This is a genomic window from Bacillus sp. T-10(2022) (assembly GCF_056502895.1).
Genome location: NZ_CP113518.1, coordinates 4,832,501 through 5,629,804 on the forward strand (window position 1 = coordinate 4,832,501; position 797,304 = coordinate 5,629,804).

The following is a 797,304-nucleotide window of genomic DNA, read 5'->3' on the forward strand; positions in this document are numbered from 1 at the left end:
TCCTGTTTGCTCCCCACGCTTTCGCGCCTCAGTGTCAGTTACAGACCAGAAAGTCGCCTTCGCCACTGGTGTTCCTCCAAATCTCTACGCATTTCACCGCTACACTTGGAATTCCACTTTCCTCTTCTGCACTCAAGTTCCCCAGTTTCCAATGACCCTCCACGGTTGAGCCGTGGGCTTTCACATCAGACTTAAGGAACCACCTGCGCGCGCTTTACGCCCAATAATTCCGGACAACGCTTGCCACCTACGTATTACCGCGGCTGCTGGCACGTAGTTAGCCGTGGCTTTCTGGTTAGGTACCGTCAAGGTACCAGCAGTTACTCTGGTACTTGTTCTTCCCTAACAACAGAACTTTACGACCCGAAGGCCTTCTTCGTTCACGCGGCGTTGCTCCGTCAGACTTTCGTCCATTGCGGAAGATTCCCTACTGCTGCCTCCCGTAGGAGTCTGGGCCGTGTCTCAGTCCCAGTGTGGCCGATCACCCTCTCAGGTCGGCTACGCATCGTCGCCTTGGTGAGCCATTACCTCACCAACTAGCTAATGCGCCGCGGGCCCATCTATAAGTGACAGCGTAAACCGTCTTTCCATCTTCTCTCATGCGAGAAAAGAACGTATCCGGTATTAGCTCCGGTTTCCCGAAGTTATCCCAGTCTTATAGGCAGGTTGCCCACGTGTTACTCACCCGTCCGCCGCTAATCTCAGGGAGCAAGCTCCCATCGATTCGCTCGACTTGCATGTATTAGGCACGCCGCCAGCGTTCGTCCTGAGCCAGGATCAAACTCTCCGAAGAAATGTTTGACTTGCTCATTTGCTTTTTTGATAGTGTGTGCTCACTTAAAATTTAACGTTGGCGCTTTGTTTTGTTCAGTTTTCAAAGAGCAATTTCGTTGCCGTTTACTTCGTAAGCGACTTTTACATCTTATCACGTTTTCAACATTGTTGTCAACATGTTTTTTAAGTTTTTTTGTTTTGATGAAGCTGCGAAAGCTGATGTCCCGCAGCGACATGTATTAATATAACACCTATATTACTATTGGTCAACAATAAAAATACATTTTTTTAAAAGTTTTTTGACACCCGATAAAACCGGTGATATACCTCGTGACCTTTTGTCTCCGCTTTGATGACGTCGATTACCTTCTTCTCTATCAAATATTCCAATAAAACACCTAGGTCGACTGAATAAAACTTAACTTCCGGATGCTCCATAAGCTCCGCAATCGTCCACGGATCTTCTTTCGTCCCCATTATTTCGACCAAATGCTGTGAACCTGCATTCGTCCTCGAATAAATAAGAAATTCGCTCGCAAGGAAAAGAAGCTCCAATCTTTTTTCGAGAGTTTCCTCACTGCTGATCAATTCTTTATACAACTTATAGATCTCTGGTTCCATATGCTTCACTTGGTTCCAGACCGTAACCTCCGGATAAAAGCCTTGTTCTATTATTTCCAAACGGGCCAAGTGATGCAGGGAATGAACGATATGGTTGTATGCCTCCAGATAATGGCCTTTTTCAAAGAAGCTTTTCCCATCCATGTACCTGCGAATTAACTTCGCAAACTCCATCCCCATCTTTAACTTCCTTCCATAGAAGGGGAACTCCCGGATTTCTGTTTTCAAACGATTCAAATATTCATTCCGGTCAAAAAGAACCTTCCCGTTATATATCCAGTCAACCACTTTGCGGTTCGTACCTAATAGAAGCCATTCTTTTAACTGGTCTTCCTTTACGATATGTAAGGCTGCCTTTTTATCTCGGTAAGTGTAATGTTTTAAAAACACGGCCTCTTCCGCTTCGTCTGCAATCACAAAAAGGATGTAGTCAAATGTATCGGTAATCGGGCTATTATCATCCCTTTTTTCTACTAACAAGATTCCAAGTGTAGATTTTAAACTTGCTCGCTCTTGATAAATCGGGCGAAGGATATCTTCCATCATAAATTCCTCCAAAACCTTTTTTTTTAGATTTTCGACAAAACTCTTCAAATTCCTGCTTATGTCCCTTACCCCAAACCATCTCAATTCAAAAGTAATATGTATCCTTTATTTCTTTTTTGTTCCATCCATTGTTTATGTTATAGTTAAAGTTATATTTTAGGAGGGACAATCCATGGCTAAATATTCTAGCAAAATCAATAAAATACGCACTTTTGCTTTGAGTTTGATTTTCATCGGCTTCATCGTAATGTACCTTGGGCTTTTCTTCAAAACGCATCCTGTTGTCATGACGATTTTCATGGGGCTGGGCCTTTTATTCATAATCGCAAGTACAGGGGTTTATTTTTGGATTGGAATGCTTTCCACAAAATCGATCCAGGTTGTCTGTCCTAACTGCAGCAAACCTACAAAAATACTAGGGCGTGTAGATATTTGCATGCATTGTGAAGAACCATTGACACTTGACAAAAAGTTGGAAGGCGAAGAATTCAACGAAAAATATAACCGGAAAAGCCTGCATGACTAAAGGAATTCGGCTAGCTGAATTCCAGAAGTCTTTAACAATTGTATCATTTCTTCATAACATGAAAAAAAGTTCCAACCAAGTGGAGGAACTTTTTTTAATGCGATTCTTTTTTCGCACATTCCGTACAGTCGCCGTAGATTTCCATCCGATGGTGACTAACATTGAAACCGGTGACTTGTGCTGCGAAATGCTCGACTTCATCCAATGCAGGATAATCGAAATCCACAATTTTCCCGCAAGTTTGGCAAATTACATGATAATGATTCGTCGTCACAAAATCAAACCTTGCTGAAGAATCACCATACGTAAGTTCTTTTACCAAACCTACCTCACGGAACACACGCAGGTTGTTATAAACCGTTGCCACACTCATATTCGGAAACTTGCCTTCCAGCGCTTTATATATATCATCAGCGGTAGGGTGGGACATGGAGCTTATCAAATACTCAAGTATCGCATGGCGTTGAGGAGTTATTCTTACACCGGTATCTTTTAAGGAATCCAACGCTTCTTTTAACTGAACTTCAGACACCGTCATCCACCTCTTTTTCTCATTAAGTATGCATTCTTAAATTATAATGTTTATAAATAGTGTACCTTTTATGCGTTGAATTTGTCAATAATTCAATGGCTTAACCATTCTTTTTTAGTTTATTCATAAACACATTGAATCTTTCCCATTTTTGCATTGAGTTTAGTATCCCCTGGATAAGTCGATTACGTTGGTGAAGTCTTTTCCAGCTTTCAGGTATTCACGCATATTTTTTTCGAATATGGCAAAGGTTCTTGGTAAATATTCTCCGCTTTTACTTGAAAGATGCGGAGTGACTGTAACATTCTCCATCCTCCAAAACGGATGCCCTTTTCCTAAAGGTTCCGGATCAAATACATCCAAGATGGCATGAGATAATTCCCCGGCATCCAGCGCTTCGATCAACATTTCATCATTAATCAGGTCGCCGCGGCCAATATTCACGAATACTGCAGTTTCTTTCATTGCTTCAAAGTGTTCTTTTTGCAGAAGGCCCTTCGTTTCATCCGTACTTGGCAGGACGGATACGATATAATCGGCTCCCGGTATGGCTTCCAATAAATTATCCAGGGCATAAAGGTGATCGATGGATTCCACTGGTTTCCCGCTCCGGTTCACTCCTATCGTCGTCATCCCAAAGGCTTTCCCAAGACGAGCCACTTCCCCTCCAATTGCACCCACACCAATAACGAGCATCGTCTTGCCATTCAATTCCCCTACTTCAATCTTTCTATCCCACAATTCTTCCTTTTCATTCTTCATAAGCAGTTTCAATTTCTTTTCATATTGCAAAAGCATCCCTATCGTATACTCTGCCATCGGGATTTTATGAATGCCTCTTGCGTTGGTCACCAGAATTCCCCGTTCCTCTATGGCTTTAAAAGGCATTAATTCCATCCCTGCACTCATGACCATGATCCATTTCAAGTTCGCAGCTTTTTCAATGATTTCTTCAGTTAAGTCTTCACCATATGTAATTAAGATTTCCGCTTCACGAAGCGGCCCATCCGTCCATCCTTTTTGATAAATGAAGCCCAAGTCAGGAAAAGCTTCTGTCATCTTCTTTTGGATGCCTTCATTCGGAATGACAGTTGAAAGTATTAACATGTTTATCTCTCCCTTTTAATTAACATAAAAAAAACACGGGCTCTATGTGTCCCGCGCAACTTTCTCTGAGGAGGTATTCCCTTAATAAAGCATATTCAGGTGTCCCCTTTTTGAGTTGGACAAAAGCCTTAGCCTTATTAAAAAAGGCTTTATTTTAAGGAATTTGGGTTTAATGCATCTAATTCAGGCAAAATGAAAACGCCATCCCTTCTGATCAGGACGTCGTCAAAGAAGATGTCACCACCCCCATATTCGGGCCGCTGAATCAAAACCATATCCCAATGAATCGATGATCGGTTTCCATTATCCGCTTCTTGATAGGCAAGTCCAAGAGCCAAGTGCAGACTCCCGCTTATTTTCTCATCGAACAGGATATCATCCATAGGTTCCAATATGTATGGATTGATTCCAATTGCAAACTCCCCGATAAATCGGGACCCTTCATCAATATTCAGAATTCGGTTCATTTCAGAGTCACGATCGGAAGTAGCTTTAATGATTTTTCCCTTTTCCAAGTTTAATTCTATGTCACTAAAGGTGAATCCTTCATAAGTTGTTGGTGTGTTGAAGGATATCCTTCCATTGAGACTATCTTTTATGGGTGCCGTAAACACTTCCCCATCCGGTAAATTCTTTTTTCCGGCACATATGACGGCCGGCATACCTTTGATGGAAAAGGTCAAATCCGTTCCTGGCGAGACGATCCTGACATTGTCAGTTCGTTCCATCAATTGTTTTAATGGTTTCAAGGCCGTCTCCATTTTCCCGTAATCCATGTTGCATACATTCAAAAGAAAATCTTCGTACCTGTCGAAGGTCATGCCGGCTTTTTGCGCTGATGCGTTGGTGGGATAATTAAGCAAGACCCAACGTCGGTTGTTTACATAGAAAAGAGTGGGGGAATTCATAGCCTCCCCTTGAAGACGGTGCCTCTCGATGGGAACATCGGTCATTTCCACATCGTTTTCCTCCCCGGTGATGATGATGACCGCATCGATATCCTTATATTTCTTCAAGGCCCATTGCGAAGAGGTGTCAAGTTGTTCCTTTACATTCCCTTGTAACAGGTGGCGGCTTATTTCATCGTCTTCGAGTTCTACATATGGGTAAGCACCCACTCTATAAATTTCATCAATCAGCTCTTTCAATAATGGTTTCGTGTTGATATGGCCCCGTATGAGGATTCTCTCTTTTGGCTGTAATTGTATCGAATGATGAATCAGCCTGGCTGCAAGCTTCGTTATTCGCTCATCCTTCATCTGCCTGTCCCTTATTTTTCGAGGTCACGAAGAGTTTCAAGAGCTTCTTCGACGTGGCCTTTGACTTTTACTTTACGCCATTCTTTGACTACCTTACCAGACTTATCAATCAGGAAAGTTGAACGTTCAATGCCCATATACTCCTTGCCGAAGTTCTTTTTCAATTGCCACACATCAAATGATTCAGCCGCTTCATGATTTTCATCAGCCAGCAGCAGAAAAGGCAATCCATGTTTTTCGATGAATTTTTCATGACGTGCAACTGGGTCTGGGCTGATTCCAATGATGACAGCGTTCATTTCCTCAAATTGCTCATTATGGTCCCGGAAATCACAGGCCTCCGTCGTGCAGCCTGGCGTCATGTCTTTTGGATAAAAATATAAAACAATATATTTCCCCTTAAAATCCGATAGGGACACCATTTCACCATTGTTTGCAGGGAGCTTGAAATCAGGTGCTTTTTCTCCAATTTTAACTGTCATATTGAACCCTCCATTTCTTTCATTATGGTAAGAGTACCCAATAATCGAAAGAAACACAACTTTCATTTATCCTTCCTATCTTTGTGCTCCAAATCAATCACCGTCCGGATCACGAACGCTGCCGGCAGTGTATAACCGATGAAAGCCTGAATCGTAGCTATCATCCTCCCCATGCCAATCGGGGCTATATCTCCATACCCTACAGAAAACATCGTCATCGCACTAAAATAAAAAGAAGTCTTCAACTGTTCATAGAAAGTGCCATCCAATCGATTGCCCATATCAAGAATCACCGAATGATTCTGAAGTTCGTATAATAAATAAATCAGTGCAAATCCAACTAATATCGTCGCATATAAATTGCCTAGCCACAGCATATCCTCCAGAGAAAACTTCTTTCCTCCCGACTCAACAAGAAATAACGTACGAATGCTCATCACCATGCAAAAAATAATTCCTGCAATCAAGATGTAGAAAGTCATCCCCCACGCCCCATTTCAAAACGCCACTTCCTCTATACATACTCCCTGTCCAAACAATATATTCTTTTTTAGGAACAGACCCTTATCACCTACACACCTAATAACCGCATACTTTTCCTGAATCTTTTTTTCATGTTGACCCTTTTGGTCGGATATGTTAAGATTGTCTAAATTTTTATAATAGTTTTTATTTTATAAATTTTTAGCCTGCAAACAGTTATCAAGGCAGGTTTTGTCAAATTTCATATGTGGAAATAGGTTCCTAATTTTAAATTAGGATTAAAAGGGAAGTCCGGTGTAATTCCGGCACGGTCCCGCCACTGTAATGGGAGTGTTAGCGCCATCCAATATGCCACTGATCAACAGATCGGGAAGGCCCGTCGCTAATGTTAATCCCTAAGTCAGGAGACCTGCCTATTTCGACAACACTGTTTTAACCTACGGGAGATAGGGAGGTGTTAGGGACCTTATAATTGTAAGGGGCATTTTGCATGCCTCTTTATTTTAAGCATTTCTAACCATCTCTTTTGACGGTTAGGAATGCTTTTTTTATTGCTCAATTAAATGAATATAGGAGGATGGGAATATTGAAAAGCAGTAGTTTGGGTTACCCTCGAATCGGGGAAAATCGTGAATGGAAACGTACATTGGAGTCTTACTGGTCCGGTAAAATCGATGAAGCAGAATTTACGGCACAGCTAAAAGCCATCCGTTTAGGCAACTTACAAAAACAGAAGAAGCGAGGCATTGATATCATCCCTGTCAACGACTTCACTTGCTATGATCAAATGCTCGATATGTCCGTCATGTTCGGTCTTGTTCCTGAACGTTATTCAGCCTATGAAAGCGGAAGCGTCCCCCTTTCCGTTTATTATTCAATGGCTCGCGGAAACAATGATGAAGTAGCTTCCGAAATGACGAAATGGTTCAATACGAACTATCACTATATTGTCCCTGAATTAAAGGTGCCACAGCTGACGTTAACAGAAAACAAACCACTTGCAGCATATCGGGAAGCCAAGGAAAACCTAGGGATTGAAACGAAGCCCGTATTGATCGGTCCTTATACTTTCATCTCCCTTTCCAAAGGCTTCAAAAAACAAGATATCCCTGGCATCATCCTGAGCCTGCTTCCCCTATACACGCAAATCCTGCGGGAGTTGGAGCAAGAAGGCGTGAAGTGGGTTCAAATGGACGAACCTTCACTTGTTTCATCGATTTCCAAAGAAGATATGCAAACTGTTACTTACCTCTATGAAAAACTGAATGAAGCAGCACCAAACCTGAACATCATGCTACAAACATACTTTGATGCCGTGGAACATTACCAAGAAGTCATCGAATTACAAGTCCAAGGAATCGGTCTTGATTTTGTACATGACAAAGGAAGGAATCTAAGCAACCTGGAAGCATTCGGCTTCCCGAAGGACAAAGTGCTTGCTGCAGGTGTGATTGACGGAAAAAACATTTGGCTTTCTGATTTATCGAAAAAAATCCAATTGATCGAGACTCTTAAGACAATTGTAGCCGAAGACCAAATCTGGCTTCAGCCCTCTTGTTCCCTGCTTCATGTCCCGGTGACAGTTCGTAATGAAACCGCCCTTTCAAAAGAAGCGAAAGAGGCACTCGCTTTCGCTGATGAGAAACTTGAGGAAATCACACTCTTGGTCAAAGGGAATAATCAAGGCTTTGAAGCAATTGCCGAAAAAGTCGATGCCAATAAATTCACGCTTCAAACTTTAGCAAGTTCAAATGCCCGGAATCACGGAACTGTACAAGCCAATGTCGAAAAGGTTAAAACCAGGACCGCCGCCCGTCAGCTTCCATTTAAGGAACGTTACCAAAAACAACAGGAATTTTTCAAATTGCCTTTTCTCCCTTCGACTACGATCGGCAGCTTTCCGCAAACATTTGAAGTTAAACAAGCACGCGGGAAATTCAAAAGAGGAGAATGGACCGCTTCGCAATATGAAATATTCGTTAACGAAGAAATTGGCAGATGGATTGAAATCCAAGAAGAAATCGGTTTGGATGTCCTTGTTCACGGGGAATTCGAACGGACGGATATGGTTGAATACTTCGGCCATAAGTTAGGCGGATTCGTCTTTTTAGAAAAGGGTTGGGTACAATCCTATGGATCCCGCTGTGTGAAACCACCAGTCATCTACGGCGACATCCATTTCATCGAACCGATGACAGTCAGGGAAAGTGTATATGCACAATCACTGACGAAGAAGACGGTAAAGGGAATGCTTACAGGTCCTGTTACGATTTTGAACTGGTCATTTGTCCGTGATGATATTTCCAGGGAGAATGTTTGCTATCAGCTGGCGCTCGCTTTGGAAAAAGAAGTCATTGCATTGGAATCCGCTGGAATCAAAATGATTCAGGTTGATGAACCTGCACTTAGAGAAGGTCTGCCATTGAAAAGAAGCGATCGCGACGAGTATTTGAACTGGGCTGTGAATTCGTTCTTGATATCCACATCAAGCGTGGAGGATACAACCCAAATTCATACGCATATGTGCTATTGCGACTTCAACAGTTTCATGGATGTCATCTCCTCCCTGGATGCCGATGTAATTTCCATCGAAACATCCCGTAGCCATGGGGAGCTTGCTTCCGCATTCGAGGAAAAAACGTATGAAAAAGGCATTGGTCTGGGTGTGTATGATATTCATAGCCCGCGTGTGCCGGCAGTGGAAGAAATGGTAGATATGATTGAACGTGGGATCAAGGTATTGGATAAAGACCAGTTTTGGATCAATCCCGACTGCGGACTGAAAACAAGGGGTATCCCGGAAACCGTCGCTTCCTTGAAAAACATGGTCGAAGCAGCAAAAATCGTCCGTGAAAACCTTTTAGCAAAAACAACAGGCAAATGATTGAAAAGAACGTTGCCCATCCAATACAGCAGTCCCGGACTTTTTTAACCGACCTTGTTTTTCCACCGGATACAAATCATCACAATACCATCTTTGGCGGTAAAGTAATGGCCTATGTTGATAAAATAGCCTGCATTTCAGCTATGCGCCATTGTCGAAAACCCGTTGTGACTGCTTCAAGCGACTCTTTTGATTTTTTGGCCCCCATCAAGACGGGGGATGCGATCAACCTTGAAGCTTATGTTACCTGTGCCCATCGCACATCAATGGAGGTATTCGTGAAAGTGGAGCGCGAGAACCTATTAACAGGCGAGAAACAGCTTACGGCCCGTGCTTTTTTAACGATGCTGGCCATTGATGAAGACGGTAAGCCGACAAACGTACCACAGGTCATTCCGGAAACCGAAGAGGAAAAGCAGCAATATGTTCAAGCACAAGCAAGATATATTGAAAGAAAGAATAAACGCAACTAAACAAAAACCCCTTCAACATGAATGCTGTTGAAGGGGTTTCTTTCAGTTCCCTGCCCCGCGGTACCTCTTCACTCCCTGATTCCATATGAATACGGATATCACGAAAAAGGCTACCCCAATTACAGGTGTGGCAAATGCATATGCATACCACTCTTCCTTTCTAAGGAAATAAGATGCCGGATAAACACCAACAAACGCGAATGGCAGCACCCATGTTAGGACAAAACGAATGACCTTATTATAAATATCAACAGGATAGCGCCCATAGTTCCCGATATTATACATCATTGGCATGATGGAGGTTTTCGCATCCGACCAGAAACCAATGCTTGCTATCGAAACGAATATGGCTGCATAAGCAAGGGCCCCGCCTATTGCAAAAATGATGAAAAGAATCGGGTCATACCACGCAAGCTGCAGATCCAATGAAATCCCCGAATAGACTATAATGATCAAACCGGTCACAACACCAAATAACGCTTCAAGCTCGATTCTTTCTAAAATGACTTGAAACAGGCTATGTATCGGTCTTGTTAATATCCGGTCCATTTCACCTTTGACGATATAACGGTCATTAAAATCCCAGATGTTGAAAAAGGCTGAAAAAAGGGCGAATGGGATAAGGAAAAATCCATAAATGAATATGATTTCTTCACGGCTCCATCCGCTTAAAAATTGCGTATGTCCAAAAACGACTAAGATAAATACTAGATTCACGACCTGATTCAGCAGGTCAGATAGGATTTCCATGAAGAAATCGGCTCGATATTGCAGTCTTGTTTTCATATATTGACTCACATATTGAAAAAACATCGATACATAAAACATCCCGTCAACCTCCTTGAATAATCAGCTGTTTTTTTGCGACTATCCATAAAAGCTGAATCGGTATTATGAGAATGATGCACCAAATTAACTGCTGTAAAAGCGCCATGCCAATTTCGCCTGAACTGTACCCATTCGTAAAAATCATGCTTGGTACATAGCTGATCCCTTGAAAGGGTAAATATTTCATCACTTCCTGCGCCCATATAGGATAGAAACTGATGGGCAGCAGCAGACCGGAAAATAAATCAATGATAACCCTTTTAGCGCGGATTAATCCGGCATTATTATATAAGAAAAAGGTGGTGATTCCCGTCAATAAGTTGATTTGTGTATTGATGATGAAGCTGAACAGCAAGGAAATGCCGAACATCCCCCACGTAGCCGGCTCGTGCGGCAATTCGATAGGAAAAATGAAAGCTACCAGCAGCATCCCCGGAATCGAGAAGAAGAAGAAACGGAATATCCCTTCCCCAAGCCCTTGCATCGTTTTCATGCCTAAATAGTTATAAGGCCTTATCATTTCAATGGCAACCTTGCCGTCTTTAATCTCAGTGGCGATTTCGCGGTCAATATTATTGAAATAAAAAGCGCGCGCCATCCATGCAACCGCGACATAGGTTGTCATCTGCATGCTTGAAAGTCCTTCGATGGAGCTTTTTTCTCCATATATCGCATTCCATAAGAAATAATAAGCACCGATATTAATGCTATAAATTAAAATGCCGGTATAATAATCCGTTCGATACGCAAGCATCATTAAAAAACGCATGCGGATCATGGCAAGATACTTCCCCATGGCCCTCCCCCTTCTTGATAGACACGTTGTTTCTTAATGATAAGAGAGTCAGACAGTGCCTTCTTCGTAAATATTGCGAACGATCTCTTCAATGGACGTTTCATGGATTTTGATGTCTTTTATTTTAAAATGAGATACGACAGCTGAAACAAGCTGTGAAATATGATCACTTTCTTCTTTCAACAAGGCAATGTAAGTTTGATTTTTCTCATCATAAACCCAGTTAGCGGTAAATGGGAGCGCTAATGATTGTAATTCCTTCAATGCGATCGGCTCGATGAATTGAAAATGGATCTGTTTTTCCTCAGCCCAGTTATCTTTCAAACTCTGCAATTCCCCATCATAGATGATTTGTCCTTCATCAAGCATGATTACACGCTCACATAATGCTTCAATATCTCCTAAATCATGTGTAGTCAAAAGGATTGTCGTATTATATTTCTCATTGATTTCTTTCAGGAACTCACGAATCTTCATTTTCACGAGCACATCAAGTCCAATTGTCGGCTCATCCAGGAACAGCAAAGGCGGATTGTGGATCAAGGCTGCCGCAAGCTCGCAGCGCATTCGCTGACCAAGCGAGAGTTTACGCACTGGTTTGTCCAGCAAAGGGCCGATATCAAGCGTCTTGATGACATGTTCCATATGATCGTCATATTGTTCATCCGTTACCTTATAGACCTTTTTTAACAGCCTAAACGATTCTTGAACTGCAATATCCCACCAAAGCTGTGAGCGCTGACCGAATACGACTCCGATTGTCTGAGTGAACTTTTCCCTTTCTTTATGCGGATTCATGCCATTGACCGTGATTTCACCTGCTGTCGGTTCCAAAATACCTGTCAGCATTTTGATCGTGGTCGATTTCCCTGCACCATTTTCCCCGATATAAGCTACCATCTCACCCTTTTTTACAGTAAAATTGATATCATTGACGGCAGGGACGACCTTATAATTTCTGGTAAGTAAATCCCGGAAGGCACCCTTTAGCCCTGAACGGCTTGATGCCGACTTAAATTCCTTCCGAAGCTGTTTCACTTGAATTGCATCACTCATCCTGTTACATCCTCCGTAATCTCTTGTCCTAATGAATTAGTTTATCCAAACCAACCTTTTTAGACAATAAAAATGCTTGGATGCCATATACCATTTTCAGGGAGGAAATGGCCGTTGTACCAGATACATATATAAAGGAGACGAGTATGCTATGAATATCAAAAAATTATTACTATCCCAAATTGAAAAGGTCGTTTTCGACCTTCGATATGACTTCCTTTATGAAGATGAGTACGGTGAATTATTATGCCAGGTCATCAAAAGGGATTCCAGCGGGTCGATCGAAAGCACACCCATCAGTTTCCACCTTCGCATTAATGAAGAGAAAGGAACCGGGCAGCTAATCTATTACCAAGCAAAGGGCGAAATGAACCGCCAATCCTTCGACATCGAAAACCCTGACACCATCTTGGCCATTCTTACTTTCATAACAGGAGTTATGAAATCCGACTCTATTTCGCAAACAAAATGAAGGCCCGGAACCCTGATGCTTATAGGGATTCAGCGCTTCCACCAGTGAATGAATCACATTTCCCGGCCTTCGACCCCAGATTTACGGACGGAAAAGTGCTATGATTAAGGGGAAATATGTTTATATATTTAGGAGGTTTTAAGATTGGATTTTAGTAATTCGGAGCTTTTACATAAAGAGGCATTGGAACATATCGTTGGCGGGGTTAACAGCCCATCCCGTTCTTACAAAGCTGTAGGCGGCGGTTCACCTGTTGCGATGGATCATGCCAAAGGTGCTTATTTCTGGGATGTTGATGGCAATAAATATATCGATTACTTAGCTGCATATGGCCCGATCATCACAGGTCATGCGCATCCACATATTACGGAGGCGATCGTTAAAGCAGCAGAAACGGGCGTTTTATACGGCACACCGACCAAACATGAAGTCAAATTTGCCAAAATGTTGAAAGAAGCCATACCATCCATGGATAAAGTCCGCTTCACCAATTCAGGAACCGAGTCCGTCATGTCCACCATCCGCGTTGCCCGCGCTTACACAGGACGCGATAAGATCATCAAGTTTGCAGGCTGTTACCATGGACACTCCGACCTTGTTCTCGTCGCTGCAGGCTCCGGCCCTTCCACTTTAGGTACACCGGACTCTGCCGGCGTTCCCAAAAGCATCGCACAAGAAGTCATCACGGTACCTTTCAATGATATTGAGCCATTTAAAGAAGCACTGGATAAATGGGGCAATGAAATTGCTGGCGTGCTGGTTGAACCGATCGTCGGCAACTTCGGAATCGTGGAACCAAGCCCCGGCTTTTTGGAAGAAGTCATTTCATTATCTCACGAAGCCGGATCACTAGTCATTTTCGACGAGGTCATCACAGCGTTCCGCTTCATGTACGGAGGGGCACAGGACTTTTTGGGAATTCAACCCGATTTGACCGCGCTTGGAAAAATCATCGGGGGCGGGCTTCCTATTGGTGCCTATGGCGGTAAAAAAGAGATTATGGATTCTGTCGCACCGCTGGGACCAGCCTATCAAGCGGGTACGATGGCAGGAAATCCGGCTTCCATGCTTTCCGGGATAGCTTGCTTAGAAGTACTTAAAGAAGAGGGGCTGTATGACGAGCTGGACCGGCTGGGGAAAATCCTTGAAGAAGGTATCCTGAAAGCAGCCCGCCAATATAATGTACCGATCACCATCAACCGCCTTAAAGGGGCATTGACGATCTATTTCACGACAGAAAAAATTGAAAACTATGAGCAGGCGGAAAATACGGATGGCGAAATGTTCGCTAAGTTCTTCAAGCTCATGCTCAACCAGGGAATCAATTTGGCACCGTCCAAATACGAAGCCTGGTTCTTGACGATTGCTCACACGGATGATGATATCGCTTATACTCTAAAAGCGGTTGAACATGCATTCAAAAACCTAATATAATAAATCGAATAAGCATAATTATGCATTTTTTATACACCCTCAGGATGTTCATCAATCTTGAGGGTTTCTTATTTCCCTGTAATAAATCTTTAATATTGGCATTTGAAGCCACTCCTTACAAAAATCCCACCAATTACAGCATCCATTCCATTGTATAAAAAATTGATTTCTGAATATTTAAATGATATGATATAGATACATTTATATACATTTATACACTTTCTTTCAATCTATCAAAACTTGGACTATTGTTCGGGTTTACTAATATTTCCCCCATTAAACACATGCTACAGGAGGTGAAAGGCAGAGAATAAGGGTAACCTTATTCAAGCCACATATATGACCCAACAATGGACACCTGCTACATTCAAAGAATTTCACAAGGAAGAACATGATGCCTGCGGTATCGTGTCCTGCATCGAAAAAAAGAAGATCCCTACTAACGAAAACATCTTTGCCTGTATCGACGCCCTGGTTAAAATGAACCATCGCTGCGGCTTCATCAATGGTGAGGGCGATGGCGCCGGCATCCATATCGATATTCCCCGGGCTCTTTGGAAAAAGAAGCTTGAAGCGGTAAATGTCGATCCAAGCATCGTCGATCAAGATTCCTTCATAGTCGGCCATTTATTTTTAAGCAAAAAAACAGAAGCTAACGACTTAAAAATCGAAGTCAAGGAGAAACTGCTCCAACATGGTCTCTCATTGATATTCGAAACGGATAAAGCCTACCGTTCCGAGGCATTGGGACCGATTGCCATTCAAGAAGACCCAGTGTTCTGGCAATTTGCCTGTTCCTCCACCATCAATAACAACCAGGAGCTTTCAAATGTTCTTTTTGAGCTGACTTCCGACATCGAAAAAAGTGATTTCATCCATGTTGCATCTTTAAGCCAGCATCATGCGGTATACAAAGTGATGGGTGCTGGAGATACACTCCCTGCCTATTATCTTGATCTTGCCGACCCTTTGGCTGCCTCCACCATGACACTGGGGCATAATCGTTTTTCAACTAATACTCTATCAAGCTTCTTCAGGGTCCAGCCTTTCAGTGTACTTGGTCATAATGGCGAAATCAATACCATCGCCAAATTGCGTGATGAAGCGAAAATGATCGGAGTTCCCATCGCTAAAGATGGAAGCGACTCACAGGATTTAAACAAAACGATCGAAACTTTCATCTGCCGTCATGGCTACTCTTTATTTGAAGCTGTCGATCTTATGTTCCCGCCAATCATTAATGAAATCAAGGAATATCCCGAGCACTTACAAGACTTATATACGTATTTAAGGGAAGCATGGGGTCATTTTGCACAAGGTCCGGCAGGCATCATCTCCCGTTTCGGCGATGAAGCCGTGTTCTCAGTCGACTCTTTAGGCTTGCGCCCACTATGGAATATTGAAACGGAATCATCTTATATGTTCACTTCCGAACCAGGAATCATCCCTTCCAGTGAATATACCGGAGATCCGAAACCGATGGGGCCAGGGGAAAAAATCGGTTTGAAATGGAACGGCGACCTTATTGAATTGTACACTTACAAGGATTACCAGGATAAAGTATTTGAACTCTTCAATGATCGTTTCGTCCTTTCCAATGACCGAGTCCGCTTACAGCCCCAAGTGTTTGAAAAGGTTGTCTCCATGACAAATACGCAAGCCATTCATAATGGTCAGTATAAAGCCTTTGGGTGGGAAAGGGAGCATGTCCAATTAGTGGAACAGATGGCCGAAAAAGGCGCCGAGCCCATTCGTTCACTTGGTCATGATGCGCCACTCGCAGCACTTAATCCCCAACGGACCAACATTGCTGATTTCATTAAGGAAAGTGTGGCCGTTGTAACCAACCCTGCGATCGACCGAGACCGGGAAACCGAGCACTTCTCAACAAGAACGATCATCGGAAAACGTCCTTCCCTTTTCGAAGCGAATAAGGCAGGAAAGGTTACGGAGCTGCTGACTCCCTTATTGATTGAAGGGTCAACGGGTTATGAGTGCTCATCTATCGTATCGCAGCCAAGCTATGATCAGTTCATTAAATATAACCAAGATCAAAAACTCGTGCACTTCATTTCAAGCACGTTCAAAGAGGATGAAAACATCACGGATGCCTTGACCAGGATTACGGATGAAAGTGTCAATGCAGTGGATGAAGGAAAAACGCTGCTCGTTCTGGATGATGCCCTTGCCCATCAAAACGGCAACCTTTGGCTTGATCCCCACCTTGTCACTTCAGCCGTCGATCAAGCGTTGGTCCGCACAGGCAAGCGCCGTGATTGTTCCATCCTTTTACGTTCAGCATCGCTAAGGTCACTGCATGATATCATCGTTTCTTATGGTCTTGGGGCCAACTTAATCAGCCCCTATTATATGTTCCTTTCCTTATCTTCGGATGACCTCAAGGGGGTTACCAATCTATATAACTCCTTGACGAAAGGTCTTGAGAAAGTCATCTCCACCATTGGCATTCATGAGCTGCGCGGCTATGGAAGACTTTTCTCAAGCATCGGTTTACATGAGGAAATCGCGAAATATTTAAATGTGGCTAACTTCTTCGGATCCAATGATCTGGACTATAATTTTGATAAAATCAAGGCAGATGCCATCCAGCGTGCAGAAGATTACGGCAATGAAAAAGAACGAATGGGCAAAACCTTCCATTTGTTCCCAAGGATTTGGAAGTCTATCGGGGAAGTTGCTTCAACCGGGGACTATGATGCTTATCGCGAAAAGATCACCGAACAGGAAGAATCCAATCCTACGACGATCCGCCACTTGACATCATTAAAAACTTCAGATGCTTCCATCCCTTCTGAAGAAGTCAGTCTTTCGGTCGGCGAACAGGAATTGCCGTTCGTCATAGCCTCCATGTCTTTTGGGTCACAAAATGAGATTGCTTTCCGGGCCTATGCAGAAGCTGCCGAGAGGTTAGGCATGATCAGCATGAATGGTGAAGGCGGGGAAATAAAGGATATGCTTGGCAAGTACCCGAAATCCCGCGGACAGCAAATCGCTTCCGGCCGATTCGGTGTCAATGCAGAACTATTGAACTCTTCAAATCTATTGGAAATTAAAATTGGGCAAGGGGCAAAACCTGGTGAAGGCGGTCACCTTCCAGGTTCCAAGGTCACAGCGAAAATCGCAGAAGCCCGAAATGCAACAATCGGTTCCGATTTGATCTCCCCTTCCAATAATCATGATATATACTCAATTGAAGATTTGGCCCAAATGATCCATGAGCTAAAAACGGCAAACGACAAGGCAAAAGTTGCCGTCAAAGTACCAGTCGTTCCAAACATTGGTACGATTGCTGTCGGCGTCGCAAAAGCGGGGGCCGATATCATAACGCTTTCCGGTTTTGATGGCGGAACGGGTGCTGCCAGGATCCATGCACTCGCACATGTCGGTCTGCCAGTAGAGATAGGTGTGAAAGCCGCCCATAATGCGCTGCTTGAGTCAGGTATCAGACAGAATGTCGAAATTTGGGCAGACGGTGGGTTAAAAAGCTCGATGGATGTATTGAAGGTAATGCTGCTTGGTGCAAACCGTGTAGGTTTTGGAACCCTTTCGATGATTGCCGTCGGCTGTACAACGTGCCGCGGATGTCATCTTGATACTTGCCATGTGGGCATCGCCACACAAATTGAATCGGAAGCACAGGCGAAAGAACACGGGTTGCGCCGTTTTGTTCCACGAAAATTTGATTTAGCCGTTCAGGGATTAACGAATATGTTCAGTGCATTTGCAAAAGAACTCAAATCTTTGACCGGATCACTTGGGGTGAAGAATCTTCAGGATATCGTCGGACGTTCTGATTTACTGCAGCAAGTTAAAGGTCAACAATCATTGGATTTAACCTATTTATTGAAAAACTTGGATATAACACCGTTCTCACATAAGGAAACTGCGGCGTATTTGAATGAAGGCTCCATGCAGGTAGCCGTTGGCGCTGAATATCTAGATTCGCATGTAGATGATCTGCAGCAATCCCGGAGCTATAGCTCAATCACTTCCGAGCAGCGTGTACTCGGCAGCAGGGTGTCCTGTCACCGCGTTAGGGGCAGATTGGACGGATCATACAAAAAACTTCCCCCCGTCCACCTATCCTACCAGGATGGTTCCATCCCGGGTAATGGACTCGGGGCATACAATACGGAGGGAATTTCAATCAGCGTGAATGGCGGTGCCCAGGATGGTATCGGCAAGACATCGATTGGCGGTAATATTGCCATCTTTAAATCTCCAGGAAAAGATGGAAAGTTCTACAATGGCTCTGTAGGCAAGGGATTTGGTTACGGTGCACAGCACGGTCTTCTCATTGCCCAAGGTGATGCCGATGCCAGGGCAGGAATCCGGCTTTCCGGAGCGGATATGATCATTGGAGGATTATTGAAACAACCGCTTCCTAAAAAGGAAACCGGCAATATTGCGGTAACTTCCAATATTAAGGGATTCGCTTTTGAATACATGACAAATGGAAGAGGTTTGGTTCTGGGAGATCCCGGTCCATGGATTTGCGCAGGGATGACAGGCGGTGTCGTTTATTTACGGCAACAGCCTGAATCTGGATTAACCAAAGAGGTCATTAAGAAGCGGGTTGCGAAAGGTGCAAAGATTTCCATTGAGCCCCTATCCGGAAGAGGCCTGCGGGATGTGGCCGAACTTCTGGGCAAATACACGGCCCTCTTGAAAGATCATGGCCAAACCGAAGAAGCGGCCTCTTTAGAGGCCCTGCTACAAAATCCTGAAGAGCACTTCCTTCAGGTCGTTCCAGTTAAAGAACAGGCGGATCCTGCTGTTTCCACGGAGTGATGCCGAAAATATATATTAATAAAGGCTGATGCTCTTTAATGCGAGCATCAGCCTTTTCCAGTCATATACCTCTGGAATGTCTTCAAACGATGGAAAAACAAACTTGAAAGCAATCAAGAAATTGCCTATCGTTTCTTTATATATTAAACTTGATTTTAACTATTGTAACTCTTAGGAAAATCCTGTATATTACTTTTTGTTTACATCTTCTTATTTTAGTGTAAAGTACTAACAAATAAGTTAGAATACAACTTTAAGCAAAAGCCTATATATAAATAGAGCCACTTATCCATTACAATACAAAGAAAGGATTAACCCATATATGAAGTTTGGTGCCCGCATTCTCAAAACAGGAATAGCAATCGTTTTAGCGCTTTATCTCTCGGAACTGCTTAACCTTCCTGCTCCTGTCCTTTCTGGGATTGCTGCAATTTTTGCAATACAGCCGACCATTTACCGTTCATATCAAACGGTGCTGGAGCAAATTCAAGGAAATATCATTGGCGCATTGGTTGCTGTCTCCTTCGTTTTGTTGTTCGGAAATGATATTTTTATGATCGGTCTTGCCGTAATGGTTGTCATAACCATCAATTTAAAATTGAAAATGGATAAAACGATCGTCCTTTCCATCGTGACGGTCATCGCCATAATGGAAAGCCAGGACGGGGAATTCCTGAATTTTGCCTTTATTCGTCTCTCATCCGTTTTGCTTGGAATCGTTTCTTCGTTTATCGTGAATCTAGTTTTCATTCCTCCAAAATATGAAGCAAAGCTTTATACACGCATTACAGATGTAACCGAAGACATCTTGAAATGGATTAGAATCAGCACAAGACATGCTACAGAACACACTTTATTAAAAAAAGACATCAGCCGATTGAAGGCGGAGTTACTCGATCTGGAACATATCTATTCCATGTACAAAGAGGAACGGGAATATTTCAAGAAAAACAGTGTAGCTAAAGCAAGAAAGCTTGTCGTTTATCGGCAAATGATCATAACGACAAAAAAAGCGTTTGAAACCTTGAAGAGAATTCATAAGTTCGAGAATGAAGTATATCAAATGCCTGAGGATTTCCAACGGAGCATCTTACAGCAGCTTGATTCCTTGATCCGCAAGCATGAACAGTTGATATTACTGCATATCGAAAAAATCAAGTCCATCGAGGAGATTGAAGATTGGGACCAGGATTGTTTAAGTCGTAAAGAGCTGCTCGCCCACTTTTTCGAACAGCAGAATCAAGTGGACGAAATGCATGATAATCTGGGCCATCTCTCTGCCCGCCTTGTACCATTGATTTCTGCGGTCATAGAATATGACGAGCAATTGGAACATCTTGAAAAGCTGATTGTCAGCTTCCAGTCCTTCCATAAGGAAGATAACGAAATATCTGTCCACTATGAAGAAGATTAAAAAAGACGGTTCCCAGGAACCGTCTTTTTTCGTCTCTATTTAGAGCATGCCCCTCATTCAATCATCCAAAAGGTTCTTATCTGCCGCCTTTTCAATCGTATCCAATTTCTTCAAAAGATCCTGCAGCTCATCTTCTGAGAATGAATTGAAGTTCTTGCCCATCAATTGGTTATGCTCCGCAAGGACTCTCCCCAAAATCGCTTCCCCTGCCTCTTTCAATTCAAGGTTGATGACCCTGCGATCCTTATCAGAAGGCTGCCTTTTTACATAATCCATTTCGACCAACTTATCTACAAATACGGTAATCGCACTTGGCTTAACGGTTAAGAAGTCAGCCAGCTGGGTCGATTTGATCGACCCCTCTTTTTTCAATATCAATAATATGAAAAACTGAGGCGATGTTAATCCATAAGGCTGAAGATTTTTTGCTACGATGGCCCTAAGCTTCTTCCTAATCCGAAAAATCTGCATTTCTATACTATTAGTTACTTCCCATTTAAATTCCAGCCTTCTCACTCCTTATATAGGACAATCCTACCTCTTAAATTTAATTAAATGGCATTCCAATGTCAACTTTACTTTCCATATATCCTTAAAACTAAAAAAAATTCAAATTTTTACTATTTCACTGTATTTATTTCCCACTATTATTCCGAATAAATTACATGACAAAAAATAATTAAACTGGTAAACTCTTTACTTAATAATATTAATACTTATAAAAGTTAATATTTATTTAATTTAACAAATAAACATCAGAATAGGGGGCGTTGTCATTTCTAGCTTATGAACAGTATCGAAAAAAGAAATACATCATCAATATTTTTTGGAGGCGAAACAAGTGAATAGAGGACGTTTAGTTTTAATCAATGTCATTGGTTTGGTTATTATCATAGCGGTATTGGCCGGTGGGGCTTATTACTATTATGAAAGCACGAATTTCATTAAAACGGATGAAGCGAAAGTGTCGGGAGAGCTATATACCATCGTTGCCCCCGCTGCCGGTAAACTAGCAGATTGGGACTTACATGAAGGAGACAGTGTAAGTAAGGATGACAAAGTTGCCAATGTAACCACCTTAGACGGAAAAGAAGCGGTAAAAACCGCAGCACAAGGTACTATCGTTAAAACACAAGTGCATGATGAGCAGCTTGTTCAAGCGGGTCAAACGCTGGCTCAGACCATCAATATGGATGACCTGTCCATTACGGCTAATATTGAAGAAAATAAATTGAAGGATATCGAAAAAGGTGACAGCGTCGATATTATCATCGATGGAGATCCCGATACTGTCTTCGAAGGTACATTGGAACAGATCGGTTATGCTACAACGTCTGTCTTTTCAGTGATGGGCAATCAAAACAGCAGCGGAAATTATACAAAAGTCACCCAAAAAGTACCAGTTAAAATTTCCATCAAAGCACCATCCGATAAAGTTCTGCCTGGAATGAACGCAGAAGTGAAAATTTCAACTAAATAAAATGGCTACACAGTTATACAGAAAGGAGGCTTTTCTTTAAATGGCTTCTCAAACCATCACAGTAAATGAAAACAAGGGAATGAAGCAGTTTGCCCCCATGTTAATTATCTTAATGCTAGGTTTGTTCATGGTCATTTTGAATCAAACCCTGCTTAGTGTCGCCATGCCTAGGATGATGGCAGAATTCAATGTAGCTGCGACTACGATTCAATGGTTATCAACTGGATTCATGCTCGTGAATGGAGCCTTGATCCCACTGTCCGCTTTTTTAATAGAACGGTTTGGCACGCGCATTTTATTCCTTGCTGCCATGTTTTTATTCACCGTCGGGACATTCATCTGCGGCATCGCACCAAATTTCCCCGTCATCCTTACAGGCCGGCTGATACAGGCGGCTGGCGGCGGAATCCTGCAGCCATTGGTCATGACGATCATTCTTTTCATCTTCCCTCCGGAAATGCGCGGGAAAGGAATGGGAATCTTTGGACTTGCCATTATGTTTGCCCCTGCAATCGGCCCGACTTTATCTGGTTGGGTCATTCAGGAATATAGCTGGCGGGTCATGTTCTACGCAATGGTGCCATTAGGCATGATAGTCATGACACTCGCCTTTTTAAGTATGCGTAATGTAGCAGAACCAAAGAAAATCAAATTGGATTTGTTGGGTGCGTCTCTATCCTTGCTAGGTGTTGCATCCTTACTATACGGTGTCAGTGAAGCAGGTTCCAAAGGCTGGACGGATCCCATCGTTCTGGGAACGATCATCATCGGGCTGATCCTTTTGACGCTTTTTGTGGTTCAACAGCTAAAATCGGAAACACCTATGCTCGACTTCCGTGTATTTAAGTATGACATGTTCGTATTATCGAATATCATTTCCGCCATCGTCACAGTGGCCATGTTTACCGGGATATTCTTATTGCCTATATATTTGCAGACTTTAAGAGGCTTCACACCAGTTCAATCGGGCCTATTGATGCTACCCGGAGCCCTTGTGATGATGGTGATGTCACCCATTTCAGGAGCATTATTTGACAAAATCGGCCCCCGGCCATTAGCACTTCTTGGTTTAGCGATTACGGCCGTCACAACCTTCGAATTCGCTAAATTGACTACGGAAACTACCTATTCGACTTTGGTCATCATCTATGCAATCCGCTCACTTGGAATGTCTTTACTGATGATGCCGATCATGACTGCTGGGATGAATCAGCTTCCTAAGCATTTGAATACACATGGTACGGCAATGAGCAATACGCTTAAACAAGTGACCGGAGCCATTGGTACGAGCTTCGTGACGACCATTTATACAACCCGTGCATCTTTCCATGGAACTGCTTTAGGAACGGAAATGAGTACGAGTGATCCCGGTTTTGTTCAGAATTTCCAAACAATCGTTCAATCCATCATGAGTTCGATGAATCAAACTAGTGAACAGGCACAGGAAACTGCCATGTCCCTGATTTCTTCACAAATCCAGGGTCAAGCAAATGTGATGGGAATCAATGATGCATTCTTTTGGGCAACAGGCTTCGCAATTGCCGGTATCGTTCTCTCACTGTTTTTGCGTGACGTTCGGAAGGACAAAGCAATGAAAAAACCTAAACAAGAACATTTGGATGTACCTTTGCTTCCTTCACCAGTAAAAAAATCGGTTTAATTAAATGGGGGAATAAAAATGAAGATCTATGTTGTTTACGACAGTGAAGGCAACCATACGAAAGCACTTGCCGAATCAATAGCTCAAGGGGCCGCCGCGGTCCCTGGCGCTGAGGTTCTCATTGACCATGTGAACGAGGCCGATGTTTATAAGCTCCAGGAAATGGATGCCATCATTTGGGGCTGTCCCGGTCATTTCGGCACCATCAGTTCGAGTTTGAAAACATGGATCGATAAACTTGGGTATCTATGGGCGGAAGGTGCGCTGATCAATAAAGTGGGTGCTGTGTTCTGTACCACGGCCACCGTACATGGCGGACTCGAGGCTACCATGCTGAACTTAATCACCCCTATGCTTCATCAAGGCATGATCATTGTCGGCTTGCCCGGCACTGTCCCGGAAAACGCCTTATATGGCTCCTACTATGGAGTAGGAATAAGCTGTCCGCCCGGTGTGGATGACAACATCACCAAAAATGACTTGCAGCTTGGAGAAGCATTAGGAAAACGGGTAGCCCATGTCACCCGTTCATTCATAAACGAGCTCTAGGAGGCTTGATTCAATGGGCATAATTCTAATTATCATCGTTGCCATATTAGCGGTTACGGGCTTGATCACATACAATATCAAAGCCTTATCGCCTGAAGGTAAGCCGCCGGCAGCGGAGGAAGAGAACTCGTTGGAAGAGTCCGCTTTCGCTTCGGCTGATGATTCCATTACCGAAATCATCTCCCCAACAGACAATGATGAATTGAAAATGAAAGATCAGGATTATCGTTTGGCACTTTCCAAGCTTCACAATCAAAAGCCAAATGATGAGCCAACTGCAGAAAAAAAGCCTAATCTTCGAAAAATGAAAGACGAGGAATACCGTGGTACATTGGAAGACTTCCGGCAAAATGGCGATTGAAGCACCTCACCCCATTCGGCATATTCGCCTTTTTGGGGGTTGTCAATTACTTTGGGTTAAAGGAACATCTCCTGCCTCTCACACCGCCTTTAGCTTAAAGATAGACCTGCAGGCTTAACTTATTTTTCTGGTTGACAAATATTCACAAAGACTTTAAGCTAAGGTAATGCAACACAAACATTTTTTTAAACTCAGCTTTTGTTGAGAGACGGAATTTTAAAAGGATTTCCTTTTTTCGTTCGTCACTTGCCTTTTTGGCAGGTGGCGATTTTTATTTTTACAGGGGTGAAAAACATGCAACTTTTGAAGTATTCCATAATGGTCTTAATCGGTTCGATCTCATATGGCACATTATCCACCATGATGAAGTTTGGATTCATGGATGGCCATTCATCCGGAGAACTGGTCGGCAGTCAATACCTCGTCGGTTGGCTGATTGTCTCCGTGTTATTTCTTTTTTCGTTTAAATATAAAGTTTCATGGAAGAGTGCCGGATTACTTTTAATCACGGGCATGATGTCCACTTTCGTCGGAAAGGCATATGCCGTTTCCGTATCCGAGCTTCCCGCTTCGATTGCCGTTGTCTTTTTATTTCAATTTACCTGGATAGGCGTCCTCATTGAAAGTTTCATAAATAAAAGACGCCCGGATAAAAATAAACTCATTGCCATTTTCGTTCTCTTCATCGGAACATTATTGGCAGGCGCGATCTTTGGTCAGCCTCTATCCGGCCTAAGCCTAAAAGGCGTATTGTTCGGTCTATTGTCAGCCTTGCTATTTGCGCTATATATGTATTGCAACTCTCAATTCGCAGTTGGGGAATCTTCAATGAAACGGCTGTTTTTCATTGCAACGGGTGGTATGCTGACTGCTGTATTCACAACTAACCCCGTCACACTTGTGACGAATCTTGTCCAAACGAACCTATGGTACTACGGTCTGCTGCTCGGCACATTGGGTGTTTTAGTTCCTTTCTTTTTCTTTGCTGTCAGTTTACCGAAAGTGGGTGTCGGGCTTGGAACGATTCTTTGTGCTGCGGAACTGCCTTCAGCGATGATCGTTTCCGTCATCTTCTTGAATGAACAGGTTACGTCACTGCAATGGTTCGGGATGTGCTTGATCATCGTCGGCATCGCCTTGCCTGAGGGAATAAAGCATCTGCCGCATTTCCTTCCTGGAAAAAAAACGCTGCATGAAAAAAGGATTTCATAACGTGCATGCACAAGTAAGACCATTCCCGTTAGCGGAATGGTCTTCTTTTGTATATTGTTTTTCCTATTCTTCTTAAGAATCCAATTGTTGTACTTGAAATAGGTTATAGTAATGCCCTTGCTTTTTCATAAGTTCTTCGTGTGTTCCCATTTCCGCAATTTCCCCATTATCGATATGAACGATCCGATCGGCATGGGTGATCGTTGATAACCGGTGGGCCACGATAATGGTGGTCCGGTCTTTCGCTAAAATATCCAGCGCCTCCTGGATATAGTGTTCACTTTCCAAATCCAATGCGGATGTGGCTTCATCGAGAACAAGGATTGGCGGGTTTTTCAAAAATACCCTCGCAATGGCCACCCGTTGCTTTTGGCCTCCGGATAATTTAACTCCCCGCTCCCCGACTTTCGTTTCATATCCTTCTTTCAGACCCATGATGAATTCATGGGCATTCGCCGCCTTAGCCGCTTCAAATACTTCTTCGTCACTTGCATCAGGTCGTCCCATAAGGATGTTGGCCTTAACCGATTCACTAAATAGGATATTATCCTGTAGAACCATTCCTATTTTATCTCTTAGGCTGCGGACTTGATACTTACGGATATCCGTCCCATCCAATAATACCCTTCCCTCCGTCACATCATAGAAACGGGAAATCAAACTGACGATCGAGGATTTCCCGCCGCCGCTCATCCCGACAAGTGCAATGGTTTCCCCTGGTTTGACATCCAAGTTTATATGTTTCAAAACGGGTGCCTCTTTCTCGTCATAAGCAAAGGATACATCCTGAAAGGTTATTCGGCCTTCCACTTGCTTCAGCTCTTTCGCCCCTGGCTGGTCATCGATATCATACTTCTCATCCACAAACTCAAAAACCCGGTCCATGGATGCCAATGTCTGGGTCATTGTCGTCGAAGAGTTAACTAAACGTCTGAGGGGATTATAAAGCCGGTCAATGAAACCGACGAAGGCAACCATGGTACCCAATGACAATTGTTCATGAATGACCTGATAACCGGCAAATCCTATCACGAGCAAGGGGGCAATATCCGTGATCGTATTCACGACAGCAAATGACTTGGCATTCCAGCTTGTATGCTTTAGGGCCTTATCGAGGAAATTCCTGTTTTGCTTCGCAAACAATTCCTGTTCCCTGTCTTCTATCGCAAAGCTTTTGATGACTGACATCCCTGAAACCCGTTCATGAAGGTGACTCTGTACATCAGCTAACGCTTGGGACCGAATCCTTGTATAAGTTCTCAGCTTGCCAAAGAAATGCTTGATCGAAAATGCGTAAAATGGAAGCATGATGATCGATACAATGGTTAACTTCACGTCCATCGTAAACATGATGACTATTACTATGATGATCGTTGCGATATCGAGCCAAAGGTTCATCAAACCCGTGATGACAAAGTTCTTCGTTTGTTCCACATCCGTGATCATCCTCGAAATGACCTCGCCAACCCTTGTATTGGAATAATATTTAAAACTCAGTTTCTGTATATGAGTAAATAAATCATTACGAATATCATATAAGATTTTCGTTCCGGTCCATTGAGCGAAATATTGTCTGTAATACTCAATCGGCGGTCTAACTGCAACGAAAATGAAAATCATGATGGCCATTGCCCATAAAAGGCGTTCGGACTTCACGGCTTTGGACAGGTCACCATTTCCGATGATGTCATCCACTATATACTTACTGAGCAATGGAAGTAAAAGCGGAATCGCGAACTTTAGCAATCCAATCAGTACCGTCCCAATTATCTGCCATTTATATGGTTTGACGAATTGCAAATATCTCTTAATGCTCCCCACGGAATACCTCCTTTTCTGAATCATTAAATCCAAATGAAAAAAGTCCATACCAGTCAATTTGGAATCTTATATGCACTGTTCAATTATATTTTCCTTTTCGATGATTAAGTATCAAAAGGATTTCATTCACTAACTTTCAAACACATTTAAAGGAGGTTTAAAGGTTCCTGCATCGTGATAGATTGAAACAGTTGGTAGATACGTTACACAATGAAAAAGCCTGCCAATTAAGCAGCAGGCCTTTTCTATCATCGATAGGTTAAAAAGCGTTCATACCAACTATCAATAAACTCTGCGGAGAATGGTCCTTTTCGCTGGCGTATCATATAAATCAAATAGTCTACGTTCTGTTTCAATATTGAATCGATGGCATCCGGGTAATTCATTTCTTTCCGATGCCTTTCATATTCATCCTCATCCAGCAAATTAAACGTCATATCTGGGAATACTTTAATGTCCAGGTCATAATCAATGTATTTCAATGCTCCCGAATCGTATGTGAACGGCGAACTGATATTGCAATAATAATAAACCCCGTCCTCTCTCAACATACCAATAACATTAAACCAATACTTTGAATGAAAATAGCAAATCGCCGGCTCTCTCGTAATCCAGGTCCTTCCATCTGATTCCGTTACCATAGTACGGTCATTCGCTGCTATCACCAGATTTTGGGTCCCTTTTAAAACGGTTGTCTCTTCCCAGATACGATGGATATGTCCATTATGTTTATAGCTATGGATTTGGATTTTTCCTCCTTCGGCAGGAACAATCCCCATTTATCTCTCCCTACTTTCTATAGACACCCTGACAGCGTACTGTGCCCTATTCCGTTTGCAGTTGTTGTGTGTATTTAAAATATATACTTTTTTCCATTTACCCTATATTCCTATATTATAGCGATTTATTCATAAATTTAAAACAAAAGTGGCTAATCTCCCAGTGAAAATGTGTAAATAAGTCGAAAAAGTCTGACCATCCACCCATTTTAACTAAGAAATTAGCCGGTTATTTATCGTATGGCAGCCTGTCCTTGCTGAAAATAACGGATGACTTCTTCCGTTTGCTTCTCGAACATATCATGGATACTTTTCAATTCCTGCTTTTTGAGTTGAATCTCTTCCTGAATGGTGACCGCTTCACTCTCCTCTTCCAGTGCAAGGAGTTGCTTCTCTATATCTTGGCATCTTTCGATTTCGGATTGTAAAAGTAAAAGCTTATCCATCGTTTTCAACTGGTTGTTTATAAGCCGGTTAAATTCCTCCATGAATGCACCTTCCTAATCTGTATTTTTTCTATAGTATGTATATTCTATTTTTATCCTTTTTTTCCTTTGACATAAAATGTAAACACGACGAAACATTTGTCGAATCCAATGAAAGGCAAAAAAAAAAGCACCCTTCAAAAGAAGGATGCTTTTCATCGGCGATTAGCCTTGGCTTTTATTGCTTTGAGATTTTTGGTTTTGTTGTTTCACTTCTTGAACGTTAGTTTCAGAAGCAAACTCTGTACCGAATTGGCCTTGTGCTTGACCTTGACCTTTTTTTTGCTGAGATTGCGCGTTTTGTTGTCTCACTTCTTGAACGTTAGTTTCAGAAGCAAACTCTGTACCGAATTGGCCTTGACCTTGTTGAGATTGCGCGTTTTGTTGTCTCACTTGTTGAACATTAGTACCTGCTTGTGATTTATTTTTGTTATTAGCCATTGATATCACCTCCACAGATAATAAGATAACCATTATCCAAGAGTGTTATCCAACTAAAAACATTTAAATTTTTCCAGTTATATTAAACAAGCAATGAAATGCCTCCATCAACTATTACGGTTTGTCCACGAATCATACTGGCTCCATCGGAAATTAAAAACAGGATGGTATTCACCATATCTTCCACCTCGACCATCCGTCCAGCCGGAGTCTGATCTGCCGCCTCAGCAAGCATTTCATCCCGATTCGGGAAAGACTTAAGGGCATCCGTATCGATCACACCGCCTGAAACGGCATTGACACAAATATTTTTAGCAGCCAGTTCGACCGCTAAATATCTTGTCAGGGCTTCAAGCGCAGCTTTGGAAACTCCAACAGCTGTATAATTTTTTAAATAGCGAATGGATCCCAGTGAACTGATGCTGACAATTTTCCCTCCGCCGTTCCTCTCCATTAATTTCGCCGCTTCCTGTGCGCAGAAAAGGAGGGCTTTTGTATTGATGTCCATGGTCCAGTTCCAATGGGATTCCTCCAGCTCCATCAATGGGCGCTGCACTCCAGAGGCAGCATTATTAATGAAAATATCCAAACGTCCATAATAAGCATCGATTTCCTCGAACATGCTTTTCACTTTCGCAACGTCACCGACATTTGCCTTAACTACAAGGGCTTTGCGCCCCAACGCTTCAATTTCGGCTGCCACTTCTAATGCTTTCGACTTGCTCCGGGCATAATTAATAACGAGGTCGTAACCTTCCTCTGCAAGCCTTATTGCCGTGCTTCTTCCTAAACCTTTACTGCTACCTGTAACGAGTGCCACTTTTTGTTCCATTCGTTTATTCATCCTTTCTGAGTAAACACCGAGTAATAAAAATCATTTTTTTAAGGAGTGTTACTGTTATGTATGTTGGACGTGATATGACAGAGTTGTCGATGATGAAAAAATCGGATTGGGAAAATAGTGAACTTGCCTATTTTCATCACTCCCTTCAACAAATGGTACCTTATTTAAACCAAGAAGGACAGAGTATCCATAGCGAAATCGTCAAAGAAATTGAAAATAGAGGCGGACTTAATAGACAAGAAGCAGATTATACCCATGGAACGAAAACCATTTACGATTGATTTTATACGGATTTCGCTTTAATAATCAACAAAAGGAAGAGGATATCTTAGCGGATATCCTCTTTTAGCATAATATCCCTGTTCCCACTGATTTTCAAATCGCACCCAAAGAATGTAATATGATTGAACCCACGAATGCTTGTGACTATAATCTTTTATTCAATACACTCTTTTTCTTTATACGCTCTCATCATTTTTTGGTGGGAAACCGGAAATGCTAACTCACCCATCTCTGCTTCACTTACCCACTTAAGTTGCTGTTCTCTTAATGTCTCTTCACTGATGGCTTCTTTGACCATTCCGATATACGTGTCCACTTTCCAAACGAGGTGTGAGAAAACATGTTCAATTCTCACAAGTGATTCAGTGATTTCTGGTTTGACGCCATACATTTCCTGAAACCGACTCTCGAAGAATTCCCTCTTATGCAAAAGGGATGAATGGTTTTCGAAATTCGGATATTCCCAAAGATTTGCAAGCAATCCTTCTGATGCTCGCTTGTGAATTAAAAATTCGCCTTTTTCATTCGTTAAAACGGCAGCTACAATTGGTACATCCCGCGTTTTTTTCTTTTGGATTTTTACCGGCAATTCCGACTGAACCCCAGCTTCAAATGCTAGACAATGACTTTGAACTGGACATAATAGGCAGGCAGGCTTACCTGGTGTACAAATCAATGCTCCAAGTTCCATCAACGCTTGATTGAAGGCAGAGGTATGCTCATGATCGATCAGCTTTCTGACGGCTGCTTCGAAAGTCTTTCTTGTCTTTGGCTTTGCTATGTCTTCATATATCATCAATATCCTTGATAAAACACGCATGACGTTTCCATCAACGGCTGGCTCCGGCTTACCGTACGCGATACTAAGAATCGCACCAGCTGTATAAGGGCCGACACCTTTCAATTTGGCTATTTCCTCGGGATCATCCGGTACAATCCCATTATAGGATGCTTTCACTTCCTGAACGGCACTATGCAGATTCCTTACACGTGAATAATATCCCAGCCCTTCCCATGCTTTTAGGATTTTCTCTTCATCGGCATTGGCAAAATCCTCGAGTGTAGGGAACCATTCCACAAACCGGTTGAAATAAGGAATCACCGTGTCCACTCTCGTTTGCTGCAGCATTATTTCAGAAACCCAAACACGGTACGGGTCCTTATTTTCCCTCCATGGCAATTCTCTTTGTTCTTCGAGAAACCATGAAACCAAATCTTTTTGAAATTCATCGATTTTTATTTTTTCTATTGTCGGGATCGTTATTTCTTTCACATCAGTTCCTCCAAAGATGTTACACTCTTATCAAAATTGGGAATACCTATAGTAGGCCATTCTTTTTTAATATCATGTTCATATTCATTTATTTGTAAAGGTTCACGGAAATAAATCTAAATTATATTCATTTGATGGTTAATATATAAATACGGTATGATGAAAGAAGACCATTTTTTTTAAATTGTGGCAGGGAGGTTAGATTTTTGGATACAGGTACTCACTTTGTCATGGGAATTGCTCTTGGAGGTCTTGCCACATTAGATCCTGTCATTGCGCAGAGCCCAGTCACTGCAAGTGCAGTCATAGCAGGTACGATATTGGGATCACAAGCTCCGGACATTGACACTGTTTTAAAATTAAGGAATAACGCTGTATATATACGAAACCACCGTGGAATCACGCATTCCATTCCCGCTGTTTTACTTTGGCCCTTGATTATCAGCGGAGCACTTTTCGCCATCATACCTGAAGCAAATTACCTACATCTTTGGCTTTGGACCTTTTTAGCCGTTTTCCTTCACGTATTCGTGGATATATTCAATGCTTATGGGACCCAGGCTCTTAGGCCGATTTCGTCAAAATGGGTAGCTTTAGGGGTCATCAATACATTTGACCCGTTCATTTTTGGAATACATGTTGCCGGCCTGATATTATGGGGCTATGGATTCCCTCCAGGCTATTTATTTCTTTCCATTTACGGAATACTCGTCATTTATTATATTTCCAGGTTCAGGGAACAGGCTTTTATAAAAAAAGTGGTCAAAAAGCAAATTCCTGGAGCAAGGAAAATTCTATTATCACCGACGATGCGTTTTCATCGCTGGAAAATTGCGGTGATTACCGAAAAGAATTATTATGTGGCACGGGCTGATAATGGATATGTGACGATTCTAGATACGTTCGATCGAGTGCCATTGCCTGAAAGTGAAATTCTTGAAGCCGCCAAAAAGGATATCAACTTGGCAGCCTTTCTGTCCTTTTCGCCGGTATACCGCTTTGAAATCGAACAGATAAAAGAATATTATGAAGTCCGTTTTATCGATTTAAGATACCGCAGCAATGGATATTACCCGTTTGTGGCAGTGGTCCATTTAGACAGCGAATTGAATATCTTGAATTCTTATACTGGCTGGATCTTTAGCGAAGCGAAACTGCAGAAGAAATTGAATATTATTTTGTAGTCACTGCGTATTGAAAAAGAGCTGATTCCAGGGAACCCCTCTGGAATCAGCTTTTTTAATGCAGTCGATTCTGCTGATTTAATAACTGTTGATATTTAGGGTTTTTTGCAATGAATTCGTGGAATTGCTCACCGTAGTTATCAATCCAGGTCCTTACAACGCGCGATGTCATTTCTTCTCCGGCATATTCATGCCCGGCCTTTGCATAGGTCGCCTCGAAATCTTCCCATAATAATTCCACCCAAGTCAAAGCTTGCTCATACGTGATGTGTTCATTTTTCTCAAGCAGTATCTTGGTTAATCTTTCATGGTAATCATTCATTAGAACCACCTCATTGCCAATATTTTTACAGAATGAACTATACTGTTCCATACCCATACTAGTAGTAAGCGGAAACGCTTCTGTCTTTAATCTGATGCTTGGAGGAGAAAAATTTGCGAAATAAACAAAAAGGATTCCCCAACCAAAACAATAATAAATTCCAAGGCGAGCCTCGTGCCAAAGCAAGATATGCTTCAAAGCGTGCAGATGGCAGTATAAATACACACCCTCAAGAAAGAATGAAAGCATCAAACGAGCGATCGAATTAAAAGATGCACCAGAAGGAATCGGGTACTTCCCCGGTTCCTTTTTATTTTAACATTGAAATCGGCAGTGCTTCTTCCTTACCGCTTCCACCTAAGCGGTATCCCCAGGCGAATACGCCATTCATATAATCAATTTTGAAATAGACACCGGGATCTCCGTCAATTTGATATATTTCACCTTTTTTGAAATCATCCGGATTTAACAAATAGGCCTTGGCCATCGTCACTTTTCGTTCCAATACTGAAAATTCATTAACCATTCCCAATTGCTCTGCTTTTCTTGCTTTTTCAGTCAACGCTGCAATTTCCTGCTGTAGTTCATAGGCGGACAACTTGCTGTATCTTACGTCGCTCATATATATGACTCCTTAAATGAAATATTAATTTACCTCTATATTAAACAAAATTTTGAGATTTGGCTATCAATGCACTTAATCCCCATCTGCATTGGAAAGATAACGCTCAATCAATTCTATTGGAAAACCTTTTCGGTATAATGCCTGCTTCATTTTTTGTTCATATTCGAAGCCTTCATGGTTTTTATATCGACGTTGCATTTTTTCGGCATGGTAGCAAAGAGAATCCCATTGTTCATCTTCATCCTTTTCAACCGTCACATCTTCAAGTGCTTCATGGATGACATCTCTAGGGAAGCCTTTCCGTAACAAGGTTTGTTCAACCTTCAGCCTTAAAGCTCGTTCGGAAATGTTTTTTTCCTTTTTGACCGCTTTTCCAGCAAGTTTGCTTGCATGTTCAATCTGAATATCATAGGGGTATTCCTTCAATGCCTCGACAACCAACTTTTCTTGCACCCCTTTTTCCTTAAGCTCGAGCTTAAGGGTAGTGGGCCCTTTATTGCCTCCATTCACATGGGTCCGTACGTAAGCCTTGGCAAATTCAAGGTCGTCTAAATAGTTAAAGCTGTAAAGTTTATGTATCGCTTCCTTAATGATCGGCTCTTCCGTTTCCTTCTTTTTTAAATAAAGGCGAATTTCCGATTCCGAGCGCATCCGGTATGATAAATAATTAAGTGCATCGGTAAATGCTTTTTGGATTTCATCATGGAATTGTATTTCAGCCAAAAGCAGGTCATCAAGTTCCATACCCTTTTTCAAATGAAATTTCAATAGCACTTCTTCATCTACACTGAAGGCATATTTTTCGTCAACGAAAATGTTAAAACGATCTTTACGTTTCTTTTGGGTTGTTATTTTTGTTATGTTTGGCATAATTCCACCCCCACCCCTACTTTACCCCTTTACGTTTACCATTTCTATATATAGCATGTCTAAAAATGAAAAAAGAACATGGGCATGTTAAAGTGAAGGAAAGAAAGGGAAAGGAAGTGGTTTTCATGAAAATAGCCATTGCTGGTGGAAGCGGTTTTGTCGGCACAGCCCTTATTGATAAATTATCAAAAGAAAATCATGATATATATATTTTGACCCGTCATCCCGAAAAATTTAATAAACAGACTAATTTGACATATATCGGTTGGTTGACCAAGGACGCAAAGCCGGAAAAGCACTTGGCGGGGCTCGATGTTTTCATTAACCTTGCAGGTGAATCTCTGAACAGCGGGCGTTGGACACCTGAACGAAAACGCCGGATTGTCGAAAGCAGGGTCGAAGCTTCCAAAGAGATGAACCGGATCCTTTCCATACTGCCCGATAAAGTGCCCGTCATCATTAATGCAAGTGCAATCGGATATTATGGTATTTCAGATGATGAAACCTTTAACGAAACCTCTGAATCCATTGGTGATGATTTCTTGGCCCGTACTGTTCAACTATGGGAAAATGAAGCGGCTAAATCACGATCTTATAGTAACAGGTTGATCCTGACAAGATTCGGGGTGATTCTTGGAGAAAAAGACGGTGCACTGCCAATGATGGTCCTACCATATAAACTATTCGGCGGAGGAAAGATGGGCAAAGGGAATCAGTGGCTTTCCTGGATTCATATCCATGACGTGGTCCGTGCAATCATCTTTTGCATGAACGATGCTCGGATAGAAGGTCCAGTCAATTTTACGGCACCGAATCCCGTTCAGATGGATACATTCGGAAAAACCATAGGAGCTGTCCTGCACCGGCCCCATTGGTTGCCCGTACCACCCTTCTTCCTCAAGAAACTGCTTGGGGAAATGAGCATACTTGTACTTGAAGGGCAAAATGTCCTTCCCACTAAACTTAAAGAGGAAGGATTCACCTTCTCCTTTCCAACCCTTAAAGAAGCTTTACAAAATATCTTAAAGGAAGATTCTCACGTATGAAAGGGTCATTTTAGGAAAAAATAGGGATATTAAGTGGAATGGAGATGATTTAATTGCTCAAAAAACACGATAAAGAGAAAAGTAACTTGACTAGTACACAAGCGATTCTTTATGCTCGCGAATTTAAAAAAGCAGATCGAGCTGGTGGATATACCGAAAAGAAATCCCGTCGTTAAGTTTGGTGTTTTTTCCCGTACATTTTGAACAGCCACTCAACACAAAATAAGCTGGAGATGATTAATGAATTCATCTCCAGCTTATTTTTATTCTAGGGGGCGCTAACATGGGACGCAACAATATACACCATAATCGAGATAAGAACAAACAGAAACTTCCTCAGGTTCCTAAAAACCTGAAAAGTGACGGACTTGACGTTGAATATTCTTCCGAACTGGCTGACCAGGAAGACATCGAGGCACAAGCCCGGGCAAATGCTGCTGACCGCCGTGCTCATAGTCGCCGCTTATAAGCAGGAGAAACCAACCAAGGGGCTGTAAATCAGCCCCTTTTGTTTTCTTTATTTACATAGCTTATCCACAGCCCTGTGTATATTGTGGATATATTCTGAAAATACTGATAAAAAACAAGTACAATAAATCACCTTATCAACATGAAAATAATGTTATTTCTGGATAACCCTGTGGATTATGTGGATAAAGGCGATTTTAAGCTAACCACTCTGCATTATTGTTGTGGATAACTATTCTCTCTCCTTGAATTGTTCCACAGGATTATTATTTATATAATAACTATCTGCTACGATCTTTATTAAATGTCTTCCCTCCAAGTATCATCGCATGCCAAATGACTTTTCCAACCCTAACTTGTCAGTAGTTTTATCGCTATTGACCCCGGCATTAAAGAAGGTTCCCCAAACTTTTTCCATCAGCATTTTCTTCCAACTGTTTACGAAGCAAGAATTTTTGCATCTTCCCACTTGCGTTTCGAGGCAGCTCATTACTGAAGATATATCTTCTTGGACGTTTATAGTTCGCCAGTGTTTCACTGTTCTTACACCAAGTTTCTAAGTCGGATTCCGCCAGCGTTGGGTCTTTGGCTACGATGAAGGCCGTTACCATTTCCCCCCAATGACCATCTGGCTGACCAAGGACTGCACAGTCGAGAACTCCTGGATGCTCATATAATGTATCTTCCACTTCACGTGGATAAATATTTTCCCCTCCAGAAATGATCATGTCGTCCACCCGGTCCTTGACCCACAGATATCCATCCTCATCCAGGAAACCGATATCACCGGAATGATACCAGCCTTTGTAAAGCGCCGTTTCGGTCTCTTTATCTTTTTGAAAGTAACCCTGCATGATACATGGACCTTTCACAAGGATCTCCCCTGTTTCCCCAGGCTCCAGCATATCCTCGGGATCCGATGGCCCTTCGTCATTCGGACGGGCAATGATGATTTCATGACCGGAACATGCCTTGCCGGCAGAACCCGCTTTCCTAATTTGATCTTCCTCCAATAGGAGAGTGATGGCGGGACCCATTTCAGTCATTCCATAAGCTTGGATGAACTGGATGCCGAGTTTCTCCTGACAGGCCCTTACAAGTGAGGGAGCCATCGGGGCTGCTCCATAAAGCCCAAGCTTCAAACTCTGGAATTTATAATCATCCAAGTTTTCATGAATGAGCATGTTCCACATCGTAGGAGCAGCAAAAAACTTGGTGATCCCCTCGGATTCAATCAGTTCCATGGCTTTTTTGGGATTAAACTGATGTAATATGACATTTGCGGCACCGACCTGTACGCGAGGTAAAAAGGAACAGTGCAATTCGGCACAATGGAACATCGGTGCAGTAATCAAACCGATATCAGAGCGTTCGTACTTCATTGCCTCTATTAAAATCTCTGCTTGTTTGACCATATCTTTATGAAGGTGAATGACCCCTTTGGGACGTCCGGTTGTCCCGCTCGTATACATGATGGCATAGATATCATCCTCGTGAACATCCACTTCTTCTGGCTTTGATGAGATACTGGCCATTTTCTGGCGGTAACCTTTGGCATATCCAGGCACATCATCATCAATATACCAGAAGGCCGTTTCCGGAAATCGCTTTTCAACCGCGGCAACGTTCGCTTCCAATTCGTGTTCGAATAAAACAACCTTTGGAGCAGCGTCGTTCAAGATGAAGGCCAACTCTTCCGGCATTAAACGGAAGTTGATTGGATTAAAGATTGCACCGATTTTTGCACAGGCAAAGAATGCTGTTGCAAGCTCTTCATTGTTGTAAAGGTACGTAGAGACCCTGTCCCCTTTTCGCACCCCTTCCGCTTGAAGGGCCGCCGCCAACCTATTCACCTGCTCATTCCATTGAATGTACGTATAGCGGATATTTCTTCTCACGTCGTAGATAGCTTCTTTAATGGGGAATTCCTGAACCGTCTGATCAAAGATATTTTTAATCGTTACTGACATATCATTTTCCTCCTCAAGTAGGCCCACCATCAACAGGAAGAGTTCAGGCAAGGCCTGCGATGGTCGGCTTCATCCCTTTTCAGCTTTTACTTTCGTGCGAATTACGAATATTCATAAATGGAATGTCCAGATTCAGTCCAATCTTTCAATGATGGTCGCATTCGCCATCCCATGGCCTTCACACATTGTTTGCAGCCCATAACGGCCGCCCGTCCTTTCTAACTCATGGATCATTGACACCATCAATCTGGCCCCGCTGCCGCCAAGAGGATGACCCAAGGCAATCGCCCCGCCATTTGGATTCAGTTTCTTCGGGTCTGCCCCCGTTTCTTTTAGCCAGGCAATCGGTACAGGCGCGAAAGCCTCATTCACTTCAAATATGTCGATATCATCAATTGTAAGACCTGCTTTTTCCAAAGCTTTTTGGGTAGCCGGAATCGGCCCCGTAAGCATCAGGGTGGGATCTGACCCGACAACAACCCGTGTATGCACTTTAAAGCGCGGTTTCAATCCAAGCTCTTCGGCTTTACTGCGTTCCATCAATAATAAAGCGGCAGCACCGTCACTTATTTGACTTGAATTCCCAGCATGGATTAAACCGTCTTCTTGGAAAACCGGTTTCAATCCAGCAAGTACTTCAAGCGTAGTTCCACCCCTTGGGCCTTGATCTTCCGTAACTTCGATATGATTTCCTTCTTTATCAGTACCCGATACTGATATCATTTCACGGTTAAAATGTCCTTCTTTTTGAGCACGTATTGCTTTGGCATGACTCTCCACGGAAAACTGATCACAATCTTCACGTGTTATTTCCCACTTATCGGCGATTCTCTCAGCTGATAAACCTTGGTTGATCACCTCATAATGGTCCATATACTTTTGGCTTGTTACAGCACCTTGATAATTAGATCCCATGGGAACTCGTGACATGTTTTCCACTCCACCGGCCACTACCACATCCATATCACCCGACAAGATGGCCTGGGAAGCGAAGTGGACTGCCTGCTGACTTGATCCGCATTGACGGTCAATCGTCGTTCCAGGCACTTCAATCGGAAATCCGGCAATCAGTGCAGCAACCCTTGCTATATCACCAGCCTGTTCGCCCGACTGTGAAACACAGCCTAAAATGACATCATCGACAATAGCCGGATCGATGCCCGCCTTTTCAATCAGCTTCTTCAATACTTCCCCTGCCAGATCATCAGGGCGGACGTCTTTCAAGACACCGTTCCTTCTGCCTACTGGCGTGCGAATCCCTTCAACGATAACCACTTCCCGCATATACTCTCTTCCCTTCTCAGCCTTTTTATTGAATTAAAGACCCATATTCTTAGCGATGATCTTCTTCATGATTTCATTTGTCCCGGCATAGATGCTCGCTACCGGAACATCCCGATACCTTCTGGCAATCTTGTATTCCTCCATATATCCATAGCCGCCATGGAGCTGCATGCATTCAATGGATATTTTCCTGGCAGTCTCCGTCAAACGCCATTTTGCCATCGAAACTTCCGTTACAACCTGTTCACCAGCCACATGTTTGGCAATCAATTGATCTAGGAAGGCACGCCCCATTTTGATTTCCGTTGCCATTTCCGCGATTTTGAATTGAGTATTTTGAAACTGACTTACGGATTTTCCGAACGCTTCCCTGCCCTTCACATACTCAATCGTATCGGCCAACATATCCTCAGATGCGGTTTGAGCACAAATTGCCACCACAAGTCGTTCCTGCTGCAGTTTATCCATTAGGTAATTAAACCCTTTGCCTTCTTCACCAAGCAGGTTTTCCTTTGGAACACGGCAATCCTCGAAGATGAGCTCCGCTGTATCCTGACTGTGCAAACCAAGCTTCTTCAGTTTTCGCCCCCTGGAAAACCCGGGTGTATCCCTTTCGACCACGACTAAGCTAACGCCTTTATGTTTCGGAACGGCATTTGGATCCGTTTTACAGGCAACGATGACCAAATCGGAATGTATGCCATTCGTGATGAATGTCTTTTGGCCATTTACTATGTAATGATCTCCATCCAAAATGGCAGTCGTTTTAATATTGGCCAAATCCGAACCTGTACCAGGCTCTGTCATGGCAATGGCTGTAATGATTTCCCCCGTCGTGCATTTGGGAAGCCAGCGCTGTTTCTGCGACTCATTTCCATATGCGGAAATATACGGGACGGTGATGTCACTGTGAAGTCCGAAACCAATGAAACCAGAACCGACCCTTTCCAATTCCTCATTAATTATGACGGCAAAGCCCCAATCTACCCCTGAACCCCCATAATCTTCTCCTAGGTCCGGACATAAAAAACCCTGTTTCCCCATTTTCACCCAAAATGACCGGGGAATGATCCTCTCTTCTTCCCATCGTTCATAGTGGGGAACTGCTTCTTTCTCTAAAAACTTTCGGAATGACTTACGGAAAATCTCATGATCTTCACTTAGGTATGGATGTTTCATCTGTTTCATCTCCTCTCCAATTCTTTGTCGGAGGCTCTTTTCCTGGATTTAGAATGGATTGCCCTGAAAGAATTAATAACTTACCTGGGTGACATTCTAATCGCCCCATCCAGTCTGATGGTTTCCCCATTCAGCATTGGATTCGTTATGATGCTTTCCGTTAGTTTAGCGTACTCTTCTGGATACCCGAGCCTTGATGGGAATGGTACGGTTTTCCCTAATGACGACCTAGCTTCATCAGGTAACGAATCAAACATCGGAGTATGGAATAGACCCGGTGCAATCGATACGACACGTATCCCTTTGTTGGCTAACTCCCTTGCAATCGGCAAAGTCATACCAACAATCCCTCCCTTGGAGGCACTATATGCGGCTTGTCCGATTTGCCCTTCAAAGGCAGCGACCGAAGCTGTATTGATAATGACCCCACGCTCCCCCTCTTGGTTCGGTTCATTTTCGACCATCTTTTCCGCAGCAAGCCGGATTACGTTAAACGTACCGACCAAATTGATTTGAACGACTTTTGAGAACGCTTTCAATTCATGTGTACCTTTTCTGCCTATGACTTTCTCTGCAATTGCAATGCCTGCACAGTTGATGACCGTATTGATGCTCCCGAATTTTTTCATCCCTTCATCCAACGCCACCGATACGCTTTCTTCACTTGTTACATCCGTTTTAATAAATAGGACTGAATCTCCCAATTCCTGAGCCATTTTAGCGCCTTTTTCCTCAGAGAGGTCAAATATGACCGCTTTTCCGCCTTTTTTAATGATGTTTCTTACTGTCGCGGCTCCAAGACCTGAAGCTCCTCCTGTCACAACTGCAATCGTTTCTTGAATTTCCAAATCCTCACCCCATTTGTTTCTATTATATATATTCATCTTTCACTATCATCAAAACCTATTTTCAAGATTAATTTCACCGCTTGCATGTTTATCGTTCACTTTCAAGTCATGAAGGGTTTCGGTAAAGCCTTTGATTACCTGTTCAAAATCCTGCTTCAACCCATCCAGCTCTTTAATGCGTTCATTTATTTCGTTTAGCTTCTGTCCTGCAGTTTCAATCGTTTTTTCCAATTGCTTTATGCCTGTCCTATCCTTATCGAATAAAAGGACGATATCCTTTATTTCCACTAACGAAAAACCATACTTCTTACCGCGCATTATGATTTTGAGCTGTGCATATTCCTTCTTTCCATAAACCCTTTTTCCCGTTTCGGTACGCTTTGGTCTAAGCATACCAAGTTCCTCATAATATCGGAGGGTCCTTGTCGTCAATCCGAATTCTTTTGCTAAATCAGAAATGGTGTACATGTTAAAACCACACTTTGCAAAGGGATTATTTACCTTCATTTTAACATTGACGTTAACGTAAACTTCAATAATTATTCACAAAATTTATAATATATGAAACTGTATGAAAGATTTAAATTGATATACTAAGGGTATATTCTTTAAAGAAGGGAATGATCGCTCCATGCTATGTTCAAAAATATTAGTTGCTTATGATGAATCCGAATTGGCACTTAAATCTTTAGAAAAAGCGATTGAATTAGGGAAGCTGGATCCCGCTATCGAAATCCAGGTGCTTCACGCTGTTACGCTGCCAATCAAGCCAAATATATATGGCAATGCCTTTCAGGAAATTGAAGAATCCATGCTCAAGTATGGCAAGGAAGTGATTAAAAAAGCGGAAGCGCTTTTATCCGAAATACCGAATGCATCCCAAACATTTGTCGTAGAGGGTTCAGCCATCACGACTTTATTGGAACATGCAAAATCCCAGAATTGTGACCTTATCATCATGGGCAGCCGCGGATTGAGTGGCTTCAAGGAATTCCTAGGCAGCGTGAGCCACTATATCGTTCAACATTCCCCAGTTCCTGTCTTACTGGTCAAATAAAATACTCTTTATAGCCAGCCCTTTCCTAGGCTGGGTTCCCCTTGGAATCCAGCTTATTTATGCGTGCATGAACTCCAAACTTATCATGTTTTACAAACACTTCCGTTTGCAGGTAAAATGAAACTAATTTAAACGAGGATAACAGGTGACGCAATGGATATTAAACATTTGCAATACTTTATAGAGGTAACCAATTTCAATAGCTTCACTCGGGCTGCCGACCATTTATTCATTACCCAGCCGACCATCAGCAAGATGATTAAAAACCTGGAAACCGAGCTAGGCGTTGAGCTTTTTGATCGTTCACGCAAGCAACTGATCTTGACCGATGCAGGCAGGGTCGTCTTAGAGCAGGCAAAATTGATTGATAAGGCCTTTCACAATTTAGAAACGGAAATGGACAATTTATTAGGTTTTAAAAAGGGACATATCCGTATCGGCCTTCCGCCGATAATAGACGCTTCTTTCTTCCCCCGGATACTTAGCCGTTTTCACGAGGATTATCCTAATATTACCTTTCAATTAGTAGAGGATGGTTCAAAGAAAATAGAAGAATCCGTTCAAAATGACTTAATTGATATAGGCGTAATAGTCCTGCCAACCAACACCGCACTTTTTCATCATTTTGCTTTTTTGGAAGAAGACATCAACTTGATTGTTCATCCCTCCCATCCGCATGCTTGTGTGGAAGAAATTGATTTGGCCGACCTGGAAAACGAATCTTTCATCTTATTCAATAAAGATTACGCCCTTCGAGATCTCATCATTTCATCCTGTAATGAAGCTGGTTTTTCTCCACATATCGTCACGGAAAGCTCACGCTGGGATTTTATTGAGGAAATGGTTTACTGTAAACTTGGCGTTGCTCTATTACCTGAAAGTTTATGCCGTCATGATGAGCGCGTAAAGACAATCAAGGTTAAAAATCCCTCCATTAGTTGGAATTTGGGATTGATATGGAGTAAGGACCATTACCTTTCATTCGCTGCAAAAGAATGGCTGAAATATACGAGGGAAGCATTGTCCCATAAGCAGTGAATTATCTAGCATGATTATGTAAGCAGTATCATAGATTTAGGTTATGCACATGATAACATCTAACCATTTTACAATGCGTTACGGCGGGGTTAGACTAGTATAAGTAAAAAGCACGGTAAATGCTGGTGGATTCCATATATTCTTAAAAGGAGATATTCATGATCACTTTATCTAGTGTCGATGAGTTACAGGCAACAGAAGCAACTCTGGAGAAAATTAAATATTCATACCCCGAACTATTTGATAAACTGCACCATGTCGTTGCTTTAACACGGGCTCTTCAATTTAAATATCAATTTATGGGCACATTAATCATGGATGAAAACCATAACGAATACACCCCTGAATTCGTTATGCCCTCCGTTATCGGATTATATATAGAGGAAGTTCAAAAGTTAAAGGATGATCCGAATATCCAGGTATTACTACAGACCTTCTCCCAAAATAAAAATATTGGATATGCCAAAATCAGCATGCTTGTGCTCGGTAAAAGCCCTGAATCGCTTTTAGGCGCATCATGCATCAAATGAAGCCCCCAGATATACTCCGAAAAAAACCTCCCATAATGGAAGGTTTCTTTTCTTTACATGTAATTAAAGTACTTTACTCAAAAAGGCTTTAGTTCTTTCCTGCTGGGGATTATTAAAAATCTCACTAGGAATATTTTCTTCAATAATATAACCTTCGTCCATGAAAATCACGCGATCTCCAACTTCTTTTGCAAACCCCATCTCATGGGTCACAACTACCATGGTCATGCCTTCCTTAGCCAGCTGCTTCATGACCTCAAGGACTTCGCCGACCATTTCCGGATCTAGAGCGGAAGTAGGCTCGTCGAATAGCATGATTTTCGGTTCCATCGCCAACGCCCTGGCAATGGCGACGCGCTGCTTTTGTCCCCCCGATAATGAATCCGGATATGCGTTCGCTTTCTCGGCAAGTCCGACTTTCTTAAGCAATTCCATCCCTCTTTGGGAAGCCTGTTCTTTGGATATCTTGCGGACCTTTATAGGCGCAAGCATTATATTCTCAAGAACAGTCTTATGTGGAAATAAGTTAAAATGCTGAAATACCATGCCAACTTCCGTCCGGACTTTATTGATATTGACCTTCTTGTCTGTCGTATCAAGCCCTTCAATGAAAATATGGCCTCCCGTTATCGTTTCAAGTTGATTGATACACCTCAGGAAAGTGGATTTTCCCGACCCAGAAGGACCAATTACCACGACTACTTCCCGAGGGGAAACGATTGCATTGATATTTTTCAATACATCATTATCGCCAAATGACTTCTTAAGATTCTCCACCTTTATCATTCTGTTTTCAACCTTCTTTCGAGTCTATTTAATACGAAACTTAAAATGAGGGTAAGGAATAGATAGATGAAGGCACACGCCAAGTATGGCTCCCACACTTTAAAGTACTGACTCCCCATCGCTTTCCCCCAATACATCAATTCCGGGGCAGCAATGACACAAAGCAGGGATGAATCCTTCAATAATACGATGAACTCATTTCCTAACGGAGGAATCATCCGTTTGAAAGCTTGAGGCAATACAATATGTATCATTGTTTGGACATGGGTCATTCCCAATGAACGGGCACCTTCCATTTGCCCTTTATCGATGGATTGAATGCCCGCCCGGAAAATTTCGGCAATATATGCGGCTGCATTTAATGATAAAGCAATGACACCGGCGGTTACTGCATTCGTTTCCCCGGTAAAAAAGGGCACAATTCCAAAATGGATTAAAAAGATTTGAACTAAAAGCGGTGTTCCGCGAAAAACCGTGACATAACAGTAAAATGGAAAGGCAAGCACCTTGTTTCTCATGATTTTCCCTAAACCGATAAATAACCCCAAAAAGGTTCCTATGAGGATGGAGGAAACTGACAGCCCTATTGTAAGCAATGTTCCTTTTAATAAGAAAGGAGCATATTCAAAAATAATATCCCAGCGAAAACTCATTTTGTTTCCCTCCTAAGGCCAAAAAAACTGCGTAACTTCACACGTAAAGTTACGCAATCTTTTACTATCCATTTGTTTTTATTGTTGTGCTTTCAATGTTTCTATATCTGGATCAGTACCAAACCACTCTTTATAAATTTCTGCATATTTCCCATTTTCATAAATGGCATTCACGGCTTTATCGAATTCCGATTTCAATTCACTGCCTTTTGGGAACATAAGACCATAAAACTCCTCATTGAAACTTTTGCTGTCTTCAACGACTTTAAGTTTTTGATCGGGGTTATTTTTCACATATTCTTCAACAACCGTATTATCAGCCACGACTGCCGCAGCTCCGCCTTTTAGTAATTCCTGAATGGCCAGGTTATTATTTTCGAACTTTTTGATATCCTTGTGATTCTTTCCAAGGAGTTTCTCTACCGCTTCCTGTCCGGTAGTACCAGTCTGAACGGCAATGACGTTTCCTTTCAATTCATCTCCTGATTTTATATCACTATCCTCAGGAACGAGAATCTTGTTTGTGGATAAGAAATACGGAACCGAGAAGTCATAAGATTGTTTTCTTTCGTCATTCACTGTAATCGCAGATATGGCGACATCCGCTCTCTTACCTTCGATTTCAACAAAAATCGGATCCCAGCCAACACTTTCCAATTTAATTTCATAACCCGCTTCTTTTGCAACGGCATTGATGAAATCAACATCGAAACCTACAATCTTATCTCCTTCAAGATATTCAAATGGAGCATAGTTGGCGTCCGTCACGATCCTGAGTGTTTTCCCATTGGATTCTTCTTCTTTTCCAGTTGTCGAGACTTCCTTACCCTTCCCGCATCCTGTCATGACTAGTAACAAAGAAGCAACCATGGCAAACACTAAAAAAGAAACCTTTTTCAAAATAATCCCCTCTTCTCTCTCGTAAACTCTCTTTTTTAAAAAAACAGATAAATCTAACTTTAGAGAACATTCAGTATATTCTTTTAAGAATATTATACGTTTATTTGTTTTTTTATGCAATAAAAAGTCGATAAATAACTTTAGTAAAATAAAATTTTAATCAATTAACTTGGTAAATCAAAAACGCAGCTAAGCTCCAATCGGTAAAGATGCACCCTTTTACCCTTTACTCGAATTAATTGATATTATATTGAAAACAGATAGCGCCACCTTTCAAAAGGTTTAATAGAACAAAAATAAGCAGCGGCCATATTAGCGTGGCCGCTGCTCGAATGATTATTATGGGACTTCCTTATTCCCCTCTTCAATATCCAACATATCCAACAGGAAGATGAAGATCGGTATTCCGATGATCAATCCCCATATCCCAAGGAAATGCTCGGAAAACAATAGGATGATGAAGGTGAAAAATGTTGGAAGATTTGTTTTTGCCGACATGAATTTCGGATTTAAAATATAGCTTTCAATTGCATGGATCACAACAATCATGATCAATACAGCAATCACTTTGGGCATGCCGCCGATACTATAGGCAATCATGCTAAGTGGAATGAGGGAGATGATGACCCCTGCAACCGGTATCAAACCCAGGAAGAAAATCATGATCCCTAGACCGAGCAACTGCGGGAAGCCAAGAATCCATAAGAAAGTTACAGATAGGACAGCATTCGTAATGGCTATCAAGAACTGGACCTCGATCACCTTTCCGAATGAATTGATGAATTTGACGCCAAAATGACTTAAGTTTATAAAGAAAGACTTAAATTTGGCCCGCTTGAATTTTGAAGTGAAACGAATGATTTTATCTTTTTCCAATAAGAAAAATAGACTAAGCAACATGGAAATGAAAATTTGAAATGCCAGTTTACCGAAATCGGATATATAAAGATAGAGTGTATTCATCTGTGTTTGAAGATCCAGCGGCGATCGCAGCTCGTTCATTATATTAATGGCATATTGAATGACCCTACTATCTGGTGGATGTTGAAAGAAGAAAACGATCTGTGTCACTAATTCCGTGAATTGCAGCGTAATGACCGGTAGATATTTATAAAGAACGATGGCTAAACAAGAAATGACGACTGCATATAAAAAGCTTATAACAACCTTAGAGTTGATATGCATCACTTTATTCAGCCGAATCATGATGAATTGCTCCAGCCTTCCCATCAGGAAAGTGAAAACAAATGTGAATAACACGATATTAACCATACTGCCGATGCTTATTAAAAAGAGAACTAATACAATTAATGTAATTAACCTTGAAAAACCTTCGCTTTGCAAATACTCTTTTACCACTTACCTATCTCCTAACTACCGTTCTGCCGTTATAAATCCTTTACCTTTCATTTTACACGGAATTGAGGAATTCTACTACAATTACCTTCCATTGACAACAAAATTATTTGAATGATCAGTAAAACCCATGCTGAAGAAGCCGTTAAGATGTTTTCGAAAAATTCAATCTTTTATCCCAAGCCATTTCTGCATGAAAAAACATCTGCCAAATCGGCAGATGCTAATCTTCATCCTTCACATCGATATCTTCGGGGATAGGTTCGTTATAATAATCCGCTAAATCCTTCTTATATTTCTCCATCTGTTCAAGATGCATATTAAACTGATCTTTAAAAATCAAATGCTGCTCACCATCATGAACGGTGCGAATTTTATTTTGAACGATCAAACTTTCTATATAAGATTCCGGCATCGATAGATATTCCGCAGTCTCTTTTACTGTCAAGTACATGCCTTCACCCCTTTTCCTCTCTAACTATACTAGATATGAGGCATTATTTGAAGCGCTTGATTTTCAACTGAAAACCTCGTACATGCCAAGGAAAGGATGATACCCGATTCAGGGTATTGTCATGCAACCTCACCAGCTTAATCAATTTCCACCAATGGAACATTTTAGATGAAAAAACTTACAATCCCTTCCAAGAACATGTAAGATAATGTTAAAGCAATATATTCATAGATTGAGGAGTGGACAAAAATGACCTTCTTTTATGTCATTCTTGCAGCAATTTTTGCTGTTTTCCTGGTCAAGTTCGTTAAAGGGCTAAGTGAACCGGCTAAATTAGAACGCTATCAAAATGAATTCCGTAAATACCATGGTGAAACTTTAGATCTGCATGCAACGGAAATCGTTTCAGAAGCATTGATAGAAAAGCTTAATAAAGCACTAGATTTCAATTATATGGAAAAGGTCAATACTGAATTCCGCCTGAAGCATCCACGGGACTCGCAGTTAAAGGTCAATCAGGCTTGGCGTGAATTGAAACGCTACTTGATCATGACTGCTGTGTTTGGAAAAGTTGAGATGTTTAATTCAGTCATCGATGAGTTATGGCATATCATGCTGAACTATAGACAGGAATATGATGAGTTTTGCCAGGCTTTCATCGGTAGGACCATTCAGCACCATCCTCATTCAGAACCTGTTTTCAAACCCGAAGAGCGGACTCTTTTTGACTTTTACTATGTACAGCTATTTACGGTGGACTCCCATTCCATTCAAAAATGGGGCAAATTTTTCAAACATGATAAAGGGCTAACGCTTCTCCGAGATTTTGAAACGCTGGAGCTGGAGCAGTTAAAAGAGAAATATATGCGGAAACCGACAAGTATACAAGCGGAACGGACCTTTGAATCCTTCACTTCCCAATTTAAAGAAAATCGCCCCATGACAGAATTGAATTGGCGGAAAACGTACGATCAGACTGACTACGCAGCTCCTGCCTATTTCACTTATGCAAGCACAGATGATTTTGACGGCGAATTTAAAGATATTTTCGGGAATGAACCGAACACAGTTTCCTCCGGATCCGGCCATGCCGATCATGGTGGTCATAACAGTTCCCATGACAGCAGTTCTGATTCCTCTTCCAGCTGTTCTTCATGCAGCTCTTGTTCGTCTTGAGCCTTTCGCTTGGAGAAATCCAAGCGTTTTTTATACTATTAGATGAACTGGATTGATGAAGCTTAGTTTTTACTCAATATAAAAGGAGTTACAACTGATATGCATGATAATGAGATACGAAAATTCAGACCAGTTTTTGTCTTTGCAAATTTGGAAAACAAGAAAAAATTAGTACAAGGTTTAACTGAAGATCGAGTGAAATTAATTCAAGAACTAAAAAAATATAGAAATGCCCTTTCACCATTTTTAATTAATGTTTTGCAAACTAATATAGATCAGTGGGAAATAGAAATACATGATTGGCAAGAGGAAATAAAAAAAGTGGAAGAAGAGAAAGAGAGCTTTTAAGTGCTCTCGGTTTGCAGACAAAAGGGGTTCGGAATTTATATAAATTCCGAACCCCTTTGAATTATCGTCCAAGGTTAAGGGATTGGGGCTCTGCAAGCCCGCTCTCTTAGTCCATTATTAAACATGTGCAATTGAGCTATTTTCTCCAAGTTAAAGGTAAGCATCGCCTTCATCGGAAATTTTCAAGTCAATTGACGCATTCCATTTTCCTTATTCATTAATTCCACCGATTGAACCAATTCTTGATCCTCTGTTTATTTTTCTCAAGAACCTCCTTGGAAGTCCGGTTGTCTTTTTGTTTTTTCCATTCAAAGAAAGATGCAATTCCGATAAGCAGCCCTCCGCCAATGATTAAATACAGCCACCATGGCATCTCGCCCCACATCGAATTGGTATTCATATAGACATTGAATAAAATCGTCCCAGTTCCAGCGATGAAATAGGATTTGTATTTCATCATGAATCCAAAGAGCATTGCTGCCAATGACAAGGTTCCGATAATGATGGCATCATATAAGGTGTTTCCTGCCATTGCATCAATGATCAAGGCCAAAAACAAAAGGGAAACTATACCACTTTCGATATATTGTGTGATTTTGCCTTTAACAAGGATTTTCCTCAGCAGAGTGGTGCTGACAATGAACAGCGGCAGAATATTCACCTCCTCCTCAAGTACAGGAGGGATCTTGAGCTGATCGACAATGACCCAATACGGATATAGACTGAACAAAATCGCTGCCGCCAACTGGAATTTCCTTTCCAACATGTCTGTCGTCGTGCTTCTCATCAAAATGAAATAGGCCGGAATCAGAAGTGCCGCGAAGATTTCCAAAATGAAATGTGCCGGTCCCCCCGTCAAAACATCCATGTTCATGGCAAGAAGAAACAGCAGACCATAGACTCTGTAAAAATCCAATTGAAGTCCTTCCCTGCCTTTATCAAGCAAGCCTTTAAAGTATTTCCTGCTTAGCAGTACCATTATGGCCGTACACCCAAAAAGGACTGCCATTCCAACGAAAGGCTGTAATGTGTCCGCGTACATGATGATGATCCAATACGGATACAAACTGAGAACTCCCGTCAGCCAAACGTAGATGCCCTTTTCTTTTACATCCTTTGTGAAACTTCCAATCAAGATGAAGTAAACCGTGATCAAGAGCGATACAAAAACTTCGAGTAACGGGGTCAATGTTTCAGTTACTGGAAATCCCCGATTCATGGCCAGTAAAAACAGCAGGCCATATATCCTGTATGCATCGATGGTAATTCCTGTTTCTTCCTTTTTGATTAAACCATCGAAATAACGCCGGCTCAAAAGCAGCATCCCTGACATACAGCCGAAAAGGAACAACAATCCCATTACAACCGATAAGCTGTCGGCATACCCGACGATGATTACGAAGGGATACAGACTGACTAGTGCAGCAATATTGGAATAGATTTTCCTTTCTAGCTTTTCCGCTGTCAAGCTTCTCAGGAAAATGAAATAAGCGGTTAACAGCAGCGATACAAAGACTTGGAGTAACTGATGCTTAGTATCATTAAAAACCTCTGCATTCATATCGATTAAGAAGAATAAACCATAAATCCTGAAAGGATCAAAGCTGATGATACTTGATTCATTTTTCTTGAGTAATCCGCTGGAATACAGCCTGCTTAACAACAACATTCCTGCCATACAGCCAAAAAGAACTGCCAAACTCGTGACGATTGGGAGTGTATGGGCATAGTCTATGATATTGATGAACGGGAAAAGGCCGATGATGGCCGCTATTCCCGAGTAAATGCTTTTTTCTTTCTTATAGATCGTGAATCTTTCCATTAGGATGAAGTAGCCCGGCAACAGCAGGGAAACAAAAATCCCCAAAATTGCAGAATCTGTATCGCTCATAAACACTTCCAGATTCAGAGTACACAGATATAACAAGCCAAAAATCCGATAATAATCAATGACTCTCTTCGTTCCGTCTTGGTTGAGCAATCCTTTGAAAAGGCGTCTGCTAGCCATCACCATCACAGCCATACATAAAAGCAATACGATAATCGCCATAACCAGAGGTAATGTATTTACATACATATTATAGAAGATGTACGCCAGGCCTAGAGGAACCACAACATAGTTCCGCCAATTCCTTTGCATGAGGAGATACCAGGCAAACAAGAGCTGTGCAGTCATCACCCCTACCCAGACCAACTCCCGGTTAAGCGGGAAGTCCCGGATTGCCGTTTCCAAAATGGATATGCTTATCCCTAAATGAATGAATGGAATAAGGTAATACTCCATGATGCCTTTCCAATTCTTATTGGATAACGCCCACAGAATGGTTATGAGTCCTGCTGTAATCATCAAGCATATTGATGTAATGAATACCATTTGCTCCATGTTTACGACAAATAAATGGACCTGCAGGAAAAGGACTGAAAACCCTAGGTACGTAAAAACATATTTTTCCCATTTCACGTGCGCCCTTAAAGCACTCAAAATATAAATCAACAGTTGTGCAACATATAGTAACGGTGAACTTTCCGTATGAATAATGAGCAAATATCCAACAGGAATCGCCAGTAAATTGGCAAGGTGACTTGCGTAAAAGAAACACAGTTTCCCATTTTTCGAATATTTCCCAAGCCATTCTCCTAATAGGAAAAAGATAATGGGGCCGAGCAACACGAACGCAATCCTCAACACCATTGAAGCAAAATCAAAAACATCGTAGAGTGAAGCATATAAGCTGGCACTTGTAATCACGACAGGCACCCAGAATATTTTCTTCCTATGGATATGGACGGACCAGCCGTTTATTGCAGTAGCTACGGCAATCACTCCGCTTGCCTCCAAAGGATTCAGTGAATCGAATGGAATCGATATCAAGGAAAGGAAGGAAAGAATCTGTCCGCTATATGCAAAAACAGGAAAGAATTTATGGTATCCCTTTTTAAATGTGTAAGCTGCACCGATGGAAATCAGTGAAACACCCATTAAATAGACGCTGAGCGGGATATTTGTCCGAACCCATTCTAAACTCTCCAACAAATATGGATAGAAAGCAACCAAAGCCAGTACGAAAGTGATTGGAAATCCGTATAAGGCATTTTCCTTCATATGCTTTGATTCGTCTTTTATATATGTGATGAAGAAAAGCCCAGAGATCATGGCGAGCGCCGCACTAACTGCAAGCCAATCCATTTCGCTGAATTTAATGGTCAGTATCACTAACATGATCATTGGGGAGATAAGTAAGATACTCTTCTTAAACAGGCTGTACCTTGGGTGACGATTATATAAATATACTCCAAGATATTGAATGACCTGAATAACAAAAATCAGATTTAAGATGGTAGAAAAAGAGACTGGCAATGCAAAGAAAAGATATAGTAACGCTAAGTCGAAAATAACAACAGCCGGGTACGTGAGGCTTGAATTTCTCGAATGAAGGGAAAAATAGGTAAGCTGAGCGGAAACTAACATGAGCGCGACGAATATTTGCGCATAGTTCTCCTCGTACACCATCGCGTTACTATATAAGAAAACGATCCCGCTCCCAATCAAACTGGTGAACATGAAGTTCTTGGAAAGCTTAGTCATTTTGGATTTAGCCAGATATTTCGATAGCATAGTAAAAATGATTGGTACAAGTGCAAATGCAGTGATCATGTACTCACTTAAAAACGAGTTATAAACAAGATGGATATATCCATACGTGAAAACGGCGCTAAAAGCCATTTCATAATATTTTTTTTGGAATTTGACCGAAAAAATTAAAAACAAAACAGAAAAGACCATTAACGTTAGCGAATACAAAAAGTTGCTTGAAAATAACGTCAGGATTACAAAGGTCTCCACGATAATCTTAAACTGGATAAATTGAAAAATGAATGGTTTAAATAACGTTAATGCTTTTTGATTTTTCAACTGCTCAATATTCCATAATATTATTAAATTAAGAACGCCAATCGTCAAAAACATCCACTCGATAGTCGGCGTCACAAAAGCCAATCCGAAATAGCAGGTAATGCCAAACGTGAATATTGAAATGAAAATGAATATTTTCGACTTGAAGTAGTCAGCAATCTTACAATAAATGGATAAGCAGAGTAATCCCCCAAGAAATCCCAGAAGCCCCCGCCCCCCACCATTAAGTGAAAGGTACTCTCCAAAAATCCGATAATATGAAGCTGATAAAATCGTAATCGGAATGAATAAACCCGCTAGCGTCAGGAATGCAAAAGAGGTCTGTTTAATTTTCAGCTTCGAAGCGATGAAGGCCATCCCTGCAAAAATGACGGATATCATTCCAATGAAGAGAACTTTCAGGACCGCATTCAGATCCCCCCATGAAGTGGTTGCTAAAATCAACCCGCCAAACAGAAGCAATATGACCCCAGTGAGCAGGATGACAGAAATATTCCGTTCCCTGATTTGCTCAGGTGTTTTCTTCGGCTTTGCCGGTTTTACCGGTTTCTCCCGTTTGATGGCCTGCTGTTGAATAACCGGTTTCCTATCAGTGATTTCCTTGACAGGTTCAAGGCTTTCCTCGAAAACGGATTCAATAGGAGCATACCCGGCCTTCTCATCTTTCATTTTCGATTCGTTCAATCCACTGGATTCCCGTAATTGCAATGAAGATTCTTCAATCAGGCTATCCTGAACCCTCTTATCGGCACTTTCGCCGATTATCGTTTCAGTTCCATGGGTGGATTTCTTCTTTTCTTGCTCTAAGCGCTTTTGTTTATGGAGGGCTAATTGGAAATGCCGATTGTATGCCCTGCTAATCCGGATATATTCTGATTTAGGGATGAGCCGCCTTTCCCATAAAACATCCAGCTCTTCTTGGAAAATACGCTTCCTTCTTTCTAATGTCATTTCTTCGTTTGAAGAATCATTCATTCCAAGCTTCCCCTTCCTTCAAATAGACCTTCTATCATCTTATGTATATTCTCTTTTCGATAATAACAAACTTTTTCCATTTTTAAAATATTTAGGATAATGCACCAAGGGTGTTCCTGCTGACTCAAAAAAAGAATGACTTCCATAGAAGCCATCCAACGTCACTATATTGATTTTACTTTATCCTCGCTCCTGATAATGCATAAATAAACGATCATTGAAATGAAAATCGAGGCGGCTGCCGTGATATAGATGCTCCTATAGCCGAAGAGGAAGCCTATCTGCCCGAACACGATGGCTCCTATGCCCACTCCAAGATCGAAAAATGAAAAGTATGTGGCATTCGCCATCGCCTTCCGATTGGGTGCCGTCTTTTCAATCGACCATGCCTGCAGCGCAGGCTGGACAGAACCGAATCCGAATCCATAAAGCACTGCCGCAATGTAAAGGACCGCTTCACTCGGCATCCACGCAAGCAGGAGCATCCCAGCCATGATGAGTACTGTTGAAGGCACGAATATGGCTCGATGTCCCCTTCGGTCATATAATCGACCTGCGAATAATCTCGTGACCATGAGGGCCATTGCATATACTAAAAAGTACCACTGAATTCCATCTACACCTTTTTCCGCTGTATACAGGGGAAGGAAGGTTGCAATTCCACCAAATGTAACGGAAATGAAGAAAATGAGCAATGATGGCTGAAGGGCACTTTTTTCATATATATCAAACCTTTTGGCCCTGACAGCCGCGGAAGGATCACTTTCCCCTTTTTGATACCGAATAAGTGATGCTGTAACGATGGCAAACAATCCTAATAATGAACAGATCAAAAACAACTCTTGAAACGGAAGGACCGTAACTAGAAAAAGACCCAATGATGGCCCGAATGCCAATGCTAAGTTACCCGATAATCCGTAATACCCCATCCCCTCACCACGCCGTTTCGCAGGGATTATATCGGAAGCAATCGTTCCTGAAGCCGTTGAAGAAAATCCCCAGCCGACGCCCTGTACAATCCGCATCATGAATAACAAGCCGATGCTCCCCATAAAACCGAAGGAACCCACTGACAATGCAAAAATGTCTAAACCGGCAAGAAAAACCATGCGCCTTCCCTTCGTCTCCAATAATCTGCCGGCAATTGGCCGAACGAGCAAGGCCGAAAAAGTGAAGATTCCAAGGACAGCCCCCACCAGGCGATCGTCACCGCCAAGCTGTTCTACAAACAGCGGGAGGGTCGGCATCGTCATTTGAAAACCCATGAAGATGCACATATTTGCCAAACAGATCATGATGAAATCACGTGTCCAGATTTTATCAGTCCCTCTTACCCGTTCATCCACTAAGGTTTCCCTCATATCCCTTCACCTTCTAATTATAATAGTCATTGCCAGTTTACTAAAATTGGTTAAAATAAGCGAATGATTTATTTCGTGTACCTAAATATATATATATAAATAAAAGCCCAGTATGACACTGGGCTCCCCCTATATCTTTCATCTACCCGCCCTAACGAGTTTCTGTTCTTTTCTTCGCCGTTTATCTTGAAACATTTTTTGATCCGCTTCCATGAATAAACTATCCATATTTCCTTTTGAATGCGAACGGTAAGCATGCCCGAATGACATACTGATGTGAGGGCCTTTTTTTAGGGAGTTTTGCAAAAGGATTTCTTCCTTTAATAATTCACAAAGAGATTCAACTTCTCTCTTGCTTCTATCAATCAGCAGAATGGCAAACTCATCTCCTCCCACTCTCGCTAAAACAGCGATGTCCGAGAAAATCCGTTTCAATAGATTGGCCGCTTCTTTAATCAATTCATCCCCTTTCTTATGGCCATACGTATCATTCATATATTTCAGCTCATCTAAATCACACAGAATCATGGCAACCGGAGTATCAAAATCCAGATTGGATTTGGCAAATATATGATCAAAAAACTGTCGATTATGGATATTCGTTAATGGGTCATGGGACATTTGATACTCAATATCCTGTATGAATCTCACTCTTTCATCGATATTGCGAATGATTCCTTGAACGGCTACCAATTGCTCTTTTTCATATATAGGTGTAGCATATTCCTCGAACCACAAAAAATCCCCCTCGATATTTCTCCAGCGTTGAATGACCGGCTTAGTATAATCAATCCCACCATATATCTTTTCATTCAGGATTTCAAAGTCATCAGGATGAATCCTTCCGAAAGGGGAGGAAGGGTCATTGTATGCTTCTTCCAAGACGCCTTGACCTAAAAGTGTATTGATGGATGGACTTAGGTACCTAAACTCGGAACTTGGGTTTGTTTCGTAGCAGTAGATAATATCCTGAGAACTTTCCACTATATTAAAAACCTTTTTTTGCACTTCGAATCCTTTCTTCTGATAGTCCTTTTCCCTTTTCTTGCGAGTGAAGATCGTACGTTTAAATATATCCAATGACAATTTATTGAATTTCATTCCACAGCCCCCATACTTTTGAAGTCATTTTCATTAAAATCTTTAGATTTGATGGCGGACTTACACACATTACTTTTAACATAATTATCCTTTATTTATTATAATTCCAAAACATCTAAAAGGAAAAACTTTATATGTTTTTCCTTTTCTCCTTAAGTAAAGGGGACAGCTTCTAGCAATGGCCGCATAATTGAAAAAAACCGATTCCAATTGGATCGGCTTTTTCATGCTTCACGACTATTTCGTTATCTCGATTTTCCCATTATTAGTTTCCAATTTCACTAGATTTTCACCTTTGCCAATGACAGTATCTCCCTCATACTTACCAAGGATATCCACTCTCCCATTGTCAACATGAACATCGAAAGTTGTATTTGTCGGTTCCTTCTCCGTTTTGATCATGATTTTACCATTATTACTTTCGAAGTCGATCTCCCTATCCAAGTCTTTCGTGACCAATGTGATTTTACCGTTATTCGATGACCCAACCAGTTTTCCCTCCACATTATTAAGCTCTACTTTTCCATTAGCAGATTTCACTTCAACTTTTTCGGTTATTATATCATTTAATTCTAACCGGCCATTTTGAGATTTCACTTTTAGATTTTCGCTTTTCAATCCTGATATTTGCAATTTTCCATTATCGGATTCGGCGACAAAGGATTTATAAGATTCATCAGGCACATACACCTTTAAACGTAAGGATTGAATATGAAAACCAAAGCTAAAGGTACGTCGATCTTTTAATTGTACCGAAAGCTTCTTCCCTTCCACATCTGCAGTGAAATCCAACTTGGAAACATCCATCCCTTTTGAAACCAACTCTATCCTGGTCTCCTTATCCTTCGTTGGAACGATCTCTACAGCTGCATTGTCAGTGTCGATCTGAATGTCCGTTACGATTTCCGATATCGTTTTTTCCTCTGTAGTCGTTTCCTTATTCGTCACTTGGGAAAACGTAAACAGACTTCCTATTACTCCGATCAATAACAATACAAGTGCAAAGATCGATAATTTTTTTACATTAATCATTTTTCAAACCGCCTTTCACAAGAGAAGCGTTAAATTTTAAATAGCGAACGAACCCTTTAGTTAAAGCACTAGTAGCGACAAACATTCCCATGGCAATGAAAATGCCAATCCCACATAGTCCCAATGCGAAGAAAAGATCGAATAATTGAAAGTTACCTATCGCAAGGTTAAAAAGAACGCCAAACGGAGCTAGAATGAACGCTATCGCCGAAGCCCATCCTGCAATGACAACTCCGATTAATGCTATAAATGGCCCCAAAACGATCACTAAATTAAAGAATCCCAAACCAATGACTGCCCAAACTGCCCGCATTACATTACCTGCAGAAGTCGTTTGTTCGACCTGACCAAGACGATAGGATGCCATCAGTTCCTTGGAAATCTGTTTAGGATTCCCAAGCGATTTGGAGATTTCCTGCTCTGACTTTCCTTCTTCCTTTCCAATTTCGAAGTACTCTTCGTAATCTTGAAGGATATCTTCCCGTTCCTCTAAGGAAAGTCTGGTTAAAGAAGCATTCAATTGTTTTAAAAATTGTTCTTTATTCATTGGTTCACACCTTCCTTAATTAATTGATTGACCCCATTGGAAAATTCATTCCATTCCGTCAACAACTCTTGAAGGTATCTCCGGCCTTTGTCGGTTAATGTATAATACTTGCGCGGAGGCCCTTCTGTTGATTCTTGTAAATATGTCGTAAAATACTCTTCCTTCGTCAATCGTCGTAAAAGTGGATATACCGATCCTTCCGATATTTCAATTTGATCCGATATCTTCTGTACAAGTTCATACCCATAGCGATCCTGCTTATCCAATAAGACCAGGACACATAGTTCCAGGACACCTTTCTTAAATTGCACATTCATAGCACCAACACTCCTTCCAAGAGTTCTTTAGTATAGTTCAATAAACAGTACTGAACACCGAACAATACATCATATGTAAATAATTTACCACATGGTACTGTTCATTGCAAGGTACTATAAATATTTTTTTGGTCTTACATGCATTCCAATAAGGGTAGAAGAAAATTAACATTATATTCAAAGCTGCAAGAGAATACGATGTATAATAGTAAAATGTGGAAGGAGGAGTTACTTTGGCCAACAAAGAAATAACAAAAAAGCAATTCGAGTTTCTTGAACATGAATTTAATTACCTTGAAAAGGAAGGAGTCATCTCCCAGCAAGAGAAAGTGAGGATGTTAGATTCCTATGACGTAAAAGGTAATTTGAGCTTCATCACTATTCTATTATCCATTGGCGCACTTCTTTTAGGTTTGGGCGTATTGACCTTCGTAGCCAGTAACTGGATCTATTTAAGTAAAGCGGTTAAATTCCTGCTTATCATTGCATGCCTCAGCGGAGTGAACTTTGCTGGCGTGAAGGTGCAGGTACGCTTTCCCAAAACGTCACGAAGTCTGCATTATGCAGGTATTCTGATCTTTGGTGCAGGGATTTTTTTAATCGAGCAGATGTTTAATATCAGCATCAATTTCAATAGTTCCTTTTTATTATGGGCGATCGGTACGGTATTCATTGGATATTATTTGAAGGATGTCTTCGTTCTCCTTTTTACATCTTTCCTGCTTTTCATTTATATTAACGGAAGTATATTCGTTGATGAAACGTCTTATCCGCTTGCCATTCTTGTATTTCTACCAGCTTTATACATTATGTTAAAGAAATTCGATTACCCTAAATATCTGACCTTTTTCATTAACGCTTTAGCCATCAATACAATTGCCTTATTTCTTATGGAATTCGTGCCTAAGCTGGAGTTTGAAAATTCGAATACGATTGTCCTTTCCATTTTGTTTGTACTGGGAATCGTACTTGCCTATATTCCGGTAAGAGCCAAATTACAAGACATCACCCACATACAAGGGCATATCTTACATGGTATAACCGCACTCTTCCTTACCTTTGATTTTTCAATCTGGTTCCCTTTAGCTTATTTCGTTTTCCTACTTTACCTCATTCTAAAAGGCAGTTTGACAAGTATCGTGATAATATGTGCACTGATTTTCAGATATTACATCTACTCCTTTGACTTCCTGCCAAAATCGCTTACATTCATCATCGGTGGAATCATGCTTATCGGTTTTGGCTTCTTCTTTGAAAATCAACGAAAAAAAGGAGGGAAGCTCAATGAATAATCCGTTATTCCGGCCACTTATCGTATTTTCCATTCCAGTCTTGATTCTGTTAGTCTTGGCGATTCCTCCGGTCTGGACAACAATGACAGGAGATGTAATCAAGATCAAAACAGCCCCGGTCGACCCGACTGATTTGTTTAGGGGAAGCTATGTGGCTTTGAAATACGAAATTGAATCCGTTAAGCCATCACAAGTCGATGACTCGATTAAAACCGAATTCCATACAAGAAATATGGGTGATTTTAAAAAGGTATATGTACGTTTAAAACAAAATAAGGATGGACTATACGTTGTCGATTACGTAACGAAAGAAAAACCCGGCAAAGGCGTTTACCTAAAAGGGGAATTGGAAATCCCATATGACCTGCAAAATGCTGAAACCATTCAAATCAGATACGGTCTGGACAATTATTTCGCATCCGAAGAAAAGGCAAAGGAAATGGAGAAGGAAGCATTGGCCAATCCTTCAGTCGCCGTCGTAAAGGTTCGTAATGGGAATGTTGTTTTAACGGATATCATCATTAAATGAATGAACCCGGAAATGACTAGCAAAAAGAGCATCGGTTTTTCGATGCTCTTTTTATTGCTGGACTTTTTTCATATGAATATCAGATGTTACTTAATGACACGTTTTGCCCCTATATATTTTTCTTTCCAATACTTATCACTCATTTTGACCACCTTGACCCCTTTGGTGGTGGTACCGATAAATGTACCATTTCCATAATAGATTCCTACAAAAGAGACCTGCCCTTTCTTACCTGTCGCATAGAAGACCAAATCGCCCGCTTTTAAATCTTTTTGCTTAACGGCCTTTCCCGTTTTATACTGGTCCGCACTCGTTCTTGGAATCTTCATTTCTGTGGCGGCATTTTTATATACATACTGGGTTAGACCGCTAGCATCAAACCCTTTAGGGGTCGTCCCCCCATATTTATATTTGCTTCCCACCTGCTTCTTTGCCAAAGCGGCAACTTCATCGCCATAATTGATAGAGGCTGAAGCATTAGCCGGACTGAATATGAATGCCGTCAATAATGCTCCGATCAAAACTATGGCTGCAAGCCATTTTGAAACTGGTAAACTATAACTCATCCTTTTTCCTCCCTAAACTGAAAATGAACCACAATTTTAAATGTATGCTTCATTTCGGTTTTCAGACCAAAATCATTTTTAATTGGTGCGATCATCATTTTTGCAAAAAAACAAATAACCAGATAACGCCGTTGTGTAGCAAGTTACGGTGTTATCTGGTATATTCTACTCTTCAATAGATGAAAGAATAGTGCCCATTACTTAGGCTCCTCGTATTGTCGTGCATTCTCACTATCGCTTAGACCTTTAGTGGTATGATCGACCACACCGCCGACCCCAAAGAATGTAAGCGCTATGAAGTTAATGATGCCTAAAGCCCCGTTCAATGCATCATCAGTAATTGTAAAGCCTATAGGGGTAATGAAATTGTTTATGAACGCGGCAACCATCTGCGCCAATAATAAAAGCCCAGGAAGGAGTACCGTGAATATAAACGTCGGATTCTTAAGACGCACTTTCCAGTTGATCATTGCTTTTTCCCCTCTCTATCATATTAAGTCCGAAAATGGATGCGGACTTGCTATATATTATGCGGCTTGTCCTTTTTACGTTCGGAAATTCCATAAATCTCTCTAGTTTCCCATTACATAAAAAAAAGCCCATCGGTGGATGGACCTTCTCTCAAACTTCAAAGTAGTTTTTAAAAACACTAGAGAGCGCCTCACTTTAACAAGTAAGCAACAACTTCCTCAAGCTCTATATACTCCTTTGTGTGCCAGTTGATTCCTTCCTTTACTAAATAAGCTTCTGCCTCTAAAGGAAGTCACCGTCCGCAAATCTTTTCTCTCAATCTCCCCCGGAATGGATACTGCCAGCCAAAACCGTTTATACTGCTGAGCCAATTTATAACCTGAATATATTAAATGCTAGATTTTTCACACTCCATTTTTTCCTGCAAAAACATTCTGATCCGCTCAGCAGCTTCTGTCAATCTCTCGACCGGCTGGACCAAGGCAATCCGGACATACCCTTCACCCTGCTTCCCAAAAGCATCGCCTGGAACGACCGTCACCCCTGCTTTTTCAATCAATGCATAAGCAAAATCCCACGATTCCCAGCCAGCAGGAATTTGGGCCCAAATAAACATGGTGGCTGAGGATTTCGGCACATGCCAGCCACCTCTCGCAAGACCTGATATCAAGGCATCACGTCGGGACTCGTATTCCTTAACCTGTTCGGAAAGCAGCGAAAGATTGGAAGTTAGCGCCATCTCGGCAGCTTTTTGGATAGGATAAAAAACCCCATAATCGATGTGTGATTTCAACGTTCCCAGGATGTTCAGCACCTCTCGATTGCCCACCGCATATCCAATGCGGCAGCCGGCCATGTTAAAAGTTTTGGAAAGTGAGTTAAACTCAATCCCCACTTCCTTGGCACCAGGAATGGCCATAAAACTAATTTGCGGATGATCATCAAAAATCAATTCGGAATAAGCAAAATCGTGAACCACCATGATCTCGTTCTTTTTCGCAAACGATATGACTTCCGAAAAGAAAGCTTCATCAGCAAGGGCGGTGACAGGATTTCCTGGATAACTGATGATCATCATTTTAGTCTTTTTCACTATTTCATCCGGAATTCCGTTGAGCTGCGGCAGGAATCCATTTTCGGCAGTAAGCGGCATCGGATAAATGATTCCGCCGGCAAGCTCTACACTCGCTTCATAAATTGGATATCCCGGATCTGGCACCAGCACATAATCTCCAGGGTTTATCATCGCCGTTGCCAAGTGTGCAAGCCCATCCTGCGATCCCATCAGTTGGAGGACTTCCCTTTCTGCATCCAGCTCCACTCCATAACGCTTCCGATAAAAATAACGGACTGCCTCATGGAATTCAGGCGTACCTTTTAACGTATACCCATAGGAACTGGGATCCTGCGCATACTTCACAAGCGTATCCACTACGAAATCAGGCGGTGGTAAATCCGGACTTCCTACACTCAAATCGATAACATCCAGCCCACGTTTCATTGCATCCTGCTTGCGTTTCGCCAACTCTGAAAATATCCCTGTTGTGAATCTTCCGACTTTTTCAGATGGAGTCATATTCATTCTACAATTCCCCTCCATTAATGATTTCTATCTATCATTATAGCAATCAATCTCGAGTATTTTAAGAATTCATCAATATCTGTTCCAGAGCCTCATCAAGATGAGGGAATTTAAATGCATACCCCGCCTTTTCCAATCTCTCAGGTATGACCCACCGGCTTTTTAATATCAATTCCGTTTCGGTACCCATAAAGAAAGCCCCCATTTCAAGCATGGGTCTTGGACAGGGCAGTCCCATCCTAATATTCATGAGCTTTCTCAAATGAGCCATCCATTCACGATTTGTAACTGGATGCGGCGATGAACAATTGAATACCCCGCTCAAATCCTGATTCTTTCTTAGAAAAAGGACAATGTTAAATAAATCTTCTATATGTATCCAACTGAATTTCTGATTTCCTGATCCTTGATGACCTCCCAGTCCGAATTTAACCAAATTCCTATATGGGGTCATCACTCCCCCATCTCCCAATACAATGGCGATCCGTAAAGCGATTTGTCTCGTCCTGGGTAATCGGAAATCGAAAAATGAGCGCTCCCACGCTTTCGCAACATCTACGGAAAAGCCTGAACCGATTACACCATCCCCCTCTGTCATTGGTTTATCCTCAGCATGCCTGTATATCGTTGCAGTACTTGAGTTTATCCATAATGATGGAGGATTTTCACATTGTTCAATCGCCTTACCTATCACTCCAGTCGTATCGGTTCGTGAATCCAATATTTCTTTCTTATTCTTGGCATTGTAGCGGCAATTGACCGTTTTTCCTGCTAGGTTGATTAACATATCCGAATTATCGATCGTTTCCCTTATTCCTTCTATATCTTCCCAGCCAGTATGCGGGGTTTGCCTGGAGATGATCCTTACCTCATATCCCAAATTCCTGAAATGCTTTTCAAAGTATTGACCGACAAAACCAGTCCCGCCAGCTAAAACCACTTTCTTCAGCATATAACCAACCCGCTTTCTTTTATGAGTGAATAGGTCCAACGATAACCAGTTCGGCCCTTTTTGTGAATTACTTCACAATTATACCATATTATTACATACGTTGGTATCACCAATACATAACGTATACGTGTGCAACAAATGGTGAACTTGTCCAAGCAAAAACGAATATTACACATAAATTAGTAATGTGGAAAATTTATAAAGCAAAGGGATGATTACAGTGTCAAAAAAACTAAGAAAAACTGGTGGATTCAATAATGGTGGATCCAATAATGGTGGATCCAATAATGGTGGATCCAATAATGGCGGTTCAGGTAATGGCAATTCCGAAAATGGAAATAGCAGATGCAGGTCTGCCTTGAAAAGAATCTTAAAAGATTTATTAAACAATAATAGAGGTAATTCAATCAAGGAACCTATTTCTATCAAGAAAATCAGAAGGGATTAAGAGATTCCTTTTTGAGATTAGCATGGAAACCCTTTGGAATCTTTTAAAGGGTTTCCATATTAATAAACAATAATATGATCTCCGCATTTTGGTTTAATAGAGAAAAAGGAGAAGTTATGATGTATTTTCGAGACTGGAAACCTAAAAAAGATATCAACAAATTAACGGATATTACGGTAAGTAATTTTCGGGTTTCGTCTGATACAGTGCATGAAATTTTGCAAAAGTCACATAAGGTACTTGTGATTTGTAATGATAAAGGTAAAGTAGTGGGATTTCTTTGTTATAATCTTTATTTATATAAAGTCGCTCATGTTAATTATGTAGTCCTTGACAAGAAATATAGAGGAAAGGGAATTCTGCAATCCCTTTTACCGAAATTAGTAGCTCATGCAAGAGAAATAGGGATCCTTGCAGTGTCCGGTTTGGTAAACAAAAATAACCCTGAAGCATTGCAAAAATTTAAAGACTTTGGCTTTAGACCAATTTTAACTTATCAAGATGACATTCTAATTCAATCCTTTATATAACAAGGGCCTCTGCGTAATTAAGAAGATAGATTGTGAAAACATGTATTAAATATGAATCATGTGTTCCTCCATACAAAACTAGGGATGAAATAGCCTGTAAATTCTACACGAATTCATGGGCATTTCCCCTGTACTCTCATAATTAATAGTAGGAATACGCAATAAATTCACTACCTCAAATAGTTAATCGAATTTTCTATTTTTTCAAATGAATCCCATTATTTTCTCCTTCCATTCGTGTATAGTGAATGTATACCTGCAAAAAGGGGGATCTTTATGAAATCGATAGAACTTATCATCTTGAATCTGGAAGAGGTTAGAAGAAGAAACATTAAACTATGGACTTCAATACCTAAAGGCTCACTGCATTGGAAGCCAGACGACAAGGCAATGAGCTGTTTAGAAATGGTTAGACATGTCCTTGATAGTGAGCATTACTATCATTTATCCATTAAAAATCAAGGCAGCTTACCCGTTTATGAATCACCATTTGAAAAACAGCCTCTTATCTCTGTCGAAGCCGAATTAAACTATGCGGAACCTTACAGGCGTGATTTTTTGGACACAATCCTATCCTTCAGCGAGGACGACTTATCCACTATTAAAATTGATCGCTCCGATATTGGGTATATCAGGGATTTAGGAGATATGTTGCTAAGGATCGCTTATCATGAGTCTGTACATACTGGTCAATTATTGGACTACTTAAGAACTGCTGGAGTTCCTAGAATTAGCGTTTGGGATTAACTGCATCATTTTCAAAGGGTGTTTCATCAAGGTGAAGCACCCATACTGTAGGCAAACTCGATGAAAATCGAGTTTGCCTACAGTTTTTTTATTGTTGTACAATTTGGACGTTGATTTCCGCTCCAGGCACGCGCTTTTCCCGCAGGAGTCTCGCACACCCGCTCTAATTAACTTAGTTTTTAATTTTAGATAGAACCCTTTTGCCTATCTATGCTCCACGATAATCAAACAATCCAATTGATCATCAAGAAAAAGTTTCATGCAAGAAAATTGTGGAAAAGTAATGATATAGGAGGGATAAGAAATGTTATCAAAAAAACCGGCGGCCAGAATGGTCAGCGCCGTTATTCTAACCGGTTCACTTTTAGGAGCAGGTGCATCGTTTCCAACAGAACCGGTTGGGGCTGCATCTACAATGGATTCCGCTTCTGGCATAGCTAAGGAACACGCTCTTACCACCTTACATGAAATCTACAACAAAGCTTTTTCAGGGGAAATGCCTTATACTGCCGTGGGTTTGAAAATTAATGAAAACACCCAAAAAGAAGTATATGATGCATTTGGTCCTCCCCCTGAGCCAGGTAACCCAGATGAAGCTTTTGACTATTACCATGCAGAAATGGGGCATCCAGGATTTGCATTTGCCTATAACGATGACAAAACCATCTCACAAATCCGATATTTTGGGACAAATGTAGAACGGGACCATAACCTAGGAAGCATCACCCCTAAAGTTTTAGGAAAACAACTCGGCAGTGCTGACGAAATACGCCACATTTCCAGTACGAATGAAATAAACTACATTTACAAGACCGGAATTTATGAACTGCAATTCATTGTTGGTGAAGATCAAACTGTAGATCATATCAATCTACTCGAAGCTAAATAATATGTACGGCAAAATGGTTGTCGAAGGTTGCAGAGAATGCAAATTATCTCTGCAACCTTTTTTTGTTTCAAGCCCCTCCCCCTTCTTTCCTCTTCAACTTCCAAACGGCTGTCACCTCCCCGTAATATATTATGGGAGCAAACCGGTCATTTAATTTACAAAATCCATACTCCCCCCAAACGGGCTCTTAATATTTTCACAATAAAATTAGCTTGTTCAACATTATTTCAATATATGGAGGGTGTCGGTAAAATGATTAACAAATTCAGGACTTTCACAGTATCGGTTCTAAGCATAGCAATCCTTTTTCAAGGTCTTCCAGCCGCGGTTGCTGCAAATGATTCAGCAGACAATCAGACAAATCCTGGAGGCAGATGGATGAAGGGGGAATATCATGCCCATACCACTCAGTCCGATGATGCCGAGGGATCACAGAGCCTTGAGAGCTTGCTAAATAACGCATTTGATAAGTATGGTATGGATTGGATGGGAATTTCCGACCACTTGAGGATGTCTTCAAGGGATGCTGAGGGAAATTTGATTCCAGGCGGGCCGATACCGCTATCTCAGGGAATCATACAATATCAAGCCCCAAAAATGGAGCAACTGCAAAAAGAGGGCAAATTTAAAAATAAAGTCATCTTTTCAGGCTTCGAATGGGATATGCCCACATACGAGCATGTCGGCATAGGAATTCTGGGAGACCAGCCGGGCTCACCGAAAAGTCTGAAAGCTGGCAATCAGTTCGAATATCTGTTCACCAACCAGGATGAAAAGATGTTTGATCCTGATGATGTAGCCGTCTGGAAAGCACAGGATCAAAGAGCCAATAAGACATCCGAGGATGCGCGAACAGCATTGGCATGGCTCGAGAAAAATTATAAGAATACAAGTTATGCCATATTGAACCACCCATCAAGAAAAAGGGTGTACAACATATCTGATTTTCGCGACTTCAACAATATAGCCCCGGATGTCATGTTCGGATTTGAAGGTATGCCAGGTAACCAGATGGAGCCGGATAGAGGCGGTTTAAATCTGACAACACCGGAAAACCGGACCTACGGCGGTTCCGATTACATGCTCGCTAAGGTAGGAGGTGCATGGGATGCGCTTCTTGGGGAAGGTCGTAAGTTCTGGAACTTTTCCAATTCGGACTCCCATTTTGAAATCAGTGAAAACCGCCTATACTCAAGCGGCTACTGGCCAGGTGAATATTCCAAGAATTATACATGGGTAAATGGTTCATCGATGCAATCCGTCCTTGATGGCATGCGATCAGGGAAATCCTTCTCTGTTTTTGGTGACTTGATCGACGCCCTTGATTTCCAAGCTAAAAACGGAAACAACAAGGCAGATATGGGCGGGGATCTTAAAGTGAAGGAAGGACAGATGGTCAAGATCACCATCCGATTTAAGAGCCCCCAAAAGAACAATAACGGGGACCCGGTCAAGGTGGATCACGTGGATCTGATTTCCGGGGAAGTAACCGGGAAAGCAGATCCTGGAACACCTGCTTATAATAAAGACACCAATGATACGACAAAAGTGGTTAAACGCTTTACAAGTAAAGACTGGAAAACCGATCGCGATGGTTTTCATACCATCACTTACAAAGTCAAAGCAAATAAGGATCAATATTTCCGTTTGCGCGGCACGAATCTAGGGGAAAATGTCTCTGGAGAAACGATGGACGGTGAACCACTGATCGATGCAAAGACTGAAATCGAGGATAACGAAACACGCTTTTCAGAAATAAACAAACGTAACTATAAAGACCTTTGGTTCTATTCGAACCCTATCTTCGTCAGTGTAGAGGATAAAAATCATTAAAACGTTAAGTTAAAAAGAATCCTGAAATAGTTCTGGACAGTCCAAAAAGCCCCTCTTCCACTTAGCTAATAGTTGACGTGGATAAGGGGTTCTTTGTCTCCTTAGAATGGATATCGGTTCAGTTCCTTCCCTGGATGACGATACACCTTTCTTTTAGTTTTATTTTCACTTCAATGCGTGAAAAACCGTATAATTCACCAAGTTTCATTAACACTAATGATATAAGTTATTTTCATTGACTTTTTTCCTTTTCTTGTATAGTATCACAGAGTATCAATCCCTATCAGATTACTAGGAGGTTTACCCAAATGAAAAAAATGGTTGCACTTTTATCGCTATTGTTAGCTTTCACGGTTGTACTTACCGCTTGTGGTACCGATACAAAAAATGAGGCAAACGATACCGACAATAAATCTTCTTCACAAGAAAGTCTATATGATAAAGTCAAAAAAGATGGCGTATTAACTGTTGGAACAGAAGGTACATACCCTCCTTTCACATTCCACGATGATTCAGATAAACTAACGGGGTTTGATGTTGAAATTGCTCAAGAAGTGGCAAAACGCCTTGGAGTAAAAGCTGAATTCAAGGAAACACAATGGGACGGCATGTTTGCAGGCTTGGATGCAAAACGTTTTGATATGATCGCAAACCAAGTGGGCATCGATGAAGACCGTCAAAAGAAATATGATTTCTCTGACCCATATATTCAATCAGGAGCGGTATTACTGGTACACAAAGATAATACGGATATTAAATCCTTCGATGATTTAAAAGGCAAGACCTCTGCACAATCATTAACGAGTAACTACAATGATCTAGCCAAATCACATGGTGCTGAAGTTACAGGTATTGAAGGATTTTCTCAATCCGTACAGCTTATTGGTTCTAAACGTGTAGATGCGACGATCAATGACAAATTATCGTACCTTGATTATAAAAAGCAACACCCGGATGCACCTATCAAAGTGGCTGATGAGGAAGAAAGCGGAGTCGCAAGTGGTTTAATGTTCAGAAAAGACAGCGGCAAATTAGTGGAAGAAGTAAACAAAGCACTTAAAGCAATGCAAGACGACGGCACGTACGCGAAAATCTCGGATAAATGGTTTGGTGAAGATGTTTCTCCTAAGTAACATTTTCACCGACCCCGAGCGCATGAACCAGCTTGTTTCCATCGCTCAAACCTCCCTCTATCCTATGATAGAGGGAGCTATTCAATATACGATTCCACTAACATTGATCACATTCGTTCTCGGCCTTATTCTTGCTGTACTCACAGCATTGGCAAGATTATCTTCCATAAGGATTCTTCAAATAATTGCGCGTGTATATGTGTCAATCATCCGCGGGACACCTTTACTTGTGCAATTATTTATCATTTTCTATGGACTTCCAAATTTAGGTGTAACCATCAATCCTTTCATATCGGCTATTATAGGATTCTCTTTAAATGTGGGAGCATACGCTTCGGAAATTATCCGGGCAGCCATTTTATCCATACCAAAAGGGCAATGGGAAGCAGGCTATTCAATCGGGATGACATATACCCAAGCTTTAAAGCGCATCATTTTGCCTCAAGCTGCACGGGTATCCATTCCCCCATTATCCAATACGTTCATTAGCCTTTTAAAAGATACATCGCTTGCCTCACTCATTCTTGTAACGGAATTATTCCGTAAAGCTCAAGAAATCGCTGCAAAAAACTATGAATTTCTACTACTTTACATAGAAGCAGCTGCTTTATATTGGATTTTGTGTACCATTCTATCTTTCATTCAAGGAAGTTTAGAGGACAGACTTAATCGTTATGTAGCAAAATAAGAACCGCAGTAGTTAAAGGAGATTTTAAAATGATCAACATTAAGAATCTTCATAAATCGTTTGGTGACCTTGAAGTATTAAAGGGCATCGATTTGGAAGTGGAGCAAGGTAAAGTCATTGTATTGATCGGTCCTTCCGGTTCAGGTAAAACAACCTTTCTTCGGTGTTTGAATCTCCTTGAGGTGCCAACGGACGGGACGATTGAAATCGATGCAACGGAAATGGACTTCAAAAAACCCGTTAGAAAAAATTCGATTACATCTTTTCGCAGTTTGACAGGGATGGTTTTCCAAAGCTATAACCTCTTCCCCCACAAAACAGCATTGGAAAATGTAATGGAAGGACCCATCATTGTAAAAAACATAGCCAAACAGCAAGCGAAGGAAACGGCTGCTGCCCTGCTTACAAAGGTTGGCTTAGGTGAAAAAATCGATTTTTATCCGTTTCAATTGTCCGGCGGACAGCAACAACGGGTCGGAATTGCAAGGGCACTGGCCATGGAACCTAAGGTCATGCTATTCGATGAACCCACTTCCGCTTTGGATCCCGAACTAGTTGGAGACGTCCTGCAGGTCATGAAAGACCTGGCGAAAGATGAAGGCATGACAATGATCGTGGTAACCCATGAAATGCGTTTCGCCCGCGAAGTCGCCGATGAAGTCATTTTCATGGATGAAGGAAAAATAATGGAGCGGGGAACACCCGAGCAGATTTTCACCAATCCTAAAGAAGCGCGCACACGAAAATTCCTCAATATGATTCAATAAAAAAACGGTGCTATTCAAGCACCGCTCGCAGCCCCCCATTTTTTAGAAATGGGGGTTTTTGCCCATCATTATATTAATGAGATGCTTGGACCTGTTTAGTCTGTGTCCGTGCATGGTATAACTGAAAAAGAATCAAAGCAAAAACGGAAAGGATGGCACCCGATATAAATGGTAAATCAATCGAAATCGAAAATAACCAACCGCCGATCGGAGGACCCGCAATCCTGCCGAACGAGTCGAAGGAAGATAGCAGTCCCGTGACACTGCCATGGCCCGTCATGGAATTTTTGGTAAGCAGTGCCGAAATTGCCGGCCGGATGAACCCATTCCCCACTCCGAAAATCGTCAGGAAGACCGCCGATGTCCAGAACCCGGAAGAAAACAGGATGAGAATGAAACCAACTGCCGAGACGATGATTCCCATTCGGATGACCGCGCCTTCCCCATATTTCTTTGTCATCCTACCCACTAATCCACCTTGAACGATCGCACTGCCAAACCCCATGATCATAAAGATATAGCCTAATTGTACAAGACTTATATCAGCCTTTTTGGCTGCAAAATAAGCAAAAGTCGTTTCGAGTCCTGCCATTGAAAGAGTGACGATTAATTGCAGAAAGAACATGGTTTTAAGAGGCCCACTAAAGGCTTTCCACATGGACTCTTTATTTTTTGACTGCTGGGTCCTCTTTTCAACTGTATGTGATTCCTTCAGCATCGCAATCACTAAGAATAAAGTAATCAAAGAGGAAATTCCAGCAATGTAAAAAGGTAAATTCAAACTTGATTTGGAAAATACCCCGCCAATCGCCGGACCAAAGATGAAACCAAGCCCTGTAGCGGCCCCGATGATTCCCATCCCTTTTCCGCGATCTTCCGGCGTCGTGATGTCAGCCACATACGCCATTGCGGTTGGCATGTTTGCCGATGACAAAATCCCGCCAATGATCCTTGCTACAAATAATACCCATAAGGAATCTGCCGAAGCCGTGATAAAAAACGACAGAGCCAAGCCAGCAATCCCGATTATCATGACAGGCTTACGTCCTATCCGGTCTGATATACGTCCCCATATCGGGGCAAAAAATAATTGCATCAGTGAATAAACAGCCATTAAAAGGCCAAGCTCTGTAGGACTGCCACCAACCTTTTCAGCAAGGAATGGAATGACGGGAATGATGATCCCAAATCCGACCATGACTAAAAACATCACTAAAAAAAGTACGGGTAACACCTTTTTTGTTTCCATTATATTTTTCTCCTTTTATTCTTCCACATTCGCTACGTACATTGGATCGAATTCCTAAAATCCCATTACTTAGCATAATCTTCCTAGCAATTCTTTAAACAGTTTATCATACAACCTTTACCAAATCAGTATGAAGCACGATCTTCTTACCCAAACCACCTTAACTAAATACAGAACAGACAACAGGATTCCTGATCTCAACATTAATTTTTCATGTAATGGCACTTTCGTGAAAATAATGGATGAGTTTGTTAAAAAACTTTCCCTCCCCTTATTTTTTGTTAAGGGGTACTCTATACTGTAGGGTATGATTGATGTTTAGGAGGTAAAAGAATGTCTAATGATCAGTGGATTTTAATTATTGACGATGAAGAAGATTTGGCACGTCTCATGGAGACGGTTTTACATAAAGAAGGTATCCCGAATATTGTTACGGCGGGGACGATTGCGGATGGGTGGGCAAAGTTTCAAAAGTTCGATCCATCACTAGTCTTGCTAGATATTATGCTGCCAGATGGTGAAGGCTATGATTTATGCAAGCAAATTCGGGAAGTGTCGAATGTGCCCATTTTATTTTTGTCGGCAAAGGATGAGGAAATTGATAAGCTTTTAGGGTTGGCGATTGGCGGGGATGATTATATTACCAAGCCATTCAGTCCGAAGGAAGTTGCATATCGGGTAAAGGCGCAGCTGAGGCGTGCGGGCTTTTCAGAGGAAAAAGCTGCTCCAAAAAAATTTCAAGTTGGTCCTTTTGAGCTTAGTGCAAATGAAAATGAATTGAAAAAGGATGGCAAAACGCTAGAGCTCACAGCTAAAGAAATCGGACTGATGAGCTGTTTTATCCATCACCCAAATCAGATTTTGAGCAAGGAAACTTTATTTGAACATGTGTGGGGCGATGATTACTTTGGCTCTGATAATACAGTGATGGTTCATATTCGCCGTTTACGCGAAAAAATCGAGGCAGATCCTTCAAATCCTTCTTTTTTAATAACCGTTAAAGGACTTGGTTATAAATTACAAACAAAGGGTGAAACAAGATGAAGTGGAAATTGACACGGCGCTTTTTAGGATCCGTTGTGACAATTGTTGTAATCGTAGGGATCGTAAATACATTTTTACTTTTATGCTTACTCTTTGTTCATTTCGACACGGAAGAGGAATCTGCGGAAAACTTTAGCCGATCTTTTTCACAATATGTAGAACTGATAGATGACAAACCGATGGTAAATGAAGAAGGGCTGGAAAAACTGCGGAACAATAACGCCTGGATACAATTTTTGAATGATAAGGGTGAACAAGTTGCAGCCTATTACACACCTCAAGAATTGCAAACCGTATATTCTCCTGTTGAAATCGTCCAAATGTATAAGTATAAAGAAATTGATGCAGAGACGACTGTTTTTGTCGGCGAAGCTCATGATTTCAGCTATTTTGTAGGGGTTAAAGATCGAGGAATTGGCCGATATGTAATGTCCTATAATTATGTTCACCTTTTAAAGTACATCAACATCATACTTTTACTGTTTTTAACCGTGGATATTATTATCGCCCTAGTCATTGGACTATTATTTGGTAAAAGATTAACGACACCACTTAACATTTTAATAGAAGGAATACAGCAGCTTCGCGAAAGACGTTTCAAAAAGATGAGTATACCAAAAGGCGTTTATGAGGATGTATTTCACAATATGAATGAACTATCTATAAAGTTGGATCAGTATGAAAAGGAACGTGATCAACTCGACCAAATGCGTGAGGAATGGATTAGCAATGTTTCTCATGACATGAAGACACCACTTGCTTCCATCCATGGGTATACAGAATTGATGAAAGATAATGCCACTGAATTAACACCACAGGAATTGTATGAGTTTACATCCATTATTAATAGACAGTCCGTATATATGAAAGATTTGCTGGATGATCTCAATTTAACGATGCGTTTGCGCAACCAACGACTTCCTTTGCAATTTGAAGATGTTGATATCGTTAAGTTTATAAAAGAAATGACGATCGAGCTTTTAAATGATTCACAATTTGGTGATAAACAGGTTGAATTTGAGGCAAATGTGAATAAAGCAACACATAAAGTGGATAAAAAATTACTGAAACGGGCGATTTTTAACTTTATCTACAATGCGCTCGTACATAATGATGAAAATGTCGTCGTGAAAATACAAATTGATGATATTGGTCCACAATCGGAACTTGATACCAAAATTACCATTGCCGATAATGGCCGCGGTATTCCCGACAAAGACTTGGAACAGGTTTTTGAACGCTACTATCGAGGTACGAATACTGCCAGTACACATGGGACCGGTTTAGGAATGGCCATTGCAAGGGACATTATTCTGGCTCATAAAGGTAAACTTGATTTGACTAGCGTTGAAAATAAGGGAACCACAATTACGATACTTTTATAATTATTTAAAGGGCTGTCCATAATTTACAGACAGCCCTTCTTTCATTTATTTTGTTCGTGCCTTTTTTGGAATATCCTCAAATTTCACTTCATCATATGACGAAACCTCATCACTATTTTTCACGTACATCTTTAAGTAAGCGTTTTTTCGAAGGTTTTTTTGTGCCGTGAATTCAAGGGGTATCGTTTCACCATCTGCATTTTTGGCGTCCAGTTTATAAGAATAGTAAGTCATCACTGAACCATCATCCAGTTTGGTTTCATGTTGTACCCCATCCTCTGTAATTTGCAAATAATAATTATCGGCATTCATGCGGTTAAAGTCTATTTTAGTAAGCGCGAAGACCCCTGCCGCTCCCAGTATAAACAAAATGCCAACTACCATAATAAATTTCTTCATCTCGATCATCCTTCTGTTTTATTATTTTGTGTGATAATACGATTATAGGAAGCTACCGTTAAGATATAATACAGACCGTAAATGACCGTATAAGCGATCATCCAGATCAACACAGGTTTTGCCAGGTCCATCATCAATAAGCCCGAGAAGGCTTTTAAAGCAACCGCACTGTGCAATAACCCCACTGCCAGTGGAACGAAAAAGATTACAAACACTTGTGATGCAATGGATTTCCGCATTTCTTTTGCGTTAACACCCATTTTATGAAGCATATTGTATTGTGATTTATCTTCCTCAGCTTCCGTTAGAACTTTAAAGTAAATGATACTGCCTGTTGCCGCTAAAAAAACAAGACCAAGAAAACTTCCGATAAAGAGCAATGAGCCTACACTTTCAATGCTTGTTTGAAAATCTTGAGGGGCACTGGAAAATAGCGCTTCTTCAGGCAATTGTTTTGCAATTTCCCCCGATAAATCAGTGGAAGCTTGATCAACCCCGATAACACGATAGCTTAGGGCTTCCCCTTCTTTTTGCAATGATTTAAATTGATCATTCGATACAACCACTGCTATGCCTGCTGTTTTCGCATTTAAAACTGTTTGTGTCTTAAAACTTTGGAATGTGATTGCCGTGTTGTTTTCTGTCGTGATGGTTTTGTCCTTATATATAGGTGAGAACCTTTTGTCATATCCAATATCTAAAATTACTGCTTTGTCATTATTCACAAGCAGTGCTTCCTTGCCTTGAACTTCTGCTAATTTGTTATATGTTTTTTCGTCGATAACCGTGTAAATCCTTTTATCAGAGCTATCGAATGCTGATCCCTTGCTAAGTTCTTTCGTATTAAATGTGACAGATAGTGCTTCAATATTTTCATCATACTTTGTATCTGACAATACAGCGCTCACTTGTTGATCGCTTTTTGCATCCGTAAGCTGATACATGAAGGTGTTAGGATCAACGGTCATAACTTGGTCATTTGCATTGTAATAAAGACCATAAACCGCACCGCCGGCCGTTACAGTTGTAGCACTTAACACCGCAATTACGGTCAATGTACGTGCATTACCCCGAATGCGATACAGCAGTTGCGAGATCGTCATTATATGAAGGCCTTTCCATAGCCATTTTTCATTTTTCTTAATCACGGCTAACACAAAGCCTGTCACGCTATGAAACAAGAGAAACGTACCGACAATAACTGTTGTCAATATAATGAGTGCTGTCATTAAAAACCCGACCTTTTCCCACACTTTAGAAGTAAAAAGATCTTGCATCGCCAACCAATAACCCATGACAATCAGGAAAATTCCTATAATGGCTACAATCATTGATGGCTTCGGGGCTGCTTCCCCTTTTTTCGATGCATGGAAGAGATCAATTAGTTTAAATTGATAAATTAAACGATAGCCCTGGAAAGATGTCACCAAGAAAATAATCAGAAATACGATAGAGGTGTTCAATGCTGCAGATCCCGAAAAAGTAAATGGTGCGATGATATCATAGCCCATTAAATAGATCAAAACCGTCATGAACCCTTTTGAACAAAGAAATCCAAGTAAAATTCCCACAACCAATGAAACCAAACCTAGCAATAGGTTTTCAAAGAAGAGCATAAAACCAATCTGACGATTACGTACGCCAAGCAATGCATATAATGCCACTTCTTTTTTACGTTTTTTCATGAAGAATGAATTTGAATAGGCAATGAAAATGGCAACGAAGAAAATCAGGATGACGGCCGCACCACTCATTAATGAACCTAATTTTTGTGATGAAGCCGTTTGTTCTGCAACTGTGTCGCTATATTTTAATGTTACAAATGTAAAATAGATGATAATGCTAAATACCATGGATGCGATATATAAAAAATATTGGGAGAGGTTTCGAGCAATATTCTTTCTCGCCAGACTAAATAACGTCATCTACCTCACCTCCAATTGTTGCAAGGACATCCATAATTTCTTGGAAGAAAGCTTTACGTGATTGGCCACGACGATAAATTTCTGTTGAAAGCGTCCCATCCTTGATGAAAATGATCCGCCGGCAGAAGCTTGCGGCATATGCATCATGTGTCACCAACATGATGGTGGAATTATTATTTTCATTCAGTTCACTTAAGCTTTCCAGCAGACCTGTTGCTGATTTTGAATCAAGTGCACCTGTTGGCTCATCTGCCAGGATCAATGCCGGCTCCGTCACAAGCGCTCTGGCTGCAGCTGTTCTTTGCTTTTGCCCACCGGAGATTTGGTATGGATATTTAGCTAATAACCCTTCAATCCCGAATACTTTAGCAATACGATTCACCAAGGCAGTAATTTCTTTCGCTGGAACTTTCGCAATCGCCAGTGGTAATAATATATTTTCCTTCACAGTCAATGAGTCTAGCAAATTGTAATCCTGGAAGATGAAACCAAGATTATCACGTCTGAAATCCGTTAAGTCAGCCCCTTTCATATCGTGAATGCTCGTATCATTCATATAAATTTCCCCTTCAGTCGGCGAGTCAATGGTTGCTAACAAATTGAGCAACGTCGATTTCCCCGCTCCAGAAGGTCCCATGATCCCTACAAACTCCCCTTCATGAATGTCAAAAGATATATTTTCCAGCGCTGTGTAGGCAGCGCTTGATTTACCATATGTTTTTTTTATATTTTTCACTTTTAATAATGGTTCCATTTGTTTCACCTCTTCAGTATTGTTGATACTTATACTTTACATGCCCATTCTTACAGCATCTTTGTGCCAACCTTACAGCAAGCTTAAATCCATAAAAAAAACGCCTGCCATTTAAATAGCAAGACGTTTTTTTATGGATTTTTTTAAAGTAAAAGTATTTAACTTTGCTTCAGAAGCCTGCGATCGATTACAAAATTACCAAATGGAATGAATGAAACGATGAAAATCATCGCCATTTTTAAAAAGGACCATTTTGATATGATGCTTACATAAAGTAATAAAAGCCCAAATACGACAAATAAGAAACCATGGATGCTGCCTAAAATGAGTGTTGCTTCCCCAATATCCAATATGTACTTAATGGGCATACCAATGGCAAGCAATAAAACATATGAGATTCCCTCAATTATTGTAATAAACCGAAACCAACCAATAGCTGTCGAAAACATTCGCTCATCCCCTTATTCATTGTACAAGTACGGCACACAAATCCAGCTTCTTGTCCTAATCCAAAATCTGTTACTTCATCATATTATATTACTGTGACATCCACTAATAAATAGTACCAGGTTTGCCTAAAAATAGAACAACAAAAGCCCAATCCAAGGATTGGGCCAGTTAACAACACAAGGTTCAAATTTACTTAAAGACGTTCAATTTCGAAACCAATTCGCTCCCTCATCCATATGCACGAAGGGAATATCCGTATCAATTACACCTTTGATTCGTTTTAACTCAACATCTTCCCCTTCGAGCCATTTTGCAAAATCTATTGAAGTCGGCTCCTGGTTCCCTCCCAAGGCAATCCAAGCTCTCATCTTCTTAGGTAAATAAGCGGATGTATGAATCGTTCCCGCCCAGCTGCTATATAAATCCGAGAAGACACCTTGGTTGGTATCATTAAACAACCTATAAGCATCGTAGGCAGATGAAAGTTTCCCTTCGTGATCTTGGATGACCTCTAATCGGCGTTTTGAATCGATAAGATGGTTACGGTTTTCATTTTTCATGATTTCAAAGTGATTTGTACAGGCATTTGACGTGCGCACCTCTACATTTCTCGGGGAGGTTTCCACAATATAGGTACTTCCGCTTTTATCATAAACGACGTAAGTGAAAGAATGACGATGCGGGATTTCCTTCAACATCGCGACCGCTTCTTGAACGTTTGCACAAGATTCAACAATCAGTCTGCCAATCATGCAGCAAATGAAACCATCACCAGGATTCTTGCGATTCATGAAGTTATAGCCTATCACCAAACCTTTTTCATTCATTCCATCCATCCGACCAGTCCCTCGCTGACTCGGGCCGATGCTTGAATACCCTTGATCGGTTGGCTGGAATAGGACATAGCGTCCTTCATAGGTCTTTGGGTGGTAATCATAATTGCGAATGAGATAATCATCGCCTGTCATGATCGAACAGCCCGACCGAACATAATCCAATCGGTATCCACCAAACTCTTGCAGTACGCGGTCAATTGGCCATTTCAGCGCTTCTTGCAACCCCAGTAATTCTTCCCAAACTCCAGGGGCGAATTGTGTAATTGCTTTCTTGACCTCTTCTTCTTCAACCGTAAACCGAGGCTGCCTGATCTTCCACTGATCTTCACGATTTTTTACCGTTAGTGAATCTTTTAATTCCTCCCCTTGCATGTATCCAAACTCATAATGTGTACCCCGAAATTGTATGACATCACTATATATTTGCTTCACGGCTTATCCCTCATTTACAGTAGTTGCTATTCAAATTAAGGATACTTGAAGTATTGTTGAAAATAAAGAAGATAAGCCTTAAATCATGTCATTAGTTCAGACATCAAGGAAATATTTCTATCTTACTATTGATGGAGACACGAATAAAGGCAGTGTAACGGATAAAAAGCATCTTCATAAATTAGGAAAATAAGCAGTTTTTTCGTGCTATATTAGTTATAATTTAAATTTTTGAATTAAAGGAGGGTCTTACTTTGAAGGTACTCATTGGAACAATACTTTTATCAATTAGCCTTTTATTTTGGTCTTTTTCTAATTTTGACAATTACTATCCAACAAGAGAATTTAAACTTGTACATATAATAATTAGTATCGTTGCCATTTTTATATTACTGTCATCATTAATACAATATATTAAAAATCCAAATGAAAAAATTTGACGTCAGTTCCCCAGCTAGTCAAAATAAATGTATTTTTTGAGAGTCTGTCCTAAAAGAGACAAAGGTAAATCTTCTGCAGAAGGTTATTATCACCACTTCCACTTTTATAATCGTAATGGTGGCCATTCATTTTATTATTAAAAGGATGATATAACTTATGGATGTAAAAAGTGAAGAACTATACAAGAAATATCTTAACCGTTCGATACCAAATAAATTTTTATCATCTTATGTAGAAGATGTTCTAATAAATGAATATCTTTCTAAATCACTAGATAAAAAAGAGATGGCTTTTCTAGTTGATCCAAAAGAATTGGATTATTATAATAAGTGTTACATCATTGATAATGTTGAAATTCTACACAACTTATTTACAGATCAAGAAAAAAGTGATTTTCTAAGTTTAAAAGAATTAAACAAACAATATACACTTGATCTTTCTGAAACTACAAAAGCAGAAATCGAATATGCTCTTATTCAAGAAGGAGAATATTTGGTGATATTTTTAGGAGTTGACAGTGATGGTTACATTAAAGATTTCAAAACAATTGGGAATAGCGAGAGATTATTTCATAGATTAGTCGTCTTAATGGGAATCGAAAAAGAAGATTACAACCTGAAAAATAGAGATTTCCATGATTATTTAGAAGCCCTTTCAAATTTAGGATACTTAGATTAATTGTGGCCACTACCGCAAAAAGCAAATAAAAATACAGCTTTCACTAACGAAAGGTAGCTTCCTAAATATTGACTTAAAGAAATAGTAACGAGTAAAGTCCTTTCTAAAGTAGATCCCACACTTTTTAGACTATATTAATATAAAGTCGATTCCTATATTAGGGTTGACTTTTTTTATGCTGAAGTAATTAAATGGGTGTATTATAGGGGTGATTTATAATAGTATCTTTCTCATAATGCAGTTAAATTGGTTATTCACATCATAAGTTGAAACTAAGATAAGCCTTTAAAATTTATGAAACAACTCACCACCTCGTACCTCCCTCATAATCTGTAACTAGGCATATTTATGAGGGGGACGGATCATGGAGATAGAATTAACGGCACTCCATTGCTTGGTGTGGCAATGGAGATGAACCTTTTTGGTCTCGGAATAGCATTATCAGGGTAAACAAGAAATTGAAATAGGCACCAAAGCTTTCAAGGAATTTGCTATGAAGGTTAAGAGTGGAGTTAAGATGCATAAGCGGCAGTTTGCTTATTTTAATGGGATTGTTAACAAGCTTTTGAATGACCTTTACTTTGATGCTGAAGTTTATACACAACTTTAATCGAACATAAGAGGCAGGATAGTTGAGGAAGAATTCACTTTAATAAGACGAACTTTTACTATATTTAAGGAGTCCTGCTTACGGAAGACTTATTCCGAAGATAGAAAAGACCTGCTTCTTGTTATAATAGGGTATTCTCCTTTTGATTTTTGACTCGTCTTACTATGCCGTATAAGTAAGGAACAAAAAAGGCCTGGTAATCCAGACCTCTTGTCGTAACCTATTTCGGGAAAGTGATTCCACTAATAAAACCAACTACCTTTTAGATTTATCTTTTATAGTTTTTGCTATTGCTAAAAAAACTATAAATCCGATAATACCCACGAAACCTAATATATTAATTATAGTAGACAATCCGATTCTTCCTTTCCGTTAATAATCTTATTCTTTATTTTGAATAACAACTCTAAAGGAACCAAAAGTTTGTTGACTCTCGTAATTATCAACTGATACTTCATAAGGAAACGGGAAAGCGATGAGTTGGAAATTATTTTCTCTTTCAACGTCGGGAAGATTAAAATCAAAAAGATGTCTAGTTTCTGGTGGAACAGTGGTATATAAGACTTCTGTGTTATCTATGACCGGAACTTGTTCCCAATCTTTTAAAGCTATGATTGCATATCTGATCTCTTCATTCGTCTCATTTCCGGCAGAGAGCTTAAGCTTCTTGCCTTCTTTTTCAGTCATAATTGATTGCAACTTTTCCTGGCTATTTGTGATTGATATATTTTCATTTAATCCATCCTTCGCAACAGCATCAGGTTTTACTTCCTTTACTTTATTAACATCTTTCCCGCTGTCAGCTTTGTTGATGGAATACCGCATACTTAAAACTTGTTCTAAAATCCCTGCCCTATTTAGGTCGAGCTCCTTTAATTTATACTCTGGCTTTTGAACGATTACAAAAGTCAATTCACTGGAATCGGAACGAATGGGAACAGAAACTTTGAAGTTTATGGAGCTGTTAGGTTTCGCATCAAAGAAAAATTTATTTACTTCCTGCTCCTTATTTTCAGCTTTGAAATTTACTTGTTTATAATCTTCAAAAATAAGTAAAGCATACTTTCTGTCCTCATCAATGTCATTGTCTACTGAGGCAACAACTGTCACTTCATTGTTTTTACTATTAAGTGCACTTCCTTCATCGATAAGTTTACCATTCAAATCTATCAAACCATACCCAACCGAACCATACTCAGCCGCATTCGTTTCTTTGCTTTCTTTTTCAATATCATCATTATTAGACGTGCTTAATCTTAATTCTTTAGGTGGAGATGAAGCATAAAACCAGTAAAAAACCCCAAGCAATATCAAAACAGATAACGCAGCTATGTAGTATTTTTTCATAAAACCAATCTTCTCCTAATTAAAAGAGATATGCAATGAGCATATCTCTTCATTATTTTTCTACTACCAATTACCAATAGGCCTTTGTTTGACCATTAACAGTTTTATACCCTTTAAGTTTAAAAGTATGAGTCCCAATAGCAAAATCATTCCTGAAGTATATTGAATCGTTCAATGTTTTAACTCCAATATAGTCCGTCTTTGTAGAACTTGCCGATTTAGTTTTGATTAAAGAACTATCACCATTAAAGGTTTTAGCTCGTGCGTAAATATAGTCCTGTATCTTATCAGAAGATGATTTAGCGACTGCATAATTAGTCGATAAAATTGGGTTGTATGTACTTAAACTCATACGAACTTTATTCTTTGCTAGGATGGTACTACCTGTACCATCTGGTTCTTGAGTAAATGATGTTTCTTTTGAATTTACCAGACCTTCAGTTTCAGCTGCACTTGCCCCCGTAGCAGAACCTAGTATTGATAAACCTAATGCTGTTATATATAATGACCTTTTCAACTTCAATATAATAACCTCCCCTTCGTTTAGTATTTAACTATAAAAGTAAATATAAGTAAATATTACCAAATTATATAATGAAATATGTCTGCAGCTGATTTTGTCTTAACAAATTCCCAACTGGATAAATATGAGAAACCATCCTACAATTGATAAGACGTTTAAATTAGCTAAATTATTAGGTGTGAAGGTCGATGATAAGGATGAGGATGAGGATGAGGAATGAAAAAATACCCTGACCAAGTTACCTCACCTTAAATTGGTTATTCACATCATAAGTTGAAACTAAGATAAGCCTTTAAAATTTATGAAACAACTCACCACCCCGTACCTCTCTCATAATCTGTAACTAGGCATATTTATGAGGGGGACGGATCATGGAGATGGAATTAACGGCACTCCATTGGATTTATGTTGTATTCATTGCATTGATAATCGGGTTTATGGTAAAACGTCGTGATACTACCCTCATCTGCATAATTGGTATTTTCCTTTTGGCTTTAGTGGCTACAGGCAGTTTAGCATCTTCGATAAGCGGGATATTCAACAGCTTCATTTTCGCAATCACGGAATTAATGTCCACGATTTTAATCATTTCAATCATCGTTGCCATGAGCTCGGTATTAACGAAGTCGGGCATTAATGATGTCATGATTGCACCATTTGCGAAATTCATTAAAAATCCTACACTTGCCTTTTGGGTAATCGGAATCGTCATGATGATGATATCCTGGTTTTTCTGGCCATCACCTGCCGTTGCCTTATTGGGTGCCGTTCTGCTCCCCGTTGCTTTACGGGCAGGTTTACCAGCCCTCGGCGTGGCAATGGCGATGAACCTTTTTGGTCACGGAATAGCATTATCAGGGGATTTCATCATTCAGGCTGCCCCTAAACTAACGGGTGATGCGGCTTCCATACCAGTCGGTGATGTCATCGCTGCGAGCATCCCCCTTGTCATTACAATGGGGGTCGTCACCACCATCTCCGCCTTTATCCTTTTAAAGCGGGATATGAAGCTGGGAAAAATCAAGGCGGCGGATACTGAGGGGATCAGCCAAGATCAGACAATCAGTGAAAATCTGCTCACTCTGGGACAAAAGAAGTTTTTTGCAATTTTCATTCCGATCGCCTTTCTGTTGGATGTTGTGGCATTGTCGATTTTGAAGTTGCAAGGTGGAGATGCAACGGCATTGGTTGGGGGTACTGCTGTTTTCATATTGCTGATTTTATCCCTTGTCGCACATAAACAACAAGGACTTGAAAAATCAACGGCCTATTTGATTCAAGGTTTTCAATTTGGCTTCAAAGTATTCGGACCCGTCATTCCAATCGCCGCATTCTTCTATTTAGGTGATTCTGGATTCAATCAGATCATCGGTGACTACTTACCGAAAACATCCCTCGGCATCGTCAATGACCTCGGTGCCGCCTTAGCGGCCTCCGTTCCTTTAACGAAAGAAATAGCCGCCGTCACATTAACGGGCATCGGTGCCATCACTGGCTTGGATGGATCGGGCTTCTCAGGCATTTCTTTAGCGGGATCTGTCGCCAAACTTTTTGGCACGGCAATCGGAGGCGGAACCGCAACCTTGACCGCACTCGGGCAGATAACCGCGATTTGGGTTGGCGGAGGTACCCTGATACCATGGGCACTGATCCCTGCAGCTGCCATATGTAACGTCAGTCCCTTTGAACTTGCCCGTCGGAACCTGCTGCCGGTAACCATTGGTTTGGCAGTCACTACAATAGTCGCGATGTTTCTCATATAATTGATCTGCATCAATGTTGTGGACTCTAAAACACGGAACGGCATTTCGATTTCCATTCCCATATTTAAAAAGGACTGAGTAAAAAAATCAGTCCTTTATCATTTTAATCATCGATATAACTGTATTCGTCGATATATTCTTATTTTCGGAGATATAACTGTAGATTTCGTCGATATATTTTTATTTTCGAAGATATAACTGTAGATTTCGTCGATTTATTTTTCTTCATACCTAACCTATTCGTTATTGAATTTCTTTTTTGAAATCCATATGATCGTTACCAATATCGCTACTGCAGTCAACTCAAGTGCCGCTAATGCACCCCAAATCGCTTGTGAATTGACTGTGCCTAAAATCAGTACTTCCATGGCATGTTTACTCATGCTTGCTGGATTCACATTGTCTATTACGGGACTTAATCCAACTATGATTCTACAGCCGAGGAGAAATACTATCGAAATTAATGCAATAATACCCTGACTATTAAAAATGGTACTGATCATCGTGGTGAATGAAACGATAAATAGGATCCACAGCAGATAGAACAGCAAAGCCACTATTAAATCCGCAAAATCAACACTCGTAAACAAAAAAACTGCATACAGGTATGAAACCAAATATCCCAATGCCACACTGCAGGCAACAAACAGATAATTGGAAATGATTTTCCCGCTTATATAAGATCCAACCGTCACGGGCCTTGTAAGAATGAAAGCCAGCATACCATTTGCTTTATCGGATTGTACGACTCCCATCATGGAAACGATGATGATCATGACCCCTAGCTGATCAAATTGAGACCCTAAAGTACTGGCCAGAACTTCGCCGCCTTTTTGGGCAGCCATGCTTGGATCAATGGTGATCCCTTGGCTCCCGCCCAGTGCCTCTAAAATTGAAGGTAAATAATAACTTACGACTGGTTGAGTTATTCCTAAAAATATAAATACAAGCGGCAGCCAAATCACTTTAAATTCACGTACCATCTGAACAAATTCCTTTTTAGCTAAAACGGCAAAATTATTCATGTTTCCACCACCAATTTCAAGAATATCTCTTCCAATGTATCGTTATCTATTTCGAACCTTATAAGATCAACATTATGCTCCAGAGCATTTGCAAGTAACATATTCTTGTTTGAATCAATATTTTCCACTTCTATCTTCAATTTATTTCCCATTACCTCTACACCTTTGACGAAGTTCAAGCTTTTAACATGTTCAATCCATTTTTGACTTCTAGAGGTTATGGCGACATTGATTTTATTTCCGCTATTCCTGGTTAATAATTCAGACATTGTAGTGTCCTCAATTTTTTCACCACTTTTTATAATGACAAACCTCTCACATATCTCTTCTGCATCGCTTAATATATGCGTCGATAATAAAATGGTCGTATCTTTCTTTATCTCTTTTATGATATTTAACACTTCTCTCCGGCCGATCGGATCTAATGCCGAAACCGGTTCATCCATGACAATCAAAGCTGGTTTATGTAACAGTGCCTGTGCAATTCCAAGCCTTTGTTTCATTCCGCCTGAAAAAGTCCGCACCTTTGAATTCTCTTCCCCTCTCAACCCTACCTTCGACAATATCTCTGGAATGCCGCTTAATAATTCTTCCTTTTTGATACCCGAGAGCTGCCCCATGAATGTAAGGGTTTCTTTGGCAGTCATCCATTGAAAGAAGTTAGGGTATTGTGGTAAGTAGCCTATTTCCTTTTTCATTTTTGAAATTTTCTTACCGTCAAGCAATACTTCTCCCATAGTTGGATCAATAATATCTGCAATGACTTTTATTAGTGTCGACTTACCAGCCCCATTGGGCCCTATCAATCCAACACATTCCCCAGATTGCAATTCCATTGAAAAATTATTGACCGCTGTTTTTTCTTTGAATTTTTTTGTGACATTATTAATCTGTAATTTCATATTCTGTCACTGTCCTTTCTACCAATAACGAAGTATAGAATTGGACCGATAGTATTTGCAAAAATAATGATGAGTGTCCACAATAAAACATTTTTCCGTGTCTTTCGATTTCTGTATAAATCAATTAATGCAATAAGGATTAAAATCATCCCAATAGCAATTACCGGTAAAATAATCGGCAGAATAGGCATGAAATCAATATCTTTCAATTCGTTCCATCCATAATGCAATTTCATATATACCACTCCTTAATAACAAATTTTATTATCATTATCAGTAATGATAACATTTAAACTGGGATTTTTCACCTACTTTTTTCACCTACTTTTTTCTTGATAAAATATTGTTTGAGGTTTTATTGTTATTTATAATGATAATATTATCATTATAAATAACAATAAAAATATAGTCGCTTTATAGCATGAAGACATTAATTATTTACAATTGAAATTATTCAATTTCCAATGTGAGGAGAATAAGATGATTAATAAAGCCGAAATTTTAATGCATCCTGTAAGAATGAAAATTACCCAAGCTTTAATGAGAAACAGGGAAAATGGTTTAACACCATTAGAAATGTTAAAAATCATTAAAGATGTACCCCAAGCAACATTATATAGACATATACAGGTTCTATTTGATTCAGGGGTCATCCGCATTGTAAAAGAAAAAAAAGTGAGATCCGTTTCCGAAAAATACTATGTTTTAAATGAAGAAGAAGCGCGACTTAGCGGGGAAGAATGGAAAAAATATTCTAATGAGAAAAAGGTGAACTACTTTTCTTATTATCAATTATCCCTTATGACTCAATATCAAAACTATCTTACTAAATTAGAAGAAAGAGATTGCACTGAAGATGGTTCAACCTTTTCCCTTTTAGAACTAAAGCTTGATGATGAAAGCTTTATTAACTTTCAAAATGAATTGAACGATTTAATGGTAAAATACTACAACGCTACGAATCAGAGTGCTAAACAAGATTCACCTATTCGAACAATCGGCGTTACAATCATTCCTGAATCATAAGTAAATGAAAAGGCTGTTCTCAAACCTTGGACTAAAAGAACCATGAATACTATAGATTCACCAACCAAAATGGTTGCAGTCTCCGTTTTGAAACAGCCCTTCATTATGGAAGAAACCCCAAGGTTAAAAAGGGATATCCCTGCTGTCAGCAGCTTCCCAATGCTTCCTTGATACTGGTGTATACTTCATCCCATAGTTGTTTTTCTTCAGCAAAAGCCGCAGTTATCTTTTTGATGACTGCTTTTTGCGCTGCCTCGAAACGTTCATCATCCTTGGCTGGCAGGTCTGACCTTAACTCCATTACATACTCTTGTACCTTTGGTGCACGTGGTCCCCAAACAGCTTTTTCTTCACTATTCTTATCAATGAATATAAAAATGGGAATTGAACGCGCTGTTCCATTCGTTAAGTATTGATCCATCAGTTCAAGATTTTGATCTCGTAAAACAATGCGAGTTTCAATATTTGCCGCTTCAGCTATATTCAGCAGGATTGGAATGTTCATCATTGCGTCTCCGCACCAGTCTTCAGTAATGACAATGGCTCGAAGTTCCTTCGTCTTTAATTCATCGAAAAAACCTTGATCCTCTGCAGAAACGGAAAAATCCTCCTGAATCGATTGTAAGTTTTCTTTATGAACCTTCATCGAAGATACAAATTCTTTAGCGGGAATCCCCTTTTCAAACCATTCATTCAGTGTCGTCATACTATTTCTCCTAACTGTTTTTAAGTTAAAAGTACCATAAACCTCTTATTTTTTCATTGTTTCCACCCTGAAAAATAAAATTCCAAATTGGTAAATTAAAACCATGTTTTCTTTCCCGTGTAAAGGGAAAACTCTAAATACATTCAATAGCTTACTAACTAACTATTTTATATTCATTAAAACATTGTTTTCTAGTTTAGGAGATGAATTTTGTGGAAGGTTTTCTCTTTGCGCTACTCCCTGCATTGACATGGGGCAGCTTAGTGCTTGTTTCCGAAAAACTCGGAGGCAACTCTTATAATCAAACACTTGGCATTACAATCGGTTCATTACTGTTTGCCATCATGATGTCTTTCATCAATCCGCCGGAATGGAGCAGTACAGTGTGGATTGTCGGTATCATTTCCGGGATAGGCTGGGCATTCGGGCAGTTATTTCAATTCAACAGCGTCAAGGAAATCGGGGTATCGAAAACCGTTCCAATCTCAACAGGACTGCAAATTCTAGGAAATACATTTTTTGCAGTTATCATTTTCAGGGAATGGAATGACAGGATGACAATCATCATCGGCATAGTTGCAATAATCTGTTTGATTACAGGTGTCTTGCTGACGAGCTACGGCGATGGTGATAACAAAAAAGCAGGAAGCATGAAAAAAGGGGTTTTATATCTTGCCATTTCAACGGTAGGTTATGTTACATATGTCATTGTCGTCAGATGGAATGAAGTTGACGGATGGTCGGCGATCCTGCCACAAGCAATTGGCATGTTCCTGGCTGCCTTGCTCCTATCCATCAAACATAAACCGTTTAATAAATATGCTAGGCGCAATATTCTAACCGGAATGATGTGGGCAGTCGGTAATATCGGCCTCCTGCTCGCTAATCCAAAAGTGGGTGTTGCCATCGCATTCTCATTTTCCCAAATGGGGATCGTCATTTCCACTTTAGGCGGCATCTTTCTTTTAGGGGAGAAAAAATCCAAAAAGCAAATGGTCTTCGTCATCACCGGGTGTGTACTCGTAATTGCTGGCGGAATCATGATCGGCTTTACAAAAGAATAGTCAAAGGAGCGATAAATGATGTATGACGATTTAGAGAAAAAAGTGGTAGTGATCACTGGGGCGGCAAAAGGGTTAGGAAAAGCCATGGCCGAAAGGTTCGGTAAAGAAAAAGCACATGTCGTATTAAATTATCACACTGAAAATGGCGAACATAAGGAAATCATCAAAACGATTGAAGCGGCAGGCGGGAAAGCCGCAGCCATTCAAGGCGACGTTTCAAAGGAGGCGGATGTGAAGAAATTGCTTTCATTCGCTGTGGACACCTTTGGCACAATCGATATCATGATCAACAATGCTGGTATTGAAAATGAAGTGCCCAGCGAAAAATTGACTCTTGAAGATTGGCAGAAAGTCATCGATGTAAATCTAACCGGGATGTTCCTGGCAAGCAGGGAAGCAATCAGTTATATGCTCGATCATGGCATTAAGGGGAATATCATTAACATGTCTTCCGTTCATGACCGGATCCCTTGGCCTCATTTTGTCCACTATGCAGCAAGTAAGGGCGGAGTGAAGATGATGACAGAAACCCTTGCACTTGAATATGCTCCTAAAGGGATTCGCATTAATAATATTTCACCCGGTGCGATCGACACACCCATCAATGCCGAAAAATTCAATGACCCAAAAGCTAAACAAGATGTCATCGACCTGATACCGATGGGATATATCGGAAAACCGGAACAAATTGCGTCTTGTGCCGCTTGGTTAGCTTCCGCCGAATCGAGCTATGTAACGGGAATGACCTTATATGCTGATGGCGGAATGACCAAATATCCAGGATTCCAAGCTGGAAAAGGCTGATCTTAACTAATGAGAAGAACCATTTCAATGACTAAAACGAATAAAACCAATAAGAAAACCATGGTGAAATGACGTGTTTGACCCAATAAAGGAAAAGGTTCTTACAACCAGAAAAAAGAGCAATCCTATAAAGGATGCTCTTTTTTACATTTACAGCTTGCAGCGCTTGGAAGATATTTGTTGAAAAATTAAACTTCTCAGATTGGTCTTCATCAAATCGTAATCGTTAAATGGGGGTAACCTTTGGTGAACCAATATTAGCAAACCTTCGATCTGTTCCTCTTAAGAAAACTTTGTTACAAATTCAGCAGAACCGTATCATTTCTGAAAACCAACTGATCACTTTTGGAATTTATCAAGTTGAAACATAGTTTATTATGAATTCACAAGATATTTAGTTAGGAGGTAATGATAATGGCAAAAAAATCAAAAAGGTATAAGATGTTCGTAAACCCTGCATTAATTATTCTTTAGAGTATTTCTTTATTTTTCAGTATGATTGTACAAAATGTTCAAGCGGCTGGATATGTATACAAATCTGGCGAATTACTTATGATTGTACTACTGTAAAGACATTGTCAGCTGTTAAAGTAAAAAAAGCAGCTGCTCAAATGTCTTCATTTTCTAACAAAGTTAATGGATTAACTCTTGCTGTTGGTTGGTTTAATAAGTATATAGGTACAGGTATGGGTGTTTTTCGCAATAGGACTAGGTATTTCAACTTCTAAATGGAATAATACCGCTGCAGCTGGAAAAAAAGCGAAGCAAGACCATTGCGTTAAACGGAATTGGGATGGATACTCAGCTCGTTCCATAGCTAGATATTTATTTTATTAAGGAATGAGGAGGGTTTAAATGAAAAATAGATTGTACTTAGGTATTCTATTTTCGATTTATTTCATTTTAGGATATTGTATTTTTTTTATCATGGATATCGGGCCCATTCCCAAGATTGTTTTGTTTTTTGTCTTAGTGTTCACTGTGGATCCTATTAAAAAGAAGTTAAAAGATAAAGGTTTGAATCACAAACTCAAATTAAATCGATCAAATTTCAAGACAATGGAATAGGATTCCACATTCAGATGAAGCTAGGGGAAGCAAAAATGATAATAATAAAAAAAAGATGACCCCTTTTATTCAGAGGTCATCTTTCTTCTACTGCTGGCTAAGTGTTAGCGAATGCCTTTCATGTAGCCTTGAATCTTTGGTGATAAGGCCATCAGGACAAGTCCAAGGACCATTGAAGCAATACCGATCACTCCAAAATAAGCCATTTCGGTTTGAGGTGTGTAGAATCTTACGATTTGTGCGTTCAGTGCTTGTGCTGCTGCACTTGCCAGGAACCACAGGCTCATCGTTTGTGCCGAGAATGCGGCCGGAGCCAATTTTGTAGTCGCTGAAAGTCCAACAGGAGATAAACAAAGTTCTCCAAGCACTACAAGGAAATAGCTAAGTACAAGCCATAGCGGATTGACTAATGCGTCGGATCCACCAAAATAAGCAGGAAGCAGGATTACCAGGAATGATAAACCGGCGAACAGTAAACCTATTGAAAATTTTTGAGGAATGGTCGGCTGACGCTTTCCTAGTTTAATCCATAACCAGGCGAATACTGGTGCAAGGGTAATGATGAACAAAGGATTCAATGATTGGAACCAAGACGGGTTTATTTCGATTCCAGCAAAATTCAACTGTGTCCGTTTGTCTGCATAGCTTGCCAATATTGTTGCACCTTGCTCTTGAATCGCCCAGAACATGACGGCTGCTATAAACAAAGGAATATAGGCAATCAATCGGGAACGTTCAACAGAAGTTGTTTTAGGGCTGCGATACATGAAAATGAAATAAAGGGTCGGAATTACGATCCCTAGGATTCCTACAAGATTAATGAAGGTTTTAATCGTTAAGATGCCTGCAGAAGCCGTGATGCCGATGATGGCAGCGATGATCAGTGCTGCTATCCCCAATTTAGTGAATACTTTTTTCTTTTCATTCTGTGATAGTGGGTTAGCAGGAAGAGTTCCCGCCAGGCCCAGGTTCTTTTTCTTTGTTGCAACAAAGACGATGAGCCCAATTAACATACCAATTGCCGCAAGTCCAAAACCAAGGTGGAAGCTGTATTTCATTCCGACTGTACCGACAACAAACGGTGAAAGGAATGCACCCATGTTGATACCCATATAGAATATGCTGAAACCGGAATCCCTGCGATCGTCATTTTCCGCGTAAATTTCACCGACAATGCTGGAAACGTTCGGTTTTAATAGACCAGTACCCAGAACAATGAGTACCATGGAAACAAAGAACATGGAGAGACTGCCTGGTACAGCAAGGACAATATGCCCGAGCATGATCAAGATACCACCGTAAAATACGGCTTTTGAAGTCCCGAAAATCCTATCGGCGAGCCATCCGCCAATTATACCGGACATATATACTAAAGATCCGTATATGGATACAAGGGCAAGGGCTGTGGGTTCATCAAGACCTAGTCCCCCTTTAGATACTTCGTAATACATATAGTAAACAAGAATGGCCTTCATGCCATAATAGGAGAAACGCTCCCAGAACTCAGTAAAGAAAAGGGTGAATAGTCCTTTAGGGTTTCCAAAAAAACCTTTTTGAGGTACACTATCCACAATTTTCTGTTTATTTATCGTTGCCATACCTAGCCCTCCTTTTATTATTGTATAATAACTTTTATTTTCTCTGTTGTAAACAAATATTTAGTATATTTAAATAATTAATTTCAAAATAAATAGAAGTGACTTTCCACCATGCAAGCAAAATTTCACGTTTCCAAGTAAAAGACATTCTATATAGTCTAATAGGGAGTTGTCATCAATGATATATTGCCCTAACTTCAATAATGGTATTACTTTGGTTGCCATGCACTTATTAATGAGAATCGGAAATGGCATATTTTGAAAAATCCCACCACAATCGTTATATTCACCATATAATAGATATAAAAACGAGGAGGCACCATAATGTTCGGGATCATAACCGTCGTGATGATTTTTTCCATCCCTATAATCGCCATACTGACAAGCCATTTCGAAAAACAGTCAAAAACCAAACACAAGATGCTACAAGTTGAATTGGAGCTTGAAAAACTTAAACATGAAAACTTCCTTATGGAGACGGAAAAATTGAGGCTGGAACTGGATCAGATGAAATTCGAACAAAAAAGAGACGAACCAAGGTTACTGTAATCAAGTAACGTTGTTCGTCTTTTTTAATGGATATTGTGCCGTTTTAAAAACCTTCCGCCCGTCATAAGAATTACAATAGGGCCGTTTTAATGGATATATTGATCGCCAACAAGAAGGTCTGACAGCACCTTTGTCGGGATGATGAACTCGACGGCCCCCATATATCCCGGTGCAGCTTCATAGCTGTTAAACGCGATGACTAGCTTGCCATCTTCGTTTATATAAAAGTTTTGGTTTTCATTGATGCCTTTAAAAGCAGTAAGATCATCATCTTCGACCCAATATACCTTTTCCGGATCTTCAGCCATCTGCCGCTTCATCTGTTCCTTGATGTTCTCGCTGATCACCTGAAGATAGCGATCATCTTTAAATAAGCTATTTAGCGTTAAAAGCACTTCGTTTTTCTTGTCGACTGTATCGAATTGACTTTCCGTGGAACTGGAGGCCTGAATCGTATCCGTATAACGCTGTACGGATAATATCGTTTCATTATCCGTCAATATCACATATCCGCTTTCCACCGAGATATTGCCCTTTTCACCTTCCTTCAGTTTTTCCATGGATTCCGTAAATTCCTTATAAAGCTGCTTACTTTCCGTTAAATATTTATCATTCAAGCTATTTTCGAGCTTTTTATTCTCCAAACCGGATATAGCAGGCGTTTTGATTATTGCCGAGGAATTATTCGCTTCTTCTTTCCATTCGACGAAGGTAATCACTTTGATGACCTTCTCGACTATCGGAATATCACTCATGGCTTTCGCCGCTGCCGGGCTGATGTTTACGGAAGCTGTCACAATCAGAAGCGCCGCTGCCGCTGACACGAGGATATTCCTGCCAACCCTCGGCCTCTTCCTTGGCTTTTCATTCAAGGCTGCTTGAACGACATCATTCAATTCCTTTGGTATCGGTATTTTAAGATATTCTTCCCGCAGATCTTTTAATTTTTTTTCCATTTTTTCGTTTCCTCCTGTTCAGTCATGTTGATCCGCAATAGTTGCAGCGCTTTATATAATCTTGTTTTGATCGTGCTTACGTTCTCTTCCAGCACTTCCGCTATCTCGTCCAACTTCAGGTCCTCAAAGAAACGGAGGACGACTACCGTTTTGTACTTGACTGAAAGTCCTTCCAGGGCCTTTTGCAAATCCAGGTCAGGATAGTGATCCTCCTCACCGCTGCGTAAGTATTCTATTGTTTCGTCATCGGCGACGGTCAGTTTCTTTTTCTTCCGCAAAACATCCAGTGCCGTTCTGACGATGATCTTATATAACCAACTATCTATAGATGCAGCGTCTTTGATTTTGCTGCTGGAGGCTAGCGCTTTCCTTATTGATTCCTGCACGATATCAAGGGCATCCTCTTGGTTTTTGACATAGTAAAAAGCAAGTCTGTACAAATTCTCTTGCCGTTCGGTTATCCGGGCCGCGATTAATTGATTCATATCTGGATTTTTCATTGCATGATAGAGCTCCTTACATTTAAATTACGTATCCTAGGTACAAAGAATAGACGTTGGTGCAGCCATAAAAGTTTGAAAATGAGCAAGGAAATATATTAATATAAAAAAATGAAATTTTTTACAAACTTTTAAGGCTTTTGGCGCGTCTATATAGTAGAATGATTATCGAGGTGGAGTGCATCATGAGGAAATTAAATTATAAAAAAGTCTTTATTTTTCTATTTTGTCTAACAGCTGCTGTGGGAACGATGGGGTTAGCCATTAAAAGCCTTGCTTTTGATAAGAAGAGAACCGTTTCGGCCTATACAACTGATAAAAATTACCCAGAAGCCGATATTCAAACGTATGTGAAAGATAATACGAAAGGCGGGTATTCAGCCAGCAGGCCCGTTCTGCATTTAGAAAAGATCGACAAACAGCTAGAAGCCTACATAAAGAAAGAAATTAAGGATTATGAAAAGAAATGGAAAGCATCCGACGGAAAAGCTTCCGAGCTTAACCTCACCTATACGATCCTCCATTTCAGTAAACAGACCATTACGATTTCCTTCGATAAATATGAGCAAGTGGAAGGAAAGAAGCAGTCTGGAACCCAGATCTTCACTTATGATATTCCATCTCAGCAAAAGCTCTCCATAGAAGACATCTTTGCCACGGATACTGATTATTTATCCGTTTTATCCGATATTGTTTTTGAAGAGTTAACGCAGAAGGAAGAAGAAGGCATTTCAAACAGTCTCATTAAAAAGGAAAACAAACTGAAGGCAGCCAACTTCAATTCTTTTTCAGTCTTGAAAAATACGCTTGTATTCTACGTTAAGACTGATGATTCAACTAAGACTCATACAATAGCCATCAAGAAGGATCTTTTTAAAGATAGTTTGCTAGATTCATATCAAAGTCAAGATTTGAATGAGGATCGTGTAAAGGAATGGCAGCCGAAACATATCGTCGCCAAACTGCCCGTGCAAAATGAATGGATCGACCCTTCAAAAAAGGTCATTGCCTTGACGTTCGATGACGGGCCGCATCCAAGTCATACCATGTCCATTCTGGAAGACCTGAAAAAATATGATGGACACGCGACGTTTTTCGTACTTGGAAGCCGCGTACAGCACTATCCGGAAGTTCTGCAAAAAATGCTGCAGCAAGGAAATGAGATCGGCAACCATTCATGGGATCATCCGCAGCTGACGCGCTTAAGCAAGAACAAAATCGAAGATCAAATCGAAAAGACCCAAGACGCTGTAGAAAAAGCAACAGGTACTGAGCCAAATCTCGTCCGTCCCCCATATGGAGCGATTAACAATAATGTGAGGGAATACATGGAGGATATGAAAGTCTCACTTTGGGATGTCGATCCAGAAGATTGGAAAGAACGCGATGAAAAGAAAATCGTAAACAAGGTGATGAGCAAAGCCAAGGATGGCAGAATCATATTAATGCATGATATCTATCAAACTAGCGCCCAGGCTGCAGGAAAAATCATCAAACAACTGCATGACCAAGGTTATCAACTGGTCACAATTTCGGAATTGGAAAAGGTAAAGAAGGACCGTGAACTTTCCGGAATCACCATAAGTGAATAATCAAAAGGAAAGAGCCTGTTTCGTGATTCGGAACAGGCTCTTTCCTTTCAAATAAAATAAGCAGGCCTTTGATCATATAGCAAAGGTCTGCTTGTCATTTCACTAACCAAGATCTACATTATGATAAACTTGTTGAACATCTTCCAAATCTTCCAGTGCATCAATCATTTTTTCGAATTGTGCTTGTGCATCTTCTGGTAGGGTTAGGTCATTTTGTGCAAGCATCGTCAGCTCGGCCACTGTAAAATCGCTGATTCCTGCATCCTTGAATGCTTGTTGTACAGCATGGAATTGTTCAGGTTCGGCATAAACGATGACACTTTCTTCTTCTTCAATGATGTCACGTACATCAACATCCGCTTCCATTAACAGTTCAAGAACATCATCAGCCGTTTTACCTTCAATCCCGATGACTGCCGTTGCATCGAACATATAAGCAACAGATCCGCTGACACCCATATTCCCGCCATTTTTCCCAAATGCGGCACGTACATCAGATGCCGTCCGGTTCACGTTGTTTGTCAATGCATCCACGATGACCATTGAACCATTTGGACCGAACCCTTCATAACGAAGTTCGTCATAGTTTTCTTCAGAACCGCCTTTGGCTTTTTCAATCGCACGGTCAATGATCGCTCTTGGAACATTGTACGTTTTCGCACGCTCAAGCACGACCCTTAATGCCTGATTGGATTCTGGATCTGGTTCACCTTGTTTTGCCACTACATATATTTCCCGTCCGAACTTAGCATAAATCCGACTAGTATTAGCATCTTTTGACGCTTTTTTTTCTTTAATGTTATTCCACTTACGACCCATTATAAACACTCTCTTTCATCATTGATATATACGAATAGATTATTAAGATACGGCCCTATGAGAAAACCCTAAGGGGAATTCCTACGAAGATAGGCTATACGTTTACTAGATTATATTATACATCAATTGTATAATTTTGAAAAAGTCCTGCACATCCCTCACTGGCATTTATCGGTGCTTGGCACTATTTTTTTTGAAATACTATGGAAAACATCAGCAGTGGTATAGTATGAAGTGATCGGAAAGGAGAGATGATCCATGAAGGACAACCAAATCATCATCGGGATACCCGGTAAATGGAAGGACCGGACAGAATTGATTCAAACGGTCGCTTCCCAAAGCGAAGGGTATCTGTTAGCCGGGAATGTTTTTCATAACAGTGATAAAAACATTACTTTTCAGGCGGAGATCCATGATTATGAACCCACCTTAAAGGAGAGCTTTTCCTACGCCAGTAAAGACGCCTTTTCAGAGAATGCATTAGAGGAAATCAATGACCATACCTTTACCGTTTATATAATAGCCGATGTATCCGATACCGGAACTGTTATCGATTTGATCGATGCCGGGGCAGCGATCCTAAGGGCAGGCGGAATGGCAGTGAAGATAGAAACGGCTGGAATTGCCCATTCAAAGGAAGATTGGCAGCATCTTCATCATAGCCCGGATATTCTCTCGGTATATGCCCATTTTGTCACGATCATCGGAGAGGAAGACTATTATTGTTCATTCGGAATGAAAGCCTTTGGTCTTCCGGATGCCGTGACACTTAACACAATGAGTCCGAAAGAGGCGGCTGCTCTGCTTAACACATTTAATTATTACCATGTAGGTGAACGTCCTCTCTTTAAGAATGGCGAAACCTTTAGCATTCAGCAAGATGCACCCGACTTTATATTGACTGGCCTTCAGGACTTTAGATATGAAGAAGACCATCCCTTCTACAACCCGTTTGGATTATGGAATTTAGGGACAAGTAAATAGAGGAGCGATTCGCTCCCCCAGACTGCAGGCAAATTCGAATAAATCGAGTTTGCCTGCAGTTTTTTATTTAAAAACGTACCAGCTGATTTCAGAAATCCGCTCCCTTTCCGCCGACTGTCTGTCAAGCCGCATCAAAGCAAGCGTCTGTAGGGTCTCGGCTAGCCAGTTAATCGGCAGGAGTGTCGCAAATTTCTTCAATCCAATAAGGGATTACAGTAAAAAACATTAAGGGTTATAAAATCATGCTTTGGGATGAGAACAGACTACAGTTTTTCTAAAAAAATCAATCCAGTTGATTGGAATAGAAGGTACGAGACTCCTGCGGGGAAAGCGCGTCTAAGGGAGACCCCACAGGCGCAAAGAGCGCCGAGGAGGCTCCCGGACCGCCCGCGGAAAGCGAGTGCCTGAAGTGGAAATCAACGTTCAAAACCATAAAGTATAACCTAGTCTTAATCATGGTTTGGAATGAAACTGCTCCAAACCTCCATTTTTATACAATGTTTGTTCAACCGAGTTTTTCACGCTTTTCTTCTTCATGTTCCTTTTTTACGAGGGACATGCCGCTCGCTTGGTATTTGAGGATCTTTTGAATGACCGTGCCAAGATGTGCCCCAGCTTCAACCGGGGGAATCCCTCCTTTATGAATGTTTGAAATGACCATCCTCTCCGCTTCAATGGTGCCCAAACGTGGTTTATAGCAAATGTAAGCGCTCAATGATTCAGCACTTACCAGACCAGGCCGTTCACCGATCAGCAGGACAATGACCTCAGGTCCAAGGATTTCACCGATATCATCCATCACGGCAACCCGTCCCTTTTCAATATAAAAAGGTGTACCCGTATCCAGACCTGCCACCACCAAAGATTGTTTGAAAGATAAATAGACGTCCTCCGCATTTTCTTCGATCGCCTTGGCACTTAAGCCATCGGAAATGATGATTTGAACTGTTGGGGCCTTTATGCATTTGGCCTCTATCGCCCGCTTTGCTTCATCCGAAAGCTTCCTGCCATAATCCGGACGCCGTAAATAGACTTCCTTATCATCTGCCTTCGTTTTCACCTTGAATAAATTCAAGCGCTTCAAAAGAATATCACTGACTTCACCATATACAGCATCGACGGCCGCCGCATGGTCAAAACGGAATTTCAGCCAAGAATCCGTTTTCGGCCGGGTCCCTGACCTGCCTACACCTATCCGCGCAGGGGTTTTCGCTATCAAGGCATCCAAATCTTCCTTATTATTCATTCCCATATCATCCACTCCTAATGGTTAAATATAGTTGGATCACCAGCACGCTTCGTTAATTTTCCGTTCTCCATAATCTCCATCTTCTCCAGCCAAGCTTCATATAATGGGGCAGGCCGCTTATCCATCGTTTGCCTCAAAGTCGCTATATCGTGGTAACTCAAAGACTGATAGTTTAACATGCAGTCATCCCCCATCGGAGTTGCGATGATGAAATTCACACCAGCCGCCGTTAAAAGTACACCCAAATCCTCGATATCATTTTGATCCGCCTTCATATGATTCGTATAGCAAATATCCACACCCATCGGCAGTCCATGCATTTTTCCCATGAAATGATCTTCTAACCCGGCTCGGATGACCTGCTTGCTGTTATATAGATATTCAGGACCAATGAATCCGACGACCGTATTGACAATGTACGGATCAAAATAGCGGGCAAATCCATAGTTCCTGGCTTCGAGCGTCACCTGATCGATTCCGAAATGCGCTTCAGCCGATAACTCGGAGCCTTGCCCCGTTTCAAAATAAAGATGCTGCGGGCCTGTGCCGGTCCCATAGGCCTTGGCGATCTCATTAGCTTCTTCGAGCAATTGTACGTTAATTCCAAAAGAGCGATTGGCCGTTTCCGTTCCGGCTATGCTTTGAAAGATCATATCAGCAGGCGCCCCCTGCTGTACGGCCTTCATTTGTGTGGTCACATGCGCAAGCACACAATTTTGGGTCGGGATGTTCCACTTCTGGATGACATCCTGTGTCGCATGAAGCAGCCGCTTTACGCTTTCAACCGAATCATCGACAGGGTTGATTCCAATGAGTGCATCCCCGATTCCATAGGAGAGGCCTTCTTTTAAAGATGCCAGCATGCCATCCACATTGTCAGTCGGGTGGTTAGGCTGAAGGCGCGAAGCAAGCGTTCCTTTGTATCCGATCGTGCTATTATTCTTGGTGAGCACTTCGATTTTATTGGCTGCATGAATAAGGTCGAGGTTCGACATTAACTTGGCTGCCGCAGCAATCATCTCACTATTCAATCCCCTGCTTAATCGCATTAAATCTTCCCCGGTCGTTTCGTCACTCAAAATATATTCACGCAGCTCGGCAACGCTCCAATTCTTCACAGATTGATAGATGGTTCCATTGATGAGACCATCTATGATCCGCGAAACCTCATCCTCTTCCGGGGAGAGCAAGGGATAGTTCCTAATGTCCGCCAAAGTCAATTCGCTAAGCACCGCTTTCGCCGCAATCCGTTCTTGGACAGAATCTGCTGCAATTCCCGCAAGCCTATCTCCTGATTTCTCTTCATTCGCTTTGGCCAGGACTTCTTTCAACGATTTGAATTGATGGATTTCCCCAAAGTATTGAGTGGATAATTTCATTTCGTATAATCCTCCTTTTCCTAACTGTGAAAGGTTAGCGTTTTTACTACAACCGGGACGACCCCTGTCCGCAGCAGCCTTCCTATATCCAAATAATCACCATGTTCGACTTCTGTCTGATCAATGCAGATGACCGGCAGATCCGGTTGGTTCGCTAGAATGGTTTGACCAAGTGCCTTCCCATAATCACTATCCATGACAATGATCAGAGGCTGCCGCCAATTCGGTTTTTGCTTCAGTGCCTCGGTAAAAGCGACTGCGAGCCGGTGAATGTCCCGAAATGATTGATAAGGTAAATTCGTTAAATAAAAAGCAAAATTCAGCCCCTCCTGCAAGGCGTCGTATATTGTGATCGCATCCTTAACAGCTTGTGCCATTTTCGCTGTTACATCCTCAAGCACGCCATGAAAATCGACCCGATAGACTGGGATATTACGAACTGGCAGATGAGAATCATTCACCTCGATGGTTGCTCCGCTGATTTCGGTTGTATGTGCGCCTGCTCCAAGTACAGTCGCCCGAACCGTTTCAACGGGCTGTTCCCACTCCCAGGCAGCCAGTTCTTCATTTCCCTTAATATAGGCCGCAAGCATCATGCCGATATCCCGGAAGCTTTTGTCCTCCCGTTCTTCATGATAGATGCAATCACTGACACCGCCCGAGAACATCAACACATCGATTCGTCCTGTCCAAGATGGCTCCCTCCCCACTAATAGAAGTTCATCTTCTTTTGTGAATGAACCAGCCAAAAACCTCGATAGCACCCTAGTCATTTCATTTGCGATGATTGCCCCATCACCATTCAAAGGAGAATACCCCTTTGATTTCAGCCATTTCCCTATTGAAGGAGCAACCTTCACCTTTGCTCCCTCCCACTCCACCAAACGGCCTCCTATATGCAGTGTGCAAGTTCCGCAAAGCATGCCAGAACGGTATACGGCGATATTCGCCGTTCCCCCGCCAATGTCTATGTTCGCTACAGTCTTTCTTGTCTTGATGGAATGTTGATAGGCGCCAGATCCCTTGGCGGCAATGATTCCCTCCAAATCCGGACCGGCTGCCGCTACAAGGAATTCTCCCGCCGCTTTAGATAACCGGTATACCATTTCTTCTGCATTTTGTTTGGTTGCCGTTTCCCCAGTGATGATGACAGCCCCTGTTTGTATGCTTTCGATCGTGATTCCTGCTTTTTGGTATTCACTTTCCACCATTCTTTGAACAGCAGGTATATCAATTACCGTCTCGGATAAAAGCGGGGTCCTGAAAATGGGACTTCGATACAGAATTTCCTTATCGGTAATTTCGATTTTTGGCACCTGTCCGCCACCCGCCACATTCCTAAGCGAAAGCTCGCTGATAACAAGTTTCGTCGTACTGGTGCCAATATCAATTCCTGCACTGATGATTCGTTCCACCTTTTCATTCATTAAAATCACACCCCAGTTTTATACCACTTGGATTTCATTGCTGTTTTCTTCCTCGTTTTTCGTTTTATATTCATTTATGCCGATAACTCCTGCTGCACGATCCTTTTCTTCTAATTCCAAAGCTTTCGGAACGGACAGCCAGTAAGCAAGACCGATTCCAATCGCTCCGGCAGATAGCTTTCCGACAATGATCGGTAATATTAAAGAGGGCTGAAAGTTGGCTGTGAATGATAAATGATCGCCTAATAGGAAGGCCGCACACACAGCGAAGGAAATGTTTATGACCTTATCCTTCGGCGGCATTTCTTTAACAAGCTTGAACATTGCTAATATATTTGCTACCGTGGCTAATATCCCTGCACTCCCAGCTTTGCTCAACCCAATTTTCCCGCCCATCGCTTCCAATGGCTTGCCTGCATATTTTTGAATCAGGTAAATCATTGGAAATGCACCTGCCAGCATTATCCCGATATACCCCGCCGTTTCCAGGGCACGGAACTGGTCTGCCTTATCAGCCATGATCGGATGGAAACCCCAAGCACCAAATACATTGGAAAACAGTCCGGTAAAAATTTCCACGATTGAAAACACGAGTACAAGTTTAATTGCGGCATCCAATATTTTTCCAAACCACATGAAACCTTTGATCATCAAATCCGGCAGGAAATAAAGACCTAAAGCGAGCAAGACTACAAAAATAAGAAGAGGAGAAAGATTCAGGGCAATTTTCAAATAGCTCAACGCGAATTCGTATGTAGAATCCGCATTTGTGGAAATCACTTCACGGATTTTCGAATTCGTTGCCACCACCAGCACGCTTGAGATAAAAGCGCCAATCGGAATCGTCAGGATTCCTGACATGACACCAAGTGCCATGTATTTATGATCACGTTTCTCCAGCATCGCAAGCCCCATTGGAATCGAGAATACAATCGTTGCCCCAGACATAAAGCCGACAATCATCGCCATGATCCAGCCTTCATATGATTCCTTCAGCTCGGCCGCTAATTGGTAACCCCCCATATCCGTCGCCAAAATCGTTGTTGCGGCGAGGGCTGGATCTGCACCGATCGCAGCGAAAACCGGGCCGCATACTGTATTGATGAACCATGATAAATAAGGGATCGAGGCCATGATTCCAGCTGCCGGAATAAATATATGGCCAACGGTATGCAAACCTTCCATGAACTGTTTCCCCAAGCCTTGCTCACTGTCTTTAATCGATGCAATAGCACCGACAACAGCACACACCATAATGATGTAAATAACGATTTTACCTACCATCTCCATACATATTCCCCCTGAATTCCGATTTGATTTGGCCTATCGACTTTAAAAAAGGGTATAAAAAAGACGCCTCTTATAGCCCAAACTTAGGTTTTTCGGCAGAAAAGCCTACAACCAATTTGGTCCATCAAAGCGCCATTGCTTCATCTATTTACTTGTTTTTGATCATTTGCAATGATTCGACGTGCCACCGTCTCCATGGAAAGCTGCTTATCCATACTAAGCCTTCTCAGCTTATTGTAAGCGATTTCTTCTGTTACATTCTTCCTTTTCATGATAATACCTTTTGCCTTTTCAATGACTTTACGATTTGTGAGCGTTTCATCTAATTGAGCATTTCGTTCCTGATACTTCTTTGTATTGGCAGCTTGCAGCAATGCTATCTCCACTGCCGGAATCAAATTCGCCTCCGTAATTGGCTTAACAAGATATCCGACGATATTCGCGCGCTTCGCCTCGTCGATATATTCACGCTGGCTGAATGCAGTTAAAAGCAGGACCGGAATCTGAAAGGTATTGGATATCACATCGCTAGCCTTAAGCCCATTCATTTTAGGCATTTTAATATCCATCAAAACGAGATCCGGCTGTAGTGCATGTGCCATTTCAATTGCCTTCTCGCCATTACGGGCATGTCCAACCACATCGAAGCCTGCATCCTTGAGCATGATCGTTATATCAAGCAGAACAATCGATTCATCCTCCACGACCAAAATCCTCTTGACCACTTCTCCCACCTACCTCTTGTATGGAAATCTTACAGAAGCCAGGGTACCTTCTTTAATCCGATGAATCAAAAACTCCCCATCCAAATCGTTTTCCACCGTCATACGGATGATATCCAGCCCCAAAGAGGGTTTCATTGCAGGTGAATACCCAATGCCATCATCTCTTACTTGAATTTCCAATTCAGGACCATCCTTATGAAAGCATACGGTAATCTTCCCTTCCGACCCTTCCTTGAAAGCATGCTTCACACAATTATGGATGAGCTCATTCACCACCAGCGCGACAGATATGCCAATGTCGGAATCAATGGAATGAAACTCACCACCACTATATTCGATGCTTAGGCTTTGACGGGTATGATCCTCCGTATGAACAATCATATCGCCTATTTTCCTAATAAGCTCCAGCAGATCCACATGGTCGACATGACTGCTTGCCAAAATGATTTCGTAAACCGACGAGATGCTTAACACCCGGTTCAGACTGACCAATAAATGGGGCTTGATTTCTTCAGGGGCCCCTATCCTCATTTGCAGCCGAAGTAAACTGGCCACTGTCTGCAAATTATTCTTCACCCTATGATGAATTTCACGAATGGCTACTGATTTGCTGATCAGCTCTCTCTCTTTATCCCGCAGTTCAGTCAGGTCACGGATGATGATGAACGTTTCATTGGAATTCTTGTTGCCCAAATGGAATTTCTTTATTTGGAAAATCTTTTTACCAATGTTCATTTCCTTCATTAAAATGTCCTCTTTTGAAGCAAGAACATCGGCAAAGTCAGGAAAATATTCGAAAATCGATTCACCTAAGACACATTCCTTCATGCATATTTCCGATACTAAATTAATGGCAGAAGGATTCGTATAGACAAGTCGATTTTGATTATTAATCAGGAAAATGGACTCCTCGATAAATTCAGGAACCAAGGAATTTTGTTGATCTTGCCTATCAAACTGATTTGACGTTTCAGGTTCTTCATGAATCACCTTTTCCATGATTAAAACGGCGATGACCCGATCGCATTCCCCCTTGATTGGAACGACACTTTGCTGGACCATTGCCCCCTCTTGAGTCAATGCCCGATTCACGAACATGTCCTTTCCGGTGCGCAATACATAAAATACGGCCGGTTCAAAAGCCTTATAGGCAAATTTCCCGACAACCGGATGATCATAAACCGATTTCACGGAATGTCCGCATGCCTCTGCCACGACAATGGCATGCTTCCCTTCACGCACCGGACAATCAATAAACACATTCGCTTTATTCAAATTAGCTATCAATGATAAATTCGTTGATAGGTTTTCAAGAATTTGAATATCACTGTCCAGTAAATGAGTATGCAATTCACATAAATCTCGGACAGTCATTGTCCGTTCCATAGGCAAAACCCCAATAAACGTTTATTCATGGATATTATTATTGATTATTATAGATACCGACCCTATTTTTGTCAATATTCAAAATATTCTAATGTAATGTATTCTAACATAGATAACGATATTTAAAACGATTGATCCACATTCTTATCAACTCACTTGTAGAGCAAAGTTACCATTTTAAGTCCATATATGACCACCGTTACTTTTTGCATACTCATGAATTCCACCTCTTCTGGTTATAGTAAAAAAGAAAATAACGGAGGAGGTACATTCCATGAAAAGTTCAAAGGAGTTTGTTGAAAGCATTCAAGAGCAGCAAAAAAAGGAAGAAGGCAATATGCGCCGTCAAGGCAATGGGAATCCCGCTCAGAAATTACCGAATAAAAAACATTAATGAAGCCCTTCTTTAAAATATCCCAGCCTTAAATTTCAGGCTGGGATCCCTTTACTCCGATGCACTTTTTTTCTTCTTCATCTCTTCGATTTCTTTAGAAAATGTTTCTTCTATCTCTTTTTTATTTCCATATAAAAAGAGGTTATCCCCTAATTTAATTTTATACTCATATAACTCTTTCCTGATCTTCACTTCTCCGCTTTCAATAAATAAAATATTGATGTCGGCTCCATCTGAAATGACATCAAATGCTTTGACATCGATGAATTCGGAATCCTCATAAATATCGATCTCCATGACGACGTCTTCCTCTTCTAAAAATAGGACCTCCTCTATCGGGTGTTCCCATAATTCATAATGATTGTACATTTCACTTTTCATCTTATTCGATAATCTATTATTCAGGAATGGAGCTTTCACTAAAACCACCAGGACCACCAGTATCCCTATAATGATGCTTAACTCCATCAAGCGGAGATCATCTGTAAGCAATGTACTAATCGATGAAATGATGACAGCAAGTGAGAAAGCACCAAATAAAATCAAGAACATGCTTATTTTCCTTCGAACGGGATGATCAATAATCGATTTTGACTCGTCAGTTGTAAAACCAGTACCCGTCAGCATGGAGATAACCTGAAATCTTGCCACTGTACTTTTTAATCCAGTCAATTTCATCAAGGTGACCGATATTTCAATAACAAGAATAATGATTATAAGATAAAGCAACATAAAAAGTAAATTCATCAAAACGATCACTTCCTCATTTATGGTTTACCCTAATACGCCAAAAGAAATCGCATTCGTTGTTTTTCATGTCTCCACCAATATATTCACTTAATGCAAATAACTGGCATTAAAACAAAAAACACAGTAAGATCTCATTGAATCTTACTGTGTTTTATTCTTTATTCTAATCAGGATACCTTTTTCCGTTCTAATCTTGCTTTTCGCGGGAAACTTGATTTCTCAAATGGTCTTCAGCAGCAGCTTTTTTAATAACGGTGTAAATTGCTCTGGCAATTCAGCTACGCTTGGAATCATTAGGCGTTCTTTTCCATAGATGTTTTTCATCGTCATTTCTTCACTTTCATCGATGCCTCCATCGGCTAAAAACAGGCCGATGACTTCTATGCCTTTTTTCCTGGCTTCCGAAACAGCAAGATGTGTATCGACAATGCCATTTTGATCATAATCGGCAGCTGCCGGCTCACCATCGGAAAATACGAGCAAGAAACGGTTTTTTTCGCGTCTTTTTTCCAATTCCATTGCGGCAACCCTGATACTGTATCCGTCCCGGTTGTCTTCCTCAGGTTCAAGCTGCATGATTTTAGCTCCTGAGTTTAGATAAAGAGAATCGGAATGGGATTGGATCACATGGAAGTAGTTTGGCTGATATCCTTCTCTCACTTCATTTGCATCTTCCCAAAATCCCACGATCGAGTGGGGGATCTTTAATTTCTTCAGTACTTCATGAAACAGGACCACTCCTCGTTTCGTTTCATCCATCTTGTTATGCATGGAAGCCGAGCAATCGATAAGCAATGTGAATACGGCATCCATTTCATTTGAATCCTGGTTCTTTTTATAAAAAACCCGAGGATTCTCTTCAAATACAAGCGGCAGTAATTTTTTAGATAAACGGCCAAAAACCAAATCTTTTCTTGGTGCGTTCTTTTTATTTTCCAGTGTTTTTTCAATTGTACTGGAGAGTTTTCTCTTAAACGGTTCGATATCCGCAACAAACTCACGGTAGCGTCTCTCTTCCGTTATTGTTGGAATTTTTGCTTCCTTGATTACCTGAACGACGTCTTTATTTTCTTCACCAAATGGATGTTCACCACTTTTGCCCATATTGGTTTGTTTCTTCTCCAGCGTTTCCTGCTGATTGTATTCCTTTTGTTGACTTTCCCCTGATGAACCCTGGATCGAAGCCAGTGCTTGGTCGGCATCTTCCGCTTCCCGGGCACCGCCGCCCATCATACTTGTTTTCGTTCCCTGCTCCAATTCAAATTGAAGAAATGTCGAATTGCTCTCGCCGTTCTTATTCTCCCGGTGCCAAGTCGAGAATTTCTCATCAATGAACTCACTTTTTTCTTCGTCTGCCTCTTCTGTATCATCGTTCAACAGTTCATCATTTCTAGTCAGTTCATCAAATAAGGTATTTGCCTTATACTTTTCCACCTTTGCAATGGGGAAGATGAAATACTCATTCATCGTATCCTCGTATCCATCGTTGACACGGAAAACGATTTGCTCGCAAATCCTCGTGATATCACTGGTTTTAGTGGCTTCAAAGACGGAATGGATGAACGGTTTGAGTTTCTCCAGTTCTTCAAGCTGCCTTACATTGGCTCTTGGAAAAATCGGATCCGGCCTGTCAGATTGAAGCAGTAAATATATGAGGCAGTATAATTCATCCAGTGCAAAACTTCTTGTGACATTCGTCGCCAATTGGCTTTCGAAATATTGTTTAAGGTAAGCCCCCCTTACCGAAAACCATTTTTTCGTGCCTGGTCTTTCTTTCTTCACCAATTCTTCCAATCGCAAATCTTCCAGCAAAGCGAATAATTGGGCTGCAAACTTCGGAAGTGAACTTTCCCCGATGCTGTCCTGGTACTCCTTCATGCTCCGGATTGTGGTATGATGCAGCGTGCCTATCGTTCGAAGAAGCACGTCCGTTTTCAGCCCCGCTTCCTTCACTTCCTTATTGCCATTTTCCCAAAAATGGCTGGCAGTGACCTTATTCTCGATCAGATCAATGAAGGATCCATAATTGTATTCGAATTCCAGCTCAGGAATGCCGGATAAAACAGTCGAAAGATCCTGAAGCTGTAAAAAAAGTGCCGTATCTATTATTGAATCATTGAACCTGATATACTTCATGAGGCATTCTCCTAGTTAGAATAATGTGTCAGCCAAGTTCTTCACGAACTCACGCTCCCGTTCCTCGTCCAACTTATCCACAATGGAACGAAGAATCGCCCGTTTCGGCGGGATCAACACACTTAGATCGCAAGCATCAAGCAAAGCCCTAATTGACGCCGCATCTTCAGCCACCTTCCCTTGATTCACGGCATTTATCAAATCACTCGACAGTTTAACGAACAAATCAATACTTCTTGGGTCCTTCAACTTTGTATTGGTTTCTATCAATTGCTTTAACTGCTCTCCTTCAATATAAGGAACTTCAATGACGACAAACCTATTTTTTAGCGCTTCGTTCAGCGGCACTGTCCCGACATACCCTTCGTTGATTGCAGCAATCACATTAAAGCCTTCTTTTGCTGTTATGACTTCATTCGTGAAGGGATTCGTTATCGTCCTTCTGTAATCAAGCACACCATTGATAAGCGGCAGAGTTTCCGGTTTTGCCATGTTGATTTCATCTATATATAGGAAGTGACCGTGATTCATCGAATTGGTCACTGGTCCAGGTACGAATTCTATCACTTGTTTTTCCTCTTTGTAAGCCAGCGTCTTGAAGCCCAATAAGCTTTCGGCATCCAAGTCGACTGAGCAGTTGACGCTGAACATCGGCTGATTGAATAAGTTCGATAAAGTCTCGGCAAACTTTGTCTTTCCAGCCCCTGTCGGACCCTTCAAAAGGATATTCTTCCCCATACTCAAGGCCGTGATGGCATCCACCATCAACTCCATCTCGGGAGGCAGATATCCGCCGCTCCTGATCAATTCCTCAAATTGAGCAGGATTCTTTTTGCTTGTTTGTAAAATATTCGCTATTTCTTTTGGTAATCGATTGATCATTATGTTCCTACACCCCTTTCTGAACATTTTAAGGCTCTTTCCCATTAAAAACAAACACTAAGAAAAGGAGCTGTCATCAAGACAGCTCCTTTCAAGATTCGATGTTAGAGAATGATACCCCTTAATAGGCTTCCTTAGGGTCACCTTTCAATAGGTATACCATATAGCCCAATACACCGCCAATGATGGCGGGAATCACCCACCCTATCCCTACACTATATAGTGGAAGGTATTGAGTGAAAAGGTCAGAAACGGCATCCAGTTTAATGCCTGATGCCACTATTCCATCCATTATGCTGATGATGGCCGTTAATAATAAGCTTCCTAAATATACCTCCGATTTCCCTTTGAATAAGGAATGGAAGAACGTAAGAACAATCAAAACGATCGCCACGGGATAAAGCGCCGTTAACACAGGCACTGTAATGGAAATCAGCTTGGTCAAACCTACATTGGCAACAGCCGCACTGAAAACGGAGAAGATGACGACATATGATTTATACGATACGGCAGGCAGTATTTTATTGAAATACGTAGCACAAGCCGTTATCAAACCGATGCTTGTCGTCAGGCAAGCAGCGATCACAATCAACCCTAACAACACGGCACCAGCCGGTCCAAAAAAATGATTCGAGGCTTGGGCCAAAACGTCTCCGCCATTACCCAGTTGACCGAGTTTTTCCACACTTGTTGCCCCGACATAAGTTATAGACGCATAAACGATCACCAACAAGGTGGCAGCTATTAAGCCGGCTTTCATACAGAAGCCTAACACTTCTTTTCTTGATGTTATCCCTCTATCTTTGATCGCGTTGATGACGATGATCCCAAATGCAAATCCGGCCAGCGTATCCATAGTCAAATATCCTTCTTGAAATCCCTTGAAGAAAGAATTATCTGAATAATCTGCCGTTGGTGACTGGATTTCACCCATTGGGTTAATGATGGCGACCACAATGAGAATCCCGATGAAGATCAATAATAAAGGTGTTAATATTTTTCCGACGATATCGAGCATTTTTGATGGATTGATGGATAATAAACAGGCAATTCCAAAGTATATGATTGTGAAGATCAGCAATGGTAAAAAACCGACATCATTAGATAGGAAAGGTTTAATCCCTATTTCGTAGGACACACTCCCCGTTCTCGGAAGCGCGAAAAGCGGTCCTAAAGATAAATAAAGAACGACTGTGAAAATGATGCCGAATAACGGGTGAGCCCTGCTTGCAAGCGATTGGACATCATTTTTCCCCGAAAAACCAAAAGCCAATATTGTAATGAATGGCAATCCAACACCAGTAATGATGAACCCTAAACTGGCCGACCATAAATTGGTCCCGGCGGATTGACCGAGCATCGCAGGGAAAATTAAGTTTCCTGCACCAAAAAATAAAGCAAAAAGCATTAATCCTGTTACAATGACAAAAGACAGCGGTGCTTTTTGTGACATATAGAGCCCTCCATTGTTTTGTGATTATCTTAACGAAGAAAAGAGTTGTCCATCAATTTCCGGTAAAAAAAGTGACATGAACTTCGAACGATTCTACTTATCTGTTAAAATGGACCTTCATGAAACTATGAATCATCCATAACTCTCCTAACTATAAAATCCGGCGGAACGTTTGTCAAAGCTATTTCATTCATTATTCGGAAAAATCTTTCTTTTCTTACTTCTTTTTAAGAAAACGAGAGAGGCATTTAGATTCAACAGAAAAGTTGAGTAAAAAGTACTGCAATTTATTTTGCAGGAAAAATGTTTTAATATTCAGATATCTATCTAAACTATACAAAAAACAAAGAAACAGGAGGAGTAAACATGAATACTGAAAAAGAAAAAATGGTAAGCGGGAAACCTTACATGGCCGCTGATCCGGAATTAATCAGAGATAGGGAAAATGCCAGAAAGTTGACCCGGTTATACAATCAGACAACGGAAAGCGAAGGAGATGAACGGACTGCACTGCTGAAACGGCTTTTAGGTTCCACTGGGCTAAATGTATATATTGAACCCACTTTCCGTTGTGACTATGGATACAACATTTCTGTCGGGGAAAACTTTTATGCTAATTTTGATTGTGTCATTTTGGATGTTTGTGAAGTGAAAATTGGCAGGGACTGCATGTTGGCTCCCGGAGTGCATATCTATACCGCCACACATCCACTGGATCCCTTTGAACGCAGTTCTGGAGTGGAATACGGAAAACCGGTTACGATAGGGGATCATGTATGGATTGGCGGAAGGGCCATCATCAATCCTGGAGTTACAATAGGGAGTCATTCCGTCGTCGCCTCAGGAGCGGTCGTAACAAAGGATGTTCCTGAAGGCGTTGTTGTCGGCGGAAACCCAGCTAAGGTCATCAAGCATATTGAAGGAATTAAATAAGCAGAGCCCACTTGAGTGGCTCTGCCCCTTGTTTTTCGTTAAATTTTCCTCAATGCTTCCGCGATTGCAGTATCGCCAGAGATTAAATCAAATGAACGCTTATAGGTATTTTCTTCGTTCAATGAAGCAAAAATCGTTCGAGCCACATCTTCACGGGTAATCGAACCTCTTTCCAATTCCTCGGCGGCGGTCACTTTGCCCGTTCCCGGTTCATTCACCAGACCGCCAGGCCGAATGATCGTATAATTTAAATCGCTTTGTAACAATGCCCTATCCGCATAGTGCTTGGCCACATAATACGGTTTGATGGCCTCATTCCAGTTATCGCGATTATTGGCCTGAAAAGCACTCACCATGATGAATCGGTCGATTCCCAAGTTTTCTGCCGCTTCAATCGTTTTAACTGCACCATCCAGATCAATCAACAGCGTTTGATCAGCACCGGTGCTCCCTCCTGATCCTGCTGTGAATACGATGGCATCACAGCCTTTTGCCGCATTCGCAATCTCATCCACAGATCCAGTTAAACTGACGACTGCAGATTCAATTCCATTTTTCTCTAAAGACTTACTTTGTTCTTCTTTGCGAACCATTGCCCGTACACTATGTTCCGGGCTATCTTTTAATAAATCCACAAGATGTTTACCGATCTGCCCATTTGCCCCAACTACGAATACTTTCATAAAGTCAGCTCCCATAATGGTTAGTTTGGTTTCCATTCAAATTATTTCATGGACTCAGAACATTATCAAACAATCAGCCCGGCGATTCTGCTTTAACATTGGAAAAAGTTTGGCAACCACTCTTATATATTTTATAATAAGAACAATAAGTGTTCTTCAGAAACACAAAGGGGAGGTGTAAAGATGGCAATAAGAATGTTAATGCCACCTTCTGCAGCGTCTCATGCAAAGCCTAGTATTGGAGGCGATACTTTGCATGGGGTTGAATTAAGCTAAATTTAATCGCCCGCCTTATCATTTCTAATATTCGGCTTTGCACCTTATTTCATTCTTAATAAAGAATAAGGGGCTGGCAGAAATGAAATATGTAAAAGCGACGGCCGTTTTACCTGAAAAGCTGATCGTTGAAATTCAAAAATATGTGCAAGGTGAAACCATATATATCCCTAAACCTGAAACGTCCCATCACAAATGGGGAACCCGATCGGGATCAAGGGAATTGATCGATGACAGAAATGCCTCTATAAAATATGCATTCAAACACGGGCATACCATCCATCAATTAGCCGAGGAACATTTTCTCTCCGCGGAAACCATCAAGAAAATCGTTTATTCTAAATAGGATTGCATGGGTAGCACTGATAATGATATCAGTGCTATTCGTATGCCGAGTATGTTTCTTACTCGTTTTCTCCCTTTTAAAGCAGATCCGATTTCTGTAAAGTAAAGAGAAACGGTATACTGTGAAAAGTATCGAGCAACAGAAACAGGAGTGAAGAAAATGGAACCTTTTATCAGGAGCGAGCAGTATAACTTCATAAAATCCCAAACACAGATTCTCATAAATGGACACGCGACTGCCAACGATAAGGATGTGATCAACACCCTGAAAACAGTCGCCAAAGAAAGAGTATTAAGCTTATTCAGTGACTTGAACGAAGAGCAAAAACAACTGCTGGATCCAGTAGATACCATCAAGGATCCCGCACAAGCCGAAGCCTTTCTCTTACAGGTAAAACCATTTGTGATTCCATTTAAAGAAGTAGCCGAAAAAACGATAAAAAAATTATTTCCTAAAGCAAAGAAATTAAAAACCCCTTTGTTGGAAAACATCGATTTGAGAGAGATTTCATACCTGGGATGGGATGATGTGGGATCCGGAAAGAAATTCATCATTGCACCCCATCATAATAAACTCACCGGATTACATGGAACCATTAAACCTGCCAACAAAAAAGGGATCTGTGCCATATGCAGCCGTTTTGAAGAAGTAGGGATGTTCATGTCTGAAACAAAAGGAACCATCCAAGGGACATTCATTAAAAAAGGGAATTATATTTGTCTGGACAGTATGAAATGCAACCAGAACATAACCACTTTGGATAAAATGACCGATCTGATTGAACGGCTGAAATAATACGGAAAAGCAATCCTTCAAAAGCGAAGGATTGCTTTTTGTTCTTGTTAAAAAATTCTCATTTTGTCTTGCTTATAGAATTCAAGTATAATTGAAGCGATACATGAAAGAAGGATTGATATATTGAAAAGCAAAATGAATCAGTTGTTTGAAGACCAAAAAAATGTTCATGTGCTATATTCCTATACTGAAATGGAAAATTACATTAAACAAGTTTTAGGTTATATCCAAGATGGCATCGCAGCGGGAGATTATGTCATTCTTGTTGAAAATGACCGTATTTACTCCATTATTCATAAAGAACTAAGCACTCGGTTAACGAACGATCAAATGGAGCTCCTTCACTTTGTGAACAACTTCGATTTCTATTGCTCAAGCGGCAGTTATCATCCTCCTGCAATCGAAGAATATTTTAATAAAATGGTACAGCCCTATGTGGAAAATAAAATCTCTTTCCGATCATGGGCACATGTGGAATGGGCAACCCTGGAAGAGCCGCTGCACATCATAGAGGAATTTGAAAGAACAGTAGATGAAGCTGTAAATCAGCTTTCTTTCCCATTAATTTGTGCGTACAAAAGTGAGAGAATGCCAGACTATCTCAAAACCATATTGCTGGAAACACATCCTTATATCCTAAAAGACGATGATATCATCATCTGTGAACAATACTTGCCATCTAGCTTGTAATAATACACAACACGCTTAGGAATTCCCCTAGGCGTGTTGTTTTCCGTTGCATTATTGAATGATCATCATGAGCAATTCACCGATTTTCACCTTGACCGTTTCCCCATTAACATTCAATATGCCAAAGCAGTCTTATGCATAATCCGAGATTAATTCCCGACACATTCCACATAGGCTAACCACTTTTAAAGCTCTGACTTATCATCGGAATAGGGATACTTAACCGCCACGATTGTATCGAATCCCTTTTCGCCGTCCAATATCGCCTTCCCGATCGCAATGGCTTCTGCACATACGGTAACTCGGCCAATATATGCTTCAATATGTACGGCAGCTACGATTTTTCCTGAATTCGTTTTTAATGCAGCGCCAACATGATGCCTATTTTCCTCATAAAGATCCCTAATTTTTGCACCTGCAGCTTCTATTAAATCACGATCCGACTCAATCAAAGGATAAGTTTTGTTGATTGGCACTCCTTCTCCTCTAAAATTTCATTTAGGGATTTTTTTTAACGCTTCTAAAGCCAATAAGCGGAAATAAGAAGCCGCTGGAAAAAGTGCCGTCTCATCTACTATAAACTTAGGGTGATGCAGGTCATACGGACCGCCTGAACCTATCATTACGAAAGCACCGGGTATTTTTTCTTGGTAAAAGGCAAAGTCTTCCCCTATGGAGCTAGCTTCTAACGTTTTTGTCGTGTAACCTGCTGTGTCACCAACCTGAAGTGCCAAATCCGCCCATTCAGGCGTATTATCAACTGATGGAGGGCCTGGATGCCAAGATAATTCAACATTTGCATTGAATGTTTCACTTATACCGTGCAGGACCTGTTTCATACGTTTCTGAATGAACTCTCGTTGAGTTTTACTGAAGGTGCGGACGGTTCCTTCCATATATGCACTATCTGGGATAACATTCCACGTTGAGCCACTATGAATTTGGGTGATGCTCAAAACCGCGGACTCTTTTGGCGCCACATTTCGGCTGATGATGGTTTGCAAAGTTGAGATAATATGTCCTGTTATGATAATCGGATCATTACCCTCTTCCGGTTTGGCTGCATGAGAACCAGTTGCTTTAACATGCACTTCAAAGCGATCGACTCCCGCTGTCAGTGCACCATGTTTTGTCCCTAACTCCCCAACTTGCAATGTCGGATCATTATGAAGACCAAATATCACATCAACATCATCCAACACACCTGTTTCCATTAAAGCACTTGCACCATGTCCCGTTTCCTCCGCGGGTTGAAATATCAAACGAATAGTTCCGGACAGATCTCTTTCTTCTTTTTTTAATAAAAAAGCAGTCCCCAAAATGACGGAAGTGTGAAAATCATGACCACATGCATGCATCACGCCGATGTGCCTTGAAGGAAAGTCCACCTCAGATTGCTCCAAAATTGGTAAAGCATCAATATCGGAGCGAAGTGCTATCGTAGGTCCCGGCTTGCTGCCTTTTATCTCTGCTACGACACCAGTTTTTAATGGGAAATTAAGTATCTTAATATTTTGAGATTGAAGCGCTTCTTTAACTTTTTTAGTCGTTTCAAATTCTTTGTTTGATAATTCAGGTGTCATATGAAGATCACGTCTGAATTCCAATAGATAATTTTCCAATTCTTCATCGCTTATAGTCACCGGTTGTCCATCTCCTTAAAAATCCGAATATTAAAGAACGAAAGCTATCCAAGCAATATCAAATGAAACAGCTATCAAATAAACTATTTGATAAACTTGTAAAGCATGAGTTCTAGCTTTAGACGCATCGCAAGCATCATAACAATGAATTACCTGAAATGAAAAGTGTTTATTTCGAATATTCAGCATTGACAATTTATTATACAAGGTGCTACCATGTGAAGTAATTCACTATATTATAGTAACGTATCAATACAAAAAAGGATTAAATTTCTATAGTAGAAAAGAAGTAAAGAGATACATACACATTGGTCGGAAGGAACCCTCTTCTAAACTGGAAGCGGGTTTTATTTTAACATTAATTCATAGTAAACCAGTAAGGATATACTATTATACATCCCCTGCGTTTAAAAGTGAAGACACAAAGGAGCATTTGACATATGAAAAAGAAAACAGTAAAACTTGGGGTATTTTTGGCCGGAACAGGACATCACGTTGCTTCTTGGAGACATCCTAACGCCAATCCGAAAGCAAATATGAACATCGATTATTTTAAGGGGTTGGCGCAGACTGCCGAAAAAGGTTTATTTGATTTATTATTCTTGGCAGATAGTTTATCAGTTGCAAAGGACTCGCATCCTAATATTCTGACTCGATTCGAGCCATTGACCTTGTTATCTTATCTAGCCTCGGCGACTTCCAATATTGGTTTGGTTTCAACGGCCTCCACGACCTACGAAGAACCCTTTAATGTTGCTAGAAAATTTGCTTCTTTAGACCATATTACCTCCGGCCGTGCTGGATGGAACGTAGTTACAACGTCCCTTGCCTCCACTGCAGTAAACTTCAATAAATCTGAACATTTAGAACATGGTCTCCGTTATAAAAGGGCGACTGAATTTGTTGAAGTTACCAAGAAATTATGGGACTCATGGGAAGACGATACGTTGGTTATCGATAAGGAAACAGGCCAATTCATTGATGAAAGCAAGTTTCATGAAATCAATCATCAAGGTGAGTTTTTCTCTGTAAAAGGACCATTAAATATTTCTCGCTCACCTCAGGGGCATCCGGTCATTGTACAAGCAGGTTCTTCTGGCGATGGGCAATTGCTTGCAGCAAAGCATGCAGAGATTGTCTTTACCGCCCAGGAGAATAAGGAGGACGCGGTTGCATTTTACCATGAGTTAAAAGGTCATTTGGCCGCTTTTAATCGGGAGAAAAGCAGCTTGAGTATTATGCCAGGTTTGTTCCCGATTGTGGGACAGACTGAGAAGGAAGCCCAAGAAAAGTACGAGGCATTGCAGGAGCTGATTATTCCCGAAATAGGATTGGCTGTTATGGGAAGGTATTTTGGAAATGTGGATTTTTCGAATATCCCCTTGGATACACCGTTTGCTGATATTTCGTTACCAGATAATGTAGATAGCATCCAAAGTAAATATGATTTGATCGTTAAACGGGCGACCAATGAAAATTTGACGTTACGTCAGACATATCAGTGGGTTGCTGGATCACGTGGACATCATATTGCAATTGGAACACCAACGCAGATTGCGGATAAGATTGAGGATTGGGTGAATGGAAATGCAGCTGACGGCTTTAATATTATGCCAGCCCTCTTGCCTGATTCTTTAACGGATTTTGTTGAACTTGTTGTCCCTGAACTGCAATCAAAAGGAATTTTCCGTACGAAATATGAAAGTAACACTTTACGAGGGAATCTTGGCCTGGATAAACCGGTCAACCAATATTCATAAGCTTTAAACATCATACACCCGGCGGATAGTTCTCAAAGACAGAATCACCCAACCGAAGAGGCATTAACTAGATAGAGTATAGGAGGTGCAAGATGAGTCAAATATTTCGTGAAGTACGTGTAGAAGATGTGGATAAATTCCTCCAATTAACATTGGATGCTTATGCGAGTATAAGAGAGTTGGATATTCACTTTTCTGCGGCAACGGCCAAGAGAGAGGAAGCGGTTAAGCATATATCAGAAAATAAGGTATATGTTCTGGAGGAAAATGGGACATTTATTTCGACCGTTTCGATTCGGTTACCTTGGGGCCCTAATCCTGGCCCGCTCGTATTGCCACACATAGGCTGGTTCGCTACAAACCCTGCATATAAGCGTCAAGGCATAGGGAAAAAAGTTCTGTCATGGCTCGAAGAAGAAATTTTGAAGAAGCAACTGAGAGCCCCCGCGGTTACGCTCGGAACCGCGGATAATCATCCATGGCTGAAGGAAATGTACGAAAAAAGTGGATTTGAAGAGATCGGGCAAAAAGATTTAGGCAAAGGTCATCTCACAATATACTTAAGGAAAATCTTACACCCGGGACAATATCAAGCTTGGACTGAAAAACATAATCAAACCATTTAATAATAGGAGGAAAATAACGATGAAAAAAATTCTTTCCCTTGGACTCTCTTTACTTTTCATATTAGTACTTGCAGCATGTGGCAATTCAAAACAAGAGAATGCTGCCAATGATTCCGAACAAAAAACAATTAAAGTGGGGTCCACTGGCCAAAGCTATCCAAATGGTTATCAAGAGGATGGTAAATTAATAGGTTTTGACGTAGAACTTACAGAACTCATCGCCAAGAATTTAGGATACAAGGTAGAGTGGGTCACTTCTGATTTCAGCGGGATAATGGGGCAATTGGGATCAGGTAAATTGGACACCGTTGCGAATGCCGTTGCTATAACACCAGAACGCCAAGAGCAATTTAATTTTACAGAGCCATATAGTTATTATGGTGCACAAATTGTATCAAGCACAAAAAACGATGATATTAAAAGTTTGGCTGATCTTAAAGGCAAAACCGTTTCCGGTGTGCTGGGGTCTAATAACGTAACAAACCTAGAAAAATATGATAAAAATGGCGATATCAAAATACGAACCTATGAAACCCGGGATGGCGCGATGCAAGATGCCATTAACAACCGTGTAGATGGATATATCAATTCCCGCCCAATCCTGGTTGCAGAAATAAAGAAAAATGATCTTCCGTTAAAACTAGTTGGTGATCCAGTGGCCTATGAAAATGTAGGGTATCCATTTACCAAAACAGATAAAGGCAAAAAATTAAATGATGAATTCACGACAGAAATCAAAAAACTTAAAGAAGATGGTACATTAACGAAGCTGTCCAATAAATATTTTGGTGAAGACATCACCACGAATTCCGGCGAATAAGCATAGCGGAGGTTTTAAAGCATTATGAATTTTGATTTACAATATATGTTGGAAATTTCCCTGCAAATCGCAAAATTTATTCCAATCACTCTGGTTTTAGCCATCATTTCGATGGCTTTAGCCATTATAATCGGACTTGTAGTAGCCTTAATAAGAAATAGCAATATTTTTGGAATCACCCAATTGGCAGGCTTATATATCTCTTTATTCAGAGGAATGCCAACATTGGTACAATTATTCATCATTTATTACGGTTTACCACAGTTATTCCCGTCGTTGTCAACGATGGAAGCCATGACGGCGGCGATCATTGGATTTAGTTTGAAAGAATCCTCTTATTTAGCAGAAATTTTCCGAGCTGGATTGAATTCCGTGGACAAAGGGCAGATGGAAGCGGGCCTTGCAACTGGCATGAAAAGAGTGCAGATTTACTCGCGAATCATATTACCACAGGCTGCTTTAAATGCATTGCCAGCAACAGGGAATACATTTATATCTTTGATTAAAGAAACGTCCCTTGCCTTTACATTAGGAATTACGGAACTATTTGCAGAGGGAAAAATTATTGCATCCGCTAACATGCGCTTTTTCGAGACATATTTGGTGGTTGGCTTGATTTACTGGCTATTGGTTATTCTTTATTCTTGGATACAAAAATACCTGGAGATTTGGCTCAGCAAACCACTTAGAAGGTGATCATATGATAAAAGTAAGAAACTTATCTAAACATTTTGATGATAAACAAGTATTGAACGATATTGACTTGGATATAAGAACCGGGGAAGTTGTCGCAATTATTGGCCCTTCAGGTTCTGGAAAATCAACGTTATTACGCTGTCTTAACCTGTTGGAAAAGCCCAACAGCGGCACCATCGAAATCAAGGATGTAAAATTGGATACCCAAAAATATAAAGAGAAAGACGCGTACCAATTAAGACAGCAAACAGCGATGGTATTCCAACACTATAACCTTTTTAAAAATAAAACGGCCTTAAAAAACGTGATTGAAGCTCTGCTTGTCAGCAAAAAGGTGAAAAAAGAGGAAGCCATTCAAATCGGCGTGGATTTATTGAAACGGGTTGGCTTGGAAAAACAAGCCAAACAATACCCTGCTACCTTATCCGGCGGACAACAGCAGCGTGTCAGCATCGCTAGAGCATTAGCTGTAAAACCACATGCCATTTTATTTGATGAACCTACCTCCGCTCTAGATCCCGAATTGGTTAATGAGGTTTTACAAGTAATACGGGAGTTAGCGAGAGAGGATACCACAATGGTGATCGTGACGCATGAAATGCAATTTGCGAAGGAAGTTGCTGACCATGTCATATTCATGGCAGACGGACATATTATCGAACAAGGAACCCCAGAACAAGTAATTGAGCATTCTCTTAATCCGCGAACTCAGCGTTTTTTACGGCAAATGGGAGATGAGACGGACGTATCTGCCAGGCAAAAAAGGAAGTGAAGTGCATGAACACGGAAAGGTTATCTGAAATGATTTATCATTCCAATCCGTTGGTAAATGAAGTAGTATTACAGGCAGCAATCGAAGGACTTCTTGATTATCTTGCTGTTTCCTATCAAACGAAATCCGAAAAGGAAATTACGATTTTAAAGCAAATCATTTTGGAAGAAGGCGGAAATGGGACGAGTTATTTGATTGGAAGTCACATACATGCAACAAGATCCCAGGCAGCACTCTTCAATGGCTTTCAAGTTCATTTACTAGATTATGATGATGTACATTCAGATGTACGAGGTCATCCAAGCGCAGTCATTTTGTCTGCTTTGTTAGCAGTTGGAGAACCTGAAATGTCCGGAAAACGCTTTTTAGCTGCCTATGTGGTCGGTGTGGAGATCATGGCTCGGTTTGGGGAAGCTATGAACCCCTATCATTATACAAAAGGTTGGCATAATACAGCTACACTTGGCGTAATAGCTGCAGCTGGTGCGGTTGCGTATTTACGGGAATACTCACCACGCTTAATAGCTGAAACCATGAGTCTTGCCGCTACCCAATCGGCGGGTTTACGACTTCAATTTGGCACTGTGGTAAAGCCGCTCCATGTAGGGATTGCTGCTAAAAACGCTGTAGATTCCGCAGATTGGATTCGGATGGGATTACATAGCAACCCCGACTTTTTGAATGATAGGAATGGATTCTTTAAGGTATATGCAGAAAATGGAGTTTCCGGTTTGACGGAAAATTGGGGAAAGACATGGCGGATCGTAACACCAGGATTATGGTTTAAACAGTACCCTTTTTGTTCTGCTGGGGCACATGGCGCAGATGCAGCTGTCTTTTTACATAAGACGTACGATTTGTCGGAAGAAGATATTGAATCGGTGAGTGTTTGCTTTCCTCCAAATGGTGATTCCGCTTTGATACACCATAACCCATCGACTGGTGAAGAAGGAAGATTTTCGATTGAGTATATTGTATGGCTCGCGCTAACAGGCAAACCCCTAACCTTTGCTTCTTTTGAATCGAAACCTATTCCCCATTCATGGAGAGAATCCTTTCAAAAAGTAAATAGAGAGACGGATGCAACAATCAAGCCTTCCAAAGCAGCACTCCCAGTGGGACGGTTTACAATTGTAACCGTGACTACAACGAATGGGGATGTACTTTCGAAACGAATCGATACACCTAAAGGAAGTCCTGGAAATCCATTAACAAAATCCCAGCTAAAAGAAAAATTGCATAAAGCCGTAGGAGATGATGTAGAGACAGAAAAAATAATAGCAGCTGTCCATGCACTGAATCGCACATCCCTTGGTGTTCTTCAAGAAGCTGACTATAGAAGCTGACTGATAGTAAATTAGGCGAACAGTATTTATATACTGCTCGCCTAATTTATATACCATCAACCCTTGACGTCCCTCTTCTTTAGCACAGTATCTTTACTCGGGAGTTTCAGCCATTTACTCGTGAATGTCGGCGCTTTACTCGTGAGTACGGGGCATTTACTCGTGAGTTTCGGGCGTTTCACTCGTGAGCTCGGGCATTTACTCGTGAGTTTGGAGCTTTTACTCGTGAGTTTGGAGCTTTTACTCGTGAGTTTCAGCGTTTTACTCGTGAATTTCGACCATTTACTCGTGAGTACACATTTCCAACCCCACTACAAAAAAAGAAGCACCATAATGGCACTTCCTTTTTTTGCATTTAAGGCAATACCGATGCGCCCATCAAGTAGCGGTCCACTTCTCTTGCCACTTCACGGCCTTCATTGATTGCCCAAACGATGAGGCTTTGCCCTCTCCTTGCATCTCCGGCAGCGAAAACTCCTTCGACATTCGTTCTGTAATCGCCATAAACGGCATCAATTTTTTGATTTACTGTTTCTACGCCAAATTGAGTTAATAGCGGCATTTCCGTTCCTTCAAATCCGATTGCGATGAAAACGAATTGTGCAGGCCATACTTTTTCAGTTCCTGGAACTTCCCTGAAAATGTACATTCCGTCATCGCCTTTGATTTTTTCCATTGAGATTGTGTGCAGTTCTTTAACGTTGCCATTTTCATCGGCTACAATCTTCTTTGTTTGGATTGAATATTGACGCGGATCTGCACCGAATTTCGCTTCCGCTTCTTCATACGCATAATCGAGGGAAAACACATTCGGGTAGGCTGGCCACATATTATCAGATGTACGGGCCGTCGGAAGGATTGGATGCTTCCCGAATTGTACGACGCTCTTACATTCCTGGCGAAGAGCAGTTGCAACACAGTCAGCTCCTGTATCCCCGCCGCCGATTACGATGACGTCCTTCCCCTTAGTGTCTAAAAACTTGCCGTCTTCAAAATTGGAGTCCAACAGGCTTTTTGTCGAAGTCGTTAAGTAATCCATTGCAAGGTGAATGCCTGTTGCCCCTCGGCCTTCAATTTTCAGGTCACGCTGCTTTTGGGCACCTGTGCAAAGGATGACTGCATCATATTGATCTTGCAGTTCTTCGGCTGAAATATCTTTGCCTACTTCTGTATTGGTAATGAAGTCGATGCCTTCCTGGGTCAATAATTTGATTCGGCGTGCAACGACATCTTTTTCAAGCTTCATGTTAGGGATACCGTATGTCAACAGCCCGCCTGCACGGTCTGAACGCTCATAAACCGTGACCGAATGACCTGCTTGATTCAACTGGTCGGCACTCGCCAATCCTGCCGGGCCTGAACCGATGATGGCAATTTTCTTGCCGGTCCTGCTTTCAGGGATGCGAGGCGTGATCCAGCCATTTTCAAACCCTTTATCGATGATGGTCCGTTCAATATTCTTGATGGTAACGGCAGGGTCGCTTATCGCTACCGTACAAGACCCTTCACAAGGGGCCGGGCAGACGCGCCCAGTGAATTCAGGGAAATTATTCGTTTTCGATAAACGGTCCAATGCTTCTTTCCATCTGCCGCGGTACACCAAATCATTCCACTCCGGAATCAGATTATGAATCGGACAGCCCGTTGTGACCCGGTTCAATTCCATGCCCATATGACAGAAAGGGGTGGCGCAGTCCATACACCGCGCTCCCTGTGTACTTAACTTTTCATCAGAGAAAGGAGCTGTATACTCTCTCCAGTCGTTTAAACGAGTGAGAGGATTCCGGTCTTTTGGTTTTTCTCGCGGATAATCCATAAATCCTGTTGCTTTTCCCATCTTTCTCTCCCCTTCCTTACTGCATCACAGCTTGTTTAGTGATTTTTTTATCTTGAACGGCATTTGCTTGAAATGCACTCATGATCGCTTCTTCATCCGTCAGCCCTGCACGCTTCTGCTCATTGATGCTTTTGATCATCCGTTTGTAATCTTTCGGAATGACTTTTACGAATCTCTTAGCGAAATCCTCCCAGTTCTCCAGTACATACGATGCTTTGGCACTTTCAGTATAATGAAGGTGGCTGTAAAGCATTTCTTTTACCTCGTTTGCATCATCCATATCATCAAGTGTCTCGAATTCTATCATTTCACCATTGCATAATGCCTTGAATTCTTCTGCATCATCAGCAAGTACATAAGCGATGCCGCCTGACATGCCTGCCGCAAAGTTTTTGCCGACGTCGCCCAGAATGACCACGCGTCCGCCTGTCATATACTCACAGCCATGGTCTCCAATTCCTTCAACGACGACATTGACTCCACTGTTCCGTACGGCAAATCGTTCTCCCGCACGGCCATTAATGTAGGCCTCGCCGCTTGTTGCACCGTATAAGGCGATATTTCCGGCAATTACATTGTCCCCGGCCTCGATCTGATTGCCAGAAGGTGCCGTGATAATGATTTTTCCGCCAGATAAGCCTTTCCCAACATAGTCATTGACATCACCTGTCAAATACATCGACATCCCTTTTGGAATGAACGCACCGAAGCTCTGGCCCGCCGATCCCGTAAAACGAAGTGTGATCGTATCTTCAGGCAAACCTTCTTCACCATAGCGTTTGGATACTTCACTGCCGACAATCGTTCCGACCACACGGTTCACGTTTGTAATCGGGAAGCTGACATCCACCTGGGTTTGATCATTTAAAGCAGGCTCCACAACAGGTAAAATCTCACGGATATCCAAGGATTCTTCTATTTTATGGTTTTGAGGAAGTTGATACGTACGTATCCCCTCCGGTTGGAAAAGTAGTGTCGTCAAGTCCAGATGCTTCGCTTTCCAATGGTTTTGTGCCCGCTCGCTCACTTGTAAAACGTCAGTGCGGCCGACCATTTCTTCCAGTGTTCTAAAACCAAGCTCAGCCATCGTTTCCCGAACTTCCTCAGCGATGAAGCGCATGAAATTCACGACATGATCCGGATCTCCAGTGAATTTGCTGCGAAGCTCAGGGTTTTGAGTAGCTACCCCGACAGGACATGTATCCAAATGGCAAGCACGCATCATCACACAGCCAAGAACCACAAGCGGTGCTGTAGCAAAGCCGAATTCTTCCGCTCCAAGGATAGCTGCCATGACCACATCGCGTCCCGTCATTAATTTTCCATCCGTTTCAAGGACTACACGGCTGCGCAGGCCATTCAGCATCAATGTTTGGTGTGCTTCCGCAAGTCCCAGCTCCCAAGGAAGACCAGTATGTTTGATACTCGTTTTTGGTGATGCACCCGTACCGCCATCATACCCGCTGATAACGATGACATCTGCGGCTCCTTTGGCCACACCGGCTGCAATCGTGCCTACGCCTGCTTTTGACACAAGCTTGACGCTGATCCTGGCATCACGGTTCGCATTTTTCAAATCATGGATCAGCTGTGCCAGATCTTCAATCGAATAGATATCATGATGCGGAGGCGGTGAAATCAGGCCGACACCCGGTGTGGAACCACGGACCTCTGCGACCCAAGGGTATACTTTGTTTCCAGGCAGCTGGCCGCCTTCACCCGGCTTTGCACCTTGCGCCATTTTGATTTGAAGTTCATCAGCATTAACAAGGTAATGGCTTTTCACTCCAAAACGACCGGACGCAATTTGTTTAATTCCGCTGCGGCGGTCATCGCCGTTTTCATCCAGTTGGTAACGTCCAGGGTGTTCCCCGCCTTCACCGCTATTGCTTTTTCCGCCTAAACGGTTCATCGCAATCGCTAATGTTTCATGTGCTTCCTGACTCAATGAACCGAATGACATCGCACCCGTTTTGAATCGGCTGACGATGGATTCCACGGATTCCACTTCATCTATAGAAATACTTTGGCGTTTTTGATCGAACGAGAATAAATTCCGTAAAAAACCGAGTCTCTCTTCATTCGCCAAGTTTGAATATTGCTTAAATAAATTATAATCGCCTTTCCGGCAGGCCCATTGCAGTGTATGGATCGTTTTCGGATTGAAAGCATGATGTTCCCCTGTTTTTCTCCATTGAAAATCACTTCCGCTTTCAAGAGTTTGGTCAAGGGAATCAGCTGCAGCTTTTCTATGACGAATCAACGCTTCATCTGCGATCGTTTCCAAATCGATCCCACTAAGCTGCGATGCCGTACCGCTGAAATAGCGTTCAATCACGTCAGCACCGATTCCGACCGCTTCGAAAATTTGCGCGCCGCGATAACTTTGAATCGTTGAAATCCCCATTTTCGACATCACTTTTACGATGCCTTCTGTCACCGAGCGTACATATTTCCTTACCGTTTCTTCGTAGCTGATGGCCAAACTGCCTTCCAATACCGCCTGCTTATATGTTTCATAAGCAAGATATGGGTAAATCGCATCCACTCCATACCCGATTAGGGACGCATAATGATGGACTTCCCTTGCTTCCCCCGATTCAACGATAATGCTCACTTTCGTACGGTTCCCATGACGGATCAGCTCCTGATGAAGGGCGCTCGCAGCCAGCAGGGAAGGAATCGCAGCTTTTTCTTTGCTCATATCCTTGTCAGATAATATCAAAAGGCTGACCCCATCAGCGATCGCTTGTTCCGCTTCACGGCAGATGCGATCGAGTCCACTCTCTAAATCTTCTGAAAATAAAGTGTGAATGACTTTGCTCCTGAATTCAGGATAGGCATTTTCTTTCAACTGTTGCATTTGACCTGGCGTCAAAACAGGTGAATCCAATTGAATGCGGCGGCTGTTCGTTTCATCCGGTTTCAGCAAATCTCCTTCCGCACCGAGAAATGTCATCGTTGACGTGACGATTTGTTCACGAAGCGAATCGATTGGCGGGTTGGTTACCTGTGCAAAGGATTGCTTGAAATAGTTGAATAGCGATTGCGGGCGATCTGATAAGACTGCTAACGGAATGTCATTCCCCATGCTGCCCAGTGGATCTTTGCCTTCATTAATGACAGGCAGTAAATATTTTTGGACATCTTCATACGTGTATCCAAACGCTTTTTGCCTGAATAATAAATCACTCAATGGCTCCCCTTCGAGCACAGGTTCTTCGTCACTTAATTGAACAAGCTGTTCGTCCAGCCATTGCTGGTATGGATTTTCCTGAGCCATTTCCGACTTGATCTCTTCATCGGAAACAATACGGCCTTCCTCTAAATCTATTAAAAGCATTCTGCCTGGGCTTAAACGATCTTTGTATAATACATTCTCCGGCTCCACATCGATCACGCCGACTTCAGAGGAGAAAATGATGTAATCATCTTTAGTCACATAATACCTTGCCGGCCTTAAACCATTACGATCCAGGATGGCACCGATTTGCTTGCCATTCGTAAAGGATATGGCCGTCGGACCATCCCATGGCTCCATGAGCATGCTATGATATTCGTAAAATGCCTTCTTTTCCTTCGTCATATGCTGATTTTCCGTCCATGGTTCAGGAATGAGCATCATCGCCGCATGTGCTGGTTTACGCCCTGCAAGCACGAAGAATTCAAGTGCATTATCAAGAATCGAGGAATCACTGCCGTCTATATCCAGAATGGGCAGGACCTTTTGCAGGTCATCCCCGAATGCTTCCGAAACAAACTGCTGCTCACGCGCTTTCATCCAATTCACATTACCTCTAAGCGTATTGATTTCACCATTATGGATCAGGTAACGGTTTGGATGTGCCCGTTCCCAACTAGGAAAAGTATTCGTGCTGAAGCGGGAATGCACTAAAGCGAAAGCGGAAACGAAAGACTCCTGTTGAAGGTCAAGATAAAAAGCATCCACCTGCTCTGGCGTCAATAATCCTTTGTATACGATCGTAGCACTTGAAAGGCTGGCAAAATAAAAACGATTGCCGCGTTCCCGAGCCCAGTTTTCAGCTTGTTTTCTGATAACGAACAATTTACGCTCAAAAGCCAAATCATCGGTCATCTCTACGCTTGCACCGATGAATACTTGGCGGATCGTCGGGCATGTATCCTTGCCGACCTCCCCGATTTTCGTTGCATCAACAGGAACCGTTCTCCAGCCTAATAACGTTTGGCCCTCTTGTTCGATAAATGCATTCAAACGAGCTTCGATTTCATTCCGTTCATCATCATTGTCAGAGAAAAAGAGCATCCCTACACCATAGCGTCCTTTTGCCGGCAAATTCATTTCCGGGCATGCCAGCCTGAAATACTCATCAGGAATCTGTACCATTAATCCTGCGCCATCTCCTGTAAGGGGATCGCTGCCTTGTCCGCCGCGATGATCTAATTGGCACAGCATATTCAGTCCTTGTTTGACGATGTCATGTGTAGCAAGCCCTTTTAAATGAGCGTATAAACCGATCCCACATGCATCATGTTCAAATTCAGGATGGTAGAGCCCTTGTGCTTTTGGTATTTGATTGTATGTCATATTAATCGCCCCCATCGTATTCTTACACCGTTATGTCACTTACATTTATTCTAGGTTTTCAAATCGATATAAACAATATATAATTCTAGTAGAATCCATCTCAATTTGAGATGAATGGCAGGAGGATGAATAAATGGAACTACGACAATTACGTTATTTCGTTGAAGTCGCCGAGAGGGAACACGTCTCAGAAGCCGCAGAACACCTGCATATCGCACAATCAGCAATCAGCCGGCAAATCTCCAGACTGGAAGATGAGCTTGGCGTACTTTTATTCGAGAAAATCGGCCGGAATATCCAGTTAACCCCAATTGGTAAGATTTTCTTGATCCATGCCAAAACGGCGATACAGGCGATTGAATATGCCAAATATCAAATTGAGGAGTTTTTGGACCCTGAACACGGAAGCATTAAAATCGGGTTTCCGACCAGCCTCTCCACCCATTTACTGCCTACCGTCATTTCCGCTTTTAAAGATGAGCAGCCAAATATCGGCTTCCACTTAAGACAGGGATCTTATTCCTCTTTAAAGGAAGCTGTCAAAAATCGCGAAATCGGATTAGCCTTCCTTGGACCGATTCCGACAAACGATCCAGATATCGAAGGTCATATCCTGTTCACGGAAAACATATCTGCCTTACTGCCAATAACTCACCCATTGGCTGAAAGAAAGAGTCTGCGCCTAAGTGATTTACGAAATGATCCCTTCGTCTTGTTTCCCAAAGGATACATCTTTCACACTATCGCTCTTGAAGCGTGCAAAGCAGCCGGTTTCGCACCTAATATCGCCTCGGAAGGTGAAGACATGGATTCCATAAAAGGGCTCGTTTCTGCCGGAATCGGAGTCAGTCTGCTCCCTGACAGTACTTTTTATGAAGTCATTCCAAGACTGACTGTCAAGATCCCGATCGATACACCCGAAGTCAAACGGACTGTCGGCATCATCACTCCTAAAAATAGGGACTTGGCTCCATCAGAAAAACTTTTTTACCAATTTGCCAAAAAGTTTTTCTCTGTTCTCGAGCAATATCAATAAAACATGGACTTCTAAACTGTTAATGGTAATCGTAGATGGGACAGCTCTTCCCATAAATAACTTCACTAGACAACTTGCCTATAGCCCACTGAACGAATAATGTATCAAGATTATTCGTTCAGAGGAATATACATGCAACCCCACCCATTCACATCTTGCTTGGCACGAAACACTCGAGCTTCATGAGCTGGTCGCCGCCCAGTCCAATGCCCTTATGAAATTTAAAAAAGCTTACCCAAAAATAAAAGACCCCATTCTAAAAACGATTTATAAGCAAACGATCGATACCCTTACCCAAAACATCATGGAGCTGCTGCAATTTTACCCATTGACGCCTAAAACGCACCGGGATGAAGATGAATCAAGGGATGACGCATCGGCAGCTGTTGCCGGGGAGTTGCTAGGCTTTGCCAAATCATCCATCAAAAGTTATGCACCTGCCATTACGGAAACAGCCACCCCTTCCCTTCGAAAGGTATTTAAGAAACATTTAAACGGAGCCATCGATACCCATGCCAAGATTTTCAACTACCTTTATGAAAGAAACCTCTATCCTGCTTCCAACCATTCTAAATGCAAAAAAAGGCAAGCATACCGATTGCTTGCCTTTTTGTCGCGTTCCGATTCCGTTTTTCATTATAATGTTATAATATATAAGAATTGGTTTTAATTAGGTTAATATTATTCAAGAGGTGAAAATCATGAAAAAGATCTATTTATCCATCATCCTTTCCCTGCTCTCATTTTCTTTAGTTGCCTGTAAGGCTGATGATCCAAAATCCGAGAATAACCTTTCAGTTCCTGAGCTGACAGCAAGGGAGAAAGCCATCCTCGAGAATTCAAGTGAACATTCCTTTCTTATCGATTTCAGTGTTGATGATACATACAAGGAGATGTCAGTCTGGGTCGAAAAATATGAATTTGGAAAACTTGTCGAATCTGAAATGGGACGCATGACAACTGCCATCAAAGATAATGGGACGATCATCTTCACCACATCCAAAACGGATGCTGACCAAAAACGATCGATGTTCAACGTCAGCATTCAAAACGATGATGGTACGGATACAGTTACTTATCCTGAAACCATTGATGAAATGGATTCCAGCGTATGGGGCAGTGCTGGCAAACTCAAAATAAACAGCACAGACAAGCTTGCATTGGCGAGTATATGCTACTCAAGCGGAAATGAAGGCATACGTTCACTTTCCACTGATTTTTATGGTAATAGTGAAGACCATATGGACGAGTTGAAGGAATACGATGTTGTCTATCTACTAAGAAGTGAATTCACTAAATGAGCTGACAAATGCAGGGGCAGGTTTGTTTTAGCACGATACTATTGCAAAAGTGGATCGTTAAACTCTATGACTTTGAGAAAATAAATGAGGCATTTGAAGAATCAAAAAAAGGTTTGTCATCTAATGGGTGAAGGTGAAAAAGCCTATTAGATGACTGATTTTGCTCATTCGATAGATGAGTAAGTCCAAGTTATAAGATAGAAGTAAATTTTTCTACATTTTAAAAAGGGGTTGAAGGAAGAGGAATTTGGGTGTAATCTTTAAAAATAATAAAACGGAAAGAAGATTATTAATTTGAAGAAAATCATACTCCTCTTTGCAGCAGTAGTCATTGCGAGCTCTCTCGGACATCAAATAACCGGCGGATATATGGACCCTCGTAAATCCCGCCCTCGGTATATACATTTGAAATAAGGAATCCGCTTTTGTGCTTGATTCCTTATCATTTAGGAATTAATCCCCTTAAATTACTCACTATCCTCATTATTTCTCTCCAATACCAGATCACACTTATTTGATATATATCCATCTTTTCCTGCTTTATCGATATAGACGTTATAGCCTTTTTTCAGTTCGATTTTGATTGTTTTTTTCACTTTTTCGTCGATTTCACATTGGCTGGTTTGCAAATTTTCGGACTTAGAGCTCATCGATATCCGTTTTTTCAAATATCGCTTTGGTGACACTTCAATGTTGTGTCATCCTCACATTCTGGTTTCAAGGGAAAACAGTCCTGATTTTTTAAGTCAGGAGGGATACAAATCCGATTATTCAATAAGTTATTTACTGATCCTACTTGAAAATGAATTTCACGTCCAACCTCGGCAAATGTGTGATCATTTTCAATCAGAGTGTTGTCCATGGTCAATGGCAGGGTTGTGTAGTCATTATTAAAGTTCCCATTATTATGAGACCCGCGTATGCCAATGCCAGCTTGGATAAAGTTATTTTCGGATTTTTCGACAAGGTGAATTTTGTTTCTTTGTAGTTTCGTGAACTTGTTGGAACTAAGAAACACGATCCCGTTGTTGAAACTGTTTTCAATGGTATTGTCTTCAATGGTCGCATTTTTTGTCACGTGGATGCTGATGCCTCCATGTGACTCTACAGCGGCTTGGATATCGCTTACGTAATTATCCTTAATCACTACCGAGTCCAAGAACCCCATCTCCATTTTGGTCAGGTCCGTAAATTGTGCTCCGGTAACGGCTATGCCTCGTTCTGTAATCGTGTCATTTTTTTCTATGCCATAAACATCATAATCACCCTTGGTTCCCACTCTATGGCTGTTAATTCGATTCCCTGAAATCGTAATGTTTTGAGGCGGGTAAGCGGACATCTTGCCTTTATCATACTCCATTCCTCCAACGACAATGGGGAAACGTGTATTTAAAATGACATTGTTCGTGAAGGATACGTTTTGTCCCGAATGTGTGTCGATTCCCTCCCATGTCGGGTTGTTGGCGACCACGTTCTGATCGACCACAATGGTATCACTTGGCGGAAACTTCGCTTGCGCTTTGGCATCATCTGTTGTATTGACTTTCCTATGGCTAAAGGCCACCCCATAGCTTTGCTGAACACTTCCAACGGTTGCTCCTGGCCAAAGATCACTAACGGTCGCATGCTTTATGGTCACGTTATTCGCTGAGACGCCTCCAATGCCCGCATATCCAATATCCGTGATATTCATGCTTTTTTTAGAAATGGGATCGGATCCTTTGATGGTTACTCCATCCACATACTCTAAATAGATGCCATACCCTTCATATCCGGTAATTCGGACATCCTCAATCGTGATATTTTTCAGCCGTTTCGCGTCACCATCTTTATCATTTGTCGGGTAATCACCCACTAAATCATCCGTTGATTTCGTTTGATCAATAGCGGTAATCTGGATGCCTCTATGTCTTGATGCATAATACTTCCTTGGTTCTCCTGTTACGGCATCTTCTGTTTTTCTTTTCCCATCCAAAATAAGATTTTTTATGCCCATATGACTTTCCATTATTTTAATGGTAACAGGGTCACTTCTTGATTCAGTACAGATTGTCGTGACAGCCTTTCCATTCTCCACGGTTCCTTCCAAGGTAACTCCAGATTTCATCACAATAAAGGCACTCGCCGTGAAATTCCCTTTTGATAAGAGAACGGTCCCTCGTTTTCCGGTTTCCCCATCCTTCGGAAATTTTGAAGCACTTAGAACGGCATGATTAATAGCAGCTCTTACGGATGACGTTGTAGAGTTGGGTGCTAATGTTGACGTTTCCATCAGGTTATTGTTGTGGTCGAATAATTGGATTGTCGTTCCTGTTGTTGGTTCGCAATCCGGATTTGCTGCCGATGTCATGGATGGGAGCGTAAAGAAAACGGCCGCAAACAGAATGAATATTACGATACTTCTACATACTTTCATCTGAAAACTCCCCATGCATGTTATTATTCCTTGATGATTGATAACGTTGAATGCTTACCCTTGAGACGTTCGAGTCATTTAGTATCCACCGTTCAATCAGCCAAAGATGGTTTTGGAGTATAATTTTGCGAACTCTAAAGTTTCAATAGGATGGCAACACACCATTGCTATCGCTGTAAGAAACGTTGCCATTGCTTTTTCTTGCATTTTCTTTCTCTCCTCTTCTTTTTTGTAATACCAGATATATTACAAGAAAGGAGGGAACGGGAAATTTCATTATTAAAACGCGAAATACCAAATCTGACATCATGAAATGAAAATACATAAATCATTTTGTAGGATCACAGCTCGGCAAAAGACCCAAGCCTAGCAAAAAGCCGCTGAAAATTAGAGCTGTGGTAACCCCTGCTTTAAGTGAGGACATCCAGATCGAAGATGGAGATGTGTTCATTTTAATGAAGTAACAGCTAACATTTTTCTACATGTCGGTTTCAATTCACCAAAACGCGATACGGGACCCAATATGGGTCCCTAAAATTTGAGTATAAGAATTAGCCCTGTCTTAAAATCTTAATTACTTTCCTGATCATTTACCTCCAATATCAGATCACCTTCATTTGATATATATCCATCTTTTCCTGTTTTATCGATATATACGTTATAGCCCTTTTTCAGTTCGATCTCGATTGTTTTTTTCACTTTTTCGTCGATTTCCCATTGAATCGTTTGCAAGCTTTCGGTTTGCGTTTCATCTTTTATATCGACAAATACTCGGATTTTATCGGTTGTCCTTGATAGTACATAATTCCCCGCTGGGATTTCTGTACCGACCACATAATGACCAGGATCTTTCATGATGATTTGTTGATTTTTTTTCACTGTTTTTTTAAATTCAGAAGGCTTGAATTCAATCTTCCCTTTAATCGAGAATGTCACATTCATATGATATGGCTCTGCATGTAAAACAGCATTTTTGTGCATTTTATCGCTACCAACTACCGCTTCATTATCGAGGGCTTTAATATCATAATAGCCCTGATCGATATCCTTTCCGACAATGATGTTTTGTGACTCCAACACCTTATAGGAGGCAGCATTATTTTCTGTATTTCTATTAGCGGCACTCATCGCTGATGGAACAATGTACATTTTATAGATAAGGAATCCGCCTACTAATATGAATAAACTAATCGCGGCTATTCTTTTAATCTATACTCAGCTGAAAATGCTTTAATATATCCTTAATTACTTTCCTGATTGTTTACCTCCAATATCAAATCACTTTCATTCGATATATATCCATCTTTTCCCGTTTTTTTGATATACACGTTATAGCCCTTTTTTAGTTCGATCTCGATTGGTTTTTTCACTTTTTCGTCGATATCCCATTGAATCGTTTGCAAGCTTCCAGATTTTGTTCCATGTCTAATATCGACAAACACTCCGATTTTATCGCTTGTTCTTGATAGTACATAATTCCCCGCTGGTATTTCTGTACCGACCACATAATGACCAGGATCTTTCATGATGATTTGTTGATTTTTTTTCACTGCTTTTTTAAATTCAGAAGGCTTGAATTCAAACTTCCCTTTAATCGACATTTTCGCATTCAGATAAAAAGGTCTTGCATGTAAAACAGCATTTTCATGCATTTTATCGCCAAAAAACTCCGCTTCACTATCGAGAGCTTTAATATCATAATAGCCCTGATCGATATCCTTGCCGACTATGATGTTTTGTGACTCCAACACCTTATAGGAAGCAGTATTATTTTCCGTATTTCTATTAGCGGCACTCATAGCTGATGGAACAATGTACACTTTATAAATAAGGAATCCGCTTATCAATACGAGTAAAGTTAACGCGGCTATGCTTTTATTTAGAGTCAAGGACGATTCCTCCATTATCCATCTTTACATACTCATCGGCTAATGCCTCCAGGTCCTGTTTATGATGGCTTGTCAACAGAATGAGGGCGCCGCGCTCTTTTTCTTCCTTCAAGATTCGATAAACTAGCGTAACACCTTCTTCATCGATGGCATTTGTCGGTTCATCCAATAATAAGATGTCCGGTTTTTCAAATATCGCTTGGGCGACGCTTAGACGCTGCTTCATTCCTAACGAAAATTTTCCAACCTTCATTTTTGAATCAGGATCCAGGCCGACTCTTTTTATATTCAGTTTAATATCCTCATCAGTGGCGATGTTCCTGATTTTTGCTAATATTTTCAGATTTGTATAAGCGTCATATTGGTGCAGCAGCGAAGTGTTTTCAATAATGACACTAATATTAGCAGGAAAGGAAATATCTTTATGAAGAATTTTTTCGTCTATGGCAATTTCTCCTGAGCTTGGCATGATTAATCCTGCAATCGCTCTAAGCAGCATCGTTTTACCGGAGCCATTCCTTCCATACAAACCATAAATTTTCCCGCTGTTAAACTCATAATTGATATCATGCAAAAGTGTCTTCTTCTTCATCTTTTTATGTAAAGAGCTAATTCGTATTTTTGTCATTGTGCACCTCGTTAAATTAAATCGATTTTCTTTAATCGTCTATAGGTTAAAACAGTTAAAATGATCGTCATTACGGTTAAAACGATATAAGCATTTACTGTTGATATTCCGCCAGTTTCAAGTACATCACTTCTTACATACATGCCGAAATTGGGAAGCAAAAAATATAAAATCCACGTCAGCTTTTGTGTAGATAATAGAACTCCGCCTAATGTAACCGAAAAAAGCACATAAACATTTATCAGCAATAAAGATACTTCCTCCGTAAAATGAAGTTCGAGTGCCATTTGAATGAAAATCAGGACAAAATTGGACATCATATAAAGACCTGCTATACAAATCAATGATTGGAAATTATCATAAAAAAAGGCCTGATCGACATTATTTATAAAAGCGAATACGATCGAGAAAAGAAGTTGAATTATAGATAATCCAGATATAAGGATCATTAAGTTCACGATTCTTCTAAACCCAAGTTTCACCCTGCTTTTTTCCCTGATCATCAGGTAGACCCCATAACCGGATATATATTGCCGCAAATACCCTAACGACAAAAAACTCAATCCAGAAAAGAACATATACCATGTTCCCAATACAACAAATTTATTACTGATGGGAACTCCGCTAACGATCATATATCCCGTAAGATCGGCTTTAGAGCCATCGAAATAATCAAATAGGAAAATTTGCAACAAAATGACGATCAACATCGTTATGAAGATTCGTTTAGTCATCAGAAACACCAAACATGAAATCTTTTTTCTCGATCGCGAATAGCCCAAGTAAAACCATCACGAGAGATAGAAATAATTCTTTTCCAATCATGATTAGCGAATAATATCCTGTAATTCCGCTGCTTAATAAAGGATCGATAACATTTGCGGAACTGGCAGGGCCCCAATCATTATTCAGCTGACTCTTCATCACATATAAGAGAAAACAGATACAAAAGGTCGCTGCCATCGCTATGATTGAATTGGAATAATCAAAAATGAAATAATAAAGCAGGCCAATCGAGAAATAAATGCACGTTAATAGCGCTAGATTAAGAAGAGATAAGTTCCAATAATTTGATGATATAAAGTGAAATCTATCGAATAAGAAAACAGCTGCGAAATTAATCAATAAAATGATGAACGCAAAGATAAACGAACTTATAAAAACTTGGATGGTCCGTCTCCGATACATGTCGATTCTTGATTTTAAGCGAACGATAATGTGTGGATGTTCATCTTCAATAAAAAAACGATAAAATAGTAACAAAGGAACAATATATGTGATCAATAAATTTTTAACCGAGAGATAGCCTTCTACACTCGCACTTACATCAATGATCAATGGATACGCTGGGTCAAGCTGCTTTATTTTTAAATAATGAATATTATAGGTCATCCATAAACATCCAAATAACAGAACAAGCAGCAGTGATACATACACTTTTTTTTGATTAGACTTCATCACTTTTCACCTTATAAATGAACCCGACTGTGATGACCGCTAAAAAAAGGATGGTCGATCTAAAGAAAATAAAAACGAAAGCTTCCAAGGTCACTTCGTTAAACGGCTGGATGATCATTGCTAGTGAATAATTCAGTCCTAAAATTTGTGAAAACCAGATAACAAAGCTTAACGGATACGTATACTTTATATCCGGGAAACACCAACTAAGAACAGTCGCCATCCCTGCGCATAAACTAGTGAAAAATCCAAAAATGATGATATAAACCACATTAGTGACAAAAGGTATTTTATTGGCGAGTGTATATAAAGGATTTTCCGGAAATAAATCTGGGGTCAACCCAGTGTCAAATTCACCATTCATGAAAACCATATATGCAATGAGCATATTAAATAATAAGCAACCAACCATCACTAAAAAGGAAAATGACATATTTCCCAATAACATGGTTTTATAATAAGAGTATCGCCCTTTTTTGGTCGCTACGATATATCGATAGCCTGTTTTATAGTCTTGGATATAGCTGTCAGCACACATAATTAATAGAAAAATAGGCAAAAACCAAATAAGTAGTATTTGCATCATATGACCTAATGAACTTCCCGCTAAAAAAGTGGCTAGATGGGGCATGATCCATGACTCTGAAACATTGCCGATCAAGATAAATATGTCAATAATAACAATCGCCATAATACATAACACGATGAACTTTGTTTTTTTATTATTTGTTAATCGATAATAATAACTATTCATTTTGTCTCCCTTTAGGACGCCACCTTGGTATATTCATCATCTTTTATTTATTATATTCAGTGGTGTAATAAGTCTTATATTGTCCAGGTAGTATTCTCCCTGTCTCTTCATCCCAATATCCGTCTACAGTATAGGTACTAGAGCTATAATTATTATTTTCTGCCGTTAATCTTACCTTAGCGGCATTGGCACCTGCATTGCCTTTAACATAATGGTTGCGCCCACTTTTTTCACCGCCGCTACCTGCTGTAACTTTCACTGAAGGAGATACGTTCGTGCCATCGCTTCTTTCCAACCAATAAGTCGTATAAGTATTTGTACCTTCTTGTGAATGATACATTCTCACCTTCCATGTATTCCGTTCTGTAGTTGTTTGGCGATACTTTGTACGTGTATATTCGTTGCCTTGCTCTTTCTTAATCTTAAAGGAATATAACGAATTCTCATTCCCAGCTTCAACTGAAAGCGTTCCTAACCCAATCGAGCAAGCTAAAATAGTTCCTAATGCTATTACTCTTCCCTTTCTTTTTTTCATCATATGTTCTCCTGAAATTTATTTTTGAACAGATTAATGATATATGAATGGCAAGTATGTGAAGTTTCAGAATTAAAATGGGTCATCCCAAATCTGACATCATGAAGAAAATGCACATGATAAATCATTTTCTAGCATTACAGCTCGGAAAAAGGCACGCTCATAGCAAAAACACCGCCGATGAGGAGCGGTGTTTTAATTCGTTTCCACACAAAAAAAGGCCGTTTAACATGTAGTTAAACGGCCTTCACCTACTATTTATTTGGATTTTTTAACCGTTACTTTTGTTGCTTTTCCTGTATTGCCCGCTTTGTCTTTTGCTGAGACGTATAATGCGGAGCCTGCTTTTTTCTTGCTGATTTTGATGGAGAAGTTCCCCTTACCATCAGCTTTTGCCGTTCCGATGTTTTTATTACTGTACTTCACGGTAACGGTTGAACCGATTTCCGCTTTACCTGTTACTTTTGTTGCTTTATCGTTTACTTCATTCACTTTCGGTGCACTTGGAGCGGTTTTATCTTTAACCGTTACTTTTGCTGCTTTTCCTGTATTGCCCGCTTTGTCTTTTGCTGAGACGTATAATGCGGAGCCTGCTTTTTTCTTACTGATCTTGATGGAGAAGTTCCCCTTACCATCAGTTTTTGCCGTTCCGATGTTTTTATTGCTGTGCTTCACGGTAACGGTTGAACCGATTTCCGCTTTACCTGTTACGGTAGTAGCTTTGTCGCTTACTTCATTCACTTTCGGTACATCTGGAGCTGTTTTATCGAGAACAGTCACGGTTGCCGCCTTGCTTTCACGTTTTGCTAAGTCTGTAGCTGTGACTGAAAGTTTAGTGCCGGCCTTTTGCTTGCTAATTTTCACTTTGAAATTCCCTTTGCTGTCCGTGTTACCTGAACCAATCACTTTTTTTGCGCTATTTTTGATCGTGATTTTCATGTCCGCTTGCGATTGACCCGTTACATACGTATCTTTGTCACTTAAAGCTTTAACAGTTGGCTTGTTAGGGGTTGCACCCTTATTCACGAATACTTTGATTGAAGATACTGCTAGTTTGGAAGAATCAGAGATATTCACAGTAAGCTGCTGCGCAGCTTTTTGAACCGGAATCGTAACGGCGAACGTTCCGTTAGCTGCCGCCGTTCCTTTACCGAGCGTTTTGTTTCCGCTTTTCACTTCGATTACTGAACCTTTTTTAGCTGAACCAGTCAGTTTTGTTTGCGTATCCATCACAAGATTGACTTTAGCTTGTAAATCCACTGCACTAATTGCACTGTACGCATTCAGCCTTCCATATCCAGATACTAAATCTTTTCCGACAGGCAGTTCTACTTCTGGTATTATGATTTCTCCATCTTCAGGTTGATAGTCCTCATAAGGGTCTTTTACATTATCTTCTTCTTCAAAAGCGACATATTCCGATGTCTCATGCAGGATTTCCCTTATCTCATTCACTTTCAACCCAGGGTTTCCGGATAATAACAAAGCTGTAGCTGCCGCAACATGGGGAGCTGCCATTGATGTACCATCCATGTAGGTAACATTCCCATTAGGCACAAGGCTCGGGATTCCTGTCCCTGGAGCGACCATGTCCAATTTCGATCCATAATTGGAATAATCGGATACTAAATCAAGGGCATTGGTTGCGCCAACGGATATGGCGTATTTAGATGATGCAGGATAAGAAAGACCCTCCATCCCATCATTACCGCTTGCTACGACAACCATTACATTCTTGGCGGCTGCATCTTTCAAGGCGTGTTCAATCGTCCTGCTATATTCTCCGCCCAAGCTAAGGTTTATCACCTTTGCTCCATGTTCCACGGCATATTTAATGCCTAGTGCAATTTTCTCATTATCTCCATATCCTGAAGAGTCCAAGACCTTTACAGGCAAGATTTTAGCTACTGGATTGATTCCTTGCATGGAATAACCATTATCTGCTTTTGCAGCGATGATTCCGGATACATGTGTACCATGGCCATTGTCATCGATTGCTTTTTCTTTCTTATCAATGAAATTCTTACCATCCTTCATTTCAACAATACCTTGTAAATCCGCCAGTGAATCATCGACACCTGTGTCGATAACCGCTACCAATGTATCTTTTAAATTACGTTTCTTAATAAGGTTCTGCAGTTTTTCGTTATCAATGTCCGCTCCCTTTATGCCTTCATCGCCCCCGGCGTTATTTAAAGACCATTGATACGGTGATTGTATGTCGGCAGAAAGTGCTTTGTACGTTTTTACCGGTTCGATATATTCCACTTCTGGAAGTTTTTCGATACCGGATAGAGCAGCAGACGCCTTCGTGTTGGCTTCGTTCTCTAACTCAACGACGTACATATCATCATACATTGGCTCTTGCTTCTCGGGAGTCGACAATGTTCCATATCCTTTTACCTTGGATTGGACGGAGCTTAATGACTTCCCAGGTTTAAGTTTGACGATATATTTGTTCTTTACATTTTTCGAAGCAGGAAGCTCGATTCCCGCTTTGCTTGCGATATCGACGATTCTCTTACCTTCAAGCTTATCAAGATTGATTTTCTTTGCAATGGCTTCCATATCTTTTTTCAACCCGGCTGGAGCGACGCCTGCCGACTTAGTGAACAAAGCTTTGATCGCTTCTTGCTGATCAGTGCTAATGACTGCCGTACTGCTTGCTCCATTTTCATTAAGATCCTCAATAAGGGGCTTAATCTCAACTAAGTGATTATAAACGGCTTCCCTTGCCGTTTTATTACCAGCAAGATGTAGAGCCAGGAATGGCGAAGCTTTATAATATAAAGAGGAAAGGGTGCGTCCCTCAGACGATTTCGTGAGAACTTCATCTCTAAACACGCGGAGTGTTTTCAACATGGATTCTCCCGTTTTCTTATCGTTTACACTCAGTTCAACCGGGCAAGATTCAAGCTCTTCCCCTTCGTCCCCGGCAGATGGCGGCAATGTCACTGAATGAGCATTGATGGAGTATTCAGCTACATTTTTTGCATCCGGGATGGGATTTCCCTCATCATCCGTATCGCCGAAATATTCAACTTTAACATAATATGTTCCTTCCCAAGCATATGGGAAATCGACTACAGCTTTTTCATCAGGATAAGAAGAGACAATATAATTGCTCTCATCCTTTTCTGCTTTTTCTTTATCTTGATATACGGAGATATTCAAGATTTTGTCCGAATTGACTTCAAACTCAATATGGGAGAACTTTTGTACTTCTTCTGTTGTGGGACTGAGTTGGTACCATTGGACATCCGGTTTTTCAAACTTTCCATCCAGAGTGTCCCCATTTTTTATCGTTTTTACATTTTCAATAGGCGTTGCAGCTGCAGCTTGAGAATTTAGCGGAACCATCAAGCTGAATATCAGTGTAAAAATAAGTACACACGCCGTAATTCGACTCACATTCTTAAATTTCACGGTTTCCCCTCCAATAATTGGTTAAAAAATAACAGTACTATACCAAACTATCACACTGTAAAATTTTATCAACCAATTTTTTCCCTTTTTTATGTCAAATGCTTGATATATATGGCCATAGAGCTGAAAAATGATTCTCATGAACCAATTAAGCAAGATATTTGCGTTCCGATGGTCCTCTCATGACGATTGTAGATGTCCAATTGGTAGATTGATCGCTAATAGATTTAAATCGGTGAGAATCCTAATATGACCTAATCCCTATGTTCTGCCTGCCCACGAAAAAAAAGCTGCCCAGCAGTAAAAATATGCGGGACAGCTTCCAATCGATTTATTTAGTTTGCGACGATATTGACTAATTTGCCTGGTACGGCAATCACTTTACGAATGGTTTTCCCATCGATTTGTTCTTTGATGGAATCATCACCCATCGCGATTTCTTCCAGTTTTTCTCTCGTAGTGTCAGTCGGCACCATTAATTTCGCTTTGACTTTTCCGTTGATTTGGATGACGATTTCGACTTCGTTATCCACTAACTTCGCTTCGTCGAAAGCCGGCCATGTTCCGTACGTGATGCTCTCGGAATGGCCCAGTTTAGACCAAAGCTCCTCGGCGATGTGCGGTGCAACCGGTGCAAGCAGCTTTACGAAGCCTTCGATATATACTTTAGGAAGCGATTCCGCTTTATACGCATCATTAATGAATACCATCAATTGTGATATCGCCGTATTGAATTTCAATTCCTCATAGTTCTCGGTCACTTTTTTAACCGTTTGATGATAGACTTTTTCAAGCTTGCCCGTGTCATCCGTTTCGGTCATCTTATCTGTGATCGTACCGTCATCGTTGACTAATAAACGCCAGATGCGGTCAAGGAATCGGCGGGAACCGTCCAATCCGTTTGTGGACCAGGCAATCGAAGCATCCAATGGCCCCATGAACATTTCGTACATGCGAAGTGTATCGGCACCATGGCTTTCAACGATATCATCCGGGTTCACGACATTCCCTTTTGATTTACTCATTTTTTCATTATTCTCGCCAAGGATCATTCCTTGGTTAAATAGGTTTTGGAATGGCTCTTTCGTTGGCACGACACCGATATCGTACAGGAATTTATGCCAGAAACGAGCGTAAAGCAAGTGAAGCACCGCATGCTCAGCGCCGCCAATATAAATGTCGACCGGCATCCATTCTTTTAATTTTTCAGGATCTGCAAGTGCTTCCTTGTTGTCCGGATCGATATAACGAAGGAAGTACCAGCTGCTGCCTGCCCACTGTGGCATCGTGTTTGTCTCACGGCGTCCTTTTCGTCCATTTTCATCCGTTACATTCACCCATTCCGATATGTTAGCAAGTGGTGATTCGCCTGTACCTGAAGGCTTGATATCCGTAGCTTTCGGTAAAATCAATGGAAGATCTTCTTCCTTCACTGCAGACATCGTGCCGTCTTCCCAATGAATGATTGGAATCGGTTCACCCCAGTAACGCTGACGGCTGAATAACCAGTCGCGAAGACGGTATGTTATTTTCTTCGTACCGATTTCTTTTTCTTCCAGCCATTTGATCATGGTCGAAATGCCTTCTTCTTTATTCAATCCATCAAGGAATTCCGAATTCACATGAAGACCATCGCCTGTATATGCTTCACTTGTCACATCTCCGCCAGCTACGACTTCCTTGATCGGCAAGTCGAACTTGACTGCAAATTCATAATCACGCTCATCATGGGCAGGAACGGCCATGATTGCACCTGTTCCATAGCTGATCAACACGTAATCGGCAATCCAGATCGGCATTTTTTCGCCATTTACCGGGTTAATGGCATAAGCCCCCGTGAACACGCCTGATTTATCCTTGGCCAAGTCTGTTCTTTCCAAATCGCTTTTATGTTTCACTTCATCTAAATAGGCTTCAACCGCAGCTCTTTGATCAGCCGACGTAATCTTATCTACAAACTGATGTTCAGGTGCCAATACTGCATATGTTGCACCGAATAACGTATCCGGACGAGTCGTGAACACCGTGAATGTATCATCAAAGCCATCAATATTGAATGTAACCTCCGCTCCCTCGGAACGGCCAATCCAGTTACGCTGCATATCCTTGATGTTTTCCGGCCAATCCACATCGTTCAAATCGTCGATCAAGCGGTCTGCATACGCAGTGATACGAAGCATCCACTGTTTCATCGGGCGGCGCTCAACCGGATGACCTCCACGCTCACTTTTCCCATCGATGACTTCTTCATTAGCCAATACCGTGCCAAGTGCCGGACACCAGTTAACGGCAACTTCATCAATATATGCAAGGCCCTTTTCATATAATTTCAAGAAGATCCACTGCGTCCATTTGTAATAGTCGGGATCTGTCGTGTTTATTTCGCGATCCCAGTCATAAGAAAAACCTAGGGCTTTGATTTGGCGGCGGAACGTGTTGATGTTGTGCTCCGTGAATTCGGCTGGATCATTGCCCGTATCGATCGCATATTGCTCTGCCGGAAGTCCAAAAGCGTCCCAGCCGATCGGATGCAATACATTATACCCCTGCGCCCGTTTCATCCGTGCCAGGATATCGCTTGCCGTATAACCTTCCGGGTGCCCCACATGAAGACCTGCCCCTGAAGGATATGGGAACATATCCAGCGCGTAGAATTTACGTTTGCCGCTTTCTTCACCTGTCTTGAATGTCTTATTGCCTTCCCAATACTTTTGCCATTTCGTTTCTATGCTCCTATGGTCAAAACTCATATGATTTCCTCCTAATTTCCGTATAAAAAACAATAAAAAACCCCTCATCCCAAAATAGGGACGAGAGGATTATGTATATCTTCCCGCGGTACCACCCACATTGGCGATAGCTAAAATCCGCCCAGCTTAAAATATCCGTAACATGGATTAAAACGCCAGGCATTACTTTTCACCTTCACACCCGGGACTCCAAGGCGAGTTCACGACCATCCCAGGTTGACTTGCACCACCCGTCAACTCTCTTTACTGGTTTAAACCGTTACTATTCCTCATCATAGTCTTTATGAGAATATTGGATTTTATTACATTCTAGTCAATTTCAACGATAATTGCAATAGCCGTACATAAACATTATCGACAGGTTTTTCTTTATATATGCGAATTCAAGAAAAATCGTGCAAAAAAGGGAGCTATTCATTCATAGCTCCCTTGCTTCCATTTAATGTCGCAGTAAAGTCATTTCATTCCTCAATTGATTCAACTGCTGCTTCATCCGCGAAAGCATTTCCCGTTGCTGGTCATTCGAACTGGCATACAATCGTTCCATATCCGTCAAAGCCTCTTCGATATACCTTTGCGAATTTTGAAATTGTTCATCATCATAATGCTCCTGCCGTGAGGCCTCGTTGAATTCAAACTCTGCAAAATGGAGAGCACCTTCACATTGCTCTAAAAAATGATCGACGGATTGTCTGGTTGCCATTTCAAACCCTCTCCTTCGAATCTCATTTGGATGATTCGGAATCATCTTGTCTAGTTTGAGCAAATAACGGGTGGATTATCATTTTTTTTGAGCAATCAACCTTTATCCCAAAACTTTTCACCTTGATGGGAAATGAATTGCTCAATCCATTCGGCAAAACCCATGTGGAGTTTCTCGCCTTCTTCAAAATCATCGATATGGCCTTTTACCATTAAATACTCCTTATCGCCTTTAGCGACGGCTTCCCCATCAATGACGATATTATCTTGATAAATGCAGGCCACTTTATAGCATCCCTCGTAGGAATTTTCATATGTGTAATTAATAATATCATCCAGGCTGTATAAATCATTTTCCCCGCCCGATTCTCGTGTTTCGAACAGACGGCATCCATTGGTTATTTTTAAAAACTCCTTATAATCCTCGGGCAGAAGCAGTCCGGTTTTCTTTTCAAAGGAATGAATTTGTTCATCCGAAGCAGGTGAATTGAAGGTGCAAGTGGCTTTGTATATGAATCCATCTTCATTTTCTTCGATCACCTGATTATTTTCGGCTAATTTCTTTTTCATTTGATTAATCGCTTCTTCAACTTGACCGGTCATGTCCATCAGCTCCCGATTGGATATAGTCATTCAAAGATATACTGGAAATAGCAGCAAAATGTTTAGCCCTCAAGTATACAGTATACGCTTATTTTTCAAAAAAAGACCTAGCTGCGAGAATGTTGTATAATATATGTTGCGATTTAATTTATTTAGGAGGTTGCTGATTTGAATCAGGCAAACCCGTTTATATATGCAACGGATAACAAACGATATCATACATGGAATTACCACCTGAGGGAACATTTTGGACATAAGGTTTTTAAAGTTGCCCTGGATGGCGGCTTTGACTGCCCGAACCGTGATGGCACCGTCGCACATGGCGGCTGTACCTTCTGCAGTGCCTCAGGCTCTGGTGACTTTGCGGGCAACAGGGTTGAACCCCTCGACGTCCAGTTTAAGAAGATCAGCGAACGGATGCATCACAAATGGAAAGATGGAAAATATATGGCCTATTTCCAAGCGTTCACGAATACGCATGCCCCAGTGGAAGAACTTCGCGAGAAATATGAAAGTGTATTGACCCAGGAGGGTGTCGTCGGTCTCTCCATTGCGACACGTCCGGATTGCCTTCCAGATGATGTAGTCGAGTATTTAGCCGAATTGAACGAACGGACCTACCTTTGGGTGGAGCTGGGTCTCCAGACAGTTCATGAAAAGACCGCGACGATGATCAACCGTGCCCATGACTTCGATAGCTACAAAGAAGGCGTCGATAAACTGCGGAAACATGGGATCCGCATATGCTCCCATATCATCAATGGCCTTCCTCAGGAAGATTACGGCATGATGCTGGAAACAGCCCGGGAAGTTGCCAAACTCGATGTGCAGGGGATAAAGATCCATTTACTTCATTTATTAAAAGGGACACCGATGGTCAAACAATACGAAAAAGGCCTGCTCGAGTTTCTTGACCGTGACGATTATGTCAGCCTGGTATGTGACCAGCTGGAAATAATCCCTCCAGAAATGATCGTTCACCGCATTACGGGTGACGGTCCGATCGATTTGATGATCGGTCCAATGTGGAGCGTCAATAAATGGGATGTCTTGAACGCCATTGATGCCGAATTGAAACGCCGTAACAGCTGGCAAGGAAAAAATCATCATACGGAGGTACAATCATGAAGCTTGACCGAATTTTGCCATTCGCCAGGATTCTGCTTGAAAAAGCGGTCCATCCCGGGGATATAACCATTGATTGCACGATGGGCAACGGTTTTGATACGGTCTTTCTTGCAGGACTTACAGGTGAAAACGGGCATGTCTATAGTTTTGATATTCAGAAAGAAGCGATCCAAACCACAGCGGCGAAACTAAAGGCCGAGAATTTACAAGAGTGCTGCACCCTCATTCACGATGGGCATCAACATTTGAGCAAATACATCGGGAAAGAGCATTCCGGAAAGGTCACGGGTGCCATATTCAACCTGGGCTACCTTCCTGGCGGTGACAAATCAATCATCACCCAAGCCGATACGACGATATCAGCCATTGAACAGCTATTCGAACTGCTGGCGCCTGAAGGCATCATCATCCTCGTCATTTACCATGGTCATCCAGGGGGATCGGCAGAACGGGATGCATTGATGGATTATGTACAGAACTTCCCTCAACAGAAAGCCCATATCCTGAAATACGGGTTCATCAACCAATCAAACAATCCGCCATTCATTGTCGCGATTGAAAAGAGATGATAAATCTGACACCGTTCTGTTCGAACGGTGTTTTTTCAATCCCAACTCGCAGAAGCAGAATTACCAATCACAACATTTTGAATTTTTCGTCTATAATGATTATAATGATAGAAAATAGATAAGAGGGTGCAGAAAATGGAACATTTGCCTACTTCATTACTGACGGATATATTGTCTGAAAAAATCAAAAGGGATTCAAGTGAACAATACGGGGAGTTTGTCAGCTCGCTTAACTCGTTGACAGAAAACCAAAAAACCATGGAGGACCTCAAACAATTCGATCACCATTTTGATAGGTTCCTGCCACAGCTCGATTTAATGATTTCCACTCAAAACCATGAAGCGATCATGAATATGAAAGCGACGCTTTTGGACCTATTCGCCAATGACTTAACCTTCAAATCCATTTATCTTCTATCAACCGCATTATCCAATAAAAAAGAACTTACACACTTGAACCAATTTATGTACCCGGTTACTTTCTGGGCACCGGTGATCAAGTCGAACGAGTTGCTTAAAAACGCAGGCTGATTCAAATAAAAAAACTGCCGAAGGTCTAACCTCGGCAGTTTTTTATTTATCCTGAAGTATGTACTGATCAAACGACATACCCTAATATTTTTAAACGGTTTTCAACAAAACTCAGTGCATATTGAAATACATCATCACGCTCTGGTTCATTGAAGATTTCATGATATAGCTTCGGCCATTCCTTATATTGCTTTTCACTGGCCAAGTTATAATTAAACCACTCACGAACCGCCTTCTTGTTCACGACTCGGTCATCTCCACCCTGCATGACCAAAAGCGGCACATCCTGAAATTCAGGAATCTCTTCAAAAGCATCCTTCATAGCCTGTGCAAGCTCGCGATACCAGCGAACCGAAACCCTTGTGATATATAATGTATCGTTTCTATCGGATTCACGGATTTCTGCGCTTCTCGTCGCCATTTCAGGTGTCAATCCAGATTCAACCCTGAACTTAGGCATCACGATGTTCAAACCATGCGAGATGGTTGTAAGGAACTTCGGCGGCTTCGTCACGAGGCCCAAGCATGGAGAAGAAAGAATTACCCCTGCAATGTCCCATTCCTCTTCCTGAAGAAGGCGTATCGAAATCAAACCACCCATGCTGTGTCCAAGTAAAAAGACCGGCAACGAATATTCGTAAGCCTCTTCTATCCAGCTTTTCACTTCGTCCAAATACTCATCAAAGGAATCGATATGTCCCCGGTAGGCGCGAGTAGTCATACCCTGCCCAGGAAGGTCGCCCATGACGACATGGTATCCAGCCGAAAGCCACATTTGTGTTACCCACTTATAACGTCCGTGATGTTCCATTGCCCCATGAATGATGACAATGACGCCCTTTGCGTCTCCTTCTGTCTCCCATTTCCACATTCGAAATCCCCCTTTCACTTTTCACTTGTTGTGTACGATCCATGATAGTTAAAATAATATATATAAATTATAACCATATTCGTGATTTTCGACAAAAAAGAAATCTAACAAGTTGTACATTGCTATTATAAATAGCCAAGTGTATATGCATACGGTATATTAAAATAATACATAAAAACACTCACTTCGGAAAGGAAATGATTGAAAATGATTATTTATCCGTATAAAGGCAAAGAACCTGAAATCGCCGAAAGCGCTTATATTGCTGAGAATGCTGTCGTGACAGGTGATGTCAAAATTGGCGACGAAACATCAATTTGGTTCAATTCCGTCATTCGCGGTGATGTATCCCCAACCATCATCGGGAAAAAAGTCAGTATACAGGATAACAGCGTCCTGCACCAAAGCCCAAATAATCCATTGATCATCGAGGATAAAGTAACCATTGGCCATCAGGTCATTTTACATAGCTGTAAAGTCCGTAAAGGAGCTCTGATCGGCATGGGATCGATTGTACTTGATGAAGCCGAAATCGGCGAAGGGGCCTTCATCGGTGCCGGCAGTCTCGTTCCCCAAGGTAAAGTCATTCCACCGAACATGCTGGCATTCGGACGCCCAGCTAAAGTCATTCGCGAAATCAACGAAGAAGATCGCCAGGATATGGAACGCATCGTTCGCGAATATGCCGAAAAAGGACAATACTATAAAACGGCGGAACGAATAAAGTGAATTGACTGAAAGTTACGAGTATTGTACTCAAACTCACGAGTAAACGTTCCAAATTCATGAGTAACGCTTCAACCTCACGAGTAGATGACCCAAACAAACTTGTAAACGACCTTAACTCACGAGTTTTGCACATATTTTATATTTCTTTGGGATTTCTTGAATTATTCCCGCTGAGGGTAAAATTAATCCACAAAAAAAGGTGCCCCGCAAATTGCGGGACACCTTTTTTATATGATTTACGCTTGTGCTTTTAATGTTTCTGCTTTGTCCGTACGTTCCCATGGAAGATCGACATCTGTACGGCCAAAGTGTCCGTATGCAGCTGTTTGTTTGTAGATCGGGCGACGAAGGTCAAGCATTTTGATGATGCCAGCTGGACGAAGGTCGAAGTTGGCGCGAACTAGGTCAACAAGGACTTCTTCGCTAACTGTACCAGTTCCGAACGTATCAATTGAAATCGATACAGGCTCTGCCACACCAATTGCGTATGCCAATTGAACTTCCGCTTTGTCGGCAAGGCCTGCTGCCACGATGTTTTTCGCAACGTAACGAGCAGCGTATGCAGCAGAACGGTCAACTTTAGTAGCATCCTTACCAGAGAATGCACCGCCGCCATGACGAGCGTATCCGCCGTAAGTATCAACTATGATTTTACGTCCAGTAAGACCAGCATCCCCTTGAGGTCCGCCAATTACGAAACGGCCAGTAGGGTTGATGAAGTATTTAGTTTGAGCATCGATCAATTCAGCTGGAACGACAGCTTTGATCACATGTTCTTTTAGATCTGCTTGAATTTGTTCAAGTGTAATTTCTGCATCATGCTGTGTAGAGATAACGATCGTATCTACACGTACGGGACGGTTATTCTCATCATATTCCACTGTTACCTGTGTTTTACCATCAGGGCGTAGGTAAGCAAGAGTTTCATCTTTACGAACTTGAGCCAAGCGGAATGAAAGTTTATGCGCCAATGAAATCGGAAGCGGCATAAGCTCTTCTGTTTCATTACAAGCAAATCCGAACATAAGACCTTGGTCCCCTGCACCGATTGCATCGATTTCTTCCTCAGACATGTTTCCTTCACGAGCTTCCAATGCTTTATCGACACCAGCTGCGATATCGGCAGACTGCTCATCAATGGAACTCAACACGGCACAAGTTTCAGCATCGAAACCGTATTTCGCACGTGTGTAGCCAATTCCTTTAATCGTATCACGAACGATACGCGGAATATCCACGTAAGCGGACGTTGTAATTTCACCAGCAACAAGTACAAGACCTGTTGTTACACTAGTTTCACACGCAACACGTGCATTTGCATCCTTAGCTAGGATAGCATCTAAAATGGAATCTGAAATCTGATCACAAATTTTGTCCGGATGGCCCTCTGTAACAGATTCAGAAGTAAATAGACGTTTCTTTGACATCATATTTCCTCCTTGGAAGTTAGTATGTTGTAGGCATAAGCCTGATTTTTACGGAACTCGTTTCCCTCATTAGTTTCAACTATAGACACAGAATTACTTATAAAAAACACAAAAACCTTCCCTGGCAAATGAGGAAAGGTTTAAAATTCTGTCTTCTATCCTTTCACTCTTATCGTTCAAGGGTTTTTTACCTTGCTCAGGTTAGCACCATCACCACTATTCCTTGAAGATCTTCGCTTTATTTTCGGCGATCGATCTTGGAGTCAAGTTCAATATGGCAGGTTGCTGGGTTTCAAAGGGCCTGTCCCTCCACCAACTCGGGATAAGAGAATCCGTACAATTTAAGATATTATCGTATCTGCTTGGAATTTGTCAATGCTTTTCTAAAAAGAACATTTCCGCCCAGTATGGCGTTCATTTGAAAAACATGTTGATACAGCGCCTTAGAAGGGTTTACAATGCAAAATACGAATAGAAATGTTGAAAATTGCCATTAATAATAAGTATTAAGCAAACGAAAAACGACTTCACCATTGGAAATATATTGCTTACTTACTTCCTATTAAAATAAAATTGACTTCATTAAAGTATATGTGTTAAATCCTGACTCGGTTCCTGCCGGAATAAATGATTAACGCGACCAACTGAAAATAATCACAAATTAGAAGAAATAGTATAGACTATTTAAATGAATGTGTTATACTAATTGTAATCTAAAAACTTAAACAAAGGAAGGTACCTCATATATGAATTCTGTAGATGTTTCTAATGAGTTACACCAGTTATTAACAGGAAACAATGTGCAAACTCAACTTTCAGTTCCTCAATTGGTCGAAAAAGTATTAAGCAGAAATGAAGGCGTTTTAACATCAACAGGCGCAGTAAAAGCTGAAACTGGCAAATATACTGGTCGTTCACCTAAAGATAAATTTATCGTGGAAGAAGCATCCGTTAAAGATAAAATCGATTGGGGTTCAGTGAACCAGCCAATTTCCGAAGATGTGTTCAATAAACTATATAATAAAGTAGTTGACTACCTAAAAGCAAAAGAAGAGATTTTTGTTTTTAAAGGTTTCGCTGGTGCAGACGAATCATCTCGTCTTCCAATCCGTGTTGTTAATGAATATGCTTGGCATAACCTTTTCGCCCATACTTTGTTCATCCGTCCAAATGAAGAGGAACTAAGAGGTCACGAAGCTGAATTCACAATCCTTTCTGCACCTAACTTCAAAGCAGACCCAGAAGTGGACGGAACCACTTCCGAAACTTTCATCATCGTTTCATTTGAACGCCGTACCATCCTGATCGGCGGAACGGAATATGCAGGAGAAATGAAAAAATCGATCTTCTCGATCATGAACTACTTACTTCCAGAGGCTGGAATCCTTCCAATGCATTGCTCTGCTAACGTAGGACGTGAAGGGGACGTCGCTTTATTCTTCGGACTGTCCGGTACAGGCAAAACAACTTTATCAGCAGACACTAGCCGTAAACTGATTGGCGATGACGAGCACGGCTGGTCTTCTAACGGCGTATTCAACATCGAAGGCGGCTGCTATGCGAAAACGATCAATCTTTCACGTGAAAAAGAACCACAAATTTTCGATGCAATCCGTTTCGGTGCCGTATTGGAAAATGTTGTTGTTGATCCGGATACACGTGAAGCGAACTATGATGACAGTTCATTGACTGAAAACACTCGTGCTGCTTACCAAATGCAAGCGATCGATAACATCGTGAACCCAAGTATTGCAGGACACCCAAATACAATCATTTTCTTAACAGCTGATGCTTCAGGCGTTCTGCCTCCAATCAGCAAGCTCTCCAAAGAACAGGCAATGTTCCACTTCCTAAGTGGATACACTAGTAAATTGGCTGGTACTGAAAGAGGCGTAACTTCACCGGAAGCTACATTCTCCACTTGCTTCGGATCACCATTCTTACCACTTCCAGCTCAACGCTATGCTGAGATGCTTGGTGATAAAATTGACGAGCACAATGCAAAGGTATATCTTGTCAACACTGGATGGACTGGCGGAGCATACGGAACTGGAAGCCGTATGAAACTTGCTTACACTCGTGCAATGGTACAAGCGGCACTTGAAGGTGAATTAGCGAACATCGAAACGATCAAAGATGATATCTTCGGCTTGGATATCCCGCTTCATGTTCCTGGTGTACCTGATGAAGTGCTTCAGCCAATCAAGACTTGGGCAGATCCTGCCGCTTATAAAGAAGCAGCAACGGACCTTGCCGCACAATTCCGTGCTAACTTCAAGAAATTCGGCAGCGTTCCAAGTGAAATCGAAGAACTTGGCGGACCGACAGCTTAATAAATTACACAAAAGGACCAAGCTCTTGCTTGGTCCTTTCAGTTTGTCGACAAGAAATGTCTCATTCCCGAACCATGATTTCAAAACATTACTTCGTTAACCTTCATGGTTTACTTTTTGAATGGAATCCCCAGAAATTTGCTACAATCCTGCAACTGGCTATCCAAGACCCCGCTAGATACATCAGCAAGTAGTCCGAATAGTGAGGTGTAGATCGAATAAATTTGTGAACGGCCGAATAATGTGTCGTGTAGGTCGATTAACGGCGACAACGGTCGAATATAGTGCCCTGGAGGTCGATTAACGGCGACAACGGTCGAATAATGTGCCCTGGAGGTCGATTAACGGCGACAACGGTCGAATATAGTGCCCTGGAGGTCGATTAACGGCAGTGAACGGTCGAATATAGTGCCCTGGAGGTCGATTAACTGCAGTGAACGGCCGAATATAGTGCCCTGGAGGTCGATTAACGGCGACAACGGTCGAATATAGTGCCCTGGAGGTCGATTAACGGCGACAACGGTCGAATATAGTGCCCTGGAGGTCGATTAACTGCAGTGAACGGTCGAATATAGTGCCCTGGAGGTCGATTAACGGCGACAACGGCCGAATAATGTGCACTGGAGGTCGATTAACGGCGACAACGGTCGAATATAGTACCCTGGAGGTCGATTAACTGCAGTGAACGGTCGAATATAGTGCACTGGAGGTCGATTAACGGCAGTAAACGGTCGAATATAGTGCCCTGGAGGTCGATTAACGGCGACAACGGCCGAATAATGTGCCCTGGAGGTCGATTAACTGCAGTGAACGGCCGAATAATGTGCCCTGGAGGTCGATTAACTGCAGTGAACGGTCGAATATAGTACCCTGGAGGTCGATTAACGGCGTCTTAGGTCAATAGTTCGGTCTAGGTCGAATAACGCCGGCAACGGCCTAATATCTGGCCAGCCAAGCCCCAGCCAGATTGTTTGGCGGAAAGGAAGCTGAATTTCTGAAACCAACTGGAACGTTTCTACAGTCTGAAAGGACCAACTCTTGCATGGTCCTTATCTTCATTGGAAAAAGGGCACTGTCATAGTCAGCGCCCCTTAATCCTTATTCCAATATGGATTTTTTTGTCCAAGTTTTTTTTAAATGATCGCTTTATTCCTGGCTTTTTTCATGGACATCGTTTTGTATTGATATATATTGCCCAGGTTGGCCACCGGGACATCTGTTTTAGTTGCATCAATGCAATTGCGTGTATCCAAAATCAATTTATTTCTCATGAGATTTGATAGATTATCATAATCCATTTGTTTAAATTCATCATGGTCGGTCAGGACAAGTATCAAGTCGGCATCATTTACAGCGTCTTCCACTGATACGACTGGCATCTTTCCAGATTGGACATGCGGGTCATGCAAGGATACATCCATGTTTTCCATCCCCATCAAGATATTGACGACATCAATGGCTGGGCTTTCACGAATATCATCTACATTTCCTTTGTATGCAAGACCGAAAACAGCTACTTTTGGCTTCCGGATCCCCTCTAGCATCATCCTTACGGAATTAACGATATAATAAGGCATCGATACGTTGGTATCGCGGGCCAATTTAATGATTCTCGCTTGCTCTGGTGCCTTTGCAACGACGAAATACGGATCGACCGCTAAACAATGGCCGCCAACTCCTGGTCCTGGTTGGTGTATATTGACACGAGGGTGTTTGTTTGCCATCGATATGACATCCAAAACATTGATGTCCAGCTCGAAACAGATTTTCGTCAGCTCATTCGCAAGGGCGATATTGACATCCCTGAAGGTGTTTTCCATCAGTTTGGACATTTCAGCCGTTTTCGCATCCGTCTGAATGATCTCCCCTTGAACGAAGGTTTTGTAAACAAGACTTCCTTTATATGAGCATGTTTCCGTGATGCCCCCGACGATACGGTTATTATGAACCAACTCTTCAAGAATCCTTCCAGGTAAAACGCGTTCCGGACAATGAACGAGGAAAATGTCTTTTCCGATGGTAAGGCCCGTCCTCTCAATCATCGGTTTAATATGATCATCCATGCTTCTTGGCGCTATCGTCGATTCGATAATGATGACATTCCCTTTTTTGATAAAAGGAAGAATGTTTGAGGTTGCATCCATGACATGAGTTAAATCACAGGATTGATGCATGTCCTTTTTATTTGGAGTAGGTACCGCGATGATGAAAACATCCGCATGTTCCGGGCTTAACGTAGCCCGGAACTTATTGGTAGTAAGCACTTCTTGCAATACCTCCTCCAATCCTGGTTCTTCGATATGGAGCCTGCCGCTATTCAAATTGGAAATAATCTCAGGATGGATATCCACGCCGACAACATCGACACCGTGTTTCGCAAACATTAAAGAAGTTGGAAGTCCTATATAACCAAGTCCGATTGTACAAAGTTTCATATAAACCACTCCTATCTATTTTTCTGCTACACTCAAATTTGTTAGGCTGTTTGATAGATTTCGATAAAGATTTCCTTCTCTTGTTTCCAATTGTATTTTTGTCGCGCCTTCAGGCAGTTTTGGCTCATTTCCGCCCTTTTTTCAGGATGCTTCAATAAGTAATTGACACCTTCGGCAATTGATTTTGGATCATGTGAATCGACACACACACCGATTTTTTCCGTATCGACAACCTTTTGAATTTCAGGAAAGCTGCAGGCAACCACAGGAACACCGCTCATCATGTATTCAAACAATTTATTTGAAGAAGCGGAGTAGTGATTAAAGCAGACATTATTCAATATTTGAAAACCTAAATACGCATTTTTTGTATAATGGAGCAGCTCGTCGACCGGAACCTTCGGCAGGAACTTCACACGATGCTCCAGATTCATGTCGCTTACTTTTTTCATTAATTCATCCTTGATCCTTCCATCCCCGATAAAAACTACCGTCCCGCCCTCGATCATCGGTACAGCATCAACCAATTGCTCTAACCCTCTTCCCATTTGAACGCCGCCTTGGTATAACAATATCGGTTCATTCTCTGGCAAATCGAGCAGCTCATGCAAATTCACGGCCGTACTTTCCTCAGGATTGGTTGGAATCGGGTAGTTATGGACCACCTTGGGATATAGACCATATAAGTCTTCGTTATACTTAGCTCTCGTATGGTTTTCGGCAATCATTTCATCAACGAACATTAATAGGAATTTCTCCATCATCCCGTAAATCCGGCTATTATATCCCGTCCTGCTCGTTTGTACCTCATGTGAGTCATAAATCAGCTTTTTCCTTCTCAACCATTTACTGCTGATCGCTCCCTGCAAGAGCGTATTCAAGTCATTCGAATGGTAAAAATCATATTTCCTTTTCCGGCCATGATAGATCATTTGACCAAAAATGTAGCTCCTCGTTAATAGTGTCGGCAGCTTCGTTTTAGTGATCATCACGGTGCCCATCGCTAGGAGTGCAAGGGAACCGAACAGTATTGCCGATCCCAACCAGCCGTTGATCAAGTTCAAATTCCACAACGTATTCCAGACCAATAAGGCCAATAGAACGATTTCAAACTTCTTTTTCTTCAATTTGCCTACGATCCTGAGAATCTTATGAAGCGCCTCCCAGCGGTTATTCACCCTGGTGACCGAGAAACCATTTTGGTGTTTCTCCTTTTTGGCCAAACCCTCGATTTTCCAATTATGAATGGCAATTAAATCGACTTCATAACCCGCTTCAGTAAGTGCTGTGCATTCTCTTAGAACCCTCGCATCGTTCGTAAAGTGATTCCACACGAACATACATACTTTCTTCGCCATGTTGTCCTCCACTTCCGGATTTTTCAGCCTGAGGCTTCCATCACGTTGATGAGACCTTTAATATTTTTAGACCATTGAAAATGTTGTTTAGCATACCGATGACCGTTTTCCCCCAGTTCTTCACGAAGAGCTGGATCTGAGGCCATTGTCAATATATGCTGACAGATTTCATCAACATTTCTGCTCTCTGCTACCAACCCGCATTTCGCCTCAGATAGCATCTTCTTGGCCCTGCCGTCCACATCTCCGACAATGGGTATTCCGACACACATATAATCGATGATTTTACCAGGCAGCACCTTATTGAAGACTTCCTTTTCAACCAAGCTCACATAGGCAATATGGGACGTTGAAACTTCATGAAGAGTCACTCTTCGATTCATCGCATTAATCATCTTAATATTTGTCAGCCCTCTAGAGCTTATCTCCTTCTCCACTTCGGATATCCGATATCCATATCCAATCATCGAGAATTCGATTTGTTTATGTTCCCTTAGCTTTTCAGCTACGGCTATCAGTTTTTTCAAGTCCTGGGCCAGTCCGATATTCCCCGCATAAACGACCTTGATTACCTTTTCCGATACGGGTGTAAGCAAATTCTTTAAAGTCAGCTCATCCGCAGTAAGCGAATTGGGGATGTATTGGATGGCCTCCTCCTTGACTCCCTTTGCAACGATATAATCCCTGAAACCAGGACTATTGATGATAATGAAATCTGAATGCCGATATAGCTTCCTTTCCAGGAAGAAAGCGACTTTCAAAACCCACTTATTAGTAAATACTCCTACTCCTATCAACGATTCCGGCCATAAATCCCTGACATCGGTAATGAGTTTCGCCTTCATCTTTTTCTTGGCGATCAACGCCGCCAATGTCGGGAAGATCGGCGGGGTCGTGGCAAACACATAATCATATTTTTTTTCGAGACGGATGATTGTATAAATGAAAAGCCACATCGCTTCAAGATAATGAAGCAACCGCTTCCCCATATTGCTTGTATACCTCTTCACTTTGTCCGGTTTAATCCTGATGACATCCTCTTCAATGCTTTCTTCATCCCAAAACTTTGTATCTTGATATAAACTTTGATTAGGATAACTCGGCTTCAATGTGATGACCGTTACCTCAAATCCGTTTCTTTTCAAATGGAGATATATATTTTTCATTCTATTTCCCGCACTTCCGATTTCCGGATAAAAGTTTTGCACGATCATCAGGACGCTTTTCATATTCGCCTATCACCTCTATTCTGCTTTGCTTTACTTCATGCTTTATATTGTAAATGCCAGATATTAACTGAAGGTTAAAGAAATATAAAGTCCTTATTAATATTGTAAAAATTCTGTTAATTATTGTTTCATTTTCATATTTCCCATGAACTTCCCGTTATAATGGGGGAGACATTCAGAATGGGAGGAAATGAGCATGCCTAAACAACGTATTAAGGTCATGACCGTATTTGGTACAAGACCAGAGGCTATCAAAATGGCACCAGTCGTTTTGGAACTGAAAAAGCATCCAGAAGAAATAGAAACCATCGTGGTGGTCACCGCCCAGCATAGGGAAATGCTCGACCAAGTCTTGCAATGTTTTCAAATAAAGCCAGATCACGATTTGGATATGATGAAGGATAGACAAACATTAGAAGAGATAACAACTCGAGGGCTTGAAAAATTGAGTTCGCTCATGAAAGATATAAAACCGGATATCGTCCTCGTTCATGGGGATACAACGACAACTTTCATCGCAAGCTTGGCAGCTTTCTATAATAAGATACAGATTGGCCACGTTGAAGCTGGTCTCCGGACTGGTAATAAGTATTCTCCATATCCTGAAGAAATGAATAGGCAGCTGACAGGCGTCCTGGCTGATTTGCACTTTGCGCCAACAAATCAGGCGGCAGAGAATCTAATTTTGGAAAATAAAAAGAGTGATTGTATCCATATTACTGGAAATACGGCAATCGATGCGTTGAAAACAACAGTACGGAAAGATTATGAACATCCGATTCTATCTGGTTTGAATGGAGATCGTATGTTATTGATGACAGCGCACAGACGAGAAAATATCGGAAAACCAATGGAAGAAATATTCCGTTCCGTCAAACGGCTGCTGGAAGATCACTCGGATATCCAAGTTGTTTTCCCGCTTCATAAAAACCCAGTAGTCCGTGAAATTGCTTACCGGATATTTGGTGAAACGGAAAGACTTCACTTAATAGAGCCGCTTGAAGTACTTGATTTTCATAATTTTGCGGCGCATGCCCATCTAATATTGACAGATTCCGGAGGGGTGCAAGAAGAAGCTCCCTCACTTGGTGTTCCTGTCCTTGTGTTACGCGATACAACAGAACGTCCGGAAGGAATCGATGCTGGTACCCTTTTATTGGCAGGAATTGAGGAAGAACGAATTTATCAATTAGCCTCAGACTTACTTACAAATGAAGAAACCTATAAAAAAATGGCGACAGCTTCCAATCCATATGGAGATGGATTCGCTTCACAGCGGATTGTCGATATCCTATTAACGCATTGCGGAATGAAATCCCCCCTTCTATTATGAAAAATAAAATAGTGAGAAAAGCCTGTCACGTAAAGCGGCAGGCTTTTTCTATTCAGTCAGATTATGAAACGGCTGCTTCCATTTTCATTAGCGAAGGATTAAAGCAAAGTCCAATTTAGATTTGAAAATGTTAAATACATATGTGATAGTTTGGGTAGATCAAAGTATCATTGAAGTCAATCGTATTAGATTAAAACCTGCTTGGAGGTGTTGTAATGTTCGGGAAAGATCCCAATTGTGTTAAATGTGGTAAAGAAATTAAGGGGGACGAAGTCGTTCTTGTGAGAATGCGTTATCCGAAGCGTAAAGGGATGACTGAAATTAAAGCATATTTAAAAAATGAAGGAAGTTTCATCTGCGAAGCTTGTTTCGATAAGAAAATTTGATTTTAATTTTTTGGATGGGGAACTGAACATAACTCACAATCTAAAATGCAGCTAAGCCCCCGTGAATATAAAGGAGGATTAGATTCCCCCGTCGAATTGATAGTCATGACACGAAACAGGAGGATTAGTATGAAAAATCAAGTTACCCCCTATTTAATCTTCGATGGACAAGCAAAAGACGCATTAGCCTTTTATGCAGAGGTATTTCATGCAGAGATTACCGATATGCAAACCTACGGGGAAGCTAATTTCCCAACACCTGAAGAAGCGAATGACCTTGTCCTGCATGCCAAAATCAAAAAAGGCGATATGTTGATCATGGTATCCGATACGTTTCCAGGCAATCCCTTTGAAGCCGGGAATAATGTTGCGTTGGTCCTCGAATGTGAAAGCGACTCGGAAATCAAGCATTTATATAAGGTTATGTGTGAACAAGGATTATCCTTAATGGAACTGCAAGATACCTTTTGGGGAGCTAAGTATGGTAAGGTCAAGGATCAATTTGGCATTCACTGGGATTTGAATTTAACAAAATGAATGTAAAATGGCCGAAAATACGATTTGTATCCCCGGCCATTTTCAATATTAATCATTCGCGGAACACTCCATCAAAAAATATGAAAATAATTAAGAACATTTTTTCCAATCAATAAAAGCGTGACGCAAATGAATAATATACGGACATAGGAAGCACCTTTCTTAATGGCGAAGTTCGTTCCTACCAAAGCTCCCGCGACCATTGCAAGGCCCATCGGGATTCCATAGGCAAAATTAACGGTCCCCATAGATAAAAAAATGATAAGTGCGGCAATATTGCTTCCAAAATTCAATATTCTTGCATTCCCTGCAGCCTGGACAAAATCAAACCCAATGATCAATAATGAAAATAATAAAAAGGAACCTGTGCCTGGTCCAAGAAAACCATCATAAAAACCAATCGCAAATATTATGACTATCAAAAGAATCATTTTCTTCCTTGTCAGCCCTTTATACTTTGCATCTTTACCCCAATCCTTTTTTACCAACGTATAAATCGCGACAATGACCAGCAAGATCAAAATGAGGGGCTTCAGTATCTCTGCGGAAACGAAATGTACAATGTATGCTCCTAACGCCGCTCCAATCACGGTAATCGGAAACAGCTTGATGACGAATTTGAAATCCACTTTTCCAGCCCGAATGAATGAAATCGTACTCGTTAAAGATCCCATGGTACCCGCCAGCTTGTTAGTGGCAAGTGCCGCTGAAGGCGAAATCCCCGTGAACAATAATGCCGGAATGGAAATTAAACCGCCCCCGCCCACAACGGAATCGATGAATGCGGCAATAAAACCCGCAAGTACTAAAAATAGCAAAGTATAGAGATTGATATCCTCCATGTATTCCCCTTCTTTCAAAAGCACTATCTAAAATGCCATTACTCTTTTTCATATAACCCTTCCTCTGATATGACAATGAATCCATGCCGCCTAAGCAAAGCCGCGGTCACGCCATTCCCGCCCTTCTTCTCCCCCTTGAATTCGCCATTATAAATCGTGGCACTCCCACAGGATGGACTATTTTCTTTTAAAACGACTAACGTCGCCCCTACTTCCTGGGCTTTCAATAACGTAAGATTGGCTCCCTTTATGTACAATTCCGTTACATCCCGGCCCGACTTCTCGATGATCTTCGCTTTTCCATCAAGGACATCCCCACCTTCACCGCCAACTATCTCAGCAGGCTCCCTCGGTGTCGAAAAACCGCCAAGCAACTCAGGACAAACCGCTATAGCCTTTTTCTCCCTCATTAATTCCATAATTCCATCATCCAGGCTATGTGTACCATTGTATCTTACCTCAAGACCCGCTAAACAAGCACTCACCAAAATCATCAAATCCCCCCGCCTCATGCGCTTTCCACCATTTTACCACTTAGGTTGGATTATTGGTGCAGAGGTCGAATTTGTTGATGCGTAGGTCGAATTATAAGCGTTTACGGTTGAATTGTTGGTGCGGGGGTCGAATTATGGGTGTGTACGGTCGAATCTATTGGTGCGGGGGTCGATTATGGGTGTGTACGGTCGAATCTATTGGTGCGGGGTCGAATTATGGGTGTGTACGGTCGAATCTATTGGTGCGGGGGTCGATTAAGGGTGTGTACGGTCGAATCTATTGGTGCGGGGTCGATTATGGGTGTGTACGGTCGAATCTATTGGTGCGGGGGTCGAATTATAAGCGTTTACGGTTGAATTGTTGGTGCGGGGGTCGAATTATGGGCGGTTACGGTCGAATTTGTTGGTGCGGGGGGCGAATTATAGGCGGTTACGGTCGAATTGTTGGTGTACAGCGCGTATCTTTCGCACATCTGGTCGAAATCTGCCACACAATACAAAAAAGCGCTTGCAGCGAAGACGATTCCCGGCAAGCGCTTGTCTATTTAGTTAGTTGAGTTCAGTGATAGTAGTTGGTACGTAATGATGGTCTTTTCACTGGTCCATTCAATTTTTTGGATAACGGCTGTTCCGCTTGAGTCAGATTGAATGGTTTTGCGGACATCGATTGGAATATCGATAGGGTATAATCTGTATCCAGCTTTCGACAGCCGAAAAATGTTTTCTTCTTCACGGGTTTCGTTCCCTTTTGTAACGATCATGGTATTTAGCTCCATAGGCATGCCCATGTGTATCTCCTCCTTGCCAATATACTTAGTATATACTTCATTCTATCATTATTCGGTTTTACTTTTCATCCAAGATGTTAAATCTTCGACTACTTTTCTGTTCACGGCCGGTGGGAAGTAATGTGTGAATTGAGGGAAATACCAGCTTTCGACCTCTTTGTCATGCATTTTCAACCTTTTTTCCAACCGGTACGCGTGTTCAATGGCGACATTATCATCTTTTTCACCATGAATGATCAGTACGGGTACATTCAAATCTTCAATCGCAAACAATGGCGTACGGTATTCATATTGATCGGGGCATTTTTTAGGTGTACCGCCGATGACCCGCTTCATCATCCGACGCATATCGACACGTTCGACATATGTTAAAAACATATCCGACACTCCACCCCATGTAACGATCGACGCTGCATTCCTGCAGTATATCCCCGTCCAAAGCGCCATGATGCCACCACGGGAAAATCCAAGGATATGAATGTGATCCTTATTCACTCTGGGATGCTGTTCAAGAAGATTGAATCCTGATATCGCATCGAATCTATCTTCGCCTCCAAAATCCTCATCTCCCTCTCCGCCTTGATTCCCACGGTAAAAAGGGGCAAAAACGATGAAACCTTCTACGGCATACTGCACGATCCTAGCGGGCCTCACCTTGCCGACATTTTTAATACCGCCGCGTAAATATAAGAAGGCATCATGTATTTCGCCATCAACCGGTTCAGCCAGCAACCCCTTTACCTTCAGGCCTTGTGATATGTACGTAACTGAATAAAGATGGATTCGTGGATGCGGTGATGGAAACCGCCGTTTTGAAATAATCGTTCCGTTCTCCAATTTCCACTCTCCTTTCTCTTTAATCTTATTGTAAAACATCCGCTTGTTTTTATCCCCTGCGAGGCATTCACATTTTTTTCTTCCGTTCATACGATAATGTAGGCAAAATACCTATATATCAAGGAGGAAGGAATTTTGAAAAAATGGTGTAAAGCAGGTGTCGTATTTTTACTTCTGTGCATGCTGGTAATCCCGCTTGGAGCATGCGGCAACAAGGAACAGGAAACAACGAAGGTCAGGGTTGCCGAAGTAACCCGTTCCCTTTTCTATACACCTCAATATGTAGCTATTGAAAAAGGATTTTTTAAAGATGAGGGTCTCAGCATTGATTTGAAAACGACGGCAGGCGGCGACAAGACGATGACCACGCTTCTGTCAGATGGGGCGGATATTGCTCTCGTTGGCTCTGAAACATCGATTTACGTTCAGGCACAAGGTTCGAACGACCCCGTCATCAACTTCGCTCAATTAACACAGACGGATGGAACGTTTCTTGTTTCACGTGAAAAAATTGACAACTTCAATTGGGATATGCTGAAAAACTCTACATTCCTGGGCCAGCGAAAAGGCGGGATGCCGCAAATGGCCGGCGAGTTCGTATTGAAAAAACATAACATAGACCCGAAAAAAGATTTGAACCTCATCCAGAACATTGATTTTGCGAATGTCGCAACTGCCTTCGCTTCCGGAACCGGCGATTTTGTTCAACTGTTTGAACCAACGGCCAGTGTGTTTGAAAAAGAAGGAAAAGGCTATATCGTCGCTTCTTTCGGCACCGAGTCCGGGCACCTTCCCTATACAGTTTATATGGCTAAGGAAAGCTATTTGAAAGAAGACAAAGAGACTGTCGAAAAATTCACGAGGGCATTGAAGAAAGCACAGGATTGGGTTCAGGAAAATGATGCTGCCGAAATTGCCGAAGTCATTCAGCCGTATTTTGAGGATACCAATATCGAAACGATGGAAACAGTTATCAACCGTTACAAAGAACAAGGTTCCTTTGCCACCGACCCCATCCTTGATGAAGAAGAATGGAACAATCTGCAAAACATCATGGATGAAGCAGGCGAGCTGCCTTCACGTATAAGCCATGAAGAGCTGGTCAATACCGATTTTGCTGAAGAAGTCACAAAATAGCATAGCTAAAGGTAAGGAGGATGTCAGATGAGCTTTTTAAAAATCCAAGACATTCACCATACTTATTTTTCAAATCAGACGGCAGCGACCGCACTAGCGGACATTTCCCTCGACATTGAAAAAGGTGAATTCGTCTCTTTTCTAGGTCCGAGCGGCTGCGGAAAAACCACCCTGCTTTCCATCATCGCTGGGCTATTTCCGCCCACTGCAGGAAAGATCCTGCTCGAAAACAAACCGCTGAAAGCCAACAGTGACCTTTCAATCGGCTATATGCTGCAGCAGGATTATCTATTTCCATGGAAGACGATTGAAGAAAATATATTATTAGGATTGAAACTGATTAAAAAAGATGAAGGCCTTGAGAGAATAAAAACGTTGAAACTTTTAAGTGACGTTGGATTGGGAGGCACCGGAAAATTATATCCGCGCGAACTCTCGGGAGGAATGAGGCAAAGGGCTGCACTGGCACGGACACTGGCGGTCGACCCAAAAATCCTTTTGCTTGATGAACCGTTTTCGGCTCTTGATTACCAAACGAAGTTGAAGCTGGAAGACCTTGTTTTTGAAACCCTGAAATCCTTCGGAAAGACAGCTGTGCTCGTCACCCATGATATCGGTGAAGCCATTGCAATGAGTGACCGCATCTATCTGTTTTCCGCGAACCCGGGAAGTGTGCACAAAACCTTCAAGGTGCCCGATGAACTGCGGGAACTCACGCCTTTCCATGCACGCAACCATCCACAGTATCCGACGCTATTCCAAACGATCTGGAAGGAGCTTGAGAGCCTTGAATATTGAACAGCTTCATAACCAATATAAAACCTCATTAAAAAAAGAAAACAGGCTCATTCGCTTTTATCAGATCCTGATTTTCATCGTTTTTTTCAGCAGTTGGGAACTTTTATCCAGAATGGAAGTGATCGATCCGCTCATCTTCAGCTCCCCAACTAAAGTGTGGCATCTTTTCATACAGAAATTGGGTGATGGAACACTGCTATCCCATTCCGGAGTGACCCTATTCGAGACCGTTCTCGGCTTTATCATAGGGACACTGCTTGGAACGATCCTGGCATCCCTGCTATGGTGGTCGCCAAGATTATCCAAAACACTTGACCCCTATCTCGTCATTTTAAATGCCATGCCGAAAGTGGCACTCGGCCCCATCATCATCGTAGCATTCGGCCCTGGCTTTCCATCCATCATCTCGATGGGGGCGATCATCTCCATCATCATAACCACCATCGTCGTCTACACCGCATTTCGTGAAGTGGACCCGAACTACCTGAAGGTGCTCCAAACTTTTGGCGCCACAAGAACACAAGCTTTTCGGGAAGCCATATTACCCGCCTCCTTCCCAACGATCATCTCAACATTGAAAGTGAATGTCGGCCTCTCCTGGGTCGGCGTCATCGTAGGGGAATTCCTTGTTTCAGCTAAAGGACTCGGCTACCTAATCATTTATGGCTTTCAAGTCTTCAACTTCACCCTCGTAATGCTTGCCTTAATGATCATTGCCGTATTTGCCACAATCATGTATCAACTAGTCGAACTGCTCGAGAGAAAATTAATCAAAGACTAACCAAACTGCCGATAAACCTCGGCAGTTTTTTCATTCATGCTTGAGGTGAAATATGAATTTAATTGAGTTTCGGATGTTTACTTGTGGTTCGGGCGTTTACTCGTGAATTTTGTCTATTTACTCGTGAACTTCGGCGATTTACTCGTGAATTTCGGCGATTTACTCGTGAATTCAAGCGGTTTACACGTAGCCTCGCCGGTTTACTCGTGAATTCCGGCAATTTACTTGTGAATTTCGACCATTTACTCGTGAGTTTCGGTGTTTTACTCGTGAGTTTCGGTGTTTTACTCGTGAATAAGGCTTTTACTCTTGAATTCAAACGGTTTACACGTAGCCTCGCCGGTTTACTCGTGAATACCGGCTATTCAATCGTTTCTCAGCAAAGTGCCCTCATCCAGTCTTGATAAGCTCAACGGTACAATCTCATCTTTCATGATGAAGCTAAACTCCTCACCGAGTATATCCGGCAATGCCTCCAAAAAGACCGGGCCATCCGTTTCCAGGTAATTTTGTTTCTTTTCTACCCCACGCAATGCAGCATAGTATATCGATTTAACAAATGGTTTGACTGGATGATGTACCTTATATTGTCCCAAAAATTGCAGTTGGCCCACCAAGCCTCCTGTTTCTTCATACACTTCCCGTATGGCTGTTTCTTCAATCGATTCCCCTTCTTCCCGTTTGCCTCCAGGGAACTCCAATCCCCGTTCTCTGTGTTTGGTCAATACCCAACTGCCCTTATATCTGCTGAGTACAAAAACATGCCAAGACTCTCCAAAGACAGGATTCTCGGAGAATTCGACCTTATATCCATTCTTATCAAGAAAACGTTTCATTTTTCCCCTTCTCTCCGTATAAGAAATAATGCAATGCCCTTCATTCATTATATGGGTAAAAAAAAACACTATCCAGCAAGAATCCATCAAAAAAACGATGGACCCTCAATATTCGAGGCCATCGTCTGTTGGTTTTGCCTGTAGTATCCCCATGCTTTCTATATGCCGTCTTCCTTCTTCAGTACCCAGAGCATAAATCATCTCGTAAATTTTTTGGAGAGTGATATCCTGTTTATCATTTTCACGGTCAAAATGATATTGAAGGTATGGGACATGTGCCCGATAAAAATTTTCTTCCCCTACTGAATAATTATAATCAAATAATTCACGCAATTTGATGATTTCATTATCTGTCGCCTCGATTTCGAAATTCCATGGAGAACTTTCCCTATCTTGTGTTATCTGCCCATTCGGAAGCCAAATGTAATATTTTTTCCTGTTTTCAGACACATCCATCCACCCTTTCCATATATCCTACGCTTATTTTTCACGTATTTCCCTACTTCATACAATGGAAAATTTTGTTTACAGAAGAACAAAGATGTTAAATAATAGATTAAAGTATCTTTCAAAGGGTAAAACATATAATAAGCCCAAGCATCCCTTAAGATTTTTATATGCACCCAGAGGTTTTTTTGATAACCTACATATAAAGAGATAACGGATTTCTAATAAATGTGAGGTGAGAGTTTTGAAGTTAATTGAAGAATTATACAATATGTACCGTGATAAGATGACTGGTGATGAAGAAGATATTGATATGCTTACTTTTGCGGTTCTGGAACAGCTTGACCGCAAGGAAATTTTCGAATTGCTTCAAGAGATGGATGATCAAGAACTAACCAATTTAATGGGCCTTTACATTATAGAAACGTTAAAAGGGAAGTTCGCTCAAAATAGTATGAACGACACGAAACCTACACATTTTCCGCCTAGGAATATTCATTAAATACATACCATTTCAGGTGTCCCTCTTTTGATGGATGCCTTTTTTATAGTTTTAACCAAAAAAAAACCCTACCGAAGTAGGGCTTTTCCTAAATCTTAATGTCCTAAATACGCACGCAGCATCCAAGCATGTTTGTTTAAGCTTTTCTTCATGCCTGTCAGCATATCGGCCGTAACCGGATCTTCTTGTTCGGCAACTTCGATGATTTCCAGGAACTCTTCGGAAAGCTTTTCAAAATCACTGATGACGCTTTGAACCATATCTTCTGTATTTTCATTACCTGTCGCTTCTTCGATCGTCGTTAATTCCAGGTACTCTTTAAGGGTAGCAACCGGCTTTTCACCAATGGCCAATAGTCTTTCAGCCAATTCGTCATAGTTGGATGTCACTTCTTTATATAATTCTTCCAATTTTTGGTGTAGTTCAAAGAAGTGTGGTCCATTCACGAACCAGTGGTAATTATGAATTTTCGTATAAAGAACACTGAAGTTTGCAATTTCCTTATTCACTAAAGTTCCTAATTTTTTCTGAGCCATAAATATCTACCTCCGTAAGTTGGTTATACCTTTATAATTCCCTCTATTCGAAAATTGAAACATTATCTGACTCTGTTCTTATGCTAAAATGAATCTAAATTGTGAACGTTAGGAGCTGTAAGGTATGATTACGGTTTTAGTTATCTCAATCATTGTGATTCTGATTGTATTGGCATTATCGGTCCTAACAATCGGAAAAGGTTATAGCTACAAGCATACAGTGGATCCCGTCGAACCTTTGCCCGAGGATGAGGGAAAAAAAGAAGAACCCGAAAAATGAAAAAAGTTCCTGTCACAAATAGACAGGAACTTTTTTTATTAACCAAAAACTTTATGAAGATCTTCTTTATCTTGTGCAAGCCAGAAATTCATCAATTTCTTAGCTCCTTCAAGATCATGCAATTTTGCTTGGCCGCATTGTTTTTCGTTTGCAGCAGGAATTTCGGTAATTGTAACGGCATCCTTGAATGTATCTTCAAGAACATCGATGATTTCCGTCACTGTCGGCTCGCCGCTTACCACAAGGTAATATCCTGTTTGACATCCCATTGGCGAAATGTCGATGATATCAAAGTGATCGTAGCGCTCGGAATGCTTACGGATATTGAATGCAAGCAAGTGTTCCAGGGTATGGATCGTATCCGGCTTCATCGCTTGTTTATTCGGCTGGCAAAAACGGATATCAAATTTATTAACAACACCGTCTGTTCCTACCTTATGGACACCGCAATGTCTAACATATGGGGCTTTAACAGCGTTATGATCTAATTCAAAGCTTTCAACTGAAGGCATTTAATTCACTCCTTAATTGTATGTCATCTCTATTTTACCTTGAATAACAATATATTTCATCCTTTAAAATTAATTCTCATTATATCAATCGGATTACCAATATGCTCATTCCTTTTTTACCCTTATTGGAAATTTAGAAAATATGCTATAATTGAGGATAGTCAAATTACTCGAAAAGAGCTGAAAGCATCGTGTTGAAAAAATTATTAATGGGAATCATCCGTTTTTACCAAGTTGCTATTTCTCCATTAAAACCGCCCACCTGCCGTTTTTACCCAACTTGTTCCCATTATGGTTTGGAAGCGATCAATCGTTTCGGACCTATAAAAGGAAGCTGGTTAGCACTCATCCGGATTCTTAAATGTCATCCGTTTCATCCAGGGGGCATTGACCTTGTTCCCGAAAAAAAAGAAAAAAGTGAGGACCAATAGAAAAAACCCTTGCTTTCTTTTGCAATCTTTTGTATCATACAGAAGTCAAATCGTAATCATTTCGTTTTTACCACATAAAATTCAAATCGTAATCAATACGAATTATAAAGGAGCATTTCATATGAAAATTCGAGCATTGCTCTCACTTTTCCTTGTTACTGCGGTATTTCTGTCAGCCTGCGGCAACTCAAAGGGAGAATCGAGTAAGGAAGAAACCAAGGATGCCTTGGATATATATACGACGGTTTACCCTTTACAATACTTCACGGAGGCCATTGGCGGGGAGTACGTGAATGTCGAGACGGTTTATCCTCCCGGAACGGATGAACACTCATTCGAACCCTCTCAAAAAGATATTGTGAAAATGGCTGAGTCAGACCTGTTTTTCTATATTGGCTATAATCTTGAAGGCTTTGTAACCAAAGCTGAACCAATTCTAAGCAAAGAAGGCGTCAGCACAATTGCGGTGGGCGAAACGGTTCATCTTGATGAAGAAGAGCATGCACACGAAGAGGAACATGCACATGAAGACGAACATGCACATGAAGAAGACGGTCATGACCATGGGGGCGTTAATCCGCATTTGTGGTTAGATCCCGTCTATTCCATTGACATGGCTAAAACCATCAAGGACGAATTAACGAAAAAAATGCCGGAACAGGAAGAATATTTCAACAGCCAATTCAATGAGCTTTCCGAAAAGCTTGAGGCACTTGATGAAAAATTCGAGACGACGATCGAGTCGGGCCGTACCAATAAAATCATCGTTTCCCATTCTGCATATGGGTATTGGGAGGAACGCTACGGATTGGAACAAATTGGCGTGACAGGACTTACGTCATCAAACGAACCTTCTCAAAAGGAACTGGGGAAAATCGTAACCATGGCTGAAGAAGAAGACTTGAACTACGTCATCTTTGAACAGAATATCAGTTCTAAACTAACCGAAATCATCCAAAAGGAAATGGGAGCGAAATCACTTGAGCTCCATAACCTTTCAGTGTTGACGGATAAAGATATCGAAGCCGGCGAAGATTACTTCAGTTTAATGGAAAAGAACATCAAGACACTACAAACTGCATTGCAATAGACGAGAAAGAAGCGGATCCCTATTGGATCCGCTTCTTTTTTGTACCTCAGTACTATAAAGAGTTCTTTTTCGTTTTGTCAGCTTTCAGTAAAAATACCTGCCCTTATTTGAGTTGGAGTTTCGGTTCTTGACAAAGCAAATTGATTGCCGATAGCCAATTTATGGAATAATTAAATTTAAGCTTAGAGAGGGGAAAATATGAAAAAGATCATAAATGGAAGTTTAACGTTTCTACTTCTATCGATGCTAATTGCTTGCACGGATGAAAAAGATGATTATGCTATAATTCATCCGAATCTTTTGCCTAGTGAGGGTCATAAGTATTCGCTCCAAGCCGTTGGTAAAGAAATTACATTTGATTTACTAGAAGAGAGTAATATCACCAATGTGGGCCCAATTACAAATTGTAGCATCTTACAAGTCATTGAATGAGCAATATCCAAAACTTGAATTAAAGAAAGAACCTGCATTCACCGTGTTTGATGAAAATGGTTTGATTTTAAAAACATATGATTATGAAGAGATGATTGATTTTTTACAAAATCCAGACAAGTACTTCTATCGGGAACGATAAAGAAGAAGGGAACCCCTTTCACTGGGATTCCCTTACGTTAGTTATTCCTTTAAATGTTTCTCTCGAATCTTTTCCATTTTCGTCATCAATTCGGTTCCAATCGTTGGTTCGAAATTCGGATAAATGACAGTCATCTCATCCATCCATTCTTTCTTTTCTTCATCTGACAGTGTATAGATGTCGATATTCGATTTTTGCTGGATTTCCCGAAGCTGTTCCTGATTTAATTCATTTGATTTGATCCATAGCCATTTCGTTGTATCATCCATCGCCCTTTGGATTTGCTGCTGAATATCCAAAGGGAGTTTGTTCCAAAACTGTTTGTTTATCATGACTACATACCCTAAATAGCCATGATCACTGATCGTTAAATATTTTTGCACCTCATATAATTTCTTGGAATAGATATTCGAAATCGTATTTTCCTGGCTGTCCGTTTCATTGATTTCAAGGCTTTTAAACGTTTCATTAAACTCCAGCTCAGAAGTTGTCGCCCCAAAATGCTTGAATTGGCTTTCCAGTACTGCACTTGGCATGATTCTAAAATTCTTTCCGGCAAAATCACTTGGATGCCGTATCGGTTTATTGCTTGTCATCTGTTTATAGTTATTCGACCAAAATGCAAGTCCCTCGATATCGATGGTATTCAGCTGCTTTAGCAGCTCTTCCCCCACTTCCCCATTCAACGCTTCCTGCAAGGCAGCGTCCGTTGGAAAGACGTAAGGGAGGTCCAATAGCATCCATTTCTTTGATATGCTCGTAATTTTAGATGTAGTCGGTGCAATCATCTGCACCTTGTTTTCTTGTAATGCTTCGATTTCTTCATGATCACTATATAATGACTGATTAGGATAAACTTCAATTTTGACACGATGACCTGTATATTCATCGACCAGTTTGGCAAATCGGTTCGCCGCTAGCCCTTTAGGTGTATTTTCGGCAACGACATGACTGAACTTAATCACGATTTGATCCTTCATCCCGACCTGCTCCTCATCCTTTGGCAAATTGAAACCGAAGCTTGTAAAGAACGATTGAAACGATATATACACGGCTATCAACAGCCCCAAGCCAATTAATAAGAAGTACCCCCATAATGCACGCATACCGACAACTCCTCACCGCTCACTTCACATTATCACTATTCTATCACAGCTTTTTCCTGTCGTAATACAATGCGCGAAAAATAGCGAAAAGTGATAGAAATTCTGTTACTATAAAGTATAGAAGTAATGGAGGAAAAACAATGGATAAATCCTTTCATATGCCCATTCAAATTAAAATCACCCTGCTATCATTTGTAATCGTCGCGTTTTCGATACTAATAGGCGGGATTTTTATATTCGGAAATATCGTTTCGGTCAGGGAGGATGAAATCGGCAAACGATCCATGATCACTGCCCATACCATCGCCGAACTCCCTGAAGTACAAAAATTGGTCCGTGAGCCTGAAGGATGGACGCAGCTTAATCCGATTATTGAAAACTTAAGGAAAATCCATCAAGCGGATTATATAGTTGTACTCAACAATCAGCATATACGCTATTCCCACCCGGTGTTCAGTCAATTGGGGACCCCATCTAGCAGCAGCGACGAAAGCGCTGCGTTCGCTGAACACGAATACCTTTCAAAGGCTGCTGGTGAACTTGGCATTTCTGTCCGCGCCTTTGTCCCGATCCTTGATAGAGATAGAGAGCAAATCGGCGTCGTACTGGTTGGGAATATCTTGCCTACGATACCGGAATTAATCAAGGACTTGAAAGGCGAAATCGCGATTATCCTGGTCCTTACACTTCTATTCGGTGTATGCGGCTCATGGCTCATGGCAAGAAGGATAAAAAAAGAGACCTTCCAACTTGAACCCCATGAAATTTCACGGATGTTAGTTGAAAGGACAGCCGCTTTCAATGCCATGCATGAAGGGGTGATCGCCATAGATAATAATCAGACAATCACGATTTTCAATGAAAAGGCTAAGCAAATATTCAATATTAACGGTGCGGTCATTGGCAAGAATATCAATGATATTATACATGATACCCGTCTCCCGGAAGTGCTTGACCGGACATCTCCCATCTTCAATCAGGAAATCTCCGTTCAAAACAGGAATATTGTAAGCAACCGGGTACCAATAAAGATTGCGGATAAAACGATTGGTGCCGTGGCCATATTCCAGGATCGCACCGATGTGACGAAGCTAGCTGAAGAGTTGACTAGTGTCAAAGCATTCGTTGAAGCCCTGCGCGTTCAAAACCATGAACATATGAACAAACTTCATACGATAGCAGGATTGATCCAGCTAGGCAATCTTGACGAAGCGCTGCATTACATTTTTCAGATTACGGAAGAACAAGAGGAATTGACCAGGTTTTTAACGAAGCACATTCACGATGATAATTTAGTGGGGCTGATATTAAGTAAGATCTCCTTGGGTAGGGAACTCGGAATCGAGCTCATCATGGACAAGCACACGAAATTGGACCGCTTCCCCGCTGATTTGGATCATCACGATTTTGTTTTGATAATCGGAAACCTGATCGAAAACTCATTCGCAGCGCTAAAGCATTGTTCAGAGGAAACAAAACAGGTTTATCTATCCATCTATCAGGATGACCGTCATTGTCAAATCGTGCTTGAGGATAATGGACCCGGCATTCCAGAGGACATTCATAAAGATATATTCGAGTATGGTTTTACAACAAAGGGTGCGGAAGGATCAGGAATTGGTCTTTATCTAATAGACCAAATTGTAAAAAAAGCGAACGGCGAAATGAAATTCACGACACGCCCTGACGAAGGAACAAGCTTTTTTCTTTCTTTTCCGATGCACGATATAGAGGAGAACCAAAATGACTAACGAAATTCGTGTACTTTTAATTGAAGACGACCCAATGGTCCAAGAGGTCAACAAACAGTTCATCGAGCGCCTGCCTGCCTTTAAAGTCGTTGATACAGCTTCAAATGGGCTTGAAGGGCTGGAAAAAATCAAGCAGTCTAAACCCGACCTTGTCATTTTGGACATCTTCATGCCATCTTTAAACGGGGTTGATACGCTTTATCAAATCAGAAAAGAGCAAATGGATGTGGATGTCATCATCATTTCAGCGGCAAATGATCAGAAAACGATTCGAAAAATGATACAGAACGGGGCTTTTGACTATTTAATCAAGCCATTTAAATTCGATAGGCTAAAACATACTCTGGAGCAATACTTTGCTTTTCGGATGGAGGTTGAACCTGACCATCAAATTTCTCAAAATCAGCTCGACCGAATCCTCTTTCAAAATAAAACACATTCTGAAGCGAGTCCGAAATATGATGTTCCGAAAGGATTGAATGGAGCGACTCTTGAGCAAGTGACGAAGTTCATAAAGACCCAGCCTGGGTCACTATCTGCAGAAGAAGTGGCTGATGGGATTGGAATCGCCAGAGTTACAGCAAGGCGCTATCTTGAATACTTGCATGGCGAAGAAGTCCTTCAGCTTGACGTACAATATGGCAGCATAGGCCGTCCAGTCAATAGATACCGGCTTAAAAAACCTTAAAACGCATGGGGACCGGCTCGAAACGGTTCCCTTTTTACTTTTAATCTTTACGCACCTGTCTTCCGGTCATATAGGCCCCACTTTCTCTTCAAAAGAAACAGCTCACACTCTTCCAATGCCGTCACTTCTTTAATGACATAGTCCGGCATGCCCCTTCTTAGTAGAATCTCCGCAATAAGGTACGGTTTTTTCTTCATACACTCTCCCCTCCCTTTCCCTTGGTTGCCATTCTTTTAAATTCATTATACAAAATAATCCAATAAAGAAAAAATAGACAAAGCCCCATTTTCCGAAAAAAAATTATGATCTATCCGGTCAATCTGGACAATTAAAAAAAGTTCCTGGTTGATTTCAGTCACTCGTTCCCTTTCCGCCGACGGTCTGCCAAGCCTCATCAAAGCAAGTATCTAGCGTGATCTTGGCTAGCGAGTTATTCGGCAGAAGGTCGCAAATTTCTTCAATTTAATATGAGTTTTAACAGAAAAAACAATGAACTGATTTGTTAGTATCCTATTAAAATCATTTTCCAAAAGGGTGGGGTTTCCGTCCAATAAAGTACTAATTGGGTGAGTTACATAGACCGTGGGAGTAAAAGGAGATAGGATTAATATTTGATCAAAAGAGGTGGGCCGTGCACCTCCTTTGATGTTTCACTTGTACAGTTTACTATATGTAGTCAATTCCTTTAGCCGCTTTTCATTGATGGCAAAACCGATTCCAGCTTTATCGGGAACTTGGATCATGCCATTTTCGACAAGTACTTCAGGATATATTATATCTTCATCCCAATAACGGGATGAAGATGATATATCCCCGGGAATCGTGAATCCTTTTAATGTGGCAAGTGCAATATTATGTGCACGTGAAATGCCAAATTCAATCATACCGCCGCACCAAACTGGCACATCATTTCCCAGGCATAGATCATGGATTCTTACAGCTTCCATCCAGCCGCCGACTTTAGCCATCTTAATGTTGATGACCCCACAGCTCTGGAGCGACAGTGCACTTTTGGCATCATGAAATGAATTTATGCTTTCATCAAGGCAAATGGGTGTCTGCAGCTGTTTCTGCAAAAATGAATGTTCCACAATGTCGTCATGCCCCAGCGGCTGCTCAATCAACATCAGCTTAAAGTCATCAAGCTTCTGCAGATGCGGGATGTCATCAAGAGTGTACGCTGAATTGGCATCTGCCATGAGCGGGATATCGGGAAAAGCCCGACGGATTTCCGCTAAAAACTCCAGATCATTTTGAGGATTTATTTTTATTTTATATCGCTGATAACCGGATCCGGAAAAATCCTCGATCTGGCGCATCGCATCTTCTATATCATTCGATGCAATGACTACGCCAGCTGCCACTTCACTTCGTTCGCCGCCAAACAGCCGTCCAAGGTAGACTCCTTTCTGCTTCGCATATAAATCGAGGATTGCCTGCTCTAAAGCCGACTTCGCCATTGCATTCCGCCTGATTCCGCTCCATAAGTTCGGCAGCTCATCAGGATGCTTGATCTGACTGGCCAATGTTAGCGGGATTAAGAAGTCCTCCAATATATGAAAGCATGTTTTGGTCGTTTCCTCGGTATACCAAGGACTTGCAAAAGGCACAGCTTCCCCGTATCCAATCAATCCATCCTTATCCATGGCTTCGACAATTATCACTTCCCGATCGCTTACCGTTTCGAGATGCGTCTTGAATGGCCGTTTTAAAGGGGCCTTAATGTGCTTTAGGGAAATGGAGGATAACTTCATTGCCATTCCCCCATCTCCTTCTTCAGTTCCCGTCTCAGAAGCTTGCTTGCGCCATTACGGGGAAGCTCCTTACAAAAAATCACGTTCCGGGGAATCTTATAGGATGCCAAATACTCCCTGCAATATTCCAGCAGTTCGCTCTCATCAAGCTCTGCACCTTGATGCAAGACGACAAAAGCAAGCGGGACCTGTCCCCACTTTTCATCGTCAGTCCCCGTCACTCCCGCTTCGAAAACATCAGGATGCATACTGAGGACGTTTTCAATCTCGGCCGGATAGACATTTTCACCGCCGGAGATGATTAAATCCGAACGTCGGTCAAGCACATATAAAAAGCCTTCCTCGTCAAGATAACCAAGGTCCCCAGTATAAAGCCATCCATCGGTAATCGCCTGCTGTGTAGCATCCATCCGATTAAAATAGCCTTTCGTGACATTCGGACCTGAAACCACGATTTCCCCCACTGCAACCGGTTCACACATCGTGCCGTCTTTTTCAATCCGTAACTGCGAAGGAAACAAAGGCTTTCCCGCAGAGCCGATTTTTGTCATGCTATATTCCGGTGCCAGTGTCACAATCTGTGAAGATGTTTCGGTCATCCCATATGTTTGATAAACGGGAATCCCTTTCTCCTTACATACCTCAAGCAAATGGACGGGTGCAGGGCCGCCGCCCAACAGGAAACAGCGGAAAGTTTTTGGATAGCTTGTTCCCTTCATATCCTGCACCATCCTATTCAGCATCGCCGTCACGACCGAAATGATCGTCACGCCATTTTCCTGGATGCTCCGGTTTGCTTCCCGTTCATCGAAACGTTCAGCCAAAACGACTTTCATGCCATAAATCACATTTTTCATCAGAATGGATAAACCGCTAATATGAAAGATCGGAACCGCACAATACCAAGAATCCTCCTCATGCAATCCAAGGTTCAGAACTGACCCTACTGCACTCCACCAATGGTTGCCGAATGTTTGGATCACACCCTTTGGATTTCCTGTCGTACCTGATGTATACATGATCGTTGCGGTATCCTCAAGGTAAAACTCTTGAAGTATCTCCGCCGTGGCTTCATCCGGCAATTCTTCCATTAAATGAAGGTTCAATTCCGGGAGAATCTCACCAATATCAGAAAGTTTGTCGGAGAAGGCACCTTCTGAAACCAAATAGGCAGTCCCACTATCCTCGATCTGCCAGGACAGCTCTTTTGCCGTTAACTTATTATTCAGCATCACAATCTTCACACCGAGATAAAAAAGCGCATGGATAACTACAACACCATCAATATGGTTCCGGAGCAAAACCGCGCATGAATCACCGGAGCCCAGACCAATGCTTGCCAGCTTACCAGCCATCTTCTCCGATAATGTATGCAGTTCAAGAAAGCTATACGTATGACCTTCAAACTCGATTGCCGGGCGCCCCGGTGAAAGATGCGCCCGATTTTTCAGCCAGTTCGGCAACTTTTCTTCTGCCATTGCTGCTTACCCTCTTCCATTTTGATATAGAAAACAGCCCGGCGATTTTCCGCCAAGCTGTCAGTCTCATCGATTCACGCGTTTCATTAAGGGAAACGAGGGAATTGCCCAAAGTCCGGAGTGCGCTTTTCTTTGAATGCGTCGCGGCCTTCTTTTGCTTCTTCTGTTGTATAGTATAAAAGTGTAGCGTCACCAGCCAATTGTTGAAGACCTGCAAGGCCATCCGTATCAGCGTTCATTGCCGCTTTCAAGAAACGAAGTGCAGTAGGGCTCTTTTCAAGCATTTCTTCACACCATTTAACCGTTTCCGCTTCTAATTGGTCTAAAGGTACGACTGTGTTGACTAATCCCATATCCAATGCTTCCTGTGCATTGTATTGACGGCATAGGTACCAGATTTCACGCGCCTTTTTATGACCCACGATACGTGCAAGGTAGCCAGAACCATAACCAGCATCAAAGCTTCCTACATTCGGTCCAGTTTGTCCGAAAATTGCATTGTCAGCAGCAATCGTCAAGTCACATACCACGTTCAAGACATTACCGCCGCCAATTGCATATCCTGCAACCATGGCTACGACCGGTTTTGGAATTACGCGAATCAAACGTTGCAGATCAAGAACATTTAGACGCGGAATGTTATCTTCACCCACATATCCGCCATTTCCGCGTACTTTTTGGTCTCCGCCTGAACAGAATGCTTTGCCGCCTACACCTGTTAAAATAATGACACCAATGCTGGAATCATCACGCGCTCTTGCGAATGCATCAATCATTTCAGCAGTCGTTTTTGGCGTGAATGCATTATGTACATGTGGTCGATTGATGGACACTTTCGCAATCCCGTTATATTTTTCATACAAAATTTCATCATACTCACGTATTGTTTCCCATTGAATCGTCATCTTAATTCCTCCTTTTATTTCGCTTTAAAAACTCACTTATTATTTTACCAAACTTTTCTCCAACTTCCACATGAATCGCATGTCCCGCATCATTTATTATTTTCCATTCGGCCCGCTTCAGCTTTTTTTTCATCGAGTCCGCAATTCGACAAAACTTCCGGTCAAGCTCACCGGTAACAAGGAGCACAGGGAAATCAAGGGTTTGCAGTTGTTCCCAGTATGAAGCCTGATTGCCGGTCCCCATACCAAGAAGGCTATTGGAAAGGCCGGTAGGGTCATTTGCCAACCGCTGCTCCCGAATGGCCGACCTGGTTTTGGCCGACAACCGTTTTTGACTTTCAAACAGCGGGATGTTTTCCCATTGAAGTACAAACGCTTCCATGCCATTTTCAAGTATCCTTTCGGCAAGCTTCCGATCATTTTCCCTACGGATTTCCCGTTCCTCTTCTGTTAAAAGACCTGGTGAAGCACTCTCCAATATCAATGTATCAACATACTCAGGAAACAAACAGGCAAATCCCAATCCGAGTCTTCCGCCCATCGAGTATCCAAGGATATGGGCTTTCGGGAAATGTAACACATCCAAAATATACTTGATATCCTCAGCGACACGCTCCATCTCATACCTTCGATGATCGGCTGGTGATGCAGACATGCCATGACCGATGATATCAACCATGATCAGCGTATACCTGTCACTCAGTAGCGGGATGAGAAATTTCCATGTATCCCGATTTCCCGTAAATCCATGCAAAAGTACAAGAGGATCTCCATTTCCCGTTATTTCAACAGCATAATTGACATCCTTGCTGACAATATTCATGATATTTCCCTGTCTAACACCAATTTTATTTCCTGGGAAACAAAGCTCCACAAATTTCGATGCTTTTGTAAATTGGACTCTCTTTCTGTCGGAACTTCGATAATTTTCAGACCTTGAATTTCGAATGACTCTGTAAATACCTTCTCTAACTCATCCCAATTTTGCACCTTGTTGTATTTACCGCCATAAAGCTCGGCAGTATGGGAAAAATCAAGCCCATGAGGCGTGCCGAATAGCGTTTCGAAATGTTCCCTCTCATTCGCCTGCGGCAAGAAGGAGAAAATGCCGCCGCCATCATTATTAACCAGCAATATCGTGATATTTTGTTTTTGAAGTTTTGCCGCAAGCAAGCCATTCATATCATGGAAAAAGCTTAAATCCCCGATTGCCAGCACTGTATTTTTTGATACCGTGCTTACGCCAAGCGCAGTGGAAACGACACCATCGATGCCATTCGCCCCGCGATTTGCAATGGTTTTGATTCCTTTTCCATTATTCAAAAAGAAAGTATCCAAATCACGTATGGGCATACTATTCCCGACAAACAACGTCGATTCCAATGGCATCATATCAGCAAGCAGGGCGAACAGCTTGCCTTCGCTTAAATCCGATTCATCCCTGACGGAGGCTAAGGCATCCTTCGTCGCTCCGTTGACGGTTTGCCATAAGCGAAGCCATTCATCATCAGGAGAGGAAGTAATGCTTTCAGCAATTCGCAGACAAAAATCTTTCTCTTCGCTGTAAATCATATTCGTTGCCAATCCGGCTGGTTCGCGCCAGCCTGCTCCGCCATCGACGACCAAAGTGATTGCCTGTTTTTGTTCTTTCATGAATAACAATAACGGTTTAGAAACAGGCATTGCCCCAAATCGCAAGATCACTTCCGGCCTGAAAGCCGCTTTTGCCGTTTCATCGCGTAAAAACGTATCGTACGCATCAATGATTACGGCTTTGTCATGACTTCCGCTCCTTAACTGTGAAAGGGGATCAGCCAGTACCGGAAAAGCAAGTTTTTCCGCTAATGCGACGATGGCTTCCTTCATCTCTGGATGAGGTAATTCGCCACATACAATCATACCTTGCTTAGCTTCTGACAATGTAGTTGCAACAGCTTCTATTTGTGATGATGACAGTGACAGTTCTCCACTTTCAATCAACACTGCAGGCGTCATTTTATTTTGCCTGCACTCCTTTGCTTGCTCCAAATCAGGAATCAATGGTTCGCGAAGTGGGAAATTCAAATGCACAGGCCCTGCAGGTTCAGCTGCAGCTGTTGCCACTGCCCTTGCACCGACCGTTCTGGCATACCGCATCATCCCATCCGTGCTTTCAGGAAGTGCCATTTCGACAAACCATTTTACATGTCTCCCGTAAAGGTGTATCTGATCGATCGCCTGCGGGGCTCCGACATCACGCAATTCATGCGGGCGGTCAGCGGTAAGTACAATAAGCGGCACTCTTGAATAGAAAGCCTCAATGACGGCTGGGTAATAGTTTGCAGCGGCTGTACCTGACGTACAAAGAAGTCCGACTGGTTCTTTTAGGGCCTTAGCCAAACCAAGGGCAAAAAAAGCAGCCGAACGCTCATCCACATTAATATGAATTTCAATATCAGGATGTTCCACCAGCAACAAAGCCAGGGGTGTGGATCGTGAACCAGGGCTCACCACCACATGCTTCACCTCATTTTGTGCCAGCTCATCGACGAATGAAGCAGCATAAGCTGTCAATGCATCTCGGTCATTCATTAAGATTTCCTCCTAAAGCACTTAACATCGGATTGAATTTAATCCCCGTTTCCCGGTATTCACTTTCGGGAGTCGAATCTTCCACTACTCCGCAACCGGCAAAGAGCGATGCCTCATTATTCTGTATTAGTGCAGAACGTATCCCAACAGCGAATTCCCCGTTTCCATACGTATCCACCCAGCCTAAGGGACCCGCATAAAAGCCACGTTCCAGACCTTCCATTTCCCGAATTCGGACAACGGCCTTTTCTTTGGGAAGTCCTCCCATAGCAGGTGTTGGGTGGAGATTCTCGACAAATTCAAAAATCGTGACACCTTCCTTTGATATACCCCGGACCGGTGTGTACAAATGCTGGATATGACGGTTTTTCATAAGTGTCGGTCGGGCCGGGACCACCACCTTTTCGCATACTGAATCAAAGGCATTGGATATCATCGAAACGACATATTGATGTTCTTGTAAATTCTTTTCGTCATGAAGCAATTCTTCACCAAGACAAACATCTTCCTGCTCATCTTTCCCTCGTCCCATCGATCCAGCAAGACAGGTAGAAAAAACTTCATTTCCCTGTTTCTTAATCAAACGTTCAGGGGTGGCACCGACAAAACAGTCACCACCAGCCTCCAAACTGAAAATATAACTCAACGGCTGCTCAGCAATCAATTGTTCAAGCACTTTCCCTGAATCGATGGAACGTTCAAAACCAAGTCGAAGCTCCCTTGCCAAAACGATTTTGTCGAGATCTGTCGTCTTGATTTCCTGAACAGCCTCTGCGACCGTCCGCTTCCATTCCTCAGGTTCGACTTCCCTCTGCATAACCAGGGAATTTGCACCCAATCCATTGCCATCCAAGCTTTCGAAAAGGAAAGCTTCCCGTTCATTTATCATATCTATGAAGAGTTTTTCTGAATCATCAGGCGAACAAAGTAAGTTGGTCGTTAAGTAAGCTTGTTTACCCACTATTGACAGCATGAAGGCAGGTATATAAAAAAGGTTGTCCCCGAACTGATTCCAAAGGAGCGTACTGTCAGTTTCATAATCAAAAGAAAAGCCCCCAAACAGTAAAGGACCTGTCGCTTCTACATCGGTCACTCCTGTTTTGACAGCATTATTCTGCAGTTTGATCCAGCTCTTTTCGACTTCTCTATAACGTTCGGCATTCGATGCCGCTTTGAGTTTCTTAACATTGCCTAAACCGGTGATGGTTATTTCCTTTGCAGGGTCCTCCCAGAAAAAGCGTTCACCCGCGTACCGTTCTCTTCCAGCTTGATAAAATGAAAGGGGGTTGTTGCATTTAATCTTCTTAATATGACTGAATAGAACTTGATCATTCAAGTCCTTCGCCTTTTGTATAGCTGAAGCCAGTCCCTGAAACTGTTCAGTTTCCTCTGAGATAGCCAAAAAAATCCCCCCAAATGTACATTTTAAAAGCTTTTTAACCTATTTAAAGATACACCTCACTTGAACCTCATGTCAATAAAACGCCCCTTTACCGAACGATTCTTTCCTGCTTTTTTCCTTATTATATGAATCTTAGCGAATGTAGAGAAATACCCTTGATTTTGGAAATGGATCATCCAGGAATTCCAATTATCACCCTTACCCATTTTTCCAGCTTTTATTAGGATAACCTTTTGTGCAACATTTCAATATTTGTTATAATTTCGAGAGAACCAATAATGATTTTGAGGAGAGAAATAATGCAAACAGAATACGACGGACTTCCCCTTAAACGGACCTGGAAGATTTGGTGGGAGTTAATTCGTCCACATACACTAACCGCAGCTTTTGTCCCAGTCTTACTTGGAACTGTGATTGCACTTTTGGAAGATGAAGTGAATTGGTTACTATTCGCTGCCATGATGATTGCCAGTATCCTGATTCAAGCTGCAACAAATTTATTCAATGAATACTATGATTTCAAGAGAGGCTTGGATACGGAGGAATCCGTAGGCATCGGTGGCGGGATCGTCCGTCATGGAATGACCCCCAAACTAATCATGAGCTTGGCCCTTGGAATGTATGCCATCGCCTTGATAATTGGAATCTATATCTGTGCCGCATCATCTTGGTGGCTTGCTGCCGTAGGACTGGTTTGCATGCTTGTCGGCTATCTTTATACAGGCGGTCCCCTGCCCATTTCATATACACCATTTGGGGAACTTTTTTCTGGATTATTCATGGGCTTTTTGATAATCTTGATCGCCTTTTTCATTCAAACCGGTGATGTTTCTTCAACAGCCATCTTAATTGCCATTCCAAGTGGGATTTTGGTCGGGCTTATCAACTTATCCAATAACCTACGTGACCATGATGGGGATAAGGCTCATGGGCGCAAAACGATGCCTGTAGTGATGGGCAGGAAAAACGCCCTGACATTCATGGCAATAATGTTCGCTTTCTCTTATCTATGGCTTGTTGGGCTCGTTCTTACCGGAAGCGTAACGGCCTGGATTCTTCTTGCCTTCCTAAGCATCCCGAAGGCCATGGCCGCAATCAAAGGCTTCGTAGGCAAAACGCAGCCGATCACGATGGTCCCTGCAATGAAAGCGACGGCCCAAACGAATACCTTCTTTGGTTTACTCATGGCCATTGGATTATTCATCAGCTATCTTATCTAATCTCCGAGGACTGAGCTCATCCGCTCAGTCCTTTTTCTATCTTCCGTTGCATATTGTTTTCCTATACTCCGATTCGGGTAATAGATAATACAACCATCCTACCAATATAAAATGAGATTTTGACTTTAGAAGGAGTGAATAGGATATGGCAACGAAACAACAAACGCAAAAATTAAAAAAGGAACTGCTTCAAGAAAAAAATGAGTTAAGTAGTAGAATTCAAAATGATGAACAATCCGTTCTGGATAAAAGCCAGACGGAATCCGTAGGGGAATTATCATCTTATGATAATCATCCTGCTGACCTAGGAACCGAATTATTCGAGATGGAACGGAATCAAGCACTCGATGAGCATGCACAATCAGAAATGGAGAAAATCGAGGAAGCATTAAAAGCAATGGAAGAAGGTTCGTATGGCCATTGTAAAACCTGCAATAGGGAAATCCCCATCGAGAGGCTTGAAGCGATCCCAAACACCCTCTACTGTGTCGAGCATGCCCCAAAAGGGCCTACTGCACAAGAGCGACCAGTGGAAGAGGAAATACTAATTCCATCCAAGGGTGATCATTTTGAAAATCGTCATGGAAATGAAATAGTGGATAAAGAAGATAGCTTTGGTGATGTCGCCAAATTCGGTACATCCGAAACGCCATCTGATTACACCGGCGATCATGACAATTATAATGATCTTTATAAAACCGAAGATGAAACGGATGGATTTCCAGAAGACTATGAAGGATTTGCAGCAAATGATATCGAAGGGAAAAATAGAGTGGATATACCAAACAAAAAGCAAAAGGAATATGAAGATACATTAGAAGAAGAAAATATCGATTCCCAGCTTGGAGACATTCCTTATAAACAAAAAGATAGTTATATCAATGAAAAGAAATGAAAAAAAGAAGCATACATGAATGTATGCTTCTTTTTTGTTATGACCCGTACGGGATTCGAACCCGTGTTACCGCCGTGAAAGGGCGGTGTCTTAACCGCTTGACCAACGGGCCAAATGGCGGAGAAGGAGGGATTTGAACCCTCGCGCCGCTCGCGCGACCTACACCCTTAGCAGGGGCGCCTCTTCAGCCTCTTGAGTACTTCCCCATGGCTCCGCAGGTAGGACTCGAACCTACGACCGTTCGGTTAACAGCCGAATGCTCTACCACTGAGCTACTGCGGAACAATATGAATATGGTGGGCCTAAATGGACTCGAACCATCGACCTCACGCTTATCAGGCGTGCGCTCTAACCAGCTGAGCTATAGGCCCATATTTGGAGCGGGTGAAGGGAATCGAACCCTCATCATCAGCTTGGAAGGCTGAGGTTTTACCACTAAACTACACCCGCGAAATGGGGCGACTGATGGGAATCGAACCCACGAATGCCTGAACCACAATCAGGTGCGTTAACCACTTCGCCACAACCGCCGTAATAAGATATGGTGGCTCAGGACGGAATCGAACCGCCGACACAAGGATTTTCAGTCCTTTGCTCTACCGACTGAGCTACTGAGCCACATTTGTATTAAATTTAAAAAATGGCGGTCCCGACGGGAATCGAACCCGCGATCTCCTGCGTGACAGGCAGGCATGTTAACCGCTACACCACGGGACCTAATAATTGCGGGGACAGGATTTGAACCTGCGACCTTCGGGTTATGAGCCCGACGAGCTACCGGACTGCTCCACCCCGCGACGGTAATAATGAAACGGTTTGCATCAAGTTTTCGTGTATATCGTTTTTTCGCTTCCTCTATGTAAGGTTGTTTAAAAACAACTTGCTGCTTTTAAAAAAATGGAGGAGGTAGAGGGATTCGAACCCCCGCGGGATTTGACTCCCCTGTCGGTTTTCAAGACCGATCCCTTCAGCCGAACTTGGGTATACCTCCACGGCTTTAAAAAAATGAATATGGTGGACCTTGTAGGACTCGAACCTACGACCGGACGGTTATGAGCCGTCTGCTCTAACCAGCTGAGCTAAAGGTCCTTATATTTATTGGTAGCGGCGGAGGGGATCGAACCCCCGACCTCACGGGTATGAACCGTACGCTCTAGCCAGCTGAGCTACACCGCCAATATAATATAAGTATCTGATTGAAAAATGGTGGAGCCTAGCGGGATCGAACCGCTGACCTCCTGCGTGCAAGGCAGGCGCTCTCCCAGCTGAGCTAAGGCCCCATTCATTAAAAATCACGTGGTCGGGAAGACAGGATTCGAACCTGCGACCCCTTGGTCCCAAACCAAGTGCTCTACCAAGCTGAGCTACTTCCCGCAATAAAAACATGGTGCGCCCGGCGGGAGTCGAACCTACAACCTTCTGATTCGTAGTCAGATGCTCTATCCAATTGAGCTACGGGCGCATATTATGATGGTGCCGAGGACCGGAATCGAACCGGTACGGTAGTCACCTACCGCAGGATTTTAAGTCCTGTGCGTCTGCCAGTTCCGCCACCCCGGCACATACGAAAAGTGGAGCGGAAGACGGGATTCGAACCCGCGACCCCAACCTTGGCAAGGTTGTATTCTACCACTGAACTACTTCCGCATGAAAGATGCGGGTGAAGGGACTTGAACCCCCACGCCTTGCGGCGCCAGATCCTAAGTCTGGTGCGTCTGCCAATTCCGCCACACCCGCATATAAAATGGTGAGCCATGAAGGATTCGAACCTTCGACCCTCTGATTAAAAGTCAGATGCTCTACCAACTGAGCTAATGGCTCGTGCTTGTACTATCTTAAAATGGTGCCGGCAAGAGGACTTGAACCCCCAACCTACTGATTACAAGTCAGTTGCTCTACCAGTTGAGCTACACCGGCAGGTGTAAAATGGTGGAGGATGACGGGATCGAACCGCCGACCCTCTGCTTGTAAGGCAGATGCTCTCCCAGCTGAGCTAATCCTCCATATAAAACCTGCTTGGCGACGTCCTACTCTCACAGGGGGAAACCCCCAACTACCATCGGCGCTGAAGAGCTTAACTGCCGTGTTCGGAATGGGAACGGGTGTGACCTCTTCGCTATCGTCACCAAACAATGTTAAAATTTTTTCAAGACATATATTATTATAACGTCTTTTTGAGAAAATGCAAGAAGAAATTTTCATTCCTTCAAAACTAGATAATAAGAAGGTATTTCATTTTTTAAAAAGCGTTGGTTAAGTCCTCGATCTATTAGTATCAGTCAGCTCCACATGTCACCATGCTTCCACCTCTGACCTATCAACCTGATCATCTTTCAGGGATCTTACTAGCTTGCGCCATGGGAAATCTCATCTTGAGGGGGGCTTCATGCTTAGATGCTTTCAGCACTTATCCCGTCCGCACGTAGCTACCCAGCTATGCCTTTGGCAAGACAACTGGTACACCAGCGGTGCGTCCATCCCGGTCCTCTCGTACTAAGGACAGCTCCTCTCAAATTTCCTGCGCCCGCGACGGATAGGGACCGAACTGTCTCACGACGTTCTGAACCCAGCTCGCGTACCGCTTTAATGGGCGAACAGCCCAACCCTTGGGACCGACTACAGCCCCAGGATGCGATGAGCCGACATCGAGGTGCCAAACCTCCCCGTCGATGTGGACTCTTGGGGGAGATAAGCCTGTTATCCCCGGGGTAGCTTTTATCCGTTGAGCGATGGCCCTTCCATGCGGAACCACCGGATCACTAAGCCCGACTTTCGTCCCTGCTCGACTTGTAGGTCTCGCAGTCAAGCTCCCTTGTGCCTTTACACTCTACGAATGATTTCCAACCATTCTGAGGGAACCTTTGGGCGCCTCCGTTACTCTTTAGGAGGCGACCGCCCCAGTCAAACTGCCCACCTGACACTGTCTCCCACCCCGATAAGGGGCGCGGGTTAGAATTTCAATACAGCCAGGGTAGTATCCCACCAACGCCTCCACCGAAGCTGGCGCTCCGGCTTCTCAGGCTCCTACCTATCCTGTACAAGCTGTACCAAAATTCAATATCAGGCTGCAGTAAAGCTCCACGGGGTCTTTCCGTCCTGTCGCGGGTAACCTGCATCTTCACAGGTACTATAATTTCACCGAGTCTCTCGTTGAGACAGTGCCCAGATCGTTACACCTTTCGTGCGGGTCGGAACTTACCCGACAAGGAATTTCGCTACCTTAGGACCGTTATAGTTACGGCCGCCGTTTACTGGGGCTTCGGTTCAAAGCTTCGCTTGCGCTAACCTCTCCCCTTAACCTTCCAGCACCGGGCAGGTGTCAGCCCCTATACTTCGCCTTGCGGCTTCGCAGAGACCTGTGTTTTTGCTAAACAGTCGCCTGGGCCTATTCACTGCGGCTTTTCTGGGCTATTCACCCTAAAAAGCACCCCTTCTCCCGAAGTTACGGGGTCATTTTGCCGAGTTCCTTAACGAGAGTTCTCTCGCACACCTTAGGATTCTCTCCTCGCCTACCTGTGTCGGTTTGCGGTACGGGCACCTTACATCTCACTAGAGGCTTTTCTTGGCAGCGTGGAATCAGGAACTTCGGTACTATATTTCCCTCGCCATCACAGCTCCGCCTTAATGGAAACGGGATTTGCCTCGTTTCCGGCCTAACTGCTTGGACGCGCATATCCAACAGCGCGCTTACCCTATCCTTCTGCGTCCCCCCATCGTTCAAACGATGTATAGGTGGTACAGGAATATCAACCTGTTGTCCATCGCCTACGCCTTTCGGCCTCGGCTTAGGTCCCGACTAACCCTGAGCGGACGAGCCTTCCTCAGGAAACCTTAGGCATTCGGTGGAAGGGATTCTCACCCTTCTTTCGCTACTCATACCGGCATTCTCACTTCTAAGCGCTCCACCAGTCCTTCCGGTCTGACTTCAACGCCCTTAGAACGCTCTCCTACCATCGACACCATACGGTGTCAATCCACAGCTTCGGTGATACGTTTAGCCCCGGTACATTTTCGGCGCGGAGTCACTCGACCAGTGAGCTATTACGCACTCTTTAAATGGTGGCTGCTTCTAAGCCAACATCCTGGTTGTCTAAGCAACTCCACATCCTTTTCCACTTAACGTATACTTTGGGACCTTAGCTGGTGGTCTGGGCTGTTTCCCTTTCGACTACGGATCTTATCACTCGCAGTCTGACTCCCAAGAATAAGTATTTGGCATTCGGAGTTTGACTGAATTCGGTAACCCGTTGGGGGCCCCTAGTCCAATCAGTGCTCTACCTCCAATACTCTCATCTTGAGGCTAGCCCTAAAGCTATTTCGGAGAGAACCAGCTATCTCCAGGTTCGATTGGAATTTCTCCGCTACCCACACCTCATCCCCGCACTTTTCAACGTGCGTGGGTTCGGGCCTCCATTCAGTGTTACCTGAACTTCACCCTGGACATGGGTAGATCACCTGGTTTCGGGTCTACGACCTCATACTCATTCGCCCTATTCAGACTCGCTTTCGCTGCGGCTCCGTCTCATCAACTTAACCTCGCATGAAATCGTAACTCGCCGGTTCATTCTACAAAAGGCACGCCATTACCCATTAACGGGCTTTGACTACTTGTAGGCACACGGTTTCAGGATCTATTTCACTCCCCTTCCGGGGTGCTTTTCACCTTTCCCTCACGGTACTGGTTCACTATCGGTCACTAGGGAGTATTTAGCCTTGGGAGATGGTCCTCCCTGCTTCCGACGGGATTTCTCGTGTCCCGCCGTACTCAGGATCCACTCAGGAGGGAACGAAGTTTCAACTACAGGGTTTTTACCTTCTTCGACGGATCTTTCCAGATCGCTTCATTTACCCCGTTCCTTTGTAACTCCATGTTGAGTGTCCTACAACCCCAAGAGGCAAGCCTCTTGGTTTGGGCTAATTCCGTTTCGCTCGCCGCTACTCAGGAAATCGCGTTTGCTTTCTCTTCCTCCGGGTACTTAGATGTTTCAGTTCCCCGGGTCTGCCTTCAGTACCCTATGTATTCAGGTAAAGATACTGTTCCATTACGAACAGTGGGTTTCCCCATTCGGAAATCTCCGGATCAAAGCTTACTTACAGCTCCCCGAAGCATATCGGTGTTAGTCCCGTCCTTCATCGGCTCCTAGTGCCAAGGCATCCACCGTGCGCCCTTTCTAACTTAACCGTTAAAAAAGATCTTACAGATGCTTTGAAAAAAATTAATTGCCTTCTATCTATTATCTAGTTTTCAAGGAACAAAGCAGAAAGAATCCATCACATCGTGATGACTGTCTTTCCTATTTGAATGAATTACTCATTCAAAACTGAACAAAACAAAAGCGCTCTCGTAATTATCCTTAGAAAGGAGGTGATCCAGCCGCACCTTCCGATACGGCTACCTTGTTACGACTTCACCCCAATCATCTGTCCCACCTTAGGCGGCTGGCTCCATGAAGGTTACCTCACCGACTTCGGGTGTTACAAACTCTCGTGGTGTGACGGGCGGTGTGTACAAGGCCCGGGAACGTATTCACCGCGGCATGCTGATCCGCGATTACTAGCGATTCCGGCTTCATGCAGGCGAGTTGCAGCCTGCAATCCGAACTGAGAATGGCTTTATGGGATTCGCTTACCTTCGCAGGTTTGCAGCCCTTTGTACCATCCATTGTAGCACGTGTGTAGCCCAGGTCATAAGGGGCATGATGATTTGACGTCATCCCCACCTTCCTCCGGTTTGTCACCGGCAGTCACCTTAGAGTGCCCAACTGAATGCTGGCAACTAAGATCAAGGGTTGCGCTCGTTGCGGGACTTAACCCAACATCTCACGACACGAGCTGACGACAACCATGCACCACCTGTCACTCTGTCCCCCGAAGGGGAAAGCCCTATCTCTAGGGTTGTCAGAGGATGTCAAGACCTGGTAAGGTTCTTCGCGTTGCTTCGAATTAAACCACATGCTCCACCGCTTGTGCGGGCCCCCGTCAATTCCTTTGAGTTTCAGCCTTGCGGCCGTACTCCCCAGGCGGAGTGCTTAATGCGTTAGCTGCAGCACTAAAGGGCGGAAACCCTCTAACACTTAGCACTCATCGTTTACGGCGTGGACTACCAGGGTATCTAATCCTGTTTGCTCCCCACGCTTTCGCGCCTCAGTGTCAGTTACAGACCAGAAAGTCGCCTTCGCCACTGGTGTTCCTCCAAATCTCTACGCATTTCACCGCTACACTTGGAATTCCACTTTCCTCTTCTGCACTCAAGTTCCCCAGTTTCCAATGACCCTCCACGGTTGAGCCGTGGGCTTTCACATCAGACTTAAGGAACCACCTGCGCGCGCTTTACGCCCAATAATTCCGGACAACGCTTGCCACCTACGTATTACCGCGGCTGCTGGCACGTAGTTAGCCGTGGCTTTCTGGTTAGGTACCGTCAAGGTACCAGCAGTTACTCTGGTACTTGTTCTTCCCTAACAACAGAACTTTACGACCCGAAGGCCTTCTTCGTTCACGCGGCGTTGCTCCGTCAGACTTTCGTCCATTGCGGAAGATTCCCTACTGCTGCCTCCCGTAGGAGTCTGGGCCGTGTCTCAGTCCCAGTGTGGCCGATCACCCTCTCAGGTCGGCTACGCATCGTCGCCTTGGTGAGCCATTACCTCACCAACTAGCTAATGCGCCGCGGGCCCATCTATAAGTGACAGCGTAAACCGTCTTTCCATCTTCTCTCATGCGAGAAAAGAACGTATCCGGTATTAGCTCCGGTTTCCCGAAGTTATCCCAGTCTTATAGGCAGGTTGCCCACGTGTTACTCACCCGTCCGCCGCTAATCTCAGGGAGCAAGCTCCCGTCGATTCGCTCGACTTGCATGTATTAGGCACGCCGCCAGCGTTCGTCCTGAGCCAGGATCAAACTCTCCGAAGAAATGTTTGACTTGCTCATTTGCTTTTTTAATAGTGTGTGCTCACTTAAAATTTAACGTTGGCGCTTTGTTTTGTTCAGTTTTCAAAGAGCAATTTGTTGTCGTTTCTCTCAGAAGCGACCTCTATAATGTAACACATTCCGTCACCTTTCGTCAACAACTTTTTTAAAATGTTTTTCACAGCTTGTTAGCTGTTTAAGTTGCTGTCTTAGCGACAAGAAATAATATACCATGTACTAAAAATGTTTGCAATACGTTTTTTAAAACTTTTTCAAAAAAAAACGTTTCACCTATTTTCTTCTATATATTCTTTACACCAACACACCTTTATCCCTGCTTTCTGGGCCAAGCTCATGGTTTATGAATAAACGAAGCATATTTCCAAAGAAACACAAATAGTCATATATAGATATCTTTTTCCATGAGGTGAAGCAATGAATCTGCCATTAATCGGATTACTCATTTCTTACAGTATGACCCTTTACTTATTCAGTACCGCTTATTATGAAGCCATCAAATTCAGCAAAGAAAAAGGCAAGGTGAATGGTACGACGTTTTTATTCAGCTTTACTTTCGCTTTGATTTTCACACGGATCACCTATTTGTTTCACCCCTATTAAATAAAAGCAGTAAGTCGGGAGACTTACTGCTTTTATACGGAAACTTGCGCTTCTTCATGTACCTTGCTTTTCTTTTCATCTTTTAAGAACATCATCAAACCACCCAATATGATTGCGCCTCCCAGGACCTGCGTCCAGAGTATCGGTTCATCTAATATGAAGTAAGCCAGAATTGTCGCTCCCACCGGTTCAAGTAAGATTCCCATCGAAAGCGTCGAAGTGCTTAACCACTTTAGTGACCAATTGAATAAAGAATGCCCTAATAAAGTCGGGAAAATCGCAAGCAAAACGAAATAGATCCAATCGGAAGCAGGATAAGGCGCCAATGCCTCTTCCTTGAAGATCACATAGAAAAACAATGCGACAGTACTGATTGCATACACGACAAATGTATATGTTATAGAAGAGATACGTTTACGGACATTTTGACCAAACAGTAAATAACCGGTTACCAGCGCACATGCGATAAGCGAAAGAATATCTCCCCAAAGCGCCATACCGCTAATTCTCAAATCGCCCCAGCTAATGACGAGGCTGCCTGCTATCGCAATGATGCCGCTCAATATCGCCTTCATTGAAAATCTCTCTTTAAAAAATAGGTAAGCTCCGGCAAAAGCGAATAAAGGCTGAAGGGTGACAAGCACAGTTGAACTCGCGACCGAAGTGTAATTAAGCGATTCAAACCATAAAATAAAATGAAAAGCCAAAAACACGCCTGCCGCAATCGAATACAGCCAATCCTTTTTTTCAATGAATTTAAGTTCATGGCGGTATTTCATCAAGAATACTGGCAACATAAGTAGGACAGTAAATAATAAACGGTAAAAAGCGATAACACCCGATGGAGCGGTCGCCAATTTAACAAGGATGGCCGAAAACGATACGGATGCCACACCGATTGCCAAAGCTACATAGGGATTCACTTTTGGCATTTGCACTCAAATTCCTCCTTTCAAACGGAATTACATTTCATTGAACTCTATTCTACTATGTTAAAATCATTAGGGTAGTTTTTTTTGAAAAACGGGTATATGGCAACAGACGATCTTATTCTTCGATAATAATTCGGAAGTGGTGAAACAAAATGGAATGGACATTCGACCCTCAATCGGAACTGCAAATCCTTATCAAATTGGGAATTTCAGCTCTCCTTGGACTAATTATCGGACTCGAGCGAGAAATGAAACGAAAACCCGTAGGATTAAAAACAAGCCTGGTCATTTCTATCGTGAGCTGTTTATTAACGATTGTTTCCATGGAATCCGCTTATAAATTCCCAGGGAGCGATGACGTAAATATCACAATGGATCCCTTGCGTCTAGCGGCCCAAATCGTTTCTGGCGTAGGCTTTATCGGTGCTGGCGTTATTCTCCGGAGGGACAACAACAGCATATCCGGTTTAACGACAGCCGCCATCATCTGGGGAGCTGCGGGAATCGGAATCGCCGTTGGAGCTGGATTTTTCCTCGAGGCCATAGCGGGCGTCATCCTATTGATCATAAGTGTCGAATTGGTGCCCGCAATCGTCACCTGGCTCGGACCTATGAAGTTACGGCAAAAAGAAATCTTTCTGCAGCTGGTCGTACAAAATAAAGATGACATTGCCGTCGTACTGAAAAAAATCAAAGACGAAAAAATATTCATCAAAAACCTTAGAATCAAAGATGTCGCAAATGACAACCACCTCTTGACACTTAAAGTTCTGGTCGATCATAAAGTCAGAACATCGGAAGTGTATTACACCGTTTCCAACCTTAAGGAGATTGAAAGGGTAGAGATCGAAAATGCATAATAAAAAAACCGTTTGATTACCCTCAAACGGTTTTTTATCATTTTTGCAAAAATCTCATATTTTATATTGACTTTTCGCCAAAATCCGATAAAATAATTATTGTACCTCAATTCGGGGCATTAGCTCAGCTGGGAGAGCGCTACGCTGGCAGCGTAGAGGTCAGCGGTTCGATCCCGCTATGCTCCATATCCAAAAACCCTTGCGTAGCAAGGGTTTTTTTCTTTGGCTTTAAAAAAAATACTTCATAGTGATCATATGAATCATCACATCTACATATATACATTTTAGGTTGTGTGCTTCAGCAGTGGGCTTAACCCAAAGTGCCTACCTCCTTTAAGGAAGTAGGCACTTTCAAATTTTTTTCAATAAAAGCTTCGAAATAACTTATAGATTAATTAACTAACAATCCTTCAGGGCAATCTATTCAAAAAAGATGCGATAAGCTGTCCTAGTCTTCGAATTCCCTCGAATATTTCTTTCTCATTGGCATAACTGAACGAAAGCCGGATAAACTCGGTTCCATCGTTTTGATCCAAGAAAAAGTATTTCCCTGGAACATATGAAATACCCTCAGCAAGAGCCTGTGATAATAAATGCGACGTATCCACACCTGGAATTCTCACCCATACAAAGTAACCGCCATCTGGTACATACCATGAAACGGATTCTGGAAGAAATTGTTCCATCGAACGGATTAACGCATTACATTTAGAACGATACACATCTTTTAGTAGGTCGAGCCGTTTATCAAAATCGGCGTTTTCTAAGTATACAGCCATTGTACTTTGAGCAAATGGATGGTCTAAATCTTTTTTAAACCACTCTAAAGCCTTAATGAATTCACTTTCTCCCGCTATCCATCCAATCCGCATTCCTGGCGCAACAACCTTGGATAAGGACCCAACATGGAGGACCCGCCCGCGTTCATCAATAGATTTTATTGGCACCGGATTTTGATCGAAGGATAATTCTCCGTACGCATCATCCTCTAGAATTAGAAAATCAAACTCGATGGAAAGCTCCAATAAATGCTTCCGGCGCTCAATTGTCATAGTCGTGCCAGTTGGATTTTGAAAGCTTGGGATAGTATAAAGAAAACGCGGGAGGGTTAGACCTTTACACTTCCTTTCATCCAGCATTTCTTTTAATCGGTATGTTTGGATCCCCTGTTCATCTATAGGTATACTGATAATCTGCTTCGTATAGTTTTGAAAAATCTCTAAAGCCTCCATATAGGTGGGAGACTCTACCGCTACGACCGCTTTATCATCAAGAAGAATGCGGGCAATGAGATCAATCCCCTGGCAAGCTCCTGATGTAATCAAAAGCTGTTCTTCCAAAATGCAAATTCCACGCTCTGCCAATCTTTTCTGGATTTGCTGCTTTAGTTTTGGAATTCGTGGACTTCCGAGATAATGGAGCGGCAAATCCTGCTCCTCATCAAGAAGTCTGGCTACAGCTACCTTGAGCTCCTCAGCAGGAACGAGAGCAGGATCAGGATAACCTGAACTCAAGCGAATACAATCATCCGGCAGATTTGGCATCCATGCACCGGGCGGATCATTCTTAAGTGCCGCTTTAATGTTTTGAGAAAAAAAAGATTCAACATTCACTTCAACCATACACCCTTCCGTCAATCAAATCTTAATTGATACTCGTGATTTTTGAAGATAGACCCCTTATTTTATATAAGCATAAATCTTTTGTAGAAACACTCTAAATTAATTTTAATTTTTCTCTAATGAGAGACAACAATCACTCTTTGCAAATTCCGAAGTCCCTTTTACAAAGACTTTCTTGGTCGCTCCAATGCAATTTTAACTTATGTGTGTATGGATGAGGTCGTTATTTTCGTCATCAGTATCTGTAAAGCTGATTAAAAGAATGAAAAAATAAAGAAAGGCAGATTTTCCGCCTTTCTTCACTTTTTATGAAACTCTTTGCATTTCTTAACCAATCGCTTCGGTGCCGCACGTAAATAGGCTTCTTGAATCAGATAGGTCAATTCATCCCAGTCTTCCCTATCCGGATTTTGAATAGAGACCCATCCGTGACGTCCTATATATGGAGTTTTGAAAAAATTCTCTTTCTGTAGCAATAATTCTTGAGTTTCTCGATCTGACTTGAACGACAAGCTGAATCCTTTCTCGCTTTCACCAGAAATCACGAACGATTTTCCATTGATTTTAAAAGTATTGTGACCGAATCCGTCAATATGGTCAACAGCTTCGGGCAGCGCAAGACAGATATTGCGTACATTTTCAAGCATGGCTGCCGTGTCTTGTGATTTCATATTTTAATTCACCTATTATCAACTCTATTTTGCATTCACATCGGGTTGATGATCCAAAAGTATTGCCTTCGGTATCAATATAGTATCCTTGCCAAGCCATTCCGGGCAGGGCAAATATGGGCATTGCGACCTTGCCGCCATTCTCAATAATTTTAGCTTCCGTTAAATCGTAATTTTCCACTTCCATGGTACAAGCAAATGCATTTAATGCTTGGTGTGTTTCCGGCGGAGCACTATGACGCTGCATCAAAGCACCATCGATCCCTGGTTCTTTCTCATCGCCAGTTACTGCTCCATAGTAAGGCACTCCCGCATAATCACTCCAGTCTTGAAATGTCCATCCGAATACCTCTCCATAAAACTTCTTTGCCCGTTCCATGTCATTCACATGAATTTCGAAATGAACTATTCTACCCATGATTTCCTCCTAATTTAAACAAGAATTAACCATATCATTAAATTATTCAGTCTGTGTTCGCTTACAAATGCCCATTTATTTTTAAAATAAAATGGAAATAAATTCAAATAAATTAGAGCTTCACCCTACATCCTGTCATAACTTTTTAGAAAGACCACAGGAACCCTATTAAATCTCGTTTGTTCCGACCAACCGTTTGTATATCAAATATTTGCGAAACTATGCGTATATTTTTGTGAAAGTTTGACGAGACTGCTAGTAAATAATTCTAGGAGGTTATCAAAATGTTTAGATTCGGGAAGAGAAAGCCGCGGAGCAAGGTCGGTAAATTAATAGATAAGCACGGATATACACAAGAGGAGTTTGTAAGTGCGTCCGGAATCTCACGCAATACGATAAGCAGAGTTTGCAGCGACCCTAAGTATGTGCCGTCAGCCGGGGTTTTAAAGAAAATCATGAAGGCGGTTCGAAGTATAGATGCAGGCGCCAAGGCAGATGACTACTTTGATTTGTAAAAAGGCCCTAGCTTATTGCCGGGGCTAAAATGTATTATTCAATTCTTGTTCATACTCTCCTTAATCCAAGCTTTCCTTTCGCTGGAATTAGGGCATGTCCTTAACTTCAAAAGCGTATCCTCCCACTTTGAAGTCAATTACTTTCAAATAAAATACCTTCATTCCAACGGCCCCAGCTTTTCAAAGTTCAGGTGAAAAAGCTCATATGTTAAAATCCCCCGCTTCTAATGGAAGCGGGGGATTTTCATCATTCTCGGATAATATGCTTATAGCTAACGGTTCTTTTGTCGCTTTTAGACAAACCCTGCAGGAATTGTTTAAAAGCGACAAAGGGTTATGTATTCCGCCTCAGCTATTTTCGACTAACCATTTTCTTAATGAACTGAACCACAGGTGACACAATGGATTCATGTACATTCGTAAGGGCATAACCGATCAGCCCCATTATTATCAGGGCCATTATTAATCCTATTATCAATCCTGATGTTTCTCTAAGTTCTTCAAGTACAGCATCCATTCCTTATCCTCCCCGGCTTGCCGATGCACTTATTTTTACGGTTTTTCACCGATTTTACGTCTGAAAGCTTCATTTATCGTTTTTTCTTCGAACATTGACCGATTCTGTTAAATAAGGTTCATTATAACGCATTGGATGATTATGGTCGAGCTGCCACTTTTAAACGCATTCATTGAAGGCCTACACCATCATCGCTCACTAATAAAGGCTTTACCTCCAGCGTTTCTCTATAAGTCAAAAGATAAACCTTCGTTTCATCTGAACATTCAAGGAGATATGTAAACCTTTTCATTTGTCCAAAACCGACAAACAAAAGACAGAATTATTGTTTTTTAAGAACATTGAGAATATTGTCGAAAAACCTTAAGCTTAATTTAAGAAATACATCTTCTTAGGGGGTGCGCTTTATATGGAAGCCATTACAAGGGACTTTTTCTTATTTTTATCTAAGAATAACCTGCTTAATAATATTGCTAAAAAAAGCGGAGGAAATTTTGCTGCTGGAAAGATCATTGGGGGAACTGATTTCCAAAGTTCCATTAAATTCATTAAACAACTTAATAATAGCGGCTTGTCGGTTACAGTCGACCATCTTGGGGAATTCGTTGATTCCAAGGAAGTGACCCTGGAACGTACGGCAGAATGCATCGAAACCATCGAAATGATCAGCAGGGAAAAACTTGATTCACAGGTTTCTCTGAAGATGACTTCTTTGGGACTTGATATCGATCATAAACTCGTGATTGAGAATATGACGAAAATTCTTGATACAGCCGAAAAACATAAAGTCATGGTCACGATCGATATGGAAGATGAAGTTCGCTGTCAGGCGACAATCGATATCTTCAGGCAGTTCAAAGAAAAATACAGCTGCATAAGTACTGTTCTGCAAGCATATTTATTCCGCACAGAGAAAGATTTGGAGGACCTTGCCCAATATAAGCCATTCCTGCGTCTCGTAAAGGGTGCCTATAAGGAATCTCCCGAGGTGGCTTTTCCTGAAAAAGATGATGTAGACGAAAACTATAAAAAGTTGATCAAGCAAAGTCTTCTTAACGGAAATTACACCGCCATTGCCTCACATGATGACAAAATCATCGAATATACAAAAGAGCTGGCCAAGAAGTTTGACATTCCAAATACACAATTCGAATTTCAAATGCTTTATGGCATGAGAAACAAGACCCAATACGAGTTGGTCAAGCAAGGTTACAAAATGCGCGTTTATGTACCATATGGTCTGGATTGGTATGGATACTTCATGAGAAGGCTTGCAGAAAGGCCATCCAATATTGCCTTTGCCTTCAAAGGGATGGTCAGAAGCTAAATATACATTCAACATTATTAATTGCTACAAAAAATCTATTAAAAGGTGTGATTATCAATGATTTCATATAAACACGAACCATTTGTCGATTTTACAAACGAGGAAAACAAAAAAGCATATCAGGAAGCCCTTCAAACTGTTGAGGGCTACTTAGGGCAAGACTACCCTCTTTATATCGGTGCAGAGCAAGTGACGACCGATGAGAAAATCGTTTCATATAACCCTGCAGATAAGCAAGAGGTCATCGGACGAGTATCGAAAGCGAATAGGGATCTTGCTGAAAAAGCCATGCAGGAAGCTGTTACCGCTTTTGAAAGCTGGAAAAAAGTGAAGCCGGAAATCCGCGCTGACGTTTTGTTCAAAGCGGCTGCCATCATTCGCAGACGCAAGCATGAATTCTCTGCGTTATTGACGAAAGAAGCGGGAAAACCTTGGAATGAGGCTGATGCGGATACAGCGGAAGCAATCGATTTCCTTGAATTCTATGCCCGTCAAATGCTGACTCTTAAAGATGGTGTGCCTGTTCAAAGCCGTCCAGGAGAATTCAACCGCTATGATTATATTCCATTAGGGGTCGGCATCATCATTTCTCCTTGGAACTTCCCATTTGCGATCATGGCAGGTACAGCTGTTGCCGCTATCGTTACTGGTAACACAATCCTTTTGAAACCAGCTTCTACTACTCCTATCGTTGCTGCGAAATTCGTTGAAGTGATGCTTGAAGCCGGCCTTCCAGCAGGTGTATTGAATTTCGTTCCAGGAAGCGGAGCAGAGGTCGGCGACTACCTGGTCGATCATCCTAAAACACGTTTCATTTCCTTCACAGGTTCACGTGATGTAGGTCTGCGCATTTACAAACGTGCTTCAGAAGTGAACGAAGGCCAAATTTGGCTGAAGCGTGTCATCGCTGAAATGGGCGGAAAAGATACAATCGTTGTCGACAAAGAGGCAGATCTTGAATTGGCGGCTCAATCGATCGTGAAATCTGCATTTGGCTTCTCTGGACAAAAATGTTCTGCTTGTTCCCGTGCTGTCATCGTTGAAGATGTATATGATCAAGTATTAGCTCGCGCTGTTGAATTAACAAAAAAACTTACAGTTGGTAATCCTGTAGAAAATCATTTCATGGGACCGGTTATCGATCAAGCGGCTTTTGACAAAATCATGAGCTATATTGAAATCGGGAACCAAGAAGGACGCATTCTGACTGGCGGAGAAGGAGATAGCTCTAAAGGCTACTTCGTTCAACCGACAATCGTTGCCGATGTCGATCCGCAAGCCCGCTTGATGCAAGAAGAAATCTTCGGACCAGTCGTTGCCTTCACAAAAGCGAAGGACTTTAACGAAGCACTTGAGATTGCCAATAACACTGAATATGGTTTGACTGGGGCTGTCATTACGACAAATCGCCTTAACATGGAAAAAGCACGCGAAGAATTCCATGTCGGGAACTTATATTTCAACCGCGGCTGTACTGGTGCAATCGTAGGTTATCAGCCATTCGGCGGGTTCAACATGTCAGGAACTGATTCCAAGGCAGGCGGACCGGACTACTTGCAGCTTCATATGCAAGCAAAAACAACATCCGAAACATTCTGATAATGTTCCATTGAGCTATTTGAAGATGATTTGAAACCCCTATGGTTTTCGTATCTTCCATTCTGGATACGGAAACCAAAATGAAGTTAAATGGAGGAAGTGACAAATAGGTTGCTTCCTCTTTTAAAACAAAAAATTATATATTTCATCACGAAGGGAGTCTTTTATGGATTACGCATTAATAATTTCGATCAGCATTTACATGGCTGGCATGCTTCTCATCGGTTACTTCGCTTACAAAAGGACTTCCAATTTAAATGATTATATGCTGGGCGACCGGGGTCTTGGACCTGCTGTCACTGCATTAAGCGCCGGTGCCGCTGATATGAGCGGTTGGCTTTTAATGGGTATGCCTGGTGCCATGTTCGCAACAGGACTAAGTTCAATCTGGATTGTAATCGGTCTCACATTAGGAGCCTATATGAACTGGCTATATGTTGCACCTAGATTGAGGACCTATACGGAAGTCGCCAATAACTCGATTACGATCCCCGCTTTCCTGGAAAATCGTTTTGGCGAGGGCTCACAGATCTTAAGGCTCATTTCGGCTTTGGTTATCCTCGTATTCTTTACCTTCTACGTTTCTTCCGGAATGGTATCCGGCGGAGTCTTATTCCAAAGTACATTTGGCCTTGATTACCATACAGGCCTATGGATCTTAACAGGCGTCACCGTTGCCTATACTTTATTTGGTGGATTCCTGGCAGTAAGCTGGACAGACTTTGTTCAAGGGATCATCATGGTTGTCGCCTTGGTTCTTGTACCGATCGTCACCCTTTTCCATGTTGGCGGTTTCGGTCCTGCGATTGACACGCCACGTTCCATTGATCCAGCCCTATTGAATATTTTCACGGGGACGAGCTTTTTAGGAATCATCTCATTATTTGCTTGGGGACTGGGTTACTTCGGACAGCCGCATATCATTGTCCGCTTTATGGCGATCAGTTCTATTAAAGAGATCAAGAAAGCCCGTACTATCGGGATGGGTTGGATGATTTTCTCCAGTATCGGTGCCATGCTGACTGGATTCATCGGTATTACGTATTTCCATCAGAACAACCTGAAGTTAGATGATCCTGAAACGATTTTTATAGAGTTAGGGGAAATACTATTCCACCCGCTTATCACTGGTTTCTTGATTTCCGCAATACTGGCAGCCATCATGAGCACGATTTCTTCGCAGCTTTTGGTTACGGCCAGCTCTTTAACGGAGGATATGTACAAAACTTTCTTCCGTCGTTCCGCTTCAGATAAAGAGCTTGTTTTCCTGGGCAGACTTTCCGTACTGACCATATCCGTCATAGCGCTCATTCTCTCTTGGGAACAGAATGACACGATCCTTGGACTTGTCGGCTATGCATGGGCTGGATTCGGATCTTCATTCGGTCCATTGGTTATACTGAGCCTCTGCTGGAAACGAATGACAAGATGGGGCGCTTTAGCCGGGATGATCGTTGGTGCCGGGACTGTAATTTTCTGGTCGATGGCAGGATTATCCGATACGCTTTATGAAATGATTCCTGGTTTTGGTGCAAGCTTGATTGCCATCATCCTGGTCAGTCTTCTAACAGCGAAACCATCAAAAGAAGTAGAAGCGACATTCGAAGAATTCGAAAAAACTTTAAAACAATAATAAAACCCCTAAAAGGAACGGTATTTATTCATATACCGTTCCTTCTTTGTTCTTGCCCCTATACACATCATTAGTTTAAAAGTATTATTAAACTAAGTTGTCATACACTTCAAAAAACTACAGGGGGCCATATATGTCATTAGAAAAAATTCTGACTCTCACAAACATCAACGATATAACGGATATGGTCAGCACTTATTTAAAAAAACCAGTCGTCATCGAAAATGACCAATTTTTATTGCTGGCATATAGTTCTTATTATATCGAACACTTCGACCAAGCCAATCGGCAAACCATCTTCACAAAGCATTGGCCGATTCCAATTCTGGAAAAATTCATGGATGAGGGCATTGTCGAACAGCTTAAAACAGTGGAGCATCCATTTAGGGTGAAACAAATCGAGGAAATAGGATTAAATCAAAGGGTCGTTGTGAGCGCCGTTCACAAAGATCAGGTCTTCGGCTTCATTTGGGTCCAAGAAACGGAAATGATGACTGATTCCGATCTGGAATTTTTACATGAAGTTTCCCATCATATCGGCAAGCTCCTTTATCAGAAAAAACAGATAAACATGAAAAAAGATGAAGAAAAAAATGAGTTTTATCAAAAGGTCATTGACGAAGTCTATCAAACGGAAAACCAAATAAAATGGGAAGCCGCCAATATGAGTCTTCTCATTCCGGAAACTTTCCTTGTCAATGTCTTTACCATCGCTCAATCCGATGCGGAACATTTCGATGAATTAGCGGATACAGTCAGTCTGTTCGCCAATGCGTTGAATCATTTTACCCATGTATTCACAAACCAATTGAAGATCATCGTTCTGATTGGCAGCAATGGAAAAGGGAAAGACCTGCTTACCGATAGCGCCAATGATTTAACGAACACCGTTCTTTCCCAATTCACCGACAAAAAGGTATTCCCGGGAATCGGAAATGAGTACTCTTCGATTCTTCAATTAAGAAAATCCTATCTCGAAGCCCTGGAAGTGATCAACTCAGCCAAGTTCATCGGTGAACCTGAGCAGCTTCCCTTCCAATATAGCAAGCTTGGGATTTTCCGTTACCTCGAAATGATCTCCAACCATCATACTAAAAAGAAATATATCAATACGGATTTAGAGATTCTTCAAAAGAAGGACCTGGAAAGCCAAACCAAACTCCTTCAAACACTGGAAATATATCTATTGAACAATTGCCGGATCAAACCGACATCGGAACAGCTATACATTCATACCAACACATTGAAATATAGATTGAATCAAATAACCGATCTCACCTCAATCGATTTTGATGACTTTCATTCGAGAATGCAACTATACATCGATTTACAGCTTATAAAGCAGAGATCTTAAAGAACGCCCCGTTTTTGAGTTCGGGTGATTCAATAAGCGAAGGAGAGAAGAAACGCGGCTAGGTCTGCCAGTTTTTTCTCTCCTTATACATTGTTGTACTTCTTTAACGCTTTTACCATATCAAGTTTTAGGTTTTTATATAATCTTATGGAAAGATCCATTTTTTAAATTTAGTAGAAATCGGTTCCTATTTATACAAGTTTCCTTCCAAAAGATCTTTTAAAGTGGTATTATCCAGCAATTCTGCCACTTGATCTCTAATCAGTGCCCAAAGAGGTTTCAATAAACAGTTATTATCTTCAAGGGGACAATATTCATATGCTGTAATGCTTACACAACTCATAGGGGCAAGCGGTCCTTCTAAGTCCCGAATTACATTTCCAATGATAATCTTATTGGGCAATTCCTTTAAAGTATACCCTCCGCGGACTCCCCTTTTACTTTTAACATAACCGTGACTTTTCAAATGCAATAGAATTTGTTCCAGATATTGAGGAGACACTAATGTCTCATTCGCAATATCTTTAATCTGCATGAGTTCTTCTTCGCTCTTTGCTAAAGCTATTAAAGCTCTTAATGCATATTCCCCCTTACTTGAAATCTTCATATGATGATCACTCCCAGCCAATACCCTTTATATCAGGCTATTTAATGATTGACGATTATATACTTGGAAATTTGTGTCCATTTCATTATTGGGAATGCACATTTAAATAATTTATTCATACTATATTTCAGAAAGTCGACAAATTTAATCATGTTACTTTGGAATCAAGTTAATCATTAAAAAGAAAGGAGCCGAAAAGATTTCAGATTAATTTAACTATTAACCCCCTCAAAAAAAGGGGACAAGTCAAGCTTCCTGACATTGAAAAAAAATGAACGCTATCTTATTTGTAAGGAGCCGAGAAAGAATGGGTTTTTTAGAGACTATCAAAAGCACTTTCGATAACTTACCCTCATATAATGAGGTTAAGTTAGTACAAGCTGTACAATCTTTAAATCTAACATTTAATGAAGTTTCTAAGTATGTTACTGAACCGAAGGATTTAGAATACGGAAGAAATGTTATTTACAGTTCCGAAAATGTCGAAGTAATTGTTATTCATTTACCTAGTATGGCCAAAACTTTTATCCATGATCATGGATTGTCTATTGGATGCATTTTTGTAGTGGCTGGAGATTTTCTAAACGTATTATATAAGTTAGAAGACAAAAAATCTTATCCTATTTATGATCGAATCGAGGAGTTTTCCCAAAATGAGATCCTCCTTGTTAAAGAAGATACCATCCATATGATGTATAATCCCACCACTTCACCTGTTATTACATTTCATATATACACTCCACCATTAAAAGGCGGAACAACTTATCCTTCCTCATGAACAATCCCCAGATTCATTTTCACTCAAATATATGAGCAATAATCTAATAGATATAGGAATGTCATTTTCACCGCCAAAAAAATTCCCATAGTTTCACAGGAGGATGCTATGAATTCGCAAAGCAATCAATTTATTCAAAGCTTGCAAGACGGAAGAAGTGTTTGGTTAAATGGAACAAAAATTGATGTCACAACCGATGAGAACTTCATTGGTACATTAACTACGATTTCCGATTTATTTAATATGATTGATGATCCGCAAAAGAGAAACTTGGTAAGCTATCCTAGCCCCAAAACGAAAAAGTTCGTCCATTCAGCCTTTTTAGTTCCACACTCTTATGATGATTTACTGCAGAGGAGGATAGCTTTTGAAACTTGGAGCCAAACAACTGATGGTGTGATGAGCCGTTTATCAGACTATGCAAGATCAAGATTAACAGGATGGTATGCATCGCGAGAGGACTATAAAAAGTTTGATGCACACTTTTCCCATAAAATTAAAGCTTATTATGAAGAAGCAAGAGATAAGAATCTTTTTTTAAGTGTCGTCCAACGAGATCCTCAAATTAATCGTGCCGATCAATGTTTCAAAGATATAAATGATCTAGGATTATTAAGAATTACAAAAAAGACGAGTGATGGTGTTTTCTTAAGTGGAGCCAAAATGATTGGTACTGCAGCACCATATTCGAATGATATAATCGTTTATCCCCTCGCAAATCTGAAAGAAGAACAAAAATCCATAGCTCATATGCTTATTGTTGCGGCCAACTCTCCCGGATTGCATATGGTTTGCCGGGAATCCTTTGCTGCAAATCAAAGCAAAACAGCAGATTCGCCTCTAAGTTCAAGGTACGACGAGATGGATGCTTTATTAATTTTTGATGATGTATTCGTCCCATGGGAACGTGTATTACTGTACGACAACCCAGATGCTTTGTTACAAATCAAATTAAATCCCGCATCAAATGGCTTAGCATATCATCAAGCAATTGTTCGATTATTAACAAAGCTGGAATTCGTTGCGGCTATAGCTTGCGAAATTGCTGAAGCAATAGGGGCCGATGTTTATCTGCATGTTCAAGAAAAAATAGGAGAACTACTCATCCAAGTCGAGACGATCAGAGCTTTATTGATAGCTTCAGAAAGGGAAGGAAAGCTTGATCAATATCAAACGTTCATCCCAAATTTTACGTATATTGAAACAGCCAGAAACCTTGGGACCAAATATTATCCCCGTGCCATAGAGATCTTACAACTCATAGGAGCAGGAGGATTCATTCAAATTCCCTCAAGTGTCCAGGATTTTCAAAGTCCCTTATCAGATTTGCTGACAAAATATTATAAAGGAGCGAATCTGGAAGCAGAAAAGAGAACAAAACTATTTAAATTAGCGTGGGATCTTGTGGGGAGCCCTTTAGGGTCGAGGCATGAATTATATGAACGTTTTTACGCAGGAGATCCAATACGTAATATAGCTAATCAGTATAATAATTATGATAAAAAAAGATTTAAATATATGTTAGAAAAGTATTTAAATGAATAATAGATTTGCTGGAAAAAAACATCGCTTGAATCTTGGCGAAATCGGTAAATGTATTTGGAAAAGCTTGTTTAATAGTAGACAAGCTTTTTATTCATTCACCCTTTAAGTAAACAGCAAGAACCATTCCGTCTTTATCCGTAATAAGCACATCATGGCCGATTACTTCACTGGTTATATTCACAATTTCTTGGGCTAATTTAGCTAACATATCATCCCCCTGGTTATCGCAAAACTATAAAAAACCAGCTCGCAAATAACTTGAACTGGCTTTTCATGTATCTTCTTATATTAATTAATTCAAGAGCATTTTCCCTCAAGAAACATTTTCTTTGTCGCCGGTGTATTCACGCTCCCAAAAATCGGCGTTTTTTATGCCTAAAGCTTTTGGATTGAAAACCGGATCGACCCCTGCTTTCTTTTGCTTTTCGTAATCCTTTAACGTAATGAGCGCCGGTTTAGCAAGAATTAAAATGGCAATGACATTGAGCCATACCATAATCCCTAGTCCAGCATCACCTAATGCCCAAGCCAGCTCTGCCGTCCGCACGGATCCGTAAAAACTGGCCGCCAGGATGATGAGCTTCAAGGCGAACATGGCCGTTTTACCATTCCGGTTGCGCATTAAATAGGCGATATTGGTTTCAGCGATATAATAGTAGGCCATGATCGTCGTAAAGGCGAAGAAGAAAAGGGCGATTGCAACAAAGCCAGCACCAAAACCTGGGATTACGCTATCGATTGCCGCTTGTGTATACCCTGGACCAGGTGTTACATCTCCCAAATTATTGACGATATATGAACCATTTTCCGCTTGTGTATTATACATGCCTGTAAATAAAATCATGAAGGCCGTAGCGGAACAAACGAACAATGTGTCGATATAAACCGAGAATGCTTGAACAAGACCCTGCTTTGCCGGATGTGATACTTCAGCCGCAGCCGCCGGATGAGCTCCTGTCCCTTGGCCGGCCTCATTCGAATAAACGCCGCGTTTCACTCCCCAAGCTATCGCCATGCCAATGATCCCCCCAAATGCGGAATCCAACCCGAAGGCACTTCTGAATATCAAAGAGATGACTCCTGGTAATTCTGTGATATTCATTAGAACGATGACAACAGATAGCAATATATAACCAAGGGCCATGAAAGGCACGATTAAGGTTGCAGCATTAGCTATCCGTTTTACACCGCCGAATATAATGAAGCCAAGTAAAAGGACGATGGCCAAACCAGTGAATACCGGTTTGATACCGAATGCATTTTCCACCCCGGCAGCAATCGAATTGGATTGAACACCTGGCATAAGGATGGCCATGGCTATCAGGGCTGCAAATGCAAAAAGGACAGCAAACCACTTCCACCCTATCCCCTTTTCAATATAATAAGCAGGACCTCCCCGATATTGTCCATCTTGTTTGACTTTATAAATTTGAGCTAAAGTGGATTCCACAAATGCACTGGCCGCTCCTATGAAGGCTATGGCCCACATCCAGAAAACGGCACCGGGACCGCCAAAGGCGATAGCCGTGGCCACTCCTGCAATGTTACCTGTACCGACCCGACCTGAAAGGGCTATGGATAAAGCCTGGAATGAGGAAACCCCCGCTTCCGAACTTTTTCCTTGGAACATCAAGAGGACCATTTCCTTAATATGCCTCACTTGCAGAAAACGGGTTAAAATCGAGAATAATAAACCTACTCCCAATAAAATATAAATAACTGGTGAACTCCATAAAACTCCATTTAAAGCCGTAATAAATTCAGACAATCAAGCTCCCCCTTTATAGTTTGAAAATTCTAATTTATCTTTTAATGATTATATTTCATCTTGTTAGATTAAACAATAGTTTTCGCGTAAGGAAACCTTACATGTTTTTTTATTTTTCCACTTGCAAATACCCCGATAATCACATTCCTAATACAAAAAAACGCCAGCGATTCCGCCGGCGTCATGTTTTTTGCATATAGGTCAAGATACTTTAATCGCACCCAATATTTCCTGTTCCAATTGATTCGTTCTCTCTATTTTTGTTGATTCCGTCCATCCAAAATATCCAGCCATATAATCGATCACTGCATGTTTATGCGTTTGGACTAAATCGATATCGAATAACAACGTCCCCGTCCTGCGGAAGAAGAAATCCACTGGAGTTGCGGCCATTTCATGATCCACTGCGTATTTCAGCTGTACGAACAATTTCTTTGGAAGGCCACTGCTCGCTTCTCCGTCTCCTTCGTTTTTGGCGATATCGAATAACACAGGTGCGTTGGACCCGTACATGGCCAATATCTCTTTGGAGTCCTTTACAGCGAGTCCTGAGTCAACTCCCATTTGAATATGTTGCTTGATATAATCGGAGAAGTTGCTTGATCCCCCGACATCCCCTCCGGAAATCGGCATTCCTTTAGTGCTGCTGGCTGGGTAAGTTTTATTGGATTGCTGGGCAAGCTTCCCAGCCAAAAGGTCGACCGTCGTTTTTGCCATTTTGCGATAACCGGTCAATTTCCCACCCGCAATCGTGATAAGTCCAGAATCGGACTCCCATATTTCATCTTTCCTTGATATCTCAGAAGGATCTTTCCCTTCTTCAAGAATTAACGGCCTTACCCCAGCCCAGCTAGATTCGATATCATCATTCGTAATGTTCACTTCCGGAAACATATAATGTATGGACTTTAATAGATAGGCACGGTCATCGGAAGTAACGGTCGGCACTGCAGGATCACCATCATAAAAAGTATCCGTAGTCCCTACATAAGCTTTACCGGCTCTCGGGATGGCAAAAATCATCCGGCCATCAGGCGTATCAAAATAAAGTGCCTGCTTCAACGGGAAGTTCGATTGGTCGATGACCACGTGAACACCCTTGGATAGCTTCAGCGTCTTCCCTTGTTTCGATTGATCCTTCTCACGAATGGAATCCACCCACGGACCTGCTGCATTAATGACTTTGTCTGCGTATATTTCATAAGCATCACCTGAAAGCAAATCGGCAACTTGGACTCCGTTCACCTTACCGTTTTCATATAACAATTGTTCTACTTTTGTATAATTTATCGGTGTTGCACCTTTATCGACAGCCGCCTTCATGACTTCAATCGTAAGACGTGCATCGTCTGTCCGATATTCAACATAGTAGCCTCCGCCCTTCAGTCCCTCTTTCTTAACGAGAGGCTCCCGTTTTAGTGTTTCATCCGCCGAAAGCATTTTCCTGCGTTCAGATTTTTTAACCCCCGCAAGGAAATCATATACCCTAAGTCCAATGGAGGTACTGAATTTCCCGAAGGTGCCTCCTTTATGCATCGGTAACAGCATCCATTCCGGCGTGGTCACATGCGGTCCATTCTCATAAACGATTTCTCGCTCTTTACCAACCTCAGCAACCATTTTTATTTCAAATTGCTTCAAATACCGCAATCCGCCATGAACAAGTTTTGTCGAGCGGCTAGAAGTACCTGCAGCAAAATCCTGCATTTCAACCAAAGCCACTTTCATCCCACGGGTCGTTGCATCCAGGGCGATACCTGCACCGGTAATTCCCCCACCAATGACAACCACATCATATTTCTCTTTTTTCAGAGTTTCGACCGTTTCTTTCCGATATATATTTGAAAACCTCATGACTGACTCCTCCTTTAAGTATTGCATTCTATTGTTTTTTTGTATGAATTTTGCGTTTACTCTTGAATTCACACTGTTTACTCGTGAATTCGCACTATTTACGCGTGAATTCTGCACTTTTACTCGTGAATTCACACGATTTACTCGTGAGTTCACGCTGTTTACTCGTGAATTCTGCACTTTTACTCGTGAATTCACACGATTTACTCGTGAGTTCACGCTGTTTACGCGTGAATTCTGCACTTTTACTCGTGAATTCACACGATTTACTCGTGAGTTCGGTCATTAATATTCAATTGGTTCATTTGTTCGCATAGGTTATATAGATATTAATATCCCTAATCTGCCATTAAAAACAAAAAAAGAGACCATAAATGCACATTATCGAATTAACGATAACGCATTCATGGTCTCTCCTGTTCTCCGGCCGAGTTATTAACTTGATTTCATTATAGCATACTCCAGCTCATTTGAGAAAGAATACATCTTGTTTTTTATTTAAACGCCATAGCGGCATGTACAGCTTTTTTCCAGCCTTCATATAATTTTTCGCTTTCTTGCTCTTCCATGGAAGGTTTAAAGGTTTTGTCTACCGCCCATTGCCGGGAGATTTCTTCTTGATCCTTCCAATACCCGACAGCAAGGCCGGCTAAGTATGCAGCACCTAATGCTGTAGTTTCGTTTATGGTCGGCCTCTCCACGGGCACACGTAATAAGTCGCTCTGGAATTGCATCAAGAAGTCATTCTTGACTGCCCCGCCATCCACTCTTAGTGTTTGCAGCTCGATTCCTGAATCCGCCTCCATTGCATCAAGGACATCCTTCGTTTGATACGCAAGTGATTCAAGTGTGGCACGAATGAAATGTTCTTTGGATGTGCCGCGCGTCAAACCAAAAACGGCTCCCCGCACTTCGCTGTCCCAATATGGAGTTCCAAGTCCTACAAAGGCCGGTACCACATATACTCCATCCGTACTTTCCACCCGTTTTGCATAGGCTTCACTGTCCTTGGCATCATGCAGCATCCGCAGGCCATCGCGCAGCCATTGGATGGCGGAGCCAGCTACGAATATACTGCCTTCCAGTGCATATTCGACCTTCCCATTCAAGCCCCAAGCAAGGGTCGTCAATAGTCCGTGTTCGGAGCTGACAGCCTTGGTTCCTGTATTCATGAGCATGAAACAGCCTGTTCCATACGTATTTTTAGCCATTCCTTCATTAAAGCAAGCTTGGCCGAATAATGCTGCCTGCTGATCACCGGCTGCCCCGGCGATCGGAATCGATTGGCCGAAGAAATGATATTCAATCGTACGTGCATATTCCTCAGAGGAAGGCCTCACTTCCGGCAGCATCGACTTTGGTACAGTCAATATCTCAAGCAGTTCTTCATCCCATTTCAGTTCATGGATATTGTACATCAATGTCCTGGATGCATTGGAATAGTCCGTTACATGAGCCTTGCCTCCTGATAGCTTCCAGATCAGCCAAGTATCGATGGTACCGAATAACAGCTTGCCTTCATCTGCCTTTTGCCGTGCCCCTTCCACATTATCGAGGATCCATTTCACTTTCGTTCCGGAAAAATAGGCATCTATCAACAATCCCGTTTTATCCCGGAATAAATCATTAAGTCCCTTTTCCTTCAACTCATCACAGATTCCACTTGTTTGCCTGGACTGCCATACAATCGCATTATAGACAGGGGCACCTGTTTCCTTATCCCAAACGACTGCCGTTTCACGCTGATTGGTGATCCCGATACCGGCAATTTGCTCTGGCTTTACACCGGATTCAGATAGTACACCGGCGATCACCGCCAGGATCGATCCCCAAATCTCATTGGCGTTATGCTCGACCCAGCCTGGTTTAGGGAAATGCTGTGTGAATTCCTTTTGGGAGGAATGGACGATTTCCCCCTTTTCATTAAATAAAATCGCCCTCGAACTTGTTGTTCCTTGATCTAATGATAAAATGTATTTTTCCATTGTGTATGCCCCTCCTTTTAATTAACTAGCGATATTTCTGCTATCCAATTCATGTGACTGTTTTTTACCAAAAGCATAGGCTACTATCAATAGTACCAGGCTTGCACCCATAACAGACCAAAATCCTGCCGTTATTTCCCCCATAAAGAATGCTTTATAACAAACGGCACCAAGTGAACCCCCTACAATCGGTCCAACGACCGGAATCCATGAATAGCCCCAGTTGGAATTGCCTTTACCAGGTATCGGCAGCAAAAAGTGAGCGATGCGCGGCCCCAGGTCGCGGGCCGGGTTAATGGCGTATCCTGTCGTTCCCCCAAGTGACATCCCGATCACGACAATCAATAACCCGACTGCGAATGGGTTTAGACCCTCTGTAAAATCATTGGCCCCTATAAATAATAGACCAAGAATAAGGATGAAAGTTCCAATCATCTCACTTAATAGATTTGAAAATGTGTGCGGGATTGCAGGTGAAGTCGCGAATACACCAAGCTTCGCCCCTGGATCATCCGTAGCTTTCCAGTGTGGCAAATAGTGCAGGAATACTAGAGTTGCGCCGAGAATCGCGCCAATCATCTGGGCAACGATGTAACCGGGCACATCACTCCATGGAAATTCTCCAATAATGGCAAACCCTACTGTGACCGCTGGGTTTAAATGCGCCCCGCTTATGGAACCCACTGCAAAAACACCCATGGTAACAGCCAATCCCCACGCAATCGTGATAACGATCCAGCCGGCATCTTTTGCATAGGAACCCTTTAAGGATGAACCTGCCCCAATACCTGCTCCGAATAAAACTAATATCATCGTGCCTAACACTTCTCCCCAAAATGGAGTCATGATAAAACCCCTCCCCTGATAATTTTTTAAACCTTGCCAACAAATAAAAGGAGATCCACAGCAGAACTATCTTCATAAAAAAATTATGAATAGATCTGTTGTGAATCTCCTAGTCTCCGTCACATATATTAACTTGTACTGTAAAATATACTAGGTTATGAAAACGCTGTCAATAATTTGTGAAAAATTAATCTATTTTTCTGTAATTTTTTTCAATTTTTCCCTATTAGACGATATCCCATAATTCAGTTTTTGAAGTGGTGATTGACGAGGCGCCGGCATCAAGGGCATTTAGGACTTCATCCGAAGTACGTATGAGGCCACCTGCAAATATCGGTGTCTGCAATCGTTCCTTCACTTCTTTTATCATCCATGGCATAGCGCCCGGCAATACTTCGATATAATCCGGCTTGGTTTTCTGCACCAGCTTATAGCTTTTCTCAAGCGCATGTGAGTCTATTAAAAAGATTCGCTGGATGGCAATGACCCCCTTTTGCTTCGCCTTCAATATAACGCTTGATTTAGTCGAAATCAGCCCATAGGGGTTATATTCCTGACAAATGAATTCTGTCGCGTACTCATCACTTCTTATGCCATGGATCAAATCGACATGATAAATCATTTTCTTATTATGCTGCTTTGCCATCATACTTACATTTTTCAATTGTGAGATATGCAAATCAAGAAACACACCTATTTCATAGGAACTTTCTAGAAATCTTTCAAAATCCTTCATGCTTGCTGAAGCAGGCAAAATCTTCTGATCCATCATTATCCTCCTCATTCCCAGAAAAACTCAAAACTTCAAGTCATTTAGTATATTTTAAAGAGCTTGATTTATCAAACACATTTTTTTCATGAACCATGTCATCTTAACACTATCATACCTGGCACACCCTTTATAGATTGCGGCTAAGCATATATGTAAAATATCCCCTTGAATCATAAAGAAAGTTTCATTTTCAATGCACCTTCGACGAGTTCATACGATTTAATTGTGCCAATGGGAATTTTTCGCACGATGCTCCAAGCATTAACATTCATTTTGATCGCTCTTTTTTCATATTCAAAAAATGGCGGTCTGTTAAATATCCTTTGGTTGATGAAATTCCTGTCAATGGGTTCCATTTCCACTAATTCAAATGAAATCGTTCTTTTTTCCACATGAACCGGTTTCAATGTAATCCGGAAAGCTACGTCTCTCTTAAACATCATTTTTTTCACTTCCATCGTTCCGGAAAGCACAATATGCTTAGGCGTAATCTTGACTTTAATATCCTGGCCATATGATTTCATTTTTATGATTCTCTCTATCATGGATTCAGTTACCGTTATCGGTATGCCGCTTTTGAATGGACTCATCCTTGCATTCCCTCCCCACTCAAAGCATATGCCGGATTACCTGATGCCGTTAACATTTAAGCGTGAATTAATAAACGGTATATTCTAAATATTCAACCTCCAACTCTTGACCTTTATAAAAACTACCTGTATAGTCATAATTAATTTAATAGACAACTCTTATCCAGAGAGGTGGAGGGACTGGCCCTTTGATGCCTCAGCAACAGACTATTCATGTACTGTGCTAATTCCAGAAGTGTAAAAACTTGAAGATAAGAAGAGTATATAGCTTTTGTTGCCAACACCTCTTCTTATTTTTAAGAAGAGGTTTTTTATTTTTAAAAGGAAAGAAGGAATGCAACATGTCAATCACATTAACGAAAGCACCATTCAGGGCCGATCACGTCGGAAGTTTATTAAGACCGGAACGTTTACATATTGCCAGAAAGCAATTTAGGGAGGGTACCCTTTCAGCAGAGCGGCTTCGTGAAATTGAAACCGAAGAAATCAAACGGATTGTCGATAAACAAATTGAAGTTGGTTTAGAGGCCGTTACGGACGGTGAGTTCAGACGAACATGGTGGCACTTTGACTTCCTCGAACATTTAAATGGCATCGAGGGATATGTAACTGAAAAAGGTCTCACGTTCGATGGTGTGGAAACAGAGAGATATAACGTTCGCAATACCGGGAAGGTTTCATTCAATCCTGAACATCCCTTCATTCGTGATTTCATAGAATTGGACAAAATCGTGAACGGACGTGCCGTTGCCAAGCAAACCATTCCCAGTCCGAATCAATTATTTGCTGCAGGCATTCATAATGAAGACATCTACCCTGATATTGAAGACTATGCAAATGATATCATCAAAGCCTATCAGCATGCTTTGAAAGCCTTTTATGAAGCAGGTGTGCGTTATCTTCAATTGGATGATGTATATATTGCCAGGCTTTCAGCTCCAGATTTCCAATTCAAAGATGGAAAATATACGAGGGAACAGTTAATTGATCTTGCACTTCGCGTCATTAATGGCGCATTGGAAGGAAAACCAGAAGACCTTGTCGTCACTACCCATCTATGTCGCGGAAACTACCAGTCGACATGGGCGTTTGAAGGAAGCTATGCCCATATCGCCCCAACTTTATTGGCAAAAGAAAAAGTGGATGGATTCTTCTTGGAATATGATGATCAACGCTCAGGGGATTTCAAACCATTGGAATACATTCCAAATGGCGGTGCACAGGTCGTACTGGGTGTCGTCACTTCAAAAAATGGAGAAATCGAAGACAAGGAAGCAGTTAAGGTACGCATCAAGGAAGCTTCAGACTTCGTTCCTCTCGAACAATTATGCTTAAGCCCGCAATGCGGTTTCGCCTCCACCCATCACGGCAACAAACTAACGGAAGAACAGCAATGGGAAAAGCTGAAATTCGTCGTTGATATAGCAAAAGAAGTATGGGAGTGATTTTTTTCCGAAAACTTTAATTCTGATTTACAAGATTCAACAACCTAATCGGCATTAGATAAGTGTGCCGATTAGGTTTATAGTATATAAAAACCGTAAAAGACATTCAAAGCCGAAAGCAACAAAAAAAGAACGCTCACCAGCACGTCCCCTTTTTACTTGCAACTATCATCATCATCCATTTTCTTCACAAATATATCATCCGTCACCCTATCTTCCAGCTTGTTCCTCAAGGCCAATTCCGCAGCCTTCCCATCACTAGGCGACCCGTCCGAGAAATACATCGGAAACAAGGAGAAAAACAAAACATAAAAAGAAAAATAGATAAATTGATACCAGATTACCGAGCTGTCCAGGATATTCTGATACACTAAGCTATATATGATCAGCATGCTGACTAAATTAAAGATAGACCCGCCTAAATATATCAGCGTATTCGTCAATCGATTATCATGTTTCAATCCCTTGAACTCGCAAGTCCCATTCCAAAAATAATATTTCCTCACCTCTATGTTCCGAAAGGCGAAAATTTTATTGCCACAACCGATCAAGATTTTCTTTTCTGATCCCCCAAAGATCGTAACAAAGAAAATATGCCCGCTCAAATGTATCAGCGTAACGATCGGCATGATCAAAAAAAAGGAAAATAGAAATTTAATGATATCAGAGAGACCAAACATGTTTAAGCAACCCTCCTTACTAGAGCAATTTTCTTAACAGGATGCTACTCTGATACCCTGCCCACACTAGTTATAACTAGTAAATTTTCACAGTAGTAATATGTTGCTTTCCACAAGTGATAAGAGGATAATTAGTTCTCCTTAATCATGGCTGTTTCCAGCATAATCAGACCTTTCATGGATTAATTCGACCTATCTCCTGCTTTATTCGACCTTCCACCGATTAATTCGACCTATCTCCTGCTTATTTCGTCCTTCCATCGATTATTTCATCCCTCCTCCTGCTTTTTCCGTTCCTCAATAAAACAGGCTACCTCCTTCCCAAAAATTCCGGAAAAGTGATAGCCTTTTCATCTTTATTTAACGATTGGGGGTGCGAAGAATTTCTGCGTTGTTTTGTCCTGGCCTCAAGCCTGTATGTTTATATTCAGGGGTGAAAACCGATGTTTTGATTGGGCAGGCGATTTGCTTCTGGACATTTCCTTTTCCGTCAGGTACCTCGACGATCATTCCCCTTTCCTTCAATTGGGGGTGTTCGGCCGCTTCGGTGAAGGTCAGCACTGGTTCTGCACAGGCCTCGAAATCAGCGAATATTTCCTGCCATTCATGAAAATCTCTTTCAAGGAAAGCCAGTCGGATGGCCGTTTTAAATCTAATTCCGCTTTCTTCATCGCTTTTCATGCTGAGGTCATACAATTCGGGTGCACCGATTGCTTCGCATAATGCTTTTCGAAATGGGGGCTCAAGGCTCCCTACCGAAAAATGGCGTCCATCTTTCGTTTCGTAAAAGTCATAAAAGGATCCTCCGTTTAACATCATTTTTTCTGGTTCAAGCTCGAGGCCCCCTTGTAAATTCAAAGGTGCGGATATGGCATTCAAGGCAAAACTGCAGTCGGTCATGCTGATGTCGATGGCTTGGCCGAATCCCGTTCTTTCCCTGTGAATGACTGCAGATAATATACCGATAACAGCATGCAATGAGCCTCCGGCAAGATCTGCTATTTGGGTTCCGTTTTTTGCCGGTCCGCCCTTTTTCGTACCGGAATAGCCTGATAAGCCTGCAATTGAAATATAATTGATATCATGTCCCGGTCGGTCTTTATAGGGACCAGTCTGGCCGAATCCCGTGATGGAACAGTAAATCAGCTTTGGATTGATCGATTTTAATGCCTCATACCCCAGTCCCAGACGTTCCATGACACCTGGACGGAATTGTTCAATGACGATATCGTATTCCTTCACTAGGTTTTTTACAGATTCGATTGACTCAGATTGTTTTAAATCCAGTGTGATCGACTTCTTCGATCTATTAAGATATTGGTTCACACCCCATGAATCCTTTGCTCCCGGCCTCTCTACCTTCAATACATCCGCTCCTAAATCCGCAAGCATCAAAGTGGCATATGGGCCTGGCAGTAACGTTGAAAAGTCCAATACTTTTAAATGAGTCAATAAGGTCATCAGCCGTGCACCTTCCCTTTCCATTGAAAATATTAAAAGCTTTCCCCGTCGTTCTGTACATTCAATTTAGCAGAGATTACGATTATCATATAACACCTCTCATCGAATATGTATAAATTTCCATTTAACAAAAATAAAAAGCTAGGAATCGGCTTCCTAGCTTTTTGATGATGAGCATAACAAGTAAATGCCGGACAATTCAATACTGCATTGTCCGGCTGATTTCACTTTAAGGTTGTTCATTCATATTTTTTGTCAAAGTCAAATTCGACTTCATCAAGTTTAACGAATTTAGTTTTTCTTATCAGTTTATAGCCAAACCATAGACCAAGGAAAAGCGGGATTCCCAGGTATGCTGCTATAACACTGCCCCAATCGATCTGGTCTGAGAAAAAGGCTTGGATATTTTGGGACAGGATGACGATCATGCCAATTAATATGGCAAAGATCGGACCTATCGGGAACCATAATGCCTTATATGGCAGCTTCTCCAATGAATGGCCTTGAGCGATGAATGCTTTCCGGAAACGGTAATGGCTGATGGAAATGCCCAGCCAAAAGATGAATCCTGTAATTCCAATGGCATTCATTAACCAAATATACACTTTACCATCACCGAATACGGAGGCTAAAAAGGCAAGCATGCCGATGGAACATGTCAAAATCATGCCTGCAACCGGTACTCCGCGTTTATTAAGTTTTGCAAAAATACGCGGTGCTTGTCCATCTTTTGCCATTGAATATAACATACGCGTAGATGCATATAGACTGGAGTTACCTGCAGATAATACGGCTGTTAAAATGACGGCATTCATAAGCGAAGCAGCAAAGGCCACTCCAGCTTTTTCAAAAATGAGCGTGAATGGACTTACCATGACGTTATCACCTTGTAAACTTGGATTCGTATAAGGGATAAGCAGTCCTATTACGAAGATTGCAAATACGTAAAAGAGCAGGATTCTCCAGAATACACTTTTAATGGCCTTCGGTATATTCCTTGCTGGATCTTCACTCTCACCGGCAGCCACACCGACAATTTCAGTACCTTGAAAAGAAAAGCCAGCCGCTATGAATACAATGAAGACACCCATGAACCCACCCGGGAAAGGAGCCTCATCGACGGTGAAGTTTTTAAAACCTACTGCTTCGCCGCCCATAATGCCGACGATCATTAGCAGCCCGACGATTATAAAAATAACGATGGCCGTGACTTTTATGAAGGAAAACCAGTATTCCCCTTCACCATATCCTTTAACGGATAAATAGTTCAATAGGAAAATGAGCACCAAGAATGATGAACTCCACAACAATGATGGACTATTCGGAAACCAGAATTTCATGATCATTGTCGAGGCTGCCAACTCTGCAGCTATCGTCATCGACCAATTGAACCAATACGTCCATCCCAAGGCAAATCCAAATGCCGGATCGACGAACTTCGACCCATAGGTACTGAAAGAGCCGCTTGTCGGCATGAATGCTGCCAATTCCCCTAAGCTCGTCATCACAAAGTACACCATTGCCCCAACTAAGGCATAAGCAAGTAATGCTCCGCCTGGCCCAGCTGTATGAATGGCTGCCCCGCTGCTGAGGAACAGCCCGGTGCCAATAGCCCCTCCAATGGAAATCATCGTTAAATGGCGGGATTTTAAACCGCGCTTTAATCCTTGTTCTTCTTGCTTTGGAGGATGCAAGATGTCATTTTCTTGTTTTGGTATCATAAATTTTCATCCCTTTCTATATAAGCGCTTTCATATATGGGGAAATCCATTTAATAAATTTTCCTATTTCATAGACTTTCAAATAGACCTAATTTACAATTCGAATTCCTTTTCTGAATATATGCAATTTTCATGCCAGATTTACAAAGCGCAATATTCAACAAATTATCAAAAAAAATGCCTTCAATAGACAAATTTCTTTGCACTTTACGCCATGTTTTTTTGCACATTATGCCATGTTTTTTTGCACATTTATTCATTTGGTTTAATTTAAATACATTCCAAATATTACTAAAAGAATATATTCAAAGAATATTTCTATTAAAATCCATTTTTCTCCATTTTATTCCTTTAAATGTCATATTTTTTGCGAGTTTTCTCCATTTGATAATAATATGAAACGATGTAAAAATGAGGTATTCTCATGAAGGAGTTGAGTGTTATGAAAGGTAAGGTATTTTTAGGAACTGCACTATCCATCGGTCTATTATTTTCTGCTATTCCCCATCAAGAAGCTTTAGCGGCAAAAAATGTGTTAAGTGTTGAAAAGTACAATAAGCATAAGGATTCGCTAGAATTCAAGTCTGGGAAACTTACGGACCCATCCAAGCAAAAGGCAGAAAATATCATTCTTACCTTTTTTGATGAAAACAAAAAGTCTTACAAGCTAGAAAAGCAAAAGGCGAAGGACTCCTTCACGATTCAGAAAGAAAGCAAGGATGAACTAGGCAATACCGTCCTTAGATTGCAACAAACCTATAAAGGCGTACCTGTATGGAATTCCACACAAGCAGTATTGATTGACGCTAAAGGTGTATTAAGCGTTGTGTCCGGTACGGTTGAAGCCAATCTAAACACGAAATTAGGCAAAAAGGCTAAAAAAGGCATCAGTGAATCCGAAGCTATCAAAATAGCGGAAGCGGATCTTGGGTTCACCCCTGCCTACGAACAATCACCTGAATCTGACCTATATGTATATGCAAATGAAGGCAAGGCCGATTATGTTTATAAAGTCAATTTGAAATTCCTAAGTCCGGAACCAGGAAATCATAATTATTTCATTTCAGTCAAAACGGGTAAAATCCTGAATAAATATAATACACTAGATGAAGTGACAGGGACCAATTCCGTCGGGACGGGCACCGGTGTGCTAAACAACACCGTGTCGCTGAACACTACCTTATCCAACGGCCAATACTATTTACAGGACAATACACGCGGTAAAGGCATCTACACTTATAATGCCAATAACCGTTCAAGATTGCCTGGTACACTCTTTTCCAACACAACAAATGCATTTACTGCTTCTGCCGATAAAGCTGCAGTGGATGCCCATTATTATGCGGGTAAAACCTATGATTATTACAAATCCACATTTGGCCGGAACTCTTATGATGGAAATGGAACCATCCTGAAATCAACCGTTCATTATGGCTCAAGATACAATAATGCTTTCTGGGATGGCACCCAAATGGTTTACGGTGATGGAGATGGCACGACATTCATCCCATTGTCCGGGGGTCTCGATGTCGTTGCACATGAACTGACGCATGCCGTGACTTCCTCGGAATCGAACCTTACCTATCAAAATGAATCCGGTGCTTTGAATGAAGCGATATCTGATATTTTTGGAACTGTTGTAGAATTTAAGAATCAAAGTGCCAAAGCCGATTATTTGGTCGGAGAAGATATTTACACACCTAGCATTTCCGGTGATGCACTCCGCTCGATGGCTAATCCAACATTGAATGGTGACCCTGACCATTATTCGAACCGTTATACGGGAACGGGTGATAACGGCGGAGTCCACACGAACAGCGGAATCATAAATAAGGCAGCTTATTTAATCTCTGCAGGCGGAACCCACCATGGCGTAAGTGTATCCGGGATCGGCATCGATAAAATAGGAACCATCTTTTACCGGGCAAACACAACTTATTTAACTTCCTCGTCGACTTTTTCACAAGCCAGAGCGGCAGTCATACAAGCGGCTTCTGATTTATATGGTTCAAGCAGTGCAGAAGTCACGGCTGTCAAAAATGCCTTTACAGCTGTCGGTGTGAATTAAGAGATTTACCTATATAAAACACCTCCCTAGCCCACCTCTAGCGGAGGTTTTTTTCTTATGCGGGGCTATCCCGATCATTTGAGCAGTTCGCCGCCTTTTTTCGGCCTTCATGTGAAGAATTCTGTCCTTTGGTACGGGGAGAGCCTCAATAAAAACAATCTTGTCGTTTGCTAAAAATGATTAATTCCGTAAAATAGTTGCTTTTCTTCTTATTAACTGTCAAGCTTAGATGATCTGGACTATATTGAATAGAACAAGTAGGTGACGAACATGATTGAAGTTAAAACTTCCACACTCAGTGATGGTGAGTTCAATAGAGGCGTATTCGCAACACGAGATATTAAAAAAGGTGAGCTTTTACATGAGGCACCTGTCATTGCATATCCAAACGAGGAGCATGTTTTCATAGAGAAGACATTGCTGGCTGATTATGCGTTTGAATATGGTATAAACCATACTGCCATGCTTTTAGGCTATGGCATGCTGTTTAATCATTCTTATACACCCAACGCTACGTATGACATAAACTTCAAGAATCATACGTTTGATTTCTTTGCTTACACCGACATAAAAGCAGGAGAAGAAATCCTGATTAATTATAATGGTGAAGTCGATAATGAAGATCCGCTTTGGTTCAATAAAGAAAATGACGGTGAAGATGAAGCTGAATGATCATTGATCATTCATGAAGCACTTGTACTTTTTAAAACCTGTCCAAGGTTTTTTCGAAAGTACAAGTGCTTTTCCTTTTTCCTTTCACCGGCTTGATGAATTCACTGCTGGATTTTACTAAAAGGATATAAGCAATAAAAAAAAGCCCCATTAAGAATAACTTAATGGGGTCATTTCACCTTAACGTACGGATGGGTTACTTGATTTCGTTTTGGTTATTGATTGGAATTGGTTCTTGACCTTATCAATGGTTTCGGGTGTGGCTAGGGATCTTATTTGACTCATGGTTTTTTCACGGGTTTTCTTATTGCGCATTAAAAATGCGGCTGCTCCTATCAGGACGGTTCCAAGCATTTTGTTTGATGGCATGTTAGTTTCCTCCTTCAAGTTAGTCCTATATAGTATTCCCTCTATCAGCCGATTTAAACAAAAGCATCCTTTTGAGAGAGCGGTTTCGCTTTTATTCATCCTCGCTCAGGCTTTCGATAAACTTTATGCTTTCGGGATTTTTCACGACTTTTTCCGCTTGATCCGGGTCAGCTTTCGTTTGCTTCATATTGTAAAGTTTATATGTCAGCACTCTTTTCACTGACTCGTCAATTCTATCCATTGGAACTTCCCCTGCTTTTACTGCTTGCAGTAATCCGTTATATACCTCAAGCTCATGGGAATATTCATGACAGACAAGTAATAAATCAACTCCTGCAAGGATTGCCTGCTTCCCCATCTCTTCATAGGAGAAATACTTGTTCACAGCACCCATTTCCAAATCGTCGGTAACGACAAGTCCTTCATATTTGAGTTTCCCCCGAAGCAGGTCTTCGATGATGATTTTAGAAAGGCTTGCTGGTTTTTCTTTATCATAGGCTGGATATTTAATGTGGGTCACCATCACGAAAAACTTTTGATTATCCAGTTCACTTATGATTTGCTTGAAAGGATAAATATCCGAATTTTCCAGATCAAGTTGGTTTGCCTCCACGGATGATGTTTCGACATGCGGATCGATTTCGCTGCGTCCGTTTCCAGGAAAGTGCTTCAATGCACCAGTTATCGATACATCGTTCAAGCCTTGAATGGCCTTCTTTCCGTATTGATACACCTTTTCCGGATCTTGCCCAAATGAACGCTTATCCGTTTTCGATAGATCAAGAACCGGGGCGAAATTAATGTTAATCCCCATGGAGCCCAGTTCTGTCCCATTCAATTTGGCCACCTTGTACATGTCTTCAACGGATGCATTATTTCCAAGATCCTGTTGCGCGGGGAGGGGCGATACCCGTTCCTTCATCCTGATGATGTCCCCGCCCTCCTGATCGATGGCCACCATCAACGGAAGCGAATGGGTACTTTGATCGGCCATTTGCTGAAGCGAATTCGATAACCTGGCCACTTGTTTAGGGGATTTCATATTACGGTCAAAATAAATGACGCCCCCTATATGTTTTTGTTCGATAAGCTCCGTAATTTCACTGCTCTTTTCGGTTCCCTTGAAACCGACCATCATAAGCTGTCCGATTTTTTCTTCAAGCGTCATTTTTTTCAGCAATTTTTCTATACTCTCATGATTATCCGCACCGGCTTCTTTCCCTTTTTCCGCTCTGGAATCCACATCCATATTCAACTGAATGGACACCACTGTAAAAGCGAGAATTGCGATGAGGAAAAGGCCCCAATATATATTTTTTTTATTCTTCATGCTTTGACCTTCATTGACATTTTCTCTGTCCTTCCTTGATAGCCCTTTTATTGATTTCGCTGCACACTTCTTAATCATGTTCATAAAGTGACAATTCTATATCATCATTGCGGATTTTTTTGAATAAAGCATTAGCCGCGTACCATACTACAAACATAGCCTAATTAAAAGGAGATGCCCCCATGAACGGAATCTTTAAGAATATTGCCGTCACCTTCAGTCATGCAGTCGATTATGCAAAAGAAAAAATAACTGCCATTACAGGAACAACTTCTGTTACGATAGTGGAATTGAGTGAGCACATCATCAATCAGCCTGAAACAAAACTAATCAGGAAAACCCTTTTAGGTATACCTTTTTCTTTTTATCATTTACAAAAAGAAGACGTTACGTACTATTTGGAAATGAAAAGCACACAGGTTCTCCAGTTGGATGTTCAAGCGCACAATCATACAATTGTGTCTTACAGGTCTTATCGAGATAAATCCAGCTTGCCCACGGCCATTAGATTTCCTAAAACCCTTTTATCCGAATGACTTCGGTACAAAAATAAAAAAGCTGATATCCCCTGCATATGGGGTTATCAGCTTTTTTTTAATCTTATAGGGAGAAAAAACGGTCTCTTTCACTTGAAATCCATTTCTCTGCATCTTCTTCATCCTTTTTAACCAAGCGGTTAACGAGGATATCATGCCAAATGTAATTTTCGAGAAAATTGATATGAATGGGATCATCTGTGTAAAACGCCGTTTCCCTCGTTTCGGGAGAAGGGCCGTAAATCGTCTCCTTGCCATCGATGGATAAGATGAACCATTTGTTTTCTCCTATATTTTCCACATAGCTTGTTTTGCGATGTATATCTATCCCTGATAATGGGTTTTCAACCTGAAATGCAATCCCCTTGAGAGTGCAATGCCCAGCGACCCCTTTTAGCTCTTGTTCAAGTTTGCCATACATCTCGTCCCATAGAGAAACCACCACCCTTTTCTCGGCTTTGTGAATCAAAGTACGGCAGAAGGATAGGATGTGCCCTTCACCCTTAAGCGTCATTACACGATTGTCAGACATCGGTTCGATTTTCTCGAATTGCTTTAGTGTATGGCTTATGGATTGATAGGTATTGTTCCATTTTGATTGAACCGATTCCAAAAAAACATCGACTGGCAGCGGTGAATATTGTATCGAGTCATTGATTTCCTCTTTTAAGACGATTCCTTCTTCTTGCAGTCCATTTAATATTTCATAGATGCGGGCCCTTGGAATTCCTGATTCCTTGCTTACTTGATAGGCACTGGTTGGGCCTTGGCGAACCAAAGAAACATAAGCCTTTGCTTCATATTGACTAAACCCGAGAGACTGTAGTTTTTGAATGATATCTTGCATAGTACCTCCTAGTGCTTTTAGTAAGTTATATGCCTATCATACCAAATGTCTTATCGAAATCTATTCGATATCAGTTGGAATGACTCATAATATTCTTATTTACAGAACGGCTTCAATTAGTTACTATCTAAATAGTGACTAACAAAAATGGTTTATGGCTTCAGCAAAACAAGCATTTCAGCCATAATGCCATTGATACGGAGGCTTCTTGGATGGAAGATATACAAATTTCAACACTTTTGCTGCTGATGTTTTTCGGATTTTTGGCAGCATTCATTGATTCCGTGGTCGGCGGCGGCGGCCTGATTTCGATACCCGCTTTATTATTTTCAGGACTTTCCCCGTCAGCAGCGATCGCTACAAATAAGTTAGCAAGTTCCATGGGGTCTTTAACAAGCACCATTGCCTTCATTCGCTCAGGTAAGGTTGATTTTAAATTGGTTTCAAAACTTTTCCCATTGATTTTCATAGGTTCCCTGCTAGGGGCTTGGGTTGTCAATTTCGTCTCGCCTGAATTATTAAAGCCAATGATCTTGGTTCTATTAATAGCTATTGCCATTTATACCTTTTTTAAAAAGGACTGGGGCCAGAAATCGACTTACCATACACTCACATGGCAAAAGGCTGCACTATTTGCGTTCGCTATATTTGCCATTGGTTTTTATGATGGCTTTTTGGGCGCTGGAACGGGATCCTTCATTTTGTTTGCCTTTTTAATGATTGGATTTGATTTTTTGCACTCTGCAGGGAATGCAAAATTTTTGAACTTCGGAAGTAATTTGGCGGCACTGATCATGTTCATATTCCTTGATACCGTCAACTTTTCCTATGGAATACCAATGGGGATCTCCATGATAGCAGGAGCGTTGGCCGGTTCTAAATTTGCCATTAAGAAAGGAGTGGCATATGTAAGAGTATTATTTATCATCGTAACCGTCATTCTGATCGTGAAAAATATAATGGATTACTTAATGGGCGGCTAATCTTTTTAAAAAATAGACGACAGAACACTGTTCCCCACACAGAATGTGACATATAGGAATTATTTGGGTATATGATAGGTAAAGACTGTGTGGAAAGGTGTGATTGGATGATTGAAAAGTGGAATGGCGAAGAAATGGCAGATGTATCGGGGCAAACCATTGTGATTACTGGTGCAAATAGTGGGCTTGGCTTCGAAACGGCTTTTGCACTGGCCGGTAAGGGGGCAGAGATCATCCTTGCGGTCCGGAATGCTTCAAAGGGTGAAAAGGCGGTCGATAGAATCTTATCGGTCCATCCAAAGGCAAATGTACGTGTAATGGAGCTGGATTTAAGTGATTTGAGCAGCATTCGGCATTTTGCCGATTCCTTTCAGGAAAACTATGAATCTCTCTCCGTCCTCATCAATAACGCAGGTGTGATGATTCCGCCCTACAGTAGGACGAAGGATGGCTTCGAGCTGCAATTCGGCAGCAATCACCTCGGTCATTTTGCTTTGACAGGCCTCCTTCTTCCGCGTATCCTTTCTACGCCAAACTCGCGTGTGGTCACATTGAGCAGCTTGGCCGCCATCAATGGATATATAGACTTCGAAAATCTAAATGGTGAAAACGGTTATAAACCAATGAAATACTATGGGCAAAGCAAGCTGGCCAATCTACTCTTCGCCCGCGAATTACAGAATAAATTCAACCAGCATGGTGCAACCCCGATCAGTGTTGCCTGTCATCCGGGCCTTTCCCATACTAATCTCATGTCACGCGGTTCTGGCAAACCCATAAATAAATTCGTGCACTTTCTTTCCAAAACCATCACCCAGCCGGCAAGTATGGGAGCATTGCCTACCCTTTATGCCGCAACGGAACCTGCATTGACAGGCGGGGAGTATATCGGACCCGATGGAAAGAAGAGCAGAAAAGGCTTTCCCAGAAAAGACGAGATCATCGATACCTTATATAATGAAGAAACGTCGAAAAGATTATGGGATATTTCAGAAACCTTGACAGAGGTCAAATATCGTTTCACTGAAAGCACGATGCCAAAATGACTTTATATATTTTCGCTCATGAACAGCGCAAAAAAAAGAGGGAGCATGATGCCCCCTCTTTTCGCTTTCATCATTCAGCGTCAAAAACTTCGACTTTTTCCATTTTGTCGCCATTTTTCATAGCTTTGGCTGTTTCAAGTCCAGATGTCACTTTACCGAATACTGTGTGAACACCGTTAAGATGCGGTTGTGGTTCATGCACGATAAAGAATTGGCTTGAGCCTGTGTCTTTTCCAGCATGTGCCATAGATAGGCTACCTGCCTCATGTTTATGAGGGTTTCCTTCTGTTTCACATTTGATTTGTGTGCCGCTTCCGCCTGCACCTGTACCTGTTGGATCTCCGCCTTGGCTTACGAAACCAGGGATTACACGGTGAAAGACTACCCCATTATAAAATCCTGTGTTTGCCAAGTTTTCGAAGTTAGCCACTGTGTTCGGTGCTTCGTTCGGGAAAAGGTCGAATTCGATTTTTTCCCCATTTGCCATAAGTATGTATCCTTTTTTAGCCATGTAAAACATCTCCTTTAATATGAACTGAATCAAATCTAATAGTACCATTTTTAGAAGCAGAAAGAAAAGCAAGCGCTACTTATTTCGAATTGTATCATTATACATTCCTCTATTTTTTATTTTATAATGGGGTAGATTCATTATTATAAGGGGGAACGAACCATGATACAGCAATTTGATGCATTAGTCGTGAACAAGCAAGATGATCAATTCACCGTTAACATTCAGCAGCTTTCACTTGATGATCTACCTCAAGGCGAAGTGCTCATCCGTGTTCATTATTCTGGTGTGAATTATAAAGATAGCCTTGCAGCCATTCCGAATGGTAACATCGTCAGCAGCTATCCGATCGTTCCGGGCATTGATTTGGCTGGTGTTGTCGTTTCATCTGAGGATTCTCGCTTTAAAGAAGGAGACGAAGTCATTGCGACCTCCTACGGGATTGGCGTTTCCCAATCAGGAGGCTATAGTCAGTTTGCCCGTGTTCCTGCAGAGTGGATCGTCCCGCTACCTGATGGCCTTACAATGAAAGAGGCGATGATCATCGGAACGGCCGGTTTCACTGCAGCACTATCGGTTCTGCGATTGGAAGAAAATAACCTCACCCCTGAGCAAGGGAGCGTTCTCGTCACTGGTGCAACTGGCGGGGTCGGCAGTTTCGCTGTCTCGATCCTTTCCAAACTTGGCTATTCCGTTGAGGCGAGTACAGGAAAAGAATCGGAACATGGATACTTGAAGAAAATCGGTGCGGCGACCATTGTATCGCGAGAAGATGTATATGATGGCAAGCTGCGGGCACTGGGCAAGCAGAAGTGGAGCGGGGCGGTAGATCCCGTCGGCGGTGAACCGTTAGCATCGGTCCTTAGCCAAATCAAGTATGGCGGGGCTGTGGCGGTCAGTGGATTGACAGCTGGTACAAGCCTTCCTGCCACCGTCTTTCCTTTCATCCTAAGAGGGGTTAATCTACTTGGGATCGATTCGGTCAATTGCCCGATGGATACAAGATTGAAAGTTTGGCATCGGCTTGCCACCGACTTTAAACTAGAGCATTTGGAACAGCTCGTTCAACAGGAAATTACACTTGAAGAATTGCCTGACGTCCTTCCTACCCTATTAAAAGGGGAAGCAAGAGGCAGAACGATCGTTAAACTATAAACCAAAAAGTGACGAGAGCATGGCTTCTCGTCACTTTTCATTGACAGGGAGACTGATATCTACAATCGTCCCTTCTCCCACTTCGCTGCTGAAATGAATTTCCCCATTATGCTCATGGATGATTTTAGTGCTGACCATGAGCCCAAACCCTGTTCCTTTTTCAGATGTGCTATAAAAAGGCTGGCCTAGATGCTTCATACGCTCATTTGTGATTCCGCAGCCTTGATCAATGAACCGGATCACTGCAGAGTCACCTTCATGGTTTAACTGTATATGAAGTTTGCCGCCATTGGGCATGGCTTCTATAGCATTATTGACGACATTCGTGAATACTTGTTTTAACTGATTCGGTTCGCCAAAGACAGATGCCGAATCCGTATTATATTCCTTGATGATTTCGACATCATTCAATATCGCTTGAAACTCAGCTAACGTAATCACACTATCCAAAATATCGTTAAGCTGAATGAATTCACAAACCTTCGCTTCAGGCTCTGCCAAACTTAAAAACTCATTGGCCAGGTTTTCGATTTTTTCTACTTCACTGACCATCATTTCAAGATAGTCCTTTTGCTCAGGGTCTTCCCTTAATAATTGTAAAAATCCTTTGACCGTAGTTAATGGATTTCTTATTTCATGAGCGATGCCCGCAGCCATCTGTCCTACCGCCGATAACATATTGGATTTACAGAGCAGCTCTTCGGTCTTTTTACGCTCCGTAATATCCCTGCAAAATACCTGTATGGCCGGTTGACCTTTATATATAATCGGAAGACCGAGTGTTTCTCCATAAAATACTTGTCCGTCAAGTCGAATGAACTTTTGTTCCAGTAAACCAACCGCCTGATGATCGTCCCTCATGATCTCGATTCTTTTTTGTACACTTTCCCGGGACTCCAGGTGAACGAACTGAAAAACCGATTTACCGATAATATCTTCCACACTATCCATCCCAAGCATTTTTGCCCCCATGGGATTCATATACTCTATTATCCCATTGCGATGTACAAAAATCGCTTCAGGTGACACCTCAACTAAACTGCGATACCTTTGCTCACTTTCCTTCAAGGCAGCTTCAGCAAGTTTTTGATTCGTGATGTCCCGATAAACGAAAACGAGTGCACACGGCTCATTTTCATCATTACGGATATTGAACAGGGAAATGCTTACATCGATTAACTGGCCATCCTTCCTTAACCTGACCGTTTCAAAGCCTTTCCTTTGTACCCCTGCCTTAATCTGGTCATGCAATTCATTGACTGACTCCTTCAAGAAATCAGGAATAATTGGAAACGGCATGCCTATGAGCTCATCATTCGTCCAACCGAAAAACTCTTCAAAAGCTGCATTCACTTGAAGGGTCTTTCCTTCCAGATCAACAATGGAAATGGCGTCCGGGTTGTTCTCCATGAAAGACTTAAATTTCTCGGTATTATCCTCCGGCTGTTCCCCCATTTGCCCTTGTCCATAATTAATAAGCCTTTTACTCATCAATTTTTTTATTCCTTTCTTATCCGGAAATTTACAGTCTCAATTTTACAGTATCAGTAAATCATTTGCCAGTTTTATCATATGATTTTTCCAAGTTAAGGATTGATGCACAAAGAGGCCAAACCCCCATAAGGTTCAGCCTCTTTCTTAAAATGTATTATAAATATTTGGACATTCTGTACCTGTTGGTTCATAAAAGCAATGAAGCTTGAAACGTCCAACCAGGGGCTGATTATACCAGGTTGCCGGACAATCTCCCGGTGGCCTGAAGTACCATAGGCTAAATTTCGAGGGCCATATCCTTTCACCATTTACACTGCGGCGTGCAAGTCTTTTTTCCCTGTCCCTTGCCCGCTGATAAAAATACCCCTTCTGTACAGCTTCAAAGGCATGCTCCTGATAAATCATGTCTGGAATCGTCCTCAGCCCTTTGAAATCGGAACAATTCGACCTAATCCGATTGATCCCTACATTACCGATCATCAACATGCCCTGATCACCTTCGCCCTCGCCTTCCGCCCTAAGCAATCTTGCCAATAAGGCTATATCGGCATCAGTGTGCTTTACAACGGCCATTCCATCACCTCCACTTTTTTTTATCCTATGCCTCAGGGATGGAAAAATACTCCGTTTATTAACAAAATCTTCATATTGAATACACGTCCTATCAATAATACAACCCTATACTTAAGTAAGGCTGGATAGCACGCGTGGCTATCATGGTATTTGGCGAAGGCGGGGCCAATACTTTCTTTATACATATAAAAAAGGCGGCACATATTGTGCCTCTCGGACTGTAGACAAACTTGATGAAAGTCGAGTTTATCTACAGTTTTTTAAGGGTTTGTACAATTTGCCTTCAGGCATTCGCTTAACTCAAAAAGGTTTCGGAATGGTGTCATTCCGAAACCTTTTTGTCTGCAAACTGAGGCCTCGCACAATGTGCCGTCTTTTTAACTTGTCATTCTTTCGCTTCAAATGCCGCTTCAAACGCCAATGATACCTTTTCGAACTCTTCATCCGATTCGATATCGAGCAGTTCACCTTCGCCTTCGACCCTGAAAAAGAAAATATCGATATCTTCATCTGTATCCTCTTCAATATCTTCAAGCAAACCTACTGCAACATATTCCGTTCCTTCTACATCCAATGAACCTAAAACCTCAACTTCATGGCCTTCATCACTGTCATCAGTAAGGGTGAAAATTTCACCTTCACGAATTTTTCCCATACTACCTCTCCTCTCATATCCATTAATAATGGAGTTGTTTCCATAGTATATCTACTATTCCATTTAGAAACAAATTTTTGCCCTGGAAAAAGTTAAATTTCATTCTTACATTAAAAGAATCAATCAATAGATATTATGGAAGAAAAGTATTATCCCGAAAGCCATTCGTCATTTTTCATTATTTACCAATACTTTCCCTTTATTAACATCATTTAAAAAATTATCTAAAAACGGTTATAAAAATGTAATTTAATTCCGAATAATCTTATATATACTAATATTAGCAAATTGGATCTGGACTTAATGAAGGAGGAAGATTTCTTGGCTGTGAAGAGGGTCGATCACGTTGGCGTTGTTGTAAAAGATCTTGAAAAATCCATCGCCTTTTATCAAGATGTGCTGGATTTAAAATTAAAAGCACGCATGACTCATACTAATGGGGTAATCGAACTGGCATTCCTGGGTTACGAAGAGTCGGACGAAACAGAAATAGAATTGATTCAGGGATATAGCGACACACTGCCATCCGAAGCAACGATCCACCATTTTGCCATTACCGTGGATGATATCGAAGAAGAATATGCCCGGATCAAAAGCTTGGATAACACCGAGCTGATTGATGAAGAGATCGTCACCCTTCCAAATGGTTATCGCTATTTCTACGTATATGGACCGGAAAAAGAGTGGATTGAATTTTTCCAAAGGTAAAAAGCATACTAAAAAAGCAGAGTCTTAAAGACTTCTGCTTTTTTAACGCTTCTTCAACATTTTAGCAAAATTTACAGATAAAAAACCTTTCTTTACTTAACTGAAGTAATTTCTTAATATACTGCATTTATCCTAAAAGTAATAATATTTTTGGAGGTATGCATTTTGGGGAAAATGAGCAAAAAGGTAGCAGGAATTACGTTAGCGGGAGCGGTAGCCATTTCATCACTGGGTATTTCAACAATGAAGGAAGATGTTCAGGCAAAAAACAAGAAAAAAGAACCAACAAACGTCATCATGATGGTGATGGATGGGACAAGCACAGGAGCCACAACCCTTTCAAGGTGGTATAAAGGCGGTAATCTAGCCATGGATGAAATGCTTTCAGGCGGTATGCGTACATATTCTGCTGAATCGGCCATTACAGACTCAGCTCCTGCAGCAACAGCCCTTGCGACAGGAAATAAATCCAATGATAAATTTGTCGGTGTCCTGCCAGCCATCGTTAATTCTCCAGGGCTGGATCCGGTTAATCCGAAAAATGCCCATAAACCAGTCGCTAACGTTTTGGAGGGTGCGAAACAAGCCGGAAAGGCTACTGGCATCATTTCTACATCTGAAATCCAGCATGCTACACCCGCAGGATTCTCCGCTCACGTGACACATCGAAGCAATTATGGTGATATTGCGGAACAGCAGGTTTATCAGGGGATTGACGTCGTTTTGGGAGGGGGCAAGGAATCCCTTTTACCAGGTAAAACAAAAAATGCAAGAATTGATGGAGAAAACCTTTTGGAAGTGCTCGATGAAGACAAATATGATTTTGTTGAAACCCGTGACGAGCTGTTAAACTCCAAATCGAATAAAATTTGGGGAAGCTTTGCACCAAGTGCCCTGGCATATGATTTAGATCGTAAAACGACAAAGCCAAGTGAACCCACTTTAGCTGAGATGACCAATAAAGCCCTTAAAACCTTGAAAAAAGATAAAGATGGCTTCTTCTTATTTGTCGAAGGAAGCAAGATTGACTGGGCTGCTCACGGAAACGACACGATTGGAATGATTAGTGATACTTTAGCTTTTGATGATGCCGTGAACGAAGCCCTTAAGTTTGCAAAAAATGACGGAAACACGATGGTCATTGCTGTAACGGACCACGGGAACAGCGGAATTACAATGGGTAACGTAAACACGAACTCCTCCTACCCGGAAACACCCGTATCAGCTTATATCGATCCATTAAAGAAAGCGAAGATGACTGTTGAAGGAGCTTTAAGTAAGTTAAAACCAGATCATTCCAATCTAAAAGAAGTTGCAGCACTGTATGGACTGGATGAACTGACTTCTGAAGAAACAGCAAAACTTACCTCTTCTAAAAACGTAGGTGCTGAAATGACAAAGCTGCTTGCTAACCGTGCCAACATTGGCTTTACAACTGGCGGTCATACTGGGGAAGACGTATTCCTGTATTCTTATGGCCCTTCAAAACCGACTGGATTAGTGGAGAATACAGACCTCGCTAAAAAAATGGCCGAATTCATGGGCTTTGATTTACAAAAATTATCGAACAAACTCTACATGAATGCTAAAGATTCCTTTGAGAAAAAAGGATATTCAACCCGTATTGATGTGACAGACCCGAATAACCCAATTTTCGTAGCGAAAAAGGGGCAGCAAAAAGTAGAGTTGCCTGCAAATAAGAATATCGTTATCAGCAAGACCCCTAAATCCACTAAACAAAAGAAAATTAATGCTATCACCGTTTACAACGGAAAAGACTTCTATATATCTGAACAAGCATTAAAGGCAGTCAAGTAAGCAACACATCTTTATAATGATGAAGGAGCCCTTGTTTTAACAAGGGCTCCTTCCGTCTATCAACTCTCATCCTCCCTTTTAAATTTCAGTTTGATAAAGATACAGCAGCTTATTTTAATAAAAATAAAAGTAAAGTTGTAAAATCATTACATCAATTAGAAAAGTGGAGATTGATGATGCAAGTGATTTAGCTCAATTAAAACTAAATTAAATTCTTTATTACGAGCAGGAGGAGTACCAAGTACATATTCACATGAAGAGATGAGAAAAAGAAGTAATTGAAAAATTAAAAGAAAACCTCAAAAAATTAGAACAAGAAATAAACCAAAATAAATATTCCTTTTCAAGTTTTGTACGTGAAATCTTATATAGTACACGTGATAAATGGAATTTAGAAATAGAAGAAGAAATTAAAAATAATTAAGCATCTAAAAAGGTCCTTATCTAAGATTAGATAAGAACCTTCAGACTGTAGACAAATTAATAAAAGTTCCAGTTGATTTCAGAAATCTGCTCACTTTCCGCGACTGTCTGCCAAGCCGCATCAAGCAAGCGCCTGCGGGGTCTCGGCTAGCCAGTTATTCGGCCGTTCACGCAGTTTTTCGACCTATCCCGTACTTTATTCAACCTACACTGCACTTTATTCGACCTACATTGCACCTTATTCGACCGTTCACGAATATTTTCGACCTACACCGCACTTTATTCGGTTCATGAATCTTTTCGGCCTTCTCCTCACTATTCGGACTCCAAACCCCTTTTTTTATGAATGATTTAGTACTCCCCGCTTCACCAGCTTGACTTTTTGACACCCGGCAGTTGCCCTTTATGAGCAAGTTCCCTAAAAACGATACGTGACATGTTGAATTTGCGCATATATCCACGGGGCCTTCCCGTTACTCCACAACGATTGTGAACCCTTGTCGGCGAAGAGTCACGAGGGAGTTTGGCCAATGCGGCATAATCCCCTTTCTCCTTCAATTCCTTTCTAAGTTTTGCATACTTTTCGACCATTGCCAGCTGTTTTTCAGCTTTAATCACCTTGGATTTTTTCGCCATTTATATTCTCCTTTTTTAAAAATCTTGATTTTATAAAATCTATAAACTATTCACAATTCGTTCCGCTGCCTGTCTTGCTCCCGATATATTCCTCGAAATCGGTCCCATTTCAAGTTCAGCCAATGCACCCGTGACATATAAACCAGGTCCCCACTGCAACGACTGCGATACAATCGGATAACCACATTCCGCGCAGCGTAAATCATGCGACCGGATGACTGGAGTCAGCCAATCCTTCCCTGGCATTGATGACTTAAAGCCGGTCGCTAAAAGGATCGTCCCTGTAAGTTGAATGACCTTTTCGTATTTATTCCTGAGACCAATATGCCCGTCCCTCCACACAGCGCTTATCACTTCTTCATCCATTACACGTAATAATCCCTGTTTAACCTGATTCATCAGCGCTTTATGTAAGTCAGGTGGTACGGAACCCTTATTACGTGCCTGAATAATGGTCTCGCGTCTTTTTTGATAGCTAGTTATAGCATGGAAAGGACGCTGTTTTTTCGGCCCCAACCAACCAGGATCACTGTCGAAATCATGAATCCTAAATGGATGCCGCTTTAGTAGCGTTACGTCATTGGGATAGATCTTACTCAGCTTCAAAGCGAGATGGACAGAAGATATGCCTCCCCCAATGATCGTGATTGGTCCTTTTAATTGTGTCAGCTCCGGAATATTTTCATCGAATATGTGGTAAATGGAACCCTCATGCTCTTGTTTTAATTGCTGTGCCCAATCAGGCCAATAAGGCTGTTCTCCAATACCAATTGAAATCACAAGCTTTTGTCCCACAAGCCGTCGCTTGTTCTGCAATTGGATTTCCCAGCCCTGTCCCGTTTTGCAGGCAGAGGTGACTTCCCCTTGCACCCATGCCTTCTTAATGGATAAATCATCAGCCAAGTGAACACAATGTTCATTGAAGGATTGTAGGGACGGCCGCTTATATTGGCCATAAAAGTTATTGTTCCAGTCTGCCTTTTCCACATATTTCTGCAGGCTGAAGGGATTCACATCCAGATGGTGTACGGATGGAGAACGTAAATAAGGCATTGAAATGATTTCCGTACAATGCTTCCATCTTGCCAATGGTTCTTCATTTCTATCAATAATCGCCAGCTGGTCCACTGTCGTTTTTCCTGACTTAAGTAAAAATGCCGCCATCGTCATACCTTGAATTCCTCCGCCAATAATGATCCATTCCAACATGAACTTCCCTCCTTTTATATCCATCCTCTTCAATAAAACAAAATCATTACGATTTAAACTTCAAAATTACTTCGTTTCACGGTGAAGCGTGTGTTTCTTTAATCGTGGGCAGTACTTTTTCAATTCGATCCTGTCCGGATTATTCCGCTTGTTTTTCGTTGTGATATAATTGCGGTCCCCTGATTCTGTGCATGCTAACGTAATGTTTACTCTCATTTTTATTTCCTCCTAATGTTTTTTAATGAACGATTTCCGTAAAAGCAGGCAATCGATCTTCATATAAAGACCAATCCTGCTGTAACTCAATTTCCGTCAATAAGCATTGATCTAATTCATTTTCGATTTCCTGTTGATTCATTTGAATGCCAATCATCACCAGCTCCGTCATCCTGTCACCGTATACTGCATTCCACCGTTCCAATAATTCAGGTGCCTCCTTTAAAATTTGGCCCTGTTCTTCCTCAGGGTAAGCTGCAATCCATTTACCGGCTGCTTGTAAAGTTAATGACGGTCCCGCCTGCGAAAGCAAGCCTGCCGTATCATTTCTCGATGCCAGCCAAAGGAAGCCCTTTGCCCTCACCACTTGTACGGGCCAATTTTCTAACCATTCCATTAGCCTCTCGGGATGAAACGGTATTTCCCTTCTGTAAACGAAGGATGAAATCCCGTACTCCAGGGTCTCCGGGATATGCTCTTCATTCAATTCCTTTATCCAGCCCGCTCCTTGGCTTGCCTCTTCAAAATCAAATAAATGTGTATTCAATACATCCTTTAGCGGCACCTTGGAATGATTCGTTTCGATGATCCTCGCATCCGCATTCATTTTATGAAGAACCGCCTTTAATTCCTCAACGGCGTCAGCATCCATTAGATCGATTTTATTTAACAGGATGACATTGGCGAACTCTATCTGATCTATTAGTAGGTCGACCACTTCCCTGCCATCGGCAGCATCAGTTGCCTGCATCCTGTCAATAAGCGTTTCTCCGGAAGTGAAGTCTTGCCAAAAATTATACCCATCAACAACGGTAACCATCGTATCAAGCCGGCAATATTCCGATAAATCAATTCCCATGCTTTCATCAACATAGGAGAAGGTTTGGGCTACAGGTACCGGTTCGCTTATCCCAGTCGATTCAATTACGATGTAATCAATGTCCCCTTGTTTCGCCAATTTCTCCACTTCAATCATCAAATCCTCACGAAGCGTACAGCAAATGCAGCCATTCTGCATTTCCACCAGTTTTTCATCCGTCCGGGTAAACCCTCCCTGTTTGACCAGCGAAGCATCAATATTGATCTCACTCATATCATTAACAATGACGGCAACCTTCAGCTCATCCCGATTTTCAAGAATATGATTCAAGAGCGTCGTCTTTCCCGCACCAAGGTATCCACTCAATACCGTAACCGGAATTTTCTTCATCTCCATCCCTTACCACTCCTTTACCTGATTTCTTTACTGTGCGTAAATCAAAATCATTACGATTTAAATACCAAAACCATCTCCCACGCGAAAACACTCTTTAATAATAAAACGTAATCATTACTATTTGCAAGTTTTTTTCAAAATTGCCTCCGAATACTTCTCCTGAACCAATGTAATCACGATTGCTCCGACACACGGATAAATGAAAGGTGCCGTCATACAATTTAAAACAAAAAAATTAAATGGAAGCCCAATCACACATTACAACATGTGTATGGAACCTCCATTGCAGGTTTATCATTTAATGTACTTCCATATTGACAAGCAGCTGATCATTAACACAACGCTTCATTATCCAATACATTTTTCTTTTTCTTTGTTGCAAATCGAGAAAAAACTTATTGGTTACTGAGCTTATTCCGCCATTTCCCACCCTGAAGATGTTACTGTCTTTTGTTCAAAAGTTTCAATTTCTCTCTGTTTCGCCAGTTTAGAAGCTTGTGACATGGACCACGTTAAATTCCCAAAGGCAATCACTGTCCCGATCGAGATAACTAACACCTTTTTACAAAGTATTTTCTTCAATAGCTTCCTCCTGAGAATGTATTGGAATACTCTAAATATAAACCAACATTGTTAACCTAACATGTAGCTGCTGTAAATGTACGAAATTATTTTTGTACATATGTAAACACAAAAAAGCTGAGTGCATACGCAGTCAGCTTTTCATAGGTGTTTCTTATTTATAAAATACTTTGTCGACGTTGTATTTAGCATGAAGTTTATTGATCATGTACGTTTCATAGATTTCACGTTCCATAGCGTCTTCGACTATAAGAATGTCAATTTTCTTGACTTCATTACGATGATCTTTAATCGGAGAAACATTATCCTCGAAATGCTTCTTGACCCTTGGTCTTAATTTACGAGCTTTACCGACAAAAATCAGCTCATCGTTTTCATTGTAAAACAAGATGATGCCGCCTTTATCACGGGGAATCAAATGAAAATCGATAAACCCGTAAATTTCAGGAATGACAGGCTCGTCTCCTTCAATAACTTGCTTTCTTTGTTTGATGCTTATATCCGCTGCAGGGATTTCAATTTTAATCATTACAATTCACGTCCTCTATTTGTATAAGGTGAAACTTTCAATCGGAATCATGGTTTCACGTCAAGCCAATCACTATAATCTTAAAGGTAAATGGTATCATAATTATGAATGAAAAGCCATGTATGCCTTGATTGGTTTAAGATGATTCTAAATATAAAGAAGAAGACTCGCTGGGAGCCTCCTTCTTTATCGGAAATATCCGTTACCACCTGTGAGCCTTTGCATTGCTTCTTAGTATAATGTTTGTTTGCGATTCTTGCGTATGGCCATTAACTTGAGATTTTGAACGCTTAGGTCTTGTCCAATTATGGTGAAACTTTTGAGAATGTGGATCTAATTGATCTTTATAGCTCATTCTGTGTCACCTCATCATTAGGATTTGGATATTCCGTTCAGTGATAGTAATCCCCATCACTTGTTCTAGTATTTTATTTTTCCAAGGCATTTATACATATCCTTTAAAAAGCGAATTCAGCTGACTTGCCTTTTGCAAGGACTTCCCCTTCTTCATCCACCGCATCACTTGTCATTAGGGATATGCCCTTTATGTTTCCATCATTTAGAATGAAACCAATGTTTCCGCTTTTTGAACCGTTTCCTTCTATTTCACCAGTAAGTTCTTCCAAGTAGATCTCATCTTCCCATGTCAGATGTTCTCCTCTGTCCGTTTCGAGGAAAGCAACTGGGGAAAACTTAATTTTTTTATCCGTATTGTTTTTGATTTCCACGTTCACTTTTACGATATCGAAATCTTCATCATGCGTATAGCCGTGGAAGAAATCAATCATGCTGTAATCCGGAGTGGCATGCATCACTTTCATTTCTTTGACTTTAACCTCGATCGGGCCAACATCCAGCGTTTCATTCACTTTTTTATAGGCCTTCAAAGTTAATTCGCCTTTGGCATCGGAAACGTTCTGTCCGATCTGGTTCAAGTTTATATCATCAGGAAGCTGCGGATTCGGAACATAGACATCCTTTTTTTCCAGTGGTCGTGCAATTTCCTCTGTTTTTTCTTTAGCTGTCGTTTCTTCTTCGTAAGCTGGTTGGGTATTAAGAGCACCAAATGCCGTTAATAACAGGGCACCAATCATCAGTCTGTTCATTGAATCCCTCCCTGAAGTCATTATTTCTTTAATAGCTCAAAAATGATTTTGGCTTGATCCGTGTTATCGACCTGCCCGGCAAAACGTTCTTTATATGGCCCGTATGCGTAGACTGGAACATCTTCACCCGTATGTCCCCCAGTAGTCCAGGCAGTATTGGTCCGGTTATCGAATATGGCTTCGATGGCATTATCGACATTCGTCACATTTTTTGATTTGGCAGCTTCAGTTACCGTTTTGATTTCACCGTCAGTTAGCTTCACAACATTTTGGTTAATATATTGCTTTAACGTCTTTTCGACATCAGCGCCTTTGACGATGGCATCCGCCATGAAGTCAGGAGTGCGTTTGGCTGCCTTGATTGGCTCGCCGTACCAGTTATATATTCCTTTTGCTCCGATCGAGAATCCTCCTGTAGAGTGATCCGCAGTAGCCACCACTAAAGTATGTTTGTCTTTCTTCGCAAATTCCATGGCCGCTTTGTATGCTTTTTCAAAGTCTTCCATTTCACTCATTGCACCTACGATATCATTATCATGTCCAGCCCAATCGACTTGGCTTCCCTCGACCATAAGGAAGAATCCTTCTTTATCTTTATTCAAGCGCTGGATCGCCGAACTTGTCATGTCTGCCAAAGAAGGCGTTTCACTTGGGCGGTCAATCATTTTCGGGAGTCCTTCAGAAGCGAATAAACCAAGGACCTGCTCATTTTTGTCCTTAAGCATTTGATTTTTATCAGTCACATAACTGTAACCGTCTTTTTCAAAGGCTTTCGCCAAATTGACATCAGGCCGGACAAAATTGGACTTTCCACCGCCCAATAGGACGTCAATTTTATGTTTGCCTTTGATTAATTCGTTATAATAATCGTCTGCGATTGAATTCATGTTTTTCCGATTTTCATCATGGGCGCCAAAAGATGCAGGTGTAGCATGAGTGATTTCCGAAGTGGCAACCAATCCCGTCGCTTTTCCTTTTTCCTTTGCTGCTTCCAATACGGTTTTGACTTCCGATTTATCATTATCCACTGCAATGGCAGCGTTATAAGTCTTCACTCCGGCAGACATTGCCGTTGCAGCTGAAGCTGAATCCGTTATATTTTGTGCAGAGTCTTCTGGGTAAGTCATCTGCTGGCCAACCAAGTATTTATCAAACTCTGTCCGTTCTGCCGCCTTCGTACCAGGATTATCTTTTAAATACCGGTAAGCGGAGGTATAGGAAACACCCATGCCGTCACCGATCAGGAAAATCACGTTCTTGATTTCCGGTTCTTTATTTGGGTTACCCTTTGCCGAAACACGATCCGCACCGGACCATGATAAACTTCCAAATGCCAATGCCGAAACGAGTGTAATGGGTAAAACCTTTTTACTCCATGTGCGATTCAAATGAATGACCTCCCGTTAATCTTTTCTATTTAATTTAACTATAGGTGAAGAAAATGAACTCAATGTCAAGGCTATGTAAAAAAGCGACAGGATAATTGTTAAGACAAAGTAAAGACAGCATGTGGAATTGGTTATTCAGGGAAATCATCAGTAGCTGGGGTATATTACAGGCCTTTCAACGTCTTCAAATCGGGTGATTGTCAGGAGTTTAAAGTGCTATTAATGGAGTAAAGAAATAAAGCATCCGAATAAGGATGCTTCAGAGTCAGACTGCAGACAAATTCGATACCTACAGTTTTTTCTTTGAGGAACGTTACATTTTTTTCGGAAATCCGCTTTTTTTCGCCGACACTGTCAAGCCTCCTGTCGCAAGCATCTAGCTGAGTCTCGGCTAGCCAGTTATTCGGCAGGAAAATCATGAAGTATAAACTATTCTTAAACCGTTCGGGATGAGGCCAGCCTACGTTTTACTTTAAAAACCATTCCAGTTGATTGGAATGGAAGGTACGAGACTCCTGCGGGAAAAACGTGTCCAAGGGAGACCCCACAGGCGCAAATGGCGCCGAGGAGGCTTCCGGACCGCACGCGGAAAGCGAGTACCTGGAGTGAAGATCATGTTCCATTTGATTTAAGAAATCCGCTCCCTTTGTCGAAAAACTGAAGCGCTCCATTCAAGAGCGCGTTTTTCACTATTCTTTCTCTACAACTAAACATTCCAAAGCACGGGCCGCATTCACTCTCGCCACCTCGATTGAATCGGCAGATGACAGGGCGACTGCCACCCTTCTGCCTGCCTTTGTAACAGGTTTTCCGAAAAGACGCACTTGTGTATTAGGTAAAGCCAAAGCCTTTTCAACACCAACTATAGAATATTCCGATAACTCTTCTTGAGCTTTTAATGGACGGCTGGCACCTGGGCTGATCAGCTTGATTTCCGGGATGGGGAATCCTAGAATCGCCCGAATATGAAGGGCAAACTCGGACAAATTCTGAGTCACTAATGTCACTAGCCCCGTATCATGCGGACGTGGGGAAACTTCACTGAAATAGACTTTATCCCCTGAGAGGAAAAGCTCAACCCCGAATAATCCGTACCCACCAAGTTCATCCGTAATGGCATGGGCAATTTTTTTCGCTTCCATTATTTGCGCGTCTGTCATATTATGCGGCTGCCAGGATTCAATATAATCCCCGCCCTGCTGAATATGGCCGATGGGAGCACAAAACATGGTACCATTTACAGCCCGGACAGTAAGCAGCGTGATTTCCGAATCAAAACGGATAAATTCTTCAATGATCACCCGTCCATTTTGAACCCGGCCGCCTTCCATCGCGATTTTCCAGCAATCCTCCAGGTCACCTTCCGTGCGGCACACACTTTGTCCTTTACCTGAAGAACTCATCAGCGGTTTGACGACATTAGGAAAGCCAACTTCCTTGGCAGCTTGAACAAATTCTTCATATGTATCGGCGAATTTGTAGGCTGCGGTCGGAATCTCCAGAGTTTCAGAAGCCAATCTCCTGATTCCTTCACGATCCATAGTCAATTTAGCCGCTCTTGCCGTCGGAATGACATGAAAGCCTTCCTCTTCCAACTTGACTAATTCGGATGTAGCGATGGCCTCGATTTCCGGCACAATCAAATCGGGTTGTTCTTTTTCTACAACTCCCCTTAGTTGTTCCGCATCCAGCATATCGATCACATAACTGCGATGAGCGACTTGCATGGCAGGGGCATGTTCATAGCGGTCTACAGCAACGGTCTCGACACCAAGCCGCTGTGCTTCAAGTATGACCTCTTTCCCCAATTCACCTGAGCCCAATAATAAAATCTTTTTTGATTTATACATTCAGTCTCTCCTCCTTAATTCCTCAAAATCATTATATACGAACTATAAACGAATAAACATAAATATTTATTCGTATTTTCAATCAATTCACTCAGAAAATATAAAATAAACATACATATTTTAAGCATTATAAATACCAACTTGACAAATTGGATTAATATGTTTTATGCTACTTTTATATAAGGAAAATATATAAGCTGACTAGTTCACTGGAGGCTCTCTATTCAACAGGATAGGGGGTTTTTTCGTTTTTATCAATGAGGGAGGATTACACTATGCAAAAGGAATCGCTACGGATTATTTCCCCTATCATGAATGAGAAGCAAAATGGGGGCTTAGAAAATATGGAGTACCTTAATCTGCCGGACAGAATATTTTTCCATTGGTGCCAGCAGCAATATCGACTGAATAGAGGGATTTACAACACGATCGATCATTGGTTCTATGAGTATGGCATTGTCCATATCCTTTACCGCCGGATCAACCTTTTAGCCTTTTTGGAATTCGTTTCTACCCCTGAACAAGATACCGGAAAAACAAAGTTCATTAAATTCGGCAATGGTGGTCTAAAGCAAAAGTTGCAGGAATTCATTGCAGATTAACATGAATCTTATAAGACCCTTATCAGTAATATGCCCATTCTCCTCCTACTGGTAAGGGACACTTATGCGAATGTCGAAATTTGCAATACGATTACTTTTGAAAATGTAAGCGCTTTCTAATATAATGAAATTAGGTTGGATGGCATGCGTGGCCGTCAAAGTATCTGGCGTAGGTGGGGCCAATACTAGCGCTAAGGAAGTTAATCTTCTTTACCGCAAAACTATTAGAATTCCTTTTGGCAGGGGCTGCAATATTACTGGGACATGGAGAATGTCCGTTAATTTTAGGCTAAAAAGCGAGTTAATCATGCAATCGATAAGTAAAGCATAACTTTACTTATTTTTTGCAGCAGCCCTCATCGTTTCAAGTCTAATAGTTTATAAGACTAAAAAGCTCTACCCCATGGAAACGGAGTTGAGCTTTTTCATTTGTTCAAATTTCACATATATAACCCTGCCAAGAAAATCCCAAGCGACTTCTGATAAATCTCATCGAACTGTGATATTGGGAGGGGATTCGTTCCTTTGCCCAGCTCCACGGTAAATCCCGGCCTGCGCCAATCCTGAATGTACCAATCCTTATACCCTGCGTAACTATTGGCGGATTTGACAGGCTCATATCCACTGACCCTCGCAAACTCATTGACTATCGTTTCCGACTCGGGTGGTTCCAAATCTTCAAATCCCCAAAAAATGACCTCTCCTTGGGTGTGGAACGCAAGGACTTTGCCAAAATCACGTTTTTTTGTCAACTCTGACATTGCAATAGCCTCTGGCTGTGTAAGCGGCCCTTCCCCTGGATAATTCGCCGGACCTGGCTCCGTTACATTATTGCGGGCTTGTTCCAGTTCCCATTTGGCGGGAAATTGATCATTCAGATCCACCCCATTAATATTGGCTTTCCAGCCAGAGAAGTCTTCGCTGCCATTATTCCATTCGATGAGCCGTCCTCTCAATGACTCATCTGCAGGCGGTCCTTTCAGAACCAACTCCACTCCGTCCGGATTCACCATTGGGACGATCGACAGCATCGTCTGTTGATAAAAGGGAAACATAGCTAGACCGCGGATGTCAGCCTGATTCGTGACTGCGAGTAAATAATCATTTAAAAAGGTCATGATCACAGGCGTCGTTATCCACTCATTCGCATGAAAGGAACCATTATAGTGAACTCGTTTGTTGCCATTTCCAATCAGAACTTCGGGGATATCCCTTTCAAGCACCGAGTCCCCGATGGGGGAGGTTTTTATAAATGGATAGATTGTTTTCAAACGTCTAACATCGGTCATCATCGTCTCATAATCATATTCCCGATTTCCTTGAATTAGCCTCCACGTAATCCTCAATGGCACAGAAATTGTCTGACCGACTTGCAAGGCATTCGGGTTGAGATTGGGATTAACTAAAAATAGGGCATCCAATGAAAGATTACGTGACCTGGCAATTGCCCATAACGAATCACCTTGCTTGATGCTATAGCCGGTAGTCGTAAAGCCAGGAATTTTGATTTGTTGGCCAATCATAAGTGCAAGTGGGTCAATCCCACTATTGGAATCAATGATAAGTTGGTAATTCACCTTGAATAATTGGCTATAATACCACAAGGAATCATTCTGCCGCACAAAAACGTCCATACTGCACCTCCTCTTAACCAAATGTATGCTGACTCAATTTAATTATTGCCAACGCACCCTGACCTTTCTGGACTTTATGATTATAGAAAAGTCACTCCTCAAAACGAACCAAATTGGGGGCATCATCCAGAATGCTTAGGTATCGCTCAGTGCTTCCATACGTACCTTCTGGGTCTAATTCCCGATAACTTTTGAATTTCGCCATCCGCCCCTTCTTCTTGATCCAGTCCAGATGCTCCAAGGGAATGTCGGATAACTTGTTAGGCAATTAAATTGGACTGCCTACTTTATCCCGATTCTTTTTACTAGTCATTAATTCCACCCTTTACCGATAATCCAAGTAACTGGCCCAACTAATCTGACAGCATGACTTCCTTACAAACCATTTATAACTATATATTCTTACCGAACTTGTCGGGTGTCATTTATATAATGGAGCCCTGCATAAATCAAAACAGGCATCCATTCATGAATGGATGCCTGTTTGCATTTACTAGATTGGTAGTCCCATATTTTACGCTTCTTGCGGTACAGGTAAACCTAAACCTTCGGCTATGCGCGTTCCATATTCCGGATCAGCTTTGTAAAAATGGCCGATTTGACGAAGCTTGATTTCTTCCAATTCCACAGGTTTCATTGCGCCCACGATCGTGTCAACAAGGCGAGTTTTCTCTTCGGCACTTAATAGACGGTATAAGTCACCTGCTTGGGTGTAGTGATCATCACTATTATGACCGACTTGTGCAGCTTGCCCAGTCACCTCGAAAGGAGTGACTTTATTTTCCGTTGATTCGGCAGGGCCTCCAAAACTATTTGGCTCATAATAAACAGATCCCTTGCCATTGTCATCTGCACGCATGAAACCATCACGCTGATAGTTATTCGCTTCCACTTTCGGACGGTTAACCGGAAGCTGGTTGTGATTCGAGCCCACACGGTAACGGTGTGCATCTCCATATGCGAATAGGCGTCCTTGAAGCATCTTGTCTGGGGAAGCTTCAATTCCCGGTACGAATGTTCCCGGTGAGAACGTGGCTTGCTCCACTTCAGCAAAGTAGTTTTCAGGATTTCTGTTCAATACCATACGACCAAGCTCGATCAGCGGATAATCTTTTTGAGACCATACCTTCGTCACATCGAATGGATCGAAACGGTATGTATCCGCATCTTCCAGAGGCATGATCTGAACATACAATTTCCATGCAGGGAAGTCCCCTTTTTCAATGGCATTGAAAAGATCTTCCGTATGGTAATCAGGGTTTTCACCTGCTAGTTTTGCAGCTAGATCCACATCAAGGTTTTTGATGCCCTGTTCTGTTTTGAAGTGGTATTTCACCCAAACGCCTTTTCCTTCAGCATTCACCCATTTAAATGTGTGGCTTCCGAAACCATGTGTATGACGGAGTGTAGCAGGAATGCCCCGGTCGGACATCAGGATCGTCACTTGGTGCAGAGATTCCGGTGAATGTGACCAGAAATCCCAAACTGCCGTAGGGTTTTTCAAATGTGTTCTAGGATCCCTTTTTTGTGTATGGATGAAGTCGGGGAATTTAATCGCATCGCGAATAAAGAATACAGGCGTATTATTACCGACGATATCGTAGTTTCCTTCTTCCGTGTAGAATTTAACAGCAAATCCACGCGGGTCACGGACTGTATCAGCAGAACCCAATTCACCTGCAACTGTGGAGAAACGGATAAAAAGATCTGTCTTCTTGCCCACACCATTGAAAAGTTTAGCTTTCGTGTACTGAGAAAGGTCGTTCGTTACTTCGAAAGTTCCGAATGCACCGGCACCCTTCGCATGAACTACACGTTCAGGCACACGTTCACGGTTGAAGTGGGCTAGTTTTTCCAATAAGTGTACATCTTGAATGAGCACCGGGCCGCGTTCGCCGGCAGTGATCGAGTTTTGATTATCTCCAACTGGTGCTCCCCAGCTTGTAGTAAGGTTTTTCTTATTTGTCATAATTGAACCACCTTTTCATTATTATTTATGTATATAATGATAAAGCTTCTCAGAAAAAAATCAATACTTATTTATAATAATTTTAATATAACAATCAATCCATTGTAATTTCAAATTAATATTACGCCTTTACCAACTCCTAACATATGGAAAAGTATAATGGTATACACCGTTGAAGGAACATCATGTTTCCATAATCACATTCCTAATAATGGTATACGACCCTTATATCCAATATTCCTTCACGACAAGTGATTTTATCATTTCTCCTACCAATGGGTTAGTAATCGAGAATGTCGCCGAATATTCATAGATACTTTGCGCTACTTCACCCATCTCCTTCTATTTATCTTATAACAAACCGAAGTGTTCTCCTGTGACTTTGTTCACTTCATCTGCCTTTATTTACATGGTGAATAGAAGGATGCATAGAAACTGAATTTTTCATTGCTTTTGTGAACCCTATCTTCAGCAGAACACTTCATGAATTGACTGAATCAAGAGGCCTTCACCCTTAATTTGCTAGAGCAATTGTAAACATACTGGTTTGTGTTCGTTTAGAAAATAAGATACTATTACGTTAAAATGACCGTCCAATAAGAGTAAGGGTGATATATATGAATGAGCGCAAACAATTGGTAGTTAAATATGCACACCAATTATTTATTGAAAAGGGATATCAAGCAACTTCCATTCAGGATATTTTAGATTATAGCGGCATTTCAAAAGGAACATTTTATAACTATTTTTCTTCTAAAAGCGAATTGCTTAAGGCAGTCTTCCTAACTTCGCAAGAAAAATTCGAAAAAGAGCGGAATGAATTGCTGATTGGGCAAAACCTTGCAGATATTGAGATATTCATCAAACAATCAGAATTACAAATGCACTCCAACAAAAACAATAAAATCTTTTTCTTATATGAAGAAGTAATGATTTCAAATGATACCGAACTTAAGAACTTCATCACACATGCTAAATTCCAGCATATCCATTGGCTATCAAAACGGTTTCTGGACATTTTCGGTGCTGATAAAAAACCCTATATTTTGGACTGTGCCATTCTTTACTCGGGAATGATGCATCAAACGATTCATTTTAATGCTTTGGCTAAAGAGCCCGATTTCAACCCTACTGAAATTATCCGTTATTGCGTCGATAGGATTAAATCGATTTTCGAAGATGTCAGCCAGTCAAATGCACAGCTTTTGGAACCCGACCTCATCAAGCAATGGCTGCCAGAGTGCTTCCATTCACAGCAGGATTTTCATACTGCACTCCTGCACTCTGCAAACGACCTAAAAAAGATGATCCTAAGGCTATGCCAAGATGATGAAGCAGAACGAGTTAAAAACCTAAAATTGATTCACTTTATCCAAGAGGAATTATTACAAAACGTTGAACCGCGAACCTTTCTCATTGAAAGTGCCCTGCTTTCCTTAAACACCAATCCAAAATTGAAAAACACATTGGAATTAACTGAATTCGAAAAAATCATTGCCCATAACTAATGAGAACCTAATGAATCCCATTTTCTAGACAAATGGGTTTTTTTCGGCGGAAAGGGAGCGGATTTCTGAAATCGACTGGATCTTTTTAAATGAAAAGACTGTAGCCGAACCGTATTTTTAAAACAAGACTTGCTTACCTTCCTGTTTTACTTTTATATTGGATGAAACCTATATTGGATTGAAGAAATTTGCGACACTCCTGCCGAATAACTGGCTAGCCGAGACCCCACAGGCGCTTGCGCCGAGGAGGCTTGGCAGACAGTCGGCGGAAAGGGAGCGGATTTCTGAAATCGACTGGACCTTTTAAGTAAAAAGCGTCTATTCCATTCTGGGGGAATGGATATCGTATCCTCTTTTTTTGTGACAATTCTGCAAACATATAACTGAAATTCATGAAATTTTAGTATAATGACTTGTAGTAAAGGTGACTTCAGGAGGAGTTTTTCATGAACATAATAATGCGTTTTCTTATCAACGGGCTGGTATTGCTCGTTATTGATTGGCTTCTCGACTCCATCACGATTAAATCTTACGGAACAGCCTTGCTGGCGGTTTTTATATTATCAATCATGAACTTGCTGGTTAGGCCCATTCTCCAGCTTATCACATTGCCGATCACCATCCTGACGTTCGGGTTGTTTTCTTTCATTATCAATGCCTTCACATTCCAAATCACTTCCTATGTTGTCAGTGGCTTTGTAATAGATTCTTTTTGGGGAGCTTTAATCGGATCATTGTTATTGAGTTTCATTCAAAGTCTTCTTATAAAACAGAGTAAAAAAAACCGTCAGTAGCATACAGACGGTTTCAGACTGTAGACAAACTCGATGAAAAATCGAATTTGTCTACAGTTTTTTTTGAGTTTATACAATATGAACGTTGATTTCCACTACAGGAACTCGCTTTCCGCGGGCGGTCCGGGAGCCTCCTCGGCGCTCTTTGCGCCTGCGGGGTCTCCCCTGGACGCGCTTTTCCCGCAGGAGTCTCGAACACCCGCTCCAATCAAATTTGTTTTAAAATTCAGATAGAAATCATCCCTTGGACCAATTGGTTACTGAACATCATTTAGTTGGAGTTATTGAATTTCCTTTTATTTTTGACTTGGTAAAAGATACGTTTTCAGAAGTCAATCGCCAAAGTTTAGAACCTGTATTTTTGTTAAAACTTCCCCTCATTTCAAATAACGTACCCCTTTTTTCTACAAACTGAATCAGTAAGTTGGATACTGACGGTTTTTCGTATCATTTTCATTTCCAAAACAGCCTTCGATATTTCCCGGGCTATTTCCCTAAATTCCGCTAAGCTTCACTAGCTGTATTCTCTCATTTTTGACAAGGCAGAAGGAGAAAGCTACTCAAATCCATAACTTTACATATACATGCCGATTTCTCTCGAAATGGGTATGAATCGATTTATGGAGGAATGACATGTTCACAAAACATGAACCAAGATTCGCCCTGACCATTTTACTCGTGCTTGCTTTCTTTATTCCCACTTTTTTCACCCCATCATTAGCCGCGGCTGGAGATGGCAGCTTGTCATCTCCTTACTCCGTTTCCCAAGCCATTGCGAATCAAGACAGCACGGTTAAAACGGTCAGTGGCTATGTGACGGGACAGCCCACTTCAGCCAATACCGTCGTCACGAGCGGCTATCCGAATGATTATGCCATAGCATTGGCAGACAGCTCATCGGAAACAAACAATGCCAAAATGGTATATGTTCAGATTCCATCCTCCTTCCGCTCTGAATTTGGCTTAAAAACAAATCCTTCTTTAAAAGGAAAAAAAGTCACCGTAACTGGCACACTGAGTGCCTATTTCACCCATCCAGGCTTAAAAGATGTATCTGCCATGTTTTCAGGGAATGATTCACCAGAACCGGAGACACCGGGGGTTGGCTCATACTATGATTCGGCCAGCGGAAAATCAGGGTTGGCGCTAAAGAATGCCCTCCATCAAATCATCGATGACCATTCGGAAATATCGTATTCAAATGTATGGGACGCTTTACGGGAAACCGATGAGGACCCGAATAACACGAATAATGTCATTCTTCTTTATACAGGGCGTTCCCAAGGAAAAACGATGAACGGATCCGGTGTTAATGATTGGAATCGCGAGCATGTATGGGCAAAATCACATGGTGATTTTGGTACCACTTTAGGTCCCGGCACTGATCTGCACCATCTTCGGCCGACTGATGTCTCTGTCAACAGTACAAGAAACAACCTGGACTTTGATAATGGAGGTTTTGAACATACCGAAGCGATAGGAAATTACTATGATTCTGATTCATGGGAACCTCGCGATAGTGTCAAAGGTGATGTCGCCCGGATGCTGTTTTACATGGCAGTTCGGTACGAGGGTGATGCAGGGGAAGTCGATTTAGAGCTAAATAATCAAGTGAACAATGGTACCGCCCCTTATCATGGTAAATTGGCTGTCTTACTGGAGTGGAATGAACAGGATCCTGTAGATGCCTTCGAGCGTAACCGGAATGAGATCATTTATAATGAATATCAGCATAATCGCAACCCTTTCATTGATCATCCTGAATGGGCCGCCGCCATCTGGAAATGATAAAACGAACAAGCTGTTCCTTATTTTAGGGACAGCTTTTCCACTGTTAAATATCTAAATTTTTAGAAAAATCACATAATTTTATTTTGTTTGTATAGCATTATAATTAGTTTCGAAAGATTATTATACGATGAAATGAGATAGGATCACTTTCATGGTAAGCGTTTTCATTTTTCTCTTTACATTCTTCCTATTAAAATATATTATTTAGTTGTAATATTATGTGAAAAATCAATAAATAATATGTATTCTCCTCTACTAGTGATAAAATGCTAGATAGAGAAAATTAAACTCCAACATAGAAAAGGGGAAAATTATGCAAAACTCCAAAGAATCTCAACTACATAGAGGTTTGGAAGAAAGACATATCGCATTAATGTCTCTTGGCGCAGCCATTGGAGTCGGTTTATTTCTCGGCTCGGCATCTGCGATTAAATTAGCCGGTCCAGCCATCATCATATCTTATGCCATTGGCGGACTTATGATCTATCTTATCATGCGTGCACTAGGTGAAATGGCGATAAAAAATCCAGTCGCAGGCTCTTTCAGCCGCTATGCAAGCGAATTTGTCGGTCCTCTTGCCGGATATATAACCGGATGGAATTACTGGTTCGTTTGGATTGCCACCTGTATGGCTGAAATTACGGCAGTCGGAATTTATATGCAATTTTGGTTCCCTGATACTCCGCAATGGGCTTGGGCGTTAGCCGCACTTGCCATCATGACAACGATTAACTTTCTTGCTGTAAAAGCTTACGGTGAATTGGAGTTTTGGTTCGCCCTTATTAAAATCGTAACGATCATCCTTATGATCGTCCTCGGCTTCGGAATGATCATCTTTGGACTGGGGAACGGCGGAATCGCGGTCGGATTCGGCAACCTTGTTGAAAATGGAGGATTTTTCCCGAATGGGATTTCTGGTGTCATCCTCTCGTTCCAAATGGTCATGTTCGCCTATTTGGGAATTGAAATGCTTGGTGTAACCGCAGGTGAAGTTAAAAACCCTGAAAAATCTTTAAAAAGAGCCATCGATACCGTTTTTTATCGGATTTTACTTTTTTACGTGTTAGCTCTGACAGTCATTTTATCAATCACTCCATGGGATGAAATGAATGGAGAAAACAGCCCATTCGTTATGATGTTTGATAAAATCGGTATTCCAGGCGCAGCAGGAATCATTCAGTTTGTCGTACTGACAGCAGCCCTTTCATCTTGTAACAGCGGGATCTTCAGTACAGGAAGAATGTTATTCAACCTAGCGCAGCAAGGTGAATCACCAAAAAGTTTCGAACGTACAACAAAGTCAGGCGTTCCTGGCGTTGCCATTATCGTTTCGGCTATCGTGCTTCTTTTCGGTGTTTACCTTAACTACATGGAAGCGGATAAAGTTTTCACTTACGTCACAAGTGTCGCCACATTCGGTGCACTCTGGACATGGGGAACCATACTTGTCACGCAGATCATGTCTAGACGAAAAATGAGTCAGGGAGAAAAACAAGGCTTGTCTTACAAGATGCCTCTTTTCCCATTCACTTCTTATTTCACTTTAGCCTTTTTAGTATTCGTAATGGTAGTACTCGGTTTTTCAGCAGATACGAGAATCGCTCTAATCGTTGGTCCGATTTGGATCTTACTGTTGGTAGCCCTGTATTATGTGACCGGCTTGCATAAACGGAAAAGATAAATGTCAGAGGGTGCCAATCTAATTGGCACCCTCTCTTTCTGCCTTCACCTTTTACCCCTTCTTTTGATCACCCAATGGATCATCGCACCAGCTCCGCCTAAAATAATGAGGATAGGCAAGTTTCCTATTATAAAAACAATGATTCCTGAACCCGCTTTAAGTAATAGATTCGCACTTGTTGCAAGTTGTTTCTTCGTTCTTTCCCATGTATTCAATTCCTTATTATCAATGCCCGGCACAACTATCCGGTCCTGTGATAACGTGATGGTAACCGTCGAATAAGAGGTCTGGTTCTCAAGATACTTCATTTGCCCGGTCAGCTGCTCTATTTCTTCTTGCACCACGGCAAGATCGGATGATATTTTCAGCAAATCTTCCGTCTTCTCAGCATCCTTCATGAATGCAAGCAACCTTTCCTCTACTGCTCTCTTTGACTTCAATCTTGCTTTTAAATCTACATATTGTTCCGTTACATCCTGCCCTGTCACATTCCTTCCGACCACTTCTGAAGCCTCGCCCTCGCTATCGGCTAGAAAATCCTGAAAATGGGCTTCAGGGACCCGAACAGTGATCGTTCCTTCCACCAGTTCTTCATCTTCCCTGAATACATTGGACTCGACAACATATCCGCCATATTCAGCCACCTTATTCTCAATCTTCATTTGTGCCTTTTCGAGGTTCTTCACCTTCAACTCAAGCTGGGCTTGATGGATGACCTTTCTTTCATCCGTCACCCCTTCCTTTTCCGCCGCTTCTTCCTGCACCATATTCCCGGAAATTGAAGCGTCCATTTTACTTTCCGCCTTTTCATCCTGTGATTTCGATGCTGAATCATCTTTTTCATTACTGCTGCATGCAGCAAGTAAAAGGAACAAACTGAACATAAACATCATTGTTTTACGGTTCATCGGTATTCCCCCTTTTCTTAATAGTACCGACGTAAAGTTTGGAAGAAAGTTACACTTCTTGATTAAAGGGCTTGTTTTATTTTCAGATAAGAAGGTAAAAGTATAAGAACATCCAAATAATGAAGAAAGAAGAGGATCCCATTATGAACTACGGAAAATTAGCTAAAAGTGTATTGGTACCTGTGGTCGGAGGCTCACTTGTGGGGATATTCGCCACAAGGAATTCAAAAGAAATTTATGACAAACTCAAGAAACCTGCTTTTGCTCCTCCTTCCTGGACTTTCCCCGTTGCCTGGACCAGCCTTTATACGATCATGGGAATAGCGAAATATCGCATTGCATCCAAAGAAAAAGAATCGAAGTCCGCTGAACTCCTCTATGATACTCAACTAGGGTTGAATTTCTTATGGTCTTTTTTATTCTTCAAATGGGGCTTGCGCGGAACAGCTTTTATTGAAATGGCTGCACTGCTGACCTTGATTACATTAACGGCATTCGAGTTTTATAAAATAGACCGTACATCCGGTTTAGCCATGGTTCCCTATATTGCATGGGTCACCTTTGCATTGGGATTGAACTTTTCCATCTTCAGAAATAATTAATCACAAAAAAAAGAAGCGCCCCATCTATTAAGGAGCGCTCTCTTTTAGTGTTTCACGAGTAAATGTTGAAAACTCACGAGTAAATCTCTATTAATTATTGATATTCGTAATTCTGCCTTCAATTTCTGCCGTGATCTTCCCGCCTTTAAACGTTTCTTTTACATAGTTAACGAATGCTTCCAAGTCAGCATGTCCAAACACACGCTCTTTTCCTTTCAGGACGGTATAGTTATCACCGCCGCTTGCCATGAAATCATTGACAGCCACCGTGTATGTTTCGGTATCCTTGATAGGTGTTCCGTCCGCTTTCTTCAATAAGGTGACACGTTCCGTGACGGGTTTACTGAAGTCGGCTGTATAGCTCAGTCCAGAAATTTGCAAAGTTTTCGGAGATCCTTCAACGATCCATTGCTGTTGAAGCAGCGTTTTCACTTCCGCTCCAGTCAGTTCCAGCTTAACCAATACGTTTCCGAACGGCTGGATTTTCGCTAAATCGGAAAAAGTGACTTCCCCCTTTGGAATATCTGCACGAATTCCGCCTGGATTCATAAAGGCAAAATCGGAATTCAAATCTGCCTTCATCGAATCGGCAATTAAATTCCCAAGACCCGTTTCTTGCGTATAGGCATTGGTTCTTAAAATTTTCTCATCCGTTGTCCCAAGCGGGGCTTTCAACTCGGGGAACATGTCCAGGTAGTCGTTAATGAATTTCGTCGTCCCGGCATCCGGTGTGATGCCATCTTGTGTAACCGTGACAATCTCAGCTGACTTTTTGACAATATCCTTTGTGTTTGGATCGATTTCCAAATCCACATCTTCAAAAGCCGTTCCATAAGAGTAAGCTTGTACAATCAACTTATTATCCACATAGTTGTTGACCTTTGCATGATTATCTCCTGCTAAGATCACATCTACTTCATCATCCACGCTATTGGCAAGATCAGCCACTTCGCCTGTGATGACCCCTTCCTTTTCAGTGCCTGGGTCATGTGAGATGATCACAATCGATTTGACGCCTTTTTCCTTCAACTCGTTAACCGCCTTATTTACGGCAGGTGCCTGTTCTATGAACTCCACATTCTTAATGCCATCCGGACTTACTTTTTGAGGTGTGGCATTCGTGACTACACCTATGAACCCAATATCAACCCCGCCGACCTTTTTTATGACGTAAGGGTCCAAAATCGGTTTTTTCGTGTCTTTATATACGACATTGGCAACTACATATGGAAAGTTCAATTTATCGAATACAACATCGGACGTTGGCGACTTTCCGCCATTGATTTGAGCCATCAGGGTTTCTACCCCTTTGTCGAACTCATGGTTCCCGACAGTTCCGACATCGAATTTCATATTATTCAAAAACTGAAGAGTCGGTTTGTCCTGGATCAAAGAAGAAACGGGGGCACTTGCCCCAACAGCATCCCCTGCCGAAAGTAAAAGTGTATTTTCAGGGTTTTCAGCTTTACGCTGCTTCAAGTGCGCAGCTAAATAATCGGCACACCCTTGTTTGATACCGCCAAAATCGGAAGTGGTATCAAGCTGGCCGTGAAGATCATTGATCCCGAGCAGTTGCACCTTAACGTTTTCTTTCCCCAAATTATATCTGTAAATGCCAAAGCCTTTATCATCCTTTTTGCCTGTATAGGAAATCGGGCTGTCTTCATTTAAATATTCCGCACCTTTTGGTGATGAGGTGAAAGTAACGTCCACCTTGCCTGAAATCGGGGCAATCGACCAGTTATTATCAGCGGTTGGATTGATCTCACCCTCTTGTGTGATGTAATCCATCAAGATCTGGCGATTTTCATCCGCAGAGTCAACTACATATTCGCTGCCCTTGACTCCCGGGAAGTTCCCCCCGCCCGAAGCACGGTAATTATTCGTCACGACGATGAAATCTTGATTCGGGTCCACTGGTTCACCATTATATTTCAAATCTGCAATCCTGCTTGAATCCGACACTTTTATCCCTTTTTCATCATAGCGGGGAGCCTTGGTGACATCGATTTGATACGTAACGCCGTCAATCACATCAAAATTATAGACGGCAAACTTTCCATTAAGCAGCTCCTGTTCCTCAGACTTGGCAGGATCGATTGTATTATATTTCCCTGCAGACATTTCTAGCCACTCTTTAACAACTGACCCTTTGATCTTGATTGCCTTCAAGGTATTATCGTATAAATATAAATCACCGGCGCTGCGAATGGTCAGTCCGCCTTCCTTGATTTCGGTGAATTCCTCGACTCCATTGCGACCCGCTTTGAAAGGGGCTCCTACAGAGAGAATCGGCAAGTCCTTGTATTCAGGCCGGTTGCTTTGGATGTATTTTTCTACATACCATTTCTGTGCGCTCGTCACGACCTGTACGGAAGGATCGTCTTGCACAAGGGCGAAATAACTATGAATTGGAGCTGTAGTCGTTCCAATTGGCGTGTTGACATACTTGATCGTTCCTTCGTGATCCTTCTTCACGGCTTTGACGACAGATGCATCTTCAGCTGCTTTTTTTCCTGTTATTTTATCGTTGATTGCCCGTGTTGATGATTCGGAATTGACGACTTTCCAATTCCCCTTGATATTCTGGATATCAAGATCGATGATGCCGAGATTACTGCCGCCATATCCTGCTTGAACGGCTGCTACACCATTGATGGTACCCTTTTTATTATCCACGCCTTTAAGGACTTTTCCTTGGCTATCTTTGAATAGGCTGTCTAAAGATGCCTCATCTTGTGCTGGAAAGACCTTATGCGTGTGGGAGAACGTGATGGCATCGATGCCGGATACCTTGCTTAATGAATAGATGACATCCTCGGTATTCTTGGTATCGCCATTAAATCCGGAATGCGTGAGCGCAACGATGACATCCGCGCCCTTTTTCTTCATTTCAGGGACATATTTTTTTGCAGTCGTGATGATTTCTTTTGTAATGACCTTACCTTCAAGGTTCGCTTTATCCCAATCCATGATTTGCGGAGGGGTAAATCCAATGTAGCCTATTTTTACTGATTTTTCTTTTCCATTGATGTCCTTTACTTTCTTTGTGACGATTTTATAAGGTGTATATTTATTTTTATCATTCTTTGAATTATTGTCTTTATCTTTTTTATAAACATTGGCATTGACATAAGGGAAATTCGCATCGTTGATGGCCTCGTCCAAATAAGCTAAACCATAATTGAATTCATGATTGCCGAATGTGGCCACATCATAGTCAAGCAAGTTCATCGCTTTATATACGGGATGGACTTCACCTTTTTTCAGTGGGGCTATTTTTGCTTTGTACGTACCTAGCGGTGTCCCTTGAATAAGGTCGCCGTTATCCACTAAAACGCTATTTTTCACTTCTTTTCGTGCCTGTTTAATTAAAGAAGCCGTTCGGGAAAAGCCGACAGAGTCCGATACGGCATCCTTATAATAATCATAGCTCACCAGATTAGTGTGTATATCTGTCGTTTCCATGATCCTTAGTTCAAAAGGTGCATCCGATACGGAAGCTGCCAGGCTGTTGCCGAAGTTACTCGTATTGCCGTTATACTTGGAGACAACTGATACTTTGATCCAATAACCCGATTTGTACGAGTTGAAGTACGCAGAGAACTTTTGGGCCGATTTAATATCCGCCTCAATGGCTGACTGTGAAATGACCTTCGTCCCATTCATTAATTGGAAGACAACGGTTTCATTTCCTTTGTTCCCTTTTTTCGGTGTGACCGTTACAGTCGCTTTGGTGCCTTTTGAGTAATTAACAGTAGGAGTTGAAATGGTAAATGGTTCAGTCTTGACCGGTTTCTTATTAGACTCTTTGGCGGATGTCTCCCCCGGTACGGTAAATGGGGCTGTAATCAAACTGACAGCAAGAATCGGAGCGAGCATCTTATTAACATGCATTTTGAACGACATACTTCACAACCCTTCTATTTTTGTAAAATGCTAGAATAATATATCATGATTTTGTCGAATAAACGCCAAAATTTACCGTAATATTACTAATTTTGAATAAATGGTACTTTTTATCTATTTTCATCCACTGAACATGGACCGTTTTTCCTTCAAATATATATATAAAAGGCTGGCCTATGCACATGAGCCCGCCTGCTTACACCGCATGGATTTCAAGATCGTTCCTTCTTTCTTCTACACTCTCTACTTCAGTGAAACCGTTTGATAATAATAAGACCAAGGCAATCACCCCAGCGTACTCCCAATCGATAATGAAATGCTTACTGAAGAATCTAATAAATCATCAATACCATTGAAACAAATTAAATTCGTTAATTTTTCTCATTCGTTTTTTTGCAAAGTCTCTATTAACAAGATTTCATCAAAACAAAAGTGTAATTTAACCTAACTCACAATAAAAGTCATAAAAATGTCACTTATGTAAAAATTTCTTGGCATATATAATTACATTTATGCTTAAAAGAAAGGATGTTTTTATTTGCCTAGTAATAAAAAGGAAGGCATAATCTTTGGACTTTTTATGTGTTTTGGTATGGTCCTTATTATGTCAGTTTACAACACAGCTTTACACGGCATTTCATCGTTTACAGTAGGGAGTGCAGTGATTCAATTTGCGGTGACATTTATCGTCGCTTTTATTGCAGAGTCAATAGTTGAACCGAAGGCACGTAAACTTGCATTATCACTACCTTATGATAAGTCGAAAGAAATCAAATTTATTATTGCAATTGCCTTTTGTATGGTCCCTGGAATGGTCCTTATTATGTCAGTATATGGGCTTATTTTAACTAATTTAATGATAGGGATTGAGGGTTCAATTTTCATAGCTTACCTTAAAACGGTTGGTCTAAACTTTATCGTGGCGCTACCATCACAGTTACTAATTGTTGGACCAATCTCACGCTGGTTATTAACTAAATACATTAAACCAGCGACACAAAAGCCAAAATTAAAAAATGTTTGAGTGCGTAAATATTAATATATATGACAAATAAATAAAAAGGATTAAGCTAATACGCTAATCCTTTTTATTTAATATGTTATAACCTACTGCGTTAAGACGAAAAATTCCTTATATTATGAATAAAACTGTCCAAGGCGTTTTCCTGTGAAGCGACCATTATACCCAATATGGATTCCCTGCTTGTCCTCCCCCCATAATCCCCTTTTTTAAAAAAATCTGCCGAATTCCTTGCAAAATAAAAACTGGCAAAGCAAGTTGCATTACCAGTTTTAAAAGTTAAAGCCTATAAATCCCGATCTATTAAACTAGCGGATACCGGTTCGATGCCCATCTCCCTCGACCAGATGGACAGCTGGCCTATATGGTGGATTTCGTGCGCTATGAGATGGCGCAGTATCCTGCCTTTTTCGTATGTTCCCCCCATCCAAGATGGCTGAATCATTTCATTCTCTTCTTCAATTGCATGCGAGTTCAAATAGTCAATGACCTCAGAATGATAACATATGGATAAATCCTCCACTTTTTCGATCGTATCATAAGCTTCCAAATCGATCGCGACATCAGGCTTCCCTTGTATGGCCCTGATCCAGCTGCATTCGACATCGATAATATGGGCGAGTGTCTTCAATATATTCCCCATCCCTCCTATGCGCTGCCGTTTCAGCTCCTCACATGGTAGGGAACGGCACCACTTGAACCACTCACTTCGCACCTGCCAGTTATACTTGAATAAGATCAACATCCATCCCAGCCCCCTAACACTATTTGTCGTCAAATACCCTTCAGCCTTTGTATTGATGATACTCCTGTCTTTGAATCGTTTTGAAGCCACAAGATTCATAGAGTCTTAAAGCATGCTCATTAGTCGCCTCGACCTCGAGAAAAATGTCATATCCCAGCTGGCATTGTTCGGCTACGATCTTTTTCAATGCCTTTCTGCCAAGTCCTTTTCCCTGGTATTTTGGCAAAATGGAAAATCCATAAATCCACGCTTCCCGACCTGAGTGATCAACACGGATCTTACCGACTGCAAGGCCACCCTTTTCAATCATCATGGTTTTCAGAGTATCCTCATATAGGATGCGCTGATAATAATCCTTCGCCTCTTGTTCCGTAAATTGGAAACATTGAATATCCAGCTGAATTTCCGTTTCCTCATCATCTCTCCGTGAAGGGCGAACGACTGCATCATCATAATCATCAAGCACCGTTTCGGACCATTTCATTTGAAACTCAGAAAAAGCAAACTCACATGGGAGCTGTTTCAAAAATCCTGTCCCTGAATCGGATTGAGCAGGTGAGTTCAAGAGAATCAACTTATAGTTGCGCTCCACGGCACTTCTTATCGCCTCTTCCAGCAGCTTTGTAAAAATGCCTTGTCTCCGGTAATCAGGATGCACCATACCGCACATCTCCACTTTGTTCCCAAAATCGTATAGACCAAGAAAACCAACAAGCTTCAATCCATCATAGTGAAAAAAGTCATTCTTATGCACACCATTTCGACTGCGAAGCGTTTCCCAGTTCAGCTTTAAAGTAAAACCTTCCCGTTCACATTCATGCTGCAGGATCCGAATATCTTCTAGCTGTTGACTCTTCAATTCATTCCACCCCTTTTCCATATTATCAGTTTATTACCAAACAATAAGAAAAGCAGCACCCTTTTACTCGGATGCCGCATACTTCTATAAGTTTATTGATGAATGTTGTTTTTTTAAAAGTATTTTCACTTTAATCCATAAAACTAAAATCGTACGAGGGGAGGATTTCCTATCTAATTCCATTGACGGATGAATTATAGTAGTAAAATGATTCCAAATGACGATTATTTTTTACCTATTTTGTGCTATATTCCAAATAATGGTTTATCATTTTTATTATTTGAGTTTAAGGGAGGGGTTTAGCAAAGTCTTGATTTTCAGATAGTACCCATTTCTTTATACCCGAATTCCGGACCCTTTTTTGAATAGAATCCGAAATTCGGTGTTTATCACCTGGCACATAAGTCCTGAGGTTATCGTTTTTTCGTTTTATGAGCGGACTTTTTTAAGTTCTCTACGTCCGTTGTCAGTTCTTTTAATTGTTTACCGAAGCGGAAGAGCAAAAACATAGAAACGACGAATGGATAGCCAAATTCGCTAACTAATGAAACCCACATAGTAGCATCCTCAATCATCATCCTCTTCACCCCTTTTCTTGTATCTGATATCTAAAGTGAAACTTGTTTAAAAAAAACAATCTAGCACTATTGATTCATGGAAAAAAGAACGAATGTTCGTATATAATTGATTTATTCCCCTTGTCTATCACTTTATTAATTAAAGGAGGGATAACAATGAACCAATTAACTTCTCATTTTTTTTCTCATTCATTGGAGTTTCTGCAGCAACAGTACTCATCTTTCTTTGAACAACCGATCATTCAAGTATTTTTACAGAACCCAGAGCATTTAAAGATTTTCACTGAAACTCTTGATTCCCCTTCTTCCCACAACATTTGCCATCTCAACGAGACTTTCAAAATTTTCTATTACCGGGCTAAAGTATACAAATACATGTGCTCCTTAATTTACTTTTTCTCTGTTGATTTTGATAAAAGGGCACGGAAACAGCGGGAACGCTATCGAATGGTACTTGATGCGGCACCAAGGGATACTGGCGGATTGATCGATCGAGTCGGCACTATGGATGTTCAACTTGAAAAGATGGGGGAAACGAATGAACTCGCTTCACACATAAGTGATGAAGAGATGATAAAAGCCTTGAAAAAGTTAACAGCCAAACAAAACCTGGTGCTCACCATGATCTTTTCCTACGGCCTATCCAACAAGGAAATTGCTGCCTATTTCCATGAGTCGCCACAGAATATCTCAAGCATCCGTAAACAAGCTCTAAAAAAACTGCGAAAGCACTATATGGATGAGGTATATGTTAGAAAGGAGAAAAGCCATTGTGGATAAAAAACTGTCAAAAGAAGAATTGATGGATCTAATCGACTCTTTGAATCCTAAAATAAAAAAATCATTAAAAAACACGAACTATCAAGACCGGAATGATCTGGAGCAAGAAATTAAACTCAAGATCATTGAATCATATGAAAAAATCGCAGCAATCGAAGCCCCTAATTTTGAGGAGTTCCTTGCAGAATTCCTTACTAAGCAAAAACAATGAAAAAGTACCAAGTCCAGAGCAAGGATGCTGGACTTGGTACTTTTTTTCTGAATATCAGTATGATGGTTTCAATGTCAGCGTGTCACCTATTGGGTCATCTAAAGTGGTTTTATGATAAGTACCTTCTGCCCAATCTTCAAGCTGATCATGGTACCACTCACTTTTCACGTTACCTGATTGACCCGGGCCAACGAGGTGATATCCTTGATTCATGTCGGCTAGGTCGATGACAAATCTCCAGGAGCCGCCATGATTAACGGTTCCATCATCTAAAAATGCCGCCGCCTGTACGGTGACACTGCTGCCGCCTACCGGCATTCCGCCGCCGCTGTTAAATAAATAATTTAATGGGGCGACACTCGATAGCGGGTGGTTAAACCTGACCTGATGATAGTCTCCCCATTCCCAATCAGCTATATCATCCCCTTGTAATTCTTCCAGTTCCGTTAAGGTCTCCTGCAGCGACTTGGCAAGCACCTGCTCAAGTCCGCCTGCCTCTTCAATCCAAGGGCCCGGCTTACCGTCCAGTGCCCGCCTTAGTAGTTCATCGACGGCCGAACGCCTTCCATTAAAGAGGTTGAGGGTTTCCTCCGGTATTTCTTCCTTAAGCAGTACATCACCTATTTTTCTCATCCAGACATTAAAAATCATAGGTGCGGCTTCGTCAACGGAATCAATATGATTCCATTTTTCCAGAATCGTCAGTGCCTGGTCTTCCTGTTTCCCCCATGGACCTTTCAATACATCCACGAATTGAGGAACAAACTCCTTAGCTTGCAAATTCACTGTATCCATCTGCAGGCTTTGCATATCCTCGGCCGTAAGCTTTTTATTGGCTTTTAAAAACTCCTGTATCCTCATCTGACGGTACGGCTGTGCCCAGTTATTGCTGATGTGGTAAGGATAATCGTCTGAGATGACCTTATTATTCGCTGTCGAAATGAATCCCTCTTCCGGATTCACCGTTTTTGGAAGTTCATCAAAGGGAATATAGCCTTTCCACTCAAATTCATCCGTCCAGCCAGGTACAGGCAGCATACTATCGCCTTTTTTCCTGATTGGGATTTTCCCATTCGCCTTATAGGCAATGGTACCGTCGACTGAGGCAAAGACGAAATTCTGGGCCGGCGTTTCGAATTGCAAGAGTGCCTTTTCGAATTCTTTCCAGCTTCCCGCTTTATTCATATTCAGTACCGCTTCAAGCTCGGCAGATGGATCAAGTGCCGTCCACCTTAATGCAAGCACGGTATCTTTTCCGCTTTTCCCGGCAAACTCTGAGACAACCGGTCCATGGCGGGTAACCGTCACTTTATAGTCGAGTGTTTTACCATCCTTCACCTTGATGGGTTCGTCCAAGATTTCAGCTTTTTCCCATTTACCTTTGTAGGAGAATTCTTTCTCGTTTTCCGGGTTTCTCCTCTCAATATACAGATCCTGTACATCCGGACCGGTATTGGTCACACCCCAAGCCACCTTTTCGTTATGACCAAGGATGATTCCCGGAATCCCGGCAAAAATAACACCGCTCACATTGACCGACGGGGCCTCCAAATGCATTTGATACCACACGGACGGTGTAGCTAATCCCAGATGGGGATCATCGGCCAATAACGGCTGACCGGAATCCGTTTTCTTGCCTGAAACTACCCAGTTATTGCTGCCGTTGAATTCATAAGGAATAACGGCCCCTGCAAAACTTTTTTCAATATCCAGTTCTTCCTTACTGATGATATATGGAGCGTTCTTTGGATAATCAGGAAATAAATCATATGCTTTTTCCTTTGGGAACGTTTGCAGCAAATACTGCCTAAACGCCTGATCTTCCCAGTTCCCGCCTAAATCAAAGGCCATATATTTACCGATGGTCAGCGAATCGACGGGTGTCCACGGCTCTGGTTCGTATCCAAGCAGAGTGAACTCCGCCGGCCATTTCCCATTCTCCTTCAATTCATTGATATAAAGATTTACCCCCTCGGCAAACACATCCAAGGCTTCTTTCCCTTCACTTGTATATGCTGCATAAGAGGCTTCAGCCGCCCGCCTCAACCCAAGTGTACGGAAATACTTATCGTTTTTGACGGTTTTCTCACCAATCACTTCACTCAATCTTCCTGAAGCCTGACGCCTGCTTAAATCCATTTGAAATAAACGATCCTGTGCTTGGATATACCCTTGGGCTAAATACAAATCATGTTCATTCGCTGCGTTGATATGCGGGACCCCACTTGAATCCCTCACGACCGTAACCGGTTTCAAAAGACCTGGAAGCGATATTTCCCCCTTCGTTTCCGGCAAGGATCTTGAAAGAAATACATTTGCAGCAATCAAGACAGACAGCAAAAGTATAATCACGATTCCAAAACTCCATAGCACCCGCTTTCTCCACTTCCGTTTTGGCTTTTGCTGAGGTACGGCAACTTCCATCGATTCATCTCCCTCTCTCTCCCCATAAAACTCTCTTTCTTTCTATTTAAGATATTCCGCGTTTCCACCCATCTTTCCTACCAACATGCTTACATTCTCTCTTTTTATTTCAGTAAGGTTGAAAAGGTTCAAGGACGGATTTTTCCTGCGCAAGGTCGAATTATTAACGTGCAAGGTCGAATTATTACCGCTTAAGGACGGATTATACTCGTACAAGGTCGGAATTATTCCGCTCACGTCGGATTACTACCGCGAAAGGTCGAATCGTTACCGTACAAGGTCGATTTACTACTGCGAAATTGCTCCGATAAACATTAAATCAAATGCAAAAACACCGATACAATGTATCGATGTGGCAGGGAATGCTAGCTATTTGCAATAATGTATTCAATCACTTTATCTGCATCGTCTGTATAAAAGAGAGCTTTATCAAAGTCATGGGCCGCCTTCGTCTCCGCTTCCATGTATTCAATCGGGGAGAGGAGACCGAAGATTCTCTTCCATTTATGAGTTTTCTCCAAAAGTTTTCTTTCTTTTTTTATATCCTCTGGTATGAATTCATTAATGATAAAACATGGGTCGGAAAATGAAGGGTCCCCAAAACGTTCATTCAAGGCTCGCAATTTATCCCGATCCCATTCCACCCTTACCAAGTCCGATATGACCGAGACATTTTGGACCGAGTCGAGGATCCGTTTGGACAAAACATCATATTCTTCATCCTCCAGCCCATTATCCGTCATGATTCCTACACAATACCATTTTTCGTAATGTTCTGGTTCTTCATTTTTCTTAAAAAACACTCTTCAACCACCTTCCTTACAACGCTTTACATGTCCTATTTAATTTAAATCAAAAACAACATGTCCGTCCACGTCACTTCACTATAACATGGAGAAATATCGATGGGCGATTAAATATGGGAGCTGCAGGAATGTTAGCCTGACATAGAAAAAAAGATACCCTAAAAAAAGGATACCTCCATCATACTGGCTGAAGTGCCAGCCCTCTTTGATTAAACAGATATTCCAAGGCCTGTCTGAACGATAGAAAGGCTTTTACCTGATTTGCGAAATCAAGTTTGACGATCTCTTTCACGACATCAGGGGTAAAACCGACAAACATCGTCTCCGTTCCCATCAACGCCAGTGCCCCCACTAATTGATCCAGCAGGGAGAGCATATTGCCTTCCTTCGTAAAGGTAATTCCCGAGAAATCCATGATCAATACTTCCGCATGCAGATCTGCACATTTTTGCAGCACCGTCGATTGCATCGACTCCATTCTCCAATCGTCAATGCGTCCGATCAACGGTAAGAGCAGCACATCCTTTAATACGGTCTGAACGATCGGGGTGGACAATTCTTCCATGACTTCTTGGTTTTCTTTTATCTTCTGCAAAGAATCGTTTGCCATTTTCGCCATTTCTTTATAATGATTCACGTAACTGATACTTACACAGTGTATGAACTGGTCCAGGATTGCATCAATTATCGAGCTTGCCTTTAACAGAATTTCAATGGAGTAATAGCGATTGCTCACCTCTTCTTCAATGAAACTCCAGAAAAGGTTCCGCACAAGCTGTGCTTCCTCAATATTCTTATCTAAAGGAATGCCCATATCCACGATGCGCTTACCTATTTCCATACCCGTTATTTTCATACTTTCCATTGCTTGTGCCTTTCCATGAATCAAGGCATCTGCATGAATTTGAATAAGCTTTGACCGTACCTCTTTACTGGTTTCAAAATCATAGAGCGGTTCCTCTTCTTCAAACAACTCGATATGCTCCACTAAGATATATTTAAATTTTTCAATTTTTTCACCGATCATTCTTAATTCTTCCATGTAGACCTCCCATACAGGGCTTTTATCACATTTTATCAAATAATGAATGGTTAAGGATATAAAATCCTTCTATTACCAATATGATAATAGACGTTTACCCTTTTCTTTATAAGGGTATTATGATATATGACTTGGAGGGATTATCATGAAAAAAGATCAACAGGACTTCGAATCTGAAAACATGAGCGATTTAGTCGAACTCATAAACAGTAAAAATAACAGCCGCAGAATCTTGAATGTACTTCGGCGTAATAAAAAGGATAAAAGTAAAAGCAAAGATAAAAAATGAAAAACCCAGTCCAAAATGGTCTGGGTTTTTTCATTGGATAAAATAAAAGTGCTGAGTTTGTTTATTAAGCAAACTCAGCTCTCCCGTCATTAACTATTGAAAAGCCACTACCTTTTTCTCCTGATTTCCTTCACATGGTTTCCTTCAGTGGTAATATAGACTGTTTCATCAATTTTGTATGTTAAATAACGGTCACAATCAATTTCCAATGTTTTCCCATTGCTGAATTTCATTGCGCAATTGGATCCCTCTTCGGTTTCCGTAACATCAATGACTTCGTTCGTCTTAAAACCGACTGCCTTGCCATCGGAGAAATGAGGATAGTATTTTTCAACAATCTCCACCTTTTCCAATCTGCCCGGACTTGTTAAGTATACAACGAATAATATAATTAAAACGGCTATTAACCCAATGAGAATTACTGCTTTTCGATTCACTCTATCTATTACCCTCTTCTCTTATCAATCTATTATTCAATATCCATTTTCACTAGATTATATTCAGCATTCCGGAAAAACATGATAGAAAAGATCATTTTATTTAACGATTTTCTTTTCAACCATCATCACACAAGCAGCAGCAAGGATGATCAGGATCGACACAGCCGAGATGACCCCTCCCCAGCCGAACTTCATCAGGAATAAACCGCCTGATGCCCCCACTATACTTGATCCCGCATAGTAAAACAGGAGATATAAAGCGGATGCTTGTGCCTTTTCACTCTTATCAGCCAAGCTTCCGACCCAGCTGCTCGCAATTGAATGAGCTCCAAAAAAGCCAAATGTAAACAGTGCAAGCCCCATTATTTTCAGCAATAGCGGATCCAATAAGGTTAAAAGGGCGCCCATCAGCATGATAGCGATTCCGGTAAGAAGTACAATCCTTCGAGTATATTGATCGGCGAGCTTTCCCATCCATGTAGAACTAAATGTCCCCACAAGATAGATTATGAAAATGAAGCCAATCAATGTTTGTGATAAATGATATGGCGGTCCCATTAAAGGTATACCCACAAAGTTATAAACGGTAACGAACGAGCCCATTAATAGGAAGGCCATGCCGAATAAGAGTACTAGTCGGCTATTCCTTAAGTTATTGATAAGGGAGGTTTTGATTCTCGACATTGAGACTCCTGCGCGGACGGCATGCTGCGAAGGCGGAAGCATCCACCAAAAAGCCAGACTGATGATCAAACTTAAAGCTCCAAGGCTTCCAATCGCTATGTTCCATGAGAAATGGTCTGTCAGCACCCCGACAATCAGCCTGCCAGCCAATCCGCCGATACTCGAACCGCTCACATAGATTCCCATCACATAGCCAAGGCTTTTCGGATGAAACTCTTCATTGATATAGGCCATCGCAATGGCCGGGAAACCTGCAAGCACCGCTCCTTGAATCGCCCGTATTGCAATCAGGATGTATAGATCATCCTGTATGAAGCTGACACATATGGATAACAATGCAGACAGAGTGAGCGCCGTCCCCATTATTTTTTTCCTATCGATATTTTCTGAGAAAAAAGAAACAAGCAATAAACAGAGTGCAAGCGTTCCTGTTGCGAAAGATAATGTAAGGCTTGCCATTGCAGGAGAGACTCCGAATTGCTTTGCGAAAACCGGAATGACCGGTTGGGTACTATACAGATCCGCAAACGTTACAAAGCTACCAAGAAATAAAGCCAAGATTGTTTTCCTGAATGATTTACCAGCAGGCTCGATATAATTCACTTTTGTTCAGACCCTTCACTATTTAACTTTCCCCCTATGTTAATACGAACTTCCCGAGTTGTCTATTTCGTCACTTTTGTCCAACGGGAAAATTTCATTCCAGCAACTTATAAAAAAAACCTTCACTGCATGCAGTGAAGGTTTTTTCATTAATTTGAACGTTTACCATCCCGCTCACTTTTCTTCAGGAGCCAGTACACTGGCATACCGATAATGAGGATGATCACTGAGTACAGGGCATTTAAAGGTGTTTGGATTAATGTGCTTAAAACAATATATATTGCGCCAGCAATCGCCACGATGGGGATGAATGGGTAAAACGGCACTTTATACGTTTTTGCATCCGGATCTTTTCTGCGTAAGATGAAGACCGCAAAGAAGGCTAATCCATAAAAACAGAAGACAGAGAAAACAGCCATATTGGTAAGTTTGTCAGGGTCTGTTGCAACCATCATAATGATTGCAATAATCACTTGCAATACCGTCGCATTTATAGGCGTTTTAAACTTGGGCGATATTTTTCCGATTTGTTTATGGCCTGGTATCATTTTATCAGTCGCCATCGCCAAGGTAATGCGCGGAAAGGTCAAAAGCTTTCCGTTCAAGCAACCGAAGATTGAAATTGCTATTCCGATCGATATCAATTTCCCGCCCAATTCACCGAATAAAAGCGTTGCTGCAACATTCGCTGCATTCGTACCATGCGCAATGACTCCCTCTGCCCCCAATACATGAAGCATGGCAAGGTTCACAGCCAAGTAAGCGACCATGACCACGACTAATCCCGTTATGATTGCCCGCGGCAATGTTTTCTGTGGGTTTTTCATTTCCCCTGCCATGAAGCCGACATTCATCCAGCCATCATACGCCCAAAGCGTAGCCAAAATCGCACCGGCCATACTGATTTTCATTGAACTTTCACTATTCATATTGAATACAGGCATATCACCTTGTGCGATACCGAACACCGCTATGAAAATGATTGGGATCAATTTAGCAACGGTCGATAAGGTTTGGATGATACCGCCGTATTTTGTCCCCAGAAGATTCATGCCTGCTATAAATACGATCGTAAAAATCCCTATCGCCAAAGTGTAGCCTGGAGCGATCTTAAATATTCCTGCAACTAATATCCCGAAGTATAAGCTGAGCGCGCCCATGACTGCAGGTCCGTATACCAATGTCTGAACCCAGCCACATAGGAATCCCCATGCTTTTCCGTACACTTCTTCCATATAGACATATAAGCCGCCAGTTTTAGGAATCCGTGTACTCACTTCCGCAATCGTCAACCCACTTGCAAGGGTAATCAGACCGCCTATCAGCCAAGCTAACAAGGCCATGGTTGAATTACCGCTTAACTCAAGCACGTCACCAGGTCTCATGAAAATACCAGAACCGATAACTGTACCAACTACAATAGATGTTCCAACCCAAAAGCCAATCGTTTTCTTCAATTGGTCATTTCCCATGTTGTCCTCCCCAGGTGTACACATGTACTTTATTTATACTAAAATTATATCATATAAATTATACGGAAATAGTTTATGTAATCATTTGAATATTACAATAAATACCCAAACACGTTGGTGTCATTACGCTCAGGCAGCTTTATTTCATTTATATTTTTTTTACTAATTATGTCTGAAACTGCACTAAAAACCGAATATTTTTTTATTATAAAAAGATTTATTGAGTTTTTACTCAATAATGACGAATTAAAAACTACAGAATTCAATTATCATTCGTCATGATTTTGATGGGAATCCTGATTATTTTCGGACACACAAAAAAACCACCCCGAATCAACGGGGTGGTTCCTCTCCTCTTTCAAGCTTCATTTCGCATTACCAAATAATGAATAGAAGCACAACCGCCAAGACGATCCGGTAAATGGCAAAAGGAGTCAATTTAACTTTATTGATTAAAATCAGGAAAAAGCGGATACAGAATAATGCAAAGATAAATGCACTGATGAAACCTGCAATAAAGAATGGCAGAACTTCAGGTGTGAAGTGTTCCCAGTATTTCACGATTTTCAACAAACTGGCACCAGCCATGATCGGCACTGCCATGATGAACGTGAAATCGGAAGCCGCCCGGTAGCTCATTCCCAATAGCACTCCACCGGAAATGGTCGAGCCTGAACGCGAGAATCCCGGCCATAGTGACAAACATTGAATTAACCCTACACCGAAGGCTTGTTTATAAGTGATTTGGTCAACCGTTTCTGCAGTCAGCTTTGGACGGAATTTATCCGCAGCAATCATCAAAAACGCACCCAAGAACAAGCCGACGATAACCGTCTTCATCGTAAATAAATGATCATCAATGTAATCTTCGAATAATAGACCTAAAACGCCAGCCGGTAACAAGCCGACGATAACCTGCAATAGGTTAAGCTTTGGACCGTTCACAGCAGATGTGCCTTTCAGCTTCCTTAAACCAAGCAAGTCCATGAATCGTCCCCAGAAGAGCACGACTACGGCGAGTATCGAACCAAGTTGGATGACTACCTTGAAGGCATTGGCCACTTCACTCCCGAAAAGCTCTTTCGAATTCAGCCATAAATCATCGACGATAATCATATGCCCTGTAGACGATACAGGAGCAAATTCAGTTAATCCTTCTACAAGACCAAGAATAACTGCAACAAAAATTTCCCACATATTCATTTTATTCACCTCATAATTCGAACACCTATTTATGGAAATATCATATGTATTTTACTCGTTGTTTAAAATATTGTCTATTAAACATTGCTGAAACAATTTACGGGTACATGTATGATAGGGTTCAAGATAAAGTTTAAAGGGGAAGTGATGATTTTGCAAAACATACTGATTTTCGCTCATAGAGGTTCCAAGGGGACGCATCCTGAAAATACCATGGCTGCATTTCAAAAGGCGGCAGAAATCGGTGCCGAGGGGATCGAGTTCGACGTCCATCTCAGTTCTGATGGTGAATTGGTCATCATCCATGATGAAACATTAGATCGAACGACCACCCTTACTGGTTATGTAAAGGATCATTCGGGACAAAAACTGAAAACGGCTGATGCCGGGAGTAAATTTTCCAATGAATTCCTTGGGGAGCAGATTCCTTTTTTAATGGACGTTTTCGACTGGGCTATGGGAAATGCTTTATTGATGAATATCGAAATCAAAACGGATAAACTCGCTTACGAAGGAATTGAACAGAAGATAATTGATTTAATTCGTCAATATGGAATGGAAAATCGGGTGATCCTCTCTTCCTTCAACCATAAATCCATTGAAAAAGTGAAGATGCTTGCCCCAGATCTTGAACGTGCATTATTGTTCGAGGGACTACCTGAAAACTTCGAAGAAATCTTACGTGATAAAAAGGAATCGGGTTTTCATCCAGATAAAAACAGCCTGACTCCAGCAGTTAGAGAAAAAGCGAAAAAACTTGGATATAAAATCCGGCCTTGGGTCGCCAATGATGAAGCCGACATCGTCAGGCTGGCAGAGTTGGGAGTCGACGTCATCATGACCGATTTCCCTGAAAAGGCAATCAAGATTTTAAAAGCTTGGCAGTCACATGGCTGAACGCGAAAGAGAAGGAGCGATGCCCCTTCTCTTTCAAATCCATATTTATTCAATTAATTAACGAGAAAAGTTTGAACCGCCTAGTTGTTGTTCAGCCATTTGAACCAAACGTTTTGTGATTTCCCCACCAACAGATCCGTTAGCGCGAGAAGTAGTGTCAGCACCTAGGTTTACACCAAATTCACTAGCGATTTCATTTTTCATTTGTTGTAGAGCTTGTTCTGCACCAGATACTAAAAGTTGATTGCTGTTATTGTTGTTTGCCATGTGTTTTCACCTCCTACTAATATTAATTAGCATTTTAAGCTTAAATTATTATTGCCAATTTATTGTATTTTTTCATCTGTGTTTCTCACAATCCTAAGCTCTTTATCATGAATTTCTTTTTATGCTCATAAACTGTTAGGAAACTTTCAGTAGGAGGGAAAAGAAATTGCAAATACATGTGGTTAGGCCAGGCCAGACGTTATATGGCATCGCCCAGACGTACAGCGTAACCGTTGACAGGCTAGTTGAATCAAATAAGATCCCTAACCCAAATAATCTTGTTTCGGGGCAGGCCCTTGTCATTCCAATCGTCGGCAGTTATTATTTCGTTCAACCGGGTGATAGTCTTTATTCCATTTCCCAAAGGGTTGATGTCCCTGTTCAAGAATTGGCAAATATAAATGGCATTTCCGAAAATCAAATCCTATCAGTTGGATACCGGCTCTATATTCCGGCACGGAGGAAAAGGACCGCCGAATTTAACGGCTATGTCGAGCCGAGGGGTACGACGGTTGCACCGGCCCTTGAAACGGCTGCCAGGGAAGCTGCGCCCTATTTAACCTACCTAGCCCCTTTCAGCTTCCAGGCGCTGCGAGACGGCTCCTTAAAAGAGCCATTACTCAATGACTTCCCTGCCATCGCCAGAGAAAATAAAAATGTCCTGATGATGGTGATCACGAATCAGGAGAATGACCAATTCAGCGATGAGCTCGGGCGAATCATCTTAACGAATACTTCCGTTCAGAATAAGTTCCTGAACAATATTGTTACAACGGCTAAGAAATATGGTTTCCGCGATATCCACTTTGACTTTGAGTATTTACGGCCGGCCGACAGAGAAGCCTATAATCAATTTCTCCGAAAAGCCAGGGATCGCTTCAAGAAGGAAGGATGGTTCATTTCCACGGCACTGGCCCCTAAAACAAGTGCTGAGCAAAAAGGCCGCTGGTATGAAGCCCATGACTATAAAGCACATGGTGAAATCGTCGACTTCGTCATCATCATGACATATGAATGGGGATATAGCGGCGGACCCCCAATGGCAGTTTCACCTATTGGACCTGTTCGGGATGTTCTCGAATATGCCGTCACCGATATTCCTTCCAACAAGATCCTGATGGGGCAAAATCTATATGGCTATGATTGGACCCTGCCTTTTGTACAGGGAACCACTGCCAGGGCCGTGAGTCCGCAGCAGGCCATCCAGCTTGCGGCGGACAATGATGTTTCCATCGAGTATGATGAAACCGCACAGGCGCCGCACTTCAATTATACCGATATTGAGGATAGGCAGCATGAGGTGTGGTTTGAAGATGCCAGATCCATTCAGGCAAAATTCGATTTACTCAAAGAATTGAACCTAAGGGGAATGAGTTATTGGAAGCTCGGCCTAGCCTTCCCTCAAAACTGGCTGCTCATCAGTGATAACTTCAACGTACGGAGAAGGGTTTAACAAAAGATAAAGGAATACCGAAGCTGAAACGGGCATATAATCAATCATCGAGCATGAAGTCCATTCAGGATACGTGACTCAGCACCAAAAGCCTTCCGACATCTTCCGGAGGGCTTTTATCATTTACCGTAATTCGATAGTCAATATGCCGATATTCATCATTGAAAGTTTGTCTGTCCGGACCCTTATGAGCCAAGCCTTTTTTGACCATACTATAAGGAACAGCTCAAAGGGTGTGAAAAAAATGATTCGAATCGGTCCATACATCAGTACCGTTCCCAGATTCCCGCGTTTCATCAGATTGCTTTCCATCATCGCATTATTTTTACTTTCATTCGGGGTCTTGATCCACATTGTGGAGCCGAAGAGATTCCCCACCTTACTTGATGGCATCTGGTGGGCAATCGTGACGATGTCAACGGTCGGTTATGGAGATTTCACTCCCGTGACCAATCTTGGTAAAATCATTGGGATGGTCCTCATTTTGTCAGGCGCTGGCCTGATTACCTCTTATTTTGCGTACATCGCTAAAATTTCCATATCCAATGAACAGCAATTTCTAACAGGAAAGAAAGTATTCAGCGGCGGCGGACATATTATCATTGTGGGCTGGAATGGCCGTTCCAAGAGAATCATCCAAAACATTCATGATCGTAAGCACCATCAATCCATTGTCCTTATCGATGATACACTGCAAAAGCACCCGCTTCCAAGAACGAATATCCACTTTATCCAAGGAAAAGCTACATTGGATTCCGTTTTGCAGAAAGCCAATATTAAACAAGCCATGCGCGTCCTGATCACGGCTGATCTTAAACAAGACGAGCTGCAAACGGATATGTTCTCGATATTAACGTTACTGGCCGTCAAAGGGCTGAATCCGCATGTGTATTGTCTCGTGGAAATATTGACACATGAACAAAAGGAAAATGCTTTACGGGCTGGGGCGGACGGTATAGTCGAAACGAATAAATTCGCGAGTGAATATATGCAGGATTGCTTATCGAAGGGGATCATGACGGAAGCCAGAGAACAAAATGAGCGGGATGGATTGAGCCTCAAACAGCTGCCCATCCAGGATGACTGGGTGGAATTGACGTTCAAACAGTTGAACGTTAAGCTATTCGATCAAGACATTTTATTGGTCGGCATCATTTCAGGAGGCAAGACCTTAATCAAGCCCCCCGGAGATGTAATCATACATCGTGATGACACCCTGCTCATTATTGAAGATTAATGTAATAAAAGCTTTTCCAAATCACGGACAAGCGTTTTTCCTAATGAGATATAGTTTTCCGGAAATTCAGCATCCGGATTTTCAGGCTCGGCAAACTGATTGAAGGAGGCGGAGAGGTTTCCGATATTTCCTTCATCGTCGATCCCGTCCTCGTACTTATGAGATAACAAAAACGGTTGTAAGAGTTCGACCATTACCCCGTCCTGATCGAGTGAACCATCAACAGCCTTGAAAGGGACTCTCAAGAATTGGTAGCCATCACTGTCATCAATCTTATAATCAAAAGACCCGTGGTCATAATCCCATCCTCCGCCAATCGCATATCCTACCGGTTTTAACTTCGTCTCCAGATCGAACAAACCGAATGTTTTCCCTTCCAATTGAGAAGAAATTTTAATCATTGTATAAAACCTCTTTCGCTAATTTTCTATTAGCTTAACCAAAGTGCCTTAAAAAAAACCTGGCCTGGCCTATTGTTCCTTCAATTGGAAAAAGGAATGGGAGTTCCAAGCTCCCCTTACGCTTTTGTGAAGTTTCCTTCTCTTCGCCTGACACTACTTTAGCTTTTCAAACAGAAAAAAAAGGCACCAAGCTGGATGTAATTCCAGCTTGATGCCTTTTTTATTATAAGCGCTGTTCGAGCTCAGCTTTTTTCTTTTCATAACCAGGCTTGCCTAAAAGAGCAAACATGTTCACCTTATAGGCTTCCACTCCAGGCTGATCAAATGGATTTACACCCAGTAAGTAACCGCTCATTGCACAAGCTTTCTCGAAGAAATATACCAGGTAGCCAAAAGTATAAGCATCGAGTTGCGGAACCGTTACGATCAGGTTTGGAACGCCACCGTCCGTATGGGCTAACAGCGTACCCTCAAATGCTTTATTATTCACGAATTGTACCGTTTCACCTGATAGGTAATTCAGGCCGTCCAAGTCATTGGCCGCTTCTTCAACCAATATTTCATGACGGGCCTTTTCCACCTTGATGACTGTTTCAAAAAGGTCACGCCGTCCTTCCTGAACATACTGCCCTAATGAATGAAGGTCGGTCGAGAAGTTAGCCGATGAAGGAAATATCCCTTTTTGATCCTTTCCTTCACTTTCTCCAAATAACTGTTTCCACCACTCAGAGAAGTATTGAAGTCCAGGCTCATAGTTTATCAGCATTTCAATCGTTTTCCCTTTATTGTAAAGGATATTCCGAACCGCCGCATATTGGTAAGCCTGATTCTCACCTAGCTCGGAAGAACTGAAGTCCGCCCTAGCACGCTCGGCTCCCTCCATGATTTGATCGATATCCGCCCCGCTGACCGCAATCGGAAGCAGTCCTACAGCCGTTAAGACCGAGTAACGTCCGCCAACATCATCAGGAATGACGAAAGTTTGGAAACCTTCCTCCGTTGCTACCGTTTTTAATGCGCCCTTTTCTTTATCAGTGGTCGCATAAATGCGGCTCTTAGCTTCTTCAACACCGTATTTTTGTTCCAGCAGTTTCCGGAAAATCCTGAAGGCCAGAGCAGGCTCCGTGGTCGTACCGGATTTAGAGATGACATTGATCGAGAAATCCCTATTTTCCAATAGGTCCATTACGTCCTGCATATATGTAGAGCTTATATTATTACCCACAAATAAAATTTGCGGTGCATTTCTTTTATCCGACGGTAAAATGTTATAAAAACTATGTTGAAGCATCTCAACCGCCGCTCGTGCTCCCAGGTATGATCCGCCGATTCCGATAACCAGCAGCACATCTGAATCTTCTTTTATTTTCGCTGCCGCTTTCTTGATCCTTGAGAACTCTTCTTTATCATAATTGGCGGGTAAATCAAGCCAGCCAAGATATTCATTGCCTGCCCCTGTCTGCTCATGCAGGGAATGGTGTGCCACTTTTACAGCATCCTGTAAATAAGTAATTTCATGCTCCCCGAAAAACGGCAGGGCTTTTGAATAATCGAAACGAATATGGGCCATTCAAATTCCTCCTTGAATTCTTTAGTTTCCCTTTCACTTTATCTGATGTAATTCTCATAATCAAGAAATCGATCATGTAAATAACGAATTATGCATATAAAGCAATCTCCCACCCGGCAAGGTGGGAGAGCGGATCATATCACTTGTTTATAATGAAGCCCGTAAAATGGCAAGGACATCTTCACGGTTCAGGACCTTGAATCGTCCAAATTCCCCTCTGCTCATCGCTTTATCAGCCATGACTTCCAATTGTGAGTCATCGATGCCATAATCCGAAAGATTGGTCGGCGCCCCTAAGCTGCTCCAAAATGACCTAAGTCTTTCAATGCCTTCAAGGGCCGCTTCCTCATCCGTTTTACCTTCCGGATCTACATGGAATACACGGACTGCAACTTGTTTAAAGCGTGCGACATTTTCTTGGAGCACATGCTTCATCCAATTTGGGAATAAGATGGCCAATCCCCCTGCATGCGGGATATCATAAACAGCTGAAACGGCATGTTCAATGTTATGCGTTGCCCAATCACCGCTGTAACCAACCCCAAGCGACCCATTCAAGGCTAGGTTTCCAGCATACAGGATAGTGGCCCGGTGCTCATAATCCTCCAGGTCTTCCAATAGTTTAGGTGCTGTTTCAATCACCGTAGATAACAGCGATTCACAAAAACGGTCTTGCAGCGGTGCATGCGTTTCCGGGTGGAAGTACGTTTCGAACACATGTGACATCATATCGACCATTCCGTATACCGTCTGGTCTTTCGGTACTGAAAAAGTATTTTCAGGATCCAAAATGGAGAATTGCGGAAATACCAATGGACTTCCCCATCCGTATTTCTCTTTCGTTTCCCAGTTTGTTATGACAGATCCGGAATTCGCCTCAGAGCCTGTTGCAGCTAAAGTCAGCACCGTTCCAAATGGAAGGGCCTCTTCGACTGGTGCCTTCTTGATGACAAGATCCCATGGATCCCCCTCATATTTAGCACCCGCAACGATGGCCTTTGTAGCGTCTATAACGCTTCCTCCTCCAACAGCAAGGACAAAGTCGATACCATTTTCTTTACAAAGGTCAACACCTTTCCGGACTGTCGAGATGCGTGGATTCGGTTCAACTCCGGAAAGTTCGTGCACCTCTGCATTGATCTCTTTCAAGGCATTGACCACTTTTTCATATAAACCATTTTTCTTTATGCTTCCTCCACCGTATACAAGTAAAACTTTATCGCCATACGCAGGAATTTCAGTTTTTAAGCTTTCAAGCTGACCTTTCCCGAAAATTACTTTAGTAGGATTCTTATATGTGAAATTCTCCAATGGTATCTCTCCTTTAATGCCACATTGACTCCGTTTTTGAATTATCGACAGTGCCAAGTGCTAGTTTTTCTTTTATTCATTATGACCAATGTTCCATTTAAATACAAAATATCCGCCCGGAACTTTTGAGTGGATGTATATTTACATGATGAAAAAGCATGATAGTAAAGAACTGATTTTTTCAAAAAAGGAGGCTGTACAATGAGTGGAATACAAAGAACTGCACTTGTTCTTACAATAATCGGGGCAATCAACTGGGGATTAATAGGTTTTTTCCAATTTGACTTGGTCGCTTCGATTTTCGGAGGGCAAGATGCTGGATTGGCCCGTATCGTTTATGGATTGGTTGGAATCGCCGGTCTCATTAATCTTGGTCTTCTCTTTAAACCAAGTCCTGAAATTTCCAGGGAGCCTGAAACCAAACCGACTCGTTGAGGTCTTGACCATGGATAATGTTTATGTTCTATAAAATAAAGCCGGACCATGGAAAACACATGACCCGGCTTTATTTCATTCATATGCCCCTGGACAAAAAAAACCGGCTGATCGAAGGATCTGCCGGTTCCAAAAAATTATTTTTTGATTAAGTCTTCGCGTTGAGATTGTTCAATCCACTCTTGAAGTTTGTCTTTCAATGTGTTGAAACCTTCAGTAGATTCGATGTGAGATGTCGCTTTAACAGATGCTTGGCGTTTTTTCGGAGCTTTTTTCGGAGCTTCAGTACGCTCAGGAGCTTCTTCTGTAGCGCGGATCGATAAGCCGATTTTTCCAGCAGCTGAATCGATGGAAAGAACTTTAACTTTCACTTCATCGCCTACTTTTAAATGTTCGTTGATATCTTTAACGAAGCCGTGAGTAATTTCAGAAATATGAACTAAACCTTGAGTTGAATCATCTAGAGCAACAAATGCACCGTATGGTTGAATACCAGTAACTTTACCAGCAACTACCGCACCAATTTCGAATTTTTCAGACATGGTAACACTCCTATTTTATATATATTTTTTCGTCTTTTCACGCAATAAAAAATTATATCACATAATTGGAAAATAATCAAAGTTAAGTATACCATACTTTTTAGGATTTTACTCATTAAAAATGTTTGTTTTTTGGAAATAATAAATATTATAAGATCTTTATTTATAACTTATCCTAATAATTTGCAAATAACCTCTATTCCCCTTAATATATTTACTCATTTTTCTAAAGATTGTAATATTAAAACACTATTCAATTCCGCATAATCATAGTAAGATGAGAAAATGTTTTAAAAATGTAATATGCAGCTAGATATTTTTTACATCTAAAGGAGTTTTTCCATCATGTCAAAACAAGATCAATGGACTTCAAAACTTGGGTTCATCCTGGCAGCCGCAGGATCCGCTATTGGATTGGGCGCCATTTGGAAGCTCCCATATATGACTGGGCTAAATGGAGGAGGGGTCTTTTTCCTGCTCTTCATTTTATTCACCCTGCTTATCGGGGCACCGATATTAATAGCCGAATTCACGATTGGCCGCAATGCACAGAAAGATGCCATTAGCGCATATAAACATATCGCCCCGGGGAAGCCTTGGGCATTGATCGGATATGGCGGTGTCGTCGCTTCCATCATTCTGCTTTCCTTCTTCAGTGTTGTTGGAGGCTGGATCATCTCTTATTTAGCCAGAAGCTTTACAGGTTCCCTCTCAAACTTGACGCAAGAAGAATATGGAAACTTCTTCAATAAGATAATCAGTAATCCTTATGAAACGGTCATCGCTCAGTTATTATTCATGGTCTTTACCATTTGGGTCGTGCAAGGCGGCGTTTCCAAGGGAATTGAAAAGGCGAATAAATATATGATGCCTTCCTTGTTCATCCTTTTCATCATTCTTCTTATCCGTTCCTTGACTCTGGATGGAGCGATGGAGGGTGTTAAATTCTTCTTGAAGCCGGACTTTTCCGCATTAACAGGGGAAACGATCCTATTGGCACTGGGCCAATCCTTCTTTGCACTAAGTGTCGGTGTTTCCGTGATGGTAACCTACGCATCCTATTTAAGCAAAAAAGAAGATATTACAAAATCGGCCTTTTCGGTAGTTGGACTGAATATCTTCATTTCCTTGCTGGCTGGTTTGGTCATCTTCCCGGCTGTTTTCGCACTAGGCTTCAGTCCTTCAAGCGGGCCTGGATTAGTATTTGTCGTGTTGCCAGCCGTTTTCAATGAAATGGCGCTTGGCGGGATTTTCATGTTCATTTTCTTCATATTATTATTATTTGCCACCCTTACGACGGCATTCTCCATTCTTGAAATCGTCGTTGCCGCCATGATCAAGGGTGATGCTGCAAAGCGTAAGAAGGCTTCTTGGATAGCTGGTATCACCGTTTTCTTAATTGGGATTCCAAGCGCATTATCATTCGGGGTGCTTTCGGATGTGAAGATTTTCAATTTATCCATATTCGATTTCGCTGATTATCTGACAAGCAATATCGCGCTGCCAGTCGGCGCATTGTTCATATCCCTTTTCATCGGCTATCAAATGAAAAGGATCGAGGTACAAAAAGAGTTCGAATCCGGCGCTGATTCAGGCCGATCACTTTTTAAACTTTGGTACTTCCTGATTCGCTACATCGTGCCGATCATGATCATACTCGTATTCCTTAAGTCAACTAATCTCATTTAACATTCAACGTGCCGTTTCGATATTTCTCGATGCGGCATTTTTTTCACAAAACCTACATATATTCCATTACTTCCCTTAAGTAATAATATGGTAAAATAATTACATAAAGAAAATATATTTCCTGAAAAAGGAGTGTCTGACTATGTCAAATATCGCGAAGAATATCCGGCAATACCGAGAAGATCACAACCTCACTCAACAGGAACTGGCTTTGAAATTACGAATCGGCACGAAGAAAATCGAAAAGTATGAATCAGGTGAATCGGTTCCTGATACACAAACCATTTTACGGCTTTCCACCGTTCTTGACATTCCGGCTTCAGAATTCCTGAAGGATGCCCAGACCGGTAACGCCGCTGGTATCGACGAGGACATAAAAAAATTGATTGAAGAAATCGGAACCAAAAAAGCGGAGCTCATTCTAAGAACAGCTAAGGACTTTAGCGAAGAACAAATTCTGAAAGTTATGCATACTTTATATAATACACAAGCTTAATTCAAAAAATGGGTCGTAGTATGTGTATTTTTTTTCAAGGTACTGGATATACTATGATTAACACTTTCTATGTTAATCCATTAGATTAACTCTTTTTTCTAATTCCCCCTATGGAAAGGGATCCGGCTGTTAAAGGCCGGATCCCTATTTTTTTGCTTTTATTGGCAATGATTCTTCATGAAACGTTCCATTCTTCTAAGCGCCTCTTGAAGCTGTTCCATGGAGGATGCATAAGAACAGCGGATATGACCTTCACCGCTTTCCCCGAACACATCTCCCGGTACAACGGCAACAAGTTCTTCCGTCAGAAGTTTCTCAGCAAATTCCATAGAAGTCATCCCCGTCTTCTCGATTGATGGAAAAGCATAAAAAGCCCCGCCAGGATTATGGCAATCCAGACCCATATCGTTAAATGATTTCACGATATAATTTCGTCTTCTCCGGTAACTCCGACGCATTTCTTCCACATCCTGCATACCGTTCTTCAATGCTTCCAATGCAGCATGCTGCGCAACGGTCGGCGCGCACATCATCGCATATTGGTGAAGCTTAAGCATCGCTTCGGAAATTTCCTTAGGTGCACAAACGAACCCAAGACGCCATCCAGTCATCGCAAACCCTTTCGAAAACCCATTGATGACAATTGTCCGCTCAAGCATGCCATCAATGGCAGCAAAAGAAGTGAATTCCTCATCATAAGCAAGTTCGGCATAGATTTCATCGGAAATCACCAGCAAGTCATGCTTTTTAATGATGTCAGCAAGCATCACTAATTCTTCCTGCCCAAGCTGGGTTCCCGTCGGGTTATTCGGTGAACAGATTAAAACGGCCTTCGTTTTAGGCGTGATCGCCGCTTCGAGTTGTTGGGGAGTCAACTTAAAGTCATCTTCCTTGGATGTTTGGACCGTGACCGGTATTCCCCCTGCCATGGTCACAAGCGGTGCATAGGCGACGAAACAAGGTTCGACGACAATGACTTCTTCGCCTGGATTCAAGATGGTCCTCAGGGCAATATCCAGGGCCTGGCTTGCTCCGACCGTGACAATGATTTGATCGTCCGGTCTATACGAAACATGGAACTGCTTCTCCATATATCGGCTGATTTCCGACCTTAATTCAAATAATCCGGCATTTGCCGTATATGAGGTATATCCTTCTTCCAAAGAGTTGATCGCCGCTTCCCTTACTGCCCAAGATGTTACAAAATCCGGTTCACCCACACCAAGAGATACGACCCCTTCCAAATTGGCTGCCAAGTCGAAAAAGCGGCGGATGCCTGATGGTTTAAGCTCTGCAATCGTTTTTGAAACATAACTCGTTTTAATCATGGTGACACCACTATCCGCTTATCTTCTTCAGTTTGATCAAAAATGGTGCCATCATGCTTGTATTTTTTCATGATGAAGTGAGTCGTCGTAGAAATGACGGAATCCAGTGTCGAAAGTTTTTCCGAAACGAAGCTTGCCACTTCATTCATCGAACGTCCTTCGACAATGACCGAAAGATCATAAGCCCCTGACATTAAATAAACGGACTGGACTTCTTTGAATTTGTAAATCCTTTTTGCGACATCATCGAAACCGACGCCGCGTTTTGGAGTGACTTTTACATCGATCATCGCTGTGACACCATGATATTCATCCACTTTTGCCCAGTTAATGACTGTTAAGTAACGTACAATGACCCGCATATCTTCTAATTTCTTCAATGTTATTTCAATGTCCGCTTCTGATTGATCGGTCATTTTAGCCAAATCCTTCAGATCAATCCGGCTGTTATTTTCAATGATTCTCAAGACTTCCAATTCCTCTTCATTCAAGTGCATTGGAAAACCCCCCTTTTGGAATTCACTAATTTAGATGTGATGGTTCGGCTGGCAGATAGTCTCACGAATTACCTTATTAGACTCTTTTAAAAATCCTATATGACAATATAATTTAATAAGTCCTATGCTGTCAGGATAAACTTACACTATTATATCAAAATTGGTTGGTGACCTGTTATAGTAATTGTATTTTTTCATCGTTATTATTACAATTACTGTTATGCAACAGTATTAAAGGACCTTTTTTGGAATATTCAGGGTAACACAGGTTTGACCAATAACGGAGGAGGAGCTTTTATGGAAAGTCATACAATCAAAGGTGTCGAACGGGTGGGTAATATCGAAATCTATTTTGAATATGACCGAATCGATGATTCCCTCCCCAACCTTGTCCTGCTTCACGGATTTTTGTCATCGAGCTTCAGTTTCCGTAAATTAGTCCCCCATTTAATCAAGGAATACAATGTGATCTCCATAGACCTCCCGCCATTCGGGCAAAGCGGAAAAGATTATCGATATACATATTCATTCCGAAACATCGCTAAATCCGTCGTTATGTTCTTGGAGGGGAAAGGCATCAGGAAATTCAGTATCATTGGCCATTCCATGGGCGGGCAGATTTCCCTGCAGCTCATCAAGTCATATCCTGATCTTGTCGACCATGCCATTCTACTTGCCGGTTCAGGCTATCAGCCCGGCTATTCAGAAAAAATGAAGATGGTCAGTTACCTGCCTTTCTTTTCATACGGGATAAAACGATATCTGCAAAAATCAGGTATCGAAAAGAACTTGAAAAATGTCGTCCATGACCCGGCGATGATTGACGATGAAATGCGACAGGGATATCTAGGACCATTCATAAAGAAGCATGATATTTTCCGGGCATTGGGGAGGATGCTTCGAGATAAGGAAATCGATTTGTTGAAGGAGGACCTTAGTGAAATTCATACACCCTGCCTGCTTATTTGGGGAAGACATGATCGAGTGGTGCCATTGAATATCGGCGAAAGGCTCCATGAAGACCTGCCTAATTCCGAGCTTGTTATCATTGAGGATTCCGGGCACCTTCTTCCAGAGGAGAAACCGGAAGAAGTGTATCAACTAATTAAGGGGTTTATTGGAGTGGCCACCCCAACGTAAACTCACGAGTAAATCACTGTAATTCACGTGTAAAAGCACAATTCACGAGTAAATAACCGAAACTCACGAGTATATCGCTGTAATTCACGAGTAAATCGCTGAAACTCACGAGTAAATCGCTGAAACTCACGAGTAAATCGCTGAAACTCACGAGTATATCGCCGAAACTTGCGAGTATACTGCACAAACTTACGAGTATACTGCACAAACTTACGAGTAAAAGCACAATTCACGAGTATATCGCCGAAATTCACGAGTAAACGGCTTTAATTCACGAGTAAACTTCACAAACTCACGAGGATACTGCACAAACTTACGAGTAAAAGCACATTCTCCAGTATATCGCCAAAACTCACGAGTAAATCACTGAAACTCACGAGTTAATCACTGAAACTCACGAGTAAATGGCTGTAATTCACGAGTAAATCGCTGAAACTCACGAGTAAATCGCTGTAATTCACGAGTAAATCACTGAAACTCACGAGTAAAACACTGAAACTCACGAGTATATCGCCGAATCTCACGAGTAAATGACCGTAATACACGAGGATACTGCACAAACCACGAGTTAACTGAACAAACTATGAGTATAGAGCAAAAAAACAACGTAAAAAAGGTGCCCCTGATTTCCGGGTACACCTTTTTCACCTTTATATCGAACAGCTGGCTTCATTTTTTATGATGAGCAGCTTTCGTGCAACTTCCAGGCACTCTTCCATCTGAATGGATTCATCGAACGCGAACTCGTAAATGGATTTTATTTTTTCCGCCAGTTCCTTTGGGTCATCTATATCCCGGATTGCTACGACCGTATCGGCAATTTCCGGCTCATATAGATCCCAACCTATCTTGAAAGGGTCCCATTCTTGCAAAACGGCAACCAACGCTAAATTCATTTGCTGTGTATCCATAAAATCATCACCTGCTCAATATTTTCAAAGAACATGATATCATAGTATCATAACAACAGGCTTTTCGCGAAGACGACAAATTTTTATTCGGTGGTGGATATTTTGAACAAGTCAATATTTGAAGAACAAATTAACAGGGAAAATTCAGGGTCTGCAAAATGGGATAAAAACTTCCTCACATCCTTATATGGGCGCGAGGATGTTTTGCCAATGTGGGTTGCCGATATGGACTTCCCATCTCCTGAGGGCATTCAAAAGGCATTGATGGAACGCTTGAATCATCCAATTTTCGGCTATACCGTCCCTTCTGAAACGGTTTTCACTGAAATTCAAAGCTGGCTTAAAGACCGGCACTCCTGGCAAATCGATAAGAAGTGGATTTCATTCAGCTCCGGCGTCGTTTCCGCAATCGGTACAACGATCCAAGCATTCACGAACCCGGGCGATAAAATACTGTTACAATCTCCCGTCTATACCCCATTTTTTGATATGATCAAAAATAATGACCGGGAAGTGGTCAATAGTCCCCTTATCATAGAAAAGGACCGCTTTGAGATTGATTTCACTGATTTTGAGGACAAGCTGAAAAGCGGAGTGAAATTATTCCTTTTTTGCAGTCCGCATAACCCTGGCGGACGCGTTTGGACAAAGGACGAACTCTTACGGATCGGGGAGCTATGTGAAAAATATGATGTAGTCATCGTCAGTGATGAGATACATGCTGACTTATTCCATACAACATCAAGGCATTATCCGATCGGCTCGCTTTCAGAAAAATTAGCGGATATGACCGTTACATTGATGGCGCCAAGCAAAACATTCAATATTGCCGGCCTTCAGGCTTCATTCCTGATCACAAGTAATGAAAAATTGCAGAAGCAATTGCAAAAGGCGCAAACGAAACTGGCCTTCCATGGTCTTAACATCTTTGCTTTAACAGCAATGGAAGCCGCATATCGGGAGGGCTTGGAATGGCTTGAAGACATGATCGGCTACATTGAGGAGAATATAAAAGTGGCAGAGGAATTCATTGCAGCCGAAATTCCTTCACTGCATGTCATGCATCCGGAAGCCTCTTACCTTTTATGGATTGACTGCCGTGACCTTGGATTGACCGACAAGGAAATCAAGGATCGACTTATCCATCAAGGGAAGCTCGCATTGGAGCCTGGTTCTAAATACGGACCTGGCGGAGAAGGTTTCGTCCGAATGAATCTCGGTTGTTCACGCAGCGTCATGATGGATGGGCTAAACCGTTTGAAATTGGCTTTTTCTTAAATAAAAGCTGTTTTCGCATACTTTGTTGCTATTTACTAAGTAGTGCGGTGTGGTTGATTTCCCCTCCAGATGCTCGCTTTCCGCGGGGCGGGCGGTGAGCCTCCTCGGCGTAAACGCCTGTGGGGTCTCACCTGTCCCGCTGCTCCCGCAGGAGTCTCGCACTTCCGCTCCAATCAACCTTAAATAGTTTCGTTTTAAAAACAACAATCTTTACGAAAAGAGCCAAAATAAAAGAAGAACCAGGCTTAGAATCCTGGTTCTTCTTTTTTCAATCTTTTTCATCATCCACATAAGGATCATGCTCATATCGGGGCAAATCCCCAAATGAGGTTTGAATATTCTCCTCAAAAAGTTCTTCCTTCAATTCTTCATATTGCGAGTTCGGATAAACCGTTATTTCCTTACCGTACATATCCACACCAACGAAATTTTCATAATTCTCGACATATCCTACATTTTCTTCAGACTCGACATACATATCTTCGTAATCGTTTGGCGGATTTACAAAATCGGAAGGCGATTCAGATGTTCCATAACTGGCAACATCCTGCCAAGAATCTTCCGCATCGTACGCAACCGATTCATGCCGGTCATCATAATCAAACTTTCCAAATGGAGGACCGAGCACTTCCTCTTCCACCGGCCGATTGTCCGAAGTTTCCTGTGATGGGGTATGCTCGACACAATAAGTCGTTGTAGGGATTGCTTTCAAACGTTCAAGAGGTATTTCCTTGGAACAGACCTCGCATTTTCCATACTCACCTGCCTCGATCGCAGAAAGCGCTCGTTCAATATCCCTTATTTCATCCCGATCATGCTCGGAAAGGGCCAAATCCTTTTCCCGTTCATATAACTCGGTTCCTTCATCTCCGGGATGATTATCGTAACTTGATAACTCACCAGTAGAATCCTCCAGGCTTCTTCTTAAATCGTGGTTGCCTGAATCATTTAATCGCTCTTCCAACTCTTGCTTCGTTTGCTGCAATTGCTGTTGAAATTCTTTTAGCTGCTGATTGGATAGCATGTGCAACATCCTTTCAAAATCGTTCTTCCCTCTAGTATTTCTCTCTTCCCTTCATTCCATAAAGGTACTTTTTACCTTAGGAATAATTTAATTCAGATAACAGAAGCTAACTTAGAAATATTAATTTAAGGAGGGGCTTCCATTTGTATTTCTATAAAGAAGACTTAATCAATATGATCGTTCCCGATAAGCCTGATCCGAATGCTGCAAAAGTGCTTCAGGAAACGCTTGGAGGGCAATTCGGTGAAATGCGGACGATGATGCAGTATTCTTTCCAAAGCGCAAACTTCCGCGGCAAGGCTAAACAATATCGTGATTTAATTCGTGGAGTTTTCTTGGAGGAACTGAGCCACGTTGAACTTGTCCAATCAACCATCAACCAGCTGCTGAATGGTGCTGGCGGAGATATGCCTGGAGATGTCGCTACCGACGGCGCTCCATTGGATGAAGTCATCAAAGGCGGCGCAAACCCTCACCATTTCATCATCGGTGCGAAAGCATCCCTGCCCGTCGATGCTGGAGGCAATCCGTGGAATGGATCATGGGTTTATGATCACGGTAATCTTGTGGCGAACCTTTTGAACAATGTCATGCTTGAATCTACGGGTGTCCTGCAAAAGTCCAGGATTTATGAAATGAGTTCCAATAAATCAATGCGTGAAACACTGGCATTCTTAATGGTTCGTGACAATGCCCACCAAAATGCATTTGCCAAGGCATTGGAAACTCTTGGGGTCGATTGGGGGAAAATCTTCCCTGTACCTAATTATGATTTGAACAAATATCCTGAATGCCGCAAATATGTGGATTTAGGCTACCATAATGCCCAATTCAATTTTAGATTGGATCAAACTCAAATCAGCGAAATTTTCCAAGGGGAAACACCGAGCCGAAATGGCGGAAACCTTGCTGTTACCGAGCCGCCAAAAGGATTCCCTGTCCCTGAAATGCCGGATATGCCAAATGAACACAGCCCTGGATTGACTGATTTGAACAATTAAAAAAGAAGGCGAACACATCATTCTGTGTTCGCCTCCTTTTTTAATTATTGATATATTTTTCAAAAACAAAGCCAAAATCTTTCACATGGTACTTTTTCCGGCTATCCATTAACCATTCGAAAGCGGCGGCATTAATTTCCTTGAAACTTGCAGCCATTTGGCTTCCATCAGTGCGAACTTGGTTCAAAGTGGAAGAAGCAAGGTTTACGCTTTGCTGGGCATATTGAAGGGCAAACTCATTCTCATGGCAAATTTCCGATATTTTCACGAGTGATTTAAACAAGTCCTTTAATTCTTCAATGAATTTCTTATGAACATCAATGGAGAAAGTCTTTGCACCGATCGAAAATTTTATTTCAGCATCCAAATCCACGGTCCCTGCGGTTTCAAGCGTGGCATTTGATATAGTATACTGGCTGTAGCTATATCTTGTTAGTGTACGCTTTTTGCTTATCGCACTTGTACCGTCCAAATGTATGAACGCTTGATTCGTGAAACAGTACTCATCCGTTTTTGATTTAATAAGGAAATAAATTTTTTCCCCATCTTCATGCATGATATAGTCATCTGCATCCACCTTGTCATAATCAGCAGGACTAATCACACTTCCAATATCACTAAGACCAAGGGCATCTGCCGCCATTTTCTTGAACATTCCTATTCCCCCTATCAATATCCAGGTGAATTACACCTTATTATAAGTATTTCTCCAGAATTATCTCGTCTCGGATCGGAATTCCATCAAAACTGTAAAATGGAATTTCCGGCTTGATTTTCCGTGATTCTTCCACGGCATTTTTAACGACTTCCGAAATGACATAACCACGCTTTTGAAAAAACTTCAATGCCTGTAGATTATCGTTCGTTGTAATCGCTTTAATAGTATGGCAATTTTTTTCCTTAGCGATATTTTCCATCACATAAAGCAAGGATGAGCCAACACCTTGATTCTCATGCTCACTGTTCAAAGAGATGATCTGACATACATGGTCGGACAATTTGTATGTTCCCAACCCCGTGATTTTTTCATTTTCGTCCATCACCCCAAAGCCCTCAAGTTCCGCATAATGAAACAAGCCTCTTGAAAAAACGACTTGGGTCGTCTCCCAGTGCTGAATGAAAAAATCCTTGACCGTATCTGCCGCAATCATTCTTTTAGCTACGATTTGCATAACCAATTTACGCCCCCAAAATTTCTATCTCTATGCTTATAGTATAAAATGCTTATGCTGATAAGGGAACATTTAATTCTTTACGCCCTTCTAACAAAACATAATACCATTCATATTCAGATAATCAATATTCAAAAAACGGGGGCACCCTAGTGATGCACGGCATCTTCCGGGATCAAGAAATGGTATCATCCTTTATACGCTGGTTCCTTCTGGTGACCTCATCTTCGAATTGCTTCGTTTTCAATTCTTCCTTCTTTGAAAATCTTATAATTGCCCTCATCGTAAAAACGGCCGCCACTAAAAAAATGAAGCAAGTTATACCAGCTGAGATATATTCAGTCTTGTCTTCCGGAAAGTAAAGAAACAAACCTAGTAAAGCATGATTGAGAAAGTCCATCCGATACATCCTTCCTGATAGGGAATTAAACTGCATTATCCCATTATATCAATTACCAGAACAATCCACTAGTGGGCTTAATCTACTAAACCCCGAAAAAAAGAGAGGCACTGAGCCTCTCGCTTCTCTTTTATTTATAAAATGGTGATTCCTTTAATGACCACGTCCACTGCAGGCTTGTCTCCCGCAACTGTCTCTACGTTAGCAATCGTATCAACAACGTCCATGCCTTCGACCACTTGTCCAAAGACAGAGTGTTTATGATCCAGCCATGGTGTGCCGCCTTGCTCCATATAAGCACTGATGATTTCTTCCGGATAACCGGCTTGCTTCATTTGCTCACCCATCCTGCTGTCCACATGCTGGGCTTGTACAACGAAGAATTGGCTGCCGTTTGTTCCTGGGCCTGCATTCGCCATGGAAAGAGCACCTCGCAAATTGAATAATTGCATGGAGAACTCGTCCTCAAATGGAGTTCCCCAGATACTTTCTCCACCCATTCCAGTGCCTGTCGGATCTCCGCCTTGAAGCATGAAATCCTTGATGACACGGTGAAAGATGATTCCTTCGTAATACCCGTTTTCAGCATGTGTCAAGAAATTCTCCACCGTCTTTGGAGCCAGTTCAGGGAATAGTTTAATTTTAATATCGCCCATCGTCGTTTGCATGATGACCGCTTTTTCATTTTCCAAAACTTCACTTGTTAATTGTGGAAAGTTTGTCATTTTACATAACCTCTTTCTTTTAAAATTAAATGGCATGAAACACCATTTTCCATCTTCATTTGTACACTTTACACGATTTTCATAAAAAAAGCATCTTTACGAAATTGAACAAATTCGCTGTGAAAAATCGTCGTTCTTATGTATCATGAAGGAAGTTAAAAGAAAGGTGGTAGGGAAATGTCAGAACAGGATTTTAAAATCGGCGATAAGGTTACCGCCATATATAAAACTGGAAAATACATCGGGGAAGTCACCGATATCAGACCTGCTGCATATCTTGTTAAAGTGTTGGCTGTCTTGAAGCATCCCATGCAGGGAGATCTTCATAACCCGAAGCAAACGGAAGTGTCCATGTTCCATCAGCGGCGTGCTCTAGCTTTCCGGGAGCAAACCAATGTACCAAAGAATATGGTCAGGAACTTTAATGAGGAGATTCCTGAGTATAAGGAATCCTTAAGAGAAGCTGTTGAGAAAATGAAAGGCACTTTAAGCGAAGCCCAAACAGAGTGGAATGATAAAAGCTTACAGTTGCTTGAAGATCTAGCGGCGGATTATTTTAAATAAAGCATGATAAAAGCCAAATCAGTAGTATATGATTTGGCTTTTATAACGCTAAATGATTCAATACTTTTGATAAATCAATGCGATCGCCAATTGTCGTCGGTTCATGATTTTTCATATAACTTTTATCTTTCTCCACTAGCTTAAAGATATTATATGTCGTAATCGCATCATCCAGCGCCCGGTGATGCTTGCCTGTCCCTTCCTTGCCATAGGCCTGTACAGCTTTCCAAAGCCCGGTTTGATTTTGATCCCCGAAAAAGCGTTTATACTCCAGGCAAAGATCGCTTTGTTTCCCTGAAAAAGGGAAATCCAATCCTGCTTTCTGACAGTTCTGGCGAAGTACCTTCATGTCCATATTTCCCCAGGTAACAATCGTCGTCGGGTGCTGCTCATCAATTTTCTTCAATAAATTAACCAGCTCTTCAAATGAAATCCCCCGGTCCACCTGATCCTGGGTAATGTTCAAGAACTTTTTGCATCTTCCCGTTAAGACTGGAAATTTCATTGGGTTAACAAAAGATGAGAATTGTTCCTGAATGGTCTCATTAATGACGGTGACTAAGCCAACCTCAATGATTTCCGGATAAAACCCTACTGGATTGGCTTTTCCTTCCGGCATCGTAAATTCAAAATCAATGAATACATATTGCTGTTGTTCCTCCATTTTTATGACCCCCTTCATATTCCTGACATCAACATATAAACAAAAAATGGTTTTTTTCTTACGAGACTATTATAACAGAAGATTTAGAAAGTTTTTCGTAACCCCATCCGGATACGTTATTGCCGTCATACCTAATTTACCCAAAACTCTTTATTGTCTATCTTATTTGGATTATGATGGATGAATAAACCAAAAGTACCATTTTTTCACCCTTCAATCCAAGGACATACTAAAAATATATTAGTTAGGAAGTTGAACTATGCGCACGTATCTTGGTTATATCACGATTTTCCTCTTAATTCCCGTATTGATCCTTTTCATTTTCCTTTCTTATCAGGAGTGGTCCTTAGCTCAATCTCCCTATCATGTACTAGACGAGCGAATTCCCATTGAATCGATAGAACTGGCTCAGAATAGTTACATGAAGGCCGCAAATGGAAAGGTCATCAGTGAAATTTCCACTGGTGAGAAACGGACTTATCTAAAACTTGAAGACATCCCCCTCTTCCTGGAAAATCTATTCATCGTTACAGAGGATCAGAAATTTTATGATCATGCTGGCGTTGACCTATCCGGCATAAGCAGGGCGCTTCTTATCAATTCACAAAATAAAACAATCGAACAAGGCGGCAGTACCATTACCCAGCAACTGGCCAGGAATGTTTATCTTTCACATGATAGGACGTATAACCGAAAACTCAGTGAACTCATTTACGCCTATCAGATAGAGCGAAAAAAATCAAAACCGGAAATCATGGAGCTGTATTTGAATGCCATATATTTCAGTAATGGAGCTTATGGAATCGAAGCTGCTTCCCAATATTATTTCAGTAAACCGACTGGAGAGTTATCCAAGGCGGAACTTGCCTTCCTGGCCGCAATCCCTAATAATCCGGAAAACTATAACCCTCTTAAACATTTCGATGCGACGAAAAAGCGTCAGGAGAGATTACTGAAACAAATGGTTGCCGAAGGTGATTTAGAACAGGCCGAGTACGAGAAGCTTATTAAAAGTACGATTAAATTAGACTTGTCCACCCCGGTCGACTTATATCCCGATTATGTGACATATGTTCATCAGGAATTGAAAAACCTGGTGGCATCCTCCGAGGGTCTTGACAAATCTCTGCAAAGCCCTGAAGTCGCCATCCGTAAGAAAGCGGAAGCTGAGCTGGATAAAAAGGTCAAAAAGCTTTTGAATTCCGGTGTAACCATCCATACCGCACTCGATACCAAGCTGCAAACACAGTCAAAGACTGCCGTACAATCAAAAATCGGTGTCAATGATATCGAGGGAGCTTTAGTGGTTATACAGCATCATACGCACGAGCTTGTCTCTTTGATTGGGGGAAAAGATTATAAAAAAAATTCTTTCAACCGTGCATACCAAAGCTATAGGCAGCCAGGATCAGCCATTAAGCCGCTTCTCGATTACGCTCCCTATTTGGAGGAAACGGATGCAGACATCAATCAGCTAGTTAGCGGAGCAAGCTATTGCAGCAATAGCTATTGTCCAAAGAATTATAGCGGCGACAGCTACGGGATGGTCACACTAAGAACTGCCTTCGCTCAGTCCTATAATACACCCGCCATAAGAATTTTTGAAAAGACGGGAGTGGAAACGAGTTTCAAGCACCTCGATGCTTTCGACTTTAAAAAGGTGAGCAAAAAAGACCACCATACGAGTTCGGCCATAGGCGGATTCGAATATGGCATGAGTCCCCTTGAACTGACAAATGCCTATACTTCCTTCAATGACGGAAACTATCAGCCGGCGCGCGCCATTATTAAAGTCACCGATCAAGAAGGTAAAGTCCTTTATAAATGGAAAGACCGCTCCAAGGAGATATGGAGCAAAAGCACCGTAACCAAGATGCGGCAGCTGCTCCATGAAACGATCATTTCCGGGACAGCCCGCAAAGCCTACTTTCCTACAGAATATGTCGGCGGTAAAACCGGTACGACCAATGATGTGAAAGACATGTGGTTTGTCGGCCTGACAGCAAACTATACAACGGGGGTTTGGATTGGAAGGGACAAGCCATCCAATCTACAATCCATTTATTCACATACACCCCATGTATTGATTTGGAAAGATATCAGCCAGACTGCCGAGTGAAAAAAGAAGGTGCCGAGATGGCACCTTCTTTTTTATGGCTATATGGGAAGGCTTGCAATGACGCTGTTATAAAGCTTCAATCCTGCATAAGCTACTATTGAAATCAGTGCCGACCAAACGAAGATTGGAAAGAAAACCAATCCCACTAACCTTGACAAATTCAGGCTCGGGCTTAACTTATTGACAAAATAAATTAAAGCAACGACATTCGTTGCGATAAAGATGGACCCCAGCCCGATGATGAATTGAACACTGAACAATGAACAGGCACCGCCAATCACATATATGACAGACCCCTTTCTTACACTGTTCAGGGCTTTACCTTCAGAATCCTTGGAAAAGAATAATAAAGACAGCTCCAATATCGTATCGGAGATCAGCTTCAATGCGGCAAAAACCATGAAGAATAATAAGAGCAATACGATCAGCAGCGCCAGCTTAATGCCGGTTTCAGAAAAAAACTCCAGCATCCCTTGGTAGATTCCCAAGTTTCCAAATAAAGAGAGCATTTGCATTTCCCCATAAATGGCAAAGGAGAGGCTGAATAATAGAATTGAAATGATTGGTAAATAGCTAAGTAAATATGTGTTTTTCATGATTTCTCCATCCACGCGTCTTTTATCCTATATTATGCAAGATAATCCACCATTTCACAATGGATACTCTACTAATTCACCCTGGAAAAACTTTTTTCAATAAATTTTTCAGGTGGGTTTCCCCTCCTTTTCTACCTATATATAAAACATCATTCAAGTTGGCCTTCACCGTTTTTAATGCCATGCAAACCCACATAAATTGCGTTATACTTTTAAGCGAGACAAGCATTCGATAATAAAATACATATTCAACGAAGATTTCCTAACGTCTAGGATTGCGCGAAAAAAGCATAATAAGACGACTGACTTCGTTTTAAAAAAAGGGGGGAGTTTATGTCTTTACTTCATTGGGCGGTATTATCACCGTTTCTTTTAGCACTTATTGTACCAATATTGTACAAACTATTTCGACAAATACATACAGGATGGTTTGTTTTGATTTTACCTATTCTCCTTTTCACCTATTTTTCAAGGTTCATTTCCTTAACCAAACAAGGGGATATCATTATGGAAAGGGCAACATGGATTCCTTCTCTTGGAATTCATGTTGATTTCTATATAGATGGACTAGGGCTTTTGTTCGCCTTGCTCATTACAGGTATAGGTTCACTCGTCGTTCTGTATTCAATTTTCTATTTATCGAAAGAGAAAGAAAAGCTGAACCAATTTTACGTCTTCCTATTGCTTTTCATGGGAGCAATGCTTGGTGTCGTCCTATCCGATAACCTAATTGTCCTCTATTCGTTTTGGGAATTCACGAGTTTATCATCTTTTCTATTGATAGGATATTGGAATGAAAGGGAGCGTTCACGTTATGGAGCGCAGAAATCCCTGCTGATCACTGTGCTTGGAGGCTTAAGCATGCTTGGTGGGATAATTCTCCTTACCGTTATGGGGAACACATTCAGCATACGTGAATTGATTGCCCAAAGCGGGGAACTTATGGACCACTCGCTCTTCACTCCTGCACTTTTGCTTGTGCTGCTTGGCGCGTTCACTAAATCCGCACAGTTCCCGTTCCATATCTGGCTTCCTGACGCTATGGAAGCCCCGACACCGGTCAGTGCTTACCTTCATTCCGCCACAATGGTCAAGGCCGGAATTTATTTGGTTGCCCGATTAAGCCCTGTATTTGCAGAATCAGGAATATGGTTCTGGCTCGTTTCGATCGCCGGATTGATCACCCTGTTCTGGGGCTCATTCTCTGCTATCAAGCAGACTGATTTAAAGGGGATTCTCGCTTTTTCCACCATCAGTCAGCTCGGATTGATCATGTCGCTTTTGGGACTTGGTGCGGCGGCCCTCCACTATGAATCTTTAGGGGAAAATATATACTTGGCAGCTACGGTTGCAGCAGTATTCCACTTGATTAATCATGCGACCTTCAAAGGCAGCCTTTTCATGGTTGCAGGCATCATTGATCATGAAACCGGTACCCGTGATATCAGAAAGCTAGGCGGATTGATGCAGTTGATGCCAATCACTTTCACCGTCGCTGTCATAGGTGCTTTTTCAATGGCTGGACTTCCGCCCTTCAATGGTTTTTTGAGCAAGGAAATGTTCTTGGCCAGCATGGTGAATGTATTGGAATTGAATATCTTCAATATGGAGACATGGGGGGGCCTGTTCCCTGTGGTGGCATGGGTAGCCAGTGTATTCACTTTTATTTATAGCATGATTGTCGTGCTCAAACCCTTTACAGGCAAACTTCAGTTACAACTATTGGAAAAGAAGCCCCACGAGGCGCCGATCGGGATGCTGATATCCCCGATCATCCTTGCTTCGTTGGTTATCGTTTTCGGTATTTTTCCAAACTTGCTATCTTCATCAATCATTAAACCTGCGGTAGCCGGCATACAGCCAAGCTTGGCGGGACCGGATTTCCAAGTCCATATCGCCTTCTGGCATGGATTCCAACCTGAAGTATGGATGACCATCGGAATCATAGCATTTGGAATCCTTTTATACAAAACGCTTCCGAAGTGGCAGAAGATCACTCAGTGGATTCCTGAACGTATATCCCTGAATGCTTTTTATGATAACGGGGTAAGAGGTCTCGAACGCTCAGCTTCCTTCGTCATGAAAGTATTAATGACAGGTTCTATTCGGACGTATCTGCTTTCAATCTTCCTTTTCTTCATTCTTTCCTTGGGCTTTACGCTCTATTGGAAGGATGCATTTAAATTGGATACAGGGAATTTTGCCCGGATCAGCATATATGAATTGGTATTAGCTTCGATCATCGTGATTGGCTCGATCGCCATTCTGTTTGCAAGATCCCGTTTAACTTCCATAATCATCTTAGGAGCCGTCGGTTATACGATTTCCCTATTTTTCGTTTTGCTACGGGCACCGGATTTAGCCTTGACTCAACTAGTCATCGAAACGATTTCGGTATCGCTGTTTTTGCTCTGTTTCTTCCACCTTCCTTTAATGGCAAGCAGAAAGGAAGAACGGATGACATTCAAGTTGAATAATGCCCTGATATCCATTGGTGTAGGGGTCATCGTGACATTGATTGCCTTATCGGCACATAGCAATAAACTATTTGATTCCATATCCAATTACTATCTTGAAAATGCTTATAAGGAGGCAGGCGGGAAAAACGTCGTAAATGTCATTCTCGTTGACTTCCGCGGACTTGATACGATGTTTGAAATCAGTGTCCTTTCCATCGCTGCGCTCGGAATATTCGCGATGATCAAATTGCGTTTGACAGGGGGGAAAGATAAATCATGAGGCAAAATGACCTAATTCTCCAAACGGTTACGAAAGTCGCCGCCTTTGTTATCTTGCTGTTTGCGGTAGCCATCTTTTTAGGCGGGCATTATTCGCCAGGAGGCGGGTTTGTCGGCGGGTTAATGACTTCAGCCGCGATTGTCCTGCTGTTGCTCGCTTTCGACATTAAAACCGTCACCGGCATCCTGCCGATTGACTATAAATTAATGATCGGGTCAGGCTTGTTCATATCAAGCCTGACCGTAGCCGGTGGGCTATTTTTCGGGGTGCCCCTCATGACACATGTTTATCATTATGTTGATTTACCGCTCCTTGGGCACATCTCGCTTCATACCGCGGTACTTTTTGATCTGGGTGTTTATCTTGTGGTTGTTGGTGTAACGATGACCATTATTCAAACGATAGGGGAGAGTGAATAATGGAACTTTTAATGGCCATTGTCATTGGAATACTATTTATGTGTGCGACCTATTTAATGCTTTCCAAAAGCATTTTAAGAATCATAATCGGTACAGGGCTGCTCAGTCACGGCGCCCACCTTTTGATTTTGACGATGGGCGGTTTGAAAGGCGGTTCCGTTCCATTGCTAAGTGATGAAGCTGCATCCTATGTCGATCCGCTTCCGCAAGCGCTTATCTTGACGGCGATCGTCATCAGTTTCGGAGTCACATCATTTTTGCTGGTACTTGCTTATCGGACCTACCAGGAACTCGGTACGGATGACATGGAAGAAATGAGAGGTACGGAAGCGAATGAATAATCTTACTTTCATGCCTGTTTTATGGCCGCTTTTCACAGGCATCCTTCTCATATTCTTTGCCAAAAAAATCAAGCTGCAAAGAGGGATATCCCTTACTTCCTCTCTTATCGGAATTGTGATTTCCCTTTATCTAGTGTTTACAGTCCATTCTCAAGGGATCTTGACTTTAGGTGTCGGCAGCTGGGATGCGCCATTCGGCATCGTGATCGTCGCAGATATGCTTTCTTCGCTGCTCGTACTGACCACGAATGTCATTGGATTGGCTATACTGCTTTATTCGTTTTACTCCATAGGGGAGGAACGTGAAAGACATTATTATTATCCTGTATTTCAATTTTTGCTGATTGGAGTAAACGGTGCCTTTCTAACGGGGGATCTTTTTAATCTATTCGTATTTTTCGAAGTCATGCTGATGGCTTCCTACGTGCTGCTGGTACTGGGAGGGACGAAAATCCAACTCAGGGAATCATTGAAGTATATCATCGTCAATGTGCTTTCCTCTTCCTTTTTCGTCATCATGGTAGCGTATCTTTATTCAGTTCTAGGCACATTGAACATGGCGGACATCAGCCAGAGGATAACGGAAGTCAACCAGCCTGGAATCATCTCGGTGATAGCGATTGGCTTTCTGATCGTATTCGGTTTGAAGGGAGCCATTTTCCCGCTCTTCCAATGGCTGCCTGGGTCTTATTATGCTCCGCCGATTCCAGTGATGGCCCTTTTCGGGGCATTGCTGACAAAGGTCGGGATCTATTCCATTTTCAGGACCTATACACTCATGTTTTATCATGACCAGGATTTCACCCATACTTTCCTTGCGATACTTGCTATCTTGACCATCATTATCGGTGTCATTGGTGCGATAGCCTATTGGGATGTAAAAAAAATCATCATTTACAATATCATCATCGCCGTCGGGGTTATCCTATTCGGAATCTCCGTCATGAATGAACAGGCCTTATCAGGCTCCATTCTATATATCATTCATGACATGCTGATCAAGGCTGCGCTCTTCCTGCTGGTTGGCATCATGATCAAAATCAGCGGATCGGATGATTTGCGGAACATGGGCGGCTTGATCAAGCAATACCCGGCCGTTGCATGGACCTTCTTCATAGCTGCCATATCGCTGGCGGGAATCCCGCCGTTCAGCGGTTTTGCAGGCAAGCTCCTGATTCTTCAGGGAGCAGCAGAAAAAGGGGCATACTTAGGAATGGCCATTGTCTTGCTTTCGAGCTTGATGGTCCTATATTCCGTCATGAAAATATTCATGAATGGCTTTTGGGGAACTCCAAAAGCTGATTATGCCTTAACTAATAAAACGGTAAATAAAATGCTGGTTCCGGCAGTCCTCCTCGTCATCATTTCCGTTTTATTCGGAGTAGGGACAGAATCGGTTTACCCATACATTACACAAGCTGTAGATTCATTAATGAATCCCGAAATCTATAACAAAGCGGTTTTAAAGGAGTAGTGCCTGATGTCATTCCAAATTTTACTGAATGTGTTCCTTGCGTTTATCTGGATGTTTTTAAAAAATGAGTTTAACGGGAGCACTTTTATCATCGGATATATATTGGGGCTCGGCATCATGTTCGTCTTCCGTCATTTTTTCAATGATCGTTTTTACTTGAAAAGGGTGAATGCCGTCGTTCTATTGCTGCTCATATTCGCAAGGGAACTCATACTTTCCAACATTAGCGTCCTTAAGGCCGTGCTTAAACCGAACCTGGATATGAGACCTGGCATATTCGCATTTGAAACCGTGCTGGCCAAGGATTGGGAAATTACGATACTATCGAATCTAATTACGCTGACACCAGGAACACTTGTCGTTGAAGTATCGGAAGATAATCGGATTCTTTATATCCACGCGATGGATATTGCCGACAAAGATGAGGCCGTTGACAGCATTAAAAATACATTTGAAAAAGCGATTATGGAGGTGAGCAAATAATGTTCGATCTAATGCTTAAAATCGCACTGCTAGGTGTTTCGCTTTCCATGATTGGATTCTTATACCGTTTAATCAAAGGGCCTTCCGTACCGGATCGGGTCATCGCACTCGATGCAATGGGAATCAATCTTATCGCAATCGTTGCACTTGCCTCCATTGTCATGGATACAAGCGCATATCTGGAAGCCATTCTTCTGCTCGGAATCCTATCTTTCATCGGAACGGTCGCTTTCGCCAAATTCCTTGAGAAAGGGGAGATAATCGAAGATGACCGCAATCGTTGAAATCCTATCGGCCCTATTCCTTTTAATGGGAGTCTTTCTCTTTTTAGTCTCGGCTTTCGGCATCATCCGGCTACCCGACGTCTATACAAGAAATCACGCTGCCTCAAAAAGCTCGACACTTGGAATCATGTTCATCCTGATCGGCACCTTGTTATATTTTTATTATAAACATAGCCATTTCGATTTCCGGGTTGTGCTTGCGATCATCTTTATCTTCATGACCAGCCCTGTTGCCGGACATTTAATCATGCGCTCGGCTTATCATACTGGCGTAAAAATGTGGGATCGGAGTGTCCAGGATGATTTAAAGAAAAACCGGTGATTCCTGCCATTGCAAAAGAGCTGCCCTGACTACAGGAGCAGCTCTTTTCTGTCTCAATCCTTTAAAAATACCTCATCGCCCACTCTGATTTCACCTGTTTGCACGACCGAGGCATATACGCCAAAATGATTTTTCCTTTCCTTGACGACAGTTTTCAGGAGTGATGGATCTCTATGTGAATCGCTTGGATCGACAGTTATGATCATACAGCGTTCACAATGCCTTTTGATCTCCAATTCCACTTCATTTCCGATTAGAATCCTTTTTCCGAACCATTTCTCTTCTAAAAAGGGCGTTTTGTTCACTAAAGATAGCACTAAATTTTGCCTGAATCTCCTGCCATCCAGTTCTTTTCCCCAAAGTTTTGTCAATTCGCCAATCGAGGCATCACTGACAAGCAGGATGTTTTCTTCTTCAATCGCTCCTAACGGAATATGTGCAGGGTGATAAACAACGGGTGCCGCCTCCTGTTTTAACAATCGTTCCATTTCTTCCTGAAAGGCTTCCTCTCCCCATGTCAGCACGTTTCCTGAAGGAGTCTTCACTTTGATTTCCGGATATTGGCCAAGGGTTTCCTCACCAGAAAAAACAGCTTGATAACAGACCATTTCCGGGACTTGGGTTATCGTCAGGAACTTCCCATTTTTATCTTTAAAAGCATGACTCCGATCTCCATATAGTCCATAGCCCATCACCTTCGTTTTCTGTACCTGTTCACCAGTGAATGATTTTACAGGATGACGGGTGATTTCTTGTATATGACCCACCAGCATAAAAAAACCTCTTTTCATACAATAGTCTACTGCCATATTATACTTAAACCGGATACTGTAGAATCATTGCGTCAATTTGCGATTGTTCTTTTGATTCACTTTGACTTCGGTAAGTCGATAACGGCCAATGTACAGCGTGAAATGCAGATAAGATGATCCTCTTCATCACGTATCTTCACGTCCCACACCATCGTCGTCTTCCCGCGATGGATGATGTTCCCTTCTGCGGTAACAAAACCTGAACGGACGCCCCTAACATGATTGGCATTGATTTCAAGGCCGACGACAGCTTGTTTTGTACTATCTACCAGCTGCATCCCGCCAAAGCTTGCAACGGATTCCGCAAGGGCAACGGACGCTCCCCCATGCAATAAACCATACGGCTGCCTAGTCCGTTCATCCACAGGCATCGTCGCAATGACTTTCCCCTCGCCGACTTCTTTCATTTCAATCCCAAGCGTGCCTATCAATGACTGTTCAATATTTCTCTCCATCCCATTACCCCCGACTCTCTTGTTTTTTTACCAAAAAAATGAACCACTATTCATATTAGTATACAAAAAAAGGATGACCCAAGTCTATCAAGTCATCCGTCAATAATGATTATTTGGAGAGGATTTCTTTTAATTCAAACCAGCTTGTCAGTCTTGGAATATCCAATTCCCTGTTATAGGAGTTATCCATTGCATACACTTTCGTTGGAATATCCAATAAAGTTTCCAGCACTGCCGGTTTATCATCAAAATAATAATCCAATTCCAATTTGCGGATCGTATCAATTTTTTCATGATCCTTCATCCCGCAGTAAAAATGGTCATCCTTAACCGGAAAGCCGTTTTCAATCAGCCATTTTTTCGTCCGTTCACCATGCTCCGCTTTTCTGGCTGTGATGTAATAGATTTCATGACCATCGCGCTCAAGCTCCTGCAGCGTTTCCACTGCGCCCTCGAAGGCTGGACAGGATGAATAATACACTTCATCGGCAAGGCTGTTCCACATTTTGCCCCCAGCCTCTTTATCAAGCCCGAAAGCTTCATGGATCTCCAACGTCTTTAAAGCTCTGAATTTCGTTAACTCTATATTCGTCTTAAGCTTTTCATTATAAAGATGGAACGCGAACTCCCTCAAGTTAATAAGGGTATCGTCAATATCGAAACCGAATTTCATACTCCTTCACTCCTATTCAAACATAAGCTGCGGCAAACTGTGATGCGAAGGACATTTCCTTGTCCACCTGAATGGCCTGCAATCTTTCAATCTCGGCTTTTCTTTTTGGCTCAGCCATTTTAAGTCCAAGGAAGCCAGTATCCTCCTGCAGGATGCACCCAGAAATAAGCTCGGCCAATATATCGGCATCCTTCATGGCACAATTGAGTCCGAACGCACCTGTAGGTGTCATCGTATGGGCTGCATCACCTAATAAAGCAACGCCATCCTTTGTCCACGTTTCACAATAGCTGCTGTAAACATCCAATAAAATGAAGTCCTGCCAAGAGCGGATCTTTTCATACACAACCTTTTTTAATTCTGGAAAGGCAAAAAGCAAATCTTCTATGAACGGTTCAAAATGCTGTTTTCGCAAATGGGGAAATGAACCATGATCTATATTCCAGCCAATTTGGATGTAACCTCCAGCCTGGGTAAAGAGGGCAACCTGGGAGCCATTGACCAATGCCATCTTGATCGAAGGCTTCCATCCCTCCGGAGCAGGAATTTTTGCCCATAGTAAATCATAGCCATGATTTTTAATCACGACTGAAATTCCCGCTTTTTTTCGAACGATGGAAAATCTGCCGTCCGCTCCGATTATCAATGAACTTTGCACTTCCAGGTCATTTCCGCCATTTCGAGCCTTGACTCCCGTAAAACGACCCATTTCATCCTGTATCAAGCCGGTAACCCTCGTATTCATCATCAATTGAAAAGAGTCCAGCTTTTCAGCTTCATTCAATATAGCTGTAAGCAGATGATTTTGAGGGACATGTATCCCAACATGATCGACCGGCCATTCAGGGAAAATCCTTTTGAATATTTGGCCTTCATGCCAATATTCAATTTGTTCCATCCTTAGCAAGCCAAGTCTTTCCACACTCTTGAATAAACCGTGCTTTTTAAGAATGCCCTCTCCTTCATCGTTCAAGAACTCGCCCCTGAACTCCCTTGAAACCTCAGAATGCCTTTCAAGCAAAACGACTGAAATGTCCTGCTTGGCCAATAGGTAAGCCAGCAGGGCTCCTCCAGGACCTGATCCGACTATGCATACATCTGATTTAACCAACATGCCTCTTCACCTGTTGTCTATTTTTTATTTAGGATAAGCCGTGATGCGTATGTCCTCACCAAACGTTTCCACGCCAGAGAAGGAAACATCCATCGCTTCATCCATCGTATCCACATTCATTCCAGTAAACGGTGTTAGTGAGTTTCTTCCGCCCAATAGTTTAGGGGCTATATAAATCAAGTATTTATCGATGAGCCCTTCCCTAAGGAATGAGGCATTCACTTCGCTTCCGCCTTCCAGCAAGACATCCGTAATCCCCTTTTTATACAGCTCTTCCATTAATGCCTTAAGATTCAGTCCCGTCTCGTTTTTGGGGACGAAAATGAATTCGATCCCTTTTTCACGTAAAAGGTCCATTTTATCCGCAGGTGCATTTTGCTGCGTTACGATCAAGGTTTTCGCATCTGATACTTGTACAACATTGGCATCCAATGGAACCCGTAATTCACTGTCTAAAATGATCCTGATCGGATTTTTCCCTCCGCCCTCCGGAAGTCTGGTCGTCAGTGATGGATCATCGGCCAACACAGTCCCGATACCAACGAGAATGGCATCCACCTCATCACGAAGCAAATGAACGGAATGACGTGATTCTTCTCCTGTTATCCACTTTGAATGGCCTGTGTGGGTTGCAAGTTTTCCATCGAGCGTCATCGCATACTTCGATATGACAAATGGACGATTCGTCAGCATATTGTGAATGAAACGCTCATTCAGCCTTTGAGCTTCCTTTTCCAGGACGCCGACTTCCACTTCAATGCCTGCATCCTTTATGATCGATATCCCCCTGCCGGCTACTTCCGGATTCGGATCTTGAGTCGCAACCACCACTCGCCGGACACCTGATTCTTTCACCAAATTTGCACAAGGAGGTGTCTTTCCATAATGGGAACAAGGCTCAAGAGTCACATATAGCGTTGCACCTTCTGCATACTCACCCGCCATTTTGAAAGCATGCACTTCCGCATGCGGTTCACCCGCTTTTCGGTGGATCCCTGTCCCGGCTATCACACCGTCTTTGACTATGACGGCTCCGACCACTGGATTTGGATTCGTCTTTCCTTTTGCACTGGCTGCCAAATCCAGTGCAAGCTTCATGTAATATTGATCATCATTCATACTATAGCTCTCCTTATACAATCAAAGTTGGCTTCTTTTCGGGAATATGTCCAGACTTCTTAACCTTTGTATCGAGATAGAAACTATTATCTTCCGTCAAACCGCCCCAAAGCGGAATATGGTCCTTCGCCGCAAGTCCATTCTTCGTGAGGGCGTCCAGCTTTTTGGGGTTGTTCGTGATTAAAGTCACCGGATCCTCGCGCAGTTCCCTCAACACGCGGATGGCTCCCTCGTAAGATCGCGTATCGTCTTCGAATCCTAAAGCCTCATTCGCCTCGACCGTGTCATAACCTTCCTGCTGAAGCAAATAGGCAAGAGATTTGGAAAACAGGCCGATCCCTCTTCCTTCATGGTCCGCAAGGTAAAAAATGGCCCCGCACCCATGCTCGGTTATCATCTTCATCGATTGGTGGAGCTGGTAGCCGCAATCACAGCGTTTACTGCCGAAGATATCACCTGTGTGACAGATGCTATGCATCCGGACAAGTGCATCCTCCGACTTTTTAAAGTCACCATACACCAATACGGAGGATTGCTGTCCAAAAGCGAGGTTGGCTTCCGAAAGCGAATCAAGCACCGCTTCCTTGTCATTATCCGCGCCGTCAAGCTGTAGCCATGTATACCATTGGAAAACCGTTGAGAAATCTCCTTGCTCAACAGGCAGGTTCACAGGCCCTACAAGGCATATATCAGCTTTTCCCGGTGTTTTTATGATATTCATTTTATCTATTAAAAGTTTTTTTGTTTCCTCGGTTATTTTCATGTTAACATCACCTATTTTATAATTTATAGTGTGCCTTCTCCTTACTTTAGGTAAGTAAGTATATTACTATACACTATACCTGTCAATGAAGCAGTTTACAAATAATAGTGTGTCTTTGATCATAATTTTCAAGAAGTTTTTTTGCAGAAGAAAGGTCATTCCCAAACCGCTATCATATCGGCTGGCCTTTATACATATTTTAACGTATAACGAATACGTGTCTATAGACAGACTTAAGGAAAGGAAGGAAACCTTTTGGAGGATTTCCCTTATTTTTTATATGACCCTATCCTGTTTCCGCCTCACGCGAGAGCAATGAATATGAATCGGGAATGGGAAGGAACGTTGCGTCCCTACTCGGCAACCAATCCGGATCTGCTAGTTAAATCGGCAAAGACCTCGCAATCCTTAATGGTTGATGTAAAAAAAGTCATGGATACTTTAGCCACATCCAAGCCCTTCTCGAACCGGTTGATGACTGCTGCCCAAGCATCGCAAAAAAATGTCGTGATCGATATGATCAAAAAGATAGGAATTAAGAACGAACCTGATATCACGTATAACCCCGATGGGATCCGTTTTGATTTCTATCCTAAAGCAGGGGAAGAAAATTGTCATATCATCGTCAGCTTGAAATGGAGGGATGCATAACGTCCGTCCAACACCTATTTGGTAAAAAAACCGAAGCCTATTTTCGGCTTCGGATATTTGGGTTCATCTTGTTTTCGTTTCAAAGGTTTCAACCAATAGTGCAAGCGTGCGTGCCATGACACCGGTAGCCCCCGCCGTGCACAATTCGGAGTTGTTCGAGGTTGTGGAAGTTCCGGCAATATCCAGATGGACCCACGGAGTGTCTTCGGCAAATTCACCGATGAAGGCGCCGCCCATGATCGCATGTCCCGCCCCTCCAGGTGAATTATTCAAATCCGCTATTTTACTGTTGCGTACCCGCTCTTTATCCTTTTCTGTAATCGGCAATCTCCAAATGGGCTCCCCGGCCTCCTCTGAGGCTTTGACCACTTGTTCATAGAATTCCGTGTCATTTGTCATTGCACCCGTCATATCCATGCCCAGCGCGGTTATGACACCACCCGTTAAAGTGGCAACGTCAATAAGATAGTCTGCACCATGATGTTTAGCGTATGTCATGGCATCTGCCAAAACCAGCCGGCCTTCCGCATCCGTATTCAATACCTCTATCGTCTTGCCGCTCATGGCAGTGATCACATCATCCGGCTTGAATGCATCACCGCTGATCATATTATCAGTGGAAGGAATGACCGCCACGACATTTTGGTCCGGTCCTAATTCGCCGATTATTTCCATTGCTCCTAAAACAGCTGCCGCACCGCCCATATCCGTCTTCATTCCAACGATTCCGGCCTTCGTTTTCAATGAGTATCCACCCGTATCGAATGTGATGCCTTTACCTACCAACCCGATAACATCCTTCCATTCATCCTTACCTTGATACTTCAGGACGATCATTTTCGGAGGCTCGACCGAACCTTGATTGACGGCAAGGAGTGCACCCATTCCCAACTTAAGCATATCCTCCTTCTCAAGGATCTCCACTTCAAAACCATAACGTTCACCCAAGGCAGATGAATAATCCGCCAAATCCGTGGAAGTCAACAAATTGCCTGGTGTATTGACCAATGTTCTCGCGGAGTTCGTCGCCCTTCCGAAGATCCTCCCTACATGAAGCGCGGCACCGACCTCTTCTTGATCAAATTCACTGTAAACCGTAATCGATTCAAGGCTTTTTTCGACCTGGTTCGATTTTTGCTTGTATCCGTCAAATTTATAGGAAGCAAGTTCAAAAGCCTCGGAACAAGCATGCGCTGCGTCCAATGCATCCAGATTTTCAGTCGTGAATGTATCCAACGCGATTGAAAGTGTCGTAATCTTGGATTCTTTTATCGTCTTACGAGCTTTTCCCAATGCTTCGCGGAGCGTTTCAAAGGATAGCTCCTTTTCCTTGCCCAACCCTACAAAAATCAATCTCTTTATGCCTAATTTACCTAATGTATGTATTTTGACCACTGATTTTTTCCTGGAAGAGATTTCTCCCTCCTTCACTAACTCTGTTAGCTGGCCGTCCAATCGTTCATCCGCTTCTTTTCCTATGCCTGAGAATTTTACAGGTTTGTCAAATACGCCTAGAATCAGGCATTCGTCAATCAAATCTATATTCAAGGAATCTTTTACTGTGAACATTCTGCTACCTCCTCCATTCGATTACATTCATTATAACGAAATCTTCAAAAATTTTCGAATAAGGCCCGCAAAAATAATAATAACAAGTGATATTGTTTAGAATGAGTGACTTTAGAGTAATAGTATAAGAAAGATCATATTTATACTTATACCAGCAGGGAATCGACAGGACTGAATGGAACTAATAATAAGGGCCTTATTCCGAGCAGGATGTAATTACCCATATATGGTTTTCATCTTTACTTATAACTAGAAAGAAGGCTGATACTCTTGGAATTATTACTCAACTTCCCTTTAATCGCAGCATTGATTGCCATTTTCTTTGCTCAATTCATTAAAGTGCCCATCCACTTCATAGCATTTCGTAAAGTGAACTGGTCACTCATTAACTCAACAGGCGGTATGCCAAGCTCCCACTCAGCGGCCGTGTCAGCCCTAACCGTAGCGGTAGGGATCGAAACCGGTATGAAATCCCCTGTATTTGCCGTTGCCGCGATTTTTGCAGTCATCACGATGTTCGATGCGACAGGTGTGAGACGGCAGGCAGGAGAACAGGCGGCCGTCTTGAACCAGCTCGTTACGGACTTCAATACATTTGTCGAGCAAGCAAAGAACTGGCAGAAAAAAGCAGATAAACAGAAACAGCAACAATTAAAGGAACTGTTGGGACATAAGCCAATCGAGGTATTTTTCGGAGCCTTGACCGGAGTATTCATTGCGCTGGCACTTCACTTTTTCATCTTTCAAGGGTAGGTGTTCAATTTGAAAATAATCTCTCTTTGCCCCAGCAATACGGAACTCTGCACATATCTAGGGATTGAAGATCAGCTGATCGCCATCGATGACTACTCTGATTGGCCTGAAACCTTACAGCACCTTCCTAAGGTGGGGCCCGATTTATCCATTGATATCGATCATGTAGAATCACTAAAACCCGATTTGGTGTTGGCTTCACTAAGTGTACCGGGCATGGAAAAAAATATTGAGGGGCTAAAAGAACGGAACATCCCTCATATCATCTTCAACCCGCAATCACTTGAAGATATCGCAAAAGATTTACTGACCTTGGGCGATGCCATGAATCTTAAGGAAAAAGCAGAGGAACAGGCTGCCAAATTCCGTGATGCCATCCTTCAATACAAAAACGTCGCAGACAAAATCGAAACAAAGCCGTCGCTGTATTGGGAATGGTGGCCTAATCCCTTATTCAGCCCCGGGGGAGTTAATTGGTTATCCGAGATCAGCACGCTTGCGGGAGGATATAACCTATTCGAAGATGTCGACATGGCAAGCATTCAAGTCACTTCCGAAGAGGTCCAAAAAAAGGATCCCGACCATATTTGCTTAGCTTGGGTCGGTGTCCCTTTACGAAAAGTAAACCCGGAGCTGGTCAAGAAACGGAAAGGGTGGACTGATATGAAGGCAGTCCGGAATAACAATATTCACATAATGGAAGAGCCTTTATTCTGCCGCCCCTCCCCGCGATTACTGGATGGCCTTTCCAAATTGGCAAAGACTCTGCATCCTGAAGCCTACAAAAGCATGGACTAAGGCGTCCCGAACGGAAAACAGACAATCAAAAAGGCTGCCTCAATTGAGGCAGCCTTTCGCTTTCACCTTTGTCCATCATTAAAAAGCAAAGGAAGCTACATTATCGTTCAATGTTTTCTGAGCGATTTTAGGCTTGAATACCTGCCTGATCTTGGTTTCATTCAACTTGCTTAACTGTTCTTCGGATAACTCGCCGTTCCCTTTTTGGACAACATATACTTCAAGGGTTTTCTTCCCCCAATTCTCATATACATCTTGTACCGTTTCATAGTATAGATCCAGGTGGTTTCCTTTGATTGCACCACCCTTGTCCGCTACAACCCCATATCCATAGCCCGGAATCCAAAGGATGGTTCCGAGAGGGAATACGGCAAGATCGGCGGCAATGGTGGAAAACAGATCCCGTTTCACCTTCACCCCTGAATAAGTGATTCCATAGGATGGGCTTTCCGGGTACTTTCCGGTTGATTCATACCCTGCTGTATATCCTGTAGCCAAAACTTCATGCTTCGGGTATTTCGAGAGCTCGATTGCCTCCGCTATCGTCGTGGGACCATTGCTCGCGGATGCCGATGCCATTAGCGTTGCCACTTGACCTCCACTATGGATCGCTTTATATTCGAGACCAAGCATTCGATGTTGTCTCATTGCCTCATCAAAAGGATGATCTTCAGGCACAGCCCCAAAAACATGATTTAAGGTCGATTCGATGGCCAAGATAAATAATATGATAATAGCAACCCTCAAAAATAATGCCTTTACAATCTTCATATGTATTAGTTCCACTCCTCTCACAAGGATATTTGTTCCCTTTACGGAGTGAAAGTATTCATGAAGCATGGAAAGAACCAATTTTTCTTACAAAAAAGGCTCTTTTCGTAAAGATTGTTGTTTTTAAAACGAAACTATTTAAGGTTGATTGGAGCGGAAGTGCGAGACTCCTGCGGGAGCAGCGGGACAGGTGAGACCCCACAGGCGTTTACGCCGAGGAGGCTCACCGCCCGCCCCGCGGAAAGCGAGCATCTGGAGGGGAAATCAACCACACCGCACTACTTAGTAAATAGCAACAAAGTATGCGAAAACAGCTTACAAAAAAAGGCCCGTCCATAAATGACGGCCCTTCTCATTATTAAAACATTTGATATCCTTTATTCCTTAGAATCCTGATGACCACACCAGCTAAAACCGCGCCAAGCAGCCCGCTAGATAAAATAATGATGTCTGCCGTATGCAAGGAAGTTAGGTTCGTTCCAAGATTAGAAAAAGATATTCCCGGATTTCTAAAATATTCTATTAGCTTTGTTTCATTGACAATGATGATGAAGACGATTGGAAATAAGATGACCATGATCCACGAAGAACGAAAGAGCATATTCAGCAAAAAGCCAATTCCGAAAAACAATATGAAAAATAAGAGTATTGAGATAATTAAAACAGGCAATGGCATGTTATTCTTGACCCTCCTTAAAAAGCGACACCTTTAGTTTACTGAAAAAATAATTGCTGCGTCAACGACTTATACCAAATAATTCCGAAGAAAAGATAATTACCCAAATCACATGAATAATTTATATGATGTATACCCAAATTGATCTCCCGGATTCAATCCGTCAAGCATCGTCTGCATTCTTTCCTTTTTAAAAGCTAACAGCTGTTCCAATAATAATGATTGCTTCCCTTCCTGCATGAGTAAATCAGGGTCATAAAATTTAGCTTCATATAGTTCATCCGACTGAGCGGTTACTTCAAAACTGACCGGTTTAAGTAAAAATATCAACATATTATCACTAATATTCCCTTTGATGACTCCGCTTCTCACTCCTACAATGCCTTCAATTTCTGTATGAATACCCGTCTCCTCCAACACTTCCCTTACGACAGCTTCATCGACGGTTTCATCATTTTTGACAAAACCTGCCGGAAGCGACCATTGCCCTTTCAATCCGCCATACCTTTTATTTACGACCAGCCATTCACCTTTATCAGATATCACAAGGCCGGACACTGCAAGCCAAACATTTTTGCATCGTTCCACCAAGACCCACTTCCCCCTATATTCATTATTATTGTAAACTTCAAACAGCAGAAGAACATAAGATTAAGCTCCGTCATCCTTACCCATTATATTCCATATAAGAACCGTGCATACTCCAATAGTTGGCACACTCACCCATTGATGGGATGTCAATGAAAAAGCCATTCAGGGAAAATCCCCAAATGGCCTTTATTAATATATAGAAAAAATTAAAGGACGTTGAATTTACCTTTTTTAGCAACAAGGGAAGCTCCGCCAATCATTAACAACGCTCTGTTATCAACCATTTTCTTCATGAATGATGCAGTCTTACCTGTAACTTTCTTGCCGAATACAACACCAATCGCGTTGTCTTCACCAAGTGAACATACCGTTCCTTTGTTTTCGAAAGTGAACGTTTCAAGGTCGCTTTCATTACGAACCAATTTAGTCAGGTTCTTCGCAATGACCTCACCTTGCTGCATCGCGATTTGTGCGGTAGGCGGATATGGACGGTTAATTTCCTCGTTGATGATCAAAGCGCAGTCCCCTACGATAAAGATATCGTCATGACCCGGTGCCCGCATGTCAAGGTTCACTTTAATACGTCCGCGCATAGCTTCAAAACCGGAAGCCTCTATCACGGAGTTACCACGTACGCCAGCTGCCCACACTACGGTTCCCGCTTTGATTTCTTCCACTTCATCTTCGCCTTTTGCCACGATGATGCCTTCAGGAGTCGCCCCCTTGATCGGTGTACCGATTTTGAATTCGACACCTTTTTTCTCAAGGTAAGATACTGCATAATCCACCAATTCCGGGTCGAAGCCAGGGAGGACTGCTGGTGCTGCCTCCACACAATACATACGAACCTTTTGGAAATCGATGTCGTATTCTTTACAAAGTTCAGGGACACGGTTAGCCAATTCGCCTAAGAATTCGATTCCCGTAAATCCTGCTCCTCCGACAACGATCGTCAAGCGGTCTTCATTCTTCTCGACCTCGGAACTGTACGTAGCGAATTGCAATTGGATATGGTCACGGATTTTACGTGCCGTGTTCACGTTAGAGATAGAGAAAGCATATTCTTTTAGCCCTTGGATTCCGAACGTTTCCGATTCAGGTCCAAGACCAATCACTAAGTAATCATAAGAAATTTCGCCGTTTTCAAGGATGACTTTTTTGTTCTCCGTTTTCACTTCCAAAACGGAATCCTGGATGAATTTAACTTTGTTGTTAATGACACTTTTGATTGGATAGCGCACACGATCATGATGAAGCGTTCCAGCCGATGCTTCATGCAGCCATGTTGTTTCATAGTGGTAATCATTTTTGTTAACTAATACGATTTCTGCTTCATTTTGACCTAATGCCTTCTGTAAGCGAGTAACAGTCATCAATCCACCATAACCTGCTCCTAAAACAACGATAGTTGGCTTTTTCAAAAGTATTCTTCCACCTTTACGATATTTTCTTGTGATGCTTTCCATAACTAAAATATATTGTCTATCTTATTAATTTCCATTATAAAAAGCACTCTTATACATTTGTGACGTATTTCACGTAACACTTCGTAATTGTCATAAAAAATTCATAAAAATTTTACCAAATGATGTCTAAGTAAATATTAGTCTTTTTCCATACCTTTTTCAAGTAACAAACCGAACTTTTTCGGGTTAAAATCAAGCTGAAAAACGTTACTTTTCAACTAGTTCCATACCATATTTATACGATATGCTTAACATTGGCAAAGGGTAATTTTACCCACTTATGAAAGCGGATAAAGACCATTCATCATGAAACCGCCCTTATATAGTCAAAACTTTCTTACTTTTCTAACTTTCTCCGTTTTTTAAAAGATCATCTATGTTAAAATAAGAGAATAAATTTCAGCAAACCTAGTATCTAGTATATCGGAGGGATAACGTTGGAAGTTAATGAAAAAGTTTATGATATTACCATCATTGGCGGAGGCCCGGTTGGATTATTCACTGCATTTTATGGAGGAATGAGACAGGCATCCGTAAAAATCATCGAGAGCCTGCCACAATTAGGCGGACAATTGTCAGCCCTTTATCCTGAGAAATACATCTATGATATCGCTGGTTTCCCTAAAGTGCGCGCTCAGGAGCTAGTGAATAATTTGAAAGAACAAATGGCAAAGTTCAAACAGGATGTTGTCCTAGAGCAAGCCGTTAAAGAAGTGGAAAAGCAAGCCGATGGAGTTTTCAAGTTAACGACTGATAAAGAAATCCATTACTCCAAAACGATTATCATCACAGCTGGAAATGGGGCTTTCCAACCCCGCCGCATCGAAATTGAAGATGCAAAAAAATATGAAAACGGCAACCTTCACTATTTCATCGACGACCTCAATCATTTTGCCGGCAAAAAAGTGGTGGTTTTCGGTGGTGGGGATTCGGCAGTGGACTGGGCCTTAATGCTCGAGCCGATCGCCGAGAAAGTGAGCATCATTCACAGAAGGGATAAATTCCGTGCCCACGAACATAGTGTAGAAACACTTAAAAATTCAAAAGTTGAAATAAAGACTCCTTACATACCTTCAGAATTGATTGGTACAGACGGACGGATCCATACGGTTGTCATCAAGGATACAAATGGTGAAGATACAGAGACGATGGAGGTGGATGCAGTCATCGTCAACTACGGCTTCGTTTCTTCTCTCGGTCCCATTAAGGAATGGGGACTTGATATCCAGAAGAACAGTATTTTGGTGAATTCCAGAATGGAAACGAATATCCCGGGAATTTATGCAGCAGGTGATATTGCAACATATGATGGAAAAGTCAAATTAATTGCAAGTGGTTTTGGTGAGGCACCCACTGCCGTCAATCACGCCAAACAATATATTGACCCAAAAGCAAAAGTTCAGCCGATGCATAGTTCCTCCATGTTTTAAAATTACGCAAAAACCCGACTTTCATAGCCGGGTTTTTTTTATTGTCCCCAATTCGGTTATTGTGGATAACTTTTCCCATTACTTATCCACAGCGCTTACTTTTGTCATACTAAGGGTAAAGAGTAGGAGAAGCCATGAAAGGAGAATGCATCTATGAATATTTTAATTGCAGGAGCCAATGGAACGACAGGAAAGCAGATCATTGGGGAATTATCAAAAAATCCGCAAATGACTGTTTACGGAATGATCCGGAAAGAAGAACAGGCCCAAACGATAAAAGCACTCGGCGGGCATCCAATCCTTGCCGATTTAGAGGGAAATGTGGATAAAGCAGTGGATAACATGGAGGCCATCATTTTTGCAGCAGGATCTGGACCGAAAACAGGGCCGGATAAAACGACAGCTGTGGATAAGAATGGAGCCATTAAACTGGTTGATGCCGCCAAGAAGAAGGGGATCGAACGTTTTGTCATGCTGAGCTCTGTCGGTTCCGATAATCCGGAACAAGCCCAAGAAGAAATGCACCATTATCTCGAAGCAAAGCATGATGCCGATGAACATTTAAAAGCAAGCGGGCTGACATACACGATTGTCCGGCCGGTTGCTTTGACAAATGAACAAGCCATCGGAAAAATATTTGTTGATGAGAAAGTGGATCATGCTGACAATTCCATTCCAAGAGCCGATGTCGCCACCGTTCTTGCCAAATCAATCACAGAAGAAAAAACATTCAATAAAACATTCGAAATTTCCAGCGGCACCCTCCCAATCAAGGAGGCCCTGAACAATATTTAAAGCAGCAAATAAGCATGAAAAAGGGCACTTTTTTTAGTGCCCCCTAGACTGTAGTCAAATTTGATGTTTGCCTGGTTTTTTCTTTAATAAACGCTCCAGCTGTTTTCAGCTGAAGCGTTTATTCGACCGTTCTCAAACTTTATTCGTCCGTTCACGCACTTTATTCGACCGTCCATGTACCTAGCCTATTTTCAAATCATGGTTCGGGATGAGACCATTCCAAATCCCTTTTGCCTATAAACTAAGGGGGACACTTGTTAAAGTGCCCCCCCTTTCTCAATGATAAGAGTTTCTTAGCAGTTCTCCGGCGTACCGGCGTTTTTAGCCGTTTTGAAGGAAGACCCGCAACCGCATGAAGCGATAGCATTTGGGTTTTCGATCGTAAAGCCTCCACCCATCATCGTTTGTTTATAATCAATTACCGTTCCATTCAATATATCTGCATCCTGGGAATCAACAAGGATCTTAATTTCAAACTGTTCCAGCTGGCTATCTTTTTCTCCGGGTTCTTGTTCAAAACCCATTCCGTAGGATAATCCACTGCAGCCTCCGCCTTTAACGGCCACTCTTAAAAAGGAACCCTCTTCACCATTTTGTTTCATCATTTCTTTTATCTGAAAAGCGGCAGCTTCCGTTATTTGAACAACTTCACTCACAATAAATCCCTCCTTCTTCTGATATGTGAGATAGAACTATTACTCTTTATAGTATATACCAAAGAAATTCCCACGCTCAATTTTCCAGCTTGAAAAAATCATATTCCCCCACCTATTTTACCAACAAAAATTAGTTTATAATAAAGACTGTAGGTATAATTAACCGTTCCATTGGACCTAATCCCAAATTACAGTAAGGGGGTAATCACCATCGAAGGCATACATCCTCTATATGATAAAAGCATGGAATGCCTTTTATGCAAGCAAAAATCAACCACTAAAAAGGTACGGTCGCGTTTTGTAAAAGTTTCTAAATATGACACGGACTTTTGCCCCATTTATGCTGATTCAGCCGTTAACGCACTTTACTACAATATCTTTGTTTGCCCTCACTGCGGCTTTTCGTATTCGGAGGATTTCTCCCGGTACTTCCCCCCCACTACAATGGAAATCATTATGGAAAAAGTAAGCTCCCAGTGGGTTCCCCACCATTTTAGCAAGGAGAGATCCATTAAAGATGCGATCAATACATACAAGCTAGCGAGTTATTGCGGAGCTTTAAAAAAGGAAAAACATATAATCCTTGCCGGAATCTGTTTACGGATAGCATGGTTATATAGGATCCACAAAAGCAAGGAACAAGAAGAAAGATTTTTGAAGTTCGCCCTAAAGGAATATGAAGCATCCTATTCAACAGGAGACTTCAGCGGCACTCAGGTATCCGAAGCCAGAATCCTCTATCTCGCTGGTGACATCTCAAGGAGGTTAGGAAATGAAAAGGCAGCCATCAAGTATTTTTCATTAGTGTTCGAAAGTCAAAAAAATGCCCGGGAAGCCTCCATCATCCAGATGGCCAGGGACCGATTTCAGGAACTCAAGCAGCAATTAACAACCCACTCGTTGCTGCAGCACTGATATTAAAAAGGCTGTCCACGAAGGAACAGCCTTTTTGTTCGCCGTTGATGATTAAAACATTTCAAATTCATCAATGTACTTATATATTTTATCAACCAATTCATCCGTTGTGTCACCAAAAACCACTTCACCGTTTACAAGCGCATATAAGTTACTGGAGCATCTGCCGCAATAACCCAGACAACCATATTCTATGATATCCAAATTCGGATCCCGCTCCAATCTTTCCAGAGCCTCCTGAGCGCCGCTGGCCAGATTGCTTACACAAAATTCAATAATCGGGTACATTGTTTCACCTCACAGTTACTAACAAACCATCTTATTACTTTTCCCTTCTACAGTCAATATTTACGCATAAAAAATCAGCCGATTTCAAGATATCGGTTGTGATTTCCTTTTATATTCGTTATACTTTTGTCGGGGTACGTAAATAAAAGAAAATTAACTAATTTTTTATTCTTGCTACTAATTGGGGTATATATATTTAATTAAACTTTAAAGGGGACCATTTGGGGGAATCCTATAGTTAAATGCTAGTCAAATTTTTCAAGAGATCAAATAAAGGGGAAAAATCATATGAAGAATCTAGTCATACTTGGTGGCGGGTATGGTGGTATGCGCATGTTGCAAAGATTGCTGCCTAATCAGCTTCCTGAAAATGTGAGCATCACGCTTATCGACCGTAATCCTTATCACTGCTTAAAAACGGAATATTATGCTTTAGCAGCAGGTACCATTCCAGATCAGCACATCCGTGTTGCATTTCCTGAACATCCTCGCTTGAAGAACGTGTACGGAGAAGTACTTTCCATCGATATGGAAAATAAACAAGTCATTATAGAAAATCAAGATCCTGTCGTTTATGATGATTTAGTCATTGGCCTTGGCTGCGAAGATAAATACCACAATATTCCTGGAGCAGACACACATACCTACAGTATCCAAACAATCGATAAATCACGCCGAACATATTCAGCCTTGAATAATTTAGGTGCCGGTGCAACCGTTTCTATCGTTGGTGGCGGACTGAGTGGTGTTGAGCTTGCAAGTGAATTGATTGAAAGCCGTTCAGATTTAAACGTTAAATTATTCGACCGTGGACCGCATATTCTATCTGCTTTCCCAGAAAGATTAAGCACCTTTGTCGAATCATGGTTCGATAAACATACAATCGAAATCGTCCATCATTCAAATATAACGAAAGTTGAACCAAACCTTCTTTATAATGGCGACGAAGCCGTTCAAAGCGACGTCATCGTATGGACAGCTGGAATCCAGCCAAGTAAGATCATCCGCGATATGGATATTGAAAAAGACCGTCAAGGAAGAGCCGTTCTGACTCCTCAGCATTTCCTTCCTAATGATGACAGCATCTTTGTGGTCGGCGACTGCGCAAGCCTGCCTCATGCACCTAGTGCTCAATTAGCGGAGTCCCAAGCTGAGCAAATCGTACAGGTTCTTGTAAAGAAATGGGCAAATGAACCACTTCCAGAAAGCTTCCCGACAATGAAATTAAAAGGGACATTAGGTTCTCTTGGGAAGAAACAAGGGTTTGGTCTTGTTGCAAATCGCCCAATCACCGGCAGAGTGGCCCGCCTGATGAAATCAGGCATTCTCTGGATGTATAAATACCATAACGGTTGATTCCAACCCATCTATGCTACATTTTATAAACTGGCCCAATGAGCTGCATGCAGCTCATTCATGGGTCAGTTTTTCTTATTTCTTCCATTATATATCATACTTGTATTGTATATCCGTATTTTTCCATCGTTTCCACCACTTTTTTGAGACGCACATTTCCTTCTGCGATGATTTCTCCTTCGATGAGGACCAGTGGATAAAATAAATCTTCCTCGATCATCTTCAAGGCAAAGCTCTTTTGCTTTTGCGTTTCTGGAGGATTAAACATATCTATATAGGATATTTTGAATTTCTGCTCAGGAAACTTCCTCGTTAAAGCGGCTTCAAGCCACTCGCAGGTATCTTTCGAAGAAGGGAGATTCACACAACTTGCGCAAATTTGCTCCGCACCATACACTTCTATCTCAATTTCTTTCATTACCACACTCTTCCTCCTTCATTTTGAATAATGTTTAAAAACTTCACCTGTTTCCATCATACCAGAATAATATAGATTATATTTCCGCAAAGTTACAGTTGGATTTTTTACTACCTTCGCTTTATAATATGATTAGGAAAGGAGTCGATTGCAATGTCTGAACAAACAATGGAAGTTCAAGTTCAAGAAGTCCTAGATAAGCTTCGTCCGTTTCTTCTTCGTGATGGCGGTGACTGTGAACTAGTTGACGTAGAAGATGGAATTGTAAAATTACGATTACTAGGAGCCTGCGGAAGCTGTCCTAGTTCGACCATTACGCTAAAAGCTGGGATTGAGCGTGCCCTTCTTGAAGAAGTTCCTGGTGTAGTGGAAGTTGAACAAGTTTTCTAATGGCCCTTTAAATAACAACAGCGTATGGATGAAGGCTCACTTCATCTATACACGTTCAACCTTTTTCATACAGGCCGGAATCTTTTCCGGGCTGCAATAAAAATAAAGCTGACTCGGCTTTTGCCCTATCAAATTGATACGGCTTGACGCGAGTCAGCTTTTTTATATGGACAATGAATGAAGCATGGCTCACGATTTCAAAAATTTCAATTCATTTTTTTCCTGTTCTGAAAGGGTTGCCGTATAGCTGCCTTCATTATCGATTTCCAATTCTCTCACAAGAAATTCCGGAAATTTTTCCTTCAATACTGTGAGCAAACTTTCACTATTTTCTGCGGATGATAAGCATAAAACAGTTGGGCCTGCTCCGCTTAGGGCTGCACCAAATCCGCCTTCATTGAGGACAACTTCTTCAATAAGCGCTAAATGAGGGACCAACTCTGCTCTATATGGTTGATGGAAACGATCACTTTGCATCATTTCACCAACAAGCTTCCAATCTTTAGATAGAACTCCTGCAAGCATTACATTTGCGGCTGCACTTCCGCTTATCGCCTCTTTATAGGAAAGCGAATTCGGAAGGACATTTCTTGAATCTTCCGTAAGCAATTCAAAATCGGGAATAACAGCAATCACCTTAACTCCCTCGATTGGAAACGACACGACATCCGTTCTTTCCTCCGTATGCAGGCCCACAACCAATCCACCATACACTGATGCCCCCGCATTATCCGGATGCCCTTCAAAGAGGGAAGCATGCCTATTCTTCTCCTCTTCGGATAAATGAAGTTCACCAACGATGTTCGCCAATTCAATCCCCGCCACAATGGCAGAGGCACTGCTTCCAAGACCCCGTGCCAGTGGAATTTCGCTAGAGACGAAAAGCCGGCATGGGGAAAGTTCCTTTCCATAGGATGCCGCCGTTTCCTTGGCAATTTGGACGATATAATTACGATCATCCGTTGGAAAAACAGACATTTCCTCTGAAAGTGGAACGACTTCCCATTGATCTGATGAAGATCCGTGTATTTCCAAGTAAAGTCCTAGCGCCAAGCCGATGGAATCGAATCCTGGTCCTAAGTTGGCCGTACTTGCTGGTACACGGATCAAGAACATCTCTGATTCCGCACTCATGCCTGTTTCACACCCTGCAGATGTTCTAAAATGACCTCTTCATCCATTGGCAGCAATGTCGGCTGAATCGTGCTTGTATTGACTGCCACATTCGGATCTTTCAATCCATTTCCAGTCAAAACGGCAACAATCTTACTTCCTTTTTTGATTTCACCGCTTTTTAATTGTTTATAGATGCCTGCAATGGAAGCACATGATGCCGGCTCTGCAAATACCCCTTCTTTTTTAGCGAGGAAATGATAGGCTTCCAGAATTTCTTCGTCCGTCACCTCATCAATTTTGCCTTTGGATTCATTTGCTGCTTCCACAGCAAAGCTCCAACTTGCAGGATTTCCAATCCGGATGGCTGTTGCAATCGTTTCTGGATTTTCAATAATGCTATCCCGGACAATTGCAGCCGCACCTTCAGCTTCGAACCCTCTCATTTCAGGAAGGCCCGTTTGTTTCGATTCGTTATATTCTTTAAAACCTTTCCAGTAAGCCGTTATATTACCTGCATTCCCAACTGGAAGCGCCAAAATATCCGGTGCGGAGCCGAGGGCATCACAAATTTCGAAAGCCGCTGTTTTCTGCCCTTCAATCCGGTATGGGTTGACCGAATTCACAAGAGTTATCGGTGAGCTCTCACTAAGTGAACGGACGATTTTTAAAGCCTGGTCGAAGTTCCCTTCGATCGAGATGATTTCCGCTCCGTACATGACGGCTTGGGCAAGCTTGCCCATGGCTATTTTCCCTTCAGGGATGACAACGATACAGCGCAGGTTGGCCCGGGCCGCATAAGCGGCTGCAGCTGCCGATGTATTCCCAGTGGAAGCACAGATGATCGTGTCGCTGCCCTCTTCTATCGCTTTGGCGACAGCCATGACCATGCCGCGGTCTTTAAACGACCCAGTTGGATTCGCCCCTTCATATTTTACATGTAAGTCGATTCCCCACTCTTCGGATAATCGATTCAGTCTGATTAAAGGTGTATTACCCTCCAAAAGGGTTAGTGCAGGTGTGTTTTCATTAACGGGTAAAAATTCTTTATACGTGCTTATAAGTCCTTGCCAGCTCATTTGATGTCCTCTCCTTCAACTCTGTATGTGCTTTTCACTTCTCTTACCATATTGTAATCATTTAATTTCTGTATTATTTGCTCAAATGCAGCCTTTGTGGCAGTGTGCGTAACCAATACGATTTCGGAAGATTCCTTTTCATCCAGAGGCAATTGAAGGATTTTATCGAATCCTACTCCATGCTCTGCAAATAAATTCGTGATTCTGGCTAAAACGCCAACTTCATCCTGAACATGTAATCGAATGAAGAACTTAGCGAAAATCTCAGTGGCATCTTTTAATTGTTTCGGGTACTGAGGTGAAACGGCACTGCGGCCATTTACGCCCAGCCTCATATTCTTGATGACCGTCACCATATCCGAAACGACTGCAGTCGCAGTAGGAAGACTGCCGGCGCCTGGTCCGTAAAACATCGTTTCCCCTACTGCTTCCCCATAAACGTATACAGCATTATACTCATTATTTACCGATGCTAACGGATGTGCTTCCGGAAGAAGTGCAGGCTGGACACTTACTTCGACCCTATCCCCTGCCCTGGAAGCGACGCCGATCAATTTCATTGTATATCCAAGCTTCTTACTATATCTCAAATCCTCTTCGGATATCTCGGTAATGCCCTGTACCTCAACATCATTCAAACCAATGTTCATTGAGAACCCGAGTGTTGATAGGATCGCCATTTTACGGGCCGCATCCAATCCGCCTACATCGGCTGTCGGATCGGCTTCAGCAAATCCCAGCTCCTGAGCTTCCTTCAATACGTCATCATAAGCTCTGCCTTCCTTGCTCATTTTCGTTAAAATGAAGTTTGTCGTTCCATTGACGATTCCCATCATTTTCGTGATGCGGTCAGAAGATAATCCATCGACAAGACCGCGTAATATCGGAATTCCCCCTGCAACACTTGCTTCATAGAACAAATCACATTGATTCTCCGTGGCCAATTCCAGCAGTTCCGGTCCATATAAAGCCATTAGGTCTTTATTGGCCGTAACGATATGCTTTTTATTTTTTATAGCTTCTATCAGATAACTGCGTGTTTCTTCGATTCCACCCATCACTTCTATTACAACATCAATCTCGGGATTCGAAAGGATATCCTCAGGATTGTCAGTTAACATTCCTTTATCGACCTCGACAAGCCGCTCCTTCGTCGTGTCTTTGACTAGTATCTTCTTAACGGATATGGAACAGCCCACTTGATGCATGAGCTTGTCCTGATGGCTTTCAATGATTTGTACGACTCCTGATCCGACTGTACCTAACCCCAATAAACCGATCGAGATGGCTTTCATAATTTGGTTCCCCCTTAAAAACTGTTTGTCTGAAGAAAACATTTGTATTTGTATAGTAGACATTATAAGTTTAATTCATATAATTATCAATAGTTAGAAAAGATGGATGCACGAACTTTTTTCGTCCATCCCTTGAACGAGTAAGAACGGGTAAAGCTGATTTTTTTATGGGAAACCATTTTGATGATTATTATTTAACGCTCTTCAATGAATCATTTGTACCCATTACAATATGTGGTTTTTGCACGGGATCCATCCATTTCAGTAAACTGAGGACATTCTTTTCAGCTGTGGCTGTACATCCCGCCGTCGGCTTTGTATCTCCTCTCCATACATGAAGAAAGATTGCACTGCCTTTTCCTTTTATGATGGGATTCGTATTATAATTGATGACCGCGCCATACTTATAGAGTTCATGATTCATCCTTTCGAAAGACTTCCATTTAACTGCAGGATTTCCTTTATAGGTTTTCCACTTGTTATAATCCTTGGATGTCTGATCATCAATCCAGTAGTCATATTTGGTCGTTTTCTTATAACTCATTTTCATTCCGGCTGGCTTCGTTCCACTTCCAAAGGACGTACCGAATGAATAAATTCCAACCGGGGATTTTCCATCACCCTCTTTTTTGCTCTTCGTGAAGCCGTTCTTCCCAATGACACCCTCCATCTTCTTCAATGCCCGGCGCCATTCCCCTTGTTTCTTTTCATACGTTTGGATCGTGACCTTTGTATCACTCATCACTTTTCCTGTCACCGATACAACTTGGTTAACGCCTTTTCTACTATCGAATTTCTTTAGAAGGGCTTTTTCACTGGTACCGAAAACCTCTTTAGCATCTGCCACATTGATATATGCTGTCTTTTTAGAGTGACAGACCTTATACCAGTTCCCAGTTCTTCCACTTGTCGATAATTCTTTGTTTTTCTTATAAGTTATTAATGTTTTGCTTGCAGCCGACGCTTTTTCCTTCACATCCGCAGCAGACTTCATGACAATCTTGAATTGATTTGCTTCGCAACTTGTTTTCGTTTCAGCTTTTGCAAGATTTGTCATTTGGATGATTAAAAGGGCTAAAAGGGCGGCCATCATCAATCTTTTCATGGTCCCATCCTTCCGTAGCGATTAAATATCTAATTATTCTAAAAAATCTTGTTATCATCATAACATAGTAAGTTAGGATGAATCATATTTCTTTCCCGTTTTTATCTAAATCCAGTCAATTTTAGGCAAATCATATTGCTTGGCCGGGACCTCTGCCAATTCATAAAAATGTTTGAGGAAGGATTCATATTGTTGGGAGGATTTCGTTATTGAAGATATTTTATCCTCCAACTCATTCGACCTTGATTCCGTCGTTTTTGAAAAATACTCTTCCACAGTTTCAAAATAATGAATGGGAAACAGCATCCTCGAATATAACAACCGGGCTGAAAAGCTGGAGAAATGTTCTATGGATTGATATTCGTGAAAGAATTGGCCGATGCCCCGTTGATGGGTATGAACATTTTGAAAATAGTGTTCCCTCACCCATTCCGCGACATCCCTGGTTCCGTGGTCGAATACCCAATCGAACGGATTTTTCATCCACTTATTGCTTTTCCAGGTATCATGTAAAAAACGTTCATAACAAACCGTTCCACTATCGACAATTTGCGGGGTATCATCAATTTCCGTGTCGACTAAATATTGAATCGCATTTTCACCTAGGACCATATAATAGGGAAAGGTTTCTATGAATAATTTTTCAAACTGGTTATCAGGATGGGCGTTGAGCTTATCCCGCCAAATCTTTTCTAACTGATCGATCCTTTGTTCCCAGAGTTCTTTCCATTTTCCGATCCTTGAGCATGATCGAATCGTTTCATTAATATTTCTCCCCCGCTGATGAAATCTTGCCAGACGTCGTCCTGGGTTGAAATTTTTCGGACCTTCCAATGCCTGATTGGCAAGAAGGATGAATAATTGTTCATCCGCTTCCGAAACATAACTTCCATGATTGGCAAGGACAAAGGCGGATACGTGACGATCTCCTTGAGAAATCAGATGTTGAGACATTTTATACCGTTCCACTAATTCCTCCTGCTCCATATTTTCAATGGGAACGATGCTGTAAACCATATTTCCTGAACGGAAGCTTGGAAACCTGCTATTGGCTTCTTCAAGCTCCACCTTTATGCCATAATTATTAAAAATGATTTCTTCTATCATGGAATGGCCCCCTTCATCAAATGGATATAATAGAAATATTGGACATCATATACTTATATATATGTGGAATAACCCGTTTTCTGAATGATTATCGAAACCTTATTAGAAATTCGGATCAAAACATCCTTCATGGGTTTTCATTTTAATTAGATCAAACTACCTGCATTAGAACTATCCCTTTAAAATATAGAGAAATGGGTGATGACATGGCTAATATTGAACAATCAATGTCTGAAAAAACGGCTCGAAGATGGCTAATTGAACGAGGAGTGAAATTGGAGGATATCGCTGAGCTTGTCATGTATTTACAATCTGGCTACCATGAAAATCTCCAAATGTCCGATTGCCTTCACAATGTCGAACGGGTCCTTTCAAAACGCGAGGTCCAAAATGCCATCCTTACCGGCATTCAGTTGGATATTCTAGCTGAGAAAAAACTGCTCGAGGAGCCTCTGCTGAGCATAATTGAAATAGATGAGGGCCTATATGGGGTCGATGAAATATTGGCTTTTTCAATTGTGAATGTATATGGATCAATCGGCTTTACCAATTATGGTTTCATCGATAAACAAAAGCCGGGGATCTTAAAATATCTAAACGATAAAAGCACTGGTAAGGTGAACACCTTTTTAGATGATATCGTTGGGGCGATTGCAGCTGCCGCTTCAAGCCGGCTTGCCCATAGAACCGAAAATGCAGAATAAAACGACATGAAAAAAAACAGGCCTGCAATCGCAGGCCTGTTTTTTTTCATTCGAAACGCCATAAGTCGAGAGTGTCCACCACATGCGTAGGCTGCTCCTTATATTGCTTTAGGCGTTCTTTTGTCGTCACGCCAGTATGTACAAGCAGTGTATCGATCCCTGCATTAATGCCGGCAAGGATATCCGTATCATAGTTATCGCCAACCATGATTGTCTCTTCTTTAGGTACCCCTAATACTCTTAGTGCTTGCTCCACTATGACGGATTCAGGTTTTCCAATGAAAATCGGCTGTACCTGAGTCGAAACGGAAACAACGGAGGTCAAGGAACCATTCCCAGGCAAAAGGCCTTGCTCAGTAGGAATGGCAATATCACCATTGGTCGAAATGAAAACAGCACCATTTCTAACAGCAAGACAGGCTTTTGACAACTTTTCATAATTGACGCCGCGATCGATGCCCATTACCAGAAAATCTGGATGCTCTTCGACAAGCTTCATTCCTTTTTCCTTAAGAGCCTCGATGATGCCTTCTTCACCCACCACATAGACCGATGCATCCTTCTTTTGTTCGGCTATGTAATTGGCAGTGGCCATGCTTGTCGTGAAAACCTGTTCATCCTCTGTTGAGATGCCGATGCTTCTTAACTTATCCGCTACTTGTGCCGGAGTCCGGGATGAATTATTGGTGACGAATAAATAAGGGATATCCCTTTTCCTTAGGTCATTAATAAACCCTGCCGCTTCCGCAATTTGTTCAGTTCCGCGATACATGGTGCCATCTAAGTCAATTAAATATCCTTTATACGACTTCATTTGAATTCGCCTTCCTAACGCTGCTAGTTTTTAAAAGCTGATACAGGTCCCAATTCATTTGTTAAATAGTTCCTCACCAAATCAGGGAATTGCTTGAATGCCTCGATATTTTCCGAAAATACGGCATGCAGTTCTTTGTGATTCACTTCAATGAAGTCTTGAACCAGCATTTTCCTTAATGGCAAAACCTTTTTGAATTGTATCGCTTTTTCTTCTGAAATCACTTTTTCATCTTGAAGGATATCGATAATATCTTCATAACTTCCTGGATCACGCATAATGAAACCATCAATTACCGCATTTCCTACATCCAACACGGAATCGATGGAAGTTTGTATCAGCCTTTCTGCGATAAGTTCCGAAAGGTCTCCATCCCAATTATCATGCCCTTCAAAAAGTCCAAGCTGCTTTTCAAGAAAACCTAATATTTGTTCAATTTTTTGGCGGTCTACAAAGTACATTATTTCCAGATCCTTTCTGATCTAAGATGATATAGGGAATCATTGGTTGAATGATCGGCATAGGTAAAACCCTGTGCCGAACCAACCTTATTCATTGATAATACCATAGCTTCTCCCTTCCTCTCAATTCCTTCAACCACAACCATTGCACCATCCAATTACTAACAGGAGCGCTGACTTACACATTGCCTTTTCTACAGGGGGGCATTTTCCGACGTCCACTCCAAGAAAACCAATTCATGATCCCATTTATATTCTTAACCATTTTCATTTAATCGATGAACGCAATGATTGCTGGAGATTCATGAAGCATCATGAGGAGGGATTAATTTCTCCAGCCAGCAGACCAGAAAAATGTCTGTTCCCCTATTGAAGTCACTTTGTTATGATGGAACTACAAATGTGAAGATAAGAAGGGAATGAGACTATGGAAGATCGTTTTTATTTATACAATGACGTCGTTGATTCAAAAACCCGGTTCATAAGCTTCATGGGAGAGGAATCGAGATTCGATCTGGCCATTACGACTACCGATCGGTTTTATGGAAAGAAGCTTGTTTTGAATATGCAGAGTAACCGTTTTGCGATAATTGGGCCTGATGATTTAGAAGAGGAAGGCTATCTTGAGCATGCCTTTCAGTTGTCAGAAGCGGAAGCCGAGGAACTACGTCACTTTTTAATGGAAATCGTCTGAGTGCTGAAGTTTTTTATCTTAAACGGGAAAACCTACTGAATGTAAGATCGATTACATGAGGGGGGATTATCTTGGACAAAGAAGAATACCACGATTTTTCCAATGTCGAAAAACAGAGGGATTATTTAATTCCTGAAGAATTTCCCGAAGGACCTTTTGGATCACCCATTGCAAAAGATGCACCAGTCCAGAATAAAAACACACCGTGGCAGGAAGGGCAACGATATCAAAGTGCCTTCAATTATGAAAATAAATCGTTGCACGAAGGCTTACCTCGACAATATCCTGGTGCTCATCCGACACATGATGATCCAGAAAAAGATGAACAGCCTCCATATAAAGGATATGGTAACTCTTAACATGGAAGGCCAGAGTGAATTCTGGCCTTTTTATTTCTTTACTTTCTTCACGACGAAATAAGGACAGCCAAAATTGCAGTATTCATATAAATATTCACTAAGCGTGCTTATTTTCGTATCGAAGGTCGCTTTCTGATTGGAATCATCAAAAAATCCACGCAGCCTCAATTGCCCGTAACCCCAATCCCCCACTATATAATCATACTTCGTTAAAATCTCACTGTATCTGGCTTTAAACGCTTCTTCGTTATAGCCTTCCCTTTCATCCTCAATTATTTCATAGGTCATGTTATTGATGTTAATCATTGTTTTCACCTCTCATATATACATTCCTTCTTTAAATTATAACTGATTCCCCATCAATTACTAAGCGAAAAATAGAGAAATATGTTCATCCTAAAGTTACGGGGGTGTTATTGATGAAAAAAACGATAATAACGATAGGTTTAAGCTCGATTATTGCACTAACTGGATGTGCTGATAATGAAGATGATCAGGGGCTCGGTGCAAAAAACAATGCAGGCAACCCAACAAACGTAAATAATCCAACTCAATATTATGATGAGGATTATCGTAATAATGACAACAAAAGTGATGATTTTGGATTTACCCGCACCAATAGTGCAACCATTGACGGCCGTAACATTTCCAACAAAGCTGCTTCCATTGACCGTGAACAACTTTCTGATGTCATTTCTAAATTGAGTGTTCAGATTCCAAATGTCAATGACGCCGCTACACTCGTTACTGATGAGGAAGTACTTGTCGTATATGATACCAATAACAAGGATCGGACGGAAACCGCCGACCAAGTTAAACGAACTGCCATGTCCGTCGTGCCTCGCTACTATCATGTCTACGTCAGTGATGATTATCAAAACCTTGCCCAAGATGTCGAGAATTTCGCTACAGTGAAATCCGGCAGCAAAGGTATTGACTATACGATCGAACAAACGATCAAAAGAATGCTGAAATCGCCTCAAGGGTACAAAATGAGTGACGCAGAAAATGAAAATGGAGAAATGGTTAACGATAAAAGAGATCATCATGATAACATCCATCAAAAAATGGATAACCGTTGAATAAAAAAGGACCGAATTTTTCGGTCCTTTATTTCACTCTATTTCAATAATTCTTCACCTTTGTTTTGCTTATGTTTAGCCGCAGCATTAACCTGTTCATCCGCATGGTAGGATGAACGGACAAGCGGACCGGATTCACAATGGCTGAAGCCTTTTTCCAATGCACGTTCTTTCAGTTCGGCAAATTCCTCAGGCGTGTAGTATTTCAACACCTTTAAATGCTTTTTAGTCGGCTGTAAATACTGGCCGATTGTCATGATATCGACATTATTAGCCCTTAGGTCATCCATGGTCTCGAGTATTTCCTCCCGCGTTTCACCAAGACCTACCATTAAACTGGATTTTGTCGGGATTTCCGGATACAGTTCCTTTGCTCTTCTTAAAAGCTCCAAAGAACGTTCGTACTTGGCCTGAGCCCGTACACGGTCGGATAAACTTCTGACAGTCTCTATATTATGGTTCAGGATATCTGGTTTAGCATCCATCAAAGTCTTGATATTTTCAAACACCCCGCCCATATCAGACGGTAATACTTCAATAGAAGTAAATGGATTTTTGCGACGGATGGCACGGACTGTTTCAGCGAAAACTTCAGCGCCTCCATCCTTTAAATCATCACGGGCAACAGCTGTAATGACGACATGCTTTAAATTCATCAAAACAACGGAATCGGCAACACGCTCAGGTTCAGCCCAGTCCAATTCATTCGGACGTCCGGTTGTAACAGCACAAAAACGGCATGCCCTTGTACAGATTTCACCTAAGATCATGAAAGTAGCCGTTCTTCTCACTGCCCAGCATTCGTGAATATTCGGACATTTTGCCTCTTCACAGACTGTATGAAGATTTTTCTCGCGCATCATATTTTTTAAACCGAGGTAATTTTCGTTAGTATTAAGCTTTATTTTCAACCAATCTGGTTTACGAAGAATTTCTTTATTTGTAGAAGACATGAAAATGCCACTCCATTCTATAGAAATTAACACACCCTACTTTAACAATAAAAAAGCATTTATACAAGTTATAGTTGGTTTCCCATTATTTATTTTTCATGTTTATAGCTAAATCAGCAAAACTATAAACGATGGATGGACTGATGTATTTTAATTACGGAGAATGTCATGAAAGGAGCCTGCCCCGTTGAAAAAATTATTCCTTCTTACGATAACTTGTTTGTTAACTTTGAATAGTGCACCAGGCCAAGTGGCTGATGCTGCCGATACCCCAGATGCTTATCCCGGGAGAATGGAGCTATATAAAAATATGGAGGCTACTCTCCAAATCCCGTGGTATTACCTTGCTGGAGCTGATCAATATGAGCATAGCCTCAGGGCTGCACGAAGGGACTTAGAGCCGGCAAAGGGATTAATAGGCATCCACATCGAGCCTTCAAAGTGGAGCGGGGCCCTCAATCCTGACTTAAACGACGTGAACCCGCTCACGATCACATTTTTTGATGGATTGGGCCAGGATGGCAATGGTGATGGCAAAGCTGATATCAATAATGATACCGATCGATTGTATGCTTTTTCGAAGCATCTCCAATCTTATGGCGCAGATGAAGATAATATCCGGATCGGCTTGTGGGATTATTATAAACGAGATAAAGCAGTCAGCATCATTATCGGCAATGCCGAGATTTATAAGAAATATGGCCGGTTGGATTTACATGAAAAGGCCTTCCCTGTTCCAGTACGGACTCATTATACGTACTTGAATACATGGGGAAGCGCTCGTGGATGGGGCGGAAGGAGAATCCATGAGGGCACTGATATTTTTGCCGATTATAGCCTTCCCGTTCGTTCCACCAGCTATGGAATCATCGAGATGAAAGGCTGGAATAAATTTGGCGGTTGGAGGATAGGGATACGGGATTTAAATAATACCTATCATTACTTTGCCCATTTAAGCGGCTTTGCCAAAGGGTTGAAAGTCGGACAAATCGTCGAGCCCGGACAAGTCATCGGAGGTGTCGGCAGTACAGGTTACGGTCCTCCAGGAACTTCGGGAAAATTCCCACCGCATCTTCATTACGGGATGTACAAAGACAATGGAATCACAGAATGGAGCTTTGACCCTTACCCCTATTTAAGATTGTGGGAAAGGAAAGATTTAGCTAAAAAACGAAAGTGAGCGGCGTAAATTTTACGCTGCTTTTTTTTTGATTTCAACATAAACCCCTAAACTTGATGCATAGGTATTAGTAAAGGGGGCTAAAGCGTGTTCCGAAAAAGATTTCGACCGAAGAAATTCCGAAAAAAGGGGCCTCTTCCCACCAGGAAAGTATTTCTCTATTCTTTTATCCTGTTCATCATATCAAGCATCATGACTCTTTGGTACGTGGACAAATCAATCGAACCCGTGATCATGAGTGTAGCCGAATATGAAATCAAACGGATTGCAACGGAAACGATTCATGAATCGGTTGATGAGAATATAGCCAAGGTTGATATGAACAAAATCATCACCAACAATAAGGGTGGTAAGGACTCCAGTTCCTCCTATAGCTTCAATCCGGTCATATACAGTGAATTGCGGGCTAACATAACGAAGGACATTCAAAAGAAACTTGGCATCAAACAGGGAAACCCTTTTAAAACAGGTTCAGCAAAAATAAATGATGAACAATATAAAAGTGTGGTCTATTATATACCATTTGGTGTTGTAACCGGGAATAATCTCCTTTCCAATTACGGACCAGAAATCCCAGTGAAAATGTCAGTCATCGGGAATGTTGAATCGGATTTGAGGACAAAACTGACAAACGCAGGCATCAATAATGTTTATTATGAATTGATTGTGGACTTTGATGTCAATATTCAAATCGTCATCCCCTCTTTCACGAAGGAGACAAAGGTGAGTCAGGAAGTGACAGTCGGAAGCCTGCTGATCGAAGGTGATGTTCCAAGTTATTTTAGTAACGGAAACAGTTCGGTGGCACCTGCGATCATGAAGGAAAACAAGGAATGACAAAACCAGCTTATCCTTGAGGTTAGGCTGGTTCTTGTATATTTAGACATTTCATGATAAGCAACTGCAGGTTTTTATTTAAGTCCACTTCATAGGGCTTTTTTATCTGCTCCCCATCTTCTTCCAGTATCCTTATCATGGGGCGGTCTCCAATCCCCTCATTTTGAGCGGATACTATTCCTTTCCTACCATCATTCAATTCTACTGATAGACCATTAGGATAAATGGCAACCGCCCTGCGGAAAGCCTCGATGATCGTATTGTCGAACTTTTTCCCGACTCCGGCATAAAGGACTTCCAAACCCTGATGCGGCAGCATGGCCTTACGGTAAACCCGATTGGAAGTCACGGCATCAAACACATCGGCAACGGCAATGATCTTGCCGAAATAATGGATTTCATCCCCCTTTATCCCACGGGGATATCCAGATCCATCTAACCTTTCATGATGCTGATAGGCACAATTCGCAACTAAAAGTGAAACGGTATGAACATTTTTGATTAGATGAAATCCGTAATCGGCATGTTTTTTGATTTGTTCAAACTCCTTTTCCGTCAGTTTTCCGGGTTTACGGAGTATTTCCAAAGGCACGAGCATTTTGCCGACATCATGTAAAATCGCCCCCAGCCCAAGAATTTCGAGATTCTTATTATTGATATTCAATTCCATCCCAATCGCCAGGGTATATAAGGTCACATTGAAGGAATGCGTAAAGATATAGTCATCGTATGTATAAACGTCGGCCAATAAAGTCATTAACTCTTTATTCCTTTTCAGCTCGTCCATGATGTTCCGGACTATTTGAGTGAACTTGACGTTTGCTTGCTCTATCGTGAATGATCCATCAAGGTTCATTTTGTTCTTCATGTCCAGGAAGGTGGTTTCAATCGTATTAATGGCTTCTCTTCTAAGTTTCCCGGACACTGGGGGCATTGGAATGATGTCATCCGTCCTGGAATCTTGAATGTAAACAAAGGGTATATTAAGGGACACCAGTCGATTAATCATTTTCTGGGTTAATGTAAGACCCTCGCACAACAGGACATGGCCCCGCTCATTATAGATGTTTTTACCGAGCCTTGCTCCAGGGCTTAGGGACTTTGTAATAGCTAGCCTCATACTTGTACCCATCTCCCCATTCAATATTTGTAAATCAAGCCGTTTCTTTCCTTTATAAAGATTATCGGAAAATATTTTGATAAATGAATCTGTTTAAATATATTTATTGAAAAAATATCAGCATTTTCACAAAAAAAATAAGGCCCCCTTCTGAAAAAAGAAAGCCCGCCTTTTCAAATCATTTTGATTAATGCCTCTTTACCAATCATTCCTGGATGAATGCCCTTTTCCACAGCCTCCCAGGTAACTGATTCAAGCGGTGCTTCCAATAACTCTTCAATCGATTTAACTCCTGTGGCCCTCCCTGCAAGGATTTTACGATCTCTCAATTTATCGTTCAGCAGTCCAACATCTAACGCACCGCACATTATATACCCTTTTTCGGACGCGACAGCAAGTAAATTCGTTTTCGGCAGTCGGACAGAAATGGCTAGGAATGTATGATTATCAAGAATTATTGGGATCATGTTAATCAATTGGTTTCGCCCCTTCCTTCCCCATACTTTATGAAAAAAAGGGCAAAACCGTGATTTCGTATCAGGGGTTAGTGTGTATTTTTTTCAGCTTCCATAAAAGGATATCCCGTAAGAATTCCGGCAGTAAGTATTCCTTGCGATTGGAGCGATGGATACTTGGAAAGAAGTGCCCAAATGTGAACATATCAGGTATTGCCAATTTATAGGACTTATCCGCCTGCAGTTTCTCTCCTTTTATAAGGATCCCTTTTACGATTCCATTCTCCATTTCGTTAAATTCAATTTGATCATAATGCATGACTCCCATGATTTTTCCGCGGAAACCGAAACCTTTCACCTGAATATGAGGCCACTCTTCATTTCTCGATTGCATTAAGATTTCCTTTAATTCATTCCCATCGACTTCAACGACGCAAGGATTGATGGGATGTGGGCAGATTCTGTGAATATCCCCTTTTGTGACAGGTCCCTTCGGAAGCCCCTCGAGCAGAAGACCTGCATTCAAAAAGGAACAATCCGCCTGACTCCACTCCCTTAGGGCCTCCCCTAGGATTTCCGTCAAAGGACTTCGTTTGAACCAATCATTATCCAGTGCCATCGGTAAGTCCACAGCAACCCGTTTTAGCGTTTCCCCCCCGGCCTGGTATATCTCTTCAATCCATAACCGTTCATTCTCCAATTCCAAAAAGTCATTGGTATCATAAAGAATGGCTCTCTTCTGGCTAATTTTCTTTTCCTGATTGACGGTCATTTCCACCTGCCCAACAAAGAAGCCATATTTCCCTGCACCGCAAAGGAGTGTGTCATTGATCAATTTACCTTGGTGGAGGATGTGGTGGGTATGCGCGCCAAGTATAATGTCAATCTCCGGAAAGTCCTCTGCCATCCTCTCATCATCATGGATGCCCAGGTGGGAAAGGATGATGATTACATCCGCCTCTGTTTTGACCCTTTCAAGCTGTGCCTTTAACTCCACGAATGGTTCTGTTATTTCCCAGCCCATCGCAGAGTAAAACTTTTGAAAAAAGGCTGTCAAACCTATCATGGCGATCTTGGTGCCTTTTACCGTTGTATGTATCCAATATGGCAGCGCCCATTCCGGCCTTTCATTATCACCGTAATAAATATTGGCTGCCAAGACCTTGAACCTTGCATGATCATATAAGGAGTCCAACGCATCATGAGGTAAAGTGATCCCTTCATTATTTCCGATGGTCACATATTGGTAGCCCGCTTCATTCAGCAGTTCAATATTGCCTTTACCCAACGTACCTTCTGTATATGGATGCCAGCGGTCCACATGATCGCCTATATCCAGTATGATCGCTTCTTCTCCCGTTTCTTGATGAAGTTGTCTTCTTTCTTTAAGAAACTTATCAATACGAGGCCAATTCTCAAAATGACTATGGAGATCATTGGTGTGATATAAATGAATGATTTCTGACATCATTTCTCCTCCTCGTTTATCCTGTAATACCTTGGTAAATAAGACGTAAACCAATGATTATCAGCACTATTTTCAACATATTTTCCAGCGACGCACTCTTTAGGCGCGTATTGATGAATGCGCCCAATTTTGCACCGAACCATGCACCCGGAATCAGGGCAAAAGCATATGGCCAATTTACATTTCCAAGGGAAATATGGGTAATCGAATTAGTGATGGATGATAAAAATACCATGAACATCGAAGTCGCTACAGCCATATGCGGAGGGAAGAAGAAAAGAAGCATCATGACGGGAACCATCAAGGCCCCACCGCCAATTCCAAATAATCCGGAGCTGAATCCCACGACAAAGGAAATCAATACAGCTAACACCGGGTGATAACCATAAGAAAATGAATGTCCATTTTCAGTTTCATACGTTTTCACTATTTTCCCTTTTCCAGGCTTGAAAAGCATTGGCTTCAAACGATTTTTCACTAATAACACAATGGCCATGAAAACCATGAAAATACCAAAGTACAATGAAAAAGCTTCGGCGTTAAGGTTTTTATTCACATAAGCCCCCATTATTCCACCAGGTGCACTGCCAATAAAAAAGATTAAGCCGGCCTTATAATCCACCACTTTATGTTTTAAATAAGATAAAGTGGAAGATAAGCCGGTAAAAATCATGATTACGGTTGAAACACCAACGGCGACCTGTGGAGTCAGCTCATCGATAATATTTGTAGATGTACCTAAATATAAAAGGGAAGGCACAATGATGATGCCGCCGCCCAGACCGACAAGAGCGCCGATTGATCCCGCTAATAATCCAATACCCACTAATACTAACCATACCATGTAGAAATCCGCCTTTACCTGTTTGTGAGGATATAACCTCTACTAGTTGTCACAATATCTCTTTATTTAATTATATATATCCTCTTAAAACAAACCAAGCTGCTTAGGAGCCAGTCCTTCATATTCTATACCAAGCAGCTCAATCATTTGTTTGGCATTATCAGCGGCATCTCCGCCTGAATTATTATTGAACAGGATATATATATCCTTGGATTCCTTTTCCAATATCCTGATTTTCTCCACCCATTCAGTCAATTCCTGCTGATTATATCGATATAAGTACCTGACCTCACGCCAATTATCACCCGAAGAAGGCCTTTGCCAACCATGCAGGTTACGGCCATGAAAGCGTACCAGGGTTTTATCTTTATCCATGGCCTGCAGAACGACAGGAATGGATCCCTCTCCAGCCTGCGGCTCATCGCATACAGTATGGATCCAGCCTTCCTTTTCGATAAAATCCAAAGTTTGCTGAACTACGTTGGGCCTGTACCAGCTTTGATTCCGGAACTCTATGGCAACTGGAATATCGCCCATTTCAGCTTTGCACCATCGCAGGTAATTGACATTTTCACGTTTACAATCAAACCATGGCGGAAACTGAAATAAGACCATCGCGAGCTTTCCGGACTTCTGATAAGCTTCCAGAGAGTCGCAAAATGCCTTGAACATTTCCTTCTTACTTTCAAATGGAATTTCCCCACGTTGATGTCCCGTCATCCCCTGATAAGCTTTAACGACAAATTGAAAGGATGCAGGCGTCTCGGACACCCACTTTTCACTATTCCGTTTTGGCTGAACCGCATAAAACGAAGCATCTACCTCCACAACAGGAAAATGGGCTCCATACTCTTTCAATTTATCACGCTGGGACACACCGCCATCATACAAACTATCATGATCGCCCCAACCAGTCACCCCAACATAAATCATCTGTATCATCCCCTTTTGGACAGGCTTCCCATACTATATTTTTACCCTGTATAATCGCATATACACTTGGTGTAATACCGAAAAACATCACTTCAAAAACTAAAGAACCTGCCAAGTCTCCCCGGCAGGCTTTTATATGAATGGTTATGCTATATTCGACTAATAGGCATGCCACCCGGTCATTCTTCGATGGAGCCTTCCGTATCGAGGTTGATCGATTGAAGCTTACAATCTTTTAAGGCTTTATTTTTAGTCTAATGATAATACTCTTTTCAGGATGCATCAAGTTTTATGAATTATGCTCCATATGGCACAATTTCTAAGTGTTGACCAATAAAGATAAAATGCTTCATCCTAGCCTATTGTATTTCACTAAATTTTCCAGGTAGAATTGAAAATAATAATCATGTATATTCTCTTCAAACTCTGCCGTTCCATGGAACAGCTTCGCCCCCACTATTAACGAATTAAGATATCCATCCAGATAATCACATCTAGCTTTCACCTTACTTTCAGAAACATAATGTCCATCTTTACTTTCAAGAACAATATCGATTCTCCTGCCTTCATGTTCATCGATAATCATTTGATTATAATTTTGATCAAGCCAGTTTTTTTTCATTTTACTTTTTTTAAGTGGGTAGCGTCGATTGTCCTGCCGTTGTTCTTCATGAAATTTTAGTTCATGAGGCAGGAAAACTTTTTTCAACACATCACTATCACATATTTTGAGGCAAAGAAATATCTTCTCATAATCAAAATGCTCATCCCTTGGCAAATCAAGAATTTCCGCTTTACTGAATTCCACTGCCTTAAACTTTTGCTTCACCCTAGTTACAATCTCTTCTTTATTAAAAACCAAGTGTTGTTTATTTTTTAAGTACTTTTTATAAATCTCCTCGTAATTAAAATTCATAACACTCCCCCCATCATTTAACAGGTCCCCCCATAAAAAGCATGAGCATTTGGTGTTTTTTTATAGGGATGCCAATGCAAATAATAACCTTTTTTAGGTTTACCACCCATCTTATCCACTTCTGCAAAAGGCTTACCTGAAGGATTAGCGCCTTGTGCTACACCTTGTGCTTGATTACTTGAGACTGACCATGTATCTTTTTTAGATTTCATTTTTTTGTAAAATTAACCAAAATCCAAGTACTTTAAGTTTATATTTTCTACAATAAATATTCAATTGGCATTATTAATGTATTAATTACATAAAAACAACAATTAATATTCAAAGAAAATATATAATTTTATAAAAAATAGCAACAAAGCTCTTATTCATATATTTCTAAGTGAAGTTAAGCGGACTCGAACATCTACGGTTCCTTAATATGTGTAGGACTTAGTACTAAAATAATTGAATTTACTTCAAGCATGCTTTTAAATATAGCGAACAAAATAAAAGAAGACGAACAATAAAGTTCGTCTTCTTTACTAGAAGGTAATCTGAATCTGCACCAATGGTACACTTCAAAATTACCTGGTTTAATTTTTCATCAACATCTTACAGCTTATTATCCGATGGAGCCTTCCATTTCGAACTTGATCAGACGGTTCATTTCAACCGCATATTCCATTGGAAGTTCTTTTGTAAATGGTTCGATGAAGCCCATTACGATCATTTCCGTTGCTTCTTGCTCAGAAATTCCGCGGCTCATCAAGTAGAACAATTGTTCTTCAGATACTTTGGAAACCTTCGCTTCGTGTTCAAGGGAAATGTTATCATTCAAGATTTCATTGTAAGGGATCGTATCAGATGTAGACTGATTATCCATGATTAATGTATCACATTCAATGTTGGAACGAGCTCCATCCGCTTTACGTCCGAAATGAACGATACCACGGTATGTTACTTTACCGCCCTGTTTAGAAATTGATTTTGATACAATCGTTGAAGATGTATTTGGCGCTAGGTGAATCATTTTCGCTCCAGCGTCTTGGTGTTGGCCTTTGCCGGCAATGGCAATCGATAATGTCATACCACGAGCGCCTTCACCTTTTAAGATGACAGCAGGATATTTCATTGTCAATTTGGAACCGATGTTACCATCAATCCATTCCATTGTTGCGTTAGCGTCACAAACCGCACGTTTCGTAACCAGGTTAAACACGTTGTTTGCCCAGTTTTGGATCGTCGTGTAACGGCAGTAAGCATCTTTCTTGATGACGATTTCAACAACCGCACTATGAAGGGAGTTAGTTGTATAAACAGGAGCTGTACAACCTTCTACATAGTGAACGGATGCGCCTTCATCAACAATGATTAGCGTACGTTCGAATTGCCCCATGTTTTCAGAGTTGATCCGGAAATAAGCTTGAAGCGGAGTATCCACTTTAACGCCTTTCGGTACATAGATGAAAGACCCACCTGACCAAACTGCCGAGTTCAATGCCGAGAATTTATTGTCAGTTGGCGGAATCGTTTTTCCAAAATGCTCACGGAAGATATCTTCATTTTCACGAAGTGCTGAGTCCGTATCTTTAAACACGATACCCAAATCTTCCAATTCCACTTTCATGCTATGGTAAACCACTTCAGATTCATATTGGGCAGATACGCCCGCAAGATATTTTTGTTCGGCTTCAGGAATTCCCAATTTATCAAAAGTCTGTTTGATTTCATCAGGAACCTCATCCCAAGACTTCTCTGATTTCTCTGATGGCTTAACATAGTATGTGATTTCATCAAAGTTAAGGCTCTGCATGTCGCCGCCCCATTGAGGCATTGGCATGTTGTAAAAATGCTCCAATGATTTCAAACGGAAATCAAGCATCCATTGCGGTTCATCCTTCATTCGAGAAATTTCTTCCACGATTTCTTTTGTCAGACCACGCTTTGAACGGAAGATGGAAACATCTTTATCCGCAAAGCCATATTTATAATCGCCGATATCAGGCATTTTCTTTGCCATAGCTCGTATTCCTCCATTTCAAATGGCTGAATTACAACAGCTCATTTTAATTTAATTATTCCTTCAATCCCTTTTCCATGGCTTTCCAAGCCAGGGTGGCACACTTGATTCGTGCAGGGAATTTAGAAACACCTTGAAGGGCTTCAATATCCCCAAGGTCCATCTCATCGTCGTATTCTTTTCCCTGAATCATTAAGGAAAAAGTCTCGGACATCGCTAGAGCAGTATCAACGTCTTTGCCCTTAATGGCTTGCGTCATCATGGAAGCCGAACTCATGGATATCGAACAACCATCACCATCGAATTTAACATCGCTGACCTTGCCATCTTCGATCTTCATCGTTAAACGAATCCGATCGCCGCAAGTTGGATTATTCATATCGATTGTCATGCTTCCATCTTCTAGCATGCCCTTATTACGCGGTTTCTTATAGTGATCCATAATGACTTGACGGTAAAGTGTATCAAGGTTATCAAAAGACATTACTGAAATACTCCTTCGTTTTAACAAGCCCGGACACAAGCTTATCAATATCTTCTTCCGTGTTATATAGATAGAAACTTGCTCTTGCTGTCGCTGATACGTCAAGCCATTTCATTAATGGCTGTGCGCAGTGGTGACCGGCACGGACAGCAATTCCATCTGCATCAAGAACGGTAGCGACATCATGTGGATGTACGTCATCAATATTAAAGGTAATTACACCAGCACGCTTTTCTGCATCTTTAGGACCATAAATGGTCAGCCCTTCAACTGCTGACATTTTCTCCATTGCATAAGCGGCGAGCTTATGTTCATGCCGTTCAATATTATCCAAACCGATTTCCTCCAAGAAATCAATGGCAGCCCCCATGCCGATGGCGCCGGCGATGATTGGGGTACCGCCTTCGAATTTCCACGGGAGTTCTTTCCATGTAGACTCATACAAACCTACAAAATCAATCATCTCTCCGCCGAATTCGATCGGTTCCATTTTTTCTAGAAGATCTTTCTTGCCATATAGTGCGCCGATGCCTGTTGGACCGACCATTTTATGACCTGAGAAGGCAAAGAAATCACAATCCAAATCACGGACATCCACTTTTAGATGCGGCGTGCTTTGTGCCCCGTCGACTACCATTACAGCATTGTGATCATGGGCAATTTGGGCGATTTCCTTCACAGGATTGATAACGCCAAGCACATTCGAAACCTGCATGATGGACACGATTTTCGTTGCTTCCGTAATTGTTGCCCTCGCATCGTCAACGGAAATCGTACCATCCTCCTGAAGCGGAATATACTTCAATTCAGCGCCTTTTTCTTTGGCAAGCTGCTGCCACGGAATGATATTACTGTGATGCTCCATGTAAGAGATGACGATTTCGTCACCCTCTTTAATATTTGCACCACCGTAACTTCTTGCTACAGTATTTAAAGCAGTCGTTGTGCCTCTGGTAAAGATGATTTCTTCTGTAGAAGAAGCATTAATGAATTTACGTACCTTTTCACGAGCACCTTCATACGCATCCGTAGCTTTTGTTCCTAGTGTATGCACCCCGCGGTGAACATTCGAGTTATAGCCGCGGTAATATTGCTCAATCGCTTCAATCACTGCAGCCGGTTTTTGAGAGGTTGCAGCACTATCTAAATAAACTAATGGCTGACCATTGACTTCTTGATCTAATATTGGAAAAAGCTTACGAATTTCGTATGGGTTCATTACTGTACTTTCCTTTCAATGACCGCTACTAATTGTTTTTTGACTCCCTCAATTGGAAGCTCGTTAACAACAGGGGCCAAGAATCCGTGAATGACAAGTCTTTCTGCTTCTTTTTTTGTAATACCACGGCTCATTAAATAATACAGTTGAAGCGGGTCGACACGGCCGACGGAAGCAGCATGACCAGCCGTTACATCATCTTCATCGATCAAGAGGATCGGATTGGCGTCTCCGCGTGCTTTTTCACTTAACATCAATACGCGTGACTCTTGTTCGGCATTGGCCTTTGTAGCACCATACTCTATTTTCCCAATTCCATTAAAAATGGAGGATGCGGATTCTTTCATGACACCGTGCTTAAGGATATAACCCTCAGAGCGTTTGCCATAATGAATGATGGCAGTCGTGAAGTTCTGCTTTTGTTCCCCGCGTCCGACTACAACGGTTTTTGTATCACCGTGAGAGCCATCGCCCATTAGATATGTTGTATTATCTGAAATCGTATTTCCGTCGTTCATCAGGCCAAGCGCCCACTCAATACGTGCGTCACGTCCTGCCACTCCACGGCGGTTAACATATGTCGTGAAGCCTTTAGAAAGGGTATCGACCGCACCATATTGGACTTTGGCATTCGCATTTGCAAATACTTCAGTTACGATGTTGGCAACACCTTCGTTAGACTCAACGGTTGAGAAATAGTTCTCTACATATGTGACAGAGCTATTATCTTCAGCTACGATCAAGACATGGTTGAAAAGTGTAGTATCTGGATTATCCAAAAGGAATACCGATTGAATCGGCTCTTTGATTTCTACATTTTTCGGAACATAAAGGAATGCTCCCCCATTAACTAATGCAGCATGAAGTGCTGTTAAACGATGCTCATCTATTTTAACGCCGTCTTTCATGAAATATTTTTGCACGAGCTCAGCATGATCACGAGCCGCTGATAAAATATCCGTAAAAATGACGCCTTGTTCTTTCACATTTGCTGACAGATTGATATGTGCCGGCGTATTATTGCGTTGGATGTATAAGTTTTCATTTTCTTCAATGATGGACTTAATTTCTTCCGGAAGCTCCTCTAAAGAGGTAAAAGCTTCACTCTCAACCGTATGAGTTTGGAAAGAAGTGAAATTCCATTTATCGATTTTCGTTTTATCCGGCTTTGGCATCGGGAGCTTTTCTATTTCAGAAAACGCTTGAATCCGAAGCTCGGATAGCCAAGCTGGATCATTATTTTTAGTTGAATAGGAGCTTATATCCTCTTGTTCAAACGGTAATTTCGTTTCTGTAGTCATTGCAAATCCTCCTACTTACGCTTCTTCGCCAACAGTTTCGTCTTCAATGCCCAATTCTTGTTTAATCCAGTCATAACCTTCCGCTTCCAAGCGGGCAGCAAGTTCAGGACCGCCTGATTTTACGACACGTCCTTGCATCATTACATGTACAAAATCAGGAGTGATGTAATTTAATAGACGTTGGTAGTGAGTGATGATCAAGCATCCAAAGTCTTCTCCGCGCATTTCGTTGATTCCTTTTGAAACGACTTTAAGTGCATCGATATCTAGACCTGAATCAATCTCATCCAAGATTGCAATTTTAGGTTGGATCATCATTAATTGAAGAATCTCGTTGCGTTTTTTCTCTCCGCCTGAGAAACCTTCATTCAAATAGCGTTGCGCCATATCTTCATCCATTTCAAGGAATTCCATTTTTTTGTCCATTTGACGGATGAATTTCATCAATGAAATTTCATCGCCTTCTTCACGGCGTGCGTTAATGGAAGAACGTAAGAAGTCTGCGTTTGTAACACCGCTGATTTCACTTGGATATTGCATAGCTAGGAATAGACCGACACGAGCGCGCTCGTCTACTTCCATCTCCAAAACATCTTCACCATCGAATGTGATGCTTCCGCTAGTTACCTCATATTTAGGGTGACCCATGATTGCTGATGATAAAGTGGATTTACCAGTTCCATTTGGTCCCATGATCGCATGGATTTCTCCACCTTTAACTTCAAGGTTTACCCCTTTTAAAATCTCTTTGCCTTCAATTGATACGTGAAGATCTTTAACCGTTAATGTAGAAGCTGACATAATAATACCTCCGTGAACTAATTCCAATTTTATTACCAGAAAGTAAAGATTACTTTCATTACTATAATTTACGTAAAAGCATTCTCACTTTATTCTCATTCCAATTTTATAACAAATCCAATTTGGAATCAACTAAATAGATAGGGGTTTCCACTTCGGCCATGTTAAAAACCTGTCCTATTCTTACAATACTAACAGATATAGCCTGTTTACTGCATATTCATACTTATTTTAGCTTTTGTTAAAATTATCTTATTATTCGGCAAATCTTCGTCCTTATTAATATATGTTCAAAGAATTTGATTGCAAGGTAAGAACGTTCCGCTTTAAAAAGAAAAAAATCGGACTGTCAGGTATTATGTAAGTATATCCAATAAGGAAACCCTTATTTTATGGACCACTTTCCATTTTACCTCTACAGGCCGATCTTTTAAAGAACTCTTTTATATGCTTAGCCGTGAATTTTGCGTTGAAGGTCCTGGACCATTTTGTTGCACTTTACATGTTCCCTATCCCGTTCTTTCTCAACCTCGATACGAAGGTCTAAGTTTCTACTGTACTCACTGTAGCCAATCCCATGTGAAGACTGCATCGCCTTTTCCATTTCGCTTGTTACATTTAAATCCAGAGTATTGATAGTGAACCATCCTTTCAAATTTGTGTATCATTTTTTTACCTTCATTATCTCTATACCCTTTCCTTTCCTGATTAAACATGAAAGGAATTAAATTAAGCCGCAGACTGAAACAAACTGGATCATCAATGAGTTTGTCTACAGTTTTTTAGGTTTTTAGGTTTTCAAAATTTGAACGTTACTTTCCACTTCAGGTACTCGCTTTCCGCGGGCGGTCCGGAAGCCTCCTCGGCGCTTTTGCGCCTGCGGGGTCTCCCCTGACTCGCTTTTCCCGCAGGAGTCTCATACCTTCCGTTCCAATCCACTAAGACTAAACAATCAGATAGAATCACTTTCACCTAAGGTTTCCAAAATGAAGTGCCTCACTTCTCTAAGTCCGGAAAAAATTATGAGCGACGCATTATGTAAAAGCTAAACGAACAAACCAGCTTGCTTATTCATTTATGCGGCAGCAGACCGTAACGATAGTAACACCCGGAAATACTCATGATACTCGTATTAAGAGCCTCTGATTGAACATGTGATTAAGAAAGTTAGAAAACCTGTAGCTGTTGACGCAGATTCCGCAACCATGGCTATGTGTAATATGAGCGTTTTGGTTGTTATCTCTGCCTATCGGCACTCAACAACAAATATAGAAGGCTATCGTGAGTACAAATCGCTTTAACTGCTTCAAATCCAATAAAAATCAAAAAGGTTTCGGAATGAGACCATTCCGAAACCTTTTTGTTTACAAACTGCGGTCTGAATTAAATCAGGTCGCCCATTCTTGAATTATTTATCCGCCGGTACAACTGCACCTTTGTATTCTTCAAGAATGAAATCTTGAATTTCTTTAGAATGCAATACTTCTACAAGCGCTTTGATTGCTTCTTTATTTTCGTCACCTTTGTTTACGGCAATGACATTCACATATGGTGATTCCGAATCTTCAATCGCAATCGAATCTTCAAGCGGATTCAAACCGGCGTCAATCGCATAGTTGGAGTTGATCAAGACTGCATCGCCTTCGCCACTCTCATAAATTTTAGGAAGCAGGGCCGCTTCATAATCGGCATCGAATTTAAGGTTTTTCTTATTTTCAACGATGTCTTTCGTTGTAGCCGTCGTTTTATCGATCCCTTCTTTCAAAGTGATCAGGCCATTCTTTTCCAAAAGGGATAAAGCGCGTCCATGATCAGCGACAGAGCTGCTCATAATGATTGTTGCGCCTTCCGGAAGTTTATCAATGCTTTTATATTTTTGTGAATATAGGGCAATCGGCTCGATATGGATTCCGCCAGCATTAACGAAGTCATATCCATTTTCTTTAATTTGCCCCTCTAAATATGGAATGTGTTGAAAGTAGTTAGCATCCAATTCCTTATCATTCAACGCCTTATTCGGTAAAACATAGTCCTGGAATGTTTCGATTTCCAATTCGATTCCTTTTTCTTTAAGAAGCGGCTTGGCTTCCTCAAGGATTTCAGCATGAGGAACATTGGATGCCCCTACAACTATTTTCTTCGATTCTTTTTCCGTATCACTGCCGCTTTTATCCTTTTCACTTCCACAAGCAGCCAAAGCGATAGATAACACTAAAATTAATGCAAATCCTAAAAACTTTTTCATCCTTTTCATCTCCCTTTATCTTTTGTCCAATTTAGATGTAATCACATCTCCAATAATTTGAATTATGAAGACGATAATTAGAATAACGATCGTCGCTACAAGCGTAACGTCATTTTGATTTCTTTGATAGCCGTCCAAATAGGCCAGATTACCAAGCCCGCCTGCGCCGATGACCCCGGCCATTGCGGTATATCCAACCAATGCAATCGATGTTACCGTAATCCCGGAAATAAGGGCAGGCATCGACTCTGGAAGAAGGACCTTCCAAATGATCGTGCTCGTTTTTGCCCCCATCGATTTAGCGGCTTCAATTACACCTTTATCGATTTCACGAAGGCCGATTTCAACCATACGCGCATAAAATGGTGCCGCACCGATAATAAGTGCCGGCAGTGCAGCGTTCTCTCCGATCATGGAACCGACAAGCGCTTTAGTGAAAGGAATGAGCAGCACGATCAAAATAAGAAATGGAATGGAACGGAATATATTGACGACAGCACTCATGACCCCGTTGACTGCCCGGTTTTCCCACATATTACCCTTCCCCGTCAGGAACAGGATCAATCCTAATATTATGCCTATAAAAAAGGTTGCCACTACAGAGACGCTTGTCATGTAAAGCGTTTCCCTCGTAGCTTCAATAATGTCTTCCCAATCAACATTCGGCAATAATTCTTCAAGCATGAGTAATCACCTCCACGCCTACCTGCTGTGCTTTAATGAATTCTATTGCGCGGAGCATTTCATCCTCTTTGCCATCAAGATGGATAAACAATGTTCCATATGAACCGCTTCTTGTTTGGGATATCTTACCTTGAACGATATTGACATCCAACTCGAAGTTACGTACAAGCTTGGTGATCAATGGGCTTTCTGCATGATCACCTACAAAGGTCAATTGAATCACTTTGCCTGCAGGATAGCGCTCGAGCAAATGGTCCATCGTTTCTTTCGTTTCTTCCGGTTCCGTTACCTGTTGCACGAAACGCTTCGTCATTTGTTCTTTAGGATTCTTGAAAACATCCAGGACAGGACCCTGTTCAACAACCTGCCCGCTTTCCATCACGGCGACGCGATGGCAGATTTTACGTATTACATGCATTTCATGTGTTATCAAGACGATCGTCAATCCCAGGCGCTGATTGATGTCAACAAGCAATTCGAGTATGGAGTCGGTAGTCTGCGGATCCAAGGCAGAAGTCGCTTCATCACACAGCAGCACTTTAGGGTCATTTGCCAGAGCCCTAGCTATTCCCACCCTTTGCTTTTGCCCTCCGCTTAATTGTGAAGGATAGGCCTTTTCCCTGCCTTCCAGTCCGACTAACTTGATCAATTCGTTCACACGCTTGGTTCGTTCAGGTTTAGAAACTCCTGCAATTTCCAATGGGAAAGATATATTCTCCTGAACGGTCCTTGACCATAATAGATTGAAATGTTGGAAAATCATGCTGATTTCTTGACGGGCCTTACGGAGCTGAGCGCCTTTAATTTTTGAAATTTCCTTCTCAGCCACCACAACGGATCCCTCTGTAGGTGTTTCCAACCCATTGAGCATTCTGATCAAAGTACTTTTCCCCGCTCCACTGTAACCGATAATACCGAAAATCTCGCCTTTATTTATTTCAACATTCACATTATTTACAGCCTTGATCGTCTCACTGTTTCCTTTTCCTGTTCGGAACAGCTTACTGACTTTCGTCAATGTAATCATTAATCCTCACCTCTTTTATCCAATAAAACCTATGAACTTAGTTGATTTCTCTACATTATTAGTCTGTTTCTCATATCATGCAAAGGGTTTCCCCCATTAAAATAGAAAAAACCTTTCTGCATGAGCAGAAAGGCAGGTGAAGAAACAGGCCTTCCTCTCATCTTCCAAAGTGATTAAACTTTGTGTGAATTGGCACCTTTCCAAGGAAATCTCCTTGTCGGTTGCCGGGTTTCATCGGGCACATCCCTCCACCTCTCTTGATAAGAGCTAATATATAGAATATTTGTACATCATTAAGTTCTTTAGTATGGTGAAATTTTATCATAGATAAAAAAGGAGCGCAATGTATATTATTTCTAGTACACAGAAACTTTACTTAAACCGTTTTGGATGTCAAGGAGACGATATTCGTCGCTTTTTCAATTGCCTGCTCCAAATCTTCTATTAAATCGTCTACATTTTCAATCCCAATGGATAAACGGACTTGATCAGCACTCACACCCGCTTTCGCAAGACCCGCCTCATTCAATTGTTGATGGGTCGTACTTGCTGGATGGATGATCAAGCTCTTCGCATCCCCCACATTCGCTACATGGGACCATAATTCCACCGAATTGATAAGCTTTGCGCCAGCTTCGCGATTACCTTGTATTCCAAAAGTCACGACAGATCCAGCTCCCTTAGGCAAATATTTATCCGCAAGGGCTTTATCGGGATGATCCTCATCACCAGGATGTGAAACCCAAGTCACGGCAGGGTGGTTTTTTAAATATTTAATGACAGACTTGGTGTTTGACAGATGCTCTTTCATCCTTACATGCAGTGTTTCAAGCCCAAGCGTAAACTGGAATGCACTTTGGGCACTTAGCGCAGGGCCTAAATCACGAAGTAACTGCACTCGGGCTTTCGTTATGAATGCAGCAGGTCCAACTGCCTCGGCGTATACCAGATTGTCGTAGCTTGGGTCAGGCTCCGTGAAGCCAGGATAATTTGGCGAGTTCCAATCGAATTTCCCTCCATCCACGATGACACCGCCCAGCGTGGTTCCATTTCCCAGAAGCCATTTTGTAGCGGAATGGATGACAATATCCGCTCCAAAATCAATTGGTCTGCATAGATATGGTGTCGCGAAGGTATTATCAATGATCAAAGGTATTCCGGCATCATGGGCGATTTTCGCTACCGCTTCAATATCAAGCACCCTCAAACTTGGATTTCCGATCGTTTCAGCAAAAATGGCTTTAGTTCTTGGCGTTATCGCCCTTTTGAAATTTTCAGGGTCATCGGGAGAAACGAACTTCACTTTGATCCCATATTTAGGAAGAGTATTTTCAAAAAGGTTATACGTACCGCCATATAATGTAGAGGCTGAAACAATCTCATCTCCAGCAGCGGCAATATTCAGGATTGAAAGTGAAATGGCCGCCATTCCGCTTGCTGTTGCCAATCCGCCGATACCGCCTTCCAATAATGCCATTCTTTCCTCAAAAACGCTGACCGTGGGATTATGAAGTCGTGAATATATATAACCATTCTCCTTTAGACCAAATAAATTCGCTGCATGGTCGGTGTCTTTGAACAAGTATGCATTGCTTTGGTAGATAGGAACTGCACGGGCACCTGTTTCATCAGCTTGCAGACCGCCATGAACACTCAATGTTTCGAAACGCAACTTTTTCTCTGACATATGATTTCACCTTTTTCTATGGATTTAGTTGGAATTATATGATACCTGGCCTTTTATAAACAAAAAAACCACTTCAATAAGAAGAGGTTTCTAGAATACACCTCATCTACCAGAGCCAACACTCTGCTGGAATTAGCACCGTATATAAATTTATACCGGTTGCCGGGCTTCGTCGGGCCAGTCCCTCCGCCACTCTTGATAAGAACTATTAAATTCTGCCGTTACTTAATTCAAAATATAGCATTTTAGAATAAATCAGTCAATGAATTGTTAGAATATTCTTTGTTTAATTTCAATCTCGCATTCAAATGTCCGCAACAAAGAAACCAACCACGGTTCTGATTGGTTTCTTAGCTGATTTCCTTAAGCAATCCGTACAAATAAGGAACGGATTGAAAGGCATATATTTTTTTGTGCAGCTGTCCTTCTTTGAAAAGCAATAAACAAGGAACACTTTCGATTTCATATGATTCGGCAATTGCTTGGACATAATTCATATTCATTTTCCCTGCCTTCAATTCCGGGAATAGCTCCAAGGATATCGTCAGCATCTTGGAGGCAACCTGACAAGTGCCGCATAAAGGGGTATATAAATATAAGCAAAAGGTTTCCCCATTTTCAACAGCAAGCTTACACTCTTCTTCTTTCCATTCCTGCATCAATTAGTCGTTCACCCTTTGACTTAAAAATTTCATTTTCACATTCATATTGGCAGATAAAAGCACAGTTGCGATATGATGTTCGGGCGAGCTTTCCACTTCTTTGTACATTTTATTAATATACAGGTGGTTCGCTTCAGGCATTTCCCTTCGGAACTGCTTTCGGAGCTTTTCTCCTGATTCATCTGCGTCAAAAAGGAGATAAACATCACGGTCCATCAATTCATCCACTAATTCATCCAGCTTAGTTAATGATATGGTCCCATTCGTACATCTTATTTCCACATCTTCATTTAAAACGGAGGCAACTTTTCTTCTATCGGAACTGCCTTCTACAATGATCACTTTATCGAATTCGCCCCACTCCATGTCATCACTCCATCTCACGAATTATGTGTGCAACTGCCACGGTACAAAATGAAAAAGAGAGCAGGCCTTTTCAGTCCCCCTCTCATTCTTTTTAACCGTTGATTAAACTCTCATACTCTTCAGCGCTCATCAAGTTTTCAATATCACTGCCATTAGATGGTTCAAGCACGACCATCCATGCCTTTTCATAAGGAGACTCATTTACATATTCAGGGTTGTCACTTAAATCTTCGTTTACTTCAACAACCTTGCCACTGATAGGTGCATAAAGCTCAGAAACGGTCTTAACGGATTCAACACTTCCGAATGGTTCGTTCGCTTTCAATTCATCGCCGATTTCCGGAAGCTCAACGAATACGATGTCCCCAAGCTCGGACTGTGCGAAAGCTGTAATTCCAATGCGCACTGTTCCATCTTCCGTTTTGACCCATTCATGTTCTTTAGTGTAACGAAGTTCTTTTGGTGTTGTTGTCATTATTAACCCTCCATATGTACATCTTATTTTATCTATTCCATTATAAGGTAGATTGTTTGTTTAAGTAAGGAATTAACCAAATATTTCGAGAAATTTTCAGTTCCAAACCTGTTCGAATTGCTCCTCTTTGAAACCTACCGTCACTTTGGTGCCGTCCGTAACAATCGGCCTTTTCAGAAGCATGCCATCTGTGGACAATATATCAAGCATCTCTGCTTCAGAAGCTTCTTTCAGCTTATCCTTTAAGCCCAGCTCGCGATATTTTTGACCGCTAGTATTAAAAAACTTCTTCAACTCCAAATTGCTGTTTTTATATAGTTGTTCTATTTCTGTTCGCGAAGGCGGATTTTCCGCTATATGGATTGCTTCATATTGCAGTTCATGATTATCCAGCCACTTCTTTGCGTTACGGCATGTGCCGCATTTTGGGTACCAATATAATGTTAAGCCCATCATTTCACCACCTATCAATAGAATACCCGTTTTCATCACGCAATACAACGAATTGTCTTTTGAATTTCCAATACGATTTCATCAAAGGAAATAAAGGGAATGCCTTTTCGGGCATTCCCTTTACTGATTATGATTCATTGCTTAAAGAGCATATTTTTCAGCTTCGATTACCTTCACGGAAGCTTCACGCTTTTTCGCAATGACATTGATCGGATTATGTCTTGTCAGCTTGCGGAGCGACGCAAGCATGATGCGAAGAGTATCGCCTGTTTCCACTGCGATTAACGTTTCCTTTGCGTGCTGTTCTATTTCATTGAAAGCTTCCTGAACGAAGATTTCAGTGTAAAGCACTTTTTGTTTGTTCTTCTCCAGACCTGTAGCTGCTATTGCTTTTTCCGTACGCAATACCACGGATTCCGCTGCATAAGCAAGGGATGCGATATCAGCAATGTTGGAGAGGATCTCTTGTTCTTGATCAAGAGCTTTGCCGTATTTCTGTGCAGCAAGGCCAGCTGCCAGAATCCCAATTTTCTTAGCGTTTCTAACAAGCATTTTTTCTTGTGCCAATGGCTCATCGCCAGGTTCTTCCGGCATCATCATCATTAATTCCTCTTGAAGGCTTTGAGCCTTTTGAAGAAGCGGCAATTCCCCTTTAAGTGCTTTCTTCAGGAAAGTTCCAGGGACAAGCAATCGATTGATTTCATTTGTACCTTCAAAGATCCGGTTAATCCGGGAATCACGATATGCTTTTTCAATTTCATACTCCTGCATGAAACCATAGCCTCCATGAAGCTGTACGCCTTCGTCCGTAACATAATCCAACACTTCGGAAGCGAAGAATTTATTCAATGAACACTCAATGGCATATTCAGCGATTGCTGCCGCCATTGATTTCCCATCTTTCACTTGCTCATCCGTCAATTTGCTTTGCCTTTGTTCATAAAGGCCAACGGTACGGTATACAGAGCTTTCTGCTGCATAAATTTTGGATGCCATTGTTGCAAGTTTTTCTTTCGTCAAGTTAAAATCGGAAATTTTCGTTTTGAACTGTTGACGTTGATTCGTATAAGCTGCTGTAATCTCAAGGGCACGTTTAGATCCGCCGACAGCACCGACGCCTAATTTATAACGGCCGATATTCAGGATATTGAAAGCGATGACATGTCCTTTTCCGGCTACACCCAAAAGGTTTTCGACTGGTACATGTACATCTTCAAGGATTAATGTACGTGTAGATGAGCTTTTGATTCCCATTTTCTTCTCTTCAGCACCAGTTGATACGCCATCATAATCACGCTCAACAATGAAAGCGGAGAATTGTTCGCCGTCAATTTTGGCGTATACACAGAAGACATCTGCAAAACCTGCATTTGTAATCCATTGTTTTTCCCCATTTAGAATATAGTGTGTTCCTTCGGCATTCAATTTCGCTGTCGTTTTTGCTCCCAAGGCATCTGAACCTGAGCTTGGTTCCGTTAAGGCATACGCAGCAATCTTCTCACCCGTTGCCAGTAAAGGGAGATATTTTTTCTTTTGTTCTTCATTCCCGAATAATACGATCGGCAAAGATCCGATACCTACATGTGCACCATGCGTAATTCCAAAGCCGCCTGAAAGTGCCATTTTTTCTGTAATCAATGCCGAACTGATTTTATCAAGACCCAATCCACTGTATTCCTCAGGAACGTCAGCACCAAGTAAACCGATTTCACCTGCATGCTTCAGTAATTTAACGGAACGGTCAAATTCATGGTTTTCCAAATGTTCAACCTGCGGCAGAATTTCATTCACTACGAAATCCTCGGCAGTTTTGGCGATCATTTTATGCTCATCAGAATAATCTTCCGGTGTAAACACTTGATCATACGTAATATCTTCTACTAAAAAGGCTCCGCCTTTAATGAGGTTATCTGTAGTTTGATTGGACATGTTATTTCCTCCTAATTATTTAAGATAGTAAACCCGCCGGAAGCATGACAGCTTCCGGGAGGGGTAGGATTACGCCAATAATTCAAATACTCCAGCAGCACCCATTCCGCCGCCGATACACATTGTCACGACTCCGAACTGTTGGTTTCTGCGCTTCATTTCATGTAGCAGGCTTAATGTCAATTTTGCCCCCGAACATCCTAGTGGATGGCCTAAGGCAATGGCTCCGCCATTTACATTGACAATCTCTTCATCCAAACCGAGCTCACGAATGATTTGAATGGATTGGGAAGCAAAGGCTTCATTCAATTCAAATAAACCAATATCCGATAACTCAAGACCCGCTAGCTTCAAAGCTTTAGGAATGGCTGCAATCGGTCCGATACCCATGATTTCAGGCGGTACTCCTGCTACAGCAAAGGAACGGAACTTACCTATCGGTTTCATCCCTAATGAAGAGGCCTTTTCCCCATCCATGACCATGACCGCGGCTGCACCATCACTCGTTTGTGATGAATTCCCTGCTGTTACGGATCCTGTAACAGAGAATGCAGGTCTTAGTTTTTTTAGCACTGCAGCAGTGGTGCCAGGACGAACGCCCTCATCCTGTGTAAATTTAAATGATTTTTCCTTTAACTTAAGATCTGGTCCCACTGAACGAAGGGTTACGTCAACCGGTACGATCTCATCCGAAAACTTTCCTTCTGCAATGGCCTTCGCCGCCTTTTGATGACTACGAACAGAAAATGCATCTTGATCTTCACGGGAAATGCCGTATTTTTTTGCAACGGCTTCAGCAGTGTGGCCCATACCCATATAATATTCCGGTGCCGTTTCCGCAAGTCTCGCGTTCGGACGAGTTACATGGCCCATCATTGGCAAAAGGCTCATGGATTCCGCTCCGCCTGCAATGACAGTATCACTTTGGCCGAGCATGATCCTTTCCGCTCCATAAGCGATGCTTTGCAGCCCGCTTGAACAGTAACGATTAATCGTTATGGCCGGTACTGTATAAGGCAATCCTGCCAATGCCCCAATGTTACGAGCCATGTTCAATCCTTGCTCCGCTTCAGGCATTGCACAACCGATAATCAGGTCATCGATGGTGCCTTCATAATTCCCTGCACGCTTTAACGTTTCCTTTACAACAAGAGCCCCTAAATCATCAGGACGTACACTGGCAAGAGAACCTTTTTTCGCTCTTCCTACCGGAGTCCTTGCTCCAGCTACTATTACCGCTTCTTTCATGAGGATCCCCCTTACTCATTTTTAAGCTATCGATCTATTAATCTTTGTTTTGGCCATTTCTTCGTCTATTTCAATTACGGAGTGGTTTGCCTTTAACAAGCATATGCTGCATCCTAGCCTGGGATTTCGGAGTCGAAATCAGTTTTAGGAATGCCTGTTTTTCTAGGTTCAAGATATACTGTTCATCTACTTCCGTGCCAAATGGGAGTTTCCCCCCTGCCAGGACGTATGCAAGCTCTTTGGCTATGACAAGGTCATGTTCTGATAAGAATCCTGAAAGGCGCATGGATTCCGCCCCTAAAAGAAGTGCGGCATATCCCGTTTCACCTACGACAGGGATCTTTGTGCGGGCAGGAGCGGTATAACCTTGTTCATGCATGGAAAGTACCGCCTGTTTCGCATCATATAGCTGATGATCCGCATTCACGCTTATTCCGTCCGCTGAATTAAGGAAATTATTCCCTCTAGCTTCCTCGGCGGAGGTTGAAACTTTTGCCATGGCGACCGTTTCAAATACTCGGTTGGCCACTTTCTGTAAGTCGAAGTCGACGCCCTTCGGCATATTCCTCAACGTCTTCACATAAAGTTCTTTAGTCCCGCCGCCGCCTGGGATCAAACCTACACCAGCTTCCACTAGTCCCATATACGTTTCAGTCGTTGCCTGAATGCGCGCTGCCGGAAGGGACACTTCAGCACCCCCGCCAAGTGTCATATTAAACGGGGCAACCACTACAGGAACTGCACTGTACTTGATTTTAAGCATCGCCTTTTGGAATTGGCTGATGACCATATCGAGTTCAAAAATATTGTCATCCTGCGCTTCCATCAGCATCATTGCAATATTAGCGCCTACACAGAAATTCTTTCCTTGGTTTCCGATGACCAAGCCTTTAAAATTCGCTTCCGCTTCGTCGACCGCCGCATTGATCATTTGGATGATATCCAGACCGATTGCATTATTCGGTGAAGTGAATTCAAGAAGAGCCACTCCATCGCCGATATCCATCAAGCTTGCACCACTGTTTTTCTTGATTACGCCTTTTTGCTTCTTGATCGCTTTAAGATTGATCACTTTAGGATTTGCAACAAGTTCCTTATATTCACCATTATCATAATAGTGAACTATGCCATTTTCTTCTTTATAGAAAGAAGTGATGCCTTTAGCGAGCATATCCTTCACCCATTGCGGAACGGTGATGCCTTCCGCTTCCATTCGGGCTACCGATTTTTCTACCCCTATCGCATCCCATGTTTCAAAAGGGCCTGTGGACCATCCGAAGCCCCATTTCATCGCTTGATCGATCGCCACGATATCATCCGCAATCTCCCCAAGCAGCTGGGCAGAATACACAAGCGCCGGATTCAGAACATTCCAAAGTAATTGGCCGGCACGGTCTTCGCTATAAACAAGCGCTTTCATTTTATTTTCCAAGCCCTTGGCCTGTTTAGCCATTTCGATGGAAGGCGTTTTTAATCTTTTTCGTGCATCATATTCAAGGGTTTCGGGATTCAGTTCAAGGATTTCCTTTCCTTTTTTCAAGAAAAATCCTTGGCCTGACTTGCTTCCAAGCCACCCATTCTTAAGCATTTCATTCATGAAATCGGGTATTTTGAAAACTTCTTTTTCTTCTCCATCCACCTGGTCATATACGTTTCTGGCAACATGTGCAAAGGTATCCAATCCAACCACATCAAGTGTCCGGAAAGTCGCGCTAGTTGCCCTTCCAATCAACGGACCTGTAACCGAATCGACCTCACCAACACTGTATCCGCCTTTTTGCATTTCCCGCAGAGTGACCAATAAACCATAAGTTCCAATGCGGTTTGCGATAAAGTTAGGGGTATCCTTGGCTTCGACGACACCTTTTCCCAGTACATCTTCGCCGAATCGTTTCATGTATTCGAGCACTTCTGGTGAAGTTGCTTCAGTCGGGATGAGCTCCAACAACTTAAGATAACGCGGCGGATTGAAGAAGTGGGTTCCCAGGAAGTGCTTTTGAAAGTCCTCCGAACGGCCTTCTGCCATCGCTTCAATTGAAATTCCGGAGGTATTCGATGAAACGATGCTTCCTGGTTTACGATGCTGATCAACCTGGGCAAACACACTTTGCTTAACCTCAAGCTTCTCAACGACCACTTCGATGATCCAATCGACATCCTTTAAACGACTTATATCATCTTCCAGGTTTCCTGCCTCGATCAACGCAATGTTTCCCTTAGCTGAAAGCGGAGCTGGTTTCTGTTTTAAAAGTTTCGTAATCGCTGTTTGGCTGATGCGGTTACGCACTTGTTTATTATCTAATGTCAGTCCCTTTTTCTTTTCATCCTCAGTGAGTTCACGAGGTACAATATCCAATAATAAAGTCGGAATGCCGATGTTAGCAAGGTGTGCAGCAATCCCTGATCCCATAACTCCTGACCCTAGAACAGCAGCCTTTCGTATTTGTCGAACCAAGTTCATATCCCCCTTACGCAATTTATTGAATGAATGCTCATTCATTTTTAATTCAAAAAAATTTTGAATATTTTTTCTTATTACTAATATAGAATATATTTGGAAATTCCGCAATGATTAAACAGGAAAAAAATATTTTTTTCTCCGAGTTCCTTTGGTTATTTCTCCTCCGTTCAGTAAAAAATAACCGGGGTGGAGGTGACTTATATAATGAAGCGTAAAGATAATCCTTCTAAAGCAGCCGTAAGCGCAGCAAGCGTTAAAGGCAACGCCGGCCCTGGCGCTGAACGTCAACACGGAATCAATAAAGTGAACAGCCAGAACAATCAGTTCAAAAGATAATCCTTCTTAATTTGAGCAGCCGTCCCTTATCCGGGGCGGCTCTCGCTTCCTATTTCTTGAATAGGCCTTTTAAAACGAAAGCAATATTGGCCGGTCTCTCCGCAAGGCGGCGCATGAAGTATCCATACCAATCCGTACCATAAGGAACATACACCCTTACCTTATATCCTTCTTTAGCAAGTTCGAGCTGCTTTTCATTGCGGATACCATATAACATTTGGAATTCAAATCGATCCCGGGGAATTCCCTGATCTTTGACCAATTCCCTCGTATAATCAATGATTTTGTCATCATGCGTGGCAACGGCTGTGTAATTGCCATTTTGCATATGCTTGTTGATGATTTTCTTGAAATTCTCATCCACATCTTTTTTCTCGGGAAAAGCCACTTCACTTGGTTCTTTATAAGCCCCTTTAACAAGCCTTAGATTCGGATGGTATGCATCCAGCTCCTCAATATCCTTCTCAGTCCGATACAGATAAGCTTGGATGACAGTCCCCAATTCATTATATTCAGACTTTAGATTTTTGAATACATCCAAAGTCGGCTGACAGCGCGGAAAATCTTCCATATCAAGCGTCACGAAAACCTGATGGGCCTTAGCTTCATCCAAGATCCTCCGCATGTTATTCATTACGACTCGTTCGGACACATCCAAGCCCATCGAGGTCAGCTTCAGGGATAACTGTGAATCCAGTTCATTTCTGCCAATCATGCGGATTGCTTCAATGCACTCATCTGCCATCTTCCCTGCTTCTTGTTCATCTTCAATGAATTCACCTAAATAATCAATGGTGACGGCAAGCCCTTTCCGGTTAAGATCTGCAATCACTTCACATGCCATATCCAAGGATTCTCCTGCCACGAAACGAGATGCCCCAAACCGCAGCCCGTATTTTTTCGCTGCCTTTGTCATGCCTTTGTTCTTTGATAAAAAAAGGAATAGATTTTTCAATATTCTTTCCATCTGCATTCCCCTCCAAATCATTTTGGAAAATAGATGCACAAGATTATTTTACCATTTAATTCACTTTTCAGATATTTAGAATCAAGAATAAAAAAAATCCAGAAGGGAAAATTAAGCTCGTTTAAAGAACACTTAAGGAGGTAGCAATGATGGAACAGCAAAATTCGTTTAACAGCCAACAGCAGTCCACCGGCTTTATGAAACAGCCGCCGGAAATGGTCACGGTGAAAGATAGCTTATACTTAACAGATATGCTTGCATGGAATCTGAATGCAGTTAAAAAAGCACATTTTTTTGCCACACAATGCAAGGACCCGCAAATCATTGATGCGTTAAATCGGTGCGGACTCATGCATCAACGCCATTACGATACCATTTTGAAACATTTGAACCCCGACCAAAATCAGGGTCAACAACAATACCAGTAAAGGAGGGTTCTTGATGCCCAATGAAAACAAAGTCCAAAATCCAGAATCTCCCGTGGCAAAGACACCGCAAATGAATGACAGGGATTTTATAAACGATATGCTTTCAACTGAAAAGTACTTTTGCAACTCCCTTTCCGTTGCCCTGCATGAAATGAGTAACCAAGCATTATTCCAAGACATTTTCTCCGTTGCCAAAGAAAATCAGGAGATGCAGCGTGAACTCTATAACCTTATGTTCGAAAAAGGCTGGTATAGTTTAGAAAAGGCGCAAGCTACCAACTTAGGCCAATCGTATCAACAATTTTCCGATTATAAAAATCAATTTCCATCTGGAACGAACATTCAATAAGCAAACATTCAGGGGAGTGGATTCTGCTCCTTTTGTTTTTTTGCTACAAAAAAAACCGGCCCATCGGGGCCGGCTTTATATTTAGATATCCGTTGAAAACATATACTTCTTATAGTGATACCGAATGCTGAATATTAAGCCCATGGCCATCATGTTCCCCATCAGCGAGCTTCCTCCATAACTGATAAATGGAAGCGGAATCCCCGTTATCGGTAAAAGGCCTACAGTCATGCCGATATTTTGAAAAACGTGAAACGTCAACATGCTTATAACGCCAACACAGATATATGTATAGAAGTTATTTTTCGTGTCCATTCCCGTTTTTGTTATATGGTAAATCAATAGGAAAAACAAGGAAATAATGATACTTGATCCGATGAAGCCGAATTCTTCACCGATGATGCTGAAAATGAAATCCGAATGACTCTCAGGCAAATACACTTCCCTCGAGCCGATTCCCTTGCCTGTGGTCTGGCCGGAGCCGATGGCCAGTAAGGATTTTGTTAAGTGATACCCTTCGGAGCTGGCATAATTATATGGGTCCAGCCAAGAATAGATACGGCCGAATTGATAGGATTTTACCCCTAGGTATTTTTCCAGGATTTCCGGCTTCCAAAGTACAAAGTACAGGACCGTTGAAGCGATGACAATTCCTCCCGAAACGATTGGCAGCAGGATCTTCCATGTTACCCCTGAGATGAAAATCATTCCGAGCATGATGGACATGATGACAAGCGAGGTGCCCAAATCCGGCTGTTGCATGATTAACAATAAGGGGGCACCGGTCACTAGACCGATTTTAATAAGCAGCCAGATATCCGTTTGAATCGTTTTCAGCGTGTTTTTGAGATGATGGTTTGAGATAACATTCGCTAAAGCCAGGATGAGGAAAACCTTCATGAATTCCGATGGCTGAATCGAACCGATTCCCGGAATGATGAACCAACTTTTCGCACCATTACGGACAGGAACGATGCTTTCCGGCATAATGATCAGCAAAAAAAGCAAAAATAATCCGAAGCCATAGGCGTACCAAGATATTTTTTTCAACTGATCAGAATCCAAGGTGATGAAACCTAATACGATTCCGATTCCAACTATATACCAAAAAATTTGTTTAATTAAGAAGTTTTCAGCGTACTGTCCAGTCGTTTGGGCACTATAGATTGCTAAGCAGCTTCCAACGCATAATAACAGCAATATTGTGACCAAAGAAAAATCTATTCGTGATGAAAATTTATTTTGTTCTTCCATACTTAACTCTCCCTTAAAAAGGCTCCTGCGATATATCTATAAATACACTTATTCATTATACTTTAAACAAATAAAATCACAACTATATAGAAGAATAGTTTACAGGCTTCATGGAGTTATTTCCATGAAGCCTGTAGGCATGGAGAGCTATGCATGTGATTCCTTTGATTTTCTCCGTTTCAGCAATAGGCTGACCAATCCATGGCTTGGGGAGAAGAGAAAGGCCAATCCGAATAATATGGCGGCCGAACCCACCATGCAGCCTGATATCGAGGCATCCAAAATGGTGGCAGAATAGTAGCCGATGACGGAACTTAGCACCCCTACCCCGATACTGACCCATATCATGCTGCTTAAACGGTCTGAAAGCAGATAAGCTGTTGCCGCAGGTATGATGAGCATTCCAACTACTAAAATGGAGCCTACACTATCAAAAGAAGCAACAGTTGTCAGTGAAATGAGGCTCATCAATAAGTAATGAAAGAACAGTACAGGAATCCCCATTGCAGCCGCAAGTGATGGATCAAATGAAACGAGTTTAAACTGTTTGAAGAAAAGGAAAATCAGTATGAGGTTCAGGATAAAACAACTGCCGACTATCCAAACAGCTTTTGGTCCAGCTTCGATTCCCGCGATTGTCATCGTGTTCCAGGGAGAATAAGCTATTTCGCCATAAAGGACATGTTCAAGATCAAAATCTATTTGTTGCGTATACAGGCTCACGAGTACGATCCCCGTTGCAAAAAGGGAAGTGAATACAATCCCGATCGCCGCGTCGGATTGAACGCCCGACGATTGGAAAAGCTGGATCAAGAATACGGTAAGCAAGCCGAGCGCAGCAGCCCCGATCAGCATTGGAACCGAATCACGGGTTCCGGTTATTAAAAATGCCAATACGATTCCCGGCAAAACGGAATGACTGATTGCATCCCCAATCAACGTCATTTTCCTGACTATCAAAAAACACCCTAATACACTGCAAGAACCCGCCACTAATGCTCCGACTAAGATAATCCAAAAATCATTCATGATGAGTGGCTCCCTTTCCTTCTATCCTGTTCGAGAGAATATTTCTTTTTCGTCGATACCCTTCTCCATACAGATGAAAGCACTCCGCGTTTAGGTGCAAAAAGCATGGAAAAGAAAAACCATACCGTCGCGGATAAGACAATTAACGGTCCTGTTGGCAAATCATTGACCGATGTACTTATCAACGTTCCAGAAACACCGCTCAACATTCCGAATATACCAGACAGGATGACCATGATATGCAGCCGCTCAGTCCAATACCTGGCAGAAACCGCAGGCGTGATCAGTAAAGATGCCATCAATACGACGCCTACAGCCTGGATACCGATCACTACAGCTGCCACGATCAGCATCATGATGAAATAATCCAGAAAAACAACCGGCAATCCCATCCCCTTAGCAAACCCAGGGTCAAAGGAAAGTAATTTGAATTCTTTAAAAAATACGGTACAAGTGAATATGAGAATAAAGGAAACCGTCATCATCATATACACATCGGACATGACCATTGACGCCGTCTGTCCGAATAAAAACGTATCCAATCCACTCTGGTTTCCATACTCGCTCTGCTGGATCTGCGTAAGCATGACAATTCCGAAGCCAAAGAAGGAAGATAATACGATTCCCAAGGCCGCATCCTGCTTGATCTTACTATATCTCGTAAGCACACTGATCAAGAAGACAGCCACTAAGCCAGCCAGTGCAGCACCTATTAGAAAGTAGGAAGTGGATTTCACTCCAGTTAACATAAAGGCCACACAGATACCGGGTAATGCTGCATGTGCGAGCGTGTCACCAAGCAAAGACTGCTTTCTGAGGTAGGCAAAGCTCCCGATGACCCCGCTGCTTAATCCGAGAAACATCGTGCCAAGCAATATCCACCTTGTATTTGGATCAGTAATAATATCCAGTATGTTCATCGTGTGCACCTCATTTTAATAAAAGGCCGGACTTTGTGTCTGAGATTATCGCTAGGCGGCCTCCATATGTTGCCTGTAAGTATTCGGGAATGAACACTTCCTCTGTCGGACCTATTTTCATCACCTTTTTATTCAATAACATCGTCCAGTCGAAATATTCCTTCACGGTGGATAGATCATGGTGCACAACCAGAACGGTTTTGCCTTTTTCCTTCAATTCCATCAGCAATTGTATGATTGCTTTCTCCGTTGCGGCATCCACCCCTACGAACGGTTCATCCATAAAATAAATATCCGCTTCCTGTGCCAATGCACGGGCCAGGAATATCCGTTGCTGCTGTCCGCCTGATAGCTGGCTGATCTGGCGGTTAGCATATTCAGCCATCCCCACCTTTTCCAGGCACTCCATCCCCTTCTGTCTTTCGGACTTACCTGGCCGCTTCAGCCATCCGAGATGACCATATCTGCCCATCATCACGACATCGAGTGCGTTGGTCGGAAAATCCCAATCCACTGACTCCCGCTGTGGTACATACCCGATACTCTTCCTCATCGATTTATAAGTAGAACCCTTTATTGTGATTTGTCCTGATATTTTTGGGATCAATTCGAGTATTCCCTTTATCAAAGTGGACTTCCCTGCTCCATTGGGGCCAATGATACCAATTAAATTTCCTTCCGGCACCTCAAATGAGACATCTTCGACAACCGGCTTCTTATGATAAGCAATCGTTAAATTCTCGACCTTCAAAGCTGCTTGATTCATAGTTTCTCCCCCTTATTTCAAAGCACGGACGATGGTGTCGGTATTATGACGGACCATTCCGATATACGTTCCTTCTTCCGTCCCTTTTTCACCCATTGCATCCGAGAACAATTCCCCGCCGATTTCCACCTTGTGACCCTGCTTACCTGCTCCTTGAATGACAGCCTCGATAGCCTTCCTTGGTACACTTGACTCTATGAAAATCGCTTTTATTTTGTTCTCCACTAGATAATTCCGCATATCCGTCACATCTTTTGATCCATATTCCGATAATGTATTGATTCCTTGGAGCCCTCTTACGTCCAGGCCATATGACTGCCCGTAGTATCCAAAAGCATCATGTGCTGTAACGAGCACCCGTTGATCTTCCGGTACTTTATTAATTTCCTCTTGAACATATTTATCAAGTTCCTCCAATTGCAGAATGTACTCCTCATAATTTTCACGATACTCTGCTTCATGCTCCTGATCATTGGCAATCAATTCTTTCTTCACTGCCTCCGCCGCAACGATCCAAAGCTTTACATCAAACCATACGTGGGGATCATGTTCCGTTGCACTCACTTTGCGTAGCTGGTTCTCCTTGAAGTCCTCCGTTACCGCAATCGTCGGTTTATCCTTGCTCATCATTTCAAATATATCCGTCATTTTCCCTTCAAGATGCAATCCATTATAAAAAATCATATCAGCCGAATCCAGTGTCTTAACATCACCCTGTGTCGCTTTATATAGATGGGGGTCGACTCCCGGTCCCATTAAACTGGTGACCTCGACATGTTTACCGCCGATATTCTCAACCAAATCCCCAATCATTCCCGTTGTTGTAACGACATTCAGCTTGCCATTGCCTTTATCCCTATCGGCCGTATCATTGCCGCACCCCGTTAAAATCAGCAATGCAGCAAGCACGCCCCCAATAGATTTTAGAAAACCCATCCATATTCCCTCCCTTTTTCATCTTTCTAAAATAGTTTGCCATGTGCAAAACTAAGTGTAAATTTTTTTACATTGTCGCAAATGCTAAAAAGTTTCCTCTACACAACTTATTTTATACTATACACAAATATACAAAAAAGTGCAACTATTTTTAAACATTTCAAAAAGGTGAATGACTTTTACACACAGCAAAAACTGTCAGGAAGCTACTAGGCAGCTTCCTGACAGTCAGTCATTCCGTACGATGAAGTTATATTTATATTGTGGAGTTTTAATGGTGAACATAAACTAAGGGAGCTATTTCTGGACGACGTGAAATTCATGAGTAAACGCGGTTTCCACGCGTAATGCCGCGGAATTATTGACGGGCATTTCCACTCATTTTTCCTGTTTCAAGGAAATTGCCAAGTACGCAAATCCCAATTCAATTCCGCAAAGCACAAACAGGGTGATTAAAGTTTGGAACATCATGATTTCCTCCTCCTCTAAGACTTAAACCAATCTTAAAGGATGAAACCAATACCATAACAAGACCTTATTAGAATAAATCTTCAGCAGTCCCACACTGTTCCCTTGCCCTGAAATGGGTTTCATACTGTACAATATAAAAAAAGAAAAAACGGTGATACCATGACAAATATTAAAGAAATAGCTCAATGTGCTGGTGTATCTGTCTCAACAGTGTCTCGTGTATTGAATGATCATCCATATGTAAGCCCCGATAAAAGAAAGAGCGTCTTAGAAGCGATCGATCGTTTGAATTATACGAGAAACATCAACGCCATTCATCTTTCAAAAGGCAAAACCAATCTTATCGGCGTCATCATTCCCTTCAACAATCACCCATATTACGGGGCAATCGTTAACGGAATTACTAAACAGGCAAATGCAATTGGCTGTCATATCGTCATCTTTCAAACAAATTATGACAGGGAGAAAGAGATCCAGGCTTTTAATATGCTGCAAATGAAGCAGCTCGATGGCATTATCGTTTGTTCAAGGATTTCGGAAATGAAAATCCTCTTGGATTATCAAAAATACGGACCGATTATTTTATGTGAAGATACAGCCCAGGCTGAATTCTCATCCATCAGCATTGATCATTATGCAGCTTTCTCCTGTGCCCTTGAGTACGTGATTGCTAAAGGATATAAGAAAATCGGATACAGCCTCGGCCGTAAAAAGAGCAGAAATAGTTCCCATCGTACAAAGGCCTTTAACGATATCATGAGAAAACATAAACTGATAAACAATAAAGAATGGCTGTTTGAAGGCAGTTATCACATCAAAGACGGTGAACAATTGTTTAAGGATTGGAATTCAATGATGGACAAACCTGAAGCTCTCATCATCACGAATGATGACACGGCGGCAGGCTTCATTCTTACCGCTAAGAAATCGGGTATAAGGGTACCGGAAGATGTGGCCATTCTCGGCTTCAATAATGATAGCCTGAGTGAAATGCTCGACATCACGACCATTTCCTTACCGCTGGAATGGATTGGTAAAATGGCAGTGGATCTATTTGAGAATCCTGAAGTGGTCAAACATGTAAAACTGGACTACGCCCTTATAAAAAGGAGTACCGTTTAGTTATCAGGATGTTTTATATTTGAATTCTTCCTTACTGCCATCTTTCATTTACTAGGAAAAAATAACCACATAAAATAATCATTGCGATATCCCAAAAGTTATTTTATAATTTTGATATAGTAAAGTTTACTCAATTACTAGCAATCTTTTACGATTGCATGAATTTCATGAGTACAATCGTCCGACGTCACTTACAAGCTGGCGCAACGATATTAGAAAATTGAATACTTCCTCATTTACCGATGAGTTAGAGGCTGCAGCTTATAAAAGTAAAGCGGACGAGATTCTGGAAAATTAAAGACTCCGTTTGAAAGGATAAGTTGCCGAAGTTAGGGTATATTCCATGTATATTCTTGCTGGCGGTGTTACCGAACAGGAACACCACTGTCACGTTTTTTCAAAAAGCGTGGGGAGCTATCTTCGGAAGGATAAACGGGTTTATTATAAACAGCCGTCGATCTTTTTCGACTGCTGTTTTTTTATTTTTCGTTCCCTTCCAATAAAAAGGAGTGTAACATCAATTGTCAAATTCACAATCACCATCAAGCCCTACTGAACTGAAAAGGAGCCTGAAAGCGCGTCATTTAATGATGATTTCATTAGGTGGAACGATTGGAACAGGTTTATTTTTAGCTAGTGGCGGGGCCATTCATTCAGCCGGACCCGGCGGGGCCTTGGTGGCATACGCGGTCATCGGCATCATGGTTTATTACTTAATGACAAGTCTTGCAGAAATGGCAGCGTTCATGCCAGTGGCCGGTTCGTTCCGTGTCTATGCATCCAAATTCGTCGATCCGTCTTTCGGTTTTGCGATTGGTTGGAACTACTGGTATAACTGGGCAATCACCATTGCCGCCGAATTGGCAGCCGTTGTCTTAATTATGAAGTTCTGGTTCCCGGATAGCCCTTCATTTATCTGGAGTGCCATTGCGTTAATCACTATGTTTCTTATCAATTACATGTCAGTTAAAGGTTTCGGGGAAACAGAATTCTGGTTCGCCATGATCAAGGTCGTGACAGTCGTCATTTTCTTGATTACGGGTGTTCTGATCATTCTCGGAATCATGGGTGGGAATGACCCAATTGGTTTTTCCAATTTCACAATGGGCGAAGGTCCCTTTAACGGAGGGTTCTTCACGATTCTAGGCGTATTCATGGCTGCCGGCTTTTCATTCCAAGGAACGGAATTGCTTGGAGTGACTGCTGGTGAAAGTGAAGATCCAGAAAAAAATATCCCTAAAGCGATTAGATCCGTTTTCTGGCGCATCCTCTTGTTCTATATCCTTGCAATTTTCGTTATTGGAATGATCATTCCGTTTACGGATTCACGTTTATTGAGTCAAGATGTTGCCGTAAGTCCATTCACGCTTGTATTTGAACGGGCCGGCCTTGCATTTGCTGCATCCATCATGAACGCGATCATTTTATCATCCGTACTCTCTGCAGGTAACTCTGGCATGTACGCTTCAACCCGTATGCTATGGGACTTGGCACGTGATGGGAAAGCACCGAAATTCCTAGGCAAGTTAGATAAAAGAGGAGTACCTGTGAATGCACTTATCGTGACTTCATTAGTTGGCTGCGTTGCATTCTTAGCTTCATTTTTCGGTGATGGCGTCGTTTATATCTGGTTATTGAATGCTTCAGGCATGGCGGGATTCGTTACCTGGGTAGGGATTGCGATTGCCCATTATCGGTTCCGCAAAGCCTACGCTGCACAAGGCCTTGATATGAATGATTTACCATTCCGTGCAAAAGGCTTCCCATTCGGGCCTATATTCGCACTTGTCCTTTGTATTATCATTATCATCGGACAAGGCTATCAGGCTTTCAGCAGCGATGGGATTGACTGGAATTCAATGTTCGTTTCCTACATTGGCTTGATTCTATTTTTCGTCCTATGGTTCGGCTATAAAATTAAGCATAAAACGAAAATCATTCCCCTAGAGGAATGTGACCTTAAATCAAAATAATACGCAAAGGACCTGTTCTTCTCTAAACGGAGAGAAGAACAGGTCCTTTTTTCATTTCAAATGATAAACACGGCATTCATATGGTTGCAGGGGTTTGCTGGAGATTCCTTCTTCCTCCTGATCATAATTGCCGATCAGCCTTGTGGCAGAATATGCATGCAGCTCTTCAGGCAAAGTATAGGGAGCCTGCTCTTCTTTAAAGTTGCATAGTATCAACAGCTTTTCTTCTTCCAACGATCTCGTGTAGGCAAATATTCGTTCATCATCCGGCAACAGCAGTTCAAAACGGCCATAAACGACGATATCATGTTCCTTGCGTATTTGGATAAGCTTTTTATAAAAATGAAAAATGGAATTGTGATCATTGTAGGCCTTTTCTGCATTAATCTCGGGAAAATTGGGATTAACCTTAATCCAAGGAGTCCCTTGCGTGAACCCTGCGTTCCGGGAGTCATTCCACTGAATCGGTGTTCTCGCATTATCCCGGCTGCGGGCATGGACGGCTGACATCATCCGCTCTTTCGACCAGCCATGAGAATTGACGAGTTCGTCATATGAATTCAATGTTTCGATATCCCGGTATTCATCGATGCTTTCAAATGCAACATTGGTCATGCCCAATTCTTCGCCTTGATATATATAAGGTGTACCTTGAAGCATCTGAAGACAAGCGGCAAGCATCTTAGCGCTTTCAATACGATACTTCCCATCATGACCAAACCTTGAGACAACCCGGGGCTGATCATGGTTGTTCCAGTATAAACTGTTCCAGCCATCCCCCTCCAAACCAGTCTGCCACTTAGAGAGAATTCGCTTTAAATCGGTTAGCTTCCATTTATCGTTACTCCATTTCCCTTCTGGTCCCCTCCCCAAATCCATATGTTCGAATTGAAAGACCATATGTAGCTCACCACGATCTTTACCTGTGAACAATTGCGCTTCCTCCGGCGTGACGCCTGGCATTTCCCCAACCGTAATCACGTCATATCCAGAAAGTGCCCTTTGATTGATTTCCTGTAAAAACTCATGTATGCGCGGGCCATTCAGGAAAAACGGGCTTCCGTCACCAAACTGCTTCTCATGATGAACGGCTCCATCTGAATAGCTTTGATCTTTTGAAAGGAAGTTGATGACATCCATCCGGAAGCCATCGACACCCTTATCCAGCCACCAAGTCATGATGCTGTAAACTTCTTCACGGAGCTTAGGGTTCTCCCAGTTTAAATCCGGTTGTTTCCTGCTGAATAAATGTAAATAATATTCATCGGTTGCTTCATCATATTCCCATGCTGAACCTTTAAAAATCGACTCCCAATTATTTGGCTCTTTCCCATTCCTGCCAGGTTTCCAAATATAATAATCACGTTTCGGATTGTCTTTTGAGGATCGGGATTCCTCGAACCATGGATGTTCATCTGAAGAATGATTGACCACCAGGTCCATCATGATCTTCATTCCACGTTCATGAACGGCCTTTAACAACCTATCGAAATCGGCCATGGTCCCGAATTCAGTCATGATTGCTTTATAATCACTGATATCGTACCCATTGTCATCATTGGGAGATTGATAAACTGGGGATAGCCATATCACGTTCACACCCAGCTCTTGTAAATAATCTAGCTTCATCAAAATCCCGTTTATATCACCAATACCATCGCCATCACTATCCATAAAACTCCTTGGATACACTTGATACACAACTGCCTCTTTCCACCATGCTTTGTCCATGCTTTTCCCCCTTTTTTAGCCGCATTGACACAATCCTTACACCAATACCCTATTATAAAGGGGGAAACTCCAGAATATTCTACTTTTATTCAGCTATTCCCGTTTGAATCATTTCAATATCCAGATCGACCTCAATTGGAATATCGGGATATGCCTCCTCCCAATGTTTTTGATCGAAATTTCTTGTTTTACTTTTAGCGTGATCACCGAGTGCAATCGGATCTACATGGTTCACCTGAAACATGGTTACCATCTCATTTAATTTTTTACCAATGACATGCTCGGCCCTGGACTCTATTTTATTCAGGTCGACCGCTTTGCCCAAGTCATAGCCTTGGACCTCTAGCAGACTCGCTTTCATTTTCACTTCAATCCTGACCTTGGGGTCTTGATTGGCATTCGAAATATGATATTGGACACGTGACTCCACGTTATTGATATCGGTAAAGTCATTTTCCTTCCATTTAATTTCATAACTCCCCAGCTTAAAGTTTTCACTAAGGACTTTATATAAAAAGCCGTCTTCATAAGGGATATATTTACCAATATAACGATCCTTTTTAAACAAGGCGATCCCTCTTACCCGTATTTGGTCTCCTGCTGTTTCCAATAAGGGCAAGACCGGATCGATTCCTTTACCATGACACGCATATAAATACGTGTGAAGATCTGCATCAGGCAAATTAGTCCTTATGTTCTGTTCGATCAGCTCTTTCACTTGAACCCCTGGAGTTTTAATCAACTTCGGCTCCATTTTAACTACATCCTCCGCTTTGCCATGAACGACCGCTAAATACAAATCCCTTCCCACCATTGGGTCACGCCTATATGTATCGACATAATCATTCAACCCCTTACTTGCCAATTCTTCACCATATAGAATGACTGTCAGTCTCCCGCCGACAATCGGGTATGGTGTTTTTGCATTTTCTTGCTGGCGGGCCGCCTTTATATCATGGGAGTTCGCTTCATATACTTCTTTACCCAGATCTGCTTCCTCCCCAGGCTGAGGAACACTGACAACGACCGTACCTTTGATTTTTTTGTCTTCGGCAACATCATAACCTACGACTTCAGCAATTAATATATCTTCTAATATTTGCTTTTCCACGCCGCACGCCGCCATCAAAAAGCCTGCTAATGTTATCAATAGAAGTTTGATTTTCATGATTTATGACCCCTAACTTTATAGACGATCGACTGCCATATAAATAGGAGAGGAAGATACAAATAAACGATAAAAAAACCGATTTGCGAACTGATTGTGTTAAACTTATCGATTCTATAGCGGTTATCCAAAAAAATGCAGGAAACTAAGATGATGATCAGAATGAGAACCAACATCTTTTTCTGTCTAAATCCGAATACTCTTTTCGCTGTCCTGCTTGCTGCCCAAACCCCTATGCAAACATTCGGCAGCACCATGAACAGCCAAACGGAAATCCCTATGTATTCGAACCTTTCAATGAATGGAAGGTCTACAATTTTCCATAACGTCAAAGTTGCCCAAATTACATCCTTCAGCTGATCTTGATGATAGTAGGCTAATGAAACAAGTATGGATACTAAATATATCACCATAGTAAACAACGCCCCTAAGTGGGCCCACTTTTGAGATTTTTCACGATTTTTAATGAAAGGATAATAAATGAGGACTAATTCAAAACCAAGGTAATTCAGGGTCATTTTTTTACAGGCCTTCATGATTTCCAAAAGAGAATGATCAAGAAAAGGACCCAAATTTTCAAAGTGGGCGTACTGCAATGGAAAATAATTCAAAAGGAATAATGGCGATCCGATAATAAGCCCGATTATGCAAAAACCGGTAATGACCCTGAAACCTCCTTCCACAAAACTATACACGAGAATAAGAATGATGGTTATCAGCATCAGGACATTGACACCAGGGAACATCCAAACCTGTATGACTTCTAAATAAGTCCTTATAAGAATGATGGAAATCATTATAAAGTAGAGGATGAATAACATATTGAAAACATTTCCGACCCATTTACCAAACAAATCCTCATGGATGGCAACCAAATCAAGTGTTTGGGGGCCCCTGCCCAAAAGCTTGAAACACATCCAAAGCAGAACATTTATGATCAACCCTGATAGGAGGACCGATATCCATGCGTCTTGGCCTGCCTCTTTCGCTATGATCCGTTCAAACCCCAATATCCCTACTCCAATCTGCATGCCGGGCATGAGGAAAAAAACAAAAAATGGAGATATTAGTTTAGTTTCATTTGGTTTGACTTCCATACCTTCTCACCGCTTTCTACTTCCTTATTCATCGATATCATTATGGGGGTTTCGTGTTTCCGCTTCCTTCCTTATCCTTAGTGGATTTTCCGTCCGCAGAAACTGCGGGCGTTTTTTCTGCTTTGAAAAAGGGAGGCGAATCAGACTATCTTTAAAGTCATGAATTCTTAACGGGTAAAGCGGGTCTAAATAAGGACTGCCAAGCGAAGTCAATTTCAATAAATGACTTAAAATGAATGCACTGCATAAAGCTATTCCAAACAGCCCGTATAACTGGGCAGCAATTAGAAAGGGAAAGCGGATAAGGCGAATCGTATTGCTGATTTGGTAAATCGGCACCGTAAATGAAGCCAAGGCAGCCAAAGCGACAAGCATCAACAAGACATTACTGACAAATCCCGCTTCCACAGCGGCTGTACCGATGACTATGCCGCCAACAATGCCGATGGTGGAGCCAACCTTAGCAGGCAGCCTGACCGCCGCTTCCCTCAGCAATTCGATCGTCCCTTCCAGCACGATCGCTTCCAAGATCGGCGGAAAAGGGATCACTCCCCTGGATGATATTAAGATTGGCAGTAAATCCGTTGGGATCACTTGATAATGATAGGTTAAAACGGCCACATACAGAGGTGAAGACAAAACGGAAAACAGCACGGCGAAAAGCCGAATCAAACGGAAGGAAGTACCGAGATTCCAAATTTGAAAATAATCTTCAAATGACGAGAAGAATGAAATGATGGTATTGGGACCAACCAATGCATGAGGAGATCCATCCAGCATGATGCCTATTTTCCCTTCCGATAATACACTGGCCAGATGATCAGGCCGCTCCGTATCAATCAGTTGCGGAAACATCGAATTCCGATTATCCGTGATCATCTGGCTTACGAACGAAATATCGACGATCGTATCATATTCTATATCTTCTATTCTCTGCATGACTGTCTTAATGATCTGTTGATTAACCACCCCATCTATGTAGAGTACCGCTATCCTTGTTTGCGAGATGTTCCCGACCCGAAATTCCTTGGACTGCAATTCAGGAGTGGGCAACCGGTTACGGATCAGATTCAAATTCGAATCAAGCGATTCAACAAAGGCCTCCTTGGACCCAACGACCGTATACTCCGACTCGGGTGTGGAAATTTGCCTTTTCACACTGTGAACACATGGAATGAGCAAACACATTTCATCATCTTGCTTGTATTGAATCATGATCGATCCTGCCAAAACCAATCTTTGAATGTCTTTTAGATCAGCCGTCAATTTCATATCTTCCATCGGAATATCGCCTTTTAGTTGCTTAAGTACCTTCTTTGGTTGATTCGACATGACTGCCAATACTTGTTCATGGAGCTGTTGTGCACTAACCAGTGAATTGAAGTAGGAGATAATATAGCCATCATCATTCGGGAATTGAAAGGTAAGAAAATCATTAGATGCTTTAAACTTTTTAAGGAGTTCCTGAAAATCCTTGGAAGTAACCTGAAAGGATGCTGAATCCATTTCCCTCCTGCCCTTAAATAACCTCACCATCCCACCCCCATTACAAAGTTTTTCTTTCATTCGATTATTGTAACCACCCTATTTAAAGTTAGTCATGGATCTACAGTTATCTTTAAAATAGGAAAAGACCTATCCGGAATCCACCGGATAAGTCTTTTCATCTTATTTCTTTAATGATTACCAATTACCTTGGACTTGGAAAAATCCGTGTTACAAGTTCACGGAACTCTTCAGCAAATCCTTCAACGGGTTTTCCATTCTCGATATCATTCGCATACCCATCCATTCTTTGAACAAAGTCCGGATTTGCCGACACATAAACTTGGTCTACAGATGGATCGGCTTCCCTTACTGCATCAGCAACCCTTTCTTTAAGGTCATTCGAGATATCCTTTTCCCCGCCGTCTTTTAATACTGCGCCTACATAGGCATTATTTTCAGTCACGATGACATTTGCGTTACTTACTTCCTTCAAGGCTTCGACTCGATTTGAGATATCCTCGGAGACCCTCATACCGTTTATGCCATTATCATTATCACCATTATTAACATTATTAACATTTTGCCTTGTGTCGCCTACATTCATCGGATTATCTAAATTATCCTGATGAGTACGATTCAGGCCAAGATTTTCACTGGCATCTTCGTTATCATTAGTTGCACAACCTGTAATCACTAAAGCCATCATCGCACTTGATACTATCGCTTTATAGTTCATATTCTTCACTCCTCAAAAATCATTTAACATTACTATTTGCGAGGAGTGGGCAGATTATTCAGAAGAAGTGATCTTCAAGCCGATAATTCCAACCAAAATAAAACCGACGAATACCAAACGCATCGCATCCTTAGGCTCGTTAAATACGATGATGCCTACCAGAACAGCTCCAAGGGCCCCTATTCCGGTCCAAATTGCATACGCTGTTCCCATAGGCAGCGTTTTTATCGCCGATGACAAAAAGTAAAAACTAATAACCATGCCAGCAATCGTTATGATAGAAGGTAATAATTTCGTAAAACCCTCGGTATACTTTAAACTTGTCGCCCATACCACTTCAAATAATCCTGCAATCACCAATTGAATCCAAGCCATCTTTTTCCCCTCCAATTACAGAAAAAGCCCGAGAGGTCATAAATCATAACCTCCCGGGCTTTTTTCCCTCCGTGTACGCAGATTCCTGCGCGTTTCTCTTGGACCATTCCGGTAACATTCAACCGAGGAACCCTAGAAACATAGTATTTCCATACTATATCATGTACATTTCAGATCGGTCAAACACTTATGCATCGCTTCTGTTTCTAAGCTTCCACTTGTCACCTTTTATTGAAAACCAAATATTCTTAAAGGGTTCAGGTATTTTTTTAGCCGCCTCAACCGTATATTGTACAGCCTCTTTTTTATATTCAACATCTTCAGTGATTTCTTGCTGTGTCATGGCGAGTTGGTCCGTTTCCGATTTAATCTGGTCCGTTTTGGCCTGGATGCGTGTAACGGTTTCAGTCACATTTTCAATTGTCGGTTTGGTATCCTTAAATGTTTTAAAAGCAAAAAACGCTAAATAAATAATCGATCCGATAAAGAGGGCAAGACTAATATATACAATGATCACCTAGATTCCTCCTTTTATTTTACCTTTACTATACCCGTAATAATTGAGCAGAAAACGAATCCCCATGTATTTTCTTTTATGCCTGGTCATATTATTGAAAGTAAAAGGAGGAATGAAAATGAATCAAATGCCTCTGCTTAAAGCCTGTTTTAAAGCTGGAATCCACTTCATTAGACATATGACCATACAGCAGGCTGCCACTATTGCAGGAATCATTTTTTTAATCATTCATCCAGAAGTTTTCAGCCCCCTTTGGCTTACATTGGCAACATCCGTCTTGATTCTGCTCCTGCTTTGAAGATTGTAAGTATCCTCCCGCACACTGGCTGTGTTATGGATTTCTTCGCTGACGCCCCCATCCAGATCAGGAAAACACCGAGGATATGCAACAGCATTCCACCCTTGCTTCAGAAGAATGTTCCTGCACAGATCAAACTGCCATGGAGACCCTACCATTAATTTTGCCAGGACTGTTCCTATGCAGGGATTTCAATCTCTTCATAGCGATGATCAATAAAGTTTAATCAATCGATTGATTAAAACGGAATTTGACTTGAACCCCCTTGTGACAGCTGAACTTCCCTCCCCCTTCAGAATTGATTACACTACATTTACCATTTTATCAAACGGAAAACTATTAGAAAATTACAAAATTTGTGTATAATTAGGCTATATTCATTAACTATTAAGGAGGAATCATAGTCATGGATACTCTTATTCAACAATTCAGGAATTTGCCCACCACGGCGATTTCTGATGCAATGGAAGGGCTGAGCAACCTGGAATCGGCGATTAAACCCTTAAAGGAAGAGTTTCGTATGGCCGGACGAGCTTTGACCGTACAGATGCCCGTCGGTGATAATTCAGCCGTTTTAAAAGCAATCGGCGAAGCCAAGCCTGGGGATATAATTGTCGTTGACAGCAAGGGTGATACATACCGGGCTATAGCAGGAGACTTTGTCGTCGGCATGATGCAGACCATGGAAATTGGCGGCATCGTAGTCGATGGAGTCATTCGCGACCTTGAAGCCATTAAAGAATTGAATTTCCCTGTTTTCAGCAAAGGGACAACGGTTGCCTCTAGCGGCAAGGCAGGTGTAGGCGAAACCAATGTCCCCATTTCCTGTGGAGGTGTCACCGTATTTCCAGGGGACATCATCATAGGGGACATAGATGGAGTCGTGGTCGTGCCACAAGCCATGGGTGAAGAAATCCTGGTCAAAGCAAAGGATAAAATCATGAAAGACGAACAGCGTGCTGAAAAATATGCAGGGAAGCCTGATGAAATTAGAAAGTATATTGCCATGATGACCAATAAAGGATGACGCATATAAAAAACAGGCAGGAAGCGATGGCTTCCTGCCTGTTCTTTCATTAGCCTTATTTATCGGTCTTATCTTCCTTAGAACCTTCTTCATCATAAGTGTAATCATAATCAGCAGGATCAATCGGTTTAAAGCCGTTTGGAGTATAGAAACGGAGTAAGTCGCCGTTCACTACTTGGTCGGATAAATTCAGCATCGTTTCAGCTCTCGTTTTATAATTGAGGATGTCATCATTTTCCTCGACCAATTCTCCTGTTTTAGTATCGTAGTATTTCCCTTTAATGGAAGTGACTTCCGGTGTTACAAAATCACCATTCCTGAAAGGTACCACTTCATTATGATCTTTTGACAATAAATCGGAACCGAATTGTACATAGTCTTTAGATTCAATTCCTAACAGATGCAATAAAGTCGGGAGAAGGTCAATCTGTCCTCCGTATTGGTGCATTTCCCCGCCTTCAACACCTGGAACATGAATCAATAATGGTACACGTTGCAATTGGGCATTCTCAAATGCGTCAACATCCTTGCCAAGCACTTTTGACATGGCTTCTTTATGGTTTTCGGAAATACCATAGTGATCACCATACATAACGATTACCGAATTATCATATAGACCGGATTCCTTCAGATAATCGAAAAACTCTTTAAGCGCCTCATCGGCATAGCGTGCAGTTTGGAAGTAACTATCAACGGAAGCATCGCCTGTTGTATGCTTACCGATTGTTGCTTTTTCCTGGTCCATTGCATATGGGAAATGATGAGACACCGTTATGAATTTTGTATAGAAAGGCTGTTTAAGCGTTTCTAACATTGGAATCGATTCCTTAAAGAAAGGCTTATCCATTAATCCATAACTTAGTACTTCCTCTTTATTTTCCATATTATAATGGTTTGCATCGAAGAATTGATTAAAACCAAGAGACTTATACATATTATCCCGGTTCCAGAAAGATTTGTAATTACCATGGAACACAGCAGATGTGTATCCTTGTTGTCCTAAAATAGCTGGTGCTGCTTGATACGTATTTTGGGAACGGTTTGTGAATGCTGCCCCCTGTGGTAAACCGAACAGGGAATTTTCAAGCATGAATTCGGCATCCGCCGTTTTACCTTGGCCTACTTGATGGAAGAAATTATCAAAGTGCATGAAATCTGACTTATCTGCTGCAAGTGAGTTCAAAAATGGAGTTACTTCTTCCCCATTCAACTTATAATCGATAAGGAAATTCTGCATTGATTCCAAATGCAGGTAGATGACATTCTTGCCTTTGGCTGCACCAAAGTACTCAGGGTTCGGTTCAGCGCTTGTTGCCTTCGTATAGTTGACGACTTCGGCGATATCCGTGCTGTTTGCAGTCGCACGCTGAGCGTATGTTTTAGTATTCTGAACGGCATCATAAACCGTATAGTTGAACATGCCCAAATATTTGACGATATAGTTCCGGTCGAATGTTCTTGATAATAATTGCGGGCGATCCTTTTCAGCAAGTCCCAAATTGATGGCGAAAATTGCAAGTCCCGCTAAGTAAACCATTCCAACTGTACGGCGTTTGAGTTTGAAGTCTTCCACTTTAAAGTCTTTGAATCTGTACAACACGATCAAAAGAACCGTATCAAGGAAGTAAAATACATCATGGCCTTTAAATAATTCTAAAATACTCGGTCCCAAATCCCCGGCATTTTGCACTTGCGTCAGGGTTGGCAATGTAATGAAATCGGTAAATGACCGGTAGTATACAATATTGAAGAATAACCATAGGGACATCAAAAGGTTCAACCTGATGATCCATTTAAACGATTTTTTGCCTCTAGCCAATAGTGCCAAGCCAAAGAATAAAATGGCTGAACTAATCGGATTTATGAACAGTAAGAACTGTTGCAGGCCATTTTCAAGACCTAGGTTAAATTCAATTCGATATCCAATATAAGTTTTTATCCAAAACAAGACTACCGCAATAAAGAAAAAGCCTAGTATGTTATCTGCAAATAAATGCCGGCTTTTTTTAAGAAAATTATTCATGCTTTCACCTCTATTAATCTAGTGGTTTATTTATATAAATTTTTACAAACTTACAAAAGACGGAAAATCGGAAACCTTATAATAGCATTCTTTTACTTGGATAGTCAAGATTGTGAAAACCACCTTTTGTCACATCCATAACTCTTATATCCAGAACACTTCTTTAGCTTATGAACAAGCATTTGAAAAAATAACAGAGTTTCGCCCGTCTCGAATGTTCAGCGAACCTATAACAAATATATAGGAACTCCATGTCTTAATCCAATAAATATTACCGTAACTTTATGGGGTGACTGCGGATGACAGTCACTGTTTAGTTTTACGTCCTTGAGCCTTTTCCATTATAAACGACTCTTTATAAAAAAACCAGCACATTACAAAATATGTAAAGATATAAATCTTCAATTATTGAAGGCTACCTTAAATTCCCAGTATTCCTTTCCCGATAATTCGACAGTCGAAAATGAGGTGTCGGTTACATGGATGCATCTCTCCTCCGCACTTTTGTACCCCATTCAAAATCCAAGCCTGAGAAAAGTTTGACTCCTTCATAATTGCATCCAGCCGCTCCAAAATCCCATAAACTAACAAATTGATTTCGTGTAATATCGACATCATTCCCCTAAGGCTTATTTATTAGCTATTTTTAAATAATTTTCCCTGAAAATGATGATCATATTATTTTTATATTTTTACTTTCAGGACAATTTTCATCATCCATAAAAGATTCGATTTACCAAAATTAACTTAAATTACAATTTGAAAAACTCCTCTGGGAACCGGAAAGCTCCAAGTATCCATGGATTTGACATTATAATAGGAAGAAACTGAAATTTTTCATATCGGCTGAAAGGTTACATTCCTTCGATTGCAGCCCATATGAGCTAAAAAGCAACTGGTGTGAATATGCCTTGTCCTTATCCCATTTCCCCTTAATTTTGTCGTGAGGGACCTTATAAGCTTACCTGTGTTTTGTCACCTTTATATGTGAATTCTTTTGTCCCCTTTGTTAGTATATTGGTTTCATCCAGCTTTATTATAAAAAATAAAAAAATCCTGCCCTCGATCGAGGACAGGATTTTCATTAATCATATTTATATTACTTAATACCTTCTGAAACTTCTTTAACCATAGCGTCAACAGATTCTAAACCGCCGCCTGATAAGTACCAGTAGTTAGGGTCTAGATAAATGATGTTACCTTCTTTAAATGCTTTTGTATTTTTCACAATGTCATTTTCAACAGTATCTTTTGCTGCAGCTCCATCACCGGCTACCGCATCTCTATCTACAACGAATAGGTAGTCAGGATTTTTTTCAGCAATGTATTCGAAAGAAATACTTTGACCATGTGTCGATACTTCCAATTTATCATCTACTGCAGGTACTCCGAATACATCATGGATGATTCCAAATCTTGAATCAGGTCCGTAGGCACTTACTTTTCCACCGCTAGCAAGAACGATTAAACCAGTTTTGTCAGTTGGAGCTTTTTCTTTCAAAGCATTAATGTTTTCTTCAACACTTGCCAATTCTTTAGCTGCTTCGTCTTTTTTATCGAAAATTTTACCTAAAAGTGTTACGTTTTCTTCAAAGGATTCCATATACTTTGTTGTATCTACACCTACAAAAACAGTAGGGGCAATTTTGCTTAATTCTTCATATGCGTCAGATTGACGGCCAGAAATAAGGATTAAGTCTGGAGCAATTTCGTTGATTTTTTCGAAGTCAGGCTCTTTTAACCCGCCGGCATTTTCAGTTGTACCTTCATATTTAGAAAGGTATTCCGGAAGGCCATCATGAGGAACAGCTGCTACTTCCACACCCAATTTATCAAGAGTATCAAGAGTACCCATATCGAATACAACGACTTTTTCAGGGTTTGTTTTCACTTTCGTTTCGCCTAGTTGGTGCTTAACCGTAATTTCTTCGCTTTTAGCACTTTCTTTTTTCGCGCTTGATTCTTCTTTTTCCTTATCTGATCCACAAGCTACAGCCACTACAGCCAGCATTGCAACCAAAAGCAGTAAAGATAATTTCTTAATCATTATGGTCACCTCTAAAAAATTTTTATTTAAAATTACATATTGAATCCTCACCATCACAGAGTTCACCTTCAACACTTTCCCTGCCAGATGAACAGGAGGCGGCTAAAGTCTTGGGCGCCCGCCAACTCTTAACTGCCTAAAAAGCGTACGAGGAGATTTCTGGATGGCTACGAATACTGAAGTAATTTAAAACCAACTGGAATTATCTTACGTGAAGTACACACAGATCTTATTGTCATTGATACTTTGGATTTCAATATCCATATCATAAATTTCCTTTAATACATTGGAATTGATTACTTGTTCGGTAGGGCCATTATGAACAACCTTGCCATCCTTCAATGCGACGATATAGTCGGAATAACAGGATGCAAAATTAATGTCATGAATGACGATAATGACCGTTTTCCCCAATTCATCGGCCAATCTCCTCAACACCTTCATGATTTGGACGGAATGCTTCATATCAAGATTGTTCAGGGGTTCATCAAGAAGCACATACTCCGTGTTCTGAGCAATGACCATGGCAATGAAGGCCCGCTGTTGCTGGCCGCCGCTAAGCTGGTCAAGAAACTTATCCTGCATGTCAGCAAGTTCCATATATTCAATCGCTTCATCGACGTATTTCCAATCCTCTTTCGTCAGCTTTCCTTGTGAATAAGGAAAACGGCCAAAGGCGACGAGTTCACGAATCGTTAAACGGATATTGATGTGGTTAGCCTGCTTTAAGATGGCAATCTTTTTCGCAAGTTCATTGCTATTGAATTTCCCCATATCCTTACCCTCGATCAGGACTTCTCCTGAATCCCGGGTAATGAGACGGCTGATCATCGAAAGGACGGTACTTTTCCCCGCTCCATTGGGACCGATGAAGGATGTGATTTTCCCTTTCATTATTTCAATGGAAACATCCTCGACAACCGTTTTATTATTATATTTTTTGAATAAATTTTTCACTTCTACCATGATTTATTCTCCTTTAATAGAAGATAGATGAAATAGACACCGCCGACAAAGTTGATGATGACACTTAAGGTCGTGGAAAACGTAAAGATCCTCTCTACAATGAATTGGCCGCCGACCAAGGCAATCACGCTGATCAGCATTGCACCCGGGAGGATATGTTTATGCTGATAGGACCTAATGAATTGATAAGCCACGTTTGCAACAAGCAATCCGAGGAACGTGATCGGACCGATCAAGGCAGTCGAAATGGAAATTAAAACCGTAACGACGATTAAAACCCGCTTCGTGACAAAATCATAATCCACACCCAAGTTTATGGCTTGGTCCCTCCCTAGGGACATGACATCTAAATACTTCAAAAATCTCATGAAATATACCATTGCCGCAATCATGAGGATAATAGCTAACGTTAACAGGTCCGTGTTGACATTATTGAAGCTGGCGAACATTTTATTTTGAATGATTTGGAATTCATTCGGGTCGATCAATACCTGCATGAATGAAGACATGCTGCCGAATAAGGTTCCGAAGATGATACCGATCAGCAATAGGAAGTAAATATTGCGGTTTTTCTTGAACATGAACTTGAACAGCAGGCTTGCAAAAATAAGCATGGCCGCAAGTGTAATCAGGAAATTGAGATTTTTATTCATGATCATGATATGCGTTGAACCGAAGATGAAAATCACTCCCGTTTGAATCAGCATATACATGGAGTCCAACCCTAAAATGCTTGGCGTCAGGATTTTATTATTCGTGACCGTCTGGAAAATCACTGTTGAAAAAGCTATTGCACATCCAACCACGATGATGGCGACGATTTTTATGACCCTTCTCGGCAGTGCATAATCCCAATTCGGGCCAAGGTCCCAAAAGATATAACCTGCCGTTAAAGCAGCTGCAAGAACAGCCAATATAATGATCCTACTTTTATTATTCATATACCTTTCTCCTCAGTATCAGATAGATAAATACGGCGCTTCCTATCACACCAACCACGAGTCCGATCGGGATTTCAAATGGATATATGAGGATCCTGCCCAGAATATCGCAGATCAATAGGAATACTGCCCCTAGCAATGCTGTATGAGAAAGACTCTTTTTCAAATTGTCACCAAGGTAAAGGGATACAATATTTGGTACGATCAACCCTATGAAAGGAATCGTTCCCACCGTTAACAAAACGACAGTGGAGGATAATGCCACGATGATCAATCCAAAATTGACTATAAACTTATAATTGAGTCCTAGATTGATAGCAAACTCCTCACCCATCCCTGCCACAGTGAATTTATTGGCAAAGAAGTATGCGAGAATGACTAGAGGGATACTTACATATATAAGTTCGTACCTTCCCGACATGATCATCGAGAAATCACCATTCATCCATGTGTTGAGGCTTTGAATCAAATCATATTTATAGGCAAAGAAAGTCGAGATGGATCCTACGATATTACCAAACATCAAACCAACCAATGGAATGAAAATCGTATCCTTATATTTCACTTGATCAAGAATTTTCATGAACAAGAATGTACCTGCCAAAGCGAATATGAAAGCAAATGCCATTTTCTCAATAAGTGCTGCCGATGGAAAAATGATAATGGCAAGAAGAAGTCCCAGCCTTGCAGAGTCCATGGTACCGGCAGTCGTCGGGGATACAAATTTATTGCGGCTCAATTGTTGCATGATCAGACCGCTTATACTCATCACAATACCGGCAATGACTATGGTCACCATTCTGGGGAAACGGCTTTGCAGCATGATTTGCACTTTATCATCACTTAGATTCAATAAATCCAAGGGGGTAATGTCTTTTACACCAATGAATAATGACGTAAATGATAAAACAATTAACGCCATGACTAAATATCTTATCTTCATCTACATTTCCTACTCTTCCTATCTCAGTTAATACAGCGATAATATTTTTAATTAAATATATTTGAATAAAGACTATCGCAAAGTCACCTCTTGAAATGGAAATCATGAAGTTGCAATAGTTACAAGGTTCTTCCATTCGTGATAATGAGATTCATTATCATTATCAGTCATTCTTATTCTATCATTTCTTAGACATGTGTCAATATATACAAGGGAATTACTTTGATAAACTCCGGATAGTCATATTGTAATGAATTCGGATGAACCAATCATGCATTTCGTTACAGGAAGTGATAAAATCAAAATAACAAATATTTACTCCTCCAATGAAAGAAGCGATATGATGAAAAACTTGTTATCTAAAGTGTTCTCAAAAAAGGCGAAAATCCAGATTGAATTTTGCCAAAATAATCTTGACCGCTTCCTTAATGAACAAACAGTTGCCGATTATGGTAAGTTCTTAGCGAATCCAAGGATTCAATATAAGGAATATGAATGTTTGAGTGAGTGTAAACTTTGTCAGAAAACCCCCTATGCGAAAGTGAACGGCCAGATAATGAGTGGCAAGGATTCACAGGATCTTTTAAATAAGTTACATGATGAATTGAAATGATACGGGCCAAAATTGCTTGTTCCGTATCATTTTGACTTTCCACCTGTAATTATACAGAATACAGGTGATGAACTTCTATTAAAAGGAATTGCGAATTTAACATTGAATTATTAATCTAGTCGTTACTTCCTGTTTTTCACTATTTCATACGTTTTCACTGTATAAATAGCTTGAAATATGATAATTTATGGAAAAAGATAGACAGGAGGACGTCCATGAAAAAAATCATTCCTACCATCGTTTCAGTCGTAACACTAGGTCTTGTCACTGGATTGCCTGGCCCTATAGCCGAGGCGGAAGAATTCACCCCTTATTATGGAAATGGTCCAAGCTACATTCAACCAGATAACCTCTCCACCCTTTTCCCTGACCCTAATGTTTCTTTCAAGACCCCTGCCTTTAAACAAAACAAGGTCGCCTTTACGAGCCAGGAAGAAATGTTGGATTCCATCAAGTCCCTCTCCCATAAAAACAAAAGCATCCAGGTCAAGACGATAGGTAAATCCACAGAAGGACGCGACATCCCGATGCTTCTTTTCAGCAAGGATTCAAAAAGACCGATTAAGAATTCCCATAAACCATTGATTTGGATTCAAGGTCAGATTCATGGCAATGAACCCGCATCGGGTGAATCAACATTAGTCCTTGCACAATGGCTAGCTGAAGGCAAGCTTGGTGATGTCCTCGATAAAGTGAATGTTGCCATCGTTCCACGGGTCAATCCCGATGGCTCTTATTATTTTAAACGATTTACCGCAAATGACATGGATGCCAATAGGGACTACTTAAAAGTGGAATATCCTGAAGTGCAGACGATTCATCAATCAATCGATGATTATGAACCAGAAGTCATTCTGGATATACATGAATATACAGTGAATCCCGCCCCCCTGAAAAAAGTAGGAGCAAATGGATCGATCGCTTCTTATGATTTACTCATCTCCTCAGCCAAGAATTTAAATATTCCCGAACAGCTTCGAAAAGCTTCGGATCAATTGCTTTTACCTAATGTTTTTAAAACATTGGAAAAAGAAAAGCTTTCCTATCACGATTACTATACACTGGCCACTTCTGATGATGGAGTCCTTACCGCCACAGAAGGAAGCACCGAAGCCCGGATTGGCCGAAACGCCCTCGGTTTAAAAAATACAATGACCTATTTAATAGAAACAAGGGGAATCAATATCGGCCGTACCGATTTTAAACGACGTGTTTTTGCACAAGCCACTGCACAGGCAGCATTCATCAAAACGACAGCCGAACAGGCCAGTAAAGTTAAAAAGGCCGTTAAACAGGCAGAAACTGAAGTCGTGCAAAAAGGGCGAAAAGCAAATGATAACGATGAAATTGTCATCACCAGCGAAAATAAATTGATTAAGGATCAAAAATTGACTGTAGTCGATTTAGCGAAAGCGAAAATGATCGATGCCTCCATCGATTGGCTGGATTCAACCGATGCCTACCCTACCCTTGTCAGAGATCGTCCGACAGCCTATATCCTTCCACCCGAATATAAATATATCGCCAATAAACTTCAGCTATTGGGAGTAGAAGTGAAAAAATTAAAAAAACCCATGAAGGTAGCTGTTGAAAGCTATAGAGTCAATGATTTAAAAGTTTCCGCTGAACTGGAAAGCGGACATTCCACAAGGGCAGTCACGACCACCGTCACTTCAAAAACTCGGGATTTCCCAAAAGGAAGCTATGTTTTCGACATGGCCCAGCCTGATGCCAACTTCATCTCCCTTGCCCTCGAACCTGAAGGCATAGACAGCTATGTGACATTCAATTTCATCCCCGCTGCCAAAGGAAAAGAACTGCCGATTTACCGCTATATGCAGCGTTCTTCCTTACCAGTTAAATGATGCATAGTATCTAAATGACGCTTTGGCAGCTTTCATTGCCAAAGCGTTTTTAGATTCCCCCCTCCTTTCAGTTGGAACTATGCGCCTGACATGATTTCTTGAATGCAACGACAAGTTTTGAATATACATATAAACGGAAAACGTGTTTTTAAGGAGGAAAGTCATTGAACCAACATGTACAATTGGAAATCAATCGCCTTGTTAATCGCTTGAAACAAGACCAATCCGCTGATGGTTCGTGGAATTATCCCTTTGACACCGGGATAACAGCAGATGCCTATATGATCATATTATTGAAAATTCTAGATATGGAAGATACTCCTCTTATAGAGGCTTTAGTAAAAAGAATCGAAAGCAAGCAAACGGAAAACGGTTCATGGAAACTTTTCCAAGACGAGAAGGACGGCAATGTTACGGTTACGATCGAGGCTTACTATGGCCTTCTTTTTAGCGGACTCCGCAATAAGAATCATCCCCATATGAAGAAAGCCAAACAATTCATTCTTTCCAAGGGCGGCATCAAACAGGCCAAAATGTTAACGAAAATGATGCTTACCGTCACCGGACAATATCAATGGCCGCGCCTATTCCCCATTCCTCTCGAAGTGGTCTTACTGCCTCCGACCTTTTTCGTCAGCATTTATGATCTTTCCGTATATGGGCGGGTCAACATGATTCCATTGCTATTGCTTGGCCATAAAAGGTTTCAAATCAAGACCCCTGACACGCCAAGTCTAAAAGATTTATTTCAAACAAGGGAGGACCGATCCGAAGAGCGTATGTGGGAAGATTATCGTACCGAAGAATATCGTTCCTTTTTCTCTAAACTTCAAACAGGCGTCAAAACCTTGATTGGTTATCCGGATTATTTGCATTCCTTAGCCTTGGATACTACGAAAAGGTTCATGCTCGACAGACTGGAACCAGACGGGACACTGTACAATTATTTCGGTTCTACCTTTTTCATGATTTTTGCCCTCCTTTCAATTGGATATTCGAAAAGAGACCCAGTGATTCTAAAGGCCATGGCCGGTCTGAAGGGGATGGCCTGCTCCATTGAGGGACACACACATATCCAGTTCACGACGCCCCATGTTTGGAATACCTCCTTAATAAGCTACGCCCTTCAAGAAGCAGGAATACCTCCCAAAGACAAAGCAGTCAAGGCCGCCAATCAGTACTTACTGTCACGCCAGCATTATATGTATGGAGATTGGCTGATCCATAATCCTAACGCCATTCCAGGCGGCTGGGGTTTCTCGGATTTAAATACCATGAATCCGGATGTCGATGATACGACCGCCTCACTGCGGGCGCTGGCTAAGCAACTGCAAGTAAAACCGGATAATCGGGACAGCTGGCAGCGCGGTGTCTCCTTCACGATATCCATGCAAAATGATGATGGTGGATTTCCAGCCTTCGAACGGAATAACGACCATAAATGGCTGCAGCTTCTTCCTATAGAGGGTTCGAAATATCTCCTGACTGACCCTTCTACCGCTGATCTGACAGGAAGAACGTTGGAATTCCTGGGGAACTATACAAATATGAAGAAGCCGGAGGAAGTCAGTAAAAGAGCGATGGATTGGCTATTGGAAGACCAGAAGCGTGATGGCTCCTGGTATGGGCGCTGGGGCATCTGCTATCTATATGGCACATGGTCTGCACTTACCGGCATGAAGGCAGCAGGGCAAGCCACTGGACATCCATCCATCCAAAAAGCCTTAACTTGGTTGAAGAAAATTCAAAATGAAGATGGCGGCTGGGGTGAATCTTGTTACAGTGATATCAAGCAGCGATACATCCCCCTCGGAACAAGCACACTGACACATACAGCATGGGCTGTGGATGCTTTGATATCGGCATCAGAAAAGCCGACAGCCGAGATCGAAAAAGGCATTGCCTATCTCATCCGTGCAGGTCAACAAGAAAGCTGGACCAATGATTATCCTGCAGGCCAAGGAATGGCAGATTTTTTGTATATCCATTATCATAGCTATCGCTATATATATCCCCTTTTAGCCTTAAGTCATTACAATAAAAAATTCCTGAAGACTTAATCGCCAGTGTTTTTTATCATATTAAAGGTGAATATGTGGATTACCTGTGGAAAAGTAGTGAATAACAACGGAAAGTTATCCACAATCCAAGGTTATCCACATTCATTTATCCGTAAAAGAGCCAAATGCAAGAAATTCTCCGTCATATTGTTGATTAATTCGTTTCAGCTATGTAAGGATGACTTGTTTTATACAGGTTTTGTGGATAATTTGGGGATGATCACTATTATGTGAAAACTTTATCCAGCTTATCACTATAAAATTTTATGGCCTTAGCATAAGATTGTATTTCTTGATCACTCGAGGTTTCGGCAATTATCTTCAAAAGAGATTCCATTGCAAGATCATGCTGGCCCAAATTATAAAATGCCATGGCCCTGAATACCAATAAAGCCTTTTCCTCAGGAAACTTCGCCAGCCCGGATTCCAATGTCTGTCTTGATTTTTCATATTCCCCTATGGTGCGATATGTGCTCCCCAATCCTAGGTAGGCCCCTTTTGCATCCTCCTTTGGCAAACCTAATTTGAGTGCCGCTTCGTAATAGGGCACCGCCTTTGTCTCAAGTCCGAGAATATCCAAACTCCAGGCACACTGATATTGTATGACTGCATCGCTGGGATTTTGCTTTGCCAGATCCATCAATAATCGATTGGATTTTTCGTTTTCTTTCTTTTCCCTTAAGTACAGTGCCTCTTCCAAATTCCCCATAATCAATCCTCCATTGAATAAAATTCCTTATTGCCTCTATTCGCGTTACTTCTTTTTAATTCCTCCTTATATGTCTAAGCATCACACCTCCAAACACTGCTGCAGGCAGGAACTAATATGATTGTTAAAGATGAGGAAGCTTCACTTCTCTCTGTCTAGGCAATTAAAAAAAGGATCTGCCACACGGCAAATCCTTTCATACACTTCAATTCAAGATCATTCATATATCATAGATTACTATCGACATAACATATGATTAATCATCCAACTGGTTTTTCAATACTTTACCCGTGGTTGCATCCACCACAACATCATATTCCTTTTGTCCTTGTTTTATTTCCAGCTCGTACACAAGGGTGCCATTCTCTGAATCAAGCTCCATATCCGTCACTTGACCATCCACCGCTTTCAAGGCAATCTTTTCAGCTTGATCACTGCTGACTTTTGCAGTTTCCACGGCTTGTTGTGTGCTCATATCGTCATCGTCTTCCATTTCCTGAGAAAGAATCTCTCCCTTTTCAGCATCAACGTCAACGTCTTGATAGCCTTCTTTTGTTTTAACGGTCATCTCATAGGTCATCGGCTGGTCCCAATCCTTTTCAAATTGAGTAACTTCCCCGCCTAGTTTTTCTGAAATCATTTTGACAGCCTCATCCTCGGATAGGTTCCCCTTATTGACTGCATATACCGCCGTTCCAGCAGCACCGCCGAAAAGCAATACGGAAGCTATGGACACTGTCATGATTACCTTTTTCCTTTGAATGATACCTTCTTTAATCGTACTCCACTGTTTTTTCATGAATGAATTCCTCCTTTAAGTTGTTACCTTAATAATAAGCACCCTTCATGAAACGAACATGAGCGTCAGATTAGAATTTGATGAGAAAGAGTAAGAGTCACCAACGTTCCCTCTCCCACCTCGCTTTGAATCTCCAATTTACCGTCGAATGACTCGACAAGCTTCCGGGCGATGGAAAGACCGAGTCCATTGCCTCCCGTTTTCCTTGCCCTCGATGAATCAACGCGATAAAAACGGTCAAATACATGTGGGAGATGTTCTGGTGATATCCCTGCGCCATGATCTTTCACACCGATGAGAATTTCATTATCCTGCCGTTTTATCATAATCTGTATACTTGATTCACTGTATTTCATTGCATTGTCCAATAGGATGACAATCACCTGTTCAAGCTTACTGGAAATGGTCATTGCATATATTTCTTTAAGCTCTGATTCTATCGTTATTTCACGATTTCCCGTCCTTCTGAATGTTTGCGCAATCCCTTCACAAAACGATATAAGTTCTATTTCCCCTTCCACATCAGCTGAGGGTTCCGTTTGGGAAGCTGACTGCAGAAGATGCTCCGTCAGCTTTTTCATCCGGACGGCTTCATGATGGATTGCCTCCACTGCCTCTTCCTGAATCGCCTCATCCTTCATTCCCCAGCGTTTCAATAGAGAGGAGTAGCTTTCGATTACCGTAATCGGTGTTTTCAATTCATGTGAAGCATCCGAAAGGAATTGCTGCTGTTGGTTATAATTCCGCTCCAGCCTTTCCATCATCCTGTTGAATGCCGCTCCCATCACCTGCAGCTCGTCCTTTGATTGATCCGATAGCGGTATCCGTTTGAATTCCCCGCTTTTCTCAATATCCTTCATCGTTCCGCTCATGATCGATATCGGTTTGAGGATCAGGTTGGCCAGCCACTTACCGGCAAGAATGGATAACAGAATGACAAAAAGGGATGCACCGCCCAAAACGAGGGCAAGCGTCGATAAATTATCAAGAAGGGTATCCTGCGGCTGTGTGACCTCGATCATCCCTTGCTTCTTCCCCTCATCAGGATAAGGATAACGGTAGGTCAATACATATTCACCATCAGCTTTGGCAAAATCATATCCTTTCTCGTTAATGGATTTAACCGCAAGCCCCTTAAGGTCCTCTTCATCCGTAAATGATTTTACCAGCCTTCCATCAGTGTTGAATATCCGCACCATTCCATCGTCCGGGATATACGGCTCCATTAAATCTGAATCACTGGAAATCAAATCTTTCGTCAGGATATTTTCTTCGATTAATGAAGCTTGATCTTCAAGCAGATCCCGTTCCCTCTCTATCGATATCCAAAGGAAGGCGATTAAAACGATGATACTCAACAATATGAGCATGACGCTTAAAAAAAGACTGGAATACGATTGGATTTTAGTCCGAATCTTCATACTGGCTCCTTCAGGCTATATCCTACCCCGCGATAAGTATGGATGAGCTGCACCTCAAAGGGATAATCTATCTTTTTGCGCAAATAACGGATATATACATCAACCACATTCGTATCCCCTGCAAAGTCATATCCCCATACATGCGTCAGGATTTGTTCCCTCGAAAGTACTTGATTTTTATTTTGCAAAAGATAAACCAGCAAATCGAACTCGCGGGAAGTCAGCTCAATCCTATTGCCTTGCCTGTGAATGTCCCTTGTACCAAGGTTCAACTTAAGGTCATGGATTTTTAGTTCATCCACTTCACCTTCTGATTGGCTCTCCCGTACATTGGTACGAAAACAAGCACGGATCCGTGCCAGAAGCTCTTCAATTTCAAACGGCTTCGTTACATAATCATTCGCACCATGGTCCAGGCCATTCACCTTGTCTGGCACAGCATCCCTTGCGGTTAGAAGGATGACCGGTGTAGATCCATTCTTTTTCCGGTAACGCCTAAGTACTTCTATGCCATTCAACTCGGGCAGCATCACATCCAATAAGATTAAATCCCACTCTTCGGCTTCTGCCCTTTCCAGACCTGTCTTTCCGGTAAAAGCCGATTCTGTTTGATAACCCTCATGATTAAGTTCCAGCTGGAGAACCCTCGCTATTTTTTCTTCATCTTCTATTATTAAAATTCTCTTATTCATGATCATCACCACCTACCCCTTAGTGTACTGAAGAAATATGAAAATATCATGAGAAATTGACCCCTCAGCATAAAAATCCGATGAAATAATGAATTTAATTTTTGTGCCTTTAAAAGGTCAAAAAAAAGAACCGGATGTGAAAACACACCCGATCCATTTCATTCACCATTCCAATGCTGGTCAATGAATTCATCGCGTCCCGATTTCGCACGGTCCGCTTTATAATCATCTTTGTTTTTTTTATGATAGCCTTGATGGTATTCTTCGGCAGGGTAAAAGGTTTGGGCCGGAAGGATTTCCGTTACGATTGGTTTCTGGAACTTCCCGCTGGCCGCTACCTTTTCTTTCGCTTCAAGAGCCAGTTTTTCTTGAGCTTCATCATGATAGAAGACGGCCGTCCGATATTGGCTTCCTCTGTCATGGAATTGACCGCCATCGTCGGTTGGATCGATTTGCTGCCAATATAGCTCCAGCAATCTTTCATATGGAAATAACTGAGGATCGTAAGTGATTTCCACGACTTCATAATGCCCCGTAGTTCCCGTCTTCACTTCCTCATAAGTCGGGTTTTCAACACGTCCTCCCGTATAACCGGATACGATTCCCCCAATCCCCGGTTGTTCTTCAAATGGTGTCACCATGCACCAAAAACAGCCTCCAGCAAATGTAGCCTTTTGCATAACGGTCATCCCCTTCCCTGTATGTAATAAAAATTAATATACCATATTTCAATTCTGACACTGTGCTTTTTTGATTTGCGAAGCCGCAAGGGATTTACCCTTTGATCAATCCTTTGACCAGCCCTTTTCCTTGAATCTTACAATCGCTTCAACGCGGTTGCTCACATCCAATTTATCGAGGATGACCGATATATAATTACGGACCGTTCCATTGGTCAGATAAAGCTGGCTTGCGATTTCCTTTGTGGTCTTACCATCTGCGATCAATTTGAGCACTTGGCTCTCTCGTTCAGTCAACGGGTTTTCTTCTTCGAAAGCCATATCCACCAGCTCTGGGGCATAAATGCGCCGACCATCCATGATGACACGGATGGAGTTCGCCAGTTCCTCACTTGGGCTATCCTTCAGAAGATATCCGCCTACCTCGGCCTTTCTGGCTCTTTCAAAATACCCAGGACGTGCAAAGGTGGTCAAAATGATGACTTTGCATTGGTGGCCCTGCTCCTTGATCTCCTCCGCTACATCGAGTCCCGTTTTAACTGGCATTTCAATATCGGTTATGCAGATATCCGGCTTTAATTGATTGACGAGATTCATTGCTTCTTCCCCATTGCTCGCTTTTCCTACAACTTCCATATCACTTTCCAAATCAAGGATGGAACCCAGCGCGCCAAGCAGCATCCGCTGATCTTCGGCAATTACGATTCGAATCAAGGTTAATCCCACCTATCCATTATTTTTTATAGCATTCGGAACCCTTATATAAAGTGTCGTTCCCTCTGTTGATTTAATATCCAGGCTGCCATTAACGAATTCGAGCCTTTCTTTCATTCCTTGAAGTCCATTGCCTTTAATATACTCTGATCTATGTGAAAGCCCCACTCCATTATCCTGTACTGTGATCGTCACTCCTGTTTGTAATTCTTCGATGACGATATTACAGCAGTCGGCACCGCTATGTTTGACGATATTGGTCACAGCTTCCTTCAAGCACATGCTCAAAACCGTTTCAACAAGCAATGGGGTATCTTGCAATTCCGTGGTCCCTTCCAACTTGAATTCTATCTCTGCCGCTTTCAATATTTGCTTGACCCGGATGATTTCATCGCTTAGCTTGGACCCACGCATTTCCGACACCATTTCACGTACTTCCTTGAGTGCCGTCCTCGCCGTTTGACGGATATCCTTGATTTCCTTCTTGGCCGTCTCCGGATTCAAATCGATCAATTTCCCTGCAAGGTCACTTTTCAAGCCGATCAAAGACAGCTTTTGTCCAAGTGTATCATGTAAGTCACGGGCAATCCGCTGACGTTCTTCCATTTTGCCAAGCTCTGATATTCTTTTATGAGCGTCCTCCAATTGTTCTTCCAGCATGCCTCGTTTATTCCGATTATACGTGTTGAAAGGGAGCAGGATCACGCCTACCACACAAATGAGCATAAAGGGAAATTGCGAAAAGAAGGTAGGGTCTTTCATTATGAAGCCAATATTGACAGACACGATGGTAGCCAATAGCTGGATCGAATATAATACGAAAAAGCCAACCTTATTTTGAACATTCCCAATAAAGAATGCCAAAAAGAGTGAAAAGTAAATGTAGCTGAAAAATATGGTCATCGATATGGAAATGATTATTTGTATCGCCGTCCATACGTATACGGGCCATCCCTTCGAAACGAATGAGAGACCATATGATATGAAAAACAAAATGATCATGACGATTCCAAAGACTATCTCCAACATCGAAGAGGATTTGAAGATGAAATAAAAAGGAAGGATACAAAAAATGATCCAGACATAAGGGCTCAGCCCTGTGTTTTTCGGAAAGATATGATACCAACTTTGCATGGCGCCGCCTCTATTTCTTTTTATCCTAGTATATACTAATGAGTTTCATCAAAAAACCATCCAATGGGAATCGAATGGTTTTTTGATGAACTATTTATTTTTCTTGAAGACTTGGACGTTTATTATTGATTTCCACCTTAGATTTTGTTTCATTTAGACGTTCCTTAATCTCTTTAAAACTTACAAACGTCTTGTTTTCTCCATCATAAAGGCGGAAGCGAAGCGATTTTAAACTTGAACTAAGGGTGATTGTCGTTGCCTGCTGCAATGGCAGGGTGGAATCATGGACTTTTTCCAAGTTATAGTTTGGCACTCTTGGACTAAGATGATGCACGTGGTGGAAACCGATATTACCGGTTACCCATTGCAAAACCTTTGGAAGTTTATAATAAGAACTTCCATCGATGGCAGCCTTCACGTAATCCCATTCAGATTCCTCTTCGAAATAAGAATCTTCGAACTGATGCTGTACATAAAACAGCCAGATGCCCAGTGATCCCGTTACAAAAAGCATCGGTACCTGAATCATCAGGAATGCCTGCCATCCGATAGCCAAGCATAAAAGACCATAAATTGTCACGATTGAAGCATTTGTCAAATACGTATTCATCCGTTCTTTCTTTTTAGCGCCCTTTTTATTCAGACGGTTCGATACAAGAAATAGATAAAATGGACCCAATCCAAACATGACGATCGGATTTCTATATAAACGGTAAGCAAGACGCCCCCAGAATGAAGCGGCGATATATTCATCAACGGTCATGACCCAAATATCCCCTGTACCGCGTTTGTTTAAATTACTGCTCGTTGCATGATGTATGGAGTGGCTATGCTTCCATTGCTCATACGGAAATAATGTGACGATTCCACTGATTGTACCCAGGATGCTATTCGCTTTCCTGCTTTTGAAAAACGACTGATGACAGCAATCATGGAAGATGATGAAAATCCTGATTACAAACCCTGAAGCCAATACGGCAAATGCAAGGGTCAGCCAGTATGAGATGGTTAAGCTCTGATAAGCTAAAAACCATAACAGGAAAAATGGCGGAAATGTATTTATGAGCTGTTTCACGCTTGATTTAGTATTGGATTTTTCAAAAGGGGCAATATCTTTTCTCAATTGTTTTTGATTATGGTTACTCATGTTTTCCTCCTCTTAAAATATATGGAGTGTTTGAATGTATTAATTCGAAAAACGATGTCGGTATCTCTGCTTTAAGTATAGGATTAATAACCGATTTTCTATAGTCATAAACGTCATTATCCCTGCCATGACACTTGTCATATACTTGTCTGCCTCAAAACTATTCACACGTATTTTTTCCTCATTCATCATTTTTACACTTAAAAAAACGATGAATTCCCATCAATCTGATTCCAAGAAAAAGCCTTACATTTATTCGAGCAAATAAAAAAAGATCCGCCGCTTGGCGAACCCATTTAAATCTTGATGGCATAAACCCGTTCAGGACGTCCTACCGTGCCATATGTTAAATCGGCATCAATTTTTTCCTCTGACATCAAGTGCTCCAGATAACGCCTTGCCGTTGTCCTGCTCACACCGATTTCCTTTGCCACTATTTCGGCAGTTAACCCCGGGGAGGATTTCCCCAACACAACCATCACCTTCTCCAAAGTCATCCGATCGATCCCTTTTGGCAGTGAAGTCTGTTCCCTCTCTTTTTCTTTCATTTCCTTTCGCAAAAGCTTATCCACCTGTTGCTGCGTTACGGGAAAATTGCCCTCTTCCAATTCTGACAGCTTAATGTGATACTCTTGATATCGGCGTAAGGACTGCTTGAAACGTTCAAATGCGACAGGCTTGATAATATAATCAAATATGCCGATTTTGATGGCTTCCTGGACTTTTTCGATTTCTTTAGCCGCCGTAATCATGATGACATCCATTTGTTTGCTTTGCTGCTTGATTTCTTTCAGGATATCGAGCCCATTCATATCCGGAAAATACATATCGAGCAGCAATAGATCCGGCTGCATGATTTCGATGAAGCTTTTAGCCTCGTCATAGCTTGACGCGATTCCGATCGTTTGAAACCCCTCAAGCTTTTCGATGAATAGCTTTTGTATCTCCGCAATCCGCAGGTCATCTTCTACGATCAGAACTTCTATATCGCGATTGGCCATCATTTCATCCCCCCTCTGTTTTTTGGTATAGCTACGGTAAAAATCGTATATTCCCCTTCTTCAGTCGAAAAAGTGATATATCCCCCTAATCCATCAATCGCTTCCTGAACAAGGCTCAAACCTATTCCTGAATTGGTTTGATGGCTTTTCGTCGTAAAACCGTCCTGGAAAATCAGTTCGGTAACATCTGGGTTCATCCCTTTTCCATTATCTTCAACCTCTATGATCAACTCTTTACCCAAGTCCGTGACGAACAACGATACCCTTTTTTCCTCCCTTTCGTTTTCCCGCACAGCTTCGAAGGCATTATTGATGAGATTGCCGATGATCGTCACCAATAAATCCCGATCTATTTCGGACGGAATATCTTTAAAACTGCTTTCTCTATCGATGGTAAAATCAATTTTCAGCTCGCTGGCTAAACTTACCTTCCCTAAGATGAACCCCGCAATGATCGGATCAGGTACTTCCTTCATCAGAAAGTGAATGAAACCTTGGGTGACATCGACTTCCTTCGATATGAAATCCATCGCTTCTTTATATGAACCGAGTTGAATCAAGCCTAGCAGTGTATAAAGCCGATTCGAATATTCATGTGTCTGGGCCCTCAGCCCTTCTGCATACGCCTTTACATGTGACAGTTCCTGAAGGAGATTGGATAGTTCCGATTTATTTCTCAAACTTGCAACTGCACCGATGATTTCACCCTGTCCATTCAAAATGGGAATCCGGCTTGCCAAAAAAACTTCACCGTCAATCATGAATTCCTGGTCATATTCGGCACGTGCCGTGCTGACTACATCAAGCAAATGTGTATGCGTTAAGACTTCTTCGATTTTTTGCCCGCGAAGCATGACGTCTTTAGGTATATGAAGGATTTTATGCGCCGTTTCATTGACGACCGTGATTTTCCCATGAACATCAATGGCAATGATGCCTTCATGAATGGATTCCAAAATGGCATGCTTTTCTTGAAACATCCAGGCGATCTCTTTCGGCTCCAGACCCAATATCGCCTTTTTTATATTGAATGAAATGAAAAAGGCCACCAACAAACCGCCGATTAATATAAAAGAGATGATCAAGACGATCTTTCTTTGTATACTGGACACTTCTTTTTCAATATCATCCTGAAGGTAGCCAACGGAGACGACACCAATGACCTTTTCATTGGCGATTATCGGGGATTTCCCCCTAATGGAAGGTCCCAATGTGCCAGTGGACTCCGTGATGATGGATTTCCCATCCCAAACCTCGGCGTTATCTCCCCCAACCATTTTCTTCCCGATCAAGTTTGGATTTGGATGGGACAACCGTGTTTCATTCTCATCTCCTATTACTATGAATTCCGCATCGATCTGCCTGCGAATTCTTTCCGCGATGGGCTGGATGATTACAGAAGGATTATCCGTTCGAAAAGCTTGTTTAATTTCAGGCAGTAAAGAAACGGTCTGGGCAACCGACAATGCTTTTTCCCCTGTTTCCTGCTTCAGGTTATTTTCCAGTATATTTATGAAAATAACTTCAAAGATTCCACCCATTAAGATGATTAACGTACAGATGCCCAGCATCAACTTGGTGTGTAAACGCATTCAATCACCTCTACTTACATCATATAAAAAATAACCCCTTTAAAAAAGGGGTTATTTCGCAACATTCAGAAAATATCGATTAACCTTCAATATTGATGACAACATCCTTCCCTCTCTTCTTAAGTAAAACCGGAATGAGCAGCCATAATGCCGTTACGATCAGGAATGTCAGCGAAAGCGGCCGAGTGAAAAACAAACTGTAATCCCCATCGGATATTGTCAGTGCCCTGCGCATATTATTTTCTATCATCGGTCCTAAAACCAGGCCTAATACCAACGGGGCGATTGGATAATCATTTTTACTTAAGAAATATCCCAAGATCCCGCATCCTAGTAATAGCAATAAATCATAAGTCGATACTTGTACCGCATAAACACCAAAAATGGAAATCGCGATAATGATCGGAATCAAATATTTCTTTGGCGTTTCAATGATTTTCGCAAAAACCTTAACGAGTGGGAGATTAAGGATGAGGAGCATCAGATTCCCGATGAACATGCTGGCGATAAGCCCCCAAGCCACCTGGGGATGGTCCTCGAATAATAATGGACCTGGCTGAACATTGTACATCATGAGCGCACCCATTAAAATCGCCGTTGTACCGGAACCTGGAATTCCCAGCGTCAATAATGGTATCATCGCTCCGCCAGAAGCCGCATTATTGGCCGTTTCAGGACCAGCCACACCAGCGATCGCCCCTGTACCGAATCTCCCAGGTTTTTTTGAAATCCGTTTTTCCATAAGGTATGAGAAGAAGGAAGCAAGAGTGGCCCCTGCACCTGGCAGAATTCCTACAAAGAAACCTAAGAGCGATCCCCTCGCAATCGGCCCCGCAGATTCCTTGAATTCTTCTTTGGAAGGAATCAAATTATTGATCTTTGCAATTTCCCCATCATCCTCGTCTTTTTCCAAGATTGTCTTGAATACTTCCCCAAGGGCGAATAGACCCACTGCGATCGTCAGGAATTCGACCCCTTGATACAGCCAAGGAATGTCGAATGTAAAACGGGCGATTCCGGATACATTATCGATGCCTATCGTCCCGATCAACAAACCGCAAACCGTCATGATCAGTGCCTTTGTTACGGATTTTCCCGCGAGGCCGCTGACTGCCGCCAACCCTAGAAGCATGAGCGAAAAATACTCAGCCGGACCGAATTTAATGGCAATCGTCGATAATGGCTGAGCCAAGGCAATCATGGCGACAAGGGTGACGATCCCTCCGACGAAGGAACCGATTGCCGAAATCGATAAAGCACTCCCTGCTCTTCCCTTCTTGGCCATTTGGTAGCCATCCAGTGTGGTGACGACAGAAGAAGATTCACCAGGTGTATTCAATAGGATTGAAGTTGTCGATCCTCCATACATCGCTCCATAATAAACACCTGCGAGTAAAATGATGGCGCTTGTTGCCGCTTGCTCTGGGGGAAGTCCCCCTGTAATCGAAGCGGTTACCGGAATTAAAAGTGCCACACCGCTCATCGGCCCGATCCCCGGCAAAACGCCGACTGCCGTACCGATCAATACTCCGACAAATGCAAAAAGTATATTATACCAGGTTAGTGCCGTTTCAAAACCATGCATTAAATAATCAAAAGTGCCCACTTCACATCCCCCTTCCTTTTATGAAAACCAGATTGGCCACCCCGGCAGTGTTCCCTTTAACACATTCACGAATAAATAATAGATGATTCCGGAAAATCCTGCGGAAATGATGAGCGATGTCACCCACTTATTTCGTTCCATCGTTTGGAAGCAAACAAACAAAAACAGAAAGGTCGTAATGACATATCCTATCGTTTCCAATGTCAAAATATAAATCAAGGTGGAGAGCAGAATGATGATAAAGGGTTTATATTGCAGCTTGTCTTTACGTGATTCCTGCCCCTTGCCCCGAAATGCCTCATAGAACAGGCGAATACTTAAAAGAGAAAGAACGAGCCCCAATACAAATGGGAAAATGTCCGGTCCTACCGAACTTCCATAAGAAGAACTGGCCAGTTTCCTGCTTCCTATCATAAACAGCACTCCGACAGCCAGGAAGGCTACAGAAGCAAAGCGATCAAATTTAACATCCATCACAATCCCTCCATTTCAGAAAATAAGAAGAAGGTGAAAGCACCCCCTTCTTCTCGATTATTTTTCCATACCTAAAGCTTCCAATAATTGCTGCACCTGTTTCTCCTGTTCTTCTAAAAACTTGCTGAATTCTTCACTATTTTTATATTCTTGTTCCCATCCCTGCACTTCCACTTCCTTTTTCCATTCAGAAGTTTCAACTAGCTTCTCAATGGTTCCGTCCCAAAAGGTTTTCGCTTCACCAGACATATTCTGAGGTCCAAAAACGCCTCTCCAAATCGTGAATTCAGCATCAACACCTTGTTCCTTTGCAGTAGGTATGTCTTTAAGATCCCCACCTAAACGTTCAGTCGAGGTTACGGCCAACACTCTAATCTTTCCTGCTTTTAAAAATTCCCTGACACTGGATGCATCCGTTCCGATCACATCCGCATTTCCGCCAAGCAATGCCGTAATCGCTTCCCCGCCACCGTCGTACGAAACGTATTTAAGTTCGGTTGGATTCAAGCCATATTCATAGGCTGGAAGAATGGAAATCAAATGATCCATGGATCCCGGAGCCGATCCTCCTGCAAAGGTCAACTTACGCGGATCTTTTTTCACCGCTTCCAGCACTGATTTCAAATCCTTGAATTCAGAATCCGCCTTTACCACTATCGCCCCATAATCCTTAGTCAGCTGCGCCAAAGGAGTCGTATTTTTATATCCATAAGGACTGTTGCCTTCTTTTTTAAGGTTATTGATGATGACAGGCGGTGAATTTACGAACAGCATGTCATTGTTATCCGCTTGCTGTGTTGCATAATCCGCCATGAAGACAGCGCCCCCGCCACCGGGTTTGTTTTCGACGGTTAATGGCTGGTTCACCAGTTTTGTCTCACCCAAGACCTTTGTAAATGAACGGGCGGTTAGATCCCATCCCCCGCCTGCGCCCGATGGAGCAACGACCGTTATCGCTTTTTTCGGATAACCTGTACTTTCTTTCTTTTCTCCTGATGTACCCGAACTGCTGCATGCACCTAAACTTAAAGCTAACGAACCCGCTAATATGACCGCTGAAATCTTTTTACGAGAAAACATAATAATCCCCCTTTTGAAAGCGTTTTCTTAATTCTACAAAAATATCTTCGTTTTCTTTGATTGCCCAACTAAAATGCATAACTTCCATAACTTCCATATTGTTCATAAAGTTTTATCGCAGGAAAAGGGGGAAAGGACTGCACCTTTTGAGCAGCCCTGCTAGAATAGTATTTTTGATAGATATACGACCATCGTTACCGTTATGCTGCTGAATAAAGTCGACATCAAGACTGCCTGTGCCGCATACTCCGGATGGTTGTCATATTCCAAAGCGAATAATGCGCTGTTTCTCGATGTTGGAAATGAGCTTGCGATAAACAACCCTTGGGCGACAGTTCCTTCCAAGCCCAGCATGAGGATGATCAGGAAGGCGATGGATGGTGAAAGGATCAACCTTCCAACCAAGCTAAGGATAAGCGGAAGCGGGAAATGCGTCATTTTCAAATAGGCACTCTGTGCACCCAATGTAATCAGGGCAATGGCTATGAAGGCACTCGCGATATTATCAATCGGGGTCCATAAGAACAGAGGAATGTCGAAAGAAGCTGCCTGTAATAGAAAACCGAGTAATAAAGCATAAATGACGGGGTTCTTCAAGAACTCGCGAATGGCGCCCTTCGCACTTTTTGTATGGACGGAAACGGAATTCATCAATCCATAGGTATAGGTCAAGAGGTTTTGAAAAATGATCACGATGACTTGGATCGACAGCCCAAGAGGATTTCCGTGAAAAACCATCTGGCTGACGGGTAACCCGAAATTGGCTGAGTTATTCAGGACTACACTATTTTTAAACGTGGCCGAAAGGCTTTGATCAAACCTGGCAAGTTTAGCAATCACTGTACTCACGATGATGAGGCTTACTGCTTGAAGAGCAAGGAAGCTGAATATCTGGACGATCATCCCCCCGCCCATTTTACTTTGATAGATATTAATAAAGCTAATGGCCGGCATGAGCAGGAAGTGATTCAATTTAGACAGCGTATTCATATCCAACTTGAATTTACGATGCAGAATGGCCCCCGCCCCTATTAGGAAAAAGACCGGCACAATGACATTCAATACGATCAGAAACAGGACACTCACTTGACTTCCTCTCCATTCCTTAGGCAAATTCCTGATGATTTACATCTCCCATCTATCATAATGCCGGGATAACCATTATTAAAATACCAATAAATTATCGTTATCCATTCGAAAAAGGAATGATAAAAAAGCACAGAGGTTTCTGCGCTTCCAGTTAAATATCCCTCATGAAATCGACGCCTTTGACAAATTCGACAAACTCTTTAACCAGTTTTAATTCCAGCGACTTTTCATGATATAACATCCATGTATTCCTGATAAGGGGATTACCTTGCTTGTCCTTAAGGTCCATTTGACGGAGGTTTTGGTCTTTCTCCAATAAAACACTGGGGAGGATGCCATATCCCAGGCCATTCCTGACCATTTCCTTGCATGTATCCCCTTTGTCCACTTCCATCCCCACCAAAGGAGGTCCGGAAAAATTGTCTCTCCACCAATTATCGATCATTGTTTTCAAAAGAGCATCTGTCCCATAATCGATCCTCGGCAGGAAAGGCAGGTTCCGGACTTCGATTTCTTCCTTGGAAGCAATACAAATCGTTTCCTCAAAAAGATGATGCCTTGATCCTGACCATTGATAGTCCCCCCGAACAATCCCGACATGCACTTCTTCCTTATAAATGAGGTTCAGCACTTCTTTACTCCAGCCAGTTGTCACATGGAAATCCACTTTAGGAAATCGCTCACGAAATATTTTCAGCAGGCCTGGCAACTTATGCAGCGTAATATAGTTGGAAACACCCAGCCGTAATGTTCCACTGATCTCCTGACCCATATTGAATGCTGTCTCTTTTATTTGCCGGAGCCTGATCAGCATCTCATCTGCACAGATGGCCAAATATTCACCTTGAGGGGTGAACTGCACTCCCCTAGTTCCCCGCTCCACAATCTTTAGATTGAATTCCTTCTCTATTTGTTGAATCCGTTTCGTTAAAGAAGGTTGCGAGATATATAAACTTTGCGCCGTTTTAGTAATATTCCTGTGTTCATGTAACACCTTTAAAATATGCCAATCCCTTTCGTTCATAACCCTTCCCCCGATACGAATTCCCTTGAATGTTTTATAAAAACTGTACCATAAAAGGCCTGTTGGATATATCCTTTTACAAATACAAAAAAGCCCAGGCCAAACCGGCAGGACTTTCCGATAAGCATCCTTCCAGCGAAGGATGCTCAGTCATTCAATAGAATTCTTTCAGGACATGTGTAGATATTCAGTGAATCATTGCGAATGAACCCGACGGTCGTGATTCCCAATCCTTCAGCCAACTCCAAAGCCAATTCAGTTGGAGCGGATTTCGAGAGTATTAGTTCACAGCCGATTTTCGCCACTTTCAAAAGAATTTCCGATGAAATCCGGCCGCTGAACACGATAGCCTTCCCTTCTATCGAAATGCCATTTTTTAAGCAATGCCCGTATATTTTGTCCAAGGCATTATGCCTTCCGATGTCCATCCTGCTTAATACGAGACCACCGGCATCACATAAAGCGGCATTGTGGACTCCGCCCGTGTTCTGGAAGGTGACAGCAGAATTTTGTAAATCCTTCATCAAGCGGAAGCAGTCATCAGGAGTCAGTTTCACCGAAACATCATCCATTTTCTTGGCAGTCAATGCATCATTTACAAAGACGAAACCTTGTCTGCTCATTCCGCAGCATGATGTAATATACCGCTTATTTTGAAAGTCCTGGAAGTAAGGATTCACTTTATCTGTCTTCACATGAACAAAGCCTTCTTTTTCCTGGACCCAGATTTCTTTTATCTCATCATATTTTTTGATGATTCCTTCCGAAGCCAAATAACCAATCACCATATCCTCGATGTATTCAGGTGTACAAACCATCGTGACGAATTCCTGGCCATTTATTTTGACAGTAACGGGATGCTCCGTTACGATCGCATCTTCCGTCCGCTCGATGTTACCTTTGGTTATCCGGATGATGTCCCTCTTGATTTCAATCGCTTTCATGTTCCCACTCCTTTTAATATCCAGGAGCCAATTGACCAATATGTAGGAACATGGTCAATGCCCGTTGAGTTTGTCCGCTATATTCTTATCAAAAACGAATACGGAAATAGCTATGTTCTCTTTGATTTTGATGTCTGAAAACAAATGGAGCAGTTTAGCTCCAACCAGTTCTTCCATTCCATCAGGGGGACTCTCCGAATACACATCCTGAACCATTTTGGTTCGTGCAGAATGGACCATATCCCTTCCTTCCTCCGATCTTGATATGAACATTTCCGTAGGAGTCAAATTCCCATATAACGTAGAAACGGCCATATTTTCCACGAAAACCGTGTGTATGCGTTCTGGTCCTTTACCGAATAGTTCCTTGCGCAGCTTACGAATCATATCATTGAATTCATGGATAACTTTTGACACCGTTGCGTCACTCCAATTCAAGAAAATTAAGTTCTCAATTTTCTTATCATAAATCAACGCGAAGAAAAACGAAAGGAATTTGGGAATGATACCCTCTTTCCAGGATTGTTTCTTTTCATAATTAAAGGTATAATATCAATGATGAAAGTTGGGAGCATAATAGTGTACTGTTGTGTCCTATCTTTTTTAAAATTATCCATAATGGTATGGATTGGTATATTGGCAAGCTTTGCTATTAAACTATTCCACCATGACCTACATTTCCGTTCAGAGACGGAGGTGTAATCATGGTGGTTTTTTTGCGTCTTTTTGGCTATAAAAGGGGGAAATATAATGAGCGATTCAAACATCACCATCACAATCAACGGGAAGGATTATACCGCTAATGAAGGAGCGACAATACTGGAGATCATCAACCAAAATGAGATGGCTCATCCACAGATTTGTTATGTTCCTGAAGTGGATCCGATCCAAACATGCGACACATGCATCGTCGAGGTTAATGGGAAACTCGTCCGGTCATGTTCGACAAAAGCAGTGAGCGGCATGGATATAGCCTTGGACTCAAGCAAGGCAAAAGAAGCCCAGACCGAGGCCATGGACCGGATCCTGGAAAACCATTCTTTATACTGTACTGTATGTGATAATAATAACGGAAATTGCAAACTGCATAACACAGCAGAATTAATGGAAATTGAACACCAAAAATATCCTTACACACCGAAAGTGGAATTGGGTGCCGTCGATATGTCCCATCCATTTTACCGCTACGATGCCAATCAATGCATCGCATGCGGGCAATGTGTTGAAGTCTGCCAAAACCTTCAGGTCAACGAGACGCTGTCCATCGACTGGGAAGCAGAACGCCCTCGGGTAATCTGGGATGAAGGAACGGAAATCAATAACTCATCTTGTGTAGGCTGCGGACAGTGTGTAACGATTTGTCCATGTAATGCATTAATGGAAAAATCGATGCTGGGTGAGGCTGGTTTCATGTCAGGTTTGAAAAACGATATGCTTGAACCAATGATAGACCTTGTCAAAGAAGTGGAGCCTGGATACAGCGGGATTTTTGCCATTTCGGAAATTGAAGCGGCAATGCGAGAGACACGGACGAAGAAAACAAAAACGGTCTGTACGTTCTGTGGGGTAGGATGCACATTCGAAGTCTGGACAAAAGGCCGTAAAATCCTTAAAGTCCAACCTACTCATGAAGCACCCGTCAATGCGATATCCACATGTGTCAAAGGGAAATTCGGTTGGGACTTCGTAAACTCGGAAAAACGTTTGACAAAGCCCCTGATTCGGAAAAATGGAAGATTCGTTGAATCAAGCTGGGATGAAGCACTTGATTTGGTTGCATCCAGACTCGGTTCGATCAAACAGCAATACGGCGGAAATTCAGTAGGCTTCATTTCCTCTTCCAAGATCACAAATGAAGAAAACTATGTAATTCAAAAACTGGCACGGCAAATGTTCGAAACGAATAACGTCGACAATTGCTCACGTTACTGTCAATCCCCGGCAACAGACGGACTGTTCCGTACAGTCGGCATGGGCGGAGACGCTGGTACAATCAAAGATATCGCCGCAGCAGGTCTTGTCATCATCGTTGGGGCAAACCCGGCAGAAGGACACCCCGTACTGGCGACACGCGTTAAACGGGCTCACAAGCTTCACGGACAAAAACTGATCGTGGCCGACATCCGCAAAAACGAAATGGCCGAGCGTTCCGACATCCATATCAGTCCAAAACAAGGAACGGATCAAGTTTGGTTGATGGCGGTTACAAAATATATGATCGATCAAGGCTGGCATGATAAAGAATTCATCAATGAAAATGTTAACTTCTTCGACGATTATAAAGAAGTACTTGAAAAATACACCCTGGAATATGCAGAAACACACACAGGTATTTCTAAAGAAACATTGATCCAAATAGCTGAGACGATTCGCGATGCAGACGGAACATGCATTCTCTGGGGAATGGGCGTCACACAAAACACCGGTGCCTCCGATACTTCGGCTGCAATTTCCAACCTGCTATTAGCTACAGGCAACTACCGTCGCCCAGGAGCGGGAGCTTATCCGCTTCGCGGCCATAACAATGTACAGGGCGCTTGCGATATGGGTACCCTTCCAACATGGCTCCCGGGATATCAGCATGTTACCGATGACGTGGCACGTGCTAAATTCGAAAAAGCTTATGGAGTGAAAATCGATGGCAAACCAGGCTTGAACAATATTGAAATGCTTAAAGCGATAGAAAAAGGCGACATGAAAGCGATGTATCTTGTAGGTGAAGATATGGCACTTGTTGACGCGGATGCAAACCATGTTGACAAGGTGTTATCAGGATTGGATTTCTTTGTTGTCCAGGATATTTTCCTTTCAAGAACAGCCCAATATGCCGACGTGGTATTGCCCGGAGCTCCATCTCTTGAAAAAGACGGTACGTTCACCAATACAGAGCGCCGTGTACAGCGTTTATATAAAGCCCTTCCCACTATCGGAGATTCTAAAGCGGACTGGGAAATCACTCAAGAGATCGCCAACCGCTTAGGTGCGAATTGGAACTACTCTCACCCTAGTGAAATCTATGACGAAATGGCAAGTTTGTCACCGATATTCAGCCAAGCGAATTACGAAGTGCTGGAAGGATGGAACAGCTTCCTCTGGGGGAGCCATGATGGATCAAGCACGCCGCTTCTTTATGTGGATGGCTTCAACTTCCCTGATAAAAAAGCGCGCTTTGCACTGGCTGACTGGGTAGAGCCGCATAAATTCCCGGAAGAATATGACCTTCATATCAATAATGGACGCATGCTGGAGCATTTCCATGAAGGAAATATGACGAATAAATCCAATGGAATCCAATCGAAAGTACCTGATATTTTCGTCGAGGTTTCACCAGAACTTGCACAAGAACGTAAAGTCAGTGATGGCGGACTCGTTCGCTTAGTGTCTCCATTCGGGGCCGTTAAATTAAAAGCCTTGATCACAGACCGTGTTAAAAATAATGAGCTATTTTTACCGATGAACTCCGTCGATAAAGACTCTGCCATTAACTTTCTGACTGGTCCTATCTATGATCAACGCACAAGCACGCCTGCTTACAAACAGACGATGGTCCGCATGGAAGTATTAAGCGCAAGCGGAGACATTCCATTACCGGGTACCAATCCACGGAACAAAAAACGTCATCCTCAAAATGGTGTCGAGGTTGAACGTAAGTGGGCCCGTCCAGGGTATGTTCACTTAACGGATAATTAAACAAGGAGGGTGAAGATCATGGCAGCTCCTATAACGGAAATCCATAATCCCATTACTGAGGAAGAGATAAAGCTACAAAAACTGGAAGAACTGAAAACGCTGATCACCGATAATGAAGATGCCTTGAACAATATGTTTAAAATCGTCAATGAACTGAATGACTCAGGAGTATTCGAAGCCGCGACCTCCATGCTTCAAGGAAAAGAACAAATTGCCAAAATCGCACTCCAACAAATCACAAGGCAACCTGTAACAAACCTGATCAATACCCTTATGGGGGCAACAGGAGCTTTGATGAACGCCGATGCCGCACAATCCACGAAACTGCTGAACAGTGCACTTGCAGGAATCGATGAAGGAAACAAATTCCTTCAGGCAGATAAGAAAATCGGCGTTCTCGATTTAATGAAAACATTGAATGATCCAGACATAAACCGGGCGATTGGCTTTGGCGTCCACTTCCTAAAGGGAATGGGCAAGGAATTAAAAGAATAGAATCAGATCAAAGACTCAAGAGAAGCTTCTTTTGAGTCTTTGTTCTATCATATGGCTTATAGCTGCAAAACTGCTGAAAGTGAGCTTTGGATAATATTAGCATTGGAGTGGATGATTTAATGAATCAAGAGGAAAAAATTAAGGAATTAGAACACGAATTGTTTTTATTGAAGCATGCATTTTTTAAACTACATGATAGTATGGCCCCGAATTTAAAATCTAGGTATTATGAGTTATTATCACATGGCTTTAAAGAGCAAGAGGTCAGTGAGTTAGATAGATTTTTCATGTGGGTTTACGGCACAAAAAATTATCCCACAAAGGAAGAAATGAGAAAAAAAATGGCAGAAATAAAAAATATGGAAATTGAAGAATTACATATTGCCTCAGTAAAAAAAATCTTATTAGCTTATCAAGCTGATGGAGTCTTTCCAGTAATAGATATTATTCTGGAGGATTTCCAAAATGTTGATGTAAATATAGAGAAATGATTTTTACTATTAAGGAATGGTATAGAAACTATTCCTTTTTTTATGATTAAGGCAAGATCACTCAGAAATCACTCATCAAAATTCAGGCTGTACACCCTCCCCTTATTCACACCACGCCTTGTCAGATTCAATGATTGCAAGATTCTCGTTGCACTGGATGAAGAGGAAATGTTTAAAAAATCCCGCAACTGCCGATTCGTTATAGTTGTGCCTATTAGATAAAAATAATCTCGTAAAGCCTTGATATGTGCAGTTTTACTGGAGAGTTGGCATTGATTGCAAATCCATGTGCCATGCCTTCTAAATAACTGATTGCCCTTACAATTCTCACAAATTACTCCTTTAATTAAGTCCTTTTCGGTAAGATTGTATCGTTCCAGAATGGAAAAATCCGCATCGATGTGGCGTTTATTCATTACGCGAATTGCTTTCTTCAAATCTTTCTCACTAAAACTGGATTCTGTTATGGAATGCTCCATTTGACTAATTTTAGTGGGAAGTGCATCGCGATGGATAACTTTATAGTGGAGTTCAAGGTTTTCAGGAGCTGTACGGATGATTGTTTGGGGATTACTGATGACAATCAATGAAAGGATGGGCAGTGAGGGAAAACCGTTTTTCAAGAACCAATTGGTCAATTGTGTTTCCTGGCGGCTGACTTGTATGATGGGATCAGGAAATGCCGTTTCTTTTCCTTCTATCGTTCGAATGAGCTGATTGAAATGCGGATCAAAATAGATCGCCCCTGCAATGTTCTTCACTTCAATGATAAGCGCATATTTCTTGGAGATTAATAAGGTATCCAGTTGAAAAAATCGGGATTGATCCTGAAGCCTTAAGTCGTGGAAGATGTAATAGCTTTTCGGTTGAAGAAAGCTTAATGGAAAATCAATGGAACATTCCCCTTTATAGCCCGCTTCCCTTTTTTTGAGATCGTTGATGATTAAGGGGATTTTAGGATGATTCGGAGAAAGCCTGCGCGTTAAAGCACGTAATTTACGTATAGTAAGAGGAACTTTTCGCCTTTTTACAATCAATTTCATCGCTCCAATCTTGGTTTATCCCAAAGGATTCTACAGCAGTAGGGAATATTCCTTTAAATGATAGCGATTATACAATTTATCTGCGAAATCGGGAATATATCTCCGAAATTGGAGATATATCAGCGAAAACTCCTGATTTATCTACTAATTATACGATTTATCGATTTTTCGACAAATCGATTGAAAAAAACACAAATAAAAAACCACCAATATATGTATTGGTGGAGACGGTGGGAGTCGAACCCACGTCCAGACATAACGGCACTTAAGCTTCTACGAGTGTAGTCGATATATTCGCATTTCGCGAACTCATTAGCCTATCGACAGGCGGCAGAGCAGCTAGTCTGATTGGTCTCTTCCTTCATCCTCAGACGGTGGATTCCGGCGTATCCCACTTAGAGTGAGTCCCTTACCCTACCACGTGGGCCATGGAGGGAGGAACAGCTATCGACTGTTATTAAGCAGCGAAAGCTAGGTTGTTGTTTTGTTTGCCAGTTATAGGCGTTGACGTTTTAACGAGGCCGATCCCCTCGACTCGCAACTTAAGCTCGAACTATCCCTGTCGAATCCGTAACGTCCCCATGATAGAAATGGAGCGTACGAGAGAAGAATAGTCAGCAAGTTGGCTGATATTCAATTGTCATCGGTACAGGATTAATTATAACAGATTGGTTCAAAAAATCAATTGTAAGGTCTTGGCAGTTCTACATTTTCTGCCGATCACGGAAAGCACGTTCGATATCACGTTTCGCTTCCTTCTTCTTCAGGTCTTCACGCTTGTCATATTGCTTCTTCCCTTTACCCAGACCGATCAAAACCTTGGCAAAGCCATTTTTCAAATACATTTTCAACGGTACGATCGTGTAACCTGTTTCCTTTGTTACACCGATCAGTTTACTGATTTCTTTCTTATGCAAAAGAAGCTTCCGTGTCCGCAACGGGTCATGGTTAAACTGGTTTCCCTGTTCATAGGGGCTTACATGCATATTATAAAGATAGATTTCTCCATTTTCTATTTTAGCGAAGGCATCCTTCAAATTCACTCGGGCCGCACGGATGGCCTTGATTTCAGTCCCCTTCAAAACGATTCCGGCTTCAAACGTTTCTTCAATAAAGAAATCATGATAAGCCTTTTTATTTTGTGCTAGTTGTTTACCTGAGCCTTTTGGCATCTAACTCTCCCCTTTTTACATCCAATCGCGGCAAGAGGATGAAATGATCATCATCCCCCCGCCTCAATCTTTATCTCTTTTTTGGTTTTCTCTTGCGCTTGGCAGCTGGCGCATTTTCAAAGAATTTTTTCTTCTTTTTCGGTTTTTTCTCGGAAGAAGGAGCATTTCCATTACGGCCGCCGCCTTTTCCTTCATTACGTCCTCCATTGCCGCCACGGCCGCGTTTGCGTTCACCTGAATTGGCTTTGAATATTTTCTTCTCGCCAGATGGACGCGGACGGCTTACCTTCATGCCGATAATTTCAAAATCGATGGCGCGTTCCTCTTTATTTACGTTGGAAACACGTACGTCGATCTCATCACCAATCCGGAACACATTACCCGTACGTTCCCCGATCATTGCAAGCTGACGCTCATCGAAGCGGTAATAATCATCCGTCATGAAGCTGACATGGACAAGTCCTTCAATGGTGTTCGGCAGCTCGACGAACATCCCGAAATTCGTGACCGAACCAATGATCCCGGTATACTCTTCGCCGATTTTATCCAGCATATATTCCGCTTTCTTCAGATCATCCGTTTCCCGTTCAGCATCGACTGAGCGACGTTCACGTTTCGATGTATGATCGGCAATCTCAGGTAAATTGGCATTCCATTTCTCCTTCGTAGCTTCATCCAGTTTACCTTCCACCAAGTAGGTCCTGATCAATCTGTGCACGATCAAATCCGGATAACGACGAATCGGCGATGTGAAATGTGTATAAAACTCAGCAGATAAACCAAAGTGACCTAAGCTCTCCGGATCATATTTCGCCTGTTGCATGGAACGAAGCATAACGGTGGATATGACCGTTTCTTCCGGTTTACCGGCAACCGCCTCAATGATTTCCTGTAACGCCTTAGGATGAACGTCATTGGCCGATCCCCGGACAATATATCCGAAGTTCGTAATGAATTCAAAGAAACGCTGCAGTTTTTCCGGCTTGGGATCTTCATGAATACGGTAAATGAACGGTACGTCAAGACGGTGGAAATGCTCAGCAACGGTTTCATTAGCCGCAAGCATGAACTCTTCAATCAGCTTTTCGGCAACCGACCTTTCACGTAAAACCACATCGGTCGGATGGCCTTCTTCATCAACGATGACTTTCGCTTCATTGAAATCAAAGTCAATCGCTCCGCGGTTCATCCGGTTCTTGCGAAGGATGGCAGCTAACTTCTCCATGTCCTGGAACATCGGCACCAACGCTTCATAGCGTTCGAGCTGTTCTTCATCTTTATCGACAAGGATTTTGTTCACATTTCCATATGTCATACGTTCCGTCGTCTTAATGACACTTTCAAAAATCTCATGGTTGACGACTTTGCCATCTGGCGTGATTTCCATTTCACAAGAGAGTGTAAAACGATCGACTTGTGGATTCAAGGAACAAATGCCATTCGATAAACGATGCGGGATCATCGGGATGACCCTGTCCACCAAATACACGCTCGTCCCTCTTTCCAAGGCTTCCTTATCGATTGGTGATCCTTCCTTCACATAATGGCTGACATCAGCAATATGAACACCCAGCTTGTAATTGCCATTTTCAAGTTTTGAAACAGTGACGGCATCATCCAGGTCCTTTGCATCCGCTCCATCAATCGTGACCAAAACATCATTTCGCAAATCCCTGCGGCTGCCAATTTCACTTTCTTGAATGGTATCCGAAACGGCATTGGCTTGCTCCATGACGTCATCCGGGAACTCCATCGGCAAACCATATTTATGGATCACGGAAAGAATATCTACTCCAGGATCATTTTTATGCCCAAGAATCTCAATGACTTCACCTTCGGCACTTATGCGTCCTTCAGGATAAGAAGTAAGCTTGACGACAACCTTATGGCCCTCTACCGCTCCATGTGAAGCATGCTGCGGAATGAAAATATCGTTTGCGATCTTTTTATCATCAGGGATGACGAAACCAAAACTTTTACTTTCGGAGTATGTACCGACCACTTGTGTAATACCGCGTTCAAGAATTCTGATGACCGTGCCTTCTTGCCTTGAGCCCGATGTTTCCGAAGATACTCGTACCATGACGACATCTCCATGCATCGCTGTGCCCGTTTCATTCGGCGGAATGAAAATATCATCCATTCCTGGGTTATCTTCAGGTGTGACAAAGGCGAATCCCTTAGCGTGTCCTGTTAATTTACCGCGGAACAAATTCATTTTTTGCGGCAGCCCGTAACGATTGCTCCTCGTTCTGACCACCAATCCCTTTTCTTCCATCTTTACTAAAGCCTTAACGAAATTCTTGAAATCTGCCGAGTCTTCGATTTTCAAAGCCTCTTCCAGTTCTTGTACCGTTAACGGCTTATACGCTTCATCCGTCATGTATGTCAGAAGCTTATTAATATGTTCTTGAATGTTATCTTCCATGAAAACCCTCCTATTCAGGGTATAATTTTGTTATTCGGCCCAATCCAGACTTTCTAAAAATTCCAATACATCTTCATGCAGCTGGTCCTTTTCTTTATCAAGAGTTATGACATGACCGGATTCTTCATACCACTTGATTTTTTTGACCGGTGATTCAATGGCATCAATAATAATATCGGCACTTTTTGGATTGATAACATCATCATGCCGACCCTGCACCACAAATGTCGGCGCGTATATAAGGTCGACGTGCTCTCGTACATCCGTTATCAATTCCTGAAGGGCTTTCAATGTATTCATCGGTTTATCGGCAAGGAGGTCCATTTCAAGCTCTATTTGCTCTTGAGTTTTTCCTTCATACTTCTTAAATTCTCTGGCGTACTCCAATACTCCTTTAAACATCATTTCTTCACTTTTGATATACATAGGCGCACACATTGATACGATACCCTTTATAGGTACAGTGTAACCTAATTTAAGAGAAAATACGCCTCCTAATGATAGTCCGGCAACAGCAATTTCTTCATGGCCTTTGCTTTTCAGGAAATCGTAGGCCATCATGACATCTTTCCACCAATCTTCCGGACCCGTTTTCACCAGCTCCTCCGGGGGGACGCCATGTCCTTTATAGTGCGGGGCATGGCAAGTGTATCCCTGTTTCTCCAAGTAACGCCCCAGCATCCGTACATCCGCTGAATTCCCCGTAAATCCATGTAAAAGTAAGACAGCTCTTTTTCCGCCTTCAAAAGTAAAGGGCTGCTGCAGCTTTATTTTCATGATCTTAAGCTCCTTTATCTGTAAATAGAATTTTAAAACATCCCTATCCTATAATTAAGTACTAAAATCACTATATCTATTCATGTAACTATTGTGCAAAGAAAAAAGTCTAGCTATTTAGCTAGACTCATTTTTGATCCATTACACATCAAAGTATGCAACAAGTAAAGTTAAAGCAAAGAATAAAATCGCCAATACTATTGTCGCACGATGTAAAACCAGGTCCAAACCGCGTGCCTTTTGCTTTCCGAATAGCTGCTCAGCACCGCCGGCAATCGCACCTGATAAACCTGCACTCTTACCTGATTGAAGCAATACCGTCACAATGAGGGCGATACTGACAATCACTAAAAGCGTTATGAGAAATGCATGCATGCAATTACACCTCCTGAAGAACCAATAAACAATTACTTTAACTTTACCACACCCAATAAATATCCACAATCTTTGTTATACTATGATGGTAAGAATTCCTAAAAATCCATAGTCATTTATTTTCTTTTTGAATCAAAGTTTGAGATAATTTGCATAAATAGAGAAAGAGGTGTCAACATGTTTAAGTCCATACTCCGGATTCTTGATCTCCTGACCATCCTATTCTCGGCGGTTGCCGGCTATTCTTTATGGACAGGCGGAAGCAATTTCATCAGCGTCCTATTAATCATCCTATCACCGCTTTTATTGCTGCTGGCAAAGTATCACGGAAATCGATACTTATTATTTGCTGCATATATCACGACAACCGTTTATTTTACTGCTATTATTTATAATGGACTTTCCAATAGCGGTATCGACTTTTTCCAATCAAGCTTCAATGTCCTCCTGATCGGGGCAGCAGCCGCCTTGCTGAGCGTCATAGCGGCGGTCATTGGGTTTGGGACCAATACTCTTACGATTCTTTGGTTATCGCTTCACGCCCTTGTCACATTCGAGACAATCAGGATGTCATCTGGTTTCCTTTCGAGCTTTTGGTCTGATCCCGTCGTGGAAACCGCAGTCCGTAACGATTATCCATTTTTATTGATGGTCGTCTGGATTGGCTTATTTCTTGATAAATATCAAAGTGAATTAACAAGGGATTACTTATCACGATAATTTTTCAACTACTTTTATTGGAAATCTTATATTAAAAGCAAGGGGCCTTTCATATGTTAAAACCTATATTTGCAGCAACCGCTCTATCATCTTTCATTCTTATGGCTGGCTGTTCATTCGACCTGACCAGCAATGATGAAAAAGAGCAAAAAGAAGAACAACCGAGCTCCCAGGAGACTGAGAAGGAGACAGAAACTGACAAGAATAATGATTCAAAAGAATCGGCCCAACGCCAGGTGGAAGTTGATGAAACGGCAAAACCCGGACAGGCCGGCCTTCAGACATTAGCCCATCCGGAAGGCATTCCTGTACTTGTCAATAAACAATACAGCCTGCCTGAAGATTACAAACCTGCTGACCTTATCTACCCAAAAGTGGATTTCATCTTTGAAGATAAAATCGATAAAAGAATGATGCGCGAGGAAGCGGGAAAGGCACTTGAAGTAATGTTCCAGGCTGCCGAAAAAGAAAACATGCACTTTGCCGGCGTTTCCGCTTATCGCTCTCACCAAAGACAGATCGAGGTCTTTAATAACTATGTGGCTAAAGATGGGGAAGAAAAAGCGAAAACCTACAGTGCAATGCCTGGGACAAGCGAGCATGAAACGGGACTCGCGATTGATGTCACGACCCACGATGGTGCATGTGCCGCCCAAGACTGCTTCGGTGATACGAAAGAATCCGCCTGGCTTGCTGAACATGCACATGAATACGGATTTATCATCCGCTACCCTGAAGGCAAGGAAAACATCACAGGTTATAAATACGAACCATGGCATATCCGTTATGTTGGTGTCGATACCGCAACTGAAATCTTTGAAGCGAAGATTACATTAGAAGAATACTATAATGCCGTACCAGTGGAAGCTGTATCGGATAATTAAAAAAAGGTGCCCGGATGCGGCACCTTTTTTTTATTAATCAAACGTTTGATTAAATCCTTTCAACCTTGAAGAAGTGGCTGGTTTATGGGCATAAAAAACCTCCTATTCAATGTGGATGGCCACATTGAATAGGAGGAGAAATTACTGTAATCCAAATTCTAGCAAAGATTACTTCTTCAAGTTATAGAAAGATTTCAAACCGCCATATACAGCCAAGTCACCAAGCTGGTCTTCGATGCGAAGAAGTTGGTTGTATTTAGCGATACGGTCCGTACGGGACATGGAGTTTCAATAAAAACATGATTATATCAACGTTCATTAATTTTTTCTTCCTATTATATATGTGGTTGTATTACTTAACTCGGACAAAGCTATCGTTATCAACTCAAGCTATGTACAACTTAAATCAAATTATATCATAACTTTTAGAAAAGCGTTCAAAGACTAAGGTCTTCTATAAACAAAAAAGAGGGGAACTAGGCTATTAACCTAATTCCCCTTGTATCGTTTCGAAAATCCTTCAGTAATGCCAAGGACTTTCGTTGACTTTATTATTAATCTTTCCGCTTCGGGTCTGTTATCGATAATAGACAGGAAAAACAATTGGTTTTCGAACGTTTTCACACCGCTACAATTCATCTCAATTGGTTTCGTCTCGTTTTTTTAATACACAACTATACGGAGGTACTGGAGGTCAGATACCACTCAGACCTAACAGGATCGACTATCCCTTATTATAACCTCATTTGAATCTAACCTCATTAGAATCTCAATAGCATCTTTTAGTTTTTCCATTAACTCTCTATCTAAGGATGTAATACGATGACTTAACCTCTTTTTACTAATGGTTCTAGTTTGTTCTGCTAAAGCTACACTCTTTATTTCTGAATTTAACAAAAGACCTAGATCAACATGTGTCGGTAGCCTAGCCATTTTAAGTTGACCTGTAACAGGTACAATTGTTACAGTAGGGGCAAATTTATTATTTATATTATTAGACACGACAACAACTGGTCTAACCCCTCCAAGTTCACCCTCAATACCAACACCTACATCAGCTAAATAAACGTCTCCATTTGTTACAATACTCTCATAAGGTTTTCCTGCTGATTCTTTTACTACTGACTCTTTCCCTGCTGACTCTTTCCCTATATATTTCGTGGTAGTATCATCTGTTTTTTCAGATGTTATTTCTTCATAAGCTTTAGAAAGAACATCCAAATTTCGCTGAAATCCACTCATAAATTCATTTTGCTTAGCAAAAAACGCTATTAACTCTTCTTTAGTCACTTCGAGGTCAAGAAATTCTAATCTAAGCCCGACATTAACAGGACTATTTAATATGTCTATTATTCTCTCTAAATGAAATATATCAATAGAATGATCAGCTAATCCTCTTAATTTTTTTCTTTCAGTGTCTGATATTTCTTGATTTGTGATAAAAACAAACCCATCTACACCATTCTTTTTAACCCCTTTTAGGTCGTCTGCGAATTTCTTTTTGATTGTTGAAAAGGACTTTTGTCCTCTAGGAAAATAACACCCACCAACAAACGTTACCCCATCTTTAATACACTTCAAATCTTTTGTACCATCTGGTCCACCTAAAGGATGTATTGGATCAACAGATTCATACCCCTCTGACCTTAATATATGACCAGAAAGCCTTTCTTCATCTTGCTGACTCCCAGTCCATTCCACTAACGTATACCTAGTATCCCTACCACTTTTTTTCATATTTCACCAAACCTGACTTTTTCAAATTTAATTGAGATAACCTACTAAACTTTATTATACATCCTAATTAATCCTAAAATGTCCAACATATTCATTTCCACATGTAGGGGATAGAAAAGCCTAGGATAACTATCGAGTTTAAATAATTTTGAATTCCTGTGAAAACACCCACCTCCCCCTTTCTCCCAGAAAGCCCCCCTGTGATAGTGCAAATAGCCCCCATCATGCCTTCCAGTATTATGAACACTATTAAGTTGGGATTAAATTATTGTAATAAAAAAATCCTCCTAAGAGGCTCTATAAACTGAATACATTCAAAAAATTATCTTTCTTTATTATTCCAGTTTAAGTCAGCGGAATTTGAAATCCATATGGCAATTCGCTACATTAACTTGGGAAAAGATCCAAAGCAGTTTGGTCTGGATGTGCCGCTGTTTTCTTTCGCTTAAATATAGCAGGTGGTGTTTCGCCTTTCCTCAATCTCTCTGCCATTTTATCAGCTTGTTCTCTAAAATGTTTGAAGTTTATCGGCTTACATCCTGGCTTAATCTTTAGTAATTTTCCAGCTTTAAGGCTCTTATCCCAAGTGAAATATTCATTCAATTCGTAGATACTTCCTTCAATTAAGGCTTTCTCTATTTTGTTTTCAATATCCTTACGCATTTGTTCCCCAATCCTAGCAGGATTATATAAGCCTGGAACTGATGAAGTAACTCCAGGAGCAAGATCGGAAACGTCAAAACGCTCTTTACCAGTAAGAGAAAGTGAAACCAATTCTGTGGCAGTTAGCTTTAAATACTTAAATACTGGAGTCTGACCACCTACTTTGAAGACCTCATGTACAAAATTAGGATACCTTATTGGCTCTGTAAAATAAGCAGCAAGATCATCATCTTGAAAGTTTCCCATCTTCAATTCAATTATTGTTGGGTTTTCCGAATCCTTCAAAACCGATAAACCATTGAAATTATAATCTCTTGTCTCTTCGCTGATTTGATCTGTATAAACCTCATTGAACACTAAAGTAATATCATGGGTATGTAATGAAGGATCACCAGAGGAGACTCCACCAACTCTTACCAACTCTTCTGATTTTAGCTTTTTGTACCTTGCTAATTGGTCTGGCTCTGTTCCTCCACTTTTGCATTCACATGCTAAGGAGTGATTCTTCTCATAATTATTTAATACAATATCAAATTTAAGTTCCCTTACCTTTCCATCTTGTGTTACATCGAATTCTTTTTCAATGAATTCAATTTTGTAACCTGTCTCAAAGAAGTGACGTGGATAGCCAGGTATATCAAAAGTCATACTTGCTAGGATGTTAACCAAGTCTTGTTCTAGATATGTCGACTTTAATCTCATAATCAACCACCTCCATTCTAGCCATCGCATCAACATAATGGTTTAAATTTGCAAATAACCGAAGCAAAGTGTTACCACATGAGTGTTTTGGTAAAGAAACTCTAATATAATCCGAAGTTATTTCAAAAGTTAGTTTATTACCCATGTTTCCGTTGTGAATATCCACTGCATAAACACGGTACTGTTTGTCGCCAATTACATCTTCAATACCCCAGAGCCTAAAGGGTTCATTACCACTGAACATTAAATCAACTAACTTGGCAGGATCAATTTTCTTACTAAAGGTAATAGTAAAGGGATTTCCAGCCATATAACCTTCCTCAAAAGATAAAGCATAAGTTTCTAATTTATCAATAACACCGCCATACAAATTCACTAGTTCATAAACCAACCTTGAATGCCTAGAAAATGAATTGCCTTTAGCAGTCAACTTACCATTGTATTTAATATCATCAATAATAAACTTACTATCTTCATCTGAATTTTTTTCCCGCTCTCCCCTTAATATAGAGAGTTTAGATATACCAAGCATACTGTTTATATCTGATTTTATAAGCGTTTCAAAAAATGTCTTTGCAAAATGTCTTTTCACGCTTAATGAAACATCTTGAGTATCATCAAGTCCATTTACTTCATCATCTTTTGGTTCTTCTAAAGCCTGTTGAAACGATACCCCCATTCCCCAAAACCTTCCGAAGTCGGTCGTTTGTAACAATAAAGGCACTGGTAGCCAAATGCTATCATAACCATTAGCACTGTAAAATTTCTTTATAAATGGATCAGTTTTTTTTGTTGAATTTGCTGAGTGAAACACTATGTATCTAGGATTCGCTATATCTAAGTAAAGGCTCAAGTGGTCTGTTTCTAAATTAATCAATGATTCTTCATGGGTTTCGTTAAGCTTTGTTTGAGAATTTACTTCCTTCGCTCTGGAAAGTATTGATGATAAGATTTGATCTCTAGGAAGTTGATCTTTAAATATATGTGTTTCTACTACGTACGATTTCACTGCATTTCGACCATAACTGAATTTATTTGATGTCTTAATATCCTTATAATTATTGTTCAGTACCGCATCGAACTGGAACTCAAGATCAGCACGAGTCTTAATATTCTCCATACCTCTCACTCCATCTTTTGACTTGACTATATTATACTTAACATTCTCAATATTTACCTATATTTTTTCCAAAAAACACATTTCCGACTATTTTTTGTATTTCTTGTGGTGTGTGCGTTTACCTACCCAGTACTAATTCTATAGTCAAAGAGGTTTTGATATGTGGTAAATACCCCCTACCCATAAAAGAAAAAGACTTCTTCTGGAAGTCCCTATAAATACTCACCTATTGATGCTCTTTGATTAACTTGTCTAATGTTGGTCTTGATACACCTAATTCCTTTGCAAGCTGAGACTTCGATACTTCTCGATTCATGTATCTTTGATATTGCTTGTCGAAGTCTGGGATCGATACTTCTTTTCGTCCTTTGTACTTTCCTGCTGCTTTAGCTATAGCAATCCCTTCACGTTGTCGCTCTAACATGTTCGCTCTTTCAAACTCATTAATTGCACCTAACATAGTTAACATTAGTTTTCCATTTGGACTTGAAGTGTCGATTTTCTCTTTAATTGATACAAGTTGAATGCCTTTTGATTCTAATAGTTCGACTGTTTCTAACAAGTCTTTTGTGGAGCGTGCTAATCTTGAGAAGTCTGCAACGTAGATCGTATCTCCTTCTCTTGCAAAATCTAACATCTCTTGTAGCTTAGGTCTATTTGTATTCTTAGCAGACACCTTTTCTTGGTACACCTTATCTATGTTATACTGCTTCATTGCTTCAACTTGTCTTGCTTCATTCTGTTCAACTGTTGACACTCTGATATATGCTATGTTCATGTTCATAGTTCCTCCGTATGTATCTGATGAATCAAGAATAGCACATTGTAAAAATAGACTCTAGATATTTGTTTACAAACTGTTAATTAATTAGAATTTAGATTTCAGATTTACGATTTTGTACTGCTTATCATTTGTAAACTTAAGGCACGCTCTAAATTTACATATAACTTATCGAAAACAACATGATAAAAGCGGTATCCTTCCTTTGATATCACTTAAAAGGCTCATCTCTGCTATCGATACCATTTTCGAACTTGAATAGGTTTTCACTTCGATTTTTATTACTTTACCGTCCTAAATCGAAGCGAATACTTGAGTCGTGTCGAAAATTTACCGAATGCTTGTTTGTTGATGCGTGTGGCTTCTGTATCACCAATACACTAAACAGTAACTCTACATCAGTTTTGCAATGTCTTGTGATTCAATCTTTTGTAGGACGTTAATATGCGGAAGGGGGAGAGAGAAGAGAAGACCCTTAACGTCATCACGAGCCATTCTGAGCGTCTAGGGGTGTGATTGCTGATGTACTTACTATGCTTCCGCTACTCTTGCCATTAGCACAACAAGAAAAAAGCGTTCCCGCTTATTACAGAAACGCTGTCATTTAATTGAAGAAGAAAACACCCTTAATTTATTCAAAGTGAAACATATTTTCTATTTCTTCACTTGCTTGAGGCAAATTCATACCTTTTTTCCAAATCAATATATTATCTTCTGGAGTTCCGTAATACAAGGCTTTTATCTTCGCACCGTCACGATTCATTTCTTGACCTTCAATATCAAAAAAGTCATAACCCTTCGCCAATCCATATGGTGGTTGTGCTTTTTTCTTTATTATTGGTCGTAAAGGGGTCATATAAAAGTTCCCGTTATCATCCATATCATATGCGATTTCATTTAAAGCATAACCATCTGTTAATTCCGCATAATAAACAATTTTGCCATCCGACAATTGACTTACTTGCGATATTTCTACCACGTTTGTTGGTACGTTAACTGTGTTTAAATGAAATAAATAATAATACCCAAAAGAGATAAGTGAAACCAAAATCACAGAAATGATAACACCTATAGCAAAGGATTTTACTTTTGAACGATTCCAGAAAGAAGAAATTTTCTTTATAACATTACTATCTTTTCTAATTATTTCGATTTCCTCTTTCGGTAATTTAAAGTCAACTTTTAATCTATCTAATTCGGTTTTACAACTATGACACTCAACAAGGTGTTCTTCTACCATTTTTTTGCTATCATCACTGCATACATCATCATAATACAACGGAAGCATATCTTTAATTATTTCACATGACACTTTACTCATTTCTATTCCTCCCTCAGCAAATCTTGAATTTTACCTTTGGCTCGGTGAAATGTGACCCTTGCCCAACTCTCTGTTTTCTCAAAAAGTTGACTTATTTGTTTAAAGGACAGTTCGCCAAACACTCTTAATGTAAAAACTTCTTTATAAGGCTCTTCTAAGCGATGTAAGACCTTATGTAGACGGAAGGTTTCTTCTTTATTTACTATCATTGCTTCAATACTATTCTCACTTATTTTTTCTGGTATATCATCTGTATCATATCGATTTTGTTTATCGAGATAGGTAAAGTATGTGTTTTTTGCTATTTGACAAAGCCAAACATTGATTTTGCAATTGCCATTGAATTTATCAATGCTTTTTAAAGCCTTGAAAAATGTTTCTTGCGTTATTTCTTCAGCAATCTTTTCGTTACGACTTATCGATAATACAAACGAATAAACATCTCGGAAATATTGATTGTATATACTCTCAAACTCTGTCACATTTCTACCTCCTTTCATAATTAAGACTAAGTAAAGTAAGTTTCGTTACAAAAAAATCATAAAAAATTGGCAGACTTATAGGTCTGCCTTCAGGTCGTTACATTTATTGGTAAAATAAAACCCCTTCGTTCTTTTTGGTTTCCTTCGATAAACAAAGTCCTTATTGAAGTAAAGAAGCATTTTTAGTGCAAATTTTACAATCTATAGTTCATTTTACCATACAATAAAATCACAGTTTTATTAGTTGTTGTGTTACGATGATTTGAATTCCGACTAATTGTTCAAACCTCCGCTCCAATATACAAAAAGGGGCGAGCCTCAATTAAAAGACACGCCTGTGATTCTTATTGATTCCTTATTCATTTCAGCAATCATACGGATAGCTTGGAACTGTGCTAAAGGATTAGTTCTCTTTGATTCTTTAGCAACTTCAAACTCAACTCCATCAACTTCGATTGTAGTTGGAGCTGCTTCTTCAACTGCAGATGTATTTAATTTCATACTGCTCGTGCATCCAAAGTACTTCAATAGTAGTTCCCACATTGGAGCATATTGCGTCATTATCTTTAAGCATTTGATTCTATCTATATCAGAATTGTTAGTGGTGTTTTTCTGCCTACCCCTAGCAAGTTCTAATGAATGCTTGCTGTGCATGTCCTTGAACATATCTATCATGATTAGTGCATACTGCTCTGTTAGGTTATGTGTAAAGTCTAAGTCACCTTTCTCTCGCTTTTTATCTAGATAATCTCGTAATCCTAACTCACTTTCTGGGATTACGCAGTAATGTGCATCATAAAAGAATTTAAGTCCCAACTCATCCTCTAATTGTTTGTCTAATTCTACCTTGAAAGCCTTAACTTCTTTTTTGTTTGTCATGAACAGGTCAGAACCTTTAAGTCCGTACAAAGTGAGCAGACTACCTCTAATATTATCTATTTCTTTAATCTCATTTGATGTTAGTTTCCTATGCTTGTTTTTGGTTGTACATCCCCATCTTTCCACCCGATGGATGATGATTTCTACCTTAGCCAACTTGCCAAACACTGATACAAGGCTTGATTTCATATGCTTCAATGATACTTGAAGAAACTCATCTAACATATCCATATCTGAATCATCCTTGTTGAAATCCATAATTTCTTTGCTGAACTGCTCTTGCAGTTTTTCTAGGTGTTTACCTCTAGCACCATATAATGCACCAATAAGTTTTCCATTAATGATACCTAGTTCAGTAATCCATTTTGTCGCACTCATAGGTCTTACTTTATTATTATTCTGAATCAGATAGTTTACCACAAGCGAGTTCAATTCAAATTCACCAACAAGTTGTCCCTGTCCATTGTTAGATCGCTTATCAACTCGTTTAGCCTTTTTAGAGCGTTTACCGCTGCATGTAATAATCCGCTTTGCCCCTCTACCTTCAACCGAGTATGATTCCCACTCTTGTTCAACTGATTTAATGAGGAGAGAAAATTCTTTCCCTGTAAGATTACCTTTGTTTCTCTTTAACGATGCTTTCTGAGCCTTTGATCCATACTTCTTAACCAATTCTACTAATGTAAATTCCTGCTTCAATATAATTCCCTTTTCTCATGACTAAGATTCGCTATTTTTGGCAGCCATGTAATTCAGTCCTTTTAATTTCGGGCTTCAAAAATGAACATTTCAATGCTCAAGTATCCCTTATTTTTTTTGATGATTCATATTATAAATTTCTGTACCGAATCGACCTCTTAATATAAAGTACTTAGTACCCCGATTCGGTACAGTTTTTTTCCCCTTGATTCATTCGCTTTTTATTGATGATTCGAGGTACTAGAACCTTCAAAAATGACACTCAAAACTCAGTACTCAATTTTTCTTGGGCATTAGTATGTCTTGTCCTCGTTTCTTACTGCAATATTTTCCTAAGTTATTCTTTTCATCACTAAGTGCTTCATCTATTCTTTGAAACGAAACTTGACCACGCCATTTTTTGAAAAGCTTCTCTCTCATTGCAGCGAACGTCCATTCACGATTGGTTTCATTCACAACTTTACCAATCACCTTTTGAATTGGACGTACTTGATATCTAGGATTCTCTTTCTCATTGCAAAGGGGAATATAATCTTGAATGATTTTAGTCTCTTCTTCCTTTAACAATTCCTTATCCATGGTCTTGAATATTACCTCAATTTCATTTGGCTTTGAATCAATCAATTGCATTAGCTTAGAATTACGATGTTGTTTACTATCTTCTTTAAGATATCCACCATAAAACCTGAAACCTAAGTCATCGCTTATTCCCACGTACATTAAGCTTCCATCTATATGATAGAAGTACAGACCGCTTTTTTTGTTCAATTGATCTTGATGATTTTGAATGTCAGTAAATTTAAATCTAAAAACTTGATTTGACAATGATATTTGAAGCTAGTATAAGCCCTCACTCTCGACAATATATCATTGCCCGACACTACGATTTTCAGCAACTTCATCACCCCGCTTTCTTTTATTCGATTTGTTTTGGATTGCTTATTTTGGTCTAGATACTGCTCAAACTTAGCATGATACTTTCATCTCAGTTTCATATCTATAATTCAATTATACAAAACCCAAAATTGCTGATTTTTGCAAAGTCCGTCAGAAAAAATCAAGGGAATCTCGTAAAAGTGTCCACCAAGAACTTTTTATAGGTAATTTATGGGTATGGTGGTAAATCAAAGAAACAATGGTATTTACGGAAAACAATAGTGCGGTATACGTGCTTCGAGATTATTGTTATAAATACTTGGAAAGTAGGTGTTTTGGTTGGTTGTAGAGTAGCAAATACTCGCTTCGCATCGGAGATTATATAAAACGTTTTATGTGGATTAACCTGCTACCTACCATTTTATGATGAGTGAGATGATGATTAACAAAGTCTCTTCCCCTCTTCAGGATAAAATAAAGAGAGCAACCATGCGGTTGCCCATCGGGGAATACATATACCCTTTTGCGAGAAGAGCAATGGAGTTTCAACAAACATACGATTACAAATTCATCAAAGGACTAGATTTTGATGCTAGTTCTAGAATATTCTCTGTTTCCAGCCCTTGCAAATACCTCTTAGTTACTTGAATATTTTCGTGTCCCGCAATCCTTGAACAACTATATAAGTCTAATCCATTCCTCAAGTTAGATTGAATAGAGTAGTGTCTTAACGTGTGCGGACTACATCTAATATCTTCTCTTACATTTGCTTTGACACCTGCATTTCTAACAACATTCTGAATTTGCACACCTGTCAAAGGTCTTCCGCTCCTTGATAAGAAGTAATTTCCATGATCTAATTTCTTATTTTTAAAATAGCCTTCTTTTATCCGCTCATATCTAATCATGTACTTCTTCAACATCAAGCTAATCGGAACATAACGCCATTTTGAACCTTTACCAAACACTCTAATATTTGTTTCATTAATCCAACCAGACTGTATATTGATTAACTCAGTCATTCTTATACCTGTATCAACGAACATGGCAATAATGACTTTGTTACGTGCGTTTAAGTAACTCTTAAAGTCATATACCTCAATCATCTTAGCTACTTCCTTGTCTGTAAATGTTTTGATAACGACCTTGTCCTCTTTTAACAATTTTATCTTTCCTAATACATTGAAACTGACGTATTCCTCATTAACTAAATAACTATAAAAAGCCCTCAAAGACTTAATTATTGTATTAATGTAGTTAGACTTGTTCCCTATTTCTTTTTGATATTGAATAAACTTCTTAATGTGCAAGGAGGAAACATCCTCAACATCTGAAATATCATGATGTGTTTTCAAGAAATTAATCAATTGACCGACATTGTAATTGTACGTTTCAATCGTCCTCTTAGAGTAGTTATTAATCTGCAAATCAAATGTAAACTCCTTCAGCAAATCTTTAATAAACATAAAAAAACCTCCTATTTAATGCGGATATCCACATATAAATAGGAGGTTAAAAGCAACAAACTGTACGACAAGGTTCATGTTTTTGTATGACTTAATTCAAGCCCCTTGAATTTGCCTTGTACGACTAAATTCAACCCTTATAACTTCTAGCAAAGATTACTTCTTCAAGTTATAGAAAGATTTCAAGCCGCCATATACAGCCAAGTCACCAAGCTGGTCTTCGATGCGAAGAAGTTGGTTGTATTTAGCGATACGGTCCGTACGGGACATGGAACCAGTTTTGATTTGTCCTGCGTTTGTTGCAACGGCGATATCAGCGATCGTTGCATCTTCCGTTTCACCGGAACGGTGGGAAACGACTGCAGTGTAGCCTGCGCGTTTAGCCATTTCGATTGCATCAAACGTTTCAGTCAGTGTACCAATTTGGTTCACTTTGATCAGGATGGAGTTGCCGATGCCTTTTTCGATGCCTTCAGCCAATTTTTTCGTGTTCGTTACAAAAAGATCGTCACCAACAAGCTGAACTTTAGAACCGATGCGTTCCGTTAAAAGTTTGTGGCCATCCCAGTCATTTTCATCCAGGCCGTCCTCGATGGAGATAATAGGGAATTCATTCACTAGCTCTTCATAGAAAGCTACCATTTCTTCGGATGTAACACCATTGCGGCCTTCGCCAGCAAGATCATATTTGCCTGTTTCTTTGTTATAGAATTCAGATGAAGCCACGTCCATGCCAAGGTAGATATCTTCGCCTGCTTTGTAGCCAGCTTTTTCAATTGCCTCGATGATGACTTGAAGCGCTTCACGGTTTGAACCAAGGTTTGGCGCAAAGCCGCCTTCATCGCCGACTGCCGTATTCAAGCCTTTGGCAGAAAGGACGGATTTCAAGGCATGGAATACTTCTGCACCCATACGAACTGCTTCTTTGAAGCTAGGAGCTCCTACAGGAAGGATCATGAATTCCTGGAAGTCAACATTGTTATCGGCATGTGATCCGCCGTTAATGATGTTCATCATTGGAGTCGGAAGTTGTTTCGCATTGAACCCTCCAAGGTAACGATACAATGGTAAACCTGAAAATTCCGCAGCGGCATGGGCAGCAGCCATTGATACGCCAAGGATTGCATTAGCTCCCAAGTTTCCTTTGTTTTCAGTGCCATCCAATTCAATCATAGTAAGGTCAAGGCCTGCTTGGTTCGTTACATCCAAACCGATGACAGCTTCAGCAATGATATCATTTACATTATCGACTGCTTTTTGTACCCCTTTACCCAGGTAGCGAGATTTATCTCCGTCACGAAGCTCAACCGCTTCGTGTTCTCCTGTTGAAGCACCTGATGGTACGATTGCACGTCCGAAGTATCCGGACTCTGTTTGGATTTCTACTTCTATTGTTGGGTTACCACGGGAATCTAGCACTTCGCGTGCATATACATGTTCGATGTACGGCATTATAAATCTCTCCTTTTCCTATTCACAATTTTATTTAGATAATAGGGATTTCCCTGTCATTTCAACAGGTTTTTCGACTCCAAGCAAATCGAGCATCGTTGGAGCTAAATCGCCTAAGATACCACCTGTTCTTAATGTTACCTGATTTTTAGTGATAATGACAGGAACGGGATTCGTAGTATGGGCTGTCATCGGGTTGCCTTCAAGCGTTACGACTTCATCAGCGTTCCCATGGTCAGCGGTAATGATAGCTGTACCGCCCTTTGAGACGATTAAATCGACAATCCTGCCTAGGCATTCATCCACTGTTTCAATCGCTTTAATGGTAGGCTCAAGCATCCCTGAATGACCAACCATGTCCGGGTTGGCAAAATTCAAGAGAATGGCATCAAAACGGTCAGCCTCAATTTGTTCCACCAATGCATCCGTTACTTCATAAGCACTCATTTCCGGTTGTAAATCATATGTAGCGACTTTCGGAGAATTAATTAAAATCCTCTCTTCACCAGGAAACTTCTCTTCACGTCCGCCGCTCATGAAAAACGTCACATGCGGATATTTTTCAGTTTCAGCGATACGAAGCTGAGTAAGCTGGTTTTGGGAAAGTACTTCCCCTAATGTATTATCAAGATTTGTCGGATTAAATGCAACATATCCGTCAACTGTTTCTGAAAAATGTGTCAAGCAGACAAAATGGAGATGCTTCGGATGTCCAGGGCCGCGGTCAAATGAGCGAAAATCCTCATTCGTGAACGTATTGGAAATCTGGATCGCCCGGTCTGGACGGAAGTTATAAAAGATTACGGCATCATCATCTTTAATCGTCGCCACCGGTTTACCGTCTTCCGCCGTTATGACTGAAGGTATCACGAACTCATCAAAAATACCATGTTCGTAGGAATCCTCGACACATTCCATCGCGGAAGAGTAAGCTGGGCCATCACCATACACCATTGAACGGTAGGATTTCTCCACACGTTCCCAGCGCTTATCACGGTCCATCGAATAATATCTTCCGGATATGGTCGCAAACTGTCCAACACCGATTTCCTTCATTTTCGCTTCCGCTTCCTTAATATAACCTTGCGCCGTTTTCGGCCCGACATCACGACCATCTAAAAATGCATGTACATATACATTTTTAACTCCTTCTTTAGCGGCCAATTTCAGCAGGGCATACATATGATCAATATGACTGTGCACGCCGCCATCTGAAAGAAGACCGAAAAGATGAAGGTCCGTGCCTTTTTTCTTGGCATGACTCATGGCATCGACCAAAGTTGGGTTTTGGGCAAACTCACCTTCACGGATAGCAAGGTTCACACGGGTCAGACTTTGATAAACGATCCGTCCTGCCCCGATATTCAAATGACCCACTTCCGAGTTCCCCATTTGACCGGCAGGCAAGCCGACCGCTTCCCCGCTTGCAGTTAAATGGGAATGCGGATACTGTTCCCAAAAACGGTCAAAGTTCGGTTTTTTCGCATGAAAAACAGCATTTCCCTTTTCCTCGTTACGGCAGCCGAAACCGTCTAAGATGATAAGTGCCACAGGCGACTTACTCATAGTGACCAGCCTCCAGCAATTGTAAAAATGAATCGGATTTCAAGCTTGCACCGCCAACCAAGGCACCGTCTATATCAGGTTGTGCCATGTACTCTTTAATATTCTCAGGTTTTACACTGCCACCGTATTGAATGCGGATGGCTGCAGCTGCTTCATTTGAAAATTTGTCGGCAACAACCGAGCGGATATGCGCACAAACTTCATTAGCATCTTGAGCAGATGACGATTTTCCTGTTCCAATCGCCCAAATCGGCTCATAAGCAATAACGGCTTGTTTCAATTGATCGCCAGATAATCCTGCTAGGCCTTTTTCAATCTGGCTGCCTACGAAATCATTCGTTTCGCCAGCTTCCCTTTGTTCAAGTGTTTCACCGCAGCAAACGATCGGGGTCAACCCGTGGGCAAAAGCGGCATGAGCTTTTTTATTAACGGCTTCATCCGTTTCGTTGAACATTTCCCGGCGTTCAGAATGACCAAGTATGACGTAAGATACACCAAGATCAGCCAATGCGATTGGGCTGATTTCTCCTGTGAAAGCACCGCTTTCTTCAAAGTGCATGTTCTGCGCCCCGATCTTCACATCGGTTCCTTTTGCTGCTTGAACCAGCTGATCCAAAAATAAAGCTGGAGCACAAACAACCGTATCGATTACCTCTTGCTTCGGAATCAAATTGCTCACTTCTTCTAAAAAGGCAGTCGCTTCAGATAGTGTTTTATTCATTTTCCAGTTTCCTGCAATAATCGGTTTACGCATTTGGTTTCTCATCCCTTCTAATGTTGAAATATGTAACGGTTTAAATCTTATTTATCGTTCAAGGCCATAACGCCAGGCAACTCTTTGCCTTCCATGAACTCAAGAGATGCACCGCCGCCAGTTGAAATATGGGACATCTTTTCTGCCAAGCCAAACTTTTCTGCAGCTGCGGCTGAATCCCCTCCGCCTACAATGCTGTACGTATCGTTTGCTTCCGCCAAGGCTCTAGCAACGGTTTTCGTTCCATTCGCAAATTTATCGAACTCGAATACACCCATTGGTCCATTCCAAATGACAAGCTTGGAACTTTTGATTACATCCGCAAATAATTCACTTGTTTTTGGACCGATATCAAGAGCCATTTTATCATTTGGAATAGCATCGATATCGACATTCTCTGTTTCTGCATCAGGTGAAAATTCAGCAGTAACGACTGCATCGATAGGCAAATGAAGCTTTACGCCTTTTTCTTTTGCACTTTCGATGAACGATTTGGCCAATTCTATTTTGTCTTCTTCCAATAAGGAATTACCGATTTCATGACCTTGCGCTTTAATGAATGTATAACCCAGTCCGCCACCGATGATCAAGTGATCGACTTTTTCCAAAAGGTTTTCGATAACGCCTATCTTATCCTTTACTTTTGCTCCGCCAATTATAGCTGTAAAAGGACGTTCTGGGTTGGATAGGGCTTTTCCAAGTACAGAAAGCTCTTTTTCCATCAGCAATCCGGCAACGGCTGGGAGATGGTGCGCTATTCCTTCAGTTGAAGCATGTGCACGATGCGCAGCTCCGAATGCATCGTTAACATAAACATCAGCAAGTGCAGCAAATGACTTCGCCAATTCTTGATCGTTCTTCTCTTCTCCTGGATAGAAACGAACGTTTTCCAACAACAGGATCTCGCCATCTTGCATGTTATCAATGATTGATTGAACGGTCTCACCGTAAGCTTCTTCTGCCTTTTGTACATCCTTGCCACTAAGTTCGCTAAGTCTTTCCGCAACAGGTGCTAGACGCAATTCTTCTACGACTTGTCCTTTAGGACGGCCAAGGTGGCTGGCTAAGATGACTTTAGCGCCTTGTTCTGTCAGATAGGAAATCGTCGGCAGTGCAGCTTTGATTCTCGTATCATCCGAAATCTTTCCGTCTTGCATCGGCACATTGAAATCGACACGGCAAAATACGCGTTTCCCCTTTAATTCAATATCTCTAATCGACTTTTTATTCATAATCCAAGAACCTCCTTAGATATCGTTATCATATTTTTGATTTCTTTAGTCAAAAAGGGAGAGGGTAAATTTCCCAACTCCCCTTTTCTCTTTTTCATTATAGTCGGTTTCCAGGAAATTATCCAAAAACAAGAAATGTAAACGCTTGACTGATTAATGACTTACTAATAATATCATCTTCTGCCAAGTTTTTTTAGAGGTGTGATAAAAAAAACCTCACCTTGGTGAGGTTTTTTTATTATTCTAATTACAATCCTTTTTTAGCCAAATAGTCGATTAAATCAACCACACGGCTAGAGTATCCTGTTTCATTATCATACCAAGATAATACTTTAACCATGTTTCCTTCCATTACCATTGTGGAAAGGGCATCAATTGTAGATGATGATGGGTTACCGTTATAGTCAGTTGATACTAGCGGAAGTTCGCTGTACTCAAGAATTCCTTTTAATTCGCCTTCAGAAGCCTTTTTGAATGCTGCATTTACTTCTTCAACTGTTGTGTCTTTTTCAAGTTCTGCAACAAGGTCGACAACAGATACGTTTGGAGTAGGTACACGCATTGCCATACCATTCAATTTCCCTTTAAGTTCAGGAAGAACAAGTGCTACAGCTTTTGCTGCCCCAGTTGTTGTAGGAATGATATTCTCGGCAGCTGCACGTGCACGGCGATAATCTTTGTGTGGCAAATCAAGTATTTGCTGATCATTTGTATAAGAGTGAACAGTAGTCATCATACCGCGTTTGATTCCGAATTGTTCATGAAGCACTTTAGCAAATGGAGCTAAGCAGTTCGTTGTACAAGAAGCATTGGAGATTACATGGTGGTTAGCTGCATCATATTTGTCTTCGTTTACACCCATGACGATTGTGATATCTTCATCAGATGCAGGAGCGGAGATGATTACTTTTTTCGCGCCAGCTTCTAAATGCTTAGCTGCATCTGCACGTTTCGTGAAACGTCCTGTAGATTCTACTACCACTTCTACTCCCAGTTCACCCCATGCTAATTGTGCAGGGTCACGTTCAGCCAATACTTTGACTTTATGACCATCAACAACAAGGTAATCCCCATCAACTGATACTTTTTCATTAAGAGATCCATGAATTGTATCGTATTGAAGAAGGTGCGCTAACATATTAGCATCCGTTAAGTCGTTAATAGCAACAATCTCTACCCCAGGATTACTCAATGCTGCACGAAATACATTACGTCCAATACGTCCAAAACCATTAATACCAACTTTTACTGCCATGAAAAATTCCTCCTTTTAAGTTCGCAAATATATTAAGGGGTGTAATTCCCCTGAATTAACTCTTGTGCCGCCGCTTCATCCGTGATTAAAACGGTTGATGAAGGTGCGCCTTTCATGTAGGAACGGATAGCCTTTGCTTTAGTTTTACCACCTGCCACAGTTATCACTCGCTTTTCAGGGCTAAGATCATCTAACTGGATGCCGACTGTTAAAACTTTATGAACAACTTTGCCGTTTTCATCGTAATAATAACCGAATGCCTCTCCTACAGCATTTCCATCTAACAGCTTCTTTAACATTTCTGGCGAAGAATTTCTTCTTTCTGCCATCGCCATGGCATCACCAATTCCATGAATGATCATATCGGCAGATTTGATTTGGGAAATCACTTCTTTAATTGCAGGTTCCTTCTGAAATGAAGCATAAACCTCACCGCTTAATTGATCGGGTACATATAACACTCTGTATGAGGCCTGTGCCTTCTGGGCCATTTTTTCGACAATCGTATTGGCCTGATTCTGCACTGCTTCACCAATTCCCCCGCGGGCCGGGACAAATGTCAATTTCTTCGACGCTTCATCAGGTGACAACGAATCAGCCACTTCGGCCATTGTCGATCCGCCAGTTACCGCAATGATATTCTTTGATTTCCATTCTCGTTTCATACGGATTGCACAAGCTTTACCCAATTCTTTTTTCACCCATGGGGTCTCATCACAATTTCCTGAGACGATAATGACCTCATCCACTTGCAATAAATCCTGCAATTGCCGTTCCATTATGTCTATACCCATTACTTCACGCATTATTCCTTCTAACTTATCCAGGATTTCAATCCCTTCATCAGTCAGCGTCATGCCAGAGCTGAATATGTTAACCAGGTTCTGACTTTTCAGAAAATCAACCTCGCCTCTAAGCGTCCGCTCTGTCAAATTAAGGCTCACGGACAGACTGCGCCTTCCAACCGGCTGCATCATTTTGATATAACGCAGGATATCATATCTTTTTTGCATAACCATAAGGAAATCAGGTAATAATTTTCTTTGTACCTCGAGTAATGTACGCATATTTAAAACTCCTAAAAAGTTAAGTTGGACATTTAATGTCCCACGTAGTCATTTTCTGTCCCACTTAAAACAAAAAAATATTCCTGCTACATATTTTATTCTAGCAGGAACGGAATGTTTCTTCAAATGATTTGAAAAATTATTTTTCCAAAAGGCGATTTAGAGCTGATTTATCAACGTTCCCGAATTGAACGATATCATCTTTCCATTCTACGACAGGAATCATCAGCCCGAATTTCTCAAGCAAATTATCATCGGTATGGATATCAATTTCTTTATAGCCTATGCCTGATTCCTCTTTCACTTCTTCAAGCACCTGCTTGGCTTTATCGCATAACGGGCATTTATCCCTACTATATAAAACAAACGCATTTGATTCCAAACCACTCATCCTTTTCAATCATATCTTTTTCGTTTAGATGAAGAAGGGATACCTAATTGTTCGCGGTATTTGGCAACGGTTCGGCGTGCCAGGATAATTCCATGCTCCTCTTTCAACCGTTCTGCCAGGTCTTGATCCGAAAGCGGCTTTTGTTTATTTTCCCCATTGATGGCTGCCTGCAGGCTCTTTTTTGCCTGCATGCCCGACATATCCTCATCAAGGCCGACCGACTGTAAAGAAGTAGTGAAAAATATCCGCATCTCTATCGTGCCAAATGGTGTCTGCACGTATTTCCCTTTGACCGCCCGGCTTACTGTGGACTCATGTATACCAAGTTCGTCGGCGATTTCCTTCATCGTCATCGGTTTCAAATAGTTCAGGCCATGATGAAAGCACGCCGGCTGTTTATCGACGATGCACTGAATGACCTTCAATATAGTTTCTTTCCTCTGTTGGATCCCTCTGGAAATCCATTGGTATTCCTGCCACTTATCCTGGATAAACCGTTGAACCCCCTGATCCTTATGGCTCTTCATACGGTTTAAATACCCTTTATCCACATTAAGATTAGGTGTGTTACCATCATAATTCCCGACAAGCAGCATGCCATCACGAACTTCCACGACCACATCCGGCACTATATAAGAAGGTTTCTCCTGAAAAAAGAGTGAAGCCGGTCGCGGGTTCAATGTCTGGACATAATCAAATACTTCTTGAATCTCCTTCATTGTAACACCGATTTTCTTACTTAGGTCTTTCCAGCGCTTTTCCGCAAAATCGAGGAAATGGTTTTCTATGATCGATTCTGCAAGCAGATTCATTCCTTCTGCTTGCACTTGAAGCAACAGGCACTCTTGAAGATTTCTAGCTCCAATTCCATGCGGCTCGAGTTCCTGTAAAATTGAGAGGCTTTCTTCCAAAACGATCGGAGATATACCTGGGATACATATATCATCCAGCTCAGTCCTCAAGTAACCGTTTTCATCAAGGTTATGAATTAATAGCAGCAATGCCTTCTGCTGCTCACCGGTAAGCTGCTGGTGATTCACCTGGGACATGATATGCTGTTCAAGCGATATAGTATCTTCACTTATCTGTTCAATCCAATAGTTGGCATCATACGTATTCTTAAGAGTCCGTTTCCCCTTTTTCCGGTCAAAAGTTGGCTGAAATAAAGCCGATGTTGGCTGATCTATGGACAGTAATGGATTCTCCACCATTTTATTTTCTAAAAAAGCCGATAGCTCCTGCGAGGAGTATTGCAGCAATGTAATAGCTTGCATAAGCTCCTGGGTCATTGCCATCTTTAATGTTTGCTGCTGAAAAAGTCCCGCTTTCATATTCATACTCATCGATTCATCCCTCCCCCACTCCATTTTACATTATCAGGAGAAAATTCTACACAAAAACCCATGAAAACGCTTACGTTTTTTTCTGAATAGTTTATTTGTTTTTAAATACTATATGTTAGAAATGCAAATTTAACAACTACTTTTATTGAAAAATCACCATTTTTTAATAGTGTGGGCGAATATTTTCAAGACAGGACTGACATTCCAGAATTCGATGAAATATTACAGAAAACGAGTAAATTCACCAAAAATCTTAGGAACACTCTTAAAATTGACCAATAAAAAATCCCCCGCTTTATTAAGCAGAAGATTGGTAATGCCCTCGGCAGGAATCGAACCTGCATTTCAAGCTTCGGAGGCTTGCGTTCTATCCGTTGCACTACGAGGGCGTATTAGAAAATATTTTTTCAACAGACTTCATTATATGATAGAATCCCCTCCTTTGCAAGGGTTATCAGGTTTAAAACTTCTTCTTTTGGGTATTATGGGTAATGTGGAAATTCATCCCTGTGCGGCATAATATATAAAGTAATCTATCAGGAAGGAGCCATAGCCAGAAAATTGTCGAACAAATTATCCATTATAGGGTTTGTTTTGTTTGACCTAAATTGACCAAAAAGTGTATCATACATACATAAAGAATTTAAATGATTCTCTTAATCGAAGGAGGAAATGAACATGAATTTAATTCCTACAGTTATCGAACAAACAAGTCGTGGGGAGCGTGCCTACGATATTTATTCCCGTTTATTAAAAGACCGGATCATTATGCTAGGAAGTGCAATTGACGATAATGTTTCCAACTCCATTGTTGCTCAATTACTATTTTTAGAAGCGGAAAATCCTGAAAAAGATATCACTCTATACATCAACAGCCCTGGTGGAAGCATCACTTCCGGTATGGCCATTTACGATACTATGCAATATATCAAACCTAATGTATCCACAGTATGCATCGGTATGGCCGCTTCCATGGGTGCTTTCCTATTGGCCGCTGGCGAAAAAGGCAAACGTTATGCGTTGCCAAACAGTGAAGTCATGATTCACCAACCACTTGGAGGAGCTCAAGGTCAAGCTACAGAAATTGAAATTGCTGCCCGCCGTATCCTTCACTTGAAAGATAAACTGAACCAAATCTTGGCAGAACGTACTGGTCAACCTATTGAAGTCCTTCAAAGAGATACGGAACGTGATAACTTCATGACTTCCGAAAGAGCCCTTGAATATGGCTTGATCGACAAAGTCATCACGCGCAGCATCCTTGATGATAAAAAAGACTCTAAATAATCATGCAACAACCGGCTCCGGAGAACGCCTTTAGCGACTTCCGGAGCTTTTTTACATAATGAAAAAAAAGGATGCTCTTTTAAGCATCCTTTTCTTTTAACCCTCTTGCTGAACGAACTCTTCCAATGCCTCTAACGCTTCTTTTTCATCGCGTCCTTCGACGATTAACTTCACGGTCACGCCAGAACTGATGGCAAGGCTCATTAATCCCATTATACTTTTTGCGTTCACTTTCTTTCCTTCTTTTTCAAGAAAAACATCTGAATGAAAGCGGTTAGCTTCTTGTACAAAAAGAGCCGCCGGCCGCGCCTGCAAACCCGTTTTCAATTTTACCTCAACTTGCTTTTCCACCATCTTGATCTCCCCTGTTAGCTTTATTTTTTCGCAGCAATAGCCTCTCCCCCACGGAGCCTGTCAGCTATTTCATCAATCTTTCGCAATCGGTGATTAATCCCGGATTTACTGATGGTCCCCCCAGAAACCATTTCCCCTAGTTCCTTTAAGGTTATATCCTGAAACGCTATCCTAAGCTCCGCAATTTCCCGAAGCTTATCCGGTAAAATGCCTAATCCCACCGTATCCTCGATATAATGGATATTTTCAACCTGGCGTAATGAGGCCCCGATCGTTTTGTTCAAATTGGCTGTTTCACAATTCACAAGCCGATTCACTGAATTACGCATATCACGGACAATCCGTACATCTTCGAACCTTAATAAAGCTGAATGGGCGCCAACTATACTTAAAAACTCGGCAATCTTTTCGGCTTCTTTCAAATAAATGATGTACCCTTTCTTGCGTTCAAGCGTCTTGGCCTTCAAGCCAAACTTATTCATTAGCTCACAAAGGGCATCGTTGTGCTCTTTATAAAGTGAGAAAATTTCAAGGTGATAGGAAGACGTTTCTGGATTATTCACCGACCCCCCCGCAAGAAATGCACCTCTTAGGTAAGAACGCTTACAGCATTTCTTCCCAACAATAGTATCGGATATAGCATGGAGAATTTCAAAGCCATTGCCTAAAATTTCCAAATCGGTTAAAACCCGCTGCCCTCCGGATGACATCCTGACAATATATACATTATTCTTTTTAAGCTTCATCTTTTTACGGACCAACAGCTCGACCTGGACCTCATAACTTTTTTTCAGCAGCGTATAGATTCTTCTGGCAATCGCAGCATTCTCAGTTTGAATATCCACAACAAGCTTCCGATTAGAAAATGAAAGGGATCCGTTCATCCGGATAAGCGCACACAATTCCGCTTTACCGCAGCAATCCTTTCCCTCTAATGTAGTAAGCTCTTTTTTCGTTTCTGAAGCAAAAGACATCCATTTCACCCCCAATCGAACGCAGGTAATCTATTTTTATCAATCAAAAAACCGTTCCCGCTTATATCTACGGTGCAATGTGGCTTTTTGTTTCATTTACAAGCATATTATAGAGCAAATCCGCCACTTTTTTCGTGTCATGGCGTATTACATTCCCTTCATAGCTAAAAATGCGTTCTTGTATGATTTCAAGCCCCATCATTTTTAAGCTTTCCACATCATACATGACCGGTTTAGCATATTCAGCTTGATAGCGTTGCTGAATTTCGGTTGGTATTTCCTCATTATTAACAAGTATCCTGTCAATATATGCATTTCCCATATGGTCATATATCGCTTTTATATGATCGCTCGCGCTATAATCCAGCGTCTCTCCGGCTTGTGTCATCAAATTGCAAATGTACACCTTCTTCGCCTTCGAACGGGCAACCTCTTCTCCTAAACCAGGAACAAGTAAGTTAGGCAGAATGCTAGTATATAGACTCCCTGGACCTATGACAATAAGATCTGCCTGCTTGATTTCCTGGAGAGTTTCACTGAGCGGCTTTATATGATGAGGAGACAGAAATACTTTTTTTATTTTCTTTCCTGAGAAGGGGATCTTGGATTCTCCTGTAACAATCGTTCCGTCCTCCATCTCCGCATGGAGAACCACACTTTGGTTGGCCGCCGGAAGCACTTTACCGCGGACATTAAGAAATTTACTCATTTCCTGGATCGCATGGACGAAATCCCCGGTCAGCGAGGTCATTGCCGCCAGTATCAAATTCCCCAGCGAATGCCCGGACAACTCATTTTTACTCTGAAAGCGATGTTGAAACATTTGTTCAACAAGGGGCTCTACATCCGATAACGCAGCCAGCACGTTACGAATATCACCCGGAGCGGGAATATCCATATCCTCGCGAAGGCGGCCTGAACTTCCGCCATCATCAGCTACCGTTACGATTGCCGTTATATCAACCGGATGCTTCTTTAACCCTCTCAACAAAACGGGAAGGCCGGTTCCCCCTCCAATGATCACAACCTTAGGTTGTTTCTTTTTATCTAACATCTGCTTTCCCCTTACTTTTTTCGATATCACGATGTGATACTTGAACCCTGTAATCCTTCTTGAAGTGGTTTGAAATATACTCCGTCAATGCTACAGAACGGTGCTGACCGCCTGTACACCCAATCGCAACAACAAGCTGTGCTTTTCCTTCACGTTTATAATATGGAAGCATGAACGCAAGCAAATCAGTCACTTTTTCCAAGAATTTTTGCGTCTCACTCCATTTTAAAACGTAACTCGACACTTCCTGTTCCAAGCCAGTCCTTGGCCTCATATGGTCAATATAATATGGATTTGGCAGGAAACGTACATCAAACACAAGGTCGGCATCTATGGGCAGACCATGCTTGAACCCGAACGACATGACATTGACTGTAAAACCGACACTTTTATCGGCAGAAAACTCCGAAGCGATTTTCTCCCTCAATTCGCGCGGTTTCAGTTGGGAAGTATTAAAGATCAGCTGAGCCCTTCCCTTCAATTCGTCCAATAGTTCCCGCTCCATTTTAATGCCTTCCAATGGCCGGCCTAATGGAGCAAGGGGATGGGTCCTTCTCGTTTCCTTATATCTGCGGACCAAGGAATCGTCATCAGCTTCAAGAAAAAGGATTCTTGGTGATACTGAAGCTGAATCCGTTAAATTATCCAGTGCAAGAAATAAGGAATCAAAAAATTCCCTCCCCCTCAAATCCATGACAAGAGCCACTTTATTCATCTTATTCCCTGAGTCCTTCATTAACTCCAAAAACTTTGGCAATAGCGTGGGCGGCAAATTATCGACGCAAAAAAAGCCGAGGTCTTCAAAACTTTGAACCGCCACTGTCTTACCCGCTCCGGACATTCCGGTAATGATGACCAATTGCGTTTCACTCATCTGCCCTGTACTCATAGTTTCTCCGCCCCCATGTATAGCAATCTTTTTTATATGTGAAAATTAACCTGGATCCAATCGGTAAGAAAGCAGCTTAAACTCAGGTGTATAGGTAAAGGTTCCATAAATGATCCCACTTCCATGAACCATATAGTCCAGGATGTGAAAATCACCTTCAGCCATCATCAGCTTTTTAACATCTTCGACTGGATGCCAGCTAAGTTCCCCTTCTTCACAAACATCCACATTTACACCATCGGAATCCGTTGCAAAGAAAGTGAACATCATCCATTCCGACAATACCTTATCTCCGTCCTTCATAATGAAGGTGAAAATACCTTTGATGGAAGGGTTTTTTAAATAAACGCCCGTTTCTTCACGATATTCCCTAATACAAGCATCGCGTACAGATTCCCCAGGCCCCATCTTTCCGCCTGGAGCTACCCACCATCCGCGTCTAGGCTTTTTCAATAAGAGGATTTGATTATCCCTGATCAATACACAGTTTGTGACACGTTGCACGTTCTTCACCTCAATTGGCTCTGCTCGACTATAGAAACCTTCCCCCCCGTGTTGAAGAGATTCAGTTTATATCCTTAAACCGCCGCTAGATATCCATTTGGCGATTTACAAATGCTAATAGTTCAAACAAGTTGTATTTTTCATCTTCTTACCATTATGAAAGATATATATATGTTTAGTATATCTTATCATTATACTATTTTTGAAATGAGCTAACAATAAAGTAAACTTCCTGCATTGGGGGAATCTTCATTCGCAAGAAATCACGAAGATAAGCCTTTATCCTGCTTAACTCCTATTCTTCTCCACTTTCGCTGCCTGAATGCAAAGGGCGGGCTTACTTCACATTATAAATCATTTGGGCACACCCTAAAAATTGGAACTAAAGATATAGTCTTAAAGCAGGAAACAAAAAAAAGGACACAGAAACTTAATCTGTGTCCTTAAACGTTTATAATTAAAGGGGGTCAACTTCTATCCATACTATACCCAATCATTATTTCACGCGTGTTACAACATCGTTAAAACGGAATTACGATTGTATATTCTAGTGAAATCAAGCCTTAGGCTGTAATTTTTCTTGAAGTTCCTCAACAAAATGCTGAGCGGATTGAGCGGCAATGCTTCCATCGCCTGTAGCTGTAACGATTTGGCGCAATGTTTTTTCACGAACGTCACCAGCAGCAAAAATACCAGGGACGCGTGTTTCCATCCGATCATTCGTTTCAATATAGCCTGTAGAATTCAAGATGCCCAAGTTTTCAAATGGTTTAGTTAGCGGAAGCATTCCGATATAAATGAATACACCGTCCGCGTCCATCACTGTCTCTTCTCCATTTTCAGTGGAAACTAAAGTGACACCGCCGACTTTGCCGCCTTTTTCATTGATTTCCTTCAAAGTGTGATTCCAGATGAAGTCAATTTTCTCATTGGCAAATGCACGATCTTGAAGAATCTTTTGAGCACGAAGTTCGTCACGTCTGTGAACGATCGTCACTTTTGAAGCAAAGCGAGTTAAGTACACTCCCTCTTCAACAGCAGAGTCTCCGCCGCCGATAACGAATAGTTCTTTTTGCTTGAAGAATGCACCATCACAAACTGCACAATACGATACACCGCGGCCGCCCAATTCTTTTTCGCCGGGAACGCCGATTTTCTTGTATTCGGCACCAGATGAAATGATGATTGAACGTGCCTTGAATTCCTTGGAACCGGCTTTGATCGTTTTATACTCTTCACCGTCAATGATTTCCTTAACATCCCCATAAGCATACTCCGCACCGAATTTCTTTGCATGGTCAAACATTTTCGTTGAAAGTTCAGGTCCGAGTATAGTGTCGAATCCAGGATAATTCTCAACTTCCTCTGTATTGGCCATTTGCCCGCCAGGTACTCCGCGTTCTAACATCAATGTTGAAAGGTTCGCACGTGATGTATAGACAGCCGCCGTCATCCCTGCAGGACCAGCTCCAATAATAACAACGTCATAAATTTTTTCAGACATGTTTTCACTCCTCCATATTCCATTACAAATGGAACCTTCACTACGGTTAGTGTTCCCTACCTATTATCCTATATAACAAATAATTTTTCGTCCAAATATCTGCTCATCCAAGCAAGGTTTGAACCAACTTTACGTACTTTGATAAGGTGGACACCGATATGAAATGTTTGTCTGCGATTGCTTGTTTGCTCGCCTTCTCATTTTTAAGCTGATTCCACACGTACTCCACCGCTGATGCCCATCCTGCTGGATTATTTAGCTTCTGCTCGGATTTAACCGCTTCGATGAAGACGGAAAACCACATTAAATACAGCCCGGCTTCATTTAATTGTATCGGTTGGAAATGCTGATATAATAACTCAGCTGTGCGATCGGCAAAATCAATCGGTGTTAATTGACGATCTTTAGCAGGAGCTTGAACAAGTTCGGCATAATCACGTTCCAAATCTGTGAAATTCTGATTAAGGTTGAGGACCTGGTTTTTCAATAGCTTCTGTTTATGAACCGAATGTTTCAGAAGGAAAATGGCAAATAGCCTTTCTTCGATGAATTCACTTTCCAGCCTTTTTATAATAGAAGGAAAATGATGTTCAAAACCATCTGAAGTTGCATTCATATCTCCCCAAGGCTCCATGCCTTCCTTTTCCGGATTCATTTCCACGACCTTTTTCCATGCCTTTTTGGCAGCCTGTTCATGGCCTAGGTGGTAAGCGGAAATGGTTAACCAATAGTAGAAGGTCCCATCTCCCTCGAACCCTTGCCTTTGTAGTACTTTCAGCCATTTATATGCAGAAGCATAGTTTCCGATCAAAGCGAAGGTCGCTCCAAGTTTGAAACGCTGTTCGGATAGCATCGGCCTAATTTTCTCCAGCATGTGTATGAGCTCTTCAACCTTTGCTTCATCCTGTTGATAATGATGAAAAACAACAAGGTTACACAGCGCATGCAGGTTTCCTGGACTTTTTTCCAGTACCTCATCAAGTGTTGCAAAGGCTTCATTTACTTGACCAAGATAGAAATAGGCAAGTGCCAGGTTATTATAAGCGGACCAGTAATCCTCGTACTCGGCAATCGTTTCTTTCAGTACTTCGATTGCCTTCGGAAAATTGCCTGATTCAAGGTACTCACGGGCTTGTTCCTGTTTGGTAATGAGCCCATCATGCTTAAAGGGATTTTCTTCTGACTCATCCGACTCAAAAGTTATCAATTCAAGCAGGTCCTCTGCGTCATCGCTGAACTCCCCGTCTTCTTCTTTATCAAGATAAGCACTGGCGTGACGATAAGCCTCCTTGAACATGCCTAAGTGGGCATAATTATTCGCCAGGAAGTAATGACATTCCGACATATAGGGATCCATCACATCCAAGATGTTTTCCAAGAGGTTGTTTGAATAATTATATTCTCCGATTTCCGAGCAAGTGATTGCCAATTGACAGGCTATCATCGGTTCAGCGGGTTCAAGTTCCAGCGCACGTTCCAGGTATTTTTTTGATTTAGGTAGTTCTCGTCTATGATAAGCTTTTAAACCCTTGGTGAAATAATACTCACCTGTTGGGTGAAAAGTTAGAATTTTTGCCTGTTGGCCAAATTTAGAGTCTTTACTCATGTAATCCTCCATCTTCAAGTTGATTAACCATAGTATTATAACATATTGGAGTAAATTTGCCGAACAATTCAAGAAAATGGAAAATGGGAAATACCATGCTTTCTTCAAGAAAAAATTGAAGTATATTCATAGTCAAATGGGGAGCCATGATTGCTGCTCGTTGCCGTATATACACACAAAAGGGGTTGGAAAATATCTCTTTCATGTTCCCGAACCCTACAAATCTCAGGTATGGTTTCTACCAGAAGTTTGCAGCAAAAGTTGATTGGGGCGGGTGTGCGGGACTCCGGCTTAGAAAAGCGCGTCTAAGGAGACTCCCGCAGGCGCAAGCCGAGGGCGGACCGCCCGCGGAAAGCGGGTGCCTGGATCGGTAATCAACGTCCAAATTGTACAACCCATAAAAAAACTGAAGACAAACTTGATTTTCATCGAGTTTGTCTTCAGTCTGAGCCCTCCTATTTACGGAGGGCAATCACCATTCATTCGGTTTCTTTCGGTTCGTCCTTATCGGCATGTCTAGCCTTCAATACATCAAGCACTGCTTGGAAAGGCAACTCCTGCTCCTGAAGAAGAACGAATAAGTGATAGAGGAGATCGGCACTTTCCATCGAAAGTTCCTCTGCATCGCGGTTCTTAGCAGCAATGATCACTTCTGCCGCTTCTTCACCTACTTTTTTCAGGATCTTATCAACGCCCTTATCGAATAGGTAGGTAGTATATGAACCTTCAGGCATTTCCGATTTTCTTTTTTTAATCAATTTTTCCAATTCCGTCAAGAAAGTCACATTCGCCTTCACGTCTTGTCCGGCTTCACTGTTTTGGTAAATGGTTTCGCTGAAACAGCTTGTTGCCCCTGTATGGCACGCAGGACCTGCAGGATCGACCCGAACGACCAATGCATCTTGATCGCAGTCATACTTCATTTCGATGATTTTCTGGGTATTACCGCTGGTTGCTCCTTTATGCCATAATTCATTGCGCGAACGGCTGAAGAATACCGTTTCACCTTTTTCAATCGACAATTGCAGTGATTCTTGATTCATATAAGCAAGTGTCAGCACTTCGCCGGTTCCTGCATCTTGAATAATTGCCGGTATCAGGCCTTTTTCGTCGTATTTAATAGTTTCAAGATTCATCGTACAACCACTCCTTGTTGTTTGAGAAACGCTTTGACTTCTTTGACGGATGTTTCTTTATAATGAAAAATCGATGCGGCTAATGCTGCGTCGGCTTTACCTTTTTGGAAGGCTTCCTGGAAATGCTCAGCGTTGCCAGCCCCGCCTGAGGCGATGACCGGCACCGAAACGGCTTCAGATACCGCTTTTGTCAAAGCAATATTAAACCCTTGTTTCTCGCCGTCACAATCCATGCTTGTCAATAGTATTTCACCTGCACCGCGGATTACGGCTTCCTTCGCCCACTCGATCACTTCCCATTCAGTCGGTTTCCGGCCGCCGTGGGTATATACGCGCCATGACCCGAGCTCTTCTTCATATCGGGCGTCTATTGCGACCACGATACATTGGGAACCAAAATAATCAGCACCTTCATTAATTAAATCAGGGCGCAGAATGGCTGCTGTATTTAAGGAAACCTTATCGGCACCAGCTCGGAGGATCTTCTTCATATCCGCCAATGAATTAATGCCGCCGCCCACCGTGAACGGGATTGCCAAGCTGCCCGCTACCGCTTGAACGACGTCGACAATCGTTTCCCTGCCTTCATGTGATGCAGAAATATCCAGGAAGACAAGCTCATCGGCCCCTTCTTGGTCGTAAAAGGCTGCAAGTTCGACCGGGTCTCCTGCATCCCTAAGGGAAACAAATTGTATCCCTTTGACTACGCGCCCATCCTTTACATCTAGACATGGAATAATTCGTTTAGTGAGCATTTAACCACGCACCTTTTCTAGTGCTTCTTCTACAGTAAAGCGATTGGTATAAAGCGCCTTGCCAATGATTGCCCCTGCAATGCCTTGGGCTTCATACTCTTTGAGGGTGATAAGGTCTTCGAGTGAACTAATGCCGCCCGAAGCAATCACGTTTTTACCGGTTGCCTCCGCCATGGCCAATATACCTTTCACATTCGGACCTGAAAGCATCCCATCCGTCGCGATATCAGTCACGATAAATGTCTCTGCACCAGCATCGGCCAGTAATTTACCAAGATCTATCGCTAGGGTCCCAGACGTTTGAAGCCAACCATGAGTGGCAACCCTGCCATCCTTGGCATCGATCCCGATTGCGATATGGCTTCCATATTTCCTAATCATATCTTTAGTGAAATCAGGGTCTGAAACGGCCGTGCTGCCTAGAATGACACGTTCCACACCATGATCCAGATAATGGGCTATATCCTGTTCCGTACGGATGCCGCCGCCGATTTGAATGCGGGCCCCTAACTCACTTGCAGCTTTGATTACGTATGAATCATTGATGCGTACTCCCTCTTTAGCTCCGTCAAGGTCGACCATATGTATCCAATCGGCTCCTTGGTCCGCAAAGCTTTTCGCCATATCGAAGGGGGAATCGCCATAAACAGTTTCCTGATTGTAATCTCCCTGGATTAAGCGGACGCATTTGCCTCCGCGCATATCAATCGCCGGGTAAATAGTAAAGTTGCTCATGCTTCTTCCTTCCCTTCTACTAATGACAGATAATTTTTTAACAGTGACATGCCCATCTTCCCGCTTTTTTCCGGATGGAACTGCATGCCGAACACATTCCCTTTACCGACGATCGCAGGCACTTCCACATCATACCTTGCCGAAGCAGTGACGAATGATTCATCGGTATCGACGTAGTAGGAATGGACGAAATAAACATGCTCCTCTTCCAGTCCCTCATTCACTGGTGATGCTTGTTTGAATTCAAGACGATTCCAGCCCATGTGCGGGACTTTATAAATCTGGTCATTCGCATCCACTCCCTTAAAACGAACGACTTTCCCCGGGATGAGGGATAATCCTTTAGCCGGTCCATTTTCCTCACTTTCATTAAAGAGAAGCTGCATACCAAGGCAGATTCCTAATAGATAACCTCCATCGGCTACATATTCCCTCAGGAATTCATCCAGCTTTTGTTTTTCCAAGAGACTCATGGCATCCCTGAAAGAGCCAACGCCGGGAAGTATGATTCCTTTCGACTTTGAAAGTTCTTTTGGGTCATCGGAAATGAATGAATCGGCACCAAGGCGCTCAAGCCCTTTACTTACAGAAAATAAATTCCCCATGCCATAATCGACGATCCCGATCATTTACAACATTCCTTTCGTCGAAGGGATGCCTTTGACACGTGGATCGATGGTCGTAGCTTCATCCAATGCACGTCCCAGCGCTTTGAATATTGCTTCGATCATATGATGTGTGTTGTGACCGTAATGAACGACTACATGCAGGTTCATCCTGGCTTCAAGAGCGAATTTCCAAAGAAACTCGTGCACGAGTTCAGTATCGAAAGTACCCACCTTTTGCGAAGGAAACTCAGCCCGGAACTCTAGATGCGGACGATTGCTTAAATCGATGACAACCTGTGCGAGTGCTTCATCCATGGGTACGAAAGCATTTCCATAACGCTTTATCCCGCGCTTGTCTCCAAGGGCCTCCAATAACGTCTGACCTAAGCAAATGCCAATATCTTCAGTTGTATGGTGATCATCGACGTCTGTATCTCCGTTTGCATCTACGGTCAAATCAAACTTCCCATGTTTCGTGAACAAATCCAGCATATGCGTCATAAACGGAACGCCCGTCTTAATGGAGGAATTACCTTCCCCATCCACACCAAACTTCAAACTTATTTCCGTTTCATTCGTCTTTCGCTCCACACTAGCAAAACGTTCCATTACAACTCCTCCTCAACGGGGTAAGACCCCTTTTCCCAAGATGTAAAAGCATGTCAAAAGTCTTTATATCAATGATTTCGCGTATTTTAATATTTCAGGATTATTTCCCGGACTCATTCACACCACGTGATTCAATGGCACGGGCGTGAGCCTCAAGTCCTTCCATTCGGGCAAATGCTGCGATTTTTTCTGCATTTTTGCGGAAAGCCGTTTCACTATACATGATGATGCTTGATTTCTTTTGGAAATCATCCACATTCAGCGGGCTGGAAAAACGGGCGGTTCCATTGGTGGGCAGCACATGATTGGGGCCTGCAAAGTAATCCCCGACGGGCTCCGAACTAAAGCGGCCAATGAAGATTGCCCCGGCATGCCGGATTTTTGCCATGATTTCAAGTGCATCATTGGCCACAATTTCCAAATGTTCCGGTGCAAGTTCATTAATCGCTTCGACAGCCTCCGCAATATTCCCGCATACAACGATCCTTCCATAATCCCTTATGGATGCTGCAGCAATATCATGGCGTGGAAGTAACGCCACCTGCTTGGTCACTTCTGCGGCCACTTCTTCTGCAAGAGACGTTGACGTCGTGACCAAAACACTGCAAGCACGGGCATCATGCTCCGCCTGTGACAGCAAGTCTGCCGCAACTTCTGCCGCGATGGCGTTTTCGTCCGCCAATATCGCTATTTCACTTGGACCTGCTATCATATCAATGGCGACATCTCCGAATACTTCCCGCTTCGCTAACGCCACATATATATTTCCTGGACCCACTATTTTATCCACTTTCTTAATCGTTTCCGTCCCATAAGCTAGAGCAGCTATTGCCTGTGCCCCGCCAACTTTATAGATTTCCTTAACTCCGGCAATTTTGGCAGCTGCCAAAACCGCTGGCGATAATTTTCCATCCTTCCCTGGCGGAGACACCATAACGATCCGTTCCACCCCCGCGGCCTTCGCAGGCAACGTATTCATCAGTACTGAGGAAGGATAGGCCGCTGTGCCCCCAGGTACATAAACACCTACAGCATCAAGAGGTGTTAATTTTTGTCCTAGCATCGTTCCCGTATCATCAGTCGTAAACCATGAATTTCGAATTTGTTTCTCGTGAAACATTCGAATATTATTCGCGGCTTCTTGTATAATATCAAGCTGCTCAGCAGTTAAGGATGCTGTCGCTTCTTCCATTTCCTGTTCCGATACAAGTAATTCCCCTGCACTGACACCATCGAAACGTTCGGTATAGGTATGTAAAGCGGCGTTTCCGCTTTTCCTGACATCATAAATAATATCCTGAACCGCTTTTCTTTGATCGGCAGTACCTGCATCAACCGAGCGTTTCAGTGAAATCCCTTCAGCAAACCGTTCTATTTTCATACCTTCACCTCATTAGCGATTCTTAACTATTCAATAATTTCTGCTAGCCGTTCTACGATTTCGGTAATCCTTGCTTCTTTGATTCGATAGCTGACAGGGTTTGCCACCAGCCTCGAAGTCACATTGGCGATTTTTGCATATTCCACAAGACCGTTTTCCTTCAATGTCCGCCCCGTTGAAACGATATCGACGATTCGTTCAGCTAAACCAATTAACGGTGCTAACTCAATAGACCCATTCAACTTTATAATCTCGACTTGCTCCCCCTGCTCACGAAAATAACTGGAGGCAACATTCGGATATTTACTGGCTATTTTAGGGGCGATGTCACTTATTTTCGTACCAGGCAGTCCAGCTACAGCTAAATAGCAGGCACTGATTTTCAAATCAAGTAACTCATAGACATCACGTTCTTCCTCTAACATGACATCCTTTCCTGCAATTCCAATGTCAGCGACGCCGTGTTCCACATAGGTTACGACATCCATCGGTTTAGCTAAAATGAACCGCAGATTTTCCTCTTCCACTTCAAGGATCAATTTCCGGGAATCATCAAACTCGGGAGGGAGACGAAAACCGGCCCTTCTTAATAGCTCTGCCGCTTCTTCAAAGATTCTTCCTTTCGGCATGGCAATCGTTAAAAAGCTATTATTCATCTTTTCCATACCCCCCATTCCCTACGAATAAATGAACTTCAGAAAATGTCCGTGTAAAGGCATCGACATTTTGGACGACCGTAATATCTTGAATCGTTACCAATTTTCCTTCGGAGCGTTTAATTCTTGCAAATTCAATGGCTTCCAATCTTCGTTCGGGACTGTATAAAATACATTCTGGCGCGACAGGCTGGATCGGCTCCCCAAGAGCTTCTGCAAGACGATCCACCCGGATTGCAAAACCTGTGGCCGAAGCATTCCAACCGAACTTCTCGAGCAGATTATCATACCGGCCGCCATTGCCGATTGGCGAACCTACTTGTCCGGCATACACTTCAAATAAAGTTCCTGTGTAATAGCTCATATGACTGACCAATGTTAAATCAAAGCTCACATATTGTTCAACGCCAAATTCTTTCAGCTGCGCAGACAATTCCGTCAGTTCAGCCAAAGAATCCTGCCCTTTATTATTTTCAACCAACCCCAGCGCCTTTATCAGGGTCCCTTCACTGCCCCTTAATGAGGTAAATTCGATAAGCCGTTGTTTATCTATGGATGAAAGCGGCAGTGATTTAACATGCTCGCGATAACCAACATAATTCTTTTCATACAAAAACTTCCTTAATATAGAGGCTCTTTCCTCCGTACCTAGAATGCTCAAGAAAAATTCCTGCAGAAACCCAATATGCCCAATGGAAATTTTAAATTCCTGAAGCCCGGCAGCCTTTAGAGCATCCGCAAGCAGGGCAATCATTTCAGCATCGGCACTAATGGCCTTATTTCCGATGCACTCAATACCAATCTGTTCGAATTCTGCCGGCCTGCCTCCTTCACGCTGCTGTGCCCGGTATACATTCGCGGAATAGGCCAGGCGAAGCGGAATTTGCTCTTTTAACAATTTGGATGCTGCGACCCGTGCAATGGGGGCTGTCATCTCGGGACGGAGTACGAGCGTATGCCCCTGTGAATCAAGAAGTTTAAACAACTGTTGATCCAATATTGCCGAAGCCTCGCCAATTGTTTCATAATATTCCAAAGCAGGCGTTTCAATAAATTGATAGCCCCACTTCTTGATTTCATCACTCATTTTATTTCTGGCCGACACTTTCGTTTCATACAGCACCGGCAATGTATCTCTCATGCCTAACGGTTTTTCAAACATAAATGGCTTTGTCACGACTGCACATCCTTTTGAAATATTGATTACTATCTATATCCAATCGGTCCGCCTGTAGGCAAAAACCGATGCATCCATTCCTTATTTTGTTTATCCCTTTATCTTTCCAAGGTTTCACGCTTAAATCCAAATTTCGGATAACATATAAAAATAGTATCAAATAAAATGACATAATCATATAAATACTCACAATAATCTATTAAATTACTTTAGTTCGCTAATATGGTAGCAGGTTGAAGTTACTAATAGTTTACTCTCGCTCCCATCTTACGTCAAGGAAAATATGCCTAATTCCATTACTTCAAACCACAGCTATCTTTAATATTCTTCATGATCGATTTAAGTCCAAATGCAAGGAATTATACCTTTTTACCCAGATGATTCTTCCTATCTTTAGCCATTCATTGTTATTAATGTATACCTTTTGGTTTAGCTGTTTTATAATATTCAGGAGTTTGGTAATATTATAAAATTTTAGGGGGAAATGGGAATGAAGAAATATTTTTCATTTTTTGTGGCACTTATCGTTCTTTTTTCACTGGGTTCAAGCGGAACGATTGGTTTTGCCGCAACTAAGATCAATCAGGATGAGCTTAATGCATACCTTTCTGAAGTTAGAATGACACAAGATGAATTGGAAGAGTATTTATCCTATTACGACTTAACATTGAATGAACTGAAATCGGTAGAAGAGTTGCGTGATACATTAGGACCGGCCGTCACTCCTGAGACCTTACAGAATCTACTTAAACAATATGAAATGACAGAAGCTGAACTTAAGGAATTATTAATAGAATACGGCGAACTGGAAGAGGGAGATTCCATCATCGATACCTTCCATTTCATTTACGACATTGAGGATATCATCGATTTAGAAATGGATTATGATGAGGAAGAGATGAATTATGATGAAGAGATCATCGATTTAATGGATGGCCTCTTTACTGAGATCGGTCTAACAGACGAAGAGCTCGACAGATTCATGAACCATCTTTTGCCTATCATCGAAGACCCTTCTTTTGAAGCTCGTTTAATGACGATCTCCGATAGAATGAATCAACTTGAGTATTTTGAAACAATTGATGAATTGTCTGCAGAACAAGTGGCTGAATTGCTTTCTATTTATAATGATCTTCAAAGCTTGCTGCAAATTCAATTCAAGTTCGCCTTAATTCAGGATGGTGTCACGACAAACCTATCCCTTGAGGCTTTATTCCAGCTTAAGGAATTAACGAATGCTAGTTTACTAGTTTCCATTTATGATTTAAACGGCAATTTTTTGCTCGATTTTATATTGACAGGTAAAATGATCGGTTCCGATTTAGTGAAAGAAACCGGTAATGACATTAAACAGTCCACCAAGGTCATTTCTCAAGTGGTTGAGGTAAAAAAAGAAAAGAAGAAACCCGCAAAACCTGAACACAAAACGGAAAAAGGCGGAGTGCTTCCTAAAACGGCCGGTCATTACTTATTCGGTGCTTTAATCGGTTTAGTGTTGATGGGTATCGCTTTCGGATTGATCAGAAAAGCGAGACTCACTAATTAAGATGAGCAAAAATAGGCAATCCAGGCATAAGAAAAAATCGTTACTTGTCACTGCTGTTTGCTTTTTAACCTTAGGTTTTTATTTTACAACGACAAACGCCTATACACTGTTAAAAGGCTATGCCCTGTATAAATGGGATGAATCTGACACAACGGAAGCGACGGCTAAGCTCCCCGAACCGAAGGCGAAGGCAAATATTCCCGATGGGCTTGAACTATATGAAGAACGACCGGAGACAGGTGATTTGATGGGTAAGCTTTATATTCCAAAAATTGAAGCAACACTCCCAATTTATCACGGAACGGACGAAGATGAACTCGAAAAGGGCGTCGGTCATTATGCGGGCTCCGTCCTCCCAGGTGAAAAGGATAATTCCGTTTTATCCGGTCACCGAGATACAATTTTCAGAGATCTAGGCGAAGTTGGCGAAGGCGACTTGCTGATTGCGAAGACAGAAGCCGGTACGTTTACATATAAAGTGAGGAAGGTTCGTATCGTCGATGCAAATGACCGGACCGTGATCGTTCCCAAGCCTAAAGCCACACTTACAGTAACAACCTGCTATCCTTTTTCATATATTGGTAGTGCACCGGAACGGTACGTATTGGTTGCCGATTTATTGAAATCGGAATTAAATAAATGAGATATGGGGCTGAAGTTTTTCAGCCCCCTCTTCATAAATCTTTAATAGATGATAGGAGGACAAGCTCAATATGGATAAACAGGCACAGGAAAGGTTTTTTCGTGTTTTAAAAGAAACGTATGAGGCGACGGTGAACCAGGAATATATATCAATCAACGAAGTCATGGAGCATCTAAAGAATGAACTGACTCCGTTATACCCAAAATGCCATTAAAAAGGACCTGCCGCATATATGGGCAAGTCCTTTTTTTCACAAGGAAGTTTGCTGCTCCCTTTCAAGCATTTCTTCTTTGGTATATATGATTTTCATTGGATTTCCCCCGACGAAAGCTCCCTCTGGAACATCCTTATGGACAAGTGTACCTGCAGAGACAATCGCCCCATTTCCGATTGAAAGTCCTGGAAGAATGGTCGAATTGGCTCCAATCAATACTTCATCCCCAATGACTACATCTCCTAAACGATATTCCTGAATCAAATATTCATGAGCAAGAATCGTCGTATTATAGCCAATGACAGTATTTCTTCCAACTGATATTTTTTCCGGAAACATCACATCGGGCATGACCATCAAGGCAAACGAAGTATGCTTCCCGACTTTCATATGTAAAAAAGTCCTGTACAGCCAATTCTTCATGCCCAGAAAAGGCGTATAACGCGCTAGCTGTATCACCACAAAATTCTTGACGACTTTCCAGAATGGAACGGTCTTATATACATGCCATAGTGAATTAGCCCCTTCAACTGGATAGCGGGACGTGCGTCTCATTTTCTAGCCTCCGTGAGCTTTTCAACCTCAATGATATTCAATAAATCCGCCATCTGTTCAAGCATATAATCAGGGTGATAGCTTTCCAGGAATTCACGGCCTCTAATGGACCATGAGACGCCTGCCGTTTTTGTACCTGTGTTCTTCCCGCCCAGAATATCATGATAACTGTCGCCAATCATGATCGCTTCTTCAGGAACCGAACCGAGTTGATTTAAAGCTTTTACCAAAGGCTCTGGATCCGGCTTTGCTTTTTCCACCTCATCCAGTGTGACCACCACATCAAAGAATTGATCCAGTTTGCTTAAACAGAGGCCCTTTTCGACGACATCACGCTTCTTTGTCGTAACGACTGCCAATTTATAGCCGCTCTGCTTCAATGTTTGAACGGTTTCGAACACACCGTCAAATTGTGTGACAAGCAAATCATGGTTCCTCCAATTATGCTCCCGATAGTAAGCGATCATTTCATCCACTCGTTTTGGATCAATGGAAGAGAAAGTATCGAACAAAGTCGGTCCGATAAATGGAATGATATCTTCCCGATTGAACTTTCCAGGACAAAAGTGGTTTAACGTTTCTGTAAAAGAGGCGATGATCAATTCATTTGTATTGATTAACGTCCCATCAAGATCAAATAATAATGTAGTTATGTTACTGTTCATATACAGCTTCCTTTCTCTGTACCCTGTCAGCCCGATTCCATATATACGCAACGACCATCGTTAAAACAATGGCAGTGAGTATCCGAATAAGTAATAACGGCAAGACAGGAATCCCCAGCGGAATAAAAATCAGTGTATCTTCTACAACAGCATGGCAGGCAACTAAAAAGATGAATGCAATCGTCATATCCTTCTTCGAAACATTATCCTCTTTAGCCGCTTGAATCATCACCCCTGCCCCATATGCCAAACCGAGAGTCAGGCCAGTAACGAAAGGCATGGAAGCATTCGGCTTCATCCCCAGGACCTTCATGAAGGGTGCAAGGGCTTTCGAGAAGGCTTCCAGCCATTTTAAATCTTTCATGATTTGAACCGCCACCATGAGCGGAATAACGATAACTGCCAGCTGAGCAATTCCGGAAAGGGCCTGGATGATCCCATGTAATAGGATTGCACCCGCTCCGTTAATCTCTGCTGCCTCCCCGATAGCCACTCCTTGGGCCATTTCAGATCCGCCCTGCCAAACAAGATTGATGACGACCGCTGACAAAAGCGCAAGCCCGATCCGTACTGTCAGGATGATCCACAGCTTGACACCGGTTTTCATCGCCACACCTGACTCGATCAATAAATTATGTGAAAAAGATAGCATCATAGCGATAATGAAAACTTCTTTCACAGTCAAATCAAGCGTTAATATGCCAGCGATCGCTGCGTACAAATTCAGGAAATTACCTAACACGAGCGGAATTGCCGCATCTCCTGGAAGACCGATGAGATTCATCAAAGGCGCTATCAAGTTAATGATGAATGGCAAAACAGGTGTATATTGAAGCACAGTAACGATCAGAGTAACTGGAAATATCACTTTTCCCAAAGACCAGGTTGTATTCAAGCCTGAAAGAAGTCCCTTTTTAACCGAATCCACTATCACTATGCCCTCTCCCTTTACACATATTCCCTATGCATCTAAATATCTTTTGTCTGCATGCCCACGGACCCTTCTATAGACCACTAAAGCAATGGCTGCTGCTACCAACACAATCGAGATCACTTGTGCGATACGCAGTGATTCCGTCAGCATCAAACTATCCGTCCGCAAACCTTCAATGTAATAACGGCCGATGGAATACCATATTACATAGGTTAAAAATAGTTCCCCCCTGCGCAAGTTCACTTTCCGTAAACTTAAGAGAATAATGACACCGACGATATTCCAAATCGATTCATACAAAAAGGTCGGGTGATAATACGTACCGTTTATGTACATTTGATTAATGATGAATTCTGGCAAATGCATATTTTCCAGGAATGACCTTGTTATTTCTCCCCCATGCGCTTCCTGATTCATGAAATTACCCCAACGGCCAATCGCCTGCCCCAACAATAAGCTCGGTGCAGCAATATCCGCCAGCTTCCAAAATGAGACTTTCTTGACCTTGGCAAACACGATTGCAGTCAGTACCGACCCGATCAACGCACCATGTATGGCAATTCCGCCATTCCATATTTTTATGATATCTCCTGGGTTTTGTGAATAGTACTCCCATTGGAAAATCACATAATAAATACGTGCACTAATGATCGCGATTGGGACAGCAAACAAAATCATGTCAGTAAAAATTTCCTTATCAAGACCTCTTCGCTCAGATTCCCTTAAAGCGATAATAAGACCCAATAACACACCGAAACCGATGATTAGTCCATACCAATGTACCTGGATGGGACCTAGATCTATCGCAATTGGATTCAGCGGCTGTATTCCTTGTTCCATTTTGTCCCCTCTTTTCTTATAACCTTTTAAAATTCATCATGTTCCGGATCTGCAATTGCATGGTTCAAGCGATCAGAAAACTGTTCCGCTGCATTTACTCCCATACGCTTCAGGCGGTAATTCATGGCTGCCACTTCAATGATGACAGCTAAATTTCGCCCTGGACGGACAGGCACGGTAATTTTCGTTACTTCCGTATCGATGATCTTCATTTTTTCTTCATCAAGGCCAACCCGGTCATACTGCTTGTTTTTTTCCCATAGTTCCAGATTGATGACGATTGAGATCTTTTTATTGCTGCGGACTGCGCCAGCTCCAAAAAGTGTCATTACATTAATGATTCCCAATCCTCTTATTTCTAGAAGATGTTCGATTAAATCCGGGGCATTCCCGACCAGCGTATCTTGGTCTTCCTGCCTGATTTCGACGCAGTCATCTGCTACGAGACGATGACCCCGTTTCACTAATTCCAGGGCTGTCTCACTTTTACCGACGCCGCTTTTCCCGGTGATCAACACACCTAACCCATAGATATCCACCAATACACCATGAACTGCAGTGGTTGGTGCCAACCTGCTTTCCAGGAAATTGGTCAGACGGCTGTATAACCTTGTTGTCTTCATATTAGATCTCATCACAGGAACGGATTCCCGCTCAGAAGCTTCGATCAATTCTATCGGTACTTCCTGACCACGCGTAATGATGATGCCTGGAGTAAAGTCTCTGCATAACTCTTCCATCCTCTGTACTCGATCCGGTTCATTCAGCCGATTAAAAAAGGACATCTCCGTCATACCTAAAAGCTGTACTCGATCTGCGGGATAATAATCAAAAAAACCGGCTATTTCAAGTCCGGGACGAGATAAATCACTCGTGACGATCGGTCTGTTAATTCCTTCTTCCCCACTGATAAGTTCTAGACCGAACGCTTCTACTATATCCTTTGTACGGACTTTTGCCATATATCTTTCCTCCTTTAGGAGCGATGCTATTTTTTGAGATACTTTTTCTATTTTAGCATTTTTCTGTTAATAACCAAACAAAGCATTATCGATTTATTGTTTTTTTATTCACTCCACCCGGATTGCCCACGTGAACAGGAAAGGATGAGAGGAACATTACATCAATAAAAGAAAGCCCCCCATTTATATTGGCAGGCTCACTTTGCAGACAAAAGGGATTGGAAACGTATCTTTCATCAAATGATGTTCCCGAACCAACTCCAAAGCAACTCCTGAGGTATGGTTTCGATACAAATTGGATGTTGATTTCCGCTCAAGAAACTCGCTTTCCGCGGGCGGTCGTGGAGCCTCCTCGGCTTGCGCCTGCGGGGTCTCCCCTAGACGCGCTTTTCTAAGCAGGAGTCTCGTACCTTCCTCTTCAATCAACCTTGTTATTAAATTTAGAGAACAAGCCATAAAAAAATGCAGGCAAACTCGTTTTCCATCGAGTTTGCCTACAGTTTGAGCCGCCAGTGGTATCAACGGGTTTTCCCTTTCTTCAGGAAACCGTTATCGCTGCAGTCTTGGTTTCTGCAAAAACATGAAGCACAGGAACCACTTCTTTAACCGTCTTAAACTTAAGGACCTTCTGAACCACATCACTTTTCTCTTCGATGATTGTCATCCCTTCCAAAGTTACATTAAAGCTTCCTAAATTTGATTTCAATTCTCCTTCGATCGCCTTACCTGGCGGCAGGGTCAGCTGGACTTTTCCTGTGACTGACTTAGCATGGATCGAATCGCAATCCATCCCTGAATTCGTACAGATGATTTCCCCATTGAACGTTTGGACATCCAATTTCTTGAAGTATCCATCGGCATTAATCGCTCCATTCAGGGTCTCGGCTTCCAAGTCATTAAAGTTGGTATCTGAAATGGTGATCATCCCATTACCTGTTTCAAGCTCACAGAAATCACCCGTACCCTGCATGATATGAATGGCACCATTCGCCGTTTTCGCTTTAAGCTTCTCTGATTTCAGTGATTCAGTCGTGATTGCGCCATTGAACATCCTTACATGAATGTCCTCATATTCCTTCCTTGGAATGTACATGATCGTATCAACCTTTATGGATTTTTCACGAACCTTGAACTTCAATTTTCCATTTTCAATCGTGAAATCGACTTCTTCCAAAAAGTTTTTCCTGGCTTCTTCTATTTCTTCCACACGGTATACCTTAGCTTGGCATTCAACCCGGACATCATTATGGTCCCATGCGGCGATTTTTATTTTCCCATTTGCTATATCTACATCAACCTCATCCAGGAAATCATGATCATGCTGAAAAATATGACTGACCTCCACAGATTTCCCGAAATTGAAATCAAGATCCGTTTCTTTGATTTTCTTAAAAGCACTTTCAACGAAATCAATAATCTTTTCTTTCGATGACTGGATATTCTTTTTAAACGTATCCTGAGTGCTTCCTTCGCTTTTCTTATCCACGACCACCGTCGATAATTCGTTTTGCAATTTCTGCTCCTTAGCTTCACTTTCCTGACTGGCTTTTTCTAATTCTTCCAAAAGGCCCATGGCTTCTTCCGCTGATAACTTTCCATCCTGAATCATTTCTAAAATCTTCTTTCTTTCCTCCTGCATGAACATTCCTCGCTTTCTTCTATCATTTTATTCATACATACGCCTAGATATCTAAAAAGTTTCATAAATACCGTTTTTCCCATCATTCGACAAAGGAAAATGACAATTTCCGAAAAGGAAGATGTATGATTTCCCCGGAAATATCTCCTTTTCCTATTCTTTAATCAAATGATTGATTAAATGCACACCGTCATTTTTCTACAAAAAAACAAGCCAGATGGCTTGTTCAGACTATAGACAAATTCGAAGAAAACGAGTTTGCCTGCAGTTTTTTTATAAAAACCCGTTCCATTGATTTCAGAAATCCGCTCCCTTTCCGCCGACTGTCTGCCAAGCCTCCTCACCGCAAGCGGCTGTGGGGTCTTGGCTAGCCAGCTATTCGGCAGGAGTGTCGCAAATTTCTTCAATCCATTAAGGATTACCGTAAAAAACCACTAAGGATAATCAAGTTTTGTTTTAAAATCATGGTTAGGATCAGACCATTCCGGATTTGGGTTCCAAACTGAAACAAGTCTGAAGGCTTGTTCTTTTAAGCATGTTCATGCTCCGTTTCTTTTTCTTCAATCCAATTTTCCATGCGGATTTGATCACGGGTAAGTACAGGTTTTAAGTATTTCCCCGTGTACGATTCGGAAACTTCACATATTTTTTCAGGTGTTCCATAAGTGACGATCGTACCGCCCTTATCTCCGCCTTCCGGTCCCAGGTCAATAATATGGTCCGCCGTCTTGATGACATCCAGATTATGCTCGATCACCAAAACGGTATCCCCATTGTCAACCAGCCGCTGCAGAACCTGGAGCAGCCTTGCTATATCGTGGACATGTAGACCGGTAGTTGGTTCATCCAAGATATAGAAGGAGCGCCCAGTGGATCGGCGATGCAATTCAGAAGCAAGTTTCACCCTTTGCGCTTCACCGCCTGATAAAGTGGTGGCAGGCTGTCCGAGCTTGATATAACCCAAACCAACGTCATAAATCGTTTGTAGCTTCCGTTTGATTTTTGGGATATTTTCAAAGAAACTAACGCCTTCCTCGACTGTCATATCGAGAATGTCGGATATGTTTTTCCCTTTATATTTCACTTCTAGAGTTTCCCGGTTATAACGTTTACCATGACAGATTTCACATGGGACATAGACATCTGGGAGAAAATGCATTTCAATCTTGATAATGCCATCACCACGGCATGCCTCACAGCGTCCGCCCTTCACATTGAAACTGAACCTTCCTTTTTTATAACCGCGGATCTTAGCTTCATTAGTCGAGGCAAACACGTCACGAACATCATCGAATACACCCGTATAGGTAGCTGGATTGGATCGTGGGGTCCTGCCAATTGGTGATTGGTCAATATCAATGACTTTATCTAAATGCTCAATTCCCTTGATTTCACGGAAATCGCCTGGTCTGGCTTTTGCCCGGTTCAGCTTTTGAGCCAATGACTTATGGAGGATCTCATTCACCAATGTACTTTTCCCTGATCCCGAGACTCCCGTTACGGCTGTAAAGACCCCAAGCGGGAATTTCACATTAACGTTTTTTAAATTATTTTCCTTGGCACCTTTTATCTCAATGACACGGCCATCATTTTTCCGGCGTTCCAATGGCAATGGAATGAATTTCTTCCCTGCTAAATATTGCCCCGTTAAGGATTTAGGATTATTCATGACCTCTTCCGGAGTTCCAGCGGCCACTATTTCCCCTCCATGCGCTCCTGCTCCAGGACCAACATCGATCAAATAATCCGCAGCAATCATCGTATCTTCATCATGCTCGACAACAATGAGTGTGTTGCCGATTTCGCGCATATTCTTCAATGTTTCGATCAATCGATCGTTATCCCTCTGATGCAGCCCTATTGAAGGTTCATCCAAAATATATAGGACTCCCGTCAATCGGGAACCGATCTGTGTCGCCAATCTTATACGCTGCGCTTCACCGCCTGATAATGTTCCCGCTGCCCTGCTCAACGTCAAATATTCCAAACCTACATTAGCCAGGAAACCAAGCCGCTCACGAATTTCACGTAAAATCAATCTCGCAATTGCAGCTTCTTTTTCAGTCAAATCAAGCTTATCGAAAAATACTAACGCATCCTCCACTGATAAAGCTGTCGTTTCACTTATATGGACACCTTGAATGAGCACGGAAAGACTCTCTTTTTTCAATCGATGACCCTTACAGGTTGGACAGTGATGTTCTGACATGTATTTCTGCATTTGCTCACGAATAAAGTCAGAACTCGTCTCCTTGAAGCGCCTTTCGATGTTTCTTAAAACTCCTTCAAAAGGAATATATCCTTCTTGCACTCTTCCAAAATCATTTTTATACCGGAAATATATCTTATCTTTACCTGAACCAAGCAAGACCTTATCCATCTTCTCTTCCGGTAAATCTTTAACGGGCACATCCATATCTATCCCATAATGGTTTGCCACCGCTTCAAGGAGCTGAGGATAATATTGAGAACTCGTCGGCTCCCATGGCGCAATTGCATGTTGACGGAGGCTTAATTCGTTATTCGGGATGACCAGATCACGGTCCACCTCAAGCCTTGCACCCAAGCCATCACAATCCGGGCAGGCCCCAAACGGACTATTGAAGGAAAACATTCTAGGCTCTAACTCTTCAATCGAAAATCCGCAGTATGGACAAGCATGATGTTCACTGAACAGCAGCTCTTCCTCACCCATGACGTCAATGATGACTTTGCCTTCGCCAAGCTGCAAAGCACTTTCCAATGAATCTGCAAGCCTGGCCATAATACCCTCTTTAATGACGATCCGGTCTATGATGACTTCAATCGAATGTTTTTTATTTTTTTCGAGAGTGATCTCATCGCTGAGATCATGCATTTCCCCGTTCACACGAATGCGGACATATCCTTGTTTCTTAACTTCCTCCAAAACCTTCGCATGTGTCCCTTTTCTGCCTGAGACTAGCGGTGCCAATACTTGAAGCTTGGTTCGCTCAGGGTAATCAAGAATGCGGTCCACCATTTGTTCGATCGTTTGTGAGGTGATTTCAATATTATGGATCGGACAGGTCGGTCTCCCGACCCGTGCAAATAACAGCCTTAAATAATCATAGATCTCCGTAACAGTCCCTACGGTTGAACGAGGATTCCGACTGGTCGTTTTCTGGTCTATGGAAATGGCTGGTGACAAACCTTCGATCGCATCGACATCCGGTTTATCCACTTGGCCTAAGAATTGACGAGCATAAGCGGACAGTGATTCTACATAACGTCTTTGCCCTTCTGCATAAATCGTATCAAAAGCCAAGGAAGACTTCCCAGATCCGGATAATCCGGTCAGCACAACAAGTTTGTCTCTCGGTATCGTGATATCAATATTCTTTAAATTGTTGGCCCTGGCGCCTTTTATCACAATTTTATCCATTGCCATGTTTCGTCACCCTTCCGCTTTTAACTCTAGTAATAAATCACGCAGCTCGGCAGCTCGCTCGAAGTCCAGTGCCTTTGCCGCTTCCTTCATTTCTTTTTCCATGCTTGCCATCACTTTTAAACGCTCTTTTTTAGGGAGCTTCGCAAGGCTTGGTGCAAGATCTTCCTTATACTCTTCGCCTTCTTCGGCTACATGAGTCGCCCTTATGGAGTCACGGATATCCTTTTGAATGGTTTGAGGCATTATTCCATGCTTTTTATTATAATTTTCCTGAATTTCACGGCGCCGCCTCGTTTCATTGATGGCAAGTTCCATCGAATTCGTGATGCGGTCTGCATACATGATGACGTGGCCGTTGGCATTACGGGCTGCACGGCCCATCGTTTGAATAAGCGAACGTTCCGAGCGAAGGAACCCTTCTTTATCGGCATCCAGAATGGTCACTAACGACACTTCCGGAATATCGAGGCCTTCCCTTAAAAGATTTATCCCAACAAGAACATCATATTTGCCCATTCGGAGTTCCCGGATGATTTCTATCCTTTCCAAGGTCTTCACTTCCGAATGAAGATATTGGACCTTGATGCCGATTTCCTTTAAATAATCAGTTAAATCCTCAGACATCTTTTTCGTCAAGGTCGTTATGAGCACACGCTCATTCTTTTTAACGCGCTCCTGTATTTCACCGATCAAGTCATCTATCTGCCCTTCAATCGGCCGCACTTCTACCGTCGGATCCAGCAATCCGGTAGGACGGATGATCTGCTGAACCATTTCTGGCGTATGTTCGAGTTCATATGGTCCCGGAGTTGCCGAAACGAATATGGATTGATGGACCTTTTTTTCAAATTCTTCAAACCTTAGCGGCCGGTTATCTTTTGCAGACGGCAGACGGAAGCCATGATCGACGAGCACTTGCTTACGCGCCTGATCTCCATTGAACATTCCGCGGATCTGCGAAAGGGTTACGTGTGATTCATCCACAACCAATAGGAAGTCCTCTGGAAAGTAATCTATTAAAGTGTATGGTGTTGCACCTGAGGGACGAAGGGTTAAATGGCGGGAATAGTTCTCGATCCCTGAACAAAAGCCCATTTCCCGCATCATTTCCAGATCATAACGGGTCCGCTGCTCCAAGCGCTGCGCTTCAAGGAGTTTTTCATCTTCCCTTAATTCCTTCAATCGCTCTTCCAGTTCCGTTTCGATATTTTGAATGGCTATCCGCATTTTCTCTTCGCGGGTTACGAAGTGGGAAGCCGGGAAAATGGCGATATGATCTCGTTCACCGGTAATTTCGCCAGTCAGGGCATCGACTTCACGAATACGGTCAATCTCATCCCCGAAAAACTCTACCCGTACGCAATGTTCATCACGTGAGGCCGGGAAAATTTCGACCACGTCGCCGCGAACACGGAAGGTCCCCCGTTGGAAAGCAATATCATTACGTTCATATTGAATATCCACGAGTCTGTGCAGCAAGGCATTCCGGTCTATCTCCATTCCTGTTCGGAGGGAAACGACCATCTCCCGGTACTCTTCAGGAGAACCGAGTCCATATATGCACGAAACACTGGCAATGATGATGACATCTTTCCTTTCGAACAAGGACGAGGTTGCCGAGTGACGCAGTTTATCGATTTCATCATTGATGCTTGCATCTTTTTCGATGAATGTATCCGTGGATGGAACATAAGCCTCTGGCTGGTAGTAATCATAATAGCTAACGAAGTACTCAACGGCATTATTAGGGAAGAACTCTTTGAACTCACTATAAAGCTGCCCTGCCAACGTTTTATTGTGGGCAATGACAAGAGTCGGTTTATTGATTCTTTGAATCACATTGGAAACGGTGAACGTTTTCCCTGTCCCCGTTGCCCCCAATAACGTCTGCATTTCCTTGCCTTCCTTAATCCCTTCGACCAGCATTTCAATTGCTGCCGGCTGATCTCCTTGAGGAGAGTATTTTGAGACTAACTCAAACTTATCCTTCACCAAGCATAGCCTCCTATTGAAATATTTTTATATGAAAACGGGACATGCCTATATCCCTTCTATTTATTCCGGTTTGATAAAGCATATATACACATTCTACCACAATAGCCTTAAAACAAACCAGCAATAAGCGAACATCCATTCTATTTTTGTTTTATGGACTTCATGATGTGTTGAGGAGAATGACAAGTTTGGGTACAAAAAAAGCACCTTTTGTGTCAGGCGCTCTTGGATGTACGTTTCATCATTCTTTTTGATAACCAAAATCCCACTGTCAGGGATAAGGCATCGACGATGATCAATAAGTTTGTATGCGTATAACCTTTATATGCGGAAGCTGTAATCAAGGCAACAGTTAAAACAAGGCCCACGACATTGTTATAGGTGACTCTTGAAAATAGCATGACAAGTAGACAAGGAAGGAAAAGGGCAGAAAGAAATTTAATCATTTTTTCATCTCCTTTATAAGAGAAAAATAGAGTAGTTTCAGTTTAAATGATTATCAAGTTTTTTGCCAATCAATTTCCCACTTGATTTTCAAGGCATCATCAGAAGAACATTCCACACATCCATCAATTATGCCCATTAAAAAAAGAGGCAAACCCCTTTAAAGGGAAGTTTGCCTCTTTTTTAGTCCAATCAATATGGATCCGCTTCATGTCCTTTACTAACAGCGTCCTCAGGGTTATCCGACCCACCAAGTGGTTTTGAAGATTCCGTATGTTCAGAAGCCGAGGCCAGTCCCTCTTTCAATCTGCGGCCATACTCTTCATCGGCCTCTTCGGCAAGTGCTATCATTTTTTCCTGAATGCGCTTGTCGGCAGGAGCCAATGCCGCCACTAAATTGGAAATTAAATCGTCCTTTTCCCAATCCTCGAATTCACGGAATGTTTCCCCGGCCTGTTTCGTATTGTTTTGGCGATCGATTGTCTCACGAACAAGTTTCCCTTCCACCATAGGTGTATACTCCTTGCCCGTCTGCTTAGCTTCTTTCAAGCCGCCGACAGTTGATGGTTCGTAGTTGATGTGGGGGCTTTGGCTGCCTCTGCCAACTTCATATTGCATCTGTCCGCCAGTCTGATTCGTGGCTGTTCGTTTCTTCGGAGCATTGATCGGCAATTGCAGATAATTCGCACCAACCCGGTGACGTTGTGTATCGGAATAAGAGAATGTACGTCCCTGTAACATCTTGTCATCAGAAAAGTCCAGCCCATCCACTAGTACACCTGTGCCGAATGCAACCTGTTCGACTTCAGTGAAATAGTCTTCAGGGTTTTTATTCAATACCATCGTACCGACATGCAGCCAAGGGAACTCATCTTTCGGCCAGATCTTCGTATCATCCAGCGGATCAAAATCCAACTCAGGATGATCATCATCACTCATGATTTGTACGTTGAGATCCCATTCAGGATAGTCCCCGCGTTCGATCGCTTCATATAGATCCTGTGTGGCATGATTGAAATTCGTAGCTTGAATTTCATTGGCCTCTTGCTGTGTCAGGTTCTTGATCCCTTGTTTCGGTTCCCAATGATACTTGACAAGCACTGCTTTCCCTTCCTCATTCACCCATTTATAAGTATTGACCCCTGACCCCTGCATCATGCGGTAGTTAGCTGGTATGCCCCATGGGGAAAACACAAAGGTAACCATATGGAATGTTTCAGGCGAACTCGCACAAAAATCAAAAATCCTCCTGCCGTCCTGAATATTCGTGACCGGATCCGGTTTGAAGGCATGAATCAAATCCGGGAATTTCATGGCATCACGGATGAAGAAAATTTTCAAGTTATTGCCCACAAGATCCCAGTTGCCATCTTCCGTATAAAATTTAACGGCAAATCCCCTGGGATCACGTAACGTTTCCGGGGACGTCCCCCCATGAATAACAGATGAGAATCTCACGAATACCGGGGTTTTTTTACCTTCTTCCTGAAAAACCTTCGCTCTCGTATATTTTGAAATAGGCTCGTCCCCCGCTTTACCGGTCGGAACGAAATAACCATGTGCACCTGCACCCCGGGCATGCACGACCCGTTCAGGAATGCGCTCCCTATCGAAGTGGCTGATTTTTTCCAGGAAATCATAGTTCTCAAGTGTACTAGGTCCTCTGTTCCCTACAGTTCTAATACTCTGGTTATTCGTTACCGGGTGCCCTTGCCTGTTCGTTAATGTTTCTTTCGATTCATCATTTGTTTTTTTAGATTTATCAGACAAAAAAATCCCTCCTCTGTTAATAAAATCCACAATACTACTATACTTTCCCCTATTCCCTATATTTCACTCCTCAATCTTCGAATTTAATTGTAATTAGTTAAAAAGTACTTTTCCCTATGTATCGATGAGCATATTTCTTGCCAATAACAACTGGTCTGAATCATATAATGATAAGAAAGCTTTGAAGCATTTAGTAGAAAAATGGAGTGAGCATACCCATTTTTGTATATGTCAATAGCACACCATTATAATGAACTAAGGATAAAAAATTCAAAAAGCGGGGTGCCTTCATTGGACGAATCAATATTAGGAAGACTTGGCAGGATGATGACGGGAAAAATCAGTCGTTGGGTTGTCATTGCTGTATGGATAATTGCAGCAATCGGATTAACCATCACATTGCCTGCCGTTAATGATCGAACAGCAAATAATGCCGCTGACTTGCCTGAAGACTCACCTTCCGTCGTGGCTGATGAACTTATTAAAGAAGAGTTTCCAAATTCCTCTGGAATACCTGCCCTGCTTACATGGCATCGGGAGGGTGGACTGACAGAGGCCGACTTGGCCGAAATCCAGTACCTTTCCAAGGAACTGACAGATAACCCATTGACGCAGCAATCTTTTTTACCGCCGCTTCATGAAATTCCGTTGCCTGCTCTTCAAGGATCGGTTTCAGAAGATGGAACGACTTTCGTACAGCCGCTTTTCTTTAAAGAAAAGACCGAGACTGAAATTCTTGAAAAAAATCTTGAAAGCATTAATGAAACAGTATCGGAACGCATTGGATCGGACCCATTCAAGGTCCCGACAGGTTCAGATGAATTATCACTTCGAGTGACAGGCCCTGTAGGGATATCCGTCGATGCAACGGGATTATTTTCGGGTGCTGATTTTAAATTGCTATTAGCGACCGTAATACTTGTACTTGTCGTATTATTACTCATTTACCGTTCCCCGCTTTTAGCAATCATTCCTTTAATCGGAGTAGGCTTCGCCTATATTGTCACAAGCCCGATCCTTGGATTCATGGCAGATCATGGTTGGATCACAGTCGATTCACAGGCCATTTCGATCATGACCGTATTATTATTCGGTGCCGGAACGGATTATTGTCTATTTTTAATTTCTCACTACAGAAGTGAATTAAGAAATCATGAAAGCAAACGGAAAGCCATGATCTCTGCATTCAAAGATTCATCAGGCGCCATTGCGATGAGCGGCCTTACGATCGTCATCTCGCTGCTAACATTGCTTGTAGCGAAATACGGAGCCTACCACCGTTTCGCTGTACCATTCAGCTTGTCGATTTTAATCATGATGATGGCAGCTTTAACACTTGTACCGGCATTGCTTTCTGTATTCGGAAGGGCTTCCTTCTACCCAATCGTTCCGCGTACACCAGAAATGGAAGAAACACGGGCCAAGAAAAAGGGAAAAGCCGTCAAAAAGCATAAAGAAGGCCGCATCGGTAACTGGATTGGTCATATCGTCACAACCAAGCCATGGACCGTCATTCTTACATGCTTGATCATCTTCAGTGTATTAGCTGGATATTCTTCACAAATAAAATATTCATATGATATTCTCTCTTCCTTTCCTGAAGATATGAACTCCCGTGAAGGCTATTCTGTCATTTCCGACTCGTACTCACCGGGCGAACTGGCACCAGCCACAGTGGTTGTCGACACGGATGGTGAAGATATCGATTTAGCCCAGGCAATTGAAGGAATGAATATTGTTGAAAGTGTGGCCGATCCAGTCACAAGTAAATCCAATGAAGATCTGCAATCCTATGAGGTCAAATTCAACATCAACCCATATGATATCGAGGCAATTGATTCCATTCCGGAAATCCGCACAATTGCGGAGAAAGAATTGAAGGCCGCCAATATATCTTCCGTCGAAGATAAGGTTTGGATTGGCGGGCAAACTGCGACGCAATTCGATAAAAGGGATACCGTAAAAGCCGATGAATTCATGATCATCCCGATCATCATCGTCCTGATTTCCTTGCTTCTTTTAGCCTACTTGCGATCTGTGACAGCAATGGTGTATTTAATGGGGACAGTCATTCTCTCATTCTTTGCAGCTATGGGCTTAGGTTGGATAATCCTGCACTATTTCATGGGTGTCGATGCCATAGAGGGGACGATTCCACTTTATTCTTTCGTATTCCTTGTTGCACTTGGAGAAGACTATAACATTTTCATGGTTTCAAGTATTTGGCGTAAGAAAGAAACGATGCCAATCAAGCAGGCCATCAGAAAAGGCGTTGCCGAAACTAGCGGTGTCATCACTTCCGCCGGAATAATCCTGGCAGCCACTTTTTCCGTTCTAGCCACACTTCCGATTCAAGTATTGGTTCAATTCGGGCTCATTACTGCTCTTGGTGTGTTAATGGACACATTCATTGTGCGACCGTTCCTTGTTCCTGCGATCACCTCCCTGCTTGGCCGCCGTGCCTTTTGGCCAAGTAAAGTGACCGATCAAGAAGAGAAAGAACATGCCAATTAATAAAGGTAGTAAGCTTTACTTTTCTTCATAATTAAAAACCCTGTGCCCCATAAATGCACAGGGTTTGAGTTTGTAGACAAAATGGGTTTTACCTAAAATTTCAAAACAAAATTGATTGGAACTGGAACGGAAGGTGCGAGACTCCTGCCGGAAAAGCGGGTCGAGGGGAGACCCCGCAGGCGCAAGGCGCCGAGGAGGCTCCCGGACCGCCCGCGGAAAGCGATGCCTGGAGTTGAAATCGACGTTCGAGGTTTAATAAACCTTCATAAAAACTGAGACCCTGCACCCCATAAATGCACAGGGTTTTTCATGTTTTCAAAATTAAGGAAAACTTTCAGTTGACACTATTGCTTCCACCTCTTATAATTACATTAAGTTAAGATATCTCAAATTAAAGATATATAAATTCAAGATTAATAATTAGGAGGAATAAGCATGACAAATACAAAATGGTCAGTCGACCCGACTCACAGTGCTATTGAATTTTCCGTAAAACATATGATGATCGCTAAAGTAAAAGGAAGTTTTAATAAGTTCGAAGCAAACATTCTAGCAAACCCATTGGATCTAACAACTGCAGAAATCGATTTTACCGTTGATGTGGCCAGTATTGACACACGCAATGCAGACCGGGATAATCACTTGCGTTCCGCTGACTTCTTTGATGTAGAAAAAAATCCTACATTAACATTCAAATCAACAAAAATTATGAAAACGGATGAAGATGAATACGATGTAACTGGAAATGTGACTCTTAATGGAATCACACAAGAAGAAACTTTCAGCATCACCTTCGAAGGCCAAGGAAAAGATCCATGGGGAAATGAAAAAGCAGGCTTTAGCGGAAAAGGTAAAGTCAAACGCAGTGATTATGGTTTAACCTATAACGCGGCTTTAGAAACAGGCGGCGTACTGATCGGCGATCAAATCACGCTTACCATCGAAATCGAAGTTTCTAAAGAAGCTTAATTAATAAAGAAGCAGCCATCTTTAGGATGACTGCTTCTTTCTACATTTACCGGAGTTACGAATTCCTCGTTTTATAAAGTAAATAAATGAAGTATGGTGCCCCGATGCTCGCTGTGAAGACACCAGCCGGTATTTCCAAAGGTGAGAATAGGGTCCGTCCAATCAAATCCGCCACCATGACCAGGATGCCCCCAAGCAAAGCTGAAGTGGGCAGTAAAACTCCAAAACTAGAACCAACAAGCCTTCTGGCCATGTGGGGGGCCATTAATCCCACAAAACCTATTCCTCCAGCAAAAGCTGTGGAACCACCAATCAAGGCCGTACTGATCATCAATAATGTAAACCGTTGTTTTTGGATATGTCCCCCAAGACCCGTTGCAAGGTCATCGCCTAGCTCCTGTAAATTAATATTTCTGGCATACAGGAAGGCGATTAACAGGAATAGAATCGTCCATGGTGCCAGAACAGCGATATTATTCCAGGTGGAGTTAGACACTGACCCCGTGATCCAGAGGTTTGCCTGGCTCGCTTGATAGACTGGGCCAAGGATCATCATCATCGTAGTGAGTGCCTTCATTAAAGCCATTACCCCAATCCCGATCAATACAAGCCTTATCGGGGGGACTCCATTTTTCCAGGCTAAGGAATAAACAAGTAAGGCCACGACTGTCGCCCCAATGAACGCAGCTAACGGCAGCCAGTTGATGCTCACCGTCAATGAATGATTCTTATCGCTAAAAATGGCCAAGAATCCAACGACCGCCACTGTCGCTCCTCCCGTTATTCCCAAGATATCAGGCGAAGCAAGTGGATTCCGAATCATCCCTTGAAGGATTCCGCCAGCTACAGCAAGGCCCATCCCCACCAACAGGGCAACAATTATTCTAGGCAGGCGGAAAGATTGGATGATAAGCCGATCGCTCTCCGCTCCCCCTCCGAAAAGGACCTGGAGGACACTTAGCGGATTTATATTCATTTCACCCACTCCAGTACTGATCACAAACACTAGTGAAGTGACTACAAATAATATGAAAATCACGATCATGGCTTTTTTATCCATCAAGAATGATATTTTTTCATTAAACAAACGAAAGCTCTTATATGACTTCATCGACCGCTGAACCCCTTTCTAGCTATATAAATAAAGAATGGGGTCCCTATTATGGCTGTCATGACTCCGACCGGAACTTCTCGAGGCATCAGGATATACCTCGATATGACATCGGCTGCAATCAAAAGCACCGCCCCGAAAAGTCCAGAGAAGGGAATCAGCCAGCGATGATCGATGCCTACTACGGAACGGGTAAGATGCGGAACGACGATTCCTATAAAGCCAATCGGACCCGCAACTGCCACTGATCCGCCAGCGAGCAGGATGATTGCCAGCCCCAGAACCAGCTTAAGGAAAACTATATTCAATCCAAGACCTTTTGCAACATCCTCACCCATGGACAACACATTCATTTTACCGGACATGATCAATGCAAGGCCCCAGCCTACGACAAGATAAGGCAGGACGGCAACTAAATTGTCCAGACTTCTACCGGATACGGATCCGGCAAGCCAGAATAGGACTTGCTCTAAAAGAGCCTCATTGGAAACAAGAAGACCTTGTGTAAGTGAAGCTACCATGGCCGTCATGGCTGCACCAGCCAATGTCAGCTTCATAGGTGTCAAGCCGCCTCGTCCCATGCTTCCAATCATATATATGCTTATCGCGGCTATGGCCGCCCCTATGAATGACAGCCATGTGAATACTTGAAGATTGCTTATTCCAAAAACGGTGACCCCAGTGACAACCGCCAATCCCGCCCCGGCGTTGACCCCGAATATATCTGGAGATGCGAGGGGGTTTTTAGTTAGCGTTTGCATTAACACCCCCGAAATGGCCAAACTTGCACCGATTGCCGAAGCGATCAGGGCCCGCGGAAGTCTGACTGATTGAATGACAATGTGTTCATTCGTCCCATTGAAATCGGTAAAAGCATCGATGGCCATTTTCCATGTTGTATCTGTATAACCGTATACAATACTTGAGCACAGTAAAAACAGCAGCAAAAGAATGGTAATGAACAGCCCCATCCATTTCTGCCATGAATTTTTTAATAACATATCCAGTTACCTTTCCAATCACGTTTGTATAGTAATATTTTACTGGTCTAAACAGGATTATGTCAACGAATTTGAGAATCATTTTCAATTATATATTGACAGAAAAGTATATTCATTTTATGATGATGCTGTTAAGTGCGAATGATTATCATTTGCCGGAAAATTGGGAGGGATACATAGATGTTTAGATTTAAGTCATTATTAACGATTTTTACAATATTTGCAGTCTTTCTTCTAGCAGCTTGCGGGAATTCGGATGAGAAAGCCGATGGAAATAAAGCTGAAGACAAGAAAGAGGAAAAAAGCTACACAATTGAGCATGCCATGGGTACTGCCGAGTTGAAAGAAACACCTAAAAGAGTGGTCGTTCTAACAAATGAAGGCACTGAAGCATTGCTTGCTTTAGGAATTAAACCTGTTGGTGCCGTTCAATCATGGCTTGGCGACCCTTGGTACGACCATATTAAAGATGATATGGATGGGGTCGAAGTTGTTGGTGTTGAACATGAAGTTAATTTAGAGAAAATCGCATCACTGAAGCCTGACTTGATTATCGGAAGCAAGATACGCCAAGAAGCTGTTTATGATAAATTAAATGCAATCGCCCCTACCGTTTTTTCGGAAACGCTAAGAGGAGATTGGAAAGAAAACTTTAAACTATATGCAAAAGCCTTGAACCTTGAAGAAAAAGGGAACGAAGTAATTGCAGAATTCGATAAACAAACAGAAGATCTTAAAGCTAAATTGGGTGATAAAGTAAATCAAGAAGTTTCCATTGTTCGTTTCATGGCTGGAACTACTCGTATTTATTACACAGATTCATTCTCTGGAGTGATTTTCGATCAATTAGGATTTAAACGTGCAGAACAACAGAAGGAACTGTTCACGGCAGATAATAAATTAGGCAACCTTGCCATTGAAGTTGGGAAAGAAGTCATCCCTAAAATGGATGGAGATATTCTATTCTACTTCACTTACGCTCCTGAAGGGGACAAACAAGCCCTAAGCACAGCAAAAGAATGGACGAATGATCCACTTTGGAAAAACCTTGATGCAGTCAAAAACGGAAATGCCCATGAGGTTAGCGACGCCACATGGAATACATCTGGCGGAGTTATTGCAGCTAATAAAATGCTTGAAGATATAGAAAAGATCATGCTTGAAAAGTAATAACACGTTTCTATTGAAAACGGCCTTTCTCGATATAATTCGAGAAAGGCCGTTTTATTTTATATTCATGTCATTAACCCACTTGTCCGCTTTCCTTCAATTGATCGTCTACGAATAAGAGGCCCAATTCGTAATGCTCCCCGTCAAATAGAGCTCTTTGCACAAAACGAATCTGTTCATTATTATCAATGACCTCAAGTTTGCAATGTGCCCGGTTTATTTGGAGCGCCCTGTATAACTCTTCTTCTTCCCTGACGACGACACCATTTATTTTCGAAATGACCTCGCCTTTTTGCAACCCCATTTTATCTGCCGGAGATTGAGGGATAACGCCTAAGATCTGGACACCCAGCTTACTTTTCGAAAAATAAAAAGGAAGCTTTTGATCCATTGCCTTTTGGGAATAATGCAGAAATTCACGACCGAGGATTGCTAAAACAGCCGTCATGATTGCCAATGGAGGGTACCAGTAACCCACTGCCGCCAAAAGCGTAATCACAATTCCCAATGCCCCTACCTTTTTGCCTTGCGCCCTAATGGCCAGTTCAGGGAGCGTCCCATGCACTTTTTGCTTAAAGCCGATTAAAATGGGCAGTACGATCGGCGACAGGGACATGTCCCCGATTGAAAAAACCGGATACCATTCGAAAAGCACTGGAAGTTGTCCTCCAGGAACCATAACGAACATGGGAATTAGCCAAACTCGCTGTGAAACATACACACCTATCGGCTGTCCCCTCTTGGATACCTCCAACTGGGGAGAGACCTTTTTACTTCCGTTGCCGACAATCAAAAACCCTTCAGCAATCAGTAATAACCCTATTAAAATGACAAGTGTCGGATATACGGACCGATCCAGCTGATTAAGGGCATCCTGAAATAATGTAAGCTTGATATCTCTATCATATAAAAAGAAAAGGATAAAGAAGGTGAGTCCCACCGTATAAACGGGGGAAACAAACCTCCTTTTCATGGATAGCATGGACAAAACCGTTACCACTGCCATGATGAACAGCGCCGCCATAGGAATGGCGAGTCCAGTAGCCAGTGTAAGGAAGGAAAGGATCAATCCCCATATCAATCCTTGAGGTAACATGGAACGCAGCTCCATGGAAAAACTGTAGATCTTCGTATTAAAATCATGGCGTTCCCGTTTAACGCGAAGATAGCCGATGAATAAACAATAGGCAATCGAAACATAAAGCAAAGGATGAAGGAAGAGTTTTCCTAATCCCATTAAGCATGCTATCAGCCAATCCGTTGTCAATTTCTTTCCACCATCCTCAAAAGTAATCAAAATTTTGTCAAATTTCGTTCTGGTCAGTTACCTCCTATTCTATCAAAAATGTAGCCTCCATGCCTATTAAGATGCAGAAAAAGTAGCTTTATCTTAAGTTTCCCCTATACTGCCGTTCATGTTCGCAGGCGGGGCTCGAACAAATGCAAAAGAGGCACCGCTCCAAGGGAACGGTGCCATCAAGTTATTTAACTAAATAATTCAAAGCCGTGCGTAACTGAATATCATTATCTTCATCCTGGATCTTTTCCAGAATGGCGGATTCCAGATGTGCTGCGGTTTTAGCATCAAGCTTACCAGTCACTTCCAGGCCAAATTGTTTTTGGAATGCTTTTACTGCGATTTCTGTACTCCAATCATAATATCCATCCTCACGGCCCGGTTCAAATCCAAGTCCTTTCAGAATGCTTTGGGCATACTGGATTTGTTCATCATTCATATCCCTTTGCAACACCTTCTCAATAGCCAGCTGATGGGCATCAAAATACTCCGGTTGTTTCACTTTGATTGTTGGTTCGATCCCCTTTTTATGGATCCAGTTTCCTGAAGGCGTCAGCCACTTATATAACGTAAGTTTAATCTTGCTGCCATCACCCATTGGTACAGCTTGCTGTACTGTGCCTTTCCCGAAGGTCTTCTCGCCTACCAATGGATAGCCTCCCGCCTCTTGCATCGCTCCTGCCAGGATTTCCGAGGCTGAGGCGCTGCCTTTATCCGTCAAGACGGCAATGGGATAACTTTTCGCTTTCTTAAGGCTTGTAAAAAACGATTGTGTTTCACCCGTTCTTTCTGCAATTTGCAAATAAGGCTTGTCTTTTGTGATAAACTCGCCAAGAATCGTTTCCACACTAGAAAGAAGGCCACCTGGGTTGCCTCGTACATCTATGACCAAGCCCTTAATTCCCTTCTTTTCCAGTTCTTTCATCTGCTTTTTAAAATCAGACGCAGTCTTTTCCGAGAATGTGGTCAACTCGATATAACCGATTTGTTCTCCGGCAACTTCTTTAATTGATGAAAATACGGTATCCAATGGAATTTCGGCACGCACCATATTGAATTCAAGTGGATTGTCCACCCCTGCTCGCTTTATTTCCATTTTGACGGGAGATCCTTTTTTGCCGCGGATTTTCAGGCGTGTTTCATACAGATCCAAACCTTCTACACTTTCACCATTCACCTTAAGGATTTGATCTTTCGGCTTTAATCCAGCTTTTTCTGCAGGCGAGTCTTTGTAAGGAGAAACAATTATGACCTTACCATCTTCCATTCCGATTTCAGTCCCGATCCCTTCAAAAGAGGAGTCCAGGGTTTCATTGAATTGCTTGGCGGTCTCCTTGTCCATATATACGGAATAAGGATCTTTCAGCGCTGACAGCATGCCTTGGATGGCACCCTCCACCAGGTTGGAGCCGTCCACCTGTTCTACATACTGACTTACGATCAAACCGTAAGCTTGTTCCACTTTTGCCCATTCCTTATCCTTCGTTATTTCCTGACTTTCATCCTTTGCTTCATTCTTGGCCGGAAGGCTTGTCCAATATATGCCCCCCACTGCTCCAATGGCTAGTGACATGATGATTGCTAGAGGAAGTACCCATTTTTTGACCATATTTATCCCCATTTCTGACCTGATATGTATTTCACTATATGAGGCGATTGGAAGAAATATGCTTATAGAATATGGTGACACTACACAAAAAAAAACAGACCAGGAATTTATCCTGATCTGTTTTTCCGTTCATATATTGGGTATTAATTAGGTATATAGTTTAATGGATTAACAGCATTTGACTTGCTATAATTCCATGCGCCTTTATGTAGCTCAAAGTGTAAATGCTGACCGAATGAATGTCCTGTGTTACCCATGATGCCAATTTGTTGACCTTTGGCAACTACAGCACCTTCGCTTGCTTGTCTCGAACTTAAGTGTGCATACACAGTAGTCCATTGCTGACCGCCGATCGAATGGGTGACGAAGATGACGTTACCGTATGAACTTGAGAAGTAAGAACGGCTTACGACTCCGTCGGCTGCAGCTACAATTGGAACCGTTCCGCTAGCAGCGATGTCGATGCCGGCATGCTGTTTATTCCATCGTTCACCCATTGTTGAAGATACATATCCTGCACTTGGTCTAGTGAAAGTACCCGATGATACTGCAGGCGTAGGCGCTGGCGCTTGACTTACATTAGACGAAGGTTGTGAAGATGATGATGAACTGTTACTTTTTGCACTATATCCTGAAGAAGTGGATTGTTTTTTTGATTCGGATGCTTGTGATGCTGCTTGTGCAGCCGCTTGTGCAGCTTCTTGCTCTGCACGTTTTTTCGCTTCAGCTGCCGCTTTTTTACGCGCTGCTTCCAATTCGGCTTGACGTTGATGCTCTAAGCTGATGGCAGATTTGATGGCTTTTTCTTGAGCAGCAAGATTCGCTTTTTCTTCCTCTAGACCCATCTTCTCATGTTCATGCTTTTCAGTTTGTTGTTTTAATTTCTTAACTAAAGCATCCTTTTCTTGCTTCTGCTGTTTTTGTTGCTTTTGAATTTCCAATAGTTCAGCTTTTGCCACTTCTAAACTGGCAAGCTTCGTTTCAACGGCATTTTGCTTTTCTTCCAGATCTTTTTTATCCAGCTCATGCTGCTTTAAAATATCACGGTCCGCTTCAGCGATTGTCGCTACAGCTCCGACACGGTCAACTAAATCCCCAAAACTGGATGATCCAAATAATACTTCAAGGTAGTTCACGTCCCCGCCAGTCTCCTGGAAAGAAAGTGCCCTTTCCTTCAATACTTCATTACGTTTGGCGATCCGCTCTTTTAATACTTTAATCTCTTCTTTCAATGCCTCGATTTCTTTTTTCGTTTGTGTAATTTCAGCATTTTTAGCATCGATTTTTTTTGCGGACTCTGCAATTTTCGCTTCAATGGCAGCGATTTGGTCTTCTGCTGTCATTTGCTTATCCTGCAGGTTATCGATTTTCTTTTCCGTGTCAGAAATATTCGATTCAACACCCGAACGTTTTTCCTGGATGGAGTCTTTCTGTTTTTCTAAGTCCGAAATCGACTCAGCATAAACCGAAGGTGCCGCTAGAATGCTTCCCAACCCGATCATGATGGAGGCATTCATGGCAATGATATTTTTTTTCACGTTTCATTTCCCCTTTCAACCCGTTACATCCGTGCCTTGTAACGTCTCTCTATTTATGTCTGGCTACTTTTGGCTTTCGAGCAAAGATACACTTTTATACTTTCAGGAACTTCCTGACGGACATCAAGCTGCCCCATATGCCGATAACGGCTCCAATTACGATGAGGATGGCCGAAACTTGATAAATAAACGGATTTGCAGGCAGGAAATCGATGAATTTGAACGTAATCTGCGGTGCTGCATATTTATAGAGATTGTAGTAGAGTACTGCAATCAGACCTATCGGAATGATGGAACCGAGGACTCCCAACCACAGTCCCTCCAAGAAGAATGGCCAACGGATGAATGTATTCGTTGCTCCTACCAATCTCATGATCTCAATTTCTTTTCTTCTGGCTACAATGGTAATTTTAATCGTATTCGAAATCAGGAACATTGCAGTAAATAGTAATCCTACAATAAGTACGATCCCTATGTTTCTAGCAATATTAACAAAGCTGAATAGTTTCTCGACGTAGCCTTGTCCATATTTAACACTTTGGATATACTCCATACCTTCGATTTTTTTTGCCACCTTGATGACATCTTGCGGAGATTTCGTTTTGATAACATAAACGTCCCTTAATGGGTTATCCTGTTCAAATGGTTTAAACGCCTCACCATTATCTCCTAAATCATCTATTAAATTAGTAAGCTCTTCGTCTTTTGGAGAGAAAATCACTGATTCAATGCCGTTTATCTCCATAATTTGCTTACCAATAGTTTTTATATCGTCATCATTCGCCGCATTATCAATATGTGCACGAACTTCGACATCTTTCTCCACATTTCCCGCGATATGATTTAAATTCATCATGAGCACTAAAAAGACGCCAACTAAAGTTAGAGTGACCGTTACTGCACTGACTGAAGCAAACGTCATCCATCCATTACGGCCAATATTTTTAAAACTTTCACGGAAGTGACGGAGCAATGTTCTAAATTTCATATCCGTAATCACCTCGATGTTCATCGCGAACTATTTTTCCACTTTCAATGGCAATGACACGTCGTTTAATATTGTTGACGATGTCCCTATTATGAGTTGCCATGACAAGTGTAGTTCCGCGTTTATTAATTTCTTCGAATATGTTCATGATTTCCCATGATGTTTCGGGATCAAGATTACCTGTAGGCTCGTCGGCTATGACTACCTTGGGATCATTTACGATCGAACGGGCTATTGCAACCCTTTGCTGTTCCCCGCCAGATAACTCGGAAGGAAGCATTCTTGCTTTATGTTTAATGCCGACCAGATCAAGGACTTCCATGACTCTCTTTTTGATTTCTTCTGGTTCCTTTTCAATAACTTCCATGGCAAAAGCAACATTTTCATATGCAGTGAATGTTTGAAGGAGTTTAAAATCTTGGAATACCATACCGATATTACGGCGGAATAGAGGAACTTTCGAATTGCGGATACTTGGCAGGCTAAGGCCATTGACCAAAATATTACCGCTTGTAGGCTTTTCTTCCCTATACATCATTTTGATGAAGGTCGATTTTCCGGCACCGCTCGGACCCACTACATAAACGAACTCGCCTGGCTTTATTTTCACATTGATTCCATTAATGGCAATTACGCCATTTGGATATGTCTTTTTCACATCTATCATTTCTATCATTCTAAAACCACCTAATTTGCTTGGATTATCACTATGTATCAACAGCTTTTCGACAATTTTCACTGAAATCTGACAGGAATCTCTCTTACTTGAGCACAGAAACATTATAACATCATATATTGTCAAATTAAGCATAAAAAATATTACAGTTTCATTTCAGTTAGACATATATCAACATCTATGTAATAATTCCAGGATTCGATTGCTTGAAAAGGGGGTTAAATGTGAGTTGTTTCGAGGTTTTAAAGGAGGCTAAATGAAACGTCCTGCTAAGCAGAACGTTTCGTCAATCATTACTTATGTCCAGCAAGCCATTCAGCGACCATGCTTGCTTCCTTGCCCTGGATTATACCTGGTGGCATTCCACCTTGGCCATTCGCTATGACTTTTTCAATATCTGCTTTTGATAGCTTGGAACCGACCTTCGTTAAATTCGGTCCCACGCCTCCTTCAAGATTCACTGCATGACAACTTGAACATTTGTTTTCATAAATTTTTGCGGCATCACCGGCACCTGCCGTAGTCGTTTCATTATTTTCACTTGCAGGCTCTTTATCTGCAGCATCATCGTTCCCACCGCATGCAGCCAAGGCCAAAGAAGTACCCAAAACTAAGGCGAACCACTTCATTTTCATTGAATTTACCCCCTCTGATTTATACCAGCACAAGAACATTATACCAATTTCAATCCAGTTTAAAACCCTCCCCAAGTACCTCCGATGCGTCCATTACAATTACAAACGCTTTAGGGTCAACGAGTTTCACCAATTGTTTCAATTTGGTGAATTCCGACTGGTCTATTACGCACATCAAAATTGGACGAGTATCATCCGTATAGCCGCCATACCCGGATATGCCTGTCACACCCCGGTCCAGCTCATGTATGATAGCATCCCTTACTTCCATTTCTTTATTCGTGATGATCAGTGACATCTTCGAACGGTTCAATCCAATCTGGACGAGGTCGATCGTCTTGCTTGTCACATACAATCCAATCAATGCATAAAGCCCTTTTTCAATATCGAAAACGATGGCAGCACTTAAAACGATGATTCCATCAATGACTGCCACACAGGTTCCCAATGACAGATGGGTATACTTATGGAAAATCTGTGCCGCCAAATCGGTCCCCCCTGTGGAACCCTTCCCGCGAAAGACGATTCCCAGCCCAAGTCCGACCATCATCCCCCCGCAAATCGAACCAAGCAATGCATCATTCGTCCAAGCATCCCAATTCTTTGTCAGAAATACCACTAATGGCAGAAACAGGGTTCCAATCAGGCTTTTGGCTCCGAAATGTCTTCCAAGGATAATGAGCCCCGCAATGAACAAAGGGATATTAAAACCCCAAAGAACGTAGGCTGGCTCCCAACCGAGAGTTGAATCGAGAATCGTGCTAATCCCGCTGACCCCGCCAGATGCGACCTGGTTAGGCAGTAAGAATACATTAAAACCAATGGCAATTATGGATGAACCGACAATCACCAATCCATACTCCGTTAACTTTTGAATTAAAGGGTGCCTCTGCTCCCGGTATCTTTTCTTCATTTTGCATAAGTCTCCTCGAACCATCATTATTATCTAGTATTGGCCGAACGAGGTAGAGCATCCCTTTTCAATCCTGTAAATGTCAGCCAGAAGATTCATTAAAAAGGGAAAAAAAAGCCGGACCGGGGAAACCGGTCCGACTGGCTGATCTTATAATTTTGAACGCAAGTACGCATCAATGAACATATCGATATCGCCATCCATGACAGCTCCCAGGTTTCCGGTCTCCGCACTGGTACGGTGATCTTTAACCATGGAATATGGGTGGAAAACATAAGAACGAATTTGGCTTCCCCAGCCAATTTCCTTTTGCTCACCACGGATTTCATCCAATTCCGCTTGTTGCTGCTCAATTTCACGTTGATACAATTTGGCTTTCAGCATATTCATGGCCTGGGCCTTGTTTTTGATTTGAGATCTCTCGTTTTGGCACGTTACCACGGTGTTCGTAGGTATATGGGTGATCCGGACTGCCGAGTCCGTTGTATTGATATGCTGACCACCTGCACCACTTGCCCGGTACGTATCGATTTTCAAATCTTCCGTGCGTACTTCTATATTGATCGTCTCATCGAATTCTGGCATGACTTCACATGAAACGAATGAAGTATGGCGTCGTCCTGAGGAATCGAAAGGAGAAATACGGACAAGACGGTGTACCCCTTTTTCCGCTTTCAAATAACCATAGGCGTTATGGCCTTTGAAAATTAAAGTGACACTCTTGATCCCAGCTTCATCACCTGGAAGGTAATCAAGGGTTTCCACTTTAAAGCCTCTTTTTTCACCCCATCTTGTATACATGCGCAGCAGCATGGAACCCCAATCCTGGGACTCCGTTCCGCCTGCACCAGGATGCAGTTCAAGAATGGCATTTTTCGAGTCATATTCTTCACTTAGTAAAAGTTGAAGTTCAAAGTCATTCATCTTTTGTGCAAGAACCGTGATCTCTTCTTCCAGCTCCGCTAAAAGTTCTTGATCATTCTCCTCTTTCACTAATTCATATGTCAAATCCAGATTTTCATATGATTCATTCAGGTCGGACAATTGATTGACTTGTTCTTTTAAAGCATTCGTTTCATTGATGACAGTTTGTGCTTTTTGCTGATCATTCCAAAAATCGGGATGTGTCATCTCATTTTCTAGCTGTGCGATTCGTGCCTCTTTTTCATCTAAGTCAAAGAGACCCCCTAAAGTCCGTTAATCGTTGCGCTGTCCGTTCAAGTTCATTTCTAATTTCTGCTAATTCCATTTCTCTTCACCTCATTAAGTATGTTAAAAAAATCCCTGAAGAGGGATTCCCTTCATTACAAATAAATCTCTCCAAACTATATGCAAATGTATTGCTTTATGCAAACAAAACATGAAAAGAGGCGGCAAGCCTTACACTTAACCGTCCCATAATCATTATACACCTAACTTTAGCCTAAATTGCCATGGCAATTCTTATATTTTTTACCGCTGCCGCATGGGCATAACGCGTTTCGGCCAACGTCTTCCTTTTTACGTGCAGGGGCTTTTTTCACTTTTCCCCCGTCTTCTTCCTTCGGATTGACCGCTTGTCCTTTTATGACTTCCTTGCGTTCCAAATTGTTGCGGATTTCGGCCTTCATGATGTATTTTGCGACTTCATCCTCCATTGAAGCAATCATCGCTTCAAACATCGCGAAACCTTCTGATTGATATTCACGAAGCGGATCGATCTGGCCATAAGCACGAAGGTGGATCCCTTGGCGCAATTGCTCCATCGCATCAATATGGTCCATCCACTTACTATCGACTGCACGAAGAACGATTACTTTTTCGAATTCACGCATTTGTTCTTCAGATAGCTCTTCTTCTTTTTGGTCATAGCTTTCTTTCACTTTTGCTAAAATGAACTCAACCAATTCCGATTCATTTTTCCCTTCCAAATCAGCTACAGTGATTGAACCTTCATTGAATAGGTTACCATTCAGGTAATCGACAAGGCCTTGTAAATTCCAGCCTTCCTCATCGCCCATTGGTGCAAACGCGACAACATTTCGCTGGATGGATGCCGTGATCATCGTTTCGACGATTTCACGTAAGTTCTCACTTTCCATGACATCGAAACGCTGTTTATAAATAATTTCCCGTTGTTGACGGAGAACATCGTCATACTGCAGTAATTGCTTACGTGAATCGAAGTTATTGCCTTCGACCCGTTTCTGTGCGGATTCAACGGCCCTTGTCACCATTTTACTTTGAATTGGCTGGGAATCATCCATACCAAGGCGTGCCATCATGTTTTTCATGTTATCCGAACCAAAGCGGCGCATCAATTCATCTTCCATTGATAAATAGAATTGAGTGACCCCTGGATCTCCCTGACGGCCGGACCGACCACGCAGCTGGTTATCTATACGCCTGCTTTCATGACGTTCCGTACCGATGACAGCAAGGCCCCCAAGCTCCTTGACACCTTCACCAAGCTTGATATCCGTACCGCGCCCTGCCATGTTCGTAGCGATCGTAACTGATCCTTGATTACCTGCATTCGCAATGATTTCCGCTTCACGCTCATGGTTCTTGGCATTCAAAACATCGTGAGGGATTCCTTTTTTGGATAAATAGGCAGATATGACTTCAGATGTTTCGATGGCAACCGTACCGACAAGCACAGGCTGACCCTTTGTATAGCGTTCGGCGATGTCTTCCACAACAGCCTTGAATTTCCCATCGGTTGTAGCGTATATAAGATCTGCCCTGTCGTCCCTGATGATATTCCTGTTTGTCGGGATCGCAATGACATTCATATTATAAATATTGCGGAATTCCTCTTCTTCCGTTTTGGCTGTACCGGTCATACCTGAAAGCTTTTCATACATCCTGAAATAGTTCTGGAATGTAATCGTCGCAAGAGTCATGCTTTCATTTTGAATTTCAAGTCCTTCTTTCGCTTCGATCGCCTGGTGGAGACCTTCACTGTAACGGCGGCCTTTCATCAAACGGCCAGTGAATTGGTCAACGATGACTATCTCGCCTTCCTGGACAACATAATCCACATCCAAATGCATGGAAACATGCGCCTTTAACGCCTGATTGATATGATGATTCAAAGTAACGTGATTAATATCGAATAAATTATCGATATTAAACGCTTTTTCAGCTCGATTCATCCCATCTTCCGTCAGCTGAACACCTTTTGTCTTTTCATCATATGTGTAGTCGGTTTCTTTTTTTAAGGTTCTTACAAACGCATTGGCCTGGATATAAAGCTGAGCCGATTTTTGTGCCGAACCGGAAATGATCAATGGCGTTCTTGCCTCATCGATCAAAATCGAATCGACCTCATCAATGACGGCGAAGTGCAGCGGACGCTGTACCATTTGTTCTTTATATAACACCATATTGTCACGAAGATAATCAAAACCTAACTCATTATTCGTACTGTACGTAATGTCAGCATTGTACGCCGCCTGCTTTTCTTCTTTAGAATGACTGTTCAAATTCAATCCAACGGTCAAACCAAGGAAATCATACAATACGCCCATCTCGGTGGCATCACGGTGTGCCAAGTATTCATTGACAGTAACGACATGTACACCTTTACCGGTAAGCGCGTTTAAATAAACCGGCATGGTGGATGTTAAGGTTTTACCTTCCCCTGTTTTCATCTCGGAGATATTTCCATCATGAAGTGATGCCCCACCCATGATTTGAACACGGTAAGGATATAAGCCCAGAGCACGCTTTGCCCCTTCACGTGCAACCGCAAAAGCCTCAACAAGCAAATCATCAACGGTTTCCCCATTTTGATAACGCTCTTTAAACTCACCCGTTTTGGCACGCAACTGTTCATCCGATAACGCTGCCGTCTCATCAGCCAGCGCTTCGACCTGATCGGCGATTTTTTCTAAACGTTTGATTTCTCGCTTATTCGGATCAAAAACTTTATTTAATATATTAAGCATTCAATAACGCTCCTCTATTATGGTAATGATCGTTCAATGACAAAATTCATATAAGTAAGAAGAAACACACTTCTATTATTACTAATGCACGCTTAATTTTACCACTTCTATCATAGAGGTACAACTTCATGTCACTTCCCTGGTATAGACCTGAATTCAATTCTTGCGAAAAACAATGGATAAATGAGGAGTAAAACTGTTAAAATAGAAGGAAGTATAAAAAATATGTTGCAAATTCCCCACTATTCCATGTGTAAATGAGAATTATCCATAACCTTCCATCACTAGATGCTGTGTCCTCTCTAGCGATAGCATGTCAAGGTAATCCAACCTTACAGTCGTCTTGTTTGAATGATAAGATTGGCTACTGACACTTATTAGCGGAAGATAAATAGAACATGTTTCGAGGTGGTATTGATGATTGGTGAACGTGTAAAAAAACTGCGAGAAGAAAAGAAAATGTCGATGACTGAACTTGCCGATAAAGCGGGTGTGGCAAAGTCTTATTTAAGTTCGCTCGAGCGGAACTTACAAACGAATCCTTCTATTCAATTTCTTGAAAAAATCTCCGCCGTACTTAACATTCCTGTTGATGCCCTGCTTTATGATGCACCAAATAAGGAAACCTTGGACACTGACTGGATGAAAATCGTTGAGGAAGCCATGAATTCGGGTGTTTCAAAACAACAATTCAGGGAATTTATCGAGTTTAATAAATGGAGAAAAGATAAAGAAGAGTAGAGTGGTAATGCACTAGTTTACCTACATAATCCTGAAGAATACAGTTTGAATAAGCTAGACTTGTTAGAATCTCAAGGAAGAATAAACCCTATAAACAGCTAATGAATCGAATTACTGTTTATAGGGATGTTCTCGATCTTGTTCGGAAGCTATTTTCCATTGTTCTCCTCTAATGTTACCTCAAGGCTTTCCCGTTTCAAAAAAGCACTGATTTCCTCTTTTTTGAAACCCAAGCTCCTTGCTTCTGAAATCAATTTCACCCATTCTTGATCCATCTCCACATTAGCCACCTCTTCTACCTCCTAAAATACTCTTTGTATTTCAGGCAGACCAGCCATCATAGTCTCGAGGACCTTAGACCTGTGCCTTTGCGCCCTCATCTTTCAATAAGTTTGCCTTTGTCGTGGTATTTATTACCAAATACATTACTTATAATCATATTATAACGGATACCCACTCCATATATTGCTATTTTATGTCGGTAATCTACCTAAATGCAAAAACTTTTATCCGACAAAATATTACAATATTAAGAAAATTCAAACTCCAGGTGATTTTTCATAGAATTATTCAATTTCTTTTTTTATAAAATAGTAAAATATTACTCTTCTTAATATTCCGTTTCTGCGCATTGATTCTCTCCATTGTAAGTGCATCCAAGGCTTTTTGCGCAGTTAAATCCTCACCGCAGGTCGGGCAAAGCCACTTTCCATATTCCGTACTGCTAAAAGAAGCCCTATGGCAAGTATGGCAATTCTTTCGATACAAGTAATCCAACCCCTCTGCACCTTAATCAAATTGTTTTTTATAAAAAACCAATCGTTCTTTTTAAAGAACTTACAATTTGAGTATAGTGCAAAAGAAAGGGGTTATTAAATAGGTAAAACTGACTATTTATCTTAATAAAGAACAAAAATTGTTCTTTATTAAGCGTCTTTCGTTAATTTGAATTCTTTAGAGAACAAAAGAAGCAATCATTTTTTCCTTTTCAAACAAATTCTATCAACAGGCATTAAAAAAGCACAACCCAAAGGCTGGGCTGTGCTTGTGATCTTAGAATAATAATTAACTAGGTTCAATCAATCCATAGCGTCCATCTTTTCGGCGGTACACTACGTTCGTTGTATTAGTATCCGCATTCGTGTAAACGAAGAAACTGTGACCAAGCATATTCATTTGTAAAATCGCTTCTTCACTGTCCATCGGCTTTAAATCAAAGCGCTTATTGCGGACCACTTCAATATCATTATCGTCTTCGAATTCATCCACCACTTCGTCAACTTCCGTATTGAAGGCGAATGCATCTGGTGCAGTCGATAGATTGTTTCGGAACTTGCGATTGACCTTCGTTTTATGTTTACGAATTTGGCGTTCAAGCTTATCATTGATCAAGTCAATGGCAGCATACATATCCGCATTTTCCTCTTCAGCACGAAGAACCAAATTCTGCATGGGAATCGTCACTTCGACCTTTGATGTATTATTGTTTACTTTTAAATTCACTAACACATTTGCATCTGGTGTATTGTTAAAATATCGTTCTAACTTGCCAATTTTCTTTTCGACGTATTCTCGAATTGCTGGAGTTACCTCAATGTTTTCACCGCGTACGTTGTAATTCATAAAGTGAGTCCTCCTTAAATTAAGACTATACAGTTAGATTCTACAATACCCCTCCGGTTCCTTTTAGAAACACATCATGAAATATGTCGAAATAATGAAACAATTGTCGGAAGGTTTGGAAGGGTTGATGTCTGCCCTAGCTTCATTATATCAAATGCTATGCTATAAAGAAAAAATTAAGCCTATTTTATTTACAGAAAATTTAAAAATAATTAACATAAAAACCGTTTGGAAACCAAACGGTTGCGTAATCAGTTTCTTTTATCGTAGAACATACCATCAACTGATAGACTTTCATACGGATTCGTGTATTTATTGGATGATTTTTTCTTCTTATTTATTTCCTGGATATCCCGCTGTATCTCCTGCTTTTGGAGCTTCAGCAAGTGATCGACCTGTTGGTTGAGCAACAGTGCTGCACGTCCCAGCTGCTGCTCTTCACCAGTAAAAGGCGGTTTGATTTGAGAAAGAAGTCCATCTCGCTGATCAATCAGCTGTGTGACCCTTTCTATTTTTTCATCACGTTCTGTGATCGAGTGATCTTCCAGAACGGCAAGTAATTCAGCGGTTAAATCATGAAAGGTTCTAATCACCATTACACTTGACCGCTTTGGGTGAATTGTTTTTTCCGATTGATTTGAATTACTTCTTTCCAAGTATTCCGGAACTCAGTAACAAGTCCCTCCACTTCTTCCAAGGCAGCAACATCATTTTTCAGATTCGCTTCTATCAGACGCCGGTTCATGAAATCATACAGACTCATCATATCTTTGGATACATCCGCATCCATATTCAGCGTCACCATCAATTCATGGACAATGTTTTGCGCCTTAATGATGTTCGTATTCCTCGCTTCGATATTTCCTGCTTCAATGGCTTTCTTCCCAAGCATGATGAACTTCAAACAGCCATTATAAAGCATTAATGTAAGCTCACCCGGGGATGCTGTATTGACTGAATTTTGCTGATACGATTGATATGGATTATTTATCGCCATATTTAACTTCCTTTCTGACTTACCTTAACTAAAATAAGAAGCTAACGATGCACTTTGGCTGTTTGCCTTTTGAATCGCTTTTTCCATCGCCGTGAACTGGTTGTAATAACGTGATTCCAATTTCGTTAACTTTGCTTCAAATGTTGAAATCCGGGTATCCAATCCATTAACCAGCTTCCCGATGGTAAACGAGTTATTAACATATCCGGCTTTCCCGGCCTTTTCCGTTATCGTTTTCATTGAAGATTGTATATCATCCCGCAAACGGCGAGCGAGACCTTTTTCGCTCTTTTCCGTACCATCAGCCATGAACATATTATAAATCGCATTGGGATCCTCACTAATGGCTGCCCGGAGCTTGTCCTCATCAATCGTTAATTTACCGCCCTCCAAATAATTCTTGGTCGTGGTGATTCCCAAACTGCTGAGACTGTTTTTTCCTGTGATTCCATCCACCGAGGTGTATAGGGATGACCTCATTGTGGTCAGGAGGCTTTTTAATGTCGAATCGCTTTTTAACGTTCCGCTCTTTGCTTTTTCTTCCCACAGCTTCACTTCATCCTCTGTCATTGCCTTCTTTTGCTCCGAGGTAAGCGGGGTAAAGGAGCGATATTTCGCTTCACCCGTTTTATCTTGAACCTTTTTAATGATTTCATTGTATTTATTCACAAACTGTGTGATCGTGTCTAAGATGGCATCCACATCAGCTGTTGATGAGAATGTTACTGTATCCGTCGTTTTTTGCTTTATCGTTATTTCCGCTCCATTAATCTGAAACGTATTCGAGGGCCGGGAAATGTCCAGGCCATTATAAGTAATCGATGCATTTTCCCCTATTGTACCGCCAGTCCCTTCATTGTTACTGCTCATTTTTAGCGTATTGAAGAAATCTCCGGTACCCCCTAATTCAATTTCAGGGCGATCTTTCACATCACCTGTATTTTTAGCAGTGATGGAAAACTTTTGCGAATTTTCATCAAAAAATAGAGTCACTCCCGAGTTGGCATTAATTTTATTGATAACACTCTCTAACGTATCATCCGCATTAAGGGTAAGCGTATAAGGTTTTTCTACTGTTATCCCATCTTTTACTTCCGTATCAAAACCGCCATCTTTATTGATGGCCAGTATCGTAATATCTTGAGGTGTCGTAATACCCAATTCAGACAGTTTCTTTTTAGGGTCAGTAACAGCCGATTTTTCCGTACTGGTCATACTCGCTGCTTTGGCAAGTCCATTCACTTTAATATTTCCAGTGAAATCACTTGCTGAATTCACATTTTTAACGGATACGGCATCTGGATTCGATACCGATACTACCTTTTTAATGAAGGAAGACTTTTTCCCAATCCCATCACGAATGAGCGTATCCAATTCTGATAAAGATGTATTGATAGATCGATAATCATCCCGCTGCCACTCGGAATACTGCTTTTTCTGTGTTAATTTATCCAATGGCACCCGTTCCGCCTGCATCATGCTTTTAACTATTTCATCTATGTCCATTCCACTTGCTAAACCACTGACTCGTACCACAATTGATCACCCGCTTATATTTTTTCATCCACCATGATTCCGACAAACTCCGTCATTGCCGCGTAGAAATCCAATAACTTCTTTGGTGGGATCTCCCGAATTGTCTCATCCGTTACATCATCCACAACCTTGACATAATACTCATTCAGCTTCTCATGATATTCAAAACGAACGGCCGTATGTGTTGGATCCAGGAAGGTGTTCAAACTATCCACCACTTCCTGCACCTTTTCTTTTTTAGGCTGATTGGATTCCACACTTTGTTCAGAATAGGCAACTGTATTGATTTCTCTTTGATAGTAAGAACTAATTCCCTCTGAGATGGCTGTTCTAAGTTGTGAGGAAAGAATATTCGTGGACAAACTCTCCAGCATTTAAAAAGCCCCCAATATGATATCTTTACTTTTTATATCGGTAATTAAGATTTTATATTTAGTCACTCTTACATTTTGGTTGCATCTGCAGACATTCATTAATGATCCTTTGTTATAAAAGAGATTCTACTAAAAAAACTCCAGAAAAAAATATCTGGAGTTTTTTGGGTTTTTAAATTTTGACCGTTGATTTCCTCTCCAGTCACTCGCTTTCCGCGGGCGGTCCGGGAGCCTCCTCGGCGCTTTTGCGCCTGCGGGGTCTCCCTTGGACTCGCATTCCCGCAGGAGTCTCGCACCTTCCGTTCCAATCAACTTTGTTTTAACAGTTAGATTGCTCTTTTTACCTACAGTCTTTTGACCAGATTTTCCATCGAATCTTAATGAGAGCTTCAGAAAGAAAACGGATAAGTATAAGCATGTATTTCTAACTCCGTACATGAGAAAGCCAGTGGGAATAAGCGGAATGTTGGAAAACCTGAAGACGTTTTAGCAAATATAGCTTACAAAATTCCAGCCCCAGCCATTACAAACTACCATTACGGCAAAGAAATCATACCGGCTTTACCCTATACACGTCCTCGAACAAAAGAAGGATTCTTTCGAAAGTATGATTATATGTACGATGAACATTTCTATAAATGCACAAACCCAATGAAAAAATAAAAAGGTGTCGGAATGAGACCATTCCGACACCTTTTTATTTACAAACTTAAGACTCCATACAATATCTTAAGTCTTTGAATGAAAACCAGGTAAAGATTAACGTAATAATTGAAGAACGCCTTGTGGTTGTTGGTTCGCTTGCTTTGCGACTATGTCTTTCGATCATAGAATAGACTATATCTTCATCCATGTTTTTCATGGAGCTGGGCACTTCGAACAGCTTGTGCTGCCCTACGAGATTCATAGTCATAGCTTTCGCCTTATACCGTGTTCCCTAGTCGTTGAACCTCCAAAGTTTCCTCAAAAAAGCTTGGCTGCTGATTATCCATTAGATCATCTTCATCATTTTCGGACCATCACGCTTACCGTTTCCAGTTACGTATTGGTTGATGAAGCGTTAGCCTAAGCCGAAATTAAATTACTTTATTGTGAGACATATCTACCCAAAACATTCTGAATAATTTCTATCCAAGTAGAAAAAGATGGATATAAAAAATCATTTATTATCTTTATTTTTATATCATAATGATCAAAATGCCCATCTAGCTTGAAAGCCGCAACAATCACATCCTGAAAATTCGTGATCACCTGCTGGATCGATTCATTATCTACTAATAATCGTTCGAGAAGTGTATTTGTGTAGGCAATAGCGGTCAATGCTTGAAGAATTTCAGATACAACTAAATCACCCTCAGTTTTGCTTAAATCCATGAAACTATTTATAACATTTGCAAACCCTTCTTCAATTCCACTTACCAGGTTCAGATACTGCTGACATAAATCAAATTGTTCTTCTGTTAGCTGTTTCATTCGAGACCCCTATTTAGTTCTTAATTAAAATAGCCATATAAGCCATTGTTGTAAATTCATTAGCTTTCAGTAAATCGAACATCTTTTGTAAATTGGTGTTGTTATGCTCAACAGTTTTTGCGAAAGACTGGATTAGTTTGATAATTAGATCTGTCGTTAACCCTTTATGAAAGCCAGCCATACCTATTAAATGGAGCTTAATCATCGAATAATGGATGACTAACATAACATAATCATCAAAAAGTGTTTTTTGTCCTAGAGGAAACAAGTTTTTAAATACACTATTGACAAGATAGTTTTCTAAAATATACTCATGTTCAGTCATAAATGGCTCGTAAAATTCTTCAAAAGCCTTTTTATAATATTCTGTAACCTCTTCAACAGTTGCTTCTTTTGTATATTGAATACCTTCTAACATTTCTGTTAAGCACTCGATGTATCTTTTACTATTGATTCCTAGAGCATATCGATAATCAACTAATTCTTTACACAATTCCATTTGTACCTCTAACAGAGTAGGTATTTCGACAAGTAGTTCTTTCATTCCATGATTAGCCATCAAGTTAGTGAATTTGGAGATTGTACTTGGAATCACATGTACATCACCTTGATCGATTTGTCCTTGTACCTTTTGATAGAACATTCCTAAAATAATGAGACGCTCTGCTAATGTATATGTGCGATCCTGTATCACTTGAATTGAAAAAATACGTAATTCCCACAAATATTTCTGTACTTTATTAGTATACTTCGAATTATTAGTTATTAATTGCTTGGTAATAAACCCACGAGTGTCAACTGGCTCTTCAATTTGATCGAATTCAATTCCACTTGGATTTAAAAGTGCTAAACGTGCAGCTTCAGGACATGACATGGTGGCTGATTTCTCAACTACACCATTAATACTATTAATCGAGCGAGGGTATACTGTACAAGTATTGGATAAAAACTCTGCTCCTATATTCAATTGTACTTTACAAAGGTTCTCTTCCGATAGGAAGGAACACCTACCTTCATTTTCCATTCTAATCTTAGCATAAGACATTGCCGACGATTTTGACCGTTGTCTTGTTACATTTTTCTCAAAAAGTGGTTTTAGTTCTAAGTCACGTGATTTTTTGTATTTTTTATATGTATCTTCATCAATATCTACTCGCCAGCCGATGCAACAAGAATCTTCACAAGCAGAACCTATACAAGAAAATTCTCGCATGTATTGTGGAACAAGTAATTGTCTTGTTTTAATTGGCTTTTGTGTCATTTTATAATCTCCTTCTAATTTACAATAAACTAAAATAGATTTCCTACTCTTGTAAGCGATCTATTTTAATTATGTAAGAAAAAAACCAAAAAAGGATTGGGAAAAATCCCAATCCCACTTCTAATAAACCTATTATAATTAACGTAACAATTGAAGTACGCCTTGTGGTTGTTGGTTCGCTTGCTTTGCGACTGTACCTTTCGATTACAGAATAGACTATATCTTCACCCACTATTACCGAATGGGGCTGGGCACTTCGAACAGCCTTTGCTGCCCTACGAGATTCATAGTCATAGCATTTATTTGCCTTAGACCGTTTTCTCTAGTCGTTGAACCTTCTCCAGAGTTTCCTCAAAGGAGCTTGGCTGCTGATTATCCATTGTGTCATCTTCATTATTTTCTAACCATCACGCTTACCGTTTCCAGTTACGTTGTGGTTAATGAGGCTTTAGGAAGTTCCAGCAATTCACCCAGTTATACTCTAGCTCGTTACCAAGCTAGACGCCCTTCTAAATCAATTATCTCAAGAGTTGTAAAACTCCTTGAGGGATTTGATTCGATTGAGCCAACATTGCTTGTGCTGCTTGAGAAAGAATAGAGTTCTTAGTTTGGTTCATCATTTCTTTCGCCATCGTGCGAACATTTACTTTCATAAATGACTAGACTATATCTTCACCCTCAACATGATTTGTTAGGGGTCGGGCACTTCGGATCCACAATGCTGATGTACATTGTTTCACCTATGGATTTCATCACCTTGAGCTTAGCTTTTAGATGGTCTATCCTAGTCGTTGAACCTTCTCCACTCTTTCGAGACAGGAGCTTGGCTGCTGATTGCCCAATCCTTTCTTTTTTCAAACCATCACGCCTGTCGTTTCCAACTACGCTGTGGCAAGAAAGGCTCTAAGGGGTTTCCAGCAATTCACCCGATCATACTCACTAGCCGTTACCAGCTAGGACGACTGTACTTGTTACTGCTTACGCAGCTAAAGCATAATCTACGTCACGGATACGAGATTCCGCAGCAGTTAAGTTTTCAGATGCATTGTTCAAGTTATTAATAGTGTGATCTAAACGGTTTTGGTTTGCACCAAGCTTGGATCGTGCAGCAGAAACCGATTTAATTGCATCATCAACTAATTTGATATCAGTATCAAATTTGCCAGTAGTTCCATCAGGAGCTAAAGCTTTAACACCTAAGTCAGTTGAGCTGAATCCTTTTCCAGCTGCTGAATTAATTTCTATGTTTAAAGTTTGTGTAGCATTAGCGCCAATTTGGAAATCTGATTTGAAAGCACCATCTAATAATTTTTTACCATTGAACTCCGTGCGACTTGCAATACCATCTAATTCGTTGTTTAATTCAGCGATTTCATCCTTGATTGCTGTAAGATCCTCAGTTGCTAAAGTACCACCATTACCTGCTTGAACGATTAATTCACGTTGGCGTTGTAGGATAGAGTGTGTTTCACCAAGAGCACCCTCAGCAGTTTGAATTAACGAAATACCATCTTGTGCGTTACGTGAAGCTTGGTCTAACCCGCGAATTTGTCCACGCATTTTTTCAGAAATTGAAAGACCGGCAGCGTCATCACCTGCTTTATTAATTCGAAGACCAGAAGCTAGTTTCTCCATAGAATTTGATTGAGCATTAGTTGCTGAACCTAACTGACGATGTGTGTTAAGTGCTGCGATATTGTGATTGATGATCATTTTTGTTTCCTCCTTGAGTTTTAAGTTCCCACATCCATGTGGTTGTTTACGATGGGCAGTGAATAAGTCGGCCGCCTATATCACTGCCCATCGTTGTATCTTTAATATCGACCTGCTTGGAAACATATTTAGGGGATTTTACGATTTTTTCTTGAAATACTCATTTATGTTTTCCAGAAGGTTGGATTCCGTTTTCACGGCTTCGCTATTTTCCTGCTGGATGGACAGATAGATTTCCTTCCTATGGATTTCGACGTTTTTCGGGGCATTGATCCCGAGTTTGATCTGTTCGCCCTCAACGGACAGGATCGTAATTTCGATATCATCGCCAATCATGATCGCTTCATTTGGTTTTCTGGTCAATACGAGCATCATTCCCCCCCCTGTTCTGCTGGAGGTTCAAACAGTCTGTGCTTTGTACGGTATTCACTTGCGGTCATGATAAATTGCTTTCCCGTTTTTTTTGAGCTATTTATGATGATGGGGGCCTGGAGATTCGCCGTCGTTTCATTGAAAGGGTCCTGGATCGTTAAGATGACGAAAGTAATGACTTCCAGTTCCGTTTCTATTTGTAAAGAAGATAATACCTCATCCGTAAGCTTCACTTCGTAATCATGAAACACTTCAAAAGGATTCGTCACAATGAAGGCCAGCTCTTTAGTTTCTGTCGATTGCAGGACGAAAAATGGCGTGTCATCCAAAGCTAGTAAGCAAAACTGTTTTTCTTCTAAAAATCCCGGTATCCCGCTTTCAAATACATAAATCTCTTTCTCTGCCAATTCGATTTCGCCATGAAACTTTGTTTGTATAATCATCTATGTTTTCACTTCCCTATCTCATCCGGATATAAATTGATGAAATCTATATCCAGCGCATTTTTTTGTAAAATTTCCACATCCACACTGCCTGGTGTGTATGTATGGTTCGGGCTATTGATTTTAGCATCAATGATCGGTTTTTGAGCGGTTGCTTCAATCTTCACTTGGGCCGGCTGGTAGTCAAGCTTCACGCTGAAATGAGAGGGGATCCAGCCGAGATTGAATCTCTTCTCTGGTCCTTTGCTGTTTGTCTTGGCCTGTTCAGCGAGAGCATTACCGCCCTTTTCAATATGCCTCAGCTCCGTTCCCTGCTGTGCACGTCTTGCCATACCCGCCAGCCAATCCTGATATCCCTGCTGCGCAAATTCATCGACTCTTACTGAGAGGCTTTTCAAATCCATGTCTTCCCTTGCTTGTGACTGATCGATCGTCAGCTTGCCTGGTGTCGTTTGAATCTCCAGGATCGCATGCGGCTGTTCGATTGATTGGACCGCTGCCTTCTGTTCGATTTGCTGTACAGGCTGCTCTATATTCAATCCAATCTTCATTGGGGTGGATTGCAATCTAATTTGTGGAATCTGCATCATCAACACTCCTTATAGAAAAAAGCTATCCATTTAAGAATAGCTTAACGAAGAAAATCCAATAAACTCGGCTGCATGATTTTTGCTCCGATACTTAATGCAGCACTATGGACACTTTCCTGGGTCGTCAAATCCATGATCGCTTTTTCGATATCGACATCCTCATTTTTCGAAAGGATTTCAGTGGCAAAAACCTCCTGCTGCTTGAGACGGTCCGTCATCAGCTCAATCCGATTCTGCCTTGCACCAACCTGGGCCTGCATGCCTAAGAAGGTATTTATCGTTGCGTCAAGTCCTTCCAGTGTGCCAGTCACGTCGCCGCCGTTTTCCAGTGCTTCGATTGTTTTGTCGATGCTTCCTCCAGCAGCAAGTGCATCTCCAAAAGTCTTGGAACCATTTGTATTGATTTTAAGGGAAATCCCCGAAAACACTTCAAGGTTTATGTCCCCTGTGCCATACACCGTATTCCCATTTCCGTCTTTAACGGACGATGGTCTCACATTCGTATCCTGACCGTTGAAAATATATTTCCCGCCTATTTGTGTGTCGCCAAGAGTTATGAGATGTTCTTTTAATTGCTTGATTTCTTCAGTAATTGTTTTAAGTTGTTCCCCTTCATACGTGCCATTACTGCCTTGAACGGTTAATTCACGAATCCGCTGCATGGCGGAAACACTTTCAGTAATGGCATCATCCGTGCTGTCGATCCAATTGGTCGCCTCGGAAATGTTGCTCTGATACTGCCCTATTTGATTGAGGTTTGTCCTGTACCCCATTCCCATCATGGCCGCAACAGGGTTATCGGATGGTTTGGAGAACTTCTTTTGAGTAGATACCTGCTCTTGCAGCTTGGACATCTTTTCGTAACTGCTGCTTAAATTGCTCAGCATATTATTGGTTAGCATCGATTGCGTTACCCGCATATTCGTCTCCTCCTATCATCGGCCTACTGTACCCATTCCGTTTATGATTTTATCGAGCATTTCATCCATCATCGTCATCATTCTTGCAGATGCGTTGTATGCCTGCTGGAATTTGATCATGTCGGTCATTTCTTCATCAAGGGATACGGAACTGACGGACTCCCTATTTTGGTTAACCGATGTAGCAAGCACGACAGAGTTGGAAAGGTTCTTTTGGGCGCTTTGGGAATCCACACCAAGCTTTCCGATGATACCGGAATAATAGGTATCAAAGCTTCCTGTCAATTCCTTTGAATTTTGGTCCTTAGTCGAGTACTCACTGAACGCCTTCTTTTTCAGGTCAGCCAGGAGTATAGCATTTTCATTATCCCCGGATGCCCCTCCGCTTTTACCGCCTGCGGCAATTTTCGAAGGATCCTTAACGATCTCACTATTCACCCTGATGCTTTGGGCGGCACTCTTACCTGGTTCAAGTTCAAAGAAATTCAATGTTGAAGTGTTGCCATCACCTAAGGCATAACCTTGTTTATGGATGGCATTAAACTCATTCACAAAAGCCGTCGTCATATTATCGAGCTTTTTCAGCATATCAGGATAAGCGCCGCCGATCGTGCCATCAGCCTTCTTATAGCCGAAACTTTTGATCAAGCCGGATAGTTCTCCCGAGAAATTGTAATCCGTCAATGTTTTCGAACCGAACTTCAATCCATCCACCATACCTGTCGTTTTATCATGGCTAACTTCAACTTTTGAAGTTCCCACCATCCCGGTTTGGTTAACACTGACTAGATTGATTGGCGGCACAAAAGACGAACCGTCCTCTTGCATCAATTCGATATTGTATAGCCCTGTGGCCACATCGCTGGCTCTGCCGTAATCCGCCGGAATGACGTTATTCACTTTAATGCTGACAAGCTGTGAGAGATTGTCCACGAGTACATCACGTTTATCATAAAGGTCATTGGGGATATAACCATGCGGCTCCACTTTGCTGATCTGTTGGTTAAGCTGATCAATACTGCTGATGAGCGTATTGATTTCGTTCGCTTTGACGTTTATCTGGTTGCCGATATCCGTTTGAACGTTCGTTAACGAATTATAGTAGTAGTTTAAAGTATCCGCGACCATGACGCCCGTCGAGGCAACGACTTCACGCGCCCCGGAGTTTTCCGTATTCGCCGTCAGCCCTTGAAGCGAATTCCAGAACTTCTCCATCGTGGCGGCTAATCCGCTGTCGGTCGGTTCATTCATGATCCCTTCCATTTTCGTCAGGGATTCGCTCATGGCCCCGTAATAACCGATTTTATTACTTTGTGTCCTGTATTGTGCATCCAGGAAACTGTCGCGGATCCGCTGAACCGTTTCAGCTGCCACCCCTGTCCCGATTTGGCCGGCAACGCGCGGGCTGTTCAAACCGACAGTCGGGAAGCCCGAAGTCTGGACCAGGTTGACCCGCTGCCTTGAATATCCTAATGTATTGGCATTGGCCACGTTATTTCCTGTTGTATACAAGGCCCCTTGAGAGGTGGATAATCCGCGTTTAGCGGTCTCAAGACCCATAAAGGTTGAAATCATTTGCTCGAACCTCCATCTTTTTTCTGCTTCTTATGCTTTGGAATCAAACATCCCCATGCCGGTTTTTGCCGTTTTCCCGACCGAATCCCCGTAATTCAGGTTCTGGTTCTGTGGCCTCAGCATATCCAAAGAGACATTGATGAATTGAAGGGACTGATAGATCAATTGCTGATTTAAACCGTTCCGCTCCTTCAGCTTTGCCACCTCATCAATCAATTCCGCTTTTAGCATTACAAGGATTTCCGTTTCTTCAGGTCCTGTCAGTTCCGTTACGGTATGGATGGAGGCAGGCTGTCCCGCCGTTCCGTTGGCTGCAAGAAATTCCTCGACTGCCCTTTCTCTTTCCTTATCCGTCTGACTGATCGCTTTAATATGCTTTTGTTCCGAAATCAGCAGGGCAGTGATCGCCTCGGTATCGTTCGCTTTCAAAATGGCCGTTTTTCTTATCGCCAATTGATTGAAGCTTTTATGAAGCTTGATCAATTTTTCAAGCGATCCGATGATGTTCCGTGCAGACATTTTGCTGCCTCCCCCTTTCATAAATGAAGGACGGAAAATGGCTCCGTCCACTTCATTCAAGCTTTTCCATTGAAAATTCATTTCCGGTAAAAATCGATGAGACCCTTAGCCGTTGCTTGTGCATTCAATTTATAATTTCCTTTTTCAACTTGGATTTTCAATTCGTCCACTTTTGCTTGTCTTGCAGCAAGAATCGGTGATGATTGCTGCATTTCTTTTGCCGCTGAAGAAATTTCAACTTTATCCGAGGATTTGACCTTGGATTCTTTGATATTCCCCGTTTTATTGGCTTGAAGATTATAAGGGTTAACACCTGTCATACCGACGTTATTGATTTTCATATTCCAGATCCTCTCCTTCGGTCGATTTTATAAATCCCATAATGTTTCGATTCCTTAACCATTAAAATAGCTCTGGACTGTGTTATTCTCCCTATCGTTATTATCGACAAGGAATGGATTTCTTTAATTGTTTCGTGCAATCTTCCTTCGACACCCATTGTCGAATATTGTTCTCAATATCGAATATCTTAACAAATGCCGCATCATGTTTCCATGATTTATCCTTTTTGATCATCCTTCATGTAGTACGTATTTTTTTTATCATTTCCTTGAATTTCAGTCAGGCGCTTTTCCTCATTTTCAAACGCCTGCAAATCCGTACGCAGTGAATCGCTGCATTTGACGCATAACCTTCCGCTCTTGATGGTAGTGCCACACTTTTCACATGGAATTCCTAGATTGGGAAACTGCGAAATTCTCAGCTTTCCTGTTCTCACAAATTTAATAATTAACGTTTCTTCAACGCCGGTGTCCTTAACCACCTGCATAATGGACGCCGTTCTATTTATTTTTTTGCGAATATATGCATACACTTTATCATATTTGACTTCTTCTTCTTTATAACAGGCATCGCATACATCACGGAATTTCGTCATAACGAATAACGAATTACAGCTTGGACAGTTGAATACTTCCATCGAGGCCCCTCCTTCACCATCACAGCGATTATTCTTCAGTACTGTATATATCGAATAATACCGGCGATACTTTAGGATGTTTAAAAAAAATAAGCTTTTTCACCTAGCCAAGGTGATGGATGATACTTCTTTGGCCCCAGCCAGTATTAAGGCTTTGGCTGCATGCCTGAGAGTTGTGCCTGTCGTGTAAATGTCATCGATGATCAAAATTGATTTATGCTCCAGCAAATCTGATTGCATGACCTGAAAAACCTGCGGTAATGACATTCTCTCTTGACGTGATTTTTTTGATTGTTTTTCCGTATGGATTCTTGTCAAGATCTCAACCGTCTGAAGTCCAAGAAGGTCTGCCAAGGCCTGTCCCTGGTTGAATCCCCGTTCCGTAAGCCGTTCATGACTAAGCGGGATGACCGTTACGAGGTCAAACTCCATGTACTTTAACCTTTCTTTCAAAAAAGGGACGAAAACCTCAGCTAATGCATAATCCCCACGGTACTTATATTTAGCAATAATATCTTTTAAGTATTCATTATAATGAAATAGCGATATGTTCTTCGACAAATAGCCTCCCCATTCCCTATTCCTTTCCCATCTTGAACAATCGAGACAGAGGGCACCGGTCATATGATCCCCACCAAGCTCCCTTGAGCACATTGAACATGTTTCTCCGGTTATTCTATTAAGTTTCCCCTCACATCCTTCACAGATTGCCCTTGCCTCGGCCTGCTTAAGCAGGCTCCTCCATGTCAAAGCTTGCTCCATTCCTTCATCACAAACAAGACATCTATTCATCCAGCAGCCCCCTTTTCATGGCATCTTTATTCATCATTTGTATATGATGAACCGCCTCGGCCATCGCTTTACTTTTACCGTAATGAAAAAAGGTGATCGTCCCGGCAGGGTTAGCAAAGCTTCTCCCTACCCTGCCGGCAATCTGTACGAGGGCACTATCAGAAAACACTTCATGTTCAGCACCGATCACGGCCACTTCCAACCGCTCAATTGTAACGCCGCGTTCGAGGATGGTCGTGGTCAGTAATCCTGGAACCAATCCATTCCTTAATGCCATTACTTTTTCTTTTCGATCAGGGTGCCGGGAATGGACAATCGATAATTTAGGGGACAGCCTTTGAAACAGCGGAATGACCTGCTCCATCACTTCAATGCTTGGAAAAAACAATAAGAAGGGGATGTTCCGCTTAATGCGTTCACTTACCCATCCATTGATTTTGGAGGGAATCTTTTGTTGAAGAAATAGTTTTTGCCAGTTGCCGCTCCACTTCATTTCAGGGACAGGTATTGGCTGACGATGGTAACGTGCGGGGATTATGACGGCTTTCAATTTGCCGCTTCGATATAGCCGCTGCATCCGTTTTGAGGGTGTGGCGGTCAAGTAGATGGTTGCCGCAGAAACCTTTTTCGATTTATTAACCGCATAATGCAGCGAATCATCAATTGAATAGGGAAACGCATCGACTTCATCAACGATGATGACATCGAAAGCTTCAATAAAACGGAAAAGCTGATGGGTCGTGGAAACGGTCATTGGCGAAAAACCATGTCGATCTTCACTGCCGGCATGGAGGGTCGTGACGTCAATGGCCGGAAAGGCTTTTTTTAACCTTGGGGAGAGTTCGAGAACGACATCGGTCCGCGGTGTTGCCAAACAAATCCGTTTCCCGGCTTGCAAGGCTGCCTCAATCGCCGGAAATAGGACCTCCGTCTTCCCTGCCCCGCATACAGCCCATACCAGAAATTCACCTTTTCCTTTTACCGCTTCAACGACACAGTCGGAGGCATTTTGTTGACCTGCGGATAAAGTGCCTGTCCAACTCATCACATTGTCAGGAATCGTAATCTGAATGCCTGGACCGGTCCACCTATAAAGCTTTGCACATTCACTGACCCGTCCCATCATGATGCACGAGCGGCAGTAAGTGCAATCTTGATTGCAAATCTTGCAAGGGAAAGTATAAAACAGGGTTTGATCTTTGTTACCGCAGCGCATACAGTGATAACTGCCGTTCCCGGATTGCACGCCGCAAGTTTCCGAGACATACCCATTCTTGAGGTGCTCTGCGAGAAGTTCTTGGGAGAAGGGGATATCGAAGGCCAAAAGATGTTTTCCAGTGAGATGGTTCTGAAGTTCCGGGGAATAAGGCGGGGAAATTCTCATTTTTTCCAAACTGCAACCTCCATTTCTTGATAAAATACACTCCCCCTTATCATTCGCTTTTAACTCCCGGATTCCTTTTTGTTCATAAAAAAACGCCTTTCACTTAGTAAAGGCGTCACAGCTTAAATTTTATACCAGCCCATCCCCATTGAGCCTTCGCCCAGATGCGTTCCGATTACTGGACCGAAGTAGCTGATGTCGAACTCGACATTCGGGAACCGGGCTTCAAGTTCTGCTTTCCAGTCTTTTGCTTCACTTTCCCGTTTTGCATGAATGATGACGGCTTTATATTTCTCGCCGCTCGCCGCGTCTTCTCCAAGCAAATCGGCAATCCGTTTCATCGCTTTTTTTCTTGTACGGATTTTTTCGAATGGGACGATGACCTTATCAACAAAATGGAGAACCGGCTTCACTTGAAGCAAACTGCCAATCAATGCTTGAGCACTGCTTAAGCGTCCCCCGCGCTGCAAATGGGAAAGGTCATCTGCCATGAAGTACGCCCTGACCGATGGCTTCATCTCTTCAAGCCTGGCCATGATTTCTTCTGCACTTTTATTATCAAGTGCCATCTTTGCCGCCTCGATCACATAAAACCCCTGTACCATGCAGCTGATTTCCGAATCAAAGGCATGAACCTTAATTCCCTCGACCATTTCACCCGCCGATACCGCTCCTTGAAACGTTCCGCTGATGCCGCTCGATAAATGTATGGAAATAACATCATCATATTCTTTTTGCAGTTCCTCGAACTTCTCGACAAATTTCCCGATTGGAGGCTGTGAAGTGGTCGGTAATTTCTCCTGCCTCTTTACTTCCTCATAAAACTCATCCGCAGTAATATCAACTTCCTCCCGGTATGCTTCATTGGAAAAAATGACATTAAGCGGCATCATATGTATATGTAAACGTTCACGCAATTCCTCAGGTATATATGCAGTGCTATCAGTTACGACTGCGGTTTTCATAATAGTACCATCCTTATAAAAATTTACTTCATATCATACTCACCATTCTATCTGAAAATGCCTTTATTTGCATTAAATTACTTTCTGCATTACCAAAAATATGAATCCAGTTAATCATCCTTCCAACAAAAAAGTCCAGCCCTTCAGCACGCATTGCGGATTCTGAAGAGCCGGACTTATCGATCGTTTTATTACTTCACTTCTACCCAGCCGTTTTTAATAGCTAGGACAACCGCTTGTGTACGGTCATTCACATTCATCTTCTGAAGAATGTTACTCACATGGTTCTTGACTGTTTTTTCACTGATATATAGAGTTTCGCCGATGGCACGGTTGCTTTTCCCATCCGCTAAAAGTTGAAGCACTTCACATTCGCGTCGAGTCAATAGGTGAAGCGGCCTCCTGATTTCAATTGTATGTACGGATTCACGATCCGAACCCTCTTCAGCTGCCAAACGGCGATATTCTTTAACTAAATTATGGGTCACCTTCGGATGAAGGTATGAGCCGCCTTCAGCGACTACACGCACAGCATCAATCAACGCATCTGCGTCCATTTCTTTCAACAGATAGCCTTGTGCTCCTGTTTTCAATGCGTGCTGTACGTAGTTTTCATCATCATGAATGGAAAGGATGATGACTTTTGTTTCAGGGTAACGGTTCACGAGCATTTTTGTCGCTTCGACCCCATTCATGTTCGGCATGTTGATATCCATGATAACAACATCAGGTTTATGTGTTTCAACGAGATCCATAGCTTCACTTCCGTCATCACCCTCGGCAACAACATCAAAGGATGATTCAAAATCTAATATGCGCTTTACGCCTTCACGGAAAAGCTGATGGTCATCGATAATGATGATACTAGTCTTCAACGGCTTCTTCCTCCTAGTTTCTATTTAAAATGTCTATTCTCTATAGTTTATATATGGTAGGGAATTTGTATAAATACTAAAGTGCCTGCCCCTGGTTGTGAATCTATCGTCATTTCACCTTCCAGCAGCTCGACTCTTTCTCTCATTCCCACCAAGCCAAATGAACCTTCTTTTTGAATCGAAGCGTCAAACCCCTTTCCATCATCCTTGACGACGACGGTCACCATCTCCTTGGAAATGGACAGTTTAACTTGAATCTGTTTTGGGTCCGCATGCTTCAATGAATTTTGTACTGCCTCTTGAACCAGCCTGAATAAAGCGACCTCCATATCGGAAGGAAGCCTTTTGACCTGCCCAAGGTTGACGAAATTCAGATTCACGCCATTATTATAGTCTTCGGTCGTTTGCAGGTACTTTCTGAGGGTAGGAACTAGTCCTAAATCATCAAGCGCCATAGGACGAAGGTCATAGATGATTCTGCGCACCTCATATAAAGCATTCCTTACCATGACCTTTAAACTGCGGATTTCCACTAACGCTTCATCAGGACCTCTCTCCCGTTGCACTCGTTCTATCAGATCTGAGCGCATCATGACGTTTGCCAGCATTTGTGCCGGACCATCATGAATTTCACGTGAGAGCTTTTTACGTTCCTGCTCCTGGGCTTCGATTATTTTCAGGCCGAAGTCCTGTTTGCGTTTCGCTTCTTGAAGTGCTTCCCCGACAAATTTAAGATCCTGTGTCAAATAATTCTGTACTACCGATATTTGCGAGACAAGGTGCACCGCTTTATCGATCGTCTGCTGTAAACCCCTTAACCTTAACTCAAGCTCATCCCGGCGATTACGGAGCTCTTTCTCCAATTGCCGGTTAATTTGTAAATCTACTTGCAGCTTATGTGCCCTTTCATAAGCATCGCGCACCTGTTCTTCAGAAAAATGGTTGAAGTGCATACTGACTTCTGAAAGCCTTTTTCGAGCAAACCTGGCTTTTGAATCCAGTGCATCGCTGTCGGTTATCACAATGGCAACCCTGATTTTCACATCATCAAGCTCTTTTGATAATGACTCGAAATCCTTTCGGCATTGTTCGCCGATATCAAAGACTTCATCTTTACTTTCACTAACAGTGCTCACCATTGTTTCTAAGATCTTGTCCAATGCTTTAGCATCAACCTTTTTTATGGACATTAAGATCCCTCCACTTACCAAAAGACTTAAACAATTTATTGTCTTAAAGACTATGTATATGGAAAAAAGTTCTTTTCCTTTTTCATGAATGGTTAAATTTCAGGAAACTTTTGTATGAAGTAACCTTCATGAACATATTGTACCAAAAAAAGATTAAAAATACGTTAATTTCCTTTTGTGATTTCCATAAAATGTACATATTTACTTTACATCTCATATTCCGGCCATTAAGTCTGCCTTTTAAAGGCAGAAAGCCATTTCAATTATCCTAATACATATATCCTTTTCAAACAAATGGGACGTTCCGCTCCATTGATTATCATATGAAACAGATGCATTTATTAAATGGCAAAATCCTTTAAAAGAGAGGACACGTTAAGGTAAAGCCAGGATAATGGCACAGAACTCATGTTTTTACTACAATGTTATTCTTTTAAGCATATATGACCAGCTAATAACAATAACAGGCAATGAAATTAATTATAACACGTACAGCTTTATCTTATATTAAAGTTTCTTTACACATGCGGCTTGTAAATGAATCGTCATTGCCACTTTTTCCGCAAAGCCTTATAATAAATCAACTAATAGGAAGTACGAAGGTGGAATAGCAATGCTCACTAAATATTTAACGGTGGCAGGTCGCGGCGAACACGAAATCGTCATTGAAAAATCCCGTTTTATTTCCCACATCGCGCGGGTCGAAACCGAGGATGCCGCACAGGCCTTTATCCAGGAAATCAAGAAAAAGCACAAAGATGCCACGCATAATTGTTCAGCCTATATGATCGGGGAACAAAATCAAATCCAAAAAGCCCTCGACGATGGGGAACCGAGCGGAACGGCAGGCGTCCCTATCCTAGAAGTGCTTAAGAAAAAGGATCTGAAAGACACCGCTGTTGTGGTCACAAGGTATTTTGGCGGCATCAAACTTGGTGCTGGCGGTCTAATTCGCGCATACAGCAAAGCGACTTCAGAAGGTATAAATACCACGGGTGTGGTCATTAGAAAACTAATGCGGGTCATTTCGACAACCATCGACTATACCTGGCTTGGAAAATTGGAAAACGAATTGCGATCTTCCATTTATCAAATAAAGGAAATACAGTACCTTGATCAGGTCAATATCCTTGTATATGTTGAGGAAACACAAAAAGAGACATATACCGCTTGGATTACAGAGCTGACAAATGGTCAAGGCCACATCACCGAGGAAGAAATGCTTTATTTGGAAGAGAAATTCGCCTGATATATTTCTGCATATTTTTCCTTTTTTATGCTGTAATATAATTGAAAAGAAATATTTATTTTACGAAATTATTAAATCATTGTAAAATTAGGTGTAATATATGACGAAATATAAACTGCAGGATTCGAAAAATAGCGATATATGTCTGATGTTCGTTATTTAAAAGGAGAAGAAAAAGATGTCTACTACTAGGCGTGTTTATAAAATTAAAAAAACAAAGAAGAAAAGGCGAAAGAGGCTTTGGTTATTGCTTGTTCCCCTGCTGGTACTCGGTCTGGGCGCTTCTACGTATGCTGCAACCCTGTATATGAAAGCCCAGAATGTTTTCAATGATTCCTATGACCCCGTGGAAGCATCAGCAAAGCGAAGTGCAGCGATCGACCCGCTCGAAGATAATTTCTCGATCCTTTTCATAGGGATCGATGATAGTAAGGATCGTGATTTAAAAGGAAATTCCCGCTCGGATGCTTTAATTCTGGCCACATTCAATAAAGATCAGAAATCTATAAAACTATTAAGCATTCCACGTGATTCATATGTGTACGTGCCCGCCAAAGGCGTAACCACGAAAATCAACGCGGCCCATGCAGCCGGCGGACCGAAAGCGACGATGGACACAGTGGAGGAGTTACTCGATGTCCCTGTCGATTATTATGTTCGCATGAACTTTAATGCTTTCATCGATGTCGTAGATTCATTGGATGGCATCGAAGTCGACGTCCCTTATGAAATGTATGAAATCGATTCACATGACAAAAAGAATGCCATCCATCTCGAAGAAGGATTACAGACCGTCGATGGTGAAGAAGCATTAGCATTTGCACGGACACGTAAAAAGGACAGTGATATCCAACGTGGTGAGCGTCAGCAGGAAGTCCTGAAAGCCATCATTGCCAAAGCAACCTCGGCTGGATCACTGACGAAATATACGGACGTAATGGAAGCTGTCGGTGACAATATGACAACGAACCTTCAATTCTCGCAAATGAGAGGTTTCATAAAATATGTAACTACCGATAAAGGCATCAATCTTGAAACCATCAAACTTGAAGGTCAGGATTCTACCATTAGCGGAACCTATTATTATCAGCTGAACGAAACATCATTAGCGAACACTAAGCTGTTGCTTCAATCCCACTTGAACCTGGGACCAGATGAAGGCACTGAAACTGAAGCTGTTCAATCACAAATACAAGAATAAAGTGAAACCCCCACTCGTCATGAGTGGGGGTTTCCTTTTTTGTTATCTTTGCACCCCCTCCAGTTAGGAGCAAAAAAGCCACCAGCCGTTACTTTACGGCTGATGGCTTTTCATATACCAAAATTGGCTAATCTAGCAATCTATCTCCAAAATGATCATGGCTTGTTTTTAAAGTTGAGCATCTTGAGCAACGGCTGGTAGTTTGAATTGACCAAACCAATTTTCTCCACAAAAATCTCTATGATCAGCAGAAGTCCCGTTACAAGGATCAATGCTCCCCACATCGTTGCAAATGAGAAGATTATGGCTGCTAAACCAAAGCAAGCAGCTAAAGCGTAAATGAGCAAGACAGTCTGTTTATGAGTGAATCCCAAATTTATCAAACAGTGATGTAAATGGGATTTATCAGCAGCCGAAATAGGCTGTTTATTGACGAGCCTGCGGATGATCGCGAAAAATGTATCCGAAATGGGAACACCCAAAATGATGATCGGTACAATCAATGAAATCATGGTAACGTTTTTAAACCCTAGCAGGGACAGGACGGCAATGATGTAACCTAAGAATAATGCGCCTGTATCTCCCATGAAAATCTTTGCCGGATGGAAGTTATATTTCAAAAAGCCAAGAGTGCTTCCAATCACGATCAATGCGACCATGGCAACAAATAGGTCCCCTTTAATGAGGGCCATAGTTGCAATTGTCACTAATGCGATCGTTGAGACACCGCCTGCAAGACCATCCAGTCCATCTATCAGGTTAATTGCATTAATGATGCTGACAATCCACAAAATGGTGATCGGTATACTTAAAACACCAAATTCAAGTGTATCGGTAAAGAACGGTAAATTGATGAATTCCACTTCAAGACCGCCCCATAATACGATGATGAGGGCAGCCAAAACCTGGCCCAGGAATTTGGGTGCAGCTCTTAATTCAAAAATATCATCAGCCATCCCGATCAAAATGATGACAAGGGCTCCCACCAGAAGGGGCAGCTGCTCCCCAAAATCATCCATGAAAAGCAAGTAGGTAATGAAAAAACTCAAAAATATAGCTAAACCGCCCATACGCGGCATAATTTTACTATGCACTTTTCGCTCATTCGGTTTATCGGTAGCTCCTAACTTAAAGGCCAGCTTTCCGACAAAAGGAGTCAAAAAAATGGATAATAAAAAGGCTACCAACAAGGCCCCTATTAACATCAAGAACATCAAGAACCACCTCAATTCAACTAAAAATCTAATACCCGTAACCGATCTATAAGAAAACCTATATATAAATGCTTATTTTAATTTTTCATCCTCAAATAAACATTATATACGTTATTGGCTAAAATCTCTATAGAAAAGTTGTTTTTTGCAAATTTTTGTAAATCCATCCCTATCTTTGTCAGGTCCCCGGATTTTTTTAATTTTAACGCATTGCAGATGGCCAATTTCAGCTGTTCGACATTGCCGATATCCGTTATCCAGCCCTTGCTTCGATCGGGAATCAATTCCTTTACACCGCCGACATCACTTGTGATTGCCGGAAGACCCGATCTTGCTCCTTCAAGTAAAACCAGTGGAAAACTTTCACTTAAGGAAGTCAATAGTGTGATGTCCCCCAATGGGTAGATTCGATCTAAATCTTCACGATACCCTAAAAAGTGCACGTGATCGGATAATCCCTTTTCCGTGACCATCTCTTCCAAAGCCGGTCTCCTGCTCCCGTCCCCTGCAAGCAGCAGCTTTACATGGGGGAATTCCGATACCACTTCACTTAATGCCGCAAAAGCAAATTCATGACCTTTCACACGTTCAAGCCTTGCTGGCATGATGATGATGAAATCCTCTTGCCCAAACCCGAAATCTTCTCTTTGAAACGGGAAAGGCAGTTCCTTTTCAAAGTCAATTCCGTTTAGGATCTTTGTTATTTTGGACGGATGGATTCCTTGGTCAATCAAGTCCTGCTTAAAGCGGTCTGAAACCGCCAGTATATGATCGGCATATTGAAATGACCTTACATGAAGGCCCGTATACAATTTTCCTTTTACACCCTGCCCTAAAAAGTCATGTTGAGGTGAACTGTGAACAGTAAGAAGCCAAGGGCATTTAATGAAGCGCTTAATAAAGGCCCCATATATATTCGCCCGCGGACCATGTGTATGGATGATGTCTATATTATTTAGACGGATAAAGTCCCTTAAAGGTTTCAAAATTGAAAGGTCATATTTGGAATGTTGCTTGAAAAGTTCGGTTTGTATCCCGGAGGACATGGCCCGCCGGTATAGTTCACCATTTTCAAATACACCAAGCAAACACTCCTCTTTATTCAATTGGTTCAGTAAGGACATAATATGAAACATACCGCCGCCAGTTTCATTACCGGCGTTTAAATGCAAGATCCTCATCCAGTCCACTCCTTATGTTCAGGAACGCTGCACCGATTTCCTCAACCGCCTAACCTTTAATACGAATCTTGGCAGCGCAAGCATCCGTTTCCAACGTGAAGGTTGCTGGATAAGTCGGTACAACCATTCAAGACGCATCTTTTGCCAGAAAACCGGGGCGCGGTTCACCTTACCCGCAAGGACATCAAAGCTTCCCCCAACCCCCATGAATAACCCCTTATTGAAAAATGCATAGTGCCTGGAAACCCATTTTTCCTGCCTAGGGAACCCCAATGCAGTCAAAATGATGTCAGGTTCAAGTTCCGCTATCGACTTAGGCAGGGTATCATCCTTGATATCAATGTAACCATGGTTGTATCCCACCAACTCGAGACCCGGGTATAGTTCTTTTACTTTCAGGGCCGCCGCTTCAATCACGTTTTCCTCCGCTCCAAGCAGGTATACCTTCAGCGCTTTTTCATCAGCGACCCGAAATAATTCATTCATCAAGTCGAATCCTGTAATCCGCTCTTGTAAAGGTTGATTTAGCCATTTAGAGGCCATAATAATACCAACGCCATCAGGAGTGATGTAATCAGCCGATAAAATGATGTCTTTATAACCCTGATGTTCATTTGCATACTCGACTATTTCCGGATTTGCCGTAACGACAAACGTTTTTTCCTGATTCATCAATCTTGGATATATCATTCCATTCATGAATTCATCCATATTGCTATCAATGAATGGTATGGATAGTATCTCAACAAACTTTTCTGTCATTTCACTTCAGCCTTTCATATGTACTATACATCTAAAGGGTGGGGTATTATTCAAGAAATTTTTTCATACACATCATAGAACGTGATTTTGGATTCAAAGGTGGTTAATCAATTGAAGTTTATAGAAAAACAATCGTTACCCATTCTATTACTGTGCCTGCTCGTCCCATCGGCAGTGCCTCACCCTATCGCCGGTTACATGACAACGGCGTTGATGCTCGTTTTTATCGGTATAAATAAAAAAAACCTGTTATTAATTCTATTCATTTATTTCCCTGCCCGTCCCTTATTGATGGAACTGAATAGCGGCTTAACCTATACAGGTGACCTGATCATCCTCACCTTATTCGTTTCTTTGCTTATTGAAAGATTTAAAAAGAACGAATGGCAATTTTCGAAATATCATTTTACTGCGCCATTTTGGTTGTTTTGTTTAATTGGCGCCGCAGCTGCACTCATGAACGGGGTGGGAATCCTCCCCATCCTTTTTGAACTTCGTGCATTGCTTATTACATTCTTGCTTCTTTACATTATCGGTGAATTAAATCTAGAAAGAAAGGATATCTTTCGCTTTTTGAAGGTTATCCTAATATTTACAATCTTACTTTGCCTCCATGGCATAGTGGAGAAAATCTTTTTACGCACGATTCTGCTTCCACACTCATGGGAAATGTGGAATCTTTCTCCAACAAACCGGATGAGGATTTATGGAGCACCTGCCAATCCCAATGTATTCGCCTTATTCTTAAGCATCCAGTTATTCCTTAGTTTCTTTCTATTTCAGTCGCTGAAAAAATATAAATGGATCGTCTTTCTCGCTGCCATCCTGCTTTCCGGAACGTTACTGCTTACCTATTCGCGGGGCACGATGATTGCATTCGGGTTCGCGGCGCTTGTCTTTATAATATGGACCAGAAATAAACCATTTCTCAAATATGCTGTAGGAGCATTTTGTCTCGGCCTGCTTCTTATTTATTACCCAGTTTTATTTGCATCAAGTAAAGTGGAGGTATCCGCATCGATTCCCATGGAAAATGTGATAATCGGCAGCACCCCCTCTACTGAAAACGAACATGCCCTCTCCAATCGTTTTTCAGATATGTTCTCTGATAAGACTCTGCACCAAAGTACAGAGTGGGGCCGTTTATATGTCCTGATCAAGGGAATTGAAATTTTCAAAGATCACCCGATAATCGGTACAGGGTTAGCAACCTTCGGAGATTCTGCCACACTATCCTTTTCCTCACCAATTTATCAGGAATACCAAATTGGTGAAAGGATGTATACCGATAATCAATATATCCAGATTCTGGTCCAAACTGGTGTGCTGGGCTTTCTTGCGGTTCTTGCATTCATCTTTTTAACCTGCCGTACAATCCTGAAATCAGGAAAAGGCACTTTGGCAGCGTTCACCATCTGCCTGATGTTGGCCGCATTATTAGCAGGACTTTTCTACAATATTCTCGAAGATAAAACGTTTACGCTGATATTTTATAGTTGTTTAGGATTCTGTTTACAGAAGGACATCATTTTAAAGGATTGAAAATATGCCTACTCTTTCACATGTCATTAAATCGGTCGGGCTCGTCACCATTATTGCAGCCATTGGAAAAGTCCTCGGATTCGGGCGGGAATCGATCATAGCCGCCTATTTCGGGGCATCATCGATGGCAGATGTTTTTTTCGTGGCAAGCCTCATACCAACCATTCTTTTTACGGCTCTCGGCAGCGGTCTTCAGGCCGGCGTTATCCCCATTTACTTGGAAAAGAAGGCGGATAACCCTTTGAAAGCTGATGAATTCATCAGTGTTTTAGGTTCTTTCTTTATGCTGGTAGCCGCAGTCATGACCATTGCCTGCATGCTTTTCATAAAGCCGCTCGTCTTGTTGACGGCCCCGGGTTTCTCTGATTCGGAGCTGGCCCTGACGGAGTCACTTACCCGGATCATGCTGCCAAGTTTACTATTTTTCACGCTTTCTTACATGGCGACGGGGGTCCTCAATGCGAATAAGCGCTTTATTCTGCCGGCCCTCACTTCCACTGCACAAAACACGGTCATTATCGCAGCCACCATTCTGTTCGCTGCTCCGTTTGGGATTGAAGGCTTGGCTTGGGGGTTTGTGTTCGGTGCAGCAAGCCAGTTCCTTATTCAATACCCATCATTGAAGCAGTACGGAATCCGGCCCATCGTCTCTTTCCTGCCTCATAAACGGCAGATCGCACAAACACTGTGCACCTTTTATCCAATCATTATCGCCGCTTTGGCGATCCAGTTGAATAGTGTCGTCGATCGGATTATTGCGACCTCGCTCGAAACCGGAAGCGTATCGGCCCTGAACTATGCGAATCGCCTGCTGTGGCTGCCATTAAGCATTGTCCTCACGCCGCTGATTACCGTATTGTACCCTTCAATCGTCGAGCGCGCGCTTATAGGCTATCAATCTTTCCTTAATTTGACCTTAAAGGGGTTGAAATCGCTGTTATTTTTAGCGATTCCGTTCATGGTCGTCATGTTAATCAGCGGAAACAGCTTAATCACTCTGGCTTTCCAACGCGGGGCTTTCGATGCTTCAGCAACCGAAATGACTTATAGGGCATTCATCTTTTATTCAGCTTGCCTCCCGTTCTTTGCACTGAGGGATTATTTGATGAACGCCTTCTACGCCTTGAAGAAAACGAAAGTGGCGATGTATTCCTGCCTGATTGCCGTATTGCTTAACGTCCTGCTCAGCTGGGTCCTATCACGTTATCTCGGCGTCGGTGGAATCGCTTTAGCATCGGGTATTTCCATGCTCCTGCAATCTCTCTACCTTTTCGTCTATCTATGGCTGAAGACAGCAAGAGCGGACAAGGCCGCTTTCAGGGATGTTTTTCAGGAAAGCAGCAAGCTTACCATCATCGGAGCCATCATTTACGGAATGGCTCTCTGGATCCACCCGCTTACCCTAAAGTTGCCCATCATCATGGAATTAGTGATCATCTCGCTGCTGGTATTCGGATTATATCTCGCATTATCCATTCTTTTTAAAGTAAGCAGCTTGCAAGCGCTGAAAAGGATCAAATCATCAAATTAATGCATTAGAAGAAGGAGTGCTACTATGGACATTTTAATCACAACGATTTTCAACTACCCTCATGAAGGAGGGCTATCGAGTCATATCACTACGTTAAAAAAGGGGTTAATGTCACGGGGACATCATGTGGACATATTATCTTTCTCACAATTACCCCCTTTCAAGAGGAAGATGCTCGCCCAGGCCCCAGGATTTTTATTAAATAAAGTAAAACAGGGGAGCGGCCAGCTTTTCAATGACCGGCAACGCCAAAAATTATTGGCTTCATCTATTAAAGCCTTGAAAAAGAACTATGATGTCATTAATGCTCAAGACATTTTCGCAACGCTTGCCTCCATCGAATCCGGGATACCGACGGTGCAAACCGTCCATGGGTATTATTCTTTCGAGGCAGTCAGCAGGGGCGCCCTTCTTCCGGACAGTGAAGAAGATTTGACCATTCGCGAACTAGAAAGAAAAGCATATCAGTCCGCTGCAAAAGTAGTGACGGTCGATCAAAGGATCAAAGACTATATCAATCACTTGGCACATATAGAGGCGGATACGATCAAGAACTTCATTGACGTGTCTGCTTTCAAACCGGAAAGAGCAAAGCGGGAGCAAACTCGCCGGGACTTTCAAATACCTCTACATAAAAAGATGCTTTTCGTTCCGAGAAGAATGACGGAAAAGAACGGCGTCATCTACCCGCTTCTTGCTCTGCCGGAGGTGCTGGAAAACCATCCTGAAACAGTATTGGTCTATGCAGGTACGGGTGAACAGCGAAGCCGGCTTGAGGAAACTGCAGCCAGGATCAAAATATCAGATTCCGTACTTTTTCTCGGTTCAGTGCCGTTCGAGAAAATGCATAACCTCTATGAAGCATCGGACATCGTACTCATCCCAAGCGTTCATTCCCATGGGGTGGAAGAAGCGACTTCCATTTCCGCTTTAGAAGCGATGAGTTGCCGCTCACCCGTCATCGCAAGTGCAATCGGAGGTTTAAAGGAGATTCTCATTGATGGTGAAGATGGTCTGTTAGTAGCTGAAAAAAATGAAGAAGCACTTGCGCAAGCCATCTCCAACCTGCTTAATGATCCTGAATATGCAGCAAAGTTAGCTACGAAAGCAAGATATAAAATGGAAAGCGAATACTCCCACCTTTCAGCTGCCGAGCGGTTTGAGAAAGCTTATGATGAAGTGCTTAACTAAAAAAAGCAGACCCGAAGCCCGGGTCTGCTTTTCACTTTCATACCAGTGCGGAACTGCGCCTTTTCATTTGTTCTTCACGGTATTTTTTCTGCTCTTTTTTAGACATGGCGTTATATTCTTTCAAGAATGCTTCATATTGTGGCATTACTTCGTTCATGGCACCGTATGCCTTTAACTCTCCATATTCAAGCCATAAAGCCTTTTGGCAAAATTTCTTCATCTGACCGATTGAATGGCTGACAAAGAACATCGTTTTGCCCTTTGCCTTAAATTCGTTCATTTTCTCTAAACACTTCTCAGCAAAGTTTTTATCCCCGACTGATAGGGCTTCATCAATAATCAGGATATCTGGATCGATATGCACGGAAATCGAGAAACCAAGTCTGGACTTCATCCCGCTCGAGTAGGATTTCACTGGTTGATCAATGAACTTACCAAGCTCTGAAAACTCGATGATCTCAGGCTCCAGTTCTTTGATCTGATTCTTGTCGAATCCAAGCATCAGCATTTTCAGTTCGATGTTTTCCCTGCCCGTCAATTGATTATTAAGGCCCGATGCAACGGCAATCAATGCCGGTTTCCCGTTGGTTTGGACATTTCCATCCGTTGGGGGGATAATGCCGGCAATAATATTGGACAAGGTTGATTTCCCGGAACCGTTGACACCGACAAATCCGATTACATCACCCTTTTCCGCTTCAAAACTAACATTCCTCAGAGCAAAATACTCTTCTCCATAGCTTTTCGGTAAAAGGAGATCCAATAATTTTTCCGAGCTTTTATTATATAATTTATATTTTTTCGTAACGTCTTTGACTATAACCGATTTTTCCAAATTTTCTCACTTCCGTTTACTTAAAGTCAACAAAGCGATCTCTAAACCTGACATGCAGCGTGGAACCTATCAAAAACAAGATGATTACGACTGCCCAGAAATAAAGCGTATATTCCCAATGCACTATCAGGTACCATGATTCCCCCAATAATGAAGCACGATACCCATCCACAATATAATATAGTGGATTCAACTTCATGATATCAGCGATGAGTGGATGATCTTTAGGATCTATTACCCAAAGGATTGGCGTTAAATAAAACAGTACTTTCATTAAGGACACGATTATATTGTGAACATCACGAATGATGGTCGATAATGTTGAAGAAATTAATCCGAATGAAAATAGCAAGGCAACCGTAGCTACGATAAAATACGGCAGTTGTATGATATAAAATGTGGGGAGGTAACCAGTGAAACCTAAAAGTATGATAATCACTCCAAGCAGCATAAGATGCTGGTACAGCTTCGCAAAAATGACATAAGTAGGAATGACACTCAGCGGAAAGCTCATCTTGGATACCATATTCAGTCGGGAATAGACAGATTTGGATACCTGGGTTGTACTCGCATTAACAAAAAACCAGACAACGATCCCTGCCATCAACCATGGTAGGAATTCCTCTCCGCGATTAAAGATCCCAAACCCGAATACGAACCAATAGATCGAAATCTGTATCATCGGACTGATGATCTCCCATAGGATTCCTAGATAGTTACTGCTGTTGGCACTTTTCACCTCATAAACAGACAAACGCCTTGCCAAATAAAAATTATTGATTTGTTCTTTTAAAACGGTCAAAGCTGAACTCATATATTACACAGACCTTCCTAAAAACACTTTTTCTATAACACGTCGTGTAGCCTGGCCATCCTCGAGTGCACAAAACCGTTCGTGAAAACGATTCATTTCAACTGTATTTTCTGATTCAATGGCCTTGATACTATCAATTATTTCATCAGACGTTTTAACTAACGAACCTGGTGCATTCGTTTCAAAATCAAAGTAAAACCCACGAAGCTTGTCCCTGTAGTTCTCAATATCATATACATAGAAAAGCATCGGACGCTTTAAATTAGCGTAATCAAAAAATACTGAGGAATAATCCGTTATTAGTAAATCTGAAATTAGATACAAATGACTGATATCTTCATAACTGGATAAATTGTAAGCGAATCCTTGATAAGCCGATAAATCCAAGTTCTCGGAAATTAAATAATGAAGACGGAGTAATATTACATACTCATCCCCTAATTCCTGTTTCAATCGATTCAAATCCAGTTTAATTTCAAACTTATATTTCCCCTTGCCATAAAACTCATCATCTCTCCACGTAGGGGCATATAAAATGATCTTTTTCTCTGATGGTATACCCAACTTCCGTTTCAATGAATCGATTGTATCACGATTATTTCCATTGTAAAGTAAATCATTACGCGGATAACCTGTTTCCAAAATTTTAGAAGTATCAACATTGAAGGCCCGGGCAAAAATCTCACTAGAATAAGCGTTAGGGGATATTAAATAATCCCATTTACTTGATTCGGCATGGAAGTTTTCTTTATAACTTTCCGTGGTTGTCCCAGGCATATGCACTTCCTTCATATCTGCAGCAAGTTTCTTTAAAGGAGTCCCATGCCATGTTTGCAAATAGACCGTGTGCTTCGGCTTAGGAATCCACAGCGGCAGCCTGCTGTTCGTAACCCAATAGCGGGCTCGAGTCATTTTGAGCAGCCAACTAAGTGAAAAACGTTTGAGATATGGAATACCTGCCCCTTCGAATTGAGATGTATGCCTTTTATCTACACTCCAATACATTTTATATTCTGGATGGTGACTCTGCAAGTATTCATATATTGCCCGGGGATTGCAGCTATACTGCTTGCCTAAAAAGCTTTCGAAAACAACAAGCTTTTGATCTGCAGGCAACACTTTACCTGCAACGGCGAAAGCCATTTTATAGGCGCTCGTTAGCATAGCTTTCCCTTTCGTCACTATTGATGCCATATGCTTCCCCTTTCAAAAAAAGAACCGACTGTTAAACAGCCGGTATATTCATGATCACATTGAAAGCCATTCTAAACAGTAGTATTGCTCTTCACAAACACTTGCTCTACAACGCGTTTAGAGGATTCCCCGCATTCTAAATAGCAAAACTTTTGATAAAACTCTTCAAATCGTCCACTCAATTTGAAATTGCTTCTTTCGATATTCCTGACCTCTTCAATAAGTTCTTCTGTGGTCTTTGTCAAAAGACCAGGTGCTTTCTCTTCAAAGTCAAAATAGAAGCCCCTTAAGTTATCACGGTAATCTTCTATATCATACGTAAAGAAAATCATAGGTCTTCTTAAGTTCGCATAATCGAAGAAGACGGAGGAATAGTCCGTCACTAGTAAATCAGATATCAAATATAGTTCGCGAATGTCCTCTAAATGAGAGAAATCATAGGCGAAGCCTTCAAATTCGGAAAGATCCATGTTCTGGGCCACTAAATAATGCATACGCATAATGACAATATAGGAATCGCCAAGCTCTTCCTGCATCCGCGCTAAATCCAGCTCCAAATTAAACTTATATTTCCCTTTCCTGAAAAATTGATTATCTCTCCAGGTTGGGGCATACAAAATAAGTTTCTTATCAAGAGGAAGATTGAATTTTCTTTTAAGCTCATTAATCGTTTCTTCATTATTGGAGTTATGCAAGAAATCGTTACGTGGGTAACCTGATTCAATCATCTTCCGGTCGAACTGGAATGCCCTTTGGAAAATCTCTGTGGAATACGCGTTTGGTGAAACTAAGTAATCCCAGTTACTCGCTTCCCTCAGGAAGTTCGCTTTATATTTATCCGTATTGGTCCCAGGCATATGAACTTCTTCCATATCCATCGCAAGGCGCTTAAGGGGAGTTCCATGCCAAGTTTGAATATATATCGTGTGTTTAGGCTTTGGAATCCACAACGGAAACCGAACATTGTTAACCCAGTACTTTGCCCTCGTCATGATCAATAACCATCGGATGGAAAAACGTCTGACATACTCTACATCCTTTTGAGCAAAATACTTCATTGAAGCACGGTCGACGCTCCACACCAGTTTATAGTCTGGGTTATTCACTTTCATGTATTCATATATGGCCCTAGGGCTGTCGCTATATTGCTTTCCATGATAGCTTTCGAATACTACCAATTTTTTATTGGCTGGAATAAGCAGGCTCATTACAGCAAAAGCTGACTTATACCATTTCCTCAGACGCTTACTTCTTCTGGTTTTCACCCAGGTACTTTTCGCTTTTTTGAGAACCTGCGTTTTAAAATTATATTTAGAAGCAGATAAAGAAAAGTACTTCGATATTTTTGTTGCTTTTATTTTAATTTGTATTTTTTTATTCTGTACTTTAATTATTCTTTTTGCAGGCAGATCCTTTATAGTACTGCATTTCATCCGAACACTTCTTACTTCTTCCATTTCGCCATTTCTTTCATAATGCAGAACTGTATAGAACATGAAATACTTTGGCTGCTCTCCATCGATTTCAGACCTCAGATCGACCTCGCCTTGAAAACCGATATTTTCATGAAGCTTGATTCCAGGAAACCTTTCCAGTAGGTCTTTACGTTCAAAACCAGTCAAAGGTATGATAACTTCTTCTTCATTTAAATTATTCCTGACCAGTAATTCAACTTTTTTGAATTCAAGCTCATCCAATTGGAATAATGGAGGAAAATTAAAATGACCATTAAGATGAACTGTGCCATCCTTTCGTAGCTCAATATCTTCAAAAAAGGAAAACATCTTATAATCATTCGCATAAAAGGAAAGGTTACCTTTTTTTGTCGCAAATGGATAAAACATTTTTTTGCGATCTTCATTCAGAATGGAAAAGAAATTCAACTGGCGTTTTTTACTTCTAATCCGTTTTGTAACAGGTGCACCTTCGATTTCCCGAAGGATATGCAAATCCCACATTTCACCCTCAACAAGGCGATCTTTTAGTGGTTGATACGGCAGCTTCACTTCAAATAAAAAATAATCATCCGTTTGATCTTTCACATGAAAATCCAAATGGATTATATCATCTATATTGTATCTATTCGTTAAAATAAAAGAGTGACTCTCTATTCCGTCAAGAAAACTCTGTTTTATGGCTATTTCTATATAATAAACTTCATCAATAAGCCGGACATTCATCGTTTTTCTATTCTTAAAAATATAATTCTCCATTTTGAAGAAATTCCCCTCTCGGCAGCAAGCATATCATATGCTCCAAATAAGAATATTATAGGATTACAAACATCTAATTTCAAACTTACTTTTATCTAATATCATTAATTTTATAACAATGACCCATTTTCTGCCTTGAATTTTCAATAATCGATTGAAGAGTTCAAACAATGGTCATTTTTGATTTCGGAAACCTAAACAAGTCTAGCAAAAAAATTACATCCGGTCTATTACCTCGCGATTTTTAACATAAATGAAATATACCTTCCTTTTACTGAATTAGTTATGTGTTATACTAAAACTCTGATTATCATCATTTCAATATAACTATAGTTATTCATTCTTGATAAACAACCAATTAAATTATAGAATTGAATCCAAAATTACAATTTACATTATCTTTATAATCTAACAGGATTGTAAAATTTTTGTGGTTCAATTGTAAATTTTATTTGTTATAATTAGATAGACAAGACATCTAAGCATCATTTATAAGTAACGAAGCGTCTTTTTTTTTGCGACCATCAAGATTAAATATATAAATACATTTGTACAGGAGGAATAAAGATGAAGAAAGTAATCACTTACGGAACCTTTGATTTGCTTCATTGGGGTCATATCAATCTATTAAAACGCGCTAAAGACTTAGGGGATTATCTGATCGTTGCCATTTCCACGGATGAATTTAATGCTTTAAAAGATAAAAAAGCTTATCATAGCTTTGAAAACAGAAAAATGATCCTTGAATCAATCCGCTATGTGGATGAAGTTATACCTGAAGACAATTGGGAACAAAAGAGGGAAGACATCGTTCGTGAAGGTGTAGATATCTTTGTAATGGGTGATGACTGGAAAGGCCAATTCGATGAATTATCCGAAGTTTGTGAAGTGGTCTACCTTCCAAGAACAATCGGCATATCGACTTCCCAAATTAAAGAGGACCTTTTACAAGTTACTAATGGCTAAAGAATTCGCGATAGGGATTTATCTTTTTTGTTTCAAAGTTTTATTCTCTATCTTTAAACTTTTCCCTTTATATGACAAAACGACCTTTGTCACATCATTCGGGGACAATTGCCAATATATCGCAAATGAAATGGACAAGCAGGACATTTCCATTCAAAAAGTATTTTTAATGAAATCGAGCAGTTCCATACAAGTTAAGGACGATGGGGAAACCATCGTCCTTCCGTTTGAATCAAAAAATATCATGGCCATGATCCGATCGGTTTATCATCTGGCTACATCAAAGTGGATTATCATCGATAATTATTTTGGCTTTCTTTCAGCTATTGCATTCAAAAAGCAAGTGACATGTGTCCAAGTGTGGCATGCAGCCGGTGCCGTTAAGCAATTCGGGGCAAAAGACCCTTCCATTCAAAACCGTTCAGCCGGTGCAAGGAAAAGATTTTTAGAGGTATATAACAAATTCGATTATGTTACGGCAGGTTCAGAGAGAATGGCCGAAATTTTTCAAGAAAGTTTTCAACTGCCGGCATCCCATATCCTAAGGACCGGGATACCTCGGACCGATTTCTTTTTCAATGATGAATCAAAAAGAAATGCCCGTAATGCTTTGCTGGACAAGTATCCAGAACTTGAGCATAAGAAAATCATCCTGTATGCCCCTACATTCCGTAATGATGGCTTGAACAGCGGAGAGATTGCACTTGATTTGGAATTGCTCTACAAGGAACTTCAGGGCGAAAATTATGCGTTATTGCTAAAACTGCATCCAGCAGTAAATGCAGAGCATGATTTACAAGATAAATTCCCGGGATTCATTTACCCTATCAATAGTGAATTTCACGTTAATCAGCTGCTTATCAGTACGGATCTTTTAATAACCGATTACTCATCGATACCATTTGAATTCTCTTTCTTGGAAAGACCCATGATATTCTTTGCATATGACTTAGAAAAGTATGTGCAGGAACGGGGATTCTGGGAGGATTACTCCTCTTCCATGCCCGGACCCGTGGTATCTACCACAGAAGAACTCTTAAAGAAAATCCGAGCCGCCGATCATTCATTACTGAAGATTGCATCCTTTAACCATAAATGGAATGAATACTCCACAGGAAATTCAAGCAGGAATTTAGTCGATTTCCTTTTTAAATAAAACACCCACTTCGTAAAACGAAGTGGGTTTTCATTTTTCCCTATGGAAATGCACATCCTAAAAAGGGGACATTTTTACAGAGAATGACAAATAAAAACGCAAAACTCCTCAATGTGAAAAAAGACTCACAATATAGAAAATATTGTAGATTACATTACTCAAAACCCTCCAATATAAACCAGTAAAATACTACTATTTTCCCCATGTAACAAAAATGTAATATGTTTAAACCTGTTTATTTTGTTAGAATAGGGAAAAAGACATATTTAGAGGTGGAAAATCGTGAAAAAAAGTGTTGTCGCATTTTCGACATTAGCCATTTTATCTTCGACTTTTGTTTCTCCTGCCCTTGCCGGTACATATACAGTCAAAAGCGGTGATAACTTAAGTAAAATCGCCCAGAAGCATAATACGACGGTAAAAGACTTAAAACAGCTTAATAACTTAAAATCAGACTTTTTGAGAATCAATCAAAAATTAATTACACCCAACTCCAAAACAACATCAACATCAAATGCTTCTTCAGTTTCCGTGAAAAAAACAAAGAAAACCACATATACCATTGTTTCAGGTGACACCTTAACCAGGATAGCAAACAAGCATAACCTTACACTTGCTGAATTGATGAAACTGAATAACTTAAAATCCGATAGAATTTATGCAGGTAACAAACTTATCGTATCTAAATCAACCACTACCACTACCATTGATTTACCCGGCAGCTCCAAACCATCCAATGTTACACAGACCCCAGTCAATTCGTCTACATACATTGTGGTAAAAGGTGACACTCTTTCCAAGATTTCAAGAAAAACCAACTTGTCTGTAGCTCAGCTTAAATCAATCAACTCTTTAAAGTCCGATTTAATCAGAGTGGGGCAAAAGCTAAAACTAAGTAAATCCGCAAGTACTGCCCCAGCTGATAAAAACGATGAAGGAAAAGTGGAAGCCCCAAGTTCGGGGAACAAAGTGGCCAAGCTCGTTTCCGAAGCAAAAAAATTAATTGGTACACCATATTCGTGGGCGGGTTCCTCCCCATCAGGTTTCGATTGCAGCGGATTCATTTACTATACATTCAAGAAGGCTGGGTATGACGTGCCGAGGCTTTCATCTTCCACATATTATGATATGGGTAAAAAGGTTACTTCACCGAAAAGCGGCGATCTTATCTTCTTTGCAACGGGTTCCAATAAATCAGTGGTAAGTCATATGGGAATCTACTTGGGCGGCGGGGAATTCATTCATGCCTCATCAAGCAAGGGAGTAACAATCAGTACTACTTCAAACTCTTATTTCAAGAGTAAAATCATCGGTTATAGAAGTCTATAAGATTTACTTGCCAGACTTTCTCTTAAAGTCTGGCAATTTCATGTAAAAGAATCATAGCTTCTTTTTCAGAAGTTATACTATTAACGAAACATTCTACTGATGTACTAACGAAGGAATTCGGTTTCTCTGGAATCCTTCGTTTTTTTTGGATGAAAAAAGGTAAATATGCACTCTAAGTACAAAAAGAAACTATTCTATTTTTGACAAAAAAAAGGTATAGTTAAAAATACCGACTAGGTACTTTTTCACACCTTCCATTTTGTGGGATGGTTAAGGGAGGAATATTAAATGAGATCCGAACATAAAAAAAAGAAAAAGAAACGCAAAACGTTTAAAATAATCGGCTTTACCCTTCTTATCCTTTTCATTGGCGCAGGTGTTTATGGCGCTTCAGTTTATCAATCATTAGCTGGTGCGATTAGCACTATGCAGGGTACAGCCCATAAAACGGATAAACGGGTAGAGGACATCAAGTTCAAAAGCAAAGATCCATTTTCATTGCTGATTCTTGGTGTGGATGAAAGGGAAAATGACTCAGGTCGATCAGATACGATGATTGTCATGACGGTTAATCCTAAAAAAGAATCGATCGAGTTATTGAGTTTACCGAGGGATACGCGTACAGAGATCATCGGTAAAGGTATAAATGATAAAATGAACCATGCCTATGCATATGGCGGAGTTGCCATGTCGATAAATACAGTGGAAGCCTATTTGGATATTCCGATTGATTATTACGTTAAAATGAATATGGAAGGCTTTCAGGATATTGTGAATGCTGTTGGTGGCGTTACAGTCGATAATGATATGGACCTTGCCTATAAAGGATATACTTTCAATAAAGGCACAATAGACTTAAATGGTAAAGAGGCCTTGATTTATTCCCGAATCCGTAAGGAAGATCCCCGTGGGGATTATGGTCGGCAAATGCGGCAACGCCAGGTTATCCAAGCTGTCATGAAAAAAGGGTCAAGCCTATCGACACTTACTAATTATGACGATATATTCGAAGCTCTAGGTAAAAACGTGGAAACCAATTTAAGTTTCAATGAAATGTTGAGCATCCAAAATAACTACAAATCATCCCTCAAAAATATTGAACAATATACACTTGAAGGTGACAATCAACGGGTAGATGGCGTTTGGTACAACATCGTTCCTGAAGATACAAAGCTTGAAGCCCAAAATCGTGTGAAAACGCATTTAGGATTATAAGAAAAAAGAGGATGGCTTTTATCAGTCATCCTCTTTTTTCTCTTCCTTCATTTGTTTAAAGTAATCAGAGCGCAACACTTGATCACTCAGATCAATCTCCTTTTGGTCTTCTGGTGAAAATTCTCCGACCTTGCCTTCCCCATTTATTTTCATTTGAGAACCATAATCCCCTTTTAATATCAAAGCATCGCCATCTTCGCCATTCAGCATGCTCTCTCCAAAGTATGAAGAACTCTTAATATTGAACAGATCATATAGAGTTGGTAAAATATCGATTTGGCCCGCTACCTTATCAATCGTTCTCCCTTCCATATCCTCCTGATAAATGATCACGGGAATGGGCATATATTTTTCAATCCACTCTTCATCGCTAATTTTACTACCGTAATACGCTTCAACCTCGTGTTTATCTTTTAAAAATAGCCCATCATGATCTCCGTAAATGACAATCACGCTGTCTTTCAATTTCCCGTCATCCTTCAACCTCTTTACGAAATCCCCGATGGCTGAATCTGTATAATGAATGGCTTCAAAATATTTAGTCAGGTAACTGTTCTCTTTTCCAGCTTCAGGCTTCAATGTTATCTGTTCCTTTGGCAGCGAAAAAGGTACATGGCTGGTCAATGTAACGAAAAAAGCGTAATAGGGATTTTGTTTATCTTTTAAGAAATCATAGCTTTGCTTGAAGAAACTGCGGTCTCCCACCCCCATCGAAATCATCTCATCTTGCGACATATCCTCTATGGAAAGATAGTCATCAAACCCTAGCGAGGGATATGCATGCTGCCTATTCCAAAAGTCTTCTTCATCTCCGTGGAAAGCAAAACTTTGATAATCCGACTTTTTTAATTCCTTAGCAAGACCCGGAAAATCATTATATGGGAATCGAAAAAAGGTCGCACCCTGCTTTAAAGGAAATAATCCGGTATTCACGATAAGCTCTCCGTCAGATGAATTCCCAAATACCGTCTGTGGATAAACATGGGGAAAGTACAGCCCCCCTTTCGCCAGTTCATTCATGAATGGCGTGACCTCCTGCCCGGCACTGCTTTGAAATAGCGGAAACGCCTGTAAAGATTCCACCTGAATGATGATGAGATTCTTCCCCTCCAAGGAGCCTGAATGCCCATTTTCCTTTCTTTTCTTTTTATTGAAGTAATCAGAAACGGCCTTCTTTTCTTGCAAAGACATTCCATGCCTTCCCGAGTCAGTAAAGTAGGCATACGTATCCAATGCGTGATGACCGATCGGGCCCCAGTTTCGCAAGAAGGTATTCGCCTCATAGCGCCTGGTTATATCTACTTTGTCGATAAAAATGTTCTTGACCGGCTTCAATCCTGCTATCATCAGGAATATTATGGCCGGTACAAGCGCCATATGCTTGAGGGGGTATTTTTTCTTCACAAATGACTCAGCAATTGGAATGCCTACCAGAAGAAAGATTGCATCCTTCATTTCCATCATACTGAATATACTTTCACCAAGCCCATTCAGGTTGCTTTTTTGCATCCACATATAGGATGTTATAGGTGTCGAATAATAACGGTAAAACCAGATGTCCCCAAGGAAAAAGACCATGATCGAAAGAAGGAAAACTGAAAAAATGATGCCTTTTACGATTCGATTCGATATCCATTCCTTCAGATAAACAATAAAACCGGCAACACCGATGATTATCGTAATTATCCCAATAGAAAGACCGTTACCCATCCTATCATTCGTATAAATGAAAAGTATGGCCACGATTGAGAATGACAATAACTCAAATAGCCTCTCCTTCAAGCGTTGTTTACGGTTATTCTTCATGCTCCTGCCACTTTCCTCTTCATTATTTCCAAGCCTTGGTTAAGCCTGATTGCGGAAGATTACTTATAAATATTACTTAGCGTTGCCATTTATGAGAAGTTGCACACAGAAAACGGCATAAATATTTGGCACTAATGACTTCCTTTATAAACAAAAAGCCTTCATCACTAAAAGGATGAGGGCTTTGCTTTGGATCTCCGGTAAAATAGCTGTCGGTTGCCGCTAGACTCATGCGGGTATTTCCCTACTTTCTCTTCCATTCAAAAGCAATCTTCCAACCTTTATCAGGAATCGATTCCGTCAACATATCCCCTTCCTCGAATAAGAAACGCCATGGCATGCTTGAAAGTGCTGGAAGTTCACCAAGCTCTGAAAGATCGAATGCCTTCTTTGCGAGGAATTTTCCATCTCCATCAACTAACAGTAAATCCACGATATCAAAACTGACAGCTTTCTCTATTGAATTTCGTAGAAAAGCCTCTATGATTACATCATCTTCCACCCTAGTCAGCTTGATGCCGGATAATGAAATTTGGTTCGGTTTTAATGCAGGAAGCCTTTGATGGTGGAATTTATATACATATTCTTCTTGCTTGGAAATTTCCCACCCCTTGTGAAACATCAGGGCAGTATGAACGGTGTCATCCTGATCTGATAACTTTTGTGTATTATCCTTTTTTCCAAATAAACTCATCGTTCCTCACCCTCCAAAGCAGCTTCATCTTCCTGATTGCTTTTCATATACTCCATAAAACGGATGCTTATCTCCGACTCAATTTTACTTAATAGAAGGTTAAATTGACTGAGAGCTGCTTTTTCAAACAACGTATATGGGTCCTGCTGGCCATATCCGCTTAAACCAACGCCTTCCTTCACACTGTTCATTTGATCCAGGTGGTTCATCCAATTTGTATCGATATGCTGAAGCATGAAAGCGCGCAACTGGTTTCCCCATTCTGCATCGTTCTGAAAGATCACCAGTCTCGATTCAAATTCACCTAAAGCATCCAACGCCATACCTTCTATTTTGCCTACTAAATCCTGCAAATCACTTGCCTGCCATCCCAACGACTGGAAAACAGGGGAAAGCTCTTCAATAAAGGCAGCGGAACCAGGTTCCATCTTATCTTCAGGGGAATATTTCACTGTAAGCCGATTAATGTATTTTTCGATATATTCAAGTAAAATGGCAGACATCCGTCCAGGCTCCATATCAAGAATCCGATCTCTCATTGCATAGATGATTTTACTCTGCTCATTTAATGCATGCTCTAACTTCAATAAATGGTAACGGCTTGATTGATGCATTTGCTCTACCGTTTCCTGAACCATTTTAACGAATTTATCGGGTGCAGGGCTCAGCACCAATCCATTTTCATCCATTTTGATTTTCTTGATATAACGTCCGATTTCTTCTTCATCATAGTAATCAAACAAGTCATCTTCCAAAGAAATGATGAATTGTGTTGAACCAGGATCACCCTGCCGGCCGGAACGTCCTCTTAGCTGCATATCGATCCGACGGCTCTCGTGTCGCTCCGTACCGATAATATGAAGGCCGCCCAATTCCTTGACATCATCTCCAAGTATTATATCCGTTCCTCGCCCAGCCATGTTCGTAGCCAGCATCACTTGATTTTTTTGCCCGGCATTCGCGATGATTTCCGCTTCATCCTCTTCCGTCTTCGCATTTAGGATTTGATGTTTAATTTTCCCCTTCTCTAGTTGAACCGAAATTTTTTCAGATTGCTCAATGGAGGTCGTTCCGATCAGTATGGGTCTGCCTCCACCATGAATCCGTTTTACTTCCGTGACGATTTTATTGATTTTGCTTGTTTCATCTTTATAAATCAAATCTACCTCATCAACTCGAATAATAGACTCATTAGTTGGAATTTCAATGACGGGGAGCTGATATATTTCCCGGAATTCAGACTTTGATGGCATGGCACTGCCTGTCATCCCAGACATTGAATGATATAATCGAAAATAATTTTGGACGGTAATCATAGCCTGTGTTTCATTCTCTTCGGAAATCTCCAAGCCCTCTTTTGCCTCAATCGCTTGATGAAGCCCCTCACTGAAGCTTCGCCCTTCCATCACCCTGCCTGTGAATTTATCGATGATTGCAATCTTTTCATCGATGACAATGTAGTCGACATCCAATTTCATGATTGCATGGGCTTTTAGCGCCTGTGTAACATTATGTAATAGCTCTTGATGCTCGATTCCATATAGATTGTCGATACCAAAGGCCGCTTCAATCTTGGAAGCCCCTTGATCCGTGAAAAAGGCGGACTTTGAATCGATGTAAATCTCGTAATCCTCATTTTCTACAAATGACTTCATGATTTGTGCCGTGATCTGGTGAAGCTCGGTTCCGTCGCTTGCCCTGCCCGCAATGATTAATGGTGTCCTCGCTTCATCAATCAGGATGCTGTCAATCTCATCGACAATGGCAAATCGGTGTCCTCTTTGAACCTTGTCTTCTCTTCGGTAGACCATATTATCACGCAAATAATCAAAACCGAACTCTGTTGCCGTCCCATACGTGATATCCGCCGCATACGCATCACGTTTCGCGGAAGGCCCCATTTGGGAAATGTTCAAATCAACCGTCAAACCTAGATATTCTAGAATTTGTCCCATCAACTCTTTATCACGTCTGGCCAAATATTCATTGGCCGTAATAATATGCACACCATTACCGTACAGTGCATGTAAATAGCTAGGCAAAGTGGAGACAAGCGTCTTCCCCTCGCCCGTATTCATTTGTGCAATGCCCCCTTCACTCAGGACAAAACCGCCTGCAAGCTGAACATCATGGTGCCTAAGATTCAATACTCGCTTGGAAGCCTCCCTCACGACCGCAAAAGCTTCGGATTGTATATCCAATATATTAACACCAGCATCCAATACGCTTTTAAATCTATCCTTCATTCCGCTTAATTCCAGATCTGAATATCTTTCATATTTACCCTCTAGCCGATTCACTTCTTCTACCAACTTATAAATTCTCTTCAAGTCTTTAGAACCTTCTTTGAAGAACTTTTTCATACTGGATAGCATAGGGTTTTCTCTCCTATTATTTCAATTGAACTTTAGTGAAATTATATCAGTTAAGTATTTACTGTTTATAAATTATCAACTCCATATTGTAATTATATAGAAATTCTTTCTTTTTTTGAAAGATAAATTACACAAAAACCGACTGGATGCCGCTAACCGTGCTAAAAAGCTTAGCTCCATCCTGAATATCAGGGAGGGGTTTTTTTATCGATTTAGACAAATAATAGGAAGACTTTCACCCAATGGAGGATTACAGATGAATAAGACATCCAGACATAAACCGCATCGCTTCGGATTATTCGTTCTTATAATTTGTTTTATTTACATGAGCTCCCCTATTCAAGCAGAAACAAAAAACACCCCCAAGAATGTCATATTGCTGATTGGCGACGGCATGGGGTTAGGGGCGATAGAAATTGCCCGGCAATTTGAATATGGAAAGACAGGTGTACTGCATTTGGAAAAACTGGAGCATGTTGCCCTGATGCGCACGTATTCCGCCAATAATTACGTCACTGACTCGGCAGCAGGAGGATCTGCGATTGCCACTGGTGTAAAAACGAACAATGAATCAATCGGTGTCGATGCCAATGGTTCCGAGGTCGATAGTGTATTGGATGCCTTTCAGAACAATGGAAAAAAAGTTGGGATCATCTCAACCAATATGGTAGTCGATGCCACGCCCGCTGCCTTTGGTGCAAGTGTTCCTAACCGCTGGACAGGTGGCGCAAATATCGCAAGGCAGCTCTTTGATAACCGGATCGACGTCATCCTCGGCGGAGGTGCCAGCTATTTTGAGGCGGATAAGCAGAATGGCGAGGATTTAATCGGTAAATTTAAACAAGCTGGCTATGGGATTACGACGACTAAAGAAGAACTTAGTTCCATAAATAAACCGGAAAAACTTTTAGGATTATTTCACCCTACCTATATGAATTTTAAACTGGATAAAGAAGTATTACATTCTCAAGAGCCATCTCTAACCGAAATGACATCCAAAGCGTTGGATATTTTATCACGGGGTGATAAGGGATTTTTCTTGATGGCCGAAGGTGCGCGTATTGACCATATGGAACATGCAGCCGATATCACTGGAATATGGAAAGAAACGATTGAATTTGACCAAACCGTGAAAAAGGTTGTCAATTGGGCAAAAAATCGTAATGATACCTTGATTGTTGTCCTTGCAGACCACGAAACAATGGGGACATCCGCTTCTGAAACAATGGATATCACTGCATTGAAAAAAATCAGGGTTTCATCTGAATATATGTCAAAACAACTCACATTCGATAAAAATAATGAAATCAATCCAGAAAGTGTCGTTTCCACATTCAAGAATTATGCACATATATCCCTTACTGAACAGGAAGTCGGTCAATTCATCGATAACGTAAGAAAAAATAAAACGCTTGTCTATCCACAGCATCAAATAGATTGGGAAATTGGAAGCACCATCGCCAGGCATTATAAGGCGGGTGTAGCTGATCGAAGCATACGGGCGGCCAGTTCCACAGGAGGACACACAGCCAATATGATTCCCGTTTTCGCTTCGGGTCCAGGCAGTGAAGCCTTTGATGGAGTCATTGAAAATACGGATATTTCGAAAATCATCACAAAAGCCGCCGGTGTTCCGTTCACACCCGGGCAGCATAAAACAACAGAGGAATGAAATCATTACTTCCTTTTTTAAGTTTCTTTCTCATTAACCGTCTGGATTTTTTCGGTATTCTTTTCTTTTAAGTTGCGTTTACTCAAGATTTGGGGCATTTCTTTGAAGTTTTGGAGCATTAACTCATGAGGTTGGTGGATCTGCTCGTTGATTTGCGATTTACTCGTGAGTTTAGCGCATTTACTCGTGAGGTTGGTGCTTTTACTCATGAGTTCATGCTTTACTCGTGAGTTTAGCGCATTCACTCACCAATTTGAGGCTTTTACTCGTGAATTTTGTGCTTTCACTCGTGAGTTTGCGCCTTTTACTCGTGAATTCGTGCTTTACTCGTGAGTTTAGCGCACTTACTCGTGAGTTTGAGGCTATTACTCGTGAATTTTGTGCTTTTATTCGTGAGTTTGCGCCTTTTACTCGTGAATTTTGTGCGTTTACTCGTGAGTTTGCGCCTTTCACTCGTGAGTTTGGTGCTATTACTCGTGAATTCGTCTTTACTCTTGAGTTTGGTGCTTTTACTCTGAGTTTGCGCCTTTACTCGTGAATTTTGTGCTGTTTTCTTGTATTTACTATTTATAAGGACAAAAAAAGACGCCATACGTGACGTCCTACTCTTTCACTTTTTTATGTATTTTTTTAATACATACCCAATTTGGCTTCCCTTTTTCACTTTATACCATTCATCTTGTTGAGCCAGTATCGTTACAGCTTGGTCCCTGTATAGATTGCCAATCGTTTCAGAAGTTGCATTTCTACTTTCTTTAATAGATAATTTGCTTGCTGTCACTATTCCCGTCGTCTTCCTAATCGAGATTTTCGTTGAAATGGTTTTCTGATTGTCACTCTCATCCTTAGCGGAGATTTTTACCGTAAATATCCCGTTGGAGATATTTTTGAAATCCCAGGTTGCCGATTGACTGCCTTTATTGAACTGCCTTTCATTAAGGATGCCGACAACCTTACCTTTACTGTTCTTGATTTCCACCGTTACATTAGCGTTTTCATTAATTGTATACGTTATGTTCGCTTTCTCGGTACTGTAATCACCCGATGTATTGATATCGGTGATTTTAGGTGCCGACGTATCTCTACTGATTTTTATCGCCATTGTTTCCAAACCTTCATTCCCGCCTCGGTCCATTGCTGATAATTCTGCTTCATATGTCCCGTTACTCACCGCTTTTGTGTTCCAGATTGCTGAATGGGTACCCTTTTTCATTGTTTGATCACGGACTGGGGTAGCTATAGATTTACCTTTACTATCTTTAATCGTGAGAGTTATCACAGCATCTTCTTTTAGGGTGTATCTGATTCCAACATCATCATTTAAATGATCCGCCTTCGCTTTCATGTTTACTGAATTCGGCTCCTCCTTTACAACAATATCCTTTTTAGATCCGGCACTTGGTCCATATTCCTTTTCTATAATTGTGTCAGGATAATAAAAACCCAAAATATCTTGATATGAGTGTCCTGCTTCCGCTCTGTTTTTCGCTCCAAACTGACTTAGTCCGACCCCATGCCCATATCCTGATCCTTCGATTGCAATTTTGGAAGGATCGGAAGATGAATGGTCAACCAAATAGCTTTTCATCACCTCTTGCCCCACCATGCCCCTGATTTTGGAAGCCGCTACATTAGTAAGCTTAACCGTTTGCTGCAAAAGTTTTCCCCTGTCATCAAAGAGATCCCTTACATAGAAATTCAGTTGGATGGAGCCTTTCGTAACACGGCCACCCGTTTTATCATCTGTAAAAGTTAACAAGGGAATCTCCGTTATTTTAATATCTTTCTTCGCATATCCATTATTCTTCAGCCAAGCCTTCAGCTTCGGCACAACCTTTTTATCTTTTTCCTCTACACTTGTCCACCATTCTTCAGGTTTAGATAAATCCATTTTTGACAGGTCGATTTGCTGCTTGTCCAGCGTTATCGCCCAATTGGTTTTCGAATCATATAAATCTTTTTTTATAGATAGATATGCAAGAGGGTTGCCTCTTGACCAAACATTTGAATTCAATTCGGTCATTCCTCCATTGCTTGATGAAAAGAACGCTTCGATTATTTCGCCATCATGTTTGATTACCATGCCCTTTGTCTGTTCAATGGCTGAATCAGTTCGATAGTGACCGGCAGCCCCGCCATATACTTGGTAAGAAACCGTATCATCAATGATTGTCGATTGATGGCGAAGTGCATACGTCCGAGCGGCAATCGCCTGTGCTTTTAAGGCTTCGGCATGCCATAGTGCGGGCATCTCCAGCGGGACAACGCCCTTTAGATAATCTTCAATGTAAACAGCATTGATTGGCCGGATGTAACCGTCCTCCGCTGTAAATGAAAATGAGCCTTGATACGGACGGCCGTTTATGGACAATGAAGCATCAGGTTTTACTGGCATTACCTTAAAGGAAGCATAAGAACCCGTTTTCTTAGAGCCTTTGTAAACGGCAAGTTTAGCCGACTCCGCTTTCAAAGTCTGACTTTCACCCGCCTTGATGAATATCTCTCCCATTGAATTACGGTAGTCCCCGGTTGCCGTTAATTTAACACTGGTTCTATTCCCCAAATAATTCTTCAGTTTCACTTCCATCGTTGTATTCTCTTCCGCTGCCGTTGCTTCATGAGAAGGAAATGCAAAAAAAATGATAAAGAAAGCGATAAACAAATACTTTAAACTTCTCATTCCCCTTCATCCTCATTCCTTTTCTATTTATCTTTCAAATATTTTTGAATTAATCCTGTTCAATCCATTGGCATGAGAAAACTGTTTACTTGTGGTTACTGAACTCTCTTTTACATTCTGTATGTACGACTCATTATCCTTCAAATCCAGCTTTATTGTCGTAACAAATTGGAATCCACAACCTAATAAAAGCAGGACACGGAAGAAACCATGTCCTGCTTTTATTTTGGTAAATGGTGCTGATGGGTGACTTTTTTCTTTACTTCAAATACTTCTTCAACACCGGTTTCATTTGATCGACAACGACATGGCTGCCGCCTCGGCCTTTTACATCTTCAATCATCCATGCCATGAGAAGTTCCGGGTCTTCTGTGTCCATGGCAACGAACCAGCCATTTTCTGTTCCGTCCGCATTTTTGGATGCCTTGATTTCAGCAGTTCCCGTTTTGGCAGCGATTTTGATGCCAAGATCATCTATTCCATGTCCACTTCCCTTAGGATGTTCCACTACTTGTGTCAGCATCTTGGTGACCTGATTTGCTTGGTCTGCTGATATCGCATTTTCTTTCCATATTTTCTTTTCTATTTTATCTCCTGTTATTAACGAAGGTGCCAGGATGTTTCCTTCATTCAAGAAGGCTGAATAGGTCATGGCGAGATGAAGCGTACTCATTTGGACTTGCGCTTGACCATATCCGGCGTCCGCCAAACGTCCCTCACTGTCGACCTTACCGATGCTCGATGCTTTGATCGGATAATCGTAATTCAAAGACTCATCAAATCCGAATGCCTTGAGTCCATTTGTGAATTTTTCCTTACCAAGACCCAGAGCTTTTTGGGCAAAGTAAATATTGTCTGAATAAATTAATGCCTTTTCCATATCGATTGGAACACCTGGGTCCGAAACCCTTGTAATGGAATGATCTTTCCATGTCGATTTGGCCCATGTTTTCCCTTGAATATTTATCGACTCTTTCGGATCCACACCATTTTTCAAAGCGATTGCCGCAGTGATGGCCTTAATGGTTGAACCAGGTGCAAACGTCGAACTGAAGCGGTTCAGAAGTGGTTTTTTCGGGTCTTCTTCAAGCGCTTTTTGTTCCGCTTTCGTTATTCCAAAAATATATTTATTAGGATCAAATGACGGACTTGAAACAAGTGCAAGCGTTTCGCCTGTCATCGGATCAATTGCCGATGACGATCCGGCTTCATTCTTATATTGCTCGAAGATATCCTTTTGAAGCTCGGCGTCGATGGTCAATGTAATTGTTTCTCCCTCTTCAGCAGGCTTTTCAGCAATCACTTTTTCTTCGCCATCTTCGGTTTTAATAAAGATTTTACCGCCAGGTTTGCCTTTAAGCCGCTCTTCCAACACTTCCTCAAGACCGCGCTTGCCAATAACATCACTTGCGGTATATCCTTTTCCTTTCAATTTCTCCAAATCCTCGGCCGATGCCTCACCGACATATCCAATTAGATGGGCGGTAGCCTCTTTATATGGATATATGCGTTCTTCTGTATTATTGACAGATACACCAGCAATGCTTAATAGCTTTTCCAAGGTTGCAGTATTATCATTTGACATTTTCTTGATGGGCACGAAATAGCTTGGCTTTACCCATGATTGTTTTAATTTCTGATTCACTTCGTCGGTGGACATATTGAGGATTCCAGCGACCTTTTTAACCGTTTCGGATTCATTGGCCATTTTCTCTGGCACGATTCCCACTTCTGCAACCGTTCCATTCATGGCAAGGCCGCGTTCATTTCTATCGACAATTTCCCCGCGAATGGCTGGATACGATTCAACCGATACCTTCTCGCCAGCTTTCAATTGAGGGAATATGTAGCTTTCATTCCACTTGATGTACCAATTTTCTTCCTCGCCTTCCCCTTCCTTGACAAGTGTCGCTTTATGATCGGAGCTGACAGCACCCGCCATAGTGGACATATCAACGGTATATGAAAGGCTTACCTTTTCTCCGTCTTTATGGTCTTTCTCTTCTTTTGGCTGTTTATAGTCCACCTTTAATTGGTCGGCTTCTATGCCCGTATAGATTTTTTCATAACGCTTTGCAAATTCATCCGCACTGATTTTCTTCTTTGTCTCAGGCGACAGATACTCGTACATCTTTGCAAAATCCTGTTTATTCCAAAGCTTCGTGTATGCCTCAAAGCGATCTTCCGGACTTGGCTCATCCGAGCATCCGGCCAGAAACAATACGCTCAACAACAATAAGCTGGAAATTAAAGCTAGTTTCTTCATGATTTCCTCCTAATGAATAGTTAGAATGATATACCTATAGTTTAGCAAAATATTAGGTGAATGGGGGATTTTGTATGCCGAATTTCTTCATTTTTCTAATTAACCATGTTTTTTCTAAAACAAAAGTCCTGTACATAATGTACAGGACTTTTGTTTTAGAAAAAATAGAAGAGGGGCCAGTTCGCAAAAATGATCCAGTTAATTTCAGGAATCCGCTCCCTTTCCGCCGACTGTCTGCTAACAATCTAAAGAGGGTTTCATCCAAGGAGACCCGCAGGCGGAAAGCGAGTGCCTAGAGGCAACGTTCAAATTGTACAAACCCTTAAAAAACGTAGGCAAACTCGATTTTAATCAAGTTTGCCTACAGTCTGATTCCTGTACATAATGTTCAGGATTCTAAAGCATTCTTTTTTTTCGGCTTTTTTTCTCTTGGAGCCATTTTTTCAAGAAGAAAAAGCCCAGGATGCTAGAAATGACTAGGCCGCTTGTAGTCACAATGACAGCTACCCATTCGTATAAGCTGTAATTCATATAAGCTTTCCACGGTAATTTCCCTTTCCAATCTTCAATATATAGATTCATTCCGAATATCCCGGAGACAACCGTATAAATCGTTAGTATTTGCAAAAGATAATTACTGCTTTTCCCAGACAGTTTATCCTGATTTTGATAAAGGTAGGAAAGTGTTTCCTTCACTTCTTTGTAGAGAGGGGCAATCCTGAAGGTTTCATCCGTTTTTTTGAAGAGCTCTTTACCGATTGCCGTACTATTGACTTCAGTGAATAAGTATTTTGCAGAAAACTCAGTGATCATGAAAATCAGCTGTTCTGTATCCGATTGATCTTTTTCCACATCTATCTGGGAATGTTCATGTGCCAATTTGAGCAGTACGATTTTATAATAGAAGAAAATCAACACTGTATAAAAATGCTGACCATACATTTCACTAGCCAGTTCCCGTTCAAGTTTACCTGTCGCTTTCGTGACACACGCGAAATGATACATGCTAGTTACATAATAGGTTTCCTTGCCCCACCTGTCATATACTCTTTCTTGATAATACTTTTCGATATAATCAGGATTTAATGCGCCTATATATGGCTCACCATCATTGTCATACCCGTTCAGTTCACTGATCCGGAATAAGTCATTTTTAGAAATATCACGATCCTCAGGGAATGCCGTATAACTGATCACGTACATTCTTTCATCGATGAAGAAGGGCAAACTGCCAAAATAGGTCGGGTCCGCTTGTTCTTCATCTATATATTCCTCAATTGGCGGCAATAGTTCATTGAAGATGAAATCCTTCACTTGTTCATACTGATTTTCCCGACAGCCGACTTTCGTTTTTTCCTCATCATCAGCAATCGGTTCAAGGATTCGGAATGTATCGCCAAAATAGAGTACATCATCATTTGAAAGCCCTTCAGGTAAAGTAATACGAAGATTCATCATGCCAATATGAAATGGGCATATGAAGATATCGATAGAGTCAATAATAAATGGGGTATTTAGATAGGGTGATTCGAAGGTACAATCAATATCCAGTTTTTTCGTGAAACGCCGCAAGCCTTCCTTCTGTTTGGCATTACTCGGAAATAAAATCGGCTCGATGTAAGGCATGAAATACTTTTCAAGTTTACGGTGCGAAACTTTATGACCACCGTAAAATTGATTTTGTTGTTCCATATCTTTCAAGTTCAAAAAAACGAAATTGTCCTCAAACAACTTTTCCACAAACTTTTCAATCTTATTTCCTTCAAGCGTAAATGGAAAAATGTACTGCTGGAAAGTTCGCTTCGTGGGATCATTCTTTACTTTCACATCCATAAAATATATTCCTCCGATTAAACTGCGATGAACACAGGTTTAATTCATCATGTTTCTTATATTTACCCATGTATATACAAACAAAACGAAACATATTATAGAAAAAAAGTGGACAAATTACCCAAATAAAAAAAATCCCCCAAGCATGTGCACGGGGGCCATCGAAAAGAGTTCTTCAACCCTCTTCACTTTAGGGTACTAGAAACTGATGTTTCTAATGAAAAATCCGATATTCGGACCATTTTAACATTTATTTTAAGTATGATAAAATACGGTATTTCTCCATATTTGGGCTTTTCCTCTTACTATCATCTAATAAATCCTTATATGCAGGGATTCACAGAAGAAAATATAACTACAGGAATAATTGCAAGATCTTTTGTTCATCCCTTTATCATTAAAATCACGTTTTAACTAAGAAAAAGTGGGTAAATAAAAAAAAGCAAAGGAGAGACATCATGAAATCCGATAGCATTAAACAACACTTTAAATTTTTTGAAAGAACAAATAACGCTAAACCAAGTGAGCGGAAACAAATGAGCGATTTCATCAAAAAGAAAATGAATGCTCAAAACAGTCATTTAAATGGCAAAAACTCATGACATATGGGATGTCATGAGTTTTTATCATTTAAAATGCGATTTCATTACCTTGAAGGTTGTGCTTCACACATTTCTTGATACCGATTACATTCAAAAAATGTTGAATCTTCTTCATCGAGGTCGCCTGATATTCATCCACAATGGTAAACTCTTTAAGATAAGCGATTTTTTCTTGTACATCTGTATCTATATGATCTTGGCTGGATTCTTTATCATCTGATTTTTTGCATGTGTACACCACAGCTTCACCAATTTTCCTGGTTGCCTTATCAAAATAAAAAGAAAACACAATGGCACATTCATCATCGTAAAAAGAGGGTTGAACTTTCATATTAATATCAATCATTAACCTTACACCTCTCTCCGTTTTGTTATATACACTATAACAAAATCATTAAAAGGAAATAGGCGTTACAAACTACGCTCACGTTTCTTCAACACCTACCAAATGGACCTTACACTCCCCATTCATAGATAATTATAACTACAGGAATATGCGCAAAAGAATAATCATTTAATAATAATAAAAAAAAACATCTTCAATTGAAGATGCTTGAATGATTGATAGGAAGCTTCATTTACTTATTTATATAAACCTGGAAGTTCTGCGTAAAGGCCTGGTAATTCGCTTGGGACAATAACAAAAGCAGCGATGATAAGAAAAGATACGACTAATGCTTTAGTACTTTTTTTCATAGGTCATTCCTCCTTTTCTTTTAAAAAAATATTGGTTAAAATAGAAAATAATTCTATAGTTATATTTAACCACAATTCTTAAAATCATATATTTCGACTAAAGAATCTTTTTAAACCGTTCAGGACCTGTACATACCGCTTTCACCGATTTTTCATAACAAAATATAACTCTAGGCATATTTTAAGGAGAATCAAAATGGATTTTTTTGCAGTTGGACAAAAGATCAAAGAGCTACGTAAACAAATCGGGCTTTCCCAGGAAGAGTTGGCAACCGGTATTTGTACACAAGCACAGATCAGTAAGATTGAAAAGGGCGATGTCTATCCATATGCATCCACTCTCTACTTAATTTCCCAACGTTTAGGCGTTGATGTAAACTATTTTTTTGATATTGGAATGACCCCTAGGCTGGATTACGTGGAAGAAGTGATTTATCAATTAAAAATAGCCAGAAGAACCCGAAATTATGAGGAAATGCAGCAAATTGTAAAGGCTGAGGAAAACAGTCCCCTCTTTCTTCAAAATAAAAAGAATCATCAATTGATTCTTTGGCACAAGGGAATATACGAATATGAAAAAAATAAAGATTTAGATAAAGCCATAGAATTCATCAATAAGGCCATCTCCATTACTCATACGACTGATAAAATTTATTCGGAACGGGAGCTTGAAATCTTAAGCAGTCTTGGTGTAATGTATGTTGCCGAAGAACAATACGAAAATGCATTTGCCTTGTTAAGGAAAGCTTTAGATCACTTGAAAGCCCTGCCTTTCTTGACGGATAAAACGCTAAAGACGCGCCTTTCCTATAATTTTGGCAGAGTGCTAACACGCCTTGGCCGATACGAAGAGTCCATTGCCTGCTGCCAAGATGCCATAAAGTGGTGCCTCGAACATGATCAATTATATGCTTTAGCGGATTTACATTACCATTTAGGATACAATTTTGAACTCGTAGGTAACTTTGAAGAGGCAAAAGAGTACTTGGAAAAATCTGCGTTTCTATTCAAATTACAAAAAAACCATACCTTTGTTACATTCATCAACAAAAAGCTGGACAGTTGGAAGAACGAAATGAAAATAAACTAATTCTATAATTTGGAGCCATTTCCCCGGGAATGGCTCCAAATTATAGACAAACTCGATGCCTCCAGGCACTCGCTTTCCGCGGGCGGTCCGTTCTCGGATCCTATGCGCCTGCGGGTCTCCACTTGACGCTCTTTCCCCGCAGGAGTCTCGCACATTGTTCCAATCTACTTTGCATTAATTTATATATAGAACCCCTTTTGTCTACAAACTGAGCAATTCATCAGGAGTATATAATTTCTCATACTCATCATTTCCAAAACCTCTAATCTACATTTTAAATTCCAAGCCAAAATGAAGTATAATAAAGAGATGCTTCAAAAAAGCAATTTCAAAAAAGATTCCTGCCCTCATCACTTGGTATTGTGAAGCGTGATGAGGATGAAGGATTTGAGGCATGTTAAAGTGATTGCCAGTTATTCCTGTTTATATCCGAACCGCTTATATTCAAGGGGATTTTTGACGATATTGACTTTTACAGGGTTTTTATGAATATACGGCTAGAAGCAGTGATGGTTTGTTCGATTAAATGGATTTGAACGTAAAGAGAACGGCCATAGTCCGGCATTTGATCTGGGATGTAATATATGCACCCCCAGAAATAGGCCGGGGCGGGATTACGATAAGTTAAAGAACTGATGGTTCATGATCATACAAAAATATAATTTTGGTATACAGGGCTTGTCCCTGAAGGAGGAGAGTATGGAGCGGGAGTTGTTGTTAGTTGGGGAGCGGCTGGCGGAATTTTTGGAGGCCGGGGATCCGGAAGATTCGGATGTGGTGAATCAAGGACTCCAGTTATACCGTCAGGGGCTCGTTGATATTAAAGAAGAAGCGGCGGATACGATTGCGGCTGAGGTACAGGATGTGACACGCTTTAAGGCCAGGCTGAATCTGCTCTTCCCGCAGGATGGAAGCTGTACATGTGATTCAAGGTTCATTTGCCGGCATCAAATGGCCGTTTTCTTTTCTGCATATTCCGAACATGCTAGTGTTTCCGAATGGCTGAGCGATTGGAAATCACCAAAAAACACCTCAACGGCCCAAGCACTGCAGCAAGTGAAACCGGCAAGTGAATTACTTAAACAGTCGGCAGGGAAATCCATCATCTTAGATAAAAGCTATCCATCATGGAAGCAATTCGTGAATGATGCATTTGCTGAACATGTCGAGCCTCATATAGGTGAGGCTACTTATATGATTGAAAATCATATACAGACTTACTTTAAACGCCTTAGCTCAAAAGCTCCAATGGAAAGGGAATGGAAATTGCTTTATCATTTCGTTACCCAATTTTGCACGATGCAGCAGACACTGAGAATGATTCAGCTGCATAAAAGTGAGACGCAAACGATCCGGGTCTTTTATGCCCTTGCCGTCGACCTGGCAGAGGAGCTTCATGAAACGGTACAGCCGCTTAGCAGGCAAGCGAGGCCCTTCGCCTTTGATCCCTTCGTTTTCAGCATCAAGGAAGATGTAGCTAAACTGCTGGATGGAGGAGAAGGCCTGGAATACGAAAAGATCGACCTCTACCGGGAGATATGGAGCTACTTATTCTCCAACTCCTCATGGCGTAAAGAGGAACTGGAACGAATCAATAAAGAACTTCCCGAGAAGTATATGGGCACCACTGAGAGGACGTCCTATTCCCTCGCAGCGATTCACCTATCCCTTTTGGAGAACCATGATAAACAAGCGATTGGGCTTCTTCATGAATTGAAGAAGGAAGCCTGTCCATACATTTTTTATTGGCTGAATCTCCTGGCTGAATCCGACAACCGGGCACGGGCTATCCCTTTCATTGAATTCATCAATAATAATGTCCAGGAGTTCCTTGCCAGTTTATCCGATTATTATAAACGGGTGGATTTCGTCCGGACCTTTACGACTTTAATTAACAGTTGCTGTTATAAATTAAAACGGACCGATTTACTTGAGAAATTTTACAGGGCCACCCTTCCGCACAGCTATTGGAACTATGCAAACTTCCTTTTTGAACAAGGACAATATAAAAAATGGGTGGAGATGCATATTTACTCAGAAATCAGCATTGACTTAATCAGCAGTGAATCCATCAAAGAAGTGGTCTCAAAAGAACCGGAACTAATCCTGCCCCTTTATTATCATGCGGTCCAGGAAAAAGTTTCTTTGAAAAATCGGCCTGCTTATAAGCAAGCTGTCCGTTATTTGAAAAGGATGCGCACCATCTATAAAAAGAGCAAAAAGGAAGACGTATTCGAACGATATATACTTTATGTAGCAGATTCGACTAAACGGCTTCGCGCTTTCCAAGAAGAACTAAAAAGGGGTAAGCTTATCGATGTTTAATCCAGGGAAATTAAAAATCAAAATAGCGGCTCTCGAAAATGGAACTTACGCCCTTGGTGTCGTCAATGAAGAGAATACCTTCCTCACCACGAATTATATACGCAGGCTGTTATTCAACTGGGATGACGCAAGCTTTTATGGCACTAAAATGACTACTGATATAGTGGATGGAAATCAGGTATTCATACTTGACGCTTGGGGACTTCTCAATTTTTTTGCGAGGGAAAGCTTCAACTCCTTCATAGAATGGGAATGGTCCGAGATATCCTCCCTTTGCCTGTCCGCAGCTCCCGTTCTTCATGAATCCATTGAAGCTGGAATCCCCGTACCGGATTTCACCAATCTTCAATTGGACTCCATCGGCTGGAAGCTGCCGGAAGAAGTGGAAGAGGAATTCGTCCCTTCCTTTTGGGAAGAAGAAATATCTTTGGATCTTCCTTCACCTGAACTGGAAACCAACCGTACTTTTATTGAAAAGTGGTATAACGGGGCCGCTAATATGTATTTAAAAAACTATTCACCCATGCAGCATAAATGGAGTGAAGCCGTCGGGGCATTAAAGGATACACGACTTTCTCCCGAAGAATTGCAGGCCTTTTTTGACAAAGACAGCTGGCAGGAATGGCTCGGTACCCTGCCCGATCCCAAACCATTCACTATAGGTCTCCGTTTAACTGAACCTCCTGATGGCAACGGGCCTTGGATACTCGATGTTACCCTTCGTTCCAAAAGGGATGAGAATATCATTGAAACATATACAGGAAAAAAACTTCCGCGCGGCTGGAATAAGTATGCAAGTGATGTGGTGCGTGCTACGAAACGCTGGCAACTCGTCGTGCCATGGCTTGGGGAGAATGGCCGTCTGAAAAGGGAGATTTCAGAAACGGATGCATGGGAGTTCTTGACCGATGCAAGCGAAAAGCTCCTGTTTCTTGGCGTCGAAATTCTCCTTCCATCGTGGTGGCTTGCCTTGAAGGAGTCCTCATTGAAGGTCAAGGCGAAAGTGAAGAGCCAATCGAACCGCGGCCCTTCTTATGTCGGGTTAAAAGCTTTAATGGACTTTGATTGGCGGTTCTCATTAAATGGCAAGGAGCTCACTGAGGCGGAGTTCGAGGAGCTCGTCAATGAAAAAAGGCGGCTTGTCTTCATCCGCGGCCAATGGGTCAAGCTTGACCCTGCTTTCATTAAGCAAATTCAAGAGCTGATGGAAACAGCCAATGAAAAAGGCATCCAACTGACTGACTTGCTGCAGCAGGAACTGTTGAATGGCGTAAATGAAGATGGCGATGGCGATTCTGAAAACGACGAAATGCTCCGGATTCAATTTGAATTGAACCAGGAGCTCCGTAAAATGGTGGGAAGGCTCCGGGAAACCAAAAACATATCCATCCTGCCCGTCCCTAATGCACTTCAAGGTGATTTACGCCCCTATCAAAAACTGGGCATGAGCTGGCTCCTTTTTTTAAGGGAGCATGGTTTTGGTGCATGTCTAGCCGACGATATGGGACTTGGAAAAACCGTCCAGATGATTGCCTACCTACTTCATGTTAAAGGCAAAGAAAGGGCCGGTAAAGAGCTGCCCACTGCGCCCAGGGATGAACAAAAGAGTGAACCGATCATCGTCGAAGAGGTTATCAGCGCGGAGAGCAGTGATGAGGGTGAGGTCATTACCACTGCCCCCGAATCCGTCTCTGTACAATCGGCGCTCATCGTCTGCCCGACATCGGTACTTGGCAACTGGCAAAAAGAATTGGAAAAATTCGCTCCATCACTTAAAGTTCACCTACACTACGGATCGAATCGTGCTAAAGGTGAGGCATTTACTAAACTGGCAGCCGACCATGATATTGTCTTAACATCATATGGACTGACCCACCAAGATGTGGCTGAACTGACCTCCATACATTGGAGCAGTGTTATCCTTGATGAAGCACAAAATATCAAGAATGCCCAAACGAAGCAATCCAAAGCGGTCCGCAAGCTAAATGGCAGACATCATATCGCCCTATCGGGTACGCCGATGGAAAACCGTTTAAGTGAGCTATGGGCGATTTTCGACTTCATCAACAAAGGTTATCTCGGAACGCTAGGTCAGTTTCAGGAAAAATATGTGGCGACCATCGAGCGTGATGATCAGAAGGATAAAATCAAGGAATTGCAGCGTTTGATACAGCCATTTTTGCTTCGCCGTACAAAGCGTGATAAAGAAGTCGCTCTTAATCTTCCGGATAAGCAAGAACAAAAGGAATTCGTACCGCTTACCACCGAGCAAGCATCGTTGTATGAGCAACTGATTAAAGATACATTCACTGATATCGAACAACTGTCTGCCTTTGAAAGAAAAGGCATCATCCTCCAGATGCTGAATAAGCTAAAGCAGCTTTGCAATCATCCAGCTCTTTACTTGAAAGAAATGGAAAAGGAAAACATCATGAAGGCACCTAACCGATCTGGCAAACTCGAGAAGCTGACCGAGCTTATCGATGCTGTTCGCGAACAGGATGAAAGCTGTCTCATTTTCACACAATATATCGGGATGGGCAATATGATTAAAGAATTGCTGGAAAAACGATATGGCTTTGAAGTGCCATTCCTGAACGGGAGTGCGAACAAGAAGCAGCGTGATGAAATGATCACCCGATTCCAAGATGGGGATTTCCCTATTTTCATACTCTCGTTGAAAGCAGGCGGCACTGGACTTAATCTTACAGAAGCAAACCACGTGATTCACTATGACCGCTGGTGGAACCCAGCTGTTGAAAATCAAGCAACCGACCGTGCTTACCGAATTGGGCAACAGCGTTTCGTTCACGTTCATAAGCTAATCTGCACAGGGACCCTGGAAGAAAAAATCGACCAGATGCTTGATAAAAAGCAAGCCCTGAACGACGAGATCATCAGCAGTGACAACTGGATCACCGAACTTTCCACAGAGGAAATCAAGGACCTGGTTGCTCTTCAATAACCTGATTTCACGTTATGATGATGATTGAAGGCAAAAAAACAGGGGAATGCATATATGATATGCATTCCCCTGTTTTTATACATAAGCGTCCAGTTATACATGGCATCGTTTGGTTCGAAAACGTTTATCTGATTCAATAAAGCGACTTCACCATATAGAGAGCTGTGATCCAAATGATGATTGCCGAAATTTTATTTAATATTCCAAGGAATTTACCAGATGTATCAACCTTTTTCAGCAAACGTCCCGCAAGACATAATCCATGGAACCAGCACCATGACACAAAGATGCACGTTGCGGTGAAAATCATTTTATCTTTTCCTGAATAAACAAGTGAGCTCGAACCGATTACACCTATCGTATCCAAAATTGCATGCGGATTCAGTAATGATACGGATAGAGCAAATACAATTTGTTTTTTGGTCGACATCTGCATGGATTGGGCACCTGACTGTGAGTTTGATTTGGCAAACCAAATCTGAAAACCCATATACAATAAAAAAATAACTCCGATTATGATTAATGTAAGGCGCAACCAATCATATTGCATGACAACCAACGAAACACCTAAAATAGCTAACAAAATGAGCAGTGTATCACAAATTGCAGCTGTTACCGTTGCTGGCAATGCTTTTTTTATTGTAGGTTGGATTGCTCCTTGATTAAAAATGAATACATTTTGCACGCCCAACGGAAGTATCAGCCCTAATGCCAATAAAAATCCATGAAAAAATGGCTCCATACGAATACCCCCTCCCTTCAAATTCAGTATAATGAAAAAAACAAAGAAATTGACCATCCAATTGGTTGGTTTACAAACCAACCAATTTATAATGAATATAAAACATGAAAGGAGTGGTTTTCGTATGTTTATCGAATGGAGACCAAACCGGACTTCCGACCAATCACTTCACCTGCAAATAGTAGATTGGATCAAACAGCAAATTACACGAGGGGAATGGCCAGTTAGCACCAAGCTTCCATCACAACGCTCATTGGCCGACTCATTTGGCGTAAACCGAAGTACCATCATCACAGCCATAGATGAGTTGATTGCAGACGGATTATTGGAAACTAAGGTTGGGTCCGGCACATTCGTTTCCAATAATACATGGAATGTGCTCGTCTCCGGCAAACAGCCCGACTGGAAAAACTATGTCCGGAATGGCCTTCATGAACCTAATTTAAAAACGATTCAGGACATTAATCAGTATGAAACGGACACTGCCATCATCAGATTAGGCACAGGCGAACTATCTCCAGCTCTATTGCCTGCAAAACAAATCGAAAAGACATTGCGATCCACTTCTTTTGATGCCCACTCATTAGGCTATTCCGAACCCAAGGGTGATAAGAGACTTCGTCAATGTATAAGTGCATATTTAGAAACAAAAGGGATCAACGCGAGTCCCAGCTCCCTCATGGTCGTTTCTGGCGGGCTTCAGGCACTCCAGTTGATATCAGTTGGTTTACTTCAAAAGGGATCGATGATTTTACATGAATCCCCTTCCTATTTAAATTCCGTTCACCCTTTTCAATCTGCGGGCATGCACTTATTAGGTTTATCAAGACAAGGCCGGGAAAGTATCCCGACACAAATAAAGCACATTAACGGAAGGAAGAAAGCGTCACTGTTTTATACTGTTCCAACGTTAAACAATCCAACGAATACGACATGGTCAAAAGAAGAAAGACCAACCTCCTATCACTATGCAAAAAGGAACAGATCCCGATTATTGAAGATGACGTATATAGTGATTTGTGGTTTGATAATGAACCACCGCCTCCATTAAAATCCCTTGATGCAGATGGCCTTGTATTGCATATTGGCAGCATGTCCAAAACATTAAGCCCAGGATTGCGTATCGGATGGATTGCTGGCCCAATAACTGTGATTGAACGTTTAGCGGACATTAAAATGCAAATGGATTACGGTTCAAGTGCACTTTCCCAACACCTTGTGGCAGAATGGTTAGCAAATGGGCAATATTCAAAGCATTTAGAGTGGCTAAGGCATGAGTTGATAGGACGCAGAGATTTTACATTAACTCTGCTCAATCAATATTTTAAGGGACTGGCTGAATGGCAAATACCTCAAGGCGGATTTTATATATGGTTAAAATTATGTAAACCCATCGTGAATCCAAACCTTTTCAGGCAAGCGATAAAGGAGAACATACTTCTTAATCCGGGATACATATACGAACCAAATAACCATACACATATACGGCTTTCATATTCATACGCCTCGGAGGAACAATTAGCTTATGGCATCCAAACCCTTTCAAAGATCATTCGGCGGTTGGTTTGACATCTTGAAGGATTGGAGACGCATTAATGGAGCTGCCGTGGCAGCTCCATCCTTATTGAGTAGAGTAAGTTTTCGTATGAATTATTCGGAAATCTCATGCCTTACAACGTCCTGCCTAAAAATGTAAGGGATTTCATGGCGTAGCGGCTTTCATTTTTACGTTCCGCTCTTTTTGCTGGATGATGAAAAAAGAATGGTGATAGCCATGATTGATCATGATATGATCGAGGATTGCAGTGAGCGCCTCACCCTTATTCGGCTGATATGACTCTGAACTTTCCTCAATGATGATTTTTTCTTGGTGGGGGTCATAATTAATAGATGTTTTAGCACCTTCTTCAAAAAAAGAAAGGGTTACCTCCTGACATAGAGGAAAATCCTGATAAGGTGAATCTGAGCGGGGATCCTTTTCAAAGGGAGAATGGACGTGCTGAAGTGCATCAAAGAAACTCGGTTTTGTAAGATATGACCTGTCGCTTCCTCTCCTTTCGAATTTCACTGTAATTGCAATACTAGTTACTTTATTGCTAGATTTCTTCTTATAATTCATAGATACCCTCCTTTCAATAGGATCTTTATACCTAATTCTTTTATCCTATTCGATATACCTGCCGGATAATGAAAAAACTTCCTCACTAATAGATTTCCATATTAGCACGGTGAAAACGAAGCAAACTACTCCATAATCATCACGGGAATTCATACTTCAAATCCATAATCCGGAAAAAACAGCCCTCTTGGATAAGAGGGCTGCCTTTCGTTATTTTTTTGCTTTATTGATGTTAAAGGATTTCTTCGATTCATTTCCTGCAAGATCGGTCACCTTAAACTCAATCTTATTGTTGCCTGTTTTAAGCGGCAGCTCCAAATCCTCTATCTTTTTCTTATAGGCACGCATTTTGTATGGTTCCTTGAATTCATGATAGAATACTTCGCTTCCGTTCAGGTAAAGGCGGATTTCATCGAAATTATCTTCCACCGTCACGTCCACTTTTGGATTTTTGCCTTTGACTCCCACAGTTTTCGGTACACCTTTCACTTTTAAACCTGGCTTTGTTGCATCGACCATAATCGTCCGTTTAAAGGAAACCGTGTTATCCCATTTATCTGTTGCTTTAACCGTGAAGCTTTGAACACCCTCTTCAAAATTCTTTTCATATGAGAATTCATATTTGTTATTCGCCTTGTTATACGTTGCAGGTACCGTTTTATTGTCGATTTTAAATTCCTTTATTTCCGACGCTTCTTCAATTTCTCCTGTTATTTTGATTTTATTTTTATTGTTCACACTCAAGGCTTCAGGACTCTTGATCTTTACAGCTGGTGCATGATTATCGATTGGAGCTGAATCACTGGCTAATTCAGTTTCCGCCGTTTTTTCATTACCTGCATAGTCAATTGCCACAACCTGAACCTTTTCCCCTTTTACATCAGGTAAAGTGAATTGTTTCGCATTCGCCGGGAGAGGCTCTTCCATGATGGATGCTCCATCGACTTGTACATCATAATAAGCAAGCCCTGAACCATTCAAATTATCCTTACCTTGGATGGTTAATACATTGCCTTTTTTCGAAATTTTGACGGTCGGCTTTACCGTATCAATTTTGATTGGCATTTTAACCGTCTGCCATTTTGCACCCTCGTAATCTATCATCGCTTTGATTTCAAAATAATAGACCCCATCCTTAGCAAGTGCATTATTGATTTTACCGTCCCATTTACGGGCTGGATCCAGCGTGTATGCGGTTCCTAGTCCGCCATCATAATAGTCCTTACGTACATTATTCTCTGTGCGAAGTTTCCGGACTGATTTGTTTTCACCATTCAATATATTGTATTCTACCTTTTTCGCATTCCTTAAGAATGATAGGACAGGCACGAAGTCATCCTGTGCACCATCACCATTTGGGGAAATCGCGATATTTTTGCCATTGAATGTTTTCCCCGCAGGGTCATAGCCAAGATACGTGAAATCTTCACCTGCTGTCGATACTCCACCTGCCATGCCATAGAAAGACTCTTTATCATATTTAGTGCCATCCAGGATCGGGGCTTTGTCCCACTCCCCTTTAAATCCTACATACGGTACATTCAGTTCCGGATTCGTATCGGCTGGATCCTTCAATGAAATGAACCCTTCAACGAAATATCCGTTTGGAAAGACCTCGTCAATGTCTACAAGAGTCTGAAGGTCATCACCGAGTACCTTTGCATCGGATATGTCGACTTTCACTTCGAATGTAACCGATTTTTTTGCAGGAACGGTAATCTTATTTGTGCTTTTATTATTGATTTTAATCGAAGCGTTCTTAATTTCCTGTGCTTCCAGCTCGTTAGCGGTATAACCGAGTTGTCCCTGGATTGCATAGTCTGTTTGGATATTTCCTTTTACATCATAATTGACCGCTTTGTTGCTGAAGTTTTCAACCTTTAAAGTAAAGGCGAACTTATTGCCGATCTCCTTCATTGCAACCTTCGCTTCTTTCGTGAATGCCTCTGTCACGACAGCAGGTGTGGACAATGCGGATTGCAGCTGCATGACCCCGGCTCCCTGCCTGCGAGGCGAGTAAGGGTTTTCCCAGTCAAGGGCTTTATTGACGACACCTTGATCCGCTAATGGTTTTGATGTATTCATCATCAGTTTCTTCGCTAAATTTGCCCGGGCAGATCCGTTTAATTTAAATTCTTTATCCACTCTTTCAAGAACCAGCGCCGAGCCGCCGGAAACATGTGGTGCCGCCATCGAAGTACCGCTCATCATTCCATATTCATCGTTGTTCAGCGTCGAATAAATTTGGCCTCCCGGAGCAGTGATTTCCGGTTTGAAATCCAGGTTTGGTGCGACTCCCCATGAACTGAATGAGCTCATTTTCCCTGCTTCTGGATTTACAGCTTTTGTTTTATCACCATTAAAGGTAATCTTCACCTTTTCGCCATCCGTTAAGGCCGCTTTCAGCTTTGCACCATCCGATTTCAACATGAACAGCTGGGGAATGGTGATGCTTGGATCTGTGGCCATGGAAATATATCCGTCAGCATTATTGTAAATAATGACTCCTGTCGCTCCTGCTGCCTGGGCATTTTGCGCCTTTTCTATAAAAGAAAGCGTGCCGCGCTCGATGAGGGCGAACTTGCCTTTAACATCCACTTTGGAAAGCTCCTCTGGCGTCCCAAGACCTGCAGCCACCAAGTCATGTGTTTTTTCCTTTAAAGCATTGGGATGTACACTTGAAGCCGACATGAACGGAGCTTTTCCTGCTTGTCCGCTTATATCATAAGTTGCTGCATCCAAATCCATATAGTTATTCTCTACCGATGCCACTTGTACAGAATCGTATGCAAGTCCAGGTGAGCCTGAAACGCCAATATCCGGGTTAGCGGCTGATGGGTTGGCAAATCCATTTCCAAAGTGTGCCGAGTTTCCTGCTGAAATCGACATGAGGATACCATTATCAACAGCCCTGGATACCGCCTGCTGCTCCGGATCTTCTGCAGATACAAAACCTGCAGTGGAGCCAAGGCTCATATTCAACACATCCGCCCCAAGGATGATGGCATCGTCAATCGCCTTGATATATATATCGCCCCATGTTGTCTGCATGTCGGGATCATTCCCGAAGACCTTTAAAGCTAGCAGCTGGGCTTCAGGAGCAACCCCTTTAATGCCGCCATTCTCTTCATCTCCATTGGCACCGGCCGTACCCGCTACATGCATTCCATGCATGGACGCCCCTTCACCAAGATCAAGGATTTCTTCATTTTCATCCATGTAATTGTATCCATAAGGTACCTTCGCCGTATAATAATTGCCTAATAGATGGCTAGATTCCTTCATCCCGTTAATTTCCTTTTCAGTCAGTTCTGCCTTGTTCTCATTATTCAGGAACATATCACGGTGAGATGGGTCGATTCCAGTATCGATAATCCCGACGACCATCCCTTCCCCTTTATATCCATATTCCCGCCAAGCTTCCTGGGCTTGGACTAGTTCTTTACTATAAAGCATTTCGGGTTTTTCTACAGGACGTTCATATTCATTCGCAATATGTACTTCAGCAACTTCAGGCATGGCTTCCACCTTTTTGATTTCACCATACTGAAGTTCACCGCTGAATCCATTGACGACTGTAGTAAAACTTTCAAGCTCCTTGAAAGCTATTTTTTTCTCTTTCACCTTTTTTTTCAATTTCTTCTGATTAGCTAGCTTTTCGGACTTTAATTGTTGTTTCTTATTTTTTGATAGCTGTTTAAAAAGTTTCCCTTCTTTCGAAGCTGTTTCTATTGCAGGGGCTTCCTTCATCTCTACGATGACCCTGACCTTCTCGTCGCTTTTGTATTTCTTATCCAAATCATTTTTCTTCAGCTTTATAATACTTTCCTGATTCTTCTTACCTGCACCGCCCGAACCTGCCGGGGGGTCTGGGAGTTTCGCTGCGGAAACGCTTGCAGTAAATACTAATAGAAAGATTGCTAGAATGGACAAGCTACGTTTAATCAATGAACTTTCCTCCTCTAAAATAAGCAATTTTTGGAATATTCTTACTGAGTATAAAAGTATCACAACTTTTGGGGTGATTTTAAGAGATAATAGTCACTATTTTCCTATTCCGAACTAGGATTTTGTTATTATTTTTCATATTTTAATAGATTTACAAGATAAACGACAAAAAGATGGTGATGTTAAACTAACATCACCCTTTTACTTCTAGTTTTTCATTCTTGGGTCCAAGGCATCGCGCAGCCCATCCCCCATTAGGTTAAAGCCGAGTACCGTAAGCATGATCGCAAGCCCAGGGAAAAGAACCGTCCATGGTGCTTGAATGATGAACGCCCTGGAATCGGCGAGCATTTTCCCCCACTCTGGCGCTGGCGGCTGTGCACCGAGACCGAGAAAGCCGAGTGCTGCACACTCAATGATGGCAGTTGCAATCGCTAAGGTACCTTGAACGATAATCGGTGCAAGGCTATTCGGAAGGACGTGGTGAAGGAGAATGCGGCCATCCCCCATTCCAATTGCCTTTGCAGCCGTTACATATTCCTCTTCTTTCACCGTTAAGACCCGTGAACGTAAAAGCCGGCCGAATATCGGGACATTGACGATGGCTATTGCAATAAGTGCGTTGCGAAGTGAGGGCCCCAAAACGGCAACGACAGCAATGGCAAGCAAGATACTTGGAAAGGCCAGAATAATATCAAAGATCCTCGATATGATCGTATCTATCCACCTGCCGTAATAACCGGCAATGATTCCCAAAAAAGAACCGACCACAACAGATCCGGCAACAGATAAGAAGCCGACCCCTATTGATATGCGCGAGCCATAAATGACCCTGCTCAAAATATCCCGGCCAAATTCATCCGTACCAAACCAATGCTCCGCAGAAGGGGCCAAATGTTTATCACTTAGCTTTTGCCCCTCAAATGAATAAGGTGCTATAACGGGCGCGAAGATGGCGATTAGGATGAAAAATGAAACAATCCCCAGACCTACAAGGGCTACCTTATTTTTCCTAAAACTTTTCCAACCTTCCTTCCAGGGAGAGATGACTTTTTCCTCTGCCTCTTTTGGAGGAAGGAGTGGCGAAGTATTCGTTGCTATTTCAGGCATGAGTTTCCCTCCCTATTTATACTTAATCCTAGGATCGATCGCTGCATACAACAAGTCCACAACTAGATTGATCATGACAAACAAAAAGGCGATGACGAGAATTCCGGACTGTATCACCGGATAATCCCTAGATAGGATTGCATCATAAATATATGTACCGATACCTGGCCACCCAAAAATGTTTTCGGTCAATATGGCGCCGCCTAAAAGTAATCCTGTCTGCAGTCCGATAACCGTCACCACTGGAATCAGGGCATTCTTAAAGGAATGCTTGTAAACAACCCAAAACATTCTCATTCCTTTAGCACGAGCCGTACGAATGAAATCCGATCTCATAACTTCCAGCATGGACGAACGTGTCATCCTTGCAATAATGGCCATCGGAATGGTCGCCAGCGCAATTCCCGGCAAAATGAGATGTTTGATCACTTCGAAAAACTGATCCACCCTGCCAGCCATGAGTGTATCTATCAAATACAGTCCGGTTATGGCCTCAACGGGATCCCTGATATTGTCCCGCCCTGTCGTCGGTAGTAAATCCCATTGAATTGAAATGATATATTGCTCCATTAATCCCAGCCAGAAAATAGGCATGGACAAACCAATCAACGCAATCACCATGGCGACATAATCAAACCATGAGTTTTGGAACCAAGCTGATATTATCCCTGCATTAACGCCTATGACCACGGCGATGATCATCGCGATCAAGGCCAGTTCTATCGTAGCCATGAGGTATGGCCCAATTTCTTCAGAAACCGGACTATTCGTTTTTAAGGAAACACCCAGGTCTCCCTTTAACAAGCCTGATAAGTAATCCCAAAATTGAATGAACCAAGGTTTATCCAGACCAAGTTCCTTTGTCATTGCAGCGACTGCCTCTTCCGTTGCTTGCTGCCCTAAAATCACCTGTGCTGGATTTCCAGGAATCGCCCGAATCATCATGAATACAATAAACGCCATTCCTAGTAACACTGGTATGAGAGATCCTAAACGTCGTACGGTATAGGAAAACAAAACAATCACCCGCCTTTTAAATAAGGGGCCTTAAAAGCGCCCTCGATCATTTTGAAACGCATTCCATAACAAAACCGGGAAGCATGCAAGACTCCATACTACCCGGTTCGTACGGTTAATTTTCTAGAGAAACATTAACAAGGGATTGTGAACCAGTCGGATGTGGAACAAACCCTTTGACCGTCTTAGATCCGGCTAACTGCGGTAAAGAGTGTACAAGCGGAACCCATGGAGCTTCTTCATGGATGATTTCCTGTGCTTTTCCATACAACTCATTACGCTTGGCTTCATCTGCCGTGGACTGAGCTTCAATCAGCAGTTTATGGACTTCATCGTTTGCGTAACGGGCATAGTTGTTGGAGCCGATATTATCTTTATCCAATAATGTATAAAGGAAGTTATCCGCATCTCCATTATCGCCTGTCCAGCCCATCATGAAGGATTGGGCTTCACCAGCCTGCACTTTCTCTAAATATGCAGCCCATTCGTATGAAACGATATTCGCTTCGATGCCGACTTGTTTTAGGCTTGCTTGAATGGCTTCAGCCACTTTTTGACCATCCGGCATATATGGGCGCGGTACCGGCATTGCCCATAGATCCATTTTAAATCCGTCTTCAAGTCCAGCTTTTTTCAGCAGCTCTTTCGCTTTTTCTACATCATAATCATAGTCTTCGACTTTGTCATTGTAGCCAGAAACGGATGGAGGCATAGGATTCTTGGCAGGCTCTGCTGTACCTTCATAAAAATTATCAATGATTTCCTTTTTGTTGATCAAATGCGAGATGGCTTGACGCACTTCTTTCTTGTCGAATGGTGCTTTCTCAACATTGAAAGCAAAGTACCCGACGTTCATGGACGCACGTTCGAAAATTTGCAGTTTTTCATCTCCTGTAACCTTACTGATATCACTTGGGTTCAACCCGTCCATCAGGTCGATTTCACCCTTGATTGCAGCATTTAAACGTGCAGAGTTATCTTTAATGACCTTAAACGTGATTCCATCAAGTTTCGGCAGTCCATCTTGCCAATAGTCATCGTTTTTCACCACTTCAATCGTATCGCCAGGTTTCCATGATTTGAATTTGAAAGGACCTGTACCAGATGGATTTTTAGTGAAGTCGTCACCCTCTTTTTCAATTCCAGCCGGACTGGCTATTGCAAATGTAGGCATGGCAAGGTTTTTCAGGAACGGCGCCTGCGGACGGTTCAAAGTGAATTCCACCGTGCTGGCATCGATCGCTTTTACTTCTTTGATAACATGGCCTTCATCACCTTCAAATCCTCCGAACATGGAGGCATAGTACGCAAATTTACCCTCATCCTTACTTTGTGCCCAACGTTGAAAGTTTTTTACGACCGCATCTGCATTGAAATCCGAACCATCATGGAACTTGACTCCGGTTTTCAATTTGAATGTGTATGTTTTTGCGTCATCGGACACTTCCCATGATTCTGCAAGACCCGGATTGATTTCCGTATCATCTTCCCCATATTTCACTAACGTTTCAAAAATCTGCTGTGTGACGATGAATGATTCCCCATCGGTTACGATGGCTGGGTCAAGACCGACAGCGTCTCCGCCTTTACCGTATATCAATACGCCGCCTTTCGCTTCACTCGATCCCCCTTTACCATCATCTTTCTCTTTTGATGTAGACGAGGAGCATCCCGCAAGCGCTAGCGAAAGAGCCAGGATACCAGTCAGCAATAATGCCAATGTTTTCTTCATATTCTTCCCCCTTATTATTTGCGAATTTATGTATACGTCGTGTCAATTGTATAAATGACAAGCAACGTAGTGACCAGGTTTATGTTCACTCAGGATTGGCTTTTCCGTATTGCATTCTGCCATCGCCTTCGGACATCTCGTATGGAATGGACAGCCGCCGGGCGGGTTTGATGGGCTTGGAACATCTCCCTGCAGGATTACCCTATCCCCCTTGTATTCCACATCCGGGATGGGCACGGCTGATAATAAAGCCTGCGTATATGGGTGAAGCGGATCTTCATAAAGTCCTTCACTTTCCGTCAATTCAACTATATGTCCAAGATACATGACACCGACACGGTCGGAGATATGCCTTACCACCCCAAGATCATGAGCAATGAACAAGTAGGTCAAATCAAAATCTTCCTGCAAATCCTGCAACAGATTCAAGACCTGGGCCTGAATCGACACATCCAGTGCAGATACCGGCTCATCAGCAATGATCAGTTTGGGGTTGACTGCAAGTGCCCTCGCGATGCCAATACGCTGCCGCTGACCCCCACTGAATTGATGCGGATACCTTTTAGCATGGTAACTGCTTAAGCCAACAACCTTAAGAAGTTCCTGTACACGGGCTTTTCGTGCCTTTTTATCTTTAACCCCATGAACGATGAGCGGTTCTTCCAATATTTTTTCAATTGTATGCCTGGGATTGAGGGAAGCGAATGGGTCCTGGAAGACCATCTGCATTTCACGGCGCATCTTTCTCATTTCACCGGCAGATAAAGCCGTCAGGTCCTTTCCTTCAAAATAAACATTACCCTCACTCGGCTCAAGCAATCGAAGCAATAATCTTCCCGTCGTCGACTTTCCGCAACCGCTTTCACCAACAAGTCCCAAGGTTTCCCCTTTATAAATGGAAAAGGACAAACCATCAACTGCCTTGACCTCTCCAATGGTCTTTCCCAGAACCCCTCCTTTAATCGGAAAATGCTTCTTTAGGTTTTCTACCTTAACCAATGTTTGACTCATGCAAGGCAGCTCCTTTCCCATCTTCATACAGCCAGCAGCGAACATGCTGACCCTCATCGAATTTCAATAGAGACGGGGTCTCATTTATACATTGCTCCATGGCATGGGAGCATCGAGGGGCAAACTGGCACCCGAGGTCGCTTGTCCCAGGTTTTGGCACATTACCAGGTATTGAGTAAAGGCGCTCTTTCTTTATTCGCATATCCGGAATCGATTGAAGTAAACCGACCGTATAAGGATGCTTAGGATTTTGGAAAATCGTTTGCACATTTCCTTCCTCTATTACCTTGCCGGCATACATGACAATGACACGTTCACACATTTGCGCAACTACCCCAAGATCATGGGTAATCATCATGATTGCGGTGTCTGTTTCTTTATTTAAATTCTTCATTAATTCTAGGATTTGTGCCTGGATCGTCACATCCAAAGCCGTTGTAGGTTCATCGGCTATAAGGAGTTTCGGCTCACAGATCATGGCCATGGCTATCATGACCCTTTGTCTCATTCCGCCTGAAAGCTGATGCGGATATTCATCGAGCAATTCCTCGGCACGGCCAAGCCCAACCAGCCTCAAAATTTCCACCGCTCTTTGGCGGGCCTGTTTTTTGTTCCATTTTTTATGTATCCGAAGCGTCTCGACCAACTGCTCGCCAATAGTGAACACGGGATTCAAGCTTGTCATCGGTTCCTGAAATATCATCGCTATATCATTCCCGCGAATTTTTCTCATTTTCGCTTCAGACGCATTTGCAATGTTCTCTCCTTTAAAAAGGATTTCTCCCTCCACCTTACCAGCCGGTGAAGAAACCAGACCCATGATGGACAGAGAAGTAACGCTTTTTCCGCACCCCGATTCTCCCACTATCCCTAAAACCTCACCAGGATTGACATGAAAATCTATTGAATTCACGACAGGGATCACCCCATCGTCCGTACGAAAACTGGTTTGCAGCCCATTCACCTTAATAATTGGTTCGTCCATCAGATCACTTCCTATATATAACTTTTTTTCCAATTATATTATTGGGTTTATTATTGCATCAAAATTAAAATATTACAATATATTTTCTAAAAATTCTAATTTAACAGAATTATTTTTTATTTTTTTCTATTTACGCACTTTTTGGCACAAAAAAAAAGACTGCAAATTTGCAGTCATTACAAGAGGGGAAACAGATAAATCGATTTTATTGAGGGTAAATCGGGGTTTCCAGCCGAGGAAGAAGCTATATTAGCTTTGGGGAATGAATGGATGAAAATGAATTTTATATACTATTGTAAATTTTTACTAAATCGTGCTGAAATTCTGTCCATTTATTATTCATTATGGTCATATAAATACTTTTTTTTGTTTCCTATGTTTTAAGCATAAAATTGATCCATCCTATTATTGACGGAATAAATCACTAATGTTTTTTCCACTACTGCATTTTATTGAAAACAATCTTGCTTCTGTCCTGAGTCGGGCCGTCATGCCCAAAACTATAAACCAATATGTTCAAACTCCTTGGGCTTAACATCATTTTGTTTAGACCCAATGAATTGAACCCTCTCGGCGACCACTTCAGTTACATATACATATTTACCCTCCTGATTTTCATATCTCCTTGTTTGTATTCTGCCAGTTATGCCGATTATGGCACCTTTTTTACAATATTGAGCAGTATTTTCAGCAGACTTTTTCCATATGATACACTGTACAAAGTCGGCCTCATAGTTACCGACAGTATTACGAAAGTTCCGGTTGACTGCTAAAGTGATATTGGAAACAGCCTTGCCATCAGGTGTGTATCTTAATTCGGGATCCTTTGTAAGCCTGCCGACGAGGGTAACTTGGTTAATCATTTTTTCACCCCTTCCTCTTTAATATGCTTTAATCATACTCCTTCTTCCATTGATTAAAAAATGGAGGAAATGGTCTTGTTACACCATTTTTCTTCATAAAAAACCGTTTGAATTGATACAAAATCATTTTTTATTGATTAAAATCAGGTGAAAAACGAATAGTTAACAAAATTAAATATTTTGCAAATTTTTATTCTATCCTTCATAATTTAGACAAATGTTGGGTATTCATTTCATTAAGGGACTTTTTTTTAGTATGATATAATTACCTTTAAAAGGATTAATCGAAATGTACCATTTCAAAATTTACGTTTAAGAGAGGTAATTACCGCTCTTTTTGCAAGAAACGGAGGAATTAGATGAAATCATTTAAATTGATCTCGTTGCAAATTGTAACTGAAAATTTTAACTTGATTGATATTGCATTAACAGATGGATTGATTATAAATAAAGAAAACGACGCTAGATCGTGGTTACTGGAAGCCTTTGTAGAAGAAAATCATTTCAAAGAGCTTGAACCTTCACTTCCCGATATAAACGGAGAAGTGTATATCCAGGCCGTCATTACCAACAAGGATAATGAACCGGCTTTGTTTCACACTGTACTACGCACAATAAGAAAAGTCGGCAGCCATTACAGCCTTCTATTCGTTGGTCACATCCAAAAAACACGGAGCAAATATGCAGAACTCCTTCTTGAAGATTTGGTCCAAAAAGGTCTCGTCGGCGATGAATTAATAAATGAGTTCAAGCAAAAAATCCGCTCGAAGCCTAAATTAGCAACCAATAAATAAAAACCCTTCCCTTAATTCCCATCCCCTAATCGAATACACATAAAAAAGACTGACTTAGATGAAGAAGGATATTGATCCTCTTCTTACCTAAGCCAGTCTTTGTCATTCTGTGCTAATTACTTATTTTTGTCGCCATTTTTATCAGCGTCTTCAATCAATTCATCGGCATCATTATCGATGTTATTATCGTCGTTTTCTAGCAATCCGTCATCATTACCGTTCATGCCATTATCATCCGTGCCGTTGTTATCATTTCCACCATTGTTTTCATCTTCAATGATGTTGTTATCTTCTTCTGGTGCAGGATTGTTGTTGTCATTATTATCCGTTCCACATCCAGCAAGGAACATAATAGATAATAAAGATCCCCCAATTAGTGCAAAAATTTTCTTCATCATTTTTGGCAACCTCCCTTCTTTCTTTATCATTAGCTATTTTGCCCGAATGTGAAAATAACTTGCGTCCTATTTTAAATTTAAAAAGAAAATCCTTTAATTTGAATTTAATCATTAAAAAATGCCGGACATAAAAATGTCCGGCTTTCAAAGGGAGAATAGATAGTTCTTAAAACCGCGCTTGCTTTAAAAAAGCATGCAGTGCTATTTATATACACCGCTTCACGATTCCTTAAACCATTTTTTTGAAATATATAGTTAATTTAGTTAATTTAGTCCATTTCCTTTTCATTGAAAATGAATGAATTTCTTATTTGTCACCAAAAGCAAACATGATATCGGCTTCACATGCTGTTTCTCCATCTACCGTTGCCACTGCTTTCCCTTTACCCATTGATCCTCTCATACGCACTATTTCCACTTCCAGACGCAGCTGATCACCTGGTTTCACTTGCTTTTTAAAGCGGCAATTATCAATCCCAGCGAAAAATGCAAGCCGTCCTTTGTATTCTTCCTGTTTCAAAACGGCTACAGCGCCAACTTGCGCTAATGCCTCTACAATTAAAACTCCAGGCATAACTGGATAATCGGGGAAATGGCCATTAAAGAATTCTTCATTTGCTGAGACATTCTTCAATCCTACCGCCCTTTTCCCTTCATCTATTTCAATGATCCGGTCGACTAATAAGAATGGGTAACGATGCGGAATAATTTCCTTTATTTGTGTGATATCAAGCATACTTGTTCCTCCTATGACTTAAATATTTCAAACATAACGTAAACTCGCCCCTGTCATGATGACAGAGGCGTAGTTGCCATGTAATATAAATCCGCTAACGACAGCAACTACTTCAAAAAAACATGGAACTACGCGCCCTTGTTCACTATATCAATAATATGGGTCCATGTGGATTTTTGGAAAACATCCATTGCATGTCCTCCACCAATCACACTGTATCCTAATAGTGCCCCGGATAATACAGCAATGAAAATCAATCCGATAACAATGAGTAAACGAAGCCAAATCGGTAAAAGACGGACCTTGATTCTACGGTTCGGTTTCGCCTCAACTTCCTTTATCTCTTCTTCAATTTGTTGTCTCATTACACGATTTTGTTCCATATAGAATGTGAAAGCTCCTTTTAAGAAAACTCGCCGACTGATTTTCCTATAAACCAGAAATTCAGCAGCTATGCAAAATGATCGGCACGAATGATTCCCTTTGTTATGAATTCATTATAACCGATTTGCTCTAATTCCGCAGGGAGACATTTTATTTACCAGATACCTTAACGGATTCCATTGACTAATCCGCTCATTTGATCGGCCATCGTTACCGCTCGGGATTGAAATTGGTAAGATCGCTGAACATTGATTAGATCCGTCATTTCTGTGGAAAGATCGACATTTGAGGACTCCAGAGTGCCCTGTTGGACTGCTGCCTGGTTGCGGGAATCCCCTGTGAGTAGGGTCATGATATCGTCTTCAGTAACACCCAAGGCATTGAAATTTTCGGGCAGGCCAAGTAAATTTCCGCCTAAGCGGTCAAGAAATTGGGGTTTTTTTACCGAGACGATCCCGAGCCCAAAACTCTGTTCGCCATATTCTTCCGTATCCACTATCAATAAACCATTTTCCGAAATCTTAATGTCTTTAATATTTCCCTCAATGAGGATCGGTTCACCATTTTCATCAAGTACTTTATGTCCTGCAGAGGTAACGAGCATCATTTGGTCGTTAGCATTAGGAGATAAATAAAAAGCCCCATCCCTTGTAAGCCTTGTATTGACCCCATTATCGTCCTGAACGCTTACGGTAAAGAATTGGTCCTCCCGGGTGAATGCAACATCAAGGTTGCGATCCGTCGTCTTTAAGGCTCCCTGTGAAAGCACCAATTGAGATTGGCTTATCATGGCACCTGCTCCCTGCCGGATGCCAGGTGTGGTCAACCTTCCTTTTTCCTTGGTCTCACTCGGTTGATTATTGAAACTCTGTGTCAATAAGTCATTGAAGCTCGTTTGGGTCTTTTTGTAGGCAGTCGTGTCCACATTCGCGATATTATTACTTATATGATCGATTTTACTTTGAAGTTGGTTCAGCGTATTCGTCGCCGTCATCATCGTCCGATTCATGGTTTTCCCCTTACATGTTCAAATTTCCAAAATCATCTTTTCCTACTGTTCAATTAAAGCCTGCCAACCTCATTGACTGCTTTATCCAAACTTTTATCATAGGCTTGAAGAACCTTCTGATTCGCTTCAAAAGAGCGGTATGCCGACATCATTTCTGTCATCGTTCTCGATTGGTCAACATTGGAGCCTTCAAGAAAGCCTTGCTTAGTAGAAAAACCGACATCTGCAGCCGCGTATGCGCTAGGTAAATCCCCATCATTCACAGCCTTATATAGGCCTTCCCCATCTTTCATGAGCTGTAATGACGGATCATCCGAATAACCGATGCCAATAAGTGCGGTTTGAACATTTCCTTCTAAAATAACACCGTTTTCCGCTACTGTGAACTGATCGCTATCAAGCTTGATCTTTTCATTATTTTCGTTCAATACATAATGACCCGAAGGCGTGGTCAGATAACCTTGCCCATCCAGGGTGAAACTGCCGTTACGCGTATAACGGATAGCACCATCACCATCCTGGACAGTAAAAAACACAGATCCTTGCCGACCCGTTTCTTCATTGATCGGCAGATTTTCATCAACTAAGGAAATATCCGTATTAAGCTGCGTCTCCTCCAATGTACCCTGGGTAAATAAAGGATTCGCCTCCTGTACGTAAACACCCGTACTGAGCCCTCCAACCTGGGATAAGTTAGTCATGCTCAATTTGTTCTCCGTAGGAACCGTTTTACCACCTATGTTGCTTATGAGCATTTCCGGAAAAGACCTTACGCTCATTTGATCCGCCTTATACCCTGTTGTGTTCGCATTGGACATATTGTTTGTGAGCAATTCTGTGCGCCTTTGCTGTGTAAGCATCCCGGAAGCAGCCGTATAAAAACCTCTTAACATCTTCTTCACTCCTCAATCTACATAACTTATCCCGTTCAATTTCTCATATCTATCTTATCGGACATGAACATCAGTATCTTAAGGAAAAGGAAAAGCATTAGGCAGAAGAATTTGTCTATATCGTAGGCTAGGTCAGATTTAAAGGAATGGTGTTAAAATTTTCGACTAAAAGAAGAGGGCCTATTGCTCATCAGTACTAGAACTGCACGCACTTTCACTATGCCTCACGTTTGTCTGAACCTTAGACCCCTATCTTATGATGCGGATTTCCAACCGCTTTTTAGTTGAATTTGTGCCGTGGCAATTTATCCATGTTATCAAGCATGATACCGGTTCCGATTGCTACACAATCCATTGGCTGCTCGGCAACTAGTACTGGGACCTTAAGCTCTTCAGCAAGAAGTAAATCAATCCCGTGAAGCAATGCTCCCCCGCCTGTTAAAATGACTCCGCGGTCGATGATATCAGCAGAAAGTTCTGGCGGCGTCCGCTCAAGTACGCTTTTTGCAGCTTGTACAATGATGGAAACCTGCTCGCGGAGAGCCTCCTCAATTTCTTCTGAATTGACCGAAATGGTTCTAGGCAATCCCGATACCATATCGCGCCCACGGATATCGATGACTTCATTACGAGATCCAGGGAAGACGGTTGCAACCTGGATTTTAATGTTTTCCGCTGTACGTTCACCAATGAGGAGCTTATACTTCCGTTTGATATAATTTAAAATTTCATTATCGAATTTGTCACCGGCCATTTTGATAGAAGATGATGTAACGATATCCCCCATTGAAAGAACGGCAATATCCGTTGTACCCCCGCCAATGTCCACGACCATATTGCCGCTTGGTTGAAAAATATCCATGCCGGCACCGATTGCAGCCACTTTTGGTTCTTCTTCAAGGAATACTTTCTTTCCGCCGCTTTTTTCGGCAGCTTCTTTAATCGCCTTTTGTTCGACACTTGTTATGTTGGTCGGGCAGCAGATTAAAATTCTAGGCTTTGAAAGGAAGCCTTTCACATTCAATGTATTGATAAAATGCTTAAGCATCGATTCTGTTACATCAAAATCCGCAATGACACCGTCTTTTAAAGGTCGGATTGCGATGATGTTTCCTGGAGTACGGCCTACCATTTTACGAGCTTCCTCCCCGACGGCAAGAACACGGTTCGTATTCTTATCAATCGCTACTACCGAAGGCTCATTTAACACAATTCCTTTACCTTTGACATGTATAAGAACATTGGCTGTTCCAAGATCTATCCCAATATCTCTAGCAAACATTTCTTAAATCCTCCTTGAATATCCTCACATATAACCTACTTCTGTCCTAATTGTTTATTTTACCATATTGCATTGACACAAGTAAGTATGAATTATAAATAAACACTAATATAGACTATTATTTCCTAAATTACCAATATGTAAAAAAATTCAATGCCTTATGTACTACATTTCCGCTTTTTCCCATAAAAAAAATTCCGGCATGGAACCGCAAACAAGGTTGAGAAAAGAGCTGACACTCACTTTCATGTCCCCTCATTCATTCCCCGATTGCCCGATTCACTTCCAATTGCCGGAATGATTCAAGTATCATTTCACGATTTCTTCTTCTCTTTCAGAACGTTTATATTTTAATTTTGTCGCTTCTCCACCTCTAAGGTGACGAATGGATTTATGATAATCCAATATATCCTTCACTTCGTTAGCCAAATCAGGATTAATTTCTGGCAGCCTCTCAGTTAAGTCTTTATGCACTGTGCTTTTAGAGACCCCGAACTCTTTTGCAATGACGCGGACTGTTTTTCTAGTTTCCACGATATACTTTCCTATCTTGATAGTTCTTTCTTTGATGTAATCGTGCACACCACTCGACCTCCCCAAATTGGATGTGAGAAGTGTGAAATGAGATTCGTATTTTTCGAATCGAATACCGCTGCCCTATAAACAATGAAAGATAGAATTATTCACCTATTAGATAATTTGTAATAAACGATTCCTCACCTCAAACACTCTCTTTGCATGGTTTATAACATCTTATTAGCTTGGTTAAGAATATATGCCTAATGGGACAGGAGGTTTGGATTTATTTCTGATTTTCATCTGTTTCTTTTCCTTAAGAGCAAATTATTTCCCGAGAAATTTGTCAAAAATTCAAAGGTTTCAGCATATTGTCCAATATTTCCTCGAAAGAAAAAAAGGAAGCCGTTCAAAGTGAACGGCTTCCTTTTACCAAATTTTCAGTTGTTGTCATTCGTAACGCTCTAGGTTTTTGTTTTGATTTTATTAAAAATCTTAATTTTAATTAGATTGATTTAACGAATCTTTTAAGGAATCGCTTTCTTCAGTTGTATCTTCACCAGGGACAGTGCCTTCTTCATCAGTGCCATTCTCTAAATCAGTGCCCTCTTCAGATTCGTCAACTGCAGGAGCTTCTTCTGTGCCAGTTTCAGACTCTTCGACTGCAGGCGTTTCTTCTTTATCAGCTTCAGATCCTTCAACTGCAGGTGTTTCTTCTTTATCAGCTTCAGATCCTTCGACTGCAGGTGTTTCTTCTTTATTAGCTGAATCTTCAAGTTCGCTGCCTTCGGCTTCAGTTGCCGATTGGATCGCAGAAGCTTGTTTATCAACAAAATCAAGTGGGTTTAACGCAATGTTATCTTTTCTGATTTCGAAGTGGACATGTACGCCAGCTTCTTCATTGATTTGGCTTTTTCCAGCTGTAGCAATTGCTTGTCCTTGTTTCACTTTGTCACCGACTGCAACCTTAATGTCTTTAACAGATTGATAACGGGTAACGACACCATCTTCATGCTCAACTTCAACTAAATTTCCAAGTAACGCATCGTCTTGAACTTTCGTTACATTTCCACTTAAGGAAGCTTTTACATCGAAAGACTTTCCATCTTCCATAGCAATGTCTATACCTTTATTTTGCTCATATCTATTGTTGTAGAAAACCAATGCTTCTTCTTGTGCCTTTTCATCCGCATTCACATCATAAAACTGTTTCTTGATAACCGTTTTGTCTGCATCGGCTACAGGCATCTTGATTGTCTCAAGATTACTATTTACCTCTACAGAAGGCTCACCATAGTTTTTTCCTGTTTCAGCTGATTCCTCGCCATCTTTAGCTGAATCATTAAAACTATTTTGTAATAAGAAGGCCGCGGCTAAGATTATGGCTGCACTTGCGATATAGATTGCTGATAATGCCCAACGTTGTTTTAGTATACGTCGGATTGTGGAAGTTGGTTTCTTTTCTTCCTCTCTCATATTAATCACCTCAGCAATCATTCTGAACATTTTGCTAAGATTATATACATTCAGGAAAAAAATTTTTTAGATTTATTTTGTGGAAATGAAACCGATTTTATTCGCAGAATGGTAAAATGTTTGATATCTTACTGTTGAAGGATGATTAAATCATGAAAAAAGCTTTTAAACTTGTGTTAACGTTATTGCCTTTCCTATATATGATTGCCATATGGATAATGTCGAGCAACCCCGATGATATGATTCTTGATCTTCCCTCATCCTCTATTGACCGATTTATCAAAGAGGCACTTCATCTGGTCGAATTTGCCCTTTTGTATATATTATTAGTTTCGGCCCTTGCCGCAAACCAAAAAATGAAACCAGGTTTAAGCCTGTTGGCTGCCCTTGTAGCCTGCCTTTACGGGGTTATTGATGAATACCACCAATCTTTCGTCCCATACCGCTCCTCTACCTTGATAGATGTCATTAAAGATATCATTGGAGTCGCTGCAGTCTATTTTCATGTCCAATATCATTATTTCAAGCGTAAACGGGGCTTTTTGACGATTATAGAAAATTTAAACGAAAAAAAATGAGAGATGGGATCCCCACTCTCATTTTTTTGCCGTCATCGTATTCAGCCACTTACTTGAAGACTGAACTTTGACGCCTTTATAATAATATTTCACGATGTCTTCATAGGTTTTTCCTTCCCTGGCCATGCCATTAGCACCGTACTGGCTCATTCCAACTCCGTGTCCGGATCCTTTTGTCGTGATGACAATCTGGTTGCCTTGACGCTCCCAGTCAAAATCGGATGATGTCAGCCCGAGCTTCTCACGAATCTGTTTTCCTGTCATTTTCTTTCCTCCGATATCCACTACACCTACGCGATTACCTGATGTTCTTTCAATGACAGTTCCTATTGATGTTCCCGAAGAAAGATTTACACCCAGCTTTTTTTCAAAATCTGCAGTATCGACAACAACTTTATTATAAAATTTTGGTGATTCTTCTTTATCCCACGGACTGGATACACTTTTTAAATAGGGAAATTCAGCTTGCCAATAGTCCTCTGAATTCTCCGTATAGCCATTGCTGGTCGAAAAAAAAGTGGCAGTAATCGGTTTTCCTTCATAGGTTAAGATTTGACCCGCCGTTTCCTTTATAGCCTTGTTGATTTTTTGCATCTTCGATTTATAATCAGAGCCCCACTGTTTTTTCAGCTCATCATTATTCTTATAAACTTGGTGCATGACCGTATCGCTTACATCGGCACCATCAGGCAAGCCTAATCGACTTTCGCTTATGAGCTGATTGACAATGTAGGTTCTCGCTGTCAATGCTTGTGCCTTCAGCGCTTCTTCTTCAAAATCTGCTGGCATTTCAGCTGCAACCACACCAGTCAAGTACGATTCAATCGGCAGTTTTTCAATTTTTTTTGCAGATGTGCGGTAAACGGCAACTTCTACGGAACTCATTTCATTTGCAGCTACCTCTTTACCCTCATTCTTCACTTTCTTTTCCAATTCTTCGGTCAATTGCCCACTTGTCTTTTCATTTGAAAATGGAAGCACAAGCACTGCTGGAATCATGATAATTACGAATGCTACTGCTATGAATAGTACGATCATCGGTTTAATTGCTTTCAAATTCCTGAGCCTCCCTACACTTGTTTTCTCTGCCGTAAATCGCATTCAGCAGGTATCTTTACATAACAAATGTATGTCGAAGGACAAGCTTTTATGAATAGAAAAACGACAACTATTTAACTGTAGGCGATGAACCCGGAACAAGACAAAAAAACCATTCACGGTTCAATGACTCGAACGTGAATGGTTTTATAAGCTAACTTATGCGTTTAAATCTGCGATTTTTTTTGTTTCAGCAGGCACATCTTCGTTAATACGTTCCACATCAGCACCTAGAGATGCCAATTTACCATGGAAATTCACGTATCCTCTGTCAAGATGCTTCAATTCTGTAACACGTGTAATGCCATCTGCAACCAATCCAGTCAGGATGAGCGCTGCCGCGGCACGTAAATCTGTTGCAGCTACTTCAGCACCTTGAATGTTAGTTGGACCATTGACGATAACGGAACGGCCTTCTATTTTAATATTGGCATTCATGCGACGGAATTCTTCAACATGCATGAAACGGTTTTCGAAAACGGTCTCCGTAATCATACTTGTTCCTTCAGCACGCAGTAATAATGCCATCATTTGCGATTGCATATCAGTCGGGAAACCAGGATGCGGCATTGTTTTGATATCAATGGCCTTCAAGGTTTTTGGACCGATAACGCGTAATCCATCTTCTTCTTCAAGAATTTCAACGCCCATTTCCTCCATTTTGGCAATAAGGGAAGTAAGGTGTTCAGGTACAGCTCCTTGAACAAGAACATTACCGCCAGTAAGAGCGGCCGCAGTCATGAATGTACCAGCTTCGATACGGTCAGGTATAATCGTATGTTCAGTGCCATATAATTTATCGACACCTTCGATTCTCATCGTACCAGTACCGGCACCTCTGACTTTAGCACCCATTTTATTAAGGAGATTCGCAAGATCTACAATTTCAGGCTCTTTGGCCACATTTTCAAGAATAGTTATACCTTCAGCAAGTGTTGCTGCCATCATGATGTTTTCAGTGGCACCCACACTCGGGAAGTCAAGATACACTCTTGCACCCTTAAGTCTGCCTTCAACCTCGGCATCAATGAAACCATTGCCGACCTTCACTTTTGCTCCCATCGCTTCAAAGCCCTTTAAATGCTGGTCGATAGGACGTGATCCGATGGCACAGCCACCAGGAAGAGCAACGCGGGCCCGGCCATTCCTTGCTAGTAATGAGCCCATCACTAAAACGGAAGCTCTCATTTTACGTACATATTCAAATGGTGCTTCTTCTAATAACTCTCTTGATGCATCTACAGTTACTTGATTGTCATGAAAGGCAACATCTGCATTTAAGTTGCGCAATACTTCATTGATTGTATATACATCGGAGAGCGTAGGAACATCTTTAATGATACTTTTCCCATCACTTGCTAATAATGTTGCAGCGATAACTGGCAAAACGGCGTTTTTAGCACCTTCTACTTTAACTGTCCCGCTAAGCCTTTTTCCGCCGCGGACGATGATTTTTTCCAAAAGTATTCCCCTCCGCGTCCATTTTCTCTATATTAATATTCAAACGTTATGATTGGTGTGCCAACTACAAAGTTCGTTCGGTCACCCAATCCTTCTGTCCGTAGCCCAAACTGCAAATTTAATTTTTCTTTTGTCAAAGGTTGTTTAAACAATGTTGAATGTGCAGATATAGATGTAAAGTTTGTTTCATGCACACTTTCAATTTCCCTTGCTTGGAACATATCTAACAGGTCTTCAGTTTTAGAGTTTAAAACCGAATCCATATTATCATTGATAGACCCTTTAATACAAGAAAAAATTGAAGGAGTTCCTATAAATAGGTCATTCACCCTGTTTCGGAACGTAGCGGTAAAAAATTCCTTATTGGCTTTCTTCCACTTTTTCCCCTTCACTTCGTAAATAACATAGGTAACTTTATCAAATTTCTCTTCCGTTGTCATTATTTTGATAGACTCGGTCAGACCTGAATCGACATTGTGAGTTAACGCCTCAGCCTTCCAGCCGGAAGCATCATCTTTCCGGTGCCATTGAAATTGAGGATATTTTCGTTTTAAAGCTGTAACTTCGCTTTCAAACTCTTGTTTAGTTGTAATCTCTTTATTTATTTCTCTAGTGAGTACAGACCAATCCCCTATGTCTAAATCTTTATCTTTTTGTAACAGTCCCACCATTTTAACTATATCTGGTTTACTTTCTGCCACAATCGTACTATTCCCAATTAAAATCACCATCAAACCGAGAAATACTATGTATGTTAACATTTTTTTGTTTAAATTAAACATGTTAAATCCCTCCCCTTTTACACATTCTTTCCAGAAGGAGAGAGATCATACTTCGAGTTTTCCGACAATTGGTGACAACTTCCCCTTAAACTGGCAGGAAGCAAAAGCGAATACAAGAGTAGAATCATATTTTGCTATAAGAAAATTCTTACAGCATATCAGTCATTACTAAACATATACGGAAGTTGATTTGCAAATCCCAGGTAGTCGAGGAAGAAATTACTTACAACTGAACCGATGGCAACCGTTAATAAAATATATAAAACCCTGGCCTTGATGACAGAATTGGATCTTAATATTTTATCAAAATGTAATGCCTGGAGAGCCCACCAGGTAACTGCGATGAAAAACAAGTGTGCAATTATTCCTGTTAAAGCCTGCTGTCCCATTGCTGAAAACATGTACATACCTCCTAACAGACACCCGAATTCTATTCTAACACAAAACCCCTTCATATTTGGAATTTAAAAGGAAGAATTGCAAAATATCTTTTTAAAACTGTAAATAGAGGCTTGATCCAATGGAACAAGCCTCTGATACAGGCATTATATCATTTACTTGAAATAAAGTCTGTAAATTCGCCAAATTGATCATGAATAAAATCAAAGGCAATATTTGGCGCCACCCCGAAAAGTATGGTGCCTATTACACAAATGATCAACACAATGTAAAGACCCGGACGGAATTTAATGACCTTCTCTGAATGGATGGGTCGGAAAAAGACCTGAACCAATAATCCGAAATAATACACATAGGATACAATGGTACCTGCAATCATGATTCCCGCAAGGACAAAATGTCCAGGCTCCGTTATGAATGTTCCAAGAAAAATATTAAGTTTGCCAATGAAACCTGTCGTTCCGGGGATTCCAGCAAGCGACAGGATAAATACGGTGAATGCCATGGCAAGATAAGGTGATTTCCTCCCCAGTCCTGCAAGAATGCTAATATCTTCTGACCCACTTTGGCTGGATAGCAGCTGAATGACTGCGAATACACCGATATTCATTAATACATAAGCCATTAGGTAAAACCAGACAGTATCCAGGAGAAAATATCCCCCGCCCAATGTAGCCACCGCTACAAGCAGGTAACCCGCATGGGCAATGCTTGAATAAGCGAATAATCGTTTTAAATTTTGCTGCCTTAACGCAACCACATTTCCAATGATGATCGTCAGGCCCGCCAACGAAGCTATATAGATATTATTTTTTTCCAAAAAGTCGAGCGCTCCGAACGTATCACCGGAAGCTGTTAGGAACAACGAGAGAAAAATGCGCAGGATGATGACGAAACCCGCCATTTTCGAAATTACACTCAAGAAGGCTGCGACCGGTGTCGGTGCCCCCTCATACACATCCGGCGCCCACATATGAAATGGAGCGGCAGCTATCTTGAAGGCTACACCGATAAACACCATGAAGAAAGCGAGGCCCATGATGTATTGCAGCTGGCCGTCCGTCATCGCAGCCATCGTCCGGCTCATTTCGCCTAGATTGACGGAACCGGTCACTCCATATAAATAGCTCATCCCGAATAAAGTGATCGCTGTGGAAATGCCTCCGTTTATCACATACTTCATGGACGCTTCGTTGGACTTCCGATCATGCTTGCGCATTCCGACCAATATATAAGATGAAAGTGAAAGAAGTTCCAGTCCAACGAACAGCGTTATCAAATCACCGCTTGAGGACATGACCATCGCTCCAAGCAACGCGGTCAGGAACAGATAATAAAATTCCCCCCGGTGCTCCCGCAGCCCCTCTTGCGGTTCATACCCTTCAGCCAGAAGGATGATCAGGGCCGCTCCGAATAACAGCAGCAGCTTAAAAGCCTTTGCAAAAGAATCCAAACGAAACGTATCGGATAAGATACTGACTGTCTCAAAGGATAGCAGGCTAATCAGTGACAAACATGCCAAAATGATTCCGGTTAGCGCGAGCCATGCCAGTTTTCTCCGATTAAAGTGCTTCGGCCAGAATAAATCCAATATCGAAAGAATCATGGTCGTTCCAAGGATGATGAATTCCGGCATCATCGCTCCCCAATCATAAGAAAGCATCGTGTTCCAATCCATCCTTCATCGCCCCCCTAGAGCTAGCATCATGGCTTCAATCGTTCCTTGAAGAGGCCCGCCTAACAAATTTGGGTATACCCCAATAGATATTATCAAACCGAGAAGAACCAATGCAGGGATAAATTCCCAGCTTCCAAGGTCCCGTTTCTCTTTTTCTATCAAGCTAGCATTTTTCCCGAAAGTCATCATCATGACCGCCCTCAGTACATAGACAGCGGTTAATACAAGCCCGACCACGCCTATTGCCGCAAGCAACGGCTGACTCTTGAATAAGCCAATAAATACCATGAATTCACTGATGAAGCCAGACATGCCAGGCAAACCGAGTGAAGCCATCCCGCAGGCTAACATAAACCCTGAAAAAATCGGCATCGACTTGGCCAATCCCCCTAGCTTAGGAAGCATGGTGGTTCCCGTCCGCTCATACAAAACACCCACCAAGAAGAACAACAAAGCAGCAATTAGCCCGTGTGAGATGACTTGAAAAATAGCTCCCTGAATGCCCGCTTCATTCAAGGCTCCCAGCCCCATCATGACTATACCCATATGTGAGATCGATGAGTAGGCTAAAACGAGCTTGAAATCCGTTTGTACCAAGGCTAGAAATGCACCATATAAAAAACTGAGGACCCCAAATAGGACAATGGTAAAGGCCAAGCTTTTATATTGTTCAGGAAATATCCCCATTCCAAACCGGATGATTCCGTACGCACCTATTTTCAATAGGACACCCGCATGTATCATGACTATGGATGGAGGTGCTTCTGCATGGACCCGCACCATCCAGCTGTGAAAGGGAAAGACGGGCAGCTTTATCGCAAATGCCACGAGAAAGGCGAGACATAAACCATATTTCATCGAACCGGATATTGGTGCAAAAAGTGAAACACCGCCCATTGTCATCATCTGTGTCAATGCTGCAATGTTGGTCGTACCAGTCCTGGCAAACAAAATCAAAATAGCCACCAATAAAACAGCCGAACCAATGCCATTATAAATCAGAAAATTATAAGAAGCTTTCTCCCTCTCCAGAAAGCCCCATCTGCCAATTAAAAAGAAAGCAGGAATCAAGGTCATTTCAAAAAAGATGAAAAAAAGGATCAAATTTTCTGCGGTAAAGACACCGAGCATCCCAATCTCCAGGATCAAAAATAACAAATAATACCCTTTCCATTCCTTTTTTATATAAATGGATGCGATTGCGGCCAGTGATGAAATGATTGTTGTCAGTAATATGAAGATGAGACTTAATCCATCCAGCCCCAACTCAAAGTCAACCGTGAAGAGCTTGGGATCATACATCTCCAAATTACCAAACCTGATCCAATTCAACTTAATGTCAAATAACGACAGGGCCACACCCGAATAATATTGGCTGCATAGAAAGAACGATAGGAAAAGAGGAGGCAGTGTTCCGAAAAAGCCAAATTGTTTAATCGTCCTTTCCTCTTTTTTCGGCATGAGGGCAACCATCACTATGCCCAGCAGCGGTGAAAACACTAAAAGCGAGAGCAAATAGACATTCATCTTAGATACCCCCCAGTTACTGCAAAAATCACCAACAGTACCGCAAGTCCCAGAAAGGCTATCATGCCATATTGCTGTACCTGTCCTGTTTGCAGTTTAGACCCTATTTTTCCCAATCCTTCTATCGAACTTGTCACAGTGGAAACCAGTCCGCCGACAATGAACCTTTCTATATAAGATAGGAATATACTAAAGCCTTTGACTGCATAGCCTGCAGTGTAATGGTAAATCTCATCAATATAATACTTTTTTTCCAAAACCCGATATACCTCGGAGTTTTCTTTGACAAGCCAGTCCCGTGGTAACTTCTTTTTAGCGTATATCATATAAGCAAGGTATATCCCGGCCAGCGATACGAGCACGGCCAGCAACATTATCCAAACGGGTCCCTCACTATGGCTGGCGCCTAGAACAGCTTCATTTCCCTCCACAAGCCACTCCCCAAGGAAAGTTCCAAACCACGGTGTTTGGATATACCCGCCGATTACAGCAAGCAAAGCCAATGCGAGCATGGGAATTAGCATGATGGAAGGTGATTCCTTGACTTGTTTTACTTGACTGCGCGAATCGCCTGCAAACATCATGAAAAACAGCCGGAACATATAAAACGCAGTTAAAAAGGAGGTAACCACCGCTAGACCAAACAATATATAACTACCATTCTCCCAGGCTGCCATTAGAATTTCATCTTTACTGAAAAAACCTGAGAGCAACGGAAACCCCGATATCGCCAACGTGCCAGTCAAGAACAGCGGCCCGGTCCAATTCAACTTACCCCATAGGCCGCCCATCTTTTCCATATCCTGTGTATGTATAGCATGAATAACACTGCCTGCTGCCAAAAACAGCAATGCTTTAAAAAAGGCATGGGTCATTAAATGAAACACCCCGGCCACATATCCCGAAGTACCCAAAGCAAGCATCATAAAACCGAGCTGAGAGATTGTCGAATAAGCCAATACACGCTTAACATCCTTTTGCACGATGGCAATGCTTGCGGCAAATATGGCTGTAATTCCACCTGTTATCGCTACGACCTGCATCGCAGCAATACTTGCTATGAATAGCGGAAACATGGCCGCCACCAGGTAAACCCCTGCAGCAACCATGGTTGCTGCGTGTATCAATGCGGAAACCGGAGTCGGGCCTTCCATTGCATCCGGAAGCCATGTGTGAAGTGGAAATTGTCCAGACTTCCCAACCGCACCGATAAAAATCAAAATAGCGATTAGTGTCAGTTTTTCACTTGATATCATGCCCGACTGAACGGTTTGAAAGATCTCTCCATATTCAAAGCTGCCTGTTTCCCAGAATAGCAGAATGATGCCGATTAAGAGCCCAACATCGCCAATCCTGGTCATGATGAATGCCTTCTTCGCCGCAGCCTTAGCTTCCAGTTTATAAAAGTAAAAACCAATGAGCAGGAAAGAACCCACCCCGACCAATTCCCAGAAGATATAAAGTTGTAATAAATTGGGTGCCATGACAAGTCCAAGCATGGCAAAGGTGAAGAAGCCCAGATAAGCATAAAAAATGGAGAATCGCACTTCACCCTTCATATACCCCTTCGAATATATCTGGACAAGCAGGCTGACAAGGGAAACGACCACAAGCATCAAGGCATTAAGCTGATTGATTTCGAATCCAGCTGAAAGTTGCGTCCCCCCGAAGGAAAGCCAATCTATCGATATATTATAAGTAGGTTCTTTAAATCGTTCCATCAGGACGAGCAACGATAAAACAAACGAAGCCAATGTACATATTATTCCTATAAAAGCCCCTCGTTCCCGCAACCGCCCGCCTGATAGAAGCAGAACCAGAAACGTGACGAGTGGAAAGACCGGTATGAGCCATGCGTACTCCATCATCGTATCAAATCCCCTTCTTCATTTATATAAACCTTCAATTCTTCATAATTTCCATTTCATCGACATTGACCGTCTTCCGATTGCGATAAAGGGACATCAGTATAGCCAGCCCCACAGCCGCCTCGGCCGCAGCGATCGTAATCGTGAATAAGGAAAAAACTTGACCCGTAATGGATGGCGTTACCCCGAATTTACTGAAGGCAACTAAATTGATATTTGCAGCGTTCAGCATCAGCTCGATTGAAATCAAAACAATGACCGCATTTCTTTTCGTCAAGGCACCATACAGCCCTATACAAAATAAAACGAGTGCCAATACAAGATAAGCCGACAAGGGAACTCCCGTCATGATCGATCTCCCTCCTCATCATCTTTTTTAGCCAATACGATTGCACCGACTAAAGCAACAAGCAGGAGTACCGACATCACTTCAAATGGAATAACATATTTTGAAAAAAGTTCGATACCTATTTGCTTTGTATTTTCCTCATGCAAGGCTGTTGGCTGTACAGGTATATCCAGATTATAAATCCCCAGATACACCGCCACGGCAAATCCAGCAATCGCCGCCAGCAAGGAGAAATTCCCCCAGCCCCCTTTAGCAGGTGCATCATTTTCATGGTGTTTTGTCAGCATAATCCCGAATAGCATCACGATCGTAATAGCCCCTGAATAAATAAGGATTTGTACAATGGCGACAAACTCGGCCGAAAGCAACATATAAATGCCTGCAATGCCCAAGAAAGTAAAAACAAGTGCAATTACCATGTGCACCACTTTTGTTAAGGTAATCAGCAGCACCCCGCCTACTATCGAGACGAGTGCCAAACCAATGAAGGCAATTAATTCACCCGACAAACTCATACTTTATTCACCTTCCGGATATTTTCATCATTTTCATCCAGCCACTCCAGATTTTTAAATAGATGATCACGGCTATACTCTGCCAGCTCGAATTGATTCGTCATCACGATTGCTTCTGTAGGGCAGACCTCCGTACATAAATCACATAAAATGCAAATCTCGAAATTGATGTCATACGTATCGATGATTTTCCCTTTTTTCGACGGGTCCGGATGCTTCTTACCCGTTAATTGAATACAATCCGTTGGGCAAATCGTCACGCACTGATTGCATACGATACACTTTTCAGGATAGAATTTCTGGATTCCGCGAAATCGGTCAGGGAGCGGAAGCGGCTCATTCGGGTAGTCATAGGTCACTTTTTTCCTCGTCAAGTTCTTTAATGTATAGGTTAAACCTTTTGCTAAACCAAGCATATAAATCCCTCGCTTTCCGACCAGCTTAAGTTTCTAAAAAAGGTTAATCAATTCTTTTATAAGTGCCGTCAAAAATATATTAGCCAATGCAACCGGAAGCAGCACCTTCCATCCGAATTCCATCAATTGATCGGCCCTTATACGAGGAAAGGTTACACGAATCCAGACCAATACATAGAATACGGCACTGAACTTCAGACCGAACCAGATGGCTGCCGGAATAAAATCCAAAAACGGAATAGAATTCCATCCCCCTAAAAATAATACAGTGGTTAGCGTTGCCATTGCAAACATATACACATATTCGGATAACATAAAGAAGGCCCAGCGAAATCCAGAATATTCAACATGATAGCCTGCAACAAGTTCGGATTCCGCTTCCGGAAGGTCAAAAGGAACCCTGTTCAACTCGGCAACCGATGCAATAAAAAACACGATGAACGCAATCGGCTGAAGAAAAATGAACCAAACCCTTTCCTGGGCTGCAACTATATCATTCAAGTTTAAACTTCCTGTTATGAGGACGATTCCCACTAGCGACATCACCAAAGGGATCTCATAAGATATCATTTGCGCGGCTGCCCTCATTCCGCCAATCAAAGAATATTTATTATTGGATGCCCAACCCGCTGTGACGATGCCGATGGTCGATATGCCGGAAATCGCCATATAATAAAGCAATCCGACACCTATATCAGCAAATTGAAAGGCATCAGTGAACGGCAAGGTGGCAAGGACCATGAAAGCAGGGGCAAAAGCAATCATCGGAGCTAAAATATATAACGGCTTATCAGCTTTTTTCGGTATCGTATCTTCCTTGATCAGAAGTTTCAAAACATCGGCAACGGTCTGCAAGAGACCCCATTTCCCCCCAATTTGGTTTGGGCCGACACGCATCTGCATGAATCCCATGATTTTTCGCTCTGAAAGGATTCCATAGGTTACAAACCCTAATACGACGAACAGGAGCAGGACTGCCAAACCAAAAAAAATGCCAAAATTCAGCAGGCTTGGAGCGGAGTGGAGAAGATCCTTGATCATTTATCCATCCACCTCCCCTAAAACGATATCGATTGCACCTAATATCGTTATCAAGTTCGCCATATTTTCCCCTTCCAATAATTTCGGAAGAATTTGCAGATTATAAAACGAAGGTCTGCGAAATTTCAAACGGTATGGCTCCTTTTTCCCTTCACTCGCGATATAACAGCCTATTTCCCCTCTTGGTGATTCAATTCGGACAAATGCCTCACCCTTAGGAACCTTTATTATTTTAGGGACCTTAGCAAGGACCGGCCCTTCTGGAAATTGCTCAACCGCCTGCTCGATGATTTTCAGTGATTCTTCGATTTCTTCCATTCTACAGTGATAGCGTGAAAAGGCATCACCCTCTCCCCTTGTAGGAACATCAAATGTGAACCTGTCGTAAATGGAATAAGGTTCATTTTTTCGTAAATCCCATTTCACACCTGTACACCTTAAGTTGGCACCGCTAAGCGAATACTGCAAGGCTTCTTCCCTCGTATAGATGCCCACCCCTTTAACCCGATTAACAAAGATTTCATTCCCTGTCACAAGCTCATGGTAACCGGCAAGCTGCTCCCTCATATAAGGGACAAACTCGGCAACCTTCGCAATCCAGTCTTCAGGAGCATCCCATTTCACACCTCCGACACGCATATAATTGAATGTAAGGCGTGCCCCTGACAATTCAGTCAATAAATTAACGATCATTTCACGTTCTCGAAAGGCGTATAGGAAAGGGCTCGTCGCACCTATATCCAGCAAGTATGTACCCCACCAGACAAGGTGGCTTGCAACTCTGCCCAATTCCATTGCGATAACCCGCAAATATTCTGCCCTTTCGGGAATCTCCACCCCCATCATTGTCTCAACAGCATGGCAGAGCACATAATTATTTGTCATGGCCGCTAGATAATCGAGCCGATCGGTATATGGGATTATTTGTGTATATTGCAGATTTTCCGCTAATTTTTCCGTACCGCGATGCAGATACCCAATAACAGGTGTAGCCTCTTTTATAATTTCACCGTCAATCTTGATGACAAGCCGAAAAACACCATGTGTACTCGGATGCTGCGGCCCGACATTGAGAAGCATTTCTTCCGTCCTTAACATTGGGCTTACACCTCCACATCATAAGGCTGATAATCTTTTCTAAGGGGGTACCCTTTCCAATCATCACCAAGTAAAATCCGTTTTAGATCAGGGTGTTCATAAAAATTAATACCTAATAAATCATATGCCTCACATTCTGGCCAATTTGCTCCTGACCATAATGAGACCAATGATGGAATAACGGGAGACTCCCTATCAAGCTTCACCTTCAAGGCAACTGATTGATTCATTTTGAATGAATGCAAATGTACATAGACTTCCATATGGGATTCAAAATCCGTACCATGAAGTTCCGATAAATACGAAAAGTCAAGCTGTTCATCGTATCGCAGAAATTTTGCTATTGAGAAATATGTATCCGGATTAGCCACTATAGTGGGTACATCTTTTGATAATCTATTAAGATAGTGCTCTAATAATGCCCCTTGTCCTAAATGGCTTTCAATAGCAGAAACAATTTGATCGAGTTTCGACTGATTTGGAGAAAGCTCGCTAGGAACGATAACTTCCTCGCTTTCCTTTACAGCGGTCCTGTTCTTCGCAGCAGCAGCAGCTTTCGCTTTGGCAGCGGCTGCTGCCTTCGCCTTGGCCGCTGCCGCCGCCTTTTGCTTCGCTGCATCCATTTCGCCTTCCGGTTTTCCGGTCGCATCCTCTTTCGCCTGTTTTCGGGCCAATGCCGCTGCTTTCGCCTTGGCCGCCGCAGCCGCCTTTTGCTTTGCTATATCCGTTTCATCTTCCGGCTTCTCGGCACTTTCAGTTTTCGCCTGTTTTCGGGCCAATGCTGCCGCTTTTGCCTTGGCCGCTGCCACCGCCTTTTGCTTCGCCATATCCGTTTCATCTTCCGCATCCGTACTTTCAGCTTTCGCCTGTTTTCGGGCTAATGCTGCCGCTTTCGCCTTGGCAGCTGCCGCCGCCTTTTGCTTCGCTATATCCGTTTCATCTTCCGGCTTCTCCGCAGCTTCTTCTTTCGCCCGTTTTCGGGACAATGCTGCTGCTTTCGCCTTGGCCGCCGCCGCCGCCTTTTGCTTCGCTATATCCGTTTCACCTTCCGGCTTCTCCGCAGCTTCTTCTTTCGCCCGTTTTCGGGCCAATGCTACTGCCTTCGCCTTGGCAGCTGCCGCCGCCTTTTGCTTCGCTATATCCGTTTCATCTTCCGCATCCGTACTTTCAGCTTCCGCCTGTTTTCGGGCCAATGCTACTGCCTTCGCCTTGGCAGCTGCCGCTGCCTTTTGCTTCGCTAAGTCTTCCTTTTCACTCATCTATATCACCCGCTTTCCGGTTTTCGCCTCGTAACGGATTTTTTCTTTTAATTTATTGATTCCATAAATAAGTGCAGCTGGATTTGGGGGACAACCCGGAATATATACATCGACAGGTACAATTTGATCTACCCCTTTGACCACTGAGTATGAGTGAACATAAGGCCCGCCAGCAGTCGCACAGGATCCCATGGCAATTACCCATTTAGGTTCTGGCATTTGTTCATATAATCTACTTATTATTGGAGCCATTTTTTTCGTTACAGTTCCTGAAACAATCATCACATCCGATTGTCTGGGTGATGTCCGAAAAAATGAACCAAATCTATCCAAATCATAATGTGATGATCCGACACCCATCATTTCAATTGCACAGCAGGCCAAACCGAAAGTCATTGGCCAGAGTGAGTTACTTCTAGCCCAGCCTTTTATTTGTTCAAGTGTGGATAAAAAAATACTGTGTCGCATTTCTTCCATTTCTGCAGGGGTAAGTTCATCCAATTTCAATTCCACTTTAACACCTTCTTTTTCCAAGCGTAGATTAGCCCTAGCATAAGGATCAGGACAAAAAACAGCATTTCAATCAATGCAAACAGTCCGAGTTCATCATAAGCGACCGCCCATGGGTAAAGAAAAACCGTTTCTACGTCAAATATGACGAACATCAATCCGAATAGATAATACCTGACATTGAATTGAACCCTTGAATCCTGAAAAGGATCGATTCCACTTTCATAAGTCGTATATTTCATATCTGTCGGTTTATAAGGCCTGAGCAGTCTACCAAGAAATAAAGCGATCACAGGCAATAAAATGCCGAGACAAAGGAAAACAAATACAATTAAATAATTATTTTGATAAATATGCAGCTGTCCCATGTTCATCTCCCTTTATGGATAAATCATGTTAAATGGGTGCAATATAGATTTGCTTGTCTTCTTTTTGGATACCTTTTAAATATTATGCAGGGTGACATTCTTTTAGAAGCAACGTGAAAGGAGGGGGTATAAAGCTATATTTGTAAGCGTATACATTATAACATCAGGCTAAAAGCATGTCGACGAGTTAAGGATTAAAATGGAAAATACTTTACTCTATAATTCGACTTTTTTTTCATTCTACAAGCTTTTTTATTAAATATTACTATCCTCAAAAACCTTTTGGTTAAAAAAAACACCTAATCTTACCACGAATGGCTCGATCAGGTGTTTTCATCAATTAAAGTTATCGCATTTCTGCAATTTGGATTCGGTTGATGGCACGTTTAAGCGCTAAATTAGCTCTTTTGGCATCATTTGATCCATCATTGTTCTGCAATCTTTGTTCAGCACGGGCTTTTGCTGCTTGAGCACGTGCAAGATCGATAGTTTCAGCTCTTTCAGCAGATTGAGCCAAAATGGTTACCACATCAGGGCGAACTTCTAAGAAGCCACCATTTACAGCTACATAGTCTGTGTTGCTTCCATTTTTAAGACGGACAGCACCAATGGTAAGCGGGGCTACAGTTGGAACGTGTCCAGCCATGATTCCCAGCTCACCGCTTTTAGCTTTAGTGCTTACCATTTCAACTTCTGCATCATATACTGGGCCATCGGGAGTAACAACATTGACTTTAATGGTCTTCATTTCATTCCCTCCTAGGTCCCTTTAATTAAGCCATTTCTTTTGCTTTAGCAATAACTTCTTCGATGCGGCCAACTAAACGGAAAGCATCTTCAGGAAGTTCGTCATATTTTCCAGCTAGGATATCTTTGAATCCTTGGACTGTTTCTTTAACTGGTACATAAGATCCCTTTTGACCAGTGAATTGTTCAGCCACGTGGAAGTTTTGTGACAAGAAGTTTTGAATTCTACGAGCACGGGCAACGATTACTTTTTCGTCTTCGCTTAATTCGTCCATACCCAAGATGGCAATAATATCTTGAAGTTCTTTATATTTCTGTAAAGTCGATTGCACTTGACGAGCCACTTTATAGTGCTCAGCGCCAACGATTTCCGGGCTAAGGGCACGGGAAGAAGACGCCAATGGATCAACTGCAGGGTAAATACCCATTTCAGAAAGCTTACGCTCAAGGTTTGTTGTTGCATCCAAGTGAGCGAAAGTTGTAGCTGGAGCCGGATCCGTATAGTCATCGGCAGGTACATAGATCGCTTGAATGGATGTAACTGAACCTTTATTTGTTGAAGTGATACGTTCTTGCAATTGGCCCATTTCAGTAGCAAGAGTTGGTTGGTAACCTACCGCTGAAGGCATACGTCCTAGTAGGGCGGAAACCTCAGAACCTGCTTGTGTGAAACGGAAAATGTTATCGATGAAGAAAAGAACGTCTTGTCCTTGTTCGTCACGGAAATATTCAGCCATTGTCAAACCGCTTAGAGCGACACGCATACGTGCACCTGGCGGCTCGTTCATTTGTCCGAATACCATTGCCGTTTTCTTGATAACACCAGAATCAGTCATCTCGTAGAAAAGGTCATTACCTTCACGAGTACGCTCACCTACACCAGCGAATACCGAGATACCGCCGTGCTCTTGTGCGATGTTATTGATAAGTTCTTGGATAAGTACAGTTTTACCAACACCGGCTCCACCGAAGAGACCGATTTTACCACCTTTGATGTAAGGAGCAAGTAAATCTACTACTTTAATACCCGTTTCAAGAATTTCAACTGATGTTGATAATTCCTCGAATGTTGGTGCTTGTCTGTGAATTGGATCACGACGCACCTCTGCTGTAAGTGGTTCAAATAGGTCAATGTTTTCCCCTAATACGTTGAAAACACGACCTAGTGTAACTTCACCTACAGGTACTGAAATTGGAGCTCCTGTATCAACAGTCTCTGCACCACGGGTTAAACCATCAGTGGAAGACATTGCTACAGTACGAACTGTATTATCACCTAGTTGAAGGGCCACTTCAAGAGTTAGTCCTGTACCAGACGCTGTATTTTCGATTCTTAACGCGTTATAGATCTTAGGAAGTTGTCCGTCTTCGAATTTCACGTCAACAACCGGACCCATAACTTGAGTAACGCGTCCTATATTCATCGTTTTCCCTCCTAACGTTGCTTATAACGACTATCGAGTTTATGGAACGGCCAAGCTTCGTCCGGGCCGACCGCCCCTTTAATGATTTTATTCTAAAGCTGCTGCACCGCCGACAATCTCTGTAATTTCTTGAGTGATCGCTGCCTGACGTGCACGGTTATATTGTAATGAAAGTGAGTCGATCAACTCTTTTGCATTATCGGTCGCATTTTTCATTGCAGTCATACGTGCAGAGTGCTCACTTGCTTTACCATCTAACAAAGCACCATAAATCAAACTTTCTGCGTACTGAGGCAGTAATACCTCAAGAATTTCTTCCGCATTCGGTTCAAATTCATAAGAAGTCAATGTTGCATTGGAAGTATTGAAGTCAGCTAACGGAAGGACTTGCTTTTCCGTTACATCCTGCTGGATTGGGCTGACATAATGGTTATAGTACATATAAAGCTCATCACACAGCTCATTCAGATATAAATTCACTGTCGATTTTGCAAGGGAGCTAATGTCAGCGAAAGACGGCTGATCAGGAACCCCAATTACTTCAAGCTCTACGTGCATGTTACGGCTGACAAAGAAATCACGGCCAACCCTTCCGATTGCGATAATGACGAACTCATCATTGGATTTATGGCGTTCAAGAATGGTTTTATGAACGTGGCGAAGGATGCTACTATTGTAAGCCCCAGCCAATCCACGGTCCGATGTGATTACCAAGTAACCGGTTTTCTTAACGGGACGTGAAGTAAGCATTGGATGAGATGCATCCGTGCTTCCGTTCGCAATACTGGATACCACTTCTTGAATTTTTTCCATATATGGAACATATGCTTTAGCATTAGCTTCTGCACGGTTCATTTTAGAAGCAGATACCATCTGCATCGCTTTTGTAATTTGACTCGTCTTTTTCGTTGAAGTAATCCGAGACTTAATATCGCGTAAAGAGGCCATTCATTCTCACCACCCTTTTATAAATTAGTTAGACCTTTATTATTCAGAAATAACGAAGTTCTTTTTGAATTCGTTAATTGCAGCAACGATAGCAGCGTCTTCAGGAAGACCTTTAGTTGTGCGAATGTGATCTAATAATTCCGGATGAGAACGATCTAGGAACACATAGTATTCTTCTTCAAAACGAAGGATATCCGATACTGGAATATCATCTAAATGACCTTTAGTCAATGCATAGAAAATCATGACTTGTTTTTCAACTTTGATCGGTTTGTTTAGGTCTTGTTTCAGAACTTCAACTGTACGAGCACCACGGTTAAGTTTTGCTTGTGTTGCAGCATCCAGATCAGAACCGAATTGAGAGAATGCTTCCAATTCACGGTATGAAGCCAAGTCAAGACGTAAAGTACCGGCAACTTTTTTCATCGCTTTAATTTGTGCAGATCCACCAACACGGGATACGGATAGACCAGCGTTAATCGCAGGACGTACACCTGAGAAGAACAAATCGGATTGCAAGAAGATTTGTCCATCAGTGATGGAAATTACGTTTGTTGGAATGTAAGCAGAGATGTCGCCTGCTTGTGTTTCAACAAACGGAAGCGCAGTGATTGAACCGGCACCTAAAGTGTCATTCAATTTTGCTGCACGCTCAAGTAAACGGGAGTGCAAGTAGAATACATCCCCTGGGAATGCTTCACGACCTGGAGGACGGCGAAGTAGCAAGGAAAGTTCACGGTATGCAGATGCTTGCTTAGAAAGATCATCGTAAACCACAAGAACGTGCTTGCCAGCGAACATGAACTCTTCACCCATAGTCACACCAGCATATGGAGCTAGGTATAAAAGTGGTGCTGGTTGAGAAGCTGATGCAGATACAACGATTGTGTAATCCAAAGCACCATTTTTACGTAGTGTTTCAACAGTTCCACGAACCGTTGATTCTTTTTGACCGATAGCCACATAGATACAGATCATATCTTGGTCAGCTTGGTTAAGAATTGTATCGATCGCAACTGATGTTTTACCAGTTTGACGGTCACCAATGATCAACTCACGTTGTCCACGACCGATTGGAACTAATGCATCGATTGCTTTAATACCTGTTTGTAAAGGTTCATGTACTGATTTACGGTCCATTACACCTGTTGCAGGGCTTTCGATTGGACGAGTTTTTGTCGTAGCGATCGGGCCTAGGCCATCTAATGGCTGTCCAAGCGGATTCACGACACGTCCGATTAATTCTTCTCCAACTGGCACTTCCATGATACGGCCAGTACGGCGTACTTCACTGCCTTCTTTAATGTCTCTGAATGGTCCAAGAATAACAACACCAACGTTATTTTGCTCAAGGTTTTGTGCTAATCCCATTGACCCATTGGAAAATTCTAAGAGCTCCCCAGACATTGCATTATCTAAACCATGAACGCGTGCGATACCATCACCAACAGTGATAACCGTACCAACATCGCTTACTTTAATTTCCGACTGATAGTTTTCAATCTGCTTTTTAATCAGCGCACTGATTTCTTCAGCTTTGATGCTCATGAATTTCACCCCTATCTGTGAATATTAACCTAATAGTTGTTTGCTAAGGCGATCTAACTTACCGCTAATCGTCCCGTCATATATGCGGTTACCGATTTGTAATTTGATGCCGCCAAGGATATTGCTATCTGTAATATTAGTAATGCGTAAATTTCTTTTGCCGATTTTCGCTGCAAAAGATGAAGACACAGCTTCCACTTCCGTTTCAGTCAATGGACGTACTGTATAGACCGTTGCATCAGCTACTGAGTTTTCTTCATTCGCAAGTTCAATGAACTCTTGTGCCATTGCTGTCACTTCATCTGTACGATGACGCTCCACCATCAACATCACAGTGTTTTGAACGGAAGAAGAAAGGCTTGCAAATGCATTTGCAATCAAAGCGGCTTTTGCATCTTTAGTCATTTTAGGATGAGCCAGAAAACTTAATAGCTCATTATCATTTGTAAAAACTTCATTCACTATGCGAAGCTCTTCTTCAAGTTGGTTAATGAGATTTTGCTCTTTCGCAATTTGGAAAAGGGCAACGGCATAACGCTTTGCTACTGTTATATCGCTCATTTCCCTTCTCCTGCCTCTTGAATGTAGTCATTAATCAGTTGCTCTTGATCTGCTTCGGATAATTCTTTTTCTATTACTTTAGAAGCAATAAGTACGGATAAAGATGCCACTTGCTCGCGTAATGCCGTAATGGCTTTTTCTTTTTCCTGTACGATTTCACGCTTAGCTGTTTCTTTGACGCGTTCAGCTTCAAGACGTGCTTGATTCACGATCTCTTCACGCTGTGCTTCACCTTGAAGTTTCGCGTTTTCTATAAGTTGTCCCGCTTCAGTGCGAGATTGTTTTACGATTTCACGTTGTTCTTCTAAATATTTAAGTGCTTCTTGTCTGCTAGCTTCAGCTGCTTGAATTTCATTTGCAACATGTTCTTCACGTTGAGTCATGATGCCCATTAGAGGACCCCATGCAAATTTCTTCAGCAACGCTAACAAAATGATAAACATTACTAATTGGTATAACATGTCTCCGCCATTAAAGCCATGAGACGTTGACCCAAGTACAAAGCTGCTTGTTAACACGCTTGGTTCACTCCCTTCACGAGTTTCACTTCTTAAAGCGTTCATTATATATGAACTTTAGAAAACTATGCTCTTAAACTGTATAAAAACAGGATTGTGGACATAAAGGAAAGGCGAAGGTTCACATGGAACGAACTTCGCCATTTTTGAACTTTTTGAAGGTTCTATTAACCACCATATACCATAAACGCAATTACTACCGCGATGATAGGCATCGCCTCAACTAAACCTACCCCGATGAACATTGTTGTTTGAAGCATACCGCGAGCTTCTGGTTGACGAGCGATACCTTCTACTGTTCTTGAAACGATAAGACCATTACCAATACCTGCACCTAGTGCTGCTAAACCAATTGCAATTGCTGCTGCAAGAAGACCTACTGAACCTGTCATTATAAATATCCTCCTTAGATTGTATCAAAATTTATTATTTTTTTAGTTCTAAATGAACTTATAATTAATGGTCGTCACTGACTTTATGAGACAGATAAACCATTGTTAACGTGACAAAGATAAACGCTTGGATACTACCGACGAAAATACTATAGCCTTGCCATACTAATGTAGGCACAATTGCACCAATAAATCCGGCAGCTCCACTAAATGCTAGAGATCCCGCTAATAGACTCAGCAAAACTTCACCAGCATAAATGTTACCATATAGACGCAGACCAAGTGTCAAGGAGTTTGTAAATTCCTCTACAAGTGTCATTGGGTTTTTATAAGCTTTAAAATAACCCTTGGCGCCCTTCATTTTTATAGCATAATAATGCGTTAAACCTAAAACCATGACTGCAAGAGTCAATGTGATAACTGGGTCGGCTGTTGGTGATTTCCACCAAAGCACACCATCGTAACTAATTGCAAACGGAAGACCTAGCATATTGGACACAAAAATGTACATCAGCAAAGTCATACCAAGCAGTTGAAACTGACCACCTGTTCTCCAGTCCATGTTACTATTAATAATACCCTTAACGAAATCCATAATCCATTCCATGAAATTCTGCATGCCAGTTGGCTTCATGGCAAGCTTACGTGTACCAAGCACAGCAAGTATGAACACAACTAGGCTGGCAACTGTAATCATTAGGACGTTACTCAAGTTAAAGGTAAGACCCATAAATTCTTGTAAGGGTGCTTCATGATTCAACTATATTCACCTCTCTTCCCCGCTATCGACGTATTAATTGGATGAAAAAATCTATAAAAATGACAATATAAGCTGTCATTAATCCCCATACAACACTTATCAGATGAAAATGCTCCGGAAATTCCAATGCAATGAGTACCGCTAGACCTGCGGATGCCATTCGAGTCATCGTCCCAAGAGATTTAGTTTTCTTTCCTTCATCGAGCGCCTGACTGAACTTTTTCATTTTCTGATTGATCAGCCATAAATTGTATAAACTCAAACTCGTACCCAGTATAAGCCCAGCAAAAACGGCTTGATAACTCGTAAGTCCCCATCCAACAACATAAACCGCCAGAAGAAAAATTATATATTTACTCTGCCTGTTGAACATGATTTTCATTTCTGGCATTTTTCATTTAATCTCCTGAGAAATATTTTCGTACTGAATGAAGCATTGCTTGTAAACCTAGCAAGTCCACAAAGAAGGCCAATTACTAATAGCAGCGGTTCGAATCTTAGGTTCTGGCAAGCAAATGAAGATACCGAACAAAACTGATCCGACTATTTGAGAAAGAATCGCTGACATCAAAGTCATAGCCATTTTAGACGGCAAATCATTTGACGCAAGTTGCATCCTCGCGGTTGAATTTGGTGGAGGATAGAAAACATTTCATGCTGTAAAAATCTGCATGCCGGGCTACTGAAAACCCTCTCATTTTACATCCTTTGTTAGCATACAATAGGCTAGAATCATTGTCAATGAGTGGTTAGTGAAATTTGTCACAGGTTTGTAATTATTAACGAATTGTTCACAAATTATCTTTTTTCTACTATTGACATCCGTTTTATTTTACTTATTGTCGTCTGTTCACTCAATAAGTAACGTCTTTTCTATCCGATCTTCCCTTCCGCCCCTTCTCGCAAAGATTATCGCTTTATACACTCCTTTAGGCGGCAAGTCTTTTTTCAATACATCTCTTTTGATCAAACCGGAAGGTGCCGATCTCGACCAATCCAAATATCCAGCGAATTTCAAGCTATCTTCCTCATAAAGGGCAATACCGAATTCTTCAGCCCCACGCGGAAGGTACATTTCGTATCGATATGTACCTTCCTGGTCTCCTTCGCCAAAATCAAATCCCATTACCCTTGGATAATCAGGCTCTTCTTTTACATATAAATAAGGAAGTGATATTCTTTTGGTTCCTTCCATTATAATGAGGTATCCATCAAAGACCCCCTTTTTAAGCTCGGCTGGGTTGACCTGCAGTCCCACTTTAATTTTTTTCTTTTCCTTCGGATTCAAAGTAAGGGATTTCGGCAATTCCCAAGTGAGTCCCGTTTCCTTTAATGGGACCATGAAAGAGTACTTCCTCATTTTCGTTCCGGTATTTTCTATAACTATCGTTTCATGATGCTCTTCAATTCCTTCTTTCTTTGTATACATTCCAAAGGACAATGAGCTAGGATTCAAGAGCGTGTCCGCTTTTAATGCTTCGTCGACCTGAATGCGTCCAGCCCCCTGTTCATATGTGTGATAAAATTGATTCGCAGATTTCCTCAATGGCTTTGAAGTGCTCATCAATGCAGATTTCACTTGATCAGGAGTCCAATCCGGGTGTTTTTGCAGGATTAATGCGACTGCTCCTGCAACATGCGGTGCGGACATACTTGTTCCATCCAAGGACATATATCCTTTAGGAACGGTGCTTTTAATTTCCACTCCCGGCGCCAATACGTCAGGCTTTATTCCCCATGATACGGTTACCGGGCCCCTTGAGCTAAAATCCGCGAGCCTATCCTGCTCGTTCTTATAAACAAATTGTACGGTTTTGCTCTGCCCTTGCTCCATGATTTGCTTAAGCTGCAATCCATCTCTTCTATTAATAGAAGCAGCTGGGATGTTCATTTCCTTTTCCAAGCTTCCAGTAAAGGTCCCGCTCGTATTATTATAAACAATTACCCCCTTTGCACCTGCCTTTTCTGCATTGGATACTTTCTGCTGGAAGGTAAGTGTGCCACGTTCCATCAAAACAATCTTATCCCGAACATGTTTCAGGTCTTTTTCATTACCCAGTCCCCCATATATGACATCCTCGGAAAACGTCAGGTTCCATTTTTTAGAGCCTTGAAACAAGGTTAAATGCGATTGATGCTTTTTCGATCCAAGTCCGTAAATCATATACGGAACCCTTAAGGGAGGAGTCGATGCACCAACGGAAATCGCTTTTTCCGCTGTTCCGGGTGAACCGACGGTCCATACAGCCGGACCGGAATTCCCGTTTGATGTCACGGCAACTATTCCGCTTTCCACAGCCTTATTCAATGCAAGGGAGATAGGCAAATCAGGGCCATTGACGTTATTGCCAAGAGAGAGGTTCAATACATCTACCTTATCCTTCATGGCTGACTCAATAGCTGTCAAGACTTGATCCGTATCTCCTGCTCCACCTGGTCCCAAAGCTCGATATGCATATATCTCCGCCTCTGGTGCGACACCTTTCATTTTTCCATTGGCTGCAATGATGCCTGCCACATGTGTACCGTGTAATGTATCCAGGTCGCCTTGGTTTTTGGTTTCCATCGGGTCTTCATCACCATCAACAAGATCCTTCCCGCCCTTATAAGCTCGTTGCAAATCTGGATGTGTATAATCGATGCCAGTATCGATTATCCCTACTTTTACCCCTTTCCCGGTTATCCGGTGATTCTCCTTATCAAAGAAACCCCTGACCCTGCCTCCTCCTATGTATGGGACACTTTCATCCAACACAGCTTGATAAACGGACACTTCCGTTACAGCCTGTATTTCGTCCTCCTTTTTAAGTTGTTCTATCTCATTCATCTTCCCATGAAGGGAAAATCCATTCAGGGCGATCGAATAAACATTCCGTAATTGAAGGGAAGGATATTTTTCAAGCAGTTTTTCGATCTTTTTTCGTTGAAACTCCTTATCCATCGTGACAACAACCGTCACTTCCTTAGATTCTGATAGTTTTGGTAAAGGCGGCAGAATGACGGATGCGAACCCCTTTTCATTTTGATAAATAAATACAAAAAGGAAAACAAACACTAAAAACAATTTCTTTCCCAACATAATCATCCCCTTAGCAATTATCTTTTCTCAACAACCTTGGAGTATGCAAATAAAAAAAGGAAAAGCGCATGGCTTTTCCTTTTTTATGAGTCAAATCTAGTTGGCGGCATATTTACTTGCTTAAAATAGTAACGGATGGCTTCAGCTATGCGGACCGAAGCGTTTCCGTCCCCATATGGATTTGAAGCTTTGGACATTTTTTCGTGCACCTCTTGATCCGTGAGCAATTCATGTGCCAAATTATAAATGGTTTGTTCATCAGTACCCGCCAATCTTAAGGTTCCAGCCGCTATCCCCTCAGGACGTTCAGTCGTGTCCCTTAAAACCAGGACAGGTACACCAAGTGACGGTGCCTCTTCCTGGATTCCTCCAGAATCAGTCAAAATCAAATAGGCCCTTGAAGCGAAGTTATGGAAATCCAAAACATCCAGCGGCTCGATCAAATGAACCCGCGGATCGTCCCCGAGAATTTCGTTCGCCAATTCCTGAACAAGAGGATTTAAATGGACAGGATATACAACTTGAATATCATCATGCTCAGCAATAATTCTCTTCACGGCCCTGAAGATATTCCTCATGGGTTCCCCTAGATTTTCCCTGCGATGGGCGGTAAGCAAAATGAGCCTGTCTTCTCCAAGTCCATTTAAAACCGGATGGGAATACGTGGACCGCACAGTCGTTTTTAAAGCATCGGTTGCCGTATTTCCCGTCACGAAAATATTATCCTTCTTGTTTTCGTTAAGCAGATTCTCCTCCGCTTTCGAAGTCGGCGCAAAATGCAAATCCGCCATCGTACCGGTAAGCTGTCGATTCATCTCTTCCGGATAGGGGGAATACTTATTCCAGGTGCGCAGCCCTGCTTCTACATGCCCAATGACAATCTGATTATAAAAAGCAGCCAGACTTGCGACGAATGTTGTGGTTGTATCTCCATGTACAAGAACGATATCAGGCTCAGCTTCCTTCATTACGGAATCAAGACCATTTAATGCTCTTGTTGTAATGTCAGCAAGCGTTTGCCTTTCCTTCATTATGTCCAAGTCATAATCCGGCTGAATGGAAAATAGTTCGAGAACTTGATCTAACATTTGGCGATGCTGAGCCGTAACAGCAACGATCGGCTTGAAATGTTCTGGGTGTTTTTGAAATTCGAGTACTAAGGGAGCCATTTTGACAGCTTCTGGTCTCGTCCCGAAAATGGTCATGACTTTTATCGGTTTGTTCATTCGTGACACCTCAGCTTCTTTCCTTATTTTGTGCCGAATAAACGATCTCCTGCGTCTCCAAGACCTGGAACGATATATCCATGTTCATTCAGTTTTTCGTCAAGGCCAGCAATATAAATATCAACATCCGGATGGGCTTCTTTTAATGCGTCCACACCCTCTGGAGCTGCAATCAAACACATGAATTTAATATTCACTGCACCGCGCTTTTTAATGGAATGGATCGCTTCGATGGCTGATCCGCCAGTGGCTAACATCGGGTCAACGACAATGCATTCCCTTTCAGCCAAATCACTTGGCATTTTCGCATAATATTCAACAGGTTTCAATGTTTCAGGATCACGGTAAAGACCAACATGTCCGACCTTTGCAGCAGGAATCAGCTTAATGATTCCGTCCACCATCCCTATGCCTGCACGTAAAATCGGGACGATTCCTACTTTTTTACCAGAAAGCATTTTCACTTTCGCCGTGCTTACAGGCGTTTGGATTTCCACCTCTTCCAGCGGCATATCCCTCGTGATTTCAAATGCCATCAATGAAGCGACTTCATCCACCAGTTCACGGAATTCTTTTGTTCCTGTATTTATATCACGTATATAGGCTAATTTGTGTTGAATTAACGGGTGATCGAAAACATAAACTTTTCCCATTTAGCATCTCTCCAATTCCATTGCTTAGTTTTGCGCTTTTTTATGATTTCCCTAATCGAATAGAAAAATTTTCGTGTCTTTTTAAATTCACTTCAACCTATTTTACAGAAAAACGTTTCAATCTTCAATAAAGGTTTAGATGTCAGACCTATTTTCACTATTCGGATTCTTCTCACATACGGACTCCCATAAGGTATAAAAAAACCGCTCCCTATAGAAGGGAGCGGCTCAAGAATATTACAATGAAGGATATAATTCAAATTTGTTAGCTAATGATTCAACACGCTGTTTTGCTTCTTCAAGTTTAGCTGTGTCCTCATTATTTTTCAAAACAAGTCCGATGATTGCAGCTATTTCATCCATGTCTTCCAATCCGAAGCCACGTGATGTCACTGCCGCAGTCCCAATACGAATACCACTTGTAACGAATGGTTTTTCCGGGTCATAAGGTATCGCATTTTTGTTAACGGTAATACCGATTTCATCCAAAACATGCTCTGCGATTTTTCCCGTTAATCCAGTAGAGCGCACATCAAGAAGAATCAAGTGATTGTCCGTTCCATCAGAAACAAGGGTGAACCCTTCTTTCTTCAAACCTTCGCCCAGACGTTTAGCATTGTCGATGATTTGTTGTGCATACACTTTAAAATCATCTTGAAGCGCTTCGCCGAATGCAACAGCCTTAGCGGATATAACATGCATCAATGGACCGCCTTGAATTCCAGGGAAGATGGATTTATCGATTTTCTTACCGAATTCTTCTTTACAGATGATCATTCCTCCGCGCGGTCCGCGAAGTGTTTTATGAGTAGTTGTCGTTACAAAGTCAGCATAAGGAATTGGACTTTGGTGTAATCCAGCCGCAACCAAACCTGCGATATGCGCCATATCGACCATTAAATAAGCTCCGACCTCATCTGCAATTTCACGGAATCGCTTGAAATCAATTTCCCGTGGATATGCACTTGCACCCGCTACGATCAATTTCGGTTTGTGCTGACGAGCTTTTTCCAATACATCATTGTAATCGATACGGTGATCTTTTTCGTCTACCCCATATTCAACGAAATTGTAGTTAACACCACTGAAGTTAACTGGGCTTCCATGTGTTAAATGACCTCCATGCGAAAGGTTCATCCCAAGCACGGTGTCGCCGGTTTGAAGCACTGTAAAGTAAACGGCCATATTGGCTTGAGCTCCAGAGTGAGGCTGTACGTTCACATACTCCCCGCCGAAAATTTCTTTCGCACGCTCACGTGCTAGATCTTCAACGATGTCTACATACTCACATCCGCCATAGTAACGTTTTCCAGGGTATCCTTCTGCATACTTATTAGTCAAGACCGACCCTTGCGCTTCCATGACAGCTTCACTCACGAAGTTTTCAGAAGCAATAAGCTCAATTTTACTTCTTTGACGCCCTAATTCCAGTTGAATTGCGTTAAACACTTGCTCATCTTGCTTTGCTAAACGATTCATTCCGTAATTCCTCCTCAAATTGTGCGTGATTCGCTTTTTAGTATTTATGTGCAACATGCCTTCAAAAAAGCATGAAAAAGCCTTACCAATAATTATTAGAAAATTCTACTCCATTTTAACATGTCTAATTTAGAAGTGATAGTCTAATTTTATCGAACATTAAATGTTTTTATATTTAAAAACGTTCGTATTTGACATCGAAATCATGGTAAATAGCCCTTTCACCCTATATTTAATGAGCGAAATCTCCATTCTATTAGCACTACAAAATAAAAATTTTTCTTGTGAACCTTATCTTGAGCTTTACGATTTTGCTCAGATTCTATTAAAAAACAGCATTCCCCATCCGAGAAATGCTGTCTCAATTACCTTAAGTACAACTCTTGTTTTCAGAGATGTCCTGATAAACGGCCCGTTCCCCGCCAATCAGTTTTGGGCGGGTTTTTGCCATGGTCACATGAGCATGGCCTATTTCTTTAATGGCAGAGCGAATCGGAACCGCCACATGCTTCAGATGCATGCCAATGAATGTGTCTCCAATGTCTATCCCCGCATCCGCTTTGATATGTTCAACGACGACTGCATCTTTCCATTGCTGATAGGCGTACGTCGCCATCGATCCCCCAGCTGTTCTTACAGGTACAACCGAAACTTCTTCATAATCATATCGAATCGCGGTTTCCCTTTGCAAAACCAATGCCCTGTTTAGGTGCTCACAACATTGATACGCAACCTGAACACCCGTTTTTCCTTGAAAATCCCTCACTACGGAAAAAATCATCCCCGCAACATCGAGCGTCCCTTCAGTACCGATCCTTTTCCCGATCACTTCACTTGTACTGCAGCCGATAACCAGTAGCTGTTTCTCTTTTAAAGCTGCCTGCTCTTGAAACTCATGTAAAAGTTCCCGAAACTGGTTTTCCCATATCTCAAGCTCATTTGAAAATGTAGCATCACTTGTCATGAAAACGCATCCTTTCAATAAGAAAAATTGCTATCGGAACTCTCCAAAAACCATAAGAATTAGCTGTGCTTACCTTCGTACTCCGCAATCTTACCGATCCTGTTTTGATGACGCCCGCCTTCAAATTCCGAAGTAAGCCATGTTTGGGCAATTTCCCTGGCAAGACCCGGGCCAATGACACGCTCCCCCATCGCTAACATATTGGTATCATTATGCTGACGGGTCAACTTCGCACTATAGACATCATGAACCAAAGCACATCGAATTCCTTTGACCTTATTAGCAGCAATGCTCATTCCGATTCCAGTTCCACAGATTAAAATGCCCCGATCGAACTCACCCCTTGCCACTTTTTCAGCAACCGGCAAGGCATAATCAGGATAATCCACCGACGTACTGCATTCACAGCCAAAGTCCTCAAATGGAATCTGTAACTCATTCAATAAATTCTTTATTTCTTCACGGATATGTATACCACCATGATCCGAAGCAATCGCAACTTTCATCATAATCCTCCTCTAGCTTTTACATTTGATTTTATTGTGTCACAAAATTATGAAAAGATAAAGGATGTCCATCCTTTATCATCGCAAAGAAGCAGGAAACCGACTCCGGTTTCCTGCTGTGAAATGTCAAGTGTGAAGCGGGTAAGGTTTCTGTTTAACTTTTCCGCTTGCACTTTAAATTCCATTGCCGATTTTTCGACATTTTCCATGACTATCGCTTGCTCGCTTGTGACAGCCGTCACTTCTTCCGCTCCAGCAGATGTTCTTCTGCAATAGCAGCCACTTCTTCTGCTGCCTTGATCATACACTTTCCAATTGACGGTCAACAAGCTTAGTAATATCTTTTACTGCAGCGACCACATTATGTACCCTGTTTACTATTTAAGCCTTAAGACCAATTCTTCAATTAATTCCTGCAGCTCCCTGAATGTTTCCCGATAAATGCCTTCAGAACCGCCAAACGGATCTATTATGTCTTTATCATACTTATCGTCAATAATGAATTCTTTTAAAGTAAAAATCTTATCGGTCATCTGTGGATATGCATGGGCAATGAGTGATTTATGCCCTTCCGTCATGGTGAAAATATGAGTCGCCCATTCCATCTCCTTCTCGGATAAAGGCGTTGAATGATGATTATGCACTATGTCATTTTCAGCCAATACATTTTTAGCATGCGTCGAAGCATCCTGGCCTGATGAAGCATACACGCCAGCGGACTTCACTTCAACGCCCGCAATATTCTTATTTTTCAATATCGCTTCTGCCATCGGGCTTCTGCATGTGTTGCCTGTACATACAAATAATACGCGGATCATTTATGACGCCTCCTTTTTTATTCATTATAAGCTATCGCCCGTTTATTATAGTCAAAAAAATCACTCTCATCATGTCTTAGGAAAAAATAAAACCGCCCCGGTAATCGGAACAGTTGAGGAAGGATAGATATGAAGTCAAGCGGCTCAAAAAGAGAACAATAATTTCAACCCAAACGCACATAGGATGCTTCCGCCAAGAATCTCACTATACACGCCAAGCAAACCCTGCATTTTTCTACCCAGCAAAAGCCCTGCCCACGTTAATAGGGTGGCAGCAAACCCAAAGCAAAGAATGGTTAAAATCGTTTTTGCACCGTAAATCCCCAGGGTTAATCCTACCGAGAAGCTATCCAGGCTTACCCCTAAAGCAAAAATGAATAGACCTTTCCCGACAGGAGCCAGCATATTATTTTCCCTGACACCAGCTCCATCCTTTTTACCAGGGATAAACATCTGTATACCAAGAATGATCAACAATAGACCGCCGGCGTAAGTAGCGAAGGTCCCGAATTTGTCTGAAATGAAACGGCCTGCCCCCATTCCAAGCAAGGGCATCCAAATATGAAAAAAGCCAACTGTCAGCCCTATAAAAAGAATTTGCCTCAACCTTAGCTTAAACATTCCCATTCCAAGGCCGACTGAAAAGGCATCCATTCCCAACGCGAATGCCATTAGCAATAAGGTGATGATTTCTCCAGCAAATGTATTCATTCCAATCCTCCCTCGGACGTGCCTACTACATGTTATGCATGTCCGAAAAGAAATAGAAGAATTAATCAGTCCTTATTACACATGTTCCTTGATGATTTGATGACCTGCAGCCTTCTCAAGCCGGTTCATGACCGCAGCTCCTATTCCATGGTCAGGAAACATTTCACTAAAAATGACATCGACCTCCAGCTCATCAAACTGTCTTAAAGCATCATATAAGCCTGTGGCAACAGTATGTAAATCAGCTAACGAACCTGGGGCAACCACATAATCCGCCTTATAATCCTGTTGATGTTCATAAGCCGTTATGATGCCCACCTTTAACCCATCACTTCTTTTTTCATCCACAAGCTTCTGAAGGAAAGCTTGATTACCCTTGACTAAATATAGAGGGGCCTTCGGAGCATAGTGGGTATATTTCATGCCCGGGGCTTTCGGCGCCGTTTCCTGATTCTTCAAAGCGACATCTTGCCGGACTTCCCCTATCACAGCTTCCAGCTGTTCCAGGGTCACTCCGCCGGGCCTTAATATAACAGGGACTTCAACAGTGCAATCAAGTACTGTGGATTCTACACCCACACCCGTTGTCCCGCCATCGACTATGCCTGCAATCCGGCCCATCAAGTCATCTTCAACATGTTTTGCTGAAGTGGGGCTTGGTTTACCGGAAGTATTTGCACTTGGAGCGGCAATGGGCAAATCACTCGCACGAATAAGACCTAGGGCAACCTGGTGATCCGGCATCCTGACAGCCACCGTGTCCAATCCAGCTGTCACAAGATTTGATAGCTGGCCCGGTTTTCGTTTCATTATCAAAGTCAAAGGACCCGGCCAAAATTCTGCCATTAGCTTCCGGGCCTGTTCCGGAATCTCTTCTACAATACCTGACAACTGCTCTTCTGAGGCTATATGAACGATTAAAGGATTATCACTCGGACGCCCCTTTGCTTCGAACACTTTTTGGACCGCCTCGTCATTTTTGGCATTCGCACCTAGTCCATAAACAGTCTCTGTAGGAAAAGCAACCACTTGGTTAGCCTTTAATAATTCAGCTGATTGTGTAATCTGGGGATAACTTTGTAAATTATCCACATTTTTATCCACTGACCAAATTTTCGTTTTCATCTTGAACATCATCGCCTTTTAACATTTCTTATTTTATATAATCGCTTTAATATGAACGATATTTTCAATTTAACGTACTAATTTCACTTAAAAGATACTTTGAAAGTATAAAAGAAGTATACACATAATTCAAGTGTTATCCACAAATTGGGGATAACCATATCGAATCCGTGGATAAGTTTGTGGATATTAATGATTAATGACAGATTTTTTTGATTTTTTGTTAATAACCCTGTGGATATGTTTTTATAATTATCTGAAAGTAAAAAAAAGGGCCGCTGCCCCCTTTTTAAAATAGATCATTGAATATTTCTGCAAACAAGGACTTCACTTCCACCTCAGGCTCCTTTTCCCCTTCATATAATTGTTGACCTTGTTCATTGGATGCCGCAAGTTCAACCTTGTTTTCTTCAACTTTCCCTTCAATGACTTCCTCTGTCACTTGTTCCTTATCTTTTACTTCTGTCACTTCTTCTTTTACCTCTTCCTCAACAACCTCTTCTTTTACGGTTTCTTCCGGTACTTCCTCTTTTACGCTCTCCTCCATTACCTCTTCTTCAACTACTTCCTCCGGCCCTTTTTCCTTTTCAACCAGCTCTTCTTCTTCAACCACTTCCTCCGCAACAGGTTCACTCTCTTCATTCGTTGCAGCATACGCCTTCCCATCCGAAGTCAGGGATCCTTCATCTTCTTCCTCAACAATCGGACTTTGACTTACAGCCGTCCCATTTGAAAAATCCAAGAAACATAATGGCGGAAATAGAACACACCACCAATTAGCGCCTTCCCCATCACCAAGTGTGATAATCACTGCTTCATAATCCCCTGCCGGATATAAATACTGCCCGTAGAGTTTTGTCGGAAATTCCGCTTGTCCAAAATCGACTTTTACTGACTGCTCCAAACCCTGTTCCTTTATAACTGCCTCAGCCGTCGCTTGGATATCCGGTAGATGCGAGGTGATCACATCCCTCGCTTCATCCAAAGAAGTAAGCTCCTCGACCCACTTTGTGATATCTTCATTTACCTTATCCCTAATAAGCCGTTTAACCGCTTGATCCTTTTCTGCATCACTATTAGCAAGTATCCGCAGACGAATCGCCTCATCCGGGATCACCTTCGTATCTTCTGCACCGACCATCTCCGCTTTAGGCATATATATACTTACGATCGTTCCTATAGTTAAGATTAATAGATAGATAATGGCTAAATGTTTTGTTTTCATCGCCTTCGCCCCCTCACATGAATTAGTCTCACCATTTTCCAGCTATCTTAAACTAGTAAAAATAAAAAAAGTTGATAGCTGGAAATATAGATTCCAAAGGATAATGAGGATGGTGCCCATAAAAAAATCCGTCTCGAAGGAGACGGATCACTTTAATGCAGCAAAGACCATACGATCTTTTTCATTTATGTCATTTACAATGGATACTTCTGCGGCAGGAAAGGTTCGCTTCAATAAATCGGCAACCGCCTTACCCTGTCCAGTGCCCACTTCAAAACCGATCAGCCCTGGCACCTTCATGATCAAAGGTAACTGCTCCATAAAGCGGCGGTAAAAATCCAACCCATCGATACCGGCAAATAATGCACGATGTGGTTCATGTCCTGTCACGACTACTGACATGGATTTATGATCATCATCTGGTATATATGGCGGATTCGATAAAAGGATGTCCACCTTCTGGTTCATGTTCATGAAAGGCAAAAGCAAATCACCTTGCATGAACTGCACTTCGGCACCAAGTGATTCTGCATTTTTCCTCGCCACCTCAAGCGATGGTTCCGCTATGTCCGTGGCCGTCACCAACAGATTTGATTTTTCAAGTTTCATCGTTATGGCGATTGCGCCGCTGCCGGTCCCAATATCAGCTAAATGAAGCTTCTGTCCCTCCATAAAAATGGCCGGGAGTTTACGTAATGTATAATAAATCAATTCTTCTGTTTCAGGTCTCGGTATGAGCACTTCTTCATTCACAAAGAAGGTCCGTCCATAAAATTCTTCACTGCCGATTATATATTGGATGGGCGTTCCCTTAGCATGCAGCTCAATAGCGCCCTTAAATTGCCCAAAATCCGCTTCACTAAGCTCATCATGAAGGTTGGCCAACATTTGGGAGCGAGTTTGTTTTAAAAAGTGCTGTAACAGGATTTCCCCAGCATTGGCATCACGATCATTTTCCTTTAAAAAAGAAGAAGCCCATTTAAGGGCTTCAAATACTTTCACTGCAGAATTACTCATCTGCATTTTCCAGCCTTGAAGATTGGTCTTCCATGATTAATGCATCAACCACTTCATCCAACTTACCTTCCATGATTTGATCCAGCTTTTGAATCGTTAAACCAATACGGTGGTCGGTAACGCGGTTTTGCGGGAAGTTATAAGTGCGAATCCTTTCAGATCGATCTCCCGTTCCAACGGCAAGCTTCCTATTTTGATCATATTCCGCCTGTACTTCGCGTTGGATTTTATCGTACACCCTGGCACGCAAAACCTTCATTGCTTTTTCTTTGTTCTTGATTTGTGATTTTTCATCTTGACAGGATACAACCGTATTCGTCGGAATATGAGTCAAGCGCACCGCAGACATTGTCGTATTGACACTTTGCCCTCCAGGACCGCTCGATGCAAAGGTATCGACACGAATATCCTTATCATGGATTTCAACTTCCACTTCCTCAGCTTCGGGTAAAACGGCAACCGTGGCTGTAGATGTATGAATCCGTCCGCCTGATTCAGTTTCAGGTACTCGCTGAACGCGATGAGCCCCATTTTCGAATTTCAATTTTGAATAAGCGCCATTGCCATTAATCATGAATATGATTTCCTTGTAGCCGCCAAGCCCTGTAGGACTTGCTTCAATGACTTCAGTCCGCCAGCCCTGCACCTCGGCAAAACGGCTATACATCCGGTATAGACTGCCTGCAAATAAGGCCGCCTCATCTCCGCCAGCCGCTCCCCGGATCTCCATGATTACGTTTTTATCATCGTTAGGGTCCTTAGGAATAAGCAAGATTTTCAGTTTATCCTCAAGGCCTTGTATGGTCTCATCAAGTTCATTGATCTCTTCTTTTACCATTTCACGCATATCCGAATCAAGTTTCTCCTCCAGCATCGCCTTTGCCTCCTGGAGTTGCTCACGAACCGCTTTGTATTCTTTATAAGTCGATGCGGTCTCTTGTATGCTGGATTGCTCCTTAGAATATTCCCTTAGTTTTTTGGAGTCATTAATGATCTCCGGGTCACTTAATAGTTCATTCAATCTTTCATATCTATCTTCTACTGCTTGCAATCGATCAAACAAATTATTCACCTCATAAATTTTCCAAAACATCTGAAACGAATTGGAAGTAATCCATCTTTTTTAACTATAAATAAGTAGCTCAGTGCCCCAGCTCAGTTCACTTCTAGGTTAATTATAGTATAGGTGAATAATCAACGTCAAAGAGATTCAAAAATGTCGTTATTTGTTTAATTTGACATCTACATTATATTGAGGCACAACCCTGTTTATCATGCCTTGTATTCGCTGCATTTCCTTATTTCTCTCTTTTTCCGTCTTGATTTTGCCTTTATCATGGACCGTAACATGTATGGTATTTCCATTAAACCAAACGGAACCTGCCTCATAATTAGTTTCCGATTCAATGACTCCGCGGATTTCATCAATTTGCTGCCCCATGGATGGAGAATTATTGGATGTATGATGCGGTGTGTTGAGGATTTGATCCGATGGCCGTTCCGCTTCATTGTCCCAATCATTATTGGATACTTGATTTAAACCATTGCCAACAAAATCCCTGCCGTCCCGGGATTGATCGCCATATTCCGAATCATTATTTATTGCATTGTCATTTTGACCGCATGCCGTTAGTGCAGCAAGCAGAAAGGCCGTCATAATAAGCAGTTTTGATTTCATATTTTTTCCCTCCATTTTGATTGGTTAAGAAGAACATTTCCTCGTTAGCCTACCCAAAACGGGGCAATATTTATCTTTTATTTCCCTTCCATGTATTGGTCAGGCCACCTGAATAACTCCGACAGTTTTTCCACTTTTCCGCATAAAAAAAGCACCCTGCGATCTCATTGGATCATAGGGCACCATCATTCAAATATGTTCTTTAATTCCAACAGCCTGCTTACCCGGAACTTCGTGATGATGGCGGCAGCGGGGCTCGTATGATTCCGATGCACCCACAAGGATGATCGGCTCATCATAGGAGGCCGGCTCCCCATCTATCAAGCGCTGTGTCCTGCTCGCAGGTGATCCGCACACTTCACATACAGCCTGCAGCTTAGTCACCGATTCTGCCAGCGATAATAGTACAGGCATAGGACCGAATGGTTCACCTCGGAAATCTTGATCGAGTCCAGCCATAATCACTCGATAACCGCTGTCCGCAAGATGCTGGGCAACCCCGATAATTTCATGATCAAAAAATTGCACTTCATCTATTGCAATGATATCCAGGGGCTTGTCCAAATACTTAAAGATATCCGTTGAATGGGCAATCGGTTTTGCCATCACAGAAGAGCCATTGTGTGATACGACAGCCTCTTCCGCATAGCGATTATCAATAGCTGGTTTAAATACAGCTATTTGCTCTTTAGCAAATTGAGCACGGCTGACTCGTTTAATCAATTCCTCAGATTTACCCGAAAACATGCTTCCGCAAATAAGCTCGATCCAGCCTGTTTGTTTCATTACATACATGGAAACAGCTACTCCCTTCCACCTGTCGATCCCTTGGCCATAATTGAAGTCGACCCGGCTTTATATAAATTCTTACTTGTTTATGGAAAAGAAAAAACAGGCAAGAAAAATACTTGCCTGTTTTTTAAAAAGTCCGGCTTATTTAATACCGTATTTTTTGTTGAAACGATCAACACGTCCGCCAGCTTCAGCGAATTTTTGACGACCAGTGTAGAATGGATGGCATTCTGAACAAGTCTCAACTTTGATCTCTTCTTTAACTGAACCAGTTTCAAAAGTGTTTCCGCAAGAGCAAATTACTTTTGAAAGCTTATAATTTGGATGAATTCCAGTTTTCATTCTTTTCAGCTCCTTATGCCCTGAATCATTCGAAACAGAGTTATATACTTCAAGTTGAGGGAAAAACACCCTCACATTTATTGTAAAAACACATGAACTCATTATAACAACTTAAGACTAGTTGTGCAACTGTTTGTTTCTTACAGGGTTTAAGAACGTTTTACGCTCGCCGGCCCCTTTTTCATTTCTGACATCTCTTCATCCAGCTTACTGAAAAATTCTTCATTACCCTTTGTCTGTTTTAGACGGCGAAGGAATTTCTCCGAGAAATCAGGCGAATCCGACATCGTTTTCCTGATGGCCCATAGTTTATCCAGGCGATCTTTCGGAATTAACAATTCTTCTTTACGAGTGCCTGAGCGGCGAATATCGATTGCCGGGAAGATGCGTCTTTCGGCAAGGGCACGATCTAAATGCAGCTCCATATTACCCGTACCTTTAAATTCTTCATAAATGACATCGTCCATTCTTGAACCCGTATCTACCAATGCTGTAGCAAGGATCGTCAGGCTGCCGCCTTCCTCGATATTCCTCGCCGCACCGAAAAAGCGTTTTGGACGGTGGAATGCAGCAGGGTCAATCCCCCCTGATAGTGTACGTCCGCTCGGCGGAATGACAAGGTTGTAAGCACGGGCAAGTCGAGTGATGCTGTCCATTAAAATGATGACATCACGTTTATGCTCCACAAGGCGCATGGCTCGTTCTAGCACTAGCTCAGCCACCTTGATATGGTTTTCCGGCACTTCATCGAACGTTGAACTTACCACGTCCCCAGCAACGGAACGTTCAATGTCAGTCACTTCTTCCGGGCGTTCATCAATCAACAGCACAATCAATTCCGATTCGGGATGATTTGTGGTTATCGCATTGGCAATTTCCTTGATGAGCATCGTTTTACCGGCTTTTGGCGGTGCGACGATCAGCCCACGCTGTCCAAAACCGACCGGTGCCAGGACATCCATAATCCTGGTTGATAAGTTCTTCGGTGTCGTTTCCAGTTTAATTTGCCTGTTTGGATACAGCGGTGTTAAACCTGGAAAGTGGACACGCTCTTTTGCAGATTCCGGATTATCGCCATTGACTGCTTCAACATGCAGCAATCCATAATAGCGCTCGTTTTCTTTTGGAGGCCTTACCTTACCGGACACTTTATCTCCATTTCGCAAATCGAATCTGCGGATCTGTGAAGCAGAAATATAAATATCCTCCGAGCTTGGAGAATAATTAATTGGACGCAGGAAACCGAAGCCCTCTGAAGGGATGATTTCTAAAACGCCCTCCATGAATAGGAGACCATCCTGCTCAGCTTGTGCTTTCAGGATAGCGAAAATAAGTTCCTTTTTTGAAAGTTTGCTGTAATAGGAAACTTTATATTCACGCGCGTGCTCATAGAGATCCTTTAGTTTCATGTTTTCTAAATTAGAAATAGTTAAATTCATTATGACACCACACTTTTATTAATTAAACGTTTTCACCCATACTGAAAAAGAAATGGTTTGTTAGATGGAAGAAAAACCGCAATCCATGTACCCGACCAGAGTTTTCTTAGAAAGGATGATACATTTTTACATGTAAAGAAGAAAATTAATTGAAGGCTTCTTGAAGTTTGGAGTGAAAGGGCAGATTTTAAATTATTAATAGTAGACCAAGCTTTATTTTACTTTTTTTATTTTAATTATTCAACTTAAATTTTTTAAAAAAGAAAGCGAGCGATGAAACCGCTCGCTTTTTAAAAGTGATTTTTCTAAAAAACGCTATCAGTCAATCAAACCATTCGGTTTAATCTTAAGACTGTGACGACCATCAATGAAACGAACGGTACCAGATTTAGCACGCATGACTACGGATTGTGTTTCGCCGTAATGCCCTTTAAATTGTACTCCGCGTAAAAGTTCTCCATCAGTCACACCTGTTGCAGCAAAAATTGCATCATCTCCGCGAACAAGGTCTTCCATTCTGAGGACTCTTCCTAAATCAAGGCCCATTTTACCACAGCGTTCCACTTCTTCATCACTTTGAGGAACGAGCTTGCCTTGAATTTCCCCTCCAAGGCATTTCAAGGCAACGGCTGCGATAACTCCTTCTGGAGCTCCGCCAGATCCGAATAAGATGTCAACACCGGTAAGATCGAAGGCCGTATTTATGGCTCCCGCTACATCTCCATCGTTGATCAGCTTGATACGTGCCCCTGCCTCACGAAGTTCATGAATGATCTTCGAATGACGATCGCGGTTCAATACTGTTGCAACCACGTCTTGAATATCTTTATTTTTTGCCTTGGCTACAGCTTTCAGGTTGTCCAACACGGAGGCATTGATATCAATCTGACCAACAGCCTCTGGTCCGACAGCTATTTTATCCATATACATATCCGGGGCGTGAAGCAAGTTCCCCTTATCGGCTATCGCCAATACAGCCAATGCATTCCAGCCGCCGGATGCAACGATGTTCGTTCCTTCTAATGGATCAACCGCAACATCCACTAGTGGCCCAAGACCGGTACCAAGTTTTTCGCCAATATAAAGCATTGGCGCTTCATCCATTTCCCCTTCACCGATTACAACCGTTCCTTGCATGGGAATAGTATTGAAAACATCCCGCATTGCAGTTGTTGCTGCATCATCTGCTTCGTCTTTCTTTCCTCTTCCCATCCAACGAGCAGAATTCAGTGCCGCCGCCTCAGTTACGCGGACAAGCTCCATCGATAAACTTCTTTCCATTTCCGGTTCCCCCTCATGTACACTAGCATGATTTATTTATATATTAGTATAACACATTATATCATATATAGTAACACAATGAGGTTACAAGAAAAGGGATCAGCTTTTAAGCTGCTCCACTTCTTCTTGCGTCATTTCTTCACGCCAAATCGTTGCTCCCAAACCTGAAAGTTTTTCAACAAGATGGCTATATCCGCGATCTATATGTTCAAGCCCGGTCACTTCTGTAATACCTTCAGCCATTAAACCGGCAATTACAAGAGCCGCTCCGGCACGTAAATCGCTTGCCTTCACTTTTGCTCCATGAAGTTGGACAGGACCATCGACGATGCCCGCTCTGCCCTCGACTTTTATCTTCGCATTCATGCGTCGCAGTTCATCAATATGCTTAAATCGTGCCCCGTATATCGTATCGGTGACCATGCTAGAACCGGTTGCTTTTGTTAAGAGGGAAGTGAAAGGTTGCTGAAGATCCGTTGGGAATCCAGGGTAAACCAATGTCTTGATATCAACGGACTTATATTGTTCTCCCGGTGAGACAAATATCTGGTCATCACCCGCTTCAATATTAATCCCCATTTCCCTCAATTTGGAAGTCAATGACTCCAAATGCTGGGGAATGACATTATCAATCAGAATTCCTTCTCCGACAGCAGCAGCTAAAATCATGAAAGTGCCGGCTTCAATCCGATCCGGTATGATCGTATGCTTACACCCATGTAAACTTTCCACACCATCAATACGAATGATATCCGTTCCTGCACCCTTTATTTTAGCTCCCATATTGGTCAACAATGTGGCAACATCGATGATTTCAGGTTCTTTCGCAGCATTTTCTATCACAGTGCGGCCTTTGGCCAAAACGGCAGCAAGCATGATATTGATCGTTGCCCCTACACTAACGACATCCAAATATATGCGTGCTCCCCTTAGCTCGTCCGCCCTAAGGTAAATGGCTCCTTGTTCATTCGTCACTTGTGCGCCCAGTGCTTCAAACCCCTTAATATGCTGATCTATCGGGCGAGGTCCTAAATGGCAGCCTCCAGGCAAGCCAATCACTGCCTTTTTGAATTTACCCAGCATTGCCCCCATTAAATAATAAGAGGCACGTAACTTCTTGACCCTTCCATTGGGAAGAGGCATTGAAATCATCCTGCTGGGGTTGACTGTCATCTCTCCTTCATCAAAGGATACCTCACCGCCAATCTCCTCCATTAACGCTTTCAGCATCTGTACATCCGAGATATCAGGCAGGCCTTCAATCGTTACGGGAGAGTCCGCTAAAATTGTTGCAGGAATAAGGGCGACCGCACTATTTTTTGCTCCACTGACACGAATGCTTCCCTTTAGAGGATAGCCACCGGCAATTTTAAGTTTTTCCATAATAAACTCCCTTCCACGCTAAGCACTTAGAAGCTACTTCCAAAAAGTAATATTTTACCACAAGAAAATTGCATAATCCGACAACATTTACTATCTAGTTCTTTAGTTTACACAAAAGTAAAAAATTCATGTAAAAAAAGAGAAAAATTTCTAATTTATGTTAATTTTATTTAAACGGTGCAATCTATAGCGACTTAGCGGCAAGGCATTATGCTTCAGTACGTGAATTCCAATCGTTCAAAAATGCTTCAATTCCTTTATCCGTTAATGGGTGGTGGAATAATTGCATTAAAACTTTATAAGGGATCGTTGCAATATGTGCCCCTTTAAGAGCCGCTTCAGTAATATGCATCGGATGGCGGATGGAAGCTGCAATGATTTCGGCATTGATATCATGAATCGCAAAAATGTCAGCAATATCCGAAATTAGATCCAAACCATTTTGGCCGATGTCATCCAAGCGACCTAAAAATGGCGATACATAAGTTGCTCCTGCCCTAGCTGCCAATAATGCTTGGTTTGCACTGAAAATAAGGGTGACATTTGTTTTGACACCTTGTTTTGTAAGTGCTGAAACAGCCTTCAAGCCGTCCGGAGTCATTGGCACTTTAATGGTGATATTCGGTGCAATCGCAACTAGTTCCTTGGCTTCAGCCATCATTCCTTCAAAATCAAGCGCAATGACTTCAGCAGAAACGGATTCCTTAACGAGGCTTGTGATTTCTTTTAGCCGGTCATGGAAAGAAACTCCCTTTTCCCTAGCAACAAGGGATGGGTTAGTCGTAACACCTGCTAAAACGCCAAGTTCATGCGCTTGTTTGATTTCTTCCATGTTTGCTGTATCTATAAAGAATTTCATAAAATATCCTCCGTATGTAATCGATTTTTTAGTTCCTATATGCATCTGAATTCTAATTGTTCTAAAAATAGAGCCCGGATTCAGCCCTGCATCTAAAAGAAACCATTAGGGGGGAGCCCCCCAATGGGAATATTGCCTTTATCATCTTACATTTAAAGGGATGGAACCCTTATGTTACGTTTGAATTTATGCTTTGCCGTTAGAACCGAATTCACGGATTTTGCCGATGACAGTTTCTTTAATCGCTTCACGGCCAGGAACGATGTATTTACGAGGATCGTACACTTCAGAATCGTTATTCAGAATTTCACGAACCGCTTTTGTGAATACAATTTGATTTTCCGTATTTACATTGATTTTTGATGTTCCAAGCGAAATCGCTTTTTGGATATCTTTTGTAGGGATGCCTGTACCGCCATGAAGAACAAGAGGTTTATTCGTTAAATCCCGCACTTCTTCCATTTCTTTATACCCAAGGTTAGGTTCACCTTTGTATGGTCCGTGAACGGATCCCAAAGCTGGAGCAAAGCAGTCGACATTTGTTTCTTTAACCAACTGTTCACATTCTTGAGGGTCTGCATATACGACTCCATCAGCAATTACATCATCTTCTTGTCCGCCAACCGTGCCCACTTCCGCTTCAACTGAAACATTCCGTGCGTGTGCGAATTCGACAACCTTCTTGGTTGTTTCGATATTTTCTTCGATCGGATGATGTGAAGCATCGATCATCACTGAAGTGAATCCGGCTTCGATAGCTTCCTTACATTTATCATAGCTTGAACCATGGTCAAGGTGAATGGCCACAGGAACAGTGATTTTCATGTCTTCCAACAATCCTTGAACCATCATCACAGTCGTTTTAAAACCACCCATATGGCGGGCAGCACCTTCGGAAACACCAAGGATGACTGGAGATTTTTCTTGTTCTGCAGCAGCTAGAATAGCTTGTGTCCATTCAAGGTTGTTGATATTGAATTGACCTACTGCATATTTTTCATCAAGGGCTTTATTCAGCATATCTTTCATAGAAACTAAAGGCATTTGATTTCCTCCTACTAGTGGATGTTATTATTTTTAAAGTTAATTCTTTCTAGATATTCCCTAAAACGAAAGTAGCATACGCTTATAAATCAGAATATCTCTCCTCTTTTAGCATATCAATACATCAAAAAAACAGCAACAAATACACTATACCGAGCCTCAAATTTTATTCCAAAAAAACACGGCCCATCTAAAAAAAGATAGCCGCAGCAATTACTCCATCAGTAATATTAAATTTTGAAGACATTTAACTTGATTGAATCGGTAAGTATTCACGAACGGCTTTTCTAATATCATCAATATCAAACGGCTTTGCAAAGTGTGTCATTGCACCTAAATCCTTTGCTTCTTGAATCATATCAAGTTCACCATATGCCGTCATGATTATGACCCGGATGTCCGGATCGACGACTTTCATCCTTTTCAAGATCTCAATGCCATCCATTCCCGGAATCTTCATATCCAGCAATACAAGATCAGGTGAATGATTATTTAGCACATCCAAGGCTTGAATGCCATTAGCGGCTTGAAATGTTTCATACCCTTCTTTATGTAAAACCTCGTTCAATAAAATACGAATTCCGAACTGATCATCAACAATCAATATTTTCCCTGGCATTTTATCACCTCTCCCCTTCCCGATTCATCCATTAAATATATTGGCCTATACGGCCATATTACCCGAAAAAGGGTAGTTACCTAGATTGCGTCATAGACTTTTAGGTCCAACGCATTTATTGTTCATATTCGATAATTGTAACAAAATTCCTGCTGTATGGCTAAGAGGAATTTTAATTTTTTTGTTTTTTCGACCGATTTAGTAAATTCGGCCCTTCCGGATCAAAATCCCAGAAACCTGTCATTGCAAAGGAAACTCCTTTATAATAAGTATATTATTTTTTAAAGGAGTCCCTGACCATGTTAAAAATTTTTTCGACACAGATAAGCGGTTTATTCAAGAAAATGATTGAAAATGAAGCTTTTGAAATGGAGGATGCCGGACGCTTGCTGGCTCAGGCTGCGGTTGGGGACGGTGCTGTGTACATTCATGGTTTTGGTGAAATGCAGGGTGTCACTGCCGAGGCTTTGGATGGGGCAGAACCCTTTCCGAAGGTAAAAAGATATGAATCAGGAGAAACTATTTCCAGGGAAGATCGATTTCTCATATTCAGCCGCCATTCGGATGATGCAGAAGCATTGTTGCTGGCAAAACAACTCAAGGAAAAAGATATCCCATTTGTTGCGGTTTCTACATCCGTCCCTTCTGAAGAAGATTCTCTTTTGGAGTTGGCAGACGTTCATATTGATTTACGTATCCAACGGGGATTGATTCCTGATGAAACCGGAAATCGATATGGGTATCCTACCCTCATTGCCGCTCTTTTCGCTTATTATGGGATTAAATTCACTCTTGAAGAAATCATAAATGAGTATGAAGAAGAATGATTATTCATCTAAAAAAAAAACAGCCCATGGGCTGTTTTTTTTTAAAGTTTTTCGCTGCGCTTTAAAGACATACCGACAAAGTCACGGAATAGCGGCTGCGGACGGTTAGGACGTGACGTGAATTCCGGATGGAATTGAGAAGCCACAAACCAAGGATGATCCTTCAATTCAACGATTTCAACTAGACGGCCATCCGGACTAGTACCTGAGAAGATGAATCCTGCCTCTTCCATTGCCTGACGGTAGTGGTTATTGAATTCATAACGGTGACGGTGACGTTCATAAACAACCTCGTCATTATACGCTTCGTATGCTTTAGTTCCTTCGATAAGCTTACATGGATACAGACCAAGACGCAGTGTACCGCCCAAATCTTCTACATCCTTCTGTTCAGGAAGAAGATCGATGATTGGATCTGGAGTATCTTCATTAATCTCAGCTGAATGAGCTTCTGGCAATCCCAGGACGTTGCGAGCATACTCAATGGACGCCAACTGCATGCCTAAGCAAATTCCGAAGAATGGTTTTTTCGTCGTGCGGGCAAATTCGGTCGCTGCAATTTTCCCTTCGATTCCACGGTCTCCAAAACCGCCTGGGACAAGGATTCCATCTGCATCTTGAAGAAGTTCAGCAACATTTTCTTTTGTTACATCTTCGGAATTCACCCAATCGATTTCAACATCTGCATCAAATGCGTAACCTGCATGCTTAAGTGCTTCCACTACAGAAAGATAAGCATCTTGCAATTCAACATATTTTCCGACTAAAGCGATTTTTGTTTTCTTTGATAAAGAAGTAACCTTTTTGACTAGTTCCTTCCAATCTTCCATATCCGCTTCGCCGCAGTCCAATTGCAAGTGATCACAAACGATTTGGTCCATATTTTGTGCTTGAAGCGCAAGAGGGATGGAGTAAAGAGTATCCGCATCAAGACATTCGATAACGGAATTTTTATCGATATCGCAGAATAAAGCAATTTTATCCTTCATATCTTGTGAAATTGGACTTTCTGTACGTGCAACGATGATATTCGGCTGAATGCCTAGACTGCGTAATTCTTTTACACTATGCTGTGTCGGTTTTGTTTTCATTTCACCAGCAGCTTTGATGTAAGGAACCAGTGTACAGTGGATATACATAACATTATTGATGCCGATATCACTCTTGATTTGGCGAATCGCCTCAAGGAATGGAAGAGACTCGATATCCCCTACAGTACCGCCGATTTCAGTGATGACTATATCGGCATTCGTTTCATTGCCTGAACGGAAAACCCGTTCTTTAATTTCATTCGTGATATGGGGAATGACTTGAACTGTTCCACCTAGATAATCGCCACGGCGTTCTTTTCTCAGGACCGTTGAATAAATTCTGCCTGTAGTCACATTGCTGTGTTTGCCAAGGTTGATATCAATGAAACGCTCATAGTGCCCCAAATCCAAATCCGTTTCAGCACCATCATCCGTTACAAACACTTCACCGTGTTGGTATGGACTCATCGTACCTGGATCCAAGTTGATATAAGGATCAAACTTCTGGATTGTAACATTCAATCCCCTATTTTTTAATAATCTACCTAAAGAAGCGGCCGTTATCCCTTTTCCCAAGGAAGAAACTACTCCACCTGTCACAAAAATATATTTTGTCATTTTATATCCTCCTATAGAATGTTTTCTTCCAATTCTGTTCTTCGCATCATTAAATCGGAACTGAATCAAATCTTCCGCCACATGAGCGGTTAAAAGCTAAAACCGTAAACCAGTACAAACCATTAATCACTTAAAGGTCTTTAGTGAGAGTCATGCAGGATACATGAACAAGAATAAACTTCCTTAAATGACAGTAAACATAAATATGTTCTCTATAGTTTTTACAATTCTACGAGAAATCATTTTTAAAAATAAAAAAATGATGTCATTTATTCATTCCATCATTAAAAACAAAAACGCTCCGCTTACAATAAAAGTAAGGGAGCGATATAATTTAATCATTGTGTCCTTTTTTAAGGAGCCCAAAAATGATTCTACAAATTCCGCCTCAAAAAGTCAAGGGCGATTATTTATTTCTCATCCTCTTCATCCAAGTCATCCACGTCATCTTCATCTTCGTCTTCGTCCTCATCATCTTCCAGGACAAATGCATCATCTTCGATTATTTCTTCTTCCAGATCGTCGTCATCATCCACGTCATCATCCAAAAGCACTTCGTCGATGACTGGAGTACCTAGAATATCATCATCGTCATCATCGTCATCCTCGTCCAGATCATCGATATCTTCTTCAAAGTCAAGATCTTCGTCTTCAAGTTCATCGAAATCGTCGATAACGGCAGCGGCCTTTTTGGCTTTCTTTTTCTTTTTAGGTTTTACAACATGTACGACTTCTTCTTCGATTTGGTCAACCGGGTACCATGTTTTCAATCCCCAGCGGTTGTCCCCAAGTGAAGTGAAGCGGCCATCCACATTTAAATCCGTATAGAATTGTGCAATTTTCTTTTCCACTTCCGCTTTAGATAAATGGTGCAGCGAAGCTAACTCACTTATTAAGTCTTTAAATGGAATCGGTTCATTTCTTTCCACTAACAAATCATATGCCATCTCTATTAAGGACATTTCCAATAACTGCTCTTTTGAGTATTGTTTTAAACTCAAATTCCGCACTTCCCTTCTCTATTCAAACACTGAATTCCGTGTTTTTTCACATAAAAAAATAATCTAAAACAGTAGTTCGATAAAATAACGACAATTCCTGCTAGACATATACTCCATTATAAACAATCTAATTGGGTTTATGCTAGTTCTATCTGATACTTTCACAGATTTACCTTATTGTCTATCATTCAGGAAACCAAATGCTAAAAATCATTCACTTTCCTTTTTCGACTTCTGTCGATAGGCTGCCGTAAAAAAGACAATAGTCAGGATAAAAAAAGAGATGGCACCCAATTGATGCTCATACAGCTCAAATAAAATAATGATGGCAAGAATGTACCCTATGATCAATCCAATCATTTTCAGGTTCATTTTCTCAACTCCAATAGGGCTGATTCTTCATTTTTGCCCCTTTTCCAAATAATTATAAGGTAAAATCTTCATTTTGTTAAAAAAGAGGGGGATTATTTAAAAAAGAGGCCCCTAAACGTTCGGAGCCCCTTACTCAGTTTACATATTCCTTCGATATTGACCGCCTACATCATATAGCGCCCTAGTTATCTGACCAAGACTGGCCACTTTGACGCAGTTCATGAGTTCAGCAAAGATGTTTTCCCCATTCATGGCTGCCAATTTCAGTTTAGTTAGCGCCTCATCCGTGAACTCCTTATTTCTTTCCTGGAATGCCCGGAGATTTATGATTTGCCCTTCCTTTTCTTCCTTTGTTGCACGGGCAATTTCCATGCTGTTCACCGCTTCTTCGGAAGGAGGATTTGGATTCAAATACGTATTGACGCCAATGATCGGCAATTCTCCCGTATGCTTTTTCATTTCGTAATGCATCGATTCATCCTGGATTTTCCCGCGCTGATACTGCGTCTCCATTGCACCCAGCACACCGCCTCGATCATTGATGCGATCGAACTCTTGCAGTACGGCCTCTTCAACGAGATCCGTCAATTCCTCTACGATGAAGGCTCCTTGCATCGGGTTTTCATTTTTTGAGAGCCCATGCTCCTTTGTAATGATCATTTGTATGGCCATTGCCCGGCGCACGGATTCTTCAGTAGGCGTCGTGATGGCTTCATCGTACGCATTAGTATGCAGGGAATTACAGTTGTCCTGTAGCGCCATTAAAGCCTGAAGTGTCGTTCTGATATCATTGAAATCAATTTCTTGCGCATGAAGGGAGCGCCCGGAAGTCTGTATATGGTATTTGAGCTTCTGGCTGCGGTCGTTCGCACCATATTTATCCCGCATGACCGTAGCCCAAATCCTTCTTGCCACCCTCCCGATAACCGTATATTCCGGGTCGAGCCCATTTGAGAAGAAGAACGACAAATTCGGGGCAAAGTCATCAATATTCATTCCGCGACTTAAATAATATTCGATGTAAGTAAAGCCATTCGCTAATGTAAAAGCAAGCTGTGAAATGGGATTGGCACCCGCTTCTGCAATGTGATAGCCGGAAATGGATACAGAGTAGTAGTTCCTGACTTTTCGATCGATGAAATATGCTTGAATGTCCCCCATTAACCTTAAAGCAAATTCCGTAGAGAAGATGCATGTATTCTGGCCTTGGTCCTCTTTCAGAATATCCGCTTGAACAGTTCCGCGTACCGTTTGAAGGGTATAAGCCTGCACTTCTTCAGCTTCTGCATCCGTAAGGGGACGGCCTAACTCTTCTTCTTTCCGTTGAATCTGCTGATCGACTGCCGTATTCATATACATGGCCAAAATGATTGGTGCCGGTCCATTGATGGTCATCGATACAGAGGTTGAGGGGTGGCAAAGGTCAAAGCCTGCATACAGCTTTTTCATGTCATCCAACGTACAGATGCTGACTCCGCTTTCCCCTACCTTTCCATAGATATCAGGCCGGTGATCGGGATCCTCGCCATATAAAGTTACCGAATCGAAAGCCGTACTTAGCCGTTTAGCATTATCATCCTTTGACAAATAATGAAAACGCCTGTTGGTTCGGTCGGGTGATCCTTCACCGGCAAATTGCCGCTTCGGGTCCTCTCCTTCACGCTTGAATGGAAAGACTCCCGCTGTGTAAGGAAAGAAACCCGGAACGTTCTCTCGGAATACCCATCCTAAGATCTCTCCATAATCCACATATTTAGGCAGTGACACTCTCGGAATCATTAAACCTGATAAACTTTTAGTTTTCAGCTTTGTGACGATTTCTTTATCCCTGACTTTCGTTACAAACTGCTCTCCTGCATACTTTTCTTTTAATTCCATCCATCCAGAAAGTATTTTTTTAGATTCAGGTGATAAATTCGAAGCGGTTTCCTTTTTCAGTTTTTCTAAAGAAGCCACCATATCTTCGTTGTTATCATTTTCCTTAATTGCATCAATTGCTCCTTCAAGCTGGAAAAGCCTGCGGGCAATACGTACTTGTTCAGCCGCACGCTTATGATAAGATCTGACCGTATCACTGATTTCACGTAAATAATACCGACGGTCAGTAGGGATGATGACATTTTGCTTGTAAACATCGGCTTCTTTCGAAAAGGCGGTACTCCACCCCGTCCCTGATTTTTCATTAAGCTTTTCAATCAGTGCAGCGAACAATGCATTGGTGCCTGGGTCATTGAATTGGGAAGCGATGGTACCGTATACTGGCATTTCAGACGGATCTTGATCAAATAGTGTACGGCTTCTTTGGTATTGCTTTTGAACCTGGTTTTTTGCATCCTCTGAGCCTTTGCGCTCGTATTTGTTAATGACTATCAAGTCTGCATAATCAATCATATCGATCTTTTCAAGTTGCGAAGGTGCACCGAATTCACTCGTCATTACATACATGGATACATCGCATATCTCGGCAATTTCTGCATCTCCCTGACCAATTCCGCTTGTTTCAACGATGATTAAATCGAAGCCAGCTGCCTTCACGACTGAAATGGCATCTTTTATCGCCAAAGACAACTCACTTTTTGAATGGCGCGTGGCCAGGCTCCGCATATAAACACGCTCTGAAAAAATCGAGTTCATTCTAATCCTGTCACCAAGCAGGGCACCGCCCGTTTTCTGTTTGGTCGGGTCTACAGATAAAATGGCGACTCTCTCGTCTGGAATCTCGTTAATGAACCTTCGTATCAATTCATCAGTCAATGAACTTTTTCCAGCACCGCCAGTCCCTGTAATCCCTAGAACAGGAACCTTCTTTTCGGAAGTCTTGATCTGCTCAAAAAGACTCTCCACCGCTGCCGCTGATTCCTGTGAAGCATCGAGTCTGTTTTCGGCAAAGGTAATGAATTGGGCAATGGCATTTGTTCCCCCAGCAATCAATTCATCAAAACGTTCCTGTAAAGATGGTTTGACTGTCGAGAAATCACACTCCTCCATCAATACGTTTATCATTCCTTGAAGCCCATATTCCCGCCCTTCATCAGGAGAAAAGATTCGGGCAATCCCATAATCATGGAGTTCTTTAATTTCCCTTGGGATGATGACCCCGCCGCCGCCGGCAAAAATACGAATGTGCCCGGCTCCCTTTTCCTTCAGCAGGTCATACATATATTTAAAATATTCCACATGTCCGCCTTGGTATGATGACATGGCTATGCCTTGAACATCTTCCTGGATGGCCGCATTCACGATCTCTTCCACCGAACGATTATGACCTAGATGAATGACTTCTGCACCGCTGGACTGAAGGATTCTCCTCATAATATTGATAGATGCATCATGTCCATCGAATAAACTCGAAGCAGTAACGAATCTAATATGGTTCTTCGGTTTATACACCTCAACTGTACCCATTGAGCTCCTCCTTATTGAAACGAATTTAACTCAGTATTTTTCTGAAGCGATATATTTTGAATCAATAATTGCGTCTGCAGTTCAACATATTCCGGAAGCGTATACTCTTTATGCAATGCCCACCTTCTAAAACTCCACATCTGTCCCTGAACGAAAATATTATGAGAAACAAGGCTTATTTGTTTTGCCGTCAATGATAGCTCCCCATTCTCAACACATTTCGTTATCACCTTTTCAAACATGCCGACCATCCGAAGTTCTTTATTCAATACATAAGGTAAAGCATCTTTCGTCAGTGCTTTCACCTCTTGATACATGACCAGCACTTCGTCCTGCATATCATCCATCACTTTATAAAAATAGGCGATAGTAAGCTTCAAGCTTTCAAGTGTCCCATCGCTCTGATCTATTTCTTTCTGAAGCTTTTCCTGGACTTCATCGTAGATAAAATCACAAACGAGATATAATATATCTTCCTTTGTTCGGATATACTCGTATAACGTGCCAATACTAAATCCGGCCGCTTTGGCAATTTCCCTGGTAGTCGTACGATGAAATCCCTTTTCCTTAAAAAGGGTCACCGCTCCTTTAATCATTTGTGTACGCCTTTTTTCAACCAGCCGTTCATCCTTTACAGATGCAAGAACCTCTCTTTTTTCCATTTTCAAACTCCTTTTAATAAGCCCATCATTTAATTGCCAAAGACATTCTGAAGAAATTGAAAAGGGTATTCCGGTAAAGGCAATGCCTCATCGGAAAACCTCAATTTCAATCCTATTTAGTAATCATCCGTGAGATGACCAGCTTTTGAATTTCCTGTGTACCTTCATAGATTTGGGTGATTTTCGCATCACGCATATACCGTTCTACAGGATAATCCTTTGTATATCCATAACCTCCAAAGACCTGCACGGCTTCTGTCGCCACTTTCATGGCTGTATCTCCAGCAAAAAGTTTGGACATGGCTGACTCTTTTCCATAAGGAAGGCCCGCCGATTCCAACCAGGCAGCCTGATAGGTTAATAGCCTTGAAGCTTCAACACCCGTTGCCATATCCGCCAACTTAAAACCGATTCCTTGCTGTGCAGAAATCGGCTTCCCGAATTGGACGCGCTCTTTTGCATAATCAACTGCGGCATCCAATGCTCCTTGGGCTATGCCCACTGCCTGGGCTGCAATCCCATTACGGCCGCCATCAAGCGTCATCATCGCTATCTTAAAGCCCTCTCCTTCTTTTCCAAGAAGATTTTCTTTAGGCACTCGGCATTCATCAAAAATGATTTCTGTGGTCGGTGATGAACGGATTCCAAGCTTCTTCTCTTTTTTGCCGACACTAAAACCCGGGAAGTCCTTTTCAACGATAAATGCACTCGTTCCTTTTTGTTTGGATGCTGGATCCGTCAATGCAAAGACGACATATGTATCCGCAATCCCGCCGTTCGTAATGAAGATTTTTGAACCGCTGATAATATATTCATCACCTACAAGCTTTGCAGTCGTTCTCATACCGCCTGCGTCAGAGCCTGAGCTAGGCTCGGTCAGCCCATATGCACCGATTTTTTCACCCTGTGCCATCGGGCGAAGGTATTTTTGTTTTTGCTCTTCAGATCCAAACTTATATATTGGCCATCCTGCAAGGGAAGTATGGGCTGATAAAGTCACCCCAGTGGAAGCGCAAACGCGGGAAAGTTCCTCAATCGCTATGCAATACGCTAAATAATCACTTCCAATTCCGCCGTATTCCTCAGGCCACGGAATCCCAGTCAATCCCAGTTCAGCCATTTTATCGAAGATCTCACGGTCAAATCGTTCTTCTTCATCCCTCTCGGCAGCTGTCGGAGCCACTTCATTCTGGGCAAAATCGCGCACCATTTTCCTGATCATTTCATGCTCTTCCGTTAGCTTAAATTGCATGTCCATGCCTCCTAAATATTTCGTGAATTATAGATTCTTACTGATGACCATTCTCTGTATTTCGCTGGTTCCCTCATAAATTTCAGTTACCTTTGCATCCCTGAAATAGCGTTCGACAGGATATTCCGTCGTGTATCCATAGCCTCCGAACACCTGGACTGCTTCTATCGCCACATCAACAGCCGTCCTCGAAGCGAATAGCTTAGCCATTGCCGCCTCTTTACCGCACTTCAATCCCTGTGAGCGTAAAAACGCCGCGCGATAGACGAGTAACCTTGAAGCTTCTATACTCGTTGCCATTTCAGCAAGCTTGAAACCAATCCCCTGTTGTGCTGCAATAGGTTTGCCGAATTGAACTCTGTCTTTTGCATATTGGACAGCATGTTCCATGGCGCCTTCTGCAATTCCCAGCGCTTGAGCAGCAATGCCTATCCTTCCAGCATCCAAGTTGGCCATTGCGATCTTAAAGCCTTCCCCTTCTTTGCCAAGGAGATTGGCTGCAGGCACTTTCATATCCTCGAACGTCACCTGTACGGTGCTCGAGCCATGAAGGCCCATTTTACGTTCATCTTTACCGATGATTAAGCCTGGCGTCCCTTTTTCTACAATAAAAGCAGAGATTCCCTTGCTTCCCTTCTGAGGGTCGGTTGAAGCAAAAACAATGAATACATCCGCTTCCCCGCCATTGGTGATAAAAACCTTGGACCCGTTTATTCGATATTTTCCGTCTTCCTTTACTGCCACTGCCTTCGATTTCAAACTCGCAGCATCGGAACCTGAGCTTTGCTCAGTCAAGCAAAAGGCGCCTAAATATTTACCAGCGGCCAACTTAGGCACATACTTTCGCTTCTGCTCTTCCGTTCCAAAATAAACGATTGGATTTGTTCCAACAGAAGTATGAACGGATAATATAACACCGAGAGTTGGACTAACCTTGGAAATCTCATTGATGGCGATGATATAAGACATGAAGTCCATACCCGCGCCACCGTATTCTTCTGAAATCGGGATTCCCATCAAACCAAGCTCACCCATTTTTTGCAGAATCGTTTTTGGAAACACGCCTGCTTCCATTGCCTCGATATGAGGGGTAATCTCATTCTCCGCAAAAGCGCTTACCATTTTCCGCATCATTTCCTGTTCTTCTGTAAACTTGAAATCCATCCTTCATCCCTCCCTAGCTGCACATCTTTCTAAGATTAGTTATATTCGTAAAAGCCCCGTCCTGATTTCTTGCCTAGCCATCCAGCTTTTACATATTTCCTTAACAGCGGACACGGTCTGTATTTATCGTCTCCGAGCCCTTGGTGAAGGGTTTCCATTATATACAGGCATGTGTCTAGTCCAATGAAGTCAGCTAGCGTAAGCGGGCCCATCGGATGGTTCATTCCCAGCTTCATCACGTCGTCAATCGCCTCTTTAGTGGCGACGCCCTCATAAAGGGTATAAATGGCCTCATTGATCATCGGCATCAAAATCCGATTCGCTACAAAACCCGGGAAATCATTGACTTCCACCGGTACCTTGTTTAAGGATTCAGCCATCTCTTCAACTTCTTTATAAACTTCATCCGCTGTAGCAAGGCCGCGAATGATCTCAACCAGCTTCATGACTGGCACTGGGTTCATAAAATGCATGCCAATTACCTTATCCGGCCTTTTCGTTGCCGCGGCTATCTCTGTAATCGGAAGTGAAGAAGTATTGGATGCAAGAATGACGTGTTGTGGCGTGATTTCATCCAAATCGGCGAAAATTTTTGTTTTTATCTCCATATTTTCCACTGCCGCTTCAATCACTAAATCCACCGCAGCCGCATTTTTCAAATCCGTCGAGGAAGTCAACCGGGAAAGGATTATATCCTTCTCCTCGGATTCCATTTTTCCTTTTTCAACCTGCCGGGAAAGGTTCTTGGTAATTGTCCCTAACCCCTTTTCTACATATTCATCTTTTAAATCATGTAAAAGAACTTCATAACCGCTCATTGCACAGACCTGGGCAATGCCAGAACCCATCTGTCCAGCACCAATGACCATCACTTTTTGAATGCCCATGAAAAATCCCTCCTCATGTATCTATCTATGAAACTATTATCCTTGCTTAGGCACTTCAATTAAAATGGCATCTCCCTGACCGCCGCCACTGCAGATCGCTGCGATGCCCAATCCCCCTCCGCGGCGTTTCAATTCATGCATCAGCGTAATGATGATGCGGGCACCACTCGCCCCGATCGGGTGACCTAATGCTACAGCCCCTCCGTTTACATTCACTTTTCCCGGCTCGATGTTGGCAATTTTCCCACTGGCCAGCGCAACCGCAGCAAATGCTTCGTTCACTTCAAACAAATCAATTTCCTCTATCGATTTACCTGTCTTCTTCAGGAGTTCATTTATGACCAAACCTGGCGTTTTAGGAAAGTCCTTTGCTTCCACTGCCACTTCTGCATGAGCTAAAATATAGGCAAAAGGCGTTTTCTCTTCCTTTTCCGCACGTTCCTCACTCATCAATACGAGTGCACCTGCCCCATCATTGACACCTGGTGCATTACCTGCCGTAATGGTCCCATCATTATTGAAAGCTGGACCTAATTTAGCTAACTTCCCGGCAGATGTATCTTTTCTTGGGGCTTCATCATGTTCAACGGTAATTGGTTCGCCTTTCCGCACCGGCACCTGTACGGAAATGATTTCTTCTGCAAGGATACCGCCATCGATTGCTTTTATCGCTTTTTGATGACTCTCGTAAGCCCAGCTATCTTGTTCCTCACGGGTGATTTCAAGATCCTCGGCAGTACTGTTTCCATAAGTCCCCATATGCACGCCCGTAAAGCTGCAGCTAAGTCCATCCGAAATCATCGTATCCTTCAGCTCTCCATCACCCATCCTTAATCCCCACCTTGCTTTCGGAAGGATATAAGGAGCATTGCTCATCGATTCCATTCCGCCGGCAACAATGATTTCTTCTTCACCTAAGCGAATGATCTGATCAGCCAATGTCACACTGCGAAGTCCTGATGCGCATACTTTATTAATGGTTTCCGTTTTCACTTCCCATGGCAATCCAGCATGACGGGCTGCCTGGCGGGAAGGTATTTGGCCTTGGCCCGCCTGTAGCACATTCCCCATGATGACCTCATCTACTTGGCTGCCTTCGATCCCTGCCCGGACAAGTGCCTCTTTGATTGCTATTCCACCAAGTTGTGATGCTGTCAAACTGCTAAGGCCACCGCCAAATTTACCAAAAGGTGTTCTCACACCGCTAATAATCACTGTTTTCGCCATCATTATTTCCCCCTATAAGTAACATTGATTGAACGCTCGCTCAATTTGGAGTTAAAAAAATAGTGTTGTAAGCGCTTAATATTATATTACACATTTTTCCCAAAAATGAAAATATTCAGTTTGTAAATATTGAAAAAATTGCCTGCTCCCTTTTATTTCAACCCTTATAAAAGAAGCAGGCAATTCCATTTAAATTAAGATGCAATCGATTTATTTTCACCAATGACCGCTTTTTCGAGTAGTTCTGCTACATCATACGTTTTAACATTTTCCTCAACTTCTTTTGCTTTCGTCCCATCGGATAGCATGGTCAGGCAATAAGGACATCCGGAACTGATCACTGTTGGACTGACGGCCAGAGCTTGTTCGGTACGGGCCACATTAATACGGTTTCCTGTTTCCTCTTCCATCCACATCAAACCGCCTCCAGCTCCACAGCACATACCCTTTTCACGGTTACGCTCCATTTCAATAAGTTTCACACCAGCAATGGATTGCAAGATTTCACGCGGCGGGCTGTAAACTTCATTGTACCTTCCCAAGTAACAGGAATCGTGGAATGTAATCGTCTCATTCACCGGATACTGAGGGACCAACCTGCCTTCACTGACAAGTTTGGCTAACAATTCAGTATGGTGATACACTTCCGCTTCCAAGCCAAAATCCGGATACTCATTCTTAAAGATATTGTAAGCATGCGGATCGATCGTAACGATTTTCTTTATTTCATTCTTCTGGAATTCTTCTATATTTTTCATTGCAAGTTCCTGGAAAACAAACTCATTACCCAATCGACGCGGAGTATCCCCTGAGTTTTTCTCCTTATTTCCGAGAATTGCAAATTTAACGCCTGCTTCATTCAATAATTTAGCAAAGGAAAGGGCAATCTTCTGGCTTCGGTTATCGTACGACCCCATTGAACCCACCCAAAATAAATACTCGAATTCTTCGTCTGCCTTTTTTAGTTCCTTCACGGTTGGGACGAGGACATCTTCCCGAAGGCTTCGCCAATCTTCTCTCTCTTTACGGTTCAGTCCCCACGGGTTCCCTTGACGCTCAATATTCGTCATGGCACGTTGCGCATCAGGATCCAGTCTGCCTTCCGTCAACACTAGATATCGGCGCATATCGATGATCTTGTCAACATGTTCATTCATTACCGGGCATTGATCTTCACAGTTCCGGCATGTGGTACAAGCCCAAAGTTCTTCTTCCGTAATGACTTCGCCAATCAGGCTCGGACTGTAAGCTTCTGTTGCTGCAGCTGATTCCTGCGCCCCCTGCGCGGCACCAGCCAAAGCGATCTTATTTCCTTTCGTATTCCCAAAAACAAAAGATGGCACCCATGGCTGCTTCGTAGTAACGGCAGCGCCTGTATTTGTCAAATGGTCACGCATCTTGATTATGATATCCATCGGTGACAGCATTTTACCGGTACCTGTAGCCGGGCACATATTCGTACAGCGACCGCACTCCACACAGGCATAGAGGTCCACCATTTGATATTGCGTCAAGTCCTCGATATATTTGGCACCGTAATATTGATTACCTTCTTTGTCGAGAATTTCTTCTTCCAAATCAACCGGTTTCAATTTTCCGGGATTGTCCAGGCGATTAAGGAATACATTTATCGGGCCGGCAATCAAGTGAGCATGCTTAGATTGCGGGATATAAACAAGGAAAGATAATATGATCAGTAAATGCAGCCACCAAGCTACATAAAAAACGACGGTTGCCGCTGTTGTTCCCATCCAGCCGAATAAAAATGTGATGCTCGATGCGACTGGCTCTGACCAGGTTGCATCGTGTCCATGCCAGATCATTCCCATTCCATTCCCCAGCAATACGGTGATCATGATACCGGTGATGAAGATGACAACCAAACCTGCCTTGAAATCCCTTTTCAAGCGAACGAGCTTTTCGACATAACGACGGTATGCCGCCCATAGGATTGCAACAAGAACGGTAAGCGTCACAATTTCCTGGAAGAAAGTAAAGGCCGGATAAACAGGGCCAAACGGTAAATGCCACCCCGGTCTTAAGCCTTTAACAAAAAAGTCAAGTGCGCCAAATTGCACTAAGATGAAACCATAAAATAATAAGGCATGAATGATCCCGCTCTTTTTATCTTTAAAAAGCTTCTTCTGTCCAAATACATAAACCCCTATTTTAACAAGACGATCTTTCACACGGTTATCGAATTCCACTTTTTTGCCAAGTTTTATATAAGCAATACGAGTCTTTATCAAATAGACAAACAAACCGGCGGCGTAAGCGGTTACAAGCAGGAATGCAACTAAGTTGATCCACAGTAAACCATTCATTTCCATGCAGTCTTTCCCCCTCTTTAGTAAATTGCAAAATGCCAGGTACCATTTTGGGAAATTTGGCATTTTTCTGAAATTTGATTAATTCCATTATATAATGAATGAGCATTCAGTCAACTTTTTTCTTTTAAAAACCATTTAATTTTTCTGCCCCTTAATTATATAATTCGACAATTCCATGCATTACCCTTCTGCATTCTAAAAAAATGAGACCCTTTCCCCCTATTTAATGGTTACTGTCAGGGATTTAGAGCCAAACTAAATATAATCATTTAGGGGGGATTTTTTTTGAAGATAATCACTACGATTGCCTCTATATTTTTATTGATCTTCTCTTGGTGCTGGGTCGATCTTAAGGTAGGGCATAAGCGTTATTTGAAGCACGCAACCAACATTAAATATCCGCCTCGGAACAGTGAAATGACTGTATTCACATCAGGGAAAATCCTGTTTGAAGATTATATCAAGGAAGTCAAGCAAGCTCAGGATTCCATCCATATCCTTTTTTATATAGTAAAAAATGATAAATTCAGCAAGGACTTTTTGAAGTTACTGCAGTCAAAAGCGGAAGAGGGCGTGGAAGTGCGGCTTTTAGTCGATTGGATAGGAAGTAAAAAGATGTCCCGCCAAACCATTCAGGAGCTGACTGAAAGCGGCGTTCATTTTTCTTTCAGCTTTAAACCGAAACTCCCCTTCCTTTTCTATACCATCCAAAAAAGAAATCACCGTAAGATCACGGTGATAGATGGAAAAATCGGCTATCTTGGCGGCTTTAATATCGGTAAGGAGTATATAAACCAAGGGGAGAAGCTGAACCCATGGAGAGATTACCATTTAAAAATGACCGGGGAAGGTGTAAAGGACCTTCAGGAAGTCTTCCTCTCGGATTGGTTCTATGATACAAACGAGGATTACAGAGGAACACCTGCTTATTTTCCGACATTGACTCCCGGGACTCAGGCACATCAGTTTGTCGTCACGAATGGCAGTGATCTTGAACAGTCCTTGACACACATGATTCGTCAAGCCACTAAAAAAATCATTATCGGGACTCCATACTTCATTCCCAGTGAAACTTTATTTCAAGAATTAAGGGAAGCCCTTGCACGCAATGTTTCCGTTACGGTCATCGTACCTGAAATTTCAGACCATGCCCTTGTCAAGGAAGCTTCTTTTCCCTTTTTCCGGGTACTAATAAAAGACGGGGCTGAAATCATGCAATTTCAAAGAGGGTTCTACCATTCTAAAGTGATACTGATCGATGATATAATGTGTGATATCGGTACGGCTAATTTTGATAAACGCAGTTGTTTTTTAAATAGTGAAATGAACTGCATCGTATTTGACCGGACATTTATAAAAGATGTAGAAAAGGAATTGGCAGTGGACATGGCCGAATCCAAGCCGCTAAATGGGGACGCTCTTTCCAAGATGAATGTAGTCCGTTCAGCAAAAGAATCGCTGGCTTCCATCCTTTCTCCTTTTCTTTGACAACCCTTTGCTCAAGGAGAAAAATATAATGAAAATAAGATTTGGGTTCGTATCCAATGCGACCTGTTTATGGGAAGCTTCTCCGGCCAAGACACTTACTTTCAAGCGATATAGCACACTTGGCCCTGAAAAAGGAATGGAAAAACTTCTGGATGTGACAAGGCAGAACATTGAAAATACGTTAAGGGTCCTTCAATATAACACGGCACACCAAATAGAAATATACCGGATGTCCAGTTCCATTGTACCTTTAGCCACACATCCCGAAATAGAATGGGATTTCGTCACTCCTTTTAAAAGAGAGTGGAAACAGCTTGGCGACTGGGCAACTGCACACAAAATGAGGCTCAGCTTTCATCCGAATCAGTTTACGCTGTTCACCAGCCCTAAGCCCGAGATTACACAAAATGCCGTGAAAGATATGGTGTTCCATTATAAAATGCTTGATGCAATGGGCATTGCGGACACCTCTTTCATCAATATCCATGTCGGTGGAGCCTATGGTGATAAAGAGTCCGCTCTTGTAAGGGTTCATGACAACCTTAAATCGCTGCCTATGCACGTCAAGGAAAGAATGACTTTGGAGAATGATGATAAAACCTATACAGCATCTGAAACCCTGGGCGTATGTAAGAGGGAGGGCATCCCACTTGTATTCGATTACCACCATCATCTCGCAAACCTTTCAGATGTGCCGCTTAACGAGCTGCTCACCGAGGTGTTCACCACTTGGGGTCAGGCAGGTGTGGTACCAAAGATTCATATTTCATCACCAAAATCGGCAGGTGAATTTCGCTCGCATGCAGATTATATCGATTTGGAGTTCATCATGCCCCTTTTTAAAGTGCTTAAGGATCTTGGACAGGACGTGGATTTCATGATCGAGGCCAAGATGAAGGATCGGGCAATGTTGCAGCTGATTGAAGATATAGCTAAGGTTCGTGGTGTAAAAAGGGTGAGCGGCGGTGCCGTCGAGTGCTAATTAACCTAAAAAAAGCGGCTGTTTCTCTAGAAACAGCCGCTTTTTTTTCATTACATTTTTTCCGGTGCCGAAACCCCGATGATGGCTAATGCATTCTTTAAAGTAATTTGGACGGATTTGACCAGTCCTAAACGCGCCTTACTTCTTTCCATCTCTTCAACATCCAGAACCTTATCTGCATTGTAGAAACTGTGGAATGTAGAAGCCAGGTCATATATATAATTCGTCATGCGGTGAGGCATCCGTTTTTCGGCCGCTTCCGCTATTGCCTGCGGGAATTCTCCTAATTTCTTCAAAAGCTCCACTTCTTTTTCAGTAGATAGGGCAGAGAAATCAGTGACTCCTTCATAGCTGATCCCTTGTTCCACACCTTGGCGCAAAATGCTGGAAATACGGGCGTGGGCATACTGTGCATAATATACCGGATTTTCATTGGATTGTGAGACCGCAAGATCCAAATCGAAGTCCATATGAGTATCCGCACTTCTCATCGCAAAGAAATAACGTGTTGCATCCAGACCTACTTCATCAATAAGGTCACGCATCGTAACTGCTTTACCTGTACGCTTGCTCATCTTCATTTTCTCGCCATCCTTGTACAGGTGAACAAGCTGGATGATTTCGACTTCAAGCTGCTCGCGATTGTATCCTAATGCTTCGATCGCCGCTTTCATACGCGGGATATAGCCGTGGTGATCTGCCCCCCAGATATTGATCAGTGTTTGAAAGCCGCGTTCCAATTTATTACGGTGATAGGCAATATCCGGTGTCAGATATGTGTAAGACCCATCCTGCTTAATAAGCACCCGGTCTTTATCATCGCCTAATTCCGTAGAGCGGAACCATGTAGCACCATCTTCCTCGTAAACATGGCCCCTTTCCCTCAACACTTTAAGTGCTTCATCAATTTTACCGTCTTGATAGAGGGATGTTTCGGAGTACCATACATCAAATCCGACACGGAAATTACCCAAGTCCGTTTTCAGTTTTTCCATTTCATATTTCAAGCCGTACTCACGGAAAAATTCAAAACGTTCCTTCTCATCGGCATTAACATATTTATCCCCATATTCACTTGCAAGCGTCTTACCGATGCCAATTATATCTTCACCATGATAACCGCCCTCCGGCATATCCTTTTCGAGGCCAAGTGCCTGGAAATAGCGGGCTTCGATGGAAATGGCCAAGTTATTGATTTGGTTTCCTGCATCATTGATATAGTATTCACGTGAAACATCGTAACCTGCTTTAGAAAGGATATTACATAGCGTATCACCTACTGCTGCACCACGTGCATGACCAAGATGGAGATCACCGGTTGGATTCGCTGAAACGAACTCCACTTGGATTTTTTCTCCTTTTCCAAAGTCACTTTCCCCATATGCTTCATCCACTTTCAAAATGACAGGAACCAATTCTGTCAAATAGGCATTATTCATGTAGAAGTTGATGAAACCTGGTCCTGCAATTTCAATTTTTTCGATGGATGCTTTTGAGTTGTCAAAGTTTTCGATGATTGCCTCTGCTATCATCTTTGGTGCTTTCTTTGCAATCTTCGTTAATTGCATGGCCATGTTCGTGGAATAATCTCCATGTGTCTTATCTCTTGGCAGCTCCAATACAACATTTGGAATCTGCTCTTCCGTTGCTAAACCAGCTTTAATGACTGCCGCTTTAATCTCTTCTTTCAGCTTTTCCTGTACCTCTTTTACTATATTCATGCGCTATACTTCCTCCTTGTAGGAAATCGTCATCTCATATTGACCGGGTTCGCTTCCCTGCATATGTAACGTATATTTAAGGACGAGTTTCCCTTGTTTGGTCTGCTCATCCCATTGATGATGTATCTTCTTCGCGGTCGTCCGTAATCCTAACCTGCCATATATACTTTCGTAATGTCCATTTGTCGCTTCCTGCAGGCGGAAAAGCTGTCTCATTTTAATGGCACCATTTCTAAGCAGGATCGTTTCATCCGGTTTGTGCTTGATCGTCGTTTGCGTTTGACCGGCTTCATTTTCCTCTTTATATTGCAAATATAAATCTGCACCTTTATACATTTTTGTACCAAATGTGACCAGCTCATACGTTTCCGTTTCTGAGCCGTGCTTGATTTTTGTCTGTAAAGTCACTTTAATCGCTTGCTTATCTATATCATGAAGAGTCAAAGCTACACTTCCTTCATCATGTCGTTCTTAACTTTATAAGTATAAATATTCTTCAAGGAAGTTTCAACTTGGAGCGGAAAATAAAGTGTAAATCAAAAAAAGTGAGGATAAACTGTCGAAATCATGTTGTTGCAATTCATTTGAATTTAACACAATAATGACTCATCGGGGCGGAATTATTCAAATAGAGTCCATCAGACGTAAAATTCTTTCCCGGAATGGATAAAAAAAGACCATTCCCGCTAAAAAACAGGAATAGTCAGTCAGGTCTTACATCCATTAACCTTTTTGAACCCAACCTAAAATCATTTCGCGAATCAGCTTGCTCGCAGTGTTCGCAGTTTGCTCGGATGGATCATAAATCGGTGCCACTTCTACCAAATCGCAGCCGACTACATTAATTTCAGAACGTGCTATCTCATGAATCGAAGCTAAAAGCTCTTTGGAGGTGATGCCTCCACAATCTACGGTGCCTGTTCCCGGCGCGTGCGCAGGATCAAGAACATCGATGTCGATCGTCACATATACAGGTCGGCCAGCTAACTGCGGCAGTACTTCTTTCAGAGGTTCAAGAACTTCAAATTTAGAGATGTGCATGCCATTTTCTTTTGCCCATTGGAATTCTTCCTTCAAACCGGAACGAATGCCGAAAGAGTATACATTTTTCGGGCCGATAAGTTCTGCGGATTTACGGATGATGGACGCATGGGAAAGCGGTTCTCCTTCATAATCCTCACGTAAATCTGTGTGGGCGTCCATATGGATGATGGCCATATCGGGATACTTTTTGAACATGGCTTTGATGACAGGCCATGTTACAAGATGTTCCCCTCCCATACCCATTGGGAACTTACCTGCATCCAACAAGCTGTCGACATATTTTTCAATCATATCGATACTGCGCTGCGGATTGCCGAATGGTAATGGAATATCCCCGGCATCAAAGAATTTAACTTCCTCTAATTCACGATCTAAATACGGGCTGTACTCTTCCAAACCAATCGAAACTTCACGAATTCGGGTAGGGCCGAAGCGGGAACCCGGACGGAAGCTTACCGTCCAGTCCATCGGCATGCCGTATAGCACAGCTTCCGATTCCTCAAAAACAGGATGGCTTTTAATGAATACATTGCCTGAATAGGCTTCATCGAATTTCATGGTCCATGCCTCCCTTATTTCACTAAATCTTGAACGAATTTAGGCAGAACGAAAGCTGCTTTATGAAGTTCTTTTGTATAATATTTCGTTTCTAATTCATGGAAACGATCTTCAGTCACTTCTAATGGATTATATTTTTTCGATCCGATCGTGAACGCCCAAAGGCCGCTTGGGTATGTCGGGATATTCGCTAAATACAAGCTGGTGATTGGAAAAATTTCTTTTACATCACGTTGTACATCACGAATTAAGTCCGCTTTAAACCAAGGATTGTCGGATTGTGCCACAAAAATCCCGTCTTCTTTCAAAGCCTTGGAAATCCCGGCATAAAAACCTTTAGTGAATAAATTGACAGCAGGTCCGACTGGTTCAGTCGAGTCAACCATGATCACGTCATACTCATTTTCACTTTTGGCGATGTGCATGAAGCCATCCCCAACTTGTACGTCTACACGCGGATCTTCAAGCATGCCTGCAATTTCCGGCAGGAATTTCTTTGAGTATTCGATAACTTTCCCATCGATATCCACCAATGTAGCTTTTTTTACGCTTGGGTGTTTTAGGATTTCACGGATAACTCCTCCGTCCCCTCCTCCTACAACCAAAACGTTTTCTGGATTAGGATGGGTAAATAAAGGAACATGGGCTACCATTTCATGGTACACGAATTCATCACGCTGTGAAGTCATTACCATGTCATCCAGCAACAGCATATTGCCCCACTCTTCCGTTTCAATCATATCCAGCTTTTGAAACTCAGTTTGCTCCGTATGTAAAGTACGATTCACTTTCATCGTAATACCAAAATTCTCTGTTTGTTTTTCAGTAAACCAAATGCTCATTTATTAACGCTCCTTTTCCATTTCATATTGTCAGTCACCTTATAGGTTCCCCAAAATCGGTATAGTCATTAGCTAGAAAAATTATAGACGAATCTAGCAGAATTGCAAGATAAATTTCTTAAATGCAGTTCTTATGTTTAAAATTTTCTTTTTTTTCCATAATAGTAATAGATACTAGATTCTTACCTGATAAGAGAGGTGAAAGCAATGGAATTGATTCCAAGCGAACGATTTAAAAGGACAACTAAATATGTACGGGCCTTCATTATCCTTGCCACAATCGGGCTCACAATACTCTTTGTATTGCTTCTCTCTTTACTGATTTATGCAAAAATATTAGGTCCGCCTCCTTTGGTCGTGCCGCAGTCCACTCTCTATTATAGTGATAATGGAAATGTGATCGGTGAAACCGATAATGGCCAGAAACGTTATTGGGCCGGAATGGAGTCGATTTCACCAGAGCTCATCAAAGCGACTGTCGCCGTTGAGGACCGTCAATTTTACACTCATAATGGATTTGATATAAAGCGGATCGGCGGAGCCATCCTTGCTGATATTAAGGCAATGTCCAAAGTCCAGGGTGCAAGCACCATTACCCAGCAGTATGCCAGGAACCTGTTTCTTGGGCATGACAAAACGTGGTCGCGTAAATTTAATGAGGCCTTTTATACGATACGTTTAGAAATGAACTACTCCAAAAAGGAAATTCTAGAAGGCTATTTAAATACGATTTACTATGGCCATGGCGCCTATGGAGCCCAAGCTGCAAGTCAATATTACTTTGGCAAGGATGCCAAGGATTTGACCCTTCCTGAAGCGAGCATGCTGGCTGGAATACCAAAAGGGCCGTCAAACTATTCTCCATTGGATAACTTTGAAAAAGCGAAATCAAGGCAGAAAGTCGTCCTGCAAGCCATGAAAAGCAAAAACTACGTTTCAGGAAAGGATATCGCGGAAGCGCTGCGAACATCCCTTACATTAAAGGGAGAACACGGAACGGTCACAAAGAAGACCGCTCCCTATTTCCAGGATGCCGTCAAGCAGGCTTTAAAAACTCAGCTTCATTTAGATGACCGGACGATCGAGCTTGGCGGGCTTAAGGTCTATACCACACTGGACGAAACCCAGCAGGATGCTGCCGAAGAAGTTCTTTCCAATACCATACCCAAGTCTTCAGGCATTCAAGCCTCGATAGTGGCAATGGATCCGGATACCGGGGAGGTCCGTGCGCTGGTCGGAGGGAAAGATTACTCCGAGTCGCCATTCAATCGGGCCACACAGGCCGTTCGCCAGCCTGGTTCAACCATAAAGCCCTTGCTATACTATTCAGCATTAGAGAATGGTTTCACACCGTCCACCACCTTAAAAAGCGAGACAACTACATTTTCTTTCGATGATGGTCACTCATCTTACACACCGCATAATTACAACCATCAATATGCGGAAGGCGAAATCACGATGGCCCAGGCCATTGCTCTTTCCGATAATATCTTCGCCGTAAAAACGCACTTGTTCCTTGGGGAACAGGCATTGGTCGATACGGCGCACCGTTTCGGCATCACGGCAAAGATGGATGCGGTTCCTTCCCTGGCACTCGGTACGTCAGGTGTAAGGGCGATTGAAATGGTGAACGCATACAGCATTCTGGCTAACGGCGGCAAGAAGGTTGAACCCGTGTTTATCAAAAAGGTTGAAAATCAAAAAGGTGAAGTGATTTTTGATGAAAATGAGAAACCTGAACAGATTTTGGATGAGGATAAGGCATTTGTCATGACCCAGATGCTTACAGGGGTTTTCGATGAAACCTTAAACGGCTATACGAAAGTGACCGGCAGCACCATCAGTTCCCAGCTATCCCGCCCATATGCCGGCAAATCAGGCTCCACCCCGACTGATAGCTGGATGATCGGTTACACACCGGAGCTTGTAGCAGGAGTATGGACTGGATATGATCAAGGCAAAAAGATCGAGATCCCTGCTGAAAAAGGCTATGCAAAGAAAATCTGGGCTTCCTATATGGAAAAGGGCCTGCAAGGGAAACCGGCAAAATCGTTTAAGGAAACCGAAAACGTAATCGGGGTAAACGTGAACCCCGTTAGCGGAAAATTGGCCACAAAGGACTGTCCTGCCTCAAGAATGACTTATTATGTTAAAGGGACCGAACCTGTCGAATACTGTGCCGAGCACTTTAAGGGTGAGAGTCCGAAACATGCCCCAAAAGAAGAAGAACATAAAAAGGCCCCATGGTACAAAAAAGTCTTAAAACCTTGGGGATAACGAAAAACCCCCGAAGCCGGCAGCGGCTTCGGGGGTTTTTCTGTCCTAGTTCCACAGTGACTAAACTGCTGTCTTTAAGTTTACTGATTTTATCGCTTTCCTACAAGTGCATTTTTCACTAAACTTAACATTTCACCCATTAAACGAGATTCAAACCGTCAATGACTCCTTCAGCAGATCTGAAGAACGCTCCCACATTCCTGCATCATGATTTCTCAGGAAGTCTGCAAGCACACGTTTTGATTTATCGTCCATGTCCTCGACGATGATTTTTCGTTTTAGCGATTTATCCATCCGGTTAACATGCTCCGGGAGCGATTTGTAACCGCGTCTAATTGACCTGTCGACCATCATTTCACATGCTGTCACACCTGCATAGTGCGGGCCATTTTGAGTGGCTTCAATGGTCACCCAAACAAGCCAGTAAGGTTTGGCATTCGGGACCTCCTCTTTTGTCTTTAAAAACTTGATCCCTTTTTCCACTGCACTTCTTGCATGCATCGCGCCGATATCGACCTCTGCTTCACCTGCATCCACATCGATGATGACCGGAGAAATATTATCGAGCGTCAAAACCCCTGCTCCATATCCGCCATGACCTTCTGTAGGGTCGTTTTTTATAATATTGAAGCCTACCTTTTTCTTTGGTTGTTCTTCCATGTTCGTATCCCCCTTTATTGTATGTCATTCTTTATATTGGTTAAAAAAACAAAAGTGAAAAAAATTGACTTAAGATGCCTCCAACAAAGTCTCTACCAGTTTCCAAAATCGGGCCAATTGTATACTTGCTCAGCGGTGTGATGATCAGGATCAAAAAAATAAGCGAGCCGTATTGTTCATACTGGGTCATTTTTGCCCGCAAGTCAGCTGAAACAAGATCCTGAATGATTCTATAACCATCGAGCGGCGGCAGCGGTAACAGATTAAATACAAATAAAAGGACATTTAAATTTATGAGTATATTTAAGAAAGGCTCGACGAAAAACGGTAAATCAGGTCCAACGCCTGCGGCAAGCAATCCGTAAAAAATCAAATACCCCAAAATTGCAACAATCAAATTGCTGAACGGACCGGCAAAAGAGACGAGCACTCCTGCCAATTTTGGATTCTTGAAATGAAAACGATTGACCGGTACAGGTCTCGCCCAACCAAATCCAGCTATTAATATCAACAATGTTCCGATCGGATCCAAATGCGAAATCGGATTCAATGTGACTCTTCCTTCATTCTTAGCAGTCGGGTCACCAAACTTATAGGCCACATAAGCATGGGAAAATTCATGAACCGTAAATGCGATCAACAGTGACACAATGACATATGGAAGCTTTTCCAAAGGATAAACCAAAAACCGTTCTATTTGCTCCAAGAATTGCATCGATAGCTTCTCCCCCATTGTTTAATACCGTTAGTATACATCAAAAGTTCAAGAAGTGAAAAAACTCTGACTTCCGTGTCTTGCATTTCTTTTTCCATTGTGAAACACTACAAGATAAGAGAGGAAGGGGGGAAAAAGAGATGCCATATGTAACAGTCAAAATGCTTGAAGGCCGTACAGACGAACAAAAAAAGGCTTTAGTCGAAAAGGTGACTGCAGCAGTTACGGAAACAACTGGAGCACCAGCTGAAGCCGTGACGATTTTCATTGAAGAAATGTCAAAAAATCATTTAGCAGTAGCCGGTGTCCGTAAAAGCGATTTATAAGATTTACATAATGGGGAAAAGCTAAGCCATCAATTCGGCTTAGCTTTTGTTTTTAGCTGCTCAATATATTCATATGCCTCATCAATTTCTTCAAGCGTATATTTTTGTTTGCTTTTCAGCGTGAAAATTTTCTCGGTGACTTCCTCTTTTTCAAGCGTGTCGAAGTATAATACCGTTGAAACCAGCTCCAAAAACCTGGCATTCTGTTCGTTCATATCCTGTAAGCATGCCTCAAGTGCCGGCATCTCCACTTCCTGTATGGATAGGAAATCCCGGCCTGCATCCGTTATCGAATAACAATATTGATAATAGCCTGCTTTTTTTTCCCTTACTTCATTCAAGTAGCCCATTTCGCAGAGCTCTTCAATACGTAAGGTCAACTCCTCCGAATACGGTCCATAAAAGTGAAACTGAAACTTTTCATGAAATGGGAAGGACAGCTTCTTCGCGATATAAACGATCTTCTGTAATTTTTTCCGACCCGAGATTTCACCGGCAGTAGAAATTGCATTGATAATGTTTGCATGATCCTTAAACAAGGCTCGTCACTCCTCACCAAAAATGTACCACTCTAATCCGATAGCTCCAAAAGCTTTCGAATCTGTTTTTTTATATTTTTCTTCGTAGATTCATCACGCAATAAATCCGCTGGATAATACAACTTATGATCCGTTCTTCTTTTCCCTGAAATTGCATCGACAATTTCGGATTCACGCGATAATTCACGAATTTCGCCATTATTTTTCAGCAAGTGAATCGGCAGTCTCTCCTCTTCCTCACCTGGCCGGTAAAAATCATACGGGAGATCTGATGAAGAATCGACGACAAGATAATAATCCGGATCGATGCCTGCCTTCTTGAATAGCGTCCTTAACTCCATCAACCTGTTCATTTGACTGTTCGATGGATGGAATTCCACATATTTAAATAGTTTACGGTTAACGAAGCGAGTGCATAAATCTTTTAAAATCGCATCGTTTTCGTCTTCCCATGCTTCGAAATAATAGAGCATCACCGCTTCATCCATTTTCAAGTAGTCCGTTAAAGTCACGTCTCCCCTGAACAATGAATAAAAATGGTGTGGTTCTTGGGCAAACTCATAACCGGATTCATATAAATGTTTCGCTCTATGTAGAATCTTGGTAAGTATGACCTCCGCACTTCTCGTAACTGGATGGAAATAAACCTGCCAATACATTTGGTAGCGACTCATGATATAATCCTCAACCGCATGCATCCCGCTTTGTTTTATGACGGCATGTTCTTCCCTTGGCCTCATTACACGCAAAAGCCTTTCCATATCGAAATGTCCATAACTCACGCCAGTGAAGTAAGCATCACGCTGTAAATAGTCCATTCTATCAGCATCGATCTGACTTGAAATCAGGCTGACTACTAATTTGCCTTTATAGGTTTTCGCTATGACTTCCGCCACTTTCTTAGGAAAATCACGTCCAACCCTAAGGAGGATCTTATTAACTTCCGTATCGCCGAGGATTATCTGCCTCGTGAATTGCTCATGATCCAGGTCAAACACCTTTTCAAAAGAATGAGAGAAAGGACCATGACCCAAATCATGCAGAAGTGCTGCGCACAAGGATAGTAACCGTTCCTCAGGTTTCCATTCGGGTCTGCCCTCGAAAACATCATCCACGATTCTCCGAACAATCTCGTATACTCCAAGCGAATGGCTAAGCCGACTATGTTCCGCACCATGAAAGGTTAAATAAGTCGTTCCCAGCTGTTTGATCCTTCGAAGACGCTGAAATTCCTTCGTCCCTATTAAATCCCATATAACCCGGTCGCGAACATGTATATATCGGTGCACCGGGTCCTTGAATACTTTTTCTTCTTGTAATTTTTCGCCGGAATATTCCATGAACTACCCTCTTTTTCGTAATCTCGATGCACTCATTATAGCGTGTTTTGACAAAAAACCCTAACTTCCACCTTGCTAGTAAGAGAGGTCATTTTGTAAGAAAACGGAAGTTTCAGTCCGATTTTGTCTTGAAAATAAAGAAATAAAAAATCACCGCAGTGTGTCGAATCTGGGTGATGATTACTTGTTTCATTTATCATAAGCAAACAATCCACTCTAACTATATATCATGGATCCTACTTTAGTTTTTTATTGATTTTATCTAGTAACTCGTCTTCTGTCGGTGCAGCAACTGGACGGTTATTGACAAAGGCAAAAGACTTCTTTCTGCCAGGACCGCAATAGGATTGACAGCCCACTTCAATTTTCGCGTCGGGATCAAGCTTTTCAAGACGCGGGATCAACGTTTTAATGTTTACCGCCAAGCAGTCATCGCACACTCTGAATTCATTGGACATCCTCCGGTCACCATCCTTTCCATGACAAACTATTTTTCATCCATTTATACGACTAAAGGGTATTTTACCGTTTCTACTTATGAATATCAAGAGGGCTGGATGATGTGAAAAGGATGTAAATAATCAAAAAACTAGTATCCTTTTAACCTTTTTGTATAAAAAATCCATATTTTGTCCAAAATGCTAGTAGAACACTCCATAAACCACTGCCACACGATATTTTATATAGTTATTTATTTTAAAAATTACCAGAAAGGGAGTATGTAGAAATGAAGGTTCGTCAAGACGCCTGGACAGAAGAAGATGATTTGCTTTTGGCAGAAACGGTATTGCGCCATGTGCGGGAAGGCAGCACTCAGCTCAATGCTTTTGAAGAGGTAGGAGATAAGTTGAATCGCACCTCTGCAGCATGCGGATTCCGCTGGAATGCAGTTGTCCGCCATAATTATGATAAAGCGCTTTCCCTTGCCAAGAAACAGCGTAAGCAGCGGCAAAGGATCCTTGGAAAAGATCAAGGAGGGAAAAAACGGCTTCTTTATACACCGCCGTCCCCAACGATTTCCGACATAATGGTTCCCCATGTACAAGAAGAGGAACTAGAGTTGAATTCCGAAGTCGATACTACCAATTATGAAGCAGCAGAGGAATTCGTTGTGGCAGAAGCCCTCGCTCCTAAGACACAGCACACACCAGTAACTTTGGAAACGGCCATGAGCCTTGATACCGTCATCGCCTATTTAGAATCCATGAACGGCCGCATGCTTCAAGCCGAAGTATTAAAAACCGAAAATGAAAGATTGAAGCTTGAAATTAAAGGGCTGAAAAAGCGAAACGAAGAATTGGAGAATAAAATCAGCCACCTAGAACAAAACAGCGGCTTGATGCAGGAAGATTATGAAACTTTGATGAATATCATGAATCGAGCAAGAAAGCTGGTTTTGTTAGAGGAAGAGGAACGTCCGGCAACTAAGTTCAAGATGGACCGGAATGGCAATTTGGAAAAAATGGCCGAGTAATAAGATAATGTGGGGTTCTGTTATACAGATCAACCACATGCCAGAGGCCGTTTCCCCCATGTTTATCCGAAAAAGAGAGCCAACAAGGCTCTTTTTTCATTGTTTCAAGAAAGATGGAATACTATCTCCGCCTATCATACAGTCCTTTTACAGTTTCAGTGAATGCTAAAGTCGTATTAAATGACAGAAGCCGTTCCTGACTTAATGGAACGGCTTCTGTCATATCAATCCTTTAATGCATCGAATACTTTATCATTGCGTTCCACCACTCTCGTCAAGTACGCCTCATACAGCGGCCATTCCTGAACGGAAAGTGTGTCAGAGAATATCCTTTCGCTATGTTCCTTCAACACTTGAAGGAATCTGAGCATCACGTCTTGAACACTCAATTGTACACCCAACAATTCGGTTAGGGACGCCATTACCGAAGGGACGATATCAGGATAAGCGAATTTGGTTTCTGCATTTCCTTTAGCTGCATCATAAAAACCCTTCACGAGACTGGCACGTTCAGCCCCGCTTCCATTGACACACAAATAGATTTGCACCGCTACGCCATTGCGGATCCTGCGTTGGGATATACCGGCAAACTTTTGACCATTTATACTTAAATCATAACTGCCAGGACAATAGGAACCGACGATTTCCCGCGCCTCCATCTTGACTGGGAAATCGGAAAACATCAATTGGACAAGCTTCCACATCGCATCATATCCACGATTGATCTCAATTTTCTGCTCGTTTTCAGGAAAAATGAGCGAAAAATTAAGGACCCCCTCATCCAGGACGACTGCCAGCCCTCCGGAATTCCTCACGATGGCCTGAAAACCATGTTCTTCCAAATGATCCAAACCCTTTTTAAGAAAAGGTAACTTCGTATCCTGTATACCCATGACGATGGTTCGGTGGTGTACCCACGCCCTGGCTACAGCCGCTGATTTACCTGACCCTACGGAAGCGCAAAATGTATCATCCATCGCAAAGGACTCCAGAGCTGGAAACTGAGGTCCAACGGAAGATTGATCAATAATCCTCCACTCTTGCTGCATTAATAATGAATCTGTTTCACCCATACGAATCTCCCTCTACATTTAATCCTCAAGCTGTCTATTGATACTGCGCCACAAATCCCTGTGCCGCTGTAATGACAGCCAGTTTATATACATCCTCTTCACTGCATCCCCTCGAAAGGTCATTCACCGGACGATTCAGCCCCTGAAGGATCGGACCGACCGCTTCGAAGCCACCCAAGCGCTGTACCATCTTATAGCTGATGTTCCCTGCTTCGAGACTTGGGAAAATAAAAACATTCGCATCCCCCTGAATAAGGGAATCCGGTGCTTTTTTCCTTGCTACCGAAGGAACGAAGGCCGCGTCAAACTGAAATTCCCCATCAAGAATGACTTCAGGGTCCATTTCTTTTGCCAAATCGACGGCATCAACCACTTTTAAGGTCTCGGGGGATGTTGCCGATCCCTTTGTCGAAAAGCTCAGCATCGCCACACGCGGTTCGATATCGAACATTATTGCAGTCTTCGCACTTTCTATAGCAATTTCAGCCAGGTCCTGGGAACTGGGGTTTATATTGATCGCACAATCCGCGAATACATATTTTTCTTCATCTCGGACCATGATGAATACTCCCGAGGTTTTTTGGACGCCCGGCTTTGTTTTAATGATCTTTAAGGCTGGGCGAACCGTATCCGCAGTCGAATGCGTTGCGCCACTAACCATTCCATGGGCCAGTTTCATATGGACGAGCATGGTTCCAAAATAGTTCTCATCCTTTAAGATTTCACGCGCTTGTACATCGGTCGCTTTACCATCACGGACCTTCACGAACGCTTCAACCATTTCATCCATCATGATATAATTCTTCGGATCATATATTTCGATTGCATCAAGGGAGATCTTTAGATCTTTTGCCTTCTCTTGAATCAACCCGATATCCCCGATCAATACCGGTGTCACCAGTTTTGCTTTGGCAAGCCTGCCTGCCGCTCCCAAAATCCGTTCATCCAACCCTTCTGGAAAAACGATCTTTAAATTATGCCCCGTAATTTTCGATTCCAATATTTCAAATAAATCACTCATTGGCTCTTCCTCCTTTTTAGATACGTTTCCCCATTTTTTTCTATATTTAACCATCCGTTAAAATCCATTGTCGTCTTCTTTTAAGAATACTCCAGCAGCCAGGTAAATTCCAGCCATCCGCAAATTTGAAAATTGCAGAAACACCGAAAAACAGTGATGGTGTTTGCGGGTTGATATAAATTTCCTTATACTGAAACTATGTTATATTAAAGTTATAATAAGACTTAGGAGTGATCGTAATGAGTGAAGCAGCACAAACACTGGACGGCTGGTATTGTTTACATGATTTCCGTCTAATCGACTGGTCTTCTTGGAAAACGTTATCAAGTGACGAGCGCCAATTGGCCATCTCTGAATTCCAAGGATTACTGGATAAATGGAATATGACACAAAGCGACAATGAAGGCAGCCATGCCCTTTATTCCATCGTTGGTCAGAAAGCGGACTTCATGCTTATGTTTGCCCGCCCAACAATGGAAGAATTGAATGCAATTGAAAACGAATTCAACAAAACGAAGCTTGCCGAATATACAATTCCCGCTTATTCATACGTTTCCGTCGTGGAATTAAGCAATTACTTAGCTGGTGGAGATGGTGAGGACCCATACCAGAACCCTCATGTCCGTTCCAGACTTTATCCGATACTTCCAAAGGCGAAACATGTATGCTTCTATCCAATGGACAAGCGTCGTGATGGCGATGATAACTGGTATATGCTTTCCATGGAAGAGCGCAAAGGCTTAATGCGTTCCCACGGCTTGATTGGCCGCAGTTATGCCGGTAAAGTAAAACAAATCATTTCGGGTTCTGTCGGTTTTGACGATTATGAATGGGGCGTGACACTATTCGCAGATGATGTCCTTCAATTCAAAAAATTAATCTATGAAATGCGTTTTGATGAAGTAAGTGCACGTTACGCTGCATTTGGTTCTTTCTTTGTAGGCAATATCCTGCCGGAAGAAAACGTACCTTCATTCCTATACGTATAAGACGATGAGCTTCCGGTTTCCGGAAGCTTTTTTTGCGTCCCCTCCTTATTTTTCCCCGGCTTTGGAATAAATCCATTCCACATCCCATACATTTTCAATAGTGATGAATTCATTTTTTCACAGTCCCATTCAGCTTCAGGAAAATTGATCAAGGCAATTCCTGACTCCAGCGAGGTGAAGGAACGTTACTTTTATTCATTTGCCGGCAAGAGGATATCGCTTATATCATGAACGGCTGCCGTTATGTATCGCTTAACATGCATTGTGGTTTTTTAAGCCACCCGGAGATTGTCCAGAAAACATATACAATACTACCGGTCGCTATAAATCGCACTGTTTCTTCCAGTCCACTCTCTCGGATTGTCCAAATTCCACAGCATCAACTAAACCTTGAATTTAGGAGGGAATGCAATGTCACAAAATAATCCTTATGGTAATTATCCGTACGGAGGAAGCCCTTATTACCCCTATGAAAATAATGAGCCTGAACTAAGGCAGCAAAATCCTAACCAGCAACAAGGTTACCCGCAGCAAGGATACCAACAGCCATCATACCAGCAACAACAGCCCACTATGGCAGGTACGCCACAACAAATGCCGATAACGATGGGTCAACCCCCTTCCGGTCCACAGATACCTGGCATGCTTCCGGTCGAACAGTCGTACATCGAGAACATCTTGCGTTTGAATAAAGGGAAATTGGCCACTGTTTATACAACGTTTGAAAACAACAAGGAATGGAATGCCAAGATCTTCAAAGGAATCATCGAGGCTGCAGGACGCGATCACTTAATCATAAGCGATCCTCAAACGGGAAAACGATACTTAATCCCGATGGTATACTTAGATTATATAACGTTTGATGAAGAAATCGAATATGAATATCCATTCGGGGGCACTGGGCTTACCACCTATTCGCCAAGGTAAAAAAATCCTAAATAGAAGAGCCTCAGAATCTATTTGATTTTGAGGCTCTTCTTATATTAGAATGACTTTTTTCTTTACAAGTATTTATATGCAGCAACGATCATTAAGACCCAAGCAACCAAGAAAGAAACTCCGCCAAGCGGTGTGATGGCCCCCAGGACTTTGATTTGCGTAACGCTTAGAACAAATAGACTTCCGGAAAACAGGATAATTCCTATTAACATAAGCCAGCCGGACCAGTTGATCAGCGGACTTGAAATTTTCCCGGCCAATAAACCGAGTACCAATAAACCCACCGCATGGAACATTTGATATTGAACAGCGGTTTGCCAGGTTTCTAAATATTTATCGGGAATTTTCCCTTCCAGTCCGTGTGCACCGAATGCACCTAGTGCCACAGCAATAAACCCATTCAATGCACCTAAAATGATGAACAGTTTCAATTATTTCGCTCCCCTTCCCTAATTTAAAAATCGAACAAGGACTCCCCATTGGCCTCATCCATTTTAACCGGTTCTACATTCGGTGTAGCCGACATAACGGGCTGGGTCAATGTGATTGGCTTCGGTATGCTGATGTTCACCGCTTTTTCATCAACCATTACTTCACAAAGGGACTTAATCGCAATTACATACCCCTGCACCTTATCCTCTGAATTTGTCTGTTTCGCTTTTAAAACAAGCTCTTCGATTTTATCTAACATTTGTCTTGATGAAATATCCAACTTTACCACCTCGTCTATATACAGGTCAAAACTATCATATCTAGCATAGCAAAAATCAGAGAAGAAAACACCTTGCATATTTCCTACCTTTTCATTGGCTTGGCTTGAAATTTCAAGCATGGCTGTCCTGAAGAATGAAAGACATCAAGAGAAGGCTGGTTTGATGTTTTGAATTGAAAAGCACGGCAGCCCTTTGGAAAACTTGGATCCCAAGTTATATAGAAATGACTGCACGCCATACAATTCACCCGTTTCGTTTTCCTGCCCATATCATCGGTTCGAAATTTTCCAATCAATTGGGGATTCCCCCATTTCCATCAGCAATTGATTTGTTTTGGAAAAAGGTTTTGTGCCAAAGAAACCACGGGAAGCCGACAGCGGACTTGGATGTACGGACTTAATGATTTTATGGCGGGTTTCATCAATCAAAGGGATTTTGGTTTGAGCAGGTTTTCCCCAAAGAATGAATACAACCGGTTTCGGACGGTCATTCAATAGGCGAATAACTTGATTCGTAAAGATTTCCCACCCTTTTCCGCGGTGTGAGTGCGCCTCTCCCTCACGCACAGTCAAGACGGTATTCAATAGAAGCACTCCCCGTTTTGCCCATTCAACAAGGTAACCATTATCCGGAACCTCATAGCCTAGATCGGTGTTTAACTCTTTAAAGATATTTTTTAAAGAGGGTGGGATGCGAACTTCCGGCTTAACTGAAAAACTAAGGCCATGCGCTTGACCAGGCCCATGGTAAGGGTCCTGTCCAAGGATGACAACCTTTACGTCCTCATAAGGAGTATAGTGAAGCGCATTGAAAATATCGTCCTGATCAGGATGAATGACTTGCTGGCTGTACTCTTGCTTTATAAATTCCCTTAGCTCCTGGTAATATTCTTTTTTGAATTCCTCTTTCAATAGAGGCCACCAATCATTTGTCAATAACTGCTTTTCCATCTGCCACAGCCCCTTTCCACTTTTTGAAACTATATTATATCAAACTTAATCGCCTTGCCTTTTCCATAGATTACGATTTATGTTTCTATATACCCCAAAAGTGGGAAAATAGAAAGTTAGTAAGCAATTTAACCATGTTGGAGGATTCCCTATGAAAAAATGGTACAAAAGAAAACGATTTTATCTGCTTGTCAGCATTTTGATCGTCATTGCAATCGTAATCGTCTATAACAGCTACAAGCCTCTCCCCGATGGTATTTCTTATGAAGGAAAAGTTCATCATGTCGAGGATATCGATTTCATCTATGACCTCTCCTACCACGATGAACAAGGGAATCTGCAACATGAGCAGCGAATTTTCCAAACCATTAATCAAGCAATAGAAGAGGCTGATTCTTATATCGTAATCGATATGTTTTTGTTTAATGCTTTTTATGATGAAAAGGTAAACTTCCCGAAGTTAACCGAGACTCTGAAGGATAATCTGGTGAAACAGAAGAAAAGGAAACCTGATCTCAAGGTTATATTCATTACAGATGAAGTGAATACTTCCTATAATGCCTACCAATTAGAGGCATTGGAAACGATGAAGAAAAATGGAATTGATGTCATCGTTACCAACCTAGACCGCCTCCGGGATCCGAATCCTCTCTATTCAGGGGTGTATCGGACCTTTTTCCAATGGTTCGGTGAAAGCGGAAAAGGCTGGATTGTCAATCCAATGGCCAAAAGCGCGCCAAAGGTCACCTTGCGTTCTTATCTTAGACTGATGAATATCAAAGCCAATCACAGAAAAGTGGTCGCTACTGAAAAAACGGCCATCATCTCATCTGCCAATCCTCATGACGCAAGTGGATTCCATTCCAATATCGCGTTCCAGATGGATGGGAATATCATCGGTGATTTTCTTAAAGCCGAAGAAGCCGCTTCGAAATTCTCGGGAGGACCAAAGTCATTTCCTGAGTTCAAGGGGACATCGGCAGATAAAGGACCGATATCGGTACAACTGCTAACGGAAGGAAAAATCAATAAACATGTCCTTAAGGCAATTAAGGATGCAAAAAAGGGGGACAAGATCCATCTTGCCATGTTCTACATTGCCGATCGCGAGGTTGTCGAGGCATTAACGGATGCAGCTGAACGGGGTGTGAAGATTCAAATGATATTGGATCCGAATCAAAACGCTTTCGGAAGTGAGAAAATCGGGCTTCCCAATCTTCCGGTTGCCGCCGAATTCGAAAAACTGGGGGATGAAAACATCTCGATCCGCTGGTACAAAACAGATAAAGAACAGTTCCATACAAAGTTGATGATGATCCAAAAGGCTAATGAAACGGTTATCCTTGGAGGATCGGCTAATTATACCTCCCGCAATCTGGATGACTATAATCTTGAAGCGAATGTTGAAATCCATGCTCCAAATGATGCTGACGTTTCCAAGGATGTCGATAGCTATTTTCAAAGACTTTGGACAAATCAAAACGGAACTTACACGGTGGATTACAGTGAATACCAAAAGAAACTGCCTGTCTTCAAATACTTGACCTACCGCATTCAAAAGGTATTCCGCTTCACCACTTACTAAATATTCTTCGATAAAAATGTTTATCCGTGCCCAAACGAGGTTATATACTACTATAGCCAATCAACAACTGTAATAAGCAAGATTCCATTTACCTATTTTCAAGAGAATCTCACTAAAATTCAAGGAGGAGTTTATATGTATCAAGTACATGTAGTAGAAAACGGTTTACAAGCAAAGGAAAAAATCGATGAATTAATTACATCAGGTTATACGAAAGACGATGTATATTTGTTTGCCCATGACAAAACCCGTTCAAAACACCTTACCGAGAATACAAATACAGAAGGTGTAGGCATGAAGGAACAAGGTTTCCTTGATACCGTCGGAAATCTCTTTAAATCACGCGGAGATGAACTTCGTAATCGAATGAGCAACCTTGGCCTTAGTGATATGGAGGCAGAACGTTACGAGGAAGTTCTTGACGAAGGAAAAGTAGTCATCGTCGCTTCGAAACAAGATAATAAAGACGGGGTTACACACTAAACCCGATAACCATTACCCTATATGGATTCATAAAAAAGCGAGGCCCCAAAACCTGTGGCCTCGCTTTTTATATTCATTATCCAAGGATTCTTTGGTACGCGGCCTTTGCATGGACCATGTCCTTCGTACCGTGAATCAACGCCCGTCCATCCTTGAAAATGACGATACGCTCCCCAGCTTTTTCACAAGAGAGAAGAAATGGATTGAATTTCACCAAATAGCCGCTGCCGTCCAGATCTTTGGCTAATTTCTCGAGCTGCAATTCCAAAGGTTTTGGCGGTCTTACCTGTACAGTGTCCCTCCCGCAAAGAACAGCCGTTTTCGTTGCATTTTCCATTGTTAAAAAGGGGTATGTCCTCTGCTCTCCGCATGAGAGACAATCTTTCTTTTTCGCTTTTGTCAATTTAACGGTTTGGTATTGATTTCTCCACAGATCAAAAGTAACAAGTGCAGGTCGTACCGATTCCCAATCTTCAACAAGGATTTTCAAAGCTTCGGCAGTTTGGTGTGCCACTACCATCGTTACAGCTGGTGATATGATTCCTCCTGTGTCACAGGTCATCCCTTGAATGGGGATAGCTTTAAGCAAACAGTGCAAACATGGAGTCTGTCCGGGAAGGATAGTCAAAGCCATGCCCACACTCCCCACACATGCCCCATAAATCCACGGTATATGAAGCTTTTGTGATAAATCATTAATAATCATCCGTGTCTCAAAATTATCGGTTGCATCCAATATCAAATCAACATCACCAAGCAGCTGCTCAAGGTTTTGGGCAGTTGCGTCCATGATGATGGCATTCACTTCAACTTCATGATTGATATCAAATAAATGACGCTTTGCCGCTTCTGCTTTTGGCAGTTTCTCCTCGACATCCCGTTCCGTATACATTTGTTGGCGCTGTAAATTACTGGTCTCGACATAATCCCTGTCGACAATGGTAAGCTTCCCTACTCCTGCACGAGTAAGGGCCTCGGCATTAGCAGATCCCAAAGCCCCTGCACCAAGAAGCAAGACATGCTTCTTCATAATTTTCAATTGGCCCCCTTCACCGATGGGGGCGAATAAAGTCTGCCTTGAAAATCGCTCTTTCACCGTGAACCCTCCCTTCCGAATGCTTTAGCCTCCACTTACTGGCGGAATGAAAGCAACTGTATCTCCATCAGATAGAATTGTGTCATCATCGGCAAATTCTTCATTGACCGCTGTCATCACAGTTTCAAGACCTTCCAATTGAAAATCCACCTTCATTTTTCCTTTTAGCTGGGCCACACTCATTCCATTTCCTTCTATAGTAACAGTCTCTTTGCCTAGCTCATCTTTCAAATGGGCAAATAAAAGTACATTAACCATCAATATCCCCCTCTTCCGGTTTCCCCGTTGGATATGGAACGGTTTCCAACTGGTTTCCGACCCATGTCTCCCCATCTTCCCAGTGTTCTTTTTTCCAAATCGGGACGATTTCTTTAATTCTTTCAATCGCATACCTGTTTGCCTCATATGCATCATTTCGGTGTGGCGTACTAACGGCAATAACCACTGCGATATCCGTGATTTCAAGTTTACCTACACGATGGGTGATCGCCGTTTCTGCATCAGGCCAACGCTCCTTGATCTCAGATCCGATTTGCTCCAATTTCTTGATGGCCATCGGTTCATACGCTTCATATATTAAGAAGAGAGTCTTTTTTCCTTTCGTCATTTCCCTCACCGTACCAATAAAGGTCGTGACGGCACCTGCATTTCGACTGACTACTTTATCAATCACTTCCTGGATGACAATCGGCTCTTTTGAAATATTATAATTCATGTCTACCATCCTTTATATATAATTCAGTTTGATCAATATAACCTGCCTCTTGATAATCTTCCATCGTATTCATATTGAAAAAAAGGTATTGAAAATGTTCAGGATTCTCGCGATATAACTTAAAGTCGGTTTCTTTCATGATTTTCACCGAAATCTTTTCCAAAAATAGACTCATTTTCAATTCATGTTTTAATAAACAGTCCGTCAGTACAGGAAGACACCTTTTATGGTAAACAGCAAAAAGCGGCTGGATCCTGCCATTTATTTCTGGAATGACTGCATCGAATTCAGGTTCATAATGGGAAATGATATCCTTTATGGCATCAGCATTCACAAACGGCATATCACAGGCTGCAAGGAACTGAAGCTCCGTTTTCGATGAGGTCAACCCTGCATGCAATCCGCCAAGAGGTCCATGATCTTTATGTAAATCCGGAATTAGCGGCAGCTGCAGAAAACGATATTCTTCAAATGTATTCGTAATGACCATAATGTTTTCTGACACCTTTTTCAATTCGGATGCCACTCTTGAAATGTTCACAACGCCACTTATGGTCAACAGGGCCTTATTCACGCCCATACGGCTTGATTTCCCACCAGCTAAAAGCAACATTGTCCATTCCATAGAAATTACCCTCCCTTTTTTGGGTTTAATCCAGCATCGAACGGTAAAGCTATACTAAATGTATCCACTATATTTAAATATTTTAAATCAACTTTGAAAATAATGACACCTTCGCAAACTTTGCTTTGTAAATCAAAAGATGGAAAGTAGGCCACACTTCCATTTTATATTCTGAATTCCAGGTCCGAAAAATGACACATGCGTGGCCATTCCATTACCTTTCTTAAGGTACTCATATTAAGGTGAAAACTAAGTTTTACATAAAAGAAATTTTGGTATATTCTAAAAATAGGATATTAACTGGTATGCTGATAATATCGATATCTAATTCTCCTGAGGAGGTCACATAATGACTATGAAAAGAGCTATGACAGTTGCCGGATCGGATTCGAGCGGCGGTGCCGGTCTTCAAGCGGATTTAAAGACATTCCAAGAATTCGGCGTTTACGGTATGTCCGCATTAACGACAATCGTGACGATGGATCCAAAGAATGGCTGGTCCCATAATGTATTCCCTACACCGGTCGAGGTTTTAGAAGCCCAAATCGAAACGATTCTATCAATCGGCATTGATGCCATGAAAACGGGAATGCTTGGATCAGTGGAAATCATTGAACTTGTTGCCCGTAAAATAGACGAGTTGAAGCTGGACAAGGTCGTAATCGATCCAGTTATGGTATGTAAAGGTGAAGATGAAGTATTGCACCCTGAAACTGCTGTAGCTCTGCGCGAACTGCTTGTTCCACGTGCAACTGTAGTCACGCCAAACCTGTTCGAGGCCGCTCAGTTAGCGGGAACTGCGCCTATCAAGACGATTGACGATATGAGGGCTGCAGCCGAAAAGATTCATGCACTTGGTGCAAAATATGTCTTGATCAAAGGCGGTAATAAGCTGGATCATGATAAAGCCATTGACCTTTTATATGATGGAACTGAATTTGAAATCCTTGAATCAGAAAAAATCGAAACGACCAATACACATGGTGCCGGCTGTTCATCTTCAGCAGCCATCGCAGCTCAATTGGCTGAAGGGAAAAGCCCGCGTGAGGCTGTCCTCATTGCTAAAGACTTCATCACCGAGGCCGTTCGCCATTCTTGGAAGATGAATGATTATGTTGGACCTGTCAATCATGGTGCATACCATAAATATGGAATCGCTGAAAAAACACAAAAATAAAACATCAAGTTTAATGGCCGCTCAAATTCATCGAGCGGCCTTTTTCGCTTTTTTTGTTTTTATTTAGTAAAATAGAAAGAAGGAAAAGCTTATCTAGCCGCCCAGTTAAGGAGGAAATTATAGAATGAAACCTATAGACCGTACAGAGGTGCAAAATGCCATTGATTCTTTCGCAGGACAAGATGTATATCTTCACCTTGAAACGACAAATGGTGCCTATGCCACTCATGTAGATGAAGCTTTCTTTTCGGCAGGTGCTTATATTCGTAATGCTCTTATACAGTATGAACATGGGAAGATAGTTGGGGATGGACCCTACCGCATCGGCTTGAAGCTCAATATTGGCTGGGTATATGCAGAAGGCGTTAACCACTTCGAAATGGATGAACAAGGGAGATTGCTATTGGCAGGCCTTGATTTTTCCGGAAAGCTTGCTGTCTCCATGCAGCTCAGTCCCACTCCTTTTGAATGATGACAACTTGCATGATATATATCATATAATTCCGATGAAAACTCCCATTTACCGATAACCATACTCACTGTAAGTAGAACGGAAGGAGAAATATACCTTGGAAAAAGAACGCCATGTATTAGTTATATTCCCACATCCCGATGATGAAGCCTTCTCGGTCTCCGGAACGCTTGCCCTTCATAGAGAAGCGGGCACTCCTGTCACCTATTTATGCTTAACTTTAGGAGAAATGGGACGTAATTTAGGAAACCCTCCATTTGCAACAAGGGAATCGCTCCCTAAAATTCGCAAAAAGGAATTAATCGATGCAGCAAATGCGATTGGCATCCAAGATTTACGCATGCTTGGATTGCGTGATAAGACAATTGAATTCGAAGATGATGAAAAGCTTACTTCATTATTTACCGATGCCATCAATGAATTGAATCCTTCATTGATCATTACGTTTTACCCAGGATACAGTGTCCATCCTGACCATGAAGCGACAGCACGGGCAGTGGTGCGGGCCGTTGAAAGAATGGATGCGAAAGAGAGGCCTAAACTTCATTGTGTCGCCTTCTCGAATAACTGCATTGACGAATTAGGGCAACCTGACATTATCCATGATATCTCTGCCGTCGAAGAAAAAAAGGTAGCCACATTTACTGCCCACCGTTCGCAAACTCAGGCAATGGTGATCGATTGGAAAGAGAAATTCGAAAATCAGGATGCCGATTTTCTAGACTGGATCCGTAAAGAACGATTATGGACCTATAAGTTTTAAAGAAACCGCCAATATGGCGGTTTTCTTTGTTTATGGCATAAAAAAACGCCTGTGGGATACAGGCGGAGAAAAGGGGGATACTTTGGAAAATCAATCATAATATAAGCATCCCCAAAATTCTTCATTTTATACAATCATATTCAAAAAACTAGGCAGACAAGCGTTCCTCATGCTGCATTCTCACTCTTGCCGAGGCTTTTTTTCCATGCGCCAAGTAATAAATGCCAATAAGTATGAACGCAAAGATCGACATTCCCATGAATAACCCTTTGAACCCTGTATATGGAATAAGGAATCCCAATAGGAATGGGCCCACACCAATACCGAAGTCATACATTGTAAAAAACGTGGATGTGGCTAACCCCATCCGATTCGATGGGGCTTCCTTGATGGAAATCGCTTGACTGCTTGATTGGAACGTACCATACCCCACTCCAATAAAGGCACCGGCAATCAAAAGCGTGATACCATGATGCGATTGGCTGAGGATGACCATACCGACGGCAAATAGCAAGAGCGATGGGTAAATAACTGCATTTTCCCCCTTCACATCAAACATCCGGCCTGTAAACGGACGGGAAGCCAAAAGGAATACAGCAAATACGACAAAGAAAAAGCTTGCCGCATCCATTAAATCCATTTCTTTTGCAAAAGATGTTAAATAGGACAAGATGCTCGAATAGGTAAATCCGGCAAACCCGATAAAAATGGAAATGGGAAGTGCCCTTTTTTCAAAGTAATCACTGATTTTAAATCCTTTTTGTGCCGAAGCTCCGACCTTTTCCCCTTCAGGCACATTCATGAATAACGATGCAACTAAAGAAAACGCGGCAAATAAAGAGGCTGCATAGAAAATGATGGAATAACTGAAATGCTGTGTTATCAGCAATCCAATAAACGGGCCGAAAGCCATTGCCAAGTTTGTACTCATGGCAAAGTAACCTGTGCCTTCCCCGCGTCTTTCATTCGGAATGATATCTGCAGCAATCGTTCCAGTTGCCGTAGTGGCAAGGCCAAAAGCAAAACCGTGAATAAGCCGATCGATCAATAAGAGGGATAAACCATTCACCAGGAAATAGCCGATGGATGCGATCAGGAATAGAACCAACGAGCCAAGCAACATCTTTCTGCGGCCGATCTTGTCAATTTTTTTCCCTGCAATCGGTCTGACAAGCACAGCCCCAAGAACAAAAATACTTGAAGCAAGCCCTGCTTGTGCTTGCGATGCATGAAAATTATCCATCGTATAAATGGTCAATGTCACCATCAAGACATAAAAAGTTAAAAATAGAAAAAAGTTCGCAGACGAAACAATCAGAAAGTCTTTCGTCCACAATTTTGGTTTGTGATTCATTTCAATCCTTCTTCCTTACTATTGTTTTAATTTTTCCTTCAGGAAAATCAACGTTCGTAACGTTGCCTCCCGGTCTTCTTCAGCCAAACCGCTCATTAATTGAAGTTCAAATTCCTCAACTACCTTTTTGGCCTCTTGATAGGTCCTTACACCTGACTCCGTTAACTGTATTCTCCGTTCCCGCTTATCTTTTCCTGGGACTTGTTCAATCAAATCAAGTTCTTCCAACCGATTTACCGTCCTCGTTACCGTCGGTTTCTCCACATCTAAATAAGTGCTTATTTCAACAAGCGTAGAACAGCCAAACTGACTCAGATAATATACAATCGACCATTGTGAATGAAAAAGATCAACCTTGGCCAATTGTTCATTTAACTTTTTCGTAAATGACCTTGAAAATTGTAAGTTATGATGAAAAAAACCATTTTGAAAGGACAAAGGTATTCCTCCTGTAAATTAGTTACCTAGGTAACTATACACCTATTCATGAAAAATGTCTAGACTTCGGGGCTTTTATTTGGGAGTATGGAGAAAATACTCCGTGAGTTTGGTGCTTTTACTCGTGAATTTCACGCTTTTACTCGTGAGTTGGGCATTACTCGTGAGTTTTGAGCTTTTACTCGTGAATTTTGCGCAAATACTCGTGAGTTTGGTGCTTTTACTCGTGAGTTTCACGCTTTTACTCGTGAATTTGGGCATTACTCGTGAGTTTTGCGCTTTTACTCGTGAGTTTCGCGAAATACTCGTGAATTTCACGCTTTTACTCGTGAGTTTATAGGACATAAACCAAAAGGAAAACCCCGCTATTAGCGAGGTTTCCGATTATAAGCTTCTTTTCTTCTCATTACATCAAGGCATATTTAACCGAGATAGCGGCAAACGATAAAGCTTATCATCCTTTTCATCAGGATTTCCTCGGCCGTCCGTATTGTTGCTTATGAAATAAAGAAATTCTTCATCAACGAATACATCGCGTATCCTTCCTGAGCCCGTAATGATATTAGTCAGTTTTCCGCTTTTTACATCATAACTTTTAAGCGCTTCGCCTCTTAAGGCTGCAAAATAGAGCTTTCCGTCAAAATAGGCCATGCCAGAAGGAGCCCATGTATTTTCACCGGAATGAATCAATGGTTTTACCATATCAGCTTTTTGCTCATCGCCCTGTATCTCTGGCCAGCCATAGTTCTTACCCGGATCAATTTTATTTAATTCATCGTGAGCCGAATCTCCGTGCTCACTTTCATACAACTGTCCTGCTTCATCCCAAGCAAGGCCTTGTGGATTGCGGTGACCGTATGAATAGACGTATGAATTCGCGAAAGGATTATCGTTCGGAATGGTGCCATCCAGGTTCATGCGCAGAATTTTCCCGCCTAAAGAATCTGTGTCCTGTGCGATCTCAGCCCTTCTTGCATCACCTGTCGTTGCATATAGCTTATCATCCGGACCAATCTTGATCCTGCCGCCATGGTGGAAGTCCCCGCTTGGTATTCCGTCGATTAAGGTCTCCATCTCCTGCCACTCATCATCATTTTTTTCTAAAATGACGATTCGATTGATGGAATTCCCGCCTTCTTCATACGTATAATAAGCGAAAGCTTGCCCACTGTTAGAAAAATCGGGAGCTAATAAAAATCCAAGCAACCCAGCTTCCGCTTTAGATGACAATGTCTTTTTTAGGTTGACCTTTTGCCGTGTCATCTTACCATTGTCCCATTCAACGATGGTTCCTGTCCGCTCCGAAACATACATTGTGTCCCCATTCTTCTGAATCGACCATGGGGCATGCAAGTTCGTTACCAGCACATCCGGATCTTCGCCTAAAGTGCCCGTCACTTCCTTGTCAGGATTCGGCTCGGTTTTACTGTCATCATCATTCATGTTACATCCAGTTAAAATCAATGCAGCCATAAGGAAAAATAAGAGCAACTTTTTCAAAAGTCTTTCCCCCTTCGATTCATGAGTTTAATAGGCTGACTGTTTAAGTACCTTTAAAATGGCCTCCGCTACACCGGATTCATCATTCTTGCCCGTTACTTCATCACACAGTTTTTTTATTTCGAGCGGGGCATTTCCCATTGCGACAGACAAGCCTACCCGTTCAAACATGGATACATCATTATAATTATCCCCAATAGCCATCGTTTCCTGCATCGAGCCGGATTTTCCATTCACATATGTTTCAAGTGCCGTACCTTTTTGAGCTGTTTCACTCATGATTTCCACATTTTCACGTCCCGATGAAGTGACTGTAACTCCCTGTCCTTTCAATTTCGAAGCAATTTCATTTAATAAATTTAAATCCTTTGAAAAGCTGAGAATTTTATAATATTCCTCATTCGAACGGCTAAATAACTCGGAATAATCGGTAATGGAAGTTACCTGTCCAAGCTGTAAACGCTCCTCCGCATATTTCCGCATATTCTCAGGGTCAATGTCCGGATTGGCTGTAACGAATACATCAACCAAAACGGATATTGCGTTTTCATAGTCTTTAGAATAAATTCCCTGACTCGTATATATTTCGAAATAAATCCCTTGTTCTTCGAGGAATCCAGCGACCATTTTAGCAGTGGCAGCTGACATTGGATTGGAAGCGGCAATATTTCCGTCCTCCGTGAAGAGGGCGGCACCATTTACACAGATGACAGGGCAAACGATGCCTGCTTCATCTAAAGCGAACCTTGCTTCCACATAAGATCTTCCAGTAGCAATGATCACTTCCACTCCCTCACTTTGCGCCCTCTGGATAGCTTGCTTATTATCCTCACTGACCTTTTGCATTTTGTTTAACAATGTTCCGTCCATATCAATCGCAATCGTCTTTATCAATTCAACCGGCTCCTTTTTTTTCAATATAATCCCTATTTTAACCGAAAGGACGTGGATAAACACGTTTAACAAACCCGTATCTATTCTTGTGTGACTTCCTTCATTAAAAAATCGTCTTATGTATATAAATAAACTGCACCTATTAAAATAGGCGCAGTTTGTTTTCTTAATGCAGAATCGTTTGGCTATCGACATCTTGTGCCCGTTCAATGATCTGTTCTTGGATGTCTCTTTGAATGTCATCGATGGCTGTAAAGTCCATTGCTTTTACATAAATCTTTTCAAGTTCGTCATGCAGTTCTTTCGCCTTAGCCAGATTTGCTGTCGCTTCATTCATTTTTGTCCGATATCTGGTGGAAACATCCTTTAACTGATCGGCATAAATTTCATCTGTTCCAGGCAGGATAGCCGTTTTATATATATCTATGATTTCATCACCTTCACAACTCGGGAAATATTCATGAGGTGATGTGCTGTCAAAAATGGCGATCCCTACCTCCCGGACGATTACCATGTCCAAGCTATGCGGATCGAATCCGCAATGATATACTTCCACATCAAAGCCCCTTTGCTCCGCAGCCTTTGCAATCTTCTTCAGCATCGTTGATTTCCCTGAACCTGGACGTCCCTTTAAAAAGTACCGTTTTTGTATTCCCTCAGTAATATTCGGGATGAAATCAACTGCACCCTTTGGTGTAGCTGCCCCTAAGAATCGGTGACGAACATCTGACTTCTTATTAAGGGTTATATCTCTATAAAAGCCTTCTATCAATTTATTGGTCAACCCATTCAATTTAGCGAAATCAATATTTGCTTTATAAATGTCTTCCCATTCATCATGTATCTTCAATGCTTCAGCGAATAGGGCATATGCCTTCTCGAAACTCTTGCTTCTCGCATTCGTCAATCTTATGATGGCCGCTCTTTCAGAAGCCAGCTGCTGGGAATTCCAGGCAGCCCCCAGATTGACATATTCCTCAATTGCCCCAGGTGCCTTCGGCTCAATCACATGCGGCGCGGTCCCATCCACGAGTCCGATTTTCAAAGCAGGAATGATCACTCCATCAATGGAATCATTATCGGACGAACAATGTAAATACTCGATGTCATAGTCTTTATCCAGCCATTCTTGGCCGATTTTTTTCATAATGGTCGATTTACCGGAACCAGGTCCTCCTTTTAAAATGAACAATCTTTCCAGACCTGCCAAATTGGAATCATATAAACTATAAAAACCTTTAGCCGTATTGCCTCCTGCGAAATAATGCATCACTTTTCCTGTCACTTTCACACTCTCCCTCACAATACAGATGTGATCTTCAAGACAGCGTATGCAGAAAAGAACTAATAGGTGAATGCCTACAGGTTAACAGTCTATTTTATTAGGGCTGCAGATTCCGCTTGTGTGACCTCTAGGAATTCTGACGGTTTTAACACGATCTGTGTACCGATCTTTCCCCCGCTTACGATGATTTCAGGCAGGTTTGCTGCACTTTCGTCAATAAAGGTCGGGTATAGCTTTTTCATTCCGATCGGTGAACAGCCTCCCCGAATGTACCCTGTGTATTTTTGCAGATCTTTAACCGCAAGCATTTCAATTTTTTTTGCACCTGCAGCCTTCGCTGCTTTTTTCAAATCCAGTTCGGTGGCTACAGGAATGACAAATACGTAAAGCTGCTGCGGTCCGTTATGGGTAACAAGCGTTTTAAAAACGGTTTCTGGCGCTTTTCCAATTTTGTCCGCAACAGTGATACCATCGATTTTTCCATCGCGGGCATCATAGCTCATCATGCCATACTCTATACGTTTGTTATCAAGAATTCGCATTGCATTCGTTTTACTGGCTCCCATAGAAAATTCCCCTTATCGTTTTCTACCATCTTACCATTTTAAATACCAGGCAAAAAGAAAAGCACAGTGCCTACTGCACCTGTGCTTTCCCTAAGAATCATTCTAAATGACGTCTTTGGAAATCAGCGATTCTCTTGTAGTCGCCTTCCAATTGCCTGCTCACGGATAAATAAATCGACATTAATTCTTCATATACTTTAACATTCTCTTCGATCGGGATAAGTTCATTCGTTTCACCAACCATACCTTCAACCTCATCAAGGCTTTGGATTTCGCCTAAAGCGTATAATCCAAGAACGGCTGCACCTAAGCTTGAACTCTCGAAGCTTTCGGGAATTGTCACGTTTTGATTGAATATGTCAGCCATGATTTGGCGCCAGAGCTTTGAACGGACAAATCCGCCGCTTGCATGGATCTTCTCGGGAGCACCCGTCAATTCCTTAACAGCAAGAAGGACACTGTACAAATTATACATCACACCCTCCAGCACTGCCCGGACCATATGGTCACGAGTGTGATGAAGCGCCAGTCCGAAGAAGGAGCCCCTTGCATCGGCACTCCATAATGGTGCCCGTTCCCCTGCCATATACGGGTGGAATATCAAACCATCAGAACCAGGTGCAATATTGGAAGCCATATCCGTAAGGATCTCATAGGAGTCCTGTCCCGAAGCCTTCGCTTTTTCGATTTCCACACGGCCTAACTGATCGCGTGCCCATCGGAAGGTGATTCCCCCATTGTTGACCGGTCCGCCGATTACCCAATGATTCTCAGTAAGGGCATAGCAGAATGTCCTGCCTTTCGGATCGGTAAGCGGCCGGTCACTGACGGTTCTTACCGCACCGCTCGTTCCGATTGTCACTGCCAGGACGCCTGGCTTGATTGCGTTTTGCCCTAAGTTGGCAAGCACACCATCACTCGCGCCAATCACAAACGGGGTACCAGCCTGAATGTTCATTTTTGCAGCTAATTCCTCACTTAATCCTGAGAGGATATGCGTTGTACGGACAAGCATCGGCAGCTTATCAGCCCCAATTCCAGCAATGGTGAGTGCCTCTTCATCCCACTTCAGGTCATTCATGTTGAACATGCCCGTTGCAGAAGCGAGTGAATAATCCATCACATACTCATTGAAAAATTTATAGATGATGTATTCTTTAATTCCGATAAATTTGTCCGTTTCGTTAAAAATAGCGGGATGCTCATTTTTTAACCACATTACTTTCGTGATTGGGGACATCGGGTGAATGGGTGTTCCGGTCCTGTGATACAATTGCATCCCTTGTTCCGAAGCCTTCAATTTCCTCGCATAGGCAACACTTCGATTATCAGCCCATGTAATGCTATTTGTCAGCGGTCTGCCGTCTTTTCCCATTGCAATCAAGCTATGCATCGCCGAACTGAACGATATCAAGCCCAGTTCTTGCTTTTCTATCCCGCTTGCAATCATAACCTCGCCTATTGCAATGATGACCGCTTTATAAATTTCTTCGGGATCTTGTTCCGCCACGGAAGGAGTTGGACTGTGCAGAGGATATCCCCTCGAACAAGATTGGACAACCTCCCCCCCTTTTGAAAAAAGAACAACCTTCGTACTCGTCGTACCAATATCTATCCCCATCATATAACCTGAATGTCCCATATTTACACCATGCTCCTTTCTCTTAAACAATTGAATTCAATAGTAAGATTAGGATAAGTGAAACGACTGATATAATCGTTTCCATAACCGTCCAAGACTTTAACCTTTGTGAGACTGTTAAATTAAATCTTTAGCGAACATAAGCTGCAACGGCTTCATCCACCCCGCTCGTGATCAATACAATTTTAAATGCACCGCACGCCCAGATATCAAGATGATGGAGGCAGGCGGACATGAATTGGTTTAGTTCTTCTTTATTAAAACCTCTAGCGCATCCTAATGTAAAGAATGAAACGACCACAGAAATCATGAGGGTGATGATTGGCTTTCCAATGAAGGCATTCCAATCATTTCATATTGGATCTTCAGCAAACAAAGCACCGAAAGCAACAATAAAAAGACCGGCATTAAAATCGTGTTCCGCTAGCCTCTCGATGCTTGTACATCCATTAACAATGGCATTGGGAATTCCGATGATCAAAGCATATAAAATGCCAAAAGGGATTAGCTCCATCACTGCACCGCCGACTCGGCAAACCAAGAGTATTACCTCCCCCTATCTGAACAGCATCTGCAACATCCGGAATATCCATACCTGCGATAACCCTAAAATGACGGAAGCAAGAAGTAACGCAATAAATGGGGACCATCTTGCTTTGGCTATGATAACGATTAAGAGCAAACCATTATTATGGCTAACAATCAATAAAAGTAAGATTTCAATGAAAAAAGCATCGAACCAGTTCTTTATGAACAAACTCGATGCCTGATTCAGTCATGAGAACATCATTCTCCAATGAAAAGAGGACCGGATATGTGCTTGATTTCTTTCTCCAAATGTTCAGGATAGGCAATGAGGAAGCAGGTGGATGGTCCTGATGATTTTTCGATATCGACTTTATCACTTATATGCTCAGAAACACCTTCACCACTTTGATCCAGGTGCTTCCATTCATATGCTATCCCTTTTGAGCCGACTGGAAGTGCCAGAACGTCTTCCATTTCACATAGGCTTTTATATAAAGATAATGGCGCGACCCAATCTTGCTGTTCCATTACTTCTTCTCCAACGAGCGGCTTGCCGATCAGAGCGATTTTCCGTAAGGGCTGTTGCTTTTTAACACGTTCATTCACTCGTTTCCCAATCACCATAAGACCAAGTGCTGATTGAAGAAGCGGCATGTTACTTTCTGTGCTGCCAGTGATGGGAAGATCCTCCATTCCCAATTCACCCAGCCCCTTTTTGACACCCCTGGTCAAGTCCTCCCAGGCTTCATCACCGCAGAAATTATTTAGAACGACGGATACGGGTCTTCCGCCAACGCCCAAACACTCCATGACGGCAACCCGAAAGGAATAATAGCCAACGACTTCATAAGGGACATGGACAAGGTCCTTTTCCTTCAGCCCGATACCGCCGCTATTATCACTAGAAACAATCAATGAATCTGATTCGGAAAATGGCAAAATCAATGAATCACTCATTCTACAAGTCCATCTTTAAAAAGCATTTTTTTCAAAACAGGCTCCAAGCGTGGCAGTAAAAGGGCAGCCAATACTACATTTACCGCCGTCGCTGCCGTTAATCCCGGAACCAATAACGTGTAAAAACCAGGGCTGATCAGAAATGCGAAAGGCAGGGCTAAAACGAAGGCATTACCGATAAAGAAGAGGAAAAATGCGCCTACTTTTTTTCCGTTTATATATAAAATGCCAAACATCCATGCCAGGACTGCCATTTCGACCATGATCAAAAAGTGGAATGGCCCAAGCGGCATGCCGCCGATGAACGCTGAAATGATATGACCAAGCCCAGCAACTATAGCCCCCGATACCGGGCCAAGTATGACAGCCGCCAAAAGGGCCGGGAAACTATCCAAAGCGATGCTCCCGATCGGGGAAGGGATTTTAATCATTGCCCCTACCGCCGATAAGGCAATGAATATAGCGATTGCACTAATTTTTCTTACGTCCATGTTTACTCTTTTTCCTTTCTTTTCCCTCCACGGAACACATTTGCGCTGCGGATATACTCCACATCTTTCACACCAAGACGGAAATTGATCACACGTGCAACAGCAAAGAAGTAATCCGACAAACGATTTAAATATTGAAGTGATAATGGTGAAACAGCCGCACCGGACTTGATCAATGAAACTACCAATCGTTCTGCCCTTCTTGTAACGGTTCGGGCAATATGAATGGTTGCAGCCGCTTTTGAGCCGCCAGGCAGGATAAACTTTTCCAATTCCGGCGCTTCAAGTATGAAAGCATCTATCCGTTCTTCCAAATAGGTAATGGCCTCATCCGTCAGCTTTTGTGGGGCCTTCTCGGAAACCGTTGCCAAATCACCGCCGCAGTCAAACAACTCATGCTGGATTTTCTCTAGGTCGGCCAATATATCCGTAAATATCGCTGCATCCAATTCTGTCACCGCAAGACCGATATAGCTATTCACTTCATCAACCGTTCCATAAGATTCGACACGGATGTCATCCTTGTCAAGCCGACCTCCGATTACGCTTGTTTGTCCCTTATCCCCTGTACGTGTATAGATTTTCATCCCAATTACCTCCTCTACTTTATTCGCTGGTCAATTCCATACCAGATGATATCAACGCGCCTTGATATGGATGCTACATCTTGAAAGACCCATCCGCAGGCATCGCGCCATCTGCGATCTCTTTCTTCCATCGGCACTATGCCTTTGGTGATATCTGAACCGATCACAATGCAGTTGCGTTCATCTCTTTCTTTCTCCCATATTCGCCAATCAGCCATGATTTCCTTCCATTTTTTTCGAATCGAATCTGAATCCATCTTTTCTGCATCTTGTTGAATCCATGCATCCAACCCTTGCAATACAACAGTCTTGCCTTGGAAAACAATCATTTCCGGCTGTTCTTTTCGATAACCGGATAGCCAAAGGACATCATTTTCCAAACCATAAAATTGCTTTACCCATTTAGTTTTGCCATTATAGGCGCCTCCTGTAACAAAGTGCAGCGTTCTCCCCTCCTTAAGCTGTTCCGGTCTTCCCATATCAGCTCATATCCCCGGCCATGGGAAATCCTCCAATCAAAAAAAGACTTTTCCTGCGGGGCATAGCGGACCAATAAATCACGGATTACCCCTCCATGCGTCATTAGGGCAAATCGGTTCTCCTTACAGGCAATCAATTCCTTCCAGCCATTATTCACACGCTCGGAAAATGCCGGATAACTTTCACCCCCAGGCACCAGTGCCTCCATGGGACGTTCCAGCCAATTAAGATAATCTCCATCTGTCTTCAACTCATGATACGTCCGTCCTTCCCAATTGCCGAAGTTCATCTCACGGAACGAAGGGTTTTTGACCGGAACTGCATGCGGAAACAGAAGTCGTGCAGTTTCCACACAGCGGGGCAAATCACTGCTGAAAATTTTTTCATACTGTGGGTATGAGCCCCTTAAGTCCAGTATTTCCTTTTCTCCTTCGGTACTTAATGGAGAATCCGTCCAGCCTAAATAGGCCTTACGTTCATTTGCTGCTGTCAGCCCATGGCGAAGTAGTGTAATAGCCACAATATCAGCCATAACCAAAGCTCAACCCCTTCCACGGAAGCCCCCAGTACATCCCCCGTTATCCCACCGAACCAACTGACGATTTTACGTTTTATATAAACCAGGAAAAACACGGCAGCCAGAAACATGATGAAAAATAAGGTGACAAGCTTAAAATCGATGATCCAGGCAATCGTCAGACTTACAAGGAGATACAGCCAATAAATGGGCAAACTGCTTTTCGTCACTGCACTTTGAAAAAAAGCACCTAGCCCCTCTTTTTTAGCCAGCGGCATCCGGATGAGTAAATAACCCATCACACATTTGCTTAAGAGCGGAAGGGCAATGATCAAGAAGTATGTCCATTCATTTACCCTTTCGACAATTTCATAGATAAATAGAAACCTTGCGGCCAATAGGACTATGACGGAGATGACACCGAATGCACCTGTCCTGGAATCCTTCATGATTTCCAATCGCCGATCTTTATCCTGATAGGAAAAAAAAGCATCACTTGCATCGATCCAGCCATCGAGATGCAAACCTCCCGTTAATGCCATGGTCAAAAACCAAAGGAAAAAGGCAATCGCAAGCGATGACAATGGGGTCCATTCCACTAGTGCATACAAAACGCCGCCCAATAACAATCCTAGCAAAAGACCTACTAATGGAAAGGTTTGAATGGCACGGTGAATATATTTCTTCTCCATCGGAAGCTGCTTCTTTATTGGAAAGACGGTAAAGAACTGCAGGTTAATTAAAAATCCGATCACTCCGCTCATCCCTGCATGCCCCCTTTCTTCCGCAATGGAATCCCCGCTTCCACTAGATAGGCTTCATCGGCCTGCCCGACGATCGTTTGATGAAGCAGGCCCAGTGTTTTTCCGTATATATGGAGGAAATCATCCTGAAAAATCGGTTCCTGCACCAATTCATTGCTCACGACTATTAAACAGCTGGATTGTTTTCTTATCTCATTGATCCCGGTTATTATTTTTGAAAAAACGCTATTTAAGAATTCTTCTTCAAGCGGAATGCCAGGGCCAAATAGCTCGTTATCAAGCAGGGTTGTCAGACAATCGAGCAGAATTATGGAATCATGATCAATGTCCGCACCTATTCTTGTAATATCCGTTGCGTATTCAGAGGTCTTCCAAGCAATCGGGCTGCTTTCCCTATCTTTCCGATGCCTAAGGATGCGTTCACCCATTTCAGCATCACTAACACGGCCGCAGGCGAGATAATGCAAGTTCCCATTCGTTTGGAGCGCAAACTCCAGTGCTTTTCTTTCTGCGAAGCTGCTTTTTCCTGAACGGACACCCCCGGTTATAAAACAGAGCCTTGCTTTCTCCACTGTCTTACCCCCTCCATCAGTGCTTCGTTATCATGTTCACTCTTCACTGCAAACCGAAGCCACACTCCGTCCAAACCCGGAAAATTATAGGTATGGCGCGGTACGATTCCTTTTTTCAGCAAAAAGGGGAAAAGGGATAGAGATTCATCCTTCACCAAATAAAAATTAACTGTGCTAGCCGAGACATTCAACCCTTGCTCCTCATAAAACCGGAATAGTTTTTGCTTTTGCCATGCAATATAGTCTCTTGTTTTTCTCATATAGGCTTCTTCCGCAAAACAGATTTTCCCCACTTCAAGCGCCACGTTGTTGACGCTCCAATGCGGCTTATAGTTTCTTACCCGTTTTATGATGTCAGGTGCCGCAAGCAAATAGCCTAGTCTCAAACCCGGGATTGCAAAGATTTTAGTCATTGATCTTAGAATGAGTAAATGGGGAAAAGCATTGATTAAAGAAGCATAACTAAAGGCATCTTCCGTAAAATCATAAAAAGCCTCATCCAAGACTACCAGGCAATCCGCTTTTTGGCATTCCATGATCAATTCCCTGACTGCATCCCGATTAAATGAAACACCCGTCGGATTATTAGGCGTACATAAGAAAATGGCATCATATTCGGGTAATTGGGGAATCAAACGCTCCAAGTCCAATTGCCACTCAGGTGCATCAAGCTGGTGAAAATCGACCTTACATCCTGCTGCCAAACAAGCTTCAGCATATTCCGCAAATGCCGGCTGAATGATCAGCACCCTTTGATTGGCTAATCCGTTCGCTACCAGCATGATTATTTCAGCACCACCGTTCCCCACCAAAACGGATTGCTCAGGAAGAGCTTCTTTTTTTGCAATGGATTTTGTCAGTTCAATGGCATGCGGATCTGGATACTGAAGGATTCCTTCGAAAAACCCAGCCCACTGTTCCTTTATGCGTAAAGGCGGACCCAATGGGTTGATGTTAGCACTGAAGTCGAGAACCGCTTCAGGCATCTCGATTTTCAGCGCTTCATAAAGATAATGAGGATTAGAGCCATGAGAAGGTAATGTCAAGAATAAGCCCCCCTAGCCATAGCATCAGCAGAAATAGAAAAGATGACCGATGCATGATGGTAATCGTTTTTGGTATATGCTTTGCTTCCAATCGAACAAGCGGAACTCCCATCCTCGCACGGTCGGAAACAATTCCTTTGTACATATTACGGCCTCCAAGCTGTATTCCCAAAATCGCAGCAACGCCTGCTTCACACCACCCGCTATTCGGGCTTGGATGTTTTTTTGCGTCATTAAATAATATCTTCCATCTAGCACCAAATCCATGATAGTGAGATTTTGAGCTCAGTAACATCAGGTAACCGGTGAGGCGGCTGGGAATCCAGTTCACGATATCATCGAGCTTGGCTGAAGCCCAGCCGAATTGCCCATATTTATCATTTTTGTACCCTACCATGGAATCGCATGTATTAATCGCCCTGTACACCATAGCGAGCGGCGCACCGCCAATAGCTGCCCAAAACATTGGGGCTGTAATCCCATCACTGGTATTTTCCGCTACAGTTTCCACGGTGCCCCTGACGATTTCGGATTCATCAAGATCCGCCGTATCACGGCCCACGATATAGGAAAGCTTTAGCCTCGCTTCAGGAAAATCGCGTTCATTAAGCGGAAGGCAAACATCCATCCCAGCTTGCTTCAAGCCCTTCTGAGCTATCGTAGTAGAAATGACAGCAGCTTCCCAAAGGATACCTGCAAGCGGATGGATTAGATAAGCCAAATAGACGGTAAGACCCGTAATCAATAACACCGCCGATAAGACGATGATCAACATGAAGAGTCCATTCCGTTTCTTATATGCCCCTCTATTGAATGCCAGATCCAGCTTGCTTATCATCGTTCCTATCCATTTGACTGGATGCGGCCAATTTGGCGGATCACCGATTAATAGATCAAGGAAAAATGCCAGCGTAACCGCAAAAAGATGATGATAGATCATAAATCCTCAATCCGTTTCCGATTATTCTTTAATGCTTCCACTGTACAATCATATACACCGCGACTGATCAGCTTCCCTAACGGAGTGATGGTGCCTGCATATTGAAGCTTTGCCCCTCTTTGAGCAGCCGCAATCAAAATGCTGTCAGTCGATGTTCCTGTTGCACATGTATTTGTCACCTTATCCAGTACATGCAAATCATGAAGCGCTTTTACTTTTGCCTCGGTCGCAGTAACTATGCTGTGGATGAAAGCCTCTTCTGCCAAATGTCCATTTACGAATATCCATGTATTTATCGTTCCCGGAGCGGAACTCCAAGAATGCCGGTCAGCTAAAGAAGCGTCGATGGCATTTCCTACACCAGCCGTCACGATAATGAAAACAGAGAAATCTTCCGCTCTTAAAAGCTTGAAAGCAACCGTATCGAGAAAGACAGCTGTCATCATCCCTACCGTCTCCTGAGGTTCAAAACCATGAGTTTTTAAATACTCGGCCATTTCAACATGATGATCCTCGCAGTCATAGCCATGATGTACGTGCCTATTCACAAAATATTTATGCCAGCCCGTCCCCGAACCAGTCACTCCGGAAGACATCGTTCTAAGCGGGATCGGAGAATCCAATTGAATCATCTCAGGTCCGACTGTCAGATAAGATTCATCAATTTCCAATGTAATAGTATCATGGCCATGCTTTTCCGGAACGATGAACATCTGCGGTTTCGGAAGGGCGGGATGTGGATGTTTTTCGATCGTCGTATGATATACACCCTGAATCCGTTCCTGTTGGAGCACTTCATTCGGCACATCAACAACCTGAATTTTCCCCTTCTCAAGCAACATCAGCCGATCACAATATAACCCAGCCAAATTCAGGTCATGGAAAATTGAAATAACGGTCAAATTCTGCTCTTTTGCCATTTTCCTCATTAAATCAAGAAGGTCTTTTTGATAGGAAAGATCCAAGTGATTCGTAGGTTCATCCAAAAAAAGGATTTCAGGCTCTTGGGCAAGTGCCTGTGCCAGCAGGACCCGCTGCCTCTCCCCTCCTGATAATCGTTCAAAATGCAGATCCTGGAAATCGGCTACGCCCGTTTGTTCCATAACCCGTTGGACAATCGCTTCATCTTCTGCGGACCAACTATGGAACCAACCTGATTGATGGGCATATCGCCCAAGTGAGACCGTCTCTTTTACTGTATAGGAGAAAGCTAATGAGGAATGTTGAGGGAGCACAGCAATGACCTGTGCAAGTTGTTTTGACGAATAATCCTTCAAATCCCTACCTCTTATCCGTACGCTTCCGCCCTTATAATCGAGCACCCCGCTAAGCATTCCTAAGAGCGTCGTTTTTCCGCTGCCATTAGGACCAAGAATCCCGAATAATTCTCCTTTATGTACATCAAAAGAGACAGAGTCCAAAACAGCTTTGTTGTCATATCCACCTGTTAACCCTTTAACTTCAAGCATCCGTTTTTACCCTTCTCTCCGTCTCTTTAATAAAATCAGCGCAAATGCAGGTGCCCCGATAAGTGAGGTGATCACCCCGATCGGCAGTTCCGATGGGGCAATGACCGTCCGTGCTACAAAGTCAGCCAAAATTAGAAATCCGCTTCCTATCAACAATGACAGCGGAAGCAAATGTTTATGGTCAGGTCCCCATATCTTTCGGACAAAATGAGGAATGACCAATCCTACAAAGCCAATCGCCCCTGAAACGGCAACCGCTGCCCCTGTCAATGTCGAACCGGCTATCAAGATCCACATTTTCCGCCGCTTAACATTCACACCTAAGTGTTTTGCCCGGTCTTCCCCAAAAGTCATCGCATTCAATTCACTTGTATTCATGATCAAGATAAACGAACCAAGAATAAAAAACGGCAAAATGATTGCAATATAATTCCATCCGCGCATTGAAACGCTTCCCATCAACCAGCCGATGATTTGTCTTAATTCATCACCCGTCAGCGCAATCATCAATGAAATGAATGCACTTAAAAACGAGCTGAAAATGATTCCCGTTAAAATGATCGTTTCCACTTTCATCGATCGATCCATTTTTTTTGCAAAAGTCAATACGCAGAGCATCGTGAGCACTGAGCATAAGATGCTCAGTGCCGGAAGAGTGTATAAACCGATGAACGGCAGTGATATATTCAAGAATATTGTCAATACGGCGCCGACCGATGCTCCTGATGAAATACCTAATGTGTAAGGATCAGCGAGCGGGTTCCGGAGCAGCCCCTGAAATGCCGCACCCGCAATCGCAAGCGATGCCCCGACCAAACCCGCAAGCAACACACGCGGCAAGCGGATGTTCATCACGATATTCGTCAGCATCACATCCGGATCAGCAGAAATCGGCAAATGAAAGATCTCCTTGCCGATTATTTGTAAAAGTACGGGAATCGGTACTGACACCGAACCAAAGGAAATGCCTATCGTCATTGCGAATAACAAAATTAACAACGCAATCAAATAAGCAAACGTCCATTTAGTTGTTAAATTGGTTCGGATAGACTGATTTGGCAAGTTCCTCTACTCCCTCTATCAAGCGTGGACCGGAACGGGTCACCAAGTCAGAATGGACATCAAAGACTTTGCCATTCTTAACAGCATTTACGTCTTGCCATCCTTTTCGGCCCTTCACTTCACTTACTGAATCTTTCGTATAATAACCATAAGTTGTAATGATGACATCAGGATTTGCAGCAATCATCGACTCTTCATCAATTTTTGCCCAACCGTCCAAATCAGCAGCAGCATTATCCGCTGAAATAATATTAAGCATCTCATTCATGAAAGTATTTTTTCCCGGTGTGTATATTTCCGGTGAAGGCGAAACCTCCACTAAAACTGTCTTCCTATCCTCTTCCTTTACGGATTTGGCTTTTTCCTCGATATCCTTGAGCTTCGTTTTCATATCCGCAACGATTTCGTTTGCCTTGTCATGTTCACCCGTTGCCTGTCCAATCATTTCAATAGACTCATAGACTTGGTCAAAGCTTTGTGCATCATTGACTACGAGGACATCTATTCCAGCATCCTTAAGCTGTTGTAAACCCTCATTCGAATTATGGGCACTTGATGCATGCGCAAGAACAAGGTCAGGCTTCATGGAGACAATCAGCTCCGTGTTCATTTCCATTCCGCCAACTTTTTCAATTTCCTTCGTTTCTTCCGGGTAATTATCATTATCGGAAACACCAATGACCTTTTTACCCAAACCAAGTGCAAAGACCACTTCCGTATTACTTGGTATTAACGAAACGATTTTCTTCGGTTTTTGTTCTATCGTTACTTTTTCCCCAGTTGCATCTTTAATCGTAATCGGGAAAGCTTCGTGTTGAGCATGATTCGTTTGCTGCTTTTCTTTTCCTTCATCAGTAGTGTCACTGCAGCCGACCATCATGCCTGCAACAAGCAACATCAACAGTATCAGACCAAAAATTTTCTTCATTTTCATTCCCCACAATCTTTTTATTTAATTTCTTTCCACCTAATAATCTTGGAAGATGCCCCCAAAACAAAAAGCACCTCCCGTTAAACGGAAGGTGCTTGTATGGCAACAATATCATTACGGACTTCTTATGGTCTGCCACACACCTTCCCATCCGCGTAGGTTACAGGTGTACGAATTTTGGCAGGTCTCCTGGCTCATGGTCATCGTCAACGGCACCTTCCCATATCTCATACAGTGGTACACAGCCGTCAGCTCCCATATACAGTGGCGGGACCGCGCTGGCATTTCACCAGCTTCCCTTTTAAGTCATTACGACACCAAATCGTTCATATGTATATAATTTTCACTGCCTTCATTATACACCATGTAAGAATCGATTATTAAATGATTTTTCTGAACAGGTTCGAAATGCCCCTGCCACCTTCAATGATTTGAAGCATTTTCAATCAGTGACGCAAACCCCTCGACTGATAACCCGGGTGAAATCCGAACTCGATGCAGGGCATACATCCCTTGTTCCCTTGAAGCTCCCCCAGGTTCGGTAGTGACTGCCATCTTGTATCCAGCTTCCTCTGACAGCCTGAGAGTCTCTTCGTTATACCGGCCAACCGGATAGGAAAGCACTGTCGTGTCCTGGTCGAGAATACGGTCGAATAGCTCCTTCGACTGGACCATTTCAGCTTCTTGCTGCTCTGCCGTCATGCGGTTCAGCTCCAAATGGTTGATAGTATGGCTTTCGATCGAAATCCCATTCCTGCTCATCTCCATCATTTGATTTTCAGTCAGGTGATGACCTTTATCAATGGACTTCCCGATCATGAAGACAGTTGCTTTCATATCATTTTCTTTTATTATCGGAAAAGCCTCCGTGAAGTTATCTGTATAGCCATCATCAAAAGTAAGCCAGACGCACTTCTCACTTGGCATCCGATTCTCGGTTAATACGAGGAATGCTTCTTCAGGGGATAATGTATAGTAGCCATTCTCCCGAAGCCAAGCCATCTGAGACCGGAATTCCTCCCTTGGAACCCGAAGGCGATTACCTTCAGAAATGCTGTGATACATCAAGATTGGAAGCTGGACGTCGGACTCGACCGTTATCCAGTCTTCCGTATCGATTTTGCCCTCCAATTCCTGCCCTTCCGCATTCTCCGCCGCTTCGGCGACTTCAATTTCATCTTCCGCAATCGGTGCAGCAGTCTTTGTGCCTATACCTTCTAAAATCCCTTGTGAGCATCCAGGTAAAATCAAAATCCCCAGCAATGCCGCCATCCATAAAACTCTATATTTTCCCACTATCATTCTCCTAATTTTTTATAGTGAAATAGTACCAGAAAACTAGCGATTAATAAAGTATTCCATTAAATGAAAAAAAGGGAAAGACAAGAGTAAGGATTTTTTTTCATAAGTATGTGCTATTAGCTTGAAAAGTTTGCCTATAAGAAATATAATAAATAAGTCGTCGACTTTTTTATATGTCCCAGTAGCTCAGCAGGATAGAGCGACAGCCTCCTAAGCTGTAGGTCGTAGGTTCGATTCCTATCTGGGACGCTAATTATAAACCCCTGTTACAAGCGGTCCTTCCGCGGAGTAACAGGGGTTTTTTTCTGTTGGTTAAGAACAATTGATTTTTTGATGGAGAAAACGCAGATCTCAAAGCTAAATTATTTCATCAAGCCATATAGATATAAAAAATCTGATTGCAAACTATGCATAAAGGTTGGAAATATTGGCGAACAAGAATACAAACTGTTTGATAGTAAAAAGCGTTGTATTTATTACGTCAATATATACCTGAAAAAATGGATTTCTGGATATAATCATGTCTTTTTTTGAAATATATGTTTTAACCTGTCCAATCCGGGTATACAAATACTGTAAGACATTCTCACCAAAGGAGATGATAGTGCATGATGAGTACAATCAGAAGCCAATGGAACAAAGAGAATGACGCAGCGGTTTTTAGTCCCGGTGATCAGCGTTAGAGTCAATTGAAGAGTTGGATGATAATCAAACATGGGAATTACTAGTCTTCTCATCCAAAGGAGGAAGATACGATCATGAGTATTTACAGCCTATGGAATCCAGAGAATGATGAAGCAATTTTCAGTCCGGGTGATCAGAAGCCATTCAGTACGCTCATACGAGTAGATTCGGATAAACACACACACACTGACAAAACACTTGAATATGAATTACATGGCACCGTACTGAATGAAATTTAGTCGAAGCAGGAATATACCGAAAAAGGATGGAGCGATTGCTCCATCCTTTTTCTTTTATTTATCGAATTTCAGTTTCGCCAAGGCATCTGCCAATGCAGTATTAATCGGCTCTTCTTTATTTTGCTTTTTCATATAATTGGATACTTCATTTTTGGATACTTTTTGATTTTTATTTTGCCCTCTTCATTTATTGTAAGAAGATAGTTTTTCGTGAAAACCGCATTTACAGTGAATGTCTGTGCTTCTCCTTGACCGCGCATTTCCATCTTTTTATGACATTGCGGGCATCTGGCATTTGTTACACGTGAAACACTTTTTTTGTGGCCGCAATCACGATCTTGACAGACGAGCATTTTTCCCTTTTTACTATTCACTTCTAGCATCAGCTTGCCGCAATCAGGACATTTCGTTCCTGACGGGGACGAATATGGAATATCTCCTACTTTAAGATTTATTCAAATATAGAAACTACAATTTCTCCTAAAAAAGTTAAATGAAATTTCACGCTTAAAAAAAGAAGTTTAAATTCTCAAACAAGCAATGTCTATTATGTCCTCTAAAATAGGAGTGTATGGGGCAATTTCCTCCTTGAAATTATGTTATATTAGACGGTAAATAGTTAGTAAGGGAGTTTGAACAAATGTCAAAAAGTGTGGTAATTGCTGAGAAGCCTTCAGTTGCACGTGATATCGCAAATGTATTGAAGTGCAATAAAAAAGGCAATGGGTTTTTAGAAGGCGATAAATACATCGTTACGTGGGCATTAGGACATTTAGTTACACTAGCAGATCCAGAGGCATACGATATTAAATATAAAACCTGGAAACTGGAAGACCTTCCTATGCTTCCTGAACACATGAAGTTAGTTGTCATGAAACAAACAGGAAAGCAATTTAATACTGTTAAAACACAATTAAATCGCAGTGATGTAAATGAAGTAATTGTGGCTACTGATGCAGGGAGAGAAGGAGAATTAGTTGCACGTTGGATTATTGATAAAGCAAAAGTTCATAAGCCTATCAAACGACTCTGGATTTCTTCTGTAACAGATAAAGCTATTAAAGATGGATTCAATAACTTAAAGCCTGGTAAAGCTTATGAAGACTTGTATACTTCTGCAGTAGCACGTTCGGAAGCGGATTGGTATATCGGCTTGAATGCAACTCGTGCCTTAACGACAAAATTTAATGCACAATTAAACTGTGGACGTGTTCAAACACCAACAGTTGCAATGGTTGCAGCACGCGAAGAGGAAATTGCGAATTTCAAACCGCAAACCTATTATGGAATCGAAGCCCAAACGGATGGACTCAAGTTAACGTGGCAAGATGAAAATGGAAATAGTCGCAGCTTTAATAAAGAAAAGACCGACGCAATCGTGAAATCACTTGGAAGTAAAGATGCGACTGTTGTTACCATTGACCGCAAAGCAAAGAAAACATTCGCACCTGGTCTATATGATTTAACAGAGTTACAACGTGATGGGAATAAACTCTTTGGCTATTCTGCTAAAGAAACATTGAACATTATGCAAAAATTGTACGAGCAACACAAAGTCTTGACTTATCCCCGTACAGATTCACGTTATTTATCATCCGATATCGTTAGTACGCTTCCGGAGCGTTTAAAAGCATGTGCCATAGGTGAATATCGTCCTCTTGCAAATAAAGTGTTAAGTAAACCTATTAAAGTGTCAAAAGGATTTGTGGATGATAGTAAAGTGAGTGATCACCATGCCATTATTCCAACTGAAGGTTACGTAAATATTTCATCCTTCACTGACAAAGAACGCAAAATCTACGACCTTGTCGTGAAACGTTTCTTAGCTGTTTTATTCCCTGCATTTGAATATGAGCAATTAACAGTGCAAACGAAAATCGGGGATCAAAAATTTATCGCTAAAGGAAAAACAGTGATTCATTCTGGCTGGAAAGAAGTTTATGCAAACCATTTTGATGATGAAGAATCAGATGATGTAAAAGAGCAGTTATTACCTCGTATTGAAAAAGACGATGTATTAAAGACAAAAATAATCACTCAAACGTCAGGCCAAACAAAGCCCCCAGCACGCTTTACTGAGGCGACTTTACTATCAGCAATGGAAAATCCCACGAAATACATGAAAACAAATGATAAAAAGCTTGTGGACACGTTAAAATCTACTGGAGGACTTGGTACAGTAGCCACTCGTGCTGATATCATCGATAAATTATTTAATTCGTTCTTATTCGAAAAACGTGGCGGTAAGGAAATCTATATCACAGCTAAGGGGCGTCAGCTTTTAGATTTAGTGCCAGAAAAACTAAAATCTCCTGCAACAACAGCTGAGTGGGAACAAAAGCTCGAGCTAATCGCAAAAGGGAAACTGAAAAAAGATGTGTTCATCAATGAAATGAAAGATTACACAAAAGAGATTGTCAGTGCAATCAAAACGAGTGACAAAAAATATAAACATGACAATATCTCAACGAAATCCTGTCCAGACTGTGGTAAGCCAATGCTTGAAGTGAATAGCAAAAAAGGCAAAATGCTCGTCTGCCAAGATCGTGAATGCGGCCATAAAAAGAATGTCGCCCGTGTAACGAATGCACGCTGTCCACAATGTAAAAAGAAAATGGAACTACGTGGTGAAGGCGATGGTCAAATCTTCACATGTAAATGCGGATACCGCGAGAAACTATCTGCTTTTGAAGCAAGACGTAAAAAAGAGTCTGGTGGAAAAGTGGATAAACGTTCCGTTCAGAAATATTTAAAAGAGCAGGAAAAAGAAGCCGAACCGATTAATAATCCATTTGCGGACTTATTAAAAGGGTTTAATTTAGATAAATAATAATTTTTTGCCCTCCACTCCCGAAAATGTAGATTTAGGGAGCGGAGGGCACATCCAAATTGATTTCCGCAACCCAAAACGAGACGATAACCAATCTTTAAAATGCCCTGTCGAAGTCCATTTGAGATAAAGAACGTACATAATCTTCGTAAAATGAGTGATTTGGAAGCTTTATGAGGTGAAAGCTGCACGTACAGTGTGGAGCAGAACAAAAGATGAAGATTATATCGTTATTAAGTGTCAATTTACGCCTATTTTACAGGTGTTAAGAAGAAAGAAACATTTTTATTAGTCGAAAATCCACTTTGGTTAAGTTCCAACCATGTATTCTCCTTCAGGTCAATTTCAAACTGATTAGCATCTCCAAAGGAATCTCCTCCTATAATTTTTTGCAAATCATCAGATATAATTTGGAACCATGGATCCTCCTTTAATGATTCATTATTCCTGGTTTCATAAGTAATGATATATTTTCCGGATTTTATTTGTTCATCAATTTGATAGAAACCAGAATGATGTATTTTATAGACATCACCATCTTTACTAACTGGTGAAAAAGCTGATCTTTCAAGCTTAATTGTTCCTTTTCCACTAACTTGGGCTATATTTTCATCATAAAGTTTCAAACCTAAAAAATGATCACCATCTGAAAGTTGAGTACCATTAAAATAATTATCACCATCGCTTGTAACGTCATAATACCCCTCTGGAATATCGTTTCCTACATGGAAGTTGCCTTGTGTGAGTCTGTATTCGATACCTCCGCCCTTGATTTTTTTTGTTTCAAGGTGTTCATTTGGCGTAAGAGATTTTATGAATTCCGGTATGGATATTATTGTGAGTAAACATACAAATGTGATAACCAAAAAAATCATTTGAGATTTTCTCATCATTTTAACCGTCCATTACTAATTTCTATAACTTCATCACAAATCGGGAAAACATCCTCTTTATTATGAGTGGCAATAATGATAGTTGCACCTCTCTCCCGTTCTTCTTGAAAAATATCAAGAACTCGTTCCACACCTTTTTCATCAATTGCATTAGTTGGTTCATCCAATAAAATAATTTCAGGTTTTTCAAAAATTGCTTGTGCTATATTCAGTCGCTGCTTCATACCTAGAGAATATTTTCTTACTTTCAATGTACCGAACCGATCCAGCTCAAGTCTCTTTATGGCGTGTTGTATATCTTCGAGCGACGCTGTTTTCTTAATCGCAGCAAGAATTTTCAAATTAGTCTCAGCATCGAATTGGGGAAGCAATTCGAGATTTTCAATAATAATACCGATACTTGGCGGAAACGAAATATCTTTATGCAATACTTTTTCATTAATGGTTACACTGCCTTCAGTTGGAATAATAAGTCCAGCTATCGCCCGAAGCAACATGGTCTTACCAGATCCATTTTTTCCAACCAAACCATAGATTCTCCCTTTTTCGAAGGTGTAAGTGATGTTTTGTAAAACATTATTTTTTTTTAACTTCTTTGATAAGTCATGGACTTCAATCATTATAATTCCTCACATTAATTCTATTTTTTTTATTCTTATTACGGAAAGACAAAGCAGAAACAAAATAATAACAACTAAAAAAAGCCCCGGCTCATTTAATTGGCCTACCGTTTCCTGCAAGTTAGGATTAGCAATAATGCCATTGCGAAAACTCATTGAAAGGTTCGGGAAAAACACATGAAATAGCACTTTTTTTTGAACGAAACCTTCAACAATCGTTATTGATAGAAGCACATAACAATTGGTTAATATAAACGCCAATTGAGATTTCATATACAGTTCCAATATCATTTGTATGGATAAAATAGCCATGATTGTTAACACATAAAACAATATACCTTCAAACAGGTGTGTAAATTCAAGTACAGGATCAGATTCCAAGATTGTTTGAAAAAAAGTTGTAGCAATTAATTGAGAAAAAACTAAAACCAGTACAACCCTCCACATATGGATTACTTTAGACATTAGCCATGAAATCCTACTTTTTCCCCTTAAAATGATATATTTTCCGTAATCAAATAGTGAATCCGAGATGTGTCCTAATAAAATGAAGCTACTTGCAGCTATCGATATATACCAGCCCATTAAATAGGTAACTGAGTGAGGATAACTAACTGGTGTCGGTACCCCATCCAAAAACGGAAAGGAAGAATGAGCTAAACTATCATTCATGAAATATACATATTGGATGAGTGCAACAATAAACAAGATGAACGCTTCATTTCTAAATTGAGTCATTTTTCAGGTAATCCTTCCTTTGAAACATGTTCCACCCAAAAACAAGCAGGACTACGACAATCGTTATTTGGCGCAAAAAAATCGTTACTATACTGTACATATCACCAGAAGCTACTAATAATAAAACGATATTTGCTAGATCTCGAATCGGTGTATACAACTCTTGCATGACTAACTTATTGAAAAAGAAAGTCAATGTCACAATAAAAAACACAAAAGAGTAAGATAATATATCTGAATTTAGGATCGTTTTAATCGCTATATAAAGAAGAGCTAGCGAGAAATAATAAAAAACAAGACCAAGAAACTCACATAATAGGATCTGAACAAAACTTACATCTTTTAAAAAAACACTTCCCAAATAGAAAAAGTTATAGCCACTTAAAATGAAAAGATGGATTGTAACGAAAATAAGAACTGCATAGAAAGCATTTAGAACGTCCTTCTGATATTTTGCACCACGCATTAAATATCTAACTGTTGCTGCTGCATGACTTGGAGTTGCAGTGTTTTTTACGAACATCAAAAAAGGATAAGTGAAAAATAGCACATGTGCTTCGATTGAATTCGGCGAATATATATTAGAGTTTATTGAGAGAAACCTGTTATAAAGTGGTTGAAGATGAACAAAGTCACTTGTTTGTTTATACCAAAGCACCACCATAAACAGGAATAAACAGATAGTTGAAAGCAACCGTTTAGATTTCATTTATCTTCACCTCATGGAGGTACGTCAATATATACAGAATAAGAAAAGCAAGAGTTGAAGTAATAAAAATGGGTACTAAAGTCTCTAACCCGTACTCGGCAAACGGTTGAAATAGATACATTACCGACTCCTTATTTGAAATAAGGATATACCAAAATGCAAACGTTACTGGATACGTTATTTTTTTATCGTAAGTCAGCATACTAAAGCAAGTACCAGCAGCCCCTATCAAACCCGCAAAAAAAGAGGTTGTTAAGGAAAATAAAAAGATACTAAGATAAGGACTTTCCACTTGCTTCTTTAAAAAAGCTTCCCCTGACACTCCGTCATAATTGTTCGCTGAACTAAATCCAGCCATATCAAAAAAAAGAAAATTGATTAGAAAATTTATTGTTAAGGCTAAAAAAATCACAGAAAAAGACATAATAAAAGCAGTTTTAAGCTTAACAAAGAAGTATTTCTTTTTTCCTAATTTAGAAATCCAAATGTCTCTAACGCCTGTCTTCTTATCTTGTATAGGATCATCTGAGCAAATCACCAGTAAGTAAAGTGGGAGAAACCACAGTAAAATAATTTGTGTTACATGTCCAATCGTCGACCCTGAAAGAAAAAAGGCCTCCGCCAGATAGGAATCTTCATAAATAACAGCCGATAATAACTGAATGATCTCCATACAAGGAATCAGGATGATAGCTAAAATTACCATACGGCTTAATTTATTTCTTAACACTCTACTAAATTGACTTTTCATTTTTTCTCCTTGTTATGCATTTTAAATATCATATAAGCCCCCTTCTTACAAATCTTTCATGATGGTAAAAAGGGGGCGGCCTCTAACATACATGAATATGGATATGCTATCTTCCTATTAACGTACTGCTGGATCCCAATATCCTGATACGGTGTGTGATTTTGAAGTAAGATTATTATTTTCAGCGCCAATACGTACTGAACCACTGACAGCACTTTTAACTTTTATTGTATATTTCTTTCCTTGGTAATAGTTGTTTGGATGTGAGTAGACAGAACTACTTTTAGCAAGCCACATCGTTGTAATTGTTCCTGCACCTTCTGAAGAATAGCCAAGATTCAAATACCATGGGGCATTCTTTTCTGCGGTTGATCTTGATTGCGTCTGTGAGTAACCATTATCGTAAGTAGTGCCCTTACCTGGATTGCTAGATGCAGGAACAGTAAAACGAAAACTTTTATCATCACCCGTATTGTTAGCAGCAAAAACATTTGAACCAATACTAAAAATTGAGACGATAATCAATACATACATAAAAAGATTTGATTTTCTTGAAATAGTCATATTTTTCTCCTTAAATAATTATTTTGTAATCAACCACATGCCGTTAATTACAATAATCTATATTCACCTAAATAATAGTTCTCTAACGGCGCCAATTTAAAGACACTACTCTTTAAGAAATACCACGAATGAAAGACCTACAAAGAACCGCTAGACGCATTAAACTCACAAACTAGCCTGTTCAATTTAAATATTGTGCAAAAAAAAAAGGCCTTTATAATGGATGAATCAGAAACAGAATAGCAATTTCGAATGAGCTTTTTTCTAATTTGTGATGGTTACTCCGATTTCCCGAATAAAGCTTCATAAATTAAGATGGGATATCTTCATTTTATAAAAATTAAAGACACAAGGAGTTTCAAATTTGAAACTCCTTGTGTCTTTTTTGACATTTAATTGAGTCCTTTTTATGATTCGTAGTAGAGAGTATCGACCACTCGCGGAGAAGGCGGGAGTTCCATAACACAGTAATCGATGGGCCGCTCTTCTCAGTACCCACATATATGTAAATTAATAGATTAGATAGCATTCCTGTGCAGATTTTAGTATGATGAAACGTAGGGATTTTTTCAAATTAATTGGGAGGTTCAATATAAATGAGCTTACTTTCTATAGATAAATTAGCACACAGCTTTGGTGACCGTACCTTATTCAAGGATGTTTCCTTCCGCCTGATGGCCGGGGAACATGTTGGTCTGGTCGGGGCAAATGGTGTCGGGAAGTCAACTATGATGAATATCATTACAGGGCAACTTATCCATGATGATGGCCGGGTCGAATGGACACCTGGTGTCGAATATGGCTATCTTGATCAACATACGATACTTTCTAAAGGAAAATCGATTCGCGACGTATTAAGGGATGCATACTTACCTTTATTCGAGCAGGAAAAGGCACTGAATGAAGTTACAGAGAAAATGGGTACTGCCACTCCGGAGGAACTTGAAGAACTCTTGGAACAAATGGGTGAAATCCAGGACAATCTGGAAGCCGGCGGTTTTTACAATCTGGATATTAAAATTGAAGAAGCGGCACGCGGTTTAGGGTTGGATGCAATCGGTTTGGACCGTGATGTCTCTGCCCTAAGCGGCGGACAACGGACAAAGGTTTTACTAGCCAAGCTACTTTTGGAACAGCCTGAAGTACTGCTCCTTGATGAACCGACGAACTACTTGGATGTAGAGCATATCCGCTGGCTGAGCAGCTACTTAAAGGAATATCCTAATGCATTCTTATTAATTTCGCATGACACCGAGTTCATGAACGGCGTCGTCGACGTCATTTTCCATCTTGAATTTTCTAAACTGACCCGTTACACGGCAACTTATGAAAAATTTCTTGAGCTGGCTGAATTGAATAAAAACCAACATATTAACGCATATGAAAAACAGCGTGAATTCATTAAAAAGCAGGAAGATTTCATTGCAAAAAATAAAGCCCGCTATTCAACGACCGGTCGGGCAAAGAGCCGTCAAAAGCAATTGAACCGCATGGAACGTATCGATCGTCCGGAAACTGCAATGAAACCTACCTTTGACTTTAAAGAGTCACGTGCGAGCAGCCGTTATGTATTTGAAGGTGAAGATCTGGAGATCGGATATGACCGCCCATTGCTTCCGAAGTTGTCCATGACCATCGAGCGGGGAGAAAAAATTGCCGTGGTCGGCTGTAACGGAGTTGGTAAATCCACTCTATTAAAAACGATTTTGGGTAAAATCGATCCTCTAGGCGGTAAAAGATCACTTGGCGACTTCCTTTTTTCTTCTTATTTTGAACAAGAAGTGAAAGCAGGCGATACGACGCCGATCGATGAAGTATGGAATGCATTTCCGCATCTGGACCAACCGCAGGTACGTGCGATTCTTGCCCGTGTCGGTTTGAAAAACGAGCACATTACACGTCCGATGAGCCATTTAAGCGGTGGAGAACAAGCAAAAGTGCGCCTATGTAAACTCATGCTTACCGAAAGCAATTGGCTGTTATTCGATGAACCGACGAACCATTTGGATGTCGTTGCAAAAGAAGAACTGAAACGTGCATTGAAAGAGTATAAAGGAACGATTGTCCTTGTATGCCATGAACCTGATTTCTATGAAGATTGGGTAACCAAAGTATGGGATGTAGAGGAATGGTCGGCACAAAATTAATTTTTTCGGGGATGTCGCGGTACGCGGCATCCCCTTTATTATGGAATAAATAAAAAGCTGACTGAAAAGGCTCCTTCAGTCAGCTATCATTCCCTCATCATGCAGCTTAAACTCGTTCCGCCACCAAGGTATATGTTTTCGGAAGCCCAATATCATGCATTTTATGATTAGGTTCTTCCTCGAGTACTTTAATAACCAGCCCTGATTGACCTATTGACGTTATAAGTTCCCCGATTGTCCATTTACGCTGTACAACTCTTGAAAGGCTCCCTTTTTCCTCATCAGGCATATGCTTCGAAAATGCGACCTCATTGTTTTCGATTGCCGGAGCGAAATAGTTGCCTGTGACTTTGTGTTTTTTACCATTTGAAGTAATGAGCTTTGTTGAAATCGGGTGAAATTCATGCAGTACGAATCGGCCTCCAGGTTTCAGCATCATTTTAATTTTTTCAAATAACGGCTGCAGATCTATTAAGTAGTGAAGCACACCGAGCTCCATTAAAATCAAATCCTGATTCCCTGATACATGCTCGGATGATAGTGAAAGGACATCCGAAACGATATACTCGATGGAGACATTGGCACCACTCGCCAGCTCATTTGCAAACATTGCGTTTTCCTGGGAAAAATCAACAACTTTCACTTCAGCTCCCAACATGGCAAGGGCAACTGCTTTGACACCGTTCGATCCCATCAAATGAGTGATTTTTTTACCGGATATATCTCCCATATACTTATAAAAAGGGTGCAGTCTCCATTTTGGGTTTTGCTTGATTTTTGATGCCAATTCCACGGGATCTCCATAACGATTGACAAGCGCTAAATAATTATTCTGGTTCCACGCCTGTTCATTTTCCGCTGTGAACCCCTTCTGCTCGGCTGATAAGTAAGCATGAATCACGGTACTGTACTTTCTCATTTCTTCTTCGTATAAATAACTGTATAACGACCTGCACCAAACCTCCATATTCCCCATCTTTATGGACAAGCGATAAGGGTCCGTTTTAATGGTCGTGTTAAACCGGCAGCGAACAGTGACAGAAACCCCCTCGACATCCATTAGAAAGAATGCAGTCTCAGGACTTCTTTCAGGCTTTGTTGGGGAGTATTCGGAAAAAAGATCCAAAGACTCATTAAAGACATCCCATTGTACATCCAGGTCGATTTTATGATATTCATCGATATCCACTCCTTGTACGAACAGAGCAGATCGACCTGTATATTGGTATGGAATATTAGCTTGATCCAACATGTTCGCCATTAAGGTGATTGTATGATAATAACTTGCCTTCATATGTACCTCCTAAACATCAAAAGAGAATGACGATTATTCTTCCATAGCAAATTTCAAACCGGTACTCGTAATGGCAATCAGCTCTTCATCGTGGCGGTCTATGCCATAAACGAGTAATGTAACAAGCATATATATGGCTCTGAACCGGGCTAAGCTCTCTGTTTCCTTTTCGATTTCACCATAGATTTCGAAAAAAGCTCTGCGCGCCTCTTTTGGGAAATAACTGTATAAAAAGGAGAAATCAATGGCTGGATTCCCGATATGAACATCTCCCCAATCAATGATACCTGCGAGAACGCCTTCGTCATCAAGTAAAACATTCCGGATATGAATGTCTCCGTGAACGAGTGAAATCGGATACTGAACATCCAAATCGCCTAAGGCTTCAACAAAATCCTTAACCGCCTGTGCCTGTTCAAAGTATCCTAGCTTTAATAGATTTGAGACATTTTCCATAAGTGATTTCTTTCGATAGGATACATCAAGCCTCATCATCCCATCAGGCTGCACACCCAAACGCATAGCCCTTTCCGCAGGAAAACTGTGAAGAACCTTCAAAAAACGGGCAAACCTTTTTGCCGATTCGACCTTACTTGCCTCTGATTCTTCTTCAGGCAAGTGTCCTTTTACCATTTTATAACCGGTAAAAGGATAAGGATACAGGGTACTTGGTTTCCCAAAAAAGATCGGTTCAGGGATAGCAAGCGGCAAAGTGCCTGCAATGGATGGCAAAAGCTGACTTTCCACCTGAATCAACGTAACTGCAATAGGGCGGCGGGGGAAACGGAATACAAATTGCCCATTGATTTGTATCACCGTGTTATCGAAACCCTCCCCAAGTTGCTTGATCTCTTTCAACTCAATTTCCGGAAACTGCAGCATGATCAATTTCCCTGCCAGCTCCAGCGAAACTGGATATTCTGCCAACCAAGGCTTTTCCACTCCCGTCTCCCCCTTTTACCGGTTTCTCCCTCTATTAGAAAAGCTGCCAGATCCACCCCTACGATTACTTGGACCTTGTGCACTAGGAGATCTTCGGCTGTCTCTTTGATCTCCTCGTGGATTGTCACGCTTTGGCCCACGGCTTTCTTCCGAGCGGCCACCCCGCGGATTCTCTCGCCTTGGTCCGCGGCCGTTTTCCGAACGGCCTCCCCGTGAATCATCACGAATAGGTCCACGGCCGTTTTCCGAACGGCTTCCCCGTGAATCGTCACGAATAGGTCCACGACCGTTTTCCATCCGGCCTCCACGTGGTTTCTCCCTCTCGACTTCACGATTGTCCGCTTGGTTTACAGAACGATGACTGCCTCGATTCGGTCCTCTCGTATCTATCCTTTCCCGATGTTTCCTTCCACCTCCCGAACGCGGTCGGCGGGTACCCTCATCAGAAGAATCTTCATGACGCTTCCTTTTTTGCCTCACCTCATCTGGTTGGAACATTTTCACTCCTTCAATCGTCCTTCTTTCGATTTTCATGGAGATCCCTTTTTCAATATCGCTTAATAGCTGAAGATCCTTCGTTGCTATGAAGGTTACAGCCAAGCCGTTCTCACCCGCTCGGCCAGTCCGGCCAATTCGGTGGATGTAACTTTCTGCATCCTCGGGAACATCATAATTAAACACATGGGTCACGCCTTCTACATCGAGCCCTCGTGCAGCAACGTCCGTTGCCACTAAATATTGAAGCTTGGCGTCTCTGAAGTTTTTCATCACACGTTCCCGCTTTGCTTGTGAAAGGTCACCATGAAGCTCTTCCGAATTGAATCCAGCTGCCTTCAGGGCATCATTCAAAACCGAAACACGCCGTTTTGTACGGCAAAATATGATCGCAAGGTATGGCTGTTCTTCTTTGATCATGTTGATTAATGAAGACTGTTTGGCACGATCGGTCGTCTCGATGACAAGCTGCCTGATTTTCTCGACCGTTACTTGCTCAGCCTTCACAGCGGCAGTTAATGGTTTAGTCATGTAGCGTTTTGCCAATTGATGCACCTGTTCAGGCATCGTCGCTGAAAAGAGCAGCGTTTGGCGCTCCTCTGGAAGCTGTCCCATGATCTCTTCCACTTCTGGTAAAAACCCAATATGAAGCATTTGATCAGCTTCATCAAGCACAAGTGTTCCAGTTTGTGAGAGATCGATGGTGCCTCTTCGTAAATGATCTAATAACCTTCCTGGCGTGGCGACCACCACGGAGATGTTTCTTGTCAGCTTTTTCATTTGCTGCTCGACATCCTGTCCGCCATAAACTGCAAGCACTTGAAGTCCTTCGATTTCATCAGCGAATTTTTTCAATTCAGCAGTGATTTGCAAAGCCAATTCCCTCGTTGGCGTGACGATCAATGATTGTATGTGGGATGCGGCGGGATCGACTTTTTCCAGGATTGGCAGCAAAAAGGCCAAAGTCTTCCCCGTTCCCGTCTGCGCCTTCGCGATGACATCCCTTCCAGCAAGGATATCTGGTATCGATTTCTCCTGAATCGGGGTAGGGGCGGATATTCCTATTTGCTTTAATATCTTATTAATCGCCGGGCTGACGCCAAGGTCGATGAATTCTGTCATGTATGGGCCTACTTTCTGAATTTCTTCATTTAATTGACTGATAAATCCACTATAATGGTAACAGCTTCGTTCACTTCATGTCATTATCCTTAGTCTAAGCTATTTGTTAGTATATCATTATCTATTTTCGAGAAAACCTGTACCTTAAAATTTTTCATGCTATTGTACTTTATTTATTTTTCTAATATAATTTATAAGATTTATTATCATCGAGCTACTTACTTGAAAAAGGGTAAGCATCTCCTCCTTGTAGATTTATGCAAGGATTTTTTGTATAGAAAAAAGGAGTGACCGCATGTTTAAATTAAAAGAACGGAATTCAAATATTAAGACGGAAGTACTTGCGGGGCTTACAACCTTTTTAACACTGGCTTATATCATCGTTGTAAACCCCATGATCCTTTCTGATGCCGGTGTTCCATTCGACCAGGCATTCACAGCAACCATAATCGCAATAATAGTCGGTACCCTATGCATGGCCCTTTTAGCCAATTACCCAATTGTCATAGCACCGGCAATGGGATTGAATGCTTACTTTGCATACTCGGTATTGGGAACCCATGATATCTCATACACAGTTGCTTTCTCTGCAGTCTTTGTTACGGGCATCATCTTTATCCTTTTATCCCTAACCTCTTTCCGCTCAAAATTGATCGAGGCCATACCAAATAACTTGAAGCATGCAATCAGTGCCGGAATCGGGCTTTTCATCACCTTCATCGGACTTCGTTTGTCAGGTGTCGTAACACAGCATGAATCCAACCTGGTGACCCTTGGAAGCTTCAGGGATCCAAGTGTGGCACTTACATTGGTTGGTCTGGTCATAACGATCGTGCTGATCGTTCGGAATGTACAGGGAGCGATATTCATCGGAATGATCGTGACAGCCATAATCGCTTTTTTTACAGGCCAATTGCAAATTAACGGCCTGGTTTCCACCCCTTCCTTACCTGAAGGAATAATAGTCGCCAATCCAATGACATCTATCGCCGATGTCATTAACTATGGGCTTTATGGCGTCGTCTTCTCCATTTTACTTGTAATGCTATTCGATACGACCGGTGCTTTATTAGGCATTGTCCGTCAAGCTGGTTTGCTGAAGGAGAATAAGCTTGAAAAATCCGGCAGTGCCTTCTTTGCAGATTCCGTCGGCACTACTGTCGGCGCAGTGTTCGGTACAAGCCCGACCGCTGCCTCGGTTGAATCATCAGCTGGTGTAGGAGCGGGGGGCAAGACAGGTTTAACCGCTTTGGTAGTGGCCATCCTATTCTTAATAACCGCCTTCTTCAGCCCGCTGATAGGAGCTGTCTCAAATGTAGCGGCAATCACGGCACCTAGCTTGATCATCGTGGGAAGCATGATGATTAAGAGCATTAATGAAATTGACTGGACACACTTTGATGAATCATTCCCAGCCTTTTTGGTCATTGTCGCCATGCCTTTAACATCAAGCATCGCCAACGGGATAGCACTCGGATTCATCGCCTACCCCATTTTAAAAATGGCAAGAGGCAAATTCCGTGAAGTGCATCCGTTCGTGTACATGTTTGCTGCTCTATTTCTTTATCAACTGATTTTCCTGGCTTGATCATCTCATGAAGGGCACCATGGGATAATAAAAAGGAGTGTTCAATTAGGCTAATTGAACACTCCTTTATTTGTTTACGTGCAATTATTTTATAACGTTTTCTTTCTGCTTACCTTTAATCACACTTGGCACTCCAACTGCCGTGCAATTATCGGGAACGGATGTCAAAACAACAGCATTTGCTCCCACTTTCGAATTATTGCCAATTCGGATGCCGCCCAATATTTTAGCGCCCACTCCAATATATGCATAATCACAAACCTCAGGAGCTTTTCTGCTTTCTTTACTTTGCCCGAACGTTACTTGGTGCAATATTGTAACATGATCCCCTATTTTAGTAAACGGATTGATTATAATGCCTTTAGCTCCATGTGGGAGATGCAAATTTTTTCCTATTTGAGATTGCGCAGGAAATTCACAGTTCATGAAGAGTCTTATAATTAACAAATCAATCATGCGGTACAAAATCCATAATACTTGTTTTAAGATTGGAACGTTCACTTTATAGTAAATTATATTGCCTATCCGGTAAACAAACATGACGATTATTCCGTGGATTCCGCCCAGTCTCCCCCAGTTACTAATAAACGCCAATTTATTTATCCATTTAAATAATCCCATACCAAACCTCCTAGGAGCATGAATTTAATTCATCAAACAGAGATAGTAGTTTTTCCTCTTCATTCTCCCAATTATATTCTTGTCTATATGCAGCTTTTCCTCGTTCCCCCATGTTCGCGGCTTCCTCAGGGGATTCCAGTAAATAAACCGCTTTTTGAACCATATCATCCATGTTTGCTACATCGGCCGACACTCCACAGCACCATTTATCCAGTACATCTTGAATAAGAAAATCAGAGACCATAAATGGAATGCCAGCGGCCATATATTCAAAACACTTTGTTGTTTTACCACCCATGAAATTAGGATCAGGAACTAAAAATGCCATGCCTGCATGTGCTTTCTGGATAGACTCGAATGCTTTATCAAAGGCCATTACACCCTCTAGACTGATATAATCTTCCAAGCCGTTGTCCAGGATGAATGTTTTCAATTTTCCGATGTATCCTTCCCTGCCCGTTCCAATTATTTTCATATGAAACACTTTCTTTAATTCTACTAATCTTTTTGCAAGAAGCAGCATGGTTTCCCCGCCACGTATATCAGAGATGCTTCCAAGGTAGATAAAGGTGAAAACATCTTCTTTTCCTTTGTTTTCTTTCATTTCAGGAATTTTTGGGTAATTGTAAACATCTGTTGTTGGACAAGTTAAGAATCGATAATCCTCTTTATACGTCATTTCTGCAAACACGACCCCGCTGCATGCCCTTAGCAATCGTTTCTCCAAATGACGATACATTCTCAATGCAATTCCGGGGATTTTTTTTCTCATAAGGACCTTTGGTACATTTTCATGCATGTCATAAACAATGACTGGATGATAACGGGGAATCCTTCTTATGATGTTCATTAAAATCAGCAGCTCCGGATCATGAAACTGAATCACATCAGGTTTATCTTTATTGATCTTGCGGTAAAGAGCAATCCAATTCAACATTCGCCCTTTCCTGGATTTCTTAGTCAACAGTTCAACTTCGATATTGGCAGGGATATTTTCAGGGATCAAGTTATTTTCAATCGCTATATGCTTCACCTTGTACATTCCCGTTTCTCCAAAAGAAAAGGCTTGCCGAAAATAAATCCTCGTATCATTCCATGGGTGCACCGAACTAATATTATAAAATAACTTCATCTGTTATCTCCCTTTTGTAAATCTGACCCTAACAATAAATACATGATAACGAAAGTAAAAAACATCCCGCCTGTCACAAACGTTGTGGTAAGCGCAGTATCCGCTAAACACCATGCAGGTACAACAAACAGGATTATGCCGACACCTTGCCACTTTTCATTTTGCGTAAGGCTATCATAAAACCATAATATCGCTGCTAAGATCACTGTATAAACCAAGAATCCAATATAACCGAAATTAGCAAAAGCATCGGCGAACATATTGGCATTGGCTGCCATTTCTGGTCGGCCAAAGTACTCTGTACCGATAATGTATGGCGGACTCTTGTCATAAACAGGATCTATGAATTTTTCTAAAATATTATACGATAGCAAGGCTTTTGGATGAGTTGAAAAGAAGTCTACATAATAGCTTGTCAGCAAGCCCGGTGTGATGATCATCCTTCTGGCAAACAAATTAGAAAAATATGCCTGATCAAGGATAAAATCCAGAAAAATGCTGATGCCTAACAGCGAGCAAAGACTTATACAAAAAAGTATGGAAAAATCCCTTCCCTTCTTCCGAAAAGCAATGAATACAATGATTAATAATCCAGTCGATAAAAGAGTGGATTTCAAGCCATTGACGGTGTACAAAAGGTATTGCAGCCCTAGTCCGATAACCACATAGGTATATTTTTTTTTGCATAATCCAATGGTCACGACCAATGGATTACATACTTTTGCAAGCCACTGTATAATATAGCCTGCAAGAGGGGTTAGTTTTGTTCGAAAGGTCATTCGCTTATCATAGATATCCTCAGAATTTATAGGAGGCTTTAGACTAATTCCCCCCGAAACTTTGAAGATGTAAAGAAAAAAAATCAATAATGTTATTACAAAAATGATTTTTAATAGACCGAGATTAACATTAGGAGGTGTAAACTTCATGGCTGGCAATCTATTTACATTTCCAATGATAAGTAAACAAAAAAACAAAAGAACATTCGTATATATAAAATCAGGCTGCAGCGTAAATAAATAGTTCGGAACCCATACTACCGGTATATAGACAATAAAATACAAAATCCAGAAAACGAGTTCCGACGGCTTATCCAGTTCCTTTTTTATGAATATGACTGGCAATATAATAAAAAACATGGAAATCACTATCATGACTGCACTTGGATGTTGCCGATATATATACCCCATATAAGCATATTCAGGGGAAATAAAGTAAACGTAGGATATATCCAGTAACCAGACGTATATTCCTACCAGACCCAGTTGAATCAGCTTCATTTTTTTAGATATCCTCTCGATCTATGGAATGTATCGCCCTATAGCCAAGGAGAGCAAAAAAGTAGTAGCTGGCCCCCATACAAATGCTAAAGTATAAAATGGCTGCTTTAGCTGAACCCCCTGAAATGAAAATGACCAGTACTCCAATCGATGACAGTAACAGCCTTGAAACATCCCATAAGAGTTGAGTCCGTTGTTTTTTGGCTAAATACAATATTTGAGAAACCGGCATGACAATCACTTGACTTATAAACATAAATGACATCAATGTCACATATTCACCGGAAACACGCCACTCTTCTCCAAAAACAAAGCTGAAGACACCGGGTGCTATCCATGCCAAAATTGCCATTAACGGCACACCTAACATGGCCGTTTTAGTAATAATGCTCTTATACAAATGTAAAACTCTTCCTGGTTCATTTGAAATGCTTTTTGCCACTTCGGCATAGAATACTGTCGAAATACTCGCTCCCACCATCGTAATGGGCAGACCTATCGTTTTTGAAGCCATGGAAAAATGCCCTGTCACGTCAGGTCCGTATAGACGCATCAATAACAAAAAAATGATTTGCAGAGATAAGGAACTTAAGAGGGTTGACCATGTGGAGTATTTAGCGAATTTCTCATATTTTTTAAGCAAATAACCGATTCTCCTATAGTTCACTTTTGGCCAATGCATTCGCTTTAAGTAATATCGCCAAATGTACACAAGGGTTATTCCCCGTCCTATCATATCACCCGCTATTAAACCAATTCCTGGAGTCACATGATTAATGGAAATAAGTGAGAACTGACTTGTTACATTGCTAATCGATTGAAGCAGTTTAGAATGAGTTAGTCCTTTAAACTTATCTTCTTTTAACATCCAGTAGCTCATCACTTGATAGATTCCAGCAAAAAACAGGCCAATTGAAAGCAAAAGGTCATTCATAATCGAAGCTTCTATACCGTATAATCGAAATAATGATAGATTAAGGAAGCCCAAACCTATATTCAGGATACAAACGACGGCAATCGTAAACATGCTAATGTACATCAAGTGAACCATATTACTATGGTTTTTTTCTAGAGGAATCGCCTTTTCTAAACAAAGAGATGAAAATGATATGAGAATGGCCAATAGTGACGTATAGGTTGAAAACACCCCAAAATCTTCTGGTGTATATATTCTTGTCAGTATGGGAGAACTTGCGAATAGAATAAGCTGTGCAAGTGAATTCCCTGTTAATAATAAAAGGATTTTATTTATAAATTCATTTTTTATTTTCATATTTTCAACCACGCCACATCTCTATTTGATATACTCATTTACATTGTTCTGATTTGCCTAATTTATCTTTCGTTAACGTTTCTTTTATTTGATCCGCCGGATCGTGCATGATCCAGTCTAGAATCGATAAATTTTTTACACATTCTTTTTCATTTTTCACATAATACACGGGATGTATGAACTTTTGATAAACGACTTCAATTCCTTCTTTATGAAACAATTCTTCTTCCAAGTAATCCTTTCCGCTTTTCCCGCTTAAGTAGCATGTACCTTCGGTTTGCTTAATTAAGCTGACTAATCTCTCTGTTTTTCCAAAGGAAGTGTTAAAATCATTGGAAAGATGTGTTTCTCCTTCATAGTTTAAATACTTTAAAATCAATTCAAATAAATGAATATTTAAATCGACTAACAAAGCGTGTTCTTTTTGATATGCTTCTTCCAACAGCGGGAAAAAATCTTGAAAGTGCCGAGTTTTTTTATAAACTTCCGATATTTGCTTCAAATGATTCCTTTTCCATTTTTGATTTGGGGAATGATAACTGATTAATTTTTCATGCAGCATTTCAGGCTTTTTTTGAAGCGGTACAGTTAGCCTTGACTCTTTTCCATCAGCACCTAGAATATATGTTTTATTTTGAAAATTACTTGAAGAGTATTTCACATCGGTCAAATATATAAAAACGTCCGATTGAAAAACCTTATGAATCAAACCAATCCAAGGCAAGAAATTGGGCTGGTGAATTGTGACTATCTTCTTTTTTTCCACCTACAAAACCTCTTTTGAAAAAATTAATAGGAATGTCTCCGCGTATTTGCAATTCACTTGGGAACCCCTCCAACTGCCGATATGCTCCGCATTCACTAAATAATGCCCCATATAACCGGTTAGCTGTGATTGGAACATGGTAATCATACGTTTTTTATCTTCCATGAACTCTGTAATATCACTATAGATATTCGGGTGAAATTGATTGGCAGCGATGTTATTATTTTGGTTGATTTGTTCGAATTCATATATGGTGAATTGTTTTTTCCTGAAACAGCTTCTTACCACCTTTGATAACTTTTGATGATCTTGATGACTGTCATTCATCCAATGTGTGTAGACTTCGTCCGGATCCATCTTTTCGATGATATCGTCGAGCTCTTTTATTAATTTATGAAGAGGGATATCCTCAACGTTATTACCCTCACAGTACTTAGAAAACTGTACCTCATATCCGAAATTCTTTGATGACTCTATTGCCTCTTGTTTCCTGACCTCGATATTCGAAGGGATGGAAAATATGATGTTGATAATGTAATGTCCTTGGTTCAACAGCTTACGAATGGTACCGCCCATACTAATTTCCGCATCATCTGGGTGTGCTGTTACTAGCAATATTTTTTTCATCATGTTCCTCCATTTAAAGCTTGTTCAATGATAGATATCGCTTTAAGCGCAATGTTCTTTTGTTCCATGTAGGCCGTTACATTTTTCATTAAAATCCATTCTGAAAATTCAGTGATTTCATAAAGCAAACTATTATCACTGATAGGTTCACTTATCGTTTCTTCAATGTCATTAATGATACTGCGGTAACTTATTGTGCGAATATCGTATAACGAGTGAAAACGCAAGGTTCCATTCTCTCCGTAAATTTCCGATATTGAATCATTCGTTAAGTTAATTTTTGAAATCAACATCGTTATTTTAAAATCTTCATATTCAAAAATGCACGTGCCGCCTAAATCAATGTTTTTTACGATCAGTTGTTTAAAATAAAAACTTTTAACGGGAACACCAAATAATTGAATGGCCGCATAAATAGGATAAATTCCAATTGTTCTTAATGTGCCGCCACCATGATTTTCATCGAAAAGTGGAGCTGTTTCTCCTTTTAATAAAGCCGAGTACTGCTTGGAATAGTTTTGGTACTTTAGGGTTGCCCCATGGATTTTTCCTACCTTTTTAATAGCGTTCTTTAAAATTTGAAAGTTGGGTTCATAAATGGATCTTACTGCCTCGAACACAAAAACATTTTGTTTTTCTGCAGCATCGAATACTCGATTGGCCTGATCGGCTGTCATGAATGCCGTTTTCTCCACAATAACGTTCTTTCCATGCTCAATGGCTGCTAACGCTTGTTCATAATGGGAAGCATTTGGAGTGGCTATATAAACAGTATCCAGCTCATCATCTTCAAACACTTCATTCAGGGATCCATAAACTTTAGACACTCCTTTTTCTTTTGCAAGCTTCTTGGCAAAATGAAATCTTCTCCCCCAAATTCCCATTACCTCTCCATTTGAACTTTCATTAATGGCATCAATCATGGCACAGCTTATTGAACCTGAGCCCACCACTCCAATCCTATTTTTAATCGCCATGTTCCACTACCTGTTTACATTTAGCTGCAATGTAATTCAAATCCTCATCAGACAAATCCAAGTGACATGGCAACGTGAAATGAGATTCACGAAATCTATCGGCATTCGGGAGAGATGCCAGGGGATATTCCTCCAATAATGTGGGCTGTAAATGCAATGGGACCCCATAACAATGCCCGGTGCTTATATGACACTCTTTTAAATGCTTTTTAAATTTCTCGCATTGCTCTTTGCTTTTAGACATGACGATAATTTTATAAAATGTTGATATATTGTGGTCAGATGAAGCTTGGAAGTAAAGACCGTGTTCATGAAAAATATCCTTCAAAGTCTCCTTATAGAAACTGAAGATTTCCTGCCTGACCTGGATCATCCCATAAGCTTCCTGAACTTGCAGATAACCAAGCAATGCATTAAATTCACTGAGAAGCATGTCACCGGATAATACTTGGTTGACTGCACCATTTTCATTCCCATGGTGCCTTAACAACTCACAGTATTTGATTAAATCTATATCGTCCGAAGTAATGACACCCCCTGTTGCACTTGTAACAATTTTAGTGGGGTACATTGAAAAAACCCCAGCAAATCCAATTGTACCGGCTTTATATCCATTTATAGTGGCACCAAAAGCATGTGAAGCATCTTCGATTAGATAAAGATCATTCTCATCACAAAACTCTTTAATCTCAAAGATGTTATCAGGGATCTTTCCGGCAATATACGTAATTAAGACAACTTTCGTTTTAGGAGTCACGGCGTTCTTCAGGCTATTTAAATCCAAATTGAAATCCTCTAAATTAATGTCACAAAGAACGACTCTTCCTTTCGCATTTTTCACCGCATATACTGGAGAAATGAACGTATTGCTTGGCATGATCACTTCTTTGTCTTCAACATCTAGATATTTTAAAATAATTTCAATGGCAGCCGTGGCACTGGAAAGTGCGACAGCATACTTAGAATCACTGTATTGTCTGACGCTTTCTTCAAATTTTCGGGTATACTCACCTAAAATTAGCCTGCCAGAATCCAAAATGCGCTCAATGTTCTTAAGGTATTCCCGTTTTACCCAACCTGTTATCACTGGCTTTGTATTTACGATAGTCTCCATGGAACTCCATCCTTTTTCCAAAATTAGATCTTTCATTAGACGTTAAGTGAGATGCAGACAAATATTCACCATTGTTCAAGAGGAACTTGATTATTCAATGATCATTAACAATCAATTCCGACAGTGTTCTCTCCAGTTTTGAAATCAATTTGGTTTTCTCATAATTCAGGGTTAAACGTTTTATATTTTCTTGGATTTTCAGATACATTTGTTTGTCACTTTTCATTGATTTTACATACTCTATCATCTTTGATTCTTCACTATATTCAAAACCGTGACCTGCATCATATTTTGTCATGACCTCATGCTGCCAGCCTTTATAGTTTATTAATGTTGGTTTTCCGGCTGCCCAAAAATCAAAAAGTTTATTTTGACTATTCCTATCCAATATTTCATAATCACGTACAAAACACAGACCCATATGAGATACGGCCATCAATAAGTACGCTTCTTTTTTAGATACCTGATCCAAGAAAATGACGTTGTTTAATTTTTTGCTCTCTTTCACTTGAATTAAGCGTTCTTTTTCCTTTCCATCCCCTACAATTAGGTAGACAATATCGGGGTCATCCGTCTTTTCGGCAAGCTGTAAAATATAATCGATATTATTGATAAATCCTAATGTGCCTGCATATAAACAGATAAACTTCGCTTTTAAACCTAATTTATCCAATGCTTCTTCTTTATCTTCGGAACGAATTCGAGAAAAATAGTTTATATCCGCAAAGTTAGTAACCGTAGCAATTTTTTCCCGTTTAACTCCTTTTTTCAATAAATCTTCCTTCATCCCAGGCGAAAGCACGATGATTTTATCAGCCGAAGAATAAATAATGCTTTCTAGCTTCAATAAAATTCTCTTTAACCATTCATGTCTGATGATTCCCAGCTCAATAGGTATATCTGGCCATAAATCCCTTACTTCAAACACAAATTCGCTGCGCTTTACCTTAGCAAGGAGCATACCTATCAATCCAATTGTCAAAGGGGTCGAGGAAGCATAAACTACCTCTACCTCCTTCTCCTTCACCCCAATGAAAAAACTCTTATACATATAATGAATAAACGATAATAATCTTTTCAGGTAACTATATTCTTGTTTATATTTAGTTTTGGTTGATATGATTTTTATTCCCTCACGCGAATCTATGGAATTTCCGGTGATGATGGTGACTTTATTATTTTTAGAGACTAAAAATTTAGCTATTTCATAAGATCGGGTACTGCCTTTATCGGTATTGAAATATTGATGCAAATAAAGAATCTTCACTTTTTCACTTCCTCTTTTACCCACTGTGATTCAATTTGACTTACAGAGTAATGCTTTCCCTATTGCATTCACCCCAGAAAACAAATGTAACACTTAATATAGGTGAGGCTTGTCCCTTTTTTAGAATGGGGCGTTTTAACTTTGAAACCCACTAGCATCTTATACAGCCATTCCTTACTCCTGCTTTTTCATCACATTAGGTTTGTTCCAGTCAAGGAAGGCCGTAATGGCAATCCAGTCATCCAGGCGGTTATAAACCGTTTTGTCTTGTACATGGATTTCAGGCCCAACTTCGGTAAATATGTTATCCCTTTCAATACCGTTATTTTTCATGTTCAAAGAGGTGAAGGCATAATCATTTGTAGGGCTGCCGTTATTATGCGATCCTCTGATACCAATGCCCGCTGAAATAAACTTTTCATCGGATTTATGAATTTGGTTTATGATGTTTCCTTTGATTTTGGTGAACTTGTTGGAGCTAAGCATCGCAATCCCATTGTTGAGGCTATTTTCAATGATATTGCTTTCAATAAGGGCATTTTTGGTCACATGAATACTGATGCCTCCCCATTCCTCGACATTAGCCCGGACATCATTCACATAATTGCCTTTAATCACGACCTTTTGCAGGAAGCCCATCTTTGTTTCAGTAAGATCATGGTATTGCGTTCCGTTGACTGTAATGCCCCGTTCGCTGACTGTTGCATTTTTATCTATATCGTAATACGCATAATCATTAAAAGAATTGATTCTATTCCCCTCAATCGTAATATTGCCGGGTGGGTAAGCTGAGATAGCTCCTCCCTTGTAATCCATTCCGCCGACAATGATTGGAAAACGCGTGTTTAAGATGACATTATTCGTGAAGGAAACATTTTGGCCTGAATGGGTGTCAATTCCTTCCCATCCTGGGTTGTTCGCCACCACATTCCCATCGACTGCGATTGTGTCACTTCGCGGGAACTTTGATTGAGTTATTGCATCTCCGGCACTGTCTTTCCGGTGACTAAAGGCGATGCCATAGCTTTGTTTGGTATTGCCCACCGTCTCCCCGGGTCCAAGATTTATCACTGTCGCATGCCTTACAGTCACGTTACTCGCAGAATAACCGCCGATGCCTGCATATCCAATATCCTTTATGATCATTTTGTTTCTTTTTCTTGAATCAGACCCTTTAATCATGACTCCATTCACATGTTCTAAGTAAATGCCATATCCTTCATACCCGGTGATTTGAACATCTTCGATCAGGATATTTTGAAGCCTGTGCAAATCATTTACAGCCGAATAGACAGACACCAAATCCGACGTGGATTTGGATTGATCGATTGCAGTAACCTCGATGCCCCTGTTCCTTGCTTCAAAATAATTTCTCGGTTTCCCAGTTTTGGGGTCTTCCGTCCGTCGCTTTCCTTCTAGTATCAGGTTTTTGACACCAGTATGGCTCACCATGATTTTAATGGTGACAGAATCGCTTGAGGGCTGGGTACACATTGTCGTGACGGTTCTTTCGTTCTCCACCGTCCCTTCTAAAGTGACCCCTTCTTTCATTGCAATAAACGCACTCGCCGTAAACTGGCCTTTTGACAAACGGACCGTTCCCCTTTTCCCATTCGATACATCTTGCGGATAGGCTGAAACCTTTGTAATGGCATTGTTAAGGATTTTCCGGATCGATGTGGCGGAATGGTTCGCGTCTAGTGACAGCGTTTGTTTTAACTCCCCTTTATTGTCCAATAACTGAATCGCGGTACCCGTTGTGGGATTGCAGACCTCGTTTGCCCCGACGGCAGTTGACTGAAGGGAGAAGAACGTCATGAGTAACACGGTAAATATTCCTGTAATTTTATATAGATATTTCATCTGAAAACTCCCATGTCTCTTATTCATTTTTCGGCAGTTGTTTTACATACTTCAGGGGCTGGGTGACAAAGACACCATAGTCGGCCTGGAAAGGAAGGGGTGCATATCTAATTTTACAAGGGAAGTGAGATTTGCATTTCTCAAAATCAACATATCTTGTGTTAATCTTGGGACAGTAGCTTAAACGTACGGCCAATTTTCCCATACAAAAAACCTTCAATAGCTCAGGGGTAAACCGGATTGTGATGGGAAAACAAACCTCCTTGCGCCACTATTGAAAAGAGAAGGAATGTGTCCGGCGATTACAAGGGGGGTAATCTCTCATTCGAAAGAAAAAGCCTTTCCCCGATGTTGGCCGGGAAAGGCTGCAGCTTGATATACTCTTTTTTATGTGTCATTCTTTATAACCCCCGCAAAGAAAAAGGAGGATATCCAACTTGTAGTCAGATATCCTCCTATATGTTCACTCACTGGTTCATTTGATCGAGAAAATCACCAAGAAGATCATCAAGATTTTCCTCTTCAGGTTCTGGTTCCTCCACTTGTTGCGTGGTTTTTTCCAAACTCCAATCAAAGTCATCCAAATCTTTCTTAGATATTTCTGCCTGCACCACTTCATTATCCTGTTCTTCGGGCTCATCCTGCAAATAAATCTCCTCATTAATTACATTGCTGTTTAATGAGGCTAGCAAGGCTGTTGCGCGTAAAGGATCGGATAAAAGATGGTACATAATCGTTCCAAGCATAGCTTCTGAGTGGGAATGCTTGAGCCAGTCACGCTGAGATTTGCTAAGCTTGTTCGGCATGGGCAAGGCAATCATTTCCCGTTCCTGATGGGTCGATTGTCCGATTCCATCGAGAACATACTCGGCAATTTTACTGGAAAAATTCCTTCTTTCCGTTTCCTTCAATTTCTGCAGCTGCCTTAACGTATAATCTGATACATCTGAAGGGATACGAAAAGTGATGGCTTGTCCTCTTTTGATTTCAGAAGAAGCTGTTTTTTTCATTCTCTCACCTATTTAACAGCACCTGATCTTTGTTCTTTCTTCTTTTGGTGGGATTGCTGCTGTTCCTTTGAATTCCGGCGATTAAAATCCGAAATCAATTTATAATAGGCGTTGGCCATCATCCAAACGCTTTCCCGTTCATCTTCAAAAAAGTCTATATTGTAGCCATCAAAATTCTGATTGAGCGTTTTCAGGTAATCTTTCAAGACAATCGAACCTCCGCCAACAAAATAGCAGATTTCCGTTTGCGAGTTTTTCTGCCATACGTTGCGCAGATGGCGATATTGCTTTTTCGCAAGTTCTCCTAAAATCCGGTCGACGATATCATGGACGCTTGTCCGGCTTCCGCGAACCATAATATGGTTACGATCGTTTTTCTTCGTGATGATTTCAACGACATCTCGTCTGCTATCCAGCTCGACACCGTGTTTTTTTCTGATTTCTTCACGAATAGATTCAAGAGCCTCAGCTACTCCTAGATTGAATCCTTGCGCCTTATCATCGTCAACTTTACGGTTTTTAATGACCGCGATATCTGTCGATAGTCCGCCAATATCTTGAATGAGAATTCTTCTATCTATCAATTCACGGTTAATGATATTCAGATCATTGTCCATGACTAAATTAATGTATGCGGCGAAGCCCTCTGGATAGACTTTCACTTCATCAAATTTGATATTAACCTTAATACCTTGGTATTTAGGTGTAATTAAAAATTCTACTTGGTGAACGGATCCCAGTAGCTTCGAACGGTACCCAACATCTTTCCCTTCCTTAACTTCCCGAAGAGGTAGACCTGTGCCCAGCGTATAATTCGCTTCGACAACGTTATTTACTTTTTTGAACTTATCATTATTCCCTTGCTTGGCAGCATCCAATGCAATAGCCGCAAAAAGCATTACTAATGTTTGGTCTTCCTCTGATTTACTGCTCCCCAAATCTAGTTCTGTTGGGTTATCACTTTTTGTCGCTAAATTTCCGACACGATAAATGGCATTATTGTCTTGCAAGGCTGGTGAATGGACTCTAATATGTAACCCTTCCAATGGGTTTTTTTCATCGAGTTCTTCGATTCCTATGACCGGACGATCTTCAATGTCTTTTGCAATGACATTTGGTATATATAGTTCAGACTCTAGCTTTCCAAAAATAGCTTTAATTGCATCATTTCCTACATCTATTGCTGCGATTCTAGAACTCATCTAAAAACATCCCCTTTTTCATAAAAAAAATTTAGGTGGAGCACTCTATTAAGCATAGAAAAGGTTTCTATATTAGTCAATGCTTCATAAGTTGTAGCTTTATTTGTCGAATTGTATTCATTTGTGTACACATTAGGAACAAATATGTACACACGTTATATATAGCCATGTGTACTTGTTTGTAAACATGTTTACTTTTTTTGTGTACAAACCAACTATTTTCGTTTACATGTATACAATATTGCAAACAAACAAAAAACTAACTTTTAATAATCTTATTCATATAAAAGAAAGCGTAAAAAAGGAGAATTTGGTCATGGTAATAAATTGGACAAACCACTAATGAAACGTATGAAGATATTAAAATCACTGAAAAAATAAAGAACTTCCTCAATATCCGTAGCCATATTGGCGCAGCACTTTATCCTTCCTTCGTTTTCTAAGCTAGAAACAGATATAACAACTGATGTCTTAATTGTTGGTGGCGGAATTACGGGTATCACTTCAGCTTATCTATTAGCCAAGCAAGGTGTGAAAGCCACATTCATTGAGGCAGATGAGACCCTTAATGGAACAACAGGCCACACAACCGTAAAAATCACGGTCCAGCACGGCTTGATTTACGACCAATTTATTACTGATCACAGTGAGGAATAGGCCAGACTATACTTTATGAGGCCAACACTGAAGGAACGGAGCTATCAAAGGATTGATAGAAGAACATTCTATTGAATGTACAAGATGCTTATGTATACGCAAATACTAATGTTTGGTCCTCCTCTGATTTACTGCTCCCCAAATCTAGTTCTGTTGGGTTATCACTTTTTGTCGCTAAATTTCCGACACGATAAATGGCATTATTGTCTTGCAAGGCTGGTGAATGGACTCTAATATGTATCCCTTCCAAGGTTTTTTACATCGAGTTCTTCGATTCCTATGACTGGCCGATCTTCATGTATTTTGCAATGACATTTGGTATATATAGTTTTAGGCTCTAGCTTTCCAAAAATAGTTTTAATTGCATCATTTCCTACGTCTACTGCTGCGATTCTAGAACTCATCTAAAAACATCCCCTTTTTCATAGAAAAAATTAGGTGGAGCACTCCCGATAGAAGAGATTTCTATATTAGTCGATGCTTCATAAGCTGTAGCTTTATTTTCATTTGTCGAATTGTATTCATTTTTGTATACATTAGGAACAAACATGTATACACCTTATATACAGCCATGTGTACGGGTTTGTAAACATATATACATATTTGTGTACAAAACATCTATTTTTGTTTACATGTATACATAATTGTAAACAAACCAAATAATGTATTTTTTTAACCTTTCTTCTTACAAAAATAAGCGTATAAATAGCGGATTTGGGTATGGTAATAAATGGACAATTCAACTAATGAACTGTATGGAGGTATTAAAATGACTGAAAAAAATACAGATCTTCCCCGATTTCCGGAACCCTATTGGCGCAGTGAGTTAACTTTCCCTTCTTTTTCTAAACTAGATACAGACATAACCACTGATGTCTTAATAGTGGGCGGCGGAATTACCGGAATCACATCTGCGTATCTACTAGCTAAACAAGGTGTTAAAGTCACTCTGATTGAAGCAGGCGAAATCCTTACTGGAACGACAGGACACACTACAGCAAAAATCACGGCCCAGCATGGCCTGATTTACGACCAGCTGATCACTGACCATGGTGAAGAGAATGCCAAACTTTATTATGAAGCCAATACAGATGGAATGAAGCTTATCAAAGACTTGGTAGAAGAACATTCCATAGAATGTAATTTGACTGCACAGGATGCCTATGTGTACGCAAATACTGAGGAATATAAAAGCAAAATTCAAAATGAATTGAAAGCCTATCAAAAACTCGGCATTCGGGGGGATTATGCGGAGAATATCCCTTTCTCCATTCCTTGTAAAGCTGCTGTGATAATGAAAGACCAAGCACAGTTTCACCCGTTAAAATACTTAACTGCCCTCATTTCGACAATTCTCGAAAGCGGAGGCACCATTTATGAACGGACCACGGCAATGAAGATTGAAGACGGCGATCCACCGACCGTTCTGACGGATACGGGACATACAATCAAAAGCAATCAGGTCATTGTTGCTTCCCACTTCCCCTTTAATGATGAAATGGGCTTATACTTTGCCCGTGTTCATGTAAAAAGATCCTATGTACTTGGAATCAGGACTGAACAGGAATATCCCGGTGGGATGTATTACAGTGCCGACAGCCCTACCCGCTCCCTTCGCTATACGGAGTTGGACAATGGGGAAAAACTTATACTTGTTGGCGGAGATGGCCATAAAACAGGACAGGGAATCTCGACGATCGAGCATTATGAAGCTCTGAAGGAATTCAGTTCCCAGTATTTCGATGTGAAAGACATTCCCTACCGCTGGTCGGCACAGGATATTGTGACACCGGATAATATCCCCTTCGTCGGGCCGGTGACACCCAATCATCAAAACGTCCTGATAGCAACCGGCTATGCGAAATGGGGAATGACGAACGGATCGATTGCCGCCAGGATTTTAACTGACCGGATTTTGCAAAGAGATAACCGGTATGCGGAATTGTATGATCCTGCCCGTTTAAAAGGTGTGAAGAATATTCTCCAAGATAATGCTGATGTGGCGAAGCATCTCATCAAAGGCAAATTGGCCTTCAATCATAAAACGCCGGAAGACATAGGAATTGATGAAGGAGCAATCGTGAAGGTGAATGGGGACAAAGCTGGGTGTTATCGTGATCATGATGGCCAGCTCCATATTGTTGATTCCACCTGTACACATATGGGGTGTGAAGTTGCCTGGAATAGCGGCGACCGTACTTGGGATTGCCCATGTCACGGCTCCCGCTACTCTATCGCTGGTGAAGTGTTAAATGGCCCTGCTGTCGAACCATTGAAGAAAATTCGCTAAGTGCCAATTTGTGATTTTATCTAATAGTCGACTGGGCCCGCCGTTTTCCTTATACTGAAGTTACTGCATGATTGAATGGTTGCAAATAACTGTGAAAAAGGATTGAATTGAACATGAACGGTAAAAACCGGAAAGATATTACCCCAGGTGCCTCTGTGGACATTGTACTTAAAGCAGATCAACGCACCGGAAAACTGACAAGCGGCACTGTAAAGGATATTTTAACCAACTCCAGCACTCACCCTCATGGAATTAAAGTAAGATTGACTGATGGCCAGGTGGGCAGGGTTCAAGTCATTCATAAGTAATGTGCACTCGGTCAAGGCCGAGTGTTTTTTTGTGATTGTTCGATGAATTAATGACAAAGGGAATATTTCAATCATGTTTTCCATTCATAATTCGTACAATAGGGGTGAGATTACCTCTTAAAAAGGCTGGTGTCAAAATGAATCAAGAATACAATGCCCCCGATAGGGATTATTACCGCAACGATGAACATATATTGAAAGTTTCCGGCTCAGAGACGCTATCTGCTGCTCCGGATCAAGCTACGATCACCCTTGGAGTCATAACAGAGGATGAGGACCCGCAAAAGGCCCAGCAAGCCAATTCCCAAGCAATCGCAAATGTCATCGCATCACTTAAATCCGCAGGCATTCCCGAAGAGCAATTGAAAACGAGTGATTACAGAATCGATCCACAATATGATTATATTGACGGAAAGGAATTGTTCAAGAACTACAAAGTCCAGCACATCATACAAGCCCAAACGTCCGACATCGAGAAAATAGGCAGCATAATCGACACGGCCGTCAAAAGCGGCGCCAATTCAATCACCAGCATCCGCTTCTCTTTATCCAATCCAGAAGCATACTATAACCAGGCACTTTCTCTCGCTTTAAAAAATGCATATGAAAAAGCACTCTCCATGGCTCGAACGCTAGGAATCTCATTGAACCCAGTCCCTAATCAGGTTGAAGAGCTATCCGAAACGGCAACCCCCATGATTTACCAAACAAGTACCTTTTCAAAAATGGCGACTACTCCGATTCAGCCTGGTGAATTGAACATCACTGCCTCAGTAAGGGTCGAGTACACGTACTAGCAACTCACTAAATTCCATCCTAAAAACCCCCCTTGGCAACCCAAAGGGGGGTTCAGACTGTAGACAAATTAGAGAAGAACTAGTTTAATTTCAATTCGTTTAAAAAAGTTCCAGCTGATTTCAGAAATCCGCTCCCTTTCCGCCGACTGTCTGCCAAGCCTCCTCGCCGGCAAGCGTCTCCGGGGTCTCGGCTAGCCAGTTATTCAGCAGGAGTGTCGCAAATTTCTTCAATCTAGTAAGGGTATCATTCCTATAATCAAGTAAAAAAACATGACTGATAATTCAGTATTGTACTAAAATCATGGTTCTAGGATGGGAGCAATCCGAACCTCCTTTTGTCGCAAACGGAACCCCCCTCGGCATTCAAAGGGGGGTTTTTCATTTTAAAAGACTACCGTTTTATTTTCATGAACAATGACGCGGTCCTCCAAATGCCATTTAACGGCACGTGCCAGCACCCTGCGTTCAGCTGAACGACCGATTTTCTTCATATCCCCGGCAGAATCACGATGGTCCACCCGTTCGATATCCTGCTCGATGATTGGACCTTCATCCAAATCATTCGTCACATAATGGGAAGTCGCCCCAATCAGCTTAACACCTCTGTCATAAGCTCGTTCATAAGGCCGGGCTCCAATGAAGGCAGGTAAAAATGAATGATGGATATTGATGATCCTGTTCGGATGGGCCGCTACGAAATCCGGCGTCAATATCTGCATATACCTGGCTAAAACAATAAGGTCCACTTTGAATTCTTCCAGAAGTCCAAGCTGTTTAGTCTCCACTTCCTTACGTATATCCTTATTGGCAGGAATGTAATAAAACGGGATGCCCATCGATTCGACAATTTCCCTCGTATCTTCATGATTGCTGATGACTAGCGCAATGTCAGCCAATAAATCTCCGCTTTGCCACTCCCATAGCAATTCCAGAAGGCAATGGGGTTCCTTCGAAACGAAGATGGCCGTCCTCTTCAGATCACTCACATGATTAAATGTCCATTGCATCGAGAATGCTGTCGAAACTTCCTGGAATGCCAGTTGCATATCCGCTGCCTTGTCATTCAATCCTGGACAATCGAACTCGATCCTGGTGAAAAAGGTACCGCCCTCAGGATTCATCGAATACTGACTCAATTCAACAATATTTGCATCATATTCTTTAAGAAAAGCCGTAACTGTCGAAACAATTCCCGGCTGGTCAGGACATTTTATAATTAAACGGCCTCTATCTTGATTTCTTTCGCGAAATTCCTGTAACTGCTCTTGCACAAAGTTGCTCACCATTTTCCCAACTGCCCTTCTTCTATTTTGCTATATTATACTTCAACTCATGGCCAAAATTAAAGTCAGTCAATCAATTCGGGATTGAATGCAAAGACCCCCCTACTTTAACAGGGGGGCAGTAATCGCAAAAATGACTAATATTGAAACGAGGTGTCTCAGTTTAGAGATGCTTTTTTATTTTATTATTTATTTCGTTTTTTTTCACCTAGACTTGCCGCTAGAGATAAAAAGATATAAGGGAACGCCAATAAAATTAAATCCGGGAATCCGTATTTCTCAAATACTAGGTTGTTCGGGGTTTCCTCATCAATATAAAAGCCAAAGCCTGCCATATAAAATCCCACTAGTAAATAAGTAAGAAGGGAAATAGCAAGGGTACTTATAGCTAATGTATCTAATTTGATTTTAACGATAGTTAATCCGAAGTAGATCACATAAACAATTCCTAAAAGCAGTAACAGTAGAGAAATATAATCTGGCTCATATATTGCTTGATTGGTACTATCAAACATGTGAATTCATCCTCTTACTTAAAATTTATACTTGTTGTAAACACCATTACGTTGCATTGCATCTATTGAAATAAGTTGATGATAGCGATAAATCTGGACGCCAAGGTTCTAAGTTCCAAGGTGACTTGTAAATTGTTAATGGATTTACAGCATGACAAATGAATTGATCTTTAATTCTTCCTTCTTTTGAACTTGATACATGGGATTTAAATGAAGCATCAGCTTTTAATTCAGCCCACATATCTTTTATTAATGAAGATTGAATTGTAATAATTTAATCGTATATAAAAGGAACTTGTTATACATTCCTACTTTGGAACAATGGGTTTCATTTTTGAGTAAATAAGGAGAAAGTGATGATATGAACTGAGGGTCTTTTATTTCAAGAGTCACTAGTTGTACTTTAGTAACAATTGCAAATTCAAATGGAGTTTCCTTTGAATAAAGCTATCCTCTATTCATATTTCGTAGGTTTTACTCGCGGAAAAGTCGGCCTGATCACGGTCGACTTTTTTTTTTGAAATAGAAGTGGCCTAGATCTGAGGATGAAAAGATACCATTAGTTCTCATCCTCTATTAATAGGCACTATCATTCTTCCAATAAATAACTGGTGAATTTAAAGGAAATGAAGGCAAAGGCCGAGAACCTTTATGAAATGCATAGTGAAGGGGGATTCTTGTATGAAATGTCGGCATGATCTGGACAACCTTTTTTATTTCAGTTTTATTTTCCATAGTTAATAAGGTTATTCACTGCTTCATAAGGGTATAGACCATTCTATTAGTTTTTTTTCAAAGGGGGAAATGAAATTATCATGAAATCATCAGTTACATTCATTGTATCCATTCTGGCTGTTCTTGGTCTTCTGTCCGGCTGTGCTGAAAAGGACCAGCTGGAGGACGGGAGTAAGCTGATCAATGAGGACCAGTTTGTTTTCGCTGCCTCAGGTGAATTCAAGCCATTCAGTTATGTCAATGATGACATGACCGTAACCGGGTTCGATATTGAAGTCGGCGATGCAATTGCAAAGGAACTCGACCTAGAACCAGTGCCTAAACGGATAAAGTTCAAAGGTATCGTGGAAGGTGTTAAAACCGGTCGGGCAGATGCCGCGGTTGCCAGTCATACAATCAATGAACAACGAAGTAAACATGTTGCCTTCTCGACCCCTTATTACTACTCAGGTCCTCAAATTTTTGTCCGTTCGGATAGTGATATTAAAACGGTTGAAGATTTAAAGGGTAAGGAAGTTGCGGCTTCTAAAGGCTCTACGTACGCAACCACAGCAGAAAAATATACAACCAATGTAAAAACCTATGACAGTGATATCACCGCCCTGAAAGCATTGAGCGGAGGACGTCATGATGCCGTCATCACCGACTTCGTAACCGGCAAGGAAGCGACCAAGGAAGGTTTCGACATCGAAGGAAGGCAATTGATTGAACGAAGCGAGCAGGCCATCGTACTGCCTAACGACAACCCTCAGCTGCTTGCACGCATCAACGAAGCACTTGAAAACCTCCGGGAAGATGGAACTCTTGCGGAAATCAGCAAAAAATACTTTGGTGAGGACATCACAACTAAGCCTGAATAAAGATTGATAGAAAGGGAGTCATTACATTGCCTAGTTTTTCACATTTTTTTGATACATTATTTAGCTCCTCGGACGTATTCATCCGAGCCATGCTCCTCACATTGGAACTGACGGTAGTCTCCATATTGGTAGGTATCCTCATCGGTTTGCTATTTGCACTTTTAAAAATATCCAATATAAAAATTCTTGCATGGATTTCAGATACATATGTATTCCTGGTACGTGGAACACCTTTAATCGTACAGATATTCATACTCTATTTCGGTATCAGCAATCTCTTCTTACTGCCGGACTTCTGGGCGGCGTCACTTGCCCTGGCCTTCCATAATGGAGCTTATATCTCAGAGATTTTACGTGGTACGATCCAATCCATCGACAAAGGCCAAATGGAGGCCGGACGCTCCCTTGGCATGAGCAATTCGCTCACCTTAAGGAGAATCATCTTGCCTCAAGCCTTCCGACGCGCATTGCCGCCGCTTGGCAACCAATTCATCATCGGGCTCAAGGATTCATCACTGGCAGCCTTCATATCCATGAATGAGCTGTTTAATGTGGCGACTACGTTAGGCTCGAATAATTTCGATGAAATGACTTATTTATTGATTGTAGCGGTCTACTACTTGATTCTAGTGGCTTTCCTGACCATTATCGTCAATTTATTCGAAAAGAAACTGTCCATCAGTGATCGATAGGGGGAATTGAAATGGAACAAAAAGAAATGATTCGGATAAGGAATTTAAATAAATCGTATGGAAACCTGCATGTACTTAAAGATATTGATATGAAGGTACTCGATAGCGATGTTGTCTGTTTGATCGGACCGAGTGGTTCCGGAAAAAGCACCCTGCTCCGCTGTTTGAATTATTTAGAGAAGAAAGACAGCGGCCAAATCCTCATAGAAGGAACGGAAATCAATCCAGGTACCCATGATATTAATAAAATTCGAGAGAAAGTCGGAATGGTATTTCAGCATTTCTACCTCTTTCCTCATATGACCGTACTGGAAAATGTCATCGAAGCACCGACACACGTCAAAAAGATCCCTAAGGCCCAAGCGATTGAAGAAGCAAAGGCATTGCTTGCCAAAGTCGGTTTATCAGATAAAGCGGATGTCTATCCAAGCAAGCTCTCAGGCGGGCAGAAACAGCGTGTTGCCATAGCCCGCGCCCTTGCCATGAAACCTGATATCCTGCTCTTTGATGAGCCCACCTCGGCTCTGGATCCCGAACTTGTCGGGGAAGTTCTTGCCACGATGAAGGAACTTGCCTTGGAAGGGATGACAATGGTAGTCGTTACACATGAAATGAGTTTTGCACGTGAAGTCGGGGATTGGATTGTCTTCATGCATAATGGGAGGGTTGTCGAAAGCGGACCGCCAAAAGAATTCTTCACCAATCCAAAAGAAGAGCGTACAAAAGAATTTTTGCAAACGACAGTCTTTTGATTTTAATTCTAAAATCTGTCTGCCAGCGAGATTAAAAGCAATACAGGCGTGAATTACTGTATTGCTTTTTTTAAATGAAAAACGATTTATTGGTTTCTTTAATATCCAGTTAGGTAGTTCCCTAAATTCCATGATTAAAGTTTCAGGGATATTTCGGCTCTGATTGTACAAACTAAATACTTGATGAATTGTTTCATATAAACCCTTATTCCGGCTCGAACATGGAAAAATATCTGTATTTATGGTATATATACAAGTAAAATTAAAAGAAGTATATAAATGAAAGAGGTCGAATTCAGTTGGAAAATAACTCTTCGAATTTTATTAAAAATATTATAAAAGATGATCTAGAGTCCGGAAAACATGATCATGTCATCACCCGCTTCCCTCCTGAGCCGAACGGATATTTACATATCGGACATGCCAAATCAATCATTTTGAATTTTGGGGTGGCTGATGATTTCAATGGGAAAACTAACCTTCGTTTCGATGATACGAATCCATTGAAAGAGGATATTGAGTTTGTCAATTCCATTAAGGAAGATGTAAAGTGGCTCGGTTACGACTGGGATAACCTTTTCTTCGCTTCCGACTATTTTGATGAAATGTATAAAAGAGCTGTGCTGCTCATCAATAAAGGACTGGCATATGTGGACGACCTTAATGCCGACCAAATCCGTGAATATCGCGGAACGCTGACTGAGCCAGGGAAGGATAGCCCCTACCGCAATAGAACCGTCGAGGAAAATCTTGAACTATTTGAAAAGATGCGCAGCGGCGAATTCGAAAACGGCACAAAAGTCTTGCGTGCAAAAATCGATATGAGCTCACCTAACATTAATTTGCGTGATCCCGTCATATACCGTATCTCCCATACTGAACACCATAATACCGGCAACAAATGGTGCATCTACCCAATGTATGCCTTTGCCCACCCAATTGAAGATGCCATCGAGGGAGTCACACACTCCATTTGTACGCTTGAGTTCGAAGATCAACGCCCTCTTTATGACTGGATCGTTGAGAATTGTGAAATGGAAAGCAAACCAAAACAATATGAATTTGGCCGTCTTAACCTGACCAATACAGTAATGAGCAAGCGAAAACTGAAGCAGCTTGTCGATGAGGGCTTCGTGGACGGCTGGGACGACCCGCGGATGCCTACTGTTTCAGGCTTGCGGAGACGCGGGTATACACCCGAAGCGATTCGTGCATTCTGCCAAGAGATAGGTGTCGCAAAAACAAGCGGTGTCGTGGACTCTCAAATGCTTGATCATTTCGTGCGGGAAGACTTAAAGCTCAAGGCTCCACGGACTATGGCAATCCTGAACCCGCTTAAAGTGGTCATCACCAACTATCCGGAAGGCGAGATAGAATGGCTGGATGCCGAGGTCAATCCGGAAGTTCCGGAAATGGGCACACGCCAAATCCCGTTTTCACGTGAAATATATATCGAACAGGACGATTTCATGGAGAACCCGCCGAAAAAGTATTTCCGACTTTTCCCGGGCAATGAAGTTCGTTTGAAACATGCTTATTTCATTAAATGTGAAGAAGTGATAAAAGATGATGCCGGTAACGTCATTGAACTTCGCTGCACATACGACATTGAAACGAAAAGCGGATCTGGCTTCACTGGCCGTAAAGTAAAAGGTACATTGCACTGGGTCGAAGCTTCACAAGCCGTTTCAGCGGAATTCCGCAACTATCAGCCTTTAATCCTGGATAAGGAAAATGATGAAGAGGAAGAAAAATCATTCCTGGACCGGGTAAACCCTGATTCTATAGAAATTTTACAAGGATTTGTCGAGCCTAACATGAAAGATGTTAAGCCTCAGGATAAATTCCAATTCTTCAGGCATGGCTATTATAATGTTGATTCAAAACTCACTGCGGCCGATCACTTGGTCTTCAACCAAATTGTCGGGTTGAAAAGTTCATTCAAGTTATAGAATCACGAAAAAGAACCAGATTCCTAGCGGGATCTGGTTCTTTTTCATTTTCTGCACCTTTATATCATTTTTTCTCGTAAAGTTTGATCCCTTGCTTGGAAAGGGCCTGTTTAAGAGTACTATGTGTCGAAACCTGACTAAAATCAAGACCTAACTGAATCGATGTCTGGGCCACTTCAGGACGAATCCCGGAAATGGTCGATTGAATGCCTAACAGGTTCAGGGTACTTATCAATTGATAGATCTGTTGGGCAACCATCGTATCCAAAAGGGATACTCCCGATAAATCGATGAATAAGTGTGTGATATTTTTGCTAATGCATTTGCTTGGAGTCCCATTCAAAATTTCCTTTGCCCGATAGGTATCGATTTCACCGATTAACGGCAAAACCGCAATGGCATCAACAATAGGAATGACAGGTGCGCCCAGTTCATTAATCAGCTCCTGTTGAGCAAGGAGTCGTTCTTTTGTCAAAAGGTAATACTGCTCAGTGAACTCACGGTTCAATTGATCGAAGGCACGATTAATAATCCGGCTCCACCGGATGATTGTATCCTTCGTTATCCCAGTATCCTTTAGCATATAATCAGTGATGAAGGCCCAATATGTTTCGCGAACCTTATTAAGCGCTTCCAACACTTCGTAAATGGGGGTGTCCGATTCAACCCTGCTCTTCGCGACAAGTGTGGCCCACTGCTCCATCGTTTCAATAAAAGCAGTTTTATCTTCAAGTAAAGCACTGGTCACTGTCTTGATCGTCAATGTATTCTGTTCCCTAAGCAGCTTTTCGATTTCCTCATTAGAATCTATTGAATAGATGGATCCAGACTGCTTTTCCCTTAAAGCCAGCCAGTTTTCCGTAATCTTGGATGAGTTATCAAGGATATATCGATATAATCTTTCATCTATTTTATCCATTTGTGTTCCCCTATCTCACTAGTTATTTCATTTTAAATAGTATTAATAAATCTCCATATCCCGCTTTCTCCATTTCATTTCTAGGAATGAATCGAAGGGCCGCAGAGTTTATGCAATATCTCATGCCTTTAGGACTTGGGCCATCAGGAAAAACATGTCCAAGGTGTGAATCGGCATCCCTGCTGCGCACCTCGGTCCGGGTCATTCGGTGGCTGAGATCCATTTTTTCATTGACACTTGCCGACATGATGGGCTTCGTGAAGCTTGGCCACCCACAGCCGCTATCATATTTATCCCGCGAACTGAATAGGGGCTCCCCAGAAACAACATCCACATAAATGCCTTCTTCAAAGTGATCCCAATAGGCATTATCGAAAGGCGGCTCCGTGCCATTTTCCTGGGTGACATGAAACTGATTCTCCGTTAAGGTCTTTCTAAGGTGTGCATTATCCTTAGGCCAATTTTCTTTAATGAAAGCATCCCGTCCTGAGCCTTTACGATACAATGCATAGCGAAATTGATTTTTCCGATAGAATTCTTGATGATATTCCTCAGCGGCGTAAAATTCCCCCGAGGGTAGAATACCCGTAACAATAGGTTTCTTAAACCGCCCGCTCATCATTAAATCTTCCTTCGATTGTTCTGCCTCCTGTTTCTGACGTTCATTAAGATAGAAAATGGCAGCCTTGTATTGCTTTCCCCTATCCGAGAACTGTCCATCGTCATCCGTAGGATCGATTTGCTGCCAGAATATCTCTAATAAAGTTTTATAGGAAATGATTGATGGATCGAATACCACTTGAACCGCTTCAACATGATCGGTCGCACCGGTAATCACTTGTTTATAACTAGGAGCGGCAAATTTACCGCCTGTATAACCTGATGTCACTGAAATGATACCATCACTTTCATCAAAGGGAGCAACCATGCACCAAAAGCAGCCTCCTGCAAAGATAGCCGTTTCTTTTCCATCCATCGTCATCCTAAAACTCCCCTTTCACACCTGTCATTTTATGTATTATATACCAGCAAGCCAAACACCTTCAAATTCAAAATTCTACCTTTGCGTAACAAATATAAAAGAGGCACTTAGGAGTAAACCCAAGTGCCTTTTTTGTGTTAGAACCGTTATTTAAAGTATCACACTTACAATGATCGCTGATAGGATGCTGACAAGAGTCGCACCGTAAAGCAGCTTCAAGCCGAAACGTGCTACAACATTACCCTGTTTTTCATGAAGTCCTTTGACTGCACCGGCAATGATTCCAATTGATGAGAAATTGGCGAATGAAACCAAGAAAACCGAAACGATCCCTATCGTCCTTTCGCTCAAGGCAGCTGATGCGTCCCCTAAGCTCAGCATGGCAACGAATTCATTAGTTACCAGTTTCGTTGCCATGATTCCTCCAGCAGTCACGGTTTCTGAAATCGGTATACCCATGATAAAGGCAAACGGTGCAAAGATATATCCCATGATGTCTTGGAAGCTGATGCCGAAGATCATGTCGAATACGCTGTTGATCCCTGCGATTAAAGCAACGAAACCAATTAACATCGCTGCTACAGTGATAGCAACCTTAAACCCATCCATGATATATTCCCCAAGCATTTCGAAGAAAGACTGCTTCTCTGCCCCTTCTTCAACAGGGAGAATATCCTCTTCATCCGTTACGGTATAAGGATTGATAATGGATGCGATGATAAATCCACCAAACATGTTAATAACAATTGCAGTCACAACGTACTTTGGTTCAATCATCGTCATATAAGCGCCAACGATCGACATCGATACAGTTGACATGGCTGATGCACAAAGCGTATACATGCGAGATGGCGGAATGGCACCGAGTTGTTTTTTCAAGGTTATGAAAACTTCGGATTGGCCCACTATTGCTGATGCGACAGCATTGTAAGATTCCAATTTACCCATCCCATTCACCTTACTTAGAAGGAATCCAATCCACTTCATGATGAACGGGAGGATCTTGAAGTGCTGTAATATCCCGATTAATGCTGAGATGAATACGATTGGAAGAAGGACATTTAAAAAGAAGGGCGACGCTCCTTCGTTTACAATCCCGCCAAATACAAAGGTGATCCCTTCATTTGCCCATTCTAAAAGTTTTCCGAAACCATCGGCAATCGAATTGATGATCACTAAACCAAACTTCGTATTTAATAATAAATAAGTTAAAATAAGCTGAATGACCAGCATGAGGATGATCGGTTTAATTTTAACTTTCTTCCGGTCACTGCTGGCTAATAAAGCTAGTCCAAAAACAATAACCAGTCCTAAAATTGCAATCAGAAATTTCATATATTCTGCCTCCACTAAGGGTGAATTTAATGTTCGTGCATTAATAGTAGGTTACCCTCAAAAAATTTATGCAAACGTTTTCTCTTTCATCCAAAATACATGTACGTACCTCTCCAGAAGTCTATATTAAACTAATATTTTTTTAAGTGCAATTATTATTTTCCTTTTTGAAATAACAATTAGTGACAATAATGGGTTTCGTGAATTAAAAAAGAAGGCTCCCCTTCGAAAGGAACCTTCTCTTTCCTCAAATAGTATCGACTATTTAGCAACTGTTTTTCTGGATATCACCGTTGTCGCTAATCCAGCGCCTCCAATTACAAAGATGATGATGGAAGCGGTCAAGCCACCTGCCCCTTGATAAAAGTCGATGAATTTCCCAGCTAAAGAGTCTCTGCCTTGGAAACCGCCACCACTTGGCATCTCCCCTGGAGTCCCGGAACCATTAGGCCCCCCTTGTGGAGTGCCCTGCGTATCATTAGTTGCCGTTTCCGTAGATGATTCATCTGTCGCCGTACCGCTATTAGCCGATTCTTCAGTATCCGATTCTGTTGTGGTGCGTTCGGCAGGCTGGCCCATCACCGCCTGTCGATTCATGGGTTCATTGCCGCTGCCATCCACATACATCATGATCCCGGTGACTGCTTGGACCATTAAAAGGACCGAAGCCAATATTCCAACCAAAAAGTGTAACCTACCAAGTCTTTTCATCAATGATTCCCCTCCAAAAATAAATGTATTTATAAGATGATTATCTAAAAAGACCCTTAATATTTCCTTAAGCAGCAAGGAAGAAAGTAAGGGTCTTTTTCGTATTGGATGGCATCTAATTTTTCCTTTGATTTCTCGGAAAAGTGATTTCAAAACGGGTCCGTTCATTCTGTTCACTTGTAACCTTGATGTTCCCTTGATGTGTGTTTACAATCCATTTGGCAATGGATAGACCTAAGCCAGAGCCTTCATTAGCCGAGCGGGATTGCTCCACTTGATAAAAACGGTTAAAAATCAAGGGGAGTTCTTCCTGTGGAATGCCTATTCCATTATCTTCTACAGTAAGAATGATGGATGAAGCATTCTTGATGCAGGATAGGGAAATTTCCCCGCCTTCCTCGGTGAATTTCATGGCATTATCCACCAAGATCACCAATAGCTGATGAATTCTCTCTTTATCACCATGAAACACTACCTGTTCGGGAGCATGGCTAATGATTGATTTTTCTTGAAAAGAAGCTATATCCGCATACTGTTCCACGATATCCATAAGTAAGTCATCAAGGAAAAAGTTCGATTTCTTAACCTCCATTTGATTCGAATCCGTTCTGGTCAAGGTCAAAAGTCCGTTAACAAGCTTATTCAATCTCCGGACTTCTTTCGAAATGATGGATATATCAACGGCTTTTTCCTCGATTGTCGCGTTCGGTGATTGAAATAGCAAATCAGCCCGCGATTGAATGACAGCAAGCGGCGTTCGAATTTCATGTGAAGCATCCGAGACAAACTGCTGCTGCTGATCCCAGGATTTCTTGACCGGGATCAGGGCCCGTCCTGCCAGAAGATAGCCTGCGCCTACCGCCACTAGACTTCCAATTCCTCCGCCAACAAACAATATGAGCAGCAAACGATCGAGCATTTCTTTTTCTGTATCGACATTCTTGATGAATTGTACGGCCATCTCACCATACCCCGTATCGACCTTGGTCGAAAGGGCCCGATACGTGTATCCATTCACCGATATTTCTTCAATCTCATCAAAATTTTTAGGGAAAAATTGTTGTTCATTGACCTTAAAAAAATGGTCTACACTCAGTCTTGGCTCAATGATCGTATCATCCGGTCCCCAAACGATGACGCTCGGTCCCGGTCCTAAGAGAAATTCACCTTGCGGACGTCCGCCTGGCATGCCGCCATTATTGAAATCCCTGTAATCCTTTATAAGTGAATCATTGACATCCTTATAGATCTGATTTTCCGTATAGAAATAAATCGTTCTGCTTAATATGGCTATTAAGACAATAAAGACGATAGAATTCAATAATGTTAGTTGAAGTCGTGTTTTTTGGAACATGATGATCCCCTTATGGTTGTTTTAGCATATAACCAATACCCCGAACGGTTTGAATATCTTTATGATAATTGAAAGGTTCCAATTTTTTTCTAAGGTGATGGATGAACACTTCCACAATGGCAATTGTCGTATCTGAATCAAACCCCCAAATGCGGTCGAAAATCTGCTCACGGGTCAATATTTTCCCATTATTTTGAATTAGGTATTCCAGTAATTCAAACTGTTTCAAGGTCATTTTAATGACCTTTCCATCAACCAAAATATCCTTTTCTTTTTCCAACAGTTCAATATTACGGTATTTCACATGCTGCTCAAGCGATATTATGCCGCTCCTTCGAAGGAGGGCACGAATCCTTGCCTTAAGTTCCGGTGCCTGGAACGGCTTGACTAAATAATCATCGCCACCCATTTCCAATCCTCTGACACGATCCTCAAGTGCATCTTTTGCTGTCAAAAACAAGACACTTGTATCGATTTTTGCTTCCCTGATTTTCCGTACGATTTCAAACCCATCGATTCCCGGAAGCATTACATCCAAAATGATGATATCGTATATACTTTGCTGAGCCATGAATAGCCCATCTTCCCCATTATCCGCTGTATCGACTTCATATTCATCCGTCAGAATCTGTCGGATCGATTCTAATAATGAAACATTATCTTCTACCACCAAAACCTTCATTCAGGGTACCTCCCAACCGCTTCAATTGTGATATATATGTTGATTTTATCCTTTTTCATATGCAAAAGAAAGCGGGCTTTTAATCGCCTGCTTTCTCTCAAATTGTATGTTCATTCGTGACGCAATGCTTGAATTGGATTTAATTTGGATGCCTTATTGGCTGGAAATACGCCAAACATTATCCCGATTAAAATGGAGAATAAGAAGGCAAACAATGTCACCGACCATGAATAACTGATCGTTAAACTTGAAAAAGCTGAAATCAATTTTGCGATTCCCAAGCCAATTCCAACCCCCAACAATCCCCCGAAGCAGCTCAGGACCATCGCTTCAATTAAAAACTGAAGAAGAATCGATTTCCGATTTGCCCCAATTGCTTTTCTGATCCCGATTTCCTTCGTCCTCTCTGAGACGGAAACCAACATGATATTCATGATCCCGATTCCGCCTACCAGTAACGAAATACTGGCAATACCGCCAAGCATGAGTGTGAACGTATCCGATACAGAGCTCATTGTATCCATCAGATCTTCTTGATTGGACACCGAATAGTTATCACTCTGTTCTGGGAATGATGTGGTCATTGCACCTTGTACCTGGTACATCGTCCTATCCATGATATTCTCGTTCTCCGCTTTTAAATAAACGGTTCCGATTGTCGTGCTGCCTGTAGCCCTTTCGGCAGTGGTGATCGGTGCAATGATTACATCATCCCCGCTCGATCCCATTGAGGTGCCCACCGATTTCAGGACACCGATCACGCGATAGGAAACACCGCCGATAAGCACGTTCTGGTCCAGGGGTTTTTGATTTTCAAAAAGCGTGGTGGCTGTATCTGACCCCAGGACAACTACCTTGGAGCGTAATTCCGTTTCCATATCCGTCAAAAACCGGCCTTGACTGAGCTCCAAATCCCTGACTGATAAGTAGGATGAAGTTGCACCGGTCATTGAAACCTGTGCCGTAGCTTCTCCGTTCTTAGCATAAACGCGTCCAGTGACCACAGGCGCCACTTCCGAAATCCCGCTCAGCTCTTTAAACTGTTCAATTGTATCATCCGTCAGCTCCACGGAGTCGGTATCCGTGACACTTACCGTTATCAGGTTCGTTCCCAGGCTATTGATCTCATCCTGAACGGACTGAGAGGAGCCCTGCCCAATCGAAACCAGGACGATTACGGAAGCAACTCCAATAATGATCCCAAGCATGGTTAAAAATGCTCTGACTTTATTGGTTTTGATACTGCGTATAGCCATCTTCATTGATTCGCTCAGGTTCAATCCAATCACCTCCGTTTTCAAATAGCTGACCATCCTGTATCCGGACGACACGGGTCGCTTCTTTAGCAACTTCCAAGTCATGGGTTATAAGAATGATTGTTTGTCCCTTTTCATTCAATTCCTTCAGCATCTGCAGCACTTCTTTACTCGTTTTACTATCCAGCGCCCCCGTCGGCTCATCCGCCAATAAAACGGGGGGATTACCGGCAAGTGCCCTTGCAATCGCAACTCTTTGCTGCTGTCCACCCGACAGTTGGGTCGGCAGATGATTCTTCCGGTCAACAAGGCCCACCATATCAAGGCACGCATTGGCCACTTCCCTTCTTTCCTTCACGCTTGCCCCTCTATAAACCAGGGGAAGTTCGACATTCTCCAACGCTGTCAGTTTTGCCAACAGGTTGAAATTTTGAAAGATAAATCCTATTTTAATATTACGAATGGCAGCCAGCTCATTATCCTTCATCTTTTCCACTTCTTTACCATCAAGAAGATATTCACCTATGTCAGGCTTGTCAAGACAGCCAATCATATTCATGAACGTCGATTTCCCTGATCCAGAAGGTCCGATGATCGAAATGAAATCGCCTTTCTCGATTGTAAGACAGACATCTTGAAGGGCCTTAACCGTTTCACCGCCTAATTCATATGATTTAGACATGTTCTTAATTTTTATGATGGGTTTCGCCATTTTACTGACCTCCCTTGCCACTCGGCATTCCGCTGCCGCTCTGCATTCTTATCTCGCCTCCTTGGCCTCCCCTCATTCCTTCGCCGTCACTGCCAGTGGAGCTTTCATTGATGGTAATGGGCAAGGAAACAAACTGGCCCTCTTCAAGACCCGAAGTTATTTCAATATACCTATCATTGCTGATTCCAGTCTCAACCACTTTTTTTGTACTGGCTGTTCCTTCAGTTGTACCGGATTGTTGTATATTCACATATTTCTCTTCACCGTCCATTTGGACTGCTTCAATCGGAACATATAAAGCATCTTTTACACTATTCGTCAAAATGCTCACTTCAGTCGACATCCCAATTTTTATATCGCCGGGTTTGTCAATTTTGATAGTGACATCGAACGAAGAAACTCCATTCTCATATGTACCTTCCTTTGCTACACTGGTCACTTCCCCCGTATACGTTTCATCTTCAAAAGCACTGGCTATAATTTCAACCGTTTGTCCTTTTTTAACGCTCGGAACATCCAATTCATCAACGCTGATCGTGGTTTTCAATTTTTTATAATCCGTAACATGTGCCACCACTTCACTGCTTGATACACGATCTCCTTCTTCTACATCCAATGTTGTCACGGTGCCATCGAATGGTGCCGTTATCGGGTCACTTCCATCCGTGAAGGTAATGAGTTCATCACCTTTCTCCACCAATTCATTCTTCGCTACAAGGACTTCATCCACTTCATCCGTTACCGAGGAAGTGATGTCCTCACTATTGATTGCGGCGACCGATCCGGAACCGCTTATTTGAACTTCAAGATCTCCCTTTTCAACTGTAGCCGTCACCGACTTTGCAATTACAGGCTCAGCATTGTCCTTCATGAAAAACCAAACGCATCCCCCAATCGCCAGCACTAAAACCGTACCTATCATTATCAACTTTTTCATCACTTTTCTCCTTTCAGATTTCCTTCATTGAAACCAGTATCGTGAAAGAAGCTTAACTTTTCCTTAATGGCTCGTTAAGTTGTAAACCCTTTGCCTTTGCCGCGGATAATCCGGCCTGTCGCTTAATTATTCGGCCTTCGTCGTGGAATATTCGACCTTCGTCGCGGATAATCCGACCTTCCGTGTCATTATTCGGCCTTCGTTGCGGATAATCCGGCCTTCCGCTTAATTACTCGTCCTTTGGTGTCGAACGAAAAATGCTTTATTTTCAGCATTTAAATTTACAATATATTCTGAAAAATATATACTGATACTGTTATCGGAAATTGGTAATGAAAACCAAATCAATGATGATGAAGGGGGAACCAACTTGGCATCAAACGATTCAATCGCTAAGGAAACCGAGGCAAGCGCTTCCACGGACTACACCAAGATCGTCCAATCACAATCTTTTCAAGAGCTCTTAAGGAAAAAACGCAATTTCATCGTCCCGCTATCCATTTTTTTCATGGTCTTTTATTTCACCCTACCCATACTAACTTCCTATTCTAAAGTTCTTAACTCAATTGCTTTTGGGGCAATCAGCTGGGCCTGGATCTTTGCCTTCGCTCAATTTATCATGACGTGGACATTATGCATCCTCTATTCCAAAAAAGCTGCGACATTTGACCAATTAGTAGAAAAAATCGTTAAAGAAGCGAAAGGATAAAAGGTGAATTCACAATGAATATACTTGCTTTTATATTATTTCTAATCATTGTCGGACTAACATTGGTCATTACCTATTTTGCTTCACGGCGCACCAAAACGACCGCGGACTTTTATACGGCTGACAGCAGCCTTACTGGCTGGCAGAATGGCTGGGCCATTGCGGGAGATTATATGTCCGCCGCCTCATTTTTGGGGATAGCCGGCATGGTCGCACTCTCTGGATTTGATGGTTTTTTCTATAGCATAGGTTTTCTGGTTGCGTATCTGGTCGTTCTTTATATCGTGGCCGAACCGCTCCGTAACCTTGGCAAGTATACATTGGCGGACATGATCGCTGCCCGTTTCAATGAAAAGAAAGTACGCGGGGTTGCTGCTCTTAACACCATTTCCATTTCAACCTTTTATATGATCGCCCAATTAGTCGGTGCAGGTGCCCTTATAAAACTCTTACTTGGAATTGATTATCTTTACTCCGTCATCATTGTAGGTATTTTAATGACCGTATATGTCGTATTTGGCGGTATGACGGCCACCAGTTGGGTCCAAATCGTTAAAGCCGTTTTATTGATGGCAGGTACATTCATCATCTCCATCATCGTGTTGGCGAAATTCGACTTTAGCGTGATCGAGATGTTCAAGCAAATGAAAACAGCCACTCCTTTGGGCGCGGATTTCCTCAACCCCGGTAACAAATTCAAGGATCCTTTGGATACTTTATCCCTTAATTTAGCGCTTGTACTCGGTACAGCTGGACTACCTCACATTCTCATCCGTTTCTTTACGGTAAAAGACGCCATCACAGCCCGTAAGTCCGTAGTATATGCCACGTGGATCATTGGCATCTTTTATATAATGACCATTTTCCTCGGCTTTGGGGCGGCAGCTTTTGTTGGATACGACAAAATCATAGCCGCGAATGCAGCCGGTAATATGGCCGCTCCGCTCCTTGCCGAAGCCATTGGGGGTGACTTCCTGTTCGCCTTCGTCTCTGCTGTTGCTTTCGCAACCATTTTAGCGGTTGTAGCAGGTCTCGTCCTATCGGCAGCATCTGCCTTTGCCCATGACTTCTATGGCCACATCATCCGGAAAGGCCAAGCCTCTGACAAGGAACAAGTCGTTGCAGCTCGTTGGGCATCCATCGGAGTATCCGTCCTCTCCATCATCCTTGCCTTATTTGCCCAAAACATGAATGTCGCCTTCCTTGTTTCACTTGCCTTTGCCGTCGCTGCCAGTGCCAATCTGCCAATCATTGTCTTCACGGTATTCTGGAAACGTTTTAACACTGCTGGGGCTGTCACGGGCATGATAGTTGGACTGGTCAGCTCTTTATTGCTTGTGTTCCTAAGTCCCAATGTCTGGTCACCGGTAGAGGGAGCGGCAATATTCGTTGGGGAGCCATTATTCCCGCTTGCCAATCCAGGCATCATCTCCATCCCGATTGGTTTTATCGCAGCCATCGCCGGAACACTCCTGTCAAGCAAGAAAGCTGATGCCAAAAAATACGACGAAATCTTAGTCACGGCTAACACTGGGATGAAAGATCCTATATAAGCTAGATTTATTATTATTTTAAAATATTAAAAGAGAAAGGAGATCAGGGTGTTTGACCTGCTCTCCTTTCTCTTTATTCAGAACATATTCATCAGGAAGGTTCCCTTTAACTTCTCAATCTTAACTTCCTTCTATTGTACTTAGTTACTAACTGGTTCATGACTTCAGCAAAGATCAGCCCCATCGCAATGGCACCAGCGAGCATGAAGACCTTGGCCGCCAGCTGAACGGCGACATAGAAATCATTTCCGACAAAATGCTTCATCGCATCATATGACAAACCTCCGGGCACAAGGGGAATGATTCCCGATACATTGAAAATCGTGATCGGAGTTTTATACCTTTTAGCAAAATACTGGCTGATAACCGCAACGATAAATGCAGCCGCTAAAGTTGCAATGATGCTGTTTATCTCATTTTCAACCAAAGCAAAGTATAAGACCCACCCCAACATCCCTACGAAACCACATTGAAACAATGAATTTTTTGGTACATTGAAGATGACTCCAAAGGCGGCTGAGGCAATGAAACTTGTAATAAGCTGTGCAATCATCATTCTTCCTCCCCTAAAATCATAAGAAAACAAACGCAGCCGATATTCCTGCCCCAATGGCTAAAGCAGTCAAACCTGCATCCGCACCCTTGGATAGACCCGAAACCAAATGCCCTGCAATTAAATCCCTGGCCGCATTCGTAATTAACAGCCCTGGCACAAGCGGCATCACCGCTCCAATGATTATCGTGTCCAAATGACTTCCAACTCCAATCTGGACAAAGAATATAGCTACTAACCCTACGACTAAAGAGGCGATGAATTCAGCAAAAAAACGAACTTCCAGTAACCAGTGCAAATAAAGCAGGCATGAGAATCCCATTGCTCCAGCTATACAGGACCAGATGAAATCATTCCACTGTCCTTGAAACATGATTAAAAAGCAGCCGCTCGCTATAAATGCAGCAAAGACCTGTACCCACATGGGATAGCCCATCCCGGCCTTCTCGATTTGCTTTAACCGTAAATATGCTTCCTCCGGTGTCATTTCCTTGCTGGAAATGCTTCGGGATATACTATTAACCAGCGTCACTTTATGTAAATCTGTAGATCGTTGGGAAACTCTAATTAATTTTGAAGCCGGGTGCATACCATCCAGCGAAAAAATAATTCCTGTAGGGGTCGAAAAACTGTGTGATTCACCGCACCCAAACGCTGCAGCGATCCTAACCATCGTATCTTCCACCCTTGATGTTTCCGCTCCGTTCTGAAGCATGATTTTTCCCGCAAGTAAACATACATCTATAATTTCATTGTATGGTAAACGATCATCCATTTTATCCTCTCCATCACTTCCTGCATGAGTTTCTCTAAATAACAGATAACGATCACACCAATTTAAATCCACCTCATAATAGCCCAATTCCTGTGAAAAGGATATAAAAATATTAGCTATTTAATTTATCAATTCCATTAACCTTCACTACTATCTTCCTTAGTACCAGTATTCCCTTTATTTCCTGCCGAAACCGTTTAGTTGAAAGAAAATTCAATTATATCCATAATTAAAAGGAGTGCAGGAACGGTCACTGCATCCCCCTTTTCCTATCCTGTACGACTATACTCCCTTTTGAATGAAGCAATCCACTGTTTCATTAAACAAGTCGCTTTCTTCCATAAATGGACAATGGCAGCTATCTTCAAAGATTACTAGTTTGGAATTCGGAATGTTTTTATGCAAATGTTCCCCTGCAGCTACAGGAATGACTTTTTCATGCCTTCCAAAACAGAGAAGTGTCGGAATATTGATTTCTGGCAAGAATTCACGATAGTCCACTATCGATTGGTCAAATAGAATGCTACTGGCGATGGATTCCGGCATTTTGGTCACTTCTCCAAGCATCCAGCTTGCATCCTCTGCCGATAATTCATTGTTGAACATGGAAGCAAGGAAGCTTTGCAAAAATGGGGAACGATTCGTTTGAATTTCAGTCATGAAGGCAATCAACGTGTCCATATCAAATGCGCCGATATTAAAATCGGGCCACTTGAAATCAGATGCCAATTCATCCACAATCACGGTTGAATGAATATTTTCCTCACCGAATTGCTTAAGATACTCCCAGACGACAAATGCCCCCATCGACCAGCCTACAAGTATGACATCCTTTAATCCCAGTTCACCTATGAACGCATGAAGATCTTTTGCATAAACGGAGACCGTATTTCCGTAATGTACATGATTTGACTGGCCATGGCTTCTTAAATCAAGTAAGATCGTTCTATATTTTTCTGAAAAGTACGGAAGCTGCCTTTTAAAAAACCGGCTGCTCATCCACACACCATGGATAAAGATAATCGGTTTCCCCTGGCCCTTTTCTTCATAAAATAAGCGAACGCCTTCTTCCACCTCAATAAATGCCATTCTATCCCTCCTTCTTGATATTTTCATCATCCATTCCCCATTATTATTTATTGCATTTCTTCTTTTAACATTCCTTCCTATAAAAATATATTGTCAAACCTGATTTTAGAGTTGATAATGAAGTATATTTTTATTGATATCTTCATCCTGAAAGGACGGAATTTTAATGAAGAGTTTTATCAAAAACTATCGATCCTCTTTAATACTGCTCACTGCCATTATTATCGGCGGGATAGCGGGTGTGGTTTTCGGGGATAAAACCTCGGTCATACAGCCTCTAGGGGACTTATTCTTAAATCTGATGTTCACGATCATCGTGCCATTGGTATTTTTCAGCATTGCTTCAGCGATTGCCAATATGAGCGGAATGAAGCGTCTCGGAAAAATCATGGGAAGTATCGTTCTCGTATTCCTGACAACAGCCGCTTTGGCAGCCGTCATTGGATTTATTGGGACAACCATTGTCAATCCGTTGGAAGGCACAGATACGACAGCCATTAAAGAACTGATGGAAAACAGTTCCCCTGAAGAGACCATCGAAGAAGTATCTTTCTTCAGTCAACTGGTCAACACTGTAACCGTTTCCGATTTCCCAGAACTGTTCTCCAGAAGCAATATGCTTCAGCTTATCGTTTTCTCAGTACTAATCGGACTTTCCACTGCACTGGTCGGTGAGAAAGCAAGACCGATTACTGAGTTTTTGACAGCGGGTACAGCTGTCATGATGAAGGTCGTCAAAATCGTGATGTACTATGCTCCAATTGGACTTGGTGCTTATTTTGCGGCGATTATCGGGCAGCTTGGGCCGCAGATTTTAGAAGGCTATGCCCGCACTTTCATTCTTTATCTAGTCTTGGCCTTGATTTATTATTTCGGCTTTTTCACTTTGTATGCCTTTATCGCAGGCGGGAAAGATGGAGTTAAACTATTTTGGAAAAATGCCCTGACACCATCCATTACAGCGATCGCCACTTGTTCAAGTGCCGCGTCCATTCCAGTCAATCTGGAATCAGTCAAGAAAATGGGCGTGCCTAAGGATATAGCAGAGACTGTCATCCCACTCGGAGCCAACACCCATAAAGATGGTTCGGTATTCGGCGGGGTATTGAAAATCGTTTTCCTATTCAGCTTATTTGGAAAGGATATGACAAGCATTTCAAGCATTTTAAGTATACTAGCTGTTGCCTTTTTGGTTGGAGCTGTTATGGGTGCCATTCCTGGGGGCGGCATGATTGGGGAAATGCTGATTCTTAGTGTATTCGGCTTCCCTGTTGAAGTCCTGCCGATCATTGCCGTTATATCCACGATCATCGATGCTCCCGCTACATTGCTTAACTCAACAGGAAACACGGTTTGTGCCATGCTTGTCACAAGGCTTGTTGAGGGGAAAAACTGGTTAAAACAAGCTTTTGTTAAAGAAAACTCAGCCGTATGATTCTTATGACTGACTGGCTCCTGGTTAAAACAGGGGTCAGTTTTTTCATTTTCACGACTTTCTTTCAAACAGTTCTTTCATTGACAAGGGGTTCCATCCCCTTGCATAGAATTAAAGATTGAAGGAGGGAATGGAATGTTAATGAAATGCTTACCTGGGGCAATCCTTATCACGGGACTATCCTATATTTTTCTTATACCGGAAGAGCCTTTGATCATCAAAATACTGTTCAAGGTACTCCCCATGTTATTGATTTTGCTCTACGTCCGCACTAATGTGGGAAGACGGGGTCGTTACCAATTCTTAATACTTCTTGGTTTATTCTTTTGCATGCTTGGAGATGGTTTGTTGATTTGGTTCGTCATCGGGCTTTCCGCCTTCTTGATCGGCCACCTTTTCTATATTTCGGCATTCTTTGGACGATGGAACTTTTCATGGCTCCGATTTGCGACGATTCTTCCGATTAGCATTTACTCCACTTGGATTAGCCGTGAAATTGTACATTCGTTAATCGAAAAAGGTGAACATAACCTCATCATACCTGTGATTTGTTATGTAACGGTCATCTCCCTTATGGGCTGGGCGGCATTTATGACCGGAAATGCGGCCGCAATCATCGGCGGGCTCCTCTTCATGATTTCCGACTCCATTTTATCTTGGAACAAGTTTATCGATGATGTTGCCTTTTCAGGTCCACTGATCATGCTTACCTACTATGCAGCCCAGTTTTGCATTGCTAACAGCATTCGAAGGAAACCTTCCTTTCATGTATCGAAAGGTTTGAAAAGTGAACGGCCTATCCAGTGAATCTAATGTCCAATCGTTCCACATGAAACATTTTCATTATAAAAAAGGCATTCACAGTTCTGCTTGAACTGTGGACGCCTTTTCTTATCCTTTAATTTTCTTAATGAAGACTACTTTTAAATAATTCCCTTCCTTATACTCAGGAATTGTTTTAAAATCAGCCGGCAATGAGAATTGTTCCATGATTTCATACTTTCCATTCATTTCCTTGAAAGCAACATCAATGAAGTTCTTGAATTTTTTCATGTCGAACGTACTGCAATTAGTTGAGGCGATAATGACCCCATTGTCTTCCGTAATGGAAATGGTATCCTTCAGTAGATTCGTATAGTCTTTTCCGGCACTGAAAGTAAACTTCTTCGATTTGGCAAAGCTGGGCGGATCGAGGATGACCATTTCAAATTTCAAAGCCTTCTTCACTGCATATTTAAAATACTTGAAAACATCCATCACCACGATATTGTGGGCTTCGGGATCTATTTCATTCACACTGAACTGCTCGATCGTCTTTGGTAAACTGCGATTCGCCAGGTCGACACTCGTTGTTTTAACAGCACCGCCTAAAGCGGCAAACACGGAGAATGCCCCAGTATAGGAGAACATATTCAACACGGTTTTCCCTTTGGCGTATTCATCCCGGATTTTCCTTCTGACATCGCGTTGATCAAGGAAGACACCGACCATTGCCCCATCATTCAGATAAACAGCGAAATGGACTCCATTCTCTTTTACAAGAAGCGGAAATGCCGGCTGTTCGCCCATGACAAAATCGTCTTCATCCACGTACTGCCCCTTTGTATCAAAGCGTTTCTTTTGATAAATCGATTTGACCTCGACCGTTTCCTGCAATGCCTTAATGATGTAGTCCTTAAAGGAATATATTCCTTTGCTATACCAGCTAATGACATAGTGACCATCATAATGATCAATGATTAAACCGCCAATTCCATCCCCTTCCCCATTAAACAAGCGGAAAGCTGTAGTCTCCCCATCTTCAAAAAAAGACTTTCGGAATTCATAGGCTGCCTGGATTTTGCCGTTAAAGAAGGATTGATCGATCTTTTCATTTTCTCTTCGGGTCAATATCCAGCCATAGCCCTTATTCTGTATACCATAATATCCTTTTGCCAGAAAGCGGTTGTTCTCATCCACCAAGCGCACCAAGGCCCCCTCTTCCTGAAGGTCATTAAGATTGGCTATCGACTCTTTTACAATCAAGGGAAAACCCTTGCTGATTTTACTTACGAACTTAGCTTTCACTTTTATATCTATTTCTTTTCCCATCTATATCATCCTATCTTTGCAAATGCTTTCCTCCCCATTTTACCCTAATCCCCTTATAAATAAAAACCAGCCCGGTTCCTTAACCTGGCTGGTTTCCAAGAAAACTTTGATTATGAAACTTCCAAATGAAGATCGCCTGGCTTAACTTTACCCATCATCTTCAATACGCGATGTAAGGCAAGTGTGATCACAGCTGGCAATACCATACCCACTGCCACATAAACCAAGAACGTGTATAACCCCTGACCGGTTATGATGGCAATCGGGGCAATCATTGAACTTAACCCCATGCCTCCAAGCTCATACGGCACTTGAAAATCGAATGCCAAGGTAGCGATAGGCGCACAGATGATTGCCGCCACAAAAGGCGGAATTACATATAATGGCTTTTTGATCAAGTTAGGAAATTGAACTTTGGGCGTAACAACCATCTGTGCCAGGAACCCGCCCATATCATTATCTTTATAAGACATGACAGTGAACCCGACAAACTGAACGGTACATCCGATTAGAGCTGCAGCACTGGAAACGGGATCTAATTGCAGGGCGATCGCCAGTGCAGCGGAAGACGCCGGTGTCATCAATAAAATGCTCCATACCAAGGCTATGACCATGGAACCGATTAAGGGAGAACCCTCGACCGCGGCCGTGGTTTGACTGCTTATCCATGTTAGGAGCGGAGTGGTGACAAGAGCCAGGCCATATCCCGAAACTCCACCGACAAGAACTGCACCCATAGGGATGGCCATGATGTCCAACTTCGTTTTGCCGATTATGCGCTTACCTATATATGTTGCAATCACTGCTGCCAAGACAGCACTTAGCGGCTGACCCGTAACAATCGTGAAGGCACCCTCAGCAGTTTTGTGAATGGCAGCACCTCCAACAGCACTTGAAGCCATGGCGCTAAAGATAATTAATGAATTTCCTCCTAGCTGATATGCGATTCCTGCTCCTAAAGCTGGTGCCAGCAAGACCTTTGCGGCCCCGCCTATTGCCAGGAAGACCTCCCAGCCTAAATATCCTCCTATGGATTCAAACAATAACCCGATCCCTAATGTAACCAAAACAGCATTGGCTATCCCTGTTGATGCCTTGTACATTCGATCGCTGATGTATTCTTTCCTGCTCACTTTATCTCCACTCCTTATTAATTATCAGAATATTCAATTTAGTAAAATCGAAAAAAAAATAAAGGTCTTCATTTAAAAAACCTATTAAGTATATCGTACCGCTACCTAAATGTCTGTTAATGTCTGTTCGTATAATAACATGAATTTTCTGATAATGTAAGTGATATTTTTATTCTAATAAAATAAAAGCGCTTTCAAAATATAAAGGTTTAACACATTACGATCAAATAAAAGCTAATAATTTATTATTTTAAAATAAGTTATCCCCTTTTAAGAATGTCTACATGGAGCTATTTCGGTACATTTTCGACAAAAAAAAGAACCCTTAAGGATTCTCTCACTAGCTGGATTTATGACTTTTCTAAAAAAATACCCATCCTATTTTTGAAAACCTTCCAATTTTGCAAAAGTGTCCTTCAAATATTGGTAAAACAATTTCTCCGTTGGCATCAGTTCCCTATCAGTCGGAACGATGACCCCTACAGCCCTGGTTACAGATGGATCCTCCAGCGGCAATTTAACCGTAAAACGCGGCAAGCTATCAATCAAGGAAATCTCAGGTATCAAGGTTATACCCAGACCTGCTGCCACCAGTCCTTTTATGGCATCAGTATCTTTCCCTTCAAATGCCACTTCCGGTTCAAAGCCATGCAATTTGCAAGCTTTCATAACGAGATCCCTTAAAACATAACCCTTTGGAGATAAGATGAACGGATTTCCTTGAAGCTCATTCAAGGATAATGATTTCTTTAGGGCCAAAGGATGGCTTTCTGGTAAAAGGGCAACTAAGTTCTCAATAAACAGCGTTTCACCTTTGATTTTCTTTTCATTCACCGGCAGCGGACCGATTAAGGCCATGTTAATGTTACCTTTAATCACAGAATCTATCAGGTAGCGATATGAACCTTGTTTCAATGTGAATTTCGCCTGCGGGTAACTTTCCCTGAAGTCGGAAATGGCCCTTGGCAATATATAAGAAGCTAAACTGCTGGGAAAGCCGATGCGGATTGTCCCTTTTTCCGGATCCAGACTTTCAGCCATCTCACGCTTGGCACGATCGATAATATCCATAGCTTGTTCCATATGAGCTAAAAATGTATGTCCTATAGGCGTTAATCTAATCTTTCGGCCTTCCCTGATAAATAAGGGCACACCCAGCTCTTCTTCTAAATTGTATATTTGGCGACTGACAGCAGACTGGGCAACATGCAAATCCACTGCTGCTTCCGTCATATGTTCACGCTTTGCCACTTCAATGAAATACTCGATTTGTCTTAATTCCAATCTAAGCTCCCTCTTTCATATCAAAACAGCATGTTATTTATCTAATATTCAGATTGTTTATTTCTTTTTAAAATTATACCATGAAAGTATCATATAAAAACCGATAGACTTACCCTATTTAATATTTTATGTATTTATCTAAAGGAGAGAGAGAACAATGACCACTTCACATGAAGTCGAGCATGAGGAATTGCAAGTTGCCAAAGAGTTCGTAAGTCAAGTATACGCACAGGTAAAGGAGCGTAACCCTCACGAAAATGAGTTCCATCAAGCTGTAAAGGAGATATTCCTTTCACTGATCCCCGTTTTTGCAAAACATCCTGAATATATGAAAAGCGGGATATTGGAGAGGCTGGTTGAACCCGAAAGAATGATCACCTTCCGTGTTTCTTGGGTTGATGACCTGGGCAATGTTCAAGTAAACCGTGGTTTTCGTGTGCAATTCAACAGTGCAATCGGACCATTCAAAGGCGGTCTCCGATTCCACCCCACTGTCAATTCCAGCATCATAAAGTTTCTTGGTTTCGAGCAAATCTTTAAAAACTCTCTTACTGGCCAGCCGATCGGTGGGGGAAAAGGCGGGTCGGACTTCGATCCAAAAGGAAAATCGGACGCAGAAATCATGCGTTTTTGCCAAAGCTTCATGTCGGAACTATCTCGCTATATCGGACCTGATACAGACGTACCAGCTGGCGACATCGGAGTCGGTGCAAGAGAGATCGGTTACCTGTTCGGTCAGTATAAAAAGATGCAGGGCAGCTACCATGCCGGTGTTCTAACTGGTAAAGGCATAAGTTATGGCGGAAGCTTGGCCCGTAAAGAAGCGACTGGATATGGAACGGTTTACTTTGTTGAAGAAATGCTAAAAGACAAAGGGTTACAATTCCATGGCAGCACCGTCGTTATCTCCGGATCTGGCAATGTATCCATTTATGCCATTGAAAAAGCTACACAGCTAGGCGCAAAAGTTGTTGCATGCAGCGACTCCAATGGCTACATATATGATGAAAATGGTCTGAACCTGGATACAGTACGACGCCTAAAAGAAGTGGAACGAAAACGCTTGAGCGAGTATGTCGATGCGCACCCGGAAGCTGTATATCATGAAGGGAGCTACGGCATTTGGTCTGTACCATGTGACATCGCATTGCCTTGTGCCACACAAAATGAAATCGATGAAGAAGCAGCAAAATTACTGGTCAAAAATAATGTGAAGGCAGTCGGTGAGGGTGCTAATATGCCTTCAACCCTTGAGGCCATTGATGTTTTCCTTAATAACGGCATCCTTTTTGGACCAGCAAAAGCGGCCAATGCAGGCGGCGTAGCCGTGTCGGCACTCGAAATGGCCCAAAACAGTGCCAGGATGCCTTGGACTTTCGAAGAAGTCGATGCCAAGCTGCATGAAATCATGAAGAACATCTATAAAAACAGTGTAGAGGCTGCAGAAGCATATGGTGAGCCTGGCAACTTAGTTGTTGGGGCCAATATTGCTGGATTCCTTAAAGTGGCGGATGCGATGCTGACTCAAGGTATACTCTAGCAATCAGTTGATTTAGGAGGCGGTCCGACATGGGCCGCCTTACTTTTGTAAAAGAATGATCTCACTTTCTCACCTCTCTCATTCATATCAATTCAAGCTGAATATCCACAATCAGATAACATCAACGGAATTAAAAAAGGAGTGCCGGAAAAGTTCCGGCACCCTCATTGTTTGTATGACAATCATTCTTTGGTGACCAATTTCAATGGAACGGATATTGTGTCATCCACTTTGTCGCCTTTTAAGATTTTTTCAGCCGCATTAACCGCTTCTTCACCGATAAGTGCCGGTTGTTGGGCGATTGTAGCATTTAGTTCACCGTTTTCAACTGCTTTCAATGCATCATCATTTCCGTCAAAACCAACTACGATGATGTCTTTTCCAGCTGCCTTGATTGCTTCAATGGCTCCTAGTGCCATTTCATCATTATGGGCGAATACCGCTTGGATGTCTTTATCGCCTTGCAGGATATTTTCCATGACGTTAAGCCCTTTTGTCCGGTCGAATTCCGCCGTTTGGCTTGTCAGGACATCTAACTGCTTGTCCGCAATATTGTGGAAACCTTTCCCGCGTTCACGAGTTGCAGATGCACCAGATACCCCTTCAAGTTCCACTACTTTCGCTTTTTCGCCAAGCTCTTTAACTAGATATTCTGCAGCCATTTCCCCGCCAGCCACATTATCGGAAGCGATGAACGTTTCAATGTCTCCTTCGTCTGAAGATCGGTCAATCGTGATAACGGGAATGCCCGCTTCATTAGCTGATTGAACGGCTGAAGATATTGCCGCAGAGTCAGTAGGATTCACAAGAAGGACATCAACCTTTTGAAGGATTAGATCTTCAATTCCGCTGATTTGTTTTGCCGTATCATCTTGGGCGTCAACAACTGTGACTTTCATGCCTTTTTCTTTTGCTTCTTTTTCAATACCATCTTTTAAGGAAACGAAGAATGGATTGTTTAAAGTAGAGATGCTGACTCCGACTTTCACGTCTTTCATGGAGTCTTTCTTTTCTTTTTTATCATCTGTTAGACCAGAATCCATTGAACAGGCAGCCAAGACCATTAAAGAAAGAACCATGATGATCGATACTATTTTTTTCATTGATTACACCTCTTCTTATGATTTTTTACGGTCAAGTAAGACCGCGATTAATATAACTGCACCTTTTACCACTTGCTGGTAAAAAGAGGATACACCAAGTAAATTCATGCCGTTATTCAAGGTACCGATGATCAGGACACCGACCAGCGTACCGAACAAGCGCCCTTTACCGCCTGAAAGGCTCGTTCCGCCCAGCACTACGGCTGCGATGGCATCCATTTCATAGGATTGGCCTGCCGTCGGCTGTGCCGAATTCAGACGGGATGTCAAAATGGCACCGGCAATGGCCGCCATCGTACCGGCCAGACCATAGATGGCCACCTTGACCCGGTCAACTTTAATCCCCGAAATACGGGAAGCCCTTTCATTTCCTCCAATGGCATAAGTTTTACGGCCAAAGGATGTTTTATGAAGCAGGAACCATAGGATTAAGAAAGCGATGACCATCACAACGGCCGGTACTGGCACTCCAAGGAAGTAACCTCTCCCAAGCATCTGGAACATAACGGAATCGCCAATTCCTGTAATCGGCTTTCCATCCGTATACACAAGCGTTAATCCCCGGAAAATCGTCATGGTGGCCAGTGTCACGATGAAAGGGGCCATTTTTCCCTTTGAAACGAGTATCCCATTGATTACACCCATTATTGCACCTAGTAGAATGCCTACTAATATTGCTAAAATCGGATCTAATCCCGAGACCATCATACCAGCCATAAGTGCGCTGGATAGAGCTAAAATGGAACCGACGGACAAGTCGATGCCACCTGTCAATATGATAAAGGTCATTCCAAATGCAATAAGTGCATTAATGGAGGTTTGACGCAATAAATTCAAAATATTATTCGGTTCCATGAATGATGGATTTAAAACGGTTATTACGATAAATAAAAGTACCAGGGCGAGTAACGGACCGAATTTCTGCCAAATCCCGCTTTTCCCTGTAGCCTCAAGTTTCATCCTAGTTCCCTCCTGTCGCCAATGCCATAATTTTTTCTTGCGTCGCTTCCTGCTTTAACAATTCCCCAGCAATCTCACCTTCGTGAACGACAAGGATTCTATCACTCATTCCAATGATTTCCGGAAGCTCTGACGAAACCATGATGATGGCGATGCCTCGCTCCGTCAATTCATTCATCAACTCGTAAATTTCACGTTTTGCGCCAACATCTATGCCTCTGGTCGGTTCATCCATAATTAAAACTTTAGGGGAAGTACCGATCCATTTGGCTATTACCACCTTCTGTTGATTTCCTCCGGATAGATTGCCGATGACCGTTTCAGCAGAAGATGTCTTTACATGAAGTCGCTTAATCATCATTTCGGCAAAGTTCATCTCATCTTCCGTTTTTACGATTCCGTTAGGAGCAAAACTTTTGAGATTCGGCAAGCCGATATTTTCCCTTACAGAAAAGTCCAGGATCAACCCCTCTTCTTTCCGATTTTCCGTAATGAAAGCCAGGCCGTGTCGAACTGCATCCGTTGGTTTTCGTATGGAAACCTTCTTGCCTTCAATGGTGATTTCACCCCTGTCTATTTGGTCGACACCAAAAAGGGCGCGCATTATTTCTGTTCTTCCTGCTCCCATCAATCCGGCGACACCGACAATCTCACCTTGGCGAACCGCGAAATGGATATCTTCAAAAAGCCCCTTTTTAGTTAAACCTTTTACATCAAGGACTATGTCGCCAGGATTCGCTTCACGATGAGGAAAACGGTCCTCCAGCTCCCGCCCTACCATTTTTTGAACGACTTCATCGAAATTTGTATCTGCAATTCTTTTCGTATCGACGGTTTTTCCGTCACGCATTACGGTGATCCGGTCACAAATGGCGAATATTTCTTCCATCCGATGAGAAATATAAACAAGCGATACACCCTTTTTGGTAAGTCCCTTCATCACTTCAAAGAGCTTCTCTATTTCCCTATCAGTTAAAGCTGCTGTGGGCTCGTCCATGATGATGACTTCGGCATCCGTCATGAGCGCCTTGGCAATTTCAATCATTTGCTGTTCCCCGACAGAACACAATCCAGCTTCCTTATCAAAAGGAAGGGAAATATTAAGTGTTTTAAAAATCTCGTTTGCACGCGCTTTCATTTGTTTCGTCTTCAGGACACCGAAGCCATTCACCATTTCCCTGCCGATAAATAGATTCTCCAGCACGGTCATTTCTGGCCAAATATTCAATTCCTGACGAATAAAGGCCATTCCCGCCTCTTCCGCTTCCTTTGAATCCTTGAATGAGGTTTCTTTACCGTTAATCTCAATCGTTCCTTGATCTTGTTTATGCAGCCCGGTCAAAATGTTCATCAAGGTTGATTTCCCCGCACCATTTTCCCCCATTAGTGCATGTACTTCCCCAGCCTCTAAAGAAAAATGAACACCTTCCAATACTTTGTTTTGACCAAATGCTTTATAAATATTGTGCATTTCGATTTGCATGCTCATCATCTCATTTCTTTAAAAGAATACTCCAGACTGCAATATGCAATTTGAATATGGCGTCGTCTCCCCGGTCCGGATAATTGCTTTCGCGTTACTTGTCAGCCTTTTAAAATCCTCATGGGAAACATATTCAATCGCTGCTCCGAATTGCTGCTCCATGTATTGATGCTGTTCCGGGTTTTTAACCTTCACTTCTGTGGCAGCGATAACTTTTTCAACAACCATATCTTCGTGAACCGCCCGGACGACATCTTGAAATGATGGTGTTCCAGGCGTCAATGCTAAATCTATCTTGCATACTCCAGGTGGCACCGGCAGCCCGGCATCACCTACGACAATATAATCGGTATGACCAAGGTCAACCAGGACCTTGGCTATTGAACTATTGATGATTCCTTGACGTTTCATGCTTCAAAGCCCCTCTCGACCTCTAACCTTTGCGGCATGCCGCCTTGTGCGCCTAATTTCGTCACGGAAATGGAGGCTGCCCGGTTCGCGAACAACAAACATTCGTCAAAACTTTTTCCTTCTGCAACAGCCACCGCAAAGGCAGCATTGAAAGTATCCCCTGCCCCTGTCGTATCCACCGCTTCCACTTCAAAACTTGGAACAACCTTTTCTTCATGTCCGTCAAAATAACGGACGCCATTTTTCCCTTCGGTAATGAATAATTTATTTGGATACTCAGTCAAGACTTCCGTTCTATCTCTCCCATTGAATAGTATCTCGAATTCATGTTCATTCGGAGTAAGGAATGATGCCTGTTGAATGACAGCCTCGCTTAGCTTGCGGGCTGGAGCTGGGTTCAATAGTAATCTCTTTTGAAGCGTGTTGCACAAGTCAGCCAGAAACTCCACCGTTTCCTCAGGTATTTCCTGCTGAACCAACACGATATCCGAATCTTCTATTACCTTTTTCGCCTTTTGTACATAATCAGGAGTAATGAAATCATTCGCACCTTTTACGACAATAATGCTGTTATCACCTTCCGAAAGGGTAATGTGTGCTGTCCCGGAAGCAGACCCTGTAACCGGTTCCACATACTCCGTGTTTACATGATTTTTTTTCAGGTTTTCTAAGATGATCTCTCCATAGACATCATCTCCTACACATCCAACCATCGACACTTCTGCACCAAGACGTGCCGCTGCAACAGCCTGGTTGGCTCCCTTTCCTCCAGGAACCGTGATAAAGGACTCCCCTAAAACCGTTTCCCCCGCCATTGGCCGTTTGGCTGATGTCACCACTAAGTCCATTGACGAACTTCCGACTACTGCAATTCTAATCATGTCTTCTCCGCCTTCCTTCTCGTTGTTTGTCTCTCCACAAAAGAAACAGGGAGCTTTTTATGTGTTACTTCCATTTTTTCTTGATTGATCCTTTTAATTAGCATTTCCGCCGCTTGTGCCCCCATCTCATAGGCTGGCTGCCGAATTGTCGATAAAGGCGGGTGCAATAACGCTGTGAATGAGATATCATCATAGCCGATCAATTGTATGTCTTCCGGTATCCGTATTCCCCGTTTTAAAATCTCTTGAAGTGCGGCGGCTGCAACAATATCATTACAAGCAATGATTCCATCCGTTTCCGGATATTGCTCGAAAAGCTGCTTCACGCATGTTTGGCCGCCCTGAAGAGTTAGGGATGAATCCATGACTTGCACGTTCACTTTTGCTTGTTTCAATTCTTCCAATGCTGCCATGTACCGTTCATATACAGGCTTTATTTCGACTGGCCCCCTAATGAGGACGATATTCGTACTGCCTCTATCCAGCAATACGCGTGCTGCCAGCTTACCGCCTGTCTTTTGATCGGAATAAACAGCTGGTAATTTCTCTGCTGTACGGTCGAGAAGGACAACTGGAATATCCAGATTATCGAAATTCTCATTGGCATCTTCACTAGTTGAAGCAATCATGCCCACTACATTATTTTGCAGGAATGTGTCGATATATTCTATTTCTTTATCTCTCTTTTCATCACTATTTCCAAAAATCAACCGATAACCAAATTGCTGCAGATAATCCTCAACACCTCTTGCCATTTCTGGGAAGAAGGGATTCGTAATGTCCGGCAAAATCAAACCAACCAATTTGGATTTACGTTTGTAGAGGGATCTTGCCACTTCATTCGGTTTATAATTCAATTTTTCAACAGCTGCCATGACCACCTTTTTTGTGTCCTCATGTGCATAACCACTGCCATTCATAACTCTGGAAACCGTTGCCACAGAAACTCCAGCTTCCTTTGCCACATCCCGAATAGTTGCCAATATATCACCCTCAATACTTTTGTGTAACCGTTTACACATAGCTTATCACCAATTTAAATGAACGGCAAGCCCTATACCAAAGATAATTTTTAGGGAATTTGACCCAAAGAGGATAACACAATCCTACTTTTATGCGTACATTTCGTCTCTTTGAGTTTCCCATATATAGGTTTAACATCCTCATTACTCAAGATTTAAGCTATTTAAATCATAAAAGACTGTAGACAACAGTAGTTCTACCTAACCGTTAAAACTAAGTTGATTGGAGCTGAAGGGAGGAGACTCCTACGGGGAAAGCTTGTCCAAGGGAGACCCCAGCACCGAGGGCGGAATGCCCGTGGAAAGCCAGTGCCTGGAGCGGAAATCAACGGTCTAATTGTAAAAGCCATAAAAATACTGTGGAAAGGTGGTCGGAACACATATTAACATCTTCAACTCCTTAGATATGGTTTCTATCTAAATTTAATGACTAAGTTGATTGGAGTGGAAGGTACGAGACTCCTGCGGGAAAAGCGTGTCTAGGGGAGACCCCGCAGGCGCAAGCCGAGGAGGCTCCCTGACCGCCCGCGGAAAGCGAGTGCCTGGAGCGGAAATCAACGGTCTAATTGTAAAAGCCATAAAAAAACAGTAGACAAACTCGATTTTCATGGAGTTTGACTACTGTCTGAAATTGGCTCAAAAACCTGAGCAGTTTTACTTTAAAGCGATTTTGCAGGTAACTTTTCATATAGGGCATTATTCACATGCCCAAACTCAGATGCATGCGGACGGTCTTCACCATCGCTATATCCATATTGAAGCATCCGATTTCTATTCAGGCAGAGTTTTGTTAATTTTGGCGCAAAGAAATTGAATGTATCAAAGCGATCCTGTAACATAGGGAATTTTTTCTGATGTGCCAGGATTGTTTGGGCGACGCCTTCCCAGAAAGCATTCTCATCCAAAAGGGACCTCTTCATGAGAAGTGTTGACAAGTATCGGAAATGACAGATGAATAGTCCCGTGAAAATGAATTGAACCAGTCCCTCCGGAGTCTCACTTCTAAGTACTTTCCTTAAATCATCAGGAAGGCTGCTTAATTCAGGAAGCGGCTGATCACTTACGTTTACATCATCTACAAAATCCTTGATGGCCAAGCGGTGAGGCTTGTAATCCTTCAAAACTAAAATGGTATTTTGACCATGCGGCGAGAAGACCAATCCATATTGATAGATAAAATGCAGTAATGGTGATAGGATGACGTCGAATAATTGAGCTGTCCAGGCTTCTGCAGTCAATCCCGATTTTTCAATAAGGCTTTCTACATATGGTTTCCCTTTGCTGTCCACATGTAAAAGGGACGCAAGCGTAATGGGCTTTTCGCCTTCTTCCATATAACTGTAAATACTTTCTCTCCAAATCCCCCCCAGCATCTCTAAATATTGATACGGTACATTCTCTAGCTTGGAATAATACGGGTGATCAACATTTAAACTGGCCACTTCACCAGGAAGCACTACTTTGCATTGTTCTTTCAAGAATGAATCATTTTCATAAATGTTCTTTATATACGTTGTGATTTTTGGGGCAATGACCGTGCGTTCAGCTGGCAATCCACGGTAGACTAGCGTATTTAAAATGCTCATCGGCAGCTTGACGTGGTGTTTATCCTTATTCGATACATTAACAAATGTCCGGATGGATTGTTGCGGCAGATACTTATCAGGACCATTTCCCAAAGCTACGATCAGCCCTTTAGCCAAGTCATCGGTAAAGTTCTGGATGATTACATTCTTCCACTGCCATTCATGAACTGGGAGGTAGTAATAGTTTTCTGTGTTCAGCCCTTTTTCCGTCAATATCTTTGCAAATGATTTTTGGGTTTCCATATCCAGTTCATTCTCCATCAATTGCTTATAAGATAACGTTTCGACTGAATTGAATTCACCCCTCGTTTTATGGACGGCAATCCAAGATAACTGAACCTCCTTCTGGTTTTCTGGAGCGAACTGCAAATAATCATCATAACCGAAACCGATTCTTCCCTTGTTATAAGCAATCCAAGGGTGACCGCTCATTTCGCCTTCAAGTAATGCATAATCCAGTTCAACTAAATCATCCGCATCTTGTTCAGGTTTGGATAGCAATTGGAGATCCGCAAGCAGCGTATGATGGAATTCTTTGATTAAATGTCCTGTTGTTTCTGCAGTCATCCCAATTAACGGCTGGATGTCCAAAATGAATTGAATAGCATCTTTGGCCTGTGTAAAACCTTCCGTTTCACATACCTGGATCGACTCGGCCTGTACTTCATTGCTGTCAAAAAGACGGGGCGACGCTAAAAATCGATAAGATTTCCCCTCATTTATCTTTAACTCATATAGATTTCCTGCTGCGTTTTCGTTCAGGACAGCTGGATGGATCATATCTTCATACAAATACTCAGAAATCATCTTGGCCAGCAGGTTTTGGTTTACTATCGACCAATTTTTTTCTGAAACTGCCTGTTCCACTTCATTTATGAACTGCATATAATTCTCCCCTTCCCTTTTCTTAGTAAGCCATGACGGGTGTTTTTACACGGAATGACTGAAATGCACCCTTTGGCTTCGATGGATAAACTTCTTTACCTGCCAATTGATTGATGATAATCGAGTTTCGAAATGCCCCCAAGCCTAGATCTGGAGCACCCACACCATGTGTATGTATCTCGCCATTTTGAATAAAAAGGTGATTCGGTGTAGAGATGGCCGTTCCTACCTTATAGTCTTTCGTTATTGCAAGGCGCCCCAAGTCATCGCGGACTAAATGGTCCTCCATGGTTTCAAGGAATGCCGGAAGGGTTGATTTATAGCCCGTCCCAAAAACGATCGCCTCTGTATCCACATCAAATTCGCTATCTTCTACCCACTGTCGGCATTTCAATTCCCAGCCATTTTCAGCAGGGGTAACCGCCGTAACTTCCGTCATTGCCCGAAGTTCAATGGACAGTTCGGCATTTCCAATCGATTTTTCATACATCTTGTCAAAAATTGCTGCGATTGTAGTAGCGCTGATGCCTTTATACAATAAATCCTGTTTCGGCAGGATTTCATCCTTCTTTTCCTGCGGCAGCCGATAAAAGAAATCAAGATAATCCGGCGTGAAGTATTCCAACCCGAGTTTTGAATATTCCATAGGGAAAAACCCCTTTGATCTTGTATACCAGTTTAGCTGGTAGCCATTTTCCTCCTGCTCATTAAGCAGATCCAGAAAGACCTCGGCTGCACTCTGTCCAGATCCGACAACCGTTACGGATTTTTTCTTTAAGACATTTTCTTTATTCCGTAAATAATCGGCCGAATGCAGGATGCTCTCTCCCATATATGGATGAAAAGCCGATGGAACAGTCGGAGCGCTGCCAATTCCCATGACTACATGACGGCTATAATAGACTTCGATCTTTTGTGATTGTGCATCCCTTACACTGATTTGATAGCAGGGTTCATCTTGATCCCCTATATATTCAACCGCCTCCACCGCTTTTCCAAAACGGCAGCTATCAAGTTGACGGGCAGCCCAGCGGCAATAATCGTTATATTCTTTTCGTGGAATCAAGAATTTTTCAAGGAAGTAGAAATGATAAAGCCGATCATGCTGCTGTAAATAATTCAGGTAACTATATGGACTTGTCACATCTGCCATGCTAACCAAATCGGCAAAGAACGGTACTTGCAGAGTTGTCCCTTCCAACAGCATCCCTTCATGCCAATTAAATTCCCGCTTTTTCTCAAAAAAGACGGCATTCAACTCCGGGGTTTTCTCCAAAAGGGCCGCAAGTCCAAGATTAAAGGGACCTATCCCTATCCCTACCAGGTCATAGATAGATTGTTGCTTCTCCATAGTTCCACTTCCTCTCGAAATTCTCACGTGTACATGACATTAGCAATGCTGTTTTGTCTGGGAGCTCAATCTCTTTAATTGGGGTAAACCCGCACTTTTCAAATAAATGAATCATCTTTGCATTCCTGATATCCGGTTCTGCCATCACTTTGTTTGTTGTTGAAGTCAGTAGTTGGAATTTCACCATTGCACGTAAAAACGGCAAAGCCAGTCCTTTTCCCAGGTAATCCGGATCACCAATGAGTAAGTGAATGCCTTGATCTCCCTCTTCGGATTCATAATAATCTTCGATGATATCGCCTTTTACCCAATACGATTCCCAATAGCTCATGGGAATGGAGTCCAGACAGCCTAAATAGAGTGTTTGGTGTGTATCAGCCAATGCCTTTTTTAAATGAACAGCGAATTTTTCTTTTGTGAAATTCAAATTCCAGTAGGGTATCACATGATCTTCATGCATCCATTTATGCAATGTATCCAAATCCCTCTTAAATTCAACTTTGACAAATGAAAGCTGCTGATTACAGTCCTTAAGCATTTCTTCATAACTATTTTTCATGGACGGTCATAACCCCCTGCGCAAACGGATTATCAATCGTTGTATAAACGGATTGTGTCTCAAGTGAACCGACAAGCTCATCCATATCATGAAATCGTGTCAGTAAATTAGCCTTACAAGATAATTCCCTGGCATGAAGCAATTTTGAAACAACTCGATTCAAACCTTCATCTCCGCTTTCCGTGCTGCATGTTTCCAGTTGTTCCTGAACGAGCTGTAACAGTGTTTTTTCTGATACTAATCCTTCCGTACCGAAATTATTGATTAAGCCTAATAAGTGATTAAAAAAGAAATAGTATTGCAGTCTTTCTTCAGCGACTTCATCAGAACAAATCGTGAAGCTTTTTTCACTTAGTTCAGGCAAGATCTTCAGCAGCCTGTCCACTTTGGACTCACAATAGTAATACCCTTGATTATCACGATAATAAAAAGTGGCTGGATACCCATCTTGAAGTTGAATGATGGAATTTTGTTGATGGGCCTCCAAAACAATTCCATACTCTTCAAATAGCCAAAGCATCGGTTTCAATGTCATTGACAGATAGGTTTTGAACCAATCCTTACTCACTTCTTCGGTACTGCGGTTTTCATCAGCTGATAATTTGCGGATGATCGCTCCAAGTCTTGATGGGGCACCATATGCATTATCCTGACATAAGCCGGCAATCAGGCTTGCTTGTTTAGCGTTTTCATAAAAAGGATTTTCCCGAATATCAACATCGAATCCTGATTCTTCCTCGGTTGTTTTGATCGTTAGGTAAGCAGGGTCCTTGATGATACGGAATGAGGGGTGTCGTTCTTTTAGATCGTCGCCCACTTTAGAATCTATTAATTTTGCAATTTCCACACCACGATCCAATTCTTTTTGCAGATTTGCACGTAAGGAATTCGTGATTTTAACCGGAACGGAAAATTTGTACATATATCTCGATGTGGCACTATATACCGTTCTAAATGAAGAGGTGGCCGTGAATTTTTTCCCAAGCGGTCCTGCATAAACTAGTGTCCCTTGCTCGAGTAGCCTCTTGACCTCTTCTTTTTCGATAAGCACTTTTGCCTGGAGCGGGTGTGCCGGGATGATGATATATCGGCTTTCCTTTTGGCAATACGTTCTTCGGAATTCACTGGAAATCTCCAAGTCACCGGCTAATTCCTGTTTAATGATCTCACTTGCCGATGTGACTTCACTAGAATCCTGGATGACAATCGAAGGTTCTGCCAGGAAGTAGTGCAGCTGAAACTCCCCTTTTAATTCGGGTGAATAGATCCATTCATCTTTTTCTGAAATTCCCTGCTTGCTTTTCGGTGTCGGGTGGAACAGGTGCCCGAATAAAAGCGACTGCTCTGCTTCGATGTAGGTGAAATCAGGACTTTGAAGTGCCTCAATGTCTTCCGTCCTGGATTCAACATACCGATGAATATTTTGGCTGCTTAGGATGACGCGCAGCATCAATTCATCTTCACTATCCGTCCGGCCCTGCTCATTCAATAATTCTTTAGAAACAATCGAGACCATTGTCACGTAATCTAATTCATGTACTTGTTTGGATGCCGTTTGATAGTAAATCGGGAAGTTGAAAATATGACGCCCCGTTTCCGACCAATATTTAAGCGGAACAAGCAATGCAATATCTTGGGATATGAGCTTACTGACCATTAATGAATCGGAAATGGCACCCTCCAAATTCGGCCAGTTTTTCGTTTCTTCTAAACTGCAATTTCCGGTTTCCCGGAAATAACAATTCAGAAAGCTTTGCATCGTCGCCCTTTCAGCTATTTGCTTACCATTCATATTCATTCCTCCATCATCTTGAACATTTCACCTAATACTCGAATTTCGTCTAAAATTTCCTCTATGTGTTCAAGCCTTGTCATTGGATTCAATAGTGTCATTTTTAAATATACCTGGCCTTCAAAACGAGTTTTTGCTAAAAATGCACGTCCGCTTATCAGTAATTCTTGCTGAATATGTTTATTTAATAGATTTACTAACTGATCACTTTCTCCTTCGGGATTATAACGGAATACAACCGCATTCAATTCAGGGTCTTTATTCAATACTGTGAATCCTTCCTCTTTATCGATCTTCACAGCCGCTTCACGTGCAAGGTGACAAGTATAATCGATCATTTCGGCAAAGGCATCCAGTCCAACGACCTTCAATGACATCCAGAGTTTCAGTGCGTCGAACCTTCTCGTCGTTTGAACCGATTTATTGACTAAGTGAACCATGCCCTCCGCTTCATCTTCCTGTGGATTCAAATAATCTGCGTGATGCTGGATATATTGAAATGAGTTGCTGTCAGAGACAAGAAAAGCACCACAGCTGATGGGTTGATAGAATAATTTGTGAAAATCGACCGTAATCGAGTCGGCCCGTTCAATTCCGCTGATCAACTCTTTGTAATCCTTACTTAAAATCATCGCGCCTCCATATGCGGCATCCACATGCAACCATATCCCATTCTTCCTTGCAGCTTCGGACAATTCGTGTAATGGATCGATTGAACCAAAATCCGTGGTTCCACAAGTTGCAACGATGGCAAAGGGAAGTAAACCCTGTTCCTCTAATTGCAGCAGTTGTTGATTTAATTCAGCTACGGACAGACGATGATTTGAATCCGTTTTAATCGTGATTACAGCCTGTTCACCAAGCCCCAGCTGTGCCGCTGATTTACGAACCGTAAAGTGGGCAGCCTCGGAGCATAAGATCCGCAATTTTTTCGCCTCGACCGGCAAGCCATGCTGTTGAACGTCAACACCCCAGACACGCTTACAATAAGCGTCCCTAGCCAATAGCAGGCCCATATAATTAGATTGGGTTCCACCGCTTGTGAAAATCCCATCCGCTTGTTCCGGCAACCCTACCTGACTGCACAGCCAATCTATTAAACGCTCTTCAACGAAGGTTGCAGCCGAGCTTTGGTCCCATGAATCCATGGATTGATTCAACGTACCGATAATCATTTCGGCAGCCACCGCAGGGATTAATGTCGGGCAATGCAAATGTCCGATACAAGCAGGGCTGTGTACATTGATGCTGTCATTAATAACAAACTCTGCCAGCTCATCCGCTACCGCTTCCATTGTCTTTCCTTTTGGAGAAGCGAGGGTCAGCTCGCTTAATCTTGCTTCGATTTCATACGGTTTTTTCCCAGAGTATGGTGAATTATTACCTTTTAAAAAGTTGGTCAGCTTTTTTTCAATGATGTTTAATGACTGGCTATAGTTATTAAAGCCTTCCTCGTTATTCAAGAACAATCGTGAATAAGCAATATCCGTTTTATTTATCGTTTCGATCATTGATCATTCACCCTCTTGCAACAGCTGCACGAACAGCTTGTTCAAAAATTGCAGTGGCCTCGCGAAGCTGGGATTCCGTTACGATCAATGGAGGCAAGAACCTCACTACACTTCCATGTCTGCCGCCAACTTCCAGAATCAACCCTCTTTGAAAACATTCCTGTTGAATGGCACTGGCAAGTTGCGAATCAGCAGGGTGGCTTCCATTCGCATTTTGCGGTTCTTCATGATTGATCATTTCCACACCGACCATTAATCCCCGGCCCCTGACATCCCCGATCTGCGGAATATCTTTTTGCAAATCTTTAAGAATATCCTTTAAGATTTCTCCCATTTTAGCGGCATGCTCTACAAGATTCGTCTCTTTCATGTATTTTAAAGTTGCTGTTCCCGCTGCCATCGCCATTTGATTTCCGCGGAATGTACCGATATGTGCACCTGGAGACCATAGGTCCAGCTCTTTGTTATAAATCACCACTGATAATGGAAGACTTCCGCCTATTGCTTTGGATAGTACTAGAACGTCCGGAACGATTCCTGCATGTTCAAAGGCAAACATCTTCCCTGTACGGCCGATACCTGATTGAACTTCGTCGATAATTAGCGGAATGCCCTTCTCTTTTGTTATTCTTCTGATTTCCTTAAGCCATGGAATTGGAGCTGGAATGGAACCACCCTCGCCTTGTACTGCCTCTAAAATCATCCCTGCAGGTGCCAATAATCCTGATTCGGGATCATTCAATAGATTTTCGATATACTGGCTGCTGATTTTATGGCTTTCTACTCCGCCTATTCCGAAGGGACAGCGATATTGATAGGGATACGGCAGGAATTGTACATCCGGCATCAACCCTTGTATTTTTTCCTTTGGTTTTGTATTGCCGCTGATTGACATGGTTGCATGCGTTGCCCCGTGGTAAGCTCCCTGGAAAGATAAAATGCTTCTGTTGCCTGTCGCTGTTTTAACCAGTTTGAGTGCTGCCTCAATGGCATCTCCGCCAGTAGGACCACAGAATTGAATTTTTGCATTTTTCCTAAATTCCTCAGGCAGGCATTCAAAAATTTCATCGACGAATTGTTCTTTGATTGGCGTCGTAAAGTCCAATGTATGTAAAGGACGTTTATCCTTAAGAACTTTTTCCATTGCTTCAAGCACTGCAGGATGATTGTGTCCGAGCGCTAATGTTCCAGCCCCGGCAAGAAAATCAATATATCGTTTTCCATCCATGTCTGTTAGGTAAATTCCCTCCGCTTGATCGATTGCCATGGGTAATCTTCTAGGATAAGATCGGGCATTTGATTCCCTTGTATTTTGTTGTTCCAGTAGTTGGTCATTTTTTGTAAGCGTATAAGTTATCATAGTAAACCTCCATGTATTGAATTAATTGAGAATAATTATCATTATCGTGTACCCTATTCTAATGATAATGATAATTATTCTCAATGAGTAAATCCACTCATTTTTCTTCTAGTAAATTCCAATAAAATTAAGAAAAGGTTAAAACTGGGGACTAATCTCTATTTATCTATTGAATTTAAAAATGTTGTTAAGGTTTTATTAAGATTCAGTTAATAAGCTGAATGCATTCAAAAATCAAGGAAAAGGAGGAACCAACAATGAATGGTTTAAAGGGAAGGCGGGAGCTCAAACATGCAATCACCAAAGCGGATTGTCATTTATTAAGAAATAATCTGCAAAACTTCATGAGCCTTGATCCGCATGGACTGGATGGGAAATATTTAATTCGAAGTGTCTATTTCGATAACTTTGACAATAAAATCCTGCGGCAAAAAACAGAGGGATTCTATCACAGGGATAAGTTCAGGGCTAGACTTTATGATCATAATACCGATTTCATCAATCTAGAAAAAAAGAGTAAGCGGAATAACCTTACCTATAAACAGAAGTGCAGGCTTTCTGCTAGAGAATACGAACGGATTCGTTCAGGGGATATAGGTTGGATGTCCGAAGATTCAAGGGCTATCCTCAAGGACTTATACGTTCAAATGACCCTTTTCCAAATCAAGCCGACGACCGTCGTTGACTATGAAAGAGAGGTATTCATCTATGAGTACGGAAATGTGCGGGTCACCTTTGACAGTAATGTGAAATCGAGCTATCGGGATACGGACTTCCTGAATCCCGAATTAATCGTGGTTGATGCTTTAGACCCAAATTGTGTCATCCTGGAAATAAAGTTTGACGAATTTCTTCCGGATATCATCAAACAATTGTTATCCATCATCGATACTAGAAAAACAGCTTTTTCAAAATACCAACTAAGCAGAAGATACGGCTGATTGCAGCAAACACATAATATTTGGAGGAATAGCAAATGGATACGACGACAACTAGCACCACTTTTAATGATATTTTCAAATCAAGCTTTTTGGACAAGACCGAGAGCTTTTCAATCATTGACTCCCTAATAGGATTACTGTTGGCATTTGCCATCGGATTGTTCATTTACGTCATTTATAAGAAGACCTTTTCCGGTGTGATGTACTCACACAATTTCAATATATCCCTCATCATCATGACAATGGCCACGGCTTTGATCATCATGGGCATATCAACGAATATCGTTATCTCCCTTGGTATGGTCGGTGCCCTCTCCATCGTACGATTCAGAACGCCCATCAAAGATCCCATGGACTTGGTCTTCCTATTCTGGGCGGCGGCCTCCGGGATTTTATGCGGGGCAGGACTAATTCCGCTGGTTATCATCGGTGCAATCTTAATAGGTATCGTCATGCTCATATTTGCCAATCGGATCACTGTTGAAAATCCATTTTTATTAATCGTTAAATATTCAGATGCGTCAATTGAAAAAACGTTGGAAGAAATGATATCCAACAAGGTGAAAAAGCATTCCGTCAAATCGAAATCCGTCATGGCGGATAATAACCTCGAAGTGACATATGAAATTCGATTAAAAGATAATAATGCCGAATTCATTAATCAAGTCAAGGACATGAACAGCGTTCACTCTGCCATCATGTTAAGTTATGATGGCAACTTCACAGCTTAAGATAGATGGCGGACATAAATATCCATGCCCACCCCTCTATATAAGACTACAGGAGGAAGGAGCCAAGGCATGTTAAAAACAAGATATGTAGTAGCGACCATTGGATTATTGATAATGATTTTTATAGCAGTGCTATTTTTCCTTCCCAATCTTCAAGTTGAAAAAGCCACTAAAGGAAATACTTATACAGAATCTGTATTTGATCAAAGTAAGGTGACAACCGTTGATATAATATTGGCTGATGAGGATTTGGATTCCATCCTGGAAAACCCCACTGAAAAGGAGATCGTAAATGCCGATGTAACGATAGATGGGGAGACGGTTAAAAACGTGGGATTTCGCACCAAGGGAAACCTTTCCTTGAATTCCGTTGTTCAAATGGAAGATTCCGATCGTTACAGCTGGAAGATAGACTTTGATTATTATCAGGAAGATCAAGATTTACACGGCCTGAAAAAGTTGGCCCTAAACAATAATTACAGTGACCCAACCTATATGAGAGAATACCTTTCCTATGAATTAATGGACAAGATGGGCATAGCGACTCCTGGTCATTCCTATATGTACGTGACCATCAACGGAAAGGAATGGGGCCTTTATCTAGGGGTGGAAGCTATAGAAGAAACCTTTCTAAACACCAACTTCACTGATGGCACAGGCGATCTCTATTATCCGGATGGTACGGGAAGCGATTTAAAGTGGATCAGCGAAGACATTGATGACTACACAGGAATAAACTTGAAAACAAACGATAATTCGGACCAATCAGCCATGATCAAAATGCTTGATAGCATTAATAATGGTGGGAATCTGGAGGAAGTCCTGGATGTCGATGAGATGCTGCGCTATTTCGCAGCCAATACTGCCCTTGTCAACCTCGATCACTATCAAGGAGATAAAAAGCACAATTACTACCTGTATGAAGAGAACGGGGTCTTTTCGATATTGCCTTGGGACTATAATATGTCATTTGGCGGTTATTCCGGAGGCGGCGGGCGACTGGCGGGCAACTCTGATCAAGAAACCGCTGACCAAAAAGATGGAACGGCTGCTGAGGGTAACGCCGATGACACTAAGCAGGATGACAAGGAACTCCTTGGAGGGGCACCGAATATGAACGGTGGCGGAATGATGGATATGAGTTCAAATTTCATGAATGAAAGTAATATCAACTTCAGCATTACCGAGCCTGTTTCAGGTACGACCCTTGAAGAGCGCCCTTTATTGAATGCCCTGCTTTCCAACGACGAGTACCGTGAAAAATATTATGATTATCTGGACGACATTGCCACAGATTTTTTCTCTGAAGAAAATATGACAGCAATGACGACTGAAATTTCTACATTGATCACACCATATGTGAAAAAGGACCCGACCAAGTTTTATACAATGGACGAGTATACAGAAGCAACGTCAGGCGAGGAAACCCTGGTTGACTTCGCTGTCATACGTGCTGAATCAATCTTAGCACAGCTTTCAGGAGACCTGGTCGTGGAAGCCGAGACAGAAAGCAGTATGGGCGGCGGAGCTCCTAATATCGGCGATGACGCAAATGCAGGGCAGCAACCACCAAACATGGGCGGCGAGAATGGGGCTGCGATGCAGCCACCTGACATGGACCGGGGCGGGAATGGTGCACCTCCTGGTATAACCGGGAACATGGCCCAAAAGGGGGCAGGTAACAGCAGCTCCTCAAAAGATACGATCATTCTATCTTCCGTGCTTCTAATCTTATTATTAGGTGCAATTGCTTTCGCCCACTTCTTTAAACGAAGAGGTAAAAAAGGATGATAGACTATCCCCCTCCAATACGAAAAAGGTATTTCAAAATATTCGGGATATCTTGCAAAAGAGGTTCTATCTAAATTTTATAACAACGTTGATTGGAGTGTAAGGTGCGAGACTCCTGCGGGAAAAGCGCGTCTAGGGGAGACCCCGCAGGCTTAAGCCGAGGAGGCTCCCGGACCGCCCGCGGAAAGCGAGTACCTGGAGGGGAAATCAACGGTCAAATTGTCAAAGCCATAAAAAAACTGTGGGCAAACTTTATTTTCATCGAGTTTATCTACAGTCTGAGGTATCCCAATTTATTCGGGATGCCTTTTTTATTGATGTAGCCTATGCCTTTTCCGGGCTATTCCTACACATTTGAATTATTTTTAGCTGCTAATCAATATAAAATACCCTTATTTTGTATAAAATAGTAAAATAGAGAGGTAGATGAACCTCTATCCTGAGGATTGTTCACTTGTTTATCATTTGATTTTAGTGGGTAAAGATTTCCATTATTACTTTATCCGATCGCATTAGTTTCACTTTTATTAAAACAGGTCGGTGTCAGGGGGGGAACGGATGAAAAGAAATCATACGATGATGCAATTTTTTGAGTGGCATCTTGAGGCAGATGGTTCTCATTGGGAAAGATTGAAATATGCAGCCTCCAAGTTGAAGGATATAGGAATTGACTGCGTTTGGCTTCCGCCAGTCACCAAAGGGCAATCCGTTGGGGATAATGGATATGGAATATATGACGGTTACGATTTGGGGGAATTTGACCAAAAAGGAACCGTTCGTACCAAATACGGGACGAAAGATGAATTGCTGCAGGCAATAGCCACCTGTCATAACTACGGACTTTGCGTTTATATCGATTTAGTCATGAACCATAAGGCAGGAGCTGACGGAACCGAAAAATTCGAGGTGATTGAAGTCAATCCAGACAACCGTATGGAAGATATCTCAGAACCATTCGAAATGGAAGGCTGGACAAAATTCGATTTTCCGGGACGTAAAAATAAATACTCTGACTTTAAGTGGAACCATACTCATTTCAATGGTACAGACTATGATGCCGAAAACGACAAAATGGGCGTATATCGCATCACAGGCGAAAATAAGCACTGGAATAAGCATGTCATCGATGAATTCGGAAACTACGATTATTTAATGTTTGCCAACATCGATTACAGCCTGCCGGAAGTTCGTCAGGAAATGATTAGCTGGGGAAAATGGATGGTTGATACGTTAAAATGTGATGGTTTTCGTTTGGACGCCGTTAAACATATCGATTATGAATTCATCAATGAATTTCTCCAAGAACTCATTCCTTATACAAAGGAACATTTTTTCATGGTCGGCGAATTTTGGAAGGCGGATGTTAAAGCCTGTCAAACTTACTTAGACCAAACCAATCATGACCTCAACTTGTTCGATGTTTCCCTGCATTATAAATTTCATGAGGCCTCAAACGCAGGAACAGACTTCGACCTCTCAACCATCTTTGATGATACCCTCGTCCAAACCAATCCTGCAGAGGCTGTCACTTTTGTCGATAACCATGACTCCCAGCCTCATGAATCACTGGAGTCTTGGGTAAAGGACTGGTTCAAGCCATCGGCATATGCACTTACCTTGCTTAGACTTTGCGGCTATCCGTGTGTCTTTTACGGGGACTATTATGGAATCGGCGGACCTTCTCCGGTGCCTGGGAAAAAGGATATCCTGGATCGACTATTATATGCTAGGTATGAAAAAGCTTACGGAGAACAGACCGACTACTTTGATGATCCAAATACGATAGGCTGGGTCCGGCACGGAGTTGAAGAGCTAGAAGGCTCGGGGTGTGCGGTCATTATCTCTAATGGAGATCACAACAGTGAAAAAAGGATGTTCGTCGGTGAACATCGGGCTGGTGAAATCTGGAGTGATTTAACTTGTCATAGAGATGACCACATTACCATTGAAGAAGATGGGTTCGCAACATTCCCCGTTCATGGGAAAAGCGTATCCGTATGGGCCTTGAATAATCCACTCTAAAAAGAGATAGCAAGGAACGGCATGTCTTTTGCAGATATGCTGTTCTTTGCTGATGACACCACCCTAGAAGATTTGGAAAAAGATAATTTTTCCATTCTGGACAATCATGGTAAGATAAGGGAAAAAGGAGTTGAAGGAAAAATGAAAAATGAAATCATTGAAAGATTCACTTCTTATGTGAAAGTGGATACCCAATCGAATGAGGAAAATCCCTCTTGCCCCTCTACTCCCGGACAGTTGACCTTGGCAAATGCATTGGTCAAGGAACTTCAATCCATTGGGATGAAGGATGTGACAATTGATGGGAACGGCTATGTGATGGCAACATTGCCAGCCAATTCAAATAAGGATGTCCCGACAATCGGTTTCTTGGCCCATGTCGATACAGCAACGGATTTCACTGGAAAAGATGTAAAACCGCAAATCGTTGACAACTATGATGGCAAAGATCTTACTTTACATGAAAAATTGGATGTCATTCTTTCACCTGATGATTTTCCTTCGCTTAAGAACTATAAAGGGCATACCTTGATTACAACGGATGGGACAACCCTGTTGGGAGCTGATAATAAGGCTGGAATTGCCGAAATCATGACTGCCATGGATTATTTGATCCAGCATCCGGAAATCAAGCATGGAAAAATCCGTGTTGCTTTTACTCCCGATGAGGAAATCGGAAGGGGACCCCATAAGTTTGATGTAGATGCTTTTGATGCCCAATTTGCCTACACCGTGGACGGTGGCCCACTTGGAGAACTTGAATATGAGAGCTTCAATGCAGCATCGGCCAAAATCCTGATCAAAGGGACGAATATTCACCCTGGTACGGCTAAAGGAAAAATGGTCAACTCAGCCAAAATCGCAATGGAATTCCATAATAAGCTCCCAGTGGCAGAAGCACCGGAATATACGGAGGATTACGAAGGATTTTATCATCTGCTTTCATTTCACGGTGACGTGGAAGAGACCAAGCTTTCTTACATCATCAGGGATTTCGACCGCCAAAAATTCAATGACCGCAAGGAATATATAACAAAAGTAATCGAGGATTTAAAAGAAAAATATGGGCAAAACCGGATCCAGCTTGAATTACACGACCAATACTTCAACATGAAGGAAAAAATTGAGCCCGTGAAGGAAATCGTGGATATTGCCCATGAAGCAATGGAGAAACTCGATATAAAACCGAAAATCTCACCAATACGCGGTGGTACGGATGGTTCTCAATTATCGTATATGGGCCTGCCAACACCCAATATCTTTACGGGCGGGGAGAACTTTCATGGCAAATATGAATTTATTTCCGTCGATAATATGATACTGGCCACTAAGGTGATCGTTGGCATTGCATCGCTTTTTGAAGAAAAGGCAAAGTAGCATGATACCTGTTTATTGAAAAACCCCCAGACTCCATGTCTGGGGGTTTTTCAATATTAAGCGCGTGTCCAGTGACGGTGCTTGGCAATTGCCTCGATAAAGGCATAACCACTATTTTTATCCGTAATAGCTACAATGCCTCCGGCTGGATCATTGGAAACGATGCCTGCCTTCGATAAGATCTCGGCTCCTTCTTTTCCCGCTCCAATCGCTTTGAAATGATTGTAGGCTTCATCAACAAAGTGAATGGGTTCCTTGGACGCCTTTAAGGCATCGACACTCTCCTGGCCTCCTGCCACATATACAGCATCGAAAAGTACCGAATCGGCTGTCAGGAATGTCTGATTCACCTCGACCTGCTGTCCTTCAGAACTTGTAATCAACCCACGATTAATGCTGATGATTTCAGCCGTTATACCTGCAGATTTAAATGATTCCAAGACTTGATCAACCTCCGGCCCGTTGAAACCATCTGCGGCCAGGATTGCCACTTTTCTTGTTGCGGCCGTGTTCACTTTCATTTGCTCCTGGCTTAAAGCTGGAGAAGCCAAGTCCATTTTGACCTCACTTTTGTTGGATGGAGGCTTCACGCCCACTCCAATAGCGATCGTTTTGGCCAGTTCGACATCTACATTGCTGAACATCTCGACAATTTGCTGCTGAACGTCCTTATTTTTCACTTTTCCCACTTCAAAGTGGAAAGCCTGTATAATATGCTCCTTCTCCACTTCCGTCATGCTATTCCAAAATAGTTTAGCCTGGCTGTAATGATCCTTGAAGCTTTCACTGCGCTGCCGGACCTTTCTGCCATCGACTTTTTCCTGGTAATGTGCATAGCCGCCTTCCTCTTCCGAAGCAGGTTCAGGAGAGTTGCCTGCAAGGGAATTTTTGTGGTAGCTGACCGGCCCTGGATTTATTGACATTCTGTGCATGCCATCGCGCTGATTATTATGGACGGGGGCAACCGACCTATTAATCGGAAGCTCATGGAAGTTCGGTCCTCCCAATCGGGATAGCTGGGTATCGGTGTATGAGAATAAACGTCCCTGAAGCAGCGGATCATTTGAAAAGTCAATACCAGGCACAACATGCCCCGGATGGAAAGCTATCTGTTCCGTCTCTGCAAAAAAGTTATCCGTATTTTGGTTCAAAACCATTTTTCCGATTATTTTAACCGGGATTTGTTCTTCCGGCCATAGTTTAGTAGGATCAAGGATATCAAAGTCGAATTTGAATTCATCTTCTTCCTTAATCATTTGGACGCCAAATTCAAATTCAGGATAATTTCCGGTATCTATCGCTTCCCACAGATCTTGGCGGTGAAAATCAGGATTCTTCCCTGCAATTTTCTGTGCCTCATCCCAGACAAGGGATTTAACTCCCAGTAGAGGCTTCCAATGAAATTTAACGAAATGGGCAACGCCTTGTTCATTTACAAAACGGAATGTGTGGACACCAAACCCTTCCATCATCCGGAAACTTCTCGGTATGGCCCTATCAGATAGATGCCACATGACCATATGTGCCGTTTCTTCATTGTTTGCGACGAAATCCCAAAAAGTATCATGGGCAGACGCGGCCTGAGGTATTTCATTATGAGGCTCCGGTTTAACCGCATGGATTAAATCCGGGAACTTAATGGCATCCTGGATAAAAAATACGGGAATATTATTTCCGACCAAATCATAGTTTCCTTCCTCCGTATAAAACTTTGTAGAGAATCCCCTTACATCACGGACCGAGTCTGCCGATCCGCGGGAACCTGCCACAGTGGAGTAACGAACGAATACTGGTGTCTTGACTGAAGGGTCTTGAAGAAACTTGGCTTTTGTATATTCGGTCATCGGTTCATATACCTGAAAATATCCATGTGCTCCCGATCCACGCGCATGGACAATCCGCTCGGGAATACGCTCATGGTCAAAATGAGTCATTTTTTCACGAAAATGAAAATCCTCCATCAAAGTTGGACCACGGGTTCCCGCTTTTAAAGAATGCTCATCCTCAGAAACACGCAAACCTTGGTTAGTCGTCATCTTTTTCCCATTATCGTCCACTCGATATTGATCCAACTGCTGCTGCTTACTTTGCTCATCGATTCTTCCGCTTTCATTTGCTTTCGTCATCCCACTCATTCCCCTCCATGTCTAAGAATTCAGATTTAATCGTGTTGTTTATTGTCTACAGGATCGTTGACCTCCACTCCAGGCACTCGCTTTCCGCGGGCGGTCCGCGAGCCTCCTCGGCGCCTTTGCGCCTGCGGGGTCTCCCCTTGACTCGCTTTTCCCGCAGGAGTCTCGCACCTTACGTTCCAATCAACTTTGTTTTAAAATTAGATAAACCCCTTTTTTCTACAAACAGATGTATTTATTGTTTCGAAATAATTGCGTCATCCTTCCTCATATACCACTCTGTTTTAATGGATAAACAGAATTTGGAGAAAGAATCTTAACCTCCTCATAAACAAAAAAACTACTATTTCAGTGAGGACGGATCATTTCGGGGGAGGTCGAATTTTCCCCCGGTGGGTCGAATCATCTGTGTATAGGTCGAATTTTTTCCGGCGGACTATCAAAACGTAATATGAACGATGTCTATCTAGACGTTTTCCAATTAAATTATCACTAGAAAAGAATAATAATATACAGACTAAATGCCTAATATTAATAATTTTTCTTAATATTTTTGCTGTAAATATAGGTTCAGGTCCATTTTTTTATTCAAATGCATTAACATGGTTATAATTCATCAGAAGATTTCGGAAAATATTTTGAGGGCGAGCTTTTTTAGAAGATCTACTTTAGGGGTAGTAAAAAAACGATGGGTGGATTGATATGACAAAATGAAGTATTTAAGATATTTATTATATTTAATTATTACGAGTGTAGCGTTCTATTATGTATCCATGTCCATAACTCAGGATAAAAGTTTGGTAGGAATAATAATAGGTTTTATAATAATGTTTGTAATTGTTTTCCCTATGATGTATTTAGAATTTATAAAATTTCAAAAAAAATAAAAGAAGCTTTTTTTAGCAAGAAAAAAGCGGTGGAGGTTTACTCTCAAAACTTCCACCACCCCACTTTTTTCTACAGGAACGTTGTTTTCCACTCTAGACACTCGCTTTCCGCGTGCGGTCCGCTCTCGGCGCCATTGCCCTTCGGGTCTCCCCTGGACACGATTCCCCCGCAGGAATCTCGTTCCTTACGTTCCAATCAACTTTTTTAAAAACTAGATAGAACCCCTTTTGCCTACAAACAAACAGAACCAACTTTAATTGGTTATCCTTAGTTAGATAACCCTCCCGCTTCTTTCTCTTTTAGTTCTTAAAGGCCTCTGAAACCTTCAAAAGCTTGCCTTTTACTTTCGTATTTTTCATCACTTTCAAGACAAGCGGTCCCTTTTCATTCAATATTTCCACATAAGAAACATTATCCTGGATCGTAATGATCCCGATGTCCTCTGCATTCACTCCATCAATCTTAGCGATGGTTCCGACAAAATCCACAGCCCTGAGTTTCTTTTTCTTGCCGCCATTAAAATACAGCTTCATGATTTGTTTATTCAATTGTTCACTTTTATCTTTTTTGATCTTTGGACGAGCTTCCAGTTTCGCTTCGAATTCCATTTTTTTATTGGAGACTTCCTCTTTTGAAGGAACAGTCATCTTAGGGATTTCAAAACCGATATAGCTTTGAATCTCAGTAAGGAATTTGTCTTCGTACGGCGTCACAAAAGTAATGGCCTTTCCTTTTTTACCGGCTCGTCCCGTTCTTCCAGTCCGATGTACGTAACTTTCCTTTTCCAATGGCAGGTCATAGTTAATCACATGGGTTATATTGTCGATGTCAATTCCACGTGCAGCAACATCTGTCGCAACCAAATAGCGGAATTCACCTCTTCTGAATTCATTCATCACTGCAAGGCGATCTTCCTGAAGCATGCCGCCGTGAATCATATCACACGGATATTCCAGTTCCAGCAGCTGCTCACATACTTGGTCCACCCTATCTTTTGTCCGGCAGAAAATGATACAGCTATCGGGGTTTTCCGTGATGGTGACGTCTCTAAGCAGGGAAAACTTATCATCTTCCTTCACTTCAATAAGAGCATGTTCAATTTTCTCCGTCGTTAATCCCTTTGCTTTGATTTCAATATCCAAAGGATCTTTCATATATTGCTTGCATAGCTTTTTTATACTCTCAGGTAACGTAGCAGAGAACAGCATGGTTACTCTATCTTTCGGAAGCTCTTTAATAATGGCTTCCACTTGTTCAATGAAGCCCATATTCAGCATTTCATCCGCTTCATCAATAACTAAATGAGTTAAGCGTTCCAAGGCGAATGTCCCTTTCTCGATATGATCCAGAACACGCCCCGGGGTTCCAACGACTACATGGCTTTTTTGTTTCAATTCCGCTTTTTGCAGTGCGAATGGATGTTTTCCATAAACCGCAGTAGCCTTTATCCTCTTAAATCTGCCAATATTCGTAATATCCTCTTTAACCTGCACGGCAAGCTCACGTGTCGGTGTTAAAATAAGCGCCTGAGGCTTATTCTCCTCCCAATCGACCATTTCGCAGATCGGTATGCCGAATGAAGCGGTCTTGCCGCTTCCCGTTTGCGATTTTACGACAAGATCACGCTTTTTCAGCGCCACTGGAATCACTTCACGCTGTACCTCGGTTGGACGATGATATCCCAAGCTTTCTAATGCCCTTACAATTTCATCGCTTAATGTATAATCAGTAAAACTTAATTCATTCATATAACAGCCTCTTTTGTTGTTTAGTATGTTGCCTTATTGTTTCCATAATCGTAATTTCCTTATACAGATTTCTATTATACGCGATATGCATCGATAAACCTTGTAATATCCAAATTCAATTGCTTTATTTCAATATAATGAAGCGTCCGTCTTCATTAAAACAAGGGTCATCAGGATCTCATGATCAGAGTTAATCAAAATGGACCCTGCTTCTTTCAATATGCTAAAATATGTATGAAATTGCGTAAAAATAGGGTGTAGATTCTAAACCGAAGTCCAAAAGGAGAGCTGATTTATGATAATCGTAACGAATAGAATCAGAGTCAAAAAAGGGATGGGGGCAGTCATGGCCCCAGGATTTACTGCACCAGGTCCACTTGATACTATGGAAGGCTTCGTAAAAGTTGAAGTATTATTAACGCAGAATTTGTCGGATCACGATGAACTGAGCGTTAATATGTACTGGGAAAACCTAGATAACTTTACTGCTTGGAGAAATAGCGATGCATTCAAAGCTGCACATAAACGGCCTGAACCAGGTTCCGGTGAAGCAAAAAAAGAATCTCCAATTCTAGGCAGCGAGCTTACTACTTATGAAGTCGCCTCAGTAAAAGAAATAGCTAAATAATAAAATCACACCAAAAGAGGCCGCAAAATATGCGGCCTCTTTTTGATGGGGTTTCTGGCTTGGGTCTCTCTTAATAAATTATTGGGCTTCAGCTTTCTTGATTTGTTTACTTCTAAGCTGACCGCAAGCCGCATCAATATCCGTTCCATGTTCTTGGCGGATTTTACAATTGATGCCTCTCTTTTTCAGCGTATCATAAAACGAGAGAACGGACTCTTTTTCACTTCTTTGGTATTGGCTATGCTCATCTACAGGATTATATGGGATCAGGTTGACATAGAGCCGATGTTTTTTGTCATCAAGAAGATCGGCGAGTTGCTCGGCTTCTTCTTGATGGTCATTAACATCTTTCAATAGGATATATTCGATCGTAATTCTCCTATTCGTTTTCTCTAAATAATAATCAAGAGATTTCATTAATTTTTCTATCGGTATACCTCGGTTTATTTTCATGATTCGTGTCCTGAGTTCATTATTCGGCGCATGTAATGAGATGGCCAGATTCACCTGTAATTGGGTATCGGTGAATTCATAAATCTTATTGGCAAGACCGCTCGTTGAAACAGTAATCCGCCTAGCAGCGATAGCAAGACCCTTATGGTCCATGAGCACCTTCAAAAAGTCTATCATGTTTTCAAAGTTATCGAACGGTTCGCCAATCCCCATTACAACAACATGACTTACAACATCCTCTTGTTCCAATTTATCCAGATGCAGTTGAACGTTCATGATTTGTTCCACTATTTCCCCGCTGGATAAATCACGGCTTTTGGCCAATAATCCACTTGCACAGAAACTGCAGCCAATATTGCAGCCCACTTGGGTGGTGACACAAACCGAAATTCCGTATTTATGTCTCATCATGACCGTTTCGATAAGGTTTCCATCCTGTAATTTAAACAGAAACTTGATCGTACCATCCGCTGATTCTTGCTTAACGTGCTCAGTCAAAGTCTGGATGACAAAGTGCTCTTCAAGTAATTTTATGCAGTCTTTATTAACATCCGTCATTTCAGAGAAATTCGTCACACGTGTTCTATAAAGCCACTCCCAAACTTGGGAAGCTCTGAATTTTTTATGGCCATGGTCCGAAAGCCACGCTGTCAATTGTTCGAATGTTAAACCATAAATGGACTCTTTATTCATTCGTTACCCTCTTTTCATTACATTAAGATTTAATATGTTAACCTCGGAATCAGTTCTTTTATTTATGATATGGTTCATTTCTATTTATCCGATAAGCCCGATATATTTGCTCCACAAGAACCAGTTTCATCAATTGATGCGGAAAAGTCATTTTCGAGAAGGAAAGGGCATAATCGCTTCTTGATAACACCTCGGTGCCAAGTCCAAGCGACCCGCCAATAATAAAGGCAATTTTGCTCTTTCCATAAGTGGCGAGCTGATCCATATGAGTGGCCAGCTGCTCTGAAGTAAGCTGTTTTCCATTGATTTCAAGCGTTATCACGTAGGTGTCCGGGCTGACTTTAGCCAGAATTCGTTCACCCTCCTTTTGCTTTACAATGTCCATGTCCGCTGCACTCAGGTTCTCCGGAGCTTTTTCATCCGGTACTTCAACAAGTTCTATATTAGCATAGGCACTTAACCTTTTTGTATATTCAGCAATACCTTGCTTTAAGTATTTTTCCTTTAGCTTGCCAACAGTAATAATCGTTATTTTCATATATATCCTCTAACTTTCATTATGGTTTTACTATCAGTTGTCGGATTTGCCTACCTATTATCATACCTTACAGTGACCTATAAGCAAAACAAGCATATCCTTTCCAATTTTTAATGAAGGGGTTCCATGACCCTTCAAATAAAAACCGCTGCCCCTGAAATCGGCAACGGTAAAAAATTTCAATCGATCAAGTTAAGATCCGATAAAGAATTATGCTGGATTTCCAAGGATCCACTTTGCAACAGAGCTTCTTTTATTTGAACAACAAAAAGCTTGAAACAATTCCACCCTCAGGTTCATTCTTCGAAAAATGTTAAGAACAAGTTAAGAACAGGTTACAAACATGTTATCCACAATAGTTATCCACATATCCACAAAATCTATCCACATCTTGTATGGGAATATTAGTTCCCTACTAGATATATTGCCACGTTTCGACAATATTCACAGGTTGTTGATAACTGATTTTCTTCAGGAACCAGCGTTAAAACAGGATAGGTTTCACACTCGTATACCACTTCATCCAGCGCCATGTCAACATGCTCCTGACAGCAATATAATTTCATCTTTCATATCTCCTTTCTCTCTCATTTCATTATTCCAAGTACTTCTGTTCCCAATTATCCACAGGTTGGGTGAACTCCATTAATTTCTTTATATATCCACAGGTAATCGTAACAAAAAATAAGAAAATCGCAAGGAAATATAAAGGACAGGAAGCATGCCCGCCCCCTGTCCGTTTGCGTTTTAGATTTCGCTGCTTGAAAGCGTGACTTCCGTAGTTGCCTTCTTTCCGTCACGGTAATAAGTGATTTTAACTTTATCACCGACTTGTTTTTCATTGTAAAGGTATTTTCTTAATTCGACGACATCATGGATTTTTTCATTATCCATTCCAACTACGACGTCAAATTCCTTCAATCCTGCTTTGGATGCTGGAGAGTTGCTTTGAACGCCTGTTATTGCAACGCCAGAAGTAACTTTCCTTGGCAGCTTTAATGTATTTTGTTGATGGTATTGGGAAATTTCTTCTACAGATGCTAAGTTCACACCCAAGAAAGCACGTTTCACTTCACCAAATTCCTCTATATCATTAATAATCGGGATAACTGAATCGATTGGGATGGAAAGACCGATTCCTTCCACTGCATTTTCTGCAATCTTCATCGAATTTATTCCGATGACCTGCCCTGACATATTAACGAGTGCCCCCCCGCTGTTACCTGGATTAATCGCTGCATCGGTCTGAATGACCTCCGCATTCCAATCCACTTGGCCGTCCTCATTGATATCGACCTCTATCGTGCGCTCCAAACCGGAGATGATTCCTTGTGTGATCGATCCAGAGAATTGAAGGCCTAGTGGGTTACCAATGGCAATTACAGGCTCACCAGGTTTCAATTTGTCGGATTTTCCGAATTCTGCAATGGTTTTGATTTTATCACCATTCACGACAATGACGGCTAAATCTGTCCATGGGTCACTGCCTTGTAGTTCAGCTGGCAATTTAGTGCCATCACTTAATGTCACTTCCAGTTCATTAGCGCCTTCAATGACGTGATTATTCGTGACGATATAGGCCTTGCCGCCATCTTTTTTGTAGACGACTCCCGAACCTGTGCCGGCTTCTGCCGAACTGTCCTCGGCGTTGCTCCCTTGACCCCAGAAGTTCGTTTCCTGAATGTTTGTGATGCCGACCACTGCGTCGCTGGCTTTATCAACGGCATTGGTGACGGCACTTGTTACATCAACAGTAAGGTTTTGCTGAGCCTGCTCCGTGGACTCACTTCCCGTTGATTTTTCGGTTGTAATTTCGTTATCATCGTTATTTAACAGTCCACTTCCCGGAAAGGCTAATAAAATAAGTAAGGCCCCGATAATGGCGCCCCCCAAGCCTGCTAGAAAATAGCTCGTATGGCTCTTTTTCCGTTTATTTTGGTTCTCATCATTCTGATCATAATAACCCAAGACCGCCCCATCCTCTCATTTTAGGAATGAATTATAGCAATTCTATTGTTTGGTATCCTCCCTCAATTATACTCAATTACCGAATTTTTTCTAAAAAAATGCATGCTTTTATTTAAGGGAAAACTTAAAATTGACTAATATACAGCCATTTTTCTTTTACCTATACAGTTCTAACCAAACGATACCCCTTTTAATCCGATTCGTAACTTACGAATCGAAATTTTTAAAAATAAAAAGGAATGGACAAGGTATCCCTCATCCATTCCTTTTATTTATAATGTAACAAGTTCCGTTGGTCTTTTCGGGTCAGTATCATATAAGGAAAATTGTTCACCTACGATGATCCCCTTTGTCTTTAACGTTTGTTCCACCGACATTCTTGCTAGATCCTTCATATTGTTATCAAGGCTTAAGTGGGCCAAGTAAATCCGCTTGGTCTTATCACCGGCCACTTCACTCATGGCAAGGGCGGCGTCTTCATTACAAACATGTCCGACATCACTTAATATCCGGCGCTTGATGCTCCATGGATATTTACCCATCCTCAGCATGGACACATCATGGTTACTTTCGAATACATATGCATCGGCATTAGAGATGATTCCTTTCATCCGATCACTTACGTACCCTGTATCGGTAATGACCACAAGTTTCTTATCGTCATGATGAAACACGTAAAACATCGGCTCTGCCGCATCATGTGAAACGCCGAAAGATTCTATATCAAGGCTGCCGAACGTTTTGACCTGTTCCATTTCAAATGTGAATTTTTGTTCGGTTGCAATTTCACCGATCGATCGATCCATGGCATTCCATGTTTTTGCATTCGCATATATCGGGAGTTTATGTTTTCTGGCAACCACGCCAAGACCTTTAATATGGTCGCTGTGTTCATGGGTAACAAGGATACCGGATAGCTTTGACATATCACGGCCTATATCCTGAAACAACGCTTCCAGGGCTTTACCGCTTAAGCCGGCATCGACGAGGAATGATTGATCCTCCGTTTCCACGAAAAAGGCATTTCCTGTACTCCCGCTTGCGAGAACACTAAAATGCATTGTCATCTATACTCACTCCAGTATTTTTTCTTCTGTATTCAATTCAATGACCTCTCCATCAAAAGCGTTCACGAAGAGATCCGTTTCGTCATCAATGACCACCCACCATGTTGGCACAAGTAAATGTGACACAGATGTCGTCTGCAGCGAATTGTAAAAACCTAATTTTACATTCGTGACTTTGCTTTTGGGAGCAATATCATCATTATCATACAATGCTCCAATAGCAGTTAAAGCAGATACCAATTCTTTAGGTTTGTTGAATTTTTCGATCCCCTCTAAATACATCTGTTCATAGGAGACGATTTCACCCTTCTTGTTCAGATATAAAGTGACCTTACCCTTACTATTATTATAAAACATCTTTTTATCTGCCACTTGATAGCAGGTGATGGTCTGGCTTATTTCATCATAGCTCCAAAAATGATACTCGCTTCCATTTAATATATACTCCTTCAGGAATATATCAAGGTCTGCAGCATTAATTTCCGCTTTCATGCCAACCGGTATCTTAAATGTACCCACAAGCTTCTTATCATCGATGATTTTTGCTTTTTGATTCTTTAGGTGCTGTATATCTTTCTTCTCGAAGGTCTTGCTTTGGGCAATCAGGAATTGATCCTTCAACTTTTGTTTCGGAAGTGGGGTTTCTATTGTAATCTCATCTTCTTTTAAAAGTTCATCCGTAAGGGGCTCCGTAAAGCTTTCTAATTGGGAGTCATTAATCTTTTCCAGGAATTGATAAAGAAGAAAAATATTCAAAATGAAGAAAACCATGATGAATATCGACTTTGTATTATTCCAATCCACTTTGATCGCCTCCTTCTTCAAAAGGCACAATAAACCATTTATCGCCGATACGATAATACCAAGTGGGCTCGAGTGTAACTAGAGTCACAAGTTTGGAATCGAGGGATTTATTCAATCTATAACCAATCGAGATGTCCTCCACGCTTTTGAAATCGATATTATCTTTCGATTTCAGCTTATTCAATACTTCTTTACCGCTTGGTAAAGTCTTTGGTGATCCTTCTGACGGGAGGACTGAGTCAAGTGAAAAGTACGGGCGGTCATAGCTATAAATTTCTTCTTTCCCCCAAATTTGCTCGATTTCAGTCATTCCATAATCATTGAAAGCCGGATAACCATTCACGAATAAGCGAAATACCACTCGTTGTTCATTCTCCGACATATAGGCAAAGCGGTAATTGTTATCTTCCCAACCAGCATGATCATTGATGAAATCGATGCTTTTTTGCAGAAGGTCACTGGACCTGCCAAATAACTTTTGTGCCGGATTGATATAAGAAATTAAGTAATTCTCTTTATTGACCGTCATAAGTCTTGTTCCATCCGTGTATTCCTCACCGACCGAAACGGATTCCTGGCGTACGAACTTCGGATAGTTAAATAACGCATTTTTCAAGTTTCCAATATCCAAATAGTCAATATAATATTCAAGTCTGTTGATCTCCACTGGGTTTTCCGGGACGAACAGCGTCCTTTTGCTGTTTATCGTTTCGGCCGTGTATTCAGGGTGCTTATCGTAGGAACCCCTATAAAATGAATCCATGAAATTCCTTAGTTTTTTAGAGTCCACCATAGCTTGATAAATCTTCTCTTGATCATAGGAAACAAAATAAACGGCAGATTCATTACCGCTGATATCCTTTTGTTTAATGATGATTCGATCAAACGAAAATTCAGGCACTTCCTTATCCGTTATATTCAATACCGTTTTATAAAGAGCGATGGGAATATCATCGGAAAATTCGATTTCAATCGACCCATCTTCATGGACAAAATCGTCAAATTTCCTTTGCAGCCTTTTTACGGATACCTCTTTTAAGCCTCTGAAACGCCATTGCGAAAATTGTTTTTCCATTTCATTAATTTCTGCCGGATTGGAAGTCTGGAAATGCTGCCCATTGCCATGGAAAAGGATACTGACTGGTTTAATGACATCACTGACAATCTGGACATCGCTTTTAATCTTTATAAATTCCGACGATTGTTCAAATAGATCATATTCAGGCTCGTAAGTCCAAATGCTCCATGTCAAAAAAATGCTTGTCCCAACCAAAATAATCAGTATGATACTTTTTGCACGTTCAAAATTCATGACCAATCATCCTCTTCTTCCTGTTCGTAAGGAAGTGTAAAGAACACGGTAGTTCCTTTTCCATCCACACTTTCCGCCCATATTTTCCCGCCATGCGCCACGACCATCTCTTTTGCAATCGCTAAACCAAGCCCTGTCCCGCCTAAGTTACGGGCCCTTGCTTTATCCACACGGTAGAAGCGGTCGAAAATTTTATCAATGACGTTTTTCGGGATACCCACTCCTTGATCTGTAATGCTCACAATGATAAAGCCATCAGATGCCCTGACGCGGAAAGTCACTTGACCCCCTTCAGGCGAGTACTTTAATGAGTTGGAGATTACATTATAGAGAACCTGGGTAATTTTATCTTCATCAATATCCACAAAATAAGCTTCCTTCGGCAAATCACGCTTAAACGTGATGTCATCATTTTTCGTCATTTCAAAACGATCGATGATGTGGTCATAGAATTTATTGAAATTCACCCAGCCTGTTTTAAGCCTGTAATCTTTACTGTCCATTTTCGAAAGCTGTAACAGATCATTAACAAGCCTGATCATTCGCTCCGTTTCATTTTGGGTCACACTTAAAAAGGATGGAGCGATTTCCTCGTCCTTCCATGCACCTTCAGCCAATGCCTCCAGGTAACTTCTCATCGTCGTTAGCGGAGTTCGCAGTTCATGTGATACATTGGCAACAAATTCCCTGCGTTCACTCTCGATTTTCTCTTGCTCTGTTATATCATGCAAAACAGTAATCAAACCATTAACGAATCCCGTTTCCTTTTGAATGACCGAAAAGTTCCCCCTCAAAATGAAAGGCCGATTTTTTTTGCTGTAATCAAGGATTACGGACTCTCGCTCTTCCAGTAAATCATCAAATTTATATTCTTCTTCAAGACCCAAAACCTCAATGATCGGTTGATTCATGACGGTTTCACGCGAGACATTCAATAATTGTGCCGCAGGTTCATTAATCAAGTTCACCCGACCGCGCCTGTCCGTTGAAATTACGCCATCCGTCATATTGGCCAGTACAGATGATAGCTTCCGCCGCTCTCCTTCTGTACTTGATTGCGACTCTTGAAGCTTTTTGGTCAAATTATTGAAAGTGACGGCAAGCTGGCCAATTTCATCATCGCCATATACCCTGACTTTTCTGGAGAAATTCCCTTTTGCCATCACCAGGGCCTGTTTTCTCATATCAGACATTGGTCTAGTGATCGTTCGTGCGAGCAGGATCCCCAAGATCGCCGTAATGACTAAGGCGATGGCCGTACCCGTCATGAAGATGCTATTGATTTCATCCATCTGCTCAAAGACATTTTCCATCTCAGCTATTACATAGACGGCACCAATGACCTCCCCATTTGCTTCAACGGGTGTCGAAAGGACCCAGAGCCGCCTGCCTGTTTTCTTATCCCGAAATATATCATTATCTTCTTTTCCATAAATGAGCGTATTCTTGATAAGGACCTCTGTTGTCTTCTTCCCTACAATATCCTGGTTACCTCGGGCTGAAGTACCGATCACGCGTCTGCTGCGGGTGTCGATGACACGTACTTCCGAAATATCATTCGATGAATTATCCCGGTCTCTCAATATCGTATCAATCGCTTCTTCGAGGGTTGGATCTTCCTCTCCCCTCTCTTTTTCCATTTCTTCACCAATGCTGTAGGTAAGCAGGTTAACGTGGCCTTTTATTGATTTCGTAAAGTTCCCGACAAGATTTTCTTCCAATTCCCCAACAAAATATACCCCGATTATTTGCATCGCCACGAAAATGAGCAAAACATAAATCAGAACAAATTTAAAATGAATTGAGCGAAAAAAACCAACCTTTTTCATAGAAACTACTCCTGTTCAGGGTTACGCAGGTAATAACCGACCCCTCTTCTAGTTACAATCCAGCCAGGATGGCTTGGATTGTCTTCAATCTTCTCACGAAGACGTCTGACCGTTACATCGACCGTCCGCACATCACCAAAATAATCATAGCCCCACACGGTTTGCAATAAGTGCTCCCTTGTCATGACTTGACCGATGTGCTTCGCTAAGTAATGAAGCAACTCAAATTCACGATGCGTCAATTCTATCGTATCGCCACGCTTGGATACCACATAGGCATCCGGATGGATAGTGAGCGTGCCTATCGTAATTTCCTTCGGTTCATTTTCTTGATCGGGAACCGGAACAGCTTGCTGACGTCTAAGGTTCGCCTTAACGCGGGCAATTATTTCCCGGGTACTAAAAGGCTTTGTCACATAGTCGTCTGCACCAAGCTCCAATCCTAAGACCTTATCTATCTCTGAATCTTTTGCCGTTAACATGATGATCGGCGTTTCATACTTCTTCCTTACTTCCCTGCAAACTTCCATCCCATCGCGCTGCGGCAGCATGATATCAAGTAAAATCAAATCAGGTTGCCGTTCTTCTACCATTTTGAGGGCTTCATTGCCATCATAAGCACAAAAAACTTCATAGCCTTCTTTTTTTAGATTGAATTGTAATATATCAGCAATTGGCTTTTCGTCATCCACTACCAGAATCTTTTTATCCATGTACTTATCTCCTTTTTAATAACTGAACTGAATCTATTAAAAACCGTGTCCTTATCCGGGACCTCATTCACTTTTCCTTCTGCTTGCACCAATCTTCGCAACCTGTTTCAGCAAAGTTATATATATATATACCCAATAAAAGGGGCTGAACACCGGAATGAAAGCAAATTGTCTCTATTCTACTTTATCATTTTATAGGCATTAAATCACCTTTTTCCTATTATTCTCATCTATGTATGAAGCAGAAGAAGTCTTCGAATATTTTTCGAAGACTTCCACCGGTTACTGACTTATATAGTTTAGCGGATTAATGAGAGATCCATTTTTATATATTTCAAAATGGAGGTGGACACCAGTCGAGTGCCCTGTTGAACCCATCATGCCGATTTTCATGCCTTTTTCAACCTTTTGTCCTGCTTTTACATCTATTGAATCCAAATGGGCATACACTGTCTTATACCCGTTATTATGATTGATCGTTATCTTATTTCCATATCCTCCGGAGTTTCCGGCAGTTTCGATTATCCCATGATCTGCTGCCGTTATGGTCCTGGTGGTCGGACGGGCAATATCAATACCTTTATGAAGTTTCCCCCAGCGCTGGCCCTGCTTACTGGAAATATAGCCCCCATCTGCAGGCCATGAATATGTACCGCTTCCCTGTGAAGGAATGACCTTGGTGCCTTTTCTGGTGATTTCCGTTTCGGCTTTTTCCGTGACTTCTTTTTTTACGATCGTTTCACTGATTTTCTTTCCGTTTGTTTCAGTTACATTATAGGTGAACGCAAGAATCCCCTCATTCCCCATTTGATCAGTAATGATCTCGCCCTTTGGAAGTTCGTCATCCTCCTTCACTTTCTTTTGAAAAGGAATTCTCTCTTCTTTAAATACTTCTCTTTCTACCATTACGTTCACATAGGGGGTACGCTCGGTCACATAGAGACGCTCGCCCTCTTTAATACCTTTATTCTCATCCTGTCCCGGATTCAGCTCCAGCAGTTGATCCAGGTCCATATCATGCCTAGTGGCAATGGCTTCAAGATCTTCATCTTCCTTAGCCTCATAGATCGTCGTTTCTTCCTTTCCTTCTTCTATCATGGAAAGGGTTTCATCGACGCTCTTGATTTCGTCTGGATATACCATTGTCTTTATAGACGTAACTGGAAGTGAAAATTCGATGTTCAGAATTCTGCTTCCTGGCTCTTTTAACGGATCCGCATCTTTTTCACTTTCTTTTTTACCTGATTCGTATTCAGCGTATTCCTCTTCATCTACATATAATAAAGTGATTTTCTCCAGAACATCCTCGGCATCTTCCTTTGACGCAACGTAAGCGACCGCCTGATTATCTATGTCGATTTCATACGCCTCTGCCTTCACATTCAACTGATCTTGAATTCCCTTAACAGCCTGATCCTCTTTTACCTCTTCATCGAATACCTCTTCAGGTACAAAAGTCAGCTGTTTCTCCTTATCGAATGTAAAGTCAGGATAATCTTCCTGTGCTTCTTCCACTTTATCGGCTACGATCTTTTCGATTTCCGTTTCATCCGTGACACTTCCGACGAACTCATCGTTAAGATAAACATGCTGTATGGTTGCAGTTTCCGATAGCCCAGCAGCAGTTGCCCGATTTCCTGCAAGCACTAAAATGACGGAAACCATCAACAGGATGATCCCCTTACCTTTTGAGCTAAACATATATTGTCCTCCTTAACGGCTCAGTCACCAATTAAGAAACTAATCAAATTTATTTTGAGTTTTATTAGTCCAATTTAAATATCCACATGCTCATGACTGATTGCTATAATGATTTTTATCACTCATAACTCTACCATATTAAGAAAAAAAACAAGAAACAGACTTCATAATGTAATAGAACTGTATAAATGGTGACAACATGTACCAATAAATATGGTAGTGGGAAAGGTTCAATAAACTGCGGAAAAAGGGGTGGACCTAAGCCCAGTAAGGTTGAAAGCGAGTTATATGACAAATTGGTCCAAATTGGTATGTTACAAATCGTTAACAATCTATTAACAGTATTTCATTCAAAATACATCTGAATGCAAACAAAAAAACGCCCTAAAGGAAAGGCGTTTATAAAAGGATGGCTCAGGACGGAATCGAACCGCCGACACAAGGATTTTCAGTCCTTTGCTCTACCGACTGAGCTACTGAGCCAAATATTCTATTTTAGTATAAAAATAAAATGGCGGTCCCGACGGGAATCGAACCCGCGATCTCCTGCGTGACAGGCAGGCATGTTAACCGCTACACCACGGGACCAGTAAAGCATTTATATAAAGAAGTGACCCATACGGGATTCGAACCCGTGTTACCGCCGTGAAAGGGCGGTGTCTTAACCGCTTGACCAATGGGCCGGAAAAAATGGTGAGCCATGAAGGATTCGAACCTTCGACCCTCTGATTAAAAGTCAGATGCTCTACCAACTGAGCTAATGGCTCGTTCTAATGAAATGTTTCTTTGCATGATGTGAACTTAACATCTGCAGCTTGTTAATGGCTTGTTCTATTGTGACGACGCTTTTGATAATATCATGGTTAGTATAGTTTAGGCAATAGTTTTTTGAAATAAAATTATTTTTTTCTTGTCTTTTTCATTTTCCCTACAGTTTAATCCATTCATTTGGTATCCCGGACCTCCCGAATGTGACAGATGATGCATTAATCTAAATAATGAAAGAAGAGCCGGCAAAAAAAGCCAGCTCTTTTTTCATGAATTACGCTAGACGCCAAGGGCTTCTCACGACATTAGTTTGGTTACGGTCAGGACCGACAGAGAAAGTAGTCAAAGGAATGCCTACCAATTGAGATACGCGCTCTACATAGTGGCGAGCGTTCTCTGGAAGTTCATCCAATGATTTGCAGCCTGTGATGTCTTCTGACCAGCCTGGCAGCTCTTCATAGACTGGTTTACATTCGCCAATCGCTTTCAAAGTTGCTGGAACCTCATGAATGATCTCGCCTTTGTAGTCATAAGCCACACAAATTTTGACCGTATCAAGACCTGATAATACGTCAATCGAGTTCAATGATAAATCGGTAATCCCGCTGACACGGCGAGCATGGCGGACGACAACAGCGTCAAACCAGCCTACACGGCGAGGTCTCCCTGTAGTCGTCCCATATTCCCGGCCAATTTCCCGGATTTGGTTGCCGACTTCATCATGTAATTCTGTAGGGAAAGGACCATCGCCCACACGGCTTGTATATGCTTTACATACTCCAACCACATGGTTGATTTTCGTAGGACCTACACCAGAACCGATCGTAACTCCACCTGCAACCGGGTTAGATGAAGTGACGAATGGGTATGTTCCTTGATCGATATCAAGCATAACACCTTGTGCCCCTTCGAATAATACCCGTTTTCCTTCATCAAGTGCGTCATTCAATACAACGGATGTATCACAAACATATTTCTGCACTTGTTGTCCGTACTCATAGTATTCTTCCAAGATATCTTCGATTTTGAAACCTTCCGTTTCATAGAAACGTTCGAACATACGGTTTTTTTCGACAAGATTTTGAGACAATTTTTCCTCGAAAATTTCACGGTCCAAAAGGTCTGCCATGCGGATTCCGTTACGAGCAGCTTTGTCCATATATGCAGGGCCGATTCCTTTTTTAGTCGTTCCAATTTTGTTGGCGCCTTTACGGTCTTCTTCGACTTCATCCAATTTGATATGGTAAGGAAGAATGACATGTGCACGGTTCGAGATACGAAGATTATCCGTACTCACCCCATGGCTATGTAAATAAGCAAGCTCCTCTACAAGAGCTTTTGGATCAACCACCATACCATTTCCAATGACACAAATCTTATCACTATAAAAAATCCCTGACGGAATTAAATGCAGTTTATAGGTAACGCCGTTAAATTTTATTGTATGCCCTGCATTATTTCCACCTTGATAACGAGCGATGGCTTCCGCATTCTGGGATAGAAAATCTGTTATTTTACCTTTACCTTCGTCTCCCCATTGTGTACCGACTACTACAACTGATGACATCTGAATAAAGCACCTCCAAAGGTTCACGTAATACCGATCATTAACCGGTTCTTATCAAACAAACCTATTTTATCAATAATCCAAACTGGAAGTCAATACAAAATCCGAACAATAAACTTTTTAAAAAATTCTTTGTTCGTAAATATAAGAAATTTCTTTCCGTTTTTTTTGGATTGTCAAACATTATTGTACCCTCTGATTTCTTTTTCTATTATCATAACGGCCTTTCTTTTTCCCGAAACAGAGAAAGCCCGCCATCGCATGAATGGCAGGCAGTTTTCTAAGCGCCGGGAGACATCGAATCATCATCGAAGCGGCGTTCGAGGTTAACGAATTTATTATATTCTTTCACGAATGCAAGCGAAACCGTGCCTACCGGACCATTACGCTGTTTCGCTATAATGATTTCAATGATATTTTTATTCTCGGATTCTTTATCATAATAATCATCACGGTATAAGAATGCTACGATATCAGCATCTTGCTCGATACTCCCGGATTCCCGGATATCAGACATCATCGGGCGCTTATCCTGACGTTGCTCCACTCCCCGCGATAGCTGGGAAAGGGCGATGACGGGCACTTTAAGTTCACGGGCGAGCGCTTTGAGTGAACGTGAAATCTCGGATACCTCTTGCTGACGGTTGTCGCCTGAACGACCATCGCCTTGAATTAACTGCAGGTAATCGATCAATATCATGCCAAGGCCATGTTCCTGCTTCAAACGACGGCATTTTGAACGGATTTCACCAATCCTCACACCAGGGGTATCATCGATATAAATGCCTGCATTCGACAAGCTTCCCATCGCCATCGTCAGTTTACGCCAATCCTCATCAGTTAAGGAACCTGTCCGTAAATTCTGGGCGTTGATATTCCCTTCAGCACAGAGCATACGCATAACGAGCTGCTCTGCACCCATTTCAAGACTGAAAATCGCTACATTCTCCTCCGTTTTGGTAGCAACGTTTTGAGCGATATTCAATGCAAAAGCGGTTTTACCAACCGAAGGACGGGCACCCACTATAATGAGGTCATTACGTTGGAACCCTGCTGTCATTCGATCCAGTTCAGCAAACCCTGTCGGTATTCCCGTGACATCCCCTTTACGGGTAGTCAAAACTTCTATGTTATCGTACGTCGCTACCAATACATCTTTAATATTTTGAAAAGACCCGGAATTTTTACGCTGGGCCACTTCCATGATCGTTTTTTCTGCTTCCCCGAGCAGCTCCTCGACCTCGTCCTCGCGACTGTAGCCTTCCTGAGCGATGTTGGTCGCTGTCCTGATCAAACGACGCAGCAATGACTTCTCCTCGACGATGCGGGCATAATATTCAATATTGGCCGCGGTAGGCACCGATCCGGCCAATTCACTTAAATAAGAAACACCGCCAACTTCTTCAAGGTTTTTTGTCGCAGCCAGTTCCTCTGTCACCGTAATCAAATCGACAGCTTTTCCTTCGTCATTCAATTTTAGCATCACATTAAAAATCTTTTGATGAGAGCTTCTGTAAAAGTCTTCCGGAATCAAAACTTCCGATGTAACGGTCAATGAAGAGGGCTCTAGAAAAATGGCTCCCAATACAGCCTGTTCGGCTTCTATATTTTGAGGGGGAATCCTATCCTGAAATTGTTCTATCATATCTTAAAACCTCCCAATCTAAGAGGATACCTTTTATATGTTTCTAGTAAAAAAGAAAAAAGTGAAAGGACAACATGCCCAATCACATTTTTCGTCTATCTCTATTTTATCAATTTTTCACAGATATGAAACAGCTAAAATTAGTTAATTTCTTTCACATGCACAGTCAGTGTCGCAGTGACCTCAGGATGAAGCTTGACTGGAAGCTTTGTATGCCCTAAAGAACGGATGCCGTCAGCAAGCTCCATTTTACGTTTATCTATCTTGATACCGTGTTTTTTCTGAAGCTCCGAGGCAATTTGTTTAGTCGTGATTGAACCGAACAAACGCCCGCCCTCACCGGCTTTGGCTGATAGTTCAACCGTTAACTTCTCTAGCTGCACTTTCAATTCTTCAGCTTGCTGCAGCTCTTCTGCTGCAAGTGATTCTTCTTTATTTTTCTGGGCTTCCAAAGTTTTTACATTTGAATTATTTGCTTCAACCGCCAATCCTTGTTTAAGCAGGAAATTATGTGCATAACCATCTGCAACATTTTTAACTTCCCCTTTTTTCCCTTTACCTTTTACGTCTTTAAGAAATATCACTTTCATTCTTTATGTCCCCCTTCTAAATATTCATCAATAGCTGCTTTCAATCGACTTTCGGCTTCATTAATGGAGCATACCTGCTGAGTGGCTGCATTTGTTAGATGTCCGCCTCCATTCAACATTTCCATGATCACCTGTACATTGATATCACCGAGAGAGCGCGCACTTATGCCAACTGTATCATCAGATCGCTTAGCCATTACAAAGGAAGCGACAACGCCATCCATGGTCAATAGGGTGTCCGCAGCCTGAGCAATGAGCACCTGATTATGAACCTGATCGGTTTTTGCCGCTGCAATGGCAATTCCTTTTTTATAAAAGATGACTTCCTCAATGAGCTTCGAACGTTTGATATAGGTGTCCACGTCTTCTTTTAAGAATTTCTGGACAAGTACCGTATCAGCTCCATGCGCCCTTAGATAAGAGGCGGCATCGAAAGTGCGTGAACCCGTTCTCAAGGTGAAGCTTTTCGTATCGACGATGATACCTGCAAGAAGCGCCGTCGACTCCAGCATATCAATCTTTGAGCGTTTCGGCTGATATTCAAGCAGTTCGGTCACAAGTTCTGCCGTTGAAGAGGCATATGGCTCCATATAGACGAGCAATGAGTTCTTGATGAACTCCTCACCCCGGCGATGATGATCGATGACCACAACCTTATCGATCCTATTCAATAACCGCTCTTCAATTACCATGGAAGGTTTATGCGTATCAACCACAACCAGCAACGTCTCATCCGTAATCATTTCAAATGCATCATCAGGTGTTATGAACCGGGCATACAGCTCTTCTTTATTTTTGATCTCTTCCATTAAACGAAGGACGCTGCTATCGAGCTGCTGGGTGTTGATGACAATATAGCCTTCACGTTCATTCATTTGGGCAACCTTCAAGATGCCGATTGCTGAACCGATTGCGTCCATATCCGGGTTTTTATGGCCCATGACAATGACTTTATCGCTATCAAGTACTATATCCTTCAATGCATGCGAAATAACACGGGCACGGACCCTCGTGCGTTTTTCCATCGGATTGGTTTTGCCGCCATAGAATTTCACTTTTCCATTCGCTTGCTTTATGGCTACCTGATCGCCGCCACGTCCTAAAGCGAGATCCAAGCTGGACTGTGCAAGCGTACCTAGTTCCGGCAAGGATGACACGGCCGAGCCGACACCGATGCTCAAGGTCAATGGGACATTTTGCTTGGCCGTCGTTTCCCTGATTTCATCCAAAATCGAGAATTTCCCCTTTTCAAGCTGCTGAAGGATATGCTCATTAAAGACAGCGATGAATCGTTCCGAGGAAACCCGTTTAAAGAAAACGCCATTATCCCTTGCCCATTTATCAAGAAGTGAGGTAACCAAGCTATTAATGCTGCTTTTGCGCTGATCATCCATACCCTGGGTCAAATCATCATAGTTATCAAGAAGAATGATCGCAATTGCCGTTCGCTCATCTTCATATAATTTCTCGATTTCCACTTGCTCAGTCACATCAAAAAAGTAAAGAAGCCTTTCATCACGCTTATGGACCACCTTGAATTTCCGATCGTGGAGCGTAAGTGTCTCTGTCTCGATCTCTTGCTTGATTAACGGTACTATCGAGTCCGCAACATCGTATAGCGATCTTCCTGCCAAGGAGTCTTCACTAAAACAAGAAGCCAGGAATGGATTGGTCCATTCAATGTAATAATCCTCATTAAAGAGCATGATCCCAATCGGCATTTCCAATAACGCTTCTTCGCCTACCTTCTTTAAACGGTAAGATAAAGTCGTTATATACTCTTCTGTCTTCCGTTGCTTTTTTTCTACCATTCTTAATGTTAAATAAAATAAACCAGCAAGAATTAATAATCCAACAAGTGCAATAACCCAATTATAATAAGCCAGGACGCCCAAAAGTAAAACGACCGCGGCGAGCACCCCATACAATGGGGACTTAATCGAGTATTCTTTCAAATAAGATGGCATAGTTTCAGCTCCTAAAAGCATCTGTTTTACAAAAAAGTCTTCTATTCCTTTTTCTTGATTGTCTCCCTAAACGGAAAGCCTAAATCTATTATACCTAAAAATCGGACGGCCGTCGTAATAATCGGAATCGGCAGAAGCAAAGAAAAAACCACGATTAAAACCGGTATCGCCTTAACCCATGACTTAACATGAGCGATATAGAATATCAGGGAATACCCTTGTAATAATATGAAGAACTGCAGTATGAAAAATAGGTTCGTTATGGCCATATATACAAAACTGTTCTTGTCCGTATTCACAAAAAGAGCAAGAAGCATCGTAATTAAATAATACCATAAAAGGCTTTTCGGGAGTCGCAGATCTCGAAAATGGGGCCATTTTAACGCCTTATCACTGAATCTCTTCACAATGGGGTGCGCCGCAAAGAAAATCAATAAAACCATGATGACGGACATCAAGACGAACAAACTTGGCATCAGCGTGTTCATCATATCGATTGATTCATACATCTGCTTTTTGACTTGTTCCGTCGGTGCCTGTCCAAAAGAATCCATGATGCCGATTGTATTTTCAATGGACCCCTCAAGAATGTTCATCGATTCTTCTATGTAATTAACATCCGTTATCAAAACTGAAGCTGCATATATTAATAAAATGCCCCCCAGAAAGACAAGGACTGCACTTATGAACATAGGTGCCATCGGTTTGTCCTTTTTCAAAAAATAGCCGATCGCAATTCCCGTTGCCCCCATGAGCAAGGTCAGGGGAACAGACAATATCGTCCCGATGAGGATCGACAATAACGAGGCTACAAATAAGTAACCAAGGCTCCACGATAACTTTTGTTTGATTGTGACCAGTATGAATGGAATGGGTAAAAAGAAAGCAGTGAAAATACCCAATAGTGGGATTTGATTGGTGATGAACAATAAAATGCAATATAGTGCCAGAAGTGCTCCGCCCTCGGCAATTCGTCTCCCGCTATTCATCTTTATTTCACCCCCTGTTATTATTGATGTCTTATCTCCATCTTTATATTGTATCCGTTACGGCCAGGATATTTCAAACATCACAGTCTTTTTTAGGATATGATTATTTTTTCTGAGGAAAGCGCCCGGATAACTTCCTTCTGAAATAAAAAAAACCGCAATTCAGCAGTTTTCAGGCATAAGTGATAACTTATAAAAAAGGCACATTAAGGATAACTCCTCAATGTGCCAATTTATTATTCACCAGATACGTATGGTAGTAATGCCATAGTACGTGAGCGTTTAATAGCAATCGTTAATTTACGTTGATATTTAGCGCTTGTGCCAGTTACACGACGTGGTAAAATTTTACCGCGTTCTGAGACGAATTTTTTAAGAAGATCTGTATCTTTGTAATCAATTTTAGTGATTCCGTTAGATGTGAAATAACAAACCTTTTTACGCTTACCGCGTCCTTTACGTCCACCCATTGCCATAATATATTTCCCTCCCTGCTTTTTTGAATTTTCATTTTAAACGGCTGTTTAAAACGGAAGATCATCATCTGAAATGTCGATTGTTTTACCGTCATTAGCAAATGGATCATCATCTACACGAGTGTAGTTGTTATTGCTCCGTTGATTCTGATTAGGATTTTGTCCATACGAATTGTTGTCATTTCCGTTATTGCCATAACTTCTTTGACCTCCACCGTAAGAACCGCCTTCATTTCTTTCACCCGCTGAACTGCTTCGTGGTTCAAGGAATTGAACGCTCTCAGCCAGAATCTCCGTCACATATACGCGTTTGCCGTCTTGTCCTTCATAATTACGTGTTTGGACACGTCCATCCACGCCAGCTAAACTGCCCTTTTTCAAGAAGTTAGCTACATTTTCTGCCGGTTTACGCCAAACTACACAGTTAATGAAATCCGCTTCACGTTCACCCTGCTGATTCGTAAAACTACGGTTCACAGCCAAAGTAAAGGTAGCTACGGGAACCCCATTAGGTGTATATCGTAATTCAGGATCTTTAGTTAAGCGTCCTACCAAAACTACGCGATTCATCATCAGAATCAACCCCTAGGTTTCAAGCTTGTTTCATGTGAAACAAGATTAGAATTTATATTAAATATTGAATTAAACTTCTTCTCTAGTAGCCATGTGGCGAATAATGTCTTCACTGATTTTAGCAAGACGATCGAATTCTTGAATCGCAGCACTTTCAGCGTTAACTTTAAGAAGCATGTAGTAACCATCACGGAAATCATTGATTTCATATGCAAGACGGCGTTTACCCCATTCTTTTGCTTCTACTTCCGCACCATTATCAGAAAGGATTGTGTTGAAACGTTCAACTAAAGCTTTTTTAGCTTCTTCCTCAATGTTTGGACGGATGATATACATAATTTCGTATTTTCTCATCACTGTCACCTCCTTTTGGTCTAAGCGGCCCAATTGGGCAAGGAGCAATTATTTATAATTACTCACAAGATAAAATTATAGCATAGTTAAAGAGGCTTTGCAACGAACGGTTCGACTTATTACAATTAATTGTAATCTAATGATTCAAGTCGCAAAAAAGACCCTACATATGGAACGGTAGGGTCCTCAGACTGCATACAAACTCGATAATCATTCAGTTTGTATGCACTCTTTTTTAGGTTTTTAAAATTTGACCGTTGATTTCCACTTCAGGCACTCGCTTTCCGCAGGAGTCTCGTACCTTCCGTTCCAATCAACTTTGTTCTAGCATTAAGATAGAACTCCTTTTGCCCACAGTCTTTTTTGTTTTAAAATAAATGGATTAAAACTTAAGGAAATAAGGGTCTTTGAATCTTAAACGTTAAAACGGAAATGGATAACATCGCCATCGTTAACGATGTATTCTTTTCCTTCCAAACGGACTTTACCCGCTTCTTTTGCGGCACCATGACTGCCCGCTTCAAGTAAATCGGTATAAGAAACCGTCTCGGCACGGATGAAACCACGTTCGAAGTCCGTGTGAATGACTCCGGCACATTGAGGGGCTTTCATTCCTTTGCGGAATGTCCAAGCACGCACTTCCTGTACACCAGCTGTAAAGTATGTTGCCAATCCAAGCAGATTATAAGAAGCACGGATCAACTGATCAAGACCTGACTCCTCAATGCCAAGTTCAGATAGGAACATTTCCTTTTCTTCACCTTCAAGCTCTGCAATTTCTTCTTCGATTTTGGCACAAATCACGATTACTTCGGCATTTTCCTTCGCAGCATATTCACGAACTTGCTGTACATATTCATTATCGTCAGCATTCGCCACTTCATCTTCGCTCACGTTCGCTACGTAAAGCGTCGGCTTCGCTGTAAGTAAATGCATGCCCTTCACGATTTTTTGCTGCTCTTCAGTAAACTCAACGGAACGTGCAGGCTTTTCATCTTCCAAAGCTTCTTTTAAAGCCACAAGGATTTCATGTTCTGCAACAGCGGCTTTATCTTTTTGCTTGGCCATTTTTCCGACACGGTCGATGCGTTTGACAACAGATTCCAAATCGGCAAGGATCAATTCAAGGTTGATGACTTCAATATCATCGATTGGATTTACTTTTCCGGAAACATGGGTAATGTTATCGTCAGCAAAGCAACGGACGACTTGACAAATGGCATCCACTTGACGGATGTGGGAAAGGAATTTATTACCCAATCCTTCTCCTTTACTTGCTCCTTTTACAATCCCGGCGATATCCGTGAATTCAAAAGCTGTCGGAACCGTCTTTTTCGGTTTAACCAATTCAGTCAATTTTTGCAGACGGTGATCTGGCACTTCCACGATCCCGACATTAGGGTCGATCGTACAGAAAGGATAGTTGGCAGATTCCGCACCTGCCTGAGTAATTGCATTAAATAAAGTGGATTTACCTACGTTAGGCAAACCGACTATACCAGCTGTTAAAGCCATTTATATTTCACTCCTTCAAGATGATTCGTACATATGGGAAAAGAACTGATCTTCTATAAAGACCATCCAATTACCTAAACCTTTCCCAATTATAGATTTCGCTTCCTAAAAAGACAAGTAAATCATGAGAAACGCCGGACTACTTTCACTCCCCAAAAAAAAGCATGATCACTCCTCATGCTTTTGCAGAACTTTTTTCATTTTCTTTGCGAATTCACGTCGGGGCAGCATCACGCTATGACCGCACCCTTCACATTTTATCCGGATATCCATACCGAGCCGTATTATTCTCCACTTATTCACTCCACACGGATGTGGTTTCTTCATTTCCACAATATCCTTAAGTGCAAATTCCTTTTCTTCCATAACCATGAGCCCCCTAACTCCTATGACTCGCTGCCATTGTACGTAGATTTAATCCCACTTGAATCAAGCGCAGCACTTATTTCATTTCTTAATATCCTGCTGATTTCGATATGATGCATCGGCTTTGTTTCCGCTTTAACCCGAAAGACGATTTCTTCAGGACTGATTTTTTCAATTCCCAAAAATTCTGGTGCATTGACCAAGGCTTCGTATTTGCCTTCCATACTGTTTAAAAGATCAATCAGAACCTTCTCGGCACGCTCGACCGATCCATCGTTAGGTATGGTCACATCAACAACAGCCATACTGTTTAAAATGGAATAATTCGTGACCTGGATGATGCTGCCGTTGGGTATGAAGTGCAATTCACCTGCACTGCTTTTGATTTTTGTTGTACGAAGCCCGATTTCAATGACTTCCCCTTCAAAATTATTGATTTTAATATAATCCCCAACCGAGAAATGATCTTCAAAAATAACGAAAAATCCAGTAATTATATCCTTGACCAGACTTTGAGCACCAAACCCAATTGCCAAACCGAGAACACCAGCACCAGCGAGTAATGGCATCACATGAAGTCCAAAAATCTCCAGAATCATCAACAAGGCAATGAAATTGATGACATAGGTAATGATATTTTCCAGCAGTTTAATGAGTGTCGCTTCCCTGCGCTCCGATACCCGAATTGGACTTCTTAAACGAGCTTTGAAAAATTTATTCAGAATAGTCTTTCCTATTGTAATAATAATACGCGATAACAACAGAACAAGGAAGATTTTAATAATGCCCTCGCCCATCAGCAGCCATATCTTTTCATCCAATATCTCTTTTGTAACGTTATCATAAATGCGATCCATATTTTCCTCCTGCCTAATGCAAATAACTACAAAACTATTATATCTTCTATATGATTTTTTCCCATATAGACGTATTCCTCTACCCTTCATGCATGGAGATAACCATGAATAAGAGAGATTTTCTCTATTTTATCAATAAATAATGGTTTCTGTACAAAAAAAATATGGGTATATAGGTAAAAGATTTAGAAGGTTTTTCCCAGATATTCAAGTAATTATTTACTAGAAAGTATAAAGGAAAGTAATTGATAGAGGATAAGCGACGATTCATATCCCCTTCAACTATTGGCATGTTCTACAAAAAATTCCCTCATCCATTATGTTAAATACCGTATATTTTCCCCTTTTTATCCGTATACTGTAATACCAAATAAAGTAAAGGAGTTGAGCCGATGAATCTGAATTCTAGTCTATTTAATAATAATAAAAATAGATTGAGTCGCATCCTGCATGAAGATACGGATGCATCCAAACAAATTTCCCAGGAATTGATCAACCTCCTACCTACCGGAAAGCTTCAACCAATCGTCATCGTCTGTATAGGCACAGACCGTTCCACAGGCGATTCACTCGGACCACTTGTCGGCACTCTGCTTAGTGAAAAAGCTGAAAACGGTTCTTCTTCATTCCATGTTTATGGAACTCTGGATGACCCTATACATGCGATGAATTTACAGGAAAAATTAAATGAAATCAAAAAGATGCATGCCAATCCATTTATAGTCGGAATCGATGCTTGCTTAGGGAAAATGAAAAGCGTCGGCATAGTTCAAATCGGCCAGGGACCAGTGAAGCCGGGTGCAGGGGTCAATAAAGATCTTCCTTCCGTTGGAAATGCCCATATTACAGGAATCGTGAATGTAAGTGGATTCATGGAGTTCATGGTCTTGCAGAACACTCGTCTTAATCTTGTGCTAAAAATGGCCAAAACCATTGCCGAAGGGATTCATGAAGCACAAAATCATTATCCAATAAAACCTACCATCACTCCTTTCACATGGTCATTCAAGCAAGAAAAAACCCTTTGATCGATTTTTGCTTATGATAAAAAAGAAGGAAGGGGTCATCCCCTTCCTTCTTTTTTATACATAATACATGAAAGTAACCAGAATGGCGGTGATCATTATGCCTGGAAGCAGATTCGCCACCCTTATTTTGGTGACACCGATAATATTCAAGCCAATTGCCAAAATCATGACTCCCCCAGTTGCCGTCATTTCCAATATGAAGGAATCCATTAAAGCAGTTGGGATCATCGTATTGATCTGCCTTGAAAAAATCGCCATTAACCCCTCATAAAGAATGATCGGAAATGCTGAAAAAAGTACACCTATGCCGAGCGTGCTGGCAAGGACCAATGCTGTAAATCCATCGATGATCGCTTTTGTTATCAAAACGTCATGATCATTCCGGATACCGCTATCCAGGGCACCGATAATGGCCATCGCCCCAATGCCAAATATGAGCGTAGCCGTTACAAACCCCTGAGATATCGAAGATCCTTCCTTCGCTTTCATCCTGCGTTCAAGCCAATTTCCTAAAGAATTAAGCTTAGCCTCAAGATTCATCCATTCACCAAGGACAGCCCCTCCGACAATACTTAAAATGACAACAAGGAAATTATCACTTTTAAACCCCATCTGCAAACCTAAGACCATGACAGCCAAACCGATGCCGCTCATGACCGTTTCTTTTATCTTTTCAGGTATATGTTGTAAAAACATTCCTAAAATCGAACCGATTAAAATGCAGGCACCATTCACCAAGGCCCCTAATAATACCATCTCATCCACCTAATTTTCTGCATAAGTCGTCACGATCTTTTCATAAAGGCGATCTAAGAGGAAAGGTTCTCTTGATCGATCAAGTTCAAAATTCTCTCTAAATCTTCTTTTGAAAAGAATTCAATTTCTATTTTTCCTTTTTTCTTGCTTTGTTTTATCGTTACGCTCGTCCCTAGTCTTTCACGCAGACTTGTCTCCCGTTGCTTTATGAATATATCTTTTTTCTCTTGTTTCTTAGGTTTGGTTTCACGTGAAACGGTATCATTCAATTGATGTATATATTGCTCTAGCTGTCTGACATTCATACCTTCTTTGAGGATTTTATCCACTACCGGCTTAAGCATCTCTTTTTTCTTTAAACCTAGCAATGCCCGTCCATGCCCCATGGAAATTTCCCCGTCCGAGATATATCTCCTAATCCCTTCAGGCAAAGAAAGTAATCTAACATGGTTTGCTATATGGGGCCGGCTTTTACCCAGCCGATTGGCCAACTGCTCCTGAGTAATTTCCAATTTTTCAAGAAGTGTTTGGTAAGCAACGGCTTCCTCGATCGGATTCAAATCCTCCCGTTGCAGGTTTTCCAAAATCGCCAGTTCCATCATCTGCTGTTCGCTCAATTTCCTCACAACGACCGGAACTGTATTTAAACCAGCTTCTTTGGCAGCTCGGTAACGCCTTTCCCCAGCCACAATTTCATATCCCTTAATGCTTTCCCGGGCAATAATCGGCTGTAATATCCCGTGTTCCATGATGGATTGCTTTAATTCCTCTATAGCTTCAAGCCGAAAGTTCTTTCGGGGCTGATAAGGATTTGGCCTTAATTCCCTTACTTTGATTTCGCGCACGATTTCATCTTTACTGATCTCCCCACTGTTGAAAAGTGCGTTAAGTCCTTTGCCAAGTCCTTTAGCCATTTGATACCACTTCCTTTGCCAGTTCTAGATAGACCTCCGCCCCTCGTGACTTTGGATCATATATAATTATCGGTTCTCCATGGCTCGGTGCTTCACTCAAACGGACATTGCGGGGAATGATGGTTTGATAGACTTTATCCTGAAAGTATTTTTTTACTTCTTCTATGACCTGGAGACCTAGATTTGTTCTTGCATCCAACATCGTCAAGAGCACACCCTCGATTTTCAAATCATGGTTCAAATGCTTTTGGACGAGGCGGACCGTATTCAACAGTTGACTCAAACCTTCCAATGCATAATATTCACATTGTACCGGAATCAAAACTGCATCAGCGGCCGTTAAGGCATTAAGCGTAAGCAAACCCAATGATGGAGGACAGTCAATCACAATGTAATCATATTGGCTTTGCACCTCTTCTAAGGCCCTTTTTAATCGGACTTCCCTTGAGATGGTTGGAACAAGTTCAATTTCTGCACCTGCAAGTTGAATTGTCGCAGGTATGGCATATAGGTTTTCTACCTTTGTTTCCATGATAACGGTACTGGCCTCGACATCATCAACCAATACATCATAAATACATTGTTCCACATCTGCTTTGTCGATACCTGCACCGCTTGTCGCATTTCCCTGCGGATCGATATCGACCATTAAGACTTTCTGTCCTATATATGCAAGACAAGCACTTAAACTGACAGAAGTTGTCGTTTTTCCAACACCGCCCTTTTGATTGGCAATGGCGAGAATCTTCCCCACGAATTCACCTGCTTTCAACTATCTATATCTACTGATTTGTACCGTAAATCCATTTATTTCTTTCTATTTTATCATGAATGTTACTGGAAGAAATCGTTTTCTGAAATTCCTCTTAAAATTTCAAATACACCTAAAAGCATTAAAAACCCGGGGAAATTTGAATGTTTTCAAGGCGGAAAATGCCAGTTTTGGAGTGAAAATAAAAAAGCTTGGTAATCGAAGACTACCAAGCGGGCTAAGGATAGGGAATCAAGTTTTTTTCTTGGGTATTTTAATCGTGAACTGATAATACTCCTCGAATTCTTCTTCCTCTGCATCCAAATTTATTCCATTGTCTGTAACCATATTGAGTGATTGGCGTATGGTATTCACGGCAATCCTCATGTCTTTACTAAACGCTTTTCGCTTAGGTTTCGGCTTCTGCACAGTACCCGTCAGGAGCTTGACGACTTGCTCTTCGGTCTGCTTGACGTTCAACCCTTTTTCGATGATTTCCACAAGCAGTTTAAGCTGCTTTTCAGGACTCTTTAACGGTATCAACGAACGGGCATGGCGTTCCGTAATTTGCTTTTGAAGAAGTGCATCCTGAACCTCCTGTGGCAGCTTAAGCAGCCGAAGCTTATTCGCCACGGTAGATTGACCTATTCCCAGTCTTTGTGCCAGCGCTTCTTGGGTTAAACTATGCAGCTCCAATAGTTTTCCGTAAGCCAAAGCTTCTTCAATCGGTGTCAGTTCTTCACGCTGAAGGTTTTCTATCAGCGCGACGGAAGCCGTTTCTGTATCGGTGAAATCCTTGATTATAGCAGGTGCCAGTTCCCAGCCAAGCTTTTGCATGGCCCGGAAACGACGCTCACCTGCAATGATTTCATATTTTCCCTGACCATAAGCCCTTACTACAATTGGTTGAATGATCCCATGAGTATGAATCGTTTGAGCCAATTCAGCAATTTTATCGTCATTAAAAACGGTCCTTGGTTGAAATCGATTAGGCACAATATCAGAAATGGAAATTTTTCTTATCTCTTCATTATTATTGCTAGGTGTCTCCATCTCTAGTTGCTCTTCTTCTTTTTCGCCAAACCCAAAGAACCGCGAAAAAGGATGCTTCATCTTCCTACACCACCTTTTAAAACTCCCAAATAACATATTCTCTATTTAAAGGACAAGTCCTGCATACATTTCCCGACATGGTTATACATATGGCCCTTCACTGTAAAAAACATGTCGACTGGCGCCATCAAGGTAATAATGAGGAATGGAAGGCCAGTTATTATGGATATCGGCCGGCATTCCCTAGACTATTTCCCTGAATCAGCCAGCACAGGGCACACGTTTTAACATGTACCTAATGCCTTTGTTGGCAAATGCAGTATTGAGTAAAAATAATAAGTTCATACATTTATAGTAAAAGAAAATAAGGGCAAGTACCAGCCATGTATTTGAATCATCTGCGCTTACTATGAAAACATACTCCTCTTGCAAAGATTATTCAATAGGCTGTTTATTTGGTGTCCCTGGTTTTCTCGGGTATTTTTTAGGAGTCTTCTTCACTTTTTTTACAGTAATGATGTTTCTTTCACTATTTTCCTCTGGCAATGTGAAAGGATGAATTTCTTCGATTTCTCCGCCTAATGTAAAAATGGCCTTCTTCCCAGTGTCCATTTCATCTTGTGCACTAGCCGCTTTCATTGCAATGAACGTCCCATCCGGTTTAACAAGCGGCAAACATAGTTCACTTAAAACGGACATCCTGGCTACCGCCCTTGCCATGACAATATCATAGGATTCGCGATGCTCCGGTTTTTGGGCGAAGGTTTCAGCCCGGTCATGATAGAAGGAAACTCCCTTTAATTGCAAGGAATCCGCAAGGTGATTCAAAAAAGAAATTCGCTTATTCAAGGAATCCACAATCGAGACGTGGATATCAGGGAAACAAATCTTCAAGGGAATACTCGGAAATCCAGCTCCAGCCCCAACATCGCAAATTCGATATGATTTATTAAAGTCAAAATAGAAGGCTGCACTGATTGAATCATAAAAATGCTTCAGATAAACTTCTTCTTTATCAGTGATGGCTGTTAAGTTCATCTTTTCGTTCCATTCCACCAATAATCGATAATAAGTGTCAAACTGATCAAGCTGTTGAGGAGATAGCTCGATTCCTTTCTCCAGCAGTGCTTGTTGGAACTGTTCAATATTCATGTCTGCTTCAATCCTTTTCGGGTATTTCCATTACTGAGATACTCTGGCGATCTTACCTTGTTCCAAATAAACAAGCAAAATGGAAACATCAGCGGGATTCACACCTGAAATTCTTGAAGCCTGAGCTACTGATAGCGGGTGGACCTGCTTTAACTTTTGACGTGCTTCCGTTGCAAGACCAGAAATTGCATCATAATCGATATTCTCTGGAATCTTTTTATTCTCCATTTTTTTCAGGCGATCGACTTGCTGCAAGGATTTTTCGATATATCCTTCATACTTGATCTGGATTTCGACCTGTTCCGTCACTTCATCGCTCAGTTCGACATCACTTGGCGCCAACTTCTGAATGTGGGAATAATCCATTTCAGGCCGTTTCAATAAATCGGAGGCACGGATTCCATCCTTCAACTCACTGCCGCCGCTTGCAGTAATGACTTCTTGAACCTCTTTGGTCGGTTTGATGAAGTTTGATTTCAGTCGTTCCTTTTCCATTTCAACCGCTTCTTTTTTCATAAGGAAACGATTGTAGCGTTCTTCTTTGATCATCCCGATATTGAATCCAATTTCCGTTAAGCGTAAATCGGCATTATCATGACGCAATAATAAACGGTATTCTGCACGCGAAGTCAGCAAACGGTATGGTTCATTCGTACCTTTCGTCACAAGGTCATCAATGAGAACACCAATATAGGCATCCGAACGGCTTAAAATCAGTTCTTCTTTACCCATTGCATTCAATCCTGCATTTATACCGGCCATCAATCCTTGTCCTGCTGCTTCCTCGTAGCCGGATGTCCCGTTAATTTGGCCAGCAGTATACAGATTTTTGATTTTCTTCGTTTCAAGTGTAGGCCATAGCTGCGTAGGAACGATAGCATCATATTCAATTGCATATCCAGCACGCATCATTTCCGCCTTTTCAAGTCCTGGAATTGTTTGCAGGATTTTCACTTGTACATCTTCAGGCAGACTGGTGGATAAACCTTGCACATAAACTTCCTTTGTATTGCGGCCTTCAGGTTCCAGGAAGATTTGATGCCGAGGTTTATCATTAAAACGAACGACTTTATCTTCTATCGATGGACAATATCGCGGTCCGGTTCCTTTAATCATTCCGGAATACATTGGCGAACGGTGCAGATTTTCATCAATGAGCTGATGTGTCCCCTCATTCGTGTATGTCAACCAGCATGGCAATTGATCCGTTATGAACTTTGTCGTTTCATAAGAAAATGCGCGTGGCACTTCATCGCCAGGCTGAATTTCCGTTTTGCTGTAATCTATGGAAGAGCTATTCACTCGTGGCGGCGTTCCTGTTTTAAAACGGACCAAGTCAAATCCTAACTGCTCTAAATGTTCAGAAAGCCTGATGGAAGGCTGCTGGTTATTTGGGCCGCTTGAATATTTCAGTTCCCCTAAAATGATTTCACCGCGTAAATATGTTCCCGTCGTGATTACGACAGTTTTCGCACGGTACACCGCTCCTGTTTTAGTGATGACACCCGTACATACGTCGTTTTCAACAATTAATTCTTCTACCATTCCTTGAATCAATGTCAAATTTTCTTGGTCTTCTATCGTTTTTTTCATTTCTTGCTGATAGAGAAATTTATCTGCCTGCGCCCGCAGCGCACGAACAGCCGGACCTTTAGCCGTATTGAGCATCCTCATTTGAATATGGGTCTTGTCGATATTCCTTCCCATTTCACCGCCTAAAGCGTCAATTTCCCTAACGACTATCCCTTTTGCCGGCCCGCCAACGGAGGGATTGCATGGCATAAAGGCGACCATATCCAAATTAATGGTGATCATCAACGTTTTAGCTCCTACTCTTGCAGCTGCAAGGCCTGCCTCACTGCCAGCATGACCGGCACCAATAACAATGACATCATAGCTACCTGCTTCGTATTGCATATCCTTTTCCTCCTTTTACGCTTATTTTCCTAAACAAAATTGAGAGAACAATTGGTTGATCAAATTATCCTGAACGCTTTCGCCAATGATTTCTCCAAGGATCTCCCAGGCTTTCGTGAAATCGATTTGAACCAAATCAACCGGCGTACCCATTTCAATAGCATCGATTGCATCTTCGATAGACTGTAATGCCTGTCCCAGCAAAGCTATATGCCTTGCATTGGAAACATACGTCAGGTCTCCCGTTTCTAAAGAACCTTCAAAAAATAAAGAAGCGATGGCTTCTTCCAATTCATCGACCCCTCGATCCTCCAGTAATGATGTGGAAACAACTTTATGGGATGCCGCCTTTTCCTTAACCTTTGCCATATCGATTTTTTGTGGAAGGTCGGTTTTATTGATGATAACGATAACATCCATTCCCTCAACCGCTTGAAACAATTTCTCATCTTCGGCAGTGAAATCATCGGAATAGTTCAATACAAGCAATATTAAATCAGCCTCTTTTAATACTGCACGAGACCGTTCAACTCCAATTCGTTCAACGATATCTTCCGTTTCGCGAATTCCTGCTGTATCGACGAGTTTAAGCGGTACACCGCGAACATTGACATACTCTTCAATTACGTCACGTGTTGTACCTGGAATATCAGTGACAATCGCTTTATTTTCATGAACTAAGCTGTTAAGCAAAGAAGATTTTCCGACATTAGGGCGCCCAATGATAACGGTCGCAAGCCCATCCCTAAGTATCTTACCCTGTTGGGCCGTGTGAAGCAGCTTCTCTATTTCATTCTTCACATAACTGCCCTTTTCCAAAAATAAACGATGCGTCATTTCTTCGACATCATCATATTCCGGATAATCTATATTAACCTCGACTTGAGCGAGGGTCTGTAAAATTTCCTGACGCAGATTTTGGATTAATTTCGAAAGCCGGCCTTCCATTTGACCTAATGCAACATTCATCGCTTTATCCGTTTTAGCGCGGATTAAATCCATAACGGCCTCAGCTTGAGAAAGATCGATCCTGCCATTCAAAAAAGCCCGTTTCGTAAATTCACCAGGTTCCGCTAAACGAGCACCTTGTGAGAGAATGAGCTGTAATACCCGATTGACCGAAACGATTCCACCGTGACAATTTATTTCAACTACATCTTCCCTTGTAAATGTCTTTGGACCCATCATGACCGAAACCATGACTTCCTCTATGATTTCACCTGTTTTTGGCTGGATAAGGTGGCCATAATGAATCGTGTGTGATTTCACATCAAGCAATCCTTTTCCACCTGGTCCTTTAAAGATCCTGTCGGCTATTTCTATGGCCTCATCACCGCTGATTCTAACGATGGCGATTGCCCCTTCCCCTAAGGGAGTAGAGATAGCGGTGATTGTATCGAATTCCATGCTTTCACCTCTTATATATTGATGTTTCTATTTTTTTCTGATATTAAAATCGTCGAATCCCTAAATTACTACAATACCACAGTATATTGATGAAAAAAAGTAGATACTCCTTCCTCTCGAGAGTTATCCACATGCCGTCAATCCATATTCTGTAACATCTATTTTAACTTATCCACATGTGAATAACAAATATCGTCCGCTTCCCTTTACGGATCAAGAATATATAAAGAAATATGTCACTTATTGTTGAATTAGTACTTTGTATAAAAATATTCGACACACATTGATAGCAAGGCCTAAAAAAAAAAGAACCCCTGCTTAAAAGCAGAAGGTTCATTTAAGTGGAGTAATGACTAAGTGGCGATAAGGTTCCGTCCCACTTGAAGTCGTTTTTATTTTTGGATAATCCAAGAGAGCATTATGGATGACCTTTCGTTCATAGGATGGCATCGGCTCAAGTGAAACAGCTTTACCTGTTTTCATGGCTTTATTTGCCATTCTTTCGGCCAATTGGATTAAAGTGTCATTGCGGCGATTTCGATAATCTTCTGCATCTACAGTAATATTCAAAAACTGCTTCGAATATCGATTTGCAACCAGCTGTGCTAAATACTGAAGTGAATTTAGTGTTTGACCCCTTTTTCCAATCAATAAGGCAATTTTATCACCTGATAAATGGAATGTTACATTCTTACCTTTACGGGTGACATCAATTTGTGCATTGACTCCCATTTCCACGCTGACATTCTTCAAAAATCCCAGTGTCTCTTCAATGGGATCGGCAGGCAAGGTCACATGGACGATTGCCTTCCTTGCACCAAATAAACCAAAAAATCCTTTTTTGCCTTCATCTTCTATTTCAATCTCCACGCGATCTTTAGTGCTGTTCAGTTGAGCTAAAGCTAAATTTACTGCTTCTTCGACAGATTGTCCTGTAGCAGTTACTTTTTTCACTTTTTCTTTGCCCCTCCCGCGTTTTCCGCAGCTGCTTTTCTAAGATCCGGACCTTTGATGAAATATGTTTGAACGATACCAAAAAGGTTACCAACTACCCAGTAAAGAGAAAGAGCAGCGGGGAAATTAATAGCAAATACAACAATCATGATTGGCATGATGTAAAGCATCATCGTCATTTGTGCCGCCATTTGTGGATTGGAGTTCATTCCAACCATGGACATCTTTTGCTGGATAAAAGTCGTGATACCTGCAACGACCGGTAAAATATAATAAGGATCCGGGGAACCTAAATCAAACCAAAGAAAACTATGTAAAGCAATTTCTTCCGTACGGCTGATTGCATGGTAAAATCCGATCAAAATTGGCATTTGCACCAATATCGGCAAACATCCCGCCAATGGATTCACATTATATTTTGAAAATAGAGCCATTGTTTCTTGCTGTAGTTTTTGTTGTGTGGCAGCATCTTTTGAGCTGTATTTTGCTTGAAGTTCTTTCATTTCAGGCTGAATGGCCTGCATTGCTTTCGAGCTTTTCACCTGTTTGATCATTAATGGAAGTAATGCTAAGCGAATGATTAGTGTAACACCGATGATTCCCAAACCATAGTTCTCGCCAAATGCTTCAGAAAGCCAAATGATCAGGGCTGATAATGGATAGACAATGTATGAATTCCAAAAACCTTCACTATCCGCAGTAATAGGTTCTTTAATTTCCGTACACCCTGCTAACAACATCATTATCGAGGCTAGTCCAATAATGAGTAATATTCGTTTTTTCAACCGTAATTTCCTCCTAACTGCAATCAATCTTTTTTGAAACAATTGTGAACTGTTTGATAGAAGATTTCAAGGAAAAGCAATCCACTTTTTCCACAGTTACAATCGGGATTTTCTATGTCATCTTTCTCAAGTAACCACATGATCCGAGGAGTGCTTATTCGATATTAAGGGGACTTTATTGTTTTTTCATTTTAAAGTTTAGTGATTTAGAACGTTTCAGGACATGGATCAAGCTGCTTTTCACCTGGAAAAAGTCCATCTCCGCCGCTGGTTTTCGAGCAATCACAATATAATCCTTACCCTCTTCTATATCTTCTTTCAATTCCAAAAACGCTTGCCGTATGTATCTTTTAATTTGGTTCCTTACAACGGCGTTCCCGATTTTTTTACTGACTGAAAGGCCGATCCGAAAATAATCCTGACCTGGCTTTTCAAGGACATAGACAACGAATTGCCGATTAGCAGAAGACTCACCTTTTTTAAACACAAGCTGAAATTCGTCCTCTTTCTTAATCCTTAACTTTTTTTTCATTTTTACACCTTCATTACATGAATTGAGTCTCAGTAAATCCCTTATTTTGCGAAAAAAGACCACTGAGACTTTTCAGTGGTCTATGCAGATAATACTTTTCTGCCCTTACGGCGACGTGCAGCGATTACTCTACGTCCGTTTTTCGTGCTCATACGTGCACGGAAACCGTGAACTTTACTATGTTTGCGGTTATTCGGTTGATAAGTTCTTTTCATTATATGACACCTCCCTGAGGAATAACAGTTAAAGACAGTCTTTACAATTATATAGATGGAGGTTTCTACTTGTCAACCTCATCCATAAAAATATTTCTTTTTTAATGCTCAATGTCCAGTTGGCCTTTTTTTACTACCTAGCCTATTGTAAATGATTTTGCTCCGAACTGATATAGAAATTTTTGGGGAAAGGCAAATTTCCATCATTTTATCCATGAGCACAAATATGAGATTCGCAATGAATCCTCCCTTGTTCGAAACAACATTCGACAAATAATTAAGAATGGACGTGAATCATTTTTCGATCTGTTATGCAGCTCTTTCGGCTTGACCAACTTCGTTCAAATCAAATTAGCCAAGCCTATAATCACGGTCTGTGGATAAATTTCGACATGTTTTTTTCTATCCACATCCCATTTTATAGACTTTTGCACATAACAATGGCCTGTGGAAAAGTTTTTCCCACAAGCTCGGTAAGTTGTGGATAAAGTTTTCTAACCCATTGCAAGACGCCTGAATTTCTGATATTATATTTGTGTTTTCACTCTGAATAACTTTATCAACAGGTAACGTTTATCCACAGACTGTGAATAACTTGTGGATAGTTTATCCGACCTGTGTATATTAATCTGTCCACAGATGGTGGATATTGTCGAAAACCCTTTTTTCTTCTTTATTATATATTTCTTAAAATACCTGTTGATGAATAAACATTCAAGTCTACACTGGTTTACCAGATGTAGTCTGTACAAAGGTTGTACAGCGCAAGATATAGTTTTTAGGCACTTCATTACACAACACAAAAATTACTTAATACAGCTCACCGAACCTTTGCTGTCAAAATTAATATAAAGACGGCAATCGATGAGTTTATTTGTGCCTATACATTTAGATACAATTATTAAAAATATTTTGCAAAGGAGGGATAAGT

General features: G+C 41.8%; 754 protein-coding genes, 28 tRNA genes, 4 rRNA genes, 1 other RNA gene, 11 pseudogenes, 9 riboswitches and 1 other annotated feature (1 of these 808 running past the window's edge). Of the genes and pseudogenes, 222 read left to right on the plus strand and 576 right to left on the minus strand.

Features of this window, described 5'->3' with window-relative positions:
- Both OSJ91_RS23865 and OSJ91_RS23870 read right to left on the minus strand, forming a co-directional pair.
- Nucleotides 1-793, minus strand: a 16S ribosomal RNA gene (locus tag OSJ91_RS23865); it reaches 758 nt to the left of the window's first position.
- A gap of 269 nt (nt 794-1,062) precedes the next feature.
- Nucleotides 1,063-1,938 (minus strand): nucleotidyltransferase-like protein, encoded by an 876-nt coding sequence (locus tag OSJ91_RS23870; protein ID WP_350302958.1) that lies wholly within the window; start codon nt 1,936-1,938, stop codon nt 1,063-1,065.
- A 175-nt stretch (nt 1,939-2,113) separates the two neighbouring features.
- Between OSJ91_RS23870 and OSJ91_RS23875 the strand changes: the two genes are divergently transcribed.
- Nucleotides 2,114-2,467: a YgzB family protein gene (locus OSJ91_RS23875; protein ID WP_034305326.1), complete on the plus strand. Its 354-nt coding sequence runs from the start codon at nt 2,114-2,116 to the stop codon at nt 2,465-2,467.
- Between the two features lie 94 nt (nt 2,468-2,561).
- Here OSJ91_RS23875 and perR read toward each other — a convergent pair whose 3' ends face one another.
- The 5 genes from perR to OSJ91_RS23900 form a co-directional block, all read right to left on the minus strand.
- Nucleotides 2,562-3,005 carry a peroxide-responsive transcriptional repressor PerR gene (gene perR / locus OSJ91_RS23880; protein WP_413019659.1) on the minus strand — a complete coding sequence of 148 codons (444 nt, stop codon included), beginning with the start codon at nt 3,003-3,005 and terminating at the stop codon, nt 2,562-2,564.
- A 156-nt stretch (nt 3,006-3,161) separates the two neighbouring features.
- On the minus strand, nt 3,162-4,106 hold the full coding sequence (locus tag OSJ91_RS23885) for a D-2-hydroxyacid dehydrogenase (RefSeq protein WP_485890574.1): 945 nt from the start codon (nt 4,104-4,106) through the stop codon (nt 3,162-3,164).
- Between the two features lie 149 nt (nt 4,107-4,255).
- Entirely contained in the window at nt 4,256-5,365 is a 1,110-nt protein-coding gene (locus tag OSJ91_RS23890) for an aminopeptidase (RefSeq protein WP_485890575.1), read from the minus strand.
- An 11-nt stretch (nt 5,366-5,376) separates the two neighbouring features.
- Nucleotides 5,377-5,847, minus strand: coding sequence for a thioredoxin-dependent thiol peroxidase (bcp, locus tag OSJ91_RS23895; protein WP_485890576.1), 471 nt, complete (start codon nt 5,845-5,847; stop codon nt 5,377-5,379).
- A 62-nt stretch (nt 5,848-5,909) separates the two neighbouring features.
- Nucleotides 5,910-6,329, minus strand: a complete 420-nt coding sequence (locus OSJ91_RS23900) for a potassium channel family protein (protein WP_101225970.1) — start codon at nt 6,327-6,329, stop codon at nt 5,910-5,912.
- Nucleotides 6,330-6,568: 239 nt separating this feature from the next.
- Nucleotides 6,569-6,761, plus strand: a riboswitch (cobalamin riboswitch).
- 146 nt (nt 6,762-6,907) lie between these two features.
- On the opposite strand from OSJ91_RS23900, the gene metE reads away from it, so the two are divergent.
- Entirely contained in the window at nt 6,908-9,214 is a 2,307-nt protein-coding gene (metE, locus tag OSJ91_RS23905; RefSeq protein WP_350300250.1) for a 5-methyltetrahydropteroyltriglutamate--homocysteine S-methyltransferase, read from the plus strand.
- Complete coding sequence (locus OSJ91_RS23910) at nt 9,211-9,687, plus strand: acyl-CoA thioesterase (protein ID WP_350300251.1); 477 nt, start codon at nt 9,211-9,213, stop codon at nt 9,685-9,687. The genes metE and OSJ91_RS23910 overlap by 4 nt, the downstream gene beginning before the upstream one ends.
- 42 nt (nt 9,688-9,729) lie before the next feature.
- On the opposite strand, the gene OSJ91_RS23915 is transcribed toward OSJ91_RS23910, so the two are convergent.
- From OSJ91_RS23915 to OSJ91_RS23925, 3 genes are read right to left on the minus strand one after another with little or no spacing between them, the layout of a single operon-like run.
- The gene (locus OSJ91_RS23915; RefSeq protein ID WP_350300252.1) at nt 9,730-10,515 is read right to left on the minus strand and encodes an ABC transporter permease; all 786 of its coding nucleotides are present in this window, start codon (nt 10,513-10,515) and stop codon (nt 9,730-9,732) included.
- Nucleotides 10,516-10,519: 4 nt separating this feature from the next.
- Nucleotides 10,520-11,311 carry an ABC transporter permease gene (locus OSJ91_RS23920; protein ID WP_072272421.1) on the minus strand — a complete coding sequence of 264 codons (792 nt, stop codon included), beginning with the start codon at nt 11,309-11,311 and terminating at the stop codon, nt 10,520-10,522.
- Between the two features lie 48 nt (nt 11,312-11,359).
- Nucleotides 11,360-12,367: an ABC transporter ATP-binding protein gene (locus tag OSJ91_RS23925; RefSeq protein ID WP_413019663.1), complete on the minus strand. Its 1,008-nt coding sequence runs from the start codon at nt 12,365-12,367 to the stop codon at nt 11,360-11,362.
- A gap of 151 nt (nt 12,368-12,518) precedes the next feature.
- Between OSJ91_RS23925 and OSJ91_RS23930 the strand changes: the two genes are divergently transcribed.
- From OSJ91_RS23930 to OSJ91_RS23945, 4 genes are all read left to right on the plus strand, one after another.
- A complete protein-coding gene (locus OSJ91_RS23930) occupies nt 12,519-12,839 on the plus strand; it encodes a hypothetical protein (protein ID WP_485890577.1) in 321 nt (106 codons plus the stop codon).
- Nucleotides 12,840-12,983: 144 nt separating this feature from the next.
- Entirely contained in the window at nt 12,984-14,273 is a 1,290-nt protein-coding gene (locus tag OSJ91_RS23935) for a glutamate-1-semialdehyde 2,1-aminomutase (RefSeq protein WP_350300256.1), read from the plus strand.
- Nucleotides 14,274-14,612: 339 nt separating this feature from the next.
- Entirely contained in the window at nt 14,613-19,085 is a 4,473-nt protein-coding gene (locus tag OSJ91_RS23940; RefSeq protein ID WP_485890578.1) for a glutamate synthase-related protein, read from the plus strand.
- A 322-nt stretch (nt 19,086-19,407) separates the two neighbouring features.
- Nucleotides 19,408-20,499: an FUSC family protein gene (locus OSJ91_RS23945; protein WP_214923327.1), complete on the plus strand. Its 1,092-nt coding sequence runs from the start codon at nt 19,408-19,410 to the stop codon at nt 20,497-20,499.
- Between the two features lie 57 nt (nt 20,500-20,556).
- Here the strand turns inward: OSJ91_RS23945 and OSJ91_RS23950 are convergent, their stop codons facing one another.
- Complete coding sequence (locus tag OSJ91_RS23950) at nt 20,557-21,015, minus strand: MarR family winged helix-turn-helix transcriptional regulator (RefSeq protein WP_214747548.1); 459 nt, start codon at nt 21,013-21,015, stop codon at nt 20,557-20,559.
- A gap of 325 nt (nt 21,016-21,340) precedes the next feature.
- Here OSJ91_RS23950 and OSJ91_RS23955 point away from each other — a divergent pair, with 325 nt between their 5' ends.
- From OSJ91_RS23955 to OSJ91_RS23975, 5 genes are all read left to right on the plus strand, one after another.
- Entirely contained in the window at nt 21,341-21,979 is a 639-nt protein-coding gene (locus tag OSJ91_RS23955) for a biotin/lipoyl-containing protein (protein WP_350300258.1), read from the plus strand.
- A 40-nt stretch (nt 21,980-22,019) separates the two neighbouring features.
- Nucleotides 22,020-23,639 carry a DHA2 family efflux MFS transporter permease subunit gene (locus OSJ91_RS23960; protein ID WP_485890579.1) on the plus strand — a complete coding sequence of 540 codons (1,620 nt, stop codon included), beginning with the start codon at nt 22,020-22,022 and terminating at the stop codon, nt 23,637-23,639.
- An 18-nt stretch (nt 23,640-23,657) separates the two neighbouring features.
- Nucleotides 23,658-24,188 carry an NAD(P)H-dependent oxidoreductase gene (locus tag OSJ91_RS23965; RefSeq protein WP_063234827.1) on the plus strand — a complete coding sequence of 177 codons (531 nt, stop codon included), beginning with the start codon at nt 23,658-23,660 and terminating at the stop codon, nt 24,186-24,188.
- 13 nt (nt 24,189-24,201) lie between these two features.
- On the plus strand, nt 24,202-24,549 hold the full coding sequence (locus OSJ91_RS23970) for a hypothetical protein (protein ID WP_485890580.1): 348 nt from the start codon (nt 24,202-24,204) through the stop codon (nt 24,547-24,549).
- A gap of 294 nt (nt 24,550-24,843) precedes the next feature.
- Nucleotides 24,844-25,761: an EamA family transporter gene (locus OSJ91_RS23975; RefSeq protein WP_485890581.1), complete on the plus strand. Its 918-nt coding sequence runs from the start codon at nt 24,844-24,846 to the stop codon at nt 25,759-25,761.
- Between the two features lie 72 nt (nt 25,762-25,833).
- Here OSJ91_RS23975 and OSJ91_RS23980 read toward each other — a convergent pair whose 3' ends face one another.
- The 5 genes from OSJ91_RS23980 to fabL form a co-directional block, all read right to left on the minus strand.
- Nucleotides 25,834-27,582 carry an ABC transporter ATP-binding protein gene (locus tag OSJ91_RS23980; protein ID WP_485890582.1) on the minus strand — a complete coding sequence of 583 codons (1,749 nt, stop codon included), beginning with the start codon at nt 27,580-27,582 and terminating at the stop codon, nt 25,834-25,836.
- 248 nt (nt 27,583-27,830) lie between these two features.
- Nucleotides 27,831-28,361, minus strand: coding sequence for a nucleoside tri-diphosphate phosphatase (gene ntdP, locus OSJ91_RS23985; RefSeq protein WP_048685440.1), 531 nt, complete (start codon nt 28,359-28,361; stop codon nt 27,831-27,833).
- A gap of 233 nt (nt 28,362-28,594) precedes the next feature.
- On the minus strand, nt 28,595-28,849 hold the full coding sequence (locus OSJ91_RS23990; protein ID WP_063577340.1) for a YgaB family protein: 255 nt from the start codon (nt 28,847-28,849) through the stop codon (nt 28,595-28,597).
- A gap of 162 nt (nt 28,850-29,011) precedes the next feature.
- Nucleotides 29,012-29,287: a gamma-type small acid-soluble spore protein gene (locus OSJ91_RS23995; protein ID WP_350300263.1), complete on the minus strand. Its 276-nt coding sequence runs from the start codon at nt 29,285-29,287 to the stop codon at nt 29,012-29,014.
- A gap of 82 nt (nt 29,288-29,369) precedes the next feature.
- Nucleotides 29,370-30,119, minus strand: coding sequence for an enoyl-[acyl-carrier-protein] reductase FabL (fabL, locus tag OSJ91_RS24000; RefSeq protein ID WP_230178804.1), 750 nt, complete (start codon nt 30,117-30,119; stop codon nt 29,370-29,372).
- Nucleotides 30,120-30,187: 68 nt separating this feature from the next.
- Between fabL and OSJ91_RS24005 the strand changes: the two genes are divergently transcribed.
- Nucleotides 30,188-30,412, plus strand: a complete 225-nt coding sequence (locus tag OSJ91_RS24005) for a hypothetical protein (protein ID WP_061461732.1) — start codon at nt 30,188-30,190, stop codon at nt 30,410-30,412.
- 155 nt (nt 30,413-30,567) lie between these two features.
- Here OSJ91_RS24005 and mutY read toward each other — a convergent pair whose 3' ends face one another.
- Complete coding sequence (mutY, locus tag OSJ91_RS24010) at nt 30,568-31,686, minus strand: A/G-specific adenine glycosylase (protein ID WP_413019670.1); 1,119 nt, start codon at nt 31,684-31,686, stop codon at nt 30,568-30,570.
- 206 nt (nt 31,687-31,892) lie between these two features.
- Between mutY and OSJ91_RS24015 the strand changes: the two genes are divergently transcribed.
- A complete protein-coding gene (locus OSJ91_RS24015; RefSeq protein WP_413019671.1) occupies nt 31,893-32,870 on the plus strand; it encodes a metal-dependent hydrolase in 978 nt (325 codons plus the stop codon).
- Between the two features lie 55 nt (nt 32,871-32,925).
- Here the strand turns inward: OSJ91_RS24015 and OSJ91_RS24020 are convergent, their stop codons facing one another.
- Nucleotides 32,926-33,192: a YfhJ family protein gene (locus OSJ91_RS24020; RefSeq protein ID WP_034305384.1), complete on the minus strand. Its 267-nt coding sequence runs from the start codon at nt 33,190-33,192 to the stop codon at nt 32,926-32,928.
- 113 nt (nt 33,193-33,305) lie between these two features.
- Between OSJ91_RS24020 and OSJ91_RS24025 the strand changes: the two genes are divergently transcribed.
- Nucleotides 33,306-33,461, plus strand: a complete 156-nt coding sequence (locus OSJ91_RS24025; RefSeq protein ID WP_034305387.1) for a small, acid-soluble spore protein K — start codon at nt 33,306-33,308, stop codon at nt 33,459-33,461.
- 41 nt (nt 33,462-33,502) lie between these two features.
- Here the strand turns inward: OSJ91_RS24025 and OSJ91_RS24030 are convergent, their stop codons facing one another.
- Complete coding sequence (locus OSJ91_RS24030; RefSeq protein WP_063234815.1) at nt 33,503-33,814, minus strand: YfhH family protein; 312 nt, start codon at nt 33,812-33,814, stop codon at nt 33,503-33,505.
- A 75-nt stretch (nt 33,815-33,889) separates the two neighbouring features.
- Nucleotides 33,890-34,687 (minus strand): recombination regulator RecX, encoded by a 798-nt coding sequence (recX, locus tag OSJ91_RS24035; RefSeq protein ID WP_485890583.1) that lies wholly within the window; start codon nt 34,685-34,687, stop codon nt 33,890-33,892.
- 125 nt (nt 34,688-34,812) lie between these two features.
- Here recX and OSJ91_RS24040 point away from each other — a divergent pair, with 125 nt between their 5' ends.
- The 3 genes from OSJ91_RS24040 to OSJ91_RS24050 all read left to right on the plus strand — a co-directional run bounded on the left by OSJ91_RS24040 (nt 34,813) and on the right by OSJ91_RS24050 (nt 36,202).
- Nucleotides 34,813-35,733, plus strand: coding sequence for a TIGR01777 family oxidoreductase (locus OSJ91_RS24040; protein ID WP_485891941.1), 921 nt, complete (start codon nt 34,813-34,815; stop codon nt 35,731-35,733).
- Nucleotides 35,734-35,786: 53 nt separating this feature from the next.
- Complete coding sequence (locus OSJ91_RS24045) at nt 35,787-35,909, plus strand: YfhE family protein (RefSeq protein WP_081088510.1); 123 nt, start codon at nt 35,787-35,789, stop codon at nt 35,907-35,909.
- 107 nt (nt 35,910-36,016) lie between these two features.
- Complete coding sequence (locus OSJ91_RS24050; protein ID WP_350300267.1) at nt 36,017-36,202, plus strand: YfhD family protein; 186 nt, start codon at nt 36,017-36,019, stop codon at nt 36,200-36,202.
- A gap of 388 nt (nt 36,203-36,590) precedes the next feature.
- Here the strand turns inward: OSJ91_RS24050 and OSJ91_RS24055 are convergent, their stop codons facing one another.
- From OSJ91_RS24055 to OSJ91_RS24075, 5 genes are all read right to left on the minus strand, one after another.
- Nucleotides 36,591-38,171, minus strand: a complete 1,581-nt coding sequence (locus OSJ91_RS24055) for a fatty acid--CoA ligase (protein WP_485890584.1) — start codon at nt 38,169-38,171, stop codon at nt 36,591-36,593.
- 132 nt (nt 38,172-38,303) lie between these two features.
- Nucleotides 38,304-39,455, minus strand: coding sequence for a thiolase family protein (locus OSJ91_RS24060; RefSeq protein WP_413019673.1), 1,152 nt, complete (start codon nt 39,453-39,455; stop codon nt 38,304-38,306).
- A 33-nt stretch (nt 39,456-39,488) separates the two neighbouring features.
- Nucleotides 39,489-40,634, minus strand: coding sequence for an acyl-CoA dehydrogenase family protein (locus OSJ91_RS24065; protein ID WP_485890585.1), 1,146 nt, complete (start codon nt 40,632-40,634; stop codon nt 39,489-39,491).
- Between the two features lie 80 nt (nt 40,635-40,714).
- Nucleotides 40,715-41,482 (minus strand): 3-hydroxyacyl-CoA dehydrogenase, encoded by a 768-nt coding sequence (locus tag OSJ91_RS24070; RefSeq protein WP_350300271.1) that lies wholly within the window; start codon nt 41,480-41,482, stop codon nt 40,715-40,717.
- Nucleotides 41,483-41,530: 48 nt separating this feature from the next.
- A complete protein-coding gene (locus OSJ91_RS24075) occupies nt 41,531-41,950 on the minus strand; it encodes a MerR family transcriptional regulator (RefSeq protein ID WP_485890586.1) in 420 nt (139 codons plus the stop codon).
- 163 nt (nt 41,951-42,113) lie between these two features.
- On the opposite strand from OSJ91_RS24075, the gene OSJ91_RS24080 reads away from it, so the two are divergent.
- The 3 genes from OSJ91_RS24080 to OSJ91_RS24090 all read left to right on the plus strand — a co-directional run bounded on the left by OSJ91_RS24080 (nt 42,114) and on the right by OSJ91_RS24090 (nt 44,107).
- Complete coding sequence (locus tag OSJ91_RS24080; protein ID WP_350300273.1) at nt 42,114-42,539, plus strand: universal stress protein; 426 nt, start codon at nt 42,114-42,116, stop codon at nt 42,537-42,539.
- A 153-nt stretch (nt 42,540-42,692) separates the two neighbouring features.
- Nucleotides 42,693-43,577 carry a cidABC operon transcriptional activator CidR gene (gene cidR / locus OSJ91_RS24085; protein WP_485890587.1) on the plus strand — a complete coding sequence of 295 codons (885 nt, stop codon included), beginning with the start codon at nt 42,693-42,695 and terminating at the stop codon, nt 43,575-43,577.
- Nucleotides 43,578-43,735: 158 nt separating this feature from the next.
- Nucleotides 43,736-44,107, plus strand: coding sequence for a hypothetical protein (locus OSJ91_RS24090; protein WP_350300275.1), 372 nt, complete (start codon nt 43,736-43,738; stop codon nt 44,105-44,107).
- A 63-nt stretch (nt 44,108-44,170) separates the two neighbouring features.
- On the opposite strand, the gene OSJ91_RS24095 is transcribed toward OSJ91_RS24090, so the two are convergent.
- The 5 genes from OSJ91_RS24095 to OSJ91_RS24115 form a co-directional block, all read right to left on the minus strand.
- Complete coding sequence (locus tag OSJ91_RS24095; RefSeq protein WP_076371113.1) at nt 44,171-44,893, minus strand: amino acid ABC transporter ATP-binding protein; 723 nt, start codon at nt 44,891-44,893, stop codon at nt 44,171-44,173.
- Nucleotides 44,890-45,546 carry an amino acid ABC transporter permease gene (locus tag OSJ91_RS24100; RefSeq protein WP_137020309.1) on the minus strand — a complete coding sequence of 219 codons (657 nt, stop codon included), beginning with the start codon at nt 45,544-45,546 and terminating at the stop codon, nt 44,890-44,892. Before OSJ91_RS24100 ends, OSJ91_RS24095 begins: the two co-directional genes overlap by 4 nt.
- Nucleotides 45,547-45,624: 78 nt before the next feature.
- Complete coding sequence (locus OSJ91_RS24105) at nt 45,625-46,446, minus strand: basic amino acid ABC transporter substrate-binding protein (protein ID WP_413019678.1); 822 nt, start codon at nt 46,444-46,446, stop codon at nt 45,625-45,627.
- Nucleotides 46,447-46,785: 339 nt separating this feature from the next.
- Nucleotides 46,786-47,805: an AI-2E family transporter gene (locus tag OSJ91_RS24110; RefSeq protein ID WP_230178816.1), complete on the minus strand. Its 1,020-nt coding sequence runs from the start codon at nt 47,803-47,805 to the stop codon at nt 46,786-46,788.
- A 220-nt stretch (nt 47,806-48,025) separates the two neighbouring features.
- A complete protein-coding gene (locus tag OSJ91_RS24115; RefSeq protein WP_048687214.1) occupies nt 48,026-48,256 on the minus strand; it encodes an excisionase family DNA-binding protein in 231 nt (76 codons plus the stop codon).
- A 249-nt stretch (nt 48,257-48,505) separates the two neighbouring features.
- Here OSJ91_RS24115 and OSJ91_RS24120 point away from each other — a divergent pair, with 249 nt between their 5' ends.
- Both OSJ91_RS24120 and OSJ91_RS24125 read left to right on the plus strand, forming a co-directional pair.
- Nucleotides 48,506-49,432 (plus strand): glycine-rich domain-containing protein, encoded by a 927-nt coding sequence (locus OSJ91_RS24120; protein ID WP_485890588.1) that lies wholly within the window; start codon nt 48,506-48,508, stop codon nt 49,430-49,432.
- 99 nt (nt 49,433-49,531) lie between these two features.
- On the plus strand, nt 49,532-49,780 hold the full coding sequence (locus OSJ91_RS24125; RefSeq protein ID WP_485890589.1) for a hypothetical protein: 249 nt from the start codon (nt 49,532-49,534) through the stop codon (nt 49,778-49,780).
- A gap of 217 nt (nt 49,781-49,997) precedes the next feature.
- Here OSJ91_RS24125 and OSJ91_RS24130 read toward each other — a convergent pair whose 3' ends face one another.
- The 6 genes from OSJ91_RS24130 to OSJ91_RS24155 form a co-directional block, all read right to left on the minus strand.
- A complete protein-coding gene (locus OSJ91_RS24130) occupies nt 49,998-54,668 on the minus strand; it encodes a hypothetical protein (RefSeq protein ID WP_485890590.1) in 4,671 nt (1,556 codons plus the stop codon).
- A gap of 164 nt (nt 54,669-54,832) precedes the next feature.
- Complete coding sequence (locus OSJ91_RS24135) at nt 54,833-56,029, minus strand: MFS transporter (RefSeq protein ID WP_485890591.1); 1,197 nt, start codon at nt 56,027-56,029, stop codon at nt 54,833-54,835.
- A gap of 138 nt (nt 56,030-56,167) precedes the next feature.
- Nucleotides 56,168-57,130 (minus strand): sensor domain-containing diguanylate cyclase, encoded by a 963-nt coding sequence (locus OSJ91_RS24140; RefSeq protein ID WP_485890592.1) that lies wholly within the window; start codon nt 57,128-57,130, stop codon nt 56,168-56,170.
- A gap of 237 nt (nt 57,131-57,367) precedes the next feature.
- Nucleotides 57,368-58,162 (minus strand): DUF4097 family beta strand repeat-containing protein, encoded by a 795-nt coding sequence (locus tag OSJ91_RS24145; protein WP_485890593.1) that lies wholly within the window; start codon nt 58,160-58,162, stop codon nt 57,368-57,370.
- Nucleotides 58,155-58,709: an HAAS signaling domain-containing protein gene (locus OSJ91_RS24150; protein ID WP_350300282.1), complete on the minus strand. Its 555-nt coding sequence runs from the start codon at nt 58,707-58,709 to the stop codon at nt 58,155-58,157. Before OSJ91_RS24150 ends, OSJ91_RS24145 begins: the two co-directional genes overlap by 8 nt.
- Entirely contained in the window at nt 58,706-59,026 is a 321-nt protein-coding gene (locus tag OSJ91_RS24155; protein WP_101225495.1) for a PadR family transcriptional regulator, read from the minus strand. The genes OSJ91_RS24150 and OSJ91_RS24155 overlap by 4 nt, the downstream gene beginning before the upstream one ends.
- A 233-nt stretch (nt 59,027-59,259) precedes the next feature.
- Here OSJ91_RS24155 and OSJ91_RS24160 point away from each other — a divergent pair, with 233 nt between their 5' ends.
- Both OSJ91_RS24160 and OSJ91_RS24165 read left to right on the plus strand, forming a co-directional pair.
- Nucleotides 59,260-60,318 (plus strand): DUF2157 domain-containing protein, encoded by a 1,059-nt coding sequence (locus OSJ91_RS24160; RefSeq protein ID WP_350300283.1) that lies wholly within the window; start codon nt 59,260-59,262, stop codon nt 60,316-60,318.
- Nucleotides 60,311-60,847 (plus strand): GDYXXLXY domain-containing protein, encoded by a 537-nt coding sequence (locus OSJ91_RS24165; RefSeq protein WP_350300284.1) that lies wholly within the window; start codon nt 60,311-60,313, stop codon nt 60,845-60,847. The genes OSJ91_RS24160 and OSJ91_RS24165 overlap by 8 nt, the downstream gene beginning before the upstream one ends.
- 86 nt (nt 60,848-60,933) lie before the next feature.
- Here the strand turns inward: OSJ91_RS24165 and OSJ91_RS24170 are convergent, their stop codons facing one another.
- The 4 genes from OSJ91_RS24170 to OSJ91_RS24185 form a co-directional block, all read right to left on the minus strand.
- The gene (locus OSJ91_RS24170) at nt 60,934-61,413 is read right to left on the minus strand and encodes a C40 family peptidase (protein WP_350300285.1); all 480 of its coding nucleotides are present in this window, start codon (nt 61,411-61,413) and stop codon (nt 60,934-60,936) included.
- A gap of 197 nt (nt 61,414-61,610) precedes the next feature.
- A complete protein-coding gene (locus OSJ91_RS24175) occupies nt 61,611-61,883 on the minus strand; it encodes a phage holin (RefSeq protein ID WP_350300286.1) in 273 nt (90 codons plus the stop codon).
- A gap of 389 nt (nt 61,884-62,272) precedes the next feature.
- Complete coding sequence (locus OSJ91_RS24180) at nt 62,273-63,466, minus strand: LL-diaminopimelate aminotransferase (protein ID WP_485890594.1); 1,194 nt, start codon at nt 63,464-63,466, stop codon at nt 62,273-62,275.
- Between the two features lie 61 nt (nt 63,467-63,527).
- On the minus strand, nt 63,528-64,418 hold the full coding sequence (locus OSJ91_RS24185) for a TIGR01777 family oxidoreductase (protein WP_485890595.1): 891 nt from the start codon (nt 64,416-64,418) through the stop codon (nt 63,528-63,530).
- A 220-nt stretch (nt 64,419-64,638) separates the two neighbouring features.
- Here OSJ91_RS24185 and OSJ91_RS24190 point away from each other — a divergent pair, with 220 nt between their 5' ends.
- From OSJ91_RS24190 to OSJ91_RS24225, 8 genes are all read left to right on the plus strand, one after another.
- A complete protein-coding gene (locus OSJ91_RS24190; protein WP_485890596.1) occupies nt 64,639-64,866 on the plus strand; it encodes a hypothetical protein in 228 nt (75 codons plus the stop codon).
- Nucleotides 64,867-64,982: 116 nt separating this feature from the next.
- Entirely contained in the window at nt 64,983-65,396 is a 414-nt protein-coding gene (locus OSJ91_RS24195) for a GNAT family N-acetyltransferase (RefSeq protein WP_485890597.1), read from the plus strand.
- 276 nt (nt 65,397-65,672) lie between these two features.
- Nucleotides 65,673-66,143, plus strand: coding sequence for a DinB family protein (locus OSJ91_RS24200; protein WP_350300291.1), 471 nt, complete (start codon nt 65,673-65,675; stop codon nt 66,141-66,143).
- A gap of 304 nt (nt 66,144-66,447) precedes the next feature.
- A complete protein-coding gene (locus OSJ91_RS24205; protein ID WP_350300292.1) occupies nt 66,448-67,032 on the plus strand; it encodes a YjgB family protein in 585 nt (194 codons plus the stop codon).
- Nucleotides 67,033-67,284: 252 nt separating this feature from the next.
- On the plus strand, nt 67,285-68,865 hold the full coding sequence (locus OSJ91_RS24210; RefSeq protein ID WP_485890598.1) for an S-layer protein: 1,581 nt from the start codon (nt 67,285-67,287) through the stop codon (nt 68,863-68,865).
- 308 nt (nt 68,866-69,173) lie between these two features.
- On the plus strand, nt 69,174-69,998 hold the full coding sequence (locus OSJ91_RS24215) for an amino acid ABC transporter substrate-binding protein (RefSeq protein WP_485890599.1): 825 nt from the start codon (nt 69,174-69,176) through the stop codon (nt 69,996-69,998).
- The gene (locus OSJ91_RS24220; protein WP_101225507.1) at nt 69,982-70,686 is read left to right on the plus strand and encodes an amino acid ABC transporter permease; all 705 of its coding nucleotides are present in this window, start codon (nt 69,982-69,984) and stop codon (nt 70,684-70,686) included. Before OSJ91_RS24215 ends, OSJ91_RS24220 begins: the two co-directional genes overlap by 17 nt.
- 29 nt (nt 70,687-70,715) lie before the next feature.
- Nucleotides 70,716-71,453 (plus strand): amino acid ABC transporter ATP-binding protein, encoded by a 738-nt coding sequence (locus OSJ91_RS24225; RefSeq protein WP_350300295.1) that lies wholly within the window; start codon nt 70,716-70,718, stop codon nt 71,451-71,453.
- 73 nt (nt 71,454-71,526) lie between these two features.
- Here OSJ91_RS24225 and OSJ91_RS24230 read toward each other — a convergent pair whose 3' ends face one another.
- The gene (locus OSJ91_RS24230) at nt 71,527-72,702 is read right to left on the minus strand and encodes an MFS transporter (RefSeq protein WP_485890600.1); all 1,176 of its coding nucleotides are present in this window, start codon (nt 72,700-72,702) and stop codon (nt 71,527-71,529) included.
- A gap of 333 nt (nt 72,703-73,035) precedes the next feature.
- On the opposite strand from OSJ91_RS24230, the gene OSJ91_RS24235 reads away from it, so the two are divergent.
- Together OSJ91_RS24235 and OSJ91_RS24240 are read left to right on the plus strand one after the other, a co-directional pair.
- A complete protein-coding gene (locus OSJ91_RS24235) occupies nt 73,036-73,746 on the plus strand; it encodes a response regulator transcription factor (RefSeq protein ID WP_413019696.1) in 711 nt (236 codons plus the stop codon).
- The gene (locus OSJ91_RS24240) at nt 73,743-75,131 is read left to right on the plus strand and encodes a sensor histidine kinase (protein ID WP_485890601.1); all 1,389 of its coding nucleotides are present in this window, start codon (nt 73,743-73,745) and stop codon (nt 75,129-75,131) included. Before OSJ91_RS24235 ends, OSJ91_RS24240 begins: the two co-directional genes overlap by 4 nt.
- Nucleotides 75,132-75,176: 45 nt before the next feature.
- On the opposite strand, the gene OSJ91_RS24245 is transcribed toward OSJ91_RS24240, so the two are convergent.
- From OSJ91_RS24245 to OSJ91_RS24265, 5 genes are all read right to left on the minus strand, one after another.
- Entirely contained in the window at nt 75,177-75,530 is a 354-nt protein-coding gene (locus OSJ91_RS24245; protein ID WP_485890602.1) for a YxeA family protein, read from the minus strand.
- Nucleotides 75,531-75,535: 5 nt separating this feature from the next.
- A complete protein-coding gene (locus OSJ91_RS24250; RefSeq protein WP_485890603.1) occupies nt 75,536-77,455 on the minus strand; it encodes an ABC transporter permease in 1,920 nt (639 codons plus the stop codon).
- Nucleotides 77,442-78,209, minus strand: a complete 768-nt coding sequence (locus OSJ91_RS24255; protein ID WP_485890604.1) for an ABC transporter ATP-binding protein — start codon at nt 78,207-78,209, stop codon at nt 77,442-77,444. Before OSJ91_RS24255 ends, OSJ91_RS24250 begins: the two co-directional genes overlap by 14 nt.
- Before the next feature lie 158 nt (nt 78,210-78,367).
- A complete protein-coding gene (locus OSJ91_RS24260) occupies nt 78,368-78,658 on the minus strand; it encodes a DUF3817 domain-containing protein (RefSeq protein ID WP_034305497.1) in 291 nt (96 codons plus the stop codon).
- A 204-nt stretch (nt 78,659-78,862) separates the two neighbouring features.
- The gene (locus OSJ91_RS24265; RefSeq protein ID WP_485890605.1) at nt 78,863-79,927 is read right to left on the minus strand and encodes a C45 family autoproteolytic acyltransferase/hydrolase; all 1,065 of its coding nucleotides are present in this window, start codon (nt 79,925-79,927) and stop codon (nt 78,863-78,865) included.
- 488 nt (nt 79,928-80,415) lie between these two features.
- Here OSJ91_RS24265 and OSJ91_RS24270 point away from each other — a divergent pair.
- From OSJ91_RS24270 to OSJ91_RS24280, 3 genes and pseudogenes are all read left to right on the plus strand, one after another.
- Nucleotides 80,416-80,508, plus strand: a pseudogene (locus OSJ91_RS24270) (SAR2788 family putative toxin); the annotation flags it as partial.
- A gap of 16 nt (nt 80,509-80,524) precedes the next feature.
- Nucleotides 80,525-81,046 (plus strand): hypothetical protein, encoded by a 522-nt coding sequence (locus OSJ91_RS24275; protein ID WP_485890606.1) that lies wholly within the window; start codon nt 80,525-80,527, stop codon nt 81,044-81,046.
- A 451-nt stretch (nt 81,047-81,497) separates the two neighbouring features.
- Nucleotides 81,498-81,656 (plus strand): annotated as a pseudogene (locus OSJ91_RS24280) (helix-turn-helix domain-containing protein); the annotation flags it as partial.
- 381 nt (nt 81,657-82,037) lie between these two features.
- On the opposite strand, the gene OSJ91_RS24285 reads toward OSJ91_RS24280, so the two are convergent.
- Complete coding sequence (locus OSJ91_RS24285; RefSeq protein WP_350300304.1) at nt 82,038-83,003, minus strand: hypothetical protein; 966 nt, start codon at nt 83,001-83,003, stop codon at nt 82,038-82,040.
- A 70-nt stretch (nt 83,004-83,073) separates the two neighbouring features.
- On the minus strand, nt 83,074-83,526 hold the full coding sequence (locus tag OSJ91_RS24290) for a XoxI protein (RefSeq protein ID WP_485890607.1): 453 nt from the start codon (nt 83,524-83,526) through the stop codon (nt 83,074-83,076).
- A 371-nt stretch (nt 83,527-83,897) separates the two neighbouring features.
- Here OSJ91_RS24290 and OSJ91_RS24295 point away from each other — a divergent pair, with 371 nt between their 5' ends.
- Nucleotides 83,898-85,289: a hypothetical protein gene (locus OSJ91_RS24295; RefSeq protein WP_350300306.1), complete on the plus strand. Its 1,392-nt coding sequence runs from the start codon at nt 83,898-83,900 to the stop codon at nt 85,287-85,289.
- Nucleotides 85,290-85,525: 236 nt separating this feature from the next.
- Here the strand turns inward: OSJ91_RS24295 and OSJ91_RS24300 are convergent, their stop codons facing one another.
- The 3 genes from OSJ91_RS24300 to OSJ91_RS24310 are packed head-to-tail and all read right to left on the minus strand — an operon-like array spanning nt 85,526 to nt 87,452.
- On the minus strand, nt 85,526-86,314 hold the full coding sequence (locus OSJ91_RS24300) for an ABC transporter permease (protein WP_350300307.1): 789 nt from the start codon (nt 86,312-86,314) through the stop codon (nt 85,526-85,528).
- Complete coding sequence (locus tag OSJ91_RS24305; RefSeq protein ID WP_350300308.1) at nt 86,311-87,216, minus strand: ABC transporter ATP-binding protein; 906 nt, start codon at nt 87,214-87,216, stop codon at nt 86,311-86,313. Before OSJ91_RS24305 ends, OSJ91_RS24300 begins: the two co-directional genes overlap by 4 nt.
- Complete coding sequence (locus OSJ91_RS24310; protein ID WP_101225520.1) at nt 87,213-87,452, minus strand: PLDc N-terminal domain-containing protein; 240 nt, start codon at nt 87,450-87,452, stop codon at nt 87,213-87,215. Before OSJ91_RS24310 ends, OSJ91_RS24305 begins: the two co-directional genes overlap by 4 nt.
- A gap of 244 nt (nt 87,453-87,696) precedes the next feature.
- On the opposite strand from OSJ91_RS24310, the gene OSJ91_RS24315 reads away from it, so the two are divergent.
- On the plus strand, nt 87,697-88,242 hold the full coding sequence (locus OSJ91_RS24315; protein WP_350300309.1) for a helix-turn-helix domain-containing protein: 546 nt from the start codon (nt 87,697-87,699) through the stop codon (nt 88,240-88,242).
- Nucleotides 88,243-88,387: 145 nt separating this feature from the next.
- Here OSJ91_RS24315 and OSJ91_RS24320 read toward each other — a convergent pair whose 3' ends face one another.
- Complete coding sequence (locus OSJ91_RS24320; protein ID WP_485890608.1) at nt 88,388-88,948, minus strand: thioredoxin family protein; 561 nt, start codon at nt 88,946-88,948, stop codon at nt 88,388-88,390.
- 203 nt (nt 88,949-89,151) lie between these two features.
- On the opposite strand from OSJ91_RS24320, the gene OSJ91_RS24325 reads away from it, so the two are divergent.
- Both OSJ91_RS24325 and OSJ91_RS24330 read left to right on the plus strand, forming a co-directional pair.
- Nucleotides 89,152-90,012, plus strand: a complete 861-nt coding sequence (locus tag OSJ91_RS24325) for a GRP family sugar transporter (protein ID WP_485890609.1) — start codon at nt 89,152-89,154, stop codon at nt 90,010-90,012.
- An 18-nt stretch (nt 90,013-90,030) separates the two neighbouring features.
- A complete protein-coding gene (locus OSJ91_RS24330) occupies nt 90,031-90,816 on the plus strand; it encodes a glucose-1-dehydrogenase (protein WP_485891942.1) in 786 nt (261 codons plus the stop codon).
- Between the two features lie 1,172 nt (nt 90,817-91,988).
- Here OSJ91_RS24330 and OSJ91_RS24335 read toward each other — a convergent pair.
- On the minus strand, nt 91,989-93,482 hold the full coding sequence (locus OSJ91_RS24335) for a peptide MFS transporter (protein ID WP_485890610.1): 1,494 nt from the start codon (nt 93,480-93,482) through the stop codon (nt 91,989-91,991).
- Between the two features lie 324 nt (nt 93,483-93,806).
- Between OSJ91_RS24335 and OSJ91_RS24340 the strand changes: the two genes are divergently transcribed.
- Complete coding sequence (locus tag OSJ91_RS24340) at nt 93,807-94,031, plus strand: hypothetical protein (RefSeq protein WP_350300314.1); 225 nt, start codon at nt 93,807-93,809, stop codon at nt 94,029-94,031.
- Nucleotides 94,032-94,117: 86 nt separating this feature from the next.
- Here OSJ91_RS24340 and rsiV read toward each other — a convergent pair whose 3' ends face one another.
- Nucleotides 94,118-94,987, minus strand: a complete 870-nt coding sequence (gene rsiV, locus OSJ91_RS24345) for an anti-sigma-V factor RsiV (RefSeq protein WP_350300315.1) — start codon at nt 94,985-94,987, stop codon at nt 94,118-94,120.
- The gene (gene sigV / locus OSJ91_RS24350; protein WP_350300316.1) at nt 94,972-95,487 is read right to left on the minus strand and encodes an RNA polymerase sigma factor SigV; all 516 of its coding nucleotides are present in this window, start codon (nt 95,485-95,487) and stop codon (nt 94,972-94,974) included. The genes rsiV and sigV overlap by 16 nt, the downstream gene beginning before the upstream one ends.
- Before the next feature lie 185 nt (nt 95,488-95,672).
- Between sigV and OSJ91_RS24355 the strand changes: the two genes are divergently transcribed.
- On the plus strand, nt 95,673-97,079 hold the full coding sequence (locus OSJ91_RS24355) for a polysaccharide deacetylase family protein (RefSeq protein WP_350300317.1): 1,407 nt from the start codon (nt 95,673-95,675) through the stop codon (nt 97,077-97,079).
- A 102-nt stretch (nt 97,080-97,181) separates the two neighbouring features.
- Here the strand turns inward: OSJ91_RS24355 and OSJ91_RS24360 are convergent, their stop codons facing one another.
- Nucleotides 97,182-97,898: a YebC/PmpR family DNA-binding transcriptional regulator gene (locus OSJ91_RS24360; protein ID WP_048686262.1), complete on the minus strand. Its 717-nt coding sequence runs from the start codon at nt 97,896-97,898 to the stop codon at nt 97,182-97,184.
- A 258-nt stretch (nt 97,899-98,156) separates the two neighbouring features.
- On the opposite strand from OSJ91_RS24360, the gene OSJ91_RS24365 reads away from it, so the two are divergent.
- Complete coding sequence (locus OSJ91_RS24365; protein ID WP_260359117.1) at nt 98,157-98,882, plus strand: DUF4261 domain-containing protein; 726 nt, start codon at nt 98,157-98,159, stop codon at nt 98,880-98,882.
- A 505-nt stretch (nt 98,883-99,387) separates the two neighbouring features.
- On the opposite strand, the pseudogene eutC reads toward OSJ91_RS24365, so the two are convergent.
- The 6 genes and pseudogenes from eutC to OSJ91_RS24395 all read right to left on the minus strand — a co-directional run.
- Nucleotides 99,388-100,113 (minus strand): annotated as a pseudogene (gene eutC / locus OSJ91_RS24370) (ethanolamine ammonia-lyase subunit EutC); the annotation flags it as partial.
- Between the two features lie 32 nt (nt 100,114-100,145).
- The gene (locus tag OSJ91_RS24375; RefSeq protein ID WP_485890612.1) at nt 100,146-101,510 is read right to left on the minus strand and encodes an ethanolamine ammonia-lyase subunit EutB; all 1,365 of its coding nucleotides are present in this window, start codon (nt 101,508-101,510) and stop codon (nt 100,146-100,148) included.
- A 20-nt stretch (nt 101,511-101,530) separates the two neighbouring features.
- Nucleotides 101,531-102,937 (minus strand): ethanolamine ammonia-lyase reactivating factor EutA, encoded by a 1,407-nt coding sequence (locus OSJ91_RS24380; RefSeq protein WP_350300320.1) that lies wholly within the window; start codon nt 102,935-102,937, stop codon nt 101,531-101,533.
- 18 nt (nt 102,938-102,955) lie between these two features.
- Complete coding sequence (eutH, locus tag OSJ91_RS24385; RefSeq protein WP_350300321.1) at nt 102,956-104,227, minus strand: ethanolamine utilization protein EutH; 1,272 nt, start codon at nt 104,225-104,227, stop codon at nt 102,956-102,958.
- 140 nt (nt 104,228-104,367) lie between these two features.
- Nucleotides 104,368-104,952, minus strand: a complete 585-nt coding sequence (locus OSJ91_RS24390) for an ANTAR domain-containing response regulator (protein ID WP_350300322.1) — start codon at nt 104,950-104,952, stop codon at nt 104,368-104,370.
- Nucleotides 104,953-104,961: 9 nt separating this feature from the next.
- Nucleotides 104,962-106,338: a sensor histidine kinase gene (locus OSJ91_RS24395; RefSeq protein ID WP_485890613.1), complete on the minus strand. Its 1,377-nt coding sequence runs from the start codon at nt 106,336-106,338 to the stop codon at nt 104,962-104,964.
- A gap of 274 nt (nt 106,339-106,612) precedes the next feature.
- On the opposite strand from OSJ91_RS24395, the gene OSJ91_RS24400 reads away from it, so the two are divergent.
- Nucleotides 106,613-106,732 (plus strand): DUF4023 family protein, encoded by a 120-nt coding sequence (locus tag OSJ91_RS24400; protein ID WP_048686276.1) that lies wholly within the window; start codon nt 106,613-106,615, stop codon nt 106,730-106,732.
- 51 nt (nt 106,733-106,783) lie between these two features.
- On the opposite strand, the gene OSJ91_RS24405 is transcribed toward OSJ91_RS24400, so the two are convergent.
- From OSJ91_RS24405 to brnQ, 4 genes are all read right to left on the minus strand, one after another.
- Complete coding sequence (locus tag OSJ91_RS24405) at nt 106,784-107,479, minus strand: hypothetical protein (protein WP_350302962.1); 696 nt, start codon at nt 107,477-107,479, stop codon at nt 106,784-106,786.
- Nucleotides 107,480-107,701: 222 nt separating this feature from the next.
- Nucleotides 107,702-109,618: a vWA domain-containing protein gene (locus OSJ91_RS24410; RefSeq protein ID WP_485890614.1), complete on the minus strand. Its 1,917-nt coding sequence runs from the start codon at nt 109,616-109,618 to the stop codon at nt 107,702-107,704.
- Between the two features lie 15 nt (nt 109,619-109,633).
- On the minus strand, nt 109,634-110,500 hold the full coding sequence (locus OSJ91_RS24415; protein ID WP_350300325.1) for an ATP-binding protein: 867 nt from the start codon (nt 110,498-110,500) through the stop codon (nt 109,634-109,636).
- 121 nt (nt 110,501-110,621) lie between these two features.
- Nucleotides 110,622-111,953 carry a branched-chain amino acid transport system II carrier protein gene (gene brnQ / locus OSJ91_RS24420; protein WP_350300326.1) on the minus strand — a complete coding sequence of 444 codons (1,332 nt, stop codon included), beginning with the start codon at nt 111,951-111,953 and terminating at the stop codon, nt 110,622-110,624.
- A gap of 366 nt (nt 111,954-112,319) precedes the next feature.
- Between brnQ and OSJ91_RS24425 the strand changes: the two genes are divergently transcribed.
- Nucleotides 112,320-112,886: a sugar O-acetyltransferase gene (locus OSJ91_RS24425; protein WP_350300327.1), complete on the plus strand. Its 567-nt coding sequence runs from the start codon at nt 112,320-112,322 to the stop codon at nt 112,884-112,886.
- A gap of 38 nt (nt 112,887-112,924) precedes the next feature.
- On the opposite strand, the gene OSJ91_RS24430 is transcribed toward OSJ91_RS24425, so the two are convergent.
- Nucleotides 112,925-113,569 carry an SDR family oxidoreductase gene (locus OSJ91_RS24430; protein ID WP_350300328.1) on the minus strand — a complete coding sequence of 215 codons (645 nt, stop codon included), beginning with the start codon at nt 113,567-113,569 and terminating at the stop codon, nt 112,925-112,927.
- Between the two features lie 358 nt (nt 113,570-113,927).
- Here OSJ91_RS24430 and OSJ91_RS24435 point away from each other — a divergent pair, with 358 nt between their 5' ends.
- The 3 genes from OSJ91_RS24435 to OSJ91_RS24445 all read left to right on the plus strand — a co-directional run bounded on the left by OSJ91_RS24435 (nt 113,928) and on the right by OSJ91_RS24445 (nt 115,676).
- A complete protein-coding gene (locus OSJ91_RS24435; RefSeq protein ID WP_350300329.1) occupies nt 113,928-114,191 on the plus strand; it encodes a CD3324 family protein in 264 nt (87 codons plus the stop codon).
- Between the two features lie 159 nt (nt 114,192-114,350).
- Nucleotides 114,351-114,986, plus strand: coding sequence for a FusB/FusC family EF-G-binding protein (locus OSJ91_RS24440; RefSeq protein WP_350300330.1), 636 nt, complete (start codon nt 114,351-114,353; stop codon nt 114,984-114,986).
- A gap of 123 nt (nt 114,987-115,109) precedes the next feature.
- Nucleotides 115,110-115,676 carry an MEDS domain-containing protein gene (locus tag OSJ91_RS24445; RefSeq protein WP_485890615.1) on the plus strand — a complete coding sequence of 189 codons (567 nt, stop codon included), beginning with the start codon at nt 115,110-115,112 and terminating at the stop codon, nt 115,674-115,676.
- A gap of 51 nt (nt 115,677-115,727) precedes the next feature.
- Here the strand turns inward: OSJ91_RS24445 and OSJ91_RS24450 are convergent.
- Both OSJ91_RS24450 and OSJ91_RS24455 read right to left on the minus strand, forming a co-directional pair.
- Nucleotides 115,728-116,146, minus strand: a pseudogene (locus OSJ91_RS24450) (cytidine deaminase).
- Nucleotides 116,147-116,170: 24 nt separating this feature from the next.
- On the minus strand, nt 116,171-117,319 hold the full coding sequence (locus OSJ91_RS24455; RefSeq protein ID WP_485890616.1) for an amidohydrolase: 1,149 nt from the start codon (nt 117,317-117,319) through the stop codon (nt 116,171-116,173).
- A 440-nt stretch (nt 117,320-117,759) separates the two neighbouring features.
- Between OSJ91_RS24455 and OSJ91_RS24460 the strand changes: the two genes are divergently transcribed.
- The 6 genes from OSJ91_RS24460 (at nt 117,760) to OSJ91_RS24485 (ending at nt 123,339) form a co-directional block, all read left to right on the plus strand.
- Nucleotides 117,760-119,079, plus strand: a complete 1,320-nt coding sequence (locus OSJ91_RS24460; protein ID WP_485890617.1) for an LLM class flavin-dependent oxidoreductase — start codon at nt 117,760-117,762, stop codon at nt 119,077-119,079.
- A 92-nt stretch (nt 119,080-119,171) separates the two neighbouring features.
- Complete coding sequence (locus OSJ91_RS24465) at nt 119,172-119,705, plus strand: GNAT family N-acetyltransferase (RefSeq protein WP_485890618.1); 534 nt, start codon at nt 119,172-119,174, stop codon at nt 119,703-119,705.
- A gap of 19 nt (nt 119,706-119,724) precedes the next feature.
- On the plus strand, nt 119,725-120,525 hold the full coding sequence (locus tag OSJ91_RS24470; protein ID WP_485890619.1) for an amino acid ABC transporter substrate-binding protein: 801 nt from the start codon (nt 119,725-119,727) through the stop codon (nt 120,523-120,525).
- Between the two features lie 24 nt (nt 120,526-120,549).
- Nucleotides 120,550-121,221, plus strand: a complete 672-nt coding sequence (locus OSJ91_RS24475; protein ID WP_057279163.1) for an amino acid ABC transporter permease — start codon at nt 120,550-120,552, stop codon at nt 121,219-121,221.
- 4 nt (nt 121,222-121,225) lie between these two features.
- Complete coding sequence (locus tag OSJ91_RS24480) at nt 121,226-121,993, plus strand: amino acid ABC transporter ATP-binding protein (protein ID WP_350300336.1); 768 nt, start codon at nt 121,226-121,228, stop codon at nt 121,991-121,993.
- Between the two features lie 5 nt (nt 121,994-121,998).
- Nucleotides 121,999-123,339 carry an MmgE/PrpD family protein gene (locus tag OSJ91_RS24485; protein WP_350300337.1) on the plus strand — a complete coding sequence of 447 codons (1,341 nt, stop codon included), beginning with the start codon at nt 121,999-122,001 and terminating at the stop codon, nt 123,337-123,339.
- A gap of 355 nt (nt 123,340-123,694) precedes the next feature.
- On the opposite strand, the gene gltD is transcribed toward OSJ91_RS24485, so the two are convergent.
- Both gltD and gltB read right to left on the minus strand, forming a co-directional pair.
- On the minus strand, nt 123,695-125,176 hold the full coding sequence (gene gltD, locus OSJ91_RS24490; protein WP_350300339.1) for a glutamate synthase small subunit: 1,482 nt from the start codon (nt 125,174-125,176) through the stop codon (nt 123,695-123,697).
- 16 nt (nt 125,177-125,192) lie between these two features.
- Nucleotides 125,193-129,743 carry a glutamate synthase large subunit gene (gltB, locus tag OSJ91_RS24495; RefSeq protein WP_485890620.1) on the minus strand — a complete coding sequence of 1,517 codons (4,551 nt, stop codon included), beginning with the start codon at nt 129,741-129,743 and terminating at the stop codon, nt 125,193-125,195.
- A gap of 133 nt (nt 129,744-129,876) precedes the next feature.
- Between gltB and gltC (OSJ91_RS24500) the strand changes: the two genes are divergently transcribed.
- The 3 genes from gltC (OSJ91_RS24500) (at nt 129,877) to OSJ91_RS24510 (ending at nt 132,080) form a co-directional block, all read left to right on the plus strand.
- Complete coding sequence (gltC, locus tag OSJ91_RS24500; protein ID WP_076370054.1) at nt 129,877-130,779, plus strand: glutamate biosynthesis transcriptional regulator GltC; 903 nt, start codon at nt 129,877-129,879, stop codon at nt 130,777-130,779.
- A 214-nt stretch (nt 130,780-130,993) separates the two neighbouring features.
- A complete protein-coding gene (locus tag OSJ91_RS24505) occupies nt 130,994-131,449 on the plus strand; it encodes a spore coat protein (protein WP_485890621.1) in 456 nt (151 codons plus the stop codon).
- A gap of 31 nt (nt 131,450-131,480) precedes the next feature.
- Nucleotides 131,481-132,080 carry a hypothetical protein gene (locus OSJ91_RS24510; RefSeq protein WP_350300342.1) on the plus strand — a complete coding sequence of 200 codons (600 nt, stop codon included), beginning with the start codon at nt 131,481-131,483 and terminating at the stop codon, nt 132,078-132,080.
- 467 nt (nt 132,081-132,547) lie between these two features.
- On the opposite strand, the gene OSJ91_RS24515 is transcribed toward OSJ91_RS24510, so the two are convergent.
- From OSJ91_RS24515 to OSJ91_RS24575, 13 genes are all read right to left on the minus strand, one after another.
- Nucleotides 132,548-132,766, minus strand: a complete 219-nt coding sequence (locus tag OSJ91_RS24515; RefSeq protein ID WP_485890622.1) for a hypothetical protein — start codon at nt 132,764-132,766, stop codon at nt 132,548-132,550.
- Nucleotides 132,745-134,496, minus strand: coding sequence for a right-handed parallel beta-helix repeat-containing protein (locus tag OSJ91_RS24520; protein ID WP_485890623.1), 1,752 nt, complete (start codon nt 134,494-134,496; stop codon nt 132,745-132,747). Before OSJ91_RS24520 ends, OSJ91_RS24515 begins: the two co-directional genes overlap by 22 nt.
- A gap of 570 nt (nt 134,497-135,066) precedes the next feature.
- A complete protein-coding gene (locus tag OSJ91_RS24525) occupies nt 135,067-135,645 on the minus strand; it encodes a hypothetical protein (RefSeq protein ID WP_485890624.1) in 579 nt (192 codons plus the stop codon).
- 92 nt (nt 135,646-135,737) lie between these two features.
- Complete coding sequence (locus tag OSJ91_RS24530; RefSeq protein ID WP_485890625.1) at nt 135,738-136,385, minus strand: hypothetical protein; 648 nt, start codon at nt 136,383-136,385, stop codon at nt 135,738-135,740.
- Complete coding sequence (locus OSJ91_RS24535) at nt 136,372-137,013, minus strand: ATP-binding cassette domain-containing protein (RefSeq protein ID WP_350300346.1); 642 nt, start codon at nt 137,011-137,013, stop codon at nt 136,372-136,374. Before OSJ91_RS24535 ends, OSJ91_RS24530 begins: the two co-directional genes overlap by 14 nt.
- An 11-nt stretch (nt 137,014-137,024) precedes the next feature.
- The gene (locus OSJ91_RS24540) at nt 137,025-137,747 is read right to left on the minus strand and encodes a DUF2705 family protein (RefSeq protein WP_350300347.1); all 723 of its coding nucleotides are present in this window, start codon (nt 137,745-137,747) and stop codon (nt 137,025-137,027) included.
- On the minus strand, nt 137,740-138,471 hold the full coding sequence (locus OSJ91_RS24545; protein WP_350300348.1) for a WxPxxD family membrane protein: 732 nt from the start codon (nt 138,469-138,471) through the stop codon (nt 137,740-137,742). Before OSJ91_RS24545 ends, OSJ91_RS24540 begins: the two co-directional genes overlap by 8 nt.
- The gene (locus OSJ91_RS24550; protein WP_350300349.1) at nt 138,461-139,225 is read right to left on the minus strand and encodes a DUF2705 family protein; all 765 of its coding nucleotides are present in this window, start codon (nt 139,223-139,225) and stop codon (nt 138,461-138,463) included. The genes OSJ91_RS24545 and OSJ91_RS24550 overlap by 11 nt, the downstream gene beginning before the upstream one ends.
- Nucleotides 139,226-139,268: 43 nt before the next feature.
- Nucleotides 139,269-139,763, minus strand: coding sequence for a DUF2712 domain-containing protein (locus OSJ91_RS24555; RefSeq protein ID WP_350300350.1), 495 nt, complete (start codon nt 139,761-139,763; stop codon nt 139,269-139,271).
- A gap of 255 nt (nt 139,764-140,018) precedes the next feature.
- On the minus strand, nt 140,019-143,186 hold the full coding sequence (locus tag OSJ91_RS24560; protein WP_350300351.1) for an Ig-like domain-containing protein: 3,168 nt from the start codon (nt 143,184-143,186) through the stop codon (nt 140,019-140,021).
- Between the two features lie 335 nt (nt 143,187-143,521).
- Nucleotides 143,522-145,936: a leucine--tRNA ligase gene (gene leuS, locus OSJ91_RS24565; RefSeq protein WP_350300352.1), complete on the minus strand. Its 2,415-nt coding sequence runs from the start codon at nt 145,934-145,936 to the stop codon at nt 143,522-143,524.
- Between the two features lie 53 nt (nt 145,937-145,989).
- Nucleotides 145,990-146,221 (minus strand) — a binding site (T-box leader).
- Between the two features lie 154 nt (nt 146,222-146,375).
- Nucleotides 146,376-146,639, minus strand: a complete 264-nt coding sequence (locus tag OSJ91_RS24570) for a DUF2524 family protein (RefSeq protein ID WP_101225556.1) — start codon at nt 146,637-146,639, stop codon at nt 146,376-146,378.
- 95 nt (nt 146,640-146,734) lie between these two features.
- The gene (locus OSJ91_RS24575) at nt 146,735-147,241 is read right to left on the minus strand and encodes an SMI1/KNR4 family protein (RefSeq protein ID WP_350300353.1); all 507 of its coding nucleotides are present in this window, start codon (nt 147,239-147,241) and stop codon (nt 146,735-146,737) included.
- A gap of 168 nt (nt 147,242-147,409) precedes the next feature.
- Here OSJ91_RS24575 and mnmL point away from each other — a divergent pair, with 168 nt between their 5' ends.
- From mnmL to OSJ91_RS24590, 3 genes are all read left to right on the plus strand, one after another.
- Complete coding sequence (gene mnmL / locus OSJ91_RS24580; protein WP_350300354.1) at nt 147,410-148,369, plus strand: tRNA modification radical SAM protein MnmL/YtqA; 960 nt, start codon at nt 147,410-147,412, stop codon at nt 148,367-148,369.
- Complete coding sequence (mnmM, locus tag OSJ91_RS24585) at nt 148,366-148,938, plus strand: tRNA 5-(aminomethyl)-2-thiouridylate-methyltransferase MnmM (RefSeq protein WP_485890626.1); 573 nt, start codon at nt 148,366-148,368, stop codon at nt 148,936-148,938. Before mnmL ends, mnmM begins: the two co-directional genes overlap by 4 nt.
- A 135-nt stretch (nt 148,939-149,073) precedes the next feature.
- Complete coding sequence (locus tag OSJ91_RS24590) at nt 149,074-149,469, plus strand: hypothetical protein (protein WP_350300356.1); 396 nt, start codon at nt 149,074-149,076, stop codon at nt 149,467-149,469.
- 67 nt (nt 149,470-149,536) lie between these two features.
- On the opposite strand, the gene OSJ91_RS24595 is transcribed toward OSJ91_RS24590, so the two are convergent.
- A complete protein-coding gene (locus OSJ91_RS24595) occupies nt 149,537-150,340 on the minus strand; it encodes an alpha/beta hydrolase (RefSeq protein ID WP_350300357.1) in 804 nt (267 codons plus the stop codon).
- A gap of 210 nt (nt 150,341-150,550) precedes the next feature.
- Between OSJ91_RS24595 and OSJ91_RS24600 the strand changes: the two genes are divergently transcribed.
- Nucleotides 150,551-151,069 (plus strand): gamma carbonic anhydrase, encoded by a 519-nt coding sequence (locus OSJ91_RS24600; protein WP_485891943.1) that lies wholly within the window; start codon nt 150,551-150,553, stop codon nt 151,067-151,069.
- Nucleotides 151,070-151,305: 236 nt separating this feature from the next.
- On the opposite strand, the gene metK is transcribed toward OSJ91_RS24600, so the two are convergent.
- Nucleotides 151,306-152,499, minus strand: a complete 1,194-nt coding sequence (metK, locus tag OSJ91_RS24605) for a methionine adenosyltransferase (protein WP_241594195.1) — start codon at nt 152,497-152,499, stop codon at nt 151,306-151,308.
- A gap of 163 nt (nt 152,500-152,662) precedes the next feature.
- A riboswitch (SAM riboswitch) is annotated at nt 152,663-152,825 on the minus strand.
- 417 nt (nt 152,826-153,242) lie between these two features.
- Here metK and pckA point away from each other — a divergent pair.
- The gene (gene pckA / locus OSJ91_RS24610; protein ID WP_101225563.1) at nt 153,243-154,829 is read left to right on the plus strand and encodes a phosphoenolpyruvate carboxykinase (ATP); all 1,587 of its coding nucleotides are present in this window, start codon (nt 153,243-153,245) and stop codon (nt 154,827-154,829) included.
- A 1,133-nt stretch (nt 154,830-155,962) separates the two neighbouring features.
- Here the strand turns inward: pckA and OSJ91_RS24615 are convergent.
- Genes OSJ91_RS24615 through OSJ91_RS24625 form a run of 3 tightly spaced genes read right to left on the minus strand, consistent with a single transcriptional unit; the run spans nt 155,963 to nt 159,851 of the window.
- A complete protein-coding gene (locus OSJ91_RS24615) occupies nt 155,963-157,264 on the minus strand; it encodes a nucleotide sugar dehydrogenase (protein WP_350300358.1) in 1,302 nt (433 codons plus the stop codon).
- A 41-nt stretch (nt 157,265-157,305) separates the two neighbouring features.
- Nucleotides 157,306-158,622: a glycosyltransferase gene (locus OSJ91_RS24620; RefSeq protein ID WP_350300359.1), complete on the minus strand. Its 1,317-nt coding sequence runs from the start codon at nt 158,620-158,622 to the stop codon at nt 157,306-157,308.
- 23 nt (nt 158,623-158,645) lie between these two features.
- A complete protein-coding gene (locus OSJ91_RS24625; protein ID WP_350300360.1) occupies nt 158,646-159,851 on the minus strand; it encodes a glycosyltransferase family 4 protein in 1,206 nt (401 codons plus the stop codon).
- A gap of 196 nt (nt 159,852-160,047) precedes the next feature.
- Here OSJ91_RS24625 and wecB (OSJ91_RS24630) point away from each other — a divergent pair, with 196 nt between their 5' ends.
- The 3 genes from wecB (OSJ91_RS24630) to OSJ91_RS24640 all read left to right on the plus strand — a co-directional run bounded on the left by wecB (OSJ91_RS24630) (nt 160,048) and on the right by OSJ91_RS24640 (nt 162,107).
- Nucleotides 160,048-161,184 carry a non-hydrolyzing UDP-N-acetylglucosamine 2-epimerase gene (wecB, locus tag OSJ91_RS24630; protein WP_434547752.1) on the plus strand — a complete coding sequence of 379 codons (1,137 nt, stop codon included), beginning with the start codon at nt 160,048-160,050 and terminating at the stop codon, nt 161,182-161,184.
- A 215-nt stretch (nt 161,185-161,399) separates the two neighbouring features.
- Nucleotides 161,400-161,570 (plus strand): Fe3+ hydroxamate ABC transporter substrate-binding protein, encoded by a 171-nt coding sequence (locus OSJ91_RS24635; protein ID WP_413019806.1) that lies wholly within the window; start codon nt 161,400-161,402, stop codon nt 161,568-161,570.
- Nucleotides 161,571-161,699: 129 nt separating this feature from the next.
- A complete protein-coding gene (locus OSJ91_RS24640) occupies nt 161,700-162,107 on the plus strand; it encodes a VOC family protein (RefSeq protein WP_413019807.1) in 408 nt (135 codons plus the stop codon).
- A 71-nt stretch (nt 162,108-162,178) separates the two neighbouring features.
- Here OSJ91_RS24640 and OSJ91_RS24645 read toward each other — a convergent pair whose 3' ends face one another.
- Both OSJ91_RS24645 and OSJ91_RS24650 read right to left on the minus strand, forming a co-directional pair.
- Entirely contained in the window at nt 162,179-162,949 is a 771-nt protein-coding gene (locus OSJ91_RS24645) for a sulfite exporter TauE/SafE family protein (RefSeq protein WP_350300363.1), read from the minus strand.
- Nucleotides 162,950-162,987: 38 nt separating this feature from the next.
- Nucleotides 162,988-163,443, minus strand: coding sequence for a 2-thiouracil desulfurase family protein (locus OSJ91_RS24650; RefSeq protein WP_350300364.1), 456 nt, complete (start codon nt 163,441-163,443; stop codon nt 162,988-162,990).
- Between the two features lie 134 nt (nt 163,444-163,577).
- Between OSJ91_RS24650 and OSJ91_RS24655 the strand changes: the two genes are divergently transcribed.
- Nucleotides 163,578-164,000, plus strand: a complete 423-nt coding sequence (locus OSJ91_RS24655; RefSeq protein WP_485890627.1) for a hypothetical protein — start codon at nt 163,578-163,580, stop codon at nt 163,998-164,000.
- On the opposite strand, the gene OSJ91_RS24660 is transcribed toward OSJ91_RS24655, so the two are convergent.
- Both OSJ91_RS24660 and OSJ91_RS24665 read right to left on the minus strand, forming a co-directional pair.
- Nucleotides 163,989-164,231 (minus strand): DUF2584 domain-containing protein, encoded by a 243-nt coding sequence (locus tag OSJ91_RS24660; protein ID WP_101225571.1) that lies wholly within the window; start codon nt 164,229-164,231, stop codon nt 163,989-163,991. The two genes, OSJ91_RS24655 and OSJ91_RS24660, sit on opposite strands and share 12 nt — an antisense overlap.
- Before the next feature lie 48 nt (nt 164,232-164,279).
- A complete protein-coding gene (locus tag OSJ91_RS24665; protein ID WP_241594698.1) occupies nt 164,280-165,068 on the minus strand; it encodes an alpha/beta hydrolase family protein in 789 nt (262 codons plus the stop codon).
- 135 nt (nt 165,069-165,203) lie between these two features.
- Here OSJ91_RS24665 and OSJ91_RS24670 point away from each other — a divergent pair, with 135 nt between their 5' ends.
- The 3 genes from OSJ91_RS24670 to OSJ91_RS24680 are packed head-to-tail and all read left to right on the plus strand — an operon-like array spanning nt 165,204 to nt 167,784.
- The gene (locus OSJ91_RS24670) at nt 165,204-166,205 is read left to right on the plus strand and encodes an ABC transporter substrate-binding protein (protein ID WP_402906582.1); all 1,002 of its coding nucleotides are present in this window, start codon (nt 165,204-165,206) and stop codon (nt 166,203-166,205) included.
- 27 nt (nt 166,206-166,232) lie between these two features.
- The gene (locus tag OSJ91_RS24675; RefSeq protein WP_137019594.1) at nt 166,233-167,003 is read left to right on the plus strand and encodes an ABC transporter ATP-binding protein; all 771 of its coding nucleotides are present in this window, start codon (nt 166,233-166,235) and stop codon (nt 167,001-167,003) included.
- Entirely contained in the window at nt 166,993-167,784 is a 792-nt protein-coding gene (locus OSJ91_RS24680) for an ABC transporter permease (RefSeq protein ID WP_230160637.1), read from the plus strand. The genes OSJ91_RS24675 and OSJ91_RS24680 overlap by 11 nt, the downstream gene beginning before the upstream one ends.
- A 365-nt stretch (nt 167,785-168,149) precedes the next feature.
- On the opposite strand, the gene ytkD is transcribed toward OSJ91_RS24680, so the two are convergent.
- The gene (gene ytkD, locus OSJ91_RS24685; RefSeq protein WP_350300366.1) at nt 168,150-168,620 is read right to left on the minus strand and encodes an RNA deprotection pyrophosphohydrolase; all 471 of its coding nucleotides are present in this window, start codon (nt 168,618-168,620) and stop codon (nt 168,150-168,152) included.
- A gap of 105 nt (nt 168,621-168,725) precedes the next feature.
- Nucleotides 168,726-169,076: a hydrolase gene (locus tag OSJ91_RS24690; protein WP_245406464.1), complete on the minus strand. Its 351-nt coding sequence runs from the start codon at nt 169,074-169,076 to the stop codon at nt 168,726-168,728.
- A gap of 226 nt (nt 169,077-169,302) precedes the next feature.
- On the opposite strand from OSJ91_RS24690, the gene OSJ91_RS24695 reads away from it, so the two are divergent.
- Complete coding sequence (locus OSJ91_RS24695; protein WP_370694063.1) at nt 169,303-169,569, plus strand: DUF6154 family protein; 267 nt, start codon at nt 169,303-169,305, stop codon at nt 169,567-169,569.
- Nucleotides 169,570-169,664: 95 nt separating this feature from the next.
- Here the strand turns inward: OSJ91_RS24695 and OSJ91_RS24700 are convergent, their stop codons facing one another.
- Nucleotides 169,665-170,105 (minus strand): Dps family protein, encoded by a 441-nt coding sequence (locus tag OSJ91_RS24700; RefSeq protein ID WP_063589839.1) that lies wholly within the window; start codon nt 170,103-170,105, stop codon nt 169,665-169,667.
- Between the two features lie 124 nt (nt 170,106-170,229).
- Here OSJ91_RS24700 and ytzI point away from each other — a divergent pair, with 124 nt between their 5' ends.
- The gene (gene ytzI, locus OSJ91_RS24705; protein ID WP_101225577.1) at nt 170,230-170,385 is read left to right on the plus strand and encodes a YtzI protein; all 156 of its coding nucleotides are present in this window, start codon (nt 170,230-170,232) and stop codon (nt 170,383-170,385) included.
- A 38-nt stretch (nt 170,386-170,423) separates the two neighbouring features.
- On the opposite strand, the gene OSJ91_RS24710 is transcribed toward ytzI, so the two are convergent.
- Entirely contained in the window at nt 170,424-170,897 is a 474-nt protein-coding gene (locus OSJ91_RS24710; RefSeq protein ID WP_137019600.1) for an S-ribosylhomocysteine lyase, read from the minus strand.
- 209 nt (nt 170,898-171,106) lie between these two features.
- On the opposite strand from OSJ91_RS24710, the gene yidD reads away from it, so the two are divergent.
- From yidD to OSJ91_RS24725, 3 genes are all read left to right on the plus strand, one after another.
- Nucleotides 171,107-171,328, plus strand: a complete 222-nt coding sequence (yidD, locus tag OSJ91_RS24715) for a membrane protein insertion efficiency factor YidD (protein WP_377400061.1) — start codon at nt 171,107-171,109, stop codon at nt 171,326-171,328.
- A 121-nt stretch (nt 171,329-171,449) separates the two neighbouring features.
- Nucleotides 171,450-172,418, plus strand: coding sequence for a metal ABC transporter solute-binding protein, Zn/Mn family (locus OSJ91_RS24720; RefSeq protein WP_350300368.1), 969 nt, complete (start codon nt 171,450-171,452; stop codon nt 172,416-172,418).
- A gap of 385 nt (nt 172,419-172,803) precedes the next feature.
- A complete protein-coding gene (locus OSJ91_RS24725; protein ID WP_350300369.1) occupies nt 172,804-172,992 on the plus strand; it encodes a hypothetical protein in 189 nt (62 codons plus the stop codon).
- A 41-nt stretch (nt 172,993-173,033) separates the two neighbouring features.
- On the opposite strand, the gene OSJ91_RS24730 is transcribed toward OSJ91_RS24725, so the two are convergent.
- On the minus strand, nt 173,034-174,098 hold the full coding sequence (locus OSJ91_RS24730) for a DctP family TRAP transporter solute-binding subunit (protein WP_350300370.1): 1,065 nt from the start codon (nt 174,096-174,098) through the stop codon (nt 173,034-173,036).
- Between the two features lie 140 nt (nt 174,099-174,238).
- Here OSJ91_RS24730 and OSJ91_RS24735 point away from each other — a divergent pair, with 140 nt between their 5' ends.
- Nucleotides 174,239-175,849, plus strand: coding sequence for an ATP-binding protein (locus OSJ91_RS24735; protein WP_350300371.1), 1,611 nt, complete (start codon nt 174,239-174,241; stop codon nt 175,847-175,849).
- Nucleotides 175,842-176,537 carry a response regulator gene (locus OSJ91_RS24740; RefSeq protein ID WP_485890628.1) on the plus strand — a complete coding sequence of 232 codons (696 nt, stop codon included), beginning with the start codon at nt 175,842-175,844 and terminating at the stop codon, nt 176,535-176,537. Before OSJ91_RS24735 ends, OSJ91_RS24740 begins: the two co-directional genes overlap by 8 nt.
- Before the next feature lie 47 nt (nt 176,538-176,584).
- Here the strand turns inward: OSJ91_RS24740 and OSJ91_RS24745 are convergent, their stop codons facing one another.
- The 7 genes from OSJ91_RS24745 to OSJ91_RS24775 all read right to left on the minus strand — a co-directional run bounded on the left by OSJ91_RS24745 (nt 176,585) and on the right by OSJ91_RS24775 (nt 184,647).
- Nucleotides 176,585-176,734: a hypothetical protein gene (locus tag OSJ91_RS24745; RefSeq protein WP_185151124.1), complete on the minus strand. Its 150-nt coding sequence runs from the start codon at nt 176,732-176,734 to the stop codon at nt 176,585-176,587.
- Nucleotides 176,735-177,187: 453 nt separating this feature from the next.
- Nucleotides 177,188-178,291: an o-succinylbenzoate synthase gene (gene menC / locus OSJ91_RS24750; protein WP_485891944.1), complete on the minus strand. Its 1,104-nt coding sequence runs from the start codon at nt 178,289-178,291 to the stop codon at nt 177,188-177,190.
- Nucleotides 178,288-179,769 carry an o-succinylbenzoate--CoA ligase gene (locus tag OSJ91_RS24755; RefSeq protein WP_485890629.1) on the minus strand — a complete coding sequence of 494 codons (1,482 nt, stop codon included), beginning with the start codon at nt 179,767-179,769 and terminating at the stop codon, nt 178,288-178,290. Before OSJ91_RS24755 ends, menC begins: the two co-directional genes overlap by 4 nt.
- A gap of 86 nt (nt 179,770-179,855) precedes the next feature.
- On the minus strand, nt 179,856-180,674 hold the full coding sequence (gene menB, locus OSJ91_RS24760) for a 1,4-dihydroxy-2-naphthoyl-CoA synthase (RefSeq protein ID WP_034310494.1): 819 nt from the start codon (nt 180,672-180,674) through the stop codon (nt 179,856-179,858).
- A 1-nt stretch (nt 180,675) separates the two neighbouring features.
- A complete protein-coding gene (gene menH, locus OSJ91_RS24765; protein WP_485890630.1) occupies nt 180,676-181,497 on the minus strand; it encodes a 2-succinyl-6-hydroxy-2,4-cyclohexadiene-1-carboxylate synthase in 822 nt (273 codons plus the stop codon).
- Entirely contained in the window at nt 181,494-183,245 is a 1,752-nt protein-coding gene (menD, locus tag OSJ91_RS24770) for a 2-succinyl-5-enolpyruvyl-6-hydroxy-3-cyclohexene-1-carboxylic-acid synthase (protein ID WP_485890631.1), read from the minus strand. Before menD ends, menH begins: the two co-directional genes overlap by 4 nt.
- Nucleotides 183,238-184,647 (minus strand): isochorismate synthase, encoded by a 1,410-nt coding sequence (locus OSJ91_RS24775; protein WP_101225586.1) that lies wholly within the window; start codon nt 184,645-184,647, stop codon nt 183,238-183,240. The genes menD and OSJ91_RS24775 overlap by 8 nt, the downstream gene beginning before the upstream one ends.
- 299 nt (nt 184,648-184,946) lie before the next feature.
- On the opposite strand from OSJ91_RS24775, the gene OSJ91_RS24780 reads away from it, so the two are divergent.
- Nucleotides 184,947-185,867, plus strand: coding sequence for a 1,4-dihydroxy-2-naphthoate polyprenyltransferase (locus tag OSJ91_RS24780; RefSeq protein WP_485890632.1), 921 nt, complete (start codon nt 184,947-184,949; stop codon nt 185,865-185,867).
- 145 nt (nt 185,868-186,012) lie between these two features.
- The gene (locus tag OSJ91_RS24785) at nt 186,013-186,762 is read left to right on the plus strand and encodes a TraR/DksA C4-type zinc finger protein (RefSeq protein ID WP_485890633.1); all 750 of its coding nucleotides are present in this window, start codon (nt 186,013-186,015) and stop codon (nt 186,760-186,762) included.
- Nucleotides 186,763-186,802: 40 nt separating this feature from the next.
- Here OSJ91_RS24785 and OSJ91_RS24790 read toward each other — a convergent pair.
- The 24 genes from OSJ91_RS24790 to OSJ91_RS24905 all read right to left on the minus strand — a co-directional run bounded on the left by OSJ91_RS24790 (nt 186,803) and on the right by OSJ91_RS24905 (nt 193,671).
- Nucleotides 186,803-186,874: transfer RNA gene (locus OSJ91_RS24790), tRNA-Glu, on the minus strand.
- A gap of 3 nt (nt 186,875-186,877) precedes the next feature.
- Nucleotides 186,878-186,968: transfer RNA gene (locus tag OSJ91_RS24795), tRNA-Ser, on the minus strand.
- A 1-nt stretch (nt 186,969) separates the two neighbouring features.
- Nucleotides 186,970-187,044 (minus strand) — tRNA-Asn (locus tag OSJ91_RS24800).
- A gap of 12 nt (nt 187,045-187,056) precedes the next feature.
- Nucleotides 187,057-187,133 (minus strand) — tRNA-Ile (locus OSJ91_RS24805).
- Between the two features lie 5 nt (nt 187,134-187,138).
- Nucleotides 187,139-187,212, minus strand: a tRNA-Gly gene (locus OSJ91_RS24810).
- Nucleotides 187,213-187,216: 4 nt separating this feature from the next.
- Nucleotides 187,217-187,292: transfer RNA gene (locus tag OSJ91_RS24815), tRNA-His, on the minus strand.
- Nucleotides 187,293-187,304: 12 nt separating this feature from the next.
- Nucleotides 187,305-187,380, minus strand: a tRNA-Phe gene (locus tag OSJ91_RS24820).
- A 23-nt stretch (nt 187,381-187,403) separates the two neighbouring features.
- Nucleotides 187,404-187,479, minus strand: a tRNA-Asp gene (locus OSJ91_RS24825).
- A 6-nt stretch (nt 187,480-187,485) separates the two neighbouring features.
- A tRNA-Met gene (locus OSJ91_RS24830) sits at nt 187,486-187,559 on the minus strand.
- A gap of 101 nt (nt 187,560-187,660) precedes the next feature.
- A tRNA-Ser gene (locus OSJ91_RS24835) sits at nt 187,661-187,753 on the minus strand.
- 21 nt (nt 187,754-187,774) lie between these two features.
- Nucleotides 187,775-187,851: transfer RNA gene (locus tag OSJ91_RS24840), tRNA-Ile, on the minus strand.
- A 10-nt stretch (nt 187,852-187,861) separates the two neighbouring features.
- Nucleotides 187,862-187,938, minus strand: a tRNA-Met gene (locus OSJ91_RS24845).
- A gap of 28 nt (nt 187,939-187,966) precedes the next feature.
- Nucleotides 187,967-188,042 (minus strand) — tRNA-Ala (locus tag OSJ91_RS24850).
- Between the two features lie 17 nt (nt 188,043-188,059).
- A tRNA-Pro gene (locus OSJ91_RS24855) sits at nt 188,060-188,136 on the minus strand.
- A gap of 11 nt (nt 188,137-188,147) precedes the next feature.
- Nucleotides 188,148-188,224, minus strand: a tRNA-Arg gene (locus tag OSJ91_RS24860).
- Between the two features lie 9 nt (nt 188,225-188,233).
- Nucleotides 188,234-188,322, minus strand: a tRNA-Leu gene (locus OSJ91_RS24865).
- A 12-nt stretch (nt 188,323-188,334) separates the two neighbouring features.
- A tRNA-Gly gene (locus tag OSJ91_RS24870) sits at nt 188,335-188,409 on the minus strand.
- Nucleotides 188,410-188,417: 8 nt separating this feature from the next.
- Nucleotides 188,418-188,499: transfer RNA gene (locus tag OSJ91_RS24875), tRNA-Leu, on the minus strand.
- A gap of 8 nt (nt 188,500-188,507) precedes the next feature.
- Nucleotides 188,508-188,583, minus strand: a tRNA-Lys gene (locus OSJ91_RS24880).
- Between the two features lie 20 nt (nt 188,584-188,603).
- Nucleotides 188,604-188,679, minus strand: a tRNA-Thr gene (locus tag OSJ91_RS24885).
- Nucleotides 188,680-188,689: 10 nt separating this feature from the next.
- Nucleotides 188,690-188,765, minus strand: a tRNA-Val gene (locus OSJ91_RS24890).
- An 11-nt stretch (nt 188,766-188,776) separates the two neighbouring features.
- Nucleotides 188,777-188,892: ribosomal RNA gene (gene rrf, locus OSJ91_RS24895) — 5S ribosomal RNA — on the minus strand.
- A 119-nt stretch (nt 188,893-189,011) separates the two neighbouring features.
- Nucleotides 189,012-191,944: ribosomal RNA gene (locus OSJ91_RS24900) — 23S ribosomal RNA — on the minus strand.
- Nucleotides 191,945-192,120: 176 nt separating this feature from the next.
- Nucleotides 192,121-193,671 (minus strand): 16S ribosomal RNA (locus tag OSJ91_RS24905).
- Together the 16S, 23S and 5S rRNA genes with 21 tRNA genes alongside form the textbook arrangement of a ribosomal RNA operon.
- A 432-nt stretch (nt 193,672-194,103) precedes the next feature.
- Here OSJ91_RS24905 and OSJ91_RS24910 point away from each other — a divergent pair.
- Nucleotides 194,104-194,289, plus strand: a complete 186-nt coding sequence (locus OSJ91_RS24910; RefSeq protein ID WP_485890634.1) for a hypothetical protein — start codon at nt 194,104-194,106, stop codon at nt 194,287-194,289.
- A gap of 32 nt (nt 194,290-194,321) precedes the next feature.
- Here OSJ91_RS24910 and OSJ91_RS24915 read toward each other — a convergent pair whose 3' ends face one another.
- Nucleotides 194,322-195,221 carry a DMT family transporter gene (locus OSJ91_RS24915; RefSeq protein WP_485891945.1) on the minus strand — a complete coding sequence of 300 codons (900 nt, stop codon included), beginning with the start codon at nt 195,219-195,221 and terminating at the stop codon, nt 194,322-194,324.
- Nucleotides 195,222-195,373: 152 nt separating this feature from the next.
- Between OSJ91_RS24915 and OSJ91_RS24920 the strand changes: the two genes are divergently transcribed.
- The gene (locus OSJ91_RS24920; protein WP_101223535.1) at nt 195,374-196,081 is read left to right on the plus strand and encodes an MgtC/SapB family protein; all 708 of its coding nucleotides are present in this window, start codon (nt 195,374-195,376) and stop codon (nt 196,079-196,081) included.
- A gap of 113 nt (nt 196,082-196,194) precedes the next feature.
- Nucleotides 196,195-196,267: transfer RNA gene (locus tag OSJ91_RS24925), tRNA-Ala, on the plus strand.
- Nucleotides 196,268-196,491: 224 nt separating this feature from the next.
- Here OSJ91_RS24925 and OSJ91_RS24930 read toward each other — a convergent pair.
- From OSJ91_RS24930 to OSJ91_RS24940, 3 genes and pseudogenes are all read right to left on the minus strand, one after another.
- Complete coding sequence (locus OSJ91_RS24930; protein WP_485890635.1) at nt 196,492-197,694, minus strand: aminotransferase-like domain-containing protein; 1,203 nt, start codon at nt 197,692-197,694, stop codon at nt 196,492-196,494.
- A gap of 308 nt (nt 197,695-198,002) precedes the next feature.
- Nucleotides 198,003-198,374: an MmcQ/YjbR family DNA-binding protein gene (locus OSJ91_RS24935; protein ID WP_485890636.1), complete on the minus strand. Its 372-nt coding sequence runs from the start codon at nt 198,372-198,374 to the stop codon at nt 198,003-198,005.
- A 24-nt stretch (nt 198,375-198,398) separates the two neighbouring features.
- A pseudogene (locus OSJ91_RS24940) lies at nt 198,399-198,792 on the minus strand (VOC family protein).
- A gap of 284 nt (nt 198,793-199,076) precedes the next feature.
- On the opposite strand from OSJ91_RS24940, the gene OSJ91_RS24945 reads away from it, so the two are divergent.
- The gene (locus tag OSJ91_RS24945) at nt 199,077-199,307 is read left to right on the plus strand and encodes a helix-turn-helix domain-containing protein (RefSeq protein WP_134782497.1); all 231 of its coding nucleotides are present in this window, start codon (nt 199,077-199,079) and stop codon (nt 199,305-199,307) included.
- Nucleotides 199,308-199,659: 352 nt separating this feature from the next.
- On the opposite strand, the gene OSJ91_RS24950 is transcribed toward OSJ91_RS24945, so the two are convergent.
- On the minus strand, nt 199,660-199,824 hold the full coding sequence (locus OSJ91_RS24950; protein ID WP_214744096.1) for a hypothetical protein: 165 nt from the start codon (nt 199,822-199,824) through the stop codon (nt 199,660-199,662).
- Between the two features lie 409 nt (nt 199,825-200,233).
- Here OSJ91_RS24950 and OSJ91_RS24955 point away from each other — a divergent pair, with 409 nt between their 5' ends.
- From OSJ91_RS24955 to OSJ91_RS24970, 4 genes are all read left to right on the plus strand, one after another.
- Nucleotides 200,234-201,151 (plus strand): proline dehydrogenase family protein, encoded by a 918-nt coding sequence (locus OSJ91_RS24955; protein ID WP_350300382.1) that lies wholly within the window; start codon nt 200,234-200,236, stop codon nt 201,149-201,151.
- A gap of 57 nt (nt 201,152-201,208) precedes the next feature.
- On the plus strand, nt 201,209-202,750 hold the full coding sequence (pruA, locus tag OSJ91_RS24960; protein ID WP_485890637.1) for an L-glutamate gamma-semialdehyde dehydrogenase: 1,542 nt from the start codon (nt 201,209-201,211) through the stop codon (nt 202,748-202,750).
- 166 nt (nt 202,751-202,916) lie between these two features.
- On the plus strand, nt 202,917-204,383 hold the full coding sequence (putP, locus tag OSJ91_RS24965; RefSeq protein ID WP_485890638.1) for a sodium/proline symporter PutP: 1,467 nt from the start codon (nt 202,917-202,919) through the stop codon (nt 204,381-204,383).
- 133 nt (nt 204,384-204,516) lie between these two features.
- Nucleotides 204,517-205,737, plus strand: coding sequence for a PucR family transcriptional regulator (locus tag OSJ91_RS24970; protein ID WP_485890639.1), 1,221 nt, complete (start codon nt 204,517-204,519; stop codon nt 205,735-205,737).
- A gap of 187 nt (nt 205,738-205,924) precedes the next feature.
- On the opposite strand, the gene OSJ91_RS24975 is transcribed toward OSJ91_RS24970, so the two are convergent.
- A complete protein-coding gene (locus OSJ91_RS24975) occupies nt 205,925-206,344 on the minus strand; it encodes an RrF2 family transcriptional regulator (protein ID WP_350300385.1) in 420 nt (139 codons plus the stop codon).
- A gap of 307 nt (nt 206,345-206,651) precedes the next feature.
- Between OSJ91_RS24975 and OSJ91_RS24980 the strand changes: the two genes are divergently transcribed.
- Both OSJ91_RS24980 and OSJ91_RS24985 read left to right on the plus strand, forming a co-directional pair.
- The gene (locus OSJ91_RS24980) at nt 206,652-207,122 is read left to right on the plus strand and encodes a cysteine dioxygenase (RefSeq protein WP_485890640.1); all 471 of its coding nucleotides are present in this window, start codon (nt 206,652-206,654) and stop codon (nt 207,120-207,122) included.
- 108 nt (nt 207,123-207,230) lie between these two features.
- Nucleotides 207,231-208,667, plus strand: a complete 1,437-nt coding sequence (locus OSJ91_RS24985; RefSeq protein ID WP_485890641.1) for a 4-hydroxyphenylacetate 3-hydroxylase family protein — start codon at nt 207,231-207,233, stop codon at nt 208,665-208,667.
- 91 nt (nt 208,668-208,758) lie between these two features.
- Here the strand turns inward: OSJ91_RS24985 and OSJ91_RS24990 are convergent, their stop codons facing one another.
- From OSJ91_RS24990 to OSJ91_RS25020, 7 genes are all read right to left on the minus strand, one after another.
- Nucleotides 208,759-208,875, minus strand: a complete 117-nt coding sequence (locus OSJ91_RS24990; protein ID WP_350300388.1) for a sugar diacid recognition domain-containing protein — start codon at nt 208,873-208,875, stop codon at nt 208,759-208,761.
- Nucleotides 208,876-208,980: 105 nt separating this feature from the next.
- Nucleotides 208,981-210,435 (minus strand): alanine/glycine:cation symporter family protein, encoded by a 1,455-nt coding sequence (locus tag OSJ91_RS24995; RefSeq protein WP_350300389.1) that lies wholly within the window; start codon nt 210,433-210,435, stop codon nt 208,981-208,983.
- Nucleotides 210,436-210,636: 201 nt separating this feature from the next.
- Nucleotides 210,637-212,289, minus strand: a complete 1,653-nt coding sequence (locus OSJ91_RS25000; RefSeq protein ID WP_485890642.1) for a glycerol-3-phosphate dehydrogenase/oxidase — start codon at nt 212,287-212,289, stop codon at nt 210,637-210,639.
- Between the two features lie 494 nt (nt 212,290-212,783).
- Nucleotides 212,784-214,274 (minus strand): glycerol kinase GlpK, encoded by a 1,491-nt coding sequence (glpK, locus tag OSJ91_RS25005; protein WP_350300391.1) that lies wholly within the window; start codon nt 214,272-214,274, stop codon nt 212,784-212,786.
- 21 nt (nt 214,275-214,295) lie between these two features.
- Entirely contained in the window at nt 214,296-215,120 is an 825-nt protein-coding gene (locus OSJ91_RS25010; RefSeq protein WP_127777776.1) for an MIP/aquaporin family protein, read from the minus strand.
- A gap of 226 nt (nt 215,121-215,346) precedes the next feature.
- Nucleotides 215,347-215,889, minus strand: coding sequence for a glycerol-3-phosphate responsive antiterminator (locus OSJ91_RS25015; RefSeq protein ID WP_048683275.1), 543 nt, complete (start codon nt 215,887-215,889; stop codon nt 215,347-215,349).
- A 173-nt stretch (nt 215,890-216,062) separates the two neighbouring features.
- Nucleotides 216,063-216,482: a hypothetical protein gene (locus OSJ91_RS25020; RefSeq protein ID WP_413019847.1), complete on the minus strand. Its 420-nt coding sequence runs from the start codon at nt 216,480-216,482 to the stop codon at nt 216,063-216,065.
- A 156-nt stretch (nt 216,483-216,638) separates the two neighbouring features.
- Nucleotides 216,639-216,740: riboswitch (SAM riboswitch) on the plus strand.
- 83 nt (nt 216,741-216,823) lie between these two features.
- Here OSJ91_RS25020 and OSJ91_RS25025 point away from each other — a divergent pair.
- Nucleotides 216,824-217,927 (plus strand): 5-methyltetrahydropteroyltriglutamate--homocysteine S-methyltransferase, encoded by a 1,104-nt coding sequence (locus OSJ91_RS25025; RefSeq protein ID WP_485890643.1) that lies wholly within the window; start codon nt 216,824-216,826, stop codon nt 217,925-217,927.
- Nucleotides 217,928-218,082: 155 nt separating this feature from the next.
- Here the strand turns inward: OSJ91_RS25025 and OSJ91_RS25030 are convergent, their stop codons facing one another.
- The 3 genes from OSJ91_RS25030 to OSJ91_RS25040 all read right to left on the minus strand — a co-directional run bounded on the left by OSJ91_RS25030 (nt 218,083) and on the right by OSJ91_RS25040 (nt 221,789).
- Complete coding sequence (locus OSJ91_RS25030) at nt 218,083-218,607, minus strand: hypothetical protein (RefSeq protein WP_205684549.1); 525 nt, start codon at nt 218,605-218,607, stop codon at nt 218,083-218,085.
- Between the two features lie 360 nt (nt 218,608-218,967).
- On the minus strand, nt 218,968-220,068 hold the full coding sequence (locus OSJ91_RS25035) for a CaiB/BaiF CoA transferase family protein (protein ID WP_485890644.1): 1,101 nt from the start codon (nt 220,066-220,068) through the stop codon (nt 218,968-218,970).
- Between the two features lie 239 nt (nt 220,069-220,307).
- The gene (locus OSJ91_RS25040; RefSeq protein WP_350300396.1) at nt 220,308-221,789 is read right to left on the minus strand and encodes an amino acid permease; all 1,482 of its coding nucleotides are present in this window, start codon (nt 221,787-221,789) and stop codon (nt 220,308-220,310) included.
- Nucleotides 221,790-222,231: 442 nt separating this feature from the next.
- Between OSJ91_RS25040 and OSJ91_RS25045 the strand changes: the two genes are divergently transcribed.
- Together OSJ91_RS25045 and OSJ91_RS25050 are read left to right on the plus strand one after the other, a co-directional pair.
- On the plus strand, nt 222,232-223,857 hold the full coding sequence (locus OSJ91_RS25045) for a M4 family metallopeptidase (protein WP_485890645.1): 1,626 nt from the start codon (nt 222,232-222,234) through the stop codon (nt 223,855-223,857).
- A gap of 270 nt (nt 223,858-224,127) precedes the next feature.
- Entirely contained in the window at nt 224,128-224,529 is a 402-nt protein-coding gene (locus tag OSJ91_RS25050) for an SET domain-containing protein (protein ID WP_034310428.1), read from the plus strand.
- A gap of 180 nt (nt 224,530-224,709) precedes the next feature.
- On the opposite strand, the gene OSJ91_RS25055 is transcribed toward OSJ91_RS25050, so the two are convergent.
- Together OSJ91_RS25055 and nagZ are read right to left on the minus strand one after the other, a co-directional pair.
- Nucleotides 224,710-224,898, minus strand: a complete 189-nt coding sequence (locus tag OSJ91_RS25055) for a hypothetical protein (protein ID WP_350300398.1) — start codon at nt 224,896-224,898, stop codon at nt 224,710-224,712.
- A gap of 91 nt (nt 224,899-224,989) precedes the next feature.
- On the minus strand, nt 224,990-226,228 hold the full coding sequence (nagZ, locus tag OSJ91_RS25060; protein ID WP_485890646.1) for a beta-N-acetylhexosaminidase: 1,239 nt from the start codon (nt 226,226-226,228) through the stop codon (nt 224,990-224,992).
- Between the two features lie 182 nt (nt 226,229-226,410).
- On the opposite strand from nagZ, the gene OSJ91_RS25065 reads away from it, so the two are divergent.
- A complete protein-coding gene (locus OSJ91_RS25065; protein WP_413019854.1) occupies nt 226,411-226,764 on the plus strand; it encodes a hypothetical protein in 354 nt (117 codons plus the stop codon).
- Between the two features lie 64 nt (nt 226,765-226,828).
- Here the strand turns inward: OSJ91_RS25065 and OSJ91_RS25070 are convergent, their stop codons facing one another.
- A complete protein-coding gene (locus OSJ91_RS25070) occupies nt 226,829-227,611 on the minus strand; it encodes a TrmB family transcriptional regulator (RefSeq protein ID WP_350300401.1) in 783 nt (260 codons plus the stop codon).
- A gap of 212 nt (nt 227,612-227,823) precedes the next feature.
- Between OSJ91_RS25070 and OSJ91_RS25075 the strand changes: the two genes are divergently transcribed.
- The gene (locus tag OSJ91_RS25075; protein WP_034310419.1) at nt 227,824-228,594 is read left to right on the plus strand and encodes a sulfite exporter TauE/SafE family protein; all 771 of its coding nucleotides are present in this window, start codon (nt 227,824-227,826) and stop codon (nt 228,592-228,594) included.
- A gap of 107 nt (nt 228,595-228,701) precedes the next feature.
- Nucleotides 228,702-229,640 (plus strand): oxidoreductase, encoded by a 939-nt coding sequence (locus tag OSJ91_RS25080; RefSeq protein WP_413019855.1) that lies wholly within the window; start codon nt 228,702-228,704, stop codon nt 229,638-229,640.
- Between the two features lie 70 nt (nt 229,641-229,710).
- Here the strand turns inward: OSJ91_RS25080 and OSJ91_RS25085 are convergent, their stop codons facing one another.
- Nucleotides 229,711-230,151, minus strand: a complete 441-nt coding sequence (locus tag OSJ91_RS25085) for a peptidylprolyl isomerase (RefSeq protein ID WP_095679904.1) — start codon at nt 230,149-230,151, stop codon at nt 229,711-229,713.
- 162 nt (nt 230,152-230,313) lie between these two features.
- Here OSJ91_RS25085 and OSJ91_RS25090 point away from each other — a divergent pair, with 162 nt between their 5' ends.
- Nucleotides 230,314-231,306 (plus strand): NADPH:quinone oxidoreductase family protein, encoded by a 993-nt coding sequence (locus tag OSJ91_RS25090; RefSeq protein WP_485890647.1) that lies wholly within the window; start codon nt 230,314-230,316, stop codon nt 231,304-231,306.
- A 30-nt stretch (nt 231,307-231,336) separates the two neighbouring features.
- Here the strand turns inward: OSJ91_RS25090 and OSJ91_RS25095 are convergent, their stop codons facing one another.
- The 3 genes from OSJ91_RS25095 to OSJ91_RS25105 form a co-directional block, all read right to left on the minus strand.
- The gene (locus OSJ91_RS25095; protein WP_485890648.1) at nt 231,337-232,797 is read right to left on the minus strand and encodes a PAS domain-containing sensor histidine kinase; all 1,461 of its coding nucleotides are present in this window, start codon (nt 232,795-232,797) and stop codon (nt 231,337-231,339) included.
- A gap of 147 nt (nt 232,798-232,944) precedes the next feature.
- Nucleotides 232,945-233,373, minus strand: a complete 429-nt coding sequence (locus tag OSJ91_RS25100; protein ID WP_137020264.1) for a cell wall hydrolase — start codon at nt 233,371-233,373, stop codon at nt 232,945-232,947.
- Nucleotides 233,374-233,758: 385 nt separating this feature from the next.
- Nucleotides 233,759-234,028, minus strand: coding sequence for a DUF1292 domain-containing protein (locus OSJ91_RS25105; RefSeq protein WP_137020263.1), 270 nt, complete (start codon nt 234,026-234,028; stop codon nt 233,759-233,761).
- 303 nt (nt 234,029-234,331) lie between these two features.
- On the opposite strand from OSJ91_RS25105, the gene OSJ91_RS25110 reads away from it, so the two are divergent.
- Together OSJ91_RS25110 and OSJ91_RS25115 are read left to right on the plus strand one after the other, a co-directional pair.
- Nucleotides 234,332-234,736 carry a VOC family protein gene (locus OSJ91_RS25110; RefSeq protein ID WP_434547753.1) on the plus strand — a complete coding sequence of 135 codons (405 nt, stop codon included), beginning with the start codon at nt 234,332-234,334 and terminating at the stop codon, nt 234,734-234,736.
- Between the two features lie 174 nt (nt 234,737-234,910).
- Nucleotides 234,911-236,554 carry an alkaline phosphatase gene (locus OSJ91_RS25115; protein ID WP_350302966.1) on the plus strand — a complete coding sequence of 548 codons (1,644 nt, stop codon included), beginning with the start codon at nt 234,911-234,913 and terminating at the stop codon, nt 236,552-236,554.
- 789 nt (nt 236,555-237,343) lie between these two features.
- Here OSJ91_RS25115 and rpsN read toward each other — a convergent pair.
- From rpsN to purT, 10 genes are all read right to left on the minus strand, one after another.
- Nucleotides 237,344-237,613, minus strand: coding sequence for a 30S ribosomal protein S14 (rpsN, locus tag OSJ91_RS25120; protein ID WP_350300407.1), 270 nt, complete (start codon nt 237,611-237,613; stop codon nt 237,344-237,346).
- A gap of 39 nt (nt 237,614-237,652) precedes the next feature.
- Nucleotides 237,653-238,822, minus strand: coding sequence for an NAD(P)-binding domain-containing protein (locus OSJ91_RS25125; RefSeq protein WP_485890649.1), 1,170 nt, complete (start codon nt 238,820-238,822; stop codon nt 237,653-237,655).
- Between the two features lie 66 nt (nt 238,823-238,888).
- The gene (gene rpmG, locus OSJ91_RS25130; protein WP_034310390.1) at nt 238,889-239,038 is read right to left on the minus strand and encodes a 50S ribosomal protein L33; all 150 of its coding nucleotides are present in this window, start codon (nt 239,036-239,038) and stop codon (nt 238,889-238,891) included.
- 22 nt (nt 239,039-239,060) lie between these two features.
- On the minus strand, nt 239,061-240,254 hold the full coding sequence (locus OSJ91_RS25135; protein ID WP_350300409.1) for a GTP-binding protein: 1,194 nt from the start codon (nt 240,252-240,254) through the stop codon (nt 239,061-239,063).
- Nucleotides 240,255-240,665: 411 nt separating this feature from the next.
- Nucleotides 240,666-240,836 carry a hypothetical protein gene (locus OSJ91_RS25140; protein WP_156500230.1) on the minus strand — a complete coding sequence of 57 codons (171 nt, stop codon included), beginning with the start codon at nt 240,834-240,836 and terminating at the stop codon, nt 240,666-240,668.
- A gap of 154 nt (nt 240,837-240,990) precedes the next feature.
- On the minus strand, nt 240,991-241,371 hold the full coding sequence (locus OSJ91_RS25145) for a nucleotide excision repair endonuclease (RefSeq protein ID WP_170971597.1): 381 nt from the start codon (nt 241,369-241,371) through the stop codon (nt 240,991-240,993).
- Nucleotides 241,372-241,567: 196 nt separating this feature from the next.
- Nucleotides 241,568-241,720: a YpzG family protein gene (locus OSJ91_RS25150; RefSeq protein ID WP_072272311.1), complete on the minus strand. Its 153-nt coding sequence runs from the start codon at nt 241,718-241,720 to the stop codon at nt 241,568-241,570.
- Between the two features lie 103 nt (nt 241,721-241,823).
- The gene (locus OSJ91_RS25155) at nt 241,824-242,471 is read right to left on the minus strand and encodes a DUF4352 domain-containing protein (RefSeq protein ID WP_350300410.1); all 648 of its coding nucleotides are present in this window, start codon (nt 242,469-242,471) and stop codon (nt 241,824-241,826) included.
- A 20-nt stretch (nt 242,472-242,491) separates the two neighbouring features.
- Nucleotides 242,492-243,859: an alkaline phosphatase gene (locus OSJ91_RS25160; RefSeq protein WP_413019862.1), complete on the minus strand. Its 1,368-nt coding sequence runs from the start codon at nt 243,857-243,859 to the stop codon at nt 242,492-242,494.
- 689 nt (nt 243,860-244,548) lie between these two features.
- Nucleotides 244,549-245,709 (minus strand): phosphoribosylglycinamide formyltransferase 2, encoded by a 1,161-nt coding sequence (gene purT / locus OSJ91_RS25165; protein ID WP_350300412.1) that lies wholly within the window; start codon nt 245,707-245,709, stop codon nt 244,549-244,551.
- 275 nt (nt 245,710-245,984) lie between these two features.
- Here purT and OSJ91_RS25170 point away from each other — a divergent pair, with 275 nt between their 5' ends.
- The gene (locus OSJ91_RS25170) at nt 245,985-246,311 is read left to right on the plus strand and encodes a hypothetical protein (protein ID WP_485890650.1); all 327 of its coding nucleotides are present in this window, start codon (nt 245,985-245,987) and stop codon (nt 246,309-246,311) included.
- Between the two features lie 440 nt (nt 246,312-246,751).
- On the opposite strand, the gene OSJ91_RS25175 is transcribed toward OSJ91_RS25170, so the two are convergent.
- Entirely contained in the window at nt 246,752-247,945 is a 1,194-nt protein-coding gene (locus tag OSJ91_RS25175; RefSeq protein ID WP_350300414.1) for a M14 family metallopeptidase, read from the minus strand.
- Nucleotides 247,946-248,459: 514 nt separating this feature from the next.
- Nucleotides 248,460-249,914: a catalase KatA gene (gene katA, locus OSJ91_RS25180; RefSeq protein ID WP_101223579.1), complete on the minus strand. Its 1,455-nt coding sequence runs from the start codon at nt 249,912-249,914 to the stop codon at nt 248,460-248,462.
- 617 nt (nt 249,915-250,531) lie between these two features.
- Here katA and OSJ91_RS25185 point away from each other — a divergent pair.
- The 4 genes from OSJ91_RS25185 to OSJ91_RS25200 all read left to right on the plus strand — a co-directional run bounded on the left by OSJ91_RS25185 (nt 250,532) and on the right by OSJ91_RS25200 (nt 255,688).
- Entirely contained in the window at nt 250,532-251,422 is an 891-nt protein-coding gene (locus tag OSJ91_RS25185) for a TetR/AcrR family transcriptional regulator (protein WP_350300416.1), read from the plus strand.
- A 446-nt stretch (nt 251,423-251,868) separates the two neighbouring features.
- A complete protein-coding gene (locus OSJ91_RS25190; protein ID WP_048685276.1) occupies nt 251,869-252,216 on the plus strand; it encodes a phage holin family protein in 348 nt (115 codons plus the stop codon).
- Between the two features lie 633 nt (nt 252,217-252,849).
- A complete protein-coding gene (locus tag OSJ91_RS25195; protein WP_485890651.1) occupies nt 252,850-254,004 on the plus strand; it encodes an endonuclease in 1,155 nt (384 codons plus the stop codon).
- A 316-nt stretch (nt 254,005-254,320) separates the two neighbouring features.
- Nucleotides 254,321-255,688 carry an amino acid permease gene (locus tag OSJ91_RS25200; RefSeq protein ID WP_350300418.1) on the plus strand — a complete coding sequence of 456 codons (1,368 nt, stop codon included), beginning with the start codon at nt 254,321-254,323 and terminating at the stop codon, nt 255,686-255,688.
- Nucleotides 255,689-255,732: 44 nt separating this feature from the next.
- Here the strand turns inward: OSJ91_RS25200 and OSJ91_RS25205 are convergent, their stop codons facing one another.
- Complete coding sequence (locus OSJ91_RS25205; protein ID WP_413019867.1) at nt 255,733-256,596, minus strand: DUF4349 domain-containing protein; 864 nt, start codon at nt 256,594-256,596, stop codon at nt 255,733-255,735.
- Nucleotides 256,597-256,739: 143 nt separating this feature from the next.
- Between OSJ91_RS25205 and OSJ91_RS25210 the strand changes: the two genes are divergently transcribed.
- Nucleotides 256,740-257,198, plus strand: a complete 459-nt coding sequence (locus tag OSJ91_RS25210; protein ID WP_318291902.1) for a TspO/MBR family protein — start codon at nt 256,740-256,742, stop codon at nt 257,196-257,198.
- Nucleotides 257,199-257,288: 90 nt separating this feature from the next.
- On the opposite strand, the gene OSJ91_RS25215 is transcribed toward OSJ91_RS25210, so the two are convergent.
- Nucleotides 257,289-261,107, minus strand: a complete 3,819-nt coding sequence (locus OSJ91_RS25215; protein WP_485890652.1) for a bifunctional 2',3'-cyclic-nucleotide 2'-phosphodiesterase/3'-nucleotidase — start codon at nt 261,105-261,107, stop codon at nt 257,289-257,291.
- Between the two features lie 538 nt (nt 261,108-261,645).
- Between OSJ91_RS25215 and OSJ91_RS25220 the strand changes: the two genes are divergently transcribed.
- Nucleotides 261,646-262,131, plus strand: a complete 486-nt coding sequence (locus tag OSJ91_RS25220; protein WP_350300421.1) for a DUF2798 domain-containing protein — start codon at nt 261,646-261,648, stop codon at nt 262,129-262,131.
- Nucleotides 262,132-262,414: 283 nt separating this feature from the next.
- Here OSJ91_RS25220 and OSJ91_RS25225 read toward each other — a convergent pair whose 3' ends face one another.
- From OSJ91_RS25225 to OSJ91_RS25235, 3 genes are all read right to left on the minus strand, one after another.
- Nucleotides 262,415-262,873, minus strand: coding sequence for a DinB family protein (locus OSJ91_RS25225; protein WP_350300422.1), 459 nt, complete (start codon nt 262,871-262,873; stop codon nt 262,415-262,417).
- Between the two features lie 40 nt (nt 262,874-262,913).
- On the minus strand, nt 262,914-263,732 hold the full coding sequence (locus OSJ91_RS25230; protein WP_485890653.1) for a GNAT family N-acetyltransferase: 819 nt from the start codon (nt 263,730-263,732) through the stop codon (nt 262,914-262,916).
- 413 nt (nt 263,733-264,145) lie between these two features.
- Nucleotides 264,146-264,310 carry a YvrJ family protein gene (locus OSJ91_RS25235; protein ID WP_081088496.1) on the minus strand — a complete coding sequence of 55 codons (165 nt, stop codon included), beginning with the start codon at nt 264,308-264,310 and terminating at the stop codon, nt 264,146-264,148.
- 156 nt (nt 264,311-264,466) lie between these two features.
- Between OSJ91_RS25235 and OSJ91_RS25240 the strand changes: the two genes are divergently transcribed.
- Together OSJ91_RS25240 and OSJ91_RS25245 are read left to right on the plus strand one after the other, a co-directional pair.
- Nucleotides 264,467-265,090 carry a sigma-70 family RNA polymerase sigma factor gene (locus tag OSJ91_RS25240; RefSeq protein WP_350300424.1) on the plus strand — a complete coding sequence of 208 codons (624 nt, stop codon included), beginning with the start codon at nt 264,467-264,469 and terminating at the stop codon, nt 265,088-265,090.
- A complete protein-coding gene (locus OSJ91_RS25245) occupies nt 265,083-265,301 on the plus strand; it encodes a hypothetical protein (protein WP_101223589.1) in 219 nt (72 codons plus the stop codon). Before OSJ91_RS25240 ends, OSJ91_RS25245 begins: the two co-directional genes overlap by 8 nt.
- Nucleotides 265,302-265,355: 54 nt before the next feature.
- On the opposite strand, the gene OSJ91_RS25250 is transcribed toward OSJ91_RS25245, so the two are convergent.
- The 3 genes from OSJ91_RS25250 to OSJ91_RS25260 all read right to left on the minus strand — a co-directional run bounded on the left by OSJ91_RS25250 (nt 265,356) and on the right by OSJ91_RS25260 (nt 269,573).
- Entirely contained in the window at nt 265,356-267,725 is a 2,370-nt protein-coding gene (locus tag OSJ91_RS25250; RefSeq protein WP_350300425.1) for a penicillin acylase family protein, read from the minus strand.
- A 365-nt stretch (nt 267,726-268,090) separates the two neighbouring features.
- On the minus strand, nt 268,091-268,528 hold the full coding sequence (locus tag OSJ91_RS25255; RefSeq protein ID WP_350300426.1) for a hypothetical protein: 438 nt from the start codon (nt 268,526-268,528) through the stop codon (nt 268,091-268,093).
- Nucleotides 268,529-268,709: 181 nt separating this feature from the next.
- Nucleotides 268,710-269,573, minus strand: coding sequence for an STAS domain-containing protein (locus OSJ91_RS25260; protein WP_485890654.1), 864 nt, complete (start codon nt 269,571-269,573; stop codon nt 268,710-268,712).
- Nucleotides 269,574-269,718: 145 nt separating this feature from the next.
- On the opposite strand from OSJ91_RS25260, the gene OSJ91_RS25265 reads away from it, so the two are divergent.
- Nucleotides 269,719-269,862: a hypothetical protein gene (locus OSJ91_RS25265; RefSeq protein ID WP_485890655.1), complete on the plus strand. Its 144-nt coding sequence runs from the start codon at nt 269,719-269,721 to the stop codon at nt 269,860-269,862.
- A gap of 107 nt (nt 269,863-269,969) precedes the next feature.
- Here the strand turns inward: OSJ91_RS25265 and OSJ91_RS25270 are convergent, their stop codons facing one another.
- The 4 genes from OSJ91_RS25270 to OSJ91_RS25285 all read right to left on the minus strand — a co-directional run bounded on the left by OSJ91_RS25270 (nt 269,970) and on the right by OSJ91_RS25285 (nt 274,264).
- The gene (locus tag OSJ91_RS25270; protein WP_101223592.1) at nt 269,970-270,299 is read right to left on the minus strand and encodes a hypothetical protein; all 330 of its coding nucleotides are present in this window, start codon (nt 270,297-270,299) and stop codon (nt 269,970-269,972) included.
- A gap of 99 nt (nt 270,300-270,398) precedes the next feature.
- Nucleotides 270,399-271,589, minus strand: coding sequence for an MFS transporter (locus OSJ91_RS25275; RefSeq protein ID WP_485890656.1), 1,191 nt, complete (start codon nt 271,587-271,589; stop codon nt 270,399-270,401).
- Nucleotides 271,590-271,738: 149 nt separating this feature from the next.
- Complete coding sequence (locus OSJ91_RS25280) at nt 271,739-273,061, minus strand: APC family permease (protein WP_350300430.1); 1,323 nt, start codon at nt 273,059-273,061, stop codon at nt 271,739-271,741.
- Between the two features lie 375 nt (nt 273,062-273,436).
- Entirely contained in the window at nt 273,437-274,264 is an 828-nt protein-coding gene (locus OSJ91_RS25285) for an undecaprenyl-diphosphate phosphatase (protein WP_350300431.1), read from the minus strand.
- A 147-nt stretch (nt 274,265-274,411) separates the two neighbouring features.
- On the opposite strand from OSJ91_RS25285, the gene OSJ91_RS25290 reads away from it, so the two are divergent.
- Nucleotides 274,412-275,161, plus strand: coding sequence for a glycerophosphodiester phosphodiesterase (locus OSJ91_RS25290; RefSeq protein WP_413019878.1), 750 nt, complete (start codon nt 274,412-274,414; stop codon nt 275,159-275,161).
- Nucleotides 275,162-275,218: 57 nt separating this feature from the next.
- Here OSJ91_RS25290 and OSJ91_RS25295 read toward each other — a convergent pair whose 3' ends face one another.
- A complete protein-coding gene (locus OSJ91_RS25295; protein WP_034310322.1) occupies nt 275,219-275,428 on the minus strand; it encodes an alpha/beta-type small acid-soluble spore protein in 210 nt (69 codons plus the stop codon).
- A 166-nt stretch (nt 275,429-275,594) separates the two neighbouring features.
- On the opposite strand from OSJ91_RS25295, the gene OSJ91_RS25300 reads away from it, so the two are divergent.
- On the plus strand, nt 275,595-276,881 hold the full coding sequence (locus tag OSJ91_RS25300) for a glycoside hydrolase family 18 protein (protein ID WP_350300433.1): 1,287 nt from the start codon (nt 275,595-275,597) through the stop codon (nt 276,879-276,881).
- 244 nt (nt 276,882-277,125) lie between these two features.
- A complete protein-coding gene (locus tag OSJ91_RS25305; RefSeq protein ID WP_350300434.1) occupies nt 277,126-278,118 on the plus strand; it encodes a potassium channel family protein in 993 nt (330 codons plus the stop codon).
- Here OSJ91_RS25305 and OSJ91_RS25310 read toward each other — a convergent pair.
- The 3 genes from OSJ91_RS25310 to OSJ91_RS25320 all read right to left on the minus strand — a co-directional run bounded on the left by OSJ91_RS25310 (nt 278,115) and on the right by OSJ91_RS25320 (nt 281,400).
- A complete protein-coding gene (locus OSJ91_RS25310) occupies nt 278,115-278,519 on the minus strand; it encodes a YugN-like family protein (protein WP_350300435.1) in 405 nt (134 codons plus the stop codon). The genes OSJ91_RS25305 and OSJ91_RS25310 overlap by 4 nt on opposite strands.
- Before the next feature lie 223 nt (nt 278,520-278,742).
- Nucleotides 278,743-280,089: a glucose-6-phosphate isomerase gene (locus OSJ91_RS25315; RefSeq protein ID WP_350300436.1), complete on the minus strand. Its 1,347-nt coding sequence runs from the start codon at nt 280,087-280,089 to the stop codon at nt 278,743-278,745.
- Nucleotides 280,090-280,236: 147 nt separating this feature from the next.
- Nucleotides 280,237-281,400, minus strand: a complete 1,164-nt coding sequence (locus OSJ91_RS25320) for an iron-containing alcohol dehydrogenase (RefSeq protein ID WP_485890657.1) — start codon at nt 281,398-281,400, stop codon at nt 280,237-280,239.
- Between the two features lie 201 nt (nt 281,401-281,601).
- Here OSJ91_RS25320 and OSJ91_RS25325 point away from each other — a divergent pair, with 201 nt between their 5' ends.
- Complete coding sequence (locus tag OSJ91_RS25325) at nt 281,602-281,835, plus strand: DUF378 domain-containing protein (RefSeq protein ID WP_063234087.1); 234 nt, start codon at nt 281,602-281,604, stop codon at nt 281,833-281,835.
- Nucleotides 281,836-281,972: 137 nt separating this feature from the next.
- Here the strand turns inward: OSJ91_RS25325 and yugI are convergent, their stop codons facing one another.
- Nucleotides 281,973-282,377, minus strand: coding sequence for a S1 domain-containing post-transcriptional regulator GSP13 (yugI, locus tag OSJ91_RS25330; protein ID WP_063234086.1), 405 nt, complete (start codon nt 282,375-282,377; stop codon nt 281,973-281,975).
- A gap of 345 nt (nt 282,378-282,722) precedes the next feature.
- Between yugI and OSJ91_RS25335 the strand changes: the two genes are divergently transcribed.
- Together OSJ91_RS25335 and OSJ91_RS25340 are read left to right on the plus strand one after the other, a co-directional pair.
- Nucleotides 282,723-284,066, plus strand: a complete 1,344-nt coding sequence (locus tag OSJ91_RS25335) for a sodium-dependent transporter (RefSeq protein WP_260358696.1) — start codon at nt 282,723-282,725, stop codon at nt 284,064-284,066.
- Nucleotides 284,067-284,208: 142 nt separating this feature from the next.
- A complete protein-coding gene (locus tag OSJ91_RS25340; RefSeq protein WP_054398881.1) occupies nt 284,209-284,562 on the plus strand; it encodes a helix-turn-helix domain-containing protein in 354 nt (117 codons plus the stop codon).
- Between the two features lie 158 nt (nt 284,563-284,720).
- Here the strand turns inward: OSJ91_RS25340 and OSJ91_RS25345 are convergent, their stop codons facing one another.
- Both OSJ91_RS25345 and OSJ91_RS25350 read right to left on the minus strand, forming a co-directional pair.
- Complete coding sequence (locus OSJ91_RS25345; RefSeq protein ID WP_350300438.1) at nt 284,721-285,890, minus strand: aminotransferase; 1,170 nt, start codon at nt 285,888-285,890, stop codon at nt 284,721-284,723.
- Nucleotides 285,887-286,387: an Lrp/AsnC family transcriptional regulator gene (locus tag OSJ91_RS25350; protein ID WP_350300439.1), complete on the minus strand. Its 501-nt coding sequence runs from the start codon at nt 286,385-286,387 to the stop codon at nt 285,887-285,889. The genes OSJ91_RS25345 and OSJ91_RS25350 overlap by 4 nt, the downstream gene beginning before the upstream one ends.
- 297 nt (nt 286,388-286,684) lie before the next feature.
- Here OSJ91_RS25350 and OSJ91_RS25355 point away from each other — a divergent pair, with 297 nt between their 5' ends.
- Nucleotides 286,685-287,527, plus strand: a complete 843-nt coding sequence (locus tag OSJ91_RS25355) for an alpha/beta fold hydrolase (protein ID WP_413019883.1) — start codon at nt 286,685-286,687, stop codon at nt 287,525-287,527.
- Between the two features lie 650 nt (nt 287,528-288,177).
- Here OSJ91_RS25355 and OSJ91_RS25360 read toward each other — a convergent pair.
- A complete protein-coding gene (locus tag OSJ91_RS25360; RefSeq protein WP_485890658.1) occupies nt 288,178-288,438 on the minus strand; it encodes a DUF1871 family protein in 261 nt (86 codons plus the stop codon).
- A gap of 93 nt (nt 288,439-288,531) precedes the next feature.
- Between OSJ91_RS25360 and OSJ91_RS25365 the strand changes: the two genes are divergently transcribed.
- Nucleotides 288,532-289,716, plus strand: coding sequence for a MalY/PatB family protein (locus OSJ91_RS25365; protein ID WP_413020429.1), 1,185 nt, complete (start codon nt 288,532-288,534; stop codon nt 289,714-289,716).
- A gap of 268 nt (nt 289,717-289,984) precedes the next feature.
- Here the strand turns inward: OSJ91_RS25365 and OSJ91_RS25370 are convergent, their stop codons facing one another.
- Nucleotides 289,985-290,740, minus strand: coding sequence for a TraR/DksA C4-type zinc finger protein (locus OSJ91_RS25370; protein ID WP_350300442.1), 756 nt, complete (start codon nt 290,738-290,740; stop codon nt 289,985-289,987).
- 143 nt (nt 290,741-290,883) lie between these two features.
- Here OSJ91_RS25370 and OSJ91_RS25375 point away from each other — a divergent pair, with 143 nt between their 5' ends.
- Nucleotides 290,884-291,741: a manganese catalase family protein gene (locus OSJ91_RS25375; protein WP_485890659.1), complete on the plus strand. Its 858-nt coding sequence runs from the start codon at nt 290,884-290,886 to the stop codon at nt 291,739-291,741.
- Between the two features lie 40 nt (nt 291,742-291,781).
- Here the strand turns inward: OSJ91_RS25375 and OSJ91_RS25380 are convergent, their stop codons facing one another.
- From OSJ91_RS25380 to OSJ91_RS25395, 4 genes are all read right to left on the minus strand, one after another.
- The gene (locus OSJ91_RS25380) at nt 291,782-292,396 is read right to left on the minus strand and encodes a PH domain-containing protein (RefSeq protein WP_485890660.1); all 615 of its coding nucleotides are present in this window, start codon (nt 292,394-292,396) and stop codon (nt 291,782-291,784) included.
- Nucleotides 292,397-292,436: 40 nt separating this feature from the next.
- Nucleotides 292,437-292,913, minus strand: a complete 477-nt coding sequence (locus tag OSJ91_RS25385) for a GNAT family N-acetyltransferase (RefSeq protein WP_137016352.1) — start codon at nt 292,911-292,913, stop codon at nt 292,437-292,439.
- A gap of 175 nt (nt 292,914-293,088) precedes the next feature.
- Complete coding sequence (locus OSJ91_RS25390) at nt 293,089-293,313, minus strand: hypothetical protein (RefSeq protein ID WP_485890661.1); 225 nt, start codon at nt 293,311-293,313, stop codon at nt 293,089-293,091.
- A 134-nt stretch (nt 293,314-293,447) separates the two neighbouring features.
- Complete coding sequence (locus tag OSJ91_RS25395) at nt 293,448-294,038, minus strand: peptidylprolyl isomerase (protein WP_098371439.1); 591 nt, start codon at nt 294,036-294,038, stop codon at nt 293,448-293,450.
- Between the two features lie 177 nt (nt 294,039-294,215).
- Here OSJ91_RS25395 and kapB point away from each other — a divergent pair, with 177 nt between their 5' ends.
- On the plus strand, nt 294,216-294,602 hold the full coding sequence (gene kapB, locus OSJ91_RS25400; protein WP_350300444.1) for a kinase-associated lipoprotein KapB: 387 nt from the start codon (nt 294,216-294,218) through the stop codon (nt 294,600-294,602).
- A 40-nt stretch (nt 294,603-294,642) separates the two neighbouring features.
- Here kapB and kapD read toward each other — a convergent pair whose 3' ends face one another.
- Complete coding sequence (gene kapD / locus OSJ91_RS25405) at nt 294,643-295,266, minus strand: 3'-5' exonuclease KapD (RefSeq protein WP_350300445.1); 624 nt, start codon at nt 295,264-295,266, stop codon at nt 294,643-294,645.
- Between the two features lie 259 nt (nt 295,267-295,525).
- On the opposite strand from kapD, the gene OSJ91_RS25410 reads away from it, so the two are divergent.
- A complete protein-coding gene (locus OSJ91_RS25410) occupies nt 295,526-297,385 on the plus strand; it encodes a transglycosylase domain-containing protein (protein ID WP_485890662.1) in 1,860 nt (619 codons plus the stop codon).
- A gap of 38 nt (nt 297,386-297,423) precedes the next feature.
- Here the strand turns inward: OSJ91_RS25410 and OSJ91_RS25415 are convergent, their stop codons facing one another.
- Nucleotides 297,424-297,981: a DUF5366 family protein gene (locus OSJ91_RS25415; protein ID WP_485890663.1), complete on the minus strand. Its 558-nt coding sequence runs from the start codon at nt 297,979-297,981 to the stop codon at nt 297,424-297,426.
- Between the two features lie 333 nt (nt 297,982-298,314).
- Between OSJ91_RS25415 and OSJ91_RS25420 the strand changes: the two genes are divergently transcribed.
- From OSJ91_RS25420 to mnhG, 7 genes are read left to right on the plus strand one after another with little or no spacing between them, the layout of a single operon-like run.
- The gene (locus tag OSJ91_RS25420) at nt 298,315-300,720 is read left to right on the plus strand and encodes a Na+/H+ antiporter subunit A (protein WP_485890665.1); all 2,406 of its coding nucleotides are present in this window, start codon (nt 298,315-298,317) and stop codon (nt 300,718-300,720) included.
- Nucleotides 300,717-301,139, plus strand: coding sequence for a Na(+)/H(+) antiporter subunit B (locus OSJ91_RS25425; RefSeq protein ID WP_350300449.1), 423 nt, complete (start codon nt 300,717-300,719; stop codon nt 301,137-301,139). The genes OSJ91_RS25420 and OSJ91_RS25425 overlap by 4 nt, the downstream gene beginning before the upstream one ends.
- Nucleotides 301,139-301,480 carry a Na(+)/H(+) antiporter subunit C gene (locus tag OSJ91_RS25430; protein ID WP_076368129.1) on the plus strand — a complete coding sequence of 114 codons (342 nt, stop codon included), beginning with the start codon at nt 301,139-301,141 and terminating at the stop codon, nt 301,478-301,480. Before OSJ91_RS25425 ends, OSJ91_RS25430 begins: the two co-directional genes overlap by 1 nt.
- Nucleotides 301,473-302,954 (plus strand): Na+/H+ antiporter subunit D, encoded by a 1,482-nt coding sequence (locus tag OSJ91_RS25435; RefSeq protein WP_413019888.1) that lies wholly within the window; start codon nt 301,473-301,475, stop codon nt 302,952-302,954. Before OSJ91_RS25430 ends, OSJ91_RS25435 begins: the two co-directional genes overlap by 8 nt.
- Before the next feature lie 6 nt (nt 302,955-302,960).
- Nucleotides 302,961-303,437, plus strand: a complete 477-nt coding sequence (locus OSJ91_RS25440; protein ID WP_350300451.1) for a Na+/H+ antiporter subunit E — start codon at nt 302,961-302,963, stop codon at nt 303,435-303,437.
- Nucleotides 303,438-303,448: 11 nt separating this feature from the next.
- Nucleotides 303,449-303,721, plus strand: coding sequence for a Na(+)/H(+) antiporter subunit F1 (locus OSJ91_RS25445; RefSeq protein WP_370023645.1), 273 nt, complete (start codon nt 303,449-303,451; stop codon nt 303,719-303,721).
- Nucleotides 303,705-304,043 (plus strand): monovalent cation/H(+) antiporter subunit G, encoded by a 339-nt coding sequence (gene mnhG / locus OSJ91_RS25450; protein WP_402904025.1) that lies wholly within the window; start codon nt 303,705-303,707, stop codon nt 304,041-304,043. The genes OSJ91_RS25445 and mnhG overlap by 17 nt, the downstream gene beginning before the upstream one ends.
- A 53-nt stretch (nt 304,044-304,096) precedes the next feature.
- Here the strand turns inward: mnhG and OSJ91_RS25455 are convergent, their stop codons facing one another.
- The 6 genes from OSJ91_RS25455 to OSJ91_RS25480 all read right to left on the minus strand — a co-directional run bounded on the left by OSJ91_RS25455 (nt 304,097) and on the right by OSJ91_RS25480 (nt 308,979).
- Nucleotides 304,097-304,816 (minus strand): MOSC domain-containing protein, encoded by a 720-nt coding sequence (locus tag OSJ91_RS25455; RefSeq protein WP_485890666.1) that lies wholly within the window; start codon nt 304,814-304,816, stop codon nt 304,097-304,099.
- 95 nt (nt 304,817-304,911) lie between these two features.
- Nucleotides 304,912-305,310 (minus strand): hotdog fold thioesterase, encoded by a 399-nt coding sequence (locus OSJ91_RS25460; protein ID WP_350300453.1) that lies wholly within the window; start codon nt 305,308-305,310, stop codon nt 304,912-304,914.
- Between the two features lie 109 nt (nt 305,311-305,419).
- Entirely contained in the window at nt 305,420-305,983 is a 564-nt protein-coding gene (locus tag OSJ91_RS25465; RefSeq protein ID WP_101223622.1) for a 5' nucleotidase, NT5C type, read from the minus strand.
- 16 nt (nt 305,984-305,999) lie between these two features.
- Entirely contained in the window at nt 306,000-307,097 is a 1,098-nt protein-coding gene (locus OSJ91_RS25470) for an FAD-dependent monooxygenase (protein WP_485890667.1), read from the minus strand.
- Nucleotides 307,098-307,121: 24 nt separating this feature from the next.
- On the minus strand, nt 307,122-308,216 hold the full coding sequence (ribD, locus tag OSJ91_RS25475; protein ID WP_485890668.1) for a bifunctional diaminohydroxyphosphoribosylaminopyrimidine deaminase/5-amino-6-(5-phosphoribosylamino)uracil reductase RibD: 1,095 nt from the start codon (nt 308,214-308,216) through the stop codon (nt 307,122-307,124).
- A 13-nt stretch (nt 308,217-308,229) separates the two neighbouring features.
- Entirely contained in the window at nt 308,230-308,979 is a 750-nt protein-coding gene (locus tag OSJ91_RS25480; protein WP_485890669.1) for a GTP cyclohydrolase II, read from the minus strand.
- Nucleotides 308,980-309,300: 321 nt separating this feature from the next.
- On the opposite strand from OSJ91_RS25480, the gene OSJ91_RS25485 reads away from it, so the two are divergent.
- A complete protein-coding gene (locus OSJ91_RS25485; protein ID WP_350300458.1) occupies nt 309,301-309,630 on the plus strand; it encodes a YuzC family spore coat inner layer protein in 330 nt (109 codons plus the stop codon).
- 63 nt (nt 309,631-309,693) lie between these two features.
- On the opposite strand, the gene OSJ91_RS25490 is transcribed toward OSJ91_RS25485, so the two are convergent.
- Entirely contained in the window at nt 309,694-311,199 is a 1,506-nt protein-coding gene (locus OSJ91_RS25490; protein WP_413019892.1) for a leucyl aminopeptidase, read from the minus strand.
- A gap of 270 nt (nt 311,200-311,469) precedes the next feature.
- Between OSJ91_RS25490 and OSJ91_RS25495 the strand changes: the two genes are divergently transcribed.
- Nucleotides 311,470-311,952, plus strand: coding sequence for a divergent PAP2 family protein (locus OSJ91_RS25495; RefSeq protein WP_101223628.1), 483 nt, complete (start codon nt 311,470-311,472; stop codon nt 311,950-311,952).
- Between the two features lie 9 nt (nt 311,953-311,961).
- Nucleotides 311,962-312,750 carry a cobalamin-binding protein gene (locus OSJ91_RS25500; protein ID WP_101223629.1) on the plus strand — a complete coding sequence of 263 codons (789 nt, stop codon included), beginning with the start codon at nt 311,962-311,964 and terminating at the stop codon, nt 312,748-312,750.
- A gap of 78 nt (nt 312,751-312,828) precedes the next feature.
- Here the strand turns inward: OSJ91_RS25500 and OSJ91_RS25505 are convergent, their stop codons facing one another.
- The 4 genes from OSJ91_RS25505 to OSJ91_RS25520 all read right to left on the minus strand — a co-directional run bounded on the left by OSJ91_RS25505 (nt 312,829) and on the right by OSJ91_RS25520 (nt 316,209).
- Nucleotides 312,829-313,521, minus strand: coding sequence for a 3D domain-containing protein (locus tag OSJ91_RS25505; protein WP_485890670.1), 693 nt, complete (start codon nt 313,519-313,521; stop codon nt 312,829-312,831).
- A 358-nt stretch (nt 313,522-313,879) separates the two neighbouring features.
- The gene (locus OSJ91_RS25510; RefSeq protein WP_063234052.1) at nt 313,880-314,197 is read right to left on the minus strand and encodes a YuiB family protein; all 318 of its coding nucleotides are present in this window, start codon (nt 314,195-314,197) and stop codon (nt 313,880-313,882) included.
- A 108-nt stretch (nt 314,198-314,305) separates the two neighbouring features.
- Nucleotides 314,306-314,785, minus strand: coding sequence for an NUDIX domain-containing protein (locus OSJ91_RS25515; protein WP_350302968.1), 480 nt, complete (start codon nt 314,783-314,785; stop codon nt 314,306-314,308).
- 209 nt (nt 314,786-314,994) lie between these two features.
- Nucleotides 314,995-316,209: an NAD(P)/FAD-dependent oxidoreductase gene (locus tag OSJ91_RS25520; RefSeq protein ID WP_350300462.1), complete on the minus strand. Its 1,215-nt coding sequence runs from the start codon at nt 316,207-316,209 to the stop codon at nt 314,995-314,997.
- 482 nt (nt 316,210-316,691) lie between these two features.
- Between OSJ91_RS25520 and OSJ91_RS25525 the strand changes: the two genes are divergently transcribed.
- Both OSJ91_RS25525 and OSJ91_RS25530 read left to right on the plus strand, forming a co-directional pair.
- The gene (locus OSJ91_RS25525) at nt 316,692-317,684 is read left to right on the plus strand and encodes an NAD(P)/FAD-dependent oxidoreductase (protein WP_485890671.1); all 993 of its coding nucleotides are present in this window, start codon (nt 316,692-316,694) and stop codon (nt 317,682-317,684) included.
- 153 nt (nt 317,685-317,837) lie between these two features.
- Nucleotides 317,838-318,479: an SDR family oxidoreductase gene (locus OSJ91_RS25530; RefSeq protein ID WP_485890672.1), complete on the plus strand. Its 642-nt coding sequence runs from the start codon at nt 317,838-317,840 to the stop codon at nt 318,477-318,479.
- A gap of 293 nt (nt 318,480-318,772) precedes the next feature.
- On the opposite strand, the gene OSJ91_RS25535 is transcribed toward OSJ91_RS25530, so the two are convergent.
- Nucleotides 318,773-319,135 carry a HesB/IscA family protein gene (locus OSJ91_RS25535; RefSeq protein WP_350300465.1) on the minus strand — a complete coding sequence of 121 codons (363 nt, stop codon included), beginning with the start codon at nt 319,133-319,135 and terminating at the stop codon, nt 318,773-318,775.
- A 171-nt stretch (nt 319,136-319,306) separates the two neighbouring features.
- Here OSJ91_RS25535 and OSJ91_RS25540 point away from each other — a divergent pair, with 171 nt between their 5' ends.
- The gene (locus tag OSJ91_RS25540; protein WP_485890673.1) at nt 319,307-320,050 is read left to right on the plus strand and encodes a DUF2225 domain-containing protein; all 744 of its coding nucleotides are present in this window, start codon (nt 319,307-319,309) and stop codon (nt 320,048-320,050) included.
- Between the two features lie 51 nt (nt 320,051-320,101).
- On the opposite strand, the gene OSJ91_RS25545 is transcribed toward OSJ91_RS25540, so the two are convergent.
- A complete protein-coding gene (locus tag OSJ91_RS25545; RefSeq protein WP_063234046.1) occupies nt 320,102-320,338 on the minus strand; it encodes a YuzB family protein in 237 nt (78 codons plus the stop codon).
- A 288-nt stretch (nt 320,339-320,626) separates the two neighbouring features.
- On the opposite strand from OSJ91_RS25545, the gene OSJ91_RS25550 reads away from it, so the two are divergent.
- Nucleotides 320,627-321,694, plus strand: a complete 1,068-nt coding sequence (locus OSJ91_RS25550; protein WP_101223635.1) for an NAD(P)/FAD-dependent oxidoreductase — start codon at nt 320,627-320,629, stop codon at nt 321,692-321,694.
- A gap of 94 nt (nt 321,695-321,788) precedes the next feature.
- Here the strand turns inward: OSJ91_RS25550 and OSJ91_RS25555 are convergent, their stop codons facing one another.
- Nucleotides 321,789-322,112, minus strand: coding sequence for a YuzD family protein (locus tag OSJ91_RS25555; RefSeq protein ID WP_350302969.1), 324 nt, complete (start codon nt 322,110-322,112; stop codon nt 321,789-321,791).
- Between the two features lie 168 nt (nt 322,113-322,280).
- Between OSJ91_RS25555 and OSJ91_RS25560 the strand changes: the two are divergent.
- A pseudogene (locus OSJ91_RS25560) lies at nt 322,281-322,502 on the plus strand (NifU family protein); the annotation flags it as partial.
- A 189-nt stretch (nt 322,503-322,691) separates the two neighbouring features.
- On the opposite strand, the gene thrB reads toward OSJ91_RS25560, so the two are convergent.
- The 5 genes from thrB to yutH all read right to left on the minus strand — a co-directional run bounded on the left by thrB (nt 322,692) and on the right by yutH (nt 328,201).
- Nucleotides 322,692-323,636 (minus strand): homoserine kinase, encoded by a 945-nt coding sequence (gene thrB, locus OSJ91_RS25565; RefSeq protein WP_485890674.1) that lies wholly within the window; start codon nt 323,634-323,636, stop codon nt 322,692-322,694.
- Nucleotides 323,633-324,694 carry a threonine synthase gene (thrC, locus tag OSJ91_RS25570; RefSeq protein WP_350300469.1) on the minus strand — a complete coding sequence of 354 codons (1,062 nt, stop codon included), beginning with the start codon at nt 324,692-324,694 and terminating at the stop codon, nt 323,633-323,635. Before thrC ends, thrB begins: the two co-directional genes overlap by 4 nt.
- Complete coding sequence (locus OSJ91_RS25575) at nt 324,691-325,989, minus strand: homoserine dehydrogenase (protein WP_350300470.1); 1,299 nt, start codon at nt 325,987-325,989, stop codon at nt 324,691-324,693. The genes thrC and OSJ91_RS25575 overlap by 4 nt, the downstream gene beginning before the upstream one ends.
- Nucleotides 325,990-326,179: 190 nt before the next feature.
- Nucleotides 326,180-327,094 (minus strand): L,D-transpeptidase family protein, encoded by a 915-nt coding sequence (locus OSJ91_RS25580; protein WP_350300471.1) that lies wholly within the window; start codon nt 327,092-327,094, stop codon nt 326,180-326,182.
- A 105-nt stretch (nt 327,095-327,199) separates the two neighbouring features.
- Nucleotides 327,200-328,201: a spore coat putative kinase YutH gene (yutH, locus tag OSJ91_RS25585; RefSeq protein WP_485890675.1), complete on the minus strand. Its 1,002-nt coding sequence runs from the start codon at nt 328,199-328,201 to the stop codon at nt 327,200-327,202.
- 206 nt (nt 328,202-328,407) lie between these two features.
- Between yutH and OSJ91_RS25590 the strand changes: the two genes are divergently transcribed.
- Complete coding sequence (locus OSJ91_RS25590; RefSeq protein ID WP_063234039.1) at nt 328,408-328,905, plus strand: phosphatidylglycerophosphatase A family protein; 498 nt, start codon at nt 328,408-328,410, stop codon at nt 328,903-328,905.
- 46 nt (nt 328,906-328,951) lie between these two features.
- Here OSJ91_RS25590 and OSJ91_RS25595 read toward each other — a convergent pair whose 3' ends face one another.
- Together OSJ91_RS25595 and OSJ91_RS25600 are read right to left on the minus strand one after the other, a co-directional pair.
- Nucleotides 328,952-329,719 (minus strand): TIGR01457 family HAD-type hydrolase, encoded by a 768-nt coding sequence (locus tag OSJ91_RS25595; RefSeq protein WP_241592726.1) that lies wholly within the window; start codon nt 329,717-329,719, stop codon nt 328,952-328,954.
- A gap of 23 nt (nt 329,720-329,742) precedes the next feature.
- Nucleotides 329,743-330,180 carry a DUF86 domain-containing protein gene (locus OSJ91_RS25600; protein ID WP_101223642.1) on the minus strand — a complete coding sequence of 146 codons (438 nt, stop codon included), beginning with the start codon at nt 330,178-330,180 and terminating at the stop codon, nt 329,743-329,745.
- A 427-nt stretch (nt 330,181-330,607) separates the two neighbouring features.
- On the opposite strand from OSJ91_RS25600, the gene OSJ91_RS25605 reads away from it, so the two are divergent.
- Nucleotides 330,608-330,874 (plus strand): DUF3055 domain-containing protein, encoded by a 267-nt coding sequence (locus OSJ91_RS25605; RefSeq protein ID WP_098371475.1) that lies wholly within the window; start codon nt 330,608-330,610, stop codon nt 330,872-330,874.
- Between the two features lie 71 nt (nt 330,875-330,945).
- Complete coding sequence (locus tag OSJ91_RS25610; protein WP_286197464.1) at nt 330,946-331,233, plus strand: cytosolic protein; 288 nt, start codon at nt 330,946-330,948, stop codon at nt 331,231-331,233.
- Nucleotides 331,234-331,263: 30 nt separating this feature from the next.
- Here OSJ91_RS25610 and OSJ91_RS25615 read toward each other — a convergent pair whose 3' ends face one another.
- A complete protein-coding gene (locus OSJ91_RS25615) occupies nt 331,264-331,539 on the minus strand; it encodes a YutD family protein (protein WP_350300473.1) in 276 nt (91 codons plus the stop codon).
- 113 nt (nt 331,540-331,652) lie between these two features.
- Between OSJ91_RS25615 and OSJ91_RS25620 the strand changes: the two genes are divergently transcribed.
- Nucleotides 331,653-332,315 carry a YhcN/YlaJ family sporulation lipoprotein gene (locus tag OSJ91_RS25620; RefSeq protein WP_350300474.1) on the plus strand — a complete coding sequence of 221 codons (663 nt, stop codon included), beginning with the start codon at nt 331,653-331,655 and terminating at the stop codon, nt 332,313-332,315.
- Between the two features lie 38 nt (nt 332,316-332,353).
- Here the strand turns inward: OSJ91_RS25620 and lipA are convergent, their stop codons facing one another.
- Complete coding sequence (gene lipA, locus OSJ91_RS25625; protein ID WP_063234033.1) at nt 332,354-333,268, minus strand: lipoyl synthase; 915 nt, start codon at nt 333,266-333,268, stop codon at nt 332,354-332,356.
- 229 nt (nt 333,269-333,497) lie between these two features.
- Between lipA and OSJ91_RS25630 the strand changes: the two genes are divergently transcribed.
- Both OSJ91_RS25630 and yunB read left to right on the plus strand, forming a co-directional pair.
- Nucleotides 333,498-334,448 (plus strand): M23 family metallopeptidase, encoded by a 951-nt coding sequence (locus OSJ91_RS25630; RefSeq protein ID WP_350302970.1) that lies wholly within the window; start codon nt 333,498-333,500, stop codon nt 334,446-334,448.
- Nucleotides 334,449-334,535: 87 nt separating this feature from the next.
- Entirely contained in the window at nt 334,536-335,285 is a 750-nt protein-coding gene (gene yunB, locus OSJ91_RS25635; RefSeq protein WP_485890676.1) for a sporulation protein YunB, read from the plus strand.
- Between the two features lie 22 nt (nt 335,286-335,307).
- Here yunB and OSJ91_RS25640 read toward each other — a convergent pair whose 3' ends face one another.
- From OSJ91_RS25640 to OSJ91_RS25755, 24 genes are all read right to left on the minus strand, one after another.
- Nucleotides 335,308-336,405, minus strand: coding sequence for an HD-GYP domain-containing protein (locus OSJ91_RS25640; RefSeq protein WP_485890677.1), 1,098 nt, complete (start codon nt 336,403-336,405; stop codon nt 335,308-335,310).
- A 173-nt stretch (nt 336,406-336,578) separates the two neighbouring features.
- Nucleotides 336,579-336,881, minus strand: coding sequence for a YunC family protein (locus OSJ91_RS25645; RefSeq protein WP_034310161.1), 303 nt, complete (start codon nt 336,879-336,881; stop codon nt 336,579-336,581).
- 61 nt (nt 336,882-336,942) lie between these two features.
- Complete coding sequence (locus OSJ91_RS25650; RefSeq protein ID WP_485890678.1) at nt 336,943-338,331, minus strand: bifunctional metallophosphatase/5'-nucleotidase; 1,389 nt, start codon at nt 338,329-338,331, stop codon at nt 336,943-336,945.
- 13 nt (nt 338,332-338,344) lie between these two features.
- A complete protein-coding gene (locus OSJ91_RS25655; protein WP_350300477.1) occupies nt 338,345-339,172 on the minus strand; it encodes a sulfite exporter TauE/SafE family protein in 828 nt (275 codons plus the stop codon).
- Nucleotides 339,173-339,256: 84 nt separating this feature from the next.
- On the minus strand, nt 339,257-340,105 hold the full coding sequence (locus OSJ91_RS25660; protein WP_350300478.1) for a DUF72 domain-containing protein: 849 nt from the start codon (nt 340,103-340,105) through the stop codon (nt 339,257-339,259).
- Between the two features lie 349 nt (nt 340,106-340,454).
- Nucleotides 340,455-341,021 carry a hypothetical protein gene (locus tag OSJ91_RS25665; RefSeq protein ID WP_350300479.1) on the minus strand — a complete coding sequence of 189 codons (567 nt, stop codon included), beginning with the start codon at nt 341,019-341,021 and terminating at the stop codon, nt 340,455-340,457.
- Nucleotides 341,022-341,038: 17 nt separating this feature from the next.
- A complete protein-coding gene (locus OSJ91_RS25670; RefSeq protein WP_350300480.1) occupies nt 341,039-341,233 on the minus strand; it encodes a hypothetical protein in 195 nt (64 codons plus the stop codon).
- A gap of 392 nt (nt 341,234-341,625) precedes the next feature.
- A complete protein-coding gene (sufB, locus tag OSJ91_RS25675; RefSeq protein WP_053536753.1) occupies nt 341,626-343,023 on the minus strand; it encodes a Fe-S cluster assembly protein SufB in 1,398 nt (465 codons plus the stop codon).
- A 55-nt stretch (nt 343,024-343,078) separates the two neighbouring features.
- The gene (gene sufU / locus OSJ91_RS25680; RefSeq protein ID WP_034310148.1) at nt 343,079-343,507 is read right to left on the minus strand and encodes a Fe-S cluster assembly sulfur transfer protein SufU; all 429 of its coding nucleotides are present in this window, start codon (nt 343,505-343,507) and stop codon (nt 343,079-343,081) included.
- A complete protein-coding gene (locus tag OSJ91_RS25685) occupies nt 343,497-344,726 on the minus strand; it encodes a cysteine desulfurase (protein ID WP_485890679.1) in 1,230 nt (409 codons plus the stop codon). The genes sufU and OSJ91_RS25685 overlap by 11 nt, the downstream gene beginning before the upstream one ends.
- Nucleotides 344,726-346,027 (minus strand): Fe-S cluster assembly protein SufD, encoded by a 1,302-nt coding sequence (gene sufD, locus OSJ91_RS25690; RefSeq protein ID WP_485890680.1) that lies wholly within the window; start codon nt 346,025-346,027, stop codon nt 344,726-344,728. The genes OSJ91_RS25685 and sufD overlap by 1 nt, the downstream gene beginning before the upstream one ends.
- Nucleotides 346,028-346,042: 15 nt before the next feature.
- Nucleotides 346,043-346,828, minus strand: a complete 786-nt coding sequence (sufC, locus tag OSJ91_RS25695) for a Fe-S cluster assembly ATPase SufC (RefSeq protein WP_148358289.1) — start codon at nt 346,826-346,828, stop codon at nt 346,043-346,045.
- A gap of 451 nt (nt 346,829-347,279) precedes the next feature.
- A complete protein-coding gene (locus OSJ91_RS25700) occupies nt 347,280-347,432 on the minus strand; it encodes a YuzK family famiily protein (RefSeq protein WP_471802854.1) in 153 nt (50 codons plus the stop codon).
- Nucleotides 347,433-348,236: 804 nt separating this feature from the next.
- Nucleotides 348,237-349,073, minus strand: coding sequence for a MetQ/NlpA family ABC transporter substrate-binding protein (locus tag OSJ91_RS25705; RefSeq protein ID WP_137016432.1), 837 nt, complete (start codon nt 349,071-349,073; stop codon nt 348,237-348,239).
- 15 nt (nt 349,074-349,088) lie between these two features.
- Complete coding sequence (locus OSJ91_RS25710; protein WP_350300482.1) at nt 349,089-349,757, minus strand: methionine ABC transporter permease; 669 nt, start codon at nt 349,755-349,757, stop codon at nt 349,089-349,091.
- Nucleotides 349,750-350,784: a methionine ABC transporter ATP-binding protein gene (locus OSJ91_RS25715; RefSeq protein WP_048688213.1), complete on the minus strand. Its 1,035-nt coding sequence runs from the start codon at nt 350,782-350,784 to the stop codon at nt 349,750-349,752. The genes OSJ91_RS25710 and OSJ91_RS25715 overlap by 8 nt, the downstream gene beginning before the upstream one ends.
- A 154-nt stretch (nt 350,785-350,938) precedes the next feature.
- A riboswitch (SAM riboswitch) is annotated at nt 350,939-351,051 on the minus strand.
- 109 nt (nt 351,052-351,160) lie between these two features.
- Nucleotides 351,161-352,471, minus strand: coding sequence for an O-acetylhomoserine aminocarboxypropyltransferase/cysteine synthase family protein (locus tag OSJ91_RS25720; protein WP_350300484.1), 1,311 nt, complete (start codon nt 352,469-352,471; stop codon nt 351,161-351,163).
- A gap of 99 nt (nt 352,472-352,570) precedes the next feature.
- A riboswitch (SAM riboswitch) is annotated at nt 352,571-352,676 on the minus strand.
- A gap of 145 nt (nt 352,677-352,821) precedes the next feature.
- On the minus strand, nt 352,822-353,130 hold the full coding sequence (locus tag OSJ91_RS25725; protein WP_063596108.1) for a thioredoxin family protein: 309 nt from the start codon (nt 353,128-353,130) through the stop codon (nt 352,822-352,824).
- A 3-nt stretch (nt 353,131-353,133) separates the two neighbouring features.
- On the minus strand, nt 353,134-353,499 hold the full coding sequence (locus tag OSJ91_RS25730; RefSeq protein ID WP_048688210.1) for a toprim domain-containing protein: 366 nt from the start codon (nt 353,497-353,499) through the stop codon (nt 353,134-353,136).
- A gap of 91 nt (nt 353,500-353,590) precedes the next feature.
- A complete protein-coding gene (gene gcvH, locus OSJ91_RS25735; RefSeq protein ID WP_137016434.1) occupies nt 353,591-353,974 on the minus strand; it encodes a glycine cleavage system protein GcvH in 384 nt (127 codons plus the stop codon).
- A 96-nt stretch (nt 353,975-354,070) separates the two neighbouring features.
- Nucleotides 354,071-354,427 (minus strand): arsenate reductase family protein, encoded by a 357-nt coding sequence (locus OSJ91_RS25740; RefSeq protein ID WP_350300485.1) that lies wholly within the window; start codon nt 354,425-354,427, stop codon nt 354,071-354,073.
- A 141-nt stretch (nt 354,428-354,568) separates the two neighbouring features.
- On the minus strand, nt 354,569-356,356 hold the full coding sequence (locus tag OSJ91_RS25745) for an acyl-CoA dehydrogenase family protein (RefSeq protein WP_350300486.1): 1,788 nt from the start codon (nt 356,354-356,356) through the stop codon (nt 354,569-354,571).
- Between the two features lie 69 nt (nt 356,357-356,425).
- Nucleotides 356,426-357,604, minus strand: coding sequence for an acetyl-CoA C-acetyltransferase (locus tag OSJ91_RS25750; protein ID WP_485890681.1), 1,179 nt, complete (start codon nt 357,602-357,604; stop codon nt 356,426-356,428).
- Between the two features lie 70 nt (nt 357,605-357,674).
- Nucleotides 357,675-360,059 (minus strand): 3-hydroxyacyl-CoA dehydrogenase/enoyl-CoA hydratase family protein, encoded by a 2,385-nt coding sequence (locus tag OSJ91_RS25755; RefSeq protein WP_485890682.1) that lies wholly within the window; start codon nt 360,057-360,059, stop codon nt 357,675-357,677.
- 207 nt (nt 360,060-360,266) lie between these two features.
- Between OSJ91_RS25755 and OSJ91_RS25760 the strand changes: the two genes are divergently transcribed.
- A complete protein-coding gene (locus OSJ91_RS25760) occupies nt 360,267-360,401 on the plus strand; it encodes a YuzL family protein (RefSeq protein ID WP_072273724.1) in 135 nt (44 codons plus the stop codon).
- A 49-nt stretch (nt 360,402-360,450) separates the two neighbouring features.
- Here the strand turns inward: OSJ91_RS25760 and OSJ91_RS25765 are convergent, their stop codons facing one another.
- Entirely contained in the window at nt 360,451-361,368 is a 918-nt protein-coding gene (locus OSJ91_RS25765; RefSeq protein ID WP_413019906.1) for a proline dehydrogenase family protein, read from the minus strand.
- Nucleotides 361,369-361,517: 149 nt separating this feature from the next.
- Between OSJ91_RS25765 and OSJ91_RS25770 the strand changes: the two genes are divergently transcribed.
- A complete protein-coding gene (locus OSJ91_RS25770) occupies nt 361,518-361,796 on the plus strand; it encodes a hypothetical protein (protein ID WP_350302971.1) in 279 nt (92 codons plus the stop codon).
- Nucleotides 361,797-361,809: 13 nt separating this feature from the next.
- Entirely contained in the window at nt 361,810-362,145 is a 336-nt protein-coding gene (locus tag OSJ91_RS25775; protein WP_485890683.1) for a spore coat protein, read from the plus strand.
- Nucleotides 362,146-362,226: 81 nt separating this feature from the next.
- Here OSJ91_RS25775 and OSJ91_RS25780 read toward each other — a convergent pair whose 3' ends face one another.
- The 5 genes from OSJ91_RS25780 to OSJ91_RS25800 all read right to left on the minus strand — a co-directional run bounded on the left by OSJ91_RS25780 (nt 362,227) and on the right by OSJ91_RS25800 (nt 367,050).
- Nucleotides 362,227-363,399, minus strand: coding sequence for an FtsW/RodA/SpoVE family cell cycle protein (locus tag OSJ91_RS25780; protein ID WP_350300491.1), 1,173 nt, complete (start codon nt 363,397-363,399; stop codon nt 362,227-362,229).
- A 147-nt stretch (nt 363,400-363,546) separates the two neighbouring features.
- On the minus strand, nt 363,547-364,428 hold the full coding sequence (locus OSJ91_RS25785) for a metal ABC transporter permease (RefSeq protein WP_485890684.1): 882 nt from the start codon (nt 364,426-364,428) through the stop codon (nt 363,547-363,549).
- The gene (locus tag OSJ91_RS25790; protein WP_350300493.1) at nt 364,425-365,348 is read right to left on the minus strand and encodes a metal ABC transporter permease; all 924 of its coding nucleotides are present in this window, start codon (nt 365,346-365,348) and stop codon (nt 364,425-364,427) included. Before OSJ91_RS25790 ends, OSJ91_RS25785 begins: the two co-directional genes overlap by 4 nt.
- A gap of 10 nt (nt 365,349-365,358) precedes the next feature.
- A complete protein-coding gene (locus OSJ91_RS25795; RefSeq protein ID WP_485890685.1) occupies nt 365,359-366,114 on the minus strand; it encodes a metal ABC transporter ATP-binding protein in 756 nt (251 codons plus the stop codon).
- Nucleotides 366,115-366,126: 12 nt separating this feature from the next.
- A complete protein-coding gene (locus OSJ91_RS25800) occupies nt 366,127-367,050 on the minus strand; it encodes a metal ABC transporter solute-binding protein, Zn/Mn family (RefSeq protein ID WP_350300495.1) in 924 nt (307 codons plus the stop codon).
- A 630-nt stretch (nt 367,051-367,680) separates the two neighbouring features.
- On the opposite strand from OSJ91_RS25800, the gene OSJ91_RS25805 reads away from it, so the two are divergent.
- Together OSJ91_RS25805 and OSJ91_RS25810 are read left to right on the plus strand one after the other, a co-directional pair.
- Nucleotides 367,681-368,643, plus strand: coding sequence for a LacI family DNA-binding transcriptional regulator (locus OSJ91_RS25805; protein ID WP_350300496.1), 963 nt, complete (start codon nt 367,681-367,683; stop codon nt 368,641-368,643).
- Nucleotides 368,644-368,883: 240 nt separating this feature from the next.
- Nucleotides 368,884-369,068, plus strand: a riboswitch (Lysine riboswitch).
- Nucleotides 369,069-369,164: 96 nt separating this feature from the next.
- Nucleotides 369,165-370,616, plus strand: coding sequence for an amino acid permease (locus OSJ91_RS25810; protein WP_485890686.1), 1,452 nt, complete (start codon nt 369,165-369,167; stop codon nt 370,614-370,616).
- Nucleotides 370,617-370,667: 51 nt separating this feature from the next.
- Here OSJ91_RS25810 and OSJ91_RS25815 read toward each other — a convergent pair whose 3' ends face one another.
- From OSJ91_RS25815 to OSJ91_RS25845, 7 genes are all read right to left on the minus strand, one after another.
- Entirely contained in the window at nt 370,668-372,347 is a 1,680-nt protein-coding gene (locus OSJ91_RS25815) for a glycoside hydrolase family 13 protein (protein WP_485890687.1), read from the minus strand.
- An 85-nt stretch (nt 372,348-372,432) separates the two neighbouring features.
- On the minus strand, nt 372,433-373,515 hold the full coding sequence (locus OSJ91_RS25820; RefSeq protein WP_485890688.1) for a Ger(x)C family spore germination protein: 1,083 nt from the start codon (nt 373,513-373,515) through the stop codon (nt 372,433-372,435).
- On the minus strand, nt 373,512-374,612 hold the full coding sequence (locus OSJ91_RS25825) for a GerAB/ArcD/ProY family transporter (RefSeq protein WP_485890689.1): 1,101 nt from the start codon (nt 374,610-374,612) through the stop codon (nt 373,512-373,514). Before OSJ91_RS25825 ends, OSJ91_RS25820 begins: the two co-directional genes overlap by 4 nt.
- A gap of 24 nt (nt 374,613-374,636) precedes the next feature.
- Nucleotides 374,637-376,118, minus strand: a complete 1,482-nt coding sequence (locus OSJ91_RS25830; RefSeq protein WP_485890690.1) for a spore germination protein — start codon at nt 376,116-376,118, stop codon at nt 374,637-374,639.
- A 184-nt stretch (nt 376,119-376,302) separates the two neighbouring features.
- Nucleotides 376,303-376,836, minus strand: a complete 534-nt coding sequence (locus OSJ91_RS25835) for a YhcN/YlaJ family sporulation lipoprotein (RefSeq protein WP_413019913.1) — start codon at nt 376,834-376,836, stop codon at nt 376,303-376,305.
- 54 nt (nt 376,837-376,890) lie between these two features.
- Nucleotides 376,891-377,211 carry a quaternary ammonium compound efflux SMR transporter SugE gene (sugE, locus tag OSJ91_RS25840; protein ID WP_350300502.1) on the minus strand — a complete coding sequence of 107 codons (321 nt, stop codon included), beginning with the start codon at nt 377,209-377,211 and terminating at the stop codon, nt 376,891-376,893.
- 48 nt (nt 377,212-377,259) lie between these two features.
- Nucleotides 377,260-377,358: riboswitch (guanidine-I (ykkC/yxkD leader) on the minus strand.
- Nucleotides 377,359-377,398: 40 nt separating this feature from the next.
- On the minus strand, nt 377,399-377,728 hold the full coding sequence (locus OSJ91_RS25845; RefSeq protein ID WP_485890691.1) for a DUF948 domain-containing protein: 330 nt from the start codon (nt 377,726-377,728) through the stop codon (nt 377,399-377,401).
- Between the two features lie 118 nt (nt 377,729-377,846).
- On the opposite strand from OSJ91_RS25845, the gene OSJ91_RS25850 reads away from it, so the two are divergent.
- Both OSJ91_RS25850 and OSJ91_RS25855 read left to right on the plus strand, forming a co-directional pair.
- Entirely contained in the window at nt 377,847-378,026 is a 180-nt protein-coding gene (locus tag OSJ91_RS25850; protein ID WP_034310080.1) for a hypothetical protein, read from the plus strand.
- Between the two features lie 406 nt (nt 378,027-378,432).
- Nucleotides 378,433-379,053: an RraA family protein gene (locus OSJ91_RS25855; protein WP_350300504.1), complete on the plus strand. Its 621-nt coding sequence runs from the start codon at nt 378,433-378,435 to the stop codon at nt 379,051-379,053.
- Between the two features lie 55 nt (nt 379,054-379,108).
- On the opposite strand, the gene ltaS is transcribed toward OSJ91_RS25855, so the two are convergent.
- The 5 genes from ltaS to OSJ91_RS25880 form a co-directional block, all read right to left on the minus strand.
- A complete protein-coding gene (gene ltaS, locus OSJ91_RS25860; RefSeq protein ID WP_350300505.1) occupies nt 379,109-381,076 on the minus strand; it encodes a lipoteichoic acid synthase in 1,968 nt (655 codons plus the stop codon).
- Nucleotides 381,077-382,175: 1,099 nt separating this feature from the next.
- Nucleotides 382,176-383,120, minus strand: coding sequence for a siderophore ABC transporter substrate-binding protein (locus tag OSJ91_RS25865; protein ID WP_434547803.1), 945 nt, complete (start codon nt 383,118-383,120; stop codon nt 382,176-382,178).
- Between the two features lie 210 nt (nt 383,121-383,330).
- Complete coding sequence (locus OSJ91_RS25870; RefSeq protein WP_034310071.1) at nt 383,331-384,089, minus strand: iron ABC transporter ATP-binding protein; 759 nt, start codon at nt 384,087-384,089, stop codon at nt 383,331-383,333.
- The gene (locus tag OSJ91_RS25875; RefSeq protein ID WP_485890692.1) at nt 384,083-385,030 is read right to left on the minus strand and encodes an iron chelate uptake ABC transporter family permease subunit; all 948 of its coding nucleotides are present in this window, start codon (nt 385,028-385,030) and stop codon (nt 384,083-384,085) included. The genes OSJ91_RS25870 and OSJ91_RS25875 overlap by 7 nt, the downstream gene beginning before the upstream one ends.
- Entirely contained in the window at nt 385,023-385,973 is a 951-nt protein-coding gene (locus OSJ91_RS25880) for an ABC transporter permease (protein ID WP_485890693.1), read from the minus strand. Before OSJ91_RS25880 ends, OSJ91_RS25875 begins: the two co-directional genes overlap by 8 nt.
- Before the next feature lie 250 nt (nt 385,974-386,223).
- Here OSJ91_RS25880 and OSJ91_RS25885 point away from each other — a divergent pair, with 250 nt between their 5' ends.
- From OSJ91_RS25885 to shc, 3 genes are all read left to right on the plus strand, one after another.
- A complete protein-coding gene (locus OSJ91_RS25885) occupies nt 386,224-386,586 on the plus strand; it encodes a DUF1450 domain-containing protein (protein ID WP_350300507.1) in 363 nt (120 codons plus the stop codon).
- A 215-nt stretch (nt 386,587-386,801) separates the two neighbouring features.
- Complete coding sequence (locus tag OSJ91_RS25890; protein WP_485890694.1) at nt 386,802-388,451, plus strand: M14 family metallopeptidase; 1,650 nt, start codon at nt 386,802-386,804, stop codon at nt 388,449-388,451.
- A 164-nt stretch (nt 388,452-388,615) separates the two neighbouring features.
- Nucleotides 388,616-390,511 (plus strand): squalene--hopene cyclase, encoded by a 1,896-nt coding sequence (shc, locus tag OSJ91_RS25895; protein WP_485890695.1) that lies wholly within the window; start codon nt 388,616-388,618, stop codon nt 390,509-390,511.
- A gap of 226 nt (nt 390,512-390,737) precedes the next feature.
- On the opposite strand, the gene OSJ91_RS25900 is transcribed toward shc, so the two are convergent.
- From OSJ91_RS25900 to OSJ91_RS25980, 17 genes are all read right to left on the minus strand, one after another.
- On the minus strand, nt 390,738-391,220 hold the full coding sequence (locus OSJ91_RS25900) for a tetratricopeptide repeat protein (RefSeq protein WP_350300510.1): 483 nt from the start codon (nt 391,218-391,220) through the stop codon (nt 390,738-390,740).
- A gap of 256 nt (nt 391,221-391,476) precedes the next feature.
- The gene (locus OSJ91_RS25905; protein ID WP_350300511.1) at nt 391,477-392,019 is read right to left on the minus strand and encodes a PepSY domain-containing protein; all 543 of its coding nucleotides are present in this window, start codon (nt 392,017-392,019) and stop codon (nt 391,477-391,479) included.
- A gap of 65 nt (nt 392,020-392,084) precedes the next feature.
- Nucleotides 392,085-393,440, minus strand: a complete 1,356-nt coding sequence (locus tag OSJ91_RS25910; RefSeq protein WP_485890696.1) for a sensor histidine kinase — start codon at nt 393,438-393,440, stop codon at nt 392,085-392,087.
- Nucleotides 393,437-394,132: a response regulator transcription factor gene (locus tag OSJ91_RS25915; protein WP_350300513.1), complete on the minus strand. Its 696-nt coding sequence runs from the start codon at nt 394,130-394,132 to the stop codon at nt 393,437-393,439. Before OSJ91_RS25915 ends, OSJ91_RS25910 begins: the two co-directional genes overlap by 4 nt.
- A gap of 158 nt (nt 394,133-394,290) precedes the next feature.
- Complete coding sequence (msrA, locus tag OSJ91_RS25920; protein WP_413019926.1) at nt 394,291-394,812, minus strand: peptide-methionine (S)-S-oxide reductase MsrA; 522 nt, start codon at nt 394,810-394,812, stop codon at nt 394,291-394,293.
- Nucleotides 394,813-394,917: 105 nt separating this feature from the next.
- Nucleotides 394,918-395,526 carry a response regulator transcription factor gene (locus tag OSJ91_RS25925; RefSeq protein ID WP_214773034.1) on the minus strand — a complete coding sequence of 203 codons (609 nt, stop codon included), beginning with the start codon at nt 395,524-395,526 and terminating at the stop codon, nt 394,918-394,920.
- A 12-nt stretch (nt 395,527-395,538) separates the two neighbouring features.
- Complete coding sequence (locus tag OSJ91_RS25930; RefSeq protein WP_350300515.1) at nt 395,539-396,660, minus strand: sensor histidine kinase; 1,122 nt, start codon at nt 396,658-396,660, stop codon at nt 395,539-395,541.
- Between the two features lie 94 nt (nt 396,661-396,754).
- Nucleotides 396,755-397,807: a Delta(5) desaturase DesA gene (desA, locus tag OSJ91_RS25935; RefSeq protein ID WP_350300516.1), complete on the minus strand. Its 1,053-nt coding sequence runs from the start codon at nt 397,805-397,807 to the stop codon at nt 396,755-396,757.
- 296 nt (nt 397,808-398,103) lie between these two features.
- Nucleotides 398,104-398,811 (minus strand): response regulator, encoded by a 708-nt coding sequence (locus OSJ91_RS25940; RefSeq protein ID WP_350300517.1) that lies wholly within the window; start codon nt 398,809-398,811, stop codon nt 398,104-398,106.
- Nucleotides 398,808-400,400, minus strand: coding sequence for an ATP-binding protein (locus OSJ91_RS25945; RefSeq protein WP_350300518.1), 1,593 nt, complete (start codon nt 400,398-400,400; stop codon nt 398,808-398,810). The genes OSJ91_RS25940 and OSJ91_RS25945 overlap by 4 nt, the downstream gene beginning before the upstream one ends.
- Nucleotides 400,401-400,479: 79 nt before the next feature.
- Nucleotides 400,480-402,006 carry a tripartite tricarboxylate transporter permease gene (locus OSJ91_RS25950; RefSeq protein WP_101223696.1) on the minus strand — a complete coding sequence of 509 codons (1,527 nt, stop codon included), beginning with the start codon at nt 402,004-402,006 and terminating at the stop codon, nt 400,480-400,482.
- An 18-nt stretch (nt 402,007-402,024) separates the two neighbouring features.
- Nucleotides 402,025-402,480 (minus strand): tripartite tricarboxylate transporter TctB family protein, encoded by a 456-nt coding sequence (locus OSJ91_RS25955; RefSeq protein WP_485890697.1) that lies wholly within the window; start codon nt 402,478-402,480, stop codon nt 402,025-402,027.
- Between the two features lie 57 nt (nt 402,481-402,537).
- Entirely contained in the window at nt 402,538-403,560 is a 1,023-nt protein-coding gene (locus tag OSJ91_RS25960) for a Bug family tripartite tricarboxylate transporter substrate binding protein (protein WP_350300520.1), read from the minus strand.
- 159 nt (nt 403,561-403,719) lie between these two features.
- Complete coding sequence (locus OSJ91_RS25965; protein ID WP_350300521.1) at nt 403,720-404,646, minus strand: AEC family transporter; 927 nt, start codon at nt 404,644-404,646, stop codon at nt 403,720-403,722.
- A 154-nt stretch (nt 404,647-404,800) separates the two neighbouring features.
- Nucleotides 404,801-405,673, minus strand: a complete 873-nt coding sequence (locus OSJ91_RS25970) for a LysR family transcriptional regulator (protein WP_098185511.1) — start codon at nt 405,671-405,673, stop codon at nt 404,801-404,803.
- 146 nt (nt 405,674-405,819) lie between these two features.
- On the minus strand, nt 405,820-406,617 hold the full coding sequence (gene fdhD, locus OSJ91_RS25975; RefSeq protein WP_485890698.1) for a formate dehydrogenase accessory sulfurtransferase FdhD: 798 nt from the start codon (nt 406,615-406,617) through the stop codon (nt 405,820-405,822).
- Nucleotides 406,618-406,671: 54 nt separating this feature from the next.
- Complete coding sequence (locus OSJ91_RS25980) at nt 406,672-407,034, minus strand: Na-translocating system protein MpsC family protein (protein WP_095390832.1); 363 nt, start codon at nt 407,032-407,034, stop codon at nt 406,672-406,674.
- Nucleotides 407,035-407,367: 333 nt separating this feature from the next.
- Between OSJ91_RS25980 and fdhF the strand changes: the two genes are divergently transcribed.
- The 3 genes from fdhF (at nt 407,368) to OSJ91_RS25995 (ending at nt 411,293) form a co-directional block, all read left to right on the plus strand.
- Nucleotides 407,368-410,307 (plus strand): formate dehydrogenase subunit alpha, encoded by a 2,940-nt coding sequence (gene fdhF, locus OSJ91_RS25985; protein ID WP_485890699.1) that lies wholly within the window; start codon nt 407,368-407,370, stop codon nt 410,305-410,307.
- Between the two features lie 18 nt (nt 410,308-410,325).
- On the plus strand, nt 410,326-410,802 hold the full coding sequence (locus tag OSJ91_RS25990; protein WP_063595796.1) for a helical membrane plugin domain-containing protein: 477 nt from the start codon (nt 410,326-410,328) through the stop codon (nt 410,800-410,802).
- Between the two features lie 119 nt (nt 410,803-410,921).
- On the plus strand, nt 410,922-411,293 hold the full coding sequence (locus OSJ91_RS25995; protein ID WP_485890700.1) for a hypothetical protein: 372 nt from the start codon (nt 410,922-410,924) through the stop codon (nt 411,291-411,293).
- A 68-nt stretch (nt 411,294-411,361) separates the two neighbouring features.
- On the opposite strand, the gene OSJ91_RS26000 is transcribed toward OSJ91_RS25995, so the two are convergent.
- The 6 genes from OSJ91_RS26000 to secG all read right to left on the minus strand — a co-directional run bounded on the left by OSJ91_RS26000 (nt 411,362) and on the right by secG (nt 417,088).
- Nucleotides 411,362-412,336 (minus strand): nuclease-related domain-containing protein, encoded by a 975-nt coding sequence (locus OSJ91_RS26000; RefSeq protein ID WP_485890701.1) that lies wholly within the window; start codon nt 412,334-412,336, stop codon nt 411,362-411,364.
- Between the two features lie 219 nt (nt 412,337-412,555).
- Nucleotides 412,556-412,917, minus strand: a transfer-messenger RNA (tmRNA) gene (gene ssrA, locus OSJ91_RS26005).
- A gap of 123 nt (nt 412,918-413,040) precedes the next feature.
- Complete coding sequence (gene smpB, locus OSJ91_RS26010; RefSeq protein ID WP_350300526.1) at nt 413,041-413,508, minus strand: SsrA-binding protein SmpB; 468 nt, start codon at nt 413,506-413,508, stop codon at nt 413,041-413,043.
- A 70-nt stretch (nt 413,509-413,578) separates the two neighbouring features.
- On the minus strand, nt 413,579-415,936 hold the full coding sequence (gene rnr / locus OSJ91_RS26015; protein ID WP_350300527.1) for a ribonuclease R: 2,358 nt from the start codon (nt 415,934-415,936) through the stop codon (nt 413,579-413,581).
- Between the two features lie 30 nt (nt 415,937-415,966).
- A complete protein-coding gene (locus OSJ91_RS26020; protein WP_101223705.1) occupies nt 415,967-416,713 on the minus strand; it encodes an alpha/beta hydrolase in 747 nt (248 codons plus the stop codon).
- Between the two features lie 141 nt (nt 416,714-416,854).
- Nucleotides 416,855-417,088, minus strand: coding sequence for a preprotein translocase subunit SecG (gene secG, locus OSJ91_RS26025; RefSeq protein ID WP_034309999.1), 234 nt, complete (start codon nt 417,086-417,088; stop codon nt 416,855-416,857).
- Between the two features lie 177 nt (nt 417,089-417,265).
- On the opposite strand from secG, the gene OSJ91_RS26030 reads away from it, so the two are divergent.
- Nucleotides 417,266-417,808 (plus strand): hypothetical protein, encoded by a 543-nt coding sequence (locus OSJ91_RS26030; protein WP_350300528.1) that lies wholly within the window; start codon nt 417,266-417,268, stop codon nt 417,806-417,808.
- 53 nt (nt 417,809-417,861) lie between these two features.
- Nucleotides 417,862-418,692 (plus strand): M15 family metallopeptidase, encoded by an 831-nt coding sequence (locus tag OSJ91_RS26035; protein WP_350300529.1) that lies wholly within the window; start codon nt 417,862-417,864, stop codon nt 418,690-418,692.
- A gap of 168 nt (nt 418,693-418,860) precedes the next feature.
- On the opposite strand, the pseudogene OSJ91_RS26040 reads toward OSJ91_RS26035, so the two are convergent.
- From OSJ91_RS26040 to OSJ91_RS26130, 19 genes and pseudogenes are all read right to left on the minus strand, one after another.
- Nucleotides 418,861-418,977, minus strand: a pseudogene (locus tag OSJ91_RS26040) (hypothetical protein); the annotation flags it as partial.
- A gap of 426 nt (nt 418,978-419,403) precedes the next feature.
- The gene (locus OSJ91_RS26045) at nt 419,404-420,429 is read right to left on the minus strand and encodes a type II toxin-antitoxin system PemK/MazF family toxin (RefSeq protein WP_485890702.1); all 1,026 of its coding nucleotides are present in this window, start codon (nt 420,427-420,429) and stop codon (nt 419,404-419,406) included.
- Between the two features lie 387 nt (nt 420,430-420,816).
- Nucleotides 420,817-421,794, minus strand: a complete 978-nt coding sequence (locus tag OSJ91_RS26050) for a hypothetical protein (RefSeq protein ID WP_485890703.1) — start codon at nt 421,792-421,794, stop codon at nt 420,817-420,819.
- Complete coding sequence (locus OSJ91_RS26055; RefSeq protein ID WP_485890704.1) at nt 421,754-422,914, minus strand: hypothetical protein; 1,161 nt, start codon at nt 422,912-422,914, stop codon at nt 421,754-421,756. The genes OSJ91_RS26050 and OSJ91_RS26055 overlap by 41 nt, the downstream gene beginning before the upstream one ends.
- 226 nt (nt 422,915-423,140) lie before the next feature.
- Complete coding sequence (locus tag OSJ91_RS26060) at nt 423,141-423,692, minus strand: recombinase family protein (protein WP_485890705.1); 552 nt, start codon at nt 423,690-423,692, stop codon at nt 423,141-423,143.
- 634 nt (nt 423,693-424,326) lie between these two features.
- Nucleotides 424,327-425,016, minus strand: coding sequence for a zf-HC2 domain-containing protein (locus OSJ91_RS26065; protein WP_485890706.1), 690 nt, complete (start codon nt 425,014-425,016; stop codon nt 424,327-424,329).
- A gap of 2 nt (nt 425,017-425,018) precedes the next feature.
- Nucleotides 425,019-425,498 (minus strand): RNA polymerase sigma factor, encoded by a 480-nt coding sequence (locus OSJ91_RS26070; RefSeq protein WP_485890707.1) that lies wholly within the window; start codon nt 425,496-425,498, stop codon nt 425,019-425,021.
- Nucleotides 425,499-425,816: 318 nt separating this feature from the next.
- On the minus strand, nt 425,817-427,076 hold the full coding sequence (locus OSJ91_RS26075) for a hypothetical protein (RefSeq protein WP_485890708.1): 1,260 nt from the start codon (nt 427,074-427,076) through the stop codon (nt 425,817-425,819).
- A 276-nt stretch (nt 427,077-427,352) separates the two neighbouring features.
- Complete coding sequence (locus OSJ91_RS26080) at nt 427,353-427,901, minus strand: GIY-YIG nuclease family protein (RefSeq protein ID WP_485890709.1); 549 nt, start codon at nt 427,899-427,901, stop codon at nt 427,353-427,355.
- Nucleotides 427,902-428,512: 611 nt separating this feature from the next.
- Entirely contained in the window at nt 428,513-429,418 is a 906-nt protein-coding gene (locus OSJ91_RS26085; RefSeq protein ID WP_485890710.1) for a tyrosine-type recombinase/integrase, read from the minus strand.
- A 156-nt stretch (nt 429,419-429,574) separates the two neighbouring features.
- A complete protein-coding gene (gene eno, locus OSJ91_RS26090) occupies nt 429,575-430,870 on the minus strand; it encodes a phosphopyruvate hydratase (protein WP_034309992.1) in 1,296 nt (431 codons plus the stop codon).
- Nucleotides 430,871-430,900: 30 nt separating this feature from the next.
- Nucleotides 430,901-432,436 carry a 2,3-bisphosphoglycerate-independent phosphoglycerate mutase gene (gene gpmI / locus OSJ91_RS26095; RefSeq protein ID WP_350300530.1) on the minus strand — a complete coding sequence of 512 codons (1,536 nt, stop codon included), beginning with the start codon at nt 432,434-432,436 and terminating at the stop codon, nt 430,901-430,903.
- Nucleotides 432,429-433,190 carry a triose-phosphate isomerase gene (gene tpiA, locus OSJ91_RS26100; protein ID WP_350300531.1) on the minus strand — a complete coding sequence of 254 codons (762 nt, stop codon included), beginning with the start codon at nt 433,188-433,190 and terminating at the stop codon, nt 432,429-432,431. Before tpiA ends, gpmI begins: the two co-directional genes overlap by 8 nt.
- 47 nt (nt 433,191-433,237) lie before the next feature.
- Nucleotides 433,238-434,422 carry a phosphoglycerate kinase gene (locus OSJ91_RS26105; protein ID WP_350300532.1) on the minus strand — a complete coding sequence of 395 codons (1,185 nt, stop codon included), beginning with the start codon at nt 434,420-434,422 and terminating at the stop codon, nt 433,238-433,240.
- A gap of 247 nt (nt 434,423-434,669) precedes the next feature.
- Nucleotides 434,670-435,677, minus strand: coding sequence for a type I glyceraldehyde-3-phosphate dehydrogenase (gene gap / locus OSJ91_RS26110; protein ID WP_133351126.1), 1,008 nt, complete (start codon nt 435,675-435,677; stop codon nt 434,670-434,672).
- A 32-nt stretch (nt 435,678-435,709) separates the two neighbouring features.
- Nucleotides 435,710-436,744 carry a sugar-binding transcriptional regulator gene (locus OSJ91_RS26115; RefSeq protein WP_413019947.1) on the minus strand — a complete coding sequence of 345 codons (1,035 nt, stop codon included), beginning with the start codon at nt 436,742-436,744 and terminating at the stop codon, nt 435,710-435,712.
- Between the two features lie 139 nt (nt 436,745-436,883).
- Nucleotides 436,884-437,135 carry a glutaredoxin family protein gene (locus OSJ91_RS26120; RefSeq protein ID WP_434547755.1) on the minus strand — a complete coding sequence of 84 codons (252 nt, stop codon included), beginning with the start codon at nt 437,133-437,135 and terminating at the stop codon, nt 436,884-436,886.
- 5 nt (nt 437,136-437,140) lie between these two features.
- Nucleotides 437,141-438,478 (minus strand): RNA polymerase factor sigma-54, encoded by a 1,338-nt coding sequence (gene rpoN, locus OSJ91_RS26125; RefSeq protein ID WP_350300535.1) that lies wholly within the window; start codon nt 438,476-438,478, stop codon nt 437,141-437,143.
- A 317-nt stretch (nt 438,479-438,795) separates the two neighbouring features.
- A tRNA-Arg gene (locus OSJ91_RS26130) sits at nt 438,796-438,867 on the minus strand.
- 289 nt (nt 438,868-439,156) lie between these two features.
- Between OSJ91_RS26130 and clpP the strand changes: the two genes are divergently transcribed.
- Nucleotides 439,157-439,765 (plus strand): ATP-dependent Clp endopeptidase proteolytic subunit ClpP, encoded by a 609-nt coding sequence (clpP, locus tag OSJ91_RS26135; protein WP_063233960.1) that lies wholly within the window; start codon nt 439,157-439,159, stop codon nt 439,763-439,765.
- A gap of 96 nt (nt 439,766-439,861) precedes the next feature.
- On the opposite strand, the gene OSJ91_RS26140 is transcribed toward clpP, so the two are convergent.
- From OSJ91_RS26140 to OSJ91_RS26210, 15 genes are all read right to left on the minus strand, one after another.
- The gene (locus OSJ91_RS26140; protein WP_101223717.1) at nt 439,862-440,119 is read right to left on the minus strand and encodes an HPr family phosphocarrier protein; all 258 of its coding nucleotides are present in this window, start codon (nt 440,117-440,119) and stop codon (nt 439,862-439,864) included.
- Nucleotides 440,120-440,139: 20 nt separating this feature from the next.
- The gene (gene whiA, locus OSJ91_RS26145) at nt 440,140-441,093 is read right to left on the minus strand and encodes a DNA-binding protein WhiA (protein WP_485890711.1); all 954 of its coding nucleotides are present in this window, start codon (nt 441,091-441,093) and stop codon (nt 440,140-440,142) included.
- Between the two features lie 67 nt (nt 441,094-441,160).
- Entirely contained in the window at nt 441,161-442,147 is a 987-nt protein-coding gene (locus OSJ91_RS26150) for a gluconeogenesis factor YvcK family protein (protein WP_101223719.1), read from the minus strand.
- Complete coding sequence (gene rapZ / locus OSJ91_RS26155; RefSeq protein WP_350300536.1) at nt 442,137-443,036, minus strand: RNase adapter RapZ; 900 nt, start codon at nt 443,034-443,036, stop codon at nt 442,137-442,139. The genes OSJ91_RS26150 and rapZ overlap by 11 nt, the downstream gene beginning before the upstream one ends.
- A gap of 45 nt (nt 443,037-443,081) precedes the next feature.
- Entirely contained in the window at nt 443,082-443,540 is a 459-nt protein-coding gene (locus tag OSJ91_RS26160; protein WP_485890712.1) for an NUDIX hydrolase, read from the minus strand.
- A 556-nt stretch (nt 443,541-444,096) separates the two neighbouring features.
- Nucleotides 444,097-445,044: a thioredoxin-disulfide reductase gene (gene trxB, locus OSJ91_RS26165; protein ID WP_350300537.1), complete on the minus strand. Its 948-nt coding sequence runs from the start codon at nt 445,042-445,044 to the stop codon at nt 444,097-444,099.
- 103 nt (nt 445,045-445,147) lie between these two features.
- A complete protein-coding gene (locus OSJ91_RS26170) occupies nt 445,148-446,650 on the minus strand; it encodes a tetratricopeptide repeat protein (RefSeq protein WP_350300538.1) in 1,503 nt (500 codons plus the stop codon).
- Between the two features lie 479 nt (nt 446,651-447,129).
- Nucleotides 447,130-447,786, minus strand: coding sequence for a bifunctional phosphoribosyl-AMP cyclohydrolase/phosphoribosyl-ATP diphosphatase HisIE (gene hisIE / locus OSJ91_RS26175; RefSeq protein WP_350300539.1), 657 nt, complete (start codon nt 447,784-447,786; stop codon nt 447,130-447,132).
- Nucleotides 447,783-448,541, minus strand: a complete 759-nt coding sequence (gene hisF, locus OSJ91_RS26180) for an imidazole glycerol phosphate synthase subunit HisF (protein ID WP_350300540.1) — start codon at nt 448,539-448,541, stop codon at nt 447,783-447,785. The genes hisIE and hisF overlap by 4 nt, the downstream gene beginning before the upstream one ends.
- The gene (hisA, locus tag OSJ91_RS26185) at nt 448,542-449,276 is read right to left on the minus strand and encodes a 1-(5-phosphoribosyl)-5-[(5-phosphoribosylamino)methylideneamino]imidazole-4-carboxamide isomerase (RefSeq protein ID WP_137016664.1); all 735 of its coding nucleotides are present in this window, start codon (nt 449,274-449,276) and stop codon (nt 448,542-448,544) included.
- Nucleotides 449,273-449,905 (minus strand): imidazole glycerol phosphate synthase subunit HisH, encoded by a 633-nt coding sequence (gene hisH, locus OSJ91_RS26190; RefSeq protein WP_350300541.1) that lies wholly within the window; start codon nt 449,903-449,905, stop codon nt 449,273-449,275. Before hisH ends, hisA begins: the two co-directional genes overlap by 4 nt.
- The gene (hisB, locus tag OSJ91_RS26195; RefSeq protein WP_063233950.1) at nt 449,906-450,493 is read right to left on the minus strand and encodes an imidazoleglycerol-phosphate dehydratase HisB; all 588 of its coding nucleotides are present in this window, start codon (nt 450,491-450,493) and stop codon (nt 449,906-449,908) included. It abuts the gene before it with no gap.
- Between the two features lie 100 nt (nt 450,494-450,593).
- The gene (hisD, locus tag OSJ91_RS26200) at nt 450,594-451,874 is read right to left on the minus strand and encodes a histidinol dehydrogenase (protein WP_350300542.1); all 1,281 of its coding nucleotides are present in this window, start codon (nt 451,872-451,874) and stop codon (nt 450,594-450,596) included.
- Between the two features lie 26 nt (nt 451,875-451,900).
- The gene (gene hisG, locus OSJ91_RS26205) at nt 451,901-452,530 is read right to left on the minus strand and encodes an ATP phosphoribosyltransferase (RefSeq protein WP_034311625.1); all 630 of its coding nucleotides are present in this window, start codon (nt 452,528-452,530) and stop codon (nt 451,901-451,903) included.
- Complete coding sequence (locus OSJ91_RS26210; protein ID WP_485890713.1) at nt 452,523-453,707, minus strand: ATP phosphoribosyltransferase regulatory subunit; 1,185 nt, start codon at nt 453,705-453,707, stop codon at nt 452,523-452,525. The genes hisG and OSJ91_RS26210 overlap by 8 nt, the downstream gene beginning before the upstream one ends.
- Nucleotides 453,708-454,197: 490 nt before the next feature.
- Between OSJ91_RS26210 and OSJ91_RS26215 the strand changes: the two genes are divergently transcribed.
- The 3 genes from OSJ91_RS26215 (at nt 454,198) to OSJ91_RS26225 (ending at nt 456,110) form a co-directional block, all read left to right on the plus strand.
- Nucleotides 454,198-455,253 (plus strand): processed acidic surface protein, encoded by a 1,056-nt coding sequence (locus OSJ91_RS26215; protein WP_350300544.1) that lies wholly within the window; start codon nt 454,198-454,200, stop codon nt 455,251-455,253.
- A gap of 1 nt (nt 455,254) precedes the next feature.
- Entirely contained in the window at nt 455,255-455,896 is a 642-nt protein-coding gene (locus tag OSJ91_RS26220; RefSeq protein WP_485890714.1) for a class D sortase, read from the plus strand.
- A 70-nt stretch (nt 455,897-455,966) separates the two neighbouring features.
- The gene (locus OSJ91_RS26225) at nt 455,967-456,110 is read left to right on the plus strand and encodes a hypothetical protein (protein ID WP_230176162.1); all 144 of its coding nucleotides are present in this window, start codon (nt 455,967-455,969) and stop codon (nt 456,108-456,110) included.
- Nucleotides 456,111-456,146: 36 nt separating this feature from the next.
- Here the strand turns inward: OSJ91_RS26225 and OSJ91_RS26230 are convergent, their stop codons facing one another.
- The 10 genes from OSJ91_RS26230 to OSJ91_RS26275 form a co-directional block, all read right to left on the minus strand.
- A complete protein-coding gene (locus tag OSJ91_RS26230; protein WP_101223732.1) occupies nt 456,147-456,665 on the minus strand; it encodes an acyltransferase in 519 nt (172 codons plus the stop codon).
- Complete coding sequence (ppaX, locus tag OSJ91_RS26235; protein WP_350300546.1) at nt 456,662-457,330, minus strand: pyrophosphatase PpaX; 669 nt, start codon at nt 457,328-457,330, stop codon at nt 456,662-456,664. The genes OSJ91_RS26230 and ppaX overlap by 4 nt, the downstream gene beginning before the upstream one ends.
- On the minus strand, nt 457,320-458,264 hold the full coding sequence (locus OSJ91_RS26240; protein WP_350300547.1) for a nucleoside recognition domain-containing protein: 945 nt from the start codon (nt 458,262-458,264) through the stop codon (nt 457,320-457,322). Before OSJ91_RS26240 ends, ppaX begins: the two co-directional genes overlap by 11 nt.
- A gap of 27 nt (nt 458,265-458,291) precedes the next feature.
- Nucleotides 458,292-459,104: a prolipoprotein diacylglyceryl transferase gene (gene lgt / locus OSJ91_RS26245; RefSeq protein ID WP_241593123.1), complete on the minus strand. Its 813-nt coding sequence runs from the start codon at nt 459,102-459,104 to the stop codon at nt 458,292-458,294.
- A gap of 26 nt (nt 459,105-459,130) precedes the next feature.
- Nucleotides 459,131-460,066, minus strand: a complete 936-nt coding sequence (hprK, locus tag OSJ91_RS26250) for an HPr(Ser) kinase/phosphatase (protein WP_137016681.1) — start codon at nt 460,064-460,066, stop codon at nt 459,131-459,133.
- Nucleotides 460,067-460,604: 538 nt separating this feature from the next.
- Entirely contained in the window at nt 460,605-461,705 is a 1,101-nt protein-coding gene (locus OSJ91_RS26255; RefSeq protein WP_413019957.1) for a DUF4097 family beta strand repeat-containing protein, read from the minus strand.
- A 529-nt stretch (nt 461,706-462,234) separates the two neighbouring features.
- Nucleotides 462,235-465,114 carry an excinuclease ABC subunit UvrA gene (gene uvrA / locus OSJ91_RS26260; RefSeq protein ID WP_413019959.1) on the minus strand — a complete coding sequence of 960 codons (2,880 nt, stop codon included), beginning with the start codon at nt 465,112-465,114 and terminating at the stop codon, nt 462,235-462,237.
- A gap of 6 nt (nt 465,115-465,120) precedes the next feature.
- A complete protein-coding gene (uvrB, locus tag OSJ91_RS26265) occupies nt 465,121-467,106 on the minus strand; it encodes an excinuclease ABC subunit UvrB (protein ID WP_485890715.1) in 1,986 nt (661 codons plus the stop codon).
- A gap of 218 nt (nt 467,107-467,324) precedes the next feature.
- Entirely contained in the window at nt 467,325-467,555 is a 231-nt protein-coding gene (locus OSJ91_RS26270) for a CsbA family protein (protein ID WP_101223739.1), read from the minus strand.
- A gap of 190 nt (nt 467,556-467,745) precedes the next feature.
- Nucleotides 467,746-469,329 carry a catalase gene (locus tag OSJ91_RS26275; protein ID WP_485891946.1) on the minus strand — a complete coding sequence of 528 codons (1,584 nt, stop codon included), beginning with the start codon at nt 469,327-469,329 and terminating at the stop codon, nt 467,746-467,748.
- A 285-nt stretch (nt 469,330-469,614) separates the two neighbouring features.
- Between OSJ91_RS26275 and OSJ91_RS26280 the strand changes: the two genes are divergently transcribed.
- Both OSJ91_RS26280 and OSJ91_RS26285 read left to right on the plus strand, forming a co-directional pair.
- On the plus strand, nt 469,615-471,837 hold the full coding sequence (locus OSJ91_RS26280) for an MMPL family transporter (protein WP_485890716.1): 2,223 nt from the start codon (nt 469,615-469,617) through the stop codon (nt 471,835-471,837).
- A 435-nt stretch (nt 471,838-472,272) separates the two neighbouring features.
- On the plus strand, nt 472,273-472,806 hold the full coding sequence (locus OSJ91_RS26285; protein WP_485890717.1) for a YceI family protein: 534 nt from the start codon (nt 472,273-472,275) through the stop codon (nt 472,804-472,806).
- Between the two features lie 55 nt (nt 472,807-472,861).
- On the opposite strand, the gene OSJ91_RS26290 is transcribed toward OSJ91_RS26285, so the two are convergent.
- Both OSJ91_RS26290 and OSJ91_RS26295 read right to left on the minus strand, forming a co-directional pair.
- Entirely contained in the window at nt 472,862-473,917 is a 1,056-nt protein-coding gene (locus OSJ91_RS26290; RefSeq protein WP_402904366.1) for a FecCD family ABC transporter permease, read from the minus strand.
- Entirely contained in the window at nt 473,914-474,918 is a 1,005-nt protein-coding gene (locus tag OSJ91_RS26295; RefSeq protein ID WP_350300554.1) for a FecCD family ABC transporter permease, read from the minus strand. Before OSJ91_RS26295 ends, OSJ91_RS26290 begins: the two co-directional genes overlap by 4 nt.
- A gap of 180 nt (nt 474,919-475,098) precedes the next feature.
- On the opposite strand from OSJ91_RS26295, the gene OSJ91_RS26300 reads away from it, so the two are divergent.
- Nucleotides 475,099-476,088, plus strand: a complete 990-nt coding sequence (locus tag OSJ91_RS26300; RefSeq protein WP_350300555.1) for an ABC transporter substrate-binding protein — start codon at nt 475,099-475,101, stop codon at nt 476,086-476,088.
- Between the two features lie 73 nt (nt 476,089-476,161).
- On the opposite strand, the gene OSJ91_RS26305 is transcribed toward OSJ91_RS26300, so the two are convergent.
- From OSJ91_RS26305 to secA (OSJ91_RS26345), 9 genes are all read right to left on the minus strand, one after another.
- Entirely contained in the window at nt 476,162-477,355 is a 1,194-nt protein-coding gene (locus OSJ91_RS26305; RefSeq protein WP_485890718.1) for a PDZ domain-containing protein, read from the minus strand.
- A gap of 214 nt (nt 477,356-477,569) precedes the next feature.
- A complete protein-coding gene (locus OSJ91_RS26310; RefSeq protein WP_350300557.1) occupies nt 477,570-478,994 on the minus strand; it encodes a S41 family peptidase in 1,425 nt (474 codons plus the stop codon).
- A 143-nt stretch (nt 478,995-479,137) separates the two neighbouring features.
- Nucleotides 479,138-480,532, minus strand: coding sequence for a murein hydrolase activator EnvC family protein (locus OSJ91_RS26315; protein WP_485890719.1), 1,395 nt, complete (start codon nt 480,530-480,532; stop codon nt 479,138-479,140).
- A gap of 94 nt (nt 480,533-480,626) precedes the next feature.
- Nucleotides 480,627-481,520, minus strand: coding sequence for a permease-like cell division protein FtsX (gene ftsX, locus OSJ91_RS26320; protein WP_350300559.1), 894 nt, complete (start codon nt 481,518-481,520; stop codon nt 480,627-480,629).
- A complete protein-coding gene (gene ftsE, locus OSJ91_RS26325) occupies nt 481,510-482,196 on the minus strand; it encodes a cell division ATP-binding protein FtsE (RefSeq protein WP_061141190.1) in 687 nt (228 codons plus the stop codon). Before ftsE ends, ftsX begins: the two co-directional genes overlap by 11 nt.
- A gap of 293 nt (nt 482,197-482,489) precedes the next feature.
- Nucleotides 482,490-482,831, minus strand: a complete 342-nt coding sequence (gene cccB / locus OSJ91_RS26330; protein WP_350300560.1) for a cytochrome c551 — start codon at nt 482,829-482,831, stop codon at nt 482,490-482,492.
- A 49-nt stretch (nt 482,832-482,880) separates the two neighbouring features.
- Nucleotides 482,881-483,744: a YitT family protein gene (locus tag OSJ91_RS26335; protein ID WP_485890720.1), complete on the minus strand. Its 864-nt coding sequence runs from the start codon at nt 483,742-483,744 to the stop codon at nt 482,881-482,883.
- Nucleotides 483,745-483,894: 150 nt separating this feature from the next.
- Nucleotides 483,895-484,993, minus strand: a protein-coding gene (gene prfB / locus OSJ91_RS26340) for a peptide chain release factor 2 (RefSeq protein ID WP_241593077.1) whose coding sequence is annotated in 2 segments (ribosomal slippage) — nt 483,895-484,929 and nt 484,931-484,993 — 1,098 coding nt in all. Because the reading frame shifts where the segments join, the coding sequence is not laid out codon by codon here.
- Between the two features lie 169 nt (nt 484,994-485,162).
- Nucleotides 485,163-487,676, minus strand: a complete 2,514-nt coding sequence (gene secA, locus OSJ91_RS26345; protein WP_241593075.1) for a preprotein translocase subunit SecA — start codon at nt 487,674-487,676, stop codon at nt 485,163-485,165.
- Between the two features lie 417 nt (nt 487,677-488,093).
- Between secA (OSJ91_RS26345) and OSJ91_RS26350 the strand changes: the two genes are divergently transcribed.
- The gene (locus OSJ91_RS26350) at nt 488,094-488,417 is read left to right on the plus strand and encodes a helix-turn-helix domain-containing protein (protein ID WP_063233922.1); all 324 of its coding nucleotides are present in this window, start codon (nt 488,094-488,096) and stop codon (nt 488,415-488,417) included.
- A gap of 149 nt (nt 488,418-488,566) precedes the next feature.
- Here the strand turns inward: OSJ91_RS26350 and OSJ91_RS26355 are convergent, their stop codons facing one another.
- From OSJ91_RS26355 to OSJ91_RS26470, 24 genes are all read right to left on the minus strand, one after another.
- Nucleotides 488,567-488,707, minus strand: coding sequence for an anti-repressor SinI family protein (locus OSJ91_RS26355; protein WP_230176152.1), 141 nt, complete (start codon nt 488,705-488,707; stop codon nt 488,567-488,569).
- Between the two features lie 31 nt (nt 488,708-488,738).
- Nucleotides 488,739-488,824, minus strand: a riboswitch (cyclic di-GMP riboswitch).
- A gap of 658 nt (nt 488,825-489,482) precedes the next feature.
- A complete protein-coding gene (gene hpf / locus OSJ91_RS26360; RefSeq protein ID WP_214750236.1) occupies nt 489,483-490,040 on the minus strand; it encodes a ribosome hibernation-promoting factor, HPF/YfiA family in 558 nt (185 codons plus the stop codon).
- A gap of 251 nt (nt 490,041-490,291) precedes the next feature.
- Nucleotides 490,292-490,636 carry a flagellar protein FliT gene (gene fliT / locus OSJ91_RS26365; protein WP_485890721.1) on the minus strand — a complete coding sequence of 115 codons (345 nt, stop codon included), beginning with the start codon at nt 490,634-490,636 and terminating at the stop codon, nt 490,292-490,294.
- A complete protein-coding gene (gene fliS / locus OSJ91_RS26370; protein ID WP_350300564.1) occupies nt 490,636-491,037 on the minus strand; it encodes a flagellar export chaperone FliS in 402 nt (133 codons plus the stop codon). Before fliS ends, fliT begins: the two co-directional genes overlap by 1 nt.
- Nucleotides 491,038-491,061: 24 nt before the next feature.
- Nucleotides 491,062-492,573 carry a flagellar hook-associated protein 2 gene (locus OSJ91_RS26375; protein ID WP_485890722.1) on the minus strand — a complete coding sequence of 504 codons (1,512 nt, stop codon included), beginning with the start codon at nt 492,571-492,573 and terminating at the stop codon, nt 491,062-491,064.
- 14 nt (nt 492,574-492,587) lie between these two features.
- Nucleotides 492,588-492,947: a flagellar protein FlaG gene (gene flaG / locus OSJ91_RS26380; RefSeq protein ID WP_485890723.1), complete on the minus strand. Its 360-nt coding sequence runs from the start codon at nt 492,945-492,947 to the stop codon at nt 492,588-492,590.
- A 98-nt stretch (nt 492,948-493,045) separates the two neighbouring features.
- The gene (locus OSJ91_RS26385) at nt 493,046-493,255 is read right to left on the minus strand and encodes a hypothetical protein (protein WP_485890724.1); all 210 of its coding nucleotides are present in this window, start codon (nt 493,253-493,255) and stop codon (nt 493,046-493,048) included.
- Between the two features lie 778 nt (nt 493,256-494,033).
- On the minus strand, nt 494,034-494,420 hold the full coding sequence (locus OSJ91_RS26390) for a DUF8042 domain-containing protein (RefSeq protein ID WP_485890725.1): 387 nt from the start codon (nt 494,418-494,420) through the stop codon (nt 494,034-494,036).
- A gap of 13 nt (nt 494,421-494,433) precedes the next feature.
- Nucleotides 494,434-495,681: a flagellin lysine-N-methylase gene (fliB, locus tag OSJ91_RS26395; RefSeq protein ID WP_485890726.1), complete on the minus strand. Its 1,248-nt coding sequence runs from the start codon at nt 495,679-495,681 to the stop codon at nt 494,434-494,436.
- A 518-nt stretch (nt 495,682-496,199) separates the two neighbouring features.
- On the minus strand, nt 496,200-496,334 hold the full coding sequence (locus OSJ91_RS26400; protein WP_485890727.1) for a flagellin: 135 nt from the start codon (nt 496,332-496,334) through the stop codon (nt 496,200-496,202).
- A gap of 325 nt (nt 496,335-496,659) precedes the next feature.
- Nucleotides 496,660-497,394, minus strand: coding sequence for a flagellin N-terminal helical domain-containing protein (locus OSJ91_RS26405; RefSeq protein WP_485890728.1), 735 nt, complete (start codon nt 497,392-497,394; stop codon nt 496,660-496,662).
- A 138-nt stretch (nt 497,395-497,532) separates the two neighbouring features.
- Nucleotides 497,533-497,766, minus strand: a complete 234-nt coding sequence (gene csrA / locus OSJ91_RS26410) for a carbon storage regulator CsrA (RefSeq protein WP_485891947.1) — start codon at nt 497,764-497,766, stop codon at nt 497,533-497,535.
- Entirely contained in the window at nt 497,766-498,209 is a 444-nt protein-coding gene (fliW, locus tag OSJ91_RS26415; protein ID WP_485890729.1) for a flagellar assembly protein FliW, read from the minus strand. Before fliW ends, csrA begins: the two co-directional genes overlap by 1 nt.
- 8 nt (nt 498,210-498,217) lie before the next feature.
- A complete protein-coding gene (locus OSJ91_RS26420) occupies nt 498,218-498,799 on the minus strand; it encodes a DUF6470 family protein (RefSeq protein WP_485890730.1) in 582 nt (193 codons plus the stop codon).
- Between the two features lie 41 nt (nt 498,800-498,840).
- Nucleotides 498,841-499,719, minus strand: coding sequence for a flagellar hook-associated protein FlgL (flgL, locus tag OSJ91_RS26425; RefSeq protein ID WP_485890731.1), 879 nt, complete (start codon nt 499,717-499,719; stop codon nt 498,841-498,843).
- Nucleotides 499,720-499,734: 15 nt separating this feature from the next.
- The gene (gene flgK / locus OSJ91_RS26430; protein WP_485890732.1) at nt 499,735-501,294 is read right to left on the minus strand and encodes a flagellar hook-associated protein FlgK; all 1,560 of its coding nucleotides are present in this window, start codon (nt 501,292-501,294) and stop codon (nt 499,735-499,737) included.
- A gap of 30 nt (nt 501,295-501,324) precedes the next feature.
- Entirely contained in the window at nt 501,325-501,813 is a 489-nt protein-coding gene (locus tag OSJ91_RS26435; protein WP_485890733.1) for a flagellar protein FlgN, read from the minus strand.
- A gap of 77 nt (nt 501,814-501,890) precedes the next feature.
- Nucleotides 501,891-502,154, minus strand: a complete 264-nt coding sequence (flgM, locus tag OSJ91_RS26440; RefSeq protein WP_063595755.1) for a flagellar biosynthesis anti-sigma factor FlgM — start codon at nt 502,152-502,154, stop codon at nt 501,891-501,893.
- A 218-nt stretch (nt 502,155-502,372) separates the two neighbouring features.
- On the minus strand, nt 502,373-502,792 hold the full coding sequence (locus tag OSJ91_RS26445; RefSeq protein ID WP_350300573.1) for a TIGR03826 family flagellar region protein: 420 nt from the start codon (nt 502,790-502,792) through the stop codon (nt 502,373-502,375).
- Between the two features lie 99 nt (nt 502,793-502,891).
- The gene (locus tag OSJ91_RS26450) at nt 502,892-503,584 is read right to left on the minus strand and encodes a ComFC family protein (protein ID WP_350300574.1); all 693 of its coding nucleotides are present in this window, start codon (nt 503,582-503,584) and stop codon (nt 502,892-502,894) included.
- Nucleotides 503,577-504,968, minus strand: a complete 1,392-nt coding sequence (locus OSJ91_RS26455; protein WP_485891948.1) for an ATP-dependent helicase ComFA — start codon at nt 504,966-504,968, stop codon at nt 503,577-503,579. Before OSJ91_RS26455 ends, OSJ91_RS26450 begins: the two co-directional genes overlap by 8 nt.
- A gap of 122 nt (nt 504,969-505,090) precedes the next feature.
- Nucleotides 505,091-505,933, minus strand: coding sequence for a DegV family protein (locus OSJ91_RS26460; RefSeq protein ID WP_413019984.1), 843 nt, complete (start codon nt 505,931-505,933; stop codon nt 505,091-505,093).
- 191 nt (nt 505,934-506,124) lie between these two features.
- Nucleotides 506,125-506,808 carry a response regulator gene (locus tag OSJ91_RS26465; RefSeq protein WP_350300631.1) on the minus strand — a complete coding sequence of 228 codons (684 nt, stop codon included), beginning with the start codon at nt 506,806-506,808 and terminating at the stop codon, nt 506,125-506,127.
- A gap of 47 nt (nt 506,809-506,855) precedes the next feature.
- Nucleotides 506,856-507,998, minus strand: coding sequence for a sensor histidine kinase (locus tag OSJ91_RS26470; RefSeq protein WP_350300632.1), 1,143 nt, complete (start codon nt 507,996-507,998; stop codon nt 506,856-506,858).
- Nucleotides 507,999-508,611: 613 nt separating this feature from the next.
- On the opposite strand from OSJ91_RS26470, the gene OSJ91_RS26475 reads away from it, so the two are divergent.
- Together OSJ91_RS26475 and OSJ91_RS26480 are read left to right on the plus strand one after the other, a co-directional pair.
- Entirely contained in the window at nt 508,612-509,247 is a 636-nt protein-coding gene (locus OSJ91_RS26475; protein ID WP_485890734.1) for a YigZ family protein, read from the plus strand.
- Between the two features lie 178 nt (nt 509,248-509,425).
- Nucleotides 509,426-510,448, plus strand: coding sequence for an LCP family protein (locus OSJ91_RS26480; protein WP_413019987.1), 1,023 nt, complete (start codon nt 509,426-509,428; stop codon nt 510,446-510,448).
- Between the two features lie 155 nt (nt 510,449-510,603).
- On the opposite strand, the gene OSJ91_RS26485 is transcribed toward OSJ91_RS26480, so the two are convergent.
- The 3 genes from OSJ91_RS26485 to OSJ91_RS26495 form a co-directional block, all read right to left on the minus strand.
- A complete protein-coding gene (locus tag OSJ91_RS26485) occupies nt 510,604-511,653 on the minus strand; it encodes a glycosyltransferase family 4 protein (protein WP_350302979.1) in 1,050 nt (349 codons plus the stop codon).
- Nucleotides 511,654-511,739: 86 nt separating this feature from the next.
- Nucleotides 511,740-512,843 (minus strand): glycosyltransferase family 4 protein, encoded by a 1,104-nt coding sequence (locus OSJ91_RS26490; RefSeq protein ID WP_485890735.1) that lies wholly within the window; start codon nt 512,841-512,843, stop codon nt 511,740-511,742.
- An 18-nt stretch (nt 512,844-512,861) separates the two neighbouring features.
- Nucleotides 512,862-513,605: a WecB/TagA/CpsF family glycosyltransferase gene (locus tag OSJ91_RS26495; protein WP_350300636.1), complete on the minus strand. Its 744-nt coding sequence runs from the start codon at nt 513,603-513,605 to the stop codon at nt 512,862-512,864.
- 111 nt (nt 513,606-513,716) lie between these two features.
- On the opposite strand from OSJ91_RS26495, the gene OSJ91_RS26500 reads away from it, so the two are divergent.
- From OSJ91_RS26500 to OSJ91_RS26510, 3 genes are read left to right on the plus strand one after another with little or no spacing between them, the layout of a single operon-like run.
- Nucleotides 513,717-515,147, plus strand: coding sequence for an O-antigen ligase family protein (locus OSJ91_RS26500; protein ID WP_485890736.1), 1,431 nt, complete (start codon nt 513,717-513,719; stop codon nt 515,145-515,147).
- Between the two features lie 4 nt (nt 515,148-515,151).
- The gene (gene murJ, locus OSJ91_RS26505; RefSeq protein ID WP_485890737.1) at nt 515,152-516,678 is read left to right on the plus strand and encodes a murein biosynthesis integral membrane protein MurJ; all 1,527 of its coding nucleotides are present in this window, start codon (nt 515,152-515,154) and stop codon (nt 516,676-516,678) included.
- 24 nt (nt 516,679-516,702) lie between these two features.
- Nucleotides 516,703-517,869, plus strand: coding sequence for a glycosyltransferase family 4 protein (locus OSJ91_RS26510; protein WP_350300639.1), 1,167 nt, complete (start codon nt 516,703-516,705; stop codon nt 517,867-517,869).
- A 37-nt stretch (nt 517,870-517,906) separates the two neighbouring features.
- Here the strand turns inward: OSJ91_RS26510 and tagH are convergent, their stop codons facing one another.
- The 4 genes and pseudogenes from tagH to OSJ91_RS26530 all read right to left on the minus strand — a co-directional run bounded on the left by tagH (nt 517,907) and on the right by OSJ91_RS26530 (nt 522,925).
- Entirely contained in the window at nt 517,907-518,704 is a 798-nt protein-coding gene (gene tagH / locus OSJ91_RS26515) for a teichoic acids export ABC transporter ATP-binding subunit TagH (protein ID WP_350300640.1), read from the minus strand.
- A gap of 16 nt (nt 518,705-518,720) precedes the next feature.
- A complete protein-coding gene (locus OSJ91_RS26520; protein WP_350300641.1) occupies nt 518,721-519,518 on the minus strand; it encodes an ABC transporter permease in 798 nt (265 codons plus the stop codon).
- 3 nt (nt 519,519-519,521) lie between these two features.
- Nucleotides 519,522-520,724, minus strand: a pseudogene (locus OSJ91_RS26525) (CDP-glycerol glycerophosphotransferase family protein); the annotation flags it as partial.
- A 59-nt stretch (nt 520,725-520,783) separates the two neighbouring features.
- Nucleotides 520,784-522,925, minus strand: coding sequence for a CDP-glycerol glycerophosphotransferase family protein (locus OSJ91_RS26530; protein ID WP_485890738.1), 2,142 nt, complete (start codon nt 522,923-522,925; stop codon nt 520,784-520,786).
- Nucleotides 522,926-523,492: 567 nt separating this feature from the next.
- Here OSJ91_RS26530 and tagD point away from each other — a divergent pair.
- The 4 genes from tagD to OSJ91_RS26550 all read left to right on the plus strand — a co-directional run bounded on the left by tagD (nt 523,493) and on the right by OSJ91_RS26550 (nt 527,591).
- A complete protein-coding gene (tagD, locus tag OSJ91_RS26535; RefSeq protein WP_350300643.1) occupies nt 523,493-523,891 on the plus strand; it encodes a glycerol-3-phosphate cytidylyltransferase in 399 nt (132 codons plus the stop codon).
- Nucleotides 523,884-525,047, plus strand: coding sequence for a CDP-glycerol glycerophosphotransferase family protein (locus OSJ91_RS26540; RefSeq protein WP_350300644.1), 1,164 nt, complete (start codon nt 523,884-523,886; stop codon nt 525,045-525,047). Before tagD ends, OSJ91_RS26540 begins: the two co-directional genes overlap by 8 nt.
- A gap of 282 nt (nt 525,048-525,329) precedes the next feature.
- Nucleotides 525,330-526,376, plus strand: coding sequence for a C40 family peptidase (locus OSJ91_RS26545; RefSeq protein ID WP_350300645.1), 1,047 nt, complete (start codon nt 525,330-525,332; stop codon nt 526,374-526,376).
- Nucleotides 526,377-526,664: 288 nt separating this feature from the next.
- On the plus strand, nt 526,665-527,591 hold the full coding sequence (locus OSJ91_RS26550) for an LCP family glycopolymer transferase (RefSeq protein WP_101223786.1): 927 nt from the start codon (nt 526,665-526,667) through the stop codon (nt 527,589-527,591).
- A 21-nt stretch (nt 527,592-527,612) separates the two neighbouring features.
- Here OSJ91_RS26550 and OSJ91_RS26555 read toward each other — a convergent pair whose 3' ends face one another.
- The 3 genes from OSJ91_RS26555 to secA (OSJ91_RS26565) form a co-directional block, all read right to left on the minus strand.
- Nucleotides 527,613-529,397, minus strand: coding sequence for an LTA synthase family protein (locus OSJ91_RS26555; RefSeq protein WP_485890739.1), 1,785 nt, complete (start codon nt 529,395-529,397; stop codon nt 527,613-527,615).
- Nucleotides 529,398-529,641: 244 nt separating this feature from the next.
- Nucleotides 529,642-530,091, minus strand: a complete 450-nt coding sequence (locus OSJ91_RS26560) for an SLAP domain-containing protein (protein ID WP_485890740.1) — start codon at nt 530,089-530,091, stop codon at nt 529,642-529,644.
- Nucleotides 530,088-532,466: a preprotein translocase subunit SecA gene (gene secA / locus OSJ91_RS26565; RefSeq protein WP_485890741.1), complete on the minus strand. Its 2,379-nt coding sequence runs from the start codon at nt 532,464-532,466 to the stop codon at nt 530,088-530,090. The genes OSJ91_RS26560 and secA (OSJ91_RS26565) overlap by 4 nt, the downstream gene beginning before the upstream one ends.
- Nucleotides 532,467-532,722: 256 nt before the next feature.
- Here secA (OSJ91_RS26565) and OSJ91_RS26570 point away from each other — a divergent pair, with 256 nt between their 5' ends.
- Nucleotides 532,723-534,138 (plus strand): alkaline phosphatase, encoded by a 1,416-nt coding sequence (locus OSJ91_RS26570; RefSeq protein ID WP_485890742.1) that lies wholly within the window; start codon nt 532,723-532,725, stop codon nt 534,136-534,138.
- Between the two features lie 268 nt (nt 534,139-534,406).
- Complete coding sequence (locus OSJ91_RS26575; protein ID WP_485890743.1) at nt 534,407-534,676, plus strand: hypothetical protein; 270 nt, start codon at nt 534,407-534,409, stop codon at nt 534,674-534,676.
- Nucleotides 534,677-534,748: 72 nt separating this feature from the next.
- Here OSJ91_RS26575 and OSJ91_RS26580 read toward each other — a convergent pair whose 3' ends face one another.
- The 3 genes from OSJ91_RS26580 to OSJ91_RS26590 all read right to left on the minus strand — a co-directional run bounded on the left by OSJ91_RS26580 (nt 534,749) and on the right by OSJ91_RS26590 (nt 540,917).
- Entirely contained in the window at nt 534,749-536,818 is a 2,070-nt protein-coding gene (locus tag OSJ91_RS26580; RefSeq protein ID WP_485890744.1) for a SpoIID/LytB domain-containing protein, read from the minus strand.
- A 259-nt stretch (nt 536,819-537,077) separates the two neighbouring features.
- On the minus strand, nt 537,078-539,084 hold the full coding sequence (locus tag OSJ91_RS26585; protein WP_485890745.1) for a penicillin-binding transpeptidase domain-containing protein: 2,007 nt from the start codon (nt 539,082-539,084) through the stop codon (nt 537,078-537,080).
- Nucleotides 539,085-539,480: 396 nt separating this feature from the next.
- The gene (locus OSJ91_RS26590; RefSeq protein WP_413020002.1) at nt 539,481-540,917 is read right to left on the minus strand and encodes a hypothetical protein; all 1,437 of its coding nucleotides are present in this window, start codon (nt 540,915-540,917) and stop codon (nt 539,481-539,483) included.
- Between the two features lie 458 nt (nt 540,918-541,375).
- Here OSJ91_RS26590 and OSJ91_RS26595 point away from each other — a divergent pair, with 458 nt between their 5' ends.
- Nucleotides 541,376-541,519 (plus strand): hypothetical protein, encoded by a 144-nt coding sequence (locus tag OSJ91_RS26595; protein ID WP_350300654.1) that lies wholly within the window; start codon nt 541,376-541,378, stop codon nt 541,517-541,519.
- A gap of 28 nt (nt 541,520-541,547) precedes the next feature.
- Here OSJ91_RS26595 and OSJ91_RS26600 read toward each other — a convergent pair whose 3' ends face one another.
- Nucleotides 541,548-541,865: a hypothetical protein gene (locus OSJ91_RS26600; RefSeq protein ID WP_350300655.1), complete on the minus strand. Its 318-nt coding sequence runs from the start codon at nt 541,863-541,865 to the stop codon at nt 541,548-541,550.
- A 546-nt stretch (nt 541,866-542,411) separates the two neighbouring features.
- Between OSJ91_RS26600 and OSJ91_RS26605 the strand changes: the two genes are divergently transcribed.
- The 3 genes from OSJ91_RS26605 to OSJ91_RS26615 all read left to right on the plus strand — a co-directional run bounded on the left by OSJ91_RS26605 (nt 542,412) and on the right by OSJ91_RS26615 (nt 548,595).
- Nucleotides 542,412-543,305, plus strand: coding sequence for a helix-turn-helix domain-containing protein (locus tag OSJ91_RS26605; RefSeq protein WP_137016494.1), 894 nt, complete (start codon nt 542,412-542,414; stop codon nt 543,303-543,305).
- 699 nt (nt 543,306-544,004) lie between these two features.
- Complete coding sequence (locus OSJ91_RS26610) at nt 544,005-545,630, plus strand: hypothetical protein (RefSeq protein WP_485890746.1); 1,626 nt, start codon at nt 544,005-544,007, stop codon at nt 545,628-545,630.
- Nucleotides 545,623-548,595: a DEAD/DEAH box helicase gene (locus tag OSJ91_RS26615; protein WP_485890747.1), complete on the plus strand. Its 2,973-nt coding sequence runs from the start codon at nt 545,623-545,625 to the stop codon at nt 548,593-548,595. Before OSJ91_RS26610 ends, OSJ91_RS26615 begins: the two co-directional genes overlap by 8 nt.
- Nucleotides 548,596-548,728: 133 nt before the next feature.
- Here OSJ91_RS26615 and OSJ91_RS26620 read toward each other — a convergent pair whose 3' ends face one another.
- The gene (locus OSJ91_RS26620) at nt 548,729-549,337 is read right to left on the minus strand and encodes a LysE/ArgO family amino acid transporter (RefSeq protein ID WP_485890748.1); all 609 of its coding nucleotides are present in this window, start codon (nt 549,335-549,337) and stop codon (nt 548,729-548,731) included.
- Between the two features lie 124 nt (nt 549,338-549,461).
- Between OSJ91_RS26620 and OSJ91_RS26625 the strand changes: the two genes are divergently transcribed.
- Together OSJ91_RS26625 and OSJ91_RS26630 are read left to right on the plus strand one after the other, a co-directional pair.
- Nucleotides 549,462-550,388 (plus strand): aminotransferase-like domain-containing protein, encoded by a 927-nt coding sequence (locus tag OSJ91_RS26625; RefSeq protein WP_485890749.1) that lies wholly within the window; start codon nt 549,462-549,464, stop codon nt 550,386-550,388.
- Nucleotides 550,271-550,906 (plus strand): aminotransferase-like domain-containing protein, encoded by a 636-nt coding sequence (locus tag OSJ91_RS26630; protein WP_485890750.1) that lies wholly within the window; start codon nt 550,271-550,273, stop codon nt 550,904-550,906. Before OSJ91_RS26625 ends, OSJ91_RS26630 begins: the two co-directional genes overlap by 118 nt.
- 133 nt (nt 550,907-551,039) lie before the next feature.
- Here OSJ91_RS26630 and OSJ91_RS26635 read toward each other — a convergent pair whose 3' ends face one another.
- The 8 genes from OSJ91_RS26635 to ssb (OSJ91_RS26670) all read right to left on the minus strand — a co-directional run bounded on the left by OSJ91_RS26635 (nt 551,040) and on the right by ssb (OSJ91_RS26670) (nt 562,122).
- Nucleotides 551,040-551,456 carry a hypothetical protein gene (locus tag OSJ91_RS26635; RefSeq protein ID WP_350300660.1) on the minus strand — a complete coding sequence of 139 codons (417 nt, stop codon included), beginning with the start codon at nt 551,454-551,456 and terminating at the stop codon, nt 551,040-551,042.
- A gap of 210 nt (nt 551,457-551,666) precedes the next feature.
- On the minus strand, nt 551,667-555,404 hold the full coding sequence (locus tag OSJ91_RS26640) for a S8 family serine peptidase (RefSeq protein ID WP_485890751.1): 3,738 nt from the start codon (nt 555,402-555,404) through the stop codon (nt 551,667-551,669).
- A 207-nt stretch (nt 555,405-555,611) separates the two neighbouring features.
- Nucleotides 555,612-556,514: an ABC transporter permease gene (locus OSJ91_RS26645; RefSeq protein ID WP_350300662.1), complete on the minus strand. Its 903-nt coding sequence runs from the start codon at nt 556,512-556,514 to the stop codon at nt 555,612-555,614.
- A 12-nt stretch (nt 556,515-556,526) separates the two neighbouring features.
- Nucleotides 556,527-557,531: an ABC transporter permease gene (locus OSJ91_RS26650; protein WP_137016483.1), complete on the minus strand. Its 1,005-nt coding sequence runs from the start codon at nt 557,529-557,531 to the stop codon at nt 556,527-556,529.
- Nucleotides 557,532-557,646: 115 nt separating this feature from the next.
- Nucleotides 557,647-559,263, minus strand: a complete 1,617-nt coding sequence (locus OSJ91_RS26655) for an ABC transporter substrate-binding protein (protein WP_350300663.1) — start codon at nt 559,261-559,263, stop codon at nt 557,647-557,649.
- Between the two features lie 42 nt (nt 559,264-559,305).
- Complete coding sequence (locus OSJ91_RS26660; RefSeq protein ID WP_350300664.1) at nt 559,306-560,274, minus strand: ABC transporter ATP-binding protein; 969 nt, start codon at nt 560,272-560,274, stop codon at nt 559,306-559,308.
- Nucleotides 560,255-561,259, minus strand: a complete 1,005-nt coding sequence (locus OSJ91_RS26665) for an ABC transporter ATP-binding protein (RefSeq protein ID WP_485890752.1) — start codon at nt 561,257-561,259, stop codon at nt 560,255-560,257. Before OSJ91_RS26665 ends, OSJ91_RS26660 begins: the two co-directional genes overlap by 20 nt.
- A 500-nt stretch (nt 561,260-561,759) precedes the next feature.
- On the minus strand, nt 561,760-562,122 hold the full coding sequence (ssb, locus tag OSJ91_RS26670; protein ID WP_350300665.1) for a single-stranded DNA-binding protein: 363 nt from the start codon (nt 562,120-562,122) through the stop codon (nt 561,760-561,762).
- 359 nt (nt 562,123-562,481) lie between these two features.
- On the opposite strand from ssb (OSJ91_RS26670), the gene OSJ91_RS26675 reads away from it, so the two are divergent.
- Nucleotides 562,482-562,916, plus strand: a complete 435-nt coding sequence (locus OSJ91_RS26675; protein WP_350300666.1) for a YwpF family protein — start codon at nt 562,482-562,484, stop codon at nt 562,914-562,916.
- Nucleotides 562,917-563,032: 116 nt separating this feature from the next.
- On the opposite strand, the gene OSJ91_RS26680 is transcribed toward OSJ91_RS26675, so the two are convergent.
- From OSJ91_RS26680 to spoIIQ, 8 genes are all read right to left on the minus strand, one after another.
- Nucleotides 563,033-563,314: a hypothetical protein gene (locus OSJ91_RS26680; protein WP_350300667.1), complete on the minus strand. Its 282-nt coding sequence runs from the start codon at nt 563,312-563,314 to the stop codon at nt 563,033-563,035.
- A 307-nt stretch (nt 563,315-563,621) separates the two neighbouring features.
- Nucleotides 563,622-564,050 (minus strand): 3-hydroxyacyl-ACP dehydratase FabZ, encoded by a 429-nt coding sequence (gene fabZ, locus OSJ91_RS26685; protein WP_034315755.1) that lies wholly within the window; start codon nt 564,048-564,050, stop codon nt 563,622-563,624.
- A 128-nt stretch (nt 564,051-564,178) separates the two neighbouring features.
- Nucleotides 564,179-564,433, minus strand: coding sequence for a DNA-directed RNA polymerase subunit beta (locus OSJ91_RS26690; RefSeq protein WP_137016469.1), 255 nt, complete (start codon nt 564,431-564,433; stop codon nt 564,179-564,181).
- A gap of 167 nt (nt 564,434-564,600) precedes the next feature.
- Nucleotides 564,601-565,443: a flagellar hook-basal body protein gene (locus tag OSJ91_RS26695; RefSeq protein ID WP_485890753.1), complete on the minus strand. Its 843-nt coding sequence runs from the start codon at nt 565,441-565,443 to the stop codon at nt 564,601-564,603.
- Between the two features lie 53 nt (nt 565,444-565,496).
- The gene (locus tag OSJ91_RS26700; RefSeq protein ID WP_485890754.1) at nt 565,497-566,336 is read right to left on the minus strand and encodes a flagellar hook-basal body protein; all 840 of its coding nucleotides are present in this window, start codon (nt 566,334-566,336) and stop codon (nt 565,497-565,499) included.
- 280 nt (nt 566,337-566,616) lie between these two features.
- Complete coding sequence (gene mreB, locus OSJ91_RS26705; RefSeq protein ID WP_076368333.1) at nt 566,617-567,618, minus strand: rod shape-determining protein; 1,002 nt, start codon at nt 567,616-567,618, stop codon at nt 566,617-566,619.
- A gap of 309 nt (nt 567,619-567,927) precedes the next feature.
- Complete coding sequence (gene spoIIID / locus OSJ91_RS26710; RefSeq protein ID WP_034315767.1) at nt 567,928-568,200, minus strand: sporulation transcriptional regulator SpoIIID; 273 nt, start codon at nt 568,198-568,200, stop codon at nt 567,928-567,930.
- Between the two features lie 435 nt (nt 568,201-568,635).
- Nucleotides 568,636-569,610 (minus strand): stage II sporulation protein SpoIIQ, encoded by a 975-nt coding sequence (gene spoIIQ, locus OSJ91_RS26715; protein ID WP_350300670.1) that lies wholly within the window; start codon nt 569,608-569,610, stop codon nt 568,636-568,638.
- A gap of 152 nt (nt 569,611-569,762) precedes the next feature.
- Between spoIIQ and OSJ91_RS26720 the strand changes: the two genes are divergently transcribed.
- Nucleotides 569,763-570,188, plus strand: coding sequence for a VanZ family protein (locus OSJ91_RS26720; protein ID WP_350300671.1), 426 nt, complete (start codon nt 569,763-569,765; stop codon nt 570,186-570,188).
- An 18-nt stretch (nt 570,189-570,206) separates the two neighbouring features.
- Here OSJ91_RS26720 and spoIID read toward each other — a convergent pair whose 3' ends face one another.
- The 46 genes from spoIID to OSJ91_RS26950 all read right to left on the minus strand — a co-directional run bounded on the left by spoIID (nt 570,207) and on the right by OSJ91_RS26950 (nt 613,695).
- A complete protein-coding gene (spoIID, locus tag OSJ91_RS26725) occupies nt 570,207-571,244 on the minus strand; it encodes a stage II sporulation protein D (RefSeq protein ID WP_350300672.1) in 1,038 nt (345 codons plus the stop codon).
- Between the two features lie 201 nt (nt 571,245-571,445).
- Nucleotides 571,446-572,747 (minus strand): UDP-N-acetylglucosamine 1-carboxyvinyltransferase, encoded by a 1,302-nt coding sequence (murA, locus tag OSJ91_RS26730; RefSeq protein WP_098371638.1) that lies wholly within the window; start codon nt 572,745-572,747, stop codon nt 571,446-571,448.
- A 32-nt stretch (nt 572,748-572,779) separates the two neighbouring features.
- On the minus strand, nt 572,780-573,529 hold the full coding sequence (locus tag OSJ91_RS26735; RefSeq protein WP_350300674.1) for a YwmB family TATA-box binding protein: 750 nt from the start codon (nt 573,527-573,529) through the stop codon (nt 572,780-572,782).
- A gap of 158 nt (nt 573,530-573,687) precedes the next feature.
- Entirely contained in the window at nt 573,688-573,930 is a 243-nt protein-coding gene (locus tag OSJ91_RS26740; RefSeq protein WP_101223821.1) for a DUF1146 family protein, read from the minus strand.
- 149 nt (nt 573,931-574,079) lie between these two features.
- Nucleotides 574,080-575,606: an NADH-quinone oxidoreductase subunit NuoN gene (gene nuoN, locus OSJ91_RS26745; RefSeq protein WP_485890755.1), complete on the minus strand. Its 1,527-nt coding sequence runs from the start codon at nt 575,604-575,606 to the stop codon at nt 574,080-574,082.
- A 3-nt stretch (nt 575,607-575,609) separates the two neighbouring features.
- Nucleotides 575,610-577,133, minus strand: coding sequence for a complex I subunit 4 family protein (locus OSJ91_RS26750; RefSeq protein WP_485890756.1), 1,524 nt, complete (start codon nt 577,131-577,133; stop codon nt 575,610-575,612).
- Nucleotides 577,130-579,001, minus strand: a complete 1,872-nt coding sequence (gene nuoL / locus OSJ91_RS26755) for an NADH-quinone oxidoreductase subunit L (RefSeq protein ID WP_485890757.1) — start codon at nt 578,999-579,001, stop codon at nt 577,130-577,132. Before nuoL ends, OSJ91_RS26750 begins: the two co-directional genes overlap by 4 nt.
- A 34-nt stretch (nt 579,002-579,035) precedes the next feature.
- A complete protein-coding gene (nuoK, locus tag OSJ91_RS26760) occupies nt 579,036-579,350 on the minus strand; it encodes an NADH-quinone oxidoreductase subunit NuoK (RefSeq protein WP_098371643.1) in 315 nt (104 codons plus the stop codon).
- Nucleotides 579,347-579,865, minus strand: coding sequence for an NADH-quinone oxidoreductase subunit J (locus OSJ91_RS26765; protein WP_350300678.1), 519 nt, complete (start codon nt 579,863-579,865; stop codon nt 579,347-579,349). Before OSJ91_RS26765 ends, nuoK begins: the two co-directional genes overlap by 4 nt.
- Nucleotides 579,862-580,281 (minus strand): NADH-quinone oxidoreductase subunit NuoI, encoded by a 420-nt coding sequence (gene nuoI, locus OSJ91_RS26770; RefSeq protein ID WP_048685828.1) that lies wholly within the window; start codon nt 580,279-580,281, stop codon nt 579,862-579,864. The genes OSJ91_RS26765 and nuoI overlap by 4 nt, the downstream gene beginning before the upstream one ends.
- Before the next feature lie 33 nt (nt 580,282-580,314).
- Nucleotides 580,315-581,322: an NADH-quinone oxidoreductase subunit NuoH gene (gene nuoH, locus OSJ91_RS26775; RefSeq protein ID WP_350300679.1), complete on the minus strand. Its 1,008-nt coding sequence runs from the start codon at nt 581,320-581,322 to the stop codon at nt 580,315-580,317.
- Nucleotides 581,323-582,420, minus strand: a complete 1,098-nt coding sequence (locus tag OSJ91_RS26780) for an NADH-quinone oxidoreductase subunit D (protein WP_485890758.1) — start codon at nt 582,418-582,420, stop codon at nt 581,323-581,325.
- Between the two features lie 5 nt (nt 582,421-582,425).
- On the minus strand, nt 582,426-583,679 hold the full coding sequence (locus OSJ91_RS26785) for an NADH-quinone oxidoreductase subunit C (RefSeq protein ID WP_485890759.1): 1,254 nt from the start codon (nt 583,677-583,679) through the stop codon (nt 582,426-582,428).
- Entirely contained in the window at nt 583,680-584,156 is a 477-nt protein-coding gene (locus OSJ91_RS26790) for a NuoB/complex I 20 kDa subunit family protein (RefSeq protein WP_170946902.1), read from the minus strand.
- Between the two features lie 26 nt (nt 584,157-584,182).
- Nucleotides 584,183-584,557, minus strand: coding sequence for an NADH-quinone oxidoreductase subunit A (locus tag OSJ91_RS26795; protein WP_137017336.1), 375 nt, complete (start codon nt 584,555-584,557; stop codon nt 584,183-584,185).
- A gap of 346 nt (nt 584,558-584,903) precedes the next feature.
- Nucleotides 584,904-585,305: a F0F1 ATP synthase subunit epsilon gene (locus tag OSJ91_RS26800; RefSeq protein WP_048685840.1), complete on the minus strand. Its 402-nt coding sequence runs from the start codon at nt 585,303-585,305 to the stop codon at nt 584,904-584,906.
- Between the two features lie 25 nt (nt 585,306-585,330).
- Entirely contained in the window at nt 585,331-586,728 is a 1,398-nt protein-coding gene (gene atpD, locus OSJ91_RS26805) for a F0F1 ATP synthase subunit beta (protein ID WP_061465696.1), read from the minus strand.
- A gap of 87 nt (nt 586,729-586,815) precedes the next feature.
- Nucleotides 586,816-587,676 carry a F0F1 ATP synthase subunit gamma gene (locus tag OSJ91_RS26810; protein WP_101223833.1) on the minus strand — a complete coding sequence of 287 codons (861 nt, stop codon included), beginning with the start codon at nt 587,674-587,676 and terminating at the stop codon, nt 586,816-586,818.
- 39 nt (nt 587,677-587,715) lie between these two features.
- A complete protein-coding gene (atpA, locus tag OSJ91_RS26815) occupies nt 587,716-589,224 on the minus strand; it encodes a F0F1 ATP synthase subunit alpha (protein WP_048685849.1) in 1,509 nt (502 codons plus the stop codon).
- A gap of 24 nt (nt 589,225-589,248) precedes the next feature.
- Nucleotides 589,249-589,785 (minus strand): F0F1 ATP synthase subunit delta, encoded by a 537-nt coding sequence (locus tag OSJ91_RS26820; protein WP_101223834.1) that lies wholly within the window; start codon nt 589,783-589,785, stop codon nt 589,249-589,251.
- Entirely contained in the window at nt 589,782-590,303 is a 522-nt protein-coding gene (gene atpF / locus OSJ91_RS26825; RefSeq protein ID WP_048685855.1) for a F0F1 ATP synthase subunit B, read from the minus strand. The genes OSJ91_RS26820 and atpF overlap by 4 nt, the downstream gene beginning before the upstream one ends.
- A gap of 167 nt (nt 590,304-590,470) precedes the next feature.
- Nucleotides 590,471-590,695, minus strand: a complete 225-nt coding sequence (atpE, locus tag OSJ91_RS26830; protein WP_048685857.1) for a F0F1 ATP synthase subunit C — start codon at nt 590,693-590,695, stop codon at nt 590,471-590,473.
- A gap of 64 nt (nt 590,696-590,759) precedes the next feature.
- Entirely contained in the window at nt 590,760-591,455 is a 696-nt protein-coding gene (gene atpB, locus OSJ91_RS26835; protein WP_137017338.1) for a F0F1 ATP synthase subunit A, read from the minus strand.
- A 22-nt stretch (nt 591,456-591,477) separates the two neighbouring features.
- A complete protein-coding gene (locus OSJ91_RS26840) occupies nt 591,478-591,846 on the minus strand; it encodes an ATP synthase subunit I (RefSeq protein ID WP_048685860.1) in 369 nt (122 codons plus the stop codon).
- A gap of 459 nt (nt 591,847-592,305) precedes the next feature.
- A complete protein-coding gene (locus OSJ91_RS26845) occupies nt 592,306-594,534 on the minus strand; it encodes a S8 family serine peptidase (protein ID WP_350300682.1) in 2,229 nt (742 codons plus the stop codon).
- An 83-nt stretch (nt 594,535-594,617) separates the two neighbouring features.
- The gene (gene wecB / locus OSJ91_RS26850) at nt 594,618-595,760 is read right to left on the minus strand and encodes a non-hydrolyzing UDP-N-acetylglucosamine 2-epimerase (RefSeq protein WP_485890760.1); all 1,143 of its coding nucleotides are present in this window, start codon (nt 595,758-595,760) and stop codon (nt 594,618-594,620) included.
- Nucleotides 595,761-595,783: 23 nt separating this feature from the next.
- Nucleotides 595,784-596,413, minus strand: coding sequence for a uracil phosphoribosyltransferase (gene upp, locus OSJ91_RS26855; RefSeq protein WP_101223839.1), 630 nt, complete (start codon nt 596,411-596,413; stop codon nt 595,784-595,786).
- A gap of 237 nt (nt 596,414-596,650) precedes the next feature.
- Nucleotides 596,651-597,892, minus strand: a complete 1,242-nt coding sequence (locus OSJ91_RS26860) for a serine hydroxymethyltransferase (protein WP_098864408.1) — start codon at nt 597,890-597,892, stop codon at nt 596,651-596,653.
- A 370-nt stretch (nt 597,893-598,262) separates the two neighbouring features.
- Nucleotides 598,263-598,856, minus strand: a complete 594-nt coding sequence (locus OSJ91_RS26865) for a TIGR01440 family protein (protein ID WP_350300684.1) — start codon at nt 598,854-598,856, stop codon at nt 598,263-598,265.
- Between the two features lie 59 nt (nt 598,857-598,915).
- Nucleotides 598,916-599,362, minus strand: a complete 447-nt coding sequence (rpiB, locus tag OSJ91_RS26870; RefSeq protein WP_034315832.1) for a ribose 5-phosphate isomerase B — start codon at nt 599,360-599,362, stop codon at nt 598,916-598,918.
- A gap of 47 nt (nt 599,363-599,409) precedes the next feature.
- A complete protein-coding gene (locus tag OSJ91_RS26875; protein WP_485890761.1) occupies nt 599,410-599,691 on the minus strand; it encodes a hypothetical protein in 282 nt (93 codons plus the stop codon).
- A gap of 48 nt (nt 599,692-599,739) precedes the next feature.
- Nucleotides 599,740-600,180 carry a low molecular weight protein arginine phosphatase gene (locus OSJ91_RS26880; RefSeq protein ID WP_350300686.1) on the minus strand — a complete coding sequence of 147 codons (441 nt, stop codon included), beginning with the start codon at nt 600,178-600,180 and terminating at the stop codon, nt 599,740-599,742.
- A gap of 144 nt (nt 600,181-600,324) precedes the next feature.
- Nucleotides 600,325-600,891, minus strand: coding sequence for a manganese efflux pump MntP (locus tag OSJ91_RS26885; RefSeq protein ID WP_350300687.1), 567 nt, complete (start codon nt 600,889-600,891; stop codon nt 600,325-600,327).
- 75 nt (nt 600,892-600,966) lie between these two features.
- Nucleotides 600,967-602,016, minus strand: a complete 1,050-nt coding sequence (locus OSJ91_RS26890) for an L-threonylcarbamoyladenylate synthase (protein WP_350300688.1) — start codon at nt 602,014-602,016, stop codon at nt 600,967-600,969.
- Nucleotides 602,017-602,305: 289 nt separating this feature from the next.
- Nucleotides 602,306-603,241: a stage II sporulation protein R gene (gene spoIIR / locus OSJ91_RS26895; protein ID WP_350300689.1), complete on the minus strand. Its 936-nt coding sequence runs from the start codon at nt 603,239-603,241 to the stop codon at nt 602,306-602,308.
- A gap of 147 nt (nt 603,242-603,388) precedes the next feature.
- Nucleotides 603,389-604,258, minus strand: coding sequence for a peptide chain release factor N(5)-glutamine methyltransferase (gene prmC / locus OSJ91_RS26900; protein ID WP_350300690.1), 870 nt, complete (start codon nt 604,256-604,258; stop codon nt 603,389-603,391).
- Nucleotides 604,251-605,321 carry a peptide chain release factor 1 gene (gene prfA, locus OSJ91_RS26905; protein WP_350300691.1) on the minus strand — a complete coding sequence of 357 codons (1,071 nt, stop codon included), beginning with the start codon at nt 605,319-605,321 and terminating at the stop codon, nt 604,251-604,253. The genes prmC and prfA overlap by 8 nt, the downstream gene beginning before the upstream one ends.
- A 159-nt stretch (nt 605,322-605,480) precedes the next feature.
- Nucleotides 605,481-605,936: a hypothetical protein gene (locus OSJ91_RS26910; protein WP_350300692.1), complete on the minus strand. Its 456-nt coding sequence runs from the start codon at nt 605,934-605,936 to the stop codon at nt 605,481-605,483.
- Nucleotides 605,937-606,125: 189 nt separating this feature from the next.
- Nucleotides 606,126-606,731 carry a thymidine kinase gene (locus OSJ91_RS26915; protein ID WP_034315845.1) on the minus strand — a complete coding sequence of 202 codons (606 nt, stop codon included), beginning with the start codon at nt 606,729-606,731 and terminating at the stop codon, nt 606,126-606,128.
- 138 nt (nt 606,732-606,869) lie between these two features.
- Nucleotides 606,870-607,070 (minus strand): 50S ribosomal protein L31, encoded by a 201-nt coding sequence (rpmE, locus tag OSJ91_RS26920; protein ID WP_034315847.1) that lies wholly within the window; start codon nt 607,068-607,070, stop codon nt 606,870-606,872.
- Nucleotides 607,071-607,219: 149 nt separating this feature from the next.
- Entirely contained in the window at nt 607,220-608,509 is a 1,290-nt protein-coding gene (gene rho / locus OSJ91_RS26925; protein WP_034315849.1) for a transcription termination factor Rho, read from the minus strand.
- Between the two features lie 318 nt (nt 608,510-608,827).
- Nucleotides 608,828-609,790 (minus strand): class II fructose-bisphosphatase, encoded by a 963-nt coding sequence (gene glpX / locus OSJ91_RS26930; protein WP_214744235.1) that lies wholly within the window; start codon nt 609,788-609,790, stop codon nt 608,828-608,830.
- 99 nt (nt 609,791-609,889) lie between these two features.
- Nucleotides 609,890-611,173 carry a UDP-N-acetylglucosamine 1-carboxyvinyltransferase gene (locus tag OSJ91_RS26935; RefSeq protein ID WP_101223850.1) on the minus strand — a complete coding sequence of 428 codons (1,284 nt, stop codon included), beginning with the start codon at nt 611,171-611,173 and terminating at the stop codon, nt 609,890-609,892.
- A 208-nt stretch (nt 611,174-611,381) separates the two neighbouring features.
- The gene (gene fsa, locus OSJ91_RS26940; RefSeq protein WP_034315855.1) at nt 611,382-612,032 is read right to left on the minus strand and encodes a fructose-6-phosphate aldolase; all 651 of its coding nucleotides are present in this window, start codon (nt 612,030-612,032) and stop codon (nt 611,382-611,384) included.
- 186 nt (nt 612,033-612,218) lie between these two features.
- Complete coding sequence (locus tag OSJ91_RS26945) at nt 612,219-613,076, minus strand: class II fructose-bisphosphate aldolase (RefSeq protein WP_350300693.1); 858 nt, start codon at nt 613,074-613,076, stop codon at nt 612,219-612,221.
- Nucleotides 613,077-613,323: 247 nt separating this feature from the next.
- Nucleotides 613,324-613,695: a response regulator gene (locus tag OSJ91_RS26950; RefSeq protein ID WP_101223852.1), complete on the minus strand. Its 372-nt coding sequence runs from the start codon at nt 613,693-613,695 to the stop codon at nt 613,324-613,326.
- Nucleotides 613,696-613,994: 299 nt separating this feature from the next.
- On the opposite strand from OSJ91_RS26950, the gene OSJ91_RS26955 reads away from it, so the two are divergent.
- On the plus strand, nt 613,995-614,522 hold the full coding sequence (locus tag OSJ91_RS26955) for a DUF2529 domain-containing protein (RefSeq protein WP_350300694.1): 528 nt from the start codon (nt 613,995-613,997) through the stop codon (nt 614,520-614,522).
- 41 nt (nt 614,523-614,563) lie between these two features.
- Here the strand turns inward: OSJ91_RS26955 and pyrG are convergent, their stop codons facing one another.
- From pyrG to OSJ91_RS27005, 10 genes are all read right to left on the minus strand, one after another.
- On the minus strand, nt 614,564-616,171 hold the full coding sequence (gene pyrG, locus OSJ91_RS26960; protein ID WP_101223854.1) for a CTP synthase: 1,608 nt from the start codon (nt 616,169-616,171) through the stop codon (nt 614,564-614,566).
- 410 nt (nt 616,172-616,581) lie between these two features.
- Nucleotides 616,582-617,172, minus strand: a complete 591-nt coding sequence (rpoE, locus tag OSJ91_RS26965) for a DNA-directed RNA polymerase subunit delta (RefSeq protein WP_350300695.1) — start codon at nt 617,170-617,172, stop codon at nt 616,582-616,584.
- A gap of 210 nt (nt 617,173-617,382) precedes the next feature.
- Nucleotides 617,383-617,544: a hypothetical protein gene (locus OSJ91_RS26970; RefSeq protein ID WP_241589609.1), complete on the minus strand. Its 162-nt coding sequence runs from the start codon at nt 617,542-617,544 to the stop codon at nt 617,383-617,385.
- Nucleotides 617,545-617,682: 138 nt separating this feature from the next.
- On the minus strand, nt 617,683-620,949 hold the full coding sequence (gene icmF / locus OSJ91_RS26975) for a fused isobutyryl-CoA mutase/GTPase IcmF (RefSeq protein ID WP_350300696.1): 3,267 nt from the start codon (nt 620,947-620,949) through the stop codon (nt 617,683-617,685).
- A gap of 11 nt (nt 620,950-620,960) precedes the next feature.
- Nucleotides 620,961-621,611: a TetR/AcrR family transcriptional regulator gene (locus OSJ91_RS26980; protein ID WP_241589607.1), complete on the minus strand. Its 651-nt coding sequence runs from the start codon at nt 621,609-621,611 to the stop codon at nt 620,961-620,963.
- 112 nt (nt 621,612-621,723) lie between these two features.
- On the minus strand, nt 621,724-622,863 hold the full coding sequence (locus OSJ91_RS26985; protein WP_350300697.1) for an acyl-CoA dehydrogenase: 1,140 nt from the start codon (nt 622,861-622,863) through the stop codon (nt 621,724-621,726).
- Between the two features lie 27 nt (nt 622,864-622,890).
- Nucleotides 622,891-624,027 (minus strand): acyl-CoA dehydrogenase, encoded by a 1,137-nt coding sequence (locus tag OSJ91_RS26990; protein ID WP_485890762.1) that lies wholly within the window; start codon nt 624,025-624,027, stop codon nt 622,891-622,893.
- Between the two features lie 35 nt (nt 624,028-624,062).
- The gene (locus OSJ91_RS26995; RefSeq protein ID WP_350300699.1) at nt 624,063-624,914 is read right to left on the minus strand and encodes a 3-hydroxybutyryl-CoA dehydrogenase; all 852 of its coding nucleotides are present in this window, start codon (nt 624,912-624,914) and stop codon (nt 624,063-624,065) included.
- A 36-nt stretch (nt 624,915-624,950) separates the two neighbouring features.
- Nucleotides 624,951-626,141, minus strand: a complete 1,191-nt coding sequence (locus OSJ91_RS27000; protein ID WP_485891949.1) for an acetyl-CoA C-acetyltransferase — start codon at nt 626,139-626,141, stop codon at nt 624,951-624,953.
- Nucleotides 626,142-626,335: 194 nt separating this feature from the next.
- Nucleotides 626,336-628,465 (minus strand): (Fe-S)-binding protein, encoded by a 2,130-nt coding sequence (locus OSJ91_RS27005; RefSeq protein WP_485891950.1) that lies wholly within the window; start codon nt 628,463-628,465, stop codon nt 626,336-626,338.
- A 291-nt stretch (nt 628,466-628,756) separates the two neighbouring features.
- Between OSJ91_RS27005 and cls the strand changes: the two genes are divergently transcribed.
- Together cls and uvsE are read left to right on the plus strand one after the other, a co-directional pair.
- Entirely contained in the window at nt 628,757-629,959 is a 1,203-nt protein-coding gene (cls, locus tag OSJ91_RS27010) for a cardiolipin synthase (RefSeq protein ID WP_350300700.1), read from the plus strand.
- Nucleotides 629,960-629,987: 28 nt separating this feature from the next.
- Nucleotides 629,988-630,941: a UV DNA damage repair endonuclease UvsE gene (gene uvsE, locus OSJ91_RS27015; RefSeq protein WP_485890763.1), complete on the plus strand. Its 954-nt coding sequence runs from the start codon at nt 629,988-629,990 to the stop codon at nt 630,939-630,941.
- 50 nt (nt 630,942-630,991) lie between these two features.
- Here the strand turns inward: uvsE and argS are convergent, their stop codons facing one another.
- The 4 genes from argS to speE form a co-directional block, all read right to left on the minus strand.
- On the minus strand, nt 630,992-632,662 hold the full coding sequence (gene argS, locus OSJ91_RS27020) for an arginine--tRNA ligase (RefSeq protein WP_350300702.1): 1,671 nt from the start codon (nt 632,660-632,662) through the stop codon (nt 630,992-630,994).
- Between the two features lie 3 nt (nt 632,663-632,665).
- Nucleotides 632,666-633,106 (minus strand): YwiB family protein, encoded by a 441-nt coding sequence (locus tag OSJ91_RS27025; protein ID WP_350300703.1) that lies wholly within the window; start codon nt 633,104-633,106, stop codon nt 632,666-632,668.
- Nucleotides 633,107-633,385: 279 nt separating this feature from the next.
- Nucleotides 633,386-634,264: an agmatinase gene (speB, locus tag OSJ91_RS27030; RefSeq protein ID WP_144527427.1), complete on the minus strand. Its 879-nt coding sequence runs from the start codon at nt 634,262-634,264 to the stop codon at nt 633,386-633,388.
- A 14-nt stretch (nt 634,265-634,278) separates the two neighbouring features.
- Entirely contained in the window at nt 634,279-635,106 is an 828-nt protein-coding gene (speE, locus tag OSJ91_RS27035) for a spermidine synthase (protein WP_101223866.1), read from the minus strand.
- A gap of 207 nt (nt 635,107-635,313) precedes the next feature.
- On the opposite strand from speE, the gene OSJ91_RS27040 reads away from it, so the two are divergent.
- Complete coding sequence (locus OSJ91_RS27040) at nt 635,314-637,383, plus strand: transglycosylase domain-containing protein (RefSeq protein ID WP_350300705.1); 2,070 nt, start codon at nt 635,314-635,316, stop codon at nt 637,381-637,383.
- A 150-nt stretch (nt 637,384-637,533) separates the two neighbouring features.
- Here OSJ91_RS27040 and OSJ91_RS27045 read toward each other — a convergent pair whose 3' ends face one another.
- Nucleotides 637,534-638,043: a YwhD family protein gene (locus OSJ91_RS27045; protein WP_350300706.1), complete on the minus strand. Its 510-nt coding sequence runs from the start codon at nt 638,041-638,043 to the stop codon at nt 637,534-637,536.
- Nucleotides 638,044-638,083: 40 nt separating this feature from the next.
- Nucleotides 638,084-638,758, minus strand: a complete 675-nt coding sequence (locus OSJ91_RS27050) for a site-2 protease family protein (RefSeq protein ID WP_485890764.1) — start codon at nt 638,756-638,758, stop codon at nt 638,084-638,086.
- A gap of 140 nt (nt 638,759-638,898) precedes the next feature.
- Here OSJ91_RS27050 and OSJ91_RS27055 point away from each other — a divergent pair, with 140 nt between their 5' ends.
- On the plus strand, nt 638,899-639,084 hold the full coding sequence (locus OSJ91_RS27055) for a 2-hydroxymuconate tautomerase (RefSeq protein ID WP_034315897.1): 186 nt from the start codon (nt 638,899-638,901) through the stop codon (nt 639,082-639,084).
- Between the two features lie 29 nt (nt 639,085-639,113).
- On the opposite strand, the gene OSJ91_RS27060 is transcribed toward OSJ91_RS27055, so the two are convergent.
- The 3 genes from OSJ91_RS27060 to OSJ91_RS27070 all read right to left on the minus strand — a co-directional run bounded on the left by OSJ91_RS27060 (nt 639,114) and on the right by OSJ91_RS27070 (nt 641,421).
- Nucleotides 639,114-639,623 (minus strand): YwgA family protein, encoded by a 510-nt coding sequence (locus tag OSJ91_RS27060; protein ID WP_098185024.1) that lies wholly within the window; start codon nt 639,621-639,623, stop codon nt 639,114-639,116.
- 32 nt (nt 639,624-639,655) lie between these two features.
- Nucleotides 639,656-640,963, minus strand: a complete 1,308-nt coding sequence (locus tag OSJ91_RS27065; protein ID WP_350300709.1) for an HD domain-containing protein — start codon at nt 640,961-640,963, stop codon at nt 639,656-639,658.
- A 236-nt stretch (nt 640,964-641,199) separates the two neighbouring features.
- Nucleotides 641,200-641,421 carry a YuzB family protein gene (locus OSJ91_RS27070; RefSeq protein ID WP_048683566.1) on the minus strand — a complete coding sequence of 74 codons (222 nt, stop codon included), beginning with the start codon at nt 641,419-641,421 and terminating at the stop codon, nt 641,200-641,202.
- A 269-nt stretch (nt 641,422-641,690) separates the two neighbouring features.
- On the opposite strand from OSJ91_RS27070, the gene OSJ91_RS27075 reads away from it, so the two are divergent.
- Nucleotides 641,691-642,437 (plus strand): RsfA family transcriptional regulator, encoded by a 747-nt coding sequence (locus OSJ91_RS27075; protein WP_350300710.1) that lies wholly within the window; start codon nt 641,691-641,693, stop codon nt 642,435-642,437.
- A gap of 224 nt (nt 642,438-642,661) precedes the next feature.
- Here the strand turns inward: OSJ91_RS27075 and lipL are convergent, their stop codons facing one another.
- Both lipL and pta read right to left on the minus strand, forming a co-directional pair.
- Entirely contained in the window at nt 642,662-643,510 is an 849-nt protein-coding gene (lipL, locus tag OSJ91_RS27080) for an octanoyl-[GcvH]:protein N-octanoyltransferase (RefSeq protein WP_350300711.1), read from the minus strand.
- 34 nt (nt 643,511-643,544) lie between these two features.
- On the minus strand, nt 643,545-644,531 hold the full coding sequence (gene pta / locus OSJ91_RS27085; RefSeq protein WP_413020037.1) for a phosphate acetyltransferase: 987 nt from the start codon (nt 644,529-644,531) through the stop codon (nt 643,545-643,547).
- A gap of 239 nt (nt 644,532-644,770) precedes the next feature.
- Here pta and hemQ point away from each other — a divergent pair, with 239 nt between their 5' ends.
- Together hemQ and gerQ are read left to right on the plus strand one after the other, a co-directional pair.
- Entirely contained in the window at nt 644,771-645,520 is a 750-nt protein-coding gene (gene hemQ / locus OSJ91_RS27090) for a hydrogen peroxide-dependent heme synthase (RefSeq protein WP_214744282.1), read from the plus strand.
- Between the two features lie 411 nt (nt 645,521-645,931).
- On the plus strand, nt 645,932-646,447 hold the full coding sequence (gene gerQ / locus OSJ91_RS27095) for a spore coat protein GerQ (protein ID WP_350300714.1): 516 nt from the start codon (nt 645,932-645,934) through the stop codon (nt 646,445-646,447).
- A 74-nt stretch (nt 646,448-646,521) separates the two neighbouring features.
- Here the strand turns inward: gerQ and OSJ91_RS27100 are convergent, their stop codons facing one another.
- The 3 genes from OSJ91_RS27100 to OSJ91_RS27110 all read right to left on the minus strand — a co-directional run bounded on the left by OSJ91_RS27100 (nt 646,522) and on the right by OSJ91_RS27110 (nt 648,122).
- Entirely contained in the window at nt 646,522-646,890 is a 369-nt protein-coding gene (locus OSJ91_RS27100; protein ID WP_137017372.1) for a DUF423 domain-containing protein, read from the minus strand.
- A gap of 23 nt (nt 646,891-646,913) precedes the next feature.
- On the minus strand, nt 646,914-647,171 hold the full coding sequence (locus OSJ91_RS27105) for a YwdI family protein (protein WP_137023602.1): 258 nt from the start codon (nt 647,169-647,171) through the stop codon (nt 646,914-646,916).
- 270 nt (nt 647,172-647,441) lie between these two features.
- On the minus strand, nt 647,442-648,122 hold the full coding sequence (locus tag OSJ91_RS27110; protein WP_485890765.1) for a uracil-DNA glycosylase: 681 nt from the start codon (nt 648,120-648,122) through the stop codon (nt 647,442-647,444).
- Between the two features lie 151 nt (nt 648,123-648,273).
- On the opposite strand from OSJ91_RS27110, the gene OSJ91_RS27115 reads away from it, so the two are divergent.
- Both OSJ91_RS27115 and OSJ91_RS27120 read left to right on the plus strand, forming a co-directional pair.
- The gene (locus OSJ91_RS27115) at nt 648,274-649,707 is read left to right on the plus strand and encodes a phospholipase D family protein (protein WP_350300716.1); all 1,434 of its coding nucleotides are present in this window, start codon (nt 648,274-648,276) and stop codon (nt 649,705-649,707) included.
- A 135-nt stretch (nt 649,708-649,842) separates the two neighbouring features.
- Nucleotides 649,843-650,190, plus strand: a complete 348-nt coding sequence (locus OSJ91_RS27120) for a YflT domain-containing protein (RefSeq protein ID WP_350300717.1) — start codon at nt 649,843-649,845, stop codon at nt 650,188-650,190.
- Between the two features lie 76 nt (nt 650,191-650,266).
- Here the strand turns inward: OSJ91_RS27120 and OSJ91_RS27125 are convergent, their stop codons facing one another.
- The 4 genes from OSJ91_RS27125 to mobA are packed head-to-tail and all read right to left on the minus strand — an operon-like array spanning nt 650,267 to nt 652,626.
- Nucleotides 650,267-651,286 (minus strand): MoeB/ThiF family adenylyltransferase, encoded by a 1,020-nt coding sequence (locus OSJ91_RS27125; protein WP_413020040.1) that lies wholly within the window; start codon nt 651,284-651,286, stop codon nt 650,267-650,269.
- Nucleotides 651,287-651,310: 24 nt separating this feature from the next.
- Nucleotides 651,311-651,544 carry a molybdopterin converting factor subunit 1 gene (gene moaD, locus OSJ91_RS27130; RefSeq protein ID WP_350300719.1) on the minus strand — a complete coding sequence of 78 codons (234 nt, stop codon included), beginning with the start codon at nt 651,542-651,544 and terminating at the stop codon, nt 651,311-651,313.
- Nucleotides 651,537-652,001, minus strand: coding sequence for a molybdenum cofactor biosynthesis protein MoaE (locus OSJ91_RS27135; RefSeq protein WP_413020041.1), 465 nt, complete (start codon nt 651,999-652,001; stop codon nt 651,537-651,539). The genes moaD and OSJ91_RS27135 overlap by 8 nt, the downstream gene beginning before the upstream one ends.
- Nucleotides 651,991-652,626 carry a molybdenum cofactor guanylyltransferase gene (gene mobA, locus OSJ91_RS27140; protein ID WP_350300721.1) on the minus strand — a complete coding sequence of 212 codons (636 nt, stop codon included), beginning with the start codon at nt 652,624-652,626 and terminating at the stop codon, nt 651,991-651,993. Before mobA ends, OSJ91_RS27135 begins: the two co-directional genes overlap by 11 nt.
- A 349-nt stretch (nt 652,627-652,975) precedes the next feature.
- On the opposite strand from mobA, the gene pdxK reads away from it, so the two are divergent.
- The 3 genes from pdxK to bshB2 all read left to right on the plus strand — a co-directional run bounded on the left by pdxK (nt 652,976) and on the right by bshB2 (nt 655,038).
- On the plus strand, nt 652,976-653,803 hold the full coding sequence (pdxK, locus tag OSJ91_RS27145; protein ID WP_350300722.1) for a pyridoxine/pyridoxal/pyridoxamine kinase: 828 nt from the start codon (nt 652,976-652,978) through the stop codon (nt 653,801-653,803).
- A 124-nt stretch (nt 653,804-653,927) separates the two neighbouring features.
- On the plus strand, nt 653,928-654,275 hold the full coding sequence (locus OSJ91_RS27150) for a YojF family protein (RefSeq protein WP_096339115.1): 348 nt from the start codon (nt 653,928-653,930) through the stop codon (nt 654,273-654,275).
- Between the two features lie 97 nt (nt 654,276-654,372).
- Nucleotides 654,373-655,038: a bacillithiol biosynthesis deacetylase BshB2 gene (gene bshB2, locus OSJ91_RS27155; RefSeq protein ID WP_350300723.1), complete on the plus strand. Its 666-nt coding sequence runs from the start codon at nt 654,373-654,375 to the stop codon at nt 655,036-655,038.
- Nucleotides 655,039-655,186: 148 nt separating this feature from the next.
- Here bshB2 and OSJ91_RS27160 read toward each other — a convergent pair whose 3' ends face one another.
- From OSJ91_RS27160 to OSJ91_RS27200, 9 genes and pseudogenes are all read right to left on the minus strand, one after another.
- On the minus strand, nt 655,187-656,392 hold the full coding sequence (locus OSJ91_RS27160; RefSeq protein ID WP_350300724.1) for an MFS transporter: 1,206 nt from the start codon (nt 656,390-656,392) through the stop codon (nt 655,187-655,189).
- 18 nt (nt 656,393-656,410) lie between these two features.
- Entirely contained in the window at nt 656,411-656,830 is a 420-nt protein-coding gene (locus OSJ91_RS27165) for a MarR family winged helix-turn-helix transcriptional regulator (protein ID WP_350300725.1), read from the minus strand.
- Nucleotides 656,831-657,241: 411 nt separating this feature from the next.
- A complete protein-coding gene (locus OSJ91_RS27170; protein ID WP_350300726.1) occupies nt 657,242-658,330 on the minus strand; it encodes a PQQ-dependent sugar dehydrogenase in 1,089 nt (362 codons plus the stop codon).
- Nucleotides 658,331-658,357: 27 nt separating this feature from the next.
- Entirely contained in the window at nt 658,358-659,224 is an 867-nt protein-coding gene (locus tag OSJ91_RS27175) for a Cof-type HAD-IIB family hydrolase (protein WP_350300727.1), read from the minus strand.
- 166 nt (nt 659,225-659,390) lie between these two features.
- Entirely contained in the window at nt 659,391-660,509 is a 1,119-nt protein-coding gene (locus OSJ91_RS27180) for a PRK06851 family protein (protein WP_214744312.1), read from the minus strand.
- Between the two features lie 89 nt (nt 660,510-660,598).
- Nucleotides 660,599-661,075: a Cys-tRNA(Pro) deacylase gene (gene ybaK / locus OSJ91_RS27185; protein ID WP_350300729.1), complete on the minus strand. Its 477-nt coding sequence runs from the start codon at nt 661,073-661,075 to the stop codon at nt 660,599-660,601.
- Nucleotides 661,076-661,172: 97 nt separating this feature from the next.
- A complete protein-coding gene (gene gntK, locus OSJ91_RS27190) occupies nt 661,173-662,717 on the minus strand; it encodes a gluconokinase (RefSeq protein ID WP_485890766.1) in 1,545 nt (514 codons plus the stop codon).
- A 22-nt stretch (nt 662,718-662,739) separates the two neighbouring features.
- Nucleotides 662,740-662,832: pseudogene (locus tag OSJ91_RS27195) on the minus strand (GntT/GntP/DsdX family permease); the annotation flags it as partial.
- A 15-nt stretch (nt 662,833-662,847) separates the two neighbouring features.
- Nucleotides 662,848-663,027 carry a GntT/GntP/DsdX family permease gene (locus tag OSJ91_RS27200; RefSeq protein ID WP_485890767.1) on the minus strand — a complete coding sequence of 60 codons (180 nt, stop codon included), beginning with the start codon at nt 663,025-663,027 and terminating at the stop codon, nt 662,848-662,850.
- On the opposite strand from OSJ91_RS27200, the gene OSJ91_RS27205 reads away from it, so the two are divergent.
- Nucleotides 662,951-663,487 (plus strand): hypothetical protein, encoded by a 537-nt coding sequence (locus OSJ91_RS27205; RefSeq protein WP_485891952.1) that lies wholly within the window; start codon nt 662,951-662,953, stop codon nt 663,485-663,487. The genes OSJ91_RS27200 and OSJ91_RS27205 overlap by 77 nt on opposite strands.
- Before the next feature lie 16 nt (nt 663,488-663,503).
- On the opposite strand, the gene OSJ91_RS27210 is transcribed toward OSJ91_RS27205, so the two are convergent.
- The 13 genes from OSJ91_RS27210 to OSJ91_RS27270 all read right to left on the minus strand — a co-directional run bounded on the left by OSJ91_RS27210 (nt 663,504) and on the right by OSJ91_RS27270 (nt 674,363).
- Nucleotides 663,504-664,202: an ATP-binding protein gene (locus tag OSJ91_RS27210; protein ID WP_413020045.1), complete on the minus strand. Its 699-nt coding sequence runs from the start codon at nt 664,200-664,202 to the stop codon at nt 663,504-663,506.
- Nucleotides 664,199-664,693 (minus strand): ECF transporter S component, encoded by a 495-nt coding sequence (locus tag OSJ91_RS27215; RefSeq protein WP_350300732.1) that lies wholly within the window; start codon nt 664,691-664,693, stop codon nt 664,199-664,201. Before OSJ91_RS27215 ends, OSJ91_RS27210 begins: the two co-directional genes overlap by 4 nt.
- A 2-nt stretch (nt 664,694-664,695) precedes the next feature.
- Nucleotides 664,696-665,280 carry a cob(I)yrinic acid a,c-diamide adenosyltransferase gene (locus OSJ91_RS27220; RefSeq protein ID WP_413020046.1) on the minus strand — a complete coding sequence of 195 codons (585 nt, stop codon included), beginning with the start codon at nt 665,278-665,280 and terminating at the stop codon, nt 664,696-664,698.
- A 14-nt stretch (nt 665,281-665,294) separates the two neighbouring features.
- The gene (locus OSJ91_RS27225) at nt 665,295-665,759 is read right to left on the minus strand and encodes a bifunctional adenosylcobinamide kinase/adenosylcobinamide-phosphate guanylyltransferase (protein WP_485890768.1); all 465 of its coding nucleotides are present in this window, start codon (nt 665,757-665,759) and stop codon (nt 665,295-665,297) included.
- Nucleotides 665,675-666,292, minus strand: coding sequence for a histidine phosphatase family protein (locus OSJ91_RS27230; RefSeq protein WP_413020048.1), 618 nt, complete (start codon nt 666,290-666,292; stop codon nt 665,675-665,677). The genes OSJ91_RS27225 and OSJ91_RS27230 overlap by 85 nt, the downstream gene beginning before the upstream one ends.
- Nucleotides 666,250-667,041, minus strand: coding sequence for an adenosylcobinamide-GDP ribazoletransferase (gene cobS / locus OSJ91_RS27235; RefSeq protein WP_350300735.1), 792 nt, complete (start codon nt 667,039-667,041; stop codon nt 666,250-666,252). The genes OSJ91_RS27230 and cobS overlap by 43 nt, the downstream gene beginning before the upstream one ends.
- Nucleotides 667,038-667,613, minus strand: coding sequence for a bifunctional adenosylcobinamide kinase/adenosylcobinamide-phosphate guanylyltransferase (locus OSJ91_RS27240; protein WP_413020049.1), 576 nt, complete (start codon nt 667,611-667,613; stop codon nt 667,038-667,040). Before OSJ91_RS27240 ends, cobS begins: the two co-directional genes overlap by 4 nt.
- Entirely contained in the window at nt 667,586-668,659 is a 1,074-nt protein-coding gene (gene cobD, locus OSJ91_RS27245) for a threonine-phosphate decarboxylase CobD (protein WP_485890769.1), read from the minus strand. Before cobD ends, OSJ91_RS27240 begins: the two co-directional genes overlap by 28 nt.
- Nucleotides 668,634-669,599, minus strand: coding sequence for an adenosylcobinamide-phosphate synthase CbiB (gene cbiB / locus OSJ91_RS27250; protein ID WP_485890770.1), 966 nt, complete (start codon nt 669,597-669,599; stop codon nt 668,634-668,636). The genes cobD and cbiB overlap by 26 nt, the downstream gene beginning before the upstream one ends.
- Nucleotides 669,596-671,068: a heme ABC transporter ATP-binding protein gene (locus OSJ91_RS27255; RefSeq protein ID WP_485890771.1), complete on the minus strand. Its 1,473-nt coding sequence runs from the start codon at nt 671,066-671,068 to the stop codon at nt 669,596-669,598. Before OSJ91_RS27255 ends, cbiB begins: the two co-directional genes overlap by 4 nt.
- 6 nt (nt 671,069-671,074) lie before the next feature.
- The gene (locus OSJ91_RS27260) at nt 671,075-672,130 is read right to left on the minus strand and encodes a FecCD family ABC transporter permease (RefSeq protein WP_350300740.1); all 1,056 of its coding nucleotides are present in this window, start codon (nt 672,128-672,130) and stop codon (nt 671,075-671,077) included.
- A complete protein-coding gene (locus OSJ91_RS27265) occupies nt 672,093-673,058 on the minus strand; it encodes an ABC transporter substrate-binding protein (RefSeq protein WP_350300741.1) in 966 nt (321 codons plus the stop codon). The genes OSJ91_RS27260 and OSJ91_RS27265 overlap by 38 nt, the downstream gene beginning before the upstream one ends.
- Nucleotides 673,059-673,223: 165 nt before the next feature.
- A riboswitch (cobalamin riboswitch) is annotated at nt 673,224-673,398 on the minus strand.
- Nucleotides 673,399-673,484: 86 nt separating this feature from the next.
- Nucleotides 673,485-674,363, minus strand: coding sequence for a polysaccharide deacetylase family protein (locus OSJ91_RS27270; RefSeq protein WP_485890772.1), 879 nt, complete (start codon nt 674,361-674,363; stop codon nt 673,485-673,487).
- Between the two features lie 175 nt (nt 674,364-674,538).
- Here OSJ91_RS27270 and OSJ91_RS27275 point away from each other — a divergent pair.
- Nucleotides 674,539-674,612, plus strand: a tRNA-Arg gene (locus tag OSJ91_RS27275).
- A gap of 509 nt (nt 674,613-675,121) precedes the next feature.
- A complete protein-coding gene (locus OSJ91_RS27280) occupies nt 675,122-675,286 on the plus strand; it encodes a hypothetical protein (RefSeq protein WP_156404392.1) in 165 nt (54 codons plus the stop codon).
- Nucleotides 675,287-675,340: 54 nt separating this feature from the next.
- Here the strand turns inward: OSJ91_RS27280 and OSJ91_RS27285 are convergent.
- Nucleotides 675,341-675,702 (minus strand): annotated as a pseudogene (locus tag OSJ91_RS27285) (DNA topoisomerase III); the annotation flags it as partial.
- 224 nt (nt 675,703-675,926) lie between these two features.
- On the opposite strand from OSJ91_RS27285, the gene OSJ91_RS27290 reads away from it, so the two are divergent.
- Nucleotides 675,927-678,116, plus strand: a complete 2,190-nt coding sequence (locus OSJ91_RS27290) for a DNA topoisomerase III (RefSeq protein WP_350300742.1) — start codon at nt 675,927-675,929, stop codon at nt 678,114-678,116.
- A 251-nt stretch (nt 678,117-678,367) separates the two neighbouring features.
- On the opposite strand, the gene OSJ91_RS27295 is transcribed toward OSJ91_RS27290, so the two are convergent.
- From OSJ91_RS27295 to OSJ91_RS27320, 6 genes are all read right to left on the minus strand, one after another.
- Nucleotides 678,368-679,009, minus strand: a complete 642-nt coding sequence (locus tag OSJ91_RS27295) for a hypothetical protein (protein WP_350300743.1) — start codon at nt 679,007-679,009, stop codon at nt 678,368-678,370.
- The gene (locus OSJ91_RS27300; protein ID WP_350300744.1) at nt 679,006-679,629 is read right to left on the minus strand and encodes an ABC transporter ATP-binding protein; all 624 of its coding nucleotides are present in this window, start codon (nt 679,627-679,629) and stop codon (nt 679,006-679,008) included. The genes OSJ91_RS27295 and OSJ91_RS27300 overlap by 4 nt, the downstream gene beginning before the upstream one ends.
- Nucleotides 679,630-679,638: 9 nt before the next feature.
- Complete coding sequence (locus tag OSJ91_RS27305) at nt 679,639-680,367, minus strand: DUF2705 family protein (protein WP_350300745.1); 729 nt, start codon at nt 680,365-680,367, stop codon at nt 679,639-679,641.
- Nucleotides 680,354-681,076 (minus strand): WxPxxD family membrane protein, encoded by a 723-nt coding sequence (locus OSJ91_RS27310; protein WP_413020056.1) that lies wholly within the window; start codon nt 681,074-681,076, stop codon nt 680,354-680,356. Before OSJ91_RS27310 ends, OSJ91_RS27305 begins: the two co-directional genes overlap by 14 nt.
- Complete coding sequence (locus tag OSJ91_RS27315; RefSeq protein ID WP_485890773.1) at nt 681,066-681,827, minus strand: hypothetical protein; 762 nt, start codon at nt 681,825-681,827, stop codon at nt 681,066-681,068. Before OSJ91_RS27315 ends, OSJ91_RS27310 begins: the two co-directional genes overlap by 11 nt.
- A 117-nt stretch (nt 681,828-681,944) precedes the next feature.
- Nucleotides 681,945-682,391 carry a DUF2712 domain-containing protein gene (locus OSJ91_RS27320; RefSeq protein ID WP_485890774.1) on the minus strand — a complete coding sequence of 149 codons (447 nt, stop codon included), beginning with the start codon at nt 682,389-682,391 and terminating at the stop codon, nt 681,945-681,947.
- A 596-nt stretch (nt 682,392-682,987) separates the two neighbouring features.
- Between OSJ91_RS27320 and OSJ91_RS27325 the strand changes: the two genes are divergently transcribed.
- Nucleotides 682,988-684,538 carry an ABC-F family ATP-binding cassette domain-containing protein gene (locus OSJ91_RS27325; RefSeq protein WP_485890775.1) on the plus strand — a complete coding sequence of 517 codons (1,551 nt, stop codon included), beginning with the start codon at nt 682,988-682,990 and terminating at the stop codon, nt 684,536-684,538.
- Between the two features lie 106 nt (nt 684,539-684,644).
- On the opposite strand, the gene OSJ91_RS27330 is transcribed toward OSJ91_RS27325, so the two are convergent.
- Genes OSJ91_RS27330 through OSJ91_RS27340 form a run of 3 tightly spaced genes read right to left on the minus strand, consistent with a single transcriptional unit; the run spans nt 684,645 to nt 688,391 of the window.
- Nucleotides 684,645-685,832 carry a class I SAM-dependent methyltransferase gene (locus tag OSJ91_RS27330; protein ID WP_485890776.1) on the minus strand — a complete coding sequence of 396 codons (1,188 nt, stop codon included), beginning with the start codon at nt 685,830-685,832 and terminating at the stop codon, nt 684,645-684,647.
- A 33-nt stretch (nt 685,833-685,865) separates the two neighbouring features.
- A complete protein-coding gene (locus OSJ91_RS27335) occupies nt 685,866-686,774 on the minus strand; it encodes a phosphotransferase (protein WP_485890777.1) in 909 nt (302 codons plus the stop codon).
- Between the two features lie 15 nt (nt 686,775-686,789).
- A complete protein-coding gene (locus OSJ91_RS27340; protein WP_485890778.1) occupies nt 686,790-688,391 on the minus strand; it encodes a DEAD/DEAH box helicase in 1,602 nt (533 codons plus the stop codon).
- Between the two features lie 295 nt (nt 688,392-688,686).
- On the opposite strand from OSJ91_RS27340, the gene OSJ91_RS27345 reads away from it, so the two are divergent.
- Nucleotides 688,687-689,979, plus strand: a complete 1,293-nt coding sequence (locus OSJ91_RS27345) for an NCS2 family permease (protein ID WP_485890779.1) — start codon at nt 688,687-688,689, stop codon at nt 689,977-689,979.
- An 84-nt stretch (nt 689,980-690,063) separates the two neighbouring features.
- On the opposite strand, the gene OSJ91_RS27350 is transcribed toward OSJ91_RS27345, so the two are convergent.
- The 12 genes from OSJ91_RS27350 to OSJ91_RS27405 all read right to left on the minus strand — a co-directional run bounded on the left by OSJ91_RS27350 (nt 690,064) and on the right by OSJ91_RS27405 (nt 703,111).
- Nucleotides 690,064-690,600 (minus strand): serine O-acetyltransferase, encoded by a 537-nt coding sequence (locus tag OSJ91_RS27350; protein WP_350300753.1) that lies wholly within the window; start codon nt 690,598-690,600, stop codon nt 690,064-690,066.
- Between the two features lie 10 nt (nt 690,601-690,610).
- Nucleotides 690,611-691,732 (minus strand): glycosyltransferase family protein, encoded by a 1,122-nt coding sequence (locus OSJ91_RS27355; RefSeq protein WP_485890780.1) that lies wholly within the window; start codon nt 691,730-691,732, stop codon nt 690,611-690,613.
- Nucleotides 691,729-693,012 (minus strand): hypothetical protein, encoded by a 1,284-nt coding sequence (locus OSJ91_RS27360; protein ID WP_350300755.1) that lies wholly within the window; start codon nt 693,010-693,012, stop codon nt 691,729-691,731. Before OSJ91_RS27360 ends, OSJ91_RS27355 begins: the two co-directional genes overlap by 4 nt.
- Before the next feature lie 4 nt (nt 693,013-693,016).
- Nucleotides 693,017-694,285, minus strand: a complete 1,269-nt coding sequence (locus tag OSJ91_RS27365; protein ID WP_485890781.1) for an oligosaccharide flippase family protein — start codon at nt 694,283-694,285, stop codon at nt 693,017-693,019.
- Between the two features lie 34 nt (nt 694,286-694,319).
- Nucleotides 694,320-695,051 (minus strand): WbqC family protein, encoded by a 732-nt coding sequence (locus OSJ91_RS27370; protein ID WP_350300757.1) that lies wholly within the window; start codon nt 695,049-695,051, stop codon nt 694,320-694,322.
- Nucleotides 695,052-695,681, minus strand: a complete 630-nt coding sequence (locus OSJ91_RS27375) for a PIG-L deacetylase family protein (protein WP_413020069.1) — start codon at nt 695,679-695,681, stop codon at nt 695,052-695,054.
- The gene (locus OSJ91_RS27380; RefSeq protein ID WP_485890782.1) at nt 695,678-696,655 is read right to left on the minus strand and encodes a Gfo/Idh/MocA family protein; all 978 of its coding nucleotides are present in this window, start codon (nt 696,653-696,655) and stop codon (nt 695,678-695,680) included. The genes OSJ91_RS27375 and OSJ91_RS27380 overlap by 4 nt, the downstream gene beginning before the upstream one ends.
- A complete protein-coding gene (locus tag OSJ91_RS27385; protein WP_485890783.1) occupies nt 696,645-697,769 on the minus strand; it encodes a DegT/DnrJ/EryC1/StrS family aminotransferase in 1,125 nt (374 codons plus the stop codon). Before OSJ91_RS27385 ends, OSJ91_RS27380 begins: the two co-directional genes overlap by 11 nt.
- Before the next feature lie 94 nt (nt 697,770-697,863).
- Nucleotides 697,864-699,036, minus strand: a complete 1,173-nt coding sequence (locus tag OSJ91_RS27390; RefSeq protein WP_485890784.1) for a glycosyltransferase family 4 protein — start codon at nt 699,034-699,036, stop codon at nt 697,864-697,866.
- 174 nt (nt 699,037-699,210) lie between these two features.
- On the minus strand, nt 699,211-700,899 hold the full coding sequence (locus OSJ91_RS27395) for a right-handed parallel beta-helix repeat-containing protein (protein WP_485890785.1): 1,689 nt from the start codon (nt 700,897-700,899) through the stop codon (nt 699,211-699,213).
- A 467-nt stretch (nt 700,900-701,366) separates the two neighbouring features.
- Nucleotides 701,367-701,909 carry a hypothetical protein gene (locus OSJ91_RS27400; protein ID WP_350300763.1) on the minus strand — a complete coding sequence of 181 codons (543 nt, stop codon included), beginning with the start codon at nt 701,907-701,909 and terminating at the stop codon, nt 701,367-701,369.
- A gap of 8 nt (nt 701,910-701,917) precedes the next feature.
- Entirely contained in the window at nt 701,918-703,111 is a 1,194-nt protein-coding gene (locus OSJ91_RS27405) for a ParM/StbA family protein (RefSeq protein WP_048680510.1), read from the minus strand.
- A 408-nt stretch (nt 703,112-703,519) separates the two neighbouring features.
- Here OSJ91_RS27405 and OSJ91_RS27410 point away from each other — a divergent pair, with 408 nt between their 5' ends.
- Nucleotides 703,520-703,768, plus strand: a complete 249-nt coding sequence (locus tag OSJ91_RS27410; RefSeq protein ID WP_350300764.1) for an FAD-dependent oxidoreductase — start codon at nt 703,520-703,522, stop codon at nt 703,766-703,768.
- Nucleotides 703,769-703,859: 91 nt separating this feature from the next.
- On the opposite strand, the pseudogene OSJ91_RS27415 reads toward OSJ91_RS27410, so the two are convergent.
- Nucleotides 703,860-704,172, minus strand: a pseudogene (locus OSJ91_RS27415) (ParM/StbA family protein); the annotation flags it as partial.
- A gap of 365 nt (nt 704,173-704,537) precedes the next feature.
- On the opposite strand from OSJ91_RS27415, the gene OSJ91_RS27420 reads away from it, so the two are divergent.
- The 3 genes from OSJ91_RS27420 to OSJ91_RS27430 all read left to right on the plus strand — a co-directional run bounded on the left by OSJ91_RS27420 (nt 704,538) and on the right by OSJ91_RS27430 (nt 707,163).
- Entirely contained in the window at nt 704,538-706,058 is a 1,521-nt protein-coding gene (locus tag OSJ91_RS27420; protein ID WP_350300765.1) for an FAD-dependent oxidoreductase, read from the plus strand.
- A gap of 113 nt (nt 706,059-706,171) precedes the next feature.
- Nucleotides 706,172-706,366 (plus strand): YwbE family protein, encoded by a 195-nt coding sequence (locus tag OSJ91_RS27425; protein ID WP_034316239.1) that lies wholly within the window; start codon nt 706,172-706,174, stop codon nt 706,364-706,366.
- 137 nt (nt 706,367-706,503) lie between these two features.
- Nucleotides 706,504-707,163, plus strand: a complete 660-nt coding sequence (locus OSJ91_RS27430) for an SIMPL domain-containing protein (RefSeq protein WP_485890786.1) — start codon at nt 706,504-706,506, stop codon at nt 707,161-707,163.
- Nucleotides 707,164-707,546: 383 nt separating this feature from the next.
- Here OSJ91_RS27430 and purU read toward each other — a convergent pair whose 3' ends face one another.
- From purU to OSJ91_RS27445, 3 genes are all read right to left on the minus strand, one after another.
- Nucleotides 707,547-708,446 (minus strand): formyltetrahydrofolate deformylase, encoded by a 900-nt coding sequence (purU, locus tag OSJ91_RS27435; RefSeq protein WP_053537426.1) that lies wholly within the window; start codon nt 708,444-708,446, stop codon nt 707,547-707,549.
- Between the two features lie 185 nt (nt 708,447-708,631).
- Entirely contained in the window at nt 708,632-708,961 is a 330-nt protein-coding gene (locus OSJ91_RS27440; protein ID WP_485890787.1) for a hypothetical protein, read from the minus strand.
- 46 nt (nt 708,962-709,007) lie between these two features.
- Nucleotides 709,008-709,202, minus strand: a complete 195-nt coding sequence (locus tag OSJ91_RS27445; RefSeq protein ID WP_485890788.1) for a DUF2599 domain-containing protein — start codon at nt 709,200-709,202, stop codon at nt 709,008-709,010.
- Nucleotides 709,203-709,776: 574 nt separating this feature from the next.
- Here OSJ91_RS27445 and OSJ91_RS27450 point away from each other — a divergent pair.
- The 4 genes from OSJ91_RS27450 to OSJ91_RS27465 all read left to right on the plus strand — a co-directional run bounded on the left by OSJ91_RS27450 (nt 709,777) and on the right by OSJ91_RS27465 (nt 713,952).
- Nucleotides 709,777-710,556 carry a transporter substrate-binding domain-containing protein gene (locus tag OSJ91_RS27450; protein ID WP_127777595.1) on the plus strand — a complete coding sequence of 260 codons (780 nt, stop codon included), beginning with the start codon at nt 709,777-709,779 and terminating at the stop codon, nt 710,554-710,556.
- A 26-nt stretch (nt 710,557-710,582) separates the two neighbouring features.
- Nucleotides 710,583-711,248, plus strand: a complete 666-nt coding sequence (locus OSJ91_RS27455; protein ID WP_264639941.1) for an amino acid ABC transporter permease — start codon at nt 710,583-710,585, stop codon at nt 711,246-711,248.
- 11 nt (nt 711,249-711,259) lie between these two features.
- Nucleotides 711,260-712,000, plus strand: a complete 741-nt coding sequence (locus OSJ91_RS27460; RefSeq protein WP_054398510.1) for an amino acid ABC transporter ATP-binding protein — start codon at nt 711,260-711,262, stop codon at nt 711,998-712,000.
- Nucleotides 712,001-712,299: 299 nt separating this feature from the next.
- Complete coding sequence (locus OSJ91_RS27465) at nt 712,300-713,952, plus strand: glutamine--tRNA ligase/YqeY domain fusion protein (protein WP_485890789.1); 1,653 nt, start codon at nt 712,300-712,302, stop codon at nt 713,950-713,952.
- Between the two features lie 64 nt (nt 713,953-714,016).
- Here OSJ91_RS27465 and OSJ91_RS27470 read toward each other — a convergent pair whose 3' ends face one another.
- The 9 genes from OSJ91_RS27470 to OSJ91_RS27510 form a co-directional block, all read right to left on the minus strand.
- Nucleotides 714,017-714,871, minus strand: a complete 855-nt coding sequence (locus tag OSJ91_RS27470) for an STAS domain-containing protein (protein ID WP_350300770.1) — start codon at nt 714,869-714,871, stop codon at nt 714,017-714,019.
- Nucleotides 714,872-714,893: 22 nt separating this feature from the next.
- The gene (gene msrB, locus OSJ91_RS27475; protein WP_413020079.1) at nt 714,894-715,853 is read right to left on the minus strand and encodes a peptide-methionine (R)-S-oxide reductase MsrB; all 960 of its coding nucleotides are present in this window, start codon (nt 715,851-715,853) and stop codon (nt 714,894-714,896) included.
- 150 nt (nt 715,854-716,003) lie between these two features.
- Complete coding sequence (locus tag OSJ91_RS27480; RefSeq protein ID WP_063595574.1) at nt 716,004-717,188, minus strand: NupC/NupG family nucleoside CNT transporter; 1,185 nt, start codon at nt 717,186-717,188, stop codon at nt 716,004-716,006.
- Nucleotides 717,189-717,449: 261 nt separating this feature from the next.
- Nucleotides 717,450-717,899, minus strand: a complete 450-nt coding sequence (locus OSJ91_RS27485) for a hypothetical protein (RefSeq protein WP_485890790.1) — start codon at nt 717,897-717,899, stop codon at nt 717,450-717,452.
- A gap of 115 nt (nt 717,900-718,014) precedes the next feature.
- On the minus strand, nt 718,015-719,253 hold the full coding sequence (locus OSJ91_RS27490; protein ID WP_350300774.1) for a sensor histidine kinase: 1,239 nt from the start codon (nt 719,251-719,253) through the stop codon (nt 718,015-718,017).
- A 10-nt stretch (nt 719,254-719,263) separates the two neighbouring features.
- Nucleotides 719,264-719,935 carry a response regulator transcription factor gene (locus OSJ91_RS27495; RefSeq protein WP_034316054.1) on the minus strand — a complete coding sequence of 224 codons (672 nt, stop codon included), beginning with the start codon at nt 719,933-719,935 and terminating at the stop codon, nt 719,264-719,266.
- Nucleotides 719,936-720,045: 110 nt separating this feature from the next.
- On the minus strand, nt 720,046-721,236 hold the full coding sequence (locus OSJ91_RS27500) for an ABC transporter permease (RefSeq protein ID WP_413020083.1): 1,191 nt from the start codon (nt 721,234-721,236) through the stop codon (nt 720,046-720,048).
- Nucleotides 721,163-721,903: an ABC transporter ATP-binding protein gene (locus tag OSJ91_RS27505; protein WP_350300776.1), complete on the minus strand. Its 741-nt coding sequence runs from the start codon at nt 721,901-721,903 to the stop codon at nt 721,163-721,165. Before OSJ91_RS27505 ends, OSJ91_RS27500 begins: the two co-directional genes overlap by 74 nt.
- A 1-nt stretch (nt 721,904) precedes the next feature.
- Nucleotides 721,905-722,840 (minus strand): efflux RND transporter periplasmic adaptor subunit, encoded by a 936-nt coding sequence (locus OSJ91_RS27510; RefSeq protein WP_485890791.1) that lies wholly within the window; start codon nt 722,838-722,840, stop codon nt 721,905-721,907.
- 370 nt (nt 722,841-723,210) lie between these two features.
- Here OSJ91_RS27510 and OSJ91_RS27515 point away from each other — a divergent pair, with 370 nt between their 5' ends.
- Together OSJ91_RS27515 and OSJ91_RS27520 are read left to right on the plus strand one after the other, a co-directional pair.
- Nucleotides 723,211-723,549, plus strand: a complete 339-nt coding sequence (locus OSJ91_RS27515) for a DUF485 domain-containing protein (protein ID WP_350300778.1) — start codon at nt 723,211-723,213, stop codon at nt 723,547-723,549.
- A 14-nt stretch (nt 723,550-723,563) separates the two neighbouring features.
- A complete protein-coding gene (locus OSJ91_RS27520) occupies nt 723,564-725,102 on the plus strand; it encodes a solute symporter family protein (RefSeq protein WP_485890792.1) in 1,539 nt (512 codons plus the stop codon).
- A gap of 106 nt (nt 725,103-725,208) precedes the next feature.
- On the opposite strand, the gene OSJ91_RS27525 is transcribed toward OSJ91_RS27520, so the two are convergent.
- From OSJ91_RS27525 to OSJ91_RS27535, 3 genes are all read right to left on the minus strand, one after another.
- Nucleotides 725,209-725,658 (minus strand): threonine/serine exporter family protein, encoded by a 450-nt coding sequence (locus OSJ91_RS27525; protein WP_350300780.1) that lies wholly within the window; start codon nt 725,656-725,658, stop codon nt 725,209-725,211.
- A gap of 16 nt (nt 725,659-725,674) precedes the next feature.
- Nucleotides 725,675-726,430, minus strand: a complete 756-nt coding sequence (locus OSJ91_RS27530) for a threonine/serine exporter family protein (protein ID WP_350300781.1) — start codon at nt 726,428-726,430, stop codon at nt 725,675-725,677.
- A gap of 282 nt (nt 726,431-726,712) precedes the next feature.
- Nucleotides 726,713-727,519, minus strand: coding sequence for an alpha/beta fold hydrolase (locus OSJ91_RS27535; RefSeq protein ID WP_350300782.1), 807 nt, complete (start codon nt 727,517-727,519; stop codon nt 726,713-726,715).
- A gap of 166 nt (nt 727,520-727,685) precedes the next feature.
- Here OSJ91_RS27535 and OSJ91_RS27540 point away from each other — a divergent pair, with 166 nt between their 5' ends.
- Nucleotides 727,686-728,954, plus strand: a complete 1,269-nt coding sequence (locus OSJ91_RS27540; RefSeq protein WP_137017762.1) for a dicarboxylate/amino acid:cation symporter — start codon at nt 727,686-727,688, stop codon at nt 728,952-728,954.
- Nucleotides 728,955-729,089: 135 nt separating this feature from the next.
- Nucleotides 729,090-729,761 (plus strand): lysoplasmalogenase, encoded by a 672-nt coding sequence (locus tag OSJ91_RS27545; protein WP_413020086.1) that lies wholly within the window; start codon nt 729,090-729,092, stop codon nt 729,759-729,761.
- An 84-nt stretch (nt 729,762-729,845) separates the two neighbouring features.
- Here the strand turns inward: OSJ91_RS27545 and OSJ91_RS27550 are convergent, their stop codons facing one another.
- From OSJ91_RS27550 to gltC (OSJ91_RS27560), 3 genes are all read right to left on the minus strand, one after another.
- Nucleotides 729,846-731,045: a class I SAM-dependent rRNA methyltransferase gene (locus OSJ91_RS27550; RefSeq protein ID WP_350300785.1), complete on the minus strand. Its 1,200-nt coding sequence runs from the start codon at nt 731,043-731,045 to the stop codon at nt 729,846-729,848.
- Nucleotides 731,046-731,155: 110 nt separating this feature from the next.
- Nucleotides 731,156-732,148, minus strand: a complete 993-nt coding sequence (locus tag OSJ91_RS27555) for a PTS sugar transporter subunit IIC (RefSeq protein WP_133351461.1) — start codon at nt 732,146-732,148, stop codon at nt 731,156-731,158.
- A 408-nt stretch (nt 732,149-732,556) separates the two neighbouring features.
- Nucleotides 732,557-733,462, minus strand: coding sequence for a glutamate biosynthesis transcriptional regulator GltC (gltC, locus tag OSJ91_RS27560; RefSeq protein ID WP_350300786.1), 906 nt, complete (start codon nt 733,460-733,462; stop codon nt 732,557-732,559).
- Nucleotides 733,463-733,619: 157 nt separating this feature from the next.
- On the opposite strand from gltC (OSJ91_RS27560), the gene gdhA reads away from it, so the two are divergent.
- On the plus strand, nt 733,620-735,002 hold the full coding sequence (gene gdhA, locus OSJ91_RS27565; RefSeq protein ID WP_350300787.1) for an NADP-specific glutamate dehydrogenase: 1,383 nt from the start codon (nt 733,620-733,622) through the stop codon (nt 735,000-735,002).
- Nucleotides 735,003-735,184: 182 nt separating this feature from the next.
- On the opposite strand, the gene rbsB is transcribed toward gdhA, so the two are convergent.
- From rbsB to OSJ91_RS27625, 12 genes are all read right to left on the minus strand, one after another.
- Nucleotides 735,185-736,105: a ribose ABC transporter substrate-binding protein RbsB gene (gene rbsB, locus OSJ91_RS27570; protein ID WP_350300788.1), complete on the minus strand. Its 921-nt coding sequence runs from the start codon at nt 736,103-736,105 to the stop codon at nt 735,185-735,187.
- A gap of 15 nt (nt 736,106-736,120) precedes the next feature.
- Entirely contained in the window at nt 736,121-737,065 is a 945-nt protein-coding gene (locus tag OSJ91_RS27575) for an ABC transporter permease (protein ID WP_101223945.1), read from the minus strand.
- 1 nt (nt 737,066) lies between these two features.
- Nucleotides 737,067-738,548, minus strand: coding sequence for a sugar ABC transporter ATP-binding protein (locus tag OSJ91_RS27580; protein WP_485890793.1), 1,482 nt, complete (start codon nt 738,546-738,548; stop codon nt 737,067-737,069).
- 18 nt (nt 738,549-738,566) lie between these two features.
- Complete coding sequence (gene rbsD, locus OSJ91_RS27585) at nt 738,567-738,959, minus strand: D-ribose pyranase (protein WP_034316088.1); 393 nt, start codon at nt 738,957-738,959, stop codon at nt 738,567-738,569.
- A complete protein-coding gene (gene rbsK / locus OSJ91_RS27590) occupies nt 738,956-739,840 on the minus strand; it encodes a ribokinase (RefSeq protein WP_485890794.1) in 885 nt (294 codons plus the stop codon). Before rbsK ends, rbsD begins: the two co-directional genes overlap by 4 nt.
- Nucleotides 739,837-740,823: a LacI family DNA-binding transcriptional regulator gene (locus OSJ91_RS27595; RefSeq protein ID WP_485890795.1), complete on the minus strand. Its 987-nt coding sequence runs from the start codon at nt 740,821-740,823 to the stop codon at nt 739,837-739,839. The genes rbsK and OSJ91_RS27595 overlap by 4 nt, the downstream gene beginning before the upstream one ends.
- A gap of 698 nt (nt 740,824-741,521) precedes the next feature.
- Entirely contained in the window at nt 741,522-743,333 is a 1,812-nt protein-coding gene (locus OSJ91_RS27600; protein ID WP_485890796.1) for an IucA/IucC family protein, read from the minus strand.
- A gap of 22 nt (nt 743,334-743,355) precedes the next feature.
- Entirely contained in the window at nt 743,356-744,684 is a 1,329-nt protein-coding gene (locus OSJ91_RS27605) for a lysine N(6)-hydroxylase/L-ornithine N(5)-oxygenase family protein (RefSeq protein WP_485890797.1), read from the minus strand.
- The gene (locus OSJ91_RS27610; RefSeq protein WP_485890798.1) at nt 744,659-745,243 is read right to left on the minus strand and encodes a GNAT family N-acetyltransferase; all 585 of its coding nucleotides are present in this window, start codon (nt 745,241-745,243) and stop codon (nt 744,659-744,661) included. Before OSJ91_RS27610 ends, OSJ91_RS27605 begins: the two co-directional genes overlap by 26 nt.
- Nucleotides 745,233-747,035 carry an IucA/IucC family protein gene (locus OSJ91_RS27615; protein ID WP_485890799.1) on the minus strand — a complete coding sequence of 601 codons (1,803 nt, stop codon included), beginning with the start codon at nt 747,033-747,035 and terminating at the stop codon, nt 745,233-745,235. The genes OSJ91_RS27610 and OSJ91_RS27615 overlap by 11 nt, the downstream gene beginning before the upstream one ends.
- A gap of 2 nt (nt 747,036-747,037) precedes the next feature.
- Nucleotides 747,038-748,546, minus strand: a complete 1,509-nt coding sequence (locus OSJ91_RS27620) for a pyridoxal phosphate-dependent decarboxylase family protein (RefSeq protein ID WP_485890800.1) — start codon at nt 748,544-748,546, stop codon at nt 747,038-747,040.
- A 7-nt stretch (nt 748,547-748,553) separates the two neighbouring features.
- On the minus strand, nt 748,554-749,906 hold the full coding sequence (locus OSJ91_RS27625) for a diaminobutyrate--2-oxoglutarate transaminase (protein WP_485890801.1): 1,353 nt from the start codon (nt 749,904-749,906) through the stop codon (nt 748,554-748,556).
- A gap of 257 nt (nt 749,907-750,163) precedes the next feature.
- Here OSJ91_RS27625 and OSJ91_RS27630 point away from each other — a divergent pair, with 257 nt between their 5' ends.
- The 5 genes from OSJ91_RS27630 to pepT all read left to right on the plus strand — a co-directional run bounded on the left by OSJ91_RS27630 (nt 750,164) and on the right by pepT (nt 756,768).
- Complete coding sequence (locus OSJ91_RS27630) at nt 750,164-750,847, plus strand: polyphosphate polymerase domain-containing protein (RefSeq protein ID WP_485890802.1); 684 nt, start codon at nt 750,164-750,166, stop codon at nt 750,845-750,847.
- A gap of 35 nt (nt 750,848-750,882) precedes the next feature.
- Entirely contained in the window at nt 750,883-751,578 is a 696-nt protein-coding gene (locus tag OSJ91_RS27635) for a DUF4956 domain-containing protein (RefSeq protein ID WP_133350739.1), read from the plus strand.
- A 69-nt stretch (nt 751,579-751,647) separates the two neighbouring features.
- Nucleotides 751,648-753,369: a CotH kinase family protein gene (locus OSJ91_RS27640; protein WP_485890803.1), complete on the plus strand. Its 1,722-nt coding sequence runs from the start codon at nt 751,648-751,650 to the stop codon at nt 753,367-753,369.
- A 558-nt stretch (nt 753,370-753,927) separates the two neighbouring features.
- On the plus strand, nt 753,928-755,391 hold the full coding sequence (locus OSJ91_RS27645; protein ID WP_485890804.1) for an alpha-amylase: 1,464 nt from the start codon (nt 753,928-753,930) through the stop codon (nt 755,389-755,391).
- A gap of 141 nt (nt 755,392-755,532) precedes the next feature.
- A complete protein-coding gene (pepT, locus tag OSJ91_RS27650) occupies nt 755,533-756,768 on the plus strand; it encodes a peptidase T (RefSeq protein WP_350302983.1) in 1,236 nt (411 codons plus the stop codon).
- Nucleotides 756,769-756,824: 56 nt separating this feature from the next.
- Here the strand turns inward: pepT and OSJ91_RS27655 are convergent, their stop codons facing one another.
- Both OSJ91_RS27655 and OSJ91_RS27660 read right to left on the minus strand, forming a co-directional pair.
- Nucleotides 756,825-758,894: a catalase gene (locus OSJ91_RS27655; RefSeq protein ID WP_350300802.1), complete on the minus strand. Its 2,070-nt coding sequence runs from the start codon at nt 758,892-758,894 to the stop codon at nt 756,825-756,827.
- 1,193 nt (nt 758,895-760,087) lie between these two features.
- A complete protein-coding gene (locus tag OSJ91_RS27660; protein ID WP_350300803.1) occupies nt 760,088-761,536 on the minus strand; it encodes a DEAD/DEAH box helicase in 1,449 nt (482 codons plus the stop codon).
- A 295-nt stretch (nt 761,537-761,831) separates the two neighbouring features.
- On the opposite strand from OSJ91_RS27660, the gene OSJ91_RS27665 reads away from it, so the two are divergent.
- Entirely contained in the window at nt 761,832-762,164 is a 333-nt protein-coding gene (locus tag OSJ91_RS27665) for a heme oxygenase (RefSeq protein WP_350300804.1), read from the plus strand.
- A gap of 78 nt (nt 762,165-762,242) precedes the next feature.
- Here OSJ91_RS27665 and rlmN read toward each other — a convergent pair whose 3' ends face one another.
- From rlmN to OSJ91_RS27790, 25 genes are all read right to left on the minus strand, one after another.
- Nucleotides 762,243-763,310 (minus strand): dual-specificity RNA methyltransferase RlmN, encoded by a 1,068-nt coding sequence (gene rlmN, locus OSJ91_RS27670; RefSeq protein ID WP_350300805.1) that lies wholly within the window; start codon nt 763,308-763,310, stop codon nt 762,243-762,245.
- A gap of 58 nt (nt 763,311-763,368) precedes the next feature.
- Nucleotides 763,369-763,848: a 23S rRNA (pseudouridine(1915)-N(3))-methyltransferase RlmH gene (rlmH, locus tag OSJ91_RS27675; RefSeq protein ID WP_350300806.1), complete on the minus strand. Its 480-nt coding sequence runs from the start codon at nt 763,846-763,848 to the stop codon at nt 763,369-763,371.
- A gap of 404 nt (nt 763,849-764,252) precedes the next feature.
- A complete protein-coding gene (locus OSJ91_RS27680) occupies nt 764,253-764,414 on the minus strand; it encodes a CxxH/CxxC protein (RefSeq protein ID WP_065310847.1) in 162 nt (53 codons plus the stop codon).
- Nucleotides 764,415-764,595: 181 nt separating this feature from the next.
- Complete coding sequence (locus OSJ91_RS27685; RefSeq protein ID WP_350300807.1) at nt 764,596-765,816, minus strand: S1C family serine protease; 1,221 nt, start codon at nt 765,814-765,816, stop codon at nt 764,596-764,598.
- A gap of 272 nt (nt 765,817-766,088) precedes the next feature.
- Nucleotides 766,089-766,883: an MBL fold metallo-hydrolase gene (locus OSJ91_RS27690; RefSeq protein WP_350300808.1), complete on the minus strand. Its 795-nt coding sequence runs from the start codon at nt 766,881-766,883 to the stop codon at nt 766,089-766,091.
- Between the two features lie 6 nt (nt 766,884-766,889).
- Nucleotides 766,890-767,687, minus strand: a complete 798-nt coding sequence (locus OSJ91_RS27695) for a two-component system regulatory protein YycI (RefSeq protein WP_350300809.1) — start codon at nt 767,685-767,687, stop codon at nt 766,890-766,892.
- The gene (locus tag OSJ91_RS27700; protein WP_350300810.1) at nt 767,674-768,999 is read right to left on the minus strand and encodes a YycH family regulatory protein; all 1,326 of its coding nucleotides are present in this window, start codon (nt 768,997-768,999) and stop codon (nt 767,674-767,676) included. Before OSJ91_RS27700 ends, OSJ91_RS27695 begins: the two co-directional genes overlap by 14 nt.
- Nucleotides 768,996-770,828 (minus strand): cell wall metabolism sensor histidine kinase WalK, encoded by a 1,833-nt coding sequence (gene walK / locus OSJ91_RS27705; RefSeq protein ID WP_485890805.1) that lies wholly within the window; start codon nt 770,826-770,828, stop codon nt 768,996-768,998. Before walK ends, OSJ91_RS27700 begins: the two co-directional genes overlap by 4 nt.
- A 5-nt stretch (nt 770,829-770,833) precedes the next feature.
- Entirely contained in the window at nt 770,834-771,541 is a 708-nt protein-coding gene (yycF, locus tag OSJ91_RS27710; protein WP_034316131.1) for a response regulator YycF, read from the minus strand.
- A 282-nt stretch (nt 771,542-771,823) separates the two neighbouring features.
- A complete protein-coding gene (locus OSJ91_RS27715; protein ID WP_485890806.1) occupies nt 771,824-773,242 on the minus strand; it encodes a peptidoglycan DD-metalloendopeptidase family protein in 1,419 nt (472 codons plus the stop codon).
- Between the two features lie 410 nt (nt 773,243-773,652).
- A tRNA-Phe gene (locus OSJ91_RS27720) sits at nt 773,653-773,725 on the minus strand.
- Between the two features lie 29 nt (nt 773,726-773,754).
- Nucleotides 773,755-773,830, minus strand: a tRNA-Asp gene (locus tag OSJ91_RS27725).
- Nucleotides 773,831-773,853: 23 nt separating this feature from the next.
- A tRNA-Glu gene (locus OSJ91_RS27730) sits at nt 773,854-773,925 on the minus strand.
- Nucleotides 773,926-773,933: 8 nt separating this feature from the next.
- Nucleotides 773,934-774,009, minus strand: a tRNA-Lys gene (locus OSJ91_RS27735).
- A gap of 275 nt (nt 774,010-774,284) precedes the next feature.
- Nucleotides 774,285-775,577 (minus strand): adenylosuccinate synthase, encoded by a 1,293-nt coding sequence (locus OSJ91_RS27740; protein ID WP_076368493.1) that lies wholly within the window; start codon nt 775,575-775,577, stop codon nt 774,285-774,287.
- Nucleotides 775,578-775,857: 280 nt separating this feature from the next.
- Complete coding sequence (gene dnaB / locus OSJ91_RS27745; RefSeq protein WP_063234298.1) at nt 775,858-777,222, minus strand: replicative DNA helicase; 1,365 nt, start codon at nt 777,220-777,222, stop codon at nt 775,858-775,860.
- A 140-nt stretch (nt 777,223-777,362) separates the two neighbouring features.
- Nucleotides 777,363-777,812, minus strand: coding sequence for a 50S ribosomal protein L9 (gene rplI / locus OSJ91_RS27750; RefSeq protein WP_101223970.1), 450 nt, complete (start codon nt 777,810-777,812; stop codon nt 777,363-777,365).
- Nucleotides 777,809-779,779 (minus strand): DHH family phosphoesterase, encoded by a 1,971-nt coding sequence (locus OSJ91_RS27755; protein WP_350300813.1) that lies wholly within the window; start codon nt 779,777-779,779, stop codon nt 777,809-777,811. Before OSJ91_RS27755 ends, rplI begins: the two co-directional genes overlap by 4 nt.
- A gap of 41 nt (nt 779,780-779,820) precedes the next feature.
- A complete protein-coding gene (locus OSJ91_RS27760) occupies nt 779,821-780,768 on the minus strand; it encodes a YybS family protein (RefSeq protein WP_485890807.1) in 948 nt (315 codons plus the stop codon).
- 236 nt (nt 780,769-781,004) lie between these two features.
- Nucleotides 781,005-781,244 (minus strand): 30S ribosomal protein S18, encoded by a 240-nt coding sequence (gene rpsR, locus OSJ91_RS27765; protein ID WP_053348323.1) that lies wholly within the window; start codon nt 781,242-781,244, stop codon nt 781,005-781,007.
- 48 nt (nt 781,245-781,292) lie between these two features.
- Entirely contained in the window at nt 781,293-781,817 is a 525-nt protein-coding gene (ssb, locus tag OSJ91_RS27770) for a single-stranded DNA-binding protein (RefSeq protein ID WP_057278276.1), read from the minus strand.
- 69 nt (nt 781,818-781,886) lie between these two features.
- A complete protein-coding gene (gene rpsF, locus OSJ91_RS27775; RefSeq protein ID WP_034316153.1) occupies nt 781,887-782,171 on the minus strand; it encodes a 30S ribosomal protein S6 in 285 nt (94 codons plus the stop codon).
- Nucleotides 782,172-782,585: 414 nt separating this feature from the next.
- The gene (gene ychF, locus OSJ91_RS27780) at nt 782,586-783,686 is read right to left on the minus strand and encodes a redox-regulated ATPase YchF (RefSeq protein WP_034316156.1); all 1,101 of its coding nucleotides are present in this window, start codon (nt 783,684-783,686) and stop codon (nt 782,586-782,588) included.
- A gap of 168 nt (nt 783,687-783,854) precedes the next feature.
- Nucleotides 783,855-784,052, minus strand: a complete 198-nt coding sequence (locus tag OSJ91_RS27785) for a DUF951 domain-containing protein (RefSeq protein WP_034316158.1) — start codon at nt 784,050-784,052, stop codon at nt 783,855-783,857.
- Nucleotides 784,053-784,072: 20 nt separating this feature from the next.
- Entirely contained in the window at nt 784,073-784,909 is an 837-nt protein-coding gene (locus OSJ91_RS27790) for a mechanosensitive ion channel family protein (protein WP_485890808.1), read from the minus strand.
- Nucleotides 784,910-785,301: 392 nt separating this feature from the next.
- Between OSJ91_RS27790 and yyaC the strand changes: the two genes are divergently transcribed.
- A complete protein-coding gene (gene yyaC, locus OSJ91_RS27795) occupies nt 785,302-785,937 on the plus strand; it encodes a spore protease YyaC (protein WP_350300816.1) in 636 nt (211 codons plus the stop codon).
- Nucleotides 785,938-785,991: 54 nt separating this feature from the next.
- Here yyaC and OSJ91_RS27800 read toward each other — a convergent pair whose 3' ends face one another.
- The 11 genes from OSJ91_RS27800 to rpmH all read right to left on the minus strand — a co-directional run bounded on the left by OSJ91_RS27800 (nt 785,992) and on the right by rpmH (nt 796,373).
- Complete coding sequence (locus OSJ91_RS27800; protein WP_350300817.1) at nt 785,992-786,693, minus strand: DUF554 domain-containing protein; 702 nt, start codon at nt 786,691-786,693, stop codon at nt 785,992-785,994.
- Between the two features lie 53 nt (nt 786,694-786,746).
- Nucleotides 786,747-787,607 carry a ParB/RepB/Spo0J family partition protein gene (locus OSJ91_RS27805; protein WP_350300818.1) on the minus strand — a complete coding sequence of 287 codons (861 nt, stop codon included), beginning with the start codon at nt 787,605-787,607 and terminating at the stop codon, nt 786,747-786,749.
- On the minus strand, nt 787,600-788,361 hold the full coding sequence (locus tag OSJ91_RS27810) for a ParA family protein (RefSeq protein ID WP_034316249.1): 762 nt from the start codon (nt 788,359-788,361) through the stop codon (nt 787,600-787,602). Before OSJ91_RS27810 ends, OSJ91_RS27805 begins: the two co-directional genes overlap by 8 nt.
- Nucleotides 788,362-788,610: 249 nt before the next feature.
- A complete protein-coding gene (gene noc, locus OSJ91_RS27815; RefSeq protein WP_101223976.1) occupies nt 788,611-789,471 on the minus strand; it encodes a nucleoid occlusion protein in 861 nt (286 codons plus the stop codon).
- 375 nt (nt 789,472-789,846) lie between these two features.
- Nucleotides 789,847-790,563, minus strand: coding sequence for a 16S rRNA (guanine(527)-N(7))-methyltransferase RsmG (rsmG, locus tag OSJ91_RS27820; protein ID WP_101223977.1), 717 nt, complete (start codon nt 790,561-790,563; stop codon nt 789,847-789,849).
- 30 nt (nt 790,564-790,593) lie between these two features.
- Nucleotides 790,594-792,480: a tRNA uridine-5-carboxymethylaminomethyl(34) synthesis enzyme MnmG gene (mnmG, locus tag OSJ91_RS27825; protein WP_350300819.1), complete on the minus strand. Its 1,887-nt coding sequence runs from the start codon at nt 792,478-792,480 to the stop codon at nt 790,594-790,596.
- Between the two features lie 21 nt (nt 792,481-792,501).
- Entirely contained in the window at nt 792,502-793,887 is a 1,386-nt protein-coding gene (gene mnmE, locus OSJ91_RS27830) for a tRNA uridine-5-carboxymethylaminomethyl(34) synthesis GTPase MnmE (RefSeq protein ID WP_350300820.1), read from the minus strand.
- 333 nt (nt 793,888-794,220) lie between these two features.
- Nucleotides 794,221-794,841, minus strand: coding sequence for an RNA-binding cell elongation regulator Jag/EloR (gene jag, locus OSJ91_RS27835; protein ID WP_137020458.1), 621 nt, complete (start codon nt 794,839-794,841; stop codon nt 794,221-794,223).
- Nucleotides 794,838-795,626 (minus strand): YidC family membrane integrase SpoIIIJ, encoded by a 789-nt coding sequence (gene spoIIIJ, locus OSJ91_RS27840; protein ID WP_063234312.1) that lies wholly within the window; start codon nt 795,624-795,626, stop codon nt 794,838-794,840. Before spoIIIJ ends, jag begins: the two co-directional genes overlap by 4 nt.
- A 175-nt stretch (nt 795,627-795,801) precedes the next feature.
- Nucleotides 795,802-796,158: a ribonuclease P protein component gene (gene rnpA / locus OSJ91_RS27845; protein ID WP_063234313.1), complete on the minus strand. Its 357-nt coding sequence runs from the start codon at nt 796,156-796,158 to the stop codon at nt 795,802-795,804.
- Between the two features lie 80 nt (nt 796,159-796,238).
- Nucleotides 796,239-796,373: a 50S ribosomal protein L34 gene (gene rpmH / locus OSJ91_RS27850; protein WP_034316183.1), complete on the minus strand. Its 135-nt coding sequence runs from the start codon at nt 796,371-796,373 to the stop codon at nt 796,239-796,241.
- Nucleotides 796,374-797,304 lie beyond the last annotated feature (931 nt).

Coding starts and splice junctions, on each gene's coding strand:
- OSJ91_RS23870 (WP_350302958.1), bottom strand. CDS start 1,938: ATGGAAGATATCCTTCGCCCGATTTATCAAGAGCGAGCAAGTTTAAAA.
- OSJ91_RS23875 (WP_034305326.1), top strand. CDS start 2,114: ATGGCTAAATATTCTAGCAAAATCAATAAAATACGCACTTTTGCTTTG.
- perR (WP_413019659.1), bottom strand. CDS start 3,005: ATGACGGTGTCTGAAGTTCAGTTAAAAGAAGCGTTGGATTCCTTAAAA.
- OSJ91_RS23885 (WP_485890574.1), bottom strand. CDS start 4,106: ATGTTAATACTTTCAACTGTCATTCCGAATGAAGGCATCCAAAAGAAG.
- OSJ91_RS23890 (WP_485890575.1), bottom strand. CDS start 5,365: ATGAAGGATGAGCGAATAACGAAGCTTGCAGCCAGGCTGATTCATCAT.
- bcp (WP_485890576.1), bottom strand. CDS start 5,847: ATGACAGTTAAAATTGGAGAAAAAGCACCTGATTTCAAGCTCCCTGCA.
- OSJ91_RS23900 (WP_101225970.1), bottom strand. CDS start 6,329: ATGACTTTCTACATCTTGATTGCAGGAATTATTTTTTGCATGGTGATG.
- metE (WP_350300250.1), top strand. CDS start 6,908: ATGGGAATATTGAAAAGCAGTAGTTTGGGTTACCCTCGAATCGGGGAA.
- OSJ91_RS23910 (WP_350300251.1), top strand. CDS start 9,211: ATGATTGAAAAGAACGTTGCCCATCCAATACAGCAGTCCCGGACTTTT.
- OSJ91_RS23915 (WP_350300252.1), bottom strand. CDS start 10,515: ATGTTTTATGTATCGATGTTTTTTCAATATGTGAGTCAATATATGAAA.
- OSJ91_RS23920 (WP_072272421.1), bottom strand. CDS start 11,311: ATGGGGAAGTATCTTGCCATGATCCGCATGCGTTTTTTAATGATGCTT.
- OSJ91_RS23925 (WP_413019663.1), bottom strand. CDS start 12,367: ATGAGTGATGCAATTCAAGTGAAACAGCTTCGGAAGGAATTTAAGTCG.
- OSJ91_RS23930 (WP_485890577.1), top strand. CDS start 12,519: ATGAATATCAAAAAATTATTACTATCCCAAATTGAAAAGGTCGTTTTC.
- OSJ91_RS23940 (WP_485890578.1), top strand. CDS start 14,613: ATGACCCAACAATGGACACCTGCTACATTCAAAGAATTTCACAAGGAA.
- OSJ91_RS23945 (WP_214923327.1), top strand. CDS start 19,408: ATGAAGTTTGGTGCCCGCATTCTCAAAACAGGAATAGCAATCGTTTTA.
- OSJ91_RS23960 (WP_485890579.1), top strand. CDS start 22,020: ATGGCTTCTCAAACCATCACAGTAAATGAAAACAAGGGAATGAAGCAG.
- OSJ91_RS23965 (WP_063234827.1), top strand. CDS start 23,658: ATGAAGATCTATGTTGTTTACGACAGTGAAGGCAACCATACGAAAGCA.
- OSJ91_RS23970 (WP_485890580.1), top strand. CDS start 24,202: ATGGGCATAATTCTAATTATCATCGTTGCCATATTAGCGGTTACGGGC.
- OSJ91_RS23975 (WP_485890581.1), top strand. CDS start 24,844: ATGCAACTTTTGAAGTATTCCATAATGGTCTTAATCGGTTCGATCTCA.
- ntdP (WP_048685440.1), bottom strand. CDS start 28,361: ATGGGGATTGTTCCTGCCGAAGGAGGAAAAATCCAAATCCATAGCTAT.
- OSJ91_RS23990 (WP_063577340.1), bottom strand. CDS start 28,849: ATGGAGGAATTTAACCGGCTTATAAACAACCAGTTGAAAACGATGGAT.
- OSJ91_RS23995 (WP_350300263.1), bottom strand. CDS start 29,287: ATGGCTAATAACAAAAATAAATCACAAGCAGGTACTAATGTTCAACAA.
- fabL (WP_230178804.1), bottom strand. CDS start 30,119: ATGGAACAAAAAGTGGCACTCGTTACAGGTAGCAGTAAAGGTTTAGGA.
- OSJ91_RS24005 (WP_061461732.1), top strand. CDS start 30,188: ATGTATGTTGGACGTGATATGACAGAGTTGTCGATGATGAAAAAATCG.
- OSJ91_RS24020 (WP_034305384.1), bottom strand. CDS start 33,192: ATGAATGATTACCATGAAAGATTAACCAAGATACTGCTTGAGAAAAAT.
- OSJ91_RS24030 (WP_063234815.1), bottom strand. CDS start 33,814: ATGAGCGACGTAAGATACAGCAAGTTGTCCGCCTATGAACTACAGCAG.
- recX (WP_485890583.1), bottom strand. CDS start 34,687: ATGCCAAACATAACAAAAATAACAACCCAAAAGAAACGTAAAGATCGT.
- OSJ91_RS24040 (WP_485891941.1), top strand. CDS start 34,813: ATGAAAATAGCCATTGCTGGTGGAAGCGGTTTTGTCGGCACAGCCCTT.
- OSJ91_RS24050 (WP_350300267.1), top strand. CDS start 36,017: ATGGGACGCAACAATATACACCATAATCGAGATAAGAACAAACAGAAA.
- OSJ91_RS24055 (WP_485890584.1), bottom strand. CDS start 38,171: ATGTCAGTAACGATTAAAAATATCTTTGATCAGACGGTTCAGGAATTC.
- OSJ91_RS24060 (WP_413019673.1), bottom strand. CDS start 39,455: ATGCGGGAAGTGGTTATCGTTGAAGGGATTCGCACGCCAGTAGGCAGA.
- OSJ91_RS24065 (WP_485890585.1), bottom strand. CDS start 40,634: ATGAAACATCCATACCTAAGTGAAGATCATGAGATTTTCCGTAAGTCA.
- OSJ91_RS24075 (WP_485890586.1), bottom strand. CDS start 41,950: ATGTACACCATTTCTGATTTAGCAAAAGAATTCGGATTGACGACAAGG.
- OSJ91_RS24080 (WP_350300273.1), top strand. CDS start 42,114: ATGCTATGTTCAAAAATATTAGTTGCTTATGATGAATCCGAATTGGCA.
- cidR (WP_485890587.1), top strand. CDS start 42,693: ATGGATATTAAACATTTGCAATACTTTATAGAGGTAACCAATTTCAAT.
- OSJ91_RS24090 (WP_350300275.1), top strand. CDS start 43,736: ATGATCACTTTATCTAGTGTCGATGAGTTACAGGCAACAGAAGCAACT.
- OSJ91_RS24095 (WP_076371113.1), bottom strand. CDS start 44,893: ATGATAAAGGTGGAGAATCTTAAGAAGTCATTTGGCGATAATGATGTA.
- OSJ91_RS24100 (WP_137020309.1), bottom strand. CDS start 45,546: ATGAGTTTTCGCTGGGATATTATTTTTGAATATGCTCCTTTCTTATTA.
- OSJ91_RS24115 (WP_048687214.1), bottom strand. CDS start 48,256: ATGTACTTGACAGTAAAAGAGACTGCGGAATATCTATCGATGCCGGAA.
- OSJ91_RS24120 (WP_485890588.1), top strand. CDS start 48,506: ATGACCTTCTTTTATGTCATTCTTGCAGCAATTTTTGCTGTTTTCCTG.
- OSJ91_RS24125 (WP_485890589.1), top strand. CDS start 49,532: ATGCATGATAATGAGATACGAAAATTCAGACCAGTTTTTGTCTTTGCA.
- OSJ91_RS24130 (WP_485890590.1), bottom strand. CDS start 54,668: ATGAATGATTCTTCAAACGAAGAAATGACATTAGAAAGAAGGAAGCGT.
- OSJ91_RS24135 (WP_485890591.1), bottom strand. CDS start 56,029: ATGAGGGAAACCTTAGTGGATGAACGGGTAAGAGGGACTGATAAAATC.
- OSJ91_RS24140 (WP_485890592.1), bottom strand. CDS start 57,130: ATGAAATTCAATAAATTGTCATTGGATATATTTAAACGTACGATCTTC.
- OSJ91_RS24145 (WP_485890593.1), bottom strand. CDS start 58,162: ATGATTAATGTAAAAAAATTATCGATCTTTGCACTTGTATTGTTATTG.
- OSJ91_RS24150 (WP_350300282.1), bottom strand. CDS start 58,709: ATGAATAAAGAACAATTTTTAAAACAATTGAATGCTTCTTTAACCAGA.
- OSJ91_RS24155 (WP_101225495.1), bottom strand. CDS start 59,026: ATGAATGTGCAATTTAAGAAAGGTGTCCTGGAACTATGTGTCCTGGTC.
- OSJ91_RS24165 (WP_350300284.1), top strand. CDS start 60,311: ATGAATAATCCGTTATTCCGGCCACTTATCGTATTTTCCATTCCAGTC.
- OSJ91_RS24170 (WP_350300285.1), bottom strand. CDS start 61,413: ATGAGTTATAGTTTACCAGTTTCAAAATGGCTTGCAGCCATAGTTTTG.
- OSJ91_RS24175 (WP_350300286.1), bottom strand. CDS start 61,883: ATGATCAACTGGAAAGTGCGTCTTAAGAATCCGACGTTTATATTCACG.
- OSJ91_RS24180 (WP_485890594.1), bottom strand. CDS start 63,466: ATGAATATGACTCCATCTGAAAAAGTCGGAAGATTCACAACAGGGATA.
- OSJ91_RS24185 (WP_485890595.1), bottom strand. CDS start 64,418: ATGCTGAAGAAAGTGGTTTTAGCTGGCGGGACTGGTTTTGTCGGTCAA.
- OSJ91_RS24195 (WP_485890597.1), top strand. CDS start 64,983: ATGATGTATTTTCGAGACTGGAAACCTAAAAAAGATATCAACAAATTA.
- OSJ91_RS24200 (WP_350300291.1), top strand. CDS start 65,673: ATGAAATCGATAGAACTTATCATCTTGAATCTGGAAGAGGTTAGAAGA.
- OSJ91_RS24205 (WP_350300292.1), top strand. CDS start 66,448: ATGTTATCAAAAAAACCGGCGGCCAGAATGGTCAGCGCCGTTATTCTA.
- OSJ91_RS24210 (WP_485890598.1), top strand. CDS start 67,285: ATGATTAACAAATTCAGGACTTTCACAGTATCGGTTCTAAGCATAGCA.
- OSJ91_RS24215 (WP_485890599.1), top strand. CDS start 69,174: ATGAAAAAAATGGTTGCACTTTTATCGCTATTGTTAGCTTTCACGGTT.
- OSJ91_RS24220 (WP_101225507.1), top strand. CDS start 69,982: ATGTTTCTCCTAAGTAACATTTTCACCGACCCCGAGCGCATGAACCAG.
- OSJ91_RS24225 (WP_350300295.1), top strand. CDS start 70,716: ATGATCAACATTAAGAATCTTCATAAATCGTTTGGTGACCTTGAAGTA.
- OSJ91_RS24230 (WP_485890600.1), bottom strand. CDS start 72,702: ATGGAAACAAAAAAGGTGTTACCCGTACTTTTTTTAGTGATGTTTTTA.
- OSJ91_RS24235 (WP_413019696.1), top strand. CDS start 73,036: ATGTCTAATGATCAGTGGATTTTAATTATTGACGATGAAGAAGATTTG.
- OSJ91_RS24240 (WP_485890601.1), top strand. CDS start 73,743: ATGAAGTGGAAATTGACACGGCGCTTTTTAGGATCCGTTGTGACAATT.
- OSJ91_RS24245 (WP_485890602.1), bottom strand. CDS start 75,530: ATGAAGAAATTTATTATGGTAGTTGGCATTTTGTTTATACTGGGAGCG.
- OSJ91_RS24250 (WP_485890603.1), bottom strand. CDS start 77,455: ATGACGTTATTTAGTCTGGCGAGAAAGAATATTGCTCGAAACCTCTCC.
- OSJ91_RS24255 (WP_485890604.1), bottom strand. CDS start 78,209: ATGGAACCATTATTAAAAGTGAAAAATATAAAAAAAACATATGGTAAA.
- OSJ91_RS24260 (WP_034305497.1), bottom strand. CDS start 78,658: ATGTTTTCGACAGCTATTGGTTGGTTTCGGTTTATTACAATAATTGAG.
- OSJ91_RS24275 (WP_485890606.1), top strand. CDS start 80,525: ATGGATGTAAAAAGTGAAGAACTATACAAGAAATATCTTAACCGTTCG.
- OSJ91_RS24285 (WP_350300304.1), bottom strand. CDS start 83,003: ATGAAAAAATACTACATAGCTGCGTTATCTGTTTTGATATTGCTTGGG.
- OSJ91_RS24295 (WP_350300306.1), top strand. CDS start 83,898: ATGGAGATGGAATTAACGGCACTCCATTGGATTTATGTTGTATTCATT.
- OSJ91_RS24300 (WP_350300307.1), bottom strand. CDS start 86,314: ATGAATAATTTTGCCGTTTTAGCTAAAAAGGAATTTGTTCAGATGGTA.
- OSJ91_RS24305 (WP_350300308.1), bottom strand. CDS start 87,216: ATGAAATTACAGATTAATAATGTCACAAAAAAATTCAAAGAAAAAACA.
- OSJ91_RS24310 (WP_101225520.1), bottom strand. CDS start 87,452: ATGAAATTGCATTATGGATGGAACGAATTGAAAGATATTGATTTCATG.
- OSJ91_RS24315 (WP_350300309.1), top strand. CDS start 87,697: ATGATTAATAAAGCCGAAATTTTAATGCATCCTGTAAGAATGAAAATT.
- OSJ91_RS24320 (WP_485890608.1), bottom strand. CDS start 88,948: ATGACGACACTGAATGAATGGTTTGAAAAGGGGATTCCCGCTAAAGAA.
- OSJ91_RS24325 (WP_485890609.1), top strand. CDS start 89,152: ATGAATTTTGTGGAAGGTTTTCTCTTTGCGCTACTCCCTGCATTGACA.
- OSJ91_RS24330 (WP_485891942.1), top strand. CDS start 90,031: ATGTATGACGATTTAGAGAAAAAAGTGGTAGTGATCACTGGGGCGGCA.
- OSJ91_RS24335 (WP_485890610.1), bottom strand. CDS start 93,482: ATGGCAACGATAAATAAACAGAAAATTGTGGATAGTGTACCTCAAAAA.
- OSJ91_RS24340 (WP_350300314.1), top strand. CDS start 93,807: ATGTTCGGGATCATAACCGTCGTGATGATTTTTTCCATCCCTATAATC.
- rsiV (WP_350300315.1), bottom strand. CDS start 94,987: ATGGAAAAAAAATTAAAAGATCTGCGGGAAGAATATCTTAAAATACCG.
- sigV (WP_350300316.1), bottom strand. CDS start 95,487: ATGAAAAATCCAGATATGAATCAATTAATCGCGGCCCGGATAACCGAA.
- OSJ91_RS24355 (WP_350300317.1), top strand. CDS start 95,673: ATGAGGAAATTAAATTATAAAAAAGTCTTTATTTTTCTATTTTGTCTA.
- OSJ91_RS24360 (WP_048686262.1), bottom strand. CDS start 97,898: ATGGGTCGTAAGTGGAATAACATTAAAGAAAAAAAAGCGTCAAAAGAT.
- OSJ91_RS24365 (WP_260359117.1), top strand. CDS start 98,157: ATGAAGGACAACCAAATCATCATCGGGATACCCGGTAAATGGAAGGAC.
- OSJ91_RS24375 (WP_485890612.1), bottom strand. CDS start 101,510: ATGAAATTATCCACTCAATACTTTGGGGAAATCCATCAATTCAAATCG.
- OSJ91_RS24380 (WP_350300320.1), bottom strand. CDS start 102,937: ATGAATGAAAAGGTGGAACGAATCATCAGTGCAGGAATTGATATTGGC.
- eutH (WP_350300321.1), bottom strand. CDS start 104,227: ATGGAGATGGTAGGTAAAATCGTTATTTACATCATTATGGTGTGTGCT.
- OSJ91_RS24395 (WP_485890613.1), bottom strand. CDS start 106,338: ATGGAACGGACAATGACTGTCCGAGATTTATGTGAATTGCATACTCAT.
- OSJ91_RS24400 (WP_048686276.1), top strand. CDS start 106,613: ATGAAAAGTTCAAAGGAGTTTGTTGAAAGCATTCAAGAGCAGCAAAAA.
- OSJ91_RS24405 (WP_350302962.1), bottom strand. CDS start 107,479: ATGAATTTACTTTTTATGTTGCTTTATCTTATAATCATTATTCTTGTT.
- OSJ91_RS24410 (WP_485890614.1), bottom strand. CDS start 109,618: ATGAAGTATATCAGGTTCAATGATTCAATAATAGATACGGCACTTTTT.
- OSJ91_RS24415 (WP_350300325.1), bottom strand. CDS start 110,500: ATGATCAATCGATTACCAAAAGAAATAGCGAATATTTTACAAACAAGC.
- brnQ (WP_350300326.1), bottom strand. CDS start 111,953: ATGTCACAAAAAGCACCGCTGTCTTTTGTCATTGTAACAGGATTAATG.
- OSJ91_RS24425 (WP_350300327.1), top strand. CDS start 112,320: ATGAATACTGAAAAAGAAAAAATGGTAAGCGGGAAACCTTACATGGCC.
- OSJ91_RS24430 (WP_350300328.1), bottom strand. CDS start 113,569: ATGAAAGTATTCGTAGTTGGGGCAAATGGGCAGATCGGTAAACATCTT.
- OSJ91_RS24435 (WP_350300329.1), top strand. CDS start 113,928: ATGAAATATGTAAAAGCGACGGCCGTTTTACCTGAAAAGCTGATCGTT.
- OSJ91_RS24440 (WP_350300330.1), top strand. CDS start 114,351: ATGGAACCTTTTATCAGGAGCGAGCAGTATAACTTCATAAAATCCCAA.
- OSJ91_RS24460 (WP_485890617.1), top strand. CDS start 117,760: ATGAAAAAGAAAACAGTAAAACTTGGGGTATTTTTGGCCGGAACAGGA.
- OSJ91_RS24465 (WP_485890618.1), top strand. CDS start 119,172: ATGAGTCAAATATTTCGTGAAGTACGTGTAGAAGATGTGGATAAATTC.
- OSJ91_RS24470 (WP_485890619.1), top strand. CDS start 119,725: ATGAAAAAAATTCTTTCCCTTGGACTCTCTTTACTTTTCATATTAGTA.
- OSJ91_RS24475 (WP_057279163.1), top strand. CDS start 120,550: ATGAATTTTGATTTACAATATATGTTGGAAATTTCCCTGCAAATCGCA.
- OSJ91_RS24480 (WP_350300336.1), top strand. CDS start 121,226: ATGATAAAAGTAAGAAACTTATCTAAACATTTTGATGATAAACAAGTA.
- OSJ91_RS24485 (WP_350300337.1), top strand. CDS start 121,999: ATGAACACGGAAAGGTTATCTGAAATGATTTATCATTCCAATCCGTTG.
- gltD (WP_350300339.1), bottom strand. CDS start 125,176: ATGGGAAAAGCAACAGGATTTATGGATTATCCGCGAGAAAAACCAAAA.
- gltB (WP_485890620.1), bottom strand. CDS start 129,743: ATGACATACAATCAAATACCAAAAGCACAAGGGCTCTACCATCCTGAA.
- gltC (WP_076370054.1), top strand. CDS start 129,877: ATGGAACTACGACAATTACGTTATTTCGTTGAAGTCGCCGAGAGGGAA.
- OSJ91_RS24505 (WP_485890621.1), top strand. CDS start 130,994: ATGAAATTTAAAAAAGCTTACCCAAAAATAAAAGACCCCATTCTAAAA.
- OSJ91_RS24510 (WP_350300342.1), top strand. CDS start 131,481: ATGAAAAAGATCTATTTATCCATCATCCTTTCCCTGCTCTCATTTTCT.
- OSJ91_RS24520 (WP_485890623.1), bottom strand. CDS start 134,496: ATGAAAGTATGTAGAAGTATCGTAATATTCATTCTGTTTGCGGCCGTT.
- OSJ91_RS24525 (WP_485890624.1), bottom strand. CDS start 135,645: ATGTACATTGTTCCATCAGCGATGAGTGCCGCTAATAGAAATACAGAA.
- OSJ91_RS24535 (WP_350300346.1), bottom strand. CDS start 137,013: ATGACAAAAATACGAATTAGCTCTTTACATAAAAAGATGAAGAAGAAG.
- OSJ91_RS24540 (WP_350300347.1), bottom strand. CDS start 137,747: ATGACTAAACGAATCTTCATAACGATGTTGATCGTCATTTTGTTGCAA.
- OSJ91_RS24545 (WP_350300348.1), bottom strand. CDS start 138,471: ATGAAGTCTAATCAAAAAAAAGTGTATGTATCACTGCTGCTTGTTCTG.
- OSJ91_RS24550 (WP_350300349.1), bottom strand. CDS start 139,225: ATGAATAGTTATTATTATCGATTAACAAATAATAAAAAAACAAAGTTC.
- OSJ91_RS24555 (WP_350300350.1), bottom strand. CDS start 139,763: ATGATGAAAAAAAGAAAGGGAAGAGTAATAGCATTAGGAACTATTTTA.
- leuS (WP_350300352.1), bottom strand. CDS start 145,936: ATGAGTTTTGACCATAGGAGCATAGAAACGAAATGGCAAAAGTATTGG.
- OSJ91_RS24570 (WP_101225556.1), bottom strand. CDS start 146,639: ATGGCAACCAGACAATCCGTCGATCATTTTTTAGAGCAATGTGAAGGT.
- OSJ91_RS24575 (WP_350300353.1), bottom strand. CDS start 147,241: ATGACCGGTCAAGTTGAAGAAGCGATTAATCAAATGAAAAAGAAATTA.
- mnmM (WP_485890626.1), top strand. CDS start 148,366: ATGAAGCTTGACCGAATTTTGCCATTCGCCAGGATTCTGCTTGAAAAA.
- OSJ91_RS24590 (WP_350300356.1), top strand. CDS start 149,074: ATGGAACATTTGCCTACTTCATTACTGACGGATATATTGTCTGAAAAA.
- OSJ91_RS24595 (WP_350300357.1), bottom strand. CDS start 150,340: ATGTGGAAATGGGAGACAGAAGGAGACGCAAAGGGCGTCATTGTCATC.
- metK (WP_241594195.1), bottom strand. CDS start 152,499: ATGATGTCAAAGAAACGTCTATTTACTTCTGAATCTGTTACAGAGGGC.
- pckA (WP_101225563.1), top strand. CDS start 153,243: ATGAATTCTGTAGATGTTTCTAATGAGTTACACCAGTTATTAACAGGA.
- OSJ91_RS24615 (WP_350300358.1), bottom strand. CDS start 157,264: ATGAAACTTTGTACAATCGGACTTGGTTATATAGGACTTCCAACTTCT.
- OSJ91_RS24620 (WP_350300359.1), bottom strand. CDS start 158,622: ATGGCGAAGAAAGTATGTATGTTCGTGTGGAATCACTTTACGAACGAT.
- OSJ91_RS24625 (WP_350300360.1), bottom strand. CDS start 159,851: ATGAAAAGCGTCCTGATGATCGTGCAAAACTTTTATCCGGAAATCGGA.
- wecB (WP_434547752.1), top strand. CDS start 160,048: ATGCCTAAACAACGTATTAAGGTCATGACCGTATTTGGTACAAGACCA.
- OSJ91_RS24635 (WP_413019806.1), top strand. CDS start 161,400: ATGTTCGGGAAAGATCCCAATTGTGTTAAATGTGGTAAAGAAATTAAG.
- OSJ91_RS24640 (WP_413019807.1), top strand. CDS start 161,700: ATGAAAAATCAAGTTACCCCCTATTTAATCTTCGATGGACAAGCAAAA.
- OSJ91_RS24645 (WP_350300363.1), bottom strand. CDS start 162,949: ATGGAGGATATCAATCTCTATACTTTGCTATTTTTAGTACTTGCGGGT.
- OSJ91_RS24650 (WP_350300364.1), bottom strand. CDS start 163,443: ATGATTTTGGTGAGTGCTTGTTTAGCGGGTCTTGAGGTAAGATACAAT.
- OSJ91_RS24655 (WP_485890627.1), top strand. CDS start 163,578: ATGGGTGTGTACGGTCGAATCTATTGGTGCGGGGGTCGATTATGGGTG.
- OSJ91_RS24660 (WP_101225571.1), bottom strand. CDS start 164,231: ATGGGCATGCCTATGGAGCTAAATACCATGATCGTTACAAAAGGGAAC.
- OSJ91_RS24675 (WP_137019594.1), top strand. CDS start 166,233: ATGAGCTTTTTAAAAATCCAAGACATTCACCATACTTATTTTTCAAAT.
- ytkD (WP_350300366.1), bottom strand. CDS start 168,620: ATGAAACGTTTTCTTGATAAGAATGGATATAAGGTCGAATTCTCCGAG.
- OSJ91_RS24690 (WP_245406464.1), bottom strand. CDS start 169,076: ATGGATGTGTCTGAAAACAGGAAAAAATATTACATTTGGCTTCCGAAT.
- OSJ91_RS24700 (WP_063589839.1), bottom strand. CDS start 170,105: ATGGCTCAGAAAAAATTAGGAACTTTAGTGAATAAGGAAATTGCAAAC.
- ytzI (WP_101225577.1), top strand. CDS start 170,230: ATGATTACGGTTTTAGTTATCTCAATCATTGTGATTCTGATTGTATTG.
- OSJ91_RS24710 (WP_137019600.1), bottom strand. CDS start 170,897: ATGCCTTCAGTTGAAAGCTTTGAATTAGATCATAACGCTGTTAAAGCC.
- yidD (WP_377400061.1), top strand. CDS start 171,107: ATGGGAATCATCCGTTTTTACCAAGTTGCTATTTCTCCATTAAAACCG.
- OSJ91_RS24720 (WP_350300368.1), top strand. CDS start 171,450: ATGAAAATTCGAGCATTGCTCTCACTTTTCCTTGTTACTGCGGTATTT.
- OSJ91_RS24725 (WP_350300369.1), top strand. CDS start 172,804: ATGTGGGCCCAATTACAAATTGTAGCATCTTACAAGTCATTGAATGAG.
- OSJ91_RS24730 (WP_350300370.1), bottom strand. CDS start 174,098: ATGCGTGCATTATGGGGGTACTTCTTATTAATTGGCTTGGGGCTGTTG.
- OSJ91_RS24735 (WP_350300371.1), top strand. CDS start 174,239: ATGGATAAATCCTTTCATATGCCCATTCAAATTAAAATCACCCTGCTA.
- OSJ91_RS24740 (WP_485890628.1), top strand. CDS start 175,842: ATGACTAACGAAATTCGTGTACTTTTAATTGAAGACGACCCAATGGTC.
- OSJ91_RS24745 (WP_185151124.1), bottom strand. CDS start 176,734: ATGAAGAAAAAACCGTACCTTATTGCGGAGATTCTACTAAGAAGGGGC.
- menC (WP_485891944.1), bottom strand. CDS start 178,291: ATGAAGTTATCCTCCATTTCCCTAAAGCACATTAAGGCCCCTTTAAAA.
- OSJ91_RS24755 (WP_485890629.1), bottom strand. CDS start 179,769: ATGGCAGAAGAAAAGTTGCCGAACTGGCTGAAAAATCGGGCGCATCTT.
- menB (WP_034310494.1), bottom strand. CDS start 180,674: ATGACGATTCAATGGGAAACAATACGTGAGTATGATGAAATTTTGTAT.
- menH (WP_485890630.1), bottom strand. CDS start 181,497: ATGAATATTGTCAGCAAGGATGTCAATTATGCTGTTGAAATAACGGGA.
- menD (WP_485890631.1), bottom strand. CDS start 183,245: ATGAATGACCGAGATGCATTGACAGCTTATGCTGCTTCATTCGTCGAT.
- OSJ91_RS24780 (WP_485890632.1), top strand. CDS start 184,947: ATGCAAACAGAATACGACGGACTTCCCCTTAAACGGACCTGGAAGATT.
- OSJ91_RS24785 (WP_485890633.1), top strand. CDS start 186,013: ATGGCAACGAAACAACAAACGCAAAAATTAAAAAAGGAACTGCTTCAA.
- OSJ91_RS24910 (WP_485890634.1), top strand. CDS start 194,104: ATGAATCTGCCATTAATCGGATTACTCATTTCTTACAGTATGACCCTT.
- OSJ91_RS24915 (WP_485891945.1), bottom strand. CDS start 195,221: ATGCCAAAAGTGAATCCCTATGTAGCTTTGGCAATCGGTGTGGCATCC.
- OSJ91_RS24920 (WP_101223535.1), top strand. CDS start 195,374: ATGGAATGGACATTCGACCCTCAATCGGAACTGCAAATCCTTATCAAA.
- OSJ91_RS24935 (WP_485890636.1), bottom strand. CDS start 198,374: ATGAAATCACAAGACACGGCAGCCATGCTTGAAAATGTACGCAATATC.
- OSJ91_RS24945 (WP_134782497.1), top strand. CDS start 199,077: ATGTTTAGATTCGGGAAGAGAAAGCCGCGGAGCAAGGTCGGTAAATTA.
- OSJ91_RS24950 (WP_214744096.1), bottom strand. CDS start 199,824: ATGGATGCTGTACTTGAAGAACTTAGAGAAACATCAGGATTGATAATA.
- OSJ91_RS24955 (WP_350300382.1), top strand. CDS start 200,234: ATGGAAGCCATTACAAGGGACTTTTTCTTATTTTTATCTAAGAATAAC.
- pruA (WP_485890637.1), top strand. CDS start 201,209: ATGATTTCATATAAACACGAACCATTTGTCGATTTTACAAACGAGGAA.
- putP (WP_485890638.1), top strand. CDS start 202,917: ATGGATTACGCATTAATAATTTCGATCAGCATTTACATGGCTGGCATG.
- OSJ91_RS24970 (WP_485890639.1), top strand. CDS start 204,517: ATGTCATTAGAAAAAATTCTGACTCTCACAAACATCAACGATATAACG.
- OSJ91_RS24975 (WP_350300385.1), bottom strand. CDS start 206,344: ATGAAGATTTCAAGTAAGGGGGAATATGCATTAAGAGCTTTAATAGCT.
- OSJ91_RS24980 (WP_485890640.1), top strand. CDS start 206,652: ATGGGTTTTTTAGAGACTATCAAAAGCACTTTCGATAACTTACCCTCA.
- OSJ91_RS24985 (WP_485890641.1), top strand. CDS start 207,231: ATGAATTCGCAAAGCAATCAATTTATTCAAAGCTTGCAAGACGGAAGA.
- OSJ91_RS24990 (WP_350300388.1), bottom strand. CDS start 208,875: ATGTTAGCTAAATTAGCCCAAGAAATTGTGAATATAACCAGTGAAGTA.
- OSJ91_RS25000 (WP_485890642.1), bottom strand. CDS start 212,289: ATGAGGTTTTCAAATATATATCGGAAAGAAACGGTCGAAACTCTGAAA.
- glpK (WP_350300391.1), bottom strand. CDS start 214,274: ATGGAAAAATACATTTTATCATTAGATCAAGGAACAACAAGTTCGAGG.
- OSJ91_RS25010 (WP_127777776.1), bottom strand. CDS start 215,120: ATGACTCCATTTTGGGGAGAAGTGTTAGGCACGATGATATTAGTTTTA.
- OSJ91_RS25015 (WP_048683275.1), bottom strand. CDS start 215,889: ATGGATCAGAAGATTTTGCCTGCTTCAGCAAGCATGAAGGATTTTGAA.
- OSJ91_RS25020 (WP_413019847.1), bottom strand. CDS start 216,482: ATGAGTCCATTCAAAAGCGGCATACCGATAACGGTAACTGAATCCATG.
- OSJ91_RS25025 (WP_485890643.1), top strand. CDS start 216,824: ATGTCAATCACATTAACGAAAGCACCATTCAGGGCCGATCACGTCGGA.
- OSJ91_RS25030 (WP_205684549.1), bottom strand. CDS start 218,607: ATGTTTGGTCTCTCTGATATCATTAAATTTCTATTTTCCTTTTTTTTG.
- OSJ91_RS25035 (WP_485890644.1), bottom strand. CDS start 220,068: ATGACCTTATTGACTCATTTAAAAGTATTGGACTTTTCAACGTTACTG.
- OSJ91_RS25040 (WP_350300396.1), bottom strand. CDS start 221,789: ATGATACCAAAACAAGAAAATGACATCTTGCATCCTCCAAAGCAAGAA.
- OSJ91_RS25045 (WP_485890645.1), top strand. CDS start 222,232: ATGAAAGGTAAGGTATTTTTAGGAACTGCACTATCCATCGGTCTATTA.
- OSJ91_RS25050 (WP_034310428.1), top strand. CDS start 224,128: ATGATTGAAGTTAAAACTTCCACACTCAGTGATGGTGAGTTCAATAGA.
- OSJ91_RS25055 (WP_350300398.1), bottom strand. CDS start 224,898: ATGCCATCAAACAAAATGCTTGGAACCGTCCTGATAGGAGCAGCCGCA.
- nagZ (WP_485890646.1), bottom strand. CDS start 226,228: ATGAAGAATAAAAAAAATATATATTGGGGCCTTTTCCTCATCGCAATT.
- OSJ91_RS25065 (WP_413019854.1), top strand. CDS start 226,411: ATGAACGGAATCTTTAAGAATATTGCCGTCACCTTCAGTCATGCAGTC.
- OSJ91_RS25070 (WP_350300401.1), bottom strand. CDS start 227,611: ATGCAAGATATCATTCAAAAACTACAGTCTCTCGGGTTTAGTCAATAT.
- OSJ91_RS25075 (WP_034310419.1), top strand. CDS start 227,824: ATGGAAGATATACAAATTTCAACACTTTTGCTGCTGATGTTTTTCGGA.
- OSJ91_RS25080 (WP_413019855.1), top strand. CDS start 228,702: ATGATTGAAAAGTGGAATGGCGAAGAAATGGCAGATGTATCGGGGCAA.
- OSJ91_RS25085 (WP_095679904.1), bottom strand. CDS start 230,151: ATGGCTAAAAAAGGATACATACTTATGGCAAATGGGGAAAAAATCGAA.
- OSJ91_RS25090 (WP_485890647.1), top strand. CDS start 230,314: ATGATACAGCAATTTGATGCATTAGTCGTGAACAAGCAAGATGATCAA.
- OSJ91_RS25095 (WP_485890648.1), bottom strand. CDS start 232,797: ATGAGTAAAAGGCTTATTAATTATGGACAAGGGCAAATGGGGGAACAG.
- OSJ91_RS25100 (WP_137020264.1), bottom strand. CDS start 233,373: ATGGCCGTTGTAAAGCACACTGATGCCGATATAGCCTTATTGGCAAGA.
- OSJ91_RS25105 (WP_137020263.1), bottom strand. CDS start 234,028: ATGGGAAAAATTCGTGAAGGTGAAATTTTCACCCTTACTGATGACAGT.
- OSJ91_RS25110 (WP_434547753.1), top strand. CDS start 234,332: ATGAAGGAGGAAGATTTCTTGGCTGTGAAGAGGGTCGATCACGTTGGC.
- OSJ91_RS25115 (WP_350302966.1), top strand. CDS start 234,911: ATGAGCAAAAAGGTAGCAGGAATTACGTTAGCGGGAGCGGTAGCCATT.
- rpsN (WP_350300407.1), bottom strand. CDS start 237,613: ATGGCGAAAAAATCCAAGGTGATTAAAGCTGAAAAACAGCTGGCAATG.
- OSJ91_RS25125 (WP_485890649.1), bottom strand. CDS start 238,822: ATGTTGGAATGGATCATTATTGGCGGAGGAATTCAAGGTATGACGATG.
- rpmG (WP_034310390.1), bottom strand. CDS start 239,038: ATGAGAGTAAACATTACGTTAGCATGCACAGAATCAGGGGACCGCAAT.
- OSJ91_RS25135 (WP_350300409.1), bottom strand. CDS start 240,254: ATGGAGATGAAGAAAATTCCGGTTACGGTATTGAGTGGATACCTTGGT.
- OSJ91_RS25150 (WP_072272311.1), bottom strand. CDS start 241,720: ATGAGCTATAAAGATCAATTAGATCCACATTCTCAAAAGTTTCACCAT.
- OSJ91_RS25155 (WP_350300410.1), bottom strand. CDS start 242,471: ATGAACAGACTGATGATTGGTGCCCTGTTATTAACGGCATTTGGTGCT.
- purT (WP_350300412.1), bottom strand. CDS start 245,709: ATGTATAAATCAAAAAAGATTTTATTATTGGGCTCAGGTGAATTGGGG.
- OSJ91_RS25170 (WP_485890650.1), top strand. CDS start 245,985: ATGCAAAAGGAATCGCTACGGATTATTTCCCCTATCATGAATGAGAAG.
- OSJ91_RS25175 (WP_350300414.1), bottom strand. CDS start 247,945: ATGGACGTTTTTGTGCGGCAGAATGATTCCTTGTGGTATTATAGCCAA.
- katA (WP_101223579.1), bottom strand. CDS start 249,914: ATGACAAATAAGAAAAACCTTACTACAAGCTGGGGAGCACCAGTTGGA.
- OSJ91_RS25185 (WP_350300416.1), top strand. CDS start 250,532: ATGAATGAGCGCAAACAATTGGTAGTTAAATATGCACACCAATTATTT.
- OSJ91_RS25190 (WP_048685276.1), top strand. CDS start 251,869: ATGAACATAATAATGCGTTTTCTTATCAACGGGCTGGTATTGCTCGTT.
- OSJ91_RS25195 (WP_485890651.1), top strand. CDS start 252,850: ATGTTCACAAAACATGAACCAAGATTCGCCCTGACCATTTTACTCGTG.
- OSJ91_RS25200 (WP_350300418.1), top strand. CDS start 254,321: ATGCAAAACTCCAAAGAATCTCAACTACATAGAGGTTTGGAAGAAAGA.
- OSJ91_RS25205 (WP_413019867.1), bottom strand. CDS start 256,596: ATGAACCGTAAAACAATGATGTTTATGTTCAGTTTGTTCCTTTTACTT.
- OSJ91_RS25210 (WP_318291902.1), top strand. CDS start 256,740: ATGAACTACGGAAAATTAGCTAAAAGTGTATTGGTACCTGTGGTCGGA.
- OSJ91_RS25215 (WP_485890652.1), bottom strand. CDS start 261,107: ATGTCGTTCAAAATGCATGTTAATAAGATGCTCGCTCCGATTCTTGCT.
- OSJ91_RS25225 (WP_350300422.1), bottom strand. CDS start 262,873: ATGTTGATCTTATTCAAGTATAACTGGCAGGTGCGAAGTGAGTGGTTC.
- OSJ91_RS25235 (WP_081088496.1), bottom strand. CDS start 264,310: ATGATGATTGAGGATGCTACTATGTGGGTTTCATTAGTTAGCGAATTT.
- OSJ91_RS25240 (WP_350300424.1), top strand. CDS start 264,467: ATGAACCAATTAACTTCTCATTTTTTTTCTCATTCATTGGAGTTTCTG.
- OSJ91_RS25250 (WP_350300425.1), bottom strand. CDS start 267,725: ATGGAAGTTGCCGTACCTCAGCAAAAGCCAAAACGGAAGTGGAGAAAG.
- OSJ91_RS25260 (WP_485890654.1), bottom strand. CDS start 269,573: ATGGAAGAATTAAGAATGATCGGTGAAAAAATTGAAAAATTTAAATAT.
- OSJ91_RS25265 (WP_485890655.1), top strand. CDS start 269,719: ATGAAAAAAGATCAACAGGACTTCGAATCTGAAAACATGAGCGATTTA.
- OSJ91_RS25280 (WP_350300430.1), bottom strand. CDS start 273,061: ATGGGAAATGACCAATTGAAGAAAACGATTGGCTTTTGGGTTGGAACA.
- OSJ91_RS25285 (WP_350300431.1), bottom strand. CDS start 274,264: ATGAATATGTGGGAAATTTTTGTTGCAGTTATTCTTGGTCTTGTAGAA.
- OSJ91_RS25290 (WP_413019878.1), top strand. CDS start 274,412: ATGATTTTGCAAAACATACTGATTTTCGCTCATAGAGGTTCCAAGGGG.
- OSJ91_RS25295 (WP_034310322.1), bottom strand. CDS start 275,428: ATGGCAAACAACAATAACAGCAATCAACTTTTAGTATCTGGTGCAGAA.
- OSJ91_RS25305 (WP_350300434.1), top strand. CDS start 277,126: ATGATTCGAATCGGTCCATACATCAGTACCGTTCCCAGATTCCCGCGT.
- OSJ91_RS25310 (WP_350300435.1), bottom strand. CDS start 278,519: ATGATTAAAATTTCTTCTCAATTGGAAGGGAAAACATTCGGTTTGTTC.
- OSJ91_RS25315 (WP_350300436.1), bottom strand. CDS start 280,089: ATGGCCCATATTCGTTTCGATTATTCAAAAGCCCTGCCGTTTTTCGGG.
- OSJ91_RS25325 (WP_063234087.1), top strand. CDS start 281,602: ATGAGTGGAATACAAAGAACTGCACTTGTTCTTACAATAATCGGGGCA.
- yugI (WP_063234086.1), bottom strand. CDS start 282,377: ATGTCTGAAAAATTCGAAATTGGTGCGGTAGTTGCTGGTAAAGTTACT.
- OSJ91_RS25335 (WP_260358696.1), top strand. CDS start 282,723: ATGTCAAAACAAGATCAATGGACTTCAAAACTTGGGTTCATCCTGGCA.
- OSJ91_RS25340 (WP_054398881.1), top strand. CDS start 284,209: ATGTCAAATATCGCGAAGAATATCCGGCAATACCGAGAAGATCACAAC.
- OSJ91_RS25345 (WP_350300438.1), bottom strand. CDS start 285,890: ATGATTAAAACGAGTTATGTTTCAAAAACGATTGCAGAGCTTAAACCA.
- OSJ91_RS25350 (WP_350300439.1), bottom strand. CDS start 286,387: ATGCACTTGAATGAAGAGGAATTGGAAGTCTTGAGAATCATTGAAAAT.
- OSJ91_RS25355 (WP_413019883.1), top strand. CDS start 286,685: ATGGAAAGTCATACAATCAAAGGTGTCGAACGGGTGGGTAATATCGAA.
- OSJ91_RS25360 (WP_485890658.1), bottom strand. CDS start 288,438: ATGGATACACAGCAAATGAATTTAGCGTTGGTTGCCGTTTTGCAAGAA.
- OSJ91_RS25370 (WP_350300442.1), bottom strand. CDS start 290,740: ATGCTATCCAATCAGCAGCTAAAAGAATTTCAACAGCAATTGCAGCAA.
- OSJ91_RS25380 (WP_485890660.1), bottom strand. CDS start 292,396: ATGTTCAAGAAAATGGCGGCAGATGCCCTTGGTCTTAGTGATATTGGA.
- OSJ91_RS25385 (WP_137016352.1), bottom strand. CDS start 292,913: ATGCAAATCGTAGCTAAAAGAATGATTGCGGCAGATACGGTCAAGGAT.
- OSJ91_RS25390 (WP_485890661.1), bottom strand. CDS start 293,313: ATGGACTTTCTCAATCATGCTTTACTAGGTTTGTTTCTTTACTTTCCG.
- OSJ91_RS25395 (WP_098371439.1), bottom strand. CDS start 294,038: ATGACAAACTTTCCACAATTAACAAGTGAAGTTTTGGAAAATGAAAAA.
- kapB (WP_350300444.1), top strand. CDS start 294,216: ATGTCAGAACAGGATTTTAAAATCGGCGATAAGGTTACCGCCATATAT.
- kapD (WP_350300445.1), bottom strand. CDS start 295,266: ATGGAGGAACAACAGCAATATGTATTCATTGATTTTGAATTTACGATG.
- OSJ91_RS25410 (WP_485890662.1), top strand. CDS start 295,526: ATGCGCACGTATCTTGGTTATATCACGATTTTCCTCTTAATTCCCGTA.
- OSJ91_RS25415 (WP_485890663.1), bottom strand. CDS start 297,981: ATGAAAAACACATATTTACTTAGCTATTTACCAATCATTTCAATTCTA.
- OSJ91_RS25420 (WP_485890665.1), top strand. CDS start 298,315: ATGTCTTTACTTCATTGGGCGGTATTATCACCGTTTCTTTTAGCACTT.
- OSJ91_RS25425 (WP_350300449.1), top strand. CDS start 300,717: ATGAGGCAAAATGACCTAATTCTCCAAACGGTTACGAAAGTCGCCGCC.
- OSJ91_RS25430 (WP_076368129.1), top strand. CDS start 301,139: ATGGAACTTTTAATGGCCATTGTCATTGGAATACTATTTATGTGTGCG.
- OSJ91_RS25435 (WP_413019888.1), top strand. CDS start 301,473: ATGAATAATCTTACTTTCATGCCTGTTTTATGGCCGCTTTTCACAGGC.
- OSJ91_RS25440 (WP_350300451.1), top strand. CDS start 302,961: ATGTCATTCCAAATTTTACTGAATGTGTTCCTTGCGTTTATCTGGATG.
- OSJ91_RS25445 (WP_370023645.1), top strand. CDS start 303,449: ATGCTTAAAATCGCACTGCTAGGTGTTTCGCTTTCCATGATTGGATTC.
- mnhG (WP_402904025.1), top strand. CDS start 303,705: ATGACCGCAATCGTTGAAATCCTATCGGCCCTATTCCTTTTAATGGGA.
- OSJ91_RS25455 (WP_485890666.1), bottom strand. CDS start 304,816: ATGCTGGTGGGTCATATACAAGAAATCACCCGTCATCCTGTAAAATCA.
- OSJ91_RS25460 (WP_350300453.1), bottom strand. CDS start 305,310: ATGGAGAGAAATATTGAACAGTCATTGATAGGCACGCTTGGGATTGAA.
- OSJ91_RS25465 (WP_101223622.1), bottom strand. CDS start 305,983: ATGAAATTCGGTTTCGATATTGACGATACCCTTATTAACTTGAGGGAG.
- OSJ91_RS25470 (WP_485890667.1), bottom strand. CDS start 307,097: ATGTTGGTTAAATCAGATGTATGCATAGTCGGATCAGGTCCTGGAGGA.
- ribD (WP_485890668.1), bottom strand. CDS start 308,216: ATGAATGATGATCAATATTACATGAAGCTTGCACTGGATTTGGCAGCC.
- OSJ91_RS25480 (WP_485890669.1), bottom strand. CDS start 308,979: ATGAAAATAACCGAGGAAACAAAAAAACTTTTAATAGATAAAATGAAT.
- OSJ91_RS25485 (WP_350300458.1), top strand. CDS start 309,301: ATGAATCGGGAATGGGAAGGAACGTTGCGTCCCTACTCGGCAACCAAT.
- OSJ91_RS25490 (WP_413019892.1), bottom strand. CDS start 311,199: ATGTTCACAGTAAAAGATTCCTTGAATATAGATTTGATTGACGAATGC.
- OSJ91_RS25505 (WP_485890670.1), bottom strand. CDS start 313,521: ATGAAGATTGTAAAGGCATTATTTTTGAGGGTTGCTATTATCATATTA.
- OSJ91_RS25510 (WP_063234052.1), bottom strand. CDS start 314,197: ATGCCATTGCCTGTTTTAATTATCTCAATACTCTTATTTTTCATATTG.
- OSJ91_RS25530 (WP_485890672.1), top strand. CDS start 317,838: ATGAATATTTTAATTGCAGGAGCCAATGGAACGACAGGAAAGCAGATC.
- OSJ91_RS25545 (WP_063234046.1), bottom strand. CDS start 320,338: ATGTACCCGATTATTGAATTTTGTGTAAGCAATCTGGCCAGCGGCGCT.
- OSJ91_RS25550 (WP_101223635.1), top strand. CDS start 320,627: ATGAAGAATCTAGTCATACTTGGTGGCGGGTATGGTGGTATGCGCATG.
- OSJ91_RS25555 (WP_350302969.1), bottom strand. CDS start 322,112: ATGAAAGAAATTGAGATAGAAGTGTATGGTGCGGAGCAAATTTGCGCA.
- thrB (WP_485890674.1), bottom strand. CDS start 323,636: ATGAGTGCGGAATCAGAGATGTTCTTGATCCGTGTACCAGCAAGTACG.
- thrC (WP_350300469.1), bottom strand. CDS start 324,694: ATGAGCTGGCAAGGACTTATAAGCACGTATAAAGAATTTTTACCCGTT.
- OSJ91_RS25575 (WP_350300470.1), bottom strand. CDS start 325,989: ATGAAAGCCATCTCGATCGGTTTATTGGGGTTAGGTACAGTCGGATCA.
- OSJ91_RS25580 (WP_350300471.1), bottom strand. CDS start 327,094: ATGAAAAGATTGATGATGGCCGCCCTTTTAGCCCTTTTAATCATCCAA.
- yutH (WP_485890675.1), bottom strand. CDS start 328,201: ATGATAGAAGAAATCATTTTTAATAATTATGGCATAAAGGTGGAGCTT.
- OSJ91_RS25590 (WP_063234039.1), top strand. CDS start 328,408: ATGGCTAATATTGAACAATCAATGTCTGAAAAAACGGCTCGAAGATGG.
- OSJ91_RS25595 (WP_241592726.1), bottom strand. CDS start 329,719: ATGAAGTCGTATAAAGGATATTTAATTGACTTAGATGGCACCATGTAT.
- OSJ91_RS25600 (WP_101223642.1), bottom strand. CDS start 330,180: ATGTACTTTGTAGACCGCCAAAAAATTGAACAAATATTAGGTTTTCTT.
- OSJ91_RS25605 (WP_098371475.1), top strand. CDS start 330,608: ATGGAAGATCGTTTTTATTTATACAATGACGTCGTTGATTCAAAAACC.
- OSJ91_RS25615 (WP_350300473.1), bottom strand. CDS start 331,539: ATGATTAACATCAATAACATGACCTATGAAATAATTGAGGATGAAAGG.
- OSJ91_RS25620 (WP_350300474.1), top strand. CDS start 331,653: ATGAAAAAAACGATAATAACGATAGGTTTAAGCTCGATTATTGCACTA.
- lipA (WP_063234033.1), bottom strand. CDS start 333,268: ATGTCTTCTACAAATAAAGAAATTCTTCGTAAACCAGATTGGTTGAAA.
- OSJ91_RS25640 (WP_485890677.1), bottom strand. CDS start 336,405: ATGAGGCTAGCTATTACAAAGTCCCTAAGCCCTGGAGCAAGGCTCGGT.
- OSJ91_RS25650 (WP_485890678.1), bottom strand. CDS start 338,331: ATGATGTCAGAAATCATTCATTTATATCACACCAATGATCTCCATAGT.
- OSJ91_RS25655 (WP_350300477.1), bottom strand. CDS start 339,172: ATGGTATGGTTAGTATTAGTGGGTATTGGATTATTAGCGGGATCAATC.
- OSJ91_RS25660 (WP_350300478.1), bottom strand. CDS start 340,105: ATGATTTATGTTGGGGTGACTGGTTGGGGCGATCATGATAGTTTGTAT.
- OSJ91_RS25665 (WP_350300479.1), bottom strand. CDS start 341,021: ATGAATTTTAATTACGAGGAGATTTATAAAAAGTACTTAAAAAATAAA.
- OSJ91_RS25670 (WP_350300480.1), bottom strand. CDS start 341,233: ATGAAATCTAAAAAAGATACATGGTCAGTCTCAAGTAATCAAGCACAA.
- sufB (WP_053536753.1), bottom strand. CDS start 343,023: ATGGCAAAGAAAATGCCTGATATCGGCGATTATAAATATGGCTTTGCG.
- sufU (WP_034310148.1), bottom strand. CDS start 343,507: ATGTCTTTTGATAACCTTGATACACTTTACCGTCAAGTCATTATGGAT.
- OSJ91_RS25685 (WP_485890679.1), bottom strand. CDS start 344,726: ATGAACCCATACGAAATTCGTAAGCTTTTTCCAATATTAGATCAAGAA.
- sufD (WP_485890680.1), bottom strand. CDS start 346,027: ATGACTACAGAAACGAAATTACCGTTTGAACAAGAGGATATAAGCTCC.
- sufC (WP_148358289.1), bottom strand. CDS start 346,828: ATGTCAGCTTCTACATTAACGGTTAAAGATCTTCACGTATCAATTGAA.
- OSJ91_RS25700 (WP_471802854.1), bottom strand. CDS start 347,432: ATGGAAAAGGCGATGCAGTCTTCACATGGGATTGGCTACAGTGAGTAC.
- OSJ91_RS25705 (WP_137016432.1), bottom strand. CDS start 349,073: ATGAAAAAGTTTTTAGGATTTGCATTAATTTTAGTGTTATCTATCGCT.
- OSJ91_RS25710 (WP_350300482.1), bottom strand. CDS start 349,757: ATGCTTGAAGAATTATTGCCGAATGTTGATTGGGAAGACATTATTGAA.
- OSJ91_RS25715 (WP_048688213.1), bottom strand. CDS start 350,784: ATGATTACATTGACGAAAGTCAGTAAGCTGTTCCGAACAGGAAAAGGA.
- OSJ91_RS25720 (WP_350300484.1), bottom strand. CDS start 352,471: ATGTCAGAGAAAAAGTTGCGTTTCGAAACATTGAGTGTTCATGGCGGT.
- OSJ91_RS25725 (WP_063596108.1), bottom strand. CDS start 353,130: ATGCAGGAATGGAAAGAAGAAGAGTGTAAGCTTGCTGTTGAAAATGGG.
- OSJ91_RS25730 (WP_048688210.1), bottom strand. CDS start 353,499: ATGGAGTGGGGCGAATTCGATAAAGTGATCATTGTAGAAGGCAGTTCC.
- gcvH (WP_137016434.1), bottom strand. CDS start 353,974: ATGACAACAACACCAAAAGAACTTCGTTACACTAAAGAACATGAATGG.
- OSJ91_RS25740 (WP_350300485.1), bottom strand. CDS start 354,427: ATGGGCTTAACATTATATTGGTACCCAAAATGCGGCACATGCCGTAAC.
- OSJ91_RS25745 (WP_350300486.1), bottom strand. CDS start 356,356: ATGTCCAATCAAACTACAGATAACCTCATTAAAGGCGGAGCCTTTTTA.
- OSJ91_RS25750 (WP_485890681.1), bottom strand. CDS start 357,604: ATGAAAGAAGCGGTAATAGTAGCTGGAGCAAGGACTCCGGTAGGAAGA.
- OSJ91_RS25765 (WP_413019906.1), bottom strand. CDS start 361,368: ATGGAAAGAATATTGAAAAATCTATTCCTTTTTTTATCAAAGAACAAA.
- OSJ91_RS25770 (WP_350302971.1), top strand. CDS start 361,518: ATGGAACAGCAAAATTCGTTTAACAGCCAACAGCAGTCCACCGGCTTT.
- OSJ91_RS25775 (WP_485890683.1), top strand. CDS start 361,810: ATGCCCAATGAAAACAAAGTCCAAAATCCAGAATCTCCCGTGGCAAAG.
- OSJ91_RS25780 (WP_350300491.1), bottom strand. CDS start 363,399: ATGGAAGAACAAAATAAATTTTCATCACGAATAGATTTTTCTTTGGTC.
- OSJ91_RS25785 (WP_485890684.1), bottom strand. CDS start 364,428: ATGAATGATTTTTGGATTATCTTAGTCGGAGCATTAGTGGCGGGTTCT.
- OSJ91_RS25790 (WP_350300493.1), bottom strand. CDS start 365,348: ATGAACATACTGGATATTATTACTGATCCAAATACAAGGTGGATATTG.
- OSJ91_RS25795 (WP_485890685.1), bottom strand. CDS start 366,114: ATGAATCAAGCAGCTTTGAAGGTCGAGAATTTAACGATTGCTTATCAT.
- OSJ91_RS25800 (WP_350300495.1), bottom strand. CDS start 367,050: ATGGGTTTTCTAAAATCTATTGGGGGCGTGCTTGCTGCATTGCTGATT.
- OSJ91_RS25805 (WP_350300496.1), top strand. CDS start 367,681: ATGACAAATATTAAAGAAATAGCTCAATGTGCTGGTGTATCTGTCTCA.
- OSJ91_RS25815 (WP_485890687.1), bottom strand. CDS start 372,347: ATGGACAAAGCATGGTGGAAAGAGGCAGTTGTGTATCAAGTGTATCCA.
- OSJ91_RS25820 (WP_485890688.1), bottom strand. CDS start 373,515: ATGAAAATCAAACTTCTATTGATAACATTAGCAGGCTTTTTGATGGCG.
- OSJ91_RS25825 (WP_485890689.1), bottom strand. CDS start 374,612: ATGGAAGTCAAACCAAATGAAACTAAACTAATATCTCCATTTTTTGTT.
- OSJ91_RS25830 (WP_485890690.1), bottom strand. CDS start 376,118: ATGGATTCAGCATCCTTTCAGGTTACTTCCAAGGATTTTCAGGAACTC.
- OSJ91_RS25835 (WP_413019913.1), bottom strand. CDS start 376,836: ATGAACTATAAAGCGATAGTATCAAGTGCGATGATGGCTTTAGTGATT.
- sugE (WP_350300502.1), bottom strand. CDS start 377,211: ATGGCTTGGATTCAATTGGTGATTGCAGGATTATTTGAAGTGGTATGG.
- OSJ91_RS25850 (WP_034310080.1), top strand. CDS start 377,847: ATGAATCAAATGCCTCTGCTTAAAGCCTGTTTTAAAGCTGGAATCCAC.
- OSJ91_RS25855 (WP_350300504.1), top strand. CDS start 378,433: ATGGATACTCTTATTCAACAATTCAGGAATTTGCCCACCACGGCGATT.
- ltaS (WP_350300505.1), bottom strand. CDS start 381,076: ATGAATAATTTTCTTAAAAAAAGCCGGCATTTATTTGCAGATAACATA.
- OSJ91_RS25870 (WP_034310071.1), bottom strand. CDS start 384,089: ATGGTAGAAGTGAAAAATTTATTCAAAAAATATAATAATAAAACGGTT.
- OSJ91_RS25875 (WP_485890692.1), bottom strand. CDS start 385,030: ATGAATAATAAAAGTAGGATCATTATATTGGCTGTTCTTGCAGCTGCT.
- OSJ91_RS25880 (WP_485890693.1), bottom strand. CDS start 385,973: ATGAAGATAAGATATTTAGTCATGGCGTTAATTGTTTTATCATTTACG.
- OSJ91_RS25885 (WP_350300507.1), top strand. CDS start 386,224: ATGAATTCGGATGAACCAATCATGCATTTCGTTACAGGAAGTGATAAA.
- OSJ91_RS25890 (WP_485890694.1), top strand. CDS start 386,802: ATGAAAAAAATCATTCCTACCATCGTTTCAGTCGTAACACTAGGTCTT.
- OSJ91_RS25900 (WP_350300510.1), bottom strand. CDS start 391,220: ATGGGGAATTTGGAAGAGGCACTGTACTTAAGGGAAAAGAAAGAAAAC.
- OSJ91_RS25905 (WP_350300511.1), bottom strand. CDS start 392,019: ATGAAAAAACAGTGGAGTACGATTAAAGAAGGTATCATTCAAAGGAAA.
- OSJ91_RS25910 (WP_485890696.1), bottom strand. CDS start 393,440: ATGAAGATTCGGACTAAAATCCAATCGTATTCCAGTCTTTTTTTAAGC.
- OSJ91_RS25915 (WP_350300513.1), bottom strand. CDS start 394,132: ATGAATAAGAGAATTTTAATAATAGAAGATGAAGAAAAAATAGCGAGG.
- msrA (WP_413019926.1), bottom strand. CDS start 394,812: ATGCAAAAGGCTACATTTGCTGGAGGCTGTTTTTGGTGCATGGTGACA.
- OSJ91_RS25930 (WP_350300515.1), bottom strand. CDS start 396,660: ATGCAAAGTTGGTATCATATCTTTCCGAAAAACACAGGGCTGAGCCCT.
- desA (WP_350300516.1), bottom strand. CDS start 397,807: ATGAGTAACCATAATCAAAAACAATTGAGAAAAGATATTGCCCCTTTT.
- OSJ91_RS25940 (WP_350300517.1), bottom strand. CDS start 398,811: ATGATGGCCAATCGCGATATAGAAGTTCTGATCGTAGAAGATGACCTG.
- OSJ91_RS25945 (WP_350300518.1), bottom strand. CDS start 400,400: ATGCGTTTACACACCAAGTTGATGCTGGGCATCTGTACGTTAATCATC.
- OSJ91_RS25955 (WP_485890697.1), bottom strand. CDS start 402,480: ATGGATGTTAAATTTGATCGCTTTGCTTCTGTAGCCTTCCTGGCTGTC.
- OSJ91_RS25960 (WP_350300520.1), bottom strand. CDS start 403,560: ATGTTTTCTCGTAAAAAGATTTCAGCGGTCATATTAGCGGGTTCGTTA.
- OSJ91_RS25970 (WP_098185511.1), bottom strand. CDS start 405,673: ATGAACGAAAGGGATTGGCATATTTTAAAGGTGTTACATGAACACAGG.
- fdhD (WP_485890698.1), bottom strand. CDS start 406,617: ATGAAAGCGATTGAAATCAAGAGGGACATCATCCGGATAACCAAAGGT.
- fdhF (WP_485890699.1), top strand. CDS start 407,368: ATGAGCGATTCAAACATCACCATCACAATCAACGGGAAGGATTATACC.
- OSJ91_RS25990 (WP_063595796.1), top strand. CDS start 410,326: ATGGCAGCTCCTATAACGGAAATCCATAATCCCATTACTGAGGAAGAG.
- OSJ91_RS25995 (WP_485890700.1), top strand. CDS start 410,922: ATGAATCAAGAGGAAAAAATTAAGGAATTAGAACACGAATTGTTTTTA.
- OSJ91_RS26000 (WP_485890701.1), bottom strand. CDS start 412,336: ATGAAATTGATTGTAAAAAGGCGAAAAGTTCCTCTTACTATACGTAAA.
- smpB (WP_350300526.1), bottom strand. CDS start 413,508: ATGCCAAAAGGCTCAGGTAAACAACTAGCACAAAATAAAAAGGCTTAT.
- rnr (WP_350300527.1), bottom strand. CDS start 415,936: ATGGAAGATAACATTCAAGAACATATTAATAAGCTTCTGACATACATG.
- OSJ91_RS26020 (WP_101223705.1), bottom strand. CDS start 416,713: ATGAAAATAAAGCTGCAGCAGCCCTTTACTTTTGAAGGCGGAAAAAGA.
- secG (WP_034309999.1), bottom strand. CDS start 417,088: ATGCATGCATTTCTCATAACGCTTTTAGTGATTGTCAGTATCGCCCTC.
- OSJ91_RS26030 (WP_350300528.1), top strand. CDS start 417,266: ATGTTTAAGTCCATACTCCGGATTCTTGATCTCCTGACCATCCTATTC.
- OSJ91_RS26035 (WP_350300529.1), top strand. CDS start 417,862: ATGTTAAAACCTATATTTGCAGCAACCGCTCTATCATCTTTCATTCTT.
- OSJ91_RS26045 (WP_485890702.1), bottom strand. CDS start 420,429: ATGAAAAAAAGTGGTAGGGATACTAGGTATACGTTAGTGGAATGGACT.
- OSJ91_RS26050 (WP_485890703.1), bottom strand. CDS start 421,794: ATGAGATTAAAGTCGACATATCTAGAACAAGACTTGGTTAACATCCTA.
- OSJ91_RS26055 (WP_485890704.1), bottom strand. CDS start 422,914: ATGGAGAATATTAAGACTCGTGCTGATCTTGAGTTCCAGTTCGATGCG.
- OSJ91_RS26060 (WP_485890705.1), bottom strand. CDS start 423,692: ATGAACATAGCATATATCAGAGTGTCAACAGTTGAACAGAATGAAGCA.
- OSJ91_RS26065 (WP_485890706.1), bottom strand. CDS start 425,016: ATGAGTAAAGTGTCATGTGAAATAATTAAAGATATGCTTCCGTTGTAT.
- OSJ91_RS26085 (WP_485890710.1), bottom strand. CDS start 429,418: ATGTTTATTAAAGATTTGCTGAAGGAGTTTACATTTGATTTGCAGATT.
- eno (WP_034309992.1), bottom strand. CDS start 430,870: ATGCCGTACATCGAACATGTATATGCACGCGAAGTGCTAGATTCCCGT.
- gpmI (WP_350300530.1), bottom strand. CDS start 432,436: ATGAGTAAGTCGCCTGTGGCACTTATCATCTTAGACGGTTTCGGCTGC.
- tpiA (WP_350300531.1), bottom strand. CDS start 433,190: ATGCGTAAACCGATTATTGCAGGAAACTGGAAAATGAATAAAACACTA.
- OSJ91_RS26105 (WP_350300532.1), bottom strand. CDS start 434,422: ATGAATAAAAAGTCGATTAGAGATATTGAATTAAAGGGGAAACGCGTA.
- gap (WP_133351126.1), bottom strand. CDS start 435,677: ATGGCAGTAAAAGTTGGTATTAATGGTTTTGGACGTATTGGACGTAAT.
- OSJ91_RS26115 (WP_413019947.1), bottom strand. CDS start 436,744: ATGCGTACATTACTCGAGGTACAAAGAAAATTATTACCTGATTTCCTT.
- OSJ91_RS26120 (WP_434547755.1), bottom strand. CDS start 437,135: ATGAGTGGTTTGGAATCAAATGCGTTTGTTTTATATAGTAGGGATAAA.
- rpoN (WP_350300535.1), bottom strand. CDS start 438,478: ATGAGTATGAATATGAAAGCGGGACTTTTTCAGCAGCAAACATTAAAG.
- clpP (WP_063233960.1), top strand. CDS start 439,157: ATGAATTTAATTCCTACAGTTATCGAACAAACAAGTCGTGGGGAGCGT.
- OSJ91_RS26140 (WP_101223717.1), bottom strand. CDS start 440,119: ATGGTGGAAAAGCAAGTTGAGGTAAAATTGAAAACGGGTTTGCAGGCG.
- whiA (WP_485890711.1), bottom strand. CDS start 441,093: ATGTCTTTTGCTTCAGAAACGAAAAAAGAGCTTACTACATTAGAGGGA.
- OSJ91_RS26150 (WP_101223719.1), bottom strand. CDS start 442,147: ATGTTAGATAAAAAGAAACAACCTAAGGTTGTGATCATTGGAGGGGGA.
- rapZ (WP_350300536.1), bottom strand. CDS start 443,036: ATGAGTACAGGGCAGATGAGTGAAACGCAATTGGTCATCATTACCGGA.
- trxB (WP_350300537.1), bottom strand. CDS start 445,044: ATGTCTGAAAAAATTTATGACGTTGTTATTATTGGAGCTGGTCCTGCA.
- OSJ91_RS26170 (WP_350300538.1), bottom strand. CDS start 446,650: ATGAGTAAAGACTCTAAATTTGGCCAACAGGCAAAAATTCTAACTTTT.
- hisIE (WP_350300539.1), bottom strand. CDS start 447,786: ATGAATCTTGAAACTATTAAATACGACGAAAAAGGCCTGATACCGGCA.
- hisF (WP_350300540.1), bottom strand. CDS start 448,541: ATGCTCACTAAACGAATTATTCCATGTCTAGATGTAAAGGATGGGCGC.
- hisA (WP_137016664.1), bottom strand. CDS start 449,276: ATGAGCAACTTTACTATTTACCCGGCGATTGATATGCGCGGAGGCAAA.
- hisH (WP_350300541.1), bottom strand. CDS start 449,905: ATGATCGGGATCGTCGATTATGGCATGGGGAATTTATTTTCTGTAAGT.
- hisB (WP_063233950.1), bottom strand. CDS start 450,493: ATGGAACGTTTTGCTAGTGTGGAGCGAAAGACGAATGAAACGGAAATA.
- hisD (WP_350300542.1), bottom strand. CDS start 451,874: ATGAAAATAGAACGGTTTGCTGAAGGGATTTCACTGAAACGCTCGGTT.
- hisG (WP_034311625.1), bottom strand. CDS start 452,530: ATGAATAATAGCTTTTTAACGATTGCCATGCCGAAAGGAAGAATCTTT.
- OSJ91_RS26215 (WP_350300544.1), top strand. CDS start 454,198: ATGAAGAAATATTTTTCATTTTTTGTGGCACTTATCGTTCTTTTTTCA.
- OSJ91_RS26220 (WP_485890714.1), top strand. CDS start 455,255: ATGAGCAAAAATAGGCAATCCAGGCATAAGAAAAAATCGTTACTTGTC.
- OSJ91_RS26225 (WP_230176162.1), top strand. CDS start 455,967: ATGGATAAACAGGCACAGGAAAGGTTTTTTCGTGTTTTAAAAGAAACG.
- OSJ91_RS26230 (WP_101223732.1), bottom strand. CDS start 456,665: ATGAGACGCACGTCCCGCTATCCAGTTGAAGGGGCTAATTCACTATGG.
- ppaX (WP_350300546.1), bottom strand. CDS start 457,330: ATGAACAGTAACATAACTACATTATTATTTGATCTTGATGGGACGTTA.
- lgt (WP_241593123.1), bottom strand. CDS start 459,104: ATGGAACAAGGAATACAGCCGCTGAATCCAATTGCGATAGATCTAGGT.
- hprK (WP_137016681.1), bottom strand. CDS start 460,066: ATGGCAAAAGTCCGTACAAAGGATATAGTAGAAGCGTTCGGTCTAGAA.
- OSJ91_RS26255 (WP_413019957.1), bottom strand. CDS start 461,705: ATGCAGGAGGAAAGAAAGAAGATTTTAGAAATGATTCAGGATGGAAAG.
- uvrA (WP_413019959.1), bottom strand. CDS start 465,114: ATGGCAATGGATAAAATTGTGATAAAAGGCGCCAGGGCCAACAATTTA.
- OSJ91_RS26270 (WP_101223739.1), bottom strand. CDS start 467,555: ATGATTAAATTTCTTTCTGCCCTTTTCCTTCCTTGTCTACTTGTCATG.
- OSJ91_RS26285 (WP_485890717.1), top strand. CDS start 472,273: ATGACAAATACAAAATGGTCAGTCGACCCGACTCACAGTGCTATTGAA.
- OSJ91_RS26290 (WP_402904366.1), bottom strand. CDS start 473,917: ATGAAGTCATATAAGAGCTTTCGTTTGTTTAATGAAAAAATATCATTC.
- OSJ91_RS26295 (WP_350300554.1), bottom strand. CDS start 474,918: ATGTTATTAAAAAATTCATGGCAGAAATGGATGGGGCTGTTCATTACC.
- OSJ91_RS26300 (WP_350300555.1), top strand. CDS start 475,099: ATGTTTAGATTTAAGTCATTATTAACGATTTTTACAATATTTGCAGTC.
- OSJ91_RS26310 (WP_350300557.1), bottom strand. CDS start 478,994: ATGGTCAAAAAATGGGTACTTCCTCTAGCAATCATCATGTCACTAGCC.
- ftsX (WP_350300559.1), bottom strand. CDS start 481,520: ATGAAATTTAGAACATTGCTCCGTCACTTCCGTGAAAGTTTTAAAAAT.
- ftsE (WP_061141190.1), bottom strand. CDS start 482,196: ATGATAGAAATGATAGATGTGAAAAAGACATATCCAAATGGCGTAATT.
- cccB (WP_350300560.1), bottom strand. CDS start 482,831: ATGAAAATGAAGTGGTTCGCCTTAGTTTTGGGTACTTCTTTGGCCTTG.
- OSJ91_RS26335 (WP_485890720.1), bottom strand. CDS start 483,744: ATGAAGAAAAGATACCGGGAGCAGAGGCACCCTTTAATTCAAAAGTTA.
- secA (WP_241593075.1), bottom strand. CDS start 487,676: ATGCTTAATATATTAAATAAAGTTTTTGATCCGAATAAGCGAGAAATC.
- OSJ91_RS26350 (WP_063233922.1), top strand. CDS start 488,094: ATGATTGGTGAACGTGTAAAAAAACTGCGAGAAGAAAAGAAAATGTCG.
- hpf (WP_214750236.1), bottom strand. CDS start 490,040: ATGAATTACAACGTACGCGGTGAAAACATTGAGGTAACTCCAGCAATT.
- fliT (WP_485890721.1), bottom strand. CDS start 490,636: ATGGTGATTAGAACCTTTCATGATTTAACCGCTGAATTACTTGCCGTT.
- fliS (WP_350300564.1), bottom strand. CDS start 491,037: ATGGCGATAAATAATCCATATCAATCGTATCAGCAAAATTCAGTCAAT.
- flaG (WP_485890723.1), bottom strand. CDS start 492,947: ATGCTGGAGAGTTTGTCCACGAATATTCTTTCCTCACAACTTAGAACA.
- OSJ91_RS26390 (WP_485890725.1), bottom strand. CDS start 494,420: ATGAAACAGCTAACAGAAGAACAATTTGATTTATGTCAGCAGTATCTG.
- fliB (WP_485890726.1), bottom strand. CDS start 495,681: ATGACACAAAAGCCAATTAAAACAAGACAATTACTTGTTCCACAATAC.
- OSJ91_RS26400 (WP_485890727.1), bottom strand. CDS start 496,334: ATGAAAGTAAATGTTCGCACGATGGCGAAAGAAATGATGAACCAAACT.
- OSJ91_RS26405 (WP_485890728.1), bottom strand. CDS start 497,394: ATGATCATCAATCACAATATCGCAGCACTTAACACACATCGTCAGTTA.
- csrA (WP_485891947.1), bottom strand. CDS start 497,766: ATGCTCGTATTGACCAGAAAACCAAATGAAGCGATCATGATTGGCGAT.
- fliW (WP_485890729.1), bottom strand. CDS start 498,209: ATGATTATACAAACAAAGTTTCATGGCGAAATCGAATTGGCAGAGAAA.
- OSJ91_RS26420 (WP_485890730.1), bottom strand. CDS start 498,799: ATGATGCAGATTCCACAAATTAGATTGCAATCCACCCCAATGAAGATT.
- flgL (WP_485890731.1), bottom strand. CDS start 499,719: ATGCGGGTAACGCAATCGATGCTAACCAATAATATGCTGAGCAATTTA.
- flgK (WP_485890732.1), bottom strand. CDS start 501,294: ATGATTTCAACCTTTATGGGTCTTGAGACCGCTAAACGCGGATTATCC.
- OSJ91_RS26435 (WP_485890733.1), bottom strand. CDS start 501,813: ATGTCTGCACGGAACATCATCGGATCGCTTGAAAAATTGATCAAGCTT.
- flgM (WP_063595755.1), bottom strand. CDS start 502,154: ATGAAAATCAATAACGTCGGTATGACAGGTGTTAACCCTTATAATCTT.
- OSJ91_RS26445 (WP_350300573.1), bottom strand. CDS start 502,792: ATGGAAGTATTCAACTGTCCAAGCTGTAATTCGTTATTCGTTATGACG.
- OSJ91_RS26450 (WP_350300574.1), bottom strand. CDS start 503,584: ATGAATAGATGTCTTGTTTGTGATGAAGGAATGGAGCAAGCTTTGACA.
- OSJ91_RS26455 (WP_485891948.1), bottom strand. CDS start 504,968: ATGAGAATTTCCCCGCCTTATTCCCCGGAACTTCAGAACCATCTCACT.
- OSJ91_RS26460 (WP_413019984.1), bottom strand. CDS start 505,933: ATGAAAACCGCAGTCGTAACTGATAGCACTGCATATATACCTGAGGAA.
- OSJ91_RS26470 (WP_350300632.1), bottom strand. CDS start 507,998: ATGTCCATAAAAAAGGTTGATGCTAAAGCATTGGACAAGATCTTAGAA.
- OSJ91_RS26475 (WP_485890734.1), top strand. CDS start 508,612: ATGCTCACTAAATATTTAACGGTGGCAGGTCGCGGCGAACACGAAATC.
- OSJ91_RS26480 (WP_413019987.1), top strand. CDS start 509,426: ATGTCTACTACTAGGCGTGTTTATAAAATTAAAAAAACAAAGAAGAAA.
- OSJ91_RS26485 (WP_350302979.1), bottom strand. CDS start 511,653: ATGTTAATAGGGGCCTTGTTGGTAGCCTTTTTATTATCCATTTTTTTG.
- OSJ91_RS26490 (WP_485890735.1), bottom strand. CDS start 512,843: ATGAGGATCTTGCATTTAAACGCCGGTAATGAAACTGGCGGCGGTATG.
- OSJ91_RS26495 (WP_350300636.1), bottom strand. CDS start 513,605: ATGACAGAAAAGTTTGTTGAGATACTATCCATACCATTCATTGATAGC.
- murJ (WP_485890737.1), top strand. CDS start 515,152: ATGCCTACTCTTTCACATGTCATTAAATCGGTCGGGCTCGTCACCATT.
- OSJ91_RS26510 (WP_350300639.1), top strand. CDS start 516,703: ATGGACATTTTAATCACAACGATTTTCAACTACCCTCATGAAGGAGGG.
- OSJ91_RS26520 (WP_350300641.1), bottom strand. CDS start 519,518: ATGAGTTCAGCTTTGACCGTTTTAAAAGAACAAATCAATAATTTTTAT.
- OSJ91_RS26530 (WP_485890738.1), bottom strand. CDS start 522,925: ATGGAGAATTATATTTTTAAGAATAGAAAAACGATGAATGTCCGGCTT.
- tagD (WP_350300643.1), top strand. CDS start 523,493: ATGAAGAAAGTAATCACTTACGGAACCTTTGATTTGCTTCATTGGGGT.
- OSJ91_RS26540 (WP_350300644.1), top strand. CDS start 523,884: ATGGCTAAAGAATTCGCGATAGGGATTTATCTTTTTTGTTTCAAAGTT.
- OSJ91_RS26550 (WP_101223786.1), top strand. CDS start 526,665: ATGAGATCCGAACATAAAAAAAAGAAAAAGAAACGCAAAACGTTTAAA.
- OSJ91_RS26555 (WP_485890739.1), bottom strand. CDS start 529,397: ATGAAGAATAACCGTAAACAACGCTTGAAGGAGAGGCTATTTGAGTTA.
- OSJ91_RS26560 (WP_485890740.1), bottom strand. CDS start 530,091: ATGAGTTTATTTGGAAAAAAGGATAATACACAAAAGTTATCAGATCAG.
- secA (WP_485890741.1), bottom strand. CDS start 532,466: ATGCTATCCAGTATGAAAAAGTTCTTCAAAGAAGGTTCTAAAGACTTG.
- OSJ91_RS26570 (WP_485890742.1), top strand. CDS start 532,723: ATGAATAAGACATCCAGACATAAACCGCATCGCTTCGGATTATTCGTT.
- OSJ91_RS26580 (WP_485890744.1), bottom strand. CDS start 536,818: ATGAGAAGTTTAAAGTATTTGTTTATCGCTTTCTTTATCATTTTTTTT.
- OSJ91_RS26585 (WP_485890745.1), bottom strand. CDS start 539,084: ATGAAGAAACTAGCTTTAATTTCCAGCTTATTGTTGTTGAGCGTATTG.
- OSJ91_RS26590 (WP_413020002.1), bottom strand. CDS start 540,917: ATGGATGTGAAAGTAAAGAATGATCCCACGAAGCGAACTTTCCAGCAG.
- OSJ91_RS26595 (WP_350300654.1), top strand. CDS start 541,376: ATGAAATCCGATAGCATTAAACAACACTTTAAATTTTTTGAAAGAACA.
- OSJ91_RS26600 (WP_350300655.1), bottom strand. CDS start 541,865: ATGATTGATATTAATATGAAAGTTCAACCCTCTTTTTACGATGATGAA.
- OSJ91_RS26605 (WP_137016494.1), top strand. CDS start 542,412: ATGGATTTTTTTGCAGTTGGACAAAAGATCAAAGAGCTACGTAAACAA.
- OSJ91_RS26610 (WP_485890746.1), top strand. CDS start 544,005: ATGGAGCGGGAGTTGTTGTTAGTTGGGGAGCGGCTGGCGGAATTTTTG.
- OSJ91_RS26615 (WP_485890747.1), top strand. CDS start 545,623: ATGTTTAATCCAGGGAAATTAAAAATCAAAATAGCGGCTCTCGAAAAT.
- OSJ91_RS26620 (WP_485890748.1), bottom strand. CDS start 549,337: ATGGAGCCATTTTTTCATGGATTTTTATTGGCATTAGGGCTGATACTT.
- OSJ91_RS26625 (WP_485890749.1), top strand. CDS start 549,462: ATGTTTATCGAATGGAGACCAAACCGGACTTCCGACCAATCACTTCAC.
- OSJ91_RS26630 (WP_485890750.1), top strand. CDS start 550,271: ATGGTCAAAAGAAGAAAGACCAACCTCCTATCACTATGCAAAAAGGAA.
- OSJ91_RS26635 (WP_350300660.1), bottom strand. CDS start 551,456: ATGAATTATAAGAAGAAATCTAGCAATAAAGTAACTAGTATTGCAATT.
- OSJ91_RS26645 (WP_350300662.1), bottom strand. CDS start 556,514: ATGCCTGAAATAGCAACGAATACTTCGCCACTCCTTCCTCCAAAAGAG.
- OSJ91_RS26655 (WP_350300663.1), bottom strand. CDS start 559,263: ATGAAGAAAACATTGGCATTATTGCTGACTGGTATCCTGGCTCTTTCG.
- OSJ91_RS26660 (WP_350300664.1), bottom strand. CDS start 560,274: ATGAGTCAAACATTGGTTAAGGTAGAAAACCTAAAGAAGCATTTTCCG.
- OSJ91_RS26665 (WP_485890752.1), bottom strand. CDS start 561,259: ATGGACGAACCAATTATTAAGGTGAATGGGCTGCAAACCAGTTTTCGT.
- ssb (WP_350300665.1), bottom strand. CDS start 562,122: ATGATTAACCAAGTTACCCTCGTCGGCAGGCTTACAAAGGATCCCGAA.
- OSJ91_RS26675 (WP_350300666.1), top strand. CDS start 562,482: ATGAAATCATTTAAATTGATCTCGTTGCAAATTGTAACTGAAAATTTT.
- OSJ91_RS26680 (WP_350300667.1), bottom strand. CDS start 563,314: ATGATGAAGAAAATTTTTGCACTAATTGGGGGATCTTTATTATCTATT.
- fabZ (WP_034315755.1), bottom strand. CDS start 564,050: ATGCTTGATATCACACAAATAAAGGAAATTATTCCGCATCGTTACCCA.
- OSJ91_RS26690 (WP_137016469.1), bottom strand. CDS start 564,433: ATGGAACAAAATCGTGTAATGAGACAACAAATTGAAGAAGAGATAAAG.
- OSJ91_RS26695 (WP_485890753.1), bottom strand. CDS start 565,443: ATGAATCGGACGATGATGACGGCGACGAATACGCTGAACCAACTTCAA.
- OSJ91_RS26700 (WP_485890754.1), bottom strand. CDS start 566,336: ATGTTAAGAGGTTTTTATACGGCTGCTTCCGGGATGCTTACACAGCAA.
- mreB (WP_076368333.1), bottom strand. CDS start 567,618: ATGTTTGCTAGAGATATTGGGATAGATCTTGGAACAGCCAATGTTCTT.
- spoIIQ (WP_350300670.1), bottom strand. CDS start 569,610: ATGAGAGAGGAAGAAAAGAAACCAACTTCCACAATCCGACGTATACTA.
- OSJ91_RS26720 (WP_350300671.1), top strand. CDS start 569,763: ATGAAAAAAGCTTTTAAACTTGTGTTAACGTTATTGCCTTTCCTATAT.
- OSJ91_RS26735 (WP_350300674.1), bottom strand. CDS start 573,529: ATGTTTAATTTAAACAAAAAAATGTTAACATACATAGTATTTCTCGGT.
- OSJ91_RS26740 (WP_101223821.1), bottom strand. CDS start 573,930: ATGTTTTCAGCAATGGGACAGCAGGCTTTAACAGGAATAATTGCACAC.
- nuoN (WP_485890755.1), bottom strand. CDS start 575,606: ATGGATTGGAACACGATGCTTTCTTATGATTGGGGAGCGATGATGCCG.
- OSJ91_RS26750 (WP_485890756.1), bottom strand. CDS start 577,133: ATGAATGTCTATTTGCTCTCGCTTTTAGTGTTTTCACCGCTGCTGGGC.
- nuoL (WP_485890757.1), bottom strand. CDS start 579,001: ATGATGGAGTACGCATGGCTCATACCGGTCTTTCCACTCGTCACGTTT.
- nuoK (WP_098371643.1), bottom strand. CDS start 579,350: ATGACGGGAGTTCCCTTGTCGGCTTATCTTGTATTGGCACTCGTTTTA.
- OSJ91_RS26765 (WP_350300678.1), bottom strand. CDS start 579,865: ATGAGTTTGTCGGGTGAATTAATTGCCTTCATTGGTTTGGCACTCGTC.
- nuoI (WP_048685828.1), bottom strand. CDS start 580,281: ATGCTTGGTTTAGCAAAAGGTTTAACCTATACATTAAAGAACTTGACG.
- nuoH (WP_350300679.1), bottom strand. CDS start 581,322: ATGATCAAGGATCTTCTCCACTCCGCTCCAAGCCTGCTGAATTTTGGC.
- OSJ91_RS26780 (WP_485890758.1), bottom strand. CDS start 582,420: ATGTTAAGGACGGAAGAAATGCTTCTCAATGTCGGGCCGCAGCATCCG.
- OSJ91_RS26785 (WP_485890759.1), bottom strand. CDS start 583,679: ATGAGTGAAAAGGAAGACTTAGCGAAGCAAAAGGCAGCGGCAGCTGCC.
- OSJ91_RS26790 (WP_170946902.1), bottom strand. CDS start 584,156: ATGGAAGAAATGCGACACAGTATTTTTTTATCCACACTTGAACAAATA.
- OSJ91_RS26795 (WP_137017336.1), bottom strand. CDS start 584,557: ATGGGACAGCTGCATATTTATCAAAATAATTATTTAATTGTATTTGTT.
- OSJ91_RS26800 (WP_048685840.1), bottom strand. CDS start 585,305: ATGAAGACCATTAAAGTCAATGTTGTTACTCCCGATGGCCCAGTATAT.
- atpD (WP_061465696.1), bottom strand. CDS start 586,728: ATGAATATAGGACGCGTTACTCAAGTTATGGGTCCGGTTGTTGACGTG.
- OSJ91_RS26810 (WP_101223833.1), bottom strand. CDS start 587,676: ATGGCCTCTTTACGCGATATTAAGTCTCGGATTACTTCAACGAAAAAG.
- atpA (WP_048685849.1), bottom strand. CDS start 589,224: ATGAGCATCAAAGCTGAAGAAATCAGTGCGCTGATTAAAAAGCAGATT.
- OSJ91_RS26820 (WP_101223834.1), bottom strand. CDS start 589,785: ATGAGCGATATAACAGTAGCAAAGCGTTATGCCGTTGCCCTTTTCCAA.
- atpE (WP_048685857.1), bottom strand. CDS start 590,695: ATGACAGGTTCAGTAGGTCTTCTTGCAGCAGCAATTGCAATTGGTTTA.
- OSJ91_RS26840 (WP_048685860.1), bottom strand. CDS start 591,846: ATGCCAGAAATGAAAATCATGTTCAACAGGCAGAGTAAATATATAATT.
- OSJ91_RS26845 (WP_350300682.1), bottom strand. CDS start 594,534: ATGTTGGGAAAGAAATTGTTTTTAGTGTTTGTTTTCCTTTTTGTATTT.
- wecB (WP_485890760.1), bottom strand. CDS start 595,760: ATGAACAAACCGATAAAAGTCATGACCATTTTCGGGACGAGACCAGAA.
- upp (WP_101223839.1), bottom strand. CDS start 596,413: ATGGGAAAAGTTTATGTTTTCGATCACCCGTTAATTCAACACAAATTA.
- OSJ91_RS26860 (WP_098864408.1), bottom strand. CDS start 597,892: ATGAATCGTTTAGCAAAGCAAGATGAGCAAGTGTTTAACGCAATTCAA.
- OSJ91_RS26865 (WP_350300684.1), bottom strand. CDS start 598,856: ATGACAAGTGATGCTACATTTTCAAATGAGCTTGAGATATGGGAAAAC.
- rpiB (WP_034315832.1), bottom strand. CDS start 599,362: ATGAAAGTTGCGATTGCTTCGGATCATGGTGGTATACATATCCGTGAA.
- OSJ91_RS26880 (WP_350300686.1), bottom strand. CDS start 600,180: ATGATCCGCGTATTATTTGTATGTACAGGCAACACATGCAGAAGCCCG.
- OSJ91_RS26885 (WP_350300687.1), bottom strand. CDS start 600,891: ATGAATACATTTGCTGGAGAAATCATCACCTTATTGCTAATGGCATTC.
- OSJ91_RS26890 (WP_350300688.1), bottom strand. CDS start 602,016: ATGAAAACGAAAATTTGGTCAGTGGATAAAAATGTGGATAATTTACAA.
- spoIIR (WP_350300689.1), bottom strand. CDS start 603,241: ATGAAAACAAAACATTTAGCCATTATCTATCTATTAATCTTAACTATA.
- prmC (WP_350300690.1), bottom strand. CDS start 604,258: ATGAGTAATTCTGCAGTGAAAGTATTTGAAGCCCTTAAATGGGCTTCT.
- OSJ91_RS26910 (WP_350300692.1), bottom strand. CDS start 605,936: ATGAAATCAAAACTGCTTATTATGACGGCCTTTCTGCTTGCTGCACTA.
- OSJ91_RS26915 (WP_034315845.1), bottom strand. CDS start 606,731: ATGTATGTAATGAAACAAACAGGCTGGATCGAGCTTATTTGCGGAAGC.
- rpmE (WP_034315847.1), bottom strand. CDS start 607,070: ATGAAAACTGGAATTCATCCAAATTATAAGCTTTCAAAAGTAATTTGC.
- rho (WP_034315849.1), bottom strand. CDS start 608,509: ATGAATTTAACTATTTCTAATTTAGAAAACATGAAACTAAAGGATCTC.
- glpX (WP_214744235.1), bottom strand. CDS start 609,790: ATGGAAAGAAGTTTATCGATGGAGCTTGTCCGCGTAACTGAGGCGGCG.
- OSJ91_RS26935 (WP_101223850.1), bottom strand. CDS start 611,173: ATGGAAAAACTTAAAATTGCCGGTGGCTATCCTCTAAAGGGAAGCATT.
- fsa (WP_034315855.1), bottom strand. CDS start 612,032: ATGAAATTCTTTATAGATACAGCAAACATGGAAGAAATCAAACAAGCG.
- OSJ91_RS26945 (WP_350300693.1), bottom strand. CDS start 613,076: ATGCCTTTAGTTTCTATGAAAGATATGCTGAATAAAGCCCTTGATGAA.
- OSJ91_RS26950 (WP_101223852.1), bottom strand. CDS start 613,695: ATGCCAGGGAAAATATTGATTGTTGATGATCAGTTCGGAATTCGTATT.
- OSJ91_RS26955 (WP_350300694.1), top strand. CDS start 613,995: ATGTTAAAAATTTTTTCGACACAGATAAGCGGTTTATTCAAGAAAATG.
- pyrG (WP_101223854.1), bottom strand. CDS start 616,171: ATGACAAAATATATTTTTGTGACAGGTGGAGTAGTTTCTTCCTTGGGA.
- OSJ91_RS26970 (WP_241589609.1), bottom strand. CDS start 617,544: ATGAACCTGAAAATGATTGGATTGATCATAGGGTACATTCTTGCCATC.
- icmF (WP_350300696.1), bottom strand. CDS start 620,949: ATGGGTACAGTTGAGGTGTATAAACCGAAGAACCATATTAGATTCGTT.
- OSJ91_RS26980 (WP_241589607.1), bottom strand. CDS start 621,611: ATGGAAAAAAGAGAGGTTCTTGCATCTGTAAAGGATGAACGGCTGGTT.
- OSJ91_RS26985 (WP_350300697.1), bottom strand. CDS start 622,863: ATGCAATTTAAGCTAACGGAAGAGCATGAAATGATCAGGAAAATGGTG.
- OSJ91_RS26990 (WP_485890762.1), bottom strand. CDS start 624,027: ATGGATTTCAAGTTTACAGAAGAACAGGAAATGATGCGGAAAATGGTA.
- OSJ91_RS26995 (WP_350300699.1), bottom strand. CDS start 624,914: ATGGGCATTCAAAAAGTGATGGTCATTGGTGCTGGACAGATGGGTTCT.
- OSJ91_RS27000 (WP_485891949.1), bottom strand. CDS start 626,141: ATGGCGAAAACAGTGATTATTAGCGGTGTGAGAACACCTTTTGGTAAA.
- OSJ91_RS27005 (WP_485891950.1), bottom strand. CDS start 628,465: ATGAATGGTTTACTGTGGATCAACTTAGTTGCATTCCTGCTTGTAACC.
- uvsE (WP_485890763.1), top strand. CDS start 629,988: ATGAAAATAAGATTTGGGTTCGTATCCAATGCGACCTGTTTATGGGAA.
- argS (WP_350300702.1), bottom strand. CDS start 632,662: ATGAATATAGTAAAAGAGGTACAGGAAAAGCTGAAAGAAGAGATTAAA.
- speB (WP_144527427.1), bottom strand. CDS start 634,264: ATGAAATTCGATGAAGCCTATTCAGGCAATGTATTCATTAAAAGCCAT.
- speE (WP_101223866.1), bottom strand. CDS start 635,106: ATGAGCATTTGGTTTACTGAAAAACAAACAGAGAATTTTGGTATTACG.
- OSJ91_RS27040 (WP_350300705.1), top strand. CDS start 635,314: ATGGAATTGATTCCAAGCGAACGATTTAAAAGGACAACTAAATATGTA.
- OSJ91_RS27045 (WP_350300706.1), bottom strand. CDS start 638,043: ATGGAAGAACAACCAAAGAAAAAGGTAGGCTTCAATATTATAAAAAAC.
- OSJ91_RS27050 (WP_485890764.1), bottom strand. CDS start 638,758: ATGCAATTCTTGGAGCAAATAGAACGGTTTTTGGTTTATCCTTTGGAA.
- OSJ91_RS27055 (WP_034315897.1), top strand. CDS start 638,899: ATGCCATATGTAACAGTCAAAATGCTTGAAGGCCGTACAGACGAACAA.
- OSJ91_RS27065 (WP_350300709.1), bottom strand. CDS start 640,963: ATGGAATATTCCGGCGAAAAATTACAAGAAGAAAAAGTATTCAAGGAC.
- OSJ91_RS27070 (WP_048683566.1), bottom strand. CDS start 641,421: ATGTCCAATGAATTCAGAGTGTGCGATGACTGCTTGGCGGTAAACATT.
- OSJ91_RS27075 (WP_350300710.1), top strand. CDS start 641,691: ATGAAGGTTCGTCAAGACGCCTGGACAGAAGAAGATGATTTGCTTTTG.
- lipL (WP_350300711.1), bottom strand. CDS start 643,510: ATGGGTGAAACAGATTCATTATTAATGCAGCAAGAGTGGAGGATTATT.
- pta (WP_413020037.1), bottom strand. CDS start 644,531: ATGAGTGATTTATTTGAAATATTGGAATCGAAAATTACGGGGCATAAT.
- hemQ (WP_214744282.1), top strand. CDS start 644,771: ATGAGTGAAGCAGCACAAACACTGGACGGCTGGTATTGTTTACATGAT.
- gerQ (WP_350300714.1), top strand. CDS start 645,932: ATGTCACAAAATAATCCTTATGGTAATTATCCGTACGGAGGAAGCCCT.
- OSJ91_RS27110 (WP_485890765.1), bottom strand. CDS start 648,122: ATGGAAAAGCAGTTATTGACAAATGATTGGTGGCCTCTATTGAAAGAG.
- OSJ91_RS27115 (WP_350300716.1), top strand. CDS start 648,274: ATGAAAAAATGGTACAAAAGAAAACGATTTTATCTGCTTGTCAGCATT.
- OSJ91_RS27120 (WP_350300717.1), top strand. CDS start 649,843: ATGTATCAAGTACATGTAGTAGAAAACGGTTTACAAGCAAAGGAAAAA.
- moaD (WP_350300719.1), bottom strand. CDS start 651,544: ATGGTTAATGTACTTTTATTTGCCCATTTGAAAGATGAGCTAGGCAAA.
- OSJ91_RS27135 (WP_413020041.1), bottom strand. CDS start 652,001: ATGAATTATAATATTTCAAAAGAGCCGATTGTCATCCAGGAAGTGATT.
- mobA (WP_350300721.1), bottom strand. CDS start 652,626: ATGGAATGGACAATGTTGCTTTTAGCTGGTGGGAAATCAAGCCGTATG.
- pdxK (WP_350300722.1), top strand. CDS start 652,976: ATGACTATGAAAAGAGCTATGACAGTTGCCGGATCGGATTCGAGCGGC.
- OSJ91_RS27150 (WP_096339115.1), top strand. CDS start 653,928: ATGAAACCTATAGACCGTACAGAGGTGCAAAATGCCATTGATTCTTTC.
- OSJ91_RS27160 (WP_350300724.1), bottom strand. CDS start 656,392: ATGAATCACAAACCAAAATTGTGGACGAAAGACTTTCTGATTGTTTCG.
- ybaK (WP_350300729.1), bottom strand. CDS start 661,075: ATGGGAGCCAGTAAAACGAATGCAATGCGAATTCTTGATAACAAACGT.
- gntK (WP_485890766.1), bottom strand. CDS start 662,717: ATGGGACATTCAGGTTATATGATGGGGATAGATATTGGTACGACGAGT.
- OSJ91_RS27205 (WP_485891952.1), top strand. CDS start 662,951: ATGAATTGGTTTAGTTCTTCTTTATTAAAACCTCTAGCGCATCCTAAT.
- OSJ91_RS27200 (WP_485890767.1), bottom strand. CDS start 663,027: ATGATTTCTGTGGTCGTTTCATTCTTTACATTAGGATGCGCTAGAGGT.
- OSJ91_RS27210 (WP_413020045.1), bottom strand. CDS start 664,202: ATGAGTGATTCATTGATTTTGCCATTTTCCGAATCAGATTCATTGATT.
- OSJ91_RS27215 (WP_350300732.1), bottom strand. CDS start 664,693: ATGGACGTAAGAAAAATTAGTGCAATCGCTATATTCATTGCCTTATCG.
- OSJ91_RS27220 (WP_413020046.1), bottom strand. CDS start 665,280: ATGAAAATCTATACACGTACAGGGGATAAGGGACAAACAAGCGTAATC.
- OSJ91_RS27225 (WP_485890768.1), bottom strand. CDS start 665,759: ATGGGAAGACCGGAACAGCTTAAGGAGGGGAGAACGCTGCACTTTGTT.
- OSJ91_RS27230 (WP_413020048.1), bottom strand. CDS start 666,292: ATGGCTGATATTGTGGCTATTACACTACTTCGCCATGGGCTGACAGCA.
- cobS (WP_350300735.1), bottom strand. CDS start 667,041: ATGAGCGGAGTGATCGGATTTTTAATTAACCTGCAGTTCTTTACCGTC.
- cbiB (WP_485890770.1), bottom strand. CDS start 669,599: ATGATCTATCATCATCTTTTTGCGGTTACGCTGGCATTTTTCCTTGAT.
- OSJ91_RS27255 (WP_485890771.1), bottom strand. CDS start 671,068: ATGCTTGAAGTTAAAGGGTTAACAGGTGGATATGACAACAAAGCTGTT.
- OSJ91_RS27265 (WP_350300741.1), bottom strand. CDS start 673,058: ATGAAGAAAATTTTTGGTCTGATACTGTTGATGTTGCTTGTTGCAGGC.
- OSJ91_RS27270 (WP_485890772.1), bottom strand. CDS start 674,363: ATGATAGTGGGAAAATATAGAGTTTTATGGATGGCGGCATTGCTGGGG.
- OSJ91_RS27280 (WP_156404392.1), top strand. CDS start 675,122: ATGAGTATTTACAGCCTATGGAATCCAGAGAATGATGAAGCAATTTTC.
- OSJ91_RS27290 (WP_350300742.1), top strand. CDS start 675,927: ATGTCAAAAAGTGTGGTAATTGCTGAGAAGCCTTCAGTTGCACGTGAT.
- OSJ91_RS27295 (WP_350300743.1), bottom strand. CDS start 679,009: ATGATGAGAAAATCTCAAATGATTTTTTTGGTTATCACATTTGTATGT.
- OSJ91_RS27300 (WP_350300744.1), bottom strand. CDS start 679,629: ATGATTGAAGTCCATGACTTATCAAAGAAGTTAAAAAAAAATAATGTT.
- OSJ91_RS27305 (WP_350300745.1), bottom strand. CDS start 680,367: ATGACTCAATTTAGAAATGAAGCGTTCATCTTGTTTATTGTTGCACTC.
- OSJ91_RS27310 (WP_413020056.1), bottom strand. CDS start 681,076: ATGAAATCTAAACGGTTGCTTTCAACTATCTGTTTATTCCTGTTTATG.
- OSJ91_RS27315 (WP_485890773.1), bottom strand. CDS start 681,827: ATGAAAAGTCAATTTAGTAGAGTGTTAAGAAATAAATTAAGCCGTATG.
- OSJ91_RS27320 (WP_485890774.1), bottom strand. CDS start 682,391: ATGACTATTTCAAGAAAATCAAATCTTTTTATGTATGTATTGATTATC.
- OSJ91_RS27325 (WP_485890775.1), top strand. CDS start 682,988: ATGAGCTTACTTTCTATAGATAAATTAGCACACAGCTTTGGTGACCGT.
- OSJ91_RS27330 (WP_485890776.1), bottom strand. CDS start 685,832: ATGAAGGCAAGTTATTATCATACAATCACCTTAATGGCGAACATGTTG.
- OSJ91_RS27340 (WP_485890778.1), bottom strand. CDS start 688,391: ATGACAGAATTCATCGACCTTGGCGTCAGCCCGGCGATTAATAAGATA.
- OSJ91_RS27345 (WP_485890779.1), top strand. CDS start 688,687: ATGTTTAAATTAAAAGAACGGAATTCAAATATTAAGACGGAAGTACTT.
- OSJ91_RS27350 (WP_350300753.1), bottom strand. CDS start 690,600: ATGGGATTATTTAAATGGATAAATAAATTGGCGTTTATTAGTAACTGG.
- OSJ91_RS27355 (WP_485890780.1), bottom strand. CDS start 691,732: ATGAAGTTATTTTATAATATTAGTTCGGTGCACCCATGGAATGATACG.
- OSJ91_RS27360 (WP_350300755.1), bottom strand. CDS start 693,012: ATGAAGCTGATTCAACTGGGTCTGGTAGGAATATACGTCTGGTTACTG.
- OSJ91_RS27365 (WP_485890781.1), bottom strand. CDS start 694,285: ATGAAAATAAAAAATGAATTTATAAATAAAATCCTTTTATTATTAACA.
- OSJ91_RS27375 (WP_413020069.1), bottom strand. CDS start 695,681: ATGATGAAAAAAATATTGCTAGTAACAGCACACCCAGATGATGCGGAA.
- OSJ91_RS27380 (WP_485890782.1), bottom strand. CDS start 696,655: ATGGCGATTAAAAATAGGATTGGAGTGGTGGGCTCAGGTTCAATAAGC.
- OSJ91_RS27385 (WP_485890783.1), bottom strand. CDS start 697,769: ATGGAGACTATCGTAAATACAAAGCCAGTGATAACAGGTTGGGTAAAA.
- OSJ91_RS27395 (WP_485890785.1), bottom strand. CDS start 700,899: ATGAAATATCTATATAAAATTACAGGAATATTTACCGTGTTACTCATG.
- OSJ91_RS27400 (WP_350300763.1), bottom strand. CDS start 701,909: ATGAAAAAAACAGCTTCTTCTGAAATCAAAAGAGGACAAGCCATCACT.
- OSJ91_RS27405 (WP_048680510.1), bottom strand. CDS start 703,111: ATGAGTTCTAGAATCGCAGCAATAGATGTAGGAAATGATGCAATTAAA.
- OSJ91_RS27420 (WP_350300765.1), top strand. CDS start 704,538: ATGACTGAAAAAAATACAGATCTTCCCCGATTTCCGGAACCCTATTGG.
- OSJ91_RS27425 (WP_034316239.1), top strand. CDS start 706,172: ATGAACGGTAAAAACCGGAAAGATATTACCCCAGGTGCCTCTGTGGAC.
- OSJ91_RS27430 (WP_485890786.1), top strand. CDS start 706,504: ATGAATCAAGAATACAATGCCCCCGATAGGGATTATTACCGCAACGAT.
- OSJ91_RS27440 (WP_485890787.1), bottom strand. CDS start 708,961: ATGTTTGATAGTACCAATCAAGCAATATATGAGCCAGATTATATTTCT.
- OSJ91_RS27445 (WP_485890788.1), bottom strand. CDS start 709,202: ATGTGGGCTGAATTAAAAGCTGATGCTTCATTTAAATCCCATGTATCA.
- OSJ91_RS27450 (WP_127777595.1), top strand. CDS start 709,777: ATGAAATCATCAGTTACATTCATTGTATCCATTCTGGCTGTTCTTGGT.
- OSJ91_RS27460 (WP_054398510.1), top strand. CDS start 711,260: ATGGAACAAAAAGAAATGATTCGGATAAGGAATTTAAATAAATCGTAT.
- OSJ91_RS27470 (WP_350300770.1), bottom strand. CDS start 714,871: ATGGATAAAATAGATGAAAGATTATATCGATATATCCTTGATAACTCA.
- msrB (WP_413020079.1), bottom strand. CDS start 715,853: ATGACGATGGATGGAAAAGAAACGGCTATCTTTGCAGGAGGCTGCTTT.
- OSJ91_RS27480 (WP_063595574.1), bottom strand. CDS start 717,188: ATGAAATTTCTGATTGCAATTTTAGGACTGGTTATTGTTTTTGGACTA.
- OSJ91_RS27485 (WP_485890790.1), bottom strand. CDS start 717,899: ATGAAAAGACTTGGTAGGTTACACTTTTTGGTTGGAATATTGGCTTCG.
- OSJ91_RS27490 (WP_350300774.1), bottom strand. CDS start 719,253: ATGTTCCAAAAAACACGACTTCAACTAACATTATTGAATTCTATCGTC.
- OSJ91_RS27495 (WP_034316054.1), bottom strand. CDS start 719,935: ATGAAGGTTTTGGTGGTAGAAGATAATGTTTCATTATTAGAATCGATC.
- OSJ91_RS27505 (WP_350300776.1), bottom strand. CDS start 721,903: ATGGCGAAACCCATCATAAAAATTAAGAACATGTCTAAATCATATGAA.
- OSJ91_RS27510 (WP_485890791.1), bottom strand. CDS start 722,840: ATGAAAAAGTTGATAATGATAGGTACGGTTTTAGTGCTGGCGATTGGG.
- OSJ91_RS27520 (WP_485890792.1), top strand. CDS start 723,564: ATGAATATACTTGCTTTTATATTATTTCTAATCATTGTCGGACTAACA.
- OSJ91_RS27525 (WP_350300780.1), bottom strand. CDS start 725,658: ATGATGATTGCACAGCTTATTACAAGTTTCATTGCCTCAGCCGCCTTT.
- OSJ91_RS27530 (WP_350300781.1), bottom strand. CDS start 726,430: ATGGATGATCGTTTACCATACAATGAAATTATAGATGTATGTTTACTT.
- OSJ91_RS27535 (WP_350300782.1), bottom strand. CDS start 727,519: ATGGCATTTATTGAGGTGGAAGAAGGCGTTCGCTTATTTTATGAAGAA.
- OSJ91_RS27540 (WP_137017762.1), top strand. CDS start 727,686: ATGAAGAGTTTTATCAAAAACTATCGATCCTCTTTAATACTGCTCACT.
- OSJ91_RS27545 (WP_413020086.1), top strand. CDS start 729,090: ATGTTAATGAAATGCTTACCTGGGGCAATCCTTATCACGGGACTATCC.
- OSJ91_RS27550 (WP_350300785.1), bottom strand. CDS start 731,045: ATGGGAAAAGAAATAGATATAAAAGTGAAAGCTAAGTTCGTAAGTAAA.
- OSJ91_RS27555 (WP_133351461.1), bottom strand. CDS start 732,148: ATGTACAAGGCATCAACAGGGATAGCCAATGCTGTTTTGGTTACATTA.
- gdhA (WP_350300787.1), top strand. CDS start 733,620: ATGACCACTTCACATGAAGTCGAGCATGAGGAATTGCAAGTTGCCAAA.
- rbsB (WP_350300788.1), bottom strand. CDS start 736,105: ATGAAAAAAATAGTATCGATCATCATGGTTCTTTCTTTAATGGTCTTG.
- OSJ91_RS27575 (WP_101223945.1), bottom strand. CDS start 737,065: ATGAAACTTGAGGCTACAGGGAAAAGCGGGATTTGGCAGAAATTCGGT.
- OSJ91_RS27580 (WP_485890793.1), bottom strand. CDS start 738,548: ATGCAAATCGAAATGCACAATATTTATAAAGCATTTGGTCAAAACAAA.
- rbsD (WP_034316088.1), bottom strand. CDS start 738,959: ATGAAACGTCAAGGAATCATCAATAGTTCAATAGCCAAGGTCCTGGTT.
- rbsK (WP_485890794.1), bottom strand. CDS start 739,840: ATGATTAGAATTGCAGTAGTCGGAAGTTCGTCAATGGACTTAGTGGTG.
- OSJ91_RS27600 (WP_485890796.1), bottom strand. CDS start 743,333: ATGCAGTTCATAAATGAAGTGGAACAGGCAGTTTCAGAAAAAAATTGG.
- OSJ91_RS27605 (WP_485890797.1), bottom strand. CDS start 744,684: ATGGAGAAGCAACAATCTATCTATGACCTGGTAGGGATAGGGATAGGT.
- OSJ91_RS27610 (WP_485890798.1), bottom strand. CDS start 745,243: ATGAAAAATAGTTATGAAGAAATGCTTAAGGACTGTAATCAGCAGCTT.
- OSJ91_RS27615 (WP_485890799.1), bottom strand. CDS start 747,035: ATGAATGGTAAGCAAATAGCTGAAAGGGCGACGATGCAAAGCTTTCTG.
- OSJ91_RS27620 (WP_485890800.1), bottom strand. CDS start 748,546: ATGATCGAAACGATAAATAAAACGGATATTGCTTATTCACGATTGTTC.
- OSJ91_RS27625 (WP_485890801.1), bottom strand. CDS start 749,906: ATGATAACTTATACGCTTACAAAAAATGACCAACTACTGGAACAACAA.
- OSJ91_RS27630 (WP_485890802.1), top strand. CDS start 750,164: ATGAATGGTTTAAAGGGAAGGCGGGAGCTCAAACATGCAATCACCAAA.
- OSJ91_RS27635 (WP_133350739.1), top strand. CDS start 750,883: ATGGATACGACGACAACTAGCACCACTTTTAATGATATTTTCAAATCA.
- OSJ91_RS27640 (WP_485890803.1), top strand. CDS start 751,648: ATGTTAAAAACAAGATATGTAGTAGCGACCATTGGATTATTGATAATG.
- OSJ91_RS27645 (WP_485890804.1), top strand. CDS start 753,928: ATGAAAAGAAATCATACGATGATGCAATTTTTTGAGTGGCATCTTGAG.
- pepT (WP_350302983.1), top strand. CDS start 755,533: ATGAAAAATGAAATCATTGAAAGATTCACTTCTTATGTGAAAGTGGAT.
- OSJ91_RS27655 (WP_350300802.1), bottom strand. CDS start 758,894: ATGACGAAAGCAAATGAAAGCGGAAGAATCGATGAGCAAAGTAAGCAG.
- OSJ91_RS27660 (WP_350300803.1), bottom strand. CDS start 761,536: ATGAATGAATTAAGTTTTACTGATTATACATTAAGCGATGAAATTGTA.
- OSJ91_RS27665 (WP_350300804.1), top strand. CDS start 761,832: ATGATAATCGTAACGAATAGAATCAGAGTCAAAAAAGGGATGGGGGCA.
- rlmN (WP_350300805.1), bottom strand. CDS start 763,310: ATGAATAAAGAGTCCATTTATGGTTTAACATTCGAACAATTGACAGCG.
- rlmH (WP_350300806.1), bottom strand. CDS start 763,848: ATGAAAATAACGATTATTACTGTTGGCAAGCTAAAGGAAAAATACTTA.
- OSJ91_RS27680 (WP_065310847.1), bottom strand. CDS start 764,414: ATGAAATTATATTGCTGTCAGGAGCATGTTGACATGGCGCTGGATGAA.
- OSJ91_RS27690 (WP_350300808.1), bottom strand. CDS start 766,883: ATGACAATGCATTTTAGTGTTCTCGCAAGCGGGAGTACAGGAAATGCC.
- OSJ91_RS27700 (WP_350300810.1), bottom strand. CDS start 768,999: ATGAATTTTGAACGTGCAAAAAGTATCATACTGATTATTTTGGTTGGG.
- walK (WP_485890805.1), bottom strand. CDS start 770,828: ATGAAAAAGGTTGGTTTTTTTCGCTCAATTCATTTTAAATTTGTTCTG.
- yycF (WP_034316131.1), bottom strand. CDS start 771,541: ATGGATAAAAAGATTCTGGTAGTGGATGACGAAAAGCCAATTGCTGAT.
- OSJ91_RS27715 (WP_485890806.1), bottom strand. CDS start 773,242: ATGTTTAGCTCAAAAGGTAAGGGGATCATCCTGTTGATGGTTTCCGTC.
- OSJ91_RS27740 (WP_076368493.1), bottom strand. CDS start 775,577: ATGTCATCAGTTGTAGTAGTCGGTACACAATGGGGAGACGAAGGTAAA.
- dnaB (WP_063234298.1), bottom strand. CDS start 777,222: ATGATAGAACAATTTCAGGATAGGATTCCCCCTCAAAATATAGAAGCC.
- rplI (WP_101223970.1), bottom strand. CDS start 777,812: ATGAAAGTGATATTTCTTAAAGACGTAAAAGGTAAAGGGAAAAAAGGG.
- OSJ91_RS27755 (WP_350300813.1), bottom strand. CDS start 779,779: ATGCCATCTTATTTGAAAGAATACTCGATTAAGTCCCCATTGTATGGG.
- OSJ91_RS27760 (WP_485890807.1), bottom strand. CDS start 780,768: ATGAATAGCGGGAGACGAATTGCCGAGGGCGGAGCACTTCTGGCACTA.
- rpsR (WP_053348323.1), bottom strand. CDS start 781,244: ATGGCAATGGGTGGACGTAAAGGACGCGGTAAGCGTAAAAAGGTTTGT.
- ssb (WP_057278276.1), bottom strand. CDS start 781,817: ATGATGAATCGCGTAGTTTTGGTAGGACGCTTAACTAAAGATCCTGAA.
- rpsF (WP_034316153.1), bottom strand. CDS start 782,171: ATGAGAAAATACGAAATTATGTATATCATCCGTCCAAACATTGAGGAA.
- ychF (WP_034316156.1), bottom strand. CDS start 783,686: ATGGCTTTAACAGCTGGTATAGTCGGTTTGCCTAACGTAGGTAAATCC.
- OSJ91_RS27785 (WP_034316158.1), bottom strand. CDS start 784,052: ATGGAAGAAAAGGAATTTGCACTTAAGGATATTGTGGAAATGAAGAAA.
- OSJ91_RS27790 (WP_485890808.1), bottom strand. CDS start 784,909: ATGGATCGCATTTATGATAACGTTACAAAAGAGATATTGGATGAAAAG.
- yyaC (WP_350300816.1), top strand. CDS start 785,302: ATGAATCTGAATTCTAGTCTATTTAATAATAATAAAAATAGATTGAGT.
- OSJ91_RS27800 (WP_350300817.1), bottom strand. CDS start 786,693: ATGGTATTATTAGGGGCCTTGGTGAATGGTGCCTGCATTTTAATCGGT.
- OSJ91_RS27805 (WP_350300818.1), bottom strand. CDS start 787,607: ATGGCTAAAGGACTTGGCAAAGGACTTAACGCACTTTTCAACAGTGGG.
- noc (WP_101223976.1), bottom strand. CDS start 789,471: ATGAAGCATCCTTTTTCGCGGTTCTTTGGGTTTGGCGAAAAAGAAGAA.
- rsmG (WP_101223977.1), bottom strand. CDS start 790,563: ATGAATATTGAACAGTTCCAACAAGCACTGCTGGAGAAAGGAATCGAG.
- mnmG (WP_350300819.1), bottom strand. CDS start 792,480: ATGCAATACGAAGCAGGTAGCTATGATGTCATTGTTATTGGTGCCGGT.
- mnmE (WP_350300820.1), bottom strand. CDS start 793,887: ATGGAATTCGATACAATCACCGCTATCTCTACTCCCTTAGGGGAAGGG.
- rnpA (WP_063234313.1), bottom strand. CDS start 796,158: ATGAAAAAAAAGTTAAGGATTAAGAAAGAGGACGAATTTCAGCTTGTG.
- rpmH (WP_034316183.1), bottom strand. CDS start 796,373: ATGAAAAGAACTTATCAACCGAATAACCGCAAACATAGTAAAGTTCAC.